The following is a 915,791-nucleotide window of genomic DNA, read 5'->3' as shown; positions in this document are numbered from 1 at the left end:
TTAAAAAAGGCTCATAGCCCCCTGTAGGAGCGAGCTTGCTCGCGAAAAACCTGAGAGCACCGCTGGCTGGCGGGTTACCCGCGTTATCGTTGACGATTTTCGCGAGCAAGCTCGCTCCTACAGAGCGCGCGCGTATGAGCTGGGTTTTTTGCGCAAACATTGATCCAGAGCGGTATCCGCACAGGCCCAATCGGTTAAAAGGACCGTTGCGACAACTAAGCGACACTCAAGCAAGTAACGCTAACTTCCCGCGCCACATGAGAAACACTCGCTTAAACCCCGCGCAAACAATAGTCATTATCATTTGGCGCTTGAAAACTTCGTTACAGCTTAAACAAAACATATTTGATGAAAAGCCCGCTAATGCCCACACCACAAGGGCTACAGCCCCAAGAAGGTGCACTATGTGCTTATTCCACCGAATAATTTCGCCCTGGGAATTTTACTTGCCCGGTGTTTAGCCATAAAATCACCGCGATTGATTGCAGTGCGACATATCGTCACTGCATCGTTACTTTTTCGAGCTCAGAGACCTTTGCTCTCTGTTAAGGATTTCCAGCATGACCGACGCGACAGGACTCATGGCCCACAACTGGGGCTTTGCCATTTTCCTTCTCGGTGTTGTAGGCCTCTGCGCCTTCATGCTCGGCGTGTCCAGCCTCCTCGGGTCAAAAGCCTGGGGCCGCAGCAAAAACGAACCGTTCGAATCCGGCATGCTGCCTACAGGTGGCGCCCGCTTGCGGCTCTCAGCCAAATTCTATCTGGTCGCGATGTTGTTCGTGATCTTCGATATCGAAGCCCTCTTTCTCTTTGCATGGTCTGTGTCCGTCCGCGAAAGCGGCTGGACCGGATTCGTCGAAGCTCTCGTTTTCATAGCAATTCTGTTGGCAGGTCTTGTCTACCTGTTCCGAGTGGGCGCCCTTGACTGGGCTCCGGAAGCTCGTCGCAAGCGGCAGGCGAAGCTGAAACAATGAGGCTTTGGCAATGCAATACAATCTCACCAGGATCGACCCGGATGCTCCTAACGAGCAGTACCCCATCGGCGAGCGGGAAACCGTTTCCGACCCGTTAGAAGACCAAGTCCACAAAAACATCTACATGGGCAAGCTGGAAGACGTGCTGAGTGGCGCGGTCAACTGGGGGCGTAAAAACTCCCTGTGGCCGTACAACTTCGGCCTTTCGTGCTGCTACGTGGAAATGACCACCGCCTTCACGGCGCCCCACGACATCGCGCGCTTTGGCGCCGAAGTTATCCGGGCCTCGCCGCGCCAGGCGGATTTCATGGTTATCGCCGGTACCTGCTTCATCAAGATGGCGCCGATCATCCAGCGTCTCTATGAGCAAATGCTCGAACCAAAATGGGTTATCTCCATGGGTTCGTGCGCCAACTCCGGTGGCATGTACGACATCTACTCGGTCGTTCAAGGGGTGGACAAGTTCCTGCCCGTGGACGTCTACGTGCCTGGCTGCCCGCCCCGTCCCGAAGCGTTCCTGCAAGGCTTGATGCTGTTGCAGGAATCGATTGGCAAGGAGCGTCGCCCACTGTCCTGGGTGGTCGGTGATCAAGGCGTTTATCGCGCCGAGATGCCGTCTCAAAAGGAACAGCGCCGCGAACAGCGAATCGCAGTCACCAACCTGCGCAGCCCCGACGAAGTCTGATCCAGCCCGCTTCTTTTATAGAACGAAAACCTGGCTTCATTCTTTACGTTGACCGAAAGCGATAAAAAACCATGACTACAGGCAGTGCTCTGTACATCCCGCCTTATAAGGCAGACGACCAGGATGTGGTTGTCGAACTCAATAACCGTTTTGGCCCTGACGCCTTCACCGCCCAGGCCACACGCACCGGCATGCCGGTGCTGTGGGTGGCGCGTGCCAGGCTCGTCGAAGTCCTGACCTTCCTGCGCAACCTGCCCAAGCCGTACGTCATGCTCTATGACCTGCATGGCGTGGACGAGCGTCTGCGGACCAAGCGCCAGGGGCTGCCGAGCGGCGCCGATTTCACCGTGTTCTACCACCTGATGTCGCTGGAACGTAACAGCGACGTGATGATCAAGGTTGCGCTGAGCGAGAGCGACCTGAGCATCCCGACCGTGACCGGTATCTGGCCGAACGCCAGCTGGTACGAGCGTGAAGTCTGGGACATGTTCGGTATCGACTTCCCGGGCCACCCGCACCTGACGCGCATCATGATGCCGCCGACTTGGGAAGGTCACCCGCTGCGCAAGGACTTCCCTGCACGCGCCACCGAATTCGACCCGTTCAGCCTCAACCTGGCCAAGCAGCAGCTGGAAGAAGAAGCCGCGCGCTTCCGTCCCGAAGACTGGGGCATGAAACGTTCGGGCACCAACGAGGACTACATGTTCCTCAACCTGGGCCCGAACCACCCTTCGGCTCACGGTGCCTTCCGGATCATCCTGCAACTGGACGGCGAAGAGATCGTCGACTGCGTCCCGGACATCGGCTACCACCACCGTGGCGCCGAGAAGATGGCCGAGCGTCAGTCCTGGCACAGCTTCATCCCGTACACCGACCGTATCGACTACCTCGGCGGCGTGATGAACAACCTGCCGTACGTGCTCTCGGTCGAGAAGCTGGCCGGTATCAAGGTGCCAGACCGCGTCGACACCATCCGCATCATGATGGCCGAGTTCTTCCGCATCACCAGCCACCTGCTGTTCCTGGGCACCTATATCCAGGACGTCGGCGCCATGACCCCGGTGTTCTTCACCTTCACCGACCGTCAGCGCGCCTACAAGGTTATCGAAGCCATCACCGGTTTCCGCCTGCACCCGGCCTGGTACCGCATCGGCGGCGTAGCCCACGACCTGCCGAACGGCTGGGAGCGCCTGGTCAAGGAATTCATCGACTGGATGCCCAAGCGTCTGGACGAATACCAGAAAGCCGCCCTGGACAACAGCATCCTCAAAGGCCGCACCATCGGCGTTGCGCAGTACAACACCAAAGAGGCCCTGGAATGGGGCGTCACCGGTGCCGGCCTGCGCTCCACCGGTTGCGACTTCGACCTGCGTAAAGCGCGCCCGTACTCCGGCTACGAGAACTTCGAGTTCGAAGTACCGCTGGCGGCCAATGGCGATGCCTACGACCGTTGCATCGTGCGCGTCGAAGAAATGCGCCAGAGCCTCAAGATCATCGAGCAGTGCATGCGCAACATGCCGGCCGGCCCGTACAAGGCGGATCACCCGCTGACCACGCCGCCGCCAAAAGAGCGCACGCTGCAGCACATCGAAACCCTGATCACGCACTTCCTGCAGGTTTCGTGGGGCCCGGTCATGCCGGCCAACGAATCCTTCCAGATGATCGAAGCGACCAAGGGTATCAACAGTTATTACCTGACGAGCGATGGCGGCACCATGAGCTACCGCACCCGGATTCGTACCCCAAGCTTTGCCCACTTGCAGCAGATCCCTTCGGTGATCAAAGGCGAGATGGTCGCGGACTTGATTGCGTACCTGGGTAGTATCGATTTCGTTATGGCCGACGTGGACCGCTAAGCATGAACAGCACGCTTATCCAGACAGACCGTTTCACCTTGAGTGAAACCGAGCGCTCGGCCATCGAGCACGAGCTGCATCACTACGAAGACCCGCGCGCGGCGTCTATCGAAGCCTTGAAGATCGTCCAGAAGGAACGTGGCTGGGTGCCCGACGGCGCCCTCTACGCCATCGGCGAGATCCTCGGCATCCCCGCCAGCGACGTTGAAGGCGTGGCCACGTTCTACAGCCAGATCTTCCGCCAGCCGGTAGGCCGCCACATCATTCGCGTGTGCGACAGCATGGTCTGCTACATCGGCGGCCATGAGTCCGTGGTCAGCGAGATCCAGAACAAGCTGGGCATCGGCCTCGGCCAGACCACCCCGGACGGCCGCTTCACGCTGCTGCCGGTGTGCTGCCTGGGCAACTGCGACAAGGCGCCGGCGTTGATGATCGACGACGACACATTCGGTGACGTACAGCCCGCTGGCGTCACCCAATTGCTCGAGGGCTACCCATGACCCTGACTTCCTTCGGCCCGGCCAACCTGATCAAGCGTTCGGCCGAGACTCACCCCCTCACCTGGCGCCTGCGTGACGATGGCGAGCCGGTATGGCTCGACGAGTACCAGGCCAAGAACGGTTACGCGGCAGCGCGCAAAGCCTTCGCCGACATGGCCCAGGACGATATCGTCCAGACCGTGAAGGACGCCGGCCTCAAGGGTCGCGGCGGCGCGGGTTTCCCCACCGGCGTGAAGTGGGGCCTGATGCCCAAAGACGAATCCATCAACATCCGTTACCTGCTGTGCAACGCGGATGAAATGGAGCCCAACACCTGGAAAGACCGCATGCTGATGGAGCAACTGCCCCATCTGCTGATCGAAGGCATGCTGATCAGTGCCCGTGCGCTGAAAACCTACCGCGGCTACATCTTCCTGCGTGGCGAGTACACCACCGCCGCCAAGCACCTGAACCGTGCCGTGGAAGAAGCCAAAGCCGCCGGCTTGCTGGGCAAGAACATCCTCGGTTCCGGTTTCGACTTCGAACTGTTCGTGCACACCGGCGCCGGGCGTTATATCTGCGGTGAAGAAACCGCACTGATCAACTCCCTCGAAGGCCGCCGCGCCAACCCGCGCTCCAAGCCGCCCTTCCCTGCCGCCGTGGGCGTGTGGGGCAAGCCGACCTGCGTGAACAACGTCGAGACCCTGTGCAACGTGCCGGCGATCATCGCCGACGGCGTGGACTGGTACAAATCCCTGGCGCGCGAAGGCAGCGAAGACATGGGCACCAAGCTCATGGGCTTCTCCGGCAAGGTCAAGAACCCTGGCCTGTGGGAGCTGCCGTTCGGCGTGACCGCGCGCGAGCTGTTCGAGGACTACGCCGGCGGCATGCGCGACGGCTACACCTTGAAAGCCTGGCAGCCAGGCGGCGCCGGCACCGGTTTCCTGCTCCCTGAGCACCTCGATGCACAGATGTATGCCGGCGGCATTGGCAAGGTGGGTACCCGGATGGGTACTGGCCTGGCGATGGCAGTGGACAACACGGTGAACATGGTCTCGTTGCTGCGCAACATGGAGCAGTTCTTTGCCCGTGAATCCTGCGGCTTCTGCACCCCATGCCGCGACGGCCTGCCGTGGAGCGTCAAGCTGCTGATGGCCCTGGAAAACGGCGAAGGCCGCGAGGGTGATATCGAAACCCTGCTGGGCCTGGTCGGTTTCCTCGGCCCAGGCAAGACCTTCTGTGCTCACGCACCGGGCGCCGTGGAGCCATTGGGCAGCGCAATCAAATACTTCCGCTCGGAGTTCGAAGCCGGCATCGCGCCCACCAGCGCCGCCGTCCCGCCTCTGGCAAAGCCGATCGTAGTCGGCGCGTAACGCTTAAACAGGCGAAGGGTCCGTGCCCTTCGCCTGCTCATGTGCTGACGCCTTCAAGGCTGTGTAGATGCACATGAATAACAAGATTCCATTAGCCACGCCCGCTGACAACGGGCCAACGAAGAACTTTGAACCATGGCCACTATCCACGTAGACGGCAAAGCGCTCGAAGTCGATGGGGCAGACAACCTGTTACAGGCGTGTCTGTCACTCGGCCTCGACATCCCGTATTTCTGCTGGCACCCCGCGCTTGGTAGCGTCGGTGCCTGCCGCCAGTGTGCGGTCAAGCAATACACCGACGAGAACGACACCCGTGGTCGTATCGTCATGTCCTGCATGACCCCAGCCACCGACAACACCTGGATCTCCATCGACGATGAAGAATCCAAGGCGTTCCGCGCCAGCGTTGTCGAGTGGCTGATGACCAACCACCCCCACGACTGCCCGGTCTGTGAGGAAGGCGGTCACTGCCACCTGCAAGACATGACGGTGATGACCGGCCACAACGAGCGCCGTTATCGCTTCACCAAGCGCACCCACCAGAACCAGGACCTCGGCCCGTTCATTTCCCACGAAATGAACCGCTGCATCGCCTGCTACCGCTGCGTGCGCTTCTATAAAGACTACGCCGGCGGCACCGACCTGGGCGTGTTTGGCGCCCACGACAACGTGTACTTCGGTCGCGTTGAAGACGGCGTGCTCGAAAGCGAGTTCTCCGGCAACCTCACCGAGGTCTGCCCCACCGGGGTGTTCACCGACAAGACCCACTCCGAGCGCTACAACCGTAAGTGGGACATGCAATTTGCGCCAAGCATCTGCCATGGCTGCTCCAGCGGTTGCAACATCTCTCCGGGCGAGCGCTACGGTGAGCTGCGTCGTATCGAAAACCGCTTCAACGGTTCGGTCAACCAGTACTTCCTGTGCGACCGTGGCCGTTTCGGCTATGGCTACGTCAACCGCGAAGACCGCCCACGCCAGCCCCTGCTGGCCGATGGCGCCAAGCTGAGCCTGGACGCCGCGCTGGATAAGGCCGCCGACCTGCTGCGTGGCCGCAATATCGTCGGTATTGGTTCGCCACGCGCCAGCCTGGAAAGCAACTTCGCGTTGCGCGAGTTGGTGGGTGCCGAGCACTTCTACTGCGGTATCGAAGCCGGCGAGCTGGAGCGCATCCGCCTGGTCCTGCAAGTGCTGAACGACAGCCCGCTGCCGGTTCCGAACATGCGCGACATCGAAGACCACGATGCGATCTTCGTGCTCGGTGAAGACCTGACCCAGACCGCCGCGCGTATCGCCCTGTCGCTGCGTCAATCGGTCAAAGGCAAAGCCGAAGAAATGGCCGACGCCATGCGCGTGCAGCCTTGGCTCGACGCCGCCGTGAAGAACATCGGCCAGCACGCGCTTAACCCGCTGTTTATCGCTTCCCTGGCTGAAACCAAGCTCGACGACATCGCTGAAGAATGCGTGCACGCTGCGCCGGACGACCTGGCCCGCCTCGGTTTCGCCGTGGCCCACGCCCTCGACGCCAGCGCGCCTGCCGTTGAAGGCCTGGACGCTGAAGCCGTGGAACTGGCCCAGCGCATTGCCGACGCCCTGCTGGCCGCCAAACGCCCGTTGATCATTGCCGGTACCTCGTTGGGTTCCAAGGCGCTGATCGAAGCCGCTGCCAACATCGCCAAGGCCCTGAAGCTGCGCGACAAAAACGGTTCCATCAGCCTGGTAGTACCGGAAGCCAACAGCCTGGGCCTGGCCATGCTCGGTGGCGAGTCCGTGGACGCGGCGCTGCAAGCCGTGATCGACGGCAACGCCGACGCCATCGTGGTACTGGAAAACGACCTGTACACCCGCACCGCTGCCGCCAAGGTTGACGCTGCGCTCAACGCCGCCAAGGTGCTGATCGTCGCCGACCACCAGAAGACCGCCACCAGCGACCGCGCCGACTTGGTACTGCCAGCCGCCACCTTCGCTGAAGGCGACGGTACCCTGGTCAGCCAGGAAGGCCGCGCCCAGCGCTTCTTCCAGGTGTTCGATCCGAAGTACATGGACGCCAGCATCCTGGTGCACGAAGGCTGGCGCTGGCTGCATGCCCTGCGCGCCACCCTGCTGAACCAGCCGATCGACTGGACCCAGCTCGACCACGTCACCGCTGCCACCGCCGCCAGCGCGCCGCAGCTTGCTCGTATCGTCGATGCCGCGCCATCTGCCGCGTTCCGCATCAAGGGCCTGAAACTGGCGCGTGAGCCGCTGCGCTACTCCGGTCGTACCGCCATGCGCGCCGACATCAGCGTGCACGAGCCGCGTACCCCGCAGGACAACGACACCGCGTTCGCCTTCTCCATGGAAGGTTACTCGGGTTCGGCCGAACCGCGTCAGCAGGTGCCGTTTGCCTGGTCGCCGGGCTGGAACTCGCCGCAGGCCTGGAACAAGTTCCAGGACGAAGTCGGTGGTCATATCCGCGCTGGCGACCCGGGCACCCGCCTGATCGAAACCAGCGGTGACTCGCTGAACTGGTTCGCTGCGGTACCGCGTCCGTTCAACCCGGCGCCGGGCACCTGGCAGGTCGTGCCGTTCTTCCACCTGTTCGGCAGCGAAGAAACTTCTTCCAAGGCCGCGCCGGTGCAAGAGCGCATTCCTGCCGCTTACGTGTCCGTGGCCAAGTCCGAAGCCGACCGCCTGGGCGTCAACGACGGTGCGCTGCTCAGCCTCAACGTGGCCGGCCAGACCCTGCGTCTGCCGCTGCGTATCAATGACGAGCTGGGTGCCGGCCTGGTTGCACTGCCTAAAGGCATCGCCGGTATTCCGCCTGCCATTTTCGGCAAAACCGTTGACGGTCTGCAGGAGGCAGCGCAATGACTTGGTTCACGCCGGAAGTAATTGACGTGATCATCTCGGTGGTCAAGGCCATCGTGATCCTGTTGGCCGTGGTCGTCGCGGGCGCCCTGCTCAGCTTCGTCGAACGTCGCCTGCTGGGCTGGTGGCAGGACCGTTACGGTCCGAACCGCGTTGGCCCGTTCGGCATGTTCCAGATCGCTGCCGACATGCTGAAAATGTTCTTCAAGGAAGACTGGACCCCGCCGTTTGCCGACAAGGTGATCTTCACCCTGGCACCGGTGGTGGCCATGAGCGCCTTGCTGATTGCCTTTGCGATCATCCCGATCACCCCGACCTGGGGCGTGGCGGACCTGAACATCGGCTTGCTGTTCTTCTTCGCCATGGCCGGTTTGTCGGTGTACGCGGTGCTGTTCGCCGGTTGGTCGAGCAACAACAAGTTCGCCCTGCTGGGCAGCTTGCGTGCCTCGGCGCAAACCGTATCCTATGAAGTGTTCATGGGGTTGGCACTGATGGGCATCGTGGTGCAGGTTGGCTCGTTCAACATGCGCGACATCGTCGAGTACCAGGCACAGAACCTGTGGTTCATCATTCCGCAGTTCTTCGGCTTCTGCACCTTCTTCATCGCTGGCGTGGCCGTGACTCACCGTCACCCCTTCGACCAGCCGGAAGCGGAACAGGAACTGGCCGACGGTTACCACATTGAATATGCCGGCATGAAGTGGGGCATGTTCTTCGTCGGTGAGTACATCGGCATCATCTTGATCTCGGCCCTGCTGGTCACGCTGTTCTTCGGCGGCTGGCACGGTCCGTTTGGCATCCTGCCGCAGTTGGCCTTCTTCTGGTTCTTCCTGAAGACCGCGTTCTTCATCATGCTGTTCATCCTGCTGCGCGCCTCGATTCCGCGCCCACGCTATGACCAGGTGATGGATTTCAGCTGGAGATTCTGCCTGCCGCTGACCCTGATCAATTTGCTGGTGACGGCTGCCGTCGTGTTGTTGAACACGCCCGCGGCCGCGGTTCAGTGAGGATTTGACCCATGTTCAAATATATTGGCGACATCGTTAAGGGTACCGGTACCCAGTTGCGAAGCCTGGTGATGGTGTTCGGTCACGGCTTTCGCAAACGCGACACCCTGCAATACCCCGAAGAAGCGGTGTACCTGCCGCCGCGCTATCGCGGCCGCATCGTACTGACCCGCGACCCCGACGGCGAAGAGCGTTGCGTAGCCTGCAACCTGTGCGCCGTGGCGTGCCCGGTGGGTTGCATTTCCCTGCAGAAAGCTGAAACCGAAGACGGTCGCTGGTACCCGGACTTCTTCCGCATCAACTTCTCGCGCTGCATTTTCTGCGGCCTCTGCGAGGAAGCTTGCCCGACCACCGCGATCCAGCTCACCCCGGATTTCGAGATGGCCGAGTTCAAACGTCAGGACCTGGTGTACGAGAAAGAAGATCTGCTGATCTCTGGTCCCGGTAAAAACCCTGATTACAACTTCTATCGTGTTGCAGGTATGGCCGTTGCCGGTAAGCCAAAAGGCGCCGCACAAAACGAAGCCGAGCCGATCAACGTGAAGAGCTTGCTGCCTTAAGGAAGAAAGATGGAATTCGCTTTCTATTTCGCATCGGGTATTGCAGTGGTGTCCACGCTTCGCGTGATCACCAACACTAACCCCGTGCACGCCCTGCTCTACCTGATCATTTCGCTGATCGCCGTGGCCATGACCTTTTTCAGCCTCGGCGCACCGTTCGCCGGTGTGCTGGAAGTGATCGCCTACGCCGGCGCCATCATGGTGCTGTTCGTGTTTGTGGTGATGATGCTCAACCTGGGGCCGGCTTCGGTCGCCCAGGAACGCGTCTGGCTCAAGCCCGGCATCTGGCTCGGCCCGGTTGTGCTCGCAGCCTTGCTGCTGGGTGAACTGCTGTATGTGCTGTTCGCTCACCAGAGCGGCCAGGCCATCGGCCACACCACCGTAGACGCGAAAGCCGTAGGCATCAGCCTGTTCGGTCCGTACCTGCTGGTGGTCGAACTGGCTTCGATGCTGCTGCTCGCCGCAGCCATCACGGCCTTCCACTTGGGCCGCAACGAAGCCAAGGAGCAATGACGATGCCTGCTATCCCTTTGGAGCATGGTCTGGCGGTCGCCGGCATCCTGTTCTGCCTTGGCCTGGTCGGCCTGATGGTTCGCCGTAACATTCTGTTCGTGTTGATGAGCCTGGAAATCATGATGAACGCCGCAGCACTGGCGTTCATCGTGGCAGGCGCACGTTGGGGCCAGCCGGATGGGCAAGTGATGTTCATCCTGGTGATCAGCCTGGCAGCCGCCGAAGCCAGTATTGGCCTGGCGATCCTGCTGCAGCTGTATCGTCGCTTCCACACGCTTGATATCGACGCTGCCAGTGAGATGCGCGGATGAACATGATCTTTCTGACTTTCGTATTCCCCCTGATCGGTTTCCTGCTGCTGTCGTTCTCTCGCGGGCGCTGGTCGGAAAACCTCTCGGCCTTGATCGGCGTGGGCTCCATCGGCCTGTCGGCCATCGTGGCCGCCTACGTCATCTGGCAATTCAACGTGGCACCGCCTGAAGGCGGTCACTACACCCTGGTGCTGTGGCAGTGGATGGCGGTTGAGGGCTTCAAGCCCAACTTCGCCCTCTACATTGATGGCCTGTCGATCACCATGCTCGGCGTGGTGGTGGGTGTGGGCTTCCTGATCCACCTGTTCGCGTCCTGGTACATGCGCGGTGAAGCGGGCTACTCGCGCTTCTTCTCGTACACCAACCTGTTTATCGCCAGCATGCTGTTCCTGGTGCTGGGCGATAACCTGTTGTTCCTGTACTTCGGCTGGGAAGGCGTGGGCCTGTGCTCCTACCTGTTGATCGGTTTCTACTACAGCAACCGCAACAACGGTAACGCGGCACTCAAGGCATTTATCGTCACCCGCATCGGCGACGTGTTCATGGCAATCGGCCTGTTCATCCTGTTCCAACAGGTGGGCACGCTGAACATCCAGGAACTGCTGGTGCTGGCTCCGCAGAAATTCCAGGTCGGCGACTTCTGGATCACCCTGGCGACCCTGATGCTGCTGGGCGGCGCCGTGGGTAAATCCGCGCAACTGCCGCTGCAAACCTGGCTGGCGGATGCGATGGCCGGCCCTACGCCGGTATCGGCACTGATCCACGCTGCAACCATGGTAACCGCCGGTGTCTACCTGATCGCCCGTACCCACGGCCTGTTCACCCTGGCGCCGGACATCCTGCACCTGGTGGGCATCGTCGGCGGCGTGACCCTGGTACTGGCCGGCTTCGCCGCGCTGGTGCAGACCGACATCAAGCGTATCCTCGCCTACTCGACCATGAGCCAGATCGGCTACATGTTCCTGGCCCTGGGCGTTGGCGCCTGGGACGCGGCGATCTTCCACCTGATGACCCACGCGTTCTTCAAGGCCCTGCTGTTCCTCGCCTCCGGTGCGGTGATCGTGGCCTGCCACCACGAGCAGAACATCTTCAAGATGGGCGGCCTGTGGAAGAAACTGCCACTGGCCTACGCCAGCTTCATCGTCGGTGGTGCCGCACTGGCCGCCCTGCCGCTGGTGACCGCCGGCTTCTACTCCAAGGACGAGATCCTCTGGGAAGCTTTCGCCAGCGGTAACCAGAACCTGCTGTACGCAGGCCTGGTGGGTGCGTTCATGACCTCGCTGTACACCTTCCGCCTGATCTTCATCACCTTCCACGGTGAAGCCAAGACCGAAGCGCACGCAGGCCACGGCATCTCCCACTGGTTGCCACTGTCGGTGCTGATCGTACTGTCGACCTTCGTCGGCGCGATGATCACCCCGCCGCTGCACGGCGTGTTGCCACAAAGCGTCGGCCATGCCGGTGGCGAAGCCCAGCACAGCCTGGAAATCGCCTCGGGCGCCATCGCCATCGCCGGTATCCTGCTGGCGGCCCTGCTGTTCCTCGGCAAGCGTCGCTTCGTGACCGCCGTGGCCAACAGTGGCATTGGTCGCTTCCTGTCGGCCTGGTGGTTCGCTGCCTGGGGCTTCGATTGGATCTACGACAAACTGTTCGTCAAACCTTACCTTGCGATCAGCCACGTGCTGCGCAAAGACCCGCTCGACCAGACCATCGGTTTGATCCCGCGTGCCGCCAAGGCCGGTCACACCGCCCTGAGCCGCAGCGAGACCGGCCAATTGCGTTGGTATGCAGCGTCCATGGCGGCGGGTGCCGTTCTGGTGATCGGCGCCATCGTCGTGGTAGCGGTCTGACTATGTTTAAGTGCACTGCGTACTTTGCGAACTTGCGAAAGGAAACGAGCCCGTCATGATTCTGCCCTGGCTAATCCTGATCCCCTTTATCGGCGGCCTGCTCTGCTGGATGGGTGAACGCTTCGGCGCCACCCTCCCCCGCTGGATTGCGTTGCTGACCATGTCCCTGGAACTCGCGCTCGGCCTCTGGCTGTGGGCCCATGGTGACTATTCATTCGCTCCGGCACCGGGTGTCGACCCCACCTTCGCGCTTGAATTCAAGCACGTGTGGATCCAGCGCTTCGGCATCAACGTGCACCTGGCCCTCGACGGCCTGTCGCTGTTGATGATCCTGCTGACCGGTCTGCTGGGTATCCTCTCGGTACTCTGCTCCTGGAAAGAGATCCAGCGTCACGTGGGCTTCTTCCACCTGAACCTGATGTGGATCCTGGGCGGTGTTGTCGGCGTGTTCCTCGCCCTTGACCTGTTCATGTTCTTCTTCTTCTGGGAAATGATGCTGGTGCCGATGTACTTCCTCATCGCGCTCTGGGGTCACAGTTCTTCGGACGGCAAGAAAACCCGGATCTACGCGGCGACCAAGTTCTTCATCTTCACCCAGGCTTCCGGCCTGATCATGTTGGTGGCGATCCTGGGCCTGGTACTGGTCAACTTCAACAACACCGGCGTGATTACCTTCAACTACGCCGACCTGTTGAAAACCAAGATGTCGCTGACCACCGAGTACGTGCTGATGCTGGGCTTCTTCATCGCCTTCGCGGTGAAGCTGCCGGTGGTGCCGTTCCACTCCTGGTTGCCTGACGCCCACGCCCAGGCGCCGACTGCCGGCTCCGTGGACCTGGCCGGTATCCTGTTGAAGACCGCTGCCTACGGCCTGCTGCGTTTCGCCCTGCCGCTGTTCCCGAATGCTTCGGCCGAATTCGCGCCGATCGCCATGACCCTGGGTCTGATCGGGATCTTCTACGGTGCGTTCCTGGCCTTCGCGCAAACCGACATCAAGCGTCTGATTGCCTTCTCGTCCGTTTCCCACATGGGTTTCGTACTGATCGGCATCTACTCCGGCAGCCAACTGGCGCTGCAGGGCGCAGTGATCCAGATGTTGGCACACGGTGTTTCGGCCGCTGCCCTCTTTATCCTGAGTGGTCAGTTGTACGAGCGTCTGCATACCCGTGACATGCGTGAAATGGGTGGCGTGTGGTCGCGCATCGCTTACCTGCCGGCTATCAGCCTGTTCTTCGCCGCCGCGTCGCTGGGCTTGCCGGGTACCGGTAACTTCATCGGCGAATTCCTGATCCTGATGGGGGCCTTTGTGCAGACGCCGTGGATCAGCGCCATCGCCACGTCCGGCCTGGTGTTCGGTTCGGTCTACTCGCTGATCATGATCCACCGTGCCTATTTCGGCCCGGCCAAGTCCGACACCGTCCTGCAAGGGATGGATGCGCGCGAACTGATCATGGTGCTCGGCCTTGCGGTATTGCTGATCTTCATCGGCGTGTACCCGCAACCGTTCCTGGACACTTCTGCCGCAACGATGCATGGCGTGCAGCAGTGGTTCGGCACCGCCTTCTCCCAACTCGCTTCGGCCCGGTAAGAGCGCTATGGAATTCACGATCCAACACTTTATCGCGCTTGCGCCGCTGCTGATTACCAGCCTCACCATCGTGGTGGTGATGCTGGCGATCGCCTGGCGCCGCAATCACTCGCAAACGTTCCTGCTGTCCTGCGCCGGGTTGAACCTGGCCCTGCTGTCGATCATCCCGGCCCTCAAGGTCGCGCCACTGGCGGTCACGCCATTGATGATGGTCGATGACTTCGCGTTGCTGTACATCGCCCTGATCCTGGTGGCGACCCTGGCCTGCGTCACCCTCGCCCACGCCTACCTCGGCGAAGGCGGCACCGGCTACCCGGGCAACAAGGAAGAGCTGTACCTGCTGATCCTGCTGGCTGCGGCCGGCGGTATCGTGCTGGTCAGCGCGCAGCACCTGGCGGGCCTGTTCATCGGCCTGGAACTGCTGTCGATCCCGACCTACGGCCTGGTGGCCTACGCCTTCTTCAACAAGCGCTCCCTGGAAGCCGGCATCAAGTACATGGTGCTGTCGGCCGCCGGTTCCGCGTTCCTGTTGTTTGGTATGGCCCTGCTCTACGCCGAAGCCGGCAGCCTGAGCTTCACCGGTATCGGCCACGCCCTGGCCGCCACCAACAGCCCAGCGCCGATTGCCCAACTGGGCCTGGCGATGATGCTGATCGGCCTGGCGTTCAAGCTGTCGCTGGTGCCGTTCCACCTGTGGACTCCGGACGTGTACGAAGGCGCTCCAGCGCCGGTGGCCGCGTTCCTGGCCACGGCGTCCAAGGTGGCCGTGTTTGCGGTGATGGTGCGTCTGTTCCAAATCTCCCCCGCCGCCAACACCGGCGTGCTGAGCAACGTACTGACCGTGATCGCCATTGCGTCGATCCTGTTCGGTAACCTGCTGGCCCTGACCCAGAACAACCTCAAGCGTCTGCTGGGTTATTCGTCCATCGCCCACTTCGGCTACCTGCTGATCGCCCTGGTGGCGAGCAAAGGCCTGGCCGTGGAAGCCATTGGCGTGTACCTGGTCACCTACGTGATCACCAGCCTGGGTGCGTTCGGCGTCATCACCTTGATGTCGTCGCCGTACAAAGGCCGTGACGCCGACGCCCTGTACGAATACCGCGGCCTGTTCTGGCGCCGTCCGTACCTGACCGCCGTACTCACCGTGATGATGCTGTCCCTGGCCGGTATTCCGCTGACCGCGGGCTTTATCGGCAAGTTCTACATCGTCGCTACCGGTGTTGAGGCCCACGAATGGTGGCTGGTAGCCTCGCTGGTACTGGGCAGCGCCATCGGCGTGTTCTACTACCTGCGCGTGATGGTGACCCTGTACCTGATCGAGCCAAACCTGCGCCGTGTGGATGCCGAGCTGCACTGGGAACAGAAAGCCGGTGGCGTGATGCTGCTGGCTATCGCCCTGCTCGCCTTCTTCCTGGGCGTGTACCCACAACCGTTGCTCACCCTGGTGCAGCACGCGATGCTGGGCGTTTGATCGCTTAGGTTGATGAAGTAAACAGAACGGCGCCTTTGGGCGCCGTTTTGCGTTTCAGTAGCCTGGCTTTTTCCCTTCCCTAGTCGCTGAAATTTCCTCTTCAATCTGCCTCCTCATCCGGCATCTTCCCCGCTGGATGCGGCCTTAAGGTGTTTGCGTTTTAAGAAAGTTCCCACAGCTTGGGCGCTTGACCCATAGCAAGTGGGCCACCAAACTATACGCAGGCTACGTACAGAACATGGATGCTCTATTTATCGAACTGCCGGCATTCGAACGGCATCGCAGGGACTATCTGAGCGATGAGCTTTTTCACGGTTTTCAGCAGGAGTTGATGAAAAACCCAGAAGCGGGAGACGTGATCGAAGGAACGGGCGGGTTGAGAAAGGTTCGCTTCGTCGATGAGCGACGAAACAAAGGCAAGCGCGGTGGCCTGCGGGTCATTTACTACTGGTGGTCAGGCGGTACGCAATTCTGGTTATTCACTTTGTACGGCAAACACGAACAGAACGACCTGACACCCCAACACAAGAAAGCCCTTAAACACATGCTAGACAGGGAAATCAAAGCGAGAACACACCATGAAACGTGAAATCTTTTCCGAACTGGTCGAAGGCTTCGACGCCCTGGCCGATGAACGCCAGGGCAAAATCACCCTGCGCACCCACAAAGCGCACCTCAACAAGCTGGCGCCACTGCGCGCTGAGGAGGTAATCGCCGTACGCCAGCAACTCAACCTGTCCCGCTCGGTATTCGCTATGTACCTGCGCACCAACACCCGCACCTTGGAGAACTGGGAGCAAGGCCGGGCCAAGCCGAATGCGCAGGCTGTCACTTTGATACGACTGGTGGCGCGCTTTCCGGAAACCGTGGCGCAACTTGCCGCATTGGGCTGACCGGCAATAGCCGCAAAAAAAACGCCCCGAGCATTCGGGGCGTTTTTACAGCGTAAACAGCGTTAGAACGCGATACCCACCTTGAAACCATACTCATCACGCTTGAGCTTGGTGTTGTCGGCCACATAGGAATCGTTATCGAGCTTGTACTCGGTGCGGGTGTAGTACAGGCCCGCCATCACTGGCAGGTCGCCCTTCTGGTTCATCAGCAGGCTGACTTCGGCGTAAGGGTTGGTGCGGTCCTTGAGGTCGACGGTGTCGCTGCCAACACCGTCTACCTTGAGCTTGGCGCGGCCGTCGATGGTGTGACGGGCGCCGGCTTCAACGCGCAGGGTCATGTCATCGAACTGGTGGTTGTAGCCCAAAGCGGCCTTGGCAAACGGCGACTTGTTGGTGAGCTTCATGTCGTAGCCATTGGTGTCCGGCTCGTAGCGGGTCCAGCTGTAGCCGCCACCCACGATCACGTCGACAAAATTGCGCGCATCCAGCGCGGCACGCCAGCCGAGGTCGAGGTCGGCCTGCCCTTCCTTGAGTTTGTTATCGCTTTTTTCGCCGTACTTGGCTTCGATACCGGCCTGGTAGATAAAGCCCGACTCGGCAGTGAGCTTGTTGCCGAAGTTGTAGAACAGGCCGGCTTCGGGCATGTGGTCTTTGTCGCTTTCGCTACCGCCTTCAAGTTTGAAGTCGTTGTAGCTGCCCATGATCCCGAACGTGGAAATCGGGTCAGTGGAAGGTGCTGCGAACACCACGCCAGGCGCAGCCACCAGGGCCAGCAACGAGGTGTTCTTGAGGAATTTTCCGAATAGTTTGGACATCGTTTTACATCTCCATTTTAAGGTGGGCAAAGTATTCAGGAATCGGTTCGAACCCTGGCGTTTGCGAAAAGTTCGAACGGATTTGCACCAAAATGGAGAAAAAACGGTTCAGCGAAGGCTCTATCTCAAGACTCTTCAGGATTCATGCGAATCAGGTGTTCAACGGCTTCGCGAAGTTGAGGCTGCTCCGGCAGCCGAATGCCGAAGGTGTCGCGCAACAGTCCCAGTAACTCATCGGTACTCTTGAGCGTGCGCTTTTCGCTGGGTCGATCCAGATAATGAAGGGCATAGCGGGCGTTGGCCAAGGTATGACGTTTACCGGGCGCAAGCAGCGCGGCTTTCAACTGCCCTACGAACGGTGAGCCAGGGTGCGTGGAGACGTACCAGTTGCCGATTTCATAGTCGATGTCGGCCTGGGTTTGCAGGTCGAACACGTACAGGCCGCGCCACTCCTCGCCCACCTGGGCCCATAGCGTGTAGCTGCCTTGATTGAGCGTCAGTCGATAAGGCTCATGAGCGGTGGCCTGGGGCGCTTCGGTGTCCAGTTGCAACGGACTGCTGGGCACCATGCCGCCAAAACCGACATCGGTGATATAGCGCACACCGTCGAGGGTCACCAGGCTCAAGCGATGGGTTCGCCCAGTGTGGGCGTCCGGTGGGCCGCCGATCACAACGCGCCCGGTGATGCCACGGGCATCAAAGCCCAGTTCCAGCAACAGGGCCAGGAACAGCTGGTTCAACTCGTAGCAATAGCCGCCACGCCCCTCATGCAGCACCTTACGCTCGACGCTGGGCAGGTCGATCGGCACCGGTGCATGCATCAGGGTCGACAGGCTTTCAAAGGCGAAGGTGCACACATGGCGCAGTTGCAGGTCCCGCAGGGTTTGCAGGGTGGGCGGCGGTGGCGAGGCATAGCCCAGGCGTTGCAGGTACAGGCGGCTATTGGCGAGTGTGTGCATGGCGCGATCCTTGGGCGCAGGGCGAGAGCGTCACTATGCCGCGCCTCTGTGTGCGTTGTCATTTTGAATGAACCTTTTGGAGCGCCAGCCTATCCATCTATAACAAGATTGGGAGGCAACATGAGTACCGCAAAAATCTACACCGTCCACTATCAGCTACACGGTAAACCCAAGTCTTTCGTGGTGCGCGCCGAAGTGATGAACAACGCCGAGGCCTGGCATTGGGCGGCCGTCGATGCCGACATTGCCCATGTCAGCCGCATCGGCCGCGTGGGTCACGAGCAGGTGAAAAAGACCACCCGGCCCTGGGCGGAAAAATACGGCATCAGCGACGTCAGCTGGTCCCCGCCCAGATAAACAAAGCCCCGCACATAGGCGGGGCTCGGTTCACTGCTTCAAGTCGCCCAACGGATCGTAGGGCGGCTTTTTTTTCGCGGTCTCGTCGTCCTTTTTGTCCAGCGGCGCAATAGCCGGGCCGATCGGATCGACCTGCGGGTCGGCCACGTCCGGCGAGTCCGGGTCGAAGCCCAGTTCATCCTTGCCACTGGCATGTTCGTTGGAATGGGGGCCATCGGTACGCTTGTTCATCAGGTTCTCCTGTTAAAGCGGGCGGGCTTTGTCGTGGAGGTTTTCCAGGTCTTCTTCGGCGCGCTGCACATCGTCGTCCGGGCCTCGTTCTTTCGGATCATTGGGGCGCAACGCATCGTTGTCGCGCTCCTCTTCACCGGGGGTGCGATGCGGGTCGGGTGTACCAGGCGGTGGCTGTTTATAGTCGGGCATGACGGCTGACCTCATGAAGGGTTCACCGTTTTAGAGAAATCGCCCGCAGCCATCGTTCAACTTCATTGCGCCAAGCATGAGAAGATGAGCGCCCTTTCTGAAGACCTGCCCCGGATGTTCGAGCTCAAACCCTGCGACCCCGCCACCTATCGCCAACAGACCCGTCGCAGCACACTGGTCATTGCCGTGCTGTTCCTGGCCTTGGCCATGCTGTTATCGAGCCTGGCAGTGATGCTGTTCGGTGAGCCTGGCGGTGATAATTTTCGCTTCAACGTCGGCGGCGTCTTTGCCGGCGTGTTGATCACCGTCGCGCTGGTACGTGGCCCGTTCTGGACCCAACCCTGGATGGCGTCGGCGGTGTATGGCTGGCAGCTCAAGCGCAGCCTGATGAGCGTGACCAATGTGATGCACAAGGTTAGCGAGCGGGTACAGGCCAACGACCCGTCAGCCATCAAGCTGTTGCGTTTCTATCATCTGGGACTGACACAGATGCACGAACTGGACGCCAACTCCAGCGCCCAGGCGCAACTGGCGGGCGAGATCGAGGCCCACAAGGCGAAGATGCAGGCGCTGGGCATCGATATTGCGCAAACCCGGCTGGACCCGGCCTGGCTGGACAGCCTGAAGAGCGCTTAACGCCTCAGGGACACGTCAGTGGGCAATTTGGCCCGCCAGCAAAACACTGCGCTCACGGCAATCGCCGCACCCGCCAGGCCAAACACCCAGGGCGCCGAGGCCACAGGCAGCAACAGGCCCGCCAGCAGCGGCCCGAGGCCGGCGCCGATATCGCGCCATACGGCGTTGGACGCCAAGGCAGACACGCGCAGGATGCCGGGGTTTCGCTCGGCCACCAGGGTGGTCACCAAGGGCAATTGCAGGGCACGCAGCACCAACACTGCTGCGGCGCCGACGATCACCCAATGGCTGCCGAACGCAGCCAGGGCCAGGGCGCTCAGGAACGAAAACAACAACAGCATCGACGTGGCGCCAAACCGCTGGGCCGCACGCCCGCCCAAGGGGCTCAGGAGCAATTCCGACAGGTAGCGCAGGCCCATCAAGCCCCCGGCGATCAGCACCGCATCCCCGCCCATGATCTTCTGCGCCTGGATCGACAGGCCAAAGATGAACAAGCCATCCAGGGCGACACCTTCGATAAACGACCACAGTGCCACACTGTCCGGCCACTTGAAGCGGCGCCCCGGCGTGCTGTGCAAGTCATGACCGGCGGTGGGTAAGCCCCGGGCGATCCATACCCCCACCAGACAGCAGGCGGCGAGAATCAGGAAGATCGGGCGCGGCCCGGCCCATAACGTCAGCAACCCGCCCAAAGGCAGGGCCAGCATCGGCCCAAAGGCGATTAATGCTCGTGAGCGCCCCGCCCTTCGCGCCGCCCCTTCAGGTTCAGATGTCGCCAGTACCTGGGTCGACAGGTTCAACGCGGCAAAACACAGGCCCCACACCAGTCGCAAGCCCAGCAGCGCAGCGAAGCCCGACAGCACCGAGTTACCCAGTGCGCACAGCGCTGCCGCGCTGGCGGCGAGCGTGCAGGTCAGGCGGTCGCCGTTGCGTGCATAAAAATTCAGTACATGCCGGTAACCGAAGATGCGTACCAGACGGTTAGCCGCCAACAATACGCCGGCCTGGGCCAGCGTGATGCCGAACGCCTCGGACTCCATTGGCAGCAGCAGGTACAGCAACACATCACTGGGCAGGCAAAACCCGAGGGTCAGTGCCGCGCGGCGCGAGGTGGTATTGGCGGTGCGTTGGGCAAGGCTGGACATAAAACTGAAACATTCAGAAATATTCAGGCCGCCACACTAGCCTTCCCCAGGCCTGTTTTACAAGGACTGAGTCTTGTGTTGATCGGGCTCTGCGTCCACGGGGCAAGCCAAAAAAACGGATATTCCTTACATCTCTTTCGGTACGTGGTTCGCACCCTAGTGCTCTCAAACCCGCCTGAGAACCTTGCCCATGTGCGACCGCCCAACTCACCTCAAAGACCGTCGAAACTTCCTGCGCCTGGCTGCCGTCAGTACAGGCGCAACGCTACTGGCCGGGGCGCTGCCCTCACTCGCGTACGCAACACCAGCGCCGACAGAGCGCCCCAAGCCCGCCAACGACCTCAGCCCACAGCTTGCCTTGCAGCGGTTGATGGAGGGCAACCAACGCTATACCAACGACGTAACCAGCCGTCACGACTTCATGCGCGAACGCAAAGTGTTGGTGAACGGGCAAAATCCGTTCGTCGCGGTATTGAGCTGCGCCGATTCGCGGATCGCCCCTGAGTACACGTTCGACACTGCCCTTGGCGACCTCTTCGCGGTACGGGTCGCGGGCAATTTCGTCACCGATAACGGGCTTGCCAGCCTCGAATACGCGGTAGCGGTATTGGGCACGCCGCTGATCATGGTATTGGGGCACGACATGTGTGGCGCCGTCGCGGCGGGGGTCAAGGCCGTCAAGGATAACGCCCGCTTCCCGGGCAAGATCCAGGGCTTGGCCGATACTTTCAAACCCTCGGTGAACAAGGTATTGAAAGCGCCAGGCGACCTGCTTGAAAACGCCATTGCACAAAATGTCACCGACACCATGGCGCGGCTCATGGCTGAATCAAGCTTGTTGGCCGATGCGGTCGCGGCGGGAAAACTGCTGATAGTGGGCGGCGTGTACAAGCTGCACAGCGGCAAGGTGAAAATGCTCGGTTAAGCTTTCTGTAGGAGCGAGCTTGCTCGCGAAAAACGCGAAGGCGCCGCGTTGATTCTGGCGGCGCGCGTTATCGTTGACGCTTTTCGCGAGCAAGCTCGCTCCTACAGGGGGCAATGATCGCTCAAGGCAAGCGGCGCGTCTCAAAAACCACGTCCAGGTCCAGGCGCCCGTCCTTCAGCGGCGGGCACCAGTAATAGCCCCCCGTCAACGGCTTGCTGATGCGATACAGGCCATCGACAATCCCATCTTCCAACCCACTCATGCGTCGCAACTGCGCTTCGAACGCATCGAATGAATGACCAAACGCGAGGAACATCAACCCCGCCTGGCCATTTTCGGCCCAGGGCATGGAGCGGCGCACTACGAAGGCTTCCGGCGTGAAGCTTTCCTGGGCGGTGCGCTTGGTATGGGCCGACTCGGGGGCGTCGTCGAGCTCTTCGTTATCGCCATGGCGGCGGCCAATGATGTGATCACGCTCCTGGGCAGGCAACGCGGCGAACCCGTCAAGGTAGTGCTGCCATTGCTGGATAGCAGCGAAGCTGGCGCCGCTGTCGGTCAGCGCGGCTTCCACGGCGGCATCGTCGTGGGGGTTTTCGGTGCCGTCTTCGTAGTCGGTCAGGTCAAAACCGGTCTTGTAGCGGAAGCCTTCAGTCGACTGCACCAGGCGAAACGCCGGGGCCAGGGCTTTTTCCACGGCCCGGCTGCGCAGCAGCAACTCACCGCGATCCACCCCATGCAGCCATACCCACAGCGCCTGTTGAGTCGACGGGTTGTGAGCGCCAGGGCCGCTGACGGCCGGGAATGAGCGCAGCCCTGGGATCTCGGCGCCCAGTGCCTTGACCAGCGGCTCACCGAACCCCACCACAGCCGCCGCTTCCGTCAACTGCACCAGTGCGTCCAGCGCAGCGGGCAAGGCTTGCAACGAATCGAGGGCGAAAAACAGATGGCGGGCCTGCAAAGGCACCGGTGCGGCAAGAATGCCCGGCTGGTACTGACTCATGTGAACTCCTTCTGAAAAGCCGCGCAGTTTACCCGGCGTACACCGCGCTGCGAACAAGAATGCGCGCAAGCCTTGCGTTAGAGCCGCTTGTTGGGTGACTCTCTAGTCATGTTTTGCAACTATTCCAGGGGTAGCGACATGACCACCAGCAACCTGCTCGCCCAGCTGTTTCCCACCTCCACCGCGCAGATTCCCGAGCAATTTCGCCTGGCGGCGCCCATTGAGCAACGTGAATACCTGGTCGATGGCCAGTTACAGGTGTGGAACGGCTCGCTTGCCCGCGTGCAAAGCCCGGTGCAACTAGGTGAGGAGCGCGTGCACATCGGCAGCACGCCGCTGCTGGATGCCGACACCGCCCTCACCGCTTTGGATGCTGCCGTGCGCGCCTACGACCGTGGCCAAGGTGCATGGCCGACGATGCGCGTGGTAGAGCGTATCCAGCACGTCGAGGCGTTCCTGCGGCGCATGCGCGAACAGCGCGATGCGGTGGTCAAGCTGCTGATGTGGGAGATCGGCAAAAACCTCAAAGACTCGCAGAAAGAATTCGACCGCACCTGCGACTACATCACCGACACCATCAATGCCCTCAAGGAACTCGACCGCCGCAGCAGCCGCTTTGAACTGGAGCAGGACACCCTCGGCCAGATCCGCCGCGTGCCCCTGGGCGTGGCGTTGTGCATGGGGCCTTACAACTACCCGTTGAACGAGACCTTCACCACGCTGATCCCGGCGCTGATCATGGGCAATACCGTGGTGTTCAAGCCGGCCAAGCTGGGTGTGCTGTTGATCCGCCCCTTGCTGGAAGCCTTCCGCGACAGCTTCCCGGCCGGGGTGATCAACGTGATCTACGGCAGCGGCCGCGAGACCGTGAGCGCGCTGATGGCCAGCGGCAAGATCGACATCTTTGCGTTTATCGGCACCAACAAGGCCGCCAGTGATTTGAAAAAGCTGCACCCCAAGCCGCACCGTTTGCGCGCTGCGCTGGGGCTGGATGCCAAAAACCCGGGGATCGTACTGCCCGAAGTGGACCTGGACAACGCGGTGAACGAAGCCGTCACCGGCTCGCTGTCGTTCAACGGCCAGCGTTGCACCGCGTTGAAGATCCTGTTCGTGCATGAAGACGTGGTCGACCGCTTTATCGAGAAATTCAACGCCAAGCTGGCGACGCTCAAGCCCGGCATGCCCTGGGAGGATGGCGTGGCGCTGACGCCACTGCCGGAAGTGGGCAAGGTCGATTACCTCAACGAACTGGTGGCCGACGCGGCGCGCCATGGCGCCAAAGTGATGAATGCCGAAGGCGGCAGCAGCCGGGGTTCGTTCTTCTACCCGGCGGTGCTGTACCCGGTGAACCCACAGATGCGCGTCTACCACGAAGAGCAATTCGGCCCGGTGGTGCCGATCGTGCCCTACCGTGACCTGGAAACCGTGATCGACTACGTGCTGGACTCGGATTTCGGCCAGCAGTTGAGCCTCTTTGGCACCGACCCCGTGGAAGTCGGGCGCCTGGTAGACACCTTCGCCAACCAGGTGGGCCGCATCAACATCAATGCCCAATGCCAGCGTGGGCCGGATACCTTCCCGTTCAATGGGCGCAAGAACTCGGCCGAGGGCACGTTGTCGGTACATGACGCCTTACGCGTGTTCTCGATCCGCACCTTGGTGGCGACCAAGTTCCAGGAGAGTAACAAGGCGTTGGTCAGCGACATTTTGCGCAACCGCGATTCGAGTTTCCTGACTACCGACTACATCTTCTAAAATCAATCCCGTTCCAATGTGCAGACAGGTCAGTGTGGGAGCTGGCTTGCCTGCGATGCCGGCACCTCGGTCTTTCAGTCAGGTCGCGGTGATGCAATCGCAGGCAAGCCAGCTCCCACATTTGATCGCGCGCACTCAGATAATCGAGGCCACTTTACTGCTGATGAACCTGCCCTTCTTTGCCCGGCGCCTGCTGCGCCCCTTGCTCGACCCCTACCGCCGCTTTCGCCATGCCAAGCTGATCCACGCCGCGCGCGTATCAGTGGGTTTGCTGGCAACCATCCTGCTGACCACCGGCCTCAACCTGCCCCACGGTGAATGGGCCTCGGTGACCATGCTGATCGTCATCGGCGGGTTGCAGCACCACGGCAATATTGGCAAGAAAGCCGTCGAGCGCGCCTACGGCACCTTGATCGGCGCCAGCGTCGGCTTGCTGCTGGTGGTGCAACAGGCGTACTTCGGCCTGCCGTTGCTCACCTACCTGTTGATGTCAGTGGTATGTGGGTTCTTTTCCTATCACGCCATCGGCAAGGGCGGTTACATCGCGCTGCTGTCGGCGATCACCGTATTTATCGTCGCCGGCCACGGCGACAACCCGATCTCCGATGGCCTGTGGCGCACCGTCGACATCCTGATCGGCATCGTGCTGGCCCTGGCGTTTTCCTTTGCCTTGCCGTTGTACGCCGTGTACTCGTGGCGCTACAACCTGGCCAGCGCCCTGCGAGATTGCGCGCAGATTTATAGCCGGATCATCAATGGGCAATCGGTAACCGACGATGAACACCTCAAGCTGCTCAACCGCTTGAACGGGGCAATGGTGCAGCTGCGTTCGCTGATGCCTTCGGTGTCCAAGGAAGTGCGGATTTCCATGACTGAACTGGACGCGATCCAGCGTCACTTACGTATGTGCATCAGCACTCTGGAGATTCTGGGCAATACCCGGCCGGACCCGCGCGATGAGCAAGCCACGGCAAGGATGCGGGTGATGTTGAAGGCCGAGCATCGGCAGATTCGGGTGCAGTTGGTGGGGATGGCTCGAGCGTTGAAGTCGGGGGTGACGGAGCGGTTGGAGCGTAGCGGACACACCACTGCCCGTGAGTCCACGCTGGGTGAACCGGTTTACAGCGCTCTGGATGGGTATCGATTATTGACAGTGCAGTTGGCGCAGAATGTGGAGGGAATGCGCGAGCGGCTTGCGACGACCTCAGCAGGCTGGCGCATCTGAAGCTAACGCAACTCAGTGAATAAGTACGGGAGAGCTTCATCGTGAGCCCTCCCGTTACTATTTCATGACAACAAGTCCTGTTCAGAGCAGCCCGATAGCATTGCTGTAACCACCAAGAAAGTGATCCTTGGCTGTCCCTGTATCACCGTTTTTGACGTTGATTACATAGTAGTAATTACTAAACCATTCAGAATGGGAGAACGTCGACGTGCAATCAAAGTAGCCGCCCCCTATCGGCCAACGAGCGCCATACGCCGCATGAATTTCTCGAGCCTCTGTCAGGCTGGGCAGGCGCCTGCCAGCGTTGGCAGCGACCGACCGATTTGTGGGAACAGTACCATTACCCAAATCAAGGCAGCGAACCACATTACTGACAACAACTGCGTAACTTCGCGTCTGTGCGGGGAATGACGAGTCACGCACGCTGATATATGCAGTGCCATTACCTCGCACGGTGACTAATCCTGAATTGCTAGTGACATTGGCGACATTGGCATTGGAGGTAGAATAGATATACGGAGGAGTTCCGCCGGATGCCATATATTGGACCTGATTACCCGCACCAAAAGCTGGCAAAACATTTGGATATCCGTCTATTAGGTACGTTTTCCTGTTCAAATACACCGTCACCTGATTGAACACCAATGCTGTAGTATGCATGATTCGGTACTGCGTCTGCGGGAAGGCCACCGCTTTTGGCTTATCATTCTGCTTATTGAAGTTCACATGCGGCGTTATAGTAACGGTTCCATTATTTGGCACAGACATCAGCCAACTGCGCAACACCGTGAGGTTTATAAAGCCATTGGCAGCCTCACTAGCGGTAACGCTGTGCGCTACCAGCAATTCCTGCGTGCTCGCTCCTGGGGCAGACACTATTAACCAGGCAATATGGCCTTCCTGACTATACGGCCACTTGCCCATCCTCAACACAGCATTACCAGTCAGACTGGCAGGATTTATGCTGCCTCCATTGCCAATATTATTGATAAAGGCTCTTGGCAGACTGCCCAGAGGGATCGCCTGGACATGCACTATCTGAACTTCCGAAGAGCCTTGACCACCACGCCCCAATATCACCTCATACTGAAACTGGATTGTAGTATTAATTGCCGCCCCAACCAGCTCATTGCTGATATTGAACGTCACCGTGCCGCCGTCAAGCCCAGGCAGCGTACCCACTTCAATCGATGTTCCCTGTGAGTCGATCAAATACAGCGTAATCAGATCCTCTCCCCCTTGGTTCATGTTCGGGTAGGTCACCAACACCTGACATTTATTTTCAACGGTGATGGGACTGATAATAACTTCAGGCCCGTCCGGAGGAGAAGAATACCTGATTTGCGGATGAGGGAAGACATTGGACTCGGTCTGAACCATATAATGGCGAGTCTCGAACCATACAATGTCACCAGCGTTGCTACTGTGATTAAACGTCACACCAAATTCAATGGCTAAGGGCGTCCACTCTTGCAGATTGCGCAATCTGCCAACAGGCGTGTAAGACGCGGGTCCATCGTTCACATCGTTGAATGAGACATCACGACCTGCAAATGTCTCCTCGTAATAGGCGTCACCATTGTTAAAGGTTCCGATGTAGCGTTTATACATCTTCTGTTTAAGTGCAATGTATGGCCAGGGAAGCACACGGGTCTGGTCAAGGTCTTGTAACTTGGGTATTTCGAGAACGGCGCTTTCGCCGATGCTATCAATCGTTGCGCCAGGCACATGGCTCAAGGTCAGCAAGTTCAAGGTGAGGGTTGGTGAGTCTGTGGGAAAACCATTACGCACCACCTTAAACGATACGTCGATATCACGCCCAGACGGATGAATACTGAAGCCAATCGCTTCCGGCGGAACGATCACATCGACATAAGCATCTCCGCTTTGCGCATCCTTGACTTCAAAGTGTACGCCGCCGCCGACCAGCCCTAGCCAACAGACTTCGACGGTATCGCCGTCCTTGGGTTCATCATAGCGGCAACGTACTGTGGCTCCGGTATTTACTACCAGCCACGGGTCGAGTTCATCCGGCCCTGTTGTCGCCTCAAGGACCTCGGGCAGGGACAGCAAGCCCAATGCCCTGCCAATGGTATAGGTCGCCTCTTCGGACAACTCATCCACGGCAAACCGCCTGCGCACATAACTGATAGTGAGCGTGCCATTTTTATTGCCGTCTATCAGCTGTTTAGGAATATCAGCAAGAAAAGGGTTGGAATTCACAGCCAGTACATAAGAGGATGAGATTGTTCCCGTTACCGATCCCACGAATTTGATAATAACTTCATCGCCGGCCCTGAACTCTGCACGGGCCTCAAACGTCGCGACGCTGCCGATGCTGTCCGGATTAACATTGTTGGTGGCGTCTGCCTCCTGAATAAGTGGCGCGATTAAACTGCGCGCCGGACGCCCGATCTGGATATATCGACGTTCGGACTCGCGTATGTTTACTGGCCCCGTGACACCATAATAGACGCGGGTACGAAGCAATCCTTCGAATCGTGCATAGACGGCGTTCAGGAAGTCCCGGAAACGGGGATGAGTTCCGGCGGCGCGATCGCTGAATTCGTGCTCGACACTGCCATCCTTGTTATCCCCCATAATATTGACTCGCAGGCTATCCCCTGCATTACCGGGTGGGGTGTAGTCAGGCATTGCCGCAGTGATGTATGGCAAGTCCGGCTCCACAAATGGACCATGCGCCTGGACGACCTCTGGCTGAGGCAAGGTATAAAGGACTCCAGCGACCGCATAGATGGTTGATCTGGATGCCAGCATGCCTCGTTCACGAACATAGGAGATCTTCAAGGTGCTTTGGATCAGAGAACGGATAAACGCGTTGGGAATTGCAATGTCGTTGTAATTCGCCAGTTCAACTTCCAAGCGAAACCCATAGGAAACATTCTCGCCATCCACCGTGTTGCCTTCCACCTTCCAAATAAGGAAATCCCCCCTGATAAAGTTCGGATCATTTCTGCGAATCAGTACTGAACCTGTGGCAGGTTGACCATGTAACTCATCAGCTTCCAAGAGCAGTGTTGCCGCATCCGCCTCGACAATCTCAGGCTCATCCAGCAACGTCAGGTTAAGGTCAACGTCGACAGGAATCGGCTTGCTCCATCGGTGGCAAGGTCCAGACACATCCAAGACCTCGTCGTACAAATAGAACTGCACGACAAAATGGCCGCTGCCCGCTTCATTTAAAAAAGTAGGATCGATAGCGAACGTAAGGTCGGAACCGACTTGATCATTACGCAAAGGGGGTAACTCATAGCGGTGCTCTCCCCAGTAGAACATAACCAGGTCATTGACCCGCATGTTCACCCACTTGTGGATGGTGCATGTCACACCTAGAGCCGCAACCACGGAGTCGACATAGACATCGGAGAGCGTAAACGTCAATCCACGGTGGTAGGAACCGTCGCAATTGCCATCCCCACCGGGCAACGTGTGCAGTATCAGAATACGTTGCGGTACTGAAGTACTTGGTGTTCCCGGGCCGCCCCGGATGACTTCTCCATATACATTATTGACAAAATAGTGCAGCAGGGTCGTTCTGGGAATTACCAGAAAAAAACGTGGATCATCTTTATTGACGGAATTAACTTTACCCTCTTGCATGTGTATCCCGTTCATCCATATATGATATGTATCGCCCTCTTTACAGTTGGACCAACGCTCAAAGACATAGGTCAAACCATCTTTGATATGACGATAACCAATCCCGTAGGCCGCTCCCAGAACCGGAATGACTTGGTTGGGCACAGGGTAGGGGGAGTCGAGATCTTGAACGACTGTGGGTTGTGCCGGGCCTTTAGGCAGCGATGCTTTTTTTTTCGGCGGGGTCTTTTTTTTATTCGCTACAGGAAGGACGGAAACCGACGGCTGTTCTGCGGCCGTCGTTTTATGCGTGCCGGCAGATTTTTTCTTGGGGCTGGGGCTGGCTGCAACGCTATTTTTTTTACTCGCAGGCTTGGTCGGCATCTTTTTTCTCCTGAGCGGGGATCGCTGTAGGAATAAAAGCCCCCTCAACTACAACCCGTCACCTGTGAGAATTGACAGTTCTGACCAGCGGTAATAACCCTGCTCGTTCACATGCATGTAAGCCGTAAAGCAAATTCACACGTCTTCTTACATATTTTTCACGTTTTATTCACAAGCCAAGCCGTAGTGTGAAGCCTCATCCGTTACAAACGTTGCATATCAAGCCCGCCGCCCCAGCGGGCTTTTTTTTGCCTGGGTTTTGGTCAGGAAACGGCCTCACCCTGTAGGAGCGAGCTTGCTCGCGAAGAACATCAACGATAACGCGGGCATTCTGGTTAACCGCGGCGTCATTGCGTTTTTCGCGAGCAAGCTCGCTCCTACAGGGGTTTGGGGATGGGTTTCAGCGTGTGGCCTGTTCGCGAATGGCGCGCTGGGTTTCCAGCACCTTGGCCAACGCCGTTTCAGCCTCGGCACTCTGCTGCGGCACCCGAATCGCTGCCGACACCAGCGTGATCAGCTTGGCCATCACCTCGGCATCCGTGGCCGGGCGGCCCAGGCTCATGGAGTTCATCAGCAGGCGCAGTTCGGTGCCGGCCATCACCCCGGAAATGGCCTTGAGGGCAAATTGCAGGCGTACCCCCAGTTCGTTACGCGGCAGATCCGGCAAGGCCAGGGCGAAGGCTTCGAAGAAACGCTGGAACACCGGCTGGTAATGCACCTTGAGGTATTCCTGAATGAACGGCGAGGTGTCGCTGTAGACCCGGCCCAGGAAGCGGATGAACGAGCGCCCTTCCCCGCTGGCCGGGTCGCTGCGCTCCAGGCCCATGGCCGGGGCAAACAGCACGCCCAGGAGCGTGTCGCAATCCAGCGGGCCGTCGGATTCGGCTTCACAGCGCGCCAGCAGTTCCAGGCGCTGCTCGTTGAGCGGCTCCAGGCGTTGCATTAGCAGGGTTTTCATCAGGGAGTCCTTATCCCCGAAGTGGTAGTTCACCGCCGCCAGGTTGACCTGGGCACGTTCGGTGATCTGCCGTAACAACACGGCGTCATAGCCGTACTTGATGAAGAGAGCCTCTGTCGCATCCAGCAGTCGAGTCTTGGTAACGTTTGGAGCGCTGAGTTTCTTCGCGACCATATGGGTTCCACGGCGGAAATATTGTTTTAAAAAATAATTTGATTTTTTATACCGGGGCAGCCCGTCGAAAGCAAGTAGTGACACTCCGCCATATCTTGCAAAGCCCGTATATTCGGGCTTTTGAGGCAAATCGTAGGTTTTTTAACTGCCTCTCACACCCAGCGAGAAAATCGTATCAACCGGTAAAACCGCTCTACCTCGACGGCTGGCGAAGCGTGAGGAAGGCAGTTACTATTCAAACAATATTTTAAAAACAAGAAATAAAACCAGTCCGTGACGCGTACAGGCAGCTTCCGAACTTGTTACAAAGGGTTTCCGGGGGCAAGGCGATACCGTCGAGACTGCAGGCGTAGTCATGATGACACAGACCCCCGCGCAACCCGGCTTGATTTCCCTGCAAGGCATCGGCAAGCGCTATCAGCTCGCCGGGCAAGAATTGAGCATTCTCAATGATGTGTGCCTGTCCATCGCCCGCGGTGACAGCTGCGGCATCCTCGGGGCCTCTGGCTCTGGCAAAAGCACCCTGCTCAACATCCTCGGCCTGCTGGACCTGCCCAACTGCGGCCAATACCACTTTGCCGGCCACGATATTTTCAACGCCACTCCCGATGAGCTGGCGGCGATCCGCAACCAGCAGATCGGCTTCGTGTTCCAGAGTTTCAACCTGCTGCCCCGCCTGAGCGCCCTGGACAACGTCGCATTGCCCTTGAGTTATCGCGGCGTGTCGCGGCATGAATCGGTGGAACATGCCCAGCGCATGCTCGCACAGGTCGGCCTCGGCGAACGCGCCCATCACCGCCCTGCCGACCTCTCCGGCGGCCAGCGCCAGCGTGTGGCCATTGCCCGCGCCCTGGTCGGCAACCCCTCGGTAATTCTGGCCGACGAACCCACCGGCAACCTCGACAGCACCACCGCCCAGGAAATCATGGACCTGCTGTTGAACCTCAACCGTGAACAACAGGTGACGCTGATCATCGTCACCCACGACCCCCACATTGCCGAGCGCCTGGAGCGCAAGATCCTGGTGCGCAATGGTGTGGTGCATGAGGCCGGGCGCCCATGAGCCTGCGGGTCGAGCAGAGCCTCAGCCAGTTGCTGCACGAAGCCTTTATCAGCCTGCGCACCCTGGGCAAGCGTTCGATCCTGGCGCTCCTAGGGATCGTCATCGGCAGCTCCTCCGTGGTGGCGTTGATCAATATCGGCCACAACGCGGCGGTAGATGCGGCGATGATTTTCAAGGACATGGGCACCGACACCCTCATCGCCCAGTTCCCGCCCAAGGGCAGCAGCAACGAGCCGATGCGCACACAGCTGGACCTCGACGCGGTGCGCCACGCAGTGCCAGGCATTGCCCATATCGGCGCGCTCAGCCTGTTCAGCGGGCCCATCGTTTTTCATGGGCGCACTACCAATGCCAGCTTTGTCGGCAGTACTGCGGGGATCCAGGACGCCATGCGCCTGGCGCTGCGTGAGGGGCGCTTCCTGTCACCCTTCGATGCCAACGAAACCTACGGGGTGATCGGCGACCAACTCGCCCAGGCCCTCGGCACGCCGGGCGACCCGCTGCAACTGGGCGACCGTGTACGTATCAACGACTACCTGTTTCTGGTGGTGGGCATCCTGCACAACCAACCCCGGGCCATGCTGATGCCGGTGCAGGCCAACGAATCGCTGTTTATTCCCGCCGAAGGCATGCGCCGCATCTACGCCACCCCGCAGATCAACAACCTGATCATCCGCGCAACGCCTGGGCAAGACATGGAACGCATCGCCAGGGACACCGTCGCCGCGTTGCAACCCCAGCTCACTGATCATGACGTCGACATCACGGTGCCCCAGCAAATGATCGATGGCATGACTCGCCAAAGCCGCACCTTCGCCTACCTGCTGCTGGCCCTCGGCGCGATCTCCCTGGTGGGCGGCGGTGTGGGGGTGATGAACGTGATGCTGATGAACGTCTCGGAACGCCGCCGTGAGATCGGCATCCGCATGGCCCTGGGCGCGCGCCAGCGGGATATCCGCAACCTGTTTTTGCTCGAAGCGGTCACCCTCACCGCCGTGGGTGCGCTGTGCGGCGCGGTGCTGGGCATGACCGCTGCCTGGCTGTATGCGTGGCTGTCGGGCTGGGCCTTTGCCTTGGCAGTGGCTGCCCTGCCCCTGGGCGTTGGCAGTACGTTGCTGGTGGGTTTGTTTTTTGGCATTTACCCGGCGGTGTCGGCCTCACGCTTGCAGCCGGTCGAGGCCCTGCGCGATGAATAAGTACCTGCTACTGCTGATGCTGATCAGCCTGTCGGGCATGGCCGCCGACGTGGTCATCACCCCCCAGGCACCCAGTACCACCCGCAGCGGCTACGAGCGTAGCGTCTCGCTGAATGCCCAGGCCACCACCATGACCCTGGGCGACGCGGTGTACCTGGGCCTGCGCAATAACCCGGCGATCCGCAGCGCCTACCTGCAACGGGTGGCGCAGAAGTTCGACCTGCGCGTGGCCGAAGACGTGTTCAACCCCAAGCTCACCCTCAACAGCTATTACCGCAGCACCCGCGGCTCCCAAGACAATGCGCGCAACGCCAACGTCGCGCCGAGCAGCAGCCTGCTGGGTGAATACGGCACGCGCTTGAGCATGGCCTGGACCCAGCAGTTGAACAACGCCAACCGCGCCGGCCGCTACCGCAGCGACGGCCTGGACCTGGCGATCATCCAACCGCTGATGCGCGGGGCCGGCTGGGATGCCACCACCGCACCGCTGCGCCTGTCGCGCCTGGCCGAGCAGGCCAACCGCCTGAACCTCAAGGCCACCGTGGCGCAGACCATCAGCCAGATCATCGCCACTTACCGCGAGTTGCTGCGCGCCCAGGAACAACTGGTGATCGTGCAGGAAGCCCTCAAGCGCTCCACGACCTTGCTGGAGGTGAACAAAGCGCTGATCAGCGCCGGGCGCATGGCCGAGTTCGAGATCGTGCAGACCGAAGCCGATATCGCCACCCAGCAATTGGGCGTGGAAGAAGCCCGCAACCAACTCGACACCAGCCGCCTGGCGTTGCTGCGCCTGCTGGCCCTGGACCTGTCGACACCGGCGCGCGCCACCGAGGCCCTGGAAGCCAGCCCCATGGAGATCGACAAACGCCAGGCCTTCAACCTCGCGCAAAACCAGCAACCGGAATACCTCGCCGCGCTACTCGGCAGCCAGCAGGCCGACCTAAACCTGGTGATCGCCAAGGATTCCGGGCGCTGGCAGGTGGACCTGGTGGCCGGCGCCAACCAGATACGCGCCGCCACCGATAACGACGACGGCCATAACAATAACCGCACCTGGGACAGTTACGCCGGGGTGCAAGTGCAGATCCCCATTGGCGATATCAGCACGCGCCAGGCCGAAGTGCGCGCGCGGGTAAATGTGGAGGATCAGGAAATCCGCATCACCGACGCCCGCCAGGAACTGGAGCGCAACGTCAACAATGTGGTGCGTGACCTCGGCACCCGCTGGCGCCAATATGAAATATCCAAGCGTGCCGTGGAGTTGTCGCGGCGCAAGATCGAGATCGAGCGGGAAAAACTCAGCGCCGGGCGCTCCACCAACTTCCAGGTGCTGAGCTTCGAGACCGACCTGCGCAACGCCGAAAATGCCCAGCTCAATGCGCTGATCGCTTATTTGAACGCCCAGACCCAGCTCGATCTGACCCTGGGCATGACGCTGGAAAGTTGGGAAATCGCCCTCAATGACTACTAATAAAAAATTGCTGATGGCCGTTGCCTTGATCCTGTTGCTGGCCGGCGCGGCAGTCAGCCTGCTCAGCCAACGCGGCGGCGCCGAGCCAGCGAGCACGGCCGAGCAGTGGCTGGCCGTCAAGCCCGACCCGCTGGTGCACCAGATCGGCCTGGTGGGCAAGATCGAGCCGCAGACCACCGTCACCCTGACGGCACCGTTCGACGGCAATGTGCTGGCTAACCTGGTCGAACAAGGCCAGCGCGTCGAAGCCGGCCAGGTCCTGTTGCGCATGGACCCAGCGACGCTGGAAGTGCAACTGCGCGACGCCCTCTCCGCGCAACTCAAGGCCCGGCGCACCGTGCAGGAAATGCAGGACTGGGGCAGCAGCCCCACCGTCAGCCGCGCCCGTCGCAGTTTACGCACCGCTGAAATGACCGCGGGCAACACCCAGCGCAAACTCACCGAGAGCGAAAACCTGTTCAAGCGCGGCATCATCCCCCGCAACGAACTGGACGACCTCAAGCAACAAACCCAGCAACAGCAACTGGACCTGGCGGCGGCGCGCAGTGAGCTGCAACAAGCCCTGGACCAGGGCCAGGGCGAATACCGGCAGATCGCAGAGATGGAGCTGACCAATGCCACAGTGAAGTACGAAGCCTTGCAAACACTGCTCGAAGGCAAGGAGGTCAAGGCGCCCTTCTCCGGCATCGTGGTACCGGCCCCCGGCAGCACCAACACGGCTCAAGGTGGCGGCAACAACAACGCGCCGGTGCAGGCCGGCAGCAAGGTCAGCCAGGGCCAGGTGCTGTTCGGCCTGGCCAATATCGAACAGTTGAAAATCGTCGCCAAGGTCTCAGAGCTGGATATCAACCAGTTACGTCAGGGCCAGGCCGTAGAAGTGATGGGCGATGGCTTTGACGGCGAGCGGCTGACCGGGTCGGTCAGCGTGGTCAGCGGCTTGGCCATCGCCAGCGACAGCCAGGGCAGCGCGCAGTTTCCGGTGACCTTGTCGATCCCCAAGCTGACGCCACAGCAGTTGCAACGGGTGCGCCTGGGCATGAGTGCGCGCTTGACCATCGTCACCTACAACAATGACCAGGCAATCGTGATTCCCAGCCAGGCGATCCAGGCGGATATGACCGTGGCGTATCGGGCGGCAATGGATCAGCCGGTGCAGCGGGTAAAAGTGATCACTGGGCAATCGACGCCGCAGGGGGTTGAGGTGTTTGGGCTAGAGGCGGGGTTTGTGAGGGTCGGGGAAGTCAGTCACTGACACTCGATCCCGGGTATGCCCTAACTGTAGGAGCGAGCTTGCTCGCGAAAAACGTCAACGATAACGCGTGCTTCCTGAACAAACGCGGTGCCCTCAGGCTCTTCGCAGGCAAGCCAGCTCCTACATCTGGCCCTGTGGCATCCGTTAGATAGCTGTCGTAATCCTGGCGGCCAGCGCCTTGGCCTGCAGCGCCACATCGGTCACCGCCGTACTTTCCCACCACATCCCCCGCAACGGCGGCCCCATGGCGAACAGTCGCGGGCTGACCTGGCCGCGAGCATCCAGCACCGCCCCCGTTGCATCCGCCGCGATCCCCAGCGCCAATGGCCCAGGCTGGACCAACCCGCGCTTGAGCAATTGCTGCGGCAAAGGCCGGGCCACCCGCCGCCAGTCGTATTCGATGCCGCTGGAATTGATCAGCGCAGCGCCTACGACCTGATTGATCATCTCTTCACCCCGGTAGCGCAGCGCAATGGCAACCCCCTCTTGCGACGGCACCAAGCCCTTGAACGACGCCGCATGAATCCGCAACCGCCCTTCCCCCTGCAAGCGCTCCACCAATTGCGCACTCATTGGCGGCGAACGGTGATGGTGGCTTTCCCACCAGGGACGCACATGCCGCACAAACTGGCGTTTCTGAGCCTCAGTGGCCTGGCTCCACAGGCGTGCTATATGCACGCGCACCGTGTCCAGCGGTGCCTGCCAGTCGATGCCTTGCTCCAGCGCGAGCTGGCACTGGCGTCGCACCTCGCGCAGCAATTGTCGGGGGCTGCCCAGGCTGTGGTCGGCGGCGAGGAAGTCGTCCCAGCTCGGCGGTTGCCGGCGTACATGGGGCAACAAGCCGTGGCGCGAAAAAACCTCGATAGGCCCGCGATGCCCGGCCTGTTCCAGGGAGACCACGGCATCGACCATGGTCAGGCCCGAGCCGATGATCAGCACCGTCGATTGGGGGTCCAATTGGGTCATTGCGCGGACATCCCAAGGATCCAGCGCAGCAGCGTTCAAACCTGTGGATTCGGTTTGCGGGGTGCGTGCCGCTGGGAACATGCCGGTGGCCACTACCGCACAGGCGCCGCGCAGTTGCTCGCCAGTATCGAGAGTCAATAACGCTGAGGTTGCGTCGACTTGAAGGTCCACCGCTTCGGCACGGATGTGCTCGACGGTCGATGTGGACCGCGCCTTGGCTTGCGCCAAGCGCTGCTGGGCGTACAGGCCAAAAATCCCCCGCGGCGGGAACAGTTCGCTGATGGGCACATGCTGTTGATACGACTCGGGCCATCCCCCGGCGCTGAGGTAGTCGGTGAGCCACTGAGTGAGGTCGTCGGCATTGTCTGGGTCAACGCTCATGCGGGCGGCATTGCCGTTCAGCGTATGGCCCAATTCGACTGCGCTGTAGGCTTCGCCGCGCCCCAGTTCAGCGCGAGGTTCGACTATCAGGATGCGCCGCGTGCCCGGTAGGCGCAGCAGTTGCACGGCCAGCATCGTACCGCTCAGGCCGCCACCGATGATCAGTACATCAGCATTGCGGGTTGATTGACTCATGCCGGTTCACCCCTGAGTGTTGTTCAAATCACCACATTTCGAACAAATCGCACCGCCGCGTCCCCATCATTGCGATAAGCATGGGGCTGGTGGCTGGCGAACATAAAGAACTCTCCTGCTTCGATAACATTTTCCTGATCACCTATCACCAGCGTCAGGCTGCCCTCGAACACAAACAGTTGTTCGCTCCACCCTTCCAAGTCAGGGTCCGGGCAATAGCGATCACCGGGCTCAAGCCGCCACTCCCATAATTCGACCTCACGCCGTGCCGTGGCCTTGGCCAGCAGCACCGCCTTACTGCCGACAATCTCGCCCGCCCAGGCCAACTCGTTGATACGGCTATGATCGCGCACATCCGGCGCCTGGATCAGGTCACTGAACGCCACGTCCAGCGCTTCGGCGACACGGTCCAGGGTCGACAAGCTGACGTTCTTCTCCCCCGCTTCAATCGCCACCAGCATGCGCCGGCTGACCCCGGATTTTTCCGAGAGCGCGGTCTGGCTCAAGTCGGCGGCATGGCGCAGACGACGAACGTTCTGGCTGACGTGCTGCAGGACCGAGGCCCGTTGCGGATTTTCTTTGTGCACTATATTGCTCAATAGGTAGGTGTGCGCAGTATACTGCCCAGCGTGCGGCGCATTGTGCGGTCCGTGCTTTCCCCTTGCAAGACCGAGCCGCCATGACCGCCCCGAACTCCCCTTCGCGTTTCAACCGTTTCAGTAAAGCCGAATGCATCCTGGTGGTGATCACCATGATCTGGGGCGGCACCTTTTTGCTGGTGCAGCACGCCATGGCCGTCAGCGGGCCAATGTTCTTTGTCGGCCTGCGCTTCGCGGCGGCGACGATCGTGGTGGGGCTCTTTTCCTTGCGCACCCTGCGCGACCTGACCCTGTTCGAATTGAAGGCCGGGGTGTTTATCGGGGTGGCGATCATGTTCAGCTATGGCTTGCAGACCATTGGCCTGCAAACCATCTTGAGCAGCCAGTCGGCGTTTATCACCGCCTTGTATGTACCCTTCGTGCCGCTGTTGCAGTGGCTGGTATTGGGCCGTCGCCCCGGGTTGATGCCCAGCATCGGCATCATGCTGGCGTTTGCCGGGTTGATGCTGTTGACCGGCCCGGCGGGGGCTTCGTTGAACTTCAGCCCAGGTGAAATCGCCACGCTGGTCGGTGCAGTGGCAATAGCGGCCGAGATCATCTTGATCAGCGCATTTGCCGGCCAGGTGGATATTCGCCGGGTGACCGTGGTGCAACTGGCCACCGCCTCGGTGCTGTCGTTCATGATGGTGGTGCCCATGGGCGAGGCGTTGCCGGGCTTTTCCTGGCTGCTGCTGTTCAGTGCCGTGGGCCTGGGCTTGACCAGTGCGGTGATCCAGGTGGCGATGAACTGGGCCCAGCAAAGTGTTTCGCCAACCCGGGCGACGTTGATTTATGCCGGTGAGCCCGTGTGGGCAGGCGTTGTTGGGCGAATCGCCGGGGAGCGGTTCCCACCGATTGCGATGTTGGGGGCGGTGCTGATTGTGGTGGCGGTGATTGTGAGTGAATTGAAGACGAAGGGGCAGAAGGCCGTTGAGTCGGCAGAGGCGTTGGAGGAGGAGCAGCAGGGGTAGCTTGCGATCAACGGTAACCACGATGCGAAGCGAGCCGCTCTTGATCTTGCTCTTGATCTGCTTGTGATCTTGATCTCAGGCGCCCCGTTAAACCACGCTGGCCGAACGCAGTCTTGAATTCGTGGGTAACCCGGCAGGACGCCGGGTTAGCCGCCCCGCGCCATGGATGGCGCGTGGCGGCGGCCCACGGATTCAAGCCTGTGTTCGGGCACACCGAGCCCAAGCGAGGTGCCGAGTGGTGGGGCAAGAGCGTTTTGCTTACTTTTGCGCTTCTCAAAAGTGAGCCGCCGTCAGGGCGGAACCCTAAGTGGCCGTTACCTAAATAACGGATATGTACCCGGTCCAACTGTGTTGACTGTTAGGACGCCTTCGCGAGCAAGCCCGCTCCCACAGTTTGACCGCGGGGTGCCAGGGAGATGGGTGTCGGCTGTTAGGCCGCCATCGCAGGCAAGCCAGCTCCCACAGTTGGATTGTGGGGTGTCAGGGAGATGGGTGGCGGTTGGCAGGCCGTCACGGGAGCAAGCTCCCTCGCCACAGGTACGGCCTCGCTGCAGATAACGGCTCCCACAGAGGTCAGCATTTCAATTCAAGGGCAGGTCCAAACAGTGCCAAATGGGAAGTTTCAGCCTACCTTGTAGGATCCTGCCACATCTTGGCGTTTGGTGATCGTGAAAGCGGCACGTATGATGCATCCCAAACTCCCGCAGATTAGAAGCCTATGTCCCTGATAGTTCTACTGCTTCTGCCTTTTATCGGCAGCTGTCTGGCGGCCTTGCTGCCGCATAACGCACGTAACACCGAATCCCTGTTGGCCGGCCTTGTGGCACTGGTCGGTACTATTCAAGTCGCCCTGCTCTACCCCCAGATCGCCCACGGTGGCGTGATCCGCGAAGAATTCATGTGGTTGCCCAGCCTGGGGCTGAACTTCGTGTTGCGCATGGATGGGTTCGCCTGGCTGTTCTCGATGCTGGTGCTGGGCATCGGCACGCTGGTGTCGCTGTATGCGCGCTACTACATGTCACCGGACGACCCGGTGCCGCGTTTCTTTGCGTTTTTCCTGGCGTTCATGGGCGCCATGCTGGGCCTGGTGATCTCCGGCAACCTGATCCAGATCGTATTCTTCTGGGAACTGACCAGCCTGTTCTCGTTCCTGCTGATCGGCTATTGGCACCACCGTGCCGATGCGCGCCGTGGTGCGTACATGGCGCTGATGGTCACCGGCGCAGGTGGCTTGTGCCTGTTGGCGGGTGTAATGCTGCTGGGGCATATCGTCGGCAGCTATGATCTGGACCAGGTGCTGGCGGCGGGCGATCAGATTCGCGCGCATTCGCTGTACCCGGTCATGCTCGCCTTGGTGCTGATCGGCGCCTTGAGCAAAAGCGCGCAGTTCCCCTTTCATTTCTGGCTGCCCCACGCCATGGCGGCACCGACGCCGGTTTCGGCTTATCTGCATTCGGCGACGATGGTGAAGGCCGGCGTGTTCCTGCTGGCCCGCCTGTGGCCATCGCTGTCCGGCAGCGAAGAATGGTTCTGGATCGTCGGCGGTGCCGGCGCCCTCACTCTCCTCCTCGGCGCTTACTGCGCCATGTTTCAAAACGATCTCAAGGGCCTGCTGGCCTATTCCACCATCAGCCACCTCGGGCTGATCACCCTGCTGCTGGGTCTTAACAGCCCACTGGCCGCTGTTGCCGCCGTCTTCCATATTCTCAACCACGCCACCTTCAAAGCTTCGCTGTTCATGGCCGCGGGCATCATCGACCACGAAAGCGGCACGCGGGATATCCGCAAGCTCAGTGGGCTGGTGCGCCTGATCCCGTTTACCGCGACCCTGGCGATGGTCGCCAGTGCGTCCATGGCCGGGGTGCCGTTGCTCAATGGTTTCCTGTCCAAAGAGATGTTCTTTGCCGAAACCGTGTTTATCTCGTCGACCCAATGGGTGGAAATCGCCCTGCCGCTGATCGCGACCATTGCCGGCACATTCAGCGTGGCCTATGCCCTGCGCTTTACCGTCGATGTGTTCTTCGGCCCGCCCGCCACCGACTTGCCGCACACGCCCCACGAGCCGCCGCGCTGGATGCGCGCACCGGTTGAGCTGTTGGTGTTCACCTGCCTGCTGGTGGGGATTTTCCCGGCCCAGGTGGTCGGCTCGATCCTTGCCGCGGCCGCCCTGCCGGTGGTGGGCGGTACCTTGCCCGAATATAGCCTGGCGATCTGGCACGGCTGGAATGCGCCAATGATCATGAGCCTGGTCGCGATGACCGGCGGCGTGGTGCTGTACCTGCTGCTGCGCAAGCAACTCAAGCGTGGCCGCTTCGAATACCCACCGCTGATCGGCTACTTCAACGGCAAGCGCGGTTTCGAGCGCTGCCTGGTGGTGATGATGCGCGGCGTGCGCCGGATCGAGAAGCGCATCAGCACCAAGCGCCTGCAAACCCAGTTGTTCCTGTTGGTGCTGCTGGCGGTGATCGGCGCGATGATCCCGATGCTCAACAGTGGCCTCAGTTGGGGCGACCGCCCGAAAATCCCGGGCTCCATCGTCTTCGTCACCCTGTGGTTGCTGGCGATTGCCTGCGCACTGGGTGCCGCCTGGCAAGCCAAGTATCACCGGCTGGCGGCCCTGACCATGGTCAGCGTGTGCGGCCTAATGACCTGCGTGACCTTCGTATGGTTCTCGGCACCGGACCTGGCCCTCACCCAACTGGTGGTGGAAGTGGTCACCACCGTGCTGATCCTGCTGGGCCTGCGCTGGCTGCCACGGCGGATCGAAGAAGTCTCGCCACTGCCCAGTTCGCTGCGCAAGGCGCGTATCCGCCGCCTGCGTGACTTGCTGCTGTCCACCGCAGTCGGCGGCGGCATGGCGCTGTTGTCCTACGCGATGCTGACCCGCCAGACGCCCAACGATATCTCCTCGTTTTACCTCAGCCGTGCCCTGCCCGAAGGCGGCGGCAGCAATGTGGTGAATGTGATGCTGGTGGACTTCCGGGGCTTCGACACCCTGGGCGAAATCACTGTACTCGGCGCTGTGGCGTTGACGGTTTACGCCCTGCTGCGCCGCTTCCGCCCGTCCAAGGAAAGCATGGAGTTGCCGCCCCAACAGCGCCAACTGGCGCCGGACGTGGCGACCGATCTGGTCAACCCACGCCAGGCCAGCGACACCGCCCTGGGCTTTATGATGGTGCCGGCGGTGCTGGTGCGCCTGCTGCTGCCGATTGCGCTGGTGGTGTCGTTCTACCTGTTCATGCGTGGCCACAATCAACCGGGTGGTGGTTTCGTCGCCGGGCTGGTGATGTCGGTGGCGTTTATCCTGCAATACATGGTCGCCGGTACGCAGTGGGTCGAGGCGCAGATGAGCCTGCGGCCGATGCGCTGGATGGGCTTCGGCCTGCTGTCGGCGACCTTGACCGGGCTGGGTGCGCTGTTCGCCGGGTACCCGTTCCTCACCACACATACCTGGCATTTCAGCCTGCCGCTACTGGGGGACATCCATATCGCCAGTGCGCTGTTCTTTGACGTCGGCGTGTACGCCATGGTCGTGGGCTCGACCCTGTTGATGCTTACCGCCCTCGGCCACCAGTCGGTGCGCGCGCATAAACCGAGCAACCAGCCCAAAGTGGTTGCTGCAACCGAAGGAGCCGCCTGATGGAAGAAGTCATCGCAATAGCCATTGGGGTCCTGGCGGCCTCCGGCGTCTGGTTGATCTTGCGGCCTCGGACGTTCCAGGTGGTGATGGGTTTGTGCCTGCTGTCTTACGGCGTCAACCTGTTCATCTTCAGCATGGGCAGCCTGTTTATCGGCAAGGAGCCGATCATCAAGGACGGCGTGCCCCAAGACCTGCTCAACTACACCGACCCACTGCCCCAGGCCCTGGTGCTCACGGCCATCGTCATCAGCTTCGCCATGACAGCGTTGTTCCTGGTGGTGCTGCTGGCATCCCGGGGCCTGACCGGCACTGACCATGTGGACGGCCGGGAGCCCAAGGAATGACTTGGATGAATCAACTGATCGTCGCGCCGATCCTGCTGCCGCTGCTCACCGCCGGGCTGATGCTGATGCTGGGCGAGAAACGCCGCCCGCTCAAAGCCCAGATCAATCTGTGCTCCAGCATCGTCGGCCTGGGCGTTGCCGTGCTGCTGTTGTACTGGACGCAACAGGGCGGCCCCGGCTCCATTGGCGTGTACTTGCCGGGCAACTGGCAGGTGCCGTTCGGCATCGTGCTGGTGGTGGACCAACTGTCGGCGATGATGCTGGTGCTTACCGGGGTGATCGGCGTCAGCGCGCTGCTGTTCGCCATGGCCCGCTGGGACCGTGCGGGCACCAGCTTCCATGCCCTGTTCCAGATCCAACTGATGGGGCTGTATGGCGCCTTCCTCACCGCCGACCTGTTCAACCTGTTCGTGTTCTTCGAGGTGCTACTGGCGGCCTCTTACGGTTTGATGCTGCACGGTTCCGGCCGTGCGCGAGTGTCGTCGGGGCTGCATTACATTGCGATCAACCTGCTGGCGTCGTCGCTGTTCCTGATTGGCGCGGCGATGATCTACGGCGTCACCGGTACGCTGAACTTCGCTGACCTGGCATTGAAGATCCCGCTGGTGCCGGAGGCCGATCGCGGCCTGTTGCATGCCGGTGCGGCGATCCTGGCGACGGCGTTCCTGGCCAAGGCCGGCATGTGGCCGCTGAACTTCTGGCTGGCGCCCGCCTACTCCTCGGCCAGCGCGCCGGTGGCGGCGATGTTCGCGATCATGACCAAGGTCGGCGTGTACACCGTGCTGCGCCTGTGGACCCTGCTGTTCTCCGGCCAGGCCGGCGCCTCGGCGCTGTTTGGCGGCGACTGGCTGGTGTACGGCGGCATGGCGACCATCATTTGCGCGGCACTGGCGATGGTGGCGGCGCAGCGCCTGGAGCGCATGGCCAGCCTGAGCATCCTCGTGTCGGCCGGGATCCTGCTGTCGGCGGTCGGGTTTGCCCAGCCGAGTCTGACCGCAGGAGCGTTGTTCTATCTGGTCAGCTCCACCCTGGCACTGAGTGCGCTGTTCCTGCTGGCTGAATTGATCGAACGCTCGCGCTCGGCCAACGACCTGCCACTGGATGAGGAGATCGATGCGCTGCCCAAAGCCATGGAATCCCTGCACCCGCGTCCCGGCGTGAACCTGGACGATGAGCAGAAAGCGGTGATCGGCCAGGTCATCCCCTGGACCATGGCCTTTCTCGGTTTGAGCTTTATCGCCTGTGCGCTGCTGATTATCGGCATGCCACCGCTGTCCGGGTTTATCGGCAAGCTCAGCCTGTTGAGCGCGCTGATCAACCCACTGGGCCTGGGCAACGCCGTGGATGAGTCAATCCGCCCGGCGGCCTGGGGCCTGGTGGCGCTGCTGATTCTCTCTGGCCTGGCCTCGCTCATCGCGTTCGCCCGCCTCGGCATCCAGCGCTTCTGGACCCCGGAAGAACGCCCATCACCGCTGCTGCGCCGCTACGAGTGTGTACCGATCTTTCTGCTGCTGGGGTTGAGCATCGCGCTGACCTTCAAGGCCGAGGCGCTGATGCGCTACACCCAGGCCACCGCCGACAGCCTGAACAACCCGGAACACTACGTGATGGCAGTGCTCGCGACCCGGCCAGTGCCCAGCCCTGAAGCCAAGGCCGCCGCCCTGGAGGTGCAACCATGAAGCGTCTGTTCCCTGCTCCCTGGTTGTCGTTGGCGTTGTGGGTGTTGTGGCTGGTGCTGAACCTGTCGATCAGCCCCGGCAACCTGCTGCTGGGCGCACTGCTGGGCTTTCTTGCGCCGCTGATGATGGCGCCGTTGCGCCCGCTGCCGATCCGCATCCGCCGCCCTGGGGTGATCATCCGTCTGTTTTTCCGGGTCGGCCTCGACGTGATCATCTCCAACCTTCACGTGGCCTGGGGCGTACTCACCTGCGGCTCACGCCCACCGCGCTCGCGCTTTATCAAGATCCCCCTGGACCTGCGCGACGCCAACGGCCTGGCCGTGCTGGCGATGATCACCAGCGTGACCCCCGGCACCGTGTGGTCGGAACTGGCCCTGGACCGTAGCATCCTGCTGCTGCACGTCTTCGACCTGGATGACGAGGCCTCGTTTATCCAGCAATTCAAGCACGCCTACGAACGGCCCCTGATGGAGATCTTCGAATGAGCGCCCTGCTCGCCAATGCGATCCTGTTCAGCCTGTTCCTGTTTTCCCTGGCCATGGTGCTGACCCTGGTGCGCCTGTTCAAAGGCCCCTCGGCCCAGGACCGGGTACTGGCGCTGGACTACCTGTACATCCTGGCGATGCTGATGATGCTGACCCTGGGTATCCGCTATGCCAGTGACACTTACTTTGAAGCGGCGCTATTGATCGCGCTGTTCGGCTTCGTCGGCTCGTTCGCCCTGGCCAAATTCCTGCTGCGTGGCGAGGTGATTGAATGATGCCGTTATGGGTTGAAATTATCGTGGCGGCGTTGCTGCTGCTCAGCAGCGCGTTTGCCTTGATCGGCGCGATTGGCTTGCTGCGGATGAAGGCGTTTTTCCAACGCATGCACCCACCGGCACTGGCCTCGACGTTGGGGGCGTGGAGCGTGGCGTTGGCGTCGATCATCTACTTTTCGGTGCTCAAATCCGGGCCGGTGTTGCACGGCTGGTTGATTCCGATTTTGCTGGCGATCACCGTGCCGGTCACCACACTGCTGTTGGCGCGAACCGCCCTGTTCCGCAAACGCATGGCCGGCGATGACGTGCCGGCCGAAGTCAGCAGCCGCCGCTGATTCATCAGGCGAACGCATTAAAAATGTGGGAGCTGGCTTGCGATAGCCATAGGTATCTACACAACTTTGGTGCGACGCCGGACCTGTGGCGGGGGAGCTTGCTTCCGTGACGGCCTGACAGCCGGCGCCCATCTACCTGGCACCCCGCGATCAACCTGTGTGCGGGCTTGCTCGCGAAGACGGCCTGACAGCCTACCGGGATTTAGGATCAGACTGAGTACATATCCGTTATGTAGGTAACGGCCACCTAGGGTTCCGCTCTGACAGCGGCTCACTTTTGAAAAGCCGGAATGCCGGCCCAGTCAAAAGTAAGCAAAACGCTCTTGCCCCACCACTCGGCACCTCGCCTAGGCTCGGTGTGCCCGTAATCCGCCAGTGATTTGGGGGGCCGCCGCCACGCGCCATCCATGGCGCGGGGCGGCTAAACCGGCATCCCTGCCGGTTTACCCCCCAAATCCCTGTCGAATTCCGGCCAGCGTGGTTTAACGGGGCGCCTGAGATCAAGATCACAAGCAGATCAAGATCAAGAGCGCCTCGCTTCGCATCGTGGTTACCGTTTGCTGTTACAACCCACAGAGTTGTGTAGATACCTATGGCCATCGCAGGCAAGCCAGCTCCCACATTTGGTTTGGCGCCAGGCAATCGAACGGATACGCGCCGCCCATTGCGCCAGCTCAGCATCATCGGCCCGCGCCACACAGGGAAGCGACCGCTCGATCAGTAAAACGGTTCTTGGTGGTAACCATTACCTCAGCTGGCACCCGATCCATCCAGGCATTGAGGTCCAGCCAGAAATTTCCGACAGCGTTTTAGGGTTGCCCCTCGGAAGATGCCTGCCTAATCTTCGGGGGTCGCTGCAAATTCAGCGACCGGGTTTCGCAGCTCGGTTAAACTCTAGACGCACAGCGTCCACCTCAAGATAGCGGGCGCTTTTTTATGCCTGATGTTATGGCGGCTGTGCGCGGGATACCTTCGGGTATGCCGGGAGCCTAGAGTCCCGGTCTGCGAACCTGCGTACAGCTGCCACCCCAATATCGTTTCGCAGCGAGGGGTGGTGACTCCAATACTCTAGGAGCTTCGCCATGATTAAAGACAGTCCTAATCCGCCTTCAGATTCAATCACGCTTCACACTGCTGCTCATCGAGCAATCAACCACTATCTGAACCCGTCTGAGAAACCAGAGCCGCCTGCTGAGGGCCATGGCTTGTTTACCGTGCGAGAAGGACTAGACGTCGAGACGCTGCTGGTCAACGCATCTGAGGATCTAGCGTCGGTTCATGCACTGGCAAGCCACTTGGCTTTTGAGATCGACGGCAATCCTCGCAGCGTCGCCCTGGGGATTTGTCGGATGCTGGAGGGGATCCAGTTAATGGTGGATAAAACACTAAGCCTCAAAGACCATCCAACCCACACATAAATCTGAAACCGAAGAGTTCGCAAAGTGGGCACGGTAAAAAATGTGGGAGCTGGCTTGCCTGCGATTGCAGCGGGTCAGCCAACATTTTCGGTAACTGACACTCCGTCATCGCGGGCAAGCCAGCTCCCACAGTGGATCGAATGAAACGTTAAACAGTGTGCAAAAAAACGCCCCGAACCAGTCGGGGCGTTTTTCATTCAGCGTGCAGCTTTCAACGATCAGTCAGCCAACCGCCACGTCGTCCCACCCTTGCCGTCTTCCAACACCACACCCATCGCGGTCAGTTGGTCGCGGATACGGTCGGATTCCGCCCAGTCCTTGTTAGCCCGAGCAGCCAAACGCGCCTGGATCAACGCATCCACTTGCGCGGCATCCACACGCCCTTCAGCGCCCGCTTGCAGGAAGTCATCGGCCTCCATCTGCAACACGCCCAACACGCTGGCCAGTTCTTTCAGGCGTGCCGCCAGGCCCGCCGCTGCGTCGATATCGGTCTCGCGCAGGCGGTTGATCTCGCGCACCATTTCAAACAGTACGGCGCAGGCTTCCGGGGTGCCGAAGTCGTCATTCATCACTTCGGTGAAGCGTGCCACGAAGGCTTCGCCGCCAGCCGGTGCAACCGCGGGCAGGCCTTTCAACGCGTGGTAGAAACGCTCAAGGGCGCCCTTGGCGTCCTTGAGGTTGTCTTCGGAGTAGTTGATGGCGCTGCGGTAGTGGCTGGACACCAGCAGGTAGCGCACCACTTCCGGGTGGTACTTTTCCAGCACGTCGCGGATGGTGAAGAAGTTGTTCAAGGACTTGGACATCTTCTCGCCATTGATGCGGATCATGCCGCAGTGCATCCAGGCATTGGCGTAGGTCTTGCCAGTGGCGGCTTCGCTCTGGGCGATTTCGTTTTCGTGGTGCGGGAACTCCAGGTCGCTGCCGCCGCCATGAATGTCGAAGGTCTCGCCCAGGCAGCAGGTGGACATCACCGAGCATTCGATGTGCCAACCCGGACGCCCGGCACCCCAGGGCGACTCCCAGCTCGGCTCGCCCGGCTTGGTGGCTTTCCACAGCACGAAGTCGAGCGGATCCTGCTTGGCTTCGTCAACTTCGATACGCGCGCCGATGCGCAGATCTTCGATCTTCTTGCGCGACAGCTTGCCGTAGCCCATGAATTTGGCGACGCGGTAGTACACATCGCCATTGCCTGGGGCGTAGGCGTAGCCCTTGTCGATCAAGGTCTGGATCATCGCGTGCATGCCAGGAATGTGGTCCGTGGCACGCGGTTCCATGTCCGGCTTGAGGATGTTGAGGCGCGCCTCGTCCTCGTGCATGGCGGCGATCATGCGCTCGGTCAGCGCGTCAAACGACTCGCCGTTCTCGTTGGCACGGTTGATGATCTTGTCGTCGATGTCGGTGATGTTGCGCACGTACGTCAAGTCATAGCCGCTGAAACGCAACCAGCGGGTCACCAGGTCGAAGGCAACCATGCTGCGGCCGTGGCCGATGTGGCAGTAGTCGTACACGGTCATGCCGCACACGTACATGCGCACCTTGTTGCCATCCAGCGGCTTGAAGACTTCTTTGGTCTTGCTGAGCGTGTTGTAGATCGTTAGCACGATGTTTCCCTTAAATCACTGGCCCCACGAATCTCGCAAGGTCACGGTACGGTTGAATACCGGAGCACCAGGTTTCGAGTCCTTGATATCCGCGCAGAAGTAGCCTTCGCGCTCGAACTGGAAACGGTCTTCCGGCTGTGCGTCGCCAAGCGATGGCTCGGCACGACAACCAGTGAGTACTTGCAGGGAGTCAGGGTTGATGTTGTCGAGGAAACTGGCGCTGTCTTCTGCCTTCTCAGGGTTCGGCGAGCGGAACAGACGATCGTACAGGCGCACTTCGCACTCGATGCTGGCAGCGGCCGGTACCCAGTGGACCACGCCCTTGACCTTGCGGCCTTCAGGGTTCTTGCCCAGGGTGTCCGGGTCGTACGAGCAACGCAGCTCGACGATGTTGCCATCGGCGTCCTTGATCGCTTCGTCCGCACGGATCACGTAGCTGCCGCGCAGGCGCACTTCGCCGTTCGGCTCCAGGCGCTTGTAGCCTTTTGGCGGCTCTTCCATGAAGTCGTCACGGTCGATGTAGATTTCGCGGGCGAACGGCAATTTGCGCACGCCCAGCTCTTCTTTCTGCGGGTGACGCGGCAGTTCGAGGTTCTCGACCTGGCCTTCCGGATAGTTGGTGATCACGACCTTCAACGGACGCAGCACGCACATGGCGCGCGGCGCGTTGGCATCCAGGTCCTGGCGGATGCTGAATTCCAGCATGCCGAAATCGACCACACCGTCGGAACGGTTGGTGCCGACCATGTCGCAGAAGTTGCGGATCGACGCCGGGGTGTAGCCACGGCGGCGGAAGCCCGACAGCGTGGACATGCGCGGGTCATCCCAGCCATGCACGTGTTTTTCATCGACCAGTTGCTTGAGCTTGCGCTTGCTGGTGATGGTGTAGTTCAGGTTCAGGCGGCTGAACTCGTACTGACGCGGGTGCGCCGGTACCGGCAGGCTGTCCAGGAACCACTCGTACAGCGGGCGATGGCTCTCGAACTCCAGGGTGCAGATGGAGTGGGTGATGCCTTCGATGGCGTCCGACTGACCGTGGGTAAAGTCGTAGTTGGGGTAGATGCACCACTTGTCACCGGTCTGGTGGTGGTGGGCATGGCGGATGCGGTACATGATCGGGTCGCGCAGGTTCATGTTCGGCGAGGCCATGTCGATCTTGGCGCGCAGCACGCGAGCGCCGTCCGGGAATTCGCCGGCACGCATACGGTTGAACCAGTCCAGGTTCTCTTCCACCGAACGGTCGCGGAACGGGCTGTTCTTGCCCGGCTCGGTCAGGGTGCCACGGTACTCCTTGGCCTGCTCCGGGGTCAGGTCGTCCACATAGGCCTTGCCGGCCTTGATCAGCTCGACAGCCCAGTCGAACAACTGGTCGAAATACTTGGAGGCATAGCGCACTTCACCGGACCATTCAAAGCCCAGCCACTTGATGTCGCTTTCGATGGCGTCGATGTATTCCTGGTCTTCCTTGGCCGGGTTGGTGTCGTCGAAACGCAGGTGCGTGACGCCACCGAACTCCTGGGCCAGGCCGAAGTTCACACAGATCGACTTGGCGTGGCCGATGTGCAGGTAGCCGTTGGGCTCAGGTGGGAAACGGGTGACGATCTGCGTGTGCTTGCCCGAATCCAGGTCCGCCTGGATGATCGGGCGCAGGAAATTGACCGGGACGGCAGGTCCGGCCTTGGTATTCGAGGTAGGGTCGACAGTGGGCTTGCTCATAGGATCCTTGAACAGACAGGTGCGTGGCCAGGTGGGGCCAGATAAAACAAAGGGCTCATAATAGCCGAAGCAGTCAAGACACATACAGAGCGCGGCCAATTAATTGCCCGGGCGGTAAAAAACCACCTCGAAATTCCCGCAGGGCACGCTAAACTGCGCGCCTTGGCCGTCGTTTAGCCAGACAGGTAAGGTGCCCAGGCGCCCACACCCACGAATTCCCTGAAAAGAGTAGCGAACATGACTCAAGTCAAACTGACCACCAACCACGGTGACATCGTCATCGAGCTGAACGCCGAGAAAGCGCCGATCACCGTCGCCAACTTCATCGAATACGTCAAAGCCGGCCACTACGAAAACACCGTTTTCCACCGTGTCATCGGCAACTTCATGATCCAGGGCGGCGGTTTCGAGCCTGGCATGAAAGAAAAGAAAGACAAGCGTCCAAGCATCCAGAACGAAGCAGACAACGGCCTTTCCAACGACAAGTACACCGTCGCCATGGCCCGTACCATGGAGCCGCATTCGGCCTCCGCGCAGTTCTTCATCAACGTCGCCGACAACGCCTTCCTGAACCACAGCGGCAAGAACGTGCAGGGTTGGGGCTACGCAGTGTTCGGTAAAGTCACCGCAGGCACCGACGTTGTCGACAAGATCAAAGCCGTATCGACCACCTCCAAGGCCGGTCACCAGGACGTTCCAGCCGAAGACGTGATCGTCGAGAAAGCCGAGATCATCGAAGCGTGATATTGCTGATTTCAGACTTGCATCTGGAAGAGGAGCGCCCGGACATCACCCGGGCGTTTCTGGATCTGCTCCACGGCCGCGCCCGTGGCGCCCAGGCGTTGTACATTCTGGGGGACTTCTTCGAAGCCTGGATTGGCGACGATGGCATGACCCCCTTCCAGCGTTCCATCTGCGCGGCTCTACGCGAGCTGAGCGACAGCGGCACCCCGATTTTTATCATGCACGGCAACCGCGATTTCCTGATCGGCAAGGCGTTCTGCAAAGCGGCAGGCGCCACCTTGCTCAAGGACCCGACGGTCGTGCAGTTGTATGGCGAGCCTGTGCTGTTGATGCACGGCGACAGCCTCTGCACCCGCGACCTCGGCTATATGAAGCTGCGGCGCATCCTGCGCAACCCGATTGTGCTGTTTATCCTGCGCCACCTGCCTTTGGGCACCCGCCACAAACTGGCGCGCAAGTTGCGCAGTGAGAGCAGCGCCCAGGTGCGCATGAAGGCCAATGACATTGTCGATGTCACGCCTGAACAAGTGCCCCGGGTGATGCAGCAGTTTGGCGTGCGCACCCTGGTCCACGGCCATACCCACCGCCCCGCCATCCATAAGTTGCAGATCGGCGACCAGGCGGCCAAGCGCATTGTGCTGGGGGACTGGGACAAGCAAGGCTGGGCGTTGCAGGTGGATGAGCAAGGGTTTCAGCTGGCGGCGTTTGACTTCGTCAACCCGCAGTTGGCGCTGCCTGGCGCCTGATCAAGCACAACACCGGTCAATGTGAACAGAGATCCAACTGTGGGAGCGGGCTTGACTGAGTACAACCTCAAGTCAGTGCCCTGAAGCCGCAGGCCCGGCCTTCGCCGTAAACGGCGGCTTGGCCAGCCACACCAGCAACATCAAGCCCATGAACATCCACCCCAGCAACGTGAAGTAATCCACGGTGGACATCATGTACGCCTGGCTGGTGAGAATCTGGTCCAGTTGGGTATAGGCCTTCTGCCCTGCCCCACCCAGCGCCTGCAACGCATCGCGGGTGGTCGAGTCGTAGACGGTCATGTTCTCGCTCATATAGGCATGGTGCTGGTCGGCCCGGCGGATCCAGATCCAGGTGGTCAGCGAGGCCGCAAAGCTGCCGCCCAAGGTACGCAGGAAGGTCGCCAGCCCAGCGCCATCGGCAATCTGGTGCGGCGGCAGGTCGGACATCAGGATGCTCAAGGTCGGCATGAAGAACAGCGCCACGCCGATGCCCATGAACAGTTGCACCATGGCGATGTGGGTGAAGTCCACTTCGTTGGTGAAACCGGCGCGCATGAAGCAGCTCAAGCCAATCGCCAGAAACGCCAGGCCCGCCAGCAGGCGCAGGTCGAACTTGTGCGCGTACTTGCCCACGAACGGCGACATCAGCACCGGCAAAATGCCGATGGGCGCCACCGCCAGCCCGGCCCAGGTGGCGGTGTAGCCCATCTGGGTTTGCAGCCACTGCGGCAGGATCAGGTTGATGCCGAAAAAGCCCGCATAACCGAGGATCAACACAATGGTGCCGATCCGGAAGTTACGGTGCGCGAACAACCGCAGGTTGACCACCGGGTGCTTGTCGGTCATCTCCCAGATCACGAACACCGCCAGGGCAATCACCGAAATGGCCGCGCCGATGATGATGAAGTTGGACTCGAACCAGTCCAGGTCATTGCCCTTGTCGAGGATGATCTGCAAGGCCCCCACACCGACGATCAGGCTCAGCAGCCCGACGTAGTCCATCGGCTGATAGCTGGTGACCACCGGGCGTTTCTTCAGCTGCGCACGCACCACCATCACCGCAAAAATCCCGATGGGCACGTTGATGAAAAAGATCCACGGCCAGCTGTAGCTATCGGTGATCCAGCCACCGAGGATGGGCCCGGCAATCGGCGCTACCACCGTGACCATCGCCAATAACGCCAATGCCATGCCGCGCTTGGCGGGTGGATAGACCGCAATCAACAGCGTCTGCGTCATCGGGTACAACGGCCCGGCGACCAAGCCTTGCAGCACCCGAAAGCCGATCAGCTCAGGCATCGAGGTGGAGATACCACACAGGAACGACGCCAGCACAAACAGCAGGGTCGCCCACAAAAACAGCTTCACCTCGCCAAAGCGCCGGCTCAACCAGCCGGTGAGCGGCAAGGCGATGGCGTTGCTCACCGCGAACGAAGTAATGACCCAGGTGCCCTGCTCCGAACTCACCCCCAGGTTGCCGGAGATGGTCGGCAACGCCACGTTGGCGATGGTGGTGTCGAGCACCTGCATAAAGGTCGCCAGCGACAGGCCAATGGTGGCCATCAACAGGCTGGGTGGCGTGAACGAGGCGTTATTGCTCATCAGCGTTGCGCAGCCTTGGGAGCGGCGACGCTGTTGTCATGGATCAACTGGTTGATCATGGCATCGGCTTCGGCCAATTGGCGGTCATACACGTTGGTGGTGAACGAGGCTTTTTGCGGCGCCTGTTGCGCCAGCACCGGGCCGCTCTGGTCGTGCAGGTCGACGTTGACCACGGTGCTCAAGCCCACGCGCAGCGGGTGCTTGGCCAACTCTTCAGCGTTGATATGGATGCGCACCGGCACCCGCTGCACGATCTTGATCCAGTTGCCGGTGGCGTTCTGTGCAGGCAGCAAGGCGAACGCGCTGCCGGTGCCGGCGCCGAGGCTGTCGACGGTGCCGCTGTACTTCACGTCGCTGCCGTAGATGTCCGACTCGATATCCACCGGCTGGCCGATGCGCATATCCCGCAGTTGGGTTTCCTTGAAGTTGGCGTCGATCCACAGCTGGTCCAGCGGGATCACCGCCATCAGCGCAGTACCCGGTTGCACGCGCTGGCCCAGTTGCACGGTGCGCTTGGCCACATAGCCGGTGACCGGTGCGATCAAGGTGCTGCGCGCATTGGTCAGGTACGCCTGGCGCAGTTGCGCGGCGGCCGCTTGCACATCGGGATGGGAGGAAATCACCGTGTCATCCACCAGGGCATTGGTGGTTTTGAGTTGTTGCTCAAGGTTGGTCAAGGCGTTCTTGGCGGCGGTCAGGCTGTCGCGGGCGTGGGACAGTTCTTCCTGGGAAATCGCGCCACCCTGGGCCAGGGTCTTACGGCGGTTGTAGTTGTCCTGGGCGGTCTGCACATCGGCTTTCTGCGCATTGACCTGGGCTTTCATACCATCGACGTTGCTGTACAAACCGCGCACTTGGCGTACGGTGCGGGCCAGGTTGGCCTGGGCACTTTGCAGGCCGACGGCGGCGTCGTTGGGGTCGAAGTTAATCAGCACCTGGCCTTCGTGGACCAGGTCGCCATCGTCGGCGCCAATGCTGACCACGGTGCCGGTGACCAGCGGGGTGATTTCCACCACGTTGCCGTTCACATAGGCGTCATCGGTGCTTTCATTGAAACGCCCGTAGAATTCATACCAGGCCCACACGCCCACCACACTCAGAATGACGATCAGCGCCAGGCCGATCAGCATCACTTTGCGTTTGCGCGGGTTGGTGTCTTTGGGTTGTTCGGTTGCGTTGGTGCTTTCGGCAGTGGCCATGACAAATACCTCAAATTATTCCGTGCGTGTAGCTGGGGTGGTCGCGGCCACGCTGTTGGCGTGGTACCCGCCACCCAGGGCCTGCATCAATTGAATCGACAGGTCGATCTGCGCCGCATTCAGGGTGGCCAGCTGACGCTGGGCCTGTAGCAACTGCTGCTCGATGCTGAGCACATCCAGGTAGTTACCGATGCCTGAGCTGTAGCGTTGCATCCCGGTGTCGTAGGACTGCTGCGCGATGTCGGCCGCGTGTTGCTGGGCCTGGATCTGCCGCCCGGTGTCGCGCAGTTGGGACAGGCTGTTGCCGATATCACCCAAGGCTTGCACCAGGGTTTTGTTGTACTGGGCCACGGCCAGGTCGTAGTCGGCATCCCGGGCATCGAGGTCGGCGCGCAGGCGGCCGCCATCAAAAATCGGCAGCGAAATCGTCGGTGCGATATTGAAGAAGCGGCTGGCCGAACCGTACATCGCATCCCCCAGCAACGACTCGGCACCTGCGCTCGCGCTCAGGTTGAGGTTGGGGTAGAAGCGGGTTTTGCTGGCGTCGATGTTCTTGCTCGCCGCCTCCACTCGCCAGCGTGCGGCGACCAGGTCCGGGCGACGGCCGAGCAGCTCGGCAGGCAACACCGCCGGCACGGCCACGGCGCTGGGTTTGAGCACCGCAGGGCGAGCCAACTCGTCACCGCGGTCCGGGCCTTTGCCCAGCAACACAGCCAACGCGATCTTGGCGCTTTGCAGCTGTTTTTCCGCGTCAATCAGTTGCGACTGGGAGCTGGCTTCCAGGCTCTCGGTCTGCTGGTACTGGTACTCACTGTCGATACCGGAACTCAGGCGGCGCTTGCTCAGGTCGAGCATCTGGCGGGTGCGCTTGAGGTCATCGACGGCCAGGTCGCGCACGATATGGGCCTGGCCCAGGTCGCTGTAGGCCTTGGCCACGTTGGCGGCCAGGGTCAGGCGCGCAGCCTGCTGATCGACTTCGGCAGCACGGGCCTCGCCCAACGCGGCTTCCCAGGCGGCGCGCTGGCCGCCCCAGAGGTCGAAGTTGTAATTGAAGCTGGCTCCGATGTTGCGCACCGTCGAATAGGCATCGCCCTGCCCGCGTGGGTCCTGGTCCTTGGCCAGGCGCGAACGGCTCACGCCGGCGCTGGCATCCAGGGTCGGCATGCGCGCCGCGTTGGCGGCATAGGCGGCGGCTTCGGCTTGGTGGGCGCGGGCATCGGCGACTTGCATGTCGGGGCTGTTCTGCAGAGCTTCCTGGATCAGGCCGTCAAGCTGTGGGTCGCCCAGGCTTTTCCACCAGTCAGCGGCCGGCCAGGCGGCGCTCGACAGCGTCACGCCGCTGAGGGATTTGCCGGTGTGCAGAGTATTGGCGTCGAGGCGATGGCCCTGGGTGTCGAGGCCGCTGTAATTGGCGCAACCGGCCAACGTCATCGCCGCCAGCACCAGGCTGAGTGCGCGTGTGTTCATGATCGACCTACCCGCTGGATCGTGATGGGGTCACCCGCAGCGATCAGCATTTTCTTCAGGATCCGCTCCAGGGTTTCCAGCTCGCCCGGCTCAAGCACGCCGGCCAACTGGTTGAGCGCCTTGGCGCCAATGTTCGGGAGCATGTCCGCCAGGCGCTGGCCTTCGGCGGTCAATACCAACTGCACCTGGCGACGATCCAGCTCGGAGCGCTTGCGGCTGAGCAGGTCTTTTTGCTCCAACCGGTCGAGCATGCGCGTCATCGAACCGCTGTCCAGGGACAGGTTGCGGCACAGCTCCGCCGGGGTATCGACGCCGAACTGGGCCATGATGATCAACACCTTGAACTGCGCGGCGGTGATGCCGTGGGGTTCCATATGGGTGTCGATGATGCGGTCCTTGAGGATCGCGGCGCGGCCCAGCAACAGGCCGAGGTGGCAGTTGTGGAAGTTGTCAGGGGTGAAGTGAGGCATCGAAAGTCACCTTATTACTGCCTAGGCAGTGAATGTGTGACGAGATGTTACTGCTTAGGCAGCGAATGTCAAATGGAATAATTAGGTTGCTTGGTAGTTGAGTAACTTAGAGCCTTGGACAGCAATCAAATCAGCGAGAGTCCAGTTAAGGCTTTTTGTAGGAGCGAGCTTGCTCGCGAAAAAACTCACGGGCACCGCGTGCATTCAGGATGCACGCGTTATCGTTGACGTTTTTCGCGAGCAAGCTCGCTCCTACATTTTTTGATCGGGCAAGGTTTAGAAATCGCGCTTGTAGAAGATATCCAGGGAACTCGCTACGCCCGTGGCCACTTCCAGATACACCTTCTTGCTCAGCAGGTAGCGCAAGGCAATGGTGTTAGCCGGCTCGAACACCCCTACCCCATAACGCAAACTGAGCTTCTCGTTGATCTTGCCGCTGGCCACCACGGCGGTGCTGTTACCCGTACCCTGGGTGTCCAGATCAAAATCCTGAATCCCCAGCTTATTGGCGATATCGGTGGTCACCCCCGCGCTGCCCATCAAGCCCAGGCCCAGGGCGGCTTCGGCGAGCATGTTGTTGTCTTCGCCGGTGTTGGTGCGCGAACGGCCCAGCACCAAGTACGACAGCGCATCTTCCTGGGCCATGGTCGGCTCGGAGAAGATCTGCGTGGTGGGCTGTTCGGCGCTGCCGCTCAGGCGTATACCGGCGGTCACGGTGCGGGACGGTTCGACCACCACGCGCACGGCTTCGATGTCCAGGAAGGGTTGGTCCAGCGGCCCGGCAAACAGCAGCCGTGCACGCCGCACGTTGAGGCGCTGACCGTAGGCGCGGTAGCGGCCGTCGTTGAGCCACAGCTCGCCGCGGGTGTCCATGTTGTCGCCGATGTGCACATGGCCCTGGACCTTGGCGGTGAGGCCGAAGCCGGCGAAGTTGAGCTGGTCTTCGCCTACCTCCACGTCGATATCCATGGCCATGGCCATCGGCGGTTTGCCCTCTTCGGTCTGGCTGCCGATGATCACGGTGTCGTCGGAGACCTTGACCGTCGAAGGCGGCAGTTCGCGCACGGTGATGTCGCCACGAGGGATGTGGACTTTGCCGGCAATCGCCAGTTTGTCGTCCTTGAGGCTGATCTTCAGGTCCGGCGCCACTTCCAGCTTGGCGTAGGGTTCCACGGTGACCGGCAGTTGCGAGCCTTTGAGGCTGAGGTCAACCACCAGGGCGCGGCCCCAGTCGATCTGCCCCGTGAGGCTGCCCTGCCCGGCCTTGCCGCTGTGCCAGCCGCCGTTGAGCTGCACGCTTTCGCCGGCGATCTGCGCCTGCAGGTTCAGGCCCTCGAGGCTGATGGGCAACTCCGGCCCGGAGACTTCGCCGCCCACCAGGTTCAGGTTGCCGTTGACCAAAGGCGCAAGCAAGCCGCCGGAGATGCGGCCATTGCCGTTGAGCTTGCCGGTAAGTTTTTCCACCATCGGCACAAAGGGCCGCGCGACGGAGAGGTCCAGGCCGGCGAGGCTGAAGGTGCCAGTGATCGGTTTGTTGTTCGGCAGCGGGTTGATCTGCGCCTGCAACAATAGTTCGCCAAGCTTGCCGCCACGGAAATTCAGCTGAGTGTCGATGCGCTTGGGGTTAAGGGTGGTTTCCAGTTTCAGGGTGTCGTAGGGGAAATCCAGCCACTGGCCTTTGTCGCGCACGCGCAGGGTGCCGCCACTGGCGTCCACCGCGACCACGCCTTTAGGGCCGCTTTGCGGTAGGTCGAGTTGCACATCGGCGTTGAGCCTGCCCTGCCAGGCGAAGTCTTTGGGCAAGAACGCCGCGAGGCTGTCGAGGGGGAATTGCTTGAGGTGGTAGCGCAGCTTCGGCTCGGGCATCAGGCGCTGGTCTTCGCCACACAGGCTGGCGCCGCCGGAGACCCAACAATGTGCGCCAAAGGTCAGCTTGCCATCGGCCAGGCGTTCGATCTTCGCAGGGGCTTGCAGCCGCCAGTCCTGGCCACCGGCTTGCACGTCGCCACTGGCCAGGCGCCCGCGCCAGTTGCCTTTGTCGAGGTTGCCGTCCAGGGCCAGGGCCAGTTTGACCAGCGGGCCGGTCAGGGCCAGTTGGACCTTCTGGTTCTTGATATCGCCCTGGGCGCTGGCGGTGAGGTTGCCAACTTGCGTCTCGCCGCTTTGAATGCCGTTGGCCTTGAGGTCGAGCTTGGCGCGTTGGGCGCTATCGAGGTTGGCGTCCAGGTTGAGGCTTTGCAGGCGGTTGTCGGCAAAGGCCAGTTGCTGGCCCTTGAGGTCGAGCTTGCCTTGAGGGGCTTTCAAGGTGCCGGCCACCTCGACACGCCCGTTGACTTGCCCGCGCAGTTGCGGCCAGAGCTGGGCCAAGCGTGCCAGCTTGATGTCGATCTGCCCGGCCAGGCGCTGTTGCAGGCTGCCGCTGCCGTTGATGCGGTTATCGCCCAGGCGGATGTCCAGGTTGGCGAGGGTCCATTGTTCGCCAGCGCCTTCGGCCTTGGCCGCGAGCACGGCGGTTTGGCCGCGCAGGCGACCCTTGAGGTCCAGGTCGGCGTTGAGCTTGAGCTGTTCATTCTTGAACTCGCCTTTGCTGCGCAGCGGTCCGGCCAGGGTGCCGGGCAGCTCCGCAACCCAATAGGCCGGGTTCAGCGCCGACAGATCAAGGGCGGTGTCCCAGGCAATGCCGTCGGCAAATTGCAGGTTCAGGTGGCCTTCGGCCTTGCCCTGGCCGGCGCTCAGCTTCAGCTCAGGCAGGAAGACTTGCTTGAGGTCGCCACTGAATGGCGTGACCACATTGAACTTGCCCGCCGGGCCGTCGAGGTCGGCCTTGAGATTGCCCAGATAGTTGCCGTCCTTATAGGAGACTTCGCCGTTGAAGGTGCGCAAGGCCACTTGCGGTTCGTCGATGACCGGATAGAGGCGATGCCAGGGAAAATCCAGCCAGTCGATCTTGGCGTCAGCGCTGAAGCCTTGTTGCCAATCCAGATTGGCACTGAGCTTGAGGCTCTGCTTGTCGCCGGCCGTCAGGTCCAGGCCAGCGATCTGTGCGCCCTTGGCGTCAACCTTGCCCTTGAGCAGTAAATCCACCGGGCCTTTTTCGGCTGGTAGCACAGCCTTGCCCAGCAACTGATAGCCACTGTTCAGGTCGCCTTTGGCGCTCAGGTCCAGTTGGTTGAGTTGCAGGGTATCGGGCAGGTCTGCGCTGGGTTTGAACGACTCGGAGGTGATGTGCAACTGCGCCGGCAGGTGTTCCACCAGGGGTTGCAGCTCGCCAGTGAGCTTGGCCGGCAGGTAGCCGCTGCTGTCGGCGTCGAGCTTGAGGGTCTTGAGCAGGTCGCCTTCGATCTTGAGCGCGACCGTCCAGGGGGCACCGCCTGGGGCGTAGGGCAAGCTCAGGTTGCCGGTAGCATTCAGCGGCCAGTCGCCGGTAGGTTGCAGCAGGCCGGCGAGGTCCAGCACCAGATCGTCGCGCTGCAGGTGCACCGAGTCGATCTGCAAGCCGGCGGCGGTCCAGTGCGCGGCCAATTGCAGGCCCTTGAGTTCTTCACTGCCATTGAACAGCAGGCTGCCAATGCGCACATCGCCCAACTGCAGGGCAACCGGCAGCTTCAGGTCGGGCAGTTGAATCGGCCCGCTGTCGCTCTCTTCAGCACTGGGGGCGAACTCCAGGCTGACCTGTTCCACATCCAGTCGGTTGATGCACAGGGTCATGCGCAGCAGGCAGCCGGGCGACCAGTCAAATATCGGCGCATTCAGCTCGACCCGGCTGCCGTCCTGCTGCCACAGCAAATGATCGGCGCTCCATTGCCCGCCCAGACGCCCCTGGAAATTTTCCACGCTCAACCCTGGCACCTGGCCCAGGGCCCAGCGACTGCCCGCCTGGGTGCCGAGCACCGACCACAGCGCCACTAACAGCAAGGCGAGGATGGCGACCAGCGCCAGCCCCGCTATTTTCAAACCACGCATCACAGCTCAGGCCCCATGGAAAAGTGCAAGCGAACGCCGCCCGGATCTTCGAGGGCATGGGCCAGGTCGAGGCGAATCGGCCCCACCGGCGACACCCAGCGCACGCCGACACCCACACCGGTTTTCAGGCTGGGCAAGTCGAGGTTGTTGAACGAGTTGCCCTGGTCGATGAAGGTCGCTATACGCCATTTATCGGTGATGGAATATTGATACTCAGCGCTCAATGCCACCATGTAGCGGCCACCGATACGGTCGCCGCGATCGTTCTCGGGCGACAACGTCTGGTACTCGTAGCCGCGCACGCTCTGGTCGCCACCGGCAAAGAAGCGCAGCGACGGCGGCACGGACTTGTAGCCATTGGTGGCACTGCCGCCAAATTGCGCACGGCCCAGGAAACGGTGGTTATCCCACAAAGTGGTCAGGCCCTTGATGGTCGCCGTGCCGTAAAGCAGGTTGGTGTCGGACCCCGCGCCCTCCTTGGCGACCTTGGTGTCGAACATCAGCCGGTAACCATGGTGCGGGTCGATCCGGTTATCACTGCGCAGGTAGGAATAACTCACGCCTGGCATCAGCAGGTTACTCAGGCCCGAGTCATTGCCTAGGCGATATTCTTCGCGCTGGTACTTGAGGGAGATCACCCGCGTCCAGCCACTGGGCAGCTTGCTGTGCCATTCGGGGCCGATGGTGAGCAGCTTGCTCAGGGTGTCGGTGTTGGCGATCTCTTCATTCTGGTAGCCACCGGCAAAGCGCAGTTTGTCGGTGAGCGGCGGGTCGAGCGGGATGTCGTACCACAGCCCGACGTTCTGCCGCGGCGCCGACAGTTCGGCTTCCCAGCCATAACTGTGGCCCTGGGGGTTAACCCAATGGCGCGTCCAGTTGGCTTTGCCCCGTGGGCCGACGTCGGTGGAGTAACCCAGGCCCAGGCCCATGGTGCGCGGCTTGCGGGTGTCCAGTTGCACCGCCACCGGGATCACGTCATCGGTGGCGGCGGTGGGGCTGGCATCCACGCGCACGCCTTCAAAGAAACCGCTGGCTTGCAGGTTCTGATTGAGTTCGGCGACCAGTTCAGAGTCATAGGGCGTGCCGGGTTTGAACGGCACCATGCGCTGCAACAGCTCTTCATCAAAGGGCGTGTCGCCGGTGAAGCTGACCTTGCCCATGCTGTAGCGCGGGCCGCTGTCATAAATAAGTTCGATGTCGGCCACGCCCGCTTGAGGGTCCACGGCAAGTTTCTGGCTGGTGAAGCGCCCACTGAAAAAGCCGTAGCGCGAGGCCTGGTTCTGGATCAGGCGCTTGGCGTCTTCGTAATGGCCGTGGTTGAGCACGGCGCCGGGCTTGAGGTCGTCGCTGGCGGGCACGCGAAAGGCCTTGAGGCTCGCAGCCGGGCCATCGACTCGCAGGGTCACGTTGCGCAAATGCACCGGTTCGCCGGGGTCGATGGTGAGGGTCAGGCGCGGGTTCTTGCCGCCCTTCACATCGCTGGCGATCTGTGGCTGATAGTAGCCCAGGGCCTGCGCGGCTTTACGCGCCTGCTCCTCGGCGCCACGGCTGAACCGCAGCAAGGCTTCTTCATCACGATCGCCCACCCCGCCGATATAGCCTTCGATGTTGGCTTTCAGCGCGTCGTTTGAGGGTTTGATCCGCACGTCCAGTTCGCTTTGCGCCAAGGCGCCGCAGCTTGTGAACAGCAGAATCAAGCCGCTGGTAAATCTTCCTGGAAACTTCATAGGCGCGGATGCTACACGAGCGAGGGAGGAACTTTGAACCCGGATTAGTCTGAATAATTCTGTTCTAAGCCGTTGCAGGATGTAACGCCTGGGGATTGGGATGGAAAAACACATGCTCGCGCACCGGCCCTACGGCGACTTCGCCGATTTCCTCATAGCCCTGGCGCTTGTAGAAATCCAGATAGCGGGAATTGCCAGTGTCGAGCACCACGCCGGATGAATGCGGGTCGTCGGCACACCAATTGTGTACCGCTTCCAGCAACTGCTCACCATGGTGCTTGCCCTGGAACTGCGGGTGAATGCCCAGCAGCGGCAACACATGCACAGATTCGGTAGGCAGGCACGCCATGACGGCATGATGGTATTCCAAGTAACGCCGCGTACCGCGCACGCCGGTGCTCAGCCACATACGGATTTGCCAGGCCCAGCTTTCGGTGATGCCCAGGCGCCGCTGGGGGGGTGCGATCAAGGCGATGCCGATCAGCCGGTCATTGACGAACAGGCCGATGGCCGGGAGTTTCTGAAAGAAGTGCTGCTTGACCAGTTCGCGCACAGTGGCACGTACTCGCTGCTCATAGCCCGACCGCTCGGCTTCGAAGATGTAGGCGAAGGTTGGCTCATGGCGATACGCCTGGTACAGCAGGGATCGCGCTTCGCGGGAGTAACCGCTATTGAGTAGACGGATTTCGGCAGTCGAAGTCTCAGGCATACAGTCAATCTCCCTGGGCGCCACTGAAAAAGATGGCGTTCTTATGGGTACGAACCTACACAGCACCAGTCGTTCCCACATTAGCAGCGCATTCACCCTACCGCCACGCTGGCCCCCGTCCGACTTGTCGGCTAGCATCGCCCTTTTGCCAGACTGGACTGCCGACCATGAAAATCGTCTCCTTCAATATCAACGGGCTGCGTGCTCGCCCTCATCAGTTGGCGGCGCTGATTGAAAAGCATCAACCTGACGTGATCGGCCTGCAGGAAACCAAGGTTCACGATGACCAGTTCCCGCTGGCCGAAGTGCAGGCCCTGGGTTATCACGTGTACTACCACGGGCAGAAAGGCCACTACGGCGTGGCCCTGCTCTCGCGCAAAGAAGCGTTGAGCGTGCACAAAGGCTTTGCCAGCGATGAAGAAGACGCCCAGCGCCGTTTTATCTGGGGCACCTTCGCCGACGAAAATGGCCAGCCGGTGACCATCATGAACGGCTACTTCCCCCAGGGCGAAAGCCGCGACCACCCAACCAAGTTCCCGGCCAAGCAGCGCTTCTACGCAGACTTGCAGCACCTGCTGGAAACCCAGTTCAGCAACGACCAGGCACTGGTGGTGATGGGCGACGTGAACATTTCCCCGCAAGACTGCGACATCGGCATCGGCGCCGACAACGCCAAGCGCTGGCTGAAAACCGGCAAGTGCAGCTTCCTGCCGGAAGAACGCGAGTGGATGGAGCGCCTGAAGAACTGGGGCCTGGTGGACAGCTTCCGCCACCTCAACCCGGACGTGACCGACCGCTTCAGCTGGTTCGATTACCGCAGCCGTGGCTTTGAGGACGAGCCCAAGCGCGGGCTGCGCATCGACGTGATCATGGCCTCCACTGGTTTGGTGCCACGGGTCAAGGATGCCGGGGTGGATTACGATTTGCGCGGTTTGGAGAAACCGTCGGACCATGCGCCGATCTGGCTGGAACTGAGCTGACCCTACGGCCCAATGTGGGAGCTGGCTTACCTGCGATTGCCTTACGCATCAACACAACCTTACAGGCTGTAGCAACCAACGGTAACCACGATGCGAAGCGAGCCGCTCTTGATCTTGATCTGCTTTTGATCTCAAGCGCCCCGTTAAACCACGCTGGCCGGAATTCGACAGGGATTTGGGGGGTAAACCGGCAGGGATGCCGGTTTAGCCGCCCCGCGCCATGGATGGCGCGTGGCGGCGGCCCCCCAAATCACTGGCGGATTACGGGCACACCGAGCCTAAGCGAGGTGCCGAGTGGTGGGGCAAGAGCCCTTTGGTTACTTTGGGGCTCTTTTCCAAAGTGACCCGCCGTCAGGCGGAACCCTAAGCGGCCGTTACCGCAGCAATGGATATGTACACAATCCAACTGTGTTGACTGCCAGGCCGCCTTCGCGAGCAAGCCCGCTCCCACAATTGGATCGCGGGGGTGTCAGGTAGATAGGTGTCGGCTGCCAGGCCGCCATCGCAGGCAAGCCAGCTCCCACAGCTTGAATCGTGTTGTGTCAGTCATATGGCTGCAATCCAACTGACTTAATCTTGCGGCACTCCCTTTGGCTTGAGAAGGTGCCGGCATGATGCTGCGCGTTCTGTTCCTGTATTTTGCAATCGCCCTCCCCGCCGTGGCGACCCCTCTGCCCATTCCCGACCAAGGCCCGGCCCTGCGCATCCAGGGCTCCAACACCATCGGCGCAGCACTCGGCCCGGCGCTGGTCAAGGGTTTGATGGAGCATCAGGGCTTGCAGGACGTACACGCTGAAGCGGGTGCCGGGGCCAATGAACAGCGCGTGGTTGGCAAGACACCCCAAGGCCAGACAGTCACCATCGAGGTGGCGGCCCACGGCTCCAGCACCGGCTTTACGGCGCTGAAAAACAACCGCGCCGACCTCGCCGCAGCCTCCCGCCCGATCAAAGACAGCGAGCTGATGGACCTCGCCCCCTTAGGTGACTTGAAAAGCCCAGGCGCTGAGCATGTGATCGCCATCGATGGCCTGGCAATCATCGTCAACCCGCGTAACCCACTCAGCACCCTGAACACCGAACAATTGGCGCAGATCTTCAACGGCGAAGTCAGCACCTGGGAGGCACTGGGCGGTACAGGCGGGGCCATTCATTTATATGCCCGGGATGATCAATCCGGCACCTTCGACACCTTCCGGGAATTGGTGCTGAGCCGCCGCGGCCAACCGCTCGCGCCGTCGGCCAAGCGCTTTGAATCCAGCGAACAGCTATCCGATGCGGTGAGCCAGGACCCGCAAGGCATCGGCTTTATCGGCCTGCCCTCTGTGCGCCAGGCCAAGGCGATGGCGATTGCCGATGGCGACTCGCAACCCATGTTGCCGCTGACCAGCCTGATCGCCACCGAAGATTACCCGCTGTCACGCCGGCTGTTCTTCTACTTGCCGCCCTCTTCCCCCAACCCGTGGGCCAAGGCGTTGGTGGACTTTACCCAAGGCAGCCAGGGCCAGGCGATGGTGGCCGCCAATGGCTTTATCGCCCAGCAGGTGCAAGCGATTGGCGTGGCGCCGCGCCCGTCGATGCCCGACGACTACCAGGCCATCGCCCGTGACGCTCAGCGACTGACAGTGAATTTTCGCTTCGACGAGGGCAGCGCCAGCCTCGACAACAAGGCGCGCCAGGATGTGCAGCGGGTGGTGGCCTATATCAGAAGCCACGGCAAGCTGGATAAACAGGTGACGCTGGTGGGGTTTGGCGACACCAAGAATGACCCACAACGTGCAGCCTTGTTGTCGAAATTGCGGGCGATGGCAGTGCGCCGGGAGCTGGCCAAGAGCGGCGTGGTGCTCAAGGATATTCGCGGGTTTGGCGCGCAGATGCCGGTGGCGGCCAATACGGCGGATGAGGGGCGGATCAAGAATCGGCGGGTGGAGGTTTGGGTGTACTGAGGCTTGAGTGAAGATCGTTCCCACGCTCCGCGTGGGAATGCCGCTCTGGACGCTCCGCGTCCGTTCTTGAAAGGGTGACGCAGAGCGTCACGGGAGGCGTTCCCACGCAGAGCGTGGGAACGATCATCAGTGTTACTGCCCACCGCGCATCAATTCCCGCGGCACATATTTGCCAATCTCAAACTTGCCAATCGCCGCGCGGTGCACTTCGTCCGGGCCGTCGGCCAGGCGCAAGGTACGTTGCATGGCGTACATATAGGCCAGCGGGAAATCGTTGGAGACCCCGGCACCGCCGTGCATCTGGATCGCGCGGTCGATGACCTTCAAGGCCACATTCGGCGCCACCACCTTGATCTGGGCGATTTCGCTTTTCGCCACTTTGTTACCCACGGTGTCCATCATGTACGCCGCCTTCAAGGTCAACAGGCGGGCCATGTCAATTTCCATGCGCGAGTCGGCGATCTTGTCGATATTGCCGCCCAACCGTGCCAAGGGCTTGCCGAACGCGGTACGGCTGACCGAGCGTTTGCACATCAATTCCAATGCCCGCTCGGCCATGCCGATCGAACGCATGCAGTGGTGGATACGGCCTGGGCCAAGGCGGCCCTGGGCGATCTCGAAGCCACGGCCTTCGCCCAACAACACGTTTTCATACGGCACACGCACATTGTCGAACAGCACTTCGGCATGGCCATGGGGCGCATCGTCGTAGCCGAATACCGGCAGCGGCCGCAGGATTTTCACGCCTGGGGTATCGACCGGCACCAGGATCATCGAGTGCTGCTGGTGACGCGGCGCATCGGGGTTGCTCAGGCCCATGAAGATCAGGATCTTGCAGCGCGGGTCGCAGGCGCCGGAGGTCCACCACTTCTTGCCGTTGATCACCCACTCGTCGCCCTGGCGTTCGGCGCGGGCCGCCATGTTGGTGGCGTCCGAGGACGCCACATCCGGTTCGGTCATGGCAAAGGCCGAGCGAATCTCGCCGCGCAGCAGGGGTTCGAGCCAGCGCTGCTTCTGTTCTTCGTTGGCGTAGCGCACCAGCACTTCCATATTGCCGGTGTCCGGGGCGGAGCAGTTGAACGGCTCCGGGCCCAGCAACGAGCGGCCCATGATTTCCGCCAAGGGTGCGTATTCAAGGTTGCTCAGGCCGGCGCCCAGTTCGGATTCCGGCAGGAACAGGTTCCACAAGCCCTCGGCCTTCGCCTTGGCCTTGAGTTCTTCCATGATTGCCGTGGGCTGCCAGCGATCACCTTCGCTGACTTGGCGTTCAAATACCGGTTCGGCCGGGTAGACATAAGCGTCCATGAACGCAGTGACGCGTTCACGCAGTTCCTGAACCTTGGGCGAATAGGCGAAATCCATGAGCAGCTCCCTTCTCTGAGAGGTTGTTTAGGTCATGCATTCGATGCTAGAACAGCGCTGATAATTTACCTAGCCTATTCTCGGCGTGTATTAACATTCATCACCGATATATGATCGGCGCATGGGCACCCCACAATAAGAGCGCAACGAAATGAATCTGAGCAAGGTCGATCTCAACCTCTTCATCGTCTTTGATGCGATCTACACCGAAGCCAACCTGACCCGCGCCGGGCAGATCGTCGGTATCACCCAGCCGGCGGTGTCCAACGCCCTGGCACGGTTGCGCGAGACCTTCAACGACCCGCTGTTCGTGCGCACCGCCCAAGGCATGGTGCCCACGCCCATGGCACAGAACATCATCGGCCCGGTGCGCAATGCGTTGTCGTTGCTGCGCGTGTCGGTGCAGGAAAGCCGCATCTTCAACCCACAGCAGGCGGCCAAGACCTACCGCATCAGCATGACCGACCTGACCGAGGCGGTGATCCTGCCGCTGCTGTTCCAGCGCCTGCGTCGGCTGGCGCCGACGGTGGTGATCGAGAGCTTCCTGTCCAAACGCCGCGAAACCACCAAGGAACTCGCGGCCGGGCGCCTGGATTTTGCCGTGGATGCGCCGCTCAACACCGACCCGCAGGTGCGCCACGTCAAGCTGATGGAAGACCGCTACGTGTGTGCCATGCGCAAGGGCCACCCGATGGCGGGCAAGGACAAATTCACGCTGGATGATTACCTGTCACTGACCCACATTCATATCTCCAGCCGTCGCAACGGTTTGGGTTATGTGGACCTGGCCCTGGGCAAGATGGGCATCCAGCGCAAGATCGCCCTGCGTTCCCAGCATTACCTGATGGCCTCCCAGGTGCTGCAACAGACCGACATGGTGATGACCGTGCCCGAGCGTTTCGCCCGCCGCCATGAACTGCACTGGTTCCATCTGCCGGTCAACAATGTACCGCCGGTGGAAACCCATTTGTACTGGCACGAAAGCACCGACCAGGACCCGGCGAACCGCTGGATGCGTGAACAGATGATCGAGTTGTGCCAGCAGGTGACGGCCCAGGAAAAGAAGTTGGATAAACAACAGGCTTGAAGTTGAAGGGCTACCCCTGTGAGCGCATAGGTATCTACACAACTTCGGTGTGACGCCGAACCTGTGGCGAGGGAGCTTGCTCCCGTGACGGCCTGACAGCCGACGCTGATCTAACTGACGCACCGTGATCCAAATGTGGGAGCTGGCTTGCCTGCGATGACGGCCTGCCAGCCGACGCCTATCTACCTGACGCGCCGCAGTCCAAATGTGGGAGCTGGCTTGCCTGCGAAGACGGCCTGACAGTCAACACCGTTGGACCGTGTACATATCCATTGCTGCGGTAACGGCCACCTAGGGTTCCGCCCTGACGGCGGCTCACTTTTGAACAGCGCAAAAGTAAGCAAAACGCTCTTGCCCCACCACTCGGCACCTCGCTTAGGCTCGGTGTGCCCGTAATCCGCCAGTGATTTGGGGGGCCGCCGCCACGCGCCATCCATGGCGCGGGGCGGCTAAACCGGCATCCCTGCCGGTTTACCCCCCAAATCCCTGTCGAATTCCGGCCAGCGTGGTTTAACGGGACGCTTAAGATCAAAAGCAGATCAAGAGCAAGATCAAGAGCGGCTCGCTTCGCATCGTGGTTACCGTGTGCTGCTACAGCCCAAAAGTTGTGTGGATACCTATGTCTGTGGGAGAAGGCTTGCTGCCGATGGCTGCGCAGCGGCCCTTGACGTTTACGTCAACCTGCAATTAGCTTAGCGCCAAGACTTTCTTGAGCACTGCCATGAGTACCACCTACAGCATCTCCGACCTCGCCCGCGAGCTCGACATCACTACCCGCGCCATTCGGTTCTATGAAGAACAAGGCCTGCTGGCCCCGGAGCGTCGGGGCCAGGAGCGCATTTACTCGGGGCGCGACAAGGTCAGCCTCAAGCTGATCCTGCGTGGCAAGCGTATCGGCTTCTCCCTGGCCGAATGCCGCGAGTTGATCGAACTCTACGACCCCACCGGTGGTAACCAGATCCAACTCAACAGCATGCTGGCCAAGATCGCCGAACGCCGTGAACAGTTGGAACAGCAACTGCTGGATATCGAACAGATGAAGCTGGAACTGGACACCGCTGAAGAGCGTTGCACCCAGGCCCTGGCGCAGACCATCAGCCAAGCCGGCCATTGATCAGAAGGTAACTGCCATGTCTCTCCCCTCCCACGTACGCCTGGTTGAAGTCGGCCCGCGCGACGGTTTGCAGAACGAAGCCCAGCCCATCAGCGTGGCGGATAAGGTCCAACTGGTAGACGCCTTGAGCGCCGCCGGTTTGAGCTACATCGAAGTCGGCAGTTTTGTCTCACCCAAGTGGGTGCCGCAAATGGCCGGCTCCGCCGAGGTCTTTGCACAGATCCAGCGCAAGCCCGGTGTGACCTATGGCGCCCTGGCGCCGAACCTGCGCGGCTTCGAGGATGCGCTGGCGGCCGGGGTCAAGGAAGTTGCGGTGTTTGCGGCGGCCTCCGAGGCGTTTTCCCAGCGCAATATCAATTGCTCCATCAGCGAAAGCCTGGAGCGCTTCGCGCCGATCATGGCCTCGGCCAAGCAGCACGGCGTGAGCGTACGCGGTTACGTGTCCTGTGTGCTGGGTTGCCCCTATGAAGGCGAGATCGCCCCGGAGCAAGTAGCGGCGGTCGCCCGCGAGTTGTATGCCATGGGCTGCTATGAAGTGTCCCTGGGCGACACTATCGGTACCGGCACGGCGGGCGCTACCCGGCGCCTGTTCGAAGTGGTCGGCGCGCATGTGCCACGGGACAAGCTGGCCGGGCATTTCCACGACACCTACGGGCAGGCCATCGCCAACATCTATGCCAGCCTGCTGGAGGGCATCACGGTGTTCGACAGCTCTATCGCCGGCCTGGGCGGCTGCCCTTACGCCAAAGGCGCCAGCGGTAACGTCGCCACCGAGGACGTGCTGTACCTGCTCAACGGCCTGGGTATCGACACGGGTATCGACCTGGAACGCCTGATTGGCGCCGGCCAACAGATCAGCCAGGTGCTGGGACGACCAACCGGGTCCCGCGTGGCGAAGGTGCGTAACGCCGGGTGAGTAGCACAGCTGTGACAATGTGTTACCGCCCCCCGGCATAACGGGTAACGCGGGAACAAAATCGGCCGCACCGACTGAACGAAAATGCCGACCAAAAAACCAAACCATTGATTTCAAAGGCTTTTAAAAAGTTGGCACGCCTTCTGCTATCTCTATGGCATAACAAGAATAAAAAGCGCCAAACCTAATAAAAATAAGACGAAACGACTCTGACATAACAAAAACAACACGGCAGAGACGCAGCTAACAGATTTTTTTGGAGAAGATATGCTTCCCAGGGTACGGCATGCCGCAACCCGCAACCGGATAGAGAAAAATAAAACTACTTAAGGTAGCTACCCACTGGTTGGATCGTTTACGAAGAAGCAGGTCAGCGTTCAAAAAAATACGTTTGCTCTTGACCCCGGATGGGGGTCGCCAAAAAAAGCGGTACGGGCCACGGCTACCAAAAACAACAACAGGCCGCCCCTCAATAATAAGAAAAGAGCACGCAACGACAAATTAAAGGGGACCTTCGGGTCCCCTTTGTGCTGCTCGCACTTTTTGACTTACGCGGATGCCACCTTCTTCGCTGAGAAATTGTTAAGCACTGTGACCGTCAGGGCCAGCATCGCCGCTGTCTCTTTGGCTTGTCGCTGCGCCCCCAGTTGTCTCATTTGCTGATTATAAAAAGCATCGGTCATGGAACCGTCGGTCAGAATCTCATCCCGGTTCTTACCCAGCAGCTTAGCAACGCTGTCAATCGCTTCGTCGTAGTCCCGCTGCCACACCCGCTTTGCATCTTGATCTACAGGGCGACCCTGGCTTTTTTGCAGTTCAGTCACCTCTTCCAACGCTTCTCGCGTTTCAGTTATCAACTCAAAATCGGTGGCCGTCAGGGCGTTGAGTTCCTGGGTGTATTGGGTGCGAAGCTGCTTCCTCCAAAATGCCATGTCTACAAAAAAACGACTCTTTTCGCTCATGTTTTTTTCGTCCTCAAGCACTTTCAGATAAGCAGCATCAAGCGTCTCTGAGCTCACACCCGCGGTTTGGCGATAGAGCATTTCGAAGGTTTTGATCGGCAAATTCAGCCGCTGTGCCAAGCCGGTGCGATACGCAAGAACAACTTCGGTCTCCTCCGTAAAGTCGGGCCCTCGCGCCTCGACATCAAGCTGAGCGATGACATCCACCAACCTCAGGCGAAAAAGCCGCTCGCCAGTGCTGATAAAGGTCGCTTCTACCTCATGCTCCCCAACCCTCTCACGCGATTGTTCCACTAACAGATCAGTTTCCAGCTTCATGAACTCAAGTACGCTTCCGTCACCACAGGTAGCGCGGCCATCAGCGGACTTAAACAATACGTCACGAGTCTTTTGATTCTCATAGACCGCTTTAATCATGTCCCAGACGCGCTCGGCCAACTGCGGTCGAGTGGCCCCGGATATGTACTCTGCACAACGTGTCGTGTCCGCCACCACAGCGAAAAACGCCTCTGCCTGAGGACTGGAGCTGAGCTGGTCCCACATATCGCCGCGACTGGTTTGCATGTCTGCGGGAGAATCGTGCAGCCATAACCTGCGCCCCTCGACGAGGGTGACGTGGTCATCGGTAAAGCGCTCTTGCGATATAGGATTATCATGCACACTGATCCGACCTGGATGATCGAGGGCGTACTGAGGCAATTCAGTCATCGCGTTTGTATGCAGATCGATCCAGGCCAAGTTATTCAGATGTTCGACGCCTCTGGGGAACGTTGTCGTTCCGGTATTCGCCAGATTGAGCCGGTTCAAATCATGCATGTTGCTCAGGTCGGCGGCCCATCCCAAATGACGGTTGTGGGAGAGATTCAGTGTGGTCAAACTCCGCATGCCCTGGAGGCGTGCCTGGCTTTGCGCCGTCAGCCGTATGTCATTGCCGCTCAAATTGAGCGTGGTCAGACCCGCGCCACCATTGGCGAACTCCGGCAAACGCGTGAAGTGGCTGTAGCTGATATCCAACCAGCGCAAACCGCCAAACCCATTCAAAAAGGGCAAGGATGCGTCCGAAAGATACATTCTCGATAAATCAAGACAGTCCACATGATCCATGTTCGCCGTAATCGGAGGTAACTCACCAATTTGCTCATCGGCCAAGCGCAGGATGTATTTCATCCCCTCCTGCTCGGAAGCCTGGGCTTGTTGCGATGACCTACGCTGCCATGCGTCTTTGAGTATATTGGCGACCCGGCCTCGGGCCCTGCGTTGTTGCTGCTCTCCTGCGTCGCGCCAAGCGTCCAAGTCGGTCTTGAGTTGCGTAAACTCGCGATTGAGTGCTTCCATTTTTGCCAGGAACGCAATATCGCCGACGCCTTGCAACCCCAACATTTGCTCCACCTCCTCAATGGACTGTGACGGATAAAGATCTATCGCAGCCCTTTCACACGCATAAGGCCGACGCCCCGCGCCAACGACCGGACTCAACGGGTAACCCATGCGCCCATCGGCAAGACGCATTGGCGGTTTGTAGCGTGGTTTGACAGGCTGCATCCCTAACAGCCTGCGCAGTTCATCGCGCGGCATCAGCGACATGTGCTCCAGCGCCTGTTTCAGGCTCGCGCCACGATCATGAGCGGTCAATTTCATCGCCCTCCAATCTTCGGGCGAAACCGCTGACTGGACAGCGCCATAGATATCCGCCTGCGAACTCAATATCGCAAACTTATCGTCTTGGACTTCATAAAGATTCTGGGAGCCAAACTTGATAAAGCGACGCTTGACGGCCGCATGCGCAGGTCCCAATGAATCCAGCAGACGCTCCCCTACGGGCAGCCGCTCGACGATATCGATGCGCAGGTCGCTGGGCCAACCAGGCAGCTTACTCAGGCTGTGCAGCACCATGCGTTGTGTATCGTCATTACCCAGGGTCTTGCGGTACAGCCCTTCGTAAGCCCGCGCCAAACGCACGTGCTGTTGATAATGGCGAGCCTCTTCCGCCAGGCGCAACGGCACGCGATTGTGTTCGGTGAGACTCTTCATTTCTGCGGAGTTGGCAGCGTTCAACAGTTCTTCAATAACGGCCTGGGGAAGCGAGGGAAACACACGCTTGATCAACCTTGCGGCCTCGCTGCCGGCGCTCTGGGCAGCGGCATAGCGTTGAGCGAAAAGCTCAGACAGGTGCGCCGCCCTCTGTGAGGCGCTGACCGTGTTGGGTTCCTGCGCCACTGCACTGTCCATTTCCAATCGCTTCAAGGTATCGGCCAGGAGGGCAGGCAGTGGTGACTGATCTGCATGCATTTTGCGCAGAGCGTCCATATTGGTTTCAGACATTTGCACAATGCGTTCAAGCTTGAGTGGTTCATTTGCAAAACGCTCTGCTGTCGGGCCAAGCCGCTGCATCAACTGCGAGTCGGTCAATGTCAGCGGGTTTTCATGCTCATGGGCCCAAGCGCCAGCGCTCGTACGGCTTACCTTTGGGGTGTAAGCTGCCGCGTTGTCAGGGTGCAGGATTTTATAGTCATTGCTGGTCCCTACCCTCTCCACCCGGTAATACGTATGGTTTTCCCGCAGGTATAAGCCGTCTTCATGTTCATATAAGCCATGCTCATTGGCCGAGAGCCCATCGGGCAGTGTGACCTGTCGCTGGTAGGGTTTGAGGTCAGGAGAATACAGACGGATATTGCCGTCAGGGCAACGCACGTGGGCCAGGCTCTCGACAAATGCTGTCTTGACAAGCGGTAACAACTTGGCGCCCACATACGTGGTTGCCGCATTGAAGACGATGGCTGAAACGTGGGCCCATGCGGCTTTTTTATCCCCCTCTTCCCACGCCTCTATACCTGAGCCGACCTCATGCAGCATTTGCACTGCGCCAACCAGCAACATGACGGGCGCCAGTTCTGGAAAGACAAGGACTGCCACGTTCAAGACATTCAAAGCTGTGCTGCCTAACTTAAGCAGCCACGCGTTACGCGCACGTACCTCTGCCGCATCGGTGGAAACGGCGATCGCCTGGGCGTTATCGAGCATGAGATCGACGTTTTGCCGAGCATAGTCTTGCCACAACAACGAAAGACGCAGCCCGTAGCCAGTGGTGAATGTTTTTATGTCTTTTTTTTTGGCATCAAAATTTTCAAGTTCAGAAAATTGTTCAGTCGGGTCAAGGTGCCGCTTGAGTTTGGTAAAAAATTGTGACTGGCTCGCGTGCGGAACGAACTGACTGAAAAAGAGCCGGTAATCCGCTTGGCATAATCGCTCCACCAAATCGACTTTGAAGTCATTTAAGCCGTCGTACTCCTTTAGCATGCAAACAGGATCTCCCGGAATGAATACTAAACAGGGCTCGCGCTTGTACACAAACTGACCGTGCACGGGGTAAATATTCAAATGACCGATAACAATAATTTTCGCCAACGGCTGCCCCAACACGTTCAAACATGAACAACTGACTGTTTTTCCCAGCCACAGCAATTCCTTCTGATGCCACACCAACTGTTGTATCAGTTGGTAGGCCTCTTTCTTGATGTGCCGGCGCTCAAGCGCCACTTCAGCGGCGAACGTCAACTGCTGGATGGTCGCGCCAATCATCAGGTGACGAAGGGCTCTTGCCGAGGTACCCGCAGCTAAGTTGGGTGTATCGGCGGGGCTGACAAACGACTCAACATGCCTCAAGTATTGCGCGCCTAAATCCAATGTTCTGCACAGACTTGCAAACAAGGAGGGTTTTATCGACGTTTTACGAGCGACGACCTCGGCCTCATTAAATGCAAGAGTCCGCTCGTGAAAATCATACCGTGTGATGATACTGGCATCCTTGTCAGCCACTTCAAGCGTCTCTTCGGTCGCGAAGTTATTTAACGCGGCCTCGATTAAACTGACGCCTTCATAGCGGCAATATCCAGTGGCCTCCAGACCAAAAACTTTTGAGCGATCGGCAGGCACAAATACCTTGCGCGCAAAAAACAGCCGCCTGACATCATAATCCTCACCAAATTCCTCTTTCATTGCCGCCACTAGAAGAGGCTCGCAGAACGTCACAGCACCTTGCATTTTACTGAACTTCGCATCCAGCTTGTTCAGTGCTCTAAAACTACGCGTATAGGCCGTCGTCACGACCAACTTTCTCTGCGGCGATAAATTTGTATACCACTGCGGCACGACTAACTGTGTTTCAGCGAACGCCTTTTTGTGCTTGGCAGTAGCGCCGTCATACCACGATGGCACCCGATCCAGTATGACATTCGCGTGCACACTCTGCGCCGCCCCCGACTGACTGCTATCGCGTTGATCAAGATCGCTCATTTACCGAATTCCATTTGACAGAACAAACAATCAATATCCGATCATTGCTCCATCAAACAGCGGTATCCACATACCCCACACCGAGATTAAACCCTCCCTCAGCCGCGAGTAGACGCCAATTCCTTTATGCTGATCTCCCGCATGCGAAATTTCTGGATCTTGCCCGTTACCGTCATCGGAAACTCATCCACGAATTTGAAATGCCTGGGCGTCTTGAAATGGGCGATACGGTCCTTGCACCAGCTCAATAGCTCCAGCTCGTTGGCCACCTGCCCGGGATGGAACTTGATCCAGGCAACGATCTCTTCGCCGTAACGCTCATCTGGAACACCGATGATCTGCACGTCCGCCACCGCCGGATGAGTAAAGAAAAACTCCTCCAGCTCACGCGGGTAAACGTTCTCGCCCCCGCGAATGATCATGTCTTTGTTACGCCCGGCAATGCACACATAACCCTGATCATCCATGGTCGCCAGATCACCAGTATGCATCCAGCCGGCGTCGTCGATGGCTTCACGGGTGCCCTCAGGGTTGTTCCAGTAACCGAGCATCACACTGTAACCCCGGGTGCACAGCTCACCGATCATGCCGCGCGCCACGGTGTTACCAACCTCGTCGACAATCTTGGTTTCCAGTTGCGGTTGGGTGCGGCCCACGGTGGTGACACGCCGTTCTATATCGTCATCCGCGCCGGTCTGCAGCGACACCGGGCTGGTTTCGGTCATGCCGTAGGCGATCTGCACTTCACCCATGTGCAGCTCATGAATGACCCGACGCATCACCTCGATCGGGCACGTCGCCCCAGCCATGATGCCGGTGCGCAGGCTGGACAGGTCGAACTCGGCCCGGCGAGGGTGATCGAGCAGCGCGATGAACATGGTCGGCACGCCGTATAAGCCGGTGGCTTTTTCGTCGGCGACGGCGCTTAGCGTCAGCAGCGGGTCGAAACCGTCATTGGGGTAGATCATGGTAGTGCCATGGGTGATGCAACCGAGGTTGCCCATGACCATGCCGAAGCAGTGATACAGCGGCACAGGGATCACCAGGCGGTCCCCTGCCGTCAGGCCCAGGCTTTCACCGACCATGTAACCGTTATTGAGGATGTTGTGATGACTGAGGGTGGCGCCCTTGGGGAAGCCGGTGGTGCCGGAGGTGTACTGGATATTCACAGGTTGATCGAAATGCAGGCTGGCCTGGCGGCTGTGCAGTTGCTCGGGCGACACGCCTGCACCAAGGGCCGCCAACTGCGACCAGGACATGAATTCCGGCGGCGGGCTGGGGTCGAGGCTGATGAGGCCGCGCAGCTCTGGCTTCAGCGCCTGGAGCATGGCGTGGTAATCGGAGCTCTTGAACGAACCGGCGCATACCAGCCATTGGCAGCCGGACTGCTTGAGCACGTAATCCAACTCGCTGCTGCGATACGCCGGGTTGATATTGACCAGGATCACCCCGAGCTTGGCGCTCGCCACCTGGCAGATCAACCACTCGGCACAGTTAGGCGCCCAGATACCCAGGCGGTCGCCGGTTTGCATGCCCAGGGCGAGGAACGCGCGGGCGTGTAGCTCAACCGTCTCGGCCAGCTGTCGCCAGGTGTAGCGCCGCTGCTGGTGGAGCACCACCAAGGCTTCGCCCTGTGGAAACTGCGCGACGGTGTGATCGAATGCCTGGCCAATGGTCATGGCCAGCAAGGTCTTATCCTGGGAGCCACGGCTGTAGCTCGGGTGCGGTTGATCCATAACGACCCCTGTTATCTTTTTTGTAGGTTGACGTATACGTAAACTACGATTGACAGCGCCGTAACGCAAGCTTACGTTAACGTAAAGGTGAGCGCCCTCCTCCCGCGCCCCGCCCACACAACAACAAAGCTCACATTAAGGTGCCTGTCCATGAGTTACCCGTCCCTGAACTTCGCCCTCGGTGAGACCATCGACATGCTGCGCGACCAGGTGCAGTCCTTCGTGGCCAAGGAGATCGCACCGCGCGCGGCCCAGATCGACATCGACAACCTGTTCCCCGCCGACCTGTGGCGCAAGTTCGGCGACATGGGCCTGCTGGGCATCACCGTGCCCGAGGAGTACGGCGGTGCCGGCCTGGGTTACCTGGCCCATGTGGTGAGCATGGAAGAAATCAGCCGTGGCTCGGCTTCGGTGGCGTTGTCGTACGGGGCGCACTCCAACCTGTGCGTCAACCAGATCAACCGCAACGGCAACCACGCACAAAAACTCAAGTACCTGCCCAAGCTGATCAGCGGCGAGCACATCGGCGCCCTGGCCATGAGCGAGCCGAATGCCGGCTCCGACGTGGTCTCGATGAAACTGCGCGCCGACAAGCGCGGCGACCATTACGTGCTCAATGGCAGCAAGACCTGGATCACCAACGGCCCGGACGCCAATACCTACGTGATCTACGCCAAGACCGACCTGGAAAAAGGCCCCCACGGCATCACCGCCTTCATCGTCGAACGCGACTGGAAAGGCTTCAGCCGCAGCAACAAATTCGACAAGCTGGGCATGCGCGGCTCCAACACCTGCGAGCTGTTTTTCGACGATGTCGAGGTACCCGAAGAAAACATCCTCGGCGTACTCAATGGCGGCGTGAAAGTGTTGATGAGCGGCCTGGATTACGAACGCGTGGTGCTCTCCGGTGGCCCTACCGGGATCATGCAGGCATGCATGGACTTGATCGTGCCCTACATCCACGACCGCAAGCAGTTCGGCCAAAGCATCGGCGAGTTCCAGCTGATCCAGGGCAAGGTCGCCGACATGTACACCCAACTCAACGCCAGCCGTGCCTACCTCTACGCGGTGGCACAGGCGTGCGAGCGTGGCGAGACCACGCGCAAGGACGCTGCGGGCGTGATCCTTTACAGCGCCGAGCGCGCCACGCAAATGGCCCTGGATGCGATCCAGATTCTGGGCGGCAATGGCTATATCAACGAATTCCCCGCCGGGCGCCTGCTGCGTGACGCCAAGCTCTACGAAATTGGTGCGGGCACCAGTGAGATTCGGCGGATGTTGATCGGTCGCGAACTGTTCAACGAAACCCGCTGAAGGAGCGCGCCCATGGCCACCCTGCACACCCAGCTCAACCCGCGCTCGGCGGAGTTCGCCGCGAACCGCGCGGCGATGCTTGAACAGGTCGACGCCCTGCACAGCCTGCTCGCCCACGTCCACCAAGGTGGCGGCGCCAAGGCCCAGGAGCGCCACACCTCGCGCGGCAAGCTGTTGCCCCGCGAGCGCATCAACCGTCTGCTCGACCCGGGCTCGCCGTTTCTGGAGCTGAGCCAACTGGCCGCCCACCAGGTGTATGGCGAAGACGTCCCGGCGGCCGGAGTGATTGCCGGCATCGGCCGGGTGGAAGGCGTCGAATGCATGATCGTGGCCAACGATGCCACGGTCAAAGGCGGCTCCTATTACCCGCTGACCGTTAAAAAACACCTGCGCGCCCAGACCATCGCCGAGCAGAACCGTCTGCCGTGTATCTACCTGGTGGACTCCGGCGGCGCCAACCTGCCGCGCCAGGACGAGGTGTTCCCTGACCGCGAGCACTTCGGGCGGATCTTCTTCAACCAGGCCAACATGAGCGCCCAGGGCATTCCCCAGATTGCCGTGGTGATGGGTTCGTGCACCGCCGGCGGCGCCTACGTGCCGGCCATGGCCGACGAAGCGATCATGGTGCGCCAGCAAGCCACCATCTTCCTCGCCGGTCCGCCGCTGGTGAAGGCCGCCACCGGTGAAGTGGTGAGCGCCGAAGACCTGGGCGGTGCCGATGTGCATTGCAAGGTCTCCGGCGTGGCCGACCACTATGCCGACAGCGATGAACACGCCCTGGCCCTGGCGCGGCGCAGCGTGGCCAACCTCAATTGGCGCAAGCAAGGTGAGCTGCTGCAACGCCCGCCGGTGGCGCCGTTGTACAGCAGCGAAGAGCTATACGGTGTGATCCCGGCGGATGCCAAACAGCCCTTTGATGTGCGCGAAGTCATCGCACGGCTGGTGGACGGCTCGGTGTTCGATGAATTCAAGGCCTTGTTCGGTACCACCTTGGTGTGTGGCTTTGCGCATTTGCATGGCTACCCGATTGCGATCCTGGCCAACAACGGCATCCTCTTCGCCGAAGCCGCGCAAAAAGGCGCGCACTTTATCGAACTGGCCTGCCAACGCGGGATTCCCCTGCTGTTCCTGCAAAACATCACCGGTTTTATGGTCGGCCAGAAGTACGAAGCCGGCGGCATTGCCAAGCATGGCGCCAAGCTGGTGACCGCCGTGGCGTGCGCCAAGGTGCCGAAATTCACCGTGATCATCGGCGGCAGCTTTGGCGCGGGTAACTATGGGATGTGTGGCCGCGCCTACGACCCGCGCTTTTTGTGGATGTGGCCCAACGCACGCATTGGCGTGATGGGGGCCGAACAGGCCGCCGGGGTACTGGTGCAGGTCAAGCGCGAACAGGCTGAGCGCGCCGGCAACGATTTCAGTGCCGAGGAGGAAGCCGCGATCAAGCAGCCGATCCTCGACCAGTATGAAACTCAGGGCCACCCCTACTACTCCAGCGCGCGCTTGTGGGATGACGGCGTGATCGACCCGCTGCAGACCCGCGACGTGCTGGCCCTGGCCTTGTCTGCCGCACTGAACGCCCCCATCGAGCCGAGCCGCTTTGGCGTGTTCCGCATGTAACCTGTAGGAGCGAGCTTGCTCGCGAAGAACCTCAGGGCAACGCGGTCATTCTGAAGCCCCGCGTTATCGTTGACGATCTTCGCGAGCAAGCTCGCTCCTACAGGAGGCCTCTCATTATCATGGAGCTCCTTGCATGAGCGACTTCAACACCCTCGAACTGATCACCGACCGCCGTGGCTTTGCCACGCTGTGGCTCAGCCGTGAAGCCAAGAACAACGCGTTCAACGCCCAGATGATCCGCGAGCTGATCCTGGCCCTTGACCGCGTACAAGGCGACCCGTCCCTGCGTTTCCTGGTGCTGCGCGGGCGTGGCAAGCACTTCAGCGCCGGCGCCGACCTGGCCTGGATGCAGCAGTCGGCCGAGCTGGACTACCACACCAACCTGGACGACGCCCGCGAACTGGCGGAGTTGATGTACAACCTGTCCAAGCTGAAAATCCCCACGCTGGCGGTGGTGCAAGGCGCCGCCTACGGTGGCGCGCTGGGCCTGATCAGTTGCTGTGACATGGCCATTGGCGCCGACGATGCGCAGTTCTGCCTGTCGGAAGTGCGTATCGGCCTGGCACCGGCGGTGATCAGCCCGTTCGTGGTGCAGGCCATCGGCGAACGCGCTGCCCGTCGCTATGCACTGACGGCCGAGCGGTTCGGCGGCCAGCGTGCACGGGAGATCGGCTTGCTGGCGGAAAGTTATCCCGCCGAGAGCCTGGATCAACAGGTGGACCAGTGGGTCGCCAACCTGCTGCAAAACAGCCCGGCGGCCATGCGTGCCAGTAAGGATTTATTGCGTGAAGTGGGCAACGGTGCCCTCACCCCCGCGCTGCGCCGCTATTGCGAAAACGCCATTGCGCGCATTCGGGTGAGCGCCGAGGGCCAGGAAGGTTTGCGCGCGTTTCTGCAAAAGCGTGCGCCAAGTTGGCAAGACCAGGAGCCGCGTTCATGAGCACACTTACCACCATTCTGGTGGCCAACCGTGGCGAGATCGCCTGCCGGGTCATGCGCACCGCCAAGGCCATGGGGTTGACCACCGTGGCTGTGCACAGCGCCATCGACCGCGATGCCCGCCATAGCCGTGAAGCCGATATCCGCGTCGACCTGGGCGGCAGCAAAGCCACCGACAGTTACCTGCAAATCGACAAACTGATTGCCGCCGCACACGCCAGCGGCGCCCAGGCGATTCACCCTGGCTACGGCTTCCTTTCAGAAAACGCCGGCTTTGCCCGGGCCATCGAGGCGGCAGGCCTGATCTTCCTCGGCCCGCCCGCCTCGGCCATCGACGCCATGGGCAGCAAATCCGCGGCCAAGGCGCTGATGGAAACGGCTGGCGTACCCCTTGTGCCGGGTTATCACGGCGAGGCCCAAGACCTGGAGACCTTCCGCGCCGCCTGTGAACGTATCGGCTACCCGGTGCTGCTCAAGGCCACGGCGGGCGGCGGTGGCAAGGGCATGAAGGTGGTCGAGGATGTCAGCCAATTGGCCGAAGCCCTGGCTTCCGCCCAGCGTGAGGCGTTGTCATCGTTCGGCAACGGGCAGATGCTGGTGGAGAAATACCTGCTCAAGCCGCGGCATGTGGAGATCCAGGTGTTTGCCGACCAGCATGGCCATTGCCTGTACCTCAATGAACGCGACTGCTCGATCCAGCGGCGCCATCAAAAGGTCGTGGAAGAAGCCCCGGCGCCCGGCTTGAGTGTGGAGCAGCGCAAGGCCATGGGCGAAGCAGCCGTGCGCGCCGCCCAGGCCATCGGGTATGTGGGCGCAGGTACCGTGGAGTTTTTGCTGGATGCCCGTGGCGAGTTTTTCTTCATGGAGATGAACACGCGGCTGCAAGTCGAGCACCCGGTGACCGAAGCAATTACCGGCCTCGACCTGGTGGCCTGGCAGATCCGGGTGGCCCAGGGCGAGGCGCTGCCGATCACGCAAGAGCAGGTCGCGTTGAACGGTCATGCGATTGAAGTGCGGCTGTATGCCGAAGACCCGGCCAATGACTTTCTGCCGGCCACCGGGCACCTGGCGCTGTACCGCGAGTGCCGCCCTGGCGCTGGGCGCCGGGTGGACAGCGGCGTCGAGCAAGGCGACAGCGTGTCGCCCTTCTACGACCCGATGCTCGGCAAGTTGATTGCCTGGGGCGAAGACCGCGAACAGGCACGCCTGCGCTTATTGAGCATGCTGGATGAGTTTGCGGTCGGCGGGCTCAAGACCAACCTGGGCTTTTTGCGGCGCATCATCGGGCACCCTGGGTTTGCCGCGGCCGAGTTGGACACCGGGTTTATCCCGCGCTATCAGGATGAGCTGTTGCCGACGCCAGGGGCCTTGAGCGATGAGTTCTGGCAGGCGGCGGGCGCGGCGTTTATGCAGAGCTTGCCGGTGGGTGATGGGCCTTGGGCAAACAATCAGGGCTTTCGTGCGGGCTTGCCTGCCGAGGTGTCGCTGCACCTGAGCTGCAATGGACAGGATCGGCTGGTGACACTGGCCGGCCACTCAGCGCAGTTATGCGGCGAACAGTTGCTGACTGAACACCAGGGCGTGCGCCGCGCCCATCTGGCGGTGCGCAATGAAGGCAGCCTGTACCTGCGTTGGGACGGTGAGATGCATGCCGTCAGCCTGTTCGACCCGATTGCGGCGGTCGAGGCTAATCAATCTCATCAGGGCGGCCTCACTGCCCCCATGAACGGCAGCATCGTGCGGGTGCTCGTAGAAGTGGGTCAAACCGTTGAGGCTGGTACTCAACTGGTGGTGCTCGAAGCCATGAAGATGGAACACAGCATCCGTGCGCCCCACGCCGGGGTGGTCAAGGCGCTGTTCTGCCAGGAAGGTGAAATGGTGGCCGAAGGCAGCGCGTTGGTGGAGCTTGAAACGGCCGGCTAGAACTTCGCCGTGGCCTGCACCACCACACCCAGGAGGCGACAGCCCTCGGTAAGCAACACCTTGGGGTAAGTGGGGTTGAGCGGCACCAGGTAGTGCTGGCCGCTCTCTTCCTGCAATTGGCGAAAGGTGGCGTGGGGGCTCCCGGCCCATTGGGCCACCACCAGTTTGCCGGGCTCGGGCGGTATGGCCGGGTCAACCAGGATCATCATGCCAGCCGCAATGCTCATGCCCGTGGGCGCGGTCATGGCGTCTCCCGTCACCGGCAACCAGAATGCCTCGCCTTGAGCGTGGTAATCGGTCAATTCGTAGCGCTCGGTTCTATAAGGTGCCCGCTCTTCACGCAGCTCGCAGGCCTGCTTCCAGTCGCTGACCGGGTAGCGGAAATACGGGTTGTAGTGCGCTTGCAGTTCAGGCGCTTGCGTGGCCCGCTCACGAATCTCCAGCGCCACCTCCAAATACCCCAACCCCAGTTCGGCCAGTACGCGGTTCATGTCCGCCAGGCTCGGCACACGGCGTTTATTGAGCCAATGGCCGATGCCGCCCTGGGACATGCCCAGGCGCTGCGCCAGTTCATCCTGTGTGACCTTGCGGTCTTTCATGTTGGCTTTGACCAACGCTATCCAGTTATCCATGGCGCATCACAATACGGCGCCCATTTTTGCGGGCAATAAACAGTTTGTAGTAATCCATAAAACGACAGGAATACGATACGTACTATCATCAAGCCCAAGGATTTCGACACCCACCGGAGTACTGCCGCTTATGACGACCCGCACGCACCCAACGCCCGAAACATCCGAACTGACTGAAGTAAACGACATGTGCACCAGTAGCGCGGCCCAGCGCGCACTGGACTACTACTTGAAAGAAAATCGGTCGACGCCGGCCTCGGACGGGGCCATGTTCGCGATCAAACCCGAAGTGAGCCAGGAGGAAGCCCTGATACACGCCTCGGACCTGTTGCGCAGTGCAGCGGCTACCGCCTACGAATCGGCGTGCAGCCATCAGGGCAACCAGCGTGACCTGGCGTTTTCGGTGGTGTATTTGATCGATATGGCGAAGGCGATGGTGGAGCGGTCGTTGCAGGCGCCAGGGGCGGCGGCAAACGCGTAGCAGGCACGAAAGAAAAATATTTCTATCCCACGGATAAAAACATTTGACTTGCAAATGATAATGATTATTATTGGGTTCAGCTGATCGCGAGATCAGTCGATAGACCAAGAGACCTTAGGTCGGACTCTTGGAATATCTCCTCATCAGGCTAATCACGGTTTTTGACCCGGCTCTTTGGCCGGGTCTTTTTTTTGACAGTTTCCCTGGCGTGGCTTCAGGCTAATGAAGACTGTGTGTTGCTTGATGGCGCGCATGGTAGCAAAAGACTATCGCTCAAAGAAAGTCGCGCGAGTGCTCTAGCCTCTATCTCTGCGAATTAGCGCTTGAGAATCAATCTCATAGACCCTAAGCTTGCGCAGCGTCACGGATGACGCCCCCTCCCCTGCAACAATTTTTGCATCCAGGTTTTACCGAACCCCTGTGTAAGATAGCCGCCACATCACTCATATTCAGGCAACCAGACTATGACCGTGGCCTTGACCTCCATCAAGATCAGCACCGACTTCGACAGCGGCAACATCCAGGTCCTGGATGCCAGCGACGCTTTTCAGTTGTTGCTGGCAATCAAACCCGACACCCGCAGCGATCACTACCAATGGTTCCACTTCAAGGCCGAAGGCATGCACGTGGGGCACACCCACACCTTTCGCTTGAGCAACGCGGGGCGCTCGTCTTACAAAAATGCCTGGAGCGGTTACAACGCCGTGGCGTCCTACGACCATATCAACTGGTTCCGGGTACCGACGCGCTTTGATGGCGAGATCCTGCACATCACCCTCCAGACCCGGCAAAAGTACGTCTGGTTTGCCTACTTCGAACCCTACAGCCGTGAACGCCATGACTGGTTGATCGAGCAAGCTCTGAAGTACGCCGGGGTCACCCTGCTGGCCACCGGCAAGAGCGCTGAAGGCCGCGATATCCAACTGCTGCGCCGTGGCAAAGGGATCGAAGGCCGGCGCAAGGTGTGGATCATCGCCCAGCAGCACCCCGGCGAACACATGGCCGAATGGTTTATGGAGGGCGTGATTGAGCGCCTACAAAAGGACGGCGACGACGAACTGAAAAAACTGCTGGCCGTCGCTGATCTGTATCTGGTTCCAAACATGAACCCGGACGGCGCCTTCCATGGCCACCTGCGCACCAACGCCATGGGCCAGGACCTCAACCGCGCCTGGCAAAGCGCCAGCCAGGAACTCAGCCCCGAAGTCCTGTTCGTCCAGCAACAGATGGAAAAATACGGCGTGGATATGTTCCTCGACATCCACGGCGATGAAGAAATCCCCTACGTATTCACCGCCGGCTGTGAAGGCAACCCCGGCTACACGCCGCGCATCGAAGCCCTGGAAAAACACTTCCGCAGCCACCTGAGCCACCTGACACGAGACTTCCAGACCACCCACGGCTACACCCGCGACCTGCCTGGCCAAGCCAACATGACCCTGGCCTGCAACGCGGTGGGCGAAAAGTACGACTGCCTGTCACTGACCCTGGAAATGCCCTTCAAGGACAACGACGACGCACCCAACCTGCGAACTGGCTGGTCAGGCGATCGTTCCAAACAGTTGGGCAAGGACGTCTTGAGCAGCGTCGCTGATATCGTCGGGCGTTTGCGCTAGCGCCTGAGGCGAGCGCTGGTGGCGAGCGAGCTTGCTCGCCACCAGAAGCGGTCAATCTTTACTGCCGGTCATGCTTTGCAAGACACCATCGCGGCGAATCAAACCGTGGAACAACGCGGCCGCCAGATGCACCAGCACGGTGAGAAACAACAGATAGGCCAGGTAGCCGTGAGCCTTGCGCAACAACGCAAACAACGGCGCATTCGCCCCCACCAGCGCGGGCAGTTGCAGGTTACTGCTGAGCATCACAGGGTCACCGGCCGCTGAAATCATCGCCCAACCCAGCAGCGGCAACACCAGCATCAAGGCGTACAACAGCACATGGGAAGCCTTGGCTGCCAGCCTTTGCCACACCGGCAAATCCGCTGGCAACGGCGGCTGGCGCGTCGAAAAACGTACCGCCAGGCGCACGATCACCAGCGCCAGAATCGCAATGCCCAGCGGCTTGTGCAGGTGGATCAGCCACTCATGACGCTCCGACACTGACGCCGCCAAGCCCGCACCGATAAACAGCATGGCGATGATCATCAACGCCATCAGCCAGTGCAGCACGCGCGCCAGGGGCGCAAAAAACCGTGGTTGAGCATTCATGGCTTCGACTCCTGAGGGGCGCTGTGCAACGGGCTGACTTCACCGGCCCGGCGCAGGTACGAACTGGCATACGCGGCCGAACGTGCGGCCAGCAAGGGGTCGTTGGAGGCTTGGATACCACTGGGCAGAATCAGCGGGTCAAAGTTGATATCGCGGCAATCGCCGTCTGCCTGGGGCTGGCTGCTTTGCAGCACAAGGGTGCCAGCGTTGAGCACCTTGTGTGCGCCGTTCCAGGTTTTGCTCGCGTCATCCAATGGGTCGTCTGGGTTGGCCAGGGTCATGTTCAACTGCCAACGCAACGGCCCGGCAGCCAGGCGTCGTACCAAATCCTGCTCCAAGAAGTCACTGCCCGCAGGTGCGGTATCACCCGCCGCGTCCTGGCTCTGGGGCACCACCTCCCAACGCACGGCCTGGCGCGTACCATCGGCAGCCACCAGGTAAAACGCGTTGATGCCGTTATAGGTTTCAGTCGCGTAACTGGCCGATGGCTTGGCGGTCTTGACCCAGGCCAGGAACGGCGCGGTCTCGGGGTGTGCGGCAAAAAACGCCGGCATGCTCGAGGGGTTCGGCTTGCCCGTGGCCGGGTCTGGCGCGCCGGCCTTGAGCAACTGGTAGAACGCCTCGGGCGTGCCCACCGGGAACACCGGCATGCTGTTCATCCCTGTACGCCATTGCTGGCCGTTGGCCTGGCTGAATTGCACGGCAAAGCTGCGAATCGGCACACTGCTGTCCGGCGCATAGGGGTTGCCGCTGGGCAAGGCAAAGCGGCCAATGATCGGGGTCTTGGCCTCGCTGAACACCTGCGCACTGGAATACGCACGGGCCTCGGTACTGCTCTGGAAATACCCCGCCACGCACACGCCCTTGGCATGGTTACGGCGAAAGCCCGGATGCACGCCGTTATTGGTTTCCAGGGCATTGACCAAGGTCTTTGGCCGCAGACGTTGTGGGTCGAGCGTGCCATTGACGTAGGCAAATGCCCCTACCACCACCGCCACTACGCCCCCAATACACGCCAGCCTGACCAGCAGGCTGGCGGTACTAAGAGGCGGACGCGGCGGTAAAGAGTGATCGACCATAAAAAACTCCAGGGCCAGTGGCCGCAGGGGAAAAGTGTTATGAGACGAATCTCACGTAGGCTTATTCCCCGTTCACTGTAGTTTTTTTGTACTAGACGCGCTGGTAGATCCACTCCGTTCTAGCGCTGGTTAAACAATGGCTGTCGTTTGCGAAGAAACGCCTGCATGCCTTCTTGCTGATCAGGCGTGGCGAACAGGCCATGAAACAACCTACGCTCCTGACGCACACCTTCGTGCAAGCCGACCTCCAGGGATTGCTCCACCGCCTGTCGTGCTGCGCGGGTGGCCGTTCGAGAAAAGGAGGCAATTTGTGCCGCCACTGCCAGTACTTCATCCAGTAAGTTCGCGGCCGGGTAAACGCGAGACACCAACCCCGCCTGCTCGGCTTCCTGGGCGGTCATTGGCCGCCCCGTCAATACCAGGTCCATCGTCTTGGCCTTGCCAATCAACCCTGTCAAACGTTGGGTCGCCCCCATCCCCGGAATAACCCCCAGCTTGATTTCTGGTTGGGCAAAAGTGGCGGTATCAGCGGCGAATATCATGTCGCACATCATCGCCAGTTCGCAGCCGCCGCCATACGCATAGCCTGTCACTGCGGCAATCGTGGGGGTGCGTAAACGGGTGAAACCTTCCCAGCCGGCGAAGTAGTCTTCGTTGAGCATGTCCAGATAGGATTTGCCGCTCATTTCTTTGATATCGGCCCCTGCCGCAAAAAACTCGCGGGTTCCCGTAATCACCACACACCCGACCCCAAGGTCTTGGTCCACTGCAGCCAAATGGCCGATCAACTCCTTCATCATCGCCGAACTCAGCGCATTCTTGGCTTCAGGGCGGTTGAGCTTGATCAGGACCACGCGGTCATGACGTTCCATTAAAACATTCATAGGCATCTCCAACGATTTGATTGATATCGCTCACACTTCAGGCTGTCTCAGGAATCCCAGATGGCACCCTGGGCGGGTATTCCGCGCGCTTCCAACTCTTGCACCACGCGTTGAGTCAACGCCTGGTTGGCAATACAAATCACCGCCTCGGCACCGCAGGCTTGCACCGCGCCATAGGCCAACTGCACCAGGTCGGGCTTACCGCGCTCATCGGTGTCCCAGATCACTGCATGTGGCTGGGCCCGCAGAATCTCGTCCACCAGTTCATCGCCGTAGGTCTTCCTCGGGCTACGCGTGGACCAGATCAATTGAATAGGTACCTTCGCTGCGAGCAAATGCGGCATGACAGGCCCAATCCCGCTGCCTGTGGCGATGTACACCACAGACCTGAACAGGGTTTCTACATTGGCAACACCGGCGGTGGTAATGCCCTTGACCCATACATAGCGGGGCAAGTCCTCGATAAACTCCCCGGTCCAATCGCCTGCGCGGGAAATGATCAGGCGAAACCCCGCCTCGCCTGGCGCGCAAATATTGGCAAAGGAGTGCCATTCCAACAGCGGGCTGCGGCTGATTGCGCTGGATGAACCGGCGAATGGCGAGGTGTGGCTCAAGCGCGTAATCACGGCATGTGTGGAAGGCCGCGTGTGTTCAACGGCAACCTTGCGCAGCCGCAACCAGGGCAGCAGGATGCTCAGGGTCAGCAGCACCAGCATCCAGAACGAAAGGCTGTGCAACAGGTTCGATGTGGTCGATAACGTTTGCCACCAGAACAACAGCAACGCGCTCCAACCGGCAAACCGATGAACCCGTTCAAACCCGTTGTGAAAGCGGCTTCGAATACGTGGTTGAGCCATAACCACCATGAACAGCAACACGCTGAGCAGCAAAACGCTGATCCCGAGCGAACCTGCCGAAGCACTGTCCGGTTGCTGCAGATACTGCGTGACCTGCACACCGACCAAGCCCGCAAACCATCCCGTGGCCGCCAAGGCTGCGCCGCTGTGCAGCCCGCCGAAGTGGTACACCTTGGCTGCGCTTCGCCGCACACCGAGCGGCCATGTACGCGGTATCCGCGTCGCCAGCCAAAACAGGCCATTGATCAGGTATTGCTGGCGAATCAGGATGGCGATCGACAGGTTAATCAGCACCATGTCCGACAGCGTCTGCACCGCAATGGCTTGCAGGTCCAGAGCCAACAGCACAAACACAGCGTTGCCAATCAAAACCCCTGAAGCCAGGCGGTTGTAATAAGAAAACATCGGCAGTGAAGCCCAGCGTCGCCAAAGCGCTGGCTTGGGCGGCACAACGGTACGGGTCAGCGCATCAATCATGACCAGGCTCCTGGGTCAAAACCGCTTGCGCCGCCACCTGCGACTCTCGGGCCACTTGCAGCAACAGTGCCTTGTCGATCTTGCCCCTGGCGGTCAGGGGAAAATCCTCCACCGCGTAGATGAACTGCGGCACGCAGTAGTAGGCCAGGCGCTGTTGACAGGCCAACCGGCAAGCCTCTATGTCAGCGCTGGCTGGGGAGACAAAGGCCACCAACGTACGATTGTCCAGCTTCAACGTGACCGCGCGCATGCAGTTCGCACCGGCCTCCAAAGCGGCCGACACCGCGTCCAGCTCTACGCGAAAACCGCGAACCTTCACCTGGTCATCCACACGACCTAAATGTTCCAGTCGGCCGTCAGCTACCCAGCGCCCAAGGTCTCGCGTACGAAACATCACCGCATCGCCGCCGCGAAAGGGATCCGGTCGGTACCGGTCCAAGGTCAATGCCTTGTTGTTCAGATAGCCCGCCGTTACCCCCGCACCACCGGCCCACATCTCGCCCATCTCGCCTATTGCGCAGGCACGCCCCTGGTAATCGAGCACATAGACGGTGTTGTTCGGTGTTGGCCTGCCGATAGTCAATGGTGCGCCTGGTACGTGCAGGTGCAAGGTGTTAACGATGGTGGTTTCGGTGGGCCCGCACCCGTTGTAGAACGTACAGTGTTCGGCCCAACGGTCCGCAAGCGCTTGGGAACAGGCCTCTCCGGCCACCGCAACGTACTTGAGGTCGGGACATTGCAAAGGGTCCAGGGTGGCCAGTATCGATGGCGTTGCGATCAACACGTTGCACTGGGCGGCTGTCTGCGCGATATCTTTGCCGCGAATCAGCAAGGTCGCGCCATGCGCCAGGCAACCGAGTATTTCCCAGGCAGCCATATCAAAGCCGATATTGAGAATCTGCCCAACAGTGCGACCCGGCGCCATTCCCATCTGCCCAGGTTGGGTCAACAGAATGTTGCACACGTTGCGGTGGCTGACACACACGCCGTTGGGACGCCCAGTGGTTCCGGAAGTAAACAGCACAAAACACAGGCCATCGGGATTGACCTCGGCGGACACGCCATCATTGTTCTCAGCCACCCAAGGGGTTTGCGCAATGAACGTGTCCAGACACAAGCAGCGGGAGGCCGCGTCTGCCGGAATGTGCTCCAGCAAGTTCGACACAGTCAGAATGACCGGACTGGACAACGACTCCAGCACCATACCCAACTGCAGGGTCGGCACGATTCTGGCGTCCTGTGGCACATACGCGGCACCCACCTTCAACACCGCCAGAAGCCCGACCAGCATGGGGATCGAACGTTCGACGAACAACCCCACCGTGTCACCCGGCTTCACACCCTTTGCAAGCAGGTGCACAGCCAAACGGTTGGCTTGTCGGTTGAGCTGTTCATAGCTGATTCGTTGGCCCGCGCACACCGCCGCTGTGGCGTGGGGCGCCAACTTCGCTTGTGCTTCGATGGCGTGGTGTACGTTGGCGTAGGCGGTCAGCGCTGAAGGGCCGCATCCCCATTGCTCAAATAGAACTCGCTGCGCGGCAGGCAAATGAGCCAGCGAGGCGTTGGAAAAAAACTGTTTAACGCTCGGTGAATACGTCATGAGCACCCTCTCTCTGTTGGCCTGCCGGCTGAATACCGACAGATACAAGGGTGGATAGAGGACGCCGCACGAGATTACAGACTCTCAAGCTATGCAGAAGCTTCCCACTCATACCTGGGGAAGTTTCTTTGCACAGGTCATGGAATAACCTACACAGACCGACGTCTACCTCAACACAAGTGAGTAGACTCATCCCATGCATGAACTCGACGAACAGTTACGTGAACTCATCCCCAGGTTGCGGCGTTTTGCCGTCTCCCTGACGCGCAATAGCAGCAGCGCCGATGACCTGGTGCAATCGACCCTGGAGCGCGCCATCGTCGCCTGGGCCGATAAACGTATCGAGGGCGACCTGCGTGCGTGGCTGTTTTCAATCCTCTACCGCCAGTTCCTCGACGCCCACCGCCGCAACCGCCGCTATGCGCGCATGCTCGAATTCTTCACCGGCCGCGATGACGTGCAACCTTCGGTAGAACGCACGGTGCTGGCCCAATCCACCCTGCAAGCCTTCGACCAACTGAACACCGAACAGCGCGCCCTGCTGCTGTGGGTGTCTGTCGAAGGCTTGAGCTACAAGGAGGTGGCAGAGATTCTCAAGGTGCCCATCGGTACCGTGATGTCACGCCTGTCCCGCGCGCGCCAAGCGTTGCGTCAACTCAGCGATGGCGAAATGGCCGGCCCTTCCCTGCGGAGACTCAAATGATCAGCCTGCCCCCCAGCGAACGCGATTTACATGCCTACGTCGATCATCAACTGCTGGACAGTGACCGTCGTGTGCTTGAAACCTGGCTGGCCAGCCACCCCGAAGTGGCGGCCCAGGTACAGGCCTGGCAACAGGATGCACAGTTGCTGCGTGCGTCGTTGAGCGGCGCCCTCCAGCAGCCGTACAACCCGGCATTGGATCCGGCGCTGATTCGCCAGCGCATCAAGAAACAGTCCCGTCGGCACTTGGCCACGGCGGCAGTGCTGCTGATCGCGGTGAGCCTCGGCGGGTTTGGCGGTTGGCACGCCCGCGAAGCCACCCAGCCGCCGCTGTTGCCGATGACCGACGCCATGCAGGCCTACCGCCTGTTTGCCCAGGACGGCATCATGCCCGCCGACTACAAGGCCCAGGACCGCAGCACCATGCAGGCCTGGCTCGACCGCTATTTCAACCAGGCCCATCGCCTGCCTGACCTCAGCCAAGCCGGCTTCAAGCCGGTCAGCGGGCGCCTGCTCACCACCGACCAAGGCGCGGCGGCCATGGTGCTGTACCAGGACGCCCAAGGTCGACGCATCAGCTTCTATATCCGCCCGCCTGGCCCGAACAACGGTTTCCTGCCTCGCGGCAGCCGCAGTGCCGATGGCTTGCAGGCCGACTACTGGTCGGGCGGCGGCTACAACTATGCGATGGTCAGCCCGGTGGATCAGGCCGCCGCGCTGCAGACGCAGTTCTAGAAACCAACATCCAGCACCACATTGTCCAGATAGGTGCCGGCCGGTGGCGTGGGCTGGTCGGTGTAGACCTTGGCGTTGTAGTTGAACACCTGGCTACCGACGCCCAAGCCGTTGCCAGGGTTGACCTCGGCCGTGGAACTGGCCCGCCGCGCCGCGCCGACACTGCCCCAACGCGTGGTGCCGGCGCTTTGGAAAATGTCATAGGCCAGGTAGTTGCTGCCGGAAATCATGCGCCGCCGGCCGCCGACACTCACCGGGTTTTGGCCATCGCTCAAGCCCACGGTATAGGCGCTGCCCTTGGTGCAGGCGATGTTGATGGTCTGCCCGGTGACCGCAGTAAACCCACTGACCACCGGCGCGCTGCCAAAGCTGATATTCGGCGCAGTGATCTGGCAGTCGTTGGTCACGGTCATGCTGACGGTCAGGGACGCCGTGCCGCTGCCAGTGTCACGTCCCAGGCAGGCGCCGCCAATGCCGACTCCCGAGCAATAGTTCCAGTTCCACGCGATGCTCAATGTCTCGGTGTACACCCCGGCAGCGACGTTGCTGCCGGTGATGCTGCTCAGGTACAGCGGCACGGTTTTCGCGCCGGGCCCAGTGACCAGGCCAATGCTCTGGGCGATGCCGCCAGCGCCGCCGAAATCGAACTGCGCACCACGGGTGATGGGATAACTGGTGCTGTTATTGCCATAAATCGTGTAGCCGATCACATCACCGGTCGGCCCGACCATGCCGCTTTGGGTGGAGGTGATCGTGGCGTAAAAGTGGTCAGTGGGTACCAGCAACGAAATCAATGCCGGGGTGCAACTCAAGCCCGAGTTTGTCGTAGAGCTGGTTTGCGCGGCGGTACGCACCGTCATCGAACTGATCGAGCCAAAACTGGCCGGCACGGTGGACACCACCGAACACGCCGCCATGGCCTGCCCGCAAAGCAACAAACCTACGCCATACAACCCTACGCTGCCCCTCACCTGAACACTCCCTGTTCAATCCCTCATTGGCACACTAATGGCCCGATCAAGGGCACGTCCTGTTGCTGCTCATCAATATCGAAGGTTACCTGGCAAGTGCGGCCCTCTCCCAAAGTGACCTGCAAGGTGTTGTGGGCGCTGAGGTTTTCCAGATACACCAGGCCATCCCAGCCGACCACCGCCTGAGTGTTGCTTTGCTCATGCACTACCAGGCTGCCCAGCGGCAATTCCTGGTGCTGGCGGTCCACCAGGGTGATGCTTGCGGCGAGCACCCGGCGCAGCGGGAATTCCAGCAGGTAACCACTGCCTCGGCGTACCGACACGCGCTGTTCGACATTGGGGCTCTGCACATTCGCCGGCAGGTTCAACGGGTCGATCTCATATTTACCGCGGTAGTAGGCACTGCTCCACGGCACCAGCAAATGGCCGTTGCGGTCAGTCTGGCCCACCAGTTGGTTTTCGTAACGCACCGGAATCCCGGCAAAGCCCTGAGTACTCACGACCACAAATGCGTCATTGATGCGGTTGGCGGCAAAGGTTTCGCCGCCCATCCATACCAGCGAGCCGCTGGCGTCCGCCCAACGCGTCATGGCCTCGCTGCTGCCGTACACACCAGCCTGCAACTGCACCGACTGCAAGCGCCAGGTCAGGTCGGCCTGCCGATAGCTGGGGGCATCGCCCTGGGCATAGCCGAGGTTGTAGCCCACCCCGCCTTCGCTGGGCACCGCGCGGCTGTAGTTGATGCGCTGGCGACTGGCGCCGTCCTTGCTGCGCTCGGTGCTCAAGGCCAGGCTGCCGTTGAGGTCGAACGGGATGACCAGTTGCGCCTGCATGGCCCAGTTGCTGTCGCCGATTTCGCGGTTGGCTGACAGATAAAAGCTGGTGTTGCGCCACAGCGGTTTGCTCCAGCTCAGGTTGAGCAGGCGCGTGCGCGAGTCGTCCGCGGCCTGCACGTCGAAATAGCCCAGGCCCAGGCTGCCGAAACGTTGGAGATTGAGGCTCAAGGTCACCTGCTCGCTGCGCTTGCTGAGGCTGGCGTAAGGGGTGTCGACCAGGGTCAGGTCGGCATAGTCGTCGCGGCGCTCCACCCGTTGGTACATAAAGCTGTAGCGCGTGCTGTTGTACTGATAACCGAGGCTCAGTTGCTGGCCCGTGCGGCTGTCGAACTGGCTCTGGCTGAGGGCGGTATTGAGCACGCCGAAGTTGCCCAGGCGCAGGTTACCGCCGAGCCCGCCGAGGGTCAGGTCGCTGGAGGCTTCGGCGTGGCTCTCCAGGGTGAGGTTATCGGAATATCCATAGCGGAACGTGCCACTGGCCACGCCTGGGCCGTAGCCGAAATCCCGCAGGGTGTAGTCACGGCGCAAGGTACCGGCGGCCAGCGAAAAATCCGTCAAGCCTTGTTGCAGCAAGGTGCTGGTGACGTAGAACGGTACCGTGGTCGACACCTGGCGGCCCAGGGCATCGGTGGTGACCACCACGGCCTCGCCGGCGCCGTTGATAAACGGGATATTGGTCAGGGTGTAGGGGCCGGGTTGCAGTTGCGCGGTGTCGGATTTGTAGCCGTTGATAAACAGGTCCACCGACGACGGCACCGCCGCCTCACCGGCAAACTGCGGCAAGGGGTACGTGACTAGGTCGGGGCGCACGGCAAAATCGCGCGACAGTTGCACCCCGCCCAGGCGCACCGAGCTACTCCAGGGCAGCGCGCCGCTGATCACGTCGCCGGCCTCGTAGGTCAGCAGGCGCTCATCGTCGGAAAAACGCCAGGTGGTGTCGTAACGCCGATAACCATTGTTGAGGGTGCCGCCGCTGACTCCATCGGAGAGTGTCTGGCGCAGTTGCCCGGTGGTGGACAAGGTGCCCCAGGTGTCGAACAGCCGCACTTCGTTCCAGGCCGCGAGGTAACTGCCGCCGTCGTCGGTGTCATTGAAATACACGTCATAGTTGAGCAAGGCGCCAAAGCTGCTCATGGCCTGGGTGCGCGGATAGGTATTGCGGTTGCCGATGAACTGTTCCTGCAACCACGAGGGCGGCACATCCAGCAACAGGCGCTGGCCGTTGCTGTCGTAGTCGCTGTGCAGGCCCGGCACTTGGTCCAGAGCTACGCTGCCGACGGGTTCACCCGGCAGTTTCATGCCCACGTCCTGCAACGCACTGGCCGGCACAAACAGCTGGCCGGCGCGCTGCTCGACCGCAATGACGCGGCCGGTGTCCATCTGGTTGACCACCAGTTCCAGAAACAGCTGTGCATCGGCAACTGCCTCCATGCTGCCGGGCGGCGGCGGCAAGTCGCCTGCCATCGCTGCGCCCCACAGCCCGCTTGCTACTGCCACCGACGGCCATAAAACCCGAGCCCAACCACGACTCACCATGGCGTTGTGTCCTTCAATGGACATCTCCATCCTGTTAAAACCCGGGCGCGTGCCCGTTGCGCTACATAACGGCTATCGCTTGGGCGCCAGGCTCTCCAGTTGCGGCGCGCCGTTGACGCGTACCTGCAACGGCTGGTCGGCCGATACGGCGTCCGGCACCGGCCAACGCATGCTCGCGCCCGGCAGCACATATCCGAGCAAACCGTCCACCAACGGCCGCGTCTGCCCGCCCTGTTTGAATGACGCATCGGTGAGCCGCGCATGCACCGCGCCCTGGTTGCGCACCTCGATGTAGTTGCGCCCTGCCACGTTGACCTTCTGCCAGCTCAACTGCGGCTTGCCCGCGCCCTTGGGGTCGCGCTGGCGGGTAGCGTCGTCCTTGCTCCACAAGCCGGCGCCGTAGGCAAACAACGGCACCGAATAACGCATCTGGAAGCGAATCGCCGCTGCTGTGTTCTTGCCCTCCGGCGGCGTGGGCACCTGCAGCGCCGAGGGGATTTCGTCAATGATGATGCGATAGGCCAACTCCTGCCCCGGCGGCACTTCCCGGGTGCGGGTCAGGCGCACCAGTTGCTTCTGGCCCGGCTCGATTTTGGCCACCGGAGGGCTGCCGATCACATCGCGCTGGTTCTGGTACTGCTCGTCAAAGCCATTCTGACTCCAGGCAAACACGCGGATCTGCAGGTTGGCGGTCTCGGTGCCACGGTTCTCCAGCCACAGCGCGCTGGCCTGTTGGTCGGCCTCCAGCACCGGGTCGATGGGCCAGATCAGCACCGAACTGGCCGCCTGTCCAAACCCCGCCGTACACAACGCCCCCAAGGCGAAACCCGCGGTCCATAACCGTCGCAAAGCACACCCCATAACACCCCTCCTTAAAACCGTTAGCCCTACCACGTCAGCTGCACCTGCAGCGTGTCGCTGTACGTCCCCCCAGGCTGATTGCCCGGTAAAACCACCCGCCCGTAAATGGGTAGGCTGATGTTGCTCGCATCGCTGTAGGTCACACTCACGCTCTGGCTGATACCCAGGCTCTGGCTGAACGCCGCATCGCGAAACAACTGGTATGCCACTCGCGCGCTGCCACTGTTGAGCTGCAAGTTGCGCCCGGTGCTGCTGTGCAGGCCGCCATCGACGCTCATGCTCAGGGCCACGCCCGGCGTGCATTGCAGGGTTACACCGCCAGTGAGGGCCGCCGTTACCGTGCTGGTGGCCAGGGCCGAATAGCTGCCGTAGGCCAACGTGCCGTAGTTGGAGCCGCCGCCCACGATCAGGCAACCTGGCGTGATGGTCGCGCTCACCTGGAAGCTCTGGTTGACCACCGCCGACAGCGGCAACGGCATCGCCAGGCCGACGGCGAGCAACACCCTGGGCCACATCGTTAGAACGTCAGTTCCACGGCCACCGTGTCGGTGTAGGTGCCCGCTGGCAGCCCCGCTTTGCCCACCGCCCGGCCGTAAAGGTTGACGGTCTGTGCCACGCCGGTACTGGTGGCAAGTGTCACCACGCCGTCAATCGCCAACAGCGCTGAACGCCCACTGTCGGTGTAAAAATCGTAGGGCACGAAGTTACCCACGCCATCGGCCAACGCTCGGGTGCCACCGGGGGAAGCGCCATCGTGGGCGCCGGCACGCACCTTGATCGTTGGCGCGGTGCCAGCCGAACACAGGATCGACAACGCCCCGCCGGTACCGGTGCCGCCGAGCAACTGGGCGTCGGCATTGGTAAACAGGCTGTTGGTGGTACCGAAGTTCAAGCTACCGAAATTCAGCCCGGTGGCCGCGCCGGAGCCGTTGACCTGGCAACTGGCGATCAAGGTCAGGCTGGAACTGATCTGCCCGGTCACCGTGGTCGCCGCGTTCAGGCTGGACGCCAGCCCCAGGCCCAGGGCACAGAGGCCGATTCGCGATACAAGTACATGCATGATATCCATCCTCATGGTTTACCAATCCAGAGTCACCGTCAGGGTGTCTGTGTAGATGCCGGCCGGTAGGGCCCTGGTATTCGCCACCACGGAGCCGAATACCGGGATCGGTACCTGCGTGCCCTGGGTCACGACGAAATTGCGTTGCTGGCCGATGCTGTAGGCACTGCGCCCCTGGGGGTCGGCAGAGAGTCGATAGGGAATGGTCTGGCGGCCATTGCTCAGGCGCCGTGTGGTGCCGTCGCCGTTGGCGCCGCCGTCGATGGTCACCGTGAAACTGCTGACCACCGAGGGGTTGCAGGACACCGACAGCGGCGCCTTGTCGCCATCGGAAATCGCCGCGTCCAAGGTCTCGTTCCAGGTCGGCCCCTGGCTGCCAAAGTCCAACAGCGCGGTGCCGCCTTCGGGGGTGACCGGCGCGGTTTCCACGCCCTTGCTCACTTCGCAACTGGCGGTGATCACCAACCGTGCGTGGACCTGGCCGTTGACCACCGCCGCCTGCGCGTCATCCGCCAGCAACAGCAGGCCGCCCAGGGCCGTCACGGCCAGGTAGCGGCTTACCATGTGACCGTGACCTTGAGCAGGTCGGAATAACGGCCGACGGCGGGGATGTCCTTGAGCGGTTCGATGCGCCCATACAGCGGCAGGTCTACAGAGCCGGTGTCCGGCACGCGGCCACTGACGGGCACGTCCACCGGCAAGGGGATCAGCCGCGCGGCGTCGGCATAGATTCGATAGGGAATGGGCCGACTGGAGGGTGCCGGATTGGCGAGATAACGCACTTCGCCGACGCCGCCATGCAGGCCACCGTCAACGCGCACCTGATAAGGCGTGTCGGGGTTACATTCCAGGCGCGGCTGGCGCTGGCTGATCAGGGCCGCACTCAGGGGGCCGGCCGGGTCATCCAGACGCGGGCCGCTGCCGAAATCCAATACGCCAAGTTGCTCGATGCCCGCACTGCGGGTGGTGCCCACCAACTGGCAACCCCGCTGCACGTCGATACGCACCTCTACTTGGAGTTGCGCAGCAAAAGCCGTGTTGCAGAGCATCGTGCCCATGACTGCCAATACCGCCGGTCCCTTCACAGCCCCAATTCCTTATACAGGGGTAACAACTGTGTATGAGGTTAGCCAGTTAACCCGAAAGTGCCAGTTTGCAAGGCTTGGGGTCCTTCGCTATTGGTCAAATGGTTTCGAGCGTCTTACAGTGAGCGACCACCGTAATACAGAGTGTTTATTCTTGGCCGTGCTTGCCCTGCTCCAGCGCCTGCTGGGTAAAAAAACCGACGCCTCGGACGCCTCACTTATTCCGACGTATTTTCAGAAAAAAGCCGAACAACAGGGCTATACCCTCAGTGATGGGCAAATCCGGGCGATTAGCGCCCTGAATCGCGAGGCCCAGCACCTGCTCAACGGCCAGGCCACGCGCAGCCTGTACCTGCATGGCCCGGTGGGGCGCGGCAAAAGCTGGCTGTTGGACGGATTTTTCCAGGCGCTGCCCCTCGCCGAGAAGCAGCGCGTGCATTTCCACACCTTCTTCGCCCGGCTGCACCAGGGCATGTTCTTGCACCGCGGGCATGATGATGCTCTGGGCGTCACGCTGGACGAGCTGCTGGCCGGCTGCAGAGTGCTGTGTTTCGACGAATTCCATGTGCACGATATCGGCGATGCGATGCTCATCAGCCGCTTGTTCAAGGCCCTGTTCCAGCGCGGCGTGCTGGTGCTGGTGACTTCCAACTACCCGCCGGAAGGATTGCTGCCCAACCCGCTGTACCACGAGCGCTTCAAACCGGTGATCGAACTGATCGCCGCGCGCATGGATGTGCTGGAAGTCAGTGCGCCCCAGGACTTTCGCAGCCTGGCCCAGGCCCACGCGCAACAGCGCTTCACGGGCGGCCAGTACGTCTGGCCAGGTACGGCTGGCCAGCGTGAAAGCCTGGGCCTGCCTGCCACAGATTGCCCGGCGCACACCCTGAAGGTCGGCACTCGGCAGTTAAAGTGCCGAGGCCATCAGGCACGAACCATCGCGTTCACCTTCAACGACCTGTGCGAACAACTCACGGCGGTCATGGACTACCTGTTGTTGTGCCAGGACTTCGACCACTGGATCATCGACGGCCTGCCGCAGCTGGCCGAATGCCCCATCGCCGTGCAGCAGCGCTTTATCAACCTGGTAGACGTGCTCTACGACCAGGACAAGCAACTGACGCTGATCGGCCACCAGCCCCTGGATACATGCCTGGAAGGCCAGGCCATCGACCTCGCCCGCACCGCCAGTCGCCTGCGCCAATTGCACACGCTGTGCCCGCAAACCGCGTCCGAGCCGCTATCATGAGCGCCTTTTACGCCCTCTTCCGAGCACCGCGCCCTGCATGAATACCCTCGCCCAACTCAAGGCTGGCCAATTGGCCGGCGCGACGCGCCTGGACCTGGCCTGCGGGCTGACCGAGTTCCCCCGGGAAATTTTCGATCTGGCCGACTCGCTGGAAATCCTCAACCTCACCGGCAACGCCCTGAGCAGCCTGCCCGACGACCTGCACCGCCTGACGCACCTGCGCGTGCTGTTCTGTTCGGACAACGCCTTTACCGAACTGCCGCAATGCCTGGGCCAGTGCGCCAAGTTGAGCATGATCGGCTTCAAGGCCAACCAGATCAGCCAGGTAGCCGCCGCCGCCCTGCCCCCGCTGTTGCGCTGGCTGATCCTCACCGATAACTGCATCAGCCAGTTGCCCGATGAGCTTGGCCAACGCCCGTTGCTGCAAAAGTTGATGCTGGCCGGCAACCAGTTGACCGACCTGCCGCCAAGCCTGGCCCAATGCCAAAACCTGGAGTTGATCCGCATCGCCTCCAACCGCCTCACCCACCTGCCACAGTGGCTGCTGACCCTGCCGAGCCTGACCTGGCTGGCCTACGCTGGCAACCCGGTGGAAATGGCCGTGCAGGTAAGCAGTGATGACGCGACGCCGAACATCGCCTGGCAGGAACTGGCAATGGGTGAAGTCCTGGGCGAAGGTGCCTCGGGGATCATTCGCAAGGCGCTGTGGAAACCCCGCGCGTTGCCGGTTGCGGTCAAGCTGTACAAGGGCACCATCACCAGCGACGGTTCACCGCTGCATGAAATGCAAGCCTGCATCGCCGCCGGGCTGCACCCCAACCTGATTAAGGTTGAAGGACGCGTCATCGGCCACCCCGACAACCAGGCCGCCCTGGTGATGGACCTGATCGACCCGAGTTACCGCAACCTCGCGGCCCTACCCAGCTTGGCGTCGTGCACGCGGGATATCTACGCACCTGCCACCCGTTTCAGCCCGGAGGTAACACTGCGCATGGCGCGGGGCATTGCTTCGGTGGCGGCGCACTTGCATCGGCACGGCATTACCCATGGCGACCTGTATGGCCACAATATCCTGTGGAACGCAGAGGGTGATTGCTTGCTGGGAGACTTTGGCGCGGCGTCATTCCATGCCACGGAGGACACGCTGCAAACCCGTGCGCTGCAGCGTATTGAAGTGCGCGCGTTCGGAGTGTTGCTGGGGGAATTGTTGGAGCGGGCTGAGGCCCGTGACGAAAGCTTGCAGGCACTGCAACAACGCTGCTGCCAGCCGGATGTGCTGGCGCGGCCGGACTTTGAGGAAATTGTGGCCCTGCTCGAATCTATGCAACACCACTAAACCAATGTGGGAGCGGGCTTGCTCGCGAATGCGGTAGAACAGCCAATACATCTGTTGACTGTCACACCGCATTCGCGAGCAAGCCCGCTCCCACAGGTTGACCGCGTGTACTCAGATAAACATCAACCCGCCAGGCCGACAAACATATCCTGCACATCATCATGGTTGTCCAGGCCTTCCAGGAACGCCTCGACTTCAGCCATCTGCTCATCGGTCAAACCACTGACCGGGTTCTTGGAGATATAACCCAGCTTGGCCGACAACACGGTGAAGCCCTGCTCCGGCAAGGCCTTCTGCACGGCATCCAGGTCGGTGGTTTCGGTGATGAACAAGGTGGCGCCTTCTTCACCCTCTTCAAAGTCCTGGGCGCCTGCTTCAATGGCGGCCATTTCCGGATCGGCGTCCGGGGTGTCCGGCGATGCTTCGATCAGGCCCACATGGTTGAAATCCCAGGCCACCGAACCGGACGCGCCCAGTTGGCCCTTGCGGAAGGCCACGCGGATCTCCGCCACGGTGCGGTTGATGTTGTCGGTCACGCACTCGACGATCAGAGGCACCTGGTGCGGCGCGAAACCTTCGTAGGTCACGCGGTGGTATTGCACGGTTTCACCGAGCAGACCGGCGCCCTTCTTGATCGCGCGGTCCAGGGTTTCCTTGGGCATCGAGGCCTTTTTGGCCTGCTCCACCACCAGGCGCAGGTGCGCGTTGGTCGCGGTATCGGCGCCGTTGCGGGCGGCAATGGTGATTTCTTTCACCAGCTTGCCGAAAATCTTGCCCTTGGCATTGGCTGCCGCTTCTTTATGTTTGACTTTCCACTGTGCGCCCATGACTCACTCTCTTATTTCCATCGCGCCCAAACGTCTACTGGCCGGCGCTTTGGGGGCAGAGTTTATAGCGCGAGAACGCTTCGTTCCACCAAAAAACCGGCCAAGACCCTCAGGTGCGCAAGGGTTTAATCACTGCATTGCGGTCCGGCACAAAATCCCCGGCCTGGGCCAGTACGGCGGGCCTGGCATTCCAGTAGGGCATCAGCACCAGCGAAGAAAACAGCGCCGCGCCGGCAAACACGATAAATACCGTGACGGTATCGAAATAGCCTGGCAGCAAACCACCCAGGATCGCGCCCACCGAACCGCAGCCGTTGACAAAGCCCGCTGCGGTAGCGCCGGCCTTGGCGGTGCCAAAGTCGATGGCCGCCGTGCTACTGATCATCGAGTCCGGCCCATACAGCGTCAGGCCCATGACAAACAGCAACGTCATCACCAGCACCACACTGCCGGTGTGCAGCGCGCCCATGAACAACGCCAGGGCAACCGTCAGCGCCAACAGGCTCAGCACGCAGGCGGGCATGCGCCGAGCACCGAACAACTTGTCGGAGGCCAGGCCGATCAACACCGGCCCCAGTAAACCGGCCAGCTCAAACGCGGTGGGCACGATGGCGGCCCCGACCTTGCCCACCGACGGCATCTGCTCGTAGACGATCACCGGGCCCCACAACAGAATCGCATAGCGCGCCGGCTTGAGCAGGAAGTACGCCAGTCCCAGGGTCAATACCGTGCGATTGCGCAGGATCGCGCGCAGGGGTTCGAGTACGCTGACGCGCTGCTCGGCGGCCAACTGCTCGGCACTCAACACCGGCTCGGGTTCGACTGCCGGCAAACCCACATCCTGTGGAGTATTGCGCTGGAACATAAAGAACAGCACGGCCACCACTGCCACCACTGCGGCACTGGAAATAAATGCCGCATGCCAGCTGCCGATCAGCGTATAAGCCCACCAACCGGCAAACGGTGACGCGACCAACCCGCCAAACGCATAACACGAACTCCACAGCCCCAGCACCCGTCCCCGCTGCTGGGCCGGGAAGAAACTGCCGAGGTTCTTGCACAACCCCGACCAGCCAGTGGACTGGGCCAAGCCCTGTATCAACATGCAGGTGACAAAGATCGGCAACGTGGCAAAGGTGCCCATCACCAGCGCCGCAGCCGCAGAAATCAGCAAGCCACCGAGCACCACCACCCGTGGCCCGAAGCGGTCGGCAAGCATGCCCCAGGTGAACTGGCCCACGGCATACGCGGCGAGGTAGAGGCCATCCAGGTTGGCCATCGTCATTTTGTCGAGGGTAAAACTCGGGTCGTCGCCAATCCCCAGCTTTGCCACCGAAAAGGCTTTGCGGGTGAAATAGAAAGCGGCGTACGCCAGCCAGGTAATCGCGAAAATCTGCACGCGCCAACGCTTGATGCTACCCATAGGGATATTCATGGTGGTTCTGACCTCAGGTGTGAGTGTGCCGGCAGAATCGAAAGAAAACGCCTGTTGTTTTTATGGTTGAGCACTGCAATACCGGGCCTTGAATAGCGCGGCATTGGTCAGATGGGTGCGGTGTGCCTGCGCCCATGATCGCCGTGGTTGTAGGACTCAACCTACGGCGACTGAGGAGCATCAAAGCAATGGCTGACTCATAGGTAAAATCGATTTATCGTATTTCAAATATAAGTTCAGCTTTTAAGAGGATGTGCCATGTCGGTTTCCCATGCCCAGCTCAAAGCCTTCCATGCGGTGGCCATTCACGGCAGTTTTACCGGGGCCGCCGAACGCCTGTTCCTGACCCAACCTGCGATTTCCGACCAGGTGCGCAAACTGGAAGAGCGCTTCGGCGTATTGCTGTTTCACCGCAACAAGCGTTCGGTGCGCCTGACCGATCTGGGTGAACGCCTGCTGGCCATTACCCAACGCCTGTTTGTGATCGAGGCCGAAGCCGAAGAATTGCTGCAGGATTCGCGGGCCCTGCTCACCGGAACTCTCACCCTGGCGGTGGATGCGCCCGTGCACGTATTGCCGCAGATTGCGCGCTTCTGCCAACGCTACCCTGGGATCAGCGTGAAAATCGAAACCGGCAATACCGACGAGTCGCTGTCGCGTCTTTACAACTATCAGGCCGACCTGGCGCTGTTGGGGCGCGATGTCGATGATGCGCGCCTGTTGTCAGTGCCGCTGCCCGACGACCAACTGTTGGCTTTTGTCGCACGGGATCATGCCTGGGCCGGGCGCGAATCAATCTGCCTGGCCGACCTGGATGACACCCCGCTGGTACTGCGGGAAACCGGCTCGGTCACCCGCCAGACCCTGGAGCAGGAAATGCGCCAGGCCGGCCTGCGCATTCGCCCGGCCATCCAGGTCGAAGGCCGCGAGGCCGCCCGCGAAGCTGTGGTGGTCGGGATTGGCGTCGGCGTGGTGTCGGCGGCAGAGTTCGGCGCCGACGCGCGGGTGTACGCCATGCCCATCCGCGATTGCACCCAACGCATGAAAGAAACCCTGGTGTGCCTGAAAGAACAGAGTTCACGCCGCGTGGTCGCGACCTTCCTGGAGATCGTACGTGAAAGCCTTCACGCCAACTCGAAAAACGCCTGAATCAAGCGCAGCGAGCGGCGGCGCTCCATACAGCCGAGCATGTGCCGGTTCAGCAGGCCATCGCCGAGGATCGGCACCGCCTGTACACGCGGGTCCGGGCTGACCTCCATCGACGACACCACGCCCACGCCCAACTCTGCCGCCACCGCTTCGGTCACGGCTTCACGACTGTCGAGTTCCAACAGCACTTTGGGTTGCACATTCGCCGCCAGGCAGGCGTCATCAAAGGTGCGTCGGGTGATGGAACTGGGCTCGCGCAGCACCATGATCACCTCATGCAACTGCGCCAGTTCAATACCCTCGCGCTGCTTGGCCCACGGGTGCGCGGCCGGTACCAAGGCGCAAATCCGTGACTGATCCAAGGGTTGCAAGTGCAGGCCATTGCGCGGCTCCACCTCGGTGAGCACCGCCACATCGGCATGTTCGGACAGCAGCGCCGCCAGGGTTTCCTGGGCATTGCCCAAACGCAGGTTCACGGTAATGCCGGGGTAGCGCGCGCGCAGGCTGGCGATCATCGGCATGACCAAGTGGGGCCCATCCGCCGCCACTTCCAGGCGCCCGGTGAGCAACTGGCGGTTGGCCTCCAGCATGGTTTGCGCCTCGTCGACCAAGCCGAAGATAGCGCGGGTGATGGCCGCCAGGCGCGCGCCCTCCTCGGTCAACTCCACCCGGCGTGCGGTGCGGCGCAACAACGGGATCTGGTAGTGCTCCTCAAGCGCCTTGATATGCCCGGTCACCGCCGGCTGGCTGATAAACAGCCGAGCCGCCGCACGGGTAAAACTGCCCTCACGGGCCACGGCATCGAATGCACGCAGTTGAAACAGGTTCATAGCTATCGGCCTCACTGATAGCTCGCATAACAACAAACAATTTGATTGATAACAAGCCAAACTGCAATTTAGGCGCCGTAGCTTGACCCCCGACACCTTGCGAGGATTTGACATGACCCCTGCCGCGCCGATCCTGTTGACCCCCGGCCCCCTGACCACATCGAACCGTACCCGCCAGGCGATGATGGTGGACTGGGGCTCATGGGACGACCGCTTCAACCAGCTCACCGCCAGTGTGTGCACGCAGTTGCTGGCAATCCTCAACGGCGCCGAAAGCCACCACTGCGTGCCATTGCAAGGCAGCGGCACCTTCGCCGTCGAAGCGGCGATCGGCACCTTGGTCCCCCGTAATGGCAAGGTGCTGGTGTTGATCAACGGCGCCTACGGCAAGCGCCTGGCGAAAATCTGCGAGGTGCTTGGCCGCGAATTCAGCACCTTTGAAACCGCCGAAGACGAGCCCACCACTGCCGCCGATGTGGATCGCCTGTTACACGCCGACAGCGCCATCACCCACGTCGCGCTGATTCATTGCGAAACCAGCACCGGCATTCTCAACCCGTTGGCGCAGATTGCCGAGGTGGTCAAACGCCACGGCAAGCGCCTGATCATCGACGCCATGAGTTCCTTCGGTGCACTGCCGATTGATGCCCGCGAAGTCCCCTTCGATGCGCTGATCGCCGCCTCTGGCAAATGCCTGGAAGGCGTACCGGGGATGGGCTTTGTCTTTGCCGAAAAAGCCGCGCTGGCCGCCGCCCAAGGCAACTGCCATTCCCTGGCGATGGACCTGTTCGACCAGCACAGCTACATGGTCAAGACCGGCCAGTGGCGCTTCACTCCGCCCACCCACGTGGTCGCCGCCCTGCATGAAGCACTGTTGCAATACGCCGAGGAAGGCGGCTTGCCCGCCCGTCACCGGCGCTATGCGAACAACTGCCAGGCATTGCTGGACGGCATGGCCGAACTGGGCCTGCGCAGCTTTCTCCCGGCGGCGATCCAGGCGCCGATCATCGCCACCTTCCACGCCCCCGACGACCCGCGCTACCAGTTCAAAGCGTTCTACGAACGGGTCAAGGCCAAGGGTTTCATTCTGTACCCGGGCAAATTGACCCAGGTGGAAACCTTTCGCGTGGGCTGCATCGGCCATGTCGACGCGGCCGGCATGCGCGCAGCGGTCAAGGCCATCGCCGAGGTGCTGCACGAAATGTGTAGGAGCGAGCTTGCTCGCGAAGAGTGTTAACGATAACGCGGGCGTCCTGAGTTAACGCGGTGCCTGGATGTTTTTCGCGAGCAAGCTCGCTCCTACATAGATGAATGTTATTACCCCACAGGATCTGAACCATGAACTATCAAAACCCCAATACCCTCCAGGCCGTTATCCTCGACTGGGCTGGCACCGTGGTCGATTTCGGCTCCTTCGCCCCCACGCAGATTTTTGTCGAGGCCTTCGCCGAGTTCGACGTGCAGGTGTCTATCGAGGAGGCCCGTGGCCCGATGGGTATGGGCAAGTGGGACCATATCCGCACCCTCTGCGACCAGCCACAGGTTGCCGAACGCTACCGCCAAGCGTTCGGCCGCACGCCCACCGACGACGACGTAACCGCCATCTACCAGCGCTTCATGCCGCTGCAAATCGAGAAGATCGCCGAACACTCGGCCTTGATCCCCGGTGCCCTCGACACCCTCGCCGCCCTGCGCGGCCAAGGTATCAAGATCGGCTCCTGCTCCGGCTACCCCAAGCAGGTGATGGACAAGGTCGTGGCTCTGGCTGCCACCAACGGCTACGTCGCCGACCACGTCGTGGCCACTGACGAAGTGCCCAACGGCCGACCATGGCCGGCCCAGGCCCTGGCCAACGTGATCGCCCTGGGCATCGATGATGTGGCGGCCTGCGTGAAGGTCGATGACACCGTACCGGGCATTCTCGAAGGCCGACGTGCCGGCATGTGGACCGTGGCCCTGACCTGCTCGGGCAACGCGCTGGGCCTGACCTACGAACAGTTCCGCGCCCTGGACAGCGACAAACTGGCCAGCGAGCGCCAGCGCATCGAAGCGATGTTCGCAGGGTCGCGCCCGCATTATCTGATCGACACCATTACCGACCTGCCACGGGTCATCAGCGACATCAACCAGCGCTTGGCCCGCGGGGAAATGCCGCAGGCCTACTGACCGAGGTCAAGACAACGGCATTGGCAACAAGCGCAGCGCTCGAAACAGGCATAAAGTTAATGCACTCCATCACTAAAGAATGGAGGTATGCCCTGATGAGTGAGGAACACAGCGATGCCGTGGAAAAATTCCGATACGCGCTACAGCACCATGTCGATTGCGTTGCACTGGTTGATGGTGGTGCTGCTGGCGGTGGTTTATGCCTGCATTGAACTGCGCGGCCAATTCCCCAAAGGCAGCGGTGCGCGCACCTTGATTGTTGAAATGCACTTTATGCTCGGCCTGACCGTGTTTGTGCTGGTATGGCTGCGCCTGTTTGCCCGCAGCCTGGGGGTGGCGCCGAAGATAGTGCCGGCACCGCCGCAATGGCAGAGCCTGCTGGCGAAGCTGATGCACTGGGCGCTGTATGCGTTGATGATCGGGTTGCCGATTGCCGGTTGGTTGATCGTCAGTGCCAAAGGGCATTCGGTGATGTTCTATGGAATGGAATTGCCGCCGCTGATCGCGGAAAACAAGGCGCTGGCCGAGGAAATTGAAGGCTGGCATGTGCTGTTCGCCCAGGTCGGTTACTGGCTGATCGGGCTGCATGCGCTGGCGGGGATCTTTCATCATTACGTGATGCGCGATAACACCGCGCTGCGCATGATGCCAGGTAGGCAAAAACGCATCATCTGATAACCGCTACCCTGTAGGAGCGAGCTTGCTCGCGAAGAACTCCCAGGCAACGCGATCATCCAGAATGCACGCGTTATCGTTCAGGTTCTTCGCGAGCAAGCTCGCTCCTACAGGAAGCCTCGGCGGCCTTGCAGGCCGCCGGTGTGGATGAAGATCAGGCGCGTGCCGGGGGTGAAGCGTCCGGCCTCGATCTGCTGTTTCAACGCCAACAGCGCCTTGCCGGTGTAGAGCGGTTCCAGCGGTAGGCCGCACGCTTGTTCGGTGCGCTCAATGAAGTCCAGCAACAGCGGATCGACCTTGGCAAAGCCACCGCGACAGGCGTCCAGCACGGTATAACCGTCCCGCACGATAGCACTCACGTTCTGCGCCACACCGTGGTCATCCGGCACCGCCATGGCGCCATACACCGTGTGCGCGCCCGCCTCCGCCAGCGCCAGCCCGGCCACCGTCGTGCCGGTACCCGCCGCCAACCACCAGGCGTCGTAATCGCTCCAACCGAGCTTGCCCAACTGTGCCCGCGCCTGCTCGACCAACACGCCACAACCCCGCGCCCCGGCCAGCCCACCGCCGCCTTCGGGTATCGGATGAAAGTCGGGATACTGCTCGCGCCAAGGCAACCAGAAACCCGGTTCATGCCGCGCCCGATAACCGCCATAACCCAGCCAATGCAGCTGCATGCCGAAGGCTTTAAGGTCGAGAACCGTGGGGGTGTCTTGAGGATGGCCGCGCAGCAGGCCGACCGTGGGAAAACCAAAGCGCTTGCCCGCCGCCGCCAGTGCATGCAGATGGTTGGAGTAAGCGCCGCCGAGACTGATCACCCCCGTGGCCCCAGCGTGTCGCGCCTGGGCCAGGTGCTCAGTGAGTTTGAACCACTTGTTGCCGCTGATCAGCGGGTCGATACAGTCCAGGCGCAGCACGGCCAACTCGACCCCGTTCAGCCAGTCCAGCTGCAAGAGTTCAAGGGGCGCGTGAGGAAGCCAGTCGAAAGGGCCCATCGGCAGGTATCGAAATGAAAAAGGGGCGGTAGTCTAACACCGCCCCGCTTGTTGCCTTACAGCTCTGCCGCCAGGCGCGAGCCCTGGTTAATGGCGCGCTTGGCGTCCAGTTCGGCCGCCACATCGGCGCCGCCGATCAGGTGCACGTTCTGGCCGGCAGCCACCAGGCCGTCGTGCAATTCGCGCAGCGGGTCCTGGCCGGCGCAGATGACGATATTGTCCACCGCCAGGACCTGCGGCTCGCCCTCGGCGCCGATGCGGATATGCAAGCCTTCATCGTCGATCTTCAGGTACTCGACACTGTTGAGCATCTGCACCTGCTTGTTCTTCAAGCCGGTGCGGTGGATCCAGCCCGTGGTCTTGCCCAGGCCATCGCCCACCTTGGAAGCCTTGCGTTGCAGCAGGAACACTTCACGGGCCGGCGCATGGCGCTCGGGTTTGATCCCGGCCACGCCACCACGGGCTTGCAGCTGAGTGTCGATGCCCCACTCTTTCCAGAACGCCTCGCGATCCAGGCTGGTGGAGACGCCTTGGTGCACGAGGAATTCAGACACGTCAAAGCCGATGCCTCCGGCGCCAATCACCGCCACGCGCTTGCCCACCGGCTTGCGTTCGAGGATCACGTCCAGGTAACTCAGGACCTTGGCGTTGTCGACACCGGGAATCGCCGGGGTACGCGGTGCGATGCCGGTGGCCAGGATCACCTCGTCATAACCGCCCGCTACCAATTGCGCAACGTCCACACGGGTGTTGAGGCACAGCTCGACGTGGGTGGTCTGCAATTTGCGCTTGAAATAACGCAGGGTCTCGAAGAACTCTTCCTTGCCCGGCACGCGCTTGGCAATATTGAACTGGCCGCCGATCTCGCTGGCGGAGTCGAACAACGTCACCTGATGCCCGCGCTCGGCGGCCACGGTGGCAGCGGCCAGACCCGCGGGGCCGGCGCCGACCACCGCGACCTTTTTGATCTGCTTGACCGGCAGGTAATTGAGTTCGGTTTCGTAGCACGCTCGCGGGTTGACCAGGCAGGTGGTGAGCTTGCCGCCAAAGGTGTGGTCCAGGCAGGCCTGGTTGCAGCCGATGCAGGTATTGATCTCATCGGCACGCCCGGCGGCGGCCTTGTTGACGAACTCGGGGTCGGCGAGAAACGGCCGCGCCATCGAGACCATATCGGCGTCGCCTTCAGCCAGGATCTGCTCGGCGATTTCCGGGGTGTTGATGCGGTTGGTGGTGATCAGCGGAATCTGTACCGAACCGCGCAATTTGGCCGTGACTTTACTGAACGCACCACGGGGCACTTTGGTGGCGATGGTCGGGATACGTGCTTCGTGCCAGCCGATACCGGTGTTGATGATCGTCGCGCCGGCCTGTTCGATGGCCTTGGCCAACTGCACGATTTCTTCCCAGACGCTGCCGCCTTCCACCAGGTCGAGCATCGACAGGCGGAAGATGATAATGAAGTTCGGGCCTACGGCTTCGCGTACACGGCGCACGATTTCCACCGCCAGGCGCATGCGATTTTCAAAGCTGCCGCCCCAACGGTCGGTGCGATGGTTGGTGTGGGCAGCGAGGAACTGGTTAATGAAGTAGCCTTCGGAACCCATGATTTCGACGCCGTCATACTCGGCGACCTGGGCCAGCAGCGAGCAGGTGACAAAATCCTGGATCTGCTTTTCGATGCCCTCTTCATCCAATTCCTTGGGCTTGAACGGGTTGATCGGTGCCTGGATAGCGCTCGGCGCCACCTGCTTGGGGCTGTAGGCGTAACGCCCGGCGTGGAGGATCTGCATGCAGATCTTGCCACCCGCGTCGTGCACTGCCTGGGTGACGATCTTGTGCTTGCGCGCCTCGTCTTCGGTGGTCAGCTTGGCCGCACCGGCGTACACGCCGCCTTCATCATTGGGGCCAATGCCGCCGGTGACCATCAGGCCCACGCCGCCACGGGCGCGCTCGGCAAAGTAAGCGGCCATGCGCTCGAAACCGCCGGGCTTTTCTTCAAGGCCTGTGTGCATCGAGCCCATCAGGGTACGGTTGCGCAAGGTGGTAAAACCCAGGTCCAACGGGGCCAGCAGGTGCGGGTAGGCAGCAGCGGTCATGGTACAGCTCCACAACGGATCATCACGGGACGTGGCGCACTCGAACGGCGTGCCATCGGTTTATGTCCCACAGACTAAGAGGCGGTGGACCACGGCTCAATGACTGAAACTGACAAGTTATTGATCCAAATGCACAGCGCCCCTTGGCAAGCCGCGCCATGGGCCCTACCCTAGTCGCGAACCCTGCACCTGGTCTGTTGTCTGTTGCCCCATGCGTAAACTTCTAGCGTTCACCGTCATCATGGCCCTGGTTGCCTCCCTCGCCGCGTATCTGGTCTGGACCCAGGAGCGCCCCGTGGCGCATTACCTGTCCGACCTGCGCATCACTCTCGCCGTCAATGAGGGCGAACCGGCCGACCGGGGCAACCTGCTGGGCATCCAGCCGGAGCTGTTCCCTGCCGATTACCAGAGCCTGGAACGCCTGCACCTGAAGCTGTCGGCCTACCTGCAAAACGCTCGGGACCTGGGGCTGATCAATGCCAAGACCGTGGTGGTGCTGCCGGAGCATATCGGCACCTGGCTGATGCTCGTCGGCGAAAAGAATGAGCTGTACCAGGCCGCTCACCTCAAGGACGCCATGAACTGGCTGTCGATCAGCAACCCGCTGCAATTTGCCAAAGCCTGGATCAGCGCCACCGGCGACAACCGTATGGATGATGCCTACCTGCGCATGAAAGCCCCGGCCATGGCCCGCGACTATCAAGTGTTGTTTGGCGGCCTCGCCAAAGAATTTGGCGTGACCCTGGTGGCCGGTTCCATCGCCCTGCCCAACCCGAGCGTGATCCAGGGGCAACTGGAGATCGGCCACGGCGCGCTGTACAACGCCAGCGTGGTGTTTGCTGCAGACGGCCTGCCGCTGGGCCAACCGCAGCGCCAGCTTTACCCGATCTACGATGAGCGGGGCTTTATCGAGCCGGGCGATGAGCATGTCGTCAACGTTGTCGACACCCCCGCCGGGCGCCTGGGTATCCTGGTGGGCAGCGACAGCTGGTACCCGGACAACTACCGCAAGCTCAACGAGCTAGGCGCGCAATTGATCGCGGTGCCGGCCTTTGTCACCGGCCGCGACACCTGGGAGCGTCCGTGGCGTGGCTTCAAGAGCGTATCCACGCCCTCTGAAGTGAGCCTCAAGCCTGAAGAAACCAGCGAGGGCGCAGCCTGGCGTCGCCTGACCCTGATCAGCCAGCCACCCGTCAGCCAAGCTACCGCAGGCATGAGCGTATTTCTGCGCGGGCAGTTCTGGGACCTGGGCAGCGCCGGCCAAAGTTTTCTCAGCCGCAACGGGCAAGTCTTCGCCGATGGCGATGCCCGTGGCGCGCGCCTGCTGAATATCTGGCTGTAGCGCCTTGAAGCCGGTGCGCCTGGGGGATCTGTCGGTGGGCTTCGTGCACACCCTGGCCGACGCCATCCACAGCCACGGCCTGGACCCACAGCCCCTGCTGCTGCAATACGGCCTCGACCCGGCGCGCCTGGCTGAAGCCGGCGCACGCTTGTCGATCCCGCGCTACATGCGCCTGGGCCACGCGGCCATCCAACTGACCGGCAACCCCGGCCTCGGCTTGCGCATGGGCCAGCTCAGCCGCTTGAGCCAAGCCGGCCTTGCCGGCGTCACCGCCGCCCAAGCGCCCACGGTGCGCGAAGCCGCAAGGACGCTCACACGCTTTGAAGCGCTGTACGGTTCCAACTATCGCGGGCAATCAAGCTTTCATGAAGACGCCGAAGGCGCGTGGCTGCGGTTTTATTCCATCAGCCCCTATAACGCCTATAACCGCTTTGTGGTGGACTCGATCATCGCCGGCTGGCTGCAGCAACTGTCGGGCCTGGCGCAACAGCCGGTGCAGGCCCAGCGGATTGAAATCGAATTCGACGCGCCGGACTACCACGACCACTACAGGGTACTGGGAGAGGGGGTGGTGCACTTCGGTGCCGAGGTCAATCAACTGCGCCTCAGCCAACCCACCCTGGCGCTTCGCAACCCACAGCATTGCCCAAGCACCTGGCACCTGTTGCTGCAGCTGTGTGAAAGGGAATTAGAGCAGTTGACCCGCACCCGCAGCCTGCGCGAGCGCATTACCCGGTTGCTCGGGCCGATGCTCAATGGCGGCCGGGAACCCGACCTGGAAGAAGTGGCGGCACGCTTGAAGCTGCCAACCTGGACATTGCGGCGCAAACTGGCCGAGGAAGGCACACAGTTTCGCGCGATTCTCAATGACACCCGTCGCGACCTGGCCATGACCTACATTCGCGATACGGAACTGGCGTTCGGCGAGATCGCTTACTTGCTCGGTTTTGCTTCAGCCCAAGCCTTCCAAAGGGCCTTCAGGCGCTGGAACAACCAGACCCCAGGGGAATTTCGCCGCAGTCAGCGCCACTCCGCCTGAAGTCGGTGTTACAGCTCGGTGGCATCGTCGGCTGGGTCCAGTGGGTCTAGCTCGAATGCCTGGTACTCCAGCAGTTCTTCCTGGTAATCGTCCATGGTGGACTCCTTCTTCATGTTGAAAGCGGTTGCAGATTAATGACCTGCGAACTCAGCCTAAAGTGCCGTCATGACGAAAAAAAGTCGACGTCGTGACATTCCTGCTCTTCAGGATTAAACGTAACGGCGATCACTGGATTTAATTTAACCGCAGCCTCGGACAACATGTGGGCTTGCCTGCGATGGCCATAGGTATCTACACAACTTTTGGGCTGTAGCAGCAGACGGTAACCACGATGCGAAGCGAGCCGCTCTTGATCTTGATCTGCTTTTGATCTCAGGCGCCCCGTTAAACCACGCTGGCCGGAATTCGACAGGGATTTGGGGGGTAAACCGGCAGGGATGCCGGTTTAGCCGCCCCGCGCCATGGATGGCGCGTGGCGGCGACCCCCCAAATCACTGGCGGATTACGGGCACACCGAGCCTAAGCGAGGTGCCGAGTGGTGGGGCAAGAGCGTTTTGCTTACTTTTGCGCTTTTCAAAAGTGAGCCGCCGTCAGGGCGGAACCCTAAGTAGCCGTTACCGCAGGAATGGATATGTCCACAATCCAACTGTGTTGACTGTCAGGCTGCCTTCGCGAGCAAGCCCGCTCCCACATTTGGACTGCGGCGCGTCAGGTAGATAAGCGTCGGCTATCAGGCCGTCACGGGAGCAAGCTCCCTCGCCACAGGGTCAGCCTCGTACCGAAGTTGTGTAGATACCTATGCTGCGAAGGCGGCCTGTCAGCCGACGCTTCTCTACCTGACACCCTACACATTCGAGCATTGCGTTATTGCGAAGGCATCGGCAGCGGTGGAATCGCTTCTGTCGGCGCAGGCAAGGCCGGATCAGTCGGCGCCGGCGCCACCGGAGCAGGCTCTGTCACCGGTGCAATCGGTGCAGCCTCAGGTGGCGGCGCAAGCGGCTCTGAAGCGGCGGGCGCTACAGGTACGTCCTTCGGTGCTTCGACCTTCTCGGGTGCCGGAGCGGCCTTGGGCTCGGGCACTCCCAGGTCGGCCTTGGGCTGCTCGGGGATATGCTCGGCCTGCTTCACTTCCTGCGGCAAGAACACGTCCACCAGCGCGAAGTAACGCTCGTAGAACTTGGGTGCCGAGACGGTCTCGCTGGCCACTTTCACCATCGAGTCGTCGGTGGAGCCAATCGGCATCGACACCGAGCCCAGCACGCCCACACCAAGGCTGGCGGAGTTGTTGACCTTCTTCAGCGCATAGCGGTCCTGCAAGGCGTTGGCAAACATCGTCGAGTGATTGCTGCCCTTGCCATCAGCGGCGCACACCACATTGAAACTGATCTGCAGGTGGGTCTCGCCGGTCTGCTGGAAGCTCTTGTTGCCGGCCACCAACTTCGGATCGCTGCTGGTGATGATGTAGCCCTGGCTCAGCAAGGCGCGGCGCGCAGCTTCACAGGCGGCCACATCGCTGACCGGGTAATCACGGGAAAACGTACCGGAGTCGTCGAAGTTCTCATGCTCGTAGATAGCGGTCTTGGGTGACGAGCAGCCCGCAGCGCCCGCCAGCACCAGCGCCAACCCGAGAGTGCGCAAGTGAAATGATGTCGACATTGAAAATCCTGAAGAAAACGGTCCGGACGGTATTGTGCAACAGAACACGACATTGAAGCGCGATTCCTGTCGGTAAAACATCTCAGGCTTAGACAGCAGCGTCAGTAGGAAAAAGCCTGGGGCACATAGGATCGATAAAGATCCGTAATGTGCGCGGTTATATGACAAGTTTGTTTACAACTTATTCCTCACCTTTCTATCATCGTCCCTGGGTGCGTTGCTGCATAAAGTACGGCGCAGGTTAAAAGCCAAGCATTGGTCGGGCCGCCAATGGAGATTTGTCGTGCCTGATAAACGCCCCGCCATCCCCCGCCCCCAGCGTTTGACTGAGGGCGCGCTGTCCGCCCTTGAGCGCTTTTCACATATTGAAGCCGTCAGCGGTATCGTGCTGTTGCTGGCCGCCATCGTTGCGCTGGTGTGGGCCAACAGCCCCGCCGCCGCGACCTACGAGCATTTCTGGAACACGCCCATCACCCTCGGGCTGGGCGACTACAGCGTGTCGCGCTCCCTGCATTTTCTGGTCAATGACGGGCTGATGACCATCTTCTTCCTGGTGGTGGGTGCCGAGATCCGCCAGGAAATCAAAGACGGCGCCCTCGCCAACCTGAAGCTGGCCACGCTGCCGCTGGGCGCGGCGTTGGGCGGTGTGCTGATGCCGGCACTCATCTACACCCTGCTCAACCACGGTACCGCCGCCGCAAGTGGCTGGGCGGTGCCCACCGCGACCGACATCGCCTTTGCCGTGGGCGTGCTCGCGCTGCTGGGCAAGTCGATCCCCAGTGGCGTGCGTATCCTGCTGCTGGCACTGGCGATCATCGATGACATCGTGGCGATCTTGATCATCGCGATCTTCTTCACCGCCAGCCTCGACTACATGGGCTTGGTGATTGCCGCAGGCGGGCTGGCCCTGGTGCTGGTGTTCCAACGCATGGGGATCAGCAAGGCGGCGATTTACCTGCTGCCGGGCGCTATTGTGTGGTTTGGCCTGCTCAAGACCGGCGTGCACCCAACGCTGGCCGGGGTGATCCTTGGCTTGATGACCCCGGTCAATTCCAAGCCCACCCGGGAACGCCCGCTGGAAACCATCGAACGTACCTTCAACGAGCTGATGGACCGGTTCTCGCAGCCAGCCGAAGGGGCCCAGCAAGTCGCCGCCCCCCTCAAGCAATTGCGCGAAGCCCAGCGGGAAATACTGCCGCCGGTGCAGCGGGTTCAATCAGCGCTGCACCCCTGGGTAGCCTTCGGCGTGATGCCGCTGTTTGCCTTGGCCAACGCCGGTGTAAGCCTGGACGGTTTCAATCTGGATGACCCGCTGGCCCACGGTGTGTTCATGGGCGTCATCTTCGCCCTGGTGCTCGGCAAGCCTCTGGGCGTGATGCTGGCGAGCCTGGCGCTGGTCAAGCTCAACATCTGCAAGCTGCCGGACGGTGTGACCTGGACGGGCGTTGGCCTGGTCGGCCTGTTGGCGGGGATCGGTTTTACCATGTCGATCTTTATCTCGTCCCTGGCATTTTCCGACCCGGCCCTGTTGTCCGCTGCCAAGCTGAGCGTATTGGCGGCTTCAACCCTGGCGGCGGTGGTCGGGTTGACGTGGGGCAAGCTCAAGTTTGCAGCCAAGAACGCCTAAAGCGCATTCAGCACTCACTTTATCAAAGGCAAAAAAAGACCCCGGCCTTTTCAGGTCGGGGTCTTTTTATTCAGGCCGGCATCAGTACTTCTTGATGTCTGCCTGGGTTTCCAGCTGCTTGCGGTAGGCCGCGAAGTCCTGCTGGCCAATACGGGAAGCGAGGAAGCGGCGGTATTGCGCCTTTTCTTCGTCCGTAGGGGCCGCCGCTTCGTTCACGCCGTTCAAGCGCACGATCATCAGGCTGCCATCGCGCAGGGTCACGGTGGTGAAGGTCGGCTTGTCCTTGGCCGCAGGCTTGGGCATGCGGAACAAGGCTTGCAGCACGGCCGGGTCGATAGACTCCTGACCACGGGTAGCCGCCTCAGTCACCTTCCAGGCCTGGCCGTCAACCGGCTGGTCCAGCGCGGTCTTGCCATCACGCAGGCTGGCGATCAACTCGTCGGCACGGGCTTTGGCGGCAGCGCTCGCGCGCTCCTTGGTCATCTGGGTGCGAATGGCCGCAGCGACGTTCTCCAGCGGCAATTGGGCCGGCTTGAGATGCTCTTTGGCACGCAGCACGATGATGGTTTCCGGGTCCAGCTCGATAGCGCTGCTGTTGGCACCTTCATCCAGCACTTCCGGGCTGAAGGCTGCAGTGACCACGGCACGGTTGGCCGCGACACCTTCGCCACCTTCACGGCCAAACGGCGCGGAGGTGTGGACGGTCAGCTTCAAGTCGGACGCTGGCTGGGCCAGGTCAGAGGCTTCGAATGCCGCATCTTCCAGTTGCTTGGTCGCTTCGACAAAACGCTGCTCAACCTGCTGGGCCTTGAGTTCGCGGGTCAGCTTGTCTTTCAGGCTGGCGAACGATGGCACCTCAGGCGCTTCAACGCCCAGCAACTTGATCAGGTGCCAACCGAACGTGGTGCGCACTGGCACCGACACCTGGTCTTGCTTCAAGCCGTACAGCGCAGTTTCGAAGTCCGGGTCATAAACACCAGGGCCGGCAAAACCGAGGTCGCCGCCATTGTTGGCCGAACCTGGATCCTGGGAGAACTCCTTGGCCAGGGCTTCGAACTTCTCACCCTTGGCCAGGCGCGCCTGGATGTCTTCGATCTTGGCCTTGGCTTGCGCCTCGGTGACCTTGTCGTTGACTTCAATCAGGATGTGCGCGGCACGACGCTGTTCAGCGAGGTTGGCGGTTTCCTTCTCGTAGGCAGCCTGCAGCTCATCGTCCTTGACAGTAACCTGGTCGAAGAAGGACGACTTCTTCAATTCCAGATAGTCGATGACCACCTGGTCCGGGGTCATGAACTCTTTGGCGTGCTGGTCGTAGTAGGCCTTGACCTCGTCGTCGGTGAGTTTCACCGCCGCAGGGTCAGCCTTGATGTTGACGGTGGCGAAATCGCGGGTCTGTTTTTCCAGGCGGGCGAATGCCAGCACCTCGGCGTCAGTCACGAAACCACTGCCAGCGATACCTGCGCGAACCTGGCCGATCAGCATTTCCTGGGTCAGCATCTGACGGAATTGCATGCGGCTATAGCCCAGCTGACGAACCACCTGGTCAAAGCGTTCGGCGTTGAACTTGCCGTCTACCTGGAATTCCGGCGTCTGCAGGATCACCTGGTCCAGCGCAGCTTCCGAGAAGCCAAACTTGGAATCAGCAGCGCCTTGCAGCAGCAGCTTACGGTCGATCAGGCCCTTGAGGGCAGCATCGCGCAGCAGCTTTTCGTCCAGCAGGGAAGCGTCGAAATCCTTGCCCAACTGTTGCATCAGCTGGCGCCGTTGCATGTCGACAGCCTGGCTCAGCTCGGTCTGGGTGATTTCTTCACCGTTGACCTTGGCCACGTCCTGCTTGTTATTACCCGAAGCCTGGAAAATGGCTTCGATACCGGTGAACGCCATCAATGCGACGATGATCCCGATAATGGTCTTGGCAATCCAGCCTTGTGAATTGTCCCTGATATTTTGCAGCATGCGTCCCCCAGAAACGGTTGAACTTCAAAAATTAGGCAACCGTGGAGCGTGGGTAGAGTCCGGATAGAAGAAAGGCGCATCCGAGGATGCGCCTTCTCGTAACTGGCGGAGCGGACGGGGGTTCGAATCTGCACCCCCGGCGTGGCGACCCGATACGTGGGTCAGCTACCGCTCCGCTGCCAGGCCAGACCTGCGTCCGACCCGGGTAAGCAAAGGCTTGAACGAAGCTTAGTTAACGGCTTCTTTCAGGGCTTTACCGGCTTTGAAACCTGGTTTCTTGGCAGCAGCGATTTGCAGTGCTTTGCCGGTCTGTGGGTTACGGCCAGTGCGAGCTGGGCGGTCAGTCACAGAAAAAGTACCGAAGCCTACCAGTACCACGGAGTCGCCGGCCTTCAGAGCGCCAGTGACGGATTCGATTACTGCGTCCAGCGCACGGCCAGCAGCAGCTTTCGGGATATCAGCGGATGCAGCGATAGCATCAATCAGTTCCGACTTGTTCACTCTAAGTCCCCTTATATATCTATTGAGTATGATTCTAAGTTTTTTGGTAAAAAGCAAAACCAGTGCTGAATGGCCTACAGACACTTAAGAGCCGCTTTATAACAAGGGCTCTAAAAAGCTGTCAAGGAAGCCCCCAGGCTCCAACACATTAATGCGTGCTAATTCTTTCCTTGGAATCGGACTCGCGTTTTTCGTCCTTCGCGACAATCTCCGGGGCCACATCCGGCAAGGGCTCCGGCGCGTATTGCAGCGCAATTTGCAGGACCTCGTCAATCCATTTAACCGGTTTAATCTGAAGATCCTGCTTGATGTTGTCAGGAATTTCCTTCAAGTCGCGAACATTCTCTTCAGGAATGATCACGGTCTTGATTCCACCCCGGTGCGCGGCGAGCAATTTCTCTTTGAGACCACCGATCGCCAATACCTGGCCACGCAGGGTGATTTCCCCGGTCATCGCCACATCGGCGCGCACGGGAATGCCGGTCAATGCCGATACCAGGGCCGTGCACATGCCTACGCCAGCGCTAGGGCCGTCTTTGGGAGTCGCCCCTTCCGGCATGTGGATATGGGTGTCGTGCTTCTCGTGGAAGTCCAGCGGGATACCCAGGCTGCGGGCGCGGCTGCGTACCACGGTCTGCGCGGCGGTAATGGATTCGACCATCACGTCGCCCAGGGAGCCGGTCTTGATCAACTGGCCTTTGCCAGGGATCACCGCAGCTTCGATGGTGAGCAATTCGCCACCCACCTGGGTCCACGCCAGGCCAGTCACCTGGCCGACCTGGTCCTGTTGCTCGGCCAGGCCATAGCGGAATTTCTTCACGCCCAGGAAGTGCTCCAGGGAGTCGGCAACCACTTTCACCGAGAAACGTTTTTCCAACGCGTGTTCCTTCACCGCTTTGCGGCAGATCTTCGCGATCTGGCGCTCAAGGCCCCGTACACCGGCCTCGCGGGTGTAGTAACGCACGATGTCGCGGATCGCCTCGACCTCGAATTCGATCTCGCCCTTCTTCAGGCCGTTGGCCGAAATCTGCTTGGGCGCCAGGTACTTGACCGCGATGTTGATCTTCTCGTCTTCGGTGTAACCCGGCAGACGAATCACCTCCATCCGGTCCAGCAAGGCTGGCGGAATGTTCATGGAGTTGGAGGTGCACAGGAACATTACGTCAGACAAGTCGTAGTCGACTTCCAGGTAATGGTCGTTGAAATTATGGTTCTGCTCAGGGTCCAGCACTTCGAGCAACGCCGACGCCGGGTCGCCACGCATGTCGCTGCCCATCTTGTCGATTTCATCGAGCAGGAACAGCGGGTTGCGCACACCCACTTTTGTCATCTTTTGAATCAATCTTCCCGGCATCGAACCGATGTAGGTACGGCGATGACCGCGAATTTCCGCTTCGTCACGCACGCCACCCAAGGCCATGCGCACGAATTTGCGGTTGGTCGCGCTGGCGATCGATTCCGCCAGGGAGGTTTTACCCACACCCGGAGGCCCAACCAGGCACAACACCGGACCGCGGATTTTCTTCACGCGTTTTTGTACAGCGAGGTACTCAAGGATGCGCTCCTTGACCTCTTCCAGGCCGTAATGGTCAGCGTCAAGGATCTCTTCAGCACGGGCCAGGTCCAGGCGCACCTTGGTCTGGGCCTTCCACGGCACTTGCACCAACCAGTCGATGTACGAGCGCACCACGGTGGCTTCAGCCGACATCGGCGACATCTGCTTGAGCTTGTTCAGCTCGGCGGTGGCCTTGGTCAGGGCGTCTTTGGGCAGGCCAGCAGCATCGATGCGCTTTTTCAGCTCTTCGATTTCGTTGTGGCCTTCCTCGCCGTCGCCGAGTTCCTTCTGAATGGCCTTCATCTGCTCATTCAGGTAGTACTCGCGCTGGCTACGCTCCATCTGCTTCTTCACGCGGCCACGGATGCGTTTTTCAACCTGCAACAGGTCGATTTCGCCATCCAGCATCGCCAATACGTGTTCGACACGGGCCGACAGGTCGATGATTTCGAGGATGTCTTGCTTCTGCTCGATCTTCAGCGCCATGTGTGCGGCCATGGTGTCGACCAGGCGGCTTGGCTCATCAATGCTGTTGAGGGACGACAGGACTTCAGCCGGGACTTTCTTGCCCAACTGCACATACTGCTCGAACTGCGACAGCAGGCTGCGTACGAACACCTCGGATTCACGCTCCGGGGCTTCGACTTCTTCGATCAGCGCCACTTCCGCGCGCAGGTGGCCGTCCACCTCCATGAAGCGCTCTACGGCACCGCGCTGCTCGCCTTCGACCAACACCTTGACGGTGCCATCGGGCAGCTTGAGCAATTGCAGGACAGTGGCAATGGTGCCGACGCGATACAGGGCGTCTTCGCCCGGATCATCATCAGCAGGATTCTTCTGGGCCAACAGCAGGATTTGCTTGTCGCCCGTCATCGCGGCCTCGAGGGCTTCGATAGACTTCTCGCGCCCCACGAACAGCGGGATAACCATGTGCGGATAGACGACGACATCACGCAACGGCAGGAGAGGCAATTCGATGGTTGTCTTCATGATTTCGCCTCTATGACAGTTCAAAAATAAGCTTGAAACCAAGATGGGGGTTGCATGCAAAAAAAACAAGCTCAATGCCAGCAGTTAAACGCATGAATACACGCGAATTTAACCACCGCCTCGAAAAAAAGCCCCAAAAAACAAGGGGCCCCTAGAGGCCCCTTGCTTGTACCGCAACTGCTGAACGCTTACGCGTCGGGTGCAGCCTTGGCAGCCGGCTCACTGTTTTCATAGATATACAGTGGCTTGGACTTGCCTTCGATAACGCTTTCGTCGATCACCACTTTACTCACCTCGGACTGCGAGGGGATTTCGTACATGGTGTCGAGCAACACGCCTTCGAGGATAGAACGCAGGCCACGTGCACCGGTCTTGCGCTCCAGTGCCCGCTTGGCCACCGATTTCAGCGCGTCGGTACGGAACTCCAGGTCTACACCTTCCATCTCGAACAATTTGCCGTATTGCTTGGTCAGGGCGTTTTTCGGCTCGGTGAGGATCTGGATCAAAGCCGCCTCATCCAACTCGTCCAACGTGGCCAGGACCGGCAGACGGCCAACGAATTCCGGGATCAGACCGAACTTGACCAAATCGTCAGGCTCGACTTCACGCAGGGACTCGCCCACCTTCTTGCCTTCTTCCTTGCTACGCACTTCCGCACTGAAACCAATGCCGCCACGGGTGGAACGCTGCTGAATCACCTTCTCGAGACCCGAGAACGCACCACCACAAATGAACAGGATGTTGCGCGTATCAACCTGAAGGAATTCCTGCTGCGGGTGCTTGCGACCACCTTGCGGCGGTACGGACGCAACCGTGCCTTCGATCAGTTTCAACAGGGCCTGCTGCACGCCTTCACCGGAAACGTCCCGGGTGATCGACGGGTTGTCCGACTTGCGCGAGATCTTGTCGATCTCGTCGATGTAGACAATACCCATCTGGGCTTTCTCTACGTCGTAGTCGCACTTCTGCAGCAGTTTCTGAATGATGTTCTCGACATCTTCACCCACGTAGCCAGCCTCGGTGAGGGTGGTGGCGTCGGCGATGGTGAACGGAACGTTCAGCAGGCGAGCGAGGGTTTCTGCAAGCAGGGTTTTACCCGAGCCTGTAGGACCGATCAGCAAGATGTTGCTCTTGCCCAGCTCAACCTCGTCACCTTTCTTGTCACGCTGGTTCAGGCGCTTGTAGTGGTTGTACACCGCTACGGCCAGAACCTTTTTTGCACGCTCTTGACCAATGACGTATTGGTCAAGGATGCCGCTGATTTCTTTAGGCGAAGGTAATTTATGCGCACTGCTCTCGGCCTGGGCTTCCTGCACCTCCTCACGGATGATGTCATTGCACAGGTCGACGCATTCGTCGCAGATAAACACCGAGGGGCCGGCAATCAATTTGCGTACTTCATGCTGGCTTTTGCCACAGAAGGAGCAATAGAGCAGCTTGCCGTTGTCCTCGCCGTTGCGGGTGTCAGTCATTCGTTCGATCCAAATCCGATAGGCTTGCAACACAAGATGAAGGCTTATGCGGGCTTTTTCAAGCCCGCCAGTGGTCGGACATGCCGACCAGCCCTATTTTGAGCGGCTTATATTATGCGGGGCGCTTGTCGATCACTGCGTCGATCAACCCGTATTCCTTGGCGGCTTCAGCGCTCATGAAATTGTCACGGTTGGTATCGCGCTCGATTTCTTCCAGGGTGCGCCCGCTGTGCTTGGCCATCAGCGTGTTGAGACGCTCACGAATGAAGAGGATTTCCTTGGCGTGGATTTCGATGTCCGACGCCTGACCCTGGAAACCGCCCAGTGGCTGGTGAATCATCACGCGCGAGTTCGGCAGGCAGAAACGCTTGCCTTCGGCACCCGCGGTCAGCAGGAAGGCGCCCATGCTGCACGCCTGGCCAATACAGGTGGTCGACACGTTTGGCTTGATGAACTGCATGGTGTCGTAAATCGACATGCCCGCAGTCACCGAACCACCCGGCGAGTTGATGTAGAGATGGATGTCCTTGTCCGGGTTTTCCGCTTCAAGGAACAGCAGCTGCGCACAGATCAGGTTGGCCATGTAGTCCTCTACCGGGCCAACCAGAAAGATCACTCGTTCCTTGAGCAGGCGCGAGTAGATGTCGTAGGCGCGTTCGCCACGAGCGGACTGCTCGACAACCATCGGGACCAGGCCGCCTGCGGCCTGGATATCAGAGTTCTGCTGAATATAGGAATTACGGAACATGCTCTGCAGTTACTCCCAAATAGTCATGTCTTGAAAACGCATAAGCCAGCGCGAGGCTGGCTTATGGTTGAATTTCCAACGAGTTGGACAATCAGTCGGCTTGTGCTGCTTCCGCCGGTTTGACTGCTTCTTCGTAAGAGACCGCTTTATCGGTCACCTTAGCCTTCTGCAGAACAGTATCCACAACTTGTTCTTCCAGCACAACCGAACGTACTTCGTTCATCTGCTGCTCATTCTTGTAGTACCAAGCCACGACCTGCTCAGGCTCCTGGTAGGCCGAAGCCATTTCCTGGATCATTTCGCGAACGCGGTCTTCGTCTGGCTTGAGGTCGAACTGCTTGACCACTTCAGCCACGATCAGGCCCAGCACAACGCGGCGCTTGGCTTGCTCTTCGAACAGCTCGGCCGGCAGCTGGTCAGGCTTGATGTTGCCACCAAACTGCTGAACCGCTTGAACGCGCAGGCGGTCCACTTCGTTGGACAGCAGGGCCTTAGGCACTTCGATCGGGTTGGCGGCCAGCAGACCGTCCATGACCTGGTTCTTGACCTTGGACTTGATGGCCTGGCGCAGCTCACGCTCCATGTTCTTGCGAACTTCGGTGCGGAAGCCTTCGATGCCGGTTTCCTTGATGCCGAACTGGGCGAAGAACTCTTCGTTCAGCTCTGGCAGCTTAGGCTCGGAAACGCTGTTGACGGTCACGGTGAACTCGGCGGCTTTGCCAGCCAGGTCCAGGTTCTGGTAGTCAGCAGGGAACGTCAGGTTCAGAACGCGCTCTTCGCCGGCTTTGGCGCCAACCAGGCCGTCTTCGAAACCAGGGATCATGCGATTGGAACCCAGCACCAGCTGAGTGCCCTTGGCGGAGCCGCCAGCGAAGACTTCGCCGTCAACCTTGCCAACGAAATCGATGTTCAGTTGGTCTTCGTTCTGGGCGGCACGGTCGACCACTTCGAAACGGGTGTTCTGCTTGCGCAGGATTTCCAGCATGTTGTCCAGGTCCGAATCAGCCACTTCGGCGCTCAGACGCTCGATTTCGATACCGTCGAAACCGGCCACTTCAAATTCCGGGAACACTTCGAATACGGCAACGTATTCCAGGTCCTTGCCTGCTTCCAGGGACTTAGGCTCGATCGAAGGCGAGCCAGCCGGGTTCAGCTTTTGCTCGACAACAGCTTCGTAGAAAGAAGCCTGGATCACGTCACCTACAGCTTCCTGGCGCGCATCGGCACCAAAACGACGCTTGATTTCGCTCATCGGCACTTTGCCTGGACGGAAACCAGCGATCTTGGCCTTTTGGGCAGTCTGCTGCAGACGCTTGTTGACCGCAGTCTCGATACGCTCTGCCGGCACGGTGATGCTCAGGCGGCGCTCGAGAGCAGTAGTATTTTCAACAGAAACTTGCATGGATATTCCTCGTTGCACAGACATTAGCCGGCCATTTCCGACCCCAATCAAGGGCATGCATTCTAGTGGGTCAAACTCAAGAAGTCACCCTACTGAAAACACAGCGGAAAACAGCCGGCAATTTATCGGTACGAAAGCACTGAAGTACCTCGCCCCGGTGACAAATACAGCCAAATTGCGCCAGGGCTCTGCGCCGCTCCTCTCTATATATAGAAGGAACAACCATTCATCTCCCTGACGGCCCACCCTGCGAACAGAACAGGCAAGCAACGCAGCATCATCGAGATACACAAATACGACGACACGCCCTGCCAGGGCAGCCCAGCACCTGCGACCACCCAATCTCAAACCGCCAAAACCAAAAAAGGCGCCAGACTGTTAAATCTGGCGCCTTTCGAATATGGGGTGGACGAAGGGGATCGAACCCTCGACAACGGGAGTCACAATCCCGTGCTCTACCAACTGAGCTACGCCCACCATATTGCGTTAACAAAGAAACCAAACCACTTCTTTGTTGAGCCCTGCCCCGCCTGACGACCGGGAAAAGCTTTAATTGGTGCGGATGAAGAGACTCGAACTCTTACGCCTCGCGGCGCTGGAACCTAAATCCAGTGTGTCTACCAATTCCACCACATCCGCGCTTGAAGCTCTTAAAGCAAAGGCGCCAGACTGTTAAATCTGGCGCCTTTCAGAATATGGGGTGGACGAAGGGGATCGAACCCTCGACAACGGGAGTCACAATCCCGTGCTCTACCAACTGAGCTACGCCCACCATATAGCGCTACTTGTGCCAAAGCTGCCTAATGGCGCACCCGGCAGGACTCGAACCTGCGACCATCCGCTTAGAAGGCGGATGCTCTATCCAGCTGAGCTACGGGCGCCTTATTAATCTGTACTCTTGGAGGATTACAAACTAAGTGCTTCCAGCCTTGCAGTACAACTATTCTGCTCGACCTTCTTAACCAGTGCTAGGCTGTGCCCGACAAGTGCGACGAATAGTATAGATGCCCCGGAAACCCGTCAAATCTTTTTTGAAAAAAACTGATTTTATTTAAGGGGTTAGGGCAATTTGCAGACCAAGCGCCTTTGCCCTCGCGCCTTGGCATGCGAGAATGCGCGCACTTTTCTTCCCCCTCTCGATGGTTAATCACGCGTAATGACTGCACAACTTATCGACGGCAAATCAATCGCCGCCAGCCTGCGCCAGCAGATCGCCAAACGAGTCACCGAGCGCAGCCAGCAAGGCCTGCGCACGCCTGGCCTCGCGGTGATCCTGGTCGGCAGCGATCCTGCCTCTCAGGTTTATGTCTCGCACAAGCGTAAAGACTGTGAAGAGGTCGGCTTTATTTCCAAGGCCTACGACTTGCCTTCGGACACCACTCAACAGGCCCTGACCGACCTGATTGACAGCCTCAACGATGACCCGGGCATGGACGGCATCCTCCTGCAACTGCCGCTGCCAGAGCATTTAGACGCCTCCAAACTGCTGGAACGCATCCGCCCGGACAAAGACGTCGACGGTTTCCACCCTTATAACGTCGGCCGCCTGGCCCAACGCATTCCCCTGCTGCGCCCATGCACACCCAAAGGCATCATGACCTTGCTGGAAAGCACCGGTGTCGATCTATATGGTCTGGACGCTGTCGTGGTGGGCGCATCGAACATCGTCGGTCGCCCGATGGCCATGGAGCTGCTGCTGGCCGGCTGCACCGTGACCGTCACCCACCGCTTCACCAAGGACCTGGCTGGCCACGTTGGCCGCGCCGACCTGGTGGTGGTCGCTGCTGGCAAGCCGGGGTTGGTCAAAGGTGAATGGATCAAGGAAGGCGCCATCGTCATCGACGTGGGCATCAACCGCCAGGAAGACGGCAAGTTGGTGGGTGACGTGGTGTATGAAACCGCCCTGCCCCGTGCTGGCTGGATCACGCCGGTGCCAGGCGGTGTCGGGCCGATGACCCGGGCGTGCCTGTTGGAAAACACCTTATATGCAGCGGAAACCCTGCACGGTTAATAACCAGGCGTAATGAAAAAGCCCTGCCTTAGCGCAGGGCTTTTTAATGCCTGAGAAAAGTTTTTAGTTTCAGCGCCTAGTCCTGGAGGAGCCGATCTCTTCGATTAGGAAAAGCCCAGCACTGCAAAAAAATGCATTAACGCATAATGAATGCATTCCCCACTTGAATTCCGCACAAGCCAGAAATACTGTATGCATAGCCAGTGCATTTAAAACAGCGCTGGCTGACATCAACGCCCAAGACGTACCAAGGGCGACTTCTACCACAGCAATGGAGTGATAAATGTGGAAAATGCTACCAACGAAAAAACTACAACCTCTGTGGCGGGCGGCTACGTTCGGCAATTCAACGCGATCAAAGATATCTTTGAAGCCACCGGCGAGACTGCCGGCGAGCAGGCCCTTCTCAGTTCATATCACTTGAACCACCACGTCGGCGGCGGGCCCTTGGTATGGGCTCCCGAGGTGTTGAAATCCGCCCATGATGGTATCCGTGTTTTCAGCCCCACTGTCCCCACGTCGTCCCTTTCAAGCGCGCAGGCCTCCATCATCAGCTATATGAATAGCATCGGTGAGACGGACGCTGGTGGGTTCGGCTGTTGGTTGCGGTTGGCGGGTGACGCTGTCGCAATGGAATATGGAGGCGTGACTGAAGGCGTTGACTGCGGCTTGCTCGCCCAGCGAATCATGGACGCGTGCGTACCCAATGGCACATCAGTTATTTGCTCTGTACGTCTAACAGTCGGCTCCCCCCTAACAATTCCGCAGTATCGGACCACCCCTGCGGTACAACTCGACTTTAATCGCTCCAGGGTCCACATCCGGCACTTGATGTGCACGCAGATGTCTGGCGTCGCAGTGTCTGTCGGAAGTTCTGCCGCAAGGTTTGCGGTGGACTGGATGCAAGGTCCTGGTTACGGTGGTTTCCCGCTTGTTGGGATACAGATCTCAGGCATGGGAGGTAATGTCATCGAAGTTGGGCAAATAGGAGGCTTTCAAAATAACGTCGAATTTAATAACTCTTACTCACACGTCGTGAATATGGGTTGGTGCGACGATGCGATACGTGGCATTTCCTTTATAAATAGCAACGCGAACAAAGTAAACGGCGGTCATATTGGCGGTAGATACAGCAGCGGATACCCTCCTGTCGGCGCAACGGACCCGACAACTTGTGAAGTCGGCGTCTATGTCGATCCTACGAGCGCAAACAATATAATTTCATCAACTATTGAATACTGCAGACGCTCCGAGGCTTCAGTGGGACTTCGCGACAGCGGTTATGCGACTGTTTATCGAGGCTACATTGAGTCTTGCACCGGCTGGAATATTTATGCTGACGGAAAGGACGGTGTATTCGATGTGCTCGCTGGTGGCACAACAATTAGAAGCGACGGCGCAGGTTTTTATGCAGGGAGCGGAAACACCATAAATCTTGCGACACAGGTCGACTACTACAATGAAACGCCCACAGGGGCAAACGCCACCCTGACCTTCTTGACGCCACAGGCTCTCGCGACCGTTGGCACTGGAAAAATCAATGGCCCAAAAGGCATGCAGACCATCAGCCGAAACCATCAGTCCGCAGAAAATCTCTTGCTCGATAGCTCTAACCTGATATCCGAGCGTTGGGGCAAGGGAGCCGAAAATGGCGCAAGCTGGTCGGGTACTACCGCGCTGTCCACCGTGGCGATGCCTGAATCCGGCTACGAAACGTCAACCCAAATCACATTTCCTGCCTTGCCCGCCGACGGTGCAATATATACCGCATCGCAGAGTCCACTCCTCATGACTAATGGCCCCATTAGCTTTGGCTGTTTCGTACTTTGCGTATCGGGTGATGTAGACATAATGATGCGCGTTGTAAGCGGAACCGGCAGCGTACAGCATCGGCATGTTTCAAGGGTTAAGTCTTCCGAGAACTTTCAGAAGATTGGCAGCGAGTTGACGCATACCGCTGGCACAGACGCTAACTCTACTTTCCAGATCAGTTTTCGAAGCGCAACAGGCGGAACAATTTACGTTACTAACTGCTACTTCCAGAACCGCGTTGGAGTTAAATTCCCCCCTATCAATGGCAAGGTACGTAGAAACGTTCTTTCTGGTGAGGATGTTGGAGGTAATACCTTTTATAACGGCATGACGATCAACGGCATAATCCGCACGGACTACCGCGTTATTTCCGGGCCGCTCAGCTTGGATACCGGAACGATGAACTATTCGACCGAGGTGATTACTGGCGCGGGCTACAACGTCTTGCTTGGAGTTGGACGAGATGGCCAAGAAATCACCTTCAAAAGGGATGCCTCCAATGGCATGGTAGGAATTATTCCAATCGGCATCACAATAGAGAACTCGCTGACACCTATTCCGTTGTCCACCGCATGGCAGTCTTTACACTTGAAATACGTAATGACACCAACTTTTACAGGCTGGGTAAGGATTTGACATAAGAGGAGCGGCCCCAGTGAACCTGGGGCTTTCTGGCCTTACGGCCCTCACGCGCGCCAACGCAATCAATAAATGATGAGAGGCACGCGTGACATTCCTATTGCGGGCCCCGGCCATCAAAGCCGAAACTCAGAGAGTTTGAGCCGACCAAATCATCGGCTTACAGCCTTTATTTAAAGGCATCTATCGCTTTTTCATCTATACATCCTAAAATGTAACGGTGTTTAACAAAAACCCGTTCCCGAACGGCATTTCCTTACTTTTTAGCGAGTTCATCCGCGTGAAAATTCGTCTTTCTATTGTCAGCCTGTTTTTTGCTTTGACAGGCACCTTCGCCCACGCCGCCGAAACCACCCTGGCCCCGCGTGACGCCTCCAAGCTGCAGATCGCCTCCGGCAGCGCCATGCTGGTCGATTTGCAGACCAATAAAGTCATTTATTCCAGCAACCCCGACGTGGTGGTACCCATCGCCTCGGTGAGCAAGCTGATGACCGGCCTGATCGTCCTCGAAGCCAAGCAGAATATGGACGAGTACATCGACATCAACATCACCGACACGCCCGAGATGAAAGGCGTGTTCTCCCGGGTGAAGATCGGCAGCCAGATGCCGCGCAAGGAAATGCTGCTGATCGCGCTGATGTCCTCGGAAAACCGCGCCGCTGCGAGCCTGGCCCACCATTATCCTGGCGGTTATGCGGCCTTTATCGCGGCGATGAACGCCAAGGCCAAATCCCTGGGCATGACCAGCACCCACTACGTGGAGCCCACCGGCCTGTCGATCCATAACGTCTCGACCGCCCGCGACCTGAGCAAGCTGCTGGCCTATGCGCGCAAATTCCCGATGCTCAGCCAGTTGAGCACCACCAAGGAAAAGACCGTGTCGTTCCGCAAGCCCAACTACACCCTGGGCTTCTCCAACACCGACCACCTGATCAACCGCGCCAACTGGGATATCAAGCTGACCAAGACCGGCTTCACCAACCAGGCCGGCCACTGCCTGGTGCTGGTGACGAGCATGGGCAATCGCCCGGTGTCGCTGGTGATTCTGGATGCCTTTGGCAAGTTCACCCATTTTGCCGATGCCAGCCGTATTCGTAGTTGGGTCGAAACTGGCAAAGGCGGCGCAGTGCCGGATGTGGCGCTGCGGTACAAGGCTGATAAAAACCTCAAGAATCGAGCGACCGCTGCGGAAGTACGTCGATAAACAGCGATTTTAGTGTGGGAGCGGGCTTGCTCGCGAATGCGCGGTGTCAGTCGCTACATTCATGGCTGACCCACCGCATTCGCGAGCAAGCCCGCTCCCACCTTATTTGAGCTTCACTTCTTCTCTGCCAACACCTTGAGCGCTTGGGCTGCTGCCTGCTCCTGCCCCGCCTGCGCCGTGGCATTGGCCGCATCGCGCCAGCGTTGCGCGTCCACGTTGGCCGGCAACTGGCTCGGGCGCTGGGTCAGGATGGCCCATTGGCCCGCGCCCTTCCACGCCGACTCAAAGTCGTTGAAATTCATGCTCAGGCGGCGCTCATTGCCTGAGCGCAACAGCACCGTACTCTTCTGCTGGTTGAACCCCACCACCACGACATAACGCGCTCCGGACCAATAGCTGGCGTTGATCCGCGCCATCACCGGGTAACCCGCCGCTACCTGGGCCAGCACGGCGGTCAGCTTGGCGTCCAATGGGTACACCATCAGCCCGTACTCACGCGCCAGCACCTGCATGTTGCGCTCAAGGTCGGCCTCGGCACCGGGCAGGCGCAGCGGCTTATCAAGCAAACCTGGTGTCATGACAATGCCTTGTTGCGACAGCATGCTGGCAAGTGCTGTAGGACCGCTCTGATACGCCTCGCTGCGAAAGGTCGGCACGCCATTGAGTTCAACGCGCTCCGGCAAGCCTGGCAGTTTCGACGGTGTGTTGCTGGAACAGGCCGCCAACCCGAGGGCAACGGCCAGTAGCAAGGAAGTTTTAAGGTTCGACCGTAAGCGCAATTTTTTCACTCTCTTGATCAACTGCCAGTAAAGGCCCCGATCATAGCCCAATCGCGCTTTCTCTATCCCGTAGGAGCGAGCTTGCTCGCGAAAAACTTGGGGGCGCCGCGTTTATTCAGGAAGCCCGCGTCATCGTTGACGTTTTTCGCGAGCAAGCTCGCTCCTACATTGGGGGGCGCAAGATATCTATAGCCGACGCGTGCAATAAAGCGGTGACGATAGAGCAAACAAGTTGGACGGACTCGACCATTGGTCAATAGCAGGCAACCGTCAGCTGACTAGACTGTCCATTGAGAAGACTGTGTGTGCCCCAAGTGGGCGAAAGGAGGCCCGAATGAGCCTTGCGACAACGATTTTCCTGTTGATCTGTGGTTGGCTGGCCGTCGCCGCCGCCATGCTGTGGGGGGTCATGCGCGTGACGCGCCGGCATCATCACCCCCACGTCAAACCTGCTGAACCCGCCGAGCCGCGCAAGGCGACGGCGCATCACGCCTAGCCAGGCATGCAATTGAAGTCCTGGGTTGCGGCAATTTCCTTGCCGTGGCCGTCCTCAAGGGACGCGCGCACCGTGGTGCCCAGGCTCGACTCCACCAGGGTGTAGTGCTCACCCGCTTTGAAATGCTTGTACTCGATGCGGCCCTGGCAGTCCTGCTGGTTGTCGTCACCCGGTTCGTCTTCAAATAAGGTCACGTCCAGGCGATGGTCCCCCGGGGTCACTTCAAAATAGCGCCCATCGTCCACGCGCTTGCCATCGACACGCTCGGCCATCAGGTCATTCGGCGCTTCTTCCTGCAAGCCGATCCAGGCTTGGCTGGGGTCCGCCTTGGGGATCGGGCCAGCGCATGCCGACAGTAAGCAGACAAAGCCAAGAACGGGAACTAACAACAGTGGTTTAAGTGACATGACAGGACTCCAAAGGGCATGAATGAAAAGGTCGTATCCGATGGCTGACAAGCTTGATCAGCCGCCCTTCCTGGAACAAATGAATCCCTATGAAAGGATCTTCAGCCGTTAACTAAAACTTCCTTCACCTGGCTGAAAGGTGCGTGTTAGGTGGGTCGGGCAAGACTGCCGGGGTTTGCAATCCTGCTCTTCTCGGAGACTCACGCATGCTCGGGCTGGTAAAGACCGCACTGCACAAGCCGTACACCTTCATCGTGCTGGCTATATTCATCTGCATCATCGGGCCGATGGCGGCCCTGCACACGCCCACGGATGTTTTTCCCGATATCGGCATTCCCGTGGTTGCCGTGGTCTGGCAGTACAACGGCCTGTCCCCGGACGCCATGGCCGGCCGGGTGATCTACACCTACGAACGCTCCCTGAGCACCACCGTCAACGACATCGAACATATCGAGTCGCAATCGTTGCCCGGCATGGGCATCGTCAAGATCTTCTTCCAACCTGGCGTGGATATCCGTACTGCCAATGCCCAGGTCACGGCGGTGTCACAAACCGTGCTCAAGCAAATGCCACCGGGCATCACCCCGCCGCTGATCCTCAACTACAGCGCCTCCACGGTGCCGATCCTGCAAATGGCGTTCTCCAGCCCGAGCCTTTCGGAAGCCAGAATTCGCGACCTGGTGCAGAACAACATCCGCCTGCCCTTGAGCGCCCTGCCCGGCCTGGCCATGCCTACACCGATGGGCGGCAAGCAACGGCAGATCACCCTCGACCTCGCCCCCCAAGCCCTCGCCGCCAAAGGCTTGTCGGCCCAGGATGTGGGCAATGCCTTGTCGTTGCAGAACCAGATCATCCCGGTGGGCACCGCCAAGCTGGGGCCCAACGAATACACGATCCTGCTCAACAACAGCCCCAAGGCCATCGATGAGCTCAACGACTTGCCGATCAAGACGGTTGACGGGGCGCTGATCACCATCGGCCAAGTGGCCCATGTGCGCGACGGTTCACCGCCGCAAACCAACATCGTGCGGGTCGACGGCCATCGCGCCGTGCTGATGCCGGCGCTGAAAAACGGCAGCATCTCCACGCTGTCGATCATCGACGGTATCCGCCAGATGCTGCCGCGCATCAACGAAACCCTGCCGCCGTCATTGAAAACCTCGCTGCTGGGCGATGCCTCGGTGTTCGTCAAACAGTCGGTGGGCAGCGTGGCCCAGGAAGGCATCATTGCCGCATTGCTCACCAGTGCGATGATCCTGCTGTTTCTCGGCAGTTGGCGTTCGACCTTGATCATCGCCGCCTCAATTCCCCTGGCGGTGCTCTCGGCCATCGCCTTGCTGGCGGTCAGCGGGCAAACCCTCAACGTGATGACATTGGGCGGGCTGGCATTGGCGGTGGGTATCCTGGTGGATGACGCCACGGTGACCATCGAAAACATCAACTGGCACCTGGAACAAGGCAAGGCGGTGAAGACCGCGATTCTCGACGGCGCCGCGCAAATCGTCGGCCCGGCGTTCGTCTCACTGCTGTGCATCTGCATCGTGTTCGTGCCGATGTTTTTGCTGCAAGGCATCGCCGGTTACCTGTTCCGGCCCATGGCGCTGGCGGTGATCTTCGCCATGGCCAGTTCGTTCATCCTCTCGCGCACCCTGGTGCCGACACTGGCGATGTTTTTGCTCAAACCGCATAGGCCCGAGCCTGGCGCGGGGCATCATCCGGAAGATGCATTCATCAACCACCACGAGGGTGAACAGCACCCGAAACCGCGCAATGCGTTGCTGCAATCGGTGCTTAATTTTCAGCAGGGGTTCGAGCGGCACTTTTCCAATGTCCGCGACACCTACCATGGCCTGCTGACGCTGGCATTGGGCGCACGCAAGCGCTTCATTGTCGGGTTCCTGGCGTGCGTATTGGCGTCGTTCCTGCTGTTGCCGAGCCTGGGCCAAGACTTTTTCCCGGCCACCGATGCGGGTGCCTTGGCGCTGCATGTGCGCTTGCCCCTGGGCACACGCATCGAGGAAAGCGCCGCGGCGTTCGACCGCATCGAAGCGCGGATCCGCGAGGTCATCCCCGCCGAAGAGCTGGACACCATTGTCGACAATATCGGCATTCCGCTCAGCGGCATCGACATGGCCTACAGCAGCAGCGGCACCATCGGCCCGCAGGATGGCGATATTCAAGTCAGCTTGAAAACGCACCACGCCCCCACCGCCGACTATGTAAAAAAACTGCGCGAAGCCCTGCCGCAAAGTTTCCCCGGCAGCCACTTTGCGTTCTTGCCCGCCGACATCAGCAGCCAGATCCTCAACTTCGGCGCCCCCGCCCCGCTGGACGTCAAAATCTCCGGGCGCAGTGACGCAGACAACCGCGCCTATGCCGTCGAACTTGAACGGCGCCTGCAGCATGTACCGGGCATTGCCGACCTGCGGATCCAGCAGTCCACCGGCTACCCCTCGCTGCAAGTAAACGTGGACCGTATGCGCGCCAATGGCCTGGGCATCACCGAGCGTGACGTCACCAACAGCATGGTCGCCTCCCTCGCCGGCAGCTCGCAAACCGCGCCGACCTTCTGGCTCAACCCGGCCAACGGCGTGTCTTACTCCATCGTCGCCGCCACCCCGCAATACCGCCTCGACAGCCTGCCGTCCCTGGAAGCGCTGCCGGTGACGGGGGCCAATGGGCAGGCGCAAATCCTCGGCGGCGTGGCGACCATCTCCCGGGTACAAAGCCCGGCCGTGGTGACCCACTACAACATCGAACCGACCCTGGACCTGTACGCCAACGTGCAAGGCCGCGACCTCGGCGGTGTGGCCCGCGATGTGCAAAAGGTGCTGGATGACACGGCGTCCATGCGCCCCAAAGGCGCGACCATCAGCCTGCACGGGCAGATCGACGCGCTGCATGAGGCGTTCAGTGGTTTGAGCTTCGGGTTGCTCGGCGCGGTGGTGCTGATCTATCTGCTGATCGTGGTCAACTTCCAGTCGTGGGCCGACCCCTTTGTGATCATCACGGCGTTGCCGGCAGCATTGGCGGGCATCGTGTGGATGCTGTTCCTCAGCGGCACCTCGTTGTCGGTGCCAGCACTCACAGGTGCCATCTTGTGCATGGGCGTGGCGACCGCCAACTCGATCCTGGTGGTGAGCTTCTGCCGAGAGCGCCTGGCCGAACATGGCGATGCGTTGAAAGCCGCGCTGGAAGCCGGCTATACGCGCTTTCGCCCGGTGTGCATGACCGCCCTGGCGATGATCATCGGCATGCTGCCCCTGGCGATTTCCGAGGAGCAGAACGCCCCGCTCGGCCGGGCGGTCATCGGCGGCTTGATCTTCGCCACCATCGCCACTTTGTTGTTTGTTCCCGTGGTCTTCAGCCTGGTCCACGGCCGTCATCCTACTCGCGCAACTGCTGGAGAAACGCCCCATGTCGCCTGATCAAAAACCCTCGCGCAAGCGCCTGATGCTCCTGGGTGTCGGTGGCCTGACGTTGGCTGCCCTGTTGGTCGCCAGCGGCCTGCACGCGCGTACGCTGCACGAGCAATCGGTCACTGCCTGGACCGAGGCCGCCGCCGTCCCCCAGGTGATGGTGTTCCAACCCAAGCCAAACGCCGCCGGTGATACCCTGCGCCTGCCCGCCCACCTGGAGGCATGGAGCCAGGCGGCGATCCATGCACGGGTCAGCGGCTACCTGAAGGACTGGAAAGTCGACATCGGCGCCCAGGTCAAGGCCGGGCAACTCCTCGCCGAAATCGACAGCCCCGACCTCGACCAACAACTGGCCCAGGCCCATGCGCGCCTGATCCAGCAACAAGCCAATGCACATCTGGCAGCCACCACGGCGACCCGCTGGCAAAACCTGCTGGCGAGCCATTCGGTATCGCGCCAGGACGCCGATGAGAAAACCTCCAATGCCGCAGCCGCCAAGGCCAACACCGAAGCTGCCGCAGCAGACTATGCGCGACTGTGCGCCCTGGAAAGCTACAAGACCCTTCGCGCGCCGTTCGCCGGCACCATCACCGCCCGCAACACGGACATCGGCCAGTTGATCAAGGCCGATAACGCCAGCGATCCGGAACTGTTCAACATTGCCGACACCCACCAACTGCGTTTGTATGTGCCGGTGCCGCAGAACTATGCAGCGGTCATCCATACCGGCCTTGAGGCCGAACTGACCGTCCCTGAGCACCCCGGCGAGCATTTCAAGGCGCGCCTGATTGGTGACTCCACCGCCATCGACCGCCGCTCCGGCACCCTGCTCGCCCAGTTCGTCGCCGACAACCCCAACGGCGAACTGCTGCCGGGCGATTACGCCGAAGTCACCCTGCCGATTCCGGCCGACACCCATGGCGTGAGCATCCCGGCCAGCGCCTTGATCTTCCGTGCCCAGGGTACCCAGGTTGCCGTGCTGGACGGGCGCAACCATGTGCACCTGCAAGACATTCATATAGGCCTGGACCTCGGCGAGCGCCTGGTGATCGACCAGGGCCTGAAGCCTGCTGACCGTATCATCGACAACCCGCCCGACGCCCTGCGTGAAGGCGACCCGGTGCAACTGGCTGACGCCTCGGGAGGTGCCCATGCGCCCAAGGCTTAAGCCGCTGGCGGCGTTGATACTGCTGGCGTTGCAGGGTTGCTCGATGGCACCCACCTATACAGTGCCGTCGGTTGACCTGCCCGCGAACTACCGTGAACAAACCAGCGATGGCCCCTGGCACAGCGCGCAACCGTCGGACCAACTGGCGCCCCAGTGGTGGCAGCTTTACCACGATTCGCGCCTGAACGCGCTGCAGCAGCAACTGCTCAAGGCCAACCCGAACCTGGCCGCGGCGCTGGCGCACTTCGATGCGTCCCAGGCCTATGCCAGTCAACTGCACGCGGGCCTTTTTCCGCAAATCACCGCCAGCGCGCAACCGCAGCGCCAGCGTCAATCAGATTCACGACCGTTGCGCGGCACTACACAGCCGTCGGTGTACAACAGCAATACCGCTGGTTTCTCCCTGGGTTACGACCTCGACCTGTGGGGCAGAATCCGCAACCAGGTCGCTGCGGGCGATGCCCAGGCGCAAGCGTCCTTTGATGATCTGGCGGTGGTGCGCTTGAGCCTGCAACAGCAGTTGGCGAGCCTGTATGTGCAGCTCAATGGGCTGGATGCACAGGGCCGAATCCTCAACACGTCGTTGCAGGACTTCAGCAAAGCGCTGCAACTGACCCGCAGCCGTTATGAAGGCCAGATTGCGTCGGAACTGGACCTGACCCGCGCACAAAACCAACTGGCCGAAGCCAAGGCACAGCTGGACGAAGTGCGTGGCCAGCGCAACCTCGCCGAGCATGCCATCGGCGAATTGGTGGGCGTGACGGCCAGTGATTTTTCATTGCCGCCCAGCTCGCAGTTAATGGCGTTGCCCGGCATTCCAGCGCAGTTGCCCAGCCACCTGCTGCAGCGTCGCCCGGACATTGCCGCCGCTGAACGTCGCGTGTTTGCAGCCAACGCGACTATCGGCGTGGCCAAGGCGGCATGGTTTCCGGATTTCAGTTTGACCGGTGTGCTGGGCGGGCAGACCCAAGGCGTCGGCAACCTGCTGTCCGCCGGCAACCGGTATTGGGCGCTGGGGCCACTGATGAACCTGCCGATCTTCGACGGCGGGCGCTTGAGCGCCAATGAGCGCCAGGCCAAGGCCGAGTTCGAGGAGGCTTCGGCACAGTACCGTAGCCACGTATTGAAAGCCGTGCGCGAGGTGGAAGATAACCTCGCGCAACTGCGGGATTTGCAGCAGCAAGCCGAGGACGAGCAAGCGGCGGCAGAGGCAGCGCAACATACCCAGGCCTTGGCGATGAACAGCTATCAGGCCGGGGCGGTGAGTTACCTGGATGTGGTCACCGCCCAAACCGCCGCGTTGCAGGCGCAGAGAACATTGCAGGCGGTGCAGACCCGGCAATTGCAGGCAAGCGTGGGACTGTTGACCGCACTCGGCGGCGGCTGGCAGCCGGGCTAATACCCACTGATCGTTCCCACGCTCTGCGTGGGAACGCCGCTCAGGACGCTCTGCGTCTGCCCTTAAAATCGTGACGCGGAGCGTCACAGGGTGCATTCCCACGCGGAGCGTGGGAACGATCAGGCCGCGAGTTTGCCGCTGGCGATGGCCGCTGAAGCGGCCAGCATGGCGCGCAACAACACCGCACACCCTGCCGCCAGGTCATCCGGCGCGGCATTTTCGATTTCGTTGTGGCTGATGCCGCCTTCACACGGCACAAAGATCATCCCCGCCGGGCCCAGCTCAGCCACGAAGATCGCGTCGTGCCCTGCCCCGCTGACGATGTCCAGGTTCGACAAGCCCAAGCCATTGGCGGCATCGCGCACCGCCTCCACACAGCCTTTGTCAAAGTACAGCGGCGGGAAGTCCGCCGTGGGCTGCAGGTCGAAACTCAAGCCATGTTTGGCGCAGGTGTCCTCGATCACCTGGCGCACCTGGGCAATCATCGAGTCCAGCCGTGCCGGTTCCAGGTGACGAAAATCCAGAGTCATGCGTACTTCACCGGGAATCACGTTGCGCGATCCCGGATACGCTTGCAGGCAACCCACCGTGCCGCATGCGTGGGGCTGGTGCGCCAACGCCGCCGCGTTCACGGCGGCCACCACCGCCGCCGCACCTACCAAGGCGTCCTTGCGCAAGTGCATGGGTGTAGGGCCCGCATGGGCCTCAACACCGCGCAGCTTCAGGTCGAACCATTTTTGCCCAAGGGCGCCGAGCACCACGCCGATGGTTTTGTGTTCATCCTCCAGAATCGGCCCTTGTTCGATATGGGCCTCGAAATACGCGCCGACCTTATGCCCGCTGATCGGCCGTGTTCCCGCATAACCAATCGCATTCAGCGCCTCACCCACGCTGACCCCATCCGCATCGACCTTGGCCAGGGTATCGGCCAGGGTGAACTTCTCGGCAAACACCCCTGAGCCCATCATGCACGGCGGGAAGCGCGAGCCTTCTTCGTTGGTCCATACCACCACTTCCAGCGGCGCCTCGGTTTCCACCTTGAGGTCGTTAAGGGTGCGCAGCACTTCCACACCGGCCAGCACGCCGAAGCAACCGTCGAACTTGCCGCCCGTGGGCTGGGTGTCGATATGGCTGCCGGTCATCACTGGCGGCAGGTCGGGATTGCGGCCGGGGCGACGCGCAAAGATATTGCCGATGCCGTCGATGGTCACCGTGCAACCAGCCGCTTCGCACCACTGCACGAAGAGATCGCGAGCCTTGCGGTCGAGGTCGGTGAGGGCCAGGCGACACACACCGCCCTTGGGGGTGGCGCCCAGCTTGGCCAGGTCCATCAGCGACTGCCACAGGCGGTCGCGGTTGATGTGCTGATGGGTCGATTGCAGAACATCGAGGGCAGCGTTCATGGGGGTCTCCTCAGGCTGAGTTTCTTATGAATTGACGCGGTCAAGTGTGGGAGCTGGCTTGCCTGCGATGGCGGTGTGTCAGTCGACACGGCTTTAACTGATAATCCGCTATCGCAGGCAAGCCAGCTCCCACCTGGACCGTGTTTACAACGGGGATTTGACGGTGAGTGGAGTGCTACCGCGCTTGGCATTGAGCCCGTAATACAACACCCCGCCCAACGCCGAACCGGTAAACCAGCCGTAGCTGTAGAACCAGCTGAACGCATCGCTGCCCAGCGACAGCAGCGTCAGCACCACCGGTACGCCAAAGGCGACAAAGCCGCTCCAGTTCCAGGCCGGGTACACGTCATCGCGGTACAGGCCGGCCAGGTCCAACTGTTGTCTGCGGGTTATGAAATAGTCCACCACCATGATCCCCGCAATCGGCCCCAGCAGGCTCGAATAACCCAGCAGCCAATTGGAATACACGGTTTCAAGACTCACGTCCGAGACGATCAGCCCGAGTTTTTTCAGTAGCTCATGGGCCATCAATGCCAGCCCTACCAGGCCGGTGAGGATCACCGCCGTGGTGCGGTTGATCAGCTTGGGCGCGATGTTCTGGAAGTCGTTGGTGGGCGAGACGATGTTCGCCGCGGTGTTGGTGGACAAGGTCGCGACGATGATCAGCGCCATGGCGATGGCCACCCACACCGGGCTCTGGATATGACCGATCAGGCTCACCGGGTCGGAGACGCTCACTCCTACCAGTTTCACCGAGGCGGCGGTCATGACCACGCCGAGGGCAGCGAACAGGAACATGGTCAGCGGCAAGCCGAAGATCTGCCCCAGAATCTGGTCTTTCTGGCTGTTGGCGTAGCGGCTGAAGTCGGGAATATTCAGCGATAACGTGGCCCAGAAACCCACCATCGCCGTAAGCCCCGCCATGAAGTAACCGGTGAGGCTGGCGCCTTCGGGGCGCTTGGGTGGGATCGCCATCAACTCGCTGAGGGACACATTCGGCATCGCCCATACCAACAGCCCAACGCCCACGGCGACCAACAGCGGCGCCGACAAGGTTTCCAGGCGCTTGATCGACTCGGCGCCGCGCAGCACCACCCATAGGTTCAAGCACCAGAACAGCATGAAACCGATCACCTCGCCGGTACCGCCGAGGGCTTTCCAGCCGTCGAAAATCGAGCCCAGAAACAGGTGGATCGCCAGCCCGCCGAACATCGTCTGGATACCAAACCAGCCGCAAGCCACCAGCGCACGGATCAGGCACGGTACGTTGGAACCGAGGATGCCGAAGGACGAACGCAACAGCACCGGAAACGGAATGCCGTACTTGGTGCCGGGAAACGCGTTGAGGGTCAGCGGGATCAACACCACGATATTGGCCAGCAGGATCGCTACCAGCGCCTCCCCCACCGACAGCCCGAAATACGCTGTGAGCACCCCACCCAGGGTGTAGGTGGGCACGCAGATCGACATACCGACCCATAGCGCCGTGATGTGCCATTTGTTCCAGGTGCGCTCGTGCACTTTGGTAGGTGCCATGTCGTGGTTGTAGCGAGGGCTGTCGAGGACGTCGGGGCCGGCGTCGAGTTCGTACAGGCCGTTGCGCTCGATGACTTGCGATCTGTTCTGTTGCATGGCCGCTCCACGGTTTTTTTAAAATTATTGTTGCTCACCTGCACGCTAGGTTCAGGTGGCCGGAGTACCGCATCAACAACATGACATCCAGGGTTCCGGCCAACTGCCCGTGCACTCAATAACCGTGCCGACAACCGCCTCTGAACCCGCACCGCTTATATAACGTGCTGATGTTTATCAGCTTTCCAATTGAACCTGCGGTACTTGCCGTATGCGTCAGGCTAAACAATACGCAAGTTGCTCGAACCCTCAGGTCTCAATCTGGTGCATCACAATTATTTTTATTTCTCGACGCCGTCAAGCGGCATATCTCAAGCGCCTGATTTGCAATAAGAAATATTGATCAGATCAAGAACCTGTCAAGTTCGTCAAAACAGGGTGAGCGTGCTTCATTTTGGTGAAACCAGTATTTTTCTTATATATATCAATAAGATAAAAACTATAAAGGCTTGCGAAAAATCTTCTTGCTCATTCGAAAAACTCGGGCTAGTTTCTATTCCTGTCACCGATGACAGGAATTAACCCGTCATCGGTACGCAGTATTACAACACTTAGAACTGGCACAAGCCGGTCAAGCCTGTGAGGAACTCGACATGTCGCTGTTGATCCGTGGCGCCACCGTTATTACCCATGATGAAAGTTACCGCGCCGACGTGTTATGCGCAGAGGGTCTAATTCGCGCCATTGGCACGAATCTGGATATTCCCGCAGGCTGCGAAATACTCGATGGCAGTGGCCAATACTTGATGCCGGGGGGCATCGACCCCCATACCCATATGCAACTGCCCTTCATGGGCACCGTGGCCAGTGAAGACTTTTTCAGCGGTACGGCTGCAGGCTTGGCCGGTGGCACCACGTCGATCATCGACTTCGTGATTCCCAACCCGCAGCAATCGCTGATGGAAGCTTTCCACCAGTGGCGCGGCTGGGCCGAAAAGTCTGCCGCCGACTACGGGTTTCATGTCGCGATCACCTGGTGGAGCGAGCAGGTACGCGAGGAAATGGCCGAGTTGGTCAGCCACCACGGCATCAACAGCTTCAAGCATTTCATGGCCTACAAGAACGCGATCATGGCCGCCGACGACACCTTGGTTGCCAGTTTCGAACGCTGCCTGGAACTCGGCGCGGTGCCCACCGTGCATGCCGAAAATGGCGAGCTGGTGTATCACCTGCAACGCAAGCTGATGGCCCAGGGCATCACCGGGCCGGAAGCCCATCCGCTGTCGCGCCCCTCCCAGGTGGAAGGCGAGGCGGCCAGCCGTGCCATCCGGATTGCCGAGACCATCGGCACGCCGCTGTACCTGGTGCATGTGTCGACGAAGGAAGCCCTGGATGAAATCACCTACGCCCGAGGCAAGGGCCAGGCGGTGTACGGCGAAGTGCTCGCCGGCCACCTGTTGCTCGATGACAGTGTGTACCAACACCCCGACTGGCAGACCGCCGCTGGCTATGTGATGAGCCCGCCGTTCCGCCCGCGCGGGCACCAGGAGGCACTGTGGCATGGCCTGCAAGCGGGCAACCTGCACACCACCGCCACCGACCACTGCTGTTTCTGCGCCGAGCAAAAAGCCGCCGGGCGTGATGACTTCAGCAAGATCCCCAACGGTACCGCCGGCATTGAAGACCGTATGGCGCTGCTGTGGCACGAAGGCGTCAATACCGGGCGTTTGTCGATGCAGGAGTTTGTCGCGCTGACCTCCACCAACACCGCGAAAATCTTCAACCTCTACCCACGCAAAGGCGCGATACGCGTAGGCGCCGATGCCGACCTGGTGCTATGGGACCCCGAGGGCACGCGGACCATTTCCGCCAAGACCCACCACCAGCAGGTGGACTTCAACATCTTCGAAGGCAAGACCGTGCGCGGCGTGCCCAGCCACACTATCAGCCAGGGCAAGCTGGTGTGGGCCGATGGCGACCTGCGCGCCGAGCGAGGGGCCGGACGGTATGTAGAGCGGCCGGCGTATCCGTCGGTGTTCGAGCAGTTGAGCAAGCGGGCAGCGCTTTCCAAGCCGGTGGCTGTGAACCGCTGAATCCAAAAAAAGCGGACGCGGAGCGTCCAGTGAGGCATTCCCACGCAGAGCGTGGGAACGATCGCCCACCTCAATAACCGTGAGGCCAACACCGTGATCCAGACCCTGACCCACCTCCCCCACCCCCGCGAAGACGGGGCCACCCTCGCCAGCCAGTTCACCGACCTGGCACCGCCGCTCAACGCGCGCCAGGCCCAGCTGGAAGCCTCGCGCTGCCTGTACTGCTACGACGCGCCCTGCGTGAATGCGTGCCCCAGCGAGATCGATATCCCGTCGTTCATCCGCAATATCCACACCGACAACGTACAAGGCGCCGCGCAGAAAATCCTCTCGGCCAACATTCTCGGTGGCAGCTGTGCACGGGTATGCCCGACGGAAATCCTCTGCCAGCAAGCCTGCGTACGCAATAACGCCGAAGAATGCGCCCCCGTGTTGATCGGCCTGTTGCAACGCTACGCCATCGACAACGCGCATTTCAGCGAGCATCCGTTCCAACGCGCCGCGCCCACCGGCAAGCGCATCGCCGTGGTCGGCGCCGGGCCCGCCGGTTTGGCCTGCGCTCACCGCGCCGCCTTGCACGGCCATGAGGTGGTGATATTCGAAGCCCGGGAAAAAGCCGGCGGCCTGAATGAATACGGAATCGCCAAATACAAACTGGTGGACGACTTTGCCCAGAAAGAACTGGATTTCCTCCTGCAGATTGGCGGCATCGAGGTTCGCCACGGCCAGCGCCTGGGCGGCAACCTGACCTTGAGCGAACTGCACCAGCAATTCGATTCGGTGTTCCTCGGCCTGGGTCTCGCGGCCAGCAAACAGCTGGGCCTGCCCTGTGAGGACGCCCCGGGCCTGCTCGCCGCCACCGACTATATCCGCGAACTGCGCCAGGCCGACGACCTCACCCAACTGCCCCTGGCCGACCGTTGCATCGTACTCGGCGCCGGCAACACCGCCATCGACATGGCCGTGCAAATGGCCCGCCTCGGTGCCCGCGATGTCAACCTGGTGTACCGACGTGGCCTGGCCGACATGGGCGCGACCCACCACGAACAGGACATCGCCAAAGCCAATCAAGTCCGGCTGTTGACCTGGGCCCAACCCGACGAGGTGTTACTCGACGACCAAGGCCGCGTGCGCGGCATGCGCTTTGCCCGCACCCGCCTGGAAAACGGTCGCCTGCTGCCGACCGGGGAAACCTTCGAACTGGCCGCCGATGCGATCTTCAAGGCGATCGGGCAAGGCTTCGACAACGACGCCCTGCACGATCCACTGGCCCAGCAACTGCACCGCGTCGGCGAGCGCATCTTCGTCGATGAGCAACTGCGCACCAGCATCCCTGGGGTGTATGCCGGCGGCGACTGCGTCAGCCTCGGCCAGGACCTCACCGTGCAGGCGGTACAACATGGCAAGCGGGCTGCCGAAGCCATGCACGCCCAACTCATGCTGACTGTGGAGGCTGCGTAATGGCCGATCTCTCGATTGTATTCGCCGGTATCAAAGCGCCCAATCCGTTCTGGCTGGCCTCCGCGCCGCCCACCGACAAAGCCTACAACGTGGTGCGCGCCTTCGAGGCCGGCTGGGGTGGCGTCGTGTGGAAAACCCTGGGGGAAGACCCGGCGGCAGTGAATGTGTCATCGCGCTACTCCGCGCACTACGGCGCCAACCGCGAAGTGCTGGGCATCAACAATATCGAACTGATCACCGACCGGTCCCTGGAGATCAACCTACGGGAAATCACCCAGGTGAAAAAGGACTGGCCGGACCGCGCGCTGATCGTCTCGCTGATGGTGCCCTGTGTCGAAGAATCCTGGAAAAATATCCTGCCCTTGGTGGAGGCGACCGGCTGCGACGGCATCGAGCTGAACTTTGGCTGCCCCCACGGCATGCCCGAACGGGGCATGGGCGCCGCCGTCGGCCAGGTGCCGGAGTACGTGGAGCAAGTGACGCGCTGGTGCAAGACGTATTGCTCGCTGCCGGTGATCGTCAAGCTCACGCCGAACATCACCGATATCCGCGTAGCGGCACGGGCGGCCTATCGCGGCGGCGCCGATGCGGTGTCGCTGATCAACACCATCAACTCCATCACCAGCGTAGACCTGGAGCGTATGGTCGCGCTGCCGGTGGTCGGCACCCAGAGCACCCATGGCGGTTACTGCGGCTCGGCGGTCAAACCGATTGCGTTGAATATGGTTGCCGAAATCGCCCGTGACCCACAGACCCACGGCCTGCCGATCTGCGGCATCGGTGGTATCGGCACCTGGCGGGATGCGGCGGAATTTGTTGCCCTGGGCTGCGGCGCGGTGCAGGTGTGCACGGCGGCGATGCTGCATGGGTTTCGCATCGTTGAAGAGATGAAGGACGGCTTGTCGCGCTGGATGGACAGCCAGGGCCATGCCAACCTGCAGGCGTTTTCCGGGCGGGCGGTGGGCAATACCACGGACTGGAAGTACCTGGACATCAACTACCAGGTCATCGCCAAGATAGACCAAGAGGCGTGCATTGGCTGTGGGCGTTGCCATATTGCCTGCGAGGACACCTCGCACCAGGCCATTGCCAGCTTGAAGCAGCCTGATGGCACGCATCTGTATGAGGTGATCGACGATGAGTGTGTGGGCTGCAACCTGTGCCAGATCACCTGCCCGGTGGCCGACTGCATCGAGATGGTGCCGATCGATACCGGCAAGCCGTTTTTGAACTGGACGCAGGACCCGCGCAATCCTTACCGGGAGGCGGTGTAACCCTTGCCCCTCGTTCCCACGCTCCGCGTGGGAACGATCACGCAGAGCGTGGGAACGATCACGCAGAGCGTGGGAACGATCAGCTCAGGGTTCCAAGCCAATCCCGCGCAGAATCACACCGGTCACGGTCTGAATGGCCTTCTCGAACTGCCTGTCCGACAACGGCTGGTGGTCATTCAAAATCTTCACTTGGTGGTCGAAGTCGGCATAGTGCTGGGTCGAGGCCCAGATCATGTACAGCAGGCTCGACGGTTCCACCGGCAGGATGCGTTTGTCTTGCACCCATTGGCGAATCTTCGCTTCCTTCATCTTGGCCCAGTCGTACAGGCTTTCATCCAGGGCTTCACCGAGTGTGGGCGCGCCGTGGATGATTTCATTGGCCCAGACCTTGGAGCCATAGGGACGCGTGCGCGAGCGCTGCATCTTGGCGCGGATGTAGCTGCTGAGCACCACACGGGGGTCGTCGAAGGTTTCAAAGCTCAGGGCGTCCTGCTTCCACAATTCCAGCAGATCGAACAGCACCGCGCTGTAGAGCTCGCTTTTGGTGGTGAAGTAGTAATGCAGGTTGGAGCGCGGCAGTTGCGCTTCTTCGGCGATGTCGGCCATGGCGGTGCTGCCATAGCCCTTGTTGGCGAAGACCTTCTCCGCCGCCAGCAGGATTTTCTCGACGTTGACCCGACGAATTCCGATCTTGTGATTGCCCATAAGGGCTCCCTGACAACAACACGGCCTAAAGACTACCACCGGCTCTAGATCGGGGCGACAGGCCAAGCCGAAACTTCGTACACTGCCGGCTCCTATCCTCTGATCGGTATTGAACAATGTTGCTCAAGAAGTCCCTGACCGCTGCTGTCCTGTTCACTGCCCTACTGGGCGCCTCGGCGGCGTTTGCCCACGCCCACCTCAAGAGCGCGGAGCCTGCGGCTGACAGCAATGTCGCCGCGCCGAAAGACCTGCGCCTGACCTTCAGCGAAGGCGTCGAAGCCACCTTCACCAAGGTGTCCCTGAGCAAGGACGGTACCGAAATTGCGATCAAGGGCCTGGAAACCCCGGACGCCGACAAGAAAGTCCTGGTGGTGACACCCGCTGCACCGCTCGCGGCTGGCAATTACAAAGTGGTGTGGAACGCGGTGTCGGTCGACACCCACAAGAGCAGCGGTGAATACAGCTTCAAGGTCGGCCAATAACCCATGGCAACCCTGCTGGTGCTGTGCCGCTTCCTGCATTTCATCGTCGTGCTGTTGATGTTCGGGGCCTGGGTGTTCAGGCCCTGGCTGCTCGGCGCTCATGTGCAACCGACACTGGACCGGCAACTGCTACGCATCACCCGTGGCCTGGCCGGGTTGGGGCTCGTCACCGGGGTTGTGTGGTTGCTGTTGATCACCGCCAGCATGGCCGGCAGTTGGGACGCGGCGCTGCAACCGGCCACCCTTCAGTTGGTGCTGGGCAAGACCTTTTTTGGCCAGGTATGGGCCTGGCATCTGCTGCTGAACCTGCTGCTGGTGATCGTGCTGATCAAGCCCTGGCCAGCCTTACGCTTACCGCTGCTCGCCCTGCTGCTGGCAACCCTGGCACCCGTAGGTCACGGCGCCATGCTCGATGGGCTGAATGGGCAGTTGCTGATTCTCAACCAAGTGGTGCACCTGCTGTGCGTTGGGGCCTGGCTCGGTGGGTTGCTGGTGTTGGTGCTGATCCTCAGGCATGCGCAAGATCATCGCTTGGAGCCGATTTTGCGTCGCTTCAGTGGTGTGGGATATGGCCTGGTCGTCGGCCTGCTGGTAACCGGTTTGATCAACGTGCGCGTGCTCACTGGGCAACTGTGGCCTACGCCGATCTTTCAAGGGTTTGCCTTGATCCTGCTGATCAAGGTGGGACTGGTACTGGGCATGCTGGGGTTGGCGCTGCTGAACCGGTTGCGTATCAAACGCTGCGAGCAGCGCCTGGGCAGTTTGAGAACCAGCGTGATGATGGAGTGGCTGTTGGGCATTGCAGCGGTGGCTGCGGTTTCCCTGCTTGGCACCCTGCCGCCGATGGTCATGGCTGGCTGAAACCTGCGTTGCAATGCAATCCATGTAGGAGCGAGCTTGCTCGCGAAAAACTCACAGGCGCCGCGTTCATTCAGGAAGCACGCGTTATCGTTGACGTTTTTCGCGAGCAAGCTCGCTCCTACAGGGGGGCGACCGTGCCGCTGCGTTGAATCGTTTCACCCAAGTCATCGTATAACTTCTGCTTGACACGCCCTGAAAACCTCGCAAATATCGCGCTCAATGTTGTACGACGACGTATAACAAATAATAAAAACAACAAAACAAAGGGAGCCTCACTGTGAGTCAATCCGCCCGCCATTCCTGCACGCGCCTGGGCCTTCTCGGTCTCGGCAGCCTGGCCGTCACCCTGCCGCTGGGTGCCCATGCCGAAGGCTTTATCGACGACGCCAAGGCCACGCTCAACCTGCGTAATGCCTACTTCAACCGCAACTTCACCAACCCCACCAACCCCCAGGGCAAGGCCGAAGAGTGGACGCAGAATTTTATCCTCGATGCCAAGTCCGGCTTTACTCAGGGCACGGTCGGCTTCGGGATAGACGTGTTGGGCCTGTATTCGCAAAAGCTCGATGGCGGCAAAGGCACCGCTGGCACGCAACTGCTGCCGGTGCATGACGATGGCCGCCCCGCCGACAATTTCGGGCGCCTGGGTGTCGCGCTGAAAACCAAACTGTCGAAGACCGAATTGAAGGTTGGCGAATGGATGCCGGTGCTGCCGATCCTGCGTTCCGATGATGGCCGTTCCCTGCCCCAGACCTTTCGTGGCGGACAAATCACCTCCAATGAGATTGCCGGGCTAACCCTCTATGGCGGTCAGTTTCGCGGCAACAGCCCGCGCAACGACGCGAGCATGGAAGACATGTTCATGAACGGCAAAGCCGCGTTCACTTCGGACCGTTTCAACTTCGGTGGCGGCGAATACACCTTCAATGACAAACGTACCCAGGTCGGCCTGTGGTACGCCGAACTGACCGATATTTACCAGCAGCAGTACCTCAACCTCACCCACAGCCAGCCGGTGGGCGACTGGACCTTGGGGGCCAACCTCGGCTTCTTCAATGGCAAGGAAGACGGCAGCGCCCTGGCCGGCGACCTCGATAACAAAACCCTGTTCGCCCTGCTCTCGGCCAAATACAACGGCCACACCTTCTACGTTGGCCTGCAAAAACTCAGCGGCGACAGCGCCTGGATGCGCATCAACGGCACCAGCGGCGGCACCCTGGCCAACGACAGCTACAACGCCAGCTACGACAACGCCAAGGAAAAGTCCTGGCAGGTGCGCCATGACTTTAACTTTGTGGTGCTCGGCGTTCCGGGGCTGACCCTGATGAACCGCTATATCAGCGGCAGCAACGTACACACCGGGGCGATCACCGACGGCAAAGAGTGGGGGCGGGAGTCGGAACTGGCCTACACCGTGCAGAGCGGTGCGCTGAAGAACCTCAATGTGAAGTGGCGCAACTCGACCATGCGCCGGGACTTCAGCAATAACGAGTTCGATGAGAACCGGATTTTTATCAGCTATCCGATTTCGTTGCTCTGAGGGCTTGGTCAGTTTTTTGTAGGAGCGAGCTTGCTCGCGAGAAACCCATGGGCGCCGCGTTTAATCAGGAATACGCGTTATCGTTGGCGTTTTTCGCGAGCAAGCTCGCTCCTACAGAGGGCCGGAAGTTGACAACACCAGGAATCCCTAACACTATTTCCCTATAGTCATACGACAACCTACAACAAAAATCTGGAAGGCCCATGACCATCACCACTCCCACTCCTTTCAACCGCCTGCTGCTTACCGGTGCCGCCGGCGGCCTGGGCAAAGTCCTGCGTGAACGCATGCGGCCCTATGCCCAGGTGCTGCGCCTTTCGGATATCGCTGAAATGGCCCCCGCCACCGATGCTCGCGAAGAAGTGCAAACCTGCGACCTGGCCGACAAACACGCCGTGCATCAGTTGGTAGAAGGCGTCGACGCCATCCTGCATTTTGGCGGTGTGTCGGTGGAGCGCTCGTTCGAAGAGGTGCTGGGCGCGAACATCAGTGGCATTTTCCATATCTACGAAGCCGCCCGCCGCCACGGGGTCAAGCGGGTGATCTTCGCCAGTTCCAACCACGTGATCGGTTTCTACAAACAGGGCGAACAACTCGACGCCCACTCCCCGCGCCGTCCGGACAGTTACTACGGCCTGTCCAAATCCTACGGCGAAGACATGGCCAACTTCTACTTCGACCGCTACGGCATCGAGACCGTGAGCATCCGTATCGGCTCCTCGTTCCCGCAACCGCAGAACCGCCGGATGATGCACACCTGGCTGAGCTTCGACGACTTGACCCAACTGCTCGAACGCGCGCTGTACACGCCCAACGTCGGCCACACCGTGGTGTACGGCATGTCGGCCAACCTCGATACCTGGTGGGACAACCGCTACGCCGCACACCTGGGCTTTGCGCCCAAGGACAGCTCCGAAGTGTTCCGCGCCGAGGTTGAAACCCAACCGCCCGTGGCCGCCGATGACCCGGCCAAGGTCTACCAGGGCGGTGCGTTCTGCGAGGCGGGGCCATTCGGTGACTGAGTGCCCAGCAACCCAAGGGTATGACCATGCGTGCTGAATTGATTGTCGACGCCCGTAACGCCGTGGGCGAATGCCCGGTATGGGTAGTGGAAGAAAACGCGCTGTATTGGGTGGATATCCCCAACGGCGGCCTGCAACGCTGGAGTGCCGCCACCGGCCATCTGGCGGCATGGAAAGCCCCGCAAATGCTCGCCTGTATTGCCCGCACCAACACGGGTAACTGGGTGGCCGGCATGGAAACTGGCTTCTTCCAGCTCACGCCCCACAACGACGGCAGCCTCGACACCACGCCGCTGGCCAGCATCGAGCATTCACGCCCGGACATGCGTTTGAATGACGGCCGCTGCGATCGCCAAGGCCGTTTCTGGGCCGGCAGCATGGTGCTGGACATGGGCCTGAACGCCGCCGACGGCATCCTTTATCGCTATGCGTCCGGGGCTGCGCCCCACGCGCAACTGGACGGGTTCATCACCCTCAACGGCCTGGCCTTCAGCCCCGATGGCCGCACGATGTACGCCTCTGATTCGCACCCGAAGGTGCAACAGGTCTGGGCGTTCGACTACGACATCGAGACCGGCACGCCGTCCAATCGCCGCGTATTCATTGATATGAACAAGTTCCCCGGGCGTCCCGACGGTGCGGCCGTGGATGCCGAGGGTGGCTACTGGATTTGCGCCAACGACGCCGGGCTGATTCACCGTTTCACCCCCGACGGTCGCCTGGACCGCTCCCTGAGCGTGCCGGTGAAAAAACCCACCATGTGCGCCTTCGGTGGCAGTCGCCTGGACACTTTGTACGTCACGTCTATCCGTGACGACCCGGGTGAACAGTCGCTGTCCGGTGGCGTGTTCGCCCTCAACCCCGGCGTCCAAGGGCTGCCCGAACCCCGCTTCATCGTTTAATCGCTGTGCCTTGAATACAACAATAACAAGACAGGAGTGACTTCCATGGACTTCAAACGCACCTTGCTCGCCGCTGCAATCTTCACCCTCAGCAGCGCCGCCCACGCGCTGGAAATCAAGTTCGCCGACATCCACCCCGCGGGCTACCCCACCGTGGTCGCCGAAGAGAACATGGGCAAGGCCCTGACCAAGGCGAGCAACGGCGAGCTGACCTTCAAGTACTTCCCCGGCGGTGTGCTGGGCTCCGAGAAGGAAGTGGTCGAACAGGCCCAGGTCGGCGCCGTGCAGATGACCCGCGTCAGCCTCGGTATCGTCGGCCCGGTGGTGCCGGACGTGAACGTGTTCAACCTGCCGTTCGTGTTCCGCGATCAGGCGCATATGCGCAAGGTCATCGACGGCGAGATCGGCGACGAGATCCTCGCCAAGATCACCAACTCCGAGTTCGGCCTGGTGGCCCTGGCCTGGATGGATGGCGGCACGCGCAACCTCTACACCAAGAAACCGGTGCGCAAGATCGAAGACCTCAAGGGCATGAAGATCCGCGTGCAAGGCAACCCGATTTTCATCGAGGCCTTCAACGCCATGGGCGCCAACGGCATTGCCATGGACACCGGCGAGATCTTCAGCGCCCTGCAGACCGGGGTCATCGACGGCGCGGAAAACAACCCGCCGACCTTGCTGGAACACAACCATTTCCAGAACGCCAAGTACTACACCCTCACCGAACACCTGATCCTGCCTGAACCTATCGTGATGTCGAAAATCACCTGGAACAAGCTCAATCCCGCCCAACAGGACATGGTCAAGGCCGCCGCCAAAGCCGCCCAGGCCGATGAGCGCGTGCTCTGGGACGCCAAGTCCGCCAGCAGTGAAGAGAAACTCAAGAAGGCCGGCGTGGAGTTCATCACGGTCGATAAAAAGCCCTTCTATGAGGCCACCGCCGCGGTGCGTGCCAAGTACGGTGCGCCGTATGCAGACATGATCAAGCGCATCGACGCGGTTCAATAACCTCCCCTGCCCCTGCATAAGGCCCGGCGCGGTCGGTATCGACGCGCCCGGTCACGGTGAACGCCATGAAGACTTTACTGCTGCGCTTCAATGACCGCCTCTACATGACCTGCATCTGGGTCGCCGGCCTGTCGGTATTGGGGGTCGCCTTGATCATCCCCTGGGGTATCTTCACCCGCTACGCCCTCGGCACCGGTTCCAGCTGGCCGGAACCCACCGCCATCCTGCTCATGCTGGTGTTCACCTTTATCGGCGCCGCTGCCAGTTACCGTGCTGGTGCGCACATGTCGGTGGCGATGATCACTGACCGCTTACCGCCCGCCCAACGCCGTTTCGTCGGCATCCTCTCGCAACTGCTGATGGGCACCATCTGCGTATTCATGACGATTTGGGGCGCCAAGCTGTGCCTGTCCACCTGGAACCAGTTCATGAGCGCCATCCCTACCCTGCGCGTGGGCATTACCTATATGCCGATCCCGATTGGCGGCGTGCTGACCCTGGTGTTCGTGGTCGAAAAGCTGCTGTTCGGTGACCAGAGCAACCGCAAGGTGGTGCGTTTCGACCTGGTTGAAGAAAACGAAGGGGCTGCCTGACATGGACGCATTGATTCTGTTGGGCAGCTTTGTAGCCTTGATCCTGATCGGCATGCCGGTGGCCTATGCGTTGGGGCTGTCGGCGTTGATTGGCGCTTGGTGGATCGACATTCCGTTCCAGGCCCTGATGATTCAGATTGCCGGTGGGGTGAACAAATTTTCGCTGATGGCGATTCCGTTCTTCGTGCTGGCCGGGGCGATCATGGCCGAGGGCGGCATGTCACGGCGCCTGGTGGCCTTTGCCGGCGTGCTGGTGGGCTTTGTGCGCGGTGGCTTGTCCCTGGTCAATATCATGGCTTCGACGTTTTTCGGCGCGATTTCCGGTTCGTCCGTGGCCGATACCGCCTCGGTCGGCTCGGTGCTGATTCCGGAAATGGAACGCCGTGGTTATCCGCGCGAATTCGCCACCGCAGTGACCGTCAGCGGTTCGGTGCAGGCGCTATTGACGCCGCCCAGCCATAACTCGGTGCTGTACTCCCTGGCAGCGGGCGGCACGGTTTCCATCGCCTCACTGTTTATGGCCGGCGTGGTGCCGGGCCTGATGATGAGCGCGTGCCTGATGGTGCTGTGCCTGATCTTTGCGAAAAAGCGCAACTACCCCAAAGGCGAAGTCATCCCCTTGAAGCAGGCCCTGAAGATCGCCGCTGATGCGCTCTGGGGCTTGATGGCCATGGTGATCATCCTGGGCGGCATCCTCTCGGGCATCTTCACCGCCACCGAGTCGGCGGCGATTGCGGTGTTGTGGGCGTTCTTCGTGACCATGTTCATCTACCGCGACTACAAATGGCGCGAACTGCCCAAGTTGATGCATCGCACGGTGCGCACCATTTCCATCGTGATGATCCTGATCGCCTTCGCCGCCAGCTTCGGCTACATCATGACCCTGATGCAGATTCCGGCGAAGATCACCACGCTGTTCCTGACCCTGTCGGACAACCGCTACGTGATCCTGATGTGCATCAACGTCATGCTGTTGTTACTCGGCACGGTGATGGACATGGCGCCGCTGATTCTGATCCTCACGCCTATTCTGATGCCGGTGATTCTGGGCATTGGCGTCGACCCGGTGCACTTCGGCATGATCATGCTGGTGAACCTGGGCATCGGCCTGATTACCCCGCCGGTGGGCGCGGTGCTGTTCGTCGGGGCGGCGGTGGGTAAGACCAGCATTGAAAAAACCGTGAAGGCACTGCTGCCGTTTTATGCGGTGTTGTTTCTGGTGCTGATTGCAGTGACCTACATCCCGGCGTTGTCGCTGTGGTTGCCCCATTTGGTGCTGTAAACCTTCTTTCAGAAACAAAGGTGAGCAACTGTGGGAGCTGGCTTGCCTGCTCCCACAGTTGGATCCTCAGTGTTTGTTTTGACTTCATGAGGCAGGTCAATCGTGATTGAGCTTACTGATCAATTCACCCATCTGGTACTCGCCCCGGCCATCGGCGGCAGCCTCGTCAACTGGACAGTACGCGCCACCGGGCAACCGCTGTTACGGCACAGCGATACGCAGGCGATCAATACCGGGCTGCCGGGCAAGCTGGGTTGCTATCCCTTGGCACCCTGGTCCAACCGAATCGCTCAAGGTGGGTTCGACAACCCCGATGGCTGGCTGGCACTGGCAGCCAATAGCCTGACTGATCCCCTGCCGATTCACGGCTCGGCCTGGCAGCAGCCGTGGCAGGTGATAAGCCAGTCAGAACATGAAGTGGTGTTGGAGTTGCGCTGCGAAACGCCCTTCGCCTATCACGCCCGCCAGCGGGTGCGCTTGAACAACGGTGAGTTGAATATCGACTTGTGCGTGACTCATCTGGCCGAGCAACCGGCGTGGCACGGGCTGGGCTTGCATCCGTATTTGCCGCGCCGGCCGGGTACGCGGCTGCAGGCCAGGGCTGGGCAGGTGTGGATGAGTGATGCAGCCAAGCTGCCCACAGGGTTGGCATCGGTGCCCGAAAATTGGGATTTCCGGCAACTCAAAGGATTGCCAGAGGGGTTGGTGGATAACGGCTTTTGCGGCTGGGATGGGCACTGCCTGATCGAACAACCGGAGCTTGGCTATCACCTTGAATGCCAGGCCAGCGGTGCCGATTACTTCCTGTTGTACTGCCCGCCGGGGTTGGATTTTTTTTGCATCGAGCCGGTGAGCCATCCGGTGAATGCCCATCACCTGCCAGGCAGGCCTGGCCTGAAACTGCTGGAACAAGGCCAGTCAACCCACCTGGCATTCAACCTGAAATACACTCCAAATGCCTGAACTGTAGGAGCGAGCTTGCTCGCGAAAAACGTCAACGATAACGCGTGTTTCCTGAATGAACGCGGCGCCTGTTAGTTCTTCGCGAGCAAGCTCGCTCCTACAGTTGGGACATGCGTCAGTGTCAGGGTGGGCTGTTTTTCAGGCGCCCCGCCGTGTCGATACTCACCACCACCGACAACCCCGGCCGCAAGCGCTCGCTCTCGGCCTGGTCCGGGTCTACGGTGATGCGCACGGGCACCCGCTGGGCGATCTTGACGAAGTTGCCGGTGGCGTTGTCGGCCTGCAACAGGCTGAACTCGGAACCGGTGGCCGGGGAAATATGCTGCACCGTGCCATGGAATTTACGGTGGTTCAGCGCGTCCACGGTGAAGGTCACTGGCTGGCCGACCTGCACGTTGTCCATCTGGGTTTCTTTCATATTGGCAATCACCCACAACTGCTTGGGCACCACCGCCATCAGTTGCGCGCCGGAATTGACGTAGGCGCCCAGGCGCACGCCGATCTGCCCGAGCTGGCCATCCCGTGGCGCCGTGATGCGGGTATTGGACAGGTCGATGCGCGCCAGCTCCACCGCCGCCTCGGCGCTCGCGACAGCGGCCTCCAGGGAGCCACGATTGACGATCACCGTCTGCAGATCCTGGCGGGCGATTTCCAGGCTGGCCTGGGCCTGGGCCACGGCGGCGATGGTCTGGGCATTGGCCGCACGGGTCACGTCCAGTTCGCGCTTGGACACCGAACCATCGCTGATCAGCTCTTCATTGCGGCGCAAGTCCGCAGTGCTCTTGCGTGCCTGGGCCTGGCTGTCGACCAGCGCGGCCTGGCGCAGCTTGATGGTCGCTTCGGCGCTGTTACGTTGCTGCACCACGTTGGCCAACGAGGCCTTCTGCACCGCCAGTTGCGCCAGGGCCTGGTCGAGGCGCTGCTTGTAGATGCGGTCGTCCAGGCGCACCAGCAGGTCGCCGGTCTTGACGTACTGGAAGTCCTGCACCGGCACTTCGAACACATAGCCGCTGAGCTGCGGGCCGATAATCGTCACCTGCCCACGCACCAAGGCGTTCTCGGTGGTTTCCACCGCGCTGCTGAACGGCGGCAGTTGCCAGGCGTACAGCACGATCAGCACACCGATGATGGCGATGGCGGCAAAGCCCAGGGACGAGATGATGCGCACGCGCAAGGGCCGCAATTGGGTCGGCACCGCGCCCGGTGGCGTGCTGCCTTCCGGTGTGGCGGCAATGGCGGTCGTGGTGGTGGTTGAAGGTTCGGTCATGAAGTCGCGCCGCTGGGTTGAACAGGAGGAGTTGCCTTGGTGGTGCTCATCAGCCACAGGCTGCGGGTGAAGATCCACAGCATGGTCAGGATCGCGATAATCGCGATCAGCATGAAGACATCGTTGTAAGCCATGACGTTCGCCTCACGGGTGGCCGCCGTGGCCAGGCTGCGGATGCCCATGAGGTTGCGCAGTTCCGGGTCGGCGACGATCTTGCCATAGGCCGCCCCACCACTCTGCACCCGCGCCGCCACAAGCGGGTCGATCAGGGTCAGGTGCTCGACGATCATGCTCGAATGGTACTTCTCGCGCACGATCTGGAAGGTGCCCAGCAACGCCGCGCCGATCAGGCCGCCGAGGTTCTGGCAGATCCCGAACATCACCGAGAAGCTCACCAGGTTGCGCGGGTTGGTCAGCACATTCTTGGTGCCCAGCACCATGGTCGGCCCCAAGAAGAACGTACCGCCGAAGCCTAGCAGGAACTGGCTGATATAGAGGTTCTGCGGGCGGGTCAGGTTGCTGGAAAAACTATCCATCACCGAACCTGTCGCCATCAGCGCCAGGGAGATGATCAGCGGCATCAGCAAATGCGCCGGGTTGATCGTCAGCGCGCTGACCACCAGCCCGGCAATCGCGCCGGCCAGCATCACCACGTACAGGGTATGCATCTGCTGGTAGCTCATGTTCAGCATCTGCATGAACCCCACCGCACCGGTAGACTGCTCGGACAGCACCATGCGAATCAGCACCACCGCCAACGCCAGCCGGATCATCACGCCGCTGCCCAGCCAGCGCGTCATCAGCATGGGGTTGCTACGGTTATGCTCGATGGCCAGCCCCGCCATGATCAGCACCAGGGAGCAGGCCGAGGCTACGCCGATCCACGGCGCTTCCAGCCACCAGTCAATGCGCCCCAAAGACAGCACCGCGCAGAGCAAGGCCACGCCGCTGGCGAGGATGGCGAAGGTGAGAAAATCGAGTTTTTCAAAGGTCTTGAAGCGGTCGCCCGGCGGCAGCTTGAGCAGGAACACGCAGCCAAGGCAGATCAGTGCCAGGCCCAGTTCGAACAAATACAGCCCGCGCCATTCAGCGATTTGCAGCAAGTCTTCGGAAAACAGCCGCGCCAGGGGCAGCGCCAATTGCGCGGTGCCCAGCCCCAACACCAAAGCTTTCAACCGCCACTTGGCCGGGAATGCCTGGATCATGTAGTACAAGCCCAACGAACTCAGCGCCGCACCCACCATGCCGTGGGCGGCCCGTACCGCAATCGCCGAACTGAGGTCATTGACGAACAAGTGCCCGAAGGTCACCAGCGCGTAGAGCACCAGGAACACCTCGGTAAACGCGCGCAGGCCGAACTGCTGGCGAAACTTCACCAGCAGCAGGTTCATGCACACGTTGGTCATCACATAGGCGGCGGGCAGCCAGGCCATTTCCGCGGTGGTCGCGCCCAGGGCGCCTTGCAGGTATTGCAGGTTGGCGATAACCAGGGCGTTACCCAGGCCGCCGGTAATTGCCACCAACACGCCGACCATCGCGAAGAGCCAGCGCTTACGCGTAGGGTGCAGCGGCGTCGACGGCGAGCCAGGCAAGCTCGGCCGCTCGTGGGGTTGCCAGGTGTGGGGGGTGTATTTATCCATTCGGTGACCTTGGTAAGCCGGGGTGCAAGGCCGGTGAATCCGTTACACAGAGGAACAGTAACCTGAGAGGCGTTCATCTTGCCATCTCGTGGACGCATTTGATCCCCAGGCAGACACAGCTAAATGTGGGAGCGGGCTTGCTCGCGAATGCGGTAGATCAGTTGCTGATGCATTGACTGACACGACGCCTTCGCGAGCAAGCCCGCACTGCAATCCATGCCGTTCTTAGAGAGAGGCTTTAAGCAACATACCGACTGCCACCACCACACACAGGCTAGCAAACCCCACTTGCAAGGCCCGCGCAGGAATCACCGAACACAACCGCCTTCCCGCCAACATGCCGACGACACTCGCGCCAATAAACGCCCAGCCCACCGGCTCGATGCTCACGCCCGCATGAAACGCACCGGCCACGCCGATCAACGACAGCAGGCTGACCACCATCAACGACGTGGCGACGATCCCGCGCATCTGCACGTCGGTCAGTTGCTTGAACGCCGGTACAATCAGGAAGCCGCCACCCACGCCCAGCAACCCCGACACGGCGCCGGTCACCGCACCCAACGCCGCCAGGGTAGCGCTGCATTTGGCGGTCCAGGCCAGGCGCCCGGTCTGCTGGTTGAGCATGCAGTTCTTCTGGCCCCACGATGCCGAGCCATGGTCACTCGGCCCGGCCTCGCGCTTTTCCCGTTGCAGCATGCGCCAGGCCACCAGCACCATCAGCGCGCTGAACAGGCCCATCAGCACCGGTTCCGAGAGTTGGTGGGCGACGAACACGCCCAGCGGCGAAAACAGCGCGCCGAGCAAGGCGATCAGTAGTGCCGCGCGGTAACGCACCAGGCCATGGCGTAAACCATCGATGGCCCCCACCGCTGCCGCTGCGCCCACCGCGAGCAGTGACACGGGCGCGGCCTGGGTCATGGTCAAGCCCAGCCCCAGCACCAGCGCCGGCACCCCGAGGATGCCGCCGCCCGCGCCGGTCAGGCCCATGACCAGGCCCATCAATACCCCTAACAGACTGGCGAGCAGCATTCAGCCCACCTTGCTCAGGCGGGTCAGCCACTCGCGGCCCTTGAGCATGCCGTTCCAGTAGAACCACGGCAGCAGCGTGGCCTTGAGGAACCACATCGAACGGCGTGCCTGCGTCGGGTCGAGAGGAAAGGTCGGCAGCAACTTGCCGCCGTAGCCGAACTCGGCCAGCACCACCTTGCCCTTCTCCACCGTCAGTGGGCAGGAACCGTAGCCGTCGTACTTGAGCGGCAATGGCGCCTGCTTGCGCAGGGCCAACAGGTTTTCGGCCACCACCACGATTTGCTTGCGCACCGCTGCCGCCGTCTTGGCGTTGGTGGTGCCGCATACGTCGCCCAGGCCAAAGACATGCGGGTAGCGCAGGTGCTGCAGGCTGTGGGGGTTCACTTCGCACCAGCCGGCGGCGTCGGCGAGCAGGCTTTCGCGGATAAAATCCGGGGCGACCTGCGGCGGTACGACGTGGAGCATGTCGAAGGTTTTCTCTTCGACCGTCGCGTTGCCTTCGGTGTCCTTGACTTCAAACCAGGCTTTGCGCGCCGGGCCATCGACTTTCACCAGGTTGGAATTGAACGCCAGGCGCGCGTTGTATTTTTCCACGTACTTCATCAAGGGCGGCACAAAGGTCGGCACACCAAACAACGCAGCACCGGCCAGGTTGAATTCGACGTCGATGTGTTTGAGGTTGCCCTGCTTGAGCCAGTGGTCGCAGGACAGGTACATGGCTTTTTGCGGCGCGCCGGCGCATTTGATCGGCATCGCCGGCTGGGTGAACAACGCCTTGCCGCCCTTGAGCTGCTGCACCAACTGCCAGGTGTACGCGGCGTGTTCATAGCTGTAGTTGGAGGTGACACCGTGTTGGCCCAGGGTGTCTTGCAGGCCTTCGATTTTTTCCCAGGCCAGGCGCAGGCCGGGGCAGACGATGAGGTTCTTCCAGGTGACGCGCTGGCCGCTGTCGAGCACCAGGGTGTTTTCATCGGGCAGCACTTCGCTGACGGCGGCCTGCACCCAGCTGACGCCATTGGGTAGCACATCGGCCAGGGGCCGGCGGGTCTTGTGCAGGTCGTAGGCGCCGCCGCCGACGAGAGTCCAGGCCGGCTGGTAGCAGTGGTAGTCGCTAGGTTCGATCAGGGTGATGTTCAGGTGCGGGTCGCGCTTGAGCAGGCTGGCCAGCAGGCCGATGCCTGCCGAGCCGCCGCCGATGACTACGATATCGCCACTGATGGTGGGTCCCCAGTGTTGTTCGGTCATTGTCTACTGCCTTTTTGAGTCAATGCACACAAGGGTCGCTGCCGGATGGCGTCACGCCCAGCTTTTTATGACCGCGCCGCAATACAGCCCGGACAGGGTCTTCATCACTTGAATCACTTCGTGGCTGGCCAGCCCGTAGAAAATGTATTTGCCTTCCCGACGGGTGGCGACCAACCCTTCATCGCGCAAGATGCCCAACTGTTGTGACAAGGTGGGCTGGCGTACGCCAGTCAAGGCTTCCAGCTCGCCGACGTTGCGCTCGCCCTGGGTCAACTGGCACAGGATCAACAAGCGGTCTTCATTGGCCAGGGCCTTGAGCAAGGCACAGGCCTTGGACGCCGACGCACGCAACTGGGCGACCTCGCCCTCACTCAACGTAGATTCCATTTGCCTCGGGTCCTTTATGTCACTTAAGCTCAAAACATTATGTGTAAACGTAAACTGATTGTAACCACTTTTTTCTTCAGCACTTTTTCCTAACAGAGGCGGCCGCCATGCCAGCGTTGATTCAAGCCTTTCTGGATGACGCATCGTCGACCTACACCTATATCGTCTATGAAGCCGATGGCGGCCCTTGCGCCATTGTCGACTCGGTGCTCAATTACGACCCGGCGTCCGGCCGCACCGACACGGCGCAAGCCGACAAGGTGATTGCCTTTGTGCGAGAGCATGGCCTGCACGTGCAGTGGCTGCTGGAAACCCACGCCCATGCTGACCACCTGTCCGCCGCGCCCTACCTGCGCCGCACCCTGGGCGGCAAGATCGCGATCGGCGAGTCGATCAGCAAGGTGCAGGGGGTGTTCAAGAACCTGTTCAACCTGGAGCCGGAATTTCGAGTGGACGGCTCGCAGTTCGATCACCTGTTTGCGCCGGATGAAATCTTTCACATCGGCAACTTGAAGGCCCAGGCACTGCACGTACCCGGACACACCCCCGCCGACATGGCCTATCTGATCGACGGCCGCTTGATCCTGGTGGGCGACACCCTGTTCATGCCCGACGTCGGCACCGCCCGTTGCGACTTCCCTGGTGGTGACGCACGGCAGTTGTACGCGTCGATGCGCAAGCTGCTGGCGTTCCCTTCAGACACCAAGCTGTACGTGTGCCATGACTACCCACCCGAAGGTCGAGAGGCGAAGTGCCAGACCACCGTGGCGGAACAGCGGGCGAGCAATATCCATGTGCATGACGGCGTGGATGAAGCGGCGTTTGTAGAGATGCGCACCCAGCGCGATGCTGGATTGGGCATGCCGACGTTGTTGCTGCCGGCGATACAGGTGAATGTGCGAGCGGGAAATATGCCGCCGGCAGAAGAGAACGGCGTGACCTACCTGAAAATCCCCCTCAACCAACTCTAGAAGCACAGCGTTGAGCGATCAACGGTAACCACGATGCGAAGCGAGTCGCTCTTGCTCTTGCTCTGCTTTTGATCTTAGGCGCCCCGTCAAACCACGCTGGCCGGAATTCGACAGGGATTTGGGGGGTAAACCGGCAGGGATGCCGGTTTAGCCGCCCCGCGCCATGGATGGCGCGTGGCGGCGGCCCCCCAAATCACTGGCGGATTGCGGGCACACCGAGCCCAAGCGAGGTGCCGAGTGGTGGGGCAAGAGCGTTTTGCTTACTTTTGCGCTTTTCAAAAGTGAGCCGCCGTCAGGGCGGAACCCTAGGTGGCCGTTACCGCAGGAATGGATATGTAAACAATCCAACTGTGTTGACTGTTAGGCCGCCTTCGCGAGCAAGCCCGCTCCCACAGTTGGATTGCGGGGGTGTCAGGTAGATAGGTGTCAGCTGGCAGGCCGCCATCGCAGGCAAGCCAGCTCCCACAGTTGGATCGTGGAGTGTCAGGTAGATTGACGTCGGCTGGCACGCAGGCAAGCCCCACATTTTGCCCCGTATTGAATCAGGAACCCAGACTGATGCCGTTGGCTGGCAACGGCAACGCCGTTTTGTAGCGCACCTGCTTCAAGGCAAAGCTGGAGCGAATGTTCGCCACCCCCGGCACCTTGGTCAAAAAATCCATCATGAAACGCTCCAGCGACTGAATCGTAGGCACCAACACGCGGATCAAATAGTCCGGGTCACCCGCCATCAGGTAACACTCCATCACCTCCGGCCGGTCCGAAATCGCCCCTTCAAATTGCTGCAGCGCCAGCTCGTTCTGTTTCTCCAGGCTCACATGGATGAACACATTCACGTGCAGTCCCAGCAAATCAGCATCCAGCAGCGTGACCTGCTCACGAATCAACCCCAGTTCTTCCATCGCCTTGACCCGGTTGAAACACGGCGTGGGCGACAGGTTGACCGAGCGGGCCAGGTCGGCATTGGTGATCCGCGCATTCTCCTGCAGGGCGTTGAGAATGCCGATATCGGTACGGTCCAGTTTGCGCATGAGACAAAATCACCTGTTTATTATGTTTATGCAGTTTTTTTATCCGCAAATGGCCGGCGACGCAATGAAACACAGATAAATATTCTTCTACGCCACGCCTATGATTGTTGTAGGACAAGATTTCTTCTACCCGAAGACTGACTGTCAGCTAGCGCGCCCACTACAAGAAATTCACAAGATAGAGCGTAGAAAGCCATGACCCAGCCGTATGCACCGCTGCGCCTGCACGTTCCCGAACCCTCGGGCCGCCCAGGCTGCAAGACCGATTTTACCTACCTGCGTTTGACCGACGCCGGCCTGGTACGCAAACCCGCCATCGACGTAGAGCCGGCCGACACCGCCGACCTGGCCAAGGGCCTGATCCGCGTGCTCGACGACCAGGGCCAGGCGCTCGGGCCGTGGGCCGAGGGTGTCTCCACCGAGATCATGCGCCGCGGCATGCGCGCCATGCTCAAGACGCGCATCTTCGACAACCGCATGGTGGTCGCCCAGCGTCAGAAAAAAATGTCGTTCTACATGCAAAGCCTTGGCGAAGAAGCCATCGGCAGCGCCCAGGCCCTGGCCTTGAACATCGACGACATGTGCTTCCCCACCTATCGCCAGCAAAGCATCCTGATGGCCCGCGAGGTGCCGCTGGTAGACCTGATCTGCCAACTGCTGTCCAACGAGCGCGACCCGCTCAAGGGCCGCCAGTTGCCGATCATGTATTCGGTCAAGGACGCGGGCTTCTTCACCATTTCCGGCAACCTTGCCACCCAATTCGTCCAGGGCGTGGGCTGGGGCATGGCCTCGGCGATCAAGGGCGATACCAAGATCGCCTCGGCCTGGATCGGCGACGGCGCCACCGCGGAATCGGACTTCCACACCGCCCTCACCTTCGCCCACGTGTACCGCGCGCCGGTGATCCTCAACGTGGTCAACAACCAGTGGGCAATTTCCACCTTCCAGGCCATCGCTGGCGGTGAAGCCACCACCTTCGCCGGACGCGGCGTCGGTTGCGGCATCGCTTCCCTGCGCGTGGACGGCAACGACTTTATCGCCGTGTACGCCGCCTCGGCCTGGGCTGCCGAGCGTGCGCGCCGCAACCTGGGGCCCACCCTGATCGAATGGGTCACCTACCGCGCCGGCCCGCACTCCACCTCCGATGACCCCTCCAAGTACCGTCCCGCCGACGACTGGAGCCACTTCCCCCTGGGCGACCCGATTGCCCGCCTCAAGCAGCACCTGATCAAGATTGGCCAGTGGTCCGAAGAGGAACACGCGGCGGTCAGTGCCGAACTTGAAGCCGAAGTGGTCAAGGCGCAGAAGGAAGCCGAACAGTACGGCACCCTGGCCGGTGGCCAGATTCCAAGCGCCGCGACCATGTTCGAGGATGTCTATAAAGAGATGCCGGAGCACTTGAAGCGCCAGCGTCAAGAGCTGGGGGTGTGACATGAACGACCACAACAACAGTATTGAACTGGAAACCGCCATGACCACCACCACCATGACCATGATCCAGGCCCTGCGCTCGGCCATGGATGTGATGCTTGAGCGTGACGACAACGTGGTGGTGTTCGGCCAGGACGTCGGCTACTTCGGCGGCGTGTTCCGTTGTACCGAAGGCTTGCAGACCAAGTACGGCAGCTCGCGGGTGTTTGACGCGCCCATCTCGGAAAGCGGCATCGTCGGTGTGGCCGTGGGCATGGGCGCCTATGGTTTGCGCCCGGTGGCGGAAATCCAGTTCGCCGACTACGTCTACCCCGCCACCGACCAGATCATTTCCGAGGCGGCGCGCCTGCGTTATCGTTCGGCCGGTCAATTCACCGCACCACTGACCATGCGCATGCCCTGCGGCGGCGGTATCTATGGCGGCCAGACCCACAGCCAGAGTATCGAAGCGGTGTTCACCCAAGTGTGCGGCCTGCGCACGGTGATGCCGTCCAACCCCTATGACGCCAAGGGCCTGCTGATCGCCTCCATCGAAAACGATGACCCGGTGATCTTCCTCGAACCCAAGCGCCTGTATAACGGCCCGTTCGATGGCCACCACGACCGCCCGGTAACGCCGTGGTCCAAACACCCCCAAGCCCAGGTGCCGGACGGCTACTACACCGTGCCCCTGGACGTGGCCGCCATCGTGCGCCCAGGCTCGGCTGTGACCGTGTTGACCTATGGCACCACCGTGTATGTGTCGCAAGTTGCCGCCGAAGAAACCGGCATCGACGCCGAGGTCATCGACCTGCGCAGCCTGTGGCCGCTGGACCTGGAGACCATCGTCAAGTCGGTGAAAAAGACCGGCCGTTGCGTGGTGGTGCATGAAGCCACGCGCACCTGCGGCTTTGGCGCCGAGTTGGTTTCGCTGGTGCAAGAGCATTGCTTCCACCACCTGGAAGCGCCGATCGAACGCGTCACCGGTTGGGACACCCCCTACCCGCACGCGCAGGAGTGGGCGTATTTCCCAGGGCCGTCCCGAGTGGGCGCGGCGTTGAAACGGGTCATGGAGGTCTGAATGGGCACGCACGTTATCAAGATGCCGGACATTGGCGAAGGCATCGCGGAAGTTGAATTGTCGGTATGGCATGTAAAGGTCGGCGACCTGGTGGTTGAAGACCAGGTGCTGGCGGACGTAATGACCGACAAGGCGATGGTGGATATTCCCTCGCCGGTCCACGGCAAGGTGATTTCCCTGGGCGGTGAGCCGGGTGAGGTCATGGCAGTGGGCAGTATTTTGATCAGCATTGAAGTGGAAGGCGCAGGCAATACCAAGGATGTGCCGGTGGTTGCCGAACCTGCGAAGGTCGCCCCGCCTGTGGCAGAAGCCAAACCGATACAAGCCCCGGTAGAAAGCAAGCCCGCTCCTGTAGTGAAAGCACCGCAAGCCCCCGTGGCCCGCGAAGCCAGCGAACGCCCATTGGCCTCCCCTGCCGTGCGCAAACACGCGCTGGATGCCGGGATTCAACTGCGCCTGGTGCAGGGCACCGGGCCTGCGGGGCGGATTCTGCATGAAGACCTGGAGGCTTACTTGCGCCAGGGCCCGGCAACGGGTGCCAGCGCCGCCAACCCGTATGCCGAGCGCACTGACGAACACCAGATCCCGGTGATCGGCATGCGCCGCAAGATTGCCCAGCGCATGCAGGACGCCACCCGCCGCGCTGCACATTTCAGCTACGTGGAAGAGATCGACGTCACCGCCCTCGACGAGTTGCGCGTGCACCTCAACGAAAAACACGGTGCGACACGCGGCAAGCTGACCCTGCTGCCGTTTATCGTACGGGCCATGGTTGTGGCCTTGCGCGACTTCCCGCAGATCAACGCCCGTTACGACGACGAAGCCCAGGTCATCACGCGCCTCGGCGCCGTGCACGTGGGCGTCGCCACCCAGAGCGACGTGGGCCTGATGGTGCCGGTGGTGCGCCACGCCGAAGCTCGCAGCCTGTGGGGCACTGCCGAAGAAATATCGCGCCTGGCCACTGCCGCACGCACGGGCAAGGCGAGCCGGGAGGAACTGTCCGGATCGAGCATCACCCTGACCAGCCTCGGCGCTCTGGGCGGCATCGTCAGCACGCCGGTGCTGAACCTGCCGGAAGTGGCCATCGTCGGCGTCAACCGCATTGTTGAGCGGCCGATGGTGATCAAGGGCCAGATCGTGGTGCGCAAGATGATGAACCTCTCCAGCTCCTTCGATCACCGCGTGGTCGATGGCATGGACGCGGCGCAATTCATCCAGGCCATTCGCGGCCTGCTCGAACAACCCGCCAGCCTGTTCCTGGAGTAAGGGCATGACTCAGACATTGCATACCACGCTGCTGATTATCGGCGGCGGCCCTGGCGGTTATGTGGCGGCGATTCGCGCAGGCCAGTTGGGCATCCCGACCATCCTGGTGGAAGGCCAGGCACTGGGCGGCACCTGCCTGAACATCGGCTGCATTCCCTCCAAGGCGCTGATTCATGTGGCCGAGCAGTTCCATCAAACCGTGCACCATAGCCAGGGCTCGCAGCTGGGCATTGAAGTGGATGTGCCGACCCTGGACATCCGCAAGAGCGTGGAATGGAAAGACGGCATCGTCGACCGCCTCACCACCGGCGTCGCCGCCCTGCTGAAAAAACACAAGGTGCAGGTGATCCATGGCTGGGCCAAGGTCATCGACGGCAAGACCGTCGAGGTGGGCGAGCAGCGCATCCAGTGCGAACACCTGCTGCTGGCCACCGGCTCGAAGAGCGTCAACCTGCCGATGCTGCCGATTGGCGGGCCGATCATCTCCTCCACCGAAGCCCTGGCACCGACACACGTGCCCAAGCGCCTGATCGTGGTGGGCGGTGGTTATATCGGCCTGGAGCTGGGTATCGCCTACCGCAAGCTCGGTGCCGAGGTCAGTGTGGTCGAGGCTCAGGCCCACATCCTGCCGGCCTACGACGCCGAACTGACCCTGCCGGTGGCTGAATCCCTGAAGAAACTCGGCGTGAAGCTGTACCTGGAACACAGCGTCACCGGTTTTACCGACGGCAAACTGCAAGTGCGTGCGCCCAGCGGCGACACCTTGGCACTGGACACCGACCAGGTGCTGGTAGCCGTAGGGCGCAAACCCAATACCCATGGCTGGAACCTCGAAGCGCTGAACTTGGATATGAACGGTGCGGCGATCAAGATCGACAGCCGCTGCCAGACCAGCATGCGCAACGTGTACGCCATCGGTGACCTCAGTGGCGAGCCGATGCTGGCGCACCGGGCCATGGCCCAGGGCGAAATGGTTGCCGAACTGATCAGCGGCAAAGCCCGCGAATTCAACCCGGCGGCAATACCCGCGGTGTGCTTTACCGACCCGGAACTGGTGGTGGTCGGCCAGACCCCGGACGAGGCCAAGGCTGCCGGCCTGGACTGCATCGTGTCGAGCTTCCCGTTCGCCGCCAATGGCCGGGCCATGACGCTGGAGTCCAAAGCCGGCTTCGTGCGGGTGGTGGCGCGGCGTGACAATCACCTGATTGTGGGCTGGCAAGCCGTGGGGGCTGGGGTATCCGAGCTGTCGACCGCGTCTGGCCTGAGCCTGGAAATGGGCGCGCGCCTGGAAGACGTGGCCGGCACCATCCATGCCCACCCGACCCTGGGTGAAGCGGTGCAGGAAGCGGCGTTGCGGGCGTTGGGCCACGCGTTGCACCTGTAAAAACACAACCCCTGTAGGAGCGAGCTTGCTCGCGAAAATCGCCAACGATAACGCGGGCCAGCAGATTAAACGCGGCGCCTTTGCGTTCTTCGCGAGCAAGCTCGCTCCTACAGGGGATGCGAACAGCCCTGTGAATGCAGTATTGTTCGCCCATCCAGAAAAAAAACCGACTTGACCAGAGATAGAGGGTGTCATGGGTAACGAAAGCATCAATTGGGACAAGCTGGGTTTTGACTACATCAAGACCGACAAGCGGTTTCTCCAGGTCTGGAAAAACGGCGAATGGCAAGCAGGCACCCTGACCGACGACAATGTGCTGCACATCAGCGAGGGCTCCACTGCCCTGCATTATGGCCAGCAATGCTTCGAGGGCCTGAAGGCCTACCGTTGCAAGGACGGTTCGATCAACCTGTTCCGCCCGGACCAGAACGCCGCCCGCATGCAGCGCAGCTGTGGCCGCCTGCTGATGCCACAAGTGCCGACCGACGCGTTCATCGACGCGTGCAAACAAGTGGTCAAGGCCAACGAGCGCTTCATCCCGCCGTACGGCAGTGGCGGCGCGCTGTACCTGCGCCCGTTCGTGATCGGCACCGGTGACAACATCGGCGTGCGTACCGCGCCGGAATTCATCTTCTCGGTGTTCTGCATCCCGGTCGGTGCCTACTTCAAGGGCGGCCTGGTGCCGCACAACTTCCAGATCTCCGGCTACGACCGCGCCGCGCCGCAAGGCACCGGTGCCGCCAAGGTCGGTGGCAACTACGCCGCCAGCCTGATGCCAGGTTCAGAAGCGAAGAAATCCGGCTTCGCCGACGCGATCTACCTGGACCCGATGACCCATTCGAAAATCGAAGAAGTCGGCTCGGCCAACTTCTTCGGGATCACCCACGACAACCAGTTCATCACGCCGAAGTCGCCTTCGGTACTGCCAGGCATCACCCGCCTGTCGCTGATCGAACTGGCCCAAACCCGCCTGGGCCTGGAAGTGGTAGAAGGCGAAGTGTTCATCGACAAGCTGGACCAATTCAAGGAAGCCGGCGCCTGCGGTACCGCTGCCGTGATCTCGCCTATCGGTGGCATCCAGTACAACGGCAAGCTGCACGTGTTCCACAGCGAGACCGAAGTGGGCCCGATCACCCAGAAGCTCTACAAAGAGCTGACCGGTGTACAGACCGGTGACGTGGAAGCGCCAGCGGGTTGGATCGTCAAGGTCTGATAGCCACAAAAGCCAGCTGCACCACAAAACCCTGTGGGAGCGGGCTTGCCTGCGATAGCGATCTGTCAGCCAGCATATTGGCTACAGACACACCGCTATCGCAGGCAAGCCAGCTCCCACACTGGTTTCTGCGCCTTCAAGAGCGTGGCGCAATATTCTCGGCAATCTTCTTGCCCATACTGATCCTCGGCTCCACCCCATACCCCAGCGCCTCATAAAACCCCACCACCACGTCATTGCCGCCGGTGATCTGCAGGTTGATCTTCATGCAACCCAGCGCCGTCAACGCCTGTTCGGCATAGCGCACCAGCGACGATCCCAGGCCATGGCGCCGATAGTCGGCATGTACCGCCACCGAATACAACCAGCCACGATGGCCGTCATAGCCGGCGAGGATGGTACCGATCACAGCTTTGTTGTCGGTGGCAACAAAGAACAACCCGTCATTGACCGCCAGTTTCTTATCAATCGCCAGGCTCGGCAGGTTATGGGCCGTGTCATAGCCAAACGCCTGCTGCCATAACTCAATCACCTGGGCACGATGCTCACGGTCGCGATACGGCCCGATGGGGTGGCGGGACAACAGCGCCTTTTCCATCACCAATGTGCGCTCGTTGCCGTGGTACACGTCGCGCACGTTGTGAAAACCCAACTTGGCGTAGAAGGCTTGCGCCGTCAGCGAGGACGGCACGCTCAAGACCGTCACGCCGGCTTCACGGGCGCGCAGTTCGATCTCGATCATCAATAACCGGCCGATGCCCTGCCCTTGCAGCGCTGGGTTGACGAACACCGAGCGCACCACATTGCCATCAAGCGCCGCCGTAGCGACGATCAGTTGAGCCTGAGTTGCCACTAACACCACACGGCGCTTGAGCAGTTCCAGCACGGCGTCGGGTGTAAAGTTACGTGCCACTCGAGCAATCACATCCGCCGGGTAGTCCTGTGCATTGCTACTGTGCAAGGCGGCCAGGATGACCTGGCTGATGCCCTCGGCATCTGAAGGTTGGGCAAGGCGAACAGCGGTAGACATGGTTCCTCCTGGCGGACACAACGATAACAATCACCACAATACCAATGTGGGAGCTGGCTTGCCTGCGATAGCGGTGTGTCAGCCAGATAAATGGGGCTGACACACCGCTATCGCAGGCAAGCCAGCTCCCACAGTTTGATTGCATTTCAACTTGGCAGCCGATTCGGCTGCGCCACTCCCGTTTTCAGCTTTCTTGGCTGAGCCACCCCGCTGTTTCAGCCGGGATCCTTTCCCCACAACGCACAAAATAGCGGCACAAGATCCCCAACGGACCCGTGCCCCCATGCAAACCACCAACACCGTCCTGATGATCCGCCCGGCGCGCTTTGCCTTCAACCCGGATACCGCGGTCAACAACCGTTTCCAACGCCCGCCGCTGGACCCGCTCAGTGCACAGCACAAAGCGCTGGAGGAGTTCGACGGTTATGTCGACACCCTGCGCCAGCACGGCGTGGAGGTACTGGTGGTGCAGGACACGCCGGCGCCCCACACGCCCGACTCGATCTTCCCTAACAACTGGTGGAGCAGCCATGCCGACGGCAGCCTGGTGCTCTACCCCATGGAGGGCCAGAACCGCCGACTGGAGCGCAACAAGGGCGTGCTGCAAGTCCTGGAGCAACGCTTTGCGATCAACACCACCATCGACCTCAGCCACTTGGAACAACAGAACATCTTCCTGGAAGGCACCGGCAGCATGGTGCTCGACCGCCAGCACCGCATCAGTTACGCCTGCCATTCGGGGCGCACCCACCACGCGGCGCTGCGCCAGTTTGCCGAGCGCCTCGACTACCAACTCTGCGTGTTCCACGCCCTGGACCGCCACCAGGCCCCCATCTACCACAGCAACGTGATGATGAGCGTTGGCCGCGACCTCGCGGTGGTGTGCCTGCAAGCCCTGCCCGACGACAGCGAGCGCCTGGCCTTGGAACGCTCCCTGCGTGACACCGGCAAGGACATCCTCAGCCTGGACTTCGACCAGCTGGAAGCCTTCGCCGGCAACATGCTGGAGGTCCACGACCGGGACGGCCAGCCGTTGCTGGTGATGTCCGCCAGTGCCTGGGGCGCCCTGCAACCGGCGCAGCGCCAGCACGTGGAGCGCCATACGCGGCCGGTGGTGGTGAATATCGACAACATCGAACGCATCGGCGGCGGCAGTGCCCGCTGCATGCTGGCCGAAGTGCATCTGCCGGCCCGTCCCTCATTTCAATAAGGAGTCTTGCCATGACCCGTTATATCGACGTCAACGACCTCAGCTACCTGGTTTCGCAAAAAGGCCTGCAAACTTGCATCACCGAGATGGCCGACTACATTCGCGCCGACTACCTGCGCTGGCAGGATTTCGAAAAATGCGCGCGCCTGGCCAACCATTCACCGGATGGCGTGATTGAGCTGATGCCGGTGTCCGACGCCTCGCTGTACGCCTTCAAGTACGTCAACGGCCACCCGAAAAACACCCTGGCCGGCATGCTCACCGTGATGGCGTTCGGTGCCTTGGGCGACGTCGACACCGGCAAACCGGTGCTGCTGGCGGAAATGACCCTCACCACTGCGATCCGCACCGCTGCCACCTCGGCCCTGGTCGCCCGCTACCTGGCCCGCGCCAACAGCCGCAGCATGGCGCTGATCGGCAACGGCTGCCAGAGCGAGTTCCAGGCCCTGGCCTTCCACGCCATGCTTGGCATTACTGAAATCCGCCTGTTCGACATCGACCCCCAGGCCACCGCCAAGCTCGCCGCCAACCTCAAGGCGTTCCCGGCCATCAAGGTGATCCTGGCCGCCAGCGTCGCCGAGGCGGTCAAAGGCGCGGACATTGTCACCACCGTCACCGCCGACAAAGCCTACGCCACCATCCTGACTGACGAGATGATCGAGCCGGGCATGCACCTCAACGCCGTGGGCGGCGACTGCCCGGGCAAGACCGAGCTGGACCGCCGCATCGTCGAGCGCGCCCGGGTGATCGTCGAGTACGAACCGCAAAGCCGCATCGAAGGCGAAATCCAGCACATGCCCGAAGATTCGCCGGTCACCGAGCTGTGGCAAGTGATCAATGGCCAACAGCCCGGCCGCGAGAATGACCGCCAAATCACCCTGTTCGACTCGGTGGGTTTTGCCATCGAAGACTACTCGGCCCTGCGCTACGTACTGGACGTGGCCAAGGCGCTGGATGTGGGCAGTGAGCTGGAACTGGTGCCAGACCTGGCCGACCCGAAAGACCTGTTTGCACGCCTGGCCCAGCAACCGGTTGTACAGCACAAAAAGCGCGCCTGAAACCGCTCTGGCCTGCCGCTTTGCGCCCAGGGCAGGCCAGATTTTGATGGGTTTAAAGCCGATTTTGCCGGTGCCGCAGCCGATTCCGCTGCATTGCTTGTTTTAACAGCGCAATTTGCGCTTTGCGCAGGGGGTAAACGACACAAAAAACGCACCATCATGAAGCATTCTCTGCTCCCAGTTATTCACTGCCCCTGACATCAATTACAAAATATAGGGACCGACACATGACTCCTCTGCGATCACTCTTCGCTGCGTTGCTGTTGCCACTGTGCGCCACCGCCGCCCACGCCCAGGACTGGAAGGAAATCCGTTTTGGCGTGTTCCCCGAATACCCACCCTTCGAATCCGTAGCCGCCGACGGCAGCCTGCAAGGCTTCGATATCGAATTGGGCAACGCTATCTGCGCCAAGCTCGAAGTGAAATGCACCTGGGTGCACAACGAATTCGACGGCATGATCCCGGCACTGCGTGCGCGCAAGTTCGACGCGATCATGTCCTCCATGGCCGTGACCCCGGCCCGTGAGAAAGTCATCGACTTCACCGACCGCCTGTTCCTCAGCCCCACCTCGGTGATCACCCGCAAAAACGCCACCTTCGGTGATACCCCCGAATCGCTGAACGGCAAGCAAGTTGGCGTGCTGCAAGGCTCATTGCAGGAAGCCTATGCCCGCGCGCACCTGGCCAAACTCGGGGCACAGATCAAGGCGTACCAGTCCCAGGAACAGAACTACGCCGACCTGCAAAACGGCCGCCTCGACGCCACCCTCACGGACAAGCTCGAAGCCCAGCTCAACTTCCTGTCCAAACCCGAAGGCGCCGACTTCAAGACCGGCCCGGCCTTCAAGGACCCGACCCTGCCCCTGGACATCGCCATGGGCATGCGCAAGAACGACCAGGCATTGCGTGAGCTGATCAACAAGGGCATCGCCGCCGTCCAGGCCGATGGCACCTACGCCCAGATCCAGAAGAAATACTTTGGCGATCAGGACATCTACAACGAGTAATACCCGCGCTAGCAAAACCCCCTGTAGGAGCGAGCTTGCTCGCGAAAATCGTCAACGATAACGCGTTAAACCAGCATGAACGCGCCGCCCTTGAGTTTTTCGCGAGCAAGCTCGCTCCTACATAAAAAGAGATCTCCTTTCCATGAACGACCTCCTCAACCTGCAAGGCTACGGCCCCATGCTGGCCCAGGGTGCCTGGATGACGCTCAAGCTGGCGTTCCTCGCCCTGGCCCTGAGCCTTACCCTGGGCCTGGTCGCCGCGGGCGCCAAACTCTCCAGCGCCAAATGGCTGCGCGTGCCGGCCACGCTCTACACCACGTTGATCCGCAGCGTGCCGGACCTGGTGCTGATCCTGCTGATCTTCTACAGCCTGCAACTGTGGCTCAACGACCTGACCGAAGCGTTCGGCTGGAACTACGTTGAAATCGACCCGTTTACCGCCGGGGTGATCACCCTGGGGTTTATCTACGGCGCATATTTCACCGAGAACTTCCGGGGCGCGATCCTCAGCGTGCCGGCGGGCCAACTGGAAGCCGCCACCGCCTACGGCCTGAGCCGCTGGCAGCGCTTTCAGCTGGTGCTGTTCCCGCAACTGATGCGCTTTGCCCTGCCGGGCCTGGGCAATAACTGGCTGGTGCTGCTCAAGTCCACGGCGCTGGTGTCGATCATCGGCCTGTCAGACCTGGTCAAGGCCGCGCAGAACGCCGGCAAGTCCACCAGCGAGCCGCTGTACTTCCTGATCCTCGCCGGCCTGGTGTACCTGGTGATTACCACACTCTCCAACCGCATCTTCAAGCGCCTGGAACGGCGCTATAACCTGGGCATCAAGGGGATGGCGCGATGATCGAACTATTCCAGCAATACGGCCTGGCCTACCTGTTCAGCGATGGCAGCGGCCTGTCCGGTGTCGCCATGACCTTGTGGCTGTTCATTATCTCGGTGGTGCTGGGCTTTGGCCTGTCGATCCCCCTGGCGCTGGCACGCGTGTCAGAGCACTTCTGGCTGCGCTGGCCGGTGGAGGTCTACACCTACCTGTTCCGTGGCACGCCGCTGTATATCCAACTGCTGATTTGCTACACCGGGCTGTACAGCCTGGAGGTGGTGCAGGACAACGCCCTGCTCAACCAGTTTTTCCGCAATGCACTGAACTGCACGCTGTTGGCGTTTGTGCTCAACACTTGCGCCTATACCGTGGAAATCTTCGCCGGGGCGATCCGCAACATCCCCCATGGCGAGATCGAAGCGGCACGCGCCTATGGCCTGCACGGCTGGCGGCTGAACCTGTTTGTGATCGTGCCCGCCGCCTTGCGTCGCGCCCTGCCGGCCTACAGCAATGAAATGATCCTGATGCTGCACGCCACGTCGCTGGCGTTCACTGCCACCGTCGCAGACATCCTCAAGGTCGCCCGCGATGCGAATGCCGAGACGTTCCTGACCTTCCAGGCCTTTGGCATCGCTGCCCTGCTCTACATGCTGCTGTCCTTTGCACTGGTGGGCCTGTTCAGGCTGGCCGAACGTCGCTGGATGCGTTTTCTTGTTCCTACCCGAGGCTAACCCATGAATCAGTCCGCGCAGGCCCTGGCCGCTTATCCGCTGGATGTACCCGTCGGCAAAACCGCCACGGCGGCCATCAAGCTGCAAGTCGAAGGTATCCATAAACGCTACGGCGAACACGAAGTGCTCAAGGGCGTGTCCCTCAATGCCCGCCAGGGCGATGTGATCAGCCTGATCGGCGCCAGCGGCTCGGGCAAAAGCACGATGCTGCGGTGCATCAACTTTCTGGAACAGCCTGACGCCGGGGTGATCACCCTGGACGGCATCAGCATCGAAATGCAACCAGGCCGCGCCGGCACCCGCACGCCGCATCAGGCGCAACTGCAAAACCTGCGCACGCGCCTGGCCATGGTGTTCCAGCACTTCAACCTGTGGAGCCACATGACCGTGCTGGAAAACATCACCATGGCCCCGCGCCGGGTGCTGAACGTGAGCGCTGCCGAAGCCGAGAAACGTGCGCGGCTGTACCTGGACAAGGTCGGCCTGCCCAGCCGCGTGGCGGACCAATACCCGGCGTTCCTGTCCGGCGGCCAGCAGCAGCGTGTGGCGATTGCACGGGCACTGGCGATGGAACCGGAGATTATCCTGTTTGATGAACCCACCTCGGCCCTGGACCCGGAGCTTGTAGGAGAAGTGCTAAAAGTCATACAGACGTTGGCCGAGGAAGGTCGTACCATGCTGATGGTCACCCACGAAATGGGCTTTGCCCGCCAGGTGTCCAGCCAAGTGCTGTTCCTGCACCAGGGCCGAGTCGAGGAACACGGCGGCGCCGAGATCCTCGACCATCCCACCAGCGAACGCTTGCAGCAATTTCTTTCCAACCGTTTGAAGTGAACTCATGGATACCAAGGCCAACGGACCCCATTCTTCCCCTACGCTGGATCGCATCGACGAAGCGATCATCGACGTACTCAGGCATCAGGGGCGTATCACCTACGAAAAGCTTTCGTCGCTGGTGCACCTCACCCCCAGGCCCTGTCTGGAACGGGTGCGCAAGCTGGAGCGACGCGGGGTGATCCGTGGGTATGGGGCGATCATCGATGTGCAGATGGTCTCACCGGGGCTGTCGCTGCTGGTGCTGGTGGCCTTGTCCAACCAAAGCGGGCGCTCGGCGCAAAAGGCTTTCGAAGCCTGCGTGAAAGCCTGCCCGCAGGTGTTCGAATGCCAGTTGATCAGCGGGCCGTTCGATTACAGCCTGCGCATGCGCTGCCGCGACATGGAGCATTACCGGGTGCTGACCGAGACCTGGTTGAACAATGATGAGTTGCACATTGATAAGTTGGTGGCGCATCCGGAACTCGCGGTAGTCAAAAACACCGCTACTGACTTGGCCTGAGCCACTCCTTTCCCGTAGTAATCAAAAGTTGCTTTGGGGCATCGCCATGGCATGCAGCGCTCCTAAAACTACGCAACAAAAGTCCTGTTATCGATCTACGACCATTGTGTCAGTTGGCGCTGGACAAGCCGCACCGCAGGTAGTAGCGTACGGCCATTACTCGAATAAAGTATAGCTCCCGGGATATGAGGTTCTACTTTGACGGCCCTTGAGATTGTGAAAAGTGATTGTCGTTCTTGCGCCCGCTCCACTCGGCATGAAATTTCCGCAGAAGTGACAAACAGAGTTGAAGAGTGGTGGGCTAACGAGTTAGATAGCTGGCGCATTATTCGCTGCCAAGGATGTCATACCTACTCCTTTCAAATGAAACATGAAGACTTTGATGAAATAGAAGAAGATGAAAACGGCCTCCATCACGCGGTATCTTTCGATGTTTATCCCAGCGTGGTAAAAAATCACCATGGATTAACGCACACACACCTTCTCCCGCCGCTAATCAGCACAATATACCTACAAAGCGTGAAAGCACTGAGCCAATATAACAACGTATTGGGCAGCATTGGATTAAGGGCCTGCATTGAAGCAGTTTGTAATCACCTTGATATCTCAGGCACAAATCTACAACGAAGAATTGACCAGCTTTTCAAAGCCGGCCATGTTTCCAATGGCGATAAAAAACGATTACACGCCATCCGCTTTTTAGGAAATGATGCTGCGCATGAAATAAAACAACCAAAACCATTAGATATTCGAATCGCACTGGAGATCGTTGAACATCTTTTGAACACTGTTTTCATTTTAGAAAGTCGTGCAGCCGGACTAGAGACCGTAGCAGAAAATTACGCAGACTTCATAAGATTGCTGGAGAGTTGCGCATCACAACATAAATCAGGCACGTCAATCAACCTTCTAGGACTCTTAGGGAAACGCCGCCGACTCATAGCGGCAAGCTTAGATACATTTGAGACTCAACTCATATTGGATATAGAGGAAGGCAAGATTACGTTCTTAAAAGCACCTCCCTCCCAGACTGGGGAAGAGCGCGAACTTCAGCTATATGAAGTCGAATTGGATTATTTCGTGCAAGACGACGACATCCCTTTCTAATTAAAAAACAATCATCTAAAAACAAAAAAATTAACGCTTGACGATCACCCGACTACCAAAACAAACAACACAGTTATCACTGATAAAAGCACACTACAAAACACGGACCGAACACGCTACATTTCCATATAAATCACGGAGGATCTCATTCCATGTCTGATAGCACTAGCACCATTCGCGTTTCAAACCATAACAACTGGCCTGCCGTAGAATTATTCCCTTGTGAGCGCGATTTAATACAGAAGATGGCAACACATAATATTCAGCAAATATTTGTTACAGCCAAACTCAAACCAGATGACAAAGACGAACCTTTTAATGCCGCAGTAGGCCATATATTAGACTGCTTAGACTGTCTGCCTCAACGTCCAGATGCGGCGTTCGATAGCCTTTACAAAGTCATCGATCAAAACTTAAACATTTTTGAAAAACCAAGCCGCTCACGCATGCAAGCTATGGCAGACCATTTTTTCAGCGTTCATCCTACTGAGTGGACTGTCATTACAGAGCTTCTATCAGAGCATATACCGCAACAAACTGCTGACTATGCGGCATCTCGCATATTGGACTGTCAAATAGAGAGCAATCCTCCACACAGCGAGCACATGAAGAAGCGCGCAGAGCGCAGTTTAGGAAAACAGCGATATAAAGATTTTTGCAAAAAGTTCCTAATTACAGCCCCCGACACCCCGGAATTATTCTTAAGCCTAAACTATGAGGACAGGAGAAACGCAGGCCGGCTAATGTGTCTTTTCTTTCGACAATCTGCACCATTAAAGAAAATCCCGAAAAACCCCGACGACGCATCTTCAACCTTAAATTTGTCAAATCCAGCCAACCTACTTTTACCAAAAGAAAAACTGACATCATTACTGGAAATATTGCTCTCCACATACAGACACGAACGTTTTCACGGGGAAGCATTTTCGCCATTTAGAAGTAGCAAGGCGTCGATAAAAACCTATGCCCACGCATATTACGCACTTATAGTAGCCTACATCATTGTATTAGGTGTACTGGAGTCGCAAAACAAAGGTGGAACTTCCATGGCATCAATAGTAGATGTAACCCGTAAATCCATGAAAAGCATATCGTCTTTTTTTGAAGATGCCTTAAACAAATAAATCTGTCCCCGTTAGCAATTCCCTCGCCTTTTGGTGCCCCTCCCCCCTAAGCCCTGCCTGGGGTGGGGAGGTGGCCTTGTCCAACCAAAGCGGGCGCTCGGCGCAAAAGGCTTTCGAAGCCTGCGTGAAAGCCTGCCCGCAGGTGTTCGAATGCCAGTTGATCAGCGGGCCGTTCGATTACAGCCTGCGCATGCGTTGCCGGGACATGGAGCATTATCGGGTGCTGACCGAGACCTGGTTGAACAATGATGAGTTGCACATTGATAAATTGGTGGCGCATCCGGAGTTGGCGGTGGTCAAGAACACTGCGACCGAACTGGCCTGATCCAGTTGGTTTGTGTGGGAGCTGGCTTGCCTGCGATGGCGGCCTCCCAGCCGACACTTCTCTACCTGACACCCCGCAATCAAACTGTGGGAGCGGGCTTGCTCGCGAAGGCGGCCTGGCGGTCAACACAGTTGGACCGGGTACATATCCGTTATTTAGGTAACGGCCACTTAGGGTTCCGCCCTGACGGCGTCTTACTTTTGAAAAGCGCAAAAGTAAGCAAAACGCTCTTGCCCCACCACTCGGCACCTCGCCTAGGCTCGGTGTGCCCGTAATCCGCCAGTGATTTGGGGGGCCGCCGCCACGCGCCATCCATGGCGCGGGGCGGCTAAACCGGCATCCCTGCCGGTTTACCCCCCAAATCACTGTCGAATTCCGGCCAGCGTGGTTTGACGGGGCGCTTAAGATCAAAAGCAGATCAAGATCAAGAGCGGCTCGCTTCGCATCGTGGTTACCGTCTGCTGCTACAGCCCACCAAGTTGTGTAGATACCCATGCTGCGATAGCGGTGCATCAGTCACCCCACATCTGGCTGCTGGACCGCCATCGCAGGCAAGCCAGCTTCCACATTGACCGGGTTTGCAATTCTTTTGCCTGGCTTGGCCCCCACCAGCTTCGCCTGCCCATCCTTCTGCTTGCCCGTACGCGCTTCGCTGATCAGCCCCGGGATCAACTTGCCCTCCGGCAAGTTCTTCCAGAAGCGGCTGGGCAAATGCCCTTCCATCACTTTGGGATTCAGCCGCGCCGGGTTGAAGATGTGGCTGTAGTAGGTCAGCCACATGGCGCTGTGGGGGTCTTCGACATTCTGTGCCAGTTGCTGCCAGGCCTCGGGGCACTGGCGCTGGTGAATCAGTTGTTCGCCGTCGTAATACACCCCGTCAAGGGGCGTGGCGATCATCCAGCGATGGCGGCCCATGCGCCCGATGAAATGCTCGCTGGCGCTCTTGAGAATGTCATGGGCCGGCTCATGCCAGGCCACATACTCCGGCAGTTCCGGGCCAGCCTCGGCCGGCAGTGCGATGAAGCGCACAAACGCGTGCAAGTGGTGGGCTTCGCGGCTGACCTGCTTGATGCGCCGCTGCAATTCGCTGCCAAGCTTGTCCCCCGCGAGCATGGCCGTGCGATCACCATGGCTGACCCGCCACAGCACTTCATACAACAGGCTCCAGCGTTGATCACCGTGATAACAGGCGGCGGACTCCAGTAATTGCAACAGCGCCTTGGGTATGCGCGCCTGAAACGGCCCCAACTCCGGCGGGATCGGTTCATCGGTGGCGAACAGGTCCGCCGCCTGCACCTCGCCCCAGCTCACCTGGCTAGGGTCGACCTGATGGCTGAGCAGCCAGCGCGCCTGTTCGCGCCAGGTGCTGAACAGGTTGTCGCATTCCAGGCTGATCATCCCCATAGCCCCATCTGTTGCGGCTGCGGTCGATCACGCAGTTGTTCACGCAGCAACACACTGGTGCTGTCGGCCTGTTGCGGGTGGTAGTCGCTGGTGATGAAAAACGGCTTGGCCTTGGCCAACACGCAGCGCATGCGCGCCAGGTCTTCGAAGCGGATCTTGCGTTCACGGCGCAGGTCGACCAGGCGCTGGGTGGTGCGCAAGCCGATGCCGGGGATACGTGCGATCAGGGTGGGCTCGGCGCGGTTCAGGTCCAGGGGGAACACCTCGCGATGCTCCAGGGCCCAGGCCAGTTTGGGGTCGATATCCAGTGCCAGGTCGCCGGGGCCGGCGAACAGCTCATTGGCGCGGAAACCGTAACTGCGCAGCAGGAAGTCGGCCTGGTACAAGCGGTGCTCGCGCATCAGCGGCGGCGCGGCTAAAGGCACGCTTTTCGGGCTGTTGGGGATGGGGCTGAACGCCGAGTAATACACGCGGCGCAACTTGAAATTGCCGTACAACGCCTCGGCACCGTGCAAGATGGTGCTGTCGTCGGTGTCGTCGGCGCCGACAATCATCTGCGTGCTTTGCCCGGCCGGGGCGAAACGTGGCGCGCGGGGTTCGTTGAGCACCGTCTGTTCGCCGGTGTAAATGGTCTGCATGGCCTGCTTGATCGAGCCAATCTGCTTCTCGGGCGCCAGGGTTTGCAGGCTGGCGTCGGTGGGCAGTTCGATGTTCACGCTGAGGCGATCGGCATAACGGCCAGCCTCGGCGATCAAGGCCGGGTCGGCATCGGGGATGGTCTTGAGGTGGATATAGCCGCGAAAGTCATGCTCTTCGCGCAGCAGTTTGGCGACTCGCACCAGTTGTTCCATGGTGTAGTCCGACGAACGGATGATGCCGGAACTGAGGAACAGCCCGCTGACGCAATTGCGCTTGTAGAAATCCAGGGTCAGGGTGACCACCTCCTCCGGGCTGAAGCGCGCACGGGGCACGTCGCTGGAGCGGCGGTTGACGCAGTATTGGCAGTCGTAGAGGCAGAAGTTGGTGAGCAACACCTTGAGCAACGACACGCAACGGCCATCGGGCGTGTAACTGTGGCAAATGCCCATGCCATTGGTGGAACCCAGCCCCGCCTTGCCCTCGGAACTGCGCTTGGGCGCGCCACTGCTGGCGCAGGACGCGTCGTACTTGGCGGCGTCGGCGAGGATGCTGAGTTTTTCGATCAACTGCATGGAGGGCTACCGATACTGGTTTTTTGTACAGTACCAATAGCCACACCTTGTCACAAGTGCCGTCTGTAGGAGCGAGCTTGCTCGCGAAGGACGCGAGAGCGCCGCGTTCATTCAGAAGAGGCGCGTTAGCGTTGACGTGCTTCGCGAGCAAGCTCGCTCCTACGGGGATCGGTCAGCTGGCGGTTGCCAGGAGCAGATCCTGCACCGAACGCGCTTTGCCACGGTGATGGTCCAGCGCATACAACGACGCCGCAATCTCATCCGCGCGAATCGGCAGCACCGACAGCAAGGTATCGCTCAAGCCATGACTGGCCTGGCTGAAGCCCTGGATGTAGATGCCCGCCTTGCAGCGCTCGTCGGTGACGATGCGGTAGTCGCGGGCCACTTCGAAGTCGCCCATGTAGGCCTCCAGCGGCGCCAGCAGTTCACGGTGCATCTGGCGCTCGTAGCCGGTGGCGAGGATCACCGCATCGTAATGGTTGACGCTGGTTTCGCCAGTGGCGGTATTGCGCAGGGCCAGTTCGATGCCCAGCGGGCCCGGGGTGGCTTTCTCTACCACGGTGAGGGTACGGAACGCCTGGCGGGCGATGCCGGAGACTTTCTGGCGGTAGAAAATCCCGTAGATGCGCTCGATCAGGTCCAGGTCCACCACCGAGTAGTTGGTGTTCTGGTACTCGGCGACCAAACGCTCACGCTCGGCACCGACTTGCTGGAATACCAGGTCCGTAAAGGCCGGCGAGAACACTTCGTTGACGAACGGGCTGTCGTCGGCAGGCTTGAGCGCCGAGCCGCGCAGGATCATGTCGACCTGCACCGACGGGAAGCTGTCATTGAGGTCGATAAAGGCTTCGGCCGCGCTCTGGCCACCGCCGATCACGGCGATGCGCATCGGCTTGCCGTCTACGCACGGCTGGTTGGCCATGCGCTCCAGGTACTGGGAATGGTGGAACACCCGGCTGTCGCCCTTGAGCGCCTTGAACGCATCGGGGACGCGCGGCGTGCCACCGGCGCTGACCACCACCGAACGGGTGGTGCGCACATGCTGCTCGCCCTGGGCATCGCGGGAGATCACGCGCAAGGCCTCGACCTGCTGCTGATGCAGGATCGGCTCGATGGCCAGCACTTCTTCACCGTAGTTGGCCTGGGCCTGGAACTGCCCCGCCACCCAGCGCAGGTAGTCGTTGTACTCCATGCGGCAGGGGTAGAAGGTGCCCAGGTTGATGAAGTCCACCAGGCGGTCGTGGGCCTTGAGGTAGTTGACGAAGGAGTACGGGCTGGTGGGGTTGCGCAGGGTCACCAGGTCCTTGAGGAAGGAAATCTGCAGTTCGCTCTGGGTGACCAGGGTATTGCCGTGCCAGCGGTAGTCGGCTTGTTTGTCGAGAAACAGCACGTCCAGCTTGCCCTGGGCCTTTTCACGCTCCTGCAGGGCGATGGCCAGCGCCAGGTTCGAAGGGCCGAAACCGATCCCGATCAGGTCATGAACCGCGGGCGAAGCAATTGCCTGTGTCATTCCAGTGTCCTCTGGATAAGCCCCATGGCGGTGGGGCGGGAATACCTTCATGGCCTGAACAACAGGCCGTGTGTTGATAGGAAACGAGGACAGTGAAATAAAATTTAACTAACAGCCGATCAGTGCGCTTCCCACTCACGCATACGCACCCGGCAGTGCTTCATCGCGTTGACGATGTGTTTTTCCACCAGGCTGCGGGAAATGCTCAGGCGTTCAGCGATTTGCAGGTGGGACAGGCCTTCGAGTTTGCGCAACAGGAAACTGTCGCGACAGGCCGCCGGCAACTCGGCCAGGGCGCGTTCCAGCATCTCCAGGCGCTGGCCCTGGTCGTGGCTGGCCTGGGGCGAACAGGCGGCGAAGCGTTCTTCGCTGTCCAGCACCTCCAGGGGCTCGGCCTGGCGCAAGGCGTTGCGCCGATGGCCGTCGATCACCAGGTTCAAGGCGGTGCGGTACAGGAAGGCGCGGGGTTGTTCGATCGGGGTGTCGCTTACGCGCTCCAGCACCCGCACATAAGCGTCATGCACCACATCTTCGGCCACCTGACGGTTGCCCAGCTTGGCGTTGAGGAAACACACCAGCTCGCGATAGTAGTTTTCCACCATGACTCCTGACCCCACGGCCTTAATACCAACGACGCCCACCCTGTAGGAGCGAGCTTGCTCGCGAAAAACCCGAGAGCACATCCCCTTACCTGAATGCACCCGCAACCAATGGCGGTGTTGCCATCACCGGTGATGGCAGTTTGAGCGTGTGCAATTTATAGTAATTCTCATCTACTTTTAAAGAACTCTCTCGTCAGCGGTCGAATTTTTTCTCCCACTGAGCTGTAACTACTTATGTAACAGCCTAAATTCCCGGGCATTTTCCTCGTTTACCTGTCAGCTCTGCGCGACTGCGCCCCGAACTTTCCTGGCTGGAAGCTACCGATGAAACGCCCTCGACCTGCCCGACGCGCCCTGCTTGTGGTGGCGTGCCTGATTCCCATCGTTGCGTTTGCCACCTGGCAGGGCCTGACGCCAGGCCGCGACGCCCTGGCCACCGTCACCGTGACCCGCGCCGACATCGAAAACAGCGTCACCGCCCTGGGCACCCTGCAACCGCGACGTTACGTAGACGTCGGCGCCCAGGCCTCCGGGCAGATCCGCAAGATCCACGTCGAGGCCGGCGACCAGGTCCAGGAAGGCCAATTGCTGGTGGAGATCGACCCCGCCACGCAAAAAGCCAAGCTCGACGCCAGCCGCTATGCCATCGAAAACCTGCAGGCCCAGTTGCAGGAGCAGAAAGCCCAGCATCAACTGGCCCGCCAGAAGTACCAGCGCCAGCAGCGCCTGAGTGCCGGCAACGCCACCCGCGAAGAAGACGTGCAGACCGCCAAGGCTGAACTCAACGCGACCCAGGCACGGGTCGAGATGTTCCAGGCACAGATCCGTCAGGCCCAGGCCAGCCTGCGCAGTGACGAGGCCGAGTTGGGCTACACACGCATCTACGCGCCGATGACCGGCACCGTGGTGGCCGTGGACGCGCGCGTCGGCCAGACGCTCAACGCGCAACAGCAAACCCCGCTGATCCTGCGCATCGCCAAGCTGTCACCCATGACGGTGTGGGCGGAAGTTTCCGAAGCCGACATCGGCCATGTCAAACCCGGCATGAGCGCGTATTTCACCACCCTGAGCGGTGGCAGCCGGCGCTGGACCAGCACCGTGCGCCAGATCCTGCCGATCCCGCCCAAGCCCTTGAACGAAACCCAGAGCAACGGCAGCCCGAGCAGCACCAGCAAGAGCGGCACTGGCCGAGTGGTGCTGTACACGGTGCTGCTCGACGTAGACAACGCCGACAACGCGCTGATGGCCGAGATGACCACCCAAGTCTTTTTCGTCGCAAGCCAAGTCAAGGATGCCCTCACCGTGCCGGTCGCCGCCTTGCAAGGCACGCCAGGTTCAGCGGCGCAAATCGCCCGAGTAGTGGCCAAGAACGGTGCCATCGAAGACCGCGAAGTGCGCCTGGGCATCAGCGACCGCCTGCGCGTCGAAGTGCTCGGCGGGCTGAACGAGGGCGACCACCTGTTGATCGGCCCGGCTGACAGCCATGGGGGCTGAATTGACCACGCCGCTGATTGAACTCAAAGGCATTCGCAAATCCTACGGCGGCGGCGACAGCCCACAGGTTGATGTGTTGCGTGGCATTGACCTGTCGATCCATGCCGGCGAGTTCGTCGCCATTGTCGGCGCGTCGGGCTCGGGTAAATCGACGCTGATGAACATCCTCGGCTGCCTCGACCGCCCCACCGAGGGCGACTATCTGTTCGCCGGGGAAAACGTCGCCCACCTGGGCAGCGACGAACTGGCCTGGCTACGCCGCGAAGCCTTCGGTTTTGTGTTCCAGGGCTACCATTTGATTCCCTCAGGCTCTGCCCAGGAAAACGTCGAGATGCCGGCGATCTATGCCGGCATCAGCGCCGCCGAGCGCCACGCCCGCGCCAACGCCCTGCTCACCCGCCTGGGCCTGGCCGAACGCACCGGCAATCGGCCGCACCAGTTGTCCGGTGGGCAACAGCAACGGGTGTCCATCGCCCGCGCACTGATGAACGGCGGCCATATCATCCTCGCCGACGAACCCACCGGCGCCCTCGACAGCCACAGCGGGGCCGAGGTCATGGCCTTGCTCGACGAACTGGCGAGCCAGGGCCATGTGGTCATCCTGATTACCCACGACCGTGAAGTGGCGGCGCGAGCCAACCGCATCATCGAGATTCGCGACGGCCAGATCATCAGCGACTCGGCAGACACCCGCGCGGCCACCCCCAGCGTGGCGTCGGGAGCCCTGCACGCCGTAGACCTGCGCCAACGCCTGGCCGACGGCGCCGAGCACAATGGTGCCTGGAAAGCCGAATTGGTGGACGCGGTGCAGGCCGCCTGGCGGGTGATGTGGATCAACCGTTTTCGCACGGCGCTGACGCTGCTGGGCATTATCATCGGCGTCGCGTCGGTGGTGGTAATGCTGGCGGTGGGCGAAGGCAGCAAGCGCCAGGTCATGGCGCAGATGGGCGCGTTCGGTTCCAATATCATCTACCTCAGCGGTTCTTCGCCCAACCCGCGTACGCCGCTGGGGATTGTGTCCCTCAACGACGTCGCCGCCCTGGCGACGCTGCCTCAGGTCAAGCGCATCATGCCGGTCAACGGCACCGACGCGGGTGTGCGCTTCGGCAACGTCGACTACATGGCCTACGTGGGGGGCAACGACACCAACTTCCCGGAGATTTTCAACTGGCCGGTGGTCGAGGGCAGCTATTTCACCGAGGCCGACGAACGCGCCGCCGCCACGGTCGCCGTGATCGGCGCGCGCATCCGCCAAAAATTGTTCAAGGACGTGGCCAACCCCATCGGCCAGTACATCCTGATCGAGAACGTACCCTTCCAGGTGGTCGGCGTGCTCGCGGAAAAAGGTTCCAGCTCTGGCAACAAGGACAGTGACGACCGTGTCGCCATTCCCTACAGCGCCGCCAGTGTCCGCCTGTTCGGCAACTACAACCCCGAATACGTGGCGATTGCCACCACCGATGCGCGCAAGGTGCATGAGGCCGAACGCGCCATCGACCAGTTGATGTTGAAGTTGCACAACGGCAAGCGCGACTACGAGCTGACCAACAATGCCGCAATGATCCAGGCCGAAGCGCGTACCCAGAACACCCTGTCGCTGATGCTCGGCTCGATTGCGGCGATCTCCCTGCTGGTGGGCGGCATCGGCGTGATGAATATCATGTTGATGACCGTGCGCGAACGCACCCGTGAAATCGGCATCCGCATGGCCACCGGGGCACGCCAGCGCGACATCCTGCGCCAATTCCTCACCGAGGCGGTGATGCTCTCGGTGGTCGGTGGCCTGTTCGGTATCGCCCTGGCCTTGCTGGTGGGCGGCGTGCTGGTGCTGGCTGAAGTGGCGGTGCAGTTTTCCCTGGTGGCGGTGCTCGGTGCGTTTGGCTGTGCGCTGGTCACCGGTGTCGTATTCGGCTTTATGCCGGCCCGTAAAGCTGCCCGGCTCGATCCGGTTAAGGCGTTGACCAGTGAATAAACGATCTCTCACTCCACAACTGTCAGCGCTCAGTGTGTGCCTGTTGCTCACGGCCTGTGGCGCTAACCCGCCCGCCATCGACAGCGGCATCGCTGCGCCCGCCGCCTGGCACTATGCCGGGCGCGAGGCAAACCAAGCCGCCAATCAACGCTGGTGGACGCAGTTTGGCAGCCCGGCGTTGAACCGCCTGATCGACCAGGCCCGCCGCGACAGCTTCGACGTGGCGGCCGCCATGGCGCGTGTCCGCCAGGCCCAGGCCACGGCGGTGATTGCCGGTGCACCGTTGTTGCCGGAGCTGAAGTTCAACCTCGGCGCCAGCCGCCAACGGCTGTTGCGCGGCAGCGGCAACTCGGAGCTGGACGCCACCGAGAGCAACAGGACCGTCACCAACTATGACGCCAACCTCACGGCCAGCTACGAAATCGACTTCTGGGGTGGCCGCGCCGCTGCCCGCGACAGCGCCGTGCACAGCCTGCAGGCCAGTGAGTTCGATCAGGCCAACGTGGAGCTGACCCTGCTCAGCAACGTGGCCGACCGCTACGCGCAAACTCTGGCCGCCCGCCAGCGCTTGCAGATTGCCGAGCTCAACCTGGCGAATGCGCGCAATGTACTGAACCTGGTGCAGACCCGCTTTGATGCCGGTTCTGCCACGGCCCTGGAACTGGCGCAACAGAAAAGCCTGGTGGCCGGTCAGCAACGGCAACTGCCACTGATCCAGCAATCGGCCGAAGAAGCGCAAATCACCCTCGCCGCCTTGCTCGGCCAGCCCGTGCAGGCCCTGGAGCTGGGCACAGAACCCTTCCAGGCACTGAGCTGGCCGAGTATCGGGCCCGGCGTGCCCAGCCAGTTATTGAGCCGGCGCCCCGACCTCGCCCAGGCCGAGGCCCAGTTGGCGGCGGCCAGTGCCGACGTCACGGTGGCCCGTGCGGCCATGCTGCCGACGGTGACGTTGGGCGCAACGCTTGGCTCGGGCGCGTCCAAAGCCGAAGAGATCCTGCGCAGCCCCTTCTACACCCTGACCTCGGGCCTGATGGCGCCGATCTTCAACAATGGCCGGCTGAGCGCCGAGCGCGACAAGGCTCGGGCGCGCCAGGATGAACTGCTGCAAACCTATCGCGGGGCTATCATCAACGGCTTTGCCGATGTAGAAAAAGCCCTCAGCAGCATCACCCGCCTGGACCAGCAACGCCAGTGGCAAACCGAGGAGCTGCAACAGGCGCAGACCGCCTTCCAGATTGCCCAAAGCCGCTATGAGGCCGGCGCCGAAGACCTGCTCACGGTACTGGAAACCCAACGCACCCTGTACGACGCCCAGGACCAGAACGTGCTGCTGCGCCTGTCGCGCCTGCAAGCCAGCATCGCCCTGTACAAGGCGTTAGGCGGTGGCTGGAACACCGATATCTGATAAACGAAACTCATATTTCATACACGAGTTGTTTCTTCACCTTACATTTTCCACCCCAAGGTCCTTGGTAAAAAAGCCGTTATCACACGGATGCCCGGGACCTCATGATGAAACCCAGCGTTGTTGTAAAAGGCCTGGCCTGCGTTGGCGGCTGGCTGATCACACACCTGGCGCTGGCCGAGCCCTTGATCGCGCCCACCGCGATCGACTGGCTGCTGGACTGCCCCCTCACTGCAACCGCGCGCCTGGACCCGGAAGTGGTTGGCCGCACCCAATGCGGCCTGGTCAGCGTGCCCCGCGACCATGCCGCACCCCAGCGCGGCCGCATACGCCTGAGCGTGACACGGGTAGGCGCACGGCAGCCGCTCAACCGTGAAGGTGTGGTGTTCATCCAGGCCGGCGACCCCCAACAGGCCAAAGGCGCACCGTTCGTCCTTCACCTGGCCAGTCGCTGGGAGTCGCTTGCCACCCAGGCCTATCGCACCCTGGTCGACCGTTATGACGTAATCGAGTTGAGCACCCGCGACCTGCGCCAAGGCAATGGCGTGGAACAGGCCGCGCAGGATATGGAATTCGTGCGCGGGCAACTGGGCGAGGCGCGCCTCAACTACCTGGGCAACGCCACGGCCACCCGCCTGGGCAGCCGCTATGGCACGTTGTTTCCCGAACGCGTCGGGCGCATGGTGCTGATCAATACCGAGCCTGGCGAACCACTCGCCACCGGTGTGGAACAGCTCTTGCTCAAGGAGTCGCCACGCGCAGGCGCTGACGGCTGTGTGAGCCGCTGGCTGGGGGATTTTTTGGTCTATGGCAAGCAGCCGCCTTCGTCCGCACGCTGCCTGGACTTGGGCGCCTGGGAATAACCTGCGCATTTACGACCCCTATTCACCGAAAACGACCCCTTGCGTTGACGCACCTGCCCAATCGTTATTAAGTGCTATTTATCCGCATTAATACGATAAATCACCGCCATGCTGAGTCGACCGCTACGCCGCAAACGCCAGAAGCTGTCCGATGTGATTGTCGAGTCGGTCAAGCGCTCGATCGTCACCGACGCCTTGAAGCCCGGCGACCGCCTGCCCACCGAACGCGAGCTGATGGAAAGTTTCCAGTGCTCCAAAGGCTCGGCGCGCGAAGCGCTCAAGGCGCTGGAGGTCGAAGGCCTGGTGAGCACACGCACCGGCCCCAGCGGCGGGGCGTACTTGAACCAGGCCGGCACTGAACCGGCCAGCCGCGCCTTGCGCAATTACCTGCACTTCCAGCACCTGGACGGCGAGCAGGTCTACCAACTGCGCAAGGTCATCGAAGTGGAACTGGCGGTGTCGGTGCTCGGGCGTTTGAGCGAAGACGATTACATCGCCCTGCAAGCCAACGTGGATTTTTGCAGCGCCCCCGAAGACAGCGAAGCCGGCCAGCGCGAACAGCGCCTGGCAGAACTGGAGTTCCACAACCTGCTGGCCCAGGCCTGCCCCAACCCGCTGCTGAGCTTCATGGCGCAGTTTCTCAACGACTTGCTGCGCGACCTGGTGGTGCTGAAAAAAGCCTACAAGCCCAAGCGCAAGCAGTTCGACGCGGCCAACCTGGACTATCACAAGCAACTGCTGATCGCCTTTCGCGCCGGGGATGAAAGCGCGGTGCGCAGCTTGATGCATGAACACATGTGCGATGCCGAACACCATATGACCGCGCTGGAAGGCCAGGTAAGCCCGCACTTCCTACTGGAGTTTGACCACTCATAAGCACACAGGCAATCAACTGTGGGAGCGGGCTTGCTCGCGAATGCGGTGTATCAGCCACTGCATGCGTAGCTGACCCAGCGCATTCGCGAGCAAGCCCGCTCCCACATTTCGACCAGGTTCCAACCTTTAGATCGGTTCACTCAGTCCAATAACAAGCCTGCCCACAGGCCCTTGCTCCACCGTATCGCCCTTGCCGCTCCTGCCAATAACTAAACCAGGGAGTCACCCCATGCAGCGTCGTACGTTATTGAAAGCCAGCCTCACCGCGGCCGCCGCCCTCAGCCTTCCGCTGAGCGTGCGTTCGGCATTCGCCGCCGAGCCTTTTACCTTTTACGGCCTCAAGTCCATGTCTGGCGCCTTTGCCAGCTATGGCAAATTTGCCGACATGGGTTCGCGCCTGGCGGTGCAACAACACGCCCAGTTGCTCGGCCGCCCGCTGAACTACAAGGTCATCGACACCGAAGGCAATGCCGGCAAGGCGGTGCGCAAGGTGCAGGAGGCCATCGCGCAGGACGGCGCACGGTTCTTCCAGGGCTGCACCTTGTCGTCTTCCGCCCTGGCAGTGGCCAAGGAAGTGGACAAGGCCAGCGGTGTGTTCATGACCCCGGTGGGCGCCGATGAAGTCACAGGCAAGGACTGCAACAAGGCGACCTTCCGCTGGTCGGTGCCCACCTACGGCGCGATCCGCGAAACCATGGTGCCGCTGATCAAGCTGCTGCCGGACGCCAAGCGCTGGTACACCATCACCCCACAATACGTGTTCGGCGAAGCCTTGCTTGAAGGCGCCAAAAACGTGCTCAAGGAACATGGCCTGGAACACGTGGGCAACAGCTACCACTCGCTGCAGGAACAGGAATTCTCCGGTTACCTGACCAACGCCATTTCTACCAAACCCGATGTGCTGGTACTGCTCAACTTTGGCAGCCAGTCGTCCAACACCTTGCGCCAGGCCGTGAACTTCGGCATCAAGGAGCGCATGAAGGTCTTGCTGGTGTGGTCTGCCGGCCTGGATCAGTTCCAGGAACTGGGCAGCGATGTGCTCGAGGGCGTGTACCTCGGCGCGCAGTACTGGCACCAGGTCGACACCCCGCTCAACCGCGAACTGGTCAAGCTCACCCAGGCCACCTACGGCATCAACCCCACCTACCCGCTGGCCGCCGATTACATCAGCACCAAAGTCATGCTCGACACCATCATTGCCACCGGCAGCTTCGACGGCCCGACCGTAGCCAAGGCCATGCAGGGCTTGAGCTACGAAGGCCCAACCGGCAAGGAGTCGATCCGCGCCGGCGACCACCAGGTGATCAAGGATTACTACCTGTTGATCGGCAAGGCCAGCGGCGACATGGCCGACAAGGACGACCTGGCCAAAGTGCTCAGCGCTGGCCAGTCGTTCCCTGCGGTCGAGGCGACGGGCTGCACGCTCGGCTGACCGTTTAACTTTGTCGCGCAGGGCCGCGCAAGCGGCTGCCTGCGGAGGGTGCCTGCATGCTTAATCTGTATCTGTTCCAGATTCTCAACGGCCTCGGGTTGGGGATGATCTACTTCCTGATCGCGGTGGGGCTGACGATCATTTTCGGCCTGCTCAACTTCGTCAACTTCGCCCACGGCGCGTTCTTCCTGCTCGGCGCCTACATCTGCTACACCGCGGTGAGCCTTACCGGCAACTTCTGGCTGGCGCTGCTGATCGCGCCGCTGGTGGTGGCCGCACTGGCCTGGGTGATCGAGCGCTTGCTGATCCAGCGCATCTACCACTTGCCGCACATGTTCCAGATTCTGGTGACCTTGGGCATCGCGCTGATCATCCAGGAAGCCAGCGTGATGATCTGGGGCCCGGTGGGCAAAAGCGTCGCCGTGCCGGAACTGTTGCGCGGCGTGCTGGTGGTGGGTGACTTTGTCTATCCCTACTACCGCCTGTTCCTCATCGTGTTTTCCGGGCTAGTGGGCCTGGGCCTGTGGCTGCTGCTGGAACGCACGCGCTTCGGTGCCCTGGTGCGCGCCGGCAGTGAAAGCACTGAAACCGTGTCGCTGCTGGGCACCAATATTTTCCGTTTGTTCTCCATGACCTTCGCCCTCGGCGTTGCCCTGGCCGGTGTCGCCGGGGTGTTATTCGCGCCCTTGCGCGGCGCCCAGCCCTTCGTCGGCCCGGAGATTCTGGGCATCGCCTTCGTGGTGGTGGTGATCGGCGGCATGGGCTCGTTCAGCGGTGCGCTGGTCGGCGGTTTACTGGTGGGCGTGGTGCAAAGCCTGATGACCACACTCTGGCCCCAGGGTGCGAGCCTGATGATCTACGGCGCCATGGCCGTGGTGATTCTGGTGCGCCCTTACGGCCTGTTCGGGAGAGCCTGATATGAGCGAGAAAAACCCCCTGCCGTTCGCCAAGACCCAATCCAAAGCCATGTTGCTGTGGGTGCTGGCCGTGCTGATCGGCCTGCCGTTGGTGTTGCCCTCGGCGACCCTGGCCACCGAAATCCTGATCTTTGCCATGGCCGCCCTGGCCTGCAACCTGCTGCTGGGCTACACCGGGCTGCTGTCCTTTGGCCAAGGCATCTTCTTTGGTGCCGGTGCTTATTGTGCGGCGCTGTTGATGATCCACCTGCAACTGGGCCTGTTCATGGCGTTGCTGGGCGCGGCGCTGGCCGGTGGCGTGCTGGCCTTGCTGGTGGGCGCCCTCGCGATTCGGCGCACGGGCATTTACTTCGTGATGCTCACGTTGGCGTTCAGCCAGATGGCCTACTTCGTCGCCTACACCCTGAGCGACTGGACCGGCGGCGACAACGGCCTGCTCAGCGTGCCGCGCCCGGAAATCCGTGTGGGTGACACCGTGCTGCTGTCCCTGGCCGATGCCCGCGCGTTCTACGGTTTTGTCGCGGTGCTGTTCCTGCTGATCTTCATCGGCGCACGCCGGGTGATCGCCTCACCGTTTGGCAGCACGCTGATGGCGATCCGCGAGAATGAAACCCGCGCCTCGGCCATCGGCTACGACACGCGTCACTTCAAGATCCTGGTGTTCGTGCTGTCCGGCGCGGTCACCGGGATTGCCGGGGCGCTGTACGCCATGCTGCTGCACTTTGTGCCGTTGTCCAATATCGACCTGGCGATGTCCGAGAACATCCTGATCATGACCATCGTCGGCGGCACCGGCTCGCTGTTCGGCTCACTGCTGGGCGCCGGCTCCATTGTGCTGCTGGGGGACTTTCTCTCCGACCTGTGGCCGCGTTGGCTGATGCTGCTGGGGGTGATCCTGATCCTGGTGGTGATCTTCATGCGCGGCGGGTTGTGGGGCGGCCTCGCGTCGCTGTTCGAAAAGCTGCGCGGCACGCGCAAAACCGTGGTCGTCGCCAAGGAGGACGGGCTATGAGTATCTTGCTGGAAACCACAAACCTTGAGCTGGCCTACGGCGCGTTCCATGCGGTCAATGGCGTCAACCTCAAGGTCGAAGCCGGCACCATCCACACCATCATCGGCCCCAACGGTGCCGGCAAGACCAGCCTGTTCCATTGCCTCACGGGTGAGCGCCAGGCCACCGCCGGCGCGATTCATTTCGACGGCAAGAACCTGATGCGCAAGCCCGCCCACGGCCGCGTCGGCCTGGGCATGGCGCGTTCGTTCCAGCTCACCAGCCTGTTCCAGAACCTCAGCGTGCGCGAGAACCTGCGCCTGGCCGCCCAAGGCCGCGACGGCGTGCGCGCCTTGAATTTCTGGCGCCGGGTCGACAGCAAGCGCGAGCATCTGGAGATGGCCGACCAAGTGCTGGAGCGCCTGCAACTCACCGCCCGCGCCGACACCCTGGCCGGTGAGTTGTCCCACGGCCAGCAACGGGTGCTGGAGGTAGGCATGTCGATCTGCTCCAAACCCAAACTGTTGATGCTCGACGAGCCCACCTCGGGCATGGGCATCGACGATATCCCGATCATGACCCAGCTGATCAGCGACCTTGGCCGCGACCATACGGTGCTGTTGATCGAACACAACATGAGCATCGTCATGTCCATCAGCCAACGCATCACGGTGATGAGCCACGGGCAGATCCTGGTGGAAGGCACGCCGGAATTCGTGCGCGCCGATGAACGTGTGCGCACTGCCTATCTTGGGGAGGCTGCCTGATGCTGATCGTCGAGAATATCCATTCCTACTACGACAAAAGCCATGTGCTGGAGGGTGTGTCGCTGAGCGTCAACCCCGGCGAACTGGTGACCCTGCTGGGCCGTAACGGTGCCGGCAAGACCACCACCCTGCGCAGCATCCTCGGCATCATCTGCCCGCGCCAGGGCCAGATTCATTTCAACGGCCAGGCGCTGGTGGGGCAAAAGATCTTTGAAATTGCGCGCCAGGGCTTGGCGCTGGTGCCGGAAAACCGTGGGATTTTCCGCCTGTTGACGGTGGAGGAAAACCTGCGCATCGCCGCCCGCAAGCACAGTCGCTGGCAACTGGAGGACGTGTACGCCATGTTCCCGCGCCTCAAGGAGCGGCGCAAAAACGCCGGCCATGCGTTGTCCGGCGGCGAACAGCAGATGCTCGCCATCGCCCGTGCCCTGCTTAACGACCCCAAGCTGCTGATCCTCGACGAGCCCACTGAAGGCCTGGCCCCGGTGATCGTCGACGAGCTGGTGAAGATCCTGCGCAAGGTCAAGGACGAGGGCCTGCCGGTATTGCTGGTGGAACAGAACCTGATGGTCTGCGACAAGCTCGCCGACCGCCATTACGTGCTCGAACAGGGCCGCGTGGTGTACGAAGGCAGCGCCGCTGACTTCCGCGCCGACCCGACCATCAAAAACCGTTACCTGGCCTTGAGTGCCTGAGTGGAGATTCCTGATGAACAGTCTTGCGCAACCGCTCCAGAGCAATGCTCCACTGATCAACCGCGACCGCTTGTGGCAGTCGCTGATGGACCTGGCCCAGCTCGGCGCCACGGCCAAGGGCGGCGTGTGCCGCCTGGCCCTCACCGACCTGGACCGCCAGGCGCGCGACCTGTTCGTGCAGTGGTGCGAAGCCGCCGGGTGCAGCGTCAGCGTGGATGCCATCGGCAATATTTTTGCCCGCCGCCCTGGCCGCAACCCCGCCCTGCCCCCGGTGATGACCGGCAGCCATATCGACACCCAGCCCACAGGCGGCAAGTTCGACGGTTGCTACGGGGTCATGGCCGGGCTGGAAGTGATCCGCACGCTCAATGACTTGCAGATCGAAACCCAGGCACCGATCGAAGTGGTGGTGTGGACCAACGAAGAAGGCTCACGCTTCCCGCCGTGCATGATGGGCTCCGGGGTATTTGCCGGGAAGTTCGACTTGCAGGACACCCTCGACAAGTGCGACGACCAGGGCCTGTCGGTGGGCGCTGAATTGCAGCGCATCGGCTATGCCGGTGCCCGTGCGGTACTGGGCCACCCAGTGGGGGCGTATTTCGAAGCGCATATCGAGCAAGGCCCGGTGCTGGAAGACCAGGCGATTACCCTGGGCGTGGTGATGGGCTGCCTGGGCCAGAAGTGGTTCGACCTGACCCTCACTGGCGTAGAGGCACATGCGGGCCCTACGCCCATGCACCTGCGCAAGGACGCCCTGGTGGGCGCTGCCGAGGTGGTCAGTGCGGTCAACCGAATCGCCCATCAGCATCAGCCTCACGCCTGCGGCACCGTTGGCTGCCTGAACCTGCACCCTGGCTCGCGTAACGTGATCCCCGGCCAAGTGCACATGACCATTGACCTGCGCCACCTGCACGCCGACAAGCTGCAAGCCATGGTCGATGAAGTGCGCGCAGTGATCGAAGACTCGGCCGCCCGCCACGGCTTGACGTTTGAACTGACGCCCACTGCCGACTTCCCGCCGCTGGACTTCCACCCGACCTGCGTCAACGCCGTGCGTGAAGGTGCCAAGGCATTGGGCTTGAGCCATATGGACATCGTCAGCGGCGCCGGGCATGACGCGATCTTCGTCGCCGAACTGGGCCCGGCCGGGATGATCTTTGTGCCGTGCGAAGGCGGCATCAGCCATAACGAAATCGAAAACGCCGCGCCGGATGATCTGGCCGCAGGCTGCGCGGTGTTGTTGCGCGCCATGGTGAACGCGGCCCAGGGGGATCTGGCATGAGTGAGATTGGCCAACTGACAGCGGTGCAGCTGTTGCAGCATTTTCGCGACAAAAGCTTGTCCCCCGTGGAGGTTACTGAAGATGCTTTGCTGCGCATCGAGCGCTATAACCCGGTGGTGAATGCCTACTGCCATGTCGACCCGCAAGGCGCGCTGGAGGCTGCGCGAGCGTCGGAGCAACGCTGGCTCAAGGGCGAACCCTGCGGCGCGCTGGATGGCGTGCCGGCGTCGATCAAAGACCTGACGCTGACGGTCGGCATGCCCACGCGCAAAGGCTCACGCACCTCATCCGCCGACGGCCCATGGGACGTGGACGCGCCCTTCCCGGCCTTCATGCGCAAGGCCGGCGCGGTGCTGCTGGGCAAGACCACCACCCCAGAATTCGGCTGGAAAGGCGTGACCGACAACCCGCTGTACGGCATCACCCGCAACCCGTGGGATACGCGCACCACCGCCGGCGGTTCCTCCGGAGGCGCCGGTGCGGCAGCGGCATTGAACCTCGGCGTGCTGCACCAGGGCAGCGACGCCGGCGGCTCGATCCGCATTCCCTGTGCGTTTACCGGCACCTTCGGGATCAAGCCAACCTTCGGCTACGTGCCGCAATGGCCGGCCAGCTCCATGACCATCCTGTCGCACCCGGGGCCGATGACACGCACCGTGGAAGACAGCGTGCTGATGCTGCAAACCGTGGCGCAGCCGGATGCGCGGGACGGCCTGATCGGCGCGCCGCGAACCACGCCCTGGCTCGTTCCAGGAGCGGACCTGAAGGGATTGCGTGTCGCCTACAGCCCAACGTTCGGCTATGCGAAGGTCGACCCGCAGGTCGCCCAGGTGGTGGATCAGGCTGTGCAGGGCCTGGTGCAACTGGGCGCCCAGGTCGAACAAATCGACCCTGGCTTCAGCGACCCACTGGAGGTGTTCAGCACCCTATGGGCTGCCGGCGCAGCACGCCTGACCGGCACAATGAGCGAGGCGCAAAAGCAACTGCTCGACCCCGGGTTGCTGCGCATTGCACAGCGAGGCGAACGCTTGAGCCTGGATGATTTCAACGCAGCCCTGGAAGCCCGAGCGGCGCTGGTTGCACGGATGGCCGCGTTCCATGAGCATTACGATGTGCTGGTGTCGCCGATGATGCCGATCACCGCATTCGAAGCCGGGCACAACGTACCGCCGGGCTCAGGGATGACTGAGTGGATGCAATGGACGCCGTTCACCTACCCCTTCAACCTCACCCAACAACCAGCGGCGTCAGTGCCGTGCGGGTTGGCAGCGAATGGCCTACCGGTGGGCTTGCATGTGGTGGGTGCGCGGTTTGCCGATGAGCAGGTGTTGAGGGTGTGTCACGCGTATGCCAAAGCATTCCCCACAGAACACTTGCACACACCGAGAAGCCCGACCTGACATACGACTCTACTGTGGGAGCTGGCTTGCCTGCGATAGCACAGGTTCAGTCAGCACATTGGCCTCTGACACACCGCCGTCGCAGCTTCTACACAATTTTGTAGGTTATAGCAGCCAACGGTAACCACGATGCGAAGCGAGCCGCTCTAGCTCTTGATCTGCTTTTGATCTTGATCTCAGGCGCCCCGTTAAACCACGCAGGCCGGAATTCGACAGGGATTTGGGGGGTAAACCGGCAGGGATGCCGGTTTAGCCGCCCCGCGCCATGGATGGCGCGTGGCGGCGCCCCCCCCAAATCACTGGCGGATTACGGGCACACCGAGCCTAAGCGAGGTGCCGAGTGGTGGGGCAAGAGCCCTTTTGGTTACTTTTGGGGCTCTTTTCCAAAAGTGACCCGCTGTCAGAGCGGAACCCTAAGTGGCCGTTACCGCAGCAATGGATATGCACACAATCCAACCGTGTTGACCGCCAGGCCGCCTTCGCGAGCAAGCCCGCTCCCACAGTTTGATAGCGGGGTGTCAGGTAGAGAAGCGTCGGCTGAAAGGCCGCCATCGCAGGCAAGCCAGCTCCCACAGGTTTGACCGCATTCCTTTACACTGTCCCCCATTCATCACCCGGGACGCTTATGGACATCGAACTGGCACGCACCTTCCTCGAAATCACCCGCTGCGGCAGCCTGGCCGCAGCGGCCGAGAAACTGCACGTCACCCAGACCGCCATCACCGCCCGGGTGAAGAACCTGGAAAGCCAGTTGGGTAGCACGCTGTTCGTGCGCAACCGTGCCGGTGCGCGGCTGACCGCCGACGGCGAGGCCTTCGTGGTGTACGCCAACCAGTTGCTGCAAACCTGGGAAGCGGCGCGCCGTGACCTGCCATTGCCAGATGGCTATCGCAACGTGCTGCATATCGGCGGTGAAGTCAGCCTGTGCAACCCGTTGATGCTCGGCTGGGCCAAGGCGCTGCGCGAGCACATACCAGGCCACGCGCTGCGCACCGAAGTGCGTGAAGGCGAGTACCTGCTACGCCAACTGGAGCTGGGTGTGCTCGACGCCGCCTTGGTGTTCCAGCCGCAATACTGGCCGGGCTTGCAGGTGGAACAGGTGCTGGAAGAAAAACTGATTCTGGTGCAACTCGCGAGCAAACCCGAGCCTTACGTGTATATCGACTGGGGCCAGGGTTTTCGCCAGCAGCACGACGCCGCCCTGCCCGACCGTGCGCGTGCTGCGGTGAATTTCAACCTGGGGCCGCTGGCGTTGCAGTACATATTGGAGAATGGCGGTGCTGGCTACTTCCGCACACGGGTGGTGCAGAGCTACCTGGACAGCGGCGTGATGCAGCGCGTGCCCAAGGCGCCGGAATTCAGCTTCCCGACCTACCTGGTGTATTCGCGGGCGCGGGATTCAGCGGTGTTGCAACAGGCTTTGGAGCTGCTACGCACAGTGGTGAAGGCCGAAGGCGACTGGTCGCAACGCTGGGACCCGCTGATTTGAATCACTCTACGCCTGCGCACATGCTAGCCTGCTGGTGTTTCCCCTCGCAGCCTTACCGATGAACAAGAAAAAGTCCGTCACCATCAGCGACATTGCCAAACGGGTCGGCATGACCACCATTACGGTGTCCCGGGCCTTGAGCAAACCCGACCTGGTCAAACCCGCCACCCTGGCGCGCATTCTGGAAGTGGCCCGCGAGCTGGACTACGTGCCCAACGCCTTCGCCCGTGGGCTCAAGCGCAGTGAAAGCCTGATCATCGGGGTCATCACCGCTTCGGTGGACAACCCGTTCTACAGCGAGATGATCAAGGCGATTTCCCGCGAGGCCAAAAAGCACGGCTACACCATCATGCTGGTGGACACCGATGAGCTGGAGGAACTCGAAAGCAAGGCGGTGGATACCCTGCTGGGCTACCGCGTGGCCGGTATCATCCTGTCGCCGGTCTCCGATGAACCGAGCTATCAACCCGACTATCTGGAGCGCCTGAGCAACGGCAAAACCCCGGTGGTGCTGCTCGATCGTACGATCCACGACAGCCCGTTCAGCCGCGTGGTGCTCGACAACTACCACAGCGGCCTGCAAGCCGCGCACTACCTGTTACGCCAAACGCCCAACCTCAAGCGCCTGCTGGTGCTGACCGGCCCCGAGCACTCGCGCATCAGCGTGGAGCGCCTCAAAGGCCTGCGGGAAGTGCTGGCCGAACACCCCGACATTCAGGTCGAGGTGCAGGCGGGCGACTACACGCTGATGCCGGCTTACCTGCATACCCTCGATTACCTGGCCGCACACTCGGCGCCGGACGCGATCATGGGTTTCAACCAGTTGATTACCCTGGGTGCCCTGCGCGCCTTGCGCATGCACAACATCGCCCATGACAGCCTGACCATCTGCGGCATCGACCGCCTGCCCTTCGCCGATATCTTTGGCGTGCCCATCGCCTGCGTGGCCCACGACGCGTCCCTGGCCGGCAGCAGCGCAGTACGCCTGCTGCTCGACCGCCTGCAAGATCCCTTCAAGCCACGGGACAAAGTGGTCATCGCGGGCCAGTTGGAGAACGGCTAGCGGCTGGTGTAGCCACCGTCCACCGGCAGGCTGACGCCACTGATCATGCTCGCCGCGTCACTGAGCAGGAACAGCACCGGCAGCGCCACTTCCGCCGGTTGCGCAAAACGCCCCAACGGAATCGCAGCCAGTGCCGGGTCGCGCTTGGCCGGGTCGGACCAGGCCATGGCCGCCATTGGCGTCAAGGTCACGGTGGGGTTGACGCTGTTGACGCGTATGCCAAAACGGCCCCACTCGGCGCATTGCACGCGAGTAATCGCATCCAGTGCAGCCTTGGAGGCGCAGTAGCTCAGGTGATCGTCCAGCGCCACCAATGACGCCTGGCTGGAGACGTTGACGATGCTACCGGCAATGTCCGCCTCGATCATCTTCGCCGCGACTCGGCTGGCCACTTGTGCAGCGGCGCGGGCGTTGACGTTCATCACCTGGTCGAAGGCGTTGGCGCTGATGGCAGCGGCGGGTTCCAGGCGTGAAATCCCGGCGCAATTGACCAGGCCGTGCAGGGGCGGCAAATCTTGCAGGGTTTTGTCGAGGGTGATGCTGTCAGCGATGTCCACGCACAGGGTGTGGCACCCCAATGCCGCCAACGCCTGGGCGTCGCGACCAAGGGCGAAGACTTCAGCGCCGCTGGCGATCAGTTGCCGGGCGATTTCGCGACCGATGCCGCTGCTGGCACCGGTGACGAGGATGCGCTGGTGAGAGAAGTCGAAGGTGGTGATCATAAATAAAGATCTCAAAACCAATGAAGATCCACTGTGGGAGCTGGCTTGCCTGCGATAGCGGTGTATCAGCACCCAATAAGGAGACTGAAACTCCGCTATCGCAGGCAAGCCAGCTCCCACAGTTTTGGATCGTGTTGAATCAGGTGGTTTGCAGGTTGTGCATAACCGGTTTCAGGGCCGGGTACAGCTTCAGGTACTCGGCAAACGCCCGGTCATAGGTCATGACATTCTCCCGCTTGGGCTGCGCCCGCAATTGCAACTGCACCCAGCCGGTGTCCATTGCCTCATCACTCACCAGCCCCACCGTATGCGCCGCCAGCAACGCCGCGCCCAGGGCCGCTTCTACCTCCTGCACGATGGTGTACACCGGGTAGCGTGTGACATCGGCGATGATCTGCATCCACAGGTCCGAATGGCTCGCCCCGCCCACCACAATCAGGCGTGGGTCCAGGGAATGCGCGCCCTGGGTGCCCGCTTCGATATTGTGGCGCAGGGCAAAACTCACGCCCTCCAGCACCGCGCGGTACAGGTGAAAGCGGCTGTGGTACAGGTTGAGCCCGACAAAACTGCCGCTGGCGCGGTCATCCCACACCGGGCTGCGTTCGCCCATCAGGTAAGGCAAAAACACCACGCCTTCGCTGCCGGCCGGAATCTTCATCGCGCTCTGCTCCAGCAGCGCCAGGCTGTCTTGCCCCGTGGCCTGGGCCTGCTGTTCTTCGGCCTGGCAGAACTGCTCGCGAAACCAGCTGACCGAGGCTCCGGCGGTGATCGCACCGCCGAAGATGTACAGGTCGCGGTGGCCGTTGTAGACATGGGGCATGCTCACCAAACCGTGGCGTGCATCCACCCGCTGGTTCAGGTAGCCCCAGCACATGCTGGTGCCGATCATCGCCACATGATTGCCCGGCTGGGTGACACCCGCCGCCAGGGTCGCCATGGCCGCGTCCACGCCCCCAGCGAGGATCGGCGTGCCCGCCTGCAGGCCCAGGCGTGCGGCCCAGTCTGCGCGTAAACCACCCACCACTTCGCCGGAATACAGCAACCGCTCGGGCATCATCGACTGCGCGATACCTAGCGCCTCCAGCATCTCGCCTGACCAGTTGCGCGCCGCCACGTCGTAGACACCACCGATATTCCCGGCGCTGCTGTGGTCCACCGCCAACTCGCCGGTCAGGCACCAGTTGATGTAGCTGTTGGGCGGCAGCAGGTAACGGGTATTGGCCCACACCTGGGGCTGGTGCTGCTTGAGCCAGAGCATTTTGGTGAAGCCGTAGTAGCTGTCCACCGAGTTGCCGGTGATGGCGAACAAGCGCTCCAGGTCCACATGTTCGCGTACCCAGGCCACCTGCTCGCCGGCGCGGCGGTCCATCCAGATCAGGCACGGGTGCAGCGGCGTCATCTGTGCATCCACGGCAATGCCTGAACCACCGTACAAACTGCTGATGCACAGCGCCTTGACCTGCGGCGCCGGCACGCCAGCCTTGGCCATGCACTGGGCCACGCAGATCTCGACGGCATCCAGCCACACCTGCGGCCACTGCTCGGCCCAGCGCACTTTCGGGGTGTCCACCCGGTAGCCGTGGCTGTGCTGGGCGATGATTGTGCCCTGGGCATCCACCAGCAGCGCCTTGGTGCTTTGGGTGCCAATGTCTACACCGATGACGTAGTCCATCTCAGAGCACCGGCTTCAACAGCACCTTGATCGACTTGGTCGAATTGGCCAGTTCAAACGCCTCGGCCCAGTCGTCCAGCGGGAAATCATGGGTGACGATGCCTTGGGAAGTGACCAGGCCGCGCTCAAACAGGTCGATGGCGATCGGGTAGCAATACGGGCCCAGGTGCGCGCCGCGCACGTCGAGTTCCTTGCGGTCGCCAATGATCGACCAGTCCACGCTGGTCTCGGCACCAAACACGCTGAACTCGACAAAGCGCCCGAGCTTGCGGATCAGGTCCAGGCCCTGGGTGACGCCGGCCGGTACGCCGGTGGTTTCGATATAGACGTCGCAGCCGTAATTCTCCGTAAGGCCGTTGATGATCTCGCGGGCGTTGTCACGGGCGGGGTTGATCACCACGTCGGCGCCGAATTTTTTCGCCAGCTCCAGGCGCTCGTCGACCATGTCGATCACCACCAGTTTTTTCGGGGTCTTCAGCGCGGCGACCTGGACCATGCACAGGCCCAGGGTGCCCGCGCCGGCAATCACCACTACGTCGTCGAGCTGGATATCGCCACGGTTGACGGTGTGGATCGAACAGGCCATTGGCTCCACCAGCGCCGAGTCTTCCAGGGACACCGACTCGGGAATCTTGTGCACGATAGCGGTCTTGGGAATGCGCATGTACTGGGCCATGCCGCCTTCGGCCACTTCGCGCTGGAAGCCGAAGATGTTGTGCACTTCGCACATCCAGTATTTACCCGACTTGCAGAAGCGGCACTTGCCACACGGCACGATCTGTTCGGCGATGACCTTGTCACCCACCTTGACCTCAAAGTGCTCCTCGGCGCCCTCGCCGGCTTCGACCACGTAGCCGAAAAATTCATGGCCCGGTACTACCGGTGCCTTGACCCAGGGGTTGTCGCCGCCCCAGAACATCGCCGCGCCCGAGTGGCACTTGCAGTCACTGGCGCAGATGCCGCAGGCGGCGATGCGGATCACCAGTTCATTGGCACGCGCCTGGGGTTTGCCGATGCGCTCCAGGCGGTAGTCTTTCGGGCCGTGGCAGACGACGGCTTGCATGTGAGTGTGCTTGTCCATGGTGTTCGGTCCTGTGTGGTGAGGTATTAACGATGGCGCTGACGGCTGATAAAAATCGCCAGCAAAATGATCCCGCCCTTGATCACGCTCTGCACGTAGGGCGACACGCCAAGCATGTTCAAACCGTTGTTCAACACGCCCAGCAGCATGGCGCCGAGCAAGGTGCCGATGATCACCCCGCGCCCGCCGGCAATCGACGCGCCGCCCAGTACCACGGCGGCAATCGCATCCAGCTCGAACGACACGCCGGCATTCGGCTGGCCGCTCATCAGGCGCGAGGTAAGCACCAGCCCGGCAATCGCGGCGGTGAAGCCGCTGATGCCGTACACCAGCAGCTTGAAGCGCGCCGCACGCACCCCGGACAAGCGCACCGCTTCTTCATTGCCGCCGATGGCGTAGATGTAGCGACCGATACGCGTGTGCTGCAGCAGCACATAGGCCGCCAGGTAAGTGATCAGCATGATCAGGATCGGCACCTGCAGGCCAAACACACTGGCGCGACCGAAAAAAGCGAACCACTCCGGCAACCCGGAAATCGGGTAGCCGTCGGTGTACATCAGCCCGAACCCACGGGCGATGCCCATGGTCGCCAGGGTGACGATGATCGGCGGCATGTGCAGGTACGCCACAAACAGCCCGTTACCGATGCCGAAGGCCACGCCCACCAGCAGCCCGACGCCAATCGCCAGGCCCGGCGGCAACCCGGCGACCATCAGCCCGGCAGTCAAGGTGCCGGACAACGCCATCACTGGCCCCACCGACAAGTCGATGCCACCGGTGAGAATCACGCAGGTCATGCCCACCGCGATGATTGCGTTGATCGACACCTGGCGGGCGATGTTGGAGAGGTTGCTGGCGGTAAGGAAGGTGTCGCTGGCGAGGATCATCACCAGGGTCACCACCACCAGCCCGACAAAGGGATAAAACGCGGGCGAGCGCAGCAGCCGCGCCAGGTTCAGGCGCAACCGGCCGGTGCCAGCGGTGTTAATGGACGTATTCACTTGAGCCCCCTGTTGCATGGCGCATGACCTCTTGAGGATTGACGGCGGACGCTTCCAGTACCTTGACGATGGCGCCCTTGTGGAACACGGCGACGCGGTCGCACATGCCGATGACTTCGGGCAGCTCGGAGGAAATCATGATGATCGCGTAGCCCTGTTCGGTGAGGCTGCGCATCAACGCGTAGATCTGCGCCTTGGCACCGACGTCGATGCCGCGCGTGGGTTCGTCGAACACCAGCACGTCGCAGTGGTGGTTGATCCAGCGGGCGATCACGACTTTTTGCTGGTTGCCGCCGCTGAGGTTCACCACAAGGCTTTCGCCGCTGGGCGCCTTGATCGACAGCTGGCGCATCAGCGCGTCGACGCTGGCGCATTCCTTGGCCTTGTCGATCAGGCCCGAGGCGTTCTGATATTTGGGCAAATTGTTCAGCGAGATATTTTCGCGAATGCTGAAGGCGGTGATCAGCCCTTCGCTCTTACGGCTTTCCGGCAGCAGGCCAATGCCGTGGGCCAGGGCTTGGGCCGGGTCGTCGAGGCTGACTTTTTCCCCGCGCAGCCATACATCCTTGCTCACCGTGGGCAGCGCGCCCATCATGCCCAAGGCCAGCTCGGTGCGGCCCGAACCCACCAGGCCGGCGAAGCCGAGAATCTCGCCTTTGTGCAAATTGAAACGGTTGCGGGGGCCATTGCGCACCAGCTGGATGTCCTTGACCTCCAGCAACAACGGGCCGCGCTCGCTGCTGGGCTTAGGTGGAAAACTGCATTCCAGGCGGCGGCCAACCATCATCTCGACCAGGTGATCGATATCGCTGTCGGCCACCTCGGTGACGCCTGCATTGCCGCCGTCGCGCAGCACACTGATGCGGTCGCAGACCTGGAAAATCTCTTCCAGATGGTGCGAGATAAAAATCACGGCCACGCCCTGGCGCTTGAGCTCGCGCATGATCTCAAACAGCAACTCGGCCTCACTGGGGGTCAGCGTCGCGGTCGGCTCATCGAGCACCAGCAGGCGTGCGTCCAGGGCCAGGGCCTTGGCGATTTCGACAAACTGCTGCTCGGCCACGCTCAGGTGCTTGACCGCGCAGTGCAGGTCGATGCTGACCCCGAGGCGCTCGAACAACGCCTGCGCGGCCTCGGCCATTTCGCGCTTGCGCAGCAGGCCGAAGCGGTTGCTCAGCTCATGGCCGAGGAAGATATTTTCTACCGCCGTGAGGTAGGGAATCAGGCTGAACTCCTGGAACACGATGCCAATCCCGGCGGCAATCGCATCCCGATAGGTCGCAAATTTCCGGGCCTGCCCGTCGATAAGGATCTGCCCTTCGTCCTGATGCTCGACACCGCCCAGAATCTTCATCAGGGTGGATTTGCCCGCGCCATTTTCCCCGAGCAACGCGTGGATTTCTCCGCGCTCCACTTGCAGGTTGATGGCCTTGAGGGCCTGTACCCCCGGGTAACGCTTACAGATGTTTTCCAGCTTCAGAAGACTGCTCATACCGCCGACCTCGCACTCAGAAGGAAGACCTGGGCCCCACGCATTGCGTGGGGCCTGGGGGATTTACCAGCTGAAGTCCTTGGCCTTGGCCTGGTCGATCAAGGTGATGTCCACCGGCACGCTGGCCGGTACCTGGGCGCCCCACTTCTTGGCCAGGGCAATACCTAAGGCCAGGCGGATCTGATCGCGGGGGTATTGGGCCGAGGTGGCGATGAAATGGCTGCCGGGTTTCTGGATCGCCTTGATCGCTTCCGGCGCGCCGTCGACGCTGACCAGTTTCACGTCCATGCCGCTGGCTTCGATGGCCGAGAGTGCGCCGAGGGAGCCATTGTCATTCACGCTGAAAATGCCCTTGAGGGTGGGCTGGGCCTGCAACATGTTTTCGGTGACGGTCAGGGCCTGGTCACGCTCCTGTTTGCCGTTCTGGATGCTGACAATCTTGATATCCGGGTGCTTGGCCACCGCCTCTTTGCAGCCGCGCACACGTTCGAGGATCGGCACCACGGCGATGCCGTCGAGGATGGCGATATTGCCTTTGTCACCGATGGTTTTAGCCAGGTACTCACAGGCCTGGAAACCGGCGTCGAAGTTCTTCGAGCCGACGAACGAATCCAACGGGCCATCTGCCTGGGCATCCACCGCCACCACTACGACGCCGGCAGCATGGGCCGACTTGACGGCCGATTGCACGCCGACCGAATCAGTGGGGTTGATTAGCAGAATATCGATGCCTTTTTGCAGCATGTCTTCAACGTCACTGACCTGCTTGGATACGTCGTGGCGGGCGTCGGTGATGATCAGCTTGGCACCGATGGTCGCGCCGGCCTCTTCCAGTGCGTTTTTCATGGTGACGAAATAAGGGTTGTTGATTTCCTGGAACGAGGCGCCGATGCGGATGGGCTTGGCAGCGTCGGCGAACGCGGGGCTCGCGCTGCCCAGGGTGATGCTGGCAGCCAGTAAACACAGGGTTTTGGGGAGCATTTTCATGGCGTGGGTCTCTGTTTTGTTTTTATTTTTAGAGCAAATGTTATCGTTAACATTTTGCCAAAAGCTAACAAGTAAATCGGACCTGTGCAAGCCTCCACTGGTCGGTCTCGGGCAAAAATGCGGGCGCGGACGTGCCCTGTTGTAGGAGCGAGCTTGCTCGCGAAAAACTCACAGGCGCCGCGTTTATTCAGGAAGCCCGCGTTATCGTTGATATTTTTCGCGAGCAAGCTCGCTCCTACAGGGGGCAAGAGTTGCCAGTAAAAACTCGCACATCCGCCCATGGCAACTAAGCTCAGCCTCAAATAAAAACACAGCGAGCAGCCAGCCATGCCCCATCCCACCGAGACCTTTCGCGCCCGTTACCGCGCAAGCGTCAACCCGCGTTACAACCCCTGGCTGCACGCCGCATTCGTGCTTGTCTACGGCATCGCCTGCATCACGCTGGCCTGGTCGTCCACCGCCGATATCACCGCCCTGCAGTGGCTGACCGTGCCCCTGACCCTACTGTTCTTCAACCTGTGCATCTACCTCGTGCACCGCCACCTGGGCCATCACAAACATGCATTCGCCCGGCTGTTCTACGCACGCCACACTGGCGATCACCATAGTTTCTTCACCCCTGATCACATGACCTACGACAGCCCCCGGGACTGGCGCGTTATCCTGTTTCCGGCCTGGCTGATCGTGCTGCACAGCCTGGCCATCACCCTCCCCGCCTGGTGGCTGCTCAGCCAACTGAGCGCCAACGTTGCCGGGTTGTTTGCAGGCTGCATGATCCTCGGTTACCTGCTCTACGAAGTCTTCCATGCCTGCGAACACCTGCCTGCCGAACATCCGGTGGCACGCCTGCCGTGGATTCGCCAGATGCACCGCCTGCATGCCTTGCACCACCGTCGTGAGCTGATGCAGGGGCGTAATTTCAATATCGTGCTGCCGTTGATGGACTATCTGTTTGGCACTTTGCATTGGGAACCCACGGAAAAAAAAAGGGGCAGTCCAACTGGACTGCCCCCCGCTTCACACACATAGATCAATCATCGCACGATGGTCTGGCTGCAGATGTGGCCGAGGCTGACGTATTGGACGTTATTGCCACCCACGCCCACACCTGGGAACTCCCTGAGTTCGATGCGCCAGCCGCCCTCGTTGAACCAGGTTTCCCAGTTGTAGGTCTGGCCCGAGGCGCTGTCCGGGTAGCGCACTTTGTAGTCGCCAGAGCAGGTGCCCAGCGCGACATTCCCCGAGGCTGCGCCGGTGATGCCGGTCTTGGCCTCATAGTCGACCCAGTTGTAAGTGCCGCCAAAATGCTTGTCGACCCGCAGCACAGGGGTGACGCCGCGCAGGGGTTCGCCGGTGCTGTCTGACCACTGGGTGCTCCAGCTCAGATTGCGGGCCGCCTGGGTGGCCAGTTGGAAGATCGAGCTGGGGATGCGCACCACGTTATCGCCGTTCACATTGTGCTGGTTCAGGCGTGGCGCCGAGCCGAGGGTCAGCTTGTATTGAGCCTGAGGGTTCAATGCCACCGCCGGGTTAGCCCGTACACGCACCTTGACCGTGTAGCCTGGCGTCAGGTTGGGATAGGTGGAGGTGGAGCCCTGCGGGACTTCCACCCACTGGGTGCCATCGAACCGTTCGAAGATCCACTGGTTACGCGTGCCCGCACCGTCATCGCCCAGGAACATGCCCACACCTTGGCCACGCAACGAGACGAAGGAGAAGTAATCCACGTCATTGACGCTGTCGAGGTTACCGGTCACCTGGTTCAAGGCATCCGGCAGCGCGAACGCGGCTTGCTCGGTGTCGTTAGGCTCGTAGGCATCCACATTGCTGTCCACCGCCACACCAAAACTGAACTGCGAGTTGCTCGCGGCATTGGCCACCATGAACCAGTAGTAGTCACCGGCCGGCAACACGCCGTTGAGGTATTCATCGGCACTGCCGGGGTTATCCGAGGTGCCCAGCGGCGTCAGGTTGCCTTGGCCGTCGTCATGGAACAGCGTCAACGACATATCCGTGCCGGCACTCTGGTTCAGCAGCTGTACCTGGATTCGCGCGTTTTTCGGCAGGTTGAAGTGGTAAGCGATTTGCGCGCCGGTCTCCACACCGGTGAGGGTGTAAAGCGTATTGATATCCAGGGTGGGAAACAACGGCGTGAAGGCTGCAACCGCGGCCTGTTTCATGTGCGCCGAGTCAGGTTTTTCCAGCTGGCCAACCGGGGAGTCAATCGCCACATTACCGACGGCCGCCTTGCTTTTTTTGACGACGTTGGACTGCCCGGCCTTGGCATCATTGAGCTTTTGCTTGAGCTCGCCCGAGACGCTGGCCTTTTCCAGCGTGCCGCCAGGTTTCAATGCTTTGTCCACGGCCTGCTTGACCGCCTGCGCGCTGAGTTTTGCCGGGTTTTGCTCGGCCAGGGCAAAGGCCGAAACGAAGCAAGAGGCCGCCATGGCCGCGCCCAGAATGAAGGCTTTTTTCGATTTCATTTTTTATCCATCCATAGTTAAAAAATTGAAGCTCAGGTAACCGGTGACATCCGGTCACCTGGGATGGACTGTAGGACAAGACTGTATGCATGTACAGTATTTTTTAAAAAATGTGAGCCCTGAAATGCAGGTTCAGGAAGCGAGAGCACCTCTAAAGCCAGGTACACCAATAGCCCCAACTGATCGCCCAAATCATCGCGAGCCGATAGGGCCATACAGCCCAACGCTTGAGCGCTGGCGGAATGACGGCTAACTCTGCCTCGGTCATGTAACCTTCTTTGACGGAGCGTTCTGGCGCGCGGAGGATATCAATCATGAGACACATGCGATGAAACCTGACGAACCGCTGGTTTCGTCCCCAGCGTTGCTGATATTTACGCACCTGCACGTTTTCAATGAAGTAACCTTCCAACGCCTCGAGTTTTGTTCGTTCGACAAAAAGTATCAGTCCTAAAACCACAAACGTCCCGATGATCATCACAGCGGTATAGGCGACAAAAAAATCCACGCTTAAGCCCCCTCTGGCTGGAATCCCAACAAGCGCTGCAGCAGGTCATAGTCATCGATCACTGCAGCACCAGCCGAGGCATCCTGTGCCAGCCTGCGGCATCTCTTCGACATAACGCATCAACCAGGCTTCTTCGGCATTGCAAGTCACGCTGTAGTTGTCAGGAATAAGCACCAAATGTCCCGGCGTCACCAGCCCATGGCGCAGGTGCCGATTCAACACATCGAAATGGTCAGAACGCTGCAGACTCAACGCACCACTCATCAGCCGGGATTTCAAACTGAGGTAGTCCGTGGTGCGGTCGTTGACGTATGCCTGCGCCATGCCTTACATCTCGAATGCCATGAAGATGGCATCGAAATATAAGCAAACACCTACAGCCCGAACACAAGCAGGCGGAGGTCAAAAAGTACGTTTGGGAAGTTGCCTACACAGCAAAAGATGAACGCCTACAGAAAGCGCCCCTAATACCCCGTCATCTCCAAATACCCCACCCCACCCTCAAACCGCACCGGCCCTTCCCAGTACGGAATACCCAGGTCCATCCACGCCTTCGGGTTGACGGCCTCGGTGGTGATATCCAGCTGTTTACCGGGAATTTTCAGCGACCAGCGTGTGGGAATGTTGCGCCCGTCAATGGTCGTGGTGGTCAGCGGCGTGAGTTGGATGTCGCTGTTGTGCAAGGTCTCGGTGTGGCCCTGGGCGTCGATCCAGGTGCCGGTGAGGTAACCGTTGCTGTCTTTCTCCCGCACGCGAAACAGCATCAGTTGCGCGCCGCGGTCCAGGTGCAGGGAGAACCAATCCCAGCCGGTCTGGCTGGCGGCCAGGGGTTGGCTGCTCCATTCGCGGTCGAGCCAGGCCGGGCCGCTGACTTGGTAGGTGTGGCCGTCGAGGCTGACGCTGCCACTGGCGGTGAAAAACGGTTGGCTGTAGTAGTACGACGCCTGGCCCTGGTCGGATTTGCGGCTGTAGCCGCCATCGCCTTGCAGTACCAATGGACGGCTGGAGGTGAGGTGCAGGTCGTAGGCAAATTGCGCGCCGCTGGCCTTGAGTTGCATGTCGGCCAGGGGGCTGGCGGCGCCGGGGCGGGTGGCGAAGTTCCAGTCGTCGATCCAGGCGTTGAACGGCTCTGCCTGAGCCCCAGCCTGGCCGACGCCACCCCGGGCCAGGCGTTCGGCGGCGTAGTGGCGGGTGGCCGAGGTGACGGCGGCGTGGCCGAGCCACACGGTTGAGTCGCGCCATCCAGGTTCAACAGGGCCGGCCTTCAACGCGTTGCGAAACAGCGTCCATTGCACGCCGAAGACATTGCCCTGGGCGTCCTTGAGGTTGGCGGTGACGTACCACCATTCGATACGAAAGCCGTCGTGGGGCCCGTGGTCCTCGGGAAAACTGAAGACTTTGCCGGGCACTACCTGGGCAAAGTCCGCCGCATCGCTGCCCAGCCCGGCGAAACTGTCCTCGGGTGCGGGCGCCTGGTCGCACCCGCTCAGCAGTAACCAGGCGATGCACGCCAGTGCCTTAATCTTCATGGGCGAACGTCCTCAACAAATCCGCCGGGCGGCTGCGGTACAGCTGCCATAACGGCCAGGCCGACGCGAGCAAGGTGGCGAGCATCGCCAGCCCCAGCAATTGCGCAAGCTGGCCGGGGAATACCTGCAGCGGCAGGCGCCAGCCGAAAGCCTGCACGTTGATCACCGCATCCAGGCACCACGCCAGCAACAGCCCCAGCGGCAACGCCAGGATCAACGTGAGCACCGCCAGCAGCCAGGTCTGGCCGAGGTTGAGCAGCATCAGTTGGCGGCGCGTCACGCCCAGCGCCCACAACGGCGCGAGCTGGCCGAGACGGCTTTGGCTCTGGGTCAGCAGGCTGATGAACAACGCCACCCCGGCGACGCCAAGGGTCAGGCTGTTCAACGCTGCGGTGGCGGCGAAGGTGCGTTCGAAGACCTGGCTGGACCAACCCTTGAGTTGCTGTTGGTCGACGATGCGGCTGTCTTCCAGGGCGAACTCACGCTGCACTTCACGTATCAGCGGCGGCACGTCGGCGGGCGCCACCCGCAGGTTGAAGCGTGCCGGTGAGAGCGTCGGCCAATGCGCCAACAGGTGCTGGGCATTGACCAGCAGATGGCCCTTGGGGTTGCCGTAGTCGGCGTAGATGCCGACGATCTTCGGCGCCCAGGTGCCCTGTGGAGTGGGGATGGAAACCGTGTCGCCCAGTTGCACCTTCAGGCGTCGCGCCAGTTGTTCGCTGAGCATCAGGCTGTCGTCTTGCAGCAAGCGATCCCAAGGCGCGTCCGCCGCCTCCAGCAGCGGCCAGTGTTGACGATAAGTGGGGTTGTCGACCACACCGAACACCTCCGCAGGCCAGCCTTGCAGTTGCACCGATACCTGCCAGGCGGGCAATACGGCCTGCACCAGGGGCTGGCGACTCAACCATGCTTTGAGTTGCTCGGCCTGCTGCGGATTTTGCGGGTTGAGGTACAGCTCGGCGGTGAGACGCTGCTCCAGCCAATGGGTGAAGGTCTGGCGAAAGCCCGAGGTCATGGAACCGGCACCGATATTCGCCGCCAGGGCCAACAGCAACGCCATCAGCGCCAGGCTCAAGGCCGGCAGTTGTTGGCGGCAATCGGCCAGGAACCACTGGCCCAGCACCGAGCGACTGCGCCCCAGCACCGCTTTCAATAACCCGTTGAGCAGCACCGGTAACGCCAATGCCGCGCCCAACAGCAAGGCCGCCATCAGCACAAACCCGGCGGCCAGGCTATCGCCCAGCCACAGTGCCAGCAACGCGATCAGCAAGGCGGCGGACGCCACCCAGCCCTGGCGCCGCAGCCAGCGCCCATGGGCTTGATGCCAGGCCTGGGCGTTGGCCAGCGCCAGTAACGGCAAACGCGCCGCGCGCCACAGGCTGCTGGCCCCGGCGAGCAACGCGCCGAGCAGGCTCACGCCCAGGCCGGCCAGCCACCACCAGGGGCTCAAGTTCAATTGGCCGGCGACTTCGGCGCCGTACAGGCCGCGCAAACTGGCGGCGACATCCGGCAGTAACAGGCTGGCCAGCAAGTAACCGCTGGCGATACCGAGCACACCGCTCAGCACCGCCAAAGCGCCCAATTCGACGCCCAGACTCAAGATCAACAGGCGTGCGCTGACCCCACAGGCGCGCAAGGTTCGCAGCAGGCCACGGCGCTGTTCCAGGGCCAGGCCGATGGCCGCATGCACAATAAACAGCCCCACCACAAAGGATAAAAAGCCTACCGCATCCAGGTTCAGGTGAAAGCTTTCGGTCAGGCGTGAAAGGTTATTGTCTTCGCCCTGCTTGAGTTGCAACGCAGCGGGTGGCGGGGGATGGCGGGCGGCGAAGGTGTTGTCCACCAGTAAGCGCGACAGGCGCCCAGGCATGTTGAGCAGAGGTTGGGCAAAACTGATATCGGTCAGCAGCAGACCGGGCGCCATATCGGCCTGTACCTGCAACGGTGGCAGGCGCTGCCCGGTGGACGTCAGCGGCTGCTCGCCCGCCTGCAACCCCAGCGCCTCTAACGTTTGCGCAGCGACCCAGGTACGCCCCGGCGGCTCGAAAAACGCCAGCATCTGCGCCTGGCTCAAGCGTTGCCCTGCCACGCTGCCGCTGCCGGGCAACGACACCGGCTCGATGCCCATCAATTGCAGGCGCTGTTGCTCACGCCCCAGGAGCACCACCCGCCCCTGCACCACCGGGGAGACCGGCCAACCGGCGCGGCGCAACTCGGCAAACAGTGCTTGGGGGAAACTGGCGGCGTCCGGCGCAACCAGGCTGGCTTGGGGTTCACCACCGATCAGTTGGCTGGCGCGTGCGTAGCTGTCCCGCGCCTGGCTGTTGAGGGCCTGCACGCCGGTGAGGAGCGCGGTGGCCAGCCACAGGCCGGTGAGCACGCTGAAAAATTGCACCGGGTGACGCCGCCAGTGGCTCAGCAATGCGCGCAGCGTCCAGTAAAACAGCGCCATCTCAGCGAGCGTCCATCGACACGACACGCCCACGATGCAGCACCACCTGCCGGTCAAGCCGTGCAGCCAGGCGCGGGCTGTGGGTGACCATCAGCAGGCTGGTGGGGCTGTCCCGCAGCAGATCCAGCAGCAGTTGCAGCACTTCATCGCTGGTGGCTTCGTCGAGGTTGCCGGTGGGCTCGTCGGCCAACAACAAACCCGGCCGCGAGGCCAGCGCCCGCCCGACCGCAACCCGTTGCTGCTGGCCACCGGAGAGTTGTTCGGGGTAACGCCGCAGCAAGTCGCCCAGCCCCAGGCGCTCCACCAATTGCGCTTGCCAGTGCGGGTCAAAACGCCCCGCCAGCCGCGCTTGGAACGCCAGGTTGTCTTCCACGCGCAAGCTGCCGATCAGGTTGAACTGTTGGAAAACCAAGCCGATTTGCGTACGGCGCCAATGGGCCAGTTGCCCCTCGTTGAGTTGGTCGAGGCGCTGCTCGCCGATGCGGATGCTGCCGCCGTCCACTCGATCCAGCCCGGCCACCAGGTGCAGCAAGGTGCTTTTGCCGCTGCCCGATTCACCCATCAGCGCCAGGCTGCTGCGCTCGCCCAGGTGCAGGTCGACGCCGGCCAGGACGGCCAGCGGACCTTGCGGGGTCGCGTAGTTTTTTACAACACCTTGCACCTGCAACATAAGAACGCTCATCTGAAGGACCCGCAATGAGAATAACGGCTGACGCTCCTGCCCACGCAAATTTTTCACATGGATTTCACCGCCTGCCCATCCACCGTACTTTAAAGTGCCCGCCAACTCGTGGTAACCCACAACTTTCTTAGTTAACCCAAGTGACACTCTTAACATGCACGTGTTCAGCAAAAAGACAGCAGTGCTGTGACAGTCTCCTGCCTCACTAAGGGCAACTGCCCCGTCATGCAACCTTTTTATAAACACAATAAACAGTGCCGAGGGTGAACCGCGTGGCAGACATGATCCTGGCCAACCGCCAACCTAAAAGGTCTAGGTTAAAACGCCTGAGAAAATACCGCCTGCACCTGCTTGGCATCTGCGTTGCCGCCTTATTGTTCGTGGGCTTTTTATTCTGGCCCAGCTCGCCGCTGGATCTGGGCGTGGGCAATCGCCTGCTGACCTCCGGGGTGCTCGCCAGCTGGCGCGAGGGTGAACTGGTGGTGCTGGTGCGCCATGAAGAGCGCTGCGACCGCTCGGCCAACCCCTGCTTCGGCCCCGCCGATGGCCTGACCATCAACGGTACTGAACGCGCCGTCGAACTGGGCAAAGCCTTTGACTCATTGGGCATGGCCCTGACCGACGTGCTCAGCAGCCCCACCACGCGAACCGCCCAGACGTCACTGTTCATGTTCGGCAAGACCGAGCTGTCCCCCGGCCCACTCGCCATCTGCGGCGACGCCATGGGCGATGAAATCCTCGGCCACAAACAGCCGGGACGCAACCTGATGCTGATCACCCACAGCGCCTGCATGAGCGACTTCCAGACCAGCCTGGGCTTCCCCCATGCGGCCGCCGCCGAGTACGGCAGCGCACTGTTCGTCAAGGTGCTGCCCAACGGCACCTTCAAGGCCATGGGCACAATGAATATCGAAGAGTGGAGCGCCGCACTCAAACAACTTTAATTACACTTGTTTACATATTAAGCCACAACGTGTTCAGCAAAACGACAGCCCCGTTCTGGCATGTTTAGTCGCGCCTGTTAGTTATGTTTTCCTACAACTACTTAGTGACCCTTACGATGCTTCACCCTATTAAGTTAATACCGCCATTGCCCGTACTTGAACGTTATGGAGCGATGTGCGCATGCCCCGCATAAACCCTCTGGCCTGGCTATTGCTGGGCGTGGCCGTGTTCATCTTGTTGCCCCTGGGCTTTCACGGTTTATGGGCGCCAGACGAAACCCGCTACGCCCAGGTCAGCCAGGAAATGCTGATGAGCGGCAACTGGGTAGCGCCGCACTTCATGGGCGTGCGTTATTTCGAGAAGCCCGCCGCCGGCTATTGGCTCATCGCCCTCGGCCAGGCGGTGTTCGGTGAAAACCTCTTCGGTGTGCGCATCGCCTCAGTGCTGAGTACGTGCCTGAGTGTAGTGCTGGCCTACCTGCTCGCCCGGCGCGTGTGGAACGACCCGCGCAAGAGCTTTGCCTGCGCCCTGCTCTACCTGAGTTTTGGCCTGGTAGCCGGGCAAGCCGGGTATGCCAACCTCGACCCGCAATTCACCCTGTGGGTGAACCTGAGCCTGGTGGCGTTGTGGTTTGCCCTGGACTGTCGCACGCCACGGGAACGCCTGGGTGCCTGGGCAGTGTTGGGCGTGGCCTGCGCCATGGGGTTCATGACCAAGGGCTTCCTGGCCTGGCTGCTGCCGGTCTTGATCGCCGTGCCCTACCTCATCTGGCAGCGTCGCGTCGGTGAGTTGATGCGCTACGGGCCGTTGGCGGTGCTGGTTGCCGTGCTGGTATGCCTGCCATGGGCCCTGGCGATCCACCTGCGCGAACCGGATTACTGGCATTTCTTTTTCTGGCATGAGCACATCCGCCGCTTTGCCGCCGACGATGCACAGCATGCACGGCCGGTGTGGTTCTTCCTGCCGATCATGGTGGTGGCGTGCCTGCCGTGGGCTGCCTTGTTACCTGGCACCCTGCTCAAGACCTGGCAGGAAAGGCGCCAGCCGGCGATTGCCTTTCTCGCCCTATGGCTGCTGCTGCCCCTGGGCTTTTTCAGCCTGAGCAAAGGCAAGTTGCCGACCTACATCATGCCGTGCCTGTTGCCCCTGGCGCTGTTGATGGGCCACGGCTTGATCGACCTGATCAAGCAAGGCAAGGCGCGCCCGCTGGTCATCAACGGCGCGCTCAATTTCGTGCTTGGCATGACGGCCATGGTGGCGCTGATTTACCTGCAAATCACCCGCCCGCTGTACGGCAATAGCCACGCAGAGATGTTCAACCTGTCGCTGACGTTTATCGTGCTGCTGGGCTGGATCCTCGCCAACCTGCTGCAAGCGGTGCGCCCGTTGACGTTGTGGGCGATGCCCGCCCTGGGCATTGGCTTGCTGGTGGCCCTGCTACCGGCGGGCATGCCGGCCCTGATCGAAGATAACGAAATGCCCGACCAATTCGTGCAGGAGCATCTGGACGAACTGCAACCTGTCCGTGCTTTGCTGAGCAATGACCTGGGCCTGGCATCGGCCTTGACCTGGCGCCTGCGCCGGCCCGACGTGGCGTTTTATAACACCCAGGGCGAGCTGCGCTACGGCTTGAACTACCAAGACGCAGCGCAGCGCAAGGTCACGCCGGACAGCGTCCAGGCCTGGTTGGCCGAGGCTCGCCAGCAGGGCTCGGTTGGCGTGCTGATGCAGGTCAAGAGCACCAGCGAACACCGCGAAGAAGGGCAATTGCCTCCCGGTGGAAAACGTTATCGCAAGGGCGACCTGGTGCTGACGATTTACCCCCAACACCCTTGAATGCAGCGCCTGCCACAGGGAACATCCCATGAGTTTCTGGAAAACCGAACGCGGCGCCCTGGCTTTACTGCTGGGCGTCTCGGCCTTGCTGCTTTTGCTGGGACTGGGCAGCCGCGACCTGTGGGGGCCGGAAACGCGCTGGGCGAATATCGCCTTGCAGATGCTGCAAAGCGGTGACTATTTCGACCCGTACCTCAAAGGCACGCCGTATTACGACAAGCCCCTGCCCTCCTACTGGCTGATCACCGGGTTTTCCCACCTGCTGGGCGGCCTCGGCCCGTGGTCGCTGCGCCTGTCATCGGTGATTGCCGCGTGGTTGAGCATCTGGCTGGTGTACCTGATCGGTGAACGCCTGTTTCGCAAAGGCACCGGGCTGATCGCCGGGTGGATGCTCGCCACCACCTTCTACTTCCTGTTCTGGGCCCGCGTGGCCACCGCCGATGTACTCACCGTGTGCGGCGTGCTGGCCGCGGTGTGGTGGTATTGGCGCGGGCCGGATGACACACGGCTGGGGCGCTACACGGTGTTTTTCCTGTTGCTGGCCGCCACCTCGCTGTTCAAGGGTTTGATCGGTGTGGTGCTGCCGGGCCTGGTGCTGTTGCCACACCTGCTCAGCGAACACCGCTACAAACGCCACCTCAACCTGCGCCTGGCGCTGGCCTTGCTCATCGCAGGCATCGTGTATGCGATTCCCTTTGTGCTGTCCCATCGCTACGGCGCCCCCACTTATGGAGAGAGCGGCCTGGAGCTGGTGTTCCGCGAAAACGTGGTGCGCTTCTTCGACCCCTTCGACCATATGGGGCCGATCTACACCTACCTGATCTACCTGCCGGCCTACACCCTGCCCTGGGCACCCTGCTGGTTACTCGGCCTGTGGCTGGCCGTGCGCAACTGGCGCAGGGCGCCGCCCAACGTACGCTGGCTGGTGTGGGGCCTGGGCCTGTTGTTTGTATTCTTCACCGCCAGCGGCAGCCGCCGCAGCTACTACGTGTTGCCGCTGGTGCCCTTTGCCCAACTGCTCGGCGCCTGGTGGCTGAGTGAGCGCCTGCACAAAAAACCTTCGAGCTGGCCACGCTGGCAAACAGGCTTTGGCCTCAGCGCCGGCCTGCTCTTGCTGGTGCTGGGCGTGATCTACCCCTGGACCAACGGCAACGGCGGCGTCACCCGCTTCGCCACCGACCTGCAAGCCCAGGCAGAAAAAGGCGCGCCCTGGAACCAATGGCAACTGGTGCTGGTGGAGGTCGACAACAAACTGCCCATGTACCTGCAAAACCACGGCACGCCCTTCTACTACGTCAGCGAAACCCAGGACTTCCCGCGCCAGGGCAACAGCGCCGCGTTCATGGCCTGGCTGGAAAAAACCAGCGGCCAGGGCTTTGATCCGCAACGCACGATCATCGTCGCGCAGTATTCCAAGGACGAGCCGACACCGTTGGCGTTTCTGGGGGAGGATCATCAGGTGGTGACGACGCAGCCGGATAATGGGGAGCGGTTGTTCAAGGCGCGTGAGGGTGGGAGTGTGGCGTTTGTTCCGGGGAGGCGCTGAGGCACTGTGTTTGCTGGCCTTTTGTCATGGTTTGTAAAGGGCCAGCAAGCCGTGTCCCTTTAAATTGCAGGACGTTTCCGAGACAATCCCCGCCGCCTTGTGCCGGTTGGAATCGGTGGCTAGTCTGCGGTCCGTCACTGCTCATCAGTGATCGGGTTTAGTCGCTCGTATCTTCCAACACGGCATGGTCTCCATGAGTTTTATGGTGGCTGTGCGTAGGGCACCTTCGGGTGCGCCGGATGTTTCGTGTTGGGCCGGTCGACTAACCTGCGTACAGCCGCCACCCTCGTTTAGTCGCGACGGGTGTCGTCTCCTAATCCAACGCGGAGCTACACCATGAATAAAGTCCTACCCGATCCACCCCTCGATCCTGCAAAAGACCGTGCCGCCTTTAACCGCGCCATCGACCATTACCTGCCCAGCCAGGGTTTCCACAACGTCAACGACGACCTGAGTTTTGAAGATGCTTTGCTCTACACCGCCAGCTTGCTCGACAGCGCTTCGGCAACAGCGCTCGATTGTGGCGAGCTGCTGGATAACCCAGGGCGGGCGAAGATTCTGGCGGTGTGGCATTTGTTGGAGATTGCCAAGACGACGGTAGATCGCTCTCTGTAGGAGCGAGCTTGCTCGCGAAAGACTCACAGGCGCTGCGTTTATTCAGGAGGCGCGCGTTATCGTTGAGGTTTTTCGCGAGCAAGCTCGCTCCTACAGTGGTATTGATGCAAATACCTTGGTAGTTCAGGCGAACCGAGTCAATGCCATCGCAGCATAGGTATCTACACAACTTTGTGGGCTGTAACAACAGACGGTAACCACGATGCGAAGCGAGCCGCTCTTGATCTGCTTTTGATCTTAGGCCCCCCCCAAATCACTGGCGGATTACGGGCACATCGAGCCTAAGCGAGGTGCCGAGTGGTGGCATGAGCGTTTTGCTTACTTTTGTCTGGGCCGGCATTCCGGCTTTTCAAAAGTGAGCCGCTGTTGTCTGACACCCGAAACCCGGACATTCAAATGGATGGATAGGCCTGGGCTGAAGGTTCATGACTGAAACGATTAAAGCGTTGTAGGAGATTGGCTACATCGGATCCATCCCGAGCCTCTGGGCAACCTCTTTATTTTATAAATTCCTCATTTATATCAATAAGTTAACCAAGGATAAAAATAACTTACGCCTGTACGTAGCCGACTTTTATCATGAGAAACGTCGGTTTAATGGCGCAGTTTTTATGGCAGCTTGTGTCCCTCGTTTCCGCTACATACGTAGGACAAATCCCTATGGCTAAATAAAATCTCGAACGCCGAGTTACGTTCAAGCAGTACGGAGCGCCCTGCACAGGCCCTGGGCAACCGTTGACGGTTTTCGACATCAAGGATGAGATGGCTATGAGTCTGACCCCAAGTATTGGCGGCACCTGCGGCCCGCATTTTTACGCCGAAATGGGCGAGTTGATTTCAAACAGCGGCGACGAACATTTCGCCGCCACCATGTTGCAGCTGGTGGGCAAGTGGGTACCGATTCACCTGGTGGACCTCAGCGAGTGGACCCTGGATGAACTGCGCGACCGCGTGCTGGACATCAAGTTAATGGGCAGCGCCGGGGTGAAGAAGGATTTGTCTGTGCCCCAGACCCTGCATGCGCTGAACGACCACCCGTTGTTGCGGCAGATGCTGCACATGCAAGACCCGCTGCTGATCCAGATGAACGCCAAGGCCAACAGCGCGCACCCGCGCGGCACCTCGCACCAGTGCAACCTGGTATCACGCCAAGGCAATCGACGCTGTGTGATTTCGTTCTACCGCCCGCCGACCCAGCAGGGGTTTTCCCTGGCTGAGCTGTCGTTTCTCAAGTGCCTGTCGGACACGCTGTTGCCGTTGATGGAGCGGCACGCCCAGTGTCTGCGCCAGGCGCCACACCCCGAGACTGAGCCGGCCCATACCCTGCTGGAACAATCGCAGTTGCAGCGTGAGTTCTACAAGCGCTTGTCTTTGAGCGACATCACCCTTTCGGCGCGGGAACAGGAGGTGTGCCTTGGCCTGCTGACTGGCGGCACCGTGCCGCAAATCGCACAGAAACTCAGTGTCAAAAACAGCTCGATCGAGACCTACCTCAAGCGCGCCGCCGCCAAGCTGGGCGTGAGCGGCCGGCATGGCCTGGCCAAATGGATGGTGGGCGCCTGATGAACAAACCGACGCTGTGCACCCTCGGCATGGCCTGGATGCTCGGCGGTTGCTCGCTGATCCCCGAGTACCAGCGGCCAGCGGCACCGACGCCGGCGCAGTTCCCCCAAGGCGGCGTCTACCGCCTGGTGCAGGCTGGCAACTTGGCGCAGAACCGGGACTGGCAGCAGCTGTTCCACGACCCGACGCTGCAACAGCTGATTAATGATGCGCTGCTCAACAACCGCGACCTGCGGGTAGCAGCCCTGAATGTCCAGGCGTTCCAGGCGCAGTACCGTATCCAGCGCGCAGATTTGTTCCCAGCGATCACCTCCAACTATTCCGCCACCTTGGGGCTGAGCGCCTAGGAACTGGATTTGTTCGGCCGCGTGCGCAGCCTCAGCAAACAGGCACTGATCGTGGACCGGCTGGCGCAGTTGGTCGCCGAGGTGAATCTGTATACGGCGCTGGGTGGTGCGTGGAGTGAGTGGCCGAGCCTGGCGGCTGCGCGTTAAAGCAACTTCAGCCCAACCGCGGCGTAACGGTTCGCGTCGCGGTTATCCAGCGGCTGTTTGTGCCCATAACTGTCCACGAAGCCGCCCACAGCGGCCATCGAATGAAACCCGCTGTTGACCGTGCCGATGGCGCCGTTGAGGAAGTCCTGGAGGGTTGCGGGCGCCACGAAGTCTTTCAAGCCCAGGCGACGCAACGCCTGCCCCGGATACTCGCCATCATTGAGGCTGCGTATGGCGGCGGCAAAACTCTTGTTGGCCTCCCCGTCGTTATTTTCGAGGTAGGCGCGTTTGGCACTGACGGCATATAGGAAATGCGCATTGACCAGAACATCGTTGGGCCGGTCGGTGCCGAAGTTGGCGCCGGCCTTGGCCTGCTTCAGTTCGTCATGGGTGATGTGCAGCTTGAACCCATCGCGCATGACAATGCGATAGCCGCTATCGGTGGCCTCAATAGTTTTGTAAATACCGTGAGGGTTATGGCCGAACCTCATCATCGCGGCTTTAATCGCGGATATTGTCACGCAATTACCTTCGGCCAATTGGTAAAAGTCTTTGAAAATATCACCGGGCTTGATGCCCGTATTTGCAGGCGTACCTTTCAAGAATTCATCACGTTTGCCGTTGCGTTTATCGGCGACCTGCGCAGGCAAAGGTGTTGAATTGACTTCAGGCTTTAGCCGCGCAGATAACAGCGCCAACAAGCGCTCCAATTCGCCGACCAGGCTAATGAGTTGTTCAGAAGTTCCAGTTGGGGCAGATGCGTTGGCGGAGGGCAAAACATGTGGAGAAATGACGGCATCGTTTGCCCTGGCATGACCAAAAGCAGCAGTGTTAACAGAAGACACTAACATGTTGAATAACCCCTATTATTCACTAAACACTTTAAATCACCCGCGAAGCGTGACCACCTTCAATGACGGTGAAACCGGCGTGTTATATAACTGCCCCTCCATCACGCCCTCAATAATCACGCCGTTCTTGTTTCTTGCGCCCTTGTCCAACGGCACGCCGACCTGCGTGCTCAATGCACTGGCATCGATGACCTGCAAATGTTCTTCAAGCCCCAGATAGGACAGCGCCGTATCACCGTCGATGCCGCCTCCGGCCCACGACAGCACACCGGGATAAGTGCGATGGGCGTGGTACGCACTGTCTTTGCCGTACAGGCTCATGAAGGGGTCCGTTGCGCTGTCGCGCTCAAGCTCCAGGTATTGACGCTTGCTCATCACAGCAAACAGAAATTGCGCATCCTTGACCATGCCCTCATCGCCGCCACTGAACTTTGCCGCCTTGGCCGCCAGTTCAAGTTCTTCAACGGTGATTGTCAGCTTGAAGCCGTCTCGCATCGTCACGTCATAGTGGTCACCATGTTTGGCGACGTGCTTGAAAATCCCGGCTGGGCTTTGCCCGAACGTGGCCATGGCAACCTTGATCGCGGCTACGTGCTCCTCTCGCCCCCGGGTGCCCAAGTAAGGGAAGTTCTCATACGTGGCACGCAATCCATTGCGCAGATCGTCAGGCTTTTGACCTTTGGGTTTTTCAGACATAAACGCAGTGATTGGCTCATGGTGTTTATCTGAGAACATCTCAATAAGTTCGGTATCAAACGCGTTGCGGGTACTGGCCAGGTTCGGCCTGTTCATGAACGGTGCAAATTGTTCTTTCCATTCATTTTTGGTGGTGGACACGGTGTTCGGCACAGGCAAGGTATTAACCAGTGGCCGATGCGGCGAACTCACAGAAGGGGTTGGACGAGCCGTCATGGACGGTTGTGGTTTTGCAGTCTCAGCGTCCTTGCTCATCCATGTTTTAAGTGCCACGACTAACGTGCCCAGCAACTTCAACAGCTCTCTCAGTTCTGCATCACGGTGCGAGTTAGCGCTTTGGCCAATCGGAGGATGTGCCGCTAACTTGCCAACGTGATTGAGTTGACGGGTAACTGCCGGCTCAAGAGTTTTATCCGGCAGTGTAAACGTTGAGTGCGCAGGAGAATAAGCAGGCTGAGTGTGCGTGAGCATTGAAGGGAGTCTCATATGATCGAAGGAGAATAATCGCGGACTGTCTAGCACTACTTGCCCACTGCCTAACCCTGCACTGAACAAGTACTCTTGCGTGGCCAAACGGTCAGAAAAGTTCCGGCTCGACAGGTAACACCATCCTTCTCGTTCAACGGACCACTATCAGCCAATTCCTCAACGTTGCATTTTTTGTCCGATCCCTTATCAGCGCATCCCCGCCTGCCGTACCCGATACTCCCCCGGCGTCATCTGCGCATACCGCAAGAAAAACCGGCTGAAATACGCCGGGTCCTTGAACCCCAGTTGGTAGCAGATTTCATTTGCCGAACTGCCGGTAAACAACAGCAGGCGCTTGGCCTCCTGCATCAGCCGCTCAAGGATCAGGCGCTTGGAGGGCAGGTCGGCAATGCGCCGGCACACTTCATTGAGCCGCGCCTGGGTCACGCCAATACTTTCGGCATAACGCGCCAACGGCCAATGTTCCAGGTAGTGGGCTTCGATCAGCTCATTGAAACGATGGAAGATGCGCAGGTCTTCATGGGCTGTGGGGCGTGCCGGCTGGGCGTGGGCGCACAGGCGTAGCAGGCGGATCATGATCAGCCTTGTGAGGCTGTCGAGGGCGGCGGCGCGCCCTGCCCGTTCAGCGTTGATCTCACTGCACAGCGCCTCGAAGAGTTGCTCCAGCCCCTCGGCATCCCCGGTCAAGGCCACGCAGGCCGCACCGGAGGCAAGGCTGGGATCGGCGTCGATCAAACTCCATACCAGCTGCTGGCGCACCGTCAACACATGCCCATCGGCATCCGCTTCGGTGACAAAAGCGTGAGCCACCGTAGGCGGCGTGAGAAAAAACATCGGCCCGGATTCAACGTACTGGCGGTCATCCAGATACACCCGCACCGCGCCACTCTTGACGTAATGCACCTGGAAAAACCGGTCATGGCGATGCACCGCCATGTTGCGCCCGAAAAAACCCGCCAGGTTGCCGAGCTTGTCGTAATGCACCTCGGCATCGCTGTAGCGCTGGTCGTAGACCTGCCCGATGTTGATGTTGGGGATCGGCTTCACGGGGCTCTCTTCTTGTTGTTGTGAGGCCAGCGCAGTGTGCCACGCTTGACGGTAGTTAACATATTAATTATAACGTTAACAACTTAACGAACTGCCTACGCAGCCGTCGTCACCGCCAGGAGAAACGCATGAGCCGTACCCTGCATGATGTTGCCAGCGGCACCCTGTTCGGCGTTGCGCTGAACTACCAGGGCCTGCTGGACCAGCATCTCGCCGCCTTCCAACAGGCGCCCTACCAGAAGCCGCCGACCAAGCCGGTGTTGTTTATCAAGACGCCCAACACCCGCAATGCCCATGGCGGCGTCGTGCTGCAGCCTGCGGGCGAGCGCCTGCAACCGGGCCCGGCGCTGGGCGTGGTGATCGGCCAGCGCGCCAGCCGTGTCAGCCTGGAGAACGCCATGGCCCATGTGGCCGGGTATGTGGTGGTGAATGAATTCAGCCTGCCGGAAGACAGCTACTACCGCCCCGCCGTCAAAGCCAAATGCCGCGATGGTTTTTGCGCCCTGGGCCCGCAGGTGATTGCGCGGGATCAAGTCGCCAACCCCAACCAACTGAGCCTCAAGCTGTTCGTCAATGGCGAGCTGCGCCAAGAAAGCTCCACCGCTGACTGGGTACGGGACATCCCGCAATTGATCGCCGAGATCAGCGAGTTCATGACCCTGTACCCCGGCGATGTGCTGATCACCGGCACCCCGGACGGCCGCGTGGATGTACAGCCAGGCGATCAGGTTGAGGTCGACATCACCGGCGTTGGCCGCCTGAGCAACACCATTGCAGCGGAGGCATCGGCATGAAACGCGCACGTATCCGCTTTGAAGGTGCAACCCACAACGTGCTGGTGCAAGCCGACTGCAGCGTACGCCTGGAGGATGGGCGGTTGCTGGCCGAAGACCAGGTGCAATGGCTGCCACCCGCCACCGGCAACATGTTCGCCCTGGGTTTGAACTACGCCGACCACGCCGCCGAACTGGCCTTTACGCCGCCGACCGAGCCGCTGGCCTTTATCAAATCGGTGGGCACCTACACCGGCCACCGTCAAGTTACCTGGCGCCCAGACAACGTCGCCTACATGCACTACGAGTGCGAGCTGGTGGCGGTCATCGGCAAGACCGCGCGCAACGTCAAACGCGCCGACGCCCTGGACTACCTGGCCGGTTACACGGTGTGCAACGACTATGCGATCCGCGACTACCTCGAGAATTACTACCGCCCCAACCTGCGCGTGAAAAACCGCGACGCCACCACCCCGGTCGGCCCGTGGATCGTCGACGTGGCCGATGTGCCCGACCCAGGCAACCTGAAGCTGCGCACCTGGATCAACGGCGAACTGCGCCAGGAAGGCAGCACGAAAGACATGATTTTCGATATCCCCTACCTCATCGAATACCTGTCCAGCTTCATGACCCTGCAACCGGGCGACATGATCGCCACCGGCACGCCCGAGGGCCTGGCCGATGTGGTACCGGGGGATGAAGTGGTGGTGGAAGTCGAAGGTGTGGGCCGCCTGGTCAACCGTATTGTCAGTGAAACGGAGTTTTTCTCCGCGCGCAAAGAGGCTTGAGCACCATGATCAAACACTGGATCAACGGCCGTGAGGTCGAAAGCAAAGACACCTTTATCAACTACAACCCGGCCACCGGCGAGGCCATCGGCGAAGTGGCCAGCGGCGGTGCCGAAGAAGTCGCCCAGGCCGTGGCGGCGGCCAAGGCGGCGTTTCCCAAGTGGGCCAATACGCCGGCCAAGGAGCGCGCACGCTTGATGCGCAAACTGGGCGAGTTGATCGAACAGAACGTGCCCCACCTAGCCGAGCTGGAAACCCTTGACACCGGCCTGCCGATCCACCAGACCAAGAACGTGTTGATCCCGCGTGCCTCGCACAACTTCGATTTCTTCGCTGAAGTCTGCACGCGCATGGACGGCCACACCTACCCGGTGGACGACCAGATGCTCAACTACACCCTGTACCAGCCGGTAGGCGTGTGCGCGCTTGTGTCGCCGTGGAACGTGCCGTTCATGACCGCCACCTGGAAGACCGCGCCGTGCCTGGCGCTGGGCAATACGGCGGTGTTGAAGATGTCGGAGCTGTCGCCGCTGACCGCCAATGAACTGGGACGCCTGGCGGTGGAAGCCGGAATCCCCAACGGCGTGCTCAATGTGATCCAGGGCTACGGCGCCACCGCTGGCGATGCACTGGTGCGCCACCCCGACGTGCGGGCGATTTCCTTTACCGGCGGCACCGCCACCGGCAAGAAAATCATGCAGACCGCCGGCCTGAAAAAGTACTCCATGGAACTGGGCGGCAAGTCGCCGGTGCTGATTTTCGAAGACGCCGACCTGGAACGCGCGCTCGACGCTGCGTTGTTCACGATCTTTTCCCTCAACGGCGAGCGTTGCACCGCTGGCAGTCGGATCTTTATCCAGGAAAGCGTCTACCCGCAGTTTGTCGCCGAGTTCGCGGCGCGGGCCAAGCGCCTGATCGTGGGCGACCCTCAGGATCCCAAGACCCAGGTCGGCTCGATGATCACCCAGGCCCATTACGACAAGGTCACCGGCTACATCAAGATCGGCCTGGAGGAAGGCGCCACGCTGCTGGCCGGCGGCCTGGAGCGCCCGGCGAACTTGCCTGCGCACTTGAGCCGCGGCCAGTTTATCCAGCCGACGGTGTTTGCCGACGTGAATAACCGGATGCGCATCGCCCAGGAGGAAATCTTCGGGCCGGTGGTGTGCCTCATTCCGTTCAAGGATGAAGCCGAGGCCCTGCAACTGGCCAACGACACCGAATACGGGCTGGCCTCCTACATCTGGACCCAGGACATCGGCAAGGCCCACCGCCTGGCGCGCGGTATCGAAGCGGGCATGGTATTTATCAACAGCCAGAACGTGCGGGATTTGCGCCAGCCGTTCGGCGGGGTCAAAGGCTCGGGCACCGGGCGTGAAGGTGGCCAGTACAGCTTTGAAGTGTTTGCTGAGATCAAGAACGTGTGTATTTCCATGGGCAGTCATCACATTCCGCGCTGGGGCGTCTGAAGCCCGCATTGCCTGTAGGAGCGAGCTTGCTCGCGAAGCACCCACAGGCACCGCTGGCTAATTGAAGCGCTGCGTTATCGTTGACGTTTTTCGCGAGCGAGCTCGCTCCTACAAAAGAATAATATTCAGGAGAGTCATCATGGGCGAAGTGGTTCTGGCAGCGAAGATCTGCCACGTACCGTCGATGTACCTGTCGGAACTGCCCGGCAAGCATCACGGCTGTCGCGAAGCGGCGATTGCCGGGCACAAGGAAATCGGCCGGCGTGCCCGCGAACTGGGGGCCGACACTGCGGTGGTGTTCGACGTGCACTGGCTGGTCAACAGCGGTTATCACGTCAATTGCGGTGAACAGTTCCAGGGCACCTACACCAGCAACGAGCTGCCGCACTTCATCAAGAACATGGACTACGCCTACCCCGGCTGCCCCGAACTGGGCGAACTGATCGCCGCCGAAGCCAACCTGGCCGGCGTGCGCAGCATGGCCCATAACATCCCGAGCCTGGAGCTGGAATACGGCACCCTGGTGCCCATGCGCTACATGCACATGGGCGTACCCGACGCAGAGAAATTCAAGGTGATTTCCATCGCCGCCTGGTGCGCCTGGCATCGCCTGGAGGACAGCTTCGCCTTCGGCGCCGCCGTGCGCCGCGCGATCGAAAAGAGCGACCGCAAGGTGCTGGTGCTCGCTTCCGGCTCGCTGTCCCATCGGTTCTCGGACGACCGCGAGGCTGAGGCAAATATCCACAACTGGACCCGCGAATTCGACAAGCAGGTGGACCTGCATGTCGTGGAAATGTGGAAGCAAGGCCGCTTCAAGGAGTTCTGCGCCATGCTGCCCGACTACGCCGAACACTGTTTTGGCGAAGGCAAGATGCACGACACCGCCATGCTCCTGGGCCTGCTGGGTGGGCCGGATTATGCCAAGCCGGCCGAGATCATCACGCCGCCGTTCGGCAGTTCGGGCACCGGCCAGATCAACGCGATTTTCCCGCTCTGACCCTGGGAGAGCCCCATGCCGCACTTTATCGCTGAGTACACCGACAACCTCGAGCCGCAGGCCGATTTGCCCGGCCTGTTTGAAAAAGTCCACCGCGTGCTGGGCGACAGCGGCGTGTTTCCGTTGGGCGGCATTCGCAGTCGAGGCGTGCGCCTGGACACTTGGCGCATGGCCGACGGCAAGCACGACTATGCCTTTGTGCACATGACCCTCAAGGTTGGCCACGGCCGCGACCTGGCAACCCGCGAGGCCGTCGCCCAAGCAGTGTTCGCGGTGATTACCGAGCACTTCGCCGATCTGCAAGCGCAGCGGCTGTTGGCGCTGTCGTTCGAGATGATCGAGCTGCACCCGCAGCTCAACTTCAAGCAGAACAATGTGCACGCGTTCCTGAACAACCCGGCAAGCTGAAACGGCCCCGCCTCTCCCCTGTAGGAGCGAGCTTGCTCGCGAAAAACCTCCAGGCCCCGCGGATCCAAGCGCGCTGCGTTTTCGTTAACGTTTTTCGCGAGCAAGCTCGCTCCTACAACAACAAAAAGAACACCACCATGAGCACAGCCCATTCCACTGCAAGCCTGCAGCTTGCCGAGCACGACCGCACCCATCGTTTGGTGACTTGGCGCCTGATGCCCTTGTTGCTGGTGTGTTACCTGTTCGCCCATCTGGACCGCATCAACATCGGCTTTGCCAAGATGCAGATGAGCAGCGACCTGCACTTCAGCGACACCGTGTATGGCTTCGGCGCCGGCCTGTTCTTCATCGCCTACGCGCTGTTCGGCGTGCCCAGCAACATCGCCCTGGACCGCGTCGGGCCACGGCGCTGGATCGCCTGCCTGATGGTGGTGTGGGGCCTGCTCTCCACCGGCATGCTGTGGGTGGAGAGCGCGCGCGGGTTCTACGTGCTGCGCTTTTTGCTGGGGGTGGCCGAGGCCGGGTTTTTCCCGGGGATCCTGGTATTCCTCAACCGTTGGTACCCGGCACGCCGTCGCGCCCAGGTCACCGCCTTGTTTGCCATTGCGGTGCCCATGGCCGGGGTGTTGGGCGGGCCGATTTCCGGGGCGATCCTGGAGAACTTCCACGACGTCGGAAGCCTGCGCGGCTGGCAGTGGATGTTCCTGATCGAAGGTGCGCCCGTGGTGCTGCTGGGACTGGTGGTGCTCAAGTGGCTGCCGGACAGTTTCGAGTCGGTACACTGGCTGACTGCCGAGCAAAAACAGCAACTGCGCACCCAATTGAGCAACGAGGAACAGCGCAAGACCATCACCTCGTTCGGCGGCATCCTGCGAGACCCGCAGGTGTGGCTGCTGGTGGCCGTGTACTTTGCGGTGATGCTGGCGGTCAACACCCTGGCGTTCTGGATGCCCACCCTGATCCACGGCGCCGGCATCGGCCGTGACAGCCAGGTCGGCTTGCTCAGCGCCGTGCCGTACCTGGCCGGCTGCTTCTTCATGCTCGGCTGCGGGCGTTCGTCCGACCGTCACCGCGAGCGCCGCTGGCACCTGTGCGTGCCGTTGCTGATGGCGGCGCTCGGTATCGCCGTGGCGGGCCTGGCGCCCGGCAATGCGCTGCTGGTGATGAGCGGGCTGGTGGTTGCCGGCATGGGCGCCAGTGCCGCGCTGCCGATGTTCTGGCAACTGCCGCCGGCGTTTCTCTCCCACACCACCCAGGCGGCGGGCATCGCCATGATCAGCTCGTTTGGCAGCATCGCGGCGTTCCTCGCGCCGTACCTGATCGGCTGGATGCGCGACGCCACCCAGAGCGCCAGCCTGGCCCTGTACGTACTTGCCCTGTTTATCGCCCTGGGTGGCTTGCTGGTGCTGCGCACCCAGGCCGCCATCGTCAACCCACACTAGAGACCGTTGCCATGCTCGACTCCCAGCAAATCCTCGCGGCCGCCGCAAACTTGGACCGTGCCGAACGCAGCCGCGAACAGGTGCGCCAGTTTTCCCTCGACTACCCCGGCATGACGATCGAGGATGCCTACGCCATCCAGCGTGAATGGGTCGCGCAAAAGATCAAGGCCGGGCGCACGCTCAAGGGCCACAAGATCGGCCTGACCTCACGGGCCATGCAGGTGTCGTCAAATATCACCGAACCCGATTACGGCGCCCTGCTCGACGACATGTTTTTCGACGAAGGCAGCGACATCCCCTTCGAACGCTTCATCGTACCCCGGGTGGAAGTGGAGCTGGCCTTCATCCTCGGCAAGCCGCTCAAGGGCCCCAACTGCACGGTGTTCGATGTGCTCGACGCCACTGAATGGGTGATCCCGGCGCTGGAAATCATCGACGCCCGCATCCAGCAGGTCGACCCCCACACCAACGCGACCCGCAAGGTGTTCGACACCATCTCCGACAACGCCGCCAATGCCGGTGTGGTGCTCGGCGGCCGCGCCGTGCGCCCCACCGAGATCGACCTGCGCAAGGTGCCGGCGGTGCTGTATCGCAATGGCGTGATCGAGGAGTCCGGGGTGTCGGCGGCGGTGCTCAACCACCCGGCCAAAGGCGTGGCGTGGCTGGCCAACAAGCTGGCGCCCTATGACGTCACCCTGCTGCCCGGCCAGGTGATTCTCGGCGGCTCGTTTACCCGCCCGGTGGCGGCCCGCCCTGGCGATACCTTCCACGTCGATTACGACCTGCTCGGCTCGATTGCCTGCCGCTTCGTCTGAACCCAGGAGTGCTGTCATGGACATGCCTGTCAACCGCTTCAAGCAACGCCTGCACCACGGCGAGGTACAGATCGGCCTGTGGCTCGGCCTTGCCAACGCCTACTGCGCGGAACTGGCCGCCAACGCCGGTTTCGACTGGCTGCTGATCGACGGCGAACATGCGCCCAATCAACTGGGAGACATGCTCGCGCAATTACAGGCCATCGCGCCCTACCCCAGCCAGGCGTTGATTCGCCCGGTGATCGGCGACACGGCGCTGATCAAGCAGCTGCTGGATATCGGCGCGCAGACGCTGTTGGTGCCGATGGTGGAAAGCGCCGCCCAGGCCCGGGAACTGGTGCGCGCCCTGCGCTACCCGCCCCAGGGTATTCGCGGGGTCGGCAGCGCCCTGGCCCGCGCCTCGCGCTGGAACAGCATCGCTGATTACCTCGACCAGGCCGATGCGCAGATGTGCCTGCTGGTGCAGATAGAGAACGCCGAGGGCCTGGCCAATCTGGACGCCATCGCCGCCGTCGAAGGCGTGGACGGGGTGTTTATCGGCCCGGCAGATTTGAGCGCGTCCATGGGCCACCGTGGCAATCCGGGGCATCCCGAGGTACAAGCCGCGATAGAGGACGCCATCGTGCGTATCGTCAAGGCGGGTAAGGCGGCAGGGATTCTCAGTGCGGATGAAAATCTCGCACGGCGCTATATCGCGTTGGGGGCGACGTTCGTGGCGGTGGGGGTCGATACCACGGTGTTGATGCGGGGGCTGCAAAGCCTGGCCGGGAAGTTCAAATACGTACCGGTGGCTGCCAATACCGGTGGCGTCTACTGAGATTCAATGTGGGAGCTGGCTTGCCTGCGATAGCGGTGTATCAGCGACAAATAAGCCAGCTGACCCGGCGCTATCGCAGGCAAGCCAGCTCCCACAGTTGATCAGTGGTGGTCAGGTCACTGAGTCAGCGCTTGATGTTCTTCAAGTCATCCAGCAACCCTAACAGCATCTGGAATTTCTCTTCACCAAACTGATCCTGCAAACGCTGGTAGTTGGCCTCCATGCACTGGCTCATGGACTCGAAACTCGCCTTGCCCTTGTCCGCCAGGGTAATCAGCACCCGGCGCTGGTCCTGTTCGGCCTTGCGCCGGTGCACCATGCCAGCCGCTTCCATGCGCACCAACACGCCGGTCATGCTCGGCTTAAGGATGCAGGCCAGTTCCGCCAGTTGGTAGATCTCCAACTCACCGTGCTGTTCAAGGATGCGGATGATGCGCCATTGCTGTTCGGTCAGGCCGTGTTCATTCAGGGAAGGACGGAAAAAACTCATCGCGGCCTCGCGCGCTTGCAGCAAGGCCAGGGTCAGGGATTGTCGAGGTGTGGACATAGGGCTCAGCGTCACGAAGTATTTAGTTAATAGTTTAACGAAACTCTAACATTCCCGGCCGGCGAGCGCGCTATAACTTATAGGTGCCCTCGCCCGTGGCGCGCTGAATCAAAAAACCGGGCACGCAGGATCAAGACTTCCAGCCCGCCAAGGGCCCTAATGGAGGCATCCGCTTTAGCGCCTTCCTTCACTTTTTCAGGCTGCGCCATGATCAACATCGAAACCCCCACGTACTACACCGCCACCAAGAAATACAACCTCAGCTTCCCCACCCTGGAACAGGATATCGACGCAGACGTCGTGGTCATCGGCGGCGGCTTTTCCGGGATCAACACGGCCCTTGAGCTGGCGGAAAAAGGCATCACCAACATTGTGGTGCTTGAAGCGCGCTACCTGGGCTTTGGCGGCACGGGTCGCAACGGCGGGCAGATCATGGCAGGCATCGGCCATGACCTGGAGAAGATCAAGAAGGACGTGGGCGAAGACGGCCTGCGCCAGGTGTTCGAGATCAGCGACCTGGGCGCCGACATCATCAAGAACCGCATCGCCAAGTACAACATCGACGCCGACTTTTGCCACGGCTACGGCTACATGGGCTTCAACGCCCGCCAGGAAAAAACCCTGCGCGCCTGGGAGAAGGACTTCAAGTCGATCAACAGCCAGCACGAAATCCGCTTTCTCGGCGGCTCCGACGTGCAGCAGATCATCGGCTCCACCGCCTACACCAGCGCCCTGCTGCACATGGGCGGCGGGCATGTGCATTCACTCAACCTGCTGCTGGGCGAAGCCACCGCGCTGGTCAGCCATGGTGTGAAGATCTTCGAAAACAGCCCGGCCCTGGAAGTCAGCTATGGCGAGCGCATCACCGTGCGCACCGGTCGCGGTTCGGTGCGCGCCAGCAAGTTGCTGTGGGCCTGTGACAGCTTCCTCAACAAGCTGGAGCCGGAACTGCACCGCTCGACCATCAACACCTACGCGTTCCAGATGATGACCGAGCCGTTGTCCGAGGAGTTGATCCAGCGCATCAGCCCGATCCGTGGGGCCTACAGCGATATCCGCCCGGTGATCGACTACTACCGCGTTACCAACGAAAACCGCCTGCTGTTCGGCGCCGCCACGCCGTTGGTGGAGCACATTCCCGGTGACCTGAAAGCCTGGAACCGCCAGCTGATGCTGAAGATTTTCCCCTACCTCAAGGACGTGAAAATCGACCTGGCCTGGGGCGGCCCGATGGCGTGCAGCCCGAACCTGTTCCCGCAGGTGGGCACCTTGCCGGGGCGCAGCAATGCGTTTTTCGTGCAGGGCTATTCCGGCTTTGGCGTCACCCCCAGCCACATCATCTGCAAGGTGCTGGCCGAAGGCATGAGCGAGGGCTCGGCGCGCTATGACCTGGTCAGCTCGATCCCCCGCCCCACCATCATCGGCAAGGACGCGATTCGCCCCCTGCTGCTGACGGCGGGCAAATCCTGGCACCAACTTTCCGGCTACTGGAACGGTCGCCGCTAACCCCTGTAGGAGCGGGCTTGCCCGCGAAAAACCTCAACGATAACGCGGGCATATTGGTGAATCGCGGTGTCAGGACGTTCTTCGCGAGCAAGCTCGCTCCTACAAAAATGTCGTATTTATCAGGAGCATCTGCCATGACCCTTACCGCTATCAAACACAACGTCCAGCTGTCGGAACTCGACGCCTGGGGCACCGTGGCCGACCTCGGCTCGCAAATCCTCGAAGGCGAAGTACGCGCCTTCGGCAAGATGACCTTCGGCGCGCCCACCGATGCGGTCAGCAGTGCGTACTTCGGCACCACCCAGGGCAAGTTCCGCATGGTTTACCCGTTCGCCGAACAGGCCACGATAGTCACCGGCGAAGTGGTACTCACCGATGAATCCACCGGCCAGTCCACCCGCTACAAGGCTGGTGACAGCTGGTTCGTGAACAAGGGCACGCCCGTGCTGTGGGAAGTGGTCAGCGAGAGTTTCGTCAAACACTACTTCGCCGTCGTGTAAGGGAGGCGTTGCCATGTCGAATTCATCTGACTGGATCACCGTGGGCGCCCTGGCTGAGGGGTTTGCACCCGAGGCGTTCATCCTGCCGAACCTGGCCGACCTGGCCGGCCAGACCTTCACCCTGCACTTTGCCAATGGCTGGCAGATCGAACACCGCTTCGAACAGGAGCGCCTGGCCTGGCACGCCGCCGATGGCCACTCCAGCGGCAGCGCCGCCTACCGCGCCAGCTCCATTCGCCCGGGCCTGTACCTGGTGGACTTTATCAAGCACGAGGCCGGGCAAAGCTGGTCGATCAGCCTGGTGCTGGACACGCCAACGGCCTCCTTTACCGCGGTGATTGGCCGTATGCCGGAGCCGGCAGAGACCCACGAGGGCCTTTACCACCGCGCTCTGGCCGGCAAGCCGCTGACCTCGGTACAGGTCGACTTCCTCCACGGCAGCCTCGACCGGCCGTGGCAGGACGGCCTCTGCCTGCACGCCCCCACCGACGAGTTGGTCGGCCTGCGCAACCAGTATCGCTACAGCCCCAGCGAGGTCTACGAACACATCTACCTCAACCCGCGGTTCTACGCCTGGCAATGCCTTGAGGGCGTGGAGAAAGGCCTGTGCGACACCGACCGCTGCCATTACTACAAGATCGCCGAACAGCTGTACCTGTTCGTCTGGCAAGAGAAGATCGTGCCGACCCTCGGCCTGGTGCTGATCGACCTGCAACAGCACCGCAGCGACGGCAAGATCTTCGGCTATGCCGGGGCGTCTTTCGACGCGCTGTCGAACTTCCCGATCAGTTCCTATTGCCAGGTGCTCAACCACACGGAGTACCCCCGTGACTGAGCCGCGCACGGTGGTGATCACCGGGGCCGGCACCGGCATCGGCGCCGCCTGCGCACGCCTGTACGCACAGGAAGGCGCACGGCTGGTGCTGATTGGTCGGCGTCGCGAGCCGCTGGAACAGGTGGCGCAGGACACCGGCGGGCTGATCCTGGTGGGCGATGCCGCCTGCCCGGACACCTGGGACGGTTTCATCCAGCAAATCCGCACCCACTTCGGGCGCCTCGATGTGCTGCTGGCCTGTGCCGGTGGCCATGGCCTGGGCAGCGCGACCCAGACCAGCCCAGCCACCTGGGAAGGCGCACTGCGCAGCAACCTCGACAGTGCGTTCTACAGTGCTCGCGCCTGCCTGCCGCTGCTGCAGGAAAGCGCCGGGAACATGGTGCTGATTGGCTCCATCGCCTCATTGGCGGCAGGCCCCGAGGTGTGTGGCTACACCACCGCCAAGCATGCGCTGCTCGGGCTCAACCGCTCGCTGGCCCGTGACTATGGGCCCCATGGCGTACGGGTGAACGCGGTGTGCCCAGGCTGGGTGCACACGCCGATGGCCGACGCTGAGATGCAGCCGTTGATGGAGGCGTACGGCGAGACCTTGCAGCAGGCCTATGCGCGTGTGTGTGCCGATGTACCGCTGCGGCGCGCCGCCCGTGCCGACGAGATCGCCAAGGTATGCCGCTTCCTGGCCAGCGACGACGCCTCGATCATTACCGGGGCCACCTTGGTGGCGGACGGTGGCTCCAGCATCGTCGACGTGCCGACGCTGGCGTTTACGCGCCTGGAGCCTGCCCATGCCCAATGACCTGGATTTCAGCGGCCAGGTCGTGCTGGTCACCGGCGGCGCCCAGGGCATTGGCCTGGGCATCGTCCAAGCCTTTGCCGAACGCGGTGCGCGGGTGGTGATTGCCGACCGCCTGCTTGAACAGGCTGAAGCCGTGGCTGCCGAGTTGTGCGCGCAGGGGCATCAGGTTGAAGCCGTTGGCGTTGACCTGGCGGATGCCGAAGCGGTGTTTGCTTGCGTCCAAGGCTTGGCGCAACTGGATGTGCTGGTGCACAACGCCGGGGACTTTCCGCTGACCGCCTTTGCCGACATCACCCCAGCGATCCTGGAGCGTACTTTGGCGGTGAACCTGTCGGCGCTGTTCTGGCTGACCCAGGCGGCGTTGCCGAGGTTTCGCGCCCAAGGCGGGGGCTGCGTGCTGGTGACGTCTTCGGTTACCGGCAACCGTGTCGGTTATCCGGGGCTGAGCCACTATGCGGCGTCCAAGGCCGGGGTGAATGGGTTTATCCGCAATGCGGCGCTGGAGCTGGCGCCGTTGAATGTACGGGTCAACGGCGTGGAGCCCGGCATGATCGCCACCCCGGCGATGGATAACCTGGGCGATGCGGCCGTGAATGACAGCATCGCCCGCCGTGTGCCGCTGGGGCGCCTGGGCGCAGCGGCGGATATTGCCGGGGCCATGGTGTTTCTGGCCTCTGACCTGGCGGGCTATATCACCGGGCAGACGCTGGTGGTGGATGGTGGGTCTACCCTACCCGAAACCTGAAACCCGAACTAACTGTGGGGCTTGTCACAATGCCAGTCAGTTAAGCGCAATCCCCTGTGGGAGCTGGCTTGCCTGCGATGGCGGTGAGTCAGTCAACTAATCTGTAACTGCTACACCGCCATCGCAGCATAGGTATCTACACAACACTGTAACGCTCAACGGTAACCACGATGCGAAGCGAGTCGCTCTTGATCTTGCTCTTGATCTGCTTGTGATCTTGATCTCAGGCGCCCCGTTAAACCACGCTGGCCGGAATTCGACAGGGATTTGGGGGGTAAACCGGCAGGGATGCCGGTTTAGCCGCCCCGCGCCATGGATGGCGCGTGGCGGCGGCCCCCCAAATCACTGGCGGATTACGGGCACACCGAGCCTAGGCGAGGTGCCGAGTGGTGGGGCAAGAGCCTTTTGCTTACTTTTGGGCTCCTTTCAAAAGTGAGCCGCTGTCAGAGCCAGCCCTTTCAAGGTCTTTTCGTTTTGGCAGCCTTGATTACCCTGTCCGTTGAAACATGCGCATTCACCGCCGTGCCTTGCACCCATGTCTTGGGTTTAGGCACCTTGGGGCCGCGGGGGCTTTTCGCAACTTGTTTGGGTTGGATGTTTCTGGCCAGCTCCAACAAACGCTGGGCCAACTTTTCCACAGGGATGGCGGGAAGATATTCCGAGGGCAGTGCAATCTGCATTCCCTCATAACCACTCCTGACCTGGACCGCCAAGTGATAGATCGAGGCTTCCCAGCCATCAGGCTGGGTCTCCCGATGGGCTTGCTCCACGCTTCGCTTGAGTACGGCCAGGACGTTGTAGGCCAACACTGCCGTAGTGAACCCGAGCAAGGCGGCCTTTGGGCTGCCGAGAGTTTCGATTTCACTTTCCAGGATCGCTTCCAGTCGCTGGAACATACCTTCAATGCTCCAGCGGCGGCGATAGAGTTGCGCGATCTGCTCAGCGCTGACGCTTTCAGGCAAGTTGCTCCAGAACATCAAGCTGCTGTCACCCGAGTCTGTTGGCGAATGAAGCGTCAGTTCGACGCGCCGACATTGGTAACCGCCTCTGACCTGGATGATCTGCTCACGCACAGAGCCTGTTTCCACAGGCACGGGTTCTTGCCACTCACCCTCTTGAATCAGGCGTGGATGTTTGGCTTGCTGGCGAATGACAAAGGACGTCTGGACCTGCTCACAAGCTTCCATTACCGGAAGCGTGCAGTAGAGTCGGTCAGCCAGCCACACCTGGCCCGGTTCAGCATTAGCCAACAGAGGCAACACGCAAACGCGCTCGCTGGCGTAGGCATCCTCACATGCCTGAAGGTCGATGACCTGATCGAGATCAGGATCGTAGACCACTACCGAAAAACCGGGACGAGCCGCACCTCGCTCCTGGCGTAAAGCCCCCAGACGCTTCTCAGTGGATGCCAGGTGATTGCCATCTACCACGCGAACCTGCCAGTCCGGCAGCATCGTCGTGCAACCCAGTTCTTTGATGGTTGGAGTCAGTCGTTGCGCACTACCGGTGACCAGAGCGCGCAATAGCGCGGGTTCAGTACGACTGATCTTGTCGTAAAGCGCCGCCAAGCTGACAGGGAGATCTTCCAGTTGCCGCGCGGCGGCGTGCAGGGATGGCTTCAAGCCCAATGAAACAAGGGACATCAGCTTGATTATGGTCGAGAACAGTAGTTCACGAGAATACTGCCGTTGCCGATGTTCTTCGAAGACCTGATCGACCCACTCAGGGGCAATAGCTTGTTCCAGCGCCAATTTGGCCATGACGCTGGCAGGTGCTTTTTTCTCGAAACGCGCTAGAACATCGGCCCACATCGTTTGGGATCCCTGAATGAAATTTCAGGGGATTTTACCGAAGACCTTGAAAGGGATGGCTGTCAGAGCGGAACCCTAAGTGGCCGTTACCGCAGCAATGGATATGTACACAATCCAACTGTGTTGACTGCCAAGCCGCCTTCGCGAGCAAGCCCGCTCCCACAGTTTGACCGCGGGGTGTCAGGGAGATAGGTGTCGGCTGTCAGGCCGCCTTCGCAGGCAAGCCAGCTCCCACATTTGGATCGCGCTTTACCTTTAGGTCAGCGGGGCTTCGCGGTCCATCATCTGGCTGACCAGCATGACGCCCAGTTCGCTTAACTGGTGGATGGCCAGCGCTACGTCGCGGTGTTCGCCGGTGAGGTCGTTGGACAGGTTGAGCAGCAAGGTGCACACCGAGGAAAAGGTTTCGTAGCTGTTGAGCACGAGGGTTTCGGTGGGAAGGTTGGGTGAAACATTGAAAAGACGGATAGACATGCATTTGTTCCCTGATAGGGCCACTACCGTTTCGCTACTAAACGAAGGGTGGCAGCTGTACGCAGGTTAGTAGACCGGGGAACAAAGCAAAGACCGGCGCACCCGAAGGTGCCCTGCGCACAGCCACCATCAGGTAGGCGATAAACGCCATGCTTTTGGAGCAGGTGCACATGCTTTGGTCGGTCGGGCTACTAAACCCGATCACTGAACATTCAGTGACCGGCAAACCTTAAAGACGCCCATCCAGACGCACAAGCCGGCGGATTCTGGCGTAGCTGTAGGCAAGGTTACAAGGCACAAGCCCAATTGCCAGACCCGTCCTACAGACCCTGTGGGACAAATCCAACTCACCCGCCGAAATGCCCCCCCACAATTAACCACGCCCGACCACCCACTCCACGATGCGAAGCGAGTCGCTCTTGATCTTGATCTGCTTTTGATCTCAGGCGCCCCGTTAAACCACGCTGGCCGGAATTCGACAGGGATTTGGGGGGTAAACCGGCAGGGATGCCGGTTTAGCCGCCCCGCGCCATGGATGGCGCGTGGCGGCGGCCCCCCAAATCACTGGCGGATTACGGGCACACCGAGCCTAGGCGAGGTGCCGAGTGGTGGGGCATGAGCGTTTTGCTTACTTTTGCGCTTTTCAAAAGTGAGCCGCTGTCAGAGCGGAACCCTAAGTAGCCGTTACCGCAGCAATGGATATGTACTCGGTATAACAGTGTCGACTGTGAGGCCGTCATCGCAGGCAAGCCAGCTCCCACAGTTGGATCGCGGGGATGTCAGTTAGATAGGTGTAGGCTGTCAGGCCGCCACGGGAGCAAGCTCCCTCGCCACCGGTTCGGCGTCATCCCCAAAGTTATGTAGATACCTATGGTCATCGCAGGCAAGCCCCACATTAGATCTCATGCAGCTTGAAGAACCTGTTTACACCCCCACCGCCTGCAACCGGCTCGAACGAAAATCCTTGGGCGACACCTCGAACTGCTTCTTGAACGAGCGGCTGAAATGCGCCGAGTCGGTAAAGCCCCATTTGTAGGCAATCGAAGTAATCGACTCACTGCGCAGAAACGGGTTGGTCAAGTCATCCGCACTGCGCTTGAGCCGCGCGCGCTGGATATAGCGGCAGACGCTGTCGTCCTGTTCTTCAAACAAACGGTACAGGTGCCGCACCGAGATATTCAGGCGGTTGGCCAGGCCGATCGGGCTCAAGCCTGGCTGGCTCAGCGACTCGTCGATGACCTTCTGCACATAACTGCGCAGGTTATTGCCCTGCAACGCGGCCACGCCTTCGCGGCACTCGTCGCCCTGCTCCAACGCCGAACCCAGCAGCGACACGAACGCCGCTTGCAGCGCTTCCACTTGCGTGGCGTCTTCGTCGATATCGTCCTTGCACAGTTGGTCCATCAGCACATGCAGCATGCGCCCACAGGCCTTGGTCGAGGAGACCTTGCCGAAGGCCCGTGCCTGGCCGCCCAGGTGCTTGCACACCGCCGTGCGCGACAGGGACAGCGAGGCGTGTTCGATCAGGCCGAAGGGGGTGATTTCGATGGAACCCACCGAATCCATCAACAGCATTTCGCCGGGGGCCAGTTGCACGGTCTGGTCGTTTTGGGTGATTTGCGAATAGCCGCTGCGCTGGCTGACCAGGAAACATTCCTGGTCGTTGTCATGGTCGGCGTGGTGCGTCGGGCGCTTGATCAGCCCGGCATTGGTGCGCAGGATGGCCAGGCCACGCGACAGGTTGTGGATCTCGCCGATAAACAGCGAACGGTTGAAAGCCAGTTCGGTATCGAAGTGGCCGCACGCGGCGCGCAGTTCGCGGTTCCAGCTGTCGAGCCCGTCGGGTGCATGCTGTGGGATGCTCATGGGGTGTCTCCGCAGTGGCGTTATTCTTGTTGTTCTGGTGCAATAGTTAACATGTTATCTATATGCACGCAACAACAAACCTGTTTGCCCTTTGCAGAAGCACTAATGGTGCCAATCAGAGACCCGACAGTACCCGCCGCAACCCGGCCAGGGTTGCCAAGATGTACCCGCGTTGCTCGGCGCTCACCGCAATGTAGCGCCGAAACGCCGGCATGCGGTTGACCACCTCGCTGCCACCCATATGTTCCAGGCGCACGCACCATTGCTGGTCGTGCAGCTCGATGCGCAGGCGCTTGAAATCCAGCGGCATCAACGCCTGGAACAACACGCTGTCAGCCTGTAAACGCGCCTGCAATTCACGGCCCAGTGCCTGGTTGCCAGCGCGGCGCCGCACATGAATGCCACTGCGACGGATCGCGCCGCCATGGTGCACCTCAAAGCGAGCGGTGCCACCCGCTGCAGCAGGAACGCGCAGGACACATTCGGTCAGCACCAGGTGCATCAACAGCTGCGACTCGGTGCGCTCGACAATCTCGAAGGCCACACCATCCACTTCAAGGGTGGCCAGGCCCAGATCACGCCTCAGATGCGCCAGGGTCACCCCCGGCCGGTACCCGCTGGGTGCGCGGTCGGCACGAAACAGCTCAAACAGTTTTTGCCGCAAGGTCGCTATAACTGGCATGGGCGTGCCCCGGTTCATGATTGAATTCCCTGGCCAACACCTCTTCCACGCAGGCGGGCTTGAAGGGGTTGACCTTCTGCACCACCAGGGTCCAGAACAGCGCGTAGGTGGCCGTCACACCGAGCATCACGCCAAACGGCACGTAGATGTCCGCCGGGTTCATGCCGGGCGGGGTGATAAACCACATGCCCAACAGGATGCCGATGCTGGAGACGATCTGCGGCAGCGGGAACCACGGCGAGCGATAGGCCCGAGGCAAGTCCGGACGCCGAATGCGCAGGATCACCACCGACAGCGTCACCAACAGGTAGGCAAAACTCCAGGCGCACACCGCCGCCAGCACCAGGTGCATGATGTTGTCAGTGTTGCCGCCCAGGTACAGCGCGTGCAAGCACGGAATCAACATGGCCACCAGGATGCACAACAGCGGCGTCTTGAAACGCGGGTGCAGGTAGGTGAACACCTTGGGCAAGGCGCCATCCACCGCCATGCCGTAGAGAATGCGCGGCACGCCGGCCATCAAGGTATTGATGGTCGCAGCGCCAGCGAACAGAAAGCCGATGCCCAGCCACAACGGGCCGATCTGCCCCATCACCTGTTCGGCGAACCGGGGGATGGCCATGGGCGTGTCCAGCAAGTGCACACCGGAAGCCGCATCGAGCACCACGTTTTCCACCTGGCGCTTCATCGCCGCGCCATAGATGAACATGCACGTGGCCACGCCCATCAGCCCGAGCATCATCGCCCGTGGCATCACCTTGGCCGATTGGCGCAGGTCTGGCGCCAGCGGGGTGACGAACTCGCAGCCCACGAACATGAACATCGCCATGCCCACCAGCGACAGGACGGTGACCAGGTCGGTGCCCACCAGCGACTCACCGAACCAGCCCTCCAACTGCACCGCCGGCGCGGCGATCAGGCCCAGTACACCAAACACCATCAGGGTGGTCCACATGCCGAAGGTCAGGATGATCTCCGCGCGGCCAAATGCGCTGACGCCAAAGGCATTCAGCACGCCGAACACCAGTACGAAACCGACGCCCAGCAGCCATGAGCCGCCGGCCGACTCTGCCAGAGTATTGAGGTGTTCGAAGTTCACCAAGGCCATGACCCCGGCGAGGATGGTTTCGGCCGTGCCGGCGAACACATGCACGATCAGATAGGCCGACAAGGTCCCGGTGATCGCAAAGAACCGGCCCATACCGCAGTTGATGTAGTCGTACACCGAACCGGTGGTGGGCAGTATCGAGGCAGCCTCGGCAAAGGTGGTGGCCTGGGCCAGCATCATCACCACGGCGATCAGCATCGCCAGGGCAAACGCGCTGCCACCGATGCCAAAACCCATGGTGGCGGTGAGAATTACCGGGCTGGCCATGATCAGGCCGATGGTGCTGGCCAACGCAGTGGGAAAACCTACCGTGCCCCGGTTGAGGTGTGCGGTGAGTCGGTCGTTGATCGACATGGAGGGGTCCTCGAAGCGGTTTTTTTTAATGTGTCGGCACTCTGCGCCCCACTCCCGTTGATCGTCTTGCCCCTGTCTGCCGCCGGTTTTGTTGCTGCCTGCCAGGGCGTGTGGCCTGGCGGCCAGAGTCAATTGCCTGGCACGCAGGGAAAAGACTTGGCCTCATACCGCTCGCCCTAATGCGCCCTCACTCTTAACCAAGATGGGGGCAATAACAATGGAGCACACACTGAAAAACCGCCGCCTGCGCCAGGCGGTCTGCCTGGGCGTGGCACTGCTGGTGGGCCAGGCGCAGGCCATCGAGTTATATGCCGACGCCGACACCCAGGTCACCGGCAACTTCCTCGCCGTGTACGGTATGTTCAACAGCCCGAAGAACTACGATGGGCGCAGCGGCGGCTCCACCTGGCGCGAGGCGTTCATCAAGTACGGCTTGAGCGTCGAACAAAGCCTGGGCCACCTGGGCGGCGTGTATGGCACGGCCAACCTGGTGAGTTCCGGTACCTGGGGCGATGGCGATGCGGCAGGGCTCACCAACGGCACCGAGCGCACCACCAAGTTTGACGAGGCCTTTGCGGGCTGGCGGTCTGGCGAGTTGTTACCGGCGCTGGGCAAGGATGGCCTGGACCTGTCGTTCGGTCGCCAGATCATCATGCTCGGCGACGGTTTTATCCTTAACGACGACGGCCCCAACCTGGGCAATGGCGTGGGCGACGGCGAGTTCAATCGCGGCGGCGCCTACTACATCGCCGCGCGCCATGCCTTCGATAAAACGGCGGTGATTCGCCTGGGCGGCAAGAACGGTGTGCACGGCAGCCTGATGTGGATCAAGTCCGACAACCGCGCCCAGGCCCTCACCGAAATGGCCGCCGGCACCCTGGAATACACTGCCGCGCCGGGCACCCTGGGGCTGACCTACATTCACGGCATCGACGTGGATGAGCGCTTCGCCACCGACCTGCAGCGCCAGCGCAAAGGCATGAACCTCTACAGCCTGCGCGGCGCCGGCAGTGCCGGTATCGACAACGCGCACTTCGCCTTCGAACTGGCGCGCCAAAGCCGTCGCGACGGCCAGGAAAATGCCGGCTACGCCGAAGCCGGCTACACCTTTGCCAACCTGCCGTGGTCACCGGACCTGACCTATCGTTATGCACGCTATTCAAAGAACTGGGACGGCATGTTCTCAGGCTTCAACCGTGGCTACGGCACCTGGGTGCAGGGCGAAGTGGCGGGCAACTATTCCGGCCCCTTCAACAGCAATACCGCCGTGCAGCACGTGGCGCTCAAGGTCAAGCCCTTGGAGAACGTCACCCTTGGGGCGCTGTTCTTCGACTACAACACCGTGAGTACCCGTGACCAGCCCAATCTGGATGGCCGCGAATTGGACCTGTATGCCGAATGGGCCGTCAACGAGCACCTGATCATCACGCCGCTGCTCGGCCTGTACAAACCGAATAAATCAGCCGACAACGGCGGCAACCAGGTCGGCGGCAACGGCACCAATGTCTACAGCCAACTGGTGGTCGCCGTGCCGTTCTAAACCGCCTCGGGCGCGCAAGGAGGCAGCGCCCGGACCTCGGCATACGCGCCCTGATGATAGAGCAGCGGCGCACGGCCAAAGTCATCAAAGGCCACCACCTTGCCGATCATAATCCAATGGTCGCCGCCGTCCACCTGCTGGTATTTCTCACAGTGAAAACGCGCCGAGCAATCGGCGAATACCGGCGAGCCACCCTCCCCCGGCTCGTATTCGATCAGGGCGAAGCGGTCTTCACGGGGGCGCGCGAAATTGTTGGATAGATGCACCTGGTCCGCCGCCAACACATTCACCGCAAAGTGGCTGGCCTCCTCGAACACCGCATGGCTGTTGGAGCGTTTGTCGATGCTCCACAGCACCAGCGGCGGGTCAAGGGACACCGAGTTGAAACTGTTGGCCGTCACGCCCACCTTGCGCCCGGAAGCGGTGGCGGCGGTGACCACGGTCACGCCAGTGGCAAAGTTGCCCAAGGCGCGACGAAAGGCTCGTGGGTCGAATACGTCAGACATGCAAGACTCCTGGGTGGCCTCTACGGGCCGCCCTGATTGTTGTAGGGAAAACGCGGCTACACCATGCTCGGGTCGGGTTCCAGGCCCATCAGCTCACGGCCGAGGATCTGCGCGCACACGTCATAGTCGGTGTAGGCATGGGCGCCGGTCATATGGGAATCGCGGAACAGGCGCTGCATTTCGTTGTGTTCGAACCAGGCATTGCCACCGGCGGCGGCGAACAGCCGGTCTACCGCTTCGATACACATCTTGGTGGCGTAGGCCTGGTTGGTGCGCCAGAACGCCAGGGTTTCTCGCGTTGGGTAGCGTTGGGCGGCGCTGTGTTCGGCGTGGTCTTGCCAGGTCTTCTCCAAAAACGCCCGGGCGGCGGCCACTTGGTGGGTGGACTCGGCCAGGCGCATCAGCGCCGGGGTCGCGGCGCCGACGGCAGCACCGGTGTAGGCACGTACGCGGTTTTTGGTTTTTTCGCGGAACACCTCCAGCATGCGCTCGGCCACACCGAGGCTGACGGTGGAAAAACCACTGGCGAAATACGGCCGGTACGGCGCGTAGAAAATCTGGCTGTCTGGGTACAAGCCAAAGCCTGCGGACTTGCCTTCCATCATGTCCTTGGCCTTCTGGATACGGTGCTCGGGCACCCAGGCGTTGTCGATGATCAGGGTCTTGGTGCCGCTGCCTTTCATGCCGGCTGCAAACCAGTCATCGCGGATCTGATAGTCACTGCGCGGCAGCACGGCAAAGCAGTAGTCCTGGGTGCCTTCGGCATTCTGGCGACGGCAGCCGACAATCGCCCACTCGCCATGGTCACAGCCGCTGCTCCAGCCCATCTCGCCACTGAAGTACACGCCGCCCTCACCCTCGGTCACCCGGCCGAACGGCGCGATACTGCTGCTGGCCGTGGCATCCGGGTTGGCGCCCCAGATCTCCTCCTGCAACTGCGCTGAGAACAGCGCCAGTTGATGGCTGTGGGTGCACAACAAACTCATGGCCCAGGCGGTGCTGGCGCAACTGCCGGCGAGCAAGGCGATGCAGTCGGCGAATTCGGGCAGCGACAGTTCCAGGCCACCGAATGCCTTGGGCTGGAAGGCGCGGTGCAGGCCGATGCTTTTGAGCAGCGCGATATTCTCATCCGGCACTTGGCGCAGCTGTTCGGCACGGCTGGCGTTGGCGGCAATGGCAGGCAGAAGAGGCTTGAGGTCTTCGAGGAGCGGGTTTGGCTTTTTCATGGACGGCCCTGCTTATTATTGGAAGTCCGGCAGGCGCTCCAAATCGTGGAACGGCGCGGGATGCAGGGCCAGTATCGACCGGCTTGCGCCGGCACAACATGCACGTTCGGCAGGCAAGGTTGTACTTTTCACAGGCACGGCAGGCACAGGCATAAAACCTGGCAGGCACAGTCAAGCCGCGTACCTGCGCGTTAGTTAACCTCGAGTTTTCTTTTGTGAACTGCCAGGAACCTGCCATGAGCGATATCCCGCTGCTGCCTCACGTCGAAGCCTTTTTGCGTCGCCGTCATGGGCTATTCATCGACGGCGCCAGTGTGCGCAGCCACGCCGATGCACGCCTGAGCGTGACCAACCCCGCCACCGGCCAGGTGATCGCCGATGTGGCCGACGCAGACCTGGCGGATATCGACGCTGCGGTCGCTTGCGCCAACCGGGGTTTCCAGTTGTGGTCACAGACCGCACCGGCCACTCGTGGCAACGTGCTGCTGAAACTGGCCGACCTGCTGGAACGCCACCGCGAAGAACTGGCGCAGATCGAAACCTGCCAGTCAGGCAAGATCATCCAGATTTCCCGCGCCTTTGAGGTCGACCAGGCCGCGCACTTCCTGCGTTACTACGCAGGTTGGGCCACCAAGCTCAGCGGCCAGACGCTCACGCCGTCGCTGCCTTCGTTCAATGGCGAGCGCTACACCGCCTTCACTTTGCGCGAACCGGTGGGCGTGGTGGTGGGCATTGTGCCGTGGAATTTCTCGACCATGATCGCCATCTGGAAGCTCGCCTCGGCGCTGGTAACCGGCTGCAGCATCATCATCAAGCCCAGCGAATTCACGCCGCTGACCCTGCTGCGCATCGCCGAACTGGCCATCGAGGCCGGGTTGCCGGCGGGTGTGCTCAACGTGCTGACCGGCGGCGGCCATGTCGGCAAGGGGCTGGTGGAACACCCTGGCACCCACAAGGTGTCGTTCACCGGCTCAGTGCCCACCGGTATTGCGGTGGGCCGCAGTGCCATGGGCGCAGGCCTCACCCGCGCGACCCTGGAACTGGGCGGCAAGAACGCCGCCGGTTTCCTGCGCGACATGGACGTGGACAAAGCGGTGGATGGCATCATCGAAGCGGGCTTCTTGCACTCAGGGCAAATCTGCGCGGCGGCCGAACGCTTCTTCGTGCACCGCTCGCAGATTGACGCCGTGCTGGAAAAACTAAAAGCACGCCTCAGCCGACTGAACATTGGCTCGCCCCTGGACGAACACACCGAATTCGGCCCAGTGACCCACCAGCAACACCAACACAAACTGCTCGGCTACTTCAACCAGGCCCGCGCCGAAAACAACACGATCATCCACGGCGGCCACCTCATCGACCGCCCTGGCTGCTACGTCGAACCCACCGTGATCCTCGCCAACCACCTGCACGACACCCTGCTCAACGAAGAAACCTTCGGCCCCATCGCCACCTTCCTGCCTTACGACGATGAAGACGAACTGCTCGCCATGATGAACCACGGGCCCTACGGGTTGAGCGCCAGCCTGTGGACCAATGACCTGGGCAAGGCCCTGCGCATGATCCCGGCCGTCAAGGCTGGCACCGTGTGGGTGAACATGCACACCTTGCTCGACCCGGCAGTGCCGTTTGGTGGCAGCCGGTCTTCGGGGCTGGGGCGGGAGTTTGGCAGTGCGTTTATTGAGGATTACACCGAGCTTAAGTCGGTGATGGTTCGGTATTGAATGGCTGTAGGAGCGAGCTTGCTCGCGAAAACCGTCAACGATAACGCGTGCATCCTGAATAAAGGCGGCGGCTCTGGTTTTTTCGCGAGCAAGCTCGCTCCTACAAAAGCCCTAACTGAACGGAACCACCGCCTCCGCCTCGATCTCAATCAACCACTGCGGCAACGATAATCCGCTGACGATAATCCACGAAGACGGTGGCGGGTTGTGCGCGAAGCGCTGGCGCAGAGCCTCGGCAATCGGCTCCTGCTGCTCTCGGGCAGATTCGACAATATACAAGCGCAGCATGATCACATGAGACAGATCACCGCCCACCGCGGCTAGCACCTTTTCGACATTGTCCAACGCCGTGGCCGTTTGTTCGGCAACCCCTGGGCCCACCGTACGCTCTTGAGCATCCACGCCCACCTGCCCCGACAGCATGATTCGCCGGCCCTCTGGCACTTCCATGGCCTGGCTGAAACCGTATTGCAGGGAGTTGAATACCGTCGTGGGATTAATAACCTTTCGTTGCATGACCAATCCTTGTTGTCAGTAGGAAAACAAGGCTAACCCAAAGAAACCGCTCAGGATGATGGTTCAACATCCAGCAACATGTTCGTGGGTCAAGCGCTGAACCTTGAGTGCCCGGTGGCCTGATGAAAACGCGCAAACCCACCAGGCAATCACATCCCCCCTGTAGGAGCGAGCTTGCTCGCGAAAACCCCACAGGCGCCGCGCTTACTCAGGAAGCGCGCGTTATCGTTGACGTTTTTCGCGAGCAAGCTCGCTCCTACATGGGTTATTCAGCGTACCCGCAATGGCGCGGTTGTCGGACCGCTCTTACACAACTTTCGGGTTGCGTCCGATGAACCTCGCCGCTAACCTTCGCGGGTCGCTGCAAAATCAGCGAATGGGTGTGGTAGCCCAGTTCTTTCATAGACCCCAAAAACGCTCAAGGGCGTTTTTTTATGCGGGCTGCTTTGTGGCGGCTGTGCATGGGAGGCTTCGGCCTGCCGGGTTTCTATGACCGGTCTACCACCCCGTGTACAGTCGCCTCCTTACTTCGTGTGGTAGCGAAATGGAGGTGCTCATTCATAGGAGCTTCGCCATGAAAAAAGTCACACCCAATCCCCCACCATCCCCCTCGGATGACAACCCGCAACTATCCCCCGATGTCATCTTCACCGTCCGCCCCGGACTCAGCACTGAAGCCGCCTTGAGCAATGCCAGCGAAATGCTGGAGTCCGCGACCGTCTGCGCCTACGACTGTGCCGAACAGCTTGACGGTCACGCCCGCAAGCAGGTGCTGGCGGTGGTGCAGATGATCGAGATTGCGCAGTTGCTGGTAGATCAAGCGCTGAACCGTGAGTGCCCGGTGGCCTGATGAAAACGCACAAACCCAACAGGCAATGACATTCCCTGTAGGAGCGAGCTTGCTCGCGAAAAATCCACAGGCGCCGCGCTTACTCAGGAAGCCCGCGTTATTGTTGACGTTTTTCGCGAGCAAGCTCGCTCCTACAGGGCATTATCGTGCCAGGCTACCAGGTGCCCATCGCCAGGCTGTGCGGTGAAAACTCAGCGAACTGCCAACGCAAGGCCAACGCTGCAGGGCGGCGGACCACATGTTCCACCGTCACCGTCCACAAGCGCTGCGCGCCTTCGAACTCAGCCACTTGTGGCCCACTGAGGATCAACGAAGTACGCCCGGCCACTTGCAGCACGTCGCCGGTCTCAAAATCAACAAACAACAACCCCGCCACCGGGTTGGCGTGCAGGTTGCCGAGGGTGTTGAAGAACAGGTTGCCGGCGAAATCCGGGATGGTCAGCACGTTGCCTTGCACCCGCACAAATCCCGTATTGCCGCCTCGATGGGAGACGTCCACCGAGCGTTCGCCGTGCAGGTCGACGTAGCTGGCGACGAAGAAGGTGTCGGCGTGGCGGATCAGTGCTTGAGCCGCGTCATCCAGGCGGTTGCTGCGCTCGGCCAGGTTGCCGGGTTTGCGCGCAATGCCGGCGACGGGGCGCAGTTGGATGTACTTGGGGCAGTTGCCGAAGGTGTGTACCACCTCGACCGCGAAGCCCTCATCCTCAAGCGTTCCGATGCGACCATTCATGCGGTTGCGGCGGCGGGTGTTGAGGTCGATGCCCAGCAGGCCAATGGCCGAGCCATCCGTTATTCCAGCCCAGGCGGGATCAGTTTTGGAAGGCAGGCTGTCGATCTGCAGCGTGTGCGGATCTGGTGAGTGCGCGAAGCCTGGTGCGCCCTCCAGCATCGTCGCCCAGGGGATGCCCTGTTCGTCCACCACACCCGCGATCAGGTACGGCAGTAGCGGGTAAAAATCGCGGTGCTGCTCAGGCAAATGATCACGAATGACCTTGGGCCCGATCATGGCCATGCGTTCAGAAACGCCGGCACTTTCCTGCATGTGCCGTTCGCCGACATGCCAAGGGGTTGCTTCAATCGAGTGCATGGCGCTCACCTCCGGTTAGAGACTGCAGATGCTGCGCCCACGTCGCGATGGAGAGAATGCCCACCCTGGGCAATCCACTATTACGCCAACTGAAACGCCGGATGCTCGCGCAACGCACTGACGCAGTAGTCGACAAAGCTGCGCACGCGCATCGACGCATGGCGGCCTTCGCGGTAGACCACATGCACCGGCTGCGGCGGCAACTCGAAGGTAGGCAACAGGCGCTGCAACTGGCCGCTCGCCAGGTGTTCGTGCAGCGGGTAACTCAAGGTTCGAATCACGCCCGCCCCCTGCACCGCCGCATTGATCGCGCCTTGGACAGTGGCGCAACTCAGCCGGGCGCGAGCCTTGAGGGTGTAATGCAGGAAATCCCAGTGCACCGGGTCGGCGCTGGCAATCAGATGATGCTGCTTGAGTTCAGCCGGATGCCGGGGTTCGCCCCGGGTCGCCAGGTAAGCGGGGCTGGCGCAAAGGACAGTGCCCACCTGCCCGACCTGCCGCGCAATCAGCGACGAACTGGGCAATTCGCCGACCAGCACCGCCACGTCCAGCCCCTCTACGTGCAGGTTCGGGTAATAGTCGTGGTAATGCGCGATAACGCGCACCGCCGGGTAGCGATCCGCATAGCCGGCCAACAGCGGCGCCATGACATAGCGGCTGAACAGCAACGGCAGGAATATCCGCAAGTCGCCCTGGGCCTGCACATGCAAACCGTTGGCCGAAGCCTCGGCGGCGTCCACCGCTGCCAGCAGGCGCACGCAGTCGGCAAGGTAAGCCTGGCCTGCGTCGCTCAAGCTGACGCCGCGGGTGCTGCGTTGCAGCAACACCACGCGCAGGCGTGCCTCAAGGCGTGCAACCGCTCTTACCAGCGTGGGACCTGAAACCTGTGCATGGCGTGCCGCCGACGCCAGGCTGGGTTGCCCGGCCAGCGCGGTAAACAGCTGCATATCGCGAAAACGCTCCATCAGGCGCGCCGCTTGGTCGCCGCGTTCAGGGCCGGGTCCTGCCCGAGGCGCTGGCTGAGGAAATCCACAAACGTATTGACCTTGGCCGGCACGCGGCCGTTTTGCTGGAACACCACGTGGATCGGCAGCGGCGCCGGTTCGAAATCCTCCAGCACCAGCTCCAGCTCACCCGCCGCCACCGCTGCCGCGACTTGATAAGACAGTACCCGCGTCATCCCCCAGCCCAGGCGGGCCAGGTTGATCGCGGCATTGTTGGCGGTGACCACCAGGCGTGGATCGATCGGTACCTTCAGCGGCTGGCCGGCGTCGATAAATGTCCACTCACTGACCAGTTGGCTGGACGATGACGTGACGAGCTTGGCCTCACGCAACTGCTCGGGGCGCTGGGGCCGCCCGTGTTGGTCAAGATAAGCCGGCGATGCGCACACCACCCGGCGTACTTCGCCGACCTTGATCGCTTGCTGTCCGGATTGGTGCAGGTGGCCGATACGCACCGCTACATCCACACCTTCGTCGGTCATATTGACCACCCTGTCGACCAGCAAGGCGTTGATACTCACCAACGGAAAACGGTCCAGATAATCCCCTAGAACCGGCGCCACATACAGCTCGCCAAACAGTACCGGTGCGGTCACCGTCAACTGACCGCCCGGAATGGAGTAACTGCCCGCCGCCGCTTCCTCGGCCTCGTCCAGCTCGGCAAGGATGCGTCGGCAATCTTCCAGGTAACGCTGGCCGGCTTCGGTCAAGTGCAGGCTGCGGGTGGTGCGCGCCAGCAACTGAGTGCCGATGCGTTGTTCCATGGCGGCAATGGCCCGAGTCACGCTGGGCGGCGAGGTGTTCAGGCGGCGCGCGGCAGCCGCGAAGCCCTCCTCCTCGGCCACGGCCAGGAACACCTGCATTTCATGAAATCGGTCCATCGGCGCCCCTCAGTTGTTATTGCGATTGCAGCCCCACCGCCGTGCGCGGCATGCCAACGAAACCCGGCAGTGCTTCGATGCTGGCCAGCCAGGCGCGTACCTTAGGGTAGTCGGCCAGGGACACATTGCCTTCCGGCGCATGGGCCACGTAGGTGTAGAAGGCGATATCGGCAATGCTGGGCTGCTCACTGGCGAGGAAACGGCTGTGGTTCAGTTGCTGCTCCATCACGCTCAGCAAGGCATGGGCACGATTGATTGCGCTGACAGTGTCCACCTCGGCGCCAAACACCGTGGCCAAGCGCGCCGTGGCAGGCCCGGCATGCAGTGGGCCGGCGGCGGCCGAGAGCCAGCGTTGTACTCGCGCGTGGCCAGTCGGGTCGCTCGGCAGCCATTGGCCGTTGCCATAGGTGCTGGCCAGGTAAAGCAGGATGGCATTGGAGTCGGCCAGTACCGTGCCGCCGTCATCAATCACCGGCACCTGGCCGAAGCTGTTCAGGCGGGTGAGAAACTCAGGCGTTTTATGCGCACCTTGCTTGAGATCCACCAGGATAAATTCGCTCGTCAGCCCCAGCAGGGACAGCATCAGCTCGACCCGGTGGGAGTGGCCGGACAGGGGAAAACCATAGAGTTTGATCGCAGGCTGGGTCATGACAGGCTCCAATGAGTGGGTATCGACGCCAGGGATGTTCTACCGCTGTCTTATTTGGCGGAATGACCAGGATTCACAATCCAGCATTTCATCCAGCGAAACAATCCTTGGTTAAAGCCGCCGCCAGGCTTGGCGTAAGGATTTCATGAAAAAATTCAAACTATCGCCCTGCCCATCGTTCACACCTTCACGTGCAACGTTAAGTAGGAGGCAACATGCAGTACCGACAACTGGGTCATTCCGGCCTGCTGGTATCGGAAATCATCCTGGGCACCGTGCCCTTTGGCGGTCGCGCAGAGTTTGAAAAATGCGGTGCAGTGGACGTGCCCCTGGCCAAGCGCATGTTCGATATGGCGTTTGACGCCGGGGTGAACATGGTCGACACCGCCGACCTCTATTCCCACGGCCTGGCCGAAGAAGTGGTGGGCAAGGCGCTGGGCGACAAGCGCAACGACATTCTGCTGGCCACCAAAGGCCGCAGCCCGGTGGACGACAACCCCAACAACTCCGGCTCGTCGCGCTACCACTTGATCCGCGCGTGCGAAGCCAGCCTCAAGCGCCTGGGCACCGACCACATCGACTTGTACCAACTGCACAACTGGGACGGCATGACGCCGATCGAAGAGACCCTGGAAGCCCTGCGCCTGTTGGTGGGCTCGGGCAAGATCCGCTACTTCGGCACCAGCAACTTCACCGCCTGGCAGATGATGAAAACCCTGGGCAAGGCTGAACTGCACGGGATGCTCAAGCCGATTACCCAGCAGATCTACTACACCCCGGAATCCCGCGAGGCCGAGTACGAGTTGCTGCCCCTGGCCCTGGATCAGCAAATCGGCACGCTGGTATGGGGGCCGATGGGCGAAGGCCTGCTGACCGGCACCACCCGACGCGGGCACAAGCCGCCGGCCAATACCCGCCAGGGCAGCGGTTGGCCGGAACCCTATGTCCACGACCAGGAACGTGCGCTGGACATTATCGAGACCCTCGCCGCCGTCGGTGATGAACACGGCGTCTCGGTCGCCCGCACCTGCCTGGCCTGGCTCAAGGATCGCCCCGGGATCACCTCGCTGATTGTCGGCGCCCGTACCGAAGCACACCTGCGCGACAACCTGGCGGCCACTGAACTGAAACTCACCGAAGCGCAGTCGGCGCGCATCGAAGCCGTCACTCGCCGTCAGCCGTTGTACCCCTATTGGCACCGCTTTACCGCCGGGATTGATCGTTTTGACCCCGCGGAGCAACCGTTCCTGGCCGAGCATCAAAAGACTCTGGATGCGCGCAAGGACAGGTAAAAAAGCCCTCTTGGTGCAGGCTTTTCTGTAGGAGCGAGCTTGCTCGCGAAAAACTCACAGGCGCCGCGTTTATTCAGGAAGCACGCGTTATCGTTGACGTTTTTCGCGAGCAAGCTCGCTCCTACATTTTTGGGGTTGCATGCAATGGCAATGCTGCCTATATTTCCCGCCTGGCGCTCTCTACGCCACCTTCCGCGGAAAGGGCTGCGCCCAAGACATCCCAGCTGCACCTCATTTCTACGACTCCCAACCTTAAAGCGGAAAAGGTTTGTGCAAGGAGCTCGTATGTCGCAACGCCCTTTAGCCTCCACTACCAATGGCCGCCTCAACCTTGAGCAGCAGCGCAAGCGTGCCAGGGAACTGTTGTCGCACCTGAAAAACCAAGACCCCAGTGCCACCTTGGCCCAGGCCCAGTGGCAGCTCGCCAAGCAATTGGGGTTTGCCAGTTGGCCCAAGCTCAAGGCGCATATCGATGCCCTGGACTTTGCTGCGCGCCACCAAGGTTTCGAGGCCAGCGACGAGGCACGCACTCGCCATTGGCGCTGTGGCAATGATATTGCCCACAGCCTGCAAGTGGCGGGGTTCAAGGGCCGCTTTCAGATGCTCAGCGACCCACTGTGCATGGGCCCGGTACGCGACCTTCCCAGCGCCGAATTCCGTCGCCTGCGCAGCGCTTTTATCAGCCAGGCCTTTGCCCTGGCCCCTGCCGATGTAGACCGCCGCGTTGACGATGAATACACCCAATTGGACTCACTGGCCGGCGCCGAACATAGCGTGCTGTGGTGCGAAGCGGATGCCTATGACCAACTGTTCCTGATTCGCGCACTCTCAAGCCTTGAGTGCGCGCCGAAAACACTAGAGTTGATCGAGGTCGACCGCATACCTGGCGTCGAACGGTTTATCGGCATCGGGCAACTGGCGCCCGACGTGCTTGCCTGGCTGTGGCCGCAGCGACGCTTGATCGACGACGCGGCGGTGCACCTGGCCAAACAAGCCTGGTCGGCTTACTGCGACCCCTCGCCAATCAAGCTGGCAGAACTGGCCAAAACTGCTCACCCGAGCCTGCCGATGCTTGCGCCGGCGCTACGCCGCCAATTACAGGAGTTGCCAGGAGTTGAGGATGGACTCTCACTGACCGAGCGCTTGGCGCTGAGGTATCTCGCTGAAAGCGGGCCAGTGGCGTTTGCCCGCGTCTTCGCGGAGTTGATGGCCGAGCGCGAACCGCTGCCGTTCCTGGGCAACCTGATGTTTCATGCGCTGATGCGGCCGTTGATCGATGGCGAGCAGCCGTTGCTGGTGGAAACCGAGATTGATCAACCATGGCCTAAGCGTCCCTTGGCGTTGACGCCACTGGGGTACGCCGTCATAAATGGCGACGCCCATTGGATGGACCACGCCAGCCATGAGCGTTGGGTCGGCGGAGTGTGCCTGAGGCCTCGGCAGCCCCATTGGCGAATGAGCAATGACAACCTGCCCACCTGGGGTGGCTGAGGCTCAATGCTTGGTGAGCATCCCGGCAACGCACGCCATCGCCGCCGGGTCGAGCATTTCCAGGCAGCGGCACAGGGAGTTGAAATCCGGCGATTGCGACAAGGACAAATGCAAGGTCTGGCTGGCCGACACCGGCACCACCGACCGCTGCGCGCACTGCCCGTCATAGATCAGCGCATGCCGGATCATCGGGTTTTCCCGGCAGAACTTCAGCAGGTCGACCTGGCGCGAGCGCACCAGCGCGGTGTTGATGATCAACAGGTCGAACATCACACCATTCGAACGCGTCAACGCCTGCACCTCGTCGAACGAGCTCAAGGGGGCGATGCGGTAGTAGCCCAACTGGTTGAGCATCTTCTCGATCTTGACCCGCTGCAGATGCTCTCCATCGGCGATCAGAAAACGTAACGCTTTATTGGACATAGGCAAACCTGGCAGATGGGCAGCGACGACGATCCTTCAACGCTCGCTACATTACCCGCCAAGGGTGAAGCCTGGCTTTAAGACGATTCCGAAATGGCAACGAGCAGCCAGCCCCTCAAGTGATTAGACTGGCGTGCTGACCATGCCTCCACGCTCTTCGAGACCCAGCCCATGCGCAACCTGTTCCTCGCCAGCCTCTGCTTGCTCACTACCGCCCTCGCAGGCTGCCAGCAACACCCGCCGGCCAATGACCAACTCGACGCCGTGCTCTGGACCCAGACTTCCATCGAGCACGAACTGATCTACCGCCAGCTCTTCGCCAATGCCACCCGCCAACTGGATGTCGCCCTGGCCGACCCGAGCTGGGACGCCCTGCCCTTTGCCCCACGCAACCTGGCCGGCCTGCCCCCGGCGGTGGTGGTGGACATCGACGAAACCCTGCTGGACAACGTGCCCCTCAACGCCCGCGACATCATCAACAATCAGGTCTATTCCTATGACCGCTGGAACACCTGGGTCGAGCAGGCCAAGGCCCAGGCATTGCCAGGCTCGGTGGCGTTCCTGCAGGCGGCCCGGCAAAAAGGCATCCAGGTTTACTACCTCACCAACCGAGAACACAGCCAAGTCGCGGCCACGGCCAAAAACCTGCGTTTGCGCGGTTTCCCGATTGAGAGCGACGCACAGATCCTGGCGGCCAGCACCCCCACCGGCCACTGCGAAAGCGCAGGCTACGGCAAGCAGTGCCGCCGCCAGTGGGTCGCCAGCCATGCCCGCGTGCTGTTGATGGCCGGAGACTCGCTGGGAGATTTCGTGCAAGCCGAACACAACACCCTGGATGCGCAGCGCAAGGCCGTCGAACCCTATGTGAACTGGCTAGGCCAGCGTTGGTTTCTGCTGCCCAACCCGAGCTACGGCAACTGGTATAGCGCGGCGTATGGTGACGATGAGAGCTTGCCGTTTGCGCACAAACGCAGGCTCAAGCAGGGGGCGTTGCTGTTGCAGGAATAGGGTGAAGCCCTGCCATGATGATCGTTCCCACGCAGAGCGTACTCACACCGCCCTGGCCGCAATCGCCTCCACCTCCACCAACGCCCCCGGCAATGGCAACGCCACTACTTGCAACGCGGTGCGCGCCGGTTTGTTCGGCTGTTCGGGCGTGCCAAAGAACTGGGTATAACCGCGCTGCAACCCGGCAAAATCCAGTTTGCCATCGGTCTCTTCGGCGCCGACCAGAAACACCCGTAACTGCACGATGTCGCCCAGGTCCAAGTCGTGTTGACGCAGTATCTGGCGCAGTTTGTTGAACACTGAAACGCTCTGCACTTCAGTGTCGCCATACACCCCAGGTACCTTCGGGTCGGCGGGGTCCGGTAGCGTGCCGCTGACAAACACCAGGCTGGCCGAGGCCGGCACGGTGACGGTTTGCGAGATGGGGAATTCGCCGACGCTGGTGCGTTGGATGCTGTCGCTCATGGTGAGGCTCCTCAGGATGCGGCCAACGCCGCGAGTTGGTGTTGTTGGGTGATGCGCTCGGCCAGTTGTGCGACCACATGGCGCGCCGAGTTGGCTGCCGATTCCTGCCAGATGCCTACGCCGCTTTGCACCAGGCCGTCGCCGGCGAAGTACACCCGGCCATGGGGCTGTTCAAGCAAGGCGTGGGCCTGGGCGGGGAAGTGTTCGCGTTGCAACCACGGGCCTTCGCTGTAGGGGATCTGCTCCCAGGAAACCGCCAGTGGATGGCGCAAATGCCTGGCATAACCTGGATGCAACAGCTCCACGGCTTGCCGAGAAGCAGCGTACTGCTGATCGAGCGGTTGGGCGCCAAACACGTCGGCACCTTCGCCGGTCACGTAACCGGCCACCAGCACGCCTTGGCGAGTGTTGAGGTCGTTGCTGGGGTACCACAGCAGGCGCGCCGGATGCTCGATCCACGACAAGCCGCCGTAGGTACGGTAGTCGGTCTCCCAAAAGCGCGGGGATTGCCAGGCCACCTTGGTCGCCTGGTCGCTGCGGGTGCTGAGCAAGGCCGCCTTGACCGGCGCGCTGAAGTCGGTATCGAGCTTGGCCAGCAGGGGCAGCGGCACGGTGGAGACCAAAAAATCGCCACGCACCACCTGATCACGGCCACTGCGCTGGTCGTGGTAGGTCACCGCCACGCCGTCCTCCAGCTGGCGGATCTGCCGCACCTGGGCGCCCAGTTGCACCTGCTCCTGCACGCGTCGGTAGAAGGCCTCGGTGATACGGTCCATGCCGCCCACCGGCTGGAACATGGTGGCTGAAAATTCCGGGAACTCGGTGTGCAGTAAAGCCCCCCACAGTTCCGGGTGCAGCAAGCGCTCCAACGTCAACGGGCTGCGGCGGGCGGGCAAGGCGCCAGGGTGAGCGGCGGATTCAAGGTGTCCCGAACGCAGGGTGCCCTCAAACGCCAACGCCTGGGACAGGTCGCCATAGACCTGCAAAAAAGCCAGCAGGCGCGTGCGCTCTTCGCCACTCAGTACATCGTCAAGGGCATCGCGTTGCACCGCCTTGGCCAACAAGCCGGATAAATGCCCACGCGTATCGTTGAGCGCCTGGCCGACGCTGAACGCCGCCTGGCTCAGGTCCGGTCGCACCTGGGCACCATGACTGCTGTTGACCAGCACTTCCAACGGCACGCCAAGCTCACTGCAATAGTCGAGGATCGTGCGGTGCTGGCTGGGAATGCGTGCCGGCCCGGCGTTGAAATACTGGCCTGGGTCAAACCCCACCGTCTGCGAGCGACCGTCCTTATAGTCCACGCGGTCGCCGTTACGCAGGGTCCAGGTGCGGCCACCCACGCGCTCACGGGCCTCCAGCACCTGCACGCTGAAGCCCGCGCGGGTCAACTCCAGCGCGGCGACCAGCCCGGCCATCCCGGCGCCCAGCACCAGCACACGGGTGCCCTGCCCCAGGCCGTCCTTGAGTTTCAGCGGTTGCGGTCGGCGGTGTGACGATGGGCCCAGCCCCAACACCGCCAGTGCATCCTTGACCGCTTTCTCACCGCCCACCGCTGCGATACTCGACAGCGCTTCACGTCGTGTCAGTCCCATGTCTGTGCCTCCTTAATCCGGCAGCCCGGGCGGGTTGATCAGCGACTGGTCGACCCGTTCCACATCCAGGCCCCAACGTTGCAGCACCTGTGCGTATTGCCCCCCGGCAATCGCGCCTTGCAGGGCGGTGTGAATCGGTTTGACCAGGCCGTTGTCCTTGCGCGTGGTCACCGCGATATCCGCCTGCAACGGCCAACCACCGTTGACGGTGCCGACGCGCTTGATGCCGCCGGTGATCGCCGCCGAATAGGCGTACACCGAGTTCGGCCCGAACAGTGCGTCGCTGCGCCCCGACTGCACCGCCAGTTGCGCGGCGGCCTGGTCGTCGAAGTACTGCAACAGCGCAGGTTTTAGGCCGGCTTTCTCATTGGCCTCGTTCCAGCCCAGCAGGACTTTTTCCTGATTGGTGCCAGAGCCGACAATGATTTTCAGCCCGGCAATGTCCGCCGCCTGCTTGATCTCAGTGATCGTGCTGGTGCTCTTGACGTAAAACCCGAGCACATCCTGGCGGTAGGTGGCGAAGTCGAAACGCTTTTTGCGCGCCTCGGTCACGGTGACGTTGCTGATCACCGCGTCGTATTTGCCCGAGCTGACGCCCAGGGGCCAGTCTTCCCAGCTGGTCTGCACCACATTGAGTTGCAGGCCAAGGCTGTCGGCCACCAATTGGGCGGTGTCGGCCTCGCTGCCGATGGTGGTCTTGTCGTCACTGGCCAGCAGCGCCAGCGGTGGCCCGGCTACGCCTGACACGGCCACGGTGAACTTGCCCGGCTGGGCGAACTTGAAGCCCGGCGGGATCTGCGCGATGGCGGCTTCATTGCGTGGCGCATGGATGCGCGGGCGGTCGGGGCTGAGGTCCACCTGTTGCACGGCGAATGCGCTGTGGGCAGTGGCCCCGGCAATTGCCAACAGGGCGACACGGGCAGTGGCGATAAACATGGGCAGTCACTCCTTGAACTAAAGCACTTTGCCGAGAAAGGCCTGGGTGCGGGGATGTCGGGGTTGGCGCAAAATCTGTTCGGGCGGGCCTTCTTCGATCAGTTGACCGTCGCAGAGGAACACCACGTGGTCGGCCACTTCGCGGGCAAAGCCGATCTCATGGGTGACAATCACCAGGGTCACACCCAGTTGGGTCAAGCCCTTGATCACGTCCAGCACCTCGCCCACCAGTTCCGGGTCGAGGGCCGAGGTGGGCTCGTCGAACAGCAGCACTTTGGGGTCGAGCGCCAAGGCCCGGGCGATGGCGACGCGTTGCTGTTGGCCGCCGGAGAGCTGGCGCGGGTAGGCGTCGGCCTTGTCCGCCAGGCCGACCTTGGCGAGTAATTCATCGGCCTTGTCACGGGCCTGCACCCGGCTCCAGCGCTTGTGCGCCAGGGGCGCTTCGGCGATGTTTTCCCAGGCAGTGAGGTGGGGAAACAGGTTGAAGTTCTGGAACACGAAGCCCACGTCGATACGGCGCTTGAGAATCTCGCGCTCGGTGAGTTCAAACAGCAGGTCGCCTTTGCGCCGATAGCCGACGTATTCACCGTCGATGGTGATATGCCCGCTGTCGATCTTCTCCAAGTGGTTGATGGTGCGCAGCAAGGTGGACTTGCCCGAGCCGGACGGCCCGAGGATCACCGTGACCTTGCCTGGGTCGATGCTCAGGTCGATATGATCGAGTACCTGCTGGTTGCCAAAGCGCTTGCCCACGCCCTGGATCTGAATGCGCCCGGCGCGTGCTTCAGGCATGGGCCTTCTCCTTGAACCAGCGGCGCGCGCGCTGCAACGGCGTGGGTGGCAGCACCCGCGCGGTGCCCCGGGCGAAGTGGCGCTCGACGTAGTACTGGGCGCTGGTGAGCACGGTGGTGATGATCAGGTACCAGACCGTGGCGACGATCAGCAACGGGATCACCGCCTGGGTGCGGTTATAGATGACTTGCACGGTATAGAACAGCTCGGGCAAGGCCAGTACGTAGACAATCGAGGTGCCCTTGACCAGGCCGATGATTTCGTTGAACCCCGACGGCAAGATCGAGCGCAGCGCCTGGGGCAAAATGATCCGGAAGATGCGTCGAGAGGCCGGCAACCCCAAGGCCGCCGCCGCTTCATGCTGGCCGGCATCCACGCCGATCAGCCCACCGCGAATGATCTCCGCCGCGTAGGCCGCCTGCATCAGGCTCAAGCCCAGGACGGCCACGGTAAATTGGCTGAGCACATCCACCGTCGACCACTCGGCGAACACCAGGTCGGTGAACGGCACGCCAAGCACGATGTGGTCGTACAGGTAGGCAAAGTTGTAGAGGATGATCAGCACCAGCAGGGCCGGCATCGAGCGGAAGAACCAGATATAGCCCCAGGCCAACGCCGCCAGCAACGGCGAACCCGACAGCCGCGCCAGGGCCAGCGCGGTACCCAGCAGGATGCTGAACACTGTGCTCAGCAGCGTCAGCAGCAACGTCTGGCCCAGCCCGCGCAGCACCGAGGGCGAGAAGAACCACTGGCCGAACACGCCCCATTCCCAGCGCGGGTTGGTGGCCAGGGAGTGCACGATGGCGAGTAATACCAGCGCGGCGAAAATCGACCCGGCCCAGCGCCAGGGATGCCGGGCCGGCACCACGCGCAACGCCTTGATCGGCGTGGCGGCACGGCGCTTGCGCAGCGGTTGGGCGCTGACTTCATCCAGCAGGTCATAGGGTTTGGCAACAATGGGCATGTTCTTTTCCTCGCAGGCCTCAGAAGGCGTAAGTCAGCCGGGTGTAGTAATACCCGCCGGTAAAACCGTAGGGCGAATAGGTGCCGTAGCTGGCGACCATGGTGCTGCTCGGCACCCCTTGTTTCTTGGGATAGAGGTCGAACAGGTTCTTGGCGCCGATGGCGATGTTCAGGTCTTTGGTAAGGCTGTAACCAAGGTCGAGGTCGGTGATCCAGCGGGCGTTGTAGACCCGGTCCAGGTCACGATTGGCCGATGAGTTCACTTCCTTGTACGAGCCGTAGCGGGTCAGGGCCAGGTTGAGATTGAAGCGTTCGATGCGCCAGTCACCGCCCAGGATCAGCTTGGTGTTGGGTTGCACGCCGGTGATCAGGTTGCGTGCCTGGCGGTCCATCAGGTCGTAGGAGGTGCCGAGGATGTCGGTGGATGCCCTGTAGTTGAGGATTTTGGTCTGGTTCCAGTTGAACGCGGCGGTCCACTTCAGCGCGCCGAACGCGCCCAGGTCCTGGTTGTAGCTGCTGACCAGATCCAGGCCTTTGGTGCGAGTGTCGGCGCCGTTGATAAAGTACTGGCCGCCAGAGGTGGAGTTGATACCGTTGTTCTGCAAGACCTGGGTGACTTGCGGGCCCAGCAAGGTGCCGGTAAGGGTGATGCGGTCACGCAGGTTGATCACGTAGGCATCGGCGGTGAAGCTCAGGCGGTCGGTAGGTGTGAGCGTGAAACCGAGGCTGAAGTTGGTAGAGCGCTCGGGCTTGAGCTCCTGCGCGCCTAGTGCCTGGGCCGCCGCCGAACCCACCGGCAGCACGCCATAGTTGATCGACTGATACACCCCATCGACGACGCCATAGGTGGTGGAGCGCGCACTGAACAGACTGTTGGCCAGGGACGGCGCACGAAAGCCATTGCTCACCGTGGCGCGCACCGCGAACTGCGGGGTGAAGTCGTAGCGGGTGGTCAGCTTGCCGCTGCGGGTGGCACCCACGCCCTCGTTGTAATGCTCATAACGCACCGCTGTGCCGACGTACCAGTTAGGCAAGGGGTTGAACCCCACGTCCACATAACCGGCCAGGCTGTTGCGCGAGGCGCTGCTTTCTTCGTCCGGTGAAATACCATTGGTGACCTGCGCCCCGGACGATGCGCAGTTACCTGGCGCCACGCAGTAACCGCCATTGGCATAGGACGCGTAATCGCCGGCTTGCACCTCGTAGGTGTCGCGCCGATGTTCGAAGCCGTAGGACAGGTCCAAGGGTTTTTGCAGTCCGATGTCGAAGCCACGCTTGAAGTCCAGGTTGGTGGTCAGCTCGGTGGAAATCCAGGTGCCGGAGGTGAAGCTGTTCGGCGTGGCTTGGCCCAGGGAAGGGTTCTGGTTGTGGGTGGTGCCCTGCTCCGCTTCGTTGCGCCCGTAGGTGGTAGACAAGTCCCAGTCCCACTCACCCACAGTGCCCTTGCCACCGAACGCCGCCTGGAAGTCGTCCTCGTCGATGTACCAGATGGGGGTGTACCCGGCCGGGTAACCGTTGGGCCCGCTAGTGATGGTGTTGGTGATGGTCGGCAGGCGGAAGTTCTGCCCCTGCTCGGCCTTGCGTCGCGAGTAGGTGGTGAAGGAGTAGAGGCTGAGGCTGTCGTCGATCGGCAACTCGGCGTTGTAGCCCAGGGTCAGCAGGTTGGTCTTGGGTGTGCCGTAGCCGCCATAGGTGGACTTGCCCGCCAGGTCATAGGCTTGCTCATAGGTGTAGCCGTTGGCGCTGGCCTTGTTGTCATCGTTCTGGCTGCGCGCATCCAGGGCCAGTTGCACGATGCCGCCGTTGCCGATTTCGAAGCCCTTGTTGAGGCTTTGCTGCACGGTCTGTTTCTTGCCGTCGTAGCCAAGGCCGGCGTGGGTCACCGAGGTACCGCGGGTGTCGGCCTTGAGGATCACGTTGATCACCCCGGCGATGGCGTCGGACCCATATTGGGCAGCCGCGCCATCGCGCAGCACTTCGACATGGTCGATGGCGCTGATGGGTATCAGGTCCAGGTCAGCCGGCGCCGCGCCGGTGTTGATGCCGTTGATATTCAAGGTGGCACTGGTGTGGCGGCGCTTGCCGTTGACCAGCACCAACACTTCGGCGGCGCTCAAGCCCCGCAGGTTCGGTGCCCGGGCAATGCCGCTGGCGTCCCAACCGTTTTTTTCCGGCAGGGTCAGCGACGGGATCACCGCGCTCAACGCCTCCATCAACCCGGGCTTGCCGGTGTTTTGCAATTGCCGGGCGCTGACCACGTCAATCGGCACCGGGCTGCTGGTGACCGTGCGCTGCTCGGCGCCACGGTTGCCGGTCACAACGACCGTAGACAAAGTGCTGTCTTCCTGGGCCTGTGAAGCTGCGGCGAACAGCGACAGGGTCAGGGCAGCAGTAGGTTGCAGAATGTGCTTCATATCCATTCCCAGCTTTTTCCAAATCGCAAAGTCGAGCAGGCACGCGCCGGGCGCGGCGGAGCCGATGTTCAAAGGGGCGATACGGCGTGGGCTAGGTGTGGGGCAAGCGAGGGGTTTGAAGTGGCAACATACGTTGAGCTCCCGTCCAACGACTCTGCGGCGGCGGGAGGATTACCCGGTCAGGCGCGCAGAATCTGAATCACGCTGGGTACCATCCGAGGTCAGGGGTAGGCTGTTGGGATCAAACATAACGGAATGGATTTTAAAAATATAATGCTATTTGGGCATAAGCTAATATTCTCTACTTTCATTATTTTTAAAAATAATTATTCATAAAAATGATTTTTCATATGAGCGCGCAAAACGCTCAAAATGTAGGAGGGGGCGTACTACCGATGACAGTGGACCAGCCAAAATGCATTTACTGACACGCCCCCCCCCCGCAACGGTAACTACGATGCGAAGCGAGCCGCTCTTGATCTGCTCTTGATCTTGATCTCAGGCGCCCCGTTAAACCACGCTGGCCGAACGCAGGCTTGAATTCGTGGGTAACCCGGCAGGACGCCGGGTTAGCCGCCCCGCGCCATGGATGGCGCGTGGCGGCGGCCCACGGATTCAAGACTGTGTTCGGGCACACCGAGCCTAAGCGAGGTGCCGAGTGGTGGGGCAAGAGCGTTTTGCTTACTTTTGCGCTTTTCAAAAGTGAGCCGCCGTCAGGGCGGAACCCTAAGTGGCCGTTACCGCAGCAATGGATATGTACCCGGTATAACTGCGTCGCCTGTTAGGCCGCCTTCGCGAGCAAGCCCGCTCCCACAGTTTAATTGCGGAGTGTCAGGTTGATAGGCGTCGGCTAGTAGGCCGCCATCGCAGGCAAGCCAGCTCCCACAATTGGATTGTGGGGGGGTCAGGTAGGGAAGTGCCGGCTGGCAGGCCGCCATCGCAGGCAAGCCAGCTCCCACATTTTTGATTGCGGGCTGTCAGGCCACCATCGGGAGCGAGACCCCTCCCACATTGGTACTCGGTACAGCCCGGATCACTGAGCCGGTCGCAACAGCTGCATCTGCTGGCGATAATCATCCGTCACCTGCCGCGCCTGGCTGCTACTGGTAATCACCCTCGGCGTAATCAGCACAATCAGCTCCGTGCGGTCCTTGGACTTGCCGGTATTGCCAAACAACCAGCGCAACCCCGGAATCTTCCCCAGGTACGGCACGGCGCTGACACTCTCAGTGTTGTCCTGCTTGATCAACCCACCGAGCAACACTGTCTGCCCACTCTGCACCGCCACCTGGGTCGACACCGAACGCGTGGAGATGCGTGGGTTCACCGGCGTCTCACTGCTCCCCGTCGGGTTCTGGGCATCACTGACCTGTTGCTGGATATCCATGTACACCAGCCCGCCCGGATTGATGCGCGGCACCACATCCAGAATCACCCCCGTCTGCACATATTCGACGCTGCTCAAGGTGGTGTCGGCGTCGCCGGTATTGACGGTGGTCTGGCTGATGGGAATGTTGTCCCCCACCTGGATCTGCGCCGGCTGGTTGTTCATCACCACCAGCGATGGCGCCGACAGCACCTGGGTGCGCCCGTTGGTTTCCAGGGCGTGCAGGGCCACTTGCAGGTTGGAACTGACGAAGGAATAGAACAAGGAGTCTGCCGCGCCCAGCCCTGCCCCGCCACCGCCCAGGGCGCCTTGGCTGCCGGAGGCGTTGGCCACCGTGGTGCTGGTGGAATTACCGGCCAGGCGGCCCAGGTACCACTGCACGCCCAGGTCCAGTTCGCCGGTGAGCTTGACCTCCAGGATGCGAGTTTCGATCTGCACTTGCAGCGGTGGGTTGTCGAGGCGTTTGATCGCCGCTTCGATCTCTTTCCATTGCGCCGGGCGGGTGCGCACCAGCAGTTGGTTGCTGCTCTTTTGCGCGGTGATGCGCGTGCCGGCTTCGAGGTCGCTCGTGGGCGATGCCGGGGTGTTTTCGGCAGGCTCGGCTTCAGGCTCTTCGGCTGCGGGCACGGGCGCGTTGGCCTGCAAACCGGCACTGGTGGACGAGGACAAGGTGGTGGTACGCAAGCCCGGCGCGACCTTCGCCGGGGCGTCATCCTTGATCGCGCCGTTGCCGTAGATCTGCCGCAGGTACTTGGCCAGATCAGCGGCCTTCATATTGCGCACGTCGTACACATACATCTGCGGCTCGTTGCCGCCGCCCTCGTCGATGGTGCGGATCCAGTCGCCCACTTCGCTGAGGTACTGGGGCTGGGAAGAAATCGCCACCACCGAGTTGGTGCGCTCCACCGGCAAGAACCGCAGCATGCCGGCCAGGGGTGTGCCACTGTCCGCGCCGAACATGGCTTGCAGCTCGGGCATCAGCTCGGCCACCGAGGCGCGTTGCAGGCCGAACACCGCCACCGACATGCCCTTGAGCCAGTCCACATCGAAGGTGTCGATGGTGTCCTGGTAGTTGGCCAGTTCTTCAGGCGTACCGGCCAGGCTCAGGACATTGCGCGCCAGATCCACTAACAAGAATGCGTTTTCACGGGCGAAGGGTTTGAGCAGTTTCTGCATCTCGATGGCCGAGATATAGCGCAGTGAAAACAGACGTGCCGAGAGGCCGCTGGCCGGTTGCTCCACGCGCATCTGCGGCACCAACTTGCCCGCCACTGCCTGGTTGGCCGGCAGGATCACATAGCGGTTGCCCTGTTTGATCATGGCGTTGTCGGTCCAGGACAGCAGGGTTTCGAGAATCGACAGCGCCTGCTGTTTGTCCACGGGTTTGGAAGTGGAGAAGCTGACAATACCTTTCACGCCCTCGGCGATGCTGTAGTTCTCGTGCAGCAGGTCGCCCATCACACTGTTGATCACGGCCTCGATGGGCTGGCCGGCAAAGTTGAACACGATGTCACCGCCCTGCTCCGGCACGTTTACAGGCGCCTTGGGCTGGCGCACGAACGCTTGATTGCCGCGAATCAACTGGCGCTGTGGCGGGGCCTGGGTGACAGGTGGGGGGCTTTCGGCCACTGGTGCCTCAAGCGGCGGGCGTTGTGCGCCGGTGCCCTGCAGGGCCTCGTGCAGCAGGTCGTCGTCCGGGTCGAGGGTGTCGGGCAAAGAGCCACAGCCGCCCAGGGAGACGGCGGTAGCCAGGCAAAACAGCGAAGTGCGCATATCGATCAAGGGAGAGACTCGCGGGGATGTGAGATCAGGGGTAGCCGCTTACCGTAGAGGCTCAGGGTTTGGGTGCGCCCGCCCAAGGCAAAACGGGCGTATTGCGGGGTCAGGTGTTCCAGGCGCCAGCCGTTGGGCAACGCCTGGCCCAAGCGCACCGTGAGCGTCGGGCCACCGGCTTGCTTGAGCATGGCCATTTGCAGGTTGCCGGTGATCATGATGCCGCTGAGGGTCAGGTTGGCCAGGCTTGCCACCTGGGTTTTACCCACCTCCCGGTCCGGGCGGCGATCCGGGCTGAACAGCGGCGCTTGCCAGGTGCCGGCAAGGTCTTGCAAGGCCGGCGTGGGAGCGGCCTGCAGCTGGAACGAGGGTGGCGCGTGCACCGGCGCATCGGTTAACCACCGCGGGGCATCACCGATGCTGCTGAGGATCATCGCCATCAACAACCCCAAGAGCCCGGCCAAACCGAGCCAACCCCATTCCAGAGGACGCAATGGGCCGATCATGGTGCCACCCGCGCCGGTTGCAGGTAGCCGCGCACCAGCAGTTGCACCGCCAGCTTGCCTGCCCCGCCATTGGCCGGCGCCTGTTTGTCGCGACGAATATGCAACTCATCGACGAACAAAAAAGGCGGCTGATATTCCAGCCCATGCAGGATTGCGGTCAGCGGTTCGATGGCGCAATTGAGCGTGAGGCTGACCTTGACCTGACGATAGGGCTCGCTGTCGTCCTGTTCGGGCGTGATCGGCTTGCGCTGGGTGAGGTTGCAGCCGCCGCCGAGGTTGGCGTGGCTGTTGATCAGGTCGGCAAGACGCTGCATCAGGTCGGCGGCGACCACGTCCGGGTCGTCCCCCGGCAACAGGCTGGCGCTGCTGGCCGGGTCTTGCTGTGCTTGCGCCAGCTGTTCGCGCAAGGCATCGCCCTGGCGTATGACGCTGGCATAGCGCTGCTGCTGTTCACGCAACTGTTCGGCCTGTTCACCCATGGCCCGCAGCGGCCCGGCGAACCAGCTGTCGATCAACAGCCAATAGGCCGCGCCGAGCACCAAAGCCAGGGTCAACAAGGCGGCGCCGCGGCGTTCACGGGGTGTGAGGGGTCGGCGCATCGGCGGCCTCCTGGCGTAAGTGGGCACGCAAGGCAAACTGGTCTTTGCCGGTGCGTGCGTCGGGTTGGATCACCCCCTCGAACTGTGCGTTGTCCAAGCGCTGGCAGCCTTTGATGCGGCTGATCAGGCCACTGGCCTTGGCGCTCTGGCCGGAGAAACTCACCTCGCCGTCCTTGACGTCCAATTGGTCGAGCCAGGTATCGGCGGGCAGGCAACGGGTCAAGTCATTCAGCAGCGCGGCCAGGGGCGGTTGCGCCCGTTTACGCTGGGACAGGTACTGCGCCGCACCACGGGTGTTGAGCAGTTGCTGGCGCAGGGCGTGCACCTGAGCGACCTCGGCTTTTTGCTGTTGGACAGTGGCGCGCATGCTGTCGAGTACCCGCTGGCGGTCGTTGAGCCACAACAGCATCGCCGCGATCAGCAACGCGCCGCACAACCACGGCAGGCTGCGCTGCAATTGCTTGCCGGCGGGACGCGAGCGCGGGCGTAACGGCGCGGGCAGCAGGTCGATGCCCAGGCCCGCCACATCCACGCGGTGCGGGTACAGGCCGAGTGCAGCGCAGTCGGTGAGAATCTGGTCCAGGCGCTCGCGCAGAATCGCCACCACCCTCACCTCAAGATGGCTAGGTGTGCGCCGCTCCTGACGGGCGACGAAGTAGAGCTGCTCGGCGTCAAACGGGGTGTAGCGGTCCAGTTCATAGCCAACCACTTCCATGAGGTTACGTGCAGCGGCCAGAGGCAGTTGCACGCTTTGTTGCAACACGGCATCAGGGGCAAGTATCAGCACCTGACGCGCATTGCCTGGCACCACCGCCGCCGTCAGCGGCCAGTGATGAACCTGCTCAGGCGGTTCCTGAAACGCCAACCACTTCGGCACACAACCGCGCAGCTCCGTGAGCCACAGGCGCCAACCTTGTTGCAGCAGGCTGCCGCGCCAATAGCGGGCAATCGGTTCGAGTTGAATCATTCTTGCCACCGCACTACCCGGTAGGGCTGTGCGCTGTCCTCCGCAGGGCTCAATAAAAGGGTCAGTCGCAGGCGTGCCTGATAGCCGCCGGGGCGCTCGGCGCGGCTGTCGATTTCCACGACCTGCCCGGGGTCGGCGCCCTCGGCGTCCTGGCGTGGCAGGTTCAACGCCTTGCGCATCAAAGGGCTGGCGAATGCCGGAGCGGGCCGGTCGAGGTCGCTCCACAAGGTGATTTCAGGCAGCAATTGGCTGTAGAGCGCCTGGGTCATACCGGGGAGTTGACGCACCTCTTCCAGCACCCGAAACGGCGCCAGGCCCTGTTGACGGCGCGTCTCAAGGGCCTTGGCCAACTGCTGAGCCTGGGCCGCTGTAGCACCGCAGGCCAGGGCCAGGCGCGTAACGTCTTGGAGAGCGGCGTTGACCAGGTACAGCTTGCCGCGCTCACTGCGCACACTGACCTGTAAGCTGGCGTCGTCGAAGGTCAGCGCAATAGAACGCCCGTCCGCCACCCACTGCCCTTGCGCCATGACCTGTGCGATTCCGGCCTGGGCGGCCAACAGCGTCTGGGTGTGCTGGCGCAGCCACAGCGCCTGGCGACTTTGCAGTTGCACCCACCCGGCCAGGCCACCCAGCAATACGCTGAGCAAGGCCAGCACCCACAGCACCAGCAACAGGGCCGCGCCGCGTTGGCGCTTCATTCTTCGCTGCTCGCGCTGGACAGGTTCAGGCGCAGCGCAACCACCTGGGTAACCCACGGCACCGGCCCGTCGACGGTGGCATCGATACGCACCGCGGTGGGCAGGCGCCGGAGCCAGGGCCACGGGCTCAACCAGTCGGTGGGCTGGCCCAGTGGCGAGACACCGCGATAACTGAATTTCAGCGCCTCGACATTATGCAAAAGCACCTGCGGCTCATCGCGTTGCGCGTTGGCGTGGGAGGCCCTCTGTGAAAAAGCCACCTGCAGGTCCTGCCCGACCCGTTGCAGGGTAAAGCGCTGGATACCGCCGCCCAGCACACCGGGCAAGGTCGCCACAAACTGCAGGCGTTCAGGTGTGCCGATCAAGAAACCCTCGGCCTGGCTGTCGTCGTCAGTGAGCTTTAACGGCAGCGCCTCGCTGATCGAGGTGCGCAAAAACTGTTGGGCGGCGCGCATTTCATCCAGGCTGGCGGTGTAGGCCTGAGCCTTGGCCACCGCCCGATTGGCCCCCAGCAACGCTGCGCTCACCAGCAGCAACAACACCGACAGCAAGCTGAGCACCACGAGCACTTCCAGCAACGTGAAACCCTGCTCACGGCGCTTCACAGGCGCGCCTTCAAGGTGCTGAAGTGCGCCTGATGCACGCCTTCACGCACGTTCAGGTCCACACGAAACAGGTGCGGCTGTTGGCGGGTACTGGTCAGTTGCCACTGGATGCCATCGAGTTCGCCTTCGCGGGTTCCTTCAATCAGCGGGCCGGCAGCTTCCTGGTCCAGCAGCGTGAGCGCGGCATGGGTGAGGCGGTCGCTGTGGGTTACTTGGGACAACGAACGCGCGCTCTGGCCGAAGGCAACCAGCAACACGCTGCTGCACACCGCCATCAACGTCAGGGCGGCGAGCATTTCCAGCAAGGTGAAACCGGCCTGGTGCTTCATGGCAGCGCCTTGGATTGCACACTGCCGGTGAGCCAGCCGATGTCGATGCGCCAACGCCGGCTACCGTTGGCCAGCAGCAGGTTACCGCCGGTGGAACTGCCGTCGGGATAGAACACCACGGCGGCCCCGGCCTGCTCGGCACTGTGCAAGGTCACTTGCACCTGCGCCGGCCACTGCTGTGACGCACGCCCTGGCGCCTGAAACGTGCGGCCCTGGAGGTCGAATTGAGTGTGCGCCGCCTGGCCGCTGACGATCGCGCTCGCCCGTGTGGCGCGTAACGCCTCGACCATCTGCGCGACCACCCGGCGCTCCTTGGCCACCTGCAACCCTTGTCGTACACCCAGCCCCAACAACCCGGCAGCGATGCCGATCAATACAATGACCACCAGCATCTCCAACAGGGTAAAGCCTCGCTGGGCCATGGGCGGGTTATTCCCAGTTGCCCAGGTCGGCACTGTAGCCCTCGCCGCCGGGTTGGCCGTCCTGGCCGTAGAAGATCAGGTCGAAGGCGCCGTGCTCACCGGGGAAGCGATAGCCGAACCCATGGCCGAACGGGTCTTTCAACTCCGAAGGCTTGGCGTAGGGGCCGGCCCAGTTGGACGCACTGGCTGGCTTGTCGAGCAGCTGTTGCAGGTTGATGGGCGGCGCGCCCACGTCCAGGGCGTAGCTGTCGATCTTCATGCTCAAACTGGCCAGTTGCGCCTTGCCCGCGCCGTACTTGCCCTTGTCCACATTGCCACCGACCTGGCGCACCACAATGGTCGCGACGATGCCCAGCAGCACGATCACCGCCAGCATTTCCAAGAGGGTGAAGCCGCCTTGGCGGTGTCGGGTTTTCATCGGTTCTGCTCCTTGAAAGTTCATATATGGCTGGTGAGGCTCATCAGCGGCAGCATGATCGCGAGCATGATCACCGCCACCAGCACCGCCATGACCACGGTCAGGGTCGGCACCATTGCCGCGAGCAAGCGTTCGATGGCGCGCTTGGCCTCGACGTCGAAGATGTCGGCAACCTTGAGCAGCATGCTGTCCAGTTCGCCGGCCTGTTCACCGACTTCAATCATGTGCAGCGCCAGCTCCGGTAGCAGCGGCTGGCGGCCGAACGCATCGGCCAGGGTGCCGCCGCCCTTGACCCGTTGCGCGGCCAGCGCCACTTGCGCCTGGAGTGCACGGTTGCTGCAGACCTGCCGGGCGATCACCAGCGCGGGCAGCAGCGCCACACCATTGCTGAGCAACGTACCGAGGGTGCGGGCCAGGCGGGCGGCTTGCACCCGTTGCAACAGCGGGCCGATCACGCGGATGCCCAACAGGTGACGGTCATAACGCTCACGGCGCAGGGGGTCGCGCAGGCGCGCTGCCAGGACCCATGCACTGATCGACAACCCGGCCAGCACCACCAGGCCATAGGCGCCGAGGAACTCGCCAAGCCTCAGGATCACCTGGGTGATCAGTGGAATCGGTACGCCGAGGTCCTGGAAGATCGGCACGAATTGCGGCACCACATAAGCCAGTAACAACGCCAGGGAACCCAGTACGCCCACCACCAGGAACGCCGGATAGATCAGCGCATTGATCACCTCGCCGCGCAGTAACTGGCTGCGCTCCAGGTAGTCGCTGAGCTGGCGCAGGGTGCCCTCCAACGCTCCGCCGGCTTCACCGGCGCGCACCATGCTCAGGTACAGCGGGGAAAACGTGCCGCCCTCCTCCTCCAGCGCCCCCGACAGCGGTTTGCCGGCCTTGACCAGATCGCGGATGCGCTCGATCAAGGCCCGCACCTGAGGATGGCGGGCTTGCTTGAGCAACAGGTTTAAAGCGCGTTCGAGGGGCTGGCCGGCGCCCAATAACGTGGCCAATTGCTGGGTGAAACTCACCAGCGCTGCGCCCTTCAACTGCCCGCGTGCCTGGCGCAACAAGGGGCTGCTGGCCGTTTCGATGTGCAGCAGCAACCAGCCACGCTGATGCAAGACGGCGACAGCGGCCGCCTGGTCAATGGCTTGCAGCGTGCCGCTCTGGGCCACGCCCTGGCTGTCCAACGCACGGAACTTGAATAGGCTCACACCTCATCTCCACGGGTGACGCGCAACACTTCTTCCAGGGACGTGACACCGGCCAGGGCCTGGCGCAAACCGTCTTCATACAAGGTGCGCAAACCGGCACGGCGGGCGGAGTGTTCGAGGCTGGCGGCGTCGGCGCGGCCCATCAGCAGGCCCCGCAACTCATCGTTCATTACCAACAATTCAGTGAGGGCGCTGCGACCGTGATAATCGCCGCGGTAAAGCAGGATCGGGCGCTGCTCGGTCAGGCGATCCAGGCCGTGCTCCTGGATCAATTCCGGCGGGGCCTGGAAGGCCACGCGCGTGGCAGGGTCCAGGCGGCGCACCAGGCGCTGGGCGAGGATACCGCTGACCGTGGAGGCAATCAGGTAGCTTTCCACGCCCATGTCCAGCAAGCGCGTGATGCTCGCTGCGGCGCTGTTGGTGTGCAGGGTCGAGAGCACCAAGTGACCCGTGAGGGAGGACTGCACGGCGATACGGCAGGTTTCCAGGTCGCGGATTTCGCCGATCATGATCACGTCCGGGTCCTGGCGCACGATGGCGCGCAGCGCTCCGGCAAAGTCCAGGCCGATGGCCGGCTTGACCTGGATCTGGTTGATGCCTTCAAGCTGGTATTCCACCGGGTCTTCCACGGTGATGATCTTGCGCTCGGCGGTGTTGAGCTGCGACAACGCGGTATAGAGCGTGGTGGTTTTGCCCGAGCCCGTAGGCCCGGTGACCAACAGGATGCCGTGGGGCCGCGCCAACAGGTCCAGAAAGGCCGCCAGGCGTGGGCCATCAAAGCCCAGGCTGGGGAAGTCGAACTGCACGGTTTGCCGGTCCAACAGGCGCATCACCACCGACTCGCCGAAGCTGGTGGGCACCGTGGACACCCGCAGATCCAGCGCCTTGCCCTGGATGCGCAGCATGATGCGCCCGTCCTGGGGCAGGCGCCGTTCGGCAATGTCCAGGCGCGCCATGATCTTCACCCGCGAGATCACCGCCGCCGACGAACTGGCAGGCGGCGCTTCAGCGTCGTGCAGCACACCGTCGATGCGGTAGCGCACCTTGAGTTGGTTTTCGAAGGGTTCGATATGGATATCCGAAGCGCGCTGTTCCACCGCGCGCTGCAGGATCAGGTTGACCAGGCGAATCACCGGTGCTTCGGAAGCCATGTCTTTGAGGTGTTCGATATCTTCGAGGGCGCCCCCCTGCTCATCGAGGTTTTCGATCAGGCTGCCCATGGCCGAACGGCCCTGGCCGTAATAGCGCTCGATGAGTGTGTCGACTTCAGTCCGCGAACCGATGGCCAGCCACACCGGCACCTCACAGGCATACGCCAGGGTCTGGAACGGGTATAACTGCGCGGGGTTGGCGGCCAGCACACGTAACCCACCCTGCTGCCAAACCATGGGCACAACCTGGTAGTGACGCATAAAGCGCTCGGTGAGCACGGGAAGCGGGTCGAGCAACGGCGGCGCGGCGTCGGCCAACAGCAGTGGCGCATCCAGCAAATCGGCCCAGGCGCGAGCCAGTTCGACTTCAGACACCAAGCCCAGGCGCGTGAGTAAACCGAGCAGGTCGCCCGGCTCAGTGGATAAACGCTGGGCGCGTTCCAGATCGGCGTTTTTGAGCCCGGCGTGCTGCATCAGCCACGCGCACACCTGGTCGGTATGCGGGATCTGCATCTTGCAAGCATCGATGGGCGCTGACGGCATCATTGAGGTATATCTAACGTTGCGAAAAGTATGGCTATTTAGAACTACCGAACAATGCCATTAGTTCGCCATAGCCCAGGCAGGCGTTAGCCGGGTGTATCGACTGGAAGTTATAGCCCTAGTTCCGGATGAAGCGGTAATTAAATACAAAACATTGCCAAATGCACTGATTTAGAGCGTTAGCAGCCAATAGCCACTAGTTGCAATTAGCCATAACGGCGGGCCATTCAGGTGCTCTCTCTTTCAATTAACTGACAGTGCAAAAGATTCAAGCGCTTAACTTCCTCATCGGTGGCTAATACGCCCAGACTTTGCAGGACGCGTGTGGCCGCGAGTACACCGATCTCCAACGCGGGTGGCTGGAGGGTGCTGAGGCTGGGCAGCAACATGTGGGCAAACGGGTAGTCGCCAAAACCCAATACGGCGCAGTCCTGGGGGATGCTCAGCCCGGCGCGTTGACCGGCCAGCAAACCGCCGGCGGCGAGGTTGTCATTGGCGAAGAAAATCGCGTCGGGCGTGATCGCCTGCCCCATCAGCGCTTCCATGGCCTGCTTGCCGGCGTCGAAGGGGGCGCGGTCGGCGTCCGGCACGAAGACCCAGGGCTGCACACCCAGCTCGCAGAGGGTCGCGGTAAACCCATCGCGTCGCTCCAGCGCGCTGAAGTCGCCCACCGCACTGTTCTGTACGAAGGCGATGCGCCGATAGCCCTTGCCATGCAAGTAGCGAGCGGCAGTGACGCCCACTTCATAATGAGAAAAACCCACCTGCAACGGCGCGCGTTCAGGCACGTAGTCCCAGGTTTCGACGATCGGTATATCTGCCTCGGCGATCATCTTCTCGGTGCCAGGGCTGTGAAAGCGGCTGGTCAGCACCAGCGCTGCCGGCGACCAGCCGAGAAAGGCACGCACCGCGCTTTCCTCCTGCTCGATGCTGAAATAGCTGGAGGCCAGCAACAGCTGGTAGCCGTGACGACTGAGGGTGTCGCTGAAGCCCTGCAGCGTATTGGCAAAAATCGGCCCCGAGATATTCGGAGTCACCATCGCAACGATTTTGCCGCGCGCGGAGGCCAACCCGCCGGCCACCAGGTTCGGCACATACCCCAACTGCGCAACTACCTGGGCGATACGTTCACGGCGCTCGGGTGACACCTGTTCAGGTTGGTTGAAGTAACGCGACACCGTAATGGCCGACACCCCGGCCTGGCGCGCCACGGTGTTGAGGGTGACGCGGCCGGCGCCCCGGCGCTTGCGCGGTTTTTGTTCGTTCACGGCAAAAACCTCAAAAAGGAATATAAAACTAATTTTTTAGTATTTGACGCTCTAAACCGACGCCTTCAATAATGCCGATGTTAGCGCTAACAAAGCGCACTGTCTGCTACTCGCTCGAGCGAATGCCCAAGACATTTTCAGGCGCTGAAGGTCGCAGAACCGCAGCGGACCAGGGTATTTTTTCGAGCGGGCACAGCATGCATAACTTTCCACGGCACACCCATTTGTTGCTTCTGGCAGGCCTCTGCGCCTTGCCCGTCTGCGGCGCTGTTGCGGCTGACGAACAGGAACCCACGCTTCAATCTGTGACAGTCACCGCCACCCGCCGCGAAGAATCGCTGCAAAAAGTCCCGGTGGCCGTCTCGGTGCTCGAGGGCGAGCAACTGGAGCGTGACAATCGCAACGGGGTGGCGAGCATCGCGCAGCAGGTGCCATCGCTGAACTTTCGCACCGGCGCGTCGAACAAAGACACGTCATTGTTCGTGCGCGGCGTGGGCACCATTTCAACCTCGCCGGGCGTTGAGCCAACGGTGGCCACGGTGATTGACGGCGTGGTCTATGCACGCCCCGGCCAGGCCACACTCGACCTGTTGGACTTGGAGCGCATCGAGGTGCTGCGTGGCCCACAAGGCACGTTGTTCGGCAAGAACGCGTCGGCCGGTGTGCTGAATATCACCAGTAAGGCGCCGACTGCCCAGACCCACGGTTTTATCGACCAGTCGTTCTACAGCGGCAATGAAAGCCGCACGCGCTTCGGCATCGGCGGCAGCCTGGTGCCGGAGGTGCTCAAGGGTTCGGTCAGCACCTTGTTCGGCAGCTACGACGGTAACGTCGATAACCGCCACAATGGCCAAGAGGTTAACGGTTACAACCACAAGGGCATTCGCGGCAAGCTGGAATTCACGCCCAACGATGACGTGACACTGACCCTGATCGCCGACTACATGCAATCCCACGATGACGCGCCCAATGGCGTGGTCAGCAAGTCCCTGAGCCCGGCGTTCAGCAATGCCTTGAGACCGGTGCGCGCCTCAAGTGACAACCGCGATATCAACACCGATACCCGCAGCCATGTGGAAGATACCAACAAGGGTTTGTCGGCGCAGTTGGACTGGAACCTGGGCGACTATACGTTGACCTCGATCACCGCCTGGCGTGGCTGGGACAACACTCAATATCAGGATGGCGACCGCCTGGGCACGGTCACCGCGGCGTTCCCCGGTACCGCCGACAAAGGCGACCTGGCGTTCGACCAGTACTCCCAGGAGCTGCGCCTGGCATCGCCCAAAGGTGAGTTTCTGGAGTACGTCGGCGGCCTGTTCTACATGCATGGCAAGGATGAAGAAACCTATCAGCGCACCCTCACCACCACGACGCGTGTCGATAGAGGCATTGCTAACTACAACACCACCAGCGACAGCTACGCGGCGTTCGGCGAGACCACGCTCAACTTCACCTCGCGCTTTCGCGGCATCGCCGGGTTGCGTTACACCCATGACGACTTGAAGTACGACCATCGCCGCGTGTCCAGCTCTGCCACTACCGTCAGCGGCATTCAACCGGCGACGTCGAGTTCTGGTTCGGTAGACGAGGATGGTTGGTCCGGTCGCCTGGGTGTGCAGTACGACATCAGCGACACCGTGACCAGCTACCTCACTTACTCGCGTGGCTACAAAGGCCCGGCCTATAACGTGTTCTTCAACATGCAGCCGCGCGACACCGACGCGCTCAAGCCGGAGACCTCCAATACCTGGGAAGCCGGAATCAAGGCCACGGCCTGGAACAACCGCCTGACCACCAACCTGGCGGTGTTTCACAGTGACTACGACAACTACCAGGCCAACTTTTTCGACACCGTCGCCGGCCAAGTCGTGACGCGCCTGATCAACGCTGGCAGCGTCAGCACCGAAGGCGTCGAGCTCGATTACGCCCTGCAAGCCACCCAGCAACTCAAGCTGTCCGGCGCCCTGGCCTATACCCGGGCGCGCATCGATCAGTTCGCGTGCCCGCCAGGCGCGGCGGCCACCTGCAACGTCAATGGCAAGCCACTGCCGTTCAGCCCGGACTGGAAAAGCTACGTGCGCGCCGACTACAGCATCCCCTTGGATAACGGCCTGGATATCGAACTGGGCACTGACTACAGCTGGCAGAGCGAAGTGCAGTACGACATCAGCCAGAACCTGGACACCAAACAAGGCGCCTACGGCATCTGGAACGCCAGCGTGGCCCTGGCTGACTACACCAACGGCTGGCGCGTGGCGCTATTGGCGAAGAACCTCGCCGACAAATCCTACTCACCCCTGCTGGCCAGCGGCGGCAATTACATCTACCGCGCCGTGCCTCGTGACGATGAGCGTTACTTCGGCGTGCAACTGCGCAAGGATTTCTAGCATGAGCCGTCAACTCAAACTCGGCGCCTTCCTAATGGCTACCGGGCACCACGTGGCCGCCTGGCGCCACCCCGACGTACCGGCGAACGCTGGCCTGGACTTCGCCCACTACAAGCATTTGGCACAGATGGCGGAAGCGGCGAAGTTCGACGCCCTGTTCGTGGCCGACAGCATTGCCGCCGCCACCGGTGAGGTCGCCAGCCACATGGCGCGCTCGGATCATTTCGAGCCGCTCACCCTGCTCTCGGCCCTCAGTGCCGTGACCGAGCATATCGGCCTGATCGCCACCGCCACCACCAGCTATAACGAGCCGTACCACGTGGCGCGCAAATTCGCCTCCCTGGATCACCTCTCCGGCGGCCGCGCAGGCTGGAACCTAGTGACCTCGGATAACGCCGCCGAGGCGCTGAATTTCGGTCGCGACGAACACTTGGGGCATGCCGAACGCTACAGCCGCGCACGTGAATTTCATCAGGTAGTGACGGGGCTGTGGGACAGCTGGGACGACGACGCCTTCGTACGCGACAAGGCCAGCGGGCGCTATTACGAGCCAAGTAAACGCCATGTACTGGACCATGTGGGCGAACACTTCCAGGTCAAAGGCCCCCTGAACGTGGCGCGCTCGCCCCAGGGCCAGCCGGTGATCGTGCAGGCCGGCTCCTCGGAAACCGGCCGTGAACTGGCCGCGCAGACCGCCGAAGTGGTGTTTACCGCGCAGACCTCATTGGCCGACGCGCAGGCCTTCTACAGTGACCTCAAAGCTCGCCTGGGCCAATACGGGCGCGAAGCCGATTCGCTGAAAATCATGCCGGGCGTGTTTGTGGTGGTGGGGCAAACCGAAGCCTTGGCCCAGGCCAAATTCGAAGCGTTCCAGGCGTTGGTCGAACCCGAGGTGGGAGTGGCGTTGCTGGGGCGCATGCTGGGTAATTTCGACCTGTCCGGCTACCCGCTGGACGGGCCGCTGCCCGATCTACCCTTGACCGACAGCGGACAGCGCAGCCGTCAGCAACTGCTGAGCGAACTGGCCCAGCGCGAACAACTGACCCTGGCGCAACTGGGCCGACGCATTGCCGGTGGACGCGGTCATTACAGTGTGATCGGCACACCGATGCAGATCGCTGATGAACTGCAGCGATGGTTTGAAGAAGGTGCGGCGGATGGCTTCAATATATTGGTACCGCACTTGCCGGGTGGGCTGGAGGATTTTGCCGGCTTGGTCGTTCCTGAGTTACAGCGGCGTGGCTTGTTTCGTCGCGAATATACCGGCACTACACTGCGTGAAAACCTTGGTTTGGTGCGCCCGGGCAACCGTTACAAGAAGACGCGATCATGAAGCCCCAGGTAAAGCGGCAGCCAGAAAGGCACTGCCGCAAACACCCCGTACAAGCCAGAATGTGCCGAACTTACAAATCTCCACGATGAACAACATGTACCTTATTGCCATCTGGATCACGCAAGTATGCGCCGTAGTAACCTTCACCATACTGCGGACGTAAGCCGGGCGCTCCCTCATCCGATCCACCCGCATGAAGCCCGGCGGCATAGGCAACGTCTACCGCATCTGGAGAGGGAGCCGAGAAAGCGACCATGCTGCCATTGCCTGCCCTGGCTTCGTTGCGATCATAAGGGCTGTACACATAAAAGCGAGGAAGAGTGCTATCTGGCTTGACCCAGCATGCCGACGTCGGTCCACCATCAGGAGTTACGGTGCGGCGACACAGCCCCAAGGGGATCAGTACGGCGTCGTAAAAAGCGGCAGCCTGATCAAGATCATTTGTTCCAACAGTGATGTGACTGAACATCCGCGACCCTCCTTTGTTTTTGATGCGGGGATTCTATCGTGCCTTTCCAAGTGGGCACCGCTCATTGGGTGAGAAGGCGGCGCTCAACCTTGAGAAGAAAATAGAGCTCACGCTTGGCGTGCTGGTCAACCCGTATGGGCACGGGCCGGCACTGATCGAGGGTGAGTACACCCGTCAGGAAGACTTAGGGAGTCAGACTTGGTGCTTCTTGAGGGCATAGCTACCCAGCTTGAAAAGGCCAACGCTGAAAAGCCTTGAGCCAGATACAAAAAGCCCGGCGCATGGCCGGGCTTCAGGTTTCAGGGACGCGCTGACCACTTAATCAGCAGCGCAGCCTGGGAATTTGGGTTGGACTTCGACTACTCCAAGCTCTTCAAGACCTCGATCAGCTCTACAAATGCCGAGCAAGTTCTGAACGTTGGGGCTAGCACTTGCTACACCTCAGTAAAAAGACCAGAATTAAGACCTATATAGGGGTCTTATCTATGCAAAATATTCTGGCTGACGTAGCGGTGAGCGTTTCCGAACTCAAGAAAAATCCATCATCCGTCTTGAGCGGCGCCAACGGCCTGCCCGTGGCGGTATTGAACCACAACCGCGTCATCGGCTACATGGTTCCGGCAAATGTCTACGAAGCGATGGTAGAGCGCCTGGACGAACTGGAACTGGCTCACTTGGTAAAGGCTCGGCTCGACGCCAATGAAACACCCGTTCGAGTATCTCTCGACGATCTGATTGGCGAGGCGGAGGCAGATATAGCCAATGGGCGCTGAGTACGAGGTGAATGGGATCCGAAGGCGCTCAAGGAACTGCGAAAACTCGACGGTATGATACGTCTCCAGTTTCTGTAAAAGCTTCAGGAGCGACAGGCCGGACCGCGAGTGCCAAGTGATGCGCTTCACGGTATGAAAGATTGTTACAAGATCAAATTACCCGGCGCCGGCTACCGGCTGGTATACCGCGTTGAGGATGAGCGGATTGTCATCTTGGTTCTGGCCGTCGGAAAACGCGAACGCAGCTCCGTGTACGAGCAGGCAGCGAAACGGTAGATAACTGCGAGGAGGCCGGCTCGCTAGCGGGCTTTGTCTTCAAGCCAGGTTGCGCTGGAAACTTATTGGTAACCGATCTATCGCCTTTCGGTGCTCAAGGATCTTAATGACGATGTACTCGGCCTTGAACTGCTCACCGGCCAAGGATTGAACCCTGCGCAGTTTCACCTTCAAAATTTTGCCTTTTTTTAGCTAGTAAAGAAGGTGTGAATGAGAGCGGCGGACAACCGAGGAGAACCGCGAGGCTTTTTTGGGCCACAAGAACGGCAGCATCACCAGCCACTATTCTACGCCGGAGCTGCAGCATCTGATTGAGGCTGCGAACAAAGTGTCAGCAACTGACTCTCGCGGGCCAGCGCTGAGCCTCTTGAGGAGGAAGTCGGGATGATTCCCCGCAAAAGTCCCTACGCATGAAAAAGCCGAACTGGTTAGAGTTCGGCTAAGTCACTGAATAATATGGTCGGGACGGAGTGATTCGAACACTCGACCCCTAGCACCCCATGCTGGGGGCTTTAGCTCACTAACCTATTGTTTTATAAGGAATAACCCCCCTATTCCTGGCGCCAAATCATCCGCATTTTTGTGCTTATGCAAACGGTAAACCGTGGCCTGTAGCGTAGGTTTTGCGCGGAAACGCTGCCAGCCTACCGATTCCTATTAATGGTCTATGCTGGATTGGCTTGGACTGCCCCAGGCCCCAAAAAAGGAATATGAAGATGGCCGATGATCTGCACAACCGTGGACCGCAAGACCGGGCGCGAGTGAACACGTCCGAAGCTTGGGAACTCAAGTACTGGACTAAAGAGTTTGGCGTGACCGAAGAGCAGTTGAAGGCCGCCGTTAAGGCGGTTGGACCGATGGTAGTCGACGTCCGTAAGAAACTCGGAAAGTAAAAAGCTTCTCTGCCCTGCGCCGAGCGCGGGGCTTTTGGCAACCACCATGTCAAGGTGACCCCGGAACGCCGGTAACCTATTGATCCAAATGACAAAAGCACCAATTTATGAGCGAGTAAAAGCGACCCTTAAACTCTATAAGAATCAATGACTTAGCGTTGTATATTCCTACAGTGGTTCCCCTCCCCCGGCGTCCTGCCGACCGAACACCAAACCCAAATCCTCTACAGCTCGTCGGCTCAAATCGCGTCACGTCAAAACCTCGATTACTGTACGCACATACAGTATTTGAGGTTTTGCTATGAGCGTTGACATGGACACCGAAGATTGGCTCGGTTGCCCCACTCCACTGGAGATGTACCAACACCAGTGCTCAATCCTCGTGGATGAGCTGGTGGAGACTGAGCGTATGCTGCGTCGAGCGCGGGCGAATATCGCTGGCTTGGTGCAGATGAATGACCTGCTGATGACTGGAAAGGCCGAGACAGAAGCAAAGCTCGCTGAGGCACTTGAAAAGGTCAGCACGCTGGAAGAGCAGTACTCGTTTGCCTCGGTGCAAAGCGTGAAGATTATCACCGGGCAGCGCGACCATTTGCTCAGGGAGAATCAGCGACTGCTGGTTGAGCTTAGCGTGTACAAGCAGCCATTAGCCTAAGGCTTTGAGAAATACCACATGACGAAAGCCACGGCGGCAACCCAGCCGAGCGTCAGCAGAAACGAGAGACCTGCAAGCCTCCTATCCATTTCGCCCTATCAATAGTTCATTGAGCCCAATACGAACGCACCTACAGAGACTAGTTCAGTTGCCTCAATGCGCAATCCCTCTGACGTACGCCTGGCACGCACGCAAGGCAATCAGGGCGTTATCGCCGTCGTCGGTGATGCGGATAATTCTTTGAGCATGCGCTGGGTCAAGTTGGGCTCGACGGCCTGCATGAACCACGCCGGCGGCGCCGGGGGTGGTAGGCACGTTGCAGCTACTGGCTGAATCCTCGATGAGGACTGACAGCCGGACATCAGCAGTGGCAAGGCGATCACGCAGGCGAGCCTGATTGCGTTGGGCATCGAATAATTCCTTGGTGTGTTGTTGGTCGGATTCGGCCAAGCGCTGCTCGAGGGTCAGGCGTTTATCCTGCTCGGCTTTCTGCTGTCGCCAGGCCTCGTTGGTGATGACGTCGAGCTGCCCCTGGTGCGCGGCGGTCTGCACGGATAGCTGTTCAGACAGTTGCCTCCCCATTCGCCAGTCCTGAACCCTCCAGGTGACGCCTGCGGCGCTGGCCATCAGCACCAGAATTAGCACCGCCAGGCCAGCCAGCTTCTGCACCGGGGTCATGCCAGCACCTTCAGCGCTTTGTCGTACAGCGCCTGGCGGTCGTCCTGACCAGTGAGCCCACCGTTGATGCGTCTGGTGATCTTCACGAACTGCCCCTGATCCGCAAGAGTGTTCAACCCTCGGGTGGACCAGAACCACGCCGCCGACATCGTGGCGTGCTGTGGCAGCTCCAGCAGATCGGGACGAGTGATCAGGTCCAGGCCCAAGGCTTCGCCACAGGCGGCATAGTTCGCCCGGCCAGTAACTTGGATCAGCCCGCGTCCACGGTACTTTGAGCCATCTCCCTTCACGGTATTGCCTAGGTCAGAACGGCCTTCATATCCGGCCTGCTGCGCCGTGGGGCCCCAAATTTCACGCACATGACGCAACTGTGCCGACTCATGCCCGACCTGGGCAATAAACGCGGCGACACGCAGTTGGCCGATGATTCCGTAGCGACTCATAGCTGTGTTCAACACAGAAACAAAAACGCCCGCAACTGGGCGGGCGTTCGGGAGGATTTGCAGCAATTGCAGCTGGGTGATCGACATACAGACTCCTAACAGGATAAACCCGCGTTGCGGGCATCATTGGCAACAACCCCGGGTCAAAGGTTTACAACCTTGCCGGGGCCTTCTTCCTTCTTCTTTTTCTTGCCCTTGGCGGTGGCCTTACCCTTTTTCCCGCCATTGCATTCAACGGTCGTACTCCAGCCGGATTGGGTGAAAACCTGTTCCACCGAATCCACCAGGTACTCACCATCCAAGCCCACCTTGAAGCCCTGGGCGTTAAGTTGCCGTTCAGCAAATAGATCAGTGCGCCCTGGCATTTCCAGGCGCACGCCGGCGGTAGAACGGTTGAAGGCGGCAAGCCGGGCTTTGGCCGCTTGCTCAGCGGCGCTTTTGTTGGGGTAGATATGCCGGTCCGTGTGAACCGGGGGCAGGCCGCCCGGGGCGTCCTCGTTGTCCAGGGTGACAATCGAAAGCTTTCCGGTGGCCTTGTCTTGGTGCTTGGTTGCTACGGCTTTGTGGGTGCTACGGTCGCCAAGCCGGAACTGCCAGCGGCTTACATCGCTGCGCGTTACGGTAACGACGCCCAAGGCTTTGCCGCTCGCGCTTTGCCCGCCCTGCCGGGGCATGACTACCAGCTTTCCGTCACCGACCTTTGCTGTACAGTCGTATTGCTTGGCCAAGCGCGTGATGAAATTAAAATCCGACTCGCTCAGCTGGTCTGTCCTCGGCACTTTCGTGGCGACCGAACATGCGGCCTGCCAGCCGTTCCTGGCTGCGATATCGCGCACGATTTCCGACAGCGGCACGTTTTCCCAACTGCCGTTGCGAATGGTCTTCCCGCTCCCGCGCATGTCGCTGGCCTTGCCCCTGATTACCAAGGTGTCCGGCGGGCCGGACAACTCCACCTCATCCACGACATAACGGCCCAGCCGGGCCAAACCGCTGCCGACATACCCCAGGTAAATCTCAATGCCGGCACCGCGCGCCGGTAGCGAGACCACGCCGTCACGGTCATCAATGCGCAATTCAAACTCGTCCGAGTCCATCCCGGGCTTGTCCGAAGTGCGCAAAAGCAAAAGCCGATCGTTAATCATGGCGGTAATATCAGCGCCGTCCGCGACGATGCGAAAAGTTGGTTTCATTGGGCGATCCCGAATGACGGATAGACTCAGGGCCTGGCCGCTATAGAATTTGCGGCTGATCAATCAGCCAGTAAGGAATGAATGGATGAAACGGATTTGCCTAGTGGGCTTACTCGCCTGGGCCGCCCTGCCCGCCATCGGCCAGGAAAAGCTCAGGATTATTGACCTGGGCGAGCCCGACCCAACGACCAGCCAGGCGCCCAGCGAACCGAGACCGGCCGCCACGGCGCCCACAGCGGGCCAGGCCCTGGCCTTTATCGAGCGGTTGAGTGCAACTGTAGAGAAGGGCATGGAACAACTCAGAAGCTCGCAGGCCGATCCGACCCAACAGCGCCGCCAGGCTCAAGCGCTGGCCGCGCTCGAGGACGAAGCGCAACGGTTCGGCGTGCTGTTTACGCCCTTCCACAAGTGCAATGAGGCTGCTATAGACGCTGCATCAGCCTGGCAAGGGCTGATAGCCAACGATGCCAAACGCTTCGATAGCGCGTTCGACAGCTACGCCAAGGCCGAAACGGAATGCCGGGAAGCGGCGGACCAAGGCTAGTCCCACAACATCACGACTTCTTCCCGCGCGGCCGGCAGGTCAGGCAGCACAATGACCACGCCGACGCGGTAAGGCTGCACCTCGTCGGCAAGGCCCTGATTGGCGTCTAGCACGGCTTCCATGGTGCCGTTGAGGTGGCCGTAGAAGTTATGGCAAATGGTGTCCAACAGATCCCCATCAACCGTTCTGCATGTCGTCGCCATAGCGCACAAACTCCAAAGTAAACCCCTGCTTGCGCGGGATGCCGCCTTGCAGCAGCGCGCTTTGTTCTTCCTCAATGCTCTTGAGGCACCAATTGCCCAGGACGTGGCCATAACCGGTGGTCAACCCCAAAGGCAGAAGGCGCGAACCAATACGGCGCAGCGTGTCCAGCTGCTTTAATCCCCCCTTGAAGCCCGGAAAAATGGCACCCTTAAGCGTCATTTTCTCATCGCCCATGCCCACGGCTTGCTGTGCCGGCCGCCGGCTTAAACGCTCCTGCGAAGCCCAGCGGAATTCTGTAGACCGCCGCAGCTCATCAAAGGCCGCCGTATCCAAGTTGAAGAAGTACGGTTCCGCCTTGGGGTCTAGCGGCTGGATAATCAGCAGGTGCGGGAACGGCTTAACCGCCTCCGGCGCCGGCGTCGCGTTGGTGGCAAACGCCCCCGTGGGGAAGATGTTGGCCAGCGATGGACTGACCTTGCCGGCAATTTTGTTGATCGCCGCCCCGGCCTTCGCGGTTTGCTCTTTCAGCACTCCCATGCGTTCGTCAATTTGCGACATGGCGCGGGAAGCCTTGTTATAGGTTTCCAACACTGTGCCAGCCTTTGCCTGGGCTGCGTTCACACCGCGCATCACGCGCTGAAGCTTTTCACCCACGGCCGGGCCAATCACTGGCAGCGCCTCCAGCTCAGACGCCGCGCCGGTGATTTCGCCAATAGCCCCATTAAGGGGCCCCATCATCCCATCAAGGCTACGCCTGCCAGCCTCTCCAGTCGTGGCCAGGTACTTAAGCCCGGCCTGAAGCTGATCTAAATAACCCGGGTCTTTCGTGTCTTTGTCCACGTCCCCCCCTTACCCCACATGAGGCTCATCAAAAAGGCTTGCACTTGAAAGCTGACGGTTGATTTCTTGCCGATGGTTTTGCAAGTACGGCTCAATTTCCCGGGCCAGCTGCTGGGGGTCTTTCACATCCCCTTTCACGGTCAAATGGAACGGCGCCGCCACATGCACCACCTGCTCAAACTTCGCCCGCTCTGGCTTCACCGGTGGCACCGGCTTAGGCAGTGCCGCACCAGGCTTAACGACCGGCGCCTGGGCCAGCGCTCTAACCAGATCGCCAACCTCAGACCCAGGACCGTTACGCGTAACGCCCTGCCCATCAAGAACACGATCAGGCATCAAAGCCGGCGCCGGTGCTTCCCCCTTGCGCCCGCTGGCAGGTACAGCCAAGGGAACCGGAAACAGCAGTGGTGCCCTGTTACGGCGCTCTGGCGGCCCGCCAGGTGCGGCCGGTGCGGTTACACGCACAACCGGAGCAAGCGCTAGGACTGGCGCAGCTTCACGCCCTGGGGCAGCACGTAGCGGCCCCGCCGGCGCATCTGCCGGCGGCATCGGCTGAACAGGCGCAGCATCACGCCCAGGAACAACCTGCACCGGCGCCGGCGGCGCCATTGCCTGGACAACCGGCGCCAAAGGCTGAACAGGCCCAGCGTCGCGCCCAGGAACAACTTGCACCGTCGCCGGCGGCGCCATCGCCTGGACAACCGGCGCCAAAGGCTGAACAGGCGCAGCGTCGCGCCCAGGAACAACTTGCACCGTCGCCGGCGGCGCCATCGCCTGGACAACCGGCGCCAAAGGCCGAACAGGCGCAGCATCACGCCCAGGAACAACCTGCACCGTCGCCGGCGGCGCCATTGCCTGGACAACCGGCCCCAAAGGCTGAACAGGCGCAGCATCACGCCCAGGAACGACCGGCACCGACGCCGGCGCCAGTGTCACAGGCGCCGCGTTACGGCCTGAAGGCGTAACGGCTTCCGGCCTCGATGTCGGTCCGGGTGCCGCCACCGAGGGCCGCAGAAGCATCAACGGCACCGGCGGGGCCACTTTCGGCGGCGCTTTGAATGACGCGGCAATATCCCCCAGCACCGGCGGGATATTCTTGCCGGCATCGGCCATCATCAGCGGACCGGCCACCGGCACTACCTTCGTTGCCGGGTCACTGCCAAACATGGCCTTGCCGGCATACCCGCCCAGGGCCTGGCCACCGGTACTACCCAAGTAAGCCCCGATCAGGCCACCCACCACGGTACCAATCACCGGCACCATCGAACCGATGGCCGCGCCGGCTGCTGCACCGGCCAAGGCGCCGGCTAAATTGCCCGCCGCCTCACCGTAACCCTCAGCCATTTCATCGCGGGTTTCGGCGTGGTCATAGGTATCCTTGGCCATCAACAGCGAGTCGACCGCCGCAAACACCGCCGTGCCCTTGACCATGCCGCCGGTATTCATGCCCATGCCCATGCCCTGGCGCACTGGTGCAGGGCGAGCCGAACCCGGGGCAGCAGTAGGCGCAGCTGCTGCCGCCCGTGCCGCTGCCGAAGGTGGCTTGCCCTTCTTTGTTTTCTTGCGGCGCTTACTGTCGCCGGCATCCATGCCCGGCCCATCAAGCCCCCCGGCCTGCATGTTGGTGACGATTACGCGCTGGGGAATGTTTGGATCGCCGCCGCGCAGGCCGCCACGGGCGATATTCAGCAGCCCCCGGCCGATTTTCACGCTGTTTACAACACCCCGAAACCCGATAAGCCCGGCAGTGATCGCGGCGACGCTGGAAACCACCTTGGGCGACTCATCGCCCAGCGAGCTAAGCCCTCGCCCAACCCAGGCCAGGCCATCCGCTACACCGTCCGTCATTGGGCGGATAGCGTCGCCAATCATGCGCATAGAGTCGTCCATGCTCTGCGCCATCTCGGCCCACTTCTGCGCGGACGCCTCTCGGCGCTCGGCCAAGTTCTTATCCAGAATGCCCGTGGCTGACTTGGAGTCGTTCTTAAGCTGTTCGTATAGCGCTTTGTTCTGCGTGTAAGCCGTGAGGGCGGCTTTCACTTGCATGTCGGCAAAAATATCGCCGGTTCGCAATGCCTGCTCCAAAGAGTCAATCATTGCCTTGGCTTTTACCGGGTCGGTCTCCTTGTTGATCTTTGCAGTAGCCTCGGCCATTGCCTTGGCTTTCGCCGGGTCCGTCGCCGCAACGTAGCGCTGGGCAAGCGCCAAGCTCGCCTCCAGCGTCGACATGCCCTTTTGCAGCCCTGTCTGCATGGAACCCTGATAGTCGATCCCGGCCTTTTTGTAGGCCGTGACGGTATCGCGGGCGCCGATTTTCTCCATCCAGTTTTTCAGGTTGTTGGCCGCCTCATCGGCACCACCTGCAGTTTTCATTTGCACTTGCAGCATGGCGCCCAGCTGCGTCACGGCGTCCATGCCGGTAATGCCCAGCTTGCCCATGCCTGCCAGCATTTCCGGCGCCCATCGCGCCATGTCGCTGGCTTCAAAGCTGCCGGCCTGGCCCTGATAGGCGATAGCCTCAAGGGCTTGTTGCATGACCTTGGGGTCGGTGATTTTGGCGTTCTGCCCCAGGGCGTTAATCATCTTGGCGGTGTCTTCAGCTCCCGCCCCCTGGCCCACGACGAACTTGGCAGCCGTAGGCGCATATGACAGCGCCTCAGCCAGATCCATGCCCGCCCCAACCAGGGAGTTCACCACCTGCGCTACTTCATTGAGTCCCATTCCCGCATCACGGGAGGTCTGCAAAATGGTTTGGGACATTTGCTTTTCTTGCGGGGCATTAGCAATGCCCGCCTTGATCGCAATATCCCGAATGATTGCGCCATAGTCAGCGCTGACCTTCGTAGGCACCGCCACAGCAGCCGAAAACCCCACCGCCTGGCCGACAGTGCTTTTCATGCCCTCGCGGCCGGCCTGGATTTGCTGGTGGCCCAACGCTTTCAGCTCGGCCTTGCGCGCCGTACGGCCCAACGTCTGATAGGCCTTTTCCAACCGGCCGACCTCGATGCCCTGTTTCTTGAGGCTGGCCAGGTTGGCATCGAGCTTGGTCAGTAGCGTGCTTGCGCCCTTCTCCCCCGCCAGGTGCGCCTTGCGCCATTCCTCACGAAGCCGGATCGTGTCGCCAATGGTGTTTTGAAGAACCCGGGCTTTTGCCCCAGTCGCCTCCAGGCGCTTTATGCGGCTTTCAACGTCCTTGAACGCCGAACCCACGGTGGAGCTGACAGCCCCACCAATGACGATACCAAGCGCTAATTTGCTTGCCATGTGCTTGCCCTATGCATCGGGTGGCTCGATAGCGGCTCAATCCGTGAGCCACCACACCATGTCTGAAGCCGGCATGTCCAACAGCTCAGCGGCCGAAAAATGCAACTCGGCCGCCAAGCGTTTGGCCATCATTTTCAATTGCCCGGCGTCACACCCCGACTTCGTTATCCAGGCGAAAATAGCCTTCCTGAAGGCGCTTGTAGTCGACCGTTTTGATAGCCCCCAAGTCCTTGTCCCCGATTTGGGTAAGGCTACACAGCAGGTTAACTTCCAGCTGCTCCTGATCGCCGTTAGCGGTGGCACTGGCGGCGCGCAGGTCGCGCAAGCACGGCGCGCGCATCGCGATCTTGTCGCGCTTCATGCCGTCGACCTCAAGCGGATACTTGAGCGTCACCACGGCGCCTTCTGCGGACAGTTCCAGCCACTCGGGCAATGCATTCGGGTTGGTTACTTTCATGTTCTTAAATCCTTAAAGGGCCAGGGCGGTGCGCATCGCTGCGTACTGGTCAACACCGTTGATAACGCGGACACAGGCCACAGGGTCGATTTCGTACATCACCCGGCCGTCGATTTCCAACTTGTAGTAGGTGACGGCAATCGAGTGTTTAAGCTCGGCCTTTTCACCAGCCTTCCAGTCGCCCAAATCCAACTCTTTGAGCATGCCCCGAACGGTTGCAACGACTGGCGTAATGCGGCCTTTCTGACCTTTGAATGCCCCACGGAATACCGTATTGCATGCGGTCTGATCAGCGAGCCCCACGAACTTCATGGACTCGCGGCGGACGCCGGTCGTGACGAAGCCGGCCTCCATCTTCTCCAGGCCCATATCCATTTCGATGGAGCCGCCCATACCGCCGCCGCGATATTCGTCAGTCTTCACTACGATCTTGGGGAGGGTCATGCTTGGCACGTCACCGGAAAAGCTGATGCCGTCCACGAACAGGTTGGTATTCACCAATACTTCAGGAATCATTTAGCGGCCTCCTTAGGCGGCAGTGTCGAGGACTTCGGTCAACCATTGGTTGGTGACTTCAACGCGGAAGTTAGGGTTTTCAGCCGGCGGCACATCGGTAAACCGGATGTTCCAAAATACCTTTCCTTGTTCCAGCTGGCTGGCCGTGTTCAGTTCGGTATCCGCGTAAACCTCGAAGTTGATCACTGCGCCCTGATTTTTCAGGTCACGCATGAACGCTTGAAGCCCTTCGGTCACGTCACTGATGTAGGTCTTGGTAATGCTGCGATCCACTGCCCATTTGTGGCCGGCCAGGATCGCGTCCATGACGATATCGACGGTGCGAACGCGGGTAACGAATGCCCATTTCGCATCACTGGAAAGCGTGCGGTTGCCCCACAGGCGGTAGCCGTCATCGCGAATGATGGTGGCAATATTGGCGTTATTGAGCAGGTTGGCCCGGCACGTTTCATCACCGTCCAAGAACTCAATAGGACGGGTGGTACCGGTGAGGCCCACAAATTCCTTGTTGGACGGCGACGCCCAAAACCCATACTCGGCATCGGTGTAAGCGAACATCCCCGCAGTCCAAGCGGACGACGGGGAATCAATGGTCTTACTCGCTACGGTGTCGAACTGCTGAACACCCGGATCGACCATGTAGATGCGCTTGCTGCCGAAGTTCTTGGCGTACTCCATGGCCGCTTCGTCAGTGGTGTTGGGGCCGTCAACGATAGCGAGGGCGCGCAGCTTCGTTGCCAAGCCATCCATGGCGGTGGCCACCGCCTGAGTGGCGGAATGCCCCGGGGCCACCAGCAGACGCGGCTGGGCGTTGAATCGGCTCTTACCGTCCAACAGCGCCTGTAGCCCTGTACGCTTACCATCGGCCTTCACGCCGCCGATAATGGCCGAGGTTTGCAACGCCTTGTCTTCAAGCTTGGCGACGCCGCAAGCGACAATCACGGCTTTGGAGCGAGTAAAAATCGCCTTGGCTGCGCGCGTGATAGCGGATTCAGGCCCGAACGCGGCCACCGCTTCGCTTTCGCGGGTCAGTAGCACCAGGTCGCCAGGCTGGGCCGAGAATTCCGGCGCCACGGTGAAGGTATCCACCAGGCCGATAATGGACGAAGACGGCAGCGCGATAGTGCGCGCGCCGGTGTCGACCAACGTTACGGTAACGCCGTGAAAACGACTTGTAGAAGGCATAGGCCCAATCTCCAGACATGAAAAAGCCCCGCACTGGCGGGGCTTCAGGGTTTAAGCGGGGGAATGAAAAACGCCCCGACAGTGCGGGGCGTTATTTGGTTTGCAGGGCGATCCAATCAGGCTTAGGAGGCCGGGATTCCAACAAAGGAAAATCACGGCTGGTAGGCCAATCACGTAGCGCCTGCACATAGTCAATCAGCTCTCCTGATTGGCTCGCCGTTAATGTAGTGGTCCGCTGCGCATCTGTTTCGTCACGGTGCCGCTCGCGCAACCACTTAACACTTTCAATCTCAGCGTCTCGCCATTGCCTGGCTTGCGCGGCCAGAACTTCCGGCGATGGCGGCGGCGGGTCTACCAATACTGGCTTCCCCGTTTTATCTGGAGCAATTTTACGCCCGCTCGTTTCACCGACAAGAAGCTCTTGACGGTATTCGTCAGTGATTTCAACACCACCGTTATCAGCCGACGAAAAGGCATATCGCCCGTCTTCATCAACCCATTTTGCATACACCGTGATTACCAGTTCTTTTTCACTGTTCATTTGTTTACCCAACCCCAGGCACGCCAGTTACATTGCGAACTTGTTGATGCGCCGACGTTCGGACTACCACGAACAAAAGAACACATGTTCTGAGCGGTAAAACCGGTCGTTGATGGGGCAGTCACCTGCCACATAGTCATTAGCGTCGCGCCAGCGTTAGAGCTGTCATAGGGAACAATGAATGGCGGTTGAGAAAACTGTTCTGCAAACGTGATGTTGACTTTGTCAGTGCTTGCAGCTGACAGGCCCCAGCACTCGAGCATGCCACCAGGCAAATACCGAAAGCCGTTCACACCTTTTGACTGCCGAAAATCAGAAGACTGCTCCATCTTGATACTGCGACTTGTCGCGCACCAAGTATTAGAACCCGTGCTGGTCAGCGTTAAAAAGTCTCCGTTATTGAGTGTTACCGACGAAGTAAACGCATTGAATCCCGCATTGATAATGTCAGCCCCCGATACACGGATGGTGTCGGGAGTCAGGAAACCATGGTCAACAAAAAAACTGATACACGCACCAGGCGGCACTGAGTTAGCGGAGGGTAATGTTGCGGTAATTGATCCATTACCCGATAACACCATCATGAAACCGATATGCGCGTTGGTCAGTACTTTCGTGGCTGTAGTGACAACCTCCAACCCACGAAATGAGCCCTGCGATTCACCTACAAACCTCGTAGTGGCAATGGACTCGTCCCTGTCATATTGTTGTGGTGTTGGGGCCTTCGGTTCACCGGTTAAAACTGGCGAATCCAGTGGCGCCAAGCCTTCCGTAATTTTCCGAAACTTAAGGGCAGTGGTACCTATGACAATGGCGCCATCTGTAGCCAGCGTCCACAACGTATCTGCGTTTACTGTTCCTCGCTCTACTACCACCTGAAGGCCAGGCGTCACCTTCTCAGAGGTATCAGCATCGACCGTACGCACCCAGCTATCAGGCCCAACCACGTACAAACCGTTGTCTTTCGCCTGAATTTGATCTTTTACCAGCACACGCGAATCCGCAGGCACCGCAAAACCATCAATAGCCTGAATGCCAGCCAGCACCACCGGCCCCGTGGTAGCCACCAATACCGACTGCTTGAAGTCCAGCCGGCTAATCGCGCCGGCTATAGATTCATCTACATACCGGCGCGTCGCCGTTACGACCGCTGGATCGATATTCAGCACCACGTTAGTGGAACTCTTGACGATGAAATTCATACGGACGGTTTGCGTTCGGCCGGCGCCCTGGGAAAGCTTCGGCTTGAAGCTCGGCGCGCAGTTGGCCACCGCCACCAGATCCCCGTCCGAGTCGAACAACCCCAACTCACGAATCCAGAAACCGCCCTCATCGGACGGGATAATCTGCTCGGCCACAAGGATGCCGGGGTTAGCCGGATCAGGGCCCAGCATGTTCAGCGGCGCTCGTCGGCGCTCATTGATCAACACCTTCTGCAAACGATCAGGTATAGGATCAGTGTTATTAGCGTCGCCCACAGCCATGTGGGTTAACTTCCAAGTCATCAAGCCAGCATCGGCTTTAACTTGCTTGGACTCCCCCACCGCCGTAAGGATGGCGAAAAACTGCGAATTAGCATCAATCATGGGTATACATCCAAAAGGTCTATGGAATGCTCACGGCCCGGCACGCCGACATAACAGTCGACCGAAATAAAGGCAGGCGTCAGGGGATAAACTTCAAGGTCATCAATGGTGTGCTCACGACCACCACCACCGATAACACCGGTCGTCTCAATGTCGCGAAGTACCGGCGGATAAACATCAATCTCGTCACCGTCATAGGCACTTGCAAAGATGTTGATAGCGCCAGTGCTTTCGAGGCTGATCGCCAACCCCGTCAGGTGCCGACTTACCGGCTTTGCGTCATCAATCAGCCTTTCCAACTCGGCATACATTTCTTCGGTAATGCCGGTTTCTAAAACGCCGACCTTGAGGGCAAACGTGCCCGGCACCCCCTTGGGCGTGGTTTCGTACCAGTGCTGCACGTCGATCAGGTACCCAAGCGGCTCAACGACTCGCCGCAGGGCACCTACAGTGCCCTTGTGGGCATGCACAAAGAACGATGAACGTATAACCGAGCGCTTGACCGCCTCCGACCAATTGTTGTCCCAGCGGTCGACCGACCAAGCCCAGGCCAGCAGCGGCAGATACGCAACCGGACACAAGTCCGGGTTGTAGAGCGTGCGTAACGGTATGTCGGTCTTACCGTCCGTGGCGGCCTCTATGGCGCGCTCCAGAAGCGTGCTGTTGAGCGGCAGAAGACTTTGCATGTCAGTCCCCCAACTTCACGGTAACGTCCGTGCAGTAAGCCGCCTGGGCCTTGGTGGGCCGTATATCCGACCAGCCCGGCAGCTCCACGCGTCTGACACCATTGATATGCAACTGGGCGTCGATCCCCGAGCGCGCCACTTCAACACCCAGCCGGCGCCGAGGGTTGACCCAAGCGTTCAGGCGCCGCTTCGCCTCAATCAGCAGGCTCTCGTTCTCGGAACCGGTGCCCTCCATGTGCAGAATCGCGTCAATGCGGTAATTGATTACCTCGGCGCCTTGCACAAAGATTCTGTCCGCCACCGGCAGGATGTTGTCTTGGCTTAGGTAGGCCTCCACTTGCTTGAGTAACGCCTGATCAGCCGTGCCGTCACCATTCAGGTGCTGCACAGTGACCACCACCACCGCCGGCGCGGGGCTTTCGGCCGTAGCGTCTCCCACCAGCGCCGAGGCGCTACGCGCATGCTGGATGTAACTGTTACGCGGACCGGCCGTGGTAAGCCCTTCGAAAGCCGCCTGTGCGCGCTCGCGCAGCGCGTCATGGGACTCCATGACTTTCGGCGACGGAGGAAAAGTCGCCTGATCCTCGGCCTGAATTACCAGACGATGAACATTGACGTTCGCGGCCAGCTGGTCAAGGTCGCCGCCCTGGGCGTATGCCAACAACAGTGCCTTGGCGGCATCGTTTACCCGAAGCTCGTAGCGGTCATCCTGAGTGTCAATGCCACCCATCAGAGCTGCGCAACGAGCGGGAACCTGGGCCGCATATACCTCGCGGCGTTCGCGCAGCAACTCCCAGTCGACTTTCTCGGTCAGGTCTTCTTCCCACGGCTCGCCCAGTGTGGTGTTTACAAAGGTCTTGAGCTTGCCCCGGTCCTTACCGGCCTTGACGCGCTCGTCTGCGATCTTCACCCAAGTGGTGAACGTTGAATAAATCGTCCAGATATGGAACGTCAGGCGGCGCGGTGTGCGGATAGGCTTATCATCCGCCCCGAACCACTCCATGCTGTCGCGGGTCCAGACGCCGGTTTTCTCGCAGATATAGCGGCCGGTGCGTGACGCCTCGACCATCTGGTAATGCTCAAACGCGCAGCCATTGCCGGACTCGCAGAGATACCAAGCCTTATCAACTTCGCCCAGGGCATCCTTGGACCACTTGAGCCCAAACGCCTCACCCTTGCCGCCCCACTTCAGCGTTTGCTCAGTGCGGCAGTGCGGGCACTGGATGTGAAAGCGCAGCAGGTAGGCTGATTCCTCGGCCGCTCGCGTAATCTGGCAGCTGCCCGCAAGCTTGGGCGTTGAGCCACGAATAGACTTAGGAAAGGTCGCGCCCTCTAGACGCTTATCCCCCAAGAAGGTGGGCGAACCCTCGTTGTTAATGTCCGCATCGAAGCTCGACAGCTCGTCGTAGCCCACTTCGTCCGGGCTTTTCTCCCGGTAGTTGCCCGCCGCCTTGCCGCCCAACCACCACAACACCTTGCGGTTTTCGAAGGTCTTTTGGTCTTCAGTGTTGTCCTTGTGCTTTTTACCGAACCAAGGCGCCATGGCCTTGATTACTGGTACATCGCGAATCATGGGGTCGACGTGCTTTTTCATGATGCCCTTGGCATCGTCGTCGGTCGGGCTCCACATGCAAACGCTGCGTTTCTTGTGCTTGATCTTGTAGGCGATGTTCGCCATCAGCATCTTGGTGTAACCGATGCGCGCCGATTTCGGCAGATTAAGCTCATGTATCAGGTCGTTACCCATAGCGTTCAGCAACGCGACCTGGAAAAACTCAGTCGTCCATTTGCCCTCTCCGTAGGACGACTCTGAGGACATGTAGAAATATTCGTCAGCCCACTCCACTGCCGTCATGGGCGGATCGACTTCAAGGGTTTTCAACCCGCGCCGGACCGCCTCAACCAGACTCTTGATCCAGGGTGGCGAGGTACTCATCCAAAAGCTCCGGTATGCGATCAGCCAACCCGGCAGCCGCGTTACGCGTAACGGCAATTTCCGTTTCAACAGCCTCCAAGTGGCGCACGTTGATATCGGGATGTTTGCGCTTCACGTTTTTATGAACAGTGTTGAGGGTTGAGGCCAACTGCGCGGACAGGCTGGCCAGGGCAAAGATCATGAATCCGACAGGAACCAGCTCCTTATCCCCGACCTTGTTTTTGCGTGCCTGGGCGTCGGCTTGTTCACGGGTCAACCGAAGTCGCTCACAATCAATCTTGTAACCAATGAGTGGATCGACCTCTAACGCGCCAGGTTGTTGCTTGCCGGTTTGGTGTTGCAGCCGGTTATCCACCACCGACCGAACGTCATAAAACGACTCTCGGCCGATCTTCGCGATGGCCGGTACGTCCCATTTATCAAAGGCCTGCACCGAAATACCGAGGCTGTCTGCCATGTTCTTCTTGTTCAACCAGCCAGGCTGTCGCGTGATCGTGGTGATCTTCGAAGACATAACAACAACCAACCTCTGAAAAAGGGTCACACGTAGCGAATGGGCGGGGCCCGAATTACCCCCATGAGGGGTGGGGGTCCGGGAGTACCTTTGGCTTTTCGTCCCAGCCTACCTGTCAAGGGAAAAAGGGGATTAAATCGAAGAAAAGGCCACTTTTTTTCACCTTTTCTCTGACTTCCCGTCGACTACAGCCATCAACGAGCCGAAGCCATCGCTTCAGCCCAGGCGGTCGCTGCGTCAGCCTGATAGTTCGCGTTGACAATGTTCTGCCCGATCTTGAAGAACGGGAAAATGGTTCGATACCTGGGCGCTGAATCGCTGAAGATAAATACCGGCCGTACCGCATCGCCCATGCCCATCGACTTGCGCTCCCACACACCCTTCGTGCCGTCGACATCACCCGAGAAGAAGCGATGGGCGTTGCCCTTACGTCGACTTCTGGCACTGCCACTGGCGTTTGCCTGATAGCCCCGCGTCGATTCAGCAGCACCCAGGCCTGATAGGATCTTCATCATAGTGCCGCGTGACACGTTGCCGTACTGATTCATAAAGGCCGTGGTGGGTACGGCAAATTGGTCACTGCGCATGATGCCGCGCGCTATCAACGATTTCTCGAAACGCTTGTGAGGCCGCAGGCCACCACTCACCGCCTGCTGTAGGTAAGTGTCAGCAGGAATGCCCGACGCCCATGAGTCTTTGAAGTAGACCTCAGCGGCTCGCGCCTTGGTGGCCATTTTTACGAACAGGCTGTTCAGCGTGGTCGGGGTGGGCCGGTCCAGGCGTTTCTGCATCACAGTGATGGTGCCCTTCTTGACCCGTTGTGCCAGTAAGGTCGCGGTGCGTGCCATCACAAATGGGATGTGCTTCTTCTCCAGCTCGCGCATGCCCGCAGAAACGGGGAACGCGTCCAGCGACATGTCGACCTTGAACATCGTCCCTCTCCTGCTCTGCCGATCTACTGACCGTTGGTGATACGGCCTGAAGCCGGGGCGCTAACGCCAGCCTTGCGCGCCAAGAATTGCGTATACAGGCCACCTGCAACGTCTGCACCTATCACCGCGATTACGATGCCCAAGCCGGCGGCCAGGTAGAGGTTGTTCCAAAGGGCCATTGCGAGCAGCAACGTGGCCATACCCAACAGTCCAGAAGCTAGAAAGCGCAGTGCCACTCGCTGAAGGATTTGGCGAAGGCCTAGGTCACTGCCTGATGCGCGAAGCATTTCTCCCGACAAACCGGCGAGGCTCAGCAGAACCAACAACCACAGAGGTACATCGGTCAGTGCCTGATGCTCGGAGTTCATCTTGAGTCCTCAAAAGGTCGACCTCCACGTCACTGGCATCCGCTTTAAGCAAGGAGACAGGCGTGGGGCCGAAAACAAACAAGCCCCGCGCTGTGCGGGGCCTGAAATTGGAATAAAAAAACCCGGCTCGATGGCCGGGTTTTTGAAAGCGTCTCGCTGCGTTCACAGCAGTTCACGCTGCAATGAAAACAGACGTATTCCGCGCGGAAAAGCTTTTTTTCTCATTTATGGTCACCGAGGATGTGCGCTCCCCACAACCAGCCATAGAATGGCATGAATACCTAGACTCAGACCCCCAAAAAGGAAATTTCCAGGCTGATGAATAACAAAAACCCAACCTTTCGTGGAGCAGAACCCACATGGGCGAACGCCTGTGTTGGTAACAACGGTCAACCTAGTTACGTTGAATACTCAGAGGGTTTCTCAAAAGCGGCAAACATTCTGATAGACCTGGTTATCAATGATCGAAGCAGTCACTTCAGTGTCGACGAATTTGTTTACCCAGTCTGCTTCAATATGCGCCATTCAGTTGAATTAAGACTAAAAGGCGCCATTGATGAAATAATCGAAATTGCCAAACTCAAAAAAATCAATCTTCACTTCAACTCCTCCAGCTCACACGACATCAACATAATTTGGAGTTTTTTTAAAACACAATCGGAGAATATCGACAAAAGATATATAGCGGCAAACCTAAAAGTAGAAGCAACAATTTTAGATATTGCAGAAGTTGATCCAACCGGGCAAACATTTCGCTACCCATTTAGTAATGACTCTCAAAAACACTTAACAGAAGTATCCGTTATAAATTTCATTCTCCTGAAAAAGAAATTTAACGATCTCGAAAAAAATCTAGAATCACTTCACAAACTCAATAACTGGTTGCGATCAGAGTACAACCAAGGTTCCTTTACAGAAAAACTATCTCGACTGGAAATTTTTAGAATTGCAAAAGAGCTACCACGCATCGAGAAATGGAGAGATGAGGAATTCACTTTATTAAAGGATCGTATCAAGGCAGAGTATGGGCTTGGGAGTAGAGACTTCTCAAAAGTCGTGGATATCATAAAAACCCATTATAATCTCGCCCCAATGATAAATTCCCCGCTCCCACTAAAAGGTATTTCAGAAAAAAAACTTTTTCAATTTATTGATGAGTGGTTCAAGGAGAATCCAGACTTCCGAAAGGATCTGGACAAACCATATACTGAAATAATATTTGACAAAGAAAGCTTGCTAGCTAGCCTGCTAGCGAGAGGCGGCCCACAAAACAAAATATGGGATATCTTTATTACTGAAGTCAACGCAGAGTATTTGGCGGGGCTTGAAACTTTATTTTACTTCGCACGTGACAGAGAATTTGTTGAATACTATGACAGACTCTACGACATCCATCTCGCTCAAGCCAATGCCAACTTGGCTTACGGTAGTGATTTAAAAGATGACTTCATGCACATATTCAGCAAAAGTAATGCCATTGACAACCTTTTGATATCTCTATTTTCTCTGCAGCACACAGAGTTAGCGGAAAGCATCATTGGCACCTACGGACTTGAAGGCGCATTCAAATGGTTAGATGACGCTCGATCAGGCAGACTATTTGCTTACCCAGATCTTGCCGGTTATTAATAAAAAATATTTACGGTAAGTATCAAACATCTGCCGACGCCAGCTCGGCAGATATACAATTAACAAGTCATGCAACGCTATACATCGGGCAAACAACGCAGTCGATCCAAGCTACTCCTGCACGCACTAGTTCCCTAGCTTTTCCCTCACTTAACCCATAATGCTTTCCTACTCGCAACATGGGCCATTTAGCACCAAAGTACAGCCAGATCACGTCTCCCATCTGCTGATCGCGATGGGCTAGTCTCGCAACCGCACCATCAATAGCCGTCGCCCATTCGTCAGTAATGCAATAGCCCTTGCTCGATGATGGATAAGCGGTCGCCTGACGCATCAGCGCGAGCGTAGGCGATGTGTAACCTGGCACCCCAGCCCCGTCCATCCGCCACCAGCCCCACTGCTCAAGCAGGTATTCAGTATCCCCCAATGGCCGGCCAGCCGGCTTACGAATCATCATGCTCTCAATCCCCTGTGTAATTTGTTCCGCCTGCTCCCAGGCGGTTTGGTTGCTCGTATTGGCTCTGTGGCCCTATCGCTGTTGGAGGAGTCTTTAATGCCAAAATTTCGCGCTGTGCCTGCTGCAATTTGAAGCTCAACTGGATTACCAACTCATCGACAGAAAGCACCAACTTGGTCCCGTGAACAACCCAACCTGAGCCGTTGCAATCCGTGCAAACCAGCTCATAAAACACCCCCGCCACTACCGCCCTACCCTTGCAGATCGAGCAAGGTTCAAGCTCGATCCGCTCCCGCTTAAAGCCAGGCCCCTGTCGTTTCTGCACGTTTTAAAACCTCGCCCTTAACAAATTGTGGTTCTGCCTCGCAGGCCCCGCCGTTCAAGGCGTCTACGAGGTTTTGCGAATCTTCATATCTAACGCCTGTCTGCGCGTGAATCGCCTTGAAACCACGCTCATCTAACCAGTTGTGCCACTTCACCAAGGCCAGGCGGCGCTGCTCTTTGGCCTGGGTGTTGATGTAGGTAGAGGCGATCTTGCCCAGGGAGTGGTTGAGCAGCATCTCGCCGATGTGCCCGTCGACGCCAAGGTCAGTCCAGGCAGTGCGGGCCACCTTGCGCAGGTCGTGACTGGTCCATGCGCCCTGCCCTAGCCGTGTGAATACAGCGCTTGCCTGGTTGTCGCTGAGCGGGTTGCCACGGCGTGACGGGAACAGGAAGGCCCCTTCGTATCCCTGGGCGGTCTGGCGGTCACGGTAGCGGCGCAGCAACGCGCACACTTGGTCGGTCAGTGGCACACGCAGCTCGGTCTTGGTCTTGGTGTGTTCGGCAGGCAGGAACCACTCGCGTTCTGGCAGTGCAATGTCAGCCCACCGCGCCTGGCGGGTTTCGCCGATGCGGGTGCCGTGGCACAGCATCATCAAGGCCAGCACGGCGTCACCTGGTGCGCTGTCGAAACGGTCGGCCAGCAACCTCACCAGATCGGGCAGCTGAACATCGCGCAGGCGGGCCGGCTTGGGCTGGATGCACGCCGTTGTGAACTGACTGAATTTGAGTTCTGCCAAGGGATTAACGGGGATCAGGTCGAGCTTGCGCGCCTGACGGAAGGCCATGGCGACAAGGCGGAACAGCTGCTGTACATACGACAGCGACAGTTGCGCCTGGGCCGGCCACATCAGCAGCTTGTCCAAGGTCTGGGCGTTTACGTCGCTGATCAGTAAATCATCCAGGCGCGGCTTGAGCTGGCAGCTGATCGCAGACTTGATCGCGGCTCGGCGCTTGTCCGAAAGCGCGCGCGACTTGGCCATACGCTCAGCGAACCAATCGAGCAGCTCGCCCACAGTCACCCAGCCTGAAACACTGGCCGCGCTGTCGGCAGCAACCCGCAAGCGCACCGCTGGCAGTGCCGCGATCACCTGCTTGGTGTTCAGGTCAGGAAAGCCGCCGATGCGATGCCATTTGCGCTTGTTGAGCAGGTACCAGGAGCCGCGCGTGCGATTCTTGGCGAAACGGAAGTGCAGCGCCGGGTGGCCGGCGTCCCGCAGATCACGTACATGCTCAAGCTTGGCATTGCGGGCAATCTCGGCATCTGACAGCTTCACCGTCAGGGTTTTGATTTGGGTGTTCAAAACGCGCCCTCCTCCGGATTAAGGAGGTCGATAACCTCAAACGTCGACGGCCACATCTGGCCGCCGTATCGAACTGCCATGGCCCTATCAAAAAAGAGCGCTAGCGCATGATCTGGCGCACTCCCCAGGTCTATCTTGGATGAACAGCAAAACACCGCGTAGCGGTACAGGTCAGGCTTCGGAACCGCAAGGCGGGGATCTGCCATTAGAATTGATCCTTTTGTTTGTAGCGGTCAGCCATGCTGGTGACCTTTGCAGGCTTGGACGGCTCAACCCATCCAGCAGCCAGTTGTTCAAATCGGCTGTACTGCCCGAGGAAGGCAGCACGCACGGTGCCACCGGCGATGTCACGGCCCTTGCCAATGATGATTTCGGCAATGCCCTTCGCTTCGGAATGCTCGTGGTAAACCTCGTCGCGGTAGACGAACAAGATGATGTCGGCGTCTTGCTCAATGGCGCCGGATTCGCGCAGGTCAGAGCACATTGGGCGCTTGTTGGGGCGTTTTTCGCACTCACGCGAGAGCTGGCTGAGCAGAATCACCGGGATGCCCAGTTCGCGAGCCATCAGTTTCGCGGTGCGGGTCATGTGGCTGACTTCCTGCTCTCGGCTGAACGTGCGTGAGTCGGAGTCCACCAGCTGCAGGTAATCGATCACCATCAGGTCCAGGCCGTATCGGCGCTTGTGACGACGGGCAGCGGCGCGCATCCGGTTCATCGACATCGATGCGCGGTCCGACAGGTACAGGCTGGAGTGCTTGAGCTTGCTGGCGGCACTCATCAGCTCGGCGCCATGGCTGTGCGGGGCTTTGCCGTTCTTGATCAGTTGCAGCGGTATGCGCCCTTCAGACGCCATGAAGCGGTCCATAAGGCCGGTGTTATCCATTTCGAGACTGAACGCCATCACGCTCTTGCCCTCACGAATGGCGGCGTTGGAAGCGATGTTCATGGCCAGGGTGGTTTTCCCCATGGCTGGACGGCCCGCAATGATGATCAGTTGGCCAGGCTTAAGACCCTGCAGTTTTTCGTCTAAGTCGGGAATGCCGGTTGATAGCCCATCAATCTCGTCGCCCCGGTCGGCGCGGGCCTGAAGCACCTCGATGTAGTCATCCAGGATGTGCTCTGCCTTGATCACTTCGGATGTGGCCGACTGACTGTCGACCGCCTGGGCCTCGGCCTGCACCGCTGCGACCTTGTCCACGGTGGACTGGTCGCCATAAGCGATATCGTTGATCCGAACGCTCAATGCGATCAGTGATCTATCCAGGCTGCGCTCGCGAACGGTTCCGGCATAAGACGCAGCGTTCGCAACGCTTGGCGTGTTACGGGCGATATCGGCGGCGTACGCGAAGGCGGGAGAACCGCAAGGCAGGTCCCCGACACGAGCGCCGATAGTCACGATATCAACCGGCTGGCCGGCGCCATGCAAGTCCAAGATGCCGCGATAGATGGCGGCGTTGTCATCGTAGTAGAAATCGTCGACGGCCAGATCTGCACTGAGTAGATCGATCAGCTCAGGGCGCAGGAACATTGCCCCCAGTACACCGTGTTCGGCCTCGAGGCTGTATGGGTCACGCATTGTAATTTCCCTCCACGACCTTCACGAAGTTGCTCGGCTTGATCAACCAGTCGAACGTCGCCCGAAAAGGCTTAGCCCCGTCCCGGCCCTCACCCTCCCCCATCAGGAATGAACTCGAAGCAACCAGCGCAAAGAACTCAGCCCAAAAATCTAAATCCTGATGAACCGAACTTTCGTTCCAGCGTGCCGCGATCTTGGTCACTCGGTCTTTGGTGAGCATCGCAACCTGAGGGAGTGCAGGTAGCGTTTTGTTGAACAGGTCGACAATTGCCTGAGACGGGCACTTCGGCTTCGCAACTTTCGCTGGTTGGTCACCGCCAACAAGAGGTGATGATTCAATTGATGGTTCTATTACGGTTCTGGGTGCAGCTGCTGCGGGGGTTTTTGTCGTTAGCTGCGGGGGTGGCGGTGCATCTGGTGCGGGGTGCATTTCTTGCGGGGGTGCATATGCTGCCGGGGTGAGGGTGTACATAGTCGAGCGTCCCATCCGTTCACGGACGGACAAGATGCTTGCTTGCCCTAACCACTTGATCGCGCCCTGAACGGTCCTTTCGGCAAGGCATGTACGTTCAGCGATACGAGCGACCGAAGGCCAGCAAACACCCTCGTCGTTTGCGTTGTCAGCCAGCGATATCAGGACAGCCTTCTGCGGGCCGCTCATGCCTTGCAACGGCCAGCACAGGCTCATGATTATGGTGCTCATGCGGAAACATCCTGGGCAGGTGCTAGGGACGCCTTCAAATAATCGAGGCATTCCCGGCGAAATTGAGACTTGGATGCATGCGAGTACTGGCCGCTAATCATGAGGGCGGCATTCATCGCTGCGGATTGATTGGTGACCGCGTGTCGAGACACCTTTTCGGACTCGCCGGGTAGTGTCGCGACATCGCCAGTACTATTGACTGCGGGGGTGTTGTTGGTCATTATCCACCTCGATCTAAAGCTTCACGGAACCGCCCTGCCAGGCGGTTTTTTTATGTCTGCGATTTGGTCACTGTATGAATTAACAGCTAACCCAAAACCTCTATCCGGCCTTCCCGCTACGGCGGAAAATGGCGCCATCGAACGATCAAACTACTGATCGTTGAGATGGAAACGGACGCTGCTCTTTCGCTTGAAAACTTCCATCAGGCAGCTCAAGCACACGGATGTCCCGTTTAGCTGTAAGTGCCTTATGGATTGCAGGGGCCGTGACGCGAAGAAGCCGGGCTGCCTCGGATTGCCCTTTTTCAGCAACAAAGTCGTCGAGGGGGGTTTCGTTCATGATTAGGCCTCGGTTGTAGATGAGGTCGATATTAACCATCTGTTAATTTTTAATCAATACCGATGGTTTCTTCTATTATTTAACCATTGGTATACATTCGCGAGATGACCAAGAAACGAATCCTTCCACCAGAGCTGCTCGCCGAGTGCTCAGCCGCGCACGACCTATTCCTCTCAAAAAAGAATGAGTTGAAGCTCAGTCAGAAAAAAATCGCAGATGAAGCGGGAATGACGCCTGCAGCAGTGAACCTCTACTTCAAGGGTATAAACCCCCTGAACTCCAAGTTCGCAGCAGTCCTCGCGCGCATGCTTGATGAGCCGGTTTCTGCGTTCAGTCCTCGCCTTGCTAATGAAATAGCGGCCCTGACGAGCATGCCGGCCAAAGAAGTTGCTGTGCCGGGGTCAAGCGCCGCAGAGAAAGTGATGGCGATGATCCGCAAGCACGCAGGCAGAAACCTTGATGCAGACGCGCAGGAGAAAATTGCTGCTGCGGCGCTGGCTGCGGCCGGAGAGGCTCAAGGAAAGGTGATTCATGCTGACTTTTCGGGGCTGAAGGCTAGACCCGAGGAAATAGTCATTCGGCAATACGACGTTCGCGCAGCAATGGGCCACGGCCAAGTTCCTGCTGATTACAACGAAGTCATCAGAAACCTGATCATCCGCGAGGACGTGCTGCGCGAGAAAGGCGTCTCCTACACATCTCCCAACTCCCTGGCGATGATCACGGGCTGGGGTCAAAGTATGGAAGGAACGATCAATGACAAAGACCCGCTCATCGTCGATAAGGGAGTCAACGAGTTCGCCGGCGATGGTATCTATGTTCTGACGTGGCATGAGCACCTGTACATCAAACGCGTTCAGGTCATGGATGCGGAGAGATTCTGGTTGATCTCAGACAATGCCAAACATAAGGACCAGGAAGCCAGGATTGAGGATGTGACAATTCACGCAAAGGTTCTGATGATCTGGAATGCGCGCAAGGCCTAAGGTTTATGGGGTGCTGGCAAGCGATCAACGAAGCCCGGCCAAAAGCCGGGCTTTTTGTATAAAAAGATCAGGAAAAAACGTCATCTTCAACTGGCGCAACCTCACCTACATCCAGCACCAGGTCATCATCACTCGGTGCGTCCCACTCTATCAAAACCCCTCCATCATCCTGAAAGATCATTGCTACACCGTCCGTTTCAGCGATCTGACTCATCACCTCATCCCACTCCGCGTCCTGGTCAGAATCAAGTCGATGAATTAACGCCGAACACCGCTCCTGCGCGCGCGGTGAGTTGATCATCGAGGCCACGCGCAGCGATAGGCGTTCAACAGCCGGTATTACTTGCCGCTCCTTTGCTTCAGACGTCTTCCGCTTCGCCATTCCCACCCCCAAAAACTGTATATACATCCAGTAATGCGGAGATGATATACCACGCCCACGAAAAATAAATTAACCATCGGTATTGACGAATATTTATACCGATGGTTAACTTATCTCAACGCAGCGACATATGCCTTCTGCGAACCGCTCTTTAACAACCTGTAGACGCACCCCGACGCCAGATGGCGTTTGAGTTCGGGGAACAATACGCAACACAGCCTGCTTCCGTGCGCGGTAATTCGGCACGCAAGGTTTGCTGCAAGCACGGAAATTTTCACTGCTGCACCTGGCCTGCCGGGTGCATCGGGAAAACAACCGGGAGTCACAACGATGGAATCAACAATCGTTAACGGCGCATGGAAGGGCCACCTCGGCCGTGGTCTAGCGCCGCGAGAACTTCAGTACTTGCTGTCCGCTGCCCAGGGCAAGACGGCAAAGGAAATAGCCAGGCTGCACGGTGTAGCGGCATGCACCGTGGCGAAGCGGCTTTCCTGCGCCATGTTCAAGCTCGGCGTGACTCGCCAGACCGCGATGGTGGCCGAGGCCATGCGCCGGCAGATTATCTCGCCCATGTGCTTCGTCCTGGCCAGCCTGATCGCCGTGCACGCAATGATCGGTGACGACGCGATGCGCCGTGATCGCCGAACGCCTGAGCGCCGTACCGCCCAGGTGCGGATGGTGCGCCAATCCGAACGTCCGAGCCTCATCGCTTAACCGAACAACCAGCGCCACGACAGCCTGTCGTTAACTGCCCGAGCACCTGGTACTCCCCAGCACCAGGCCGCATCGGACTGCTCTCCACCTTTCACGACAGGCTTTAGATCGTTGAAGAACCTTCACCGAAAGCCTGAGAGCAGTCCGATGCGGACTAAATCGCGGCCTATAACCGCCCACCTGCATTCAACCCACCCAGCACGGAGGATTGGCAGCCATGTAAACGCTCAGATACCTGCACGGCCCCAAAGGGCTCTGCCGGCTTGTCACGTACGGAGGCGTTTGTGACAGAACGAAAGCCCGGTTTCGACTGGGCTTTTTTACGACTGGCCTTTATCCGTCAGCACCCTCCCCTGGGCCCAGCGGTACATACCAGGCGGTCAGGGTGCTGACGAATAAACGCAACCCACTGAGGTATCCACCATGCACGCATCAATTCAACAGCGCGTAGACGGGGTTGCGGCCCTGCATGTTCGCTCCCGCATTGCCACCGAAGACTTCTACACCTTGATCGGCAAGGAGCAGCCAGTGCAGAAGATCCGCTATCAGATCATCACCCGCGGCAAGGCGTATCACATCGTTGAGCTCGCAACCCGAAAGGTGAAGGGCTTTCGCTGGACCTGGAAAGAGGCGAGTAACTTTGCCCAGGTTCTTGAAGCGCGTGCAGACGGCGTGAAGGTGACACTGCCAGGTGGTGCGCAATGATCGGAGAACCAATGGCGGATCCACGGCGCTCGATCATCGACAACCTGAACCAGCAGATGGAAGCGTTCTTCGGCTCTGGCAAGAAAGCTCAGGTCATCCCGAACGGCGTTGGTGCTGACGGTCCCTACAACGGCACCACGGCACACCACGAACGCCTTCGCAAAGAACGCGACAAGCTTGCACCTTCCGTGCGCGCCGAAGCAGCCAAGGGCGTCGTGGCCAGCGTTGCAGCAAAGAACCTGGGCATGCACATCAAGCGCGTGACGCTGATCGCCCAGGAGAACGGCTTCCAGTTCGCCGACACCCCATGAAGCGCATCAGCAACCAGGTTCGCCAACGCCTTCGCCAAACGCAATTCAGCCTACCACCCAGCGGCCTCTTGGCCATCCCGGAGAAACAGCCATGTCCACAGCAACAGATACAACCGAGTTTTTGGAAGAGCTCAACGGTGGCGCCTTCGCCAGCCAAATCGGTCACGCCATCTCCGAAGTAGCCGCGGGGGTCGTTGACCATGGCAAGGCCGGGAAGCTGGTGATCACCCTGGATTTCAGCCAGATCGGCGAATCGCACCAGGTGAAGATCAAGCACAAGCTCGACTACAAGGTGCCAACCAAACGCGGCACCCGTAGTGAGAACACCAGCCTCGACACACCGATGCACGTGGGCACCGGTGGCCGCGTGACCCTCTTCGCCGAGAAGCATGACCAGCTTTTCACCCGCGACGACGCGCCGATTCCCAAGCGCACCTGATGTACCCGGCTCACCCTCCCTCCGCAATCCAAGGAACTAACCGATGTCACTCACCAAAGACGCACTCCAGCTCATCAACGCCAATGCCCTGGACGCCGCCGGCAAGAAGCTTGATACGCTGATCCCTACCGTGGTCCTGTCGGAAGAAGCCAAGATCATCGACCTGGAGAAGTTCCAGGCCGGCCGTAGCCGATTCCGTGGCACGTACAGCACTCACTCGCTAGCTGACTTCGGCGCCTATGTTGTTGAGCGCGCGGAACCAGGCGCGCGCGGCTTCATTGACCAAGACGCAATGAGCTGTGTCCTGCTGTTCAACCTGGGCACCACCGGCGTACCCGGTCACGCCGATGACCGCGCCGTCCTCAAGTTGAAGCCTACCGCAGGTTACACCGCCGCCCAGCAAATCGGCGGGCGCGGCATCAGCCAGAAAGACCTGAGCGACTGGATCGAAGACTGGCACCAGTACCTCACGCCGGTTGATGAGGCAGGCAACGACATCCCGGTGGCCAAGGCCATTGCCGCTGTACGCACCATCACCATCAAGGCGTCCAGCGAGTCTGAAACCACCGTGGGTGATACCAGTGCCAGCCGTAGCGCCATGGACCAGATCGAGGCGCGCAGTAAGGAAACCCTGCCGGTAGCCCTGCAATTCCGCACCATCCCGTACGAGGGGCTGACTGAGCAACAGATCACTCTGCGGCTGTCCGTCATCACCAGCAGCTCGGTGCCGGTGCTGAAACTGCGCTGGGTTGGCGAAGAGGTCCAGCGCGAAGACGTTGCCCAGGAATTCAAGTCTGTGCTTCAAGCCCAAATTGGCGAAGCCGCTGCGCTGTCCCTGGGCGCTTTCGATCCGAAGTAACGTACCCCATCCCGCAACACCATACGGCGCCCACGGGCGCCTTTGTTTTGCCCACGTGGATTAAAAAAGCCGCTCATTGAGCGGCTTCATTCACTTCACTAGGCCTGAGACCCTGGCGGTTGCAAGGCTGATCGCAAGAGCCACCTCCCCGGTGTCGCGCGGATCAAGAAATAAAACCTTGCTCCCTTCTTGCTCGGTCAACTCACAGGCGCGCTCATAGACCTTGCCGATGTTTAACCCCAAATCTTCAGCAGCTGCCAGCACGCTGACAAGGGCCTGCTCGTTAATCTTTGCGATATCTACTGCCATTTTCTGAATCTCCATAGTCCGGCTCCATGCCGGTCACCCGTAATACCCCATATCAACGAACTGTACCAGTTAGCTCGACATTTGATAGGCCAGGTCGCGCCACTAGGCCAGATCGGCGATCATCTTTAGCCCCAGGCTCACCTCGGCTTCAAGTCTTCCAGCACGAAGGCCGAGCAGCCCGAAAACCTCATCGCCTAGTCCTTGATTTCGCCGTCACTTAATATCTGCATTAATCGAGGTGCGAATTTATCTCGAACCTCGCTAACATCCGAAAACTCAGCAATTGAAAGATCGAGTGCGAGAAGCTTCAAGGCTGCAACTACCTCTCTAGACTTATCACAGCGATGTCTATATTTTGATTCAGCATTGATACCTTCAAGAATGCTTAGTTGCCCCGATGAAGCTTTTTCAGCGGCGGCGAACATTTCATTTGCATCAAGTCTAAACTCGTTACTGTAGCTCTCTATCAAATTAAGGATAGAAGTCTGGTAGGCCAAAACTTTTGCCCTGTTAGCTTCAGACTTGGCGAGCGCTAGCTGTTCGTCTTGCTTCAAGGAATCAAGACGTTGAAATTTTAGTAGCTGATTAAACTCGTGCTTCTGAACATCCAGAAGCTCTCTTTGCATATATACAGTCTTCAACACCGCCAAAAGCGTTACAAAAGAAACGAGCGGGCCAAAAACCCCACCAATGTACCCACCGAAGTTAGCCCACTCTACGGATGTAACTGCCAAGGTTCCGCTAAACCTATACCTGTACAAGACAACCGCCACAATGATCGAAACCACAACAAAAACTACAGCAAATAATAAGAGCGCCAAAGATCGATCCATGACGCGCTGCTGATTTTGAGTCATGCCTTTCTTCCTCTGAATTATCCCGACGACGTAATCATCCAACACTTCAACATTTCACGCCAGCCGGCGAGGATCCCCTATGTCCGCACAACAGATCGACGAAAAGAAGCTCGAGCGCGCGATCCGCAAGATCAAGCATTGCCTGGCACTGGCTCAAAGCGCCAACGAGAACGAAGCTGCAACGGCACTCCGGCAGGCCCAGGCATTGATGCGCGAGTACCGGCTGACCGAGATGGATGTGAAGCTGAGCGACGTCGGTGAGCTTGAGTCAGCCCTGTTCCGCACCAAGCGTCGACCAGCGTGGGATCAGCAGCTGAGCATCGCTGTAGCAGACGCATTCAACTGCACAACCCTGCGGCGCCGGACGTGGTGCTCCGCAAAAGGCCAAATCATTGAGTGCGCAACATTCGTGGGTGTTTCTCCCGCCCAGAACATCGCCCTGTACGCATATGAAGCACTGCACACCAAGCTCACTCAGGCGCGCATGAAGTATTGCTCGGGTGTCAGGTCTGGAGCTCATCGCAGTCAGTATTCGGCAGAGACTGCCGGCGATCACTTTGCACTGGCGTGGGTCTGGGAGGTTCAATCGAAGCTGAAAGCACTTGTGCCTCAAGGCGAAGATAATCCGCTCGGGAGCCCCGCCACCGGCCAAGACCTCGTCGCGATTCAGGCGCAGGACAAGGCACTGATCAGCGAATTTCTCGCCACCCAGGAAATCGGGAAGCCTAGGAAAGGCAAGGCGGTTGAGCTGGATCTAAACGCCCAGATCGCCGGGATGCTCGCCGGGAGCAAGGTTGACCTACACGCCGGCATCGCGCGCGGCGGTGAGGATACCCTCGCGCTTTCCGTGTTCGCTTGAACTCACATGCACACGGTGGCCCTATAGTCCTGCGCCAGCAATCAGCCTGGCACCAACTTCACGCCCAGCAACCTGCGCCAGGCCACGGTCAACATAGGTTCGGTCACCCGCAACAACCGGCACCACCACTTCACCACCGCGCTTTACCTCGACGTTGATACGCCAGGTCTCCCGGCCTTCCTCGTCCTTGTCGCACTCCATGTAGTTCCAAACCTGAAAGCCTTCGATCTCATCGTAAATATCGTGCTTGGTCATGGTCCAGCCCATTTAGAGGAAGGGGTCATCGTAGCACTCCACCCCGGGCATGGCCCGGCAAGGACTCCCCATACCGACAGAAAAGCAATTCTTCGCCGAGCGTTAGTGAATCTGGTTTACAGATTCATCCAGAGGGTTTTCAGGAGAGTTAAGAAAAGAGTTCCAAGCCTCGAAAGCATCGTGATGGCGCAGAGTTGCGGCTTCCCAGGCAGCCCCTACTACTTCCTTAGCGGAAACCATCATCATCATTTTGCTGGTGGCCGCGTCGAGTTCGATTAAGAGCTGGTGAGATTTGAATCTGAAGTCATCTATTCCGCTCATAAATTCGCCTTGCGGCGGGTATTGCCGGAGGCCCCGGAATGTTTCCACCAAAGCAGTGACATCTAATTACATGTGCGCATTCAAATAGAGCGATGAGCGGTCACGTAGACTACTCAGATATCGACCGAGGGAGCTTTGAAAACTTACGCGTATTCAGAGCTTCTTCCCTGGAGGTAGTCCAGAGTTCTTTTGCTCTGGATATGCCCCACTCCATCGCTTGCGTCATAGTTTGGCCAGGCCGTGAGTCAAACGACTCCTCAAAAATCATAATTCCTTTCGGAGCGTATAACCCAAGAAACAGCTGCACAGCGCCTGTGCTCGAAGTCCGCACCTGAACGTTGACCTGAGCGCCGTCAGCAAGACGCTCATCTTTGGTTCGGCAATGAAGGTGCGGATTTGCCCAAGTCCAAAAGGTTCTACCGCGAGTGAACATTTCCGAGCCCCCCAAAGCGCCGGAGTATGGGCCTATTTCGCGGCTTTGAGTGCGATGTACTTATATATTTCTGCTTATCCCCTCCCCCTTCAAATTCAGCCGCTATAGCGGCAAGGATACCTATGCGCCTGAAGAAAGCTGAGCGCGAGCAAGTGCGCCTGAAGTACGGCGGGCACTGCGCCTACTGCGGGGTGCTGCTGGGTGACCGATGGCACGCCGACCACCTCGCACCTGTCGTGCGTGAGCTGCTGTCCAAGCAGACCGCCGCTGGCACGTGGAAGCTGGTATCGGGCAAGCCACTGCGACCCGAGCATGACGTGCTGGAGAACATGATGCCTGCCTGCGCGCCCTGCAACATCAGCAAGGGCGGTCAGACGCTGGAAGGTTGGCGCAGCTGGATCTCAAGACACGTCGAGTCGCTGAACAACTACACCCCAATCTACCGCCTGGCCAAGGCATATGGCCTGATCGCCGAGACCGGCGCGCCGGTGGTGTTCCACTTCGAAAAGGAGCAGCAGCCATGATCGCCACCCTCTGGTTCGCCTACGTCTTCATCTACAAGGGGCCAAGGCCATGAATACCTATCGACACACCTTCGAAGCCGTCTGCCCTTCCGACGGCGAAACGATCCTCTACCGGCTGGAATTGCGCTCGAGCGCCATGATCCGCGTCGAGAACATCAAGGCGACGACAGCGCTGATCACCAAAGGCTGGCATGAACAGATTGCCGACAGCCTGGCGGAATCCTTGGGCGGCGATCAGACCATCATCGCCACGCACCAGGGAGTCGAAATCGAAACGGTGAGGCTTAGCGGATGATTGCATACCACGGCACGCCGGTCGGCGGCACTCGCCAGGATGGCGCCCGGTTCCTTGCCGGCCGGCATGCCCTGGTTCCATTCCCGCGCCAGGACGACATGGGCATTGTTGCCGATGTGTGTCAGTCGTTTGTGTTCGACAACGGCGCGTTTTCGGTCTGGAAGAAAGGCGGAAAGCTGGATGTTGACGGATACACCGCCTGGGTTGAGCAGTGGCACCGACACCCAGGCTTCGACTGGGCACTCATCCCGGATGTAATTGACGGCGACGAGGCATCCAACGATGCGCTTGTGGAAGCCTGGCCCAGAGAGTTACGCGGTGTGCCGGTCTGGCACCTTCACGAGTCGCTGGAGAGGCTGCAGCACCTCGCCGCCAGTTGGCCGACAGTGGCCATCGGCAGTTCGGGGCAATGGGCACACCCGGGGACAGCTGCCTGGTGGAAGCGGATGGGCTCGGCTATGAATGCAATCTGCGACGACCAAGGCCGACCAGCATGTCGCCTCCACGGCCTCAGGATGCTAGACCCCGCGATATTCCAGCATCTGCCCTTCGCATCAGCCGACAGCACGAACGCCGCGGTAAACGGTGGAAGCATCAGTCGCTTCGGCATGTACGCCCCACCGACCGCCGGCCAGCGTGCCAACGTCATCGCCGATCGCATCGAGTCGCACAACAGTTCCCCGATCTGGCAGCGAGAAACCCAGGCCGAAATGGCGCTGTAAACCCCAATCCCCCTACATGCCTGCCGGTAAGCCGACTTAAGGCAGCTGGCTATCGATCCAACGCTCGGCCGCAACCATCGCATCATCCAGCGCAGTCGGGTAATCAGGCCAAGGGCCTTCCAACTCTGCTGCAACTTCCCCCAGACCATCAATATGCGCCGGCTCAATGATCCTGGCACCAATAGGGGCCTCGTCATTCGGGCGGTTCCAGACAAACTTGAGAAACATTACGTGGCCCCGGTAAGCGTGCGCTATCGGAGCATCGAAGTTGTGTGACACGTCCTGCCTCATCACGAACTTAATTGAACCCTTTTGTACACCGCTTCGGACCTGTTTGAAAGATAGGCAGAAAGCTATCACTCAATTCCCGTATATGCCGACCAGCGCGGCAAGGACACCCCATGTTCGCTATGAAACTCACCCTGATACTGCTGGGCGCTTTTCTGTACCTGGTAGGAACACTCGGCTGGTTCTTCTGGGCCGGGCCCGGCCTTGTTGGCACGGGCACCACCGAGGCACTGCTCTACGCCTTCGCCGGCACATGCGCCTGGCTGCTGATCAGCTTCGGCCTGGCAATTCACATCATCAAGAAAGCTCGGCCCACGGCCGGCGGGAGGTAGCTATGCGAAAGGAACTCATCAAAATCAGCGAATTCCAGCGGCGCCGCTGGGGTGAAAACGGAACACCGCCCTGCCCTCAGGCAATTCGCAATCACATCCGCAACGGCATGGTGCCGGGAGAGCAAATCGGGAAACTCTGGTACGTTGATTGGGCTGCGTTCAACTCGTCCAATGGTAACGACCTTGTCGCAATGGTATTGAAAGGAGCTGCATGATGTCGCCACGGCCGCGCAACACTGCGAACAAGAGCCTTCCGCAGAACCTGTACTTCGACGCGCGGCGCGGGACATATCGCTACCGGCGCCCTACCGACGGGAAGTTCTTCCCGTTCGGCCCGGATCGGGTGAAAGCCATCGACGCAGCTAAGCAGTTGAACCTCGAGTTCATGCGCGGCGCTGACCTGGTCGGCGCCGTGATGTCCAATCCGTCTGACAGCTTCGAGGGTTTCCTCGACAAATATGAAGCTGAGGTTCTGCCGCCCAGGGAGCTTGCGAAAGGCACTCTTGGCCTATACGCGGTTCACTTTCGGCGGTTCAGGAAGTGGTTTGAAGGTAAGACAGTAGATCAGATCACCATTCGCATGATCGCCACCGAGCTGGATGGGCTCACCCCGCGCTCGGCCAACCAATGCCGGGCCCTGTTGACCGATATTTTCAACCACGCCGCAGCCAAGGGCCTGTGCCCGGACAACCCAGCGGCCAGCACCATCAACCGGATCGAGAAGAAACAGCGCAAGCGGCACACCGTTGATGGCCTGAAGGCTATTAGGGAGAAGTCGCCGGCCTGGCTACAGAACGCCATCGACCTGGCGCTGATCACCGCTCAACGGCGGACCGACATCCTGGACATGCGTTTTGATGGGGTTCGGGAAGGGTTTCTGTATGTGGTGCAGAAGAAAACGGCCAAGGCAACAGATGCGGCCTGGATTCGGTTCAGGGTAACGCCAGAGTTGCAGGCGGTAATCAGCCGGTGCCGCGATGATGTGGTTTCACCATACCTGGTACACCGCAAGCCGGATCGCCTGAAACAGAAGCAGGCACAGACGAAGGACCACTGGACGAAGATTGAGGAGCGGTATTTGACGCGAGCATTCAAGGAGGCCAGAGAGGCGGCGAACTGTTACGCGGGATGGAAGGAGGAAGAGATGCCAGGCTTCCATGAAGTGCGAGCGCTGTCGCTGCACCTGTACAAGAAAGCCGGAAAGGATGGGCAGAAAATCGCAGGCCATGCGAGCGAGGGCATGACCAAAAACTACCAGCGGGACCATGAGGAAATCATCTGGTCCGAGGCAATTCCGGACCTGAATATCAGCGAAATCACCGGGTAGTTTTGCGCAAGTTTTGCGCGGGTTTTGCGCAAGCACAAAAAAGCCGATCTGTCTGATCGGCTTAAGTGTCTGATTTTACTCAGGAATAATGGTCGGGACGGAGTGATTCGAACACTCGACCCCTAGCACCCCATGCTAGTGCGCTACCGGACTGCGCTACGCCCCGACTAGGCGTGTTACTGGGTTTGCTTCTTAACGAAGCGAACCGGAATATACCGCAAGCTTTTGAAATGTGGAAGTATTTTTAAAGCTTGAATCATTTTTTCAGCACCACCAGTACATCTTCCAATTCGGAGATCATCTGGCGGATCAGTTGCTTGTATTGGGTGGTGTCGTCTTTGGCTTCATCACCGGACATACGCTGGCGTGCGCCGCTGATGGTGAACCCCTGGTCGTACAGCAACGCGCGGATCTGTCGGATCATCAGCACGTCCTGGCGCTGATAATACCGACGGTTCCCGGTGCGTTTGACGGGGTTGAGTTGAGGAAACTCCTGCTCCCAATAGCGCAGTACGTGCGGTTTTACCGCACACAGCTCGCTGACTTCACCAATGGTGAAGTAGCGTTTGCCTGGGATGACGGGTAGCTCGTCGTTATGACTTGGTTCCAGCATAAGCCTCAACTCGGGCCTTCAACTTCTGCCCTGGACGAAAGGTGACCACACGGCGAGCCGTGATCGGGATTTCTTCTCCCGTTTTTGGATTGCGGCCAGGCCGCTGGCGTTTGTCTCGCAGGTCAAAATTGCCGAAACCGGACAATTTGACCTGTTCGTTGTCTTCCAGAGCGTGTCTGATCTCTTCAAAAAACAGCTCGACCAATTCCTTGGCCTCGCGCTTGTTCAGACCCAACTCTTCGTACAGACGTTCCGCCATCTCAGCTTTCGTCAAAGCCCCCATACGTCACTTCCTTAACGTGGCGTTCAACCTTTGTTCGAGCGAGGTGAGGATATTTTGCGTCGTGGTATTCACCTCATCGTCATTAAGAGTGCGCGATGGATGCTGCCAGGTCAAGCCAACTGCAAGGCTTTTTCTATGCGGATCAATGCCTTTACCCTGATAGACGTCAAATAGCCTGAGGTCTGTCAGCCATTCCCCTGCATTTTCACGGATTACATCCAGAACTGCAGTGGCGGCGACTTCACGGTCGGCAATCAGGGCCAGGTCGCGACGCACTTCAGGGAAGCGCGACAACTCGCTGAATTTAGGCATTTTGCCCGACGCAACTTCAGCCAAGACTAGCTCAAACACGAAGACTGGACGGTCCAGACCCAAGGTTTTCGACAGTTCCGGGTGAATGGCGCCGACGAAGCCCACCAGGCGACCTTCACGCTCGATACGTGCTGTCTGGCCTGGATGCAAGGCTGGGTGGCTGCCCGGTACGAACGTAAAGGCGTCCAGCGCACCGGCAAAGCCCAGCACCGCTTCCACGTCAGCCTTGACGTCGAAGAAGTCCACGACCTCACGGCCTTGCGCCCAGCCTTCCGGCAGACGGCTGCCGCAGACAACACCCGCCAGCATTGGCTCTTGCTTCAAGCCATCGAGCTGGCCGACGAAACGCAAGCCGCTTTCGAACAGGCGCACGCGGTCTTGCTGGCGGTTCAGGTTGTGGGAAAGTGCCTTCACCAGGCCCGGCCAAAGCGAAGAACGCATGGCAGCCATATCGTTGGAGATAGGGTTGGCCAGCAGCAACGGCTCAACGCCAGGGTTGAACAGTTCGAACTGTTTAGGATCAATGAAGCTATAGGTCACTGCTTCCTGGTAACCACGGGCAACCAGCAAACGACGCAGTTCGGGCAGGTGCGCACGCGCTTCGGCCTTGGGTTGCGGTGCCAGGCGTGCTTGCGGATAGCGAACCGGCAGGCGGTTGTAGCCGTACAGGCGCGCCAGCTCTTCGATCAGGTCGACTTCCAGGCTGATGTCGAAGCGATGGCTAGGTACTGCAACCTGCCACTGCCCTTCCCCACCCGCAGAAATACCCAGGCCGAGCGCAGACAGCAGTTGCTCGATTTCAGCCGGCTCAATGACCAGGCCGAGCATCTGCTCAACGCTTTTGGCACGCAAGGTGATCGGCGCAATCGACGGCAGGTACTGTTCGCTGACGGTTTCGGTGATGGGGCCGGCTTCGCCACCGGTGATTTCCAGCAGCAGGCCGGTGGCGCGCTCCATGGCTTCACGGGCGAGTTTCCAGTCCACGCCACGCTCGTAGCGGTGCGACGCATCGGTGTGCAGGCCGTAGGAACGGGCCTTGCCAGCGATTGCGATCTGGTCGAAGAACGCGCTTTCAAGGAATACGTCACGAGTGGTCGCAGATACACCGCTGTGCTCGCCACCCATCACGCCGGCGATTGCCAGGGCGCGAGCGTGGTCGGCGATGACAAGGGTGTCGGCACGCAGGCTGACTTCCTGGCCATCGAGCAACACCAGCTTCTCGCCTTCTTCGGCCATGCGCACGCGGATGCCGCCATTGATTTCGGCGAGATCGAACGCGTGCAACGGCTGACCGAGCTCCAGCATCACGTAGTTGGTGATGTCGACGGCGGCGTCGATGCTGCGTACATCGGCACGACGCAGGCGCTCGACCATCCACAGCGGGGTTGGCTTGGACAGGTCGACATTACGAATCACACGCCCCAGGTAACGCGGGCAAGCGTTTGGCGCCAGTACCTCGATCGAGCGGACTTCGTCGTGTACCGCTGGCACGGCAGCGACCACTGGACGGGTGACAGGTGCGTTGTACAGCGCGCCCACTTCACGGGCCAGGCCAGCCAGGGACAGGCAGTCGCCGCGGTTGGGGGTCAGGTCGACCTCGATGCTGGCGTCTTCCAGTTCCAGGTAAACACGAATGTCCTGACCCACTGGCGCGTCGGCCGGCAGCTCCATCAAGCCATCATTGCCCTCACCCACTTGCAGCTCAGCCTGGGAGCACAGCATGCCGTTGGATTCAACGCCACGCAGCTTGGCCTTCTTGATCTTGAAGTCGCCCGGCAACTGGGCGCCGATCATGGCGAACGGGATCTTCAGGCCCGGGCGCACGTTAGGCGCTCCGCACACGACCTGAAAGGTTTCCGAGCCGTTGCTGACCTGGCACACACGCAATTTGTCGGCATCCGGGTGCTGCTCGGTGCTCAACACCTCGCCCACCACCACGCCGCTGAAAACTCCGGCGGCCGGGGTAACGCTATCGACCTCAAGGCCGGCCATCGACAGACGCGCAACCAGCGCGTCGCGATCTACCTGCGGGCTTACCCAGCCACGCAGCCATTGTTCACTGAATTTCATCCTGCTCTCCTAAAGATTCGTTACGACTAGCGAAATTGCGCGAGGAACCGCAAGTCGTTGTCGAAGAACAGACGCAAGTCGTTCACGCCGTAACGCAGCATGGCCAGACGCTCAACGCCCATGCCGAAGGCAAAGCCCGAGAACTCTTCTGGATCGATCCCGGACATGCGCAGCACGTTGGGGTGAACCATGCCGCAGCCCATCACTTCCAGCCAGCCGGTCTGCTTGCACACACGGCAGCCTTTACCGCTGCACATCACGCATTCCATGTCGACTTCAGCCGATGGCTCGGTGAACGGGAAGAACGAAGGACGGAAACGTACCGCCAACTCTTTTTCGAAGAACACCCGCAGGAACTCTTCGATGGTGCCTTTGAGGTCGGCGAAATTGATATCGCGATCAACCAGCAGGCCTTCGACCTGGTGGAACATCGGCGAATGGGTGATATCCGAGTCGCTACGGTACACACGGCCTGGGCAGACAATGCGGATCGGCGGCTTGTTCGCTTCCATGGTGCGGACCTGTACCGGCGAGGTATGGGTGCGCAGCAGCATGTTGGCGTTGAAATAGAAGGTGTCGTGCATCGACCGGGCCGGGTGATGGCCTGGGATGTTGAGCGCCTCGAAGTTGTGGTAGTCGTCTTCGACCTCAGGGCCTTCGGCAATGCCGTAGCCGATGTGGGTAAAGAACTGTTCGATACGTTCCAGAGTCCGGGTGATCGGATGCAGACCGCCCGAGGCCTGGCCACGACCAGGCAAGGTCACGTCAATGGACTCGGCGGCGAGCTTGGCCGCAAGATCGGCCTCCTCGAGCGACGCCTTGCGCGCATTGAGAACCTCTGTGACACGCTCCTTGGCGACGTTGATCAGCGCACCGACTTGCGGACGCTCTTCAGCAGGCAGATTTCCCAGGGTCTTCATCACCTGAGTCAATTCACCTTTCTTGCCAAGGTAGTGAACCCGGATTTGCTCCAGGGCATTTACATCTTCAGCGCTTTGCACAGCCTCAAGGGCTTGGGCGACGAGCGCATCCAGGTTTTCCATGTACAGACTCCAGATACAAAATAGGGGAAGAGCTTGAAGGCTCTTCCCCTATTTATGACGTTTACCACCTTGGGCCACAGGAGTAGCCCAGGGTGACTGTCGGGGGTACTTAAGCCAAGGAGGCTTTAGCTTTCTCGACAATCGCAGCAAACACCGCTTTTTCGTTCACGGCCAGTTCAGCCAGAACCTTACGGTCGATTTCGATGGACGCTTTTTTCAGGCCAGCGATGAAACGGCTGTAGGACAGACCGTTAACACGTGCACCGGCGTTGATACGAGCGATCCACAGAGCGCGGAACTGACGTTTTTTCTGACGACGGTCACGGTAGGCGTATTGGCCTGCCTTGATTACCGCTTGCTTGGCAACACGGAATACGCGTGAACGCGCGCCGTAGTAGCCTTTAGCAAGTTTCAGAATTTTCTTGTGACGCTTACGGGCCATGACGCCACGCTTTACACGAGCCATGAGTTACTTCCTCTATTCTTGAACCAAAATTAACGAAGGCGCAGCATGCGCTCGACTTTTGCCACGTCAGACGGATGCAGCAAGCTGCTACCGCGCAGTTGACGCTTACGCTTGGTCGACATTTTGGTCAGGATGTGGCTCTTGAAAGCGTGCTTGTGCTTGATGCCGTTAGCAGTTTTCAGAAACCGCTTAGCAGCACCACTTTTAGTTTTCATCTTTGGCATGTTCGGTACTCCGCATTCAGTTGATAAACATAATCAGAAGGCCTGCCGTGCCCTGTTGATTACTTCTTCTTTTTCGGGGCGATGACCATAATAAGCTGGCGTCCTTCCATCTTAGGATGCTGTTCGACCGAACCGTACTCGAGCAGGTCAGCTTCAACCCGCTTGAGGAGTTCCATCCCCAGCTCCTGGTGGGCCATCTCACGGCCGCGGAATCGCAAGGATACCTTGGCCCTGTCCCCATCACTCAGGAAACGTACCAGGTTGCGCAGTTTTACCTGGTAATCCCCTTCCTCCGTCCCTGGACGAAACTTGATTTCTTTTACTTGAATCTGCTTCTGGTTCTTCTTCGCTGCGGCAACCTGCTTCTTCTTCTCGAAGATCGATTTGCCGTAGTCCATCACCCGACAAACAGGTGGGATTGCATCGGCGGAGATTTCCACCAGGTCCAGCTTGGACTCTTCTGCAATACGAAGCGCTTCATCAATCGAGACGATGCCAATCTGCTCGCCATCAGCGCCAATTAACCGAACCTCGCGTGCCGAGATATTCTCGTTGATCGGGGCTTTCGGTGCAGCTCGTTTATCTTGTCTCATTTCACGCTTAATAATAATTACTCCGAATCTGGGCGACCACGCCGGGAAACCGCTTGCGCGAGGAACTCAGCGAACTGGGCGACGGGCATCGAGCCCAGGTCAGCACCTTCACGAGTACGCACAGCGACAGTCTGCATCTCGACTTCCCGATCTCCGATAACCAAGAGATAGGGAACCTTGAGCAAGGTATGCTCGCGGATTTTAAAGCCGATCTTTTCATTTCTCAAGTCGGACTTGGCACGAAACCCGCTTTCGTTGAGAGTTTTTTCAACTTCAGCGGCAAAATCTGCCTGTTTATCAGTGATATTCATGATCACTGCCTGGGTCGGAGCCAGCCACGCAGGGAACGCGCCCTCGTAGTGCTCGATCAGGATACCGACGAACCGTTCGAACGAGCCGAGGATCGCCCGGTGCAGCATAACCGGGTGTTTACGGCTGTTGTCTTCGGAGACGTATTCGGCTCCCAGACGGATCGGCAGGTTAAAATCGAGCTGCAGGGTACCACACTGCCAGACACGGCCAAGGCAATCTTTGAGCGAGAACTCGATCTTAGGACCGTAGAAGGCGCCCTCACCCGGCTGCAGATCGTATGCAAGGCCCGCACTGTCGAGTGCTGCGGCCAGTGCCGCTTCGGCGCGATCCCACAGCTCGTCGGAGCCGACGCGTTTTTCCGGACGAGTGGACAGCTTCATTTCGACTTCGGTAAAGCCGAAATCGCGATAAACATCCATGGTCAGCTTGATGAACGCTGCGGACTCGGCCTGCATCTGCTCTTCGGTGCAGAAGATGTGGGCGTCGTCCTGGGTGAAGCCACGCACACGCATGATGCCGTGCAGCGCACCCGATGGCTCGTTACGATGGCAGGCACCGAACTCGGCCAGGCGCATCGGCAACTCACGGTAGCTCTTCAGGCCCTGGTTGAAGACTTGCACGTGGCACGGGCAGTTCATCGGCTTGATGGCGTAGTCGCGGTTTTCCGACTGGGTGGTGAACATGTTGTCGGCATAGTTGGCCCAGTGCCCGGATTTCTCCCACAGGCTGCGATCAACCACCTGTGGAGTCTTGATCTCCAGGTAGCCGTTTTCGCGCTGAACCTTGCGCATGTACTGCTCAAGCACTTGGTACAGGGTCCAGCCATTCGGGTGCCAGAACACCATGCCCGGCGCTTCTTCCTGAAGGTGGAACAGGTTCAGGCGCTTGCCGATCTTACGATGGTCGCGTTTTTCGGCTTCTTCGATGCGCTGGATATAGGCGGCCAGCTGCTTCTTGTCAGCCCAGGCCGTGCCGTAGATCCGTTGCAGTTGTTCGTTCTTCGCATCACCGCGCCAGTAGGCACCGGACAGCTTGGTCAGCTTGAACGACTTGAGAAAGCGCGTGTTCGGCACGTGCGGGCCGCGGCACATGTCGACATATTCTTCGTGGTAGTACAGGCCCATGGCCTGCTCGTCCGGCATGTCTTCCACCAGGCGCAGCTTGTAGTCCTCGCCACGCGCGGTAAACACATCGATCACTTCGGCACGCGGGGTGACTTTCTTGATGACGTCGTAATCTTTTTCGATCAGCGCGTGCATGCGCTGCTCGATGGCCGCCAGGTCGTCCGGAGTAAAAGGACGCTCATAGGCGATGTCGTAATAGAAGCCTTCTTCAATGACCGGGCCGATCACCATCTTGGCGGTTGGGTACAGTTGCTTGACCGCATGGCCAATCAAGTGCGCGCAAGAGTGGCGAATGATCTCCAGCCCCTCTTGATCCTTGGGCGTGATGATTTGCAGGCTGGCGTCGCTGGTGATCAGGTCGCTGGCGTCAACCAGCTTGCCGTCGACCTTGCCGGCCACGGTGGCCTTGGCCAGGCCTGCACCAATGGATGCGGCGACCTCGGCTACGGAAACCGGATGATCGAATGAACGTTGACTGCCGTCGGGAAGAGTAATAGTTGGCATGGCGCCTCCTCTCCTAGTGGTGACCCCTACCAAAGGTCACGTGGGTTGGGATGAGCCAGTACAAGATCCAACACCAGGCCGTTCAATGATGAACGCCTGCCTTACAGCGGCAGGAGCCTTTCGGCCAACCGATAATCGAACCAGAGTGACTGGAGTGAACAAAAAGAACCTGGCAAGGCGGCAAATGGCGCGCCGGGAAATGGCCAGGCGAGGATGCTAGCACAGATGAACGGTCATCGCGTCGGCCAAGCGTTGGGTAAAGAGCAATTCATGGCTTTATAGCTGCGAAAGTGAACTTGAGCTGTACGTGAGGCCTCAAAGCCACTGAGAATCGCCGTTCGTCCTCGACCCAAAGGAGCATCCCATGATGCGTTTTACCTCTACCCTCGCTGTCGCCGCTACCCTGAGCCTCCTTTCCCTCGGCGCGCAGGCTGCAGCCCCTTCCAACTGGCCAGCAGGCGCCCGTGACGCCTTCGTCAACGACTGCAGTGCCGCCGCCAGCCAGAACGTGGACGTCAAAACTGCCAAAGCCCACTGTGAATGTGGCGCTGACAAGATCAATGCCGAATTGAGCACTGCCGAGATCAAGGAATTGATGACCAACCAGAACGCCAGCCCGGAGCTTAAAAACAAAGCGGTCGCGGCTATTTCGTCCTGCAAAGTGGTGAAGAAAAAGTAAGAATGGCTGACGATTCGACGGCCATTTCGCTGGAAAAACAGCCTGAAAACTGCCATTTCGCACAAATTATGCAGGTTTTACGGCTTTTTTTAACAGCTGATATTTCGTCGCAAAGCCCCGTAAATCGGGGCTTTCAGCCTGAAGACCGATCAAACGCAAAGCGATTGATTAGCAAACAGTGCCTTGGGGGGGCTCCCAAGCCGAACATTTCGACTATGATAGCCCTGTGTGCCCAGTTGGCCTGAGCAGCACAGCACTACTGAAAATATATGTTTCTTGGAGATACACCATGTCTAATCGCCAAACCGGCACCGTTAAATGGTTCAACGATGAAAAAGGCTTCGGCTTCATCACTCCTCAAGGTGGCGGTGACGACCTGTTCGTACACTTCAAAGCTATCGAAAGCGACGGTTTCAAAAGCCTGAAAGAAGGCCAAACCGTTTCCTTCGTGGCTGAGAAAGGCCAAAAGGGTATGCAAGCTGCACAGGTTCGCGGCGAGTAATTCTCCGCTGAGCTAAAAAAACCCCGTCCATGTGACGGGGTTTTTTATGGGTGATGCAAAAGCCGCATCAGCCGCAGTTAACCCGGTTGATCACCAGATTGTTGTCGGTGTTCAGGTTCAAGCGGTCGGAGCGATACTCCAGCGTGATCATGTCGTTAGGCTTGAGAATGCGCGCATTCTGCGCGCCGGCACGCGTGCGGGCCTGTTCCAGCAATTGAGGCGAGGCTTTCTGGCCGATGGCGAACTCTGCAGCCTTCGACTCACAGCGGCTATGACCGGCATCGGTCGCGGTGGCAGCTTTGCCTGGCTCAGAGGCACCCGGGGTGCTGCAACCTGCCAACGCGAGCGCAGCCAACAAAGTACCGAATGATGCGAGCTTCCAAGGCATGAAGCCTCCTATGATAAAAAGTGGACAGAGATCGTGCGACAGCAGTCAAAGCGATTGGTTTCAAGACGTTAACCGCCTGTAGGCAAGTCTGCCTGAGTCCCGGCCTGCAATCGCTCGGTGAATCGTGACTAGATATGAACGTATTCAGTAGATGTCGATGTAGTCCGACGAAGGCGTAGGCCAATTCTGCTTCAGCGCGTTGAAAATCTGCATAACCCAGACTTCGTCACTGGCTGCCACCTTGCCGACATAGCCGGAACCCTTGGCCCAGGTCTCCAGGCGAAACAGCAGGCCATCGATATCGGCACCCCCGACTACGCCGGAAGAAATGTAGGCCACGCCTTTTTTGGTCACCCGCAGCTGGGTATGTTCGTCGTCACTGGCGCTGCCAAGCAGTTGGCGCACGGCGTCCAGCGTCAGGTTGTCGGGCTTGCTCAAATCGATTTGCACGCGGTGTTTCCCGGCCATTTAACAGGCCGACAGTGTCGCACAGCCGCTACGTCATGCCTAAGTAGCAGTGCCAAATGCCGTACAAAATGCTTAACTGCGCCCCTCTGGAACAGCGTTCCAGTGCACTGCCCCGCATATTCAGCCCGTGAGATTTCCATGACCACCGTAACGCTTCAAGCCGACATCAAAGCCAAGTGGCCCCAAGGGCAAAGTTCCTACAGCCCCGGAAGCCCGGAAGAACTGGCGATCATTGGTATCGACCTGCTGGTCAAGGAACTGGGCACCCAGGCGGCGCAAGCGTTCATCGGCCAGATATTCGAGAAATACCCGGCCGACTACGGGGGCGCCCAAGGGCGCGAATAAGAACCGGGCGACGAGCGCCGCCCGGCAAAACACCTTACTTCAGACGCGCCAGGCGCTCGGTCAGCAGATCGAAGAAGCCCTGGGCGTCGCCATTCTCAACCCAGAACACATTCTTGGGCTGCTTGAGGCCGTCGTACCAATCGACGATGGTCTGGCCGAAGGTCGGGCCTTCGCGGCTGTCGACCACCATGTTGGCCTCACGACCGCTGAACAGCGAAGGCTTGAGCAGGTACGCCACCACGGTAGCGTCATGGACCGGGCCACCGGGAATGCCGTAGTGCTCCATATCGCCTTTGACGTACTCATTCAGAATACTGCTGACCACCTTGCTCGCGTTGTTGTTCAGGTCGGCAATCTTCTTCAGGCGGGCGTCGCTGGTGAGGACTTTATGGGTCACGTCCAACGGCAGGTAAGTCAATTTCACACCGCTTTTGAGCACGATCTCCGCCGCCACCGGATCGGCGAACAGGTTGAACTCAGCCACAGGGGTGATATTGCCACCATTGAAGTGGGCGCCGCCCATCACGACCACTTCCTTGATGCCCTGGGTGATTTCGGGCGCTTGGGTCAGGGCCAGTGCCAGGTTGGTCTGCGGGCCGAGCATGGCGATGGTGATGCTGTGCGGCTTGGCGCTGCTCAGGGTCTTGATCAGGTAGTCGACCGCATTGCCTTCGGCCAGGCCTTTTTTCGGCTCATGCACCGTGACGCCCGAGATGCCTTCCTTGCCATGGATATTCTCGGCGTAGATCGGTTTGCGCAGCAGCGGCGCTGGCGCACCGGCGTACACCGGGATGTCCTCGCGCCCTGCCCACTCACGTGCCAGGCGCGCGTTGCGCGAGGTCTTGTCCAGGCGCACATTGCCAGCGACGGTGGTCAGCGCACGAATGCTCAACTCCTGCGGCGAAGCCATGGCGAACAGCAAGGCCACCACATCGTCGGCACCCGGGTCGGTGTCGATGATCAGGTCGATTTTTTCCGCCGCTTGGGCGCTTGCAGCAGTGAGCGCGGACAAAAGCAGAACACTCCGGAACAGGTTTTTCAGGGTAGGTAGACCACGTTGCATAAAGCACTCCATGTCATAGGGGGGACGCTAGAACGTTACGCCGGACACCAGCGCGATATTGCAGTACGGCTGGCACTCGCCAGTGCGCACCACGGCGCGGGCATTGCGGCTCAATTGCTTGAATTGGTCATGGCTGAGCAGGCGGCGCTCACCCAGTGCAGCCTGCTCTGTGAGCGCATTTAGCGCGGTCAGCGCGGGCGGTTGCTTCAGCAGGATCTCTTCTGCCAGCACATGGCTTTCCACCTGCATTTCGCTAAGCACGATGCGCAAGGTGCTGATGAAGTCCGGGATGCCCTGGGTCAGTGCCAGGTCGATCAATTCGACGCCAGGAGGTACCGGCAGGCCGGCATCGCCGATGACCAGGATGTCACCGTGGCCCAGGGACGCGATCACGCGCGACAGGGCGATATTGAGCAAAGGTGTCTTTTTCATGCGGGCACAAAACCTTGTACGTCGTGCAGCGTAGGAATGGAAGGCTGAGCGCCGGCGCGGGTCACTGACAACGCCGCCGCCACCTGGCCAAAACGGATCGCCTCAGCTTCGCTCTGGCCCGCGGCCAGCGCGGCGGCAAAGCCACCGACAAAGGTATCGCCAGCAGCGGTGGTATCCACAGCTTTGACCTTCGGCGCCACCAGGTGCTCAAAGCCCTTGCCGTCGGCAAACAGCGCGCCCTGGGCGCCCAGGGTGATGATGACCTTACCAGCGCCTGCCCGGATCAGCGCGGTCGCGGCGACCTTGGCGCTGTCGAGGCAGTCGACCGTCACGCCGCTTAGAGCGCTGGCCTCGCTTTCATTGGGGATCAGATAATCGATCGAGGCATACCAATCAGCGGGCAACGGTCCGCTTGCCGGGGCCGGATTGAGGATGACCGTCTTGCCCAGCTCGCGCCCCCGCTTGAGCGCATACCCAACGGTCTCCATCGGCACCTCAAGCTGGCAGATGATCACATCTGCCGCCTGCAGCACAGCGTCGCACGTTTGCAGCGACGCGGGCGTCAGCTCACCGTTGCTGCCGGCCACAATGACAATGGCGTTCTGGCTACTGTCATCGACCACGATCAATGCCACACCGCTGGAGCCCTCCACCGTGCTGACTGCCTGGCAATCGATGCCTTCGACCAGCAGCGCATCGCGCAATTGGCTGCCGTAGGCGTCGGTACCGATGCACCCCACCATTGCGACACTGGCCCCCAGCCGTGCCGAGGCGACGGCCTGGTTGGCACCCTTGCCACCGGGCACAGTGGAAAATGTCTGGCCGATCAGGGTTTCACCGGCACGCGGCAAGCGGCTGGCGCGGGTGACCAGGTCCATGTTCAAGCTGCCTATTACCACTACTTTTGCTGGCATACATCAGTACTCATCAATTCGGTTCAGCGGTATTGGGCGAACACATCAGCCAATGGCGCGGTCGACTCACGCAAAACAATACTGGGCGTCACGATACGTTGATCGATCGGCAGTTGGGGTGTTGCTATTCGTTGCAGTAATAATTCGGCCGCAGTCTCGCCTAACTGCAGGATCGACTGGCCGACCGTTGTCAGCGCCGGGTAGACGTAGCGCCCCATCTGAATGTCATCGAAACCGATGACCGACAGCTCGCCCGGCACCCGCACATTGCGCTCGGCGGCGGCGCGCAGTACGCCAAACCCGATCATATCGTTGCTGGCGAAAATCGCGCTGGGCGGGTGTTGCGATAATAACTGTACGGCTGCGGCATACCCCCCCGTGCTGGTGAAATCGCTTTCCAGGGTACGGCTGGCCAACACCTCGATACCCGCCTCGCGCAATGCACGCTGGTAACCCGCCAGGCGCATCTGCGCCACGCGGGTATGCCCCGGGCCGCCGATACAGGCGATGTCGCGGTGGCCCAATTCCAACAAGTGCCGGGTCGCCAGGTAAGCGCCCTCTTCGTGATCGATGCGCACCAGGTCCACATCAATCCCATCCAGCGCCCGGTCGACAATCACCATGGGCGTGCGCACGGCACTCAAGCCCGCCGCAAGGCCACTGTCATCGCCGCCCACGGAGGTCACGATCAAGCCGTCGACGCGTTTTTCCAGCAACACGCGCAAGTAACTGCGCTGTTTCTCTGCGTCGTCATCCGAGTTGCAAAGGATCACGCAATAGCCATTACGCTCGCAGTAATCCTCGATACCCCGGGCCAGTTCGGCAAAATACGGGTTGAGGCTGTTGGGCACCAGCAGGCCGATGGTCGCCGTGGTCTTGGCCTTGAGCGAGCGTGCGACGGCACTGGGCACGTAGTCCAACTGCTTGATCGCCGCCTCGACCTTGATGCGTACCGGCTCGCTGACCGGGCGCGTCTTGTTCACCACATGGGACACGGTGGTGTAGGAAATACCTGCAAGCGCTGCCACATCTTTGATCGTTGCCATGGTTCAGCCCCGCCGACTGGCGCGCTGGCTGCGGTAAGTGTCGAGGACCACGGCGATCACGATCACAGCACCGGTAATGATGCGTTTAGTCGGCTCCGTCGCACCGATCTGCGCCAGCCCGGCCGCCAAGACCGAAATGATCAACACGCCGAAGAACGTACTGATGACTGAACCACGCCCGCCCATCAGGCTGGTGCCACCGATAACCACGGCAGCGATCACTTGCAGTTCCAGGCCCGAACCGGCATTCGGGTCCGCCGCTTCCAGACGCGAAATCTGAAACAGCGCCGCCACACCGGCCAACAGGCCCATCAGGCTGAACACCAGGATCTTGTAAGGCTTGGGATTGATGCCCGCCAGGCGCACCGCTTCTTCGTTGGTGCCGATGCCGATCAGGTAACGACCGAAGACCGTACGGGTCAGTACCAATTGGGCCGCGATGATCACCAGCAGCGCGATGATAAACGACGGGGAAATACCGAAGGCAATCGGGTTGGACAGCCAGGCAAACGAGTCACCGATATAAGCGGTGCGCGAGCCCGTCATCTGGTAGGCCACGCCGCGGGCCATCTCCAGCACGCCGAGGGATACGATAAATGACGGAATGCGCCAGGCCACCGTGATGGAACCGGTGATAGTGCCGGCCAACGCCGCGCAACCCATGCCCAGCAGAGCAGCGGGCAACACGCTCCAGCCCCAGCCCAGGATCGCCACGCTGACTGCCGAGGCCGCCAATGCCAGTACCGAGCCCACGGACAGGTCGATGCCGCCAATGATCAGAATGAAGGTCATGCCCACCGCCAGCACCATCAGGTCTGGAATCTGGTTGGCCAGGGTGCTGAAGGTGTCATAGGACAGAAAGTGATCGCTGAGCACCGAGAACAGCGCAATCATCGCCAGCAACGCACCCGCCAGCCCCAGGTAGGTACCCAGGCCATAGAAGTTGCCGCCAGTTTTACCGGGGGAAATGCTTGTTTTCATGGGGTATTCCTAGGCGCTGCTTCGTTGAGCAGCGCATCACGTTTCTGATAGCCGGCAAAGGCGGCGGCGAGCAATTCGTCCTGGGTCCAGCTGTCACGCTCAAAGGTCTCGATCAGGCGCCCGGCAGACAACACACCAATGCGGTCACAGATCAGCATCAGCTCACGCAGGTCACTGGACACCACCACCAGCGCTTTGCCCTGGCGGGTCAGTTCACCGAGCAAGGCATAGATGTCGAACTTGGCACCGACGTCGATGCCGCGGGTGGGCTCATCGAACAACATCACCGCGCAATCGCGCTCCAGCCAGCGGCCAATCACCACCTTTTGCTGGTTACCGCCCGACAGCTCGGACACCAGTTGCGTGGGGCTGGAACTGCGGATACGCATGGCATCGATCTGGCGCTTGGCCAGAGCGGTTTCGTTGCGGCTGTTGACGACGCCACCGCCGGAAATTTCCGGCATGTTGCCCAGAGCAATGTTGGCGCTGATGGACTGAGTCAGCAGCAGGCCCTCGCCCTTGCGGTCTTCGGTGATCAGGGCAATACCGTGACCGACCGCGTCTACCGGCGAGCGAATGCTCACCACCTTGGCCGGCGAACCCAAGGCCACGGTGCCGCTGTCGGCCGGGTCGGCGCCGAAGATCAGGCGCAGCAATTCGGTGCGGCCGGCGCCGATCAGGCCGGAAATGCCATAGATTTCACCGGCGCGCACTTCAAAGGACACATCGCGAACCTTGTCCGAACGGGTCAGGCCCGTCACCGTCAAGGCCGGGCCACCGATGGTGCGCGGGCCCAGGTCGATGTGTTCGCCCAGTTCGCGACCGACCATCAAGGTCACCAACTGCTCACTGTTGTAATTGGCCATCGGTTCGACGCAGACCAGTTTGCCGTCGCGCAATACCGCAATGCGCTGGGCGACACGGGCCAGTTCTTCGAGCCGGTGCGAAATATAAATGATCGCCACGCCTCGGGCCTGCAGGCGCGTGATTTGCTCAAACAGCATCTCGACTTCACGGGCGGTGAGCATCGCCGTGGGTTCGTCGAGGATCAGTACATGGCAGTCGCCGATCAGGTTACGGGCGATCTCGACCATCTGCTGGTGACCAATGCCCAGGCTGCCCACCAGCGTATCGGGGTCGATCGCGTCCAGGCCGACTTGGGCCATGGCTTCGATCGCGGCCTTGCGCAGTTGTTTGCGGCTGATCCAGCCACAGCGGCTTGGCAGGTTATCCAAGAACAGGTTTTCAGCCACGGTCAGCGTCGGCAGCAGGTTGAGTTCCTGCATGACCATGCGCACGCCCAAGGCTTCGGCCTGGGTGCGGCTGGCGGGGGCGTAATCCTGACCGTTGAATTGCATGTGCCCGGTGGTGGGCGTGACCAGGCCGCCGATGATCTTCGACAAGGTACTTTTGCCTGCGCCGTTTTCACCGGTCAGCGCCAGCACTTCCCCGCGATTGAGCGTCAGGGTGATGTCGGACAGAACCGGTTGGGCATAGGTCTTACCGATACCGCTGACCGAGAGGACAGCGTTCGGGGCGGAAGATGACATAGGAAAATCTCCAGGCGCCCGCCCAGGACGAGCGGGCGCTGTTGGGTACTGCCAGGATTACTGCTTGATGACGAGTTCGACCGGGGTTTCGATCACGCCATCTTTGGCATCGACTTTCTCACCCTTGACCAGCTTCAGCGCATTCTGGATACCGAACACGGCTTGCTGGGCAGCGGCCTGGTCAGCGGTGGCCAACACGCGGCCGTCCTTGAGCATTGGTTTGATCGCATCAATGTTGTCGTAACCCACCACCAACACCTTGCCGGCCTTGCCTGCCGCACGCACGGCGGAGACAGCGCCCAGGGCCATGTTGTCGTTACCGGCCAACAGCGCCTTGATATCTGGCGTTTCGCTCAGCATCGCTGCGGCGATCTTGTTGCCTTGGTCGATCTCCCAGTTACCGGATTGGGTGGAAACAATCTTCATGCCCGCCGCGTCCATCGCGTCCTTGAAGCCTGCGGTGCGCTGCTGGGCATTGGTGGTCGTGGGTACGCCCTCGATGATGCCGACCTTGTCACCGGCGGCCAGTTGCTTGGCCAGGTAGTCGCCCACCAGCTTGGAGCCTTTGCGGTTATCCGGGCCTACGAACGGGATATCGAGTTTTTTGCTTTTGAGGACATCCGGGTCCAGGCGGTTGTCGATGTTGACAATCTTGATACCCGCTTTGGAAGCATCTTCCAGCACTTTGACCAGTGCCTTGGAATCAGCAGGTGCGATAACGATGGCATTCACCTTGGACAGGATCATCTGCTTGACGATATTAATTTGCGCAGCGGTATCGGTTTCGTCCTTGATCCCGTTGGTGATCATGTCAAAGTCGGCGGCGTGGTCTTTCTGGTACTGTTTGGCGCCGTCCTGCATGGTCACGAAGAACTCATTGGCGAGCGACTTCATCACCAGGCCAACCTTGGGTTTGGCAGCGGCGTCATCAGCAAATGCAGAGGAGAGAGGCAAAGCGGCGGATGCGGCAGCAAGCACAGCAACAGCAAGAAGACGTCCAGCAAATGGCAGCTTCATGGGTTCACTCCGATCTTATGATTATTGTGAGCAACGCTTGCACCGAAGAGCCCTTCGGCAGCCCTCCCACTTGGGCGGCTGATACGAGTTGTGACGATGTGCCAAGGGCGCAGTGAAACATCTCGCAAACGTTTGCGTTGAGCAAACTATGAGAACCTTGTCGAGATTTGTCAACGGTAGCAGCAAGCCTTTCATGGGCGCCCTCCAAGCTCACCCTTTAGCTACTGACCGCTGATACGTTTAAGCAAATTCGCCCTGCCTGACCGTTCTCTGAAACGACAGGCTGTGCGGCGAATGATCACACAGGGTGCCCGGACAAATCGTGAAGGCTTTCGGACAACCGAACACCACAGCCCTTCTCGTTCGGAAAGCCGGACAGCGCCCAGGCCCATCAAACCGAAACCTCACTTTAAGTTGTTTTAAATCAATAAGTTAATTTAAAAAAATCAACATGCTCAGCCTGGTACAAATCCTGCTCTTTCTCAGCACCTCGCGGCGTTCAGAACCGCCCGGGTGTTCTAGATGAACCTGCTACAGCACTCATCAAAAACCAGAGAGAAAAATAATGAAATCTGCATTGAAGAACGTTATTCCGGGCGCCCTGGCCCTTCTGCTGCTGTTCCCCGTTGCCGCCCAGGCAAAGGAAGTTGAAAGCAAGACCAAACTGTCCAACGTGGTCATCCTCGCCACCGGCGGTACCATCGCTGGCGCCGGCGCCAGTGCGGCCAACAGTGCCACCTACCAAGCGGCCAAAGTCGGCATCGAACAACTGATCGCCGGCGTTCCTGAGCTTAGCCAGATCGCCAACGTTCGCGGCGAACAAGTGATGCAAATTGCGTCGGAAAGCATCAACAACGAAAACCTGCTGCAACTGGGTCGCCGTGTCGCCGAACTGGCCGACAACAAGGACGTGGATGGCATCGTGATCACCCACGGCACCGATACCCTTGAAGAAACCGCCTACTTCCTGAACCTGGTAGAAAAAACCGACAAGCCTATCGTGGTGGTCGGCTCCATGCGCCCAGGCACCGCGATGTCCGCAGACGGCATGCTCAACCTGTACAACGCGGTTGCGGTCGCAGGTAGCAAGGAAGCCCGCGGCAAAGGCGTGCTGGTGACCATGAACGACGAGATCCAATCGGGCCGCGACGTCAGCAAGATGATCAACATCAAAACCGAAGCCTTCAAGAGCCCATGGGGCCCAATGGGCATGGTCGTTGAAGGCAAATCCTACTGGTTCCGCCTGCCGGCCAAGCGTCACACCATGGATTCTGAATTCGACATCAAAACCATCAAAAGCCTGCCTGACGTTGAAATTGCCTACGGCTACGGCAACGTGAGCGACACCGCTTACAAGGCACTGGCCCAAGCGGGTGCCAAAGCGATCATTCACGCCGGTACCGGCAATGGGTCAGTATCGTCCAAGGTGGTTCCAGCGCTGGTGGAATTGCGTAAACAAGGCGTGCAGATCATTCGCTCTTCCCACGTCAACGCCGGTGGCATGGTTCTGCGTAACGCCGAACAGCCAGACGACAAATACGACTGGGTCGCCGCCCTTGACCTGAACCCGCAGAAAGCCCGCATCCTGGCCATGGTCGCCCTGACCAAGACCCAGGACAGCAAAGAACTGCAACGGATCTTCTGGGAGTACTGATCTCTCCTGATTCACCCGTAGGAGCGAGCTTGCTCGCGAAAAACTTGATAGCGCCGCGTTAAGTCAGGCTTTACGCGCTATCGTTACGTTCTTCGCGAGCAAGCTCGCTCCTACAATTGCTGCCCTCCCTTCTCAACAAACTTCCTGATTCGCTGTCAGACGAACTTCTTGAAATTTAAGCAGTTGCGAAATTGCCTACAGTTAAATACTGTATGTGCGTACAGCAAATTAAGGAATACTCTGTGGCAAAGCCCTCTTCCGCAGCACCTGCAGCGCCTGACGCCTATCAGCGCCTGGCCATTCGCGTGCAAAAAATCATCAATTCGACCAACGCGCAGAAAGCCAAGGCCGCGTTGATCTTCCGTTTACCCGATGAGCCAGAGAACGATTGGCAACGTTTACTGGAAGAGATTGCGGAAAACGACAACGTCACCCTCGCCTATCGAGATGACGGCGGCGTGCAGATTTTCTGGGTTGTGCCGAAGGAAGATTGATTCAATGAGTGCCCGTTTTATTGCTGTGTGCTGTCTGTTTTTTACCGTCACCGCCAACGCCCAGGCCCCTCGAACCTTCAGCGAAGCCAAGAAAATCGCCTGGAAGCTCTACGCGCCGCAATCCACTGAATTCTATTGCGGCTGCAAATACACCGGTAATCGGGTGAACCTGAAAGCCTGCGGTTACATACCGCGTAAAAACGCCAACCGCGCCGCGCGCATTGAGTGGGAACACATCGTGCCGGCTTGGCAAATCGGGCATCTGCGCCAATGCTGGCAAAACGGCGGGCGAAAAAACTGCACGCGCCATGATGAGGTGTTCAAGCGCGCCGAGGCAGACCTGCATAACCTGGTACCGAGCATCGGCGAAGTGAATGGCGACCGTAACAACTTCAGCTTTGGCTGGCTGCCGGTGCAAAGCGGGCAGTACGGCTCATGCCTGACCCAAGTGGACTTCAAGGCGAAGAAGGTCATGCCGCGCCCGTCCATTCGCGGAATGATCGCGCGCACGTATTTTTATATGAGCAAGCAATACGGCCTGCGCCTGTCGAAGCAGGACCGGCAATTGTATGAGGCCTGGAACAAGACCTACCCGGTGCAAATCTGGGAACGCCAGCGCAACCAGACCGTGGCTTGCGTGATGGGGCGTGGTAATGAGTTCGTCGGCCCGGTCAACCTCAAGGCCTGCGGCTGAACGTGGGCGGGGGTGCCCGCCCACCTGGCCTGCTACTGCGCAGCCTTGTGTTCGATAATCTCCGACACGGTGTCGTTTTTCTTGGCCCGCGCCATTTTTTCGTTTAGCAGCGCCTGCTTGGCTTCGGCCTCGGCTTTGGTCGCGAACGGCCCCAACAGCACCTCATCCTTGCCGTCGACTTTCACGATATAGAAATTGAACCCGTGTTCCAGCAACCAGGCGGTCAGGTCGGTGATCGCCTGCAGCTTGTGGTCCGGCGGGCCGACCCGTATATCCCATTCCTGGGCGGCAATCGCACCGGCTTGCGGCAGGCTTTCGGTCACGGCAGGCTTGGCCTTGGGGGTATCGACCGACTTACCGTCACCGCATCCGGCCAACGCCAACACCACAATTGCCATCGCTACTTTACGCACTGCCCTGCTCCTTTGAGGATCAAAGAGGCAACTTTACCATTCACTGTCTATTCTGGCCGTCATAAACGTTGGCTTAAACAATGCGAATCATGTATCGCGACCTGTATGATACCGCCATGGGAATTAATGTCGCCTCTACGCGTCCTAAAAGAGGCAGTCACAGGGAAGCGCTTCGCAGTAAGCTACACACATCCGACACCTGCCCTGTCTGAAACATGTGTCCTTAAAAGTAATTCAAGGAGAAGTCCATGCTTATACTCACCCGCAAAGTCGGTGAAAGCATAAACATCGGTGATGACATTACGATCACCATCCTGGGCGTTAGCGGCCAGCAAGTACGAATCGGCATCAACGCCCCTAAGGATGTTGCCGTGCATCGCGAAGAGATTTACCAACGTATCCAGGCCGGCCTGACTGCACCCGACAAAAACCAGACGCCTTGAAACGCCTCCAGTAGCCAGCCTTTTCGTTCACTGTAACGGCTGGCGAAAACCCAATTGGCCTGTTCGCGTACCCCCGCGTGACCAGCGCGCCTTGAACCTTCCCTTCGTTGCAAGATGAAACTGTCAGGGCATCCGGAACTTGTCGCGCTATTGGCAGCCCAATTTCTGACACTTTATCCTGCCATCCGAGTGCATTTCAGGAACACGTCGATGAGGCCAGCCGCGTCGCAACCCCTTGTTTCAAGATCCTGGATGATTGCCCTGCTGATAGGGCTGGTCTTCGTGGCACTCGGGTGTGGGTTGAGAATGGAAGTTGAAGGGGCCGATCCCGACACTCATTCCTGGGTGGATCTGGCGCTTCTGCTCTGCGGCTACCTGCTTGTGTTCTGCCTCAAGCCCATCCAGAAGGTGATCTTGCGCAAGTTGCGCCAGCGCGCCGCCCATCGCGCCCGCGGGAAAGCCGCACGCTGAGCGCTGCTGCCTGTTATCGGATCACCGGTATTTACAGCGCCGCCACACCACCTATCATTGGGCTTGCGCAGTCAGTCAAAGGGGCAGAGACAGATGGACACCCTCAGCAAAACCCAAATCGAATCGGCACTGGCAGCGCGCCTGCCCAGCTATACCGTTGAGTGCACACTGCATGCCGACGGTACGCTATCAGCCGTTCTCAGCGGCCCAGGGACCGATCACTTCGCGGTTACCGGCATCGTGCGTGCGCACTATCACGGTACAGAAGCCATCAACCGGCTCGCCACCGAGATCCTCAGGGAAATGGTGGTGTCGCGTCAGGGTATGAAAAACAGCAGGCTGCAGGCGTTGTCCGATCCCATCGACTGCCTGGAAGGCCGAGACCGGTAACAGGCTCGGCCTTCCACGTGTCACGGCGCTAACCGACTCAGGGACAGCAAGCCATCAGCCCCACGCAGGGCTTTCAACGCACCGTATTCCTCGATACAAGCATGGGCCGTCACCATCGGCGCCAAGTGTGTCGAGGTCACCACCAGGATATCCGCCCCCGCCGCTTCCCCAGCCTGAATGCCCACTGTGGCGTCCTCGAACACCAGGCAGTCTTGCACCGGCACGCCCAGGCGCTTGGCACCCAGCACGTAACAGGCCGGATCGGGCTTACCCGTCTTCACATCTTCGGCTGTCACCAGTACCGCCGGCACGGGGATACCCGCCGCTTGCAGCCGGCGCACGGCCAAGGCTTTTGGCGCAGAAGTGACCAACGCCCATTGATCGGCGGGCAGGCTGGCCAAAAACGCCACCGCGCCGGGAATCGCCACGATGCCTTCGACATCGCGCAGTTCAGCCTCGGTGATCCATTGGGCTTCTATCTGTGGATCGACACCCGGCAATGCCTGGCGGGTGATCGTATCAATCGCGCGGGCACCATGAATGGTGTGCAGAAACGCTTCCATATCCAAGCCATGCCGAGCAGCCCAGATACCCCAGACACGCTCCGCAGCGGCAATGGAGTTGAGCAGAGTCCCGTCCATATCAAACAGGAAGGCGCGGTAACGGCGGCTAAATACACTTGGATTTGGACTGGACACTGCGCGGCTTCCTCATGGGCTGGGCCCCTGCAATCTACGGATCACCTCGCCGCTTGTAAACGCCGAGACCTGGCCCGTCAGCGCCAAGGCAAAAATGACGAACTTGTCATCATCCTGTTGGTTGGCTGTTGGGGTCGCCTGGTTACCGTGAACTCACTACCAACCCGGAACGTGAGACACCACCATGAAACTGTTCGCCTTAGGCTTCGCCGCTTTGCTCGTCACTGGCTCGGTATTCGCTGCCGACGCCGCCCCTGCTGCCAACGTGATCCATGACAAAACCGGCTTCTTCGTCCATCTGGATGTCGCCAAGGTGCTGTCGAGCACCGACACCTACGGCCAATGCGGGGTTGTGCCGGCGCAACTGCGCTACCTGGACCACCAAGACCGCGAACATGTGCTGGATTACCAAGTCCAGGGCACCGGTTGCGCCAATGACAATTGATCGGGCTACACTGGCGCAACTTATTGAAGCAGAGCACTTCCCATGAACATCCTTGTAGTCGAAGACGAACCCAAGGCCGGCAATTATCTGCTCAATGGCCTGCAGGAGCTTGGGCATTGCGTAAGCCTGGCCCGCGATGGCGTGGATGGTTTGCACCAGGCCCTGGAGACGCCGTTCGACGTGATCGTACTGGACGTGATGATGCCGAAAATGGATGGCTGGGAAGTGCTGCGCCGCCTGCGCAAAGAAGCCGATACCCCGGTGCTGTTCCTCACCGCCCGCGATGACATCGCCGACCGCATCAAAGGCCTTGAGCTGGGGGCTGACGACTACCTGATCAAACCCTTTTCGTTCGCCGAACTGGTGGCGCGCCTGCGCACCCTCAACCGTCGCGGCCCGAGCCGGGATGAAGAACAACTACAAATCGCCGACCTGCAGATTGACGTACTCAAACGCCGAGTGACCCGCGCCGGCACGCGCATTACCCTGACTAACAAAGAATTCGCCCTGCTGCATCTGTTCGCCACGCACCAGGACCAGGTGCTGTCCCGTTCGCTGATTGCTTCGCGGGTGTGGGACATGAATTTCGACAGCGACACCAACGTGGTGGACGTCGCCGTGCGCCGCCTGCGCCTGAAAATCGACGACCCGTTCCAGCTCAAGCTGATCCACAGCGTGCGGGGCATTGGCTACCGCTTCGATACCCAGCCATGAACCGCCAACCCCCTTACTCCCTGACCCTGCGCCTGGCGTTGATCTTCGCCCTGCTCGCCTTCGCCCTGCTGGCAACCCTGGGCGTGGCGCTGTACCGGGAACTGGAGCGCGAACTGATCCGCCGCGATGACGCCGCGCTGATATCCCGAGTAGATCAGCTACGCAACTTGCTCAACGACAGCAATACCCTGGACCTGATCAAGACCAAGCCAGAGCTGTTCCAGAACATGTTGGGCAACCGCGAATCGGTGCTGAGCATCGCCGCACCCGGCCAGCAGCCGCTGCTGCTGGTGAACCCGGGGAACATTGCGCTGCCGTCGATCCAGCCGCTGCCCAAGAATCACAGGCTCATGTTGAACGACGTGCAACATTTGCCCGGCCTGAACGGCATTCCTTTCTCGATGGTGGCCGTAGCCATCGACTCCGGCGACCTGGGCAGCCTGCAAATCACCAGCGGCCGGCTGATGACCGAGCGCACCGCGGTGCTCGCCAGTTACCGACTCAGCGTATACATCCTGGCGAGTATCGCCGCGATTATCCTGGCGCTGGTGGGTTACTTGCTGGTCCATCGTGGCTTGTTACCGTTGCGCCGCCTGGCCCGGCATGCCCAAGGGATCGGCGTCAGCAACCTGGCAGAACGGCTCGACAGCCACGGCGCACCGAAAGAATTACTGCCCATGATCGACTCGTTCAACACCATGCTTGAGCGCCTGGCCAAGGGCTTTGTACAACTGGGCCAAGTGTCCACCGACATGGCCCATGAACTGCGCACCCCGATCAACAACCTGCTCGGCGAAACCCAGGTGGCCCTGCAACAGCAGCGCAGCATCGAGAGCTATCAGCAACTGCTGGCCTCCAATGTCGAAGAGCTGGAACGCCTGGCGCGGATGCTCGACAACATGCTGTTCCTGGCCCGCACCGACCCCGCCAGCGCACTGCGCCAACGCCAGGCGCTGGACGCGGCGGATGAAGTGGAACGTATCGCGGATTACTTCGAAGGGCTGGCCGGTGATGTGGACATGCACATCACCGCCCTGGGTGAAGGGGTGATCTGGGCTGAACCGATGCTGCTGCGCCGTGCCTTGGCCAACCTGTGTGCCAACGCCATCAAGTATGGCGCGCCGGGCTCGGAGCTGAGTATCCAGGCAGTGCCGGATGGCGCGGGTATCAACCTGAGGGTCAGTAACCACGGCCAGACGATCCCGGCCGAGCACCTGCCACGGCTATTCGAACGGTTTTACCGGGTTGATGAGTCCCGCGAGCGGTCGTCCCAGTCCAACGGCCTGGGGCTCTCGATCGTGGCGACCATCATGCAGCTGCATAACGGGCAGTACCGCGTCAGCAGTGAAGATGGCGTGACCTGTTTTGAGTTGTTTTTCCCTGGGCGTGAAGCCTGAGGATGCTGCAACTCAATCAAACGCGCCGTTAAGGACTTCGTAGATGATGCCGGTCGCAATGGTCACCAATATCAAATCGGTTCCCGCTTGCTGCCACTCGTAACCGTCGTAGCGAGGCAACTGCCCCAGCAAGCGGCCGTCGAGTTTCTTGGCAATACCCGGCGGCAGTGGCTTTCCGCGTGCCAGGTTTTTCTGAATGCCAGGCGGTAAGGCCGGGCCAGGGCGCCAATAATCGCGGTGACCGCCTAGCACATTCAGCACACGACCTCGATCAACGCTGAAGTCATTGCTGGATGGGCCGCCCTTGTCTTTGCCCTTACCTTGCCCACCCTGGGCATTACCTTTGTTATTACCGTGACCTTTGCCGGTGTCCTGCCCACCATAGGCATCACCTTTGTTGTTACCTTGGCCTTTGCCATTACCGGGATCTGCAAGGGCAAGGCCACTGGTGACAGACAGTGCAAGCGACAACGCAATCGATACGAACTTCGTACGCTTTAGCATGGCGACTTTCCAAGGCGAGGGTGTGCTGGAACTGTAGTTGAAATCGCAACACAGCGTACAGCTGTCAGCTGATCTGGCCACCGGCAAGCACGATATCCGCCTGGGCTTGCCAGGCGGCCAACGCCGCCACACGCAACCCTTCCACGGTCGTCGATAACGCCATTGACGGCTCGCCCGATCCAGGCAAGCCGGGAACGTGAATAAACCCACTGCGCACCCCAGTCCCCGCCAACGCATGCTGCAAGCGGTAAAACACCTGGTTACACACAAACGTCCCCGCCGTCTGCGACACCGAGGCCGCAATGCCCGCGTCACGCACTGCCTTGACCATGCCCTTGATCGGCAACGTCGAAAAATACGCCGCCGGGCCGCCCTCCACCACCGCGGTATCAATCGGCTGCGCGCCCAGGTTGTCGGGAATACGCGCATCGTTAACGTTGATCGCAACGCGCTCGATGGAAATATCACTGCGCCCAGGCCCCAGGCCCGTGGCGATGACCATTGCTGGCTGCAGTTCGTTGATCAACTGCAGCAAGGTCTCGGCGGCGCTGGAAAATGCGCAGGGCAAACAACGCGCAACCATCGTCACGCCCTCGCTCAATGGCACACCGTCCAACTGGCGCACGGCCTCCCAAGAGGGGTTTACCGCCGCCTTATCAAAGGGCTCGAAGCCCGTCAGCAATACGCTTTGCACAATGACCTCACATCAACAGGTAAAGCAGCACGATATTGACCACCAGCATCATCAGCGCTGTAGGTATCTGGGCCTTGATCACCGCATTTTTGTCCGGCAGCTCCAGTAGCGCCGCCGGTACGATATTGAAGTTGGCCGCCATCGGCGTCATCAACGTACCGCAATAGCCCGAGAACATACCAATAGCCGCCATCACCGCAGGGTTGCCGCCGTAAATCCCCACCAGCACCGGCACGCCGACGCCACCGGTCATCACTGGAAAGGCCGCAAAACCATTGCCCATGATCACGGTAAACAAGGCCATGCCCAGCACATAGACCATCACCGCCACCAACTTGTAGTCCAGGTTGATGTACGTGGTCGTAACGTGGGCGACCGCCGTACCCACCCCGGCCTCATTAAACAACAGCCCGAGCATCGCCAGCATTTGCGGGAGCACCATGGCCCACCCCAGGGCTTCGGTCAGGCGCCGGGATTCGCGCAACGCTTGCACCGGCGTATCACGGGTCAGCCAGCAGGCCAGGCCAAGGGCGATCAGGCAACCGATGCCGAGGGAGACAAAGGTGGTGTTCTTCGGGTCCAGCAGCGGTACACCGCCGATTTCGGTGTGTTTGAGCAACACCGAACCAATCACCGTGGTCAGCGGAATCGCCAACGCCGGCATGAACAATTTGTGGCCCAGGCGCCCGGCACTGGCGCGGGACGCCTTGTCGTGCAATTCGGCGTGCTGGCCACGACCCACGCCGCCCAAGCCCGCAATCAATGCCATCACCACCACACCCACTCCGATGACCACCGAAGGCAAGCGCTCACCTATAAGGAACGGCACGGCGAACAACAACCAGAACAGCGCACTGGACCAACGTTTGGGGTGGGAACGGTCGAGCAGGATCATGCCCGCAGTGATCAGCAACAGCACGCCCGCCAGCCAGTACAGGTATTGAATGGAAATAATCATTGAGCGGCCTCCACCGGGGTAGTGGCCGAGCTCATTTCTCGGGTCAGGCGCCGGTCGAAACGATGCAACCGGATAGCGTGAATGATGAAGGCACAGATCGCCGTCGGGATGCCCCACACCGCAATGTGCAGCGGCTCCACATCAATCCCCGAGCCGAGCAGGAAGGTGTGCATCAACGCAATCGCACCAAAGGCCACGAAGATGTCCTCACCAAAAAACAACCCGACATTGTCGGTAGCAGCGCACATGGCCAGTACCTTGTGACGCAGCTTGTCCGGCAGCTTGCCATAGCGTTTTTCCGCTGCACCCTCGGCCATCGGCGCCAGCAGCGGCCGCACCATCTGCGGATGCCCACCCAGGCTGGTCAACCCCATGGCCGCCGTGGACTCACGCACAAACAGATAGATGATCAACAAACGCCCAACAGTGGCGCGTTCAAAGCGTGCGATCCAGTTCTGCGCATGCAGACGCAGGCCATGGCGCTCCAACAGGCCAATCACCGCCAGCGGCAATAACAGAATCAGTTGCAGGGCACGGGTCTGAAGGAAGCCATCACCCATGGTGGCGAGAATTTTTTCCAGCGGGAACTGGGCGGCAAGCCCGGTGGCGATGGCGGCCGCGGTGACCACCAACAGCGGATTGAAGCGCAATACAAAGCCGACCACGATGACAAGTACGCCGATCAACGGCCATAAGTTCACAACAGTTTGCATGGCGGGGAGGTCCTTTAGTGCGCGCTGCGGCGCCATTACAGCAGGATGTGGGCAAAGGGCTCACAGCGTGAAAGTGGCGTGCAGTCGGCTCGGTTTTTTATTGTTGACCTGGAAGGTCGAGCGTCAGTGGCGGCAACTTTGCTGCCTGGGGCCTTGGGGTGTCCAACAAGAAAAATTGTTGCTGCAAACCAATAATTTTTGTGGGGGGATGACACTGTTCGGTACGGTGCCTGGAAGGAATTGAGCCCAGTTTTTTTTGGACAAATCGCGTGGGTGAGCTCGCTATGGCGTCGGAAGTGAAAATTCCTGATCAGCACCTATACTCCACGATGCAGCTGTGTGTACTTGCAGTTCATTCACGGCGTCATGCCGACAATGAGGGGTTCCCGCTATGTATGCCGGACAAATGAGCAATATGGCGACCACGCTTGGCGAAATACGCTGCCAACTGTTCGCCCAGGTAATTTGCCTGCTGGCGGTGGCGACGCTGTTCGCCTGATTGGACTTTGTAGCCCTGTAAGGACGCCGCCAGGCGTCTTGGCTTTGCTGTGCCCAAATTTCAGGCAACAAAAAAGGGCCCACCTTTCGGTGAGCCCTTCTAGACCGCCCAGCAGAGCGGATTTTGTTTGGTAGGCGCGATTGGACTCGAACCAACGACCCCCACCATGTCAAGGTGGTGCTCTAACCAACTGAGCTACGTGCCTGCTGTGAGGCGGCATTCTACGGAATTCCGAAGGGGTGTCAACATCTTTTTTGCAGCTAACCCTATGAATATGCGAATTTTTTATTTAAGACGGGTCCACCCGTGATTTACGGGTGGCTGGCAGGCAATTTTCAACTCAGGTAGGATCGGCGCACTCGTAAAAAATATAAAACAGAGGTTCCAGGATGGCGAACACCCCCTACCCCCAGTCGTATTACGCAGCTTCTGCGAATGCAGTTGCGCCCCGTCCTGTGTTGCAAGGTGAAGTCGAGACCGATGTGTGCGTGATCGGGGCTGGCTATACCGGGCTTTCCAGTGCGCTGTTTTTGCTGGAGAACGGCTTTCGCGTCACGGTGCTGGAAGCCGCCAAGGTCGGTTTTGGTGCTTCAGGCCGCAACGGTGGACAGATCGTCAACAGTTACAGCCGCGATATCGACGTGATCGAGCGCAGTGTCGGGCCTCAGCAGGCGCAGTTGTTGGGGCAGATGGCGTTTGAAGGCGGCAGGATCATCCGTGAGCGCGTGGCCAAGTATCAGATCCAGTGCGACTTGAAGGACGGCGGCGTGTTCGCCGCCCTCAACAGCAAGCACATGGGCCACCTGGAATCACAGAAGCGCCTGTGGGAGCGCTACGGCCATACGCAACTGGAGTTGTTGGACGAGCGTCGCATCCGCGAAGTGGTGGCCTGTGACAACTATGTGGGCGGCTTGCTGGACATGAGCGGCGGCCATATCCACCCGCTCAACCTGGCGCTCGGTGAAGCAGCGGCGGTGGAATCCCTGGGCGGTACGATCTATGAGCAATCGGCAGCGGTGCGCATTGAGCGCGGTGCCAATCCGGTGGTGCACACTGCTGCAGGCAGGGTCAGGGCCAAGTTCATTATCGTCGCGGGCAACGCTTACCTGGGCAACCTGGTGCCGGAGCTGGCGGCCAAGTCGATGCCGTGTGGCACCCAAGTGATCACCACAGCGCCACTGGGCGATGAAGTGGCCAAGACGCTGTTGCCCCAGGATTACTGCGTCGAGGATTGCAACTACCTGCTCGACTACTACCGCCTCACCAGCGACAAGCGCCTGATCTTCGGCGGCGGCGTGGTGTATGGCGCGCGGGACCCGGCGAATATCGAAGCGATCATCCGGCCGAAAATGCTCAAGGCATTTCCACAGCTCAAGGACGTAAAGATCGACTACGCCTGGACCGGCAATTTCCTGCTGACCCTGTCGCGCTTGCCGCAGGTTGGCCGCCTGGGTGACAACATCTATTACTCCCAGGGCTGTAGCGGCCATGGCGTGACCTACACGCACCTGGCGGGCAAAGTGCTGGCGGAGGCCTTGCGGGGTCAGGCTGAGCGTTTTGATGCGTTTGCGGGCTTGCCGCATTACCCGTTCCCGGGTGGGCAGATGTTGCGCACGCCGTTTGCGGCACTTGGGGCTTGGTACTACGGATTGCGGGATAAATTCGGGATGTAACCACTGTAGGAGCGAGCTTGCTCGCGAAAAACTCACAGCCGCCGCATTCATTCAGAATAAACGCGTTATCGTTGAAGTTTTTCGCGAGCAAGCTCGCTCCTACACCTACAGGGCTGCGCTTCAGAGCTGGTCGCGGGCAATCCCGCTACGAATCCGTACGATATCGGCCAACACCGCCAGCGCAATTTCCGATGGCGTCCTGCTGCCCAGGTTAAGCCCGATGGGTGCGTGTATCCGCGCCAATTCAGCCTCCCCTAACCCACCGATGCGGCGCAGTCGCTCAAAGCGTTTCTGCGAGGTCTGCAACGACCCCATCACGCCAATGTAGAACGCGTCGGTACGCACCGCTTCCATCATCGCCAGATCGTCGATACGCGGGTCATGGGTCAGCGCCACCACCGCCGTATCACGGTGACAGCCACCGTCGGCAATAAACACCGACGGCAACTGGCGACGAATCTCCACGCCATTGAGCACCACACCTTCCAGCACTTCATCGCGTGGGTCGCAGAGAATCACTTCGAACCCTAGGCCCACCGCAAACTCGGCACATGCCTGCGCCACACTGGAGTACCCGGCCAGCAACAGACGCTGAGCCGCGCCAACACGGATGCGCATCCGCTCACTGTCACGCGCGATGCGCGCGCCCTGCTTGCGGTCAGCAAACAGGCTGCGCGCCCCGCTGGCCAAGTCGACCTCGCGAATCAAGCGGCGCTGCCCGAGCAGCGCCGACTCCATTTCACGCAGGTGCGCCTGCACCTCGCAGTCAGGCTCGAGCTTCTCAACCAAGACATCGAGAATACCGCCACAGGGCAGGCTGACCCGCGAGCGCGGATCGTCCCCTGCGCCATAGCGCACCACGTTGACCGCATCGAGAAACGCACCGTCGGCGACGCGCTCGAGAAAGTCTTCCTCGACGCAACCACCCGACAACGAGCCAATCCACTGCCCAGCGGCGTTCACCGCCAGCAGCGAACCCGGCGCACGCGGCGCCGAGCCGTAGGTGGCCAGCACCGTACGAGCCAGATGCGCTGCCCGGCCACCGACCACTCCAGCGCCCGTCGCACCACTTGCAGATCCAGATGCTGCATGTCAGTGCGCCTTGTGCTCGATGGACGGCGCCTCGGCCTGCAGCTTCTGCACATCGCTCACCGCCAGCTCCGCCGATTGCCCGCCCCAACCTTGGCGCAGGTAATTGACCAGGTCGGTGAGTTGCTCCGAGCTGAGTTTTCCAGCGAAGCCCGGCATCGGTTGCATGTGCTCGAACCCGGAGAACTTCTGCTCGCCGATCCCGTCCTCGATCACCCGCACCAGGTTGCGCGGGTCTTCCAGACGCAGCGTGGTGTTGCCGCGCATCGCCACCGCGATGTGCGGCTTGCCTTCGCCACCTGCCGCATGGCAACCGGCACAGACGTTCAAGTATTCCTGACGACCGCGCTGGGCGCTCGGGCCAAGCTTGTCCACCGGCACTTCGACCAACGCCTTGGCTGCCGGCGATTTATCGCCGAGCAGGAAGGTCGCCATCGCAGCCAGATCCGCATCCCTCAGGCCCTGGGTGCTGTTGTGGAACACCGGGAACATCTCGTTGAACATCGTGCCTTGAGCGCTCATGCCGTGCTTGAGGAAGGTGCTCAGGTCCTGCTCATTCCAGCCGCGTGCGGCCAGGTCCGTGGCGAGCAGGCTGGGCGCCAGATAGCCATTGAGGATGCCGCCGGTCAGGCGTTTGTCCAGCTCCATCGCGCCGGGCAGGCCGCGTGGCGTATGGCATTCGCCGCAGTGGCCGAGCACTTCGACCATGTACTGGCCGCGCTTCCAGGCTTCGCTCTTGCCTTGGGCCGGTTCCAATTTCAGCGCTTTGCCGTACAGCACGTTCCAGCCCATCAGGCCCAGGCGCACGTTGAACGGAAAGCTCAGGCTCGTCACCGGCGCTGCGCGCTCGATCGGCTCGATGGTCTTGAGGTACGCATGAATCGCGTCCGAGTCTTCACGCGGCATCAGGTGGTAAGAGGTATAGGGCATCGCCGGATACAAGTACGCGCCGTCGCGACGCTTGCCTTCAGTCAACGCGGCGAAGAATTCGTCATCGTTGTACAAGCCAATGCCGTGCTCTTTGCTTGGCGTGATGTTGGTGCCGTAGATGGTGCCGAACGGCGAGACAATCGGCAGGCCGCCCGCAAACGGCGCGCCGCCCGGTGCCGTGTGGCACGCCATGCAGTCAGCGGCGCGGGCGAGGTATTCGCCGCGCTTGGCTTGATCATCAGCGTGGGCAAACAATACCGGCGCAGCCAGGCCGACCGTCAAGGCCAGGCGGGTCAGAAAAAGCTTCATGCTTAACCCTCCTTGACCAGGCCGAGATCGGTCAGCACGTTGCGGGTGGCGTTGTAATAACGCACGTACCCGGTACAACGGCAGACATGATGACCGAGGCTGTCCTCGATGACTTGTTCCAGCTTGCTGTGCACGGTCGGCTGGCGTTGCAGTTTCTCCACCAACACGGTGGCCGCATTGACGAAGCCCGGCGCGCAGTAGCTGCACTGAAAGGCGAACTCATCCACGAAGCGCTGCTGGATCGGGTTGAGCTCAGTGACCTGGCCCGACTCATCGCGCTGGGCGTGGCCTTCGATAGTGCGCACTTTTTTGCCTTCAAAGTAATGCGCGCCGGTGATGCAGGTGCGCACTTCTTCGCTGGTGCCGTCCGGGTTGTCGACGATCACCACGCAGGCGTGGCAAATGCCTTGGCCGCAGCCCAGCCGCGAGCCAGTGAGGTTTTTGTATTCGTGCAGGTAGTCGATCATCGGCAGGTCATCAGGGATGTCCACCGGGCCGACGGATTGACCATTGAGGGTCAGTTGAAGCGGACGGTTAGCCATTGAGGGCCTCCTTGATGCGGGCAGCCGTGATTGGCAGGTCGCGAACACGTTTACCGATGGCGTGCGCCACCGCATTACCAATGGCCCCGACAATCGGGATCATCACCACTTCAGCGATACCTTTGGACGGGTCGCTTGGCGACAGCGCCGGCAGAATCTCCGAGGTCTGTTTCCACACGGCAACGTGACGCGCCATTGGCAGGCGGTAGCGGTTGAAGTTCCAGTCACCCTCCCCCGGCCCGCCCTCGTACAGCGGCATTTCTTCCATCAAGGCGTGACCGATGCCCATGGCCACACCACCTTCGAGCTGGCCCTTGACCAACTCTTCAACCAGCACCCGCCCGCACTCGATCCACGAATGGTGATTGAGCACTTCGACCTGCGCCGAACCCTTGTTGACCTTCAACTCCACCAACGTGGCGACGGGGCTGTAGTACGTCACCGCAGCGTTGTTCAACTGGGTGGCGGGATAGCTGATGTTCTGGCGATCGAGCAGGTGGAAACCGGCCGTGCTCATCAGCGCCTGCTTGGCTTTCGGTGCGCCGTCGCCGTACTTCACCGCCAGACCGTCGAGCGGCAGGCGCTCGCGCACGCCGTCGATGCTGTATTCGGCTTCGGCCCAGCTCCAGCGGTTGAACCCGTGGACCGTGGCAGCGGTGACCAGGCCGCGCTCGTGCGCGCGCTTGGCCAGTTCTTCAAAGCTCAACGGCTGCATACCGTTGGCGGTGAGCTTGCCGTCCACCCAATGTGCGTCTTCGCGGCGTACCACATAGGGGTTGGCCTGGCCGCCGAACGGGCCCTGGCGCCAGATCTCCAGCGCTGCTGGCCACAGGCCGTGGTTGAACAGCACACGCGCCGCTTCACGGGTGGCATGGCTGAAGTAGTACGCCGAGTTGGTCGCCGAAGACGCCGACGCGAGCTTGCCCACCCAACGCGGGTTGCGCAGCAGGGTGTCCTGCTCGGCCTGGCTCATGGTGTAAGGGTTGCCGCCGGTGACCAGCTGCATTTCCTGCCACTCTGTTTCGCCAGTCTTCACTTCGTGGGCCGGGCTGCCGAGAAAATCGGCGACCACCAGCGATTGCGAAGTGGACATGCCGGTGCCGATTTCGATCCCGATATGACGCAGGCTGATACGACCGTCAGCGCTGAATTCGACACTGGCCATCGGCGCTTCGGAACCGGTGCCGAAGTCTTTCTGGCAGATGGCGAAACCAACGCCATACCAGTTATCCGGGTCTGCGGCTTCGCGTTGTTGCTTGATCGCGTCGCGGTTTTTCCACACCTCATGCACAGCGGCCTTGTCGAGAATTTCGTGCAGGCGCAACGCACCGGCAGGGATCGCGCCCTGGGTGTTCTTCATGCCCGAACGCAGTGCGTTCTTGCGCCGCAGCTCAATGGCATCCACACCGAGGCGACCGGCGATTTCGTCGACCATCATTTCGGTCGCCGCCATGCTTTGCAGGGTGCCGTAGCCACGCATCGAACCGGCTTCAACGCCACGGGAGTGGTACGCGGTGACTTGCAGGTCGTTCTGCGGCATGTAGTAGATCGACTGCGCCGCCGTGGCGCCGACCGCAGCCACCGATGGGCTGTAGTTGACCCGGCCACCGCCGTCGACGCTCATGTCGGCGAGGAAGATTTTGAAGCTGTGGTCGTTTTTGTCGACCGCCAACTGATAGCGGATATCGAACGCGTGGCGCTTGATGCCGCTCTGGAATTGCTCGTAACGGTCATTGGCCAGACGCACCGGCACACCAGCGCCATACAACGCAGCGAGGGCGGCGTAGTAGACAAAAATGTTGTGGTCTTTGGAACCGTAACCCACGGTGTAACCCGGGTGCATGTTCAGATGGGCCAGGCCGAAGCGCGACGGCGAGATCATCTTGGCGGTCTCGGTCGCCACTTCCAATGGGCACTGGGTGGCCACCACAAAGTGCAGGGTCTTGGTCGCCGGGTCGTACCAACCGTTGCCGTTGTCCGGCTCCATGGCGGCCGGTTCGATCGAGGGGGTTTTGTAGCGCTCGTCAAACACCAGCCAGTTGTCCGGCGGCGTGTTGATCTGGCTCTTCATCCGGTCGGCGTAAAACAACCCGCGCTCAGTCAGGTTGCCGTGCAGGTTGGGCTGGGAATTCCACACCGGGCGACGGTTTTTCAGCATCGGGAACAGGATCGAATCCTTGAGGCTGGCGAACTCGTCTTCGTCGGTCGAGGTCGGGCCTCCCACGCGCACGTAGCGGAAGCTGCCGTAGGGGTCACCTTCGTAATACGGCACTTTGGCACCGTAACGAATCGCCTTGTCATTGAACTTGAGCTTGTTCTTGGCCTGACGGAAACGCTCGAAGTCGTTCCAGATCAGGATCGCCACCGGGTGACCGATGAACATCGGCACTTTGCCCTCGGGCAGCAACGGGTCCGGCGCATGTTCTTCCGGGAAGACGATACCGTCCTTGTCCAAGTCGGCAGCGGTGACGATACGGTCCGGCTGCAGCTCGGCGCCAAGCCACGACAGGTCGTAGCCTGCGTAGATGTGGTCGGCCTTGATGGTTTTGAGCAACATGGCGTGGCCTTGCTGCTGGGGCCAGCCCGGCATGTCCTTGGATCGAATGTCGCGGGCAAACACCTTGCTGCCGCAGACTTTCGACAAGGCATCGTTACGCTGGCGCGCCTTGCCGTTATGGCCGAGCCACTTTTCAGACGGCACGGTCACGCTGTTTTCCATCAAGGCAGCCAGCGCCTGGGTGCTGAGCGGCGTGAGCGTGACACTCACACCCGCTACCAGCCCGCCCTGGAGGAACGAGCGCCGGGTTATTTCACGGTTGGACATGGATCATCCTCTGAGCGGTTATAAATCCGCCCTTATGGTTAAGTACACCGAATCTGGAGACTTGCAGAAGCCTTTCTCGACGAATCAAAAGGCCATGATGACAGTGCAAAGTTGACCGAAGGGTTAACTTTAAAGGTTTCTGCGCCTGCGGCAAATAACCACATTGAAATTTTTTGACACAAGAACGCAAAACGGCCGACAGAATCGAAAAGATCTGTCGGCCGCTTGCCGATAATGAGCGCTGGTGGTAGCGAAGAAGATGAGGTTTTTTTCAAACCCCAGACACAAAAAACCCCGGTCTTTCGACCAGGGTCTTTGCTATCGGATCAAGGTGAGCCAGTGGCTTTCCTTGTGCTTCAAGGCGTTCAGTGGGCCTTGAGGCAGATATGGCGCAGCGGACGGGACTCGAACCCGCGACCCCCGGCGTGACAGGCCGGTATTCTAACCGACTGAACTACCGCTGCGTATCGCTTGGCTGATTGAGCATGAACCCTCAACCACCTTTAAACATCTGACCGATCAGCCTTGGCTGTTCAATCTCAAGCCCGACGGATCGGACCTGGAAAATATGGCGCAGCGGACGGGACTCGAACCCGCGACCCCCGGCGTGACAGGCCGGTATTCTAACCGACTGAACTACCGCTGCGTATCGCTTGGCTGATTGAGCATGAACCCTCAACCACCTTTAAACATCTGACCGATCAGCCTTGGCTGTTCAATCTCAAGCCCGACGGATCGGACCTGGAAAATATGGCGCAGCGGACGGGACTCGAACCCGCGACCCCCGGCGTGACAGGCCGGTATTCTAACCGACTGAACTACCGCTGCGCGTCGGTGCAACCTTTAACGTTGCGTCTTGCCCTAAGGCAAAACTCTCAAGAAGTGGTGGGTGATGACGGGATCGAACCGCCGACCCTCTGCTTGTAAGGCAGATGCTCTCCCAGCTGAGCTAATCACCCTTTGCTTCGTTGAGGCCGCGAAATTTACGCAGGTAGCGGACCTAAGTCAATAGCCTGCTTGAAGTTTTTCTGAAAAAGACAAAATGACTTCAAGACGGCCACCGGCTCTACTCGCTGTAAATCATCTTCTTGCTCATGCCACCGTCCACCACGAACTCTTGCCCGGTGACGAACCCGGCCTGGCGTGATAGCAACCAGGCCACCATCGCCGCCACGTCCTCCACCGTCCCCACCCTGCCCGCCGGATGCTGGGCATGGTCGGCGTCGGTGAGCGGCTCTGCACGCCGCGCCGCCGGGTCACGTGCGTCGATCCAGCCAGGACTGACTGCATTGACCCGCACTTCAGGCCCCAGGCTCATGGCCAAGGCGTGGGTCAGGGCCAACAATCCGCCTTTGCTGGCCGCATAGGCTTCGGTGTCGGGCTCGGATTGACGCGCCCGGGTCGAGGCCAGATTGACGATGGCACCGCCATGGGCACGCAGGTAAGGCGCGCAGTGCTTGGCCAGTAGCATCGGCCCACTGAGGTTGACCGCCAGCACGCGATTCCAGTACGCCAGGTCGAGGCTTTCCAGGGTGATGTTGCGCGGGTCGGCCACCGCCGCATTGCACACCAACGCATCCAGGCGCCCGAACTGCCCCAGCACCTCGGCAACACCCTGGGCCACTTGCTTCTCGTCAGCCACGTCCATGGTGATAAACCAGGCATTGTCGCCCAGCACCTTGGACACCTTGGCACCGCGCTCGCGGTCCAGGTCGGTCAGCACCACCTGCCAGCCCTCACTGATCAGCCACGCGGCAATCCCGAGGCCAATGCCCCGCGCCGCACCCGTCACCAACGCCACGCGCCCGTTACTGGCCGCTGCGGCCTCCATGGACCACTCGATCACAAGGCCGCCAGCCCGCGGGCCAGGTCTGCCTGCAAGTCAGCAACGTCTTCCAGGCCCACCGCAATGCGGATCAGGCTGTCACGGATGCCGGCCGCTTCCCGCTCCTGGGGCGCCAGGCGGCCGTGGGAGGTGGTGCTCGGGTGGGTGATGGTGGTCTTGCTGTCACCCAGGTTGGCGGTGATGGAGATCAGGCGCGTCGCGTCGATAAAGCGCCAGGCGCCGTCTTTGCCACCCTTCACTTCAAAGCTCACCACCGCACCGAAACCGCGCTGCTGGCGCTGAGCCAAGGCGTGTTGCGGGTGGCTCTTGAGGCCGGCGTAATGCACCTTCTCGATACCGTCCTGCTGCTCCAGCCACTCGGCCAGGGCCTGGGCGTTGGCGCAATGGGCTTTCATGCGCAGGCTGAGGGTTTCCAGGCCTTTGAGGAAGATCCAGGCGTTGAACGGGCTCAGGGTCGGGCCGGCGGTGCGCAAAAAGCCCACCACTTCCTTCATCTGCTCGCTGCGACCGGCCACCACGCCGCCCATGCAACGGCCCTGGCCGTCGATGAACTTGGTTGCCGAGTGCACCACGATGTCCGCACCCAGCTTCAGCGGTTGCTGCAAGGCCGGGGTGCAGAAGCAGTTGTCCACCACCAGCATCGCGCCCTTGGCATGCGCGACTTCCGACAGCGCGGCGATATCCACCAGCTCAGCCAGCGGGTTGGACGGCGACTCGACGAACAACAGCTTGGTATTGGCCTTGATGGCCGCTTCCCAGCCGGACAGGTCCGCCAGGGGCACGTAGTCCACTTCAATACCGAAACGCTTGAAGTACTTCTCGAACAGGCTGATGGTCGAGCCAAACACGCTGCGCGATACCAGCACATGGTCGCCGGCGCTGCACAGGCTCATCACCACGGCCAGGATGGCCGCCATGCCGGTGGCGGTCGCCACGGCCTGCTCGGCACCTTCCAGGGCCGCGATGCGCTCTTCGAACGCGCGCACGGTCGGGTTGGTGTAGCGCGAATACACGTTGCCCGGCACTTCGCCGGCAAAGCGCGCAGCGGCGTCGGCGGCAGTACGGAACACGTAGCTGGAGGTGAAGAACATCGGGTCGCCGTGCTCACCTTCCGGGGTACGGTGCTGGCCGGCGCGCACAGCCAGGGTATCGAAAGCTACGCCATCGAGGTCGCTGTCCAACCGACCGGCATCCCATTCCTGACTCATGCTGCGACTCCTTATTCAATTCTTTATTTAAGATACAAAACCGGCCCCTCAGGGCCGGTGTTTACTCAGTTGTTATACAGATCGATGATCGCGCTGACCGCCTGGGTCTTGATCTTGGACGAGTCGTTGCGCGCCTGCTCGATCTTGTTCAGGTAGGCCTCGTCGACATCGCCAGTCACGTACTTGCCGTCGAACACGGCGCAGTCGAACTGCTCGATCTTGATCTTGCCACCGCCAACCGCTTCAATAAGGTCTGGCAGGTCCTGGTAGATCAGCCAGTCGGCGCCGATCAGGTCGGCCACGTCCTGGGTCGAACGGTTATGCGCGATCAGCTCATGGGCGCTCGGCATGTCGATACCGTACACGTTCGGGTAACGCACCGCAGGCGCGGCGGAACAGAAGTACACGTTCTTCGCCCCGGCTTCGCGGGCCATCTGGATGATCTGCTTGCAGGTGGTGCCACGCACGATGGAGTCATCCACCAGCATCACGTTCTTGCCGCGGAACTCAAGCTCAATGGCGTTGAGCTTCTGGCGTACCGACTTCTTGCGCGCCGCCTGGCCGGGCATGATGAAGGTACGGCCGATGTAGCGGTTCTTCACGAAGCCTTCGCGGAACTTGACGCCCAGATGGTTGGCCAACTCCAGCGCAGCGGTACGGCTGGTGTCCGGGATCGGGATGACCACGTCGATATCGTGCTCGGGGCGCTCGCGCAGGATCTTCTCGGCCAGCTTCTCGCCCATGCGCAGGCGCGCCTTGTAGACCGAGACGCCGTCGATGATCGAATCCGGACGCGCCAGGTAGACGTGTTCGAAGATGCATGGAGTGAGTTTCGGCGCTACGGCGCACTGACGGGTGTGCAGCTTGCCGTCTTCAGTGATGTAGACAGCCTCGCCCGGCGCCAGGTCGCGGATCAGGGTGAAGCCCAGCACGTCCAGGGACACGCTTTCGGAAGCGATCATGTACTCGACGCCTTCGTCGGTGTGACGCTGGCCGAACACGATCGGGCGAATGCCGTGGGGGTCGCGGAAACCAACGATGCCGTAACCGGTGATCATCGCCACCACCGCATAACCACCGACGCAACGGTTGTGCACGTCGATCACGGCAGCGAACACGTCTTCTTCGGTCGGCTGCAGCTTGCCGCGCTGAGCCAGCTCGTGAGCGAACACGTTGAGCAGCACTTCCGAATCGGAGCTGGTGTTGACGTGGCGCAGGTCAGATTCGTAGATCTCCTTGGCCAGTTGTTCAACGTTGGTCAGGTTACCGTTGTGCGCCAAGGTAATGCCGTAAGGCGAGTTGACGTAGAACGGTTGAGCTTCGGCCGAGGTCGAGCTACCGGCAGTCGGGTAACGCACATGGCCAATGCCCATGTGCCCGACGAGGCGCTGCATGTGACGCTGATGGAACACGTCACGCACCAGGCCATTGTCCTTGCGCAGGAATAACCGGCCGTCGTGGCTGGTCACAATACCGGCAGCGTCCTGGCCGCGGTGCTGGAGGACGGTTAGCGCGTCATACAGCGCCTGATTGACGTTCGACTTACCGACGATACCGACGATGCCACACATGCGACGCAACCCCTACTTAATGAATCTTGACTGAACACAACTTACTGAGGCGTTTTGGCCGGCAAGAGGTGTTCCTTGAACGGAAGATCAGCGGGTACGCTGATTCCGCTGGCCAGCCACTGACTGCTCCACCCCAATATGAGGTTCTTGGACCAGTCTGCAACCAATAGAAATTTTGGCACGAGTACCGACTCCTGCCACCACGAATCCTGCTGTACCGGCCCCAGGCTCAACAACCCGACCGCCACGACCACCAGCAGCGCGCCACGCGCAGCCCCGAAGGCCATGCCGAGAAATCGATCGGTCCCGGAGAGGCCGGTGACACGTATCAACTCGCCAATAAGATAATTAACCATTGCCCCCACCAGCAGCGTGGCGATGAACATGATGGCGCAGCCCGCGATGACGCGAGCCGAAGGTGTCTCTATGTACCCGGCCAGGTAGACCGACAGTGAACCACCGAACATCCAGGCTACGACTCCTGCGATGATCCAGGTCAGCAACGACAGTGCTTCTTTTACGAAGCCGCGGCTCAGACTGATCAAAGCGGAGATGGCGACGATTGCAACGATCGCCCAATCAACCCAGGTAAATGGCACAGTGCAGCCTACGTACGGATAAGGCGGCGCATTTTAGCAGAGCGCCGGGCTATCGGTAAGCGGTGATTGCGGGTGCTTTGCAAATCAATAGATTGTGACGGGGCGATCGTATTTCAACCCCGGCACAAACCCGTGTGGCAGCTGTATCTACATAGCTTAGGGCCGACGTTGAACCTGTGGCGAGGGAGCTTGCTCCCGTGACGAACTGACAGCTGACGCTGATCTAGCTGACGCACCCCGATCAAAATGTGGGAGCTGGCTTGCCTGCGATGGCGGCCTGACAGCCGACACCTATCCACCTGACACCCCACGATCCAACTGTGCGGGCTTGCTCGCGAAGGCGGCCTGGCAGGTAACACAGTTGGATTGTGTGTATATCCATTGCTTTGGTAACGGCCGCTTAGGGTTCCGCCCTGACGGCGGCTCACTTTTGAACAGCGCAAAAGTAAGCAAAACGCTCTTGCCCCACCACTCGGCACCTCGCTTAGGCTCGGTGTGCCCTCACTCCGGCTTGAATCCGTGGGCCGCCGCCACGCGCCATCCATGGCGCGGGGCGGCTAACCCGGCGTCCTGCCGGGTTACCCACGAATTCAAGCCTGCGTTCGGCCAGCGTGGTTTAACGGGGCGCCTGAGATCAAGATCAAAAGCAGATCAAGATCAAGAGCGGCTCGCTTCGCATCGTGGAGTGTGGGGGCGGGCGCGGTCGACTGTGGGAGCTGGCTTGCCTGCGAAGGTATCGACTCGGTGTACCTGAATCACCGAGTTGACTGGATCGCAGGCAGGCCAGCTCCCTCATTCAGGCCGTATTGCCAGCCAAAGCCAGCAGTGGTTCAGCCGCGCTCGGGCTGGAAACGCACCACAAAACCGTTGAGGTTCTGCTGGCGACCCAGCAAATCGCGCAGGCGATCTGCCTCGGCACGCTCGATCAGCGGCCCGACAAACACACGGTTCTTGCCGTCGGCGCTGCGGATATAAGCGTTATAGCCTTGGGCACGCAGCTTTTTCTGCAAGGCGTCGGCACTTTCGCGATTGGCCAGGCTGGCCAGCTGTATCGACCAACTGACCGGCAAGCCATTAGGGTCGATGCGGCTCTGGCCCACATCCGGCTTGCCCGGTGCCGCAGGCTGCGGCGCTACCGGCTTGGGCGCAGGCGCAGGTGCGGCCGGCTTGGCAGCAACGGCCGGTGCCGGGGTCGGTTTAACTACCGGGACACTTGGCTGCACCGGCATCGAAGGCGCCTCTTGCGCGGCCACCTCCTCATCGGTGGGCACAGGCTCTTGCGGCAACGCCTGGGGCTCAGGCACAACCACCGGCTCGATCTGAACCTGCGGCACCACCGGCGCCTGGGGCGCGGCGGGGGCTTCAACCACCACTTGGCGCTGTTCGTCCTGGCGGGAAAACAGCATCGGCAGAAAGATTACCGCCAACGCCACCAGCACCAGGGCCCCGACCATTCGCTGCTTGTATGCGCTATCCAGTAATGCCATGTGCAGCTTCCTCCGTGGAGCGCCGGGCCAGCCATTCAAGCGCCTCGGCAACACAATAAAATGATCCGAACAACAGGATTTCGTCCTCGGCTGTCGCTACTGCGCACTGCGCCTCCAGGGCGGCAGTGACGCTTGCATACGACGTCACCGGCGCGCCAAGGTTCTGCAAGGCCGTTTCCAACTCAACCGCAGGACGGCTGCGCGGCGTATCCAGCGGCGCAACGGCCCACGACTGGACATTGGCCAGCAGTGGCGCAACCACGCCGTCCAGGTCCTTGTCGACCAATAACCCGAACACCGCCAGGCGATTGCCCGCCAGTGGGGTACGCGCCAGACGCTGCGCCAGGTACTGCGCAGCATGGGGGTTATGGCCTACGTCCAACATCAGGCTCAGGCGCTTGCCTTGCCAGTCGAAGGTTCGGCGATCCAGGCGTCCCACCACTTTGGTTGCCAGCAGGGTCGCGGCGATCTGCGCGGCATCCCACGGCAGGTCCAGCAGCAAATAGGCTTGCAGCGCGAGCGCGGCATTTTCCATCGGCAGGTTCAGCAACGGCAAATCAAGCAGCTCTACCCGTTGGCCACGTGCATCCTGCCCACGCCATTGCCAATGGGTGTCGCCGATGTCCAAAGTGAATTCGCGACCGCGCAGGTAGAACGGGCAATTGAGCTCACGCGCCTTGTCGAGCAAGGGTTGCGGCGGGTCCAGGTCACCGCACAGCGCCGGACGGCCCTGGCGGAAGATCCCGGCCTTTTCAAAAGACACCGATTCACGGGTATTGCCCAGGTAGTCAGCATGATCGACACCAATGCTGGTCACCAGGGCCAGGTCGGCATCCACCACGTTGACCGTATCCAGGCGCCCGCCGAGGCCGACTTCCAGCACGACCACATCCAGTTGCGCACGCTCGAACAGCCAGAACGCCGCCAGGGTGCCCATCTCGAAATAGGTCAGGGAAGTGTCGCCACGCCCGGCCTCCAGCGCAGCAAAGGCTTCGCACAGCTGGGCATCAGTGGCTTCTACGCCATTGAGTTGCACCCGCTCGTTGTAGCGCAGCAGGTGCGGCGAGCTGTACACGCCGACTTTGAGGCCCTGGGCCTGCAACAGCGCGGCGACAAAGGCACAGGTGGAGCCTTTGCCGTTGGTGCCGGTGACCGTGATCACACGCGGTGCCGGCCGGCCCAACCCGAGGCGGGCCGCTACCTGTTGCGAGCGCTCCAGGCCCATGTCGATGGCGGACGGATGCAACTGCTCAAGGTAGGCGAGCCATTCGCCCAGGGTTCGTTGGGTCATAGGTTTGCAGGCACCGGCGGCACGACGATCGGCTCGACCTTAGGCGCAATGTACACAGGCGTCGGCAGGCCCATCATTTGCGCAAGCAGGCTGCCCAGGCGCGGGCGCAGTTCGCCACGCGGGATGATCAGGTCGATCGCACCGTGCTCCAGCAGGAACTCGCTGCGCTGGAAGCCTTCCGGCAGTTTTTCCCGCACGGTCTGCTCGATCACACGTGGGCCAGCAAAGCCGATCAGCGCTTTTGGCTCGCCAACGATCACATCGCCCAACATTGCCAGGCTGGCGGATACGCCGCCGTAGACCGGGTCGGTCAGTACGGAGATAAACGGGATGCCTTCTTCACGCAGACGCGCCAGTACCGCCGAGGTCTTGGCCATTTGCATCAGGGAAATCAGGGCTTCCTGCATACGCGCACCACCGGAGGCGGCGAAGCAGATCATCGGGCAACGGTTTTCCAGGGCATAGTTGGCAGCGCGAACAAAGCGCTCACCGACGATGGCGCCCATGGAACCGCCCATGAAGGAGAATTCGAAGGCCGAGACCACCACTGGCATGCCCAGCAGTTTGCCGCTGACCGAAATCAGGGCGTCTTTCTCGCCAGTCTGCTTCTGCGCGCCGACCAGACGGTCCTTGTACTTCTTGCTGTCGCGGAACTTGAGACGGTCAACCGGCTCCAGGTCGGCGCCCAGCTCATTACGGCCGTCGGCATCCAGGAAGATGTCGATACGGGCGCGTGCGCCAATACGCATGTGGTGGTTGCACTTGGGGCAAACGTCCAGGGTCTTTTCCAGCTCCGGGCGATACAGCACCGCGTCGCAGGATGGGCATTTGTGCCACAGACCTTCAGGAACCGAGCTTTTCTTCACCTCGGAACGCATGATCGAAGGGATCAGTTTGTCTACTAACCAGTTGCTCATGCTTTCTTTTCTCCAGTACCGGTGGCTTGAACACAGCCCCGCGTATGCCCTTGAGCTAAATTCATATGTGGCGATGACACAGGCGGGACGGGGTCAGACGTTGGACCTGCCATTTCCCGCTCGTATCCTCAGCCTTCCAGACAACCTGCCAGCGCAGGGTTGCCACTTCGTTTCCGGGCCACCCACAGGCGGCGCCGGGCTGTTTTACACAGTGGTAGTTATGGACGGCGGCAGACTGCCAGCCGTCACATCCCACCCCTGCTGTCGCGCACGGCCTGCATGAACGCGCGAATCTTGCTCGGGTCCTTGACCCCCTTGCCCTGCTCCACCCCACCGCTGACGTCCACGGCATACGGCCGGACCTGTTCGATGGCCGCCTGGACATTCCCCGGGGTGAGCCCACCCGCGAGAATAACCGGCTTGCTCAAACCCTCGGGAATCAGCGACCAGTCGAACGCCTCGCCCGTACCACCGGGTACACCTTCGACGTAGGTGTCCAGCAGAATCCCGCGAGCGCCGGTATAGGCGGCGCAGGCTGCGGCAATATCGTCCCCGGCCTTGACCCGCAACGCCTTGATGTACGGGCGCTGATAGCTTTCGCATTCCTCAGGCGACTCGTCGCCGTGAAACTGCAGCATATCCAGCGGCACCGCATCCAGGGTTTCGTTGAGCTCACAGCGGCTGGCGTTGACGAACAACCCTACGGTGGTCACGAAGGGCGGCAACGCAGCGATAATCGCCCGCGCCTGCAGCACATTCACCGCCCGTGGGCTCTTGGCATAAAACACCAGGCCAATGGCATCCGCCCCCGCTTCGACTGCCGCCAGCGCGTCTTCTATGCGGGTAATCCCGCAAATTTTGCTGCGAACGGCTGACATGTCGTAGGAACCTCAGGGTTGGACCGAGAAAGTCCCGGATGGTAACAAAAGCTTTTCCGGGCGTCAGCCGCCAAGTTCGCTGAAACCGGTGAGGAAGTGCGGCCCGATAAAGCGTTCCGGCAGTTCGAACTCATCGCGGTACTCCACATCCACCAGGTAAAGACCGAACGGATGTGCCGTGACCCCGCCCGTGCGGCGGATGCGGCTTTCCAGCACTTCCTTGGCCCACTCCACCGGGCGCTCACCGGTGCCGATGGTCATCAGCACCCCAGCGATATTGCGCACCATATGATGCAGGAAGGCCCCGGCACGGATATCCAACACAATCATCTTGCCGTGGCGCGTCACCCGCAGGTGGTGGACTTCCTTGATCGGCGACTTGGCCTGGCACTGGCCGGCACGGAAGGCGCTGAAGTCATGCACCCCCACCAGATGCTGCGCGGCTTCGGCCATACGCTCGGCATCCAGCGGGCGGTGGTTCCAGGTGATTTCTTCATTGAGGTGCGCCGGGCGGATCTGATCGTTGTAGATCACGTAGCGGTAACGCCGGGCGATGGCCTTGAAACGCGCGTGGAAATGCGCCGGCATGACCTTGGCCCAGCTGACACTGACGTCATGGGGCAAATTGATATTAGCCCCCATCACCCACGCCTTCATCGAACGCTCGGCCTGGGTGTCGAAGTGCACCACTTGGCCACACGCGTGTACACCAGCGTCGGTACGCCCGGCGCACATCAGCGACACCGGCGAGTTGGCGACTTTGGACAGGGCGTTTTCCAGGGTTTCCTGCACCGTCAGCACCCCGGAGGCCTGACGCTGCCAGCCGCGATAGCGCGAGCCTTTGTATTCCACGCCCAGGGCGATGCGGTAAAAGCCTGCGGCCGCCATTTCGGCAGCCGCGTTATCTATATTTGCCAAGAACTGTGAGCCTGATGAGTTGCGCAAAGGCGGGCATTATAGGGCGTCAGGGTGCATGAGAGGGGGCTTTAATCTGGGGTTTTTGTGGCGAGGGAGCTTGCTCCCGTCCGACAGCGCAGCTGGAGCCGGCTTTTCAGGGGCGCTGCGCACCCCAGCGGGAGCAAGCTCCCTCGCCACAACAAGCCCGCTCCCACATTTTCTGCGTCGGCCGTTAGATTCGGCCGAGCATTTCCTTGGCTTCGCTACGCTGACCCTCGTCGCCTTCGGTCAGCACTTCGGACAGGATGTCACGCGCGCCGTCAGGATCGCCCATGTCGATGTAGGCCTGGGCCAGGTCAAGCTTGGTGGCCACTTCATTGGTGCCCGAGAGGAAGTCGAAATCCGGCTCATCCTCAGCACCCAGCGCGGCATCTTCAGCCGTGAAGGAAGGCTCGATCGGCGGATGTTCCAGGCTCTGGGACAAGCGATCCAGCTCAGCGTTGACGTCGTCCAGCTCCGAAGCGAAGGCATCGGGCTTGGCCGCAGGCGCGCTCGGCTCGTCCGCCAGCGACAGGTCAAAATCTTCCGGCAGATCGAATTCGTCCAGCGCGGCCGGCGTCAGGGTCGGCGGCTCTACCGGCGGCACATCCTTGATCTGCCCTTCCAGGCCCGACAGGAAGTCGTCATCAGATTGCGACGCGGGCGGGTCCAACTGCAGATCCAGGTCAAAGTCCGACAGGTCCGGCGCATCGGCCTTGGGCTCGGTCTGTTGTTTGAGCAGCGATTCAAAGGTTTGCTGGTCTTGCGCGATCTCGGCCGGTGAGGCGGCTTCCAGGTCATCCAGGCTCAGGTCGAAATCGGTGTCGAAGGTATCTGCCTGCGGGGCCGGCTTGTCGTCGAGCAGGTCCTTGACGTATTGCGCATCCAGGGCCGCAGCAGCCACTGCGGCACTGACACCCGCCGCCAACACGGCCATGGCCGGGAAGCGCGCTTTGAGCTGCTCGACCTGGGCATGGTTCTCACCGTTGGCCACCAACTGGCGCTCCTGGGTGACGAACCCGTCCTTGTTGTTCTGCAGGCCATAGACTTCCATCAGCTTCAAACGCAGGTCGCTGCGCTTGGGCTCGCGCTTGATGGCTTGTTCAAGCACATCCGCCGCCTGGTTCAGGTGGCCACGGTCGATATGGGACTGGGCCTGGGCCAGGGCGTCGCTGGAATTTTCCTGAGCCACGGCAACCGCCAACGGCGCCAGCACGGAGGCGACCGTCGGTGCCACAACCGTCTCAACCACCGGTGCAGGCGCGGGAGCAGGCGGCGTTGCGGTGTCGAGCTTGACGCTCGGCGGCGGTACTTCAAGGCCCTCGAAGCTGTCAGGCGGCAGGTCTTGATCGATATTGGAAACGAACCCAGGCTCTTCGGCCAACGCCCGCGCCATGCGCAGGTGTTTTTCTTCTTCGCGACGAGCATTGCGATGGCGGGCCCACAGCAGCAGAAGCAGCAACACCACCAACAGGGCCGCACCACCAAGAATGCCGAGCACAATCGGGTTGGTCAGCAGGTCGTTGAACTTGCCTTCAGTGCTGGCCGGCGCGGCAGCTGGCTTAACCGGCTCAGGCGCTGGCGCGGGTGTTGCAGCGGGAGCCGCAGGCTCGGCTGCAGGTTCACCCGGTAACTGCGCGGGCATCGCGGCGGTCTGTGGCTCACCCGTTTGCGCCTGCAAACGAGCCAACTGGTCATTCTTCAGTTGGATCAGCTTTTGCAGCTTGTCCAACTGGCTTTGCAAGTCGGCGGCACGGCTTTTCAGTTCTTCGTTGTCGCGCCGCGTGGTGTCGAGCTCTTCCTGGGTCATCGCCAGCTTGTCGCTCAGGGCGCGGCTGTCACCGACGGTGCCCTTCGCGCCTTTTTTGGCGGCCTCTGCCGACACCAGGCTCAAGTTGTCCTTGGCCTGGGTGCTCGACGGCGCATTGCCGGCCTGGGTGCGTTTGGTCGCATCCAACTGCGGCTTGCCGGCCACTTGGCTCTGAGGGCCACGGCGGCCCTGGCGCCAGGCGGCGTTCTGCGCGCTCACTTCGGCAATCGCTTGCGGCTGCGCCAGGGCGGTGCTTTGCGTAGCGTCCGGCAGGCGCAGGACCTGGCCGGTTTTCAGGCGGTTGATGTTGCCGTCAAGAAAGGCATCCGGGTTAAGCGCCTGAATGGCCAGCATCGTTTGCTGGACCGAGGCGCCATTGCGGTTCTTGGCGGCAATTTCCCACAAGGTGTCGCGGGATGTGGTGGTGTGCTGGGCAGGCGTGCTGGCGGCAGGTGCAGTACTGGCCGGCGCGGTGCTGGCCGGCGCACTCGCCGTCGGGGCCGGCTGGTCGAACTTGGCCGGGTCGAGCAGCACGCTGTAGTCACGCATCAAACGGCCATTGGGCCATTGCACCTGCATGAGGAAGCGCACATAGGAATCGGGCAGCGGCTTGCTGGAGGTCACGCGCACCACGCTGCGACCTTCGGGGTTGATCACCGGGGTGAACGTCAGGTCATCGAGGAATGCCTGGCGATCGACACCCGCGTCCACGAAGGCCTGGGCCGACGCCAGGCTGGGCGTGATCTCGGACGCCGTGAGCCCGCCCACATCGCGCAATTCGATTTCCACCGACAGCGGCTGGTTCAACTTCGACTTGAGGGTCATCTCCCCAAGTTGCAGCGCCTGCGCCATACCGGAGGACAGCGCCGAGGCGGCCGCTATTGCTAACACCAGTTTGCGAACTTGAACCATAGCCTCATCCTTTGTTTGAACGCTTCCCGCCCTGCGAGAAGGTTGGTAACCGCTGCCATTAGGCATGGCGAGCCGATAGGTCACCGACGCGCTTGTGTTTCACTTGGGACCAAGCATAGCGCCTGGTTAGAATCAATCTACAAATTGCCGCCAAGTATCTTTTACACAAGGCCTTTTATCAACAACTGCGCCAGCTCCACGGCGTTCAGGGCCGAGCCTTTGCGTACGTTATCTGACGTCAGCCAAAGATTTAGTTCCGCCGGGTCGTCGATACCGGCGCGAACTCGCCCTACGTACACCACGTCCTGGCCAACGGCATCGCCTACGGCCGTGGGGTAATCACCCTCCTCCACCAGCTCGATACCCGGCGCAGCCTCGAGGGCGCGGTTCACTGCGGCCAGGTCGACCGGCGCGGCCAGTTGCAGCGACACAGTCAGGCTATCGCCGAAAAACACCGGGGCTTGAACGCAGGTGGCGGAAATCTTTAGTAAAGGTGTTTCCAGCACGGCGCGCAGTTCGTGTACGAGACGTTTCTCCAGGGCGGTATGACCTTGGGCATCCGGCGTGCCGACTTGCGCCAGCAGGTTAAACGCCACTTGCCGATCGAAGAACGCCGGCTCCAAGGGGCGCACGTTCAACAGTTCGGCGGTCTGGCGCGCCAACTCGCTGACGGCCTCGCGGCCCTGGGCAGAAATCGCCAGGTTGGCGGTGACGCTGACGCGCTGGATGTCCACCACACCACGCAACGGCGCCAGCACCACCGCAAGGTAAGTGGCACAAGGGCTCGGGCTGCCGAGCTGAAAAGGTTTCTTCAACGCTTTCAGCACATGGGCGTTGGCCTGCGGCACCACTTGCGGCGCCTGCTCGGCGGGCAATGCGCCAGACAAATCGATCACCGCGCAGCCAGCGGCGGTGGCACGCGGGGCGAAGCTCAGGGTCACCGCTGGGCCTGCGGCGAAGAACGCCAACTGCACCTTGCTGAAGTCAAACGTGTCGACTTCTTTGACCCGCACGTTCTTGCCCCGAAACGGCACCGAAGCTCCCGCCGAGTTGCTACCCGCCAGCAGGTACAAGGTGCCCACCGGGAACTCCAGCTCTTCGAGAATCTGCACCAGGGTTTCGCCAACGGTACCGGTGGCGCCGATCACGGCGATTTCAAAGGTCTGGGTCATGGGATTGCCTCGGGCATTACGGGGGAGCGGCACTTTACCGGGTGGTGGCAAGTGAGGCAATTGGGCTGCTTTTTGCGGTGTGGTTGAGGGCCTCATCGCAGGCAAGCCAGCTCCCACATTTTGACCTGTGAATGTATTCAAGTGTGGGAGCTGGCTTGCCTGCGATAAGGGCTTCAAGGGCAACAAAAAAACCCGCGCCTGTCACCAGAACGCGGGTTTCTGTTATTGCCTCAAGCGATCAACGCTCCAGCAAAATCCGCAACATGCGACGCAACGGCTCAGCCGCGCCCCACAGCAGTTGGTCGCCGACGGTGAACGCGCCGAGGAACTGGCTGCCCATGTTCAGCTTGCGCAGACGGCCCACCGGTACATTCAGGGTGCCGGTAACCTTGGTCGGGCTCAGCTCCTGCATGCTGATATCACGGTTGTTCGGCACCAGCTTGACCCAAGGGTTGTGCTGGCTGATCAGCCCTTCGATATCGGCGATCGGCACGTCTTTGTTCAGCTTGATGGTCAGCGCCTGGCTGTGGCAACGCATGGCGCCAATGCGCACGCAGATACCATCCACCGGGATTGGGTTCTTGAAGCGACCCAGGATCTTGTTGGTTTCGGCCTGGGCCTTCCACTCTTCACGGCTCTGGCCGTTAGGCAGTTCCTTGTCGATCCACGGGATCAAGCTACCGGCCAATGGCACGCCGAAGTTCTCGGTCGGGTAAGCATCGCTGCGCATGGCCTCGGCCACACGGCGGTCGATGTCGAGGATCGCGCTGGCCGGGTCAGCCAGTTGATCGGCGACAGCGGCGTGGGTCGCGCCCATCTGCTTGATCAGTTCACGCATGTTCTGCGCGCCGGCACCGGAGGCCGCCTGATAGGTCATCGCGCTCATCCACTCCACCAGGCCCGCTTCGAACAGGCCGCCCAGGCCCATCAGCATCAGGCTGACGGTGCAGTTGCCGCCCACGTAGTTCTTGGTACCGGCGTCCAGTTGCTGGTCGATGACCTTGCGGTTGACCGGGTCGAGGATGATCACCGCGTCGTCCTGCATGCGCAGGCTCGAAGCGGCGTCGATCCAGTAACCCTGCCAGCCGGCTTCGCGCAGCTTGGGGAAGACTTCGCTGGTGTAGTCGCCACCCTGGCAGGTCAGGATCACGTCGAGGCTCTTCAACTCTTCAATGCTGTAGGCATCCTTGAGCGGGGCAATATCCTTGCCCACGGACGGCCCTTGGCCACCTACGTTCGAAGTGGTGAAAAACACCGGCTCAATAAGATCGAAATCCTGCTCTTCCAGCATCCGCTGCATGAGCACGGAACCGACCATACCGCGCCAACCGATCAGACCTACACGTTTCATCGCAACTACACCTTGTTAAAAAGTGGGCCGCCTTGCAGCAACAACTGCAAGCGGGCCCGAGAGATTACAGATTCCGCAGCGCGGCGACTACTGCGTCGCCCATTTCTTGCGTCCCGACCTTGGTGCAACCCTGGGACCAGATATCGCCGGTGCGCAAGCCCTGATCCAGCACCAGGCTGACGGCCTTCTCGATTGCGTCCGCCGCATCGCCCAGGTTGAAGCTGTAGCGCAGCATCATCGACACCGACAAAATCGTCGCCAGCGGGTTGGCAATGCCCTGCCCCGCGATGTCTGGCGCCGAACCGTGGCACGGCTCGTACATACCTTTGTTGTTGGTGTCCAGGGACGCCGACGGCAGCATGCCGATGGAACCGGTGAGCATCGACGCCTGGTCGGACAGGATGTCGCCGAACAGGTTGTCGGTGACAATCACGTCGAACTGCTTGGGTGCGCGCACCAGTTGCATGGCGGCGTTGTCGACGTACATGTGGCTCAGTTCGACGTCCGGATAATCCTTGGCGACTTCTTCGACGATTTCACGCCACAGTTGGCTGGAAGCCAGCACATTGGCCTTGTCCACCGAGCAGACTTTTTTGCCGCGCACGCGCGCCATGTCGAAACCGACACGGGCGATACGGCGGATTTCGCTCTCGCTGTATGGCAGCGTGTCATAGGCCTGACGCTCACCATTTTCCAACTCGCGCACGCCCCGTGGCGAGCCGAAGTAAATACCGCCGGTCAGCTCACGCACGATGAGGATATCCAGGCCCGCTACCACTTCCGGCTTGAGGCTCGACGCGTCAGCCAGTTGCGGGTAGAGGATGGCCGGGCGCAGGTTGCCGAACAGCCCCAGTTGCGCACGAATCTTCAGCAGGCCGCGCTCAGGGCGGATATCACGCTCGATCTTGTCCCATTTCGGCCCACCCACGGCGCCGAGCAGCACGGCATCGGCAGCCCGGGCACGGTCCAGGGTCTCGTCGGCCAAGGGCACGCCGTGCTTGTCGATGGCCGCGCCGCCGATCACGTCGTGGCTCAGCTCGAAGCCCAGGCTGTACTTGCTGTTGGCAAGCTCAAGGACCTTGACCGCTTCGGCCATGATTTCCGGACCAATGCCGTCGCCAGGGAGAATCAGAATCTGCTTGCTCATGGGTTCCTCATTTCATCAAGCGACCCGCCCGTGGGCAGGTCGGGAAAAATCAATCAGCGTTCGGCGAAGACCACCAGCACATCGGTGCTGAAGGTGCCGTCGGCTTGAATGTCGTAATAATCGCGTACTTCCTGGCCCATCGCCTTTTGCAGCTCAAGGATTGCTGCACGCAGTACCTCTGGCGTGCGCATGCGCTCAACCCACGAGGTGTATTCCAGGCGCAAGCGCTGGCGGCTGCTGTTGCGTACGTGCAGGCCGGCCTCACTCAACTGGCGCATCCACTCGGCGCCGGAGTAATCACGCACGTGGCTGGTGTCGCGCAGCACTTCGACGGTTTGCAGGTAAGTGTCCAACAGCGGGCTGCCCGGTGACAAGACATCCACAAATGCCGCCACGCCGCCCGGCTTGAGCACCCGGCGCACTTCACGCAGGGCCAGGCCGAGGTCGCTCCAGTGATGGGCCGAATAACGGCTGAATACGAAGTCGAATTCACCGTCAGCGAAGGGCAGGCGCTCAGCGGCGCCGTGCACGGTGCGGATGTTGGTCAGGTTGCGGTCTTTGGCGGCAGCGGCCACCACGTCGAGCATAGGCTGGGACAGGTCGTAGGCCACCACCTCTTTGACCAGAGGCGCCACGTGGAAGCTGACATGACCGGCACCGCAGCCCAAGTCCAGCAGGCGTGCAGCGCCCTGGCCGGCCAGTTCGGCCTGTAGCACGGCGAATTCGGTGCCCTGGGCGTGTACGGCACTGCTCAGGTAGGCCGAGGCTTGCTCGCCGAATTGTTTTTGCACGACTTGGGTGTGGGCGGGGGTGGTCATGGTGGCTTTCCTTGGGTTTGTGGTGGTTGCACTGGCGCTATCGCAGGCAAGCCAGCTCCCACAGTTGGAATGCACTCCAATGTGGGAGTCGGGCTTGCCCGCGATGAGGCCCGCACGGTTTACCGCAAATCAGGCATCGCGAAACAACCAGGGCTGGCTCGCCCGGTGCTTGGCTTCAAACGCAGCAATCGCATCGCCGTCCTGCAAGGTCAGGCCGATGTCGTCCAGGCCGTTGATCAGGCAGTGCTTACGGAAGGCATCCACCTCAAAGTGGTACACCTTGCCATCCGGGCGGGTCACGGTTTGCGCGGCCAGGTCGACCGTCAACTGGTAGCCGACATTGGCTTCCACTTGCTGGAACAACTCGTCCACTTCAGCGTCGCTCAAGATGATCGGCAACAGGCCGTTCTTGAAGCTGTTGTTGAAGAAGATATCGGCGTAGCTCGGCGCGATGATGCTGCGAAAGCCGTACTCTTCCAGAGCCCACGGGGCGTGCTCGCGGCTGGAGCCGCAGCCGAAGTTTTCCCGGGCCAGCAACACGCTGGCGCCCTGGTAGCGCTCGGCGTTGAGTACAAAGTCCTTGTTCAGCGGGCGCTTGGAGTTGTCCTGGTAGGCGTAGCCCACATCCAGGTAGCGCCACTCATCGAACAGGTTGGGGCCGAAACCGGTGCGCTTGATCGACTTCAAGAACTGCTTGGGGATGATCTGGTCGGTGTCTACGTTGGCACGGTCCAACGGCGCTACAAGGCCTGTATGCTGGGTAAAAGCTCTCATCGGGTTTTCCTCAGATCAATTCGCGAACGTCGATGAAACGACCGTTGACGGCAGCGGCGGCAGCCATGGCCGGGCTCACCAAGTGGGTACGCCCACCCGCGCCTTGGCGCCCTTCGAAGTTACGGTTGGAGGTCGAGGCGCAATGCTCGCCCGACTCCAGGCGGTCCGGGTTCATCGCCAGGCACATCGAGCAGCCCGGCTCACGCCATTCAAAACCGGCTTCGAGGAAGATCTTGTCCAGGCCTTCGGCTTCCGCCTGGGCTTTAACCAGCCCGGAACCTGGTACCACAATGGCTTGCTTGATGGTCGAGGCCACCTTGCGGCCCTTGGCGATCACCGCCGCAGCGCGCAGGTCTTCGATCCGCGAGTTGGTGCAGGAACCGATAAATACACGGTCCAACTGGATGTCGGTGATCGCCTGGTTGGCGGTCAACCCCATGTATTTCAAGGCGCGCTCGATGGAGCCGCGCTTGACCAGGTCGGCCTCTTTGGCCGGGTCCGGCACGTTCTGATCAACGGCCAAGACCATTTCCGGCGAAGTGCCCCAGCTGACTTGCGGCTTGATCTGCGCAGCGTCGAGTTCGACCACGGTGTCGAACACCGCGTCGGCGTCGGACACCAGGTCTTTCCAGGCTTCGACGGCGGCATCCCAATCGGCGCCTTGCGGCGCGAACGGGCGACCCTTGACGTATTCGACGGTCTTTTCGTCCGCCGCCACCATGCCCACGCGGGCACCGGCTTCGATGGACATGTTGCAGATAGTCATGCGGCCTTCAATAGACAGGTCGCGAATTGCACTGCCGGCGAACTCGATGGCATGGCCGTTACCACCGGCGGTGCCGATCTTGCCGATCACGGCGAGCACGATGTCCTTGGCGGTCACGCCAAACGGCAATTGGCCTTCGACGCGTACCAACATATTCTTCATTTTCTTGGCCACCAGGCACTGGGTGGCAAACACGTGCTCCACCTCGGACGTGCCGATGCCGTGGGCCAGGGCGCCGAATGCACCGTGGGTAGAGGTGTGAGAGTCACCGCAGACCACGGTCATGCCCGGCAAGGTTGCACCCTGCTCCGGGCCGATGACGTGGACGATGCCTTGGCGCACGTCGTTCATCTTGAATTCGGTGATGCCGTACTCGTCGCAATAGTCGTCGAGGGTCTGCACCTGCAACCGCGAGACCTGGTCGGCAATGGCTTCGATGCCGCCCTTGCGCTCAGGGGTGGTGGGTACGTTGTGGTCTGGCGTGGCGATGATGGAGTCGACGCGCCAAGGCTTGCGCCCGGCCAGTCGCAGGCCTTCGAACGCTTGGGGCGAGGTCACTTCATGGATGATGTGACGGTCGATATAGATCAGCGACGATCCATCATCGCGACGTTTCACTTCATGGGAATCCCAAAGCTTGTCGTAAAGCGTTTTGCCGGCCATCAGTCGGTCCTCATCAGCGGTGCTTCTATACGCCGGGCTTTTCAATAACCCTTTGGCTTGTGAGGCTGATGGTATGGCGCTACATTAAATAACTCAAATTCATATTTTTTATGCTTTGGATTACCAACTGGAATAGCACCATGGACCTGGCCAACCTCAACGCCTTTATCGCCATCGCCGAGACCGGCAGCTTCTCCGGTGCCGGCGAACGCTTGCACCTGACCCAGCCGGCCATCAGCAAGCGCATCGCCGGCCTGGAGCAACAATTGAAGGTACGGTTGTTCGACCGCCTGGGCCGCGAAGTCGGTTTGACCGAGGCCGGACGGGCCTTGCTGCCCCGCGCCTATCAAATCCTCAACGTGCTGGACGACACCCGCCGCGCCCTCACCAACCTCACCGGCGAGGTCAGCGGGCGCCTGACCCTGGCCACCAGCCACCATATCGGCCTGCACCGCCTGCCACCAGTCCTTCGCACTTTCACGCGGCAATACCCGAATGTGGCGCTGGATATTCAGTTTCTGGATTCAGAAGTTGCCTACGAAGAAATCCTCCATGGCCGTGCGGAGGTCGCGGTGATCACCCTGGCGCCAGAGCCTCACAACCTGGTGCAAGCTACCCGTGTGTGGGACGACCCGCTGGATTTTGTGGTGGCGCCCGAACACAGCCTGATCAGCAACGGCTCCGTCAGCCTGGCCGATATCGCCGGGCATCCGGCGGTGTTTCCCGGCGGCAACACCTTTACCCACCATATTGTCAGCCGCCTGTTCGAGGCCCAGGGCCTCACGCCCAATATTGCGATGAGCACTAACTACCTGGAAACCATCAAGATGATGGTCTCCATCGGCCTGGCCTGGAGCGTGTTACCGCGCACCATGCTCGATGATCAGGTGGCAAGTATCGCTTTGCCGGGCATACAGCTCAGTCGCCAGCTAGGCTATATCGTGCACACCGAAAGGACGCTGTCGAACGCTGCGCGGGCTTTCATGAGCCTGTTGGATGCACAGGTCGATCTGCCAGGGTTACCGGCATGACACTGTGTGGGCCAGGGGTTTAGGTCAAACCGCGCGGTTTTCTCAATGAGCCAAGGCCCTTTGATAATGCGCAACCCCGTTGACCCGGTTCCACCCCTGCCCCGCATCTACGCCCTGGACCCCCAAGCGGCGGAACAAAGCTGGGACAGCGCCCCGCAACTGCTGACGGCCCTCAATGCCGCGCGGCTGGGTGCCTGGTCCTGGGAAATCGACACGGGAAGAATCAGCTGGTCGCGGGGTACCCAGGCGTTATTCGGCTTTGACCCGCGCCAGCCTCTGCCCAAGGACCTCGACTACCTCGACCTGCTGGCCCCGCAAGACAGTGCGCGGGTGGTGCGCGGCTTTCATGCGGTGCTCGCCGGAGAGCCGCTCGACCGCGCCATGCACCACCGCATCCAATGGCCCGATGGCAGCCAGCACTGGCTGGAAATCAGCGGCAGCCTGGTTCCCGACAAAGCCGGACGGCGGCGCATGATCGGGGTGATCCGCGAGATCACCCACCAACGCGACCGTGAACACGCCCTCAGCCATTCGGAAAAACGCTTCGCCACCCTGTTCCACCTGTGCCCGAACATGGTACTGCTGACGCGCCAGGCTGACGGTTTGATCAGCGAAGCCAACCAGTATTTCGAGATGCTGTTCGGTTGGCCGGTGGCCGATGCCATCGGCCGCACCACCCTGGAACTGGGCTTGTGGCGCCACCCGGAACAGCGTGCGCTGCTAGTCAAAGCCACGCAGCGCAAGGGTGAACCCATCACCATGGAAGTGCAGTTCTGCGCCAGCAACGGCCAGATCCATGACGGCACCCTTAGCGCGCAAAAGGTCGAACTGGACGGCGAGGCGTACCTGATCAGCACGTTCCTGGACACCACCGAACGTAAAAACGCCGAGCAAGCACTCAAGGACAGCCAGGAGCGCCTGGACCTGGCCCTGGATTCCGCGCAACTGGGCACCTGGGATTGGCACATCCCCAGCGGCATGCTTTACGGCTCAGCGCGTGCCGCCCAGCTGCATGGGCTGGAGCCCGCGCCGTTCCATGAGTCTTTCGAGGCATTTTTTGAAGGCATGTCCGATGAGGACCGCGAGGGCATGCGCCATGCGTACCGCAGTTTGCGCGAAGGCCCGGGCGGCAACTATCAGCTGACCTATCGCGTGCAAATGGAAGACGGCAGCCCGCGCTACCTGGAGAGCCGCGCACGCCTGTATCGCGATGAATCAGGCAAGCCCCTGCGCATGGCGGGTACCTTGCTGGACATCACCGACCAGGTCGAGCGCGAGCAACGGCTGACCGCCTCGGAAGAGAAGTTCGCCAGCCTGTTCCAGGCCAGCCCCGACCCGATCTGCGTCACCTGTTTGGAGAGCGGCGCCTTTATCGAGATCAACCCGGCGTTTACCCAGACGTTTGGCTTTACAGCCGCCGAAGTGCTGGACAAAAGCGCCGAACAAATCGGCCTGTGGGACGACTCCAGCAAGCGCCTGCAGCGCATCGAGCAGGTGATACGCGAACAGGCCCTGAGCAATGTGGCGATCGTGGTGCATCACAAGGACGGCCAAAGCCTGACCTGCATGATTTCCAGCCGCTTGATCAAGGTCAGCGACCAGCCGTGCATCGTCACTACGCTGCGCGATATCACCCAGCAGCAACGCTCGGAAGCCGCACTCAAGGCCAGTGAAGAGAAGTTCGCCAAGGCGTTCCACTCCAGCCCCGATGCGATCTCCATCACCGAACGCGACACCGGCCGTTATGTAGAGGTCAACGACGGCTTTTGCCGCCTGACCGGTTACCGCACCGAAGAGGCCATCGGCCTGACCTTGTACCAGATCGGCATCTGGGCCGACGAGAACCAGCGCGCCGCACTGTTGGCCGAGTTACAGATCAAGGGGCGCATTCACCACCTGGAAATGCTCTGGCGCAACAAGCGTGGCGAGGTGCTGGCGGTGGAGGTCTCGGTGGAGCCGATCACCCTGAATGAAACCCCCTGCCTGCTGCTGACCGCACGGGATGTAAGCCTATTGAAGAATGCCCAGGCGCAGATCCGTCACCTGGCCTATCACGACCCGCTGACCAACCTGCCAAACCGGGCACTGCTGATGGACCGCCTGAGCCAGCAGATCGCGCTGCTCAAGCGCCACAACCTGCGCGGCGCCCTGCTGTTTCTGGACCTGGACCACTTCAAGCACATCAACGACTCCCTCGGCCACCCCGTTGGCGACACCGTGCTGAAAATCGTCACCGCCCGCCTGGAAGCCAGCGTGCGCATGGAGGACACCGTGGCGCGCCTGGGCGGCGATGAGTTTGTGGTATTGCTCAGCGGCCTGGAGGGCACCCGCCAGACGGTCAGCAGCCAGGTGCAAGCGCTGGCCGATACCCTGCGCGAATTGCTTTCGGAACCGATGTTTCTCGACGGCCATCGGCTGCAGGTCACGCCCAGCATCGGCGTGGCGCTGATCCCCGACCATGGCACCACACCCGCCGATCTGCTCAAACGCGCTGACATCGCCCTGTACCGCGCCAAGGACTCCGGGCGCAACACCACGCAGATGTTCCACAACAGCATGCAAAAAACCGCCAGCGAGCGCCTGCGCATGGAAACCGACTTGCGCCTGGCCTTGTCCCGCGGCGAATTCAGCGTGCACTACCAGCCCCAGGTGGATGCGCGCGGCAACAGGATAATCGGCGCCGAGGCTCTGGTGCGCTGGCAGCATCCTCAGTTGGGCGCGCAGTCGCCGACGGAATTTATCAAGGTATTGGAAGACAGCGGCCTGATCCTGGAGGTGGGTACCTGGATTCTCGATGAAGCCTGCGGCGCCTTTGCCCAGTTGATTGCCGACGGCCTGGTGGACCCGCTCAACTTCAGCCTGTGCGTGAACATCAGCCCCCGGCAGTTTCGCCAGAACGACTTTGTGGAACGGGTGGAGCACAGCCTCAAGCAACACGGCTTGCCGTTCAGCCTGCTGAAACTGGAAATCACCGAAGGCATCGTGATCCAGAACCTCGACGATACCGTGGTGAAGATGCGTCGCCTGAAAAAGCTCGGCGTGAGCTTTGCGATGGATGATTTCGGCACCGGCTATTCATCCCTGACTTACCTCAAGCGCCTGCCGGTGGACGCGCTGAAGATCGATCAATCGTTCGTGCGCGATGCGACCCACGACCCCAATGATGCGGAAATCATCCGCGCCATTGTGGCGATGGCGCGCAGCTTGAACCTGGAAGTCATCGCCGAGGGGGTGGAAACCCTGGAGCAGTTGGCGTTCCTGCAAAAGCTGGGCTGCCATTTATTCCAGGGGTATTTGCACAGCCGACCGTTGCCGATCGAGGGGTTCAGGCGGCTGCTGGATGCGGCATACCCAGCAGGCGGCTGACTTGGTTCAAGTCCGTCTCGCGGCGCAGGGCGGTGAACAACTCCACTGCCTCCGGGTAGTTGCGCGTGAGCATCGCCAGCCACTGCTTCAAGCGGCCGGGCGCCTGCTTTTCCGTGAGTTGCGCCACCGACTGGCGCCAGAATTCCTGAAGCATCGGCTGCATCTGCGCCCAGGTCATCTCGACTACCTCTTCGCCGGCCTTGGCCGCCACAATCTGCCGTGCCAGATCGGGCCGCGCTACCAGGCCACGGCCCAGCATGATGTCGTCGGCACCGCTGATTTCGCGGCAGCGCTTCCAGTCTTCGACGCTCCAGATATCGCCATTGGCAAATACCGGCACCTTGACCACGTCCTGCACCCTCGGGATCCACTCCCAATGGGCCGGCGGCTTGTAGCCATCGGCTTTGGTGCGCGCATGCACCACGATATGCGCCGCGCCGCCCTCGGCCAGGGCCGTAGCGCACACCAATGCACCATCCGGGCTGTCGAAGCCCAGGCGCATCTTGGCGGTCACGGGAATATGCGCGGGTACGGCGCGGCGCACATGCTCGACGATCTGGTTGAGCAGCTCCGGCTCCTTGAGCAGCACCGCGCCACCTCGGGATTTATTCACGGTCTTGGCCGGGCAACCGAAGTTAAGGTCAATCACCTCAGAACCCAATTCACAGGCCAGGGCGGCATTTTCCGCCAGGCACACTGGATCGGAACCGAGCAATTGCACCCGCAACGGCACACCGGCCGCCGTGTGGGCACCGTGCAGCAGTTCAGGCGCAAGCTTGTGGAAATAGGCAGGCGTGAGCAGGCGGTCGTTGACCCGGATGAACTCGGTCACGCACCAGTCGATACCGCCCACGTGGGTCAACACGTCCCGCAGGATGTTGTCGACCAACCCCTCCATGGGCGCCAAAGCAATTTGCATGGAAAACACTCAACAAAAATCGTGGCGCAGTTTACTGGGTTTCCAGCGACAACCGTTAACCCCCTGTCAGGGCGGGGCCGTAACCGTCGATAAACTCGGTGGGCATGCGCTTGGGCTTGCCGCTGGACAATTCAATGCACACGAAGGTTGTTTGCGCACGCAGCAGGGTCGCGCCATCACGGGGGCGTACCAACTGGAAACGACGGGTCATTTTCAGGCGTTGGTCCCAATCGACGATCCAGGTGGCCAGTTGTAATTCGTCGCCCTCATAGCCTGCCGCCAGGTAGTCGATTTCATGGCGCACCACGGCCATGGCGCGGTCCAGGCGGCGGTATTCGGTGAGGTCCAGCCCCAGGCGCTGGGAATGGCGCCAGGCGCAACGCTCCAGCCACGAGACATACACCGCATTATTGGCGTGCCCCAGGCCGTCGATGTCTTCAGCCGCAACCTGCAGATCGATGATGAACGGCGTTGCCAAATCCCAGCCCATGCCTTGCTCCAGTCGATTGATGTCGGCGGGGCAGTGTATCAGGCGCTCTGGCGCTCCTGTAGACGGCAGCCGGCCAATAGGGCGAGTACAGCGTCGATCACCTGCGGGTCGGCGAGCACTTTCTGGTGGCCGCCCTGCTCCAGGCGCAGCAGGCGGCTGTCGAACCAGGCTTCGTGAATGGCTTGAGCCGCCCTGACCGGAACGAAGGTGTCGTCTTCGGCGTGGACGATCAGGCCGGGAATGTTCATTTGGTAGTGGGCCACGTCCAGGTGCTTGAGCGGCATGCCCATGCTCAACTCCACTTCCTGGATAAAGGCTGAGCGCGCCCGTGGCGGCAAGCCGACCATGCGGGTGAACCCACGCAACACATCCAGAAAGCGCGACGGCGCGGCAATGCTGACCAATGCCTGTGTACGCAACCCCAACTGCACCGCCAGCATCGCACTGGCGCCGCCCATGGAATGGCCGACCACCGCATACAGCGGCGGCAGCTCGGCCGCCGCCTCAAGCATGGCGCGGGCAAACAGCAGCACATGGGCTTCACGCCCTGGTGAACGGCCGTGGGCGGGACCGTCCAAGGCAATCACTGAATAGCCGTTGTCGACCAATGCCGTAATCAAGCTGGCGAATTGAGTGGGCCGGCCTTCCCAGCCATGCATCAGCAGCACCGCCGGGCCTTGCCCCCATCGCAACGCCGACAGGCCGAAACGCAGGGTAATGCGCTCCGATTGCGCCAACAACGGCAGCTCCCAGTCACGCGGCGGCAGATCGCGCGGGGTCATGAAGGTGCGACGCATCTTGCTGGCGACCGCATGCGGCGCAAGGCGCCCCACCGTGCCATTGAAACCACGAACCCAGGTCAATGCGCCCATCTTGCGTCCCCTTTTTAGCGTACCGCCGACTTGGCCGCACGTATCACGCGATCCGATAACTCGCCCGGCCCCAGCGCCCGCGCCAGGGTCAGCCCACCCACCATCAAGGCCATGTCCGCCAGGGCCTTGTCGATCTCTTCGGGGCTGCCGGCCAATTGCGCGGCCATCAACTCGACGTGTTCGTTCAAGACCTCGCGAAAAGCGTCCGGCAAGCGCCCCATCTCCCCCACTGTCGCGGGCAACGGGCAGGCCTGGGTCGTGGAGTCGCGGTGCTTGCGTGACAGATAAAATGCGGCGACCAGCGTGCGGCGCTCTTCGCCGGTCAGTTGCTCGTCCAAGTCATCGATGGAGGCGCGGCGCTGCGCCAGTAGCTGGTTGAACGCTTCCAACATCAAGGCGTCTTTGCTTTCAAAATGCGCGTAGAAGCCTCCGACCGTCAGCCCCGCCGCCCCCATCACTTCGCCCACACTGGGTTCAGCCGGGCCACGCTGGATCAACGCCGCGCTGGCAGCCTGCAAAATACGTTCGCGGGTTTGCGCTTTTTTATCGCTCATCGAAGCCTCCGTCTCTCATGGGTTGAATATTATTACCATAATAATATTTGGCAAGCGACAAGCACGACCGCCGGTCAGAACAGAAAAATGAGTAATAAGGAGGGAATTGGCCAAACGCCAGACAAACAAAAGGGCCATTCAATAATTGAATGACCCTTAAAAATCCCGCAGAGCGGGTAATCGTGGCGTCCCCTAGGGGACTCGAACCCCTGTTACCGCCGTGAAAGGGCGGTGTCCTAGGCCACTAGACGAAGGGGACACAAACCTTCTATACAACTGATCAGCGCTGAGAACTGATCGATTCAAGGACGGTGTGGCCGGAACCTTGAACCTGTAAAATTGGTGGAGCTAAACGGGATCGAACCGTTGACCTCTTGCATGCCATGCAAGCGCTCTCCCAGCTGAGCTATAGCCCCGGATTTTTCGTCTCGCGACGCAGCAGACCTTTCGAGCTGCTTGTTGAAACTGGCGTCCCCTAGGGGACTCGAACCCCTGTTACCGCCGTGAAAGGGCGGTGTCCTAGGCCACTAGACGAAGGGGACAAAACCTTCTGTACATCTGATCAGAGCTGAGACCTGATCAATTCAAGGACGGTGTGGCCGGAACCTTGAACCTGTAAATTGGTGGAGCTAAACGGGATCGAACCGTTGACCTCTTGCATGCCATGCAAGCGCTCTCCCAGCTGAGCTATAGCCCCTCATCGGTGAGGACGGGGCGAATCTTAATGGCGGTTTGGAAACGTGTCAAATTTATTTTCAACAATTTCCAAAATTTTTTGCCGGGATAACAATCACTTACCGACGAAACCCCGGAAAACCGGGGTTTCGTGCCGCAAGCGGCCTGCTTAAGCGATAGCGCCCAGCAGCTTTTCCCATTCCTTGTTTTCTTTCTTCGATACACCACCAAGCAAATCAAGGGCTTGGCGCAGGCGGAAACGGGTCAGGTCCGGGCCGAGGATTTCCATCGCATCGAGCACCGACACCGAACTGGCCTGCCCGGTGATTGCGGCAAACATCAGCGGCATGGCATCGCGCAGTTTCAGCTCAAGGGATTCCACTACCGCCTGGATGGTCGCCGTGATTGCATCCTTCTCCCACTGACGCAGGCTTTCAAGCTTCCACAGGATCAACTGCATCAGTTGGCGAACTTGGTCACCGGAGAGCTTTTTGGACTCGAACAGCTTGGGATCGGGATTCACGCCACCGGCAAAGAAGAAACTGGCCAAGGGTGCGACCTGGCTGAAGGTCTCCACCCTGCCCTGCACCAGCGGCGCGATCTTCATCATGTACTCGGGGTTCAACGCCCACTGCTGCACGCGGCTGGCGAACTCTTGCACCGGCAGGTCACGCAGCCACTGGCCGTTGAGCCACGACAGTTTCTCGATATCGAAGATCGGCCCGCCGAGGGAGACGCGGGACAGGTCGAAGTTGTCGACCATTTCCTGCAGCGAGAACTTCTCGCGCTCGTCCGGCATCGACCAGCCCATGCGGCCCAGGTAGTTGAGCATCGCCTCGGGCATGAAGCCCATGCGCTCGTAGAACGTCACCGACGTAGGGTTCTTGCGCTTAGACAGCTTGCTCTTGTCCGGGTTACGCAGCAGCGGCATGTAGCACAGTTGCGGTTGCTCCCAGCCGAAGTATTCGTACAGCAGAATGAGTTTCGGTGCCGAGGGCAGCCACTCTTCGCCACGCAGCACATGGGTGATGCCCATCAGGTGGTCATCGACCACGTTGGCCAGGAAGTACGTCGGCAAGCCGTCGGTCTTCATCAGCACCTGCATGTCCATGCGGTCCCACGGGATCTCGACGTCACCGCGCAGCATGTCGGGCACCACGCACACGCCTTCGCTGGGCACCTTCATACGGATGACGTGGGGCTCACCGGCCGCCAGGCGCGCAGCCACTTCTTCCTTGGACAACAGCAACGCACGGCCATCGTAGCGCGGGGTCTCGCCACGGGCCTGTTGCTCGGCGCGCATCTGGTCCAGCTCTTCGGCGGTGCAGAAGCACGGGAAGGCATGGCCCATATCGACCAGTTGCTGGGTGTACTGCTTGTAGATGTCGCTGCGCTCGCTCTGGCGATACGGGCCGTGAGGGCCGCCCACGTCCGGGCCTTCAGCCCAGGTAATGCCCAACCAGCGCAGGGCATCGAAAATCTGCTGTTCGGACTCACGGGTGGAGCGCAGTTGATCGGTGTCTTCGATCCGCAGGATGAACTCACCGCCATGCTGCTTGGCAAAGCAGTAGTTGAACAGGGCGATGTAAGCAGTACCGACGTGGGGATCCCCAGTGGGCGATGGCGCAATGCGCGTGCGGACGGTGGTCATGGCAGGTCTCGAATGGGCGATATAACTGAAAATTCAAACAAGGGGCGAATGGTAACAGCCTGGGGGATATCTGGAAAACCGAGGCGCGGCCATCGCAGGCAAGCCAGCTCCCACATTTTGAGCGCATTCACAGATCAATGTGGGAGCCGGTTGCCCGCGATGAGCATAGGTATCTACATAACTTTGGGGATGACGCCGAACCTGTGGCGAGGGAGCTTGCTCCCGTGGCGGCCTGACAGCCGACGCTTATCTACCTGACGCGCCGCAGTCCAAATGTGGGAGCTGGCTTGCCTGCGATGGCGGCCTGACAGTCAACACCGTTGGACCGTGTACATATTCATTGCTGCGGTAACGGCCACTTAGGGTTCCGCCCTGACGGCGGCTCACTTTTGAAAAGCGCAAAAGTAAGCAAAACGCTCTTGCCCCACCACTCGGCACCTCGCTGGGGCTCGGTGTGCCCGTAATCCGCCAGTGATTTGGGGCGCCGCCGCCACGCGCCATCCATGGCGCGGGGCGGCTAAACCGGCATCCCTGCCGGTTTACCCCCCAAATCCCTGTCGAATTCCGGCCAGCGTGGTTTAACGGGGCGCCTAAGATCAAGATCAAAAGCAGATCAAGAGCGACTCGCTTCGCATCGTGGTTGCCGTTGAGCGTTACAGTCTTGTGTAGATACCTATGCCGCGATGAGGCCAGCCCAATCAACGCAAATCAAACAGCCAACAGCCGCTCACGCAACTTGCCAATCTCATCGCGCGTCTGCGCCGCTGCCTCAAACTCCAGATCCCGCGCCAACTGGTACATCTTCTCTTCCAGTTGTCGAATCCGCTTGGTGATCTCACTCGGTGAGCGCAGTTCGTTCTCGTACTTGGCGCTCTCCTCGGCGGCCTTGGCCATGCCCTTGCGCTTCTTGCTGCGCGAGCCGGGCACGGTGGCGCCTTCCATAATGTCGGCAACGTCCTTGAACACACCTTTGGGGGTAATGCCGTGTTCCAGGTTGAACGCGATCTGCTTGTCGCGACGGCGCTGAGTCTCGCCAATCGCCCGCTCCATGGAGCCGGTGATGCGGTCGGCATAGAGAATCGCACGGCCATTGAGGTTACGCGCCGCTCGGCCGATAGTCTGGATCAATGAACGCTCGGAGCGCAGGAAGCCCTCCTTGTCCGCATCCAGAATCGCCACCAGCGACACTTCTGGCATATCCAACCCTTCGCGCAGCAGGTTGATCCCCACCAGCACATCGAAGGTGCCCAGGCGCAGGTCGCGGATGATCTCCACGCGTTCCACGGTGTCGATGTCCGAGTGCAGGTAACGCACGCGCACGCCGTGGTCGGCCAGGTAGTCGGTCAAGTCTTCGGACATGCGCTTGGTCAGGGTGGTGACCAGCACCCGCTCTTCCAGGGCCACGCGTTTGTTGATCTCCGAGAGCAAGTCATCGACCTGGGTCAGCGCCGGGCGGATTTCGATTTCCGGGTCCACCAGGCCTGTGGGTCGCACCAGTTGCTCGATAACGCGGCCCGCATGCTCGGCTTCATAGTTGCCGGGCGTAGCGGAGACGAAGATCGTTTGCGGACTGATGGCTTCCCACTCGTCAAAGCGCATCGGCCGGTTGTCCAGCGCCGACGGCAGGCGGAAACCGTATTCCACCAGGGTTTCTTTGCGTGAACGGTCGCCCTTATACATAGCGCCCACTTGCGGCACGCTGACGTGGGATTCGTCGATCACCAGCAAGGCGTCCGGTGGCAGGTAGTCATAGAGCGTCGGTGGCGGCGCCCCGGAATCACGGCCCGACAGGTAGCGCGAGTAGTTTTCGATGCCGTTGCAGTAGCCCAGCTCCAGGATCATCTCCAGGTCGAAGCGGGTGCGCTGCTCCAGGCGCTGGGCTTCCACCAGCTTATTGTTGGAGCGCAGGTATTCCAGGCGCTCGGCCAGCTCGACCTTGATGCCCTCGATGGCGCCCATCAGGGTTTCGCGCGGGGTCACGTAGTGGCTTTTGGGGTAGAAGGTGAAGCGTGGCAGCTTGCGGATCACTTCACCGGTCAACGGGTCGAAGGCTGACAGGCTTTCGACTTCATCATCGAACAGTTCGATGCGGATGGCTTCCAGGTCGGATTCGGCCGGGTAGATGTCGATCACATCGCCGCGCACTCGGAAGGTGGCGCGGGCAAAATCCATGTCGTTACGGGTGTACTGCAGGCTCGCCAGGCGGCGCAACAGTTCGCGCTGGTCGAGTTTGTCGCCCCGGTCGACGTGCAGCACCATCTTCAGATAGGTTTCCGGGCTGCCCAAGCCGTAGATGCACGACACCGTGGTGACGATGATCGCGTCCTTGCGCTCAAGCAACGCCTTGGTGGCCGAGAGGCGCATCTGCTCGATGTGGTCGTTGATCGATGCATCCTTCTCGATAAAGGTATCGGAGGACGGCACATAGGCTTCGGGCTGGTAGTAGTCGTAGTAGGAAACGAAATACTCCACCGCGTTGTTCGGGAAGAACGCCTTGAACTCGCCATAGAGCTGCGCCGCCAGGGTTTTGTTCGGCGCCAGCACCAGGGTTGGGCGGTTGGTCTGGGCGATCACATTGGCGATGCTGAAGGTCTTGCCGGAACCGGTCACCCCAAGCAGCGTCTGGTGCGCGAGGCCGGCTTCGATGCCTTCGACCATCTGACGAATGGCTTCCGGTTGATCGCCGGCGGGTTCAAAACGGGTAACGAGCTGGAAATCCGACATAACGTACCTCGTGAAGTCACCCCAGACTCGACACCGCCAGGGACGAAATAGCTCAGCAACCCGCGAATAATCATCGCAGGTTGCAGGAAAAAACCATGATAGCTGTAGAAGTGGTGTCGAATGTGACGGGTTTCAAGGCCGTCGTCCTACACGACCTTTCTCGCCAATGTTGCAATAAGACTAACGGTCAGCAAATAAACCGAAAAACATGGCCGAAAAGCCGTTTCCGTTGTCGCTCTCAGCCGTGATGGCCTCTATACTAGCTCCCCGTTTGTGCACCGCTCTAGTGCATTCGGCTGGAGCGCGACACGTCCCTCCTACCCCCCATAGAGCTGCCGCAAAAATGAGCCTGTTCTCCGCTGTCGAAATGGCACCACGCGATCCAATCCTGGGCCTCAACGAAGCATTCAACGCCGATACACGAACCACCAAGGTGAACCTTGGCGTGGGCGTTTACTGCAACGAGGAGGGGAAGATTCCACTCTTGCGTGCCGTTGCCGAAGCGGAAGCCATTCGTGTGGCGCAACACGCCGCCCGTGGCTACTTGCCGATCGACGGCATCGTGGCGTACGACCAGGCCGTGCAAAAGCTGCTGTTTGGCGCTGAGTCGCCGCTGTTGAGCGAAGGCCGTGTGATTACCGCCCAGGCCGTGGGCGGCACGGGCGCGCTGAAAATCGGCGCCGACTTCCTCAAGCAACTGCTGCCCAACGCCGTCGTCGCCATCAGCGACCCGAGCTGGGAAAACCACCAGGCGCTGTTTGAAAAAGCCGGTTTCCCGGTGCAGACCTACCGCTACTACGACGCCGCCACCCACGACGTAAACCGTGCCGGCCTGCTCGAAGACCTAAACGCCCTGCCGCCGCAGTCCATCGTGGTGCTGCACGCCTGCTGCCATAACCCGACCGGCGTCGACCTCAGCCCGGCCGACTGGCAAAACGTGCTGGACGTGGTCAAGGCCAAGAACCTGGTGCCATTCCTCGACATGGCCTACCAGGGCTTCGGCGACGGCATCCACGAAGACGCCGCCGCGGTGCGCCTGTTCGCGGAATCGGGCCTGACCTTCTTTGTGTCCAGCTCGTTCTCCAAGTCGTTCTCCCTGTACGGCGAACGTGTTGGCGCGCTGTCGATCGTCAGCGAGTCCAAGGAAGAAAGCGCGCGCATCCTGTCCCAGGTCAAGCGTGTGATCCGCACCAACTACTCCAACCCGCCCACCCACGGCGCAGCCATCGTTGCCGCCGTGTTGAACAACCCTGAACTGCGCGCACAGTGGGAAGCCGAGCTGGCCGAGATGCGCCTGCGCATTCGCGGTATGCGCGAGCAGATGGTCGCCGAACTGGCCAAGGCTGCGCCAGGCCATGACTTCAGCTTCGTCGGCCGCCAGCGTGGGATGTTCTCCTACTCCGGTTTGAGCGTTGAGCAAGTCACCCGCCTGCGTACCGAGTTCGGCATCTATGCGTTGGATACCGGCCGCATCTGTGTGGCGGCGCTGAACCAGTCGAACATTGGTGCAGTGACCAAGGCGATTGTCGAGGTGCTGTAAGCCGGCAAGCGTTATACGAAGGGGGAAGCCAATGGCTTCCCCCTTTTTATTGGCGAACACACTAGACTGAACACCGACTGCCCCCTTGCTGTGAGAGCTTTATGAGAAACGACGACCTGGACCTGCGCGCCGACCGCGACGAACTGCACGACTACGCCCCACGCGCACCGCAAGCCAAGCGCCAAAAGAGCCTGGTATTGCAAGTGGCGTTGGGGGTATTCCTCGGTGGGTTGGCGTTATGGCTGGTACAACTGGGCGCGACGGCAATCATGGCCAAACTGGCCATGGGCACCCTGCAATTTGGTGGCTGATGAAGTTCAAGCCCCCTATACCTGTAGGAGCGAGCTTGCTCGCGAAAAACTCACAGACGCCGCGTTTATTCATGAAGCACGCGTAATCGTTGACGTTTTTCGCGAGCAAGCTCGCTCCTACAGGTATCAGGGCTTGCCCCTTTCACATTGGATTTAGGTTGCCACCAGATCGCGTTCTTCCAGTAGCTTTACGAAACTATTCAAACTCTGCGACACCGTGCCCCGCCGCCAGATCAGCCAGGTATTCAAAATACGAAACGTGTCGGGCAGCGGCCACACACTCACCGCCGCACATCCCGGCATACTCTCCAGCATGCTGCGTGGCATCAGCGCCAGCCCTGCCCCGGCGCTGACACAGGCCAACATGCCGTGGTACGACTCGATCTCGAAGATCCTGCCCGGCACCGCGCCATCCTGTGAGAACCAGCGTTCGAAGTGATGCCGGTACGAGCAGTTGGAGCGAAACGTATAGATGTTCTCGCCATTTACCTCCTGCCCCCGGGTGATCGGCGCGTGATGCAGCGGTGCAATCACCACCATCTCCTCCTCGAACACCGCCACGCCTTCCAGCGTGGAATGCAGCACTGGCCCATCGACAAAGGCCGCCGTCAGCCGGCCCGACAGCACGCCTTCGATCATGGTGCCCGAGGGGCCGGTGCTCAGGTCCAGCTCGACCTTGGTGTATTGCTGGTTATACGCCGCCAGTAACGCCGGGATACGCACCGCCGCCGTGCTCTCCAGCGAGCCCAGGGCAAAGGCGCCCTGGGGCTCCTCCCCCGCCACCGTCGCACGGGCTTCTTGCACCAGATCAAGAATGCGCCGCGTATAGCCGAGGAAATTCCACCCGGCCGGCGACAGGCGCAGGCGGCTTTTCTCGCGGATAAACAACTCCACGCCCAGGTCCTGCTCGAGTTGTTTGATGCGCGTGGTGAGGTTCGATGGCACACGATGAATCAACTGCGCGGCGGCGCTGATGCTGCCTTGCTCGGCAACGGCCTTGAAAATTTCCAGCTGCACCAGATCCAAATCATTCTCCATTCATGAATGTATTGCTTAATATTATTCAGTTTCCAGAAAACATACAGCCCCGTACGCTGGCCCCATTCCACTCATTCAGCCGGACGGTGCCATGAACAATCCTATTTCCCACCAGACCCACGCCCTGTCGATCAACCCCACCAACGGTGAAACAGTCGGCAGCTACGCCTACGAAAGCGCAGAACAACTGGATGCCGCCCTCGCCCGCGCGACCCAGGCCTTCCGTACCTGGCGCCGCACTTCGGTAAGCCAGCGCGCCGAATACCTGCTGGCCCTGGCCGCTGCCCTGCGTGATCAGGCTGAAGACATGGCGCAAATGATCACCCAGGAAATGGGCAAACCCATCGCCCAGGCCCGCGCAGAAATCGAAAAGTGCGCGCAACTGAGCGAGTGGTACGCCGCCCACGGACCGGCCATGCTGGCCCCGGAACCCACCTTGGTGGACAACGGCAGCGCCCGGATCGAATACCGCCCACTGGGCCCGATCCTCGCGGTGATGCCGTGGAATTTCCCGGTGTGGCAAGTGCTGCGCGGCGCGGTGCCGACCCTGCTTGCCGGCAACACCTATGTGCTCAAGCATGCGCCCAACGTGATGGGCAGCGCCTACCTGATCCAGCAGGCGCTGCGTAAAGCCGGTTTCGCTGAAGGCGTATTCGAAGTGATCAACGTGACCCAGGACGGCGTGTCCACCGCCATCGCCGACCCGCGCATCGCCGCCGTAACACTCACCGGCAGCGTGCGCGCAGGCATCGCCATCGGCTCCCAGGCCGGCGCCGCCCTGAAGAAGTGTGTACTGGAACTGGGCGGCTCCGACCCGTTTATCGTGCTCAACGACGCCGACCTCGACGCCGCTGTGCAAGCCGCCGTGATCGGCCGTTTCCAGAACAGCGGCCAAGTCTGCGCCGCCGCCAAGCGCCTGATCATTGAGGCCGGTGTGGTGGACGCCTTCACCGCCAAATTCGTTGAAGCCACCCGCGCCCTGGTGATGGGCGACCCAGCGTCAGCCAACACCTATGTGGGCCCGATGGCCCGCTTCGACCTGCGCGACGAGCTGCATGGCCAGGTGCAGGCCACGCTGGAAGAAGGCGCCACCCTGTTGCTGGGCGGCAACAAAGTCGCTGGCGCTGGCAATTACTACGAGCCGACCGTCCTGGCCGACGTCACCGACCAAATGACGTCGTTCCAACAGGAACTGTTCGGCCCTGTGGCGTCGATCCTCACCGCCCGCGATGCCGAGCATGCCGTGGCCCTGGCCAATGACAGCGAGTTTGGCCTGACCGCGAGCATCTTCACCAGCGACGCAGCAAAGGCGCGGGCTATCGCCGATCAGTTGGAAACCGGTGGGGTCTTCGTCAACTCGTTCAGCGTCTCAGACCCTCGGGTGGCATTTGGCGGCGTGAAGAAGAGCGGGTTCGGCCGCGAGCTGTCGCACTTCGGCGTACGCGAGTTTTGCAATGCGCAGACGGTGTGGCTGGATCGTAAGTAGCTTGCCAAGAGCCACAAATCAGCCTTGGCGCGCTTCAACAATTTATGTGCCGCCGCACGCACTGCACCAACCCGTCCAGTGCCGGGGGATTCACCGGCGCGAGCACACAAACCGTGTGCTCACGCTTGCCCTCCGCGACTGTCAGGGTGTAATGCACCCGGCCTGGGTTGCCAGGCTCGGGATCGGTACTTTGCGGCAACTTGAAAAAATCGGCCGCTTCGATCAGTTGCCGTAACTCCAGCTGGTCGGGTTCGGGCAGCGAGTCCAGTTCCACCGTACGCGGCTTGGCCAGCCCCGGAAAATACGCCGCCCCGCCGCTTTCCTTGATTGAAATTCGCATGGCTGTTCCTCGCCGCCCAGGCGGCTTCGTCAAACGTTTATGCCCACCGCTTTCCAGCCGGCCTTGACCGCCTTCTGTTCATCCTTGTTCACGCCATAAAGCTGGCCGGCAACGTCGTGGGTGATGCGCGCAAAACGCAAAAAACCGGAGTTGGGCCGCAGCCGCGAATCGCGCAGTGCGTCGTACCAGATACGCCCGGCACGCTCCCAGGCGAACCCGCCTATATTGATCGCCACCTGATAGAACGCATGGTTGGGAATGCCGGAATTGATATGCACCCCACCATTGTCCTCGTAAGTCTGTACAAAATCATCCATGTGCCCCGGCTGCGGGTCTTTGCCCAGCAGCTTGTCATCAAAGGCGGTGCCTGGCGCTTTCATCGAGCGCAGGGCGGTGCCTTTGATCTTATTGGTAAACAGCCCCTTGCCGATCAACCAGTCGGCGTCCTCGGCCTTTTGCTTTAACGCGTATTGCTTGATCAACGAGCCGAACACGTCCGACAACGACTCGTTCAGCGCGCCGGACTGGTTGAAGTACATGAGCTTGGCCTCATCCTCGGTCACGCCATGGGCCAACTCATGGCCGATGACATCGAGTGCCACGGTGAAGCGGTTGAACAACTGCTGGTCGCCATCGCCAAACACCATCTGGGTCGAATTCCAGAACGCATTGTTGTAGTCCTGGCCGAAGTGCACGGTGGCGTCCAGGGCCATGCCCGCGTCGTCGATGGAATTGCGGTCGAACACTTGGTCGAAAAAGTCGAAGGTTGCGCCCAGGCCATCATAGGCTTCGTCTACCGCAGCATCGCCGCTGGCGGGTTGCCCTTCGCCACGGATCAGTTTTCCGGGCAGGCTGTCGGTGTTGTTGGCGCTGTAGATCGAGCGCTGTTTTTCGCTGCCCACCGCCAATGCCATCCGCGCGGGGCTTTTGGCGGGTTCGGCGACCATGCGCAACGAGCGGAACGTGCTGTCCTTGGCACGCGTGCGTAACGCGACCTCCCGTTGGGCTTTGTCGCCGTGGCGAGCGATCTGATCGAGCATGTACGGCGGAATCAGGCAGAAAATCGGATTGCGCGGTTGGCGAACACACATGAGCTGGCTCCTTTTTGGCGTGTGATGAACGTCCGGGTAACGGTTTTCAGGATAGCCCTGGGATCGTCACCCGGGCCAAATTGTCATGAGTTTGTGTTTCAGTGGTGTTTATCCGAGGCCCATAAGGAACATGCCCATGCCCGCCCGCACAGTCAAAATCGACCTGTCGCACCGCCCCAGGCTCGCCGATCTGCGACCATTGATCGCGCCCAGCCCCACCCTGCTGGAAGCCAGAGCCGCGACGCCGCGTGTCACAGCGGCCAAGGACCTCAAAAACCGCGTTGGCTACGTCGACGATTTCCTCAGTGACTTCGTGGTGCCATGGCCCACGGTTGGCGAGCCACTGACGGGCGACGTGCAACCCAAGCGCCTGGACTACACGCATTTCTCCATCACCATGTCGCGCTCTCGACGACTGGCGCTGTACGTGGGGGTAAATATCGACGGCGCCAAGCATGTGGACATCGTGCGCAGCAACGACACCTGGGCCTACGATGGCCGCCTGCCCACCGACGCCCAGGTCGGTGAAGACCTGTACGCCGGCAACGGCCTGGACCGCGGCCACCTGGTGCGCCGCCAAGACCCCAACTGGGGCGACGACGCGACCACGGCCAACCTCGACACCTTCCACTTCACCAACTGCTCGCCACAGATGAGCGGCTTCAACCAGAAGACCTGGCTGGAACTCGAGGACTATATCCTCGACAACACCCAGCGCTGGAAAGCCCGGGCCACGGTGTTCAGCGGCCCGGTGTTCAGCGACAACGACCGCGTGTATCGCGGGGTAAAAATCCCCCAGGCGTTCTGGAAAGTGGTGGCCTACCTCAGCGACGACGGCAAACCGTCCGCCAGCGCTTACATGATTGACCAGCGCCGCGAGCTGGACCAATTAGACCTGGTGTTCGGCCAGCTCAGGACCTACCAACGCAGTGTGATTGCGATCGAGCAATTGACCGGCATTCGCTTCGGCCAATTGGCTGACTACGACGGCTTCAGCAACGAAGAGCGCGCCACCGGCACGCGCATCGAAGCCCTGATCCGCGGCCCCCAAGACATTCGACTCTAACCACTCCCCCTGTAGGAGCGAGCTTGCTCGCGAAGACCGTCAACGATAACGCAGGGGCGCCTGATGGCCCGCGGTGTTCTCAAGTTCTTCGCGAGCAAGCTCGCTCCTACAGGGCGTGATCGCTTACCATACCGGAGCCGGTTCCCACGTGGGACTAATAGGGAATTCGAAACGCCGCCCAGGCGTCAATCGAAACTGCCCCCGCAACTGTAGGTGCTGAGCCTGCCCCTGAATGCCACTGGACCTCGTCCGGGAAGGCGGGGGCGTGGCGATGACGCATCAGTCAGGAGACCTGCCGGCCCAGCAACATCACTAACCGGCGGGGTGTCCGGGAAGGACATCCTGGCCCTGCGCACCTGTAGCGTCCCAGGGCGTATTTCCGAGCCGTAACTCCCCAGCTGCACCCCTGGCTCACTCGGAGATCGCCCCATGCTGCCACGTGTTACCGCCCTGCTCGCAGGCTTGAGTGCCTGCGCCCTGGCCCACGCCACGCCAAGCCACTACCCGCTGACCGTGGAAAACTGCGGCAGCAGCCTGACCTTCCAGCAAGCACCCGCTCGCAGCGTGAGCATCGGCCAGGCCGCCACCGAGATGCTTTATGCCTTGGGCGTGGGCGATAAAGTGGTAGGCACCTCGCTGTGGTTCAACAACGTGTTGCCACAGTACAAAGCACAGAACGACCGCATCGAGCGCCTGGCCAACAACGAGCCGAGCTTTGAAGCAGTGATCGCCAAGCGCCCGCAACTGGTGGCCGCCGAACTGGAATGGGTGGTGGGCCCGCAAGGCGTGGTCGGTACCCGTGAGCAATTCCATGAGCTGAAGATCCCCACCTACGTGCTGCCGTCCGATTGCGAGGCCAAGGACAACCTGGTCGGCGCCGACGGCACGCGGTTGCAACCGTTTCGCATCGAGACGATTTACCAGAGCATCCACCAGCTTGCGCAGATTTTCGACGTGCAGGCGCGTGGCCAACAGTTGAACGATGAGCTCAAGGCGCGCCTGGCCACATCCATCGCCACCGCCCAGGGCAAAGGTTTGAAGCAGGCCAGCGCACTGGTGTGGTTCTCCAGCGCCGAAATGGCCAGCGACCCTTATGTGGCCGGCCATAAAGGCGTGCCGCAATTCATGCTGCAAACCCTGGGCCTGCACAACGTGGTGCAGTCCGATGAAGAATGGCCCGCCGTCGGCTGGGAAACCATCGCCAAGGCCAACCCCACCTTCCTGGTGATTGCACGCATGGACCGTCGCCGCTACCCCGCCGACGACCACGAGAAGAAACTCGCCTTCCTGCGCAGCGACCCCGTCACCCGCAACATGGACGCGGTGAAACACAACCGCATCATCATCCTCGACGCCCTGGCACTGCAGGCCAGCCTGCGCACGTTCGACGGCCTGGAACAACTGGCCAGCGCCATCGACGGCTACGACCTGGGCCAATGATGCGCACCGTCATTGCCCTCGCCCTGCTGTTGCTCGCCCTGCTCGCTGGCGTGGCCATCGGCGAAACCGCCATCGAACCGCAGGTGGTGCTGCAGGTGCTCGCCAATAAGCTCTGGGCCGCGGGCTATGCGCTGGACCCGATCGATGAAGGCGTGGTGTGGAACTACCGCCTGACCCGCACCCTGGTGGCCGCAGCCTGCGGTGCCGGGCTGGCGACCTGCGGGGTGATCCTGCAATCGTTGCTGCGTAACCCGCTGGCAGACCCGTACCTGTTGGGCATCAGCGCTGGCGCCTCCACCGGGGCCGTGCTCGTCGTGCTGATCGGTGTGGGCGGTGGGCTGGTGTCGCTGTCGGCAGGGGCGTTTGTCGGCGCCATGGCCGCGTTTGCGCTGGTGATTCTGCTCGCCCGCGCCAGCGGATCGTCCAGCGGCACCGGGCAGATCATCCTCGCGGGCATCGCCGGTTCGCAATTGTTCAATGCCCTGACCGCGTTCCTCATCACCAAGTCGGCCAGTTCCGAACAAGCCCGCGGCATTATGTTCTGGCTGCTGGGTAACCTCAGCGGCGTGCGCTGGCCGTCGGTGTGGCTGGCGGTGCCGGTGGCGGCGCTAGGGCTGGCGGTGTGCCTGTGGCATCGTCGCGCACTGGATGCGTTCACCTTTGGCAGCGACTCGGCGGCCTCCCTGGGCATTCCGGTGCGCCGCGTGCAATTTGTGCTGGTGGCCTGCGCCGCGTTGGTCACGGCGGTGATGGTGTCTATCGTCGGCTCCATTGGTTTTGTCGGGCTGGTGATTCCCCACGCCGCGCGCCTGTTGCTCGGCACCGGGCATTCGCGGTTACTGCCGGCCAGTGCCTTGGGCGGCGCGTTGTTTCTGATCGCCGCCGATGTGCTGTCACGCACCCTGATCAAGGGCCAAGTGATTCCCGTTGGGGTGGTCACGGCACTGGTGGGCGCGCCGGTGTTTGCGTTGATCCTGATTGGCCGGAGGAACGCCCGATGAGCGTGCTCAGTTGCAGCGGCTTGGGTTTCAAGGTGCGTGAGGCCCAGTTGCTGCACGGTATCGACCTGGACGTGCAGGCGGGCGAAACCCTGGGCATCGTCGGGCCGAACGGCTCGGGCAAGTCCACCCTGCTCAAACTGCTCGCCGGCTTGCGCCCGCCGGCCAGCGGCGAAGTTCGCCTGGGTGGCAAGCGGCTCGGTGAGTTGTCGCGCCGCACCATCGCGCAACAGCTGGCGGTGGTGGAGCAACAGGCCGACACCGATGACGCCATCCGTGTGTTCGACGCCGTGGCCCTGGGTCGCACGCCATGGCTGTCGGCGTTGAGCCCGTGGTCGCGTGAAGACGACGCCATCGTGCACCAGGCGCTGCACGACGTAGACGCTACCCACCTGAGCCAACGCGCCTGGCGCAGCCTCTCTGGCGGCGAACGCCAACGCGTGCACATCGCCCGCGCCCTGGCGCAACGGCCGCAGATTTTGTTGCTGGATGAGCCGACCAATCACCTGGATATCCAGCATCAACTGGCGATCCTCAAAGGCGTGCAAGGCTTGCCGGTGACCACTTTGATTGCGCTGCACGACCTGAACCAGGCACTGACCTGTGATCGCCTGGCCGTGCTGGATCGTGGGCGACTGGTGGCGCTGGGTACGCCACTTGAAGTGCTGACGCCGCAGCGTTTACAGGAGACATTCGGGGTGCAGGGGCATTACCTCACCGACCCCTTCGACGGCGCAAAAATCCTGCGCCTGCGCTCCAACTGAAACTGAACCTGTAGGAGCGAGCTTGCTCGCGAAAAACCCACAGGCGCCGCGTTCATCCAGGAAATACGCGTTATCGTTGACGTTTTTCGCGAGCGAGCTCGCTCCTACAGAAGGCGGTGCATATGGGTGGTTTGCCAGAGCGGGTCTGCCTCGACATCCACCACCTCGAAGCCCTGCCGCCGCCAGAAATCAATCGCCCCGGGCAGAAAGGGATGGGTGTGCAGGTAAACCACTTTCACATCCGCCTCCCGCGCCAGCGCCTCCAACGAGCGGTATAACTGGCCCGCCAGGCCCAAGCGACGGAACGCCGGGCGCACATACAGGCGCACCACTTCCACTGTCTTGCAGCCCCGGTAGTCCAACTGGGGAAAACGACTGTCATAAGGCCGATAGCCCACCGCAGCCACGATTTGGCCGTCGGCGCGGGCAATCAGAAACTGCCCGCCACCCTGAAGGTAAACGGCTTCGAACTGCGCCAGATCATGGGGCATTCCGGTTGCGCTGAGCGTTGGAAACAGCTCATCGCGAGCCTGCAAAGCGAAGCTCAGCACCTCGGGAATGTCAGCGGCTTTGGCCGCCTGAATGCTAACGCCCATTGCCAAGGATTCGACCTGTTATCCACTGGCGGCTGTACGCCAACACCCTGTCGGCCATCGCCACCGGAAAATGAATAAACCCATGAGCCGCCTCCGGCAGCAGGTGCGCCTCAACGCCCGCCCATCGCTCGGCGATCAGCAGGGTGTCATCCTTGAGCGGGTCCAACTCGCCCACAAACATCAGCGCAGGCGGCAACCCTTCAAAGTCCCCATACAAGGGCGACAACGGCGGCTGCCGGCGCGCTTCGTCGCTGAGCCCCGGCGTCAGCAGGCACAGCGCGTCGACCATGCCCGGCCCGTCCAGCAACAAGGTGTCCGGCCCGGCCGTGCGCACGCTCGGTGTGCCGGTCAAATCGTAAACGCCGTAGTACAGCACGGCCCCGCTCACCCGTTGCAGCAACTCGGGCCATTGCTTGAGCGCCAACAAGGTGGCCGCTGCCAAGTGCCCGCCGGCCGACTCACCGACAAAAATCACCGGCAAGCCGGCAAACTCCGGGCAGTCGGCCAACAGCCAACGCGCCGCCACCAGGCAATCATCCAGCAGCCCCTCAATCGGCGTATCGACCGCCAGCCGGTAATCCACCGACACCACCGCGACGTCGCAGGCGTTGACCATGGCGAGGTTCAGGTCATCATCCATTTGCGCATTGCCGATCACCCAGCCACCGCCGTGGATATCCAGCACCACGCCTTTGGGCTTGCCGCTGGGGCGCAGGATGCGCACGGGCACCGTGCCTACCTTTTTCAGCTCCACCACAGGCGCCTTCTTGAACGTCTGGCTGGCGCGCAGCAGTGCCTGGATCAGGCGCGGCGTGACGCGGTTGCGGATCTTGAACCGCGGCGTCCACGCCAGTTTCTGATTGAAGCGGCGCATCTGCGCCAGTTCGGGCTCGCTGGCGGGCCAATGCTGGTAGGCCATCAGCGGTTATTACGCAGGATCGAGAAGTTCAACGCTGCGGCCACGCACAGCCACACCAGGTACGGGAACAGGATCAGGCCGGTAATCAGGTCCAGGCGCACGGCCAGCAGCACCATCGCTGCTACGGTCAGCCACAGCAGCACGATAATCACCATCCCGGCGAGCAACCGATGGGCGCCGAAGAATACCGGCGTCCACAGCGTGTTCAATGCAATCTGCGCCGCCCACAGGGCCAATACCATTTCGCTGCCTGGGATCAGGGTCAAGCGGTAACCGGCCCAGGCCAGCAGCAGGTAGATGATCGTCCAGGCCACCGGGAACAGCCAATTGGGCGGGGTGAAACTGGGCTTGACCAGGGATTCGTACCAGGCGCCCGGTTTGAAGATCACCCCGGTACTGGCGGCAGCGGCGCAGGCAAGCAGGAAGATGAAGAAAGTCATGGTCGGTCCTTGAGGTCGAGTGGGTGGAAAACAACGCTCTGCTTTCAGTGACTCAAATCAGCGCGCATAAATTCAATGTGGGGCGCAAAAATGACATGCGGCGGCCTCTTCTACGCGTCATAAAAAATGGTTAAGGTTCTGAAACCTATCGATCTGCGCTGGATTGAACAGCTCGCCCCGAGGCAACCCTTGCCCCCTATCGCCGATCACCGTAGCAGCCCCTGGTCAGTATTTCTGATCTTCCTGCGCCTGGGCCTCACCTCCTTTGGCGGCCCGATTGCACACCTGGGTTATTTTCGCGAAGCGTTCGTCATTCGGCGCCAGTGGCTGAGCGAGCGCAGCTACGCCGAACTGGTTGCCCTGTGCCAATTCCTGCCCGGCCCGGCCAGCAGCCAGGTCGGCATTGCGCTGGGCCTTTCACGGGCGGGTTATGGCGGCGCTGTGGCGGCCTGGGCCGGGTTCACCTTACCGTCGGCCATCGCCCTGATCCTGTTTGCCTTGGGGCTGGCCCACTACGGCGGCGCCCTGCCCAATGGCGCGCTGCATGGTCTCAAAGTTGTCGCCGTGGCCGTGGTGGCCCAAGCCGTGTGGGGCATGGCGCGCAGTTTGTGCCGAGGCGCTTTGCGGGTGGCGTTGATGTTGATTGCCGCAAGCGTGGTGCTGCTGGCACCCTCCGCCTGGGCTCAAGTCGGGGTCATGATCGTCGCAGGCGTGGCCGGCCTGTTGTTGTTCAAGTACGAGACCCGTGCCGAAGCCGACGCCCTGCCCATCGCCATCAGCCGCCGTGCAGGGGTCCTATGGCTGATGCTGTTTGTGCTGTTGCTGATGGGCTTGCCGATCCTCGCCGGCTGGGTGTCCAACCCCACGCTGGCATTGGTGGATGCCTTCTACCGCACCGGCTCACTGGTGTTCGGCGGCGGCCACGTGGTGTTGCCCTTGCTGCAAGCCGAAGTGGTGCCCAGCCAATGGGTGAGCAACGACGTGTTCCTGGCCGGCTACGGCGCCACCCAAGCCGTGCCGGGCCCGCTGTTCACCTTCGCCGCGTTCCTTGGCGCCTCCATGAGCCACGCCCCGAGCGGCTGGCTTGGCGGGGTGATCGCCCTGCTGGCGATCTTCGCGCCGTCGTTTCTGCTGATCTTTGGCGCGCTGCCCTTCTGGGCCAGCCTGCGCAAAAGCCCGCGTACCCAGGCGGCGCTGGCCGGTGTCAATGCGGCGGTGGTCGGCCTGCTGTTGGCAGCGCTGTATCGACCAGTCTGGACCAGCGCGATCTTCAACGGCTACGACCTCGCCCTGGCGTTGCTGGCACTGGTCGCGTTGATGGTGTGGAAACTGCCGCCCTGGCTGGTAGTGATAAGTGGCGGCCTACTCGGCACGTTACCAAACTTGTAGGAGCGAGCTTGCTCGCGAAAAACTTACAGGCGCCGCGTTTAATCTGAAGGCACGCGTTATCGTTGACGTTTTTCGCGAGCAAGCTCGCTCCTACAGTATTGGGGCTACAATCTTGAGCCACGGCCAACGCGCCTGATAACTCCTGGCCTTGTGCAAAAACAGCTCCGGCTCCGGATGCAAAGGGTTGATCCGCAACACCCCCTGCTCCACATCCTCCAAGCCATAAGGCGCATACACGTCGCCCGAGGCAATATCCAGCGCAATGCAAGTACCCGCCACCAAGTACCGATCAACCCCCTGCCTGGCCGAATGCAACTGCGGGTAGGGCCGGCCAAACCGCTGACCATACCAAAGGTGAACCCGCGCTTGATTCCTGACCTCCACATTCACGCCCAGGTCTTGAAATAGCACCTGCGCCGCACGAATTACCGCGTCTTCCGCCTCGTAGGACAGGTCCTCGTCGAAGTAAAAAACGTCGTAGTCCTTCACGCCCTGAGCCGCCGGCAGATTCGCCTGATGATTCCACACCGCCTGGAACAAACAGCCCGCCGTGAGCATGCACTGCTGCACACCAAGCTCCGGCAGCCGCGACGTGATTTGCGCATTGATCGGATTGGCCATCGCCAATTCAAGCAGGGTGTCGACAGTCAATGTCATGTTCAATCCTCCATCATCAGCGCCAACCATAACACCGGAATATGGCACTCCTGTAGGAGCGAGCTCGCTCGCGAAAATCCCAAACGATCACGCAGCGCCTGAAGGCAAAATCCGATTCCCTTGCCGCACCTTGCGCCATTGCCCACACGTGCATCTGCCGCCGGGCGCCGATCCTGCTTACCCCTACCTTTAGTCGGATATTGCTGAGCGTTCTAGCGCAACGGCTAGCCTTCAGCCTAGCGTAAGGGATAACGCTGAACTATCGGTCCATGAAGGGCCCGTACGCCTCGTCGTCCCGACGCTTTATCTGCTGAGGAGACGATAATGAAAATAACCTTGAAACGGTTGGCGTGCCTGGGTGCAAGCTTCACCAGCGCGCTCGCCATGGCCGATGCGGCCAGCCCGCCAGTGCTGTCACCTGCGATCCCCTTCGACGTCACCGCCAACTCCCCCATCACCCTGGACAGCCTGCAACACGATTTTGACGTGCTGTCGTGGCAGACCTTCGTCGCCCTGAACTGGCCCGCCAACGCCGACGGCAGCGCCAACACCTCGGTGCAGATCGGCGCGCCGGGGCAGACGGTGTGGGAGTCGTGGAAGGAGAGCTACGCGATTTTCCTGCCCCAAGGCCAGAAGCCGCTCGCCTGGGACCAGCACACGCCGCCACCCGCCGCCTGCCAAGGCAAGGGTGACCTGCCCGTATTGCAACAGATGGGCAAGGTTGCCGGTGTGCTCGACGAATTCATCCAGCCGTTCAAGACCGGCCCACTGGTGGACCAGAGCGGCACTTACACGCGCAACGCGATCATGGTCAACCAGCCAATGTTCGACAACATCGTCAACAATGGCCTCTATAGCAAGGAAGGCCAGCAAGCGTTCCTGAGCAAGGCCGACAACCGCATCGCCTTCTCCTGCGGCGTGAAGGACAAGCAGGTCGGCGCGATCATGGTCAAGTCGGCCTGGAAGGTACTCGGCGGCAACGACAACCCGCAGGAATTCCACGCCGTCGACGCCTTGGTCTACACCCCAGGCAACACCGACCCGAACACGGGCGCGGTAATCCCCGAGTCGTGCAGCGCGCAGAAGGTCGGACTGGTCGGCCTGCATATCGTGCACAAGACCAAAAATGCGCCGCAGTGGGTGTGGTCCAGCTTCGAGCACGTGCGCAACGTGCCGGAAAAGACCACGCCGATGAACGAACGCAAGGGCCCCTACCTGTTCTACAACGCCCAGGCCAGCAACCTCCCGGTGAACGAGCCGCCCGCGCAACCGTGGGACCCGTCGAAGAAAGCCACACCCTCGCAGATCGTGCGAGAAATACCGCTCACCGCCGCGACCCACCAGCTCAATGCGCAATGGCAAGGCGCGCTCAAGGGCACGGTGTGGGCCAACTACCAGTTGATCAGTACCCAATGGCCAACCGCCCCCGCCGATGACTGCCAGGCGCCGTCGCCAACCAACCCGCTGGGCACGCCTGCGCCGAACTTCCTGGCCAACGCCACGCTGGAAACCTACAACCAGGGCACTACGCCGCAGGCCTCATCCAGTTGCATGGAGTGCCACAACAACGCGACCACCCGGGTGACCCAGTCACCGCGCACCAGCTTCGCCGATTTCACCTTTCTGCTTGAACGTGCCCAATCCACCGGTGCCAAGGAGTGATGCCATGAGCGACCCGAACCTGCAAGACTTCGTCGACCTGTCCGCCGTGCTCACTGGCCTGTCAGCCAAACTGCTGGCGCCCTCCCTCGACCCGATCAAACTGCCGCCGCTGTTCTTGGCCACAGCCCAGCAAGGCATGGGTACCGCAGCGTTGAACAACCTGCTGGGGCTGTACGCCAGCATCAAGAGCCAACCGCCTGAGCAAATCGCCAGCACCGTGCTCGGCAACTCAGACCCGCAAATCGCCCAGGGCGCCCGCTCGATCATGAAGCTGTGGCTGCTGGGCAGCTGGTACCAACCTTATGACCAGGGCACCGCCCACAAGGGTGAAATCCGTGTGGTCTCCGACCAGGCTTACAAGGAAAGCTGGGCGTGGAAGATCGCCCAATCCCACCCCATGGGCTACAGCGAGTACCACTTCGGCTACTGGGCCGAGCAACCACCGACCCTCAAGCAATTCACCGGTGTCGACGCCAAGGAAGGGCAGCAGCCATGAGCACTCTAAACACCCAGAACATTGAAACCGCCGATGTAATCGTCGTGGGCGCCGGCATGGCTGGTAGCGTCATGGCCTATCAGTTGGGCCTGGCCGGCTTGAAAGTGCTGGTGCTCGAGTCGGGCCCGGCGATACCGCCTAACCGCAGCGAGTACCTGGAGCGTTTCTATACCGCCGTGCTCAAGGCGCCCGAGTCGCCCTACCCACCGGAGCAGAGTGAGCAGACCCCGGCCAAACAGTTCGCACCGCGAGCGACTATCCAGGACTTGATCACCGCCGGCAGCCACGACAAGGACAAGGTGCAGAAGAGCTATCTGGTACAGAACGGGCCGCAACTGTTCGCCAGCACCTACGAGCGGGTAGGCGGCGGTACCATGTGGCACTGGATGGGCACGGCCCTGCGCCTGTTGCCCAACGATTTTCGTATGCAGAGTGTGTACAAGGTTGGGGTCGACTGGCCGATCAGCTACGACGACCTGCAGAGCGCCTACTGCCGCGCCGAGGAAGAGATGTGCGTTTCCGCCGATGTGGCGTCGCAGACTTACCTGGGCGTGACCTTCCCCCAGGGCTACCAATACAGCATGCACGGCATTCCTCCATCGTTGGTCGACCAGGGCGTGGGCAAGGCCATCAATGACAAGCAGTACCAGGGCTTCACCCTCAACGTGCGGCAAACGCCAGCCGGGCGTAACTCGCAGAACGACAACGGCCGCCGGGTATGCGCCGGCAACACCAGCTGCACGCCGATCTGCCCGATCCAGGCCAAGTATGACGCCACCGTGACCATGGCCAAGGCGCTGGATACCGGTAACGTGCGGATCCTCTATCAGTGCGTGGCGAGCAAGGTGCAGGTGGATGCCAATGGGGTCACGGGTATCGATTTCATCCAGTACCAGAACAACGGCACGCAACAGAACGGCACGGCTCAGGGCAAGCGCTACGTGATCGCCGCCCACGCGATCGAAACGCCCAAGCTGCTGCTCAACTCCATCGGCCCGCACAGCCCGAAAGGGGTCGCCAACAACAGCGGCCAGGTCGGCAAGTCGTTGGCCGACCACCCGGTGTACCTGGCCTGGGGCCTGATGCCCGAAGGCAAGCCGTTGTTCCCGTTCCGTGGGCCACTGTCCACCTCGGGGATCGAAGACATGCGCGATGGCCCGTTCCGCAGCGAGCGTGCCGCATGGCGTATCGAGATCGGTAACGAGGGCTGGAATTGGTCGGCGAATGATCCGTACGCTTCAGTCTGCGATTTGATCGACGGCACCAACATAGGCGGCGCTAACCCCAGCAAGCTCAAGTTGTCCGGCCAGGCGCTGGTGCGGCAGCTCAACAGCGTGCTGACCCGCCAATTCCGCCTGGGCTTCTTGATTGAGCAGGTGGAGAAAGAGCCCGACGAAGCGCTGTGCCGGGTGGAGAGTAGCAAGCATTTCACCGACGGCTTGGGCCTGCCTCGGCCACAGATCGCCTACGAACTGTCCGACTACACCAAGGAGGGCTTCAAGCAGGCGCGCCTGGCCGCCACTCATATCATCACCAAACTGATGGGTGCCACCGAGCTGACCAACCTGAACCCCACGCTCGACCCCACGCTCGGCTCGCAAACGGTGTTCAACTACGATCACCAGAACTACGCCTTCTACGGCGCTGGCCACCTGATGGGCACCTACCGCATGGGCTCGGACCGCAACAAGTCGGTGGTGGACAAAGACCAGCGCAGCTGGGACCACCCCAACCTGTTCCTGGTCGGCGACGGCGTGTTCCCCTCCACCGGCACCGCCAACCCGACCTTGACCATCACCGCGCTGACTTTTCAGGCCGCCGACGTGGTCGCCAGCGACCTGCTCAAGCGTACCGTGCAGGTGCAGGCCAGAGACCCCTGGCAGGGCACAGGCGTGCAGGTCAACGGACAGAGCTGGCAACTGGCGGTGTGCACCGGTGGGCAGTGGACGGCCAACCCGGGCACCGGGATGGTCGGCGCGGCAGGCCACCCAGGCCTGACCGCCAAGCCCGGCTATACCCTGCCCGGTCAACCGGAAGGCGCGTTGATCGGGCGTATCGGCCCCAGCGGCGCGCCGTTCCTGGTGGGCAACCAGGCGCAATTGCCGCGTGGCCAGCAGGGGGAGTTGCAGTTGTGCATCAATGACGACCTGGCCGGGCGTTACGGGGCTGGCCTGAGCGATAACCAGGGCAGCCTGTCGGTGGAGGTGCGTTTCGGGACGGTGTAGGCGCTGGCGTAGCAACTCCACAGTGCTACGGCGAGTCCGCAGTATTGTGGGGTTGCTCTTTCAATCCAGGTCAACCAAGGAAGCTGCTTATGCGCAGCCGTCACTTGCGAGAGCCACACCTGTGCACAGACGAAACGCTCAAAATGACACTGCAAGGAGACCTCTATAGACTAAGATGCCAGCGCAATGATGGGTTCCAAGGCACTGTATTTCCAGAAACTTGATCGTTGAAGCGCCGACCCTGAGCATGAGGGGCGGCGGTGGGATCGCTTGAGTATGGGCTGCCCCACCCGCAACCGCGCAGCAAAAATAAATATGCATTCCACCAGCAGTTAGCAGATAGGGATATCACATGAGCCTTCCCCACACCCCAGACGTAACCATAGAGTTTGCTGAGCCGAACGGGCGTTGTGCCCAGGACGTATGGGATCGAGAGTATGAACAAGCGCCTACCATTCCATCATCGCTAAGAGCTGCACCGGCACATGCACTCGTCGAGCTGATGAAAACCTGTGAATTCCCCACTGCACGGGTCTTGGATCTTGGTTGCGGTAACGGTCGTAATAGCCTTTTTCTCGCGAGTTTGGGTATGCAGGTCCTCGCTCTGGACTTCTGTCCAAAAGCGGTGGCTTTGACACGTAGCCGTGTTGAGGAAGCCGGACTGTCAGGTGCTGTCGAAGTTGTGAAGCAAGACCTGCTAGAGGGAATCCCAGGGGGCGACGGGACTTACGATCTTGTAATGGATGCTTATTCGCTTTGCCATTTCACCCGCGACGAAGATCAACAGCGTGTCCTGCATGAGGTCGCGCGCGTGCTGAAGCCTGGGGGGCACTTTATCAAGGTACATGTTGACAGCTCGGACGCTTATTACTTAGAGCGGCTTCATACGCGGACATCCTACGGGCACATCAGCTTTGATCCCGCCAACGGCTTGAAAAAGATGCATTGCAGCTTGGCGACTTACACTGAGCAGGTCGCTCAAAACCTCACCCTTGTCAAGGCTGTAAATGTCAACTTTCCTGACGACGTCCGCGGCAAAGTATATGACCGAAGCATATTTGCCTGTTTGATGCAGAACGTTAAGGGGGTGATATGAACGAAAAGAATCTGGACCCCTCGACGGGCCAATTCATCGATCCAATGTTTGCAGTCATGATCGCTGCTGCCGTGGCCGAGACCATTTTAGTGTGGGTCAAGGAAGGCGCTATCCCTGACTCTTTCATATTGATGGTGGTGATGGTCGGTTATGTGAATCTGCTACTGAGTTGGTTTGGCTATCATAAGTCGGTATTGAAAAGCCCAATACTTGGCAGTCTCCGCTTTATTGTGACCATCGTTCTCTTGCCACTCTACTTGCTCACCGTAGTGCTGGCGACAAAACCTTTTTATTGCGTCGCCTTGACCTACACAAGCATATTTTTTCTATGGTCTTTTTGGGAGTACTTAAAATACCGAGAACGCTCGTCAGACAAGAGCTTTTTATCGTTGCAGTTCAGGTCATTCAATATAATGGTCTATCTTGCGACGGCCTATGTCGTCATGGCCAAATTTATCCCTGCCTCAAGTATCTCAATACTGCCTGAGTGGCTATTCACGCTTGCCGACCCTATAGGCCTATTTTTGATTATTTGTGCCATCGTCGTGCTCCGCGCGAAGAAAAGCAGTAAAGATAGCAATGCGCCCCTTTCGAAGATTCTCGGCCAGATCAAGATTTTGCTATTTGGTGATCAGGCGGGCGCTTAGAGGATGCCGTTCACCCTCTTCATCGCCTGAACCACCGCTTTCGCAGCCTCGCTAAAGCTCGACAGCTCCCACAGGGGATTGGCGGTGCTGCGAAAAGGGAACAAGGGGACAGATTTATTTTCTAGAGATAAATCCGTCCCCTTTCCCATTAGTTAAATGCCCACAGCTTATTGAAAGGCGGCTAAGCCCCGCTCACTCGACAGTCTGCAGCCATTTGAGCAATTCCATTTCCAAGCTGCCATTCTTGAGCGCTGCGGGAGAGAGCAGGCAATAGCGTGAACCGTCCTCGACAAAGCCCAGCGGTGCGGCCAACACACCGCTATGAACATCGTCACGCACCAAATGCCAAGGACCAATGGCCACTCCTAGTCCTGCAACCGCTGCTTGGATGCTGAAATAGAAGTGCTCGAAAGATTGAACCTGCATAGCTGAAAGACTGAGCCCTTTGGCAGCGGCCCATTCCTGCCAAGCTGCAGGTCTGCTGATAGTCTGCAGCAATGGAGCCGTTGAGTGCAGACCCTTTCTGGCTTTGCCAAACCATTGGTCTAGCTTTTCTGGCCGGCAGACCGGGCCAACCTTTTCAGTGAACAGTGTCTCGACATGGTATTCGGCCGGCCGAGGAAAATCATCTCGCCGAATGGCCAAGTCTATGCCGTGGTCAAACGAGAAGTAGCCACCACCGGCCACTAAGTGGATGTCCTGTCCTTGATGATTTTTTTGGAAGTCGCTCCATCGAGGGATCAACCAACGCATCAGCAACGTTGGTTCGCAAGACAATACAAGCGGACGGACACGCCGGGCCTCGGTGCGTATTTCGCGAACTGCCTGACTCATCATGCCGAGCCCCTCGCTCACCGCGCGAGATAAGTGCTTTCCCGCTTGCGTTAAATAAACCCTTCGACTGCGCCGCTCGAATAGGTCGACACCCAGATCCTCTTCAAGCAAGCGTATTGCTCTGCTGATAGCACCCGGTGTCAGGTGCAATTCGTGAGCAGCTCGGGCAAAGCTTTCGAATCGCCCAGCTGATTCGAAGCAACGTAATGCTAGTAATGACGGCATTCTCGCCTCAGTGATGCGTGACTTATAGTCACTATTCCCATCAGAAATCATCGTTAGTGCTCAGTAAAATACTTTGCAAATATTGGCTTCAATTTTAATAACCGCAGGGCTCATCATGAGCGAATGGATAGCAGTAGTCACTATTACAATTCTCGCGTGCATCAGTCCCGGGCCCGACTTCGCACTGGTTTCACGCAATGGGCTGTTACTGTCTCGACGTGCTGGCTTGCTTACAGCTGTGGGAATTGGAATTGGGGTTCTCGTTCATATTTGTTACACATTGCTCGGTCTGGGCTTGATCCTTCAGCAGACACCTTGGCTGTTCAGTGCACTCAAGCTCGCTGGAGCTGCATATCTCATTTACCTGGGTATCAAGATGATTTTTTCAAAGCCGGAGGTCGAACAGCAAAACGTGTCTCCACCAGCGATCTCGGGCCTATCCGCTCTGCGGTCGGGGTTTCTGACAAACGCGTTGAATCCAAAAACATCGATCTTCATAGTCAGTCTGTTCATGGGCGTAGTTCGACCAGACACCGGCGTAACTGTGCAAATCGCATACGGTATATTCATCGCGAGTGCGCACATAATCTGGTTTGGTTTGGTCGCACTGTGTTTCTCAACTGGCAAAATGCGAGAGAAATTGCTGTCTTCACGACAATGGATTGACCGAGGTTTTGGCGGCCTGCTTGTGAGCTTTGGAATAATCCTAACAATTTCGTAGCGCTCCGACTGAACTGCCTCAGCTTTGGAGAAGAGACGACTCCCTACAGCGGGGAAGCCTCCGAAAAAGGGACAGATTTATTTTTCCTAGAAATTAATCCGTCCCCTTTTCCCCTGATGATCAATCCTTCAATTCAATAGCTCGATAACTCGCCGCGTCGTCACAAGCCACCTACAACGACTCGGCGATTTGGCTTGATGGGCGTGTGATCGGAGAGTCGGCTGACGACAGCCACGTCTGCTCCTGACTAGCAGCTGTAGGTCGACTGACTAGAGCGAGACGGTTACGCTGACGTTTTCGCATGACGGGAAAAGCGCATGACAACGGTGTACCAGGGAAGCTGCTTATGCGCAGCCGTCACTTACGAGCTATCCGCCACGCCCAAATCAGTGAGCCACTGCCATTGCAGCCAGTGCCGCAAAAGTCACGGGGCCGCATTCGCGTCTTACGGCAGTGTTCCCCGTAACGCACTACGCCTACTTTCCGGCGCCAACAGCATCAAAACCTATGCATCCTCAGAGGCGGTGTTGCGCGAATTTTGCACGCACTGCGGCTCGACATTGTTCTGGTCACGGTCTCAGGGGGAGTTTGCCGACTGGGTGTCGATAGCGCTGGGCACGCTCGATACGCCTTTCATAGCTGAAAAGCAAAAACACGTGCATGTCGACTCCGCAGTCCACTGGTGCAGCTACCCGCCTCAGAAACCGCCAAGCCGCATGATATGAGTCGCCTGGGCATCATCGGTTCGCTTGAAGCCACAGCGCTCATAAAAGGCGCTTCCTTGAGCCGTATCCGTGAAAAGACGCACCACCTGAAACCTCAGAGCGGCACGTTCAACAAGCGCCTTTACCAGCGCCTGCCCGACGTGTTGCCCCCTTGAGGAAGCTGCGACGTACACCCGCCGCAGTCTGGCCACATTATTGTCAGCATAGGGATCAACTGAAAGACCTCCAATGCCTATCAGCTGCTGATTCAAATAGGCCGCCATCAGACACTCGCCGGGTGCATCAAAGCGGTTTGCTCCAGAGTGCCATTCGTTAATCAGACGCGTGAGGAACCTGAAACCCTCGCCAACGGCTTCCTTTTCCAGCGCCTGTATCTGGCGCGGAAGGTGTGTGATCGGCTGAACCTCATATCGTTTCATCCATCCCTGCCTCCAATATGAAACGCGCTCAATGCTAACAATTTCGTTTGAGGTGATGAACACTCCTGTAGGAGCGAGCTTGCTCGCGAAAACCCCAAACGATCACGCTGCGCCTGAAGGCAAAATCCGATTCCCCTGCCGCACCTTGCTCCATTGCCTACGCCTGCGTCAGAATCCGCCGGCTTGTGCGCTAGGGTGGCCGTCTCTAAGGTGGCTTGGTCGCTGAATTGTTCAGTGATCGGGTTTAGTAGCCCACCTTAGACCTAACAAGTGCACACGCTTCATCCATCAGACGCTCCCGTCTGTGCTTGATGGTGGCTGTGCGTAGGGCGTCCTCGGACGCGCCGGTTTTGTTAGGTTCCACCGGTCTACTAACCTGCGTACAGCTACCGCCCTTATTGTTTAGTAGCGATGGGGAAGTGGCCCAAGCAAGGAACTTAACCATGGTTAACGATTCAACCACCCTCTTCACCGTCGCCCCAAACGCCAGCAACGAAACCCTCATCACCAACAGCTACGAAACCTTCACCAGCGTCAGCACCCTGCTGCTCGACCTATCCGAAGACCTCAACGGCAAACACCGCGACATCGCCCTGGCCATCCACCAACTGAGCGAACTGGGCGTACTCCTCACCGCCAGACTCCTTGACCGCGAAGCGCCCTGCCCTGGGTGATGAGCAGCTCTTCAACTCGTTAGACCGATGACCCGCCGCGTCGTTGTAAGCCATAGACAACGACTCGGCGATATGGCACTTGATGGCTTTGGTGGATTCAGCCTCGGCACAAAGCCCTCTGCGATGACGAGAGCGGCGACTACGTTCGGCCGGTTAGCGACGGTCTGACTTCGACCGTCGCTATGCATGGTCAAACCTCAGTCTGTTCCGCCATCTCCAGGGCGTCATCGACCTCACCCCCCAGGTATCGAACAGTGCTCTCCAGCTTCGTATGGCCGAGCAGCAACTGAACCGCCTGCAGGTTCTTCGTCCTGCGATAGTTCAGTGATGCCTTCGTATGTCTCATCGTGTGTGCCATACATGGCTGGATCAAGGCCCACGGCTTTCACCCAGCCTTTGACGATACGAGCGTATTGACGAGTAGATAGATGGTCAGAAGTATGCAGCCGGCTAGGAAAAAGGTAGTTCTCGCTGCGTAGTTGGGCCCGATGTATCCAGGCCCCGAGAGCAGATCGTGTTTAATCAGTGATCTCAAACTGCAAAGGCCGCTGCGTTTTCTGCTGCATCACCATGGCTCGTGATGATAAGTGCTCGCGATGAGCAACATCGCGCACGCGGAGCTTGTTAAGTCGCAGGCTCGAAGCTTGCTGTCGATGGCCAGATCGAAGAGAGCCAGATCTCGGGTTCTTTCCGCAATTTGAAGCCTTACTCGGATGGCCCAGATATCTCTCGGTCGGAGTGGGGTTTTCTGCCCGACCAATTTTCCTTTGTTCCAGGGCTGACGACTGCAGGTAGCGATGATGTTCATGACAAGTCCTCCACGTGTGGAAGGACAAGGATGGCTAATCGGAGCAATAGTCGCTAACCGGCCATAAGCGTACGCTCAAGACTGGTCAGCTTTCGAACCGAAGCTGCCGTTCAAAGATGGCGGTAATAGGCCAAAAGCGGGTTGCCGTATGTGAGCGACCTTGTTGTCCGAGATCGGTTTTTTAAGGCTCACTTGAACGCAGCTGGGGTTCGTTATCGGGGGGCCTGGGCATTGTCGGCATACTTACGCAAGTCAGTTGCTGACCACGGGCGTGGCTTCAATCAATTGGATTGCTGAGCAGATGGGGCATACGAACGGGAATATGATCCTGCAGCATTATGGGACGTGGATTAATGAGGATGGGCCGGATGTCGTTGGGATACTGCAGCTTGCCCTAGATCTGTAGCTCATTGCTCATGTGAAGCGGGACTAAAAAGGTATGATAGCAATTTGTCGTGGAGCGCAAATATAGTGATGACCCGAGATAATTTTCTGTTCAAAGACTCGTCGAGAATTTACAAACAGGCGAACGAACTAGCCCACGGTTTGCGCGATAGTATCTCGGGTGATTCTAAATGGTTCTCTGACGCTGCTCAATTGCTGGCGTCGCATGGTTTGCTTTCACTGCAGAATGATGAGCAATGGCTGAGAGCCATCGAGTGCACTAAGCAACGTTTAGATTCCATTGCCTGCACAATTGACGCAAGAATTGCCATTCCTGCACTGTTGGAGGCGGTGGACGATTTCTACTATCGCGACACCAATTGGAAGAAAGAGGTACCAATTTGCGGCTCTGCGATGAAGACATCTATAGCGATGATCTGGCCAAACCGTCAGGCACAGACTGCTATTGATAAAAGTGCTGCTCAACTGCAGAAACTCGTTTTCGCAGCTATGGCTTGGGAGCAGTTAGTCGGGAGTTATGAACATCACAAAGTGTTTAAATTTCAGACTATTGAATTCCATCCCCGCGGGTTTTCGCACTCCAGTGAAAGGGACAAGGTGTTACTGGCACAATGGAATTCAATGGCTTCACCTTACGGAGAGACACAAAGAACTCTAGAGCATTCTAAGTCAGTCATTTTTAAGAATCCTCGCGCATTTTCCGACGCCGTTACGCGTACGCTTGAAGGGGAGAAGTCAAACGATATCGAGTTATTTGTCGGTACAATATTCGCCCAGGCGGGAGAAAAACCGGCCTTCTGGCTGGGACTTAAAGCTAGGCTTACCCTGCTTCAATTTGCGCTGCAGTTCAAGTTGGCTGGAGCCGAGGTTTACAGCGGCGTAGTGCTCTTCGAGGAATTTGCGGCCGAAATCACCGGTTTTGGTCTTCAACTAACCTCAGCGCAAGCAAGTGTGGAGGCCTGCTTCTGGCAAGCAGATTGGTATACTAAACGTCGCATGAAAGATTTCGCGTCGAACATGTTGGTTGAAAGACCTGTACTACGCATCGACAACAAGACCTTCGCCACGACGGTTTTGACAATTATCGATTCGATTAACTGCTTTGTTGAGAACTCGGTTTTCGATTGCGCGGATTATGGGGGCTCGCCAGTACATCCATCTGCTTTTCAGATGCATATCTCGCAGCCGTTTGAACAGGCGGCTGTGGACCTTTGCCTAAACAGAGGATGGAAGGCCGGTGTAGTCAGCGATAAAGGCTACTGGGCGGCCGGCGATTGTCAATTGGTACATCCGAACGGCAAAAAGGTGCCTGGAGAGATCGATGTGCTGGCGTTGCATCCCTCCGGACTGCTCGCGCTGATACTTGAATGCAAGGTGCTTACGCAGCCTTTTTCAAAGAGCAAGCTAACTAATATTGTTGGCAAACTTGGTCCGGACGACCAAGAGAGTTTTCACTCGAAGCTGGAACGAAAGGTCAATTGGCTATCGGAAGTACCGGCTCTGAAGGGAGCTGAGGTGGCAGGGGCTTTGCTGGTCGACCAGGGAAGCTTTCTTGGCAGGGGCGCACCGCACCCGGTAGTAGACCTTGAGCAACTGACTGATTTGCTGGAATTTCTCGATAAAAAAATTAACTCAGATATCTGCGAGTAAGGGCATGGGTAGCATCTACACAACGAAACGCCCCACCATTGCTGTAGAGGTTGCCAGAGCAATTAAAGTTGAGAGTGGTCATTGCTACGCAATTAATCAGTGTACTGAGCACACTTACCTGGAAGTTCACCATGTCGATCACAACCGTGAGAATAACGATCCAAGCAACCTAATCCTTCTCTGCGACAAACATCATAAAATGGCGCACGCGGACATCATTGATCGCAAAGCGTTGTGGCTTTACAAACAACTGCTTGCGGCTTCAATCTTGAACTCTGTGCCAAAGCTTCTGGTTGATACTGCTCCGGGTCTCAAGATTGTTGATTTGTATGAAGTTGAAAGCTGTAGCTGCGAAAACGACGAATACATCACCTCTTTATAACTGAAGCTGGTCAATCGCGGTACGCAAGTCACTTTTATAAAAGAGGTTAGGGTAACCACGCTCAAGCACTGGGAAACGTTGACTAATCACCACTATAGTCTTGTACCTATCTCGGCAACTTACGACTTGAAGATATACAAAGAGAAAGGGTCAGTTTCGCGCATAAAGGTCCACCACGAAGTGAAGCCTCAGGAGACGGAGCGAGTAACATTCTCGCCTGGAGACTGACTATGACTCAGATCCTAATGGGCTATCTCTTTTCTTGATCAAGCTTGAGGTTCTCCACGACGAGACCAATAGCGTCGTGATCGTACCACTCATCATAGTGAACATCCGTCCTCGCTTTGCAAGCGCAGGGCCTTACTTTCCAGGCTACCAGCTCGGAACTATCCCTCAAAACAAGGCTGTCGCTTCAGAAGTGCTGTTCCTCGCGGACAATGGCACCCTTGTCAGCCAAGACGTAATCAATGCTCTTGAATCTTGGAAAAATGCCCCTGAGGAAAGCGAGTATTTTGCTGGCGCACGCTAAGGTCTCACTGACTGGCAGAAGTCGGCCAATAGCTGCCGCTCACGCTAGTTTTCAGCGAGAGTCGGTCAATCACGAATGGTTGGATCTGATCTATAATTCAGTATGGCGTCTCAAGACGCCTAGGTCGTTCAAGGTAAATTGACAGCACTACCCCCATAAAAATATGGTACCTGAAGCAATGTCACGCATTAGGCAATACAGTGTCAAAATCTTGTTTTTCGTCCAAACTCAACTCTTTGGGAGCCTAGAACAGCCCCCTGAACGGATATTTATTTAACTCTGGGCTTCACTGTAGGGATGTCACGCTCAGTTTTCAATAACTGAAGAGCTTCATTCACAGTGTAGAAGTCGGAAGGAAGCCAGAATTTTTTTGAGGCTTCTTCCAATGATATTATTTTTACAGGCTCGGCAGCCTCATCAGATTTCTCGTCATCTATGAAAACAGTGGAAAATTTATCTTTCCATGTTCCCGGTTGTTTCTCCAATAACTCTATCTTATTGAGATAATATTCACCTGCAGCGGAGAAGACTGGTTGAGGCTGAGATATAATTTTTTTAATTTTCGAAAGTATACTTCCAGACCATTCAGATTCAGCTATTAGCGCTTCCCTGAGATGATTCAACAGGAGAAAAAATCGAGAGGGGTTTTTTGTTTTCTCAAAATATTCTTCAGCGTGGTCGTAGTACGCCTTACCTAGATTAAACTCTCCCGTCCTATAAGCAAGCATACCAATATTAGCTATTGCATGAGCCGCTTCGCTTTTATCCGGGCCATGCATTACAGCTCTAAGAGTCCGCGTCACCTTGTCTAACGCTTTACTATCTACTGAAGATGCGTAACCCAAGGTACTAATCTGAGCAAATAAATAATTTAGCTTTAGAACGACATCCTCAGGATTGGCTTTTAAAGCGATGTTGGCGGACCTAAGAAGTAGCGGCATATCATTAACAATTGATGCTAGATATGTGATTGCGCGCGGAGGAGAAACGGAATAAGGTTCTTCTCCCCACCAGGCCTCAGCATACTCAAGAGCTAACTGCATATTTTTCTTTTCATACGCTTCCCAGTATTTTGCTTCATAGGCGTTGTTGGAATGAGCAAGAGTCGCCTCTATTTGCTTTCCAAAACCTAGTTTATACGAGCGGTCTGCCCACTTTATTTGTGCCAAAGAGTTACTGGTTGGTGATATGAGAGACTGTTTAAAAAAAGCACGAGCTTTTTTGTCAGCGCCCCCCAAAATTTCTGAAGTGGCGATTGAACTTGATAGTTCAGACAGATGAATTGGGTTTATTGATGCAGCGACTAGCTTTTTAGCCTGATTCCAATTCTTCAATGGTCGCCCTGCCAGCCTCGCGACCGCTAATTCCGTAGACAGTAACCAGGGATCAGATCGCAAGTTTTCATTTAACAATAATACTCGATGTGCCTTCCCTAGCTCCTCATAATGAACGAACAATCTAGCCGCCATACGGGATATCCAACGATGATTATTGGAATATCGCAGCGCTACCCACATTGCTTTTTCTGATTTCTCTCTTTCATTTATTATGGTATATGCACGAGCCAAATCAACCCACGCGATTGGATTTTGTGGCATATTGGTCAGTCTTGACCGCAAAGCGGCAATTTCATTTAAATGTTGGAAGTGAGTATCAAGCGGTTTTAACCCTAAAACTTTTCGACTGATTGCTTCTAAAGCAGGAAGCTTTTCTTTTGAGCTAATAACATACTCTGCGGCTATGATCGAAAGCTCCGACTTCCCCTCGAGCATCGAGACATTCAAAAGGTCTGCGGCTGTTCCAAGGTTCTTATTACCAAGAAAATCCGCTAATACAGTTTCCGATTGAGTCTCCACCTTAATCTGAGAAACCTGCTTTTTCACCGCGAGCAACTCAGGAGATTTAGCAGCTTCGTAAGATGGTTTCCAAATAGGAATTATGTCGCGCTTTAAACCGAGTGGGTTCATTGTGAATCTGCCTGCTTGCTTGACGTGTTTCTAGCCTCAATACTGGCTCTCAGGATCAATCTTTGGAGTTCGCTTACAAATCGATCAAGGCCTAAAGTGGGAACTGATTGCCTAAGTGTTTTCCGACACCCGCGCTGAGTATAATCCGGCGTTCCGCACTGCCTTATTATATCTATCAAACTACTGCTCAGCCACTCAGGGGATTGTTTCTCCCAGTCTATTAACGCCTGATCAAACGCATTTATAAAGAAAGGCAATGAATTTGAATAGGAAGATGACTCCCCTTGCCATGCGAAAGGCTTAACATGTTTAGGCAGTCTATTAATAAGCTCTAGATTGACCGTAGTCCCGAAAAATACAAATGTAATTACAGAAGCGAACTGATAAAGGTCACAACGCATGCGCCGATCCATCCAGTCAACGAGCGGATGCTGAAATAGCTGCTCCGGCGGAGCGTAATTCCAATCGCCTGCAATGTTACTGGAGTCATGCAAACTTGGAAGATCCTGACTGCTCGCCCTTCCAAGATCACCAACTTTAGCCATTTCATTCCCAAAAACCATTACATTGGATGGTTTAAGATCTTGATGAGCCACCTTTGCCTTATGCAGTTGCAGTATGCCTGACGCTACATCCTTGAGATAAGTAAGCTTTAGTGCTATATCAATCGCAAGTGTTTTTCCTATGTACCCGCGAACATCTCCACCGTCTGCTAATTCCATAATCATGTATGGAATCTGGAAAATTTGTTCATTCTCGAGTCTTGGCACAATTGCTTGCCCATGGGCCAGAATTTTTACAACACGTCTCATTTTGGCGCCCAAGCACAAATCGTGCAGTGCAGTCTCAAAGTTGAAAGCTTGAGCCTGTTCTTGCAGCGCCGCTATTAGCGTTTTACCTTGTTGTGCTGCTATTTGAAGTGCTTTAACAATATCAAATGCTTTTAAGAATGCTTCTTGACCATTCCTACGAACCTCATAGGATACCGAAAAGAAACCACCTGAACCGCCGCCCTCTGAACCTGTGACAATTCTCTTACCTACTGTCCAACCATCTTCAAGATCAAGACCTTCCAAGCGATAAGCGGCGTTCGGTTGATCGTTCATGGTACCCCCTAGAATTGATCTTTACGAGAGCATATACCAACCATGCGAAATGGCGTAATGACACCATGCTCTTTTATCCTAACTATTCATCTCGACTTGTCCGTAAATCTTCATAACCTTCTGAAAATCTTATGTTTATTATTGCATTGATTGGAGCACGTAAATTCTTCGATTAAAGCTGTTTGGCGTGTGTTCTGTTACGTATCCTTGCCTTCATACTCGACTCTGACCACAAAGACGCCTCTAGCGAACGTCTGCTCATGGCCGATTTCTGCCGTTAGTGCAGGCCAGCAATCGGCTAACCTGATACCCAGAGTTAAACCATCGGTATCCGGTACACAACCGAATCATATTTCTCCGCCATCCGCCTCTCAATGACAACTCCCCCCAAACCTTCGGCAATACGACGACTCGCACGATTCTGCGTCGCAACAGGATAGATGAAGCTCTCTGCCACCACCCACTGGCTAGCCCACTGAACAACCGCCTGCACCGCTTCACCACCAAAGCCCATCCCGTGCTTATCTTCACGAATCCAGATGCCCAACTCCGGCGTTTCACTGCCGGTATGGTGCAGCCCAACCAAGCCAGTAAAACGAGCACCGACCAACTCTCTGACCGTGAACACGATGTCGCTCCCATCCGCTATCGCAGGCAGCCACCGCCCCCAGACTTGCGCGTACTCTTCCAGTGAGGCAGGCGGCTCCCAGGACATGTAGCGAGTCAGAGACGGTGAGATACAAGAGAAAGACTCAACAGCGTCCTGCTCGCAGAAGGGCGCAATGCTAAGGCGTTGCGAGAGAATGCGGATTGGGTGGGTGTCCACTGGCATTGCAATTTCCTTCCTGGGGTCTGTTACTCCATGTATGCCGTGAACATATCATGCGGGTCGCTTCACCAGTATCAGGCTCTCTATACTGAGCCCCCAGGATGGTAGTTGGAGCAACCGATATGCCCGTCGCACCCAATCAAAATTCCCCCATCATTTTGGTCCCAGCCCAACAAAGCGACTTGGATAATCTTGTAGCCATTCGAATCGAGGCCATGCGCGATAGTCTGGAGCGTGTTGGGCGATTTGATCCAGCCCGTGCGCGGGAGCGGTTTCTTAGCGGCTTTGAAGCTCGCAGCACACGCTATATCGAGGCAGCTGGAGAGAGGGTGGGTTTCGTCGTGGTCAAACATCACCCCAATGAACTCTTGCTCGACCACTTGTATGTAAGGCCGAGCGCGCAAGGGTCAGGGGTAGGGTCTGCTGTTCTTACCCAGATTTTCAAAGAGGCGGATGCGGCTGCGCTTCCTATTAAAGTAGGGGCTCTCAAAGAAAGCGCTTCGAATCGCTTTTATACCCGCCATGGCTTTCAGTTCATCGAAAGCAGTGAATTCGACAATTATTATGTTCGTCAGCCTGTTCCGGCGATTAGCGCTCATTCCGGAACCATGGGCTGACGTGCACTAGCCCTTCAGTTCACCAGCTCGATTGCTCGCCGCGTCGTCATACGCCACATACAACGACTCTGCGATTTGGCTTTTGATCGCCTTGGTAGACTCCAACCCCAGCACAAAACCCTCGGCTTTACCGCCGGCTCGGTTGAGTTCTTCATGGGTGGAGGCGCCAGTAATAGCGTCAAGCAGCTTGGCGGCGTGGGGGCCGACGCCTTTGGGGAGGGAGATCTGGTCGATGGACATTATCGCTACCTTGAAAAATGGAGTTCGGGAGCGAGTGGAACCACTGCCGGGGCTGGCATGGTAGACCTGTTTGCCTTGAAAGGGGTCGCTTTACGCGTAGCGGCGCTATTCTTTGCGGCTGTGCAGTCAGATGGGGCCATTGGTAAATCTGGAGGGGTTTATGGAGTATTGCGTTGAGGGCTACTGCCTTCGGCCATTGTGGGGCGACGATTTCGAAAGGGTCAGCCGTTACGAACGGGTCAACCGCAGGCATCTGCAACCCTGGGAGCCGCTCAGGGATGAGGAGTATTTCAGCATTGGCAGCGCCAAGGCCAGGGTCGAGCAGCAGGTCAACAATATGCAAGCTGGCAACGCGCTATGTTTCCTCTTGCTTGAATCCGAAAGCGGAGAAGTTCTAGCGCGGTGTAACTACACGAACATTGTGAGGGGCGTTTTTCAGGCCTGTCATCTCGGCTTCTCGCTGGCGGAATCTGCCCAAGGCCGTGGCCTGATGAAAAGAACACTTCAGGTCACTAACCAACACTGCTTTGAGCAGTTGGGTCTTCATCGGATCATGGCCAATCATTTACCCCGCAATGTACGCAGTGAACGTCTTCTAGAGTCGCTGGGGTTTGAGAAGGAAGGACATGCGCGAGCCTATCTGAAGATCGCTGGCGTGTGGGAGGACCATACGTTGAGGTCGTTGATCAACCCTGAACAATAAGCGCACCACCCACCCCACTCAGGAAAAAGCTGATGCCTACCGAGCCCCTCTGCCTGGTTTTCGTACCGTCCTTGGCAGCCTTGCTGACAGCCGCCGAATCGAAAAAAGGCGCCCCTCTCAGCGAAGTCGAAGTGTGCGATCTCCGCGACCAGGCCACCTGCATTGCGGTAACCTTCTCCACTGCGCTGGCGATGGAACAAGAGCGGGGTTACCCGGATATCGTTGCCGAGGATTGCTGGAATGAGTGGCAACGCTTGCGTCCCTCGCTTCAATAGCCCCCGCTCTGATCAGCACAGGTATCTACACAACTCTGTAGCGCTTAACGGTAACCACGATGCGAAGCGAGCCGCTGTTGATCTGCTCTTGATCTTGATCTCAGGCGCCCCGTTAAACCACGCTGGCCGAACGCAGGCTTGAATTCGTGGGTAACCCGGCAGGACGCCGGGTTAGCCGCCCCGCGCCATGGATGGCGCGTGGCGGCGGCCCATGGATTCAAGTCTGCGTTCAGGCACACCGAGCCTAGGCGAGGTGCCGAGTGGTGGGGCAAGAGCGTTTTGCTTACTTTTGCGCTTTTCAAAAGTGAGCCGCCGTCAGGGCGGAACCCTAGGTGGCCGTTACCGCTGAAATGGATATGTACTAGGTCCAACTGTGTTTACTGCAAGGTCGCCTTCGCGAGCAAGCCCGCTCCCACAGTTGGATTGTGGGGTGTCAGGTAGAAAAGTGGCGGCTGGCAGGCCGCCATCGCAGGCAAGCCAGCTCCCACAGTTGGATTGTGAGGTGTCAGGTAGATTGGCGTCGGCTGGTAGGCCGTCATCGCAGGCAAGCCAGCTCCCACAGTTGGATTTCGGAGCGTCAGATGGATATGCGCCGGCTGTCAGGCCGTCACGGGAGCAAGCTCCCTCGCCACAGATTTAGCGTGGTGCCGAAGTTGTGTAGATAGCTATGCTCTGATCAGCGCCCCAACCCACTCCCAGGACTCACAGACTTCCTTTATGCCACCTGCCTCACGCGACCACGCCCGTATCGAACGCCGCCTCATCGCAGCCCTGACCGACGCCTGCGAAATCGCGAAAGCTGAAATCCCGGGCTTCGAATGGCTGACCCACACCGTCGACTACCGCGCCTTCCCCCAAAGCCTGCGGGTGATCTGGGTGTTCGACAGTGTCGCGAGCAAGGCTCACGCCCTCGCGACCGGCGCGGACGCCCGTATGCGCGAGCTGACTACCGCCGCGCTGGATGACGCTGACGTGCACGTCCCGAACATCGCCCGCTGCGTCAGTTTCGACTCGGAAGAGGAATGCCACCTTCGGCATGGCGGCGATTGGCGTCGGCGGCTGGCTACTCTCTCGGCTCACTGAGCAAGGCGAGACCTTGCTACCCCAGCTTGCACGTCAACCAAGCCCCCCAGAAAAGGCTGCTGAAGAAACGCGTCGCGTCGCCAAACCCGGCGTCGTGCAGCAGTTTCTGAACCGCCGCTTCGGAATGTGGAGGGTCAGCGCCTTGAAGGATTTTGCCGAGCTTGGCCGTCACTTCGTCCGGGGTGGCGCCATGCTGACGCCAGCGTTGGCCCCATGCCGCCAGCAGCAACGGCTGGCTGGCATACGCATAGTGATTGCCCGCGACGATCAGCGGTGCCCCAGGTTTCAGGTGCGCCCGAATCGATCTCAGCATCCGATCCTTGGCGCCGTCGCCCTCCAGATGGTGGAGCACACCGATCAAGGTGGCGGCGTCGTATGAAGCGTCTGCTGCCAGGTCTTCGAGCTGCCCGAGATGCAGGGTGGTTCTATCAAGCAAGTGGTTGGCTTCCAACTGCTGCCTTGCCGCGTCGAGCATCGGCTGGGAGGGATCAACCGCCATAAAACGCCAGCCCGGTTCAAGGCTGGCCATGGCGATGATCTCCTGCGCCGTACCGCCGGCGCCGACCACAAGTACCTTGGCCGAAGGGGCATCGCCAAGGCTCGCCGCGAGCATGCAGGCTGCCAGGTCCTGGCACGCGTCATAGCCCGCCAGCGCGATACGACTTTGTCGCGCGTACTCGTTGGCTCTTGAGGTATCGAATTTTTCAGCAGGATTGGGTGAGGATGAGTTCAAGGCGATTCTCCGTGGCCTTGACGCAAATTACGTTAACCGTGGCAGTAAGAAAAATGCATTAATTTTATGTGATGCATTCCCGTGGGGAATGCGGGGGCGTACGAGTGGAGAGGTTGCAGGATCGTACAAGCCTGCTGACCGCTTGCTTGGATAGTCTGGCCTTCTCATCGACAGGAAGATCCCGCATGACTCAAGCACAGCCTGTAAACCTTGCTCAAAAAGCCTCGCTCATCGACCAGCAATGGAGCCCAAGAGTGGTCGCCGAAATGAACGACTACCAGTTCAAGGTCGTGCGTATCGAGGGTGAATTCATTTGGCATTCGCACCCCGAAACCGATGAAGCGTTCCTGGTGCTTGAAGGCACGTTGCGTATCGACCTGCCGGATGGCCCGGTGTATGTGAAGCCGGGTGAGTTGTATGTGGTGCCGCGTGGCATTGAGCACAGGACGGCGGCCGAGGGCGAAGCCAAGCTGATGATGATCGAGCCAAGGGGCATTCTGAATACCGGGCATGAAGGCGGTGAGCGTACCGCGTTGAATGACCAGTGGATTTGAGTAGGCCGCTGGCCCCTGTAGGAGCGAGCTTGCTCGCGAAAAACGTCAACGATAACGCGTGCTGCCTGAATGAACGCGGCGCCTGTGAATTTTTCGCGATCAAGCTCGCTCCTACAGGGGGCAAGAGGGCAAGCCCTATCGCCTCTGAATCTGCACCGTGGCAAACGTCGGCTCATCACGCGCCTGCTCCAGTGCATTCCTGGGCTGTTGCGGGGCCCGGGATTGCCCCTCTGGCCGTAACGCAGGCGGCGGATGCAGGCGCATGTCCGAACGCTCATCGCTGGGCGCGACGCCGAAGAAATCCCGATAGCACTTGGAAAAATGCGGCGTGGACACAAAGCCGCAAATCACCGCCAGCTCGACAATCGAAATGGGCGTCTGCATCAGCAACTGGCGAGCACGGGTCAGGCGCAGCTTGAGGTAATAGCGCGATGGCGTGCAGTACAGGTGCTTCTGGAACATGCGCTCCAACTGGCGGCGGGACACGTGCACATAGGCGGCCAGTTCGTCGAGGTCGATGGGTTCTTCCAGGTTGGATTCCATCAGGGCCACCACTTCTTGCAGCTTGGGCTGTTGCGTGCCGAGCAGGTGCTTGAGCGGCACGCGTTGGTGGTCGCGCTCGTTGCGAATGCGCTCGTACACGAACATCTGGGAAATCGCCGCCGACAGCGTGTGCCCGTGATCGCGGCCGATCAGGTGCAGCACCATGTCCAGCGGTGCAGTGCCGCCGGAGCTGGTGAAGCGGTTGCCATCGAGCGTGAATACGCTGGAGCTGACTTTGACGCGGGTAAACGCCTCCTGCATCGACGCCATCAGCTCCCAATGCACGCTGCACTGGAAGCCATCAAGCAACCCCGCCTGAGCCAACGCCCAACTGCCGGTGCACACCGCGCCGAGGCGTTTGCAGTACAAGCGTGCCTGGCTGCGTAACCAGGCGATGAGCGCAGGGCTGATAGCCTGTTGAATGCCCACGCCGCCGCACACGATCACCGCATCGAAGCCGCGCTGGTCCTGCGCGCACGCATCCGGGGTCACCGACACGCCATCGCTGGCCCACACCGGCTGGCCGTCCAGGCTCAGGGTTTGCCAACGGTAGAGTTCTTCGCCCGCCAATTGGTTGGCCATGCGCAGCGGCTCGACCGCACACGACAGCGATATCAGGGTGAACTGGTCCAACAGCAAAAAGCCGATGGTCTGGCAAACAGGTGCCTCGGTTTCCATCACCGCTCCCCCCACAGGCGTGATCAGGACTGTTCCAGCGCCACCGGCTTGGGTGCCCGGTTGTGCTGGCGCGATGTGACCAGGCCGATAAAGGAAATCACCAACGCCAGGCCAATGGTCGAGGACACTTCGGTGCGGTGCTCGGGCGTCACCATCATCACCCCCAGGGCCAGGCAGATAAATACGATCACCAGGTAAGTCAGCCAGGGAAATAGCCACATGCGAAAGGTCAGCTCGACGTTTTGCCGAAGCAGCAACCGACGCATACGCAGTTGCGAGATAGCGATCACCAGGTACACCAACAGCGCGATGGCGCCGGAGCTGGCGAGCAGGAACTGGAACAGACCGGCCGGCATGAAGTAGCTCAGCAACGTAACGCCCGCACCGATGATGGTGCTGGCGATCACCGCCGCCCGGGGCACGCCCGCCTTCGAGGTGATTTTAAGTGCCGGTGGCGCATCGCCGCGTTTGCCCAGGGAAAACAACATGCGCGAGGAAATGTAGATTGAAGAGTTCATGCAACTGGCTACCGCGATCAACACCACCACATCGACCATGAACTTGGCGTTGGGGATGTTCATAATTTCCAGTGCGCGCTGATAGGAACCCACAGAGGCCAACAGTGGGTCGTTCCAGGGCACCACGGAAATCACGACGGAGATCGACAGCAGGTAGAACACGCCAATGCGCCAGATCACCGAGCGGGTGGCCTTGGCGATGTTCTGCGCGGGGTTGCTTGATTCCGCTGCGGCGATGGTCACCGCCTCAGTGCCGATGAAGCTGAACATGATGGTGATAAACGCGCCCACCACCGCCGACAGGCCGTTGGGGGCAAAGCCGCCGTGTTCCTCCATCAAGCGGCTCAAGCCGCTGGCTTCACGATCCGGGATCCAGCCCATGAGCACGCTGAAACCCAGGCCGATAAAGCCGATGATGGCAATCACCTTGGCCATGGCGAACCAGAATTCGAACTCGCCGTATTTGGCCACGCTGAACAGATTGGTGATCACCAGCAAAACGATCGAGATCAACGCAAACAGCCACGCATCCACCTGAGGGAACCACTGGTTGAGCACATGCCCGGCAGCCAAGGCTTCGATGGGAATGACCAGCACCCAGAACCACCAATACAACCAGCCAATGGTAAACCCCGCCCACGGGCCAATGGCCTGGTCGGCGTAGGTGGAAAACGAGCCGGTGTCCGGGCGCGCCACCGCCATTTCCCCCAGCATGCGCATGACCAGCACCACCAGCAGGCCGGAAAACAGATAAGCCAGCAACACCGCCGGCCCCGCTGCGGCGATGGCATGACCGGAGCCGACAAACAACCCCGCGCCGATGATGCCAGCGATGGACAACATGGTCACATGGCGCGGCTTGAAGCCCTGCGCCAGCTGACCGTTGGAATCGTTGCAGTTGAGGCTAGTCATTGTTTTTGTTGTTCTCGGGCGGCCAATGACCCTCACCTTAAGTGCCCGAGGCCAGGCACAAGTAGCCTGGTTACGCCACCATCGTGCCTGATATCGACATGGGTGATGGCGATTGAGCGCCGCATGTAGCCTCACCCAACGCCCAGCATCTGCCACAACGACGCGCCTACTCCGGTAATGCTCTCACCGGCGATCAGCCCCGCCGCTGCCGTGATCGCAAAGCGCTGCGTCACGCTCGGCCAGCGACAGCTCACCGCCCAGGTCATCACCGCGCCAAGGGCCATCATCAGCGACACCGACGCAGGCAAGACAAATGCCAGTCCCAAGGCTGCCGCACTGGGCAGGTAGCGGGCGCGATGGGTGGGTAATGTGCTGTCGAGTATGCCCAGCAGCACGCCGAACAAGCTTGCAATGCCGATGGCCCAGCGGATGCTGGGGGACAGTGAATCCAAACCGTGGGTCAGGGTTTGGGCCACGGCTTTCCAGGTGGCGACGGCCGGGGCTGGCCATTGTTCGGTGAGCAGCATGGTTTGAGGGTCGGGGATCAACGCCAGGTAGGCGAATACACCGACGATGCTGCCGACAAAAATTCCGAGGATCTGGGCGATCACTTGCTTGTGCGGCGTGGCGCCAATCGCCTTGCCCACCTTGAAGTCATTCATCAGGTCCGTACATTGCCCCGCCGAACCGCCGGCGGTGTTGGCGCTCATCAGGTTGATCGGCACCTGGCCCGGCGCAACGATGCCAAAGCTCAGCTGGGACAGTTGCCCGATGGCGCCAATCGGCGGAATACCGGTTGCCCCCACCACCCGCGCCGCCACGGCGGCCAGGCAGATCGCCAGGGGAATGGTCAGCAGCGCCATCCCGAGGTTGATACCGAACAACAGCGCTTGCAGGCTCACCACCAGCACGATCGCCAGGGCAAAACCGGCGGCAGGCCCAGGCTTGGGAGCCGCCCAGGGCGTGCCGCCAGCCGCTCGGGTTGAGCGATGCAACGCCCACAAGCGAATCGCCAGGGACGCCAGGGTGGAACACACCATAAGGCTTACTCCCGGCCACAGCAGCCACTCCACCAGCGCGGCAAATTGCGGGCCGCTGCTGCCGGCGGACACGCTCACCAGGCCGTTGGTCAACAGCCACGGCCCCAGGCCGCCCCAAGCTAGCAAGGCGCCGAGTAACAGGGTCAGGCCTACGCGAATGCCGATGATGCCGCCGAACCCCAGCAACAGCAGCGAAGGGTCTGCGGTGAAGGTCAGGCGCTCCAGCTGGGCGTTCGGCGACCAGCGTGGGAAGGCCCACATAAAGGTATCCACCCACTTGACCAGCCCGGACAACAGCGCCGCGCCGAGCAGCACTTTTAAACGCGTGGCGGCTTCGCGGCCATGGTTGTAGATGTGCAGCAGGGTTTCCAGGGTGGCCATGCCTTCGGGAAACTTCAGCGCCTTGTCATTGAGCAATGAAGGCCGCAGGTACCAGGCGATCCAGATCCCCAGAAAACTCACCGAAAACACCCAGGCGATCATTGGCAGCGCCGCCAGCTGGTTGCCCGTGAGCAAGGTATAGGCCGGGATGGGCGCGACCAGCCCGCCGGAAATGATCGACGCCGCGGCCGAGGCCACGGTCTGGTTGATATTGCTTTCGTGGAGGGTCCACGGCAGGTGTTCAGCGGAGCGCCGGGCCAGGCCTTGCCAGATGCCATAGCCGACCAGCAAGGCGATGATCGACATATTGAACGACCAGCCGATCTTCAAGCCCGCGTACACGTTGGAAGGGGTGAGCAGGATACCCAGCACAATCCCGGTGATGACCGCCCGCAGGCTTAGTTCGCGCTCTACGGGGACGCTTGAGGAGGTGGAGTGCATGCAGATTCCTTTCGAGAAAAGCCAGTGCCACCTTTTAAGTGAGCACCGGGAGACTCGAAGGTTCACCTGGCGAAGCGGGTTGTAAAACCGGCAAGAGGGGAACCCTGGTCACCTTTTGTAGGAGCGAGCTTGCTCGCGAAAAACCCAAAGGCGCCGCGTTCATCCAGGAAGCCCGCGTTATCGTTGACGTTTTTCGCGAGCAAGCTCGCTCCTACAGGGGGCGGTGTGTCGGTGGGCCCGCTATTTGGCGAACGCGTATTCCCCGCCCCGCTCCACCGCCTTGCGGTATGCCGGGCGTGCCTGGAGCTTTTGCAGCCACGCGGCCAGGTTCGGGTAGGCCTGTAATTTGCCTTGGGCCTGGGCGATTTCGCCGATAAAGCTCATCTGGATATCTGCACCGGTGAGGTCGTTGCCCACCAGATACGGCGTCTGCCCCAGCACGTCGTTCAGATAACCCAGGTAATTGGCCAGCTCCGATTCAATCCGCGGATGCAGCGGTGCGCCCGCTTCACCCAGGCGCCCCACGTAGAGGTTGAGCATCAACGGCAGCATGGCCGAGCCTTCAGCAAAATGCAGCCATTGCACATAGCTGTCGTAGGCGTCGGTGGCCGGGTCGGGTTGCAGTTGGCCGTTGCCGTGGCGACGGATGAGGTAGTCGATGATCGCAGCAGATTCGATCAGCACGCGGGAACCGTCTTCGATCACCGGGGATTTGCCCAGGGGGTGAACAGCCTTCAGTTCAGGCGGGGCCAGGTTGGTCTTGGCGTCGCGCTGGTAGCGCTTGATGTCGTAGGGCAGGCCCAGTTCTTCAAGCGCCCATAGGATACGTTGCGAGCGGGAATTGTTGAGGTGGTGAACAGTGATCATCGAGGCAACACCTTGGGGGATTTAAGAGAAGACTACAGCGTAGCGGTGAAGTGCCGTGAATGTGGCTCAGGCGAGCAACTGATCGATCCACTTCACCTGTTGCGCGATCTCCTGCACTTTCTGCTCGGGCACCACCTGCCGCGCTTGTTCGAGGCTGGCCAATGTCTTGCGTTTCTCGCGCACTATACGTTGCCACTTCGCAAGGAATTCCGGGCTACGCGTCTGCATTTGCAACGGACCGAAGTACAGCTGCTCAGCGGTATAGGTCATCGCCTCGTTGCGTTCGGCGACGATGATTTCGTAGTAGAAGCGGTTTTCCCGCAGCAACTCTTCATGGAGGATCTGGTAGCCGTTGTCCATCAACCATTGACGCAGAGGCTGCTCAGCGCCGTTGGGTTGCAGGATCAAGCGTTCCCGCCCGTTCAACCGCGCCTTGCCGCTGTCGAGGATGTCGCGGATGGTCTCGCCACCCATGCCGCACAGGCTGATGGCGGTAATGTCATCGCCCGCTTCAATCGCCGCCAAGCCATCGGCCAGGCGCACGGTGATGTGCTGCGCCAGGCCGTTGTCGGCCACGGTACGGTTGGCCGCGTGGAACGGCGTGGCGGCCACCTCTCCCGCCACCGCTGCTGTGATAACGCCACGGCGCATCAACGCCACCGGCAGGTAGGCGTGGTCCGAGCCGATATCGGCCAGGCGGGCACCGGCCGGTACATGCGCGGCCACGCGCTCCAGGCGCTGGGACAAGGTGTGTTCGTTCAACGGTGGTTCCTTAAGAGTGCCCGGAAAATCGATCCCGGCTGTTGGTCAAGTGCAGCACCATGGCCGCCCGTGCGGCGTCCGGGTCCTGGCGCTTGATAGCGTTGTAGATGGCCTCGTGTTCCAGGTTCGCCAACTGCCCCAGTTGAGCAAAGTCCGCGCCGCCGCGCTCGACGGCATTCACCTGGGTGCGCGGAATCATCGCCGTGCCCAGGTGCTGCATGATGTCGGTGAAAAACGTATTGCCGGTGGCTTCGGCGATCAGTTGATGAAAGCGCTTGTCCTCCTCCACACAGCTGTCGTTGTTGGCCAGGGACGCTTGGTAGTCGTCCAGCGCCTGACGCATGTGGGCCAGTTGTGCCTCGCTCCTGCGCAGCGCGGCCAAGGCCACCGCTTGCACTTCAAGGCCCAGTCGCAATTCGAGCATGTTGCGCACGCTGGCGACTGTGTCTACGTGCAAGCGCAGGCCTGGCTGGGTGTGCTGCTCGAGCACAAAGGTGCCGATGCCGTGACGCGTCTCCACCAGCCCCGACGCCTGCAGCTTGGACAAGGCTTCTCGCACCACGGTACGGCTCACCCCATGCTCAAGCACGATGGTGGATTCGGACGGCAGTTTTTCACCCGGCTTGAGCTGCCCCAGCTGGATGCGCTGGGTCAGTGCCTCGACCACACCTTGGGCCAGGTTGGCGGAACGTTTACGCACAGGCGGTGTGCTTTTAATCGGCATCGAGACGGGTCCACGGGGTTGGGCTGGGGGGAGCTTATCACCCTGAGCGCACGGGGCGACGGGTGGCGGCGAAAAACACTCAACTTGTATGACAACACACTCGTACCACCTCACCGGACCATGTCTTCGCTTTGAGAGAAGCGCACATCCCTCCCCGTCAACAACGGAACGAAACCCAATAAAATCTGGCAAATAACCGAAATAGCCAATCTCGACACCGGCTTATAAGAACAAAAACACCCCTCACAGGATTGCGGCTTTCAAAAAACAACTTGTATGATGTCTGTCAACAAAACACCAAACCCGCATAAAAATAATCAGGGGGAGTTTTCATTCGTGAAGCATTCAAGCCCAGCGTCAGCCGCACCCGAAAATGATTCAGCGCTCACCCGCGCCGTGAGCAAAGTGAAGGGCCATGTGCTCCCACTGTTCGTGGTCATGTTCATCCTCAACTACATCGACCGGGTCAATATCGGCTTCGTGCGCACGCACATGGAACATGACCTGGGCATCGGCGCAGCCGCCTACGGCTTCGGCGCCGGGCTGTTTTTCATTGGCTATGCGTTGTTCGAAGTGCCGTCCAACATGCTGCTGCAAAAAGTCGGCGCGCGTATCTGGCTGACCCGCATCATGTTCACCTGGGGCATCGTTGCCACGCTGATGGCGTTTATCCAGAACGAAACTCACTTTTACATCCTGCGTTTCTTGCTAGGCGTGGCCGAAGCGGGTTTTTTCCCTGGGGTGATCTATTACTTCACCCGCTGGTTGCCCGGCGTGGAGCGTGGCAAGGCCATCGCGATCTTCCTCAGTGGCTCGGCGGTGGCGTCATTGATCTCCGGGCCGTTGTCGGGCGCGTTGTTGCAGATCGAAGGCTTTGGTTTGCATGGCTGGCAATGGATGTTCGGCATCGAGGGCCTGGCGTCGGTGGCGCTGGGTTTCTTTGTGTGGTTCTGGCTCGACTCCAAACCCCATGACGCCAAGTGGCTGAGTCGCGAAGAACAGGATGCGCTGGTGGGCGCTATCGATCAGGAACAGCGTGATCGCGAAGCCCTGACCACGGTCAAACCTACCCTCGGCAAGCTGCTCAAGGACCGCCAGATCCTGCTGTTCTGCGCTCTGTACTTCTGCATCCAACTGACGATCTACGCCGCCACCTTCTGGTTGCCCAGCATCATCAAGAAAATGGGTGACCTGAGTGATGTGCAGGTGGGGTTCTTCAACTCGATCCCCTGGTTGATCTCGATTATTGCCATGTACGCCTTCGCGTCGCTGTCGGGCAAGTTCAAGTTCCAGCAAGCCTGGGTCGCGGCGGCGCTGCTGATTGCCGCGGTGGGGATGTTCATGTCCACCACGGGCGGGCCGATCTTCGCTTTCGTTGCGATTTGCTTTGCGGCCATTGGCTTTAAATCCGCGTCGTCGCTGTTCTGGCCGATCCCCCAGGGCTACCTGGATGTGCGCATCGCCGCCGCCGTGATCGCGCTGATCAACTCCATCGGCAACCTGGGCGGTTTTGTGGCGCCGACTACCTTTGGCTTTCTGGAGCAGACCACCGGCTCGATCCAGGGCGGGCTGTATGGCCTGGCCTGCACGTCGGTGCTCGCGGCCATCCTGGTGTTCTTTGCCAAGACCTCACCCTCTGCCGTAACGGCCGTGCCCAGCGGCGCGGCCATCAGCAAACCTCTTTGAACTCAGCCAGGAACGCGCCATGAATACCCCTGTAGTCACCCACTTCCAAGTCATTCCCGTCGCCGGCCACGACAGCATGCTGCTCAACCTCAGCGGCGCCCATGGCCCTTTCTTCACGCGCAATATCGTCATCCTCAAGGACAGCAGCGGCAACACCGGCGTGGGCGAAGTGCCCGGCGGCGAGCGCATTCGCCAAACCCTGGAAGATGCTCGCAGCCTGGTGATCGGTCAGCCGATTGGCCAATACCAGCGCGTGCTCAACCAGATGCGCAGCACCTTTGCCTCGCGGGACGCCGGCGGTCGCGGCCTGCAAACCTTCGACCTGCGCATCACCATTCACGCCGTCACCGCCATGGAGGCCGCACTGCTCGATTTGCTGGGCCAGTTCCTCGAAGTGCCGGTGGCCGCCTTGCTGGGCGAAGGCCAGCAACGCGACGCAGTGAAGATGCTCGGCTACCTCTTCTATGTGGGTGATCGCAACGCGACCGACCTGGCCTACCGCAACGAGGCCGACGCCGATGATGACTGGTTCCGCCTGCGCCATGAAACAGCCCTGACCAGCGATGCCGTGGTGCGCCTGGCCGAAGCGGCCCAGGCCAAATACGGCTTTAACGACTTCAAGCTCAAGGGCGGCGTTTTGAGTGGCGACGCAGAAATCGAAGCCGTCACCGCGCTGGCCGAACGCTTTCCCGATGCGCGCATCACCCTTGATCCCAACGGCGCCTGGTCGCTCAAGGAAGCCATCCGCCTGTGCCGCGACCAGCATCAGGTACTCGCCTATGCCGAAGACCCCTGCGGCGCAGAAAACGGTTATTCAGGCCGCGAAGTCATGGCCGAATTCCGCCGCGCCACGGGCCTTAAAACCGCCACCAACATGATCGCCACCGACTGGCGCGAAATGGGCCACGCCATCCAGTTGCAATCGGTGGACATTCCCCTCGCCGACCCGCACTTCTGGACCATGCAAGGCTCGGTGCGCGTCGCGCAAATGTGCAACGAGTGGGGCCTGACCTGGGGCTCGCATTCCAACAACCACTTCGATATCTCCCTGGCGATGTTTACCCAGGTGGCCGCGGCCGCGCCCGGCGAGATCACCGCCATCGACACCCACTGGATCTGGCAGGACGGCCAGCGCCTGACCCGGGAGCCGTTGAAGATCGAAGGGGGCTACGTAAAGGTGCCGGCCAAGCCGGGCCTAGGTGTGGACATCGATATGGACGCGGTGGCCAAGGCTCATGAACTGTACAAAAGCATGGGCCTTGGGGCGCGGGATGACAGTGTGGCGATGCAGTTTCTGATTCCGGGTTGGAGCTTTGATAACAAGCGGCCTTGTTTGGTGCGGTAAATCGGCTTTAGGAATGCTCAGCGCCATTTGAGCGTGACGCAAAAAATCCGATGCCTAAACGGGCATCGGATTTTAGTCAGATCAGAAGCTTAGCGGTTTGACCTCTGGCACGTCTGCCAGAGGCCTCTTTGCGCTACTGCCGGTTGGCGACCTCCAGATCCGCCGCATCCTGTTCCAGGCCAGAGAGAGCAGTGCCATTGATCAGCGGCCCATAACGGCGGCTGAATTCCCAGTTGTAGGGCGCGCGGTCTTTGTTGATGCCGTTGTCCCAATTCACGGACCAGGTCATCAGGCCCTTGATCGACAATCTTTTGTCGTGCAAACGCTTGAATGTATTGGTCACGGCTGTTGGGTCGATCACATAACCGGTGGCAGCTGCGTCGACGTTCGCAGGCAGGCCAATCACCAACTTGTCTGCCGGGATTCTGGTAAACCCGCGCGTTCCGCTCACCAGACTTTCGGTGAGGTAAAACAGGAAGTCCTCTTTCATCGCATCGTTGTTCTGAGCAATCCAGGCGCCGTTGCCCTGGTTGACCTCCTGCACCCAGATGCCGTCGCCCCCCTGGTTGTAATACTGCGGGGCAATGAAGTCGTAATAGCCTTCCAGCGCCTGGATGTACCCGACGTATTTGCCGGCAGTGGTGAGGTACGGAAACTCCGGCGCCATGCTGATGATGAAGTGTTTGCCTTGACCTGCGTAGTGGTCCTTGACCAGTTTCAACGCAGCGGGCAGGACAGTCTTGTTGTCGGCGAAATCAATCGCGCTCTGTTCAAGATCGATATCCAGGCCATCAAAGCCATAGGTTTCCACCAGGCGGATAATCTCGTTGGCCAGTGGCTTTTCGTTGCCTTTATGCAGTTCGATGTGTGCATCGGCGCCGCCAAGGGAAATCAGTACCGCCCTGCCCTGGCTGTTCAGCACGCCTACCTGACGACGAAACTCGGCGTCGGACAGGTTGTACGGCTTGAAGGTTGGGATACCGTTGCCCTTCATGAAGGCCACGGCCACCACGTTGTAATCCTTGGGTACATCCGCCAGGCTGATAGTGGCGAACTGGCCACGTTGGTAGCCATCGCTCGGGCCGGCAGGCCAGTTGTGCCAGAAGCCCATGAGGATCTTTTTGCCGGCAATGCTCGGCATCAGCGAAGCGGCATCGTTAAGCGGCGATTGCAGTGAGGTAAAGTCAATCTTTGACATGTTCTAATCCTTCAGAACGTGTGGGTTTAACGGTGCGGGCTTATTTGAAGTCCACATCGAAGGCTTGATAGAAGGCGTTGCCGGTGTTGGCGACGATCCACATCAACACAATCACATGCTGGCCCTTTTTATTGGCCGGCAGTTTCACTTCATGATTGACCTTGGCCTTCAGTTCGCCTGCATGGCTGTAGTAAGGCACCTGGGCATAGAAGTCTTCAGCGAACGGCTGGGTTTCCAGTTGTGCGCGGGTGATGCGCTGTTTCGGGTCCCAACCATCCTTGGTGATCAGCCAGCGATAGCCACGGGTGGTGTGCGGCGCGGTGTATGCCCAGGTGACCTTGAAGGTCTGGCCCGGCTCGACATTGAGCAACGGCCAGGTGAAGGCGCGGCCGAGTTTCTTGGCCATTTCCTCGTGGGTGAAGTTGACGCAGTCACGGGCATCGGTCTTGCCACCGCTGAGGATAAAGCCGTCGGCGGGTGGGGTGACGCTGTCAGTGTCGGTTTGATAAGGCGCCGGGAACGAACCGGCCGTCAGTGCCGGGAAGTTCTTGCCGCCTTCCATTTCATTGACCTGCCAGGTCTCCAGCAGGCCGAGATCCACGGCGACTGCGCCACGGCTGGAAGGGGATGTGACACGACCATGGCGAAGAGGTGTCTGGGTTTGTGGTTTGTTCATTTTGTAACTCCATTGGTTTGATTAAGAACTCTCCTTTCTTGAAGGAGAGGACCTCAACCTAACGGAGTGGCTTTTTTTTGCCACAGGCCCATTTTTCACTCATTTTCGGTTCATGAGCGCGCAGACCTGCAAACACTGGATATATAAACAGTATTATAGGAAAACCCTTACGCTTCCAGAGGTCGATTTCCTACAAGACCATGCGCATTTCAATACAGCTTCTCTGTACCGATGGCAGCCGTTTTTTTAGGGGGGGTCGCGGTAATCGGTCGTACCGTCAGCTCCACCCCCAATGCCAGCATCAGCTTCTGGACCGTCTCATAACGCGTCTTTGAGCCGCCTTTCAGGGTTTTATACAGGCTCTCCCGATTCACCCCCGCCGCTTCGGCAACCTTGTTTACACCCAGGGCCTTGGCAACCTCGGCCAGCGCCTTCATAAGGACTTGCGGGTCATGGCACGCCATGCTTTGCGCAAGATAGGCACTGATGGTTTGCGGGCTATCAAGGAAGCGCGAAGCCTCATAGGCACTGGTGCCGGATGTATCCAGCTCGAGGATCGGCATGTCCTCGGGTTTGAATGTCGACTTACTCATGTCATTGACCTCTCAAGGCATCGAGAATCTCTTTTGCCCGCTTGATTCCTCGTTTCTGGTCGGTTTTATCGCTTCCCCACAGCATCAGGTAAGCGGTGATGCCCGTGCGCACAAAGTAAATCCTGTAGCCGGGCCCGACAAACACACGCATTTCACTCATGCCATCGCCTACAGGCTGGCAATCGCCAAAATTGTTTTCTTCGGCTCGATCCAGGCGGATCAGCACAGCCGTTTTTCCCCACACATCCCTCATACCGTCGAGCCATGTATCGAACTCGGGCGTCCTGCCAATCGTATTGATCACAGAGTCACATGTAGCCTACTGGCTACTCCTTGTAGATGCCAGTGAATTTTTAATGTTGGTGTGCACCGCAAGAAAAAATCCTAGTCCAGCCGCCGCGCAGGCAGCCGAGCAATACTATTAGCGCTTGTGTCCTCAAGACCGAAACGTTGCGTCGCGACTGAGGCATCCTCTCTGTAGGAGCGAGCTTGCTCGCGAAGAACGTAAAGATAATGTGTTCATCCAGAATGAACGCGGCGCCTATGGTTTTTCGCGAGCAAGCTCGCTCCTACAGGGAGGGAGTGAGTGGGCCGGCGTTGATGTAGACCCGTCCTACAGCAAGCTGCACCACCTTGCTCCGTTGCCTACAGTTGCGTCAGAATCCGCCGGCTTGTGCGCTTGGATGGGCGTCTCTAAGGTGGCTCGGTCGCTGACAACTCAGTGATCGGGTTTAGTAGCCCGAGGGTCAATTACACTTAGTGCATGAGCTTCATCTATCAGACGTTCCTGTCTGTGCCTGATGGTGGCTGTGCGTAGGGCGCCTTCGGGCGCGCCGGCTTTGTGTAATTCCCCGGTCTACTAACCTGCGTACAGCTGCCACCCTTTCGTTTAGTAGCGAAACGGTGTCGGCCCCATTCAGGAATTACGCATATGTACAAAGTCACCCCAAACCCTCCAAACGATCCAAACCTGAAGCTTGATCAGGCAGTCCGTCGTGCGATCGATCACGCCCTCAACCCCAACGCCGAACCCTCTCCTCCACCCTCGACACCGCTGTTCAGCGTTGCCGACGATGCCAGCAATGAAATGCTCGTCGCCAATAGCTATGAAACCTTTTCCTCAGTAACCGCCCTGCTGCTCGACCTGTCGGATGAACTGACCGGTAAACAGCGCGACGTCGCGTTGGCGATTCATCAGTTAAGTGAGCTGGGAATGTTGTTGGTCGATAAGTTGATGGAGCGCGAGGCGGCTGTAGCAGCTGGCTAAACGTTCAACACGCCCAAAAAAAGCCGAGCCGTCGCGCCCCAAGACGACTCGGTTTTTTTTGCCAAAGCAGGGGTTGACCTTAAAGCGAGGTTTAAGGTGAGCATGCACCAACCGACAGGATTACTGGACCCTGGATCATGCTCAAAACCCTTATTTCTTTTGCGTTGGTAGCGATAGGTGGCGCGCTTATGACATTTGCACAGGCTGAACCCGGCCCTTCCACGGCCGCTGCAAACAATCGCCAGATCCTGGTGATCATGACCAACCACGCCAGCTACCCCTCAAGGCCCGATACCACGGGCCTGTGGCTGACAGAGCTGACGCATTTCACCGAGGTCGTGGAAGCGGCTGGCTACACGACGGTATTTGCCAGCCCCAAAGGAGGTGCTGTGCCTCTGGACGAGCGCAGCCTCGGTTGGCTGTACATGGATAAGGCGGCGCGTGAACAGTTGCAGTCCCCGGCCTTTCGCGCCCGGCTGCAAAACACGCTGCCCATCGCCAATGTCGATCCGTCGCAATTTCGCGCGATCTACTTCACCGGCGGCCACGGTGTCATGTGGGACTTCCCTGGCAACCTCGACCTGCAACGTGTCGCCCAAATCATTTACAACCAGGGCGGCATCGTCTCAGCCGTGTGCCACGGTGTGGCGGGCCTGCTGGACCTGAAGGATGAACAGGGCAACGCGATCATCAAGGGTAAAAACATCACCGGCTTCTCCAATCGCGAAGAGCTGCTGTCGGGCATGAAGCGTGAGGTGCCGTTCTTGCTTGAAGACCGGCTGCTGAGCCAAGGGGCGCGTTACCGCAAGGGCTGGGTGCCGTTCACCTCATTTGTCATCACCGATGGCCGCCTGATCACGGGCCAGAACCCGCAATCGCCCAAGGCCGTCGCACTCGCCGTGATAACCGAGCTGTCCCACGAACGATAGCGCCTAGCCCCTCCCTGGAGAAAACCGATTGAACATTCCAAGCGCCGTTTTAACCGCATTGCTGCTCACCCCTTTTGCCAACCTTGCGTTGGCGGGAACACCCGAGATGCCCAGCCCGAACGACACAACCCACATCGATATCGCCGGCCAACAGGTGCCCGTCGTCAAAGGCGGCTTGTACGACCGCTTTCGCTCCAATCCGCCGTTGTCGGTGATTGCGGCTGAAGTGCCTGGGGTTGATTTAAGCTGGTTCAAAGGGTTGCAAAAGCACAAGGTCGACATCGGTTTTGAATCCTACTCGCCCAATTTTTACTACCAGAACAGTCGGGTAACAGCGGTCTATACGGCTGACATCGATAAGCTTCGGGCGTTGATGCCACCGCAGGTACTGGCCGCCGTGCAGCCATTGCAAGTCTGGCCGGGTCGCGGGCTGATCGCGTTTACTGCGTACACCTATGAGCATTGCGATAACGACGCCTATAACGAAGTCGCCGTGTCGATCATCACTAACAAACCTGGCAAAGCCAACCTGGGCCCCTTTACGCTGGTGGGCCAGTCGATGTCGCAGGACTTTTGGGGCTATGTGCTCAAGCTGCCGGTGAATACCGAGCTGGCGCGGGTGCGCGGGGTGGTCGGTTACAACCTGCCGAAATGGCTCACCGGCATTGATCGCAAAGAGGATGGGTACTCAGTGGTGTATGACATTACCGATAGCCAGACCGGCAAACTGGACGTGACGTTCAAGGCTAAAAAGCTTGAGAAGCTGTCCCGTGATGTGGACCTTGTCACCAGCAGTTTCACCAACCTCGATCACCACGGCCAACTGGCCTACGGCTATGCGGTTTCCCGCCAGCTCAGCCATGGCTCCAGCCGTGACGCAGACTCAGCCACCCTCACGCTGGGCGATGGCAGCCTGTCCGATTACCTGCGCGCCCTCAAGCTGGGGAAAATGCTGAAGTACGAATACGTACCCGAGTTCCAGAGTGCACTCTATGCGCCAGAGCCGCTCGTCAACCTGATTGGCGAACGCTGACCCTTGTGCGCCGGTCAGGCCCTCGGGGCCCGGCGGGCGCTTTTTCTCTTGGATAAGGCTGGAGCTCCCCCTTCCTCGCGCAGACGGTTAATCAGCATCTGCGCATTCTCCGCACAGGCCATGCCCTCGGGCTTGCCTTCGATGCCCTTGATGACGTTCAGCAACTGCGCCTTGTTCTGGGCCAGCCGTTGTTGCAGCACCTCGATTTCCTCGACCTTGTGCTTGAGCCCGCTGAGCAACTCGTCATGCTGCCAACCACCGGCACTGCGGGGCATTAGCTGACGGATTTCTTCCAGTGAAAAACCGGCTGCCTGGGCACCCTTGATGATCTCCAACACCGCCTCGGTGCCGGGCGTATAGTCCCGATAGCCGTTGGATTTACGCTCAACCGATTGGATCAGGCCGCTCGCTTCGTAGAAACGGATACGTGAGGCCGCCAACCCGCTGATTTTTGCCAACTCGCCTATTCTCATGTACCACCCACAAAAAACCATTGACCTTAAAGTTGACTTTAAACCTAAAGTCATTGGGCGGCCAAGGCGGCAATTCGTGGACGGCACTTGCCAGACACGAATGGGCTGCAGTGGGTCAATCCAGCGCCATGATCGCGATTCGATCAGGCCATCATTTCATTTGGGAGAGGCGAACATGGGCTATGTCACCACGCGAGACGGCGTTGAAATTTTCTACAAGGACTGGGGCCCACGCGATGCCCAGGTCATCTTTTTCCATCATGGCTGGCCACTGAGCGCAGATGATTGGGACGCGCAAATGCTGTTTTTCCTGGGCGAAGGCTACCGGGTCGTTGCCCACGACCGACGTGGCCACGGGCGTTCCAGCCAGGTTTGGGACGGGCACGATATGGATCATTATGCCGACGACGTCGCGGCCGTGGTTGAGCACCTGGGCGTACAAACCGCGGTGCATGTCGGTCACTCCACCGGCGGCGGTGAAGTGGTTCATTACATCGCCCGCCACGGCGAAGACCGCGTCTCGAAGGCCGCCATCATCAGCGCCGTGCCACCGTTGATGGTCCAGACCCCGAACAACCCTGGCGGCCTGCCCAAGTCAGTGTTCGACGACTTGCAGGCGCAGCTGAAAGCCAACCGGGCACAGTTTTACCAGGACGTTCCCGCCGGCCCTTTCTACGGCTATAACCGCCCAGGCGCCAAGCCGTCCGAGGGCATCATCCTGAACTGGTGGCGGCAAGGCATGATGGGCTGTGCCAAGGCGCACTATGACGGGATCGTGGCGTTTTCCCAGACCGACTTCACCGAAGACCTGAAGAGCATCCAGATCCCCGTTCTGGTCATGCACGGTGACGACGACCAGATCGTCCCCCATGAAAATGCCGGGGTACTGTCCGCCAAACTGTTGAAAAACAGCACGCTGAAAATCTACCCGGGCTTCCCGCATGGCATGCCTACCACCCACGCCGATACGATTAATGCGGATTTGCTGGCGTTTATAAGGAGCTGATTGATTGGGGGCGGGTAACCGCCCCTTCTTCAGGGTTTTAGATTCTTCATCCATTTGAGTAAATGCCCAGGCCAGAGCCATTGCGCACTGGACTGGTCTTGGTTGACTGCAAGGGTGTCTACAAGAGAGCGCGTCGTCAGGGCGTCTGCTACAGCACCCGCAACGCCACTGTGCGCCTGTCGTTCGTCGACCGTCGGCGCAACGGCCCGACGCGGCTTGCCGGTCGCCGAGTCCATCGTGTAGCCAGCAGCCTTGCCTTTTTCGGTAATCGTCCATAGGCCATCGGTGTTGATAAGCACGGGGTCATCGAATATAAGCGTCACCTCTTCGGCCACTGTGACTACCATGTTGTCCTTGATACTTGTCGGCACGTAAGTGGTGAACTCGCGGCCCAACGAAGCTTGCGCGGCGCCCTCGCTGGAAAATCTCAGCACCATCTGTTCAAGGAAGGCAATGCTCCCCATGTTGCTCAATGCGCCGAAGTCCGGGTTCAGGACATGCCGCAAAAAACCCTGATCGAGCCGGGTTGAGCTAATCGCCGAACCGCTCAGAATGCGTGAGGCTGTCGCTATATCGTGTGCCTTGAAATTGAACGTCACCCTACGCCCCTCTTGGTTGTAGCCTTCATTGCCACTCAACAGTTGGCGACCGTTATCATGATGACGATAGTTGCCGAGGTCGTAAGCCAACATATCGACATACGCCAAGTCGGCACCGTGTTCCTGCGCATAAGCGTACATATCAGACAGCAGAGTGCGATCCTCGCGAGTGAGAAAATCGTAGTTGCTTTGGGCCATGTTGCTGCGGTTCAGGGTGCCTTCGGCCACCGCAGGTTCATGTCCCAGAAAGAGGCGAGAAATCATCAGTTCACGACCGATGACAGAACCTGAAGAAGCGCTGGCCCTCTGCTCACTCAAGCGAGCCTCATGCCAGGCAGCCCGCCGTTCGTTGACGGTGAACGCACCGCTGTCGTCGCGGGCAATCAGAGTCAATTGATCGACCGTAAGGCCTGTGAATGGGTTACTGGCAGAACCGTTGGCGAAGGCAGTGGCTTGCTTGGCGCGCTCATGCAATTCCAAGAACGGCGTATCGGGGACTTCGGCATCATGCTGAGCCTTGTTGGCGAAATATTGTTCGTCACTTATCCCATCGAGCGGACTGAGGGCGTTATGCCTTGGGTCCAGCTGGCGAAGGCGGACTTCACGGCTAGCAGCATCACTTAATTGCCCCGCCAGGATCGAAACGGTGCTGACGGTACTGGCTTGAACGTTATCGCTGGAGGAGCCGGTCTTGTCTTGAATAGACGACACAGAAACCGGGCTAGGGCGGGTGGGAACAGCATTGCCCAAGTGGTTATTAGTTAACGATGTATAAACACTGACGTTCATCATGATTACACCCTCCATCGACTAAGAATGTTTCCTGATCGACAAGTAAGCCCCGCAGGCGGACCTTACGCGAGCCTCGCAACTCAAGTTAAAAAGCATAAAACTCAGATCATCATCGATACGGCAGTAGGACTCACGCTCCGACAGTGCACGATTCATAGCGTCAAGTAAGCCGGCCACTTCCTAAAAACATGAAGTCCCCATCTGTAATACCCGAAAGTAGGAATTCGTAGGCCACCTCCTAGTCCCGCCTGCCCTCTACCTAAACCGCCCATTTCAGTTCATGCTGCGCACCTCATTTCAAGGACGATAAAAACAATGAAAGCCCCCTTTGCCGCCCTGCTCCTGATAAGCCTCACCGCGCCTGCACTCGCCAACGACAACCCCATCGGCTTCCAAACCACCACCCTCCCCGACACTCACAACATTCGCCCATTGGAGATGGCCGTGTGGTACCCCGCCGCCGCCACCGCCCAACCCAAGCTGATCGCCGACAACCTGGTGTTCATCGGTGTGCTTGCGGTGCCTGATGCCGCACCGACACCCGGCAAACATCCGGTGGTGGTGCTCTCCCACGGCTATGGTGGCAACTGGGGCAAGCAGGCGTGGCTGGCCAGTGCGCTGGCCCGGCAGGGGTATATCGTGGCGGCAGTGAATCACCCTGGCACCACCAGCCAGGATCGCAGCGCGCAAGCCGCCGCGCAGTTGTGGCAACGGCCCAAGGATTTGAGCCGGGCCATTGATGCGCTGCTGGCGCAGGCCACGCCATTTGGCGCGGCGGATAGTGGCCGGATCGCGGTGATAGGCCATTCCCTGGGGGGCTGGACGGTCATGGAGAGCGCGGGGGCGCGTTTCGACCCGGAGTTGTTTGCCCGGGACTGCAACGCCCATCCGACGTTGGTGGCGTGCACGGCCTATCGCGAGATGAACTCTGAAGGTACGCCGAACGGGAAGGCTCAACTGGCTGCGGACTTGAGCGATAAACGCGTGACCGCTGTGGTGTCTCTGGACTTGGGCCTGTCACGCGGTTTTACCGATGCGAGCCTCGCGGCGTTGCCAGTGCCGGCCCTGGTGATCGCCGCCGGTGTGCCGTCAGCGGATTTGCCGGCGCAGATGGAATCGGCCGACATGGCCAAGCGGCTGCCAAAAACGTCGACTCAGTACGTGGAGATCCAGGACGCCAACCACTTCAGTTTTATGTCTCAGTGCAAACCGGGCGCGGCAGCGGTGCTTGACGCTGATGTGCCCGGCGACAGCATCATTTGCCAGGACGGCAAAGGCGCGCGGCCACGGCCCGTGATCCAGCAGCAGGTGATCACACTGATCAGCGAGTTCCTGGCAAGCTGAACCGGTAGTATCATCCGCGCCTTTCCCCTTCAGGCAACGGAACATGAACCGCCAGAAAAAACTTCAGCAACTCTTCAAAGCCAAAGCGAAAAAGGCCAGCGCCAAGCTGGCGCCTAAAAGCAAAGACAAATACATCAGCAAGGCGGACCGTTTGAAGCTGGCCACCGAGGCCGGTCAAGAGCCGGTCACGGCTGTCGAGACGCCTGCTGAGTAAGGCGCATAGCTGAAGGGGTGGCCGCGTCATATTTGCTCCAGATACGCCGTAGATGCCGCGCCGAGCCAAAGCCTGCGCGCTCGGCGATGGTTTCTATGTCCAGGGCCGACTCGGCCAGCAGTTCACGGGCCACGGCCAGGCGCAGGCGGTGCAGGTAATCCAACGGGCTGATGCCGACATGCTCTTGGAACAGGCGCGCCAGATGCCGACTGCTGGTGCACGCCAGGCTTGCCATGCGGGTGAGTGTCCAAGCTTCGCAGGGGGCGGCGGCGATGGCGTCTTGCACACGGTGAAGCGCTGGGTGCAGGTGATTGCGCCCGCTCACCCAAGGCGATAGCTGCGGGTCGCTGCCGCTGCGGCGCAGGTACACCACCATGTCCCGCGCCACGGCGCACGCCAAGCGTGGCCCGGCCAGTTCGGCAACCAGGTGCAACATCAGGTCGATACCCGCCGTGATACCGGCGCTGCAACTGACCGGGCCATCGGTGACGTACAGGCGGTTTTCCAAAACCCGGGCCGTGGGGGCGATGGCCTGCAAGGTGGCGCACAGCGAATGGTGCGTGGTGCATTGGCGCCCATCGAGCAGCCCGGCCCTGGCGGCACTCAACGCGCCGGCGCACACGCACACCAGGCGTTCGGCCGAGGGCGCGAACACGTTTTGCAACCAATGGGTGAGCTGATGGCTGGCCGATTCGAAAGCCTTTTGGTGGGCCTTTGATACGTTCATCGTGGAGCCCACCAGCACCACCAGCGTGCCGGGGGCCAGGGTCGGTGGCAGGGGCGCCAGCCCGGTCAGTGGCAAGCCGATGGAGCTGTACAGCGACTCCACCGGGCTGACGTACTGCAAGTCGAAATCCACCGCCGCCGGGTCCTCGGCTTGCGCGGCCAGGCGTAATACTTCGGCAGGCCCCGCCAGGTCGAGCATCAGCACGTTTGGCAATAGCACGAACAGCACCGGTACGCTCACGGCTTCACTCCTCCAAGGCCTGGGCGACCGTGACGATGCGCGCAAAACGCTCTTCCAGCACCAGCTCCGTGCGTTCGCGAATCTGCGCCGGGGTGTACTCCCGGCCACTACGCAGGTGGGTCATGGGGAATGTCAGTGTGGCTTCACTGACAAAGTCCACCTTGAAGCCGCTGTCCGACGCCTGCCGCGCGGTGGTCTCGCAGCATTGCTCGGTCCGGATGCCACTGATGATCAGCGTGGTGACGCCCATCTCCGTAAGGCGAGCGGCCAGAGGCGTACCGGCGAAGGCGCTGTGGTAGCGCTTATGGATCACCAACTGTGGATTGATCGACAGCTCGCTCAAGGCCCTGACGTTGCCCGATTGCATGGAGAAATGCCCTTGGTCTTCAACATGGAAGACTTGTATCACCGGGATGCCTTGCTGAACACAGCCATCGATGAGGGCCTGCTGTTTTTCCAGATAATCGGGCAGGTCATTTTCGGACCAGTAGGTTGAATGACGGAAGGAATGTTGGGCGTCGATCACGATCAGGGCTTTATGACTCACGGGTTGTCCTTCTGGCTTGTGTCTATGGGGAGACGATAGAGCCATGGTAAGGACAACGCTCGGAGGACGACAGGCAAGAGGAGGACTACTTCAGGACGGATTCGGACATACCACTTTGTACGCCATGGCACAGCGGCTGCCAGGGACGAAACCTTGGGCGTATTCATCCGCCAGGGTATTTTCCAGGCGCTGATCGGTATGGGGCTCAAAGCCCAGGCGCCGATAGAACGGCGCATTCCAGGGCACATGCTTGAAGGTGGTCAAGGTCACCGCACGCAGTTGCTGGGCGCGTGCGTGGTGGATCGCCGTTTCCACCAGCCTGCGTCCCCAGCCCTGGCCTTGCAATGGCTGGGCAACCGAGACTTCATGGATATGCAGGTCGTCGCCAAAACGTTCTGCGCTGAGGAAGCCTTGGAGCTGGTCATGGGTGTCGACCACCACCCAGCAGGTCGATAGCGCGATCCACTGGCGATGGCACTCGACACTGATCGACGCAGCATCCGCCAGCCAACCCAGGCCTTCAATGGCCCGGAATGCCTGGGCAGCGCAATGCTCGATGGCGGGTAATAACCCGGCATCTTGCGCTCGCGCCAGGCGAATGTGAGTGCACGGCTCAGCAGCCACTCAAGGCCACCTTGGGCCGCTCACCCGCGAAGAAAAAGGGCCGCAAGCGCACACCCACGCTGTTGCCGATAAAGGCCGCCACCAGCCATACCCAGCCATGCAGGCTGCCCGAGGCGATGCCGCTGAAGTAGGCGCCGATGTTGCAGCCATAGGCCAGGCGCGAACCGTAGCCGAGCATCAAGCCGCCGATCACAGCCGCGATCAACGAGCGCAGCGGGATGTTCAGGCTGGGGGCGAAACGCCCGGCCAGGCCTGCGGCCAACAACGCACCGAGAACAATGCCGATGTCCATGACGCTGGTGATGTCTTCCCACACAGGTGCAGCCAGGGCCTTGGCATTGCCCGGCATCTGCCAGAATGCCCAACTGGCGACGTCCACACCCAGCCCGCTCGCCACCTTGGCGCCCCACAATGCGAACGCGGAAGTAATGCCCCACGGCCGCCCGGCCAGGGCCAGGGTGGCGTAGTTGAGCAGCGCCAGGCCGATCGCGCCCCACACCAACGGCCATGGCCCGCGCAGGAAGCGGCGCAGCCCTTGGTGTTGGCTTTTTACGCCTTGTTCAAGTTGCCCATGACGACGCTTTTCCAGGCGCACAGTCACCACCGCGATCAGCGCGAACACCGCCAGGCTCAGCACCAGCGCCGGCAGCACACCAAAAGTTTTGACGATGGAAACCGCCGGAAACGACGGCAGTGCAAACCACCAGTCGACGTGGTGGGTGGCGATCAATGAGCCACAGATAAAGAACAGCAGCGTCACCAACATCCGCGCATTACCGCCGCCGACGGTGAACAAGGTGCCCGACGCACACCCGCCGCCCAGCTGCATGCCGATCCCGAAAATAAACGCCCCGAACACCACCGACACACCGGCCGGCGCCACCAGCCCGGTCACCGGCTGGCCAAACAAAGTGCCTGCGCCCAGCGCCGGGAAAAACAGCACCACCGCCACCGCCAGCATCACCATTTGCGCACGCAAGCCGGCGCCACGCCGATCATTGATAAACACACGCCAGGCTGAAGTAAAACCGAAGGCAGCGTGATACAAGGTCAGGCCGAGCGCGGCGCCGACCACCAGCAACAACACCTGGCGCGCGCCCACCGTGTTTTGCAGGAACAGAGCGCCCGCCACCAGGATGATAAAGGCGATCAGTGGCGCGACGGGCTTGCGCACGGGCGACAGGGAAAGAGAGGTGCTCATGGGGATCTCGATTGGTTGGAAGGAGGCAAGTATAGCCTCAGACGGAATTTGATCAGGTGTGGGCATTGCCCAAAGGCTCATTGTTTGACCCACCGCTTTCGCAGCCTCGCTAAAGCTCGACAGCTCCCACAGGGGATCGGCGGTGCATGTGGAATATCGGTTTGCAGGGCCATCGCGCCAAGCACAATGCTCAACAACAACACCGCTCAAAATGTAGGAGCTGTCGAGCCCCAGCGAGGCTGCAAAGGCGGCGGCACAGGCAACCTCTTCAGCGCCTGAACCACCGTTTTCGCAGCCTCGCTAAAGCTCGACAGCTCCCACAGGGGATCGGCGGTGCATGTGGAATATCGGTTTGCAGGGCCATCGCGACGAGCACAACTCCCGACAACACCACCGCGCAAATGTGGGAGCTGTCGAGCCCCAGCGAGGCTGCGATGGCGGCGGCACAGGCAACACTTTCATCGCCTGAACCACCGCTTTCGCAGCCTCGCTAAAGCTCGACAGCTCCCACAGGAGATGAGCAGGCCTGACTAACCCAGGCTGATCGACTTCCACGCCGCTTCAGCCAGCAGTTCGCGGTATTCAAATGGACTCTTTTTGACCTTCGCCGACAACCACGCACGCGAGTAACTTTCCGCCGCGCCGATAATCAACGAGGGAATCAGTTCTGCCGGCAAGTGGCTGAAATGCTCCTTGCGCCCTTCCCCGCTCATCCATTCCTTCAACTGCTGGTTGCGCTGTTTGTTGCGTGCAAGCAGCTCGTCCTTGAACGGGCCGCTGGACACGGCAAAGCGGCTTTGGAACACAAACCGCGCCCAATCCGGCTGTTCAGTCACCCATTCAACATAGCTGTACACCAGGCCGACGACGCCAGCGTGGGCGGTATCCGCCGCTTGCAGATAGTGGTCACGCAGGCTGGCCTGGTCCTCCAGCGCCGCAAAAAACAGCGCAGCGACCAGGCCCTCTTTATTGCCGAAGTGGTGATAGATAGCGCCCACGCTGGTGTCGCAGCGCGCGCGAATGGTTTCGATAGAGGTCGCCTCGATGCCCACCTCGTTAAAACACGCCAGCGCTTGGCGCAGGATGATGCGCTTGAGGTCGCTGCGCCTGCCGGGGAAGGTGCGCTCGATAAGATCGGTGGAGTGCATGGAAGAGGGCCAAATCAAAACAGTTTATAGGCTGAGCGCCCGGCAGAGAAAGCTCAGGTTGACAGGCATCGAATTTACAGAATATTGTTCCGCTACAGAATATTATTCTGCAACTGACCCCTGAGGATACTTCGATGAGCCAAGCCCTGAGCATGTTCAATAGCGTAGGCCCCGCCGCATTCAGCAACCTGGCCTGCCAGATGGCCCCCTACTTCAGCACCATCACGCCCCAGATCGCTGAACTCAAGCCCAACCATGCGGTGGTCACTGTGCCGTTTCGCAAGGAAATCACCAATCACCTGGCCTCCGTGCACGCCATCGCGCTGTGCAACGCCGCCGAACTGGCCGGTGGCATGATGACCGACGCGTCGATCCCCGCAGGCGCACGCTGGATACCCAAGGGCATGACTGTGGAATACCTGGCCAAGGCGAAAACCGATATCCGCGCCGTGGCCGATGGCAGCGCGATCGACTGGCAAACCGCGGGGGACAAGATCGTCCCGGTAGAGGTGTTCGATGCGGACGGCATCAAGGTATTCACCGCCCACATCACCATGAATGTGAAACTCGCTTAGGTACTCGCTCGTTCAGTGCCCCGCCACCGCGCAGGCAGGCCAGCTCACTCACCCGGTGAAATGCGCAGCCTGCCTTTACCCTACCGACTCCACAGCCCGCAGCTTCACCACATCAAGCATGACCGTAAACCGCTGCTGCTCACGAATCACCTCAATCTGCCAGCCCAGCTTTGCGCATAACTCGCGCATCAACTGCAACCCCAGCCCATAGCCAAAATCATCGGACTCCTGCTGTGGCCCCGTCTCCCTGATGTGATTGGCAATCATCAGCCGCGGGTATTTGAAGCGGATTTCCACGGTGCCTTCTTCCGCGTATTGCAGCGCATTGCGCAGGAAGTTGCCGATCACGATGCGGCATGCGGTAGGAGGCAAGCGGCAAGGGCCGTCGTGGATGTCGATGCTCAGCTCAATATCCCGGTTACCGATCAGGTAGCGGTGTTTTTCAATCAGCTCGCCCACCAGTTCGCTCAGGTCAACGTCTTCTTCTGGCAGCGGCTCGGGACGTTCGCGGCTCATCCACAGCAATGTCTCAGCGATCAGTTGCATGTTCAGCACCGAGCGTTCTATGCGCTGCAATGAGGGCGGCAGCGCACCGCCCGATTGCAGGGCCAACAATTCGATGGTGGCCTTGAGCACCGCCAGGGGCGTGCGCAGTTCATGGCTGGTGTAACGCAACAAGCGGCCTTCTCGTTCGCTGGCGGCCTGCACCTGCTCAACACTTTTGGCCAGGGCATCGGCCAGCATATTGAACTCCTTGAAGCTGAAACCCGGCCGTGAGCCAGTCAGTGCCTCAGGGTCTTTGAGTGTGCCGGACCATTGCACCAGGCGCCCCAGCGGCCGAACCAGCCACCAGACCAGCAAGGCAATGATGATCAGCGCCGGCACGAATACCGCCAGGCTGATGAACTTGACACTCTCTATGACCTGATCGAAATAGGCGTCAGACAACGGCGTCTCCACCTCCCCGCCTGCTTCCTTATCGTGGTCGATGTCGTACATGTAGAGGGTTTTGCCGTCACCCAGGGGCTGTTCGAGGATGATCTGGAACGGCTCGTCGTCGTCATCGGAATAGAGATCGCCGAAGATATTCACCGCGCCGAAGGACAGGCTCGGCGATGTCGTGAGCAACTCGCGCACGTCCTGCGGCAACGCCTCCTTGCCGATGACGCTGGTATAGAAGTAATTGTGCGGCGTCGGCGTGGTCGGGTCCTGTTTGTAGTGCCGGAGAAAATACTGGGCTTCCTCCTCCATCATCGCGCTGGCGGTGTAGAACAGGCCGCGCACCGTGAATTCAGGCAGCAGCTTGCTGTAGATCACCAGCACCACCGCAATCAAACACAGGAAACTGCCACTGATCACCCACTTCAAGCTCAGGCCGTTACGCATGGGGTTTTACCTGAATGCCGACACCCGCCAGGGTATGGATCAATGGCCGGCCAAACGGTTTGTCTACCGCCTTGCGCAGCCGGTGCATGTGCACTTTGAGGGTATTGCTGTCGGGCGGCTCATCGCCCCAGATTTTGCTTTCCAACCGCTCCCTGGGAACAGGCTCGGGACTGGCACGCATCAGGTGCTCCAGCAAGGCCCAGCAGATGGGTGACAGATGCAGCTCCTGCCCTGCCCGGCTGACTTTGCGGGTGGTCAGCTCCATGACCAGGTCGTCCACTTGCAGGCGGCTGGTCTGGCCGCTGCGCCGCAGGCTCAAGGCGCGAATCCGCGCCACCAGTTCGGCGAGTTCGAACGGTTTGACTAAGTAGTCGTCGGCGCCCGCGGCAAAACTGGCGAGCTTGTCGGGCAACGCATCCAGCGAGGTCAGCATCAGGATGGGGGTCTGGATGCCTTGCTGGCGCAACCCTGCGCACACCTGCTGGCCGTCCAGTCGAGGCAGCATGATGTCTAGCAGAATGACGTCGTAATGCTGGTTGAGCGCCAGGTTGAGCCCGGCCTGGCCATTGCTGGCATGGTCGCAGACGATGCCGCTGATCTCCAGGTACTCGATGACGGTGGTGGCCAGGTCCAGGTTGTCCTCGACCAGCAGCAGATGAATATGCACGGAAAAAACCCCTCGGGCAGGCAGTGCGCAGCGGTGTGAAGGATAGCGGAAGTCGGGCGCTTTCCCCTGATGTTTACCTGACGTTAACCCCGTGCTGCTTAGGCTAAGGCTCTTCTTATCCAGAGCTCGTCACCGTCATGAACCTGTATTCGATGATCAAAGGGGTGCTGTTAGCCGTGATTTTCCTCGCGCTGATGGTGGGCATCCTTCCACAGCAAACGCAGTTGGTACGCATGGGAGGCAATGGCTGGTTTCTGGTTGGCCAGAACGTTGAGCAGACAGGGTCGTGTGATGTCGCCCGTGCGTCGTGATGAGATTGGCGCCAGCTATACCGGCCAGTTGGTCGCCTGCGTGGTGCTGGTTATTGGTGTGGCGGTTTCGATGGGTATCTATATCGCGCGCTTGAATGCGCACCTCGATGAGCAACGCGACCTGTCCTCGGTGTATCTGCCCGACTGCCCTGACGGCCGCGGTGGTTTTATGGTCTATCCCGATGACAGGCGCAGCGGTGACCAGTGCTACACCGCCGGTGAGGATGAATCGATGGAGGTCGATGAGGCGCAGCGGCTATCAGGCTCGAACCTGGCGCAATGGTTCGACTACCTCCTGCCTGCAATTCAAACCCCGAGCAGGCTCTAGATCCGTTCAGTGACCTCTGTAGGAGCGAGCTTGCTCGCGAAAAACGTCAACGATAACGCGTGCTCCCTGAATGAACGCGGCGCCTATGAGTTTTTCGCGAGCAAGCTCGCTCCTACGAGCCTATTGCGGCCGCCAACATCACGTTGCTCGGGATTGGCGGGGCGTTTTGGGGGCTGCTGATTGGGTTGGCGGCGTACGTCGTGCTTAATGGGCGGTTGCCGCGTCGGGAGCTTGATACTCGTGAGAACGCGGCTAACTGAGGCTCCACGACCTGGGCTCAAACCCTGCCCGCCTACCACGCAAACGCTTCGATATGACATTCGGTCATGTCTATACACGCCTTCCGACAAAGAAAACAGAACATGGCTACGTAAACAGACGCCCGTTGCGCACGGAAATCCGCAGGCAATCTCTGCAAGATCAAGCTCCAACTGATCGGAGGGAAAATGGCGTGTGCACGATATAGATCGTCACAGCCGATCATCCTGCCTGATCGTCCATTCATCGCTTTTTTATACATATAAAATATGCATAATGAAAACTTTCATGGTTCAATTCGATAACGCCAAAAACATCGCTAATCAGCGCAAGCATAAAGGCGTAAGCCTTGCTGATGCCGAACCGGTGTTTTACGACGAGGCAGCCCTGGCCATGCAAGATCACGATCACGGAGAAGAACGCTGGGTGATCATGGGCACCGACGCAAACGGAGTATCTGGAGGTTTGAGCCATGAAAGACGAATACGACTTCAGTAACGCCAAGCGCGGCGCCATCGCCAGCAACAAAGGCAAAACCCGTATCACGATCATGCTGGACGATGCTGTGATCGAAGCCGCCCGTGAACGTGCCCAGAGTGCAGGCACCGGCTATCAGACCGTGATCAACAATCTACTGCGACAGGCATTGGTTTCCCAGGACACCTATAACCTAGCGCCAGCCTCGAAGAAGCAAGCCAAAACCTTGCAAGTCCTCAACAATGGCATCAGCGTCTCAGAGGTCGAAGCGTTGGAACAGCAGTTGATAGCGCTCGCTGGAGAATTGAATCGAATGCTTGTTAATCCACTGCCTGCCAAATCAAAAAGCAAACCTGTCTGAATCGAAGGGCTAGAGTTTGCTTCTTGCGAATCGCGCCATGCAGGCCAAATCCAAGGCAAAAAAAGCCTGCATCTCTGCAGCGCGCCTTCCGAGCAAGAGTCTCTCCCCGGTATCCTGGCTGAGCCAGACGCTACCAAGGCGGCCAGGAAAAAATTCCGTTTTGTGGAAATTGTTTCTATCAGGTCGATGTAATTCATAGGAAATGAAAGCCATGTACTTCAAGTTCATCACTCTGCTCGCACTCGCATTGCTCACTGGCTGCACGACAATCCCCTACGAAAAACCGCAAGACCGGTTGAACATCCAGAAAGATCTGTCTTTAAAACCTGAGGAAATCGTCACAATGACCCAGGTGAATTGGTGCGCCTACGCCTATGGAGAAGTGACGCCTTGCCACCCTCAGGAAGCGCTGGGGGTTCAGACTCGCACGAAATTGATATTGGCCAGTTACGACAAGCCCCACTACAAAACAATGGTTGAAGTACAAGCCAGCGACGTCATGTGCGCGCACTTACAAACGCCGGTAGATACCGCTCCAAATCTGTTTTTGTTCACCCAAGACTACGCCGTGCAGATTTGGCCAGTAGAGCCGAGTTTTAAACCGGATATCGCGAAGAAAAAGCTCATTGTGGAAACCCTGCTCCAACCAGGAAAGCGAACCTTGGTGGGCACTGAAAAGGATTATGTAAGGGACACGGGGCGAGGGAGAGCGGGGATGACGATGACCTCCATCGTAAACCTGGTCAATCCTTGTTCGATTTGAAGGGTAACCGTCCGGCTCCCCCACCTTAAGCGTCTACCGAACACATCTTGCACTAGTCCGTCTTGGTGCGGAGTCAGCCTATGAGCCAAGGTTAGTGCGCGGTGAACCAGTTGGGGTGTAGCACCGGAAAATGCTCCCTCAGCCAATCCACAAATGCCTCGACCTGAGGCGCAAGATGCGTTCTGCTTGGATAAAGCACGGAAACCAGACGAGGCTTTGGACGAAATGCCTTGAGCACCTCAACCAGTTCTCCGCTTGCGAGGAATGTCTCAACGGCAATTCCAGGCGCTTGAACAATGCCGAAGCCTGCAACACCGCATTGAACGTAGGCATTCGACTCATTCACGGTGATTCCACCCCGAGGCGTATGTGGACGATCTTCGCCGTCTACCGAGAAGTGCCAAGGCAGCGGTCTGTTATTTTGACCGGAAAGGAAGCTGACACATTGGTGGTCTACTAGATCTTGTAGGGTTATGGGTGCACCGCAGGCTTGGAGATAACCTGCAGACGCACAGGTCACCATGGTGGCGGTGCCAATTTCTCTAGCCACCATGCTTGAATCCGGGAGGTCACCAATGCGCAATACACAGTCGATGCCCTCGGCTACGAGTTCTACCGTACGGTCGGTCACGCCTAGCGCAAGCTCGATGTCGGGAAATGCCTCGGTAAATCTCCTGAGGCTTTCCATGAAACTGTGCTGGGAAAATGCAGTGGGGATGTCAATTCGAAGCCGCCCACGCAACGTCGACCCACTACGGTCGAACATGGAAGTGGTTTCTGCGATGGTTGCCAAAATCTCTTTGACGCGTTCGTAAAACCGCTCGCCCTCAGCAGTCAGTTTTACTTTACGCGTAGTGCGCTGGAACAGACGAACACCCAGCGAGGCTTCCAAATCCTGAATGGTGCGTGTGACGTGAGGGCGCCCGGCCTGCATTGCCTCAGCGACTTTGGTGAAGCTCCCCAGCTCCGCTAGCTTGGCGAATACTTGCATCGACTGTAGAAGCTCCATAAGTCTCTTCTCGTGAAGCGTGTTAACGGGATGATTGTTGCTGATCAGGATAACAATCCTGTTGGTTTCTGCACATTTATCTAGAGCCGCGAAACCTCAACAATGTCCTCAGCGTAAAGGAGGAGCGTTCCTCCCCTGCACATTCAAAATTGTTGGAGACAGAAAATGAAAGCGTGGCTTCTGAAAGATTTCGGCTTGGATAATCTGGTGCAGGGCGAAACGGAACCCCCCGCGCCCCAAGCGGGTTAGCTGCTGGTAAAAGTAGGCGCCGTATCACTCAATTTCCGGGACAAGGCCATCGTTGACGGCATCTATGAACCGCACATGGTGCCCAAGCCGCTGATCCCCATCAGCGATGCGGCGGGGACTGTCGTGGCAGTAGGTGAAGGTGTCAGCCGCTTTGCTATCGGAGATCGGGTCAACTCACACCTCTACTCACGTTGGTTGGACGGCATGCCTGGGCCAGATGAACCCAACTACTGCTTCGGCTCGCCATTGCCTGGTGGTCTGGCGCAATACATGATCATCCATGAAGACAGCGCAGTACGTGCCCCCGACAACATGTCAGATGAGGAAGCAGCGACCCTTCCCATTGCGGCTCTGACGGCGTGGTATGCGCTCGTCGATTATGGCCAGATCGAGGCCGGCCAAACCGTCTTGGTTCAGGGATCTGGAGGTGTTTCTGTGTTTGCAGCACAAATTGCTACGGCTTTGGGAGCCAAGGTTATCGTCACCTCCAGCCGTGATGACAATCTTGAAGCTGTAAAAAAACTGGGCGCGGTTGCGGGTGTGAATTATCGCACTACCCCTGAGTGGGCAGAGGAAGTTTTGAAACTCACTGACGGCAAGGGAGTGGATCTCCTGCTGGATGTGGCAGGCCGTGACGGCATCAATCAATCGATTGCTGCAACAAAGGCAGGTGGACGTATCGCACAGATCGGCTTTCTGACAGGCCAGACCTCTGCCTTGAACCTGATGCCTATGATTTTCCGGCAAACAACGATCCGCGGCATAGCCGTTGCTCCACGCTCGTCATTTGACCGAATGAACGAATTCATGAATGAGCACAAGATTCGCCCGGTCATCGACCACGTGTATCCGTTCGATCAAGCACGCGAAGCGTACGAACATTTGGCCAGAGGCGCCTTTGGCAAGGTCGTAATCAAAATCGCGTAGGACCGGGCCGCTTCAATCTCACTCGCCCGCTGCGACGGCAGGCGCGTGAGCACGGCCTTCAAATAAGCATGCGGATCATGCCCTCCGCCCTTCTCCAGCCCACTCAAGATTAATCAAAAGTGACAAATTCATAAATTCTCCAAAGCTCTCAGGCGCTGATAGTCCTATACACTCAGCCTACTCACGCACGCTGCCAGTCGATTGACACTGAGACGCTGATAGCCGAAAATTGGACCCAATAGCGCCCGATCCTCTGGGGCTGGCTCGTCCAGCTCTATGTTCGGGCCTTCTTGTTTATGGAACATGGCAGTTGCAACAGCTCTCGCCACCGAAGCCCTTTCGGACTTACCCAGACCTCGTTGCGTTACTGATTGAACGCGGTATGGGCATTGCCAACCCAGCCCGTTCGGAACGCAAACTTGCTCAGGTAGGCTACTACCGTCTGAGTGGTTACTGGTTCCCGGCGCGGGATTTTGTACGAGACCACTTGCAGAATGTTGTGCTCTGCGATGTGACCCAAAAGCCCCTTCGACAAAACTCCTTCCTTCCCGATACCACATTCGACGACGCGTTTAGCCTTTACCTTTTCGACAAAAAGTTGCGCCAATTAATGCTTGATGCCATCGAGCGAATCGAGATCCACGTTCGAACTGTCACTGCCCATGAAGTCGGGTATTACGGGGCGTTGGCCTATACGGATCCCAGTTTCATCGTCCCAAAGCAGACCCAAAACTGGACGGATAGAAGCAAAAGGCAACGCAACACTTGGCTAGAGTGGCTTGAAAGACAAAACGGTCTAGTTGCCCGCAGCCAAGAGGACTGCATTGAGTGGCACAAACGAAATCGCAAGGCGATTCCTTTCTGGGTAGCCATTGAGGCCTGGGACTTCGGTACGCTCTCCAAGTACTACGAGATACTCAAGGGCAACCACCAAAACCGTATCGCACAGCGCCTGGGCGTCTCGAACACCAGGACACTCAAGCTTTGGCTGCAAGAAATTAACACTCTTAGAAATCGCTGCGCACATCACAGTCGTATTTGGAATCAGGTATCAGCGAATGCGCTTCCTGATCTTCCTGCAGAGCCTTACTTCCAAACGTTGAAGTTGGATCACAGTGCACTCACCCGTCTTTACGGACAGATCGCTATCATCTGGTTCCTGGTACAACGTATCGGACCAAGCTCAGACTGGATCCGACATGTTGCGTATGTCATAGATTCCAAACCTAACCTTCCTGGGTGCCCGTTCGGGTCCCTCGGGCTTCCTTCTGAAGATGGTTTTCCGCGGCATTTGTTCGGCATCTGAAATCCCGTCTTTACCGTCCGGTGTCAGCAATAACAAGCACCATCACGCGCCTCAGGCGCTATCACTGCGCATAGCGTTACATCGATCTAACCAAACACGCCCAGTACACGGCTCAAATGATCCCGGAAACACTAGTCGTTGAGATGCGCGAGGAAGCGAAGATCCCGAAAGAACGATTAGCCGCAGATTCAGCAGCTTTTTCTCGTCCTTATTTGTGAGCTGGCACGATCTGCCCGGTCCGAGAAGTTGGCTGCAACGGATATAAACGACTACGCGCAAACCTTGTAGGCCTGCACGTAGCTTACCGATTGGCGGCACGCAACCAGGTTCACAGATGCCGTGCCCCCCCTCATCCGTCAGATAGCCTCAGGTAAGTTCTGAGCCTTTTCCGGCGGCTTGATTGAGCCGATGTACACCGCGAAGATAGTCAGTAGCGCGCCGGCGATCTGTAGCGAGGAGCTTGCCTTGCCGAGAAAAGCGACGTCGATGAAGTAAGTGATCACCGGTTCGAGCAGCAGGATCAGTCCGGCCAGCCCCAGGCTGAGGGCACCGATCGAACGATTGACCAGCAGCCAACCGACGAATTGCACCAGTACCCCGTAAATCACCAGCATCACCAAGGTTTGTCCGTCCACAATGGCCAGGCTTTCCCCGGTCGCCAGCGCGTATACCAGCAATACCAGGGCTGCCCACAGACTCAAGTTGAGCATCTGCGCAATCTTGTCACCGCCACCATCAGGCAGCTGAGTATTGAGCTTCAGGAAGTACACGCAAATGGCATACGCCAGCCCCGACAGCACCCCATACACCACGCCTTTGATCCCGACTCCGCTGGTCATTTCCGGCAACAGCAACAGGTACAGCCCGACGAAGGCCAGCGAAATGGAAATCAGGAAGTAGATCGAGGGCTTTTCCTTCAACAGGTACAGCCCCAGCAAGGTCATGAAGAACACCTGGCAGTTGGTCAGGATCGATCCGATGCCCGGACCAACGATGTAGATGCTCTGATGCCACAGCACCAAGTCGATCGCCAGAAATACTCCGGCCAGTGCAGTGTAGAGCTGGGCCTTGGCGCTTTTGAGTCGCACCGGCGTCTTGCGCACCTTGAGGAGCAGGAAGAACAGGATCGAGGCGATCAGCATCCGATAGAATCCGGCACCACCGGCGCCGATATGGGCGAAAGCCACCGCCAGTGCTGACAGGCTGAGCATCAGCCCGCCGATGGTCAACTCGATGATTGCCCGGTTGTTATTAGTCGACATGGGAGACCTCATTGGTAAAGCGCAACGTATCTGTATCCGTGTCCGATTCGCTGGACGAGGGGTATTCCAGTACCTGCTGCATGGCCTCAAAAATACTCGCCAGTCCGGTCTGCAGGGTTTCTGCGTCGATGGTCAGGGCCGGCATCAACTTGAGCACCTGATCTTGCGGGCCGCAGCGCTCGATGATCAATCGGCGCGTAAAGCACGCGCGCGTGACCGCGGCGGTCAATGACGCATCGTAGAACTCGATGCCATAAAACAGCCCGCGCCCACGCACCTGCTTGATATGCACAGCGAAGCGCTCGGTGACCTTGGCGAACCAGGACTTCAGGAGTGTTTCATTGGCCTGGATGTGCTTGACCAGACGGTCATCGCTCCAGAATTCCTGCAAGGTTTTGGTCGCGGCGACGAAGGCCAGGGTGTTGCCACGGAAGGTGCCGTTGTCTTCGCCGGGCGACCATTGATCCAGCTCTGGACGATGCAGCAGCAGGGCGAACGGCAGTCCGTAACCACTGAGGGATTTCGACAGGCAGACCATGTCCGGGGTGATACCGGACGGCTCGAAACTGAAGAAGGTCCCGGTGCGGCCGCAACCGGCCTGGATATCATCGATGATCAGCAGGATGTCGTGCTCAGCCGTCAGTTTGCGCAAACGCACCAGCCAGTCGGAAGACGCTACGTTGATTCCGCCTTCGCCCTGAATGGTTTCCAGAATCACCGCCGCAGGAAGATCCATGCCAGAGCTGTTGTCGTTCAGCAAACGCTCAAAATACTCGACGGAATCCAGACCTTTTAGGTAACCGTCGTAGGGCATGCGGAACACATAGGGATCGACGCCAGGTTGGCGATTATCGCGGTTGCCGGTCAGCCCCAGCGAGGTGTTCGACATCCCGTGAAAGCCATTGGTGAACGCGACGATGTGCTGCCGCCCGGTGACCTTGCGCGCCAGTTTGATGGCCGACTCCACCACGCTGGTGCCCGTGGGCGAGGTGAACTGCATTTTGTAAGACAGCGCCCGTGGCTCAAGAATGATCTTGCGCAAGTTGAAGAGAAACTCCTGCTTGGCCCGGCTGTGCATGTCCAGCGCCGCCTGGATCCCGTCACGTTGCAAGTAGTCGATTACCGCTGCCTTGACCGGTTTAGGGTTGTGACCATAGTTGACCGAGCCGGCGCAACTTAGAAAGTCGATGTAGGCCTGCCCCTTGAGGTCGTACAGATAGCTGCCCTGAGCCTGGTCGAAGACCACGGGGAAACTGCGGCAATAACTTCGCGCCTGGGACTCGACCTCGGCAAATATACCCAACTCATCCATTCCTGAAATTTCCATTTACGGCCTACTCATATAAGGGGTCGAGGTGCGTGCGATCAAAGGCGACTCAGGCGATTTTTTCTGCGGCGTCTTCCAGCCCCAGTTGTTCGCTCAACGACGTGAAAATTTCCCGGGCCCGCAGCGACAAGAGGCTGAAGGAGCCTGCATCGCCGTAGCCGTGGGACGACTCGCACAAACCGTTGAGGTAAAGCGCCGGTAAGTTGCAGCCTGCGCGCGCGGACAGGCGATAATCACGTCCGATGCGAATCACGCCCTGGGCATCACAGTCCAGGCTTTCGGCCAGGTCGCGCAGAATGGACGGGAAACGTTCGTCTTGGGCGCCGGTGCCCAGGTTGCGGAATCCGGTAGCCAGCACGACAGCGTCCAACTCAGGCAGTTGTTCGGTGGTCCCGGCCTGGGTGTCGAGTAGCGTCAGCGAGTAGCTGTGGCCGGTGGCTGTGCAAGCCTGGATGTCACTGAAACTCTTGATGGTGGTTCTGTTTTTACCCTGCAACTTGTCTTCATACATGCCTACATACAACTCCGAGATCACGTCGGCGTCGGCAGCGGAGTAGTTGGTGTAATGCAAGTGGCGGTTGATGTTCTTCTTCGCTTCGGCGGAACTGTTGTAGTACTGGTCAACAAAGGACGGGAAGTACACATGCTCGCTGAACTGGCTGGTGTCCTTGAGGCGGAAACCGTAGCCGCGCTGGATGTTGATGATCTCGAGGTGTGGGTAGCTATGGCGCAGGTGCAGCATGATCTCGATCGCACTCTGGCTGCCGCCTACTACCGCGACCCGCTTCAACTCGCGCTGTTGCGCTAGTTGCGCCAACCGCCCGAGGTACTGGGTCAAATGGAAAACCTGGTCGGCGGCGCAGTCGGTGAATGCCTGCGGGATCACGGGTGTCCGCCCGGGTGCGACGACCAGCGAGCGGGCAAAAAACTTGCTCCCGGTTTGCGTAGTCACGCAATACAGGTTGCTGACAGGGTCTGCCTGAATCGATGTCACGGCCTGGTTGTAAACCACGTCTTTGGCAAAGAAACCCGCGACCCAGCGCACGTACTCGGCGAATTCGCTGCGCAGCGGAAACTCCAAACCAAGATTGAGGTGCTCGAAAAGCCGATCATTTTCGAACAGGAAGTTGGTGAAGGTGTAGCGGCTGCGCGGGTTGCGTGGCGTCACCAAATCGCGGCTCGGATGATTCTGGATATCGCTGCCCGACAGCATCATCTGCGGTTGCCATTTCGTACTGCCCTGGCGCTCCAGGAACAGGCGTGTTCCCGCAAAGCCTAATTCTTCCAGGGCAATGGCCAAGGCGATGTTCGCGGGCCCAAAACCTATACCGATGACATCGTAGACTTGCCCGTCACGCCCTGAATCACTGGTATTAACGTTATGAACACTCACAGCTTTATCCCCATTTATTACAAAAGTCAGACTCGGCAAAGCAGAAAAGCCCCTGAGGTCTTTCCTGCATGCGGTCAACAAAAGTTGTTTGTCGTTATCTTTAATCGATATCGGTAGTGCTGTTCTTTAAACTTCTTGTGCCGCCAGCTTCAACCATTGTTGTACCGGTGCATACGCCAGGATGTTGTCGACATATCCCTGCAGTTGTGCCGGTATGGCAATACCATAACGACGGAAACGAAATACCACCGGAACAAACATGGCATCCACAATGCCGAAGTCGCCGCAGAGGAACTGCTTCGAACCGCTCAGCGCGCGCAGGTTGTTCCAGATATCGAACACGCGCATGACTTCTTCACGCGTCTGGGCGGTAAGCGTTTCAGGGGTATCACCGGTGTTCAGGCCGAACGACATCTGTGTGCGCAAGTGCGTGAAGCCGGAGTGCATCTCCGCCGCTGCGGCGCGCGCGAGTGCTTTGACCTGCGGGTCTCGGGGCCAGAGGTTGGCGCCAGGATAGGCGTCGGCAACGTATTCGCTGATGGCCAGGCTGTCGTTGATCACTATGCCATTGAGTAACAGCGCCGGGACTCGGCCAGAAGGCGAGTGTTCGAGGATTTGCTGGCGGGTGTCGCTCTGTTCCAGTTTCAGCTGAAGGGTTTCAAACGAAACGTCGGCTGTCACAAGAACCAGCCACGCACGAAATGACCATGACGACTTATTAAAATCCCCAATTACCAGTTTTGTAGACATCGCATCCCCTAGCTTGTTTTATGAAATAGGTGCTAAATTTAGCGACCTTTTTTTCATACGTATTGCACAAAACTGGACAATGGATGGACGGGATTCGCAGTGAAAAAGCCCCTCAAAAAGATAAGGATTTTGTTCAATTCTGGCGTATACCCGAAGGCGACTGCGAGTTGCTATCTGCGCGTTATAGCACCCAATCTTTCGGCCGACATTCACATGACAGATACGCTATCGGCGTTATAAGTAGCGGTGTTGAAAAGCTATTTTATCGCGGCAGTTACTACATGGGTGTCGCTGGCAGTGTGGTCACCATTACCCCTGGGGAGATCCACGACGGCTTGCCAGGCCACGATGAGGGCTGGATGTATCGAATGCTCTATATCGACCCCGAATGGGTCAATCGCGTAGTGTTTCAAGGGCGCTTTTCAGAGGATCATATTCATCTTTTTCAAACAGCTCTGAGCCAGGCCCCCGACTTCGCCCGCATCTTTTTGCATCAGCATCAACTCATTGAAAAATCCCCACCCAGCCTTGAGCGGGAAACTATCCTTCTGGATCTGGTGACAGAGCTTTTCGAGCGCAGCGGAGCGCCCATCGAACCAGTCAGTGCGGCTGAGCAGCACGCCGTGCAAAAGATCAAGAAGAAGCTCGAAGACGAGTTCGACAAACATCTGTCGCTGGAAGAGCTGGCGCAACTGGTGAACCTCGACCCTCTTTACCTGATCCGGGTGTTCAAAAAAAGCGTTGGCATCTCCCCCCACAGCTATCAAATCCAGAAAAGAATCGCCCAGGTCCAAAAACTGCTGCGCACCGGGTCCAGTCTCGCAGAAGCGTCATTCACTTGCGGCTTCTTCGATCAAAGCCACATGACCCGGGCCTTCAAAAAAGTAGTCGGCATTACACCGGGCAGTTTCCGTAACAGCAGTGCCTGAGCCTGTAAGTGCCATCTTGGATGTTGATCTTGCCGTAGTGCTCGGCCTCACGTTTTAAGCGCGTTAAGCCGGCCAAAAAATGGCCTCGCGCAGCCGCATGCCGGTGGCTCACTTGCGCAGAAGCGGGCGGGTGGAGACTGCATTGGCTGACGAAACCGGCGCCGCGAGATCCTGAGTCGGGTGAAGGCCGTGAAGCGATGACCGGGCCATGCCTGACTGTCAGTCAGGTGCACTCCATTGCGTGGGCTGCAGCCCCCTTATCTGTATCGCCGTTGCGGGTGACTTCGGTGTTTGTCACGCCGATTTTCACGAGGGGGGATGCCGCAAAGCCTTGTAAGAGTAATTACAGCGATAGACTTACAGAACACCAGTCATAAATCTAAGGCGGAGCCACAGGCAAATCGGATCAATTTGGCTGTCATTAGCTCCCCCCAAACGGGTCCAGAACGCGCCGCTCACTAGATGCCGCACGTTTCCTACATGATTCCAAGAAACGTCTGACTGGATCGCCATAACGTTTAAGTCGATTATCTGGACTGGTTCGCTGTCGTAGACAGCACCTGACTGGGTGACATGGATCTTGAAGGTCACCACGCTATCCGCGTTGATCAGCTGTAGTTCGCAAAGCATTCGGTAGCTCGGACAGTCGTCGACATTCTCGCCGACCGAATGCACCAACCCTCACTGTGACGGGAGCCTGCCGTCAGGTGGGGTCTCTACGTCACTTGCCAATCGCAGGAGACATGATGAAAATATCGCTTGCCTTATATGACGCGCTGACATCCATCAGTGTGCCAAATAACAAAGCTAAAGCTGTTGTAGATGCATGGGAGGACGATGTGAAAGATTTCGCTTCAATATCCGACTTAGAGCGTACCGAGTCGCACCTTCAGGGTTCGATCACTGCATTACGTACTGACCTCACCGCCTTGATTAAGGAGCAAGGCGCGGATTTGCGAACACTGGTCGAACGCCAAGCCAGTCAATTTCAAAGCTCAGTGTCAAAACTAGAATCAAACATAACGGTGCTTCGTTGGCAATTCTGGCTCCTGGTTCTCTGTTTTGGCTTCCCCATTTTGAAGAGCCTTTACGAGGTTTACGGGAAAGTCGTCACTTCTTGATCCATCGCGACACCCTCAGCCATCAGTAACCAACCGGTGGCCTATTAGCTTTAAGACGCCGGCCTTGTCCGTGTCCTGATTTGTAGCTATTCAGCCATGCGGGGAACACTCGCCGTATGGGCGACGTGTCTCGCCGTTTTGGGCTTTTTGCGGAGAGACACATGAAACTCGAAAACCTCACATCGTTGCAAACCCAGCTGTTCAAACTGCCAGTCGTCTTCACAGAGTGCGCTTGGTATGAGGCTGCCTACCTAGAGCAACCTGCGAGCTTCGGCGACTTGGACAGCCGCTTAGGCGACACCCTCGAAGCTGCCTATACATGCCTCTTCCCCCCGGTGTCGACAAGGATCAAATCGAAATCTTGAGCGAACACCGGTATCAAATTCTTGAGGCGAAAGCGTCCATCAGCAGCATGAAGCAACAAACTTCCAAGCTGATTTAACGGATCATTCGAATGGATCAGTGAGAGATTAGGGATGCAGGTCTTGGAAATGACCTGTAAGCGTTTGGATTGCTGGGTCAAATCCCAAGCAAAAAAAAGCCTGCATCTCTGCAGGCTTTTCTCTATCTGGCTCCACGACCTGGACTCGAACCAGGGACCCAATGATTAACAGTCATTTGCTCTACCAACTGAGCTATCGCGGAATGCGCCGTATGTTACTGATTAAAAAGAAGAAGTCAAGCATCCTCTGACACTTTGCGTAAATCGCCCCCCTGCTCGCTTGAATACGACGGTTCCCTGGCCAGCTCCAACCAGGCTCGCGCTGCCGGTGGCAGGTGGGCGCTGGCGCGCCAGGCCAGGGCGATGTGCCAATCGGTGTGGGGTTCGTCCAGAGGGATCAAGGCGATGCCGGGGTGTTGGTGTTTGTGCGCCAGCATCCGCGGCAGGAAGGCGACGCCCAGCCCGGCGGTGACCAGGTCGACGATAAAGTCTATTTGGCCACTGCGGGCGGTGACTTTGGGTGTCACGCCTTTGCGTTCACAGGCGCTGAGGATCTTGGCGTTGAGGGCAAAGCCGGCTTCGAACAGGATGAACGGCGAGTCGGCCAGGTCGGTGAAGTCGATGCGCTCGCGCCGGGCCAGTGGGTGGCCCATGGGCAACACGGCGATCAATGGCTCGTTGCGCACCGGTTGGTAGTCAAAACCTTCATCAACCGGCAGCAGCAAGGCGGCGAGGTCCACCTCTCCCGCTTCCAGACATTCGCGCAGCCTTTTACTGCCGTACTCGGTCAGTTCGATGTCGATGCCCGGGTAGCGGCTGCGGTAAGTGGCAAACATGGCCGCGAACAGCACGCCGCACCCTACCGGCGGCAGGCCGATGCGCAGCACGCCGCGCTTGAGGCCGCGCAGGTCGTTGATTTCAGCCATCAGGTCGGTGCGTTCGGCGAGCATTACCAAGGCGCGGCGGTAGGCAATTTCGCCGGCGGCGGTGAGTTCGTTCTTGTGGCCGAGACGATTGAGCAGTGGCATGCCCAACTCGTCCTCAAGGGTCTTGACCGCTTTGCTGACGGTGGACTGGGTGAGGGCAACCACTTCGGCTGCCTGGGAGAACCCGCCCTGGCGCACCACTTCGACAAACGCACGCAAGGTTCGCAGGTTCATCAGTATTCCTTTGGCGACTGGATAGCAGTGATAAAAGTTGTTTTCATCATGGCATAACTTTGCTTAGGGTGTAGCACTTTGCCCTGTGGAGACACCGTCGATGATCATCTCGTCCGCTTCCGACTACCGCGCTGCGGCCAAGCGCAAGTTGCCGCGCTTTCTGTTCGATTACATCGACGGCGGCGCCTACGCCGAGCACACGCTGCGCGCCAACAGTTCGGACCTGGCCGAGATCAGCCTGCGCCAACGCATCCTGCGCAATGTCGACGACCTGAGCCTTACCACCCAGCTGTTCGGCACCGAACTGGCGATGCCGGTGATCCTCAGCCCGGTCGGCCTGACCGGCATGTACGCGCGCCGCGGTGAAGTGCAAGCGGCCAAGGCGGCGGCCAACAAACATATCCCCTTTTGCCTGTCGACAGTGTCGGTGTGTTCGATTGAGGAAGTGGCTTCGCAGAGCCCGCAGTCGATCTGGTTCCAGCTGTATGTGCTCAAGGATCGCGGCTTTATGCGCAATGCTCTGGAACGGGCGCAGGCCGCCGGGGTGACCACGCTGGTGTTCACCGTCGACATGCCGACACCGGGCGCACGCTACCGCGACGCCCACTCGGGCATGTCCGGCCCCTATGCGGCGCAGCGGCGCATGTTGCAGGCGGTGACCAAGCCGCAATGGGCCTTCGATGTGGGCTTGATGGGCCGCCCTCACGACCTGGGCAATATCTCCAAATACCTGGGCAAACCCACCCACCTGGAAGACTACATTGGTTGGCTGGCCAACAACTTCGACCCGTCGATCAGCTGGAAAGACCTGGAGTGGATCCGCGAGTTCTGGAAAGGCCCGATGATCATCAAGGGCATCCTCGACCCGCAGGATGCCAAGGACGCGGTGAGTTTCGGTGCCGACGGCATCGTGGTCTCCAACCATGGCGGCCGCCAGCTCGACGGGGTGCTCTCCACGGCCAAGGCGTTGCCGCCGATTGCCGAAGCGGTGGGCGATGACCTGACCGTGCTGGTGGACTCGGGCATTCGCTCCGGGCTCGACGTGGTGCGCATGCTCGCCCTGGGTGCCAAGGCGTGTTTGCTGGGGCGCGCTACCGCCTACGCGCTGGCCGCCGAGGGCCAGCATGGGGTGGAGAACCTGTTGGATATCTTTGCCAAGGAAATGCGCGTGGCCATGACCCTGACCGGGGTCACTTCCATCGCGCAGATCGACCGTACCACCTTGGTCTAGTAGTGATGAGGGGTGGTGTACTTTGTGTGCGGATAACCGAAGCGTTGTTTATTTGCGACAAACAACTCGCCCCACCGAAACAGTAAGGTTAACCGGGCCGGCAGCAACGCTGGCCCAAATCAGCCAAATAACTGGCGCCATGCTTTAACGGACTTTTCTTACTTAAAAATCAGTTAATTGATTTATAAAGAATTTTTCCAACTAAATACACTTGGCATGAATCTCGCTCTAGTACTGTTCAAGCAGGTTCGGCGATGACAAGACGTGCGGCAGTGCCCCGGGGTTATAACCCAAGGAAAAGCGGTTTAAACTGTTTCCGATGTTTTACGGAACTGACGGATCAGTAAGACGCTTGGCACTCGCCACTCTCATCCCGCCTGTAAGACAGCCCAGTGCTTAGAGGCCACGCGCTTATGAAAACCCCCACCCAGACCAACGCAATTGACTTTGACAGTGCCAAATTGCAACGCCTGGGATTTGGCCAGCCATCCTTACGCCCACGCCGCCCCGCCACCCTCGCCGAACTTCGCCAGCAACTGAACCAGCAGTTGCAGACCAGTCTGGAGCCGGAGCGCATCCTGGGCCTGTTCTTTCGTGAGGTTCAGCGCCTGGTGCCGCTGGACGCCTTGCAATACCGTCACGCCGCCAGCGACCTGCGCCTGGAGTTCGGCCACCGGGGTCATCACTCCGTCAGCTACACCCTGAGCCATGAAGGCGAGCACCTGGGGGAACTGGTCTTTCGTCGCAACCAGCGGTTGCTTGAAGAGGAGTTGAGCCAGCTTGAACTGCTGCTGGTGACCTTGCTTTATCCGATGCGTAACGCCCTGCTTTACCGCGCCGCCACCCGCAGCGCCCTGCGTGACCCGTTGACCGAAACCGGCAACCGTGTGGCCATGGACCAGACGCTGCAGCGAGAAATCGACATGGCACGCCGGCACCTGCACCCGCTGTCGTTGTTGATGCTGGACATCGACCACTTCAAGAAAATCAACGACACCCATGGGCATGCCGCCGGTGACAACGTCCTGCGCGCCGTGGCCGGGGCGATCAAACGCCAGCTGCGCAACGTGGACATGGTGTTCCGGTTTGGCGGGGAAGAGTTTTTGATCCTGCTGTCCAACACCGGGCGCGATGCCGCGCGGATGGTCGGTGAGCGCCTGCGCCAGGCGGCACAAGCCCAGGATTATTGGGTGGAGGGCACGCGAATCGAACTGACCGTGAGCCTCGGTTGCTCGACGTTGCTGGCGGCAGAATCGGCTGAAAGCCTGCTGCGTCGGGCCGACAATGCGTTGTATGTGGCCAAGCGCGAAGGTCGTAACCGCCTGGCTATGGCGGGGTAAGGTCAGTTGTGGCGAGGGAGCTTGCTCCCTCGCCACTGTTACCACTACGCCTCGCTGGCGATGCGCACAGGACGCTCGCGCACGGCTGGCGCCTTGTCTTTCTCCGCATTCTCTAGACGCATGCAGCTTTCCAGGAACAAGTGCATGTAGTCGTAGCTCTTGCACACCGCCTGGCGCAACTCTTCCTGCAAGGCCTTGCTCGGGTTGGTCCCGGCCAGGGTGCAGATGATTTCCAGGGCTTCCCAAGGGTGGGCATCGTCGTACTGGGCGTGCATCTTCAGCCACTTCATCGCCCGCTTGCGATCTTCCTCCGGGAAAGCGGCAGCATACACACCGGTAGAGCAGACCACGGCGGACCACTCCCCCGTAGCCCCCTCGATCGCGTAGTTGGTGGCGGCAATCGCGACGATCAACGCATCCGCCGAGCTGGTGTGCCAGCACCAATGGCTCAGGGCGTGCAACTCGGGCGGCACCTCCTGCGCTTGCAGCTCTTCAAGGCTGACGCCGTGAGCCCGTGCCCAATTGACCCAGTAGTCGGCATGGTTGAGCTCCACACGAATGTTGCGCATCAGCCAACGGCGCGCCATGTCCTCCCCAGGATGACGGGCAAACTTGGTCTTGGTCAGGTTCTGCGCCATGTACAAGGCAAACTGTTCCACCACCGGCCAACCACCAATGAGGTAGTGACGCAGGGTCTTGGCGCTGAGGGCGTTGTCACGCATGCGCTGATACAGTTCGTGCTCGACAACCCGGCGCTTGCTCTCGCTACAGTCCTGGATCAGCTGTTGCGCCCAGGCAGGGTAACTCGAGGCTTCCATAAGCGGGCCGGTTCTGTTGAAGGTGTCGATCACTGTGGGGCTCCTTTTCAAGTGTGATTGTACAGACCAGCAAATGTTTCAGCGGAAAGTGCCGGGCGCCTTGAATAACAGTGGCTGCGGCCGCTCAGGGCGGCACTGCAGGCTATCAAAGGTAAACAATTGCGGGCGTTCAATCAGGTAGCCCTGAGCGTAATCCACACCTATCTCAAGTAAAGCCTGTTCGATCTGCGGTGTTTCAACAAACTCGGCAATTGTGCGCTTACCCATGACGTGGCCGATGTGGTTGATCACTTCGACCATGGCGCGGTTAATCGGGTCGTCCAGCATATCCTTTACGAAACTTCCATCGATCTTCAGGAAGTCTACAGGTAAATGTTTCAAATATGCGAATGAGGACATTCCGGCGCAAAAGTCATCGAGGGAAAAATGGCAGCCTAACGCTTTGAGTTCATTAATAAATCGAATCGCGCTGCCCAAATTGGCGATAGCGCTGGTTTCAGTTATTTCAAAACAAATCATTTCCGGTGGAATGTTGTAAGTATCGAATTTCTGACGTAAAAATCCTAAAAAGTCATCGTCGCCAATGGTTATTCCTGACAGATTAATCGCACACATGGCCATGGGTCGGCCCGGACGCTCATGCATGCAGCGGGCGATAATCTTGAATACGTTTTCCACTACCCAACGGTCCAGGGACGTCATCAAGCCGTAACGTTCGGCGGCCGGAATAAAACTGTTGGGCAAAATGATCCGCCCCGCTTCGTCATGCAGGCGCAAGAGAATTTCAATGTGCCCATTGCCGGCGTCGGTAGTGCCCAACGGCGCAATTTCCTGGGCGTAGAGGCAAAAGCGGTCTTCCTCAAGGGCAATATGCAGCCGCTGTACCCAGGCCATCTCGCCAAACCGCACAGACAATTCCGAGTCATCGACGTGGTAGACCTGCACGCGGTTGCGCCCTTTTTCCTTGGCCATGTAGCACGCCATGTCGGCGGCGCGCAGGGAGGTTTCCAGGGTGGTCGGGGTTTGCGAGATATGCACCAGGCCGATGCTGACAGTGGTCATGAAGGGCCGGCCCTTCCACACGAAGTGCAAGCTCTGCACGGTATGGCGCAGGCTCTCGGCGATTTTTTCCGCCACCGGCGCCGGGCAGTTTTCCAGCAGGATGCCAAACTCGTCGCCGCCCAACCGAGCCAGGGTATCGCCCTCGCGCAGGTCCGACTGCAGCAGCGCGCAGATGTGGCGCAGCAATTCATCGCCCGCCGCGTGGCCACAGGTGTCATTGACCAACTTGAATTGGTCGAGGTCGAGGAACATCAAGGCATGGCGCCCACTTTGCTGGCGCGCGACCTGTTGCAGCACCTGTTCAAGCCGGAACTCGAACTCGCGACGGTTGGCCAGGCCGGTCAAGGCGTCGTGGGTGGCCTGCCAGGAAAGGTTGGCGATGTACTGGCGTTCCTGGGTCATGTCGTGCAGCACCAGCACCGCACCGCTGATCTTGCCGGCGCTGCGGATCGGCGCGCCCACCAGGGTCACCGAGACGGTGCTGCCGTCCAGGCGCTGGATCAGCTTGGAATGCTCGCTGCCGCCGCTGAACTGGCCCTTGACGATGTGTTCAATCAGGGTGAAGCCGTCGGGCTCGGCGTTTTCATCCAACAGCTTGAACAGCGCCGCCAGCGGTAGGCCCTGGGCCTGCTCCGAGCGCCAGTGGGTCAAAGCTTCGGCTGCAGGGTTCATGTAAGCAATGGCCCCGTCGACATCGGTGGTAATCACCCCGTCGCCAATCGACTCCAACGTGATCTGCGCCCGCTCCTTCTCCGCTTGCAGCGCATCGGCAAAGGCATGACGCTGGGCCAGCAACTTGTGGGTGCGCAGCAACGCCAACACGATCAGGCCCAGGGCGGTCGCCAGGTTGGTGATCAACAACAGGCGCAGGATCATCCGCGAACCTTCGCCCAGGGCATCGCTGAACGCCTTGGCGGCGGGAGTCACTCCTTCATTGATGGCCGTGATACGCGCCTTCCAACTATGGACATCGTCATCGCTGACGTAGCCGGAGGTAATGGCGCCGTGCATCTCCTGGGCCAGCTCATCCAACTGCACCAGGTAGCCGTCGCCCACCGTCCACAGCTCAATGGCTTTTTCCAGGTAGCTGAAATGACGGAAGTTGAGGTACAGCCAGATCAGGCTGGAAACGTCGTCCGGATGGTTGCCGCCCTTGAGAATCCCCAGGCGCGCGGCCTCCATGTCGGGATTGGGACGGTCCAGGGCAATGCGCAATTCATGCCCGCCCTGGGGCACGGCAATGGCCTGCTGGTATTTGAGGTAGGTGGCGTCGTTGCGGTTATCGGCGTAGAGGGTCAGGTAGTAAATGGCATCTTTCTGGCCCTTGGACCACAGGCTTTCGCCCGCCACATAGCCCCGCACTGCCGACAGCACGTAGAGACTGACGCAGCCTAACAATGCCTGGAACAACACGACGGCGATAAAGGGCCAGACAATACCCAACAGGCGTGGCGTTCCGAGAGTCCGCTTTTGCTTCATGAAGTCCCTTGCACATGCACAGCTTGATACGCACGCGAAAATCCGCTCCCGATAGCACAGCCTAAGCTAAATCAACGTACTTGTTGCAAGTGTCCGTACAGTTTGGCGTACAACCCGCCATCGGCAATCAACTGCTGATGGTCGCCGTCCTCGGCAATATGCCCGCCATCGAACACCAGCACTCGGTCAGCCTGCTTCACCGCAGACAGCCGGTGGGCGATGATCAGTGTAGTACGCCCACTGAGAAACCGCGCCAGTGCCTGGTGCAGGTTGTACTCGGTGGCTGCATCCAATGCAGACGTGGCCTCGTCCAGAATCACCACTTTAGGCTCGGCAAGCACCATGCGGGCAATGGCCAGGCGTTGGCGCTGCCCCCCGGAAAAACGCACGCCCGAGCGCCCGACCACGCTGTCCAGGCCCAAGGGCAGTGCTTTGACAGTAGCATCCAGTTGGGCGATTTCCAACGCCTGCCAGCAGGCTTGATCGGTGCGGGTACGGCCCATGGTCAGGTTGGCGCGCACGGTGTCGTTGAACAGCGCCGGGTGTTGCAGCACCACCGCGACGTTCTCGCGGATGGTCTCCAGGCCGATCTCCTGCTGGGTGGCAGCGCCAAAACGAATACTGCCGGCCTGGGGCGTATAGAGCCCCAGCAACAGTTGCACCAGGGTGCTTTTGCCGCCGCCGCTGGCGCCGACAATTGCCACCTTTTCACCCGGTGCGATGGCCAGGTTCAACTGGTTGAGCACCAGGTCTTCGCCGTAGCCAAAGTCGAGCCCACGCACTTCGATGCCGACCGTCTCGCGCCCGCTGAACGGGTCTGCGCCGCCTGGGTATTGCGGTTCATCGGCACGCGCCAGCAGCTCGTTGATCCGCGACAGCGCGCCGCCCGCCGCGTAATAGGCGTATTGCAGGTTCAGCAGTTGCTCCACCGGGCCAATCATGAACCACAGGTAACTGAACACCGCGAGCATCTGGCCGATGGACAGGTCGGAAAACAGCACGGTGAGCATGGCCGCGGCGCGGAAGATGTCGATGCCGAACTGGAACAGCAAGCCACTGGCGCGGCTCGACGCGTCGGTTTTCCACTGGGAATGAATGGCGTAGTCACGCACTTCCTGGGCACGCTGGCCCAGGCGCCCGAGGAAAAAGCCCTGGCGGTTGCCGGCGCGCACTTCCTGGATGGCATCCAGGGTTTCGGTCAGCGCCTGGGTAAAGCGTGAAGTACTGTCGTTTTCCAGCTTCTTGAGATGCTTGACGCGCTTGCCCAACTGCACCGTGGCGTAGATCACCAACGGGTTGAACAACAGGATCAACAACGCCAGTTGCCAATGCATCCACACCAGGATCGCCGAGGTGCCGACCAGGGTCAGCATCGCCACCAGGAAGCGGCTGAGGGTTTCGCCGACGAATTTGTCCAGGGTGTCCAGGTCGGTCACCAGGTGGGTGGTGACCGTACCGCTGCCCAGGCTTTCGTACTCACCCAGTGAGATACGCTTGAGACGTTCGATCAGGCGCACGCGGATGCGGTACACGATGTCCTTGGCCAAGCGCGCAAACAGCCGCGCCTGCACCACGTTGAACACCAGCGCGCCGCAGCGCAGGGCCAGGGTGACCATGAGCATCAGGCCGATATAGCCAGCAGCTTTTTGCCAACCCAGGGGCAGCGCGTGGTTCATCACCTTGAGAGCCGCATCGCCATGGCCCAGCAGCACTTCGTCCACCAGCAACGGCAACAACAGCGGGATAGGCACGCTGCACAGGGTGGCGAGCACGGCGACGCCGTTGGCGACCCATAGAGATTTCTTGTGACGCAGGGCCAGGCGGCGAATTTCCGCCCAGGTCAGGCGGTCGGTGCGTGGAGGCTGTTCATACACAGGCAGCTCGCTCCAGCCATCGACCCAGTAGCGGCGACAGCTCGGACAGCGGCTGGTAACCATTGGTCAGCAAGGCCAACTGGCCGTTGCGCTCGGCCAGCAGGGTCGGGAACCCGGCAATGCCCAGGTCCTGCACCCAGGTAAAATCAGCCGCCGTGGCCGCGTGCTGATCGGCACGGTCGAACTCGCCGGCAAACTCGATGCGTGGAATACCGGCCTGCTCGGCCAGTTCCACCAGCACAGGGGCCAGGGTCACGTCCCGGCCTTCGACATAGAACGCGCGCTGGATCAGCCCCAGCAGCTTCCAGGCACAATCCGGCGCCAGGCTGCGTGCGGTGACGATCGCGCGGCACGCAGGCTCCGTGTCGTAGACAAACCCGTCGGGCAACGCGCCTTCTCGCTTGAACGGCTGGCCGGTGGCGTCGGTGACGGCCTGCCAGTGTTCAAGGATGTAGCGCCGGGTAGTCGGCTCCAGCGCCGCGCCGCTGCCGGTGCGCAAGCCGCCCACCACCAGGTGCACGTCCACGCCGGCCGCCTGGGCCTGCTCTACCAGCGCTTGTGCCACCGGGGCAAAGCCCCAGCACCAGGAACACATCGGGTCCATTACATAGAGCAGGCGCGCAGACATGGCTCAGGCCTCGGAAGGGGTTTGCTTGTAGTTGTAACCAATCGGGTGCGGCATGTTGCGGGCCTTGGCCAGTTCGATCTGCTTCTGGCGGTCGATCGCACTGCGACGGGTCTTCTCCGGCAGCTTATCCCAGCAATGGGGGCAACTGATGCCGGCCACATAATGCTCAGAGGTGCGGTCTTCTACGCTCACGGGTGTGCGGCAGGCATGACATTGATCGTAGTCGCCTTCGCTCAAGTCGTGGCGCACGGTCACGCGATTGTCGAACACAAAGCAGTCGCCCTGCCATTTGGTTTCTTCCTGGGGCACCTCTTCGAGGTACTTCAGGATACCGCCCTTGAGGTGGTAGACCTCATCGAAGCCTTCGCTGAGCATGTAGCTCGACGCCTTCTCACAGCGAATGCCGCCGGTGCAGAACATGGCGACCTTCTTGTGCTTGGCCGGGTCGAAGTTGGCTTTGATGTAGTCGGGAAATTCGCGAAAACTGGTGGTTTTCGGGTCGATTGCGCCTTCGAACGTGCCAATCGACACCTCGTAGTCGTTACGGGTGTCGATCAACAATACTTCCGGGTCGCTGATCAGCGCGTTCCAATCCTGCGGGTCGACGTAGGTACCGACCTTTTTGTTCGGGTCGACGCCTTCAACGCCCAGGGTCACGATCTCTTTCTTGAGCTTGACCTTGGTGCGATAGAACGGCTGGTCGTCGCAGTAGGATTCCTTGTGGTCGATATCGACCATGCGCGGGTCTTTTTTCAGCCAGGCCATCAGGCCGTCAATGCCTTCGCGGCTGCCGGAAACGGTGCCGTTGATGCCTTCTTCGGCGATCAGCAAGGTGCCTTTGATGCCGTTATCGACCATCGCCTGCAACAGGGGCTCGCGCAGGGCGACGTAATCTTCAAGGGTGACGAACTTATACAGTGCCGCCACGACAATCGGTTGAGTCATGGGTGTTCTCTCCAGGTGGCTACCCTCGTAAGGGGTGAACCGGATGCAAAAAGGCGTCGCTCAGGCGACGCGGCGCGCATTCTAGCAAAACCACGCCGCCACCGCATCGGCATGCAGCCGCTGATATGCCCTCAACGGTGTGGGTTACGTACCCCCTCCACGCGGTACCGCGGGCCACCGAGATGGCTGAACATCAATCGATAGGCACCACGCCCGCGAGAAGAGGCGTAGCCATGCAAATCAGCGGACCATAGTTGGTCTCTGTGAGCATGCCAATGAACCGCGCCGAACCGCCCCTCACGCAAGTGGCTGAGGGTAAGAGCAATAATGCGACGCTCGCGGCCCGATAGTTGGGTATCTACAAGCCTCGCGGTATCGAACTCCATCTGCGGGGCAGCGGCTCTCGCTGCTGCCGGCGCTACCCACGGCACCTGCGCCTGTGCTTGCCGACCACCACGTGCGCGACTTGAACCAGCCACCGGTGTCGTCACCCCAACCTCGAACGCGCTTGGCCCCGCCTGCTGACCGCTCACGGCAGCGGACTCACGCTCTGGGCTTCGCAGCACTATCGCGCCATAGCCCATGCGTTTCAACTCAGGCATCGGGTTACGATTCGCCCTCAGTGCGCGTTCCATGTCTCCCGACTGGTCCACAGGCCCCACGTAGCCACGCAGGGTCCCCTGATGCCGATGGACCATAAGGGTAATGCCTTCTTCACCATGACGGCGCGCATAGGCAAAACTCACCAGCCGCTCCGTTTCTTCGTGACTCAGCCCCGCATCCTCCGCCGCAGCGATTGCCGTCTCCGAAACAGCCCTGGCGAAATTTTCTTCCTTTTGTTGCGCTGCGCTAGCCATGGCCTGCGGTTGCCTGCTTTGATAGGCACTGAAGCGGCTGGCACCAAACAGTAAGCCTCCCACCAGAGCCCCCACGGCAGCCCCCGCCCCCCCATTGCCCAGCAGCGCTCCCGCCCCCAGGCCCAGCAAGACCAGCACCAGGATCATCACGATTTCGTCCTGTAACTTGATATTTTCCATGGCGGCAGGCTGCAACCCCATTGAATCAACGAACGTGACCGGGTTGTTAAACGCCATGAGATAAGGATTGAGCTGCGCGCCTCCCCCTGCGGGGTCGGGGTTTATCCAGCGCTGCAACCATGGGGCGTAGTAGCGCAAACCGTAGTAATACAAACCGCTGCCATCACGCTCCTTGCCGGAGTATCGGCGGGTCTTGTAGCTGCCCTCCACCGCGTTGCGCGATGCCCACCACGCCGTCCCCCCATACGGAAAATAACTCTCCTGGCTCAGTAACTCAGCCTGTTCGCCCACCTCCAACCCATGACTTGACTGCTGATCCTTCAGGCAAAAGCGCAGGGTCTCATCGGCTGCCTCCTTATCGAGTCCCACCTCCCATTGCAAGACCTCCACCGTGCAACATGCCACTTCAAGACGCACTACATTGAGCTTACGCAACGGCCGATGGCGCAGTTCCAGGCCTGGCAGGTAATACACACGAGCCGTTTGCAGACTGCCAGCAACCTTCTGGCGGGTCAGCTTGAGCGCACGCTGGCCGTCGCTTGCATACACATAAGCCTCCTCATCCGAGTCCTCTTTCTCGCGCTGAATTGTCGTGACCCTGGACAACTGATTACGCACATTCCACGCCATCGGCAAACCACGCCCAAGCTGTTTCTGGTTGCCATTGGCATCAAAACCCTGCGCTAACTCGCCAACCGGATGCTCGCTCGACAACGCGCGATTACTGCCCGTTGCGACTTGCATGTCGCGGGTGTAGCCGACACCACTGGAGGGCACGTGGCGCAGCCGAGTCAGGTTGCCCCCCTCGTCATAGGCATAGTACTGGGCGTAGGTGCGCCATAGACCGGTATCGGTTGAACCGAACGAAATACGCGAGGGGAGCGCCGGCCCAATGGCGGCGGCGACACTTTCCCGGCCCGCCGCCTGGGTCAATTGGTACAGCGAGTCATATTCGTAGTGATATGAAGCCTCCACTTGCGTGTTGTGGCTCCATTTCGTCGGTTGCGCCTGATCCTGCAGGTTTGAAATATTTCCCACCGGATCATAGTCGTAGCTCAAATCCTGTAACGGCGCTGCCCGCTCATTTTTGCGATGGGCCACCAGTCGGCGCATACGGCCATCCTCGGCCCGATAAGTGGCCAGGCTGCTCACGCCATTGCCCAACAGGGCCTCCTCCACCTGACCGGCGGCGTTGTAGACGTAGCGCTCTATCACGGTCTTGCGCGCGCCACTTTTCAAGGTCAGATGAATATGTTTCACCTGTCCGTCCAGACCATAGGCAAAGTGCCGAACATTACCCTTGGCGTCGACCTGTTCCAAGGTGCCGCCAAGGACGTCAAACGCCCAGCGTGTAGCGTAATGCGCGCTTTCCAACTGCGGGTTCTGATCGGCCTGGGCAAGCGGCCAGTCAACATCGCCAGGCGCCTCGCGAAACCGCCGCGTTTGCCCGAGCACTTGCCCAGTGATCCCATACTGGTCGTACACCTGCGTGCCCGCCGGGTCGGCATGGTGTACCAAACGGCCGCTGCGGTTAAGTGCGCGGTGCTCGGGTGTTGGCGTGGCATACACCAGGCGTTCGACACATCGGGGGCGCGCTTGGTCGCCAGCTTGTTCGAACACCGCCACCGGACGCTGCAAAGCATCGTAGTCGTGGCGCTGATAAGCACCCCGCCCGTCCCAGGCATGCAACAGTTGCCCGGAGGGCGCCGACAGCATCAGCCGCATGCCTGCATCCACATCGTTGCGGCGGATCAGCGTACCGGACAGGCTATACACCGACACCTGATTCGCCTCGGTCAATGGTTCGCGGGATTTAAGGGTATGCAGACGAGGGTCCCACTGCTCAAGCATCAGGCCGCTGGCCCCATAGACTTGACGCCTGATACGGGCCGTCGGAGCAGCCTGAGGGGTAGCGCGTAGATAAGCGACACTACGGACCGCCAACCCACGGGGGTCAAATGCCACAAGCGAGGGTGTGTTTCGATGAAGTGAAGTAGACATGATCACATGACCTGAGTTGCACAATGGTCAGAAAGCCTAGGACTCATGTCTTGCAGCGAGGTGGTATCGGTGTACGGGCACCTCAACCGGCGGGCGCCGACGCTGCCTGTAAATACCTATACCTGGCCCCATTAACCTGCGTGATAGCGTTTTTCATTGCCCGCCGGCCCCATCGGCGGGCGTGAAGGAACGTATGAATATGCAAACCGACAACAGCCCGTTGCTCGCTCAACTGATTGATCACTCACGCCCGCCCGCTCCCGGTCGGGACGATTTCAAGACCGCCCTGCGGCGCCTCAACATCCACTCGATATTGGACATCGTACGTTTGTCCGAAGAGGCCTTTACCGAGCAACTGAAAAAGTACAACGATGACGATGCCCACACGGTGTATCTCAAGGCCCAGAACGCTGCCACGCAACTGGAAACCTTATTTCGCGAACAGCAAGTCTCGCCTCCCGCTTCTTCACCGCGCAATAAACGCAGTATCCCCCCCAAGACCAGCGCAATCTACCAGGCCTTGTTCCAGGAAAAGTGGGACCAGTTCTGCTCCAGTTCGTCTATTGCAGCGGTCGATTCGCCGATTGCCTACCTGCGGGCGCTCTATTTATTCGCCCTGCAGCTGGAAGAAAACACCAAGGACACCCGCGCACTCAAGCTGTCGCAGCGACGCCCGGAACTCAAAGACCTGGTACTCAACCAACATAGCGTTTCGGGCCAGGTTCCCATGTTGTCGATCGTCAACCAGATCCTGCTCAAAAATATCGCGCAGGCCAAAGAAGAAGATACCTATAAGGTGCTGAGTGAAACCTGGTACCCGTTTTCTCTGCCCTATCACTTCCACCATCAGCAATGCCAACAGGGCTTGTCGGGCGACAAGCCGGCGCTGGGTGAGTTGAACTATCGCATCAGTCGCCAGTTGCCGCTGGCGGAAGAAACCAGCAGTTACGGGCAGGTCGGCGAACAGAACAACGAGGTCCAATGTCAGTTATCGGGGTTGAGCCCTCAACAACAGACACTGCTGAAAAGTAGCTGGGTAGCCGAAACGGGCGCGAAAGCGTTCTATCACAACTATTACAACTGGAAGTCTGATCTGATCGGACCGGCAAAACTCACTGACTTTCTGAGCCACACACAACTGGATGCCGACCAGCTTCAGGCACTGCTTGCACTACAGACTCAGTCACCACGCCAATCGCCTAACTGCAAGCAAAAAACCAGCCTCAGCTACGGTGCGTGCTACATCAACGGCACGACCACACCCGCTATCAGCCTGGACAACGCCAAGCTGACCAACATCAGCCTTGAGCGCTTTGACAGGCTGCAACGCATGATTCGTCTACAGCGCTGGCTCGGCCTGCCTTTCGCGCAATTGGACACCCTGATAGTCAGCGCCATGCGCTGCGAAGGCAATCGCAACAACACGCTGCTGATCACCCATAACACCCTCCGGGCGCTGGGGGTCTTTTGCTATTTGAGCAAACGCTACACATTGCAAGCCGAAGAGTTTGCTGCCTGGCTTCATCAATTACCCGTTCATGCCTCAGGCGACCGCGTGTCATTGTTCGACCAGGTATTTAATCGCACCGGGTCTGCCCTGCCGCCCCTGTATCTGGACAGTGCCAGGTTCGACGATACCACCCGGCAACAGCTCTGCGCTGGGTTGGGCCTGCAAGACACCCAGGATTCGCTTCAACTACTGATCAACCCCAACAAGCCTGCAACCCGTACGATCGAGACAGTCAGCGAGATCTATCGGCAAGCAAGAATCGCTCGCCTGTTTGGGGTATCGGTCGTGGAATGCCGACAACTGGTGCAAATGCTCGGGAATGCGAACCTTCTCATGCAGTTGCGCAACCCAACGTTACGCAACAAACCGAAGGGCATGACTGACTTTCTCGATGTGCTCATGCAACTGGAATGGGCCAGCCGTTGGTTTAAAGAAAACGGCAGCAGCCTGGCGTTGCTCAGATGCCAACTATTGCTGGATCGCCAGGTCCAGGACCCGGTCATCAATCAGCTATTGAAGGAGTTCGCCCTCTATGACCAAGCGTCCCTTTCCAAAGCGTTGCAACCGCTTGATCTTCCTCAGCAACCCATTGACGAAAAAGACCGTTTACCCGCCGTTGACTGGGAAGCCTTGGCCTATACGGCGCTGCAACAGATGCGTCCCAGTAACAACATCGAGACAGCGCTCGATCAGGTGCTCTCTTCCGTTCAAATCAGCACGGCGCCTGCCCGTACGACACAGTTGATCAACCAAGCTAAGTCCAAGCTCCACACATTGCTGAGCACGGTGCGTGATGAGTTGTGGTCTTTATATCTACGCCTTAAAGCAATCATCCAAGCCGTCCCACAAGCCCCAAGCGATGCCAACGGCTATCAGAAATACGACAATGACCAGCATTTCCTGCGTTTATATGCCCCCGCTGCTGCACCGCTGCAAACCCTCAGTTATCTGATACTGCTGTTACCTCACGCCGCCGATATTCTGCAACTTCCCCTCAGCTCACAAGCACTTCACCAGTTCCTGGTCAATCCGCACTGGCTCGCGCGCAAGTACAAGATGCCCTCGCTGCTTGAACTGACCCCGTACAACCTCTACCTCATGCAGCAGTTCAAACACTGCATCCACCACTGCGGCCTGACGGAAGAGCAGCTTCTGAACTACTTCGAACACGCCAATGCCCTGCCCAACAGCACTGCGCAAAACACCAGCGAAGACACGAACGAGCATCTCGCTCAACTTTTAGGTTGGAGTGCCAGTGAAATCGATGTGTTCAGCAACCAACTCAAACCTCCACGCATTACTTCAATGAACCGCCTGGACTGGGTGCTGCGCTGCCGCCGAGCCAGCATCGACACAGGCCTGCCTGCCAACATGCTGATTAAAGCCAGCGAACTGAAAGCCGACTCTGCGTTTGCTGACTGGAAGAGCGTCGGTGAGGCGATCACCAGTGCGTATCCATAACCCATTCACACACTACTCACATTCGACCTGTTCAAGGATTGATCATGTCTCACTCGCTTAATCAACAGCTCAATGAAAGCCTGCGCGACGCCATGCTCGCGTACTACCTGACCTACAAGGTACCTACCGACTTAAAGGAAAAGATCACCCTTGCCGACGACCTTTACGAATACTGGCTGCTCGACGTACAAGTCAGCCAAGCCGTACCGACCAGTCCGGTAGCCTGTGCCATCTCCAGCCTGCAGCAGTACATCACGCGCATCCAGCTCGGCCTGGAACCTGGCTATGAAAAGCAGGGCATGACCGCACCACAAGACAAATTATGGCGCGAACAGTTACACACCTACGCACTCTGGAACGCCAACCAGCAGTTGCACTATCACCCCGCCAACTACTTGGACCCGACATTACGGCGTGACAAAACCGACAGCTTTGAGCAGTTGGAAAACGACCTGAGCCAGTATCGAATCCAAGCGGATACCGTCACCACGGCGGTTCAGAATTACCTGGCCAGGTTCGAGGAAACCGCCAACATACGCACGATCAACGGTTATATCGACGCCGATGTGGGCAACCTGTATAGCGGCATCTATTACTTCGTCGGTAAATCGAGCTCGGCAAACACCTATTACTGGCGCTCCCTCGACCTGTCCAAGCGCGCTGGTTCGGTACTTTTCCAGGACGCCTGGTCAGACTGGGAGAACATCAACTTGTCGGTGTCTGACGCCACCGCCGAGCAAAGTATCCGGCCGGTGTATTTCAATAACCGGCTATTTTTCATCTGGGCCGAATGCATCAAACCCGCCCCCACCAGTTCCGTCCCACCGGCGCAAACAAATTCAGAGGAAAAAAAACAGCTGGCCGAATGGATCAACAGCCGCTACGTCAAGTTTCGCCTCAATTTTTCTTATAAAAAGCACGATGGCAGTTGGAGCGCACCCAAAGCGTGTATTGAGGAGCACTGTGCCACCGAAGACGTCAACGCATTGACCTCTGCCTTCCTGAAAACCATTACACAGACAGTGGCTATCGTCGACAGTAACGGCCCCCCTGTCCTATTTTTAAGTGTCCTGGCCACCAGCCGTAAAGACCCCAAACAGCAGGAGAATTTTATTGGCAAATTTTTCCAGGCTGTCCACATCGATCAGTCCTTCAATATCACCACCATCGCCGATGGCGGCAGCCCCGAGCGCTACAGCGTGCTGCCCGGCTCACAGGTGGAGGAGGAGATAAACCGGCTCCTGGAACACTTCGATCCGTCGCAGAAGAAAAAAGTGCAGGCTGTGGTTCAAGGCGAAGATCAAAGCGTGAGTGGATACTACAGCGAATTGCTGCCTGACACCGCTCGGCAATACCTCACGTTCTTTGCTCATAAAAACCAAGACAATTTGCAGTTCAAGGTAATGTCCCCAAACAAACACTCGATTTCCCCCATAGAGGAAACAATTACCGAAAACAACGACCATTGGAACTTTGAAAAAAATCGAGAAAAAATAAAAACCCCTGACGCCAGTGACGTCTCTTTTGATTCAAACACCAATGAACTCGTATTTACTTCCACCCTCAATGGCAATTTCCGGCAATCGTACAGTGTCACACTAACAAAAGCAGCGCCTAAAAATATCCGCATCGTACTGATAGTAGACGACGCTCTGGATGATCCGACAGCCACTCAGCTTAAACTGACCAGCGGCTCTCAAATTACCGGCCCAACTGACACGTTAAAAACTGATTTTTACGCTCTTTATTTTAAAAACACGGCCACGCATGATGAGTTCCCCAACGCTGTCCATACCGCGAGCGGGTTACTCATCGTCGCTCAGCCCAAAGACAAAGACACAGACACCATCTCGCTAGAAGATCATTACATCGATAAGAATGCGTTCATCAGCTTATATACAAGTACAGAAAATTCCATCCAGGTCGCCATTGATCGCTACAGTAAATACACAGACGCAGACGCAGACAAAAAGACGTCACTGCACTCACAAAATACGTTAACTATCAAAAGGCCCAACGTGAGCACCTCTGATTTGCGTGCCTACAAGCACATTATTATGAGAGCCAACTTTAAAGACTATCCATTCACCGAAAAAATCAATGCCAACTCACATAAAATCACCAACTATCAGGACGCTGTCCACGAAAGCCTCACCGGATCAACTCCCGAATTACCCACCGGGCATCGGGTCACGGCGCGTATTCCAGTGACCACGAAGGAAATAACGTCGGGCATCACCTTGATACACGGAGTGATGACGCTTGAGCCTACCAAAGAAGGCGACTCCACAATTCTCGGGTATAGCCTGAAAGCGACCACCTTGAAGTTGGCCGATTCCACCTCTGGCACACTGCTCACTCAACAACTGGCGCCGATGATCAAAAGGCTGACATCTGAAACACTCGGCACCGCCGAATTTATTGATTTCCCAACGAACACCTCTACCCCGCCTGCCGACACCCCGCTGCGCATTCGCATGAATACCTGTTTTGCCGGCAAGCTGGTCAAGGAGGCCAATGTCAGCCTTGAGCATTTGTTTTCGTTAACGCCCAAAACGTGGCAAGAACCTCCACTCACGCCAAGTGGCGCGGCAGACGACATTGACTTTAACGGGGCTCACGGCAAGTACTTCTGGGAGCTGTTCCTGTACGTGCCCTGGCTGGTTGCCCACCGCCTGAATCAGGAGCAGCAGTATGTCGAAGCCCAAGCCTGGCTCAAATACATCTTCGACCCAAGGCGGTTGGCCGACAAGGCCAGCGAACGCCCTGCATTCTGGGGGTTCAACGAGCTCGTTCGTACAGGTCCGCTCGAAGGTTGCGTCAGCCACGACCCACACAAACTGGCGATTCGCTCACCGGTGCATTTTCGCAAAGCAATCTACCTGTTTTATCTCGATATACTGCTTAATCGTGGCGATGCCGCTTATCGGCAGCTCACCCCCGACAGCCTGACCCAAGCCAAACTCTGGTACACGCGAGCCAATCACTTTCTGGGGCCACGCCCCCGCGTCACCACCACTGAACCGTGGGATGAAATCACCCTCGAAAGTTTGACGACGACGCGCTCTAAAGCCCTGGAAAAACTGGAGCAGGAAAACCCACCCATCAATGTCACCCCTGCGACCGAAGGCGCCGCACTGGCTTCGCTCACGGACACCGATAATCTGTGCCTACCCTTCAATACCGAGCTGGTAGCGCGCTGGGACAAGCTCGAAAGTCGCCTGCATAACCTACGGTACAATCTCGACATCACCGGCAAACCCTTGCGCCTGTCGCTGTACGCAACTCCACTTTCACCGCTCAAACTGTTGGCCAGCCGCAACAGCGGTGCCTTCGGCGCAGGCGGCGCGGCGCCGTTCATTGACGCGCAAGTCGGCCATTATCGCTTCCAGATCATGCAGGGCCACGCACTCACGGCAACCGAGGCGGTGATTCAATTCGGCAACACGATGCTGAGCCTGATTGAGCGCAAGGAACAGACTGAATACCTGGAGTTGCAGCAACAACAAGCCTGGGACTTGGCCAATATCGTCGTAACCCAGCAACACCAGGCATTGTTGCTCGACGAGAAAAACCGCCAGGCACTCGGCGCCAGTCGGAGCATGATCGAATCGCGGATGCGCCACTACGAACACCTGCTCACCGAAGGCATCAGCCCCGCAGAAGCGCATGCAGGCCAACTCTATCTGATCAGTAGCGGATTCGAGACCGCAGGTTCCGCCGCCGCTGCAGGGGCCGGCATCGCGATGATAGCGCCGAACATCTTCGGTACAAGTACCGGCGGGTCGCGCTGGGAAGGCCCGTTCTATGCAGCCCAGGCCTTGGCCCAAGGCGTCGCGACGGCGTTGCGCGGCACTGCCGCAGACCTGGACCGCTCCCAGCAATTCAACCGCCGGGAGCAAGAATGGGCGCATGCCCAGGATCAGGCCCGACTCGAACTGGCCCAGGTCGACGCCCAGTTACAAGCCTATGCCGAGCAGGAAAACGCCACGCGCCTGCAATTACGCCTGGCCGAGACCTCCCTGGCCCAGGCCTGGTCGAACTACCAATTGCTGGCCAAGCGTTTTACCAGGGCACAGCTGTATGACTGGCTCAACGCACAACTGAGCAAGTTCTACTATCAGGTTTATGACCTGAGCCTTTCCCTGTGCTGCACCGCACAAGCGTGCTGGCAGTACGAAGTCGCAGACTATGCGAGCACGTTTATCCAGCCCGGTGCCTGGAACAACAACTACCGCGGTTACCTGGCGGGTGAGGCGCTGAAGCTGTCGCTGTTGAAGATGAATGCGGCCTATTTGAACCATAACGTCCGGGACCTGGAGATCGTCAAGACCATCTCCCTGCGTCATCGCATGATCGATTGCAAAGTCACCACGCCCACAACCGGCACAACCGGCACTCAATCATCGAGTACGCAAAACAAATGGGCCGAGCATAAACGACAACTGGTCGATACCGGCACGCTGTGCTTCATGTTGTCCGAGGTTCTGTTTGAAGAGGATTACCCCAACCACATCCTGCGGCGAATAAAAGGCATCAGCGTGTCGTTGCCCGCGACGCTAGGCCCCTATGAGGACATTAAGGCGATACTGACCCAGACCCACAACGAAATCGTATTGCCCACAGGCGAGCGGCGCCGCGACATGCGTGCCCATCAGCAAATCGCACTGTCCACCGGACTGGATGACAACGGCCTGTTCACCCTCAACTTCGAGAGCAACGATCGCTACTTGCCTTTCGAATACACCGGGGCCATCTCCAACTGGACCTTGGAGTTCCCCAATCACAACCTGCAAAAAGCCGTACTCGAATCGATCAACGATATCGTCATCCACCTGCGTTACACCGCTAGGGTGCCGACGGTCAGCGGGGGCAAGGCATGAACGACGATACGCTCAACCTCCAGGTCAATACCCCGGCCCTGCCAAAAGGCGGCGGTGCCATTCAAGGCACGGGTAAGGGCTGGGGCGATATCGGCTCCAGTGGTACGGCAAGCTTTGAGATTCCCTTGCCGATCTCTCCCGCGCGCGGCTACGCACCCGCCATGTCGCTGACCTACCGAAGCGGCGCCGGTAACGGCCCCTTCGGATTGGGTTGGGAGGTTGCCCTGCCGGCCGTCAGCCGGCGTACCTCCCATGGCGTGCCGGCCTACACGGAGCACGACGTACTGGTGGGCCCCGACGCGCAAATATGGCTACCCGAGCGCGACGCTGAAGGGACGATCGTCAGCCGTTCCACGTCCTCTTTTAATGGTTTGCCACTGACCATCGCCTACACGGCCACCCGGTATTTCCCCAGGGTCCAGAGCCACTTCGACCGTATCGAACACTGGCAAACGGCAACCGACACGGCGGGTTTCTGGTTGATACAGAGTGCCGATGGCAGCCAGCACTTTTACGGAAAAACCTCGCTGGCCCGGATTGCCGACCCGGACCAGACGCACCATGTGGCGCAGTGGTTGTTGCAGGAAAGCCTGAATGCCCACGGCGAGCACATTTATTATCACTACACAAAAGAAACCGACAACGCGCGCTATCCCAGGGATTGTCGTGCCCGGCATTACCTGGAAAGTGTCTGCTACGGCAACTCCACCGCCAGGGAGCAAGAGCAGCTGTATCTGTGGCAGACCGAGGATGAACCGGACGTAGGCTGGCACTTCCAATTGCTTTTTGATTATGGCGAACGCTCCCTTGATCTGGAACAGCGGCCCACGTATCAGAAAACTCAGCAATGGCCTGTGCGACCCGATCCCTGCTCGGATTTTGCCTTTGGCTTCGAGTTACGCACCCTGCGCCGCTGCAGCCAGATTCTGATGTTTCACCACTTCCCTAAAGAAAAAAAAATGGGCCTCGACCCCGTGCTGTCCAAGCGCCTGCTACTGCAATACCACACATCCAGCCATGTCAGCCTGTTAAGTGGGGTGCATGAGCAAGCCTTCGACAGCGCGGGCAATAGCGTGAGCCGCCCGCCGCTGGAGTGCCTTTATCAGTCGAGCCAACTCAACGTCGACCCGAGCCGCTACCAGGCATTTGGTGCATTTCCCAAGCTGCATGACGGCGCTCGTTATCAACTGGTGGATCTGTATGGCGAAGGCTTGCCCGGTGTGTTGTATCGCGCAGATAAAAGCTGGTATTACCGCGAACCGCAGCGGCCGCAAAACCCGCAAACCCGCGACCAGGTGAGCTACGGCGCGGCCGTGGAATTAACGCGGGTGCCGGTCGCCGACAGCACTCGCCCCCTCCATCAGGCGCTGGCCGATGTGGATGGCGACGGCCGTTTGGAATGGCAGGTGGCCGGGCCCGGGATGAACGGATTTTTCAGCCTGGACGAACAGCGCAACTGGTCAGCCTATACACCGTTCGATGCATTTCCCTCGGAGTTCTTCCACCCCCAGGGCATGCTTGCTGACTTGATGGGGACAGGTCGTCATGACTTTACGATGATCGGCCCGCGCAGCGTGCGCCTGTATGAAAATCGCCGAGCATCCGGCTTCGCCCCCGCCATCGAGGTACCGCACACGCCCGACGATGGCCTGCCGATCATTTCCGCCTCGCCCAACGAACTGGTGGCGTTCAGCGATGTACTCGCCACAGGCCAACAGCATCTGGTGCGTATCCGGCATAACGAAGTGAAATGTTGGCCGAACCTGGGTCGCGGCCGTTTTGCCCAGGGGTTTGTATTGGCCACATTGCCGTTGCGTTATCAAACGTTCAACGCGGCGCATGTACTGCTCGTCGACCTCAATGGCGGCGGTGCCGCAGACTTGCTGTATTTGAGCACCACTCATCTGAGTATTTTCCTCAACAAAGGCGGCAACGGCTTCGAGACAAAGGCGATCAACGTGCCGTGGCCAGAAGGCGTGCAGTACGACGACCACTGCCAGGTCAGCATTATCGACGTGCTCGGCCTGGGCTGTCCGAGCCTGATCCTGACCGCCGCCCACCAGACCCCCATCCATTGGCGCTACGACTTTTACAGCCAGAAGCCCTGGCTGCTCATACGCACCGACAACAACATGGGCGCTCAGGCTTCGATCAAATATCGCAGCAGTGCCCAGGAGTGGCTGGACGAAAAACGCGAGCTGCATGCCAAGGGCCAGCCTGCGATCAGCCAGTTACCCTTTGCGCTGCTGCTGGTCAGCCAACAAGCCCAACGGGACGAGATTACCGGCAACCAGTTGACCCAGCGCGTGAGTTATCGCCAGGCTTATTACGACCGCGTGGACCGTGAGTTTCGTGGCTTTGGGCTGTTGCTGCAAACCGACACCGACAGCCGCAAGGACGCCCCCCATACGCAGGGTTCCAGCGCACCCTTGCTCAGCAAAACCTGGTTTCATACCGGGCGATCCCTTGACATGCCCAGCCTCGACCAGAGCACTCATGACCCGCACGCCAAGGCTCTCGGCCGCACGCTGGTCAGCCGCTACAGGGGGACGGTTCAGGCAGAGCCGCTGGAGCATCATGACGACTTGATCAGCGACCCCGCACCGACGCTGGCACGCGAGGTGGCCCGTGCACTCAGTGGCAGGGTGCTGCGGGTCGAGCTGATGGCGGCGGAGCCGGCGCAAGGCGTCGTGCCCTACTCAGTTCACCACCAGCGGTATCTGGTCCGCGAACTCGCGCCGGCCAGTGCCCATACCCCTTACGCCCGGTTGCTGCCATTAGCCCTGGAGTCGATCAGCTATCAATATGAAGGCGTGAAAGACGATCCCCTCTGCCAGCACCAGATCAATCTGCGCTGGGATGCCTATGGTTACCTGGTGCATGGCGTGTCCCTGCATTATGCCCGCCGTAGCACCGCCGACAGCCCGCCGCCCGCCGTGCTGGTGGATGAGCACCAGCAGCGCTGGTGGCGCGACACCCATGACAACGCGCAACAGTTCTATTACCTGAGCGAAACGCTGGCGCAGCCTATTCATCTGGACGACGCACAGCAGTGGTGCCTGGGCTTGCCCTACCGCCAACGAGACAACGCCCTGGTGCTCGGCAAGGCACCGGCGCCTGGCGGGCTGGACCCTGCGCGTATCACCTATGAGGTGTTCATCGACACCCACGACGGGCCACTGGCCGCTGGGGCCAGGCGCACACTGAGCGGCTTGTCGGTGCAGCACTACCGTCAGGCCGGTGGCTTGGGTAAAACCCTGGAACCAGGCGTCGCCACTGCCCAGGCATTGACTGACTACCTGGAAACCGCCGAGCTGGATGACCAGGCCCTGAGCGCCTACAACGACATCCCGGCCATGCCCAACCAACCCAAGGTGGACCTGGTGCAAAAGCTCACCGACAGCGGCTATCACACCATGGAGCTGTTTTTTCTCTTCGACGGCGAGGCGCCGCTCAAGGAAAACCGCCTGTGGTCGATTCGCCGGCATTTTCCCCGCTATGGCAAGGCCACCCAGTTTTATCGGATAAGGGCGCTGCGGGCCACCGAGGCCCATGGCGAAACAACGCTCAACTATGACCCCTATACGTTGCAAACCGTGCGCGTAAAAATGCCCGACGGTTGTGTGACCACGGCCGAATACGACTATCAAGTGATGCTGCCGATAAAAGTCGTCGACCCCAATGGCACTGTTCAAGAAGCGCTTTATGACGGTTTTGGGCAGTTGCTCGCCAGCACGTTTTACGGCAGTGAACAAGGCATCAGAGTGGGTTTCGCTGCCCTGGAAAGCTACCGCACGCTCAACAATGTGACGCCCGAATTAGCCATCGAACAGGCGCAAAGCGTGTTGCAAGACATGGCCAGCGCGCACTGCTACGCGCCGTTCAGTTGGATGGGCAGCATCGACTTGGCCGTGGTCAAGCCTGAGTGGGTCACCAAGAACTATCTGCTCCCCAGCGGGCATATCCGCATGAGCGCGCGGGCGCGTCTGAGTGGTGGTCGCCAGCCCCTCGGCGACAGCGAAAAACAACTCAAGGCGTTGATCGATAAGGCCAGCCGCGTGCCGGTACACGGGCTCATGTCGCAAGCCGACCGCTACCCCGGCGATGCCGACCAACAGGTTCGCATAACCCTGACCTGCTGGGACGGCTTCGGCCGCTCGTTACAGACCAAGCAAAAGACCGAACCAGGCAAGGCCTATGCAGTGGACGACAAGGGCAACCTGCTGGTCGACGAGGTGGCGGATGCATCCGGCACCTTGAGCAAACAGCTGCGCCAAGTGGATGCCGACCCCCGCTGGCGCGTCAGCGAGCGTGTCGAATACAACAACAAGGGCTTGGTCATACGTGCCTATCGCCCCTATTTCGCCAATAGCCACACCTACGTCAATGATCACTCCATGCGTGAGCTGGGCCACAGCGACCGGCAATTGTATGACCCCCTCGGACGCCCGACGCAGACGTTCACTGCGGGGGGATTCATGCGGCGTACCACCTATTGGGCCTGGTACACCGTCAATGAGGACGAAAACGACACCCATGAAGAGCTGAACGCAAGCCAAACTACTGACTGAAGAACCATGGGCCGCGGCGCCGGCCCATTCATCTTCTCCTCAGGATCGCCGGGCTGCGCCCCAGCGCGAGGCCAAAGTTGTATACCCGCGCCGGGCAAACGTTACGAAAAAGCCGCGCCATTCGGTCAGTGATGCAATCACGCCGCGGGCCGCCATGACAATCGTTCGAGTGGTCCGGCTTTGTGCGGCCTGGGGCAGGCCCGTCAGCGCAACGGCCAATGCCTCGACACCGGACGCGGCCCAATGCGTCCACACCTGATTGAACATTCGGCTCAACCCACCGTGTATCGTCGCGGCAGGGTCCGGCAGTTGCAGGGTCTGGCCATGGGGGTCGTGGGCAGCGGTCAGGTGACCGCCGCGAATCATCGTTCCCACCGCCCCGTCGTAGGCTTCTATTGCAGGTGAGACATTGGGTTGCATCAGCGCAGGCACTTGCCCGCCATAAACAGCATTGGCCACGGTAGCGAGGGCATAGGCCGCCGTCGTTCCGGCGGTACGCGTGACCCTGCCGCTCAGGGGCGTGCTGCCCCAGGAGATGCCAGTACCGTGCCCACGCAAGACTTGCTGCACCAGTTCCCTGGAGAGCGCGCGAACATGCCCGCCCAAACGCTGAACCGCCACCGGGTCCCAGCTGTGCTCGGCTTGATCACCTATCGAGTCGCCATACATGGCATAACCCATACCTGCGGCACCTGCAAAAACAGCACCGATCTGTGGCGCATAGTGCGTCCAGTTACCGACGATACCGGTGCTCATATGTGCCGAGGACACGGCATCAAGCACCGCAACGCTAATGCGCAAAATCTGGTTGCGTTGCGCCGTGGGCTGCAGGTTGCTGAAGATCGCCAGATCGACGCCCGTCGCGATTGCATTGGCGATATAGGTGGATAATCCATCGCGAATCGCGGCCGACGAGGCTGCTTGTATCCTGGGGCGCATAACCCGCCCTACATTCGCGAGCCTGCGACTGACGGAAAGCCTGCGTATTTGTTTGTCCTGCGGCTCCTCCAAAGCCGGTGTGGCGGCCAGCCCTTGCACATCGACCTGGGTGACTGGGTTACCGCCAACCATGGCGTACAGATTCAAGCCATCGGCATCGCCGGTCGGGTCCGGGCTGATCCAGCGGCATAACCACGGCGCGTAATACCTGAAGCCGTAGTAAGACAGCCCACTGGCATCGCGCTCCTTGCCCGAATAACGGATGAACCTGTAACTCGCCTCGCTGGAGCTTTTCGCCGCCCACCACGCGGTCCCGCCGTAAGGGTAATAACTTTCCTGGCTGAGCAGTTGCGCCTGCTCGCCCAACTCCAGGCTGCTGCTGCCCAAGTGGTCCGACAAGCCGTAACGGATCTGCGCCTCTTGGCGCCCTCCCGAAGGGTGGCGATCCCAAAGCAGGATGCGCACCGTGGTCGTACCGGCATCAAGGTTGAGTACATTCAGTTGCTCACCCGTTGCGCTGTCATGCCGAATTTCCAGCCCCGGCAAGTAGCGCACCTGGGCCGTATGCACCACGCCCCTGGCCTGGGAGACCCTGCGTTTGAGGATGCGCTGGCCCGTGGCATCGTAGGCGTAGCGTTCTTCATCGTCATTGCCGCCCTCGCGTCGCACCTGCGTGAGGCGCACCAGTTGATTGCGCACATCCCAGCTCATCTTGTGATCACCTGCCAACGCTTGCAGATTGCCGTTGCGGTCAAAGCCCTGGCCCAACCCCGGCGCGGTCTTGCCATCAGCCTGCGGCAAAAAATGATTGCTGCCCGCGGCCACGCTCATCTGCCGCGTGAAGCCGGCGCCGCTGCTGGGCACATGTTGCAACTTGAGCAAATTGCCGGCGGCGTCATAGTAAAATCGCTGGGTGTAGCGACGCCATACGCTGTCGTCAGTCGAGCCAAACGTCACATTCGCCGGCAACGCCGGGCCTCCCGTGTTACCGGCGGTTTCGCGGCCAGTGGCTTTGGTCAGTTGCGATAACGAGTCGTACTCATAGAGGCTGGCCGAACTGATTCGGGTGTTGCTGGACCATTGCGTCGGCTGGGCAAGGTCGTCGATCCGCACGATGTTGCCAACGCCGTCATAGTCGTAGCGCAGGTCTTGCAACGCTGCGCCCAGTTGTGCGGGTAGATGGGCAGTCATTTGCAGCAAGCGACCGTCAAACTCACGGTATTGCATGGCACGCACCACGCCGTTGCCGGCGCGTTCGCTGAGCACCTGACCCGCTGCGTTGTAGTCCCGCTGGCCCAGCACCTGCGTACGCACGCCGCCCTTGGGCGTCACAACAATACTCGCCGGTTGGCCATCAATGCCGTAGGCATAGTCAAAGCGATTGCCCTTGGCGTCCGTGTGATGCAGGCGCTCACCCAGCGCGTTAAACCCAATGGATGTCTGGAACCTCTCGGGCTCCAGGCGCACCTCGCGTTGTGCAGCGGGCTGCGGCCAATCCAGCGCGGCATCCGCCTGCCGAAAGCGTCGGGTCTGCTGAGCAACTTCTGCGTGCAGCCCATACCGCTCGTGGAACAACGAGCCGCCGCCGTCATCGTGGCGAACCACCCGGCCACAGCGGTTGCGCGCAGCCTCCTCATCCGAGGACACGGCATAGGCAAGACGCTCGACGCACAACGCTTGCTCGTCACTGGCCGCCTGCTCGAAGACGGCGATCGGCCGCAGATATTGATCATAGTGATGAGCCTGGTGAGCACCCCGCCCATCCCATTCTTCGAGTAAATGCCCGGCTTCCCCCATCAGCGTCAGTCGCCAGCCGGCATCCACGCTGTGGGTGCGCAACGCTTGTCCACCAAGGCTATAGACCGTGCGTTGATTAGGCGCGGTGTCGGGTTGTGAGCGTGACAACTGCAACAGACGTGGGTCCCATTGTTCAATCATCAAGCCTGTACTGCCAAAGACCTGGCGATGAATGCGCACCTGCGGTTCATCCTCCGCGCTTGAGGGGTGGTAATTGACGTTACGAACAATTAACCCACGTGGGTCGACTGCGACCAGGGACGGTGTGTTTCGATGGATGGAAGCAGACATGATCTCAAGACCTTATTGCTGAATAAGTAGTCCTGAAAGCCTAGGGACGGGGGGGCGAGAAAGGTGGTGCAGGAGGATGCTTTTGTGTGTCCGGGTACTGGCATCGCCCCGCCCCGCTCACGCGGGTCGAGGCGGCGCTCTTGAAGATCAAATGTGGCAGGGGCCCGCTCCCATAGGGTATGTGCTCACAGGCCGAGGCGTTTGGTCAGCGTGCCGCCCGCCCTGATACCCCGGGACGCCGCGGGGTGTAGCGACGCCAAGCAGACGCGTTTGACTCCCAAGGCGCGTCGACCCGTTGTTGGTTTTGATAGAACCTCACGCGGCCTGCCAGTTGCGTCCTGTGCCGATAGAGCCAGCGCAGCTCGGAAGCCGTAGCAGATACCCCCTGCTTGCTGATGACGGCTCCTATGTCCAAATTGTCGAGAGCGAAATGGACCACCGCCGCACTGTGCAAGCTGGTCAAGGTTTCCAAAGCGGATTTGCTGCTTCGAGTGACGATCTTTTGCTGGATGGTCAAAAGGTCTGTGCCAATGTATTGGTGAGCCGTCGCTACAAGTGAATATTTGCCTGCGCCAAGATCACTGACAAACTTCCTGGCGAATTGCTGGTTGCAGGCAGTTGACGTACACCCTGAGTACTTCAAAACAATGCCCTCGTAAAACGGCCGGACGCCGACCGAAAGCTGCTCAATGAGCTCAGCCTTGAGTTCGTTAGCTTTCGCTGGATCGTCTGGGTTTTGCGTCAAATCTCTGAAGAGGTCCGCATTCGCGTTGCGAAAAGCAGAGAAGGCGCGAACGGGAGACGCCAGCCCGGCAGTCCAGCGCTGCAGTTCCGCGCCTGAAAAATAGGCCACCATCGCATCCCCTCGCGCACTCAGCTTCGACCAGAAACTCCTGTAGGCAGTAATTGTGGCGGCCAGGCCGAAAATGATATCCCCTCGACTGGGCTGGAATTGCTCGCCAAACGTCGTTTGCGTGCCACCGGCATCCCTGAACCCCACGGGATTGCCCCGGACCATCGCATACAGGTTCAAGCCGTCCACATCGTCCATCGGGTCCGGGCTGATCCAACGCTGCAACCACGGCGCGTAATAACGGGCGCCGTAGTAATACAAGCCCGTGGCATCGCGCTCCGTGTCTGAGTAACGACGAACCTTGTGGTCCCCCCGAACATTATTGCTGGTTGCCCACCACGCCGTTGCGCCATAAGGATAGTAATGCTCCTGGCTCAACAACCGAGCCTGTTCGTCCAGTTCCAGCGCACAGCTCTTGAGGTGATCCAGAACGCTGAATCGCAACTGATGGGCGCTCATCTCGCGGGGCTTACCCGACTCCCATTGCACCACGGTGACTCGCCCACCGCCCGTATCGATGTCCAGCACATTGAAGCGCTGTGTGCTTTGCTTGTGGACCTGCAGGCCTGGCAGGTAATAGGTTCCCTGGGTGTAGGGTTTTGTACGCGCTTCGCGGCTGCGCACCTTGAGTGCGCGCAGGCCTTGACTGTCATACAGGTAACTCTCCACATCCGGGTCACCGTTCTCACGCTGTACCTGGGTGGTGTAGGTCAATTGGTTGCGCACATCCCAGACGGCCTGCTGTACGCCGTCGAGCGACAACTGATTGCCATTGGCATCGAACGCTTCATCCCATTGAACCTGCCGCCCTTGCACCGCAGGCACGGCGCGGTTGCTGAACGCAGCCACCTGCATTTCGCGGGTATAGCCTGTGCCGCTGGAGGGCACGTGTCGAAGGCGCGTCAGATTGCCCGCCGCATCATAGGCATAATGCTGGGTGTAATTGCGCCAGAGCCCCCGATCCGTCGCCCCGAACTGCACCGCGGTCGGGAACTTCTGGCCGCCAGTGTTGGCGCTGTTTTCCCGGCCGCTGGCCTGGATCAACTGATAAAGCGTGTCGTACTGGTATCGACTGATTGCGTCGATCCGGGCGTTGCTGTGCCATTGCGTCGGCTGGACCAGATCGCTAAGACTGAGAATGTTGCCCACTGGGTCGTATTCATAAACAAGCTGCTGCAACGGCGCGGCGGCCTGCCCTTTACGATAGACCTTAAGTTCCAGCAACCGGCCATCTTGCTCGCAATAACGGGCGACTTTAGTGACATCATTACCCGCCCGCTCGGACACGATCTGGCCGCCGGCATTATAAGCGCGCTGATCCATTAACACCTGGCGCTCGCCATCCTTCAACGTCAGCGCCACTTCCGCCGGCCAGCCCTGTTGCCCATAGCGCCACTGTTGGCGGTTGTCCTTGGCGTCGGTCTGCTCAAGCAGTGCACCCAATGCATCGTAACGCCAGGTAGTGGTATAGGCCTGGCGTTCCACTAGCAGATCTTGGGCCTCGTCGCTTTGTGGCCAGTCGACCAGCGCGGTGTCGGCGCGAAACCGCCTGGTTTGCTTGATGACGCGTTGATCGATCCCGTACGCCTCCATCAGCAGAACGCCTGCCGGGTCCGAATGCCGAATCAGCCGTGCGCAGCGATTACCGACGGCCTCGGCAGGGACTGCGGGCGCGTACGTCATACGCTCGACACAACGGGGTGACGAGTCCTCTGCCGATTGTTCGAACACCGCCACAGGGCGCAGCGAACGGTCATAGTGAAACGCTTGATGGGCGCCACGCGAGTCCCAGCTATGCAGGCGCTGCCGCGCTGCGCCGTGCAAGATCAGGCGCCAGCCGGCATCCGCACTCAGAGTACGCACGGCCTCGCCGGAGAGGCTATAAAGGTTCGATTGCGCCGCCACCCCGGTCGAGCCTAGGGCGAACTGACGTGGGTCCCACTGTTCCAGTAAGAAACCACTGGCCCCAAACACTTGGCGATTGACGCGCGGCTGTGGGGAGTGCGCAAGCGTTGCGCGGTGATACTGCACAGTGCGCACGGCTAACCCGCGAGGGTCAATGGCCGTCAAGGTAGGTGTATTTCGATGAAGAGCGTTAGACATGAATTCATGACCTGTTTGCACTAAGGTCAAAAAATCCTAGAGGTCTCGGCATTGGGAAGGGGGTATTGAAGACGGCCTTTTGTAACCAGATCCTGATAGCACCTATCGAGACCAGCAGGCTGGCACCTGCCGGTCTCAAAGGTTTTCAGTGCCCGCCGGCGCAGGTCGGCGAGGCCGGGGCTGCGTCGATTGTCACCCACTCTTCAGGCGTGTAGGTATGCAGCGCCAGCGCATGGAACTCGCTCATCAGGCTACCCAGGGTGGCGTAGACCTTCTGGTGGCGCTTGACGCGGTTGAGCCCCGCGAACTGCTTACTGACCAGCACGGCCTTGAAGTGGGTCTGCAACCCACGGCTGTGCATGTGGCTTTCATCCAGCACGCTCAAATGTTCCGGGGCCAGGGCGGCAAGGGCCGTTTCGATACGCTGTTGCATGGTCATTCCTGCTTACTTCTTCTTGGCCGGTGCGGCGGCTTTGGGCGCCAGCTCGTTGGTCATGTCTTCCAACAGCTTGTTCACCACCGGTACGGCGCTTTCCAGCTTGGCCTGGGTCATCTGGGCCGATTGCTGGGTCAGCTGGGGCATTTTTTCCAGGACTTTCTTACCCAGTGGCGACTGGTAGAAGGCTACAAGGTCCTTGAGTTCGGATTCGCTGAAGTTGGTGGTGTAGAGCTTGACCATGTCTGGCTTGAGCTTCGGCCAGCCGATGGCCTGGTCCAGAGCGGCGTTGGCCTTGGCCTGGTAGCTGTCCAGTACGGACTGCTTGGCGGCAGGCGCCTTGGTCTGTTCGAAACGCTGGGCGAACATTTGCTGCACTTGCATGTACACCGGGGTCCCCAGCTTGTCAGCATGGGCCAGGGTAAGGAAGGCTTCGGCACTGGCGTTGTGGCTGGCGGTATCGGCAAGAACCTGGCCGCTGGCGCAAACCAGAGCAACCGCGGTACAGATGGCACGAAGACGAGTCATCGAGTTTCCTTTTCTAGCAGGCGAGGTAAGACCCCAAGGGCGACCATTCTGCGCCTAAAAAACCTCTCGGCTCAACCCCACCTCTTGGCAAGCCCCGGTTTCACGGGGCGCGGTGACACAAAAGCGCTTTTAGGGAACCCACGCTGGCCGCCAGGGCCTAAACTGACCAATCACGACAGCATAAGGAGGGTGACCGATGAGCCGTATCGAAACCGACAGCCTGGGGGAAGTACAGGTCCCTGATGACGCCTATTGGGGCGCGCAAACCCAACGTTCGCTGGTCAATTTCGCGATTGGCGAGCAGCGCATGCCGCTGGCGGTATTGCATGCCCTGGCCTTGATCAAGAAGGCTGCGGCACGGGTCAACGACCGTAACGGCGACCTGCCCGCCGATATCGCCCGCCTGATCGAGCAGGCGGCCGACGAGGTCCTGGACGGCCAGCATGACGACCAGTTCCCGCTGGTGGTCTGGCAGACCGGCAGTGGTACCCAGAGCAACATGAACGCCAACGAAGTGATCGCCGGCCGCGCCAACGAGTTGGCCGGCAACAACCGAGGCGGCAAGAGCCCGGTGCACCCCAACGATCACGTCAACCGTTCCCAGAGTTCCAACGACTGCTTCCCCACCGCCATGAGCATTGCCGCGGTGCAAGCGGTGAACAAGCAACTGCTGCCGGCGATCGCGACGCTGTCCGGCGGCCTCGCAGAATTGGCCGCTCGGCATATGAAGCTGGTCAAAACCGGGCGTACCCACATGATGGACGCTACGCCAATCACCTTCGGCCAGGAGCTGTCGGCGTTTATCGCCCAACTCGATTACGCCGAGCGGGCAATCCGCAGCGCCCTGCCCGCGGTGTGCGAGCTGGCCCAGGGCGGTACCGCCGTCGGCACCGGCCTCAATGCACCCCATGGTTTTGGCGAGGCGATTGCCTCCGAACTGGCCGCGTTGTCGGGCTTGCCTTTTGTAACCGCGCCGAACAAATTCGCCGCCCTCTCCGGCCACGAGCCGCTGGTGACCCTGCACGGCGCGCTGAAAACCCTGGCCGTGGCGCTGATGAAGATCGCCAATGACCTGCGCCTGCTGGGTTCCGGCCCTCGCGCCGGGCTGGCCGAAGTCAAGTTGCCGGCCAACGAACCGGGCAGTTCGATCATGCCGGGCAAGGTCAACCCCACCCAATGCGAAGCGCTGTCGATGCTAGCCTGCCAGGTGCTGGGCAATGACGTGACCATCGGCATGGCCGCCAGCCAGGGGCACTTGCAGTTGAACGTGTACAAACCGGTGATCATCCACAACCTACTGGAGTCGATCCGCCTGCTGGCCGATGGCTGCAACAACTTCCAGGAGCATTGCATTGCCGGCCTCGAACCCGACGCCGAGCAAATGGCCCAACACCTGGAACGCGGGCTGATGCTGGTTACTGCGCTGAACCCGCATATCGGCTACGACAAGTCGGCCGAGATCGCCAAGAAGGCTTACGCCGAAGGCCTGACACTGCGCGAGGCCGCACTGGAGCTGGGCTACCTCACCGATGCCGAGTTCGACCAGTGGGTACGCCCGGAAAACATGCTGGGTAGCTGACTACACCGCCGTACGCAGCCGCCGGGCCTTGAGCCCGGCGAGCAGCGAAGGCGCCAGCGCCACGGTCGCCGACCCCAGCACCACCACCAAGGCGCCGAAATACCCCAGGGCATTGATCTGCTCAGCCTGCACATAGTCCGGCCACAACCACGCCGCCACGGCCACGGCCACAAAGGTCACCAAAGGCGTCAACGCCAGGGTCGCACTGACCCGCGACGCTTCCCAATGCGCCAAGGCTTCGGCAAATGCGCCGTAGGCCACCAGGGTATTCATGCAGCACGCCAACAACAGCCAGCCTTGCAGCGAGCTCAACTGCAACGCCTCCAGCGGATGTGCCCAGGGCGTGAGCAACAGCGCACACGACAGATAGATCACCATCATCACCTGCAGCGAATTCCACACCGTCAGCAACTGCTTCTGCCCCAGTGCATAAAACACCCAGATGGTGGTGGCGAGCAGGATCGTCAGCACACCGGCGGTGTAAGTACCCATGGACGTCAGCAACTCCACCAGGCGTTGGTTGAAGAACAAGCCAAAGCCTGCGATCAACACCACCAACCCGATAACTTGCCCCAGGCTAAAGCGCTCCTTGAACACAAACACACTGGCAACCATCAAAAAGATCGGCCCCATCTGCACCACCAACTGCGCCGTGCCTGGGCTGAGCATCTTCAGGCCCACCAGGTACAGCACGTAGTTGCCCACCAGGCCACACACCGCCATGCCCACCAGCCAACCACCCTTGGGGCCAAGCACTTTGCGGCTGGGCAGGCGTTTGGTAGCGGCCAGGTAAACGAACAGGCAAGTGCCCGCTACCATGAGGCGAAACCAAGTCACGGTGATCGGGTCCATCACCTGCAATACTTGCTTGAGCTTGATCGGAAGAATGCCCCACAGAAACGCGGTCAGCAGGGTCAGGAAAAAACCATAGACCCAGCGGCCGGAAGAAATGTGCATGAGAGCCCCAGATGCCAGAGGAAGTGGAGCAGGCATTCTAGGGGCAAGTCACTGAATTGGGATACGTCACAGTTTTGAATGTGGGAGCTGACTTGCCTGCGATGGCCATAGGTATCCACACAACGCTGTCGCGATCAACGGTAACCACGATGCGAAGCGAGCCGCTCTTGATCTTGATCTGCTTGTGATCTTGATCTTAAGCGCCCCGTTAAACCACGCTGGCCGAACGCAGGCTTGAATTCGTGGGTAACCCGGCAGGACGCCGGGTTAGCCGCCCCGCGCCATGGATGGCGCGTGGCGGCGGCCCACGGATTCAAGCCTGTGTTCGGGCACACCGAGCCCAAGCGAGGTGCCGAGTGGTGGGGCAAGAGCCCTTTGGTTACTTTGGGGCTTTTCCAAAGTGACCCGCCGTCAGGGCGGAACCCTAAGTGGCCGTTACCTAAATAACGGATATGTACCCGGTCCAACTGTGTTGACTGTCAGGCCGCCTTCGCGAGCAAGCCCGCTCCCACAGGTTGATCGTGGGGTGCCAGGTAGATAGGTGGCGGCTGGTAGGCCGTCATCGCAGGCAAGCCAGCTCCCACAGTTGGATTGTGGGGTGTCAGGGAGAGAAGTGTCGGCTGGCAGGCCGTTATCGCAGGCAAGCCAGCTCCCACATTAGCCCTCCCACAATGGTGCTATTCCAACCTGAGTCAGCGCACGGCTTCGAAAAGCCCGGTGGCTCCCATCCCGCCCCCCACGCACATAGTGACAATCCCATACCGCAGATTGCGCCGTTGCAACTCCCGCACCAAATGCCCCACCTGCCGCGAACCGGTCATGCCAAACGGATGCCCAATGGAAATCGAACCCCCGTTGACGTTGTACTTGGCGTTATCAATCTCCAGACGATTACGCGCGTAGAGGCACTGGGAAGCAAAAGCCTCATTGAGTTCCCACAGGTCGATGTCCGCTACCTGCAAGCCCTTGGCCTTGAGCAACTTGGGCACCGAGAACACCGGGCCAATGCCCATTTCATCCGGCTCGCAACCAGCCACGGTAAAACCACGGAAGAACGCCTTGGGCTTGAGCCCCAGTTCCAGGGCTTTTTCCAGGCTCATCACCAGGGTCATCGACGCACCGTCGGAAAGCTGCGAGGAGTTACCTGCCGTCACCGAGCCATCCTCGGCAAATACCGGCTTCAAGCCGCTGAGGCTGGCCAGGGTGGTGTCCGGGCGGTTGCAGTCATCCCGGTCGACCACGCCATCCAGGATCTGTACCGCGCCAGTGTTCTTGTCCTCGACCTTGTACTTGACCGCCATCGGCACGATTTCATCGTTGAACAAGCCATCAGCCTGGGCCTTTGCGGTGCGCTGCTGGCTTTGCAGCGCATAAAGGTCCTGCTCTTCGCGGCTGACGTGATAGCGCCGCGCAACGATTTCGGCGGTCTGTCCCATGGGGAAGTAAATGCCCGGCACCTGTTCTTTAAGCAGCGGGTTGATCAGGTTATCGGTGTTGACGCTCTTCATGGTCAGGCTGATGGACTCCACGCCACCGGCAACAATGATGTCGCTACAGCCCGAAGCGATCTGATTGGCGGCAATGGCAATCGCCTGCAAGCCCGAGGAACAGAAACGATTGAGGGTCATGCCCGCCGTACCGGTGCCCAGTTGCGAGAGTACCGCCACGTTACGCCCGATGTTATAGCCCTGGGCGCCTTCGTTGGAGCCGGCACCGACGATGCAGTCTTCCACCGTCGCCGGGTCGACGCCGTTGCGGGCCAGCAGCGCATTGACACAATGGGCCGCCATGTCATCGGGACGGGTCTGGTTGAACTTGCCGCGAAAGGATTTGGCCAGGCCGGTTCGCACGCTGTCGACGATCACTACTTCACGCATGGGCTACCTCGATCTTGTGGTTGTGGATCGAGGATAGAGCCATGCCTGGCCGACAGCGATGATCATTCACTGCGTGGATACAAAAGCATGGAGCCTCTGTAGGAGCGAGCTTGCTCGCGAAGAACTAATAGGCGCCGCGTTCACTCAGGAAGCACGCGTTATCGTTGACGTTTTTCGCGAGCAAGCTCGCTCCTACAGGCTATTTCTTTTTCTTCTTGTCGTGCTTGTCGCTTTTATCAAACGCTTCTTCCAGCGCACGGTTGATGGTGCGCAGCACCTTGACCCGCGCCCAGCGCTTGTCATTGGCTTCTACCAGGGTCCAGGGCGCCACCTCGGTGCTGGTGCGGTCAACCATGTCGCCCACCGCCGCACGGTAGTCGTCCCACTTGTCGCGGTTGCGCCAGTCGTCTTCGGTGATCTTGAAGCGTTTGAAGGGGATCTCCTCTCGGGCCTGGAAGCGCTCCAGCTGCGTCTCCTTGTCGATGGCCAGCCAGAACTTGACCACAATCACCCCCGCATCGCGCAGTTGCTCTTCAAAGTCATTGATCTCGCCATAGGCGCGCATCCAGTCCGCCGGGGTGCAAAAGCCTTCGATACGCTCCACCAGCACGCGGCCGTACCAGGAGCGGTCAAACACGGTGAACATGCCGCGCGCCGGGATTTTCTGCCAGAACCGCCATAGATACGGCTGGGCCCGTTCGTCTTCGCTGGGCGCGGCAATCGGCACGATGTGGTACTGGCGCGGGTCCAGTGCCGCCGCCACACGACGGATCGCCCCGCCCTTGCCCGCCGCATCGTTGCCCTCGAACACGCTTACCAGGGCGTGCTTGCGCATGCGTTTGTCGCGCATCAGGCCAGAGAAGCGTGCCTGTTCGGTAATCAGTTGTTCTTCGTAATCGTCCTTGTCCAGGCGCAGGGTCATGTCGAGGCTGTCGAGCAGGCTCTTGCGGTCCACCGAGGCCAGCAACGGCGCCGGGTTCATGCCGCTGGCCTTAACCTTGGCCTGCTTCAGCGCACTTTGCAGCCCATCGAGCAGGATCTTGCCCACGGTCAGCCCACGGTAATGGGGGTCGACGCCTTCGATCACATGCCACGGCGCGTAATCGCGGCTGGTGCGGCGCAGCACCCGCTCACCGAAATGCACGAACTTGTCGTAGGTCTTGGACTGCTGCCAGTCCAGCGGGCTGATGCGCCAGCTGTGCAGCGGGTCGTCGGCCAAGGCCTTGAGGCGCGCCTTCATCTGTTTTTTGGACAGGTGGAACCAGAACTTGAAGATCAGTGCACCTTCATCGCAGAGCATCTTTTCCAGGCGCTCGGCGCCGGCGATGGCCTGGTCCAGGCGCGCATCCTTGATCTGCCCATGCACGCGGCCTTGCAGCATCTGGCTGTACCAGTTGCCGAAGAAAATACCCATGCGGCCCTTGGCCGGCAGTTGCCGCCAGTAGCGCCAGGCCGGCGGGCGCGCCAGTTCTTCGTCGGTCTGCTGGTCGAAGGTGCGCACTTCGATCAGGCGCGGGTCCATCCATTCATTGAGCAGCTTGACGGTTTCACCCTTGCCCGCGCCCTCGATGCCGTTGATCAGGATGATCACCGGGAAGCGCTTCTGCTGTTGCAGCTCATACTGAACCTCCAGCAAGGCTTCACGCAGGGCCGGCACTTCGGCGTCGTAGGTGTCTTTGTCGATGGCGTGACCGATTTCGGCGGATTCGAACATGGGCAGCTCCGTTTCAAGATGGCTCAAGACTAGCGGATTGGGCCACGACACGCGCAAGGAAATACACGCCACTCTTGCCATGGGTCAATTCAACGCCTGTTGATCGGCTAGAATGGCCGCCTTGTCTTTGCCCGCTTTCATTTTATGAGCCGCCATGAACCCCATCACCCACGCCCAGCTCGACTGGGATGACCAAGGCCGCCCGCATTCGCGGGTGTTCGACGATGTGTATTTCTCCGACCAGTCTGGCCTGGAAGAAACCCGCTACGTGTTCCTGGAGCAGAACCGCTTGCAGGAACGCTTCGCCGCCTTGCCGGCAGGTGGGCGCCTGGTGATTGGTGAGACCGGCTTCGGCACCGGCTTGAATTTCCTCTGCGCCTGGCAGTTGTTCCAACAGCACGCGGTGGCCGGTGCGCGGCTGCACTTTGTCAGCGTGGAGAAATACCCCCTCAGCCACGCCGACCTGCAACGCGCCCTCGCCCTCTGGCCCGAACTGCAACCGTTGGCCGAGCAACTGCTGGCGCACTACATTGCCATCCACCAGGGCTTCCAGCGCCTGGTACTGGACAACGGCCGCGTGACCCTGACCCTGTTGATCGGCGATGCGCTGGAACAGTTGCCGCAACTGGACGCCCAAATCGATGCGTGGTTTCTCGACGGGTTCGCCCCGGCGAAAAACCCCGACATGTGGACCGCCGAGCTGTTCGCCGAACTGGCACGCCTGGCGGCACCGGGCTCGACCATCAGCACCTTCACCAGCACCGGCTGGGTACGGCGGTTGATCAATGCCGCCGGGTTCAAGATGAAACGCACGCCGGGCATCGGGCATAAATGGGAGATCCTGCGTGGGGAGTTTGTCGGTTGGCCCGAGGACGCTCCCGCGCCGGCCCCACGTAAACCCTGGTTCGCCCGGCCTCCCGCCATCGAGGGTGAACGTCGCGCCCTGGTCATCGGCGGCGGCTTGGCCGGCTGTGCGACCGCCGCCAGCCTCGCCGCCCGTGGCTGGCGTGTCAGCCTGCTGGAGCGCCATGCCGGCCTGGCACAGGAAGCTTCGGGCAACCCACAGGGTGTGTTGTACCTCAAGCTTTCGGCCCATGGCACGGCCTTGTCCCAACTGATACTCAGCGGTTTTGGCCACACCCGGCGTCTGCTGGAACACTTGCACCGAGGCGTCGATTGGGACGGCTGTGGCGTGTTGCAGCTGGCGTTTGATGCCAAGGAGAGCCAGCGTCAGGCTCAATTGGCACACGCCTTCGCTCCAGATCTGCTGCACCTGCTGGACCGCGAGCAGGCGCAGCACAAGGCGGGAATCGAACTGGCCCACGGCGGGTTGTTTTTCCCACAGGGCGGTTGGGTGCATCCACCCGCGCTGTGCCAGTGGCAGGCGAAACATCCCCTGATTGAAGTGCTCACCCACCACGAGGCACTGGAACTGCACCGGCTCGACGACCAATGGCAAGCCCGCGCCGGTGACCGCGTACTGGCCAGCGCCGGTGTCGTGGTGCTCGCCGGGGCTGCGGAGATCAAGCGTTTCCCCTTCAGTGCTGACATACCGCTCAAGCGCATCCGTGGGCAGATCACGCGGCTGGCGCAAACCCCGGCAAGTAAGGCCCTGGCCACTGTCGTCTGTGCCGAGGGCTACGTCGCACCGGCTCGGCTTGGCGAACACACCCTGGGCGCCAGTTTTGACTTCACCAATCAGGACCTCACGCCCACGCCGGCCGAACACCACGGCAACCTGCAGATGCTGGGTGAGATTTCTACCGACCTGCTGCAGCGCCTGGGTGCTGATCGCTTGGCGCCCGAACAGCTGGAGGGGCGTGCCGCGTTTCGTTGTACCAGCCCTGACTACTTGCCCATCGTTGGGCCACTGGCTGACCATGCGGCGTTTGAGCAGGCTTATGCGGTACTGGGCAAAGACGCCCGGCAAGTGCCGCAAACGCCATGCCCGTGGCTGCCGGGTCTGTTTCTCAATAGCGGCCATGGCTCGCGTGGATTGATCACTGCGCCGTTGTGCGGCGAACTGCTGGCTGCGTGGCTGAGTGATGAGCCCCTGCCAGTGCCAACCAGCGTAGCCGAGGCTTGCCACCCCAACCGCTTTGCCCTGCGGGCTCTGGTTCGAGGCCAAGCCGCGCCTCGCAAAGAGACCGATTGATGGCAAAGTGATTAGCGGCCTTATAACTTATCGGTCTAAAACTCCACGCATAGCACTGGGTCAGTTTCTGGGTACGCGCCCTTTTGGGCGTATTGAGTGTTGACCCCTCCCCAACGGAAAAACCGGTAAGGAATTTATGTGTGGATTAGCTGGCGAGTTACGCTTTGATCATCAACCTGCCGACCTGGCAGCCGTAGAACGCATCACCCATCACCTCGCCCCCCGAGGCCCCGACGCCTGGGGTTTTCATGCCCAAGGGCCGATTGCCTTGGGCCACCGCCGCCTGAAAATCATGGACCTGTCGGACGGCTCCGCCCAGCCGATGGTCGACGCCCATCTGGGGCTGTCCCTGGCGTTCAATGGCGCCATCTATAACTTCCCGGAGCTGCGCCAAGAGCTGGAAGCCCTGGGTTATGCGTTCTATTCCGGTGGCGACACCGAAGTATTGCTCAAGGGTTATCACGCCTGGGGCGAAGCGTTGCTGCCCAAGCTCAACGGCATGTTCGCCTTTGCCATTTGGGAGCGTGATGCCCAGCGCCTGTTCATCGCCCGCGACCGTCTGGGGGTCAAACCTCTGTACCTGTCGCGCACCGGCCAACGCCTGCGCTTTGCCTCGGCGTTGCCCGCGTTGCTCAAGGGTGGTGACATCAACCCGATCCTCGATCCGGTCGCCCTCAACCACTATCTGAATTTCCACGCCGTGGTGCCCGCACCGCGCACGCTGTTGGCCGGCATCGAAAAACTGCCGCCTGCCAGTTGGATGCGCATCGACGCCAGCGGCAAGACTGAACAGAAAACCTGGTGGACCCTGCCCTACGGCCCCCATGAGGACGAAAAACACCTGACCCTGGAAGACTGGACCGACCGCGTGCTCGACAGCACCCGCGAAGCCGTGGCCATTCGCCAACGTGCGGCGGTGGATGTGGGCGTGCTTCTCTCTGGCGGCGTCGACTCGAGCATGCTCGTCGGCCTGTTGCGCGAAGTGGGCGTGGAGGATTTGTCGACCTTCTCCATCGGTTTTGAAGACGCTGGCGGTGAGCGTGGCGATGAGTTCCAGTACTCAGACCTGATCGCCAAGCACTACGGCACCCATCACCACCAACTGCGCATTGCCGAAAGCGAGATCATCGAGCAACTGCCGGCAGCCTTCCGCGCCATGAGCGAGCCGATGGTCAGCCATGACTGCATCGCCTTCTACCTGCTGTCGCGGGAAGTGGCCAAGCATTGCAAAGTGGTGCAAAGCGGCCAGGGCGCCGATGAATTGTTCGCCGGTTACCACTGGTACCCGCAAGTGGATGGCGCCAGCGACCCGTATGCGGCCTATCGCGAGGCGTTTTTCGACCGCAGCTACGACGACTACGCGGCGACCGTCGCGCCCAAATGGCTGACCGCCAACGACGCTGCCGGCGACTTCGTGCGCGAGCATTTCGCGATGCCCGGCGCCGACGCGGCCGTGGACAAGGCCCTGCGCCTGGACAGCACGGTGATGCTGGTAGACGACCCGGTCAAACGCGTGGACAACATGACCATGGCCTGGGGCCTGGAGGCGCGCACACCGTTCCTCGACTACCGCCTGGTGGAACTCTCGGCCCGTGTGCCGGCCCAGTTCAAGCTGCCCGACGGTGGCAAACAGGTGCTCAAGGAAGCGGCGCGTCGGGTGATCCCCAGCGAAGTCATCGACCGCAAGAAAGGCTACTTCCCCGTGCCCGGCCTCAAGCATCTGCAGGGCGATACCTTGAACTGGGTGCGCGAGTTGCTGCTGGACCCGAGCCAGGACCGTGGGTTGTTCAACCCGGCCATGCTCGACCGCTTGCTCACCGACCCGCAAGGCCAACTGACCCCGCTGCGCGGCTCCAAGCTGTGGCAGCTGGCGGCGCTGAACCTGTGGCTGAGCGAACAAGGAATCTGATCCATGAAACCGAATGCCGCGGCTTACAGCCAACGCTTACTCAAAGGCCAGGCGCCGACCTACGAGCGCCTGCAAGCGCGCCTGGCCGAGGATGGCAGCGCACTGGCCGCCGACCCGATTGCCGTACATTGCGGCTGGGGCCGGTTGTTGATCGGCCACACCTTTCCCGACCCGGCAAGCCTGGCCCAGGAACTGCTCAACGAGCAGCCCGGCGAGCGCGATATCGCACTGTACGTAGCCGCGCCTCAGCAGATCCTAGGCATTGACCCGCAGCAACTGTTCCTCGACCCGTCCGACACCCTGCGCCTGTGGTTCACCGACTACCGCCCGGCCACCCGCGTGTTTCGCGGCTTTCGTATTCGCCGGGTGCAGAGCGAGGCCGACTGGCAAGCGGTCAACCACCTGTACCAGGGCCGAGGGATGCTGCCCGTCGACCCGGAGCGCCTCACCCCACGTCATCAAGGCGGCCCGGTGTATTGGCTGGCCGAAGATGAAGACAGCGGCGCGGTGATTGGCAGCGTGATGGGCCTCAACCATCACAAGGCCTTCCACGACCCGGAGAACGGTTGCAGCCTCTGGTGCCTGGCCGTCGACCCGCAATGCACGCGGCCTGGGGTCGGTGAAGTGTTGGTGCGCCACTTGGTGGAGCACTTCATGAGCCGAGGCTTGAGCTACCTGGACTTGTCGGTGCTGCACGACAACCGCCAGGCCAAGAGCCTTTACGCCAAGCTCGGTTTTCGGGCGTTGACCACCTTTGCGATCAAGCGCAAGAACGGTATCAATCAACCGCTGTTCCTGGGCCCGGGGCCCCAGGCGGAGTTCAACCCTTACGCGCGCATCATTGTCGAAGAAGCCCATCGGCGCGGCATTGATGTGCAGGTCGACGATGCCGATGCGGGCCTGTTCACCCTTAGCCACGGCGGGCGTCGCGTGCGTTGCCGTGAGTCCCTGAGCGACCTGACCAGCGCCATCAGCATGACCCTGTGCCAGGACAAGAGCCTGACCCACAAGGTACTCAAGGCGGCGGGCCTGCAGGTGCCGGTGCAACAGTTGGCGGGCAGTGCCGACGACAACCTGGAGTTTCTCGACGAACACCAGCGCATCGTGGTCAAGCCGCTGGATGGCGAGCAAGGCCATGGCGTCGCCGTGGATTTGCAGAGCATCGAGGAGGTGCAGCAGGCGATTGAAGCGGCGCGCCAGTTCGACAGCCGCGTGTTGCTGGAAAGCTTCCACGAAGGCCTGGACCTGCGCATCCTGGTGATCGGTTTTGAAGTGGTCGCGGCTGCGATTCGCCGCCCTGCCGAAGTGATCGGCGACGGTCAACATTCGATTCGCGCGTTGATCCAGGCACAAAGCCGTCGTCGCCAGGCGGCCACCGACGGCGAGAGCAAAATTCCGCTGGATGCAGAAACCGAGCGTACCCTCAAAGCTGCAGGTTACGACTACAACAGCATCCTGCCCCGTGGCGTGCAACTGGCCGTGCGACGCACCGCCAACCTGCACACCGGGGGTTGCCTGGAAGACGTCACGGCGATCCTGCACCCCACGCTGGTGGACGCCGCCGTACGTGCGGCCCGTGCCCTGGATATCCCTATGGTCGGCCTGGACCTGATGGTGCCTGCGGCCGACCAGCCGGAGTATGTGTTTATCGAAGCCAACGAACGGGCCGGCCTGGCCAACCATGAACCGCAACCTACGGCTGAGAAGTTTGTGGATTTGTTGTTTCCACACAGTCAGCCGGCTAGCTGACTACCGATCATTCCCACGCTCCGCGTGGGAATGCAGCCTGTGACGCTCTGCGTCACCACAGCGGACGCAGAGCGTCCCTGAGGCGTTCCCACGCAGAGCGTGGGAACGATCACAGAGCGTGGGAACGATCGCCCTCAACTCATCAGGAGTTTCCATGACCCGAACCATTCCCGAACCTGATCTGGCGTACCTGCAAAAAGTGCTGCTGGAAATGCTCGCCATTCCCAGCCCCACCGGCTTTACCGACACCATCGTGCGCTACGTCGCAGAACGCCTGGAAGAACTCGGCATTCCGTTTGAAATGACCCGGCGCGGCACCATTCGCGCCACCCTCAAGGGCCAGAAAAACAGCCCTGACCGCGCCGTCTCCGCGCACCTGGACACCATCGGCGCCGCCGTGCGTGCGATCAAGGACAACGGGCGTCTGACCCTGGCACCGGTGGGCTGCTGGTCGAGCCGCTTTGCCGAAGGCAGCCGCGTCAGCCTGTTCACCGACAACGGTGTGATTCGCGGCAGCGTATTGCCGCTGATGGCCTCCGGGCACGCATTCAACACCGCCGTGGATGAAATGCCGGTGAGCTGGGACCATGTGGAACTGCGCCTGGACGCCTACTGCGCCACACGTGCTGACTGCGACTCCCTGGGAATCAGCGTCGGCGACTATGTGGCCTTCGACCCACTGCCCGAGTTCACCGAAAGCGGGCATATCAGCGCCCGCCACTTGGACGACAAGGCCGGCGTCGCCGCCCTGCTCGCTGCGCTCAAGGCCATCGTCGACAGTGGCCAGCCCCTGCTGATCGACTGCCACCCGCTGTTCACCATCACCGAAGAAACCGGCAGTGGCGCAGCGGCCGCCCTGCCCTGGGATGTGAGTGAGTTTGTCGGCATCGATATCGCCCCGGTCGCCCCCGGCCAGCAGTCCAGCGAACATGCAGTGAGCGTGGCCATGCAGGATTCCGGCGGCCCTTATGACTATCACCTGTCCCGCCACTTGCTGCGCCTGGCGTCGGACAACGACCTGCCGGTGCGCCGCGATCTGTTCCGCTATTACTTCAGCGATGCGCACTCGGCGGTCACCGCCGGCCATGATATTCGCACCGCGCTGCTGGCCTTCGGTTGTGACGCCACCCATGGCTACGAGCGTACCCATATCGACAGCCTGGCCGCCCTGAGCCGCTTGTTGGGCGCCTACATCCTCAGCCCGCCGGTGTTTGCCAGCGATGCGCAACCGGCCCAGGGTTCACTGGACCGGTTCAGTCATCAGATCGAGCATGAAACGCAAATGGAGAGCGACACCCGTGTGCCGTCGGTGGACAGCCTGGTCGGCCAGAAGTCCTGACGCGGTGAGTTGATACTGGCAACAAAGGTCCCGGCGCAGTAGCATCGCCGGGACCTGACACCTGAGGCTTGTATGCTGATTCCCTACGATGCACTTGAAGTCGACACCCTCACCCGCCTCATCGAAGACTTCGTCACCCGCGACGGCACCGACAATGGCGACGACACGCCCCTGGAGACCCGCGTGCTGCGCGTGCGCCAGGCGCTGACCAAAGGCCAGGCGCTGATCGTCTTCGACCCCGAGAGCGAGCAATGCCAGTTGATGCTCAAGCACGATGTGCCCAAGCACCTGTTCGACTGAACAGCGGCGCCTAAGGGTTGGGCACCGGCACGGGAGCCGGGCCCTGGCGCTTGAGAATCTTGCGGTACACCTCGGCGCGGTGCACGTTGACGCCCACGGGCGCCTCGATGCCGAATTTCACATGAGTACCGTTCACTTCCAGGATATGCACGGTGATGTCATCGCCAATGGCGATTGCTTCGCCTGTGGCACGGCTTAAGACCAGCATGGCGGTTGTCCTTTTCCAGTAACAGGACCTCGACCATGCCCCCTTGGCGCTGGGCCGGCAATGGCTTGCGGGAAAATCAGGCACTGCCTACGCAGGTAGGTAATTTGTCTGACAGACCCCAGCCGAATCAGCCCTTCACAGCCTGCGCCTTGGCGCGCATCTTGTCGGCCATCAGTGTCATTTCGTCATACAGCAGTTGCGGATTTTTCTGCTTTAACGCCCAAGCCATGCGGCCTTGCTCATGGGGCAGGATCATGAATTCGCCTGCGGCCACGCGCTGGTAAATGTGGTCGGCGATATCCGCCGCCGAGATGGGCGAACTCTCAAGCAGTTTGCCCACCTGGGCCTTCATGGCTGGGGTTGGCCCACGGAAGGAGTCGAGCAGGTTGGTCTGGAAAAACGATGGGCACACCACATGCACACCCACTTCCTGTTGCTTGAGCTCCACCAGCAGGCTCTCGGACAATGCCACCACCCCCGCCTTGGCCACGTTGTAGTTGCTCATGGCCGGGCCTTGCATCAGCGCGGCCATTGACGCGATGTTGATGATGCGCCCCTTGCTCTTTTCCAGCAGCGGCAGGAACGCCTTGCAGCCTTTGACGACGCCCATCAGGTTGATTGCGATCTGCCAATCCCAATCCTCCAGGGACAATTCAGCGAAGAACCCACCCGAGGCCACGCCGGCGTTGTTGACGATCACATCGATGCCGCAGAGCTTTACTTCACAGGCCTGGGCAAAGGCTGTGAGCTGGCTGTAGTCACGCACGTCACAACGCTGGGTAAAACCATCACCGCCCACCTCGCGAACCTGCTTGAGGGTTTCCTGCAAACCGGGCTCGCTGACATCGGACAACGCCAACTGCCAGCCTTCACGGGCCCAGCGCAGAGCGATTTCGCGACCCAGGCCAGACCCGGCGCCAGTGATCATCATGCGGTTTTGCATAGGAGGTAGCCTTGTGGTTCACGAAGAAGTGACCGGCAGTGTAGCGAAGGTTTTTGCTCCACCCACGCACCATCAGGGTGATGAATGCCCCAGGCAAACCGCGGGCTCGGTCGCAGCTGCGCACATAGACTAAGTTCAATTTTTTTCAACTGATTAGTTCAAGTTGCGTACGCGTTAAAAGAAATAAGCAACGCATCAAAATGTTTTATAAAAACAATGAATTTTCTACGAAGCGGCAGAGTCGGAAGGGGTAAGGCGTCCCACTGTACATGGACGAACCAACGGTTAAACAGCCGGTTTTTGCAAAGAACCTATAAGGAATAAAACCATGAGCCTCATTCTGATTATTATCCTGATCCTCCTGCTGGTCGGTGGCCTGCCGGTGTTCCCGCACTCGCGTAACTGGGGTTATGGACCGTCGGGTATCCTGGGTGTGGTACTGGTTGTTCTGCTGGTGCTGTTGTTGCTCGGCAAGATATAAACGCCGCGGTTTTGTAGGAGCGAGCTTGCTCGCGAAAAACTTGCAAGCGCCGCGTTTACTCAGTACGCGCGCGTTAGCGTTGAGGTTCTTCGCGAGCAAGCTCGCTCCTACAATTGAGAAGCAAAAAAAAGAGGCCTTCTAGAAGGCCTCTTTTTTATTGCCGGTCAGTTAGTCCGGCTTACCGTCCACCACACCTGCGGTGTTATCCAGCAGGCTCTTGGTCGCGGTTTGCAGGAACGACTCAAGTTTCTGCTTGAGTGCGGCTTCGTCCGGCGACTCAGGAATCACCTTGCCAGTCGGCTCGGCGCCCAGTGTGTATTCCCACAACTTGGGTGGCATTTCCTTGGGCAATACCAGTACGCGGTCACCGGTGAGCAAGGCCACGGTCTGGTCGCTGCCCGATGGCTTGATCACGCCGAAACCTTTATCACCTTCCGGCAGGTTCAGCAGGTCACGGCCCCAGCACTGGTGCAAGGTGTCGCCGCCCAGGCGGCCCATGATGGTGGGCACGATGTCGATCTGGGTGCCCACAGTATGGTCACGCTCACCGAACTTCTCGCGCATGCCCGGTGCGATCATCAGCATCGGCACGTTGAAGCGGCCCAGGTCCATCTCGGTGATCTGCTGCTCGTTGCCGAAGCCGTGGTCACCGACAATCACGAACAGGGTTTCCTTGAAGTACGGCTCCTTGCGGGCCTTTTCAAAGAACTGGCCCAGGGCCCAGTCGGAGTAGCGCATGGCCGTCAAGTGCTCGTTGAGGCTGCCACGGTCGGTGACTTTCTCAACCGGCAATGGGGTCGGCAACGCGTACGGCGTGTGGTTGGACAGGGTTTGCAGCAGTGCGTAGAACGGCTTGCCGCCTTCGCGTGCCTTCAGTTCTTCCAGGCCACGGTTGAACATGTCCTGGTCGGACACGCCCCACGTCGGGTCGGAGAACACCGGGTTGACGAAGTCATTACGGCCGATGAAGTTGGTCATGCCCTGGTTGCTGAAGAAGCCCGACTGGTTGTCCCAGGCGAAATCGCCGTTGTAGACATACACGTCGTCGAAATCACGCGCACTGAGCAACTGCGGCAGGCCCGACAGCTTGTGGCTGCCTTCCGGGGTCTGCATCAGGTATTCGAAACCCGGCAGGTTCGGGAAGCAGGCCATGGTGGCGAACATACCCTGGTGGGTGTGAGTGCCGTTGGAGAAGAAGCGGTCGAACAGCAGGCCCTCTTGGGTCAGCTTGTCGAAGTACGGGGTGATATTGCCCGGACGTCCCAATGCGCCCACCGAGTGACCGGCGAAGCTTTCCATCAGGATGACCACGACGTTCTTGATCGGCAGGGTTTTCTCGGCCGGTGGCGTGAAGTCACGGCGCACGGCAGCGGTGTCGGTGTCTACCAGCTTCTCTTGCGGCAGCACCAGCATGTCGCGCACGGTCTGGGTGGCCAGCGGTTGTTCCAGAGTGGCCTTCCAGATATTGGCGCGGTCTTCACCAAAGCGCGCCTTGGCCGCCGCGATCAGCGACAAGGTGCCATTGAGGCCCAACTGGTTGGCGAAGTTCGAATCGGTGGTGTAGACGTCACCCCAACGCAGCGGTGGCCCCTGGCGCAAGGTGCCACGGATGGCGACCACGGCAACCAGCAGGCAGACCATGAACACTGCGATGCGGCTGTACCATGGCGCGACCTGGCGCGTGCTGATAGTGCCGCCGCTGAAGGGGCCACGGGGGCGCGTTGCGCGGTCAGCGCCCTTGAAGGCCATGCTCAGGATCAGCGTGCCCACGGCCCAGGCCAGCAGGTAGCGCACCACCGGGAAACCGTACCAGAGCATGCTCATCACGGTTTTCGGGTCTTCCTTCACATACTGGAAGACCAGGCCGTTGAGGCGCTGGTGGAACTCGCGGTAGAAGTCCATCTCCATCAGGCCCAGGAACAAGGCGATGCTGGACGCGACGGTCAGCCACAAACGGAAGAACCCACGCGCCGCCATGGCCCGCACGCTGAACAGCGCCAGCAGCAGCGGAATCAGCAGGTACATTACCAGGCGAATGTCCAGGCGCAGGCCGTTGGCGAACGCTTCAAGGAACGTCGAGGCCGGCGTGTCCAGGATCATCTCGCGGTTGTAGACCAGCAACGCCAGGCGCAGCAGGGAAAACATCACCATCATGACCAGTGCGCAGAGCAGCGTGTACGCCAGATGGGATTTGACGGTCGGTTGCAGCAGGCGATTTGAAGCTCGCTGCTGATTCAGGGCGTCCGGGTTTGCCATGTCGTTTTAGGACCCATTGGAAGTTTAAGTTGCGAAATAATGCAGTGGCGTCCGTCCCTCGCCCAGGCTGGCTGGGGTAGGCGGTTAACGCGGTGGCACAAATGGTGCCCGATCAAGGCCGGCAAGGCTATTAATTACTGAACGTAAGGCACGGCCATGCCTTTAAGGGCACTGGAGATAGAGCCCTGGCAGCCGGTTAAAGCCGGCGAATTGTCTTGGATGGGATGTGAAAATTTCGTGCGGCGAATAGTTTCGACACACAAATCTACTTAATGCCGTGAAACCCGTGTGGGAGCTGGCTTGCCTGCGATAGCGGTGGGTCAGCTTGCATTGTCTTGGTTGACACACCGCAATCGCAGGCAAGCCAGCTCCCACATTGACGGTGCCCACCGCAAATCGAGCAGGTCGTCAGATCCGCACGTTACCGCGCGGCCCGGCGATAGCCCAGATGATCAGGCCCAGCACTGGCAACAGCAGGATCAACAGAATCCACAGCACTTTGGCACCGGTGCTGGCGCCGCTTTTGAACACGTTGATGATCGCCCAGATGTCCAGCGCGAGGATGATCAGGCCAATCAGGCTATTAAACGTGGAACCCATGGTGTCGCTCCTAAAGTGAGGGCATGCCCTTGTAGGATAGTCAGCCTTGGCGGGGGTTCCGTTTTATTTCAGACGTGTACGGCAATCTTCAAGGCTTCAAGCGAGGGCTCGGCCTTGATGCCGACTTCGGCACACAGTTCCAGCACTCGTGGCAGGTCGTTGCCGAACACCAGCACCGCCTGGATCTCGTCGTCCAGCAACTGGCTGAAGTTCACCAGCACATAACCGCCGTCTTCCGGGCTCAGGGCGCTCATCTGGATCTGGATGCGGTTGAGCGCGGTCAGGTCTTCGGTCTTGGCCAGTTGCTTGGGCTTGAGGTTGAACGCCACACCCGGACCGAACGACGCGACGATCTGGGCAAACAGGTCGCCATAGGTATCAGCCTGGAACAACACCGTGTCCGGCAAGCTACCCACCACCACCCACTCCCCTAACGGGATCGGGAAACTGTCGTCGTAGTTGATATCCGGGTTGGCCGCCAGGAACGCTGCCGGGTCCGCATAGGCCTGGGCCGCTTCGTCGGCGATACGCGCTACTTCGTCCTCACCCATGACGCCGGCGCTGATTTTGCTGATGAGTTCGACGAGGGCGGTTTTCATGGGGCGATCCTGTAACGGGCAAGTTTTGAAGGGCGCGTAGCCTACACCAGTTTCTGCAACTTCGCCGCCGTATCCACCGCACCCATGGTCTGCGCCGCAGCCAGCGCCGTCGCGCCCTGTGCATCAGTGGCCTTGGGGTTTGCGCCTTTACCGAGCAGGTAATCAACCATCTCAACGCGGTTGAACATCGCCGCCATCATCAACGCCGTACGCCCATCCGAGGAGGCCGCCTCAACCGGTGTGCCGCCTTCGATCAACGCCTGGACCACCGGCAGGTTGCCTTTGAACGCCGCACCGGCAATCGGCAATTGGTTCTTGTCGTTGGCGATCAGGGGATCGGCCTTGAACTCCAGCAGCACTTTGACCGCCTCGGCATGGCCGTGGTAAGCCGCGAGCATCAACAAGGTGTCACCATTGTGATTACGAAAGTTGGCCGGCAGGCCTTTGGCCAACAGTGCGGCAAGCATGGCGGCGTCGCCGCGACGGGCCACGTCAAAGACTTGCTCGGCAAATTCGGCGGCTTCGTCTTCGGTCATTTGTTTAGGCTGTTGTGACATGGGGGCTCCTTGCTGAGGCGACTGATATAACTGTTTAAGGCGCCCAGTGTCGCGAGGGAGTTCCCCGGTGTCATGGCTTTTTTGTCAAAAGCCGCCATAGCCAGAATCAATAACGGAAGTGGCCGCCCTGGATCTGCGCCAGCAATTGCCCGGTCACCGGCACATAGCTGTCCGAACCCGGCAACCAGGCATAAACCGGATCATTGCCGGCCTTGTCCGGGTCGAACCCTTGCTGCTTGAGCGTCACTTTCTGGTACTTGAACGTGCCGGTGGTTTCCATCTTCACCTTGATCCGCAAAAACAACGGCACCGCATAAGGGGGCAACTGGCCGTGGGCGAATTGCAGCAGTTCGCGCATGTCCAGGCTGGCCAGGGATTCGCTGGGGGTGATGGCGACCATGCCGGCGCGGCCGTTGGTGTTGTCGATCTCGACGCCATAGGCCACCACTTCAGCAATCTGCGGGTGTTGCAGCAAAACGTTTTCCACCTCGGTGGTCGAGACGTTTTCGCCCTTCCAGCGATAGGTATCCCCCAGGCGATCGACAAATTGCGCATGGCCGAAACCGATACTGCGCACCAGGTCGCCGATGTTGAAATAGCGGTCGCCTTTTTCGAACACGTCCGTTAGTACCACCTTGCGGTTCTTTTCCGGGTCGGTGTAACCGTCGAAGGGCGACTTTTCATCAATGCGCGCCAGTAACAGGCCCTGCCCGCCGGTGGGCACCTTGACCATCAACCCATTGCTGCCGCGCAGGGGTTCGCCAGTGTCATGGGCGTAATCCACCAGCGCCCAATGCTGCAGGCAAAAGCCGATGGTGTTGTCAAAGTTCAGCACGTTGGTAAAGCCAATATTGCCGTCGCTGGCGGCATACAGCTCGCAGATATGCGCCACACCATAGCGCTGCTTGAACTGCGCCCACACACCGGGGCGCAAGCCGTTGCCGACCATCTTGGTCACGTGGTTATCGCGATCCTGCGCACTGGCAGGCTGGTCGAGCAGATAGCGGCAAAGCTCACCGACATAACCCAGGGTGGTCGCCTTGAACTTGCGCGCGTCATCCCAGAACTGGCTGGCGCTGAATTTGCGTCGAATGGCAAAGCCCGATGCGCCGATAATCGCCGCCCCCCAGCACACGCACAGGCCGGTGGCGTGGTACAGCGGCAAGGTGCAATAGAGGACGTCCTGCGGGCCCATGTCCAGGGCGATACTGCCGAAGCTCACGGCGGTTTTGGTCCAGCGCCCGTGCTTCATGATGCCGGCCTTGGGCAAGCCGGTGGTGCCGGAGGTGTAGATATAGAAGCAGGGGTCATTGAAGAACACCTGCGCGGAACTCACCGGGTTGTCCCCCGGGCTTTCAGCACTGGCGGCCATCAGGTCGATATAGCCATCGGGCACTGCACTGCCGGGCTGATCGGCCACGAACCAGGTGCGCTCGGCCGGGATCTGCACTTGTTCGCGCACCGCCGCGTAAGGGCTCAGCAATTCGGCACCGACCACGATGGCAACCGGGTTGACCAGGGTCAGGCTGTGTACCAGCGCCCCTTGAGTTTGCGCCGTGTTGAGCATGGCGCAGATGCCGCCCAGCTTGGCCACGGCCAGTACGTTGAGCAGCAACTCGGGGCGATTCTCGATAAACAGCGCCACCACGTCACCCTTGCCGATGCCTTGGGCTTGCAGGTGGTGGGCAAGACGGTTGGCGCGCTGATTGGCGTCGCGGTAGCTGATCACGCTGTCTGCATACAGCAGGGCAGCACCGTCAGGGTTGCGCAAGGTGGCTTGTTCGAAATGCCAGCCCAGGCCGCAGGGTTGCCTGGGGTCGGTGACGTTGGCCGCGCGCATGCCGCGCACCACGCGTGGGAGGGCTCGAACGATGGCAGGCACCTTACGCAGCATCATGCTCCAGGTGATCATGTCGTTTTGCTGGTGAGTCATGGCGGGACGTCCCTTTTCTTATTCTTGGTCGGGTCCAGGTACATCGACTGGTGTAGCGGAAAGTACGTCAGCGGTTCTTTGGCTGTACATGCGGGATTTGAAAAGTTTTGTATCCCGTGGCGGCCGGCCGATGCTTATCTCCCTGCCGTCCCGCGCTCCAACTGTGGGAGCTGGCTTGCCTGCGATGACGACCTACCAGCCGACACTTCTCTACCTGACATCCCACGATTCAATTGTGGGAGCGGGCTTGCTCGCGAAGGCGGCCTGACAGGCGACACAGTTGGATTGTGTAGGTATCCATTGCTGCGGTAACGGCCACTTAGGGTTCCGCCCTGACGGCGGCTCACTTTTGAACAGCGCAAAAGTAAGCAAAACGCTCTTGCCCCACCACTCGGCACCTCGCTTGGGCTCGGTGTGCCCGTAATCCGCCAGTGATTTGGGGGGCCGCCGCCACGCGCCATCCATGGCGCGGGGCGGCTAAACCGGCATCCCTGCCGGTTTACCCCCCAAATCCCTGTCGAATTCCGGCCAGCGTGGTTTAACGGGGCGCTTAAGATCAAAAGCAGATCAAGATCAAGAGCGGCTCGCTTCGCATCGTGGTTAGCGCGGGGGATACCACCAATATCGTGTAGATGGATTTTTCCGAGCAAAAGGCGGTCAGTATGATTACAGCCCTCCCGCTCCTTGCGGAAAATCGCCGGGCAGATAGCGCAAAATGCAGGATGCACGATGGCCCTTCATGCAAATTGCACGAAAATGAAAATCCTATAAATTTATAAGCTGCTGATTTATAAGGATTTTTTAGAAAATCCAATACTGGCACAATCACTGCACCTATCACTCCATGCTTGCCAACTTGAGCCAATGGAGCTGATAGACATGAGCCTGATCCAAGATAAATTCGCTTCGGTATTCTCCAACTACGACGTCACCACCCAGCCACGTCCGGACGGCGGCATCCTGTTGACCCTGCGCAACAGCGAAGGTAAGCAGGTCAAGCGCTCGATCTCTTATCAGCAGCTGCACACTGCCGACCAACTGACTTGGGTGATCAGCGCCATTCGCCGTGACTTGGCTGAACAGGCCAGCGAACTGCCGCAGATTTCGATGCTGCAAAGCCAGAACCGCTTTGCGCTGCCGACTTATCACTCGGCCTAAGCTACACATCTGAAGAAGGGCCGCGACGCTACTCAGCGTCGCGGCCCTTTTTCATGTCGTTAACATAAGCCCTGGCGAGCGGCCTCATTCTTTGCCTGTACACGGTTGGTGACATCCAACTTGCCGTAGATGTTGCGCAGATGAAATTTCACCGTGGCTTCAGAGGTGGCGCGAATCTGGCTGATTTCCCAGACCGTCTTGCCCTCGGAGGCCCATCGCAGGATTTCCAGCTCCGTGGCAGTCAGGGGCTTGCCGCACAAGCTCAGGCGTTTTCTGATAGCCGTCGGCACAATAACCAACGGGCGATACGTCTCCTCGGGGCCACTCATTGTTCTCTCCTTTATGTCTGCTGATGCGCTGCCACCTTTCGGATTCCTCCTATTGACAGATGGCATAAACATTGACGTTAAGCAGAGAGTTACATAATCAGTGGAATCAAAGCGCACAGCACAGAACAAACAGCTTTGCCCTACAAATAATTAAGTTTCTTCCCACAGCAACTTCCAACTTGCCAGGGTTGAACATTCAGTTATCTGTGCTTAGTCATCGAGTCCTGGAAAGCGTGTGGCAATCTCATTGCCCGTCAATGAGGGCACGCTGCCCTGGGCTGTGTTGAACAAGCGCAGTGTCACACAGTGCGGGTTCTCGCCCATGTCGAACCAGTGCGGTACACCGGCCGGGATGATCAGCAGGTCATTCTTCTCACAGCGCAGGCTGTACACATAGTCGCCTATGTGCAGCGTAAACAGCCCCTGGCCTGCGATAAAGAAACGCACCTCGTCTTCACTGTAGGTACGTTCATCCAGGAACTGCGCACGTAACTCGTCCTTCTGTGGATGGTCTTGGGTCACGCGCACCACTTCCACAGCGGCGTAGCCGAGGGCTTTGATCTGAGCCTGGTAGGCGGCAATCATTTGAGCATCCGTGGCGCCCTTTTCTAGTGGGCTGGGCTGCCAGCGTTCGAACCGCACACCGTGTTCGGCCAGGGTCGACTGGATGTCGTCGGCATGGGTCAACACTTTGTTTGGGGTGTCCGGGGTGGCGATGGAGTAGACGGCTACATAGCTCATTGCACGGTTCCTTGGTTCGGCTCTTGCAATCGAAGGCCAATGATAATGGCGGCGGCCAGGGCCGCGAGGCAGGCGATACTGAACGTGAGGGTTGGCCCCAGCAGGTTCCAGCTGTAGCCGGAATACAGGGCGCCGAGCGCGCCGCCGGTGCCGGCCAGCGCGGCATAAAGGGCCTGGCCCTGGCCTTGCTGGCGGTCGCCGAAGCTGCGTTGCACAAAGGCAATCGCCGCCGCATGGAAGCTGCCAAACGTGGCGGCGTGCATCAGTTGCGCCACCAGCAGCAGCCAGAAAACCTCGGCAAATGAACCCAGCAGCCACCAGCGCAGCGCGGCCAGCAGGAAACTGGCGAGCAGCACCCGGCGCACCGAAAAGCGCGTAAGAATACGGCTCATGGCCAGGAACATCAGCACTTCCGCCACCACCCCCAGCGCCCACAGCAGGCCGATCACGCCACGGCTGTAGCCCAAGTGCTCCAGGTGCAGGGTGAGGAAGGTGTAATACGGGCCATGGCTCATTTGCATCAGCGCCACGCAGGCATAAAACGCCAGCACGCCGGGGCTGCGTAATTGCTTGAGGAAACCCTCACCGGCCAGGCGGTTGCCGTGGCTGGCCGGCTGCGCGTTCGGTACCCAAAGGCTGGCGCCGATGATACCGGCCATGATCACCACGACCACCACCGGGTAAATATCCAGGCTCAGCCAATCGAACAGGCGCCCCATGACCACCACGGTGAGGATAAAACCAATGGAGCCCCACAGACGGATCTGGCTGTAGCGCGAGGTTTGCTTGTGCAGGTGGGCCAGGGTGATGACTTCAAACTGCGGCAGCACCGCATGCCAGAAGAACGCGTGCAGGGCCATCACCAGCGCCAGCCAGGCGTAGGTCTTGCTGACAAAAATCAGGCAGAAGCTGACCAGGGTGCACACCGCGCCGAATCGCACAATGGCCAGGCGCCGGCCGGTGTAGTCGCCGATCCAGCCCCACAGGTTGGGGGCCACGCAGCGCATCAGCATGGGGATGGCTACCAACTCGCCGATGCGTGCGCTGGAAAAGCCCAGGTGATCGAAGTACAGCGCCAGGAACGGCGCGGTCGCCCCCAGCAGGGCGAAGTAGAAGAGGTAAAAGCTGGAGAGGCGCCAGTATGGCAGTGGTTGGGGCATGCTATTGGGGCTGCTTCGCAGCCCAGCGCGAGCAAGCTCGCTCGCCACAACAAGCGCGCTCATTGTCGCAGGCGATCATAGCTGGCCCAGTATCGGGGTACTCACGCGCACATCGGCATTTTGCCCGCGGTTACGCAGCAGGTGGTCCATCAGCACGATGGCCATCATGGCTTCGGCAATCGGTGTGGCGCGGATGCCGACGCAGGGATCGTGGCGGCCCTTGGTGATCACGTCCACCGGGTTGCCGTGTACATCGATCGAACGGCCTGGCGTGGTGATGCTCGACGTCGCCTTGAGCGCCAGGTGCGCCACGATCGGCTGGCCGGAAGAAATACCGCCGAGGATGCCGCCCGCGTTGTTGCTGAGGAAACCTTCAGGAGTCATCTCATCGCGATGCTCGGTACCGCGCTGGGAGACGCAGGCGAACCCGGCGCCGATTTCCACGCCCTTCACCGCGTTGATGCTCATCAGCGCATGGGCCAGTTCGGCGTCGAGGCGGTCGAAGATCGGCTCACCCAGGCCCGGCTTCACGCCTTCGGCCACGACGGTGATCTTCGCGCCGACCGAGTCCTGGTCGCGGCGCAACTGGTCCATGTAGGCTTCCAGTTCCGGCACCTTGTCCGGGTCGGGGCAGAAGAAGGCGTTGTCTTCGACGCTGTCCCAGGTCTTGAACGGGATTTCAATCGGGCCCAGCTGGCTCATGTAGCCACGGATGACGATGCCCTGGGTGGCCAGGTATTTCTTGGCGATGGCGCCGGCGGCCACGCGCATGGCGGTTTCCCGCGCCGAACTGCGGCCACCGCCACGGTAGTCGCGTTCGCCGTATTTGTGGTGGTAGGTGTAGTCGGCATGGGCCGGGCGGAACAGGTCCTTGATCGCCGAGTAGTCCTTGGACTTCTGGTCGGTGTTGCGGATCAACAGGCCAATGGCGCAGCCCGTGGTGCGGCCTTCGAACACGCCCGAGAGGATTTCGACTTCATCCGGTTCCTGGCGCTGGGTGGTGTGGCGGCTGGTGCCGGGCTTGCGGCGGTCGAGGTCACGCTGCAGGTCGTCCAGGCTCAGCTCAAGGCCTGGCGGGCAGCCGTCGACAATGGCGACCAACGCCGGGCCATGGCTTTCGCCCGCGGTGGTGACAGTGAACAGCTTGCCGAAGGTATTGCCGGACATGCAGGGCGCTCCGTGAAATCAGTTGAATCAAGTCAACCGTAATAACTTAAGGCGGCCAGTATACGCAGGCTAACCGACTAGTTCATCCTCGAAACCTTACCGGTAGACGTTGGTCCAACCGGCACCTCTCCAATGATGGCGCTATGATGCTGCGAGTTCTGCTGTTCACCCTCACCCTATTCACCGCCGTGGCCCAGGCCGCCTCCCCTGTGGTGCTGCAACGCCCGATCAGCCTGGACACCGGCAGCGGCCAACTCTTTGGCTCGTTGCTGTTGCCGCAATCGGATAAACCGGTGCCGGTGGTGCTGATCATCGCCGGCTCCGGCCCCACCGACCGCAACGGCAACAGCGCCGACGGCGCGCGCAATGACAGCCTCAAGCGCCTGGCCTGGGTACTGGCCCGGCATAACATCGCCAGCGTGCGCTACGACAAGCGCGGCGTGGCCGCGAGCCTGGCGGCCACGCCGGACGAGCGCAACCTGACCCTGGAGGCCTATGTGGCCGACGCCGTGGCCTGGGGTAAGTTGCTCAAGGCCGACAAGCGCATGGGCCCGCTGATTGTGCTGGGCCACAGTGAGGGCGCGCTGGTCGCCGCCCTCGCCGCGCCGCAGTTGGAACCGGCCGGGGTCATTTCCTTGTCTGGCAGCGCCCGCCCGGTGGACCAGGTGATCCGTCAGCAACTGGCCGATCACTTGCCCCCTGCCCTGTTGCTGCGCAGCAATGAGATCCTCGATCACCTCAAGGCCGGCCAGGTGGACGCCGATGTGCCGCGCCCGCTGGAAGGCATTTTCCGACCCAGCGTGCAGCCGTATCTGATCAGCCTGTTCCGCGCCGATCCGTCGGCCGCTTTTGCCCGCCTGGACATGCCGGCGCTGATTATCCAGGGCACCAACGATATTCAGGTTGGCGTAGGCGATGCCCAGCAACTGAAGCAGGCCAAGCCCGACGCTCAGTTGACGGTGATCGAAGGCATGAACCACGTGATGCGCATCGTGCCCAATAACGTGAAGCAGCAACTGGCCTCCTACAACGACCCGAAACTACCGCTGGCTGCGGAGCTGGGCCAACGTATCGTCAGATTTATCGAAGGACTTCAACCCCGTTAAGCGGCAATTGGCCTCCAGTCCTGGAAAAAACGGCCGATAAGTCCAGAGTCGACAGTAAAAAGACTGTCGGCTCGCAGGGCTTGGACAGGATCGCGCCGCATGACAACCACCGAAACAACACCCGAATCGACCGCCGAGACCCCGGCCGCAACCGAGGCTAGCGCAGCAGCGGCACTGCCGTGGGCCGACGTTCACGCCGAACATTTCAAGATGCTGCGCCTGGCCCCACTGGCCACCGACCGCGCCACCGGCGCACGGCCCTTGCGCTTTGTGCAGTTCGGCTATGCCGAACGCCATGACAAACACCACAGCCTGTTGCGCATGGTCATCCAGTTACCGGGCCAGCGCGTACGGCGCGAGCAGAACCATTTGGATATCTGGGTGGATCACGATAAACACCGCGTGCACTTCGGCCCCGGCAACAGCCTGGAAATCGAGCCGGCCAACCGCGGTATCGGGCGATTCCTGGTGGCCCAAGGCGCTGCCTGGGCGAAGAAGAAGTGGTCCCACTACCGCGTCGACGGCGTGGACCTGGCCAACAAAGACGCCCTCAACGAAGCCACGCGCCTGCGCCGCGATCACTTCCTGCGCATCCAGGGTTTCGATGTGGCCTACGCCGATGTGCAGCACCTCAAAGGCAATGTGCAACCGGGCAAGGTCAGCGACGTGCTGGACAGTTGGAACACCGAGAAAGTGCAGTTCGTGGAGATCCTGGAAGCCGCGCAAATGCTGCAACAAGCCGAGCAGAACCTGGCGGAGCAGGAAGTGAAGCTGCGCAAGGAAGAGGAGAAAGTCACCAAGTTCAAGCGAGAAGACAGCGGGCTGCGCTTTACCATCACCTGCCTGGTGGCGTTTACGGTGTTCCAAGCGGGGTTGTTGATCTGGATTGCCACACACCGTTAACAGACTGAAATACGATCCAATGTGGGAGCTGGCTTGCCTGCTCCCACAGTTAACCGCGCCCGACCACACACTCCACGATGCGAAGCGAGCCGCTCTTGATCTTGATCTGCTTTTGATCTCAAGCGCCCCGTTAAACCACGCTGGCCGGAATTCGACAGGGATTTGGGGGGTAAACCGGCAGGGATGCCGGTTTAGCCGCCCCGCGCCATGGATGGCGCGTGGCGGCGGCCCCCCAAATCACTGGCGGATTACGGGCACACCGAGCCCAAGCGAGGTGCCGAGTGGTGGGGCAAGAGCCCTTTGGTTACTTTGGGGCTCTTTTCCAAAGTGACCCGCCGTCAGGCGGAACCCTAAGCGGCCGTTACCTAAATAACGGATATGTACCCGGTCCAACTGTGTTGACTGCCAGGCCGCCTTCGCGAGCAAGCCCGCTCACACAGTTGGATTGTGGGGTGTCAGGTAGATAGATGTCGGCTGACAGGCCGCTATCGCAGGCAAGCCAGCTCCCACATTGACCGCGCTTGTGCAGTTAGACCCGAGCGGCAAATACTGCCTGGTGCGCACGGCACTGTTCAGCCGTGAGCATAAACACCCCATGCCCACCGCGCTTGAAGTCCAGCCAGGCAAAGTCCACTTCCGGGTACAGCGCCTCGACATGCACCTGGCTGTTACCCACTTCGACAATCAGCAAGCCCTTCTCGGTCAGATGGTCCGCCGCTTCAGCCAGCATCCGACGTACCAGGTTCAGGCCGTCGTCACCGCAGGCCAGGCCCAGTTCCGGTTCGTGCTGGTATTCATCGGGCATGTCGGCGAAATCTTCGGCATCCACGTAGGGCGGGTTCGACACAATGAGGTCGAAACGCTGGCCAGGCAAACCGTCAAAACCATCGCCCTGCACGGTGTAGACGCGCTCGTCGACGCCATGGCGCTCGATGTTCTGGTTCGCCACTTCCAGGGCTTCGAAGGACAGGTCTCCCAGCACCACTTCGGCCTCCGGGAATTCGTAGGCACAGGCGATGCCGATGCAGCCGGAGCCGGTGCACAGGTCGAGGATGCGTGCCGGCGGCTGGGCCAGCCAGGGTTCAAAACGGTCTTCAATCAGCTCGCCTATCGGTGAACGCGGAATCAGTACGCGCTCATCGACGATAAACGACATGCCGCAAAACCAGGCTTCGTTCAACAGGTATGCGGTAGGCACTCGCTCATGGATACGCCGATGCAGCAAACGCTGCACGTGGGAGATTTCCTCTTCTTCCAGGTTGCAGTCCAAATAGCTGTCGGCTATTTCCCACGGCAGGTGCAAGGCGCCCAGCACCAATTGCCGGGCTTCGTCCCAGGCATTGTCGGTGCCATGGCCAAAAAACAGGTCTTCCCCATGGAAACGGCTGACAGCCCAACGGATATGGTCGCGCAAGGTGCGCAGGCGGGAAGTGATCACGGGGCAAGCTCCTGGAAAAAACGACTGGCGATTCTAACAGCCTTCACCTGTACCGACGATGTACGAAACACCTGGCACCGTACGTCGGATTTCATCCAATTTGCCCGCACTATGTTAAACAGGCCTGCCTCTTGACATGGCTGCACGCCAGCAACGGCGTACCTTACGATAGTAGCGATTCACAGAAGCGCTCAGCCAGTGGACAATGTCGCAAAAGCCCCACTCACAGGAGCCCCAGAATGTCCGTTCCAAAGACGATGTTTCAACTCAGCGGTCGCGGTTACGCAGCAGCCAACCTCAATCATGCGACCCTGGTGATCATCGACGCCCAGAAAGAATACCTCAGCGGCCCGCTCGCCCTCTCGGGCATGGACGCGGCGGTGCAGAACATCAAGCAACTGGTGACCGCAGCGCGCAGTGCCGGGCGCCCGATTGTGCACGTGCGCCACCTGGGCACCGTGGGCGGCCTGTTTGACCCCCAGGGCGAGCGCGGCGAATTCATTCCGGGCCTTGAGCCTGAAGGTGACGAAACCATCATCGGCAAACTGCTGCCCAGCGCCTTCCATGGCACCGGCCTGGAAAAACACCTGCAGGACTTGGGCTCACTGGACCTGATCGTCTGCGGTTTCATGAGCCACTCCAGCGTCAGCACCACCGTGCGTGCGGCCAAGAACCTGGGCTTTCGCTGCACCCTGGTGGAAGACGCCTGCGCTACCCGCGACCTGCCGTACAAAGGCGGCATCCTGAGCGCCGAGCACGTGCAACAAACCGAAATGGCCATCATGGCCGACAACTTCGCCACCCTGGCGCTGGCCAAAGATCTGATCTGATCCCGTTGGCGGTGAGCGGCGTGTTTATTGCTCCGCTCATCCGCAAAGCCCTTTCATTTGGCGCATTTACCTCTCCCCCCGGAACAACCTGTGTATCTTCCGGTCGAAGGGCCGATACCCTGGAGGAAAGGTCGGAATGAAGATATCCGATGGTTTTGATGCTCGTCGCTTGCGCCCCAAGGGCCCGAGCAATTGGCGTCTGCGCCTGGTAGCGTGCATTGCCGCGTTGCTGGCGATAGTAGGCTTGTTGTTGGCGGGCGCTGGTGGCGCCGGCCTGTTTGGGCATTCGCCCGCCCTGGGCGAACTGAATGCCAGCCCGGGCGGCTCGGCACTCCTGCTGGGGATCGGCTTGCTGGTGCTGCGGTTGGGCGTGTGGTTGTGGCGTCGCAGCCGCCGGAAAATGCGCCAGCCGCTGTCGTTGAATATCGCCTCTCACCTGATGAAAAAGCACGACTGATGGCGCTTGGATAGCGTTTCCTGCGCCCTGGCCGCCGCGATTTAGGTAAACTGCCCGCCCTTCGCGGAGGCTGACATGCAAGACGACGATTTTTCCCTGTTCAAAAACGAGCTGCGCGGCGTCAAGCCGATCAAGCACGACCGCGCCGACACCGGCAAACCCAAGACTGACCGGGCGCAGATCGCCAAGCTGCGCCAGGCCGCGACCGTGCGCACCGATGCCACTACCGTGGACGGCCTGTCAGACCAGTTCGTGATCGACGTCGGCCCCGAGGATGAACTGATGTGGGCCCGCGACGGCGTCCAGGAAAGCCAGATGCGCAAGCTCAAGGCCGGCCAGATCCCGTTCGAAGGCAGCCTCGACCTGCACGGCATGACCGTAGAAAAAGCCCGGGAAACCCTCTGGGCCTTCCTGGCCGAAGCGACCAAATTCGAAATTCGCTGCGTGCGCGTCACCCATGGCAAGGCTGTGCGGCTGGACGGCAAGCGGCCGATGATCAAGAGCCACGTCAACACCTGGCTGCGCCAGCATGCCCAGGTGCTCGGCTTTACCTCCTGCCAGGCCCGTCACGGCGGTGCCGGCGCGGTGTATGTGATGCTCAAGCGCACCATGATGGAAGGGCGCGACGAGTAACAAGTGCCATCGTCAGGCTTGCAGCGATGTGTCCGCCACCGTAACCTTGCGCTTTGCGAAAATCCCACAGGTAGTTTCATGTCCCTGGAACAGAATTACACAGCGATTCTCGGCCAAATCGGCGAGGACGTGTCCCGCGAGGGCCTGCTCGACACGCCAAAGCGTGCCGCCAAGGCAATGCAGTACCTCTGCCGCGGCTATGAACAGACACTCGAAGAAGTCACCAACGGTGCCTTGTTCAGCTCTGACAACAGCGAAATGGTGCTGGTCAAGGACATCGAGCTGTACTCGTTGTGCGAACACCACCTGCTGCCGTTTATCGGCAAGGCCCACGTGGCGTATATCCCGAGCGGCAAAGTGCTGGGCCTGTCGAAGGTCGCACGCATTGTCGACATGTATGCACGCCGCCTGCAGATCCAGGAAAACCTCAGCCGCCAGATCGCTGACGCCGTGTTGGAAGTGACAGGCGCCCTGGGCGTCGCCGTGGTGATCGAGGCCAAGCACATGTGCATGATGATGCGCGGGGTGGAGAAGCAGAATTCGTCGATGATCACCTCGGTGATGCTGGGTGAGTTCCGCGAGAACGCGGCCACCCGCAGCGAATTTCTCAGCCTGATCAAGTAACCGGCTGGGCAGGAAGGAACCGGCGTTCATCGCCGGTTTTTTTCGCCTGCAGAAATCAGGTAAGCTGCGCCCCCTCAGTCATGGGCAAGAGGTTTCAGCCATGTTCGTCAAAGCACTTAGAGTGGGCCTCGGCCACGTCATCATCGCGGGCGACTTTCTTACCCGCCCACGCAAAAAACAACGCCCTGCCGAACAACAGGCCAAGGTCAATGCTGCCGCCAAGGACCTGACCCTGTATCAGTTCCACGCCTGCCCGTTCTGCGTGAAGACCCGCCGCACCCTGCACCGCCTGAATGTGCCGGTGGCCTTGAAGGACGCGAAGAACAACGAACAGGACCGCCAGACCCTGCTGGAGCAAGGCGGCAAGATCAAAGTGCCGTGCCTGCGCATCGAAGAGAACGGCCAGACCACCTGGATGTATGACTCCAAGGTGATCATCGAGTATCTGGACAAGCGCTTCGCGGCGATCTGAAGCACACGGCCACACACTCCACGATGCGAAGCGAGTCGCTCTTGATCTTGATCTGCTTTTGATCTTAGGCGCCCCGTTAAACCACGCTGGCCGAACGCAGGCTTGAATTCGTGGGTAACCCGGCAGGACGCCGGGTTAGCCGCCCCGCGCCATGGATGGCGCGTGGCGGCGGCCCACGGATTCAAGCCTGTGTTCGGGCACACCGAGCCTAAGCGAGGTGCCGAGTGGTGGGGCAAGAGCCTTTTGCTTACTTTTGGGCTCCTTTCAAAAGTGAGCCGCCGTCAGGGCGGAACCCTAAGTAGCCGTTACCGCAGCAATGGATATGTACACAATCCAACTGCGTCGCCTGCCAGGCCGCCTTCGCGAGCAAGCCCGCTCCCACAGTTGGACCGTGGGGTATCGGGTAGATAAGCGTTGGCTTTCAGGCCGTCTTCGCAGGCAAGCCACCACATTTGCTCTGCGGTGTTCTTAAGTCTGTATTGCCAGGTCTAGATCCAGCAGTGCCGAGCCCAGGCACTTGCCGTGGGCATCCAGCGCCAGCGAGCGGGTCACGCCGCCACGCAGGATGCCCGGCAGCACGAAGTTAAGCGCCTGCACATTCGGCAATTCATAACGCCGAACCGGCTCAGCACCGGGTTCCAGTAAATCCGCGAAAAACGCTGCCACGCGCTCCGCCGTCAGCTGTTCGCACAGCAACGGGTAGTCCTGCGCACGATAGGCAATGATCGAGATGTTCGACGTATCGCCCTTATCCCCGGTGCGGGAATGGGCCAGCGTATGCAGTTTCATTCTTCAATCCTCGGTTTGACCGCTTCACGGGGCAACAGCAACGACGCCACCGCCACCACCTGACGCACGCTCTTGCTCGCCCCACCGCCGCCGGCCGGGCCGTTGGTGTAGAGGGTCTCTACTTCATTGCCAACCCGTACGGCATCGCTGCGCTCGTCACACCGGGCGGCCACCCGCAGGCGCACCTCCCAAGGCTCGACGCTGCTGCGTGGGCCGTGCAGTGAGTCCATGCCGATCAACTCGGCGCGCAGGTCCTGCATCTTTACGCCGATCAACGCCAGGCGCTTGAGCACCACTTCCCGCGCCAACTCGGCCCGTGCGACAGCACCGGGACCGCCGTAGGACATCTGCCCCTCACCGATCCAACCGTCCAGATAACCGACGCTGACCTTCAGTTGATCAGGCCGGGCACGCCCACTGGCTCCCTGGGCGCGCACCCGGTCCACGCCCTCCTCGACAAACTCCACCCGGGAAAAATCGGCCGTCACATCCGGGGTCAAATAGGCTGCCGGGTCGTGAACTTCGTAAATCAGTTGTTCGGCGCAGGTCGCACGGCTGACCCGCCCACCGGAGCCTGCCACCTTGGTGATCACTGCATTGCCGTCGGCGTCGACCTCGGCCAGGGGAAAGCCCAGGCGTGCCAGATCCTCCACATCCTTGAAGCCGGGATCGGCGAAGTAACCCCCACTGACCTGCCCTGCGCACTCGAGCAAATGCCCGACCAACGTGCCGCGGCCCAGTCGCTGCCAATCATCGAAGGCCCAGCCGAATTCAAACATCTGCGGCGCCAGAAACAGCGAAGGGTCGGCCACGCGCCCGGTGATCACCACATCGGCGTCGGCGCGTAGCGCCTCAACAATGCCCTCCACGCCCAAGTAGGCATTCGCGGAAATCAGCCGCTCGCCCAGCGCACCCACGGTCTGGCCGTTATCCAGCAACTGCTCGGCAGGCAAGGCGTGCAGCACGTCATCGCCGACCACGGCCACAACCTTGAGGCCCAGGCCCAGCTCGCCCGCAATACGCCGTACTTCCCTGGCCGCCGCCAGCGGGTTGGCCGCGCCCATGTTGGTGATCACCCGCAGGCGTCGACGCCCCACCCGCTGCCCCACACAGGGCAAGACACGGCGCATGCGCTCAGCGAGCAGCGGGTCATAACCGCCCTGCGGGTCGCTGATACGCGCCTGTTGCGCCAGGGCGATGGTACGTTCGGCCAGGCATTCGAAGACCAGGTAATCCAGGTCGCCGTGTTCGGCCAGTTCTACGGCAGGTTCTATACGGTCGCCGGAGTAGCCGGCGCCGGAGCCGATGCGCAAGATGTTCATCTCAAATCACTCCCAGGAGCAACGCCGTCAGGGTCATCAACACCGAGGCGGCAAACAGGAAAGGAATGGTGAAGCGCTGATGATCGGCCAGTTCGATCTTGCACAGGCCCACCAGCAGGAAGGTCGCAGGCGTCAGCGGGCTGACCGGAAAACCGGTGGTGTGCACGCCCAGCAGCGAAGCCTGGGCCACTTGCAGCGGGTCGACGCCCAGGGCCTTGCCGACTTCGGCGATCACCGGCATCACACCGAAATAGTAGGAATCGGGGTCAAACAACATGCTCAGAGGCATGGACAAAAAACCCACGACGGCCGGAATCAATTTGCCGTGGCCCGCCGGGATCTGCGCCACCGCCACTTCGGCGATGGCCTTGAGCATGCCGGTGCCTTGCATGATGCCGGTAAATACCCCGGCGGCGAGCAGGATACTGGCCATGGTCAGCGCGGTTTTCGCATGGGCATCGATGCGCGCACGCTGGGCGTCCACGTTGGGGTAGTTGATGCACAGCGCAACCACAGTACCGAGCATGAACATCACCACCGGGTCGACCCAACCGGCGATCATCACCACCATCACCAGCACGGTGAGGATCAGGTTGACCCAGAACAGCCGTGGGCGACGCAGCTTGATGTCGTCATCGCTGAGCACTCGTTGCGGTACCGCCTCCACGCTGGAACCCGCGCCCAGGCCCAAGCGTTTTTCTTCACGATGGCCCAGCCACCAGGCGCAGGCGAAGACAAAGATCAGCCCGACGATCTGCACCGGGATCAATGGCTGGAACAGGTCGGCCACCGGCACATGCAGCGCCGCCGACGAACGCAGCACCGGGCCGGTCCAAGGCAGGAAGTTGACCCCGGCGGCCATCGCACACACGCAGGCGAGGATGCGTTTATCTATGCCCAGGCGCGTATACAGCGGCAGCATCGCCGGCACTGTCACCAGAAAGGTCACCGCGCCAGAGCCGTCCAGGTGTACCAGCAACGCCAAGGTCGCAGTACCGACGACAATCCGTGTAGGACGGGTCCCGACCGTGCGCAGGATGCGATCAATAATGGGATCGAGCATGCCCGCATCGGTCATGATCCCGAAAAACAGGATGGCGAACACAAACATGCCCACCACGGGGGCGACGTTCTTGATACCGGTAATGATGAAGGCGCTGGTCTGCAGGCCGAAGCCACCGAGTAGCGCAGCGATGATCGGCAAGGCGATCAGGGCCACCAGCGGCGAGAGGCGTTTGCTCATGACGGCAGCGAGCAGGCACAGGATGGTGATGACACCCAGGGTTGCGAGCATGGGTTACTCCAGGGCGGCCTGGTTGGCCGGTTATTGTTTTCCCTGGAATATTGGAATCGCGCTAGGCTTTGTAAATTGCAATATTCAGCCACCGGCGTTCGGAAAAACAAAATGAAGTGGCGCTTATGAAAAACAGCATCCAGCACATTCAAGCCTTCCTCGCGGTTGCCCGTACGGGCAGCTTCACCAAGGCGGCCAACGAACTGCATCTGTCGCCGTCGGCCCTCACCGTGCAGGTGCAGCAACTGGAAGACTGGCTGGGCGTCGCCCTGCTCGACCGCAGCCCGCGCCATGTGAGCATTACCGCTGCGGGCAAGGATGCGCGCGGGCCCATGGAAAAACTGCTGCTGGACCTGGACAACATCGTCACCGGCTCCCGCGACCTCGCCGCCTTGCGCCGTGGCGTGGTAACCATCGCCGCCCTGCCCTCAGTCTGCGCCGGCGCCCTGCCCCCGGCCTTGCGCCTGTTCCGCGAACGCTTCGCCGGCATCGAAGTGCGCCTGCATGACCTGGTGGCCCAACGCATTCATGCAAAGGTTCGCAACGGCGAAGTGGATTTCGGCATCGGCGTGCGCGCCCGCCTGAGCCACGGCCTGGACTTCGTTCCGGTGCTCAATGATCGGCTGTGCGCATTTGTGCCTTCGGGTCATGCGCTCGCCCGCCACCGTCAATTGACCCTGGAGCAACTGGCAGACCAGCCGATCATCCTGACCGGGCGCGACAGCAGTGTGCGCGAGCAAGTGGATACGTTGTTCGATGAGACACGGCTGACGTTGAACGCCGGCATGGAAGCCAACTACATGTCGACCGTATTGGCCCTGGTGCGCCAGGGGTTGGGCATCAGTGTGCTGCCGGAATCGGCGGCGGATAGCCTGGAGGGTTTGCAGCGGATCAGCATCGATCATCCTGGGGTGAATCGGGAGATCGGCTTGATCAGCCGCAGCGGGATGGGCTTGAGCCCGGCGGCGCAACGCTGCTTTGAACTGCTAAATAGAGAATTATCTGACTCACCATTGAGCTAAATGTGGGAGCGGGCTTGCTCGCGAATGCGCAGTGTCAGTCACTGAATACTGAGACTGACCCACCGCATTCGCGAGCAAGCCCGCTCCCACAGTTTGACGGCGTTAACTCAGTCGAGCATCGCCACGTACTTGGGATGGCTGGCCACGCGCTGCAACCATGCCTGTACACCCGGATAAGCATCCAGATCAAAGCCGCCCTCTTGGGCCACATGGGTATAGGCATATAACGCCACATCGGCGATGGAGAATTGGTCGCCTACCAGATACGGGGTCAACTGCAGTTGGCGCTCCATCACCTTAAGGGCCTTGTAGCCGCCTTTGTGCAGTTTCTTGTATTCCTCCAGGCGATCTTCCGGCAGCCCCAGGTAGAACTGAATAAACCGCGCCACCGCAATGTAGGGCTCATGGCTGTACTGCTCGAAAAACTGCCACTGCAATACCTGGGTACGCAGGCGCGGTTCGGTGGGCAGGAATTCGCTGCCATCGGCGAGGAAGTTGAGGATCGCGTTGGACTCCCACAGGCAGGTGCCGTCTTCAAGCTCCAATACCGGGACCTTGCCATTGGGGTTCTTGGCCAGGAACTCAGGGGTCTGGGTATCGCCCTTGAGGATATCGATATCGATCCATTCATACGGGATGCCCAACAGAGTGAGCATCAATTTGACCTTGTAGCAATTGCCCGACTTGTAATCGCCATAAACCTTGTACATGGGGCTCCCCTTTTCGCCGCGCTGACCGAATGCTTGCGCCCACAAGGTGCGGGTATCGAGAGCTTGTTTCAAGGCGTGCCGCAGAATAAATCCCCTGGCGTGGGCCTTTCATCCCTTTTCGCCCAGATAATCGAAAACATTATTTGCTTTATTTGTATACAAAAGCATAATTCGCTTCGTGCGAGTTCCTGACCTTTTGGTCAACAAACCCGCCAGTACCTCAAAGCGCCGTTGCCCACTCATGTAACCGGCGCTGGAAATAACAATAAAACGATTGAGGAGTACTCGCTGTGGATAGCCGCAAAACCGAAGCCCCTACGTTGGACCTGGCCGCGCCCCGAGGCGGTTGGCTGGAACGCCTGTTCAAACTGCGCTTGCATGGCACCACAGTGAAGACCGAGCTGATCGCCGGCCTCACCACCTTTATCACCATGGCCTACATCATCTTCGTCAACCCCAATATCATGGCCGATGCCGGTATCGATCACGGCGCGGCCTTCGTCGCCACCTGCATAGCGGCGGCGCTGGGTTGCCTGCTGATGGGCCTGTACGCCAACTGGCCCGTGGGCCTGGCGCCGGGCATGGGCTTGAACGCGTTTTTCACCTACACCGTGGTCGGCACCATGGGCTACACCTGGGAGACCGCCCTCGGCGCGGTGTTTATTTCCGGCGTGCTGTTCATGATCCTGACGCTGTCGCGCATCCGCGAGTGGCTGCTCAACAGCATTCCGGTCAGCCTGCGCCATGCCATGGGCGCCGGCGTGGGCTTGTTCCTGGGGGTGATCGGCCTGAAAACCGCCGGCATCATCGTCGACAGCCCCGCCACGCTGATCAAGCTCGGTTCCCTGCACGAGCCGGCACCGCTGCTGGCGGCCGTGTGTTTCCTGCTGATCGCCATCCTCAGTTATCACCGCGTCTTCGGCGCCATCCTGATCAGCATCATCGCCGTAACCCTGGCCGGCTGGGGCCTGGGCCTGGTGCACTACAACGGCATTCTCGCCACCCCACCGAGCCTGGCACCGACCTGGATGGCAATGGACGTGATGGGTGTGTTCAATGTGAGCATGATCAGCGTGGTATTTGCCTTTCTTTTTGTACACATGTTCGACACTGCCGGTACACTGATGGGCGTTGCGCAACGCGCAGGCCTGGTGAATGCCGATGGCAAGATCGACAACCTGTCGCGCGCATTGAAGGCTGACAGCGCGTCCAGCGTGTTCGGCGCCATGGTCGGTGTGCCGCCGGTGACCAGTTATGTGGAAAGTGCCGCGGGTGTGGCTGCCGGCGGCCGTACGGGTTTGACTGCAGTGACCGTGGGTGTGCTGTTCGTGGCGGCGATGTTTTTCGCGCCGCTGGCCGGCATGATCCCTGCCTACGCAACGGCAGGCGCGCTGATTTATGTAGCGATGCTGATGATGGCGAGCATGGCCCATATCAATTGGGATGAGGCCACCGACAGCATTCCGGCGATCGTCACCGCGATCATGATGCCGCTGACGTTTTCGGTCGCCGACGGCATCGCCCTGGGCTTTATCACGTATGTGGCGTTGAAGGCCGGCACCGGCAAGTACCGCGAGATTTCCATCAGCCTGTGGGTGCTGTGCGCGATCTTTATCGCCAAGTTCATCTTCCTGTAGTTAGGGAACGGCTGAAAAACCGCCTCACCTTCGGGTGGGGCTTTTGCATGAAGGGAGGACTGTAAATGACCTTGGAAACCTGGCTGCTGTTCAGTGGCGCTGCGCTGGTGGTAATCCTGATACCTGGCCCGCTGTCGCTGTTGATGATCAGCAACAGCCTCAACTACGGCCTGCGCCGCTCGTACCCTGCGTTTCTCGGCGGCGTGTTCGCCTCGATCTGCCTGTTGAGCGCCTCGGCCCTGGGCCTGGGCGCGCTGTTGCTGGCCTCCGAGCAGTTGTTCAGCGCGCTGAAGATCGTCGGCGCGCTGTACCTGTTCTACCTCGCCTGGCAGAGCTGGCAACAGTCGCGCCAGCCCAGCCAAGGAGCGCAAGTACCGCAGACGCCAGCCGTGCCGCGCTTTCGCGCCTTGTTTGGCCGTGCCTTTGTACTGGGCGCCAGCAACCCCAAGGACATTCTGTTTTTCGCCGCCTTCCTGCCGCAATTTCTCAATGCCCAGCAGGCCTTTTTACCGCAGTTGCTGATCATGATCGCCACCTGGACGGTGCTCGACCTGCTGTGCAAGCTGGCTTACGGCCTCGGCGCCCATGGCGCGGCGCGGTACTTGCGTTCTGGCGCTGGCCAGAGCTGGTTCAACCGGGTCAGCGCCGCGCTGTTCGGCGGCGCCGGCGCGGTGTCGCTTATCGGGGCGAGGGGCTCACTTTGACGAAATAGACGGTGGGAGAAAGCGTCCTCTTGGTCGGCCATTGAATGCCTGCCACGATCCGAACCAGGCGCCCTTCGTCCAGCGCGAGCTTGACGCCCTGCAATGGAAGCGCATTGGAGTGTTTGCTGAGTGCGTCGCTAAACCAAAGATCCGAGAGTCGGGTATTTAGCTGAATACTGCCCTCCTCCACCCAGCTGGGTGACACGTAGTACAGCTGGTTTGAGTTGGGGTGAGTCGCGATCAGATCATCCATTGCCCTACCGTGCTTCACTTTTACTTCGCGGACATTGAAACCCTGCTGCTCCAATACGCTCTTGATCGCCGCGCGTTGGGCAGTGCTTCGCTCAACCGCGACAGACCGGCCACCGAATAAAAGCGATGGGTCTAATCCCGCCACGTTAAAGTCAACGCGGGTGAAACCAGGCGCCTGGTCTTCGTAACCGATGTGTACCCTGGTGTACGGCTTATCAGTGGGCCGCAACATTCGCAATAAATCATCTGTCTGGCCAATGTTCCCCTGGGTCGGGGTTAACCACGTATCGAGCGTCGAACGCACATTAAGTAAGTGAGTGGCCGTTACCTGGCGCGTAGAGCCTGACAACTCAATCAGCCTTTCGGCGGTGAACCTTTGGCTATTGACGGTCATGGTAGGGAATGCCGTACCGATATACTGCTGCAGCGGCCTGTCAAACAAGCGCGCATGGAACCGCCATTGGTTCGTCAGGGTGTTATATGACGCCGGAAGGGGTTGCTCCGCGAGTTCAGTGGCTGTCCAACGCCCAATATCAACCCGTGCGGCTGAAACCGGCGTCCAGTCCCTGGTGATAAACACGATACCCGTCAACGGCGCCTGATCACCTTGGGGCAGCAACCTGTAATAAACGTTCGAAGGGTCCCTTATGTTGGTATAAACAGGAGCCACCCTGAGAACGTGGTGCGGCCCCCTGCGGGCATCCTTCCCGATGTAAAACACCCCAGGAGCGGCAGAAGCAAAATCGGCATCCAACCCAGGTGAAATACGCCAACTGAACCAATGGTCCCCCATTGCAGACGACTGAAGAATGGCGCTTTCAGTCACCCCGCGTGCAGTGGATGGCCGCCAGGTCGGCACGGCCGCAGGCCACGGCTGACGGGCCGCCGAACTGCTTCCCGCCACCGGTTGAGGCGTATCGGCCCCCAGTAACCACTCTGGGGGCTGATGGATATTCAATACCAGTTCATTTTGCGATTCTTTAAAGCGCACGACTGATTCGGCCTTGCGCTGATACACCGTGTAGAGCTCGCCCCCCTCGGCAAGCAACTGCTGGCCATTCTTCACGTACTGAGTCTTGCTTGCTGGCCCCTTCAACTCAACGGCGCCTTCCAATACGTCGGTTGATTTGAAGCGCGCAAGCAGATGAGTCGGCTTGGTCGACGGCGCCTTCAGGCCTGTGAGAGCGAGTGTGTTGCCTTTATAGCGAGGCAGAGCGCCCCGTGCGACGCGAGCACCCTTGGGGCCTGGGGCAAAGGTAGACAGCACATCAATAAATGCAAAGAGCGTCAAAGCCACCACATCTACCGCGTCATGACCAGAACCGCTCAAATGATAGCGCCGCGCCGCCAGCAGCATCTCATACAAGCTGATGCCCACCCCTAGCACTGGAATAAATGCCAGTAACCCACGAATCGTGGCCTCGAACTGTTCTCTCAGGCGTCGCTCACGGTACTCCCCCAGTGCCTGGGAGGAATTGGACCGAGCCTGCGTACGTCGTTGCAGCTCGAACACCCGAGCATGGGCCAGCAGCGCCGTGGGATTGGAATGGGAGGTGGTCACAACCTCCAACCAACTTTCTGGTTGCAGCGCAATCTGCTCCTCGATTTGCGCTTCGACAGCTTCAAGCCCGGCAGCCGGGTCTTTATGCTTGAGCAGGAAAAACTCAACGAGAACAGCGATCAGGTCGACCCCGCCGGTGAGACGATGCTGGGCCGAGTCAGGCAGCCTGGGCTCTACCTGGAGGCTTTCGCCGGGATAATCTTGCACCGCCTGATGCTCCCAGCCGGGAGCCACCAGGCGCGCCAACTCTTTCAGGTTGGCAGGTAATGCGCCCAACCGATTCAGGGCTTGCTCGGCCTCGGCCAAACTGGGGTACCCGACCAGCACCCGACTTGCCACTGCCGTGGGCCAGTACACCACGCATTTCCCCGTGGGCTTGTCATGAATCACCAGTACCCCGGCGATGTGGCGATCATATTCCAGGGTAACGCCCACCAGGCGCAGGACAGCCAGTTGCACGTCAAACTCGTCGTTTTTCAAATCGCCCGCCTTGCGCGCGGCCATGGCGAAGGTAAACAGGCGCTGGCCCCAATCCTTCAAGCCTTGTCGTACCGCCGAGTACAACTGCATCTCGGCGCGCTGTTTAAAGCCTCGATCAATCAGCGCCTGAGACAACCCGAAGGACGAGCCAGTGCTCGGATAAAAAGCCCTACGTATATGCTTGTCGTATTCGCCCCCCACATTCAGGGATGCGATCGTTTTGATCAGGTAGCTCACACTCAAGCGTTCTTTCCAGGTCGGGTCCAGCCAGCGCGCACGGTTCAAGCGCCAGCGGGTCCAGGGCGCCTCAGGGTCGAGGTTGTGCAACGCCAATTGCAGCATGCTGAAGGTGGTACGTTCCTTACTGACCACCGTTTTAATCTGACGATCACCCACCGCCCCCTGGCTCGTCCAGCCCTCGTAGTGAGTGCTGACATCATCGGGCATGTCGAGCAGGGGGGTATCGATATCCAATTGCGGGTAGAAACCGTCCTCGGTCAATTTGGCAATCAGGGCTTTGCGAGCAAAGGGCTCCAAGTCAGGCAAGTCCTGCCAGAGCTTGGTTTCCAGTGCAAAAATGCTGACCAGATAGCGGCGTAACAAACGCTTATAGTGTTTGCGCTCAGCGGGCGATGCGATGCCGAGCCAAGAAGGGAGTTTTTTGGCCTGAGTGGCTGCCGCCTGCAACAAGTCGATGTTGGCCAAGGCCAGTGTTCGAGCATCATTGTCAGGTACTTGCAGACACTCGAACAGCTCCCGAGCCAGCAACATCCGGCTAAGCTGCGGATCACTCACTTCGCTGAACAGTCTCTTACCCTTGTCAATACGCTTGTTCAGCGCGATATGGTGTACCGTCAGTTTCATGAACAGGTCTTTGAACATGTAACGCTCGATCGCGGTGTAGCTCACCACCAGTGCAGCCGTCTGCGGCAGCAAACCGATCGACGTGCGCACCGCCTCGCGCCGGTGACGCTCGATGCAGCGCCATAACACCGAGCCATCGCGGCTTTTCAGGCTGGCTTGCAGGCCCGCGACAAAGGCGTTCAAGCTATCGAATGTCACCAGCCCGCCATGCTGGCCCATCACATATAACACTACGGGATACAGGGCCCCCGGCTGAGTCCGAGCCGCTTGGGTGGTTACCACTACTGCGCCCAGCAATGGGTACAATTTGGTTGCCTCGCCACTCACGGATACTTGCAGTACACAACTGTCCGTGGACTTGACCCCGGGTACCCATGCTTCATTCAACACAGCATCCAGACACTCCAGATGGGCGCGACTCATCAGGCCCAAGCGGTGTTGCATCTGCGCCTCCCCAAGCAGGGCGTCACGCTGTGCTTGCATTACCAACGAACCACGTGTGCGTGAGCCCTCGGGTTTCTCCAGCCAGTAATCACTCTGAAACACGCGTTCAAGCGGGCTTTGCGCCCACTTGCGCGCCACCGCAACCTGGTCCTGCCATTGGCGTTCAAGGCGCAAAAATTCCTGGTAGTCCGCGCTGGGGCTGCCCACATCCTTGGCGTCCAGCAAGCCCATCAGCTTTTTTTCGTAACGCTTGAGCTGTGCTTGCTGGGTTTTGAACGCGAGGTCCGGCGTCAGGCGCCCAAGTACAATTTCGTCACTGCGGCGCTTGTAATCCCACTCCAACAAGGCATCCAGGGTGCGGCCCAACCGAGTGAACGCCACCACACGCTGGCGCCCTTTTTGGATAAACCTGAGAAAGCGTTGGATACCGGCGATAGCTGGCTGTCCCGCGTCCTGAATGCCCATCACCCCATGATTGATCGATAACGCACACGCCAGCTCATTATCCCATTGCCCGTCCAGCAATTCGCGCGCACTGTTTTGCAACGCGTCCCCATGTTGCCGGACGAATGTCATGGGCGTTGCGCCTATGGTGTTACACGCCTCATGCCTACGACGCAGCGGCAGGCATTGCCATAAAGCACTGCTCAAGGGGCCGTTGACCAATAGCGGCAAATCACACTGCATCTGGTTAAAAGAGTCGAACTCATAGAATTCGCGGAACAGACCGGGCAGATAAATAACCTGGGGCGTCCCCCCGACGACGCCATCACGATAAATATGCAGAGCCCCTGGGATGGCCACCATGGCCCGATTAGTCCCAGGCCACATGATGTGGCTCACCTGAATCGCAGCCCATTCGCCGCCGGCCTTCTGACGCAAGCGGGCGTCAGGTATTTGCAGCAGTTTGCTTAGCATGTCATAGCCACTGTCCGTCAGTTGAGACGTGCGATGGGCCAAAAACGCATTTTCGGCGAACAACGATGTGCGCAATTGCACCCAGCGCTCTCGACGTGTCAGCCAGGAACCGTGGGCCAACTGCTGCCAATACTCGGCTACCGCGCGCTCGAACCGAGCGAGCAGCGCCAAGTCCTTGACCCGAACCAATGCTTCCCTGGCGGTAAACGTTAGACGCTTGGTCGGATCATCCTTGAGGCTCAATGAGGTGAACTGGTTGATATTGAGCGGTACATTGGGCTGGATCAGCAACGCCAGGGCCCGCTCGGTCAAGCTGTTGACCTTGCGCGCGGGAGCCGGCGGCAGAGGTTCGGTGAACAGTAAGGTGTCAGGGTCGAGGCCGAAGGCTTCGCGCAATGCGCCACGAATGACCCCCAGTATCCTCGGTGCGCGTCCAATCAGGCCGCTGAGGGCTTTGGCCGATTCGCGTCCCCTGACCTGAGCCTGGTGGATCTGGTTGATTTCATGGCTGGGGTGCGCGACCGCATTGAGCCGACGGGTCAGCAACACGCGAATGGCCTCGTCACGCTCCAGGGAAGAGGTGTGTGGGTCATCGAAATCAAGCTTGTCGGCCCAGGCCGTGGTGTCGGTGCTCATAGCGACTATTCCGTTCAGAAAAGCCGAGACTAGGCACCGCTGCCGCCCAGGGTGCGTTACATACTTGAGCGGCCAATTCACAAGCCACGGGCAAAAAAAAGCCCGCAGTGTGCGCGGGCGAAACCAACGAAGAGCATTTGGGGGTATGAAGCGAGGTGACGACTCAGCTACCGCGATAAGTGGAGTAGCTGTAAGGCGAAATCAGCAAAGGCACATGGTAATGGTCCTGTTCGGCACTGATGCCAAAGCGCAGTACCACCACGTCCAGAAAAGCCGGCTCGGGCAATTGCACGCCACGGGCACGGTAGTAATCACCGGCGCTGAACTGCAGTTGGTACACGCCGCTGCGGTAGTCGTCGCCTTGCAGCAGCGGCGCGTCGCAACGGCCATCGCTGTTGGTGGTGGCGGTGGCAACCAGTTCCAGCTGCGCGCCTTCGACGCGGTACAGCTCAACCTTGATGGCGCTGCCGGGGCAGCCGTGCGCGGCGTCCAAAACGTGTGTGGTCAAACGTCCCATGGCTTTTATGCGCCTCCCGAAGTCAGTCATAGAAAAACCCGCACTCTTTCAGGGCAGTGAAAAAGCCGGCGATGGCTGATTAAGACATTTTCAAAGAAAATTGTACACAATAAATTTCACAGCGCTTCAACCCCCCGTAGGAGCGAGCTTGCTCGCGAAAAACGCCAACGATAACGCGGGCTCTCAGGATGAAAAGTGGCGCCCTCAGGTTATTCGCGAGCAAGCTCGCTCCTACAGTGGGCTTTTTGATCTTAACCTGACCACTTAGGCAAGTTTCTTGCAGAGACCCGTAGAGAGCCCGTTCAGAAAAAATGCAGAAATGCAGGCTTACAAAGTTCGCGATAAGTTGTATACAATCACTCATCGCTGTGACGCCACTCAGTCATTCCACTGCCCGGCCGCCACACATTTGCTACCACGAACAAGAAGGAAGACTGCAGTGAGCGCTGACTACCCACGCGACCTGATCGGTTACGGCAGTAACCCTCCTCACCCCCACTGGCCGGGCAAGGCACGCATTGCGTTGTCGTTCGTACTCAACTACGAAGAAGGCGGCGAGCGCAACATTCTGCACGGTGACAAAGAGTCAGAAGCCTTCCTCTCGGAAATGGTCTCGGCCCAGCCGCTGCAAGGCGAGCGCAACATGAGCATGGAGTCGCTGTACGAGTACGGCAGCCGTGCCGGCGTGTGGCGCATCCTCAAGCTGTTCAAAGAATTCGACATCCCGCTGACCATCTTCGCCGTGGCCATGGCCGCCCAGCGTCATCCGGATGTGATCCGCGCCATGGTCGAGGCCGGCCATGAGATCTGCAGCCACGGCTACCGCTGGATCGACTACCAGTACATGGACGAGGCCCAGGAGCGCGAGCACATGCTCGAAGCCATTCGCATCCTCACCGAACTCACCGGCGAACGCCCACTGGGCTGGTACACCGGCCGCACCGGCCCCAACACCCGCCGTTTGGTGATGGAGGAAGGTGGCTTCCTGTACGACTGCGACACCTACGACGACGACCTGCCCTACTGGGAACCCAACACCCCCAACGGCAAGCCGCATTTGGTGATCCCCTACACCCTGGACACCAACGACATGCGCTTCACCCAGGTGCAGGGCTTCAATAAGGGCGACGACTTTTTCGAGTACCTCAAGGACGCCTTCGACGTGCTGTATGCCGAAGGTGCCGAGGCGCCGAAGATGCTGTCCATCGGCTTGCATTGCCGCCTGATCGGCCGCCCGGCACGCCTGGCCTCGCTCAAGCGCTTCATTGAATACGTCAAAGGCCATGACCAGGTGTGGTTCACCCGCCGCGTGGACATCGCCCGTCACTGGCACCAAACCCACCCTTTCCCGGGAGCGGCGAAATGACTGCGTTCCAAACCCTGAAACCTTCGACCTTGAGCCGCGACGCCTTCGTCCAGGCCTTCGCCGATATCTACGAACACTCGCCATGGGTGGCCGAAAAGGCCTTCGACCTGGGCCAGGACGCATCGATCGACCAGATCGAAACCCTGCACCAGCGCATGAGCGATATCCTGTTGAGCGCTGATCACGCCTCGCAACTGGCGCTGATCAATGCTCACCCGGACCTGGCAGGCCGTGCGGCCGTCCAGGGCCAACTGACCCAAGCCAGCACCGATGAACAAGCGGGCGCGGGTATTCACCACTGCACGGCCGAAGAGTTTTCTCGCTTCACCGAGCTGAATGAGGCCTACAAAGCCAAGTTCAAGTTTCCCTTCATCATGGCGGTAAAAGGCAGCAACCGGCACCAGATCCTCGCCGCGTTCGAAACGCGCATCCACAACTCGGCAGACGCTGAGTTCAAGTGCGCGCTGGACGAGATCAACAAGATCGCGTTGTTCCGTTTACTGACCCTCTAGCAGTCCATCCCCAGCCACTCTATCTAAGGCAGACAAGAAGAATGAAAGCTTACGCCGTACCTTTCGAAAAGTTCGTCAACCTGGCCGACGCCCGCCTGGGCACCAAGATCATCTCGGTGACCGATGACTGGTTCGCTGACGCCAACCGCCTGTTCCAGCCGACCCCGGCCGTGTGGAAGGAGGGCGTTTTCGATGACAACGGCAAGTGGATGGACGGCTGGGAATCACGCCGCAAGCGCTTCGAAGGCTACGACAGCGCGGTGATTCGCCTGGGCGTACCGGGCTCGATCAAAGGCGTGGACATCGACACTTCATTCTTCACCGGCAACTTCCCGCCGTCGGCCTCCCTGGAAGCCTGCTTCCTGGCCTCGGGCGAGCCGGATGCCAACACCCAGTGGGTGGAAGTGCTGTCGGCCGTCGAGCTGCAAGGCAACAGCCACCACTACCACGAGATCAACAACGACCAGGCGTTCAGCCACCTGCGCTTCAACATCTACCCGGATGGCGGCGTAGCGCGTCTGCGTGTGTACGGTGTGCCATTCCGCGACTGGTCTTCGGTGGGCGACAACGAACAGGTCGACCTGGCTGCCGCGCTCAATGGTGGCCGTGCCCTGGCCTGTTCCGATGAACACTTCGGCCGCATGAGCAACATCCTCAACCCGGGCCGTGGCATCAATATGGGCGACGGCTGGGAAACCGCGCGTCGTCGCACGCCAGGCAATGACTGGGTGATCGTCGCCCTGGGCCACCCGGGCGAGATCGAGAAAATCGTGGTCGATACCCTGCACTTCAAGGGCAACTACCCGGACACCTGCTCGATCCAGGGCGCCTTTGTAAAAGGCGGCACCGACAGCCAGATCGAAACCCAATCGCTGTTCTGGCGCGAACTGCTGCCGGCACAGAAGCTGGAAATGCACGCCGAACACACCTTCGCCGAGCAGATCAAGGCGCTGGGGCCGATTACCCACATCCGCTTGAACGTGTTCCCGGATGGTGGTGTGAGTCGCCTGCGTGTTCTGGGCAAGGTCTCGAAATAACACCCGATCGTCCCCACGCTCTGCGTGGGGATGCATCCCGTGACGCTCCGCGTCACACAGCGGACGCAGAGCGTCCAGGGCAGCGTTCCCACGCAGAGCGTGGGAACGATCTATAGACAAGACAAGAAGACAGCCATGCGCACACTGATGATCGAACCTTTGACCAAAGAAGCCTTCGCCCCCTTCGGAGACGTTATCGAAACCGACGGCAGCGACCACTTCATGATCAACAACGGGTCGACCATGCGCTTTCACAAACTGGCCACGGTCGAAACCGCAAAGCCGGAAGACCACGCCATCATCAGCATCTTCCGCGCCGATGCGCAAGACATGCCGCTGACCGTGTGCATGCTGGAGAGACACCCGCTGGGCAGCCAGGCTTTCATCCCGCTGCTCGGCAACCCCTTTCTGATCGTGGTCGCGCCACTTGGCGATGAACCTGTATCGGGCTTGGTCCGCGCCTTCGTCACCAACGGCAGGCAGGGCATTAATTACCATCGCGGCGTCTGGCACCACCCGGTGCTGACGATCGAAAAGCGGGATGACTTCCTGGTGGTTGATCGCAGTGGCACAGGCAATAACTGCGATGAGCATTTTTTCAAAGAGGATGAGCGTTTGATCCTCGCCCCCCACCAATAAGAGAAGGTCTGATCACCCGACAACAAGGGTGACAGGCGAGAGGTAAAGACTGTGGAAGCACATCTGTTGGAATGGCTGAACCTGAGCGTGCGCTGGGTTCACATGATCACTGGCGTCGCCTGGATCGGCGCTTCTTTCTACTTCGTCTGGCTGGAAAACAACCTTAATCGCGTCAACCCCAAGAACGGCCTGGCCGGCGACTTGTGGGCGATCCACGGTGGCGGTATCTACCACCTGGAAAAATACAAACTGGCCCCACCGACCATGCCGGACAACCTGCACTGGTTCAAATGGGAAGCCTATTTCACCTGGATGTCGGGCGTCGCGCTGCTGTGCGTGGTGTTCTACCTCAACCCGACGCTGTACCTGCTCGCCCCCGGCAGCAGCCTCAGCGGCACCGAAGGCGTATTGCTGGGCATCGGCTCACTGTTCGCCGGCTGGTTCATCTACTCCTTCCTGTGCGACTCGGCCCTGGGCAAACGCCCTGCCCTGCTCGGCTTGATCCTGTTCGTGCTGTTGATTGCAGCGGCCTACGGCTTCAGCAAGGTGTTCAGCGGCCGCGGTGCCTACCTGCACGTGGGTGCGGTGATCGGCACGATCATGGTCGGTAACGTGTTCCGCATCATCATGCCGGCCCAACGTGCGCTGGTGGCGGCGATCGCCGAGAACCGCACGCCCGACCCGGCGCTGCCGGCCAAGGGCCTGCTGCGTTCACGCCACAACAACTACTTCACCTTGCCGGTGCTGTTCATCATGATCAGCAACCACTTCCCGAGCACCTATGGCAGCCAATACAACTGGCTGATCCTGGCCGGGATCGCGGTGGCGGCGGTGTTGGTGCGCCACTACTTCAACACCCGGCATGACAGCCAGAAGTACGCGTGGACCTTGCCCGTAGGCGCCTTGGCGATGATCAGCCTGGCCTACGTGACCGGGCCAAAACCGGCTGAACCGATTGCCAAGGCACCGGCGGCTATCGAGTACCAACCTCTGCCGGAAACCGCCTTGGGCGGTGGCTTGAAACCGGCCGCGCCTGCCGCCCCCGCCGCTGAACCGGCACCGGCCCAGGCCACCACGGACTTCGGCCAGGTGCACCACGTGATCGAGCAACGCTGCACCGTGTGCCATTCGGCCAAGCCCACCAGCCCGTTGTTCAGCACCGCACCGGCTGGGGTGATGTTCGACACACCGGCACAGATCCAGCAGCAAGCCGCGCGCATTCAAGCACAGGCCGTGGCCAGCCAGATCATGCCACTGGGCAACATTACCCAGATGACCCAGCAGGAGCGGGATTTGATTGGCTCCTGGATCAACCAGGGGGCGCGCACCAACTGACAGTCTGACGCAGATCCAAATGTGGGAGCGGGCTTGCTCGCGAATGCGGTGTGTCATTCAACCCTTAAGGTGACTGAACCGACGCTTTCGCGAGCAAGCCCGCTCCCACAGGGGATATGCGGTGATTTGAAATCGCGCTCCAAATGGCAATTGAATGCCAAACAACACAAAAATAAAAAGATCCGAGGTGTTGCATGTCCCAGTTAGAAACGCAGACTCCTGCCGCGCCCGCCATGGTGCGGCTGCCCCTCTTGCAATTGATTCTGGTAGGCCTGCAACACGTCTTGCTGATGTACGGCGGTGCCGTCGCCGTGCCTCTGATCATTGGCCAGGCCGCCGGCCTGAGCCGTGAAGAAATCGCCTTTCTGATCAACGCCGACCTACTCGTAGCCGGTATTGCCACCATGGTGCAGTCGTTCGGTATCGGCCCGATGGGGATCCGCATGCCGGTGATGATGGGCGCCAGTTTTGCCGCCGTGGGCAGCATGGTCGCCATGGCCGGCATGCCCGGTATCGGTTTGCAGGGCATCTTCGGCGCGACCATCGCCGCCGGGTTCTTCGGCATGCTGATCGCGCCGTTCATGTCCAAGGTGGTGCGCTTTTTCCCACCGCTGGTGACCGGTACGGTGATCACGGCCATCGGCCTTTCGCTGTTTCCCGTGGCCGTGAACTGGGCCGGCGGAGGCAGCGCCGCCGCCACGTTTGGCTCGCCGGTCTACCTGGCGATTGCCGCCCTGGTACTGGCCACTATCTTGCTGATCAACCGCTTCATGCGCGGCTTCTGGGTGAACATCTCGGTGCTGATCGGCATGGGCCTGGGTTACGCGCTGTGTGGTGTGATCGGCATGGTCGACCTCAGCGGCCTGGCCCAGGCGCCGTGGGTGCAGGTGGTGACGCCGTTGCACTTTGGCATGCCCAAGTTCGAGTTGGCGCCGATCCTGTCGATGTGCCTGGTGGTGGTGATCATTTTTGTCGAGTCCACCGGCATGTTCCTCGCTCTGGGCAAGATCACCGGCCAGGAGGTCACGCCGAAGATGCTGCGGCGCGGCCTGCTGTGTGATGCCGGCGCGTCGTTCTTTGCCGGCTTCTTCAACACCTTTACCCACTCCTCCTTCGCCCAGAATATCGGCCTGGTGCAGATGACCGGCGTGCGTTGCCGCTCCGTCACGCTGATGGCCGGCGCGTTCTTGATCGTGCTGAGCCTGTTGCCCAAGGCGGCCTATCTGGTGGCGTCAATTCCACCTGCGGTACTCGGCGGCGCGGCGATTGCGATGTTCGGGATGGTGGCGGCGACTGGGATCAAGATCCTGCAGGAAGCCGACATCGCTGATCGGCGTAACCAGTTGCTGGTGGCGGTGAGCATCGGCATGGGCCTGATCCCCGTGGTGCGCCCGGAGTTCTTCGCACAGCTGCCGTTGTGGATGAGCCCGATTACCCACAGCGGCATCGCCATGGCGACCCTCAGCGCGTTGTCGCTGAACATTCTGTTCAACATCCTTGGTGGCGCTGAGCGCCCCGAAGTCGCCCATACGCATTGATTCCTTTGTTAGTACAAAAATAACAACAAACAGGGAACACCCACATGCACAACCTTGACATGGGGCCGGCCACACGCCGCGCCCCATTCTTGCCCCTCGCGCTCTGTTACAGCGCACTTGAGCCCAGGCCTGGGAGCCAGTATTCTCCGCGCCCGCTCGAATCGACTCAAAAAAAAACAGCGAATGTAAAAGCTGACCTCAAGGCCAACTTATCCCGGCCTGATGTTTGCTGCCAAAGTGCGCAAAAGTCCCCTGAATTCGACTGCATTCGCTGCAGCCGACGGGGATTTTTTGGCTTTTTGAACACCTTGGCGCAGCTCTTGCTAAAAGCATCAAAGCTGACCGAACAGACGATTTTTGCAGCGAACCAAAAGGCGCCACACCAGAGCGCCTGCGTAGAAGAAAAACCATAAAACTTTAACTCGGGAGCAACCGAATGAAACCTATGTTCAAAGGCCTGATGCTGGCAGGATCGCTGTTGGCCGGTGGCCAAGCCGTGGCTGGTGACTTGTTGCAGTGGCAAAACAACAGCCTGACTTACCTGTGGGGCAAGAGCTTTACCGTCAACCCGCAGATCCAGCAAACCGTCACCTTCGAACATGCCGACGCGTGGAAGTATGGCGACAACTTCTTCTTCCTCGACCGTATCTTTTACAACGGCAAGGAAGACGGCAACGTCGGGCCCAACACTTACTACGGCGAGTTCAGCCCGCGCTTGTCGTTCGGCAAGATCCTGGACAAGGACCTGTCATTCGGCCCGATCAAGGACGTGCTGCTGGCCTTCACCTATGAGTTCGGCGAGGGCGATAACGAGTCCTACTTGCTGGGCCCGGCATTCGATTTGAACATCCCCGGTTTCGACTACTTCCAGTTGAACTTCTACCAGCGCCAGACCGAAGGCAATCGCCCAGGTGACGGCGTGTGGCAGATCACCCCGGTGTGGTCTTACACGATTCCGGTGGGTAACTCCGACGTGTTGATCGACGGTTTCATGGACTGGGTAGTGGACAACGACAAGAACGCCCGTGGCACTTACCACGCCAACCTGCACTTCAACCCACAGGTCAAATACGACTTGGGCAAGGCACTACATTGGGGCGACAAGCAGTTGTATGTGGGTTTTGAGTACGACTACTGGAAGAACAAATACGGGATTGAAGACAGCGGCGCCTTCAAGACGACTCAGGACACAGCAAGCTTCCTGGTCAAGTACCACTTCTGACGGCCCTGTGTAGGAGCGAGCTTGCTCGCGAAAAACTCAAGATCACCGCGCTCATGCTGAATAAACGCGGCGTTCTCAGGTTCTTCGCGAGCAAGCTCGCTCCTACAGAGGTTCACGTCAGGCCGAGGAACCGGGTGATTTCTTCGCGCTTGGCCAGCGCATCCTTGCGCCCCAGCTCGATCAACTCGCTGCAATACCCCGCCTCGAACAGCAGATAACTCAACACCCCCGCCCCACTGGTCTTGGTCGCCCCAGGCCCTCGCAAAAACACACGCAGTGCCGCCGGCAATTCCTGGCGATGTCGCGCGGCGATTTCATCGATGGGCTGGCTGGGGGCAATCACCAGCACCTCTACCGGCGCTAGGCCCTGTACCGCCGCATCCGCAGGCACGACGCGGCTGAACTGGTTCAAGCGCTCCAGCAGCTCGATATCGCTTTCCAGGCTGTCAATGAACGTGCTGTTGAGCATGTGCCCGCCAATTTGCGCCAGGGTCGGTTGCTGGCCGGTGTAGGTGCGTTGCACCGACGGTTCATTGCCCCGTGGGTTGCCACTCACCCCCACCACCAACACGCGACTGGCACCCAGGTGCAAGGCCGGGCTGATGGGCGCGGACTGGCGCACCGCGCCATCGCCGAAGTACTCCTGGCCAAGCTTGACCGGGGCAAACAGCAGCGGAATCGCCGAACTGGCCAGCAGGTGTTCCACGGTCAACTGGGTGGGCACGCCGATACGCCGGTGGCGCAACCAGGCATCGATGGTGCCGCCGCCCTGATAGAAGGTCACCGCTTGCCCGGACTCATAGCCAAACGCGGTCACCGCCACCGCCTGCAAATGCTGGCGACGGATCGCCTCGTCGATGCCGTCCAGGTTCAAACGCTCTTGCAACAAGTCGCGCAGTGGCGAGCTGTTGAGCAATGCCACTGGCACCTGGCTACCCAGGCCCAACAGGCTATGGATCAGGAAACGACTGGCCTGGCGCATCACCCCCGGCCAATCGCTGCGCAGCACCTGATGACTGCGAAAGCCCTGCCAGAAGGCCGTCAGCCGTTGGATGGCTGCCGAAAAATCGCTAGCGCCACTGGCCAGGCTCACCGCATTGATCGCACCAGCGGAGGTGCCGACGATCACCGGAAAAGGATTCGGTGCACCCACGGGCAGCAACTCGGCAATCGCCGCCAACACCCCCACCTGATACGCCGCGCGCGCCCCGCCGCCGGAAAGAATCAAACCTGTGACCGGTTCCGCTGGGCGCATTGCGTCACTCCATGTGAGAAGGGGTTGGGGTTATCGACGGCGCTTTTCGTACAACTTGGGCTCACCCGGTGGCCGGCTCTTGAACCGGCGGTGCGTCCATAGGTATTGCTCGGGGCATTCGCGCACCGAGGCTTCCACCCACTGGTTGATGCGCAGGCAGTCGACCTCGTCGGTTTCACCCGGGAAGTCGGTCAGCGGCGCATGGATTACCAGGCGGTAACCGCTGCCGTCAGCCAGGCGCTCCTGGGTAAACGGCACCACCAGCGCCTTGCCCAGGCGTGCGAACTTGCTGGTGGCGGTGACGGTGGCGGCCTGGATGCCGAACAGCGGCACGAAGATGCTTTGCTTGGCGCCATAGTCCTGGTCAGGCGCGTACCAGATGGCCCGGCCGGCGCGCAGCAGCTTGAGCATGCCGCGCACGTCGTCACGCTCCACGGCCAGGGAATCGAGGTTGTGGCGTTCGCGGCCACGGCGCTGGATAAAGTCGAACAACGGGTTGCCGTGTTCGCGGTACATGCCGTCAATGGTGTGCTTTTGCCCCAGCAGGGCCGCGCCGATTTCCAGGGTGGTGAAGTGCAGCGCCATGAGGATCACGCCCTTGCCTTCCAACTGCGCCTGCGTGAGGTGCTGCAGCCCTTCGACATGGGCCAGGCGCGCCAGGCGCGGCTTGGGCCACCACCAGCTCATGGCCATTTCAAAGAAGGCGATGCCGGTGGAAGCGAAGTTTTCCTTGAGCAGGCGTTTGCGTTCCTTGGCAGATTTTTCCGGGAAGCACAGCTCGAGGTTGCGCGCCGCGATACGGCGACGATCACCGGCCACGCGGTACATGCCCGCGCCCAGCAGGCGACCAATGGTCAACAGCGCCCGATACGGCAATTGAGTGACCAGCCACAGCAGGCCGAGCCCCAGCCATAGCAGCCAAAAACGCGGGTGAAGAAATACAGCTCGAAAACGCGGGCGATCCATTACAGATTCCGGTAAAGACAAGGGCCGCGCATTCTACAACGGTTCGACTCGGCTTGCGGCGGGTGAGTGTTCTCGTTATAAGTCTCGACACTTTTCGTGACAAGCCGCTTTCGCCGACCATGAGCCAAACCGAACCGCTAGACCAAGATCCCGTGTTCCAGCTAAAAGGCAGCATGCTCGCCATTACCGTGCTGGAACTGGCCCGCAATGACCTCGACGCCCTGGACCGCCAACTGGCCGCCAAGGTCGCCCTGGCGCCGAACTTCTTCAACAACGCCCCGCTGGTGCTGGCGCTGGACAAGCTGCCGGCCGGCCAGGGCGTGATTGATTTGCCCGGGCTGATGCGCGTATGCCGCTCCCATGGCCTGCGTACACTGGCCATCCGCGCCAGCCGCATCGAAGACATTGCCGCCGCCATCGCCATTGAACTGCCAGTACTGCCACCGTCCGGCGCTCGCGAGCGTGCGCTGGAACCATCGGTCGGCGAAGAAAAGAAAAAACCGGAAAAACCGCCCGAGCCTACGATCAGGCCTACCAAGATCATCACCTCGCCGGTGCGCGGCGGGCAGCAGATTTACGCCCAGGGCGGCGACCTTGTGGTGGTCTCCTCGGTCAGCCCGGGGGCGGAACTTCTTGCCGATGGCAACATCCATGTATACGGCCCGATGCGCGGACGCGCCCTGGCCGGCATCAAGGGTGATACCAAGGCGCGTATTTTTTGCCAGCAGTTGACCGCTGAGCTGGTTTCCATCGCGGGTCAGTACAAGGTTTCCGAAGATTTGCGCCGCGATCCACTGTGGGGCGCTTCGGTACAGGTCAACCTGTCGGGCGATGTGTTGAACATCATCCGTCTTTAACGGATACTGCCGCATTTTCCAAGCATCTCTAGACTCTGATAGCAAAGCGAAACCGGCAAGACTTGTGTAGGACTTTTTTGAAGTTGGTGTTTTCCCATGGAAACCCCGGCTTTTTCCTGCAAAGGCTGTCCGCCTGCGGCGAGTTTCAAGAGATGTTTTTCAGGGACCGAAAGTCCTTTTTCCTTAGGGGTGAAACACCTTGGCCAAGATTCTCGTGGTTACATCCGGCAAGGGTGGTGTGGGTAAGACCACCACCAGCGCCGCTATCGGTACCGGCCTCGCTCTGCGCGGCCACAAGACAGTCATCGTCGACTTCGACGTCGGCCTGCGTAACCTTGACCTGATCATGGGCTGCGAGCGCCGCGTGGTGTATGACTTCGTCAACGTGGTGAACGGCGAAGCCAACCTGCAACAGGCCCTGATCAAGGACAAGCGCCTTGAGAACCTGTACGTGCTGGCCGCCAGCCAGACCCGTGACAAAGACGCGCTGACCAAAGAAGGCGTGGGCAAAGTCCTGGCCGAGCTGAAAGAAACCTTCGAATACGTGGTGTGCGATTCCCCGGCCGGTATCGAAACCGGTGCTCACCTGGCGATGTACTTCGCCGACGAAGCCATCGTGGTCACCAACCCGGAAGTCTCCTCGGTACGTGACTCGGACCGCATGCTGGGCCTGTTGGCCAGCAAGTCCAAGCGCGCCGAAGAAGGCCAGGACCCGATCAAGGAACACTTGCTGCTCACCCGCTACAACCCGGAGCGCGTCAACAACGGCGAAATGCTCGGTGTTGAAGACGTGAAGGAAATCCTCGCCGTGACCCTGCTGGGCGTGATTCCAGAATCCCAGGCCGTGCTCAAGGCATCCAACCAGGGCGTACCGGTGATTCTCGACGACCAGAGCGACGCCGGCCAGGCGTACAGCGATGCCGTGGATCGCTTGCTGGGCAAGACCGTGGAACACCGCTTCCTCGATGTCAAGAAGAAGGGATTCTTCGAGCGTATCTTTGGAGGCAACTAAACAATGAAATTTCTCGACTTCTTTCGCGCCAACAAAAAACCCAGTACCGCATCGGTCGCGAAAGAGCGTCTACAGATCATCGTGGCGCACGAACGCGGCCAACGCAGCACCCCGGACTACCTGCCAGCCTTGCAGAAGGAACTGGTCGAGGTGATCCGCAAGTACGTCAATATCGGCAACGATGACGTGCATGTCGCCCTGGAAAATGACGGCAGCTGCTCGATTCTGGAACTCAATATCACCCTGCCCGATCGTTGATCGAGCGGGCGGTCGCCACGGCGGCTCTGCTACCTGGCCCCTGTACTGCTGTAGGCGCGAGCTTGCTCGCGAAGAACTCAACGGCACCGCGTTCATTCAGGTGAAACGCGGTGCTCTGAGGTTCTTCGCGAGCAAGCTCGCTCCTACAAGGTGAGGGGGCGGTCAGTGGAGCCGCCGTTGGCTTTTGTTACGAGGCTGTTTAATGCCGCTGTCCAATATCCATATCCTGCATCAGGACGACGCTGTCTTGGTGGTGAACAAGCCAACCCTGCTGCTCTCGGTGCCTGGCCGCGCCGATGACAACAAGGACTGCCTGATCACCCGCCTGCAGGAAAACGGCTACCCCGAAGCCCGTATCGTCCATCGCCTGGACTGGGAAACCTCAGGGATCATCCTGTTGGCCCGGGACGCTGATACCCACCGCGAACTGTCCCGCCAGTTTCACGACCGCGAAACAGAAAAGGCCTACACCGCCCTGGCCTGGGGCCAACCGGCACTGGACAGCGGCAGCATCGACCTGCCCCTGCGCTACGACCCGCCGACCAAGCCTCGCCATGTGGTGGACCATGAGTTCGGCAAACATGCGCTGACCTTCTGGAAAGTGCTGGAGCGTTGCGGCGACTGGTGCCGCGTGGAGTTGACACCGATCACCGGGCGTTCGCATCAGTTGCGCGTGCATATGTTGTCCATCGGGCATCCGTTGCTGGGTGATGGCTTGTACGCCCATGAACAAGCCTTGGCCGCCTGGCCACGCCTGTGCCTGCATGCAAGCATGCTCAGCTTCACCCATCCGCAAAGCGGCGAGCGCCTGCGCTTCGAGTGCCCAGCGCCTTTTTGAAGGCACAGACGCTTACCTGTAGGAGCGAGCTTGCTCGCGAAGAACCTAAGAACACCGCGTACAACCCGAATGACTGCGGTGCCATTGAGTTTTTCGCGAGCAAGCTCGCTCCTACAATGAATCGGCGGGGCCAATACGGTAAACTCCGCGCATTGCTGTCTGGAGCTATTTATGCGCGAAGCGTTGAATCAAGGCCTGATCGACTTCCTCAAGGCCTCCCCTACTCCTTTTCATGCCACTGCCGCCCTGGCCCAGCGCCTGGAAGCCGCCGGCTACCAGCGTCTCGACGAGCGCGACACCTGGGCCACAGAGGCCAACGGTCGCTACTACGTGACCCGCAACGATTCCTCGATCATCGCCTTCAAGCTCGGCCGCCAATCGCCGCTGCAAGATGGTATCCGCATGGTCGGCGCCCACACCGACAGCCCGTGCCTGCGGGTCAAGCCCCAGCCGGAGCTGCAACGCCAGGGCTTCTGGCAACTGGGTGTGGAAGTCTACGGCGGCGCGCTGCTGGCACCCTGGTTCGACCGCGACCTGTCCCTGGCCGGGCGTGTCACCTTCCGCCGCGATGGCAAGGTCGAGAGCCAACTGATCGACTTCAAGCTGCCGATCGCCATCATTCCCAACCTGGCCATTCACCTCAACCGTGAAGCCAACCAAGGCTGGGCGATCAATGCCCAGACCGAGCTGCCGCCGATCCTCGCGCAGTTTGCCGGTGACGAGCGCGTGGACTTTCGCGCCGTGCTCACCGAGCAGTTGGCCCGCGAGCATGGGTTGAATGCCGATGTGGTGCTCGACTACGAGCTGAGTTTCTACGACACCCAAAGTGCCGCCGTGATCGGCCTCAATGGCGACTTTATCGCTGGTGCGCGCCTGGACAACCTGCTGTCGTGCTACGCCGGTTTGCAAGCCTTGCTCACCAGCGACACCGATGAAACCTGCGTGCTGGTGTGCAACGACCACGAAGAAGTCGGTTCCTGCTCAGCCTGCGGTGCCGATGGTCCGATGCTGGAACAGACCCTGCGTCGCCTGCTGCCCGAAGGTGAAGAGTTCGTACGCACCATTCAGAAATCCCTGCTGGTGTCGGCAGACAACGCCCACGGCGTGCATCCCAACTACGCCGAGAAACACGACGCCAACCACGGCCCGAAACTCAACGCCGGCCCGGTGATCAAGGTCAACAGCAACCAGCGCTACGCCACCAACAGCGAAACCGCCGGGTTCTTCCGCCACCTGTGCATGGCCCAGGAAGTGCCGGTGCAAAGCTTCGTGGTACGCAGCGACATGGGCTGTGGCTCGACCATCGGCCCCATTACCGCCAGCCACCTGGGCGTGCGTACGGTGGACATCGGCTTGCCGACCTTTGCCATGCACTCGATCCGCGAGCTGTGCGGCAGCCATGACTTGGCGCACCTGGTCAAGGTGCTGGGGGCGTTCTACGCCAGTCGCGATTTACCCTGAGACCGAGGCGCGCCCATCGCGGGCAAGCCCGCTCCCACATTTGATCTGTGAATGCATTTCAGTGTGGGAGCGGGCTTGCCCGCGATGGGTTTCCAAACAGATGTAAGGCTATCTGACTCACATCAACTGCACTTCTGCCAATCCGGCCTAGACTTGTCAGAACTTCCAGTCCGACAAGGCCACCCCCGCCATGATCTCAATGTCCTCATTCCACGCCATGCTGATCCCTATCATGATCGGCATGATCATGCTCGCGGTCGGCTTCAACTTTCGTGACAAGCCTCTGGGCGTGTTTGGCATGTGGATCGGCATGCTGTTGATCCTCGGCACCGTGCTCTACAAGATCCTCGCCAAACTGGCGCAGTGACAAATGCGCTCGCATTGGGCATAGCGGCCTCGTACACTCGGTCAATTCGTCGTTTTCAAGGTTGACCGCCTCGTGTTCTCCCGTCTGTTTGCCCTGCCCTGCTACCTGCTGATCGCCCTGCTCACGCTGCTGCCGCTAACGTCCGCCCAAGCCGTAGGCTTGCCGGGGATGCTGGGCGGTTCCAGCAAGACCCAACCCCAGGCCGAAGTGCCCCTGGGGCAGTCGCTGGACGAAGTGATCAAGACCCTCGAAAACGACCAGCAACGCACCCAGTTGCTCAGCGACCTGAAGAAGCTGCGCGCCGCCACGCAAAAGGCCCAGCCCGCCGCCGAACTCGGGGTACTCGGGTTGATCGGCAGTACGTTGTCGGGCTTTGAGCAGCAGTTTTCCGGCGCCGACAGCCCGCTGGGGCGTTGGTCCAATGAAGTCGACCTGGCCAAGGATGAACTCGCCGCGCTGATGTTGCCGGCCAGCGAATGGCTGCCGATCATCTTCGGCTTTGCTGTGATCCTGGCGGTGTGGAGCCTGCTGGCCGCCGCGCTGATCTGGCTCAGCCACCGGGTGCGCGAGCGCTTCGGCCTGCCCGAAGAGTTGCCGCAGCATCCGCGCACCTGGGACATGCTGCGCTTCGCCCTGCGCAAGCTGGGCCCCTGGCTGATCGCCCTGGTGATCACGGTGTACCTGAGCTACGCCCTGCCCTCATCCCTGGGTAAATCGTTGGCCATGGTGCTGGCCTATGCCTTGGTGGTCGGCACCTGCTTCTCGGCCATCTGCGTGATTGCCTTCTCGCTGCTCGACGGCCCGCACCGCCACCGTGCCCTGTATATCCTGCGTCACCAGGCGTTCCGCCCACTGTGGTGGATCGGCAGTTTTGCCGCCTTCGGCGAAGCCCTGAGCGACCCGCGCCTGGTTGCAGCCCTCGGCCAGCACTTGGCCCACACTGCCGCGACCGTTGCCAATGTAATGGCGGCGTTGTCCACCGGGGTGTTTATCCTGCGATTCCGCCGGCCGATTGCGCACCTGATCCGCAACCAGCCGCTGTCGCGCCGCCTCAACCGCCGTGCGCTCACCGATACCCTGTCGATCATCGGCACCTTCTGGTACCTGCCGGCGCTGTTGCTGGTGGGCATTTCGCTGTTCGCCACCTTCCTGTCCGCCGGCGACACCAGCACCGCCCTGCGCCAGTCGCTGCTGTGCACGGTGTTGCTGGTGCTGTGCATGGTGATCAACGGCCTGGTGCGCCGCCACGCCCTCAAGCCGCAACGCGGGCACAAGCGCCACGCGCTGTATTCCGAGCGCCTCAAAGGCTTCGTCTACACCCTGGTGCACCTGGCGGTGTGGCTGGTATTCATCGAGCTGGGGTTGCGCGTGTGGGGCCTGTCGATGATTCGCTTTGCCGAAGGCGACGGCCATGAAATTGCCGTCAAGCTGGTGGGCCTTGGCGGGACCTTGCTGTTTGCCTGGCTGATCTGGATCCTCAGCGACACGGCGATTCACCACGCCCTGACACGTTCGCGCAAAGGCTTGGCCAACGCCCGTGCGCAGACCATGATGCCGTTGATCCGCAACGTGCTGTTCGTGACCATTTTCATCATCGCCGCCATCGTCGCCCTGGCCAACATGGGCATGAACGTCACGCCCCTGCTGGCCGGTGCGGGTGTGATCGGTATCGCCATCGGTTTTGGTGCGCAGTCGCTGGTGGCGGACTTGATCACCGGCCTGTTCATCATCATCGAAGACTCCCTGGCCATCGACGACTACGTGGATGTGGGCGGCCACCTCGGCACGGTGGAAGGCCTGACTATCCGTACCGTGCGCCTGCGCGATATCGACGGCATCGTGCACACCATCCCGTTCAGCGAAATCAAGAGCATCAAGAACTACTCCCGTGAGTTCGGCTACGCGATCTTCCGCGTGGCGATCCCCTACAACATGGAAATCGACGACGCGATCAAACTGATGCGCGAGGTCGGCCATGCCATGCGCAACGACCCGCTGCAACGCCGCAATATCTGGTCGCCGCTGGAGATCCAGGGCGTGGAAAGTTTCGAGTCCGGCAGCGCGATCCTGCGCGCACGCTTCAAGACCGCGCCGATCAAGCAGTGGGAAGTGTCGCGGGCATTCAACCTGTCGCTCAAGCGGCACCTGGATGAAGCCGGGCTTGACCTGGCAACGCCGCGTTTGAGCGTGCAGGTGCTGACCGCCGGCAGCGTGCAGGAGAAAGATCCACAACAATAAGCAAGGAGAGGTTGGTATGCGTATGAACGGTCTGACACACCAATGGGTATTGGGTTTGCTGTGCGCGGTGGCGAGTAGCGCAGTGATCGCCGCCAACAGCGGCCAGGACAACGCCCGGGAGGAAATTGCCGCCCAAGCGAAAATCCTCGAACCCAGCCTGTTGGAAACCCGCCGCGATATCCACGCCCACCCCGAACTGGGCAATACCGAAACCCGCACCGCCGAGTTGGTCGCCAAACAGTTGCGCGAACTCGGTCTTGAGGTAAAGACCGGAGTAGCCCGTACCGGCGTCGTCGCCATCTTGAAAGGCGCCCTGCCCGGCCCGACCGTGGCCCTGCGCGCCGACATGGATGCGCTGCCGGTCAAGGAAGTCGCCGACTTGCCCTTCGCCTCCAAAGCCAAGGGCACCTACCTGGGCAAGGAAGTCGACGTGATGCACGCCTGCGGCCACGACGCCCATACCGCTATCTTGCTGAGCACTGCGAAGATTCTTACCGGGATGCGCGAACGCCTGCCCGGCACCGTGGTGTTTTATTTCCAACCGGCGGAAGAAGGCCCCAGCGACTTTATCCCTGACGGCAAGAACACCTGGGGCGCGAAGATGATGGTGCAGGAAGGCGTGATGAAAGCGCCCAAGCCCGACGCGGTGTTCGGCCTGCATGTGTGGGCCGGTGTACCTGCCGGGCAAATCGCCTACCGCCCGGGCCCAACTTTGGCCAGCTCCGATGACCTGCGCATCAAAATCCTCGGCAAACAGACCCACGCTGGCCGCCCCTGGGACGGTATCGACCCGATCACCGTCGGCGCGCAAACCATTGTCGGCCTGCAGACCGTGGTCAGCCGCCGTACCGATATTTCGTCATTCCCCTCTGTGGTGAGCATCGGCACCATCAACGGCGGCACCCGCTACAACATCATCCCCGAGTCGGTGGACATGAGCGGCACCATTCGCTCCTACGACTACGGCATTCGCCAGAAGCTGCATGCAGACGTGCGTCAAACCGTAGAGAAAATCGCCGAAAGCGGTGGCGCCAAGGCCGAAGTGACGATCATCGAGAAGTACGACCCCACCATCAACAACCCGGCGCTGACCGAGAAGATGCTGCCGAGCCTGCGCTGGGCGGCTCAGGATGACGTGGTGCAAGGCCCATTGGTAGGTGGCGCCGAAGACTTCTCGTTCTATGCCAAGGAGGCGCCGGGGCTGTTTGTGTTCCTGGGGGTGACCCCAAGGGACCAGGACATGAGCAAGGCGGCGCCGAATCACAACCCAGGGTTCTTTGTGGATGAATCGGCGTTGGTGGTGGGCGTGAGAACACTGGCGTCGTTGGCGACGGATTACCTCTACACCCACCCTCCCCTGTAGGAGCGAGCTTGCTCACGAAAAACTTCAGAACGCCGCGTTTATTCAGGGTAAACGCGGCGTTCTTGCGTTCTTCGCGAGCAAGCTCGCTCCTACAGGGTATTGGGGTGAATCAGTTGGCGAGGGCCGCGCCATCCATTTTCTGGCGCAGGCTCAGCGGGCGCATGTCGGTCCACACTTCCTCGATGTAGGCCAGGCATTCTTTCTTCATGCCGCTCTTGCCCACGGTGCGCCAGCCTTCTGGCACGGCCTTGTAGTCGGGCCAGATCGAATACTGTTCTTCGTGGTTGACCACTACCTGAAAGAGGATGTCGTCGCGGTCAAATACTGAGGTCATTGCTGTTCTCCGTCGCTCAAAGGCTGGCTGCGCACCACGCGCAGCACTGATATCTGTAGAAACGTACCAAAGGCCTGAAAAATTAGACGCTGGCCACGGCCGCTGCCAAGGCGCGCCCGAAAATCTCGGCCACCTGGTCGACTTCGCCAGCGGTGATCACCAGCGGTGGCAGAAAACGCACCACACTGCCATGGCGCCCACCCAGTTCCAGGATCAGCCCGCGCTTGAGGCATTCGCGCTGCACCAGCGGTGCCAATTGGCGATGCACCGGTGGGTGGCCCTGACTGTCAGGCGTGCCAGCTGGGTCGACCAGTTCCACGCCCAGCATCAGCCCACGCCCACGGATATCCCCCAGGTGCGGGAAGTCGCGCTGCAGGAGGCGCAGGTGCTCACCCAGGCGCTCGCCCATGGCCGCCGCATGGCCTGCCAGGTCGTGATCCTTGAGGTAGCGCATCACCGCCGAGCCCGCCGCCATCGCCATCTGGTTGCCACGGAAGGTCCCGGCATGGGCACCCGGCAGCCAGGTGTCGAGCCAGTCGCGGTACACCACCACCGCCAGGGGCAGGCTGCCGCCAATGGCTTTGGACATGACCACTACGTCCGGGATGATGCCAGCGTGTTCGAAGGCAAACATTTTGCCGGTACGCCCAAAACCACTCTGGATTTCATCGACGATCAGCGCCACCCCCGCTTGCGCGGTGATACGGCGCAGGCCACGCAGCCAGTCGAGGTCCGCCGGGATCACACCGCCCTCACCCTGGACCACTTCGACAATCACCGCCGCTGGCAGCAACACGCCGGCTTCCGGATCGTTGAGCAGGTTTTCCAGATAATGCAGGTTGACCCGCACACCCTCGGCGCCACCCAGCCCGAACGGGCAACGGTAGTCGTACGGGAATGGCAGGAATTGCACGCCATTGCCGAGCAAGGCGCCCAAGGGTTTCTTCGGCCCCAGGCTGCCCATCAAACTCAGCGCGCCCTGGCTCATGCCGTGATAGCCGCCCTGGAACGACAGCACAGTGCTGCGCCCGGTGGCGGTGCGCACCAGCTTCAACGCGGCTTCCACCGCATCGGTGCCGGTGGGGCCGCAGAACTGGATTTTCGCTTCCCGCGCCAGCTCCGAAGGCAGCAAACCGAACAGGTCCTGCACGAATTGATCCTTGACCGGCGTAGTCAGGTCCAGGGTGTGCAGGGGCAGTTCGTCGCTCAACACTTGCTGGATGGCCTGGATCACCACCGGGTGGTTATGCCCCAGCGCCAGGGTGCCGGCACCGGCCAGGCAATCGATGAAGCGGCGTCCCTCAACGTCTTCCACATAAATGCCCTTGGCGCGCTTGAGCGCCAGGGGGATGCGCCGTGGGTAACTGCGGGCGTTGGATTCCTGCTGGCGCTGACGGGCCAGCAGCGGGCTTTCGTCAAACTGATAGAGCGTTTCCGCGGCCTGCACCGGGGCGTCTTCGATACGGCTGGTAGCGACTGACATCTCTGGATCCCTCAATACGCTGATGATCGTGACCAAACTGCCGATCCGTTGGCGTCTGGCCCAAGGGCATGCGCACGGATTTCCTGTTGTGGAGACGCTTCAGATGCATAGGGATTTAGGAGGTTGGTCGGATATTTACCGACTATGCAGTTCGCCGCCGCCACCGCTAACCACGATGCGAAGCGAGCCGCTCTTGATCTTGCTCTTGATCTGCTTTTGATCTGAAGCGCCCCGTTAAACCACGCTGGCCGAACGCAGGCTTGAATTCGTGGGTAACCCGGCAGGACGCCGGGTTAGCCGCCCCGCGCCATGGATGGCGCGTGGCGGCGGCCCACGGATTCAAGCCTGTGTTCGGGCACACCGAGCCTAAGCGAGGTGCCGAGTGGTGGGGCAAGAGCGTTTTGCTTACTTTTGCGCTTTTCAAAAGTGAGCCGCCGTCAGGGCGGAACCCTAAGCGGCCGTTACCGCAGCAATGGATATGTACACAATTCAACTGTGTTGACTGTCAGGCCGTCTTCGCGAGCAAGCCCGCAATTTGATTGCGGGGCGTCAGAGAGATAGGCGTCGGCTGCCAGGCCGTCATCGCAGGCAAGCCAGCTCCCACAGTTTGATTGCGGGGTGTCAGAGAGATAGGCGTCGGCTGGCAGACCGTCATCGCAGGCAAGCCAGCTCCCACAGTTTGATTGCGGGGCGTCAGAGAGATAGGCGTCGGCTGCCAGGCCGTCATCGCAGGCAAGCCAGCTCCCACAGTTAGATCGACGTCGGCTGTCAGGCCGACACGGGGGCAAGCCCCCCTCCCACATGGGGCCCCACATTTGAACAGTACTCGGCATCAAATCCCACGGTACTTTTCGTTCAGTGCATACAAGACCGCGCAAGTCTCTGCATCCAGGAACCCACAATAATCCCGTGGCCGAAAGTGCATCTGAAACGCTCGGGTACGCTGCTCAAAGGCCCGACGATTCTGCGCGGGCTTGTAGCCATACCGCTGAAACGCCCGCTCCACTTCCACCTCCGGCGGCAAGCCAACACAAAAGCGGCGCTGGTACATCGCCCGGGTCGACTCATCAAACCAGGCCCCGATGCCGGCTTCATGCAGCACCCGCCAGGGCAGCCGAGGCCCTGGGTCGCTCTTGCGCCAGTAGGCCACGTCCGAATGCCCGAGCCAGTCCGTAGGGCCGACCTGCGGATAGCGTTCCAGCAGGTCGCGAAGCAATTCAATCAACACATCAACCTGCGCCGGTGCATATTCAGGAAAGGTAAAGACGCCCGCGTCATCGCGCGCCAGGTTGACGATTTCAATGCCCATCGAGCGGCTGTTGAGGTCGGCCTTCCCCGCCCAATAACTCACGCCTGCATGCCAGGCGCGCTGACCCTCGTCCACCAAGCGAAACACCCGCAGCTCTTCATAACCAGCAGCGCGGTAGCTGGGTTCATCGGGGTCGGGCAGCAGATAGTGGGCGCTGACGCCATCTTGGGTGAGGGTGCGTAGCGAGCAAGCAAAGGGCGAAGCGGTGTAGTGCAAAACCACCTGTTGCACGGTTTCGCCGCGGCGGTCGTTGAAATCCCTGGCAGGGTAACTGGTGTCAATCACCAACATAAGAACGGTCCTTTTCAATTCAGGCCGACTCATTCGGCCCGTTCAAGCGCAAAAAAATTACCGCCATCCTGAAGGCTTGAACCTCAGGCGGGCGGTAATTATTTGCCACGTGAAAAGTCAGTTCAGCGCCGCAATGGCATACCCAGGTCGACCCGCATACCGTCGGGCTGGCTGTCAAAATGCAACGAGCAGGAGCAGCGCTGCACGATCGCCTGGACAATCGCCAAGCCCAGGCCACAGCCTTCGCTGCTGCCATTGCGCCAGAAACGTTGGGTGAGGTATTGCAGGTCTTCGCTGGAGATCTGCTGGCCATGGTCACGCACGCGGAACACCACGTTATCCGGGGTAGAAAACACCTGCAGTTCCACGCGGGTATCGGCCGGGGTATGGCGCAAGGCGTTGTCCAGCAGGTTACGCAAGGCCGCGACGGCCAGGCCCACGGGCATTGCCACTGGAACAGGGGAAAGATCCGGCGCCAGGATCAGATCGATGCGTGAATTGTCACCGGCGTTGGCATCCTGGATCGCCAACCGGGCGACTTCCTCTGCACTCGATTGCAGGCCATCATCAAACGACAGGCTGCCCTCCACCCGCGCCAGCAACAACAGTTGCTCCAAGGTGCGATGCAAGCGGTCGGCGCCCTCCTCGGCGTGCGCCAGGGACTGGTCGCGGGCTGCCCCCTCGGTCATGCGCGCGACTTGCAGGTGGGTCTTGATCGCGGTCAACGGGCTGCGCAATTCATGGGCGGCGTCACCGGTCAGGCGACGTTCGCGCTCGATGGTCTTGGCGATGCGTTGCAGCAACTGGTTCTGGGTGTCGAGCAACGGTTTGAGTTCGCTGGGCAGCGGATGAATCTGCAAGGGTTCGAGGGAATCGGCACTGCGCCGCATCAGCGCGTCACGCATCCGGTTGAGCGGCACCAGGCTCTGGCCGATGCCCAGCCACAGCAGGCACAGGCAGCCCAGCAACGCCACGCCGACCGGCACCGACGCCGCCAGCAGGATCGACAGGTTGAGGGCCTCGCGCTCCACCTGGCGGTCGGCGGTGGTGATCAGCAAGTCGCCACGGGACAGGGTAAAACTGCGCCAGCCCACACCGTCGATGATCTGGTCGCGAAAGCCGCTGCGGCGCGACTCCAGCCCTTCCTCAGGCGTAGTATGGCTGCGCGCCAGGATCTCGCCGCGCAAGGAACTGACCTGGCAGGCCATGCCGCCCGGCACATTCAGTTGTTCAGTGCGCAAATGCGCGCCACCGCTGACGCTGGCCAGTCCCGGCATCTGCTCGGTGAGCCCGGCCACCATGCGCGCCGAAGCCACCAGGCGCTGGTCGAGGGAAAACATCATCTGGTTGCGCAAATCGTTGAGCATCCAGGCAGCCGCCAGCACCCAGATCAGTACAAAAGCGGCGCCCAGCTTGAACGTCAGGCGCAGACGCAAGCTCATCACGGGGTGTTTTCTCCCCCATCAGCCGTGCCCAGGCGATAGCCCAGCCCCCTGACGGTTTCGACGATGCCATTGCCCAACTTGCGCCGCAGGTGGTGGATATGCACGTTGAGCGCGTTGCTTTCCAGTTCGTCGCTGAAGCCGTAGACGCTGTCCTTGAGCTGTTCGCTGGACAGTACGCGGCCCTTGTTGTGCAACAGAGCCTGCAACAACGCCTGTTCGCGCCGGGACAGGTCCACAGGCTGGCCGCCGAGGAAGGTCTCGCGGCTACTGGGGTCGTAGGCCAGGCGGCCATGTTCGATCAGGTTGACGCTGCGCCCCGCCACCCGGCGCAGCAGGGTTTGCAGGCGCGCGGCGAGTTCGCGCAGGTCGAAGGGCTTGAGCAGGTAGTCGTCGGCGCCGGCTTGCAGGCCGTCGACGCGGTTGGTCACCGAGTCCCGCGCGGTGAGGATCAGCACCGGAATCTCCAGCCCCTGGCTGCGCTGTTGTTGCAACAGCTTGAGGCCGTCTTCGTCGGGCAGGCCGAGGTCGAGCACCATGATGTCGAAGGCGGCGGCCTTGAGCATCGCCCGCGCAGCCGAGGCCGTGGCCACGCGTTCCACGGTAAAACCCTGGGCGGTCAGGCCGGCCACGATGCCACTGGCGATCAGTTCGTCGTCTTCACAGACCAGTACGTGCATGGTTAACCCTTCATGAATGATGGCGCGATTAGAAAAGCCACGGATTAAGCGCGCATTATGCCGTTAAAGTTGGCAACACCGGATAATCCCTACACTCTAGAATAGCGGCGGTTAATCATCGGTTAATCAACGCCACACATTGTGTGCCTCACTTGCATCGAACTAAGGCTTGACCATGCGGCATCTGTTTACCTTTCTGCTGGTGTTGTTCGCGGGATTCGCCCAGGCAGCGCCGGGCAACCCCTTCGAAACCAAACCCGACTTCCTCCCGGTGGGCAAAGCCTTCGCCTTTACCTCCGAACGTCTTGAAAGCGGCGAAACCCAGCTGTTCTGGCAGATTGCCGACGGTTACTACCTGTACCAGCAGCGCATGAAGTTCGACGGCCTGGCCGAAAAACCCGTGCTGCCCGAGGGTGAAGCCCATAGCGACGAGTTCTTTGGCGAGCAGCAAGTGTATCGCCAGGGCCTGGAAGTGAAGATCCCCGCCGGCACCACCGGCCAGGTCAAGCTCGGCTGGCAGGGCTGCGCCGATGCGGGCCTGTGCTATCCGCCGCAGTCGATCACCGTGGACCTGGGCGGCAACCCGGCCGTCGCCGCCACCGCGCAGGCCCAGGATCAAAGCCTGGCCAGCGGCCTGCAGCAGCGCAGCCTGGGATGGAGCCTGCTGGTGTTCTTCGGCCTGGGCCTGCTGTTGGCGTTTGCGCCTTGCTCGTTGCCGATGCTGCCGATCCTCGCCGGCCTGGTGGTGGGCAGTGGCGCCAGCCCGCGCCGTGGCTTTGCCCTGGCCGGCAGCTACGTGGTGTGCATGGCGCTGGTGTATGCCGCCCTGGGGGTGATGGCCGCGTTGCTCGGCGCCAACCTCGCCGCGCTTTTGCAAACGCCGTGGATCCTCGGCAGCTTTGCAGCGTTGTTCGTGCTGCTCGCCCTGCCGATGTTCGGCTTCTTTGAATTGCAACTGCCCGCCTTCCTGCGCGACCGCCTCGATAACGTCAGCCGCCAGCAAAGCGGTGGCAGCCTGGTGGGTGCCGGTGTGCTCGGCGCGTTGTCCGGCCTACTGGTGGGCCCATGCATGACCGCGCCCCTGGCTGGCGCCCTGCTGTACATCGCCCAGAGCGGCAACGCGCTGCACGGTGGCCTGATCCTGTTTGCCATGGGCATCGGTATCGGCATTCCCTTGTTGCTGCTGGTCACCGTGGGCAATCGCTTCCTGCCCAAGCCGGGCACCTGGATGAACGTGCTCAAGGGCGTCTTCGGTTTCCTGTTCCTGGGCACCGCGGTGCTGATGATTCGCCCAGTGGTCGGCGACAGCCTGTGGATCGGCCTGTGGGGCGCCTTGGCGCTGGTGATGGCGTACTGTGGCTGGGCACTGGCCCGTGAGTCCGGCCTGGCGGCCAAGGTATTCGGCGCCGGTTCCCTGGTGCTGGGCCTGTGGGGCGCGGTGCTGGTGGTGGGTGCGGCCGGTGGCAGCGATGAGCTGTGGCAGCCGTTGAAGGTCTACAGCGGCTCGCGGCTCGCCGCTGCACCCAGCGCTCACGATGCCTTCACCACCGTAAGCGACCCGGCGGTATTGCAAAGCCAGCTCGACAGCGCCAAAGCCCAGGGCCAGTGGGTGCTGTTGGACTATTACGCCGACTGGTGCGTGTCGTGCAAGATCATGGAGAAACAGGTGTTCGGCAAACCCGAGGTGATGGACGCGCTCAAAGACGTGCGCCTGTTACGCCTGGACGTCACCGCTGACAACGCCGCCAGCCGCGAGCTGCTGGGCCGCTACAAAGTGCCAGGGCCACCGAGCTTCGTGTGGATCGGCCCGGACGGTGAAGAACGCCGCGCCCAACGCATCACCGGCGAAGTAGACGCCGCCGCCTTCCTGCAACGCTGGACCCAGACGCGGGACGCTCTCTGATGCTGACCCTCACCATCGGCACCTTCGCCATCGCCCTGAATCACCTGCTGCTGATCAGCGCGCTGATTCTCGCCACCCTGGTGGGCTGGCGCGTGGCCAAGCGCGGCGGCGAAAACCCGGAGTCGGTGCTGTTCAGCCTGTTCCTGCTGGGCCTGCTCGCCGCCCGGGTCAGCTTTGTGCTGATGTACTGGAGTTATTACAGCAACGACTGGGTGGAGATGGTCGACCTGCGTGACGGCGGCTTTCTCGCCTGGCCCGGGATCATCGCGCTGATCCTTGGCGCGCTGGCGTACGGCTGGCGTCGCCCAGCCCTGCGCAAGCCCCTCAGCGCCGGGGTGATCACCGGCCTGTTGTTCTGGGGCATGACCAGCCTGTCCCTGAGCCTGTATGAAAAAGGCACGCGCCTGCCGGACATCACCCTGCGCAATGCCAATGGCGACGTGGTGCAACTGGCGGATTATCAGGGCGGCCCGTTGGTGATCAACCTGTGGGCCACCTGGTGCCCGCCGTGCCGACGCGAAATGCCGGTGCTGGAAAACGCCCAGCGCATGCGCCCCGACGTGACCTTCCTGTTCGTCAACCAGGCCGAAAGCATGCAAAGCGTCAGCACCTACCTGGCCACCCAGGGCCTGAACCTGGACAACGTGCTGTTCGACGCCAGCGGCCGCCTTGGCCAGGCCGTGGGTTCCATGGCCCTGCCGACTACGCTGTTCTACCAAGCCGATGGGCGCCTGATCAACAGCCACCTGGGCGAACTCTCCGAAGCCAGCCTGGCCCGCGCCATGGAACCCTTCGACAACGCCACGATAAGGAAACCGACATGCCTCGCCTCCGCCACCTGCTGACCCTGCTGCCTTTGACCCTAGCCGCTGCGCTGGCCCAGGCCGAAGACCTGCCGGCCCCGATCAAACAGATCGAAGCCAAGGGCGCCAAGATCATCGGCAAATTCGATGCGCCCAGCGGCCTCACCGGCTACGCCGCCCAGTACCAGAACCGTGGCATGGCCCTGTACTTGACCGCCGACGGCAAAAACGTCATCGCCGGCAACCTGTACGACGCCCAGGGCAATGACCTGAGCACCGCGCCCCTGGAAAAACTGGTGTATGCGCCGATGGCCAAGGAAGTCTGGGCCAAGATGGAAAACAGCAGCTGGATCCAGGACGGCGACAAAAACGCCCCGCGCACCGTCTACCTGTTCAGCGACCCCAACTGCCCGTACTGCAACATGTTCTGGGAACAGGCCCGCCCGTGGGTCAAGGCCGGCAAGGTGCAGTTGCGCCACATCATGGTCGGCATCATTCGCGAAGACAGCCCAGGCAAATCCGCCGCCCTGCTCGCCGCCAAAGACCCGCAAAAAGCCCTGCAAGAGCACGAAGCGGCCGGCAAGGGCAGCAAGCTCAAGGCCTTGGAAAAGATCCCGGCCGAGGTCGAGGCCAAGCTTGATGCCAATATGAAGTTGATGGATGAACTGGAGCTGTCGGCGACGCCGGCGATTTTCTATCTGGATGACAAGGGCGGGTTGCAACAGCAGCAGGGGGCGCCTTCGCCGGAGAAGTTAATTAAGATATTGGGCCCCAAATGAACCTTAAAAAGCGCCTATCCCAGATAGGCGCCTTTTTCAGCAACAGCGAATTTAGCGGCTGCTAACCATGCACTCGGATATCCGTAAACGCATAGTCATTGCCGTATCCCGCCACCTCATGATTCAAAATCTCCAACCGCATTGACTCTGCGCTGGCGACGAACGAGCCCTTGAGTGGGGCCCACGCCGTACTGGAGAACGTAGTGACGTTTGTAACAGCTCCCGCATTCGTCCGCAGTGATAATTTGGGGAGTGCCGGTGTGGCATTGAGCGAGCACGCGATCATGCTGAATTCGTATCTACGATTAACCTCAAGTCCAGTAAAGTCTTTATATAGAACCACTCCCAAAACAGCTGGACGATGTGTCCAATTGACTAAGCAAGATTTTCCCGCATGTGACCCGTAGACCAGTTCACCATTGGCTGCACTACCGAGCCTCCAGCTGTTCCAATTGCCACCTATAAACGGAGTAAAGTCATTCAATACAGCTTTGACGGTCAGCACCCGCACTGGGCACACCACGTTTTCCTTCAAGTTGCCCTGCGTGGACACGCTGAAAGCAAGGGTCAAGGTGCTGTTGTTTTTTAGTCTGTCCAGCAAGGCATGTTGGATAGGACCCGCCACCCCTTTAGTCGCCTCTTCATCGGTGACGGTTCTGTTCGCGTAGACATCGAACGTGTAAGAAAAACCATTTTTATCTGTCCCCGTCGCCCGCAGCCAGCACTTCTGCCCTTTTCGTAAGAACCACATTGGATCTTCGAAGGAGTTGGCATTGCCGGTAATTGCCCGCATGTCCAAAATGCCGTGATCCACCCCAGGTGGTGTCGCTTCCAACACGTTTGGCTTTTTCAGACGCGTGGGCAGATTGATCTTCAAACTCAACGACGCTGAAGTCTGTGCTTCCCTACATTTGGTGATCACGATGTAAGTTATTTCCACCGTTTCACTCATGCTCTCTATCGCAGCATCAGCAGGCAGGGAAAACTTGACAACGCCGTCACGATTGCCAGTTTCAGATTTCAATTCCCAGCAGAGGCCGTTTGGTCTTTTCCAGCAAACACTGATCTCATGCTTGTCACTCATACGCAGATAATTGACGATTACTTCTACGCCATCTTGAGCATTCCATGGCTCTAATTCGTCCCCCTCCGCCTGGGTAACTTTGGGTGCAGGCAGCACTAGCTCCTCTTGGATGATATGGAAAGTCGCCGCCAGAGCCTCGATAGCCTCTGATCGGTCAAAGGCCTCGCAGAAACTCACGGCAAAATGCAATTCAAAATCACTGCAATCAGCCAGCGATTGCAGTTCGTCTCTCGAGATAAACGTCTCAACACCTTTATTTTTCCAGTCCTCGGTAACAGGCGCCTTCGTCAAAATTTCCGATTGGTAGCTACTTCCGTCCTCATGTTCGCCGGTGATCCACATCCAGCAAAACGTTGAGCATGTGGCATAGTCGCCAATATGAACAAACGCCGATGCGTCCTCTGAAAAAATATTGAGGTTAACCTTGCCGTGAGTGGCCTCTGCAATTTCCGACTTGGAAAGTCTAGGCGTCAGCACATCGACCACTCGCTCCGGCGATTGTGGTTCTGGCCCCATCAGATTAGGAAATTGAACGGTATAGCTCAGCGTCATCGATTTATTAAAGAAACAAGCAATCACACAGCGCGGTAACTTGACGGACGCCGGGTCCCCATCGTTTTTAATCTCCACACAACCCAGTAACTTCGATCCATAGCCGGGCCCGCTGACATAGAAGCAGACCTGATCACCTGCATAAGTGTCCAGCTGCGGCGCGTCCACATCGCCCCCGTTTTTGGTGAGTTCCGGGTTAAGGCACCACTTATCGTCGAAAAACGCAGATTGCCGCAAATGGGGCGGCTGCAAATTCTCCAGGCCTTGATCCCCAATGAAAGCAGCGGTACGACGATGTTGGATTTGAAGAGCGTTCCTGGGAAGCCGGGTCTCTTCATCAGGATTTTCAACTTCAGCCGGCGGTTGGGGCTCCTCGCCACTGGTGATCCAGGCAGCCTGACAAGTAATTGATTCGTAACGTGGCTTCTGACGTGCCAGCCAACCACGAGGAATCGGAAATTCAAGTTTTTTGCCTGATGCGATATCTTCGAGCGTTAATGCATACCCGTAAGCCACGATATAGAAAACGGGTTTTCCACTGAATTGCTCAATAACGACACTGCAATAAATTTTATCTCCAACCTGGGCGAGTGGAGGAATAGGTATTTCAACTATCTCATCGCCTTGGTGATCGTGCATGTCATAGGTTGGCGTATTTTGGAATACCTTTTCATCTCTTAATCGAGGTGCTAGCGCTTTACTTTGTTCTGCCGAGTAAAAAGTCACCCCCACTTCCTTGGTCAGTGAAACAGCTGGTTTACCGCTCACTGTGCCCTCGTACCATACGACCAGCGTGTACCCCATGGACATGGTCAGGTATTTCTGCGGAATCAGGATTTCCCTGGCACCCGGCTGCCCGCTTGAGTCAACAACATCATTCAAGCGGATCTCTGGCGCCTCCTTTATGCTGAACTTTATGGTGATGTCCAACCTGTCCATGCGCGAGTCGACAGTCAGGTATGAGTCCTTCTCCATCGCTTCTGCCGTAATCGTCCCGTACAGCTCACTGGAGATGATTGGCGCGTCGACTTCCAGCGCCTGCGGCTGTGGCGTAATTGAAGGCGTTGGCGCAACGTCGGTATTTGAGGGGGTTTCACGCGTGGAGGTTTGCTTGGCCATTTTCAGAACTCCGTGTTCAAGAGAGGTAGGTATCCTCGACCAGCCCAATCCGGCCAAGGCACTCCCTTAAGTGAGTCCTATTTTTTCGCCCCCGCCTACTGTCAGAATTGACAGTTCGCGCTGAAAAAACGGCGCTGCCCGACCAACGGACAGCGCCCTTTGCGCCTTAGAACCCCTCCAGTTCAGCCATCAAATCACTCAACCGATCCACCTTCTCAGCACCGATTTCATTGGCGGCCAACCCCTCGATATACCCGGCCAACTCCGCCACCGTGCTGCACTCGAACATCGCCCGCAGCGGCACATCGCGCTGCAACGTCTTCTGCACCCGCGAAGCAATCTGCGTAGCCAGCAGCGAGTGCCCGCCCAGTTCGAAGAAGTTGTCCTGCACCCCGACCCGCTCCACCTTCAGCACCTCGGCCCAGATAGCCGCCAAGGTGATTTCCAGTTCAGTGCGTGGCGCCACATAGTCCTGGCTGTGTAACTGGCCAATCTCCAGGGCCGGCAGGGCCTTGCGGTCGAGTTTGCCGTTGGCATTCAGGGGCAGGCGGTCAAGCCAGAGCCAATGCAGCGGCACCATGTATTCGGGCAGTTCGGCACGCAGGCGTTGCTTGATGCGCTCCAGCTGTTCATTCGGTTCCAGCGTGGCATCGGCTGCCACCAGATAGCCGACCAGGTGCTTGCCGTTGGCCCCCTCTTGCACACCCACCGCCGCGTCACGCACATGGGGTTGTTCATGCAGGCGCGCTTCGATTTCACCCAGTTCGATGCGATAGCCGCGAATCTTCACCTGGTGGTCGATACGCCCGACATACTCCAGCACGCCATCGCTACGACGCCGTGCCAGGTCGCCGGTACGGTAGAGCCGCTCGCCAGGCGCGCCAAAGGGGTTGGGTACAAACACCTGGGCAGTGCGCAGCGGATCGCTGACGTAGCCGCGACCGACACCGGTGCCGGCGACGCACAACTCGCCCACCGCCCCTTGGGGCACCAACTCCAAGGCGCCATCGAGCAGGTACAAACGGTTGTTGTCGGTCGGCGTGCCAATCGGCAGGTAAGTACCACGGGTGGAGGCCAGATCGACGCGGAAGAACGCCACATCATCGGAGCATTCCGCCGGGCCGTAGGCGTTCACCAGGCCGATCTGCGGATAACGCAGCAGCCACTGATGGGCCAACTCCGGCGGCATGGCCTCCCCGGTCGGCAACATCCAGCGCAGGCCATCGAGGCTGATACGCTCCTGGGCCAGCATGCCCTGGATCAGCGATGGCACACTCTCCAGCACGGTGATGCCCTGTGCTTGAACGTGGGCTAGCAGCCCTTGCGGATCATGGGCGATGGCATTGGGCACGATGTCCACCCGTGCGCCAAACAGCGGCGCGGCGAGGAACTGCCAGACGGAAATATCGAAGCTTTGCGATGCGGTCTGGGCGATCACATCGGCATCGCTCAGGTTCAGGTACGGCACCTTGCTCAACTGGTTGTTGAGCATGCCGCGCTGTTCGACCATCACGCCCTTGGGCAAGCCGGTGGAGCCTGAGGTGTAGATCACGTAGGCAAGGTTGTCCGGGGCACTGTAGACGCCTGGGTTTTCGCCACGGGCGGGGATTTCCTCCCACACCAGCAACTGGCAGTCGAAGCCTTCAAGCAGTTCGATCGCCTGTTCCCGGCATGCTTCGGTGCACACCAGCAACGGCGTGCGGCTCATGCCGATGATACGACTCAGGCGCGGGCCAGGCAGCCCTGGGTCCAGCGGCAGGTAACCGGCACCGGCCTTGAAGCTGCCGATGATCATGCCGAGCAAGTCCAACCCACGTTCAGCCAGCAACGCCACCGGTTGGTCCAGGCCCACACCAGCCGCAATTAACGCGTGGCCCAAGCCGTTACTGCGGCGGTTCAGCTCGTCGTAGTTCCATTGCTGGTCGAGGCAACTGGCGGCGATGCGCTGCGGATGCTGCGCGACCTGCTCCTCGAACAACTCGATGTAGCTGCGTTCCAGCGGGTAGGCATGTGCGCTCTGGTTACAGCCTTCCGCAAGGAATTCACACTCCTGCTCGCCAATCAATGGCAGCTCGGCCATGTCGCCATGGAAGCCCTGCACCAGCGCCAGCAACAGGCGTTTGAACTCAGCGAGCATGCCTTGCACGGTGCTTTCGTCGAAATACCGCTGGTCGTAGGACAGGTGCAAACCGAGGTCATCGCCCGGATAACACACCGCCGTCAGCGGGAAGTTGGTGTGGGTGCGGCCAGAATCCGAGGTAGCGTTAAGGCTTTGCGCACGGTCCAGCACCGAGACTTCCACCGGCGCGTTCTCGAACACGAACAGGCTGTCGAACAGCGGCTGGCCCTTGGGCAATTCGCTGTGTTCCTGGATCGTCACCAGTGGCAGGTATTCGTACTCGCGCAATTGCATATTGCTGTCGAGCAAGGCGCTCAACCACTGGCGCACGCTGCACGTCTGGCCGTCCTCGGGCAGTTTTACCCGCAACGCGATGCTGTTGATAAACAGGCCGACGGTGCGTTGCATCTCAGGCATGTCCACCGGGCGCCCGGCCACGGTGACGCCGAACAGCACGTCGCGATCGCCACTCAAACGCCGCAGCACCAGGGCCCACGCCGCTTGCGCGAAGGTGTTGACGGTGAGCTGATGCGCCTGGGCCAGTTCGCGCAGTTGCGCACCGTCGCGGGCATCCAGGCGGGTGTAGCAGTCGCCCACCACCATGCCGCCGCTGCCACCGGCGTGTTCGCGCAGGAACGGGCGGTCGCTCGGGATCGGCGTGGCGCGCTCGAAGCCTTGCAAGTTTTGCTGCCACCACTGGCGCGCTTCGTTGAGGTCCTGGCGTTGCAGCCAGGCGATGTAGTCGCGGTAGCGCGGCGGCGTCGCCAGTTGCGCGTCGCGGCCTTCGCCCAGGGCTGTGTAGATATCGAAGAAATCATTCATCAGCAGCGAACGGCACCAGGCATCGATCAGGATGTGGTGGTTGCTCATCATGAACCAGTAGCGCGCCTCGCCCACGCGAATCAGGCGCAAGTGGAAAGGCGCCTGGTTGAGCAAGTCAAAACCGGCTTCGCGTTCGGCCTTGAGCAAGGCTTGCAGGCGCGGCTCCTGCTCATCCTGTGGGTCGGCGCTCCAGTCCAGGTAGTCAATCGGCGTGCTGCCGGGCTTGTGGATCACTTGCAGCATGTCTTCGCCGACGTTCCAGCAGAACGAGGCACGCAAGGCTTCGTGGCGGGCGATCACCGCTTGCCAGGCCTGGGCAAAACGCTCCGGGTCCAGGGCGCTGTTGATGCGGTAGCGGTCCTGCATGTAATACAGGCCGGTGCCGGGCTCCAGCAGGGTATGCAGCAGCAGGCCCTCCTGCATCGGGGTCAGCGGGTAGACGTCTTCGATGGCGCTGGCCGGAACCGGCAAGGCGTCCAGTTGCACCTGGGTCAGGTGCGCCAGGGGGAAGTCGGACGGTGTGAGTCCACCGGCATCGTCCTGTAGGCAATGGGCGATCAGGCTGTGCAATTCGCCCAGGTAAGCCTCGGCCAGATCGCGAATCACCTGTTGATCATGACGCTCGCGGCTGAAGGTCCAGCGCAGCACCAGCTCGCCGCCGTAGACCTGGCTGTCGATGCTCAGTTCATTGGGCAACGGCGCATCCGGGTCATGGGCCAAGCCGGCGGATTCCTCCAGTGGATGGAACAGCGCCTCAGTGCCAAAGCTCTGGTCGAACTGGCCCAGGTAGTTGAAGGTGATCTGCGCGCTCGGCAACGCGGCCATGCTCTGCTTGCACAGGTCATCGGCCAGGTAACGCAGCACGCCATAGCCCAAGCCTTTATGGGGCACACCGCGCAGTTGTTCCTTGATCGCCTTGATCGAGTCGCCCTGCTCGGCCTGGGGCGTCAGACGCAGCGGATAGGCACTGGTGAACCAGCCCACGCTGCGGGTCAGGTCGATGTCATCGAACAAGGTTTCGCGGCCATGGCCTTCAAGTTGAATCAGCGCCGAGGCGTGCCCGCTCCAGCGGCATAGCACGCGGGCCAGGGCGGTCAGCAACAGGTCGTTGACCTGGGTGCGATAGGCACTCGGCGCCTGTTGCAGCAACTGCCGGGTGCGCTCGGCATCCAGGCGCACGCTGACCGTCTCGGCATCACAGTTTCGCAATGTTCCTTGTGGGCGCTGCACCGGCAAGGCCACGGCCGGGCCAGCCAATTGCGCTTGCCACAGGCTCAGCTCTTCGCGCAGGGATTCACTGTGGGCATAAGCGTGCAAGCGCGCGGCCCAATCGCGCAGCGCGCTGGTTTTGGCCGGCAGGCTGACGGACTGGCCTTCACTCAGTTGGCGATAAACGTTTTGCAGGTCTTCCAGCAAGACGCGCCACGACACGCCGTCCACCACCAGGTGATGGATGGCGATCAGCAAGCGTTGCTGGCCTTGCGGCCCATCCACCAGCAAGGCGCGCAACAGCGGGCCTTGCGCCAGGTCGAGACTGCGCTGGGTGTCGGTGAACAACGCCGTGCATGCCTGCATGTCGCGCACCTGCGCCTGCAGCAGCACGCCGCCTTCCGGCACGCCCAGGTGTTCGGCATGCCATTGCGCATCGCGCGGGGTAAAGCTCAAGCGCAGCGCGTCGTGGTGTTCCAGCACCGCCAGCAGCGCTTGCTCCAGGCGGTGGGCATCGAGCAGTTGCAGCGGCTTGAGCACCAATGCCTGGTTCCAGTGCTGGCGCGCCGGGATATCGGTGTCGAAAAACCAGTGCTGGATCGGCGTGAGGCCCGAGGGGCCGGTCAGCAATCCTTGCTCGGCGATGACGCGCTCCGAGCGGGTCGCCACGGCAGCCAGGCTCTGTACCGTCTGGTGCTGGAACAGGTCACGGGGGCTGAAATGAATCCCGGCCTGGCGCGCACGGCTGACCACCTGGATCGACAGGATCGAGTCGCCGCCCAGTTCAAAGAAGTTATCGTCGAGGCCGACTTGCTCCACGTTCAGCACCGCGCACCAGATGGCGGCCAGGCTGTGTTCCAGCTCGCTGCGGGGCGCCACGTAGGCTTGGCGATTGGCCTCTGGGGCCGGCTCCGGCAAGGCGCGGCGGTCGAGCTTGCCGTTGGCGGTCAGCGGCATGCTTTGCAGCACGATCAGATGCGCGGGCACCATGTAGTCCGGCAGCTGCGCCTTGAGGTGCGCCTTCAACGCGTCGCGCAAGGCGACGTGCTCGGCATCGCTGACCAGGTACCCCACCAACTGTTTTCCGCTCGGCGCATCCAGAGCAAGCACCACCGCTTCACGTACAGCTTCATGTTCGAGCAAGCGCGTTTCGATTTCGCCCAGCTCGATGCGAAAACCGCGGATCTTCACCTGATGGTCGATGCGCCCCAGGTACTCCACCAGGCCATCGGCACGCTGGCGCACCAGGTCGCCGGTGCGGTACAGGCGCCCGCCCTTGGCGGCAAACGGGTCTGCGACAAAGCGCTCCGCCGTCATCCCTGGCCGCTGATGATAACCCTGGGCCAGGCCGGCGCCACCGATGTACAGCTCACCGCTGGCGCCCCGGGGCACCAGCGCCAAGTCGGCGTCTAGAATATAGGCCACGCGCTCGCCGACGATGCTGCCAATCGGCACGCTGCCGGCGCCCTCCTCTAACTGCTCGGGCGCCAGGCTGGCCAAGGGCATCACCACGGTTTCGGTGGGGCCGTAGGCGTTGAAGAACAGCTGGGGCGTGAACGCCGCACGGATGCGTTGCAGGTGTTCGCCGGTCAAGGCTTCGCCACCGGTGATGCACATACGCACCGGCAGCGTCTGTTGTTGGGTCGCCAGCCACTGCGCCAGCTGGCTGCCGTAGCTGGGGGTAAAACCGAGCACATTGATGCGATGGGTACGGATCAGCGCGCAGATTTCTTCGGCATCCCACTGGCCCTGGGCGCGCAATACCACCCGCGCCCCGCACAGTAGCGGCACCAGCAAACGCTCGGTGGCAGCGTCAAAGTTGATCGAGTAAAAGTGCAGCTCGCAGTCATCCGGGCGCATGTCAAAGCGCTCGATCACCGCTTGGCAGTGCATGGCGATCTCACCATGGGACACCACCACGCCTTTGGGCTTGCCCGTGGAGCCCGAGGTGTAGATGAGGTACGCCTGGTGTTGGGCCAGACTCACGAACGGCAGCGCCTCGGCGGGGTAATTGGCCAGCACCGGCGAGTCATCCTCCAGGCACCAGCACGCCACCGTCGCCGGCAATTCACCCAGGGCTTCGAACAGGGCCGCATCACTGAGCAGCAGGCCGATGCCACTGTCTTCGATCATGTAATGCAGGCGGTCCAGCGGGTATTCCGGGTCCAGCGGCACGTAGGCGCCGCCGGCCTTGAGGATCGCCAGCAAACCGATGACCATTTCCAGCGAACGCGGCAGCGCCAGGCCGACGCGCACCTGCGGGCCCACGCCACGCTCGCGCAGCATCCAGGCCAGGCGGTTGGCGCGTTCATCCAGTTGCGCATACGTGAGAGTCACACCGGCAAAGGTCAGCGCCGGGGCATCCGGCCGCTGGCTCGCCTGCTGGCTGAACAGCTGATGGATGCACTGGTCGAGGCGATGCTCGCCCTTCTCCACCCCCAGGCTGCCCTGCAAGGCGCGTTGCTCATCGGCGCTCAGCAATGGCAATTCGCTGAGACGCTGGCGAGGATCGGCGATCAGCGCTTCGAGCAGGTTGCACCAATGCGCGGCCATGCGTGCAATGCGCGGCTCGTCGAACAGGTCGGTGCTGTAGGTCAGGCAGCAACCCAGGCGATGGTCGAGGTCGGTGACTTCCAGGTTGAGGTCGAACTTGGTCGCCCGCGCATCGTTGGCAAGGTACTCCACGGTCATGCCGGCCAGTTGGCGGCTTTGCTGGAATTCCCAGCGCTGCACGTTGCACATCACCTGGAACAACGGGTTGTACGCCGCGCTGCGCGGTGGTTGCAGAGCTTCCACCAGGTGGTCGAACGGCAGGTCCTGATGGGACTGGCCCTCGATCACGGTGTGACGCACCTGCTCGAACAACTCGCTGACCTGCATCTGCCCAGTGAGCTGGCAACGCAGCACCTGGGTATTGAGGAACGCGCCAATCAAGCCTTCGCTTTCCGGGCGGATTCGGTTGGCCACTGGCGCGCCGATGCGCAGGTCGGTCTGGCCGCTGTAGCGGTAGAGCAACACCGCCAGGGTCGCGGTCATGGTCATGAACAGCGTGAGGCCGTGTTGCGCGTTGAAGGCACGCACGCGGGCGGCCAGTTCATCGCTTAAATCAAAACGGTACAGCTCGCCCCGGTGGCTTTGCACGGGTGGCCGTGGACGGTCGCCGGGCAGTTCCAGCAAAGGGTGTTCGTTGCCCAGTTGCGCGGTCCAGTAGTCCAGCTGGCGCTGGCGCTCACCGGCTTCCATCCACTGGCGTTGCCACACGCTGTAGTCGAGGTACTGCACCGGCAACGCTGGCAACGGCGAGTCGCGCTCGTCGATAAAGGCTTCATACAGGGCGCTGAGTTCACGGGCAAAGATGTCCATGGCCCAGCCTTCGGTGACGATATGGTGCAGGGTCAGCACCAGGTAATGCTCTTGCTCGCCGGCCTTGACCAGGCAGGCCCGCAACAGTGGCCCGGTTTCCAGGTTGAACGGCGTGTGCGCCTCGACATCGGCCAGTTGCTGCAAACGCTGCTGGCGCTGCGGCTCATTCAGCGCGGAGAAATCCTGCCAACCCATGCGCACAGTGGTTTGCGCCGAGACCTTCTGGCAGGCCACGCCGTCGACACTGGGGAAGGTGGTGCGCAGGGTTTCATGACGCATGATCAAGGCTTGCAAGGCCGCCTCGAAACGCCCCACATCCAGTACCCCGCGCAGGCGCGCCATGCCACCGACGTTGTAGGCCGGGCTGTCCGGCTCCATCTGCCAGAGGAACCACATGCGCTGCTGGGAATAGGACAAGGGGACCGGCTGGCTGCGGTCGACTTTGGCGATGGCAGTCTGTTGGTTCCTCTGGCCCGCCGCCTGGATCAGCCCGACCTGCTCGGCAAAATCGCCCAGCTCGCTGGCTTCGAACAAGGTGCGCAGCGGCAGTTCGACGTCACAAGCTTGGCGGGTGCGAGAGATGATTTGCGTGGCCAGCAACGAGTGCCCGCCCAGTGCGAAAAAGTCATCGCGCAGGCCGATGCGTGGCAGGCCCAGCACCTCGCGCCAGATCGCGGCGATTTGCAGTTGCAAGGGGGTGTGCGGTTCGACGTGTTCGCGGGTTTGCCATACTGGCTCTGGCAAGGCACGCCGGTCGAGCTTGCCGCTGGGGCTCAGGGGCATGGCGTCCAGGCGCATCAGCAGCGCGGGCACCATGTACTCTGGCAACTCGGCGGCCAGGGCGATTTTGACCGTTTGCTCATCCAGTTCGGCGTGGGCGGTGTAGTAGCCGATCAACTGGGCATCACGCACCAGCACCACGGCTTGGGCGATGCCTGCGAGGGCCAGCAGGCGCGCTTCGATTTCTTCCGGTTCCACCCGGAAACCGCGCAGCTTGACCTGCTGATCGAGGCGCCCGAGGTATTCGAGTACGCCATCGGTGTTCCAGCGCGCACGGTCACCGGTGCGGTACAACCGAGTGCCCGCTGCGCCCAACGGGTCGGCGACAAAACGTTCGGCCGTCAGCCCGGCACGGCCCAGGTAACCCCGCGCCAGGCCGATGCCGCCGATGCACAGTTCGCCCGGCACACCGGCCGGCAGCGGGTTGAGCTGCTCGTCCAGCACCCGGCAGATCACATTGCCCAGTGGCCGGCCAATCGGCGAGCGCTCGCCATCCGAGGCTGCGCATTGCCAGTGGGTGACGTTGATCGCGGTTTCGGTCGGGCCATAGCGGTTGTGCAATTGCACCGCTGGCAAGCGCGCCAGTACGCGGTTACGCAACTCGGCAGGCAAGGCTTCGCCGCCGGAGAACAGGCGACGCAGGCTGGTGCATTCGGCCACCAGCGGCTCGTCGATAAACAGCTGCAACAGCGGCGGCACGAAGTGCAGCGTGGTCACCCCATGTTCCTGCACAAGCTGCGCGATACGGTGCGGGTCGCGATGTTCGCCCGGCCCGGCCAGTACCAGGCGGCAGCCGGTAATCAATGGCCAGAAGCATTCCCACACCGACACGTCGAAACTGATCGGCGCCTTTTGCATCAGCACATCGGTGTCGTTCAACTGATAGGTGGCCTGCATCCACTGCAAACGCTCAGCCAGGGCGCCGTGGGTGTTGCCCACGCCTTTGGGTTGGCCGGTGGAACCGGAGGTGTAGATCACGTAGGCGAGGTTATCGCCGTACAGGTGCAAGCCTGGCGCCTGGGTCGGCCAGCTGTCGAGGTGCAGGCTGTCCATGGCGATCACGCACACGCCTTCGGCGCTGGGCAGTTGGGGTAGCAAGGCGGTCTGGGTGAGCAGCAGTTGTACGCCGCTGTCCTTGAGCATGTAGGCCAGGCGCTCGGCGGGGTAATCCGGGTCCAGCGGCACGTAGGCGCCACCGGCCTTGATGATGGCGAGCAGGCCGATCAGCAGTTGCGGCGAACGCTCGGCGGCGATGGCCACGCACACGTCCGGGCCAACGCCCTTGTCGCGCAGGTAATGGGCCAGGCGGTTGGCCTGGGTGTGCAGTTGGGCGAAGGTCAGGCTGCCGTCCTGCCAGACCAGCGCGGTGGCGTCCGACGTCTGTTGGCTGAGCAGCTCGGGCAGCCAGTGCCGGGCCGGCTCGCAAGAGGCTTCGCTCCAGGCCTGCTGTTCGTCGGCCTGCATCAATGGCAGGTCGCCGATGGCGTGTTGCGGTTGCGCGCACACAGCGTGAAGAAGATGAATGAACTGCTCGGCCAGGCGCTGGATAGACGCGCAATCGAACAGCTCGTCGGCGTAGTCGAACGACAGGCTCAAGCGCCCATTGCGGTCTTCTTCGCTGTGCAGTTGCAGGTCGAACTTGGCTTCGCGGCTATGCCAGGGCAACTCATCGGCCAGCAGGCCCGGCAAGCGGCGCAAGGCACTGAGGTCACGTTGCTGGTGGTTGAACATGACCTGGAACAGGCCCTGTTCGCGGGCCTGGGGGAAGGCTTCCAGCAATTGCTCGAAGGGCAGGTCCTGATGGGCCTGGGCGGCCAGTGTGGTCTCGCGAGTGGCGGCCAACAGCTGGTTGAACGGCAGGCGCCCGTCCAGCTCGGCGCGCAGTACCAGGGTGTTGATAAAGAAGCCGATCAGGCCCTGGGTTTCCTGGCGCGGACGGTTGGCATTGGGCACGCCGATACGGATATCGCGCTGGCCACTGTAGCGATAGAGCAAGGTCTGGAACGTCGCCAGCAGCAGCATGAACGGCGTCGAGTCATGGGCCTGGGCGGTCTGGCGTATCGCCGCACTGAGGCGCGCATCCAGGCGCACGCTATGGCGCGCGGCGCTGTGCCGGTGCTGGCCGGCGCGCGGGTGATCGGTGGCCAGGTTCAGGGCCGGATGCTCGTCACCCAACTGCGCTTTCCAGTACGCCAGCTGTCGTTGGCCCTCGCCTTCGGCCAGCCATTGGCGCTGCCAGCTGCCGTAGTCGGCGTATTGCAAGGCCAACGGCGGCAGCTCCAGGGGTTGGCCCTGGGCGGCAGCGGCGTACAGGCGCGAGAACTCGTCGATCAGGATATTCAGCGACCAACCGTCGGCAATGATGTGGTGCAAGGTCACCAGCAATTGGTGCTCTTCATCGTCCAGGCGCACCAGGGTTACCCGCAGCAACGGGCCTTTTTCCAGGTCGAACGGATTGCGCGCCTGGTCTTCGCGGACCTGTTGCGCACGGGCTTCACGCTCGGCGTGGGGCAAGTCGCTGAGGTCGATGATCGGCAGCTCGAAACCCGCCGAAGCCGCGACACGCTGGAACGCCTGGCCGTCGCGTTCGTAGAAGCGCGTGCGCAGGGCTTCGTGGCGCTGGATCAGTTGCTGGAAGCTGTGGCGCAGTGCGCCTTCATCCAGCTCGCCGCGCAGGTGCAAGGCGCCGGGAATGGTGTAGGCGCTGCTGTTGGGGTCCAGTTGCCAGGTGATCCACAGGCGGTTCTGTGCCAGGGATTGGGGCAGGTCTTCTTGACGCGACAGCGCGTGGATTGCGCCTTGGGCCACGCCGCCGTCCTGTTGCAGTTGCGCCACAGCCGCAGCAAAGGCCGTGAGTGTCGGCGCCTCGAACAGTAGGCGCAGGTTCAGCTCCAGGCCGAGGGTTTCGCGCAGGCGGGCGACCACTTGGGTCGCGGTGATGGAGTTGCCACCCAGCAGGAAAAAGTGATCGTCGCCCGCCACCTGGGCCAGTTGCAGTTGTTCGCACCAGATCGCCGCGATCTGCTGTTGCAGGTCCGATTCCAGCGCCACTTCGCTCGCCGGCCCCTGCAGCCCGGGGAATTGCGCGTAGCTGTCGAGGCTGCCATCGGCATGCCGAAGCGCACAGGCTGCACGCTGCACTTTGCCGCTGGAGGTCTTCGGCAACGCGCCGGGGTTGAGCAGCACCACCACGCTCGGGGCTTGCTGGCAGGCCTCGGCCACGGCTTGGCGAATCGCCTTGATCAGCGCTTCGGGCGGCAGGATTTTCTGCACGCTGCGGCTGATTTCTGCGGCAATGCCGATGCCTTCCAGACCCTGGTCATCGACCGCAAATGCGGCGACCCGGCCCTTGCGCACCACTTCCACTTCGCGCTCGATGGTCTGTTCGATGTCCTGGGGGTAGAGGTTATGGCCGCGCACGATCAGCAGGTCTTTCAGGCGACCGGTGATATACACCTCGCCGTCACGGATAAAGCCCAGGTCACCGGTGCGCAACCAGGTGCGGTCAGCATGCTGGACGAAGGTCTTGGCACTGGCTTGCGGGTTGCGCCAGTAGCCGTGGGCGACGCTCGGGCCGGCGGCCCAGAGTTCGCCGACGCACTGGTCGGGCAGCTCGGTGAGGGTGTGCGGGTCGGCGATCAGCACGGCGTGATCCGGCTGGCTAGTGCCGCAACTCATGATCGCAGGGCCCTGCCCCGGTTCGGCACGGTTGGCGGCCAGCGCCTGTTCGTCCAGGCGCAGGGCGGGAATGCCACGGCCACGGCTGCCGCCGGCGACAAACAGGGTGGCTTCGGCGAGGCCGTAGGAGGCGAAGAAATTATTCGGGGTGAAGCCACAGGCGGCGAATTTTTCCGCGAAGCGTTCCAGGGTGTCGAGACGGATCGGTTCGGAGCCCGAATAAGCCACGCGCCAGCGGCTCAAGTCGAGGCGCTCCAGGGCCGACTCACTGACCCGCTCGCTGCACAGACGGTAGGCGAAATCCGGGCCACCGCTGATGGTGCCGCCGTATTCGCTGATCGCCTCCAGCCAGCGCAAGGGCCGGCCGAGGAAATAGGCCGGCGACATCAACACGCAGGGCACGCCGCTGAAAATCGGTTGCAGCAGGCCGCCGATCAGGCCCATGTCGTGGTACAGCGGCAACCAGCTAACGATCACGTCATCAGGGTTGAGGTCGATGCCGAAGCCACGGCGAATCAGCACTTCGTTGGCCACCAGGTTGCCGTGGCTGACTTGCACGCCCTTGGGCAAGGCGGTGGAGCCGGAGGTGTATTGCAGGAAGGCGATGTCGTCGGCCTTGAGGTCGGGCTCGACCCACTGGTTGGCCTGCTGCGCCTCCAGGGTGTCGACGCTCAACACCGTGGGCGCATTTTCAATCTGCGCCAGGCCTTCGCTGAGGCTGGCAATGGTCAACAGCAGGCGCGGCTCGGCATCACTGATGATCGACAGCAGACGCTCCTGGTGATGACGGCGCGTGGATTCGGGCGGATACGCCGGCACCGCGATAACCCCGGCGTACAGGCAACCAAAGAACGCCGCCACATAGTCCGGGCCACTGGGGAACAGCAACACCGCGCGCTCGCCCAAGCCAGCATTGGCTTGCAAGGCAGCGGCGATGGTGCGGGCGCGTTGGTCGAGGTCGCGATAACTGAGCACCACACTGTGCTCGGCGCTCTCGGCGAGGAAGCGCAACGCCACCTGGTCCGGCGTCTGCGCAGCACGCTGTTGAAGGGACTGGACCAGGGTGCGGGGGAGTTCGAAGGCGTCCATCATGGGGTTCCTGCCTGAAATCGGCTTACGGGAAATTCGGGAAACGGTGGAGTTCAGCCGGCGGCGAGCTGTCGCGCCGCGCCAATGCGCCAGCGCGTCAGGTGCTCGTCGGCATAGCGACGTACACAGCGCAGCACCGCGCTTTCGTGCTGCACGAGGAAGAAGTGGTGGCCGTCAAACATGTCCAGGGAAAATCCACTGGCGGCATCGAGTTGCCAGTCGAGCAACTGGTCGGCACGTACGCTGTCCTGCTTGCCACCGAACACGTGGATCGGCAGCGCCAGGGGCTGGCGCTCGCCATAGGTGAAACTGCCGCACAGCAGGAAATCGGCGCGCAGGATCGGCAACATCAGTTGCATCAACTCAGGGTTGGCCAGGGCTTCTTCGGCGGTGCCCTGCAATTCGCGCAGGCGGGCTACAAGTTGGGCATCGGTCTTTTCGACGGCGTACTCGCTCACATCACGACGCGCCGGGCCCGCCGTGCCAGACGCGAACAACGCCAGCGGCGCAGGCAGACTGCGTGCGTTTAAAGCGTGGGCCAATTCAAACGCCAACAGCCCGCCAAGGCTGTGGCCGAACAAGGCATAAGGGCCATCGAGATCACGGCTGATCTCTTCAGCAAGCTGCGCGGCCAGGGCCTTGATATCGCGCTGCAACGGCTCGTCCATGCGCATGCCGCGCCCCGGCAATTCCAGCGGGCACACCTGCAGCCAGTCCGGCAGCACCCGGCGCCAGCGCGCATAAACCGAGGCGCTGGCGCCTGAGTGGGGCAGGCAAAACAGGCGTAGCCGCAGGGGCGTATTCATCCGGCGAGTACTCCAAACTGAAACACGCTGAATGCACGATAAAAACCCATCTGGTCCTCCTGCGAGTGCTGATCCTTGGCCGTTGTACTAACGAACCTGTCACCCATGAGAACGGACGGAGCCTTCAAATAATTAGTCGCCGGGGGCGAGCGAGACGTGGTTCACACCTTTGCCCAAGGCATAAGATTAGTTCGTCTTCTCATTTGACAATCATTATCATTCAGCATAATTTGTTGCCCGATGTGTAGGAGGCCTCAGCAGGGAAGCCCTCCCCTAACCTATTAGCAACAAGGTGATTTCCATGACGGAACAAGTATCCACAGGCAGGTGCGATTCACCCCTTCTTCAGGCGTTCGTCGACAATCGGCTGATCCTGGTGAAGATCGCGGCCCGCATCACCGGGTGCCGCTCCCGCGCCGAAGACGTGGTGCAAGACGCCTATTTTCGGTTGCAGTCGGCACCGACCATCACCTCATCGTTCAAGGCCCAACTGAGTTATCTGTTCCAGATCGTGCGCAACCTGGCGATCGATCACTACCGCAAGCAGGCCCTGGAGCTCAAATACTCCGGGACCGAAGAGGAAGGCTTGAATGTGGTTATTCACGGCGCTTCACCGGAAACCTCGCACATCAATTTCAACACCCTGGAAAACATCGCCGACGCCCTGACGGAGTTGCCACAGCGCACCCGCTACGCGTTCGAGATGTACCGCCTGCATGGCGTGCCGCAAAAAGACATCGCCAAGGAGCTTGGGGTGTCGCCGACGCTGGTGAACTTCATGATTCGCGACGCGCTAGTGCATTGCCGCAAGGTGTCGGGTAGCCATAGCGATACGTTTGCGCGGCGGGTTTGAGAGAAGCGCAGAATGTATGGGCGGCAGCTTCCAACGGTAACCACGATGCGAAGCGAGCCGCTTTTGATCTGCTTTTGATCTGCTTTTGATCTTGATCTTAGGCGCCCCGTTAAACCACGCTGGCCGAACGCAGGCTTGAATTCGTGGGTAACCCGGCAGGACGCCGGGTTAGCCGCCCCGCGCCATGGATGGCGCGTGGCGGCGGCCCACGGATTCAAGCCTGCGTTCGGGCACACCGAGCCTAGGCGAGGTGCCGAGTGGTGGGGCAAGAGCGTTTTGCTTACTTTTGCGCTTTTCAAAAGTGAGCCGCTGTCAGAGCGGAACCCTAAGTGGCCGTTACCTAAATAACGGATATGTACCCCGTCCAACTGTGTTGACTGTCTGGCCGCCTTCGCGAGCAAGCCCGCTCCCACAGTTGGATCGTGGGGTGTCAGGTAGATAGGTGTCGGCTTTCAGGCCGTCATCGCAGGCAAGCCAGCTCCCACAGTTGATACCACTGAGCCCGAAGAATTTTATTTACTGCGATCTAGGGCAACGGCGTCACATCAATACGATACGGCTCAAAAATCCTCAGCATCTGCCCACTGCTGCGCAGCCCCTTGAGCAACGCCGAAAACGCCTCGCCCGTGATCGGCGCCTTTGGCCGCAGCAACGCATAGTGGTGATACACCTGGTCAATACGCTCCGACACCAAAAACTGCCCCGCCATGTCCGCGTTGCGCACCATGAAATCACTCAGGTACGAACGGGTAACCAACGCAATATCCGCACGCCCACGAGCAACCATCAGCAGATTACTGTCATGGGAATAGGTCAACGTCGCATTGAAACGCTCGGCCATGTTCTTGGGATCAGGATTGAAGTCAGCAAAGGCATAGTGATACCCACTGAACACCGCCAGACGTTTACCGGTAAGGTCGGAAAAATAACTCTGGTCGCGCCCGGGCTGACGCTGAGCGACAAAAATCTCCGCATCTTCGAGCCCCATATCAACACTGGTATGCGCAATATTCTGCCAACCCCAGGCCGGATTTTCGAAGATCGCCATGTCGACCCGGCCTTGCTCGAAGTCACGAAAACGTCGGGGGATCGAGGTAGGCACCACCACAAACTGGTAATCGGTTTGCGCAGCATTCAACGCTTCGACCAATTGCGGCAACAACCCGGTGTCGGCCCCTTGCTCGGGGCGCACGGTGTAGGGCGGAAAATGCGCAGCGCCGATTCTCACCAACTGCGCGGCACCGGCCTGCGTCCACGCGGCGGTGCCTAGTGCCCATAAAGTAAGTCCTGCAGCCAGCCGCCATGGCGAAAACATCGAGGCACACACCGTTGAAGAGTTCAATGCCGATAAGCTAGGCGTTTTTACCGGGGGAGACAACTTTCGCCAGCAAATTAATGGCTTGCGCCTCAGTCCGCCTTCAGCACCATCAACAAGGCCTCTTCGGCCAACTCTTCAAGGGTCAGGCTGCCTTGGGCGCGAAACCAGGTGGTGGTCCATGACAAAGCGCCGGTGAGGAAGCGCCGGGTGATAAACACATCGCCCCGGATGTAGCCAGCGGCCTTGGCCTCGCCCAGCACCTGCAACCAGATCTGCTCATACACGTCACGCAGGGCCAGTACGTGCGCCTGGCCTTCGGCCGACAGCGAGCGCCACTCGTAGACCAGCACCGCCATGGCCTCGCCACTGCCGCCCATGATCGACTGCAACTCGCAGCGGATCAGCGCCAGCACGCGTTCGCGCACCGTGCTCGCCTCCTCCAGTGAGGCGCGCATCATCGCGGTGTTGTAATGGATGGTTTCCTCCATCACTGCGCGCAGGATCTCATCCTTGCTCTTGAAGTGATGAAAGATGCTGCCGGACTGAATGCCCACGGCGCTGGCCAGATCTCGCACGGTGGTGCGCTCGAAACCCTTGTTGCGAAACAGATGAGCCGCGGTTTGCAGCAACTTGCCGCGGGCGCTCTCGGGGTCGGTCAATTGGCCACCATCGACCATGGTGCGCATCACCCCCAGGGCTTTGTGCTCATCCATGCTGCTCTCCTTCACGTCTACTGTCGTCTTGGCCGGCAATTTAGGCCGTGACTGCCACCCAAGCAAGCGCTTGGGTAAAACTTGTGACTGGAGTTTACAAACCAAGCGCTTGCTTGGTAGTCTCGACGCCAGCCCTTGGAGGAAGGATTTCTCATGAGCAAGACGGTACGTATCGGCTGCGCCAGCGCCTTCTGGGGCGACACCTGCACCGCCGCCGCCCAATTGGTGCAGGGCGGCGCCCTGAATTACCTGGTGTTCGATTACCTGGCGGAAGTCACTATGTCGATCCTCGCCGGTGCCCGCCTGAAAGACCCCAAGGCCGGTTACGCCACAGATTTTGTCGAGGTGCTGACGCCCCTGCTGGCGGATATCCAGCGCCAGGGCATCCGGGTGATCAGTAACGCTGGCGGCATCAACCCGCAGGCCTGCGCCGCTGCCCTGCAAGCGGCCTGCGATAACGCGCACATCCCGCTGAAAATCGCCGTGTTGCTCGGCGATGACCTGCACCCTCAACTCAAACACCTGCCGCCTGTCACCGACCTTTACAACGGCGCCCCACTGCCGCCCCTGTGCGTGTCCGCCAATGCCTACCTCGGCGCACCGGGCATTGCCCAGGCTTTGGAGCTCGGCGCCGATATTGTCATCACCGGCCGGGTGGTCGACAGCGCAGTGGTCAGCGCGGCACTGGTGCATGAATTCAACTGGTCGTGGCAGGACTACGATCACCTGGCCCAGGCCGCCCTGGCCGGGCATATCATCGAGTGCGGCGCGCAGTGCACCGGCGGTAACTTCACCGACTGGCGTGACGTGCCCGACTACGAACACATCGGTTTCCCTATCGTCGAAGTCAGCGCCGACGGCCAGTTCACCGTCAACAAGGTCGAAGGCAGCGGCGGCCTGATCAGCGAACTCAGCGTGGCCGAACAACTGTTGTATGAAATCGGTGACCCGCGCGCCTATGTGCTGCCGGATGTGATCTGCGATTTCAGCCAGGTCAAACTGCAGCAACAAGGCAAACACGCGGTGCGCCTGCACGGCGCCAAGGGCCTGCCACCCACCGATCAGTACAAGGTCAGCGCCACCTACCCCGATGGTTTTCGCTGTACCGCCAGCTGCCTGATCGCCGGCATCGACGCGGTGGCCAAGGCCGAGCGGGTCAGCCAGGCGCTCATCAACAAGACCTCGGAGCTGTTCAGCCAGCGCGGCTGGGCGCCCTACACCGACGTCAACATCGAACTGCTGGGCAGCGAAGCCACCTACGGCGCCCATGCCCGGCGTGCGGATTGCCGTGAAGTGGTGGTGAAGCTGGCGGTGCGGCACCCGAGCAAGCAGGCGCTGGTGCTGTTCGCCCGCGAGATCGCCCAGGCGGCCACCGGCATGGCGCCGGGCCTGACCGGCATTGTCGGCGGGCGGCCGACGGTGTATCCGCTGATCCGGCTGTTTTCGTTCCTGGTCGACAAGTCATTGTGCAGCGTTTACATCGATTACCAGGGCCAGCGCCATGCCGTTGAGCTGCCCGCCGGCGCGTCTCTGCTCACGCCGGCCGCGCCCATCGAGCCGGACAAGCCCCAGGGCCGTGCCGACGCCAGCGTGCCGCTGGTCAAACTCGCCGTGGCGCGCTCCGGTGACAAGGGCAACCACAGCAATATCGGGGTGATCGCCCGCCACCCGGACTACCTGCCGTGGATCGCCGAAGCCCTGACCCCGGAGGTGATCGTCGACTGGATGGACCACGTACTCGACCCGATCCATGGCCGCGTCGAGCGCTGGTACTTGCCCGGCAGCCACAGCCTCAACTTCCTGCTGGAAAACGCCTTGGGCGGTGGCGGCATCGCCAGTTTGCGCATCGACCCTCAAGGCAAGGCCTTCGCCCAGCAACTGCTGGAAATCCCCATCGCCGTACCGCAACACATTGCCGATCAACTCAGCTAAAGGACCGTCGCCGTGGCCTTCGATTCGATCTTCAAAGCCGACCTGTTCCAGGGGCACACCCTGATCGTCACCGGTGGCGGCAGTGGCATTGGCCGCTGCACCGCCCATGAACTGGCGGCGCTGGGCGCCCGCGTGATCCTGGTGGGGCGCAAGCCGGACAAGTTGCAGCAGGTAGCCCAGGAAATTATCGATGACGGCGGCGTCGCTCATTGGCAGGCCTGTGATATCCGCGATGAAGAGGCGGTGAAGGCGCTGGTCACGCAAACCCTGCACGACCATGGCCCCATCCATGGCCTGGTGAATAACGCCGGCGGCCAATACCCGTCGCCGCTGGCCGCGATCAATCAAAAGGGCTTTGAAACCGTACTGCGCACCAACCTGGTGGGCGGTTTCCTGATGGCCCGGGAGGTGTTCAACCAGTCGATGAGCAAGCACGGCGGCGCAATCGTCAACATGCTCGCCGACATGTGGGGCGGCATGCCCGGCATGGGCCACTCCGGCGCGGCGCGCTCCGGCATGGACAACTTCACCAAGACCGCCGCGTTTGAGTGGGGCTATGCCGGGGTGCGCGTCAACGCCGTGGCGCCTGGCTGGATTGCCTCCAGCGGCATGGACACCTACGAAGGCGCCTTCAAGGCGGTGATTCCCACCCTGCGTGAGCATGTGCCGCTCAAGCGCATCGGCACCGAGTCGGAAGTCAGCGCGGCCATCGTCTTCCTGCTCAGCCCGGCTGCGGCCTTTATCAGCGGCAGCACCCTGCGCATCGACGGCGCCGCCAGCCTGGGCAGCCGTGCATGGCCGCTGCACAAGGCGCAGGCACCGAGCGAGCCGTTCAATGGGTTCCACCGCGCCTACCTGCCGGATGTGCTCAAGGCGGAGCAATAACGCCATGCCAGTCATTGAAACCCTGATCGACCCCAACAGCCCAGCGTTCGCGCAAAACCGCGAAGCCATGCTGGCGTCCATCGCCCAGTTGCGCCAGCTGGAACACACCCTGCTGGCCAAGGCCCAGGAAGCCAAGCCCAAGTTCGACAAGCGCGGCCAATTGCTGCCCCGCGAGCGCCTCAACCTGCTGCTGGACCCCGGCGCGCCGTTCCTGGAGCTGGCCAGCCTGGCGGGCTACAAACTCCACGACGACAAAGACGGCAGCGCCGCCGGGGGAGGGCTGATCGCCGGTATCGGCTATGTCAGCGGCGTGCGCATGCTGGTGGTGGCCAACAACAGCGCGATCAAGGGCGGCACCATTTCCCCTTCCGGGCTGAAGAAATCCCTGCGCCTGCAACAGATCGCCATGGAGAACAAATTGCCGGTGGTAACCCTCGCCGAAAGCGGCGGCGCCAACCTCAACTACGCCGCCGAGATTTTCGTCGAAGGCGCGCGTAGCTTTGCCAACCAGGCGCGCATGTCGGCCATGGGCTTGCCGCAGATCACCGTGGTACACGGCTCGGCCACGGCCGGCGGTGCGTATCAGCCGGGCTTGTCGGACTACGTGGTGGTGGTGCGCGGCAAGGCCAAGCTGTTCCTCGCCGGGCCACCGTTGCTCAAGGCCGCCACCGGCGAAATCGCCACCGATGAAGAACTGGGTGGCGCGCAGATGCACGCGCAAACCGCCGGCACCGCTGAGTACCTGGCACAAGACGATGCCGACGGCGTGCGCATCGTGCGTGAAATTGTGGGCCTGCTGCCCTGGAATGACCGCTTGGCGCACGAGCCCCAACGCGCCTATCGCGAACCGCTGTACCCGATTGATGAGCTGTTGGGGCTGATCCCCGATGACCCGAAAAAACCCTACGACGTGCGCGAGATCCTGGCGCGCCTGGCCGACGGTTCCAACCTGCTGGAATTCAAGGGCGAGTTCGACCCCCACACCGTCTGCGCCCATCTGCATATCCAGGGGCGCGCCGTGGGAGTGATCGGTAATAACGGCCCCATCACCCCAAAGGGCGCGAGCAAGGCCGCGCAGTTTATCCAGCTGTGCGACCAAAGCCGCACGCCGCTGCTGTTTTTGCACAACACCACCGGTTTCATGGTGGGCACCGAGTCGGAACAGCAAGGGGTGATCAAGCACGGCGCGAAGATGATCCAGGCAGTGGCCAACGCCCGTGTGCCTAAACTCACTATCGTGGTCGGTGGTTCCTACGGTGCGGGCAACTACGCAATGTGCGGCCGCGGCCTGGACCCGCGCTTTATCTTCGCCTGGCCCAACAGCCGTACTGCGGTGATGGGCGGTGCACAGGCCGGCAAAGTGCTGCGCATTGTCACCGAGGCCAAGCAACTCAAGGACGGCCTGGTGCCCGACCCCAAGGTGCTCGACATGCTTGAACAGGTCACCACGCAGAAGCTCGACAGCCAGTCCACCGCCCTCTACGGCAGCGCCAACCTGTGGGACGACGGGCTGATTGATCCACGGGACACCCGCACCTTGCTCGGCTTTTTGCTGGATATCTGTCACGAAGCCGAACGGCGGCAACTGCAACCCAACACCTTCGGCGTAGCGCGCTGATCGTTCCCACGCTCCGCGTGGTAACGCCAACCAGGACGCTGCGCGTCCCAACCGGGAGAACAATAAAAATGATCTTCACCCAGGAACACCAGGAACTGCGCCGCACCGTGCGCGCCTTCGTCGACCGCGAGATCAACCCGCACGTGGATGAATGGGAAAAAGCCGGGCGTTTTCCCATTCACGAGATCTTCCGCAAAGCCGGCGACCTCGGCCTGCTGGGCATTTCCAAACCAGAAAAATTCGGCGGCATGGGCCTGGACTACAGCTATTCCATCGTCGCCGCCGAAGAGTTCGGCACCATCCGCTGCGGCGGCATCCCCATGTCCATCGGCGTACAGACCGACATGTGCACCCCGGCCCTGGCGCGCTTCGGCTCCGATGAACTGCGCGAGGAGTTCCTGCGCCCAGCCATCAGCGGTGAACAGGTCGGCTGCATCGGCGTCTCGGAAACCGGTGCCGGCTCCGACGTGGCCGGGCTCAAGACCCATGCGCGCAAGGATGGCGACGACTATGTGATCAACGGCAGCAAGATGTGGATCACCAATTCGCCCAGCGCCGACTTTATCTGCCTGCTGGCCAACACGTCCGATGACAAGCCGCATATCAACAAGTCGCTGATCATGGTGCCGATGAACAGTCCCGGCATCAGCGTCAGCCCGCCCCTGGAAAAACTCGGCATGCACAGCTCCGAGACCGCCCAGGTGTTTTTCGACGGCGTGCGCGTGCCGCAACGCAACCGCATCGGCCACGAAGGCGCAGGCTTCATGATGCAGATGTTGCAATTCCAGGAAGAACGCCTGTTTGGCGCGGCGAATATGATCAAGGGCCTGGAGCACTGCATCGACAGCACCATCGAGTACTGCAAAGAGCGCCAGACCTTCGGCAAGGCGCTGATCGACAACCAGGTGATCCACTTTCGCCTGGCGGAACTGGCCACCGAAATCGAATGCCTGCGCGCCTTGGTCTACCAGGCCACCGAGCAGTACATCAAGGGCCAGGACGTCACGCGGCTGGCCTCCATGGCCAAGCTCAAGGCCGGGCGGCTAGGCCGTGAGGTCAGCGACAGTTGCCTGCAATATTGGGGCGGCATGGGCTTCATGTGGGACAACCCGGTGGCCCGCGCCTATCGCGATGTGCGCCTGGTGTCGATTGGCGGCGGTGCCGACGAAATCATGCTGGGCATCATCTGCAAACTGATGGGCACCCTGCCCGGTAAAAAGCCATGAATACCTTGCTGCTCGAAGCCCATAACGGCGTGCTGCACATCACCCTCAACCGCCCCGAATGCCGCAATGCGATGAGCCTTGAAATGGTCAATGAACTGCGTGCGGTACTGGCGCAGTTGGACAGCCAGGTGCGTGCCGTGGTGATCAGCGGCGCGGGCGGGCATTTTTGCGCGGGGGCCGATGTGAAGGATCTGGCCGGCGCCGGAGGTCAGTTGCAAGCATTGAACCGTGCGTTTGGCACCTTGCTGCAAGAGGTTCAGGCGCTGGCGCAGGTGGTGATCGTGGTGCTGCAAGGCGCAGTGCTAGGCGGTGGGTTCGGGCTGGCGTGCGTGAGTGATATTGCGATCGCCGACCACAAGGCACAGTTCGGCTTGCCGGAGACCCGCCTGGGCTTGTTGCCGGCGCAGATTGCGCCCTTTGTGGTCAAGCGTATTGGCCTTACCCACACACGGCGCCTGGCGCTGACGGCGGCGCGGTTTGATGGGGTGGAGGCTGGGCGGTTGGGCGTGGTGCATTTCGTCGAGCACGACCCGCAGGCATTGGCGCAGCGTGTGGATGAGGTGTTGGGGCAGGTGTTGCAGTGTGCGCCGGGGGCGAATGCGCGGACCAAGGCCTTGTTGTTGGCCAGTGCGGATGAGCCGCTTGAGACCGTGCTGGATCGCGGGGCGCAGTGGTTTGCCGAGGCGGTGAGGAGTGAGGAAGGGGTTGAGGGGACGCAGGCGTTTGTGCAGAAGCGAAAGCCGAGTTGGTCTGGATGACGCCATCGCAGGCAAGCCAGCTCCCACAGGGGAACACATTTCAAATGTGGGAGCTGGCTTGCCTGCGAAGAGGCCCCAACACACGCCGCATTCATCAAGGGATAACCCAATGCCCGCATTCAGCAAGATCCTGATCGCCAACCGCGGCGAAATCGCCTGCCGCATCCAGCGCACCGCCCAGGCCCTTGGCTACCGCACCGTGGCCGTCTACAGCGACGCGGATTCCGATGCCCTGCACGTGCAGATGGCCGACGAAGCCGTACACATCGGCCCGGCGCCCGTGCATCAGTCCTACCTGAACACAGCGGCCATCCTCACCGCCGCCGAATTGACCGGCGCCGACGCCATTCACCCCGGTTACGGCTTCCTCTCGGAAAACCCTGACTTCGCCCGCGCCTGCCAGCAGGCCACTCTCACCTTCATCGGCCCCAGCGTCGAGGCGATCGAACTGATGGGCAGCAAACGCCTGTCCAAACTCGCCATGCTCGACGCCGGCGTGCCCTGCATCGCCGGCTACCAGGGCAGTGCCCAGGATGACGCCACCTTGCAGCAGGAAGCCGAGCGCATCGGCTTCCCACTGATGATCAAGGCCAGCGCCGGTGGCGGCGGGCGTGGCATGCGCCTGGTGCACCAGCGCGAACAGTTGCTGGAGCAACTGCGCACCGCACGCTCGGAAGCCATGAATGCGTTCGGCAGCGACGAGCTGATCCTCGAACAGGCGCTGATCGACCCGCGCCACGTGGAAGTGCAACTGTTCGGCGACCGCCATGGCAACCTCATCTACCTCGGCGAGCGCGACTGCTCGATCCAGCGTCGCCATCAGAAAGTCATCGAAGAAGCGCCCTGCCCCGTGATGACGCCCGCACTGCGCCAGGCCATGGGCGAAGCCGCGCTCAAGGCCGGGCGGGCGGTGAACTATGTGGGTGCCGGCACCGTGGAGTTTCTGCTCGACCGTAACGGCCAGTTCTATTTCCTGGAAATGAACACGCGCCTGCAAGTGGAGCACCCCGTCACCGAGATGATCACCGGCCTCGACCTGGTGGACTGGCAGTTGCAGATCGCCGCCGGGCAAGCGCTGCCACTCACCCAATCACAGGTGACCCTGACCGGCCACGCCATGGAAGTGCGCCTGTACGCCGAAGACCCGGCCCAGGGCTTCCTGCCGCAAACCGGTGACGTGTTGCGTTGGGAACCCGCCCCCGGCGTGCGCATCGACCATGGCTTGCGTGAAGGCCAAACCATCAGCCCGTTCTACGACCCGATGCTGGGCAAGATCATCGCCCACGGCGTCAGCCGCGAAGAAGCCCGGCGAAAATTGCTGCGCGCCGTGGAAGACACGGTGTTACTCGGCGTGGCGTCCAATCAGCACTTGCTCGTCGACCTGCTCAAGCACCCAGACTTTATCGCCGGCGACTTCAGCACGGGCTTGATCGCCGAACACTTCAACGTCATCCCACAGCACACGGCGAGCGCTGAGCAACTCTCTCTGGCTGCCGCATTGTTTTATCAACACAGCGCCAACCAGCACTCACACACCCTCGCGCGCTGGCGCAACACGGCGAGTGCCCCAGTGACATACCGCCTGGAGGTCAACGGCCAAGTCCACAGCGTCAGCGTTGACGACCTGCCACTCACCACCGACGGTCGCCACGCCACCTTTGTCATCAAGGGGGTTCGCCGCCGCATCGCCTATCACCTGGACGGCAACCGGCTGTGGCTGCCAGGGCTGACCGTCACCGACCGCACCCAGCAAGTCGCCAGCCGCCCGGCCGATGCCAGCAGTGGCACGGTCCAGGCGCCCATGGACGGCGCCATCGTCGATATACGGGTGTGCGTCGGTGAGAGCGTCAGCAAAGGCCAGCTTTTGCTGGTGCTCGAAGCGATGAAAATGGAGCACCCGTTGAAGGCTGGTATCGACGGCACGGTCAAGGAACTGCGCGTCTTGACGGGCGATCAGGTGCGCAACCGCCAGGTTTTGCTGGAGATCGAATAACGCCCCTAGGCGGAACTACAGGGCCGGGCTACGCTCTATCCCCATCAGGAAGGGACGAGTACGGGAACCTGCACCATGCCTCATTGGCTGATTATTGACCTTGAAGCCACAACGGATGACGGCGGCTGGCCCGTGACGGAGATGGAAGTCATCGAGATCGGCGCCAGCCTGGTCAACCGCCAAGGCCGCGAACTGGATCACTTCCAGCGCTTTGTGCGGCCCTTGCGGCGGCCATTGCTGACGCCCTTTTGCCGCAAACTCACCCATATCACCCAGGCCAATATCGACATGGCCGCGCCGATCACCGAGGTGTGGCCGCTATTCGAACGCTGGCTGGGCCAACATCAGCCACGCCTGGAAGGCTGGGCCAGCTGGGGAGATTATGACCGCGTGCAGCTTGAGCTGGAGTGGCAGCGCCATGGCCTCGCCAGCGCCCTGGGCGACACCCCGCATGTGAACCTCAAGCAACGCTTTGCCAAGGCTCGGCGCCTGGACAAACCGCTGGGGCTCAATGGGGCGCTGCAATTGGCCGGGATGCAGTTCAATGGCCAGCAGCATCGCGCCCTGGAGGATGCACGCAATACCGCGCGCCTGCTGCCGCTGATATTGCCGGTCTAGGCAGCGCTTGCAGCCTTGGGCATACTGGCCAACCATTTTCCTGCTGCCCTGTAGGAGCGAGCTTGCTCGCGAAAATCGCCAACGATAACGCAGCGCCTCAGCTTTAACGCGGTGTTCTCAGGTTTTTCGCGAGCAAGCTCGCTCCTACAGTGGTTGGCGTAAGCCTTGACCTTTTTCCGAGGATTCACCCATGTTCAAAGTCAACGAGTACTTCGACGGCACCGTCAAGTCGATCGCTTTCGGCACCGCAGAAGGGCCGGCGACCATCGGCGTGATGGCTCCGGGTGAATACGAATTCGGCACCGCCCAACGCGAAATCATGCACGTGGTGTCCGGCGCCCTGACCGTGAAGCTGCCTGAGAGCAGCGACTGGGAAACCTTCGCCGCCGGCAGCCAGTTCCACGTCCCGGCCAACAGCAAGTTCCAGTTGAAGGTTGCGGTGGACACCGCTTACCTGTGCGAATACCGCGGCTAAGCAGTACCCGCCACACACAAAAGCCCGTCTCCCACGAGACGGGCTTTTTTTATTCCAGCACCGTTACCGGCATGCCGACTTCCAGGCGCCCGACGCCATCGTTGACCAGGTTCTGGCCGAACATCGCGCCCTTTTCGGTCTTGCGGTAGGTTTCCAGCGTGGCGAAGGGCTCGCGGTCGGGGCTGCGTTCGCCGGTCTGGGGGTCGATGGTGGTGAGGATGCACCGCGAGCACGGCTTGACGACCCGAAATTCCACGTCGCCGATGCGCACGCGCTTCCAGCCATCTTCGGCGAAGGCCTCGGCGCCTTCGATGACGAGGTTGGGACGAAAACGCAGCATCTGCATCGGGCGGCCGATCTTTTCACACAAGTCGTCGAGGGAGCCCTGGCCGATCAACAGCAAGGGGTAGCCGTCAGCGAAGCCGACCTTGTCGTCATCCTTGCCATACCCGGCTTCAGTGGTGCGCGCTCGTTCCAGGGGCAGTTGCACCAGGCGCGTCGGCTTGCCGATGAACTCGCTGACCCAGGCCGCAGCCTCATCGCCAGCATCCGGCACGCGCAGGGTGTCACGCCAGATGGTCACACCGCGCAGTTCACTGGCGCTGCCAGGCAATGCCACGTCCAACGGCGCGTAGCCCGGCGAAGTCAGGGTCAAGCCCCCGCTGCTGTTCCACAACGCGATGAGCTGGCTCATCTTCGCCACCGCCCGTTGCGTCAGGAACCGCCCGCTGGCTTCATCCACCAGCATCCAGCGTCGATCCCCGTCCAACCCGAGTTTATCCAGGCCAATCTGCTGCAAGGCTTCGGCCTTGCCGGACTTCAAGGGGTAACGGTACAACGCGCTGAGACGCAGCATGGGCCTGCCTTCCTAGGAAACAAAGTGTCATCCTAAAGTCAGGCGGGCATTTCGTCCAACATCAGACGCTGACGCACCACATCCACCAGCTTGTCCGGCTGGAATTTGGAGAGGAAATTGTCGCAGCCGACCTTCTTGACCATCGAGTCGTTGAAGCTGCCCGACAACGAGGTGTGCATCACCACGTAGAGGCCGCGCAGGCGCGGGTCATTGCGGATCTCGGTGGTGAGACGGTAGCCATCCATTTCGGGCATTTCGGCGTCGGTGAAGATCATCAGCAGTTTGTCGGTCATCACCTGGCCGCTGTCGGCCCAGGCCTTGAGCATGTTCAGTGCCTTGAGGCCGTCGCTGGCAATGTGCATCTTCACGCCCAACTGGCCCAGGGTGTCACGCAACTGCGACAAGGCCACGTTGGAGTCATCCACCAGCAGCACTTCGCGGCCACGGGCACGCTCCAGCACCGGGTCTTCAAGTTTGTCCCGGGAGACCTTGGCGTTGTAGGGCACGATCTCGGCGAGGACTTTTTCCACGTCGATGATTTCCACCAGTTGCTCATCGACCTTGCTGATGGCCGTGAGGTAGTGCTGGCGACCGGCGCTGGTCGGCGGCGGCAGGATGGCTTCCCAGTTCATGTTGACGATGCGGTCCACGCCGCCCACCAGGAACGCCTGCACCGAGCGGTTGTACTCGGTGACGATAATGGTGCTGTTGGGGCCCGGCACCAAAGGCCGCATGCCGATGGCCTGGGACAGGTCGATCACCGGCAGGGTCTGGCCACGCAGGTTGACCACGCCGCACACAAAGGGATGCCGCTGGGGCATCAGGGTCAGTTTGGGCAGTTGCAGCACTTCCTGCACCTTGAACACGTTGATCGCGAACAACTGCCGTCCGAAGAGGCGGAACATGAGAATTTCCAGGCGATTCTCACCCACCAATTGCGTGCGTTGATCTACCGTGTCGAGAATGCCGGCCATTGAAAGCTCCTGGTGTACACGCAGGTGTGCGCTGAAGGGGTGTGCGGTTCGTATAGGCGGTTATCGGCGGCAAACGCCAAACCTTGACCCTGTTAAAATGCCACGCAAACACATTGATGTCACACTGACATCATGCTTTACTGCATTCACCCCTCAGAACGCTTGCAACGACCCCGCACGACACTCGAATCGGCGCGCGGTTCCGCCTTATAAGGGATTCCCCTATGCGCAATCGGGCCCAACCTGATATTCGCGATATCTAATAGCCATTAATGTGACGCCATTCTCATTGCATGAATGGAGTCAGGCTTTTGTTTGCCAACCCAAGCCCTTGGTCTACGGGCCTTTCAGGCACTCACGTATCGGCAACTGAAGTTGCGTCATCTCGCATAACAGCGGCTAAAGGCGGCATTCGTGAGCGATTCAATAAACGTCCTACTGGATTATCGGAAGCAGCCTACACGCCCCAGTCGTATTTCAGCGCTAGTTTTAAGCCATTCACCCGGTGCGACATCTCATCACCCGACCTTAAGTTGTGGAGACTTGCATGATGAATAGCGCGAACGAATGGCAAACCGCACTTCCCGAGTTTTTGCTGGAAGCCGAAATGCTGCTGGCCAAGTCCGAGGAATGCCTGAACCACCTGCATTTGATCCGCAATGACAGCGACGCCATCGACTGCATGAAAACCAGCCTGGCCAAACTGGCTGAAAAGGCCGACGGCCTGGCCCTGCAGGCGATCAGCGAATTCTCCCGGCATATTCAATACCTGATTGCCAATGCCGTGAGCCCGGTGCAACTGCATGACCAAGCCCTGGATGCGTTGCACGACTGCCTGACGTTGCTGGCCTGGCAACTGGAACTGATTGACATCCGTACCGGGGAACTGGGCCTGGATGAGAGTGAGCAAACTTCGCTGATTGCCACGGTGACTTCGCAGATTCCGCAAAAAGACTACGGCCATCAGCCGCGTTTACAGCAGAGGTCTTAAAGCAAAAAGGTCGTATTTAATATCAGAGTTATCTAAAAACGACCCTTTACGTCAACTATGAAAGCGCTTTCAGAGCTTGAAGAAATATCAATTAGCCAGCACCTTAAAAATTGTACAAAACAGGCTAACTAATACAACTCAATAGCGCTGGCCGGGCTGCCAGGGCATTTCCGTGGTTAATATATCGACCAAGGAATATGCCAGGCGACCAACGGTAACAGGGGTGGTACCATGCCCCGCTCGAAATGAAGCAACTTCATTATGGATAACCACGATCCGGCACCGCACGCTCGACAGAGCCCAGTCAACCGCCGTGACCGGTCTTCGCGCAGTGAACCCTCATTGGCTCCATCCGCTATGTACGCCAGCCTCAAGTCACTCATCGCAAGGTTCGTGTCCCACTGCCATGCGCGCAGCCTCATCCTTGCCCTGTGCCTGTGTTCATTGCTGGTCAGCCTATGGGTTTACCTGCAAGGCGCGCCGTTGCCGTTACTGATTGTGCTGCTCAACCTGGTCACGTTGGCGGTGGTAGCCCTGCACCAGTGGCGCTCGCGCAACGCCATCAAGTTCCAGCCCCAGGAACTGGCCGACCGCCTGCTGCAAGTCCAGGAAAACGAACGCCACCGCCTCAGCCGCGAATTGCACGATGACATCGGCCAATTGCTGACCGCCGCCAAGCTGCAAAGCGAATGGCTGCAGCGTCGCCTGCCCCACGACCTGCAAAGCCATTGCTCGGTGCTGTGCAACACCCTCAATGAAACCCTGGCCAAGGTGCGCGACGTGTCCGCCATCCTCAACCCGCGCCAACTGGCAAGCCTGGGGCTGGAAGCGAGCCTGCGCGCGCACCTGCTCAAGACCCTGGAAAATACCCAGGTGTGCTGGAGCCTGGAGTGCCAGCAACGGCTCACCGGCATTCCCGAAGAAATGGCCGTGGCGGCCTTTCGCATCACCCAGGAAGCGGTCACCAACATGCTGCGCCATGCCAACGCGCACAACCTGCTGGTGCGCCTGCAACGCTTGCCTGAAGGGCTGTCGCTGATGATCTGCGATGACGGCCAAGGCTTCGAACCTGCCGCCGACCCCGCCAAGGTAGGCCAACGGGGCATGGCCGGCATGTGCGAACGGGCGCACCAATTGGGCGGCACCTTGTCCGTCAGCAGCCAGCCGGGCAACGGCACACGCATCCACGCACTTTTCCCCTGGGCACCCCGCGCCCTCGAACGGGCCAGTGCCCATAAGGTTCTGCAGTGACCTGCAATTTGCTCCTGGTCGATGACCATGCCTTGATCCGCGCCGGCGTGCGCGCACTGATCCTGGATATCCCCGGGTACGCCGTGGTGGGCGAGGCCAGCGATGGCGCACAACTGCTTGAGGCATTCAGCGCCCTGCAGCCCGACATTGTGCTACTGGACCTGTCGATGAAACACACCGGCGGCCTGGATGCCTTGCAGCAACTCAAGCGCGCCTACCCCAAGTGCAAGGTGCTGATCCTGTCGATGCACACCGACCCCGAGATGATCATGCGCGCCCTGGAGTCTGGCGCCCACGGCTACCTGCTCAAGGACACCACCGCCAACGAACTGGAACACGCCCTGCAGGCGCTGCGTAACAACGAACGCTACCTGAGCCCCGCCATTGCCCACACGGTGATCAATCAGGCGCTGGTTCGCAGCCAGGGCCCCAGCACGCCTGTTGCCCACAGCCACAACCTGACGGCGCGGCAACTGGAGATCCTGCGCTTGATCGTGCGCGGCAAATCCACCCGGGAAATTGCCCACGGCCTGGGCCTGAGCATCAAGACCGTCGAAGCCCACCGCTCACAGATCATGAAACGCTTGCAGATTTTTGACGTGGCGGGCCTGGTGTTATTTGCCGTGCGTGAGCAGATCATCAGCCTGGACGACTAACGGCGAACCCAGCGGCAAGTGCACGCGCAGGGCCTTGGGCAGCGCCTCGAAATGCAGGTCGTCGCCCTCCAGCGGCTCACCGTCGAGGTTGATGTACAAGCCTTGCGCCACCTTGATCTTCACCCACGGCAGGCGTGCGCGCACAAACATGGTGTCCAGGCCCCAGCCGTTGTTCATCAACTCACGCAGCGTGCCGACCACTTCCTGCGGCGCCGGCAGAATGCTGACATCCAGCAGCCCGTCATCAGCCAATGCACCAGGGCACAACACATGCCCGCCACCGGCCTGGCGACCGTTACCGATGCCCAGCGCGAGCAACTCGCCTTTCCAGTGGAAATCCGGGCCTTCCAATTCACCATAGGCGGCTTTCAATTCACTGAAGCGGGTTAAACCGGTAAACAGGTAGGCGGCACCGCCCAGAACCTTCTTCAAATCTTCAGAGGTGTTAGCCGTGACCTGGCTACCAAACCCACCGGTGGCCATGTTCAGAAAAATTTGCCCACCCACCTGGCCAAGGTCGATGGCCCTAGGCTGCACGTCCAGCAAGGCCAGGGCGCCAGCCGGCTCCAACGGCACACCAGCCGCCTTGGCGAAATCATTGGCGGTGCCCAGGGGCATCAGCACCAGGCTGGCGTCGGTGTTGGCATGGGCCATGGCTTCAGCCACATCACGCAGGGTGCCGTCGCCACCGCCGGCAATGATGTGGGTGTAGCCCGCGGCCAAGGCTTCATTGACCAGGCGCTGAGCATCACCGCCCTCCCACGTCACCCGCACGGCCAACTCCCCACCCTGCTCCCGCCGCGCCAGCACGGCAGCACGCACATCCTCGTTGAGGGCTTGTTTGCCATGGAGGATCAACAGGGCTTTGGGGGCGGTCATTTGAGGGAATCTCCTGGGTCAAGGTGCATGAAGGATGTTGACCCTTGGGGCACCGGAAAAGTCTGTGGGCTGAAGAAAATTGATTGAAGTACACAAATCAACCTGTAGGAGCTGGCTTGCCTGCGATGGCGGCGGCTCAATCGACAAACATCTCAAACCTGCCACCCAACGGTAACCACGATGCGAAGCGAGCCGCTCTTGATCTGCTTTTGATCTTAGGCGCCCCGTTAAACCACGCTGGCCGAACGCAGGCTTGAATTCGTGGGTAACCCGGCAGGACGCCGGGTTAGCCGCCCCGCGCCATGGATGGCGCGTGGCGGCGGCCCACGGATTCAAGCCTGTGTTCGGGCACACCGAGCCCAAGCGAGGTGCCGAGTGGTGGGGCAAGAGCGTTTTGCTTACTTTTGCGCTTTTCAAAAGTGAGCCGCCGTCAGGGCGGAACCCTAAGTGGCCGTTACCGCAGGAATGGATATGCACACAATCCAACTGTGTCGCCTGTCAGGCCGCCTTCGCGAGCAAGCCCGCTCCCACAGTTGGATCGTGGGGTGTCAGGTAGAGAAGGGGCGGCTGGCGGGCCGTCATCGCAGGCAAGCCAGCTCCCACATGAACCAAGCAAGCCCAGCCCCAATCAGCTCTTGTGCAACTTGCTCATCAACTGTGCCTCAGCCTGAGTCAACCCACACGACTGAGTCAACTCATCCACCGTCGCCCCCATGCCAACCAGCTTGGCCGCCTGGGCAAACGACAGATTCGACGGATCACGCTGCTCCAACTGCACCAACCTGTCCGGCAACGGCGCAAGAATCGCACGCAATTCATGCACCTCATCCCCCACCCGCACCGCACTTTGCTGGAAATGATCAACGCGCTTGACCAGCTCCAGAATGCGCCGGTCACGCACCGCATCGCGCTCGGCCTGTTGCAAGGCCAACTCCCGCTGCTGGCGCAGATAGCGCAGCACAAACGCCAAGGTCCCGGCCCACAACAGGGCCAGGACAATCACCGCTGCCTCAAGGAACAATCAGATGCTCTCCAGTTCCGACCACTCTTCTTCGCTCATCATCTTGTCCAGCTCAACCAGAATCAGCAGTTCGCCGTTCTTGTTGCACACGCCCTGAATGAACTTGGCCGACTCTTCGTTACCCACGTTCGGTGCGGTTTCCACTTCCGATTGGCGCAGGTAAACCACCTCGGCCACGCTGTCGACCAGGATGCCGACCACTTGCTTGTCGGCCTCGATGATCACGATACGGGTGTTGTCGCTGACTTCAACCGTGTCCAGGCCGAACCGCTGGCGGGTGTCGATCACCGTCACCACGTTGCCGCGCAGGTTGATGATGCCCAGCACGTAGCTTGGCGCACCTGGAACCGGGGCGATCTCGGTGTAGCGCAGCACTTCCTGCACGCGCATCACGTTAATGCCGTAGGTTTCGTTGTCCAGCTTGAAGGTCACCCATTGCAGGATCGGATCATCCAAACCTTGTGCGGACGCTGACTTGTTCATTCATCTGACCCCTTCAAATGCCGCTATCGACGGCGTGTGTGCAAGTGGGCCGCGCAACCGCACGGCCCTTATTGTTCAATCAACTGCGTTTGTTCTGTGGCATTGCCTTCACCGCACCGCTGGCGATCAACTCGGCCAGTTCGGCGACATCCAGCAACGCGCACATGTGTTCGATCACAGTGCCCGCCAACCACGGCCGCTGGCCACGGTGGCTGCGCCATTTGATTTCATTGGGGTCCAGGCGCAACGAGCGGCTGACTTGATGCACCGCCAGCCCCCACTCGTAGCCCTGCACCGAGATCACGTATTGCAGGCCCTGGCGGAAATCATCGCGGTAGCGGTCAGGCATCACCCAGCGCGCCGTGTCCAGCACCTTGAGGTTGCCGGCCTGGCTGGGCAGGATGCCGAGGAACCACTCTGGCTGCCCGAACAACGGCGTCAGCTCCTGGCCTTCCAGGGAGTAGATCGAGCCCAGGCATACCAGCGGCACCGCCAGGGTCAACCCGGCGACGTCGAACAGCAGGCACTCGAACGGCTCGGCAGCCCACGAAGGGCGACCGTCGCCCGTCACCGGTGGCGGCGTGATGCTGGGCGGCAGGTGCACGTCCACCAGCGGTTCGACCACCGGCGGCGCCGCCACTGCCGGGGCGCTCGGCACCACGACGGGCGCCTCCACCACCTGCGCGTCACGCGCCTGCTCCTCCATCACCGCCTGCTGGAATTCATCCAACGGGCGGTCGGGCTCGACAGCAGGCTCGAGTACCAGAATCGGTTCGGGCATTTCTTCGGCCGTCGCATCCTGCAGCAAGGCATCCAGGTAGGATTCCAGTGCCAGTTGCGGGCGGGTCTTGAATTGGACAGGACGGTTCATCACGCCACCTGCGCCACAAGCTGTTGCGACAGCAGGTGCTTGAGCAACGCACGGTAGGCCAGCACGCCACGGCTCTTGCCGTCGAACTGCGACGGTGTGAGCCCGGCACGGCTGGCGTCACGCAGGCGCGTGTCCACCGGGATGTAACCGTTCCAGATGGTGTCCGGGTAGGCATCGCGCAACACGCGCAAGGTGCCGAGGGACGCCTGGGTGCGACGGTCGAACAAGGTCGGCACGATGCTGAACGGCAGCGCCTGCTTGCGCGAGCGGTTGATCATCGCCAGGGTGCTGACCATGCGCTCCAGGCCCTTGACCGCCAGGTGCTCGGTCTGCACCGGGATCACCAATTGCTGGCTGGCCGCCAACGCGTTGACCATCAGCACGCCGAGCAACGGCGGGCTGTCGATGATCGCGTAGTCGAAGTCCTGCCACAGTTGCGCCAGGGTCTTGGCGATCACCAGGCCCAGGCCGCTCTGGCCCGGCGACTGACGCTCCAGGGTGGCCAGGGCGGTGCTCGACGGCAACAGCGAAATACTCTCGTTGCTGGTGGGCAACAGCAGTTGCCCAGGCAGATCCGCCGGCACGCTGCCCTTGTGCAAAAACAGGTCATAGCAGCTGTGTTCCAGGGCATCCGGGTCGTAGCCGAAATAGCTGGTCATGGAACCGTGGGGGTCCAGGTCCACCACGACCACACGCTTGCCCGCTTCGGCCAGCAAACCGGCCAAGGCGATGGAAGTGGTGGTCTTGCCGACTCCACCCTTTTGATTGGCAACTGCCCAGACTCTCATTCGGTTGGTTCCTCCCGGCGGGCACAGGCGCGACCGAGACATTGCATACGGTTATTGAGCCGGCGACGGAGAATTGACGTTACTCGGTCGGACCGGCGGCTTGACAACGGGCGGTGCAGTTTGTGTGCCAGCACGCTTCAACGCTGCATCCGGGGTGGCATTGGCAGTGCCGGTACCGGTCAGGCTGCGACGCACATCCAGGTTGCGCGAGACCACCAGCACCACCCGGCGGTTACGGGCGCGGCCTTCCACCGTGGCGTTATTGGCCACCGGCTGGAACTCACCATAGCCCACCGACGCCAGGCGCTGGGGGTTCACACCCTGCATCGCCAACATGCGCACGATGCTCGACGCACGGGCCGAGGACAGTTCCCAGTTGGTCGGGTACTGCGCGGTGCTGATGGGGAAATTGTCGGTGAAGCCTTCCACGTGGATGGGGTTTTCAAACGGTTTGAGGATCGCCGCGACCTTGTCGATGATGGTGAATGCCTGGTCACTGGGCAACGCATCGGCACTGGCGAACAACAGGCTGGAGTTCAACTCGATTTCCACCCACAGCTCATTGCCGCGCACGGTCATCTGGTTGGAACTGATCAGGTCGCCAAAAGCGGCACTGATATCGTCGGCGATGCTTTTGAGCGGGTCGCTGGTGCCTTGGATGCCGGCGGCGGTTTCATCACTGTCATTGACCAGAGGCTTGGCCGGGGTCACGGTCTTGGGCCGCTCTTCGCCGATAGGAATGGGCTTGAGCGACCGCTCGGCATCGTTGAACACACCGACCAGCGCCTGGGAAATGATCTTGTACTTGCCTTCGTTGATCGACGAGATCGAGTACATCACCACGAAAAACGCGAACAGCAAGGTGATGAAATCCGCGTAGGACACCAGCCAGCGCTCATGATTGACGTGTTCTTCAGGCTCGCGACGGCGACGGCTCACGGGCACTCCCCCCCACACACCCACCCCACCGTAGGAGCGAGCTTGCTCGCGAAGATCGTTAACGAAAACGCGGGCATCCTGAATGCACGCGGCGCTCTCAAGTTCTTCGCGAGCAAGCTCGCTCCTACGGGGGGACGGGTGCTCATGTGCATCAATCCATGAAGCCCTGAAGCTTCAATTCGATGGAGCGCGGGTTTTCGCCCTCGGCAATCGACAGGATGCCTTCGAGCAGCATTTCGCGATAACGCGACTGGCGCATGGCAATCGACTTGAGCTTGCTGGCCACCGGCAGCAACACCAGGTTGGCACTGGCCACGCCGTAGATGGTGGCGACAAACGCCACGGCAATGCCGCTGCCCAGTTGCGAAGGGTCGGCCAGGTTGCCCATCACGTGGATCAGGCCCATCACCGCACCGATAATGCCGATGGTCGGCGCGTAGCCGCCCATGCTTTCAAAGACTTTGGCCGCGTTGATGTCACGGCTTTCCTGGGTGTAGAAATCCACTTCGAGGATGCTGCGGATCGCTTCCGGTTCGGCGCCATCGACCAGCAGTTGCAGGCCCTTGCGCGCGTAGCTGTCAGGCTCGGCATCCGCCACACCTTCCAGGCCCAGCAGGCCTTCCTTGCGGGCGGTAAGGCTCCAATTGACCACGCGGTCGATGCCGCCTGCCAGGTCAACCCGTGGCGGAAAAATGATCCACACCAGAATCTGCATGGCACGCTTGAACGAGCTCAGGGGCGACTGCAACAACGCCGCGCCCACGGTGCCACCGATCACGATCAGCGCTGCCGGGCCGTTGGCCAAGGCGCCGAGGTGGCCGCCTTCCAGGTAGTTGCCACCAATGATGGCGACAAACGCCATGGTGATGCCGATCAGGCTCAACACATCCATCAGAGGCAGGCCTCCACCAGATGCTTGCCGATGTCGTCCAGGCTGTAGACCGCATCGGCCAGGTCAGCCTTGACGATGGCCATGGGCATGCCATAGATCACGCAACTGGCTTCATCCTGGGCCCAGATGGCGCTGCCGCCCTGCTTGAGCAGGCGCGCGCCTTCACGGCCATCGGCGCCCATGCCGGTGAGCACCACCGCCAGAACTTTGTCGCCGTAGGACTTGGCCGCCGAACCGAAGGTGATGTCCACACACGGCTTGTAGTTCAGGCGTTCATCGCCCGGCAGGATTTTGATCGCGCCACGCCCGTCCACCATCATTTGCTTGCCGCCCGGCGCCAGCAGGGCCAGGCCAGGGCGCAGGATGTCGCCATCCTCGGCTTCCTTGACGGTGATGCGGCACAGCTTGTCCAGGCGCTCGGCGAAGGCTTTGGTGAACGCCGCCGGCATGTGTTGCACCAGCACAATCGGCGCCGGGAAGTTGGCCGGCAGTTGGGTCAACACCCGCTGCAAGGCCACCGGGCCGCCGGTGGAGGTGCCGATGGCGACCAGCTTGTAAGCCTTGCGCTTGGGCGCGGGCGAATGGGCACTCGGCGTTGCGGCGGCACGTACCGGCGCTGCCGCAGGCCGGGCCACGGGCGCAGGCGCCGGGCGCGCAAACGACGACGTCGGCGCCGCCGCTGCGGGCGCAGGCGTGGGGGCTGGCGTGGGGGCTGGCGCGGGTGTGCTGAACAGGCTGCGACGGTTACTGCGGGAAATGCTGTGCACCTTCTCGCACAGCATCTGCTTGACCTTATCGGGGTTGCGCGAGATGTCTTCAAAATTCTTCGGCAAAAAATCCACCGCGCCGGCATCCAAGGCGTCGAGGGTGACCCGCGCGCCTTCGTGAGTCAGCGAGGAAAACATCAATACCGGTGTGGGGCAGCGTTGCATGATGTGGCGCACAGCCGTGATGCCATCCATCATCGGCATCTCGTAGTCCATGGTGATCACGTCTGGCTTCAAGGCAATGGCTTGATCGATCGCCTCTTTGCCGTTAGTGGCCGTACCGACCACCTGGATCGTTGGATCAGCGGAAAGAATTTCCGAGACGCGGCGGCGGAAGAAACCCGAATCGTCCACCACCAGGACCTTGACTGCCATAAACACTCCGTTAGGCGGGGCGGGCATGACCGCCCTGCCCCACCAGAATCAAATACGCCGTGCGGCGTAACGCTTGAGCATGCTCGGAACATCGAGAATCAGTGCGATGCGACCGTCACCGGTAATGGTTGCGCCCGACATGCCTGGGGTGCCTTGCAGCATCTTGCCCAAAGGCTTGATCACCACTTCTTCCTGGCCCACCAGTTGGTCGACCACAAAGCCGATGCGCTGGGTGCCCACGGACAGAATCACCACATGGCCCTCGCGCTGTTCTTCATGGGCAGCCGAGGCCACCAGCCAACGCTTGAGGTAGAACAACGGCAGCGCCTTGTCGCGCACGATCACCACTTCCTGGCCGTCCACCACGTTGGTGCGCGACAGGTCGAGGTGGAAGATCTCGTTGACGTTGACCAGCGGGAAGGCGAACGCCTGGTTGCCCAGCATCACCATCAGGGTCGGCATGATCGCCAGGGTCAACGGCACCTTGATGACGATCTTGGAGCCCTGGCCCTTGGTCGAGTAGATATTGATCGAGCCGTTGAGCTGGCTGATCTTGGTCTTCACCACGTCCATGCCCACGCCACGCCCGGACACGTCGGAGATCTCGGTCTTGGTCGAAAAGCCCGGGGCGAAGATCAGGTTGTAGCACTCGGTGTCGGTCAGGCGGTCGGCGGCGTCCTTGTCCATCACGCCGCGCTTGACCGCGATATTGCGCAAGATGGTCGGGTCCATGCCCTTGCCGTCATCGGTGATCGACAGCAGGATGTGGTCGCCCTCTTGTTCCGCCGCCAAAATCACTTTGCCGTTGCGGGACTTGCCGGCGGCTTCGCGTTCTTCCGGGGTTTCTACGCCGTGGTCGACCGCGTTGCGCACCAAGTGGACCAGCGGGTCGGCCAGGGCCTCGACAAGGTTTTTGTCGAGGTCGGTTTCTTCGCCCACCAGTTCCAGGTTGATTTCTTTCTTGAGTTGGCGTGCCAGGTCGCGAACCAGACGCGGGAAACGGCCGAAGACTTTCTTGATCGGCTGCATCCGCGTTTTCATCACCGCGGTTTGCAGGTCGGCGGTGACCACGTCGAGGTTCGACACGGCCTTCTGCATGGCTTCGTCGCCGCTGTTCAGGCCCAGGCGCACCAGGCGGTTACGCACCAGCACCAATTCGCCCACCATGTTCATGATGTCGTCCAGGCGCGCGGTATCCACGCGCACGGTGGTCTCGGCTTCGCTGGCGGGCTTTTCCGCTGCTGCCGGCGCCGCTGCACGCGCAGGGGCCGGGGCCGGGGCGGCGGCAGGTGCAGGCTTGGCAGCCGGCGCAGGTTTGGCTGCAACCGGTGCCGCAGTGACAGCGGCTGGCGCTGCAACCGGGGCGGCAGCGGCCGGGGCCACTTCGCTGAACTTGCCTTTGCCGTGCAACTCGTCGAGCAGGGCTTCGAATTCGTGATCAGAGATCAGCCCGTCGCCGGCCGGTGCGGCACTGGCCGCTGGCGCAGCGGCGGCCGTGGCAGCAACCTCGGGCAGGGCTTCGGCCACAAAGGTGCCTTTGCCATGCAGTTGGTCGAGCAGTGCCTCGAATTCGTCGTCGGTAATATCGGTGCTGGCGTTGGCAGCGGGCGCTTCTGGCGCTGCGGCAGGCGGTGCCACGGCATCTGCTGCGAACTGGCCTTTGCCGTGCAACTGGTCGAGCAACGACTCGAACTCAGCGTCGGTAATGTCTTCACTGCTCGGCGTCGCGGCAGGCTGCACCGGCGATTCCGCTTGGGCCTTGACCGCGCTGAGGGAGTTGAGCAGTTGTTCGAACTCGCTGTCGGTCACGTCCGGCTCGGCTTGCGCCACCGGCTCCGGCGCGGCCTCGACCACCGGCGCAGCCGCGGTGTCGGCAGGTTCTGCCAGGCGCGCCAGGGCGGCCAGCAGTTCCGGCGTGGCGGCGGTGATCGGTGCACGTTCACGCACCTGGCTGAACATGCCGTTGACCGCATCCAGTGCTTCGAGAATTACGTCCATCAGTTCCGAGTCGACGTGACGCTCACCCTTGCGCAGGATGTCGAAAACGTTCTCGGCGATGTGACAGCACTCCACCAGCTCATGGAGCTGGAGGAAGCCGGCGCCCCCTTTTACAGTGTGAAAACCGCGAAAAATTGCATTGAGCAGGTTCGCATCATCCGGTCGGCTTTCCAGCTCGACCAGTTGTTCGGACAGTTGCTCTAGAATTTCGCCGGCCTCTACAAGGAAATCCTGAAGGATTTCTTCATCGGCGCCGAAGCTCATGTGGGTGCTCCTTAGAAGCCTAAACTGGATAACAGGTCATCTACGTCATCCTGACCTGACACAACGTCTTCACGTTTATCGGCATGAATCTGCGGACCTTCACCCTTGGCGAGATGTTTTTGTGGATCTTTTTCCGAGAGGATCGCTTCGCGGTCATGTTCGATGCCGGCAAAACGATCGACCTGGCCGGCCATCAGCACCAATTTGAGCAAGTTGCTTTCCACTTCGGTGACCAACTGGGTCACGCGCTTGATCACCTGACCGGTAAGGTCCTGGTAATCCTGGGCCAGCAGGATGTCGTTGAGGTTGCTGGCCACCGTGCGGTTTTCCTGTTCGCTGCGCGACAAGAACCCGTCGACGCGACGCGCCAATTCACGAAACTCTTCAGCACCGACTTCGCGGCGCATGAAGCGGCCCCAGTCCTGGCTCAAGGCCTGGGCTTCGGTGGCCATGCCATTGACCAGAGGCGTGGCGTTTTCCACCAGGTCCATGGTGCGGTTGGCCGCAGCCTCAGTCAGCCTGACCACATAGGACAGGCGTTCAGTGGCATCGGTAATCTGGGAAATTTCTTCGGCCTGGGGCATGCGCGGGTCAATCTGGAAATTGACGATTGCGCTGTGCAGCTCGCGTGTGAGCTTGCCCACTTCCTGGTACAGGCCGCGGTCACGGGTCTGGTTAAGCTCATGGATCAACTGCACCGCATCGGCGAACTGGCCTTTTTCCAGGCTGTCGACCAACTGGTGAGCATGTTTTTTCAGGGTCGACTCAAAGTCGCCCTGTGACGTTTCGTTATGCTCCATAGCTCCCCCGCGATGGCATTAGCCGTGGATGCGTTCGAAGATTTTCTCGATCTTCTCTTTCAAGGCCAGTGCCGTGAATGGCTTGACCACGTAACCGTTGACCCCGGCTTGGGCGGCTTCGATGATCTGTTCACGCTTGGCTTCGGCGGTCACCATCAGCACAGGCAGGCTGCGCAGTTTTTCATCGGCGCGCACGTGGCGCAGCAGGTCGATACCAGTCATGCCCGGCATGTTCCAGTCGGTCACCAGAAAGTCGATGCTCCCGCTGTTGAGAATCGGAATGGCCGTCAGGCCGTCATCCGCCTCGACCGTGTTGGTGAACCCAAGGTCACGCAACAGGTTTTTAATGATCCGCCGCATCGTTGAGAAGTCATCAACGATGAGGATTTTCATGTTCTTGTCCAATTCGACCTCCAAGCAGTCTTAAACGCGCCCAGCACCTGGACGCGCCATTTCAATCAACAGGCGTTACACAAAAAGGACTGCCCAGGGCACCACGGTACTCACCCGCAAAACCCTGCGGTTTCACGGTAGCGTCTGCAGTGTCCCCACACTGCCTGTCAGCGCGCGCGCCACTCGGCCAATCGCCCCCGCAAGCGGGCTGCGCACTGGCTATGCAACTGGCTGACACGCGATTCGCTGACCCCCAGGACCTCACCGATTTCCTTGAGGTTCAGCTCTTCGTCGTAGTACAGCGCCAGCACCAGCCGCTCACGCTCCGGCAAGTTGGCGATTGCATCGGCCAACGCGCCCTGGAAACGTTCGTCTTCCAGGTCGCGCGACGGCTCCGTATGCGCGCTCGCGCCGTCCTCGTGCAGCCCTTCGTGTTCGCCGTCCTGTAAAAGGTCGTCGAAACTGAACAGGCGGCTGCCCAAGGTATCGTTCAAAATCCCGTAGTAATCGTCGAGACTCAATTGGAGTTCGGCCGCAACTTCATGATCTTTAGCGTCACGACCGGTTTTTGCTTCAATTGCACGAATTGCATCACTGACCATGCGCGTATTGCGGTGTACCGAACGCGGCGCCCAATCGCCTTTACGCACTTCATCGAGCATCGCGCCACGGATGCGGATACCCGCATACGTTTCGAAACTGGCGCCCTTGCTGGCGTCGTATTTGGTCGAGACTTCGAGCAGGCCGATCATGCCGGCCTGGATCAAGTCTTCAACCTGCACACTCGCGGGCAGGCGCGCCAACAGGTGATAGGCAATGCGCTTGACCAGTGGCGCATAGCGCTCGATCAATTCGCCCTGGCTGTCACGTGCCGACTTTTTGTAAAGGTTGTAGCCGCTGGATGTCATAGCACCGGTCCTGCGCTCGTCTGATGCACCAAACGCTCGACGAAAAACTCCAGATGCCCCCGCGGGTTGGCGGGCAACGGCCAGGTATCGACCTTCTGGGCAATGGCCTTGAACGCCAGTGCGCATTTCGAACGAGGGAACGCTTCATAGACCGCACGCTGCTTTTGCACGGCCTTGCGCACACACTCGTCATAGGGAACTGCGCCGACGTATTGTAAAGCCACATCGAGGAAACGATCCGTGACCTTGGTCAACTTGGCGAACAGGTTGCGCCCTTCCTGCGGGCTTTGGGCCATGTTGGCCAACACGCGAAAGCGGTTCATGCCGTAGTCACGGTTAAGCAGTTTGATCAGTGCGTAGGCATCGGTGATCGAGGTAGGTTCGTCGCACACCACCAGCAGCACTTCTTGCGCGGCGCGCACAAAGCTGACCACGGATTCGCCGATGCCGGCGGCGGTGTCGATCACCAGCACGTCGAGGTTGTCGCCGATGTCGCTGAACGCCTGGATCAACCCGGCATGCTGCGCGGGGCTCAGGTGCACCATGCTCTGGGTGCCCGAGGCCGCCGGCACGATGCGAATGCCTCCGGGGCCCTGGAGCAGCACATCGCGCAGCTCACAGCGGCCCTCGATCACATCGGCCAGGGTATGTTTGGGTGTCAGCCCCAGCAGAACGTCCACGTTCGCCAAGCCCAGGTCAGCATCCAGCAGCATGACGCGACGGCCAAGCTCTGCCAGCGCCAGGGACAAATTCACTGACACGTTAGTTTTCCCGACGCCACCTTTGCCGCCGGTCACCGCGATCACCTGTACGGGATGCATGCTGCCCATTTTATTTCTTTACCTTGTCTTGCTTAGACGCAGGCTACATGGCTTGGCCGCGTGAATCGCTTGCAGACCATCGATGTAGGTACATTTCACGGTGTTCATCCTGCCTCAACCCACCCGTTTAGCCGGGTGGTGGTAAAGGTCGGCGAACATATCGGCCATCGCTTCCTCGCTAGGCTCGTCTTGCATTTGCACACTCACGGCACGGCTGACCAACTGATGACGGCGCGGCAGATGCAGATCATCCGGGATCCGCGGCCCGTCGGTGAGGTAGGCAACCGGTAATTCATGGCTGATGGCCAGGCTCAATACCTCGCCCAGGCTCGCGGTTTCGTCAAGCTTGGTGAGGATGCAGCCGGCCAGGCCGCAACGCTTGTAGCTGTGATAGGCAGCGGTAAGAACCTGTTTCTGGCTGGTGGTTGCAAGCACCAGGTAATTTTTCGACTTGATGCCACGCCCGGCCAGGCTTTCGAGCTGCATGCGCAGCGCCGGGTCGCTGGCTTGCAGGCCGGCGGTGTCGATCAGCACCACGCGCTTGCGCAGCAACGGCTCGAGGGCATTGGCCAGGGACTGGCCCGGGTCGACATGGGTCACCGGCACATTGAGGATGCGGCCCAGGGTCTTGAGCTGCTCCTGGGCACCGATGCGGTAGCTGTCCATGCTCACCAGCGCGATATTCTGCGCGCCGTACTTGAGCACATAACGGGCGGCCAGCTTGGCCAGGGTGGTGGTCTTGCCCATGCCGGCGGGGCCGACCATGGCGATCACACCGCCCTCTTCCAGGGGTTCGATTTCCGGCGTGGCGATCATGCGCGCCAAGTGCGCCAGCAACATGCGCCAGGCCTGACGGGGCTCTTCGACTTCAGCGGTCAAGGCCAGCAGGTCGCGGGACAACGGGCCGGACAGGCCGATGCGTTGCAAGCGACGCCACAGGTTGGCTTGCTGCGGCTTGCTGCCTTGCAGTTGGGTCCAGGCCAGCGAGCCGAGCTGCACTTCGAGCAATTCACGCAGGCCATTGAGTTCAAAACGCATCGAGTCGATCACGCGCTGGTCAACTGCGGCAGCCGGGGCAGGCGCTGCAGGACGCGGCGGTTCGACAAAGGTGGGTTCAACCAGCGGCTCGGCGGCGGTCAGCGGCAGGCCGGCGAACAATTGGCGATTGGTGCTGGCATCGCTGTCGCCACGCATGCTCAGCTCAGCCTGGGCCGACACAATACGCGAGGCGGTCTTGCGCAGCTCGTCTTCGAGTTCCATGTTCGGCACGCGCGGGGCCAGCGCCTGGGGTGTGTAATCCAGGGCAGCCGTCAGCTCGACACCGCCGGCAATCCGACGGTTACCGATAATCGCGGCATCGGCGCCCAGCTCATCGCGGACCAATTTCATGGCCTGACGCATATCGGCGGCGAAAAAACGCTTAACTTGCATAACCCACTACCTCAGCCATTGGGCCCAACTGTCGCGACGATAGTCACTTGCTTATTGTCAGGAATTTCCTGGTAAGCCAACACGTGCAAATTCGGTACAGCCAGGCGTCCAAACCGCGACAACATCGCGCGAACCGGGCCGGCCACCAGCAGGATCACCGGGTTGCCTTGCATTTCCTGGCGCTGTGCGGCGTCGATCAACGAACGCTGCAGCTTTTCAGCCATGCTTGGCTCCAGTAAAACGCCCTCTTCCTGGCCTTGCCCTGCCTTCTGAATACTATTGAGCAATATTTGTTCCAACCTGGGTTCCAGGGTGATCACAGGCAGCTCGGACTCAGTGCCTACAATGCTTTGCACGATTGCGCGGGACACGCCGACACGCACCGCCGCCACCAGAGCGGCAGTATCTTGACTCTTGGCGGCATTGTTGGCGATGGCCTCGGCAATGCTGCGAATGTCGCGCACGGGCACCTGTTCGGCCAACAGCGCTTGCAGCACCTTGAGCAACTGCGACAGCGACAGCACGCCCGGCACCAGTTCTTCGGCCAGTTTTGGCGACGATTTGGCCAGCAAGCCCATCAATTGCTGGACTTCCTCGTGGCCGATCAACTCGTGGGAGTGCTTGTAGAGAATCTGGTTGAGGTGCGTGGCGACCACGGTACTGGCATCCACCACGGTGTAACCCAGGGACTGCGCCTGGCTGCGCTGGCTCACTTCGATCCACACCGCTTCCAGGCCGAAAGCCGGATCTTTGGCGGTGATACCGTTGAGCGTACCGAACACCTGCCCTGGGTTGATCGCCAGTTCGCGGTCCGGGTAGATCTCGGCTTCGGCCAAAATCACCCCCATCAGCGTCAGGCGATAGGCGCTGGGGGCCAGGTCGAGGTTGTCGCGGATATGCACGGTGGGCATCAGGAAGCCCAAGTCCTGGGACAGCTTCTTGCGCACGCCCTTGATCCGCGCCAGCAGTTGCCCACCCTGGTTGCGGTCGACCAGTGGGATCAGGCGGTAGCCGACTTCCAGGCCAATCATGTCGATGGGCGTGACGTCGTCCCAGCCCAGCTCCTTGGTTTCCTGGGCACGGGCCGGGGATGGCAGCAGCTCCTGTTGACGGGCGATCTCCTGCTCGGCCTGGACCTTGACCTGGTTCTGCTTCTTCCAGAACAGGTACGCCGCCCCCCCCGCCAGGGCCGCCATGCTCAAAAACGAGAAGTGCGGCATGCCCGGCACAATACCCATGATCGCCATGATGCCCGCCGCCACGGCCAGGGCCTTGGGCGAAGCGAACATCTGCCGGCTGATCTGCTTGCCCATGTCTTCGGAGCCCGAAGCACGGGTGACCATGATGGCCGCCGCTGTGGATAACAACAGTGATGGCAATTGCGCCACTAAACCGTCACCGATGGTCAGCAAGGCGTACACCTTGCCAGCATCGCCGAATGTCATGCCGTGCTGGAACATACCGACGGCCACGCCGCCGATCAGGTTGATGAACAGAATCAACAGGCCGGCGATGGCGTCACCGCGCACAAACTTGCTGGCACCGTCCATGGAGCCGTAGAACTCGGCCTCCTGGGCGACTTCGGCCCGGCGAGCCTTGGCCTGGTTCTGGTCGATCAGGCCAGCGTTAAGGTCGGCGTCGATGGCCATTTGTTTGCCAGGCATGGCATCCAGGGTAAACCGCGCACTCACCTCGGAAATCCGCCCGGCGCCCTTGGTCACCACGACGAAGTTGATGATCATCAGGATCGCGAACACCACGATACCAACCACGTAGTTACCGCCGATCACCACCTCACCGAACGCCTGGATCACCTTACCGGCGGCGGCGTGGCCGTCCTGGCCGTGGAGCATCACCACCCGCGTGGAGGCCACGTTCAATGCCAGGCGCAGCAGGGTCGCCACCAACAGAATGGTGGGGAATACCGCAAAATCCAGTGGTCGCAAGGCGTACACGCACACCAGCAACACGACGACGGACAGGGCAATGTTGAAGGTAAAGAACACGTCGAGCAGGAACGGCGGCATCGGCAACATCATCATTGCCAGCATCACCAGCAACAACAACGGCACACCCAGATTGCCCCGCGACAAGTCAGTCAGGGTGCCACGGGCCGTGTTGAGCATTTGAGAGCGATCTACCACCGGTATTCCTCGGGTCCTTGAAGCAAAGTTTTGACGCTGGAGGGCGACTTGGAGGCGGGGTTGCAAGAAGCCTTCCAACTTTGCTTTTGGGGCGATTTTCGGGTGGTAACCGATTCAAGTGTGGGAGCTGGCTTGCCTGCGATTGCGGTGTGTCAGCCACTGGGATAGTGGCTGCGAGTCAGCCATCGCAGGCAAGCCAGCTCCCACATTTGGATTTGTGTGCATCGTGGATATCGAGGAAATTTCCGACATGGATTTGGGGTTGCCCCTAGGAAATGTGATCTCTAGTCTCCGTACACCGCTGCAAACGCAGCGGACGGGCGTCGCGGCCCGGTTCACAACGGAGCAAAAGCACCATCTCCCTTTCAGTAAGCGGTTTTTTATCGTCTACTGTGCGGCGCTATGGCGGCTGTGCGCGGGATACCTTCGGGTATGCCGGGTTGCTCCTTCACCGGTCCGCGAACCTGCGTACAGCTGCCACCCTCCATCGCGTCGCGGCGATCAGTGGCGGCTTCACTTTCATAAGGAGCTTCACAGTGATCAAACCTACCCCAAATCCCCCCACCCGGCTGTTTACCGTAGCCGACGGCATCAGCAGCGAAGACCTGCTGGTCAACCTCAGCGAAACACTCGCTTCGGCCAATGCCTTGAGCTGTGACCTGGCCTTTGACTTGGAAGGTTCGAAACGAGAGGAATTGCTCGGCGTTGCGCAGTTGATCGAACTGGCGCAGTTACTGGCTGATCGCTTGCACGGTGACGGCGAAATGTTGGACACCGCAAGCAGCGAATAACGCGGCCCCCTCGATCGTTCCCACGCTCCGCGTGGGAATGCCGCCTGGGACGCTCCGCGTCCCGAGCCAGGCGCGCGACTTGAGCACTGCGCAAGGGCGACGCAGAGCGTCACGCAATGCATTCCCACGCGGGAGCGTGGGAACGATCATGCCCCCACCCGGCTGTTTACCGTAGCCGACGGCATCAGCAGCGAAGACCTGCTGGTCAACCTCAGTGAAACACTCGCTTCGGCCACTGCCTTGAGCTGCGACCTGGCCTTTGACTTGGAAGGTTCCAAACGAGAGGAATTGCTCGGCGTTGCGCAGTTGATCGAACTGGCGCAGTTATTGGCTGATCGCTTGCACCTTGGCGCAGCAATGGCGGGCAAAGCAAGCAGCGGATAATACGGGGCAAGGGTGGGAGCTGGCTTGCCTGCGATGCGGTGTGCCAGTCGCTAAGGTATTGGCTGTGAGTTAGCTATCGCAGGCAAGCCAGCTCCCACATTTGGACTGTGTCCTGTCTTGAAATAAGCGGTTATTTGGGCGCTAGAGCAACTGTATACGTTCGGCCTGCGGGCCTTTGGGGCCTTGAGCAACCTCGTATTCTACTTTTTGGCCCTCATCCAGGCTCTTGTACCCGCTAGTCTGAATAGCCGAGTAATGAGCGAACACGTCCGCCCCTCCATCCTCCGGGGTAATAAAACCAAACCCCTTCTCCGTGCTAAACCACTTCACAGTACCCGTTGCCATTGCCGCTCTCCTTACCCTTACTCAGAACCCAATCCACCTCGATCATGCCCCCTGACGGGCACCGCATAGATGCCCTTGGGCCGATGGACCATTTGAAACCTCAGACGCTTACCCACCGACAGCGCGGTGCAGCGCCAATCCTTGCGATTGATAAATACCTCTTCTGTCCCCTCATCCAATTCGACCAGCCAATCGCCCCTGATCCAGTCGTAGGATCTGACAGTCCCTGTGACCTCGTTCAATCCCGCTCTCCCTGCATCTCGTTGACTACATACGCGCAGTGTTTGGTTCATCCATAAAACAACGGGGAAACGAGCTTTGGCTACTGTCAGAGTTGACAGGTAGACGCGAGCTGCCGATGGGTGGTAGCGGTGGAACAGCAAGCGATTCATGCATCCGATGATTTCTTGCGTTTGCGGGGTTTTCGCAGCTTGGGAGGATTGGGTGGCAGGTCACTGCATTGCGTGCCTGCCGATTGGACGGCAACCGGGTTGCCATCACGATCCCGGGCAATAAAGCCGATGCCTTTGACCGCATCAAACCACCTGACCGTACCCCTATCCATCACCGCCTCCCGAGTCGTGCAGGGCTGCACGTCTCATCGCTGTATCAAACAGTGAAGGCGGCGTATTGGCTACTGTCAAAGTTGACAGGTTGTAGGAGCGAGCTTGCTCGCGAAGGTGGTAAAGATAACGCGGGGAGTCAGGATGAACGCGGCGACGGTGAGTTTTTCGCGAGCAAGCTCGCTCCTACTAGGAATCGCGGCGCAGGTCCGGCGGGATCGGCAGGTCTTTGAGCGGATCAGGCCGCTTGCCCTTGCCGGCGCGGTATTGGCGAATCTGGTAAACGTAGGCCAACACCTGGGCAACGGCCAGGTACAAGCCGGCCGGAATTTCCTGGTCCAGGTCGGTGGAGTAGAAAATCGAACGCGCCAGCGCTGGCGACTCCAATAACAGAATGTCGTTGGCCACCGCGATTTCGCGGATTTTCAACGCGGTAAAGTCGCTGCCCTTGGCCAGCAACATCGGCGCACCACCCTTCTCGGGGTCGTACTTGAGGGCCACGGCGTAGTGGGTCGGGTTGGTGATGATCACGTCGGCGTCGGGCACCGAGGCCATCATCTTGCGCTGGGACATTTCCCGCTGCAGCTGGCGGATGCGTTGCTTGACCTCGGGGCGGCCTTCCTGGTCCTTGTGCTCGTCGCGCACTTCCTGCTTGGTCATCAGCAGTTTCTTGTGGCTTTCCCACAGTTGAATCGGCGCATCCACGGCGGCGATCAGGATCAGCCCCGCCGCCATCCACAACGCACTCCAGCCCACTACCTGCACGCTGTGGATGATCGCGGACTCCAGCGGCTCATGGGCGATGCGCAGCAAATCGTCGATGTCGGACGACAACACCGCCAAGGCCACGAACAGAATCAGGAAAAACTTGGCCAGGGCCTTGAGCAATTCCACCAGGGCCTTGACCGAAAACATGCGCTTGAGCCCCGCCCCGGGGTTCATGCGGCTGAACTTGGGCGCCATGCTGCCCGCCGCAAACAGCCAGCCGCCCAGGGCCACCGGGCCGATCAGCGCGGCGAGCAGCAAGGTGATCAGGATCGGCTGCACCGCCAGCAGCGCGATTTTGCCCGAGTGCAGCAGGTATTGGGCCATGGCGTCGGGGTTGAGCAACACGTCGCGCGGCAGGCTGAAGTTGTGTTTCATCATCTCCAGCAGGTCCAGCGCCAGACCACCGCCGTAGATCAGCAAGGCGCCTGCGCCGGCGATCATGGTGGCGAAGGTGTTGAGCTCTTTGGAGCGCGCGATTTCGCCCTTTTCCCTGGAGTCCTTTTTACGTTTCTCCGTGGGGTCTTCTGTTTTGTCCTGACCACTCTCGCTCTCGGCCATGGCTCAGCGCGCCCGTGCCAGATCACGTAAGAACTGCAAGGCTTCGCTCGCCAGCGGTTGATACTGATTGAGAATGTCAGCCAGGCCGACCCAGAAAATCCCCATGCCCAGCACCAGGGTCAAGGGAAAACCAATCGAGAAGATGTTCAGTTGCGGCGCCGCACGGGTCATCACGCCAAACGCGATATTGACCACCAGCAGCGCGGTGATCGCCGGCAGCACCAGCAACAGCGCTGCGCCCAACACCCAACCCAGGCGCCCCACCAGCTCCCAGAAATGGTTAACCACCAACCCCGAGCCCACCGGCAAGGTGGTGAAGCTTTCGGTCAAGACTTCGAACGCCACCAGGTGACCGTTCATGGCCAGAAACAGCAAGGTCACCAGCATGGTCAGAAACTGCCCGATCACCGCCGCCGACACCCCGTTGGTGGGGTCGACCATGGACGCAAAGCCCATGCCCATCTGGATCGAAATGATTTGCCCGGCGATCACAAACGCCTGGAAGAACAACGTGAGGGAAAACCCCAGCATGGCGCCGATCAGGATCTGTTCGGCAATCAGCAGCAAGGCGCTCAGGTCGAGGGCGTTCACCGGCGGCATCGGCGGCAGGCCAGGCACGATCACCACGGTGATCGCCACGGCAAAATACAGGCGCACGCGACGCGGTACCAGGGTGGTGCCGAACACCGGCATGGCCATCAGCATGGCCGTGACGCGAAACAGCGGCAGGATGAACGAGGCCACCCAGGTACTGATCTGGGTGTCAGTCAAGGCCAGCAAGGATTGCATCGGCTCAGCCGATCAACTGCGGAATACTGCCGTACAACTGCAGGATGTATTCCATGAAGGTTTGCACCAGCCACGGGCCGGCGACAATCAGGGTCACCAGCATCACCAGCAGGCGCGGCAGGAAGCTCAAGGTCTGTTCGTTGATCTGGGTGGCGGCCTGGAACATCGCCACCAGCAGGCCGACCAACAGGCTCGGCACCACCAGCACGGCGACCATCAGGGTGGTCAGCCACAGCGCTTCACGGAACAGGTCGACGGCGACTTCTGGGGTCATGGCGCTATACCCCTCCGAAACTGCCGGCCAGGGTGCCGATAATCAGCGCCCAGCCGTCCACCAGCACAAACAGCATGATCTTGAACGGCAACGAGATGATCAACGGCGACAGCATCATCATACCCATGGCCATCAACACGCTCGCCACCACCAGGTCGATGATCAGGAACGGAATGAAGATCATGAAGCCGATCTGGAACGCGGTCTTCAATTCAGAAGTGACGAATGCCGGCACCAGGATGGTCAGCGGTGCCTGGTCCGGGGTGGCGATGTCGGTGCGCTTGGACAGGCGCATGAACAGCTCAAGGTCGCTGGAGCGGGTTTGCGACAGCATGAAGTCCTTGATCGGGCCCTGGGCCTTGTCGATCGCATCCTGGGCCGTGAGCTTTTCCGCCAGATAAGGTTGCAGGGCTTGCTGGTTCACCTTGTCGAACACCGGCGCCATGATGAACAGCGTCAAAAACAACGCCATGCCGGTGAGGATCTGGTTCGACGGTGTCTGCTGCAGGCCCAGGGCCTGGCGCAGGATCGAGAAGACGATGATGATCCGCGTAAAGCTGGTCATCAGCATGACGAACGCCGGGATGAAACTCAGCGCCGTCATGATCAGCAGGATCTGCAGGCTGACCGAATATTCCTGCGCGCCGGCCGCGTTGGTACCCAGGGTAATCGCCGGGATCGACAACGGGTCGGCGCCCAGGGCCATCGGCGCGGCCAACAACAGCATGAGCGTCAAGAAAACGCGCATTACTTCTTATCCTTCTGATCCTTGCCCAGCAATTCCATCAGGCGCTGGGCGAATTCTGGCGTGGCGGCTTCGGTCTTGACCGCATCCACCGGGGTCTTGAGTACATGCAGCGGGGTGATGCGACCAGGGGTGATGCCAAGCAGGATCTGCTCCTCGCCCACCTGCACCAGCACCAACCGATCACGCGGGCCGAGGGCGCGCGAGCCCACCAGCTCGATCACCTGGCCGTTGCCCGGGCCGATGCGCTGTACGCGGCGCATCAGCCAGGCCAGCACAAAGATCAGGCCGATCACCAGCAACAGGCCCAGCACCAGTTGCGTCAACTGCCCGCCGACGCTGCCGACCGCAGGTGCCGTGACTGCCTGCGCCACCGGTTCAGCCGCCAGGGCGCTCAATGGCAGCGCCAGCAACAGTCCCGCCATCGCGTACTTCATCTCAGCGCAACTTCTTGATGCGTTCGCTCGGGCTGATCACGTCGGTCAGGCGGATGCCGAACTTCTCGTTGACCACCACCACCTCGCCATGGGCAATCAGGGTGCCGTTGACCAGCACGTCCAACGGCTCGCCGGCCAGGCGGTCCAGTTCGATCACCGAGCCCTGGTTGAGCTGCAACAGGTTGCGGATGTTGATTTCGGTGCTGCCCACTTCCATGGAAATCGACACCGGGATGTCGAGGATCACATCCAGGTTCGGGCCATCAAGGCTCACCGGATCGTTGTTCTTCGGCACGCTGCCAAACTCTTCCATGGCCAGGCGGTTGCCGGCCGGTGCGGTGGCGGCGTCGGCGGCCAGCAGCGCGTCGATGTCGTCCTGGCCAACATCGCCGGTTTCTTCCAGGGCCGCAGCCCACTCGTCAGCCAGGGCCTGGTCTTCGGCGGAAGTGTTTTCGTGTTCGGTAGCCATTACATGTCCTCGGCGCAGCAAACAATCATGAATTAGGGTTGAATCAGCGGCGGTTGATCGGCTCAACCACTTGCAGCGCCAGGTTGCCCTTGTGGGAACCGAGCTTGACCTTGAATGACGGCACGCCGTTGGCGCGCATGATCAACTCTTCCGGCAAGTCGACGGGGATGATGTCCCCAGGCGCCATGTGCAAAATGTCCCGCAGGCGCAACTGGCGGCGGGCCACGGTGGCGCTCAGCGGCACGTCGACGTCCAGCAGGTCTTCGCGCAGGGCCTTGACCCAGCGTTCGTCCTGGTCGTCGAGGTCGGACTGGAAACCGGCATCGAGCATCTCGCGCACCGGCTCGATCATCGAATACGGCATGGTCACGTGCAGGTCGCCGCCACCGCCATCGAGTTCGATGTGGAAGGTCGACACCACAATGGCTTCGCTGGGGCCGACGATGTTGGCCATGGCCGGGTTCACTTCCGAGTTGATGTACTCGAAATTGACTTCCATGATCGCCTGCCAGGCTTCCTTCAAGTCGATGAAGGCCTGCTCCAGCACCATGCGCACCACGCGCAGTTCGGTGGGGGTGAACTCACGCCCTTCGATCTTGGCGTGACGGCCGTCGCCACCGAAGAAGTTGTCCACCAGCTTGAACACCAGTTTGGCGTCGAGGATGAACAGCGCAGTGCCGCGCAATGGCTTGATCTTGACCAGGTTGAGGCTGGTGGGCACGTACAGCGAGTGTACGTATTCACCGAACTTCATCACCTGCACACCGCCCACGGCCACGTCCGCCGAGCGGCGCAGCATGTTGAACATGCTGATGCGGGTGTAGCGGGCAAAACGTTCGTTGATCATCTCCAGGGTCGGCATGCGTCCCCGCACGATGCGATCCTGGCTGGTCAGGTCGTAACTTTTGACGCTGCCGGGTTCGGCAGCCATTTCGGTCTGTACCAGACCATCGTCCACGCCATGCAACAGCGCGTCGATTTCATCCTGGGACAGCAGGTCTTGCACGGCCATGTCGTGATCCTACTGCAATACGAAGTTAGTGAAGAGCGCCTGCTCGACCACGACTTTGCCGAGTTCTTTCTGGGCCACTTCCTGCACGCTGGCAGTGACCTTCTGGCGCAGCATTTCCTGGCCGACCGGAGTGGCCAGGCTGTCGAAGCTCTGCCCGGAGAACAGCATCACCAGGTTGTTGCGGATCACCGGCATATGCACCTTGAGGGCATCGAGGTCCGCCTGGTTGCGCGCCAGCAAGGTGATGCTCACCTGCAGGTAGCGTTGGCGACCATTCTGGTTGTAGTTGGCGACAAAGGCCGGAAGCATCTGCTCGAAGATTGCCGGTTGCTTGACGTTAGTGGCGGTTTCGGCAGCGGGCGCCGGTTTGCTCGCACTGCTGTGCATGATGTACCAGGTGCCGCCCACCGAGGCACCGATGGCCAGGAGCAGGCCCAGCACAATCAACAGGATCAGCTTGAGCTTGCCTTTGCCTGCGGGGGGAGTTGCTGCGTCGTCGCTCTTCGCCATGCCAATAATCCGTCACTATTCGGGGATTCGTAGATCTATGGCAAGGCAAGAGCAAGTGTTATGCCAGAGTTGGCTGGTAATGAGGGAAGAGCGAACACCACAAAACAAATGTGGGAGCGGGCTTGCTCGCGAATGCGGTGTATCAGTCACACATATACTGACTGACACTCTGCATTCGCGAGCAAGCCCGCTCCCACATTCAGGCCTATACAGCCCTCAAGTCAGGCGTAGTAGTCGACGGCGCTGGAGCCGATCACGCTCTGGCTCACGGGCGCTGCCACTTCGGCCACGTCCACAGGGCCACCGGCGTCGCCGTTGTCAGCACGCCTGCCGCTGCCACTGATGCCCCGCGCCTGGCCCTGCTGTTGCTGCTGGTCCTGCCCCCGCGATTGGTCGGAGACATTCACATCCACCTGCCCCATGCCCTGCTGGGCAAACATCTCCCGCAAGCGGCCGGACTGGCTCTCCAGCGCTTCACGCACCACCGCATGGCCGCTCATGAAGTTGACCTGGGCCTGTTGGTCCGCCGTCATGTTGACCTTGATGTCCAGGCGCCCCAGCTCAGCGGGCTGCAGCTGGATCTCGGCCGACTTGAGGTTGGCGCTGGACAGGTACATCACGCGGTTGACCACCTCTTCGGTCCAGCCGCTCTGATGCATGGCCAGGGGTGCATTGGTGACGGGCGGCAAGGCATTCGCGGTTTTCGGTGTGGCCGCCTGGGTCAGCGCGGCCAGGCGGTTGGCGAAGTCATCTACTCGGGTGTCGCTGCAGGCGTTCTTGAGGTCCTTGAGGCCGTCATCGATCAGTGCGCCGAAGGCCTTGTCACCGCCTTGGTCGGTGCTGTCCTTGGCGGCTTGCTGGTCAACCATGCTGGCCAGGCCGGCGGCAAAGTTCTGCGCGGCAGTCGGTTGGTCCTGGGTGGTGGGCGCGGCTTTCTGCGGCGCCTGGCTGCTGGCCGAGACGTGACCGCCCTGCTCCATCGCCAGGCGCACGGCCGGCATCGAATCCAGCGGGTCGGCCTCGGGGTCGAAGGCCGGCTGCTTGGGCTCCTCGGTCACGGTAATGAGCGGCAGGGCCTGGTCATCTTCGGCAGCGACGGCAGGCGCTTGTACGGGCACAGGGACCGCCACCGGCGTCACGGCGGCGACCAGCGCCGGGTCGGCCACCGGTTGCTGCGCCAGGGACGGGTCGGCCGGTGGCTCGCCTTCACTGTCTGCGCTGTCGTCGCTCTTGGCCGGCTTGGCAGGCAAGGGATTGCCGCTATCGGCAACCGCTGGCGCGCTGGCGGCAGGTTTATCGCTGGCGTCAGCCGCTTTGTCGCGCACGGGTTTGGCTGGCGCGTCGTCGCTCTTGGCCTGCGGCTTGGCAGCTTGCTTGGCAAACACTTGAGCGAAGCCAGGGCCCTTTTCCCGCGGGGCCGCAGGCGCTACCGCAGGCGTGGCGGCCGGCGCTTGAGGCTTGGCTGCGGTGGCAGCCTGAAGGAGCGAATTGGGGGCGACTGGCATAAGTAAGGGTCTCCACTGCATGGGGTCGGGGATGCAGTCTGTGGAGGTAGAGCAAGAGTCGGGCCAGGTTTACAAAATGCCTGGACATATCCGATTCAATGTAGGAGCGAGCTTGCTCGCGAAAAACTCACAGGCGCCGCATTCATCCAGGAAGCACGCGTTATCGTTGACGTTTTTCGCGAGCAAGCTCGCTCCTACATTCATACAGTGGCTTGACCAGCGCGAACTCATGATCAATCTGATCAACCAGTGCACCTAGATCAGAGGCCGCCTCGACGGCCTCGGTCTCCAGCAGCTCACACAATCGGGCCAAACGCACCGCCCCTAGATTGCCGCTACTGCCTTTGAAGCTGTGGGCAATCCGTCCCAACGTTTTGGCGTCGCCCCCAGCCTTGCGCAGTGCTGCGACGCGCTTTTGCGAGTCCTCGATAAAGGTGTCGAGCAACGTCGGGTACTCGCTCTCCATCACTTCCTGCAAGTCCGACAACACGTCGGGGTCCAAATGAATCTCAGCCACTTGCTCGCTCCTTGATCAAGAATCGGCGGATTATGCCAGAGCCTCCCAACAAAACTCCACGCAGACACTGCGCCCGCCATCGGACCAGCCTACAGCGCTGCTCAGTTGACGCACCAAGCTAAGGCCCCGACCAGACAGACGGTCGATGTCCACGGGGCGTGCCAGCTCCCGCTCCACATCAAAACCCTGCCCGCTGTCTTCCAGACGCAAGGTCAGTTTGCCGCCCTTGTCGGTGGGTACCACCTGCACATGCACGCGCACATAACCGCTGTCCAACTGTGCCAGCCGCTCATGGCGCTGGTGATAATACTGCGCAAACCCCTGGGCATCGCGCTTGAGCCGTGAGTCCAGGCCCAGCACGCCATGCTCCAGCGCGTTGGAATACAACTCGGCCATCACGCTGTAAAGCGCCCCGCTCTGCTCACGCAGGCCGTGGATCTCCAATAGCAGTTGCAGCAGGTACGGCAGCGGGTTGTAGGTTCTAAGGGTCTGGGCGCGAAATTCGAAACTCACCGACCAATCCAGTGGGCACGACTGGCCGCTGTCGGCATACATCGGTTCGGCCGCCCGCAAGGGCTGGCCCGCCTGCAAGGTGATCTCGACCATGCTGACGTCATCGCGCGCCTGGCCGCGAAAGGCCGCCAGAGCCTGCTCGATGTCCTCGAACAGGCGGTCAGGCTCGCGGTTGGCGGCGAACACCTGCTGCAAGCGCTCGGCGCCGAACAGTTGATCATTGGCGTCAGCGGTGTCCAGCACACCATCGGAGAGCAAAAACACCCGGTCGCCCAACGCCATGGGCCAGACCTCGGTGCTGTCATCGAACGCCTCTGACGACAACACCCCCAGGGGCAGGTGCCGCGACATCAACGGCGTGCGCCTGCCGGTGGCGACTTCATGCACATAGCCTTCGGGCATGCCGCCGTTCCACACCTCCACCGCCCGCCGCTGGGCGCTCAGGCACAGCAAGGTGGCGCAGCAGAACATGTCCACCGGCAGGATGCGCTTGAGCTTGGCGTTCATTTCCCGCAGGGTCTGCGTGAGGCCGTAGCCCTTGGCAGTCATGCCGTAGAACACTTCGGCCAGGGGCATGGCGCCGATGGCGGCCGGCAAGCCATGGCCGGTGAAATCACCGAGCAGCACGTGCATATCGCCGGATGGCGTGTAGGCCGCCAGCAACAAGTCACCGTTGAATAGCGCATAAGGCGATTGCAGGTAGCGGATGTTGGGCGCGGCGTTGATACAACCCGAATGGGCAACCTTGTCGAACACTGCCTTGGCCGCCCGCTGTTCATGCATCAGGTGTTCGTGATGCTTGGCGATCAAGTCACGCTGTTGCAAAACCGTGGCCTGTAGGCGGCGCAGGCGGTCCATGGCGTTGATCTTCGCCGCCAGGATCAAAGGGTTATAGGGCTTGGGCAAAAAGTCATCGCCGCCAGCGTCCAGGCACTGGGCCAGGGCTTCGCTTTCGCGCAGCGAGGTGAGGAAGATGATCGGCACCAGCGCCTCCCCCGCCAGTTGTTTGATCTGCCGTGCGGCCTCAAAGCCGTCCATCACCGGCATCAGCGCGTCCATCAACACCAGTTGCGGACGCTCGCGGGCAAACACCTCAATCGCTTCGGCGCCATTGCTCACCGTCAGCACCTGGTGGCCCTGGCGACGGATGATGCTCGCCAGCAACAGGCGGTCGGCGGCGCTGTCTTCGGCGATCAGGATGGTCAGCGCCTCCAGGACCGGGGCCAGGGCGCTCAACTGATGTCGAACAGCTTGTCGAAGTTGGAGATGGCGAGGATCTTGCGCACGTCGGAGTTGCTGTTCGTCACGCGGACCTCGGCGTCATCACCGCCAGCATGATCCCGTAGCAACAGCAGCATGCCGAGGGCTGAACTGTCCATGTAGGTGGCCTCCTTGAGATCGACGATATAGATCTCGGGGACCTTGTAGTAACGCTCGTAGGACTCCCGAAACGCCTGGTGGCTGCCGAAATCGAACCGGCCCCTGATTGCGATCGTCAACTTCTTCCCATCCAGGGATACTTCTGACTCGACTGACATGTGACTGCTTCCTTGTCATTGCACTAGACACAAGGTGTAGCAGCTGAAGAGCATCTGAGCAACACAGTGGATCAACTGTGGGAGCGGGCTTGCTCGCGAAGGCGGCCTAACAGTCAACACAGTTGGACCGGGTACATATCCGTTATTTAGGTAACGGCCACTTAGGGTTCCGCCCTGACGGCGGCTCACTTTTGAAAAGAGCCCAAAAGTAAGCAAAAGGCTCATGCCCCACCACTCGGCACCTCGCTTGGGCTCGGTGTGCCCGTAATCCGCCAGTGATTTGGGGGGCCGCCGCCACGCGCCATCCATGGCGCGGGGCGGCTAAACCGGCATCCCTGCCGGTTTACCCCCCAAATCACTGTCAAATTACGGCCAGCGTGGTTTGACGGGGCGCCTGAGATCAAGATCAAAAGCAGATCAAGAGCGGCTCGCTTCGCATCGTGGTTACCGTTGAGCGCTACGGAGTCGTGTAGATACCTATGCCCATCGCAGGCAAGCCAGCTCCCACACTTAGAACTGTTCTGGGCGGGGAAGGCGTTGGGAGAGTTCATCGAGCAGTTTTTGCTCGCGCTTGTCTTCGATGGCTCGCGCTTCGTCGATGTAGCGCTGCACCAGTTTGCGCAACCCCTCAACCCGGGCAAACGCCGCTTGCCAGGCCTCGCGGGCTTTGTCGAGGTTGGCCTCGTGCCAGGCCAGGCTTTGGCGTTGTTGGCCGACGGCGGTTTCAAGCTGGTTGAGAAAGCCCTGGTACCCCATCAGCCACTGGCCGGACACGCCCTGGCTGCCGCGCTCGATCCACTGTTGCTGGTACTCGCCACGAAAACGCTCCAGGTCGCCCAGCTTGCTTTGGGCCAAACGCACCTGGCCCTGGAAGTAGCCAAGGCGCTGTACGGCGGCTTTCTCGGCCTTTTCGGCCATGTCCACCACCGGGGCCAAGCGTGCGGCGCGGCTGTTGGCCATGGCTTAGCCGCCCGGCGCCGGGGCGAAGATGGACTGCAAGTGCGACTGGCTTTCGCCCATGGTGATCTTGTCGTTGAGGCCTTGGCGCAGGTAGGTCACCAGTTGCGGCTGCAAGGCGATGGCCAGGTCGGTGTCGCGGTCGCCACCGGCCACATAGGCACCGACGCTGATCAGGTCACGGCTTTGCTGGTAGCGCGACCACAGCTGCTTGAACTGCTGGGCTCGGGCCATATGCTCCGGCGTGACCACCGCCGGCATCACCCGGCTGATGGACGCTTCGATATCGATGGCCGGGTAATGCCCCTCTTCCGCCAAACGCCGCGACAGCACAATGTGGCCGTCGAGCACGCCCCGCGCCGAGTCGGCAATCGGGTCCTGCTGGTCGTCGCCTTCGGACAACACGGTGTAGAACGCGGTGATCGAGCCGCCGCCGGCTTCGGCATTACCGGCACGTTCCACCAGCTTGGGCAGCTTGGCAAACACCGATGGCGGATAACCCTTGGTCGCGGGCGGCTCGCCGATGGCCAGGGCGATCTCGCGCTGGGCCTGGGCGAAACGCGTGAGCGAGTCCATCAGCAACAGGACGTTCTTGCCCTTGTCGCGAAAATATTCGGCGATGCGTGTGCAGTACATCGCCGCACGCAAGCGCATCAGCGGTGCATCGTCTGCCGGAGAAGCGACGACAACAGAACGCTTGAGCCCTTCTTCACCGAGGCTGTGCTCGATGAACTCCTTCACTTCGCGGCCCCGCTCGCCGATCAGCCCCACCACGATGATGTCGGCCTCGGTAAAGCGCGTCATCATGCCCAGCAACACCGACTTACCCACGCCGGTACCGGCGAACAGGCCCAGGCGCTGGCCGCGACCGACCGTCAATAAACCGTTGATGCTGCGAATACCCACATCCAGTGGCACGCTGATGGGGTTGCGCTTGAGCGGGTTGATGGTGGGGCCGTCCATCGGCACCCAGTCTTCGGCCTTCATGCCGCCCTTGCCGTCCAGCGCACGGCCGGCTCCGTCGAGTACGCGGCCCAGCATGCTCATGCCCATGGGCAAGCGGCCAGTGTCGGCCAGCGGCACCACGCGGGCGCCGGGGGCAATGCCGGCGAGGCTGCCGACCGGCATCAGGAAAATCTTGCTGCCCGAAAAGCCCATCACCTCGGCTTCGACTTGCACCGGGTGGTAGCTGTTGTCGTTGATCACCAGGCAGCGGCTGCCCATGGCGGCGCGCAGGCCCTCGGCTTCGAGGGTCAGGCCGACCATGCGCAACAGGCGCCCTTCGAGGATCGGCTGGCCGGGCAACTCGGTGGCCTCGGCGTAGCTGCCCAGGCGCTTGGCGAAGCTGGTGCGGTCAAGGCGCATCGGTGGCGTCCAGGTCAACGCTCAGGTCCGGCTCGGCGGGGTGCAGGGCTTGTTCATGCAGTTGATCGAACAACTTGGCCATGATCTGGCTGATGCGGGTTTCCACCGTTGCATCGATGCGACTGTGCTCGGTTTCGACGCGGCAACCGCCGGGCTGCAACGAAGCGTCTTCGACGATGCGCCAGGTTTCTTCATGGCGCTCGCGCAGGGCTTTGACCTGTTCGAAATCCTGGGGGTTGATGTACAGCCGCACATTGCCGACGCCCAGGGGCAGCAGCTTGAGGGCTTCACGCATCACCGCTTCGATCTGGCTGGAATCGAGCACCAGTTCGCGCTGGATCACCTGGCGCGCGATGTGCTGCACCAGGCCGACCATGGATTTTTCCAGCTGTGAGTCCTGTTCGGCGATAGGGTCGAACAGGTTACCCATCAAACGCTCCAGGCTGCCCAACTTCGTGGCCAGCGCCGCCTCGGCTTCCTGGCGAACCTTGAGGGTGGTGCTGCGAAAGCCGTCCTTTTCCCCCGCGGCAAAGCCTTCGTTGTAGGCCTCCTGGCGGATGGTTTCCAACTCTTCGAGAGTCAGTGGCTGGACTTCATCCAGCGGCACTTCTTCCATTTCCGCCGGCGGTTCCTCCACCGGTTCAGGCTCGGGCTCCGGCACATGGGGGTCGAAGCTGGGCAGCGACCAGATGTCGAAACCGCCGACATCCCGCGCGCGAATCAGATCGCTGGGCGCCTCATCTTTATTCGACATGCAAGGCGCCTTAGATCATTTCTTCGCCGCCCTTCCCACCGAGAACGATTTCTCCGGCTTCGGCCATACGGCGGGCAATGGTGAGGATTTCCTTCTGAGCGGTTTCCACGTCGCTGACGCGTACCGGGCCCTTGGCTTCCAGGTCGTCGCGCAACAGCTCCGAGGCGCGCTTGGACATGTTCTTGAAAATCTTTTCTTTGACGTTTTCGTCCGAGCCCTTGAGCGCCAGCACCAGCACGTCCGAGGACACTTCGCGCAGCAGCGCCTGGATGCCACGGTCGTCGACATCGGCCAGGTTGTTGAACACGAACATCAGGTCTTCGATCTGGCCGGACAGGGTGTCGTCGATCTCGCGGATCGAGTCCATCAACTGGCCTTCCACCGAGCTGTCGAGGAAGTTCATGATGTCGGCCGCGCGCTTGATGCCACCCAGGGTGGTGCGCGAGGCGTTGGAATTGCCGGAGAACTGCTTCTCCAGAATGGTGTTGAGTTCTTTGAGCGCCGCCGGCTGCACGGTGTTGAGCGACGACACGCGTAGGATGATGTCCAGGCGCACTTTATGGTCGAAGTGGCCGAGCACTTCACCGGCTTGGTCCGGGTCCAGGTAGGCCACCACGATCGCCTGGATCTGCGGGTGCTCGTAGCGGATCACGTCGGCCACTGCGCGCGGTTCCATCCACTTGAGGCTGTCCAGGCCGCTGGTGTTGCCACCCAGCAGGATGCGGTCGATCAGGCCGTTGGCCTTGTCTTCGCCCAGGGCCGAGGTGAGCATCTTGCGAATGTAGCTGTCGGAGCCGACGCCCAGGCTGGTCTGGTCGCCGACGATCTCGACGAACTCACTCATCACCTGCTCGACTTGCTCGCGGTGCACATTGCGCATCTGCGCCATGGCCACGCCCACTCGCTGGACCTCTTTAGGGCCCATGTGGCGCAGCACTTGGGCAGCGTCGGTTTCACCCAGGGACAGCAGCAGCACGGCGGCTTTGTCGACCCGGGACAGCTTGGCCACAGCGGCTCGATCATTCATCTGCGTTAATCCACTCTTTCACGACCTGAGCCACACGGCCCGGGTCTTCTGCTACCAGACTCTTGATTGCGTTCAACTGAGCGTCATAGCCTTCGCTCGGGCTTGGCAACAGAATGCTTTGCGGGCCGCCGAGGCTGACGCGGTCGTTGGCCAGTTCGCCGTCCAGGCCGCCCATGCCACCCAACTCGACGTCGCCACCGGCCAGTGCCAGTTGCTTCTTGCTGCCGCCGGTGATGTTGTTGAGCACCGGGCGCAATACGCCGAACACCAGCACCAGGATGAACAACACCCCCAGCACTTGCTTGACGATGTCCCAGAACCACGGCTGGGTGTAGAACGCAGGGTCAGCGATGACTTCACCGCGCTCGGCGGAGAACGGCATGTTGATCACGCTGACGCTGTCACCACGGCTGGCATCGAAGCCAACGGCGTCCTGCACCAGGCGGGTGAAACGCGCCAGCTCGTCAGCCGTCCACGGCGCACGGGTCACCGCGCCGTCTGCTGGGTTGACCTTGACCTGGTCATCGACCACCACCGACACCGACAGGCGATTGATCTTGCCCTGTTGCTGCTTGGTGTGGCTGATGGAACGGTCGAGCTCGAAGTTCTTGGTGGACTGGTTACGCTTGTCCGCAGGGTACGGCGCAAGCATCGGCTGGCCGGTGGCCGGGTCCATGATCTGCTGGCCGTTGGCGTCCAACAGCGGCTGGCCAGGCTGGATCGCCCCAGCGGTAGCGGCGGCGCCACCGGTGGTTTGCGGCGCCGAGGCCGGCGCGGGTGGCTGGTTGCTCAGGGCGCCCGGCACACCTTGGGGGCCATTGCTGGCAGTGCGTTGTTCGCTGGTGGACTGTTCGCTGCGCAGGGCCGGTTGGTCGGGGTTGAACTGTTCGGAGGTGGATTCGACGGCGCTGAAATCCACATCGGCCGACACTTCAGCCTTGTAGCGGTCGTTGCCCAGTACCGGTTGCAGGATGTTATGCACGCGCTGGGTGAGCATGCTTTCCATGCGGCGGCTGTAGTCGAACTGCTTGCCGGCCTGGGTCAGCGCGGAGTTTTCGGCCATGTCGGACAGCAGGTTGCCCTTCTGGTCCACCACGGTGATTTGCGACTTGCTCAATTCGGGAACACTGGTTGCCACCAGGTTGACGATCGCCAGTACCTGGCCAGGCTCCAGGGAGCGGCCAGCAAAGAGCTCGACCAACACCGAGGCGCTGGGCTTGCGTTCGTCACGCACGAACACCGAGCTTTTCGGAATCGCCAGGTGCACACGGGCAGCCTTGACGTTATTCAGGCTGGAGATGGTGCGCGCCAGTTCGCCTTCCAGGCCACGACGGTAGCGGGTGGCTTCCATGAACTGGCTGGTGCCCAGGCCCTGGTCTTTGTCGAGGATTTCAAAACCGATATTGCTGTCGGACGGCGCCACGCCAGCGGCGGCCAGTTTCATCCGTGCGCGGGCCACGTCATCGGCCTTGACCAGCAAGGCCCCGGAGTTGGGCTCTACGGTGTAGGCGATGTCGGCGGCGGCGAGGGTTTCCATGATCTGCTTGGAATCCATGCCCGACAGGCTGCCGTACAGGGGGCGGTAATCGGGTTGCTGCGACCACAGCACCACGGCAAAACCAATCGCCACGCTGGCTGCCAGGCCCACCATCAGGCCCACCTGACGCAGCATGGTCATTTCCGAGAGGTTTTCCAGGAACGACAGGCCAAACAACGGCGGTTTGCCGTCGGCCTTGGCGGGGAGGTTGTCGGAGAGTGCTTCAGCCATGACTTAAATCTCGTCCTTAAACCGGCATCTGCATGATGTCTTGATACGCCTGAACCAGCTTGTTACGCACTTGGGTCAAGGCCTGGAAGGACACGCTGGCCTTTTGCGAGGCGACCATCACATCGGTGAGGTCCACGCCGCTTTTACCGATCTCGAAAGCCGTCGCCAACTGGCTGGACGCCTGCTGGGTATCGCTGACTTTATTGATTGCCTGACCGAGCATGTCGGCAAAATTGCTTTGGCCCAATTCCGGCGCTGGCGCGACGGATTTCGGTTGAGCCATGGCATCCATTTGCATGGCGCGCATATCCAACATCAACCGATTGAACTCAATACCCTGGCTCATGACCTTCTCTCTCCGACGACCTGCAATTTTTTGACACTACGCAGCGGTTACCAGGGGTGGTAGCAACAAGGGTGCCAGCTCTGGAGCAACTCGTAAGAAAAGGCGACAAAGCTTGTCAAACTTGTTACCGCAGATTTTTTGGCCCTTCTTACCGCACGTTTTTCTGTAGGAGCGAGCTTGCTCGCGAAAAACGTCAACGATAACGCGTGCTTCCAGGATGCCCGCGGCGCCTATGGGTTCTTCGCGAGCAAGCTCGCTCCTACACACGGGATTGGCGCGAGGTCAGGTGGCGAAAAGATAGGCTTCCACGTCCATCCCGGCGTCGCGCATCTGCGCCAGCTTGTAGCGCAAGGTGCGCGGGCTGATGCCCAGGCGCTCGGCCGCTTCTTTGCGGCGGCCGCGTTCGGCGCGCAGGGTGTCGATGATCATCTGGAATTCGCGGCGGCGCAGGTCATCGCCCAGGGCGCCGGCCGATTCCGCCTCGGCGACCACGGGAGCCGGGGCCAGGCTCGGCAGCGGCGCAGCCCCATTGCCCATGGCCAGGCAAAAGTCTTGCGGCTGGATCAAACCGCCCTGCTGCAAAATCAACGCACGCTGGATCGCGTTGTCCAGCTCGCGCACGTTGCCCGGCCATGGGTAACTGACCAGGCACGCCTGGGCCTCGGGCGATAAGCGCGCCTGGGCATGCTTCATTTTTTTGACGTGGTTGTTCAGCAGGCGCTCGGCCAACGGAATGATGTCCGCCGGGCGCTCACGCAATGGGCGCCAGGCCAGCGGGAACACCGACAGCCGGTAGAAGAGATCTTCACGGAAGCGCCCCGCCGCCACTTCGCCCGCCAGGTCGCGGTTGGTGGTGGCGACCACGCGGATATCCAACTGGATGGGCTTGCGTGCGCCCACGCGCTCCACTTCCCGCTCCTGCAGTACGCGCAGCAACTTGGCTTGCAGGCCCAGGGGCATTTCCGAGATTTCGTCGAGCAGGATGGTGCCGCCGTCGGCCTGTTCGAACTTGCCGGCCTGGGCCGCGATGGCGCCGGTGAACGAGCCCTTTTCATGGCCAAACAAGGTGGCTTCGAGCATGTTGTCGGGGATCGCCGCGCAGTTGATCGCAATGAACGGTTGCTTGGCACGGCCCGATTGCTGGTGGATATACCGCGCCAGCACTTCTTTACCGGTGCCGGACTCGCCTGAAATCAGCACGGTGGAATCACTGCGCGCCACCCGCGCCGCCAGTTCCAGCAATTGCGCGCTGGCCGGCTCAAAGGCAATCGGGCCATCGCCGTCGGCTGCGGGCATCACGCCCAGGGCATGCCGGGCGACCAGTTCGATCAAGGCCTTGGGCTCGAACGGCTTGACCAGGTAATCCGCCGCGCCTTGACGCATGGCATCCACCGCCCGCTCCACCGCGCCATGGGCGGTCATCAGCAGCACTGGCAGTTGCGGCTGGCGCACGCGCAGCACGCCGAGCAACTGGTGGCCGTCCATGCCGGGCATATTGACGTCGCTGACCACCAGGCTGAAGGTTTCCTGCTCGACCGCCTCCAAGGCCTCCTCGGCAGAGCCGACCGCACGGTAGTCATGGCCCGCCAACAGCAGCGTGTCTGCCAATGCTTCACGCAGGGCGCGATCGTCTTCCACCAATAAAACCTTGATAGCCATCATCCTCTTACTCCGCGCTTGCCGCGCTGGAAAACAGCGGCAAGGTCATCAATGCACAGGTGCCACGCCCCAGGCGGGAACGCAGCTGCAATTGTCCCTGATGGGCACGGGCCACTGCCTTGACCACGGTCAGGCCCAGGCCAGTGCCGTTGGTCTTGGTGGTAAAAAACGGTTCGCCCAGGCGTTGCAGCACTTGCGGGGCGATACCGCTGCCGCTGTCGCTGACGCACAGGCGCAGAGTTTGCTCGCGGGTGTACAGGTGCACTTTAAGGCGCGCACCGGGGCCACTGGCCTGGGTGGCGTTTTCGATCAGGTTGAGCAGCGCGCCCACCAGGGTGTCGCGGTTGCACAGCAATTCGCCCTGGTGGCTGTCGCACTGCCAGCGCAGATTGGCCTCCTGCACATGGGTCGCCGCTGCCGCTTGCAGGGACTGCATCAAGCCGGCAGGGGTAACGCGATCGGTCAGCGGCAGTTCGCCGCGGGCAAACACCAGCATGTCGCGCACTTGGTGCTCCAACTCATGCAAGCGCTCCTTGAGGCGTCCGGCAAAGCGTTGGTGGGTGGCCGCCGGTAATTGCTCGTCAGTCAAATGACTGGCGTAGATCAATGCCGCCGACAATGGCGTACGAATCTGATGGGCCAAGGAAGCGACCATCCGCCCCAGGGACGACAGCCGCTCATGGCGAGCCAACTGATCTTGCAGGTGCCGGGTTTCTGTCAGGTCATTGAGCAGCACAAGCTGGCCAGGCTCAGCGTCCAGGGAACGGGTGGCGATGGACAGCCGGCGCCCGTCCTTGAGGGAGACTTCGTGGCCGTCGTCTTCACGGGGGGCAAAACAGCGGGTGATGACTTCACGCCACAGTTCGCCTTCCAGCGGCAGGCCGAGCAGGTCGCAGGCTGCCGGGTTGGCTTCGCGCACACGGCCCTGGTCGTCGATAACGATTACGCCACCGGGCAACAGGTCCAGCAGGTTTTGCAGGCGGTTGGCCAGGCGTTCTTTCTCGGCCAGCTCTTGCATGCGCTGGGCGCTGACCACCGCCAGTTCGCCTTTAAGCTCGGAAACCCGAGCCTCAAGCAGGCTGTAGGAGTCGGTCAGCTGGCTCGACATCTGGTTGAACTGCGAGAACGCGTGCTCCAGGCCCTGGCGGGTCGGCGGTTCTACAGGCGAAACCAGCCCCTGGATGGCAGGGGCCGAAGATAGTTGGGCGGCGTGGGGCATGATGCTCTCTCGCTTGGCTGACCGTCAGTTAAACGGAACGTTGCGAGGGTTGTAGCAATACCCGTGCCGAAAAAAATCTACCTATAAATCAGGTAGTTGAAAAACAGGCGTCAATCATCCGCCTGTTCATCACCTTCTTTGCGGCTCATACCGTACTTGCGCATCTTCTCCACCAGGGTGGTGCGGCGGATGCGCAGGCGCTCGGCGGCGCGGGCCACGATGCCATGGGCATCGTCCAGGGCCTGCTGGATCAACCCTTGTTCCAGGCTGCCGAGGTAGTCCTTCAGATCAAGACCTTCGGGCGGCAACATCGCGGTGGCGCCGAAGTCCGGGGTATGGCCGTTGATCGCCACGCGCTCTTCCATGTCACTGCGCAGGCTGTCCATCTGCTCGTCTTCGTCGTCGACGTAACGGAATTTCTTCGGCAACTCGACCACGCCGATCACCCCGTACGGGTGCATGATCGCCATGCGCTCCACCAGGTTGGCCAGCTCGCGGACGTTGCCCGGCCAGCCGTGGCGGCACAGGGACATGATTGCCGCGGAGTTGAAGCGAATGGAGCCGCGCTTTTCGTGCTCCATGCGCGAGATCAGTTCGTTCATCAGCAACGGGATGTCTTCCACGCGCTCACGCAGCGGGGCCATCTCGATAGGGAATACGTTGAGGCGGTAGTACAGGTCTTCGCGGAAGCTGCCGACCTCGATCATGCTTTCGAGGTTTTTGTGGGTGGCGGCAATGATGCGCACGTCCACGCTCTGGGTCTTGTTGCTGCCCACGCGCTCGAAGGTGCGCTCTTGCAACACGCGCAGCAGCTTGACCTGCATCGGCAACGGCATGTCGCCGATTTCGTCGAGGAACAGGGTGCCGCCATTGGCCAGCTCAAAGCGCCCGGCACGGCTGGTGATCGCCCCGGTAAAGGCGCCCTTCTCGTGGCCGAACAATTCGCTTTCCAGCAGCTCTGCCGGGATCGCCCCGCAGTTGACCGGCACGAAGGGCCCGTCGCGGCGCTTGGAGTGATAGTGCAGGTTACGCGCGACCACTTCCTTGCCGGTGCCCGACTCGCCGAGGATCAGCACGCTGGCGTCGGTGTCGGCCACTTGCTGCATCATCTGGCGCACGTGCTGGATGGCACGGCTGGTGCCGACGAGGCTGCGAAACAGGTTGGGCTCACGATGACGGCCGCGCTCGCGGGCCTGGTCGTACATCTCGCGATAGACCTGGGCGCGGTGCAGGGAATCGAGCAATTTGCTGTAGCTGGGCGGCATTTCCAGGTTGGACAGCACACGGCGGCGCTGGTCTTCCGGCAGGTCCACGGAAGAAATATCGCCCATTAGCAACACCGGAAGGAACTCATCCCAGGTAGACAGTGTCTTTAACAGGCCCAGAACTGCGCCAGGAGCGTTTACCGTCCCGATCAATACGCAAATGACTTCACGGCTCGACGACAACGAGCTGACCGCCTGCTGCCAATCGTGGCTGCCGCAGGGTAAATTTTCTTCACCGAGAAAATTTAAAATCACCGCTAAATCGCGGCGGCGGACGCTATCGTCATCGATCAGCAGAATTTTGGTTTCACGCCACATGCAATAGCAACTTCCCTAGTAAAACTTCCTGCCCCGGAATGAGGGCAATCTAGACGTCTGTAAGATTTCTTACCTTCTAGACGTCTGAAATCTGAAAACAGCACTAGTTAAGTCAAAAATGTTGGCACAGTCAAATATATGACGCGCCGTTCGGATTAACTGCGCCCGTTCAACCGAACAGATGGTAAACCTTTGACGCATTTTTCGCTTGGTTGATCTGCGACATCTCTTCGAAAATCGCCTGGCGCTCGCCGGTCGTCACCTCCAGCAACTGCCGATACACCACCAGCAGGCTTTCCAGTTTCTCGCGCAGTGCATCCTCATCTACCGGCGCCTCGCTGAGCACCTCATCAATCACCGCCCGGCACCCCAGGTCCAACTCGCCGACAGCTTCCCAGTTGCGCTCGGCCAGCGCGCCGATCAGGGCTTCGCGGGTTTCGTCGATGCGTTGCAGTGCGTGGCTCATGATGTGTACCTCAAGGCAATCGGCCTTATTGTGGAGCGATGGCATCCCAGCCGGTCTTGACGGTGATCAGCAGACGGGCGACTTCGTCGATCATCTCGACATCATTGACTCGGTTGGCCTCGACCAGGCGATTGCCCATGTAGTTATACAAGGCATCCAGACGCTGGATCGCGGCTGGATCTTCGGCTTTCTCCGGCTCCAGGCCATCGCGCAGGCCCGAAATGATTTCGATCGCCTTGCCCAGCATCAGGCCTTTTTGCGCGATGTCCCCGCGACTCAACGCACCCTTGGCCTGCGCCATGCGGTCCAGGCCACCTTCCATCAGCATCTGCACCAGGCGGTGCGGGCTGGCTTCAGAGACCTGAGCGTGGGCATTGACCTTCTGGTACTGGCGAAGGGCTCTCATCGGGTTCATGTTGCTACCTCGTTACTGGCGACAATCGAATAGGTTTGCTTAACCAGTTTTTCGACCACAGCGATAAAAACTTTAATCCAGCACCCTGCGCGAGAGCCCCTGGACAGGGCCCTGGCGCGCACCGCTCATCAGTTCGACTTAGGATTGTTCAGCGAGTTGAGGGTGGTCAGGATGCTGGAGCTGCTGGCGTTGATCTGCGCGATCATGGTGTCCATCGCCGTGTACTTGGCGGTCAGGGACTTCTGCAAGGCATCCATGCGCCGCGTCAGGTCGTCGGTCTCTTTGTTCAAGTCGGTCAACTTGTTATTGAGATCGGTGGCCCGGGTCGCCAGGGTGCCGGTGGTGCCGACGTAGCTGCTGGTCGCCTTGTTCATGCGGGTGATCAAGCCCGAGTCGCCGGTGAACAGCTTGGCGATATCACCAGCGCCCTTGACCACGGCCTTGTCCCAGGTTTTGTCATCCAGGCTCAGCAGGCCGGTTTTCTGGTCGGTGGTGATGCCCATCTGCGCCAGGCTGGTCATGGTGCCCGCGCCGGAGCCGTTGACCAACTCGGAACGCAGGCTGTTCACCAATTGACGCATCGACGCATCGCCGGTCAACGCACCTGCGGTGGTGGTGGAGGCATCACCGGTTGCGGTGACCTTGGTTTGAGTGTTGATCGCCGTCATCAGCGTGTTGTAGGCGCTGACGAAGGACTGCACCGAGGTTTTCAGGGTGTCGGTGTTGCTGGCCACGGTGATGGTGGTCGGCTTGGTGATGTCTACCGTGTCCAACAGGTCCAGGGTCACCCCACTGATCGCCGAGGTGATCTTGTTGCTGTTCGATGACATTTCAATGCCATCAATGGAGTACTTGGCGTTGGTCGGCGCCTTGCCTTTGTCGTAGCCGACAGCCAGCTGCGAATCACCGCTGAGGGTGATGTCGGTGCCCTCGCCCATGGTGGTCGAAGTCAGTACCAGCCGCGCGCCATTGGAGTCACTCAGTACGTTGGCACTGATGCCTTGGGACGAGAGCTGGGTGTTGATCGACTCGCGCACCTGTTGCAGGGTTGCGCCGCCGGGGATGACCACGTCGTAGCTTTTGCCCGACTGGTTGATGGTCAGCGTCTGGTCTTCGTCGGTGCTGTTGGCCTTGCCCGATGCGCCCTCAGCGTTCACCGCCGTGGTGACTTTCGAGGCGGTCGCAAGGTTGGCGATCTTCAACAGGTACTTGCCGCTGGATGCACCGTCAGTCAGGGTGACCTTGGCGTTTTTCTCTTCCGAAGAAGTCGCCGCCAGCCCGTTGAAGGCCGAGGCATTGTTCAACTTGGTGATCGCCGCCTGGTAGGCTTCCAACGCCGTCTTGACCGAGCCCACGGCAGACAACTGCACAGTGGCTTTCTTCTGCTCGTTGGTGATCTGAGCCTGCTTGGGCGCCTGCTCGGCACCGACCAGCGCCTTGACGATTGCTTGGGTGTCGTAGCCCGAACCTGGGCCGGAAATCGTTGAACTAGCCATTTGCCATTCTCCTTGTCCTGCGGCGGCCGTTTTTTGGCGCTTATACGCCTAGACCGCAATCAGAAACATGTTTCGTGCCAACTCAAGCCTTGCTATCAAACAACAGGCTGCCGGCATCGCTCAGGTTCTGCGCCAATTTCAGCGCGGTCTCCGATGGAATCTGTCGAATCACTTCACCACTGTCAGTGGCGATCACCTTGACCACTACCTTGCCGGTAGAGTCATCGATGGAAAAATCCAGGTTGCGCTGTGAAGCCTGCACAAACTCACGCATATCGGTAACAGCCTTTTCCAGCGCAACGCGCTGAGGCTCTTCACTTTTGATCGGCTCATTGCTGGCCACAGGCTTGGCCTGGGTCACCACTGCGCCAAGGTTGGCCGGAGCCGTGGCTGCGGGGTAAGACGAGGTCAGCTTGATGCTCATGTCCATGTCACCACCTCCAAACTGAAAAAACGGAAGGGCACGTTGTTAAACGCACCCTCCCGTTATTTAACCGCTAGCGCTATTACTGAAGCAGCTTCAGAACAGACGATGGCAGTTGGTTGGCCTGGGACAGGATCGCAGTGGAAGCCTGTTGCAGGGTTTGTTGCTTGGTCAGCTCAGCGGCTTCAGAAGCGAAGTCAGCATCTTCTACGCGGCCTTTGGCAGCGGAGGAGTTCTGCGAAATGCTCTGCAGGTTGGCCACGGTGCTGGCGAAGCGGTTTTGTACGGCACCCAGCTGCGAACGCTGGCTGTCGATTTGCTGCATGGCGTCGTCCAGAGCTTGAACAGCCTGCTGCGAAGAAGCGGCAGTCAGAATGTTCAGGTCGGAAACGCTGGTTTCCATGGTCACGGCGGTTTTGGTGCCGGCCGCTGCAACAGCGGTCAGACCCAGTGCAGCCAGGCCGGTACCGGCGCTGCCGTCCTTGATGGTGATGTCTTTGTCAGCGAACAGGTTCAGGGTACCGTCAGCGTTTTTGCTGGCTTGAACACCGGTGCTGGCGCTGTTGATCGAAGCAACGATCGCGTCAGAGGTGTCGCCCTTCTTGAACTTGACTTCAACGCCGTTCACATCAATGGAAGTGTCAGCAGTCAGTTTGGCTTGGGTTGTACCGGCCGACAGACCCAACTGCGACAGAGAACCAGCAGAGGTGTTGGACAGCTTGATATCAGCACCGTCACCCGACGTCAGCTTGACACGACCGTCAACGAAAGTGGCCGAAGCGCCAGTGGCCGCACCGCCTGCAGCGTTGGTGAGGTCGGTGAGAACGCTCGCCATGGTGGCGCCTTTCGCCCAGGTCACAGCTGTGCCGTTAACCGAAATGTTACCGGCAGCAGTGAGGTCGCTGGAGGCAGCAGGGGAAGCACCCGCCGCAACGTTGAGCTTGGCCAAGCCATCGTTAGTTGCACCAGCGCCAAGAGTGAAAACTTTTGTCGATGAGAGGCTCAAAATACCCGTGGCATCAGCGCTGGCAGTAACACCAGTCGTAGCCGTTTGTGCGTTAATAGCTGCCACTGCATCAGCGGCAGCAGCAGTAGCAGTAGCACCACCAGCCAGAGTGATCGTCGTGCCGTTAATGGTGAAGTTATCACCAGCAGTGGTAGCGCCGGCGACAGCAGTACCCGTCACGGTTGATTTATTAGTCAGAACCGAACCAGTAGCAGTAGCAGCCAGACCAGTCATCGCAGTGCCGTTTACAGCAGCTTCTTTGTAGTTACCCTTCAGCGCAGTCGAGCTGATATCGGTCATACCGAACGAGATAGTCTCGTTGGCGTTGGCGCCGATCTGGAACGCTACGTTGCTGAACGAGCCGTCGAGCAGGTTACGACCACCGAAGGTGGTGGTGCTGGCGATACGGTTCAGCTCGCCCACTTTAGCGGTGAATTCTTGCTGCAGGGAAACACGGTCAGCGTCGCTTTTATCACCGTTGGCCGCTTGCAGGGCGAGTTCACGCAGACGCTGCAGGGTGTTGGTGGATTCTTGCATCGCGCCTTCAGCGGTCTGGGCAATCGACACGCCGTTGTTGGCGTTGGCGATGGCAACGTTCAGGCCTTTGACCTGGTTGTTCAGACGGTTGGCGATCTGCATGCCGGCAGCGTCGTCTTTGGCGCTGTTGATTTTCAGGCCGGAGGACAGACGGTTCATCGACTGGCTCAGAGCGTCGGAAGCTTTGTTCAGGTTCTTCTGGACACCCAGGGAGGTGATGTTGGTGTTTACTGATAATGCCATGACGAAATCCTCGTGGTTTGGATACTGCGGCTTCCGGCCCTGGCGACCGCCGGGTGTGGCCTAGAGAACCTACGTAATAGTTATCGTCGTGGTAGCCGGTTGCTTGAGGATTTTTTTGATTTTTTTTAGTAGCCCTGTGCCAGCCTTTGTATTTCAAGGCCTTATAGAGGCGTGAAACGCCCGTAATCACGGGTTACTGGCGCCAAAACTCCGCCCTTGTAGGAGCGAGCTTGCTCGCGAAGAACGTTAACGATGACGCGGGTATTCAGGATGCACGCGGCGTTCTCAGGTTCTTCGCGAGCAAGCTCGCTCCTACAGGGAGGGGGCGCAAAAAAAAACGCCGATGATCGTGGGATCATCGGCGTTTTTTTGTACAGCTGCTAAAGCATCACGGACGATAGAGAATCGCCGAGCCCCACGACAGGCCCACACCAAAGCCACTGATGGCCACGCGCTTCCAGGTGGCGTCCATCACGTGCTTTTCCAGCAGCAGCGGGATGCTCGACGACACAGTGTTGCCGGTCTCGACCATGTCCTTGATGAACTTGTCCACCGGCGCTTCTTCAAAGCGGCGCGCCACGGCGTCGACGATGGCCGCACTGCCCTGGTGGATGCAGAACGCATCGATGTCATCGGCCTTGAGGTCCGACTCTTTGAGCAGCTCGTGCAAGTGCGCCGGCACCTTGAGCAAGGCAAAGTTGAACACCTGGCGGCCGTTCATGAAGAACACACCATCGCTGACTTTCAGGTGCGGTGCGCCGGAGCCGTCGGTGCCGAATTTGGATTTGCCCAGCAGCCATGGTGCGTCCTCGCCCATCCAGGTGGCGGTGGCGGCATCGCCGAACAGCATGGTGGTGTTGCGGTCTTCCGGGTCGACGATTTTGGAGTACGGGTCGGCGGTGATCAGCAGGCCGTTTTTCAGGCCGGCGGCTTCCATGAAGCCCTTCATCGCGTAGATGCCGTAGACGTAGCCGGAGCAGCCCAGGGAGATATCGAAGGCGGCCACGTGAGTCGGCAGGCCCAGTTTGTCCTGCACGATGGCGGCGGTGTGGGGCAAGCCCTCTTCATCGCCGTTCTGGGTAACGACGATCAGCGCGTCGATGGACTCGCGCTTCAAATCCGGGTTGTTGGCGAACAATGCATTGACTGCTTCGACGCACAGGTCGGACGTCTCCTGTGCAGCTTCCTTGCGCGGCAGGAACGCCGAACCGATCTTGCCGATGATGAACTCTTCATCCTTGGCGAATTTGGCACCCTGGGCGTAGTTATCGATCCCGTCTGCCGGCACGTAACTGGCGATGCTTTTTATGCCAATCATTGTGGCTTCCCAATACTAAATAGCTGGAGAACACCCCTCGGGCTACGCCGGGAGTGCTGACAATAAAGGGGATAACCCCATGAAAAACTCGCTGAAAGCCGCCCGATGAAGGCCCTGTGACGACTTATCCTTTTCACACGATACAGTGAAGATGCGCTTTATGACTCCCAGGTCACTCAATTTTGCGTGGTTTATGCAAAACGTTTCAACAATTAACCCCCAGAAACGACAACGGCCCGCCCTGTTTCCAGAGCGGGCCGCTTGACTGAACGCCGTTTACATCTTGTTGAACAGGCTCAACTGCGAGATTTTCACGAAGGCCAGTTGCGAAGCCTGCAACATGGTTTGCTGCAAGCTCAGGTTGACGGCGGCTTCGGCGAAGTCGACGTTGCCCAGGGCATTCATGGTGGTGGTATTGGCCAGGTCCAGGCTGACGTTTTCCTTGGACTGAATGTCCAGGCCATTGAGGCGCGCGCCCAGGGAGCCACGCGCCTGGTCGATCTGCCCGTAGGCATTGGTCAAGTTGCCAATCGACTTGGCCACCACATCCTTGAGCTCCTTCTGCGCCGCTGGGTTGCCGTCTGACGGCGTTTCCAGAATTTTGCGCAGATGGCTCAGGGTATCGAGAACGTTCTCGTTTTTGTTGCTGGTGGCACTGATCGCAAACTGGTCGCCGTCTGCCGGCCCCGGTGCGGTGGTGACATCAAAGGTCACCCCTGCCGCCGTGATGGTGGTTGCGCCGGCCGCCAGGGTGCCACTGGCGATGGATTTGCTGTCTGCGCTATACGGCTGCGCATACAGGTCATAGGCGCCAGCGGCACCGAACTTCACGATCACGCCCGAATTGGGAAAGGTGCTGGCGTAAGCCGCCGGATCGCTCACCGTGCCGCCGCTCAGTTGCGCGGTGGACGGATTGCTCGGGGTGCGCGAAACGCTGAAGGTGTCTGGTTTGACCGACAGGCTGAACTCGCGGTCCTTGACGATGGCATCCGACGGCGCGCCAGGCAGTATGTCTTTGCCCAGTGCGTCTTTGCCCAGGTTCAAGCCGATGTCGAACTTGACCCCGCGCAGGCTGACAGTCGAACCGCCTTCCTTGGTGGCATCGAAAGTGCCGTTGCCTGGGATCTCCGAGGTAATGTCCTTGCCGGCATTGTCCGTGACGACGTATTGGGTGCTGCTGGTGAAGGTCAGCTTATACGGCTGACCATCGGAAAAACTGCTGTTATAGCTGCTGTTGACCGCGATCAGCCCGGCAGAGACGGTGACCTTGCCATCGTCGACCGCTGGCGGCACGAGGATCGGCGCGGTTTGCGTACGGCCCGTATTCGCCGAGCTTTCAAGCATGCTCTTGGCGGTATTGCCCATGGCAACCGACAGGTTCTCTGCGATCTTCAAGCTCAGCGGCGTGTCATCGCCCTGGTAGCTGTAGGTGCCGTCATTGTTGCGGGCGTAGGGCGGCGTGTCGGTCTTGCTGCCGGAGAACAAGTAATTGCCGCTGGCGTCCTTGGTATTGAGCAGGCCCAAAACCTGGTCTTCAATGGCGCCAATCTCGGCGGCCGTCGACTTGCGGTCAGCGTCGCTGATGCCGACGTTACCCGCCTTGAGCGCCAGCTCACTGGCTCTTTGAATCGCGATATTGATATTTTCCAGCACGCCGTCCTGGGTGGTCAGCGAGTTCTTCAGGGTGTCGATGTTGCCATTGAACTGAGCCAGCATGTCTTTCTGCTGCTGCAGCATCAACAACCGCGCCGCCGCCACCGGATCATCCGCGGCGGTTTGCACGCGCACGCCGGAGCTGGCCTGGTCCTGGGCCTTGACCACGCTGGAATAGTTGCTCTGGTACTTGGCAGAGCTGGTCTCAAAATACTGCTGTGTAGAAATACGCATCGTCCCAGCCTCCCTTAAAGAGCATTCATCAGTGTGGTGAAGGTTTCCTGCGCAGCCTTGATGATCTGCGACGACGCGGTGTAGTACTGCTGGAACTTGATCATGTCGCCCGCTTCATCATCCAGGTTGACCCCGGATACCGAGTTGCGTGCTTCCTTGTTGGCGCTGAGCAACGCGCCGGTGGCGGCGGTGTCTACCCCGGCCTGGCTGGCCTTGGCCCCCACGGTCGAGACCAGCTTGCTGTTGGCACCCACCAGGCTGGTGCCCGCGTTGCCCTCGCCCATGCCGACGGTGGCCTTGGTTTGCAGATTCAGCAGTTCCTGCGCATTGCGGCCATCGGACTTGCCGCCACTGTTGAAGGCAAAGGTGGTGCTGTCGCCGTCTGCCGGCGAGCCGTTGACGGTGGTGTCGAACTTAAAGCTCTTACCGGGAATCGCCGCACCGCTGGCGTCGCGCATCGGCACGTCCACGGTGATCTTGTTGCCCTGCCCAGGAATGATTGAGCCAGTGCCAATCGGATTGCCCTTGGAATCGTTGATGGTATAGGACTGCGTACCGTCGGCGGCGGGCTTGCCGAACACCATTTTCACCGGCATCGAGTTTTCAATACCGGCGCGCAACTGGGCGGTGTCGGTGCCGCCATGGATATCCAGCGGCACCGTCAAGGCCGGCTGGGTAAAGGTGCCCGTGCCGCTGTTGGTCGTGCTGCTGGTACCTGCCAACGGGCCGGCGAACGCCAGCTTGTTCGCATCGGTGAGCGCCACGCCAATACCGCTGGCGCCCGTGGCGGTGGGGCTGACCTTGAAGCTGTCACCAAACGCCATGGTGCCCTTGCCGTCCAGCGCCAGGGTGAAACCATCCAGGGTCGGCGGCGGTGTTGAGCTCATGTCGAAGGTGCCCATGGCCTTGCCGTCCGAACGTAGCACCGTGATCTTGTTAGGATCGGTCTTGTCGCTGAAGGTCACGGTGTAGTCAAACGTGGACAACTGACTGCTGTCCTTGATCGTCACATTCAGGTTGCCCGCCCCGACACTGTTGCCCGAGGCACCCTGGCTGCGCGAGGCAATGGCGGCGGCGCTGTTGATGTCTTTGAACAGCGAAACACCAAAGTCACCGTTGAGGTCCAGACCCTGGCCCAGTTGGTTGTTGAGCGTGTCTGCCGTGGCGATGGCGATACGGCCCAGTTCATTGATGGCCGGCATCAGGGCATCGCTGCGATAGCGCAACAGGCCGCCGATGCTGCCGCCGCTGATCACCGAGCCCAGGTCCAGGGTGGTGCCGTTCATGTCCAGCTGGATGGTGTATTGGCTGTTATCGGTTTTGCTTGGCGCGGCGGAAATCTTGTTGGAGATCCCACCCTCTACCAGGGACTGGCCGCTGCCAGTGGTCACGCTGAACTGGCCGTTTTTCTCGGTGGCCGTCACGCCAATCAACTCATTGAGCGAGCGTACTGCCTCGTTACGCGAGTCCAGCAGGTTGGCCGGGGCGCTGTTGGAGCTGCCTTGGGCCTGGGAGATCTGCTGGTTAAGGGAGGCAATCGAGGCGGTCAATTGGTTGACCTGGTCACTCATGCTGCTCAGTTGGTTGTTGATCGTCTCTTTCTGCTGGGTCAACTGCGTGGAGATCGCGTTGAAACGGCTGCTCAGGGTCTGGGCGTTGGTCACCAGCAATTGGCGGGCCGACAGGTCGCTGGGGTTGGACGCGGCGGTTTGCAGGGTGGCAAAGAACGAACTGAGCACCGAGGACAAGCCGGTGGTTTTGTCCGACAACACTTTGTCGACGGCACCGACCTGGTCCAGGTATGCCTTGGCATCGTTATTGAGCGCCGTGCTGTTCTGGTAAGCGGTGTCCAGGTACTCGTTGTACACCCGGCGCACATCGGCCAGGGTGGTGCCGCTGCCGATGTACACGCCGCCGAACGGGTTCGACGCGTTGGTATTTTGCGTGGTCTGCTGACGCGAGTACCCCGGGGTATTCACGTTGGCGATGTTATTACTCAAGACCGACAACGATCCTTGAGCGGCATTGAGCCCTGACATCCCGATACTGAGCAAACTCATGGTTCAGACCTTATAAATGTGTGGTTGCGCCAGCGGCAGCGTAGTTCTGGTAACTGTTCATGTTTTTTGCGATCTGCGAAATCTTGCTGGCGTAATCCGGGTCGGTTGCATAACCGGCTTTTTGCAACTCGCGTACAAACTGTTCCGGGTTGTCGGCTGATTTCACAACTTCTTTATAGCGATCATGGCTTTGCAGCAGGGTCACGAGGTCGTGGAAGCTGTCCTGGTAGGAGCTGTAGGAACGGAACTGCGCCGTTTCCTTGACCATCGCGCCATCGCGAAACTCGCTGGTGATCGCCCGGGCCTGACCGCCCTGCCAGCTCTGGCCAGCCTTGATGCCGAACAGGTTGTGGCTGCTGCTGCCGTCCTCGGCGCGCATCACCGATTTGCCCCAGCCGGTTTCCAGCGCGGCCTGGGCCACCAGGTACTTGGGGTCGATACCGATACGTGCGGCGGCGGCCTTGGCCATCGGCAGCATGGTGGCGACAAATTCATCCTGGGAGCTGAAGGCTTTCTTCGCTGGCGCCAGCGGTGGCTGGGCAATGGCGCGGCCATACACTTGCATGCGCCCGCTCGGCACGGCAAAGCTACGCGCGCTGCTGTTGATGACCGTATCGTCGGCAGCGCTGTTACGCAGGGGCGCGGCTTTGGCTTCGACCGGGGCGTTCGGCACGATGCCCGCCAGCAGGCGGTCGGCCAACTTGCTGGGCAAGGCGATACGGCGCTGGTTCATCAGCTCCATGTCGTTGGCATGGGTACTGGCGCCCTCAGGCACAGCCACGCGATATGCCCACAAAGGCCGCTGGCCATTGGAGCGGCCCAACGGGCCTTCAGCCTGGGTACCGGCGGCAATCTCGGTCGGCACATTGACTTTCTTCACCGGCACATCCGCCGCCGGGCCTTGCAAGGTGGCGGCCTGGGCCTCCACCGGTTTGTTCTTCTGCATCTGGCGCATCAGCACATCGGCCAGGCCGATACCGCCGCCTTCGCGGGACATCGACACCGCCAGTTGCTGGTCGTACATTTCCTGGTACTGCTTGGCGGCCGGGGTGTTCAGCGGGTTGTCCTTGCCCAGGGCCTCGGTGGCCGAACGCATGGACTTGAGCATCTCGTTCAAAAACAGCGACTCGAATTCCTGCGCCACTTTGCGCAGGTTGCCTTCGCTGTTTTTGTCGTCGCCCACCTTGAGCTGGTTAAGCCGGTTCAGGTCGGAGTAAGACCCCGAGTCCGCCGTGCTGCTGATGCCGCTCTTGCGCATATCCATGGCCATGGCCTCAGATCACGATCAGGTCGGCTTGCAACGCGCCGGCCTGCTTCAAAGCTTCGAGGATCGCCATCAAGTCGCCGGGCGCAGCGCCCACCTGGTTCACCGCACGGACAATCTCGTCCAGGGTGGTGCCCGGGCCGAACTTGAACATCGGCTTGGCTTCTTGCTGGGCATTGACGCGCGAACGCGGGACCACGGCAGTCTGGCCACCGGACAACGGCCCAGGCTGGCTGACGATCGGGTCTTCGGTGATGGTCACCGTCAGGCTGCCGTGGGTCACCGCCGCTGGCGAAACCTTGACGTTCTGGCCGATCACGATGGTGCCGGTGCGCGAGTTGATGATGACTTTGGCCACGGCCTGGCCGGGGTCCACCTCAAGGTTTTCCAGGATCGACAGGTAGTCCACGCGCTGGCTTGGGTCCAGCGGCGCAGTGACACGAATCGAGCCGCCATCGATGGCCTGGGCCACGCCAGGGCCGAGCATGTCATTGATCTTGTCGACCACGCGCTTGGCGGTGGTGAAGTCGGAGCGGTTGAGGTTCAGGGTCAGGCTGTTGCCCTGGTTGAAACCACTCGGCACGGTGCGTTCAACCGTGGCGCCACCGGGGATACGCCCGGCTGACGGCACGTTGACGGTGATCTTCGAACCGTCGCGGCCTTCGGCGTCAAAACCGCCGACCACCAGGTTGCCCTGGGCGATGGCGTAGACGTTGCCGTCGATACCTTTGAGCGGCGTCATCAGCAAGGTACCGCCGCGCAGGCTCTTGGAGTTACCCATGGACGACACGGTGATGTCCACCACCTGCCCCGGCTTGGCGAACGCAGGCAGATCGGCGCTGATCGACACTGCCGCGACGTTCTTCAACTGCACGTTGCCCGAGCCAGGCGGTACCTTGATACCGAACTGGGAGAGCATGTTATTGAAGGTTTGCAGGGTGAACGGCGTCTGGGTGGTCTGGTCACCCGTACCGTTGAGCCCCACCACCAGGCCATAGCCGATCAACTGGTTGGAGCGCACGCCGGAAATACTGGCGATGTCCTTCAGGCGCTCGGCCTGGGCCGCAACGCTCAAGGCCAACAAGAGCGCCATCGCCATCAGCTGTTTGAACTTCAAAATGGCCACCTAGAAAGGGAACAGCGGGCTGAGGAAGAAGCGGTCGAACCAGCCCGGCTGGCTCGCATCGGCAAACGAACCGGTGCCCGAGTAGGTAATGCGTGCATCGGCAATGCGCGTCGACGGCACGGTGTTGTCGGTGGAGATGTCATCGGCGCGAACCATGCCGGCGATGCGCACCAGCTCGTCGCCGGTGTTGAGGGTCATCCACTTTTCACCGCGCACGGCAATGATGCCGTTGGGCAATACGTCGGCGACGGTCACGGTGATCGAACCGGTCAGGCTGTTGCCCTGCCCTGCCGCGCTCTTGCCGTTGGTGGCACGGTCGCCGCTGTAGCCGGCGTCCAGGCTCAGGTCACCGCTGCCCAGCGGGTTATTGGTGTTCAGGCCGCCGCCGAACAGCGAGGTCAGGCCGATGCTGGTCTTGCTGTTCTTGCCGATCTGCGAGTTGGCGTTCTTGCTGGCCTGGGTCTTCTCGTTCAGGGTGATGGTGATGATGTCACCGACCCGGAACGCCTTGCGGTCGCTGTACAGGTTCTGCTCGAACCCGGCCTGGTAGATCGAGCCATTGTTGGCCGCCGCCGGCAGCGGCGTGCGTGGCAACACCGGCGCGTAGTACGGGTCATTAGGCTTTGGCGAGGGGGCGACACAGCCCGCAAGCACGGCGATCCCACTCAATGCCAACACACAAACATAGCGATTCATGACCCTAACCTCACGGTGTTGCAGGCACCCTCAAGGGCGCCCCATAGACTGATTACAGATTCTGCGTAACGAACGAAAGCATCTGGTCGGCGGTGGAAATCACCTTGGAGTTCATCTCGTAGGCGCGCTGGGTGGTGATCATGTTGACCATCTCCTCAACGGTGCTGACGTTGGAGGTTTCCAGGGTGCTTTGCAGCGTGGTGCCGAAGCCGTTCAAGCCAGGGGTGCCGATTTGCGGCGCGCCACTGGAGGCGGTTTCCAGGAACAGGTTGTTGCCCATCGCCTGCAGGCCGGCCGGGTTGATGAAGTCGGCGGTTTGCAGGTTGCCGATCACTTGGGAGGCCGGGTTGCCAGCCACGGTGATGGACACGGTGCCGTCGTTGCCGACGGTGAAGGTCTTGGCGTCTGGAGGCACCACGACAGCAGGCTCCAGGGCGAAACCGTTGGCGGTCACGATCTGGCCGTTGGAATCCAAGTGGAAGGTGCCGTCACGGGTGTAAGAGGTGGTGCCATCTGGCTGCAGCACCTGAAAAAATCCGCGGCCATTGATCGCCATGTCCAGGGGCTGGCCGGTTTGCTGCAGGTTACCGGCGCTGAAGTTTTTCTGGGTGCCGACGATCTGTACACCCGTACCCAGTTGCAGGCCCGACGGCAGTTCGCTGTCCTGGGTCGATTGGGCGCCCGGTTGCTTCTTGATCTGATAGAGCAAGTCCTGGAACTCGGCGCGGTCACGTTTGAAGCCCGTGGTCGACACGTTTGCCAGGTTGTTGGAAATGGTCGTCAGGTTGGTGTCCTGGGCGGACAGGCCTGTCTTGGCAACCCATAGAGCCGGAAGCATGCTGTTCTCCTTCGTGCGCCGGATGGTTGGCGCTGCGTTGCAAATTAGTTAGTGGGCTTGAATCAGCTCATCTGCATGACGCGCGTCATGGCCTGGTCGTCTTCTTTAGCGCTGTTCATCATCTTGATGTGCAGCTCGAACTGCTTGGCCAGCGCCAGCACCGCGGTCATTTCTTCCACGGCATTGACGTTGCTCGCCTGCAGGAAACCCGAGGTCAGCCGCACGTTCGCGTCGGCCTGGGCCGGCTGGCCATCCTTGGTGTGGATGGTGCCGTCCAGGCCTTTGGTCATGTTCTTGAGGTCTGGCTGGACCATCTTGATACGGTCCACTTCCGCCATCACCCGCGGGCCTTCGCCCATGGCACGGATGCTGATGGTGCCGTCCGAACCCACTTCGATTTTCTGCTGGGGCGGCACGGCAATCGGGCCACCGTTGCCCATGATCGGCATACCGTTGCCAGCCCGCAGCACGCCCAGGGCATCCACGTTCATACTGGCGCTGCGCACGTAGGCTTCGCCGCCATCGGGGGTTTGCACCGCCATCCAGCCGTCGCCGCTGACGGCTACGTCCAGGTCACGGCCGGTTTCGATCATCGCGCCCGGAGAAAAGTCAGTGGCCGGCCGCTCGGTCATGGCAAACGCCCGCGCCGGAAAGCTGTCACCGAACACCGGCATCGAACGCGCCTGCTCCAGGTCGCGCTGGAAACCGTTGGTGGAAATGTTCGCCAGATTGTTGGCATGGGCCTTCTGCGCCAGTGCATTCTGGCTGGCGCCGGTCATTGCCACATAAAGGTACTTGTCCACGCTCTATCCTCTTTCTGACGGACGCTTGCCGCCCACCGCTGTACTGAGGAGGCTTAAGCAATTTGCGAACCAACTTTTTAAAAGAGGCGCAAATCCAGGCGGGGCGGGGGTTTCGTAGAGGTATCTGAAATAGCGCGGGAAAGAAACAGTCGAAAAAACGGCGGACTACTGCCGCCTGCGGCAAACACCGGCCTGAAAAACGACAGAGCTCAAATGTGGGAGCGGGCTTGCTCGCGAATGCGGTAGGTCATTCAACATATCAGTGACTGAGCCACCGCATTCGCGAGCAAGCCCGCTCCCACAGGGGATTGATGCAGGGCGCTGACTCTGTGGGCAATACCCAACCAATGTGGGAGCTGGCTTGCCTGCGATAGCGGTGGAACAGGCACTGATATGCCAACTGACAGTCCGCTATCGCAGCATAGGTATCTACATAACTTTATGGGCTATAGCAGCAGACGGTAACCACGATGCGAAGCGAGCCGCTCTTGATCTTGCTCTTGATCTGCTTTTGATCTCAGGCGCCCCGTTAAACCACGCTGGCCGGAATTCGACAGGGATTTGGGGGGGGTAAACCGGCAGGGATGCCGGTTTAGCCGCCCCGCGCCATGGATGGCGCGTGGCGGCGCCCCCCCCAAATCACTGGCGAATTACGGGCACACCGAGCCTAGGCGAGGTGCCGAGTGGTGGGGCAAGAGCGCTTTGCTTACTTTCGCGCTTTTCGAAAGTGAGCCGCCGTCAGGGCGGAACCCTAAGTGGCCGTTACCTAAATAACGGATATGTACCCGTTCCAACTGTGTTGACTGTTAGGCCGTCTTCGCAGGCAAGCCAGCTCCCACATTTGGATCGCGGTGCGTCAGTTAGATCAGCGCTGGCTGTCAGTCCGTCACGGGAGCAAGCTCCCACCGTTTTAACTGCGATCAGCCTTGAGCACTTCGTAATCCCGCAGCTTGTTGGCAATGGTGGTGTGCGACACCCCCAGGCGCTTGCCCAACTGGCGACTGCTCGGGTGTTCGGCATACAGACTTTCCAACACCGCCTTCTCAAAGCGCCCGACGATCTCCTCCAGGCTGCCCTCCAGGGAAAAATCACCCAGCGGCTGGCGCACGCCATAGTCCGGCAAGCGAATATGCTCAACCTTGACCGTACCGCCCTCACACAACGACACCGCCTGGAACAGCACGTTTTCCAGCTGCCGCACATTGCCCGGCCAGTGGTAGTGGCTGAGTTTGTCCATGGCCGCAGGTGCCAGTTTGGGCAGTGGGCAACCGATCTGCCGGCTGGCCTGATCGAGAAAGTGCTCGACCAACGGCGCAAGGCCATCCAGGCATTCGCGCAATGGCGGGATATGCAACGACAGCACATTCAGCCGATGATAAAGGTCCTGGCGAAACTCACCCCGAGCGCAGAGCTCCGACAAATCCACCTGGGTCGCACAGATCACCCGCACATCCAGGTACACCTCTTCATCACTGCCCACCCGACGGAAACAACCGTCCTGCAGAAAGCGCAGCAGCTTGACCTGCAAGCGCGCGCTCATTTCCCCCACGCCATCCAGAAACAAGGTACCGCCCGCCGTCAGCTCAAGCAGGCCCAACTTGCCTTCGGCCCGCGCCCCTTCAAACGCGCCGGGGCCGTAACCAAACAGTTCGGTCTCGGCCATCGACTCGGGCAACCCCGCGCAGTTGAGCGCCATCAATGGCGATTGCCCGCGCGGGCTGGCCAAGTGGCAGGCCCGGGCCAACAGTTCCTTGCCGGTGCCGGTTTCGCCTTCTATTAAGAGCGGTGCATCCAGCGGCGCCATGCGCCGCGCTTCCCGCACCACCGCGGCCATGACCTTGGAGCTCTGGAAGATGCTGTCGAAACCGCGCAGCTCTTGCTTGCGCACGTTATAGATACGCTCACCGACACGGTCGGCGCGGTGCAGGGTGAGCACGGCGCCGGCCATGGCTTCGCTGTCATCGTGCTCGGAAGATTGCAGGGGCGCGATGTCCGCCAGAAATACGTCGCCCTTGACCTTGACCCGCAGGCCATTGATTCGCGATTTGCTGGCGCGCACCAGTTCCGGCAGGTCGAAATCCTCGGCGTAACGCGACAGGGGAATCCCCGGCACTTCATCCACCCGTACGCCCAGCAACTGCGCCGCCGCACGGTTGGCGGCCACGATGGAGCCGCCCATATCAATGGACAGCACCGGAAATTCCAGGGCGCCGAGCAATGCATTGAGTTCCATATGCCGACGCTCGCTAGGCATCAGCCCTACCCGCTTGACGCCAAACACCCCGGCAATCGCCTCGAACTGCGGGCGCAACGCCTGAAATTGCATATTCACCAGGTTGGGGCAAAACAGGTAGATGGCGTTGCCATGCTCACCGCCGACTTCGCCCTTGGCGACGTTGACGCCGTACTCCACCAGCAGGTTAAGGATGTCCCGCAGGATGCCGATGCGGTTCTGGCAGTGCACTTTGATACGCATGGAAAAACTCGAAAAGGGAGTAGGCGCCGCGTCTTTTTGTCGCTGGGCGCAGATAGTCGTCAAGATTATGTGACAGTACGGCCGCTATTCCCAGCCCATAGCTGCGACAGGCGGGCCTATCGTAACGAATACTTTACGATTAACGGTAATTTTTCCTACACGCATCCTCTAAAGGCGGATGGAATCCTGCGCCTATCCGGTTATCAATAGAGGTATCCCAGGACATAACAAGAACGAATGCCTAGCAGGAGAGCCGTATGAAGCAGACGCACTACGTGGCCCGCGAGCCCGATGCGCAAGGTTTTATCCACTACCCGCCCGAAGAACACGCGGTGTGGAATACCCTGATCACTCGCCAGTTGAAAGTGATCGAGGGCCGCGCCTGCCAGGAATACCTGGACGGCATCGACAAGCTCGGCCTGCCCCTGGACCGCATTCCCCAACTGGGCGAAATCAACAAGGTGCTGGCCGACACCACCGGCTGGCAAGTCGCCCGCGTGCCGGCGCTGATTCCCTTCCAGACTTTTTTTGAATTGCTGGCCAGCAAGCAGTTTCCGGTGGCGACCTTTATTCGTACCCGTGAAGAACTGGACTACCTGCAAGAGCCGGATATTTTTCATGAGATCTTTGGCCACTGCCCGCTGCTGACCAACCCCTGGTTCGCTGAATTCACCCACACCTACGGCAAGCTCGGCCTGGCGGCCACCAAGGAGCAACGGGTGTACCTGGCGCGCCTGTACTGGATGACCATCGAGTTCGGCCTGGTGGACACGCCCCAAGGGCGGCGCATCTACGGTGGCGGCATTCTGTCGTCGCCTAAAGAAAGTGTGTATTGCCTGTCGGACGAGCCCGAGCACCAGGCCTTCGACCCGCTGGAAGCGATGCGCACCCCCTATCGCATCGACATCCTGCAACCGTTGTACTTCGTCTTGCCCGAGCTCAAGCGCCTGTTCGACGTGGCGCAGGAAGACATCATGGGCATGGTCGAGCGCGGCATGCAGCTGGGTCTGCACGCGCCGAAATTTCCACCCAAGCCCAAAGCCGCGTGAACCTCACGTTTTAAGGCCAGGTGAGTCTGTTCCCTGGCCCCGCGTTGCTTTAGGGTAACGCCACTGACCTTCAATCATTCGAATTCAGGACACCTTCCATGACCACCTTGAACCAAGCCCACTGCGAAGCCTGCCGCGCCGATGCCCCGCAAGTCAGCGATGAAGAACTGCCGGTGCTGATCAAGCAGATCCCTGACTGGAACATCGAAGTGCGCGACGGCGTGATGCAGTTGGAAAAGGTTTTCCTGTTCAAGAACTTCAAATTCGCCCTGGCTTTCACCAACGCGATGGGTGAAATCTCCGAAGCCGAAGGCCATCACCCTGGCCTGCTCACCGAGTGGGGCAAAGTCACCGTGACCTGGTGGAGCCACTCCATCAAGGGTCTGCACCGCAACGACTTCATCATGGCCGCGCGCACCGACGACGTGGCTAAGACTGCCGAGGGCCGCAAGTAATGCATTTCGATGCCATCGACCGCGTGCCCGGCGACCCGATCCTCGGGTTGATGGACCTGTATACCCAGGACGCCAACCCGAACAAGTTCGACCTGGGCGTAGGTGTCTATAAGGACGAGCAAGGCCTGACGCCGATTCCCCACTCGGTGAAGCTGGCGGAACAGCGCCTGGTCGAGACCCAAGTGACCAAGACCTATATCGGTGGGCATGGCGATGCAGCCTTCGGCAGCCTGATCAGCGAACTGGTGCTCGGCGCCGACTCGGCCTTGCTGCGTGACCGCCGCGCTGGCGCCACGCAAACCCCAGGCGGCACCGGCGCCCTGCGCCTGAGTGCCGACTTTATCGCCCACAGCCTGCCGGGCCGTGGCGTGTGGCTGAGCAACCCGACCTGGCCGATTCACGAAACCATTTTTGCCAAGGCCGGGCTCAAGGTCAGTCATTACCCTTACGTGGGCAGTGACAACCGCCTGGATGTGACGGCGATGCTGGCAACCCTGTCCAGCGTGCCCAAGGGCGACGTGGTATTGCTGCACGCGTGCTGCCATAACCCGACCGGCTTTGACCTGTCCCAGGATGACTGGCGCCAGGTGTTGCAGATCGTGCGGGAACGCCAGTTGCTGCCGCTGATCGACTTTGCCTACCAGGGCTTTGGCGATGGCCTGGAACAGGACGCCTGGGCGGTGCGCCTGTTTGCCGCCGAGCTGCCGGAAGTGCTGATTACCAGTTCCTGCTCGAAGAACTTCGGCCTGTATCGCGACCGCGTGGGAGCGTTGATTGTGTGTGCGGCGGATGCTGAAAAGCTCACCGATGTACGCAGCCAACTCGCGAATATCGCTCGCAACCTGTGGTCGACGCCGCCGGATCATGGCGCCGCCGTGGTGGCGACCATCCTCGGTGATGCACAGCTGAAAAAGCAGTGGAGCGAGGAAGTCGAGGCCATGCGTTCGCGGATCGCCCAGTTGCGTTCCGGGTTGGTGGAAGCGCTTGCGCCCCATGGGCTGGCCGAGCGCTTTGCGCATATCGGCGCGCAGCGGGGGATGTTTTCCTATACCGGCTTGAGTGCCGAGCAGGTCAAGCAACTGCGCGAGAAGCACAGTGTGTATATGGTCAGTTCGGGGCGGGCTAACGTGGCTGGGGTTGATGCGACGCGGTTGACGTTGCTGGCTCAAGCCATTGCTGACGTTTCCAACTGAAGAAACGGGATTAGGTGTGGGAGCTGGCTTGCCTGCGATGGCGGTGGGTCAGCCGACGCCTACCTGACACATCGCGATCTAACTGTGGGAGCGGGCTTGCTCGCGAAGGCGGCCTAGCAGTCAACACAGTTGGACCGGGTACATATCCGTTATTTAGGTAACGGCCACCTAGGGTTCCGCCCTGACGGCGGCTCACTTTTGAACAGCGCAAAAGTAAGCAAAACGCTCTTGCCCCACCACTCGGCACCTCGCCTAGGCTCGGTGTGCCCGTAATCCGCCAGTGATTTGGGGGGCCGCCGCCACGCGCCATCCATGGCGCGGGGCGGCTAAACCGGCATCCCTGCCGGTTTACCCCCCAAATCCCTGTCGAATTCCGGCCAGCGTGGTTTAACGGGGCGCCTGAGATCAAAAGCAGATCAAGAGCAAGATCAAGAGCGGCTCGCTTCGCATCGTGGTTACCGTTGGCTGCTACGACCTACAAAGTTGTGTAGACCTAAAGCAATCGCAGGCAAGCCAGCTTCCACCTTCAGCCAGCAACCATTTCAGCCTTCAGCAGTGCCTCTTTAGCCTGCGCATCCGCCAACCGATACAACTCGATATGCCCATCCCAGTGCTCGATCAAGGCCGTGCACGACTCCACCCAATCCCCGCAGTTGAGGTAATCCACCTCGCCCACCTTGCGAATCTCGGCATGGTGAATATGCCCGCACACCACGCCGTGCAATTCGCGCTTGGTTACTTCGTGGGCGATCGCCTCTTCGAAATCGCTGATAAAACTCACCGCTGTCTTGACCTTGTGCTTCAGGTACGCCGACAGCGACCAGTAACCGTAGCCGTACCGCGCGCGCCAGTGATTCAACCAGCGGTTCAGCGTCAGGGTGAATTCGTAGGCCGAATCGCCGAGGAAGGCGAGCCAGCGGTGATAGCGCGTGATCACATCAAACTGGTCGCCATGAATCACCAGTAAGTGGCGACCATCGGCGGTGACGTGCACGGCTTCATCGACCAACTGGATATTGCCCAGGATCAGCTTGGAATAGCGGCGCAGGAACTCGTCATGGTTGCCGGTGACGTAGATGACCTCGGTGCCACGCTTGGCCATGGTCAGCAGCCGCCGGATCACGTTGGTATGGGTTTGAGGCCAATACATGCCGCCGCGCATTTTCCAACCGTCGATGATGTCACCGACCAGGTAGACCTTGTCGGCGTGATAGCCCTTGAGAAAGTGCGACAGGTGTTCGGCCTGGCAATCCCGGGTGCCCAGGTGCACGTCGGAAATCCACAGGGTTCGCACCCGTTGCTTGCGGCTGGGCTTGGTGAACTCGGCACGGGTCATGGGCATCCCTCGACGCTGTTTTGGCGAGCTTGCGCCTTGGCGATTAATAGCCCATGACAAGCGTGCGTCAGTCTGATGACAGCGCTCGTCGCTCGCCAAGCGTTGTAGACTGACAGCTTGCCGCCCTGGAGACCGCGATGAGCCCCACCCTCACGCTACGCCACTACCTCGAAGCGCCCATTGCCCACAGCCATGACCATGCGCAGTTGGTGTTCGGCCTGTCCGGGCACCTGGACCTGGAAGTGGATGGCCGTGGCAGCCAGGTGCGCGAAAGCAGCGTGATGGTGCTGCCCTTCTCCACCCATCATGCCTGCATCAGCCGCGATGGCAGCCGCTGCCTGGTGCTGGATGTGCCGACTGAAAACTGGATGGTGCAATCCTTGGGCGAACATGCCGATGCCAGCCGCCGCTTGCTCGACCAACCCGCGCGCCTGGCGCTGGATGCCCGGCAACACCAACTGGTGCAGTGGCTGGCACAAAGCCCGGTGCACGACCCGCTGATCGTCCAGCAAGGCGCTGTGCTGTTACTGGCCAGCCTCAACCATCCTCAGGCCCAACCGCTGCCTGGCCGGCGCCTGCCTTACGCGGCGTTCAATGCTCATATCGAGCGCCATGCGGCGCGCCCGCTGCAGGTGGCCGACCTGGCGCGGATTGCCGATTTGTCCGTGCCGCGCCTGCATGCAAGGTTTATGGCGGAGTGCGGGCAGACGCCGATGGACTATCTACGCAGTCGCCGCCTGCACATGGCGCTCAGGCTGTTACGCGAAACCTCCCTGCCCATCGGCGAGATTGCCGAGCGCGTCGGCTACGCCTCACAAAGCGCATTTTGCGCGGCCATGCTACGGGCCTTTGGCGCCTCGCCCGGGGCGTTGCGTCGGGCGGGCTAGCAAGAGTCTTGCGCTAAAAATCACCCCGTCCGCGACAGACGCCCACCCGCCAACCCTCTAGACTGCGAGGCTGTCACCCCCTGTTGGATCAAGGATCGCAATGACTCCCCGCTCAGCCCTTGGCGCCCTGCATATCGGCGCATTGATGTTTGGCCTCACCGGTGTATTCGGCAAGCTGGCGGCTGCCTCCCCTGCCATCATCGTATTTGGCCGGGCGGCGTTTGCCGTGCTGGCGCTGGCGGTGTTTGCGCGCTTTGCCAGCAATGCTCCGTGGAAGAGGCTGGAGATGCGTGACTGGCGCCGGCTGCTGGTCAGCGGTGTGTTGTTGGCCGCCCATTGGGTGACGTTCTTTATTGCCGTCAAGGTCGCCGGCGTGGCTGTCGCGACCCTGGGCTTCACCGCCTTTCCGGCCTTTACGGTGATCCTTGAGGGGCTGATTTTCCGCGAGCGTATTCGGGCCAACGAAGTGCTGCTGGTGGTGCTGGTTACCGTTGGCCTGGTGCTTGTGACTCCGGATTTCAATCTCGCCAGCGAGGCTACGGGCGGGCTGCTGTGGGGTATCGCCTCGGGCTTGTTGTTCTCGTTGTTGTCGCTGAACAATCGCGCCAGTTCCGGGCGCATTCCTGCGGTCCAGGCCGCGCTGTGCCAGAACGTCGTGGTCGCCGCGCTCCTGCTGCCCGTGGCCGCGCCGGGGCTGGCGGATGTGCGTGCAATCGACTGGTTGTGGATCGGGCTGCTGGGGGTGTTTTGTACCGGCTTGGCCCACAGCCTGTTTGTCGCCAGCCTCGCGGTGATCAAGGCGCGCACCGCGTCGGTGGTGTTTGCCATGGAGCCGGTCTACGGCATCACCGTGGCCTGGCTGCTGTTTGCCGAAACCCCGACCTTGCGCATGTTGCTGGGCGGCGCCTTGATCATCGTCGCCATCGTGCTCTCGGGCCTGATGGGCAGCGCCAGCCAGGCCAAACAACCGGCGCCGGCCTGACTTCAGGCGCTACGGTCGTTATGCCCGAGGTCGCGCTGCGGGTCGATCTGGTCGCGCACTCGCTGCTTGAGCACCTTGGCCTCGGGAAAACCGCCATCGGCCTTGCGCTCCCAAATCTGCACGCCATCACAGGTGATGCGAAACGCGCCGCCAGTGGCCGGTTCCAGCGCCACGCGCCCCAAATCATCGGCAAAGGTGCTGAGCAACTCCTGGGCCAGCCACGCGGCGCGCAGCAACCACTGGCACTGGGTGCAATAGGTGATGACGATCTCGGGTTTGCATGCAGACATCATTAAGCGGCTCCTGGCGTAACAGGCTCAGCGAATCGGGTGGCTATAATAGCGGCCTTTGTCGCCCAGCCACGAGATTGATGATGCGCCGCCTGTTGTCTTGCCTGTTCCTGTGCCTTGTCCCCCTACTTGCCGACGCTGTAGAAGCCCCCCGCCCGAAAATCGGCCTGGTGCTGTCTGGCGGTGCCGCCCGTGGCCTGGCGCACATCGGCGTGCTCAAGGCGCTTGAGGAGCAAGGTATTCATATCGATGCGATTGCCGGCACCAGCATGGGCGCGGTGATTGGCGGGTTGTACGCGTCGGGCTACAAGATCGACGAGCTGGAGAAATTGGCGCTGGGGATCGACTGGCAGCAGGCCCTGTCCGACGCGCCACCGCGTGAAGACGTACCGTTTCGGCGCAAGCAGGATGACCGGGATTTCCTGGTCAAACAAAAACTCAGTTTCCGCGACGATGGCAGCCTCGGCCTGCCGCTGGGCGTGATCCAGGGTCAGAACCTTGCACTGTTGCTGGAGAGCATGTTCGCCCACAGCAGCAACACGCGTAACTTCGACAAGCTGCCGATCCCCTTCCGCGCCGTGGCTACCGACATCACCACCGGCGAAAAAGTAGTCTTCAGCAAAGGCCACCTGCCCCAGGTGATCCGCGCCAGCATGTCGATCCCGGCGGTGTTCGCCCCGGTGGAGCTGGATGGCCGCCTGCTGGTGGACGGCGGCATGACCGACAATATCCCGCTGGACGTGGCGCGGGAGATGGGCGTCGACATCGCCATCGTGGTCGACATCGGCACCCCGCTGCGCTCGCGCAAGCAACTGGCCACCGTGGTGGACGTGCTCAACCAGTCCATCACCCTGATGACCCGGCGCAACTCCGAGGAGCAACTCAAGGCCCTGTACCCCAAGGACGTGTTGATCCAACCGCCGCTGGCCGCTTATGGCGTCACCGATTTCGGCCGCGCCAAGGACATGATCGAAGCCGGTTACCGCGCCACCCGTGCCCTCGACGTACGCCTGGCACACCTGCGCCCTGCCGAACCCATCGACGCCGACCTGATAGCTGCGCGCACGCCAGGCGAACGCACCCCGGTGATCACCGCAATCCAGGTGGAGAACGACTCCAAGGTCAGCGACGATGTTATCCGCTACTACATCCGCCAGGACCTGGGAGAACCGCTGAACCTGGGCCGCCTGCAATCGGACATGGGCACCCTGTACGGCCTGGATTACTTCGAGCAGGTGCAATACCGCGTGGTAAAAAAAGGCCAGGACAACACCCTGGTAATCAGTGCACGCGGCAAGCGCAGCGGCACCGACTACCTGCGCCTGGGCTTGAACCTCTCGGACGACATGCGCGGCGACAGCGCCTTCAACCTCGGCGCCAGTTACCGCGTCAACGGCATCAACCGCCTCGGCGCGGAATGGCTCACACGGGTACAGATTGGTGATCGGCAGGAACTGTACAGTGAGTTCTACCAACCCATGGACACCGGCTCACGCTACTTCGTGGCCCCCTACATCAGGGCCGAGGCACAGAACGTCGAGCTGATCCTAGATAACGACCCCATCTCCGAATACCGCCTGGAACGCTATGGCTTTGGTTTGAACGTGGGCCGGCAGATCGGCAACAGCGGCGAGATCCGCTTTGGCGTGGGCGAAGCCTGGGGCAAGGCGGACGTGCGCATTGGCGACCGCGACCTGCCGAGCGTGAGCTTCAGCGAAGGCTTCTATGAGCTCAAATACTCCTTCGATTCCCTGGACAACGTGTACTTCCCCCACAGCGGCGAAGACATCGGCCTGGCGTTCCGCGAATTCGAACCCGGCCTGGGCTCGGACCAGCGCTACCGCCAATGGGAGTTCAAGCTGGACAAGGCCATGAGCCACGGCCCGGACACCCTGATACTGGGCGGCCGCTATGGGCGCACCCTGGATGATTCGGATGTGGTGATTTCCAGCTTCCTGCTGGGGGGCGCACGGCAATTGTCGGGCTTTCGCCAGGATGCGATTTCGGGGCAGAACATCAGCCTGATGCGCGCGGTGTACTTCCGCAGGCTCACTCCGCGTTCTTACCTGCCGCTGGACTTCCCGTTGTACCTGGGTGCATCCCTGGAACGGGGCCGGGCGTGGAACAACGATAACGAGTTCGACAGCGGCTATATCAACGCCGCGAGTATTTTCCTGGGGTTTGATACGCCATTGGGGCCGCTGAATTTCAGCTATGGGTTCAACGATGATAATCAGAAGGCGGTGTACTTGAACCTGGGCCAGACGTTCTAGGAAAGGATTGCCAAGGACTTTTGTAGGAGCGAGCTTGCTCGCGAAAAATCCACAGACGCCGCGTTTATTCAGAAAGCCCGCATTATCGTGACGTTTTTCGCGAGCAAGCTCGCTCCTACATACTGCAGATCAGGACTTTTCCAGGTTCGCCAGGATGTGCTCATGCACCCGCATGCACACCCGCAGGTCTTCTTCATTCACGCCCACGAACAACTCATGGCGCAATGCCGTGGCGATGGTTTCGATCTGGTCGATCAGCGGTTGGGCGGTATCGCACAGCAGGATGCGTTTGGCACGACGGTCTTCCACCACGGCTTGGCGTTGTACCAGGCCCTGGCCTTCGAGGCTGTCGAGCAGGCGGGCCAGGGTGGGCCCTTCCACGCCGACACTTTGGGCCAATTCACGCTGGGTGGGTGCTTCGACAAAACGGGCCAGGTGCAGCAGCACCAACCAGCGCGCCTGGGACAAGCCCAGCCCCGCCAGGCGGCGGTCCAGTTCGGCGCGCCACCCTCGCGACATTTGCGCCAACTGCATGCCAAAACGGTGTTGATCGGTTAACGGCATAAAAAACTCGTGTTTAAGACTGAAAATAAAGTATGGCTAATTATTAGTCAGCTAAGCATGAGCCCTGCCCGTAGGCAAGGCCCGCTATGTACTGATTCGTTACATTGTCGTAATTGCCACACTAAATTTCGAATTCCGACTGCAAAGCGGCACGCACGCAGTACAAAACGCCTTCCGGAACACGCCCGGTAAACAACGGCGCAATCTCCGTCACAGCTGGCAATTCGCCTTCTCCATCGAGAAAGGCGTCCTGGATTTCACCGAGCAAATCCTCTGGCAAATCAAGGGCCTGCTCCAGGGACAATTGCTGCTTGCCGATGGCTTCGGCGAGCAAGGTGTACACGTTTTTTTCCGAGCATTGCAGCTGGCCAGCGATCTGGACCGGGGTCATGCCGGCGCGGGCCAGGCTGATCAGTTCGTGGCGAATATCAGCGATTTCCTTCGGCGCTTCGGCCTGGCCGCCGAGCACTTCCAGGAAGGCCTGGCCGTAGCGCTCCAGTTTGCGCGCGCCCACGCCGCTGACTCGGGCCATCTCGGCCATGGTGGTGGGCTGCTCGCGCAGCATCTCCAGCAAGGTGGAGTCGGGGAAGATAACGTAGGGTGGCACGCTGTGCTCCTGCGCCAATTTGCGCCGCAGGGTGCGCAAGGCTTCCCATTGTTCACGCTCCTCGCCCCGCACCAGCTGGCTGGCCTGGCTGGTACTGCTGCTTTTGGCGGTGGTCTGCGGCTTGAGGTCGCGGCGCAGTTCCAGGCTTACTTCGCCCTTGAGCAACGGCCGGCAACTGTCATTCAGGCGCAGCCCGCCGTAGCCCTCGATATCGATGTCGACCAGACCACGGGCCACCATCTGCCGAAACAGCGAACGCCACTCACCTTCAGCGCGGGCTTTGCCGACACCGTACACCGAGAGTTTCTCGTGGCCGAAGCTGCGGATTTTTTCGTTGTCCTTGCCCAGCAGAACATCCACCAGATGGCCCACGCCATAGCGCTGGCCGGTGCGATAGATCGTCGACAACGCCTGGCGCGCCGGTTCGGTGGCGTCCCAGGTTTGCACGCCGTCGATGCAGTTATCGCAGTGGCCGCAGGGCTCAGGCATGTCTTCGTCAAAATACGCCAGCAGAGTCTGGCGGCGGCAGCGGGTCTCTTCGCACAACGAAAGCATGGCATCGAGCTTGTGCTGCTCCAGGCGCTTGTGGCGCTCGTCGCCCTCGGAGTTCTGCAGCATCTGCTTGAGCATCACCACGTCTTGCAGGCCGTAGACCATCCAGGCATCCGCCGGCAGGCCATCGCGGCCGGCACGCCCGGTTTCCTGGTAATAAGCCTCAAGGGACTTGGGCAGGTCCATGTGCGCCACGAAACGCACGTTGGATTTGTCGATGCCCATGCCAAAGGCAATGGTCGCCACCATGATCAGGCCTTCCTCGTTGAGGAAGCGTTTTTGGTGCGCAGACCGCGTGTCATTGGGCAAGCCGGCGTGGTAAGGCAGCGCCGGGTAGCCTTGCTCACAGAGGAACGCCGCGACCTCGTCGACTTTCTTGCGCGACAGGCAGTACACGATGCCCGCATCACTGCGCCGCTCGGACAGGAACGCCAGCAACTGCTTGCGCGGCTGCTCCTTGGGCACGATGCGGTAGAAAATATTGGGCCGGTCAAAACTCGACAGGAAGCGCTCGGCGTTCTGCAAATGCAGGCGCTCGACGATCTCTTCGCGGGTCCGCTTGTCAGCGGTGGCGGTCAGCGCAATGCGCGGCACATCGGGAAAAAGTTCGGCCAATTGGCCAAGCTGCAGGTATTCGCGGCGGAAATCGTGACCCCATTGCGAAACGCAGTGGGCTTCGTCGATGGCGAACAGGGCGATCTCAAGGCTCTGCAAAAAGGCCAGCATGCGTGGCTGCACCAGGCGCTCCGGCGCCAGGTAAAGCATTTTCACTTCGCCACGCTTGATGCGGGCGGCCAGGTCGCGCTGCTGCTCGGCGCTGAGGGTGGAGTTCAACGACGCGGCAGCGACTCCGAGCTCTTCAAGGGTGGCGACCTGATCGTCCATCAGTGCAATCAGCGGCGACACCACCACGGCCAGGCCATTGCGCAACAGCGCCGGCACCTGGAAGCACAGCGACTTGCCGCCACCGGTAGGCATCAGTACCAGGGCATCGCCGCCACTGGCCACGCGCTCAATGATCGCACCCTGGCGGCCACGAAAACTGTCGTAGCCGAAGATGTCCTTGAGGACGCGTTGAGCCTGCTCGAGCATGTAAAACTCCAAAATGGTGCCGAAATCCCTCTATACAGGCTGGCCGAAAAAATCCGCGTTCACGAAAAAAAATCCGTAAGCGAAGTTTTCCCGGATTGGCGCTGGGCCTGTAGGGGCATCACAAAACGCGGCAGTATACCCGAGCGTTATCCCCCAAAGGGCGCGACTGACGAATAGACGCACCAGGCTAAAACCGGGCAAATATGCCGTGCGGCTGGCCTGGGCGCTCAAGAAAGCCTAGAATTCAGCATCGTTTATTCCCAAGGTAGCCCTTCAATGTCCTTCGCTGAGCAACTAACCCGCCTGCAAGCCTTCCTCGACGCCGATGAGCTGCATGACGAGGCGCTGGACTACGTGGCCGCCCACGGCTACCTGACCGCCCTGTCGATCTGCTCCGACCCCGTCCCGGACCGTGAATGGATCGACGCGCTGTTCGCTGAAGAGCCTCACTACAGCGACGACGCCCAGCGCACAGAAATCGAAGCCACCCTGGTCGCCCTCAAGGCCCACATCGCCCGCCAACTGGCCTCCGACGAAGAGTTCGAGCTGCCATGCGAGTTGGACCTGGGCGACGATCCGGATGACTCCGACCTGCGTGGCTGGTGCATCGGCTTCATGGAAGGCGTGTTCCTGCGCGAAGCCGCCTGGTTCGAAACCGCCGAAGAAGAAGTCAGTGAAATGCTGCTGCCGATCATGGTCGGTTCGGGCCTGTTCGAAGAGGAAGCAGAGTTCTCCGACATCGCCGCCGACGCCAACCTGATGGACGACATGATCGTGCAGATCCCGGAAGCCCTCACCGCGCTGTACCTGCTGTGCAACGCGCCTGACGAAAAACCGGCGATCCTCAAGCCACGTCACCACTGAGTCGCTTGCCCGTGGCACCCATGGGCAACCGTCCACTGCTCCTACGCTACGCGCTGCTGGCCATTGGCTGGCTAAGCGTAGCGCTAGGCGTCATCGGTATTTTCCTGCCGGTGTTGCCGACCACACCCTTCCTGCTACTCGCCGCCGCCTGCTTCGCTCGCAGCTCCCCGCGCTTCTACCACTGGCTGGTGGAACATCCGCACCTGGGGCCTTGGGTGCGCGACTACCTGGACGGCAATGGCATCCCGCTCAAAGGCAAGGTCTACGCCATTGGCTTGATGTGGTTGAGCATCTCGATTTCCTGCTACCTGGTGCCGCTGCCGTGGGCAAGGGGCTTTATGCTGACCAGTGCGGTGCTGGTGACGATCTACATCCTGCGCCAGAAAACCCTGCCGCCACGCTGAGCGACGCCTGCGACATTCGATCCCACACGACCTTGGTCGACACTGACTAACATCAGGCATCATGCGAGACTGTCCAGCCGGGCCTGGAATGCCCGGGTGTTCTTATGCTCGGAGTTACCATGACGCTGTCCAGCGGGCTGATCGCCGCCGTTGCCCTGGCCTATATGGCCACTATGTTTGCCATCGCCTTTTACGGTGACCGCCGCCATGCGCCACTGCCACCGCGCGTGCGTGCGTGGGTGTATAGCCTGTCGCTGGCGGTGTACTGCACCAGTTGGACCTTCTTCGGCGCCGTAGGCCAAGCGGCCGAACAACTGTGGGCATTCTTGCCGATCTACCTGGGGCCCGTGCTGTTACTGGTGCTGGCCCCCTGGGTGCTGCAGAAGATGATCCTGATCAGCAAGCAGGAAAACATCACCTCCATCGCTGACTTTATCGCCGCCCGCTACGGCAAGTCCCAGTCCCTGGCGGTGGTGGTGGCGCTGATTTGCCTGGTCGGCGTGCTGCCCTATATCGCGCTGCAGCTCAAAGGCATTGTGCTGGGCGTGAACCTGCTGATCGGCGCCGGCCCCGACACCACCGGCACCCGCGCCCAGGACACGGCCTTGATTGTGTCGCTGGTATTGGCGCTGTTTACCATCGTGTTCGGCACCCGCAACCTCGACGCCACTGAACACCACCGCGGCATGGTGCTGGCGATTGCCTTTGAGTCGCTGGTCAAGTTGTTCGCTTTTCTGGCCGTCGGTGCGTTTGTCACCTACGGCTTGTACGACGGTTTCGGCGACCTGTTCAGCCAGGCCATGCTCGCCCCGCGCCTGGAGGAGTACTGGAAAGAGACCATCAACTGGCCATCGATGGTGGTACAGACCGGCGTCGCCATGATGGCGATCATCTGCCTGCCACGACAATTTCATGTGACGGTGGTGGAGAACATCGACCCCCAGGATTTGCGCCTGGCCAAGTGGGTATTCCCGGCCTATTTGATCCTAGCAGCACTGTTTGTGGTGCCCATCGCCCTGGGCGGCAAGATGCTGTTGCCAAGCTCTGTGCTGCCGGACTCCTATGTGATCAGCCTGCCGATGGCCGAGGCCCACCCGGCGCTCGCCGTGCTGGCGTTTATTGGCGGTGCGTCGGCGGCCACCGGCATGGTGATCGTGGCGAGCATCGCCTTGTCGACCATGGTCTCCAACGACATGCTGCTGCCGTGGCTGTTGCGCCGATCCAGCGCCGAGCGGCCATTCGAAGTCTTCCGCCACTGGATGCTGTCGGTACGCCGGGTGAGCATTGTGATCATTCTGCTGCTGGCGTACGTGAGCTACCGCTTGCTGGGCTCCACCGCCAGCCTGGCGACCATCGGCCAGATCGCCTTTGCCGCCGTGACCCAACTGGCCCCGGCGATGCTCGGCGCGCTGTATTGGAAGCAGGCCAACCGGCGTGGGGTGTTTGCTGGTTTGGCCGCCGGTACCTTCTTGTGGTTCTACACCTTGGTCCTGCCGGTGACGGCGAAAAGTCTGGGCTGGTCGCTCAACCTTTTCCCCGGCCTGACCTGGATGCACTCCCACCCGTTCGGGCTGTCGGTGACGTCGCTGACCCTGGGCACTGTGTTCTCCCTGGCCGGTAACTTCACCCTCTTCGTGTGGGTGTCGATGCTGTCGCGCACACGGGTTTCCGAGCACTGGCAGGCAGGCCGTTTTATCGGCCAGGAAATCAGCCAGCGCGCGAGTGCGCGTTCCATGCTGTCGGTACAGATCAGCGACCTGCTCAGCCTGGCGGCACGCTTCGTCGGGGAAGAACGGGCCCAGCAGAGCTTTATTCGTTTCGCCTATCGCCAGGGCAAAGGCTTCAACCCCAACCAGAATGCCGATAACGACTGGATCGCCCACACCGAACGCTTGCTGGCTGGCGTACTCGGCGCCTCCTCGACGCGGGCGGTGGTGAAAGCGGCGATTGAAGGGCGGGAAATGCAACTGGAGGACGTGGTCCGTATCGCCGACGAAGCCTCGGAAGTGCTGCAGTTCAACCGCGCGCTGCTGCAAGGCGCCATCGAGAACATCACCCAGGGCATCAGCGTGGTGGACCAGTCGCTCAAGCTGGTGGCCTGGAACCGGCGTTACCTGGAACTGTTCAACTACCCGGACGGCTTGATCAGCGTTGGCCGGCCGATTGCAGACATCATTCGCTACAACGCCGAGCGCGGCCTGTGTGGCCCCGGTGAAGCGCAAGTGCACGTGGCGCGTCGCCTGCACTGGATGCGCCAGGGGCGTGCGCACACCTCCGAGCGCCTGTTCCCCAATGGCCGGGTGATCGAGTTGATCGGCAACCCGATGCCCGGCGGCGGGTTTGTCATGAGCTTCACCGACATCACCGCGTTCCGCGAAGCCGAACAAGCGCTGACCGAGGCCAACGAGGGCCTGGAGCAGCGAGTGACCGAGCGCACCCATGAACTGTCGCAACTGAACGTGGCCCTCACCGACGCCAAAGGCGTGGCCGAATCTGCCAGCCAGTCGAAGACGCGGTTCCTGGCGGCCGTGAGCCATGACCTGATGCAACCGCTGAACGCTGCGCGGCTGTTTTCCGCCGCCCTCTCCCACCAGACCGATGGCCTGTCCAGCGAGGCACGGCAATTGGTGCAGCATCTGGACAGTTCACTGCGCTCAGCTGAAGACCTGATCAGTGATTTGCTGGATATTTCGCGCCTGGAAAACGGCAAGATCAATCCGCAACGCCAGCCCTTTGTCCTCAACGAGTTGTTCGACACCCTGGGCGCAGAATTCAAGGCGCTGGCTCAGGAGCAACACTTGCGCTTCCGCTGGCGCGGCAGCCGTTTACGGGTCGACAGCGACATCAAGCTGCTGCGGCGGATTTTGCAGAATTTTCTGACCAATGCCTTCCGTTATGCCGACGGCCCGGTGCTGCTGGGCGTGCGTCGTCGCAAGGGCGAACTGTGCCTGGAAGTCTGGGATCGCGGCCCTGGCATTGCGCCGGATAAACAGAAGGTCATCTTCGAAGAGTTCAAGCGCCTGGACAGCCACCAGACCCGTGCCGAAAAGGGCCTGGGCCTGGGCCTGGCGATTGCCGACGGCCTGTGCCGCGTACTGGGCCATCGCCTGAGCGTACGCTCCTGGCCGGGCAAAGGCAGCGTCTTCAGCGTGTGCGTGCCGCTGGCCCGCAACCAGGCCAGCGTGCAACCCAAGGCGCCGGCAGAAACCGGCCTACCCTTGAGTGGCGCACGGGTGCTGTGCGTGGATAACGAAGACAGCATTCTGATCGGCATGCGCAGCCTGCTCACGCGCTGGGGCTGTGAAGTCTGGACAGCCGCCAACCAGGCCGAATGCGCGGCGTTGCTGGCCGAGGGTATCCGCCCGCAACTGGCGTTGGTGGATTACCACCTGGACCATGGCGAAACCGGTACCGAGTTGATGGGCTGGCTGCGTGCGCAACTGGCCGAGCCGATTCCCGGTGTAGTGATCAGTGCCGATGGGCGACCGGAGATGGTGGCCGAGGTGCATGGGGCGGGGTTGGATTACTTGGCCAAACCGGTGAAGCCGGCGGCGTTGCGGGCGCTGTTGAGCAGGCATTTGCCCCTGTAACGGCATAGGTATGACGCCGAGCCTGTGGCGAGGGAGCTTGCTCCCGCGACGGCCTGACAGCCGGCGCTGATCTAACTGACACACCACGATCCAAATGTGGGAGCTGGCTTGCCTGCGAAGACGGCCTCACAGTCAACACAGTTGGACCGGGTACATATCCGTTATTTAGGTAACGGCCACTTAGGGTTCCGCCCTGACGGCGGCTCACTTTGCAAAAGCGGCAAAGTAAGCAAAACGCTCTTGCCCCACCACTCGGCACCTCGCCTAGGCTCGGTGTGCCCGTAATCCGCCAGTGATTTGGGGGGCCGCCGCCACGCGCCATCCATGGCGCGGGGCGGCTAAACCGGCATCCCTGCCGGTTTACCCCCCAAATCCCTGTCGAATTCCGGCCAGCGTGGTTTAACGGGGCGCCTAAGATCAAGATCACAAGCAGATCAAGATCAAGAGCGGCTCGCTTCGCATCGTGGTTACCTTTGAGCGCTACAGAGTTGTGCCTATGACGGGGCCGAACTCGATCTATGTGTGCGGGCTTGCTCGCGAAAGCATAATGTCAGCCAGCACATCTAACACTGAAACACCGCTTTCGCGAGCAAGCCCGCTCCCACAATTTAGGTCCGTGTTTATTCCGGGAGATGTGCCACGCCGTCCGAATCGGTCATTGCCCGTTCCAGCAGATCTGCCGGCAAGCTCTTACTGGCGCGGGCGCCGAGCAACCTTAGTTGCTCGGTACGGCTGACCAGGTTCCCACGCCCATCCGTCAGCTTGTTGCGCGCCGCGCTGTAGGCCTTGTCCAACTGTTGCAGTCGGTTGCCCACTTCGTCCAGGTCCTGGATAAACAGCACGAACTTGTCATATAGCCAACCGGCACGCTCGGCAATTTCCCGGGCGTTCTGGCTCTGGCGTTCCTGCTTCCACAGGCTGTCGATCACGCGCAGGGTGGCGAGCAAGGTGGTGGGGCTGACGATCACGATATGGCGGTCGAAGGCTTCCTGGAACAGGTTGGGCTCGGCCTGCAATGCGGCAGAAAAGGCGGCCTCGATCGGTACGAACAGCAGCACGAAATCCAGGCTGTGCAAACCCTCCAGGCGCTTGTAGTCCTTGCCGGCCAAGCCTTTGACATGATTACGCAGGGACAGCACGTGTTGCTTCAAGGCGGCCTGGCCAATCACCTCGTCATCCGCCGCGACGTACTGTTGATAGGCGGTCAAGCTGACTTTGGAGTCGACCACCACCTGCTTGTCGTCCGGCAACATGATCAGCACGTCAGGCTGGAAACGCTCGCCGTCCGGGCCCTTGAGGCTGACCTGGGTCTGGTATTCACGGCCCTTCTCCAGGCCCGCGTGCTCCAGCACCCGCTCGAGAATCAGCTCGCCCCAGTTGCCCTGGGTTTTCTGGCCCTTGAGGGCCCGGGTCAGGTTGGTGGCTTCGTCCGACAGGCGCAGGTTCAATTGCTGCAGGCGCTCAAGCTCTTTGGCCAGGGAAAAGCGCTCACGGGCTTCGTTCTGATAGCTTTCTTCGACACGTTTCTCGAAGGACTGGATACGTTCCTTGAGCGGGTCCAGCAGTTGACCGAGGCGTTCCTGGCTGGTTTCGGCAAAACGTTGCTCACGCTCGTCGAAGATCTTGCCGGCCAGTTCGGCAAATTGCGCACGCAGCTCGTCTCGTGAGCCTTGCAGGTCGGTGAGGCGCTGCTGATGACTCTCTTGCTGCTCGCGCAATTCGGCGCTCAGGGCCGCGGCCAAGGCGTCGAGGCGACGCAGTTCGGTTTCCTTGGCGCTGCGGTCGAGGTTCCAGGCGTGCGCGGCGTCGCGGGCGTTATCGCGGTCGATCTGCAACAGTTCGACTTCACGGCGCAGCGCCGCCAGGTCGGCTTGCTTGGCGGCATTAGCCTGGCTCAGGTCACTGATCTCATCGCGGCTGGCGTCCAGTTGGGCGGCGAGCCCTTCCTGGGCCAGTTGCGCGGTCGCCAGGCGTTCCTCCAGCAGTTCCCAGCCGGTGGTGCGTGCGGTCAGGCGCCGCTGGAGTTGCCAGCACAGCGCCAGTAGCGGCACGGCTGCGCCTACAAGCCCCAAGGCGATACTGGTCCAGTCAAACACCATAGCCATTTCTGCCATCACCGAAAAAGAGCAAGGTTAACCAAGCCTAAGGCCGCAGGACAGCTCAGTCTTCGACCTGGCCCAGTTCGCGCTGGGCGCAACGGTCGCCGGCGCGAGCAGCCGAACGCAACAAATCGTGGCCGATGCGCCGGTCACGGGCGTTTCCACACTCGCGACACATCAGTTGGCCGAGACGGCTCTGAGCGGCCACCACGCCTTCGCGGGCAGGCTGCTTGAGCAAGCGGCCGGCGATATGCTTGATATTGGTACTCTGCCCCAGGCGCGGGCTGTCGAGCAGCCACAAAGCAACCTTCAAGGAAAAACGCTTGGGCGCGGTAACAGTTTGGGGCGTGTCGGTAACAGAAGGTGATACTGAGCGAAACTTCATAAAGCACTGTGGGGCAGAACGGAAGGCGCGCCACTCTACTCTTTTTTTCGTACAGGTAAAGCTGAAAAAACCGTGCACGCCCGTCCTAGAGCAAGCGCTCGGGACAATCCACAGAAGCTGTGGATAACTCAGTGGACAACCCCCCTTGAACAGGCGCAAAGCCCCATGGAACGGGGGCCGCAGTCAAACTGACGATTTTTTCACCAATAAAAAAAAGCGAGATTTTTCATTGACTTAAATTTTGATTACAGGCAAATGGGCGCGCTTGCACACCAGTGACAGCAGGGTTACACCCTTGGCAACGAATGTGCACAAGTCCTGATCGGCTGGTTATATCGACGGCGTTTTTTGATTCAACATCGGTTAAACATGTTACTGAGCAGGCAAACTCGAGGGCTTTTCAAATCTGCCTCGGCTCGCCACACTGCGCCACCGACAATGCAAACCAGTAGGGCCGATGAAAGGAATTCTGTTATTCGCCGGGCTGCTGCTGGCCATCTGCGCGACCTCGCTTGGGATCAATGCCGCGCTCCCCTCGCCGGACGGCGCACTGTTTGCTATCGCTATCCTGCTATCGGCCGCCTTTACCGCTGTGATTCTGTGCATCGAACTCAGTGATGGCAGAATCAACGACATGGGCGATGTGATCCGCATGATCGAGACCGGACAGTCTTTGCGACTGACGCTCGCCGCCTACGGGCTGGGATGCGCCCTGGCTGCGGCCATCACCGTGCTGGTCTATCGCGAGTTGCTCGGCGGCTGATGAAGTTTTTTGCAATCGGCCTTCCCTTCCCTGTTTCAATCCGTTACTATCCGCGGCGTTAGTACCAAGCTGAAAGTCAATTCTGGTCGAATACGTCCCCTGAACCACATGGGATCGACCACCTCGATGGTTTCCAGGTATTCCTTGCGACGACACTGCCTTTGAACAAGCAAAGGGTGGCGCGAAGTTCCAATACTCTGACCGAACCAACCTGCAAATTGATCAGGATCTTCACCCCGGGCCCAGAACCTTTGCCCCTGTTGTGTTGCCTGCCCTCCTAAGTACCTACCTGCCAGCCCAAGCGCGCCTAATTTAATAGCGCTTCAAACTGGCTGCTTTGTTCCAGTCGGGTTCTTCGTTTGATCAATGGTGATCAGCGTTACTGGAACGTTTTAACGTTGCACGGTTCTTATCCGTGTCATTTGTAGGAACACCAATAATATGAACGCTCAAATCCACACTCAGGATGCCATTCGCACCCTCACCAACGCTTTTGCCCCAATGAACTGCCTGATCATGGCCGCTCGCAAAGGCTGCTTCAGCTTCACCCTGGTCAACGAACACGGCATCGCTCGTCACAGCGAACGCCTGTACCCCGATCAATACTCCAGCGCAGAACCGCTGCAGGCCGTGATCGATCGTACCCGTCAGGCACTGACTGCCTGATCGACCCGCGTCGCTGAAACTCAAAAAACCCTGTTTGAATAACAGGGTTTTTTATTGCCTGGAATTTGGCACTGAGCACCTGGTGCTAAGTACAAATCGATATAAACGTTATAACCGGTTGCAGAAGATGTTTTAAAAACAGTCCTTTACATCGTAAATATGACACTACACTTCAACTCAAGCGGCATGATCCGCTTACGACGGGCCTGAGATCCGATTCACCGCTGCCAAGCTCCCCTTCTCAGGCTCGTCCACTCTTTGCACGGACTGAGGCTCGTATGGGTATTGCCGCCAGTGAATTGTGTCGTTATGTGATCCGGCCGACGCTGATGTACCTCGGTCGTCACAGCCCAACAGCCGAATCCCTGCTGCTGGGCATTGCCGCCAGCCAGTCCGAACTGGGCTCGGCGCTGCATGACCGGCGCGGCCATGGCCTGTACAGCATCACCGAACCCCGCCACCGCGCCCTCTGGGATGATTACCTGGCGCTGGACCCGGAACGTGCCAGCCTGGTGCGTGGGCTGGCCAGCCAACATGCGTTCCTCAGCGCGCCCCAGTTGGAGTTGACGGTAAACCTGCGCTACGCCACGGCGATCGCCTGGCTGCTGGTGGAACAACATCGTCCTGCCCTGCCCGCGCCCGGCGATGTACTGGCCATGGCGCGTATCTGGAAAGAAATATTCCACCCCCAGGGCCGCCTGCGAGATTTCACCCACGCCTGGGAAACCTGTGTAATCCCAATGAAACAGGCAGCTTGCTGACCGGGCAAATTGCAAGATTCGCCAAAAAACAGCAATTTTGGTCGGATTGTCCTACAAAACCGCTCTATCTCCAGCATTACAGCCTATAGCGCGATCTGAAATTTATTGATACTTTCCGCAGCGGTGATCACACGGAGTTCTAATAATGAAAAAAGTAATGCTCAAGACCACACTTAGCCTCGCCGTTGCCATGGCATCCTCCCAACTGTTCGCTAGCGGCTTTGCCCTCAACGAACAGAGCGTGAGCGGGATGGGTACCGGTTTCGCAGGTCGCTCTTCTTCTGCCGATGATGCGAGCACTGTGTTCGGTAACCCTGCTGGTATGGCACGTCTGGAAGGTCAGCAGGTCACCGGCGGCGTTGCAGCCATTGATGCCTCCACCGATATCAGCAATGTCAGCGGCCGTTCCGCTGGCAGCAATAAAGGCGATATGGTGCCTTTCACTGCCGTGCCTTTCGGTTTCTACACCAATAAACTCAACGACCAGTGGGCTGTCGGCTTCGGCGTCTATGCGCCGTTCGGCCTGGTGACCGACTACGAAAGCGGCTTCCAGGGCCGTGGCTTTGGCAGCAAGAGCGAAGTGAAAGTCATCACCTTGCAACCGACCGTCAGCTACGCCTTCAACGATCGCGTTTCCGTGGGTTTCGGCCCGACGATCAACCGCATCGCCGGCACCCTGGAATCGGACCTGACGCTGAACCCTCGCGCGCCAGACACCAATATCAAGATCAAGGGTGACGACACCGCGCTGGGCTTCAACATCGGCGTGCTGGTTCAAGCCACCGATACCACCCGTGTCGGCCTGACCTACCACTCCAAGGTCAGCTACAAGCTGGACGGCCATACCGAAGTCACTGCACCGACCGCGACCTCGCCGTTCCTGCGCAGCAACCGCTACGACGCTTCGCTGAAAATCGACACGCCTGAGTCCTACGACCTGTCCGTCACTCAAGACCTGACCGACGCGTGGAAACTCTACGCCGGTGCAACCTGGACGCGCTGGAGCCGCCTGAAAGACATCACCGTCAAGAACGAAGGCGTCAGCGGCGCTACTGGCGGCGCGCTTGCCCCAGCCCTGGTCGGCACGATCAAGGAAGACCAGAACTGGCACGACACCTGGGCCTACGCCGTGGGTACTTCGTACCAGCTCACCAAACAGGTGGTGCTGCGTACCGGCCTGACGTTCGACCAGTCGCCGACCAACAATACGGATCGCTCGCCGCGCATCCCGACCGGCGACCGTACGATCTTCAGCCTGGGCCTGGGCTATCAGGTCATGGATAACATGACCATCGACCTGGCCTACTCCTACCTGAAGGAAGAGGACGTCAAGGTTTCGCGTTCCAACCAATTGGCCAGCTACAACGCCAAGTATGAAAACAGCGCCAACGGTTTCGGCTTGGGCATGACCTACAAGTTCTAACCCGCAGCCGTATAAAAAAGCCCCGCTCTCCTGTGAAGGAGGCGGGGCTTTTCAGTGCTCGCCCATCAGGGTTTTGACGCTATGGCCTGCTCCACCGCCTTGATCAGTTCCGGGCTGTCCGGCTTGGTCAGGCTGGAAAAACTGGCCACCACATTGCCTTGGCGATCCACCACATACTTGTAGAAGTTCCACTTCGGCGCCGCGTCGGCCTGCTGCGCAAGCACCTTGAACAGGTGCACCGCATCCGGCCCCTTGACCTTCTGCGGCTCGGTCATGGTGAAGGTCACGCCATAATTCACGTAGCAGACCTTGGCGGTTTCTTCACCCGTCTTGGCTTCCTGCTTGAAGTCATCGGACGGCACGCCGATCACTTCCAGGCCTTCGCCCTTGTAGCGCTGATATAACGCTTCCAGCCCTTTGAACTGCGGGGCAAAGCCGCAGAAGCTCGCCGTGTTGACGATCACCAAAGGTTTGCCAGCGAATTGCTGGCACAAATCGATGGATTCCTTGGCCCGCAGCTTGGGCAGTTGGCCCTCCAGCAACGGTGGGCAACTGGCGGCCATCGCCACGCTACCAATAGCCATCAGGACGGGTACAGCGAGCCAGCGCATCTGCATGTCAAAAGTCCTTGAGTCGGTTCACCCACAACTTAACAGATCGCCATGCCCAGTTGCATCAACGCCAGGCCGCCCTGCTGCCAGCCCCACCAGGCCAGCAGCAACAACACCATCCCCACCGCCAGCAGCATTAGACGCGCTGTCATGCTCATGCCGCCTCCATCTGCGCCTGTATACGTGCCACCGGCCGCTCACGCACCGGCCAATTCAGCGCGGCGGCGAGCAGGCTGAGCAAAATTGCCACCTGCCAGATCAAATCGTAGCTGCCGGTTCGATCATAGACCACCCCGCCCAGCCACCCACCGAGGAACGAGCCAAGCTGGTGGAACAGGAACACAATCCCGCCCAGCATGGAGAGGTTGCGCACACCAAACAGGGTCGCGACGGTGCCGTTGGTCAGTGGCACCGTGGACAACCACAAAAAGCCCATCGCCATGCCGAACAGATACGCTGTGACTTCAGTGACCGGCGCCCACAGGAACAACACAATCACCACCGCCCTTAACAGGTACAAGCCGGTGAGCAGACGCGGCTTGGACATGCGCCCACCGAGCCAACCCGCCGTGTAGGTGCCAAATACGTTGAACAGGCCAATCAAGGCCAGCACCGTGGTGCCCACCGTGGCCGGCAGGTGCTGGTCCACCAGGTAGGCCGGCAAGTGCACACCGATGAACACCACTTGGAAACCGCAGACAAAAAAGCCGAAGGACAGCAGCCAGAAGCCGGAGTGTGAACAGGCCTCTTTGAGCGCCTCCCCCAGGGTTTGCTGGCCCACTGTGACCGCCAGCGGCCGGTCCTTGAGCATGGCGACCAGCGGCAAGATCAGCGCCACCATCAAACCCAGCGCGAGCAACGCTGCCGACCAGCCCAGCCAACCAATCAGACCCAAGGTGCCGGGCACCATGGCGAACTGGCCAAACGAGCCGGCGGCGCTGGCAATGCCCATGGCCATGCTGCGCTTTTCGGGCGCTACGGCGCGGCCGACCACGCCGAGAATCACCGAAAACGAGGTGCCGGACAGGCCAATGCCAATCAGCAAGCCTGCGCTCAATGACAGCGACCAGGCGGAGTCGGACATGCCCATCAGCACCAGGCCGACGGCGTACAACACCCCGCCGACAAACACCGCCTTGGTCGCGCCGAAACGGTCGGCCAAGGCCCCGGTAAATGGCTGCGCCAAGCCCCAGATCAGGTTCTGCAAAGCGATGGCAAAGGCAAAGGTTTCACGCCCCCAACCGAATTCGCTGCTCATCGGCGCCAGGAACAGGCCAAAGCCATGCCGTACGCCCAAGGACAACGCCAGGATCAGCGCACTCCCTAAAAGGACCCAACCACTGGTGCGCCACATCGAGGTCATTTCTTATTCTCCGTTCGCGGGTATATACCCGCTTGTAGTCGAACAAACCGCCGTTCAGGCGAGTTCATCCAGCAAGGCCAACAACATTTCGCGCTTTTCAGCACCCAGCTTATCAATCAGTTTCTGTTGCGCTGCTTCCCATGCCGGCAACGCAGCGGCTAGCCGTTCATGGCCGGCGTCAGTCAGCACCACCAGGCGGTTGCGCAAATCGTCACCCTCCACCAACTGCACCAGCCCCTCACCTTCCAGGACGCGCAGGTTGCGCCCCAGGGTGCTGCGATCCAGGCCCATGGCGTCCGCCAGGCTGGAAATGCTCGGCTGGTCGAGACGCTGCAGGTTGCACAAGAGAGAATACTGGGCAACGTTGATCCCGAAGCCATCGAGGGCGCCGTCGTAATACCTGCTGACGCCACGGGCGGCACGTCGCAGGTTGGTGCATAAACATTGGGAGGCAAGCATAGAGCGTGTATATACCCGGAGTTAACCAATTGCAAGAAAGCGTTACAACGCCAGCCCGACCAACACCGCGACTTCAAGCAGCTCCAGCAGTGCACCAGCGGTGTCGCCCGTGGTGCCGCCCAGACGCTTGACCATCAACTGGCGCAGCCACACGAAACACAATGCCGCCAGCAACACCGCGATGCCGCCGTTGAAGCCGCCGATCAGGATACAGGCCAACCCGCTGAGGATCAGCACCTGTTGGCCGACAATTCGCGGCAGATGGTCTGACAGTGCCTGGCCCAATCCGCCCGCCCGCACATAGCGCGTGGTGAGAAACAGCGCCAGCATCGAGGCGCGTCCGATCAGGGGCGCCAAGATCAAGGCGGCGCCATTGTGTTGTTCGATCAACGCCACCAAGGCGCTGAACTTTAGCAGCAGCACCAAGCCCAGGGTGACCACCGCAATCGGGCCGCTGCGCGGGTCTTTCATGATGCTGAGGGTGCGCTCGCGGTCGCCAAAGCCACCCAGCCAGGCGTCGGCGCTGTCAGCCAGGCCGTCCAGGTGCAAGCCACCGCTGAGCAACACCCAGGCCGTGAGCAGCAACGCGGCGTGCAATAGCAACGGGGCGCCCTGCAACACCTGGTTGAGGGCCCATAACAGCACGCCGAACAGCAACCCAACCAGCGGATAAAACAACAACGAACGGCCCAGTTCTTGAGGCTGCGGCATGCCCGGCAAGCGAATGGGCAGGCTGCTGAGAAATTGCAGGGCGATCCAGAACGGCAGCATCATCAGCGCCCTTCCTTCAGCACGCCATCGGCCTCTACCTGCAGGCCGAACAGGGCACCGTGACCCACTTCGACATTCAGCAGTTGCTCACGGGGCAACCCTCGCGCCTGGGCTAGCAGCAGGCGCATTACACCGCCATGACTGATCAACAGCACGCGTTGGCCAGCATAGGCCTGATGCAGCCGCGTGACAGCGCCAAGCACCCGCTCTGAAAACCGAATGACCGGCTCGCCTTGCGGCGGCGTGAATTCATAGGGGTTGGCCCAGAACAAGCCCAGCCCTTGGGCATCGGTGTCCATCAACGCGGCCGCACTCTGCCCTTCCCAGGCGCCGAAGTGCAGCTCTTGCAAATCAGCCTCCAGACTCACCGGCACATCGAGCTGTGCCCCCAATTCCCGGGCGAACAGAGCGCAGCGTTGCAGTGGTGAGCTGATCAGCCGATCCCACGGCCCCTGCCCCACCACTGCGTCGCGCATCTGCTGCCAGCCCTTGGCGGTCAGCGCATCGTCCAGGCTGCCACGCAGGCCACCGCCCAGTTCGGTTTCGCCGTGGCGCAGCAGGTCCAGGCGCAAGGTCATGCGGGGCGGTCCGCCACGGCGGCTTCGGCGAAGGTTGCCATCTGCCCGTGCAGCGCACACGCCAGGCGCAACAAGGGCACCGCCAACGCGGCGCCGCTGCCTTCGCCCAGGCGCAGGCCCAGTTCCAGCAACGGCTGCGCCTCGAGGCTGTGCAGCACATGGCGATGGCCTGGCTCTGCGCCCCGATGGCCGAACACCAGCCATTCGCGGCACGCCGGGTTCAAGCGCACCGCTACCAGCGCGGCCACGCTGCAGATGAACCCATCCACCAGCACCACGATGCCTTCCTGGGCGCAGGCCAGGTAAGCACCGACCAGCGCGGCTATTTCAAACCCGCCGAGATTGAACAGGGTTTGCAATGCATCACCGCGCTGGCCGGCATGCAACGACAAGGCGCGCTCAATGACCGCGGCCTTGTGGCTGACCCCTGCAGCATTCAAACCGGTGCCTGGGCCTGTGAGGTCAGTGACCTGGCAATCCAGCAATGCGCAGGCCAGGGCGCTGGCGGCAGTGGTGTTGCCGATGCCCATCTCACCGCCGATAAAGAGCTGCGTGCCGCTTTCCAGGGCGCGGCGTGCGCTGTCTCGTCCAGCTTGAAAGGCCAACTGCCCTTGGGCTTGGGTCATCGCCGGGCCATGGACGAAATTGGCCGTGCCCGCGCCGATATTCAGGTGACGAACGCCGGGCAAATCCAAGGACGGCGTGACGGTGCCGAGGTCGACCACTTCCAATTGCGCTTGCAGTTGCCGCGCCAGCACGCTGATTGCCGCACCACCGGTGACGAAGTTTTGCAGCATCTGGCCAGTGACCGCCTGGGGAAACGCCGACACACCTTCAGCGACCACACCGTGATCGCCGGCAAAAATCGCGATCCACAGGTGATCTACCGAGGGTTTGGCCTGGCCCTGCAAACCTGCCAGCTGCACCGCCAGCGCTTCCAACTGGCCGAGGGAGCCAGCGGGTTTGGTCAACTGCTGCTGACGCGCCAGCGCCTGTTCGTGGGCCGTGGCATCAATGGTCTTGCAGGGGTTGAGCCACCAGGAATCGGTCATAACGCAGTACCTTTCAAAGTCAGGGGCAGGCCGGCAACCGTCAGTACAACGCGCTGACAGTGCTCGGCCAAGGCTTGATGCAGCCAACCGGCTTCATCCACATAACGGCGAGTCAATTCGCCCAGCGGCACGACACCCAGGCCGGTTTCGTTGCTGACAAAAATGATTTCCCCCGGCAGCGAGGCCAGGGTTTGCAGCAGGTGATCGCGCTCGGATGCAAGGCGGGCCGGGTCTTCGAGCATCAGAAGATTGGTGAGCCACAAGGTCAGGCAATCCACCAGCAGGCAGCGATCAGTGGCGGCGTTTTCGCGCAGTACGCGCGCGAGGTCGATGGGTTCTTCAACCAGGCCCCAATGGTCGGGGCGGCGCTGGCGGTGCAGTGCGACGCGCTCGTTCATCTCACCGTCGAGGGGTTGGCTGGTGGCGATGTAAATGACGGCAAGCCCGCTCTGTGCGGCAAGCTTTTCGGCCAGGCGGCTCTTGCCCGAACGGGCGCCGCCGAGGATCAATTGATACATGCAAAGGTCTCTGACGAACAGTGTGGGAGTGGGTTTGCTCGCCAATAGGGTGTGTCAGTGAATGCATCTATGGCTGGCCCACCGCATTCGCGAGCCAGCGTGCTCCCGCGCCGGCCTGACAGCCGACCGGGATGTTGGATTAGACCGCGTGCATATCCGTTATGTAGGTAACGGCTACCTAGGGTTCCGCCCTGACGGCGGCTCACTTTTGAAAAGCGCAAAAGTAAGCAAAACGCTCTTGCCGCACCACTCGGCACCTCGCCTAGGCTCGGTGTGCCCGTAATCCGCCAGTGATTTGGGGGGCCGCCGCCACGCGCCATCCATGGCGCGGGGCGGCTAAACCGGCATCCCTGCCGGTTTACCCCCCAAATCCCTGTCGAATTCCGGCCAGCGTGGTTTAACGGGGCGCCTGAGATCAAAAGCAGATCAAGATCAAGAGCGGCTCGCTTCGCATCGTGGTTACCGTTGAGCGCTGCAGAGGTGTGTAGATAGCTATGGCTATCGTAGGCGTGCCAGCTGCCACAATTGGGTCGTGTGAACACCTTCAGATTCCACATAGCTTGCGCAACAACTCGGTGTCCAGGTGGTGCTCCACCAAGTCCGCCAAGCGCTCGATATCGCGCTCGCGCAGGCCGTGATAATCCACCTCTTGCACGTCCTGCAACCCGGCCCAACGCAGCAACGCGCTGCACGCTGCCGGGGTTTCGAATAAGCCGTGCAGGTAGGTGCCTAGAATTTGCCCATCGGGGCTCTGCGCGCCATCGCTGCGGCCATCGTCCAGCAGCACGGCAGCGCTTGCCAAGGCAGCGCCGCAGGTTACCCCCGCATGGATCTCGTAACCGCTGACGTCGGCATCTTCCAACACAAGGCGCCCACGCACGTTGCGCAACTGCTTCTCTTGTTCCAGGGTGGTGCTGAACGCCAGTAACCCGAGGCCGTCGCTGGAGCCCGCAAGCCCTTCCAGGCCCAACGGGTCATGGACTTGCTCGCCGAGCATCTGCAAGCCGCCGCAGATCCCCAGCACCTTGCCGCCATAACGCAGGTGCCGCGCCACGGCGGTGTCCCAGCCGTTGGCACGCAGGTAGGCCAGGTCACTGCGCACGCTTTTCGAGCCCGGCAGGATGATCAGGTCAGCAGCCGGTATCGACTGGCCTGGCCCGACGAACTGCAAATCCACCTGGGGATGCAAGCGCAGCGGGTCGAAGTCGGTATGGTTGCTGATGCGCGGCAGCACCGGCACCACTACCTTGAGCACTTGGGCGGCCTTGTCGATCTGGCGTTGGTCGATGCCGTCTTCCGCCTCCAGGTGCAGGTCCATCACGTAGGGCAGCACGCCGATCACCGGTTTGCCGGTGCGCGCTTCGAGCCAATCCAGCCCGGGTTGCAGCAACGCGATATCACCGCGAAAACGGTTGATGATGAAGCCCTTGACCCGCGCCTGCTCACTGGGTGACAGCAGTTCCAGGGTGCCGACCAGATGGGCGAACACGCCGCCGCGATTGATGTCTGCGATCAACAGCACCGGGCAGTCCACCGCCTCGGCGAAGCCCATGTTGGCGATGTCATTGGCGCGCAGGTTGATCTCGGCCGGTGAGCCCGCGCCTTCGACCATCACCACCGGGTAGGCCTGGCTCAAACGCGCGTGGGAAGCCAGCACGGCTTGCATCGCAATGGCTTTGTAGTCGTGGTACGCCACGGCATTCATGCTGGTAACGGCACGGCCATGGATGATCACCTGGGAACCGGTGTCGCTGTTGGGTTTGAGCAACACCGGGTTCATGTCGGTGTGGGGCGCCAGGTTGGCAGCCTGGGCCTGCACCGCCTGGGCGCGGCCGATCTCGCCGCCTTCGGCGGTCACTGCGCTGTTGAGCGCCATGTTCTGCGGCTTGAACGGTGCCACCGCGACGCCCTGGCGTACCAGCCAGCGACACAGCGCAGTCACCAGGGTGCTTTTACCGGCGTCGGAGGTGGTGCCCTGCACCATCAACGTGCTCATGTGGCGTCCTTGTAGGCGGCCAGGGCTTCGTCAAGGCGCAGCCAGTCGGCGTCGGTGTCGGGCAGGCCGAAGCGCACGCTGCTGTTGTGCACAAACAGGCGCAGCAGGATGCCGCGCTGGGCCATGAATTCGTACAGCCGTTCAGCGTGGGGGGTAATCAACCACTGGAACAATGCGCAGCCGCCGTGGGGTTGAAGGCCGCGGCGCTCAAGCAACTCGAACAGACGCTGGCCGGCTTCGATGCAACGACTGCGCTGGCGCGCATGCCCGGCGGTATCGCGCAGGCACACTTGGCCCAGCACCCGCGTCGGCCCGCTGACGGCCCAGGGCCCGACTTGTTCGGCCAACAGCTTGAGCAACTTGCGCTCGGCCAGCACGAAGCCCAGGCGCACACCGGCCAGGCCGAAAAACTTGCCGAATGAGCGCAGCACGATCAAGCCGACCTGGTCGGCATGCCTGGCCAGGCTCAAGTCCGGGGTTACGTCAATGAACGCCTCGTCCACCACCAGCCAGCCACCGCGTTGGGCCAGCCGCGCATGCCAGTCCAGCAGGCGCTGTGGGCTCAAGCTCAATCCCGTGGGGTTGTTGGGGTTGACCACTACCAGCACGTCGAGGCTGTCGAGAAAGAAGTCGACTTCCTGCTCCTGCACTTCACGCACCACATAACCGGCGCGGCGCCAGGCTTCGGCGTGCTCGGCGTAACAGGGCGACAGCACGCCGACCTTGCCGGAACGACGCAGGCGCGGCAGCAGTTGGATCGCTGCCTGGGAGCCCGGCACCGGCAGCAACGGGCCGGCGCCGTAATACTCGCTGGCAGCCTTTTCCAAACCGTCATCGGTTTCCGGCAAACGCGCCCAGGCACGCAAGGGAATCTCGGGAATCGGCCACGGCCAGGGCGCCAGGCCGCTGGACAGGTCGAGCCAATCCGCTTCGGCAATGCCGTACTCAATCGCGGCCTTACGCAGCCGACCACCATGTTCAAGCATAGATTTGCGCCCCCACGCACAGGACCAGCAGCCACAACCATACGCCGCGCTGCACCAGTTGCCAGCCGCGATCAATGGAGTCGGCGTCGGCCGGCGGGCCTTCGCCCAATGGCGGGCGCTGATGCACCTCGCCGTGATAAATCGCCGCGCCGCCGAGTTCCACACCCAAGGCGCCGGCCCCTGCCGCCATCACCGGGCCGGCGTTGGGGCTGTCCCAGGTCGGGCCCTGGGTGCGCCAGCATTTGAGCGCCAGGCGGGTTTTACCCAATAGCGCGTAGGTTAAGGCCACCAAACGCGCAGGAATATAGTTGAGCACATCATCGATTCTGGCGGCTGCCCAGCCGAAACGCTCAAAGCGCTCATTGCGATAGCCCCACATGGCGTCCAGGGTGTTGCTGAGGCGATAGAGGACCACGCCTGGCACACCGGCCACCACGAACCAGAACAACGCAGCGAATACCGCATCGCTGCCGTTCTCCAGCACCGATTCGGTGGCCGCGCGGGCGACTTCAGTGTGGTCCAGTTCGCTGGTCTGGCGGCTGACCAGGTAACTCACACGCGTGCGCGCTTCATCCAGGTCATCACGGCGCAGGGCGTGCGTCACTGGGGTGACGTGCTCACCCAGGCTGCGCATGCCCAGGGCGCAGTACAACGCCATAATCTCCAGCAGCCAGCCAATATAGGGCGCCCACGACAACGCGGTGGCCAGCAGGGTCAGCGGCACCACGGCGATAAACCACGCGGTCACGCCATGGCTGCGCCAGCCACGCCCACCGCTATTGAAACGTTGCTCGATGCGCCCGGCGAAATTGCCAAACGCCACCAGCGGATGCCAGCGCCTGGGCTCACCCAGCAGCGCATCCAGCGCCACCGCAGCCACACACAGCAAGGCCACACTCATTGACTCACTCCCCAGGTGTTTTCATACAGCATGTCACTTAGCGGTCGCGGCTCGGCCCAGCCTTCTAGCTGCAACATCGGTGCCGGGTAAAACTCGGCCACTGGCCCCAGGCACAACACTGCCAGCGGTTTTGCGCCGGGCGGCAAGCCCAGCAGCTCGGCCAGGGCCTGGGGGTCGAACAGCGAAACCCAGCCCATGCCCAACCCTTCCACGCGCGCCGCCAGCCACAGGTTCTGGATCGCGCAAGAGAGCGAGGCCATGTCCATTTCCGGCAAGGTGCGGCGCCCGAAGATGTGGCGCTCGCGGTCGTCCATCAAAGCGGCGACCAATACCTCGGCGCAGTCGTTGATGCCTTCGACCTTGAGCTTCATGAACGCATCGGAGCGCTCGCCCAACGCTTCGGCAGTGCGCACGCGCTCTTCTTCCACCAACTGTTGAATCTGGCTGCGCAACGGGCGGTCGCTGATGCGGATAAAACGCCACGGCTGCATCAGGCCGACGCTGGGCGCCTGGTGCGCGGCGTGGAGCAGGCGTTGCAGCAGTTCAGGCGCGACACTGCCGCCGCTGAAGTGGCGCATGTCGCGGCGTTCGGCGATGGCGCGGTAGACGGCTTCGCGGTCGGCTTGGGGGAATGCGTTGTCAGTCATGGCCTCTTCGCGAGCAAGCCCGCTCCCACATTTGAAATGCATTCCCCTGTGGGAGCGGGCGCAAACAACGCGGCCACCGCGCCAGGATTCGACGGAAAATAAAAGTGTACGTAGGAGGCGGTCAATCGACCTTGGCGATAGACCGCTTCAGCCCCGCGCCCGCCGTTAGGGCTCAGGCCACGGGCAATCGGCGCCCATTCGGTGCTGGTCAGCGAATGATGATAGGTATGCCCACGCAAGGTCCCCTCCGGCAGCTCAACGCTTTGCAGCGCCAGGGCCGCGAGTTTCTTCTGCATCACTGCATCGCCTTGCAACAAGCCAACCAGTTCGGCGCGTGTACCCTCCACATCGGTCAAGGAGTCGAGCAGATAGAGCATGCCACCGCATTCGGCGAGCAGCGGTTTGCCAGCGCTGTGATGAGCACGAATGGCGCCTAGCATCGCGGTATTGGCCGACAATGCCCGGTGGTGCAGTTCTGGATACCCGCCGGGCAGATAGAGGCTGTCAGCCTCAGGCAGTTGGCGATCATGGATCGGTGAGAAGAACTTCAGCTCGGCGCCCATTGCCCGCAACAGATCCAGGCTGGCGCCGTAGGTAAAGGCAAAGGCTTCGTCACGGGCCACGGCAATACGCACACCGGCCAGCAAAGGTTCGGCTTCGATCACCTCGGGCGCGGCAAAGGTCACCGGCGGCGGCAGGGCCACTTCGCAACTGCTGCCCAACGCCTGGGCGGCGGCGTCCAGGCGTACATCAAGGTCGTTCAGTTCGCTGGCTTGCACCAGGCCCAGATGACGGCTGGGCAGTTCGATGCCGGTCTCGCGGGACAACGCGCCATACCAACGCAAGCCCTCGGTGAGGCTGCCTTCGAGCAATTGCGCATGGCGCAACGTGCCGACGCGGTTGGCCAGCACGCCGGCGAACGGCAGGTCGGGTTGATAGCGCGCCAGCCCCAGGGCCAAAGCGCCGAACGTCTGGGCCATGGCGGTGCCATCGATCACGCCCAGCACCGGTACACCGAAGTGCCGCGCCAGATCAGCGCTGGAGGGCGTGCCGTCGAACAGGCCCATCACGCCTTCGATGAGGATCAGGTCAGCCTCCCCCGCCGCTTCCCAGAGCAGACGGCGACTTTCCTGCTCGCCCACCATCCACATGTCCAACTGGTACACCGGCGCGCCACTGGCACGTTCGTGGATCATCGGGTCGAGAAAGTCCGGCCCGCATTTGAACACGCGCACCTTGCGCCCCAGGTTGCGGTGCAAACGGGCGAGCGCGGCGGTGACGGTGGTTTTGCCCTGGCCGGACGCCGGAGCGGCGATCAATACGGCCGGGCAATGACGGGGCTGATTCAAAGTTCGACGCCTTTCTGTGCCTTGATACCGGCCTGGAACGCGTGCTTGAGCATGCCCATTTCGGTGACGGTGTCGCCCATTTCGATCAGCTCAGGCTTGGCGCCACGGCCAGTGACCACCACATGCTGCATGGGCGGGCGGGCTTGCAGGTCGCTGAGTACCTGGTCCAGGTCAAGGTAACCGTGCTTGAGGGCGATGTTCAGTTCGTCCAGCACCACCAAGCCGATGGAGGGGTCATTCAACATGGCCCGAGATACCGCCCAAGCCGCTTCGGCGGCGGCGATATCGCGCTGGCGGTCCTGGGTTTCCCAGGTGAAGCCTTCGCCCATCACATGAAAGCGCACCTGCTCGGGGAAGCGGCGGAAGAACAATTCTTCGCCGGTGCTGTTACGCCCCTTGATGAACTGCACCACACCGCATTGCATGCCATGGCCCATGGCCCGGGCAAGCATGCCGAACGCCGAACTGCTCTTGCCTTTGCCGTTGCCGGTCAGCACCAGCAGCAGGCCGCACTCGTTGGGGGAATTGGCGATGCGCTCGTCAATCACGGCTTTTTTGCGCAGCATGCGCGCCAGGTGGCGTTCGTCGCGGTCGGGGGAATCAGTCATGGCAGCTCTCCGTTGGGGCTGGACAAAAACGGCGGGCAGGAAAAAGAAAAACAGACAGCCAAGCATCGCCCACCGTGATGCTGTTGGATGATCCAGGCCGGTCTCCGGGCTCATGAGTGGCGCTTTTGATAGCTAGCAGCCGAGGGTGCGCCTTCCCATATCGCGTGCGATACAGTGGCAAACAGCACCGTCTTGACTCATTTACCGTTGCGGGGGCAGCGCCGGAATCGCGGCAGCACTGTGTACAAGTGCGCTCACTCACCGGCTTCCCTGTTTCACTCCGTCGACGCGTACGCCACAGAGCACCTGGAACAAGCCGCGAAGGTTAGTGGGTTGGGGGGGGAGCGTCAATTAAAGCTGGCCTTGTACTTGAACCATCCGCCGTTCGTGCTTCTCTACCCCTACAGGTATCAAGGAGAAAACCATGCCTAAAACCCGACTCGCCCTACTGATCATGTTCGCCGGTAGCCTCGCTGCGTGCGGCGAAAGCTCGACCCTGCAGGTCGCCGACGGCACCGGGCCCTCGCCCCGGCTGCCGGAGCCGAACAAGACGCTGATCCCCACCGTCAATATCGCCCCGGCCATCGGCTGGCCCGAAGGCGCCAAGCCCGTCGCCGCCGCCGGCACCCAGGTGGCCGCGTTTGCCGAAGGCCTGGATCACCCGCGCTGGCTCTACGTATTGCCCAACGGCGATGTACTGGTGGCCGAGACCAATGCACCGCCCAAGCCGGACGATACCAAAGGCCTACGCGGCTGGGTGATGGAAAAAGTCATGGACCGCGCTGGCGCCGGCGTGCCGAGCCCGAACCGCATTACCTTGCTGCGCGATGCCGACCATGATGGCGTGGCAGAAACTCGCACGGTGTTCCTGGAAAACCTCAATTCGCCGTTTGGCATGACCCTGGTGGGTAACAACCTGTATGTGGCCGATTCGGATAAGTTGCTGCGCTTCGCCTATCAGCCGGGTGAAACCGCGATCACCTCCCCCGGCACCAAGGTGGTGGATTTACCCGGTGGCCCTTTGAACCACCACTGGACCAAAAACGTAGTGGCCAGCCAGGACGGCAGCAAGCTGTACGTGAGCGTCGGCTCCAACAGCAACGTCGGCGAAAACGGCCTGGAAGCCGAACAGGGTCGCGCCGCCATTTGGGAAGTCGACCGCGCCAGCGGCCAGCACCGGATTTTTGCTTCTGGCCTGCGCAACCCCAACGGTATGGCATGGGAGCCGCAGAGCGGCAAGCTGTGGACGGCGGTCAACGAGCGCGATGAGATTGGCAGTGACCTGGTGCCGGATTACATCACCTCGGTCAAGGATGGCGGTTTCTACGGCTGGCCGTTCAGCTATTACGGCCAGCATGTGGACGTACGTGTCACCCCGCAGAACCTGGACATGGTCGCCAAGGCCATCGCTCCCGACTACGCGGTAGGCCCTCATACTGCGTCGCTGGGGCTGACCTTCGCCGAGGGCAGCAAACTCCCCGCCCCCTTCGTAAACGGGGCATTTATCGGCCAGCATGGTTCCTGGAACCGCAAACCGCACAGTGGCTACAAGGTGATTTTCGTGCCGTTCGAAGGGGGCCAGCCGAAAGGGCAACCGGTGGATGTGCTGACGGGGTTTCTTGATAGCGATGAGAAAGCCATGGGCCGGCCGGTTGGCGTGGTGATTGATCAGCAGGGGGATTTGCTGGTGGCCGATGATGTGGGCAATAAGGTTTGGCGGGTGTCGGCTGTTAAGTAAATCGCCACACACCAATGTGGGAGCGGGCTTGCCCGCGATTACGGTGGCCCAGCCAAATAATCCGTTGATTGACACACTGCATTCGCGGGCAAGCCCGCTCCCACATTTTGGAGTTTTACTGATTCAGGGATTACGCGCCAGGTTCCCCGGCAGTACCCGTTTGGCACTCAGGTAGGCATTCTGCCAATACGCTTTGGATAGCGTATCCAGCTTCACCGTACCGCCGGTTTGCGGCGCGTGTACGAAGCGCCCCTCCCCCACATAAATGCCCGCATGGCTGACCCGCGAACCACCACCGGTGGCGAAGAACAGCAAGTCGCCGGTTTGCAGGTTTTGTTCGCTGACGTCCTGGGCACGCATCACGATCAATTCACGGGTGGTGCGCGGCAATGAGATGCCGGCAGCGTCGCGGAATACAAAGCCGATCAGGCCGCTGCAATCAAAACCCGAGTCCGGTGTGTTGCCACCCCAGCGATAAGGCGTGCCGACCAGGCCTAGCGCACGAAAGAGCACGTCTTCGGCAGCCGGCGAGAAATTCTGGGTGGCATAGTTGAACACCGGCTTAGGCTTGACCGCGACGGGCGCGGGCGGCGGTGTGCGACTGGCGCAGGCGCTGAGCAGCGCGGCGCAAACAATAAGCATCAGGCGGGCCGAGGTCGACATGTGCAGAACAATCCTGGTCTGGATGCGGCTTTCGCTGCCGAACGTTGAAAACCAGAACGCGCAAGCAAAGCTCGCGCGAACGGATGACAACAATGTCCAGGGATTCTAGCGCTTACACGTCAAACTTCAAGTATCACTTTAACTTTACTTACTAGCGGTAACCGTCGTCGGGGCCATGGCGAGTGCGCGCTTGGCTTCGATGAAGGTTTTGCTCCAGTAACTGTCACCCAGGTTATCGACCCGAACACCACCACTGCGGCGGCTGCTGGAGTGAATAAACTGGTTATCGCCCAGGTAGATACCGGCGTGGCTGACACGACCGCGGCCACTGGTACTAAAGAAAAGCAGATCACCGGGCTTGAGGTTGTTTCGTGCGACCAACGGTGCATTCACGTTGATCATCTCGCGCGTGGAGCGCGGCAGGTTCATACCGGCTTCTTCACGAAACAGATAGCCAATGAACCCGCTGCAATCAAAACCGGCTTCCGAGGTGCCGCCAAAACGGTAACGGGTACCGATCAAGGACATGCCGCGCTCAAGGATGCTGTCGGCCAGAAGTGGCAGCTGGTAAGGCTTGCTGTCGGAGAACTCGGCGAGTTCTTTTTCGGTTGCCACCTCTTCTTCATAAACAGAAGCAGACTGTGCAGCAACGAACTTTGCCTGATTTTGAACCTGTGATTTTTGCTGTTCTGCCACCTGCTGAGGGTGGGAGGCGCAACCAAACAACAGGGTAACGAGTGCGAGAGGCACGAGGGGTGCGAAGCGATTTAGCATGGGCACGACCGTGGCTGATGTGTAAAGAAGCCGAGACTATGCCCTCTATCACATCGATTTGCAAATTCAATCGTGATCTATGTGACTTCCCGTTTCGACCATGACATCTAAGCCGTGATTCCATTTTTTGCTTCAGTTGCGTAGCCCTTAAGGCTCAAACGCAGGTTTTCTGACGCCTTGAAAATGCCGACATATGGAAAATCAAGGCCTTACCAACCCAAGGTCTCTTTCAGAAAAGGGATCGTCAATTTTCTTTGCGCCTGCAAAGAAGCCTGGTCGAGCTGTTCAAGCAAATCGAACAGCGCACTCATGCTGCGGGTACCACGGGTAAGAATAAAGTGCCCGACTTCGTCGGTCAGGTGCAGGCCACGGCGGGAAGCACGCAGTTGCAGCGCACGCAGCTTGTCCTCGTCGGACAACGGGCGCATCTGGAAGATCAGCGCCAAGGTCAGGCGCGACTTGAGGTCGGCCAGCTTCACCGGCAGCTCGCGAGGCGAGGTAGAGGCCGCAATCAGCAGGCGTCGGCCGCTGTCACGCAGGCGGTTGAACAGATGAAACAACGCCTCTTCCCACTCCGCCTTGCCGGCCACTGCCTGCAAGTCGTCGAGACACACCAGTTCGTATTGCTCAAGGTTATCGAAGATGCCGATGCCGCGGTCCATCAACTCTGCCAGGGGCAGGTACACCGCCGGTTCGCCCATCTGTTCGAACCGCAGGCACGCGGCCTGCAGCAGGTGGGTGCGCCCCACGCCATGCTTGCCCCACAGATAGATCAGGCTTTCAGTCCACCCGGCGTCGGCTTCGCAGAGCCGCTCGACATAGCCGAGTGCAGCGGCATTGGCGCCTGGGTAGTAGTTGATAAAGGTAGCGTCATCACGCAGACGCACACCTAGGGGCAGCTGAATCGGTTTCATGCTGACTGAACGGCTCCCATCGAACCGTTAGTGGCCTCTGTGTAAAGTTTGCAAAGTTTATACCCGTGACGCCGGGCGCACAATGCAGCAGACCACAAGCAAAATCAAAGGTTTGCGTTAACTCGCAGGTTTACGCAAATTGTTTGACGCACCCGGCGCCAGAAATAACAAACCCGGCCAAGGCCGGGTTTGTGACATTGCGATTACAACTCGGGCTCATCCACCCCTGTGTAAACGTCCGAATCCTTGTACAGGTCGTGCACATGGCGCACCAGCACCATGATCACCGCCGCCACCGGCAGCGCCAACAGGATGCCGGTAAAGCCGAACAGCTCGCCACCCGCCAGGATCGCAAAGATTACTGCCACCGGGTGCAGGCCGATTCGATCGCCCACCAGCAGTGGCGTCAGCACCATGCCTTCCAAGGCCTGGCCCACCATGAACACTGCGACAATCCCCAGCATCGGGTACAGGTCGCCGCCGAACTGGAACAGCCCGGCCACCAGCGCCGCACCGATGCCGATCACAAAGCCCATGTAGGGCACGATGGCCGCGAGGCCCGCAATCAAGCCGATCAACAGCCCCAGCTCCAGGCCGATCGCCATCAGACCGGCAGCGTAAATCACGCCCAGGGCCAGCATCACCAGCAACTGCCCGCGCACGAACGCACCCAGCACCTCATGACACTCCGCCGCCAGGGAAACCACGCGTTCTTCACGATCACGGGGCAGCAGGCTGCGGATCTTGGCCATCATGATGTCCCAGTCTCGCAGCAGGTAGAACGCCACCACCGGGATCAGCACCAGGTTGGTCAACCAGCCGATCAGCGCCAGGCTGGAAGCGGTCGCTTGGCTGAGCACCACCGTAACAATGTCGGTGGTCTTGTCCATATGTTCGCTGATGGCCGCCTTGACCTTGTCGAACTTCCAGAAGCCATCTGCCAGCCCGAACTTGGACTGGGCCCACGGCATTGCCGTGTGCTGCAACCAGTCGAGCATCTGCGGCGCCAGTTCATAAAGGCGAAACAGCTGCTTGGCCAACATCGGCACCAATATCAACACCAGCGCCGTGATGATCAACGTGAACAGCGCAAACACCGTGATCACGCCCCAGGTGCGCGACATGCCGACTTTTTCCAGGCGATCCACCACCGGATCGAACAGGTAGGCGAGCAGTAGCGCCACCAGGAACGGCGTCAGGATCGAATGCAGCAAGAACACAAAAACGCACAGCAGGACAATCCCGCCAAGCCACACCCAACGACGCGTATCCGCCATATACCACTCCATCTGTTATCTACGCCCTTCTTCTATATAGAAGGAGGAACACCGTTTACCAACGAAAACGCAGTTGCGCCTGAGGCTCAGGTGCAGCAGCCGGTTGCGTGCCATCGACCACGACTGGCTGGGCCGGGGCTTCGCCAGCAGGAATTTCCTGCAGCTTGGCCAAGCTCAATTGGGTGCGCAGTTGTTCAGCGCTGCCATTGACGCGATACACGATCCGGTTGCCATCCACTAACTGCGGCTGGCCGCCAAAGGGCTCCAGCAAGCGGCCCAGGGCAGCGTAGCGCTCCAGGTTCATGCCTTGTACTTCAAGCAGTTGCTCAGTGCTCACGCCCGGCTTGACCGCAAAGCGTGGCGCCAGCTTTTGGCTGACCGCCAGCAATACCGCATCGGCGAGCGCGGCAGTGTCAGCGCCTTGGGCGGTGCCCTCCTCAGCCTTGTCGCCCAGCCACAGGCGCCATTTGGCCTGCCATTGACTGCCTTCCTGACGCGCATGCACCGCCAGCAACGCATCGGCACCGTAGCGCTCGGACGCTGCACGCAAAGGCGTGGCGTCTGGGCTTTCAAGATTCGGCGCGGTGGCGACTACCTGTTCATCCAGGTCTCCCAGCGGCAAGCGCAGCGGCAGACCCCGGTGTTGCGCGGCCCGGCGCAGGGCCTGGGCAACGGCCTGTCCATCGCCGACCAGGCTGCTGCCTTCGGTTGAATCGTTCAACCACCAACCCAGGATCGACGGCCGGTTGCTGCCCCAGATCGACAGGCCCGCATCACGCAAGGCGCGGTCGGTGCTGACCGGGTCGAAGTCCACTTGCAAGCTTTCCGGCGGGCCGGCGTCGTAGCCGTACTGGCTGATGATTTGTTGCGGGTCTTTGCGGATAGCCGCCAGGCCCGGGCCATCGGCGGCCTTGGCGTCGCCGGTCAGGCGGATCACCAGGGTCTGCACGGCACGCTGTGTGGCCTGGTCGCGCTCTTGGGGCGACTGGCTGCTGACCGGTTCGAGCACTTGATAGAGGCCATTGAGGGTTTCGGCATGACTCGCCAGGCTGACCAACGACAAACAGCCCACAAAGAAGAATTTACACAGACGCATGGAAGATTCCCGAACGACAAATTTAGCGGTTGGAACAGACCGCGTGATCTCGGTTTGGCAAGGCTGTGACACAGCGACCGGTAAAACATTCACAGGGTCCCGGTAAGTTTTCATACTGTCATAACGCTAGCGAGCTCAAGGCTATACCTTAATACGCACGATTACCGGCCCGATTTGCATTTTTTTGAGCTCATATGCCCTGCCCGTCGGCCCGAGGATGGCCGCTGCCCCTCAAGCCTGATAAAATCGCGCGCCTTCGCAGACCGTCAACGGCAGGGCCCTTTCCAAAAGCCCCCGCCCGCCCGGTCGTTACCCAGAAATCCCCCCTAAAGGCCTGGATCATGAGCAAGCAACCCTCCCTGAGCTACAAGGACGCCGGTGTAGACATCGACGCCGGTGAAGCATTGGTCGAACGCATCAAGAGCGTCGCCAAGCGCACTGCGCGCCCTGAAGTCATGGGTGGCCTGGGCGGTTTTGGCGCCCTCTGCGAAATCCCGGCCGGCTACAAGCAGCCTGTACTGGTGTCCGGCACCGACGGCGTGGGCACCAAGCTGCGCCTGGCCCTGAACCTGAACAAACACGACAGCATCGGCATCGACCTGGTCGCCATGTGCGTCAACGACCTGGTGGTGTGCGGCGCCGAGCCGCTGTTCTTCCTCGACTACTACGCCACCGGCAAGCTCAATGTCGAGACCGCTACCCAGGTTGTGACCGGCATCGGCGCTGGCTGCGAACTGTCGGGTTGCTCCCTGGTGGGCGGTGAAACCGCTGAAATGCCAGGCATGTACGAATGCGAAGACTACGACCTGGCCGGCTTCTGCGTGGGTGTGGTGGAAAAAGCCGAGATCATCGACGGCTCCAAAGTAGCCGCTGGTGACGCCCTGCTCGCCTTGCCATCGTCCGGCCCGCACTCCAACGGTTACTCGCTGATCCGCAAGATCATCGAAGTGTCCGGCGCCGACATCGAGAACATCCAGCTCGACGGCAAGCCACTGACCGACCTGCTGATGGCGCCGACCCGCATCTACGTCAAGCCATTGCTCAAGCTGATCAAGGACACCGGTGCCGTCAAGGCCATGGCCCACATCACCGGTGGCGGCCTGCTGGACAACATCCCGCGCGTCCTGCCAAAAGGCGCCCAGGCGATTGTCGACGTAGCCAGCTGGCAGCGCCCGGCAGTCTTCGATTGGCTGCAAGAGAAAGGCAACGTCAACGAAACCGAAATGCACCGCGTGCTGAACTGCGGCGTGGGCATGGTGATCTGCGTTGCGCAGGAACACGTTGAAACCGCGCTGAACGTGCTGCGTGAAGCCGGCGAGCAACCATGGGTCATTGGCCAGATCGCCACTGCTGCCGAAGGCGCAGCCCAGGTTGAACTGAAGAACCTCAAGGCTCACTGATGCCCCAGACCTGTGATGTCGTGGTGCTGCTTTCCGGCACCGGCAGTAACTTGCAGGCCCTGATCGACAGCACGCGCACCGACGACAGCCCGGTGCGCATCGCTGCGGTGATTTCCAACCGCAGCGACGCCTACGGTCTGCAACGCGCCCGTGACGCGGGTATCGACACCCGCGCCCTGGATCACAAGGCGTTCGACGGTCGCGAGGCCTTCGACAGCGCCTTGATCGAACTGATCGACGCCTTCAACCCCAAACTTGTGGTCCTTGCCGGCTTCATGCGCATCCTCAGCGCAGATTTCGTCCGGCACTACGAGGGGCGCCTGCTCAATATCCACCCTTCCCTGCTGCCCAAGTACAAAGGCATGCACACCCACCAACGCGCCCTCGACGCCGGCGACAGTGAGCATGGCTGCAGCGTGCACTTTGTGACCGAGGAACTCGATGGCGGGCCTCTGGTCGTACAGGCAGTGGTTCCGGTAGAGTCAGGCGACTCGGCGCAGACGCTTGCGCAACGGGTTCATACCCAGGAACACAGGATTTACCCGCTGGCTGTTCGCTGGTTTGCCGAAGGACGGTTGATTCTTGGCGACCAGGGTGCATTATTGGACGGCCAGTTACTCGCGGCCAGCGGCCACTTGATTCGAACCTAGGAGATTTTATGCGTCGCGCCCTGCTTTTCGCTTTTGCGCTGTTCGCTTTGCCTGCCGTACAAGCGGCAGACCTTCACCCCTTCTCCGTCAGCTACACCGCCGACTGGAAACAACTGCCCATGAGCGGTTCGGCTGAACGCAGCCTGGCCAAGAATGGCGACGGTACCTGGACCTTGAATTTCAAGGCCTCGATGATGATTGCCAGCCTGACCGAAACCAGTGTGATCCTGTTCGACAAGGACACTCTGCAACCCAAGAGCTACAGCTTCGAACGCGGCGGCCTGGGCAAGGCGAAGAAGATCAACCTGGACTTCGACCAGAGCGCCAAGAAAGTCACCGGCTTTGAAAACAAAGACCCGGTCAATGTCACTCTCGAAAGCGGCATGCTCGACAAGTCCACCTACCAACTCGCCCTGCAGCGTGATGTGGCTGCGGGCAAAAAGAGCATGAGCTACCGCGTGGTTGAGGGTACCGATACCGATACCTACGATTTCCGCGTGATCGGCTCGGAAAAGGTCCAGACCAAGGTCGGTTCGATCGACGCGATCAAGGTCGAGCGCGTGCGCGACCCGTCGCAGAGCAAGCGCATCACCCAGATGTGGTTTGCCAAGAACCAGGGCGGCATCCTGGTTGCCCTGCGTCAGGTTGAGACCGATGGCAAGGAATACAACATCATGCTGCAGGATGGCACCGTTGACGGTAAGGCCGTCAAAGGCAGCTGATTGCTGATGCACCGGAAAAGAGCCTCGCTGAATGCGGGGCTTTTTTTTGCCTGCAATTTTAGGCGCGGCCAGTATCGCTATCGCAGCATAGGTATCTACACAACTTTTGGGCTGTAGCAGCAGACGGTAACCACGATGCGGAGCGAGTCGCTCTTGATCTTGCTCTGCTTGTGATCTTGATCTCAGGCGCCCCGTTAAACCACGCTGGCCGAACGCAGGCTTGAATTCGTGGGTAACCCGGCAGGACGCCGGGTTAGCCGCCCCGCGCCAGGGATGGCGCGTGGCGGCGGCCCACGGATTCAAGCCTGCGTTCGGGCACACCGAGCCTAAGCGAGGTGCCGAGTGGTGGGGCAAGAGCGTTTTGCTTACTTTTGCGCTTTTCAAAAGTGAGCCGCTGTCAGAGCGGAACCCTAAGTGGCCGTTACCTAAATAACGGATATGTACCCGGTCCAACTGTGTTGACTGTTAGGCCGTCTTCGCAGGCAAGCCAGCTCCCACAGTGGAATGCATTTCAAGGTGGGAGCTGGCTTGCCTGCGATGGCGGTGCCGAGGTCAACCTGGCCGCCCGGAACATGAAACTTTTGTCATAAAGCCTCTGCCATGGCGACGTAATGCCTCGGTTTACGCGGCCTCCAGCATTGTTGCGCTTCCTGCAATGAATTATTGCGCGCAAAATCAGTTTACTTAGCAAGCTAACAAATCATATAACAGAGGCCTGCGACGACTTGCCGCAGATCAACCAGAGATTGGAGCAAGCAGATGACTGTAAAAGTAACTGAACGCGACGATGAACATATGTCCCATGAAGCCGTAGGCCACGGGATTCACATCTGGGATGTCCATCAGCAAGACGTATTGGTCGGCATGTTTCACAACGAGAGCGACGCCCATAATTATAAAAACGAGCTCGAAACTCTCGAACTGCAACGCCAGGCAAAAAGCTCCTGAAGCTCTGAAATCATGGTGACGCCCGGCCCACGCAGCCGGGCCGTCTACAAGAAACCGCGCCTTTGGAGCGCGGTTTTTTTGTCAATAATCGCCAAAAATTAATGTAACAAAAACACACACAAATAATGATTCTCGATATCATTCGTTCGCTTTTCATTCAGGCTCACGAATCAGGGAATCAATTTGATGCATGGAAACAGCAGCAAGCCGGAAAACGCGTTACTGAAACGCTGGAGCGAAGCACTTGCCACCGCGCAATTTCAGGCCAGCCACATCAGCCTCCAAGCCCTGATCAAAACGCTGGCACCCGCCGCCGAACGTAGCTTCCAACGCCTGATCCAAGCTTTGTTTCGTGAAAGCCTGCTGGACCCCAGCACCCTCATTTATGACGAACATGGGCATTGCTCACTGACACTGCCTTGCCAGGCCCGACTGCGTTTCGAACATTTGCGTCCTGGCCGCATGGCAAGCTGGGACCTGCGCGGCGAAGTCATCCTGTTGCGCCAAGGCCAGCCCGAACAGAAAATCCAGTTCCCCTCACAGTTGTTGACGTTGCTTAACGCCAGCCTTGATTCGCCTGCCGACCGGGAAGTGCTCAACCGCCTCAACGTTGAGATCGACGACAGCTTCATCAACGACACCTTGTGCCTGGCCTTCCATGAGCAATGGACGCTCAAGCTGCAGGCGTCCATGGGCCCGGAGCACCAAGACAACCTGCTGAGTCATCTCAAAAACAGCCCGAGCGTTATCAACCCGACTTCCGTGCTTGAACAGTGGGGAACATTGGGTCACCCATGGCACCCCAACTACAAGACCAAGCTGGGCCTGAATACCGAGCAAGTCATCGACTATTCGCCAGAGTTCGAAGCACGCTTCCCGGTGCTGCTGTGTGCGCTACATCGCCAATTTGCCCATGTCGAAAAGTTGGCCGGTACCGCCGATTATTGGCAGTGGTGGAGCGAGCACTTCCCGCAAGCGGCACAGCAACTGACCGCAGTCCTGCAAGCACAGGGTATTGAGGCAGGCGATTATCTGCCATTGCCCGCCCACCCTTGGCAGGCACGCCAGGAGCTGCCCCAACTGTTCGCCAACGAAATCGGTGACAAGCTGCTGGTGCTGACCGATATCGTCGCGTTTACCGCCCACCCCACCATGTCATTCAGGACCGTGTTGCCTGAAGGCGGTTGCGATGCGCCGATGGTCAAACTGCCAGTGTCATTGCGCCTGACCAGCGTACAGCGCACTGTCTCCCCACGTTCAGCGCGCATGGGCCCACGGATCAGCCATCTGCTGCTGAGCATCCTGGGACGCGAACCGGTCATTCAACAACGCCTGAACATCGTTCCCGAACGGATCGGTGTGCATTTCCAGCCACAACCGGCCAATGACGAGCACTCCCGCCACTTGGCAGTGCTCTATCGCGACAATCCCCAGAGCCAGCTCCAGCCAGGGGAAATGGCCGTGCCAGTGGGCAGCCTGTTTGCCATTGATCAACACGGCCAGCCACTGCTACGCCAGTGGGTGCGCCTGAGCCAAGGCAAGGATGACGCGGCGGCCATGCTCGCGTTCTTCCATGACTACGCAGCGATCACCGTGCCAGCACTGCTGGGCATGTACTTGCGTTATGGCATCGCTTTTGAGGCCCATCAACAGAACTCGTTCATGGTGATGGCCGCAGACGGACAATTGAGCCGCCTGCTGCTGCGCGACTTCGGCGATATCCGAATCGACCGCAAGACCTTGCACGCCCACGGACTGGACATTGAACTGCACGACCCGAAGATGACGCTGTACGACGACGCCGGTTTCGTACGGGACAAACTCCTGCACACCGTATTCATGTGCCATCTGGGCGAACTCATCCTGCTTGCCGCGCGCCACTTCGACATCCCCCAGGCGCTGCTCTGGGATGAACTGTCGGCACAGGTCAGCCAGTGTTTTGACGACCTACGCGCGCAGGTTGATCCGCAGCGCTGGGCCACCGAGCGTGAAGCACTGCTGGAGCAGGCGTGGCCGGCCAAGTCGTTCATGCGCATGCGCCTGCTGGAGAGTCATGCCGATATCGTCGGGCGTCTGCCTAACCCGTTGAGCGCGGCCGCCAATGCCGACTAAGAACACAGCGCTGCGGCTGCTGGTGGTGATTCAGTTGGTGTCGATGGGAGCGATGGAAATGAGCGGCCCGTTCTGGCCGCTGCAAATCCAGAAGCTGCTGGGCGTTGCCAATGCCCAGTACACAGGCCTGCTGTCTTCGCTGGTGTATGCAGGGCCAATGATGGCGGCGATGATCCTCACGCCTATGTGGGGAAGACTCGGCGACCGCACCGGCCATAAGCTCATGATTATCCGTGCGTTACTGGCATTGGCGGTATGCCAGGCGCTGGCTGCGATTACGCCTGATCCATGGTGGCTGGTGGTCATCCGCGTGGTACAAGGCGCATTGGCTGGTTTCATCGCCGCTGCCCAAGCCTACGCGCTGGCCTGCTGCGGTGACGGCGGACGGGGGCATATTCTTGCCCGGCTGCAATCAGCCACCGCCGTAGGTTCCCTGGCCGGGCCGGTGTTGGGCGGCTGGCTGATGGACATATCCGGTTTCGCATTGCTGTGCTACAGCGCCACCGCCGTCTGCCTGTTGTGCGCGATAATCAGCGCGTTTTTACCCAGCGACTCACCACGATCGAGACCTGCCCGAACGTCCCAGCCTGCCGCACTCCCCAAAGGCTGGCTTGGCGCGATGCTGGGGATCATCGTATTGATCCAGGCAGCCAGGATGATGCCGCAACCGTTTTACGCCTTATATGTCGCCCAGGTTTTGCACGCGCCCGCGTGGCTGATCGGCGCCAGCTATGGCGCCAGCGCCTTGACCCTGGCACTGTCCGCGCCGTTGTGGGGCCGCCTGTTCGATCGGCATCAGCCAGCCCATACGCTGCGCATCATCGAGTGGGTCACGTGGGCCTGCGCCTTCACGCTGGCCTGCACGGCACTGGCCAGTGAATGGTCGGGTTTTATCGCCAGCCGGCTGCTGTGGGGCGTGTGGCAGGGTGCGTTGTTGCCCGTGGCCTACACACTGATCGCCACTACCGTAGCGCACAACCAGCAGGGTTTTGCCCTGGGCATGGGCAACAGCGCCGCCAAAGCCGGTGCGCTGTGCGGCGCCTTGTTGGGCGGTATCGGCATGGGGTGGGTGGGCCTGGCGCACAGCTTCTGGCTGGTCGCACTGACCTATGCCCTGGCCGCCGCGAGTATCCGAGTCATCCGTGCATTTGCGCGAGCGCCTGAGACATCCGATTTTTCTGTCAATACTTCTAATAACTCTGAGACATGATCATGAACACATCGCAATGGGCAGTACTGCTGCCACTTCTTGGGTCGATAAGCGCCCCTGCCTGGGCCGATCAGACCGAGCAGACACCGGCCGCGCCGACCAGCCTGCAACTGCAGGCGACAGTGGTATCGGCCACGCGCAGCGAAACCAGCATTGCGCAGATTCCAGGCTCGGTGCAGGTGATCAATCAAGAGCAGATCCGCCAGCAGACGGGTGCAGGACGTCGGGTCGCCGATATCCTCGGCCAACTGGTGCCTGGCATTGCGCCTTCCAGCGGCGGCATGAGCAACTTCGGCCAGACGCTTCGCGGGCGTAATACCCTGATCCTGATCGACGGGGTTTCGCAAAACGCCACGCGCGATAACTTCCGCCAGCTCAACAGCGTGGCACCGGAAAGCATCGAGCGCATCGAAGTCATCTCCGGCGCCAGCAGTGTCTACGGCGCAGGCGCGTCGGGCGGCATCATCAACATCATCACCAAACGCAACCAAGGTGAGGACCTGGCGTTCAGCAGCAAGATCGGCATGACCGCCGGCAACAACTTCAGCCACAAGGGATTCGCTTATCAGGCGTTCCAAAGCGCCACGGGCCGCAAGGGCCCGGTGGACTGGTATCTCTCAGGCAATACCGTGCAGCGCAACGATCAGTTCGACGGTAATGGCAAGCGCATTCCCCAGGACACGTCCCAGGGCAGCAACATGGACACCGATACCTACGACCTGCAAGGTCGCTTCGGCTATGAGCTTGATGACGACAAAAAGATCAGCCTGTCGCTGCAAGACTATAAAGACGAACAAGACACCCGCTACACCAAGAACCCACGCATCACCAGCGACGCAGTCGCCGTAAAAGGCCTGGACCTGGGCGACCAACCCTACACCCATAACCAGGCGGTCAACCTCAACTACGCCGACAAGGATTTCTACGGCCAGGGCTTGCAGGTGGAAAGTTACTGGCGGCGGGCGGATGCACTGTTCTTCCCAGACCTGTCCCGAGGCCGAGCAGGCGTGTCCGATAACAACAGCGTGCAGGATGTCTACGGTCTGCGAGCGGCGATCGATACCCAGATGCCAGACATCGGCCCGGCAACGGGCAACCTGGTATGGGGCGCGGACTACGACCATGAAACCTCACGCCAGCGTGGCGACCAATACCGGGTCAATGGCCTGACCTACACCAAAACCGGCACCACGTTCGAACTGGGCCCGGACATCGAGACCACCACCAAAGCCATCTTTGGCCAGCTGTCCTACGACATCGGCGACTGGACCTTACGCGGTGGCGTACGTCGTGAGTGGATTGAGAGCAAGGTCTCCGACAGCATCGCATACGGCGAAATCGTCCAGACCGGCAACCGCGCGACACTGCCCGGTGGCACGCTCAAATACGATGACACGCTGTATAACCTCGGGGCGGTGTACCACCTGACCGACAATCAGGATGTGTTCGTCAACTTCAGCCAAGGCTTTTCCCTCCCGGACATCCAACGCTTCCTGCGTGATGTGAACAGCAAATACGATATCCAGGACCTCAATGCCCAGGCCCTGAAGGTCGACAGCTACGAGCTGGGCTGGCGTGGCGACTGGGACAAGTGGCAGGCCAGTGTCACCGCGTATGAAAACACCTCGGATGTCACGCAGTTCTATGACGCCAATGATCGTGTGCTGCGCCTGATCAATCAGAAAGAGCGCGTGCGTGGCGTCGAAACCGGCCTGACCTATAACATCACCGACCAATGGTCCGTCGGTGGTACTTACGCTTACGCCAAAGGCGAGACCCAGCAAAACGGCAAGTGGATCGACCTGCCTGCCACCCGCATCTCCCCCGCCAAGACCACAGCCTTTGTCGGCTATGAGCGTGACGACTACAGCCTGCGCTTGCAGGGCATGCGCCTGGCCAATTACGACGCGGCGGCCAAGGACAACAACGGTCGCGATATCCAGGGCTACACCCTGGTCGACCTGCTGGGCTCGGTAAGGCTGCCGGTAGGCCGCCTGGAAGGTGCGGTGTACAACCTCACCAACCGCAACTACCAGAACATGTTCGCCCAGGCCAACGCCCGCGCACCGTACCCGAATGCCGAGGGTCGTACCTTCAGCCTGAGTTACGCCGTGGATTGGTAACAGGCTGGTGCTGCACGTTTAAATACAAACCCCGCCATTTGGCGGGGTTTGTCGTTTCTAGATGCTTACCACATCAGATCATCAGGGATCTGGTAAGCGGCGTACGGATCATCCTCATCCGGCACCTGGCTTTCGGTGAGGATGTTGAGCTGCACGATACGTTCCGGCGCGCGCTCCTGGATCTTGAGCGCTGCTTCGCGCGGGATCACCTCGTAGCCGCCACCGTGGTGCACGATCGCCAGGGAACCGTTGCTCAGCTTGTTGCGCATCAGCGTGTTGACCGACAGGCGCTTGACCTTCTTGTCATCCACAAAGTTGTAGTAGTCCTCGGTGGTCAGCTTGGGCAGGCGTGAGGTTTCGATCAGTTGCTTGACCTGGGCGGTACGCGCCTTGGCCTCGGCTTTTTCCTGCTGCTGACGGTTCAGCTCCTGGTCGCGCTTGACCTTCTCGGCCTGGGCCTCGGCGGCCAGGCGCGCCTGGGTGTCATCGACTTCGGCCTGGCCTTTGTGGACCAGGCGCTGCTGTTTCTGTTTCTCTTTGCCGACCTGCTTGGCCTGCTTTTGGTTGACCAGACCTGCTTTGAGCAACTGGTCGCGAAGGGAAAGGCTCATGGTGCTTACTCACTTAGGCAACTGCTCAACCGCAGCTGGACACATTCTTTTCCTGACGTTTGGCTTCACCCCAGAGGGCGTCCAACACTTCGAGGGTGCAATCTTCTATGGGTTGGTGTGTATCGCGCAATGCCTGTTCGATAAATCGGAAACGTCGTTCGAACTTGGCATTGGCGCCGCGCAAGGCGGTTTCCGGGTCGACCTTGAGGTGACGCGCCAGGTTGACCGCGGCAAACAGCAGGTCGCCGACTTCATCGGCAATGGCTGCCGAGTCGTTATCGGCCATGGCTTCGAGCACTTCGTCCAACTCTTCGCGCACGTTGTCCACCACCGGCAATGCGGACGGCCAGTCGAAGCCGACCTGGCTGGCGCGCTTTTGCAATTTGGCCGCGCGGGACAACGACGGTAAGGCGGTGGGCACATCATCGAGCAGCGATAGTTGCTCGGGGGCGTCGGACTTTTCTGCGCGTTCCTCAGCCTTGATCTGCTCCCAGCGCTGCTTGACCTGTTCTTCGCTCAACTGCGGGATATCCAGCGGCGCGTACAGGTCGCCGGTTGGGAACACATGGGGATGCCGGCGAATCAACTTACGGGTGATGCTGTCGATCACGCCGGCAAATTCGAAGCGCCCTTCTTCCCGTGCCAGTTGGCTGTAATACACCACTTGGAACAACAGGTCGCCCAACTCGCCTTGTAGGTGATCGAAATCGCCGCGCTCGATGGCGTCGGCCACTTCATAGGCTTCTTCCAGCGTGTGCGGGACGATGGTGGCGTAGGTTTGCTTGACGTCCCATGGGCAGCCGTACTGCGGGTCGCGCAGGCGGCTCATCAGGTGCAGCAGGTCTTCGAGTGAATACATCAGTCTCTTTCCGCTGGAGTGAAAACACTGAAAATCCAATGTGGGAGCGGGCTTGCTCGCGAAAGCGGTGGGCCAGTCGACACATCCGGCACTGACAAACCGCATTCGCGAGCAAGCCCGCTCCCACAGGTTACTGCGCGTTCATTCAGATTTTCATGGGGTGCGGTTGCGCCGGGTTTCGATGATGTTCGGCAACTGGGAAATCCGCCCCAGCAACCGTCCCAGTGCATCCAACCCCGGAATCTCGATGGTCAGCGACATCAACGCAGTGTTGTCTTCCTTGTTCGAGCGGGTGTTGACCGCCAGCACGTTGATCCGCTCGTTGAGCAGCACTTGCGAGACGTCACGCAGCAGGCCGGAACGGTCGTAGGCACGGATGATGATGTCCACAGGATACGTGAGCACCGGCACCGGGCCCCAGCTGACCTGGATGATCCGCTCCGGTTCGCGCCCGCCCAACTGCAGCACCGAGGCGCAATCCTGGCGGTGAATGCTCACGCCACGGCCCTGGGTGATGTAGCCGACAATCGCGTCGCCCGGCAACGGCTGGCAGCAGCCGGCCATTTGCGTCATCAGGTTGCCCACGCCCTGGATCTGGATATCGCCACGCTTGCCCGGCTTGTAGCCAGTGGCTTTGCGCGGGATCAGCTCCAGCTGTTCGTTGCCGCGCTCCGGCTCGACCAGTTGCTGGGCCAGGTTGACCAGTTGCGCAAGGCGCAGGTCGCCCGCGCCGAGGGCGGCGAACATGTCTTCGGCGATCTTCATGTTGGCCTTTTCGGCCAGCTTGTCGAAGTCCACCTGAGGCAGGCCCAGGCGCGCCAGTTCGCGTTCAAGCAAGGTCTTGCCGGCGGCGACGTTCTGGTCACGCGCCTGCAGTTTGAACCAGTGGACGATCTTCGCCCGCGCCCGCGAGGTGGTGATATAGCCCAGGTTCGGGTTCAGCCAGTCGCGGCTCGGCGTGCCGTGCTTGCTGGTGATGATCTCGACCTGTTCACCGGTTTGCAGGCTGTAGTTGAGCGGCACGATGCGCCCGTTGATCTTGGCGCCGCGGCAGTTATGCCCGATTTCGGTGTGCACGCGGTAGGCAAAGTCCAGCGGCGTGGCGCCCTTGGGCAGGTCGATGGCGTGGCCGTCGGGCGTGAAGATATAGACTCGGTCTGGCTCGATATCCACCCGCAGCTGTTCGGCCAGGCCGCCGATGTCGCCGAGTTCTTCGTGCCATTCCAGCACTTGGCGCAGCCAGGAAATTTTCTCTTCGTACTGGTTGGACCCGGCCTTGACGTCGGTGCCCTTGTAGCGCCAGTGCGCGCACACCCCCAGCTCGGCCTCTTCGTGCATGGCGTGGGTGCGGATCTGCACTTCCAGCACCTTGCCTTCAGGGCCGATTACCGCCGTGTGCAGCGAGCGGTAGCCGTTTTCCTTGGGGTTGGCGATGTAGTCGTCGAATTCCTTGGGAATGTGCCGCCACAGCGTGTGGACGATACCCAGCGCGGTGTAGCAGTCGCGCATTTCCGGCACCAGCACGCGCACCGCACGCACGTCGTAGATCTGGCTGAAGGCCAGGCCCTTGCGCTGCATTTTGCGCCAGATCGAATAGATATGCTTGGCGCGGCCGCTGATGTCGGCGTCCACGCCGGTGGCCTGCAACTCCGAACGCAACTGGCCCATCACGTCGCTGATAAAGCGCTCGCGGTCCAGGCGCCGCTCATGCAGCAGCGTGGCGATCTGTTTGTATTGGTCGGGTTCCAGGTAGCGGAAGGACAAATCCTCCAGCTCCCACTTGATATGGCCGATGCCCAGGCGATGGGCCAGCGGCGCGTAGATGTCGAAGACTTCGCGGGCCACGCGGTTGCGCTTTTCGTCATCAGCGGTCTTCACCGCCCGGATCGCGCAGGTGCGTTCGGCCAGCTTGATCAGGGCGACGCGTACGTCGTCGACCATCGCCACCAGCATTTTGCGCAGGTTCTCTACCTGGCCCTGGGTGCCCAGCACCATCGACTGGCGCGGGCTGAGGCTGGCGCTGATGGCCGCCATGCGCAGCACGCCATCGATCAGCTTGGCCACCACCGCGCCGAAACGCTGGCTGACCAGCGGCAACGCAATGTGCCCTTCGCGCACGCCGCGATAGAGCACGGCGGCGATCAGCGAATCCTGGTCCAGCTTGAGATCGGCGAGGATCTCGGCGATTTCCAGGCCGGTGCGAAAACTTGAAGTGCCTTCGGCCCACAGGTTCTTGGCCGCATTGTCTTGCTGTTCAGACTCACGAGCGAACTCGCAGGCTGCTTTCAAGGCTTCACGGTCCAGTGCCGGGTCGACACTGACGGCATGATCCAGCCATGCCTCGAGATTGATACTGCCGTCGGTGTTGATCGGCTGGTGTGCTCTCACCTGTACCATCTTGCTTACCTTCCCTACGACGCACCTTCGATGCGCCAAAATCATCGCCGACTTTTACTGCGAGCTCCGTGGCAGTGTTCAGGCCCTGGAGAACGCAGGCCAGTCGGATTAAACGGGCATCCTAGCCCGCTTCAAATAACGCCATGGCCTCGACATGCGCGGTCTGCGGAAACATGTCGAGGATCCCGGCACGCTTTAGCCGGTAGCCTTGCTTGACCAACTCAACCGTGTCCCGCGCCAGCGTGGCTGGGTTGCAGGACACATACACCAGGCGCTTGGCCCCCAAGGCTGCAAGTTTGCGCACAACCTCCAGGGCACCATCGCGGGGTGGGTCCAAGAGTACCGCAGAAAAGCCCTGTTTGGCCCATTCTGCGTCGGTCAAAGGCTGGGACAAATCGGCCTGAAAAAACTGCGCGTTATGCAAATGGTTGCTGACGGCATTGAGCGCCGCACGCTCCACCATGGCCTGTACGCCCTCCACCGCCACCACTTCGCGCACATTGCGAGCCAGTGGCAGGGCAAAGTTGCCCAAGCCGCAAAACAGGTCCAGTACCCGTTCGTCGGCTTGTGGCGCCAGCCATTGCAGGGCCTGGGCGACCATCGCCTGGTTGACCCCGGCGTTGACCTGCACAAAGTCACCCGGCCGGTACGCCAGCTCCAGGTCCCAGGCATCCAGACGGAAGCCCAGGGCCTGACCCGGTTCGACGGGCTCCGGCTGCCCTTCCCCGTGCAGCCACAATTGGGCGTCATGGAAGGCGCAGAATTCCTTGAGGACCTGCAGGTCAGCCTCGGACAACGGCGCCATATGCCGCAGCAACACGGCGATGGACGAACCGCTGAACAACTCGACATGCCCCAACGCCTGCGGTTTGCTCAAGCGACGCAGCATCGTTGGCAAACGCTGCATGATCGGTTGCAAGGCCTGTACCAGCACCGGGCAATCATCGATAGCGACGATGTCCTGGCTGGCCACGGCGCGAAAACCCACTTCGAGTTTCTTCGCCTTGGCGTCCCAACGTACGGCCACGCGGGCGCGGCGCCGGTAACCGAACTCCGGCCCGCTCAACGGCGCTGCCCACTCCTGTGGCTCGACACCGGCCACCCGGGACAATTGCTCGGCAAGCATGCGCTGTTTCAGGGCAAGTTGTTCTTCATGGGGCAGGTGCTGCACGCTGCAACCGCCGCAGCGGCCAACATGGGCGCAGGGTGCCGGGCGACGCAACTCACTGGCCTGAAACACCCGTTCGGTACGCGCCTCGACCACTTTGCCATGGGCGCCCAACACCCGTGCTTCCACCTCTTCACCGGCCAACGCGCCATTCACAAACCAGGTGCGGCCTTCAAAGAACACGATGCCCCGGCCGTCATTGGCCAGGCGCTCGATGGTCAGGCGTTGTTTCTTGCCCACGGGTATCTGTGGGGCCCGGCTGCCGCCCGTCGGTTGGAAGCGCAGGCCTCTCTCGTGCTTGGCCATCAGTTGGGTTCGTCGAAAATGCCGGTCGACAGGTAACGGTCGCCTCGGTCACAGATGATCGCGACGATCACCGCGTTTTCCACTTCTTTGGACAAGCGCAACATACCGGCCACGGCGCCACCGGAGGACACGCCGCAGAAGATGCCTTCTTCACGGGCCAGGCGGCGGGTGGTGTCTTCGGCTTCGCGCTGGGCCATGTCGATGATGCGGTCTACCCGCGTGGCGTTGTAGATCTTCGGCAAATACTCTTCGGGCCAGCGGCGAATACCCGGGATGGCCGCGCCTTCCATCGGTTGCAGGCCGACGATCTGGATCGCCGGGTTCTGCTCCTTGAGGTAGCGCGAGTTGCCCATGATGGTACCGGTGGTGCCCATGGAGCTGACGAAGTGGGTGATGGTGCCCTGGGTCTGGCGCCAGATCTCCGGGCCGGTGCTGGTGTAGTGCGCCTCGGGGTTGTCGCCGTTGGCGAACTGATCGAGCACCACGCCACGGCCTTCGGCGGCCATGCGCTCGGCAAGATCGCGGGCGCCTTCCATGCCTTCTTCCTGGGTAACCAAGATGAGCTGGGCGCCATAGGCGGTCATCGCCGCCTTGCGCTCGGCACTGCCGTTGTCGGGCATGATCAGCACCATCTTGTAGCCTTTGATCGCCGCGGCCATGGCCAGGGCGATCCCGGTGTTACCCGAGGTGGCTTCGATAAGGGTGTCGCCGGGCTTGATCTGCCCACGCAACTCAGCGCGGGCGATCATCGACAGCGCCGGGCGGTCTTTGACCGAGCCGGCCGGGTTGTTGCCCTCGAGTTTGAGCAACAGGGTATTGCTGGTTTCACCCGCCATGCGTTGCAAGCGGACCAGGGGCGTGTTGCCGACGCAATCGGCGATTGTGGGGTACTGCAAGGTCATGGCGTATTCGCAATCCAGACTGCGGGGCGCACATCATACCGGGAAAGGCCGGCGGGCCATATCACGCAAAGTGTGGTGCTTATGGCTTAAAGGCATAAGCAGGGTTTATGTCGGGTCGCCATGGTTACGCTGGAAGACTTCCTCGCCCATCGCAGCAATCTGCCCTTCGATCAGCGCTTCAAAAGGTTTGAGCAGTGGCTCGAACGACGTCGGCGCTTCCAGCACCTGCAACGCTTGCGTGATCGCTTCGACCGTCGACAAGGCGCCAGGCCCCGGCGCCTTGCGCAAGCGATAGCGGGAAACGCCGCCTTCGGCCAATGTCACCCGGGGCAACGCTGCCAGCAAAGGGTTGAGGTGCAACAGCTTGCGTGCCTTGCGCCAGGTGCCATCGGGAACCACCAACAGCAGTGGCTGATCGTCAGGGGCATAGGCGTGCAGCGGCTCGGCGTCATCCGCCGGGAACAACAGCCGTGCCCGATAGCCAGGCGGGTTCAATAGCGTCGCCAGGTCATCAAACACCTCCCCCACCATCAACTGCGCATTGTTCAGGCCCAACGCCGCCAACCGCGCCGTATTGAGCGCATGGCCGACCTCGCTCGGGTGCTGCAACAGCAACACGCGGGTGCGGCTGTCGAGGTGGGGGATCAGCGCACAGAGACAGTGCGTGGTTGGGCGCAGGCAGCGCGGGCAGTGGGGTCGGGACATGGTGTTTTCAGGCCTGGTTGAGCTGGGTCTTGAGCAAATCGCGGAAGGTCTGGATCAGTGGCTCGCGGCTGCGGCCACGGCGCATGATCATCGAAAACGGCGCCTGGTAACCAAAAGTGGCCGGCAGCAAAACACGCAGGTCGCCCTTGTCTGCCCAGGCCTGGGCGTAATGCTCCGGCAGGTAGCCAATATAAGCGCCCGACAGCACCAGAATCAGTTGCGCCTCCATACTTTCCACCGTCGCAGCGCTGTGCTTGAAGCCGTGGCGCGCCAGCTCGGCCTGGCTCCAGTAACCTCGCCCGACCATGCGTTGCTGGGTGATCACTTGTTCCGGAATGCGCCGCTCGTTGAACAGCGGGTGCCGGGTGCTGCAATACAACCAGTGCTGTTCGCGGTACAGCGGCATGTAGACCAGCCCGCTCATGCGGTTGGAAAACGCGCCAATGGCCAGGTCCAGGCGGTTGTCCTGTACCCCCAGTTGCAATTCGTAGGGGCTCATCACCGACAGGTGCAAATGCACAGCCGGGTGCTCCAGGCTGTAGGCGCCAATCACTTCGGCAAACGGCAAGGCCTTGTCGCTGACGGTGGAGTCGAGCACCCCGAGTTTGAGGGTGCCGCGCAATTCGCCTTTCAACGCAGCGGCGTATTGCTCGAAGCCTTCGAGTTCGCCCAACAGGCGCAGGGTTTCCTGATGAAACAGCTCGCCCTTGCTGGTCAGGCTGAAGCCACCTCGGCCTCGATGGCACAGCACCAGGCCCAAGGCAGATTCGAGTTGGCTCATGTAGGTGCTGATGGCCGACGTCGACAGGTTGAGTTCGTGCTGGGCATTGGCGAACCCTTGATGGCGCACGACGCTGACGAAGATGCGCAGGAGTTTCAGGTCGGGCAAGGCGTTGGCCATGGGGGCTCCAATGAAGCGTGACGCAGAGCATCACAGGATGCATCCCCACGCAGAGCATGGGAACGATCAACTGTAGGAGCGAGCTTGCTCGCGAAAAACCTGAGGACGCCGCGCACATTCTGGGCGTGCGCATCATCGTTGACGTTTTTCGCGAGCAAGCTCGCTCCTACAGGATCCAGGGAGTTTAACCCAGGCTTTAGTTTAGAAAAATCTGAACTAAGTATTTGCGTCTGCCGATTCTTCATACGCCAGGCTTTTCGCAGAATCGGCCTTCAATAAACAAAACAACGATGAGGCAATCCCGTGGACAAGATTCTCCACCAACCACTGGGCGGCAACGAAATGCCGCGCTTCGCCGGCATCGCCACCATGATGCGTCTTCCCCACCTGCAAACGGCCAAGGGCCTGGACGCCGCCTTTATCGGCGTACCCCTGGATATCGGCACCTCGCTGCGCGCCGGTACGCGCTTCGGCCCCCGGGAAATTCGCGCCGAGTCGGTGATGATCCGGCCCTATAACATGGCCACTGGCGCCGCCCCGTTCGACTCACTGTCGGTAGCCGATATCGGCGATGTGGCGATCAACACCTTCAACCTGCTCGACGCGGTGCGCATCATCGAAGAGGCCTACGATGAGATCCTCGAGCACGACGTCATCCCCCTGACCCTGGGCGGCGACCACACCATCACCCTGCCGATCCTGCGGGCGATCCACAAAAAACATGGCAAGGTCGGGCTGGTGCACATCGATGCCCACGCCGACGTCAACGACCATATGTTCGGCGAGAAAATTGCCCACGGCACCACCTTCCGCCGCGCCGTGGAAGAAGGCTTGCTCGATTGCGACCGTGTGGTGCAGATCGGCCTGCGTGCCCAGGGGTATACCGCCGAAGACTTCAACTGGAGCCGCAAGCAAGGCTTTCGCGTGGTCCAGGCCGAAGAATGCTGGCATCACTCCCTCGCGCCATTAATGGCCGAAGTACGGGAGAAAGTCGGCGGCGGCCCGGTGTACCTGAGCTTCGACATCGACGGCATTGACCCCGCCTGGGCGCCCGGCACCGGCACCCCGGAAATCGGCGGGCTGACCACCATCCAGGCTATCGAAATCATCCGTGGCTGCCAGGGCCTGGATCTGATTGGTTGCGACTTGGTAGAAGTGTCGCCGCCCTATGACACCACCGGCAATACCTCGCTGCTGGGCGCCAACTTACTGTACGAGATGCTCTGCGTACTGCCCGGCGTCGCGCATCGCTGATACAGCGTCTTCACATTAACAACCAAGGGGATCTAACAGGTCCCCACAACGATGTACCTGACTTTCGCTCGCGTGCTTACCGAGCCAGCTGCCGCCTGATCGCCCATAAAAAATATAATCGGAGAACCGCCGTCATGGCTTTGGATTTATTCGTCGTACTCATCTACGCCGCCGGCATGCTGGTGCTCGGCTACTACGGTATGCGTCGCGCCAAGACCCACGAAGACTACCTGGTCGCCGGCCGCAACCTCGGCCCATCGCTGTACATGGGCACCATGGCCGCGACGGTGCTGGGCGGTGCCTCCACCGTCGGCACCGTGCGCCTGGGGTATGTGCATGGTATTTCGGGTTTCTGGCTGTGCGCCGCGCTCGGCGCGGGCATCATTGCCCTGAACCTGTTCCTGGCCAAGCCTCTGTTGAAGCTGAAAATCTTCACCGTCACCCAGGTCCTGGAAAAACGCTACAACCCCATGGCCCGCCAGGCCAGCGCGGTGATCATGCTGGCCTACGCGCTGATGATCGGCGTGACCTCGATCCTGGCCATCGGCACGGTGCTGCAAGTACTGTTCGACCTGCCGTTCTGGATGTCGGTACTGGTGGGCGGTGGCGTGGTGGTGGTGTATTCGACCATCGGTGGCATGTGGTCGCTGACCCTCACCGATATTGTGCAATTCGTGATCAAGACCGTCGGCTTGATGTTCATCCTGCTGCCGATCTGCCTGTACCGCGTCGGCGGCTGGGACGAACTGGTGGCCAAGCTGCCAGCGTCGAACTTCAGCTTCACCGCGATCGGCTGGGACACGATCATCACCTACTTCATGATCTACTTTTTCGGCATCCTGATTGGCCAGGATATCTGGCAACGGGTGTTCACTGCCCGTGACGAAAAGGTCGCCCAGTACGCAGGCACTTTCGCCGGCTTCTATTGCATCCTGTACGGCCTGGCCTGTGCGCTGATCGGCATGGCTGCCCATGTGCTGATCCCGGATCTGGACAACGTCAACAATGCCTTCGCCGCGATCGTCAAGGCCTCGTTGCCGGACGGCATTCGCGGCCTGGTCATCGCCGCCGCGCTGGCCGCCATGATGTCCACCGCCAGCGCCGGCCTGCTCGCCGCCTCCACCGTGTTGACCGAAGACCTGCTGCCCCGCCTGCGCGGCGGCAAGGCGTCGAGCCTGCGTATCAACCGCCTGTTCACCCTGTTGACTGGCATTGCGGTGCTGGGTATCGCCTTGGTGGTGAACGATGTGATCAGCGCCCTGACACTGGCCTATAACCTGTTGGTGGGCGGTATGTTGGTGCCCTTGATCGGCGCGATCTTCTGGAAGCGCGCGACAACCTCGGGCGCAATCACGTCCATGAGCCTGGGCTTTGTGACCGCGCTGGTATTCATGTTCAAGGATGGGTTGGATGCAAACACGCCGATCTACTACAGCTTGGCGGTGGCGCTGGTGAGCTTTGTGCTGGTGAGCTTGCTGTCGCGTCAATCGGCCAAAGTGGCGGCCTCGGTGGTTTGAGCTATAACAGAGACGGGTATATTTTCTTCAGCGGGCGCGACGTCGGAGGTCGCGCCCGTTTTTTTTGCCTGGTGAAAAACAACTGTGGGAGCGGGCTTGCTCGCGAAAGCGGTGTGTCATTCAACCTTTTCGTTGCCTGACACACCGCTTTCGCGAGCAAGCCCGCTCCCACATTTTTTAGCGGCGACGTGGCCGACGCTGCTCGTCATCCGTGCGAATCGGCACCGGTTGCAGCGGAGGCTCGATCAAGCCCAATGCAACGCCAAGGTCGTGGAGCCAGTTTTGGATTTTCTCTTTCATGATTGCCCCCTTTGAGGGTAGTGCTGGCCGGCGTGAGTTCTGTCGCCGTTTCCTACAGTGATAGTAGCCCTAAGTCCTAGGTAATGCTTGAAGGAAACCACAACGAACTATTACTGAATTGATCCGAATCCTGACGGATCGTTCAAGCAATGGCACGTGTGTCTTGCACGCATCGCGGATTACCGTCTTGCTGCAGGTCGATCCATGCATTGAGGTTAGCGCCGAGCATACCCTTTCGCCACATCAGCCAGGTGGTCGCAGTGGCAAAAGGCCCGGTCAGCGGATGAACGGACACGCTGTCCTTGCCGGGCAGGCTTGCGAGCATGGACTCAGACATCAACGCCACGCCGGAACCTGCGATCACGCAGGCGAGCATGCCTTGGTAAGACTCGATCTCGATGGCTCGCCCCATCGCCACACGCTCGTGGGAAAACCAGGTTTCCAGGCGCGTGCGGTAGGCGCAACTGCGCCGGAACGTGAACACCGCACGGCCTGCCACATCCTTGGGGCCGCGCACCGGCGGATGGTCGGCCTCGCAAATCAGCACCAGGCGCTCTTCGCACAGCGGTACGCCATCCAGGGTGGCGATGGTCAGCGGGCCGTCGACGAAGGCTGCGTCCAGGCGCCCGGTAATCAGCCCTTCCAGCAACTCCCCACTGGGCGCCGACTGCACCTGCAGGTTCACCATGGGGTAGGACTTGTGATAGCGCGCCAGCAGCCTCGGCAAATGCACAGCGGCCGTGCTGTACATGCTGCCCAATACGAAATCACCGGCTGGTTGCCCGCCTTGTACTGCGCCGTGGGCTTCGTCGTGCAGCGCCAGCAGGCGGGTGCTGTAGTCCAGCAGTACTTTGCCCGCCGGAGAAAGCTGCAAACGCTGGCGCTCGCGCACGAACAGGTCGACGCCCAGTTGCTCTTCCATTTGTTTAAGCCGGGTCGACAGGTTGGACGGCACGCGGTGCAGGCGCTCGGCGGCGCGGGTAATGGAGCCCTCTTCCGCCACGGCCTGGAAAATGCGCAATTGACTGAACTCCATTACTTTCTCCAAAACTGAACAAGTTACTCACTATTATTCAATTTTACAGAAAGTCAATCCGTCTTAGCCTGCAAGGCATTCGCTTCTTTGCAGGAAACCTGAACATGTCTCCGCTGATTCGTTTACTCGCCAGCTTCGTCGCCCTGATGATGGCCATGGGCATTGGCCGCTTCGCCCTGACCCCGCAAATGCCGCATTTGCTCAGTGAAGGCCAGATCGATCTGACCGGCGCCGGCCTGCTCGCTGCCGCCAACTACCTGGGTTATTTCGTCGGCGCGGTGGACTCGATCTTTGCCCGTAGCCATCAGCATGTGCGCGGGCGCCTCTACGGCGGGTTGTGGCTGTGCGTATTGCTGACCCTGGCGTCCTCCTGGGCTAACGGGTTCTGGCCGCACTTGTTGCTGCGCTTTGGCACCGGGGTCGCCAGTGCCTGGGCCCTGGTGATGATTACCAGCCTGAGCCAGCCACTGGCGATTGCCGCCGGGCGCCCGCGCCTGGGTGCGTTGGTGTTTGCAGGGCCGGGGTTGGGGATTGTGCTGACGGGGCTGCTGGCGTTGGTTTCCAACCTATTAGGGCAAAGCTCTGCCACGCTGTGGTTGCTCTACGGGACGGTGGCGCTGGTGATGCTGCTGGCGATCCTGCCGTTTTTACCCAAACCGGCCGTCACGGTTACCCAGGTCGCCAGCGCGGGGAGCAACGGCAGCATCGCGCACCTGTGCTGGATTTATTTCCTGTACGGCCTGGGCTACATCATCCCGGCGACCTTTCTGTCGCAGATGGCCAGCGCACAATTCCAAGGCGCCTGGCAGGCCGATCTGTTCTGGCCCTGCTTTGGCTTGGCGGCCGCGCTGGGTGTAGGGGTGGCGAGCCTGCGCCGCAAGCACCCGAATACCACCCGTCACTGGCTGATGGCGACTTTATGGCTGCAAGCGGCCGGGGTGTTCGCCTGCCTGCTTGGCAATGGCTGGGGCTTGGCGCTGGGCGTGTTGCTGTGCGGTGCGCCATTTCTGGCGTGCATGCAACTGGTGATGGCGCGGCTCAGAGAAGTCGCGCCCCATGGCTACCAACGCAGCACGGGGTTACTGACCGCCAGCTTCGCCATGGGCCAATTGAGCGGGCCCCTGTTGGCGTCGGTCAGCAGCCACCTCAGTGGCGGCCTGCAACCGGCGCTGGTCATCGCCGCTACCGGCTTGCTATTAGCAGGCTCAGTGCTGATCAACCGTCCGCTACCGGCGCAGCCGGTTTGCACACAAGTGGCCAACAGTGCAGCAAATGGCGGTTAGGCACGTGCCCCACGCCATGTCCATCAGCGCCAACCCGGCAGACCAGCCTTGAAGCGTGGCCCAGTTGCTCAGGTCATAGGTGCCGTAGGCCACCAGGCCAAGCAAGGCGCCCAAACGCGCAGCGCGCTGCCAACTGGCGCTGGGCAAGACCACCAACACTACACAGCCGAGGACATACAGGAGATAGAACAATACCGCAGGCAGCAGGCGTGGCTGATCAAGCATCAGCGCGCCGAGCAGGGATTTGTAGGTAGGCCCCATGAGCACGCCGAGCCAGAGGCCGTCGAGGACCAGGAAGGCGAGCAAGGTGCCGAGGTAGGCAAAAACCGTTCTTTTCGACATGACACAACCCTGTAGGAGCGAGCTTGCTCGCGAAAAACGTACATCCGACGCTACGCTGCGCCTGGAATATTTTCGCGAGCAAGCTCGCTCCTACAGGAGAGCAGCGTGTACTCAGCTTAGTTCAATGCGGTCCGCATGAATCACGATCTGGCCCTGCTTGTAGAGCGCGCCAATAGCCTTCTTGAAGTTGCCCTTGCTCACGCCGAACAAGTTGCTGATCACCGCCGGGTCGCTTTTGTCGCTGACCGGCAGGGTGCCGTTGTTGTCGCGCAACTTGGCGAGGATCTTCGAGTTCAGGCTGGAGGCCGCTTCCTGGCCCACCGGTTGCAGGCTCAGGCTGATGTTGCCATCGGCGCGGATCTCTTTGATGAAACCCTTCTCTTCCTTGCCCGGGCGCAGGAACTTGAACACTTCGTTCTTGTGGATCAGGCCCCAGTGCTTGTTGTTGATGATCGCCTTGAAGCCCATGTCGGTGGCTTCGGCCACCAGCAAGTCGACTTCCTGGCCCACCTGGTAGTTGGCCGGCGTCTTGTCCAGGTAACGGTCAAGGCGAGCGGTGGCGGTGATGCGCTTGGTGTGCTTGTCAAGGTAGACGTGCACCACGCAATATTCGCCTGCGGTCATCTGGCGTTTTTCTTCCGAGTACGGCAGCAGCAGATCCTTGGGCAAACCCCAATCAAGGAACACGCCAATGCTGTTGACTTCCACAACTTTCAAACTGGCGAATTCACCGACTTGAACTTTGGGTTTTTCGGTGGTGGCGATAAGTTTGTCATCGCTGTCCAGATAAATGAAAACGTTGAGCCAGTCTTCATCTTCACTGGGAATATCTTTAGGGATATACCGATTAGGCAAGAGGATTTCCCCATCTTGCGCACCATCGAGGTACAAACCAAAGTTAGTGTGCTTGACCACTTGCAAGCTGTTGTAGCGCCCGACTAAAGCCATTTCCAATACCCTCATTGCGTGGGCGGCATTCTACCCGAGTTGGGCCCTGCACGCGCACGCGCCTGAAAAATCGCGGGCTGGCATGGCGTTCCAATGGCAGCGCCCCACTCGTCTGATCGTTCGGTTCACTTTGAGCAGGCCACCAACGGGCCACCCAACCTGTGGTTTCCAGCTAAAACAGTAAGTTAGCGCGTTATTTCGGCGCTGAACTTCGGCTATTTCCAGCGCTGCGTATTAATCCTGAGGGATATTTGCCAAGCAATTGTCAAGTATTTCCTGTACGATGCCTGGCCAAGTTAATTTTCTACAGGTTAGTGGCCGCCATGCGTGTAAAAGCATCCAACAGCAAAGCAAAGCCAGCTCCCGCCGTTGAAACCAGCGAATCGATCAACAGCCAGATTGCTGCGTTCCTCAAGTCCGGCGGCGAAATCCAGCAAATTGCCAAGGGCGTGAGCGGCCAGACTTTCGGCCCGTCCAAGCAGATCAGCCTGGGCAAGAAGTAATAGTCTTACCCGCGCACTGCATCTGGTCCCTAAGCGTCTTGCCTTCAAGGCGCTAGGACTAGAGTTGCAACCCCCTCCGAACACCTTCAATACGCAGCTAATCGACGAACGGGCCTCAACGCCTGGCATTCGCCGGTATCCTTGCACACGTCTAGCACGGGCATCCGCCTGAATCCTTCCGTTACTGCTCCTCGCTTTTCATGGAGTGAAGCATGCTTAAACGCTGTATTTTCGTGGTCAGCTTCCTGGTCGCCAGTCCTTTGGCCCAAGCGCATATCTTCCAGCGCGAATTGGGTGACTTCGACCTGAAGTTAGGTACAACCCCCAGCCGTACAATGGCCCAGGGCCTGGTCAAGCCGACCACCCCTGGCAGCGACTCGTTCCACGGTGGCCTGGACCTTACCCACGACAGCGGCCTGTATTTCGGCCAGTTTTCCCCGAACATGGGCCTGTCGTCGGCCAATAACCTTGAAGTCGACTCCTACATGGGCTTCAAGCGTCCGTTCGACCAGACCCTGGGCTACGAAGTCGGCTTGATCCATTACAGCTACCCCAAGGTCAGCCCCCTCGACAGCCAGGAGTTCTACGGTGGGCTGAACCTGTTGGGCAACCGCTTTGGCGTGTCTTTCAGCAATGACCCCGACCGCCAGGACAGCACCCTGTTCGCCGACCTCGGCGGCACCCAGCCTTTTGGCATCGGCGTCAGCATGAAGTACACCACCCATCAACTGGGCACGCCGGTCTCGGTAGAGAACGGCGCCATCAGCAGTTTCAGCGATTGGTCGGTGCAGTTTTCCCGGGCCTGGAAAGGCATTGACCTGGATCTCATCTACAGCGGCTCCAGCCTCAGCGGCAGTGACTGCTCAGCCTACTCCGGACACAATTCGCAATGTGATGGGCTGTTGACCTTGAAGGCTGCACGGTCGTTTTATTGATGGGCTGAACTGTCGCACCCCGCGCAGGTTCACATGCATTAACGCCCTCCATGCAAGGACCTGCCCATGTTGCGCCGGCTTAAATTCCTGGTGGTACTGCTGACCCTGAGCCTGGTGCTCGCCGGCTGCAATCGCGTAGGCCTGGCCTACCGAAACCTCGACGTGATCATCCCCTGGACCCTCAACGATTACCTGGACATGAATGCCGGGCAAAAGAGCTGGTTCAACGACACCCTCAAGGAGCACCTGGCCTGGCACTGCACCACGCAATTGCCTGGCTACCTGGACTGGCTAGACCGCCTGCAGCAGATGGTCGACAGCAACCAGGTCACCGAGGCCGCGTTGCAAACCCGTACTGTCGAAGCCAAACAGGCAATTGCCGAGATTGCGCGGGAAATCACGCCCTCAGCCGTGCAATTGCTGCAAGGCCTGGACGATCAGCAGGTCAAGGACATGAGCGACGCCCTGGCCAAGGACCTGCGCAAACGCCAGGACGAATACCTCAAACCGCCGCTGGACCAGCAAATCAAGGAACGCGCCGAACGCATGAGCAAGCGCCTGGACGCCTGGATCGGCCCGTTGAGCCCAGGCCAGCAAAACCGCGTGACGGCCTGGTCTGCCGAGTTGGGCACACAAAACCAGGCATGGATCGGCAACCGCGCCCATTGGCAGGCGCAATTTATCGAGGCACTGCAACAACGCCACAGTGCCGATTTCCCGCAGAAAATCCAGCAACTGCTGGTGGATCGCGAAAGCCTGTGGACCGCGCAATACCGCACCGCCTACGCCCAGACCGAAGCCGCCGCGCGCAGCTTGCTCGTCGACGTGATGGCCCAAAGCTCTCCAGCGCAGCGCCTGAAACTCACCCAGAAAATCGACAAGGTCCGCAGCGACTTCCAGGCACTCAAATGCCTGAAAAGCGCACAGTCTTGATGCGAGCCTCCCGTCAGAACCACAGGCGCACGCCAACCACCCAGCGCAGTTGGTGAACGTCCTCATCGTCGTCCCGTGCATATTGCGCGGTCTGGCCATAAGCCCGGTTCCAGCTGACCCCAACGTAGGGCGCAAACTCGCGGCGAATTTCGTAGCGCAAGCGCAGGCCCAGTTCACTTTCTGACAAGCCCGAACCGACACCCCGTTGCGGATCGTTCTGCGCATAGAAATTGAGTTCTGCGGTAGGCTGCAGGATCAGGCGATTGGTGAGCAGAATGTCGTAGTCACCTTCCAAGCGTGCGGCGGTATGCCCCGATTCGCCGACAAACAACGTGGCTTCGGCTTCGAAGTTGTAGAGCGCCATGCCTTGTAGGCCAAAGGCTGCCCAGGTCTGGCTGTCACCGGGTTTGAAGTCCTGGCGCACGCCGCCGACCACGTCCCACCACGGGCCGATAGCGTGCCCCCATAACGCTTGGGCTTCGGCGCTTTCAGTGCGGCCAGCGCTGCGTTCGCCTTCACTGCGTAGCCACAGCCGGTCGATGTCACCGCCGACCCAACCCTTGATGTCCCAACTCTGCGCGTTGCCGTCGCCGCCCTGCCATTCCAACTGGTTGATCAGCAGCATCGCGTTGACGCCGCTGTCGTGCACCTGATGCCCTCCCGGCGCGTTGTAGACCGCTGCACGGTCTGCGTCGGTCAGCGCCGGAATCGGCGTACGGCTTTCGGTCAGCGCTGGCGTCGCCGGGCTCATGCCCTGAAATTCATACTCGGCCGCCAACGCCCATGGAGCGAACCCCAGCGCGGCGAACGCGATACAAACGGGTAGAACGCAACGGTTCATGCTCGCTTCCTTATTCATGCACGCGCACCTCACGGAACATGCCCATTTCCATGTGGTACAGCAGGTGGCAGTGATAGGCCCAGCGCCCCAGGGCATCGGCGGTGACGCGGTAACTGCGGCGGGAGCCCGGTGGCATGTCGATCGTATGTTTGCGCACCTGGAACTGGCCGTTTTCGTCCTCCAGGTCGCTCCATAAGCCATGCAGGTGAATCGGGTGGGCCATCATGGTGTCGTTGACCAGCACCACCCGCACGCGCTCGCCATAGGTCAGTTGCAGAGGCTCGGCATCGGAAAACTTCACGCCATTGAACGACCAGGCGAACTTCTCCATATGCCCGGTGAGGTGCAATTCGACGGTGCGCGAGGGGTCGCGGCCATCGGGGTCCGCGAAGGTACTGCGCAGGTCGGCATAGGTGAGCACCCGGCGGCCGTTGTTGCGCAGGCCGATTCCAGGGTCGTCCAGCTTGGGCACCGGGTTCATCGCTTGCATGTCCACCAGCGGGTTGTTCTGTTCGCTGGCGGGGTGTTTCTGCATCGCCATGCCCATCGCACTGTGATCCATGCCTTCCATGCCTTCCATGCCTGGCATATCGGCCATCGCGCCGTGGTCCATGCCGCCCATGCCCATATCGTCCATGGTCAGCCACGGGCGCGGATCCAGCGACGGTACCGGCGCGGTCGCGCCCTGCTGCCTGGCAAGGGTGCCACGGGCAAACCCTGTGCGGTCCAGGGACTGGGCAAACAGGGTGTAGGCCTCTGCTACGGGCTCGACCAGCACATCGTAGGTTTCCGCCACGGCGATACGGAATTCATCGACGCTCACCGGCTTCACCGGCTGCCCATCCGCGGCGATCACGGTCATCTTTAACCCGGGAATACGCACATCGAAATAGGTCATCGCCGAGCCATTGATAAAGCGCAGGCGAATCTTTTCCCCCGGTTTGAACACCCCGGTCCAGTTCCGCCCTGGCGGCTGGCCGTTGAGCAAGTAGGTGTAGGTCTCGCCGCTGACGTCCGCAAGGTCGGTGGGGTTCATCTTCATTTGTGCCCACATCAGCCGGTCGGCAGCGGTGGCCGACCAGCCCTGCTCACCCACATCCCGGATAAAATCGCCCAGGGTGGGTTTGTGCAGGTTGTAGTAATCGGACTGCTTCTTGAGGGTCTTCATCAGGGCGACGGGATCTTCATCGGTCCAGCCCGACAGCATCACCACGTAATCGCGCTGGTAGCTATAAGGCTCGGGCTCCTTGGGGTCGATGACCAGCGGGCCGTACACGCCCTGCTGCTCCTGAAGCCCGGAATGGCTGTGGTACCAGTAGGTGCCGTGCTGCTTGACCTTGAACTGGTAGACGTACAGACCGCCCGGCTCGATGCCCTTGAAGCTCAGGCCGGGCACGCCGTCCATGGTCGATGGCAGCAGGATGCCGTGCCAGTGGATCGAGGTGGGCTCCCCGAGGCGGTTTTTCACGCGCAGGGTCACGGTATCGCCTTCGCGCCAGCGCAACAGCGGGCCGGGCAGGCTACCGTTGACGGTCAACGCGGTGCGCGCACGGCCGGTCAGGTTGACGGGGGTCTGGTCAATAAACAGGTCAAATTCGCTGCCGGCGAGTACCGTGGGCTGGCCGGGGCTGGTCAGTGCCCATACAGGCGGGCGCCAAAGCCCGAGCCCGCCGAGCAGGCCGCCTGCGGCCAGGCCTTTAACGAATGTGCGTCTGGAGGTTGTGGAGTGCATGCCGATTCAAGTCCGTGAGTTGAATGGCAGCAGATTAGGATTCGCCGGCTGTCAGCAACCTTAGCGGCAGATTACCGATTCGACAGGTTCACCCGGCACCCTCGCAGGGTACCGGGGCGCAGCGAATCAGGCGATCTGGGCTTTGGAGGCCACTTCAGCAAACGTTGCCGGATCAAGCGCGTCAGCCTGCTCATCCAACACCTGGCGCGGATGATCATTGCCCGGAATCGAGCTGTCGATCAGCGCCAGCAGTTGCGCACCCAGGCCCGTGAGGATGAAGTTCTCGCCATTGCCGCCCTCTTCCTCCGGCCGCGACTCGATAAAGCCACGCTTAAATAGCAGCGCCTCGTAATCGGCAGCGGTCTTCTTCAGCGCATCCAGGTTGCCAGTGTCCTCGCCGGCCGTCGCCTTCTCGGCAGCCTCCTGCTCGGCGTATTTGCGCGGGGCAAAGCTGCCCTCGCCGTTCTGCACTTCATGCAGCAGACGTTCGATCAGATCCCAATTGTAAGCCTTCATCCTGATTCCTCCTGCAGGCCGATGGAGTTAGCCCGTCTAAGGGAGTGACACGTCCTGGCACTGGCCGTTCAACCGAACGGACGGGCGTCATTTCTCTGAACTTTCCAGAGGTTCGCCACCTCAACTGCACATCACTGCCAAGGAAGTCCGACCATGAAAACCTTGCTGAAGCTGACCCTCGCCGCCACGCTGTTAAGCGCCCTGCCCGCCTGGGCCTGCACCCCCGAGGAGGCCACCGCCAAGCGCGAAGAACTGGCCAAGGAAGTGACCAAGCTCACAGAGCAGAACCCGACCAAGGCCAAGGAGATGAATGACGAGTTGCAGAAAATGGACCTGGATACCGAAAGTGCCGAGTTTCCCGACAAGTGCCAGTTGATTGATGCGCGGCTCAAGGAGCTCAGAGAAGCTGCGGGGAAGCGTTGAGCACAGCGGGACGCTGATGGCGAAAAAAAACCGGACATTGTCCGGTTTTTTTAGGCCCGCCTGCTTATTCGGCAGCCGGAGCTTCTGGCTTGCGGCGCTTGAGCGGGGCCATGCCGTCCTTGCTGACGAGCGACAGGTTGTCGGTCTTCGGCCGGTTGGCGATCTTGCGCTTGGTCGGCGACTTGGCGCCGGTTTTCTTCTTGTCGCCCTTGGCGTCGGTCTTTTTCTTCTTCACGCCAACGGCCTTGCCCGACGCCTTGACCTTCTTCGGCCCGGTGTACGTGCCTTTGACTTCCTTGATGGTGCGACGCTCGAACGACTGCTTCAGGTAGCGTTCGATGCTCGACATCAGGTTCCAGTCGCCATGGCAGATCAGCGAGATGGCCAGGCCATCGTTGCCGGCCCGGCCGGTACGGCCGATGCGGTGTACGTATTCGTCGCCGCTGCGGGGCATGTCGAAGTTGATCACCAGGTCCAGGCCGTCCACGTCGAGGCCGCGTGCGGCAACGTCGGTGGCCACCAGGATCTTCACACCGCCCGCCTTGAGACGGTCGATGGCCAGCTTGCGGTCCTTCTGGTCTTTCTCGCCGTGCAGCACGAACGCCTTGTACTCCTGCGCAACCAGGCGCCCGTAGATACGGTCGGCGGCGGCACGGGTGTTGGTGAACACGATGGCCTTCTGGTAGGTCTCGTTGGCCAGCAACCAGTTCAGGATCTGTTCTTTGTGCACGTTATGGTCAGCGGTGACGATCTGCTGACGCGTGGTGGCGTTCAGGTCGCTGACGTTGTTGACCTGCAAGTGCTCAGGGTTGTTCAGCACCTTGGCGACCATGTCGCGCAGGGTCGAACCACCGGTGGTGGCGGAGAACAGCATGGTCTGCTGGCGGTTGACGCACTCGCCGACCAGACGTTGCACATCATCGGCAAAGCCCATGTCGAGCATGCGGTCGGCTTCGTCGAGCACCAGCACTTCGACTTCCTTGAGGTCAAGGTTGCCAGCGTTGAGCTGCTCGATCATGCGCCCTGGGGTGCCGATCAGAATATCCGGCACCTTGCGCAGCATCGCGGCCTGGACCTTGAAGTCTTCGCCACCGGTAATGATGCCGGACTTGATGAAGGTGAACTGCGAGAAACGCTCGACTTCCTTCAGGGTCTGCTGGGCCAGCTCGCGGGTCGGCAGCAGGATCAGGGTCTTGATGCTGACGCGCACCTTGGCCGGGCCGATCAGGCGGTTGAGCACCGGCAGGACGAAAGCGGCGGTCTTGCCGCTGCCGGTTTGCGCCGTCACCCGCAGGTCACGCCCTTGCAGCGCGAGCGGGATGGCCGCTGCTTGCACAGGCGTAGGCTCGACAAATTTAAGCTCGGCCACGGCTTTGAGCAGGCGTTCGTGCAGGGCGAATTGGGAAAACACGGGTGCTACCTCGAAGAAATACAAAATATCAGCTGCATAGGTTACCGGTTTCGCGCGCCCAAACCGAGTTTCTTTACGCGAACGGGGCTAATCAGCTGCTTTTTTGTCAGCGATTTTGTCCAGAGCGTCAACTTTGTTGCACTTAAATGCTCTAATCGCCCCGTGTTGTCTTAAAGAAGAATCGGTTCACTCATGGATATCAAACAGCTCTGGCTCAACGTCAAAGACCTTTGGGGCACCCTCGATGAACACCCGGTCCTGCATTCCAGCCTTGGTTTGCTGGTGTTGCTGGTGGTGGCATTGGTGGTGGGACGGGTCGCCCGTTACCTCATCCTGCACGCGGTCAAATTGCTCGGCCGGCAACCGGCGCTGCACTGGCTGAACGACCTGCGGCACAACAAAGTCTTCCATCGCCTGGCGCAAATGACGCCGTCGCTGGTGGTCCAGTTCGGCCTGTACCTGGTACCGGACCTGAGCAAGACCGCCATCCTGTTCATCGGCAACGTGGCCCTGGCGATCAGCATTCTGTTCATGGTGCTGGCGATTAGCGCCCTGCTCAACGCGCTGCTGGATATCTACGCACGCACCGAACACGCACGCACCCGCTCGATCAAGGGCTATGTGCAACTGGCGAAAATGGTGCTGTTCGTGTTCGGCGCGATCATCATCGTCGCCACCCTGATCGACCGCTCGCCGCTGTTGCTGCTGTCGGGCCTGGGTGCGATGTCGGCGGTGATTCTGTTGGTGTACAAGGACACCCTGCTGTCGTTCGTCGCCAGTGTGCAATTGACCAGCAACGACATGCTGCGCGTCGGTGACTGGATCGAAATGCCCCAGGTCGGCGCCGATGGCGATGTGGTGGATATCACCCTGCACACGGTGAAGGTGCAGAACTTCGACAAGACCATCGTCTCCATCCCCACCTGGCGCTTGATGTCCGAGTCGTTCAAAAACTGGCGTGGCATGCAGGCCTCCGGTGGGCGCCGTATCAAGCGCAGCCTGTACATCGACGCCAGCGGCGTGCGCTTCCTGAACGATGAGGAAGAAGTGCGCATGACCCAGGTGCACCTGCTCAGCGGCTACATCAGCCGCAAACAGGCCGAACTCAAGGCCTGGAACGAGGCCCAGGGCCACAGCGCGCAACTGTCGGCCAACCGTCGGCGCATGACCAACCTCGGCACCTTCCGCGCCTACGCCCTGGCGTACCTGCAAAGTCACCCGGACATTCAGCCGAACATGACCTGCATGGTGCGCCAGATGCAAACCACCGCCCAGGGCGTGCCGCTGGAGATCTACTGCTTTACCCGCACCACGGCGTGGGGCGATTACGAGCGGATTCAGGGCGATATCTTCGATTATCTATTGGCCGTGTTGCCGGAGTTCGGGCTGAGCCTGTATCAGCAGCCGAGTGGCAATGACCTGCGCGCCGGCGTGCTGCCGGCGTTGGCTGGGGCCATGCCGGTGCCCGTCGCCGAAATGGCATAAGGTGATGCGAACGGGATTACGGCAGTGATGCCGTAATCTCCTTGCGGCACACTTCAAGCACTTCATCGGCCAGGGCGGAATCATCCGGGCACGCCCGCGACAGCATGATTGCGCCGATGGCATGGGCCATGCTGTCGAGCATTTTCGCGCGCACGCCTTCTTGTGGCGTTTCATGAGCCGCGTTGTACTTTGCTTCCAAGGCTTGCAGGGTGTTTTCCAAGCCGTTGGCAAAGGTCGCCTTCAGCGTGTCCGATTGACGGGCAGCATCGGCACACAACGCCGCCAAGGTGCATCCGCCGCCGCGATGATCGCGGTGCTGACGGGACAGGTAAACCTCGAAAAACTGCTCCACCTCCATCTCTGCGCTGTCGGCCAATGACTGCGCCAGGCTGTTGGCGGCGGCTTCCGCCATCAGGTCCGCCTTGGAACCGAAGTGCTTGTAAAAGCCGCCCTGGGTAAACCCGGCCGCGGCCATCAGCTCGGCCACGCCCACCCCATCAAAACCCCGCTCGCGGAACAGCTCGGAAGCTGTCGCGACGATATGGGCTCGATTGTTCTGTGACTGCGCCTTGGTGATCTTCATGTCAGTGGTCCTGCCAGCGTGCGAGATAGGCATATTACTATGATGTCGATCATAATCAAAACCGTTGACAGCTTTGATTATGATCGACATCATAAAACCTCCTCGCACTCACAGAGCATCACACCATGAGCACTTCCAACACTGTTCTGATCACTGGCGCTTCGACCGGCATTGGCGCCGCCTATGCCGAACGCTTTGCAGCACGCGGCCACGACCTCGTACTGGTCGCCCGTGACGTCACGCGCCTGGAAGCGCTCGCCGCCCGACTGCGTGAACAGCATGCCGTCAGCATTGATATCCTCCCGGCCGACCTGACCCAGAGCGCGGACCTGGCAGTGGTTGAAGCGCGCCTGCGTGATGACGCCAGCATTGGCACCCTGGTCAACAATGCCGGCGCTGCGCAGTCCGGCGGTTTTATCGAACAATCCACCGACAGCGTCGCGCAATTGGTCGCCCTCAACACCACCGCGCTGGTACGCCTGGCCAGTGCCATCACCCCGCGCCTGGCGGCAGCAGGCAACGGCGCTATCATCAACATTGGCTCGGTAGTGGGCCTGGCCCCGGAATTCGGCATGACGGTCTACGGCGCGACCAAGGCGTTCGTGCTGTTCCTGTCCCAGGGCATGAGCCTGGAACTGGCGCCCAAAGGCGTGTACGTGCAAGCCGTGCTGCCCGCCGCCACGCGTACCGAGATCTGGGAACGTGCGGGCATTGATATCAACACCCTCACGGACGTGATGGAAGTGGGCGATCTGGTGGACGCGGCGCTGGTGGGTTTCGACCGTCGCGAGCCGGTGACCATTCCGCCGTTGCAGGACGGTGCCCGCTGGGATGCGTTGCAAGCTGCGCGACAAGGCCTGCTGGCGCAGATCAAGCAGTCCCAGGTTGCCGAGCGTTACCTGGCCAACGCCTGATCAACCGGTAGCAGGCGTGCTCCGCGCCTGCCCTTCTCAGCCAAGCAACGAGCGTTGAACCATGAAGGCATTTTCCATCGAACGGTACGGCAAACAGCCCGGCCGCCTCATTGAGGCCCCCGCGCCTATCGTGGGTGAGCACGACGTGCTGGTTCAGGTGCGGGCCAGCAGCGTCAATGTGCTGGATGCAAAGATCGCCAAGGGCGAATTCAAACTGATCCTGCCGTATGCGTTGCCGTTGACACTGGGCAATGACCTGGCTGGCATGGTGCTCAGCGTCGGCGCGGCGGTACAACGCTTCAAGCCGGGGGACGAAGTCTACGCCCGCCCGCCCCAGCAGCGTATCGGCACCTTCGCCGAGTTGATTGCCGTGCGCGAAGACGCACTGGCGCGCAAACCCGACAACATCACCATGGAGCAAGCCGCGTCCTTGCCCCTGGTCGCGCTGACGGCGTGGCAGGTGCTGGTGGAAACCGCGAAGCTGAAGAAAGGCCAGAAGGTGTTCATACATGCCGGCTCAGGCGGGGTGGGCAGTGTCGCCATCCAACTGGCCAAGCATTTGGGCGCTTTTGTCGCGACCACCACCAGCACCGCCAATGTGGAGTGGGTCAAGGCGTTGGGCGCGGATGTGGTGATCGACTACAAACAGCAAGCCTTCGAGGCCGTGTTGCGAGATTACGATGTGGTGCTGAACAGCCTTGGCGCGGATGCGCTGGCCAAGTCACTGAAGATTCTCAAGCCCGGCGGTCAGCTCATCTCCATCTCCGGCCCACCCACGCCCGCCTTCGCCCGCGCCCAGAACCTGCCCTGGGTATTGGGCCTGGTCATGGGCGTGTTGAGCAGCGGTATCCGCAGGAAAGCACGCAAGCAAGGCGTGAGCTATGACTTTGTGTTCATGCGTGCCAGCGGCGCCCAACTGGATGAAATCACCGCGTTGGTTGAGTCCGGGATTATCCGGCCAGTCATCGACCGCACCTTTCCTTTCGACTCCACAGCTGCGGCCCTGGACTATGTGGAACAAGGCCGCGCCAAAGGCAAGGTGGTGATCACGATGGCGACGGCACCGCCCGACGCACACCCAGCCGGCTGATCCACACGGCCCCCAGAATCACCAGACCGCCCAGGGCCAAACGGCCCAGCGGTTCGTGCTGGTTCCAGATCAGCAGGTTCAGCAGCAACCCCACCGGCACATGCAGGTTGTTCATCACCGCCAGGGTGCCGCCATTGACCAGGCAGGCGCCCTTGTTCCACCAGTACATGCCCAGCGCGGTGCTGACCAACCCGAGGAACACCAGCACACCCCATTGCAGCGGCGCTTGCGGCAGGAAGTCAGCCTTGCCGAACAGCAGGAACGCCGGCAACACCACCAACAAGGCGCCCAGGTAGAAATAACCGAAACGCCGAAAGTGCGGCTGGTCGCTGGGGTAACGCGCCACCAGGTGCTTGTACATGACTTGCCCGGCGGCGTAGGTGAAGTTGGCCAATTGCAGGAGCAAGAACCCCACCAAAAAATGCGGGGTGATCTGATCGAAACGAATCACCGCCGCACCACCCACCGCCACCAGGGCCGCCACCAGCGCCCAGGGATTGAAGCGGCGATTAAGCGCGTCCTCGATCAGCGTCACATGCAGCGGTGTGAGGATGGTGAACAGCAGCACTTCCGGCACCGTGAGCACGCGAAAGCTCAGGTACAGGCACACATAGGTCACGCCGAACTGCAATGCACCGATCACCAACATGCCGCGCATGAACGCGGGCTCCACCGAGCGCCAGCGTGTCAGCGGAATAAAGATCAGCCCGGCCAGCACCACACGCACCAGCACGGCAAAGTAGCTGTCGACGTGACCGGCGAGGTATTCGCCGATCAAGCTGAAGGAAAATGCCTGAATCAGGGTGACAACCAGTAGATAGCCCATGCGCGCCTCGTTTCGAATGGGCGCGACATTAAAGCTTTTTGGGGTTTGAAGAAACTCGGCACAAAAAAAACCCGACCTCGCTAAAGCGGCAGTCGGGCAGGAGCACTCAGGAGCAAAAAGTGCAAAGGGAGGTTCGATACGCGTACTTGAAGGGTTTGCGTGGGGCTATATAAGCAGCACGGGATTATCTGACGATTAACGCCTCAGGCCACCTGGGCCAGCAGTGCCTTGGCGTGGTTGACACCCTTCTCCTGGAAGTCGCCGCCCAGGTTGACGCCTTCGGCGTGAATGAAGGTGACGTCATGAATGCCGATAAATGCCATGACCTGGCGCAGGTACGGTTCCTGGTGATCCGAAGTGGCGCCGGTGTGGATACCACCGCGCGCGGTGAGCACGATGGCGCGCTTGCCGGTCAACAAACCCTGAGGCCCGGTGGCGGTGTACTTGAAGGTCACACCGGCCCGCAATACATGATCCAGCCAGGCTTTGAGGGTGCTGGGGATGGCGAAGTTGTACATCGGCGCGGCCATCACCAACACGTCGGCGGCCAGCAGTTCGTCAGTCAACTCGTTGGAGCGGTCCAGGGACACCTGTTCGTCGTCGTTACGCTGCTCCGCCGGCTTCATCCAGCCACCCAGCAGGTTGGCATCCAGGTGGGGTACCGGATTGAGCGCGACGTCACGCACGGTGATGCTGTCTGCCGGATGGGCGACTTGCCATTGGCTGATGAACTGTTGGGTGAGCTGGCGGGAAATCGAATCCTGCTGGCGCGCACTGCTTTCGATGATCAGGACATTGGACATGGCTTCGTAGGCTCCATCGGTAATTGCTGTAAGTCGATGGAGAGAAGGTTAACCAGGGCCCATTCGATAAAAAAGCGCAAAAAACTGCTACAACCCATCTAGAAATTTGTTTATATGCGGAGTATTCCTGTGGGCATGCTCCGCTGCTGCTTTATTTTGGCGCGCAGTCCAGGGCAATACGCATCTTGATGATGGAGCGGTTGAACTTGGCCGTGGTGTTGGTGCTTTTGCCGGCTGGCACGGTCACGGTGCGGCGGCGTGGCGATTCCGGGCCGTTGGTGAAGGTTACCGAACACACAGCATCCTGGGTGCCGTAGTTGCTTAGCTGAATCGAACTGATGTCTGCGTCCACATCGGACGCTGTGTAATCAATGCTGACGCCATCGATCTTTTTCGTCACGTCGATAGGATAGGCAAACGCGCTCATCGGCAGCAGCGCCAGCAACACACAACACAATTTTCTCATTCGGCAGTCTCCAATAAGGACCGCCAGCTTAGGACAAGAGGAGCTCATCTTGAAAGCGCCCCGCGTTACCCTCGATCAATGGCGCACCTTGCAAGCCGTGGTCGACCATGGCGGCTTTGCCCAAGCCGCCGAAGCGCTGCACCGTTCGCAATCTTCGGTGAGCTACACCGTGGCGCGCATGCAGGACCAACTTGGCGTCCCGCTGCTGCGCATTGACGGGCGCAAGGCGGTGCTGACCGAGGCTGGTGAGGTGCTGCTGCGCCGCTCCCGCCAGTTGGTGAAAAACGCCAGCCAGTTGGAAGACCTCGCCCACCATATGGAACAGGGCTGGGAAGCCGAAGTGCGCCTGGTGGTGGATGCCGCCTACCCCAGCGCCCGTCTGGTTCGCGCGTTAACCGCCTTTATGCCGCAAAGTCGTGGCTGCCGGGTGCGCCTGCGCGAAGAAGTGCTGTCTGGCGTCGAAGAGTTGCTGCTCGACGGCATGGCGGACCTGGCCATTTGCGGGTTTATCATCCCCGGCTACCTGGGCACGGAAATGAGCGATGTGGAGTTTGTCGCCGTGGCCCACCCCGATCACTCGCTGCATCGCCTCAACCGTGAGCTGAGTTTTCACGACCTTGAAAGCCAGATGCAGGTGGTGATCCGCGACTCCGGCCGCCAGCAACCACGCGACGTCGGCTGGCTCGGCGCCGAACAGCGCTGGACCGTCGGCAGCCTCGCGACCGCCGCCACCTTCGTCGGCAGCGGCCTGGGCTTTGCCTGGCTGCCCCGGCACATGATCGAGCGCGAACTCAAGGAAGGCGTGCTCAAGCAGTTGCCCCTGGAAAAAGGCGGCAGTCGCAACCCGACCTTTTACCTGTACTCCAACAAAGACAAACCCCTGGGGCCTGCCACGCAGATCCTCGTGGAATTGCTGCGCACCTTTGACACCGCTCCCTTGGACGCGCCCTTTGCCGCCCCTCAACAAGCCTGAAACGGAGTTCACCCATGGCCTGGTTCGACCATGAAGGCTGCAGCCTGCATTACGAAGAATATGGCCATGGCAACCCGCTGATCCTGATCCACGGCCTGGGCTCCAGCAGCCAGGATTGGGAACTGCAAGTGCCGGTACTCGCCCGGCACTACCGCCTGATCGTGGTTGACGTGCGCGGCCATGGTCGCTCGGACAAACCCCGGGAGCGCTACAGCATCAAGGGGTTTACCTTCGACCTGATCGCCCTGATCGAACACCTCAACCTGCCAGCGGCCCACGTGGTGGGTTTATCCATGGGCGGCATGATCGCCTTCCAACTGGCGGTGGATGAACCCCTGCGGGTCAAGAGCCTGTGCATCGTCAACAGCGCGCCTGAGGTCAAGGTGCGCAGTGCCGATGACTATTGGCAGTGGGCCAAACGCTGGACCCTGGCCCGCGTGCTCAGCCTGGGCACCATCGGCAAGGCCTTGGGCGATCGGCTGTTCCCCAAACCTGAGCAGGCCGACCTGCGCCGCAAGATGGCCGAGCGCTGGGCAAGAAACGACAAACGTGCTTATCTCGCCAGCTTCGACGCCATTGTGGGCTGGGGCGTGCAGGAACAACTGTCGAGAATTGCCTGTCCAACTCTGGTCATCAGCGCCGACCATGACTACACCCCCGTGGCGCAGAAAGAAATCTATGTAAAACTGCTGCCCGATGCGCGACTGGTGGTCATCGAAGATTCCCGCCATGCCACGCCCTTGGATCAACCCGAGGTCTTTAACGCGACCTTGCTCGATTTTCTAAAGACCGTCGAAACCACTACCAGGATCACTGACCCATGCTGAAAAAAATCGCCTTCTTTGCCGGTTCCGCCTTGTTCGCTGCCAACCTGATGGCGGCTGAGCCGGCCAAGGCGCCACACGTGTTGCTCGACACCACCAACGGCCAAATTGAAATCGAACTGGACCCGGTCAAGGCGCCGATCAGCACCAAGAACTTCCTGGCCTATGTCGACAAAGGCTTCTACACCAACACGATCTTTCACCGCGTGATCCCGGGCTTCATGGTCCAGGGCGGCGGGTTCACCCAGCAAATGTCGCAAAAGCCGACCGAAGCCCCGATCAAGAACGAAGCCAGCAATGGCCTGCATAACGTGCGTGGCACGTTGTCCATGGCTCGCACCAATGACCCGAACTCGGCCACCAGTCAATTCTTCATCAACGTGGCTGACAATGCCTTCCTCGACCCAGGCCGCGATGCCGGTTATGCCGTGTTCGCCAAAGTGGTCAAGGGCATGGACGTGGTCGACATCATCGTCAACTCCCAGACCACCACCAAGCAAGGCATGCAGAACGTGCCTATCGATCCTGTGATCATCAAGTCGGCCAAGCGCATCGACTGAGGTCTGCAGGCAGCTTTGCGCGGTGCCCGCACGGCACCGTGCACCTTTGAAAGGAGAGCCCGCCCGGCGGGCGTCAAACCTAATGCTCTATCGTCGTTTTGAACAGCTGATCGATATTTTCCGCGACGCCCCCAGCGCGGCCCCTCCCGAAAAAGTCCTGCCCTTCTATCTCTATTACCTGCGCCAGGTGTGGCCGTGCTTCGCCGCGCTCTTGGTAGTGGGACTGGTCGGCGCCCTGATCGAAGTCGCGCTGTTCAGCTACCTGAGCCGCATCATCGACCTGGCCCAGGGCACGCCGCCGGCGAACTTCTTCCAGATCCACAGCGCCGAGCTGATCTGGATGGCCGTGGTCGCCCTGTTGCTGCGCCCGCTCTTCAACGGCCTGCATGACTTGCTGGTGCACCAGACCATCAACCCCGGCATGACCAGCCTGATCCGCTGGCAGAACCACAGCTACGTGCTCAAGCAGAGCCTGAATTTCTTCCAGAACGATTTTGCCGGGCGCATCGCCCAACGGATCATGCAAACCGGCAACTCCTTGCGTGACTCGGCGGTGGCGACCGCTGAGGCTATCTGGCACGTGTCGATCTACGCCATCAGTGCCCTGGTGCTGTTTGCCGAGGCCGACTGGCGGCTGATGATCCCGCTGATCACCTGGATCGTTTGCTACAGCCTGGCCCTGCGTTACTTCGTACCTCGTGTGAAAGAACGCTCGGTGGTCTCCTCGGAGGCGCGCTCCAAGTTGATGGGCCGAATTGTCGACGGCTATACCAACATCACCACCTTGAAGCTGTTCGCCCATACGCAGAATGAACAGGAATACGCCAAGCAAGCGATCATCGAGCAGACCGAAAAAACCCAACTGGCCGCCCGCGTGCTCACCAGCATGGACACCGTGATCTGTATTTTGAACGGCCTGCTGATCGTCACCACCACTGGCCTGGCCCTGTGGCTGTGGACACAGTCGCTGATTTCCGTGGGCGCGATTGCCCTGGCCACCGGCCTGGTGATCCGCATCGTCAACATGTCTGGCTGGATCATGTGGGTGGTCAATGGCATCTTCGAAAACATCGGTATCGTGCAGGACGGCCTGAAGACCATCGCCCAGCCACTGGCTGTGGTCGATCGTGAAAACGCGCCGCGCCTGACCGTGCCCCACGGCCAGGTGCGCTTTGAGCAGGTGGACTTCCACTACGGCAAGAAGAGCGGAATCATTGGCGGCCTGAACCTTGAGATCAAGGCCGGGGAAAAGATCGGTTTGATCGGCCCATCCGGCGCAGGCAAATCGACGCTGGTCAACCTGCTGCTGCGCCTTTACGACCTGCAGGGCGGGCGCATCCTCATCGACGGCCAGGACATCGCCGAAGTGGCCCAGGAAAGCCTGCGCGCACAGATCGGCATGATCACCCAAGACACCTCGTTGCTGCACCGCTCGATCCGCGACAACCTGTTGTATGGCAAGCCCGACGCGACTGATGAGGAACTGTGGGCGGCGGTGCACAAGGCCCGCGCCGATGAGTTCATCCCGCTGCTGTCGGACTCCGAGGGCCGCACCGGGCTGGATGCCCATGTGGGTGAACGCGGGGTAAAACTCTCCGGCGGGCAACGCCAGCGTATCGCTATCGCCCGCGTGCTGCTCAAGGACGCGCCGATCCTGATCATGGACGAAGCCACCTCTGCGCTGGACTCGGAAGTGGAAGCGGCGATCCAGGAGAGCCTGGAAACCCTGATGCAGGGCAAGACGGTAATTGCGATTGCGCACCGGTTGTCGACCATCGCACGCATGGACCGCCTGGTGGTGCTGGAAAAAGGCCAGATCGCCGAAAGCGGCAGCCATTCGGAGTTGCTGGCATACGGCGGGCTTTATTCGCGGTTATGGCAGCATCAAACCGGAGGGTTTGTCGGTATAGACTGATTTTGCTGGGTAAAGCCCTGCTCAATTCCGAACAATTCTGACAGCTTTCTCTATCTGGCTGGTCTTGCGGCACAATCCTGCTGTACTGCAATCAGGCCCCAGGAGGGCCCTGATTTAAGGCGGCAGGGAAGCCACACAGACCGTTAATCAGATAGAGCAATCTAAGGAAGTGTTCATGTCACTGTTCAAACGTTCCGTAACGGAAGGACTGGGTACGTTTTGGCTAGTGTTGGGCGGCTGCGGGAGTGCGGTGTTGGCCGCAGCGTTCCCCAATGTAGGCATCGGCCTGCTCGGTGTGTCACTGGCTTTCGGGCTCACGGTACTGACCATGGCGTTTGCCATCGGGCATATCAGCGGCTGCCACCTTAACCCGGCCGTCTCGGTGGGGCTGGTGGTCGGCGGCAGATTCCCGGCCAGGGAGTTGCCGGCCTACGTCGTGTCGCAAGTGATCGGTGGCGCCATCGCCGCCGCACTGCTGTACTTCATCGCCAGCGGCAAGCCTGGGTTCGAACTGGCCTCCGGGCTGGCAAGCAATGGTTACGGCGAGCATTCACCCGGTGGTTATTCCATGGCGGCAGGCTTTGTCTGTGAGCTGGTAATGACGGCGATGTTCGTGCTGATCATCCTTGGCGCCACCGACCGTCGAGCCCCGGCAGGCTTCGCGCCCATCGCCATTGGCCTGGGATTGACGCTGATCCACCTGATCTCCATCCCGGTGACCAACACCTCGGTCAACCCGGCCCGCAGCACGGGGCCTGCGTTGATTGTCGGCGGCTGGGCGCTGCAGCAGTTGTGGCTGTTCTGGCTCGCGCCGATCCTCGGCGCGGTGATCGGCGGCATCACCTACCGATGGTTAGGTGCAGAGAAAACAGCTTGACCCAATCCCTGTAGGAGCGAGCTTGCTCGCGAAAAACGCCAACGATGACGCAGTGCTTACAGCTGTAAACCCGCGTCGCCTGTACGTTCTTCGCGAGCAAGCTCGCTCCTACAAGGTGTTTTACGGCTTGACCTCTATTGAATGCGCTTCAACCCTGGTGGGCTTGCATGTACTGACGCAACAATTGATTAATACGTGTCTGATATCCGGTGCCTTGACCTTTGAACCACTCCAGAACATCGGCATCCAGTCGAATGGTCACCGCCTGCTTAACCGGAACACGTAACTCGGCGCGTCGGAAAAATTCGGCGTCCAGCTCAGGAATATCGCTGGTGTCGATTTCTTTATCATTCATGTTGGCCAGGCGCTCCCAATCAGTTTTCGATGTTTGCGTCATAGTATTTGGCCTCCTTCTTGGTTGCTTTTCGCGCAGAGATGATACGGATCACATCACCACACCGCTCGGTATATACGACCACACCCATTAACAATTTGATCCAGCCAATACTGATCCAACGCTCTTCGCCATAATCTGCCCGATCATCGCGCAAGGCCAGCATTGGATGCCGAAAAATATCTGGGACGTCGTTAAACTCGATGCCGTGTTTAGAAATATTGGCTTTGTTCTTAGATTCATCCCACTCAAAATGCATGGCACATTCTGTATGTACGTTTGTACATACAAATTAGCGATTTTATTGTTAGTCAGCACGGTTGCCAGACCGATGGTTCAGACCTGCCGATAAGGCAAAGCCGCCCTCGCCTCTTCGGCATACGCCAGAACCCCCACCCGCTCTCGCTCAAGAAAATCCTCCACTGCACTCTTCAACCCCGGGTGGCGCAAATAGTGCCATGAGCGCGTAATCACCGGCTCAAACCCGCGAATCAATTTATGCTCCCCCTGGGCACCGGCATCGAAGCGTTGCAGGCCGTGGGCGATGGCGTAGTCCATGCCTTGGTAGAAGCAGGTTTCGAAATGCAGGCGGTCGAATTCCGCCAGGCAGCCCCAGTAGCGGCCATAGAAGCTGTCGCCACCGATCAGGCTGAAGGCCATGGCCACCGGGCGCGTGCCTTGTTTGGCCAAGACTACGCGGATGGCTGCGGGCATGCGCTCAGCCAGCAGGCTGAAAAACGCGCGGGTCAGGTAGGGCGATTGCCGGCGCACCGCGTAGGTATTGGCGTAGCAGGCGTAGACAAAATCCCATTGGGCTTCGCTCAGCTCGTGGCCTTGCAACCACTCGAACTCGATACCCTGCCCTGCCACCTGTTCACGCTCTTTACGCATCTGTTTGCGCTTGCGTGAACTCAAGGCGTCGAGGAAATCCTGGAAGTCGCGGTAGCCTCGGTTCTGCCAATGAAACTGACAACCCAGGCGTTGCAACCAGCCGGGGTGTTGGGCCATGGCTTCATCGGCCAGGGCATCGGTAAAGTTGATATGGGCGCTCGACAAGCCCTCGATCTCCAGATACCCCGGCAGGCTATTGAGCAACTCAAAAGCGTCTGCGGCACTGGCAGCCAACACGCGCGGCCCACCGACCGGGCTGAACGGCACGGCCGTCAGCAACTTGGGGTAGTAGTCGATGCCAGCGCGCTCGCAGGCGTCGGCCCAGCCGTGATCGAACACGTACTCGCCATAAGAATGCCATTTGCGATAACCCGGCAATGCCGCCATCAGCCGGTCGCCTTCCCAGTGCAGCAAGTGTTCCGTTTGCCAGCCCGAATGCGGGCCGACGCTGGCGCTGTCTTCCAGCGCACTCAGAAACCCATGCTGCATAAACGGCTGGGCCGTTGGCATCAGGGCATCCCACGTGTGCGCAGCGATATCGGACAGGCTGTCCAGGCGTTGCAGCGACATCGGCATCCTCATTGTTTCTTGGCATGAAAACCTGGCGAGTATCGCTGATCACAGCCGCGCGCACATCCTCAAAACACGCGGACAGGCGTCAAAACCCTTAGTTCCGTCGCGTAACGATTTGTCATCTAGATGAAATCACTTAGCCACTACTCCGTCATAAACGCTCGCGATACTGACGCCAGTTTTTAGAGCGTCCGGGTCTACCGGGCGACATTTTTCCGCCCGTCATGGGTCGGTTGTGTCCTGGAGGGTGTTGCCCTCCCTCCTCACTTTCGGAGATTGATATGCGTCTTGCTTCCACTAAAACTGCGGCGGTCCTGTGTGGCGGCCTGTTGCTGGCACTGAGCGTTCCGGCCAGCGCTGCAGTCGACGCTAAATTGCTCGACATGCTCAAGGCCAACGGCCAGATCACCGCGGCGCAGTACACCGAACTGCAAATGGAGCTGGCCAGGGATCAGAAAGAGCAGCAGATCGCTCGCCAGGCTCAACAAGAGACCAACGAGCAGATCGCGGCCACTGCGAAAAAAACCAACGAGCTGAGCAGCTTCGACCAGAAATTGGCTTGGGCAGCCAAGACCCAGTTCAAGGGTGATGTGCGCTTCCGTCAGGAAACCATCAAGATCGACGGCGAGCCCAACAACGGTGGCCGTGACAAGGACCGTCAACGTATCCGGGCGCGTCTGGGTGCCTACACCGAAATCAACCCGCAGGTGGACACCGGTATCCGTATCGCCACCGGCGGCGGCGACGATGCACGCTCCACCAACCAGGACCAGGATGGCTACTTCGATAAGAAGTCGATCTGGCTGGACCTCGGCTACATCGACTACCACCCGGACCAGATCAAGAACCTGCACGTGATCGGCGGCAAGATGCTGCAACCGTGGGTGAACATGGGCGACGTGATCTGGGATAGCGACATCAACCCTGAAGGCCTGGCCGTCACCTACAAATACCCGCTGGGTAGCAGCGCTGAGCTGTTCGGCAGCCTGGGTAACTACAACCTCAAGGACAACGTGGACGGTGACGGCGTGCAATTTCGCCATGACCTGCGCCTGACGTCCGGCCAGTTGGGTACGCGTTTCTCGGTCACCGACAACCTGAAAATGACCTTGGGCGGCAGCATCTACGCCTACAAGAATGACGAAGACAGCCGCTGCACAACCACCACCACGCCTTGCGCATTGGCGGTCAACGGCAACTCGGCCAACAATGAATTCCGCTTGTACGAAGGCTTTGCGCAAGCAGACATCGGTGGCCTGGCTGTGCCGCTGTCGTTCTACGGTCAGTACGTGAAAAACAACGATGCAGTGACCGATCAGGACACCGCCTGGTTGCTGGGTGCCAAGTCCAAGGTGTTCGGTTTGAACCTGGACTACAACTACCGCGACGTTCAGCGTAATGCCGTCGTAGGCGCCTTCACCGATTCGGACTTCGCCAACGGCACCACCGGCTCGCGCGGTCACAAGATGAAAGTCAGCTACGACATCGACAAGAACTTCGCCATCGGCGCCACCTACTTCCTGACCAAGGCTGACTTCGCCAGCCGGACCCAGCGGGATGCCGACACCAACACCTTGCAGCTGGATGCTGAAGCCAAGTTCTAATGCCTAACATGTAGGAGCGAGCTTGCTCGCGAAGAACGTCAACGATAACGCGGGTATCCTGGATAATCGCGTTGCCTGTGGGTTCTTCGCGAGCAAGCTCGCTCCTACATGATGTCTTTACGGCGCTCGGCGGCCAGTTGTTCGGCCATAGCATCAACCCCCTCCACCGGCTCCTGCGGCATACGCTTGAGCGTTGCCTGCATCAGGCGCATCTGACGGATAAAGCGCCGGCAGTTCGGGCAAAACATCAAGTGATGACGCACCATCAGACGCTCCCGAAAGGTCAATTGCCCATCGAGATAGTCACTGGAACGCGCTACTTGCTCTTTACAGGTCAACATTCGCCCGTTTCCTCAAAATGCTCCACCGTGGCGAAGACTTTAAGCCGTGCTCGATGCAACAGCACACGGACGTTGGAGAGTGAAAGGGTGAGAAGATTACAGATCTCTTCCAGCTCCAGGCCTTGGCGTTCACGCAACACCAGCACACTGCTTTGCAATTCGGACAAACTCAGAATCGTATGCTCCAGGCATTTGCGCAATTCATCTTCGGTCAGCAGCGCTTCCGGGGTGTCCTGGTGCCAGGCATACGGGGCGACAGCCCAATGGCCATCATCCGGGCTGAAGCGGTCATCACCGATAGTGCCGTGGGGTGAGGGCAAATCATCGAGCAGCACTTCCCGACGATTTTGTTTGTAACGACTCTTTGCGGAGTTGGCAGTAATGGTCAATAACCACGTCTTGAGGCTTGATCGCCCTTCGAACTTGGCCAGGTTGCGCACCACGGAAAGCCAGGCGTCTTGCACGACTTCGTCGGCATGGCGCTGGCCGACGATGGCATAGGCCACTGCCCGCATTGCACTCTGGTAGGTGTTGACCAAATCCTTATAAGCCCGCTGCTCACCCTTGAGCAGGCGTTGAAGCAGGTGCGTGTCGTCCGCTGCTGCCATCGTTTACCTCAATCTTGCCGTGGAAATACGGTCAATGTGGGAACTGGCTTGCCTGCGATCCAGACAACTCGGTGAATCACGCACACCGAGCCGATGCCTTCGCAGGCAAGCCAGCTCCCACAGTTGACCGCGTCCGGCCACACACTCAGCGTTTGCGCAGGATCACACTGCCAATCGAATACCCGGCGCCAAAGGAGCTGAGGACGGCAACCGCGCCCTTGGGCAGGTCATCTTGATAAGTGTGGAACGCAATCACCGAGCCGGCCGAGCTGGTATTGGCGTAAGTATCGAGGATCACTGGCGCTTCTTCCACCGACGCGTCGCGCCCCAGCAGTTTCTTCACGATCAGGTGGTTCATGCTCAGGTTGGCCTGGTGCAGCCAGAAGCGCTTCACATCGGTGACACTCAGCTGGTTTTCTGCCAAGTGCTCGCCGATCAATTCGGCCACCATCGGGCAGACATCACGGAATACCTTGCGGCCTTCCTGCACGAACAGCTTGTCGGGGGCACCGATGCCCTCTTCCGCCGTGCGGTTGAGAAAACCGAAGTTGTTGCGAATGTTGTTGGAGAACTTGGTCAGCAGCTTGGTGCTCACCACATCGAACTGATGCTCGGACGTCGCCAGGTCAGCACGCTCCAGGATCACCGCCGTGGCGGCATCACCGAAGATGAAGTGGCTGTCACGGTCACGAAAGTTCAGGTGGCCGGTGCAGACTTCCGGGTTGACCATCAGGATCGCCCGGGCCTGGCCCAACTGGATGCTGTTGGCCGCGTTCTGGATGCCGAAGGTGGCCGAGGAGCACGCCACGTTCATGTCGAAACCGAAGCCCTGGATACCCAAGGCTTCCTGGACTTCAATGGCGATCGCCGGGTAGGCGCGTTGCAGGTTGGAGCAGGCGACGATCACGCCGTCGATGTCGGCGGCGGTCTTGCCGGCGCGCTGCAAGGCTTGTTCGGCGGCACCGATGGCCATCTGGCAAAGCACCGACCATTCGTCGTTGCTGCGCTCGGGCAGGCGTGGGGCCATGCGCTGAGGATCGAGGATGCCGTCCTTGTCCATCACAAAACGGCTCTTGATGCCGGATGCTTTTTCGATGAATGCCGCGCTCGACTCAGTCAGCGCCTGCACATCGCCACGTTCGATAGCGGCGGCGTTGTCGGCATTGAACTGTTGTACGTAGGCATTGAAAGACTGCACCAGCTCTTCGTTGGAAATGCTGTTGGCCGGGGTGTACAGGCCAGTGCCGCTGATGACGACGTTATGCACGGTCGTTCCTCTAAATCTGTCAGGCAGAAGATATTGGTACCGTCGTACCAAACTTAAAGTGGTTTGATGTCATCCAGCGGGCATCAAACTGGCAATGCTTTTATTCACTCTTGTAACCGCGAAGTTTGCCACAACCCCGGGGATTTGGCGCTATAGGCCAAACAAACATCCCATTTGGGGCGGGGCTTGCCCTGATGCCTGTAGGAGCGAGCTTGCTCGCGAAGAACCCACAGGCAACGCGTTTATCCAGGATACCCGCGTTATCGTTGACGTTTTTCGCGAGCAAGCCCGCTCCTACAGGGCTTCAGGGCTCTACCTGGCTCCATTGCTTGCTCAAACGCTTGTCGGAAATCGGCACTTTGGTGCCCAGTTGTTGAGCAAACAGCGACACCCGGTATTCCTCCAGCCACCAGCGGTACAGCTCCAACTGCGGGTCGCGCTTGCCTTCCTGGGTGTGTTTGTTCAAGCGGTTCTGGTACTGCGCCCATAGGCCGCCCAATTCGCTGCTCCACACCCGGTCCTTTTGCACCTGGCTCGGCAGTTTTTCCAGGCGCAGTTCGATGGCCTTGAGGAAACGCGGCAGTTCCTTGAACCACTGGGCCGGGGTTTCCCGCACAAAGCCTGGGTACACCAGGTTGCTCAGTTGCTGCTTGATATCGTTCAAGGCCACGGCCTGGGCCAGGTCGATCTTGCCCTTGAAGCGTTTTTGCAGGCCGTGCCAGAGTTTCAGCACCTCCAGGGTCAGGCGCGCCAGGCGTTCGGCGTGCTCAGTCCAACTGCCGCGCTTGCGTTCAGCCAAGGCCGCCAAACCCGCGCCATCGCGTGGCAGGCTGTCTTCGCCTTCGAGTACGCAGGTATCGAGGCTGGCCAGCAAGATGTCTTCCACCAGCGCGTCAATGCGCCCCAGTTCGCGGTACATCAAGCCCAACTCGGTCAAGCCCGGCAATTTGCCGCGCAAGAATTTCGCCGGTTCCGCCAATTGCTGCATCAGCAGGCGCTGCAAGGCGCGACGGTGCTGGAACTCGGCTTCGGCAGCGGTAGAGAAACGCCCCTCCTTGACCGTGCCGTTCTCTTCCACCAGGGCCGGGTACACCGTCATCGACAGGCCGGCGATGTTCTGCTGGGTCTTTTGCGCCACCGCCGCAAACACCTTGGCCTCCACCGGCTGCTGGCTTTTCGCGGTTTGCGGCACGGCCAAGGCGGCCTGGCTGGCTTCGGCGAACCGTGCGGTGAGCTCGGCCAGGTCGCGGCCTTCGCCGAGGAACTTGCCCTGGCCGTCGACCACTTCCAGGTTCATCTTCAGGTGGTTTTCCACCTGCTGCGCCGCCTCGGCCCACGCCTCATCGCTGACCCGCGCACCGGTCATGCGCAGTAATTCGCGCCCCAGCGCCTGGGGCAGCGAACCCTGGCCGAACTCGATGCGTTGCAGCGCGGCCTTGACGAAGTCCGGCACCGGCACAAAGTTTTTGCGCAGCGCCTTGGGCAAGTTACGCACCAGGGCGATGCACTTGGCTTCGATCAACCCCGGCACCAGCCACTCCAGGCGCTCGGCTGGCAACACCGGCAACAACGGCGCCGGCACCCGCAGGGTCACGCCGTCACGGGGATGGTTGGGTTCGAAGTGGTAACTCAAGGCCAGGGCGAGGTCGCCCAGGTGCAAGGTGTCCGGGTAATGCGCGGCGGTAACTTCACTGGCCTCGCGGGCCAGTACGTCTTCTTCACGCATGATCAGCAGTTGCGGGTCTTTCTGGCTGTTGACCTTGTACCAACTGTCAAAGGTGGCGGTCTGGTGAATCTCTGCGGGCAGGCGCGCATCGTAGAAGGCGTACAGGGTTTCTTCATCGGCCAGGATGTCGCGACGGCGGGCCTTGGCTTCCAGCTCGTCGAGTTGCTCCAGCAGTTTCTGGTTGGCCGTCAGGCATTTGGCCCGGGACTGAATCTCGCCGCGCACCAGGCCTTCACGAATAAACAACTCGCGGGACACCGCCGGGTCAATCGGCCCGTAATGCACCGGCCGGCGCCCGACCACGATCAGCCCGAACAGGGTGATCTGCTCAAAGGCCACCACCTGGCCGCGCTTCTTCTCCCAATGGGGTTCGAAGTGGTTTTTCTTGATCAGGTGCCCGGCCAGCGGTTCGATCCAATCGGCGTCGATTTTCGCCACCATGCGTGCATAGAGCTTGGTGGTTTCCACCAGTTCGGCGGTCATCAGCCATTGCGGGCGTTTCTTGCCGATGCCCGAAGACGGGTGAATCCAGAAACGTCGCTGCCGCGCCCCGAGGTAGTCGCCGTCTTCGGTCTTCTGGCCGATCTGGCTGAGCAGGCCGGACAACACGGCTTTATGCAGCTTCGGATAATCGGCGGGCTCTTTGTTGAGGCTCAGCTGCATGTCGCGGCAGATCAGGCTCAATTGGCGATGGGAGTCGCGCCACTCGCGCAAACGCAAGTAGTTGAGGAAGTTCTTGCGGCACCAGTTGCGCAACGGGCTGGCGGTCAGTTCCTGGCGCTGCTCCTCGAAACCGCGCCACAGGTTGACCAACCCGGCGAAGTCCGAATCCGGGTCTTTCCACTGCGCGTGGGCCTGGTCGGCCGCTTGTTGACGCTCTGGCGGCCGCTCGCGCGGGTCCTGGATCGACATGGCGCTGGCGACGATCAACACTTCCTGCAAACTGCCGAGCTTGGCCGCTTCCAGCAACATACGGCCCATGCGCGGGTCCACCGGCAAGCGGGCAAGCTGGCGGCCCAGGGGTGTGAGCTGGCTGTTGCGGTCTACCGCCGAGAGTTCTTGCAGCAGGTTGAAACCGTCGCTGATGGCCTTGCCATCCGGCGGTTCGATAAACGGGAAATCGGTAATCTCGCCCAGGCGCAGGTGCAGCATCTGCAGGATCACGGCCGCAAGGTTGGTACGCAGGATCTCCGGGTCGGTAAATTCCGGGCGCCCGATAAAATCTTCTTCGCTGTACAGGCGTACGCAAATGCCCGGTTCAACCCGGCCGCAACGGCCTTTACGCTGGTTGGCGCTGGCCTGGGAAATCGCCTCGATGGGCAGTCGCTGCACTTTGGCGCGGTAGCTGTAGCGGCTGATGCGCGCCGTGCCGCTGTCGATCACATAGCGAATGCCCGGCACGGTCAGCGAGGTTTCCGCGACGTTGGTCGCCAGTACCACGCGCCGGCCCGGGTGGGACTGGAAAATGCGCTGCTGCTCGGCCGGCGACAGCCGTGCGTACAACGGCAAAATCTCGGTGTGCTTGAGCTGGGCCTTGCGCAGCATGTCGGCCGCGTCACGAATCTCGCGCTCGCCGGGCAAAAACACCAGTACGTCGCCAGGGCTGCGGCGTTCGCTGCGTTCATAGGCGGCGATTTCATCGAGGGTAGCAAGGATCGCCTGGTCGACAGTCAGGTCGTCCTCGACGCGGTTGCCCTCCTCGTCCTGTTCCAAGGTGAGCGGGCGATACCAGGTGTCCACCGGGAAGGTACGGCCCGACACCTCGACAATCGGCGCATCGTCAAAATGCTTGGAAAAGCGCTCCAGATCGATGGTGGCCGAGGTGATGATGACTTTCAGGTCGGGGCGACGCGGCAACAGGGTCTTGAGGTAGCCGAGCAGGAAGTCGATGTTCAGGCTGCGTTCGTGGGCTTCGTCGACGATGATCGTGTCGTAGCGTTCCAGGTAACGGTCGTTCTGGGTTTCGGCCAGCAGGATGCCGTCGGTCATCAGCTTGATCAGGGTGTTGGCATCGCTCTGGTCTTCAAAGCGCACTTGATAGCCAACCAACGCGCCCAGTGGTGTGGCCAGTTCTTCAGCGACGCGGCTGGCGACACTGCGCGCGGCGATCCGACGCGGCTGGGTATGGCCGATCAGGCCGAACTGGCCGCGGCCGATTTCCAGGCAGATTTTTGGCAACTGCGTGGTTTTACCCGAGCCGGTCTCACCGGCGATGATCAGCACCTGGTGCTTGTTGAGCGCGTCTTTGATCTCATCGCGCTTGGCGGCAATCGGCAGGCTGTCGTCATAGCGAATCACCGGCAGGCTGGCGCGCCTCGCCGTAACCTGCGCGCAAGATGCCTGCATGCGCGCCACCCACTGCGCCATTTTGTCCTCGTCGGGCTTCTTGCGCAGCTCAAGCAACTGGCGCCGCAAGCGGTGGCGGTCGGCGAGCATGGCGTGATCGAGGGTTTTGAGCAGTTGGTCGAGGGTGGGTGCTTGGTCTGTCATCAGCTATTTCGACGGTCATCTATTTATGCACGGCCGGCAAGTGTGGCAGAAAAGCAGCCCATCTGGCAGGCGGTTGAGCTTCAACGGGTGTAAACCGAACCAAAATGTGGGAATAGGTTATAGCGGGTCTTTTCGGCGGTAGGGGAATACGTCGATCACCTTGCCGGCACGAATCGCGTCCTGCAGGCCCTTCCAGTAATCAGCGTTGTACAACTCGCCATGCAGCTCATCGAACAACCGGCGCTGCCCGGCGTCGGCAAACAGGAACGGCGGGAACTCTTCGGGGAACACGTCCAGCGGGCCGATGGAGTACCAGGGCTCGGAGGCCATTTCATCCTCGGGGGTACGCGGCGCGGGGATATGGCGGAAGTTGGCTTCGGTGAGAAAGCAGATTTCGTCGTAGTCGTAGAACACCACGCGGCCGTGGCGGGTGACGCCAAAGTTCTTCAGCAGCATGTCGCCGGGGAAGATATTCGCCGCCGCCAATTGCTTGATCGCCAGGCCGTAATCCTCCAATGCTTCGCGCACCTGGGCGGGGTTGGCGTTGTCGAGGTAGAGGTTGAGCGGGGTCATGCGTCGCTCGGTCCAGCAGTGGCGGATAAGCACGGTGTCGCCCTCCACTTCGACAGTACCGGCGGCGACTTCCAGCAACTCGGCCAGGCACTCGGGCTCGAACTTGCTCAAGGGGAAGCGGAAGTCGGCGAACTCCTGGGTATCGGCCATGCGCCCTACCCGGTCGACGCTTTTCACCAGGCGGTACTTTTCGATCACCGTGGCGCGGTTGACGTTTTTTGACGGTGAGAAGCGGTCCTTGATGATCTTGAACACCGTATTGAAACCCGGCAGCGTGAACACGCTCATGACCATGCCGCGCACGCCGGGGGCCATGATGAACTGGTCGTCGGTGGTAGCCAGGTGGTTGATCAGCGCGCGGTAGAACTCGGATTTGCCGTGCTTGTAGAAACCGATGGAGGTGTACAGCTCAGCAATGTGCTTGCCCGGCAGGATGCGCTTGAGAAAGCCGATGAACTCGGCGGGCACCGGTACATCGACCATGAAGTAGGAACGGGTGAACGAGAAGATGATCGACACGTCGGCTTCGTCGGTGATCAACGCATCGATCTGGATGCCACGCCCTTCGCGGTGCAGCAGCGGGATCACCAGCGGCCATTGTTCGTCGCGGGTGTAGATGCGCCCCACGAGGTAGGCGCCTTTGTTGCGGTACAGCACTGAGGAAAACAACTCGACTTTGAGGTCCGGGTCCTTGCACACCCAATCCGGCAGGTTTTCCCGCAACTGGGCTTCGAGGCGGCGCAGGTCGGCGGGCAGGTCGGCGTAGGGCTCGCTGAAGCTGTAGTCAGAGAACACCTGCGCGAGCATGTCCGAAATTTTACCGGCCGGCGTGTAGATGCGGGTTTGCGCCGCCCGCGCCCGGCGCAGGCTTGGCCGGGTGGTGTGGATGAACATGCAGCCGTCGCTGATCAGGTCATGGCTGAACAAACCGCAGAAGATCGAGTTGTACCAGGTCTCGGACAGCTCATCGTCAAAGCGCAGGTCGATCAAGCCGATATAAGCGTTTTTTACCAAGGGCCACTGGCCGATGTCCTGCAACGCCGCAGCGTCAAAACTGGCGCGCAGGCGGGTCGTCACCTCAGCGACTTTCTCCTCATAGAGGTTGATGCGCGCCGCCGACGCGGCCTGCCCCAGCTGCCACTGGGCCTTCTCGAAGCGCTCACGGGCACCATCGGTGATCTGGCGGAAGTGCTCACGGTAATCGTCGAAACCGTCGAGGATCATCCGGGCGATAGCGAGGGCAGACTGCGACATGCGGGGAACCTCGAACGGGTATCTGGAAGCCCAGAGCTTAGCCAGTGAACCGAGGCAGGAGAAGAATGATTTTGCACGGGGGCGAACTGACTGCAATTAGCCATTGTGCCGACCTGCCCGCTGGGCAACACTTCTGCGCCCGATTGGCGTAGGAGTTTTCCGTGAGACCTGTTGACACCCTGTATCTGCTGGGGCTGGCTGCCATCTGGGGCGCGAGTTTCCTGTTCATGCGCATGATCGCGCCGGAAATCGGCACGGTGCCCACCGCGTTTTTCCGCGTGTCGATTGCCGCCGCGGGTTTATTGGTGATCCTGGCGATGATGCGCGTGAGCTGGGATTTCCAGGGCAAGTTCAAGACGGTCTTGCTGCTGGGGGTGATCAACTCGGGGATTCCCGCGACGATGTACTCGGTGGCGGCGCAGGTACTGCCGGCGGGCTATTCGGCGATTTTCAACGCCACCACACCGTTGATGGGTGTGTTGATTGGCGGATTGTTTTTCAGCGAACGCCTGACACCGTCGAAAATCGCGGGTGTCGCCTTGGGGCTGTTTGGCGTTGCCGTGCTCACACGTGCGGGGCCGGTGGCCTTTGATCTGGAATTATTGATGGGCGCGTTGGCGTGCCTGCTGGCAACCACCTGCTATGGCTTTGCCGGTTTCCTGGCGCGGCGTTGGCTGGACCAGCGCGGCGGGTTGGACAGCCGTCTCTCGGCCTTGGGCAGCATGTTGGGGGCGACGTTGTTCCTGTTGCCGTTCTTTGCCTACAGCGCCATCAGCCATCCACCCGCGAGTTGGGGCGGCTGGCAGGTGTGGTCGTCGCTACTGGGATTGGGGCTGGTGTGTACGGCGTTTGCCTACATCCTGTATTTCCGCCTGCTGTCATCCATTGGCCCGGTCAAGTCGATGACCGTGACCTTTATGATCCCGCCGTTCGGCGTGTTGTGGGGGGCGTTGCTGTTGGATGAGCCATTGTCCATGGCTCATCTGTATGGCGGAGTGTTGATCGCCGGGGCGTTGTGGTTGGTGCTGCGCCGGTCCAAATGACCACTTCACTATTGTAGGAGCGAGGGGGACGCCTAGTTCTTGCTCGCGAAAAACCCGAGAGCACCCTGTTCATTCAGGATGCCCTCGTTATCGTTGACGTTCTTCGCGAGCAAGCTCGCTCCTACAAGGGGTGGGTTTTAGTGCTTACGGAACACGAAGATCAAACCGACGATGATCAACGCCATCCCCAGCACGCTCAGCAGGGCCAGGCGATTGCCGAAGATCAGGTAGTCCATCACCGCGGTTACCGCCGGCACCAGATAAAACAAACTGGTGACATTCACCAGGTTGCCCCGGGCAATCAGGCGGTACAGCAACAACGTCGCCAGCACGGACACCACCAGCCCCATCCACAGCACCGGCAGGTAAAAGCGCGCACTGTGTTCAAAGTGGAACGGCTGGAACGGCACAAACACCGCGCACAGCAGCAACCCGGCCAGGTATTGCAGTGGCAGCGTACCCAAGGGGTTGTCGGTGATGCGCTTTTGCATGATCGAGCCAAACGTCATGCTCGCCAGCGCCAGCAATCCGAACAGCATCCCTGCCAGGGACATGCCCGCCAGCCCGATGCCTTGGTAAACCACCATGATCAGGCCCGCCAACCCCAACCCCAGGCCAAACAGCCGGCGCCAGGAGCGTTGGCGCTCCATCAGCACCACTGTAAGGATCGGCTGCACGCCCATGATGGTCGCCATCACCCCAGGGGTGACGTTGAGGTCCAGGGCCAGCAGATAGAAAATCTGGTAGGCCCCCAGCAATACCAGGCCCGTCGCCGCCGCATACAGCAGGGGCTTGCCGGGACGTGGCAGCTTCAACTTGAGGATCGGTACCAGCACCACCAACCCCATCAGGGCGATGGCAAAGCGGATCAGCAGAAAGGCAAAGGGCGAAGCATGGGCCAGGCCCAACTTGGAGAAGATCGCCCCGCTGCTCCACAGCAGGACAAACACGCTCGTCGAGGCCGCCGCGGCCACGGATTGTTTCGAAAGCAAAGACATGGTTACCACCTGTTATCAGGCCAAAAGCCGACTCAGTAGAAACTGAATTTCAGTAGGTTTTTTCAGGCAGGCACGGGGCAACAGCGGATTGCTGATCAGCCCGAAATGCCAACACCCGGCGGTGATACGACTGCGTACACCGGCGTGCTACTGACAGGTGGGGGGTAGTGACTGATCTGCGCAGGCTGCTTGCCACGGCACGGCACGACCACAGCGTTGACCGCTGAATCGACTACCGCTATGCGCTGGGAAGCTGGCATGTGCTGATCTTTTTGAAGGGATAAAGACGCGACGACTATAACCAGCCGCAAACATACTTTGCAATCCTTTCCCCCTTGCCTTGTACGTGGAGGCGTTTTCATGCCCTAGAACCTGGCCACTCGCTATAATGCCGCCCGGATTTTTCGAAGGATTTCACATGATTGCTTTGCCCTGGCTGTACCTCACCCTACTTTCCATTGGCTATGTCGTGGCCTTGATCTACGGCCAACTGGGCGTACTGGCGGCGGTCTCCATCGCACTGCTGCTGGTGGCCGGGTATGCCGTACGCCAGCAACGCAACCCTTGGGCGCGCTACCTGGGCCACGGTTTGTTTATCGTCCTGGCCCTGGGCCTGGCGATGCACTGGTTGCCGGGGTTCTATAACGGTCGCGGTATTGCGCCCCAGCGTTTCACTCCGGACTCAGTGCCCTTCTCGATGTACCTGAACCAGGACAAACCCCTGATCGGCTTCTGGCTGTTGCTGGCCTGCCCGTGGATTGTGGCGCGGCGCTCATTGCGCCTGTCGATCTGCGTCACGGCCGTGGCCCTGACCCTGGCCGCTATCGCCGCCTTGGGTGGCGCGGCCCTGATGGGGATGATCAGTTGGGCGCCGAAATGGCCGGACGAGGCGTGGCTGTGGGTGTTGAATAACCTGCTGCTGGTGACGCTGGTCGAAGAAGCGCTGTTTCGCGGGTATATCCAGGGCGGCCTGAGCCGACGCTTCAAACACCTGCCCTATGGCGAAAACCTCGCGCTGCTGCTGGCCTCACTGTTATTCGGCCTGGTGCATTTTGCTGCGGGTTGGCAGTGGATGCTGCTGGCGAGTATTGCCGGCGTGGGTTACGGCCTGGCGTATCGCTTTGGCGGGCTCGGCGCGGCGATTGCCACGCATTTTGGCTTGAATCTGCTGCACTTCGGCCTGTTCACCTACCCGATGCTCGCCGGCTAAGCCTTCCTCACTGTAGGAGCGAGCTTGCTCGCGAAGTACTTCAACGCTAACGCGGGCATCCTGAATGAACGCGTTGCCCTTGAGTACTTCGCGAGCAAGCTCGCTCCTACAGGGGCAACGCCGTTCGCAGGATTGTTGCAAAAATAAGTTAAATAAATGCCCCGCATGGCCGATACCCCCTGAAAGCCTTGCGGATTGAACAATCATGCGTAATAACCAACCCGTTACCCAGCGCGAACGTACCTTCCCCGCTCAGCAACGGTTGATCTCCACCACGGATGCCAAGGGTGTGATTACCTACTGCAACGACGCCTTTGTCGAAATCAGTGGGTTCACCCGAGAAGAACTGATCCGCGCCCCACACAACCTGGTGCGTCACCCGGATGTGCCGCCGGCCGTGTTCGCGCATATGTGGTCCACGCTCAAACAAGGCTTGCCATGGATGGGCATTGTCAAGAATCGCTGCAAGACCGGTGACCACTACTGGGTGAACGCCTATGTGACGCCGGTCTTCGACGGTAACCAGGTGATCGGCTACGAATCGGTGCGCATCAAGCCCACCGCCGAGCAGATCCGCCGGGCCGAAGCGCTCTATCAACGCATCAACCAGGGCAAGTCGGCCGTTCCCCAGCGGGACAAGTGGCTGCCGGTGTTGCAGGACTGGCTACCGTTTATCCTGGTCAGCCAACTGAGCTTCATGATCGGCGCCACCCTCACCTCCCAATGGGGCTTTGCCCTGGCAGCGGCGCTGTCGGTGCCGTTGGGCCTGCTGGGCCTGAGCTGGCAGCAGCGTGGCCTCAAGCGTTTGCTGCGCCTGGCCGAACAGACCACGTCCGACCCGTTGATCGCGCAGATGTACACCGACAGCCGTGGCGCACAAGCGCGCCTGGAAATGTCGATCCTCAGCCAGGAAGCGCGTCTGAAGACCTGTCTTACCCGCCTGCAAGACACCGCCGAGCACCTCAACGACCAGGCGGCGCAGTCCAACACCCTGGCGCACAACAGCTCCAGCGGCCTGGAACGCCAGCGCGTGGAAACCGAACAGGTGGCCACTGCGGTGAACCAGATGGCGGCGACCACCCAGGAAGTGGCCAGCCACGTACAGCGCACCGCCGATGCCACCCAGGAAGCCAACCGCCTGACCGGGCGCGGGCGCGATATCGCCGGGGAAACTCGCGAGGCGATTCAGCGTCTTTCGGCAGCCGTTGGGGAGACTGGCGTGACCGTCACGCAACTGGCCAAAGACAGCGATGAAATCGGTGGCGTGGTCGATGTGATCAAAGGCATCGCCGACCAGACCAACCTGCTGGCCCTCAATGCCGCTATCGAAGCCGCGCGTGCTGGCGAGATGGGCCGTGGTTTTGCGGTGGTCGCCGATGAAGTGCGCCAACTGGCGCAACGCACCGCTGAATCGACCGGGCAGATCCATACCCTGATCGCCAAGCTGCAGCAAACCGCCAGCGCCGCCGTGCAAACCATGGACGCCGGGCACCGCCAGGCTGAAGAAGGTGTAGCGCGGGTGATGGAAGCGGACCAGGCCTTGGTGGGCATCAGTGAGGCGGTGGCCAATATCACCGACATGACCACCCAGATTGCCGCTGCTACCGAAGAGCAAAGCGCGGTGGCCGAGGAGATCAGCCGTAACATCAGCACCATTGCGCTGTTGGCGGACCAGACCTCGGAGCAGGCGATGAACTCGGCGCAGTTGAGTGAAGAGCTGACGCATACGGCGAATACTCAGTACTCGCTGGTGGAGCGTTTTAACCGATAAACCGCTATCGCAGGCAAGCCAGCTCCCACATTGGACGGCATTTCCAATGTAGGAGGGGGCTTGCCCCCGATAGGCATAAGCATCTACACAACTCTGTGAGCTGTAGGCGCAAACGGTAACCACGATGCGAAGCGAGTAGCTCTTGATCTTGCTTTTGATCTTAGGCGCCCCGTTAAACCACGCTGGCCGGAATTCGACAGGGATTTGGGGGGTAAACCGGCAAGGATGCCGGTTTAGCCGCCCCGCGCCATGGATGGCGCGTGGCGGCGACCCCCCAAATCACTGGCGGATTACGGGCACACCGAGCCCAAGCGAGGTGCCGAGTGGTGGGGCAAGAGCGTTTTGCTTACTTTTGCGCTTTTCAAAAGTGAGCCGCCGTCAGGGCGGAACCCTAAGTGGCCGTTACCGCAGGAATGGATATGTACACGGTCCAACTGTGTTGACTGTTAGGCCGTCTTCGCGAGCAAGCCCGCTCCCACATTTGGATCGCGTTGTATCATTTAGAGAGTCGTTGGCAGTCAGGCCGTCACGGGAGCAAGCTCCCTCGCCACAGGGTCAGCGTCGTACCGAAGTTGTGTAGATACCTATGCCCCGATAGGGCCCTAACAGGCCCTGAGAAACTCAGCCACCTGCACCGCCGCCGCCTCCAGATGCTGCTCATGGCTGAACCCAGAAGCCTTCAGCGGCTTCAAGTCATGATCCCCCGCCACCAGCCACATCACCTCGATACTCTGTGACAACTCATAACCCTGCACCGCCGCCCGATTGCCCAAGGCATCGCGCTCGCCCTGCACTATCAAGGTGGGCGTCTTCAGCGCAGCCAAATGCTCCACCCGGGGTTTCTCTGGCTTGCCCACCGCGTAGAACGGATAGCCCAGGCACACCAACCCATCGGCGCCCAATTCATCGGCCAACAAACTGGCCATGCGCCCGCCCATCGACTTGCCGCCAATCGCCAGTTTCCCAGCGACATGACGTCGCACCTGGGCATACACCTCACGCCACGCCTCCAGCAGTTTCGGCGCCGGATTCGGCGGGCGTTTGCCCCCGTCCAAGCGGCGCTGGGCCATGTACGGGAACTCGAAGCGCAACACGCTCACGCCATGCCCGGCAAGGCGTGCAGCCATGTCGTTCATGAACGCCGAGTCCATCGGTGCGCCGGCGCCGTGGGCCAGGATCAGCGTGACCGGCTCACCCGACGTCGTGCCCGTGGCGACGTCCCACAACCAGCCATGTTCCCGTACACACTGCGCCCATTGATCCCCGTCAATACTGGCCTTGTGCTCTTTGCCCATGCTTGCCTCGCTTTTTAGTCTGCCTATAACTCCAGCCCAAGTGCCGCACTTGCTTGGGTTGAACCGTGGATGGGGAACCATGAACACTACTTTAAGTACCGCCTATAACTACAAGGTGGTCCGCCAATTCGCCATTATGACGGTGGTGTGGGGCATCGTCGGCATGGGGCTCGGGGTTTTTCTCGCCGCCCAATTGGTTTGGCCTGCGCTCAACTTCGATTTGCCTTGGACCAGCTTCGGCCGCCTGCGCCCTTTGCACACCAACGCGGTGATCTTCGCGTTCGGTGGCTGTGCGCTGTTCGCCAGCTCCTTTTACTCGGTGCAACGCACCTGCCAGACACAGCTGTTCGCGCCGAAAGTCGCCGCGTTCTGCTTCTGGGGCTGGCAGCTTGTGATCCTGCTGGCCGCGATCAGCCTGCCACTGGGCTACACCAGCTCCAAGGAATACGCCGAACTGGAATGGCCGATCGACATCCTGATCACCATCGTCTGGGTCGCTTACGCCATCGTGTTCTTCGGCACGATCATGAAACGCAAGACCAAGCACATCTATGTGGGCAACTGGTTCTTCGGTGCGTTCATCATCACCGTGGCCATTTTGCATATCGTCAATAACCTGGAAATCCCGGTCAGCCTGACCAAGTCCTACTCGCTGTACGGAGGTGCGACGGATGCCATGGTGCAGTGGTGGTATGGGCATAACGCAGTAGGCTTTTTCCTCACTGCGGGCTTCCTCGGCATGATGTACTACTTCGTGCCCAAGCAGGCAGAACGCCCGGTGTATTCGTATCGCTTGTCGATCGTGCACTTCTGGGCGCTGATCACCCTGTACATCTGGGCCGGCCCGCACCACTTGCACTACACCGCCCTGCCGGACTGGGCACAGTCCCTGGGCATGGTGATGTCGCTGGTGCTGCTGGCACCGAGCTGGGGCGGCATGATCAACGGCATGATGACCCTCTCGGGCGCCTGGCATAAGCTGCGCAGCGACCCGATCCTGCGCTTTTTGGTGGTCTCCCTGGCGTTCTACGGCATGTCGACCTTCGAAGGCCCGATGATGGCGATCAAGACCGTCAACGCCCTCTCCCACTACACCGACTGGACCATCGGCCACGTACACGCCGGCGCGCTGGGTTGGGTGGCGATGATCTCCATCGGCGCGCTGTACCACATGATCCCGAAAATCTTCGGTCGCGAGCAGATGTACAGCCTCGGCCTGATCAACGCGCACTTCTGGCTGGCCACCATCGGCACCGTGCTCTACATCGCCTCGATGTGGGTCAACGGCATCGCCCAGGGCCTGATGTGGCGTGCGGTCAACGAAGACGGCACCCTCACCTACTCCTTCGTCGAAACCCTGGTGGCCAGCCACCCAGGCTTCATCGTGCGTCTGGTGGGCGGTGCGATCTTCCTCAGCGGCATGTTCCTGATGGCTTACAACACATGGCGCACCGTGCGTTCGGCGCAACCTGCCGAAGTCACCGCTGCCGCGCAGATGGCCTGAGGAGTCGATGATGAAACACGAAACGATTGAAAAGAACGTCGGCCTGTTGATGCTGCTGATGGTGCTCGCCGTCAGCATCGGTGGCCTGACCCAGATCGTCCCGCTGTTCTTCCAGGACGTGACCAACAAGCCGGTCGAAGGCATGAAGCCCTACACCGCGCTGCAACTGGAAGGCCGCGACATCTACATCCGCGAAGGCTGCGTACAGTGCCATTCGCAGATGATCCGCCCGTTCCGCGCCGAGACCGAGCGCTACGGCCACTATTCGGTGGCTGGCGAAAGCGTGTGGGACCACCCGTTCCTGTGGGGCTCCAAACGTACCGGCCCGGACCTGGCCCGCGTCGGCGCACGCTACTCGGACGACTGGCACCGCGCGCACTTGTACAACCCGCGCAACGTGGTGCCGGAGTCGAAAATGCCGGCCTACCCCTGGCTGGTCACCGCCGCCGTCGACAGCAGCCACACCGAGACCAAGCTGAAAGTGATGCGCACCCTCGGCGTGCCGTACACCGACGACGACATCAATGGCGCCGTCGCCAGCCTCAAGGGCAAGACCGAGATGGACGCGCTGGTTTCCTACCTGCAAGTGCTCGGCACTGCCATCAAGAGCAAGAGGTGAGCCATGGGATTTGAATTCGATGCAGGCACCATCCGCGGCCTGGGCACGCTGGTGGTTGCCATCGCCTTTATCGGCCTGTCGCTGTGGGTATTCAACAACCGCCGCAATGCGGAATTCGAGCAGGCGCGCCTGCTGCCGTTTGCCGATGAACCTTCCCCACCCGACGCTCAAGCAGAGCCAGCCACAAGGAGCACTCGGCCATGACTACGTTCTGGAGTACATGGATCTGCGTATTGACCCTGGGCAGCCTCATCGGCCTGACCTGGCTGTTGGTCGGCACCCGCAAGGGCGAGACCAAGGGCAGCGTCGACCAGACCATGGGCCACGCCTTCGACGGTATCGAGGAATACGACAACCCGCTGCCCCAGTGGTGGTTCATGTTGTTCGCCGGCACCCTGGTCTTTGCCGTCGGCTACCTGATCCTCTACCCGGGCCTGGGCAACTGGAAAGGCGTGCTGCCGGGCTATGAAGACGGCTGGACCCAGACCAAGGAATGGGACAAGGAAATGGCCAAGGCCGACGCCAGGTTCGGGCCGATCTTCGCCAAGTTCGCGGCCATGCCGGTGGAAGAAGTCGCCAAGGACCCGCAAGCACTGAAGATGGGCGGTCGCCTGTTCGCCTCCAACTGTGCGGTGTGTCACGGCTCGGACGCCAAGGGCGCCTATGGCTTCCCCAACCTGGCGGACAACAACTGGCGCTGGGGTGGCTCGGCTGAGGCTATCAAGGCCACCATCCTGAACGGTCGCCACGCGGCGATGCCGGCCTGGGGTGAAGTGCTGGGCGAAGACGGGGTGAAGAACGTCGCCGCTTACGTGCGCCACGACCTGGCCAAGCTGCCGTTGCCTGCTGACAACAGCGCAGACCTGGCAGCCGGGCAAGCCGCGTTCAACACCACCTGCGTCGCCTGCCACGGCCCGCAAGGCCACGGCGTGGAAGCCATGGGCGCGCCCAACCTGACCGAGCCAGCAGGCTTTATCTACGGCACCAGCCTGGCGCAGTTGCAGCAGACCATCCGCCATGGCCGCCAGGGCCAAATGCCGGCCCAGGACGTGCTGCAAGGCAACGACAAGGTGCACCTGCTGGCAGCTTACGTGTACAGCCTGTCCCACAACGCTGAAGGTGCAACGCCAGACAGCGCGACCGAGTAACCGCTGCCCCGGCCCGGGGCGGCAACCCGTTTCACTGTAGGAGCGAGCTTGCTCGCGAAGAACTTCAGAGCGCCGCGTTTATGCTGGATAAGCGTGGTGCCCTCAGGTTCTTCGCGAGCAAGCTCGCTCCTACAGGAATCGGGTGTTGTTTTCATTTGCGCGACCAAGTGTCGCACCTCTTCCAAGCCTACCTTTCCCCTCCTCCTATTCGGGTCTACGCTTGTTCCCACAGTGGACCATTCCTGGCCTACGCGACGGTAGCCGTTGCGCCCCTGAAATTTCCTGTCCACTCGATCAGCTTTCTATTTTGGATTTTGTCCCTACGTCAAACATGGAAAGGGCGCAGAATCTGGCGTGGAACGCATTGATCCAGGTCAGCCATTGCGTTGCAATGGCCCCTCGCTTTCTACATACTTGCGGCCGATTTTACCTATAAAAAAACCTAAACCGTGGAACCTTAGAATGAGCACAGCAATCAGTCCGACTGCTTATAACTATAAGGTAGTCCGCCAGTTCGCCATCATGACGGTGGTCTGGGGGATCCTTGGCATGGGGCTCGGGGTGTTCATCGCCTCGCAACTGGTTTGGCCGCAATTGAATTTCGACCTACCCTGGACGACTTTCGGCCGCCTGCGCCCGCTGCACACCAACCTGGTGATCTTCGCCTTCGGCGGATGTGCACTGTTTGCCACCTCCTACTATGTCGTGCAGCGCACCTGCCAGACGCGACTGATCTCCGATGGCCTTGCCGCCTTCACCTTCTGGGGCTGGCAGGCGGTCATCGTCGGCGCCATCATCAGCCTGCCCCTGGGCTACACCACCACCAAGGAATACGCCGAGCTGGAATGGCCGATCGCCATTTTGCTTGCCATCGTGTGGGTGACCTACGGCCTGGTGTTCTTCGGCACCATCGTCAAGCGCAAGACCAAGCACATCTACGTGGGCAACTGGTTCTACGGCGCCTTTATCGTGGTCACGGCGATGCTGCACATCGTCAACCACGCCTCCCTGCCGGTGAACCTGTTCAAGTCCTATTCGGCCTATTCCGGCGCAACGGACGCGATGATCCAGTGGTGGTACGGCCACAACGCCGTAGGCTTCTTCCTCACCACCGGTTTCCTGGGGATGATGTACTACTTCGTGCCCAAGCAAGCCGAGCGTCCGATCTACTCGTATCGCCTGTCCATCGTGCACTTCTGGGCGCTGATCACCCTGTACATCTGGGCCGGCCCTCACCACTTGCACTACACCGCCTTGCCGGATTGGGCACAGTCCCTGGGCATGGCGATGTCGATCATCCTGCTGGCGCCAAGCTGGGGCGGCATGATCAACGGCATGATGACCCTGTCGGGCGCCTGGCATAAGCTGCGCACCGACCCGATCCTACGGTTTTTGGTGGTGTCCTTGGCGTTCTACGGCATGTCGACCTTCGAAGGGCCGATGATGGCGATCAAGACCGTCAACTCGCTGTCCCACTACACCGACTGGACCATCGGCCACGTGCACGCCGGCGCGCTGGGTTGGGTGGCGATGATCTCCATCGGCGCGCTGTACCACATGATCCCCAAACTGTTCGGCCGCGCGCAGATGCACAGTGTCGGGCTGATCAACGCGCACTTCTGGCTGGCCACTATCGGCACTGTGCTCTACATCGCCTCGATGTGGGTCAACGGCATCACCCAGGGCCTGATGTGGCGTGCGATCAACGATGACGGCACCCTCACCTACTCCTTCGTCGAAGCGCTGCAAGCCAGCCACCCGGGCTTTATCGTACGTGCCCTGGGCGGTGCGTTCTTTGCCAGCGGCATGCTGTTGATGGCCTACAACGTGTGGCGCACCGTGCGTGCCAGCGACCCTGTTGAAGCCGAAGCCGCCACCAAGATCGCCGTTGTGGGAGCTCACTGATGAAGCATGAAGTAGTCGAGAAGAACATCGGCCTGCTGGCCTTCTTCATGGTCATCGCCGTGAGCATCGGCGGCCTGACCCAAATCGTCCCGCTGTTTTTCCAGGACGTGACTAACAAGCCGGTCGAAGGCATGAAGCCGCGCACCGCCCTTGAACTCGAAGGCCGCGACGTCTACATCGCCAACGGTTGCGTGGGCTGCCACTCGCAGATGATCCGCCCCTTCCGCGCCGAAACCGAACGCTACGGCCACTACTCGGTCGCCGGTGAAAGCGTGTGGGACCACCCGTTCCTGTGGGGTTCCAAGCGTACCGGCCCGGACCTGGCCCGTGTGGGTGGGCGTTACTCCGATGACTGGCAGCGTGCGCACCTGTACAACCCGCGCAACGTCGTGCCTGAGTCGAAAATGCCGGCGTACCCGTTCCTCGTGGAAAACAAGCTCGACGGCAAGGACACCGCCAAGAAGATGGAAGTCTTGCGCACCCTGGGCGTGCCCTACACCGACGAAGACATCGCCGGTGCGGCCGCCGCCGTGAAGGGCAAGACCGAAATGGACGCATTGGTGGCCTACCTGCAAGGCCTTGGCACCATCATCAAAAGCAAACGGTGACCTTCATGGATATCGGGATGATTCGTGGCCTGGGCACCGTTGTGGTGATGGTGGCCTTTATCGGCCTGGCGTTGTGGGTGTTCAGCCCACGGCGCAAGTCGGAGTTTGACGACGCGACCATGCTGCCCTTCGCAGATGACCCCGAAGCCATCAAGCACGTCGAGCAAGCTTCTAGGAGTAACAAAGAATGACTACGTTCTGGAGTCTGTACGTCACAGTCCTCAGTCTGGGTACCATCTTCGCCCTGACCTGGCTGCTGCTGTCGACCCGCAAGGGCCAGCGCACCGAGCAGACGGACGAGACCGTCGGCCACTCGTTCGACGGCATCGAGGAGTACGACAACCCGCTGCCCAAGTGGTGGTTCATGCTGTTTGTCGGCACCATCGTCTTCGCCCTTGGCTACCTGGTGCTCTACCCTGGCCTGGGCAACTGGAAGGGCCTGCTGCCGGGCTACAACTACCTCGACAACGACAAGCAAACCCCGTTCGCCAACGGCCAGACCGGCTGGACCGGCGTACACGAATGGGAAAAAGAAATGGCCAGGTCGGAAGCCAAGTTCGGGCCGATCTTCGCCAAGTTCGCGTCAATGCCGATTGAAGAAGTCGCCAAGGACCCGCAAGCCTTGAAGATGGGCGGCCGCCTGTTTGCCTCCAACTGCTCGGTGTGCCACGGCTCCGACGCCAAGGGCGCCTACGGCTTTCCCAACCTGACCGACGCCGACTGGCGCTGGGGTGGCGAACCCAACACCATCAAGGAAACCATCATGAAGGGCCGCCACGCGGTGATGCCAGGCTGGGCCGAAGTCATCGGCGAGCAGGGCGTGGCCGACGTAGCAGCCTTTGTGGTGACCAACCTCGACGGCCGCAAACTGCCGGAAGGCGCCAAGGCCGATGTGGCCAACGGTGAGAAACTCTTCGCCGCCAACTGCGTGGCCTGCCACGGCCCAGCCGGTAAAGGCACCCCAGCCATGGGTGCGCCTGATCTGACGCATCCGGGGGCGTTCATCTACGGTTCAAGCTTCGCGCAACTGCAGCAGACCATCCGTTATGGCCGCCAGGGCCAGATGCCGGCGCAAGAGCAGTTGCAAGGGAATGACAAGGTGCACTTGCTTGCGGCGTATGTGTATAGCTTGTCTCATGGGGATAAGAAGGCTGAGGAGCAGTAAGACCTCTGAAACAATGGAGCCCCGCGCAGCGAATGCTGGCGGGGCTTTTTTGTTCTGGCGCCGAACCTTGCAAAGCCAACTCTACCGTTCGTAACCTCAACCTTGCCGCGCGCACTCGCCAAGTAGTAACGTAACTACATTCAGTCCAGCGAAGGGGGCCTGCCCCATGACCATCACGACCATTTCCAGCCGCGAATTCAATCAAGACACAAGTGGTGCCAAAAAAGCCGCCCGCAAAGGGCCGGTTTTTATCACTGATCGCGGCAAGCCTGCCCATGTACTGCTAAGCATTGAGGAGTACCAGAAGCTGACAGGTCTGAACGCCGACATTGTCGACCTGTTGGTGATGCCGGAAGCGGCCGATATCGACTTCGAAACCGAACGTGCCGTGATCATTCATCGACCCGTGGACTTTTCTTGATGTACCTACTCGACACAAATGTGATCTCTGAACTGCGTAAACCTCAGGCCGATGCAAATGTCGTGGCGTGGGCAAAAAGCGTAGTAGCGCCGCGCATGTTTATTTCGGCGATCACGCTGAAGGAACTGGAAACCGGAGTCCTACGAATTGAACGGCGAGACCCGGTTCAGGGGAAGGTGTTGAGAACCTGGCTCAAGCGTCATGTAATGCCCGCCTTCGATGCCAGAATCCTGCCCGTCGATGCAGCAGTCGCGTTGCGTTGCGCGCACTTGCATGTACCCGACCGGGCCAACGAAAGCGATGCATTGATTGCCGCAACCGCGCTGGTTCACGGACTCACCGTAGTCACGCGCAACGTCAGCGACTTCAAATCGAGTGGCGTGCCACTGCTCAATCCATGGGACGAATGACCGGCTTACCGGCAAAAACCGTCCATACTTGCCAAGTCAATTGATCCAGATCATGTACACCATCAATTGATTTCCCCCAACGCGACCAAAGGTCGCACCCTTTGCGCACCATCGGGGGCGTATCATTAGGCCACTGCAACACCCTTAATTTGACCCCGGTTGGCACGTACTGGCCGAGGCAAATCTCCACCGCCGTGGGATGCAATGATGAGCGACCAGATACCGGTACATGACGTTACCCCGCCTGCCAAAACCGTCGACCTCTACGCTTCAAGAGAGAAGATCTACACCCGCGCCTTCACTGGCTTGTTCCGCAACTTGCGCATGGTCGGCGGTGCCGCTCTGTTCCTGTTGTACTTCGGCACCGTGTGGCTGAACTGGGGCGGTCATCAGGCGGTGTGGTGGAACCTGCCGGAGCGTAAATTCTTTATTTTTGGTGCGACGTTCTGGCCCCAGGATTTCATCCTGCTGTCGGGCATTCTCATTGTGGCGGCATTTGGCCTGTTCTTTATCACCGTGTACGCCGGGCGCGTGTGGTGCGGCTATACCTGCCCGCAAAGCGTGTGGACGTGGATCTTCATGTGGTGTGAAAAGGTCACCGAAGGCGACCGCAACCAGCGCATCAAGCTCGACAAGGCGCCGATGAGCGCCAACAAATTCCTGCGCAAGTTCAGCAAGCACAGCCTGTGGCTGCTGATTGGCTTTGCCACCGGCATTACCTTTGTCGGCTACTTCTCGCCGATCCGCGAACTGGTATTCGATTTCTTCACCGGCCAGGCCGATGGCTGGTCGTATTTCTGGGTGGGTTTCTTCACCCTCGCCACCTATGGCAACGCCGGCTGGCTGCGCGAGCAGGTGTGCATCTACATGTGCCCCTATGCGCGCTTCCAGAGCGTGATGTTCGACAAGGACACCTTGATCGTGTCCTACGACCCGCGCCGTGGCGAAGTACGTGGGCCACGTAAAAAGGGTACCGACTACAAGGCCCAGGGCCTGGGCGACTGCATCGATTGCACGATGTGTGTGCAGGTGTGCCCTACCGGTATCGACATCCGCGATGGGCTGCAAATCGAATGCATCGGCTGCGCCGCCTGTATCGATGCGTGCGACAACATCATGGACAAGATGGAGTACCCGCGCGGCCTGATCAGCTACACCACCGAACACAACCTGTCAGGGCAGAAAACCCATAAGCTGCGCCCGCGCCTGATCGGTTACGCCCTGGTGTTGCTGGCGATGATCAGCCTGTTGGTGGCCGCCTTCTTCATGCGCTCGCTGGTGGGTTTCGACGTCAGCAAGGACCGCGTGCTGTACCGCGAGAACGCCGAAGGGCGCATCGAAAACGTCTACAGCCTGAAGATCATGAACAAAGACCAGCGCGACCACACCTACGTGCTCGACGCCGCCGGCCTGCCAGACCTCAAGCTGCAAGGCCGTCGCGAAATCAAAGTGGCCGCCGGCGATATCGTCAGCATGCCAGTGGAGTTGTCGAGTGCGCCGGAGCAGTTGCCGTCGAGCACCAACGAGGTGACCTTCATCCTCGAAGACGCCGATGACACCAGCGTCCATATTGAAGCCAAGAGCCGATTCATCGGCCCACAAGTCCGTTAACAGGGAACATACGCATGCCCGCAACTACTGCCGCCAGCCCTTGGTACAAGCACCTCTGGCCCTGGATCATCATCGCGATTCTGGCCTGCTCGGTGACCCTGACCTTGTCCATGGTGACCATCGCGGTGAATAACCCGGACAACCTGGTCAACGACAACTACTACGAGGCCGGCAAAGGCATCAACCGGTCCCTGGACCGCGAACGCTTGGCCCAGACCCTGCAACTGCGCGGCAAGCTGCACCTGGACGAACTGACCGGCGAGGTCGAGCTGCAACTTACCGGCTACAGCAATCCAAATACCCTGGAGCTGAACCTGATCTCCCCGACCCAGCCAGAGAAGGATCGCAAGATCAACCTCACCCGCAGCGACAGCGAGCCCGGCCGCTACATCGGCCAGGTCACCGACAAGGTCGAAGGTCGCCGTTTCGTGGAACTGCTTGGCGTGGAGGGCGGCAACACCTGGCGCCTGTTCGAAGAAGAAGAGGTCAGCCACGACAAGGACTTGCTGCTGGGTGACGAACCGTTGCAGGGCGCTGAAGACCTGAAGAAGTAGACGATGATCGTTCCCACGCTCTGCGTGGTAACGCCTTGCTGGACGCTCTGCGTCTGCTTTGTGACGCAGAGCGTCACGGGCAACATTCCCACGCAAAGCGTGGGAACGATCTACGGAACTGAGCAATGACCCAACCCACCCCCTGCTACCACTGCGCCCTACCCGTCCCCTCCGGCAGCCGGTTCACCGCCCAGATCCTCGGCGAACGCCGCGAACTCTGCTGCCCGGGCTGCCAGGCCGTGGCCGAGGCAATAGTGGCCGGCGGGCTGGAAAGCTATTACCAACACCGCAGCGAAGCCTCGGCCAACCCCGAGGCGCTGCCCGTGCAGTTGGTGGACGAACTGGCGCTGTACGACCGCGCCGATGTGCAAAAACCCTTTGTGCGCCATCAAGGCGACCTGGCCGAAACCACCCTGCTGATGGAAGGCATCAGTTGCGCCGCCTGCGGCTGGTTGATCGAGAAACACCTGCGCAGCCTGCCCGCCGTAGCCGAGGCGCGGCTGAACCTCTCTAACCATCGCCTGCACGTGCGCTGGGCCGATGGGCAATTGCCGTTGAGCCAACTGCTCAGCGAGCTGCGCCATATCGGTTACGCCGCCCACCCTTACCAGGCCGACCGCGCCGCCGAACAATTGGCCAGCGAGAATCGCCTGGCCCTGCGACAGCTGGGGGTCGCTGGTTTGCTGTGGTTCCAGGCCATGATGGCAACCATGGCCACTTGGCCAGAATTCAATATCGACCTGAGCCCGGAGCTGCACATCATCCTGCGCTGGGTGGCGATGTTTCTGACCACGCCCATCGTGTTCTACAGCTGCGCGCCCTTCTTCAAAGGTGCCCTGCGTGACCTGCGCACGCGCCACCTGACCATGGACGTCTCGGTGTCCCTGGCGATTGGCGGCGCGTACCTGGCCGGCATCTGGACCGCGATCACGGGCGTAGGCGAGTTGTATTTCGATGCCGTGGGCATGTTTGCCCTGTTCCTGCTGGCCGGCCGCTACCTTGAGCGCCGCGCCCGGGAGCGCACCGCCGCAGCCACCGCCCAACTGGTCAACCTGTTGCCCGCCTCCTGCCTACGACTCAAAGACGATGGCCAGAGCGAGCGCATCCTGCTTAGCGAATTGGCGCTGGGTGATCGGGTGCTGGTGCATCCCGGTGCGGTGCTGCCGGCGGATGGGGTGATTCTCGACGGCCAATCCAGCATCGATGAATCCCTGCTGACCGGCGAGTACCTGCCGCAACCTCGGCGCACGGGCGACAACGTCACGGCCGGCACGCTGAATGTCGAGGGCGCGCTGACCGTCCAAGTGCGCGCATTGGGCCATGACACGCGCTTGTCTGCCATCGTGCGCCTACTGGAGCGCGCCCAGGCCGAGAAGCCGCGCCTGGCACAGATTGCCGACCGCGCTGCGCAGTGGTTCTTGTTGTGCTCGCTGATCGCCGCCGCGCTGATCGGCCTGCTGTGGTGGGAGCTGGACCCGTCGCGGGCGTTCTGGATTGTACTGGCGATGCTGGTGGCGACCTGCCCATGCGCGCTATCCCTGGCCACGCCCACCGCGCTCACCGCCGCCACTGGCACCTTGCACAGCCTCGGCTTACTGCTGACCCGCGGCCATGTGCTTGAGGGCCTGAACCAGATTGATACGGTGATTTTCGACAAGACCGGCACCCTCACCGAAGGGCGCCTGGCGTTGCGCACCATTCGGCCCTTGAGTGCGCTGGACAGCGACCAATGCCTGGGCCTTGCCGCCGCCCTGGAGAACCGTTCCGAACACCCGATTGCCCGTGCCTTCGGCCGTGCGCCGCTGGCCGCCGATGAAGTGCTGAGCACCCCAGGCCTGGGCCTGGAAGGTCGTGTGGGCGAACTTGTGTTGCGCATCGGCCAGCCGGGTTTTGTCTGTGAACTCAGTGGCTGCGCGATTCCCGCCTCACCGGATGAAGCCGGGCAATGGCTGCTGCTGGGCGACCGCAGCGGGGCGCTGGCCTGGTTCGTACTGGATGACCGCCTGCGCAGCGATGCACCCGCATTGCTCGCCGCCTGCAAGGCGCGGGGCTGGCGCACGCTGCTGCTCTCCGGCGACAGTTCGCCGATGGTGGCCAGTGTCGCCTCTGAGCTGGGTATCGACGAAGCCCACGGCAGCCTGCGCCCTGACGATAAGCTGCAGGTGCTGCAAACCCTGCACAAGGAAGGTCGCAAAGTGCTGATGCTGGGCGATGGGGTCAATGATGTGCCAGTGCTGGCCGCCGCCGATATCAGCGTGGCGATGGGCTCGGCCACGGACCTGGCGAAAACCAGCGCCGATGCGGTGCTGTTGTCCAACCGCCTGGATGCGCTGGTGCAGGCCTTCAGCCTGGCGCGGCGTACTCGCCGAGTGATCATCGAGAACCTGTTGTGGGCCGGGTTGTACAATGGGCTTATGCTGCCGTTTGCCGCCCTGGGTTGGATCACTCCGATCTGGGCGGCGATCGGCATGTCCCTCAGTTCGTTGACCGTGGTGCTCAACGCGTTGCGCCTCACTCGCCTGCCGAGCGCGCAAGCCCCGGGCACCGCCCCCGTAACCCGCCCGCTGCCGGCCTGAGCCGCGCGGGCATGGAGTACAGATGCCAGCTCTCTATGTGATGATTCCGGCGGCACTGCTGTTAGTGGGCGTGGCCATCTACATCTTCTTCTGGGCCGTAGACAGCGGCCAGTACGAAGACCTCGATGGCCCGGCCCACAGCGTGTTGTTCGACGACCAGGACCCGAACCACCTGGCCGCCATCGACGAAGCCAACAGCCCCGAGCAACCGCCCAAAGAGCCCCCCCATGCTTGAGCTGGCGCCCTTGCTGGCCTCGGCGCTGATCCTCGGCCTGCTCGGCGGCGGTCATTGCCTGGGCATGTGCGGCGGACTGATGGGCGCGCTGACCCTGGCGATCCCCAAGGAACAACGCAGCCGCCGCTTTCGCCTGCTGCTGGCGTACAACCTGGGGCGCATCCTCAGCTATGCCACCGCCGGTCTATTGATCGGCCTGGCCGGCTGGGCGGTGGCCAACAGCGCGGCGGCGATGTTTATGCGGGTGCTGGCCGGGCTGCTGCTGATCTGCATGGGCCTGTACCTGGCCGGCTGGTGGAGCGGCCTCACCCGTATCGAGAGCCTGGGGCGTGGCCTGTGGCGGCATCTGCAGCCGGTGGCCAACCGCTTGCTGCCGGTGTCCAGCCTGCCGCGAGCCTTGCTGCTGGGCGCGCTGTGGGGCTGGTTGCCGTGCGGGCTCGTCTACAGCACCCTGCTCTGGGCGGCGAGCCAGGGCAATGCGCTGGACAGCGCCCTGCTGATGCTGGCGTTCGGGCTGGGCACCTGGCCGGTTTTGCTGGCCACCGGGCTGGCCGCCGAACGGGTAACGGCGTTGTTGCGCAAACGCAGCGTGCGGGTGGCCGGTGGCGTGCTTGTGATGATTTTCGGCCTCTGGACCTTGCCCGGCCCCCATCAGCACTGGCTAATGGGGCATTAGCAGGGCCTGTGGCATAGCGCCGCTCCCCGTTGATGCAAATCAAGATGCCTGCACCGCCCTGCCCCTAGACTCGGCCCACTAGCCAATCCGGGGGACCGCCCGCATGCTCGACGCCATTCGTTGGGACACAGATCTGATTCACCGCTACGACTTGGCGGGGCCGCGCTACACGTCCTACCCCACCGCCGTACAATTTGACAGCCAGGTCGGCACCTTTGACCTGCTCCACGCCCTGCGTGACAGCCGCAAGGCCGTGCGGCCACTGTCGCTGTATGTGCATGTGCCGTTCTGCGCCAACATTTGCTACTACTGCGCCTGCAACAAGGTGATCACCAAGGACCGTGGCCGTGCCCAGGCCTACCTGCAGCGCCTGGAGCAGGAAATCCAATTGGTGGCCTGCCACCTCGACCCGCAGCAGCCCGTGGAACAGTTGCACTTCGGCGGCGGTACGCCAACCTTTCTCAGCCACGATGAACTGCGCCAGGTAATGAAATGCCTGCGCCAGCATTTCAATTTGCTGGAGGACGATTCGGGCGACTACGGCATCGAAATCGACCCGCGCGAAGCCGACTGGGCCACCATGGGCCTGCTGCGCGAACTGGGCTTCAACCGCGTGAGCATTGGGCTGCAAGACCTCGACCCCGAGGTGCAACGGGCGGTCAATCGCCTGCAAAGCCTGGAAGAAACCCGCGCCGTGATCGATGCAGCGCGCACCTTGCAATTTCGCTCGATCAATATCGACCTGATCTACGGCCTGCCCAAGCAGTCGCCGTTGAACTTTGCGCGCACCGTGGAGGAAGTCATCCGCTTGCAGCCTGACCGCCTGTCGGTGTTCAACTACGCGCACCTGCCGGAACGCTTCATGCCCCAGCGGCGGATCAACACCGACGACCTGCCCTCGCCGGCAGAAAAACTGCTGATGCTGCAAACCACCATCGAACAACTGACCCAGGCCGGTTACCGCTACATCGGCATGGACCACTTTGCCCTGCCCGACGACGAATTGGCGGTGGCCCAGGAAGAAGGCAAGCTGCAGCGCAACTTCCAGGGTTACACCACCCACGGGCACTGCGACCTGATTGGGCTGGGGGTGTCGGCGATCAGCCAGATCGGCGACCTGTATTGCCAGAACAGCAGTGACCTGAACCAGTACCAGAACGCCTTGGCAGGCGCGCAGTTGGCGACCAGTCGCGGTCTGGTCTGCACCACGGATGATCGGTTGCGCCGGGAGGTGATCCAGCAGTTGATCTGCAATTTCAGCCTGGCATTCGAGGGGATCGAACAGGCGTACAACATCGATTTTCGCGGCTACTTTGCCGAGTTATGGCCGCAGCTGGAAACGATGGCCGCCGACGGCCTGATCGAGTTGGACGCCCAGGGCATTCGTGTGCTGCCGGCTGGGCGCTTGCTGGTGCGTTCAGTGTGCATGGTGTTCGATGTCTACCTGGAGCACCAGAACAGGCAGCGGTTTTCACGGGTTATCTAAAAGCGTTTACTTCATGGCCAGGCTGGCGGCCTTGACTGCATCACCCGCACTCATGTCTTTCATCGCCTTGGTCAGGGAGGCCTGGGCGCTGGTCAAGCTGGCTTGCAGTGCGCTCAACGCTGACTGCAGCCCGGAGAGTCGGGCACGGGCTTGTTCAGGACTGAGATTTCTGTCAGCCATTACCGCAGCCATCTCGGCCTGTTTCTCGGCGATCTGTTTTTTGATCTCACGGATCATCTTCAGCAGGTTCTTGACGTTGTCCGCCAAGCCACTGTCGTCGATATCACTGTTTGAGGTTTTCTCAGCCGCCGCCGCTTTCATCGCAGCACCGGAAATGGTCACTGACACCGCAGGCTTGGCTTCATCCGTCGACGCAACCGCAGCAGCATCGGTCGCGGCAGCCTTCTTGGTTTCGGGCAGTGCCTGGATCTGGGTGCGTGAAGCCAGTTGTGTACTGAGGGATAACATGGTCTGAGCCACCGTGTTGGTATTCGATGGCAGTGCTATCGGCCGTTTCGGGCAAATCTTTACTTCGCGACAGGTTTTTGTACAGGCTGGCCTCCGTGGCCCCCAGTGCGTTACCCTTACGTCTTATGTGTGTTTTCCCACAAGGATTTAAGAAATGTCCGAGCCAGTCAAACTGCGCGCTCACAGCCAGGCCCATTGCAAGGATTGCAGCCTGGCCCCCCTCTGCCTGCCACTTTCGTTGAATCTGGAAGACATGGATGCGCTGGACGACATCGTCAAACGCGGCCGCCCGCTGAAAAAAGGCGAGTTTCTGTTTCGCCAGGGCGACAAGTTTGATTCCGTCTATGCAGTACGTTCGGGCGCACTGAAAACCTTCAGCCTCAGCGACGGCGGCGAAGAGCAAATCACCGGTTTCCACCTGCCCAGCGAGCTGGTTGGACTGTCGGGGATGGACACCGAGATTCACCCGGTGTCGGCCCAGGCCCTGGAAACCACGTCGGTGTGCGAAATTCCTTTCGAGCGTCTGGATGAGTTGGCCCTGCAACTGCCGCAATTGCGCCGCCAGTTGATGCGCGTGATGAGCCGCGAGATTCGTGACGACCAGCAAATGATGCTGCTGCTGTCGAAGAAAACCGCCGATGAGCGCATCGCCACGTTCCTGGTCAACCTGTCGGCGCGCTTCCGTGCCCGTGGGTTCTCGGCCAACCAGTTCCGCCTGAGCATGTCGCGCAATGAGATCGGCAATTACCTGGGCCTGGCAGTGGAGACCGTGTCCCGCGTGTTTACCCGCTTCCAGCAGAACCAGTTGATTGCTGCAGAAGGTAAAGAGGTGCATATCCTCGACCCGATCCAGCTGTGTGCATTGGCTGGCGGTTCCCTGGAGGTCTGATCCAGACTGCGGCCGCGCCAATCGGCGAGGCCGCAGGTATACTTCGAGTCCGTTTTCCGCTCTGGACTCCTCGACGATGACCTTTGATTCGTTCGACATCAAATCCCTGATTCGCCCCGTCATCGACTTCCCCAAGCCTGGGGTGATCTTCCGTGACATCACGCCGCTGTTCCAATCGCCCCGCGCCCTGCGCCTGGTGGCCGACAGCTTTGCCCAACGCTATGTCGAAGCCGACTTCACCCATATTGGTGCGATGGATGCCCGTGGCTTCCTGATCGGCTCGATCATCGCCTACCAGCTCAACAAGCCGCTGATCCTGTTTCGCAAGCAAGGCAAGCTGCCGGCGGACGTGCTGGCCGAGGGTTACCAGACCGAGTACGGCGAAGCCTTCCTGGAAGTGCACGCCGACAGCCTGTGCGAAGGCGACTCCGTGCTGATGTTCGATGACCTGATCGCCACCGGCGGCACCCTGATTGCGGCGGCGAACCTGGTGCGGCGCATGGGGGCAAAGATCTTTGAAGCGGCGGCGATTATCGATTTGCCGGAGCTGGGTGGCTCGCAGCGGTTGGCAGACATGGGGATTCCGACGTTTTGCCTGACGCAGTTTGGGCTGACTGAAAGATAAAGATCGTCAATACTGCCGCCATCGCGGGCAAGCCCGCTCCCACATTTGAAATGCATGCCAAATGTGGGAGCGGGCTTGCTCGCGAAGGCGTTCGAGAGAACACCCTAAAAGTCAAAGCCCCATCTGCTTACTGATGATCTCATTCATCACTTCACGCGTCCCGCCACCAATCGACAGAATCCGGTTATCACGATACAGCCGCTCCACCAGGCTGCCACGCATATACCCCTGCCCACCCAGGATCTGCACCGCGTCATACGTCACCCGATCAGCGGTATCGGTGGCGAGGTTCTTGGCCATGGAAATCTCTTTAATCACGCTCTTGCCGGCGGCCATCTTCGCGGCCTGGCGATAGGTGAACTCGCGGGAAACTTCCACGGCGGTAGCCATTTCCGCCAGGCGATGCTTGAGCACCTGGAATTTGCCGATAGGTTTGCCGAATGCTTCACGCTGGGCGGCCCACTGAAGGCTTTCCTCCAGGGCCAGCTGTGCAGTCATATTGGCCATCAGCGCCAAAGCCAGGCGCTCGCTCTGGAAGTTGCCCATGATGCAGGCAAAGCCCATGTTCTCGACGCCGATAAGATTGCCCACGGGCACGCGGCAATCGTCGAAGAACAACTCGGCGGTGTCCGACGCCCACCAGCCCATCTTCTTCAGTGGCTGGCCGACGGTGAAACCCGGGGTGTCTTTTTCGATCAGCAGCAGGCTGATACCGCCAAAGCCCGGCCCGCCCGTGCGCACGGCCACGGTGTAGAAGTCAGCCCGAATGCCGCTGGTGATAAAAGTCTTGGCGCCGCTCACGCGGTAATGCTCGCCCTCACGTACGGCACGGGTTTGCAGGTTGGCTACATCTGAGCCGCCGCTGGGCTCGGTGACCGCCAGGGCGATGATCTTCTCGCCAGCCAGCACCAGGGGCGCTATGCGCTCACGCACGTCGGGCCGGGCCCATTTGACGATGGGCGGCAGGCCGATATCCAGGGAGCCGAGCCCTGCCACTACGCCACCAGAGCCGCAGCGCATCAGTTCTTCGCTGGCGGCGACCTTAGCGAACAGATCGCCTTCGTGGCTGCCACCCAGGGTTTCGGGGTAGCCAATGCCTAGAATCCCCGCCGCACCGGCCTTGAGGTAGAGCTCGCGAGGAAAGCTTTCTGCCTCCTCCCATTGCTCGATGCTGGGCAACATCTCACGCTCGACGAAGCGGCGCACGCTGTCGCGGACCAATTGGTGGCTGGGATCGAAGTATTCCTGATAGGCAGACATCGGCAAGCTCCATGGCGGGATGGAGCGAACTTACCAAGCGCTTGCTTGGTTATCAAGTCATGCGTCTGCGCTAACCCTGTAGGAGCGAGCTTGCTCGCGAAAAACGTCAACGATAACGCGTGCTTCCTGAGTAAACGCGGCGCCTATTGGTTTTTCGCGAGCAAGCTCGCTCCTACAGGGTTAGGAAGTCCCAGATTGCAGTGGGTTTTAGAGGGCGATGGGTTTGCGGCCTGCGAACGAGTGCGCCAAGGTACCGCCATCCACCAGCTCCAACTCCCCTCCCAACGGCACGCCATGGGCAATCCGCGAAGTGATCAAGCCTTTGTTGGTCAGCAGTTGGGCAATGTAGTGCGCCGTGGCTTCACCTTCCACCGTCGGGTTGGTTGCCAGGATCACTTCAGTAAAGGTGCCCTGCTCTTGGATCCGCGCCACCAGTTGTGGAATACCGATAGCTTCCGGCCCCAGGCCATCGAGCGGCGACAGGTGGCCCTTGAGCACAAAGTAACGCCCGCGGTAACCGGTCTGCTCAACGGCGTATACATCCATCGGCCCTTCCACCACGCACAGTAACGTGTCGTCGCGACGCGGGTCGGCGCATTGTGGGCAGAGTTCTTCTTCGGTAAGGGTGCGGCACTGGCGGCAGTGGCCCACGCCTTCCATGGCCTGGCTCAGAGCCTGGGCCAGGCGAGTGCCGCCGCTGCGATCACGCTCCAGCAGTTGCAGCGCCATGCGCTGGGCAGTTTTCTGGCCAACACCGGGCAAAGTGCGCAAGGCGTCGATCAGTTGGCGAATCAGGGGGCTGAAGCTCATGAGCGAAGGGTCCGACAAAACAACGAGACGCGGTTTATACCCGCGCCCCGGATTAGCGTCAAATACTCAATCCTGCGCGACGCGCACCACCAACTTGCCGAAGTTGCGCCCTTCGAGCAGGCCGATAAAGGCTTCGGGCGCCTGCTCCAGGCCATCGACCACGTCCTCGCGGAACTTGATCTTGCCCTCGCGCACCCAAGGCGCCATGGCGCTGAGGAACTCCGGCTGGCGGTCGCCATAGTCGTCGAACACGATAAAGCCCTGGATGCGCACCCGCTTGGTCAGCAAAGTGCGTTGCAGCGCCGGCAAACGGTCAGGGCCGCTGGGTGCTTCATGGGCGTTATAGCCGGCGATCAACCCGCACAGCGGCACGCGCGCCTTGGGGTTGAGCAAAGGCAGCACGGCATCGAAGACTTTACCGCCGACGTTTTCAAAGTAGATGTCCACGCCCTTGAAACAGGCCAGGGCCAGCTCATGGGCGAAATCTTCGCTCTTGTGGTCGATACAGGCGTCAAAGCCCAACTCATCCACCACATAGCGGCACTTGTCGGCGCCACCGGCAATGCCCACCACGCGCAAGCCCTTGAGCTTGGCCACCTGGCCCACCACCGACCCCACCGCGCCAGACGCAGCCGCCACCACCAGGGTTTCCCCGGCCTTGGGCTGGCCGATATCCATCAGGCCCATATAGGCGGTCATGCCCGGCATACCCAGTACGCCCAAGGCCATCGACGGGCTCGGCAGGCCCTTGGGCAGCGGGATCAGGTTATGGCCTTCGCAAATGCAGTGGCTTTGCCAGCCGGTGGCGCCGACCACCAGGTCGCCCACTTCGAATTTCGGGTTGCGCGATTGCTCGACACGGCTGACAGCCCCACCGGTCATCACTTCACCGATTTCCACGGGTGCTGCGTAGGACGGCGCGTCACTCATGCGTCCACGCATGTAGGGGTCCAGAGACAGGTAGAGGGTCTTGAGCAGCACCTGGCCGTCTGCCAGGTCCGGCAGGCTTACACGTTCCAGGCGAAAGTTTTCCGGCGTGGGTGCGCCCTGAGGGCGTGAGACCAGAACGATGCGTTGGTTGAGCGTCATTTCTTGAGGCATCAGCGGGGCTCCTTTATCGGTGAATGGTTTCAACGGTATAGGGTGCAGACCATCGGTGAAGGCTTGGGGTTCGATGTTTCGACCGCGCAAAAAAAATGCCAGGCGCGATGCCTGGCATTTGAGTCTAGCTAAAAGCGTGTGTCAGAACGGCAGTTTCATGCCCGGTGGCAGTTGCATGCCCGCGGTCACGCCGGACATTTTGTCCTGGCTGTTGGCTTCGATCTTGCGCACAGCGTCGTTGACGGCTGCGGCGAACAGCGCTTCGAGCATTTCCAGGTCATCTTCACCCACGCCCGGCAATACGCTTGGGTCGATGCTGACACGCTTGATGTCGTGACGACCGGTCATCACCACGCTGACCATATCGCCACCGGCTTTACCGGTGACTTCGGCGTTGGCCAGTTCTTCCTGCATCTTGGCCATTTTTTCCTGCATCTGCTGCGCCTGCTTCATCAGGCCGGCCATGCCACCTTTCATCATGGGAATCACCTCAAAAGTACGTGGATCAATGAGTAGCCCGGAGTCATGACGCTTGGGACACCGGGGCTTCGACAGGTTCAATAGTATCGTGGCGGACGACCGCACCGAACTGTTGCATCATTTGTTGGATAAGCGGATCTGCGTGGATCGAATCCTCAGCCTCGCGCTGGCGGTTAAGGCGCCGACGGGTCGCGGCCTGGGCCGGGGTTTCCTGCTCGGGCTTGATCAGTTCGATGGCGATGGTCAGCGTGCGCCCATGGTACTGGTTGAGCGCATCGTTGAGCCGGCGCTGCTGGGTGGCGTTGAACAAGGCGCTATGGGCCGGGTCCAGGTGCAGCAGCCAGTGGTCGCCTTCGATGGAAATCAGGGTGCAGTTGGCAGCGATACTGCCGGTCATGCCGGAGATCGGCAATTTCGGAAACAATTCCAGCCATTGCAGGGCCAGGCCGGTAGCCGGGGCCGCGGCAGGTTCTGCCTCGGGCTCGGGCGCAGGTTCGGCGGTGTGCTCGCTGGCCAAGTCGTCCAGGTAGCTGTAAGCCGAATCCATGTCTGGCTCGATGTAGTCTTCGTCCAGCGGCGGTTCGTCGTCCAGGTCAATGCCTGGGGTAGCCGCATCAACCTGGGCGACCGTCGGCTCAGGAACCGGGGCCGATACCCACTCAGGGGCATCCGGCACCACGCTGTCCGGAGTCGGCGCAGGCATCGGCGTCAGCTCGGGCTGCTCGCCGGTGGTTTCCAGCACGGGTTCTACAGCGGGCTGTTGCTCGGGCTCTACTTGTGCTTCGACCGGGTCATTCCAGGGCAGGTCGACCACTGGCGCGGGCTCGATGACCGGCTCGGGCTCGACCACCGGTGCGACGGCAACCGGCGCAGGTTCGGGCTCAGGTGCCGGCGCAACCGGCTCAGGCGCAGCAACTACTGGCGCAACAACGGCCGCGCCAGCCACTGGTTTGGCGGAATCAACTGTGGCCTGGCTGATCCCCACTGGCTTTAGCGGCTGTCTCGGCGCGTCTGCCGAATCTGCTGGCCGGAACGCCAGCATGCGCAGCAGCACCATTTCAAAGCCACCCCGCGGGTCGGGTGCCAGGGGCAGGTCGCGGCGGCCGATCAGGCCCATCTGGTAGTAGAACTGCACGTCTTCGGCCGGCAAGGCCTGGGCCAGGGCCAATACGCGATCGCGGTCGCCGTGGCCGTTGTCCACGCCTTCCGGCAGGGCCTGGGCGATGGCGACGCGGTGCAGTACGTTGAGAATTTCGGAGAGCACACCGTTCCAGTCCGGGCCTTGCTCCGACAGGTGGCGCACGGCCTCGAGCAACGCCTTGGCGTCACCCTCGATCAGCGCGTGCAGCACGTCGAACACCTGGCCGTGGTCCAGGGTACCGAGCATGGCGCGCACGTCGGCGGCCATGACCTTGCCTTCACCGAAGGCGATGGCCTGGTCGGTGAGGCTCATGGCATCGCGCATCGAACCATCGGCGGCGCGGCCCAGCAACCACAGTGCGTCGTCTTCGAACGGTACGTTCTCGACGCCCAGCACATGGGTCAAATGCTCGACCACACGCTCGGGGGTCATGTTTTTCAGGGAGAACTGCAGGCACCGCGACAAAATCGTTGCCGGAAGTTTCTGCGGGTCGGTGGTAGCCAGGATGAACTTGACGTAGGGCGGTGGCTCTTCCAGGGTTTTCAACAAGGCGTTGAAGGAGTGGCTGGACAGCATGTGCACTTCGTCGATCAGGTAGACCTTGAAGCGGCCACGGCTCGGCGCGTACTGCACGTTGTCCAGCAGTTCGCGGGTATCTTCGACCTTGGTGCGGCTTGCGGCGTCGATCTCGATCAGGTCGACGAAACGCCCTTCGTCGATCTCACGGCACACCGAACAGGTGCCACAAGGCGTCGAGGTGATACCGGTTTCACAATTCAGGCACTTGGCGATGATGCGCGCAATCGTGGTCTTGCCCACCCCGCGTGTACCGGTGAACAGGTAGGCGTGGTGCAGCCGTTGGCTGTCCAAGGCATTGATCAGAGCCTTGAGCACATGGGTCTGGCCGACCATTTCGCGGAACGAGCGCGGGCGCCATTTACGTGCAAGAACCTGATAACTCATCGAAAACCGTCGCAACTGGGAAGCGGAAGCCGGTAATGCTAGCGGAGCAAGGGGGAAATTGCATCCGGCACGCTCGTCTAATCTGACGAAGCCTGTTCAATTGGCCTCCCAGAGGGCACCTGCGGGCGTTTTGCTGGCACCTTGGAGCGCCAACGCCCTTCCAGACTGATAGCGGCGACGCTGGCCAGCACGATCACCGCGCCCAGCATCACCTGCAGGGCAACGTGTTCGCCGAGCAGCGTGGCGGCCATCAGCATCGCGACCGGTGGAATCAGGTACATCGCCACCGACGCGCGACTGACCTCGACGTGCTTCAACACGTAACCCCAGGCCAGATAGGCCAAGGCGCTGGGGAAAATGCCCAGCACCAGCACGGCGAGATTCTCCGCCATCGGCGCCTGCACGATGGCGGCGGGCAGGCCCGGCAGGTGCACGCACAGCATCAGGGTGCCGGACCACACCATGTAGCACGCCATCGTCAACGGGCTGTAGCGCTGGGCATGATGCCGCTGGATGGCGAAGTACACACTCCATGAGCAGGCCGCCAGCAAGATCAGCAAACCTCGCGGGTTGAGATCGCCCATGCCCTGGTCGCCCCAGATCACCACCAGTACGCCGGCCAACCCCAGCAGCACGCAGCCCCAACGCCAGGCGCTGACCCGCTCCTTCAAGCAGAAAAACGCGATCAACACACTGAACAGCGGCGCCGACTGCGCCAACACACTCGACGCTGCCGCCGTCACCCATTGCTGGCCATAATTGAGACTGGTGTGGTGCAGGAACACCCCGAAAAAGCCCAGCACCAACAGCCACGGCACGTCGCGCAACAGTGGCCGTCCAATGCCCACCACCCAGGCTACGCCGCCCATGAATACCGACGCGATCAAAAACCGCAGCAGCGCCAATTGGCCGGGGCTGTAACTGTGCAACCCCATGTGCACGCCGATGGGCGAATACGCCCAACAGAGGATGACGCTGGCAATGACTAGCGTAAGCTTTAGAGGTGACGGAGTATTCATCGACAGCATCCACGCAAAAGGAATGCTGCCAGTCTTGGCCCAGGCCAGGCATAGGACAATTAAGCGTTTCTGACTTCTGAAATCATTGGAACTGAGCAATGGAACTGGCCCAACTGAAAATGGTGCGAGCCGTGGCGCAAACCGGCAGCGTGGCCCAGGCTGCGCTGCAATTGCACTGCGTGCCGTCCAACATCACCACGCGCATCAAGCAGCTGGAAAGCGAGTTGGGCACGCCGTTGTTTATCCGTGCTGGCCGTGGGCTGGCGATCAGCGCCGCGGGAGAGATCTTCCTGGATTACTGCGAACGTATCCTGGCCTTGGTGGATGAATCCAAACGTGCGGTGGATGCCAACGCCATTCCCCGTGGCACCTTGCGCATCGGTGCGGTGGAATCCAGTGCCAGCGGGCGCCTGCCGCCATTACTGGCGGAATACCACCGGCGTTATCCCGATGTCAGCCTGGAACTGGTCACCGGTGCCTGGGCGCAACTGCTGGACGATTTGCAGCACCACCGCCTGGATGTGGCGCTGGTGGCCGCCGGCGGCAAACGCACAAAGCTGGAACAGAGCGTGGTCTACAGCGAACGCCTGGTGCTCATCGCCAGCGCGTGCAGTGCCCCCATCAACAGCGCCGAGGACTTGGCCGGCCGTACATTGCTGGTATGGCCGCCGGGCTGCCCTTATCGCGCCGCCCTGGAAAACTGGCTCAAGCCCCACGACGTCAAGCCTGCGATCGCCAGCTATGCCAGTTGGGGCACGATCATCGGATGCGTCAGTGCGGGGATTGGCGTGGCGTTGGCACCCGAGGGGATCCTGGCGCGCTATGAACAGGCCAATCAGCTGGCGTCGTATCGCTTTGAAGCGCTGGCGCCCGTGGATAACCTGCTGTTCTGGCACACGGACACCCAGCGGCACCTGGCGCGAGATGCGTTTGCCGGGCTACTGCGCGAGACCTTCGGCTGACTTGCCCTAATCGCCCTAATGTAGGAGCGAGCTTGCTCGCGAAAAACTCACAGTCGCCGCGTTTATTCAGAAAGCACGCGTTATCGTTGACGCTTTTCGCGAGCAAGCTCGCTCCTACAATTCAGGGCTTGGGCGCGGCCAACCGTGCGTACTGGCCCTGGCTGATCCAGCCCGTGAACGAACGGTCGTCAGCGTTGATAAATTCCACCTGCGCCCAGCCGTCTTTGAACGCCAGTACGCCCACCACGTCATGCTTGACGATGTAGGGCCGCTTTGCCGCTTTGGCGCCCGGCGTTTTCAGCAGGTAAGCCTTGTCGGCAGACACCGTCACCAAGCCGATCCATGGTTTGCTGGCGGTCTGGCTCAGCTCCAGGCCGGTGGCGATCTCCGGCATCAGCACGTTGATGCAGCCAGGGTGTTGGCGGCCATGCTCCACCGTCAGCGTCACCCCGTCGGTCGCCGCTGCCACACTGCCTGGGTAGGCAGCGTCCCGCCAGGTGGTGAGCGCCTCTGGCTTGCCTTGGAGGTAGAACGTGCAACCACGGGCCACACCCTCGCCCATCGACTCCTGGTAGAAACCTTCGACCTGATGCCCAGGCGTCACCGCCAGCATCAGCCCTTCATATTGACCTGAATGCAACGCCGCCGAGCCGGCCAACGCGGGCGCCACGGCGCACCACGACAACACTCCCATCGCCAGATAACGAATCATCTTATTTCTTCCCTTCAAAGGCTTCGTAGGCTTGTTTCATCAGGACGTCATAGTTGCCGTAATCATCGCCGTTATAGTTACGGGCCATGGCGGTAAAGTCCTTGTTTTTCATCGCGCTCAACAACGCCGAGTTGTGGCTGCAAAGGCTGAGATAGGCCTTGAGTTGGTTACCGGCATTGATCTTCAATGACGCCACGAACTCAAACACCGTCTTGAACCCGCACGCGGCGAAATTGAACCCCATGATCTGAAACATGCCCCAGGAGGCCGACATCAGGGCGGCTTCCTGGTCCAGCGCAAAGGCGGTGGCCATGGTCTCCCAGGCCTTGACCTGATCCTTGTTGTTCGTCTGCCATTGCGGGCCGGCTTTTTTCTTGTACACATACGACAGCAGCGGCTGCGACTGGTCGTAGATGTGCTTGGTGTACTTGCGAAAGTGGTGCCCTTCAAAGGCGATGATCGGCAACTTGGCCGGCCCAAACCCCACCTTCCCGCCCGACTCCACCGTGGCGAACGCCTTAACCACATTCATCGAAATACCATTGCCCAATTGCTTGGCGGCATTCTGAAAATCCGTATCGCTCAAGGTTGTCCCGCCGTCGCAGGTGGACTGCATCATCAATTGCCGGTTACGCCGCTCGGCCTCGATCACCGCGCGCACGCGGTCCAGGTACACATTGACCGTGGCCTGCACCGCATCGACGTTGTTATTGCCCAAGATATTGAGAAACGTCGGAATGCGCGTAGTGGGAAAAGCCCGCACCGGCACCTTCAGTGCCTCTTCGATCAGACTGTTGAACGTGCGCCCGGTGGGGTCGATCACGCCATCGGGATGGGCGTACTTGAGATGGCGAAACTGGTACTGGCTGATGCACTGCACCAACTGGCCGTCGCACTTGCCGTTTTCGAGCAAGGCAAACCCCATCTTGGGAATGATCAAATTGAATAAATACTGGATGCACTGAACATCGGCGGGCAAGTTGCGGGCTTTGCCGGGCGTCCCTACCGGAGCACTGATAAGACGAGGCAACCCTTGCAGGCTTTTCATGACAGACATCCTTGTGAGTGAAAGAAGCGATAGCACTTCAATATCAAATCCACGCCCTTGTCATACTCTGAAACAAGTGGCCGGCGCAAGCTAACAAGGCGGTCTGCGGGTTGTCCAGAGGGCTTTATGAAAGTTGTGAAACAGCCGGATTAAATCCGTCAGTAACCGTGGGATTCACGGGTCTTTTGATACTTGTGGTAGTCGAGCCACTCGACCACATCGTAGGGCAGGTACAACTGCACCCTCGCCCGTGAGATCGCGATGTACACCGCACAGAGTCGTTGATCGAAGGCGTAGGCGTCCTGGAACTTCACATTGGTCAACAGTTCCGGAGTGAGCAGTACCCGGTCGAACTCCATGCCGCCCGCGTCCTGCGCCAGCATCAGCAGGACGCGCTCCTCCGGATGGCCAATCAACCTGTTTAGACGCGTGACATCCGCCACGTTAAAGCCTTTTTCCAGCTCGGCCTCGACCCACAGAAACGCCTCATCGAACTGGCAGCCTTCGCGCACCTGCTGCCAATCGGCCATGTCGCTGAAAAACGGATGGGGCCCGAGGTCATTGAACTCATTGCTATAGAAATCGGGCTTGAACAACGCGATGACCGTGTCCATGAAGTGCTTGAGCGACTGCTGGGCCTCTTTGCTCGCCAGGCCGAACGCACAACGGGCGTGGCTCAGTTGGATCGCCCACTGCATGGTGTCCCAATGGGAGGCGGTCAACACCGCGCAACCTTGCGGGGGCACAAAACCCTGGGGGTAAAACTCAATACCCACGTCGGCATCGCGGGCGCCTTCGAAAAGCGATTTGGTTTTTTCCGAGTGCAAGCTGATCAATGGGTTGACCAGGCGCTCGACATTGCGTCCGGAACGCACGGAGTAGCACACGTCGGTATGGCGAACCTCACGGGCACGCTTGACCACGCCGCCGCTGGCCTGCTGATACTCATCCCCCAAAGTGATCAGCACCTGGCGGCCGCGCTCGATGATTTGCAACAGCGGCGCCGGGATATCCTGGCTCTCATCGATGAGCACGTGGGTATAGCGCTCGGGCACCACGCAGCCTGCCAGGCTGGCGCGTTTGATCATCAACAAGGCTTCAAACCCTGTGTGGCGGCCCCAGGCCGGGTTCGCCTCAAGGTAGCCCCACAACCGGCTGGAATATTCGAGCAGCACCCTGGCATCGACGCCAGCGAGCGGTTGCTTGAAATGCGGCAAATGCTGGGCCGACAGGCTGTACTCCCAAGAGCGGCAGTAGGCCTCAAGCACCTTGAGGCACACCTCCACCACCGCCTGCCCTTCCAGGCGGCGAAAACCAAAGATATTCAATTCTTGAGCGAGCGCCTGCTTGGTCGGCACCCTCGCCGGTGTATTCAGCGGCTGTGGCCTGGGGCCATGCAACAGGGCATGGGCAAAGCCCTGGAAGGTATGCCCGGCCTTACGCTCCCGTACACCCACCATGCGGGCACGCAGGGTTTCGAGTTTTGCCGGGGTACGCGCCAGCAATAAGGTCTTTTCCGGGCGCAGGTGCTCCAGCAAGGCCACCAGCAGGTGACTCTTGCCAATGCCGGCGTAGCCTTGCACATGCAGGTCTTCGTTCAGGTTGGCACGGAAGGTCCTGAGCAGCTTGTCCTGCTCGGCGCTCAACCAGCGCTCGCGGTGCCTGGGCGTGATCACCTGCTGGCTGAACGGGTCATTGGCCTTGAGGTGGCGGACTTTATACTCGACGTCCCATTTGCCACTGGGCAACAGATAGTCCCGCGCTTGTACTTCCTCCTCCAGCAGAAAGCGCAGCTTCAGGCTTTTGACCACATTGAGGCCGAAGTACAGCTTCCTCTGATCGAACAGCCGCTGCGCTTCAGAGAGCAGGGACACACTGGCCGAATGGCTGGCATCGACTGCCCAGTCAATCAGCTTGGCCAACACTTTTTCCGCACCGCTGGCGCTCAGGTCGCTTTCCGGCACCTGCGCCAGGTTCTGGATCACCAGCACCGCCGCCAATTGCGGCTCACTCAGGGCTACAAGCGCATCGCAACCTTCGCGGCCCAACAAACCCGCACAGGTTTGCTCCGTGATCGGCAAGAAAACAGGGCTGGATAAGTCGAAATGTTCCGAGTGCATAGAGCCTCGTAGCCAGGGGGAAGAGACGCTTGGGAGTATGCCACCAGATGCGAAATGACCGTCATGCACTGTGCAATAAGCATCACAGATGACTGGCTGAAAATAACTTGGGTTTTAGAAGGGACTGCAGAAGGGAGCGTTATGGAGGCAACCCCACCAGCCACACCCCGGCACACAATGTTCCCGCTGTGGCTGCTGCCTTCCGGCTCTGACCAGGTTCACGGGTAATCGTTGCGGGGGGACCGATGGGGTCACCATAACGACGCTGCCTCTCGGCAAGCCGCGCCATTGTACCCATCTCATCGGAAGTTACAACCGTTGGTTCCGGATTAAAAAATGAGAAGGCTCAAGCACTTGCCATAACCCCATCGGCCCTGCCGCCCTCTTCCTGGATGACCAGGTGAATAAAGTGCAGCTTGGCAATCACCGCGGGCGGCAGCACGAAGGGGTAGAAATCCGGCTGGCCCATGGCGCGGGACAGTTCGTTGAGCATGCCGGCCAGTTCGATCCAGGCATTGACGAAGCAGAGAAATGCCGGACCGCCAGGGTGTTGGGGGTCGTAGAGCGTGGTCAGGGGGAATGGCTGGTAATCCAGGTCCATCTCGCGGGCGCTCATGCCAAATCCCAGGGCCGTGTCCACAGCATCCATCATGTGCAGGTAGTGGGCCCAGGTTTCGGCCCAGTCTTCCCAGGGGTGCATGGTGGCGTAGGCGCTCACGCAGGTGAGTTGCCAGTCCGGGCGCGGGCCGTTCTGGTAGTGCTGGTCGAGGGCCTCGGCATAACTGGCGCGTTCGTCGCCGAACAGGTTGCGAAAAGGGGTAAGCCAGTGACTGTTGGCGATCAGGCGGTCCCAGTAGTAATGGCCGACTTCATGGCGAAAATGGCCGAGCAAGGTGCGGTAGGGCTCGCGCATCTGTACGCGGACTTTTTCGCGGTGGGCGTCATCGGCTTCCTTGATGTCCAGGGTGATCAGCCCATTGGCGTGGCCGGTGGTAGGCGCATTGCCTTCCAGGTCGATGCCGATGAAGTCGAAGGCCAGGCCAGTCTCTTCGTCAACGCTCTTGGGCACCACTTGCAGGCCCAGGCTGATCAGTTGCGCCACCAAGCGGCGTTTGGCGGTTTCGACTTTGCGCCAGCGTTCGGGGTTTTCCGCAATCGATAGGTCAGGGATGGTGCGGTTCAGGCTACAGGCCACGCATAACGGCGCGGTGCTGTGGGCAGGAATCAACCAATTGCACGCAGCCGGTGAGTCGAGGTTGGCGCAGCGCCGGAAAGCGCCGGCATCGAGATTGTCGTCGGCCAGCCACGTACCGACCACCGGCCCAGGTTGCAGGGACGACAGGCGGCTTTGCTGCGGCTGGTAACCCAACGCCGCCTGGCAGGCCAGGCATTGGCTGTTGCGAAAGAACAGCGACTGGCCACACCGGCATTGCCACACCTTGCTGTTGCGCGAGGTTTCGGCCATGAACGGAGCGGCGATGCGCGTGCTGAGTTGCTCGAAGTAGCGGAACATGGCGATCTCTCCCTGGGGTGACAGAGACTAGATCATTTCTCGCTCGGGATCGTTCAACTGCTCCCTGTAGGAGCGAGCTTGCTCGCGAAGCTCGTCAACGATAACGCGGGGCGCCTGGTTCACAGCGGCGCCCTCCGGATCTTCGCGAGCAAGCTCGCTCCTACAGTGTTGAGAGCTCGTTGAGAGCTCGTTCCCACGCTCCGCGTGGGAATGCCGCCTTGGACGCTCTGCGTCTGCGCGTGAAGGCCGTCAGACGGTGATGTTGTGCTTGGCCAGGAAGGCGACGAAGGCCTCCTCGTCCAGTACTTTCAGGCCCAGCTCATTGGCCTTGGCCAATTTCGAACCGGCGCCCGGCCCGGCCACCACGCAGTGGGTTTTCGCCGAAACGGAACCGGCCACCTTGGCCCCCAGGCTTTCGAGCTTGTCCTTGGCCACATCGCGACTCATCAACTCCAGGGAGCCGGTGAGTACCCAGGTGTGCCCGGCTTCAGGCAAGCCTTCGACGAGCTTTTTCTCGCTCTGCCAGTGCATGCCGAAGTCCTTGAGCTGTTGCTCGATAGCCAGGGCATGGTTGGCGTTGTCGGCATTGTCGAAAAACTCCCGTACAGCCTTGGCTTGCTTCTCGGGCAGCGCCTGGCGCATATCGAGCCAGTCAGCCTTGATGATGCCTTCCAGCGAACCGAACTTGTCCGCGAGCTTCTGCGCCGCGCCTGGCCCCACCGAGGGTACGTGCAGCTTGTCGAGCAAACCGCCCAAGGTGGTGCTGGCGGCGAATTCGGCGCTGAGTTCGCCCTGCTCCTGCAATTGCAGACCGCATTCGTCCGGCGACAACAGCGCACCAATCACCTGCTGGTTGTGGCCGTCTTCAAAGAAGCTATGGATCTCATGGGCCACTTCCAGCCCGACATCCGGCAAGTATGTCAGCACCTCTGGCAACGCCTTTTGTACACGCTCCAGGGACGCCAGCGAGCGCGCCAGAACCTTGGCCGTTTCCTCGCCCACGTCGGGAATGCCCAAGGCGTAGATAAAGCGTGCCAGGGTTGGGGTCTTGCTGTTTTCGATGGCGCTGATCAGCTTCTTGCTGGAGATATCGGCAAAGCCTTCCAGGTCGATGATCTGTTCGTACTTGAGCTTGTAGAGATCGGCCGGCGAACCGATGAGCTGTTCATCCACCAGTTGCTCGATGGTCTTGTCGCCCAGGCCATCGATGTCCATGGCCCGGCGCGAGACGAAATGAATGATCGCCTGCTTGAGCTGCGCACCGCAGGCCAGGCGCCCGACGCAACGGTATACCGCACCTTCGCTGACGGTTTCCTTGCCCTTGCTGCGCTTGACCAATTGCGTGCGCTCCACATGGGAACCGCACACCGGGCAATTTTGCGGGATCTGCACGGCGCGGGCGTTTTCCGGGCGGCGTTCGGTGACCACCGAGACCACCTGCGGAATCACATCACCGGCGCGGCGGATGATCACGGTGTCGCCGATCATCAGCCCCAGGCGTGCCACTTCGTCCATGTTGTGCAGGGTGGCATTGGACACGGTCACGCCGGCCACCTTGACCGGTTTGAGGCGCGCCACCGGCGTCACCGCACCGGTGCGACCAACCTGGAATTCCACGTCGAGCAGCTCGGTGAGTTCCTCCATGGCCGGGAATTTGTGCGCAATCGCCCAGCGCGGCTCGCGGGCGCGGAAGCCCAGTTCACGCTGGTAGGCAATGCTGTTGACCTTGAACACCACGCCGTCGATTTCGTAGCCCAGCGCATTGCGGCGCTCGCCGATGTCGCGGTAGTAGTCCAGGCATTCCTGGATACCCTTGGCCAGCTTCAATTCGTGGCTGATCGGCATGCCCCATTTCTGCAACTGCTTGAGGTTGCCGATATGGGTGTCGCTGATATCCGCAGTCACTTGGCCGATGCCATAGCAGCAGAATTCCAGCGGGCGACTGGCGGTGATCTTCGAGTCCAATTGGCGCAGGCTGCCCGCAGCGGCGTTGCGCGGGTTGGCGAAGGTCTTGCCGCCCACTTCCAGTTGCGAGGCGTTCAATCGCTCGAAACCGGCCTTGGACATGAACACTTCACCGCGCACTTCCAGGGTGGCCGGCCAGCCCGTGCCGTGCAGTTTCAGAGGGATATTGCGCACGGTGCGCACGTTGACGCTGATGTCCTCGCCGGTGGTGCCATCACCCCGGGTAGCACCGCGTACCAACTCGCCATCCTGGTACAGCAGGCTGACCGCCAGGCCGTCCAGCTTCGGCTCGCAGCTGTATTCCACCGCCGCGCCAGCGCCAAACAGATCGCCCACCGGCAGATCAAGACCCTCGGTGACCCGGCGATCAAACTCCAGCATGGTGGTTTCATCGAAGGCGTTGCCCAGGCTGAGCATCGGGATCTCGTGCTTGACCTGGGTGAACGCCGACAGCGCCGCACTGCCAACCCGCTGCGTCGGCGAATCACGCGTCACCAGCTCCGGGTGCTCGGCCTCCAGGGCCTTGAGCTCGTGGAACAGGCGGTCGTACTCGGCGTCCGGAATACTCGGCTCGTCGAGGACGTGGTAGCGGTAGTTGTGCTGATCCAGTTCAGCGCGCAGTTCGAGAATGCGGGTATGGGCGGCGGTCATGGGTGTTCTCTCATAAAGCAAAAGAGCAGCCGAAGCTGCTCAATATGTTAGTGCACGGATTCTACAGACAACGCTTAAGATCAATCCTCAGCGTTTCTGTGTCAGGGCGCGACGCTCGAACTCGACGATGCGCTGACGGTAGTGTTCGATGGTCTGAGCGGTAAGCACGCTGCGTTGGTCGTCCTTGAGCTCGCCGTTGAGTTCCTGGGACAGCTTGCGGGCAGCGGCCACCATCACGTCGAACGCTTGTTTGGGGTGACGCGGGCCTGGCAGGCCAAGGAAGAAGCTCACCGCCGGGGTGCTGAACAGGTCGATATCGTCCAGATCGAAGGTGCCCGGCTTGACCGCGTTGGCCATGGAGAACAGCACTTCGCCGTTACCGGCCATGCTTTCGTGACGATGGAAGATATCCATCTCGCCGAAACGCAGGCCGCTTTCGAGGATGTTCTGCAAGAGTGCCGGGCCTTTGAAACCGCCGGCGTCACGGCAGATCACGCTGATGACTAGGACTTCTTCGGCCGCCGGCTGATCGTTCACCGATTGGCGTGCCGCGCTCTTGCTGGACGTCTCGTCCGGGAAATCGTCATCGCGGCTGCTGAAGCTCGGGCCATCATCGACGTCGAGGTTCAGGTCGCCCTGATGCGGCTCGGCAACCGCCGCGCTCCCGCGCTTGCCACGCTTGGACGATGGTTCGCGGGCTTCACGCAGCGGTGCGCTCATCGACGGCAAATCATGCTCGTCCAGTTGCGGCTCTTTGTGGGTATCCAGCACACGGGGCGGCCCCAGCAGCTCGGCGGCGCCGTCGTCGTCAGGCAAGTTGGACAGGTTTCGGTCCAGACGGAACTTGAGCTTGCCCTTGCCACCGCGCATGCGGCGCCAGCCATCAAAAAGAATACCGGCAATGACAATAATGCCGATGACGATCAGCCACTCGCGCAGACCGATTTCCATGTAATCCCGTGCCTCTAATAAAAAATGCTGAAAAATAAGGGGTTTAGCACCGTGCAAACCGCTTTAAAACGTGGCGCCAACTCTATGTTCTGACTGACGTTTTGCCCACGCACACGAAAAATTGACATTAAACTAGCACGACCAAAGATAACTTTACACCGTCTGTCAAAATGCCTTGAACAAATATGTCCATTTGCCACTTTCCCCAGACCGGTAAATCGCCCTACGCCGCGCTGTAAATTCTCTCTCGGGCATGGCTCAGGATTCCACCATCGCCATCGCCTCTTCCACATCCACTGCTACCAATCGCGAACAGCCCGGCTCATGCATCGTCACGCCCATCAACTGGTCGGCCATTTCCATGGCGATCTTGTTGTGGGTGATATAGATGAACTGCACGGTCTGGGACATCTCTTTAACCAACCGAGCGTAGCGTCCAACGTTAGCGTCATCCAGCGGTGCGTCAACTTCGTCGAGCATGCAGAACGGCGCCGGGTTCAACTTGAAGATGGCAAATACCAGGGCCAGTGCGGTCAGGGCTTTTTCGCCGCCGGACAACAAATGGATGGTGCTGTTCTTCTTGCCCGGAGGCCGCGCCATGATCGTTACCCCTGTATCGAGTAGATCTTCGCCCGTCAGTTCCAAGTAGGCGCTGCCACCACCGAAAACTTTTGGGAATAACGCCTGTAAACCGCCATTAATCTGATCAAAGGTATCTTTGAAGCGGTTGCGGGTTTCCTTGTCGATTTTGCGGATCACGTTTTCCAGGGTGTCCAGGGCTTCGACCAGATCGGCATCCTGAGCATCCAGATAACGTTTGCGCTCGGACTGCTGCTGGTACTCATCGATGGCGGCGAGGTTGATCGCGCCCAGGCGTTGAATACGTGCGGCAATCCGTTCAAGTTCTTCTTCGGCGTCTTTCTCGTTGGCCTGGGCGGTCAGGGTGTTGAGTACGCCGTGCAGGTCATAGCCGTCTTCCAGCAATTGGTCTTGCAAGGTCTTGCGGCGCACGGTGAGGGCTTGCCATTCCATGCGTTGTTGTTCGAGCTGGCCGCGGATCAACTGGGACTGCTGCTCGGCCATGGTGCGGCGCTTTTCGGCGTCGCGCAGTTCGCGGTCGGCGTCTTCCAGGGCGATCTGTGCGGTCTTGAGTTCGACGTCGACGGTCATGCGCTTGTCGAGCAATTCCTCAAGCTTGAGGCGCAGCTCTTCCAGCGGCGCCTCGCCCTCCTCCAGGTTGAGGCTCAGTTGCTCGCGCTTTTCGGTCAGGCGTTCGGACTGCATCTCCAGGCGCTCAAGGGCCTGGCGCGTGGAATCGTGCTGGGCGCGCAACGAGCCCAGGCGTACGGCCAACTGATGGGCGTGATCCTTGTGCTGCCGGGCTTCCTGGCGCACGCGGTCAAGGCGCTCACGCAGGCTGTCGCGCTGGGCCAGCAGCAATTCGCGCTGTTCGGTGTCCAGGGCCATGCTGTCGAGGGCTTCCTGCAAGTGCAGGCGCGCTTCACCGATCTGTTCGTGTTCCAGGGCGCGCTGTTCGCCCATCTCGGCCACTTCTTCGTCAAGACGGGTGCGGCGCAGGGTCAATTGTTCGACCTTGGCCCTGCTCGCGGACAGTTGGGCTTTCAACTCGCCTTGCTGGCGCGCTTCGTCCTGCAACAGCCGACGCAGGTGTTCGCGGCCGGTTTCCTGCTGGCGCTGGGTGGCGCGCAGGGTTTGCAATTCAGTTTCCAGGCTTTCCAGGGTGGCTTCGCGTTCTTCACGCTCGGCGCTCAGGTTGACGATTTCCTGGCCACGGGCCAATACGCCACTTTCCGCTTCACTGGCGCGGCGCACGCGCAGGAAGTGGCGGCCGACCCAATAGCCATCGCGGCTGATCAGGCTTTCGCCGGCCGCCAACTGGCCGCGCTGGGCCAGGGCTTGCTCAAGGGACTCCACCGGCCTGACCTGGCCCAGCCAGGGCGACAGATCTATCGCCGCCTCGACCTTGTCCAGCAAGCTGCCCGGCACCCGCGTGCCGTCGGCCGCCGGGCTGAGCAGGCGCAAATCGCCCTGGGCAAACCCGGCCAGGTCGAAGCCGCCGAAATCATCCACCAGCACCGCTTGCAGATCGGCGCCCAGCACGGTTTCCACCGCCAGTTCCCAGCCGGCTTCGACTTTCAAGCCTTCGGCCAGGCGCGGGCGCTCGGCCAAATGCTGGTCGCGCAGCCATTCGGCGGTGCCAGTGCCGGGGTCGAGCGCGGCTTGCTGCAAGGCTTCCAGCGAAGCCAACCGACCATTGAGGCGCTGCAAATCGCCTTGGGCCTGCTGCTGCGCCTGGGTCGCGGTGTGCAATTGCTGACGCAGTTGCTCCAGGCGCTCCACTTGCTGTTCTTCGCTGGCCTCCAGCTCTTCCAGGGTCATTTCGCTTTCGGCCAGTTGCTCGCTCAACTGCATGATTGCCGCGTCTTCCGGGTCGGCGGCGAGCAGTACGCGCTCTTCCTGCAGCCGGCGCTGGCGCTCGGCCAGGCGTTCCATGCTGGTTTCCAGCTGCTGGATGCGCGACTGCTGCACCTCGGCCTGGCGGCGTGGCTCGGCGGATCGCAGGTTGAAGGCGTCCCACTGTTCCTGCCAACCGTGCATGGTGGTTTCGGATTCTTCCAGGGCGGCGGCGGCTTCTTCGGCGGCGGCGCTGGTGATTTCCTGCTCGGGGGTGAGCATGTCCAGCTCTTCGCCCAGGGTCAGCAGCAAGGTGCGGTCATGGCCCAAGTGCGATTCGGTTTCCAGGCGTGCGCGTTCGGCTTCCTTCAAGTCGTCCTGCAACTGGCGCAAACGTTGCTGGCCGTGCTGGATGCTCTGCTCGACCCGGGCAATGTCACCGCCCACCGAATAGAAGCGGCCCTGCACCAGATTGAAGCGCTCGGACAACTCATGGTGGCCGTCACGCAGGCGTTCAATGCTGGCATCGGCGTTACGCTGCTCGGCCACCAGTGCTTCAAAGCTGACTTCCTGGGTGCCAATAATCGCTTCGCGCTGGCCCACCTGATCATTCAATGCCTGCCAGCGCAGGGCCGACAGTTGCGCCTTGAGCTGGCGCTCCTCGCCCTTGTATTCCTGATACTTCTCGGCGGCCTGGGCCTGGCGGTGCAGGCGTTCGAGCTGGCGCTCCAGCTCTTCGCGCAGGTCGGTGAGGCGGGCGAGGTTTTCATGGGTACGGCGGATACGGTTTTCAGTCTCGCGGCGGCGCTCCTTGTACTTGGAGATACCGGCCGCTTCTTCGATAAAGTTACGCAGGTCTTCGGGCTTGGCCTCGATCAGCTTGGAGATCATGCCCTGCTCGATGATCGAGTAGCTGCGCGGGCCCAGGCCGGTGCCGAGGAAGATATCGGTGATATCGCGACGACGACACTTGGTGCCGTTGAGGAAGTAGCTGTTCTGGCTGTCGCGGGTGACTTTACGACGGATGGAGATTTCCGCGTAGGCCGCGTATTCGCCGATCAGGGTGCCGTCGGAATTATCGAATACCAGTTCGATACTGGCCTGGCTCACCGGCTTGCGGCTGGTGGAGCCGTTGAAGATGACGTCGGTCATCGACTCGCCGCGCAGGTTTTTCGCCGAGCTCTCGCCCATCACCCAGCGCACGGCGTCGATGATGTTCGACTTGCCGCAGCCATTGGGCCCCACCACCGCCGCCATGTTGCTGGGGAAGTTCACGGTGGTGGGGTCGACGAAGGATTTGAACCCCGCCAACTTGATGCACTTGAGCCGCACGCTTAGACGTCCGCCAAGGCTGCGATGACCAGCGAACTGCTGCGCTGGCAATAGGCTGTGAGCACCAGGCGAATCTGCACCAGGTCACGGGCAAGCACCGCAGCGAGCAATTGCGCGAACAGCGCCTGGAACTCGCTCATGGACGCCTTGCGCTGATCCAGGGCCAGGTAATAAGCGCGGTTCATCGCCGGCTGCAGGTTTTCAACGGTTTCCTGCAAATACGGGTTGTTGGCGAAGGGGTAAGCGGCGCGCATCACGTTGAAGCTTTCTTCGACGAAGGCGCGGATGTCCTCGCGCTCCAGGCTCAGTTGCAGGCGTTGCTGGATCTGCAGGAACGGCGCCATGTCGGCCTGGGTCTGCCAGCCTTCGGCAACCGCATTGCCGAGCAGGATGTACATCTCGCCCATCAACGTACACAGGCTCTGCACCTTGTGCGCGGTGAGTTCGGTGACGTGGGCGCCACGGCGCGGCAGGATCGCAATCAGATGGCGGCGCTCAAGGATCAGCAAGGCTTCGCGCACGGAACCACGGCTGACGTTGAGCGCCAGCGTGACCTTCTGTTCCTGGATCCGCTCCCCAGGCTTGAGATCGCCGCGAATGATACGTTCGGCGAGGTGGTGAGCAATTTGCTCGGCGAGACTGTCCGGCGCCTTGAACGTCATGTTTTCCCTTCAAAATCTGCTATCGGTACAAGCGCGGCAGTGTAGCGCATTGGCCCGCTGATGGCGCTACGCCCACCGTGGCGAATTTGGCATGAAATAAGCAACGTTGAAAGCCTGCAAGCCGCCAAAAACGCCGGTTCCAGAAGACTGGACCATAATTGAACGTGTTGCGACCGCATTTTCTTGACCCTTAGGTCAGAAAACCATTGACCGAAAAGTCAGACATGACTAGATTCGGCGCAAAGCGGTTAACAACAATAATGAGTCTGCGAGGCCTTCCGTGATCCAGTTTTTACTTAACCAGGAACTCCGTAGCGAGCACGCCCTGGACCCCAACCTGACCGTGCTTAACTATCTGCGCGAGCACGTGGGCAAACCCGGTACCAAGGAAGGCTGCGCCAGTGGCGACTGTGGCGCGTGCACCGTGGTGGTCGGCGAGCTGCACACCGACGAGCAAGGCGCCGAGCAGATTCGTTATCGCAGCCTCAACTCCTGCCTGACATTTGTGTCGTCACTGCACGGCAAACAACTGATCAGCGTCGAAGACCTCAAGCACCAGGGCCAACTGCACAGCGTGCAACAGGCCATGGTCGAGTGCCACGGTTCGCAGTGCGGCTTTTGCACCCCAGGCTTTGTGATGTCGCTGTTTGCCCTGCAAAAAAACAGCGACGCCCCCGACAGTCAGAAAGCCCATGAAGCCCTGGCCGGCAACCTATGTCGCTGCACCGGTTATCGCCCGATCCTCGCCGCCGCCGAACAGGCCTGCTGCAACAAACCCCAGGATCAATTCGACAGCCGCCAGGCTGAAACCATCGCACGCCTTAAAGCCATCGCGCCAACCCAGACCGGTGAACTCAACAGCGGTGACAAGCGCTGCCTGGTGCCGTTGACCGTCGCCGACCTGGCCGACCTCTACGATGCCTACCCGCAAGCCCGCCTGCTGGCCGGCGGTACCGACCTGGCGCTGGAAGTCACCCAGTTCCACCGCACCCTGCCGGTGATGATCTACGTGGGTAACATTGAAGCCATGAAGCGCATCGAGCAGTTCGACGACCGCCTGGAAATCGGCGCAGCCACCGCCCTCTCCGACTGCTACGCCGCGCTGCACCACGAATACCCGGACTTCGGCGAACTGCTGCACCGCTTCGCCTCCCTGCAAATTCGCAACCAGGGCACCCTGGGCGGCAATATCGGCAACGCTTCGCCCATTGGGGATTCGCCGCCGTTGCTGATAGCTCTGGGCGCGCAGATCGTACTGTGCAAGGGCAACACCCGCCGTACCCTGGCGCTGGAAGACTACTTCATCGATTACCGCGTCACCGCCCGCCAGGACAGCGAGTTCATCGAGACCATCATCGTGCCCAAGGGCCACACGCTGTTTCGGGCCTACAAGGTGTCCAAGCGTCTGGACGACGATATTTCCGCCGTGTGCGCAGCGTTCAACCTGAAGATCGACAACGGTGTGGTCAGCGCGGCTCGCGTTGCCTTCGGAGGCATGGCCGCTACACCAAAACGCGCAAAAAATTGCGAGGCCGCGTTGGTGGGCGCCATCTGGAACTTGGCCACGGTCGAGAAAGCCTGCGCCGCCCTGGCACAGGACTTCACCCCACTGTCGGACTTTCGCGCCAGCAAGGAATACCGCCTGCTCAGCGCGCAGAACCTGCTGCGCAAATACTTCATCGAACTGCAAACGCCGCACATCGAGACTCGGGTGACCGCTTATGTCTAACCATCACGCCGTGGTAAAAACCCAGGCCGAACTTGCCGCACTGTTTGCCCAGGACCTCACCACCGGGGTCGGTCGCAGCGTCAAGCATGACAGCGCCGCCAAGCACGTCAGCGGTGAAGCGCAGTACATCGACGACCGCCTGGAATTTCCCAACCAGTTGCACCTGTATGCGCGCATGTCCGACCGCGCCCACGCCCGCATCATCAGCATCGACACCGCGCCCTGCTATGCCTTCGACGGCGTACGCATAGTCATCACCCACGAAGACGTGCCGGGCCTGAAAGACATCGGCCCGCTGATGCCCGGCGACCCGCTGCTGGCCATCGACACCGTGCAGTTCGTCGGCCAGGTGGTGCTGGCCGTGGCCGCCCGCGACCTGGAAACCGCACGCAAAGCGGCGATGGCAGCGGTGATCGAATATGAAGACCTGGAGCCGGTGCTGGATGTGGTCGAGGCATTTCGCAACAAGCATTTCGTGCTCGACAGTCACACCCACCAACGCGGCGATTCGGCCACTGCGCTGGCAAGCGCCAAGCACCGCATCCAGGGCACCTTGCATATCGGTGGCCAGGAACATTTTTATCTGGAAACCCAGATCTCTTCGGTGATGCCCACCGAAGACGGCGGCATGATCGTCTACTGCTCCACGCAAAACCCGACCGAAGTGCAGAAGCTGGTGGCCGAAGTGCTGGATGTGTCGATGAACAAGATCGTGGTCGACATGCGCCGCATGGGCGGTGGCTTTGGCGGCAAGGAAACCCAGGCTGCCAGCCCGGCGTGCCTGTGCGCCGTGGTGGCGCGCCTCACCGGCCAGCCGACCAAGATGCGCCTGCCACGGGTCGAAGACATGCTGATGACCGGCAAGCGCCACCCCTTCTATATCGAATACGACGTGGGCTTTGACGACACCGGCCGCCTGCACGGCATCAACCTGGAGCTGGCAGGTAACTGCGGCTGTTCGCCGGACCTGTCCAACTCGATTGTCGACCGCGCCATGTTCCACGCCGACAACTCGTATTACCTGGGCGACGCCACGGTCAACGGCCATCGCTGCAAGACCAACACCGCCTCCAACACCGCCTATCGCGGCTTTGGCGGCCCCCAGGGCATGGTCGCCATCGAAGAGGTGATGGACGCCATCGCGCGCCATCTGGGCCAAGACCCGCTGGCGGTGCGCAAGGCCAACTACTACGGCAAGACCGAGCGCAACGTCACCCACTACTACCAGACCGTCGAGCACAACATGCTCGAAGAAATGACCGCCGAACTGGAAGCCAGCAGCCAATATGCCGAGCGCCGCGAAGCGATCCGGCTGTACAACGCCCACAGCCCGATCCTGAAAAAGGGCTTGGCGCTGACCCCGGTGAAATTCGGTATTTCGTTCACCGCCAGCTTCCTCAACCAGGCGGGCGCACTGATCCATATCTACACCGACGGCAGCATCCACCTGAACCACGGCGGCACCGAGATGGGCCAGGGCTTGAATACCAAGGTGGCGCAAGTCGTAGCCGAGGTATTCCAGGTCGACATCGACCGCGTCCAGATCACCGCCACCAACACCGACAAGGTGCCCAACACCTCGCCCACCGCGGCCTCCAGCGGCGCCGACCTGAACGGCAAGGCCGCGCAGAATGCGGCCGAAACCATCAAGCAGCGCTTGGTGGAATTTGCGGCGCGCAAGTACGACGTGAGCGAGGCGGACGTGGAGTTTCGCAACGGCCATGTGCGCGTGCGCGAGCAGATCCTCAGCTTCGAAGCGTTGATCCAGCAGGCGTATTTCGCCCAGGTGTCGCTCTCCAGCACAGGCTTCTACAAGACCCCGAAAATCTTCTACGACCGCAGCCAGTCACGCGGGCGGCCGTTCTACTACTACGCGTTCGGCGCGGCTTGCTGCGAAGTAATCGTCGACACCCTGACCGGCGAATACAAAATGCTGCGCACCGACATCCTGCACGATGTGGGCGCCTCGCTGAACCCGGCCATCGACATCGGCCAGGTCGAAGGCGGCTTCATTCAGGGCATGGGCTGGCTGACCATGGAAGAGCTGGTGTGGAACAACAAGGGCAAGCTGATGACCAACGGCCCGGCCAGCTACAAAATCCCGGCGGTGGCCGACATGCCGCTGGACCTGCGAGTGAAGCTGGTGGAGAACCGCAAGAACCCGGAGGACACGGTGTTCCACTCCAAGGCCGTGGGCGAGCCGCCGTTCATGCTCGGGATTGCGTCGTGGTGTGCGATCAAGGATGCGGTAGCGAGCCTCGGTGATTATCGCCATCAGCCCCACATTGATGCGCCGGCCACGCCGGAGCGGGTGTTGTGGGGGTGTGAGCAGATGCGGCAGTTGCAGGTGGCGAAAGCTGTCGAGGCTGACACTGAATTGGCTTCGCTCTAGACCCAGGCGCTGCCATCGCGGGCAAGCCCGGCTCCCACATTTTGAGGTGCGAACCCGATCAAATGTGGGAGCTGGCTTGCCTGCGATAGCGGCCGAACTAACAGCAGAAATGTTGAGGTAGACATGGACAACTGGATCAGCGCCCTCGCCACCCTGCAAAACCAGGGCGAACCCTGCGTACTGGTGACCATCATCGAAGAACTCGGCTCCACCCCGCGCAACGCCGGTTCCAAAATGGTCATCAGCGCCGCGCAAACCTTCGACACCATCGGCGGCGGGCACCTGGAATACAAGGCGATGCAGATCGCCCGGGACATGCTGGTGCGTGGCCAGCAAAACACCCATCTGGAGCGCTTCAGCCTCGGTGCCAGCCTGGGCCAGTGCTGCGGCGGCGTCACCGTGTTGCTGTTCGAGCCCATGGGCCAGGCGCAGGCGCACATCGCCGTATTTGGCGCCGGCCATGTCGGCCGTGCGTTGGTGCCATTGCTGGCAAGCCTGCCCTGCCGGGTGCGCTGGATCGATTCCCGCGAGCAGGAATTCCCGCAGCATATCCCCCAAGGCGTGCGTAAAATCGTCAGCGAAGAGCCGGTCGACGAAATTGCCGACTTGCCGGCAGGCAGTTACTGCATCGTCATGACCCACAACCACGCACTGGACCTGGAACTGACCGCCGCCCTGCTCAAGCGCAACGACTTCGCCTACTTCGGCCTGATCGGCTCGAAAACCAAGCGGGTCAAATTTGAACACCGCCTGCGTGACCGTGGCTTTGATGCCACGCAGTTACAGCGCATGCGCTGCCCCATGGGCCTCCCCGAGGTCAAGGGCAAGCTTCCGGTGGAAATCGCCATCTCCATCGCCGGCGAAATCATCGCCACCTATAACGCCAATTTCGGCCAGCACCTTGCCGGCGCCGAACCTATTGCCAAACTGCTGCCGGCTTCGCGCCGCAGCCACGCTATCTAAATCGAGACGATCATGCCTTTGACTCGCAAAGCCTACCGTGCCGCCATCCTGCACAGCATCGCCGACCCAGCCGTGGTTGGGATCGAAGCCTCCTATGAATATTTCGAGGACGGCCTGCTGGTGATCGACAACGGCCAGATCAGCGCCCTTGGTCACGCCAGCGACCTGCTGCCGAGCCTGCCCGCCGATATCGACATCACCCATTACCAGGACGCGCTGATCACCCCCGGCTTGATCGACACCCATATCCACCTGCCGCAAACCGGTATGGTCGGCGCCTATGGCGAACAGTTGCTGGACTGGCTCAACACCTACACCTTCCCCTGTGAAAGCCAGTTTGCCGACCAGGCTCACGCCGAAGAAGTCGCGGATATCTTCATCAAGGAACTGCTGCGTAACGGCACCACCACCGCGCTGGTGTTCGGCAGCGTGCACCCGCAATCGGTGAATGCATTCTTTGAAGCGGCCGAGAAACTCGACCTGCGCATGATTGCCGGCAAGGTGATGATGGACCGCAACGCACCGGACTACCTGACCGACACCGCCGAATCCGGCTACCAGGAAAGCAAGGCACTGATCGAACGCTGGCACGGCAAGGGGCGCCTGCATTACGCGGTGACGCCCCGCTTCGCGCCTACGAGCACGCCGGAACAACTGACGCTGGCCGGGCAGTTGCTGGGCGAATACCCGGATTTGTATATGCAGACCCACATCAGCGAGAACAAGCAGGAAATCGAGTGGGTAAACGAGCTGTTCCCGGAGCGCAACGGCTACCTGGATGTCTACGACCACTACAAGCTGCTCGGCGAGCGCTCGGTGTTTGCCCACGGCGTACACCTGTGTGACGACGAATGTGCACGGCTGGCAGAGACCGGCTCGGCAGTCGCGTTCTGCCCGACCTCGAACCTCTTCCTCGGCAGCGGCTTGTTCAACCTGCCGATGGCCGAAAAACACAACCTAAACGTGGGCCTGGGCACCGACGTGGGTGGCGGCACCAGCTTCTCGCTGCTGCAAACCCTGAACGAAGCCTACAAGGTCATGCAGTTGCAAGGTGCGCGCTTGAGCCCGTTCAAGTCGCTGTACCTGGCCACCCTGGGCGGCGCACGGGCGCTGCGCCTGGAAGACAAGATCGGCACCTTGCAGCCGGGCACTGATGCGGACTTTTTGGTACTGGATTACAACGCCACGCCGCTGCTGAGCTATCGCCTGAAACAGGCCAATAACATTGCCGAGACGTTGTTTGTGCTGATGACGCTGGGGGATGATCGGACGGTGTTGCAGACCTATGCAGCCGGGCAGCTCGTGCACCAGCGCTGATTTCGGATACACCATCGAAACAAATGTGGGAGCGGGCTTGCTCGCGAATGCGCAGTGTCAGTCTCTAGGTATATTGACTGATCCACCGCATTCGCGAGCAAGCCCGCTCCCACAATTTTGTTCTCAGTGAGCCAGGGAAACTAGAGTTTTACTGAAGAACGCCCTGGCTTCTTGGTCTGCAACAAATGCGAAAACACCGCATGCAAATCATCCGACGCGCTCTCTTCATCGAGGTTGAGCTTGCTGTCGATGTGATCCATGTGATGCATCATCAAGTTCACCGCCAACGTCGCATCCCGTGCTTCGATCGCATCGATCAACTGGGTGTGTTCATCGTAGGAACAGTGCGAGCGGTTGCCGCTTTCGTACTGGGCGATGATCAATGACGTCTGCGACACCAGGCTGCGCTGGAAGCTGATCAGCGGCGCGTTCTTCGCGGCTTCGGCCAGCTTCAAGTGGAATTCGCCGGAGAGGCGGATACCGGCGCCACGGTCACCACGGGAGAAGCTGTCGCGCTCGTCGTTGACCATCTGGCGCAACTCGGCCAACTGCTCGGCCGTGGCGTGCTGCACCGCCAACTCCGTGATCGCCCGCTCCACCAGGCGCCGGGCCATGAACACCTGGCGCGCTTCTTCGACGCTTGGGCTGGCAACCACCGCACCGCGATTGGGCCGCAGCAGTACCACGCTTTCATGGGCCAGGCGCGACAGCGCGCGGCGAATGATGGTGCGGCTCACGCCGAAGATCTCGCCCAGTGCCTCTTCACTCAATTTGGTTCCGGGCGCCAGGCGTTGTTCAAGGATCGCCTCGAAGATATGCGCATAGACGATATCGTCCTGGGTTCCGCTGCGACCGGCCTTGCCGGCTCGCGGTTGTTTCTTGAGAGGTTGCAACTGTTCGTTCATGGGCACTCGGGTTTGAGAACGGCGAATTAACGGTAATACGGCAACAGCGTGTCGCTGGCAAGTATCACCTAAAAACAGCGCACATTGTACACAACCCACTGCGCCAACACACTGTACGGCTGTTTGCGGGCTCGGCTGTATTGCAATGACTCGTTACGTTTGAGTTTAGGCTTGATTCCACGATTTCCCATGAACGACATCCCACTGTAGGAGCGAGCTTGCTCGCGAAGAACCCAAGGGCGCCGCGTTTAATCTGATTGCCCGCGTTATCGTTGGCGATTTTCGCGAGCAAGCTCGCTCCTACAGCGTGCGGAGTCAGGTAAAAGGAACACCTCTCCATGACCGACGCCACCCAAGCGCCCTTGCGCCCACTGGCCGACACTTCTGCGTCGGCCGTCGTCGCCGGCTTTATCGCCATGATGACCGGCTACACCAGCTCCCTGGTGCTGATGTTCCAGGCCGGCCAGGCCGCCGGCTTGACCACCGCGCAGATATCTTCATGGATCTGGGCAATTTCCATCGGCATGGCGGTGTGCAGCATCGGCCTGTCCCTGCGCTATCGCACCCCCATCACCATCGCCTGGTCCACCCCTGGCGCGGCGCTGCTGATCACCAGCCTTGGCGGCGTGAGCTATGGCGAGGCCATCGGTGCCTACATCACTTGCGCGGTACTGGTGACGCTCTGCGGGTTGACCGGCAGCTTTGAGAAGCTGGTCAAGCGGATTCCGGCGTCACTGGCGGCAGCGCTGCTGGCGGGGATTCTGTTCAAGATCGGCAGCGAAATTTTCGTCGCCGCCCAGCACCGCACCGGGCTGGTGCTGGGGATGTTCTTCACCTACCTGATCATCAAGCGTCTGTCGCCGCGCTATGCCGTGCTGGCCGCCTTGCTCATCGGCACCGCCTTGTCAGGGCTGATGGGGCTGCTGGACTTCAGCGGCTTTCATCTGGAAGTGGCGACGCCCGTATGGACCACGCCGCACTTCTCGCTGGCGGCGACCATCAGCATCGGCATCCCGCTGTTCGTGGTGGCCATGACCTCGCAGAATATGCCAGGCGTTGCGGTGCTGCGGGCCGACGGCTACACGGTGCCGGCTTCACCGTTGATCACCACCACTGGTCTGGCTTCATTGGTGCTGGCACCGTTCGGCTCCCACGGCATCAACCTGGCAGCGATCAGCGCCGCGATCTGCACCGGGCCCCATGCCCATGAAGACCGCAACAAACGCTACACCGCGGCGGTGTGGTGCGGGGTGTTCTACGGCATTGCCGGGGTGTTCGGCGCCACGCTGGCGGCACTCTTTGCGGCGTTGCCCAAGGAGTTGGTGCTGTCGATTGCGGCGTTGGCGTTGTTTGGCTCGATCATCAATGGCTTGAGCATCGCCATGAATGAGCCGAAGGAACGGGAAGCGGCGCTGATCACCTTTATGGTCACCGCGTCAGGCTTGACGTTGTTTTCCATCGGGTCGGCGTTCTGGGGGATTGTGGCGGGGGTGTTGACGCTGCTGATTCTGAATTGGCGCAAGGCATAAAAAAACGGCGACCCTCAGGTCGCCGTTTTTTCAGTATCACTTAGCCGCGTTGATCGGCTTTTCCGGATACCACACGTCCAGCAACGGGCTGACTTCAGCCTTGGTCAGCTCGGAACGGGTTTTCAGCCAGGCTTCGACCGCAGCACGCTGCTCTTCGGAGACCGAGCCACGCTTCTGCAGGCAAACCAGACCGTAGTCATCGCCGCCCACATAGCCCAGGCCGTTGGCTTCCATGGCTTCTTTGATGAATGCTTCGAGGAAAGCGTCGATAGCTTCTTCACTCAGGCCTTCGTTGAAGTCCAGGTTCAGTTCGAAACCCAGCTCTTGAAATTCATCAACGCACAGTTTTTTGCGCAGACGCTGGGAACGGTTAGTCGCCATTGGAACAATCCTCATAAGTATTAACGGGCGGCACTTTAGCAGTTTAAGGCGGCAATTGCCCGACTCTCTGGGACCGACGTGCAAATGCGCGCAAAAAAACCACGATTAGCAGCTATCGTTCAGCTACACGTGGCGCCAGCTTGGGGCATAATGCCGACACTTTCGTGACCACTGAGGGATTTTCTTCCATACCCCTCGCCTTTTTCACCCTCCTCAGCAGTAGGGTTTTATTTCTTATGATCAAATCTTTGCGTTCAGTGTTACTTGCCAGTGTTGTCTTGCCCCTGGCCTTTTCCGTTTGCGCCGCGCCCGTCAATAACACCCTGCCACCCAGCGTTGCCCAGGCCTTGCAGAAGGCCAAGCTGCAAAATACCGCGCTATCCCTGGTGATGCTGCCCCTGAACGGCCCTGGTACCCCTACGGTTTTCAACGCCGACGTCTCGGTGAACCCGGCCTCCACCATGAAGCTGGTCACCACTTACGCGGCCCTGGAAATGCTCGGCCCCAACCATCAGTGGAAGACCGAGTTCTACACCGATGGCACCCTCAGCGGCGGCGTGTTGCGCGGCAACCTGTACCTCAAGGGCGGCGGCGACCCCAAGCTGAACATGGAAAAACTCTGGCTGCTGATGCGCGACCTGCGCGCCAATGGTGTGCAGCAAGTCACCGGCGACCTGGTGCTGGACCGCAACTTCTTCAACCAGCCGCAATTGCCCGAGTTCAACGACGACGGCAACGATGAGAACAAGCCATTCCTGGTCAAGCCCGACGCCTTGCTGGTCAACCTCAAGGCCCTACGCTTTGTAACCCGCAATGATTCAGGGCGGGTGATCGTGTCGGTCGAGCCGCCGATTGCCAGCATTCGCATCGACAACCAGGTGAAAGTCACCAACGCCAAACAGTGCACCGGTGACGTGCGCTACAGCCCGGTGACCGCCGCCGACGGCAGCGTGACCGTGACCGTCAGCGGCCAACTGGGTGATGGCTGCAGCTCGCAGACCTACCTGTCGCTGCTCGACCACGCCACCTACACCGCAGGCGCCGTGCGGGCGATCTGGAAGGAGTTGGGCGGCACCATCCAGGGCCGTGATATCCAGGCACCGGTGCCCAAGGATGCCAAAGTCCTGGCTCGCGCCTTCTCACCGGACCTGGCGGAGATCATCCGCGACATCAACAAATACAGTAACAACACCATGGCCCAGCAGTTGTTCCTGAGCCTGGGTGCACAGTTTCGCAACGATGCCGATGGCGACGATGCCAAGGCTGCGCAACGTGTCGTGCGCCAGTGGCTGGCCAAGAAAGGCATCACCGCGCCGCACCTTGTGATGGAAAACGGCTCCGGCCTGTCCCGCGCCGAACGGGTCAGCGCCCGCGAGATGGCGGCCATGCTGCAAGCCGCGTGGAAAAGCCCTTATGCCGCTGAGTACATCAGCTCGATGCCGATCGCCGGCACCGACGGCACCATGCGTAAACGCCTGAAAACCACCGCCCTGCGCGGCGAAGCCCATGTGAAGACCGGCACCTTGAACACCGTACGCGCCATCGCCGGCTACAGCCGCGACAACAATGGCAATACCTGGGCGGTAGTGGCGATTCTCAACGACTCCAAGCCGTGGGGAGCCTCGTCGGTGCTGGATCAGGTGCTGCTGGACCTGTATCGCCAGCCGAAGGCCGTTGCCGCCGCGCCGATCCTCTAAAGCCTCCCTCTGATCGTTCCCACGCTCTGCGTGGGAATGCATCCTGAGACGCTCCGCGTCAAGCCTTGAGCGCGGACGCAGAGCGTCCAAAACAGCATTCCCACGCAGAGCGTGGGAACGATCATCAACGATCAGCGCGTCTCAGCGACCACACACCTGCACCCGATCTCTGCCCGCCTGCTTGGCCACGTACACCGCCGAATCCGCGCGCAGCAGCAAGCCATCGATACCTTCGTCGAGCCGCCAACTGGCCACGCCGAAGCTGGCGGTGACCACCCCCACCGGTTCCATCGCCGCATCGCGCAGCGACTGCCACAACTGCATCGCCAGGCTGTAGGCCTGGGCGCCATCGGTGTTGGGGCACAGCACCACAAACTCTTCCCCGCCGATCCGGCAAAATACATCGGTGCGGCGCAAGCGTTGGCCGATACGCTTGCACAACTCCTGCAGCACGCCGTCGCCCACGGCATGGCCGTGCTGATCGTTGATGCGCTTGAAGTGGTCGATATCGAGCATGATCAACGACAGCGCGCCAGACATACGGTTGAGCCGGAGCATTTCGCCCTTGAGGCGATCCTGGAAATAGCGACGGTTATAGATCCCTGTCAGGGAGTCGGTGATGGACAGTGCACGCAGTTCTTCCTCGACCCGTTTGAGATCAGAAATATCCGACACATAACCGTGCCAAAGCGTACCGCCGCCCGGTAACTCTTCCGGCGTCGCTTCGCCGCGAATCCAGCGCAGGCCTCGCTGGGGTAATTGCACGCGGTATTCTTCGCGCCAATGGCTCAGTTGCAACGCAGACAGGCGTATCGACGCACGTACGCGCTCCAGGTCCAAAGGATGAATGCGCTCCAGCACCTTGCCCGCATCCTGCTGCAACACGCCCAGCTCGATTTCATAGATATCGCGCATGCCTTCGCTGGCATAGATGAAACGCCAGGTGTCCTGGGGCTCCAGGGTGAACTGGAAGATCCCACCCGGCACGTGGGCGCTGAGTTTTTTCAGCAGGCGGTCGCGTACGGCAAGGGCCTCATAGGCACGCTTTTGCTCGGTGACATCCAGGTAAATCGCCAGGTGCCCGACCCACAGGCCATGGTCATCCAAGAGCACGGTCGGCAACATGTTGACCGTCAGTTGGCTGCCATCCTTGCGCACCAGCGTCCACTCACGGCCTTCATGTTGACTGTCCGGGCTCTCCACCAGCATCGCCTGGCTCGCGGGGATGCGCTTGCCCAGCGCCCTGCTCAACGGCTCAGCGCGGGCGTCGAGTTCCATGGCTACGTGCAGACGGTCCAAGGTCATATGCCCCAGCACCTCCGCGGCCGTAAAGCCCAGCATCTGTTCGGCACCAGCATTGAAGGTGTTGATCACGCCGCGCAGGTCCGTGGCAATGATCGCCACTTGAGTCGCCGCATTCAGCACGCTGCGCAATTGCCCATGGGCGCCACGCAACTCCTGCTCACGGGCGCGCAATTGCACGGTGCGTTGCTCCACCAGTTTCAGTGCGCGTTGGCGCTGGCTCACCAGCATGTAAAGCAGCGCACTGAGCAAGGCGCTGAGCAGCACGCCCATCGCCAGAATGGTGTGCATCGAAGAATGGTTGGCCCTGTCGAACACTTCGCTGGCGCTCAGGCTCAGGGCGTAGACATGATCGCCCAGGGTTAGGCGGCGCGCAGCCGTCAAGCCACTGCTGCCCAAGGCGTTGCTGGAGGCATACAACACCCGTTGCTGGGTGTCGGAGGTGTCTACGATCTGCATCACCAGGTTGTCCCGGTTGGGCCTGGGCAACCCCTCGGCTACCAGCTGACGCATGCTGATCACCGCCATCACATAGCCGTAGGGCTCGGCACCTGGGAGTTTACTCACGGGCGCCACCAACAACACGCCTGCGGCATAAGCGGGTTCCACCCCCACCAACTGCATGGGTTGCGACACCGCCAACTGGCCGCTTTGTTGCGCACGCTCCAGGGCTGAGCGACGCAGGGGTTGGGCCAGCAGATCAAAGCCCAGCGGCGAGCCCAGCAGACTTTGTGTCTGGCTGTACAGCACCGGTACGTATTCATCGCGTTCGGCCGCTGGCGCCAACTCACCTGCAGTATTCAGTTCGCGGATACTGAAGGGAATGCCGCGCTGGCGAGAAATGTCCTGCTCAAACAGGCTGCGCTGCGTGCGAAATATCCGTGGCGCCCAGGCATAGGCACGGGCATGCAACAACAGCGGTTTGGCGAAACCGTCGAACTCGGCGCGGGACACCTCGCCGGAATTGACGAAGAAACGCTGCAAGCTGCCCAGGCGTTGCTCCTGGTCTTCAAAACGTTCCTGGATGCGGGTGTAGCGCTCGTTGACCAGCAACTGGAACCGCTGGCGCACCTGTTGCTGATATAAGTCGGATGCCGCCCACGCGACAACCACCGTCAGCGCGCTACCGATTAATAACACCACCAATGCCACCAGCCAAGCCGATGCCTGCTCACTGATAAAACCAAGGATTTTCGGGCGAACGACTTGCATCGGCATAGGCAACACTCACAGCGCCAGTGTGCGGGGGTGTCACTTTGGCTAGGGCTTAAGTTATAGCCATCGGCAGGGTGTTTGACCAGCGTAAAACCGTCACGGACTTATTGTGGGCGAGGGAGCAAGCTCCCTCGCCACAGAGGCTTACTGTAGGAGCGAGCTTGCTCGCGAAAAACTCACAGGCACCGCGTTCATCCAGGATATCCGCGGTATCGTTGACGATCTTCGCGAGCAAGCTCGCTCCTACAGGGGAAAATCAGCGGGCGGTGATTTTCCAGGCGCGGTGGATCTTGGCATTGCGCGCAAAATCCGGGTCGATGGTCTTGTCGCTGATTTCCTCGACCGCATAGCGTTCGCTGAGGTTGTCTTCCAGCTGGAACTTGCGAAAGTTGTTGGAGAAGTACAGCACGCCACCCGGCGCCAGGCGCGCCATGGCCAGGTCGAGCAACTGCACATGGTCACGCTGCACGTCGAAGATGCCTTCCATGCGCTTGGAGTTGGAGAAGGTCGGCGGGTCGATGAAGATCATGTCGAATTCATCGCGGCTCGCGTCCAGCCACGCCATCACGTCACCCTGTTCCAGGCGGTTCTTGTCGGAAAAGCCGTTGAGGGAGAAGTTGCGACGCGCCCAGTCCAGGTAGGTCTTGGACAGGTCGACGCTGGTGGTGCTGCGCGCGCCGCCCTTGGCAGCATGCACACTGGCGGTGGCGGTGTAGCAATACAAATTGAGGAAACGCTTGCCCGCCGCTTCCTTCTGAATGCGCATGCGCATCGGGCGGTGGTCGAGGAACAGGCCGGTGTCCAGGTAATCGGTGAGGTTGACCAGCAACTTAACGCCGCCTTCGCTGACCTCGGTGAATTTACCTTGGGCACTCTGACGCTCGTATTGCTTGGTGCCGCTCTGACGCTCACGGCGCTTGACCACTACACGGCTCTTGTCGACGTTCAGTGCCTGGGGAATGGCCGCCAGGGCATCGAACATGCGGGCCGAGGCTTTTTCCGGGTCGATGGATTTTGGCGCGGCGTATTCCTGCACATGCACCCAATCGTGGTACAGGTCGATGGCCATGGAGTACTCAGGCATGTCGGCGTCATACACACGGTAGCAATCCACGCCTTCGCGCTTGGCCCATTTGCCCAACAGCTTGAGGTTCTTCTGCAGGCGGTTGGCAAACATCTGCCCGCCTTCGCTCAAGCGCGCTTGCTCCACCACAGGGGCCGGGGCGGGTTTGATCGGGTTGCCGTTCTTGTTGTACTGACGCTCTGCCGGCTCGCTCGGGGCCTGGTCGTAAGCCGCTTGCTCACGTTCGGCCTGGCGCTGCTCCGGGGTACGGCGCTCGCCAGTGACAAACTGATCCGGGTTGACCTTGATCAGCAGCAACTTGCACGGCAATGCGCCGTTCCAGAACGAATACTGTTTGTGGCTACGGATACCCATGCGCTTGCCCAGGTCCGGCGCGCCGGTAAACACCGCCGCTTCCCAGCCCATGCAGGCCTGACGCAGACGCTCACCGAGGTTCTGGTAGAGGTACAACAGGCTGGCTTCATCACCCAAGCGCTCGCCGTACGGCGGGTTGCAGATGACCAGGCCTTTCTGGTTCTGGTCCGGGCGCGGCTCGAACGTACCGACTTCGCCCTGGTACACCTTGATCCAATGACTCAGCCCGGCGCGCTCGATGTTATTGCGCGCAGGCTGGATCAAGCGTGGGTCGGCTTCATAGCCACGCACCCACAGCGGCGGCTTGTTCATGCCGATGGCGGCACGCTCAGTGGCTTCTGCGTGCAGTTTTTTCCACAGCGCCGGGACGTGGCCCAGCCAGGTAGTGAACCCCCAGAGTTCACGGTTGAGGTTGGGGGCCATGTCGGCGGCGATCATCGCGCCCTCGACCAGGAAGGTACCCACACCGCACATCGGGTCGGTGAGTGCGCCGCCTTCGGCTGCAATACGCGGCCAGCCGGCGCGGATCAGGATCGCCGCCGCCAGGTTTTCCTTCAGCGGTGCCGCGCCCTGCTGCAGGCGGTAGCCGCGCTGGTGCAGGCTGTGGCCGGAGAGGTCCAGGGACAGGATGGCTTCGCCACGGTCCAGGCGCAGGTGAATGCGCAGGTCAGGGTTGATCTTGTCGATGGACGGACGTTCGCCGGTCGGGGTGCGCAGTTTGTCGACAATCGCATCCTTGACCTTCAGCGCGCCGAAGTGGGTGTTGTCGATGCCCGAGCCATGGCCGCTGAACTCCACCGCGAGGGTACCGTCGGGGACCATGTGGTCAGCCCATTCGATGTCCAGCACGCCGTGGTAAAGATCCTCGGCGTCCTTCATCGGGAAGCGCTTGAGCACCAGCAACACACGGTTGGCCAGGCGCGACCAGAGGCACAAGCGGTAGGCGGTTTCCATGTCGGCCATGCCGCGCACGGCCGAGGTGTGCTCGCGGGCTTCCTCAAGGCCAAGCCCGACGGCTTCCTCGATCAGCAGGCCTTCGAGGCCCTTGGGGCAGGTGAGGAAGAGTTCAAAACGGTCCGACATGGGGCATTCCAGGCTTTTCAGCAATAAGTGAACAGGCGACGCATCGCCGGTTCGGTTTTCAATCAAGCACTTTTCTCGAAGAGTGCTCGCGTGGCACGAATGTGCCGTTCCACCCCGTCTGGCGGGCTCTTGAGCCTTTATGGGCGAGGCAGAAGAAGAATGTTGCGCAACAAAAAGAAATATTCCGACCCTTCGTCGAATAATAACCGACTGCAACAGGCGGGCATTCTCACTAAGGAATTAAACCTTTCCTCTTTGCAGGGCACATCATAGCTGGCTTTGCCCTAAAAAAGGGGCGAATAACCAGCCCAGCTTATGGCTATAGCATCGTTATCGTTACGTGCTTATGACAAAACGATCATTGAATACATGTGACCTATTGGTTAGAACTCAACACAGGTTGGCGCCGTAACGGTGCCAACACATCGGCTCGCCACGCCGGCAGCGAGCCCACCAACGGCAGAAAAACTCTGCCCGGCCTTGGACAAGGCCGAAGGATATCTAGACAGTCAACAAGTGAGGGAAACACCCTATGAGAAGACTTAAGCGTGATCCGTTGGAAAGAGCATTTTTACGCGGATATCAATATGGCGTTCATGGAAAATCCCGTGAGCTTTGCCCATTTACTCTACCGTCGGTACGCCAAGCCTGGATCAACGGCTGGCGAGAAGGACGCGGCGACAACTGGGACGGTATGACTGGCACTGCGGGCATCCACAGACTCAACGAACTTCACGCCGTCGGCTAATCAGGGGATCTATCTAATTGCGACACACACATCTTTGATTTTGTAACGACTTAACCACGCGCGCCCCATCCGGGCGGCGGGCTTCGGCCCAGGGGCTCCTTCATGGAGCCCTTTTTATTGCCTGCTCAGCGCAAGGCAGCGATGGCATCCACCGACTGGCGAATCAGCGCCGGCCCCTTATAGATAAAGCCTGAGTACAACTGCACCAGGCTGGCGCCGGCTGCGATCTTCTCAGCCGCGTGTTTGCCTTCGGTGATACCGCCCACCGCGATGATCGGCAAACGCCCAGCCAACTCGGCCGCCAGCACCTTGACGATATGGGTGCTCTTGTCACGCACCGGCGCGCCCGACAGGCCGCCCGCCTCGTCACCATGGGCCAGGCCTTCGACGCCCACGCGGCTGAGGGTGGTGTTGGTCGCAATCACCGCATCCATCCCTGAATCCACCAGGGCCTGGGCCACCAGTACGGTTTCTTCATCGCTCATGTCCGGCGCGATCTTGATAGCCAGGGGCACACGCTTGCCGTGACGCACGGCCAGGTCTTCCTGGCGCTGGCGCAAGGCTTCGAGCAGTTGCTTGAGGGAATCACCAAATTGCAGGCTGCGCAGGCCCGGGGTGTTGGGCGAGCTGACGTTGACGGTGACATAGCTGGCGTGGGCGTAGACCTTGTCCAGGCAAATCAGGTAGTCATCCACGGCACGCTCCACTGGCGTGTCAAAGTTCTTGCCGATGTTGATACCCAGGATGCCGGTGTATTTCGCCGCCTGAACCCGCGACAGCAGATGGTCGACCCCGAGGTTGTTGAAGCCCATGCGATTGATGATCGCCTCCGCTTCCGGCAGGCGGAAAATGCGCGGCTTGGGGTTGCCCGGTTGCGGACGCGGCGTCACGGTGCCGATTTCGACAAAGCCGAAACCCAACTGCGCAAACCCGTCGATGGCCGCGCCGTTCTTGTCCAGGCCGGCTGCCAGCCCGACCGGGTTGGGGAAGTTCAACCCCATCACCGACACCGGCACTTTCGCCGGTGCCTTGCATACCAGGCCATTGAGCCCCAGGCGGCCACCGGCACCGATCAGGTCCAGGGACAGATCGTGGGAGGTTTCCGGGGAGAGTTTGAACAACAGCTGGCGGGCCAGGGTATACATGGGCGGGCTAGACTCGGATGGCGACAAAAGGTGGCGCTGATTATAGCCAGGGTGGCGGCCTGCATGCGAGGCGTGCCACCTGATCTCATTGACGTTGCGCCGTCAACGCCTCATAACGCACCCAGATCCTTTCGGCGTAGCGCAGACGCAATGCCTCACGCTGTGGCCCGGGCCCCGGCCCCACGTTGTAAGCCCCCACCGCCGTCCAGTTGTAGCCAAACCGCTGGATGAATTCGGCAAGAATCGAGGCGCCTACTTCCACCGACAGGCAAGGCTCGCTCAACAGCCGTTCTTCGGTAATGCCCTGCTTGAGCAAGCGCGGCAAGTGGATGCTGTTGATTTGCATCAAGCCGATATCCCGCGTGCCATTGCGGTTGGTGTAGTTCATCGCTTGCGCCCGGTAACCCGATTCGACCGAGGCGATAGCTTGCAGCAATTCCGGCTCAAGGTCGTAGCGGCTGGCCGCCTCTTCCCAGCAAAAGGCCCAGGCCTGGCTGCTGCCCATCAATACCCCGACCACCAGGCCTTTGCCCCATGCCTTAACCCTGGACATTGCTGGCCTGACCACAGACGGCGCACACGTGTGCCACTGCCCTGGGTTGATCACCTGTGCGCACCGGGCAGGTAAAGCGATAGCCCTTGCCATAAATCGTCTTGATAAAGCCTTTGTCGGCTCTCAAGTGCTTGCGCAGGGAATAAATACACCGCGTGAGTGACTCTTCGGCCACTTCGCCCCGAGGCCAGGCCAGTTCCAGCAAACGGTCCTTGGTCATCAGCGCGCCACCGGAGGCCAGCAGCAACCGCAGCACGTGCCCCTCCTTGGGAGGCAACTGAATATCCGCCTCCACGCCCGTCAACCGGCCGTCGCCATGCAAGGTCCAACGCGCGAAAACCAGGGACGTCGTCGTTTCATCCGTCACGACGGCCATACGCACCTCTGTAGTCGACTACTGACATTCAAATCCTTATTGTGTGACCAGCTCATCTGCCATGGGCACGACTATAAAAAACCGTCTCGAAGACCCGCGTTAGGAAAAAACCCATTCATTCGCCTTTTTTTGGCCACTGCCGGTCAGACAATTCGCTAACGCCCCCTTATCGCGGCAACCACTCCTGAAACGTCTCCTGCAATTCAACCCCTAGCCGATCCTCCAACTGCACCAACTCTCCCACTGCCATCAGTTGTCCATTGACCCGCACCTCCACACAGCGGGTGACGCCTGGGTCCAAGGGCAGCACCTTCCCCGGTGCGAATGCGGCCAAACGCTTGCGGCTGATCAGTTGCTCCTGCAGCAATATTTCCAGGTGCATGGACAAACGCCTTATTCAGGGGGAAAACTCAGGGTCCGCTCCCAGGAACGCACGTCGCACACGCTCGTGTTGCGCGGCGCTCAACTGAGGTGGGCCAATCCAGGGCAGTCCGTCGCCACCTACGCCAGCCTGCCCTGGCGAGGCCTCATCCAGCGGCTGGGCGACATCCAGCTCGGCCACCAGTTTTTCGATAACCTTCACTTGGGCGGGAGGGCCCTTGATCAACAGACTGTTGGTATCCGGATAGGCCATCACCGCAAGGCGGCCATCGGCCAGTTGGTCCTTCTGCGCCGGGGATAGCCGAGCTTCGAGCATGGAGGCCATGCCCGGTACCTGGACCTTGTTGGCTCCCGCGCCCTGCAGGTGATCGTCCACGAGGACATTGATCACTTTCACCACGCCAAATACCGGGGCGCGCTCTGGCACCTTGCGAGGGGGTCGGTCCATCCGTTGGGCGAGACGCAACACCTGGTCGACATAGCTGGAAGGGCCGGTTACATAGAACGTACGCCCGCCGTGTTCACGCAGTGGGTAACGCGGCTCATCCAGCCCCGCACGGCGCATGATGCCGCGCAGCTTACTGACGGAAATATGCCGCAGCACCACCGCCGAGCTTCTCGTGTCGTCGAAAGCGTAGAGCTGCAACACCTCGCCACAGGCCGTGCGACTGCCCAGCAACAGCGCGGCGCACAGCAGCGCGCTGAACAGCCAGCGACAATTGAGGGTTGCGAGGTAATCAGCGTGCACCGTGGGTATGCCTGGCGGTCTGGTCTGAAGAAGCGGCCATACTGCGAGGCGCACGAGGATCAATCATGATGGAAAGTTGACGGACAACTGCGACGTCCTGCCCGTGGCATGTGCCTTGCTTTGCACTCTGGATCAGGCTCGCACCAACGGCGGCACGGGCCTACGGACAAAGGCGTCGTTCCCCTGCAATGGCCTATACGCCAACCTGGGAAACGGCGCTTTTTTTTCAGAAAAAGGCAGGTATTGATGAACGATCCGCTGGCTTGGGTAAACGGCAGCGATGCCCCGGAAAAGAGCAGCCTGGACCTGGGGTTCATGGCCCTGACCGATTGCGCCTCGCTGGTGGTCGCCGCCACCCAGGGCTTCGCCCAACCCTACGGCCTCACACTCAACCTCAAGCGCCAAGCGTCCTGGGCCAACCTGCGCGACAAGCTGGTCAGCGGTGAACTGGACGCTGCCCACAGTCTCTACGGGCTGATCTATGCCGTGCACCTGGGCATCGGCGGCGTCGCCCCCAGCCCCATGGCGGTGCTGATGGGGCTGAACCAGAATGGCCAGGGCATCAACCTGTCCCATGGCCTACAACAGCAAGGAGTGATCACTCCTGAAGCATTGAAACGCCACGTGCACCAAAGCCGGACAAAATTGACCTTCGCCCAGACGTTTCCCACCGGCACCCACGCCATGTGGTTGTATTACTGGCTGGCGAGCCAAGGCATTCATCCCTTGCAGGATGTGAACAGTGTAGTAGTGCCGCCGCCACAAATGGTCGCGCACCTGCAAGCCGGCCGCATCGACGGCCTTTGCGTGGGCGAACCCTGGTGCGCCAGCGCAGTGCAACAGCACCAGGGCTTTACCCTGGCGACCAGCCAGGCGATCTGGCCGGACCACCCGGAAAAAGTCCTGGGCTGCACCCAAGCCTTCGTTGACGCGTACCCCAATACCGCACGCGTGCTGGTCATGGCGATCCTGGAGGCCAGCCGGTTTATCGAGCAGAGCCGTGAAAACCGCCGCTCTACCGCCCAGTTGCTCAGTGCCCCTGAATACCTCGATGCGCCTGTGGCCTGCATCGAACCGCGCTTGCTGGGCCACTATGAGGATGGCCTGGGCAACCAGTGGCAGGATCCCCATGCGCTGCGCTTTTTCGCCGACGGCGAGGTGAACCTGCCTTACCTCAGCGATGGCATGTGGTTCATGACCCAGTTCCGGCGCTGGGGCTTGTTGCGTGAAGACCCGGACTACCTGGGCGTCGCCCGGCAGGTGCAGCAACTGGCGCTGTACCGCCAGGCGGCCGAGGCGCTGGGCATTCCCGCAGGCGACTCGGACATGCGCCGCAGCCAGTTGCTCGACGGCAAGACCTGGGACGGCAGCGACCCCGCTGGCTATGCGCGCAGCTTCCATCTGCATGCCCTGGCCGATGACACTAACCGTCAAGCGCTGCGCTGACAGGAGCCCGACGATGCTGCGAATCCTGTTGATCAACGACACCCCGCGTAAGGTCGGGCGCCTCAAGGCCGCATTGACCGAGGCCGGCTTTGAGGTGATCGATGAGTCCGGCTTGACTATCGACTTGCCCGCACGCGTCGAAACAGTGCGCCCGGATGTGATCCTGATCGATACCGAGTCACCCGGGCGCGATGTGATGGAGCAAGTGGTGCTGGTCAGCCGCGATCAGCCCCGGCCCATCGTGATGTTTACCGACGAGCACGACCCTAATGTGATGCGCCAGGCCATCAAGTCCGGCGTCAGTGCCTATATCGTCGAAGGCATCCAGGCCCAGCGCCTGCAACCGATCCTCGATGTGGCCATGGCGCGCTTCGAGAGTGACCAGGCCCTGCGCGCCCAGCTGCATGCCCGCGACCAGCAACTGGCCGAACGCAAGCGCATCGAATTGGCCAAGGGCCTGTTGATGAAGATGAAGAGCTGTAACGAAGAAGAGGCCTACACCCTGATGCGCCGCCAGGCCATGAGCCGTCAACAGAAACTGATCCAGGTGGCAGAGCAGATTATTGCCATGAGCGAGTTGCTCGGCTGATGTGGCTCAGCTCTTGCTAAAGAATTATCACAGGTAGCCAACGGCGGTTGCCCCCTCCACGACAAAGACGTCGCCCACCCGGTTTGCCCTCGCGAACCCGGTGGCGGCGTTTTTTCGTTTCTAGACCCCCAACCGTTGAGGTGCGTGATGAAATCAAGCTTCTGGAAATCCGGGCACACCCCGACCCTGTTTGCCGCGTTCCTGTATTTCGACCTGAGCTTCATGGTCTGGTACCTGTTGGGCCCCCTGGCGGTGCAGATTGCCGCTGACTTGCACCTGACCACCCAACAGCGAGGCCTGGTGGTGGCCACGCCGATCCTGGCGGGCGCGGTACTTCGCTTCTTGATGGGGATGCTGGCCGACAAGCTGTCGCCCAAGACCGCCGGGCTGATTGGCCAGGTGATTGTGATCGTGGCCCTGTTCTGCGCCTGGAAACTGGGGATCCACAGCTACGAACAAGCGTTGTTGCTGGGCATGTTCCTGGGCATGGCCGGCGCGTCCTTTGCGGTCGCCCTGCCCTTGGCGTCCCAGTGGTACCCGGCGGAGCACCAGGGCAAAGCCATGGGCATCGCCGGCGCCGGTAACTCCGGCACCGTGTTTGCCGCGCTGCTGGCGCCCGTGCTGGCGGCCGCGTTTGGTTGGAGCAACGTGTTCGGCTTTGCGCTGATCCCACTGGTGCTGACCCTGATCGTGTTCGCCTGGCTGGCGCGCAATGCCCCTCAGCGCCCGAAAGCCAAAGCCATGGCCGACTACTTCAAGGCCCTGGGCGACCGCGACAGTTGGTGGTTCATGTTCTTCTACAGCGTGACCTTCGGCGGGTTTATCGGCCTGGCCAGCGCCCTGCCCGGCTACTTCAACGACCAGTACGGCCTGAGCCCGGTGACTGCCGGCTACTACACCGCCGCCTGTGTGTTCGGCGGCAGCCTGATGCGCCCCTTGGGTGGCGCCCTGGCAGACCGGTTCGGCGGGATCAAGACTCTGCTCGGCATGTACAGCGTGGCGGTGATCTGCATTGCGGCAGTGGGGTTCAACCTGCCAAGTTCCTACGCGGCGCTGGCGCTTTTCGTCTGCACCATGCTCGGCCTGGGCGCCGGCAATGGCGCGGTATTCCAACTGGTGCCGCAGCGTTTTCGCAGTGAGATCGGCGTCATGACCGGCCTGATCGGCATGGCCGGTGGCATCGGCGGCTTCGCCCTCGCAGCGGGCATGGGCGCCATCAAGCAGAGCACCGGCAGCTATCAACTGGCCCTGTGGTTGTTCGCCAGCCTCGGTGTGCTGGCGTGGTTCGGCCTGCATGGGGTGAAGCGGCGCTGGAGAACCACCTGGGGTTCGGCCGCCGTGACCGCCGCCCGCGTCTGATGAGCTTACAACTGAGCGTCGCCCAGGCCAGTGCCATCGGCCCGCGCAGCGAGAACCAGGATGCGCTGCGGGTGGTCACGCCCATGGAGGAACTGGCCGCGAGCAAAGGCTACCTGTGCGCACTGGCCGATGGTGTGAGCCAATGCGCCGACGGTGGCCTGGCCGCACGCTCGACCTTACAGGCCCTGGCCCTGGACTACTACGCCACGCCACAGACCTGGAGCGTGGCCCAGGCGCTGGAGCGTCTGTTACTGGCGCAGAATCGCTGGTTGCAAGCCAACGGCGGTGGGCAGCCTTTGCTCACCACCCTCAGTGCCCTGGTGTTTCGCGGCCAACGTTTCACCCTGGCCCATGTCGGTGATTGCCGGGCGTATCGTTGGCTTGACGGCGAGTTGCAACGCATCAGCGAAGACCATGTGTGGGAACAGCCGGGCATGCAACATGTGCTCAAGCGCGCCCTCGGCCTGGATCAGCACCTGGTGCTGGACTTCCTCGATGGCCAACTGCGCGAGGGCGAAAGCTTCCTGCTGCTCAGCGACGGGGTATGGGCCACGCTGGGCGATCACAACATCGGCGCGATCCTGCGCGAGCAAAGCGACCTCGACCTGGCCGTCAACACCCTGGTCAACGCCGCCCACCTGGCGGGTAGCCAAGACAACGCCAGCGCCTTGCTGGTGCGCATCGATCAACTCGGCGCGGCCACCCTCGGCGACGCCCTGGTGCAGTTGCAGCAATGGCCACTGCCGCCACCGCTGAAAGTCGGGCAAACCTTTGAAGGCTGGCAGGTGCAAAGCGTGCTGGCGCAGAGTCGCCAGTCGTTGCTGTACCGCGTGCACGATGCCCAGGGGCAAGCCTGGCTGCTCAAGACCTTGCCGTTGCGTTGCGAGGATACCGATGCGGCCCAGGCCTTGTTATCGGAGGAATGGTTTCTGCGCCGGGTCGCCGGCCGCGCCTTTCCCGAGGTGCATGCCGCCAGCGGTCGTCAACATTTGTACTACGTGATGCGCGAATACGCCGGGCAAACCCTGGCCCAACTGTTCCAACAACAGGGCCCGCTGCCGTTGGCGCAATGGCAGTCGATTGCCGAACGCTTGCTGCGCGCCGTAGGCCTGCTGCATCGCCGGCAGATCCTGCACCGCGACATCAAGCCGGAAAACCTGCTGCTGGGAGAAGATGGCGAACTGCGGGTGCTGGACTTCGGCCTGGCCTATTGCCCCGGGCTCTCCGAGGACCGTGCCCACCTGCTGCCCGGCACCCCGAGTTTTATCGCGCCCGAGGCGTTCGCTGGCGAGCAGCCTACGGCACAACAGGATTTGTATAGCGTCGGCGTGACCTTGTATTACCTGCTGACCGGGCATTACCCCTACGGTGAAATCGAGGCCTTCCAACGGCCCAGGTTTTCCCAACCCGTCAGCGCCAGCCGTTATCGCCCCGACTTGCCAGAGTGGTTGCCACACAGCCTGGAACGGGCGGTGACCGCTGCCCCGGCCCAACGTTATGAAACCGCCGAAGAATGGCTGTTGGTGCTGGAGCAGGCCGACCGCCGCGAATTGAGCCTACGCCCACGGCCCTTGCTCGAACGCGAACCCTTGAAGGTCTGGCAAACCCTGGCGGTGGCTTCAATGCTGCTCAATCTGGTGCTGCTGTACTGGCTGCTGCACCACTAACGGGCAGAATCCGCCGGTTCTGCGTGTAAACGCTCAGTAAAACTGGGGCTATAGGGACTTGGCACAGCTGCTGCATTAGCTTTCCCAACACCCCACATATAGCCGCTCCTTCAACGACGAAGGGCCGAGCTTCCCGAGAGAACGGGACCAGGACAAAGGCGTCCTCGCTAGCTGACTAGCGGGGACGCCTTTTTTGTTTGCGCACGATTTGTCGAGCCATTGCGGAGAACGACATGAAAAAACTCAAACTGGTGATGATCGGCAACGGCATGGCCGGGGTTCGCACCCTGGAAGAACTGCTCAAGCTGAGCAACGAGCTGTACGACATCACCGTGTTCGGCGCCGAGCCTCACACCAACTACAACCGCATCCTGCTGTCGCCGGTACTGGCCGGTGAGCAAACCTTCGAAGAGATCGTGCTCAACGATCTGGATTGGTACCTGAACAACAACGTCAAGTTGCTGCTCAACCGCAAGGTGGTGCAGATCGACCGGGTCAAGCGCAAAGTCATCGCCGAAGACGGCACCGAGGCCGAGTATGATCGCCTGCTGATCGCCACCGGTTCCACGCCGTTTATCCTGCCGATTCCCGGCAATACCCTGCAGGGCGTGATTGGCTACCGCGACATCGCCGACACCCAGGCGATGATCGACACCGCCAAGACCCACAAGCATGCAGTGGTGATCGGCGGCGGCCTGCTCGGCCTGGAAGCGGCCAACGGCCTGATGCTGCGCGGCATGCACGTGACGGTAGTGCACATCGGTGAATGGCTGCTGGAGCGGCAACTGGACAAGACCAGCGGCCAGCTACTGCAAACCGAGCTGGAGAGCCGCGGCCTGGTGTTTCGCCTGTGCGAGCAAACCCAGGCCCTGCACGATGCCGGCAACGGCCGCGTCGGCTCGGTGCAGTTCAAAAATGGCGACATCATCCCCGCCGACCTGGTGGTGATGGCCGCCGGCATCCGCCCCAATACCGAACTCGCGGAAAATTCCGGCATCCCCTGCAACCGTGGGATCCTGGTCAACGACACCATGCAAACCTACGACCCGCGCATCTACGCCATCGGTGAATGCGCCAGCCATCGCGGCATCGCCTATGGCCTGGTGGCGCCCTTGTTCGAACAGGCCAAGGTCTGCGCCAACCACCTGGCCCAACTGGGGTTTGCCACTTACAAGGGCTCGGTGACCTCGACAAAACTGAAAGTCACCGGCATCGACCTGTTCTCCGCCGGCGACTTCATGGGCGGCGAAGGCACCGAGACCATCACCCTCTCCGACCCGATTGGCGGCGTGTACAAGAAGCTGGTGATCAAGGACGACATCCTGGTCGGCGCCTGCCTGTACGGCGATACCGCCGATGGCGGCTGGTATTTCCGCCAGATCCGTGAGAACCACGCCATCGGTGAAATCCGCGATCACCTGATGTTCGGTGAAAATGCACTCGGCGATGTCGGCCACCAAGGCCAGGACAAAGCCATGAGCATGGCCGACAGCGCCGAAGTCTGCGGCTGCAATGGCGTGTGCAAGGGCACCATCGTCAAGGCGATCCAGGAACAAGGGCTGTTCAGTGTCGATGAGGTGAAAAAACACACCAAGGCCGCCAGTTCCTGCGGTTCCTGTGCCGGGTTGGTCGAGCAGATCCTGATCAACACCGTGGGCGGCGCCGCCGACGTCAAACCCAAAAGTGAAAAAGCCATCTGCGGCTGCAGCGACCTCAACCACGGGCAGATCCGCCAGGCCATTCGCGAGCAGCACCTGCTGACCATCGACAGCACCCTGCGCTACTTGAACTGGCGCACCCCCAATGGCTGCGCCACCTGCCGCCCGGCGCTCAACTATTACCTGATCTCCACCTGGCCCGGCGAAGCCAAGGACGACCCGCAATCGCGGCTGATCAACGAACGGGCCCACGCCAATATTCAAAAAGACGGCACCTATTCTGTGGTGCCACGGATGTGGGGCGGCGTGACCAATCCTTCGGAGCTGCGCCGCATCGCCGATGTGGCCGACAAGTACAACGTGCCGATGGTCAAGGTCACCGGCGGCCAGCGCATTGACTTGCTCGGTATCAAGAAGCAGGACTTGCCAGGGGTATGGAAGGACCTGGATATGCCGTCCGGGCATGCCTATGGCAAATCCATCCGCACCGTCAAAACCTGTGTGGGCAGCGAGTTCTGCCGGTTTGGCACGCAGAACTCGACGCAACTGGGCATTGAGCTGGAGCATGACCTGTTCAATATGTGGTCGCCCCACAAGGTCAAGTTGGCGGTGTCCGGGTGCCCACGCAACTGCTCGGAAGCGGGCATCAAGGATGTGGGCATTATCGGTGTCGACTCGGGCTGGGAGATGTACATCGGCGGCAACGGCGGGATCAAGACAGAAGTTGCGGAGTTCTTCGTCAAGGTGAAAACCGCCGAGGAAGTACGTGAATACAACGGCGCGTTCCTGCAGTTGTACCGCGAAGAAGCCTTCTACCTGGAACGCACCGTGCACTACCTGCAGCGAGTGGGCATGGAACATATCAAAAAGGCCGTGCTGGAAGACCCGGCGCGCCGCCAGGCCCTCAATGAGCGTTTGCAGTTCTCGTTGTCATTCGAGCAGGACCCGTGGAAGGAACGCCTGGAACAGCCGCTGCTGAAAAAGGAATTCGACGTGATCCCTGTCAAACACCTGGAGGTCTCGCTATGAACTGGCTGGATATCTGCGCCCTCGACGAAATCAACGCCCTGGGCTCGCGCATCATCAGCGGGCCCAAAGGTGACATCGCGATTTTTCGCACCAGTGACGACGAAGTCTTTGCCCTCGACGACCGCTGCCCGCACAAGGGCGGGCCGCTGTCCCAAGGCTTGATCTATGGCAAGCGTGTGGCCTGCCCATTGCACAATTGGCAGATCGACCTTGAGTCCGGCCAAGCCCAGGCCCCGGATATCGGCTGTGCCCACCATCATCAGGCCCGGGTCGAAAACGGCCGGGTGATGCTGGCCCTACGGGACGCGGGTTGATGAACCGCCAGACCACCGCGTCCACCTGCTGTTATTGCGGGGTGGGCTGCGGCGTGCTGATCGAGCATGACGGCGAACAGATCCTGGGGGTGCAAGGCGACCCCAGCCATCCGGCCAACTTCGGCAAGTTGTGCAGCAAAGGCGCCAGCCTGCACCTGACCGGCGACTTGAGCGCCCGTGCGCTTTACCCGCAATTACGCTTGGGCAAAGCACTGGCACGCACCCGCACCGACTGGGACACCGCCCTGGAACACGCGGCCAACGTGTTCGCCGATACCATTGCCGAACACGGGCCCGACAGCGTGGCGTTCTATATCTCCGGGCAACTGCTGACCGAGGACTACTACAGCTTCAACAAGTTGGCGCGGGCGTTGGTGGGCACCAACAATATCGACAGCAACTCTAGGCTATGCATGTCTTCGGCGGTGGTCGGCTACAAGCGCAGCCTGGGCGCCGATGCGCCGCCGTGCAGCTATGAAGACCTGGAAAACAGCGACTGCGTAATGATCGTCGGCAGCAATATGGCCTACGCCCACCCGGTATTGTTCCGACGCCTGGAGCAAGCCAAGGCGCAACGCCCGCAGATGAAAGTGCTGGTGATTGACCCTCGGCGTACCGACACCTGCGATTTGGCCGACCTGCACTTGGCCATCTTGCCGGGCACGGATGTGGCGTTGTTCCACGGGATTTTGCATCTGTTGCTGTGGGAAGACTGGGTGGACCGCGCGTTTATCCAGGCCCACACCGATGGCCTGGCCGAACTCAAGCGCCTGGTGCATGACTACACGCCGCAGATGGTCACGCAGCTGTGCGGTATCAGCGTCGAACAGTTGCGCCTGTGCGCGCAGTGGGTCGGCACCTCCAGCAGCTTTTTGTCGCTGTGGTGCATGGGGCTTAACCAGTCCACCGCTGGCAGCGCCAAAAACAGTGCGCTGATCAACCTGCATTTAGCCACGGGGACCATTGGCCGGCAGGGCTGCGGGCCTTTTTCCCTCACCGGCCAACCGAACGCCATGGGTGGGCGCGAAACCGGCAGCCTGTCCAACTTGCTGCCGGGCCACCGCGACGCGGCCAACCCTGAACACCGCGCTGAAGTGGCGGCCTATTGGGGCGTGGAACAACTGCCCGCGACCACCGGCCTTACCGCCATCGAACTGTTTGAACAGGTGCAGGCTGGCAAGATCAAGGCGTTGTGGATCGCCTGTACCAACCCAGCCCAATCGCTGCCCGACCAGAACGCGGTGCGCGCAGCCTTGGCCGCGTGTCCGTTCGTGGTGTTGCAGGAAGCATTTCATACCACCGAAACCGCCGCCTATGCCGACCTGCTACTGCCCGCCGCCAGTTGGGGTGAAAAAGACGGCACGGTGACCAATTCCGAGCGGCGTATTTCCCACGTGCGCCGCGCCATCAGCCCACCGGGTGAAGCACGCGCGGACTGGGCGATCACGGTGGATTTCGCCCAACGCCTGGAGCGCCGTCTGCGTCCGGGGTTGCCGAGCCTGTTCGCCTTTGAACAAGCGGCCCAGCTGTTTGATGAATTCAAGCCACTGACTCAAGGCCGTGACCTGGATATGTCCGGCATCAGCCATGCCCTGCTCGACCGGCTCGGCCCGCAGCAGTGGCCGTTTCCCGAGGGTGCGCAGGCGGGTACGTCGCGCTTGTACACCGACGGTATTTTCCCCACTGACAGTGGGCGGGCGCGGTTTGTCGCCGAGCCTTATCGCGCCGCCAAGGAACAGCGCGATGCGCGATTCCCGTTGACCCTGATCACTGGTCGCCTGCGTGATCAATGGCACGGCATGAGCCGCACCGGCACCGCCGCCCAGCTGTTCGGGCACGTCAGTGAGGCGCTGCTGAGCCTGCACCCGGACGAGCTGCGCCGTCACCGTTTCAAAGAGGGTGACCTGGTCAGCCTGAAAAGCCGTCGCGGCAGCGTGATCGTCGCGGTGGGCAGCGATGACAGTGTGCGCCCCGGCCAAGCGTTCCTGCCCATGCACTGGGGCGACCGTTTTCTCAAGGGCGGCGTTAATACCCTCACGCAACCGGCGTTCGACCCTTTGTCCAAGCAGCCGGAGCTCAAGCACAGCGGCGTGCGCCTGGAAGCAGTGCAACTGCCATGGCAGCTGTTTGCGCTGATCGAAGGCGATGTGCAGCAGCACTTCGAAGCCTTGCGCCCACTGTGTGAAACCTTTGCCTACGTCAGCCTGAGCCTGGCTGGCCGTGAACGCCCCGCGTTGCTGGTGCGCGCCGCGCATACCGAGGCGCCCGACCTGCAACTGTTGACCCGCATCGACCACCTGCTGGGCCTCAACGACGGCCCGGTAATGGCCTATGACGACCCCCGCCGCTCAATCGGCAAGCGCGTAAAAATCGAGAAAGGCCGCATCACCGCCCTGCGCCTGGCCGGCGAAACCCTGGCCCGTCACTGGCTGCAAAGCCTGTGGCTGGAAGGACGCGCCGACGAGCAACTGCGGCGCTGGTTGCTGGCGCCCTTGAGCGCGCCACCGGGCGGTACCACGGCCAGCAACAAGATTGTGTGCAACTGCAAGAACGTCAGCGAAAACGCCGTGTGTGCCGGTATCGGCAGCGGCCTGGACCTGGATGGCCTCAAACAGGCACTGGGCTGCGGCACCCAATGCGGCTCCTGCGTGCCGGAAATCAAACGTCTTTTGGCCAGCAACCCGCAGCCAATCGCCATCAGTGTGTAAGGGGAACAACATGAGCGCAAAAGTATGGCTGGTAGGCGCAGGGCCGGGTGATCCGGAGTTGCTGACCCTCAAGGCGGTCCGGGCTCTGCATGCAGCGGATATTGTGCTGATTGATGACTTGGTCAACCCGGCAGTACTGGAACACTGCGCCAGCGCCCGGGTGATTACCGTTGGCAAGCGTGGGGGCTGTCGCTCCACCCCGCAGGAGTTTATTCACCGCCTGATGCTGCGTTATGCGCGCCAGGGCAAGTGCGTGGTACGCCTCAAAGGTGGCGACCCGTGTATTTTTGGCCGCGGTGGCGAAGAGGCAACCTGGCTGCGCGAGCGTGGCGTCGAGGTGGAATTGGTCAATGGCATCACCTCAGGGCTGGCCGGGGCGACCCAGTGCGATATCCCGTTGACCTTGCGTGGCGTAAGCCGTGGAGTGACCTTGGTCACCGCGCATACCCAGGATGACAGCAGCCTGAACTGGCGTGCGCTGGCGGAGGGAGGCACCACGCTGGTGGTGTATATGGGCGTGGCCAAGCTAGAAGAAATCCGCGAGCAGTTACTCAACGGTGGCATGGCTGCGGATATGCCGGTGGCAATGATCGAAAACGCTTCGTTGCCCCAGCAACGCGAATGCCGCAGCTCCCTGGCGGCCATGCATGAAGCTGCAACAGCCTTTGCGCTCAAGAGCCCGGCCATCCTGGTGATTGGCCAGGTTGCCGGCGCCGCACAGATGGATGGCATCGCCGCTGCGGCAAGCGCCTGAGGCAAATCGCAGGCGAAAAAAAGCCCGGCCTGAGCCGGGCTTTTCTTTACTCAGTAATTACTGAGCTTGAGCTTCAACCGACGCTTCTACGCGACGGTTAACAGCGCGACCAGCTTCAGTTGCGTTGTCAGCAACTGGGCGGGATTCGCCGTAACCAACAGCAGTTACACGGTTAGGAGCAACGCCGTCTTTAACCAGGACTTGCTTAACAGCGTCAGCACGACGCTGGGACAGCTTCTGGTTGTAAGCGTCTGGACCTACGGAGTCAGTGTGACCAGCAACTTCTACGTTGGTAGCTGGGTACTGAGCCATGAAGTCGGCCAGGTTTTTAACGTCGCCGTAGCTGTTAGGCTTAACAACGGCCTTGTCGAAGTCGAACTTAACGTCCAGCTCAACACGAACAACCTGAGCAACCGGAGCCTCTGGCTCTGGAACTGGCTCTGGAGCTGGTGCTGGGGTAGGAGCTGGAGCAGCTGCGCCAGCGTTACCGCCGAAGTTCACGCCCAGGCCAACCAGTGCGGAGTAGTCCCACTTGCCGTTGTCCAGACCGTAGTCAGCTTCAACACCAGCACGAGCGTACAGGTTGTTGGTGAAGTAGTACTTCACGCCGGTACCGATGGTAGCGAAAGTGGTCTGGTCGCGACCGCTGTGGCCGTCAACCTTAACGTTGGTACGGCTCTGGTGGCCGAAACCGCCTTCAACGTATGGACGCAGGCTATCAACGCCAGCCTGACCGAAGTGGTACTGAGCAACGAGGCTGCCAGTGTCACCTTTGATCTTCTGGTTGCCAGTGCCGTCGTTCGAACGGGTGTGGTTGGTCTTGTCGTACGACAGATTCAACGACAGATCGTCGGTCAGGAAGTAACCAATGCGAGCGCCTGGGTTGAAGCCGTCTTCGATGTGCTTAACGCTATCGTTGTACTGCTTCTTGTAGAACAGCTCGCCTTCAACTGCGCCTTGGCCTTGTGCCAGAACGCCGAAAGAAGTAGCGGCAATAAGAGAACCAATGGCCAAGCCCAAGGTGTTTTTCAGTTTCATCCGTTAAATCCCCATCTGGTGATTGTAAAGCAGTCCCACAAACCGGGGGACAACTCGGCGACAAGTCTAACAGAACTTGCCTACACGTAAGAGATATTTGCTACGCACTAAGTTTCAGTCTCGCCCGCAAATTTCTCACGTAATTTATCAAGAGCACGTTTGTACCGCATTTTTGTAGCACTCAAGCCCATATGCATGATGTCAGCGATTTCCTGGAATTCCAGCTCTGCGACAAAGCGAAGCACCAGAATTTCCCGGTCAATCGGGTTCACATGCACCAACCAGCGATCAAGTCCGCCCTTCTCCTCGGGTGCCGGCGCCTTCTCTTCAGACGCCTCCTCAAGGGGGTCCAGACTCAAAGCGTCCATCAAGCGACGCTTTCGCCGTTCCTTACGATACTGCGTGATGCACTCGTTGTACGTGATGCTGTACAGCCAGGTCTTGAACTTCGATTTGCCCTCGAAGTTCTTCAGGCCGTATAGCACCTTGAGCATCACTTCCTGACAGACATCATCCGCGTCTCTATCGTTCCCCAAATACCTTGAACAAACGTTGAACAGAGTGCGTTGATACCTGCGCATCAATTCTTCGTACGCGCGTGTTACGTGAAACAGCTCCGTGTGCGAGCGCGCGACCAACTCCTCATCAGAGAGCTCACGGGGGTCATAGCGCGTGGACAGCGTTTGGGCTTTATTCAAAACAAGTCGTGCCGACAGTCAGGTCAATGTCCGCTGCAACCCGGTCACCCGGGTTTGCGGCGGCGTACATTAGCAGGATTTGCCGGATTAGCGGCTACTGACCTGCTGCTCCAGGAGAATCCGGTTAGACAGCGACACCAGTTCCCCGTCATCGGTCAGCACGGTCGTCTTGACTGTGCCGATCTCCTCGATTTGCCCTTCGACCTCGCCCACACGCACCTGTTGCCCAACTTGATACAGCTCACGCACATAGATTCCCGCAAGAATCTGACCGGCAATTTCCCGGCTTCCCAACCCCATGGCCAGCGCAACTGCCAGACCAACGGTAATCAAAACAATCACAATCACGTGGTTGAGCAGGTCAGTTTTGACCTCCAACTGGCTGATCGCGACAGAAATACTGATGATGATCACCAGCCCCTGGGCGATTCGCCCCAGGCCCGCCGCGTAGTCCAGGCCCACGCCTTCGGCGGCCCCGCGCACCAGCCCGTTGGCCAGTTGCGCGAGTAAAACCCCCACCAGCAGCACCAGCGCGCCGCCGAACACTTTCGGCAAATACAGTGCCAGCATGTCGAGCGTAGCTGAAACTCGCTCAAGTCCAAGGGACTGTGCCGCAGAAACCAGAAAAATAAGTAGAACGAACCAATAGACGATCTTGCCGATCAGGGTCGAAATCGGGACTTGCAACCCAGCGCGGCCGAGCAATTTGGTCAGGCCAGTGCCGGCCATCAGGCGATCGAGGCCCAGTTTGGCGAGCAATTTGGACAGCAGGGTATCGAGCAGCTTGGCGACGACAAACCCCAGCAATACCAAGACCAGGGCACCAAACAGGTTGGGAATGAAATTCGCCACCTTGGTCCACAATGCGGTCATCGCGGTGACCAGGCTCTGGGTCCAGAGATCAAGTTCCATATTCAATCAGCCTTATCAGCAGTGCTAGCAAGAGGTTTACGACGGGAAACCGGTGACACATGGGCCGAACCGTTGTTCAGGGCCATCATCAATGCCGGCAACCAACGCCCGAGCAGACCGAACAGGTCACCCGCCCCTACCTGACGGTTGGCGGTTTTCAGTACGCGGCCCAGGCAAGCATCGTCATCACGGTTGGATGGCGAAGCATTGAGCATGTCACGCAAAGACTGTTCGAACGGATCGTGCATAGAGACCTCTCGCAAGTGATTTAAAAGACGAGGGTAAAATTCATCGGGTCACATCGGCCCTTTCTTACGTTCAGGTCATATTCAGGTCAAACCCAGCGCAATCGTCGAAATAACCACCATTGCCCCAGTGCCACAGACACCATCAACAGGCACGCAATTATGAATCCATAAGGGCTGTCGGAGAACGGGATGCCTCCCACATTTATACCGAGCAGACCGGTGAGAAAACTCATCGGCAAGAAGATCCCGGTGATGATCCCGAAGCGGTACATGGTGCGGTTCATACGCAGGCTCAAGCGCCGGTCTTCGGCCTCAAGCACAAGCCCCACGCGCTCTCTGGCCAATTCCAGCTCTTCCAGGTAACGGGTCAGGCTGTTGTGCAATTCATTCCAATAGTCGGCATCGTCGTCGCAGAACCAGGCCAATTTGATTCGCGTGAGCTGGGCAAAAATATCCCGCTGGGGGGCCAGGAAGCGCTTGAGCCCGGCAGCCCTTCGACGGATCTGCAGAACACTGCCGTGCTCCGGAGTATACCGTTCGTCGGCATCGAGGTTTTCTTCCTCGGAATCGACGATTTCAGACAAGCCAGCAACCAGATCCTGCACTTTATTGGTCAGGTACTGAGCCATATAAAGGATGAGTTCAGACGCCGTCTTGGGGCCTTTGCCGTCTGCCAGCTGCACCAGCAACTCATCGGTGGCGCGCAAGGGGCGTAAACGCAGGGAGATCACTCGGTTGGCGGCGGCGAAGATGCGCACCGACACCATGTCTTCGGGCTCGGCGCCTGGGTTGAGATTGATCCCGCGCAGAAACAACAGCAGTTCGGCGTCCGGCAGCGGCAACAGGCGTGGGCGAGTGTTCTCCTCCAGCAGCAGGTCACAGGCGAACTCGCTCAGGCCGCTGGATTTACGCAGCCAGGTCTGGGTTTGAGGATGGCTGCGATCCCAGTGCAGCCACAGGCTTTCCTGAGGCTGCAATTGCAAATCGTCGAGGTCAGTCCGGGCAATCGAACGCGCGCCGCCTTTACCGTCCAGCACCAGGGCATGCACCAGCCCCCATTGCGCGTTTTCTTCTTCGAACATCCTCACCCCAATCGGTTACGGCAGTTTATTCAGGCATTTTCAGTGGGCTGGGCGACACGATCACCCCGTTGTTGTCGGCGTAAATGTACTCACCGGGGCGGAACGTCACCCCCCCGAATGTCACCGCCACGTTCAGGTCGCCCAGGCCGCGCTTGTCGGTTTTTTTCGGGTGCGAGGCCAGGGCCTGCACGCCCAGGTCGGTCTGGGCGATGACGTCGACATCACGGACGCACCCGTAGATCACCAGCCCTTCCCAACCGTTTTTCGCGGCCTTCTCGGCAATCATGTCACCCAGCAACGCGCAGCGCAGGGAGCCGCCGCCGTCGACCACCAGCACTTTGCCAGCGCCCGGCAGGTCAGCCTGCGCCTTGACCAGGGAGTTATCCTCGAAGCATTTAAGGGTGACAATTTCGCCGCCAAAGGAGTCTCGGCCACCGAAGTTGCTGAACATCGGCTCCACTACCTGCACCAGCTCCGGGTAGGCGTCACACAGGTCGGGGGTCACGTAATGGTTCATCGAGAAACTCCTGTCATCAAAGAAGAGGTCGAACATCCACGGTGTACATCAAGAAAACGCCCCGCGACAGGCATTCTTTAAGTGCCCGCGCCTTGGCGGCGGCCATGATCAAACCCTGATCAGCGCAACGCAATACACGTTACGCGACTGAATATGACCAGAAGCGCCTGGCGCGTCATATCTTAGCCGCAACCCTTCAAGAGTGAAACGCCCCTGGCAGGGCGTTTCGTCAAACCGTTGCAGCCACCTCGGGCTGCGTGCCGAATACGGGTGTCAGCGGGTCGTTCAACCAACGCTCCACCAATGGCCACACTTGGGCCTGGGCGGCTTTGCTGACCAGCATCTGCACATGGCCGAAATCTTCGCTGAAACCTTGCTGACGCCCCAGGCACAGGTACTGGCGATGCTCGCTGCCCACTTGCTCGAAGAGCTTGCGGCAGGCCCAGTCCGGGTCTTGCCGGTCGCCCGCGGCGCTCACCGCCAACAGCGGCACATCGACCTGCGCCAAGCCTTTCCACCAGTCATGCTCGGCATCGCCAAACCGGCCGAACAGGCCGTTCCAACGCATCGCCTCGATCATCACGCCAGCCGGTTCGTCCTCGGGCCCACGTTTGAAGCGCGGGCCGGACAGGTGGCCAAGGCGCTTGAGAATAAAGCGCCCACCCCACTGCACCGGTGGGATTTTCAACGGCCAATGGTTACGACTGACCTGGCAGCCGAACAACGCCACCGATGCCACCGCAGATGCATCCAAGTGCTGCCCGCCCAAGGCCGCAGCCAAGGTGGTGGCGCCGAGAGAATGCCCGATCCAGTGCGGAACCTGCCCGCTTTGCTCAGACACAAACGCCCCCACGGCCGGCAAATCGTAGCGTGCGTAATCGGCGACACGGTTTCTGGCGTAGTCGTGATTGCGCTTGGACAAACCATGGCCGCGCATTTCCGGGATCCACACATCAAATCCGCGACGCGCCAGGTAAGCCCCCAAGCCGATGCCCTTGGGCGAATACCAGAAGCGCCGGTTGGAAAAACTGCCATGCAACAAAATAATTGGCGTGCCCCGGTTTTCCGGGACATCGGCCAGGCCCAAACGGGTCACCGCCAGCTCGACGGTGCCGTCAGGACTGTTACCGGGCTTGAGCCGATAGACGTCTTCACTCAGATCGCCGCGACGTTCAGCGCTGATCAGGGCGACAGGAAATAGATTGCTGCTGCTTTGCATAATGCTCTTGCACAAAAAAGGGCGGCGTCCGCAAGGATTCCCGCCCTGTACAGATAAGAATGCCGGTCACCCGCAACGAGTGACCGGCACTTTTGACCACGCGATCTTAGGCGGACGCTTGGCCTTCAGCCAGGAAGAACCAGGTTTCCAGCACGGAATCGGGGTTCAACGAAACGCTCTCGATCCCCTGCTCCATCAGCCATTTGGCCAGGTCAGGGTGGTCCGAAGGGCCTTGGCCGCAGATACCGATGTACTTGCCAGCCTTGTTACAGGCCTGAATGGCGTTGGCCAACAGCTTCTTGACCGCCGGGTTACGCTCGTCGAACAAGTGGGCGATGATCCCCGAGTCGCGGTCCAGGCCCAGGGTCAACTGGGTCAGGTCGTTGGAGCCGATGGAGAAACCGTCGAAGAACTCCAGGAACTCTTCAGCCAGGATGGCGTTGGACGGCAATTCGCACATCATGATCACGCGCAGGCCGTTCTCGCCACGGGTCAGGCCGTTTTCGGCCAGCAGGTCCACCACTTGGCTCGCCTCGCCCAGGGTGCGCACGAACGGCACCATGATCTCGACGTTGGTCAGGCCCATCTCGTTGCGCACACGCTTGAGCGCACGGCATTCGAGCTCGAAGCAGTCACGGAAGGCTTCGCTGATGTAACGCGAGGCACCGCGGAAGCCCAGCATCGGGTTTTCTTCTTCTGGCTCGTAGAGCTTGCCGCCGATCAGGTTGGCGTATTCATTGGACTTGAAGTCCGACAGGCGCACGATGACCTTTTTCGGGTAGAACGCCGCAGCCAGGGTGCTGATGCCTTCGACCAGTTTCTCGACGTAGAACCCTACCGGGTCGTTGTAGCCGGCGATGCGCTTGTCGACGCTTTCCTTGATGTCCAGTGGCAGGCCGTCATAGTTCAGCAGTGCCTTGGGGTGCACACCGATCATGCGGTTGATGATGAACTCCAGGCGGGCCAGGCCCACACCGGCATTCGGCAATTGCGCGAAATCGAAGGCGCGGTCCGGGTTGCCGACGTTCATCATGATCTTGAACGGCAGGTCGGGCATGGCGTCGATGGAGTTTTGCTTGATATCGAAGCCCAGTTCACCTTCGAAGATAAAGCCGGTATCGCCTTCGGCGCAGGACACGGTCACACCCTGGCCATCCTTGAGCAGTTGAGTGGCGTTGCCGCAACCCACGACTGCCGGAATCCCCAGTTCACGGGCGATGATCGCCGCGTGGCAGGTACGCCCGCCACGGTTGGTGACGATGGCACTGGCGCGCTTCATCACCGGCTCCCAGTCGGGGTCGGTCATATCGGAAACCAGTACGTCACCCGGCTGGACCTTGTCCATCTCGGACACGTCCTTGATGATCCGCACCTTGCCTGCGCCAATACGCTGGCCAATGGCACGGCCTTCCACCAGCACGGTGCCGGTTTCCTTGAGCAGGTAGCGCTCCATGACGTTGGCCGAAGTGCGGCTCTTCACGGTTTCGGGGCGCGCCTGCACGATGTAGAGCTTGCCGTCGTCACCGTCCTTGGCCCACTCGATGTCCATCGGGCACTTGTAGTGCTTTTCGATGATCATCGCTTGTTTGGCCAACTCGCTGACTTCAGCGTCGGTGAGGCAGAAACGCGCGCGCTCGGCCTTGTCGACGTCAACGGTTTTGACCGAACGACCGGCCTTGGCCTCGTCGCCGTAGATCATCTTGATGGCCTTGCTGCCCAGGTTACGGCGCAGGATGGCCGGGCGACCCGCTTCGAGGGTGCCCTTGTGTACGTAGAATTCGTCCGGGTTGACCGCGCCTTGTACGACGGTTTCGCCCAGGCCGTAGGCGCCGGTGATAAACACCACGTCACGGAAACCGGATTCGGTATCGAGGGTGAACATCACGCCGGCCGTGCCGGTTTCCGAACGCACCATGCGCTGCACGCCGGCAGACAGGGCCACCAGCTTGTGGTCGAAACCCTGGTGTACGCGGTAGGAAATCGCACGGTCGTTAAAGAGGGAGGCAAACACTTCCTTGGCCGCGCGAATCACGTTTTCGACGCCGCGAATGTTGAGGAAGGTTTCCTGCTGGCCGGCAAAGGAGGCGTCCGGCAAGTCTTCGGCGGTGGCCGAGGAGCGCACGGCAACGGCCATGTCCGGGTTACCCGCAGACAAGGTGGCGAAGGCGGTACGAATTTCTTCGTTGAGCTTCTCGGGGAACTCGGCTTCCATGATCCACTGGCGGATCTGGGCGCCGGTCTTGGCCAGGGCGTTGACGTCATCGACGTCCAGGGCGTCCAGCGCGGCGTGGATCTGGGCGTTGAGGCCGCTCAGCTCGAGGAAGTCGCGGTAAGCCTGGGCCGTGGTGGCGAAACCACCGGGCACCGAGACACCAGCGCCTGCAAGATTACTGATCATCTCGCCGAGGGATGCGTTCTTGCCCCCCACATGCTCTACATCATGGACGCCGAGCTTATCGAGGGAAACTACGTACTCTACCAAGGTGATCTCTCCACTTTCTGTGTTGGAAAAGCTCAGGACGCGGGTTGCTCAGTAGGAGCTAACGCCAGCGCTTGTGGCCTGGACCTGGAAAATAAGTGAGAATGCGGCCCACTGCGGGACGGCAAAATCGCGCCTATCATATCCAAGATTCGCCATCAGCTTAAGGCCCAGGGCTCAAATGAAACGATCTGCTTTCTTTATTTCCGACGGCACCGGCATTACAGCCGAAACATTGGGTCAGAGCCTGCTCGCGCAGTTCGAAAACATTACCTTCGCCAAATTCACCCGGCCTTATATAGACAGCGTGGATAAAGCGCGGGCCATGGTACAACAAATCAATCTGGCGGCTGAAAAAGACGGTTTTCGCCCGATCATTTTCGACACCATCGTCAATCAAGACATTCGTGAGATTCTCGCAACGTCGAATGGTTTCATGATCGATATTTTCTCTACCTTCCTGGCGCCACTGGAACAGGAGTTGAGTGAACATTCGTCCTATTCCGTCGGAAAGTCCCACTCCATTGGGCATAACTCCAACTATATGGAGCGTATCGAGGCGGTGAACTTCGCCCTCGACAACGACGACGGCGCCCGCACCCACTACTACGACAAGGCCGACCTGATCCTGGTGGGCGTGTCGCGTTGCGGCAAGACCCCGACCTGCCTGTACATGGCCATGCAGTTCGGTATTCGTGCGGCCAACTATCCGCTGACCGAAGACGACATGGAGCACCTGACCCTGCCCGCCGCCTTGCGCGCGCATTCCCACAAGCTGTTCGGCCTGACCATCGACCCGGACCGGCTGACCGCCATCCGCAACGAACGCAAGCCCAACAGCCGCTATTCCAGCTATGCCCAGTGTGAATTTGAAGTGCGTGAAGTAGAAAATCTGTTCCGCCGCGAGAATATTGCGCACATCAATTCCACGCATTTTTCGGTGGAAGAGATCTCGGCGAAGATTTTGGTGGAGAAAGGGGTTGAGCGGCGCTTTAAGTGATCTTGTGATCGTTCCCACGCTCTGCGTGGGAACGCCGCCTGGGACGCTCCGCGTCCCGCAATAGCGACGCGGAGCGCCGCAAGATGCATTCCCACGCAGAGCGTGGGAACGAGCGCGGTCTCACAGATGAAACCGCCCGCCCCCCTGCCCCAACGCCGTCGCCAGCGCATCAAACCCTTCGCGCAATAACTGATCATCGCCCGACGTGTTGCAGATACTCGCCCGAATAAACTGCGGCACCGCCGTCTGCCCCACGGCAAACGCCTCGGCGGTGGCGATCAGGTAATTGTTCTGCTTGAGCTCTGCCTCGATTTCCGACGCACGCCAGGGCTCGGGGACTTCGATCCAAAAATGCGGACTGTTAAGGTGGGTGCGATAGGCCAGGCCGGTCAATAAATCTTCGACCAGCGTCTTGCGCCGACTGATCTCATTGATCTGCTGACGCAACAAATATTCCGCCGTGCCGTTTTCGATCCACTGGGTCGCCAGTTCCAAGGTCACAGGTGTGGCCATCCAGCAGGTCGAACGGATCGCCGCCGAGATGCGGCTGACCAGCGCGGGCGGCGCATGCACGTAGCCCACCCGCAAACCGGCTGACACCGCCTTGCTCAGGCTGCTGATCAAAATCGTACGTTCAGGCGCGAAATAGCTGAGGGGCGGCGGACGGTCCTCCACCAGCACACCGTGGGCTTCGTCCTCCAGAATCAGCAAGTTATGTTCGCGACACACCCTGGCCAAGGCTTCGCGGCGCGCAACCGACAACACGGCGGTCGTCGGATTCTGGATAGTCGGCGTGCAATACAACGCCGAAATCCGGTGATTACGACAAACCTCATCCAGCGCCGTGGGCAGCACACCTTCCTCGTCCATCTCCAGGCCGATCAACCGTACCCCCAGCATGCGCGCGGCGGTAATCAGCCCGGGGTAAGTCAACTGCTCGGTAACCACCGTATCGCCAGCACGCAGCAACGCCATCATGGCGCACAACAAGCCGTGCTGGCCGCCGTTGACGCAGATGACCTGCTCGGGAATCGGATGAAACTCGCGCTGCACCAGCCATTGCGCGCCTGCTTCACGGTAGCGCGGCAGGCCGGCGTCCGGGGTGTAGGCGCTGATGTCCTGGAGGAACTTGGCGTTGGTCGACAGGGTTTGGAAGCTCTGGGCGAGAAACACCGTCTCTTGCCCAGGAATGTGCATGTTGCGGCTCATGTCGAAGTACTGGCGCGGCTCCTCGCTGAAATTGCGAAAACCTTCATCACGCTGGCGCTCCATCCCACGCTTGCGCACGAAAGTGCCGTCACCGACTCGTGCAACCACCAGGCCCAGGCGCTCCAGCTCACCGTAGGCCCGGCTGATGGTGCCGATGGTCACGCCTAAATTGTCGGAAAGCACCCGATGGGGCGGCAGTTTTCGTCCCGGTTCAATCAAGCCTTCGAGGATGCCCCGTTCCATCACATCGGACAGGCGCTTGTACTTCACGCCCTGCCCGTTGGACAAGCCCTCACGCATAATTGACACCATGTCAATATTTGTTTTGACAGCCATCTTTCGCCCTAATAGTGTGCTTTTACGGGTTCAATCGCCGATAAACATAACTCATTACAAGTTCAATATAGAGTTCAATTCCGGCTCAGGGAAGCAATAAACGATGCCAATGTCCGCCGTTCTCGAAAACACTGCAAAAACAAAAACGCAAAAACAGTGGCTCGCCGGGCTGGTGACCAGCGTGATGTTCCTGATTGTGTGCCTGAGTTGGGGCACCACTTGGCTGGGCATTAAGATCGCCGTGGAGAGCGTGCCGCCGCTGACATCCGCCGGCCTGCGCTTTCTCATCGCGTTTCCGCTGTTCCTGTGTTTTGCCATGGTGCGCCGTGAGCCGATCCTGTTTCCCCGGGAAAGCCGCTGGTTCTTCGTATTCGTGACCCTGTCTTACTTCAGCGTTCCCTACTATTTGCTCAACTATGGCGAAATGCATGTGTCGTCGGGCCTCACCGCCCTGCTGTTCAGCTGCATGCCGGTGTTCATCCTGATCTTCTCCGCGCTGTTCCTGCGCGAGCGCATCTATTTTTCCCAGGTGGTCGGCATCGGCATCGGTTTCGGCAGCCTCTACATGATTATCAAGAGCCAGGGCCTGCACCTGGACCACGCCGAGTTCCTGGGGGTGCTGGCCATTCTGAGCGCCGCAATCATGCACGCCTTGTGCTATGTCATTACCAAGCAAAAAGGCAGCGCCATCAGCGTCATCACCTACAACACCCTGCCCATCGGCATTGCCGGGCTGATGCTGTTCCTGGCCGGTCTGTGGTTTGAAACGCCGACGTTCGACGCCATCACCCTGCGCTCCTGGAGCGCGCTGTTCTACCTCGGGCTGGTGGCCTCGGTGGGCGGGTTCATTGTGTATTTCATGCTGCTCAAGCGCCTGAGCCCGATCATCCTGTCGTTCGTCTTCATTATCTTCCCGGTGTTCGCGGTCATCATCGGTGCCTGGTACGAAGGCGTGGAAATCTCCCGCGACCTGATGCTGTACTCGGCCATCCTGCTGGCCGGCTTTGCGATTACCAAATTGCCGATCGAAAAACTCATGGCCAAGAAAAAGTGACCCTCAACCAACGCGAGAGAAACATGGACGTCCTCCGCCCCACCGCCCTGGAACAGATCTACGCCCACGCCAGCCGCAGCTACCCCGAGGAGTGCTGTGGTTTTGTCTTCGCCGACGGCAGCGTGTACCTGGGCAGCAATATCCAGAATGAGCTGCACCGCAAGAACCCCCAGATGTACCCACGCAGCGCGGCCAACGGCTACACCTTTTCGGTGGCCGATACCCTGCTGATGAACAAGGCGTTTCGCAGCGACAACCCGGTGGTGGTGATCTACCACTCACACCCGGATGTGGGCGCCTATTTCAGTGACGAAGACCAGGACAAGGCGCTGTTCCTGGGCGAGCCGATCTTCCCCGTCAGTTACCTGGTGGTGGATGTTCGTCAGGGCCAGGCCCTGGGCTCCAAGCTGTTTGCCTGGGATGGCAAGCATTTCTCCCTTCAACCTTTCAACGACCTGCACACGGAGTTGTCCATGAACGCTGTCTCTTTCCCCGACATTCTGGTTCGCGTGGCCAAGCTGCCGGAATCGACCCTTGAGGGCGCCGGATCGACATTGCGCGAAGTCATTGAAAATCTCTGCACCCATCACCCCCAATTGCGTCAGCACCTGTTCCATGAAAAGAACGACCAGCTCAAGGAACACTTCCTGTTTACCGCCGAGGAGGAGTTGATCGACGCCGATGAACCGCTGCCAGCAAAAGCCCGGATCGAAGTATTGCTCGCCACCTCCGGCGGCATGGACATCGACACACTGAGCAACGAAGAAGTGCAGCGCTACGTGCGCCACATCACCCTGCCGGGCGTCGGCCGCGAGGGCCAATTGAACCTGAAGAAAGCCAAGGTGCTGGTCATCGGTACCGGCGGCCTGGGCTCTCCCATCAGCCTGTACCTGGCGGCGGCCGGCATCGGCACCCTGGGCCTGGTGGACTTTGACGTGGTGGAAAGCAGCAACCTGCAACGCCAGATTGTGCATGGCAACAGCACCCTGGGCATGCCCAAGGTCGAGTCCGCCAAGCAGCGTCTGCTGGACCTCAACCCCTATATCCAGATCAACGCGCACAACACCGCGCTTGACACTGACAACGCCCTGGAACTGGTGGGCGCCTATGACCTGGTGATCGACGGCACCGACAATTTCGACACCCGCTACCTGGTCAACGACGCCTGTGTGCAATTGGGCAAACCTTTGGTGTACGGCGCCATCTACCGTTTCGACGGGCAGATCAGCGTGCTCAACTATAAAGGTGGGCCGTGCTATCGCTGCCTGTTCCCCAAGGCCCCGCCCGCTGAGCTGGCGCCCAATTGCAGCGCGGGCGGTGTGATCGGCGTGTTGCCGGGCGTGGTCGGCATGATCCAGGCCACCGAGGCGATCAAATTGCTGATTGGCATTGGCGAACCCTTGTCCGGCCGCTTGATGCGCTTCGACGCACTGGCGATGAAGTTCAGCGAGATCCGCTTCAAGCGCCGCGCCGACTGCCCCTGCTGTTCGGACCTGCGCCACAGCGAAACCGTCGCGCCGGCCACCTGCGCCGATGCCGTACCGAGCCAGCCCTCCCTGGCCGCAGAACGCTACATCAAGCCCCAGGTGCTAAAGCAAGTGCTCGAACACCCCAGCAGCGCCGATGTATTGCTGGACGTGCGTGACGCCAGCGAACTGGAAGTGTGCAAATTACCGGGCGTGGTGCATATCCCGCTGGCAGAACTGGATGGGCAGCTCGCCAGCCTGAGCCGCGACAACACCCACTACCTGATCTGCTACGCAGGCACTCGCGCCGAGCAAGCCGCCAGCACCCTGTTGGCAGCCGGCTTTGCCAACACCAAAGTCTTGCAGGGCGGCATGAAACATTGGGTTCGCGACGTCGAACCTGACATGCCGTTGTACTAAGGGTGGGGGCGTACTGATGCTGCATAACTCCATCCTCGACGTGATCGGCCAAACGCCGATCGTGCGTCTGGCCCAGTTTTCCGAAGACCTCGGCATCGAGGTCTACGCCAAGCTGGAGTCCCTCAACCCCGGCGGCAGCCACAAGGCGCGCATCGCCTTGGGCATGATCCTGGATGCCGAGCGCCGCGGTGTGCTGATCCGTGATTCCGGGCAGACCATCATCGAACCCAGTGGTGGCAACACCGGCATTGGCCTGGTGATGGCCGGCAATGTGCTGGGCTACAAAGTGGTGCTGGTGATCCCCGACAACTACAGCCCGGAAAAACAGAAGCTGCTGCGCCTGTACGGCGCCAGGGTCGTGCTGTCCGACAGTCGCCTGGGCAATAACTCCCACGGTGAAAAGTGCATGGAGCTGCAGTTGGAGAACCCCAACTACGTGATGCTCAACCAGCAACGCAATGGCGCCAACCCCCAAACCCACCGTGACACTACCGCCCCGGAAATCCTGCGCGCCTTCGGTGAACAGCGCGTGGACTACTTCGTCAGCGGCATAGGCACCGGGGGCCACATCACCGGTATCGGCGAAACCCTCAAGGCCGCCTGGCCGGCGCTGCGAGTGATGGGCGTAGAGCCGGAGGAATGCGACTTGCTGAAAGACCAGCACGCCGCGCACGCGATCCAGGGCCTGTCGATTGGCCTGATCCCCAGCATCCTCAACCTGGATGTGATCGACGGCATGCTCAAGGTGTCGCACGCCGATTGCCTGGACATGATCAAACGCATCATGCGCACCGATGCCATCAGCCTGGGGCTGTCTTCGGCCGCCAACATGGTCGCCATCGCCCAACTTGCCCCCGAACTGCCGCCCGAAACGGTGGTGTTGACCATGGTCTACGACAATGCCGACAGCTACCTGCCCAGCTTCGAATAACCGGGCTTTTAACCATTCAACATACGGGGGTGTCTCCATGGGGGGCTTTATCGACATGCAACAGCTGCACGATGAGTTGCTGACCCACCTCATCACCACCCTGACGCCCGGGCAGATGAAGCAGCTGGAACCGCACCTGGCGCCGTTGATCCAGAACGCCGCCCAGGCAGTGGCCGAGGACCTGATCGCCTATGCCTATCGCGACCCGGCGTCCCGTGGGCGCGGTGAGTTGATCCTGGAGTCCTACGCCTCGTTCAAGGCCGTGCTGTTCTACCGCCTTGCGCACCTGGTGTGGCATTTCCAGGCCGCTGACAACGGCGAGTTTTCGCGCATGGCCCTCAAGCTGAGCAACCAGGGTAAAATCCTCTCCGGCGCCGAGATTCACCCGGCAGCGCGTATCGGCCGGCGCTTTGTGCTGGACCATGGCTACGGCACGGTCATCGGCGAAACCTGCGTGATCGGCAACGATTGCTACATCCTCTGCGGCGTGACCCTGGGCGCGCGCGGTATCGCCAACAACCCGGACGGCAAGCGCCACCCGCGCCTGGGCAATAACGTCGAAGTCGGCGCCGGCGCCCGGGTGCTGGGCTATGTTTCGATCGGCGACAACGTGTTTATCAGCCCCTCCTGCGTGATTACCCAGGACGTGCCGGCAGGCACCAAGGTCAAGGTGGTCAACCAGATCCAACTGCAAAAAAACGATGAATCGGACCACAGCAACTACCTCGGCGCTTTTGCCCTGGATGAGCGCTTGCACGTGGTGGGCGAAGTGAGTGTCGGCCACAAGGTCACCGTGCTGGACGCCGACTTTCATCCGCTGCAAGGGCTGATGCTCGAACCCACGGTGAAAGAGCGCCACCACCTGCAGTTTCGCCTGCGTCGCCTCGACAACGACGAACAACTGCCACGCCTGCCGCTGAACCTGAAGGTATGCGGGCCGGAATTTGAAATCACCCTGCTCTCTCCCCCTGGCTTGAGCGCACTGGTGCGCCACCTCTTGCAAGCCACCCCATTGATCGTCGGAGGTTGAACATGTCCGTGCATACCATGGAAACCCTGGCGCTGTTCGACAGCGCGCCCTACCAGAACGCCTTCAGCGCCCGGGTGATTGCCGTCAGCGAACAGGGTATCGCCCTGGAGCACACCCTGTTCTACCCCACCGGCGGCGGGCAACCGGGCGATACCGGCCACCTCACCCTGGCCGATGGCACACGGGTGCAAGTGACCGGCACCGTGCGCGACCCGGTATTGCGCTCGATCATCTGGCACCAGGTGGACCACTGCCCCGAACAGTTGGCCGCTGGCGTCCAGGTCGACGCCGGGCTGGATTGGGAGCGGCGCTACCAGCACATGAAGATGCACACCTGCCTGCACTTGCTGTGTTCGCTGATCGACGCGCCCGTGACCGGTTGCAGCATCAGCGCAGATAAAGGCCGCCTGGATTTCGACCTGCCGGAAATGACCCTGGACAAGGACCGCCTCACCCACGACCTCAACGCCCTGATCGAGCAGGCCCACGCGGTCAAGACCCTGTCGATGCCCGCCACCGAGTACGCGACCCTGCTGCAGATCACCCGCACCCAGGCGGTTGCGCCGCCGGTGGTCTCGGGGTCGGTACGGGTGATTGAAATCCCCGGCATCGATATCCAGCCCTGCGGCGGTACCCACGTGCTCAACACCGAGGAAATCGGCCGGGTGTTCTGCGAGAAGATCGAGAAGAAGAGTAAGCACAATCGCCGGGTGATACTGCGGTTTGAACCTGCGTCATTGCCTTTGTAGGAGCGAGCTTGCTCGCGAAAAACGTCAACGACAACGCGTGCTTCCTGAATAAGCGCGGCGCCTATGGGTTTTTCGCGAGCAAGCTCGCTCCTACAGGGGTTAGGGCAAACCAGGTCCAACAGTGAACGTGTTGTTTTTTCAGATCGTGAGCAGGTCCATGAAACGGTTCACAGGCGTCGCCTCAAGCCGTGCCTGATCCTTGCACAATGCAAAAATCTGCGCGCTGTGTTGCGCAGTGAAGCGCGTGGTCAGGTTGGCTTTGAACTTGTCTTCCAGCAGTGGAATGCCGTCCACCCGACGGCGGCGATGGCCAATCGGGTACTCCACCGCCACCTGCTCGGTGCAGGTGCCGTCCGTGAAAAACACCTGCACCGCGTTGGCAATCGAGCGTTTGTCAGCCTCCAGGTATTCGCGGCTGTAGCGCGGGTCTTCGACGATGACCATCTTGTCGCGCAGCTCATCGATGATCGGGTGGGCCGCGTGGAAATCATCTTCATACTGCTCGGCCACCAGGTTGCCGAACGCCAAGGGCACGGCGGTCATGTATTGCAGGCAGTGGTCGCGGTCGGCAGCGTTGGCCAATGGGCCGACCTTGGAAATAATGCGAATCGCCGACTCGTGGGTGGTGATCACGATGCGCTCGATTTCATGCAGGCGATGCTTGACCTGCGGGTGCAGGGCGACTGCCGCTTCACAGGCGGTTTGCGCGTGGAACTCGGCCGGGAAGCTGATCTTGAACAGCACGTTTTCCATCACGTAGGTGCCGTAGGGTTGGGGCAGGCTGAAGGCGCGCTTATCCTCGGGCTTGAGCGCCAGGTCCTTGTTGGTGTGGCTGAACAGCACGTCGTAGAAGCCCCATTGCGGCGCACTCAGCACGCCGGGGATGCCCATTTCGCCACGCAAGGCGATGTCTGCCAGGCGCACGCCGCGGCTCGATGCATCGCCTGCGGCCCAGGATTTGCGTGAGCCGGCATTCGGCGCATGGCGATAGGTGCGCAGCGCCTGGCCATCGACAAACGCATGGGACAACGCCGATAACAGTTGTTCACGGTTGGCGCCCATCAGCTTGGCGGTGACCGCCGTGGAGGCGACTTTCACCAGCAACACATGGTCGAGGCCTACACGGTTGAAGGAGTTTTCCAAGGCAATCACACCTTGGATTTCGTGGGCCATGATCATCGCTTCCAGCACCGCACGCACGGTCAGCGGCGCGTCGCCATTGGCCAGGCGCTTTTGCGACAGGTGATCGGCCACGGCGAGGATGCCGCCAAGGTTGTCCGAAGGGTGGCCCCATTCAGCGGCGAGCCAGGTGTCGTTGTAGTCGAGCCAGCGCACGATGCAACCGATGTCCCAGGCGGCCTTGACCGGGTCCAGGCGATACGAAGTGCCCGGCACCCGTGCGCCGAACGGCACTACGGTGCCCTCCACCATCGGCCCCAGGTGCTTGGTGCACTCGGGGAAGCGCAGGGCCAGCAGGCCACAGCCGAGGGTGTCCATCAGGCAGTTGCGGGCGGTATCCAGGGCATCCTGGGAGTCGATGCGGTAGTTGAGGACGTAGTCGGCGATGTCCTGCAACACCGGGTCGTAGTCGGGGCGGTTGTTGTGGTCGACGTTGGCGCTCATGGCAGTTCTCCTAAAAGTTGGTTGTTCCATCCTCAGGGTCAGGGTTTACGATCGTTCCCACGCTCCGCGTGGGAATGCATCCCGTGACGCTCCGCGTCACAGCGGGACGCAGAGCGTCCCAGGCGGCGTTCCCACGCGGAGCGCGGGAACGATCAAGCTAGAAGGCGTCGCCGGGGATGCGCACGTAGCCTTCCATCAACACTCGCGCACTGCGGCTCATGATGGCTTTCTTCACCACCCATTCACCGTCCACCTGGCTGGCCTCGGCGCCGACGCGCAAGGTGCCGGACGGGTGCCCGAAGCGCACGGCATTGCGCTCTACGCCGCCCGCCGCCAGGTTGACCAAGGTGCCGGAAATCGCCGCCGCGGTGCCAATCGCCACCGCCGCGGTGCCCATCATCGCGTGGTGCAGTTTGCCCATGGACAAGGCGCGCACCAGCAGATCCACATCGCCGGCCTTGATCGCCTTGCCACTGGAGGCCACGTAATCGGCAGGCTTGGCCACGAATGCTACCTTGGGCGTGTGCTGGCGCTGGGCGGCTTCGTCCAGGTGTTTGATCAAGCCCATGCGCAACGCGCCATACGCCCGCACAGTCTCGAACATCGCCAAGGCCTTGGGGTCGCTGTTGATCGCGCCTTGCAGCTCGGTACCGGTGTAGCCCAGGTCTTGGGCATTGATGAAAATCGTCGGGATACCGGCGTTGATCAACGTGGCCTTGAAGGTACCGACGCCGGGCACCTCCAGGTCGTCGACGAGGTTGCCGGTGGGGAACATCGAGCCACCACCGCCCTCTTCTTCCGCCGCCGGGTCCATGAATTCCAGCTGCACTTCGGCGGCCGGGAAGGTCACGCCGTCCAGTTCAAAGTCGCCGGTTTCCTGCACCGCGCCGTCAGTGATCGGCACGTGGGCAATGATGGTCTTGCCGATGTTGGCCTGCCACACCCGCACCACGGCCACGCCGTTATGGGGTACGCGGGCCGCATCGACCAGGCCGGCACTGATGGCGAACGAACCCACCGCCGCCGACAGGTTGCCGCAGTTGCCGCTCCAATCGACAAATGGCTTGTCGATGGAGACCTGGCCGAACAGGTAATCCACGTCGTGATCGGCGCGGCTGCTTTTGGCCAGGATCACGGTCTTGCTGGTGCTCGAGGTGGCCCCACCCATGCCGTCGATCTGCTTGTCATAGGGGTCGGGGCTGCCAATCACCCGCAGCAACAAGGCGTCACGTGCAGGGCCCGGCACCTGCGCCGCTGCGGGCAGGTCCTGTAGGCTGAAGAACACGCCCTTGCTGGTGCCGCCACGCATGTAAGTGGCGGGGATTTTGATTTGCGCTACGTGTGCCATGGTTATCCTCTTCAGGCGGTCGCCTTTGATTCCAGGAAGTCCTGGGCGAAACGTTGCAACACGCCACCCGCCTCGTAGATCGACACTTCCTCGGCGGTGTCCAGGCGGCACGTCACCGGCACCTCGACACGTTCGCCATTCTTGCGGTTGATCACCAAGGTCAGTTGCGCACGCGGGGTACGCTCGCCGACCACGTCATAGGTTTCACTGCCGTCGATCTTGAGGGTGTGGCGGTCGGTGCCTGGCAGAAACTCCAGAGGCAACACGCCCATGCCCACCAGGTTGGTGCGGTGGATGCGCTCGAAGCCTTCAGCGGCAATCGCTTCCACACCGGCCAGGCGTACGCCCTTGGCCGCCCAGTCGCGGGACGAACCCTGGCCATAGTCGGCGCCAGCGATGATGATCAGCGGCTGTTTGCGCTCCATGTAGGTTTCAATCGCTTCCCACATCCGCGTGACTTTGCCTTCCGGCTCGATACGCGCAAGAGAGCCCTGCTTGACCTTGCCGTTTTCCTGCACCATTTCGTTGAACAGTTTCGGGTTGGCGAAGGTGGCGCGCTGCGCCGTCAGATGGTCACCCCTGTGGGTGGCGTAGGAGTTGAAGTCGACTTCCGGCAAGCCCATTTTCGCCAGGTATTCACCGGCAGCGCTGTCGAGCATGATCGCGTTGGACGGCGACAAGTGGTCGGTGGTGATGTTGTCCGGCAGCACCGCCAGCGGGCGCATGCCCTTGAGCGGTCGTGCTCCGGCCAGCGCCCCTTCCCAGTACGGCGGGCGGCGGATATAGGTGCTTTGTGGGCGCCAGTCGTACAGCGGCGTGACCTTGGGCCCGGTGTCTTCGTGGATGGCGAACATCGGGATATACACCGCACGGAATTGCTCGGGTTTTACCGAAGCCTTGACCACCGCGTCGATCTCTTCATCGCTCGGCCAGATGTCCTGCAGGCGGATTTCCTTGCCGTCGGCGTCCAGGCCGAGCACGTCCTTCTCGATGTCGAAACGGATGGTGCCGGCAATCGCATAGGCCACCACCAGCGGCGGCGACGCCAGGAAGGCTTGCTTGGCGTAAGGGTGAATGCGCCCGTCAAAGTTGCGGTTACCCGACAACACTGCGGTGGCGTACAGGTCGCGGTCGATGATCTCTTGCTGGATCACCGGGTCGAGCGCGCCCGACATGCCGTTGCAGGTGGTGCAGGCAAAGGCCACCACGCCAAAACCGAGTTTTTCCAGCTCATGGCCAAGTCCCGCTTCTTCCAGGTACATGGCCACGGTTTTCGAGCCTGGCGCCAGGGACGACTTGACCCACGGCTTGCGGGTCAGCCCCAGCTTGTTGGCGTTGCGTGCCAACAGGCCGGCGGCGATCACGTTGCGCGGGTTGCTGGTGTTGGTGCAACTGGTGATGGCAGCGATGATCACCGCGCCGTCGGGCATTTGCCCCGGCACGTCATCCCATTGGCCGGCAATGCCTTTTGACGCCAGGTCGCGGGTGGCCAGGCGGGCATGGGGGTTGCTCGGGCCGGCCATGTTGCGCACGACGCTGGAGAGGTCAAAGCTCAGGCTGCGCTCGTACCGCGCGCCTTTCAGGTCGTCGGCCCACAGGCCGGTGTGACGGGCGTATTGCTCGACCAGAGCGACCTGCTCGTCTTCGCGGCCGGTGAGTTTGAGGTAAGCGATGGTTTGCGCGTCGATGTAGAACATCGCGGCGGTGGCGCCGTACTCCGGGGCCATGTTGGAGATAGTCGCACGGTCACCCAAGGTGAGTGCCGCAGCCCCTTCGCCGAAGAACTCCAGCCAGGCGCCAACAACTTTCTGCTGACGCAGGAACTCGGTGAGCGCCAGCACCATATCAGTGGCGGTGATGCCCGGTTGCAGCTTGCCGGTCAGTTCCACGCCCACGCTTTCCGGCAAGCGCATCCACGACGCGCGGCCGAGCATCACGCTCTCGGCTTCCAGGCCACCGACGCCGATGGCGATCACGCCCAGGGCATCCACGTGGGGCGTGTGGCTGTCGGTGCCAACACAGGTATCCGGGAAGGCCACACCGTCACGCACCTGAATCACCGGAGACATTTTCTCCAGGTTGATCTGGTGCATGATGCCGTTGCCCGGCGGGATCACATCGACGTTCTTGAAGGCCTTTTTGGTCCACTCGATAAAGTGGAAACGGTCTTCGTTGCGACGGTCTTCAATGGCGCGGTTTTTTTCGAACGCTTGCGGGTCAAAGCCACCGGCTTCGACGGCCAGGGAGTGGTCGACGATCAGTTGGGTGGGCACCACCGGGTTGACCTGCGCCGGGTCGCCGCCTTGCTGGGCGATAGCATCACGCAGGCCGGCGAGGTCGACCAGGGCGGTCTGGCCGAGGATGTCATGGCACACCACGCGGGCCGGGAACCACGGGAAGTCGAGGTCGCGCTTGCGCTCGATCAGTTGGCTCAGGGACGCGTCGAGGGTGGCCGGGTCGCAACGGCGCACCAGGTTCTCGGCCAGGACGCGCGAGGTGTAAGGCAAGGTGGCGTAGGCGCCGGGGGTGATTGCTTCGACAGCCGCACGGGCGTCGAAGAAATCCAGGCGGCTGCCGGGGAGCGGTTTGCGAAATTCAGTGTTCATCGTCAGGACTCGGTCACGGTAAGTGCAAAAGAAGCCGGATCCAGAGTTGGAATGAGACCTAAATGTGGGAGCGGGCTTGCTCGCGAAAGCGGCGTGTCATTCAACACACTCGGCGACTGTTACACCGCATTCGCGAGCAAGCCCGCTCCCACACTTTGATCGGGTTTCCAGCCCGAGATAGTAGTTTTTCAGCGACGTTCGATTGGCACGAACTTGCGCTGCTCAACGCCGGTGTACTCGGCGCTTGGACGGATGATGCGGTTGTTGGCGCGCTGCTCGAACACGTGCGCGGCCCAGCCGGTCAGGCGCGAGCACACGAAGATCGGCGTGAACAGCTTGGTCGGGATGCCCATGAAGTGGTACGCCGAGGCATGGTAGAAGTCGGCGTTGGGAAACAGCTTTTTCTGTTCCCACATGGTCTTGTCGATGGCTTCGGAGACCGGGAACAACACGGTGTCGCCCACTTCGTCAGCGAGTTTTTTCGACCAGCCTTTGATCACCTCGTTGCGCGGATCGCTGTCTTTATAGATCGCGTGGCCAAAGCCCATGATCTTGTCTTTGCGCGCCAACATGCCAAGGGTGCCTTCAACCGCTTCCTGGGCCGAGGAGAAACGCTCGATCATTTCCATCGCTGCTTCGTTGGCACCGCCGTGCAGCGGGCCGCGCAGGGAGCCGATGGCGGCGGTGACGCAGGAATACAGGTCGGACAAGGTTGATGCACACACCCGTGCGGTGAAGGTCGAAGCGTTGAATTCGTGTTCGGCGTAGAGGATCAGTGACACGTTCATGACTTTCACGTGCAGCTCGCTCGGTTTCTTGCCATGCAGCAGGTGCAGGAAGTGGCCGCCGATGCTCGGCTCGTCGGTCACGCAGTCGATGCGCTGGCCGTCGTGACTGAAGCGGTACCAGTAGCACATGATCGCCGGGAACGCGGCGAGCAGGCGGTCGGTGACATCGCGCTGCACGCTGAAGTCTTTCTCCGGCTCGATATTGCCCAGGAACGAGCAACCGGTGCGCATCACGTCCATCGGGTGGGCGTCGGCGGGGATGCGTTCGAGCACTTCTTTCAGGGCCTGGGGCAGGTCACGCAGTTTGCTCAGCTTGTTGCTGTAGGCGTCCAGTTCGGCCTGGGTTGGCAATTCACCGTACAGCAGCAGGTAGGCGACTTCTTCAAACTGGGCGTCAGCGGCCAGTTCGCGTACGTCGTAGCCACGGTAGGTCAGGCCGGCACCGGCCTGGCCCACGGTGGACAGTGCTGTCTGCCCGGCGACCTGGCCACGCAGGCCAGCACCACTCAATACTTTAGCTTCAGCCATGTTCGTTCTCCAATTTTGTAGTTGTTCAGGGAACCACAGGGTTTATTTTTTCGCGGCGAACAGCGCGTCGAGCTTCTGCTCGAAGGTGTGGTAGTCGATGCGATCGTAAAGCTCCATGCGCGTTTGCATGGTGTCGATCACGTTCTGCTGAGTACCGTCGCGACGAATCGCGGTATAGACATTCTCGGCGGCCTTGTTCATGGCACGGAAGGCCGAGAGCGGGTACAGCACAATGGAAACATCCGCAGATTTCAACTGTTCGGTGGTGTACAGCGGTGTGGCGCCGAATTCGGTGATGTTCGCCAGGATCGGCGCCTTCACGCGGGAGGCGAACAGCTTGTACATCTCCAGTTCAGTGATGGCTTCCGGGAACACCATGTCGGCACCGGCCTCGATGCACGCCGCGGCACGTTCCAGCGCAGACTCCAGGCCCTCGACCGCCAGGGCGTCGGTGCGCGCCATGATCACGAAGCTGTCATCGGTACGCGCATCCACGGCGGCCTTGATGCGGTCGACCATCTCCTGCTGGGACACGATTTCTTTGTTCGGGCGATGACCGCAGCGCTTGGCGCCAACCTGGTCTTCGATATGGATGGCAGCGGCGCCGAACTTGATCATCGACTTGACGGTACGCGCCACGTTGAACGCCGAGGAGCCGAAACCGGTGTCCACGTCCACCAGCAGCGGCAGGTCGCACACGTCGGTAATGCGGCGCACGTCGGTGAGCACGTCATCCAGGCCGGTGATGCCCAGGTCTGGCACGCCGAGGGAGCCGGCGGCTACACCGCCGCCTGACAGGTAAATCGCCTTGAAGCCGGCGCGCTTGGCCAAGAGCGCATGGTTGGCGTTGATGGCGCCCACCACTTGCAAGGGCTGCTCGCTGGCGACGGCGTCACGGAAACGTTGGCCGGGAGTGCTGTTGTTGTTGGAACTCATGACTCACCTCGTGATGAAGGCGCACCGTCCGGGAAGTGACGGGCAATGTTGCGTTTGGAGGCGCCGATGTGCCGGCGCATCAACAGTTCGGCCAGTTCACCGTCGCGATCGGCAATCGCGTCCAGAATGCGGTGATGCTCGGCAAAGGCCTGGCGTGGACGATTGGGGGTGGCGGAGAACTGGATGCGGTACATGCGCACCAATTGGTACAGCTCGCCGCAGAGCATTTGGGTGAGGGTGCGGTTACCGGCGCCTTGAATGATGCGGTAGTGAAAATCGAAGTCGCCTTCCTGCTGGTAATAGCCAACACCCGCCTGGAACGCCGCGTCCCGTTCGTGGGTGTGCAACACCTGGCGCAGTTCTTCGATTTCCGCGTCGGTCATGCGCTCGGCGGCCAGGCGACAGGCCATGCCCTCCAGGGACTCGCGAATTTCATACAGTTCGACCAACTCGGCGTGGCTCAAAGACACCACGCGCGCGCCGACATGAGGCACCCGCACCAGCAGGCGCTGGCCTTCCAGGCGATGGATCGCTTCGCGCAAAGGGCCGCGGCTGATGCCGTAGGTGCGCGCCAGCTCCGGCTCGGAAATCTTGCTGCCGGGGGCGATTTCGCCTTTGACGATGGCGGCCTGGATACGCCGGAAGACGTTCTCCGACATGGTCTGGGAATCGTCCGGTGCCACCGCTGGTTTTTCCAGTTGCTCCAACATATTGTCGACACCTTGAAAAGCAATGCCGCAAAAACTAGTCAATTAGCCGCGCATAGTCAAAGAATAAATACACATTGTCGACAATCGTCTAATAACCGCCTCATTCGCTTGCGAAGGCATGGCCGCCTGCCAGCGCTGGCGCCAAAAAAGCATCATGTTAGAATGCCCGCCGCTTTTGCCTGACATCAGACGATGAAAGGGCGCACCCGAGATTGCGCAGCAATGCCAGTCGCCATGAAATGAACAGTGCACTGCCCTGCCTCAGGATTTATGAGACTCAAGCCTTACCTACTAGTGATGTGCCTGCTGTGCATACCGAGCCTTGGCGCTGGCGCCGAGAAGACCGTGTACGGCCTGAATGAATACGCCAAGCTTGCAGGTATCGACCTGGAAGTGGCGGCCAAACTCGACACCGGCGCCAAGACCGCCTCGTTGAGTGCCCGCGATATCAAGCGCTTCAAGCGCAATGGCGAATCCTGGGTACGCTTCTACCTGGCCATCGACACCGCCCATTCCCACCCCATCGAACTGCCCCTGGCGCGTGTCAGCAAGATCAAGCGCCGCGCCGGCGACTACGACCCCGATGAGGACAAGAACTACACCGCCCGCCCAGTGATTGCGCTGGATATCTGCATGGGCAGTGCTTTACGCAGCATCGAAGTGAACTTGACTGACCGCAGCGCATTCCAATACCCGCTGCTGATTGGCTCCGAAGCCTTGAAACGCTTTGATGCGCTGGTCGACCCTAGTCTTAAATATGCAGCAGGCAAACCCGCCTGCGCCGCCGACGCTTAATACCGCCGAGTAAACCGAATGCGCTCTCTGACCCTGCACCTGAAAATCCTGATCACCTTGCTGGTGGTGCTGGGCATTTCGGTCACCGCCTATCAGATCTTCGTGCTGGGGATTCCCGTCACCGAAGATGCCACCGACGACTTGTGGAACATCGACGCCAAGGTCGAGTTCGTCGCCAACCCGAAAGACCCGGTCAAGATCCAGATGTTCGTGCCGCCCCTGAGCCGCGACTTCGTCAGCCTCAATGAAAGCTTTATCTCGAACAACTACGGGGTGAGCGTCAACCGCATCGACGGCAACCGCAAGGTTACCTGGTCGGCGCGTCGGGCCAAGGGCAACCAGACCCTGTATTACCGCCTGGTGCTGACCAAGCGCTACAGCGGCGAGAAGGTCAAGATCAAAGGCCCGACCTTCCGCGACAGCATCGCCGTGGAAGGCCCCGAGAAGATCGCCGCCGAAGCCCTGCTGGCGCCAATCCGCCAGCACTCGGCCGACGTCGAGACCTTTATCAGCGAAGCCATCAAGCGCACCAACAACCTCAACGACGACAATGTGAAGTTGCTGCTGGCCGGCGACCCCTCGACGCCGCACAAAGCCAAGATCGTCGAGCTGCTGCTGTCCATCGCCCACGTGCCGGTAGAGAAAGTCCATACCATCCGCCTGGTGGCCGACCAGCCGCAAACCCCGGAACTGTGGCTGCGCAGCTTCAACGGCAACGACTGGCTGTACTTCAACCCGGAGACCGGCGAACAAGGCCTGCCCGCCGACCGCCTGCTGTGGTGGACCGGCGATGAAAACCTGATCACCGTCGATGGCGGCAAGAAAGCCATGGTGACCTTCAGCCTCAACAACAGCGAGATGAACGCCATCCGCCTGGCCAAGCTGACGGACGAAAACACCGACGCCAACTTCCTCGAATACTCCCTGTACGGCCTGCCGCTGCAAACCCAGCAGACCTTCATGATCATGGTGATGATCCCGATTGGCGTGCTGGTGATCTTGATCCTGCGCAACCTCATCGGCTTGCAGACCCTGGGCACCTTCACCCCTGTGCTGATCGCCTTGGCGTTTCGCGAGACCCAGCTGGGCTTCGGGATTGTGCTGTTCACGATTATCACGGCCCTGGGCCTGTCGCTCAGGTCGTACCTGGAACACTTGAAACTGCAAATGCTGCCGAGGCTGTCGGTGGTGCTGACCTTCGTGGTGGTGCTGATTGCCGCCATCAGCCTGTTCAGCCACAAGCTGGGGCTGGAGCGGGGCTTGTCGGTGGCGCTGTTCCCGATGGTGATCCTGACCATGACCATCGAACGCCTGTCGATCACCTGGGAGGAACGTGGTGCCAACCATGCGCTGAAAGTGGCGATTGGCACGCTGTTCGCCGCGTCCCTGGCGCACCTGATCATGAGCGTGCCGGAGCTGGTGTACTTCGTGTTCACCTTCCCGGCGATCCTGTTGATTCTGGTGGGCTTCATGCTGGCCATGGGTCGCTATCGCGGCTACCGCCTCACCGAGCTGGTGCGTTTCAAGGCGTTCCTGAAGGCTGATTCTTGATGTTCGGCTTCTGGAAGACCTGGAAGGCCCTGGAAGCGCGGGGGATCATGGGCATCAACCGGCGTAATGCCGACTACGTGCTCAAGTACAACAAGCGCAGCCTGTACCCCATCGTGGATGACAAGATCATCACCAAGGAACGGGCCCTGGCGGCCGGCATCCACGTGCCGGAAATGTATGGGGTGATCTCCACCGAAAAAGAAATCGACAAGCTCGACGAGATTATCGGTGGGCGCAGCGACTTCGTGATCAAGCCCGCCCAGGGCGCCGGTGGTGACGGCATTTTGGTGGTGGCCGACCGGTTCGAGGGGCGCTACCGCACGGTGTCCGGCAAAATCATCAGCCATGAGGAGATCGAGCACCAGATCTCCAGCATCCTCACCGGCCTGTATTCCCTCGGCGGCCACCGCGACCGCGCATTGATCGAGTACCGCGTGGTGCCCGACCAGATCTTCAAGAGCATCAGCTATGAAGGCGTGCCAGACATCCGCATCATCGTGCTGATGGGCTACCCGGTGATGGCGATGCTGCGCTTGCCCACCCGCCAATCCGGCGGCAAGGCCAACCTGCACCAGGGCGCGATTGGCGTGGGTGTGGACCTGGCCACCGGCCTGACCCTGCGCGGCACCTGGCTGAACAACATCATCACCAAGCACCCCGACACCACCAACGCCGTGGATGGCGTGCAACTGCCCAACTGGGACGGTTTCATGAAGCTCGCCGCTGGCTGCTATGAGCTGTGCGGGCTGGGCTATATCGGCGTGGACATGGTGCTGGACCAGGAAAAAGGCCCGCTGATCCTTGAGCTGAACGCACGGCCTGGGCTGAACATTCAGATTGCCAACGACTGCGGCCTGACGTTGCGCACCCATGCGGTGGAGGCACGACTGGAAGAACTCAAGGCGGCCGGGGTGACAGAAACGCCGGAAGAGCGTGTGAAGTTCGTGCAAGAAATGTTCGGGCATATACCGCCCGTGGAAGGCTGATCCGGTCTTCGAACTGTCTATCCCCGACATCCCCTCTAGGAGCAAATCCTACAGGGGACTACAATCCCTCCCCCGCGCCACTGGCTGATCCACCCCCGCATGTCGACCTGTTCCGTATACCCGTTGCCCTACCGGGCCAATCCCACCGAGTTCTTTGCGGTCATTCGCCACGCCCCTGGTGCGGTGCTGCTCGACAGCGGCCGCCCGATGGCTGTTCGCGGCCGGTATGACCTGCTCAGTGCCTGGCCCGAAGCGACCCTGACGGTAGGGCCGGACGAAAGTGGCGGTGATTTCCTGCAACGCTTGCGCAAGAACCTGACGCAGTTGGGTCAAGCGACATTGCCTGACGGCTATGAATTACCGTTTGCCGGGGGGTTGATCGGTTACCTGAGCTATGACTTTGGTCGGCACCTGGAGCAGGTTTCACACCTGGCCGTGGACGATTTGCATCTGCCCGATGCGCGTTTCGGGCTCTATGCCTGGGCGCTGGTCAGCGATCACCAGGTGCAAACCAGCCAGTTGGTCTTTCACCCTGCGCTGGCCGACAGCGAGCGGCAACGCTTGATCAACGTGTTCAGTCAGGCACAAAGCGATGCGCCGACGACCTTCAAGCTTCACGGCCCCATGGTCCCGGACCTCAGCGCCGAGGCTTATCACCAGGCCATCATTCGCATCCAGGATTACATCCAGGCCGGCGACTGCTACCAGGTCAACTTTGCCCAACGCTTTCGTGCGCCGTGCATCGGCGATCCGTGGGCAGCCTACTGCGCGCTGCGCGAAGCCTGCCCGACGCCGTTTTCCGGGTTCCAGAGTTTGCCCGATGACGGCGCGGTGCTGAGCCTGTCGCCGGAACGCTTTGTGCGCATCAGCGAGCGTCAAGTGGAAACCCGCCCGATCAAGGGCACCCGCCCTCGCGGTTTAACACCCGAAGAGGATGCCGCCAACGCCGCTGAGTTGCTCGCCAGCCCCAAGGACCGCGCAGAAAACCTGATGATCGTTGACCTGCTGCGCAACGACCTTGGCCGCAGTTGCCGTATAGGCTCAGTGAAAGTGCCGGAACTGTTCAGCCTGGAAAGCTACCCCAACGTGCACCACCTGGTGAGCAGCGTCACCGGCCTATTGGCCGACGACAAAGACGCCCTCGACCTGATCGCCGGCAGCTTCCCCGGCGGCTCCATCACCGGCGCACCGAAGATTCGTGCGATGCAGATCATCGACGAGCTTGAACACACCCGTCGCGGGCTCTATTGCGGCTCGCTGATGTACCTGGACGTGCGCGGCGAGATGGACAGCTCCATCGCAATTCGCAGCTTGCTGGTCAAGGACGGGCAAGTGTGTTGCTGGGGCGGCGGTGGGATTGTGGCGGATTCAGAGTGGCAGGCGGAGTATCAGGAGTCGCTGACGAAGGTGCGGGTGTTGTTACAGACATTGGAAGGTTTGTAGGGCCTGTACCGGCCCTATCGGGGGCAAGCCCCCTCCCACCTTCGACCGCGCAGCGATCAAAGGTGGGAGCTGGCTTGCCTGCGATGGGGCAATCAGCCGCGCCACATAACTTACAGGCTCAACTGCCGATTCGACGCCTTGATAAACTCTTTCTTCAAGTCTTCAAACGTATGCACCGCCGGGAACTGCGGGAATTCGCGAATCACATTCTCCGGCGCATGGAACAGAATCCCGCGGTCAGCTTCACCCAGCATGCTGGTGTCGTTGTAGGAATCACCGGCAGCGATCACGCGGTAGTAGAGGGTTTTGAATGCCAGCACCGATTGGCGCTTGGGGTCTTTCTGGCGCAATTGGTAGCTCACCACCCGGTCGTTCTCATCGGTGATCAAGCGGTGGCAAAGCAAGGTCGGGAAACCCAGCTGACGCATCAGCGGTTGGGAGAATTCGTAGAAGGTGTCGGACAGGATCACCACCTGGAAACGCTCACGCAGCCAGTTGACGAACTCGATGGCGCCGTCCAGCGGCTTGAGTGTGGCGATCACGGCCTGGATATCGGCCAGCTTGAGCCCATGCTCGTCGAGGATGCGCAGGCGTTGCTGCATCAGCACGTCGTAGTCGGGGATGTCACGGGTGGTGGCCCGCAGGGACTCAATGCCGGTTTTCTCGGCGAAGGCGATCCAGATCTCCGGAACCAGCACCCCTTCCAGGTCAAGGCAGGCAATTTCCACACGACACTCCTATTAGATGTTGTTAGTTGAGCGAGCAAAAGGACTGCCGAACTCTAGCGACTCACGCCCGCCGCCGCAACGCGGGACAGATTTTGATACCATCGCCCTCCTAGAGAGCGCTCAGCGCCACTGACCTGTAGGAACCGTCCTGATGAACCAAGCCTTCGACGTCGTTGAACTCGCCACGACTTATGCCAACAAGTCTGCCCAGGACATTCTCAAGCTGGCGTTCAGCCAGTTCGGCGATGACCTGTGGATTTCCTTCAGCGGTGCCGAGGATGTGGTGCTGGTGGACATGGCCTGGAAGCTGAACAAGAACGTCAAGGTGTTCAGCCTCGACACTGGCCGCCTGCACCCCGAGACCTACCGGTTTATCGAGCAGGTGCGTGAGTTTTACAAGATCGACATCGAGCTGATCTCGCCGGACTCAAGCAAGCTGGAGCCCTTCGTCAAAGAGAAAGGCCTGTTCAGTTTCTATAAGGACGGCCATGGCGAATGCTGCGGCATCCGCAAGATCGAACCGCTGCGCCGCAAACTCGCAGGTGTGAGTGCCTGGGCCACCGGCCAGCGCCGCGACCAGAGCCCCGGCACTCGCAGCCAGGTGGCGGCGCTGGAAATCGATACGGCGTTCTCCACGCCGGAACGTACCCTGTACAAGTTCAACCCGCTGGCGCAGATGACCAGCGAAGAAGTCTGGGGCTACATCCGCATGCTGGAGCTGCCGTACAACAGCCTGCATGAGCGCGGCTTCATCAGCATCGGCTGCGAGCCCTGCACCCGGCCGGTATTGCCCCGCCAGCATGAACGTGAAGGCCGCTGGTGGTGGGAAGAAGCCACGCAGAAGGAATGCGGGCTGCATGCGGGGAATATCATCAGCAAGGCTTGAGCCTCTGACGCTGTCAAAAAACCTGTAGGAGCGAGCTTGCTCGCGAAAAACGTCAACGATAACGCGTGCTTCCTGAATAAACGCGGGGTCGTTAAGTTTTTCGCGAGCAAGCTCGCTCCTACAGAAAGCGAGATTTGCTTTGTGGCCGGGAAAATCTTGTACACAACCTTGTAACCATAGGTGCCATTTTTGTGTGCAACTTAATGTACAACGCACCAAAACGTAACATCTCTCTGCGCCCATGGCGCTGTCTATAAATAGCCCTGCAATTAACAAAAAAATAAATACCTGTTCAAACGGTCAATTTATAACGTTTGTAATTCAGTAAGTTATTCCCAACCTATATAAAAACGAAATTAGCCAAGATTTTCATATAGCGAGAATTGGCACGCATATGGCTTAGGTAGAAGTACGCTTTGTATACAATCAATACAAAACCTACATACACTTTGCCATCCGCCGCTTTGCTGCAGATGCGCTGGAGCCTGCCGGAATGCGTACAAGCCTCTCGAACACCCTCGCACTGGATGTGCCCTCCTCCCCATTAAACCCTGCAGCCACAGGCCCCGGCCCGCTGGTGCTCAGCCCGCGCCTGCACAACAAGGACCTGGCGCCCACCAAGGTCGAAGGCCGACGCTGGGGGCGCTATAGCATCTTTGCGTTGTGGACCAATGACGTACACAACATCGCCAACTATTCATTCGCCATCGGCCTCTATGCATTGGGCCTGGGTGGCTGGCAAATATTGCTGTCCCTGGGGATCGGTGCGGCGCTGGTGTACTTCTTCATGAACTTGTCCGGCTACATGGGGCAGAAGACCGGTGTACCGTTTCCGGTTATCAGCCGCATCAGTTTCGGTATTCACGGGGCGCAAATTCCGGCGTTGATTCGGGCGGTGATTGCAATTGCCTGGTTTGGTATCCAGACCTACCTGGCCTCGGTAGTTTTCCGTGTGCTGCTGACGGCCATTCATCCGGGGTTTGCCGATTATGACCACGACTCGATTCTCGGCCTGTCGACCCTGGGTTGGGCGTGTTTTGTGGCGATCTGGCTGGTGCAGTTGGTGATCCTCGCCTACGGCATGGAAATGGTACGTCGCTATGAAGGCTTCGCCGGGCCAGTGATTCTGCTGACCGTGGCCGCACTGGCCGGCTGGATGTACTTCCAGGCGAACGGGCAGATTGCCTGGTCGATCCGCGAGCCCCTGAGTGGCGGTGAGATGTGGCGCAATATCTTTGCCGGCGGCGCGCTGTGGCTGGCCATCTACGGCACCTTGATCCTCAACTTCTGCGACTTCGCCCGTTCCTCACCCTGCCGCAAGACCATCCAGGTCGGCAACTTCTGGGGCCTGCCGGTGAATATCCTGGTGTTCGCCGCCATCACCGTGCTGCTGTGCGGCGGGCAGTTCCAGCTCAATGGCCGGGTGATCGAAAGCCCGACCGAAATCATCGCGGCGATCCCCAACACCTTCTTTCTGGTGCTCGGCTGCCTGGCTTTCCTGATTGTTACCGTGGCGGTGAACATCATGGCCAACTTCGTCGCCCCGGCCTTTGTACTGAGCAACCTCGCGCCCAAGTACCTGAACTTCCGACGCGCCGGCTTGATCAGCGCCTTCGTTGCCGTGCTGATCCTGCCGTGGAACCTCTACAACAGCCCGTTGGTGATCGTGTACTTCCTCTCTGGCCTGGGCGCGCTGCTAGGGCCGTTGTACGGGGTGATCATGGTCGATTACTGGCTGATCCGTAAAAGCCAGGTGGATGTGCCACAACTGTACAGCGAAGACCCCCAAGGCATTTATTACTACAGCCGTGGGGTGAATATGCGTGCGGTGGCGGCGTTTATTCCAGCGGCGGTGATCGCCATCCTGCTGGCGCTGTTGCCGGGGTTTGCCAGCGTCTCGCCGTTTTCCTGGTTGTTTGGCGCAGGCATCGCGGGGTTGCTGTACCTGCTGATTGCCAAGCGTCAACCGCACTACGCCGATGTCAGCGGCGAAAGCATTGCCGTCGATAACGTCAGTCACTAAACAAGGACTTTCCATGCGTATCCTCGTGGTCAACGTCAACACCACCGAATCCATCACTGAAACCATCGCCCAGCAAGCACGGGCCGTGGCGTCACCGGGCACCGAGATTGTCGGGCTCACCCCGTACTTCGGCGCCGAATCGGTGGAAGGCAATTTTGAAAGCTACCTGGCGGCCATCGCCGTGATGGACCGGGTGATGGCCTACGACCAGCCCTTTGATGCGGTGATCCAGGCCGGCTATGGCGAGCATGGCCGTGAAGGCCTGCAGGAACTGCTCAATGTACCGGTGGTGGATATCACCGAAGCGGCGGCCAGTACCGCGATGTTCCTGGGGCACGCCTACTCGGTGGTGACCACCCTGGACCGCACTGTGCCGCTGATTGAAGACCGGCTGAAACTCGCCGGCCTCTACCAGCGTTGCGCTTCGGTGCGCGCCAGCGGCATGGCGGTGCTGGAATTGGAAGACGACCCGCTGGGCGCCATGGAAGCTATCGTGCGCCAGGCGGAACTGGCCATTCGCGACGACAAGGCCGAGGTGATCTGCCTGGGCTGCGGCGGCATGGCCGGACTGGATGAGCAGATTCGCCAGCGCACCGGGGTGCCGGTGGTGGACGGGGTGACGGCGGCGGTGATGGTGGCCGAGTCGTTGGTGCGGTTGGGGTTGTCGACGTCCAAGGTCAGGACGTACGCCACGCCGCGACCAAAGAAGGTCATCGGCTGGCCGGGTAAGTTCGGGCGGTAGACCGATGCGCCTGCATCGCGGGCAAGCCCGGCTCCCACATTGGATCGCGATCACTGTGGGAGCCGGGCTTGCCCGCGATGGCCACAACTCGATATACCGCCCTGCTCAGATAGCACTGAACCGTTGAGCCAGTTTCTGCTCGGTAAACTGCTCAATAATGAAATCCACAAACGCCCGCGTCTTGCCCGGCAGCAACTTATGCTCGGCGTAGTAGATGGAAATATTGCCGTCGTCCACATACCAGTTGGGTAACACCCGCACCAGCGCCCCGCTGTCCAGGAACGGCACGGCCATTGGCATGCTCACCAGCGCGATGCCAAGGCCCTGGGCACTGGCGCAGCACGCGGCTTCGGAGTCGCTCATGGTCATCGCCGGTTTCAGCACTAAAGGGCTGTGCTCGCGCTCACGATTGGTCAGTTGCCACGAACGCACCCGGCCAGTCTGCGGCGAGCGGATCAAGATGCCGAGGCAGTGCGACAGGTCCTCGGGCACCAGTACCGGAAGGCGTCGCGCCAGGTAATCCGGCGACGCCACCAGCACCCGGTGCGCCGGCGTCAACTTGCGCGCCACCACACCTTGGGGCAACTCGAACCCGCCGCCGATGGCCGCATCGAAGCCTTGGCCGATCAGGTCGACCTGGCGGTTATCGAAGTGCCAGTCCGGGCTGATATCCGGAAAGCGCCGCATAAATTCGCCAAGCAATGGCACCACGTAGCGGTTGCCAAACACCGGCCCCATGCTGACCTTGAGCGTACCCACCGGCCGCCCTTCGGCACTGGCCAGGTTGGCGACCGCATTCTGAATGGTGGTGAGGCTGCCACTGACTTCCTCCAGGAACACCTTGCCGGCTTCGGTCAGCGCCAAGCGCCGAGTGCTGCGCTGGAACAGCCGCACACCGAGGCGCGCCTCCAGCTTGGCAACGCTTTTACCCACTGCAGCAGGCGTGAGGCTCAGGTGCCGTGCAGCCTCGGCAAAGCTGCCACCCTCGGCGCTGCGCACAAAGCATTCGATACTGCCAAAGCTTTCCATATCGCCCCACTCTAAACTTTTGGTTTACACAGACTATAGCAACCACGGGCTACCGAGCTGGGCGGGTGAGGTCGATACTCGCCCCATCAACTACCTCGGAGATCGACATGACCACACACAACCTCACCGGCAAAGTCGCCTTGATTCAAGGCGGTTCCCGCGGCATCGGCGCCGCCATCGTCAAGCGCCTCGCCGCCCAGGGCGCAGCGGTTGCCTTTACCTACGTCAGCTCGGCCGCCAAGGCCCAAGCGTTGCAGAACGAGGTGATCAGCGAAGGCGGCAAAGCCCTGGCGATAAAAGCCGACAGCGCCGATGCCACGGCGATTCGCGCGGCGGTCAACGCTACAGTCGAGGCGTTTGGACGCCTGGATATCCTGGTGAATAACGCTGGCGTGCTGGCCATCGCGCCGCTGGAGGAATTCAAGCTGGAAGACTTCGACCAGACCTTGGCGATCAACGTACGCAGCGTATTTATCGCCACCCAGGAAGCCGCCAAGCATATGGGCGAAGGTGGCCGGGTGATCAATATCGGCAGCACCAACGCCGAACGCATGCCCTTTGGCGGTGGCGGGCCCTACGCCATGAGCAAAGCGGCGCTGGTGGGGTTGACCAAGGGGTTGGCACGAGACCTGGGGCCACGGGGCATCACCATCAACAACGTGCAGCCTGGCCCGGTGGACACCGATATGAACCCGGCGAACAGTGATTTTGCCGAAAGCCTGATCGGGTTGATGGCGGTAGGTCGGTATGGGCATGTGGAGGAGATCGCCAGTTTTGTGGCGTATCTGGCCGGGCCGGAAGCGGGCTATATCACGGGCGCCAGCCTGACCATCGATGGTGGTTTCAGCGCCTGATTCTTTGCAGAACCGCAACCCAAATGTGGGAGCGGGCTTGCTCGCGAAGGCGGTGGGTCAGTTGATAAATCTACTGACTGACACCCTGCATTCGCGAGCAAGCCCGCTCCCACATTTTTGACCGCGCGGGGTCAGGCCATGGGAGGCAAGCCGTAGGCGGCCAGGTCAAAGTCGGCGAGTTTGCGAATAATCAGGTCAGCATGCTGGTACTTGCTGTCAGCCATCGCCTCATCAGGCACCGCAATGGCGGTCATGTGCGCAGCCTTCGCCGCCGTCACGCCGAACGGCGAGTCTTCGAACACCAGGCAATCCTCAGGCGCTACACCCAACCGGAGCGCGGCGGTGAGGAAGATATCTGGCGCGGGCTTGGCGGCGCCGACTTCCGGGTCGTCGGCGGTGACGATGGTGTCGAACAGGCCAAACCATTCACGGTGCAGGGTGGTCTTGTGGCCAAACGAATTACGCGATGAACTGGTGCCCACCGCAATCGGAATATTGTGCGCCTTCAAGTGCCGCACCAACGCCTCTGCACCGGGCATGCCCAGGGCCTTGGGAAAACGCTCGCTCATCAGCGGTTCGCGTATTTCCAGAAACTCGGCGGGCGTGATCGGCAGGTCCAGCGCCTTGACCACGTAATCGGCCAAATCCTGCGCGCCCCGCCCGATGATGTGCTGCTTGATGCCCCAGTCGTAGGTACGGCCATAGCGTTCGGCAATAATCTGCGTGACTTCGGTGTAGATGCCTTCGGTATCCAGCAACAACCCGTCCATATCGAAAATCACGGCCTTGATCGGGACAGCGGTACGCGGTGCATTCATCACAACACAACCTTGGGGCGAGGACTAAAAGGATTCAGCACAATAACGGCCCTCGTTGCCTGCAAGCAACCTTCGTGGACCAACCATTGATTCATACCACGCAACAGTTTTAACCGTCGGCGCTGACGGCGGCCAGCTAGGGTTTGAGAGGGCAACGTCATGACCCGTCGACACGGATCTGAAAATACCGATTGCAAACCTTATAAAAGACTTATTAACCTCCATGAACTCAATCCAATGGACGCGAAAAGCCGTCAAACAATTGCTTCGGTTGCATTCGTATCATCAGCAACAGGTACGCGATGCCGTGTCCGCTCTTGAACACATGCCCGATGCAATCAACGTCAAGGTGCTGGTTAACCATCCTCACAGCTATCGCTTGCGGGTAGGCCATTACCGGGTCCTTTTCGACTGGGACGGCAGCATCCAGGTCGTCAGCATCCAAGAGGTTAAAAAACGTGACGAGCGAACCTACTGCCGTACAGATCATCCACAATACGCAGGGCAAGCCAGCCTATGTGGTGATTCCCTATGAACACTATGTGGCGCAGCAAAAAGATCCAAACCTGATCCCCCATGCGGTAGTCAGCCGCCTGGTGGATGGCGCAACACCTATCCGCGCGTGGCGCGAGCACCTGAGCTTGACCCAGGAAGAAGTCGCCCAACGCCTGGGTATTTCACAATCGGCATTTGCCCAGCAGGAAGCGGTCAGCAAACCTCGCCGCACCACGCGGGAAAAGATAGCCAAGGCGTTCGGTATCAATGCCAGTCAACTGGAGCTATAACGTCACCCGGCAAGAATTCACGTATTCCTTTACTCAGATCGAGCTCAAACATGCTCTACCGCCTAGCCGCCGACGGCCTCGTGCTGTTCCACCTGGCCTTTATCCTGTTCGTGCTATTCGGCGGCCTGCTCACCCTGAAGTGGCCCAGGGTAATGTGGCTGCACTTGCCCGCCGTTGCCTGGGGCATCGCGGTAGAGGTGCTGCACCTGCCCTGCCCACTCACCCGTTGGGAAAACCTGTTTCGCCAACTGGCCGGGCAGGACGGTTATGGCGGCGGGTTTATCGAGCACTACATCCTCACGCTGATCTACCCCGCCGGGCTGACTGCCAATATCCAATTGCTGCTGGGAGCCGTGGTGGTGGTGATCAACCTCGCGGTGTATGGGCGGGTTATCCGGCGTTACGTACAGGCTTGAGACAGTTGCGCTGGTGAAGAATCAGCGCACCTCAATCCGTCGTGGTTGCATCTATGACACGCCGAAGCGCAAATGTGGGAGCTGTCGAGCCCCAGCGAGGCTGCGATGGGATCACCGCAAAGCACGCGCCAGACTGAGCCATCTGCATCCCAGCCTCGCTGATCGATTTCAATCTGCCAGCTGAGCGCTTAGAGTGTCGCCCCCGAGAATTGAATCTCGAGCTTGAATCTATGGAGTTATAAGTGAAATACCTCAGTAAAGTCGTAGCAGCAGCCGTACTTGGTTTCACCCTGGCAGGTTGCACCGGCACCGCCATGAAAACCCAGCAATACGACGCCAGCCAGTACACCGTGCTCGGCCACAGCGAAGCCAGCGCCACCGGCATCATGCTGCTGGGCGTCATCCCCATTGGCCAGAACAACCGCTTCGTGCGCGCCCAGGATGCAGCCATCAAGGCCAAAGGCGGCGACGCGCTGATCAACACCCAAGTGCAGGAAAAGTGGTTCTGGGCCTGGGTATTGAACGGCTACACCACCAAGATCTCCGGTGATGTGATTAAGCTGAAGACCGCGCAGTAAGTGTGAAAAAGCCGCTTGATCTCGGTATGAGACAGCGGCTTTTTTAACGACAGTTTTAGGCTGGCGTACCACTTCGAGATAGGATTCAGCAAATACGCTTTGAACCCGTATTTAATCCTCATGGATGCCCAGGGTAATGTGCAAGGCGAAGGCTTTGGCAAGGCGACCGGCATAGTCGGAGTCATCAACCAAGCCTTGACCGGTACAGTGAAAAACAGCGGTACTTATTACCTCATCGTCGCCGCAGATAATCGGGCACCGGGAGAGACCATTGTTATCGACAACGTCCTGCTGATCGGCGCTGCAGCTAGCCCGATAGCGCCTTTGCGTATTGGCATGAACAGTTACCCATTTGGCTCAGTCGGACCGTTTCTGAGTACCGAAGAGTCGCCTTGAAGCGGTGACAGATCTGCCTTCGAATCATCGGCGCGCCCCCTGAAGCCCATTGGGGGTAGCTAACCCCAAACACTACAGTGCAGGCGAAGGCAGGTATGATCCAGGCTAACCCGGCCAGACTGGACCTACACATGCCTGCCTCCGACACCCGCCCTACCCCCGCGCCATTCCTCAAGCCCGGTGAAACCGTGGTGTTGTTCGACGGGGTGTGCAAGCTGTGTAACGGTTGGGCAAGGTTTCTGATCCGCCACGACCACCAACGGCGCTTGCGATTAGCCGCCGTGCAGTCACCCGAGGGCCAGGCGCTGCTGGCGTGGGCGGGGTTGCCGCTGGAGCAGTTCGACACCCTCGCAGTGATCCGCGATCGGCACTGTTGGGAGCGTTCGGAGGCGGTGTTGGAAATCATTGCGCAACTGCCTGCCCGCTGGCGCCCATTGCTGCTCCTGCGCGGCATCCCGCGCTTTCTTCGGGATTGGGCTTACGACCGCATCGCGCGCAATCGCTATTGGCTGTTCGGAAAATACGATACCTGTCTGTTGCCGAACGCGGATCATGAACAGCGCTTTTTAAAGGATCAGCCATGAATCCCCTGATGCGCATCAACTGGATCGCCCGGGGCGGCCTGGCTTTCATGTTTGCCTACCATGGGCTGGTGCCGAAGCTGTTGTGGCTAAGCCAGGGTGAGCGTGCAATGATCCAGGCGCACGGGATCGAGCAGGTGCAGTTGTTCGCCACGCTGGCGGGGGTTGGGGAAATTGCCCTGGCGATATGGATACTGCTTTCGCCACGCAGTGTCTGGCCGCTTGTAGTGGCTGCGACTGCGCTGGCGGGGCTGCTGGTGGATGTGGCGGTGTTCAGTCCGTCGATACTCAGGGAAGCGTTTAATCCTGTGTCGCTGAATGTGGCGGGGTTGGCGTTGTGTGCGGTGGCTTGGAATACCAAGCCCTGAACGGCATTTATTTCAGCCCGAGTGCCTCAAGTGCAACGGCCAGCGCTGATGTCAGCCATCCAGCAACAGCCCAATCAACTGCCATGGCGTCATCTTCGTCACCATGATCAGCACGATCACAAACATCCCAGAGAAACCCAAAATACCCATCCAGAACCATTGCCTATAGACGCCGTGGTATCCATCACCAAGCGCCCTGCCCGTCTCAACCGCGCTGAGCGCCATTTGCTGCAAACGCTTCTGCAGCACCAGCACCGGCAGCCAAAGAGCCCCCACACACAGGAAGATGATCAGCGAAGTCAGCACCCATTCGGTGGTCAACCCAAGTCCGGCAAACTTGATCAACACAAAGCCGGTAAGGATCTGAATGACCCCCGCCGGCGTAGTGATCCAGGTATCGAACCGCACCACCATCCGCGCCACATGGGCAATCACTTGCGGGTTGGCCGTACGGCTCGCGGCGATCAGATACAGATACGAGCCCATGCCGAAGCCAAACAGGAAAATCGCCGCGATGATGTGGATGTATTTCAGGCTCAGATAGAGCATGGTCAGCCCTGCCCGTCAGAGAAATGCACGGCCAGGCTAAGGTTCGCCGGGTCGTTGATGGCGGCCATGTATTCGTCGACGGTGATTTCGCCAACGCACGGCCGCGCACCAGGTTCAGGCCCATAGCCTTGGGCGACTTTGAGGGCCAGAGCAACGGCGGCACAGCTGGGAATTTCCGGGCCTTTGTCATTCAGCGCCGTCAGTTGCACCGCCAGGGACAGCGGTTGCCCTTCTGCACCGAGGCCGTTCACGTCGATGTACATCGCGCTTTTGCCATCGCCAAAGCGCTCGAACCAAGTACCCAGCCGATGCAGCCGCGCAGCCCAGGCAAGAGGGTCACGCACGACGCCCCACCGCAGCGCCTGGGCCAGCAGATAGTTGGCGACACCGCCAAGCTTGAGCCCCGCACCAGCCTTGAAGCTCAGGGTGTGGGCACCATAGCGGCCAGCAAATATGTCCATGTCGGGCACGTCCACATTCGCCAACACCCGCGTGCCAAGCCCAGGCATTTTGCGCAGCGTCAGGTCCTGCCAGCCCAGCACTTCATGCACCTGGCCATGCCTGAGCTGCTTGATGGGTTTGCCCGCGTAAGCCAGCACACCTTCGACGGTGGACAGGCCCGGCATCTTGGCCGAGGAGGAAATACCGTGCTCGATCGAGTCGATACGGGTGAAGCGATAGCGATACTGATCGATGATGGCGCACGACAGCGTCGGCACGGAGCTGCACCCGCTAAGGATCGCCACGCCTGCCTGCCGTGCTTGTGCATCCAGCACGCTCACGCCGTTGACGAAGGTGCGGCAGTCGGACAAGTCGCAGTAGTTCACGCCAGCGTCGATGCAACTCTGGGCGACAGCATAGGACTGCCCCTGGAACGGGCCGCCGGTGTGGATCACCCACTTGATGTTCATCGAACGCAAAACGGAGGCGAACCCGGCGCCCATGGCATCGCCACACCAACCCTCGCAAGCGGTGTTCGACTGGCTTTTCAGCTCATCCACCTTGCGCTGCAGCTTATGTGGATCGCGACCCGAGATCACCAGTTCAATGCCCGGCGCCACCACCAGATGCCGGCAAACGATGCTGCCGAAATTGCCGTAGCCACCGACTACCAACACCCTGAGTGTCATTCCATTCTTCCCTAAACAAACGATCATGCGCTGCACCTGAGGCAGGCTGGCGGCTGAGGCGGCAAAGATACCCGATTTGCTTAACAGCTTGGGCCAGATCAACAGAGAGAGTCAGAAGAAGGACTACGGTTTTACAGAGCCCTGCCCTGGCCGATCACCAGCCCGCCCCACAAGCCGCCTCAGACCACCTGCAACGGTTTAGCGCGATCAATTGACTCCAGGCCAGCTCTCTACATACTCAATAGTGAAGTCCGGATAGGAATCGACAATCTGGATCTTGTAATCAGGATAGCTATCGACGGTTTGCCATTTCCCGACAGAGTCCGGCCAGGAATCCACCTTCTTTACTTTGAGGTCGGGGAATTGATTCACCACCTTCACCTTGTAGTCGGGATAGCTGTCCACGAACTGGATTTTGCCGTAAATCTTCGACACATCGACCGTCGTACCGGCGTGAGCGCAAAAAGTGCAGGTCAACAGCAAGGAAGCGAGGGCAGCTTTGAACATGAGTATTGCATCCTGAAAAATTGAGGCATCCAGTCTATCGGTAGCCGCGCGGGCCGTGCCGAAAAACGCCTATCCTTTAAACTCACCCGCCCCATTGCCGACGGCGTCAACATACGCCACACACAACAACTCGGCGATCTGGCTTTTGACTGCTTTGGTCGATTCTGGGCGCGGGTTTCACCTTTGTTGTTTCCGGACTTTCGATAGCAACTCTTAGCCGGAAATACATGAGGGTTCCCGTCGGCGAAGTTAGCGATAAAACACAACGCTGTACGGGCCATAACGTAAATAAATCCGTCCCCTTTTTCCGTCTGACGGAGCGCCATGCCCATGAGCATGAGCATGTGCATGTGCATGTGCATGTGCATGTGCATGATGAACATCATCAGCATGAGCATAGGTTCGAATGGGATTCGAAGGTGCCTCATAGCCATGTGCATTTACATGGGGCGATGAGGCATAGCCATGCGCATGTTCCGGATGTGCATCATCGGCATAGGCATTGAGGGCGGGCTTAGGGATAGGGTGTTGGTGGCTTTGGGCAACGTCCTACACATTACTCAGAAGCGATGGGCTGCCGTTTTAAAATCGCCACACCTATAGTCTGACGGTCGCTCACATAGCGAACGGGTTTGGCGACCCGATGATAAATCGACAGATGCCTCTCGGGATTTGCGGGATGCCTCTGCGCGCAATAAGCTGCTCGACGGTAGCTGTGCGCGGGAGACCTTCGGGTCTGCCGGTTTTTCCGATTGTCCCGGTTCGCCAACCTGCGTACAGCTACCACCCTTTTGTTTGGCGACAAATGTGTGGTTGCTCTCCTTTGACAACCGGAGTTTCACACATGAACCAATACATGGCCCTCACCAGCAACGACGCCGCCACCCCTGCCCTTTTTGTCGACACCACCGCGCCACTGGAAATACTCCTCGATGCTGCGACTTATCGGCTTCGTGCCGTCACTCAAGTGCTTGAAAACCTCGCCCTACGTAGTGAAATCAGTAGTGATGCGGTGGTGCTGAGTGATTTTGCACTGCTCTGCTCAATCCCTCTGCGGGACGGGTGCGATTTGCTCGATGTCATCGGGCGACGGATGGACGCGCCGTGCGCATGATCTAAGAACAGCAGCTTTCAAACTCAAAAATTACAAAACCCCAGGTTTCTTTCGAAACCTGGGGTTTTGTTTGCTGTGAACGTGGTGAAACGAAAATCAAATAAATCTGTGCCTCGAACTTCTGTTACGAGTGCGATATCGGGCTCAGTTGACGATTCATCGCAACGATATCCGAGTGACTAGGGTTAGGTCCCAGCTTCGCGAAATGCTCTATCATGCGATCCCGAGTTTTTGGCGCCTCACCTTTAACTGCCGCATCGAGGGCCCGGCGCATATCAACGGCGGTGTAGTCGCAGCAGTACGCAGGGGTTGCAGGTTGTTGCCGCCACGACTGCTCAAGTGAACCCGCATTGACTGGATCAAAACCTGATTCGCTCACCAGTTCCATGACTGTCTGCACACCGACCTGATCGTCCCCAGCGACTGCCGCCGCCAATCGTCCGGGCGTGCCCTCGGGCTGGCCGAGTTCAGCGAGCGAATAGGCTAACAAATTGTTGAACGCCTTAATCACCGGCCTTCCAATCTGTTTCGAAACCCAAATGCTTTCGGCCATGCCTTCCTCTATTTCCGCAATTTTCTGATCCCTCAAGCCTGGGTAGTAATTGCCGGTATCCACGACAGGGACGTCCAATGGAACAGATGCGAACAAGTCAGCAGGCAGATCAGCCACTGCTGGGAAAGGGATAGATAAAAATATCACTTCGGCGTCTCGAACAACGCCCGAAATATCTGCAGGTACCGCCCCAATCTCGTTGGCGAATGCACGAACCCCCTCAATGCCTTTGGAGTTAGCCACCTGCACTTCATGGCCTGCGGCAATCATCTTCCGGGCAAGGGTTGCGCCAATGTTTCCTGTCCCAATCACGCCAATTTTCATGAGTTCTCGCTCGTATAGGTTCCGGGTAGGCGCCTACCTTAGGAGAATAGTGAGATAATGATAAGTACACACCAAAAGGTAAGTAACGAACCAAACTATGACCAGTGAACGAGAATGGGACTGTGCCGACCCAAAAAACCGAGTGAAATGGGCTGAAGCAACCCTGGAGACCCTCCGCGTCTTGGAGGGAAAATGGAAGATCATCATCCTTTGCCAGCTGTTCGCAGCCAAAGGCCCTCTGCGTTTTTCTGATCTTGAAAAACTCATAGAGGGCATCAACCAGAAAATGCTTATCCAGCAGCTTAAGCAGCTCGAAAAAGACGCAATTGTTCGCCGCACGGTTTACCCGCAGGTACCACCGAAAGTTGAGTATGAGTTGACCGAGGATGGATACGCGTTAGGACCGTCGATGCAGGCTTTGATTGAATGGGCCGAACAGAGGCGCAGCCCTTTTGACCAGGCCTGAAACCACAAACCCCCGGCTTTCTCTATGAAAACCAGGGGTTTGTGTTTACTTAATGTGGCGGTGAAGGAGAGATTCGAAACTACCCGCAAAGTAACTTTCATTATGCAAGCATCCGGTTTACGAGGGCTGCAGCGATGCTCCCTCTCCAAAAAAAGGCATTCTCAGTCCCATGGCAGCCCCATGGCTTTTGGACCAAGTTAGTGCGCGCGGGTTGAGAGGGGGTAAAAAACGGCAAGCCGACCGGTTTATGTTGAGGCATGGGAAAAAGGTAATATTGGTAATACGGTGGATAAATAAGATAAAACCCTTTTAATTTCAATAAGTTTATAGATATTTAGAAAGGTAATAATTTAGTAATTTATAGGTTAGGTCATTACCTTTTCCTCGGGTAATTCCTGACAAGCTCAATCCCCAGCAAAACCGGGCACTTGGGCGAATATTACCTTTTCCATTACCAAATATTACCCCTCAAGGTAATACCTCAAACCCACGGACTACCTGGGCTGCAGCGGCTTTAGCGCCTTACCTAACCAAAATTACCTTTTTCCCAACCCTGGTTCCAAAATAGCCGACTGTGAGGCGAATCCTGCAGCTTGAGGCTAGTCTGAGAGTTCACTATAGGAACCTTGATATGGCGCATGAATATTCGCTCTCAGATGTGCTTGAAAGGATGTATGAGAATCAGTTGGCACTTGAAGCAGCTGTGATGGAGATCACCCTACGCCTGGAACAACAAGGCTCAGCAGAGGTAGCTGAAAACGTGCGTGGGACCTTAGAGGCAATCGGTGAGAACGCGGGGCATATCAAGCAAGGCTTGGCACGCCCGAAAAGGTCAGGAGCCAGCTAAGGATGCGAGACAAATTGTGAAATGCTCCAATCTCGACGAGGCCCACACGTTTCGTGGCGTATGGCAGCTTTCCGCCTCTTCGAAGTCCGCTACACACGGTAAGAAAAAAGATCTATCTCGTTTCGGAAAATGCCCGTATTCCTATGTTTTCTTCTCTTTCGACCAATGAACCCGGGGCCTCCAACCCTGCCCCGTTCATGATCGCCTGCTACGTCGCTGTGCGACCGCCCTGCACTTCTCTTCAAATCTTTGCAATCCGTGAAACTGCCGGTCGCCCGTAGAGCGTCCCGGCCCGCCTGGGCTGCCGGTTCGTTTGCACTACATCTGTGTTTGCACAAAAAAAGGACGCAAACCCCGTCGGCGGGAGGGGGATAAGCGCTTTTTTACGCGTTTTAATTTCGCAGAAAATATTTTGTCTCACCCTCGCCCGATGTCTAATTGACATCAAGACGATTGACTGGCGTACTAACAGGACCGCATAGATATGGAAATCAGACATGGTAGTTTTTGTGGCAGGTGTACACGGCGTAGGCAAAACATATCTTTGCGAACGATTCGCGACGGTCTCAGGCATCCAGCATGCAAGCGCCAGCGCGCTCATAAAAAGCGAACTCAAAACATCAAACTGGGAATCCGATAAGCTTGTATCTGATATCGATTCAAACCAGATTGCCTTAACGGTAGCTGTTAAGCGAATAACAGAGAACTCTAGACGCCTCTTACTAGATGGCCACTTCATTCTTAAAAAACATGATAATACTCTGGCAGCGGTGCACGAGCACACTTTCAAAGATTTAAACCTATCACTAATATGCCTAATAGAATCGGAAGCTGAAACAATACGACAGCGTCTTATATCTCGAGACTCGAACGCTTTTTCTGGCAATATAGAGAATTTTTTACAAGAAGAAAAATCAAGAGCACATTACATTAGCAAGTTATTCGATATTCCTTTAATCATATTAAAAAACCCTTCCGAACAAGAATTCAATACACACTTGCATAAAGCATTTACAACCAACTGACTCTGGGCTCAGACAATGGAACTCGTACAAAAAAAATTTAAGCACGTTAACATCCAAGATCCTTTCTTCTCCTCGTTAATCAATGATTATAAAGAGTTTACGACATGGTTCGCTAAGAAAGCCGAGGATCAAGCTTATGTCTTTGAGGATGAGAACGATAAGGTCAATGGCTTTCTATACCTAAAGACAGAAGAGGGATCTGTAGACGATGTAGTTCCACAGCTTCCTAATAAAAAACGCTTGAAAGTCGGCACGATGAAAATCAATGCTCGCGGAACCAAGCTCGGAGAACGTTTCATCAAGAAGATATTCGATCACGCACTACACAATAAAGTTAGCGAAATATACGTTACCGTATTCCCAGCGCATGAAGTTTTAATAGCACTATTCACAAAGTATGGCTTCATCCAAGTTGCCGAGAAACATACACAGAATGGCACCGAACTCGTACTTATCAAAGATCTGAACGTGTTACAGAACACTCTGGTGAGGTCGTACCCCCTTATGGACATGGCGAATCGAAATATTTATCTGCTGTCTCTAAATCCGCAATGGCACACTCGCCTGTTGCCAGACTCTATTCTCAAGAATGAGAACGCAGATATCATCGAAGACATCTCGCACGCAAATAGCGTTCATAAAGTCTACCTCGCGGCGATGGACGGTCTGGAAAAATTGAAACCTGGTGATATCCTTGTTATTTACCGAACGACGGATCACCAAGGGCCCGCTCATTACCGCTCAGTGGCGACGTCTGTAGGTGTCGTTGAGGAGTACCGGTCGATTCGCTCATTCGCTTCACGGGATGAATTCATGAGCTATTGCCAGCCGTACAGTGTGTTCAGCGACGCTGAACTTGACCAGTTTTGGCAACGGAAAAACTACCCCCACGTCTTCCGCTTTACGTATAATGCCGCCTTTAAACGCCGCGTGACACGTGGCGAGATGATCGAGCAATTCGGTATGAATCCTGCCGCTTACTGGGGATTTATGCGACTAACGCGAGACCAGTTTAATTTAATCGCACAGGCGGGCCAGATGGATGAAAGTATTATTATCAATTAAGCCTGAATATGCGGAAAAAATCTTACTCGGCGAAAAACGATTCGAGTTTAGAAAATCCGTCTTCAAGAACCCTGAGGTCAGAACCGTCGTAATTTACGCGACTATGCCTATTGGAAAAATAATTGGCGAATTTGATTTCGACGAAGTTCTGTCTGACGAGCCTAAAGAGATTTGGTCTTTAACATCGAAATTCTCAGGCATAACAAAGAAGTTCTTCAATGAATACTTTGATGGCAGAAAACTGGCTCACGCGATAAAAGTCGGTCAGGTAAGAAGATATGAAACACCAATAAGTTTAAAGTCCCTTATTCCTAGCGGAATGGCGCCCCAGTCGTTTTGTTATATCAAAGACGGCCAAGGTCAGCTGAACTAGCAATTTACCCCTAAGAAAAAACCCGCCGACGGCGGGTTTTTTTGAATTGAATCCCTAGAAGATAATAGATTTTAACTGTATAGCCTACAGATCAGCTTTTGCTGCTCTCTCAGAAAATGCGGCCATGTCCTTAGGGCTTGGGGTTGGCCCTGGTATATGTGTATGCCCCGCCAGTTGCACATTCATCTCCTGCACTAGGTCGATCAAATCACACACCACCTGAAATAGGTTTACGCTCTCCGACCCGATCCAGTTTTGGGGAGCCAGCAACCACTGACCAGCCCCCGCCACGCTCTTGCGCAGCCCCTGAATCCTTTCCTCCATGTCGCCACCTACCGTGGCGTTGTACTTCTGCCCCACCACCAGGTTCAGATCCCGCCCGGTCGCCTGGTGCAGATCATCCACCGCCGCCAGGCTGACAGATCCTCCCGACAGCAGCTTGAGCGCACCCAGGGCTTCAAGCGTCTTGATGCCCCCCACCGATTCGGTTGAATGATCGTCCACAGTCCTGGTGTGGCTCTGGAACCGCTCGGTGTTTCCCATCGCCTCCACTTCCCGCTCGATCGCCTTGTCCAGGATCTTACCGTCGGTTTGACGCAGCCAGTTGCCGTCGGCGTCGACACGCTGCTGACAGGCTTCGCTATGCTGCCACACCTGGTCACCCTTCGGGACGCTCGGCATGCTCAAGCCGTGGGGCAGAATCGTTTGGATATAGGGCTTGTGCGGCAGGCCATAGGCGAAACACACCACAACCTGGGTGCCTTCCTCGGGGAATGCGTAAATGCCCATTTCCTCGCCACCGGTGGGCAGCGGCAAAGGCACGCCAGCATGGTGTCTGGCTCGCCGGCCGGCCCCATGACCTCGATGTCGACCGCGTAGCGGGGGCGGAAGTCGTCGCAGATCCCGGCGCCGGCGGGCGCGTCGGCCACGGCGACAACCTGGGCAAAGCGTGGCAGGTGATAACCACCAGTGAGTTCGGGGAATTGTCGTTCTACGCTGCGGCGGATTGCGTCGTCCATCGGATGGCCATCTGGTTGTCGATGAGCGCGACACTGGTGATGCGCTCGCCGTGATTGATCGTTGCACCTGGTCGCAACCCGGGGAGGGCTGCAATCATCGCGCTTTGGTTGCCCTGGTAGTCGTCGAACAGTTCCACCGGCAGCTGCAGCGGCGAGCGAACGCCGAAGTTTCCGAGCAGCCCGTACGAACAACAACTCCTCAACAATCAATTTTCCTGAATTAAACGTAGATCAGGCTATAGCATTAGTGTTGTATCAATATTTACGATGCTAGGCATGCCTAAGCTCCGTACGTTGATCAACGAACGAGCAGCCATATCGCACGTAAGGCCCTCAGAAAATATATCGCAAATATATTCTTGCATGCTGCCATCTAAACCAGCCCACCAAGCGGGATGCAAGTATATATTTTCAAGTAACTGGAGCATAAAGACAGCAAGATTATCTGACGATAGATTTGCATTTCTAAATTGCCCGACGAGTTTCAAACCAGTAGTTGAATGTTCCGGAAGCCAAGAGAAAACTATGTACCCCTTCCCTGCATCAGAAAAGGAATTAATAATCACATAGTCAGGCACGCTACCTTTATTATGCGAGATAAATTGCACTGGCTCCCCATCGAATCCGTATATAGGTGCTACGATAGAGCTACCCATTATGTGCGGCGGGTGTGCTAACTCAAAGACAACATGCTTTAGCTCAGAATAATCCTCCCCGACAAGCATGTCATCCAGCTTTTCTTTTATATAAGCCAAATCGCTCTTTGAAAGATTATTATTACTTATCATTTCATTTGCGGCACGCTGAAGCATTAATTGTTGCATAAGCGACTGCCCTTTATCAAAGCCTTTAAGGTCCTGAAAAATCTCTGAAACGTCGCCCTTGACATAAAGTTCTCTTGATACGGCCCTGAAAGCGACTAGAAAACAGTGTTGTTTGTTAATGTAAAAAGGGCAGTCTTCGACAGGGGAAAATAGTACCTTGTCGTGATGAGAGCAGAATCCAGAAAATGTTGACGCTCTATTAATCCCGACGCGCGCAGGAGCCAGCTTATTAGTTTTAGTGATAGATTGGACATTACCAAGAAAAGCTAAAACATGCCCTTCTACAGAAATCTCTTTCAACGATGAACTTTTTGAAACGGTATGGGCGTTAATAATTTTCACAGTGCAGTTAGGATGCCACACTGATGGGGCACTGCAGGTTTTAGACGTATTGATTTTCTTAATAGTCCTATGTGCGTCTGCAACACTTACTGGAGTTTCGCTTCCTCGATCAAGGTGGCATTTCTTGTATTTCAAACCTGACCCACACCAACAAAGCTCATTTCGTTTAAACCCCATGCCCAGTTCACTCCTTATATTAGAAAGACACTCAAAACCATTACAAACCCGTTTATAGCCGTAATACCTTCTAGACAACAACAGAGCTGCTTGCAAATTAAAAACGTACCTAAAAAGCATAGCTCTAGCTTTTACATCAGTCGTGCCTCGGCCTAGACCGGTGTGTAAATTAAAGTCACAAATCAATGCTTTTCATAATGCGCATCGAACTCTTTAAGAATATTTGGATTGTAAAAAACCTTAGGTATTCCGGTAGTGCTACCAGGAGTAAGATACCGCTTATGTGCAAATCTCTCTTCCGCCTCCAATGCTTTACGGATGATGTGATAATTTGAGTTTTGTTTGAAATTTTTGAACCGGCGGGTAAGCCGGGTGGTAAGATTCTTATAGTCCCACGGGTACTTCTCAGATATATCTAGCTCCGTGATTATTATTTTTGTTGCATTACTATCCGCAGAGTACTGAATTGGCAAAGCGGAGTCGCTTTTAACCTTCTGTAATTTTATGTCGATCCTCAATGTGAGATTATAAGAACCGACATCTTCCTCATCATACATCCTTTCAAACTGGTTAATATAATCCAAAACTTTCTTTTCTTTTGGATTAAGCATTACACCTGGCGCCTCGTCAAACCCTCTAAAAAATGAAATAGGCATTAGATAAAAATTATATTTAGCAAGGATATCTCCATGCCAGCTTTTTACGATATTTGCATAGTTCTGTAATGAAGCGGCACCGAGCTCCTGTATTTTAATGCTGAGCAGGACGTCATCATTGATGAAGTGAATCGCATTATCTCTAATTTCTGTTAGTGCAGTAACATTATCAATAACAGCCTTTTCTACCTCACTCCCGTAGTCCTCGGTTATTATTCGAATCGCTTCAAACATACTAACGGACATTGGATTTCCGGCTCGATTTGTTTTCGGCCTAGGCAGCTTTGACTTTTCACCACTCTTGAGAGTTCTATACTCCATTGCATAGAGCGATGCTACTTTATTACTAGAGAGGCTAAGTACCTTTGCTTTAAACAAAAGCTCCCAAGCATTTATGCACAACACTGAAAAACTTTCCTCTCTATACTTGAAGTCCGGCTTATTATAAACCTCCATAGCTGAAAGCATAGCGGATATGGACTTACCCAACATGCTCCGCGAACGTGATTTCATGTATATTCTTCCTTGTTTGAAGCATCAAAATGATACTGAGATGAGTGTCCGATAGACGTCACTAAAATTCAACACGAGTTTCGCACTCAATCTAAGCTTTTCGTCAAAGTATTATTTTCATTGAGCTTTTTATGCAGCGGATGAATGCACCACCACTTCCGAAATCTAAAGTTATTTTTCAAAACCCAGAAATCGCTCCTCCGCATGAAAGGCCACCCCTGTACGGTACCGTCTCTCATTGACGACTTCTGCATGTCGATTGGGGGCAGGACGGCCAACGCTGTACGGCCCCGTTCGAAGACGAGTAAAACACCCATCTGTCCCATATAACCGTATTTCAGGCACCAAAAACCACAAACCCCCGGCTTTCTCTATGAAAACCAGGGGTTTGTGTTTACTTAATGTGGCGGTGAAGGAGAGATTCGAACTCTCGATACAATTTCTTGTATACACACTTTCCAGGCGTGCTCCTTAAGCCACTCGGACACTTCACCGTATCTCGTCAAACCAGTTCAGTCTGTCGAGGCGCGCTAATGTAGTCGAAAGCCTTTCTGATGGCAAAGGTTTTTTTCAGAATTTTCATGCGGTTAGACCGTTATGCCGTTCACCGCCCGGTAAGGGGTGGTGATTGTGCCATTCTCAGGCAGTGGCGGCACGCGTCTGGAATGCTTGCTGCGCCCTGCTGCGGGGGGTCTACCCTTGGGGATGAGGCAAAAGCCTGACTGGGTAGTCAGTCACGGCGCTTTACCCGCGCGGGCGTGGTGAGTAACGTCTGTGCATCTATCTCTATAACAAGCCCTACAAGGAACCGCGTCATGAGTGAGTTGATTGCCTACCACTTCGAAGACGGTATCGCGACCCTGACCCTGAGCAACGGCAAGGTGAATGCCATTTCTCCGGCGGTGGTCAGTGAGTTTAATGCGGCGCTGGATCAGGCCGAGAAGGATCGGGCGGTGGTGATCATCACGGGCACGCCGGGGATTTTGTCGGGCGGTTATGATTTGAAGGTGATGACCGCCGGCCCTAAAGAGGCAATCAGCCTGGTGACCTCAGGCTCGACCCTGGCGCGGCGGATGTTGGCGCATCCGTTCCCGGTGATCGTGGCCTGCCCTGGGCATGCGGTGGCCAAGGGTGCGTTCCTGTTGTTGTCGGCCGATTATCGGATTGGCGTCGAAGGCCCGTTCAGCATTGGCCTCAATGAAGTGGCGATTGGCATGACCATGCACCACGCCGGTATCGAGTTGGCGCGCGATCGCCTGCGTAAGTCGGCGTTTCAGCGTTCGGTGATCAATGCCGAGATGTTTGATCCACAAGGCGCCCTGCACGCCGGTTTCCTCGACAAGGTGGTGGCACCCGAAGAACTGCACGCCGCCGCACTGGAAGCAGCACGGCAGTTGAAGAAGATCAATATGAACGCGCACAAGCACACCAAGTTGAAAGTGCGCCGCGCACTGCTCGAAGCCCTGGACGATGCAATCATCCAGGATCAGGGCCATAGCCTGAGTTAAGTCCTACACCAGCTGCGCCTGAGCCCGACCTTGAGTCGGGCTTTTTCTTACCTATAAATGTGAAACGTCCGTAGCCGCTCTAGTTAGCCGTTATCGGCCCATGTGGAAACATGCGCTTAAACATCGGCTATCTCCTACGTCTGTAGGGGCAATTGCCGAATACAGTGCACATCCGTACACTGCGCCACCTTTTGTCCCGATGGGCCGTGTCGATGCTTTTTCTGTTGCGTATGTTGTTGATGGGCCTGCATTTTATGATCGCCGGCGTGCTGGGTGTGCTGGTCGGTGTGTGCCGGCCGTTCAATCCGGACAACAGCCGTCTCTGCGCTCGCCTCTATGCGTTGCCGGCCATGCGGATCCTGGGCTTGAACGTGAAGGCCGACGTCGACTCGCTGCGCAACAAGCCCGGTACCTGCGTGGTGATCGCCAACCATCAGTCCAACTACGATCTGTTTGTGCTCGGCAATGTAGTGCCGCACCGCACGGTCTGCATCGCCAAGAAAAGCCTGAAATGGGTACCGCTGTTCGGCCAGCTGTTCTGGCTGGCGGGCAATGTGCTGATCGACCGTGGCAATGCTCACAAGGCGCGGCGTGCGATGCTGACCACCACGCATACCTTGCAGCATAAGGACACGTCGATCTGGGTGTTCCCGGAGGGCACGCGCAACCTGGGCAAAGGGTTGTTGCCGTTCAAGAAAGGTGCATTCCATATGGCGATTGCGGCCGGTGTGCCTATCGTGCAGGTGTGTGTCAGCAATTACGTAACGCAGATGAAGCTCAATCGCTGGAACAGCGGTGAGGTTCTGATACGCTCGTTGCCGCCGATTCCTACCTGTGGCTTGACGGTGGATGACATCCCTCAGTTGCTGCTGACGTGTCAGACGCAGATGGCTGAGTGCATTGCACAGATGGATCGCGAACTGCAACGCGCGTAGGCGCCCGCTTAGGGTGACGCGGAGCGTCACGGGCGGCATTCCCACGCAGAGCGTGGGAACGATCAGTGACACGGAAGTGGGCAATGTCGGTGAGCAACAACGGAACGCCATTCAGGCTAAGCTGCCCAACACCTGTCCTCTTGATAAGAAGTGATCAGCACCATGGGTAGAGTTGTTGCGGCTGCCGTTTACAGCGCCGGTAAGAAAGTCTCGGATATCACCCTCGATGAAGGCGCGGCCTGGGCCGCCAAACCTGGGCACTTTGTGTGGATCGGCCTGGAAGAGCCCAGTGCCCAGGAATTGAACAACCTGCAACGCCAGTTCAACCTGCACGAGCTGGCGATCGAAGATGCCATGGAAAAACACAGCCGCCCGAAGCTGGAAACCTTCGGCGACGCGCTGTTTATCGTCACCTACTCCCCGGTGCGCGAGAACGGCAAGCTGGAGTTTATCGAAACCCATATCTTTGCCGGCAACGGCTACATCATCACCGCACGCAACGGCCACTCGGCGTCCTACGGTTTTGTGCGCCAGCGTTGTGAGGCGCGCCCGTTGTTGCTGGAGCATGGGGAAGATTTCGTACTCTATGCGCTGCTGGATTTTGTCACCGAAAACTATCAGCCGGTGAGCGAGGCGATCCACGCCGAGATCGATGAGCTGGAACGTAACGTGCTGTGCAGTTCACTCAACGAGCGTGATATCCAGCACCTCCACGGCCTGCGCCGCGATGTGTTGCGGCTCAAGCGGCATGTGGCACCCATGGTCGAGATCAGCCAGGAGTTGCAGAAGCTCAGCTTCCCGTTTATCGACAAGAACATGCGCCCGTATTTTCGTGACGTGCAAATCCACGTTACGCGGCAGATGGAAGACCTCACCACCTTGCGCGATATAGCCAGCCAGACCATCGAGATCGGTGTGCTGCTGGAGGCCTCGCGCCAGAGCGTGGTGCAGCGCAAGTTCGCCGCGTGGGCGGCGATCCTGGCGTTCCCCACGGCGGTGGCGGGGATTTATGGGATGAACTTCCAGAACATGCCCGAGCTGCAATGGCACTACGGCTATTTTGCGGTGCTCGGGTTTATTACCCTGGGCTGTACCGGGTTATGGGCCAGCTTCAAGCGTTCGGGCTGGCTTTAAGCCTTGGCTTCAGGCTGATGCGCAACGAAGCGCATCATCCATTCCGCCACGGTGACGCCGTGGTGGTCGCGTTCCAGGCTGGCCACGCCGTTGCTGTAGACCTTTTCACCCAGGGTTGTCTGAAGGATTTCCAGCAACTCGCGGGAATAGTCGTGAACAAACTCCGGATGGCCCTGGAAGCACAGCACCTGGTCGCCGATGTGGTACGCGGCAAACGGGCAGAATTCGCTGGAGGCGATGACCGTGGCATTGTCCGGCAATGTAGTGACTTGGTCCTGGTGGCTGATCAACATCCTCAGTTCAGGCACCTCTGGGCTCATCCACGGGGCCTTGGCGTCCAGCTTGTAGTCGTGGGTGCCCATGCCCCAGCCCTGGCTGGCACGCTCGGCCTTGCCGCCCAGCAGCAACGCGAGCAATTGATGGCCGAAGCACACGCCCAGCAGCTTGTTGCCACGCTCATAGCGCGTGAGCAGGTAGGTCTTGAGGGTCTGGATCCAAGGGTCGGTCCCGAACGAATCGGCCTTGCTACCGGTGATCAGGTACGCGTCAAACACTTCGTCATCCGGCGGGTATTCGCCCTGCACCACGTTGTAGACGACAAACTCGGCGGCAATCGGTTGCTTGGCGAACAGACGCTTGAACATCTGCCCATAGCCTTGGTACTCATCGATCAAAGCGGGACGCAGAATATCGGTTTCCAGGATGCAGACGCGTAGCGACATAAAAAATACCTGACACGGCGATGGGAATATTGCACACCCCAGAGCCTGCCCTGAAATACCCCCCCAAAGCAAGCCCTCAATGGGCGCCCACACACACTGTAGGAGCGAGCTTGCTCGCGAAAAACGTCAACGATAACGCAGGTATCCTGGATAAAAAGCGTTGCCTGTACGTTCTTCGCGAGCAAGCTCGCTCCTACAGTGAAGCGTTTAAAACAGTGCGCCTTTTGCGGCTTTTTCCAGTAATAACGCCGGTGGCGAGAAGCGCTCCCCGTACTCCTCGGCGAGGTAGCGGGCGCGGGCGATGAAGTCGTTCAGCCCGTACTGGTTGATAAACTGCAACGCGCCGCCACTCCATGCAGCAAAGCCGATGCCGAAGATTGAACCAACGTTGGCGTCCGCCGTGGACATCAACACGCCCTCCTCCACGCAGCGCACGGTTTCGATGGCTTGGATAAATAGCAAGCGGTCACGTACATCCTGGGCTGAGATTTGCTTGCCAGGCTGTTCGAACCGGGTTTTCAGCTCAGGCCACAGGTGCTTCTGGCCGCCAGCGGGATAGTCGTAAAAACCACCGCCCGCCGCCTTGCCCGTGCGCTTGTATTCGTTCACCAACAGATCAATCACCGCCGTCGCCGGGTGGTTCGGCATGGCCTTGCCTTCGGCCTGCAGGTCCTTGGCCGTTTGCTGTCGGATATGGCTCATCAGGCTGAGGGACACTTCATCGGACACCGCCAACGGCCCCACTGGCATCCCGGCCTTGCGCGCTTCGGTCTCGATCATCGGCGCAGCCACACCTTCGCCGAGCATGGCGATGCCTTCGTTGGTAAAGGTGCCGAATACCCGCGAGGTGAAAAAGCCGCGACTGTCGTTGACCACAATCGGGGTTTTCTTGATGTGCAGTACGAAGTCAAACCCTCGGGCCAGGGTTTCGTCGCTGGTGCGCGCACCTTTGATGATTTCCACCAGGGGCATCTTGTCCACGGGGCTGAAGAAGTGCAGGCCGATGAACTTGGCTTGATCGGGCACCGCCGAGGCCAGGCCGCTGATGGGCAAGGTGGAGGTGTTGGAGGCGATCACAGCATTGGCCCCCACCACGTTTTGCGCTGCGGCCGAGACCTTGGCCTTGAGTGCGCGGTCTTCGAATACGGCCTCGATGATCAGGTCGCAGCCGGCCAGGTCGGCGTCATCCTGGGTAGGATGAATGCGCGCCAGGGTGGTTTCGCGCTGTTCGGCGGTCAGTTGCCCACGGCTGACTTTCTTGTCCAGCAATGCAGCTGAATGGGCTTTGCCTTTTTCGGCGGCGGCCAGGGTGATGTCTTTGAGCACCACCTCGATACCCGCACAGGCACTGACATAGGCGATGCCCGCGCCCATCATCCCGGCGCCGAGCACACCGAGCTTACGCGTGACGTAGGGCGCATAGCCCGGGGGGCGTGAGCTGCCGGCATTGATTTGGTTGAGCTGGAACCAGAAGGTGCCGATCATGTTTTTTGCCACTTGCCCGGTCACCAGCTCGGTGAAGTAGCGGGTTTCGATCAGGTGAGCGGTGTCGAAGTCCACTTGGGCGCCCTCGACGGCGGCACAGAGGATTTTCTCCGGCGCGGGGAAGCAGCCCTGGGTCTTGCTGCGCAAAATCGACGGTGCAATGGCGAGCATCTGCGCGACTTTAGGGTGGGACGGCGTGCCGCCGGGAATCGCGTAGCCCTTGTTGTCCCAGGGTTGCCTGACTTCGGGATTAGCCAGAACCCAGGCGCGGGACTGGGCCAGCAATGCCTCGCGATCCGCCGCCAACTCGTCAATCAAGCCTGCTTGCAGGGCCTGGGCAGGCCGGACTTTTTTACCTTCGAGCAGATACGACAAGGCTTTTTCCAGGCCGAGCATGCGCACCATACGCACCACGCCACCGCCCCCTGGCAACAGGCCAAGGGTCACTTCCGGCAAACCCAGTTGCACGGACTTGTCGTCCAGCGCGACCCGGTGGTGGCAGGCCAGGCAAATCTCCCACCCACCGCCCAGGGCCGCGCCATTGATCGCAGCCACCACCGGTTTGCCGAGGGTTTCCAGGCGGCGCAACTGCGCTTTCAACACCAACACACTGTCGTAGAACGCCTTGGCCTGGGCTTTGTCGACCTTGATCAGCTCATTGAGGTCGCCGCCGGCAAAAAAGGTCTTCTTGGCCGAGGTGATCACCACCCCGGCGATCTCGTCCTTTTCCGCTTCCAGGCGCGTGAGGGTGGCCGCCATGGCTTCACGGTAGGCGGCGTTCATGGTGTTGGCGCTCTGGCCGGGCATGTCGAGGGTCAGCACCACGATCTGGTCCTGGCCTTTTTCGTAACGAATGGCATCGGTCATGACAAACTCCTTAGGCTCAGAGGCGTTCGATAATGGTGGCGATACCCATGCCACCGCCGACACACAAGGTGGCCAGGCCGTAGCGTTGCTGGCGCACCTCCAGCTCGTCGAGCAAGGTACCGAGGATCGCGCAGCCGGTGGCGCCCAAGGAATGGCCCATGGCGATGGAGCCGCCGTTGACATTGACCCGTGCGGGGTCGATGCCCATGTCCTTGATGAACTTGAGCACCACCGAAGCAAAGGCTTCGTTGACTTCGAACAGGTCGATGTCTTCAACCCGCAGGCCGGCCTTGGCCAGCGCCTTGCGAGTGGCCGGTGCAGGGCCGGTGAGCATGATGGTCGGGTCGGTGCTGGTCACCGCCGTGGCGACAATGCGCGCACGCGGTTGCAGGCCCAGCTCGCGGCCTTTGGCCTCGGAGCCGATCAGCATCAGCGCGGCACCATCCACGATCCCGGAGCTGTTGCCCGGTGTGTGCACATGGTGGATGCGCTCCACGTGGCTGTAGACCCGCAGCGCGGTGGCGTCGAAGCCCATCTGGCCCATCATTTCGAAGCTGGGCTTGAGCTTGCCCAAGCCCTCAAGGGATGAATCGCCACGGATAAATTCATCATGGTCCAGCAGCACGATGCCGTTCTGGTCGTGCACCGCGATCAGCGACTTGTTGAAGGAACCGTCTGCCCGCGCCCTGGCGGCTTTCTGCTGGGACTGTAGGGCAAAGCTGTCGACATCCTGGCGCGTGAAGCCTTCCAGGGTGGCGATCAGGTCCGCGCCAATGCCTTGGGGCGTGAAGTGGCTGTGCATATTGGTTTGCGGGTCGAGCACCCAGGCGCCGCCATCGCTGCCCATGGGCACGCGGGACATGGACTCGACGCCGCCGACGACCACCAGGTCTTCGAAGCCGGAACGCACCTTCATTGCCCCCAGGTTCACCGCTTCCAGGCCTGAAGCGCAGAAGCGATTGACCTGCACACCGGCCACGCTGATGTCCCAATCCGCCACCAGCGCGGCGGTCTTGGCGATATCGGCGCCTTGGTCCCCCACCGGTGTGACGCAGCCCAGGACGATGTCATCCACTTGGCGGGTGTCGAGGTCGCTGCGTTGCGCCAACGCCGTGAGCAAGCCAGCCACCAGGTTTACCGGTTTGACGCTGTGCAGGGCACCGTCGGCCTTGCCTTTACCCCGGGGCGTGCGTATCGCATCAAAGATCAAAGCTTGGGTCATGACATCCTCGAACCGCTGTGGGTGTGTGCCCCTACCTTAGGCCCGATTGACACGGTTTCAATGACGGATGCGCTCATTGCTTTTGACCCCCTCGCTCGGACGAACGGTAGGTCCCTATGGGAAAACCCTGATTAATCGTTTTAGCGGTCTAGCCCTAGGGTTGGCGCCAAGATGGCAATAAGCCTCATGCCGTTTTTAGCGCAAATACTTATTAGCTGATATGAAATGGGTCTAAGCCAGAAAGAACGGGCGCTCTAAGGTTGAACCTGTAAGACGCTGCTGCCGGGTTTTGCTGGAGTAGCTGTAAGAAAAGTGCAACGTCACCTCGCGATACTGGATACAACGGCACGCATTTGACGCTCAGGAATAACAACAAAAGAAAAGGCAGTCAGCCATGTTCAAACAATCGAAAGTACGTCAGGCGGGACTTATTCTGTTCGCCACCACCCTGATTCTGATCTTGCCCAATTTACCCAAGGTTATTGGGTGACGATTGCGCTCCCACCTGTCGTGAACGCGCCGCACCAGGCCAGCCGCTTTTGGCAGCACCTGCCAGGACATTGCGCTTAGCGCGCCTGTTGCAGGGGCTGTCTTTTTACCTGCCGTTTTCCGTTATCGTGTGCGCCCTTACTCTCCTGCAACGGGCCTGTGCCTTGAAACCGATCCTCGCCCTTTTTGCCCTGCTGCTCAGCCTGCCTGCGGCGGCGGCACCCTTGACCATCGAGCTGGACCACAGCCAAAAGACCTGGCAGACCGCCGAGTTGCTCAAGCACCCCGACGCTCAGACGGTGCAGATCGTCGATGATGTGTCCTACAAGCGCACTATGACCTATCGCGCGGTGCCCCTCGCGGTGCTCTTACCGGGCCTTAAGCCTGCGAACCACCTGCAAGCCGTTGCCCTTGATGGTTTTGCCGCCGAACTTGCCGCCGCGCCGTTACAGGAAAAAAACGGCGCCCGCGCCTGGCTGGCCGTGGAAGACCCGGCGCATCCATGGCCACCGCTGGAGCAAGGCAAGCCCAGCGCCGGGCCGTTCTATCTGGTCTGGACCCACCCTGAAGCCGGGCATATCAGCCCCGAACAGTGGCCGTTCCAGGTCTCCAGGTTCAAGCAGTTGCAGACGGTTGGCGAGCGTTTCCCGGCGTTATTGCCCGACCCGAAGCTGGCGGCGAACGACCCGGTCAACCAAGGCTTTGCGTTGTTCCAGAAAAACTGCCTGGCGTGCCATCGCCTCAATGGCGGCGGTGATGCACAAATGGGCCCGGACCTGAATGTGCCCTACAACCCCACCGAGTATTTCAGCGGCGATTTCCTCAAGCGTTATATCCGCGATCCGCAAAGCCTGAGGCATTGGCCACAGGCGAAGATGCCGGCGTTTACAGCCAGTGTATTGCCGGACACTGAGTTGGATTTGCTGGTGGGGTACCTGCGGCACATGGCAGGCCGCAAACAGCAACCTTGAGCCTGCGCTGTATCGATCGTTCCCACGCTCCGCGTGGGAACGCCTCTTGTGACGCTCTGCGTCACGCTTTGGGACGCGGAGCGTCCTCGGCTGCATTCCCACGCAGAGCGTGGGAACGATCAAGCAACGCAGAGCGCGGGGGCGATCATTGCTGCGGCGCCACAAATACCTTGGCATGCATCTGCTCATGCCCACCGCCACGGCGCATGCCGCGTACCGGGCAGGCGTCGAGGTAGTCCAGGCCCACGGCCAGCTTCAAGTGCCGCTCCGGCCGCGCCAGTTGGTTGGTTACGTCAAAGCTGTACCAGGCGTCATCCAGCCAGGCTTCGGCCCAGGCATGGCTGGCCAGGTGCGTGCTGTCTTCGGTGTACAGATACCCCGACACATACCGCGCGGGGATCCCCAGGCTGCGGGCGCAGGCCAGGAACGCATGGGTGTGGTCCTGGCACACCCCAGCGGCACCTGCAAAGGCCTGGGCGGCGCAGGTATCGACGTCGGTCGCGCCAGGGGTGTAGGCCATGGTGTGGTTAAGCGCCAGCATCAGGTCGATAAGCGCCGTGCGGTCGCGACGCTGATGGCAGTGTTGTTCGGCAAAGCCGCGCAGGGCGTCGTCGGGCTCGGTGAGGCGCGTGGCGCGCAGGAACGGGAAGGCAGACTGGCTTTCGTGTTCGGCCTCGCGCAACTCATCGATCTCCACCACGCCCCGGGCGCCAATGATGATGGCGTCATGGGGCTCGTCCAGGGTGAGCACATGCAAGATATTACCGAAAGGGTCCACCTGGGCCCGCACCGGGCGTGGCAGGTCGAGTTGCCAGCTCAGCACGTGCTGGCGCTCGCTGTCATGAGGTGTCAGGCGCAGGTACTGGATGCTGGCGCGCACCTGGTCTTCGTAGTGGTAGGTGGTGTCGTGGCTGATGGAGAGTCTCATGCCGCCTCCAGGTAGGAACTGTAGATGGCGTCGCCCAACTGGCGGACCAAGGGGATAAAGTCGGTCAGCCAGGCATGCAGGCCTTCCTCGAGGATTTCGTCGATGGCGGTAAAGCGCAGACGCGCATCCATCTCGGCGGCCAGGCGCTGGGCCGGGCGGCCGTTGATGCCGGGCAGGCTGGCGAGGATCTGGTCGATCTCTTCGCTGCAGGCGCGCAGCGAACGCGGCACATCCGCACGTAACAGCAGCAACTCGGCGACCTGCCGAGCGCCCGGTGCATCGCGATAAATCTCGGTGTACGCCTCGAATGACGACAGGGCGCGCAGCAACGCACTCCATTGGTAATACGCGTGAGCCGTGCCATCGCTGACCGCCTCAGCCTGTTCGCCGGCCATTTCGTAGCGGGCATCCAACAGACGCAGGGTGTTATCGGCACGCTCGATAAAGGTGCCCAGGCGAATAAAGCGGAAGGCATCGTTGCGCATGATGGTGCCGTAAGTGGCCCCGCGGAACAGGTGTGAACGCTCCTTGACCCACTCACAAAACCGGCTCATGCCGTAGTGGCTCAGTCCCTGCTGGGCGATATCGCGAATGTCCAGCCAGGTGGCGTTGATGTTTTCCCACATGTCGGCGGTGATGCGCCCACGCACCGCATGGGCGCTGGCTCTCGCGGCACCGAGGCAGCTGTAGATGCTGGCCGGGTTGGCCGCGTCCAGCGCAAAAAAATGCAGCAGGCGCTCGGCATGCAGTTCGCCATGAAGGGCGTGGTAATCCTCCAGCGTGCCGGTGATCAATAACGGCATGGCCAGTTCATGTAGGCCATCGCCGCGCCCGTCCTGGGGCATCAGCGACAGCGAATAGCTGACATCGAGCATGCGCGCGAGGTTTTCGGCGCGTTCCAGGTAGCGCGACATCCAGTACAAATCCGAGGCAGTTCTACTCAACATGGCATCAGTCCTCGACCACCCAGGTGTCTTTGGTTCCGCCGCCCTGGGACGAGTTGACCACCAGCGAGCCTTCGCGCAGCGCCACGCGGGTCAGGCCACCCGGTACCACGCGAGTCTCCTTGCCGGACAACACGAAGGGGCGCAGGTCGATGTGGCGCGGGGCGATGCCGTTTTCGACAAAGGTCGGGCACGTGGATAAACACAGGGTCGGCTGCGCGATATAAGCGTGTGGCTTGGCCTTGATACGCGCCCGGAACGCTTCGATTTCTGCGGTTGTAGACGCCGGGCCGACCAACATGCCGTAACCACCGGAGCCTTGGGTTTCCTTGACCACCAGGTCGGGCAGGTTGGCCAGTACGTGGGACAACTCGTCAGGCTTACGGCATTGGAAGGTCGGAACGTTCTGCAGGATCGGTTCTTCGTCGAGGTAGAAACGGATCATCTCGGTAACGAACGGGTAAACCGATTTATCGTCCGCGACTCCGGTGCCAATAGCGTTAGCCAGCACCACATTGCCGCAACGGTAAGCAGCGAGCAGGCCGGGTACACCGAGCATGGAGTCGGGGTTGAATGCCAAGGGGTCGAGAAATGCATCATCGAGGCGACGGTAGATCACATCGACAGCCTTGGGCCCGTCGGTGGTGCGCATGAATACACGGTCATCGCGCACAAACAAATCCGCGCCCTCCACCAACTCCACGCCCATCTCTCGGGCCAGGAAGGCATGTTCGAAGAACGCGCTGTTGAAACGCCCGGGCGTCAATACCACCACACTGGGGTTATCCAGGGGGCTGGCGCTTTTGAGGGTGTCGAGCAGCAGGTTGGGGTAATGGTCGATGGGTGCGATGCGCTGGGCCGCGAACAGTTCGGGGAACAGCCGCATCATCATCTTGCGGTCTTCGAGCATGTAGCTGACACCGCTGGGCGTGCGCAGGTTGTCTTCAAGCACGTAGTACGTGCCGTCGCCATCGCGTACGAGGTCGACCCCGGAGATGTGCGAATAGATATCGCGGTGCAAATCCAGGCCCTGCATTGCCAGTTGGTATTGTTCGTTGGCCAGTACCTGTTCGGCAGGAATGATGCCGGCCTTGATGATGCGTTGGTCGTGGTACAGGTCGGCGAGGAACAGGTTCAGCGCCTTGACCCGCTGGATGCAACCGCGCTCGACAATCCGCCATTCACTCGCCGGAATGCTGCGGGGGATGGTGTCGAAGGGGATCAGGCGCTCGGTGCCTTGTTCGTCCCCGTAGAGGGTGAAGGTGATGCCGGCGCGGTGGAACAGCAAATCGGCTTCACGCCGACGCTGAGCCAGCAGTTCGGCAGGGGTATCGGCCAGCCAACGGGCGAACTCGCGGTAATGGGGGCGAACCTGCCCTGCCCCATCGTACATTTCATCGTAATAAGTGCGGATCATGCCGTACTCCTTGTCACCCGGACGCAAGAACCTTCGCAAGGCCCGTGCCAGCGGCATAAACACTTAATAATCAATCAGTTGAATAATCCCAGCGCAAGCATCGCACCGTCCTGGTGCGCGCAGTTGCCTGGGGCAGACCGTGCGCTTCATTGCAATGCGGTCTTTGGCTATCAACAGCATAGTCAGAGTTGATTTCACTGCCCGCCTGCACATACGGATAATCGCCCACATCGGCTGAACAGGATACGTCCTACAGCCAAACCCTTTGCACATTCAGTAACGTGTCAATTCGTGTACTGATGACTCCTCAGTCTTCCCTTTCCGCCACCCTATCCGGGTGGCTTTTTTTTGCGCGTAAAACGGCAGTTCCCTTTGCGATGGCCGCCCAAACAAAATCGGCCGACCCAAAGGTCAGCCGATACGCTGTGCTGCTCATAAATACCAACTACATGGGTAACCCACGCACCTCCTGCTTGACGCCCCATCCCTCGATAATCCCACCCAGGGGCTCCACCACTGCCTCAAAGTCTTGCTCGAAGTCTCCTATGCCGTCGTAGGTTGCAAACATGATTTTGCTCAGTTCCAGGTACCAGGCGCCATCGTCGCGCGCGCTGACTTGGGCATTGAGGGACTCCCCACGAAATCGACCCGCAGCCCTGCGCGCCCGTTCCTCATCCGGGAAAATGGCGTAGAACTCGATGGGGTGAAAACGCGAGAAATCAAAGCCGCCTTCTTTCATGCGGCGCAGTACGTTGGTGCTGATGTCTTCTTGATAGGCTGTGCTCATGAAACGTCCTCCTCAAACCGATGGATAGACTTTCCGTGCTTCCTGAAGCCCCGCGCCCTGCTGGCGCGGGCACCACGGCATAACAACGCCGCAGGAAAACAAGCATGTAGCTGACAAGACCAGACCTTAGCGATTCATTCGCTGATCTCGATTGCAGAGTAGCGCGAAGCTATCACCTCCACCAGAGGTGCTCGTGTGGCGTGTGAAAAATGTTTAGACGGAGGGAGAAATATCGAGAATCTGGATACTGTTCTGATCTTTGAGAATCTTGACCGTCGGCTCGGGTTTACGGCCTTCCAGGTCATTGAGATCGAGTTCGGCAGCAATCGGCACCAGCTTCGCACGAATCATATGCGCAGCGTCTTCGAGGCTGGGCTTTTGTTCGCAGGTGAACTGCTGCACGGACTTTTCACCGTGATCATCAACGAAGGTAATTTGCCACGTTTGCATCGGTGCCTCCTCGATAAAACCCATAGGTGGGCTTACAAGTATCTGGACCTTGGCGGCGCGCAAAACGTTCCGCTCAAGCCCGGAGGCACCGGATCAACTGCACTTATTTTTCAGCGTGTTCTTTCAAGGCTTTCAAGGTGTTGAACGGCGCGTCCACCACGAACTTGTTGGCCAACCACGAAGGTACGCTGCCGCCTGGCTCGGTGTGTACCTGGTAGGTGACTTCGGTCTGGTTATCGCCCTTTGGCACCAGTTTCCAGAAACCCTCCACCTGGGCGACCCGCACGTAGCCTTTTGCTTCAGGCTTGTAGGTCGGCACACCTTCCAGTTTGCGCGTGACGGTGCCGTCAGCAGCTTTGCTGGTGGTGACGTGGATGTACGAGTCGCGGTCCGTCACGGGGAACGGCGCCTTGAACTGGGTGTAGGTCCAGGCCTCGTCGCCTTTCTTGTCGACGAGTTTCTGGGATTTGCATTCGTGGATCCATGCGCAAGCACCGGCCACATCTTCCTGCAGCGCCTGGACTTTGGCCAAAGGCGCCTTGATCAGAGTCACACCGCGATACGCCTTGTATTTGGAACCGGCAATCTCGCTCAGGGACACCTTGATACCGTCTTCGTCCTTGGCGACTTGCCAATCTTCAGCCTGGGCAGTGGCCGCAAACAACAGCGTAAAACCGCACAGCACAGCCACTCGTTTCAGCGAACCCATCGTTGTATTCCTTATTGTTGAAGTTCCGATAGTAAAGCCCATCAAGCCGCCGTCATCTGTTCCCACCAGCCGATCAGCCGGATAGCATCGGTCTGGTCGTTGCCACAGACGTCGATATCCGCCTTGAAATCACTGCACACGGCGGGCCGCTGCGGTTGACCGAACAACTGGCACAGTTGTTCCGCCGACAGGTGCACGCAGCGAACGCCAGCGGGTTTGCCCAGGGGCATTCCCGGCAATGGTGAACTGATGGAGGGGGCAATGCAGCATGCGCCACAGCCTTCACGGCATTTCATGACCAGCAGGTCCTCGACGACTCAATAGGGATGGCCGGGCTAGAGTACGCCCTTAAACAGCCGTTTTAAAATGGCCCAACAGGGGTTTTTCGCACAAAACAAAAGTGACCGACCAGTCTGCGACAGATGGTCGGCGACCCGGGTCACCTGAGCTCAGAAAGTTTATTGCTTGAATTCGAAATCCAGCGCAGCGCCTTCAACATCACGGCGCTCCTCGTTACGCAGTTGCAGCTTCATCTCATTGCTGAGCAAGCGGCCGTTGATCTGGAACGCGCTGTTGTCGGTGGGTTTTTCGCCAAACATCGGCGGCAACAAGGGCACGCTCTTGGGCTTGGGCATGGTGCCGATAGGCTGCAAGTGCCTGACCATGTCCGAAGGCAGGGACAGGTCCAACTGTGCCGGTGGCAGTTTGGTCTGGGCGACTTCATGGGCCGACTTGGACTTGCTCGCCACGGGTGCACGCTTTTTGGTCGAGGCGGCTTTCTTTTGTGCCGCGGGGGCTTTTTTCGCAGGCGCTGGCTGCTTGGCTGAGGTCTTCTGCTCGGCACTCACAGCAGGCTTGCCATCGGCCACCGGCGCTGCAGCCAGCACGCTGCCGGCATTGCACAGGCTCAGCAGACCAAGCATCAACGTAACGCGAAAAATAGAAGTCATATCGCCAACAGCATTAACGGCAGAAGGCCATATGCTCGCTTGTTGTGCGCGGCATGACAAGGGCACAGATCAGTCTTGTCCCCTTTGATCACCTCAAAAACCCGCTGCGGCCTCTTGGCATAGCTGGCTGGCAAGCATTCCCAGGGTCATCAACGCCCGCTCTGCCTCGCGGTTCCACGGCGTGCCGCAATTGAGGCGAATACAGTGGTTGAACTGTTCGGTATTACTGAAAATCAGCCCTGGCGCAATGCTGATGCCTTGTTGCAGGGCACGCACATGCAGTTCCTGGGTATTGACCCGCCCCGGCAAACTGACCCACAAGATAAAGCCGCCGGTCGGGCGGGTCATCTGGGTGCCTTCGGGGAAATACTGCTGCACCGCCAATTGGAAGGCGCTGAGGTTCTTGCGGTATTCCTGGCGGATGTAGCGCAAATGACGGTCGTAGCCACCGTTTTCCAGATAGGCCGCGACGCCCATCTGGGTGACGCTGCAAGCAGAATGGGTGCTGAACATCTGCAGGCGCTGGATTTCCTGCTGGTATTTGCCGGCAATCATCCAGCCAATGCGCACGCCCGGGGACAAGGTCTTGGAAAAGCTTGAGCAATAGATCACCCGGTCAAGGCGGTCGTAGGCCTTCAGGGCTTTGGTGCGGCCAAGTTCGAACATCAACTCGCCGTAAATATCATCCTCGACGATCTGGATATCAAAGTCCGACGCCAGGCGCAGCAACTGTTTCTGCCGCTCCTCCGGCATGGTGCCGCCCAGCGGGTTACTCAGGCGCGTGGTCAGCACCAGCGCTTTGATCGACCATTGGTTGGCGGCCAGTTGCAAAGCCTCCAGGCTCATGCCCGTGGCGGGGTCGCTGGGGATCTCGATAACCTTGAGGCCCAGCAGGTCAGCCAATTGCAGCAAGCCGTAATAGGTGGGTGATTCAGCCGCGATCAGGTCGCCAGGGCGCGTCAGCACGCGCAGCGACATCTGCAATGCATCGACACAGCCATGGGTGATCACCACTTCGGAAGGGTCCACGACCACCCCGGCATCACGCATGCGGATCGCCACCTGGCGGCGCAGGGGTTCAAAGCCAGGGCTGAACATGTAGCTGAACGCCCGTGGGCTCTGGAAACGCGTGACCTTGGCCAATTGCTGATGCAATGCCCGCACCGGCAGGTAGTCGACACTCGGCACCGCCGCACCCAAGGGAAACACCCCTTCACGGCGCGACTCGACCAGCACCTGCTGGATGATGCTGCTACGGGTGACCAACCCTGGGCGCTCGACCCGTGCGATATCGGGCGTAGGCGCCGTGAGTGCTGGCGTCTGGTGCACGTAATAGCCCGACTGCGGCCGCGCCCGGATCAGCCCCTGGTCTTCCAGGTTGGCGTAGGCCTGCAGCACCGTGGCATGGCTCACATTGAGCTGGGAGCTCATTTTGCGCACCGACGGCACGCGCTCCCCCGGTTGGTAGACACCGCGCCGGATGTCCTCAGCCAGTTGCTGGGCAATACGTTGGTAAAGCAACAGATTGGTCATGACGCAGCACTCGATTTCACGGGTATTTTATTTTTGTGTGAAACATACCGGCACAGTTTAGAAGTGTACGGGGACAGTTGCCACAATAGTCGAGCGCGGGCGGGAGTGACAGTAAAAACTGTAAGGGTGTAGGCCTAATAAAATCTTGCAGGGGCCTGCCCCGTGTAGGAGCGAGCTTGCTCGCGAAAAACTCACGGGCGCCGCGTTCACTCAGAAAGCACGCGTTATCGTTGACGTTTTTCGCGAGCAAGCTCGCTCCTACAGAGGCGACGGCTGTCAGCGGGAGGCGCCCAATTCAGAGGCGATGGCTGTTAGCGGGCGGCGCCCAATTGGCCCTTCTCGTCAGAGAATACAATTTCCACGCGGCGGTTCTGCGCACGACCACGCTCGGAGGCGTTGGCTTCCACCGGGTATTGGTCGCCATAGCCCTCGACCTCGATGCGCTTGTCATCGATACCCAGGTCCATCAACAGGTCGGCCACCGATTGAGCGCGGTCGCGGGACAGTTTCAGGTTTTCCTGCTCGCCACCGGTGTTGTCGGTGTAGCCCTCGACGCGCACTCGACGCTTGGGGTTCAGTTGCAGGAATTGCACGATCTTGAGCACTGTGCGATTGGCCGAGTTCTGCAGTTCAGCTTCGCCGGTGTCGAACAGTACGTCCCCCAGGGTCATCACCAGGCCACGATCGGTCTGGGTGGTGAGGCTGGCGATCTGCGCTTCAACCCACTTGCCCTGCTGTTGCACGCTGGCCAGCTTGTTTTCGCGCAAGGCAAGTTGCAGACGCTGACGCTCCAGTTCCAGTTGGGTACCGCGCTCGGCATTTAGGCCCTGCTGGGTGTGCTCTCGGGCGATGGCGCTGTAACGCTGGCTCAGGTAGGCGTAATGCACCACGTCGGACCCGCTGCCCCAGTAGCTGGACAGGCGATCGGCGCGTGCCAGGGACTCGCCGGCGCGGATCACGTCCTTGGGCGCAAAGCGCAGCACGTTGGCGTCTTCCTTGACCTTCTGAAAGTCATCGCCGGCCTGCTGCAATGCCTGCTCGCTGGTGGGTTGGCTGGCACAACCGCCCAAGGCCACGCTGCCCAACAGCAGTACACAGCTCAAACTACGGATCATCGGGCTCATTGTGCCTCTCCCAACTGCAGCTGCTTACGCAGGCGAGTGATACGGGTATTGAGCACGTTCAATTGTTCCTGGCTCTTGCCGGTCAGCACTTTGGCTTCGGCCAGGCGTGCGTCCAGCTCCGCCTGCTCGGCGCGCATACGCGCACGCTTGTAGGATTGGTCGGCCATATTGCCTTTGGCCCGGGCGAATTTTTCTTCGGCCAGTTTCAGTTCGGGCGATTCATCGGTGTTGGCCCCGACCGCGGTGGCTTGTTCCAAGGCTTGCTGGGTCAGGCGCATTTGTTCGATCGGCGCAGGATCGGTTGCGCATCCCGCCAGCGCGACAACGGCGAGGGCCGCGAAAAGAGCTCGAAAAATCACTGTAAATCCCTACTTTGTTGGGGTGCCAACAGGCTGTTGCAATTGCGCCTTCCAGCGTTCCAGATTGCGCTGCAGCGCGGCTTGCGCGACACCGGAGGCGGGCAATTCTGTCATCTTTTTCGTCAGCTGTCCGCGCAGCCACGGATCATTGCAGGCCGAGTTGTGGGAAATCGCCAGGTACAGGCCGGGCTGATCGACAGGCACCTCATGAGCCACCAGGTCATTACTCATGCCCAGCGTCTGGGCCATGGCCATGCCGGAATAGCGCCCAGCCAGCACGTAGTCCACCTCACCCAACAACAGTTTCTGGAAGGCCGGCGTCAAGTTGGGCAGGCGTTGCAGGTTGAGTTGCTGGCTGGCGAAGGTCTCGAACTCGGCGCTCAAGCGCGCACGTTCCGATACTGCGCCTTTGTGGCCGTGCAAATCGGCGGCGGTGGAATAGACCAAGGCGGAATCCTCGCGCGTCCACACCAGGTAGTCGGTCTGCATCAGCGCCGGATGGATGTAGTCGAAGTTATCCAGCTCGCCCAGGTTCAGCGGTGCGTCGGCGAGGATGTCCATGCGCCCGCTACGCGCTTCCTCCAGGGCCAGGGAGCGTTTGCCGCCGTAGAGCAGGTCGATTTTCAGCCCCAGGTCTTTGCCCACTTGTTGCAGCACATCAGCGGTGGCGCCGATCAGGTGCGTGGGGTCTTGGGGGTCGCGCCAGAGCAGCGGCGGTGCGTCCGGGCTGCCGGTGATCACCAGGCGCTCGCACTTGCCGGCGGCGAGCGCCAGGCTCGGCAGCAGCGTAAGGCCCAGCAGTACAGTCCAGGGGCGCAGCGCCATGGCATGTTCCTTTCTAAAGTGCTCGCGAAAAACGTCAACGATAACGCGTGCTTTCTGAATAAATGCGGCGCCTGTGGGTTTTTCGCGAGCAAGCTCGCTCCTACAGGATCGAATAAAAAAGCCCGGTCATAAGACCGGGCTCTTTATAAGTGAAGCGGCTGGATTAGACCAGCTTCTCCAACTCCGGTACGGCTTCGAACAAGTCCGCCACCAGGCCATAATCGGCAACCTGGAAGATCGGCGCTTCTTCGTCCTTGTTGATCGCTACGATCACTTTGGAGTCTTTCATACCGGCCAAGTGCTGGATCGCGCCGGAGATACCGACGGCGATGTACAGCTGTGGCGCCACGATCTTGCCGGTCTGGCCGACCTGCATGTCGTTGGGTACAAAACCTGCGTCAACGGCTGCGCGGGAAGCGCCGACCGCAGCGCCCAGCTTGTCGGCCAAGGCGTACAGGTGCTTGAAGTTGTCACCGTTCTGCATGCCACGACCGCCCGAGACGACGATCTTGGCAGCGGTCAGTTCAGGACGGTCCGACTTGGCCAGCTCTTCGCCGACAAAGCTGGACGTGCCAGCGTCGTGGGCAGCGGAGACGGCTTCAACGGCAGCCGAGCCACCTTCGGCGGCAACCGGGTCGAAACCGGTGGCACGCACGGTGATCACCTTGACCGCAGCGTTGGACTGCACGGTAGCGATGGCGTTACCGGCGTAGATCGGGCGCTTGAAGGTGTCGGCGCTTTCTACCGAGATGATCTCGGAGATCTGGTCAACGTCCAGCTGCGCGGCAACGCGTGGCAGGATGTTTTTGCCGTTGGAGGTGGCGGCAGCCAGGATGTGGCTGTAGCTCTTGCCCAACTCTGCTACCAGGGGTGCAACGTTTTCCGGCAGCTGATGCGCGTAAGCGGCATTGTCAGCGTTCAGGACTTTGCTCACGCCCGCGATTTTCGCAGCGGCTTCAACCACGGCGCCAGCGCCCTGCCCTGCTACCAGGACGTGGATGTCGCCACCGATTTTAGCGGCGGCGGCCACGGTGTTGAGGGTGGCCGGGGCCAGCACCTTGTTATCGTGTTCGGCGATTACGAGGATAGTCATGATCAGATCACCTTCGCTTCGTTTTTCAGTTTCTCGACCAGTTCAGCCACCGACTTGACCTTGATGCCCGCGCTGCGCGCAGCCGGCGCTTCGACTTTGACGGTCTTGTTGGTAGAGGCGGTGGAAACGCCCAAAGCATCCGGAGTCAGCGTCTCCAGGGGCTTCTTCTTGGCTTTCATGATGTTTGGCAGGGACGCATAGCGCGGCTCGTTCAAACGCAGGTCGGTGGTGACGATGGCCGGCAGTTTCAGGGAAACCGTCTGCGCGCCGCCGTCGATTTCACGGGTGACCGCAACGCTGTCGCCGCTCACTTCGACTTTCGAAGCGAAGGTGCCCTGGCCGTAACCGGTCAGTGCAGCCAGCATCTGGCCAGTCTGGTTGTTGTCGCTGTCGATGGCTTGTTTGCCAAGGATCACCAGTTGTGGCTGTTCCTTGTCGACAACGGCCTTGAGCAGCTTGGCCACGGCCAGGGAGGTCAACTCTTCAGCAGACTCCACCAGAATGGCGCGGTCGGCGCCCAGGGCCAGAGCGGTACGCAACTGCTCTTGGGCAGTGGTCGGGCCGATGGACACCACGACGATTTCCGTCGCCACGCCTTTCTCTTTCAGGCGTACGGCTTCTTCCACAGCGATTTCGCAGAAAGGGTTCATCGACATCTTGACGTTAGCAAGGTCGACGCCGGAATTGTCCGCCTTGACGCGAACTTTCACGTTGTAATCGACAACGCGTTTGACAGCTACAAGAACCTTCATGGATTCCTCGTTACTCTCCGGTGAAAAGAAAGTCGCCTAGGCGAACCTGGCGGTTGATGCTCATCGGCACACAAGGGCACCTCCAAAGACCTCGGCAGTGGCCTTGCACACGGGAAATGACGACCGTTCGTCAGTGGTGACTGAGAGGTCATTCTTTATCGCGGCGTGTAAACTGCGCCCCAACGTTTGGGTGCGCATCACCTTTATTGCCTTCGGCCTGTCTTTGGACGTGCTCTTGAAACCTGCAGTCTGCCTACGGGAAGCGCAAAACCGACCGTATCTTGACCGGAACGCCTATTCTGGTCAATACGGCAAAATGGTCAGTCATAAGCCCCGTTGCTTTGATTTATCTAGGCTGCAGGCAATTCAAACAAACGTTTGTATTGGACGCTGTCAGTGGTCTATATATAATGCGCCACCTAGAGAGACAGGTGGGTGCTGCCTTCGCGCAGAACCATACCGAACCTCCACCCATTAGAAAAAAAAGCCTGTTGAGCCTTGAGTAGGAGATAGCCTGTGGAACGCGAATACATGGAATTCGACGTGGTCATCGTCGGCGCTGGCCCGGCGGGCCTGTCTGCCGCCTGCCGACTGAAGCAGAAGGCCGCCGAAGCCGGTAAGGAAATCAGCGTCTGCGTGGTCGAGAAAGGCTCCGAAGTCGGCGCCCACATCCTCTCCGGTGCCGTGTTTGAACCACGTGCCCTGAATGAACTGTTCCCGGACTGGAAAGCACTCGGCGCCCCGCTCAACACACCGGTGGTGCGCGATGACATCTATGTGCTGCGCAGCCCGGAAGCCTCCACCAAGGTGCCCGACTTCTTTGTGCCCAAGACCATGCACAACGAGGGCAACTACATCATTTCCCTGGGCAACCTGTGCCGCTGGCTGGCCCAGCAGGCCGAGAACCTGGGCGTGGAAATCTACCCAGGCTTCGCCGCCCAGGAAGCGCTGTTCGACGAGAACGGCGTGGTGCGCGGCATCATCACTGGCGACCTCGGCGTTGACCGTGAAGGCAAGCCAAAAGACGGCCTGTACACCCCGGGCATGGAGCTGCGTGGCAAGTACACGCTGTTCGCCGAAGGTTGCCGCGGCCACATCGGCAAGCAACTGATCCAGCGCTTCAACCTGGACAGCGACGCCGACGCCCAGCACTACGGCATCGGCCTGAAGGAAATCTGGGAAATTGACCCAGCCAAGCACCAGCCGGGCCTGGTGGTGCACACCGCCGGTTGGCCGCTGGACATCATGGGTAACGAGAACACCGGTGGCTCGTTCCTCTATCACCTGGAAAACAACCAGGTGGTGGTCGGCCTGATCGTCGATCTGTCCTACAGCAACACCTTCCTGTCGCCGTTCGATGAATTCCAGCGCCTCAAGCATCACCCGGTGCTGGCCCAGTACCTGGAAGGCGGCAAGCGCATCAGCTATGGCGCCCGTGCGATCTGCAAAGGTGGCCTGAACTCGCTGCCGAAGATGGTCTTCAAGGGCGGCGCGCTGATCGGTTGCGACCTGGGCACCCTCAACTTCGCCAAGATCAAGGGCAGCCACACCGCGATGAAGTCCGGCATGCTCGCCGCCGACGCCGTGGCCGACCGCCTGTTCGCCGAATCTGAAGGCGGCGACGAACTGACCACCTATGTCGACAGTTTCAAAGCCAGCTGGCTGTACGAAGAACTGTTCGCCAGCCGTAATTTCGGCCCGGCCGTGCACAAGTTCGGCGCAATCATCGGCGGCGGTTTCAACTGGCTCGACCAGAACATTTTCGGCGGCAAGATCCCTTTCACCCTGCACGACACCAAGCCGGACTACGCCTGCCTGAAGCTGGCCAAAGACAGCCAGAAGATCGACTACCCCAAACCCGACGGCAAGTTGAGTTTCGACAAGCTGAGCTCGGTGTTCATCTCCGGTACCAACCACGAAGAAGAGCAGCCGTGCCACTTGAAGCTCAAGGACCCAAGCATCCCGATCGGCACCAACCTGCCGCTCTACGATGAACCGGCGCAGCGCTACTGCCCGGCTGGGGTGTATGAAGTGGTGACCAAGGAAGACGGCGAGAAGCGCTTCCAGATCAACGCCCAGAACTGCGTGCACTGCAAGACCTGTGACATCAAGGACCCTTCGCAGAACATCACCTGGGTAACGCCGGAAGGTGCGGGCGGGCCGACTTACCCGAATATGTAAGTCGTTCGCTTAACCAAAAAGGCTCCCGAGACGGGGGCCTTTTTTGTGGGCAATATCGATCAAAATGTGGGAGCTGGCTTGCCTGCGATGGCCATAGGTATCTACACAATTGTGTAGTTCGCCGCAGCCACCGGTAACCACGATGCGAAGCGAGCCGCTCTTGATCTTGATCTGCTTTTGATCTTAGGCGCCCCGTCAAACCACGCTGGCCGGAATTCGACAGTGATTTGGGGGGTAAACCGGCAGGGATGCCGGTTTAGCCGCCCCGCGCCATGGATGGCGCGTGGCGGCGGCCCCCCAAATCACTGGCGGATTACGGGCACACCGAGCCCAAGCGAGGTGCCGAGTGGTGGGGCAAGAGCCCTTTGGTTACTTTGGGCTGGGCCGGCATTCCGGCTCTTTTCCAAAGTGACCCGCCGTCAGGCGGAACCCTAAGCGGCCGTTACCGCAGCAATGAATATGCACACAATCCAACTGTGTTGACTGACAGGCCGCCTTCGCGAGCAAGCCCACAAGTTGGATCGTTGGGGTGTCAGGTAGATAGGGGGCGGCTGGCAGGCCGTCATCGCAGGCAAGCCAGCTCCCACAATGACCGTGGGGTGTCAGGCGGCCCGCTCTTCGCCTGGGTTGCGCAGGAAGTAGCGTTTGTACTCCCGACTGAACTGCGACGTACTCTGGTATCCCACCTTGTGCGCCGCCTGCGCCACGCTCATGCCCTCCACCAGCAGCAACTGTTGGGCCTTCAATAACCGCAAGCGCTTGAGGTACTGCACCGGTGACAACAAGGTGCAGCGTTTGAAATGCTCATGAAAGGTCGAGGCACTCATGTGCGCAAATCCGGCCAACGTCTCGATATTCAGCGGCTCGGCGTAATGGGCATGCAGGTGATTCAATGAGGTGGCGATGCGCGAAAACTGCCCCTGTTGTTCCACCAGCGCACGCAACACATCCGCCTGAGGCCCACGCAAGGCGGTGAACAACAATTCGCGCACCCGCGCCGGGCCCATGATCCGGCTTTCCAGCGGATCGTGCAGGCACTGCAACAACCGCTCGACGCAGCCGCGCATCGCATCGTCCAGCACCACCGAACTCATCGACTCCAAGGTCTGCGCGGTCGGCGGCGGCCCGGCCTGCATGCCCATGGCAATCACCAACTCGCCCAACACCACGCGGTCGATGCCTACCGTGACGCCATACAGCGGCGCCTCGGGGGCCATGGCAAAGGTCTCGCATTCGAACGGCACCGGCATGGCCTGGATCAGGTAGTGCCCGGCGCCATACTCCAGCGTGCGCGGCCCAAGGTAGGCGACCTTGCTGCCCTGGGCCACGAACATCAGGCTTGGCTCATAGATCTGCGGCCCACGCGCCACATCGCAACTGGCGCGCAGCACCTGCACGCCGGGCAGGTGAGTCGGGGAAAAACCATCGCGGGGCGTGAGCCCTTCGATCAAGGCAACCAGCGTGGCATTGGCGTCCAAATGGCGGGTCAACAGCATGGCAAAAAACTTCGCGAATGAGGGATGACAGCATCATCGCAGGTCTGGCGGCCAATATATCCAAACCTCAGGCACTGCCGGACGAATAGGCATGAGACTCGGAGCAATTGCCATGTTCGCACTAGGGGCCGGCGCGCAGACTTTGCCGCCTCTGCAGTCCAAGCTTTTGTGAGGTTTACTATGTACACCGCCATCGGTTACGCCGCCCAGTCGGCCACCACGCCCCTCGCCCCGATGTCATTTGAACGCCGCAGCCCACGCGTCGATGACGTGGCCATCGAGATTCTCTACTGCGGCGTGTGCCACTCCGACATCCACCAGGCGCGCAACGAATGGGGCATCGCCGTGTACCCGCTGATGCCGGGCCACGAGATTGTCGGCAAAGTCACCGCCGTCGGCGCCAACGTCACCGCGCATAAAGTCGGCGACTTGGTGGGCGTAGGCTGCATGGTGGACTCGTGCCGCCACTGCGAAGCCTGCCAATCGGACCTTGAGCAGTATTGCCTCGAAGGCCCGACCATGACGTACGCCACGCCAGACCGCGTGGATGGCAGCAACACCATGGGCGGCTACTCCGACAGCATCGTGGTCAGTGAGCACTTTGTGGTGAAGATCCCGGCCAAGCTTGACCTGGCCAGCGCTGCGCCGATCCTGTGCGCAGGCATCACCACCTACTCGCCCCTCAAGCACTACGGCGTGAAGGCCGGCGATAAAGTCGGGATCCTCGGCATGGGCGGCCTGGGCCACATGGGCATCAAGTTCGCCAAGGCCATGGGCGCCGAAGTCACGCTGTTCACCCGTTCGGCCAGCAAGGCCGAGGAAGGCCGTCGCCAGGGCGCCGACCATGTGATCGTGTCCACCGATGCCGAGCAGATGAAAGCTGCTGCCGGGCACTTCGACTTCTTGCTGGACACCATCCCGGTGCAGCACGACCTGAACCCCTACCTCGATGTGCTGCGCTTTGACGGCGTGCATATCCTGGTCGGCCTGATCGAGCCGGTGGACCCGCCCGTCAACGCCGCCAAGCTGGTGCTGGGCCGTAAAGTGTTGGCCGGTTCGCTGATCGGCGGTATTGCCGAAACCCAGGAAGTCCTGGATTTCTGCGCCGAGCATGGCATTACCTGCGACATCGAGATGCTCGACATCCGGCAGATCAACGAAGCTTACGCGCGCATGATTGCCGGTGACGTGAAGTACCGCTTTGTCATCGACATGGCGAGCCTGAAAGCCTGATCAGGCTTTGGCGCCCAACTCCGCTGACAGCCGGGCTGCGACCTGTTTGATCACAGGGATCAGCTCGGCCATTTTCTCCAGCGGCATGTAGGGCACCGTACTGGCGATGCTGATGCCGGCGACAATGCGCCCGCTGGCATCGCGCACCGGTGCCGCCACGCAGCGGATCGAAGGCTCGTTGTCTTCGAGGTCGAACGCGTAGCCACCCTCCACATACTCATGCATGCGCTGTTCGAACTGCGCCCAGGATTGCTCCGGGTGCTGCGGCCATTGCAGGCTCTTGCCCGCCGCCGGCAAGCTCGCCTCGTACAAGCGCTGCCACTCCTGCGGCGAATCATCCAGCATCAACGCCTTGCCGATACCGGTGCGCGCCAGCGGCATACGATGGCCGACCCGCGAGCGCATTTCCGGGCCGTTGCGGCCGGGGTTCTTGTGCAGGTAGAGCACCTCGTCGTATTCACGAATCGCCAGGTGAATGGTGTCGCCGGTCAACGCCGACAACTCGTCCAGGTACGGCACTGCCAGGTTCACCAAAGGCAACTCTTCACGGGCCTGGAACCCCAACTCGATCAGCTTGGGGCCCAGCAGGTAACCGACCTGGGGCACCACGCGCAGGTAACGCTCGTCCACCAGGCAACTGGCCAGGCGGTGCGTGGTGCTGCGCGTGGTGCCGATGCGCCGGGCGATCTCCTTGAGATCCCGTGCACCGGCCGCCACCGCTTGCACCACGCCCAGGCCGCGCAACAGGGTCTGGGTGCCGGTGGGGGCGGCGTCTTTGACGGGGGTGTGGGCGTTTTCCTGCATATCGGGCCTATAAGTATGAAAGCGGGGGCATTATGGCAAATACCAACTCCCAATACAGCGCAGATCCAAATGTGGGAGCGGGCTTGCTCGCGAATGCGGAGTATCAGCTGATGAATATGCTGACTGACATACAGCATTCGCGAGCAAGCCCGCTCCCACATTGGTTTCTGGGTGTTCTTGAGGGGGTGTTCAACGTTGCTTCATGCGATCGATGATGACGGCCAGCAAGAGGATCGAGCCACGAATCACATATTGGTAAAAGGTATCGATGTTCTTCAGGTTCATCGCGTTCTCGATGATCGCCAGAATCAACACCCCAGCGATCACGTGGCGGATCATGCCGATGCCGCCGCTTAACGACACCCCGCCCAGCACGCACGCCGAAATCACCGTCAGCTCGAACCCCTGGCCAATCATCGGCTGGCCCGAGGTCATGCGTGAGGCGAGGATCACCCCGGCCAATGCGCCGATCAAACCGTGCACGGCAAAGATGATGATCTTGGTGCGATCAACATTCACCCCCGCGAGCAACGCGGCTTCCTGGTTGCCACCAATGGCCATGGTGTTGCGCCCGTAGGTGGTGTAATTGAGCAGCCAGCCAAAGAACACAAAGCACAACACGGTGATGATAATCGGCACCGGCACGCCCAGCAGTTGGCCGTTGCCGAATACGAAGAACCCTTCATTCATCACCCCCACCGCCTTGCCATTGGAGAAGATGTAGGCCAGGCCGCGCACGATCTGCATGGTCGCCAGGGTGGCAATCAACGCGTTGATGCGCAGCTTGGCGATCACGATGCCGTTGATCAGCCCGACCACCAGGCCCATGGCCAAGGCCGCCGACACGCCGAGTAGTACGCTGTCGGTGTCGCGCATCACAATGCCCGCCACCACCCCGGCACAGGCGATCACCGAACCCACCGACAAGTCGAAGTGCCCCGACGCCAGGCAGAACAGCATGGTGCACGCCGCAATACCCACGGTGGAAATCGCCAGGCCCAGACCGCGCATGTTCAGCGGCGACAGGAAGTTGTCGATGAACACCGCGCTGAGCACAAAGATGCCCAGCGCCGCCAACAGCATCACCCAGTCATCGAGAAATTTGCGCTGGTTGAAACCCGGCCAGAAACCCTTTGCAGTTTTTACCTCAGACATAGCCAAACCCTCTTATTCTTGTTCAAGCCCGCGACTGTGGCAGCGCCCGTTGCAGCAGACGCGCTTCATCCGCTTGGGCGCGGGGTAACTCACCGGTCAAGGCGCCTTCACTCATCACCAGGATGCGGTCAGAGATGCCCATCACCTCCATCAGGTCGCTGGACACCACAATCACCGCAATGCCACTGGCCGCCAGGTTATGGATGATCTGGTAGATCTCCGACTTGGCGCCGATGTCGATACCGCGAGTGGGTTCGTCGAGCAGCAGCACCTTCATGGGCATCGACAGCCAGCGGCCAAGGATGGCTTTCTGTTGGTTGCCGCCGGACAGGTACATGATCTTCTGCGCCGCGTTCGGCGTTTTGACCCGCATCGCCTGGATCTGTCGGTCGGCGTTACCTTTCTCCCAACTTTCGCGCAACAGCCAGCCAAAGGTGGAATGGGCGCCACGGGCGCTGATGTTGATGTTTTCCGCGACGCTGCCCAGCGGGATGATGCCCTCTTTCTTGCGATCCTCCGGACACAGCAATACCCCGGCGGCGATGGCGTCGCGGGGTGAGCGCAACTGCAACGGCTCACCACAGAGTTCCAGGCTGCCGGCACTGGCGCGCTCTAAACCACTGAGCAGGCGAAACAGCTCGGTACGCCCCGCGCCTACCAGCCCGAACAGGCCCAGGATCTCGCCCTTGCGCACCTGGAAACTGATCGGTTCACGCAGGCCCGGGCCGAGCAAGCCGTCCACCTTGAGCGCCACCTCGCCTTGCTCACGCGCTCGGTAATCGTAGATATCCTGGATATCGCGACCGACCATGCAGGTCACCAGTTGATCGTGGGTCAGCGTGCTCATGTCCTCGAACGTGCGCACATAGCGACCGTCCTTGAACACCGTCACCGCGTCGCAAATGCGGAACACCTCTTCCATGCGATGGGACACATAGAGCACCACTTTGCCCTCGTCGCGCAGGCGCTCGATGATCGCCATCAAGCGGTCGATTTCCCGCGCCGATAAACTGCTGGTGGGTTCATCAAAGGCAATCACGTTGGCGCCACGAGACAGCGCCTTGGCGATTTCCACCAGCTGACGCTGGCCCAGGGACAGGCGCCCGAGTTTCTCGTCGGGGTCGATTTCATCGGCCAGGCCCTTGAGGCAGGCCAGGGCCTGCTTGCGCAGCAGGCCCCGGTTGACCACGCCAAAGCGCGTGGGCAAATGCCCGAGGAACAGGTTCTCGGCCACGCTCATTTCCGGCACCAGGTGCAGCTCTTGGTGAATCACCGCCACGCCGCTGGCGATGCTGTCGGCGGCGCATTTGAAGGCCATGGTTTGCGCGCCGATCTGCACCGTACCGCTGGACGGAATGTAGGCGCCGCCGAGGATTTTCAGCAGGGTCGACTTGCCGGCGCCGTTCTCGCCCATCAGCGCGTGCACCGAGTGCGGCCGCGCTTCAAAGCTGATCTGCGCCAGGGCTTTCACACCGGGAAACTCCTTGCCGATGCCATTGAAACGCAGAGCCGCGCCGCTCATTTCCACAGGCCGATCTTGGTCAGTTCTTCCTGGAAATTGGCGCGGGTGATCAAGGTCACTTCGTCCATGGCGGTGTATTTGGCCGGCTCCTTGCCGGTGGTGACCCACTCGTACATCGCCAGCGCGGTGTTATAGCCCTCGATATGCGGGCTGGGCAGCATGGAGCCGAAGAAGCCACTGTCGGCTTTCTTCAATTCGCCGATGGCGTCAGTGCCATTGATGCCGATGCCGATCACGTTGGCGGCCTTGAAGCCGGCGCTCTCAGTGGCGCGCACGCCGCCGAGCACGGTGTTGTCGTTCATGCCGCCGATGATCAGGTTCTTCGCCCCGCTCGGCAGCTTGACCAAGGCCGAGTTGGTGGCGTCCATACTGCCGGGCACGTCGAGGGTTTTCAGTGCAGCGGTGAGGATGTGATCCTTGGGAATACCGGCCTCCTCCAGGGATTTGATCGAGCCGTCAGTGCGCTTCTTGCCGGTGTCGAGTTCGTTGAAGGTGTTGATCACCGCGTAGGTGTCCTTCCAGTCCCAACCGCGTTTTTTCGCTTCGGCGGCCATGGCGGCGCCCTGCTTCTGGCCCACTTCAAATGCGGCCATGCCCAGGTACGGCACGTCTTCCATGAAGTTGCCCTTGGCATCGACAAAGCGATCATCCACGGCCATCACTTTCAAATCGTTGACCTTGGCCTTGGCAACGATGGCCGGGCCCAGGGACACGTCTGGCGGGCAGATCACAAAGCCTTTCGCGCCGTTGGCAGCCAGGCTGTCGATGGCCGACAAGGTCTTTTCGCCATCGGGCACGGCGATCTTGATCACGGTGAAACCATGCTCCTTGCCGGCTTTCTCCGCGAATGCCCACTCCGTTTGAAACCAGGGTTCCTCGGCCTGTTTGACCAGGAAACCAATCTTCACTTCTTCAGCCGATACCCAGCCGCTGAACGCCATCGCCAGTGCCACGGCACCGAGTGTTTGCTTGAACATGGACCACCTCCTTCTTGTTATTGAAAAACGCTTTAGTCGTGGTACATCACAGACCGCCCGCCATCGATCGTCAGGCAAGTGGCATTGATAAAAGGCGCCTCATCGGTCGCCAGGAACAGAGCCGTCATGGCCACTTCGATGGGCTGGCCAATGCGTTTGGGCGGGTGCAGGTCGAACGCGCGCTGGCGTTCGGCGTGGGGGTCTGGGAAACCGTTCCAGTAATCGACGTTGAGCTGGGTTTCGATATAGCCGGGGGCAATGGCATTCACGCGGATGCCCTTGGGCGCGTACTCGATGCCCAAGGCACGGGTGAGGCCGAGCAGGCCGTGCTTGGCGACAGGGTAAGGAAAGCAGCCGGGAATGATGTGGCTGGAATGGGTGGACGCGATATTGATGATGTTGCCGATGCCCTGCTCGATCATGTGCGGCAACACCGACCGGCAGCCGTACCAAGCGCCGTCGAGGTCGATGGCGAAACAGCGACGCCAGTCCTCGTCGCTCATTTGCAGCGGGTCACGGAACACATTGACCCCGGCACAGTTGACCAGCACATCCACGCGGCCAAAGCGCTCGATGGCCAGGTTGACCAGTGCCTGCCATTGATCCTTGGAGGTGATATCGACGGGTTGGGCGTAAATCTGCGCCCCACGTTCGCGCCAATGAGCGGCGACTTTCTCGACTTTGTCGCCTTGGATATCGGCAATGATCAACCGCGCCTGCTGGGCCTGGAAACAGGCAACGATGGCTTCGCCAATGCCTTGGGCGGCGCCGGTGATGATCACCACCTTGTTCTTCAGCCGCTCGCCGTAAGTCGGCTCGGGCACGGCGGGTAGGGACAACGGTTGTGCCTGCATCGCTTCACCTTTTTATTTTTAGTAGTGAGTGCTGATGCTGGCGACTATAAACCCATCGCCTGAAATATCTCAATATATAAATTATCATCCCATATAATGGACAAAGCTTAAAAAAATGTGGGAGCGGGCTTGCTCGCGAATGCGGTGTGTCAGTTAAAGCATGTGCTGACTGATACACCGCATTCGCGAGCAAGCCCGCTCCCACATTCGATCTTTGGTGCCTATAGAAATGAGGCTTCAGCCCAGCGCGAAGTCTCGCAGGGCATCGCCTTCCATGCGATAACGCACCCACTCTTCCTGAGGCTGGGCGCCGATGGATTTGTAGAAGGCAATCGCGGGCTCGTTCCAGTCCAGCACGCTCCATTCAAAGCGCCCGCAACCGTTGTCGCAGGCGATCTTGGCCAGGTGACGCAACAACTTCTTGCCGGCGCCACCGCCACGTTGTTCCGGGTTGATGTACAGGTCTTCCAGGTACAGGCAGTTGCTGCCCAGCCAGGTCGAGTAGCTGAAAAAGAACACCGCAAAGCCAATCGGCAAGCCGTCGCGCAAGCAGATCAGGCCATGGGCCGTGGCGCCTTCGCTGAACAGGCTGCGTTCGATATCCACCACGCTGGCGATCACTTCATGCCGGGCTTTCTCGTACTCGGCCAGTTCAGTGATAAAGGTCAGGATCTGCGCAGCATCGCTGGGCACGGCGGGGCGAATCTCGATGGTCATGGGCAAGCCTTGAGCAAATTCAAAGGCCACATACTAAGACGGTTTGATTGCCGTTTGCAGTGCAATTGATGCCGACGAGCGCGTTTCACTCCGGCGCGGGGTGATGCAAGCATCGGCAACCACAGAACAAAGCCTGCGCACGCCCATGGTAAACAATGGGCATAAATCCAACGATCAGAGACCTGCTCATGCACGCCACGCCACCTGTGGGCACCAAGACATTCGCGCTGTTCTGCCTCGCCAGCTTCCTGTTGTCGCTGTCTTACGGCTCGACCTTTTTGTTGTCACTGCTGATCCATGCCCGTGGCGGTAATGAACACGACGCGGGCAGTGTCATTGCCACGGCGATGCTCAGCACCTTTGTAGCGGTCGTGTTTTCCGGGCACTTGGCTGATGCGCTGGGCGCAGCGCGAGCAATTGCGAGCACCGGCCTATTGTTGGTGGTGGCCTGCCTGGGGTTTGCCCTGACGCCGGGGTTTGGCCAAGGCTTGATGCTGTTTGGATTGTCCCTTGGTTTGGGCTGGGGCGTGTTCTATACCCTGGGCCCAATCATCGTGACGCTGCTAGTGGAACCGCGCCAGCGGGCCAAATATTTCGCCTTGCTCTCGGGCAGTATGTTGAGCGGCATAGGTTCCGGCCCTTTGCTGGGACGCGCCGCCACTGCGCTGGACCTGCCCCTGACCACCGCGTTCTATATCGCCGGGCTCGCCAGCCTCGCCGGGGTGGTGATGTTCTGGCGCATGGGCTCCCGGTTGAGACAGCACGCTAATGTACCGACCTCCAGGATTTCCTGGCGTGCAAGCCGTCGCGTACTGTCTTCCAAGGCGGCGTTCGCCATCCTGATGGTCGGCCTGGGTGGCTGCGTATTCGGGGGGCTGTCTTCGTTCCAGACCAGTTATGCCGTGGCTCATAAGCTCGACTATTCACTGTTCTTCGCGGGCTTCCTGACAGCAGCAATCACCAGCCGCTTGCTGATCGCAGGCTTCGTGGTCAAGCGCGATGCGTACCAGGCTGCCTGTGTGTTATCGGGGGTGATGTTCGGCGCGATCGCGCTGTTCGCGTTTGGTGTGAGCGGTAACCTCAGTTATGTGCTCGCCGCCGCCACGCTAGGGATCGGGTATGGCCTGACGTATTCAGTGATCAACGGCCTGGTGGCCAACGAAGCGCCCAGCGGCACCACTTCCCAGGCGTTGTTGTTGTTCAGCCTGGCGTACTTTATCGGCGTCTTCGGGTTTCCCTGGCTCGCAGGCAAGATCATCGTCGACTTCGGCCTTGCGACAATGATGCTGAGCGTACTGGTGATCGCGGCCCTCAACTGGGCGATCACAGTGGCACGCTTGATAGCGCGCCGAGTATCGGCACACAAAGTGATACAGGTGAGCTGATACCGTTCGTCGCCCTCCCGGCACGATCAACAATCGCGGGCAGACCAATACAGGGTAAGGACATTAATCATATGGAGACACCCTGATGAAAAATTCCAAATTTGCTGCCCTCGCCCTCACTGGCCTGTTGTCTGCCGCGTCCCTGAGCGCCTTCGCGGCCAGCTCGACCACCGGCCCCACCGATCCAACGCCGGACGCCACCACCGAGTCGCAAAAATCCATGGGCACCGGCATGGACACCAACGGTGGCGCGATCATCGACAACAGCGCCGACCCACGCACCAAAGGCAACGACACCCAGCGCCAGGCACCGGCGGCCGTGGGCAACGGCAAGATGGGCCCTGGCACGAGCAACAATGAGCCGAAGATCAACAAGGGCGACGACTCGAACATCCCCGGCGCGCAGAAACAACCCGCGCCTTGATGCCCCCTTGCTACGACCAACACCCGACCATTTCCCCGTGAAGAGGTACGCATGAACGTCGATAGAAACCTTGAAAAAGAAGTCCTCACCCGCCTGCTGCACGCTCACCCGCAAGGCTTGGGCAAGGAGGTGCTGGACAATTACCGCGGTGAAAAAGAGGTCGCCAGTGTCTTGGCGTTCCTGCAGGACCGCGGGCTGATCAAGGATGGGCATGTGACCACCGACGACGCCGGCGAATACGCGTTGAACCTGCCGATCAAACTCACCGCCTCTGGTGTGGATGAGGCGCGCAAGCTCGACGCCCAAAGTACTCAGTAATCCATTTCTGGCCTGGCCCCGCGACTGGGGCCAGAAGGAGTTTTAGCGATGCCTCGTGGAAGCAAAGCCAAATACACCGACGAACAGAAACGCAAGGCCGCTCATATCGAAGACAGTTATGAGCACAAAGGGTTGCCCAAGGATGAAGCCGAAGCCCGCGCCTGGGCCACCGTGAACAAACAGTCTGGCGGCGGTGAGAGAACCGGCGGCTCAGGCAGGCGCAAAGCACCGGCCAAGAAGGCCCAGGACCGGCAGGAATCAGCCAAGCGTGCCGCTGCCAGCCGTGAAGGCCACCCGCGCAGCAGTCGCGTTTCATTGGGTACGCAGACCAAGGAAAGCTTGATGAAAGAAGCGCGAGAAAAGAATATTTCAGGACGCTCAACCATGCGCAAAGATGAGTTGATCCAAGCCCTGAAAAAAGCAGGTTAAACGCAGAACCCCTTGTGGGAGCGGGCTTGCTCGCGAATGCGGTGTGTCAGTTAAAGCATGTGTTGACTGACACACCGCCTTCGCGAGCAAGCCCGCTCCCACATTTTTTGGGCCTCGTTTATTGAGTCACTAATGCATCGACCTCAGCAGTGCCAGGCGAAGTAGCCGGTCCCCAGCGGGTTACCGCCAATGCCGCCGCTGCGTTCGCTCGACGCGCTGCCTCAACCGGTTTCAAGCCCTTCGCCAACCCGGCAATAAATACGCCAGCATGTGCATCCCCCGCGCCATTGCTGTCCACGGCGTGAACCTTGAAGCCTGGTACATGCTCGGTCTGCGCCCCACGCCCTACCCAGCAGCCATTTGGTCCATCGCGCACCACCAGCAGTGCCTGCATGTGCTGATTGAGCATGGGCAGCGCCTGACTCATATCCGCCGCCCCGGTAAACGCCAGGGCTTCAGGGCCATTGCTGGTCCAGATGTCGATACGCGGTAACAACGCGCGCATCAACGCCGAGTCCGGCGCCTTGACCAGCGGGCCTGGGTCGAACACCACCACGATCTCTCGCGGCAGCGCCAGCAACCAGTCAAGCAACGGCTGCGCCTTACCTTCAAGCAGCAAGCTGTAGCCACTGACGTATACGTAGTCATCGACACGCGGGACGATCTGAGCCAAATCGTCGGCGCTCAGTTCACCCTCGGCGCCAAGATGGGAGATGAAGGTGCGTTCGGTGCTCGCTTCAGTCAGCGACACGCACAAGCCGGTATCTTTGCCAGCGCTGGCCGCCAAGGCCATTTCAATACCCTCGGCCTGCATCGCGGCACGCGCCAGCTCGCCAAAGCGCCCCTCGCCATGGCGGCCCAGGTAAACCACCGGCAACCCATTGCGCCGCGCCGCAGCCATTACATTGAAACCGCCACCGACTTGGAAACTGGCGGAGTTGGCCAGCACGTCACCGCCGCTTGCCGGCAGGGTGTCGAGGCCCATGACCAGGTCAACAATGACCTGGCCGGTATGCAGCAATCTAGACATTGGCGCTCTCTGCTAAAGCAGGACGACGGTCAGCCGCACCGCCCAGTACCGCATATATGCCGCCCGCTACCAGGAAGGTCACGATCCAGCCCAGGCCGTTATGGCCCAGCCAGGAATCGGACAGCGGCCCGGCAAACCAGATGTTTTCGGCGGTGGTGCCGATGGTGGTGAAGCTGAACCCCAGCACGATGGCCACGGCCCAGGCGCCAAATGCACGCCACTCCACACCGCCGCGATACCAGTAGGCACTGCTGGGGCTGACGTCCAGCAGGTCGGTGGGGCTGTAGTAATGCCGGTGAATCAAGTCGACCACGAAGATCCCGACCCACGCCGTGATCGGCACCGCCAGCAGCGAAATGAAGGTAATGAACGGGCCATAGAAGCTGTCGGCGATCAGCATGAAGTAGATGGAGCCGGCAAAGATCGCCACGATATCGACAATCACGGCATGCACGCGCTTGACCTTCAAGCCCAGGGTCAAGGTGGTGAGGCCGGCCGAATACACCGACAGGTTGTTCGACAGCAACAGCCCGCCGAACGCGGTGATCAGGTACGGCACGGCCATCCAGGTCGGTAGCATGTCGCGGATCGCGATGATGGGGTCGGTGGCCGACGCCAGGTCATTGTTACCCACCGACAACAGCCCGCCAAGGGTGATCAACAGCACCAGCGGGATGCCTGCGCCAAACGCAGCGGAGGCGACCAGGCGCACGGCCTTGACGCTGCGGTGCTGGTAACGCGACATGTCTGCACCGGCGTTGGCCCAACCGATACCGGTACCGGCAGCCATGGTGCCCACGCCAATGATCATCGCGCTCAACGGCGCCGGAGTGGCGTTGAACACCGCGCTCCAGTCGATGGTGGCGCACAGAAAGCCGCCCACCAGAATGTTCAAGCCGCCGAAGACGTAGGTCGCCCACTTCTGGATCACCAGCAACGTGGCGTGGCCCAGGCCCGATACGGCCAGGGTCAGCAGCACGAAGATGGCAATGAAGATCAGGGTGAGCACCGGCGCGCTTTTCGCCTCCACGGCCGAGCCGAACAGGATGGAGCTTAACGACAACAACACGAAGGCTGCGGTGGTGGTGTTGACGGTTTCCCAACCCAGGCGCGACATCAGCGACACCAAGGTCGGGCCGATATTGCCGCGCACCCCGAAGATGGCGCGAGACAAGGTCAGGCTGGGCGCGCGACCACGGCGGCCGGCGATGGAGATGATGCCCACCACGGCAAAGGAGCCCGCGGCGCCGAGGATCGCGACGATGATCGCCTGCCAGATGGCCAGGCCACGAAACGCCA

At 60.4% G+C, this 915,791-nt stretch carries 822 protein-coding genes, 16 tRNA genes, 1 other RNA gene, 19 pseudogenes and 2 riboswitches (1 of these 860 running past the window's edge); of the genes and pseudogenes, 383 read left to right on the top strand and 475 right to left on the bottom strand.

The window, feature by feature from the left end; translation table 11 throughout:
- Positions 1-560 precede the first annotated feature (560 nt).
- The 15 genes from CRN80_RS21260 to CRN80_RS21190 all read left to right on the top strand — a co-directional run bounded on the left by CRN80_RS21260 (position 561) and on the right by CRN80_RS21190 (position 16,407).
- Positions 561-974: an NADH-quinone oxidoreductase subunit A gene (locus CRN80_RS21260; protein WP_003192109.1), complete on the top strand. Its 414-nt coding sequence runs from the start codon at positions 561-563 to the stop codon at positions 972-974.
- A gap of 10 nt (positions 975-984) precedes the next feature.
- Positions 985-1,659, top strand: coding sequence for an NADH-quinone oxidoreductase subunit B family protein (locus tag CRN80_RS21255; RefSeq protein ID WP_003174719.1), 675 nt, complete (start codon positions 985-987; stop codon positions 1,657-1,659).
- 71 nt (positions 1,660-1,730) lie between these two features.
- Positions 1,731-3,515, top strand: a complete 1,785-nt coding sequence (gene nuoC, locus CRN80_RS21250; RefSeq protein ID WP_003192111.1) for an NADH-quinone oxidoreductase subunit C/D — start codon at positions 1,731-1,733, stop codon at positions 3,513-3,515.
- A 2-nt stretch (positions 3,516-3,517) separates the two neighbouring features.
- On the top strand, positions 3,518-4,015 hold the full coding sequence (gene nuoE / locus CRN80_RS21245) for an NADH-quinone oxidoreductase subunit NuoE (protein ID WP_003174721.1): 498 nt from the start codon (positions 3,518-3,520) through the stop codon (positions 4,013-4,015).
- Positions 4,012-5,367, top strand: a complete 1,356-nt coding sequence (gene nuoF / locus CRN80_RS21240) for an NADH-quinone oxidoreductase subunit NuoF (RefSeq protein ID WP_032896666.1) — start codon at positions 4,012-4,014, stop codon at positions 5,365-5,367. Before nuoE ends, nuoF begins: the two co-directional genes overlap by 4 nt.
- A gap of 135 nt (positions 5,368-5,502) precedes the next feature.
- Complete coding sequence (gene nuoG / locus CRN80_RS21235; RefSeq protein ID WP_098950993.1) at positions 5,503-8,217, top strand: NADH-quinone oxidoreductase subunit NuoG; 2,715 nt, start codon at positions 5,503-5,505, stop codon at positions 8,215-8,217.
- Positions 8,214-9,221: an NADH-quinone oxidoreductase subunit NuoH gene (nuoH, locus tag CRN80_RS21230; protein ID WP_003174724.1), complete on the top strand. Its 1,008-nt coding sequence runs from the start codon at positions 8,214-8,216 to the stop codon at positions 9,219-9,221. Before nuoG ends, nuoH begins: the two co-directional genes overlap by 4 nt.
- A gap of 11 nt (positions 9,222-9,232) precedes the next feature.
- The gene (gene nuoI / locus CRN80_RS21225; protein WP_003174725.1) at positions 9,233-9,781 is read left to right on the top strand and encodes an NADH-quinone oxidoreductase subunit NuoI; all 549 of its coding nucleotides are present in this window, start codon (positions 9,233-9,235) and stop codon (positions 9,779-9,781) included.
- A 9-nt stretch (positions 9,782-9,790) separates the two neighbouring features.
- The gene (nuoJ, locus tag CRN80_RS21220; RefSeq protein ID WP_003174726.1) at positions 9,791-10,294 is read left to right on the top strand and encodes an NADH-quinone oxidoreductase subunit J; all 504 of its coding nucleotides are present in this window, start codon (positions 9,791-9,793) and stop codon (positions 10,292-10,294) included.
- 2 nt (positions 10,295-10,296) lie between these two features.
- Positions 10,297-10,605: an NADH-quinone oxidoreductase subunit NuoK gene (gene nuoK / locus CRN80_RS21215; protein ID WP_003174727.1), complete on the top strand. Its 309-nt coding sequence runs from the start codon at positions 10,297-10,299 to the stop codon at positions 10,603-10,605.
- Positions 10,602-12,455 (top strand): NADH-quinone oxidoreductase subunit L, encoded by a 1,854-nt coding sequence (gene nuoL / locus CRN80_RS21210; RefSeq protein WP_044274602.1) that lies wholly within the window; start codon positions 10,602-10,604, stop codon positions 12,453-12,455. The genes nuoK and nuoL overlap by 4 nt, the downstream gene beginning before the upstream one ends.
- A gap of 55 nt (positions 12,456-12,510) precedes the next feature.
- The gene (gene nuoM / locus CRN80_RS21205; protein ID WP_014718913.1) at positions 12,511-14,043 is read left to right on the top strand and encodes an NADH-quinone oxidoreductase subunit M; all 1,533 of its coding nucleotides are present in this window, start codon (positions 12,511-12,513) and stop codon (positions 14,041-14,043) included.
- Positions 14,044-14,050: 7 nt separating this feature from the next.
- Positions 14,051-15,514 carry an NADH-quinone oxidoreductase subunit NuoN gene (gene nuoN, locus CRN80_RS21200; RefSeq protein WP_098950991.1) on the top strand — a complete coding sequence of 488 codons (1,464 nt, stop codon included), beginning with the start codon at positions 14,051-14,053 and terminating at the stop codon, positions 15,512-15,514.
- A gap of 238 nt (positions 15,515-15,752) precedes the next feature.
- Positions 15,753-16,103: a toxin gene (locus CRN80_RS21195; protein ID WP_003192123.1), complete on the top strand. Its 351-nt coding sequence runs from the start codon at positions 15,753-15,755 to the stop codon at positions 16,101-16,103.
- Positions 16,093-16,407 carry a DNA-binding transcriptional regulator gene (locus CRN80_RS21190; RefSeq protein WP_032896658.1) on the top strand — a complete coding sequence of 105 codons (315 nt, stop codon included), beginning with the start codon at positions 16,093-16,095 and terminating at the stop codon, positions 16,405-16,407. The genes CRN80_RS21195 and CRN80_RS21190 overlap by 11 nt, the downstream gene beginning before the upstream one ends.
- Before the next feature lie 62 nt (positions 16,408-16,469).
- On the opposite strand, the gene CRN80_RS21185 is transcribed toward CRN80_RS21190, so the two are convergent.
- Positions 16,470-17,222, bottom strand: coding sequence for an outer membrane beta-barrel protein (locus CRN80_RS21185; RefSeq protein ID WP_003192126.1), 753 nt, complete (start codon positions 17,220-17,222; stop codon positions 16,470-16,472).
- 125 nt (positions 17,223-17,347) lie between these two features.
- Positions 17,348-18,181 carry an arylamine N-acetyltransferase gene (locus tag CRN80_RS21180; protein ID WP_098950989.1) on the bottom strand — a complete coding sequence of 278 codons (834 nt, stop codon included), beginning with the start codon at positions 18,179-18,181 and terminating at the stop codon, positions 17,348-17,350.
- Positions 18,182-18,301: 120 nt separating this feature from the next.
- On the opposite strand from CRN80_RS21180, the gene CRN80_RS21175 reads away from it, so the two are divergent.
- Positions 18,302-18,538 (top strand): DUF6555 family protein, encoded by a 237-nt coding sequence (locus CRN80_RS21175; RefSeq protein ID WP_003192128.1) that lies wholly within the window; start codon positions 18,302-18,304, stop codon positions 18,536-18,538.
- A gap of 30 nt (positions 18,539-18,568) precedes the next feature.
- Here CRN80_RS21175 and CRN80_RS21170 read toward each other — a convergent pair whose 3' ends face one another.
- The gene (locus tag CRN80_RS21170) at positions 18,569-18,769 is read right to left on the bottom strand and encodes a DUF6021 family protein (RefSeq protein ID WP_078467858.1); all 201 of its coding nucleotides are present in this window, start codon (positions 18,767-18,769) and stop codon (positions 18,569-18,571) included.
- A 12-nt stretch (positions 18,770-18,781) separates the two neighbouring features.
- Positions 18,782-18,961: a hypothetical protein gene (locus tag CRN80_RS21165; RefSeq protein WP_003192131.1), complete on the bottom strand. Its 180-nt coding sequence runs from the start codon at positions 18,959-18,961 to the stop codon at positions 18,782-18,784.
- A gap of 114 nt (positions 18,962-19,075) precedes the next feature.
- Between CRN80_RS21165 and CRN80_RS21160 the strand changes: the two genes are divergently transcribed.
- Positions 19,076-19,597, top strand: coding sequence for a DUF3087 family protein (locus CRN80_RS21160; RefSeq protein ID WP_098952665.1), 522 nt, complete (start codon positions 19,076-19,078; stop codon positions 19,595-19,597).
- On the opposite strand, the gene CRN80_RS21155 is transcribed toward CRN80_RS21160, so the two are convergent.
- Positions 19,594-20,742 (bottom strand): MFS transporter, encoded by a 1,149-nt coding sequence (locus CRN80_RS21155; protein WP_098950987.1) that lies wholly within the window; start codon positions 20,740-20,742, stop codon positions 19,594-19,596. The two genes, CRN80_RS21160 and CRN80_RS21155, sit on opposite strands and share 4 nt — an antisense overlap.
- Before the next feature lie 190 nt (positions 20,743-20,932).
- Here CRN80_RS21155 and CRN80_RS21150 point away from each other — a divergent pair, with 190 nt between their 5' ends.
- Entirely contained in the window at positions 20,933-21,667 is a 735-nt protein-coding gene (locus CRN80_RS21150; protein WP_098950985.1) for a carbonic anhydrase, read from the top strand.
- 121 nt (positions 21,668-21,788) lie between these two features.
- Here the strand turns inward: CRN80_RS21150 and CRN80_RS21145 are convergent, their stop codons facing one another.
- The gene (locus tag CRN80_RS21145; RefSeq protein ID WP_098950983.1) at positions 21,789-22,667 is read right to left on the bottom strand and encodes a Dyp-type peroxidase; all 879 of its coding nucleotides are present in this window, start codon (positions 22,665-22,667) and stop codon (positions 21,789-21,791) included.
- A 138-nt stretch (positions 22,668-22,805) separates the two neighbouring features.
- Here CRN80_RS21145 and CRN80_RS21140 point away from each other — a divergent pair, with 138 nt between their 5' ends.
- A complete protein-coding gene (locus CRN80_RS21140) occupies positions 22,806-24,422 on the top strand; it encodes an NADP-dependent glyceraldehyde-3-phosphate dehydrogenase (protein ID WP_098950981.1) in 1,617 nt (538 codons plus the stop codon).
- A 163-nt stretch (positions 24,423-24,585) separates the two neighbouring features.
- Positions 24,586-25,647: an FUSC family protein gene (locus CRN80_RS21135; RefSeq protein WP_098950979.1), complete on the top strand. Its 1,062-nt coding sequence runs from the start codon at positions 24,586-24,588 to the stop codon at positions 25,645-25,647.
- An 81-nt stretch (positions 25,648-25,728) separates the two neighbouring features.
- On the opposite strand, the gene CRN80_RS21130 is transcribed toward CRN80_RS21135, so the two are convergent.
- Together CRN80_RS21130 and CRN80_RS21125 are read right to left on the bottom strand one after the other, a co-directional pair.
- Entirely contained in the window at positions 25,729-29,631 is a 3,903-nt protein-coding gene (locus tag CRN80_RS21130) for a hypothetical protein (RefSeq protein ID WP_098950978.1), read from the bottom strand.
- 400 nt (positions 29,632-30,031) lie between these two features.
- Complete coding sequence (locus CRN80_RS21125) at positions 30,032-30,763, bottom strand: TetR/AcrR family transcriptional regulator (protein WP_032880606.1); 732 nt, start codon at positions 30,761-30,763, stop codon at positions 30,032-30,034.
- A 355-nt stretch (positions 30,764-31,118) separates the two neighbouring features.
- Between CRN80_RS21125 and CRN80_RS21120 the strand changes: the two genes are divergently transcribed.
- From CRN80_RS21120 to CRN80_RS21105, 4 genes are read left to right on the top strand one after another with little or no spacing between them, the layout of a single operon-like run.
- Complete coding sequence (locus CRN80_RS21120) at positions 31,119-31,826, top strand: ABC transporter ATP-binding protein (protein ID WP_098950977.1); 708 nt, start codon at positions 31,119-31,121, stop codon at positions 31,824-31,826.
- A complete protein-coding gene (locus CRN80_RS21115) occupies positions 31,823-33,022 on the top strand; it encodes an ABC transporter permease (RefSeq protein ID WP_098950975.1) in 1,200 nt (399 codons plus the stop codon). Before CRN80_RS21120 ends, CRN80_RS21115 begins: the two co-directional genes overlap by 4 nt.
- Positions 33,015-34,493, top strand: coding sequence for a TolC family protein (locus tag CRN80_RS21110; RefSeq protein WP_098950974.1), 1,479 nt, complete (start codon positions 33,015-33,017; stop codon positions 34,491-34,493). Before CRN80_RS21115 ends, CRN80_RS21110 begins: the two co-directional genes overlap by 8 nt.
- Positions 34,483-35,745: an efflux RND transporter periplasmic adaptor subunit gene (locus CRN80_RS21105; RefSeq protein ID WP_098950972.1), complete on the top strand. Its 1,263-nt coding sequence runs from the start codon at positions 34,483-34,485 to the stop codon at positions 35,743-35,745. The genes CRN80_RS21110 and CRN80_RS21105 overlap by 11 nt, the downstream gene beginning before the upstream one ends.
- A gap of 144 nt (positions 35,746-35,889) precedes the next feature.
- Here CRN80_RS21105 and CRN80_RS21100 read toward each other — a convergent pair whose 3' ends face one another.
- Positions 35,890-37,287 carry an FAD/NAD(P)-binding protein gene (locus CRN80_RS21100; RefSeq protein ID WP_098950971.1) on the bottom strand — a complete coding sequence of 466 codons (1,398 nt, stop codon included), beginning with the start codon at positions 37,285-37,287 and terminating at the stop codon, positions 35,890-35,892.
- Between the two features lie 23 nt (positions 37,288-37,310).
- Positions 37,311-37,874, bottom strand: coding sequence for a helix-turn-helix domain-containing protein (locus CRN80_RS21095; protein WP_098950970.1), 564 nt, complete (start codon positions 37,872-37,874; stop codon positions 37,311-37,313).
- Between the two features lie 92 nt (positions 37,875-37,966).
- On the opposite strand from CRN80_RS21095, the gene CRN80_RS21090 reads away from it, so the two are divergent.
- From CRN80_RS21090 to CRN80_RS21045, 8 genes are all read left to right on the top strand, one after another.
- Positions 37,967-38,896 (top strand): DMT family transporter, encoded by a 930-nt coding sequence (locus tag CRN80_RS21090; protein WP_098950969.1) that lies wholly within the window; start codon positions 37,967-37,969, stop codon positions 38,894-38,896.
- A 718-nt stretch (positions 38,897-39,614) separates the two neighbouring features.
- Positions 39,615-42,536, top strand: a complete 2,922-nt coding sequence (locus tag CRN80_RS21080; protein WP_098950968.1) for a monovalent cation/H+ antiporter subunit A — start codon at positions 39,615-39,617, stop codon at positions 42,534-42,536.
- Entirely contained in the window at positions 42,536-42,880 is a 345-nt protein-coding gene (locus CRN80_RS21075; RefSeq protein WP_003192163.1) for a Na+/H+ antiporter subunit C, read from the top strand. Before CRN80_RS21080 ends, CRN80_RS21075 begins: the two co-directional genes overlap by 1 nt.
- Complete coding sequence (locus CRN80_RS21070) at positions 42,877-44,559, top strand: monovalent cation/H+ antiporter subunit D (RefSeq protein ID WP_032896621.1); 1,683 nt, start codon at positions 42,877-42,879, stop codon at positions 44,557-44,559. The genes CRN80_RS21075 and CRN80_RS21070 overlap by 4 nt, the downstream gene beginning before the upstream one ends.
- Positions 44,556-45,044 carry a Na+/H+ antiporter subunit E gene (locus CRN80_RS21065; RefSeq protein WP_014718934.1) on the top strand — a complete coding sequence of 163 codons (489 nt, stop codon included), beginning with the start codon at positions 44,556-44,558 and terminating at the stop codon, positions 45,042-45,044. The genes CRN80_RS21070 and CRN80_RS21065 overlap by 4 nt, the downstream gene beginning before the upstream one ends.
- A complete protein-coding gene (locus tag CRN80_RS21060; RefSeq protein ID WP_003192168.1) occupies positions 45,041-45,319 on the top strand; it encodes a K+/H+ antiporter subunit F in 279 nt (92 codons plus the stop codon). The genes CRN80_RS21065 and CRN80_RS21060 overlap by 4 nt, the downstream gene beginning before the upstream one ends.
- On the top strand, positions 45,316-45,654 hold the full coding sequence (locus tag CRN80_RS21055) for a Na+/H+ antiporter subunit G (protein WP_098950967.1): 339 nt from the start codon (positions 45,316-45,318) through the stop codon (positions 45,652-45,654). The genes CRN80_RS21060 and CRN80_RS21055 overlap by 4 nt, the downstream gene beginning before the upstream one ends.
- 1,082 nt (positions 45,655-46,736) lie before the next feature.
- Positions 46,737-47,072, top strand: a complete 336-nt coding sequence (locus CRN80_RS21045; RefSeq protein WP_098950966.1) for a DUF6124 family protein — start codon at positions 46,737-46,739, stop codon at positions 47,070-47,072.
- A 218-nt stretch (positions 47,073-47,290) separates the two neighbouring features.
- Here the strand turns inward: CRN80_RS21045 and cysS are convergent, their stop codons facing one another.
- Positions 47,291-48,673 carry a cysteine--tRNA ligase gene (gene cysS, locus CRN80_RS21040; protein WP_032896617.1) on the bottom strand — a complete coding sequence of 461 codons (1,383 nt, stop codon included), beginning with the start codon at positions 48,671-48,673 and terminating at the stop codon, positions 47,291-47,293.
- Positions 48,674-48,688: 15 nt separating this feature from the next.
- Positions 48,689-50,389, bottom strand: coding sequence for a glutamine--tRNA ligase/YqeY domain fusion protein (locus tag CRN80_RS21035; RefSeq protein WP_003192174.1), 1,701 nt, complete (start codon positions 50,387-50,389; stop codon positions 48,689-48,691).
- A 237-nt stretch (positions 50,390-50,626) separates the two neighbouring features.
- Here CRN80_RS21035 and CRN80_RS21030 point away from each other — a divergent pair, with 237 nt between their 5' ends.
- Entirely contained in the window at positions 50,627-51,133 is a 507-nt protein-coding gene (locus CRN80_RS21030) for a peptidylprolyl isomerase (protein ID WP_098950965.1), read from the top strand.
- A complete protein-coding gene (gene lpxH / locus CRN80_RS21025) occupies positions 51,130-51,879 on the top strand; it encodes a UDP-2,3-diacylglucosamine diphosphatase (RefSeq protein WP_032896615.1) in 750 nt (249 codons plus the stop codon). Before CRN80_RS21030 ends, lpxH begins: the two co-directional genes overlap by 4 nt.
- A 72-nt stretch (positions 51,880-51,951) precedes the next feature.
- On the opposite strand, the gene CRN80_RS21020 is transcribed toward lpxH, so the two are convergent.
- The 7 genes from CRN80_RS21020 to CRN80_RS20990 all read right to left on the bottom strand — a co-directional run bounded on the left by CRN80_RS21020 (position 51,952) and on the right by CRN80_RS20990 (position 63,016).
- Positions 51,952-53,481 carry a DHA2 family efflux MFS transporter permease subunit gene (locus tag CRN80_RS21020; protein ID WP_003192178.1) on the bottom strand — a complete coding sequence of 510 codons (1,530 nt, stop codon included), beginning with the start codon at positions 53,479-53,481 and terminating at the stop codon, positions 51,952-51,954.
- On the bottom strand, positions 53,481-54,680 hold the full coding sequence (locus CRN80_RS21015; RefSeq protein WP_014718943.1) for an efflux RND transporter periplasmic adaptor subunit: 1,200 nt from the start codon (positions 54,678-54,680) through the stop codon (positions 53,481-53,483). Before CRN80_RS21015 ends, CRN80_RS21020 begins: the two co-directional genes overlap by 1 nt.
- 15 nt (positions 54,681-54,695) lie before the next feature.
- Complete coding sequence (locus CRN80_RS21010) at positions 54,696-56,147, bottom strand: efflux transporter outer membrane subunit (protein ID WP_098950964.1); 1,452 nt, start codon at positions 56,145-56,147, stop codon at positions 54,696-54,698.
- Complete coding sequence (locus tag CRN80_RS21005) at positions 56,144-56,617, bottom strand: MarR family winged helix-turn-helix transcriptional regulator (protein WP_032896609.1); 474 nt, start codon at positions 56,615-56,617, stop codon at positions 56,144-56,146. Before CRN80_RS21005 ends, CRN80_RS21010 begins: the two co-directional genes overlap by 4 nt.
- A gap of 276 nt (positions 56,618-56,893) precedes the next feature.
- Positions 56,894-60,580 carry a translocation/assembly module TamB domain-containing protein gene (locus CRN80_RS21000; RefSeq protein ID WP_098950963.1) on the bottom strand — a complete coding sequence of 1,229 codons (3,687 nt, stop codon included), beginning with the start codon at positions 60,578-60,580 and terminating at the stop codon, positions 56,894-56,896.
- Positions 60,580-62,307: an autotransporter assembly complex family protein gene (locus tag CRN80_RS20995; RefSeq protein ID WP_098950962.1), complete on the bottom strand. Its 1,728-nt coding sequence runs from the start codon at positions 62,305-62,307 to the stop codon at positions 60,580-60,582. Before CRN80_RS20995 ends, CRN80_RS21000 begins: the two co-directional genes overlap by 1 nt.
- A gap of 64 nt (positions 62,308-62,371) precedes the next feature.
- On the bottom strand, positions 62,372-63,016 hold the full coding sequence (locus CRN80_RS20990) for an N-acetyltransferase (protein WP_032896591.1): 645 nt from the start codon (positions 63,014-63,016) through the stop codon (positions 62,372-62,374).
- A 167-nt stretch (positions 63,017-63,183) separates the two neighbouring features.
- Between CRN80_RS20990 and xthA the strand changes: the two genes are divergently transcribed.
- Positions 63,184-63,996, top strand: a complete 813-nt coding sequence (gene xthA, locus CRN80_RS20985) for an exodeoxyribonuclease III (protein WP_047711179.1) — start codon at positions 63,184-63,186, stop codon at positions 63,994-63,996.
- Positions 63,997-64,607: 611 nt separating this feature from the next.
- Positions 64,608-65,939, top strand: coding sequence for a substrate-binding domain-containing protein (locus tag CRN80_RS20975; protein ID WP_098950961.1), 1,332 nt, complete (start codon positions 64,608-64,610; stop codon positions 65,937-65,939).
- A 132-nt stretch (positions 65,940-66,071) separates the two neighbouring features.
- Here the strand turns inward: CRN80_RS20975 and CRN80_RS20970 are convergent, their stop codons facing one another.
- The gene (locus CRN80_RS20970) at positions 66,072-67,301 is read right to left on the bottom strand and encodes an acyl-CoA dehydrogenase (protein ID WP_032896588.1); all 1,230 of its coding nucleotides are present in this window, start codon (positions 67,299-67,301) and stop codon (positions 66,072-66,074) included.
- Positions 67,302-67,452: 151 nt separating this feature from the next.
- Between CRN80_RS20970 and CRN80_RS20965 the strand changes: the two genes are divergently transcribed.
- The 3 genes from CRN80_RS20965 (at position 67,453) to CRN80_RS20950 (ending at position 70,418) form a co-directional block, all read left to right on the top strand.
- Complete coding sequence (locus CRN80_RS20965; RefSeq protein ID WP_032896586.1) at positions 67,453-68,388, top strand: LysR family transcriptional regulator; 936 nt, start codon at positions 67,453-67,455, stop codon at positions 68,386-68,388.
- Positions 68,389-69,109: 721 nt separating this feature from the next.
- On the top strand, positions 69,110-69,502 hold the full coding sequence (locus CRN80_RS20955) for a MerR family DNA-binding transcriptional regulator (RefSeq protein WP_032896584.1): 393 nt from the start codon (positions 69,110-69,112) through the stop codon (positions 69,500-69,502).
- Between the two features lie 16 nt (positions 69,503-69,518).
- Positions 69,519-70,418 (top strand): hydroxymethylglutaryl-CoA lyase, encoded by a 900-nt coding sequence (locus CRN80_RS20950; RefSeq protein WP_044274655.1) that lies wholly within the window; start codon positions 69,519-69,521, stop codon positions 70,416-70,418.
- A gap of 548 nt (positions 70,419-70,966) precedes the next feature.
- Here the strand turns inward: CRN80_RS20950 and CRN80_RS20945 are convergent.
- Positions 70,967-75,673 carry an NEL-type E3 ubiquitin ligase domain-containing protein gene (locus tag CRN80_RS20945; RefSeq protein ID WP_256588523.1) on the bottom strand — a complete coding sequence of 1,569 codons (4,707 nt, stop codon included), beginning with the start codon at positions 75,671-75,673 and terminating at the stop codon, positions 70,967-70,969.
- 98 nt (positions 75,674-75,771) lie between these two features.
- A complete protein-coding gene (locus CRN80_RS20940) occupies positions 75,772-77,409 on the bottom strand; it encodes an AMP-binding protein (RefSeq protein ID WP_098950959.1) in 1,638 nt (545 codons plus the stop codon).
- 150 nt (positions 77,410-77,559) lie between these two features.
- Between CRN80_RS20940 and CRN80_RS20935 the strand changes: the two genes are divergently transcribed.
- The 4 genes from CRN80_RS20935 to CRN80_RS20915 all read left to right on the top strand — a co-directional run bounded on the left by CRN80_RS20935 (position 77,560) and on the right by CRN80_RS20915 (position 83,205).
- Complete coding sequence (locus CRN80_RS20935) at positions 77,560-78,723, top strand: isovaleryl-CoA dehydrogenase (RefSeq protein ID WP_032896578.1); 1,164 nt, start codon at positions 77,560-77,562, stop codon at positions 78,721-78,723.
- A gap of 12 nt (positions 78,724-78,735) precedes the next feature.
- Positions 78,736-80,343, top strand: coding sequence for a carboxyl transferase domain-containing protein (locus tag CRN80_RS20930; protein ID WP_098950958.1), 1,608 nt, complete (start codon positions 78,736-78,738; stop codon positions 80,341-80,343).
- A 133-nt stretch (positions 80,344-80,476) separates the two neighbouring features.
- Positions 80,477-81,283: a gamma-carboxygeranoyl-CoA hydratase gene (locus CRN80_RS20920; RefSeq protein WP_032896576.1), complete on the top strand. Its 807-nt coding sequence runs from the start codon at positions 80,477-80,479 to the stop codon at positions 81,281-81,283.
- Entirely contained in the window at positions 81,280-83,205 is a 1,926-nt protein-coding gene (locus CRN80_RS20915) for an acetyl/propionyl/methylcrotonyl-CoA carboxylase subunit alpha (RefSeq protein WP_098950957.1), read from the top strand. The genes CRN80_RS20920 and CRN80_RS20915 overlap by 4 nt, the downstream gene beginning before the upstream one ends.
- On the opposite strand, the gene CRN80_RS20910 is transcribed toward CRN80_RS20915, so the two are convergent.
- Positions 83,202-83,837, bottom strand: a complete 636-nt coding sequence (locus CRN80_RS20910) for a LexA family transcriptional regulator (RefSeq protein ID WP_098950956.1) — start codon at positions 83,835-83,837, stop codon at positions 83,202-83,204. The genes CRN80_RS20915 and CRN80_RS20910 overlap by 4 nt on opposite strands.
- A gap of 187 nt (positions 83,838-84,024) precedes the next feature.
- On the opposite strand from CRN80_RS20910, the gene CRN80_RS20905 reads away from it, so the two are divergent.
- Positions 84,025-84,318: a DUF6124 family protein gene (locus tag CRN80_RS20905; protein WP_098950955.1), complete on the top strand. Its 294-nt coding sequence runs from the start codon at positions 84,025-84,027 to the stop codon at positions 84,316-84,318.
- Between the two features lie 464 nt (positions 84,319-84,782).
- Positions 84,783-85,934 carry a M14-type cytosolic carboxypeptidase gene (locus tag CRN80_RS20900; RefSeq protein ID WP_098950954.1) on the top strand — a complete coding sequence of 384 codons (1,152 nt, stop codon included), beginning with the start codon at positions 84,783-84,785 and terminating at the stop codon, positions 85,932-85,934.
- 51 nt (positions 85,935-85,985) lie between these two features.
- Here CRN80_RS20900 and CRN80_RS20895 read toward each other — a convergent pair whose 3' ends face one another.
- From CRN80_RS20895 to CRN80_RS20875, 5 genes are all read right to left on the bottom strand, one after another.
- Complete coding sequence (locus CRN80_RS20895) at positions 85,986-86,525, bottom strand: cytochrome b (protein ID WP_032896571.1); 540 nt, start codon at positions 86,523-86,525, stop codon at positions 85,986-85,988.
- Entirely contained in the window at positions 86,522-87,604 is a 1,083-nt protein-coding gene (locus tag CRN80_RS20890) for a catalase family peroxidase (RefSeq protein ID WP_032896568.1), read from the bottom strand. Before CRN80_RS20890 ends, CRN80_RS20895 begins: the two co-directional genes overlap by 4 nt.
- A gap of 119 nt (positions 87,605-87,723) precedes the next feature.
- Complete coding sequence (locus tag CRN80_RS20885; protein ID WP_032896566.1) at positions 87,724-88,488, bottom strand: enoyl-CoA hydratase-related protein; 765 nt, start codon at positions 88,486-88,488, stop codon at positions 87,724-87,726.
- Between the two features lie 47 nt (positions 88,489-88,535).
- On the bottom strand, positions 88,536-89,822 hold the full coding sequence (locus CRN80_RS20880; RefSeq protein ID WP_098950953.1) for a hypothetical protein: 1,287 nt from the start codon (positions 89,820-89,822) through the stop codon (positions 88,536-88,538).
- A complete protein-coding gene (locus tag CRN80_RS20875; RefSeq protein WP_098950952.1) occupies positions 89,815-91,422 on the bottom strand; it encodes an amino acid adenylation domain-containing protein in 1,608 nt (535 codons plus the stop codon). The genes CRN80_RS20880 and CRN80_RS20875 overlap by 8 nt, the downstream gene beginning before the upstream one ends.
- 196 nt (positions 91,423-91,618) lie before the next feature.
- Between CRN80_RS20875 and CRN80_RS20870 the strand changes: the two genes are divergently transcribed.
- Together CRN80_RS20870 and CRN80_RS20865 are read left to right on the top strand one after the other, a co-directional pair.
- Positions 91,619-92,125 (top strand): sigma-70 family RNA polymerase sigma factor, encoded by a 507-nt coding sequence (locus tag CRN80_RS20870; RefSeq protein ID WP_032896560.1) that lies wholly within the window; start codon positions 91,619-91,621, stop codon positions 92,123-92,125.
- On the top strand, positions 92,122-92,859 hold the full coding sequence (locus CRN80_RS20865; protein WP_098950951.1) for an anti-sigma factor: 738 nt from the start codon (positions 92,122-92,124) through the stop codon (positions 92,857-92,859). The genes CRN80_RS20870 and CRN80_RS20865 overlap by 4 nt, the downstream gene beginning before the upstream one ends.
- Here the strand turns inward: CRN80_RS20865 and CRN80_RS20860 are convergent.
- From CRN80_RS20860 to CRN80_RS20830, 7 genes are all read right to left on the bottom strand, one after another.
- The gene (locus CRN80_RS20860; RefSeq protein WP_050499493.1) at positions 92,856-93,776 is read right to left on the bottom strand and encodes a spore coat U domain-containing protein; all 921 of its coding nucleotides are present in this window, start codon (positions 93,774-93,776) and stop codon (positions 92,856-92,858) included. The two genes, CRN80_RS20865 and CRN80_RS20860, sit on opposite strands and share 4 nt — an antisense overlap.
- A 77-nt stretch (positions 93,777-93,853) precedes the next feature.
- On the bottom strand, positions 93,854-96,202 hold the full coding sequence (locus CRN80_RS20855; protein ID WP_098952662.1) for a fimbria/pilus outer membrane usher protein: 2,349 nt from the start codon (positions 96,200-96,202) through the stop codon (positions 93,854-93,856).
- Between the two features lie 72 nt (positions 96,203-96,274).
- The gene (locus CRN80_RS20850) at positions 96,275-97,063 is read right to left on the bottom strand and encodes a molecular chaperone (RefSeq protein ID WP_032896553.1); all 789 of its coding nucleotides are present in this window, start codon (positions 97,061-97,063) and stop codon (positions 96,275-96,277) included.
- Between the two features lie 26 nt (positions 97,064-97,089).
- Positions 97,090-97,578 (bottom strand): spore coat U domain-containing protein, encoded by a 489-nt coding sequence (locus CRN80_RS20845; RefSeq protein WP_032896551.1) that lies wholly within the window; start codon positions 97,576-97,578, stop codon positions 97,090-97,092.
- Between the two features lie 2 nt (positions 97,579-97,580).
- The gene (locus CRN80_RS20840) at positions 97,581-98,123 is read right to left on the bottom strand and encodes a spore coat protein U domain-containing protein (RefSeq protein ID WP_003192220.1); all 543 of its coding nucleotides are present in this window, start codon (positions 98,121-98,123) and stop codon (positions 97,581-97,583) included.
- 18 nt (positions 98,124-98,141) lie between these two features.
- On the bottom strand, positions 98,142-98,687 hold the full coding sequence (locus CRN80_RS20835; RefSeq protein WP_044274670.1) for a spore coat protein U domain-containing protein: 546 nt from the start codon (positions 98,685-98,687) through the stop codon (positions 98,142-98,144).
- Positions 98,681-99,172 (bottom strand): spore coat U domain-containing protein, encoded by a 492-nt coding sequence (locus CRN80_RS20830; RefSeq protein ID WP_169918422.1) that lies wholly within the window; start codon positions 99,170-99,172, stop codon positions 98,681-98,683. Before CRN80_RS20830 ends, CRN80_RS20835 begins: the two co-directional genes overlap by 7 nt.
- A gap of 190 nt (positions 99,173-99,362) precedes the next feature.
- On the opposite strand from CRN80_RS20830, the gene zapE reads away from it, so the two are divergent.
- Complete coding sequence (gene zapE, locus CRN80_RS20825; protein ID WP_098950950.1) at positions 99,363-100,457, top strand: cell division protein ZapE; 1,095 nt, start codon at positions 99,363-99,365, stop codon at positions 100,455-100,457.
- A 37-nt stretch (positions 100,458-100,494) separates the two neighbouring features.
- Entirely contained in the window at positions 100,495-101,793 is a 1,299-nt protein-coding gene (locus CRN80_RS20820; protein ID WP_098950949.1) for a protein kinase, read from the top strand.
- Between the two features lie 122 nt (positions 101,794-101,915).
- On the opposite strand, the gene CRN80_RS20815 is transcribed toward CRN80_RS20820, so the two are convergent.
- Positions 101,916-102,620, bottom strand: coding sequence for a YebC/PmpR family DNA-binding transcriptional regulator (locus CRN80_RS20815; protein ID WP_003192227.1), 705 nt, complete (start codon positions 102,618-102,620; stop codon positions 101,916-101,918).
- A gap of 109 nt (positions 102,621-102,729) precedes the next feature.
- Entirely contained in the window at positions 102,730-104,055 is a 1,326-nt protein-coding gene (locus CRN80_RS20810; RefSeq protein WP_032896542.1) for an MFS transporter, read from the bottom strand.
- Positions 104,056-104,313: 258 nt separating this feature from the next.
- Between CRN80_RS20810 and CRN80_RS20805 the strand changes: the two genes are divergently transcribed.
- A complete protein-coding gene (locus tag CRN80_RS20805) occupies positions 104,314-105,204 on the top strand; it encodes a LysR substrate-binding domain-containing protein (RefSeq protein WP_032896540.1) in 891 nt (296 codons plus the stop codon).
- Here the strand turns inward: CRN80_RS20805 and CRN80_RS20800 are convergent.
- Positions 105,180-106,034, bottom strand: a complete 855-nt coding sequence (locus CRN80_RS20800; RefSeq protein WP_098950948.1) for a LysR substrate-binding domain-containing protein — start codon at positions 106,032-106,034, stop codon at positions 105,180-105,182. The genes CRN80_RS20805 and CRN80_RS20800 overlap by 25 nt on opposite strands.
- 112 nt (positions 106,035-106,146) lie before the next feature.
- Here CRN80_RS20800 and CRN80_RS20795 point away from each other — a divergent pair, with 112 nt between their 5' ends.
- From CRN80_RS20795 to CRN80_RS20785, 3 genes are all read left to right on the top strand, one after another.
- On the top strand, positions 106,147-107,271 hold the full coding sequence (locus CRN80_RS20795; protein WP_098950947.1) for a 2-aminoethylphosphonate--pyruvate transaminase: 1,125 nt from the start codon (positions 106,147-106,149) through the stop codon (positions 107,269-107,271).
- Positions 107,272-107,372: 101 nt separating this feature from the next.
- Positions 107,373-108,200 carry a phosphonoacetaldehyde hydrolase gene (gene phnX, locus CRN80_RS20790; RefSeq protein WP_098950946.1) on the top strand — a complete coding sequence of 276 codons (828 nt, stop codon included), beginning with the start codon at positions 107,373-107,375 and terminating at the stop codon, positions 108,198-108,200.
- Between the two features lie 114 nt (positions 108,201-108,314).
- Positions 108,315-108,875, top strand: coding sequence for a cytochrome b (locus tag CRN80_RS20785; RefSeq protein ID WP_032896532.1), 561 nt, complete (start codon positions 108,315-108,317; stop codon positions 108,873-108,875).
- A gap of 107 nt (positions 108,876-108,982) precedes the next feature.
- Here CRN80_RS20785 and CRN80_RS20780 read toward each other — a convergent pair whose 3' ends face one another.
- Both CRN80_RS20780 and CRN80_RS20775 read right to left on the bottom strand, forming a co-directional pair.
- A complete protein-coding gene (locus CRN80_RS20780) occupies positions 108,983-109,870 on the bottom strand; it encodes a 1-aminocyclopropane-1-carboxylate deaminase/D-cysteine desulfhydrase (RefSeq protein WP_098950945.1) in 888 nt (295 codons plus the stop codon).
- 56 nt (positions 109,871-109,926) lie between these two features.
- Positions 109,927-111,966, bottom strand: a complete 2,040-nt coding sequence (locus CRN80_RS20775) for an NADPH-dependent 2,4-dienoyl-CoA reductase (protein WP_057711254.1) — start codon at positions 111,964-111,966, stop codon at positions 109,927-109,929.
- A 211-nt stretch (positions 111,967-112,177) separates the two neighbouring features.
- Here CRN80_RS20775 and CRN80_RS20770 point away from each other — a divergent pair, with 211 nt between their 5' ends.
- Together CRN80_RS20770 and CRN80_RS20765 are read left to right on the top strand one after the other, a co-directional pair.
- The gene (locus CRN80_RS20770; protein WP_098950944.1) at positions 112,178-113,308 is read left to right on the top strand and encodes a carbon-nitrogen hydrolase family protein; all 1,131 of its coding nucleotides are present in this window, start codon (positions 112,178-112,180) and stop codon (positions 113,306-113,308) included.
- Between the two features lie 4 nt (positions 113,309-113,312).
- Complete coding sequence (locus CRN80_RS20765) at positions 113,313-114,347, top strand: AraC family transcriptional regulator (protein ID WP_019819480.1); 1,035 nt, start codon at positions 113,313-113,315, stop codon at positions 114,345-114,347.
- A gap of 864 nt (positions 114,348-115,211) precedes the next feature.
- Here the strand turns inward: CRN80_RS20765 and CRN80_RS20760 are convergent.
- A complete protein-coding gene (locus CRN80_RS20760) occupies positions 115,212-116,003 on the bottom strand; it encodes a DUF2242 domain-containing protein (protein WP_098950943.1) in 792 nt (263 codons plus the stop codon).
- A 283-nt stretch (positions 116,004-116,286) separates the two neighbouring features.
- Between CRN80_RS20760 and nhaA the strand changes: the two genes are divergently transcribed.
- Positions 116,287-117,630, top strand: coding sequence for a Na+/H+ antiporter NhaA (nhaA, locus tag CRN80_RS20755; protein WP_098950942.1), 1,344 nt, complete (start codon positions 116,287-116,289; stop codon positions 117,628-117,630).
- 81 nt (positions 117,631-117,711) lie between these two features.
- On the opposite strand, the gene CRN80_RS20750 is transcribed toward nhaA, so the two are convergent.
- From CRN80_RS20750 to CRN80_RS20705, 10 genes are all read right to left on the bottom strand, one after another.
- Entirely contained in the window at positions 117,712-119,586 is a 1,875-nt protein-coding gene (locus CRN80_RS20750; protein WP_047711204.1) for a SurA N-terminal domain-containing protein, read from the bottom strand.
- A 228-nt stretch (positions 119,587-119,814) separates the two neighbouring features.
- The gene (locus tag CRN80_RS20745) at positions 119,815-120,087 is read right to left on the bottom strand and encodes an HU family DNA-binding protein (protein ID WP_003174819.1); all 273 of its coding nucleotides are present in this window, start codon (positions 120,085-120,087) and stop codon (positions 119,815-119,817) included.
- A gap of 148 nt (positions 120,088-120,235) precedes the next feature.
- Positions 120,236-122,632: an endopeptidase La gene (gene lon, locus CRN80_RS20740; RefSeq protein ID WP_003192252.1), complete on the bottom strand. Its 2,397-nt coding sequence runs from the start codon at positions 122,630-122,632 to the stop codon at positions 120,236-120,238.
- Between the two features lie 188 nt (positions 122,633-122,820).
- Positions 122,821-124,104: an ATP-dependent Clp protease ATP-binding subunit ClpX gene (gene clpX, locus CRN80_RS20735; RefSeq protein WP_003192254.1), complete on the bottom strand. Its 1,284-nt coding sequence runs from the start codon at positions 124,102-124,104 to the stop codon at positions 122,821-122,823.
- Positions 124,105-124,216: 112 nt separating this feature from the next.
- Positions 124,217-124,852, bottom strand: a complete 636-nt coding sequence (gene clpP / locus CRN80_RS20730; protein ID WP_003192255.1) for an ATP-dependent Clp endopeptidase proteolytic subunit ClpP — start codon at positions 124,850-124,852, stop codon at positions 124,217-124,219.
- 91 nt (positions 124,853-124,943) lie between these two features.
- Complete coding sequence (gene tig, locus CRN80_RS20725) at positions 124,944-126,254, bottom strand: trigger factor (RefSeq protein WP_098950941.1); 1,311 nt, start codon at positions 126,252-126,254, stop codon at positions 124,944-124,946.
- 401 nt (positions 126,255-126,655) lie between these two features.
- Positions 126,656-126,731 (bottom strand) — tRNA-His (locus CRN80_RS20720).
- 77 nt (positions 126,732-126,808) lie between these two features.
- A tRNA-Leu gene (locus tag CRN80_RS20715) sits at positions 126,809-126,893 on the bottom strand.
- 57 nt (positions 126,894-126,950) lie between these two features.
- Positions 126,951-127,026, bottom strand: a tRNA-His gene (locus CRN80_RS20710).
- 32 nt (positions 127,027-127,058) lie between these two features.
- Positions 127,059-127,135 (bottom strand) — tRNA-Arg (locus CRN80_RS20705).
- Between the two features lie 275 nt (positions 127,136-127,410).
- Here CRN80_RS20705 and folD point away from each other — a divergent pair.
- From folD to pbpG, 3 genes are all read left to right on the top strand, one after another.
- Positions 127,411-128,265: a bifunctional methylenetetrahydrofolate dehydrogenase/methenyltetrahydrofolate cyclohydrolase FolD gene (gene folD, locus CRN80_RS20700; protein WP_003192259.1), complete on the top strand. Its 855-nt coding sequence runs from the start codon at positions 127,411-127,413 to the stop codon at positions 128,263-128,265.
- A gap of 285 nt (positions 128,266-128,550) precedes the next feature.
- Entirely contained in the window at positions 128,551-130,713 is a 2,163-nt protein-coding gene (locus CRN80_RS20695) for a hypothetical protein (RefSeq protein ID WP_098950940.1), read from the top strand.
- A 283-nt stretch (positions 130,714-130,996) separates the two neighbouring features.
- Entirely contained in the window at positions 130,997-131,920 is a 924-nt protein-coding gene (gene pbpG / locus CRN80_RS20690; RefSeq protein ID WP_098952661.1) for a D-alanyl-D-alanine endopeptidase, read from the top strand.
- A 113-nt stretch (positions 131,921-132,033) separates the two neighbouring features.
- On the opposite strand, the gene CRN80_RS20685 is transcribed toward pbpG, so the two are convergent.
- A complete protein-coding gene (locus CRN80_RS20685) occupies positions 132,034-132,699 on the bottom strand; it encodes a peptidase C39 family protein (protein WP_098952659.1) in 666 nt (221 codons plus the stop codon).
- Between the two features lie 334 nt (positions 132,700-133,033).
- Between CRN80_RS20685 and CRN80_RS31270 the strand changes: the two genes are divergently transcribed.
- The gene (locus CRN80_RS31270) at positions 133,034-133,195 is read left to right on the top strand and encodes a hypothetical protein (protein ID WP_164692270.1); all 162 of its coding nucleotides are present in this window, start codon (positions 133,034-133,036) and stop codon (positions 133,193-133,195) included.
- On the opposite strand, the gene CRN80_RS20680 is transcribed toward CRN80_RS31270, so the two are convergent.
- The gene (locus tag CRN80_RS20680) at positions 133,192-133,602 is read right to left on the bottom strand and encodes a hypothetical protein (protein WP_003192269.1); all 411 of its coding nucleotides are present in this window, start codon (positions 133,600-133,602) and stop codon (positions 133,192-133,194) included. The two genes, CRN80_RS31270 and CRN80_RS20680, sit on opposite strands and share 4 nt — an antisense overlap.
- A 206-nt stretch (positions 133,603-133,808) precedes the next feature.
- Between CRN80_RS20680 and CRN80_RS20675 the strand changes: the two genes are divergently transcribed.
- Genes CRN80_RS20675 through CRN80_RS20665 form a run of 3 tightly spaced genes read left to right on the top strand, consistent with a single transcriptional unit; the run spans position 133,809 to position 139,588 of the window.
- Entirely contained in the window at positions 133,809-137,030 is a 3,222-nt protein-coding gene (locus CRN80_RS20675; protein ID WP_098950939.1) for an efflux RND transporter permease subunit, read from the top strand.
- The gene (locus tag CRN80_RS20670; protein ID WP_098950938.1) at positions 137,020-138,189 is read left to right on the top strand and encodes an efflux RND transporter periplasmic adaptor subunit; all 1,170 of its coding nucleotides are present in this window, start codon (positions 137,020-137,022) and stop codon (positions 138,187-138,189) included. Before CRN80_RS20675 ends, CRN80_RS20670 begins: the two co-directional genes overlap by 11 nt.
- The gene (locus CRN80_RS20665; RefSeq protein WP_098950937.1) at positions 138,173-139,588 is read left to right on the top strand and encodes an efflux transporter outer membrane subunit; all 1,416 of its coding nucleotides are present in this window, start codon (positions 138,173-138,175) and stop codon (positions 139,586-139,588) included. Before CRN80_RS20670 ends, CRN80_RS20665 begins: the two co-directional genes overlap by 17 nt.
- 119 nt (positions 139,589-139,707) lie before the next feature.
- Here the strand turns inward: CRN80_RS20665 and CRN80_RS20660 are convergent, their stop codons facing one another.
- Positions 139,708-140,991, bottom strand: coding sequence for a Zn-dependent hydrolase (locus tag CRN80_RS20660; protein ID WP_098950936.1), 1,284 nt, complete (start codon positions 140,989-140,991; stop codon positions 139,708-139,710).
- Positions 140,992-141,135: 144 nt separating this feature from the next.
- Positions 141,136-142,623, bottom strand: a complete 1,488-nt coding sequence (locus CRN80_RS20655; protein WP_098950935.1) for an NCS1 family nucleobase:cation symporter-1 — start codon at positions 142,621-142,623, stop codon at positions 141,136-141,138.
- Positions 142,624-143,216: 593 nt separating this feature from the next.
- On the opposite strand from CRN80_RS20655, the gene hydA reads away from it, so the two are divergent.
- The 3 genes from hydA (at position 143,217) to preA (ending at position 147,391) form a co-directional block, all read left to right on the top strand.
- A complete protein-coding gene (hydA, locus tag CRN80_RS20650) occupies positions 143,217-144,656 on the top strand; it encodes a dihydropyrimidinase (protein ID WP_032896498.1) in 1,440 nt (479 codons plus the stop codon).
- Between the two features lie 93 nt (positions 144,657-144,749).
- Positions 144,750-146,117, top strand: a complete 1,368-nt coding sequence (locus tag CRN80_RS20645) for an NAD(P)-dependent oxidoreductase (RefSeq protein ID WP_098952657.1) — start codon at positions 144,750-144,752, stop codon at positions 146,115-146,117.
- On the top strand, positions 146,117-147,391 hold the full coding sequence (gene preA, locus CRN80_RS20640) for an NAD-dependent dihydropyrimidine dehydrogenase subunit PreA (protein WP_098950934.1): 1,275 nt from the start codon (positions 146,117-146,119) through the stop codon (positions 147,389-147,391). The genes CRN80_RS20645 and preA overlap by 1 nt, the downstream gene beginning before the upstream one ends.
- Before the next feature lie 84 nt (positions 147,392-147,475).
- Here the strand turns inward: preA and CRN80_RS20635 are convergent, their stop codons facing one another.
- Positions 147,476-148,096, bottom strand: coding sequence for a TetR/AcrR family transcriptional regulator (locus CRN80_RS20635; RefSeq protein ID WP_014719000.1), 621 nt, complete (start codon positions 148,094-148,096; stop codon positions 147,476-147,478).
- Positions 148,097-148,212: 116 nt separating this feature from the next.
- On the opposite strand from CRN80_RS20635, the gene copC reads away from it, so the two are divergent.
- The 9 genes from copC (at position 148,213) to CRN80_RS20590 (ending at position 156,749) form a co-directional block, all read left to right on the top strand.
- The gene (gene copC / locus CRN80_RS20630) at positions 148,213-148,578 is read left to right on the top strand and encodes a copper homeostasis periplasmic binding protein CopC (RefSeq protein ID WP_098950933.1); all 366 of its coding nucleotides are present in this window, start codon (positions 148,213-148,215) and stop codon (positions 148,576-148,578) included.
- Positions 148,579-148,581: 3 nt separating this feature from the next.
- Entirely contained in the window at positions 148,582-149,439 is an 858-nt protein-coding gene (gene copD / locus CRN80_RS20625; protein ID WP_098950932.1) for a copper homeostasis membrane protein CopD, read from the top strand.
- A 277-nt stretch (positions 149,440-149,716) separates the two neighbouring features.
- Positions 149,717-150,979, top strand: coding sequence for an OprD family porin (locus tag CRN80_RS20620; RefSeq protein WP_056788005.1), 1,263 nt, complete (start codon positions 149,717-149,719; stop codon positions 150,977-150,979).
- Positions 150,980-151,182: 203 nt separating this feature from the next.
- Positions 151,183-152,001, top strand: coding sequence for an NAD(P)-dependent oxidoreductase (locus tag CRN80_RS20615; RefSeq protein ID WP_098950931.1), 819 nt, complete (start codon positions 151,183-151,185; stop codon positions 151,999-152,001).
- Positions 152,002-152,027: 26 nt separating this feature from the next.
- Positions 152,028-152,903, top strand: a complete 876-nt coding sequence (locus tag CRN80_RS20610; RefSeq protein ID WP_098952655.1) for an SMP-30/gluconolactonase/LRE family protein — start codon at positions 152,028-152,030, stop codon at positions 152,901-152,903.
- A 45-nt stretch (positions 152,904-152,948) separates the two neighbouring features.
- Positions 152,949-153,911 carry a TRAP transporter substrate-binding protein gene (locus tag CRN80_RS20605; protein WP_098950930.1) on the top strand — a complete coding sequence of 321 codons (963 nt, stop codon included), beginning with the start codon at positions 152,949-152,951 and terminating at the stop codon, positions 153,909-153,911.
- A 65-nt stretch (positions 153,912-153,976) separates the two neighbouring features.
- Positions 153,977-154,504, top strand: a complete 528-nt coding sequence (locus CRN80_RS20600; protein ID WP_032896486.1) for a TRAP transporter small permease — start codon at positions 153,977-153,979, stop codon at positions 154,502-154,504.
- A gap of 1 nt (position 154,505) precedes the next feature.
- Positions 154,506-155,786: a TRAP transporter large permease gene (locus tag CRN80_RS20595; RefSeq protein ID WP_032896484.1), complete on the top strand. Its 1,281-nt coding sequence runs from the start codon at positions 154,506-154,508 to the stop codon at positions 155,784-155,786.
- 102 nt (positions 155,787-155,888) lie between these two features.
- Complete coding sequence (locus CRN80_RS20590; protein WP_098950929.1) at positions 155,889-156,749, top strand: aldose 1-epimerase; 861 nt, start codon at positions 155,889-155,891, stop codon at positions 156,747-156,749.
- Between the two features lie 121 nt (positions 156,750-156,870).
- On the opposite strand, the gene CRN80_RS20585 is transcribed toward CRN80_RS20590, so the two are convergent.
- The 5 genes from CRN80_RS20585 to CRN80_RS20565 form a co-directional block, all read right to left on the bottom strand.
- Entirely contained in the window at positions 156,871-158,016 is a 1,146-nt protein-coding gene (locus CRN80_RS20585) for an HlyD family secretion protein (protein WP_098950928.1), read from the bottom strand.
- A complete protein-coding gene (locus CRN80_RS20580; RefSeq protein WP_098950927.1) occupies positions 158,013-159,656 on the bottom strand; it encodes an MFS transporter in 1,644 nt (547 codons plus the stop codon). Before CRN80_RS20580 ends, CRN80_RS20585 begins: the two co-directional genes overlap by 4 nt.
- A 225-nt stretch (positions 159,657-159,881) precedes the next feature.
- Positions 159,882-160,688 carry a sulfite exporter TauE/SafE family protein gene (locus CRN80_RS20575; protein ID WP_098950926.1) on the bottom strand — a complete coding sequence of 269 codons (807 nt, stop codon included), beginning with the start codon at positions 160,686-160,688 and terminating at the stop codon, positions 159,882-159,884.
- On the bottom strand, positions 160,689-161,933 hold the full coding sequence (locus tag CRN80_RS20570) for an FAD/NAD(P)-binding oxidoreductase (RefSeq protein WP_098950925.1): 1,245 nt from the start codon (positions 161,931-161,933) through the stop codon (positions 160,689-160,691). It abuts the gene before it with no gap.
- 51 nt (positions 161,934-161,984) lie between these two features.
- Entirely contained in the window at positions 161,985-162,320 is a 336-nt protein-coding gene (locus CRN80_RS20565; RefSeq protein WP_003174875.1) for a helix-turn-helix transcriptional regulator, read from the bottom strand.
- 107 nt (positions 162,321-162,427) lie between these two features.
- Here CRN80_RS20565 and CRN80_RS20560 point away from each other — a divergent pair, with 107 nt between their 5' ends.
- Positions 162,428-163,291 (top strand): MBL fold metallo-hydrolase, encoded by an 864-nt coding sequence (locus CRN80_RS20560; RefSeq protein WP_032896472.1) that lies wholly within the window; start codon positions 162,428-162,430, stop codon positions 163,289-163,291.
- 542 nt (positions 163,292-163,833) lie between these two features.
- Here CRN80_RS20560 and bkdR read toward each other — a convergent pair.
- The gene (gene bkdR / locus CRN80_RS20550; RefSeq protein ID WP_003174877.1) at positions 163,834-164,322 is read right to left on the bottom strand and encodes a Bkd operon transcriptional regulator BkdR; all 489 of its coding nucleotides are present in this window, start codon (positions 164,320-164,322) and stop codon (positions 163,834-163,836) included.
- A 195-nt stretch (positions 164,323-164,517) separates the two neighbouring features.
- Here bkdR and CRN80_RS20545 point away from each other — a divergent pair, with 195 nt between their 5' ends.
- The 6 genes from CRN80_RS20545 to CRN80_RS20525 are packed head-to-tail and all read left to right on the top strand — an operon-like array spanning position 164,518 to position 170,676.
- Positions 164,518-165,753, top strand: a complete 1,236-nt coding sequence (locus CRN80_RS20545; protein WP_098950924.1) for a 3-methyl-2-oxobutanoate dehydrogenase (2-methylpropanoyl-transferring) subunit alpha — start codon at positions 164,518-164,520, stop codon at positions 165,751-165,753.
- A gap of 1 nt (position 165,754) precedes the next feature.
- Positions 165,755-166,813 carry an alpha-ketoacid dehydrogenase subunit beta gene (locus CRN80_RS20540; RefSeq protein WP_005789444.1) on the top strand — a complete coding sequence of 353 codons (1,059 nt, stop codon included), beginning with the start codon at positions 165,755-165,757 and terminating at the stop codon, positions 166,811-166,813.
- Positions 166,814-168,079, top strand: a complete 1,266-nt coding sequence (locus tag CRN80_RS20535; RefSeq protein WP_044272497.1) for a dihydrolipoamide acetyltransferase family protein — start codon at positions 166,814-166,816, stop codon at positions 168,077-168,079.
- Positions 168,080-168,083: 4 nt separating this feature from the next.
- On the top strand, positions 168,084-169,463 hold the full coding sequence (gene lpdA, locus CRN80_RS20530) for a dihydrolipoyl dehydrogenase (protein ID WP_098950923.1): 1,380 nt from the start codon (positions 168,084-168,086) through the stop codon (positions 169,461-169,463).
- 25 nt (positions 169,464-169,488) lie between these two features.
- Entirely contained in the window at positions 169,489-169,638 is a 150-nt protein-coding gene (locus tag CRN80_RS32170) for a hypothetical protein (RefSeq protein WP_178110524.1), read from the top strand.
- Positions 169,639-169,656: 18 nt separating this feature from the next.
- Positions 169,657-170,676 carry a branched-chain amino acid aminotransferase gene (locus tag CRN80_RS20525; protein ID WP_003192309.1) on the top strand — a complete coding sequence of 340 codons (1,020 nt, stop codon included), beginning with the start codon at positions 169,657-169,659 and terminating at the stop codon, positions 170,674-170,676.
- 136 nt (positions 170,677-170,812) lie between these two features.
- Here the strand turns inward: CRN80_RS20525 and CRN80_RS20520 are convergent, their stop codons facing one another.
- Entirely contained in the window at positions 170,813-171,706 is an 894-nt protein-coding gene (locus CRN80_RS20520; protein ID WP_098950922.1) for a GNAT family acetyltransferase, read from the bottom strand.
- Positions 171,707-171,989: 283 nt separating this feature from the next.
- Here CRN80_RS20520 and ctlX point away from each other — a divergent pair, with 283 nt between their 5' ends.
- The 10 genes and pseudogenes from ctlX to CRN80_RS20475 form a co-directional block, all read left to right on the top strand.
- A complete protein-coding gene (gene ctlX / locus CRN80_RS20515) occupies positions 171,990-172,916 on the top strand; it encodes a citrulline utilization hydrolase CtlX (RefSeq protein WP_098950921.1) in 927 nt (308 codons plus the stop codon).
- A gap of 11 nt (positions 172,917-172,927) precedes the next feature.
- The gene (locus tag CRN80_RS20510) at positions 172,928-173,974 is read left to right on the top strand and encodes an ornithine cyclodeaminase (protein ID WP_098950920.1); all 1,047 of its coding nucleotides are present in this window, start codon (positions 172,928-172,930) and stop codon (positions 173,972-173,974) included.
- Positions 173,975-174,201: 227 nt separating this feature from the next.
- Positions 174,202-174,981, top strand: a complete 780-nt coding sequence (locus CRN80_RS20505; protein ID WP_098950919.1) for an ABC transporter substrate-binding protein — start codon at positions 174,202-174,204, stop codon at positions 174,979-174,981.
- Between the two features lie 142 nt (positions 174,982-175,123).
- On the top strand, positions 175,124-175,825 hold the full coding sequence (locus CRN80_RS20500) for an ABC transporter permease (RefSeq protein WP_098950918.1): 702 nt from the start codon (positions 175,124-175,126) through the stop codon (positions 175,823-175,825).
- Entirely contained in the window at positions 175,822-176,535 is a 714-nt protein-coding gene (locus tag CRN80_RS20495; RefSeq protein ID WP_014719024.1) for an ABC transporter permease, read from the top strand. Before CRN80_RS20500 ends, CRN80_RS20495 begins: the two co-directional genes overlap by 4 nt.
- Before the next feature lie 3 nt (positions 176,536-176,538).
- The gene (locus tag CRN80_RS20490) at positions 176,539-177,369 is read left to right on the top strand and encodes an ABC transporter ATP-binding protein (protein WP_256588520.1); all 831 of its coding nucleotides are present in this window, start codon (positions 176,539-176,541) and stop codon (positions 177,367-177,369) included.
- Between the two features lie 4 nt (positions 177,370-177,373).
- Positions 177,374-177,871: an Lrp/AsnC family transcriptional regulator gene (locus CRN80_RS20485; RefSeq protein WP_078467204.1), complete on the top strand. Its 498-nt coding sequence runs from the start codon at positions 177,374-177,376 to the stop codon at positions 177,869-177,871.
- Positions 177,872-178,069: 198 nt separating this feature from the next.
- Positions 178,070-178,978 carry a DUF4145 domain-containing protein gene (locus CRN80_RS20480; RefSeq protein ID WP_138183555.1) on the top strand — a complete coding sequence of 303 codons (909 nt, stop codon included), beginning with the start codon at positions 178,070-178,072 and terminating at the stop codon, positions 178,976-178,978.
- 152 nt (positions 178,979-179,130) lie between these two features.
- The gene (locus CRN80_RS30895) at positions 179,131-180,102 is read left to right on the top strand and encodes a hypothetical protein (RefSeq protein ID WP_138183554.1); all 972 of its coding nucleotides are present in this window, start codon (positions 179,131-179,133) and stop codon (positions 180,100-180,102) included.
- A 70-nt stretch (positions 180,103-180,172) separates the two neighbouring features.
- A pseudogene (locus tag CRN80_RS20475) lies at positions 180,173-180,427 on the top strand (Lrp/AsnC ligand binding domain-containing protein); the annotation flags it as partial.
- A gap of 516 nt (positions 180,428-180,943) precedes the next feature.
- Here CRN80_RS20475 and CRN80_RS20470 read toward each other — a convergent pair.
- The 4 genes from CRN80_RS20470 to CRN80_RS20455 all read right to left on the bottom strand — a co-directional run bounded on the left by CRN80_RS20470 (position 180,944) and on the right by CRN80_RS20455 (position 185,154).
- Positions 180,944-181,825 (bottom strand): TIGR03915 family putative DNA repair protein, encoded by an 882-nt coding sequence (locus CRN80_RS20470; protein WP_098950917.1) that lies wholly within the window; start codon positions 181,823-181,825, stop codon positions 180,944-180,946.
- Positions 181,822-183,042, bottom strand: a complete 1,221-nt coding sequence (locus CRN80_RS20465) for a putative DNA modification/repair radical SAM protein (protein ID WP_003192321.1) — start codon at positions 183,040-183,042, stop codon at positions 181,822-181,824. Before CRN80_RS20465 ends, CRN80_RS20470 begins: the two co-directional genes overlap by 4 nt.
- Before the next feature lie 172 nt (positions 183,043-183,214).
- A complete protein-coding gene (locus tag CRN80_RS20460; RefSeq protein ID WP_098950916.1) occupies positions 183,215-184,552 on the bottom strand; it encodes a lysine N(6)-hydroxylase/L-ornithine N(5)-oxygenase family protein in 1,338 nt (445 codons plus the stop codon).
- A 119-nt stretch (positions 184,553-184,671) separates the two neighbouring features.
- Complete coding sequence (locus CRN80_RS20455; RefSeq protein WP_032896446.1) at positions 184,672-185,154, bottom strand: sigma-70 family RNA polymerase sigma factor; 483 nt, start codon at positions 185,152-185,154, stop codon at positions 184,672-184,674.
- Positions 185,155-185,478: 324 nt separating this feature from the next.
- Between CRN80_RS20455 and CRN80_RS20450 the strand changes: the two genes are divergently transcribed.
- The 14 genes from CRN80_RS20450 to CRN80_RS20380 all read left to right on the top strand — a co-directional run bounded on the left by CRN80_RS20450 (position 185,479) and on the right by CRN80_RS20380 (position 201,800).
- Positions 185,479-186,648, top strand: coding sequence for an efflux RND transporter periplasmic adaptor subunit (locus CRN80_RS20450; RefSeq protein ID WP_098950915.1), 1,170 nt, complete (start codon positions 185,479-185,481; stop codon positions 186,646-186,648).
- The gene (locus tag CRN80_RS20445; RefSeq protein ID WP_169918395.1) at positions 186,638-188,620 is read left to right on the top strand and encodes a MacB family efflux pump subunit; all 1,983 of its coding nucleotides are present in this window, start codon (positions 186,638-186,640) and stop codon (positions 188,618-188,620) included. Before CRN80_RS20450 ends, CRN80_RS20445 begins: the two co-directional genes overlap by 11 nt.
- Positions 188,613-190,025 carry an efflux transporter outer membrane subunit gene (locus CRN80_RS20440; RefSeq protein WP_098950914.1) on the top strand — a complete coding sequence of 471 codons (1,413 nt, stop codon included), beginning with the start codon at positions 188,613-188,615 and terminating at the stop codon, positions 190,023-190,025. Before CRN80_RS20445 ends, CRN80_RS20440 begins: the two co-directional genes overlap by 8 nt.
- Before the next feature lie 107 nt (positions 190,026-190,132).
- Positions 190,133-190,888 carry a proteinase gene (locus CRN80_RS20435; RefSeq protein ID WP_098952650.1) on the top strand — a complete coding sequence of 252 codons (756 nt, stop codon included), beginning with the start codon at positions 190,133-190,135 and terminating at the stop codon, positions 190,886-190,888.
- A 108-nt stretch (positions 190,889-190,996) separates the two neighbouring features.
- A complete protein-coding gene (locus CRN80_RS20430) occupies positions 190,997-191,764 on the top strand; it encodes a FadR/GntR family transcriptional regulator (RefSeq protein ID WP_056787297.1) in 768 nt (255 codons plus the stop codon).
- 229 nt (positions 191,765-191,993) lie between these two features.
- Positions 191,994-193,196, top strand: coding sequence for an ABC transporter substrate-binding protein (locus tag CRN80_RS20425; protein WP_056787294.1), 1,203 nt, complete (start codon positions 191,994-191,996; stop codon positions 193,194-193,196).
- Positions 193,197-193,252: 56 nt separating this feature from the next.
- Entirely contained in the window at positions 193,253-194,113 is an 861-nt protein-coding gene (locus CRN80_RS20420; protein ID WP_003192337.1) for a branched-chain amino acid ABC transporter permease, read from the top strand.
- Between the two features lies 1 nt (position 194,114).
- Positions 194,115-195,125, top strand: coding sequence for a branched-chain amino acid ABC transporter permease (locus tag CRN80_RS20415; RefSeq protein ID WP_098950913.1), 1,011 nt, complete (start codon positions 194,115-194,117; stop codon positions 195,123-195,125).
- Entirely contained in the window at positions 195,122-195,871 is a 750-nt protein-coding gene (locus tag CRN80_RS20410; RefSeq protein ID WP_032896435.1) for an ABC transporter ATP-binding protein, read from the top strand. Before CRN80_RS20415 ends, CRN80_RS20410 begins: the two co-directional genes overlap by 4 nt.
- Complete coding sequence (locus CRN80_RS20405; protein WP_003192343.1) at positions 195,871-196,566, top strand: ABC transporter ATP-binding protein; 696 nt, start codon at positions 195,871-195,873, stop codon at positions 196,564-196,566. Before CRN80_RS20410 ends, CRN80_RS20405 begins: the two co-directional genes overlap by 1 nt.
- A gap of 13 nt (positions 196,567-196,579) precedes the next feature.
- A complete protein-coding gene (locus CRN80_RS20400) occupies positions 196,580-197,848 on the top strand; it encodes a Zn-dependent hydrolase (protein ID WP_098950912.1) in 1,269 nt (422 codons plus the stop codon).
- Positions 197,845-199,248 carry an amidase gene (locus CRN80_RS20395; protein WP_098950911.1) on the top strand — a complete coding sequence of 468 codons (1,404 nt, stop codon included), beginning with the start codon at positions 197,845-197,847 and terminating at the stop codon, positions 199,246-199,248. Before CRN80_RS20400 ends, CRN80_RS20395 begins: the two co-directional genes overlap by 4 nt.
- A 625-nt stretch (positions 199,249-199,873) precedes the next feature.
- Positions 199,874-200,737 (top strand): LysR family transcriptional regulator, encoded by an 864-nt coding sequence (locus tag CRN80_RS20385; protein WP_098950910.1) that lies wholly within the window; start codon positions 199,874-199,876, stop codon positions 200,735-200,737.
- 58 nt (positions 200,738-200,795) lie between these two features.
- A complete protein-coding gene (locus CRN80_RS20380; RefSeq protein ID WP_098950909.1) occupies positions 200,796-201,800 on the top strand; it encodes a LacI family DNA-binding transcriptional regulator in 1,005 nt (334 codons plus the stop codon).
- Here the strand turns inward: CRN80_RS20380 and CRN80_RS20375 are convergent.
- The 6 genes from CRN80_RS20375 to CRN80_RS20350 form a co-directional block, all read right to left on the bottom strand.
- On the bottom strand, positions 201,797-202,522 hold the full coding sequence (locus CRN80_RS20375) for an SDR family oxidoreductase (RefSeq protein WP_098950908.1): 726 nt from the start codon (positions 202,520-202,522) through the stop codon (positions 201,797-201,799). The genes CRN80_RS20380 and CRN80_RS20375 overlap by 4 nt on opposite strands.
- A gap of 139 nt (positions 202,523-202,661) precedes the next feature.
- Complete coding sequence (locus CRN80_RS20370; protein WP_098950907.1) at positions 202,662-204,194, bottom strand: FGGY-family carbohydrate kinase; 1,533 nt, start codon at positions 204,192-204,194, stop codon at positions 202,662-202,664.
- A 1-nt stretch (position 204,195) separates the two neighbouring features.
- Positions 204,196-205,275, bottom strand: coding sequence for an erythritol/L-threitol dehydrogenase (locus CRN80_RS20365; protein ID WP_003192355.1), 1,080 nt, complete (start codon positions 205,273-205,275; stop codon positions 204,196-204,198).
- A gap of 26 nt (positions 205,276-205,301) precedes the next feature.
- Entirely contained in the window at positions 205,302-206,294 is a 993-nt protein-coding gene (locus CRN80_RS20360) for an ABC transporter permease (protein ID WP_014719047.1), read from the bottom strand.
- Positions 206,260-207,768, bottom strand: coding sequence for a sugar ABC transporter ATP-binding protein (locus CRN80_RS20355; RefSeq protein WP_098950906.1), 1,509 nt, complete (start codon positions 207,766-207,768; stop codon positions 206,260-206,262). The genes CRN80_RS20360 and CRN80_RS20355 overlap by 35 nt, the downstream gene beginning before the upstream one ends.
- Before the next feature lie 63 nt (positions 207,769-207,831).
- Positions 207,832-208,755 carry a substrate-binding domain-containing protein gene (locus tag CRN80_RS20350; protein WP_032896420.1) on the bottom strand — a complete coding sequence of 308 codons (924 nt, stop codon included), beginning with the start codon at positions 208,753-208,755 and terminating at the stop codon, positions 207,832-207,834.
- 327 nt (positions 208,756-209,082) lie between these two features.
- On the opposite strand from CRN80_RS20350, the gene CRN80_RS20340 reads away from it, so the two are divergent.
- Positions 209,083-209,784, top strand: a complete 702-nt coding sequence (locus CRN80_RS20340; protein ID WP_098950904.1) for a sterol desaturase family protein — start codon at positions 209,083-209,085, stop codon at positions 209,782-209,784.
- A 5-nt stretch (positions 209,785-209,789) separates the two neighbouring features.
- Here the strand turns inward: CRN80_RS20340 and CRN80_RS20335 are convergent, their stop codons facing one another.
- From CRN80_RS20335 to CRN80_RS20310, 6 genes are all read right to left on the bottom strand, one after another.
- Positions 209,790-211,238: a hypothetical protein gene (locus CRN80_RS20335; protein WP_098950903.1), complete on the bottom strand. Its 1,449-nt coding sequence runs from the start codon at positions 211,236-211,238 to the stop codon at positions 209,790-209,792.
- A 151-nt stretch (positions 211,239-211,389) separates the two neighbouring features.
- Entirely contained in the window at positions 211,390-211,746 is a 357-nt protein-coding gene (locus tag CRN80_RS20330; protein WP_047711231.1) for a hypothetical protein, read from the bottom strand.
- A gap of 51 nt (positions 211,747-211,797) precedes the next feature.
- Positions 211,798-212,070 carry a hypothetical protein gene (locus CRN80_RS20325; protein WP_032896409.1) on the bottom strand — a complete coding sequence of 91 codons (273 nt, stop codon included), beginning with the start codon at positions 212,068-212,070 and terminating at the stop codon, positions 211,798-211,800.
- Between the two features lie 140 nt (positions 212,071-212,210).
- Positions 212,211-213,275, bottom strand: coding sequence for a lipocalin-like domain-containing protein (locus tag CRN80_RS20320; protein ID WP_032896407.1), 1,065 nt, complete (start codon positions 213,273-213,275; stop codon positions 212,211-212,213).
- Positions 213,265-215,727, bottom strand: coding sequence for an ABC transporter permease (locus CRN80_RS20315; protein ID WP_098950902.1), 2,463 nt, complete (start codon positions 215,725-215,727; stop codon positions 213,265-213,267). The genes CRN80_RS20320 and CRN80_RS20315 overlap by 11 nt, the downstream gene beginning before the upstream one ends.
- Before the next feature lies 1 nt (position 215,728).
- Positions 215,729-216,397, bottom strand: coding sequence for an ABC transporter ATP-binding protein (locus tag CRN80_RS20310; protein ID WP_098950901.1), 669 nt, complete (start codon positions 216,395-216,397; stop codon positions 215,729-215,731).
- A 275-nt stretch (positions 216,398-216,672) separates the two neighbouring features.
- On the opposite strand from CRN80_RS20310, the gene CRN80_RS20305 reads away from it, so the two are divergent.
- The 6 genes and pseudogenes from CRN80_RS20305 to CRN80_RS20280 all read left to right on the top strand — a co-directional run.
- A complete protein-coding gene (locus tag CRN80_RS20305) occupies positions 216,673-217,353 on the top strand; it encodes a histidine phosphatase family protein (RefSeq protein ID WP_098950900.1) in 681 nt (226 codons plus the stop codon).
- Between the two features lie 181 nt (positions 217,354-217,534).
- Entirely contained in the window at positions 217,535-219,190 is a 1,656-nt protein-coding gene (gene arnT / locus CRN80_RS20300; protein WP_098950899.1) for a lipid IV(A) 4-amino-4-deoxy-L-arabinosyltransferase, read from the top strand.
- A 28-nt stretch (positions 219,191-219,218) separates the two neighbouring features.
- On the top strand, positions 219,219-220,736 hold the full coding sequence (locus CRN80_RS20295) for a glycosyltransferase family 39 protein (protein WP_098950898.1): 1,518 nt from the start codon (positions 219,219-219,221) through the stop codon (positions 220,734-220,736).
- Positions 220,737-221,072: 336 nt separating this feature from the next.
- Positions 221,073-221,351, top strand: a complete 279-nt coding sequence (locus CRN80_RS20290) for a DUF6124 family protein (RefSeq protein WP_032896395.1) — start codon at positions 221,073-221,075, stop codon at positions 221,349-221,351.
- A gap of 768 nt (positions 221,352-222,119) precedes the next feature.
- Positions 222,120-222,914 carry a helix-turn-helix transcriptional regulator gene (locus CRN80_RS20285; RefSeq protein ID WP_098950897.1) on the top strand — a complete coding sequence of 265 codons (795 nt, stop codon included), beginning with the start codon at positions 222,120-222,122 and terminating at the stop codon, positions 222,912-222,914.
- Positions 222,914-223,384 (top strand): annotated as a pseudogene (locus tag CRN80_RS20280) (TolC family protein); the annotation flags it as partial. The gene CRN80_RS20285 and the pseudogene CRN80_RS20280, both read left to right, overlap by 1 nt.
- A 20-nt stretch (positions 223,385-223,404) precedes the next feature.
- On the opposite strand, the gene CRN80_RS20275 reads toward CRN80_RS20280, so the two are convergent.
- From CRN80_RS20275 to hpaA, 3 genes are all read right to left on the bottom strand, one after another.
- Complete coding sequence (locus tag CRN80_RS20275; RefSeq protein WP_256588518.1) at positions 223,405-224,259, bottom strand: hypothetical protein; 855 nt, start codon at positions 224,257-224,259, stop codon at positions 223,405-223,407.
- Between the two features lie 36 nt (positions 224,260-224,295).
- Positions 224,296-225,426 carry a type III secretion protein gene (locus CRN80_RS20270; RefSeq protein WP_169918398.1) on the bottom strand — a complete coding sequence of 377 codons (1,131 nt, stop codon included), beginning with the start codon at positions 225,424-225,426 and terminating at the stop codon, positions 224,296-224,298.
- 204 nt (positions 225,427-225,630) lie between these two features.
- Entirely contained in the window at positions 225,631-226,491 is an 861-nt protein-coding gene (gene hpaA, locus CRN80_RS20265; RefSeq protein WP_098950896.1) for a 4-hydroxyphenylacetate catabolism regulatory protein HpaA, read from the bottom strand.
- A 128-nt stretch (positions 226,492-226,619) separates the two neighbouring features.
- Here hpaA and CRN80_RS20260 point away from each other — a divergent pair, with 128 nt between their 5' ends.
- From CRN80_RS20260 to hpaI, 8 genes are all read left to right on the top strand, one after another.
- Complete coding sequence (locus CRN80_RS20260) at positions 226,620-227,285, top strand: fumarylacetoacetate hydrolase family protein (protein WP_098950895.1); 666 nt, start codon at positions 226,620-226,622, stop codon at positions 227,283-227,285.
- Positions 227,282-228,052 carry a fumarylacetoacetate hydrolase family protein gene (locus tag CRN80_RS20255; RefSeq protein WP_019821191.1) on the top strand — a complete coding sequence of 257 codons (771 nt, stop codon included), beginning with the start codon at positions 227,282-227,284 and terminating at the stop codon, positions 228,050-228,052. Before CRN80_RS20260 ends, CRN80_RS20255 begins: the two co-directional genes overlap by 4 nt.
- Positions 228,053-228,057: 5 nt before the next feature.
- Entirely contained in the window at positions 228,058-229,518 is a 1,461-nt protein-coding gene (hpaE, locus tag CRN80_RS20250) for a 5-carboxymethyl-2-hydroxymuconate semialdehyde dehydrogenase (RefSeq protein ID WP_032896385.1), read from the top strand.
- Between the two features lie 139 nt (positions 229,519-229,657).
- The gene (gene hpaD / locus CRN80_RS20245; RefSeq protein WP_003192392.1) at positions 229,658-230,515 is read left to right on the top strand and encodes a 3,4-dihydroxyphenylacetate 2,3-dioxygenase; all 858 of its coding nucleotides are present in this window, start codon (positions 229,658-229,660) and stop codon (positions 230,513-230,515) included.
- A gap of 15 nt (positions 230,516-230,530) precedes the next feature.
- Positions 230,531-230,923, top strand: a complete 393-nt coding sequence (locus CRN80_RS20240) for a 5-carboxymethyl-2-hydroxymuconate Delta-isomerase (RefSeq protein ID WP_032896383.1) — start codon at positions 230,531-230,533, stop codon at positions 230,921-230,923.
- A 137-nt stretch (positions 230,924-231,060) separates the two neighbouring features.
- Positions 231,061-232,365: an MFS transporter gene (locus tag CRN80_RS20235; RefSeq protein WP_003192395.1), complete on the top strand. Its 1,305-nt coding sequence runs from the start codon at positions 231,061-231,063 to the stop codon at positions 232,363-232,365.
- A gap of 11 nt (positions 232,366-232,376) precedes the next feature.
- Entirely contained in the window at positions 232,377-233,180 is an 804-nt protein-coding gene (hpaH, locus tag CRN80_RS20230) for a 2-oxo-hept-4-ene-1,7-dioate hydratase (protein ID WP_003192397.1), read from the top strand.
- A 16-nt stretch (positions 233,181-233,196) separates the two neighbouring features.
- Positions 233,197-233,997, top strand: coding sequence for a 4-hydroxy-2-oxoheptanedioate aldolase (gene hpaI, locus CRN80_RS20225; protein WP_098950894.1), 801 nt, complete (start codon positions 233,197-233,199; stop codon positions 233,995-233,997).
- Positions 233,998-234,121: 124 nt separating this feature from the next.
- On the opposite strand, the gene hpaR is transcribed toward hpaI, so the two are convergent.
- Positions 234,122-234,544, bottom strand: a complete 423-nt coding sequence (hpaR, locus tag CRN80_RS20220) for a homoprotocatechuate degradation operon regulator HpaR (RefSeq protein WP_032896376.1) — start codon at positions 234,542-234,544, stop codon at positions 234,122-234,124.
- Between the two features lie 207 nt (positions 234,545-234,751).
- Here hpaR and CRN80_RS20215 point away from each other — a divergent pair, with 207 nt between their 5' ends.
- The 5 genes from CRN80_RS20215 (at position 234,752) to CRN80_RS20195 (ending at position 238,926) form a co-directional block, all read left to right on the top strand.
- The gene (locus tag CRN80_RS20215) at positions 234,752-236,050 is read left to right on the top strand and encodes an FAD-binding oxidoreductase (protein ID WP_069558480.1); all 1,299 of its coding nucleotides are present in this window, start codon (positions 234,752-234,754) and stop codon (positions 236,048-236,050) included.
- Between the two features lie 134 nt (positions 236,051-236,184).
- Positions 236,185-236,550: a cupin domain-containing protein gene (locus CRN80_RS20210; RefSeq protein WP_098950893.1), complete on the top strand. Its 366-nt coding sequence runs from the start codon at positions 236,185-236,187 to the stop codon at positions 236,548-236,550.
- A gap of 13 nt (positions 236,551-236,563) precedes the next feature.
- The gene (locus CRN80_RS20205) at positions 236,564-237,385 is read left to right on the top strand and encodes a molybdenum cofactor biosynthesis F family protein (protein ID WP_098950892.1); all 822 of its coding nucleotides are present in this window, start codon (positions 236,564-236,566) and stop codon (positions 237,383-237,385) included.
- Complete coding sequence (locus CRN80_RS20200) at positions 237,378-238,181, top strand: SDR family NAD(P)-dependent oxidoreductase (RefSeq protein ID WP_098950891.1); 804 nt, start codon at positions 237,378-237,380, stop codon at positions 238,179-238,181. Before CRN80_RS20205 ends, CRN80_RS20200 begins: the two co-directional genes overlap by 8 nt.
- Entirely contained in the window at positions 238,171-238,926 is a 756-nt protein-coding gene (locus CRN80_RS20195; RefSeq protein ID WP_098950890.1) for an SDR family oxidoreductase, read from the top strand. The genes CRN80_RS20200 and CRN80_RS20195 overlap by 11 nt, the downstream gene beginning before the upstream one ends.
- Before the next feature lie 458 nt (positions 238,927-239,384).
- Here CRN80_RS20195 and CRN80_RS20185 read toward each other — a convergent pair whose 3' ends face one another.
- The 5 genes from CRN80_RS20185 to CRN80_RS20165 all read right to left on the bottom strand — a co-directional run bounded on the left by CRN80_RS20185 (position 239,385) and on the right by CRN80_RS20165 (position 245,221).
- Positions 239,385-240,686: an IS4 family transposase gene (locus CRN80_RS20185; protein WP_098952610.1), complete on the bottom strand. Its 1,302-nt coding sequence runs from the start codon at positions 240,684-240,686 to the stop codon at positions 239,385-239,387.
- Between the two features lie 306 nt (positions 240,687-240,992).
- On the bottom strand, positions 240,993-241,211 hold the full coding sequence (locus tag CRN80_RS20180) for a DUF6124 family protein (RefSeq protein ID WP_098950889.1): 219 nt from the start codon (positions 241,209-241,211) through the stop codon (positions 240,993-240,995).
- 924 nt (positions 241,212-242,135) lie between these two features.
- Complete coding sequence (gene feaR / locus CRN80_RS20175) at positions 242,136-243,077, bottom strand: transcriptional regulator FeaR (RefSeq protein ID WP_098950888.1); 942 nt, start codon at positions 243,075-243,077, stop codon at positions 242,136-242,138.
- Positions 243,078-243,192: 115 nt separating this feature from the next.
- Positions 243,193-243,759 (bottom strand): DUF3156 family protein, encoded by a 567-nt coding sequence (locus tag CRN80_RS20170; RefSeq protein WP_098950887.1) that lies wholly within the window; start codon positions 243,757-243,759, stop codon positions 243,193-243,195.
- On the bottom strand, positions 243,722-245,221 hold the full coding sequence (locus CRN80_RS20165; RefSeq protein ID WP_078803433.1) for an APC family permease: 1,500 nt from the start codon (positions 245,219-245,221) through the stop codon (positions 243,722-243,724). The genes CRN80_RS20170 and CRN80_RS20165 overlap by 38 nt, the downstream gene beginning before the upstream one ends.
- A 217-nt stretch (positions 245,222-245,438) precedes the next feature.
- On the opposite strand from CRN80_RS20165, the gene CRN80_RS20160 reads away from it, so the two are divergent.
- Positions 245,439-246,761 carry a hypothetical protein gene (locus CRN80_RS20160; RefSeq protein ID WP_098950886.1) on the top strand — a complete coding sequence of 441 codons (1,323 nt, stop codon included), beginning with the start codon at positions 245,439-245,441 and terminating at the stop codon, positions 246,759-246,761.
- Between the two features lie 32 nt (positions 246,762-246,793).
- Here the strand turns inward: CRN80_RS20160 and CRN80_RS20155 are convergent.
- A pseudogene (locus CRN80_RS20155) lies at positions 246,794-247,267 on the bottom strand (flavin reductase family protein); the annotation flags it as partial.
- A 56-nt stretch (positions 247,268-247,323) separates the two neighbouring features.
- Entirely contained in the window at positions 247,324-248,493 is a 1,170-nt protein-coding gene (locus CRN80_RS20150) for a p-hydroxyphenylacetate 3-hydroxylase oxygenase component (RefSeq protein ID WP_056787186.1), read from the bottom strand.
- A gap of 236 nt (positions 248,494-248,729) precedes the next feature.
- On the opposite strand from CRN80_RS20150, the gene CRN80_RS20145 reads away from it, so the two are divergent.
- Complete coding sequence (locus tag CRN80_RS20145) at positions 248,730-250,217, top strand: aldehyde dehydrogenase family protein (protein ID WP_098950885.1); 1,488 nt, start codon at positions 248,730-248,732, stop codon at positions 250,215-250,217.
- A gap of 111 nt (positions 250,218-250,328) precedes the next feature.
- Here CRN80_RS20145 and CRN80_RS20140 read toward each other — a convergent pair whose 3' ends face one another.
- Entirely contained in the window at positions 250,329-250,733 is a 405-nt protein-coding gene (locus tag CRN80_RS20140) for a RidA family protein (protein ID WP_032896352.1), read from the bottom strand.
- Between the two features lie 574 nt (positions 250,734-251,307).
- Between CRN80_RS20140 and CRN80_RS20135 the strand changes: the two genes are divergently transcribed.
- Complete coding sequence (locus CRN80_RS20135; RefSeq protein ID WP_032896349.1) at positions 251,308-251,583, top strand: DUF6124 family protein; 276 nt, start codon at positions 251,308-251,310, stop codon at positions 251,581-251,583.
- Positions 251,584-251,737: 154 nt separating this feature from the next.
- Here CRN80_RS20135 and CRN80_RS20130 read toward each other — a convergent pair whose 3' ends face one another.
- The 4 genes from CRN80_RS20130 to CRN80_RS20115 all read right to left on the bottom strand — a co-directional run bounded on the left by CRN80_RS20130 (position 251,738) and on the right by CRN80_RS20115 (position 255,204).
- A complete protein-coding gene (locus CRN80_RS20130) occupies positions 251,738-252,670 on the bottom strand; it encodes a pyridoxamine 5'-phosphate oxidase family protein (protein ID WP_098950884.1) in 933 nt (310 codons plus the stop codon).
- Positions 252,671-252,750: 80 nt separating this feature from the next.
- Entirely contained in the window at positions 252,751-253,635 is an 885-nt protein-coding gene (locus CRN80_RS20125) for a LysR family transcriptional regulator (RefSeq protein WP_032896346.1), read from the bottom strand.
- Entirely contained in the window at positions 253,635-254,555 is a 921-nt protein-coding gene (locus CRN80_RS20120) for a LysR family transcriptional regulator (protein WP_032896344.1), read from the bottom strand. The genes CRN80_RS20125 and CRN80_RS20120 overlap by 1 nt, the downstream gene beginning before the upstream one ends.
- Before the next feature lie 16 nt (positions 254,556-254,571).
- On the bottom strand, positions 254,572-255,204 hold the full coding sequence (locus CRN80_RS20115) for a glutathione S-transferase family protein (RefSeq protein ID WP_098950883.1): 633 nt from the start codon (positions 255,202-255,204) through the stop codon (positions 254,572-254,574).
- 215 nt (positions 255,205-255,419) lie between these two features.
- Here CRN80_RS20115 and CRN80_RS20110 point away from each other — a divergent pair, with 215 nt between their 5' ends.
- Together CRN80_RS20110 and CRN80_RS20105 are read left to right on the top strand one after the other, a co-directional pair.
- On the top strand, positions 255,420-256,496 hold the full coding sequence (locus tag CRN80_RS20110) for an aldo/keto reductase (RefSeq protein WP_032896341.1): 1,077 nt from the start codon (positions 255,420-255,422) through the stop codon (positions 256,494-256,496).
- 285 nt (positions 256,497-256,781) lie between these two features.
- Entirely contained in the window at positions 256,782-257,987 is a 1,206-nt protein-coding gene (locus tag CRN80_RS20105; protein WP_098950882.1) for a DUF1835 domain-containing protein, read from the top strand.
- A gap of 3 nt (positions 257,988-257,990) precedes the next feature.
- Here the strand turns inward: CRN80_RS20105 and CRN80_RS20100 are convergent, their stop codons facing one another.
- A complete protein-coding gene (locus CRN80_RS20100; protein WP_098950881.1) occupies positions 257,991-258,410 on the bottom strand; it encodes a chemotaxis protein CheY in 420 nt (139 codons plus the stop codon).
- Between the two features lie 171 nt (positions 258,411-258,581).
- On the opposite strand from CRN80_RS20100, the gene CRN80_RS20095 reads away from it, so the two are divergent.
- Positions 258,582-259,418, top strand: a complete 837-nt coding sequence (locus CRN80_RS20095; RefSeq protein WP_098950880.1) for a 5'-nucleotidase, lipoprotein e(P4) family — start codon at positions 258,582-258,584, stop codon at positions 259,416-259,418.
- Positions 259,419-259,460: 42 nt separating this feature from the next.
- Here the strand turns inward: CRN80_RS20095 and CRN80_RS20090 are convergent, their stop codons facing one another.
- The 18 genes from CRN80_RS20090 to CRN80_RS20000 all read right to left on the bottom strand — a co-directional run bounded on the left by CRN80_RS20090 (position 259,461) and on the right by CRN80_RS20000 (position 278,466).
- A complete protein-coding gene (locus CRN80_RS20090) occupies positions 259,461-259,883 on the bottom strand; it encodes a RidA family protein (RefSeq protein WP_032896335.1) in 423 nt (140 codons plus the stop codon).
- A gap of 11 nt (positions 259,884-259,894) precedes the next feature.
- On the bottom strand, positions 259,895-261,478 hold the full coding sequence (locus tag CRN80_RS20085) for an FAD-dependent oxidoreductase (RefSeq protein WP_098950879.1): 1,584 nt from the start codon (positions 261,476-261,478) through the stop codon (positions 259,895-259,897).
- 12 nt (positions 261,479-261,490) lie between these two features.
- Positions 261,491-262,414, bottom strand: a complete 924-nt coding sequence (locus tag CRN80_RS20080) for an ABC transporter substrate-binding protein (RefSeq protein WP_098950878.1) — start codon at positions 262,412-262,414, stop codon at positions 261,491-261,493.
- A gap of 18 nt (positions 262,415-262,432) precedes the next feature.
- Positions 262,433-263,206: an amino acid ABC transporter ATP-binding protein gene (locus CRN80_RS20075; RefSeq protein WP_047711276.1), complete on the bottom strand. Its 774-nt coding sequence runs from the start codon at positions 263,204-263,206 to the stop codon at positions 262,433-262,435.
- Positions 263,199-264,170 (bottom strand): amino acid ABC transporter permease, encoded by a 972-nt coding sequence (locus CRN80_RS20070; RefSeq protein ID WP_098950877.1) that lies wholly within the window; start codon positions 264,168-264,170, stop codon positions 263,199-263,201. The genes CRN80_RS20075 and CRN80_RS20070 overlap by 8 nt, the downstream gene beginning before the upstream one ends.
- A gap of 19 nt (positions 264,171-264,189) precedes the next feature.
- Positions 264,190-266,583 (bottom strand): TonB-dependent siderophore receptor, encoded by a 2,394-nt coding sequence (locus CRN80_RS20065; RefSeq protein WP_169918401.1) that lies wholly within the window; start codon positions 266,581-266,583, stop codon positions 264,190-264,192.
- A 1,033-nt stretch (positions 266,584-267,616) separates the two neighbouring features.
- Positions 267,617-269,743 (bottom strand): type II secretion system secretin GspD, encoded by a 2,127-nt coding sequence (gene gspD / locus CRN80_RS20055; RefSeq protein WP_098950875.1) that lies wholly within the window; start codon positions 269,741-269,743, stop codon positions 267,617-267,619.
- A 5-nt stretch (positions 269,744-269,748) separates the two neighbouring features.
- Positions 269,749-270,249, bottom strand: a complete 501-nt coding sequence (locus CRN80_RS20050; protein ID WP_098950874.1) for a general secretion pathway protein GspN — start codon at positions 270,247-270,249, stop codon at positions 269,749-269,751.
- A complete protein-coding gene (gspM, locus tag CRN80_RS20045) occupies positions 270,246-270,848 on the bottom strand; it encodes a type II secretion system protein GspM (protein ID WP_032896326.1) in 603 nt (200 codons plus the stop codon). Before gspM ends, CRN80_RS20050 begins: the two co-directional genes overlap by 4 nt.
- Positions 270,823-271,815, bottom strand: a complete 993-nt coding sequence (locus tag CRN80_RS20040; protein ID WP_032896325.1) for a PilN domain-containing protein — start codon at positions 271,813-271,815, stop codon at positions 270,823-270,825. Before CRN80_RS20040 ends, gspM begins: the two co-directional genes overlap by 26 nt.
- The gene (locus tag CRN80_RS20035; protein ID WP_098950873.1) at positions 271,812-272,513 is read right to left on the bottom strand and encodes a general secretion pathway protein GspK; all 702 of its coding nucleotides are present in this window, start codon (positions 272,511-272,513) and stop codon (positions 271,812-271,814) included. The genes CRN80_RS20040 and CRN80_RS20035 overlap by 4 nt, the downstream gene beginning before the upstream one ends.
- Positions 272,510-273,118 carry a prepilin-type N-terminal cleavage/methylation domain-containing protein gene (locus tag CRN80_RS20030; protein ID WP_032896321.1) on the bottom strand — a complete coding sequence of 203 codons (609 nt, stop codon included), beginning with the start codon at positions 273,116-273,118 and terminating at the stop codon, positions 272,510-272,512. Before CRN80_RS20030 ends, CRN80_RS20035 begins: the two co-directional genes overlap by 4 nt.
- Entirely contained in the window at positions 273,115-273,447 is a 333-nt protein-coding gene (locus CRN80_RS20025) for a type II secretion system protein (RefSeq protein WP_098950872.1), read from the bottom strand. Before CRN80_RS20025 ends, CRN80_RS20030 begins: the two co-directional genes overlap by 4 nt.
- Positions 273,444-273,869, bottom strand: coding sequence for a type II secretion system protein (locus tag CRN80_RS20020; RefSeq protein WP_056787120.1), 426 nt, complete (start codon positions 273,867-273,869; stop codon positions 273,444-273,446). Before CRN80_RS20020 ends, CRN80_RS20025 begins: the two co-directional genes overlap by 4 nt.
- A 7-nt stretch (positions 273,870-273,876) precedes the next feature.
- Complete coding sequence (gene gspG, locus CRN80_RS20015; RefSeq protein WP_032896314.1) at positions 273,877-274,287, bottom strand: type II secretion system major pseudopilin GspG; 411 nt, start codon at positions 274,285-274,287, stop codon at positions 273,877-273,879.
- Positions 274,288-274,307: 20 nt separating this feature from the next.
- Positions 274,308-275,504, bottom strand: a complete 1,197-nt coding sequence (gspF, locus tag CRN80_RS20010; protein WP_098950871.1) for a type II secretion system inner membrane protein GspF — start codon at positions 275,502-275,504, stop codon at positions 274,308-274,310.
- Positions 275,501-277,198, bottom strand: coding sequence for a GspE/PulE family protein (locus CRN80_RS20005; RefSeq protein WP_098952644.1), 1,698 nt, complete (start codon positions 277,196-277,198; stop codon positions 275,501-275,503). The genes gspF and CRN80_RS20005 overlap by 4 nt, the downstream gene beginning before the upstream one ends.
- A 227-nt stretch (positions 277,199-277,425) precedes the next feature.
- Entirely contained in the window at positions 277,426-278,466 is a 1,041-nt protein-coding gene (locus CRN80_RS20000) for a LacI family DNA-binding transcriptional regulator (protein ID WP_098950870.1), read from the bottom strand.
- 197 nt (positions 278,467-278,663) lie between these two features.
- Between CRN80_RS20000 and CRN80_RS19995 the strand changes: the two genes are divergently transcribed.
- Together CRN80_RS19995 and CRN80_RS19990 are read left to right on the top strand one after the other, a co-directional pair.
- Positions 278,664-280,856, top strand: a complete 2,193-nt coding sequence (locus tag CRN80_RS19995) for a TonB-dependent receptor (protein WP_098950869.1) — start codon at positions 278,664-278,666, stop codon at positions 280,854-280,856.
- 1 nt (position 280,857) lies between these two features.
- Positions 280,858-282,189: an LLM class flavin-dependent oxidoreductase gene (locus CRN80_RS19990; RefSeq protein ID WP_098950868.1), complete on the top strand. Its 1,332-nt coding sequence runs from the start codon at positions 280,858-280,860 to the stop codon at positions 282,187-282,189.
- Between the two features lie 70 nt (positions 282,190-282,259).
- On the opposite strand, the gene CRN80_RS19985 is transcribed toward CRN80_RS19990, so the two are convergent.
- On the bottom strand, positions 282,260-282,658 hold the full coding sequence (locus tag CRN80_RS19985; RefSeq protein WP_098950867.1) for a VOC family protein: 399 nt from the start codon (positions 282,656-282,658) through the stop codon (positions 282,260-282,262).
- Between the two features lie 485 nt (positions 282,659-283,143).
- On the opposite strand from CRN80_RS19985, the gene CRN80_RS19975 reads away from it, so the two are divergent.
- The 5 genes and pseudogenes from CRN80_RS19975 to CRN80_RS19955 all read left to right on the top strand — a co-directional run bounded on the left by CRN80_RS19975 (position 283,144) and on the right by CRN80_RS19955 (position 285,255).
- On the top strand, positions 283,144-283,431 hold the full coding sequence (locus tag CRN80_RS19975; RefSeq protein WP_098950866.1) for a type II toxin-antitoxin system Phd/YefM family antitoxin: 288 nt from the start codon (positions 283,144-283,146) through the stop codon (positions 283,429-283,431).
- Between the two features lie 54 nt (positions 283,432-283,485).
- A pseudogene (locus CRN80_RS19970) lies at positions 283,486-283,707 on the top strand (type II toxin-antitoxin system RelE/ParE family toxin).
- 226 nt (positions 283,708-283,933) lie between these two features.
- Positions 283,934-284,095, top strand: a pseudogene (locus tag CRN80_RS31815) (site-specific integrase); the annotation flags it as partial.
- Between the two features lie 328 nt (positions 284,096-284,423).
- On the top strand, positions 284,424-284,600 hold the full coding sequence (locus CRN80_RS19960; RefSeq protein WP_080753012.1) for a DUF3606 domain-containing protein: 177 nt from the start codon (positions 284,424-284,426) through the stop codon (positions 284,598-284,600).
- 301 nt (positions 284,601-284,901) lie between these two features.
- The gene (locus tag CRN80_RS19955; RefSeq protein WP_098950864.1) at positions 284,902-285,255 is read left to right on the top strand and encodes a hypothetical protein; all 354 of its coding nucleotides are present in this window, start codon (positions 284,902-284,904) and stop codon (positions 285,253-285,255) included.
- A gap of 153 nt (positions 285,256-285,408) precedes the next feature.
- Here CRN80_RS19955 and CRN80_RS19950 read toward each other — a convergent pair whose 3' ends face one another.
- Genes CRN80_RS19950 through CRN80_RS19940 form a run of 3 tightly spaced genes read right to left on the bottom strand, consistent with a single transcriptional unit; the run spans position 285,409 to position 287,566 of the window.
- Positions 285,409-285,933, bottom strand: coding sequence for a lysis system i-spanin subunit Rz (locus CRN80_RS19950; protein ID WP_098950863.1), 525 nt, complete (start codon positions 285,931-285,933; stop codon positions 285,409-285,411).
- Complete coding sequence (locus CRN80_RS19945) at positions 285,930-286,463, bottom strand: glycoside hydrolase family 19 protein (RefSeq protein WP_034117650.1); 534 nt, start codon at positions 286,461-286,463, stop codon at positions 285,930-285,932. Before CRN80_RS19945 ends, CRN80_RS19950 begins: the two co-directional genes overlap by 4 nt.
- Positions 286,464-286,519: 56 nt before the next feature.
- Entirely contained in the window at positions 286,520-287,566 is a 1,047-nt protein-coding gene (locus CRN80_RS19940) for a phage late control D family protein (protein ID WP_034117649.1), read from the bottom strand.
- 85 nt (positions 287,567-287,651) lie between these two features.
- Between CRN80_RS19940 and CRN80_RS19935 the strand changes: the two genes are divergently transcribed.
- Positions 287,652-288,110, top strand: coding sequence for a hypothetical protein (locus CRN80_RS19935; RefSeq protein ID WP_034117648.1), 459 nt, complete (start codon positions 287,652-287,654; stop codon positions 288,108-288,110).
- Here the strand turns inward: CRN80_RS19935 and CRN80_RS19930 are convergent.
- From CRN80_RS19930 to CRN80_RS19875, 13 genes are all read right to left on the bottom strand, one after another.
- Positions 288,107-288,313, bottom strand: coding sequence for a tail protein X (locus CRN80_RS19930; RefSeq protein WP_034117647.1), 207 nt, complete (start codon positions 288,311-288,313; stop codon positions 288,107-288,109). The genes CRN80_RS19935 and CRN80_RS19930 overlap by 4 nt on opposite strands.
- On the bottom strand, positions 288,288-289,154 hold the full coding sequence (locus tag CRN80_RS19925; protein ID WP_034117646.1) for a phage tail protein: 867 nt from the start codon (positions 289,152-289,154) through the stop codon (positions 288,288-288,290). Before CRN80_RS19925 ends, CRN80_RS19930 begins: the two co-directional genes overlap by 26 nt.
- Before the next feature lie 9 nt (positions 289,155-289,163).
- Entirely contained in the window at positions 289,164-292,418 is a 3,255-nt protein-coding gene (locus CRN80_RS19920) for a phage tail tape measure protein (protein ID WP_098950862.1), read from the bottom strand.
- Positions 292,419-292,566: 148 nt separating this feature from the next.
- On the bottom strand, positions 292,567-292,875 hold the full coding sequence (locus CRN80_RS19915; RefSeq protein WP_034117644.1) for a phage tail assembly protein: 309 nt from the start codon (positions 292,873-292,875) through the stop codon (positions 292,567-292,569).
- A 12-nt stretch (positions 292,876-292,887) separates the two neighbouring features.
- Positions 292,888-293,391 (bottom strand): phage major tail tube protein, encoded by a 504-nt coding sequence (locus CRN80_RS19910; RefSeq protein WP_098950861.1) that lies wholly within the window; start codon positions 293,389-293,391, stop codon positions 292,888-292,890.
- 12 nt (positions 293,392-293,403) lie between these two features.
- Positions 293,404-294,576 (bottom strand): phage tail sheath family protein, encoded by a 1,173-nt coding sequence (locus tag CRN80_RS19905; protein ID WP_034117643.1) that lies wholly within the window; start codon positions 294,574-294,576, stop codon positions 293,404-293,406.
- Between the two features lie 91 nt (positions 294,577-294,667).
- On the bottom strand, positions 294,668-295,117 hold the full coding sequence (locus CRN80_RS30865; protein ID WP_138183548.1) for a phage tail assembly chaperone: 450 nt from the start codon (positions 295,115-295,117) through the stop codon (positions 294,668-294,670).
- Positions 295,114-296,703, bottom strand: coding sequence for a phage tail protein (locus tag CRN80_RS19900; protein WP_034117642.1), 1,590 nt, complete (start codon positions 296,701-296,703; stop codon positions 295,114-295,116). Before CRN80_RS19900 ends, CRN80_RS30865 begins: the two co-directional genes overlap by 4 nt.
- Complete coding sequence (locus CRN80_RS19895; protein WP_034117641.1) at positions 296,700-297,389, bottom strand: phage tail protein I; 690 nt, start codon at positions 297,387-297,389, stop codon at positions 296,700-296,702. Before CRN80_RS19895 ends, CRN80_RS19900 begins: the two co-directional genes overlap by 4 nt.
- Before the next feature lies 1 nt (position 297,390).
- Entirely contained in the window at positions 297,391-299,325 is a 1,935-nt protein-coding gene (locus CRN80_RS31810; RefSeq protein WP_178081027.1) for a terminase gpA endonuclease subunit, read from the bottom strand.
- Positions 299,288-299,839 carry a terminase small subunit gene (locus tag CRN80_RS19885; protein WP_034117633.1) on the bottom strand — a complete coding sequence of 184 codons (552 nt, stop codon included), beginning with the start codon at positions 299,837-299,839 and terminating at the stop codon, positions 299,288-299,290. The genes CRN80_RS31810 and CRN80_RS19885 overlap by 38 nt, the downstream gene beginning before the upstream one ends.
- Before the next feature lie 194 nt (positions 299,840-300,033).
- Complete coding sequence (locus CRN80_RS19880) at positions 300,034-300,771, bottom strand: hypothetical protein (RefSeq protein WP_034117632.1); 738 nt, start codon at positions 300,769-300,771, stop codon at positions 300,034-300,036.
- A gap of 23 nt (positions 300,772-300,794) precedes the next feature.
- Positions 300,795-301,139 (bottom strand): phage holin family protein, encoded by a 345-nt coding sequence (locus CRN80_RS19875; protein ID WP_034117631.1) that lies wholly within the window; start codon positions 301,137-301,139, stop codon positions 300,795-300,797.
- Positions 301,140-301,457: 318 nt separating this feature from the next.
- Here CRN80_RS19875 and CRN80_RS19870 point away from each other — a divergent pair, with 318 nt between their 5' ends.
- The gene (locus CRN80_RS19870) at positions 301,458-302,768 is read left to right on the top strand and encodes a hypothetical protein (RefSeq protein ID WP_034117630.1); all 1,311 of its coding nucleotides are present in this window, start codon (positions 301,458-301,460) and stop codon (positions 302,766-302,768) included.
- A gap of 67 nt (positions 302,769-302,835) precedes the next feature.
- Here CRN80_RS19870 and CRN80_RS19865 read toward each other — a convergent pair whose 3' ends face one another.
- The 7 genes from CRN80_RS19865 to CRN80_RS19835 all read right to left on the bottom strand — a co-directional run bounded on the left by CRN80_RS19865 (position 302,836) and on the right by CRN80_RS19835 (position 307,690).
- Positions 302,836-303,225, bottom strand: a complete 390-nt coding sequence (locus tag CRN80_RS19865) for an antiterminator Q family protein (RefSeq protein WP_178081026.1) — start codon at positions 303,223-303,225, stop codon at positions 302,836-302,838.
- 296 nt (positions 303,226-303,521) lie between these two features.
- Positions 303,522-304,850, bottom strand: coding sequence for a site-specific integrase (locus tag CRN80_RS19855; protein WP_034117628.1), 1,329 nt, complete (start codon positions 304,848-304,850; stop codon positions 303,522-303,524).
- Complete coding sequence (locus tag CRN80_RS31800) at positions 304,847-305,056, bottom strand: hypothetical protein (protein WP_034117627.1); 210 nt, start codon at positions 305,054-305,056, stop codon at positions 304,847-304,849. Before CRN80_RS31800 ends, CRN80_RS19855 begins: the two co-directional genes overlap by 4 nt.
- The gene (dnaB, locus tag CRN80_RS19845) at positions 305,056-306,426 is read right to left on the bottom strand and encodes a replicative DNA helicase (protein WP_034117626.1); all 1,371 of its coding nucleotides are present in this window, start codon (positions 306,424-306,426) and stop codon (positions 305,056-305,058) included. The genes CRN80_RS31800 and dnaB overlap by 1 nt, the downstream gene beginning before the upstream one ends.
- A complete protein-coding gene (locus CRN80_RS19840) occupies positions 306,419-307,129 on the bottom strand; it encodes a helix-turn-helix domain-containing protein (RefSeq protein ID WP_080752911.1) in 711 nt (236 codons plus the stop codon). Before CRN80_RS19840 ends, dnaB begins: the two co-directional genes overlap by 8 nt.
- Entirely contained in the window at positions 307,126-307,350 is a 225-nt protein-coding gene (locus tag CRN80_RS30860) for a hypothetical protein (protein ID WP_138183547.1), read from the bottom strand. The genes CRN80_RS19840 and CRN80_RS30860 overlap by 4 nt, the downstream gene beginning before the upstream one ends.
- A gap of 145 nt (positions 307,351-307,495) precedes the next feature.
- The gene (locus tag CRN80_RS19835; RefSeq protein ID WP_034117916.1) at positions 307,496-307,690 is read right to left on the bottom strand and encodes a Cro/CI family transcriptional regulator; all 195 of its coding nucleotides are present in this window, start codon (positions 307,688-307,690) and stop codon (positions 307,496-307,498) included.
- Between the two features lie 104 nt (positions 307,691-307,794).
- Between CRN80_RS19835 and CRN80_RS19830 the strand changes: the two genes are divergently transcribed.
- The gene (locus CRN80_RS19830; RefSeq protein WP_034117625.1) at positions 307,795-308,676 is read left to right on the top strand and encodes an XRE family transcriptional regulator; all 882 of its coding nucleotides are present in this window, start codon (positions 307,795-307,797) and stop codon (positions 308,674-308,676) included.
- Positions 308,677-308,743: 67 nt separating this feature from the next.
- On the opposite strand, the gene CRN80_RS19825 is transcribed toward CRN80_RS19830, so the two are convergent.
- Complete coding sequence (locus CRN80_RS19825) at positions 308,744-309,058, bottom strand: DUF1654 domain-containing protein (protein WP_034117624.1); 315 nt, start codon at positions 309,056-309,058, stop codon at positions 308,744-308,746.
- A gap of 330 nt (positions 309,059-309,388) precedes the next feature.
- Here CRN80_RS19825 and CRN80_RS19820 point away from each other — a divergent pair, with 330 nt between their 5' ends.
- The 5 genes from CRN80_RS19820 to CRN80_RS19800 all read left to right on the top strand — a co-directional run bounded on the left by CRN80_RS19820 (position 309,389) and on the right by CRN80_RS19800 (position 312,086).
- Positions 309,389-309,772: a response regulator transcription factor gene (locus CRN80_RS19820; protein WP_034117623.1), complete on the top strand. Its 384-nt coding sequence runs from the start codon at positions 309,389-309,391 to the stop codon at positions 309,770-309,772.
- Positions 309,773-310,195: 423 nt separating this feature from the next.
- Complete coding sequence (locus CRN80_RS19815) at positions 310,196-310,477, top strand: hypothetical protein (protein ID WP_034117622.1); 282 nt, start codon at positions 310,196-310,198, stop codon at positions 310,475-310,477.
- Complete coding sequence (locus CRN80_RS19810) at positions 310,474-310,788, top strand: hypothetical protein (protein ID WP_034117621.1); 315 nt, start codon at positions 310,474-310,476, stop codon at positions 310,786-310,788. Before CRN80_RS19815 ends, CRN80_RS19810 begins: the two co-directional genes overlap by 4 nt.
- A gap of 91 nt (positions 310,789-310,879) precedes the next feature.
- Positions 310,880-311,227 carry a hypothetical protein gene (locus CRN80_RS19805; RefSeq protein ID WP_034117620.1) on the top strand — a complete coding sequence of 116 codons (348 nt, stop codon included), beginning with the start codon at positions 310,880-310,882 and terminating at the stop codon, positions 311,225-311,227.
- Positions 311,228-311,270: 43 nt separating this feature from the next.
- Positions 311,271-312,086, top strand: coding sequence for a DUF2303 family protein (locus CRN80_RS19800; RefSeq protein ID WP_034117619.1), 816 nt, complete (start codon positions 311,271-311,273; stop codon positions 312,084-312,086).
- Positions 312,087-312,176: 90 nt separating this feature from the next.
- On the opposite strand, the gene CRN80_RS19795 is transcribed toward CRN80_RS19800, so the two are convergent.
- Positions 312,177-312,410 carry a hypothetical protein gene (locus tag CRN80_RS19795; protein WP_034117618.1) on the bottom strand — a complete coding sequence of 78 codons (234 nt, stop codon included), beginning with the start codon at positions 312,408-312,410 and terminating at the stop codon, positions 312,177-312,179.
- Positions 312,411-312,589: 179 nt separating this feature from the next.
- A complete protein-coding gene (locus CRN80_RS19790; RefSeq protein WP_098950860.1) occupies positions 312,590-313,252 on the bottom strand; it encodes a hypothetical protein in 663 nt (220 codons plus the stop codon).
- A gap of 79 nt (positions 313,253-313,331) precedes the next feature.
- Between CRN80_RS19790 and CRN80_RS19785 the strand changes: the two genes are divergently transcribed.
- The gene (locus tag CRN80_RS19785; protein ID WP_034117616.1) at positions 313,332-314,111 is read left to right on the top strand and encodes a DUF2786 domain-containing protein; all 780 of its coding nucleotides are present in this window, start codon (positions 313,332-313,334) and stop codon (positions 314,109-314,111) included.
- Between the two features lie 21 nt (positions 314,112-314,132).
- Here CRN80_RS19785 and CRN80_RS19780 read toward each other — a convergent pair whose 3' ends face one another.
- The 3 genes from CRN80_RS19780 to CRN80_RS31795 all read right to left on the bottom strand — a co-directional run bounded on the left by CRN80_RS19780 (position 314,133) and on the right by CRN80_RS31795 (position 315,120).
- Positions 314,133-314,366, bottom strand: a complete 234-nt coding sequence (locus tag CRN80_RS19780) for a hypothetical protein (RefSeq protein ID WP_034117915.1) — start codon at positions 314,364-314,366, stop codon at positions 314,133-314,135.
- 102 nt (positions 314,367-314,468) lie between these two features.
- Positions 314,469-314,687, bottom strand: a complete 219-nt coding sequence (locus CRN80_RS19775) for a hypothetical protein (protein ID WP_034117615.1) — start codon at positions 314,685-314,687, stop codon at positions 314,469-314,471.
- Between the two features lie 109 nt (positions 314,688-314,796).
- Entirely contained in the window at positions 314,797-315,120 is a 324-nt protein-coding gene (locus CRN80_RS31795; protein WP_080752909.1) for a hypothetical protein, read from the bottom strand.
- Positions 315,121-315,242: 122 nt separating this feature from the next.
- Here CRN80_RS31795 and CRN80_RS19765 point away from each other — a divergent pair, with 122 nt between their 5' ends.
- The 3 genes from CRN80_RS19765 to CRN80_RS19755 are packed head-to-tail and all read left to right on the top strand — an operon-like array spanning position 315,243 to position 316,661.
- Positions 315,243-315,644: an HNH endonuclease gene (locus CRN80_RS19765; RefSeq protein ID WP_034117614.1), complete on the top strand. Its 402-nt coding sequence runs from the start codon at positions 315,243-315,245 to the stop codon at positions 315,642-315,644.
- A gap of 49 nt (positions 315,645-315,693) precedes the next feature.
- Positions 315,694-315,939 carry a hypothetical protein gene (locus CRN80_RS19760; RefSeq protein ID WP_034117613.1) on the top strand — a complete coding sequence of 82 codons (246 nt, stop codon included), beginning with the start codon at positions 315,694-315,696 and terminating at the stop codon, positions 315,937-315,939.
- Positions 315,936-316,661 (top strand): hypothetical protein, encoded by a 726-nt coding sequence (locus CRN80_RS19755; RefSeq protein WP_034117612.1) that lies wholly within the window; start codon positions 315,936-315,938, stop codon positions 316,659-316,661. The genes CRN80_RS19760 and CRN80_RS19755 overlap by 4 nt, the downstream gene beginning before the upstream one ends.
- 36 nt (positions 316,662-316,697) lie before the next feature.
- On the opposite strand, the gene CRN80_RS19750 is transcribed toward CRN80_RS19755, so the two are convergent.
- Positions 316,698-316,889, bottom strand: a complete 192-nt coding sequence (locus tag CRN80_RS19750) for a hypothetical protein (protein ID WP_235365421.1) — start codon at positions 316,887-316,889, stop codon at positions 316,698-316,700.
- A gap of 173 nt (positions 316,890-317,062) precedes the next feature.
- Between CRN80_RS19750 and CRN80_RS19745 the strand changes: the two genes are divergently transcribed.
- From CRN80_RS19745 to CRN80_RS19735, 3 genes are read left to right on the top strand one after another with little or no spacing between them, the layout of a single operon-like run.
- The gene (locus CRN80_RS19745) at positions 317,063-317,281 is read left to right on the top strand and encodes a hypothetical protein (RefSeq protein WP_034117611.1); all 219 of its coding nucleotides are present in this window, start codon (positions 317,063-317,065) and stop codon (positions 317,279-317,281) included.
- 2 nt (positions 317,282-317,283) lie between these two features.
- Positions 317,284-317,496: a hypothetical protein gene (locus tag CRN80_RS19740; RefSeq protein WP_034117610.1), complete on the top strand. Its 213-nt coding sequence runs from the start codon at positions 317,284-317,286 to the stop codon at positions 317,494-317,496.
- Positions 317,496-318,608 carry a phage integrase Arm DNA-binding domain-containing protein gene (locus CRN80_RS19735; RefSeq protein ID WP_034117609.1) on the top strand — a complete coding sequence of 371 codons (1,113 nt, stop codon included), beginning with the start codon at positions 317,496-317,498 and terminating at the stop codon, positions 318,606-318,608. The genes CRN80_RS19740 and CRN80_RS19735 overlap by 1 nt, the downstream gene beginning before the upstream one ends.
- 89 nt (positions 318,609-318,697) lie before the next feature.
- Here the strand turns inward: CRN80_RS19735 and CRN80_RS19730 are convergent.
- The 9 genes from CRN80_RS19730 to thrS all read right to left on the bottom strand — a co-directional run bounded on the left by CRN80_RS19730 (position 318,698) and on the right by thrS (position 326,152).
- Positions 318,698-318,774 (bottom strand) — tRNA-Pro (locus tag CRN80_RS19730).
- A 90-nt stretch (positions 318,775-318,864) separates the two neighbouring features.
- Complete coding sequence (locus CRN80_RS19725; RefSeq protein ID WP_003174972.1) at positions 318,865-319,221, bottom strand: MerR family transcriptional regulator; 357 nt, start codon at positions 319,219-319,221, stop codon at positions 318,865-318,867.
- Entirely contained in the window at positions 319,202-319,504 is a 303-nt protein-coding gene (gene ihfA / locus CRN80_RS19720) for an integration host factor subunit alpha (RefSeq protein ID WP_002553164.1), read from the bottom strand. Before ihfA ends, CRN80_RS19725 begins: the two co-directional genes overlap by 20 nt.
- A gap of 3 nt (positions 319,505-319,507) precedes the next feature.
- Complete coding sequence (gene pheT / locus CRN80_RS19715; protein ID WP_098950859.1) at positions 319,508-321,886, bottom strand: phenylalanine--tRNA ligase subunit beta; 2,379 nt, start codon at positions 321,884-321,886, stop codon at positions 319,508-319,510.
- A 26-nt stretch (positions 321,887-321,912) separates the two neighbouring features.
- Positions 321,913-322,929, bottom strand: a complete 1,017-nt coding sequence (gene pheS / locus CRN80_RS19710) for a phenylalanine--tRNA ligase subunit alpha (protein ID WP_003192486.1) — start codon at positions 322,927-322,929, stop codon at positions 321,913-321,915.
- A gap of 109 nt (positions 322,930-323,038) precedes the next feature.
- Positions 323,039-323,395: a 50S ribosomal protein L20 gene (rplT, locus tag CRN80_RS19705; RefSeq protein WP_003192488.1), complete on the bottom strand. Its 357-nt coding sequence runs from the start codon at positions 323,393-323,395 to the stop codon at positions 323,039-323,041.
- Between the two features lie 29 nt (positions 323,396-323,424).
- On the bottom strand, positions 323,425-323,619 hold the full coding sequence (gene rpmI, locus CRN80_RS19700) for a 50S ribosomal protein L35 (RefSeq protein WP_002553160.1): 195 nt from the start codon (positions 323,617-323,619) through the stop codon (positions 323,425-323,427).
- Positions 323,620-323,678: 59 nt separating this feature from the next.
- The gene (gene infC, locus CRN80_RS19695; RefSeq protein WP_015884933.1) at positions 323,679-324,230 is read right to left on the bottom strand and encodes a translation initiation factor IF-3; all 552 of its coding nucleotides are present in this window, start codon (positions 324,228-324,230) and stop codon (positions 323,679-323,681) included.
- Positions 324,230-326,152: a threonine--tRNA ligase gene (gene thrS / locus CRN80_RS19690; protein WP_003192490.1), complete on the bottom strand. Its 1,923-nt coding sequence runs from the start codon at positions 326,150-326,152 to the stop codon at positions 324,230-324,232. Before thrS ends, infC begins: the two co-directional genes overlap by 1 nt.
- A 364-nt stretch (positions 326,153-326,516) precedes the next feature.
- Between thrS and CRN80_RS19685 the strand changes: the two genes are divergently transcribed.
- Both CRN80_RS19685 and CRN80_RS19680 read left to right on the top strand, forming a co-directional pair.
- On the top strand, positions 326,517-326,831 hold the full coding sequence (locus CRN80_RS19685) for a hypothetical protein (RefSeq protein WP_019820908.1): 315 nt from the start codon (positions 326,517-326,519) through the stop codon (positions 326,829-326,831).
- 289 nt (positions 326,832-327,120) lie between these two features.
- Positions 327,121-327,333, top strand: a complete 213-nt coding sequence (locus CRN80_RS19680) for a cold-shock protein (RefSeq protein WP_003234260.1) — start codon at positions 327,121-327,123, stop codon at positions 327,331-327,333.
- 67 nt (positions 327,334-327,400) lie between these two features.
- On the opposite strand, the gene CRN80_RS19675 is transcribed toward CRN80_RS19680, so the two are convergent.
- On the bottom strand, positions 327,401-327,721 hold the full coding sequence (locus CRN80_RS19675; RefSeq protein WP_003192494.1) for an I78 family peptidase inhibitor: 321 nt from the start codon (positions 327,719-327,721) through the stop codon (positions 327,401-327,403).
- Positions 327,722-327,865: 144 nt separating this feature from the next.
- The gene (locus CRN80_RS19670; RefSeq protein WP_044275308.1) at positions 327,866-328,171 is read right to left on the bottom strand and encodes a hypothetical protein; all 306 of its coding nucleotides are present in this window, start codon (positions 328,169-328,171) and stop codon (positions 327,866-327,868) included.
- A gap of 156 nt (positions 328,172-328,327) precedes the next feature.
- Here CRN80_RS19670 and CRN80_RS19665 point away from each other — a divergent pair, with 156 nt between their 5' ends.
- A complete protein-coding gene (locus CRN80_RS19665) occupies positions 328,328-328,534 on the top strand; it encodes a hypothetical protein (protein WP_032896210.1) in 207 nt (68 codons plus the stop codon).
- A 34-nt stretch (positions 328,535-328,568) separates the two neighbouring features.
- Here CRN80_RS19665 and CRN80_RS19660 read toward each other — a convergent pair whose 3' ends face one another.
- Genes CRN80_RS19660 through CRN80_RS19630 form a run of 7 tightly spaced genes read right to left on the bottom strand, consistent with a single transcriptional unit; the run spans position 328,569 to position 335,537 of the window.
- Complete coding sequence (locus CRN80_RS19660; RefSeq protein WP_032896207.1) at positions 328,569-329,597, bottom strand: nucleoside hydrolase; 1,029 nt, start codon at positions 329,595-329,597, stop codon at positions 328,569-328,571.
- Between the two features lie 27 nt (positions 329,598-329,624).
- Positions 329,625-330,029: a D-ribose pyranase gene (gene rbsD / locus CRN80_RS19655; protein WP_019820905.1), complete on the bottom strand. Its 405-nt coding sequence runs from the start codon at positions 330,027-330,029 to the stop codon at positions 329,625-329,627.
- Positions 330,026-330,943 (bottom strand): ribokinase, encoded by a 918-nt coding sequence (gene rbsK, locus CRN80_RS19650; RefSeq protein WP_098950858.1) that lies wholly within the window; start codon positions 330,941-330,943, stop codon positions 330,026-330,028. Before rbsK ends, rbsD begins: the two co-directional genes overlap by 4 nt.
- Positions 330,944-330,966: 23 nt before the next feature.
- Positions 330,967-331,989 carry a LacI family DNA-binding transcriptional regulator gene (locus CRN80_RS19645; protein WP_003192500.1) on the bottom strand — a complete coding sequence of 341 codons (1,023 nt, stop codon included), beginning with the start codon at positions 331,987-331,989 and terminating at the stop codon, positions 330,967-330,969.
- A gap of 3 nt (positions 331,990-331,992) precedes the next feature.
- On the bottom strand, positions 331,993-332,970 hold the full coding sequence (locus CRN80_RS19640; protein WP_003192502.1) for an ABC transporter permease: 978 nt from the start codon (positions 332,968-332,970) through the stop codon (positions 331,993-331,995).
- The gene (locus CRN80_RS19635; RefSeq protein ID WP_032896204.1) at positions 332,967-334,520 is read right to left on the bottom strand and encodes a sugar ABC transporter ATP-binding protein; all 1,554 of its coding nucleotides are present in this window, start codon (positions 334,518-334,520) and stop codon (positions 332,967-332,969) included. Before CRN80_RS19635 ends, CRN80_RS19640 begins: the two co-directional genes overlap by 4 nt.
- Positions 334,521-334,577: 57 nt before the next feature.
- Complete coding sequence (locus tag CRN80_RS19630; protein ID WP_098950857.1) at positions 334,578-335,537, bottom strand: sugar ABC transporter substrate-binding protein; 960 nt, start codon at positions 335,535-335,537, stop codon at positions 334,578-334,580.
- Between the two features lie 565 nt (positions 335,538-336,102).
- On the opposite strand from CRN80_RS19630, the gene CRN80_RS19625 reads away from it, so the two are divergent.
- From CRN80_RS19625 to CRN80_RS19615, 3 genes are all read left to right on the top strand, one after another.
- A complete protein-coding gene (locus CRN80_RS19625; RefSeq protein ID WP_032896200.1) occupies positions 336,103-337,191 on the top strand; it encodes an asparaginase in 1,089 nt (362 codons plus the stop codon).
- Positions 337,192-337,433: 242 nt separating this feature from the next.
- The gene (locus tag CRN80_RS19620) at positions 337,434-337,685 is read left to right on the top strand and encodes a DUF1654 domain-containing protein (protein ID WP_032896197.1); all 252 of its coding nucleotides are present in this window, start codon (positions 337,434-337,436) and stop codon (positions 337,683-337,685) included.
- Between the two features lie 4 nt (positions 337,686-337,689).
- Positions 337,690-338,379, top strand: coding sequence for an endonuclease (locus tag CRN80_RS19615; protein WP_098950856.1), 690 nt, complete (start codon positions 337,690-337,692; stop codon positions 338,377-338,379).
- A 32-nt stretch (positions 338,380-338,411) separates the two neighbouring features.
- Here the strand turns inward: CRN80_RS19615 and CRN80_RS19610 are convergent, their stop codons facing one another.
- On the bottom strand, positions 338,412-338,777 hold the full coding sequence (locus CRN80_RS19610) for an SPOR domain-containing protein (RefSeq protein ID WP_169918252.1): 366 nt from the start codon (positions 338,775-338,777) through the stop codon (positions 338,412-338,414).
- Between the two features lie 263 nt (positions 338,778-339,040).
- On the opposite strand from CRN80_RS19610, the gene csrA (CRN80_RS19605) reads away from it, so the two are divergent.
- The 3 genes from csrA (CRN80_RS19605) (at position 339,041) to CRN80_RS19595 (ending at position 340,096) form a co-directional block, all read left to right on the top strand.
- On the top strand, positions 339,041-339,235 hold the full coding sequence (gene csrA, locus CRN80_RS19605; protein ID WP_003192511.1) for a carbon storage regulator CsrA: 195 nt from the start codon (positions 339,041-339,043) through the stop codon (positions 339,233-339,235).
- 210 nt (positions 339,236-339,445) lie between these two features.
- Complete coding sequence (locus CRN80_RS19600; protein ID WP_044275177.1) at positions 339,446-339,706, top strand: hypothetical protein; 261 nt, start codon at positions 339,446-339,448, stop codon at positions 339,704-339,706.
- 93 nt (positions 339,707-339,799) lie between these two features.
- The gene (locus tag CRN80_RS19595; protein ID WP_098950854.1) at positions 339,800-340,096 is read left to right on the top strand and encodes a hypothetical protein; all 297 of its coding nucleotides are present in this window, start codon (positions 339,800-339,802) and stop codon (positions 340,094-340,096) included.
- Positions 340,097-340,116: 20 nt separating this feature from the next.
- On the opposite strand, the gene CRN80_RS19590 is transcribed toward CRN80_RS19595, so the two are convergent.
- Positions 340,117-340,737, bottom strand: coding sequence for an HAD-IA family hydrolase (locus tag CRN80_RS19590; RefSeq protein WP_178110432.1), 621 nt, complete (start codon positions 340,735-340,737; stop codon positions 340,117-340,119).
- A 241-nt stretch (positions 340,738-340,978) separates the two neighbouring features.
- On the opposite strand from CRN80_RS19590, the gene CRN80_RS19585 reads away from it, so the two are divergent.
- Genes CRN80_RS19585 through CRN80_RS19575 form a run of 3 tightly spaced genes read left to right on the top strand, consistent with a single transcriptional unit; the run spans position 340,979 to position 343,350 of the window.
- Positions 340,979-341,239 carry a DUF2790 domain-containing protein gene (locus tag CRN80_RS19585; RefSeq protein ID WP_098950852.1) on the top strand — a complete coding sequence of 87 codons (261 nt, stop codon included), beginning with the start codon at positions 340,979-340,981 and terminating at the stop codon, positions 341,237-341,239.
- 42 nt (positions 341,240-341,281) lie between these two features.
- Positions 341,282-341,953 carry a heavy metal response regulator transcription factor gene (locus CRN80_RS19580; RefSeq protein ID WP_056785781.1) on the top strand — a complete coding sequence of 224 codons (672 nt, stop codon included), beginning with the start codon at positions 341,282-341,284 and terminating at the stop codon, positions 341,951-341,953.
- A complete protein-coding gene (locus CRN80_RS19575) occupies positions 341,950-343,350 on the top strand; it encodes a heavy metal sensor histidine kinase (protein ID WP_098950851.1) in 1,401 nt (466 codons plus the stop codon). The genes CRN80_RS19580 and CRN80_RS19575 overlap by 4 nt, the downstream gene beginning before the upstream one ends.
- A gap of 12 nt (positions 343,351-343,362) precedes the next feature.
- On the opposite strand, the gene CRN80_RS19570 is transcribed toward CRN80_RS19575, so the two are convergent.
- The 5 genes from CRN80_RS19570 to CRN80_RS19545 form a co-directional block, all read right to left on the bottom strand.
- Positions 343,363-343,854 (bottom strand): anti-virulence regulator CigR family protein, encoded by a 492-nt coding sequence (locus tag CRN80_RS19570; protein ID WP_032896178.1) that lies wholly within the window; start codon positions 343,852-343,854, stop codon positions 343,363-343,365.
- Between the two features lie 64 nt (positions 343,855-343,918).
- Complete coding sequence (gene pcp / locus CRN80_RS19565; RefSeq protein ID WP_098950850.1) at positions 343,919-344,548, bottom strand: pyroglutamyl-peptidase I; 630 nt, start codon at positions 344,546-344,548, stop codon at positions 343,919-343,921.
- Between the two features lie 7 nt (positions 344,549-344,555).
- On the bottom strand, positions 344,556-345,506 hold the full coding sequence (locus tag CRN80_RS19560) for a DUF979 domain-containing protein (RefSeq protein ID WP_098950849.1): 951 nt from the start codon (positions 345,504-345,506) through the stop codon (positions 344,556-344,558).
- The gene (locus CRN80_RS19555) at positions 345,503-346,219 is read right to left on the bottom strand and encodes a DUF969 domain-containing protein (RefSeq protein WP_032896171.1); all 717 of its coding nucleotides are present in this window, start codon (positions 346,217-346,219) and stop codon (positions 345,503-345,505) included. The genes CRN80_RS19560 and CRN80_RS19555 overlap by 4 nt, the downstream gene beginning before the upstream one ends.
- A gap of 627 nt (positions 346,220-346,846) precedes the next feature.
- Positions 346,847-346,923, bottom strand: a tRNA-Val gene (locus CRN80_RS19545).
- Between the two features lie 184 nt (positions 346,924-347,107).
- Between CRN80_RS19545 and CRN80_RS19540 the strand changes: the two genes are divergently transcribed.
- Positions 347,108-348,391 (top strand): FAD-binding oxidoreductase, encoded by a 1,284-nt coding sequence (locus CRN80_RS19540; protein WP_032896163.1) that lies wholly within the window; start codon positions 347,108-347,110, stop codon positions 348,389-348,391.
- 120 nt (positions 348,392-348,511) lie between these two features.
- Here CRN80_RS19540 and CRN80_RS19535 read toward each other — a convergent pair.
- The 24 genes and pseudogenes from CRN80_RS19535 to leuC all read right to left on the bottom strand — a co-directional run bounded on the left by CRN80_RS19535 (position 348,512) and on the right by leuC (position 374,231).
- A pseudogene (locus CRN80_RS19535) lies at positions 348,512-349,482 on the bottom strand (XdhC family protein).
- Position 349,483: 1 nt separating this feature from the next.
- Positions 349,484-350,719 carry a cytochrome c gene (locus CRN80_RS19530; protein WP_098950848.1) on the bottom strand — a complete coding sequence of 412 codons (1,236 nt, stop codon included), beginning with the start codon at positions 350,717-350,719 and terminating at the stop codon, positions 349,484-349,486.
- A 2-nt stretch (positions 350,720-350,721) separates the two neighbouring features.
- Positions 350,722-351,261, bottom strand: a complete 540-nt coding sequence (locus tag CRN80_RS19525) for a (2Fe-2S)-binding protein (RefSeq protein ID WP_098950847.1) — start codon at positions 351,259-351,261, stop codon at positions 350,722-350,724.
- A complete protein-coding gene (locus CRN80_RS19520; protein WP_098950846.1) occupies positions 351,254-354,085 on the bottom strand; it encodes a xanthine dehydrogenase family protein molybdopterin-binding subunit in 2,832 nt (943 codons plus the stop codon). The genes CRN80_RS19525 and CRN80_RS19520 overlap by 8 nt, the downstream gene beginning before the upstream one ends.
- A 387-nt stretch (positions 354,086-354,472) precedes the next feature.
- A tRNA-Asp gene (locus CRN80_RS19515) sits at positions 354,473-354,549 on the bottom strand.
- Positions 354,550-354,654: 105 nt separating this feature from the next.
- A tRNA-Asp gene (locus CRN80_RS19510) sits at positions 354,655-354,731 on the bottom strand.
- A 105-nt stretch (positions 354,732-354,836) separates the two neighbouring features.
- Positions 354,837-354,913: transfer RNA gene (locus CRN80_RS19505), tRNA-Asp, on the bottom strand.
- 55 nt (positions 354,914-354,968) lie between these two features.
- Positions 354,969-355,044, bottom strand: a tRNA-Val gene (locus CRN80_RS19500).
- 107 nt (positions 355,045-355,151) lie between these two features.
- Positions 355,152-355,916 (bottom strand): SDR family oxidoreductase, encoded by a 765-nt coding sequence (locus CRN80_RS19495; RefSeq protein WP_003192533.1) that lies wholly within the window; start codon positions 355,914-355,916, stop codon positions 355,152-355,154.
- A gap of 11 nt (positions 355,917-355,927) precedes the next feature.
- A complete protein-coding gene (locus CRN80_RS19490; RefSeq protein ID WP_014719150.1) occupies positions 355,928-357,139 on the bottom strand; it encodes an O-succinylhomoserine sulfhydrylase in 1,212 nt (403 codons plus the stop codon).
- 65 nt (positions 357,140-357,204) lie between these two features.
- Entirely contained in the window at positions 357,205-358,710 is a 1,506-nt protein-coding gene (purF, locus tag CRN80_RS19485) for an amidophosphoribosyltransferase (protein ID WP_003192537.1), read from the bottom strand.
- A 41-nt stretch (positions 358,711-358,751) separates the two neighbouring features.
- Positions 358,752-359,309 carry a CvpA family protein gene (locus CRN80_RS19480; RefSeq protein ID WP_003192538.1) on the bottom strand — a complete coding sequence of 186 codons (558 nt, stop codon included), beginning with the start codon at positions 359,307-359,309 and terminating at the stop codon, positions 358,752-358,754.
- Positions 359,310-360,139: 830 nt separating this feature from the next.
- On the bottom strand, positions 360,140-360,796 hold the full coding sequence (locus CRN80_RS19465) for an SPOR domain-containing protein (protein WP_032896150.1): 657 nt from the start codon (positions 360,794-360,796) through the stop codon (positions 360,140-360,142).
- Positions 360,780-362,087, bottom strand: a complete 1,308-nt coding sequence (gene folC / locus CRN80_RS19460) for a bifunctional tetrahydrofolate synthase/dihydrofolate synthase (RefSeq protein ID WP_098950845.1) — start codon at positions 362,085-362,087, stop codon at positions 360,780-360,782. Before folC ends, CRN80_RS19465 begins: the two co-directional genes overlap by 17 nt.
- On the bottom strand, positions 362,084-363,004 hold the full coding sequence (gene accD / locus CRN80_RS19455) for an acetyl-CoA carboxylase, carboxyltransferase subunit beta (protein ID WP_003192545.1): 921 nt from the start codon (positions 363,002-363,004) through the stop codon (positions 362,084-362,086). Before accD ends, folC begins: the two co-directional genes overlap by 4 nt.
- A 245-nt stretch (positions 363,005-363,249) precedes the next feature.
- Positions 363,250-363,882 carry a phosphoribosylanthranilate isomerase gene (locus tag CRN80_RS19450; protein ID WP_098950844.1) on the bottom strand — a complete coding sequence of 211 codons (633 nt, stop codon included), beginning with the start codon at positions 363,880-363,882 and terminating at the stop codon, positions 363,250-363,252.
- A gap of 63 nt (positions 363,883-363,945) precedes the next feature.
- Positions 363,946-364,770 carry a tRNA pseudouridine(38-40) synthase TruA gene (gene truA / locus CRN80_RS19445; RefSeq protein WP_003192549.1) on the bottom strand — a complete coding sequence of 275 codons (825 nt, stop codon included), beginning with the start codon at positions 364,768-364,770 and terminating at the stop codon, positions 363,946-363,948.
- Between the two features lie 241 nt (positions 364,771-365,011).
- Positions 365,012-367,540 (bottom strand): FimV/HubP family polar landmark protein, encoded by a 2,529-nt coding sequence (locus tag CRN80_RS19440; protein WP_098950843.1) that lies wholly within the window; start codon positions 367,538-367,540, stop codon positions 365,012-365,014.
- 161 nt (positions 367,541-367,701) lie between these two features.
- On the bottom strand, positions 367,702-368,712 hold the full coding sequence (locus tag CRN80_RS19435) for an aspartate-semialdehyde dehydrogenase (RefSeq protein WP_098950842.1): 1,011 nt from the start codon (positions 368,710-368,712) through the stop codon (positions 367,702-367,704).
- A 238-nt stretch (positions 368,713-368,950) separates the two neighbouring features.
- On the bottom strand, positions 368,951-370,063 hold the full coding sequence (gene asd / locus CRN80_RS19430; RefSeq protein ID WP_003192554.1) for an aspartate-semialdehyde dehydrogenase: 1,113 nt from the start codon (positions 370,061-370,063) through the stop codon (positions 368,951-368,953).
- A gap of 64 nt (positions 370,064-370,127) precedes the next feature.
- The gene (gene leuB, locus CRN80_RS19425) at positions 370,128-371,210 is read right to left on the bottom strand and encodes a 3-isopropylmalate dehydrogenase (protein ID WP_003192555.1); all 1,083 of its coding nucleotides are present in this window, start codon (positions 371,208-371,210) and stop codon (positions 370,128-370,130) included.
- A gap of 53 nt (positions 371,211-371,263) precedes the next feature.
- Positions 371,264-372,028 carry a class I SAM-dependent methyltransferase gene (locus CRN80_RS19420; protein ID WP_098950841.1) on the bottom strand — a complete coding sequence of 255 codons (765 nt, stop codon included), beginning with the start codon at positions 372,026-372,028 and terminating at the stop codon, positions 371,264-371,266.
- Positions 372,029-372,157: 129 nt separating this feature from the next.
- Positions 372,158-372,802: a 3-isopropylmalate dehydratase small subunit gene (leuD, locus tag CRN80_RS19415; RefSeq protein ID WP_003192559.1), complete on the bottom strand. Its 645-nt coding sequence runs from the start codon at positions 372,800-372,802 to the stop codon at positions 372,158-372,160.
- Between the two features lie 10 nt (positions 372,803-372,812).
- Positions 372,813-374,231, bottom strand: a complete 1,419-nt coding sequence (gene leuC / locus CRN80_RS19410) for a 3-isopropylmalate dehydratase large subunit (RefSeq protein ID WP_003192562.1) — start codon at positions 374,229-374,231, stop codon at positions 372,813-372,815.
- 140 nt (positions 374,232-374,371) lie between these two features.
- On the opposite strand from leuC, the gene CRN80_RS19405 reads away from it, so the two are divergent.
- On the top strand, positions 374,372-375,262 hold the full coding sequence (locus tag CRN80_RS19405) for a LysR family transcriptional regulator (protein WP_003192564.1): 891 nt from the start codon (positions 374,372-374,374) through the stop codon (positions 375,260-375,262).
- Between the two features lie 66 nt (positions 375,263-375,328).
- Positions 375,329-378,628: an EAL domain-containing protein gene (locus CRN80_RS19400; protein ID WP_098950840.1), complete on the top strand. Its 3,300-nt coding sequence runs from the start codon at positions 375,329-375,331 to the stop codon at positions 378,626-378,628.
- On the opposite strand, the gene CRN80_RS19395 is transcribed toward CRN80_RS19400, so the two are convergent.
- The 10 genes from CRN80_RS19395 to uvrB form a co-directional block, all read right to left on the bottom strand.
- Positions 378,588-379,547, bottom strand: a complete 960-nt coding sequence (locus tag CRN80_RS19395; protein ID WP_098950839.1) for a tRNA-dihydrouridine synthase — start codon at positions 379,545-379,547, stop codon at positions 378,588-378,590. The two genes, CRN80_RS19400 and CRN80_RS19395, sit on opposite strands and share 41 nt — an antisense overlap.
- Positions 379,548-379,602: 55 nt before the next feature.
- Positions 379,603-380,037 (bottom strand): thioesterase family protein, encoded by a 435-nt coding sequence (locus CRN80_RS19390; protein WP_098950838.1) that lies wholly within the window; start codon positions 380,035-380,037, stop codon positions 379,603-379,605.
- 38 nt (positions 380,038-380,075) lie between these two features.
- Positions 380,076-380,909, bottom strand: a complete 834-nt coding sequence (locus CRN80_RS19385; protein WP_032896134.1) for an alpha/beta hydrolase — start codon at positions 380,907-380,909, stop codon at positions 380,076-380,078.
- A gap of 14 nt (positions 380,910-380,923) precedes the next feature.
- Positions 380,924-381,463 carry a TetR/AcrR family transcriptional regulator gene (locus CRN80_RS19380; RefSeq protein WP_003192571.1) on the bottom strand — a complete coding sequence of 180 codons (540 nt, stop codon included), beginning with the start codon at positions 381,461-381,463 and terminating at the stop codon, positions 380,924-380,926.
- A gap of 183 nt (positions 381,464-381,646) precedes the next feature.
- Positions 381,647-381,722, bottom strand: a tRNA-Glu gene (locus CRN80_RS19375).
- An 81-nt stretch (positions 381,723-381,803) separates the two neighbouring features.
- A tRNA-Ala gene (locus CRN80_RS19370) sits at positions 381,804-381,879 on the bottom strand.
- 50 nt (positions 381,880-381,929) lie between these two features.
- A tRNA-Glu gene (locus CRN80_RS19365) sits at positions 381,930-382,005 on the bottom strand.
- A gap of 79 nt (positions 382,006-382,084) precedes the next feature.
- Positions 382,085-382,160 (bottom strand) — tRNA-Ala (locus CRN80_RS19360).
- Between the two features lie 147 nt (positions 382,161-382,307).
- Positions 382,308-383,789, bottom strand: coding sequence for a glutamate--tRNA ligase (gene gltX, locus CRN80_RS19355; protein ID WP_032896132.1), 1,482 nt, complete (start codon positions 383,787-383,789; stop codon positions 382,308-382,310).
- 708 nt (positions 383,790-384,497) lie between these two features.
- Complete coding sequence (gene uvrB / locus CRN80_RS19350; RefSeq protein ID WP_003192575.1) at positions 384,498-386,513, bottom strand: excinuclease ABC subunit UvrB; 2,016 nt, start codon at positions 386,511-386,513, stop codon at positions 384,498-384,500.
- Positions 386,514-386,856: 343 nt separating this feature from the next.
- Between uvrB and CRN80_RS19345 the strand changes: the two genes are divergently transcribed.
- Both CRN80_RS19345 and CRN80_RS19340 read left to right on the top strand, forming a co-directional pair.
- Positions 386,857-388,053: an amino acid aminotransferase gene (locus CRN80_RS19345; RefSeq protein WP_098950837.1), complete on the top strand. Its 1,197-nt coding sequence runs from the start codon at positions 386,857-386,859 to the stop codon at positions 388,051-388,053.
- Positions 388,054-388,154: 101 nt separating this feature from the next.
- Complete coding sequence (locus tag CRN80_RS19340) at positions 388,155-388,364, top strand: hypothetical protein (protein ID WP_005789784.1); 210 nt, start codon at positions 388,155-388,157, stop codon at positions 388,362-388,364.
- Between the two features lie 153 nt (positions 388,365-388,517).
- Here CRN80_RS19340 and CRN80_RS19335 read toward each other — a convergent pair whose 3' ends face one another.
- Positions 388,518-389,390 (bottom strand): LysR family transcriptional regulator, encoded by an 873-nt coding sequence (locus CRN80_RS19335; protein ID WP_032897845.1) that lies wholly within the window; start codon positions 389,388-389,390, stop codon positions 388,518-388,520.
- Positions 389,391-389,493: 103 nt separating this feature from the next.
- Between CRN80_RS19335 and CRN80_RS19330 the strand changes: the two genes are divergently transcribed.
- The gene (locus CRN80_RS19330; RefSeq protein WP_098950836.1) at positions 389,494-390,888 is read left to right on the top strand and encodes an aldehyde dehydrogenase family protein; all 1,395 of its coding nucleotides are present in this window, start codon (positions 389,494-389,496) and stop codon (positions 390,886-390,888) included.
- Positions 390,889-390,922: 34 nt separating this feature from the next.
- Here CRN80_RS19330 and CRN80_RS19325 read toward each other — a convergent pair whose 3' ends face one another.
- Together CRN80_RS19325 and CRN80_RS19320 are read right to left on the bottom strand one after the other, a co-directional pair.
- Positions 390,923-391,228 (bottom strand): protealysin inhibitor emfourin, encoded by a 306-nt coding sequence (locus tag CRN80_RS19325; protein ID WP_078803485.1) that lies wholly within the window; start codon positions 391,226-391,228, stop codon positions 390,923-390,925.
- A 29-nt stretch (positions 391,229-391,257) separates the two neighbouring features.
- Positions 391,258-392,319 (bottom strand): M4 family metallopeptidase, encoded by a 1,062-nt coding sequence (locus CRN80_RS19320; RefSeq protein ID WP_098950835.1) that lies wholly within the window; start codon positions 392,317-392,319, stop codon positions 391,258-391,260.
- A 136-nt stretch (positions 392,320-392,455) separates the two neighbouring features.
- Here CRN80_RS19320 and CRN80_RS19315 point away from each other — a divergent pair, with 136 nt between their 5' ends.
- From CRN80_RS19315 to CRN80_RS19300, 4 genes are all read left to right on the top strand, one after another.
- Positions 392,456-393,385, top strand: a complete 930-nt coding sequence (locus CRN80_RS19315) for a DNA/RNA non-specific endonuclease (RefSeq protein WP_098950834.1) — start codon at positions 392,456-392,458, stop codon at positions 393,383-393,385.
- Positions 393,386-393,506: 121 nt separating this feature from the next.
- A riboswitch (cobalamin riboswitch) is annotated at positions 393,507-393,700 on the top strand.
- A gap of 114 nt (positions 393,701-393,814) precedes the next feature.
- The gene (locus CRN80_RS19310) at positions 393,815-394,825 is read left to right on the top strand and encodes an ABC transporter substrate-binding protein (protein WP_098950833.1); all 1,011 of its coding nucleotides are present in this window, start codon (positions 393,815-393,817) and stop codon (positions 394,823-394,825) included.
- On the top strand, positions 394,822-395,826 hold the full coding sequence (locus CRN80_RS19305) for an iron ABC transporter permease (protein ID WP_032896125.1): 1,005 nt from the start codon (positions 394,822-394,824) through the stop codon (positions 395,824-395,826). The genes CRN80_RS19310 and CRN80_RS19305 overlap by 4 nt, the downstream gene beginning before the upstream one ends.
- Positions 395,823-396,587 carry an ABC transporter ATP-binding protein gene (locus CRN80_RS19300; protein WP_098950832.1) on the top strand — a complete coding sequence of 255 codons (765 nt, stop codon included), beginning with the start codon at positions 395,823-395,825 and terminating at the stop codon, positions 396,585-396,587. Before CRN80_RS19305 ends, CRN80_RS19300 begins: the two co-directional genes overlap by 4 nt.
- Positions 396,588-396,691: 104 nt before the next feature.
- Here the strand turns inward: CRN80_RS19300 and CRN80_RS19295 are convergent, their stop codons facing one another.
- The 3 genes from CRN80_RS19295 to CRN80_RS19285 are packed head-to-tail and all read right to left on the bottom strand — an operon-like array spanning position 396,692 to position 398,542.
- Positions 396,692-397,183 carry a GNAT family N-acetyltransferase gene (locus tag CRN80_RS19295; RefSeq protein ID WP_098950831.1) on the bottom strand — a complete coding sequence of 164 codons (492 nt, stop codon included), beginning with the start codon at positions 397,181-397,183 and terminating at the stop codon, positions 396,692-396,694.
- Entirely contained in the window at positions 397,173-398,102 is a 930-nt protein-coding gene (locus CRN80_RS19290; RefSeq protein ID WP_098950830.1) for an alpha/beta hydrolase fold domain-containing protein, read from the bottom strand. The genes CRN80_RS19295 and CRN80_RS19290 overlap by 11 nt, the downstream gene beginning before the upstream one ends.
- On the bottom strand, positions 398,102-398,542 hold the full coding sequence (locus CRN80_RS19285) for a TspO/MBR family protein (RefSeq protein WP_032896119.1): 441 nt from the start codon (positions 398,540-398,542) through the stop codon (positions 398,102-398,104). The genes CRN80_RS19290 and CRN80_RS19285 overlap by 1 nt, the downstream gene beginning before the upstream one ends.
- A 189-nt stretch (positions 398,543-398,731) precedes the next feature.
- On the opposite strand from CRN80_RS19285, the gene chrA reads away from it, so the two are divergent.
- Positions 398,732-399,931 (top strand): chromate efflux transporter, encoded by a 1,200-nt coding sequence (gene chrA / locus CRN80_RS19280; protein ID WP_098952642.1) that lies wholly within the window; start codon positions 398,732-398,734, stop codon positions 399,929-399,931.
- A 90-nt stretch (positions 399,932-400,021) separates the two neighbouring features.
- Here chrA and CRN80_RS19275 read toward each other — a convergent pair whose 3' ends face one another.
- Positions 400,022-400,588 (bottom strand): nucleotidyltransferase family protein, encoded by a 567-nt coding sequence (locus CRN80_RS19275; protein WP_098950829.1) that lies wholly within the window; start codon positions 400,586-400,588, stop codon positions 400,022-400,024.
- 324 nt (positions 400,589-400,912) lie between these two features.
- On the opposite strand from CRN80_RS19275, the gene CRN80_RS19270 reads away from it, so the two are divergent.
- The 5 genes from CRN80_RS19270 to CRN80_RS19250 all read left to right on the top strand — a co-directional run bounded on the left by CRN80_RS19270 (position 400,913) and on the right by CRN80_RS19250 (position 406,714).
- Positions 400,913-402,250 carry a cytochrome C gene (locus CRN80_RS19270; RefSeq protein WP_098950828.1) on the top strand — a complete coding sequence of 446 codons (1,338 nt, stop codon included), beginning with the start codon at positions 400,913-400,915 and terminating at the stop codon, positions 402,248-402,250.
- A 4-nt stretch (positions 402,251-402,254) separates the two neighbouring features.
- On the top strand, positions 402,255-402,746 hold the full coding sequence (locus CRN80_RS19265; RefSeq protein ID WP_098950827.1) for a sorbitol dehydrogenase: 492 nt from the start codon (positions 402,255-402,257) through the stop codon (positions 402,744-402,746).
- Positions 402,743-404,971 carry a GMC oxidoreductase gene (locus tag CRN80_RS19260; RefSeq protein WP_098950826.1) on the top strand — a complete coding sequence of 743 codons (2,229 nt, stop codon included), beginning with the start codon at positions 402,743-402,745 and terminating at the stop codon, positions 404,969-404,971. The genes CRN80_RS19265 and CRN80_RS19260 overlap by 4 nt, the downstream gene beginning before the upstream one ends.
- A gap of 352 nt (positions 404,972-405,323) precedes the next feature.
- Positions 405,324-406,067 (top strand): class I SAM-dependent methyltransferase, encoded by a 744-nt coding sequence (locus CRN80_RS19255; protein WP_098950825.1) that lies wholly within the window; start codon positions 405,324-405,326, stop codon positions 406,065-406,067.
- Positions 406,064-406,714, top strand: a complete 651-nt coding sequence (locus CRN80_RS19250; RefSeq protein ID WP_098950824.1) for a hypothetical protein — start codon at positions 406,064-406,066, stop codon at positions 406,712-406,714. The genes CRN80_RS19255 and CRN80_RS19250 overlap by 4 nt, the downstream gene beginning before the upstream one ends.
- A 192-nt stretch (positions 406,715-406,906) precedes the next feature.
- Here the strand turns inward: CRN80_RS19250 and CRN80_RS19245 are convergent, their stop codons facing one another.
- Complete coding sequence (locus CRN80_RS19245) at positions 406,907-407,824, bottom strand: LysR family transcriptional regulator (RefSeq protein ID WP_044274742.1); 918 nt, start codon at positions 407,822-407,824, stop codon at positions 406,907-406,909.
- Between the two features lie 64 nt (positions 407,825-407,888).
- Here CRN80_RS19245 and CRN80_RS19240 point away from each other — a divergent pair, with 64 nt between their 5' ends.
- A complete protein-coding gene (locus tag CRN80_RS19240; protein ID WP_044274743.1) occupies positions 407,889-408,494 on the top strand; it encodes a LysE family translocator in 606 nt (201 codons plus the stop codon).
- A 317-nt stretch (positions 408,495-408,811) separates the two neighbouring features.
- Positions 408,812-409,219, top strand: coding sequence for a GFA family protein (locus CRN80_RS19235; protein ID WP_098950823.1), 408 nt, complete (start codon positions 408,812-408,814; stop codon positions 409,217-409,219).
- On the opposite strand, the gene CRN80_RS19230 is transcribed toward CRN80_RS19235, so the two are convergent.
- Positions 409,192-409,638, bottom strand: a complete 447-nt coding sequence (locus tag CRN80_RS19230) for a GNAT family N-acetyltransferase (protein WP_098950822.1) — start codon at positions 409,636-409,638, stop codon at positions 409,192-409,194. The genes CRN80_RS19235 and CRN80_RS19230 overlap by 28 nt on opposite strands.
- Before the next feature lie 443 nt (positions 409,639-410,081).
- Here CRN80_RS19230 and CRN80_RS19225 point away from each other — a divergent pair, with 443 nt between their 5' ends.
- Positions 410,082-410,312, top strand: a complete 231-nt coding sequence (locus tag CRN80_RS19225; RefSeq protein WP_057700777.1) for a DUF6124 family protein — start codon at positions 410,082-410,084, stop codon at positions 410,310-410,312.
- Between the two features lie 190 nt (positions 410,313-410,502).
- Here CRN80_RS19225 and CRN80_RS31790 read toward each other — a convergent pair.
- Positions 410,503-411,120 (bottom strand): annotated as a pseudogene (locus tag CRN80_RS31790) (tyrosine-type recombinase/integrase).
- Positions 411,121-411,255: 135 nt separating this feature from the next.
- Between CRN80_RS31790 and CRN80_RS31785 the strand changes: the two are divergent.
- The 4 genes and pseudogenes from CRN80_RS31785 to CRN80_RS19200 form a co-directional block, all read left to right on the top strand.
- Positions 411,256-411,526: pseudogene (locus tag CRN80_RS31785) on the top strand (site-specific integrase); the annotation flags it as partial.
- Between the two features lie 68 nt (positions 411,527-411,594).
- The gene (locus tag CRN80_RS19210; RefSeq protein ID WP_098950820.1) at positions 411,595-413,175 is read left to right on the top strand and encodes a hypothetical protein; all 1,581 of its coding nucleotides are present in this window, start codon (positions 411,595-411,597) and stop codon (positions 413,173-413,175) included.
- Positions 413,176-413,179: 4 nt separating this feature from the next.
- On the top strand, positions 413,180-413,557 hold the full coding sequence (locus CRN80_RS19205) for an HNH endonuclease signature motif containing protein (protein WP_098950819.1): 378 nt from the start codon (positions 413,180-413,182) through the stop codon (positions 413,555-413,557).
- A 262-nt stretch (positions 413,558-413,819) separates the two neighbouring features.
- The gene (locus CRN80_RS19200; RefSeq protein WP_098950818.1) at positions 413,820-414,086 is read left to right on the top strand and encodes a hypothetical protein; all 267 of its coding nucleotides are present in this window, start codon (positions 413,820-413,822) and stop codon (positions 414,084-414,086) included.
- Positions 414,087-414,355: 269 nt separating this feature from the next.
- On the opposite strand, the gene CRN80_RS19195 is transcribed toward CRN80_RS19200, so the two are convergent.
- From CRN80_RS19195 to CRN80_RS19185, 3 genes are all read right to left on the bottom strand, one after another.
- Positions 414,356-416,053 (bottom strand): hypothetical protein, encoded by a 1,698-nt coding sequence (locus CRN80_RS19195; RefSeq protein WP_098950817.1) that lies wholly within the window; start codon positions 416,051-416,053, stop codon positions 414,356-414,358.
- Complete coding sequence (locus CRN80_RS19190) at positions 416,050-417,159, bottom strand: protein kinase (RefSeq protein ID WP_098950816.1); 1,110 nt, start codon at positions 417,157-417,159, stop codon at positions 416,050-416,052. The genes CRN80_RS19195 and CRN80_RS19190 overlap by 4 nt, the downstream gene beginning before the upstream one ends.
- A gap of 316 nt (positions 417,160-417,475) precedes the next feature.
- The gene (locus CRN80_RS19185; protein WP_098950815.1) at positions 417,476-417,991 is read right to left on the bottom strand and encodes a GNAT family N-acetyltransferase; all 516 of its coding nucleotides are present in this window, start codon (positions 417,989-417,991) and stop codon (positions 417,476-417,478) included.
- A 119-nt stretch (positions 417,992-418,110) separates the two neighbouring features.
- On the opposite strand from CRN80_RS19185, the gene CRN80_RS19180 reads away from it, so the two are divergent.
- Positions 418,111-418,605, top strand: coding sequence for a GNAT family N-acetyltransferase (locus tag CRN80_RS19180; protein ID WP_098950814.1), 495 nt, complete (start codon positions 418,111-418,113; stop codon positions 418,603-418,605).
- Between the two features lie 6 nt (positions 418,606-418,611).
- On the opposite strand, the gene CRN80_RS19175 is transcribed toward CRN80_RS19180, so the two are convergent.
- The gene (locus CRN80_RS19175; protein WP_034136025.1) at positions 418,612-418,845 is read right to left on the bottom strand and encodes a hypothetical protein; all 234 of its coding nucleotides are present in this window, start codon (positions 418,843-418,845) and stop codon (positions 418,612-418,614) included.
- A gap of 160 nt (positions 418,846-419,005) precedes the next feature.
- Between CRN80_RS19175 and CRN80_RS19170 the strand changes: the two genes are divergently transcribed.
- From CRN80_RS19170 to CRN80_RS19150, 3 genes are all read left to right on the top strand, one after another.
- Positions 419,006-419,548 (top strand): GNAT family N-acetyltransferase, encoded by a 543-nt coding sequence (locus CRN80_RS19170; protein WP_098950813.1) that lies wholly within the window; start codon positions 419,006-419,008, stop codon positions 419,546-419,548.
- A gap of 32 nt (positions 419,549-419,580) precedes the next feature.
- Entirely contained in the window at positions 419,581-419,823 is a 243-nt protein-coding gene (locus tag CRN80_RS19165) for a hypothetical protein (RefSeq protein WP_098950812.1), read from the top strand.
- Positions 419,824-420,540: 717 nt separating this feature from the next.
- Complete coding sequence (locus tag CRN80_RS19150) at positions 420,541-420,906, top strand: hypothetical protein (RefSeq protein WP_098950810.1); 366 nt, start codon at positions 420,541-420,543, stop codon at positions 420,904-420,906.
- Positions 420,907-420,922: 16 nt separating this feature from the next.
- Here the strand turns inward: CRN80_RS19150 and CRN80_RS19145 are convergent, their stop codons facing one another.
- Positions 420,923-421,639 carry a class I SAM-dependent methyltransferase gene (locus CRN80_RS19145; RefSeq protein WP_098950809.1) on the bottom strand — a complete coding sequence of 239 codons (717 nt, stop codon included), beginning with the start codon at positions 421,637-421,639 and terminating at the stop codon, positions 420,923-420,925.
- A gap of 185 nt (positions 421,640-421,824) precedes the next feature.
- On the opposite strand from CRN80_RS19145, the gene CRN80_RS19140 reads away from it, so the two are divergent.
- Positions 421,825-422,193 carry a cupin domain-containing protein gene (locus tag CRN80_RS19140; protein ID WP_032872736.1) on the top strand — a complete coding sequence of 123 codons (369 nt, stop codon included), beginning with the start codon at positions 421,825-421,827 and terminating at the stop codon, positions 422,191-422,193.
- 135 nt (positions 422,194-422,328) lie between these two features.
- Here CRN80_RS19140 and CRN80_RS19135 read toward each other — a convergent pair whose 3' ends face one another.
- The 6 genes from CRN80_RS19135 to CRN80_RS19110 all read right to left on the bottom strand — a co-directional run bounded on the left by CRN80_RS19135 (position 422,329) and on the right by CRN80_RS19110 (position 429,059).
- On the bottom strand, positions 422,329-423,414 hold the full coding sequence (locus CRN80_RS19135) for a GlxA family transcriptional regulator (RefSeq protein WP_032896095.1): 1,086 nt from the start codon (positions 423,412-423,414) through the stop codon (positions 422,329-422,331).
- Positions 423,415-423,437: 23 nt separating this feature from the next.
- The gene (locus CRN80_RS19130) at positions 423,438-424,844 is read right to left on the bottom strand and encodes an amino acid permease (protein WP_078467980.1); all 1,407 of its coding nucleotides are present in this window, start codon (positions 424,842-424,844) and stop codon (positions 423,438-423,440) included.
- A gap of 131 nt (positions 424,845-424,975) precedes the next feature.
- Entirely contained in the window at positions 424,976-426,706 is a 1,731-nt protein-coding gene (locus tag CRN80_RS19125) for an OPT family oligopeptide transporter (RefSeq protein ID WP_098950808.1), read from the bottom strand.
- Between the two features lie 240 nt (positions 426,707-426,946).
- A complete protein-coding gene (locus CRN80_RS19120; RefSeq protein WP_098950807.1) occupies positions 426,947-427,573 on the bottom strand; it encodes a glutathione S-transferase family protein in 627 nt (208 codons plus the stop codon).
- A 66-nt stretch (positions 427,574-427,639) separates the two neighbouring features.
- Positions 427,640-428,335, bottom strand: a complete 696-nt coding sequence (locus CRN80_RS19115) for a tRNA (adenine(22)-N(1))-methyltransferase TrmK (RefSeq protein WP_098950806.1) — start codon at positions 428,333-428,335, stop codon at positions 427,640-427,642.
- A 10-nt stretch (positions 428,336-428,345) separates the two neighbouring features.
- Entirely contained in the window at positions 428,346-429,059 is a 714-nt protein-coding gene (locus tag CRN80_RS19110) for a FadR/GntR family transcriptional regulator (protein ID WP_032896089.1), read from the bottom strand.
- Between the two features lie 336 nt (positions 429,060-429,395).
- Here CRN80_RS19110 and CRN80_RS19105 point away from each other — a divergent pair, with 336 nt between their 5' ends.
- Positions 429,396-430,745, top strand: a complete 1,350-nt coding sequence (locus tag CRN80_RS19105; protein ID WP_098952641.1) for an MFS transporter — start codon at positions 429,396-429,398, stop codon at positions 430,743-430,745.
- 19 nt (positions 430,746-430,764) lie between these two features.
- Entirely contained in the window at positions 430,765-432,090 is a 1,326-nt protein-coding gene (gene gudD / locus CRN80_RS19100; RefSeq protein ID WP_098950805.1) for a glucarate dehydratase, read from the top strand.
- Between the two features lie 196 nt (positions 432,091-432,286).
- Here gudD and CRN80_RS19095 read toward each other — a convergent pair.
- The 4 genes and pseudogenes from CRN80_RS19095 to CRN80_RS19080 form a co-directional block, all read right to left on the bottom strand.
- Positions 432,287-433,288, bottom strand: a pseudogene (locus CRN80_RS19095) (chitinase); the annotation flags it as partial.
- A 40-nt stretch (positions 433,289-433,328) separates the two neighbouring features.
- Positions 433,329-433,964, bottom strand: a complete 636-nt coding sequence (locus CRN80_RS19090; RefSeq protein WP_032896086.1) for a lytic polysaccharide monooxygenase auxiliary activity family 9 protein — start codon at positions 433,962-433,964, stop codon at positions 433,329-433,331.
- A gap of 209 nt (positions 433,965-434,173) precedes the next feature.
- The gene (locus tag CRN80_RS19085; protein WP_098950803.1) at positions 434,174-434,557 is read right to left on the bottom strand and encodes an addiction module antidote protein; all 384 of its coding nucleotides are present in this window, start codon (positions 434,555-434,557) and stop codon (positions 434,174-434,176) included.
- A gap of 1 nt (position 434,558) precedes the next feature.
- On the bottom strand, positions 434,559-434,861 hold the full coding sequence (locus CRN80_RS19080; protein WP_032896084.1) for a type II toxin-antitoxin system RelE/ParE family toxin: 303 nt from the start codon (positions 434,859-434,861) through the stop codon (positions 434,559-434,561).
- 627 nt (positions 434,862-435,488) lie between these two features.
- Here CRN80_RS19080 and CRN80_RS19075 point away from each other — a divergent pair.
- The 3 genes from CRN80_RS19075 (at position 435,489) to CRN80_RS19065 (ending at position 437,786) form a co-directional block, all read left to right on the top strand.
- Entirely contained in the window at positions 435,489-435,824 is a 336-nt protein-coding gene (locus tag CRN80_RS19075) for a DUF6124 family protein (protein WP_032896083.1), read from the top strand.
- A 188-nt stretch (positions 435,825-436,012) separates the two neighbouring features.
- The gene (locus tag CRN80_RS19070) at positions 436,013-436,753 is read left to right on the top strand and encodes a type 1 glutamine amidotransferase domain-containing protein (RefSeq protein WP_098950802.1); all 741 of its coding nucleotides are present in this window, start codon (positions 436,013-436,015) and stop codon (positions 436,751-436,753) included.
- 106 nt (positions 436,754-436,859) lie between these two features.
- Entirely contained in the window at positions 436,860-437,786 is a 927-nt protein-coding gene (locus CRN80_RS19065; RefSeq protein ID WP_098950801.1) for an acetoacetate decarboxylase family protein, read from the top strand.
- A gap of 14 nt (positions 437,787-437,800) precedes the next feature.
- Here CRN80_RS19065 and CRN80_RS19060 read toward each other — a convergent pair whose 3' ends face one another.
- Positions 437,801-438,259, bottom strand: a complete 459-nt coding sequence (locus CRN80_RS19060) for a MerR family transcriptional regulator (RefSeq protein ID WP_098950800.1) — start codon at positions 438,257-438,259, stop codon at positions 437,801-437,803.
- Positions 438,260-438,434: 175 nt separating this feature from the next.
- Here CRN80_RS19060 and CRN80_RS19055 point away from each other — a divergent pair, with 175 nt between their 5' ends.
- A complete protein-coding gene (locus CRN80_RS19055) occupies positions 438,435-439,265 on the top strand; it encodes an alpha/beta fold hydrolase (protein ID WP_098950799.1) in 831 nt (276 codons plus the stop codon).
- Positions 439,266-439,294: 29 nt separating this feature from the next.
- Here CRN80_RS19055 and CRN80_RS19050 read toward each other — a convergent pair whose 3' ends face one another.
- Positions 439,295-440,656: a hypothetical protein gene (locus CRN80_RS19050; protein ID WP_138183546.1), complete on the bottom strand. Its 1,362-nt coding sequence runs from the start codon at positions 440,654-440,656 to the stop codon at positions 439,295-439,297.
- Between the two features lie 315 nt (positions 440,657-440,971).
- Between CRN80_RS19050 and CRN80_RS19045 the strand changes: the two genes are divergently transcribed.
- Positions 440,972-442,000 (top strand): alpha/beta fold hydrolase, encoded by a 1,029-nt coding sequence (locus tag CRN80_RS19045; RefSeq protein WP_098950797.1) that lies wholly within the window; start codon positions 440,972-440,974, stop codon positions 441,998-442,000.
- A gap of 43 nt (positions 442,001-442,043) precedes the next feature.
- A complete protein-coding gene (locus CRN80_RS19040; protein WP_069558568.1) occupies positions 442,044-442,214 on the top strand; it encodes a DUF2986 domain-containing protein in 171 nt (56 codons plus the stop codon).
- Here CRN80_RS19040 and CRN80_RS19035 read toward each other — a convergent pair.
- From CRN80_RS19035 to CRN80_RS19015, 5 genes are all read right to left on the bottom strand, one after another.
- Positions 442,186-443,181 (bottom strand): GlxA family transcriptional regulator, encoded by a 996-nt coding sequence (locus CRN80_RS19035; protein WP_098950796.1) that lies wholly within the window; start codon positions 443,179-443,181, stop codon positions 442,186-442,188. The genes CRN80_RS19040 and CRN80_RS19035 overlap by 29 nt on opposite strands.
- 4 nt (positions 443,182-443,185) lie before the next feature.
- Positions 443,186-443,728, bottom strand: coding sequence for a cysteine hydrolase family protein (locus CRN80_RS19030; protein WP_098950795.1), 543 nt, complete (start codon positions 443,726-443,728; stop codon positions 443,186-443,188).
- 90 nt (positions 443,729-443,818) lie between these two features.
- Complete coding sequence (locus CRN80_RS19025) at positions 443,819-444,352, bottom strand: GNAT family N-acetyltransferase (RefSeq protein WP_098950794.1); 534 nt, start codon at positions 444,350-444,352, stop codon at positions 443,819-443,821.
- Positions 444,342-445,553, bottom strand: a complete 1,212-nt coding sequence (locus CRN80_RS19020) for a YeeE/YedE family protein (RefSeq protein ID WP_098950793.1) — start codon at positions 445,551-445,553, stop codon at positions 444,342-444,344. Before CRN80_RS19020 ends, CRN80_RS19025 begins: the two co-directional genes overlap by 11 nt.
- A 530-nt stretch (positions 445,554-446,083) precedes the next feature.
- Entirely contained in the window at positions 446,084-446,701 is a 618-nt protein-coding gene (locus CRN80_RS19015; protein ID WP_032896070.1) for a TetR/AcrR family transcriptional regulator, read from the bottom strand.
- A gap of 134 nt (positions 446,702-446,835) precedes the next feature.
- Here CRN80_RS19015 and CRN80_RS19010 point away from each other — a divergent pair, with 134 nt between their 5' ends.
- Positions 446,836-447,276, top strand: coding sequence for a hotdog fold domain-containing protein (locus CRN80_RS19010; RefSeq protein WP_032896069.1), 441 nt, complete (start codon positions 446,836-446,838; stop codon positions 447,274-447,276).
- A gap of 75 nt (positions 447,277-447,351) precedes the next feature.
- Here CRN80_RS19010 and CRN80_RS19005 read toward each other — a convergent pair whose 3' ends face one another.
- A complete protein-coding gene (locus CRN80_RS19005; RefSeq protein ID WP_098950792.1) occupies positions 447,352-448,662 on the bottom strand; it encodes a HAMP domain-containing sensor histidine kinase in 1,311 nt (436 codons plus the stop codon).
- The gene (locus tag CRN80_RS19000; RefSeq protein ID WP_098950791.1) at positions 448,655-449,329 is read right to left on the bottom strand and encodes a response regulator transcription factor; all 675 of its coding nucleotides are present in this window, start codon (positions 449,327-449,329) and stop codon (positions 448,655-448,657) included. The genes CRN80_RS19005 and CRN80_RS19000 overlap by 8 nt, the downstream gene beginning before the upstream one ends.
- Positions 449,330-449,466: 137 nt before the next feature.
- On the opposite strand from CRN80_RS19000, the gene CRN80_RS31260 reads away from it, so the two are divergent.
- From CRN80_RS31260 to CRN80_RS18970, 6 genes and pseudogenes are all read left to right on the top strand, one after another.
- Positions 449,467-449,640: a hypothetical protein gene (locus CRN80_RS31260; RefSeq protein ID WP_164692209.1), complete on the top strand. Its 174-nt coding sequence runs from the start codon at positions 449,467-449,469 to the stop codon at positions 449,638-449,640.
- Complete coding sequence (locus CRN80_RS18995; protein ID WP_032896065.1) at positions 449,621-449,968, top strand: hypothetical protein; 348 nt, start codon at positions 449,621-449,623, stop codon at positions 449,966-449,968. The genes CRN80_RS31260 and CRN80_RS18995 overlap by 20 nt, the downstream gene beginning before the upstream one ends.
- 125 nt (positions 449,969-450,093) lie before the next feature.
- Positions 450,094-450,228, top strand: a pseudogene (locus CRN80_RS18990) (benzoate transporter); the annotation flags it as partial.
- Between the two features lie 286 nt (positions 450,229-450,514).
- On the top strand, positions 450,515-450,724 hold the full coding sequence (locus CRN80_RS18985) for a BrnT family toxin (protein ID WP_098950790.1): 210 nt from the start codon (positions 450,515-450,517) through the stop codon (positions 450,722-450,724).
- The gene (locus tag CRN80_RS18980; protein ID WP_032896063.1) at positions 450,699-451,064 is read left to right on the top strand and encodes a BrnA antitoxin family protein; all 366 of its coding nucleotides are present in this window, start codon (positions 450,699-450,701) and stop codon (positions 451,062-451,064) included. The genes CRN80_RS18985 and CRN80_RS18980 overlap by 26 nt, the downstream gene beginning before the upstream one ends.
- A 211-nt stretch (positions 451,065-451,275) precedes the next feature.
- Complete coding sequence (locus CRN80_RS18970) at positions 451,276-451,827, top strand: hypothetical protein (protein WP_032896061.1); 552 nt, start codon at positions 451,276-451,278, stop codon at positions 451,825-451,827.
- A gap of 91 nt (positions 451,828-451,918) precedes the next feature.
- Here the strand turns inward: CRN80_RS18970 and CRN80_RS18965 are convergent, their stop codons facing one another.
- Positions 451,919-452,818, bottom strand: a complete 900-nt coding sequence (locus CRN80_RS18965; RefSeq protein ID WP_098952639.1) for a LysR family transcriptional regulator — start codon at positions 452,816-452,818, stop codon at positions 451,919-451,921.
- 183 nt (positions 452,819-453,001) lie between these two features.
- Here CRN80_RS18965 and CRN80_RS18960 point away from each other — a divergent pair.
- Positions 453,002-454,012 (top strand): annotated as a pseudogene (locus CRN80_RS18960) (NAD(P)-dependent alcohol dehydrogenase).
- Here CRN80_RS18960 and CRN80_RS32165 read toward each other — a convergent pair.
- Positions 453,943-454,095: pseudogene (locus tag CRN80_RS32165) on the bottom strand (transposase domain-containing protein); the annotation flags it as partial. The pseudogenes CRN80_RS18960 and CRN80_RS32165 overlap by 70 nt on opposite strands.
- A gap of 299 nt (positions 454,096-454,394) precedes the next feature.
- Between CRN80_RS32165 and CRN80_RS18955 the strand changes: the two are divergent.
- A complete protein-coding gene (locus CRN80_RS18955) occupies positions 454,395-455,318 on the top strand; it encodes an Abi family protein (RefSeq protein ID WP_235369442.1) in 924 nt (307 codons plus the stop codon).
- 356 nt (positions 455,319-455,674) lie between these two features.
- Here the strand turns inward: CRN80_RS18955 and CRN80_RS18950 are convergent, their stop codons facing one another.
- The 4 genes from CRN80_RS18950 to CRN80_RS18935 form a co-directional block, all read right to left on the bottom strand.
- The gene (locus tag CRN80_RS18950; protein ID WP_032896059.1) at positions 455,675-456,580 is read right to left on the bottom strand and encodes a DMT family transporter; all 906 of its coding nucleotides are present in this window, start codon (positions 456,578-456,580) and stop codon (positions 455,675-455,677) included.
- Complete coding sequence (ectB, locus tag CRN80_RS18945; protein ID WP_256588507.1) at positions 456,570-457,907, bottom strand: diaminobutyrate--2-oxoglutarate transaminase; 1,338 nt, start codon at positions 457,905-457,907, stop codon at positions 456,570-456,572. The genes CRN80_RS18950 and ectB overlap by 11 nt, the downstream gene beginning before the upstream one ends.
- Before the next feature lie 49 nt (positions 457,908-457,956).
- Positions 457,957-459,300 (bottom strand): SidA/IucD/PvdA family monooxygenase, encoded by a 1,344-nt coding sequence (locus CRN80_RS18940; protein ID WP_034136062.1) that lies wholly within the window; start codon positions 459,298-459,300, stop codon positions 457,957-457,959.
- Positions 459,301-459,426: 126 nt separating this feature from the next.
- Positions 459,427-460,050, bottom strand: coding sequence for a glutathione S-transferase family protein (locus CRN80_RS18935; RefSeq protein WP_098950788.1), 624 nt, complete (start codon positions 460,048-460,050; stop codon positions 459,427-459,429).
- An 83-nt stretch (positions 460,051-460,133) separates the two neighbouring features.
- Between CRN80_RS18935 and CRN80_RS18930 the strand changes: the two genes are divergently transcribed.
- Positions 460,134-460,979: an AraC family transcriptional regulator gene (locus tag CRN80_RS18930; RefSeq protein WP_003192723.1), complete on the top strand. Its 846-nt coding sequence runs from the start codon at positions 460,134-460,136 to the stop codon at positions 460,977-460,979.
- A 7-nt stretch (positions 460,980-460,986) separates the two neighbouring features.
- Here the strand turns inward: CRN80_RS18930 and CRN80_RS31780 are convergent.
- A pseudogene (locus CRN80_RS31780) lies at positions 460,987-461,087 on the bottom strand (integrase); the annotation flags it as partial.
- A 638-nt stretch (positions 461,088-461,725) separates the two neighbouring features.
- Here CRN80_RS31780 and CRN80_RS18920 point away from each other — a divergent pair.
- Together CRN80_RS18920 and CRN80_RS31255 are read left to right on the top strand one after the other, a co-directional pair.
- Positions 461,726-462,100, top strand: a complete 375-nt coding sequence (locus CRN80_RS18920) for a hypothetical protein (RefSeq protein ID WP_044274447.1) — start codon at positions 461,726-461,728, stop codon at positions 462,098-462,100.
- Positions 462,101-462,261: 161 nt separating this feature from the next.
- The gene (locus CRN80_RS31255; protein ID WP_044274449.1) at positions 462,262-462,465 is read left to right on the top strand and encodes a hypothetical protein; all 204 of its coding nucleotides are present in this window, start codon (positions 462,262-462,264) and stop codon (positions 462,463-462,465) included.
- Here the strand turns inward: CRN80_RS31255 and CRN80_RS31775 are convergent.
- From CRN80_RS31775 to CRN80_RS18905, 3 genes and pseudogenes are all read right to left on the bottom strand, one after another.
- Positions 462,417-462,599: pseudogene (locus CRN80_RS31775) on the bottom strand (ParA family protein); the annotation flags it as partial. The gene CRN80_RS31255 and the pseudogene CRN80_RS31775 sit on opposite strands and share 49 nt — an antisense overlap.
- 70 nt (positions 462,600-462,669) lie before the next feature.
- Positions 462,670-462,745: transfer RNA gene (locus tag CRN80_RS18910), tRNA-Asn, on the bottom strand.
- A gap of 33 nt (positions 462,746-462,778) precedes the next feature.
- Entirely contained in the window at positions 462,779-463,702 is a 924-nt protein-coding gene (locus CRN80_RS18905) for a LysR family transcriptional regulator (protein WP_098950786.1), read from the bottom strand.
- A gap of 100 nt (positions 463,703-463,802) precedes the next feature.
- Here CRN80_RS18905 and lldD point away from each other — a divergent pair, with 100 nt between their 5' ends.
- Both lldD and CRN80_RS18895 read left to right on the top strand, forming a co-directional pair.
- Positions 463,803-464,933, top strand: a complete 1,131-nt coding sequence (lldD, locus tag CRN80_RS18900; protein ID WP_003192725.1) for an FMN-dependent L-lactate dehydrogenase LldD — start codon at positions 463,803-463,805, stop codon at positions 464,931-464,933.
- 413 nt (positions 464,934-465,346) lie between these two features.
- Positions 465,347-466,273 carry a GGDEF domain-containing protein gene (locus tag CRN80_RS18895; protein WP_032896050.1) on the top strand — a complete coding sequence of 309 codons (927 nt, stop codon included), beginning with the start codon at positions 465,347-465,349 and terminating at the stop codon, positions 466,271-466,273.
- Between the two features lie 44 nt (positions 466,274-466,317).
- Here the strand turns inward: CRN80_RS18895 and CRN80_RS18890 are convergent, their stop codons facing one another.
- The 6 genes from CRN80_RS18890 to CRN80_RS18865 form a co-directional block, all read right to left on the bottom strand.
- Positions 466,318-467,091: a TenA family transcriptional regulator gene (locus CRN80_RS18890; protein WP_178110423.1), complete on the bottom strand. Its 774-nt coding sequence runs from the start codon at positions 467,089-467,091 to the stop codon at positions 466,318-466,320.
- Between the two features lie 78 nt (positions 467,092-467,169).
- A complete protein-coding gene (locus tag CRN80_RS18885) occupies positions 467,170-469,632 on the bottom strand; it encodes an EAL domain-containing protein (protein ID WP_098950785.1) in 2,463 nt (820 codons plus the stop codon).
- 71 nt (positions 469,633-469,703) lie between these two features.
- Positions 469,704-471,506, bottom strand: a complete 1,803-nt coding sequence (locus tag CRN80_RS18880; RefSeq protein ID WP_044274460.1) for an ABC transporter ATP-binding protein — start codon at positions 471,504-471,506, stop codon at positions 469,704-469,706.
- On the bottom strand, positions 471,499-472,134 hold the full coding sequence (locus tag CRN80_RS18875; RefSeq protein ID WP_032896046.1) for a DsbA family protein: 636 nt from the start codon (positions 472,132-472,134) through the stop codon (positions 471,499-471,501). The genes CRN80_RS18880 and CRN80_RS18875 overlap by 8 nt, the downstream gene beginning before the upstream one ends.
- Positions 472,135-472,137: 3 nt before the next feature.
- On the bottom strand, positions 472,138-473,079 hold the full coding sequence (locus CRN80_RS18870) for a rhodanese-related sulfurtransferase (RefSeq protein ID WP_032896045.1): 942 nt from the start codon (positions 473,077-473,079) through the stop codon (positions 472,138-472,140).
- Between the two features lie 131 nt (positions 473,080-473,210).
- On the bottom strand, positions 473,211-475,967 hold the full coding sequence (locus CRN80_RS18865) for an RHS repeat protein (RefSeq protein ID WP_178081025.1): 2,757 nt from the start codon (positions 475,965-475,967) through the stop codon (positions 473,211-473,213).
- Positions 475,968-476,316: 349 nt separating this feature from the next.
- On the opposite strand from CRN80_RS18865, the gene CRN80_RS18860 reads away from it, so the two are divergent.
- The 3 genes from CRN80_RS18860 to CRN80_RS18850 are packed head-to-tail and all read left to right on the top strand — an operon-like array spanning position 476,317 to position 488,542.
- Positions 476,317-479,088: a Tc toxin subunit A gene (locus tag CRN80_RS18860; protein WP_256588506.1), complete on the top strand. Its 2,772-nt coding sequence runs from the start codon at positions 476,317-476,319 to the stop codon at positions 479,086-479,088.
- A gap of 44 nt (positions 479,089-479,132) precedes the next feature.
- Positions 479,133-483,971, top strand: a complete 4,839-nt coding sequence (locus tag CRN80_RS18855; protein WP_098950782.1) for a neuraminidase-like domain-containing protein — start codon at positions 479,133-479,135, stop codon at positions 483,969-483,971.
- The gene (locus tag CRN80_RS18850; RefSeq protein ID WP_098950781.1) at positions 483,968-488,542 is read left to right on the top strand and encodes a SpvB/TcaC N-terminal domain-containing protein; all 4,575 of its coding nucleotides are present in this window, start codon (positions 483,968-483,970) and stop codon (positions 488,540-488,542) included. The genes CRN80_RS18855 and CRN80_RS18850 overlap by 4 nt, the downstream gene beginning before the upstream one ends.
- A 39-nt stretch (positions 488,543-488,581) precedes the next feature.
- Here CRN80_RS18850 and CRN80_RS18845 read toward each other — a convergent pair whose 3' ends face one another.
- The 4 genes from CRN80_RS18845 to CRN80_RS18830 all read right to left on the bottom strand — a co-directional run bounded on the left by CRN80_RS18845 (position 488,582) and on the right by CRN80_RS18830 (position 495,489).
- Positions 488,582-491,569, bottom strand: a complete 2,988-nt coding sequence (locus CRN80_RS18845; RefSeq protein ID WP_098950780.1) for an RHS repeat-associated core domain-containing protein — start codon at positions 491,567-491,569, stop codon at positions 488,582-488,584.
- A 205-nt stretch (positions 491,570-491,774) separates the two neighbouring features.
- Positions 491,775-494,525, bottom strand: coding sequence for an RHS repeat-associated core domain-containing protein (locus CRN80_RS18840; protein WP_098950779.1), 2,751 nt, complete (start codon positions 494,523-494,525; stop codon positions 491,775-491,777).
- A gap of 145 nt (positions 494,526-494,670) precedes the next feature.
- Complete coding sequence (locus CRN80_RS18835; protein WP_098950778.1) at positions 494,671-494,964, bottom strand: BolA family transcriptional regulator; 294 nt, start codon at positions 494,962-494,964, stop codon at positions 494,671-494,673.
- Between the two features lie 6 nt (positions 494,965-494,970).
- Positions 494,971-495,489 carry a DUF2059 domain-containing protein gene (locus CRN80_RS18830; protein ID WP_014719258.1) on the bottom strand — a complete coding sequence of 173 codons (519 nt, stop codon included), beginning with the start codon at positions 495,487-495,489 and terminating at the stop codon, positions 494,971-494,973.
- 196 nt (positions 495,490-495,685) lie between these two features.
- Here CRN80_RS18830 and CRN80_RS18825 point away from each other — a divergent pair, with 196 nt between their 5' ends.
- Entirely contained in the window at positions 495,686-497,068 is a 1,383-nt protein-coding gene (locus CRN80_RS18825; RefSeq protein WP_032896037.1) for a class II fumarate hydratase, read from the top strand.
- Here CRN80_RS18825 and CRN80_RS18820 read toward each other — a convergent pair whose 3' ends face one another.
- The 3 genes from CRN80_RS18820 to pap form a co-directional block, all read right to left on the bottom strand.
- A complete protein-coding gene (locus tag CRN80_RS18820; RefSeq protein ID WP_032896036.1) occupies positions 497,069-498,025 on the bottom strand; it encodes a DMT family transporter in 957 nt (318 codons plus the stop codon). It lies immediately after the preceding gene.
- Between the two features lie 692 nt (positions 498,026-498,717).
- Positions 498,718-499,902, bottom strand: a complete 1,185-nt coding sequence (locus tag CRN80_RS18810) for a thiolase family protein (protein ID WP_098950777.1) — start codon at positions 499,900-499,902, stop codon at positions 498,718-498,720.
- A gap of 199 nt (positions 499,903-500,101) precedes the next feature.
- On the bottom strand, positions 500,102-501,616 hold the full coding sequence (gene pap, locus CRN80_RS18805) for a polyphosphate:AMP phosphotransferase (RefSeq protein ID WP_032896033.1): 1,515 nt from the start codon (positions 501,614-501,616) through the stop codon (positions 500,102-500,104).
- A 154-nt stretch (positions 501,617-501,770) separates the two neighbouring features.
- Here pap and mnmC point away from each other — a divergent pair, with 154 nt between their 5' ends.
- The 5 genes from mnmC (at position 501,771) to CRN80_RS18780 (ending at position 509,068) form a co-directional block, all read left to right on the top strand.
- Entirely contained in the window at positions 501,771-503,771 is a 2,001-nt protein-coding gene (gene mnmC, locus CRN80_RS18800) for a bifunctional tRNA (5-methylaminomethyl-2-thiouridine)(34)-methyltransferase MnmD/FAD-dependent 5-carboxymethylaminomethyl-2-thiouridine(34) oxidoreductase MnmC (RefSeq protein WP_098950776.1), read from the top strand.
- A gap of 136 nt (positions 503,772-503,907) precedes the next feature.
- Positions 503,908-505,680, top strand: a complete 1,773-nt coding sequence (locus CRN80_RS18795) for an N-acetylglutaminylglutamine amidotransferase (protein ID WP_034126154.1) — start codon at positions 503,908-503,910, stop codon at positions 505,678-505,680.
- Between the two features lie 3 nt (positions 505,681-505,683).
- Positions 505,684-507,429, top strand: coding sequence for an N-acetylglutaminylglutamine synthetase (ngg, locus tag CRN80_RS18790; RefSeq protein ID WP_098950775.1), 1,746 nt, complete (start codon positions 505,684-505,686; stop codon positions 507,427-507,429).
- A gap of 154 nt (positions 507,430-507,583) precedes the next feature.
- A complete protein-coding gene (locus tag CRN80_RS18785) occupies positions 507,584-508,768 on the top strand; it encodes an osmoprotectant NAGGN system M42 family peptidase (protein ID WP_032896028.1) in 1,185 nt (394 codons plus the stop codon).
- 72 nt (positions 508,769-508,840) lie between these two features.
- The gene (locus CRN80_RS18780; RefSeq protein ID WP_003192759.1) at positions 508,841-509,068 is read left to right on the top strand and encodes a YheU family protein; all 228 of its coding nucleotides are present in this window, start codon (positions 508,841-508,843) and stop codon (positions 509,066-509,068) included.
- A 10-nt stretch (positions 509,069-509,078) separates the two neighbouring features.
- On the opposite strand, the gene csrA (CRN80_RS18775) is transcribed toward CRN80_RS18780, so the two are convergent.
- Complete coding sequence (csrA, locus tag CRN80_RS18775; RefSeq protein WP_032896026.1) at positions 509,079-509,276, bottom strand: carbon storage regulator CsrA; 198 nt, start codon at positions 509,274-509,276, stop codon at positions 509,079-509,081.
- A 127-nt stretch (positions 509,277-509,403) separates the two neighbouring features.
- On the bottom strand, positions 509,404-510,219 hold the full coding sequence (locus CRN80_RS18770; RefSeq protein ID WP_098950774.1) for an SDR family oxidoreductase: 816 nt from the start codon (positions 510,217-510,219) through the stop codon (positions 509,404-509,406).
- Positions 510,220-510,547: 328 nt separating this feature from the next.
- On the opposite strand from CRN80_RS18770, the gene CRN80_RS18765 reads away from it, so the two are divergent.
- Positions 510,548-510,700, top strand: a complete 153-nt coding sequence (locus CRN80_RS18765) for a DUF3309 family protein (protein ID WP_003192767.1) — start codon at positions 510,548-510,550, stop codon at positions 510,698-510,700.
- A 168-nt stretch (positions 510,701-510,868) separates the two neighbouring features.
- Here CRN80_RS18765 and CRN80_RS18760 read toward each other — a convergent pair whose 3' ends face one another.
- From CRN80_RS18760 to CRN80_RS18740, 5 genes are all read right to left on the bottom strand, one after another.
- On the bottom strand, positions 510,869-512,956 hold the full coding sequence (locus CRN80_RS18760) for an LTA synthase family protein (protein ID WP_032896024.1): 2,088 nt from the start codon (positions 512,954-512,956) through the stop codon (positions 510,869-510,871).
- A 408-nt stretch (positions 512,957-513,364) separates the two neighbouring features.
- On the bottom strand, positions 513,365-513,556 hold the full coding sequence (locus tag CRN80_RS18755; protein WP_003192770.1) for a PLDc N-terminal domain-containing protein: 192 nt from the start codon (positions 513,554-513,556) through the stop codon (positions 513,365-513,367).
- A gap of 68 nt (positions 513,557-513,624) precedes the next feature.
- Positions 513,625-514,155, bottom strand: coding sequence for a hypothetical protein (locus tag CRN80_RS18750; protein WP_003192772.1), 531 nt, complete (start codon positions 514,153-514,155; stop codon positions 513,625-513,627).
- Between the two features lie 41 nt (positions 514,156-514,196).
- Positions 514,197-514,712 carry an ankyrin repeat domain-containing protein gene (locus CRN80_RS18745; RefSeq protein WP_032896022.1) on the bottom strand — a complete coding sequence of 172 codons (516 nt, stop codon included), beginning with the start codon at positions 514,710-514,712 and terminating at the stop codon, positions 514,197-514,199.
- 106 nt (positions 514,713-514,818) lie between these two features.
- The gene (locus CRN80_RS18740; RefSeq protein WP_098950773.1) at positions 514,819-516,645 is read right to left on the bottom strand and encodes a long-chain-acyl-CoA synthetase; all 1,827 of its coding nucleotides are present in this window, start codon (positions 516,643-516,645) and stop codon (positions 514,819-514,821) included.
- 879 nt (positions 516,646-517,524) lie between these two features.
- Here CRN80_RS18740 and CRN80_RS18730 point away from each other — a divergent pair.
- Positions 517,525-517,803: a DUF3509 domain-containing protein gene (locus CRN80_RS18730; RefSeq protein WP_003172952.1), complete on the top strand. Its 279-nt coding sequence runs from the start codon at positions 517,525-517,527 to the stop codon at positions 517,801-517,803.
- 59 nt (positions 517,804-517,862) lie between these two features.
- On the opposite strand, the gene CRN80_RS18725 is transcribed toward CRN80_RS18730, so the two are convergent.
- The 4 genes from CRN80_RS18725 to aroC form a co-directional block, all read right to left on the bottom strand.
- Positions 517,863-518,132 carry a response regulator transcription factor gene (locus CRN80_RS18725; RefSeq protein ID WP_003192780.1) on the bottom strand — a complete coding sequence of 90 codons (270 nt, stop codon included), beginning with the start codon at positions 518,130-518,132 and terminating at the stop codon, positions 517,863-517,865.
- 210 nt (positions 518,133-518,342) lie between these two features.
- Complete coding sequence (locus CRN80_RS18720) at positions 518,343-518,873, bottom strand: acireductone dioxygenase (protein WP_098950771.1); 531 nt, start codon at positions 518,871-518,873, stop codon at positions 518,343-518,345.
- The gene (locus CRN80_RS18715; RefSeq protein WP_098950770.1) at positions 518,870-520,033 is read right to left on the bottom strand and encodes an MFS transporter; all 1,164 of its coding nucleotides are present in this window, start codon (positions 520,031-520,033) and stop codon (positions 518,870-518,872) included. The genes CRN80_RS18720 and CRN80_RS18715 overlap by 4 nt, the downstream gene beginning before the upstream one ends.
- Positions 520,034-520,108: 75 nt before the next feature.
- Positions 520,109-521,200 (bottom strand): chorismate synthase, encoded by a 1,092-nt coding sequence (aroC, locus tag CRN80_RS18710; protein WP_003192786.1) that lies wholly within the window; start codon positions 521,198-521,200, stop codon positions 520,109-520,111.
- 143 nt (positions 521,201-521,343) lie between these two features.
- On the opposite strand from aroC, the gene CRN80_RS18705 reads away from it, so the two are divergent.
- Positions 521,344-522,306, top strand: a complete 963-nt coding sequence (locus CRN80_RS18705; protein WP_098950769.1) for an alpha/beta hydrolase — start codon at positions 521,344-521,346, stop codon at positions 522,304-522,306.
- Between the two features lie 99 nt (positions 522,307-522,405).
- Positions 522,406-523,209, top strand: a complete 804-nt coding sequence (locus CRN80_RS18700) for a hypothetical protein (protein ID WP_032896017.1) — start codon at positions 522,406-522,408, stop codon at positions 523,207-523,209.
- Positions 523,210-523,738: 529 nt separating this feature from the next.
- On the opposite strand, the gene prmB is transcribed toward CRN80_RS18700, so the two are convergent.
- Positions 523,739-524,647: a 50S ribosomal protein L3 N(5)-glutamine methyltransferase gene (prmB, locus tag CRN80_RS18695; protein ID WP_047711471.1), complete on the bottom strand. Its 909-nt coding sequence runs from the start codon at positions 524,645-524,647 to the stop codon at positions 523,739-523,741.
- A gap of 239 nt (positions 524,648-524,886) precedes the next feature.
- Between prmB and CRN80_RS18690 the strand changes: the two genes are divergently transcribed.
- The 5 genes from CRN80_RS18690 (at position 524,887) to CRN80_RS18670 (ending at position 527,663) form a co-directional block, all read left to right on the top strand.
- Positions 524,887-525,477, top strand: coding sequence for a cysteine hydrolase family protein (locus CRN80_RS18690; RefSeq protein WP_003192792.1), 591 nt, complete (start codon positions 524,887-524,889; stop codon positions 525,475-525,477).
- Positions 525,478-525,613: 136 nt separating this feature from the next.
- Positions 525,614-525,934, top strand: a complete 321-nt coding sequence (locus CRN80_RS18685) for a hypothetical protein (protein WP_098950768.1) — start codon at positions 525,614-525,616, stop codon at positions 525,932-525,934.
- Between the two features lie 75 nt (positions 525,935-526,009).
- A complete protein-coding gene (locus CRN80_RS18680; RefSeq protein ID WP_003192796.1) occupies positions 526,010-526,567 on the top strand; it encodes a Smr/MutS family protein in 558 nt (185 codons plus the stop codon).
- 78 nt (positions 526,568-526,645) lie between these two features.
- Entirely contained in the window at positions 526,646-527,191 is a 546-nt protein-coding gene (folE, locus tag CRN80_RS18675; protein WP_098950767.1) for a GTP cyclohydrolase I FolE, read from the top strand.
- 100 nt (positions 527,192-527,291) lie between these two features.
- The gene (locus CRN80_RS18670; protein WP_003192799.1) at positions 527,292-527,663 is read left to right on the top strand and encodes a glutathione S-transferase N-terminal domain-containing protein; all 372 of its coding nucleotides are present in this window, start codon (positions 527,292-527,294) and stop codon (positions 527,661-527,663) included.
- A 468-nt stretch (positions 527,664-528,131) separates the two neighbouring features.
- On the opposite strand, the gene CRN80_RS18655 is transcribed toward CRN80_RS18670, so the two are convergent.
- The 3 genes from CRN80_RS18655 to CRN80_RS18645 are packed head-to-tail and all read right to left on the bottom strand — an operon-like array spanning position 528,132 to position 531,068.
- Positions 528,132-528,452 carry a hypothetical protein gene (locus CRN80_RS18655; protein ID WP_098950765.1) on the bottom strand — a complete coding sequence of 107 codons (321 nt, stop codon included), beginning with the start codon at positions 528,450-528,452 and terminating at the stop codon, positions 528,132-528,134.
- Positions 528,449-529,774: an acyclic terpene utilization AtuA family protein gene (locus CRN80_RS18650; RefSeq protein ID WP_098950764.1), complete on the bottom strand. Its 1,326-nt coding sequence runs from the start codon at positions 529,772-529,774 to the stop codon at positions 528,449-528,451. Before CRN80_RS18650 ends, CRN80_RS18655 begins: the two co-directional genes overlap by 4 nt.
- Position 529,775: 1 nt before the next feature.
- Entirely contained in the window at positions 529,776-531,068 is a 1,293-nt protein-coding gene (locus CRN80_RS18645; protein ID WP_098950763.1) for a CitMHS family transporter, read from the bottom strand.
- Between the two features lie 125 nt (positions 531,069-531,193).
- Here CRN80_RS18645 and CRN80_RS18640 point away from each other — a divergent pair, with 125 nt between their 5' ends.
- A complete protein-coding gene (locus CRN80_RS18640) occupies positions 531,194-532,090 on the top strand; it encodes a LysR family transcriptional regulator (protein WP_098950762.1) in 897 nt (298 codons plus the stop codon).
- 107 nt (positions 532,091-532,197) lie between these two features.
- Here the strand turns inward: CRN80_RS18640 and CRN80_RS18635 are convergent, their stop codons facing one another.
- On the bottom strand, positions 532,198-532,800 hold the full coding sequence (locus tag CRN80_RS18635; RefSeq protein WP_098950761.1) for a glutathione S-transferase family protein: 603 nt from the start codon (positions 532,798-532,800) through the stop codon (positions 532,198-532,200).
- A 290-nt stretch (positions 532,801-533,090) separates the two neighbouring features.
- Between CRN80_RS18635 and CRN80_RS18630 the strand changes: the two genes are divergently transcribed.
- Both CRN80_RS18630 and CRN80_RS18625 read left to right on the top strand, forming a co-directional pair.
- Positions 533,091-534,437 (top strand): NCS2 family permease, encoded by a 1,347-nt coding sequence (locus CRN80_RS18630; RefSeq protein ID WP_003192809.1) that lies wholly within the window; start codon positions 533,091-533,093, stop codon positions 534,435-534,437.
- Positions 534,438-534,502: 65 nt separating this feature from the next.
- Positions 534,503-535,141 carry a LysE family translocator gene (locus tag CRN80_RS18625; protein WP_032896007.1) on the top strand — a complete coding sequence of 213 codons (639 nt, stop codon included), beginning with the start codon at positions 534,503-534,505 and terminating at the stop codon, positions 535,139-535,141.
- On the opposite strand, the gene CRN80_RS18620 is transcribed toward CRN80_RS18625, so the two are convergent.
- Positions 535,116-540,296, bottom strand: a complete 5,181-nt coding sequence (locus tag CRN80_RS18620; RefSeq protein WP_098950760.1) for a dermonecrotic toxin domain-containing protein — start codon at positions 540,294-540,296, stop codon at positions 535,116-535,118. The genes CRN80_RS18625 and CRN80_RS18620 overlap by 26 nt on opposite strands.
- Positions 540,297-540,459: 163 nt before the next feature.
- Positions 540,460-540,813, bottom strand: a complete 354-nt coding sequence (uraH, locus tag CRN80_RS18615; RefSeq protein ID WP_032896006.1) for a hydroxyisourate hydrolase — start codon at positions 540,811-540,813, stop codon at positions 540,460-540,462.
- A gap of 439 nt (positions 540,814-541,252) precedes the next feature.
- On the opposite strand from uraH, the gene puuE reads away from it, so the two are divergent.
- The 8 genes from puuE to CRN80_RS18575 all read left to right on the top strand — a co-directional run bounded on the left by puuE (position 541,253) and on the right by CRN80_RS18575 (position 548,462).
- A complete protein-coding gene (gene puuE / locus CRN80_RS18605; RefSeq protein ID WP_032896005.1) occupies positions 541,253-542,179 on the top strand; it encodes an allantoinase PuuE in 927 nt (308 codons plus the stop codon).
- Positions 542,176-542,691 (top strand): 2-oxo-4-hydroxy-4-carboxy-5-ureidoimidazoline decarboxylase, encoded by a 516-nt coding sequence (gene uraD, locus CRN80_RS18600; RefSeq protein WP_098950759.1) that lies wholly within the window; start codon positions 542,176-542,178, stop codon positions 542,689-542,691. Before puuE ends, uraD begins: the two co-directional genes overlap by 4 nt.
- A gap of 41 nt (positions 542,692-542,732) precedes the next feature.
- The gene (alc, locus tag CRN80_RS18595) at positions 542,733-543,728 is read left to right on the top strand and encodes an allantoicase (protein ID WP_014719294.1); all 996 of its coding nucleotides are present in this window, start codon (positions 542,733-542,735) and stop codon (positions 543,726-543,728) included.
- Positions 543,729-543,863: 135 nt separating this feature from the next.
- Positions 543,864-544,367 (top strand): ureidoglycolate lyase, encoded by a 504-nt coding sequence (locus tag CRN80_RS18590; RefSeq protein WP_003192823.1) that lies wholly within the window; start codon positions 543,864-543,866, stop codon positions 544,365-544,367.
- Between the two features lie 51 nt (positions 544,368-544,418).
- Positions 544,419-545,702: a urate hydroxylase PuuD gene (locus CRN80_RS18585; protein WP_047711478.1), complete on the top strand. Its 1,284-nt coding sequence runs from the start codon at positions 544,419-544,421 to the stop codon at positions 545,700-545,702.
- A 194-nt stretch (positions 545,703-545,896) separates the two neighbouring features.
- Positions 545,897-547,240: a nucleobase:cation symporter-2 family protein gene (locus CRN80_RS18580; protein WP_032896003.1), complete on the top strand. Its 1,344-nt coding sequence runs from the start codon at positions 545,897-545,899 to the stop codon at positions 547,238-547,240.
- A gap of 44 nt (positions 547,241-547,284) precedes the next feature.
- Positions 547,285-547,653: a hypothetical protein gene (locus CRN80_RS30820; RefSeq protein WP_137204238.1), complete on the top strand. Its 369-nt coding sequence runs from the start codon at positions 547,285-547,287 to the stop codon at positions 547,651-547,653.
- A gap of 23 nt (positions 547,654-547,676) precedes the next feature.
- A complete protein-coding gene (locus tag CRN80_RS18575; protein WP_003192827.1) occupies positions 547,677-548,462 on the top strand; it encodes an outer membrane protein OmpK in 786 nt (261 codons plus the stop codon).
- A 112-nt stretch (positions 548,463-548,574) separates the two neighbouring features.
- On the opposite strand, the gene CRN80_RS18570 is transcribed toward CRN80_RS18575, so the two are convergent.
- On the bottom strand, positions 548,575-549,717 hold the full coding sequence (locus CRN80_RS18570) for a patatin-like phospholipase family protein (protein WP_098950758.1): 1,143 nt from the start codon (positions 549,715-549,717) through the stop codon (positions 548,575-548,577).
- A gap of 30 nt (positions 549,718-549,747) precedes the next feature.
- Complete coding sequence (locus CRN80_RS18565) at positions 549,748-550,683, bottom strand: lipid A biosynthesis lauroyl acyltransferase (RefSeq protein ID WP_032896000.1); 936 nt, start codon at positions 550,681-550,683, stop codon at positions 549,748-549,750.
- Positions 550,684-550,802: 119 nt separating this feature from the next.
- Here CRN80_RS18565 and minC point away from each other — a divergent pair, with 119 nt between their 5' ends.
- From minC to CRN80_RS18530, 8 genes are all read left to right on the top strand, one after another.
- Entirely contained in the window at positions 550,803-551,540 is a 738-nt protein-coding gene (minC, locus tag CRN80_RS18560) for a septum site-determining protein MinC (RefSeq protein ID WP_032895999.1), read from the top strand.
- A 199-nt stretch (positions 551,541-551,739) separates the two neighbouring features.
- A complete protein-coding gene (gene minD, locus CRN80_RS18555; protein ID WP_003192835.1) occupies positions 551,740-552,552 on the top strand; it encodes a septum site-determining protein MinD in 813 nt (270 codons plus the stop codon).
- 3 nt (positions 552,553-552,555) lie between these two features.
- Positions 552,556-552,810, top strand: coding sequence for a cell division topological specificity factor MinE (gene minE / locus CRN80_RS18550; RefSeq protein ID WP_003175252.1), 255 nt, complete (start codon positions 552,556-552,558; stop codon positions 552,808-552,810).
- A gap of 202 nt (positions 552,811-553,012) precedes the next feature.
- Positions 553,013-553,648, top strand: a complete 636-nt coding sequence (locus CRN80_RS18545; RefSeq protein ID WP_003192838.1) for an RluA family pseudouridine synthase — start codon at positions 553,013-553,015, stop codon at positions 553,646-553,648.
- Between the two features lie 171 nt (positions 553,649-553,819).
- On the top strand, positions 553,820-555,109 hold the full coding sequence (locus tag CRN80_RS18540) for a M18 family aminopeptidase (protein ID WP_003192841.1): 1,290 nt from the start codon (positions 553,820-553,822) through the stop codon (positions 555,107-555,109).
- A 190-nt stretch (positions 555,110-555,299) separates the two neighbouring features.
- Positions 555,300-555,476 (top strand): hypothetical protein, encoded by a 177-nt coding sequence (locus CRN80_RS31250; protein WP_169918228.1) that lies wholly within the window; start codon positions 555,300-555,302, stop codon positions 555,474-555,476.
- A 72-nt stretch (positions 555,477-555,548) separates the two neighbouring features.
- Positions 555,549-557,714 carry a mechanosensitive ion channel family protein gene (locus CRN80_RS18535; RefSeq protein ID WP_032895996.1) on the top strand — a complete coding sequence of 722 codons (2,166 nt, stop codon included), beginning with the start codon at positions 555,549-555,551 and terminating at the stop codon, positions 557,712-557,714.
- Between the two features lie 16 nt (positions 557,715-557,730).
- Complete coding sequence (locus CRN80_RS18530; RefSeq protein ID WP_098950757.1) at positions 557,731-559,077, top strand: amidohydrolase; 1,347 nt, start codon at positions 557,731-557,733, stop codon at positions 559,075-559,077.
- Positions 559,078-559,186: 109 nt separating this feature from the next.
- Here the strand turns inward: CRN80_RS18530 and CRN80_RS18525 are convergent, their stop codons facing one another.
- From CRN80_RS18525 to CRN80_RS18495, 5 genes are all read right to left on the bottom strand, one after another.
- Positions 559,187-559,411: an MbtH family protein gene (locus CRN80_RS18525; protein ID WP_003192847.1), complete on the bottom strand. Its 225-nt coding sequence runs from the start codon at positions 559,409-559,411 to the stop codon at positions 559,187-559,189.
- Between the two features lie 82 nt (positions 559,412-559,493).
- Positions 559,494-560,894 carry an aspartate aminotransferase family protein gene (locus CRN80_RS18520; RefSeq protein ID WP_098950756.1) on the bottom strand — a complete coding sequence of 467 codons (1,401 nt, stop codon included), beginning with the start codon at positions 560,892-560,894 and terminating at the stop codon, positions 559,494-559,496.
- 832 nt (positions 560,895-561,726) lie between these two features.
- The gene (locus CRN80_RS18505; RefSeq protein ID WP_098950753.1) at positions 561,727-562,494 is read right to left on the bottom strand and encodes an N-acetylmuramoyl-L-alanine amidase; all 768 of its coding nucleotides are present in this window, start codon (positions 562,492-562,494) and stop codon (positions 561,727-561,729) included.
- 122 nt (positions 562,495-562,616) lie between these two features.
- Complete coding sequence (locus CRN80_RS18500; protein ID WP_014719306.1) at positions 562,617-563,936, bottom strand: ATP-binding protein; 1,320 nt, start codon at positions 563,934-563,936, stop codon at positions 562,617-562,619.
- A complete protein-coding gene (locus tag CRN80_RS18495; protein WP_032895992.1) occupies positions 563,936-564,616 on the bottom strand; it encodes a response regulator in 681 nt (226 codons plus the stop codon). Before CRN80_RS18495 ends, CRN80_RS18500 begins: the two co-directional genes overlap by 1 nt.
- A gap of 175 nt (positions 564,617-564,791) precedes the next feature.
- Between CRN80_RS18495 and dsbD the strand changes: the two genes are divergently transcribed.
- Genes dsbD through dsbG form a run of 3 tightly spaced genes read left to right on the top strand, consistent with a single transcriptional unit; the run spans position 564,792 to position 568,101 of the window.
- The gene (dsbD, locus tag CRN80_RS18490) at positions 564,792-566,519 is read left to right on the top strand and encodes a protein-disulfide reductase DsbD (RefSeq protein ID WP_098950752.1); all 1,728 of its coding nucleotides are present in this window, start codon (positions 564,792-564,794) and stop codon (positions 566,517-566,519) included.
- Positions 566,519-567,364 carry a TlpA disulfide reductase family protein gene (locus tag CRN80_RS18485; protein ID WP_032895990.1) on the top strand — a complete coding sequence of 282 codons (846 nt, stop codon included), beginning with the start codon at positions 566,519-566,521 and terminating at the stop codon, positions 567,362-567,364. Before dsbD ends, CRN80_RS18485 begins: the two co-directional genes overlap by 1 nt.
- Complete coding sequence (dsbG, locus tag CRN80_RS18480) at positions 567,340-568,101, top strand: thiol:disulfide interchange protein DsbG (protein ID WP_032895989.1); 762 nt, start codon at positions 567,340-567,342, stop codon at positions 568,099-568,101. Before CRN80_RS18485 ends, dsbG begins: the two co-directional genes overlap by 25 nt.
- Positions 568,102-568,162: 61 nt before the next feature.
- Here dsbG and CRN80_RS18475 read toward each other — a convergent pair whose 3' ends face one another.
- From CRN80_RS18475 to CRN80_RS18465, 3 genes are all read right to left on the bottom strand, one after another.
- On the bottom strand, positions 568,163-570,856 hold the full coding sequence (locus tag CRN80_RS18475; RefSeq protein ID WP_098950751.1) for a hypothetical protein: 2,694 nt from the start codon (positions 570,854-570,856) through the stop codon (positions 568,163-568,165).
- Between the two features lie 166 nt (positions 570,857-571,022).
- The gene (locus tag CRN80_RS18470; RefSeq protein WP_098950750.1) at positions 571,023-583,919 is read right to left on the bottom strand and encodes a non-ribosomal peptide synthetase; all 12,897 of its coding nucleotides are present in this window, start codon (positions 583,917-583,919) and stop codon (positions 571,023-571,025) included.
- Between the two features lie 50 nt (positions 583,920-583,969).
- Positions 583,970-584,722, bottom strand: a complete 753-nt coding sequence (locus CRN80_RS18465; RefSeq protein ID WP_098950749.1) for a thioesterase II family protein — start codon at positions 584,720-584,722, stop codon at positions 583,970-583,972.
- Positions 584,723-585,023: 301 nt separating this feature from the next.
- Here CRN80_RS18465 and CRN80_RS18460 point away from each other — a divergent pair, with 301 nt between their 5' ends.
- Entirely contained in the window at positions 585,024-585,575 is a 552-nt protein-coding gene (locus tag CRN80_RS18460; protein WP_005789991.1) for an RNA polymerase factor sigma-70, read from the top strand.
- A gap of 526 nt (positions 585,576-586,101) precedes the next feature.
- Here CRN80_RS18460 and CRN80_RS18450 read toward each other — a convergent pair.
- The gene (locus CRN80_RS18450; RefSeq protein ID WP_098950748.1) at positions 586,102-586,890 is read right to left on the bottom strand and encodes an ABC transporter substrate-binding protein; all 789 of its coding nucleotides are present in this window, start codon (positions 586,888-586,890) and stop codon (positions 586,102-586,104) included.
- A 92-nt stretch (positions 586,891-586,982) separates the two neighbouring features.
- Complete coding sequence (locus CRN80_RS18445; protein WP_032895985.1) at positions 586,983-587,606, bottom strand: TetR/AcrR family transcriptional regulator; 624 nt, start codon at positions 587,604-587,606, stop codon at positions 586,983-586,985.
- 153 nt (positions 587,607-587,759) lie between these two features.
- Here CRN80_RS18445 and CRN80_RS18440 point away from each other — a divergent pair, with 153 nt between their 5' ends.
- From CRN80_RS18440 to CRN80_RS18405, 8 genes are all read left to right on the top strand, one after another.
- On the top strand, positions 587,760-589,538 hold the full coding sequence (locus CRN80_RS18440) for an acyclic terpene utilization AtuA family protein (RefSeq protein ID WP_098950747.1): 1,779 nt from the start codon (positions 587,760-587,762) through the stop codon (positions 589,536-589,538).
- A 12-nt stretch (positions 589,539-589,550) separates the two neighbouring features.
- On the top strand, positions 589,551-590,423 hold the full coding sequence (locus tag CRN80_RS18435) for an SDR family oxidoreductase (RefSeq protein WP_098950746.1): 873 nt from the start codon (positions 589,551-589,553) through the stop codon (positions 590,421-590,423).
- A gap of 4 nt (positions 590,424-590,427) precedes the next feature.
- Positions 590,428-592,041, top strand: a complete 1,614-nt coding sequence (gene atuC / locus CRN80_RS18430; protein ID WP_098950745.1) for a geranyl-CoA carboxylase subunit beta — start codon at positions 590,428-590,430, stop codon at positions 592,039-592,041.
- A 68-nt stretch (positions 592,042-592,109) separates the two neighbouring features.
- A complete protein-coding gene (gene atuD / locus CRN80_RS18425; RefSeq protein WP_032895979.1) occupies positions 592,110-593,267 on the top strand; it encodes a citronellyl-CoA dehydrogenase in 1,158 nt (385 codons plus the stop codon).
- Positions 593,264-594,025 (top strand): enoyl-CoA hydratase/isomerase family protein, encoded by a 762-nt coding sequence (locus CRN80_RS18420; RefSeq protein WP_098950744.1) that lies wholly within the window; start codon positions 593,264-593,266, stop codon positions 594,023-594,025. Before atuD ends, CRN80_RS18420 begins: the two co-directional genes overlap by 4 nt.
- 109 nt (positions 594,026-594,134) lie before the next feature.
- Complete coding sequence (locus CRN80_RS18415) at positions 594,135-596,018, top strand: acetyl/propionyl/methylcrotonyl-CoA carboxylase subunit alpha (RefSeq protein WP_098950743.1); 1,884 nt, start codon at positions 594,135-594,137, stop codon at positions 596,016-596,018.
- A gap of 75 nt (positions 596,019-596,093) precedes the next feature.
- Positions 596,094-596,636, top strand: a complete 543-nt coding sequence (locus CRN80_RS18410) for an exonuclease domain-containing protein (RefSeq protein WP_019818536.1) — start codon at positions 596,094-596,096, stop codon at positions 596,634-596,636.
- Between the two features lie 190 nt (positions 596,637-596,826).
- Positions 596,827-597,111, top strand: coding sequence for a pyrimidine/purine nucleoside phosphorylase (locus CRN80_RS18405; protein WP_003192883.1), 285 nt, complete (start codon positions 596,827-596,829; stop codon positions 597,109-597,111).
- A 49-nt stretch (positions 597,112-597,160) separates the two neighbouring features.
- On the opposite strand, the gene CRN80_RS18400 is transcribed toward CRN80_RS18405, so the two are convergent.
- Together CRN80_RS18400 and CRN80_RS18395 are read right to left on the bottom strand one after the other, a co-directional pair.
- Positions 597,161-597,967 carry an MOSC domain-containing protein gene (locus CRN80_RS18400; RefSeq protein WP_098950742.1) on the bottom strand — a complete coding sequence of 269 codons (807 nt, stop codon included), beginning with the start codon at positions 597,965-597,967 and terminating at the stop codon, positions 597,161-597,163.
- 38 nt (positions 597,968-598,005) lie between these two features.
- Entirely contained in the window at positions 598,006-598,941 is a 936-nt protein-coding gene (locus CRN80_RS18395; protein ID WP_003192887.1) for a chemotaxis protein CheV, read from the bottom strand.
- 547 nt (positions 598,942-599,488) lie between these two features.
- Between CRN80_RS18395 and CRN80_RS18390 the strand changes: the two genes are divergently transcribed.
- From CRN80_RS18390 to CRN80_RS18380, 3 genes are all read left to right on the top strand, one after another.
- Entirely contained in the window at positions 599,489-599,932 is a 444-nt protein-coding gene (locus CRN80_RS18390) for a hypothetical protein (protein ID WP_169918226.1), read from the top strand.
- Positions 599,933-600,289: 357 nt separating this feature from the next.
- Positions 600,290-601,183, top strand: a complete 894-nt coding sequence (locus CRN80_RS18385) for a sensor histidine kinase (protein ID WP_098950741.1) — start codon at positions 600,290-600,292, stop codon at positions 601,181-601,183.
- Positions 601,180-601,839 carry a response regulator transcription factor gene (locus CRN80_RS18380; protein ID WP_044272473.1) on the top strand — a complete coding sequence of 220 codons (660 nt, stop codon included), beginning with the start codon at positions 601,180-601,182 and terminating at the stop codon, positions 601,837-601,839. Before CRN80_RS18385 ends, CRN80_RS18380 begins: the two co-directional genes overlap by 4 nt.
- Here the strand turns inward: CRN80_RS18380 and yegS are convergent.
- The 15 genes from yegS to flhA all read right to left on the bottom strand — a co-directional run bounded on the left by yegS (position 601,798) and on the right by flhA (position 617,595).
- Complete coding sequence (gene yegS / locus CRN80_RS18375) at positions 601,798-602,718, bottom strand: lipid kinase YegS (RefSeq protein ID WP_032895969.1); 921 nt, start codon at positions 602,716-602,718, stop codon at positions 601,798-601,800. The two genes, CRN80_RS18380 and yegS, sit on opposite strands and share 42 nt — an antisense overlap.
- Positions 602,719-603,346: 628 nt before the next feature.
- Positions 603,347-603,739 (bottom strand): DUF2802 domain-containing protein, encoded by a 393-nt coding sequence (locus CRN80_RS18360; protein ID WP_098950739.1) that lies wholly within the window; start codon positions 603,737-603,739, stop codon positions 603,347-603,349.
- Complete coding sequence (locus CRN80_RS18355) at positions 603,740-604,222, bottom strand: chemotaxis protein CheW (protein ID WP_003192896.1); 483 nt, start codon at positions 604,220-604,222, stop codon at positions 603,740-603,742.
- Between the two features lie 79 nt (positions 604,223-604,301).
- Positions 604,302-605,093, bottom strand: coding sequence for a CheW domain-containing protein (locus CRN80_RS18350; RefSeq protein WP_098950738.1), 792 nt, complete (start codon positions 605,091-605,093; stop codon positions 604,302-604,304).
- Positions 605,093-605,881: a ParA family protein gene (locus tag CRN80_RS18345; RefSeq protein WP_014719332.1), complete on the bottom strand. Its 789-nt coding sequence runs from the start codon at positions 605,879-605,881 to the stop codon at positions 605,093-605,095. Before CRN80_RS18345 ends, CRN80_RS18350 begins: the two co-directional genes overlap by 1 nt.
- Before the next feature lie 51 nt (positions 605,882-605,932).
- A complete protein-coding gene (gene motD, locus CRN80_RS18340) occupies positions 605,933-606,820 on the bottom strand; it encodes a flagellar motor protein MotD (protein WP_032895965.1) in 888 nt (295 codons plus the stop codon).
- A 151-nt stretch (positions 606,821-606,971) separates the two neighbouring features.
- Positions 606,972-607,712, bottom strand: a complete 741-nt coding sequence (locus CRN80_RS18335) for a flagellar motor protein (protein WP_003192902.1) — start codon at positions 607,710-607,712, stop codon at positions 606,972-606,974.
- Positions 607,712-608,854 (bottom strand): chemotaxis response regulator protein-glutamate methylesterase, encoded by a 1,143-nt coding sequence (locus tag CRN80_RS18330; RefSeq protein WP_098950737.1) that lies wholly within the window; start codon positions 608,852-608,854, stop codon positions 607,712-607,714. The genes CRN80_RS18335 and CRN80_RS18330 overlap by 1 nt, the downstream gene beginning before the upstream one ends.
- A gap of 48 nt (positions 608,855-608,902) precedes the next feature.
- Entirely contained in the window at positions 608,903-611,116 is a 2,214-nt protein-coding gene (locus CRN80_RS18325; RefSeq protein WP_098950736.1) for a chemotaxis protein CheA, read from the bottom strand.
- An 11-nt stretch (positions 611,117-611,127) separates the two neighbouring features.
- On the bottom strand, positions 611,128-611,916 hold the full coding sequence (locus CRN80_RS18320; RefSeq protein ID WP_003192906.1) for a protein phosphatase CheZ: 789 nt from the start codon (positions 611,914-611,916) through the stop codon (positions 611,128-611,130).
- 18 nt (positions 611,917-611,934) lie between these two features.
- Positions 611,935-612,309, bottom strand: a complete 375-nt coding sequence (locus tag CRN80_RS18315) for a chemotaxis response regulator CheY (RefSeq protein WP_003192908.1) — start codon at positions 612,307-612,309, stop codon at positions 611,935-611,937.
- Between the two features lie 167 nt (positions 612,310-612,476).
- Complete coding sequence (gene fliA, locus CRN80_RS18310) at positions 612,477-613,217, bottom strand: RNA polymerase sigma factor FliA (protein ID WP_003192909.1); 741 nt, start codon at positions 613,215-613,217, stop codon at positions 612,477-612,479.
- A complete protein-coding gene (gene fleN, locus CRN80_RS18305) occupies positions 613,214-614,047 on the bottom strand; it encodes a flagellar synthesis regulator FleN (protein ID WP_003192912.1) in 834 nt (277 codons plus the stop codon). Before fleN ends, fliA begins: the two co-directional genes overlap by 4 nt.
- 105 nt (positions 614,048-614,152) lie before the next feature.
- A complete protein-coding gene (gene flhF / locus CRN80_RS18300) occupies positions 614,153-615,469 on the bottom strand; it encodes a flagellar biosynthesis protein FlhF (RefSeq protein ID WP_019818351.1) in 1,317 nt (438 codons plus the stop codon).
- A gap of 11 nt (positions 615,470-615,480) precedes the next feature.
- Positions 615,481-617,595: a flagellar biosynthesis protein FlhA gene (gene flhA, locus CRN80_RS18295; protein WP_098950735.1), complete on the bottom strand. Its 2,115-nt coding sequence runs from the start codon at positions 617,593-617,595 to the stop codon at positions 615,481-615,483.
- A gap of 554 nt (positions 617,596-618,149) precedes the next feature.
- Between flhA and CRN80_RS18290 the strand changes: the two genes are divergently transcribed.
- Positions 618,150-618,404, top strand: coding sequence for a DUF6124 family protein (locus CRN80_RS18290; protein ID WP_098950734.1), 255 nt, complete (start codon positions 618,150-618,152; stop codon positions 618,402-618,404).
- 120 nt (positions 618,405-618,524) lie between these two features.
- Positions 618,525-618,788 carry a DUF6124 family protein gene (locus CRN80_RS31770; RefSeq protein WP_032895958.1) on the top strand — a complete coding sequence of 88 codons (264 nt, stop codon included), beginning with the start codon at positions 618,525-618,527 and terminating at the stop codon, positions 618,786-618,788.
- Positions 618,789-618,929: 141 nt separating this feature from the next.
- On the opposite strand, the gene CRN80_RS18280 is transcribed toward CRN80_RS31770, so the two are convergent.
- The 36 genes from CRN80_RS18280 to CRN80_RS18090 form a co-directional block, all read right to left on the bottom strand.
- The gene (locus tag CRN80_RS18280) at positions 618,930-619,133 is read right to left on the bottom strand and encodes a cold-shock protein (protein WP_032895957.1); all 204 of its coding nucleotides are present in this window, start codon (positions 619,131-619,133) and stop codon (positions 618,930-618,932) included.
- Between the two features lie 752 nt (positions 619,134-619,885).
- Positions 619,886-621,022 carry a flagellar biosynthesis protein FlhB gene (gene flhB / locus CRN80_RS18270; protein ID WP_032895955.1) on the bottom strand — a complete coding sequence of 379 codons (1,137 nt, stop codon included), beginning with the start codon at positions 621,020-621,022 and terminating at the stop codon, positions 619,886-619,888.
- 3 nt (positions 621,023-621,025) lie between these two features.
- Complete coding sequence (fliR, locus tag CRN80_RS18265) at positions 621,026-621,811, bottom strand: flagellar biosynthetic protein FliR (protein ID WP_003192935.1); 786 nt, start codon at positions 621,809-621,811, stop codon at positions 621,026-621,028.
- Positions 621,812-621,815: 4 nt separating this feature from the next.
- Positions 621,816-622,085, bottom strand: coding sequence for a flagellar biosynthesis protein FliQ (gene fliQ / locus CRN80_RS18260; protein WP_003192936.1), 270 nt, complete (start codon positions 622,083-622,085; stop codon positions 621,816-621,818).
- 4 nt (positions 622,086-622,089) lie between these two features.
- The gene (gene fliP / locus CRN80_RS18255; RefSeq protein WP_032895954.1) at positions 622,090-622,833 is read right to left on the bottom strand and encodes a flagellar type III secretion system pore protein FliP; all 744 of its coding nucleotides are present in this window, start codon (positions 622,831-622,833) and stop codon (positions 622,090-622,092) included.
- Positions 622,833-623,267 carry a flagellar biosynthetic protein FliO gene (fliO, locus tag CRN80_RS18250; protein ID WP_044274977.1) on the bottom strand — a complete coding sequence of 145 codons (435 nt, stop codon included), beginning with the start codon at positions 623,265-623,267 and terminating at the stop codon, positions 622,833-622,835. Before fliO ends, fliP begins: the two co-directional genes overlap by 1 nt.
- A 1-nt stretch (position 623,268) precedes the next feature.
- A complete protein-coding gene (gene fliN / locus CRN80_RS18245; RefSeq protein WP_003192941.1) occupies positions 623,269-623,736 on the bottom strand; it encodes a flagellar motor switch protein FliN in 468 nt (155 codons plus the stop codon).
- A 43-nt stretch (positions 623,737-623,779) separates the two neighbouring features.
- The gene (gene fliM, locus CRN80_RS18240) at positions 623,780-624,748 is read right to left on the bottom strand and encodes a flagellar motor switch protein FliM (RefSeq protein WP_014719344.1); all 969 of its coding nucleotides are present in this window, start codon (positions 624,746-624,748) and stop codon (positions 623,780-623,782) included.
- A gap of 9 nt (positions 624,749-624,757) precedes the next feature.
- Complete coding sequence (fliL, locus tag CRN80_RS18235; RefSeq protein ID WP_032895951.1) at positions 624,758-625,258, bottom strand: flagellar basal body-associated protein FliL; 501 nt, start codon at positions 625,256-625,258, stop codon at positions 624,758-624,760.
- A 221-nt stretch (positions 625,259-625,479) separates the two neighbouring features.
- Positions 625,480-626,763 carry a flagellar hook-length control protein FliK gene (locus CRN80_RS18230; protein ID WP_098950732.1) on the bottom strand — a complete coding sequence of 428 codons (1,284 nt, stop codon included), beginning with the start codon at positions 626,761-626,763 and terminating at the stop codon, positions 625,480-625,482.
- 160 nt (positions 626,764-626,923) lie between these two features.
- Positions 626,924-627,280 (bottom strand): Hpt domain-containing protein, encoded by a 357-nt coding sequence (locus CRN80_RS18225; protein ID WP_032895949.1) that lies wholly within the window; start codon positions 627,278-627,280, stop codon positions 626,924-626,926.
- A gap of 30 nt (positions 627,281-627,310) precedes the next feature.
- Entirely contained in the window at positions 627,311-629,029 is a 1,719-nt protein-coding gene (locus tag CRN80_RS18220; RefSeq protein WP_098950731.1) for a fused response regulator/phosphatase, read from the bottom strand.
- On the bottom strand, positions 629,026-629,331 hold the full coding sequence (locus CRN80_RS18215) for an STAS domain-containing protein (protein WP_078466772.1): 306 nt from the start codon (positions 629,329-629,331) through the stop codon (positions 629,026-629,028). Before CRN80_RS18215 ends, CRN80_RS18220 begins: the two co-directional genes overlap by 4 nt.
- 510 nt (positions 629,332-629,841) lie before the next feature.
- The gene (fliJ, locus tag CRN80_RS18205) at positions 629,842-630,291 is read right to left on the bottom strand and encodes a flagellar export protein FliJ (protein WP_032895946.1); all 450 of its coding nucleotides are present in this window, start codon (positions 630,289-630,291) and stop codon (positions 629,842-629,844) included.
- Between the two features lie 3 nt (positions 630,292-630,294).
- Positions 630,295-631,653, bottom strand: coding sequence for a flagellar protein export ATPase FliI (fliI, locus tag CRN80_RS18200; RefSeq protein WP_032895945.1), 1,359 nt, complete (start codon positions 631,651-631,653; stop codon positions 630,295-630,297).
- Positions 631,643-632,407, bottom strand: coding sequence for a flagellar assembly protein FliH (gene fliH / locus CRN80_RS18195; protein ID WP_003192956.1), 765 nt, complete (start codon positions 632,405-632,407; stop codon positions 631,643-631,645). The genes fliI and fliH overlap by 11 nt, the downstream gene beginning before the upstream one ends.
- 10 nt (positions 632,408-632,417) lie before the next feature.
- Entirely contained in the window at positions 632,418-633,434 is a 1,017-nt protein-coding gene (gene fliG, locus CRN80_RS18190) for a flagellar motor switch protein FliG (protein WP_003192957.1), read from the bottom strand.
- A complete protein-coding gene (gene fliF / locus CRN80_RS18185) occupies positions 633,427-635,202 on the bottom strand; it encodes a flagellar basal-body MS-ring/collar protein FliF (RefSeq protein WP_032895944.1) in 1,776 nt (591 codons plus the stop codon). Before fliF ends, fliG begins: the two co-directional genes overlap by 8 nt.
- Positions 635,203-635,218: 16 nt before the next feature.
- Positions 635,219-635,548 carry a flagellar hook-basal body complex protein FliE gene (gene fliE, locus CRN80_RS18180; RefSeq protein ID WP_003192959.1) on the bottom strand — a complete coding sequence of 110 codons (330 nt, stop codon included), beginning with the start codon at positions 635,546-635,548 and terminating at the stop codon, positions 635,219-635,221.
- 282 nt (positions 635,549-635,830) lie between these two features.
- A complete protein-coding gene (locus tag CRN80_RS18175; protein ID WP_098952638.1) occupies positions 635,831-637,207 on the bottom strand; it encodes a sigma-54 dependent transcriptional regulator in 1,377 nt (458 codons plus the stop codon).
- Positions 637,208-637,214: 7 nt separating this feature from the next.
- Entirely contained in the window at positions 637,215-638,426 is a 1,212-nt protein-coding gene (locus CRN80_RS18170) for a PAS domain-containing sensor histidine kinase (protein ID WP_032895943.1), read from the bottom strand.
- Positions 638,427-638,536: 110 nt separating this feature from the next.
- Positions 638,537-640,009 carry a sigma-54 dependent transcriptional regulator gene (locus tag CRN80_RS18165; protein ID WP_032895942.1) on the bottom strand — a complete coding sequence of 491 codons (1,473 nt, stop codon included), beginning with the start codon at positions 640,007-640,009 and terminating at the stop codon, positions 638,537-638,539.
- Between the two features lie 169 nt (positions 640,010-640,178).
- Complete coding sequence (locus CRN80_RS18160; RefSeq protein WP_003192968.1) at positions 640,179-640,475, bottom strand: hypothetical protein; 297 nt, start codon at positions 640,473-640,475, stop codon at positions 640,179-640,181.
- Positions 640,476-640,500: 25 nt separating this feature from the next.
- Entirely contained in the window at positions 640,501-640,890 is a 390-nt protein-coding gene (fliS, locus tag CRN80_RS18155; RefSeq protein WP_014719355.1) for a flagellar export chaperone FliS, read from the bottom strand.
- A 128-nt stretch (positions 640,891-641,018) separates the two neighbouring features.
- Positions 641,019-642,386: a flagellar filament capping protein FliD gene (fliD, locus tag CRN80_RS18150; protein WP_098950730.1), complete on the bottom strand. Its 1,368-nt coding sequence runs from the start codon at positions 642,384-642,386 to the stop codon at positions 641,019-641,021.
- An 82-nt stretch (positions 642,387-642,468) separates the two neighbouring features.
- A complete protein-coding gene (locus CRN80_RS18145; RefSeq protein ID WP_014719357.1) occupies positions 642,469-642,816 on the bottom strand; it encodes a flagellar protein FlaG in 348 nt (115 codons plus the stop codon).
- 76 nt (positions 642,817-642,892) lie between these two features.
- Positions 642,893-644,596, bottom strand: a complete 1,704-nt coding sequence (locus tag CRN80_RS18140; protein WP_034136119.1) for a flagellin — start codon at positions 644,594-644,596, stop codon at positions 642,893-642,895.
- Between the two features lie 388 nt (positions 644,597-644,984).
- Positions 644,985-645,914, bottom strand: a complete 930-nt coding sequence (locus CRN80_RS18135) for a ketoacyl-ACP synthase III (protein WP_032895938.1) — start codon at positions 645,912-645,914, stop codon at positions 644,985-644,987.
- Between the two features lie 276 nt (positions 645,915-646,190).
- The gene (locus tag CRN80_RS18130; RefSeq protein ID WP_098950729.1) at positions 646,191-647,801 is read right to left on the bottom strand and encodes a flagellar hook-associated protein 3; all 1,611 of its coding nucleotides are present in this window, start codon (positions 647,799-647,801) and stop codon (positions 646,191-646,193) included.
- Between the two features lie 14 nt (positions 647,802-647,815).
- The gene (gene flgK, locus CRN80_RS18125) at positions 647,816-649,861 is read right to left on the bottom strand and encodes a flagellar hook-associated protein FlgK (RefSeq protein ID WP_098950728.1); all 2,046 of its coding nucleotides are present in this window, start codon (positions 649,859-649,861) and stop codon (positions 647,816-647,818) included.
- A 10-nt stretch (positions 649,862-649,871) separates the two neighbouring features.
- Positions 649,872-651,131 carry a flagellar assembly peptidoglycan hydrolase FlgJ gene (flgJ, locus tag CRN80_RS18120; RefSeq protein ID WP_098950727.1) on the bottom strand — a complete coding sequence of 420 codons (1,260 nt, stop codon included), beginning with the start codon at positions 651,129-651,131 and terminating at the stop codon, positions 649,872-649,874.
- Positions 651,132-651,135: 4 nt separating this feature from the next.
- Complete coding sequence (locus CRN80_RS18115) at positions 651,136-652,245, bottom strand: flagellar basal body P-ring protein FlgI (protein WP_169918250.1); 1,110 nt, start codon at positions 652,243-652,245, stop codon at positions 651,136-651,138.
- Positions 652,246-652,251: 6 nt separating this feature from the next.
- The gene (gene flgH, locus CRN80_RS18110; RefSeq protein ID WP_032895934.1) at positions 652,252-652,947 is read right to left on the bottom strand and encodes a flagellar basal body L-ring protein FlgH; all 696 of its coding nucleotides are present in this window, start codon (positions 652,945-652,947) and stop codon (positions 652,252-652,254) included.
- A 52-nt stretch (positions 652,948-652,999) separates the two neighbouring features.
- Positions 653,000-653,785 carry a flagellar basal-body rod protein FlgG gene (flgG, locus tag CRN80_RS18105; RefSeq protein ID WP_003192986.1) on the bottom strand — a complete coding sequence of 262 codons (786 nt, stop codon included), beginning with the start codon at positions 653,783-653,785 and terminating at the stop codon, positions 653,000-653,002.
- A 62-nt stretch (positions 653,786-653,847) separates the two neighbouring features.
- Positions 653,848-654,588 (bottom strand): flagellar basal body rod protein FlgF, encoded by a 741-nt coding sequence (locus tag CRN80_RS18100; RefSeq protein ID WP_003192988.1) that lies wholly within the window; start codon positions 654,586-654,588, stop codon positions 653,848-653,850.
- Positions 654,589-655,498: 910 nt separating this feature from the next.
- Positions 655,499-657,064: a sigma-54-dependent phenylalanine hydroxylase transcriptional regulator PhhR gene (locus CRN80_RS18090; RefSeq protein ID WP_032895933.1), complete on the bottom strand. Its 1,566-nt coding sequence runs from the start codon at positions 657,062-657,064 to the stop codon at positions 655,499-655,501.
- 257 nt (positions 657,065-657,321) lie between these two features.
- On the opposite strand from CRN80_RS18090, the gene phhA reads away from it, so the two are divergent.
- From phhA to CRN80_RS18075, 3 genes are all read left to right on the top strand, one after another.
- Positions 657,322-658,113: a phenylalanine 4-monooxygenase gene (gene phhA / locus CRN80_RS18085; protein ID WP_003192992.1), complete on the top strand. Its 792-nt coding sequence runs from the start codon at positions 657,322-657,324 to the stop codon at positions 658,111-658,113.
- Between the two features lie 98 nt (positions 658,114-658,211).
- Positions 658,212-658,568, top strand: a complete 357-nt coding sequence (locus tag CRN80_RS18080; protein WP_098950725.1) for a 4a-hydroxytetrahydrobiopterin dehydratase — start codon at positions 658,212-658,214, stop codon at positions 658,566-658,568.
- The gene (locus CRN80_RS18075) at positions 658,568-659,761 is read left to right on the top strand and encodes an amino acid aminotransferase (RefSeq protein ID WP_098950724.1); all 1,194 of its coding nucleotides are present in this window, start codon (positions 658,568-658,570) and stop codon (positions 659,759-659,761) included. Before CRN80_RS18080 ends, CRN80_RS18075 begins: the two co-directional genes overlap by 1 nt.
- A 526-nt stretch (positions 659,762-660,287) precedes the next feature.
- Here the strand turns inward: CRN80_RS18075 and CRN80_RS18070 are convergent.
- Positions 660,288-661,097 (bottom strand): UDP-2,3-diacylglucosamine diphosphatase, encoded by an 810-nt coding sequence (locus CRN80_RS18070; RefSeq protein WP_098950723.1) that lies wholly within the window; start codon positions 661,095-661,097, stop codon positions 660,288-660,290.
- A 137-nt stretch (positions 661,098-661,234) separates the two neighbouring features.
- Between CRN80_RS18070 and CRN80_RS18065 the strand changes: the two genes are divergently transcribed.
- The gene (locus CRN80_RS18065; RefSeq protein ID WP_098950722.1) at positions 661,235-661,984 is read left to right on the top strand and encodes an AraC family transcriptional regulator; all 750 of its coding nucleotides are present in this window, start codon (positions 661,235-661,237) and stop codon (positions 661,982-661,984) included.
- 100 nt (positions 661,985-662,084) lie between these two features.
- Positions 662,085-662,966, top strand: a complete 882-nt coding sequence (locus tag CRN80_RS18060; RefSeq protein WP_032895929.1) for a DMT family transporter — start codon at positions 662,085-662,087, stop codon at positions 662,964-662,966.
- Between the two features lie 2 nt (positions 662,967-662,968).
- Here CRN80_RS18060 and CRN80_RS18055 read toward each other — a convergent pair whose 3' ends face one another.
- On the bottom strand, positions 662,969-663,256 hold the full coding sequence (locus tag CRN80_RS18055) for a SelT/SelW/SelH family protein (RefSeq protein ID WP_032897830.1): 288 nt from the start codon (positions 663,254-663,256) through the stop codon (positions 662,969-662,971).
- 83 nt (positions 663,257-663,339) lie between these two features.
- Between CRN80_RS18055 and CRN80_RS18050 the strand changes: the two genes are divergently transcribed.
- Positions 663,340-665,529 (top strand): patatin-like phospholipase family protein, encoded by a 2,190-nt coding sequence (locus CRN80_RS18050; protein ID WP_098950721.1) that lies wholly within the window; start codon positions 663,340-663,342, stop codon positions 665,527-665,529.
- Positions 665,530-665,658: 129 nt separating this feature from the next.
- On the opposite strand, the gene CRN80_RS18045 is transcribed toward CRN80_RS18050, so the two are convergent.
- Entirely contained in the window at positions 665,659-666,093 is a 435-nt protein-coding gene (locus CRN80_RS18045) for a MarR family transcriptional regulator (protein ID WP_003193007.1), read from the bottom strand.
- Between the two features lie 121 nt (positions 666,094-666,214).
- On the bottom strand, positions 666,215-668,344 hold the full coding sequence (recQ, locus tag CRN80_RS18040; RefSeq protein ID WP_032895927.1) for a DNA helicase RecQ: 2,130 nt from the start codon (positions 668,342-668,344) through the stop codon (positions 666,215-666,217).
- 276 nt (positions 668,345-668,620) lie between these two features.
- Here recQ and CRN80_RS18035 point away from each other — a divergent pair, with 276 nt between their 5' ends.
- From CRN80_RS18035 to CRN80_RS18025, 3 genes are all read left to right on the top strand, one after another.
- Positions 668,621-669,208 carry a YecA family protein gene (locus tag CRN80_RS18035; RefSeq protein WP_098950720.1) on the top strand — a complete coding sequence of 196 codons (588 nt, stop codon included), beginning with the start codon at positions 668,621-668,623 and terminating at the stop codon, positions 669,206-669,208.
- Between the two features lie 20 nt (positions 669,209-669,228).
- The gene (locus tag CRN80_RS18030; protein ID WP_098950719.1) at positions 669,229-669,612 is read left to right on the top strand and encodes a YbaN family protein; all 384 of its coding nucleotides are present in this window, start codon (positions 669,229-669,231) and stop codon (positions 669,610-669,612) included.
- Between the two features lie 119 nt (positions 669,613-669,731).
- Positions 669,732-673,202, top strand: a complete 3,471-nt coding sequence (locus CRN80_RS18025) for a PAS domain-containing hybrid sensor histidine kinase/response regulator (RefSeq protein ID WP_032895924.1) — start codon at positions 669,732-669,734, stop codon at positions 673,200-673,202.
- A gap of 620 nt (positions 673,203-673,822) precedes the next feature.
- Here CRN80_RS18025 and rmuC read toward each other — a convergent pair.
- Complete coding sequence (gene rmuC, locus CRN80_RS18020) at positions 673,823-675,187, bottom strand: DNA recombination protein RmuC (RefSeq protein WP_178081035.1); 1,365 nt, start codon at positions 675,185-675,187, stop codon at positions 673,823-673,825.
- A gap of 175 nt (positions 675,188-675,362) precedes the next feature.
- Positions 675,363-675,686 (bottom strand): hypothetical protein, encoded by a 324-nt coding sequence (locus CRN80_RS18015; RefSeq protein ID WP_032895922.1) that lies wholly within the window; start codon positions 675,684-675,686, stop codon positions 675,363-675,365.
- Positions 675,687-676,143: 457 nt separating this feature from the next.
- Here CRN80_RS18015 and CRN80_RS18010 point away from each other — a divergent pair, with 457 nt between their 5' ends.
- The 4 genes from CRN80_RS18010 to CRN80_RS17990 all read left to right on the top strand — a co-directional run bounded on the left by CRN80_RS18010 (position 676,144) and on the right by CRN80_RS17990 (position 679,299).
- Positions 676,144-676,449: a hypothetical protein gene (locus tag CRN80_RS18010; RefSeq protein WP_056786475.1), complete on the top strand. Its 306-nt coding sequence runs from the start codon at positions 676,144-676,146 to the stop codon at positions 676,447-676,449.
- Positions 676,450-676,890: 441 nt separating this feature from the next.
- Positions 676,891-677,115 carry a hypothetical protein gene (locus CRN80_RS18000; RefSeq protein WP_003193022.1) on the top strand — a complete coding sequence of 75 codons (225 nt, stop codon included), beginning with the start codon at positions 676,891-676,893 and terminating at the stop codon, positions 677,113-677,115.
- A gap of 278 nt (positions 677,116-677,393) precedes the next feature.
- Positions 677,394-677,876, top strand: coding sequence for a hypothetical protein (locus tag CRN80_RS17995; RefSeq protein ID WP_032895919.1), 483 nt, complete (start codon positions 677,394-677,396; stop codon positions 677,874-677,876).
- A 145-nt stretch (positions 677,877-678,021) separates the two neighbouring features.
- Complete coding sequence (locus CRN80_RS17990; RefSeq protein ID WP_098950717.1) at positions 678,022-679,299, top strand: OmpP1/FadL family transporter; 1,278 nt, start codon at positions 678,022-678,024, stop codon at positions 679,297-679,299.
- A 65-nt stretch (positions 679,300-679,364) separates the two neighbouring features.
- Here the strand turns inward: CRN80_RS17990 and CRN80_RS17985 are convergent, their stop codons facing one another.
- From CRN80_RS17985 to cobO, 13 genes are all read right to left on the bottom strand, one after another.
- Entirely contained in the window at positions 679,365-679,916 is a 552-nt protein-coding gene (locus CRN80_RS17985; RefSeq protein ID WP_032895915.1) for a glutathione peroxidase, read from the bottom strand.
- A gap of 148 nt (positions 679,917-680,064) precedes the next feature.
- Positions 680,065-681,273, bottom strand: coding sequence for an MFS transporter (locus CRN80_RS17980; protein WP_014719382.1), 1,209 nt, complete (start codon positions 681,271-681,273; stop codon positions 680,065-680,067).
- Positions 681,274-681,327: 54 nt separating this feature from the next.
- The gene (locus CRN80_RS17975; RefSeq protein ID WP_098950716.1) at positions 681,328-681,732 is read right to left on the bottom strand and encodes a MarR family winged helix-turn-helix transcriptional regulator; all 405 of its coding nucleotides are present in this window, start codon (positions 681,730-681,732) and stop codon (positions 681,328-681,330) included.
- 42 nt (positions 681,733-681,774) lie between these two features.
- Positions 681,775-682,503, bottom strand: a complete 729-nt coding sequence (locus CRN80_RS17970) for an adenosylcobinamide-GDP ribazoletransferase (protein WP_098952636.1) — start codon at positions 682,501-682,503, stop codon at positions 681,775-681,777.
- Between the two features lie 2 nt (positions 682,504-682,505).
- Positions 682,506-683,081 carry an alpha-ribazole phosphatase family protein gene (cobC, locus tag CRN80_RS17965; protein WP_098950715.1) on the bottom strand — a complete coding sequence of 192 codons (576 nt, stop codon included), beginning with the start codon at positions 683,079-683,081 and terminating at the stop codon, positions 682,506-682,508.
- Positions 683,078-684,133, bottom strand: coding sequence for a nicotinate-nucleotide--dimethylbenzimidazole phosphoribosyltransferase (gene cobT, locus CRN80_RS17960; RefSeq protein ID WP_098950714.1), 1,056 nt, complete (start codon positions 684,131-684,133; stop codon positions 683,078-683,080). Before cobT ends, cobC begins: the two co-directional genes overlap by 4 nt.
- A complete protein-coding gene (gene cobU, locus CRN80_RS17955) occupies positions 684,130-684,651 on the bottom strand; it encodes a bifunctional adenosylcobinamide kinase/adenosylcobinamide-phosphate guanylyltransferase (protein ID WP_044268425.1) in 522 nt (173 codons plus the stop codon). Before cobU ends, cobT begins: the two co-directional genes overlap by 4 nt.
- 544 nt (positions 684,652-685,195) lie before the next feature.
- The gene (locus CRN80_RS17950; protein WP_098950713.1) at positions 685,196-686,647 is read right to left on the bottom strand and encodes a cobyric acid synthase; all 1,452 of its coding nucleotides are present in this window, start codon (positions 686,645-686,647) and stop codon (positions 685,196-685,198) included.
- Positions 686,644-687,633: a threonine-phosphate decarboxylase CobD gene (cobD, locus tag CRN80_RS17945; protein WP_032895906.1), complete on the bottom strand. Its 990-nt coding sequence runs from the start codon at positions 687,631-687,633 to the stop codon at positions 686,644-686,646. The genes CRN80_RS17950 and cobD overlap by 4 nt, the downstream gene beginning before the upstream one ends.
- The gene (gene cbiB / locus CRN80_RS17940; protein WP_098950712.1) at positions 687,626-688,534 is read right to left on the bottom strand and encodes an adenosylcobinamide-phosphate synthase CbiB; all 909 of its coding nucleotides are present in this window, start codon (positions 688,532-688,534) and stop codon (positions 687,626-687,628) included. The genes cobD and cbiB overlap by 8 nt, the downstream gene beginning before the upstream one ends.
- Entirely contained in the window at positions 688,531-689,181 is a 651-nt protein-coding gene (bluB, locus tag CRN80_RS17935) for a 5,6-dimethylbenzimidazole synthase (protein ID WP_032895904.1), read from the bottom strand. The genes cbiB and bluB overlap by 4 nt, the downstream gene beginning before the upstream one ends.
- Positions 689,178-690,530 carry a cobyrinate a,c-diamide synthase gene (locus tag CRN80_RS17930; RefSeq protein WP_098950711.1) on the bottom strand — a complete coding sequence of 451 codons (1,353 nt, stop codon included), beginning with the start codon at positions 690,528-690,530 and terminating at the stop codon, positions 689,178-689,180. The genes bluB and CRN80_RS17930 overlap by 4 nt, the downstream gene beginning before the upstream one ends.
- Positions 690,527-691,138, bottom strand: coding sequence for a cob(I)yrinic acid a,c-diamide adenosyltransferase (gene cobO / locus CRN80_RS17925; RefSeq protein ID WP_005790169.1), 612 nt, complete (start codon positions 691,136-691,138; stop codon positions 690,527-690,529). The genes CRN80_RS17930 and cobO overlap by 4 nt, the downstream gene beginning before the upstream one ends.
- A 77-nt stretch (positions 691,139-691,215) precedes the next feature.
- Positions 691,216-691,463, bottom strand: a riboswitch (cobalamin riboswitch).
- 99 nt (positions 691,464-691,562) lie between these two features.
- On the opposite strand from cobO, the gene CRN80_RS17920 reads away from it, so the two are divergent.
- Entirely contained in the window at positions 691,563-692,876 is a 1,314-nt protein-coding gene (locus CRN80_RS17920; RefSeq protein WP_098950710.1) for a sorbosone dehydrogenase family protein, read from the top strand.
- Between the two features lie 123 nt (positions 692,877-692,999).
- Here CRN80_RS17920 and CRN80_RS17915 read toward each other — a convergent pair whose 3' ends face one another.
- From CRN80_RS17915 to CRN80_RS17895, 5 genes are all read right to left on the bottom strand, one after another.
- The gene (locus tag CRN80_RS17915; protein WP_003193049.1) at positions 693,000-693,539 is read right to left on the bottom strand and encodes a C40 family peptidase; all 540 of its coding nucleotides are present in this window, start codon (positions 693,537-693,539) and stop codon (positions 693,000-693,002) included.
- A gap of 144 nt (positions 693,540-693,683) precedes the next feature.
- Complete coding sequence (locus CRN80_RS17910) at positions 693,684-694,313, bottom strand: C40 family peptidase (RefSeq protein ID WP_098950709.1); 630 nt, start codon at positions 694,311-694,313, stop codon at positions 693,684-693,686.
- Positions 694,314-694,522: 209 nt separating this feature from the next.
- On the bottom strand, positions 694,523-695,227 hold the full coding sequence (gene hda, locus CRN80_RS17905; protein WP_003193052.1) for a DnaA regulatory inactivator Hda: 705 nt from the start codon (positions 695,225-695,227) through the stop codon (positions 694,523-694,525).
- 203 nt (positions 695,228-695,430) lie between these two features.
- Positions 695,431-696,504 (bottom strand): AI-2E family transporter, encoded by a 1,074-nt coding sequence (locus CRN80_RS17900; RefSeq protein ID WP_003193054.1) that lies wholly within the window; start codon positions 696,502-696,504, stop codon positions 695,431-695,433.
- A 55-nt stretch (positions 696,505-696,559) separates the two neighbouring features.
- The gene (locus CRN80_RS17895; protein ID WP_098950708.1) at positions 696,560-697,600 is read right to left on the bottom strand and encodes a DUF2066 domain-containing protein; all 1,041 of its coding nucleotides are present in this window, start codon (positions 697,598-697,600) and stop codon (positions 696,560-696,562) included.
- Positions 697,601-697,941: 341 nt separating this feature from the next.
- On the opposite strand from CRN80_RS17895, the gene purM reads away from it, so the two are divergent.
- The 7 genes from purM to CRN80_RS17855 all read left to right on the top strand — a co-directional run bounded on the left by purM (position 697,942) and on the right by CRN80_RS17855 (position 706,765).
- Positions 697,942-699,000 (top strand): phosphoribosylformylglycinamidine cyclo-ligase, encoded by a 1,059-nt coding sequence (purM, locus tag CRN80_RS17890; RefSeq protein ID WP_098950707.1) that lies wholly within the window; start codon positions 697,942-697,944, stop codon positions 698,998-699,000.
- Complete coding sequence (purN, locus tag CRN80_RS17885; RefSeq protein ID WP_098950706.1) at positions 699,000-699,650, top strand: phosphoribosylglycinamide formyltransferase; 651 nt, start codon at positions 699,000-699,002, stop codon at positions 699,648-699,650. The genes purM and purN overlap by 1 nt, the downstream gene beginning before the upstream one ends.
- 8 nt (positions 699,651-699,658) lie before the next feature.
- Positions 699,659-700,372, top strand: a complete 714-nt coding sequence (locus tag CRN80_RS17880) for a DUF3108 domain-containing protein (RefSeq protein WP_032895894.1) — start codon at positions 699,659-699,661, stop codon at positions 700,370-700,372.
- 759 nt (positions 700,373-701,131) lie between these two features.
- Positions 701,132-701,320 carry a hypothetical protein gene (locus CRN80_RS17870; protein ID WP_003193064.1) on the top strand — a complete coding sequence of 63 codons (189 nt, stop codon included), beginning with the start codon at positions 701,132-701,134 and terminating at the stop codon, positions 701,318-701,320.
- 186 nt (positions 701,321-701,506) lie between these two features.
- A complete protein-coding gene (locus CRN80_RS17865; RefSeq protein WP_098950705.1) occupies positions 701,507-703,432 on the top strand; it encodes an IucA/IucC family siderophore biosynthesis protein in 1,926 nt (641 codons plus the stop codon).
- Complete coding sequence (locus CRN80_RS17860; protein WP_098950704.1) at positions 703,422-704,642, top strand: MFS transporter; 1,221 nt, start codon at positions 703,422-703,424, stop codon at positions 704,640-704,642. The genes CRN80_RS17865 and CRN80_RS17860 overlap by 11 nt, the downstream gene beginning before the upstream one ends.
- 2 nt (positions 704,643-704,644) lie before the next feature.
- Complete coding sequence (locus CRN80_RS17855; protein ID WP_098950703.1) at positions 704,645-706,765, top strand: TonB-dependent receptor; 2,121 nt, start codon at positions 704,645-704,647, stop codon at positions 706,763-706,765.
- A gap of 65 nt (positions 706,766-706,830) precedes the next feature.
- Here the strand turns inward: CRN80_RS17855 and CRN80_RS17850 are convergent, their stop codons facing one another.
- The 7 genes from CRN80_RS17850 to CRN80_RS17820 form a co-directional block, all read right to left on the bottom strand.
- Positions 706,831-707,376, bottom strand: a complete 546-nt coding sequence (locus CRN80_RS17850) for a DUF2058 domain-containing protein (RefSeq protein WP_003193073.1) — start codon at positions 707,374-707,376, stop codon at positions 706,831-706,833.
- Between the two features lie 25 nt (positions 707,377-707,401).
- Positions 707,402-708,235: a nucleoside triphosphate pyrophosphohydrolase gene (gene mazG, locus CRN80_RS17845; RefSeq protein ID WP_032895886.1), complete on the bottom strand. Its 834-nt coding sequence runs from the start codon at positions 708,233-708,235 to the stop codon at positions 707,402-707,404.
- A 153-nt stretch (positions 708,236-708,388) separates the two neighbouring features.
- A complete protein-coding gene (gene relA / locus CRN80_RS17840; protein WP_003193076.1) occupies positions 708,389-710,632 on the bottom strand; it encodes a GTP diphosphokinase in 2,244 nt (747 codons plus the stop codon).
- 121 nt (positions 710,633-710,753) lie between these two features.
- Positions 710,754-712,106, bottom strand: a complete 1,353-nt coding sequence (gene rlmD / locus CRN80_RS17835) for a 23S rRNA (uracil(1939)-C(5))-methyltransferase RlmD (protein WP_098950702.1) — start codon at positions 712,104-712,106, stop codon at positions 710,754-710,756.
- Complete coding sequence (gene cysM / locus CRN80_RS17830) at positions 712,106-713,008, bottom strand: cysteine synthase CysM (RefSeq protein ID WP_003193080.1); 903 nt, start codon at positions 713,006-713,008, stop codon at positions 712,106-712,108. The genes rlmD and cysM overlap by 1 nt, the downstream gene beginning before the upstream one ends.
- 105 nt (positions 713,009-713,113) lie before the next feature.
- Positions 713,114-713,713, bottom strand: a complete 600-nt coding sequence (locus CRN80_RS17825; protein ID WP_032895881.1) for a tRNA-uridine aminocarboxypropyltransferase — start codon at positions 713,711-713,713, stop codon at positions 713,114-713,116.
- A 7-nt stretch (positions 713,714-713,720) separates the two neighbouring features.
- Positions 713,721-714,614 carry a LysR family transcriptional regulator gene (locus tag CRN80_RS17820; protein WP_032895879.1) on the bottom strand — a complete coding sequence of 298 codons (894 nt, stop codon included), beginning with the start codon at positions 714,612-714,614 and terminating at the stop codon, positions 713,721-713,723.
- 303 nt (positions 714,615-714,917) lie between these two features.
- Between CRN80_RS17820 and speB the strand changes: the two genes are divergently transcribed.
- Both speB and CRN80_RS17805 read left to right on the top strand, forming a co-directional pair.
- The gene (gene speB / locus CRN80_RS17810; protein WP_003193086.1) at positions 714,918-715,868 is read left to right on the top strand and encodes an agmatinase; all 951 of its coding nucleotides are present in this window, start codon (positions 714,918-714,920) and stop codon (positions 715,866-715,868) included.
- Positions 715,869-716,002: 134 nt separating this feature from the next.
- Positions 716,003-717,385 (top strand): sodium:solute symporter, encoded by a 1,383-nt coding sequence (locus CRN80_RS17805; protein WP_032895876.1) that lies wholly within the window; start codon positions 716,003-716,005, stop codon positions 717,383-717,385.
- 177 nt (positions 717,386-717,562) lie between these two features.
- On the opposite strand, the gene CRN80_RS31760 is transcribed toward CRN80_RS17805, so the two are convergent.
- Positions 717,563-717,685 carry a PA1414 family protein gene (locus CRN80_RS31760; RefSeq protein WP_003193089.1) on the bottom strand — a complete coding sequence of 41 codons (123 nt, stop codon included), beginning with the start codon at positions 717,683-717,685 and terminating at the stop codon, positions 717,563-717,565.
- A 142-nt stretch (positions 717,686-717,827) separates the two neighbouring features.
- Entirely contained in the window at positions 717,828-718,721 is an 894-nt protein-coding gene (locus tag CRN80_RS17800; protein ID WP_098950701.1) for a LysR family transcriptional regulator, read from the bottom strand.
- A gap of 104 nt (positions 718,722-718,825) precedes the next feature.
- On the opposite strand from CRN80_RS17800, the gene CRN80_RS17795 reads away from it, so the two are divergent.
- Positions 718,826-720,004 carry an MFS transporter gene (locus CRN80_RS17795; protein WP_098950700.1) on the top strand — a complete coding sequence of 393 codons (1,179 nt, stop codon included), beginning with the start codon at positions 718,826-718,828 and terminating at the stop codon, positions 720,002-720,004.
- On the opposite strand, the gene CRN80_RS17790 is transcribed toward CRN80_RS17795, so the two are convergent.
- Both CRN80_RS17790 and CRN80_RS17785 read right to left on the bottom strand, forming a co-directional pair.
- Positions 719,948-720,346, bottom strand: a complete 399-nt coding sequence (locus CRN80_RS17790) for a DUF2177 family protein (RefSeq protein ID WP_098950699.1) — start codon at positions 720,344-720,346, stop codon at positions 719,948-719,950. The genes CRN80_RS17795 and CRN80_RS17790 overlap by 57 nt on opposite strands.
- Positions 720,347-720,457: 111 nt before the next feature.
- Positions 720,458-721,294, bottom strand: a complete 837-nt coding sequence (locus tag CRN80_RS17785) for a S1 RNA-binding domain-containing protein (RefSeq protein WP_044275017.1) — start codon at positions 721,292-721,294, stop codon at positions 720,458-720,460.
- Positions 721,295-721,617: 323 nt separating this feature from the next.
- Between CRN80_RS17785 and CRN80_RS17780 the strand changes: the two genes are divergently transcribed.
- The 3 genes from CRN80_RS17780 (at position 721,618) to CRN80_RS17770 (ending at position 723,665) form a co-directional block, all read left to right on the top strand.
- On the top strand, positions 721,618-721,797 hold the full coding sequence (locus CRN80_RS17780; RefSeq protein ID WP_003193095.1) for a hypothetical protein: 180 nt from the start codon (positions 721,618-721,620) through the stop codon (positions 721,795-721,797).
- A 212-nt stretch (positions 721,798-722,009) separates the two neighbouring features.
- Positions 722,010-722,732, top strand: a complete 723-nt coding sequence (locus tag CRN80_RS17775) for a TorF family putative porin (RefSeq protein WP_098950698.1) — start codon at positions 722,010-722,012, stop codon at positions 722,730-722,732.
- 66 nt (positions 722,733-722,798) lie between these two features.
- On the top strand, positions 722,799-723,665 hold the full coding sequence (locus tag CRN80_RS17770; protein WP_098950697.1) for a DUF6279 family lipoprotein: 867 nt from the start codon (positions 722,799-722,801) through the stop codon (positions 723,663-723,665).
- 13 nt (positions 723,666-723,678) lie between these two features.
- On the opposite strand, the gene CRN80_RS17765 is transcribed toward CRN80_RS17770, so the two are convergent.
- The 3 genes from CRN80_RS17765 to CRN80_RS17755 all read right to left on the bottom strand — a co-directional run bounded on the left by CRN80_RS17765 (position 723,679) and on the right by CRN80_RS17755 (position 726,754).
- Complete coding sequence (locus CRN80_RS17765; RefSeq protein WP_098950696.1) at positions 723,679-724,506, bottom strand: copper resistance protein B; 828 nt, start codon at positions 724,504-724,506, stop codon at positions 723,679-723,681.
- A 10-nt stretch (positions 724,507-724,516) separates the two neighbouring features.
- A complete protein-coding gene (locus CRN80_RS17760) occupies positions 724,517-726,238 on the bottom strand; it encodes a copper resistance system multicopper oxidase (RefSeq protein ID WP_098950695.1) in 1,722 nt (573 codons plus the stop codon).
- Between the two features lie 126 nt (positions 726,239-726,364).
- Complete coding sequence (locus CRN80_RS17755) at positions 726,365-726,754, bottom strand: hypothetical protein (RefSeq protein ID WP_032895863.1); 390 nt, start codon at positions 726,752-726,754, stop codon at positions 726,365-726,367.
- Positions 726,755-726,907: 153 nt separating this feature from the next.
- Here CRN80_RS17755 and CRN80_RS17750 point away from each other — a divergent pair, with 153 nt between their 5' ends.
- On the top strand, positions 726,908-727,177 hold the full coding sequence (locus CRN80_RS17750) for a hypothetical protein (RefSeq protein WP_032895862.1): 270 nt from the start codon (positions 726,908-726,910) through the stop codon (positions 727,175-727,177).
- Positions 727,178-727,241: 64 nt separating this feature from the next.
- Here the strand turns inward: CRN80_RS17750 and CRN80_RS17745 are convergent, their stop codons facing one another.
- Positions 727,242-728,588: a DEAD/DEAH box helicase gene (locus CRN80_RS17745; RefSeq protein WP_003193110.1), complete on the bottom strand. Its 1,347-nt coding sequence runs from the start codon at positions 728,586-728,588 to the stop codon at positions 727,242-727,244.
- Between the two features lie 192 nt (positions 728,589-728,780).
- Between CRN80_RS17745 and CRN80_RS17740 the strand changes: the two genes are divergently transcribed.
- Positions 728,781-730,073 (top strand): mechanosensitive ion channel family protein, encoded by a 1,293-nt coding sequence (locus tag CRN80_RS17740; RefSeq protein ID WP_098950694.1) that lies wholly within the window; start codon positions 728,781-728,783, stop codon positions 730,071-730,073.
- 16 nt (positions 730,074-730,089) lie between these two features.
- On the opposite strand, the gene CRN80_RS17735 is transcribed toward CRN80_RS17740, so the two are convergent.
- Positions 730,090-730,656, bottom strand: a complete 567-nt coding sequence (locus tag CRN80_RS17735; RefSeq protein WP_056786582.1) for a TetR/AcrR family transcriptional regulator — start codon at positions 730,654-730,656, stop codon at positions 730,090-730,092.
- Positions 730,657-730,781: 125 nt separating this feature from the next.
- On the opposite strand from CRN80_RS17735, the gene CRN80_RS17730 reads away from it, so the two are divergent.
- Together CRN80_RS17730 and CRN80_RS17725 are read left to right on the top strand one after the other, a co-directional pair.
- A complete protein-coding gene (locus CRN80_RS17730) occupies positions 730,782-731,570 on the top strand; it encodes an SDR family oxidoreductase (protein WP_098950693.1) in 789 nt (262 codons plus the stop codon).
- Positions 731,571-731,631: 61 nt separating this feature from the next.
- The gene (locus CRN80_RS17725) at positions 731,632-732,660 is read left to right on the top strand and encodes an NADP-dependent oxidoreductase (protein ID WP_098950692.1); all 1,029 of its coding nucleotides are present in this window, start codon (positions 731,632-731,634) and stop codon (positions 732,658-732,660) included.
- Here the strand turns inward: CRN80_RS17725 and CRN80_RS17720 are convergent.
- The 3 genes from CRN80_RS17720 to CRN80_RS17710 all read right to left on the bottom strand — a co-directional run bounded on the left by CRN80_RS17720 (position 732,617) and on the right by CRN80_RS17710 (position 734,755).
- Entirely contained in the window at positions 732,617-733,486 is an 870-nt protein-coding gene (locus CRN80_RS17720; RefSeq protein ID WP_098950691.1) for a carboxylate/amino acid/amine transporter, read from the bottom strand. The two genes, CRN80_RS17725 and CRN80_RS17720, sit on opposite strands and share 44 nt — an antisense overlap.
- A gap of 203 nt (positions 733,487-733,689) precedes the next feature.
- Positions 733,690-734,289: an FMN-dependent NADH-azoreductase gene (locus tag CRN80_RS17715; RefSeq protein ID WP_032895856.1), complete on the bottom strand. Its 600-nt coding sequence runs from the start codon at positions 734,287-734,289 to the stop codon at positions 733,690-733,692.
- Between the two features lie 151 nt (positions 734,290-734,440).
- Positions 734,441-734,755, bottom strand: coding sequence for a 3-phosphoglycerate kinase (locus tag CRN80_RS17710; RefSeq protein ID WP_098950690.1), 315 nt, complete (start codon positions 734,753-734,755; stop codon positions 734,441-734,443).
- A 49-nt stretch (positions 734,756-734,804) separates the two neighbouring features.
- Between CRN80_RS17710 and CRN80_RS17705 the strand changes: the two genes are divergently transcribed.
- From CRN80_RS17705 to aqpZ, 5 genes are all read left to right on the top strand, one after another.
- Complete coding sequence (locus CRN80_RS17705) at positions 734,805-735,728, top strand: LysR family transcriptional regulator (protein WP_003193120.1); 924 nt, start codon at positions 734,805-734,807, stop codon at positions 735,726-735,728.
- 14 nt (positions 735,729-735,742) lie between these two features.
- Complete coding sequence (locus CRN80_RS17700; RefSeq protein WP_098950689.1) at positions 735,743-736,555, top strand: alpha/beta fold hydrolase; 813 nt, start codon at positions 735,743-735,745, stop codon at positions 736,553-736,555.
- Complete coding sequence (locus CRN80_RS17695; protein WP_014719428.1) at positions 736,549-737,112, top strand: peptidylprolyl isomerase A; 564 nt, start codon at positions 736,549-736,551, stop codon at positions 737,110-737,112. The genes CRN80_RS17700 and CRN80_RS17695 overlap by 7 nt, the downstream gene beginning before the upstream one ends.
- 82 nt (positions 737,113-737,194) lie before the next feature.
- Positions 737,195-739,027 (top strand): ABC transporter ATP-binding protein, encoded by a 1,833-nt coding sequence (locus CRN80_RS17690; protein WP_003193125.1) that lies wholly within the window; start codon positions 737,195-737,197, stop codon positions 739,025-739,027.
- A gap of 175 nt (positions 739,028-739,202) precedes the next feature.
- Positions 739,203-739,904, top strand: coding sequence for an aquaporin Z (aqpZ, locus tag CRN80_RS17685; protein WP_032895853.1), 702 nt, complete (start codon positions 739,203-739,205; stop codon positions 739,902-739,904).
- Positions 739,905-740,052: 148 nt separating this feature from the next.
- Here aqpZ and CRN80_RS17680 read toward each other — a convergent pair whose 3' ends face one another.
- The 3 genes from CRN80_RS17680 to CRN80_RS17670 form a co-directional block, all read right to left on the bottom strand.
- The gene (locus CRN80_RS17680; protein WP_032895852.1) at positions 740,053-740,301 is read right to left on the bottom strand and encodes a BrnA antitoxin family protein; all 249 of its coding nucleotides are present in this window, start codon (positions 740,299-740,301) and stop codon (positions 740,053-740,055) included.
- Positions 740,279-740,557, bottom strand: a complete 279-nt coding sequence (locus tag CRN80_RS17675) for a BrnT family toxin (RefSeq protein ID WP_098950688.1) — start codon at positions 740,555-740,557, stop codon at positions 740,279-740,281. Before CRN80_RS17675 ends, CRN80_RS17680 begins: the two co-directional genes overlap by 23 nt.
- Positions 740,558-740,634: 77 nt before the next feature.
- Entirely contained in the window at positions 740,635-741,759 is a 1,125-nt protein-coding gene (locus CRN80_RS17670) for a GNAT family N-acetyltransferase (protein WP_098950687.1), read from the bottom strand.
- Positions 741,760-742,043: 284 nt separating this feature from the next.
- Between CRN80_RS17670 and CRN80_RS17665 the strand changes: the two genes are divergently transcribed.
- Positions 742,044-743,366 (top strand): putative porin, encoded by a 1,323-nt coding sequence (locus CRN80_RS17665; protein WP_003193136.1) that lies wholly within the window; start codon positions 742,044-742,046, stop codon positions 743,364-743,366.
- A 104-nt stretch (positions 743,367-743,470) separates the two neighbouring features.
- On the opposite strand, the gene CRN80_RS17660 is transcribed toward CRN80_RS17665, so the two are convergent.
- From CRN80_RS17660 to aceK, 5 genes are all read right to left on the bottom strand, one after another.
- Entirely contained in the window at positions 743,471-743,707 is a 237-nt protein-coding gene (locus tag CRN80_RS17660; protein ID WP_098950686.1) for an anti-sigma factor, read from the bottom strand.
- Positions 743,701-744,315: an RNA polymerase sigma factor gene (locus CRN80_RS17655; RefSeq protein WP_032895849.1), complete on the bottom strand. Its 615-nt coding sequence runs from the start codon at positions 744,313-744,315 to the stop codon at positions 743,701-743,703. The genes CRN80_RS17660 and CRN80_RS17655 overlap by 7 nt, the downstream gene beginning before the upstream one ends.
- A gap of 145 nt (positions 744,316-744,460) precedes the next feature.
- On the bottom strand, positions 744,461-745,582 hold the full coding sequence (locus CRN80_RS17645; RefSeq protein ID WP_003193141.1) for a beta-ketoacyl-ACP synthase III: 1,122 nt from the start codon (positions 745,580-745,582) through the stop codon (positions 744,461-744,463).
- A gap of 304 nt (positions 745,583-745,886) precedes the next feature.
- Positions 745,887-749,798, bottom strand: coding sequence for an ATP-dependent RNA helicase HrpA (gene hrpA / locus CRN80_RS17635; RefSeq protein ID WP_098950684.1), 3,912 nt, complete (start codon positions 749,796-749,798; stop codon positions 745,887-745,889).
- Between the two features lie 117 nt (positions 749,799-749,915).
- Positions 749,916-751,625, bottom strand: a complete 1,710-nt coding sequence (gene aceK, locus CRN80_RS17630) for a bifunctional isocitrate dehydrogenase kinase/phosphatase (protein WP_098950683.1) — start codon at positions 751,623-751,625, stop codon at positions 749,916-749,918.
- Between the two features lie 161 nt (positions 751,626-751,786).
- Here aceK and CRN80_RS17625 point away from each other — a divergent pair, with 161 nt between their 5' ends.
- Positions 751,787-752,668 carry a DMT family transporter gene (locus CRN80_RS17625; protein WP_094774051.1) on the top strand — a complete coding sequence of 294 codons (882 nt, stop codon included), beginning with the start codon at positions 751,787-751,789 and terminating at the stop codon, positions 752,666-752,668.
- Between the two features lie 137 nt (positions 752,669-752,805).
- On the opposite strand, the gene CRN80_RS17620 is transcribed toward CRN80_RS17625, so the two are convergent.
- Positions 752,806-753,666: a DMT family transporter gene (locus CRN80_RS17620; RefSeq protein WP_098950682.1), complete on the bottom strand. Its 861-nt coding sequence runs from the start codon at positions 753,664-753,666 to the stop codon at positions 752,806-752,808.
- Between the two features lie 418 nt (positions 753,667-754,084).
- On the opposite strand from CRN80_RS17620, the gene CRN80_RS17615 reads away from it, so the two are divergent.
- The gene (locus CRN80_RS17615; protein WP_032895842.1) at positions 754,085-754,876 is read left to right on the top strand and encodes a CPBP family intramembrane glutamic endopeptidase; all 792 of its coding nucleotides are present in this window, start codon (positions 754,085-754,087) and stop codon (positions 754,874-754,876) included.
- Between the two features lie 205 nt (positions 754,877-755,081).
- Entirely contained in the window at positions 755,082-756,647 is a 1,566-nt protein-coding gene (locus CRN80_RS17610; protein WP_032895841.1) for a PAS domain-containing methyl-accepting chemotaxis protein, read from the top strand.
- Positions 756,648-757,249: 602 nt separating this feature from the next.
- On the opposite strand, the gene CRN80_RS17600 is transcribed toward CRN80_RS17610, so the two are convergent.
- On the bottom strand, positions 757,250-757,942 hold the full coding sequence (locus CRN80_RS17600; protein WP_032895839.1) for an alpha/beta family hydrolase: 693 nt from the start codon (positions 757,940-757,942) through the stop codon (positions 757,250-757,252).
- Positions 757,943-758,021: 79 nt separating this feature from the next.
- Here CRN80_RS17600 and ccoN (CRN80_RS17595) point away from each other — a divergent pair, with 79 nt between their 5' ends.
- The 16 genes from ccoN (CRN80_RS17595) to hemN all read left to right on the top strand — a co-directional run bounded on the left by ccoN (CRN80_RS17595) (position 758,022) and on the right by hemN (position 772,860).
- A complete protein-coding gene (gene ccoN, locus CRN80_RS17595; RefSeq protein ID WP_003193158.1) occupies positions 758,022-759,446 on the top strand; it encodes a cytochrome-c oxidase, cbb3-type subunit I in 1,425 nt (474 codons plus the stop codon).
- 10 nt (positions 759,447-759,456) lie between these two features.
- Complete coding sequence (gene ccoO, locus CRN80_RS17590) at positions 759,457-760,065, top strand: cytochrome-c oxidase, cbb3-type subunit II (protein ID WP_003193159.1); 609 nt, start codon at positions 759,457-759,459, stop codon at positions 760,063-760,065.
- Positions 760,066-760,068: 3 nt separating this feature from the next.
- Positions 760,069-760,269, top strand: a complete 201-nt coding sequence (locus CRN80_RS17585; RefSeq protein ID WP_003193161.1) for a cbb3-type cytochrome c oxidase subunit 3 — start codon at positions 760,069-760,071, stop codon at positions 760,267-760,269.
- On the top strand, positions 760,266-761,213 hold the full coding sequence (gene ccoP / locus CRN80_RS17580; protein WP_003193162.1) for a cytochrome-c oxidase, cbb3-type subunit III: 948 nt from the start codon (positions 760,266-760,268) through the stop codon (positions 761,211-761,213). Before CRN80_RS17585 ends, ccoP (CRN80_RS17580) begins: the two co-directional genes overlap by 4 nt.
- A gap of 462 nt (positions 761,214-761,675) precedes the next feature.
- On the top strand, positions 761,676-763,118 hold the full coding sequence (ccoN, locus tag CRN80_RS17575; RefSeq protein ID WP_003193164.1) for a cytochrome-c oxidase, cbb3-type subunit I: 1,443 nt from the start codon (positions 761,676-761,678) through the stop codon (positions 763,116-763,118).
- On the top strand, positions 763,118-763,726 hold the full coding sequence (gene ccoO / locus CRN80_RS17570; protein ID WP_003193167.1) for a cytochrome-c oxidase, cbb3-type subunit II: 609 nt from the start codon (positions 763,118-763,120) through the stop codon (positions 763,724-763,726). The genes ccoN (CRN80_RS17575) and ccoO (CRN80_RS17570) overlap by 1 nt, the downstream gene beginning before the upstream one ends.
- Before the next feature lie 5 nt (positions 763,727-763,731).
- Positions 763,732-763,917 (top strand): CcoQ/FixQ family Cbb3-type cytochrome c oxidase assembly chaperone, encoded by a 186-nt coding sequence (locus CRN80_RS17565; protein WP_003193169.1) that lies wholly within the window; start codon positions 763,732-763,734, stop codon positions 763,915-763,917.
- The gene (ccoP, locus tag CRN80_RS17560) at positions 763,914-764,891 is read left to right on the top strand and encodes a cytochrome-c oxidase, cbb3-type subunit III (RefSeq protein WP_003193173.1); all 978 of its coding nucleotides are present in this window, start codon (positions 763,914-763,916) and stop codon (positions 764,889-764,891) included. Before CRN80_RS17565 ends, ccoP (CRN80_RS17560) begins: the two co-directional genes overlap by 4 nt.
- Positions 764,892-765,057: 166 nt before the next feature.
- Positions 765,058-765,312 (top strand): type II toxin-antitoxin system Phd/YefM family antitoxin, encoded by a 255-nt coding sequence (locus CRN80_RS17555; RefSeq protein ID WP_003193175.1) that lies wholly within the window; start codon positions 765,058-765,060, stop codon positions 765,310-765,312.
- Positions 765,312-765,722: a type II toxin-antitoxin system VapC family toxin gene (locus CRN80_RS17550; protein ID WP_032895837.1), complete on the top strand. Its 411-nt coding sequence runs from the start codon at positions 765,312-765,314 to the stop codon at positions 765,720-765,722. The genes CRN80_RS17555 and CRN80_RS17550 overlap by 1 nt, the downstream gene beginning before the upstream one ends.
- A gap of 207 nt (positions 765,723-765,929) precedes the next feature.
- A complete protein-coding gene (ccoG, locus tag CRN80_RS17545) occupies positions 765,930-767,333 on the top strand; it encodes a cytochrome c oxidase accessory protein CcoG (RefSeq protein ID WP_034128398.1) in 1,404 nt (467 codons plus the stop codon).
- A gap of 14 nt (positions 767,334-767,347) precedes the next feature.
- Positions 767,348-767,887, top strand: coding sequence for a FixH family protein (locus CRN80_RS17540; RefSeq protein WP_014719446.1), 540 nt, complete (start codon positions 767,348-767,350; stop codon positions 767,885-767,887).
- A 125-nt stretch (positions 767,888-768,012) separates the two neighbouring features.
- Positions 768,013-770,463, top strand: coding sequence for a heavy metal translocating P-type ATPase (locus CRN80_RS17535; RefSeq protein WP_098950680.1), 2,451 nt, complete (start codon positions 768,013-768,015; stop codon positions 770,461-770,463).
- 22 nt (positions 770,464-770,485) lie between these two features.
- A complete protein-coding gene (ccoS, locus tag CRN80_RS17530) occupies positions 770,486-770,698 on the top strand; it encodes a cbb3-type cytochrome oxidase assembly protein CcoS (protein WP_003193184.1) in 213 nt (70 codons plus the stop codon).
- Positions 770,691-771,374 carry a sulfite exporter TauE/SafE family protein gene (locus CRN80_RS17525; RefSeq protein WP_098950679.1) on the top strand — a complete coding sequence of 228 codons (684 nt, stop codon included), beginning with the start codon at positions 770,691-770,693 and terminating at the stop codon, positions 771,372-771,374. Before ccoS ends, CRN80_RS17525 begins: the two co-directional genes overlap by 8 nt.
- A gap of 103 nt (positions 771,375-771,477) precedes the next feature.
- Positions 771,478-772,860 (top strand): oxygen-independent coproporphyrinogen III oxidase, encoded by a 1,383-nt coding sequence (gene hemN / locus CRN80_RS17520; protein ID WP_098950678.1) that lies wholly within the window; start codon positions 771,478-771,480, stop codon positions 772,858-772,860.
- A 6-nt stretch (positions 772,861-772,866) separates the two neighbouring features.
- Here the strand turns inward: hemN and CRN80_RS17515 are convergent, their stop codons facing one another.
- A complete protein-coding gene (locus tag CRN80_RS17515) occupies positions 772,867-773,328 on the bottom strand; it encodes a VCBS domain-containing protein (protein WP_032895831.1) in 462 nt (153 codons plus the stop codon).
- Between the two features lie 154 nt (positions 773,329-773,482).
- On the opposite strand from CRN80_RS17515, the gene fnr reads away from it, so the two are divergent.
- The gene (gene fnr / locus CRN80_RS17510; RefSeq protein WP_005790290.1) at positions 773,483-774,217 is read left to right on the top strand and encodes a fumarate/nitrate reduction transcriptional regulator Fnr; all 735 of its coding nucleotides are present in this window, start codon (positions 773,483-773,485) and stop codon (positions 774,215-774,217) included.
- Positions 774,218-774,293: 76 nt separating this feature from the next.
- Positions 774,294-774,842, top strand: a complete 549-nt coding sequence (locus CRN80_RS17505) for an adenine phosphoribosyltransferase (RefSeq protein ID WP_003193191.1) — start codon at positions 774,294-774,296, stop codon at positions 774,840-774,842.
- Positions 774,843-774,953: 111 nt separating this feature from the next.
- Here the strand turns inward: CRN80_RS17505 and CRN80_RS17500 are convergent, their stop codons facing one another.
- The 6 genes from CRN80_RS17500 to CRN80_RS17475 form a co-directional block, all read right to left on the bottom strand.
- Positions 774,954-776,102: an acyl-CoA dehydrogenase family protein gene (locus tag CRN80_RS17500; protein ID WP_098950677.1), complete on the bottom strand. Its 1,149-nt coding sequence runs from the start codon at positions 776,100-776,102 to the stop codon at positions 774,954-774,956.
- Between the two features lie 207 nt (positions 776,103-776,309).
- The gene (recR, locus tag CRN80_RS17495) at positions 776,310-776,912 is read right to left on the bottom strand and encodes a recombination mediator RecR (RefSeq protein WP_032895829.1); all 603 of its coding nucleotides are present in this window, start codon (positions 776,910-776,912) and stop codon (positions 776,310-776,312) included.
- Between the two features lie 66 nt (positions 776,913-776,978).
- Positions 776,979-778,013, bottom strand: a complete 1,035-nt coding sequence (locus CRN80_RS17490) for an NADP-dependent oxidoreductase (protein WP_003193196.1) — start codon at positions 778,011-778,013, stop codon at positions 776,979-776,981.
- Between the two features lie 141 nt (positions 778,014-778,154).
- Complete coding sequence (locus CRN80_RS17485; RefSeq protein ID WP_003193199.1) at positions 778,155-778,493, bottom strand: YbaB/EbfC family nucleoid-associated protein; 339 nt, start codon at positions 778,491-778,493, stop codon at positions 778,155-778,157.
- A 43-nt stretch (positions 778,494-778,536) separates the two neighbouring features.
- A complete protein-coding gene (gene dnaX / locus CRN80_RS17480; RefSeq protein WP_003193200.1) occupies positions 778,537-780,597 on the bottom strand; it encodes a DNA polymerase III subunit gamma/tau in 2,061 nt (686 codons plus the stop codon).
- 77 nt (positions 780,598-780,674) lie between these two features.
- Complete coding sequence (locus CRN80_RS17475; protein WP_098950676.1) at positions 780,675-781,616, bottom strand: DMT family transporter; 942 nt, start codon at positions 781,614-781,616, stop codon at positions 780,675-780,677.
- A 98-nt stretch (positions 781,617-781,714) separates the two neighbouring features.
- On the opposite strand from CRN80_RS17475, the gene CRN80_RS17470 reads away from it, so the two are divergent.
- Complete coding sequence (locus CRN80_RS17470; protein ID WP_003193202.1) at positions 781,715-782,578, top strand: LysR family transcriptional regulator; 864 nt, start codon at positions 781,715-781,717, stop codon at positions 782,576-782,578.
- Positions 782,579-782,699: 121 nt separating this feature from the next.
- Here CRN80_RS17470 and CRN80_RS17465 read toward each other — a convergent pair whose 3' ends face one another.
- From CRN80_RS17465 to CRN80_RS17445, 5 genes are all read right to left on the bottom strand, one after another.
- On the bottom strand, positions 782,700-783,290 hold the full coding sequence (locus tag CRN80_RS17465; protein WP_098950675.1) for a hypothetical protein: 591 nt from the start codon (positions 783,288-783,290) through the stop codon (positions 782,700-782,702).
- A 1-nt stretch (position 783,291) separates the two neighbouring features.
- A complete protein-coding gene (locus CRN80_RS17460; protein ID WP_098950674.1) occupies positions 783,292-784,338 on the bottom strand; it encodes an N-acetylmuramidase family protein in 1,047 nt (348 codons plus the stop codon).
- A 158-nt stretch (positions 784,339-784,496) separates the two neighbouring features.
- The gene (locus CRN80_RS17455) at positions 784,497-786,458 is read right to left on the bottom strand and encodes a hypothetical protein (RefSeq protein WP_098950673.1); all 1,962 of its coding nucleotides are present in this window, start codon (positions 786,456-786,458) and stop codon (positions 784,497-784,499) included.
- Positions 786,459-786,609: 151 nt separating this feature from the next.
- Positions 786,610-786,706, bottom strand: an RNA gene (gene ffs / locus CRN80_RS17450) — signal recognition particle sRNA small type.
- 98 nt (positions 786,707-786,804) lie between these two features.
- The gene (locus CRN80_RS17445) at positions 786,805-787,971 is read right to left on the bottom strand and encodes a putative zinc-binding metallopeptidase (RefSeq protein ID WP_098950672.1); all 1,167 of its coding nucleotides are present in this window, start codon (positions 787,969-787,971) and stop codon (positions 786,805-786,807) included.
- A gap of 48 nt (positions 787,972-788,019) precedes the next feature.
- Between CRN80_RS17445 and CRN80_RS31755 the strand changes: the two are divergent.
- Positions 788,020-788,139 (top strand): annotated as a pseudogene (locus CRN80_RS31755) (outer membrane lipoprotein carrier protein LolA); the annotation flags it as partial.
- An 81-nt stretch (positions 788,140-788,220) separates the two neighbouring features.
- Here CRN80_RS31755 and ligA read toward each other — a convergent pair.
- From ligA to CRN80_RS17420, 4 genes are all read right to left on the bottom strand, one after another.
- Positions 788,221-790,587 (bottom strand): NAD-dependent DNA ligase LigA, encoded by a 2,367-nt coding sequence (gene ligA / locus CRN80_RS17435; RefSeq protein WP_098950671.1) that lies wholly within the window; start codon positions 790,585-790,587, stop codon positions 788,221-788,223.
- Between the two features lie 87 nt (positions 790,588-790,674).
- Entirely contained in the window at positions 790,675-791,538 is an 864-nt protein-coding gene (gene zipA / locus CRN80_RS17430) for a cell division protein ZipA (protein ID WP_032895820.1), read from the bottom strand.
- Between the two features lie 258 nt (positions 791,539-791,796).
- The gene (gene smc, locus CRN80_RS17425; RefSeq protein ID WP_069557134.1) at positions 791,797-795,285 is read right to left on the bottom strand and encodes a chromosome segregation protein SMC; all 3,489 of its coding nucleotides are present in this window, start codon (positions 795,283-795,285) and stop codon (positions 791,797-791,799) included.
- A 2-nt stretch (positions 795,286-795,287) separates the two neighbouring features.
- The gene (locus tag CRN80_RS17420) at positions 795,288-795,947 is read right to left on the bottom strand and encodes a GntR family transcriptional regulator (protein WP_032895818.1); all 660 of its coding nucleotides are present in this window, start codon (positions 795,945-795,947) and stop codon (positions 795,288-795,290) included.
- 280 nt (positions 795,948-796,227) lie between these two features.
- Between CRN80_RS17420 and xdhA the strand changes: the two genes are divergently transcribed.
- The 4 genes from xdhA to guaD all read left to right on the top strand — a co-directional run bounded on the left by xdhA (position 796,228) and on the right by guaD (position 802,348).
- Positions 796,228-797,676 (top strand): xanthine dehydrogenase small subunit, encoded by a 1,449-nt coding sequence (gene xdhA / locus CRN80_RS17415; RefSeq protein WP_098950670.1) that lies wholly within the window; start codon positions 796,228-796,230, stop codon positions 797,674-797,676.
- Complete coding sequence (gene xdhB / locus CRN80_RS17410) at positions 797,669-800,068, top strand: xanthine dehydrogenase molybdopterin binding subunit (RefSeq protein WP_098950669.1); 2,400 nt, start codon at positions 797,669-797,671, stop codon at positions 800,066-800,068. The genes xdhA and xdhB overlap by 8 nt, the downstream gene beginning before the upstream one ends.
- Positions 800,069-800,191: 123 nt before the next feature.
- On the top strand, positions 800,192-801,031 hold the full coding sequence (xdhC, locus tag CRN80_RS17405; RefSeq protein WP_098950668.1) for a xanthine dehydrogenase accessory protein XdhC: 840 nt from the start codon (positions 800,192-800,194) through the stop codon (positions 801,029-801,031).
- Positions 801,032-801,043: 12 nt separating this feature from the next.
- Complete coding sequence (guaD, locus tag CRN80_RS17400; protein ID WP_032895814.1) at positions 801,044-802,348, top strand: guanine deaminase; 1,305 nt, start codon at positions 801,044-801,046, stop codon at positions 802,346-802,348.
- A gap of 140 nt (positions 802,349-802,488) precedes the next feature.
- Here the strand turns inward: guaD and CRN80_RS17395 are convergent, their stop codons facing one another.
- The gene (locus CRN80_RS17395; protein WP_014719469.1) at positions 802,489-803,253 is read right to left on the bottom strand and encodes a GntR family transcriptional regulator; all 765 of its coding nucleotides are present in this window, start codon (positions 803,251-803,253) and stop codon (positions 802,489-802,491) included.
- Positions 803,254-803,591: 338 nt separating this feature from the next.
- Between CRN80_RS17395 and CRN80_RS17390 the strand changes: the two genes are divergently transcribed.
- The gene (locus tag CRN80_RS17390) at positions 803,592-804,782 is read left to right on the top strand and encodes a benzoate/H(+) symporter BenE family transporter (protein ID WP_019820510.1); all 1,191 of its coding nucleotides are present in this window, start codon (positions 803,592-803,594) and stop codon (positions 804,780-804,782) included.
- A 36-nt stretch (positions 804,783-804,818) separates the two neighbouring features.
- Here CRN80_RS17390 and CRN80_RS17385 read toward each other — a convergent pair whose 3' ends face one another.
- Positions 804,819-805,163: a YggL family protein gene (locus CRN80_RS17385; RefSeq protein ID WP_003193255.1), complete on the bottom strand. Its 345-nt coding sequence runs from the start codon at positions 805,161-805,163 to the stop codon at positions 804,819-804,821.
- Between the two features lie 236 nt (positions 805,164-805,399).
- Between CRN80_RS17385 and dacB the strand changes: the two genes are divergently transcribed.
- Complete coding sequence (dacB, locus tag CRN80_RS17380) at positions 805,400-806,860, top strand: D-alanyl-D-alanine carboxypeptidase/D-alanyl-D-alanine-endopeptidase (protein WP_032895812.1); 1,461 nt, start codon at positions 805,400-805,402, stop codon at positions 806,858-806,860.
- A 141-nt stretch (positions 806,861-807,001) separates the two neighbouring features.
- Here dacB and CRN80_RS17375 read toward each other — a convergent pair whose 3' ends face one another.
- Both CRN80_RS17375 and rlmKL read right to left on the bottom strand, forming a co-directional pair.
- Positions 807,002-809,380, bottom strand: a complete 2,379-nt coding sequence (locus CRN80_RS17375; RefSeq protein ID WP_098950667.1) for a diguanylate cyclase — start codon at positions 809,378-809,380, stop codon at positions 807,002-807,004.
- A 253-nt stretch (positions 809,381-809,633) separates the two neighbouring features.
- On the bottom strand, positions 809,634-811,898 hold the full coding sequence (gene rlmKL, locus CRN80_RS17365; protein WP_032895809.1) for a bifunctional 23S rRNA (guanine(2069)-N(7))-methyltransferase RlmK/23S rRNA (guanine(2445)-N(2))-methyltransferase RlmL: 2,265 nt from the start codon (positions 811,896-811,898) through the stop codon (positions 809,634-809,636).
- 532 nt (positions 811,899-812,430) lie between these two features.
- On the opposite strand from rlmKL, the gene rmf reads away from it, so the two are divergent.
- Entirely contained in the window at positions 812,431-812,646 is a 216-nt protein-coding gene (gene rmf, locus CRN80_RS17360; RefSeq protein WP_002553055.1) for a ribosome modulation factor, read from the top strand.
- 125 nt (positions 812,647-812,771) lie between these two features.
- Here the strand turns inward: rmf and CRN80_RS17355 are convergent, their stop codons facing one another.
- The 5 genes from CRN80_RS17355 to CRN80_RS17335 all read right to left on the bottom strand — a co-directional run bounded on the left by CRN80_RS17355 (position 812,772) and on the right by CRN80_RS17335 (position 815,849).
- Positions 812,772-813,791, bottom strand: a complete 1,020-nt coding sequence (locus tag CRN80_RS17355; protein WP_003193260.1) for a quinone-dependent dihydroorotate dehydrogenase — start codon at positions 813,789-813,791, stop codon at positions 812,772-812,774.
- Positions 813,792-813,876: 85 nt separating this feature from the next.
- Positions 813,877-814,344 (bottom strand): transglycosylase SLT domain-containing protein, encoded by a 468-nt coding sequence (locus CRN80_RS17350; protein WP_032895808.1) that lies wholly within the window; start codon positions 814,342-814,344, stop codon positions 813,877-813,879.
- A complete protein-coding gene (locus tag CRN80_RS17345; protein ID WP_044275094.1) occupies positions 814,331-814,720 on the bottom strand; it encodes a winged helix-turn-helix domain-containing protein in 390 nt (129 codons plus the stop codon). The genes CRN80_RS17350 and CRN80_RS17345 overlap by 14 nt, the downstream gene beginning before the upstream one ends.
- A 166-nt stretch (positions 814,721-814,886) precedes the next feature.
- Positions 814,887-815,102, bottom strand: a complete 216-nt coding sequence (locus CRN80_RS17340) for a FliM/FliN family flagellar motor switch protein (protein ID WP_003193267.1) — start codon at positions 815,100-815,102, stop codon at positions 814,887-814,889.
- Between the two features lie 15 nt (positions 815,103-815,117).
- Positions 815,118-815,849 carry a secretin N-terminal domain-containing protein gene (locus CRN80_RS17335; RefSeq protein WP_098950666.1) on the bottom strand — a complete coding sequence of 244 codons (732 nt, stop codon included), beginning with the start codon at positions 815,847-815,849 and terminating at the stop codon, positions 815,118-815,120.
- Positions 815,850-816,095: 246 nt separating this feature from the next.
- Between CRN80_RS17335 and CRN80_RS17330 the strand changes: the two genes are divergently transcribed.
- The 8 genes from CRN80_RS17330 (at position 816,096) to cobA (ending at position 827,373) form a co-directional block, all read left to right on the top strand.
- Complete coding sequence (locus tag CRN80_RS17330) at positions 816,096-817,295, top strand: CmpA/NrtA family ABC transporter substrate-binding protein (protein WP_032895805.1); 1,200 nt, start codon at positions 816,096-816,098, stop codon at positions 817,293-817,295.
- Positions 817,296-817,308: 13 nt separating this feature from the next.
- The gene (locus CRN80_RS17325; RefSeq protein ID WP_003193274.1) at positions 817,309-817,884 is read left to right on the top strand and encodes an ANTAR domain-containing response regulator; all 576 of its coding nucleotides are present in this window, start codon (positions 817,309-817,311) and stop codon (positions 817,882-817,884) included.
- A 147-nt stretch (positions 817,885-818,031) separates the two neighbouring features.
- Positions 818,032-819,243 carry a NarK/NasA family nitrate transporter gene (locus tag CRN80_RS17320; protein ID WP_003193275.1) on the top strand — a complete coding sequence of 404 codons (1,212 nt, stop codon included), beginning with the start codon at positions 818,032-818,034 and terminating at the stop codon, positions 819,241-819,243.
- Complete coding sequence (locus CRN80_RS17315; protein ID WP_098950665.1) at positions 819,243-820,910, top strand: bifunctional protein-serine/threonine kinase/phosphatase; 1,668 nt, start codon at positions 819,243-819,245, stop codon at positions 820,908-820,910. The genes CRN80_RS17320 and CRN80_RS17315 overlap by 1 nt, the downstream gene beginning before the upstream one ends.
- A 233-nt stretch (positions 820,911-821,143) precedes the next feature.
- Positions 821,144-823,597, top strand: a complete 2,454-nt coding sequence (gene nirB / locus CRN80_RS17310) for a nitrite reductase large subunit NirB (RefSeq protein WP_032895803.1) — start codon at positions 821,144-821,146, stop codon at positions 823,595-823,597.
- Complete coding sequence (gene nirD / locus CRN80_RS17305; RefSeq protein ID WP_003193279.1) at positions 823,594-823,911, top strand: nitrite reductase small subunit NirD; 318 nt, start codon at positions 823,594-823,596, stop codon at positions 823,909-823,911. The genes nirB and nirD overlap by 4 nt, the downstream gene beginning before the upstream one ends.
- Positions 823,911-826,619 carry a nitrate reductase gene (locus tag CRN80_RS17300; RefSeq protein WP_032895802.1) on the top strand — a complete coding sequence of 903 codons (2,709 nt, stop codon included), beginning with the start codon at positions 823,911-823,913 and terminating at the stop codon, positions 826,617-826,619. Before nirD ends, CRN80_RS17300 begins: the two co-directional genes overlap by 1 nt.
- A 10-nt stretch (positions 826,620-826,629) precedes the next feature.
- On the top strand, positions 826,630-827,373 hold the full coding sequence (cobA, locus tag CRN80_RS17295) for a uroporphyrinogen-III C-methyltransferase (protein ID WP_098950664.1): 744 nt from the start codon (positions 826,630-826,632) through the stop codon (positions 827,371-827,373).
- 57 nt (positions 827,374-827,430) lie between these two features.
- On the opposite strand, the gene CRN80_RS17290 is transcribed toward cobA, so the two are convergent.
- The 8 genes from CRN80_RS17290 to ppsA all read right to left on the bottom strand — a co-directional run bounded on the left by CRN80_RS17290 (position 827,431) and on the right by ppsA (position 835,569).
- A complete protein-coding gene (locus tag CRN80_RS17290) occupies positions 827,431-828,411 on the bottom strand; it encodes an OmpA family protein (RefSeq protein WP_032895800.1) in 981 nt (326 codons plus the stop codon).
- A 107-nt stretch (positions 828,412-828,518) separates the two neighbouring features.
- Positions 828,519-829,109 (bottom strand): RNA polymerase sigma factor SigX, encoded by a 591-nt coding sequence (sigX, locus tag CRN80_RS17285; RefSeq protein WP_003193286.1) that lies wholly within the window; start codon positions 829,107-829,109, stop codon positions 828,519-828,521.
- 87 nt (positions 829,110-829,196) lie between these two features.
- Positions 829,197-830,021, bottom strand: coding sequence for a mechanosensitive ion channel domain-containing protein (locus CRN80_RS17280; protein ID WP_003193288.1), 825 nt, complete (start codon positions 830,019-830,021; stop codon positions 829,197-829,199).
- A 2-nt stretch (positions 830,022-830,023) separates the two neighbouring features.
- Positions 830,024-830,269, bottom strand: a complete 246-nt coding sequence (locus CRN80_RS17275) for a hypothetical protein (protein WP_014719486.1) — start codon at positions 830,267-830,269, stop codon at positions 830,024-830,026.
- An 86-nt stretch (positions 830,270-830,355) separates the two neighbouring features.
- Positions 830,356-831,351 (bottom strand): zinc transporter ZntB, encoded by a 996-nt coding sequence (locus tag CRN80_RS17270; protein WP_098950663.1) that lies wholly within the window; start codon positions 831,349-831,351, stop codon positions 830,356-830,358.
- A 25-nt stretch (positions 831,352-831,376) separates the two neighbouring features.
- Positions 831,377-831,868, bottom strand: a complete 492-nt coding sequence (rraA, locus tag CRN80_RS17265) for a ribonuclease E activity regulator RraA (protein ID WP_032895798.1) — start codon at positions 831,866-831,868, stop codon at positions 831,377-831,379.
- A 229-nt stretch (positions 831,869-832,097) separates the two neighbouring features.
- Positions 832,098-833,087 (bottom strand): alpha/beta fold hydrolase, encoded by a 990-nt coding sequence (locus CRN80_RS17260; protein WP_032895797.1) that lies wholly within the window; start codon positions 833,085-833,087, stop codon positions 832,098-832,100.
- A gap of 106 nt (positions 833,088-833,193) precedes the next feature.
- Positions 833,194-835,569 (bottom strand): phosphoenolpyruvate synthase, encoded by a 2,376-nt coding sequence (gene ppsA / locus CRN80_RS17255; RefSeq protein ID WP_032895796.1) that lies wholly within the window; start codon positions 835,567-835,569, stop codon positions 833,194-833,196.
- 178 nt (positions 835,570-835,747) lie between these two features.
- Here ppsA and CRN80_RS17250 point away from each other — a divergent pair, with 178 nt between their 5' ends.
- Positions 835,748-836,566, top strand: a complete 819-nt coding sequence (locus tag CRN80_RS17250) for a pyruvate, water dikinase regulatory protein (protein WP_003193298.1) — start codon at positions 835,748-835,750, stop codon at positions 836,564-836,566.
- Between the two features lie 120 nt (positions 836,567-836,686).
- Here CRN80_RS17250 and CRN80_RS17245 read toward each other — a convergent pair whose 3' ends face one another.
- Complete coding sequence (locus CRN80_RS17245) at positions 836,687-838,111, bottom strand: PLP-dependent aminotransferase family protein (protein WP_003193301.1); 1,425 nt, start codon at positions 838,109-838,111, stop codon at positions 836,687-836,689.
- Between the two features lie 109 nt (positions 838,112-838,220).
- Between CRN80_RS17245 and CRN80_RS17240 the strand changes: the two genes are divergently transcribed.
- The 5 genes from CRN80_RS17240 to CRN80_RS17220 are packed head-to-tail and all read left to right on the top strand — an operon-like array spanning position 838,221 to position 843,761.
- Positions 838,221-839,165 (top strand): DMT family transporter, encoded by a 945-nt coding sequence (locus CRN80_RS17240; protein WP_032897827.1) that lies wholly within the window; start codon positions 838,221-838,223, stop codon positions 839,163-839,165.
- Between the two features lie 23 nt (positions 839,166-839,188).
- Positions 839,189-841,051: a molybdopterin-synthase adenylyltransferase MoeB gene (gene moeB / locus CRN80_RS17235; RefSeq protein WP_032895795.1), complete on the top strand. Its 1,863-nt coding sequence runs from the start codon at positions 839,189-839,191 to the stop codon at positions 841,049-841,051.
- 16 nt (positions 841,052-841,067) lie between these two features.
- Entirely contained in the window at positions 841,068-841,982 is a 915-nt protein-coding gene (locus CRN80_RS17230) for a PLP-dependent cysteine synthase family protein (RefSeq protein WP_032895794.1), read from the top strand.
- Positions 841,983-842,019: 37 nt separating this feature from the next.
- A complete protein-coding gene (locus CRN80_RS17225; RefSeq protein ID WP_003193308.1) occupies positions 842,020-843,012 on the top strand; it encodes a serine O-acetyltransferase in 993 nt (330 codons plus the stop codon).
- A gap of 2 nt (positions 843,013-843,014) precedes the next feature.
- Entirely contained in the window at positions 843,015-843,761 is a 747-nt protein-coding gene (locus tag CRN80_RS17220; RefSeq protein WP_032895793.1) for an alanyl-tRNA editing protein, read from the top strand.
- A 138-nt stretch (positions 843,762-843,899) separates the two neighbouring features.
- Here the strand turns inward: CRN80_RS17220 and prpD are convergent, their stop codons facing one another.
- The 6 genes from prpD to CRN80_RS17190 form a co-directional block, all read right to left on the bottom strand.
- Positions 843,900-845,384: a 2-methylcitrate dehydratase gene (prpD, locus tag CRN80_RS17215; protein ID WP_098950662.1), complete on the bottom strand. Its 1,485-nt coding sequence runs from the start codon at positions 845,382-845,384 to the stop codon at positions 843,900-843,902.
- 157 nt (positions 845,385-845,541) lie between these two features.
- Complete coding sequence (prpF, locus tag CRN80_RS17210) at positions 845,542-846,732, bottom strand: 2-methylaconitate cis-trans isomerase PrpF (RefSeq protein WP_020302624.1); 1,191 nt, start codon at positions 846,730-846,732, stop codon at positions 845,542-845,544.
- 11 nt (positions 846,733-846,743) lie between these two features.
- Positions 846,744-849,338, bottom strand: a complete 2,595-nt coding sequence (acnD, locus tag CRN80_RS17205) for a Fe/S-dependent 2-methylisocitrate dehydratase AcnD (protein ID WP_044275119.1) — start codon at positions 849,336-849,338, stop codon at positions 846,744-846,746.
- Positions 849,339-849,526: 188 nt separating this feature from the next.
- The gene (gene prpC, locus CRN80_RS17200; RefSeq protein WP_003193317.1) at positions 849,527-850,654 is read right to left on the bottom strand and encodes a 2-methylcitrate synthase; all 1,128 of its coding nucleotides are present in this window, start codon (positions 850,652-850,654) and stop codon (positions 849,527-849,529) included.
- 42 nt (positions 850,655-850,696) lie between these two features.
- The gene (gene prpB, locus CRN80_RS17195; protein WP_003193320.1) at positions 850,697-851,590 is read right to left on the bottom strand and encodes a methylisocitrate lyase; all 894 of its coding nucleotides are present in this window, start codon (positions 851,588-851,590) and stop codon (positions 850,697-850,699) included.
- Positions 851,587-852,300, bottom strand: a complete 714-nt coding sequence (locus CRN80_RS17190; protein ID WP_003193321.1) for a GntR family transcriptional regulator — start codon at positions 852,298-852,300, stop codon at positions 851,587-851,589. Before CRN80_RS17190 ends, prpB begins: the two co-directional genes overlap by 4 nt.
- Before the next feature lie 270 nt (positions 852,301-852,570).
- Here CRN80_RS17190 and CRN80_RS17185 point away from each other — a divergent pair, with 270 nt between their 5' ends.
- The 4 genes from CRN80_RS17185 to pabB all read left to right on the top strand — a co-directional run bounded on the left by CRN80_RS17185 (position 852,571) and on the right by pabB (position 857,075).
- Positions 852,571-853,095 carry an ATP-dependent zinc protease gene (locus tag CRN80_RS17185; RefSeq protein WP_014719501.1) on the top strand — a complete coding sequence of 175 codons (525 nt, stop codon included), beginning with the start codon at positions 852,571-852,573 and terminating at the stop codon, positions 853,093-853,095.
- Positions 853,096-853,113: 18 nt separating this feature from the next.
- The gene (locus CRN80_RS17180; RefSeq protein WP_003193324.1) at positions 853,114-854,646 is read left to right on the top strand and encodes an inactive transglutaminase family protein; all 1,533 of its coding nucleotides are present in this window, start codon (positions 853,114-853,116) and stop codon (positions 854,644-854,646) included.
- The gene (locus CRN80_RS17175) at positions 854,646-855,632 is read left to right on the top strand and encodes an alpha-L-glutamate ligase-like protein (protein WP_003193326.1); all 987 of its coding nucleotides are present in this window, start codon (positions 854,646-854,648) and stop codon (positions 855,630-855,632) included. Before CRN80_RS17180 ends, CRN80_RS17175 begins: the two co-directional genes overlap by 1 nt.
- A gap of 99 nt (positions 855,633-855,731) precedes the next feature.
- A complete protein-coding gene (gene pabB, locus CRN80_RS17170) occupies positions 855,732-857,075 on the top strand; it encodes an aminodeoxychorismate synthase component I (RefSeq protein ID WP_098950661.1) in 1,344 nt (447 codons plus the stop codon).
- Positions 857,076-857,185: 110 nt separating this feature from the next.
- On the opposite strand, the gene thrH is transcribed toward pabB, so the two are convergent.
- On the bottom strand, positions 857,186-857,803 hold the full coding sequence (gene thrH, locus CRN80_RS17165) for a bifunctional phosphoserine phosphatase/homoserine phosphotransferase ThrH (protein WP_032895783.1): 618 nt from the start codon (positions 857,801-857,803) through the stop codon (positions 857,186-857,188).
- A 151-nt stretch (positions 857,804-857,954) separates the two neighbouring features.
- On the opposite strand from thrH, the gene CRN80_RS17160 reads away from it, so the two are divergent.
- The 3 genes from CRN80_RS17160 to CRN80_RS17150 all read left to right on the top strand — a co-directional run bounded on the left by CRN80_RS17160 (position 857,955) and on the right by CRN80_RS17150 (position 861,454).
- Positions 857,955-858,689 carry a phosphoadenylyl-sulfate reductase gene (locus CRN80_RS17160; protein WP_032895781.1) on the top strand — a complete coding sequence of 245 codons (735 nt, stop codon included), beginning with the start codon at positions 857,955-857,957 and terminating at the stop codon, positions 858,687-858,689.
- Positions 858,690-859,182: 493 nt separating this feature from the next.
- Complete coding sequence (locus tag CRN80_RS17155; RefSeq protein ID WP_098950660.1) at positions 859,183-860,712, top strand: NCS1 family nucleobase:cation symporter-1; 1,530 nt, start codon at positions 859,183-859,185, stop codon at positions 860,710-860,712.
- Positions 860,713-860,725: 13 nt separating this feature from the next.
- Entirely contained in the window at positions 860,726-861,454 is a 729-nt protein-coding gene (locus CRN80_RS17150; RefSeq protein ID WP_032895778.1) for an aspartate/glutamate racemase family protein, read from the top strand.
- Positions 861,455-861,559: 105 nt separating this feature from the next.
- Here the strand turns inward: CRN80_RS17150 and CRN80_RS17145 are convergent, their stop codons facing one another.
- Positions 861,560-862,483: a LysR family transcriptional regulator gene (locus tag CRN80_RS17145; RefSeq protein ID WP_098950659.1), complete on the bottom strand. Its 924-nt coding sequence runs from the start codon at positions 862,481-862,483 to the stop codon at positions 861,560-861,562.
- Between the two features lie 107 nt (positions 862,484-862,590).
- On the opposite strand from CRN80_RS17145, the gene CRN80_RS17140 reads away from it, so the two are divergent.
- On the top strand, positions 862,591-863,337 hold the full coding sequence (locus CRN80_RS17140) for a 3-oxoacyl-ACP reductase family protein (protein WP_098950658.1): 747 nt from the start codon (positions 862,591-862,593) through the stop codon (positions 863,335-863,337).
- Positions 863,338-863,468: 131 nt separating this feature from the next.
- On the opposite strand, the gene CRN80_RS17135 is transcribed toward CRN80_RS17140, so the two are convergent.
- Positions 863,469-864,155 carry an HAD-IA family hydrolase gene (locus CRN80_RS17135; RefSeq protein WP_098950657.1) on the bottom strand — a complete coding sequence of 229 codons (687 nt, stop codon included), beginning with the start codon at positions 864,153-864,155 and terminating at the stop codon, positions 863,469-863,471.
- 223 nt (positions 864,156-864,378) lie between these two features.
- Here CRN80_RS17135 and CRN80_RS17130 point away from each other — a divergent pair.
- The 7 genes and pseudogenes from CRN80_RS17130 to CRN80_RS17100 all read left to right on the top strand — a co-directional run.
- Positions 864,379-864,630 (top strand): annotated as a pseudogene (locus CRN80_RS17130) (type II toxin-antitoxin system RelE/ParE family toxin); the annotation flags it as partial.
- Positions 864,614-864,940 carry a helix-turn-helix domain-containing protein gene (locus CRN80_RS17125; RefSeq protein ID WP_032895771.1) on the top strand — a complete coding sequence of 109 codons (327 nt, stop codon included), beginning with the start codon at positions 864,614-864,616 and terminating at the stop codon, positions 864,938-864,940. The pseudogene CRN80_RS17130 and the gene CRN80_RS17125, both read left to right, overlap by 17 nt.
- A 50-nt stretch (positions 864,941-864,990) precedes the next feature.
- The gene (locus tag CRN80_RS17120; protein WP_098950656.1) at positions 864,991-865,356 is read left to right on the top strand and encodes a DUF2784 domain-containing protein; all 366 of its coding nucleotides are present in this window, start codon (positions 864,991-864,993) and stop codon (positions 865,354-865,356) included.
- 242 nt (positions 865,357-865,598) lie between these two features.
- The gene (locus CRN80_RS17115) at positions 865,599-865,934 is read left to right on the top strand and encodes a hypothetical protein (RefSeq protein ID WP_032895768.1); all 336 of its coding nucleotides are present in this window, start codon (positions 865,599-865,601) and stop codon (positions 865,932-865,934) included.
- Between the two features lie 99 nt (positions 865,935-866,033).
- Positions 866,034-866,330 carry a hypothetical protein gene (locus CRN80_RS17110; RefSeq protein ID WP_238344565.1) on the top strand — a complete coding sequence of 99 codons (297 nt, stop codon included), beginning with the start codon at positions 866,034-866,036 and terminating at the stop codon, positions 866,328-866,330.
- A 131-nt stretch (positions 866,331-866,461) separates the two neighbouring features.
- A complete protein-coding gene (locus CRN80_RS17105; protein WP_032895766.1) occupies positions 866,462-866,914 on the top strand; it encodes a thiol-disulfide oxidoreductase DCC family protein in 453 nt (150 codons plus the stop codon).
- Positions 866,911-867,279, top strand: coding sequence for a DoxX-like family protein (locus CRN80_RS17100; RefSeq protein WP_098950655.1), 369 nt, complete (start codon positions 866,911-866,913; stop codon positions 867,277-867,279). The genes CRN80_RS17105 and CRN80_RS17100 overlap by 4 nt, the downstream gene beginning before the upstream one ends.
- Positions 867,280-867,330: 51 nt before the next feature.
- Here CRN80_RS17100 and CRN80_RS17095 read toward each other — a convergent pair whose 3' ends face one another.
- From CRN80_RS17095 to CRN80_RS17085, 3 genes are all read right to left on the bottom strand, one after another.
- Positions 867,331-867,828 (bottom strand): DUF2269 domain-containing protein, encoded by a 498-nt coding sequence (locus tag CRN80_RS17095; RefSeq protein WP_098950654.1) that lies wholly within the window; start codon positions 867,826-867,828, stop codon positions 867,331-867,333.
- A gap of 2 nt (positions 867,829-867,830) precedes the next feature.
- Positions 867,831-868,958 carry a saccharopine dehydrogenase NADP-binding domain-containing protein gene (locus tag CRN80_RS17090; protein ID WP_098950653.1) on the bottom strand — a complete coding sequence of 376 codons (1,128 nt, stop codon included), beginning with the start codon at positions 868,956-868,958 and terminating at the stop codon, positions 867,831-867,833.
- A gap of 207 nt (positions 868,959-869,165) precedes the next feature.
- The gene (locus tag CRN80_RS17085; protein ID WP_032895759.1) at positions 869,166-869,465 is read right to left on the bottom strand and encodes a hypothetical protein; all 300 of its coding nucleotides are present in this window, start codon (positions 869,463-869,465) and stop codon (positions 869,166-869,168) included.
- 302 nt (positions 869,466-869,767) lie between these two features.
- Between CRN80_RS17085 and CRN80_RS31750 the strand changes: the two are divergent.
- Positions 869,768-869,971 (top strand): annotated as a pseudogene (locus tag CRN80_RS31750) (EamA/RhaT family transporter); the annotation flags it as partial.
- Between the two features lie 338 nt (positions 869,972-870,309).
- Positions 870,310-870,579, top strand: coding sequence for a short-chain dehydrogenase (locus tag CRN80_RS17075; protein ID WP_098950652.1), 270 nt, complete (start codon positions 870,310-870,312; stop codon positions 870,577-870,579).
- A gap of 124 nt (positions 870,580-870,703) precedes the next feature.
- Here the strand turns inward: CRN80_RS17075 and CRN80_RS17070 are convergent, their stop codons facing one another.
- Positions 870,704-871,456, bottom strand: coding sequence for an NADPH-dependent F420 reductase (locus CRN80_RS17070; RefSeq protein ID WP_098950651.1), 753 nt, complete (start codon positions 871,454-871,456; stop codon positions 870,704-870,706).
- 97 nt (positions 871,457-871,553) lie between these two features.
- Between CRN80_RS17070 and CRN80_RS17065 the strand changes: the two genes are divergently transcribed.
- From CRN80_RS17065 to CRN80_RS17045, 5 genes are all read left to right on the top strand, one after another.
- Entirely contained in the window at positions 871,554-871,922 is a 369-nt protein-coding gene (locus CRN80_RS17065) for a helix-turn-helix domain-containing protein (RefSeq protein ID WP_098950650.1), read from the top strand.
- Between the two features lie 631 nt (positions 871,923-872,553).
- On the top strand, positions 872,554-872,769 hold the full coding sequence (locus CRN80_RS17060; RefSeq protein ID WP_098950649.1) for a hypothetical protein: 216 nt from the start codon (positions 872,554-872,556) through the stop codon (positions 872,767-872,769).
- A gap of 497 nt (positions 872,770-873,266) precedes the next feature.
- Positions 873,267-873,794, top strand: coding sequence for an ATP-binding protein (locus tag CRN80_RS17055; RefSeq protein WP_098950648.1), 528 nt, complete (start codon positions 873,267-873,269; stop codon positions 873,792-873,794).
- A gap of 15 nt (positions 873,795-873,809) precedes the next feature.
- Positions 873,810-874,859 carry an N-acetyltransferase gene (locus CRN80_RS17050; protein WP_098950647.1) on the top strand — a complete coding sequence of 350 codons (1,050 nt, stop codon included), beginning with the start codon at positions 873,810-873,812 and terminating at the stop codon, positions 874,857-874,859.
- Positions 874,837-875,232, top strand: a complete 396-nt coding sequence (locus CRN80_RS17045; protein WP_098950646.1) for an ASCH domain-containing protein — start codon at positions 874,837-874,839, stop codon at positions 875,230-875,232. Before CRN80_RS17050 ends, CRN80_RS17045 begins: the two co-directional genes overlap by 23 nt.
- 84 nt (positions 875,233-875,316) lie before the next feature.
- Here CRN80_RS17045 and CRN80_RS17040 read toward each other — a convergent pair.
- The 5 genes and pseudogenes from CRN80_RS17040 to CRN80_RS17015 form a co-directional block, all read right to left on the bottom strand.
- Positions 875,317-876,251: pseudogene (locus CRN80_RS17040) on the bottom strand (hypothetical protein).
- A pseudogene (locus CRN80_RS17035) lies at positions 876,224-876,418 on the bottom strand (hypothetical protein); the annotation flags it as partial. The pseudogenes CRN80_RS17035 and CRN80_RS17040, both read right to left, overlap by 28 nt.
- A gap of 69 nt (positions 876,419-876,487) precedes the next feature.
- Positions 876,488-877,594, bottom strand: coding sequence for an SEC-C domain-containing protein (locus CRN80_RS17030; protein ID WP_169918222.1), 1,107 nt, complete (start codon positions 877,592-877,594; stop codon positions 876,488-876,490).
- Positions 877,595-877,776: 182 nt separating this feature from the next.
- Positions 877,777-878,763, bottom strand: coding sequence for a DUF3644 domain-containing protein (locus tag CRN80_RS17025; protein WP_256588493.1), 987 nt, complete (start codon positions 878,761-878,763; stop codon positions 877,777-877,779).
- A 404-nt stretch (positions 878,764-879,167) separates the two neighbouring features.
- A tRNA-Ser gene (locus CRN80_RS17015) sits at positions 879,168-879,257 on the bottom strand.
- Between the two features lie 321 nt (positions 879,258-879,578).
- Here CRN80_RS17015 and CRN80_RS17010 point away from each other — a divergent pair.
- From CRN80_RS17010 to CRN80_RS17000, 3 genes are all read left to right on the top strand, one after another.
- On the top strand, positions 879,579-880,271 hold the full coding sequence (locus CRN80_RS17010; RefSeq protein ID WP_014719521.1) for a crotonase/enoyl-CoA hydratase family protein: 693 nt from the start codon (positions 879,579-879,581) through the stop codon (positions 880,269-880,271).
- Positions 880,272-880,483: 212 nt separating this feature from the next.
- The gene (locus CRN80_RS17005) at positions 880,484-881,206 is read left to right on the top strand and encodes a 1-acylglycerol-3-phosphate O-acyltransferase (protein ID WP_098950643.1); all 723 of its coding nucleotides are present in this window, start codon (positions 880,484-880,486) and stop codon (positions 881,204-881,206) included.
- A gap of 162 nt (positions 881,207-881,368) precedes the next feature.
- Positions 881,369-882,340 carry a magnesium and cobalt transport protein CorA gene (locus tag CRN80_RS17000; protein ID WP_003193449.1) on the top strand — a complete coding sequence of 324 codons (972 nt, stop codon included), beginning with the start codon at positions 881,369-881,371 and terminating at the stop codon, positions 882,338-882,340.
- Here CRN80_RS17000 and CRN80_RS16995 read toward each other — a convergent pair.
- The 3 genes from CRN80_RS16995 to CRN80_RS16985 all read right to left on the bottom strand — a co-directional run bounded on the left by CRN80_RS16995 (position 882,337) and on the right by CRN80_RS16985 (position 886,636).
- On the bottom strand, positions 882,337-883,062 hold the full coding sequence (locus CRN80_RS16995) for an amidotransferase (protein WP_098950642.1): 726 nt from the start codon (positions 883,060-883,062) through the stop codon (positions 882,337-882,339). The two genes, CRN80_RS17000 and CRN80_RS16995, sit on opposite strands and share 4 nt — an antisense overlap.
- A gap of 207 nt (positions 883,063-883,269) precedes the next feature.
- Positions 883,270-885,414, bottom strand: a complete 2,145-nt coding sequence (locus CRN80_RS16990; RefSeq protein ID WP_098950641.1) for a 3-hydroxyacyl-CoA dehydrogenase NAD-binding domain-containing protein — start codon at positions 885,412-885,414, stop codon at positions 883,270-883,272.
- Positions 885,415-885,430: 16 nt separating this feature from the next.
- Positions 885,431-886,636, bottom strand: a complete 1,206-nt coding sequence (locus CRN80_RS16985; RefSeq protein WP_098950640.1) for an acetyl-CoA C-acetyltransferase — start codon at positions 886,634-886,636, stop codon at positions 885,431-885,433.
- 653 nt (positions 886,637-887,289) lie between these two features.
- On the opposite strand from CRN80_RS16985, the gene CRN80_RS16980 reads away from it, so the two are divergent.
- On the top strand, positions 887,290-888,096 hold the full coding sequence (locus CRN80_RS16980; RefSeq protein ID WP_098952632.1) for a cytochrome c: 807 nt from the start codon (positions 887,290-887,292) through the stop codon (positions 888,094-888,096).
- Positions 888,097-888,241: 145 nt separating this feature from the next.
- Here the strand turns inward: CRN80_RS16980 and CRN80_RS16975 are convergent, their stop codons facing one another.
- The 14 genes from CRN80_RS16975 to CRN80_RS16910 form a co-directional block, all read right to left on the bottom strand.
- A complete protein-coding gene (locus CRN80_RS16975) occupies positions 888,242-889,024 on the bottom strand; it encodes a transglutaminase family protein (protein WP_098950639.1) in 783 nt (260 codons plus the stop codon).
- The gene (locus CRN80_RS16970; RefSeq protein ID WP_098950638.1) at positions 889,021-889,971 is read right to left on the bottom strand and encodes an alpha-E domain-containing protein; all 951 of its coding nucleotides are present in this window, start codon (positions 889,969-889,971) and stop codon (positions 889,021-889,023) included. The genes CRN80_RS16975 and CRN80_RS16970 overlap by 4 nt, the downstream gene beginning before the upstream one ends.
- Before the next feature lie 4 nt (positions 889,972-889,975).
- Positions 889,976-891,385 carry a circularly permuted type 2 ATP-grasp protein gene (locus CRN80_RS16965; protein WP_032895706.1) on the bottom strand — a complete coding sequence of 470 codons (1,410 nt, stop codon included), beginning with the start codon at positions 891,383-891,385 and terminating at the stop codon, positions 889,976-889,978.
- 445 nt (positions 891,386-891,830) lie between these two features.
- Positions 891,831-892,172 (bottom strand): ribonuclease E inhibitor RraB, encoded by a 342-nt coding sequence (locus CRN80_RS16960; protein ID WP_003193463.1) that lies wholly within the window; start codon positions 892,170-892,172, stop codon positions 891,831-891,833.
- A gap of 213 nt (positions 892,173-892,385) precedes the next feature.
- The gene (locus CRN80_RS16955; RefSeq protein WP_014719530.1) at positions 892,386-892,622 is read right to left on the bottom strand and encodes a hypothetical protein; all 237 of its coding nucleotides are present in this window, start codon (positions 892,620-892,622) and stop codon (positions 892,386-892,388) included.
- A gap of 103 nt (positions 892,623-892,725) precedes the next feature.
- Positions 892,726-893,331, bottom strand: a complete 606-nt coding sequence (locus CRN80_RS16950; RefSeq protein ID WP_098950637.1) for an START domain-containing protein — start codon at positions 893,329-893,331, stop codon at positions 892,726-892,728.
- 41 nt (positions 893,332-893,372) lie between these two features.
- Positions 893,373-893,627 carry a YkgJ family cysteine cluster protein gene (locus tag CRN80_RS16945; RefSeq protein ID WP_032895703.1) on the bottom strand — a complete coding sequence of 85 codons (255 nt, stop codon included), beginning with the start codon at positions 893,625-893,627 and terminating at the stop codon, positions 893,373-893,375.
- A 162-nt stretch (positions 893,628-893,789) separates the two neighbouring features.
- The gene (locus CRN80_RS16940; protein ID WP_069557579.1) at positions 893,790-894,281 is read right to left on the bottom strand and encodes a translation initiation factor 2; all 492 of its coding nucleotides are present in this window, start codon (positions 894,279-894,281) and stop codon (positions 893,790-893,792) included.
- 93 nt (positions 894,282-894,374) lie between these two features.
- Complete coding sequence (locus CRN80_RS16935; RefSeq protein ID WP_003193472.1) at positions 894,375-895,814, bottom strand: PLP-dependent aminotransferase family protein; 1,440 nt, start codon at positions 895,812-895,814, stop codon at positions 894,375-894,377.
- 311 nt (positions 895,815-896,125) lie between these two features.
- Positions 896,126-896,938, bottom strand: coding sequence for an OmpA family protein (locus tag CRN80_RS16930; RefSeq protein WP_098950636.1), 813 nt, complete (start codon positions 896,936-896,938; stop codon positions 896,126-896,128).
- Positions 896,935-897,297: a DUF4398 domain-containing protein gene (locus CRN80_RS16925; RefSeq protein WP_003193475.1), complete on the bottom strand. Its 363-nt coding sequence runs from the start codon at positions 897,295-897,297 to the stop codon at positions 896,935-896,937. Before CRN80_RS16925 ends, CRN80_RS16930 begins: the two co-directional genes overlap by 4 nt.
- A 9-nt stretch (positions 897,298-897,306) precedes the next feature.
- Positions 897,307-898,122 carry an ABC transporter substrate-binding protein gene (locus CRN80_RS16920; protein WP_098950635.1) on the bottom strand — a complete coding sequence of 272 codons (816 nt, stop codon included), beginning with the start codon at positions 898,120-898,122 and terminating at the stop codon, positions 897,307-897,309.
- 163 nt (positions 898,123-898,285) lie between these two features.
- Positions 898,286-899,215 carry an electron transfer flavoprotein subunit alpha/FixB family protein gene (locus CRN80_RS16915; protein WP_032895698.1) on the bottom strand — a complete coding sequence of 310 codons (930 nt, stop codon included), beginning with the start codon at positions 899,213-899,215 and terminating at the stop codon, positions 898,286-898,288.
- Between the two features lie 2 nt (positions 899,216-899,217).
- The gene (locus CRN80_RS16910; RefSeq protein WP_014719538.1) at positions 899,218-899,967 is read right to left on the bottom strand and encodes an electron transfer flavoprotein subunit beta/FixA family protein; all 750 of its coding nucleotides are present in this window, start codon (positions 899,965-899,967) and stop codon (positions 899,218-899,220) included.
- Positions 899,968-900,483: 516 nt separating this feature from the next.
- Between CRN80_RS16910 and CRN80_RS16905 the strand changes: the two genes are divergently transcribed.
- Positions 900,484-902,148 (top strand): electron transfer flavoprotein-ubiquinone oxidoreductase, encoded by a 1,665-nt coding sequence (locus CRN80_RS16905; RefSeq protein WP_003193481.1) that lies wholly within the window; start codon positions 900,484-900,486, stop codon positions 902,146-902,148.
- Between the two features lie 602 nt (positions 902,149-902,750).
- Here the strand turns inward: CRN80_RS16905 and CRN80_RS16895 are convergent.
- A complete protein-coding gene (locus tag CRN80_RS16895; RefSeq protein WP_003193483.1) occupies positions 902,751-903,644 on the bottom strand; it encodes an AraC family transcriptional regulator in 894 nt (297 codons plus the stop codon).
- A gap of 180 nt (positions 903,645-903,824) precedes the next feature.
- On the opposite strand from CRN80_RS16895, the gene CRN80_RS16890 reads away from it, so the two are divergent.
- On the top strand, positions 903,825-904,877 hold the full coding sequence (locus CRN80_RS16890; RefSeq protein ID WP_054897943.1) for an NAD(P)-dependent alcohol dehydrogenase: 1,053 nt from the start codon (positions 903,825-903,827) through the stop codon (positions 904,875-904,877).
- Here CRN80_RS16890 and CRN80_RS16885 read toward each other — a convergent pair whose 3' ends face one another.
- The 6 genes from CRN80_RS16885 to CRN80_RS16860 all read right to left on the bottom strand — a co-directional run bounded on the left by CRN80_RS16885 (position 904,878) and on the right by CRN80_RS16860 (position 910,906).
- The gene (locus CRN80_RS16885) at positions 904,878-905,681 is read right to left on the bottom strand and encodes an IclR family transcriptional regulator (RefSeq protein ID WP_032895696.1); all 804 of its coding nucleotides are present in this window, start codon (positions 905,679-905,681) and stop codon (positions 904,878-904,880) included.
- Between the two features lie 189 nt (positions 905,682-905,870).
- Entirely contained in the window at positions 905,871-906,836 is a 966-nt protein-coding gene (araH, locus tag CRN80_RS16880) for an L-arabinose ABC transporter permease AraH (protein WP_032895695.1), read from the bottom strand.
- 22 nt (positions 906,837-906,858) lie between these two features.
- A complete protein-coding gene (gene araG / locus CRN80_RS16875; RefSeq protein WP_098950633.1) occupies positions 906,859-908,358 on the bottom strand; it encodes an L-arabinose ABC transporter ATP-binding protein AraG in 1,500 nt (499 codons plus the stop codon).
- The gene (locus CRN80_RS16870) at positions 908,355-909,335 is read right to left on the bottom strand and encodes a substrate-binding domain-containing protein (protein WP_032895693.1); all 981 of its coding nucleotides are present in this window, start codon (positions 909,333-909,335) and stop codon (positions 908,355-908,357) included. Before CRN80_RS16870 ends, araG begins: the two co-directional genes overlap by 4 nt.
- Positions 909,336-909,367: 32 nt before the next feature.
- Positions 909,368-910,189 (bottom strand): SDR family oxidoreductase, encoded by an 822-nt coding sequence (locus CRN80_RS16865; RefSeq protein WP_098950632.1) that lies wholly within the window; start codon positions 910,187-910,189, stop codon positions 909,368-909,370.
- Positions 910,190-910,426: 237 nt separating this feature from the next.
- On the bottom strand, positions 910,427-910,906 hold the full coding sequence (locus tag CRN80_RS16860) for a GNAT family N-acetyltransferase (RefSeq protein WP_003193496.1): 480 nt from the start codon (positions 910,904-910,906) through the stop codon (positions 910,427-910,429).
- Between the two features lie 188 nt (positions 910,907-911,094).
- On the opposite strand from CRN80_RS16860, the gene CRN80_RS16855 reads away from it, so the two are divergent.
- The 4 genes from CRN80_RS16855 to CRN80_RS16840 all read left to right on the top strand — a co-directional run bounded on the left by CRN80_RS16855 (position 911,095) and on the right by CRN80_RS16840 (position 913,462).
- Positions 911,095-912,291, top strand: a complete 1,197-nt coding sequence (locus tag CRN80_RS16855) for an MFS transporter (protein ID WP_098950631.1) — start codon at positions 911,095-911,097, stop codon at positions 912,289-912,291.
- Positions 912,292-912,376: 85 nt separating this feature from the next.
- Positions 912,377-912,715: a hypothetical protein gene (locus CRN80_RS16850; protein ID WP_003193500.1), complete on the top strand. Its 339-nt coding sequence runs from the start codon at positions 912,377-912,379 to the stop codon at positions 912,713-912,715.
- Between the two features lie 51 nt (positions 912,716-912,766).
- Positions 912,767-913,033: a hypothetical protein gene (locus tag CRN80_RS16845; RefSeq protein ID WP_032895690.1), complete on the top strand. Its 267-nt coding sequence runs from the start codon at positions 912,767-912,769 to the stop codon at positions 913,031-913,033.
- Positions 913,034-913,081: 48 nt separating this feature from the next.
- On the top strand, positions 913,082-913,462 hold the full coding sequence (locus tag CRN80_RS16840) for a Rho termination factor N-terminal domain-containing protein (protein WP_098950630.1): 381 nt from the start codon (positions 913,082-913,084) through the stop codon (positions 913,460-913,462).
- A gap of 118 nt (positions 913,463-913,580) precedes the next feature.
- On the opposite strand, the gene CRN80_RS16835 is transcribed toward CRN80_RS16840, so the two are convergent.
- Positions 913,581-914,492 carry a PfkB family carbohydrate kinase gene (locus CRN80_RS16835; RefSeq protein WP_098950629.1) on the bottom strand — a complete coding sequence of 304 codons (912 nt, stop codon included), beginning with the start codon at positions 914,490-914,492 and terminating at the stop codon, positions 913,581-913,583.
- On the bottom strand, positions 914,485-915,791 hold the 3' portion of the coding sequence (locus tag CRN80_RS16830; protein WP_098950628.1) for a cytosine permease. It continues 160 nt past the right edge of the window; the window shows 1,307 of its 1,467 coding nt (coding positions 161-1,467); its start codon lies off the right edge, out of view — the gene reads right to left on this strand; the stop codon is at positions 914,485-914,487. The genes CRN80_RS16835 and CRN80_RS16830 overlap by 8 nt, the downstream gene beginning before the upstream one ends.

The sequence above is a fragment of the Pseudomonas sp. FDAARGOS_380 genome, from assembly GCF_002591235.1.
GTDB lineage: Bacteria > Pseudomonadota > Gammaproteobacteria > Pseudomonadales > Pseudomonadaceae > Aquipseudomonas > Aquipseudomonas salmasensis.
This window is presented reverse-complemented; position numbering and strand designations above follow the sequence as displayed.

What these genes read in the sequence shown, in the direction of transcription:
- CRN80_RS19010 (WP_032896069.1), top strand. Translation starts at nt 446,836, where the DNA reads ATGAGCCAAGCCCTGAGCATGTTCAATAGCGTAGGCCCCGCCGCATTC.
- CRN80_RS18835 (WP_098950778.1), bottom strand. Translation starts at nt 494,964, where the DNA reads ATGACCATGCAACAGCGTATCGAAACGGCCCTTGCCGCCCTGGCCCCG.
- CRN80_RS19090 (WP_032896086.1), bottom strand. Translation starts at nt 433,964, where the DNA reads ATGAACAAACCACAAACCCAGACACCTCTTCGCCATGGTCGTGTCACA.
- CRN80_RS19385 (WP_032896134.1), bottom strand. Translation starts at nt 380,909, where the DNA reads ATGGGCGCATTGACCTGGGTTCGTGGTTTCAATGGCACGGTGGGGCGC.
- CRN80_RS20335 (WP_098950903.1), bottom strand. Translation starts at nt 211,238, where the DNA reads ATGAAATCGAAAAAAGCCTTCATTCTGGGCGCGGCCATGGCGGCCTCT.
- CRN80_RS18475 (WP_098950751.1), bottom strand. Translation starts at nt 570,856, where the DNA reads ATGGCCAAGCAAACCTCCACGCGTGAAACCCCCTCAAATACCGACGTT.
- CRN80_RS17465 (WP_098950675.1), bottom strand. Translation starts at nt 783,290, where the DNA reads ATGATTCGTTATCTGGCGATGGGAGTGTTGTCGTGGTGCGCCGTGGCG.
- rbsK (WP_098950858.1), bottom strand. Translation starts at nt 330,943, where the DNA reads ATGCCAGCAAAAGTAGTGGTAATAGGCAGCTTGAACATGGACCTGGTC.
- prpF (WP_020302624.1), bottom strand. Translation starts at nt 846,732, where the DNA reads ATGGCACACGTAGCGCAAATCAAAATCCCCGCCACTTACATGCGTGGC.
- CRN80_RS20085 (WP_098950879.1), bottom strand. Translation starts at nt 261,478, where the DNA reads ATGGGACTGACACGACGTGAAGCGCTGTCGAGTATCGCAGCGGTGGGC.
- CRN80_RS20990 (WP_032896591.1), bottom strand. Translation starts at nt 63,016, where the DNA reads ATGCCTGAGACTTCGACTGCCGAAATCCGTCTACTCAATAGCGGTTAC.
- aceK (WP_098950683.1), bottom strand. Translation starts at nt 751,625, where the DNA reads ATGTCGCAGTCTGCCCTCGCTATCGCCCGGATGATCCTCGACGGTTTC.
- CRN80_RS18700 (WP_032896017.1), top strand. Translation starts at nt 522,406, where the DNA reads ATGACAACCACCGAAACAACACCCGAATCGACCGCCGAGACCCCGGCC.
- CRN80_RS16940 (WP_069557579.1), bottom strand. Translation starts at nt 894,281, where the DNA reads ATGACTTCTATTTTTCGCGTTACGTTGATGCTTGGTCTGCTGAGCCTG.
- CRN80_RS16845 (WP_032895690.1), top strand. Translation starts at nt 912,767, where the DNA reads ATGAACGTCGATAGAAACCTTGAAAAAGAAGTCCTCACCCGCCTGCTG.
- CRN80_RS20160 (WP_098950886.1), top strand. Translation starts at nt 245,439, where the DNA reads ATGGAGCACACACTGAAAAACCGCCGCCTGCGCCAGGCGGTCTGCCTG.
- CRN80_RS19940 (WP_034117649.1), bottom strand. Translation starts at nt 287,566, where the DNA reads ATGAAACCAACTTTTCGCATCGTCGCGGACGGCGCTGATATTACCGCC.
- CRN80_RS17760 (WP_098950695.1), bottom strand. Translation starts at nt 726,238, where the DNA reads ATGCACTCCACAACCTCCAGACGCACATTCGTTAAAGGCCTGGCCGCA.
- CRN80_RS18440 (WP_098950747.1), top strand. Translation starts at nt 587,760, where the DNA reads ATGAGCAAGACGGTACGTATCGGCTGCGCCAGCGCCTTCTGGGGCGAC.
- CRN80_RS31800 (WP_034117627.1), bottom strand. Translation starts at nt 305,056, where the DNA reads ATGGCAGATCCCCGCCTTGCGGTTCCGAAGCCTGACCTGTACCGCTAC.
- CRN80_RS20320 (WP_032896407.1), bottom strand. Translation starts at nt 213,275, where the DNA reads ATGAAGATTAAGGCACTGGCGTGCATCGCCTGGTTACTGCTGAGCGGG.
- CRN80_RS20170 (WP_098950887.1), bottom strand. Translation starts at nt 243,759, where the DNA reads ATGCCAGTTATAGCGACCTTGCGGCAAAAACTGTTTGAGCTGTTTCGT.
- CRN80_RS17660 (WP_098950686.1), bottom strand. Translation starts at nt 743,707, where the DNA reads ATGTTGACCTGTAAAGAGCAAGTAGCGCGTTCCAGTGACTATCTCGAT.
- CRN80_RS17620 (WP_098950682.1), bottom strand. Translation starts at nt 753,666, where the DNA reads ATGTCTTTGCTTTCGAAACAATCCGTGGCCGCGGCGGCCTCGACGAGC.
- ngg (WP_098950775.1), top strand. Translation starts at nt 505,684, where the DNA reads ATGAAACCGAATGCCGCGGCTTACAGCCAACGCTTACTCAAAGGCCAG.
- CRN80_RS20565 (WP_003174875.1), bottom strand. Translation starts at nt 162,320, where the DNA reads ATGGAATCTACGTTGAGTGAGGGCGAGGTCGCCCAGTTGCGTGCGTCG.
- CRN80_RS17585 (WP_003193161.1), top strand. Translation starts at nt 760,069, where the DNA reads ATGGGATTTGAATTCGATGCAGGCACCATCCGCGGCCTGGGCACGCTG.
- CRN80_RS19015 (WP_032896070.1), bottom strand. Translation starts at nt 446,701, where the DNA reads ATGCACTCCACCGATCTTATCGAGCGCACCTTCCCCGGCAGGCGCAGC.
- CRN80_RS18635 (WP_098950761.1), bottom strand. Translation starts at nt 532,800, where the DNA reads ATGTACAAGGTTTATGGCGATTACAAGTCGGGCAATTGCTACAAGGTC.
- fliO (WP_044274977.1), bottom strand. Translation starts at nt 623,267, where the DNA reads ATGAAGTACGCGATGGCGGGACTGTTGCTGGCGCTGCCATTGAGCGCC.
- CRN80_RS19960 (WP_080753012.1), top strand. Translation starts at nt 284,424, where the DNA reads ATGGCCGATGATCTGCACAACCGTGGACCGCAAGACCGGGCGCGAGTG.
- CRN80_RS17085 (WP_032895759.1), bottom strand. Translation starts at nt 869,465, where the DNA reads ATGTTCAAAGCTGCCCTCGCTTCCTTGCTGTTGACCTGCACTTTTTGC.
- CRN80_RS19915 (WP_034117644.1), bottom strand. Translation starts at nt 292,875, where the DNA reads ATGAAAGTAACCAACCCGAATGCATTGCCCGAGTGGCTGGAACTGTCC.
- CRN80_RS17700 (WP_098950689.1), top strand. Translation starts at nt 735,743, where the DNA reads ATGGCCTGGTTCGACCATGAAGGCTGCAGCCTGCATTACGAAGAATAT.
- CRN80_RS17805 (WP_032895876.1), top strand. Translation starts at nt 716,003, where the DNA reads ATGGCTTTGGATTTATTCGTCGTACTCATCTACGCCGCCGGCATGCTG.
- ectB (WP_256588507.1), bottom strand. Translation starts at nt 457,907, where the DNA reads ATGGAAATTTCAGGAATGGATGAGTTGGGTATATTTGCCGAGGTCGAG.
- CRN80_RS17550 (WP_032895837.1), top strand. Translation starts at nt 765,312, where the DNA reads ATGTACCTACTCGACACAAATGTGATCTCTGAACTGCGTAAACCTCAG.
- CRN80_RS18525 (WP_003192847.1), bottom strand. Translation starts at nt 559,411, where the DNA reads ATGACCTCAGTATTTGACCGCGACGACATCCTCTTTCAGGTAGTGGTC.
- CRN80_RS17135 (WP_098950657.1), bottom strand. Translation starts at nt 864,155, where the DNA reads ATGAATGCACCGCGTACCGCTGTCCCGATCAAGGCCGTGATTTTCGAT.
- CRN80_RS18780 (WP_003192759.1), top strand. Translation starts at nt 508,841, where the DNA reads ATGCTGATTCCCTACGATGCACTTGAAGTCGACACCCTCACCCGCCTC.
- CRN80_RS21170 (WP_078467858.1), bottom strand. Translation starts at nt 18,769, where the DNA reads ATGAACAAGCGTACCGATGGCCCCCATTCCAACGAACATGCCAGTGGC.
- CRN80_RS20510 (WP_098950920.1), top strand. Translation starts at nt 172,928, where the DNA reads ATGACCCGTTATATCGACGTCAACGACCTCAGCTACCTGGTTTCGCAA.
- pheT (WP_098950859.1), bottom strand. Translation starts at nt 321,886, where the DNA reads ATGAAATTCAGTGAACAATGGCTGCGTGGCTGGGTAAGCCCGCAGGTA.
- CRN80_RS17245 (WP_003193301.1), bottom strand. Translation starts at nt 838,111, where the DNA reads ATGGCTGTCAAAACAAATATTGACATGGTGTCAATTATGCGTGAGGGC.
- CRN80_RS19020 (WP_098950793.1), bottom strand. Translation starts at nt 445,553, where the DNA reads ATGAGCACCTCTCTTTCCCTGTCGCCCGTGCGCAAGCCCGTCGCGCCA.
- CRN80_RS18985 (WP_098950790.1), top strand. Translation starts at nt 450,515, where the DNA reads ATGGTTCAATTCGATAACGCCAAAAACATCGCTAATCAGCGCAAGCAT.
- prpB (WP_003193320.1), bottom strand. Translation starts at nt 851,590, where the DNA reads ATGAGTTCCAACAACAACAGCACTCCCGGCCAACGTTTCCGTGACGCC.
- CRN80_RS19660 (WP_032896207.1), bottom strand. Translation starts at nt 329,597, where the DNA reads ATGCAACGTGGTCTACCTACCCTGAAAAACCTGTTCCGGAGTGTTCTG.
- CRN80_RS20035 (WP_098950873.1), bottom strand. Translation starts at nt 272,513, where the DNA reads ATGAAGCGCCAACGCGGCGCGGCCCTGTTGCTGGTGCTGTGGGTGCTG.
- atuC (WP_098950745.1), top strand. Translation starts at nt 590,428, where the DNA reads ATGCCAGTCATTGAAACCCTGATCGACCCCAACAGCCCAGCGTTCGCG.
- CRN80_RS20065 (WP_169918401.1), bottom strand. Translation starts at nt 266,583, where the DNA reads ATGAAGCACATTCTGCAACCTACTGCTGCCCTGACCCTGTCGCTGTTC.
- CRN80_RS18330 (WP_098950737.1), bottom strand. Translation starts at nt 608,854, where the DNA reads ATGGCAGTCAAGGTCCTGGTGGTGGACGATTCGGGTTTCTTCCGCCGC.
- CRN80_RS18845 (WP_098950780.1), bottom strand. Translation starts at nt 491,569, where the DNA reads ATGTCTGCTTCCATCCATCGAAACACACCGTCCCTGGTCGCAGTCGAC.
- CRN80_RS20470 (WP_098950917.1), bottom strand. Translation starts at nt 181,825, where the DNA reads ATGATCAGCCTGGAATGCGACAACCTGTTCAGCACCTGGCGCGAACAG.
- CRN80_RS20025 (WP_098950872.1), bottom strand. Translation starts at nt 273,447, where the DNA reads ATGAAGCACCAGGCCGGTTTCACCTTGCTGGAAATGCTCGCCGCCCTG.
- CRN80_RS20860 (WP_050499493.1), bottom strand. Translation starts at nt 93,776, where the DNA reads ATGGCGGCGTGTTCGGTGGTGTCCACCGTGCCGGCCAGTTTTGGCTCG.
- CRN80_RS20005 (WP_098952644.1), bottom strand. Translation starts at nt 277,198, where the DNA reads ATGCCGTCAGCGCCCATCGATGCTTGCAAGATGCAGATCCCGCATACC.
- CRN80_RS19740 (WP_034117610.1), top strand. Translation starts at nt 317,284, where the DNA reads ATGCGAAAGGAACTCATCAAAATCAGCGAATTCCAGCGGCGCCGCTGG.
- CRN80_RS19680 (WP_003234260.1), top strand. Translation starts at nt 327,121, where the DNA reads ATGTCTAATCGCCAAACCGGCACCGTTAAATGGTTCAACGATGAAAAA.
- CRN80_RS17780 (WP_003193095.1), top strand. Translation starts at nt 721,618, where the DNA reads ATGCGTGTAAAAGCATCCAACAGCAAAGCAAAGCCAGCTCCCGCCGTT.
- CRN80_RS19245 (WP_044274742.1), bottom strand. Translation starts at nt 407,824, where the DNA reads ATGATTTCTGATGGGAATAGTGACTATAAGTCACGCATCACTGAGGCG.
- fliG (WP_003192957.1), bottom strand. Translation starts at nt 633,434, where the DNA reads ATGAATGATCGAGCCGCTGTGGCCAAGCTGTCCCGGGTCGACAAAGCC.
- CRN80_RS17825 (WP_032895881.1), bottom strand. Translation starts at nt 713,713, where the DNA reads ATGTCCCGACCCCACTGCCCGCGCTGCCTGCGCCCAACCACGCACTGT.
- CRN80_RS16950 (WP_098950637.1), bottom strand. Translation starts at nt 893,331, where the DNA reads ATGGGTTCGCTGAAACGAGTGGCTGTGCTGTGCGGTTTTACGCTGTTG.
- ccoO (WP_003193167.1), top strand. Translation starts at nt 763,118, where the DNA reads ATGAAGCATGAAGTAGTCGAGAAGAACATCGGCCTGCTGGCCTTCTTC.
- CRN80_RS17865 (WP_098950705.1), top strand. Translation starts at nt 701,507, where the DNA reads ATGCATGGAAACAGCAGCAAGCCGGAAAACGCGTTACTGAAACGCTGG.
- CRN80_RS18745 (WP_032896022.1), bottom strand. Translation starts at nt 514,712, where the DNA reads ATGTCACAACAGCCTAAACAAATGACCGAAGACGAAGCCGCCGAATTT.
- CRN80_RS19765 (WP_034117614.1), top strand. Translation starts at nt 315,243, where the DNA reads ATGCGCCTGAAGAAAGCTGAGCGCGAGCAAGTGCGCCTGAAGTACGGC.
- CRN80_RS17095 (WP_098950654.1), bottom strand. Translation starts at nt 867,828, where the DNA reads ATGCTCTATCTGAGCCTGAAATACATCCACATCATCGCGGCGATTTTC.
- CRN80_RS21065 (WP_014718934.1), top strand. Translation starts at nt 44,556, where the DNA reads ATGAAGCGTCTGTTCCCTGCTCCCTGGTTGTCGTTGGCGTTGTGGGTG.
- CRN80_RS17555 (WP_003193175.1), top strand. Translation starts at nt 765,058, where the DNA reads ATGACCATCACGACCATTTCCAGCCGCGAATTCAATCAAGACACAAGT.
- CRN80_RS19185 (WP_098950815.1), bottom strand. Translation starts at nt 417,991, where the DNA reads ATGCCAGTGGACACCCACCCAATCCGCATTCTCTCGCAACGCCTTAGC.
- CRN80_RS20995 (WP_098950962.1), bottom strand. Translation starts at nt 62,307, where the DNA reads ATGAAGTTTCCAGGAAGATTTACCAGCGGCTTGATTCTGCTGTTCACA.
- CRN80_RS17710 (WP_098950690.1), bottom strand. Translation starts at nt 734,755, where the DNA reads ATGAGAAAATTGTGTTGTGTGTTGCTGGCGCTGCTGCCGATGAGCGCG.
- CRN80_RS18130 (WP_098950729.1), bottom strand. Translation starts at nt 647,801, where the DNA reads ATGCGTATTTCTACACAGCAGTATTTTGAGACCAGCTCTGCCAAGTAC.
- CRN80_RS18870 (WP_032896045.1), bottom strand. Translation starts at nt 473,079, where the DNA reads ATGACTCAACCGATTGTCGTGGCGGCACTGTATAAGTTCGTCACCCTT.
- CRN80_RS17750 (WP_032895862.1), top strand. Translation starts at nt 726,908, where the DNA reads ATGAAAACCTTGCTGAAGCTGACCCTCGCCGCCACGCTGTTAAGCGCC.
- CRN80_RS18070 (WP_098950723.1), bottom strand. Translation starts at nt 661,097, where the DNA reads ATGACCCGTGCCGAGTTCACCAAGCCCAGCCGCAAGCAACGGGTGCGA.
- CRN80_RS21010 (WP_098950964.1), bottom strand. Translation starts at nt 56,147, where the DNA reads ATGAACACACGCGCACTCAGCCTGGTGCTGGCGGCGATGACGTTGGCC.
- CRN80_RS31810 (WP_178081027.1), bottom strand. Translation starts at nt 299,325, where the DNA reads ATGAGTACCTCGCCACCCTGGATCAAGAGTCTGGTTGAGGCGGTCCGG.
- CRN80_RS20020 (WP_056787120.1), bottom strand. Translation starts at nt 273,869, where the DNA reads ATGGCCCAGCGAGGCTTTACCCTGTTGGAGATGCTGGTGGTCATTGTA.
- purM (WP_098950707.1), top strand. Translation starts at nt 697,942, where the DNA reads ATGAGCAAGCAACCCTCCCTGAGCTACAAGGACGCCGGTGTAGACATC.
- CRN80_RS17715 (WP_032895856.1), bottom strand. Translation starts at nt 734,289, where the DNA reads ATGTCCAATGTCCTGATCATCGAAAGCAGTGCGCGCCAGCAGGATTCG.
- cobT (WP_098950714.1), bottom strand. Translation starts at nt 684,133, where the DNA reads ATGACCGATTCCTGGTGGCTCAACCCCTGCAAGACCATTGATGCCACG.
- hda (WP_003193052.1), bottom strand. Translation starts at nt 695,227, where the DNA reads ATGAAACCGATTCAGCTGCCCCTAGGTGTGCGTCTGCGTGATGACGCT.
- CRN80_RS17695 (WP_014719428.1), top strand. Translation starts at nt 736,549, where the DNA reads ATGCTGAAAAAAATCGCCTTCTTTGCCGGTTCCGCCTTGTTCGCTGCC.
- CRN80_RS18930 (WP_003192723.1), top strand. Translation starts at nt 460,134, where the DNA reads ATGGACGGGATTCGCAGTGAAAAAGCCCCTCAAAAAGATAAGGATTTT.
- CRN80_RS19065 (WP_098950801.1), top strand. Translation starts at nt 436,860, where the DNA reads ATGCCCAGCCCGAACGACACAACCCACATCGATATCGCCGGCCAACAG.
- cobO (WP_005790169.1), bottom strand. Translation starts at nt 691,138, where the DNA reads ATGACTGATTCCCCCGACCGCGACGAACGCCACCTGGCGCGCATGCTG.
- CRN80_RS20795 (WP_098950947.1), top strand. Translation starts at nt 106,147, where the DNA reads ATGACCCCTGCCGCGCCGATCCTGTTGACCCCCGGCCCCCTGACCACA.
- CRN80_RS20855 (WP_098952662.1), bottom strand. Translation starts at nt 96,202, where the DNA reads ATGGTGAGTCGTGGTTGGGCTCGGGTTTTATGGCCGTCGGTGGCAGTA.
- CRN80_RS20285 (WP_098950897.1), top strand. Translation starts at nt 222,120, where the DNA reads ATGAGTCTGACCCCAAGTATTGGCGGCACCTGCGGCCCGCATTTTTAC.
- CRN80_RS17800 (WP_098950701.1), bottom strand. Translation starts at nt 718,721, where the DNA reads ATGGAGTTCAGTCAATTGCGCATTTTCCAGGCCGTGGCGGAAGAGGGC.
- CRN80_RS18045 (WP_003193007.1), bottom strand. Translation starts at nt 666,093, where the DNA reads ATGCCGTTAACCGATCAACACCGTTTTGGCATGCAGTTGGCGCAAATG.
- CRN80_RS17010 (WP_014719521.1), top strand. Translation starts at nt 879,579, where the DNA reads ATGAGTGAGTTGATTGCCTACCACTTCGAAGACGGTATCGCGACCCTG.
- CRN80_RS21140 (WP_098950981.1), top strand. Translation starts at nt 22,806, where the DNA reads ATGACCACCAGCAACCTGCTCGCCCAGCTGTTTCCCACCTCCACCGCG.
- CRN80_RS31270 (WP_164692270.1), top strand. Translation starts at nt 133,034, where the DNA reads ATGAGCCTTGCGACAACGATTTTCCTGTTGATCTGTGGTTGGCTGGCC.
- CRN80_RS19420 (WP_098950841.1), bottom strand. Translation starts at nt 372,028, where the DNA reads ATGACCACCCCCGCCCACACCCAAGTCGTGCAAAAACAATTCGGCGAG.
- CRN80_RS18590 (WP_003192823.1), top strand. Translation starts at nt 543,864, where the DNA reads ATGCGCACACTGATGATCGAACCTTTGACCAAAGAAGCCTTCGCCCCC.
- CRN80_RS20830 (WP_169918422.1), bottom strand. Translation starts at nt 99,172, where the DNA reads ATGCTCTGCAACACGGCTTTTGCTGCGCAACTCCAAGTAGAGGTGCGT.
- cobD (WP_032895906.1), bottom strand. Translation starts at nt 687,633, where the DNA reads ATGCTTGAACATGGTGGTCGGCTGCGTAAGGCCGCGATTGAGTACGGC.
- CRN80_RS17345 (WP_044275094.1), bottom strand. Translation starts at nt 814,720, where the DNA reads ATGGCCGTCGTGACGGATGAAACGACGACGTCCCTGGTTTTCGCGCGT.
- CRN80_RS20540 (WP_005789444.1), top strand. Translation starts at nt 165,755, where the DNA reads ATGAACGACCACAACAACAGTATTGAACTGGAAACCGCCATGACCACC.
- CRN80_RS17005 (WP_098950643.1), top strand. Translation starts at nt 880,484, where the DNA reads ATGCTTTTTCTGTTGCGTATGTTGTTGATGGGCCTGCATTTTATGATC.
- purF (WP_003192537.1), bottom strand. Translation starts at nt 358,710, where the DNA reads ATGTGTGGCATCGTCGGTATCGTCGGTAAGTCGAACGTCAATCAGGCG.
- gspG (WP_032896314.1), bottom strand. Translation starts at nt 274,287, where the DNA reads ATGAAAACCCGACACCGCCAAGGCGGCTTCACCCTCTTGGAAATGCTG.
- CRN80_RS19295 (WP_098950831.1), bottom strand. Translation starts at nt 397,183, where the DNA reads ATGGGCGTTAGCATTCAGGCGGCCAAAGCCGCTGACATTCCCGAGGTG.
- CRN80_RS16915 (WP_032895698.1), bottom strand. Translation starts at nt 899,215, where the DNA reads ATGACTATCCTCGTAATCGCCGAACACGATAACAAGGTGCTGGCCCCG.
- CRN80_RS20205 (WP_098950892.1), top strand. Translation starts at nt 236,564, where the DNA reads ATGTCGAATTCATCTGACTGGATCACCGTGGGCGCCCTGGCTGAGGGG.
- CRN80_RS20890 (WP_032896568.1), bottom strand. Translation starts at nt 87,604, where the DNA reads ATGGTCGATCACTCTTTACCGCCGCGTCCGCCTCTTAGTACCGCCAGC.
- CRN80_RS16955 (WP_014719530.1), bottom strand. Translation starts at nt 892,622, where the DNA reads ATGCAAACGTGGCAAATTACCTTCGTTGATGATCACGGTGAAAAGTCC.
- CRN80_RS17270 (WP_098950663.1), bottom strand. Translation starts at nt 831,351, where the DNA reads ATGTTCGAAGAAGAAAACGCGCAATGGGGGCTGGTGCATGCCCTGGTG.
- CRN80_RS20535 (WP_044272497.1), top strand. Translation starts at nt 166,814, where the DNA reads ATGGGCACGCACGTTATCAAGATGCCGGACATTGGCGAAGGCATCGCG.
- CRN80_RS18980 (WP_032896063.1), top strand. Translation starts at nt 450,699, where the DNA reads ATGAAAGACGAATACGACTTCAGTAACGCCAAGCGCGGCGCCATCGCC.
- CRN80_RS19380 (WP_003192571.1), bottom strand. Translation starts at nt 381,463, where the DNA reads ATGAGCGATAAAAAAGCGCAAACCCGCGAACGTATTTTGCAGGCTGCC.
- CRN80_RS17325 (WP_003193274.1), top strand. Translation starts at nt 817,309, where the DNA reads ATGCTGCGAATCCTGTTGATCAACGACACCCCGCGTAAGGTCGGGCGC.
- CRN80_RS17445 (WP_098950672.1), bottom strand. Translation starts at nt 787,971, where the DNA reads ATGTTCCGCTACTTCGAGCAACTCAGCACGCGCATCGCCGCTCCGTTC.
- CRN80_RS18320 (WP_003192906.1), bottom strand. Translation starts at nt 611,916, where the DNA reads ATGGAGCATAACGAAACGTCACAGGGCGACTTTGAGTCGACCCTGAAA.
- xdhC (WP_098950668.1), top strand. Translation starts at nt 800,192, where the DNA reads ATGGACAACTGGATCAGCGCCCTCGCCACCCTGCAAAACCAGGGCGAA.
- fliL (WP_032895951.1), bottom strand. Translation starts at nt 625,258, where the DNA reads ATGGCGAAGAGCGACGACGCAGCAACTCCCCCCGCAGGCAAAGGCAAG.
- fliE (WP_003192959.1), bottom strand. Translation starts at nt 635,548, where the DNA reads ATGAGCCAGGGTATTGAGTTCAATCGGTTGATGTTGGATATGCGCGCC.
- CRN80_RS20930 (WP_098950958.1), top strand. Translation starts at nt 78,736, where the DNA reads ATGGCCACCCTGCACACCCAGCTCAACCCGCGCTCGGCGGAGTTCGCC.
- pabB (WP_098950661.1), top strand. Translation starts at nt 855,732, where the DNA reads ATGTCGACCTGTTCCGTATACCCGTTGCCCTACCGGGCCAATCCCACC.
- rplT (WP_003192488.1), bottom strand. Translation starts at nt 323,395, where the DNA reads ATGGCTCGTGTAAAGCGTGGCGTCATGGCCCGTAAGCGTCACAAGAAA.
- ccoS (WP_003193184.1), top strand. Translation starts at nt 770,486, where the DNA reads ATGCCAGCTCTCTATGTGATGATTCCGGCGGCACTGCTGTTAGTGGGC.
- CRN80_RS18640 (WP_098950762.1), top strand. Translation starts at nt 531,194, where the DNA reads ATGAAAAACAGCATCCAGCACATTCAAGCCTTCCTCGCGGTTGCCCGT.
- CRN80_RS20665 (WP_098950937.1), top strand. Translation starts at nt 138,173, where the DNA reads ATGCGCCCAAGGCTTAAGCCGCTGGCGGCGTTGATACTGCTGGCGTTG.
- CRN80_RS18995 (WP_032896065.1), top strand. Translation starts at nt 449,621, where the DNA reads ATGTCGCCCGTGCGTCGTGATGAGATTGGCGCCAGCTATACCGGCCAG.
- nuoF (WP_032896666.1), top strand. Translation starts at nt 4,012, where the DNA reads ATGACCCTGACTTCCTTCGGCCCGGCCAACCTGATCAAGCGTTCGGCC.
- CRN80_RS21190 (WP_032896658.1), top strand. Translation starts at nt 16,093, where the DNA reads ATGAAACGTGAAATCTTTTCCGAACTGGTCGAAGGCTTCGACGCCCTG.
- CRN80_RS17470 (WP_003193202.1), top strand. Translation starts at nt 781,715, where the DNA reads ATGGAACTGGCCCAACTGAAAATGGTGCGAGCCGTGGCGCAAACCGGC.
- CRN80_RS17915 (WP_003193049.1), bottom strand. Translation starts at nt 693,539, where the DNA reads ATGTCGACCTCGGCCCGCCTGATGCTTATTGTTTGCGCCGCGCTGCTC.
- phnX (WP_098950946.1), top strand. Translation starts at nt 107,373, where the DNA reads ATGAACTATCAAAACCCCAATACCCTCCAGGCCGTTATCCTCGACTGG.
- dsbD (WP_098950752.1), top strand. Translation starts at nt 564,792, where the DNA reads ATGCGGCATCTGTTTACCTTTCTGCTGGTGTTGTTCGCGGGATTCGCC.
- fliF (WP_032895944.1), bottom strand. Translation starts at nt 635,202, where the DNA reads ATGGCTGAAGCACTCTCCGACAACCTCCCCGCCAAGGCCGACGGCAAA.
- CRN80_RS19830 (WP_034117625.1), top strand. Translation starts at nt 307,795, where the DNA reads ATGACCAAGAAACGAATCCTTCCACCAGAGCTGCTCGCCGAGTGCTCA.
- CRN80_RS20465 (WP_003192321.1), bottom strand. Translation starts at nt 183,042, where the DNA reads ATGCAGTTGATCGAAAAACTCAGCATCCTCGCCGACGCCGCCAAGTAC.
- CRN80_RS19315 (WP_098950834.1), top strand. Translation starts at nt 392,456, where the DNA reads ATGCCCGCCCGCACAGTCAAAATCGACCTGTCGCACCGCCCCAGGCTC.
- CRN80_RS19240 (WP_044274743.1), top strand. Translation starts at nt 407,889, where the DNA reads ATGAGCGAATGGATAGCAGTAGTCACTATTACAATTCTCGCGTGCATC.
- CRN80_RS17330 (WP_032895805.1), top strand. Translation starts at nt 816,096, where the DNA reads ATGAACGATCCGCTGGCTTGGGTAAACGGCAGCGATGCCCCGGAAAAG.
- CRN80_RS20835 (WP_044274670.1), bottom strand. Translation starts at nt 98,687, where the DNA reads ATGGTAAGCCGCTACCTGGCCGTGACGGCCCTGGGCGGCCTGCTGTTG.
- CRN80_RS18415 (WP_098950743.1), top strand. Translation starts at nt 594,135, where the DNA reads ATGCCCGCATTCAGCAAGATCCTGATCGCCAACCGCGGCGAAATCGCC.
- dacB (WP_032895812.1), top strand. Translation starts at nt 805,400, where the DNA reads ATGATCAAATCTTTGCGTTCAGTGTTACTTGCCAGTGTTGTCTTGCCC.
- CRN80_RS20585 (WP_098950928.1), bottom strand. Translation starts at nt 158,016, where the DNA reads ATGACCGAACCTTCAACCACCACCACGACCGCCATTGCCGCCACACCG.
- CRN80_RS30895 (WP_138183554.1), top strand. Translation starts at nt 179,131, where the DNA reads ATGTCTGATAGCACTAGCACCATTCGCGTTTCAAACCATAACAACTGG.
- recR (WP_032895829.1), bottom strand. Translation starts at nt 776,912, where the DNA reads ATGAGCTTCAGCCCCCTGATTCGCCAACTGATCGACGCCTTGCGCACT.
- CRN80_RS17250 (WP_003193298.1), top strand. Translation starts at nt 835,748, where the DNA reads ATGAAACGATCTGCTTTCTTTATTTCCGACGGCACCGGCATTACAGCC.
- CRN80_RS20820 (WP_098950949.1), top strand. Translation starts at nt 100,495, where the DNA reads ATGAATACCCTCGCCCAACTCAAGGCTGGCCAATTGGCCGGCGCGACG.
- CRN80_RS17980 (WP_014719382.1), bottom strand. Translation starts at nt 681,273, where the DNA reads ATGACCTCGATGTGGCGCACCAGTGGTTGGGTCCTTTTAGGGAGTGCG.
- CRN80_RS21195 (WP_003192123.1), top strand. Translation starts at nt 15,753, where the DNA reads ATGGATGCTCTATTTATCGAACTGCCGGCATTCGAACGGCATCGCAGG.
- CRN80_RS18760 (WP_032896024.1), bottom strand. Translation starts at nt 512,956, where the DNA reads ATGGCAAACCCGGACGCCCTGAATCAGCAGCGAGCTTCAAATCGCCTG.
- CRN80_RS19950 (WP_098950863.1), bottom strand. Translation starts at nt 285,933, where the DNA reads ATGACCCCGGTGCAGAAGCTGGCTGGCCTGGCGGTGCTAATTCTGGTG.
- lldD (WP_003192725.1), top strand. Translation starts at nt 463,803, where the DNA reads ATGATCATCTCGTCCGCTTCCGACTACCGCGCTGCGGCCAAGCGCAAG.
- CRN80_RS20760 (WP_098950943.1), bottom strand. Translation starts at nt 116,003, where the DNA reads ATGTCGACATCATTTCACTTGCGCACTCTCGGGTTGGCGCTGGTGCTG.
- CRN80_RS19675 (WP_003192494.1), bottom strand. Translation starts at nt 327,721, where the DNA reads ATGCCTTGGAAGCTCGCATCATTCGGTACTTTGTTGGCTGCGCTCGCG.
- CRN80_RS20850 (WP_032896553.1), bottom strand. Translation starts at nt 97,063, where the DNA reads ATGGGGTGTGCTTTGCGACGGTTATGGACCGCGGGTTTCGCCTTGGGG.
- CRN80_RS18645 (WP_098950763.1), bottom strand. Translation starts at nt 531,068, where the DNA reads ATGCTCGCAACCCTGGGTGTCATCACCATCCTGTGCCTGCTCGCTGCC.
- CRN80_RS20945 (WP_256588523.1), bottom strand. Translation starts at nt 75,673, where the DNA reads ATGAGCGATCTTGATCAACGCGATAGCAGTCAGTCGGGGGCGGCGCAG.
- CRN80_RS17665 (WP_003193136.1), top strand. Translation starts at nt 742,044, where the DNA reads ATGCGTCTTGCTTCCACTAAAACTGCGGCGGTCCTGTGTGGCGGCCTG.
- ccoO (WP_003193159.1), top strand. Translation starts at nt 759,457, where the DNA reads ATGAAACACGAAACGATTGAAAAGAACGTCGGCCTGTTGATGCTGCTG.
- CRN80_RS16840 (WP_098950630.1), top strand. Translation starts at nt 913,082, where the DNA reads ATGCCTCGTGGAAGCAAAGCCAAATACACCGACGAACAGAAACGCAAG.
- CRN80_RS20110 (WP_032896341.1), top strand. Translation starts at nt 255,420, where the DNA reads ATGCAGTACCGACAACTGGGTCATTCCGGCCTGCTGGTATCGGAAATC.
- fliJ (WP_032895946.1), bottom strand. Translation starts at nt 630,291, where the DNA reads ATGGCCAACAGCCGCGCCGCACGCTTGGCCCCGGTGGTGGACATGGCC.
- flgJ (WP_098950727.1), bottom strand. Translation starts at nt 651,131, where the DNA reads ATGGCCATGGATATGCGCAAGAGCGGCATCAGCAGCACGGCGGACTCG.
- CRN80_RS19465 (WP_032896150.1), bottom strand. Translation starts at nt 360,796, where the DNA reads ATGGCATTACTGGATAGCGCATACAAGCAGCGAATGGTCGGGGCCCTG.
- CRN80_RS19885 (WP_034117633.1), bottom strand. Translation starts at nt 299,839, where the DNA reads ATGTCTTCGAAGATCACCACGATCACGCGACAGCCTGGCTGGTTGAAC.
- CRN80_RS17535 (WP_098950680.1), top strand. Translation starts at nt 768,013, where the DNA reads ATGACCCAACCCACCCCCTGCTACCACTGCGCCCTACCCGTCCCCTCC.
- CRN80_RS17820 (WP_032895879.1), bottom strand. Translation starts at nt 714,614, where the DNA reads ATGGCCAACGCCTTGCCCGACCTGAAACTCCTGCGCATCTTCGTCAGC.
- CRN80_RS17060 (WP_098950649.1), top strand. Translation starts at nt 872,554, where the DNA reads ATGGCGCATGAATATTCGCTCTCAGATGTGCTTGAAAGGATGTATGAG.
- hemN (WP_098950678.1), top strand. Translation starts at nt 771,478, where the DNA reads ATGCTCGACGCCATTCGTTGGGACACAGATCTGATTCACCGCTACGAC.
- CRN80_RS20040 (WP_032896325.1), bottom strand. Translation starts at nt 271,815, where the DNA reads ATGATTCAACTCGAACCGATTGCCCGCTATTGGCGCGGCAGCCTGCTG.
- CRN80_RS20610 (WP_098952655.1), top strand. Translation starts at nt 152,028, where the DNA reads ATGCGTGCTGAATTGATTGTCGACGCCCGTAACGCCGTGGGCGAATGC.
- pap (WP_032896033.1), bottom strand. Translation starts at nt 501,616, where the DNA reads ATGTTCGAATCCGCCGAAATCGGTCACGCCATCGACAAAGACACCTAC.
- pheS (WP_003192486.1), bottom strand. Translation starts at nt 322,929, where the DNA reads ATGGAAAACCTGGATGCGCTCGTCGCCCAAGCCCTTGAGGCTGTGCAA.
- clpP (WP_003192255.1), bottom strand. Translation starts at nt 124,852, where the DNA reads ATGTTCCGTAATTCCTATATTCAGCAGAACTCTGATATCCAGGCCGCA.
- CRN80_RS17185 (WP_014719501.1), top strand. Translation starts at nt 852,571, where the DNA reads ATGAGACTCAAGCCTTACCTACTAGTGATGTGCCTGCTGTGCATACCG.
- CRN80_RS17030 (WP_169918222.1), bottom strand. Translation starts at nt 877,594, where the DNA reads ATGGGGTTTAAACGAAATGAGCTTTGTTGGTGTGGGTCAGGTTTGAAA.
- CRN80_RS17160 (WP_032895781.1), top strand. Translation starts at nt 857,955, where the DNA reads ATGAACCAAGCCTTCGACGTCGTTGAACTCGCCACGACTTATGCCAAC.
- CRN80_RS19110 (WP_032896089.1), bottom strand. Translation starts at nt 429,059, where the DNA reads ATGCCGATTAAAAGCACACCGCCTGTGCGTAAACGTTCCGCCAACCTG.
- CRN80_RS19645 (WP_003192500.1), bottom strand. Translation starts at nt 331,989, where the DNA reads ATGGCAACGATCAAAGATGTGGCAGCGCTTGCAGGTATTTCCTACACC.
- CRN80_RS17175 (WP_003193326.1), top strand. Translation starts at nt 854,646, where the DNA reads ATGTTCGGCTTCTGGAAGACCTGGAAGGCCCTGGAAGCGCGGGGGATC.
- CRN80_RS17900 (WP_003193054.1), bottom strand. Translation starts at nt 696,504, where the DNA reads ATGGCGGATACGCGTCGTTGGGTGTGGCTTGGCGGGATTGTCCTGCTG.
- CRN80_RS18170 (WP_032895943.1), bottom strand. Translation starts at nt 638,426, where the DNA reads ATGCCCCACGCCGCCCAACTATCTTCGGCCCCTGCCATCCAGGGGCTG.
- CRN80_RS17190 (WP_003193321.1), bottom strand. Translation starts at nt 852,300, where the DNA reads ATGTTGGAGCAACTGGAAAAACCAGCGGTGGCACCGGACGATTCCCAG.
- CRN80_RS18840 (WP_098950779.1), bottom strand. Translation starts at nt 494,525, where the DNA reads ATGTCTAACGCTCTTCATCGAAATACACCTACCTTGACGGCCATTGAC.
- CRN80_RS19170 (WP_098950813.1), top strand. Translation starts at nt 419,006, where the DNA reads ATGGAGTATTGCGTTGAGGGCTACTGCCTTCGGCCATTGTGGGGCGAC.
- CRN80_RS18405 (WP_003192883.1), top strand. Translation starts at nt 596,827, where the DNA reads ATGTTCAAAGTCAACGAGTACTTCGACGGCACCGTCAAGTCGATCGCT.
- CRN80_RS18955 (WP_235369442.1), top strand. Translation starts at nt 454,395, where the DNA reads ATGGGCATTGCCAACCCAGCCCGTTCGGAACGCAAACTTGCTCAGGTA.
- CRN80_RS19870 (WP_034117630.1), top strand. Translation starts at nt 301,458, where the DNA reads ATGAATAACAAAAACCCAACCTTTCGTGGAGCAGAACCCACATGGGCG.
- CRN80_RS20290 (WP_032896395.1), top strand. Translation starts at nt 221,073, where the DNA reads ATGAATAAAGTCCTACCCGATCCACCCCTCGATCCTGCAAAAGACCGT.
- CRN80_RS16960 (WP_003193463.1), bottom strand. Translation starts at nt 892,172, where the DNA reads ATGAGCACAGCCTATCAAGAAGACATCAGCACCAACGTACTGCGCCGC.
- CRN80_RS20405 (WP_003192343.1), top strand. Translation starts at nt 195,871, where the DNA reads ATGCTGATCGTCGAGAATATCCATTCCTACTACGACAAAAGCCATGTG.
- CRN80_RS18830 (WP_014719258.1), bottom strand. Translation starts at nt 495,489, where the DNA reads ATGACTCGTCTTCGTGCCATCTGTACCGCGGTTGCTCTGGTTTGCGCC.
- CRN80_RS20595 (WP_032896484.1), top strand. Translation starts at nt 154,506, where the DNA reads ATGGACGCATTGATTCTGTTGGGCAGCTTTGTAGCCTTGATCCTGATC.
- xdhB (WP_098950669.1), top strand. Translation starts at nt 797,669, where the DNA reads ATGTCTAACCATCACGCCGTGGTAAAAACCCAGGCCGAACTTGCCGCA.
- CRN80_RS20380 (WP_098950909.1), top strand. Translation starts at nt 200,796, where the DNA reads ATGAACAAGAAAAAGTCCGTCACCATCAGCGACATTGCCAAACGGGTC.
- asd (WP_003192554.1), bottom strand. Translation starts at nt 370,063, where the DNA reads ATGAAACGTGTAGGTCTGATCGGTTGGCGCGGTATGGTCGGTTCCGTG.
- CRN80_RS17315 (WP_098950665.1), top strand. Translation starts at nt 819,243, where the DNA reads ATGAGCTTACAACTGAGCGTCGCCCAGGCCAGTGCCATCGGCCCGCGC.
- fliQ (WP_003192936.1), bottom strand. Translation starts at nt 622,085, where the DNA reads ATGACCCCAGAAGTCGCCGTCGACCTGTTCCGTGAAGCGCTGTGGCTG.
- CRN80_RS20420 (WP_003192337.1), top strand. Translation starts at nt 193,253, where the DNA reads ATGCTTAATCTGTATCTGTTCCAGATTCTCAACGGCCTCGGGTTGGGG.
- CRN80_RS16990 (WP_098950641.1), bottom strand. Translation starts at nt 885,414, where the DNA reads ATGACCGATGCCATTCGTTACGAAAAAGGCCAGGACCAGATCGTGGTG.
- CRN80_RS20635 (WP_014719000.1), bottom strand. Translation starts at nt 148,096, where the DNA reads ATGGGCAATCACAAGATCGGAATTCGTCGGGTCAACGTCGAGAAAATC.
- CRN80_RS20805 (WP_032896540.1), top strand. Translation starts at nt 104,314, where the DNA reads ATGTCGGTTTCCCATGCCCAGCTCAAAGCCTTCCATGCGGTGGCCATT.
- nuoH (WP_003174724.1), top strand. Translation starts at nt 8,214, where the DNA reads ATGACTTGGTTCACGCCGGAAGTAATTGACGTGATCATCTCGGTGGTC.
- CRN80_RS18655 (WP_098950765.1), bottom strand. Translation starts at nt 528,452, where the DNA reads ATGAAACTGCATACGCTGGCCCATTCCCGCACCGGGGATAAGGGCGAT.
- CRN80_RS19975 (WP_098950866.1), top strand. Translation starts at nt 283,144, where the DNA reads ATGCAAAATATTCTGGCTGACGTAGCGGTGAGCGTTTCCGAACTCAAG.
- CRN80_RS17065 (WP_098950650.1), top strand. Translation starts at nt 871,554, where the DNA reads ATGACCAGTGAACGAGAATGGGACTGTGCCGACCCAAAAAACCGAGTG.
- CRN80_RS19725 (WP_003174972.1), bottom strand. Translation starts at nt 319,221, where the DNA reads ATGCTGGAACCAAGTCATAACGACGAGCTACCCGTCATCCCAGGCAAA.
- rlmKL (WP_032895809.1), bottom strand. Translation starts at nt 811,898, where the DNA reads ATGTCGGACCGTTTTGAACTCTTCCTCACCTGCCCCAAGGGCCTCGAA.
- accD (WP_003192545.1), bottom strand. Translation starts at nt 363,004, where the DNA reads ATGAGCAACTGGTTAGTAGACAAACTGATCCCTTCGATCATGCGTTCC.
- CRN80_RS20375 (WP_098950908.1), bottom strand. Translation starts at nt 202,522, where the DNA reads ATGATCACCACCTTCGACTTCTCTCACCAGCGCATCCTCGTCACCGGT.
- arnT (WP_098950899.1), top strand. Translation starts at nt 217,535, where the DNA reads ATGCCCCGCATAAACCCTCTGGCCTGGCTATTGCTGGGCGTGGCCGTG.
- CRN80_RS18400 (WP_098950742.1), bottom strand. Translation starts at nt 597,967, where the DNA reads ATGCTGCGTCTCAGCGCGTTGTACCGTTACCCCTTGAAGTCCGGCAAG.
- CRN80_RS19595 (WP_098950854.1), top strand. Translation starts at nt 339,800, where the DNA reads ATGGACACCCTCAGCAAAACCCAAATCGAATCGGCACTGGCAGCGCGC.
- CRN80_RS19345 (WP_098950837.1), top strand. Translation starts at nt 386,857, where the DNA reads ATGAGCCTGTTCTCCGCTGTCGAAATGGCACCACGCGATCCAATCCTG.
- CRN80_RS20355 (WP_098950906.1), bottom strand. Translation starts at nt 207,768, where the DNA reads ATGAGCAGTCTTCTGAAGCTGGAAAACATCTGTAAGCGTTACCCGGGG.
- CRN80_RS19175 (WP_034136025.1), bottom strand. Translation starts at nt 418,845, where the DNA reads ATGTCCATCGACCAGATCTCCCTCCCCAAAGGCGTCGGCCCCCACGCC.
- CRN80_RS18970 (WP_032896061.1), top strand. Translation starts at nt 451,276, where the DNA reads ATGTACTTCAAGTTCATCACTCTGCTCGCACTCGCATTGCTCACTGGC.
- guaD (WP_032895814.1), top strand. Translation starts at nt 801,044, where the DNA reads ATGCCTTTGACTCGCAAAGCCTACCGTGCCGCCATCCTGCACAGCATC.
- ccoP (WP_003193162.1), top strand. Translation starts at nt 760,266, where the DNA reads ATGACTACGTTCTGGAGTACATGGATCTGCGTATTGACCCTGGGCAGC.
- CRN80_RS17500 (WP_098950677.1), bottom strand. Translation starts at nt 776,102, where the DNA reads ATGTCTGCCTATCAGGAATACTTCGATCCCAGCCACCAATTGGTCCGC.
- CRN80_RS20080 (WP_098950878.1), bottom strand. Translation starts at nt 262,414, where the DNA reads ATGTTTATCGCCACTGCCCGTGTCGCCCTGTTGGCAATTGCCGGGGCC.
- CRN80_RS20130 (WP_098950884.1), bottom strand. Translation starts at nt 252,670, where the DNA reads ATGCACTCGATTGAAGCAACCCCTTGGCATGTCGGCGAACGGCACATG.
- CRN80_RS20615 (WP_098950931.1), top strand. Translation starts at nt 151,183, where the DNA reads ATGACCATCACCACTCCCACTCCTTTCAACCGCCTGCTGCTTACCGGT.
- clpX (WP_003192254.1), bottom strand. Translation starts at nt 124,104, where the DNA reads ATGACTGACACCCGCAACGGCGAGGACAACGGCAAGCTGCTCTATTGC.
- CRN80_RS18885 (WP_098950785.1), bottom strand. Translation starts at nt 469,632, where the DNA reads ATGAAGCAAAAGCGGACTCTCGGAACGCCACGCCTGTTGGGTATTGTC.
- CRN80_RS19930 (WP_034117647.1), bottom strand. Translation starts at nt 288,313, where the DNA reads ATGGCGACGACATGCAGAACGGTTGATGGGGATCTGTTGGACACCATT.
- CRN80_RS16920 (WP_098950635.1), bottom strand. Translation starts at nt 898,122, where the DNA reads ATGGCGCTGCGCCCCTGGACTGTACTGCTGGGCCTTACGCTGCTGCCG.
- CRN80_RS17505 (WP_003193191.1), top strand. Translation starts at nt 774,294, where the DNA reads ATGACCTTTGATTCGTTCGACATCAAATCCCTGATTCGCCCCGTCATC.
- CRN80_RS20295 (WP_098950898.1), top strand. Translation starts at nt 219,219, where the DNA reads ATGAGTTTCTGGAAAACCGAACGCGGCGCCCTGGCTTTACTGCTGGGC.
- aroC (WP_003192786.1), bottom strand. Translation starts at nt 521,200, where the DNA reads ATGTCCGGCAATACCTTCGGCAAGCTGTTCACTGTCACCACCGCGGGC.
- CRN80_RS17395 (WP_014719469.1), bottom strand. Translation starts at nt 803,253, where the DNA reads ATGAACGAACAGTTGCAACCTCTCAAGAAACAACCGCGAGCCGGCAAG.
- CRN80_RS20270 (WP_169918398.1), bottom strand. Translation starts at nt 225,426, where the DNA reads ATGCTCACGCACACTCAGCCTGCTTATTCTCCTGCGCACTCAACGTTT.
- CRN80_RS20340 (WP_098950904.1), top strand. Translation starts at nt 209,083, where the DNA reads ATGCCCCATCCCACCGAGACCTTTCGCGCCCGTTACCGCGCAAGCGTC.
- CRN80_RS17240 (WP_032897827.1), top strand. Translation starts at nt 838,221, where the DNA reads ATGTCCGCCGTTCTCGAAAACACTGCAAAAACAAAAACGCAAAAACAG.
- CRN80_RS19340 (WP_005789784.1), top strand. Translation starts at nt 388,155, where the DNA reads ATGAGAAACGACGACCTGGACCTGCGCGCCGACCGCGACGAACTGCAC.
- CRN80_RS20150 (WP_056787186.1), bottom strand. Translation starts at nt 248,493, where the DNA reads ATGAAAAAGCCAAACCCGCTCCTCGAAGACCTCAAGCCTCTTCTGCCT.
- ccoG (WP_034128398.1), top strand. Translation starts at nt 765,930, where the DNA reads ATGAGCGACCAGATACCGGTACATGACGTTACCCCGCCTGCCAAAACC.
- CRN80_RS19560 (WP_098950849.1), bottom strand. Translation starts at nt 345,506, where the DNA reads ATGATTATTTCCATTCAATACCTGTACTGGCTGGCGGGCGTGCTGTTG.
- CRN80_RS19310 (WP_098950833.1), top strand. Translation starts at nt 393,815, where the DNA reads ATGCTGCCACGTGTTACCGCCCTGCTCGCAGGCTTGAGTGCCTGCGCC.
- CRN80_RS20675 (WP_098950939.1), top strand. Translation starts at nt 133,809, where the DNA reads ATGCTCGGGCTGGTAAAGACCGCACTGCACAAGCCGTACACCTTCATC.
- CRN80_RS17680 (WP_032895852.1), bottom strand. Translation starts at nt 740,301, where the DNA reads ATGACGCAAACATCGAAAACTGATTGGGAGCGCCTGGCCAACATGAAT.
- rbsD (WP_019820905.1), bottom strand. Translation starts at nt 330,029, where the DNA reads ATGAAAAAGACACCTTTGCTCAATATCGCCCTGTCGCGCGTGATCGCG.
- CRN80_RS18540 (WP_003192841.1), top strand. Translation starts at nt 553,820, where the DNA reads ATGCGCGAAGCGTTGAATCAAGGCCTGATCGACTTCCTCAAGGCCTCC.
- hrpA (WP_098950684.1), bottom strand. Translation starts at nt 749,798, where the DNA reads ATGACAGACCAAGCACCCACCCTCGACCAACTGCTCAAAACCCTCGAT.
- CRN80_RS21075 (WP_003192163.1), top strand. Translation starts at nt 42,536, where the DNA reads ATGGAAGAAGTCATCGCAATAGCCATTGGGGTCCTGGCGGCCTCCGGC.
- CRN80_RS20750 (WP_047711204.1), bottom strand. Translation starts at nt 119,586, where the DNA reads ATGCTGCAAAATATCAGGGACAATTCACAAGGCTGGATTGCCAAGACC.
- csrA (WP_032896026.1), bottom strand. Translation starts at nt 509,276, where the DNA reads ATGCTGGTCTTAAGCCGTGCCACAGGCGAAGCAATCGCCATTGGCGAT.
- CRN80_RS18625 (WP_032896007.1), top strand. Translation starts at nt 534,503, where the DNA reads ATGACCTTGGAAACCTGGCTGCTGTTCAGTGGCGCTGCGCTGGTGGTA.
- araG (WP_098950633.1), bottom strand. Translation starts at nt 908,358, where the DNA reads ATGAGCGGCGCGGCTCTGCGTTTCAATGGCATCGGCAAGGAGTTTCCC.
- CRN80_RS20500 (WP_098950918.1), top strand. Translation starts at nt 175,124, where the DNA reads ATGAACGACCTCCTCAACCTGCAAGGCTACGGCCCCATGCTGGCCCAG.
- CRN80_RS16910 (WP_014719538.1), bottom strand. Translation starts at nt 899,967, where the DNA reads ATGAAGGTTCTTGTAGCTGTCAAACGCGTTGTCGATTACAACGTGAAA.
- CRN80_RS19985 (WP_098950867.1), bottom strand. Translation starts at nt 282,658, where the DNA reads ATGTTCAGTCACATCACTGTTGGAACAAATGATCTTGATCAGGCTGCC.
- CRN80_RS18850 (WP_098950781.1), top strand. Translation starts at nt 483,968, where the DNA reads ATGAACGACGATACGCTCAACCTCCAGGTCAATACCCCGGCCCTGCCA.
- CRN80_RS21135 (WP_098950979.1), top strand. Translation starts at nt 24,586, where the DNA reads ATGAACCTGCCCTTCTTTGCCCGGCGCCTGCTGCGCCCCTTGCTCGAC.
- CRN80_RS17225 (WP_003193308.1), top strand. Translation starts at nt 842,020, where the DNA reads ATGGGGGGCTTTATCGACATGCAACAGCTGCACGATGAGTTGCTGACC.
- CRN80_RS20385 (WP_098950910.1), top strand. Translation starts at nt 199,874, where the DNA reads ATGGACATCGAACTGGCACGCACCTTCCTCGAAATCACCCGCTGCGGC.
- CRN80_RS16835 (WP_098950629.1), bottom strand. Translation starts at nt 914,492, where the DNA reads ATGTCTAGATTGCTGCATACCGGCCAGGTCATTGTTGACCTGGTCATG.
- CRN80_RS18065 (WP_098950722.1), top strand. Translation starts at nt 661,235, where the DNA reads ATGAGCCCCACCCTCACGCTACGCCACTACCTCGAAGCGCCCATTGCC.
- fliS (WP_014719355.1), bottom strand. Translation starts at nt 640,890, where the DNA reads ATGAACCCGATGAGAGCCCTTCGCCAGTACCAGAAGGTCAATGCCCAC.
- copC (WP_098950933.1), top strand. Translation starts at nt 148,213, where the DNA reads ATGTTGCTCAAGAAGTCCCTGACCGCTGCTGTCCTGTTCACTGCCCTA.
- CRN80_RS18390 (WP_169918226.1), top strand. Translation starts at nt 599,489, where the DNA reads ATGATGAATAGCGCGAACGAATGGCAAACCGCACTTCCCGAGTTTTTG.
- CRN80_RS19665 (WP_032896210.1), top strand. Translation starts at nt 328,328, where the DNA reads ATGACCACCGTAACGCTTCAAGCCGACATCAAAGCCAAGTGGCCCCAA.
- mazG (WP_032895886.1), bottom strand. Translation starts at nt 708,235, where the DNA reads ATGTATTCACTCGAAGACCTGCTGCACCTGATGAGCCGCCTGCGCGAC.
- CRN80_RS20430 (WP_056787297.1), top strand. Translation starts at nt 190,997, where the DNA reads ATGCTGAGTCGACCGCTACGCCGCAAACGCCAGAAGCTGTCCGATGTG.
- CRN80_RS19990 (WP_098950868.1), top strand. Translation starts at nt 280,858, where the DNA reads ATGAGCCGTCAACTCAAACTCGGCGCCTTCCTAATGGCTACCGGGCAC.
- CRN80_RS20215 (WP_069558480.1), top strand. Translation starts at nt 234,752, where the DNA reads ATGATCAACATCGAAACCCCCACGTACTACACCGCCACCAAGAAATAC.
- CRN80_RS20915 (WP_098950957.1), top strand. Translation starts at nt 81,280, where the DNA reads ATGAGCACACTTACCACCATTCTGGTGGCCAACCGTGGCGAGATCGCC.
- CRN80_RS17220 (WP_032895793.1), top strand. Translation starts at nt 843,015, where the DNA reads ATGTCCGTGCATACCATGGAAACCCTGGCGCTGTTCGACAGCGCGCCC.
- CRN80_RS20775 (WP_057711254.1), bottom strand. Translation starts at nt 111,966, where the DNA reads ATGACCGCTGCTGCCTACCCGCACCTGCTGGCCCCGTTGGACCTGGGT.
- CRN80_RS19330 (WP_098950836.1), top strand. Translation starts at nt 389,494, where the DNA reads ATGAACAATCCTATTTCCCACCAGACCCACGCCCTGTCGATCAACCCC.
- fliD (WP_098950730.1), bottom strand. Translation starts at nt 642,386, where the DNA reads ATGGCTAGTTCAACGATTTCCGGCCCAGGTTCGGGCTACGACACCCAA.
- CRN80_RS17145 (WP_098950659.1), bottom strand. Translation starts at nt 862,483, where the DNA reads ATGGAAAGCTTTGGCAGTATCGAATGCTTTGTGCGCAGCGCCGAGGGT.
- CRN80_RS17300 (WP_032895802.1), top strand. Translation starts at nt 823,911, where the DNA reads ATGAACCGCCAGACCACCGCGTCCACCTGCTGTTATTGCGGGGTGGGC.
- CRN80_RS21120 (WP_098950977.1), top strand. Translation starts at nt 31,119, where the DNA reads ATGATGACACAGACCCCCGCGCAACCCGGCTTGATTTCCCTGCAAGGC.
- CRN80_RS19775 (WP_034117615.1), bottom strand. Translation starts at nt 314,687, where the DNA reads ATGAGCGGAATAGATGACTTCAGATTCAAATCTCACCAGCTCTTAATC.
- CRN80_RS20505 (WP_098950919.1), top strand. Translation starts at nt 174,202, where the DNA reads ATGACTCCTCTGCGATCACTCTTCGCTGCGTTGCTGTTGCCACTGTGC.
- CRN80_RS20310 (WP_098950901.1), bottom strand. Translation starts at nt 216,397, where the DNA reads ATGTTGCAGGTGCAAGGTGTTGTAAAAAACTACGCGACCCCGCAAGGT.
- CRN80_RS20135 (WP_032896349.1), top strand. Translation starts at nt 251,308, where the DNA reads ATGAAAAAAGTCACACCCAATCCCCCACCATCCCCCTCGGATGACAAC.
- CRN80_RS19995 (WP_098950869.1), top strand. Translation starts at nt 278,664, where the DNA reads ATGCATAACTTTCCACGGCACACCCATTTGTTGCTTCTGGCAGGCCTC.
- CRN80_RS18035 (WP_098950720.1), top strand. Translation starts at nt 668,621, where the DNA reads ATGTCCTTCGCTGAGCAACTAACCCGCCTGCAAGCCTTCCTCGACGCC.
- CRN80_RS19135 (WP_032896095.1), bottom strand. Translation starts at nt 423,414, where the DNA reads ATGGAAACCGAGGCACCTGTTTGCCAGACCATCGGCTTTTTGCTGTTG.
- CRN80_RS18580 (WP_032896003.1), top strand. Translation starts at nt 545,897, where the DNA reads ATGTCCCAGTTAGAAACGCAGACTCCTGCCGCGCCCGCCATGGTGCGG.
- fliP (WP_032895954.1), bottom strand. Translation starts at nt 622,833, where the DNA reads ATGCGCGTTTTCTTGACGCTCATGCTGTTGTTGGCCGCGCCGATGGCC.
- nuoC (WP_003192111.1), top strand. Translation starts at nt 1,731, where the DNA reads ATGACTACAGGCAGTGCTCTGTACATCCCGCCTTATAAGGCAGACGAC.
- CRN80_RS20880 (WP_098950953.1), bottom strand. Translation starts at nt 89,822, where the DNA reads ATGATTGATGCGCTGACCCGTACCGTTGTGCCGCCCAAGCCAGCGCTT.
- CRN80_RS18795 (WP_034126154.1), top strand. Translation starts at nt 503,908, where the DNA reads ATGTGTGGATTAGCTGGCGAGTTACGCTTTGATCATCAACCTGCCGAC.
- CRN80_RS18140 (WP_034136119.1), bottom strand. Translation starts at nt 644,596, where the DNA reads ATGGCATTATCAGTAAACACCAACATCACCTCCCTGGGTGTCCAGAAG.
- uvrB (WP_003192575.1), bottom strand. Translation starts at nt 386,513, where the DNA reads ATGTCGGATTTCCAGCTCGTTACCCGTTTTGAACCCGCCGGCGATCAA.
- CRN80_RS18345 (WP_014719332.1), bottom strand. Translation starts at nt 605,881, where the DNA reads ATGAGAGTCTGGGCAGTTGCCAATCAAAAGGGTGGAGTCGGCAAGACC.
- CRN80_RS18395 (WP_003192887.1), bottom strand. Translation starts at nt 598,941, where the DNA reads ATGGCCGGCATTCTCGACACGGTAGATCAACGCACGCAATTGGTGGGT.
- CRN80_RS18810 (WP_098950777.1), bottom strand. Translation starts at nt 499,902, where the DNA reads ATGCGTGAAGTAGTGATCGTCGACAGCGTGCGAACCGGCCTGGCCAAA.
- CRN80_RS17260 (WP_032895797.1), bottom strand. Translation starts at nt 833,087, where the DNA reads ATGCAAAGCAGCAGCAATCTATTTCCTGTCGCCCTGATCAGCGCTGAA.
- CRN80_RS18505 (WP_098950753.1), bottom strand. Translation starts at nt 562,494, where the DNA reads ATGTTGGTGATTGACACCAGTTACCCTGCCAGGGATTTCAACGACCGC.
- CRN80_RS19400 (WP_098950840.1), top strand. Translation starts at nt 375,329, where the DNA reads ATGCGCAACCCCGTTGACCCGGTTCCACCCCTGCCCCGCATCTACGCC.
- purN (WP_098950706.1), top strand. Translation starts at nt 699,000, where the DNA reads ATGCCCCAGACCTGTGATGTCGTGGTGCTGCTTTCCGGCACCGGCAGT.
- CRN80_RS21000 (WP_098950963.1), bottom strand. Translation starts at nt 60,580, where the DNA reads ATGCGTGGTTTGAAAATAGCGGGGCTGGCGCTGGTCGCCATCCTCGCC.
- CRN80_RS18315 (WP_003192908.1), bottom strand. Translation starts at nt 612,309, where the DNA reads ATGAAAATCCTCATCGTTGATGACTTCTCAACGATGCGGCGGATCATT.
- CRN80_RS20075 (WP_047711276.1), bottom strand. Translation starts at nt 263,206, where the DNA reads ATGCCTGAAGCACGCGCCGGGCGCATTCAGATCCAGGGCGTGGGCAAG.
- flgH (WP_032895934.1), bottom strand. Translation starts at nt 652,947, where the DNA reads ATGAATCGCTATGTTTGTGTGTTGGCATTGAGTGGGATCGCCGTGCTT.
- CRN80_RS18135 (WP_032895938.1), bottom strand. Translation starts at nt 645,914, where the DNA reads ATGATTGGCATAAAAAGCATCGCCAGTTACGTGCCGGCAGACGGGATC.
- CRN80_RS21175 (WP_003192128.1), top strand. Translation starts at nt 18,302, where the DNA reads ATGAGTACCGCAAAAATCTACACCGTCCACTATCAGCTACACGGTAAA.
- recQ (WP_032895927.1), bottom strand. Translation starts at nt 668,344, where the DNA reads ATGCTCGAGCAGGCTCAACGCGTCCTCAAGGACATCTTCGGCTACGAC.
- CRN80_RS17990 (WP_098950717.1), top strand. Translation starts at nt 678,022, where the DNA reads ATGAAAAAAGTAATGCTCAAGACCACACTTAGCCTCGCCGTTGCCATG.
- CRN80_RS17565 (WP_003193169.1), top strand. Translation starts at nt 763,732, where the DNA reads ATGGATATCGGGATGATTCGTGGCCTGGGCACCGTTGTGGTGATGGTG.
- CRN80_RS20050 (WP_098950874.1), bottom strand. Translation starts at nt 270,249, where the DNA reads ATGATCGGCCCATTGCGTCCTCTGGAATGGGGTTGGCTCGGTTTGGCC.
- CRN80_RS16890 (WP_054897943.1), top strand. Translation starts at nt 903,825, where the DNA reads ATGTACACCGCCATCGGTTACGCCGCCCAGTCGGCCACCACGCCCCTC.
- CRN80_RS18055 (WP_032897830.1), bottom strand. Translation starts at nt 663,256, where the DNA reads ATGTCTGCATGCAAACCCGAGATCGTCATCACCTATTGCACCCAGTGC.
- CRN80_RS17350 (WP_032895808.1), bottom strand. Translation starts at nt 814,344, where the DNA reads ATGTCCAGGGTTAAGGCATGGGGCAAAGGCCTGGTGGTCGGGGTATTG.
- CRN80_RS30820 (WP_137204238.1), top strand. Translation starts at nt 547,285, where the DNA reads ATGCACAACCTTGACATGGGGCCGGCCACACGCCGCGCCCCATTCTTG.
- CRN80_RS20415 (WP_098950913.1), top strand. Translation starts at nt 194,115, where the DNA reads ATGAGCGAGAAAAACCCCCTGCCGTTCGCCAAGACCCAATCCAAAGCC.
- fnr (WP_005790290.1), top strand. Translation starts at nt 773,483, where the DNA reads ATGTCCGAGCCAGTCAAACTGCGCGCTCACAGCCAGGCCCATTGCAAG.
- CRN80_RS21165 (WP_003192131.1), bottom strand. Translation starts at nt 18,961, where the DNA reads ATGCCCGACTATAAACAGCCACCGCCTGGTACACCCGACCCGCATCGC.
- CRN80_RS18445 (WP_032895985.1), bottom strand. Translation starts at nt 587,606, where the DNA reads ATGGATGAGCACAAAGCCCTGGGGGTGATGCGCACCATGGTCGATGGT.
- CRN80_RS19235 (WP_098950823.1), top strand. Translation starts at nt 408,812, where the DNA reads ATGACAACGGTGTACCAGGGAAGCTGCTTATGCGCAGCCGTCACTTAC.
- CRN80_RS18230 (WP_098950732.1), bottom strand. Translation starts at nt 626,763, where the DNA reads ATGCCAGTCGCCCCCAATTCGCTCCTTCAGGCTGCCACCGCAGCCAAG.
- CRN80_RS19910 (WP_098950861.1), bottom strand. Translation starts at nt 293,391, where the DNA reads ATGATTCCTGAAGTATTGGTGAATACCAACCTGTTCGTGGACGGCATC.
- CRN80_RS18750 (WP_003192772.1), bottom strand. Translation starts at nt 514,155, where the DNA reads ATGAAAACCGCCCTCGTCGAACTCATCAGCAAAATCAGCGCCGGCGTC.
- CRN80_RS19085 (WP_098950803.1), bottom strand. Translation starts at nt 434,557, where the DNA reads ATGAGTAAGTCGACATTCAAACCCGAGGACATGCCGATCCTCGAGCTG.
- CRN80_RS19210 (WP_098950820.1), top strand. Translation starts at nt 411,595, where the DNA reads ATGACCCGAGATAATTTTCTGTTCAAAGACTCGTCGAGAATTTACAAA.
- CRN80_RS20325 (WP_032896409.1), bottom strand. Translation starts at nt 212,070, where the DNA reads ATGGCGCAGGCATACGTCAACGACCGCACCACGGACTACCTCAGTTTG.
- phhA (WP_003192992.1), top strand. Translation starts at nt 657,322, where the DNA reads ATGAAGCAGACGCACTACGTGGCCCGCGAGCCCGATGCGCAAGGTTTT.
- CRN80_RS20370 (WP_098950907.1), bottom strand. Translation starts at nt 204,194, where the DNA reads ATGGACTACGTCATCGGTGTAGACATTGGCACCCAAAGCACCAAGGCG.
- nuoN (WP_098950991.1), top strand. Translation starts at nt 14,051, where the DNA reads ATGGAATTCACGATCCAACACTTTATCGCGCTTGCGCCGCTGCTGATT.
- CRN80_RS20600 (WP_032896486.1), top strand. Translation starts at nt 153,977, where the DNA reads ATGAAGACTTTACTGCTGCGCTTCAATGACCGCCTCTACATGACCTGC.
- CRN80_RS20260 (WP_098950895.1), top strand. Translation starts at nt 226,620, where the DNA reads ATGAGCCGTACCCTGCATGATGTTGCCAGCGGCACCCTGTTCGGCGTT.
- CRN80_RS18565 (WP_032896000.1), bottom strand. Translation starts at nt 550,683, where the DNA reads ATGGATCGCCCGCGTTTTCGAGCTGTATTTCTTCACCCGCGTTTTTGG.
- CRN80_RS17985 (WP_032895915.1), bottom strand. Translation starts at nt 679,916, where the DNA reads ATGCAGATGCGCTGGCTCGCTGTACCCGTCCTGATGGCTATTGGTAGC.
- CRN80_RS20120 (WP_032896344.1), bottom strand. Translation starts at nt 254,555, where the DNA reads ATGGACCGATTTCATGAAATGCAGGTGTTCCTGGCCGTGGCCGAGGAG.
- CRN80_RS16895 (WP_003193483.1), bottom strand. Translation starts at nt 903,644, where the DNA reads ATGCTGTTGACCCGCCATTTGGACGCCAATGCCACGCTGGTTGCCTTG.
- CRN80_RS17120 (WP_098950656.1), top strand. Translation starts at nt 864,991, where the DNA reads ATGCTCTACCGCCTAGCCGCCGACGGCCTCGTGCTGTTCCACCTGGCC.
- CRN80_RS17850 (WP_003193073.1), bottom strand. Translation starts at nt 707,376, where the DNA reads ATGAGCCTTTCCCTTCGCGACCAGTTGCTCAAAGCAGGTCTGGTCAAC.
- CRN80_RS19070 (WP_098950802.1), top strand. Translation starts at nt 436,013, where the DNA reads ATGACATTTGCACAGGCTGAACCCGGCCCTTCCACGGCCGCTGCAAAC.
- CRN80_RS18575 (WP_003192827.1), top strand. Translation starts at nt 547,677, where the DNA reads ATGAAACCTATGTTCAAAGGCCTGATGCTGGCAGGATCGCTGTTGGCC.
- CRN80_RS21185 (WP_003192126.1), bottom strand. Translation starts at nt 17,222, where the DNA reads ATGTCCAAACTATTCGGAAAATTCCTCAAGAACACCTCGTTGCTGGCC.
- CRN80_RS20410 (WP_032896435.1), top strand. Translation starts at nt 195,122, where the DNA reads ATGAGTATCTTGCTGGAAACCACAAACCTTGAGCTGGCCTACGGCGCG.
- dnaX (WP_003193200.1), bottom strand. Translation starts at nt 780,597, where the DNA reads ATGAGTTATCAGGTTCTTGCACGTAAATGGCGCCCGCGCTCGTTCCGC.
- CRN80_RS31255 (WP_044274449.1), top strand. Translation starts at nt 462,262, where the DNA reads ATGAAACTCGAAAACCTCACATCGTTGCAAACCCAGCTGTTCAAACTG.
- CRN80_RS20885 (WP_032896566.1), bottom strand. Translation starts at nt 88,488, where the DNA reads ATGAATGTTTTAATGGAACGTCATGACCGCGTGGTCCTGATCAAGCTC.
- CRN80_RS17975 (WP_098950716.1), bottom strand. Translation starts at nt 681,732, where the DNA reads ATGCTTGCCTCCCAATGTTTATGCACCAACCTGCGACGTGCCGCCCGT.
- CRN80_RS19495 (WP_003192533.1), bottom strand. Translation starts at nt 355,916, where the DNA reads ATGGAGGCCGCAGCGGCCAGTAACGGGCGCGTGGCGTTGGTGACGGGT.
- CRN80_RS17515 (WP_032895831.1), bottom strand. Translation starts at nt 773,328, where the DNA reads ATGTTATCCCTCAGTACACAACTGGCTTCACGCACCCAGATCCAGGCA.
- CRN80_RS21130 (WP_098950978.1), bottom strand. Translation starts at nt 29,631, where the DNA reads ATGCCGACCAAGCCTGCGAGTAAAAAAAATAGCGTTGCAGCCAGCCCC.
- CRN80_RS19040 (WP_069558568.1), top strand. Translation starts at nt 442,044, where the DNA reads ATGAACCGCCAGAAAAAACTTCAGCAACTCTTCAAAGCCAAAGCGAAA.
- CRN80_RS16970 (WP_098950638.1), bottom strand. Translation starts at nt 889,971, where the DNA reads ATGTTGAGTAGAACTGCCTCGGATTTGTACTGGATGTCGCGCTACCTG.
- CRN80_RS18715 (WP_098950770.1), bottom strand. Translation starts at nt 520,033, where the DNA reads ATGCCCCAACCACTGCCATACTGGCGCCTCTCCAGCTTTTACCTCTTC.
- ccoN (WP_003193164.1), top strand. Translation starts at nt 761,676, where the DNA reads ATGAGCACAGCAATCAGTCCGACTGCTTATAACTATAAGGTAGTCCGC.
- CRN80_RS19955 (WP_098950864.1), top strand. Translation starts at nt 284,902, where the DNA reads ATGAGCGTTGACATGGACACCGAAGATTGGCTCGGTTGCCCCACTCCA.
- CRN80_RS16885 (WP_032895696.1), bottom strand. Translation starts at nt 905,681, where the DNA reads ATGCAGGAAAACGCCCACACCCCCGTCAAAGACGCCGCCCCCACCGGC.
- lpdA (WP_098950923.1), top strand. Translation starts at nt 168,084, where the DNA reads ATGACTCAGACATTGCATACCACGCTGCTGATTATCGGCGGCGGCCCT.
- CRN80_RS17860 (WP_098950704.1), top strand. Translation starts at nt 703,422, where the DNA reads ATGCCGACTAAGAACACAGCGCTGCGGCTGCTGGTGGTGATTCAGTTG.
- bkdR (WP_003174877.1), bottom strand. Translation starts at nt 164,322, where the DNA reads ATGCGCAAACTGGACCGTACCGATATCGGCATTCTCAACGCCCTGCAG.
- CRN80_RS20545 (WP_098950924.1), top strand. Translation starts at nt 164,518, where the DNA reads ATGACCCAGCCGTATGCACCGCTGCGCCTGCACGTTCCCGAACCCTCG.
- CRN80_RS21145 (WP_098950983.1), bottom strand. Translation starts at nt 22,667, where the DNA reads ATGAGTCAGTACCAGCCGGGCATTCTTGCCGCACCGGTGCCTTTGCAG.
- CRN80_RS18000 (WP_003193022.1), top strand. Translation starts at nt 676,891, where the DNA reads ATGAACGCTCAAATCCACACTCAGGATGCCATTCGCACCCTCACCAAC.
- CRN80_RS17995 (WP_032895919.1), top strand. Translation starts at nt 677,394, where the DNA reads ATGGGTATTGCCGCCAGTGAATTGTGTCGTTATGTGATCCGGCCGACG.
- CRN80_RS18920 (WP_044274447.1), top strand. Translation starts at nt 461,726, where the DNA reads ATGAAAATATCGCTTGCCTTATATGACGCGCTGACATCCATCAGTGTG.
- gudD (WP_098950805.1), top strand. Translation starts at nt 430,765, where the DNA reads ATGAATACCCCTGTAGTCACCCACTTCCAAGTCATTCCCGTCGCCGGC.
- CRN80_RS16865 (WP_098950632.1), bottom strand. Translation starts at nt 910,189, where the DNA reads ATGCAGGCACAACCGTTGTCCCTACCCGCCGTGCCCGAGCCGACTTAC.
- CRN80_RS19540 (WP_032896163.1), top strand. Translation starts at nt 347,108, where the DNA reads ATGGCGAACACCCCCTACCCCCAGTCGTATTACGCAGCTTCTGCGAAT.
- CRN80_RS21180 (WP_098950989.1), bottom strand. Translation starts at nt 18,181, where the DNA reads ATGCACACACTCGCCAATAGCCGCCTGTACCTGCAACGCCTGGGCTAT.
- CRN80_RS20100 (WP_098950881.1), bottom strand. Translation starts at nt 258,410, where the DNA reads ATGTCCAATAAAGCGTTACGTTTTCTGATCGCCGATGGAGAGCATCTG.
- CRN80_RS20780 (WP_098950945.1), bottom strand. Translation starts at nt 109,870, where the DNA reads ATGGGCCCTTTCGACTGGCTTCCTCACGCGCCCCTTGAACTCTTGCAG.
- nirD (WP_003193279.1), top strand. Translation starts at nt 823,594, where the DNA reads ATGAACTGGCTGGATATCTGCGCCCTCGACGAAATCAACGCCCTGGGC.
- flhA (WP_098950735.1), bottom strand. Translation starts at nt 617,595, where the DNA reads ATGCTCAACACGGCCCGTGGCACCCTGACTGACTTGTCGCGGGGCAAT.
- CRN80_RS18895 (WP_032896050.1), top strand. Translation starts at nt 465,347, where the DNA reads ATGAAAACCCCCACCCAGACCAACGCAATTGACTTTGACAGTGCCAAA.
- CRN80_RS21100 (WP_098950971.1), bottom strand. Translation starts at nt 37,287, where the DNA reads ATGAGTCAATCAACCCGCAATGCTGATGTACTGATCATCGGTGGCGGC.
- CRN80_RS18950 (WP_032896059.1), bottom strand. Translation starts at nt 456,580, where the DNA reads ATGTCGACTAATAACAACCGGGCAATCATCGAGTTGACCATCGGCGGG.
- cobU (WP_044268425.1), bottom strand. Translation starts at nt 684,651, where the DNA reads ATGTATCAATTGATCCTCGGCGGCGCCCGTTCGGGCAAGAGCCGCCTG.
- CRN80_RS20965 (WP_032896586.1), top strand. Translation starts at nt 67,453, where the DNA reads ATGAATCTGAGCAAGGTCGATCTCAACCTCTTCATCGTCTTTGATGCG.
- CRN80_RS18820 (WP_032896036.1), bottom strand. Translation starts at nt 498,025, where the DNA reads ATGCACATTTCTTCCGGCCGCTGGGTCTATGGTTTTTTCCTGACCCTG.
- CRN80_RS19735 (WP_034117609.1), top strand. Translation starts at nt 317,496, where the DNA reads ATGTCGCCACGGCCGCGCAACACTGCGAACAAGAGCCTTCCGCAGAAC.
- CRN80_RS18385 (WP_098950741.1), top strand. Translation starts at nt 600,290, where the DNA reads ATGTACGCCAGCCTCAAGTCACTCATCGCAAGGTTCGTGTCCCACTGC.
- CRN80_RS18175 (WP_098952638.1), bottom strand. Translation starts at nt 637,207, where the DNA reads ATGGCTATCAAGGTTTTATTGGTGGAAGACGATCGCGCCCTGCGTGAA.
- CRN80_RS18015 (WP_032895922.1), bottom strand. Translation starts at nt 675,686, where the DNA reads ATGAAGTTTCGCTCAGTATCACCTTCTGTTACCGACACGCCCCAAACT.
- CRN80_RS19780 (WP_034117915.1), bottom strand. Translation starts at nt 314,366, where the DNA reads ATGACCAAGCACGATATTTACGATGAGATCGAAGGCTTTCAGGTTTGG.
- CRN80_RS20815 (WP_003192227.1), bottom strand. Translation starts at nt 102,620, where the DNA reads ATGGGCGCACAGTGGAAAGTCAAACATAAAGAAGCGGCAGCCAATGCC.
- nuoG (WP_098950993.1), top strand. Translation starts at nt 5,503, where the DNA reads ATGGCCACTATCCACGTAGACGGCAAAGCGCTCGAAGTCGATGGGGCA.
- flgG (WP_003192986.1), bottom strand. Translation starts at nt 653,785, where the DNA reads ATGCTTCCGGCTCTATGGGTTGCCAAGACAGGCCTGTCCGCCCAGGAC.
- CRN80_RS21005 (WP_032896609.1), bottom strand. Translation starts at nt 56,617, where the DNA reads ATGCCTCACTTCACCCCTGACAACTTCCACAACTGCCACCTCGGCCTG.
- CRN80_RS18410 (WP_019818536.1), top strand. Translation starts at nt 596,094, where the DNA reads ATGCCTCATTGGCTGATTATTGACCTTGAAGCCACAACGGATGACGGC.
- CRN80_RS17775 (WP_098950698.1), top strand. Translation starts at nt 722,010, where the DNA reads ATGCTTAAACGCTGTATTTTCGTGGTCAGCTTCCTGGTCGCCAGTCCT.
- truA (WP_003192549.1), bottom strand. Translation starts at nt 364,770, where the DNA reads ATGGCGGCCGCAGGCTTTTACCGCATCGCCCTGGGCGTGGAATACAAA.
- CRN80_RS16975 (WP_098950639.1), bottom strand. Translation starts at nt 889,024, where the DNA reads ATGAGACTCTCCATCAGCCACGACACCACCTACCACTACGAAGACCAG.
- CRN80_RS20315 (WP_098950902.1), bottom strand. Translation starts at nt 215,727, where the DNA reads ATGGCGCTGTTTTACTGGACGCTGCGCGCATTGCTGAGCCACTGGCGG.
- CRN80_RS16985 (WP_098950640.1), bottom strand. Translation starts at nt 886,636, where the DNA reads ATGACCCAAGCTTTGATCTTTGATGCGATACGCACGCCCCGGGGTAAA.
- CRN80_RS19305 (WP_032896125.1), top strand. Translation starts at nt 394,822, where the DNA reads ATGATGCGCACCGTCATTGCCCTCGCCCTGCTGTTGCTCGCCCTGCTC.
- CRN80_RS20575 (WP_098950926.1), bottom strand. Translation starts at nt 160,688, where the DNA reads ATGCTGCTCGCCAGTCTGTTAGGGGTATTGATGGGCCTGGTCATGGGC.
- CRN80_RS19920 (WP_098950862.1), bottom strand. Translation starts at nt 292,418, where the DNA reads ATGGCAAGCAAATTAGCGCTTGGTATCGTCATTGGTGGGGCTGTCAGC.
- CRN80_RS19150 (WP_098950810.1), top strand. Translation starts at nt 420,541, where the DNA reads ATGCCACCTGCCTCACGCGACCACGCCCGTATCGAACGCCGCCTCATC.
- CRN80_RS18875 (WP_032896046.1), bottom strand. Translation starts at nt 472,134, where the DNA reads ATGTCTGCGCGCCTGCTCTATGTAATGGACCCGATGTGTTCCTGGTGC.
- CRN80_RS17895 (WP_098950708.1), bottom strand. Translation starts at nt 697,600, where the DNA reads ATGCGTCTGTGTAAATTCTTCTTTGTGGGCTGTTTGTCGTTGGTCAGC.
- CRN80_RS21080 (WP_098950968.1), top strand. Translation starts at nt 39,615, where the DNA reads ATGTCCCTGATAGTTCTACTGCTTCTGCCTTTTATCGGCAGCTGTCTG.
- CRN80_RS19260 (WP_098950826.1), top strand. Translation starts at nt 402,743, where the DNA reads ATGAGCACTCTAAACACCCAGAACATTGAAACCGCCGATGTAATCGTC.
- mnmC (WP_098950776.1), top strand. Translation starts at nt 501,771, where the DNA reads ATGAACCCCATCACCCACGCCCAGCTCGACTGGGATGACCAAGGCCGC.
- CRN80_RS21045 (WP_098950966.1), top strand. Translation starts at nt 46,737, where the DNA reads ATGATTAAAGACAGTCCTAATCCGCCTTCAGATTCAATCACGCTTCAC.
- CRN80_RS20275 (WP_256588518.1), bottom strand. Translation starts at nt 224,259, where the DNA reads ATGTTAGTGTCTTCTGTTAACACTGCTGCTTTTGGTCATGCCAGGGCA.
- CRN80_RS20975 (WP_098950961.1), top strand. Translation starts at nt 64,608, where the DNA reads ATGATGCTGCGCGTTCTGTTCCTGTATTTTGCAATCGCCCTCCCCGCC.
- CRN80_RS20490 (WP_256588520.1), top strand. Translation starts at nt 176,539, where the DNA reads ATGAATCAGTCCGCGCAGGCCCTGGCCGCTTATCCGCTGGATGTACCC.
- CRN80_RS19625 (WP_032896200.1), top strand. Translation starts at nt 336,103, where the DNA reads ATGAAATCTGCATTGAAGAACGTTATTCCGGGCGCCCTGGCCCTTCTG.
- CRN80_RS20255 (WP_019821191.1), top strand. Translation starts at nt 227,282, where the DNA reads ATGAAACGCGCACGTATCCGCTTTGAAGGTGCAACCCACAACGTGCTG.
- CRN80_RS20495 (WP_014719024.1), top strand. Translation starts at nt 175,822, where the DNA reads ATGATCGAACTATTCCAGCAATACGGCCTGGCCTACCTGTTCAGCGAT.
- CRN80_RS18060 (WP_032895929.1), top strand. Translation starts at nt 662,085, where the DNA reads ATGACTCCCCGCTCAGCCCTTGGCGCCCTGCATATCGGCGCATTGATG.
- CRN80_RS17740 (WP_098950694.1), top strand. Translation starts at nt 728,781, where the DNA reads ATGGATATCAAACAGCTCTGGCTCAACGTCAAAGACCTTTGGGGCACC.
- rmf (WP_002553055.1), top strand. Translation starts at nt 812,431, where the DNA reads ATGAGAAGACTTAAGCGTGATCCGTTGGAAAGAGCATTTTTACGCGGA.
- CRN80_RS21115 (WP_098950975.1), top strand. Translation starts at nt 31,823, where the DNA reads ATGAGCCTGCGGGTCGAGCAGAGCCTCAGCCAGTTGCTGCACGAAGCC.
- CRN80_RS18350 (WP_098950738.1), bottom strand. Translation starts at nt 605,093, where the DNA reads ATGAACCGTCCTGTCCAATTCAAGACCCGCCCGCAACTGGCACTGGAA.
- CRN80_RS17870 (WP_003193064.1), top strand. Translation starts at nt 701,132, where the DNA reads ATGACTGTAAAAGTAACTGAACGCGACGATGAACATATGTCCCATGAA.
- CRN80_RS19935 (WP_034117648.1), top strand. Translation starts at nt 287,652, where the DNA reads ATGAAACGGATTTGCCTAGTGGGCTTACTCGCCTGGGCCGCCCTGCCC.
- CRN80_RS17675 (WP_098950688.1), bottom strand. Translation starts at nt 740,557, where the DNA reads ATGCATTTTGAGTGGGATGAATCTAAGAACAAAGCCAATATTTCTAAA.
- CRN80_RS19745 (WP_034117611.1), top strand. Translation starts at nt 317,063, where the DNA reads ATGTTCGCTATGAAACTCACCCTGATACTGCTGGGCGCTTTTCTGTAC.
- hydA (WP_032896498.1), top strand. Translation starts at nt 143,217, where the DNA reads ATGTCGCTGTTGATCCGTGGCGCCACCGTTATTACCCATGATGAAAGT.
- CRN80_RS18720 (WP_098950771.1), bottom strand. Translation starts at nt 518,873, where the DNA reads ATGAGCTATGTAGCCGTCTACTCCATCGCCACCCCGGACACCCCAAAC.
- CRN80_RS17180 (WP_003193324.1), top strand. Translation starts at nt 853,114, where the DNA reads ATGCGCTCTCTGACCCTGCACCTGAAAATCCTGATCACCTTGCTGGTG.
- CRN80_RS18010 (WP_056786475.1), top strand. Translation starts at nt 676,144, where the DNA reads ATGAAAGGAATTCTGTTATTCGCCGGGCTGCTGCTGGCCATCTGCGCG.
- CRN80_RS18145 (WP_014719357.1), bottom strand. Translation starts at nt 642,816, where the DNA reads ATGGACATGAGCATCAAGCTGACCTCGTCTTACCCCGCAGCCACGGCT.
- CRN80_RS20660 (WP_098950936.1), bottom strand. Translation starts at nt 140,991, where the DNA reads ATGAACGCTGCCCTCGATGTTCTGCAATCGACCCATCAGCACATCAAC.
- lon (WP_003192252.1), bottom strand. Translation starts at nt 122,632, where the DNA reads ATGAAGACAACCATCGAATTGCCTCTCCTGCCGTTGCGTGATGTCGTC.
- CRN80_RS20445 (WP_169918395.1), top strand. Translation starts at nt 186,638, where the DNA reads ATGGGGGCTGAATTGACCACGCCGCTGATTGAACTCAAAGGCATTCGC.
- CRN80_RS20900 (WP_098950954.1), top strand. Translation starts at nt 84,783, where the DNA reads ATGACCGTGGCCTTGACCTCCATCAAGATCAGCACCGACTTCGACAGC.
- CRN80_RS18825 (WP_032896037.1), top strand. Translation starts at nt 495,686, where the DNA reads ATGAGCCGTATCGAAACCGACAGCCTGGGGGAAGTACAGGTCCCTGAT.
- zipA (WP_032895820.1), bottom strand. Translation starts at nt 791,538, where the DNA reads ATGGAAATCGGTCTGCGCGAGTGGCTGATCGTCATCGGCATTATTGTC.
- CRN80_RS17670 (WP_098950687.1), bottom strand. Translation starts at nt 741,759, where the DNA reads ATGTCGCTGCAACGCCTGGACAGCCTGTCCGATATCGCTGCGCACACG.
- CRN80_RS18670 (WP_003192799.1), top strand. Translation starts at nt 527,292, where the DNA reads ATGTTCGTCAAAGCACTTAGAGTGGGCCTCGGCCACGTCATCATCGCG.
- CRN80_RS20395 (WP_098950911.1), top strand. Translation starts at nt 197,845, where the DNA reads ATGAGTGAGATTGGCCAACTGACAGCGGTGCAGCTGTTGCAGCATTTT.
- CRN80_RS18905 (WP_098950786.1), bottom strand. Translation starts at nt 463,702, where the DNA reads ATGAACCTGCGAACCTTGCGTGCGTTTGTCGAAGTGGTGCGCCAGGGC.
- CRN80_RS20970 (WP_032896588.1), bottom strand. Translation starts at nt 67,301, where the DNA reads ATGGATTTCGCCTATTCGCCCAAGGTTCAGGAACTGCGTGAACGCGTC.
- CRN80_RS20895 (WP_032896571.1), bottom strand. Translation starts at nt 86,525, where the DNA reads ATGAATGCTCAACCACGGTTTTTTGCGCCCCTGGCGCGCGTGCTGCAC.
- CRN80_RS18890 (WP_178110423.1), bottom strand. Translation starts at nt 467,091, where the DNA reads ATGGAAGCCTCGAGTTACCCTGCCTGGGCGCAACAGCTGATCCAGGAC.
- CRN80_RS18090 (WP_032895933.1), bottom strand. Translation starts at nt 657,064, where the DNA reads ATGCGTATCAAAGTGCACTGCCAGAACCGCATCGGCATCCTGCGGGAC.
- CRN80_RS17855 (WP_098950703.1), top strand. Translation starts at nt 704,645, where the DNA reads ATGAACACATCGCAATGGGCAGTACTGCTGCCACTTCTTGGGTCGATA.
- CRN80_RS18965 (WP_098952639.1), bottom strand. Translation starts at nt 452,818, where the DNA reads ATGCAAGTATTCGCCAAGCTAGCGGAGCTGGGGAGCTTCACCAAAGTC.
- CRN80_RS18620 (WP_098950760.1), bottom strand. Translation starts at nt 540,296, where the DNA reads ATGAGCACCGACACCACGGCCTGGGCCGACAAGCTTGATTTCGATGAC.
- CRN80_RS17785 (WP_044275017.1), bottom strand. Translation starts at nt 721,294, where the DNA reads ATGGCTTTAGTCGGGCGCTACAACAGCTTGCAAGTGGTCAAGCACACT.
- CRN80_RS19525 (WP_098950847.1), bottom strand. Translation starts at nt 351,261, where the DNA reads ATGGCTAACCGTCCGCTTCAACTGACCCTCAATGGTCAATCCGTCGGC.
- CRN80_RS19755 (WP_034117612.1), top strand. Translation starts at nt 315,936, where the DNA reads ATGATTGCATACCACGGCACGCCGGTCGGCGGCACTCGCCAGGATGGC.
- CRN80_RS19785 (WP_034117616.1), top strand. Translation starts at nt 313,332, where the DNA reads ATGTCCGCACAACAGATCGACGAAAAGAAGCTCGAGCGCGCGATCCGC.
- CRN80_RS20865 (WP_098950951.1), top strand. Translation starts at nt 92,122, where the DNA reads ATGATCAGCCTGCCCCCCAGCGAACGCGATTTACATGCCTACGTCGAT.
- CRN80_RS20920 (WP_032896576.1), top strand. Translation starts at nt 80,477, where the DNA reads ATGAGCGACTTCAACACCCTCGAACTGATCACCGACCGCCGTGGCTTT.
- CRN80_RS30860 (WP_138183547.1), bottom strand. Translation starts at nt 307,350, where the DNA reads ATGACCAACAACACCCCCGCAGTCAATAGTACTGGCGATGTCGCGACA.
- CRN80_RS19760 (WP_034117613.1), top strand. Translation starts at nt 315,694, where the DNA reads ATGAATACCTATCGACACACCTTCGAAGCCGTCTGCCCTTCCGACGGC.
- CRN80_RS18730 (WP_003172952.1), top strand. Translation starts at nt 517,525, where the DNA reads ATGAGCCTGATCCAAGATAAATTCGCTTCGGTATTCTCCAACTACGAC.
- CRN80_RS18740 (WP_098950773.1), bottom strand. Translation starts at nt 516,645, where the DNA reads ATGACTCACCAGCAAAACGACATGATCACCTGGAGCATGATGCTGCGT.
- CRN80_RS19205 (WP_098950819.1), top strand. Translation starts at nt 413,180, where the DNA reads ATGGGTAGCATCTACACAACGAAACGCCCCACCATTGCTGTAGAGGTT.
- CRN80_RS19750 (WP_235365421.1), bottom strand. Translation starts at nt 316,889, where the DNA reads ATGTTTCTCAAGTTTGTCTGGAACCGCCCGAATGACGAGGCCCCTATT.
- CRN80_RS20570 (WP_098950925.1), bottom strand. Translation starts at nt 161,933, where the DNA reads ATGACCGAACAACACTGGGGACCCACCATCAGTGGCGATATCGTAGTC.
- fliH (WP_003192956.1), bottom strand. Translation starts at nt 632,407, where the DNA reads ATGTCGAATAAAGATGAGGCGCCCAGCGATCTGATTCGCGCGCGGGAT.
- CRN80_RS18765 (WP_003192767.1), top strand. Translation starts at nt 510,548, where the DNA reads ATGAGCCTCATTCTGATTATTATCCTGATCCTCCTGCTGGTCGGTGGC.
- CRN80_RS20785 (WP_032896532.1), top strand. Translation starts at nt 108,315, where the DNA reads ATGCCGTGGAAAAATTCCGATACGCGCTACAGCACCATGTCGATTGCG.
- CRN80_RS19390 (WP_098950838.1), bottom strand. Translation starts at nt 380,037, where the DNA reads ATGGGCTGGGATTTGGCAACGCCGTTCATCATCGATCTGCAGGTTGCG.
- CRN80_RS18450 (WP_098950748.1), bottom strand. Translation starts at nt 586,890, where the DNA reads ATGTTTTCGCCATGGCGGCTGGCTGCAGGACTTACTTTATGGGCACTA.
- rraA (WP_032895798.1), bottom strand. Translation starts at nt 831,868, where the DNA reads ATGAACCATTACGTGACCCCCGACCTGTGTGACGCCTACCCGGAGCTG.
- CRN80_RS19575 (WP_098950851.1), top strand. Translation starts at nt 341,950, where the DNA reads ATGAACCGCCAACCCCCTTACTCCCTGACCCTGCGCCTGGCGTTGATC.
- CRN80_RS19180 (WP_098950814.1), top strand. Translation starts at nt 418,111, where the DNA reads ATGCCCGTCGCACCCAATCAAAATTCCCCCATCATTTTGGTCCCAGCC.
- CRN80_RS19195 (WP_098950817.1), bottom strand. Translation starts at nt 416,053, where the DNA reads ATGAACCCACTCGGTTTAAAGCGCGACATAATTCCTATTTGGAAACCA.
- CRN80_RS19255 (WP_098950825.1), top strand. Translation starts at nt 405,324, where the DNA reads ATGAGCCTTCCCCACACCCCAGACGTAACCATAGAGTTTGCTGAGCCG.
- CRN80_RS19450 (WP_098950844.1), bottom strand. Translation starts at nt 363,882, where the DNA reads ATGTCAGCCGTTCGCAGCAAAATTTGCGGGATTACCCGCATAGAAGAC.
- CRN80_RS19270 (WP_098950828.1), top strand. Translation starts at nt 400,913, where the DNA reads ATGAAAATAACCTTGAAACGGTTGGCGTGCCTGGGTGCAAGCTTCACC.
- CRN80_RS16935 (WP_003193472.1), bottom strand. Translation starts at nt 895,814, where the DNA reads ATGACCAATCTGTTGCTTTACCAACGTATTGCCCAGCAACTGGCTGAG.
- CRN80_RS17735 (WP_056786582.1), bottom strand. Translation starts at nt 730,656, where the DNA reads ATGAAGATCACCAAGGCGCAGTCACAGAACAATCGAGCCCATATCGTC.
- thrS (WP_003192490.1), bottom strand. Translation starts at nt 326,152, where the DNA reads ATGCCAACTATTACTCTTCCCGACGGCAGTCAACGTTCATTCGATCAT.
- CRN80_RS17340 (WP_003193267.1), bottom strand. Translation starts at nt 815,102, where the DNA reads ATGCACCTGGAAATATTGCTGCAGGAGCAACTGATCAGCCGCAAGCGT.
- leuB (WP_003192555.1), bottom strand. Translation starts at nt 371,210, where the DNA reads ATGAGCAAGCAGATTCTGATTCTCCCTGGCGACGGCATTGGTCCGGAA.
- CRN80_RS18860 (WP_256588506.1), top strand. Translation starts at nt 476,317, where the DNA reads ATGCAAACCGACAACAGCCCGTTGCTCGCTCAACTGATTGATCACTCA.
- CRN80_RS19810 (WP_034117621.1), top strand. Translation starts at nt 310,474, where the DNA reads ATGATCGGAGAACCAATGGCGGATCCACGGCGCTCGATCATCGACAAC.
- CRN80_RS17025 (WP_256588493.1), bottom strand. Translation starts at nt 878,763, where the DNA reads ATGAAATCACGTTCGCGGAGCATGTTGGGTAAGTCCATATCCGCTATG.
- nuoL (WP_044274602.1), top strand. Translation starts at nt 10,602, where the DNA reads ATGAACATGATCTTTCTGACTTTCGTATTCCCCCTGATCGGTTTCCTG.
- CRN80_RS17540 (WP_014719446.1), top strand. Translation starts at nt 767,348, where the DNA reads ATGCCCGCAACTACTGCCGCCAGCCCTTGGTACAAGCACCTCTGGCCC.
- CRN80_RS19875 (WP_034117631.1), bottom strand. Translation starts at nt 301,139, where the DNA reads ATGAACTCCGAGCATCAGGCACTGACCGATGTACCTCTGTGGTTGTTG.
- fliN (WP_003192941.1), bottom strand. Translation starts at nt 623,736, where the DNA reads ATGGCTACCGAACACGAAAACACTTCCGCCGAAGACCAGGCCCTGGCT.
- CRN80_RS19900 (WP_034117642.1), bottom strand. Translation starts at nt 296,703, where the DNA reads ATGATTGATGCTAATTCGCAGTTTTTCGCCATCCTTACGGCGGTGGGG.
- CRN80_RS18160 (WP_003192968.1), bottom strand. Translation starts at nt 640,475, where the DNA reads ATGAGCCACGCACTGCAACGCATCGACGAAACCCGCGAAGCCCTGATC.
- rpmI (WP_002553160.1), bottom strand. Translation starts at nt 323,619, where the DNA reads ATGCCAAAGATGAAAACTAAAAGTGGTGCTGCTAAGCGGTTTCTGAAA.
- CRN80_RS18770 (WP_098950774.1), bottom strand. Translation starts at nt 510,219, where the DNA reads ATGCAAAACCGCATGATGATCACTGGCGCCGGGTCTGGCCTGGGTCGC.
- CRN80_RS18495 (WP_032895992.1), bottom strand. Translation starts at nt 564,616, where the DNA reads ATGCACGTACTGGTCTGTGAAGACGACGAACTGATCGCCAGTGGCATC.
- cobA (WP_098950664.1), top strand. Translation starts at nt 826,630, where the DNA reads ATGAGCGCAAAAGTATGGCTGGTAGGCGCAGGGCCGGGTGATCCGGAG.
- CRN80_RS20605 (WP_098950930.1), top strand. Translation starts at nt 152,949, where the DNA reads ATGGACTTCAAACGCACCTTGCTCGCCGCTGCAATCTTCACCCTCAGC.
- CRN80_RS19405 (WP_003192564.1), top strand. Translation starts at nt 374,372, where the DNA reads ATGGACCTGGCCAACCTCAACGCCTTTATCGCCATCGCCGAGACCGGC.
- araH (WP_032895695.1), bottom strand. Translation starts at nt 906,836, where the DNA reads ATGTCTGAGGTAAAAACTGCAAAGGGTTTCTGGCCGGGTTTCAACCAG.
- CRN80_RS16870 (WP_032895693.1), bottom strand. Translation starts at nt 909,335, where the DNA reads ATGTTCAAGCAAACACTCGGTGCCGTGGCACTGGCGATGGCGTTCAGC.
- CRN80_RS17725 (WP_098950692.1), top strand. Translation starts at nt 731,632, where the DNA reads ATGAAGGCATTTTCCATCGAACGGTACGGCAAACAGCCCGGCCGCCTC.
- csrA (WP_003192511.1), top strand. Translation starts at nt 339,041, where the DNA reads ATGCTTATACTCACCCGCAAAGTCGGTGAAAGCATAAACATCGGTGAT.
- copD (WP_098950932.1), top strand. Translation starts at nt 148,582, where the DNA reads ATGGCAACCCTGCTGGTGCTGTGCCGCTTCCTGCATTTCATCGTCGTG.
- CRN80_RS20435 (WP_098952650.1), top strand. Translation starts at nt 190,133, where the DNA reads ATGAAACCCAGCGTTGTTGTAAAAGGCCTGGCCTGCGTTGGCGGCTGG.
- flhF (WP_019818351.1), bottom strand. Translation starts at nt 615,469, where the DNA reads ATGCAAGTTAAGCGTTTTTTCGCCGCCGATATGCGTCAGGCCATGAAA.
- CRN80_RS18725 (WP_003192780.1), bottom strand. Translation starts at nt 518,132, where the DNA reads ATGAGTGGCCCCGAGGAGACGTATCGCCCGTTGGTTATTGTGCCGACG.
- CRN80_RS20460 (WP_098950916.1), bottom strand. Translation starts at nt 184,552, where the DNA reads ATGACACAGGCAATTGCTTCGCCCGCGGTTCATGACCTGATCGGGATC.
- CRN80_RS19580 (WP_056785781.1), top strand. Translation starts at nt 341,282, where the DNA reads ATGAACATCCTTGTAGTCGAAGACGAACCCAAGGCCGGCAATTATCTG.
- CRN80_RS19600 (WP_044275177.1), top strand. Translation starts at nt 339,446, where the DNA reads ATGAGGCCAGCCGCGTCGCAACCCCTTGTTTCAAGATCCTGGATGATT.
- CRN80_RS17880 (WP_032895894.1), top strand. Translation starts at nt 699,659, where the DNA reads ATGCGTCGCGCCCTGCTTTTCGCTTTTGCGCTGTTCGCTTTGCCTGCC.
- CRN80_RS21070 (WP_032896621.1), top strand. Translation starts at nt 42,877, where the DNA reads ATGACTTGGATGAATCAACTGATCGTCGCGCCGATCCTGCTGCCGCTG.
- CRN80_RS17485 (WP_003193199.1), bottom strand. Translation starts at nt 778,493, where the DNA reads ATGATGAAAGGTGGCATGGCCGGCCTGATGAAGCAGGCGCAGCAGATG.
- gspD (WP_098950875.1), bottom strand. Translation starts at nt 269,743, where the DNA reads ATGCGCACTTCGCTGTTTTGCCTGGCTACCGCCGTCTCCCTGGGCGGC.
- CRN80_RS31795 (WP_080752909.1), bottom strand. Translation starts at nt 315,120, where the DNA reads ATGTTCACTCGCGGTAGAACCTTTTGGACTTGGGCAAATCCGCACCTT.
- prpC (WP_003193317.1), bottom strand. Translation starts at nt 850,654, where the DNA reads ATGGCTGAAGCTAAAGTATTGAGTGGTGCTGGCCTGCGTGGCCAGGTC.
- hpaD (WP_003192392.1), top strand. Translation starts at nt 229,658, where the DNA reads ATGGGCGAAGTGGTTCTGGCAGCGAAGATCTGCCACGTACCGTCGATG.
- CRN80_RS21255 (WP_003174719.1), top strand. Translation starts at nt 985, where the DNA reads ATGCAATACAATCTCACCAGGATCGACCCGGATGCTCCTAACGAGCAG.
- CRN80_RS20955 (WP_032896584.1), top strand. Translation starts at nt 69,110, where the DNA reads ATGAGTACCACCTACAGCATCTCCGACCTCGCCCGCGAGCTCGACATC.
- CRN80_RS20560 (WP_032896472.1), top strand. Translation starts at nt 162,428, where the DNA reads ATGCCAGCGTTGATTCAAGCCTTTCTGGATGACGCATCGTCGACCTAC.
- CRN80_RS20870 (WP_032896560.1), top strand. Translation starts at nt 91,619, where the DNA reads ATGCATGAACTCGACGAACAGTTACGTGAACTCATCCCCAGGTTGCGG.
- CRN80_RS18050 (WP_098950721.1), top strand. Translation starts at nt 663,340, where the DNA reads ATGCGCCGCCTGTTGTCTTGCCTGTTCCTGTGCCTTGTCCCCCTACTT.
- CRN80_RS21155 (WP_098950987.1), bottom strand. Translation starts at nt 20,742, where the DNA reads ATGTCCAGCCTTGCCCAACGCACCGCCAATACCACCTCGCGCCGCGCG.
- CRN80_RS17790 (WP_098950699.1), bottom strand. Translation starts at nt 720,346, where the DNA reads ATGTCGAAAAGAACGGTTTTTGCCTACCTCGGCACCTTGCTCGCCTTC.
- fliR (WP_003192935.1), bottom strand. Translation starts at nt 621,811, where the DNA reads ATGCAATCCTTGCTGGCCTTGACTGACACCCAGATCAGTACCTGGGTG.
- CRN80_RS20095 (WP_098950880.1), top strand. Translation starts at nt 258,582, where the DNA reads ATGCGCAACCTGTTCCTCGCCAGCCTCTGCTTGCTCACTACCGCCCTC.
- CRN80_RS17100 (WP_098950655.1), top strand. Translation starts at nt 866,911, where the DNA reads ATGAATCCCCTGATGCGCATCAACTGGATCGCCCGGGGCGGCCTGGCT.
- CRN80_RS21105 (WP_098950972.1), top strand. Translation starts at nt 34,483, where the DNA reads ATGACTACTAATAAAAAATTGCTGATGGCCGTTGCCTTGATCCTGTTG.
- CRN80_RS18690 (WP_003192792.1), top strand. Translation starts at nt 524,887, where the DNA reads ATGTCCGTTCCAAAGACGATGTTTCAACTCAGCGGTCGCGGTTACGCA.
- CRN80_RS19635 (WP_032896204.1), bottom strand. Translation starts at nt 334,520, where the DNA reads ATGTCATCTTCCGCCCCGAACGCTGTCCTCTCGGTCAGCGGTATCGGT.
- CRN80_RS19820 (WP_034117623.1), top strand. Translation starts at nt 309,389, where the DNA reads ATGGAATCAACAATCGTTAACGGCGCATGGAAGGGCCACCTCGGCCGT.
- CRN80_RS17385 (WP_003193255.1), bottom strand. Translation starts at nt 805,163, where the DNA reads ATGGCGACTAACCGTTCCCAGCGTCTGCGCAAAAAACTGTGCGTTGAT.
- CRN80_RS17755 (WP_032895863.1), bottom strand. Translation starts at nt 726,754, where the DNA reads ATGAAGGCTTACAATTGGGATCTGATCGAACGTCTGCTGCATGAAGTG.
- CRN80_RS17280 (WP_003193288.1), bottom strand. Translation starts at nt 830,021, where the DNA reads ATGGAACTTGATCTCTGGACCCAGAGCCTGGTCACCGCGATGACCGCA.
- CRN80_RS19300 (WP_098950832.1), top strand. Translation starts at nt 395,823, where the DNA reads ATGAGCGTGCTCAGTTGCAGCGGCTTGGGTTTCAAGGTGCGTGAGGCC.
- ctlX (WP_098950921.1), top strand. Translation starts at nt 171,990, where the DNA reads ATGCAAACCACCAACACCGTCCTGATGATCCGCCCGGCGCGCTTTGCC.
- CRN80_RS18500 (WP_014719306.1), bottom strand. Translation starts at nt 563,936, where the DNA reads ATGAGCTTGCGTCTGCGCCTGACGTTCAAGCTGGGCGCCGCTTTTGTA.
- CRN80_RS18165 (WP_032895942.1), bottom strand. Translation starts at nt 640,009, where the DNA reads ATGTGGCGTGAAACCAAAATTCTGCTGATCGATGACGATAGCGTCCGC.
- CRN80_RS19125 (WP_098950808.1), bottom strand. Translation starts at nt 426,706, where the DNA reads ATGCACTCCACCTCCTCAAGCGTCCCCGTAGAGCGCGAACTAAGCCTG.
- CRN80_RS21035 (WP_003192174.1), bottom strand. Translation starts at nt 50,389, where the DNA reads ATGAGCAAGCCCACTGTCGACCCTACCTCGAATACCAAGGCCGGACCT.
- CRN80_RS18705 (WP_098950769.1), top strand. Translation starts at nt 521,344, where the DNA reads ATGATGCTGCGAGTTCTGCTGTTCACCCTCACCCTATTCACCGCCGTG.
- CRN80_RS21260 (WP_003192109.1), top strand. Translation starts at nt 561, where the DNA reads ATGACCGACGCGACAGGACTCATGGCCCACAACTGGGGCTTTGCCATT.
- CRN80_RS19835 (WP_034117916.1), bottom strand. Translation starts at nt 307,690, where the DNA reads ATGAACGAAACCCCCCTCGACGACTTTGTTGCTGAAAAAGGGCAATCC.
- flhB (WP_032895955.1), bottom strand. Translation starts at nt 621,022, where the DNA reads ATGGCCGAGAGCGAGAGTGGTCAGGACAAAACAGAAGACCCCACGGAG.
- CRN80_RS17720 (WP_098950691.1), bottom strand. Translation starts at nt 733,486, where the DNA reads ATGGGCTATCTACTGGTTGTCACCCTGATTCAGGCATTTTCCTTCAGC.
- CRN80_RS18520 (WP_098950756.1), bottom strand. Translation starts at nt 560,894, where the DNA reads ATGTCAGTCGCTACCAGCCGTATCGAAGACGCCCCGGTGCAGGCCGCG.
- CRN80_RS17475 (WP_098950676.1), bottom strand. Translation starts at nt 781,616, where the DNA reads ATGAATACTCCGTCACCTCTAAAGCTTACGCTAGTCATTGCCAGCGTC.
- CRN80_RS19265 (WP_098950827.1), top strand. Translation starts at nt 402,255, where the DNA reads ATGAGCGACCCGAACCTGCAAGACTTCGTCGACCTGTCCGCCGTGCTC.
- aqpZ (WP_032895853.1), top strand. Translation starts at nt 739,203, where the DNA reads ATGTCACTGTTCAAACGTTCCGTAACGGAAGGACTGGGTACGTTTTGG.
- CRN80_RS18075 (WP_098950724.1), top strand. Translation starts at nt 658,568, where the DNA reads ATGCATTTCGATGCCATCGACCGCGTGCCCGGCGACCCGATCCTCGGG.
- CRN80_RS19050 (WP_138183546.1), bottom strand. Translation starts at nt 440,656, where the DNA reads ATGATGAACGTCAGTGTTTATACATCGTTAACTAATAACCACTTGGGC.
- CRN80_RS18470 (WP_098950750.1), bottom strand. Translation starts at nt 583,919, where the DNA reads ATGATGGACGCCTTCGAACTCCCCCGCACCCTGGTCCAGTCCCTTCAA.
- CRN80_RS20210 (WP_098950893.1), top strand. Translation starts at nt 236,185, where the DNA reads ATGACCCTTACCGCTATCAAACACAACGTCCAGCTGTCGGAACTCGAC.
- CRN80_RS30865 (WP_138183548.1), bottom strand. Translation starts at nt 295,117, where the DNA reads ATGAACAGTGAAAAAGAACTGGTAATCACGGTGTATGCAAAATGGGTT.
- CRN80_RS21110 (WP_098950974.1), top strand. Translation starts at nt 33,015, where the DNA reads ATGAATAAGTACCTGCTACTGCTGATGCTGATCAGCCTGTCGGGCATG.
- CRN80_RS20090 (WP_032896335.1), bottom strand. Translation starts at nt 259,883, where the DNA reads ATGAGCGACAGCATCCAACGCACCAGCGTCGGCGAATTCCCCATCTCG.
- ccoP (WP_003193173.1), top strand. Translation starts at nt 763,914, where the DNA reads ATGACTACGTTCTGGAGTCTGTACGTCACAGTCCTCAGTCTGGGTACC.
- nuoE (WP_003174721.1), top strand. Translation starts at nt 3,518, where the DNA reads ATGAACAGCACGCTTATCCAGACAGACCGTTTCACCTTGAGTGAAACC.
- CRN80_RS20935 (WP_032896578.1), top strand. Translation starts at nt 77,560, where the DNA reads ATGAGTTACCCGTCCCTGAACTTCGCCCTCGGTGAGACCATCGACATG.
- CRN80_RS20655 (WP_098950935.1), bottom strand. Translation starts at nt 142,623, where the DNA reads ATGCAACAGAACAGATCGCAAGTCATCGAGCGCAACGGCCTGTACGAA.
- flgK (WP_098950728.1), bottom strand. Translation starts at nt 649,861, where the DNA reads ATGAGTTTGCTCAGTATCGGGATGTCAGGGCTCAATGCCGCTCAAGGA.
- CRN80_RS17070 (WP_098950651.1), bottom strand. Translation starts at nt 871,456, where the DNA reads ATGAAAATTGGCGTGATTGGGACAGGAAACATTGGCGCAACCCTTGCC.
- CRN80_RS20455 (WP_032896446.1), bottom strand. Translation starts at nt 185,154, where the DNA reads ATGGTGGAAAACTACTATCGCGAGCTGGTGTGTTTCCTCAACGCCAAG.
- CRN80_RS19905 (WP_034117643.1), bottom strand. Translation starts at nt 294,576, where the DNA reads ATGCCTTCTACAAGTCGTTTTCACGGCGTTACCGTAACGTTGGTCGAC.
- CRN80_RS16860 (WP_003193496.1), bottom strand. Translation starts at nt 910,906, where the DNA reads ATGACCATCGAGATTCGCCCCGCCGTGCCCAGCGATGCTGCGCAGATC.
- CRN80_RS16850 (WP_003193500.1), top strand. Translation starts at nt 912,377, where the DNA reads ATGAAAAATTCCAAATTTGCTGCCCTCGCCCTCACTGGCCTGTTGTCT.
- dsbG (WP_032895989.1), top strand. Translation starts at nt 567,340, where the DNA reads ATGCCTCGCCTCCGCCACCTGCTGACCCTGCTGCCTTTGACCCTAGCC.
- nuoM (WP_014718913.1), top strand. Translation starts at nt 12,511, where the DNA reads ATGATTCTGCCCTGGCTAATCCTGATCCCCTTTATCGGCGGCCTGCTC.
- CRN80_RS18545 (WP_003192838.1), top strand. Translation starts at nt 553,013, where the DNA reads ATGCCGCTGTCCAATATCCATATCCTGCATCAGGACGACGCTGTCTTG.
- CRN80_RS20810 (WP_032896542.1), bottom strand. Translation starts at nt 104,055, where the DNA reads ATGAATATCCCTATGGGTAGCATCAAGCGTTGGCGCGTGCAGATTTTC.
- bluB (WP_032895904.1), bottom strand. Translation starts at nt 689,181, where the DNA reads ATGACTGACAACGCATTCCCCCAAGCCGACCGCGAAGCCGTCTACCGC.
- CRN80_RS19640 (WP_003192502.1), bottom strand. Translation starts at nt 332,970, where the DNA reads ATGAAAACAAGCATTTCCCCCGGTAAAACTGGCGGCAACTTCTATGGC.
- CRN80_RS20145 (WP_098950885.1), top strand. Translation starts at nt 248,730, where the DNA reads ATGAGCGATATCCCGCTGCTGCCTCACGTCGAAGCCTTTTTGCGTCGC.
- CRN80_RS20905 (WP_098950955.1), top strand. Translation starts at nt 84,025, where the DNA reads ATGTGCACCAGTAGCGCGGCCCAGCGCGCACTGGACTACTACTTGAAA.
- CRN80_RS19590 (WP_178110432.1), bottom strand. Translation starts at nt 340,737, where the DNA reads ATGGACGGGACTCTGCTCAACTCCATTGCCGCTGCGGAGCGTGTCTGG.
- fliA (WP_003192909.1), bottom strand. Translation starts at nt 613,217, where the DNA reads ATGACATCCAGCGGCTACAACCTTTACAAAAAGTCGGCACGTGACAGC.
- CRN80_RS20140 (WP_032896352.1), bottom strand. Translation starts at nt 250,733, where the DNA reads ATGCAACGAAAGGTTATTAATCCCACGACGGTATTCAACTCCCTGCAA.
- CRN80_RS17290 (WP_032895800.1), bottom strand. Translation starts at nt 828,411, where the DNA reads ATGAAACTGAAAAACACCTTGGGCTTGGCCATTGGTTCTCTTATTGCC.
- CRN80_RS31760 (WP_003193089.1), bottom strand. Translation starts at nt 717,685, where the DNA reads ATGAAAGAGAAAATCCAAAACTGGCTCCACGACCTTGGCGTTGCATTG.
- CRN80_RS19190 (WP_098950816.1), bottom strand. Translation starts at nt 417,159, where the DNA reads ATGAACGATCAACCGAACGCCGCTTATCGCTTGGAAGGTCTTGATCTT.
- CRN80_RS19275 (WP_098950829.1), bottom strand. Translation starts at nt 400,588, where the DNA reads ATGACATTGACTGTCGACACCCTGCTTGAATTGGCGATGGCCAATCCG.
- cysM (WP_003193080.1), bottom strand. Translation starts at nt 713,008, where the DNA reads ATGACCTTGCAGTACCCCACAATCGCCGATTGCGTCGGCAACACGCCC.
- CRN80_RS17275 (WP_014719486.1), bottom strand. Translation starts at nt 830,269, where the DNA reads ATGCACGATCCGTTCGAACAGTCTTTGCGTGACATGCTCAATGCTTCG.
- CRN80_RS20580 (WP_098950927.1), bottom strand. Translation starts at nt 159,656, where the DNA reads ATGGATAAATACACCCCCCACACCTGGCAACCCCACGAGCGGCCGAGC.
- CRN80_RS20940 (WP_098950959.1), bottom strand. Translation starts at nt 77,409, where the DNA reads ATGGATCAACCGCACCCGAGCTACAGCCGTGGCTCCCAGGATAAGACC.
- CRN80_RS20240 (WP_032896383.1), top strand. Translation starts at nt 230,531, where the DNA reads ATGCCGCACTTTATCGCTGAGTACACCGACAACCTCGAGCCGCAGGCC.
- CRN80_RS17155 (WP_098950660.1), top strand. Translation starts at nt 859,183, where the DNA reads ATGCGTACAAGCCTCTCGAACACCCTCGCACTGGATGTGCCCTCCTCC.
- CRN80_RS18465 (WP_098950749.1), bottom strand. Translation starts at nt 584,722, where the DNA reads ATGAATACGCCCCTGCGGCTACGCCTGTTTTGCCTGCCCCACTCAGGC.
- atuD (WP_032895979.1), top strand. Translation starts at nt 592,110, where the DNA reads ATGATCTTCACCCAGGAACACCAGGAACTGCGCCGCACCGTGCGCGCC.
- CRN80_RS19825 (WP_034117624.1), bottom strand. Translation starts at nt 309,058, where the DNA reads ATGGCGAAGCGGAAGACGTCTGAAGCAAAGGAGCGGCAAGTAATACCG.
- CRN80_RS19045 (WP_098950797.1), top strand. Translation starts at nt 440,972, where the DNA reads ATGAAAGCCCCCTTTGCCGCCCTGCTCCTGATAAGCCTCACCGCGCCT.
- CRN80_RS19075 (WP_032896083.1), top strand. Translation starts at nt 435,489, where the DNA reads ATGTACAAAGTCACCCCAAACCCTCCAAACGATCCAAACCTGAAGCTT.
- ligA (WP_098950671.1), bottom strand. Translation starts at nt 790,587, where the DNA reads ATGACCGCCGCCCATACCCGCATTCTCGAACTGCGCGCTGAACTGGAT.
- CRN80_RS19285 (WP_032896119.1), bottom strand. Translation starts at nt 398,542, where the DNA reads ATGACTTTCTTCATCTTCCTGCTTGCCTGCGCCGCTGCCGCCAGTACC.
- CRN80_RS21060 (WP_003192168.1), top strand. Translation starts at nt 45,041, where the DNA reads ATGAGCGCCCTGCTCGCCAATGCGATCCTGTTCAGCCTGTTCCTGTTT.
- nuoK (WP_003174727.1), top strand. Translation starts at nt 10,297, where the DNA reads ATGCCTGCTATCCCTTTGGAGCATGGTCTGGCGGTCGCCGGCATCCTG.
- CRN80_RS17970 (WP_098952636.1), bottom strand. Translation starts at nt 682,503, where the DNA reads ATGCTGCCGTTCTGGATCGCCCTGCAATTTCTCAGCAGCCTGCCCATT.
- CRN80_RS21125 (WP_032880606.1), bottom strand. Translation starts at nt 30,763, where the DNA reads ATGGTCGCGAAGAAACTCAGCGCTCCAAACGTTACCAAGACTCGACTG.
- moeB (WP_032895795.1), top strand. Translation starts at nt 839,189, where the DNA reads ATGGACGTCCTCCGCCCCACCGCCCTGGAACAGATCTACGCCCACGCC.
- CRN80_RS17050 (WP_098950647.1), top strand. Translation starts at nt 873,810, where the DNA reads ATGGAACTCGTACAAAAAAAATTTAAGCACGTTAACATCCAAGATCCT.
- CRN80_RS19130 (WP_078467980.1), bottom strand. Translation starts at nt 424,844, where the DNA reads ATGACTAGCCTCAACTGCAACGATTCCAACGGTCAGCTGGCGCAGGGC.
- CRN80_RS20680 (WP_003192269.1), bottom strand. Translation starts at nt 133,602, where the DNA reads ATGTCACTTAAACCACTGTTGTTAGTTCCCGTTCTTGGCTTTGTCTGC.
- CRN80_RS31260 (WP_164692209.1), top strand. Translation starts at nt 449,467, where the DNA reads ATGAACCTGTATTCGATGATCAAAGGGGTGCTGTTAGCCGTGATTTTC.
- ihfA (WP_002553164.1), bottom strand. Translation starts at nt 319,504, where the DNA reads ATGGGGGCTTTGACGAAAGCTGAGATGGCGGAACGTCTGTACGAAGAG.
- relA (WP_003193076.1), bottom strand. Translation starts at nt 710,632, where the DNA reads ATGGTACAGGTGAGAGCACACCAGCCGATCAACACCGACGGCAGTATC.
- CRN80_RS20670 (WP_098950938.1), top strand. Translation starts at nt 137,020, where the DNA reads ATGTCGCCTGATCAAAAACCCTCGCGCAAGCGCCTGATGCTCCTGGGT.
- CRN80_RS18420 (WP_098950744.1), top strand. Translation starts at nt 593,264, where the DNA reads ATGAATACCTTGCTGCTCGAAGCCCATAACGGCGTGCTGCACATCACC.
- CRN80_RS18025 (WP_032895924.1), top strand. Translation starts at nt 669,732, where the DNA reads ATGACGCTGTCCAGCGGGCTGATCGCCGCCGTTGCCCTGGCCTATATG.
- CRN80_RS19440 (WP_098950843.1), bottom strand. Translation starts at nt 367,540, where the DNA reads ATGGTTCAAGTTCGCAAACTGGTGTTAGCAATAGCGGCCGCCTCGGCG.
- CRN80_RS16995 (WP_098950642.1), bottom strand. Translation starts at nt 883,062, where the DNA reads ATGTCGCTACGCGTCTGCATCCTGGAAACCGATATTCTGCGTCCCGCT.
- CRN80_RS20165 (WP_078803433.1), bottom strand. Translation starts at nt 245,221, where the DNA reads ATGTCGATCAACGACCGACTCACCGCACACCTCAACCGGGGCACGGTA.
- CRN80_RS19840 (WP_080752911.1), bottom strand. Translation starts at nt 307,129, where the DNA reads ATGAGCACCATAATCATGAGCCTGTGCTGGCCGTTGCAAGGCATGAGC.
- CRN80_RS18865 (WP_178081025.1), bottom strand. Translation starts at nt 475,967, where the DNA reads ATGCTTGAGCAGTGGGACCCTCGTCTGCATACCCTTAAATCCCGCGAA.
- CRN80_RS18680 (WP_003192796.1), top strand. Translation starts at nt 526,010, where the DNA reads ATGCAAGACGACGATTTTTCCCTGTTCAAAAACGAGCTGCGCGGCGTC.
- CRN80_RS17655 (WP_032895849.1), bottom strand. Translation starts at nt 744,315, where the DNA reads ATGGCAGCAGCGGACGACACGCACCTGCTTCAACGCCTGCTCAAGGGT.
- CRN80_RS19225 (WP_057700777.1), top strand. Translation starts at nt 410,082, where the DNA reads ATGGTTAACGATTCAACCACCCTCTTCACCGTCGCCCCAAACGCCAGC.
- rlmD (WP_098950702.1), bottom strand. Translation starts at nt 712,106, where the DNA reads ATGGCCAAGCACGAGAGAGGCCTGCGCTTCCAACCGACGGGCGGCAGC.
- CRN80_RS17950 (WP_098950713.1), bottom strand. Translation starts at nt 686,647, where the DNA reads ATGAGCACGTTGATGGTGCAGGGCACCACCTCCGACGCCGGTAAAAGC.
- CRN80_RS17355 (WP_003193260.1), bottom strand. Translation starts at nt 813,791, where the DNA reads ATGTATACCCTGGCCCGCCAGCTGTTGTTCAAACTCTCCCCGGAAACC.
- CRN80_RS18685 (WP_098950768.1), top strand. Translation starts at nt 525,614, where the DNA reads ATGAAGATATCCGATGGTTTTGATGCTCGTCGCTTGCGCCCCAAGGGC.
- CRN80_RS19520 (WP_098950846.1), bottom strand. Translation starts at nt 354,085, where the DNA reads ATGTCCAACCGTGAAATAACCCGGCGCTCGTTCCTCCAGGGCGGGCTG.
- CRN80_RS17460 (WP_098950674.1), bottom strand. Translation starts at nt 784,338, where the DNA reads ATGAAAAGCCTGCAAGGGTTGCCTCGTCTTATCAGTGCTCCGGTAGGG.
- CRN80_RS17105 (WP_032895766.1), top strand. Translation starts at nt 866,462, where the DNA reads ATGCCTGCCTCCGACACCCGCCCTACCCCCGCGCCATTCCTCAAGCCC.
- CRN80_RS19250 (WP_098950824.1), top strand. Translation starts at nt 406,064, where the DNA reads ATGAACGAAAAGAATCTGGACCCCTCGACGGGCCAATTCATCGATCCA.
- CRN80_RS19120 (WP_098950807.1), bottom strand. Translation starts at nt 427,573, where the DNA reads ATGATCACTGTTCACCACCTCAACAATTCCCGCTCGCAACGTATCCTA.
- CRN80_RS17765 (WP_098950696.1), bottom strand. Translation starts at nt 724,506, where the DNA reads ATGAACCGTTGCGTTCTACCCGTTTGTATCGCGTTCGCCGCGCTGGGG.
- CRN80_RS16855 (WP_098950631.1), top strand. Translation starts at nt 911,095, where the DNA reads ATGCACGCCACGCCACCTGTGGGCACCAAGACATTCGCGCTGTTCTGC.
- tig (WP_098950941.1), bottom strand. Translation starts at nt 126,254, where the DNA reads ATGCAAGTTTCTGTTGAAAATACTACTGCTCTCGAGCGCCGCCTGAGC.
- CRN80_RS19795 (WP_034117618.1), bottom strand. Translation starts at nt 312,410, where the DNA reads ATGGAGATTCAGAAAATGGCAGTAGATATCGCAAAGATTAACGAGCAG.
- folE (WP_098950767.1), top strand. Translation starts at nt 526,646, where the DNA reads ATGTCCCTGGAACAGAATTACACAGCGATTCTCGGCCAAATCGGCGAG.
- CRN80_RS17770 (WP_098950697.1), top strand. Translation starts at nt 722,799, where the DNA reads ATGTTGCGCCGGCTTAAATTCCTGGTGGTACTGCTGACCCTGAGCCTG.
- ccoN (WP_003193158.1), top strand. Translation starts at nt 758,022, where the DNA reads ATGAACACTACTTTAAGTACCGCCTATAACTACAAGGTGGTCCGCCAA.
- CRN80_RS18080 (WP_098950725.1), top strand. Translation starts at nt 658,212, where the DNA reads ATGACCACCTTGAACCAAGCCCACTGCGAAGCCTGCCGCGCCGATGCC.
- CRN80_RS20425 (WP_056787294.1), top strand. Translation starts at nt 191,994, where the DNA reads ATGCAGCGTCGTACGTTATTGAAAGCCAGCCTCACCGCGGCCGCCGCC.
- CRN80_RS20520 (WP_098950922.1), bottom strand. Translation starts at nt 171,706, where the DNA reads ATGTCTACCGCTGTTCGCCTTGCCCAACCTTCAGATGCCGAGGGCATC.
- CRN80_RS21030 (WP_098950965.1), top strand. Translation starts at nt 50,627, where the DNA reads ATGACTCAAGTCAAACTGACCACCAACCACGGTGACATCGTCATCGAG.
- uraH (WP_032896006.1), bottom strand. Translation starts at nt 540,813, where the DNA reads ATGGGACGTTTGACCACACACGTTTTGGACGCCGCGCACGGCTGCCCC.
- CRN80_RS20365 (WP_003192355.1), bottom strand. Translation starts at nt 205,275, where the DNA reads ATGGACAAGCACACTCACATGCAAGCCGTCGTCTGCCACGGCCCGAAA.
- CRN80_RS19865 (WP_178081026.1), bottom strand. Translation starts at nt 303,225, where the DNA reads ATGATGATTCGTAAGCCGGCTGGCCGGCCATTGGGGGATACTGAATAC.
- CRN80_RS19685 (WP_019820908.1), top strand. Translation starts at nt 326,517, where the DNA reads ATGATGCGTTTTACCTCTACCCTCGCTGTCGCCGCTACCCTGAGCCTC.
- CRN80_RS20070 (WP_098950877.1), bottom strand. Translation starts at nt 264,170, where the DNA reads ATGCCCATTGTTGCCAAACCCTATGACCTGCTGGATGAAGTCAGCGCC.
- CRN80_RS17420 (WP_032895818.1), bottom strand. Translation starts at nt 795,947, where the DNA reads ATGACGTTCAAGGCGCCGGACAGTCTCGCCGAGCAAATTGCTCACCAC.
- CRN80_RS20950 (WP_044274655.1), top strand. Translation starts at nt 69,519, where the DNA reads ATGTCTCTCCCCTCCCACGTACGCCTGGTTGAAGTCGGCCCGCGCGAC.
- CRN80_RS17490 (WP_003193196.1), bottom strand. Translation starts at nt 778,013, where the DNA reads ATGCCTCAAGAAATGACGCTCAACCAACGCATCGTTCTGGTCTCACGC.
- CRN80_RS17910 (WP_098950709.1), bottom strand. Translation starts at nt 694,313, where the DNA reads ATGCTAAATCGCTTCGCACCCCTCGTGCCTCTCGCACTCGTTACCCTG.
- CRN80_RS21020 (WP_003192178.1), bottom strand. Translation starts at nt 53,481, where the DNA reads ATGAGCAATAACGCCTCGTTCACGCCACCCAGCCTGTTGATGGCCACC.
- CRN80_RS20180 (WP_098950889.1), bottom strand. Translation starts at nt 241,211, where the DNA reads ATGTCTATCCGTCTTTTCAATGTTTCACCCAACCTTCCCACCGAAACC.
- fleN (WP_003192912.1), bottom strand. Translation starts at nt 614,047, where the DNA reads ATGGGCAGCATGCATCCCGTACAGGTGATCGCGGTGACCGGCGGCAAA.
- nuoI (WP_003174725.1), top strand. Translation starts at nt 9,233, where the DNA reads ATGTTCAAATATATTGGCGACATCGTTAAGGGTACCGGTACCCAGTTG.
- minE (WP_003175252.1), top strand. Translation starts at nt 552,556, where the DNA reads ATGAAATTTCTCGACTTCTTTCGCGCCAACAAAAAACCCAGTACCGCA.
- hpaH (WP_003192397.1), top strand. Translation starts at nt 232,377, where the DNA reads ATGCTCGACTCCCAGCAAATCCTCGCGGCCGCCGCAAACTTGGACCGT.
- CRN80_RS17140 (WP_098950658.1), top strand. Translation starts at nt 862,591, where the DNA reads ATGACCACACACAACCTCACCGGCAAAGTCGCCTTGATTCAAGGCGGT.
- CRN80_RS16930 (WP_098950636.1), bottom strand. Translation starts at nt 896,938, where the DNA reads ATGAGCCCGATGATCCGTAGTTTGAGCTGTGTACTGCTGTTGGGCAGC.
- CRN80_RS20115 (WP_098950883.1), bottom strand. Translation starts at nt 255,204, where the DNA reads ATGACCCAGCCTGCGATCAAACTCTATGGTTTTCCCCTGTCCGGCCAC.
- gltX (WP_032896132.1), bottom strand. Translation starts at nt 383,789, where the DNA reads ATGACCACCGTCCGCACGCGCATTGCGCCATCGCCCACTGGGGATCCC.
- CRN80_RS19395 (WP_098950839.1), bottom strand. Translation starts at nt 379,547, where the DNA reads ATGCAAATTGCTTTGGCGCCCATGGAGGGGTTGGTCGACAACATCCTG.
- hpaI (WP_098950894.1), top strand. Translation starts at nt 233,197, where the DNA reads ATGGACATGCCTGTCAACCGCTTCAAGCAACGCCTGCACCACGGCGAG.
- CRN80_RS18855 (WP_098950782.1), top strand. Translation starts at nt 479,133, where the DNA reads ATGTCTCACTCGCTTAATCAACAGCTCAATGAAAGCCTGCGCGACGCC.
- CRN80_RS17075 (WP_098950652.1), top strand. Translation starts at nt 870,310, where the DNA reads ATGAACCAATACATGGCCCTCACCAGCAACGACGCCGCCACCCCTGCC.
- CRN80_RS18785 (WP_032896028.1), top strand. Translation starts at nt 507,584, where the DNA reads ATGACCCGAACCATTCCCGAACCTGATCTGGCGTACCTGCAAAAAGTG.
- CRN80_RS21160 (WP_098952665.1), top strand. Translation starts at nt 19,076, where the DNA reads ATGTTCGAGCTCAAACCCTGCGACCCCGCCACCTATCGCCAACAGACC.
- CRN80_RS20235 (WP_003192395.1), top strand. Translation starts at nt 231,061, where the DNA reads ATGAGCACAGCCCATTCCACTGCAAGCCTGCAGCTTGCCGAGCACGAC.
- folC (WP_098950845.1), bottom strand. Translation starts at nt 362,087, where the DNA reads ATGACCCAACGAACCCTGGGCGAATGGCTCGCCTACCTTGAGCAGTTG.
- CRN80_RS19815 (WP_034117622.1), top strand. Translation starts at nt 310,196, where the DNA reads ATGCACGCATCAATTCAACAGCGCGTAGACGGGGTTGCGGCCCTGCAT.
- CRN80_RS17615 (WP_032895842.1), top strand. Translation starts at nt 754,085, where the DNA reads ATGATTGCTTTGCCCTGGCTGTACCTCACCCTACTTTCCATTGGCTAT.
- CRN80_RS19790 (WP_098950860.1), bottom strand. Translation starts at nt 313,252, where the DNA reads ATGACTCAAAATCAGCAGCGCGTCATGGATCGATCTTTGGCGCTCTTA.
- CRN80_RS17230 (WP_032895794.1), top strand. Translation starts at nt 841,068, where the DNA reads ATGCTGCATAACTCCATCCTCGACGTGATCGGCCAAACGCCGATCGTG.
- CRN80_RS20195 (WP_098950890.1), top strand. Translation starts at nt 238,171, where the DNA reads ATGCCCAATGACCTGGATTTCAGCGGCCAGGTCGTGCTGGTCACCGGC.
- dnaB (WP_034117626.1), bottom strand. Translation starts at nt 306,426, where the DNA reads ATGCGTGACCCATACAGCCTCGAGGCCGAACACGGTGTACTGGGGGCA.
- CRN80_RS18030 (WP_098950719.1), top strand. Translation starts at nt 669,229, where the DNA reads ATGGGCAACCGTCCACTGCTCCTACGCTACGCGCTGCTGGCCATTGGC.
- CRN80_RS17375 (WP_098950667.1), bottom strand. Translation starts at nt 809,380, where the DNA reads ATGCCGATGCAAGTCGTTCGCCCGAAAATCCTTGGTTTTATCAGTGAG.
- minC (WP_032895999.1), top strand. Translation starts at nt 550,803, where the DNA reads ATGAGCCAAACCGAACCGCTAGACCAAGATCCCGTGTTCCAGCTAAAA.
- CRN80_RS18650 (WP_098950764.1), bottom strand. Translation starts at nt 529,774, where the DNA reads ATGAACATCTTGCGCATCGGCTCCGGCGCCGGCTACTCCGGCGACCGT.
- CRN80_RS20450 (WP_098950915.1), top strand. Translation starts at nt 185,479, where the DNA reads ATGAAACGCCCTCGACCTGCCCGACGCGCCCTGCTTGTGGTGGCGTGC.
- CRN80_RS18485 (WP_032895990.1), top strand. Translation starts at nt 566,519, where the DNA reads ATGCTGACCCTCACCATCGGCACCTTCGCCATCGCCCTGAATCACCTG.
- gspM (WP_032896326.1), bottom strand. Translation starts at nt 270,848, where the DNA reads ATGCGCCGACCCCTCACACCCCGTGAACGCCGCGGCGCCGCCTTGTTG.
- CRN80_RS17690 (WP_003193125.1), top strand. Translation starts at nt 737,195, where the DNA reads ATGCTCTATCGTCGTTTTGAACAGCTGATCGATATTTTCCGCGACGCC.
- CRN80_RS17610 (WP_032895841.1), top strand. Translation starts at nt 755,082, where the DNA reads ATGCGTAATAACCAACCCGTTACCCAGCGCGAACGTACCTTCCCCGCT.
- CRN80_RS20185 (WP_098952610.1), bottom strand. Translation starts at nt 240,686, where the DNA reads ATGGCCAAATTGGCGCTGGAACAAGCTATTGCCCCTGAGTGGGTCGAT.
- yegS (WP_032895969.1), bottom strand. Translation starts at nt 602,718, where the DNA reads ATGACCGCCCCCAAAGCCCTGTTGATCCTCCATGGCAAACAAGCCCTC.
- xthA (WP_047711179.1), top strand. Translation starts at nt 63,184, where the DNA reads ATGAAAATCGTCTCCTTCAATATCAACGGGCTGCGTGCTCGCCCTCAT.
- CRN80_RS18355 (WP_003192896.1), bottom strand. Translation starts at nt 604,222, where the DNA reads ATGAACAAGTCAGCGTCCGCACAAGGTTTGGATGATCCGATCCTGCAA.
- CRN80_RS17920 (WP_098950710.1), top strand. Translation starts at nt 691,563, where the DNA reads ATGCCTAAAACCCGACTCGCCCTACTGATCATGTTCGCCGGTAGCCTC.
- CRN80_RS31250 (WP_169918228.1), top strand. Translation starts at nt 555,300, where the DNA reads ATGATCTCAATGTCCTCATTCCACGCCATGCTGATCCCTATCATGATC.
- leuD (WP_003192559.1), bottom strand. Translation starts at nt 372,802, where the DNA reads ATGAGAGCTTTTACCCAGCATACAGGCCTTGTAGCGCCGTTGGACCGT.
- CRN80_RS17150 (WP_032895778.1), top strand. Translation starts at nt 860,726, where the DNA reads ATGCGTATCCTCGTGGTCAACGTCAACACCACCGAATCCATCACTGAA.
- CRN80_RS17045 (WP_098950646.1), top strand. Translation starts at nt 874,837, where the DNA reads ATGAAAGTATTATTATCAATTAAGCCTGAATATGCGGAAAAAATCTTA.
- CRN80_RS20800 (WP_098950948.1), bottom strand. Translation starts at nt 106,034, where the DNA reads ATGAACCTGTTTCAACTGCGTGCATTCGATGCCGTGGCCCGTGAGGGC.
- cobC (WP_098950715.1), bottom strand. Translation starts at nt 683,081, where the DNA reads ATGACCTTGCGCCTGGACCTGCTGCGCCACGGCGAAACCGAACTGGGC.
- CRN80_RS19290 (WP_098950830.1), bottom strand. Translation starts at nt 398,102, where the DNA reads ATGGCCTACCAGCATTGGCCCGCCAGCGAGCCCGAACTGGCGCAGATG.
- CRN80_RS18460 (WP_005789991.1), top strand. Translation starts at nt 585,024, where the DNA reads ATGACGGAACAAGTATCCACAGGCAGGTGCGATTCACCCCTTCTTCAG.
- CRN80_RS17730 (WP_098950693.1), top strand. Translation starts at nt 730,782, where the DNA reads ATGAGCACTTCCAACACTGTTCTGATCACTGGCGCTTCGACCGGCATT.
- prpD (WP_098950662.1), bottom strand. Translation starts at nt 845,384, where the DNA reads ATGAGCGCCAACGTCGACCACAACAACCGCCCCGACTACGACCCGGTG.
- CRN80_RS19055 (WP_098950799.1), top strand. Translation starts at nt 438,435, where the DNA reads ATGGGCTATGTCACCACGCGAGACGGCGTTGAAATTTTCTACAAGGAC.
- CRN80_RS17525 (WP_098950679.1), top strand. Translation starts at nt 770,691, where the DNA reads ATGCTTGAGCTGGCGCCCTTGCTGGCCTCGGCGCTGATCCTCGGCCTG.
- CRN80_RS19805 (WP_034117620.1), top strand. Translation starts at nt 310,880, where the DNA reads ATGTCCACAGCAACAGATACAACCGAGTTTTTGGAAGAGCTCAACGGT.
- CRN80_RS19570 (WP_032896178.1), bottom strand. Translation starts at nt 343,854, where the DNA reads ATGCTAAAGCGTACGAAGTTCGTATCGATTGCGTTGTCGCTTGCACTG.
- CRN80_RS19555 (WP_032896171.1), bottom strand. Translation starts at nt 346,219, where the DNA reads ATGCAAACTGTTGTGAACTTATGGCCGTTGATCGGCGTACTTGTCATC.
- CRN80_RS16965 (WP_032895706.1), bottom strand. Translation starts at nt 891,385, where the DNA reads ATGATCCGCACTTATTACGATGAAATGTACGATGGGGCAGGGCAGGTT.
- hpaR (WP_032896376.1), bottom strand. Translation starts at nt 234,544, where the DNA reads ATGTCCACACCTCGACAATCCCTGACCCTGGCCTTGCTGCAAGCGCGC.
- CRN80_RS19880 (WP_034117632.1), bottom strand. Translation starts at nt 300,771, where the DNA reads ATGTTCAAGGTCGACATGTCGCTGGACGCGTTCCCCGTTTCTGCGGGC.
- CRN80_RS17000 (WP_003193449.1), top strand. Translation starts at nt 881,369, where the DNA reads ATGGGTAGAGTTGTTGCGGCTGCCGTTTACAGCGCCGGTAAGAAAGTC.
- CRN80_RS17390 (WP_019820510.1), top strand. Translation starts at nt 803,592, where the DNA reads ATGACCGACGCCACCCAAGCGCCCTTGCGCCCACTGGCCGACACTTCT.
- CRN80_RS20845 (WP_032896551.1), bottom strand. Translation starts at nt 97,578, where the DNA reads ATGTGGCCCAGGGTGTTGCTCGCCGTCGGCCTGGCGATGCCGTTGCCG.
- fliM (WP_014719344.1), bottom strand. Translation starts at nt 624,748, where the DNA reads ATGGCCGTGCAAGACCTGCTGTCCCAGGATGAAATCGACGCGCTGTTG.
- CRN80_RS19615 (WP_098950856.1), top strand. Translation starts at nt 337,690, where the DNA reads ATGAGTGCCCGTTTTATTGCTGTGTGCTGTCTGTTTTTTACCGTCACC.
- CRN80_RS19530 (WP_098950848.1), bottom strand. Translation starts at nt 350,719, where the DNA reads ATGAAGCTTTTTCTGACCCGCCTGGCCTTGACGGTCGGCCTGGCTGCG.
- fliI (WP_032895945.1), bottom strand. Translation starts at nt 631,653, where the DNA reads ATGCGCCTTGACCGCACCAGCTTCGCCAAGCGCCTGGGCAGCTACGCC.
- CRN80_RS18335 (WP_003192902.1), bottom strand. Translation starts at nt 607,712, where the DNA reads ATGGATGTGTTGAGCCTGATCGGCATCACCATGGCGTTTGTCGCCATC.
- CRN80_RS19945 (WP_034117650.1), bottom strand. Translation starts at nt 286,463, where the DNA reads ATGTCGATCACCCAGCTGCAATTGCTGCAAATCCTCCCGAACGCCCGC.
- CRN80_RS20400 (WP_098950912.1), top strand. Translation starts at nt 196,580, where the DNA reads ATGAACAGTCTTGCGCAACCGCTCCAGAGCAATGCTCCACTGATCAAC.
- CRN80_RS19320 (WP_098950835.1), bottom strand. Translation starts at nt 392,319, where the DNA reads ATGTGTGTTCGCCAACCGCGCAATCCGATTTTCTGCCTGATTCCGCCG.
- CRN80_RS18530 (WP_098950757.1), top strand. Translation starts at nt 557,731, where the DNA reads ATGCGTATGAACGGTCTGACACACCAATGGGTATTGGGTTTGCTGTGC.
- CRN80_RS19060 (WP_098950800.1), bottom strand. Translation starts at nt 438,259, where the DNA reads ATGAGAATAGGCGAGTTGGCAAAAATCAGCGGGTTGGCGGCCTCACGT.
- CRN80_RS19230 (WP_098950822.1), bottom strand. Translation starts at nt 409,638, where the DNA reads ATGAAACGATATGAGGTTCAGCCGATCACACACCTTCCGCGCCAGATA.
- preA (WP_098950934.1), top strand. Translation starts at nt 146,117, where the DNA reads ATGGCCGATCTCTCGATTGTATTCGCCGGTATCAAAGCGCCCAATCCG.
- uraD (WP_098950759.1), top strand. Translation starts at nt 542,176, where the DNA reads ATGACTGCGTTCCAAACCCTGAAACCTTCGACCTTGAGCCGCGACGCC.
- CRN80_RS19490 (WP_014719150.1), bottom strand. Translation starts at nt 357,139, where the DNA reads ATGAGTCAGGAATGGGATGCCGGTCGGTTGGACAGCGACCTCGATGGC.
- nirB (WP_032895803.1), top strand. Translation starts at nt 821,144, where the DNA reads ATGAAAAAACTCAAACTGGTGATGATCGGCAACGGCATGGCCGGGGTT.
- CRN80_RS19895 (WP_034117641.1), bottom strand. Translation starts at nt 297,389, where the DNA reads ATGCAAAGTCTTCTGCCGCTCAACAGCACGCTTCTGGAGCGCGCCATA.
- acnD (WP_044275119.1), bottom strand. Translation starts at nt 849,338, where the DNA reads ATGAACACTGAATTTCGCAAACCGCTCCCCGGCAGCCGCCTGGATTTC.
- feaR (WP_098950888.1), bottom strand. Translation starts at nt 243,077, where the DNA reads ATGAGCATCCCACAGCATGCACCCGACGGGCTCGACAGCTGGAACCGC.
- CRN80_RS17455 (WP_098950673.1), bottom strand. Translation starts at nt 786,458, where the DNA reads ATGCACTCGGAACATTTCGACTTATCCAGCCCTGTTTTCTTGCCGATC.
- CRN80_RS19800 (WP_034117619.1), top strand. Translation starts at nt 311,271, where the DNA reads ATGTCACTCACCAAAGACGCACTCCAGCTCATCAACGCCAATGCCCTG.
- cbiB (WP_098950712.1), bottom strand. Translation starts at nt 688,534, where the DNA reads ATGAGTGTGGCCTTGCTGTGTGTGGCTGCGGTGGCGCTGGATGCGCTG.
- CRN80_RS20125 (WP_032896346.1), bottom strand. Translation starts at nt 253,635, where the DNA reads ATGGAGCGTTTTCGCGATATGCAGCTGTTTACCGCGCTGGCCGGGCAA.
- CRN80_RS19140 (WP_032872736.1), top strand. Translation starts at nt 421,825, where the DNA reads ATGACTCAAGCACAGCCTGTAAACCTTGCTCAAAAAGCCTCGCTCATC.
- CRN80_RS21090 (WP_098950969.1), top strand. Translation starts at nt 37,967, where the DNA reads ATGACCGCCCCGAACTCCCCTTCGCGTTTCAACCGTTTCAGTAAAGCC.
- CRN80_RS17320 (WP_003193275.1), top strand. Translation starts at nt 818,032, where the DNA reads ATGAAATCAAGCTTCTGGAAATCCGGGCACACCCCGACCCTGTTTGCC.
- CRN80_RS20485 (WP_078467204.1), top strand. Translation starts at nt 177,374, where the DNA reads ATGGATACCAAGGCCAACGGACCCCATTCTTCCCCTACGCTGGATCGC.
- CRN80_RS20350 (WP_032896420.1), bottom strand. Translation starts at nt 208,755, where the DNA reads ATGAAAATGCTCCCCAAAACCCTGTGTTTACTGGCTGCCAGCATCACC.
- CRN80_RS20875 (WP_098950952.1), bottom strand. Translation starts at nt 91,422, where the DNA reads ATGACGTATTCACCGAGCGTTAAACAGTTTTTTTCCAACGCCTCGCTG.
- alc (WP_014719294.1), top strand. Translation starts at nt 542,733, where the DNA reads ATGAAAGCTTACGCCGTACCTTTCGAAAAGTTCGTCAACCTGGCCGAC.
- CRN80_RS17090 (WP_098950653.1), bottom strand. Translation starts at nt 868,958, where the DNA reads ATGACACTCAGGGTGTTGGTAGTCGGTGGCTACGGCAATTTCGGCAGC.
- CRN80_RS19435 (WP_098950842.1), bottom strand. Translation starts at nt 368,712, where the DNA reads ATGACCCAGACCTTTGAAATCGCCGTGATCGGCGCCACCGGTACCGTT.
- CRN80_RS21150 (WP_098950985.1), top strand. Translation starts at nt 20,933, where the DNA reads ATGTGCGACCGCCCAACTCACCTCAAAGACCGTCGAAACTTCCTGCGC.
- CRN80_RS18755 (WP_003192770.1), bottom strand. Translation starts at nt 513,556, where the DNA reads ATGGGTTCCACGTTTAATAGCCTGATTGGCCTGATCATCCTCGCGCTG.
- CRN80_RS18215 (WP_078466772.1), bottom strand. Translation starts at nt 629,331, where the DNA reads ATGTCAGTCGAGTCAGAAGTATCCCTGGATGGGAAGAAGTTGACGATC.
- CRN80_RS20770 (WP_098950944.1), top strand. Translation starts at nt 112,178, where the DNA reads ATGCGTAAACTTCTAGCGTTCACCGTCATCATGGCCCTGGTTGCCTCC.
- CRN80_RS18570 (WP_098950758.1), bottom strand. Translation starts at nt 549,717, where the DNA reads ATGCGCCCAGCGGAACCGGTCACAGGTTTGATTCTTTCCGGCGGCGGG.
- hpaE (WP_032896385.1), top strand. Translation starts at nt 228,058, where the DNA reads ATGATCAAACACTGGATCAACGGCCGTGAGGTCGAAAGCAAAGACACC.
- CRN80_RS19610 (WP_169918252.1), bottom strand. Translation starts at nt 338,777, where the DNA reads ATGGCAATTGTGGTGTTGGCGTTGGCCGGATGCGGTGACGGTAAGTCG.
- CRN80_RS17600 (WP_032895839.1), bottom strand. Translation starts at nt 757,942, where the DNA reads ATGGGCAAAGAGCACAAGGCCAGTATTGACGGGGATCAATGGGCGCAG.
- CRN80_RS17055 (WP_098950648.1), top strand. Translation starts at nt 873,267, where the DNA reads ATGGTAGTTTTTGTGGCAGGTGTACACGGCGTAGGCAAAACATATCTT.
- CRN80_RS21015 (WP_014718943.1), bottom strand. Translation starts at nt 54,680, where the DNA reads ATGGCCACTGCCGAAAGCACCAACGCAACCGAACAACCCAAAGACACC.
- CRN80_RS20360 (WP_014719047.1), bottom strand. Translation starts at nt 206,294, where the DNA reads ATGCAACAGGGGGCTCAAGTGAATACGTCCATTAACACCGCTGGCACC.
- CRN80_RS20910 (WP_098950956.1), bottom strand. Translation starts at nt 83,837, where the DNA reads ATGGATAACTGGATAGCGTTGGTCAAAGCCAACATGAAAGACCGCAAG.
- CRN80_RS21055 (WP_098950967.1), top strand. Translation starts at nt 45,316, where the DNA reads ATGATGCCGTTATGGGTTGAAATTATCGTGGCGGCGTTGCTGCTGCTC.
- CRN80_RS16945 (WP_032895703.1), bottom strand. Translation starts at nt 893,627, where the DNA reads ATGAAATGCCGTGAAGGCTGTGGCGCATGCTGCATTGCCCCCTCCATC.
- CRN80_RS19585 (WP_098950852.1), top strand. Translation starts at nt 340,979, where the DNA reads ATGAAACTGTTCGCCTTAGGCTTCGCCGCTTTGCTCGTCACTGGCTCG.
- leuC (WP_003192562.1), bottom strand. Translation starts at nt 374,231, where the DNA reads ATGGCCGGCAAAACGCTTTACGACAAGCTTTGGGATTCCCATGAAGTG.
- CRN80_RS20525 (WP_003192309.1), top strand. Translation starts at nt 169,657, where the DNA reads ATGGGTAACGAAAGCATCAATTGGGACAAGCTGGGTTTTGACTACATC.
- folD (WP_003192259.1), top strand. Translation starts at nt 127,411, where the DNA reads ATGACTGCACAACTTATCGACGGCAAATCAATCGCCGCCAGCCTGCGC.
- CRN80_RS20105 (WP_098950882.1), top strand. Translation starts at nt 256,782, where the DNA reads ATGTCGCAACGCCCTTTAGCCTCCACTACCAATGGCCGCCTCAACCTT.
- CRN80_RS18935 (WP_098950788.1), bottom strand. Translation starts at nt 460,050, where the DNA reads ATGTCTACAAAACTGGTAATTGGGGATTTTAATAAGTCGTCATGGTCA.
- CRN80_RS18280 (WP_032895957.1), bottom strand. Translation starts at nt 619,133, where the DNA reads ATGGCAACGGGTACTGTGAAGTGGTTTAGCACGGAGAAGGGGTTTGGT.
- CRN80_RS20840 (WP_003192220.1), bottom strand. Translation starts at nt 98,123, where the DNA reads ATGCATGTACTTGTATCGCGAATCGGCCTCTGTGCCCTGGGCCTGGGG.
- CRN80_RS19630 (WP_098950857.1), bottom strand. Translation starts at nt 335,537, where the DNA reads ATGAAGCTGCCATTTGCTGGACGTCTTCTTGCTGTTGCTGTGCTTGCT.
- CRN80_RS19005 (WP_098950792.1), bottom strand. Translation starts at nt 448,662, where the DNA reads ATGCGTAACGGCCTGAGCTTGAAGTGGGTGATCAGTGGCAGTTTCCTG.
- nuoJ (WP_003174726.1), top strand. Translation starts at nt 9,791, where the DNA reads ATGGAATTCGCTTTCTATTTCGCATCGGGTATTGCAGTGGTGTCCACG.
- CRN80_RS18325 (WP_098950736.1), bottom strand. Translation starts at nt 611,116, where the DNA reads ATGAGCTTCGGCGCCGATGAAGAAATCCTTCAGGATTTCCTTGTAGAG.
- CRN80_RS17795 (WP_098950700.1), top strand. Translation starts at nt 718,826, where the DNA reads ATGTCTCCGCTGATTCGTTTACTCGCCAGCTTCGTCGCCCTGATGATG.
- CRN80_RS19165 (WP_098950812.1), top strand. Translation starts at nt 419,581, where the DNA reads ATGCCTACCGAGCCCCTCTGCCTGGTTTTCGTACCGTCCTTGGCAGCC.
- CRN80_RS19325 (WP_078803485.1), bottom strand. Translation starts at nt 391,228, where the DNA reads ATGCGAATTTCAATCAAGGAAAGCGGCGGGGCGGCGTATTTTCCGGGG.